Source organism: Bacillus sp. NMCN1 (assembly GCF_002998085.1).
Lineage (GTDB): Bacteria > Bacillota > Bacilli > Bacillales > Bacillaceae > Bacillus.
On sequence record NZ_PVQL01000001.1, the window covers coordinates 401519 to 1324264 of the forward strand.

953 protein-coding genes, 2 other RNA genes, 11 pseudogenes, 5 riboswitches and 2 other annotated features (1 of these 973 running past the window's edge) are annotated in these 922746 nt (G+C 41.1%); of the genes and pseudogenes, 472 read left to right on the plus strand and 494 right to left on the minus strand.

Going from position 1 to position 922746, the window contains the following annotated elements; all coding sequences use genetic code 11:
- Positions 1-152: 152 nt before the first annotated feature.
- The 12 genes from C6W21_RS02195 (at position 153) to C6W21_RS02250 (ending at position 15118) form a co-directional block, all read left to right on the plus strand.
- Entirely contained in the window at positions 153-2072 is a 1920-nt protein-coding gene (locus C6W21_RS02195; RefSeq protein WP_106049149.1) for a heavy metal translocating P-type ATPase, read from the plus strand.
- Between the two features lie 105 nt (positions 2073-2177).
- Positions 2178-3272: a M24 family metallopeptidase gene (locus C6W21_RS02200; RefSeq protein ID WP_106049150.1), complete on the plus strand. Its 1095-nt coding sequence runs from the start codon at positions 2178-2180 to the stop codon at positions 3270-3272.
- Positions 3273-3562: 290 nt separating this feature from the next.
- Positions 3563-4552 carry a LacI family DNA-binding transcriptional regulator gene (locus C6W21_RS02205; protein WP_106049151.1) on the plus strand — a complete coding sequence of 330 codons (990 nt, stop codon included), beginning with the start codon at positions 3563-3565 and terminating at the stop codon, positions 4550-4552.
- A gap of 55 nt (positions 4553-4607) precedes the next feature.
- Positions 4608-5462: a glucose PTS transporter transcription antiterminator GlcT gene (glcT, locus tag C6W21_RS02210; RefSeq protein WP_106049152.1), complete on the plus strand. Its 855-nt coding sequence runs from the start codon at positions 4608-4610 to the stop codon at positions 5460-5462.
- A gap of 202 nt (positions 5463-5664) precedes the next feature.
- The gene (ptsG, locus tag C6W21_RS02215; protein WP_106049153.1) at positions 5665-7764 is read left to right on the plus strand and encodes a glucose-specific PTS transporter subunit IIBC; all 2100 of its coding nucleotides are present in this window, start codon (positions 5665-5667) and stop codon (positions 7762-7764) included.
- A 93-nt stretch (positions 7765-7857) separates the two neighbouring features.
- Positions 7858-8124, plus strand: coding sequence for a phosphocarrier protein HPr (locus tag C6W21_RS02220; RefSeq protein WP_003211078.1), 267 nt, complete (start codon positions 7858-7860; stop codon positions 8122-8124).
- On the plus strand, positions 8124-9842 hold the full coding sequence (gene ptsP, locus C6W21_RS02225; RefSeq protein ID WP_106049154.1) for a phosphoenolpyruvate--protein phosphotransferase: 1719 nt from the start codon (positions 8124-8126) through the stop codon (positions 9840-9842). Before C6W21_RS02220 ends, ptsP begins: the two co-directional genes overlap by 1 nt.
- Before the next feature lie 97 nt (positions 9843-9939).
- A complete protein-coding gene (locus C6W21_RS02230) occupies positions 9940-10182 on the plus strand; it encodes a transcriptional regulator SplA domain-containing protein (RefSeq protein WP_044331928.1) in 243 nt (80 codons plus the stop codon).
- 82 nt (positions 10183-10264) lie between these two features.
- Positions 10265-11293, plus strand: coding sequence for a spore photoproduct lyase (splB, locus tag C6W21_RS02235; protein WP_106049155.1), 1029 nt, complete (start codon positions 10265-10267; stop codon positions 11291-11293).
- 116 nt (positions 11294-11409) lie between these two features.
- The gene (locus tag C6W21_RS02240; protein WP_106049156.1) at positions 11410-13371 is read left to right on the plus strand and encodes a methyl-accepting chemotaxis protein; all 1962 of its coding nucleotides are present in this window, start codon (positions 11410-11412) and stop codon (positions 13369-13371) included.
- 75 nt (positions 13372-13446) lie between these two features.
- Positions 13447-14232, plus strand: coding sequence for an SDR family oxidoreductase (locus C6W21_RS02245; protein WP_106049157.1), 786 nt, complete (start codon positions 13447-13449; stop codon positions 14230-14232).
- Between the two features lie 13 nt (positions 14233-14245).
- Positions 14246-15118 (plus strand): NAD(P)-dependent oxidoreductase, encoded by an 873-nt coding sequence (locus C6W21_RS02250; RefSeq protein ID WP_106049158.1) that lies wholly within the window; start codon positions 14246-14248, stop codon positions 15116-15118.
- Between the two features lie 40 nt (positions 15119-15158).
- Here C6W21_RS02250 and C6W21_RS02255 read toward each other — a convergent pair whose 3' ends face one another.
- Positions 15159-15959, minus strand: a complete 801-nt coding sequence (locus C6W21_RS02255) for a CAP domain-containing protein (RefSeq protein ID WP_106049159.1) — start codon at positions 15957-15959, stop codon at positions 15159-15161.
- A 336-nt stretch (positions 15960-16295) separates the two neighbouring features.
- Between C6W21_RS02255 and C6W21_RS02260 the strand changes: the two genes are divergently transcribed.
- Positions 16296-18422 (plus strand): peptidoglycan D,D-transpeptidase FtsI family protein, encoded by a 2127-nt coding sequence (locus tag C6W21_RS02260; protein WP_106049160.1) that lies wholly within the window; start codon positions 16296-16298, stop codon positions 18420-18422.
- Between the two features lie 155 nt (positions 18423-18577).
- Positions 18578-20407 (plus strand): PAS domain-containing sensor histidine kinase, encoded by a 1830-nt coding sequence (locus C6W21_RS02265; protein ID WP_106049161.1) that lies wholly within the window; start codon positions 18578-18580, stop codon positions 20405-20407.
- A 25-nt stretch (positions 20408-20432) separates the two neighbouring features.
- On the opposite strand, the gene C6W21_RS02270 is transcribed toward C6W21_RS02265, so the two are convergent.
- The gene (locus tag C6W21_RS02270; protein WP_106049162.1) at positions 20433-21602 is read right to left on the minus strand and encodes an aminotransferase A; all 1170 of its coding nucleotides are present in this window, start codon (positions 21600-21602) and stop codon (positions 20433-20435) included.
- 292 nt (positions 21603-21894) lie between these two features.
- Here C6W21_RS02270 and C6W21_RS02275 point away from each other — a divergent pair, with 292 nt between their 5' ends.
- Entirely contained in the window at positions 21895-22779 is an 885-nt protein-coding gene (locus C6W21_RS02275) for a cation diffusion facilitator family transporter (protein ID WP_106049163.1), read from the plus strand.
- Positions 22780-22841: 62 nt separating this feature from the next.
- Here C6W21_RS02275 and C6W21_RS18950 read toward each other — a convergent pair whose 3' ends face one another.
- On the minus strand, positions 22842-22994 hold the full coding sequence (locus C6W21_RS18950) for a hypothetical protein (protein ID WP_162839369.1): 153 nt from the start codon (positions 22992-22994) through the stop codon (positions 22842-22844).
- 301 nt (positions 22995-23295) lie between these two features.
- Here C6W21_RS18950 and C6W21_RS02280 point away from each other — a divergent pair, with 301 nt between their 5' ends.
- The 3 genes from C6W21_RS02280 to C6W21_RS02290 all read left to right on the plus strand — a co-directional run bounded on the left by C6W21_RS02280 (position 23296) and on the right by C6W21_RS02290 (position 26252).
- Positions 23296-23835 (plus strand): RDD family protein, encoded by a 540-nt coding sequence (locus tag C6W21_RS02280; RefSeq protein WP_106049164.1) that lies wholly within the window; start codon positions 23296-23298, stop codon positions 23833-23835.
- Positions 23836-23959: 124 nt separating this feature from the next.
- Positions 23960-25270 (plus strand): MFS transporter, encoded by a 1311-nt coding sequence (locus tag C6W21_RS02285; RefSeq protein WP_189318134.1) that lies wholly within the window; start codon positions 23960-23962, stop codon positions 25268-25270.
- Between the two features lie 73 nt (positions 25271-25343).
- Entirely contained in the window at positions 25344-26252 is a 909-nt protein-coding gene (locus tag C6W21_RS02290; protein ID WP_106049166.1) for a chemotaxis protein, read from the plus strand.
- 227 nt (positions 26253-26479) lie between these two features.
- Here the strand turns inward: C6W21_RS02290 and C6W21_RS02295 are convergent, their stop codons facing one another.
- From C6W21_RS02295 to C6W21_RS02315, 5 genes are all read right to left on the minus strand, one after another.
- Complete coding sequence (locus C6W21_RS02295) at positions 26480-26941, minus strand: YkyB family protein (RefSeq protein ID WP_012009774.1); 462 nt, start codon at positions 26939-26941, stop codon at positions 26480-26482.
- A 722-nt stretch (positions 26942-27663) separates the two neighbouring features.
- The gene (locus tag C6W21_RS02300; RefSeq protein ID WP_003211341.1) at positions 27664-27879 is read right to left on the minus strand and encodes a hypothetical protein; all 216 of its coding nucleotides are present in this window, start codon (positions 27877-27879) and stop codon (positions 27664-27666) included.
- Between the two features lie 331 nt (positions 27880-28210).
- Positions 28211-29488, minus strand: a complete 1278-nt coding sequence (locus C6W21_RS02305) for an MFS transporter (protein WP_106049167.1) — start codon at positions 29486-29488, stop codon at positions 28211-28213.
- 73 nt (positions 29489-29561) lie between these two features.
- Positions 29562-30059 (minus strand): L,D-transpeptidase family protein, encoded by a 498-nt coding sequence (locus tag C6W21_RS02310; protein ID WP_106049168.1) that lies wholly within the window; start codon positions 30057-30059, stop codon positions 29562-29564.
- Between the two features lie 156 nt (positions 30060-30215).
- Complete coding sequence (locus tag C6W21_RS02315; RefSeq protein WP_106055890.1) at positions 30216-31073, minus strand: metallophosphoesterase; 858 nt, start codon at positions 31071-31073, stop codon at positions 30216-30218.
- Between the two features lie 139 nt (positions 31074-31212).
- Here C6W21_RS02315 and fadH point away from each other — a divergent pair, with 139 nt between their 5' ends.
- From fadH to C6W21_RS02390, 15 genes are all read left to right on the plus strand, one after another.
- Positions 31213-31977, plus strand: coding sequence for a 2,4-dienoyl-CoA reductase (gene fadH / locus C6W21_RS02320; protein WP_106049170.1), 765 nt, complete (start codon positions 31213-31215; stop codon positions 31975-31977).
- 64 nt (positions 31978-32041) lie between these two features.
- Entirely contained in the window at positions 32042-33262 is a 1221-nt protein-coding gene (locus C6W21_RS02325) for an EAL domain-containing protein (protein ID WP_106050188.1), read from the plus strand.
- A 421-nt stretch (positions 33263-33683) separates the two neighbouring features.
- Positions 33684-34580 (plus strand): manganese catalase family protein, encoded by an 897-nt coding sequence (locus tag C6W21_RS02330; protein ID WP_003210823.1) that lies wholly within the window; start codon positions 33684-33686, stop codon positions 34578-34580.
- A gap of 183 nt (positions 34581-34763) precedes the next feature.
- Positions 34764-35006, plus strand: a complete 243-nt coding sequence (locus C6W21_RS02335) for a YkuJ family protein (RefSeq protein ID WP_003212254.1) — start codon at positions 34764-34766, stop codon at positions 35004-35006.
- Between the two features lie 142 nt (positions 35007-35148).
- A complete protein-coding gene (locus C6W21_RS02340; RefSeq protein ID WP_106049171.1) occupies positions 35149-35664 on the plus strand; it encodes a ribonuclease H-like YkuK family protein in 516 nt (171 codons plus the stop codon).
- Positions 35665-35813: 149 nt separating this feature from the next.
- Entirely contained in the window at positions 35814-36005 is a 192-nt protein-coding gene (gene abbA / locus C6W21_RS02345) for an antirepressor AbbA (protein WP_106049172.1), read from the plus strand.
- Positions 36006-36151: 146 nt separating this feature from the next.
- Positions 36152-36595: a cyclic-di-AMP-binding protein CbpB gene (gene cbpB, locus C6W21_RS02350; protein ID WP_106050189.1), complete on the plus strand. Its 444-nt coding sequence runs from the start codon at positions 36152-36154 to the stop codon at positions 36593-36595.
- A 97-nt stretch (positions 36596-36692) separates the two neighbouring features.
- A complete protein-coding gene (gene ccpC, locus C6W21_RS02355; RefSeq protein ID WP_106049173.1) occupies positions 36693-37574 on the plus strand; it encodes a transcriptional regulator CcpC in 882 nt (293 codons plus the stop codon).
- A 123-nt stretch (positions 37575-37697) separates the two neighbouring features.
- On the plus strand, positions 37698-38120 hold the full coding sequence (locus C6W21_RS02360; protein WP_106049174.1) for a DUF4275 family protein: 423 nt from the start codon (positions 37698-37700) through the stop codon (positions 38118-38120).
- A 185-nt stretch (positions 38121-38305) separates the two neighbouring features.
- Positions 38306-38782, plus strand: a complete 477-nt coding sequence (locus C6W21_RS02365; protein ID WP_106049175.1) for a flavodoxin — start codon at positions 38306-38308, stop codon at positions 38780-38782.
- On the plus strand, positions 38772-39665 hold the full coding sequence (locus C6W21_RS02370; protein ID WP_106049176.1) for a WD40/YVTN/BNR-like repeat-containing protein: 894 nt from the start codon (positions 38772-38774) through the stop codon (positions 39663-39665). Before C6W21_RS02365 ends, C6W21_RS02370 begins: the two co-directional genes overlap by 11 nt.
- A gap of 16 nt (positions 39666-39681) precedes the next feature.
- Complete coding sequence (locus C6W21_RS02375) at positions 39682-40140, plus strand: flavodoxin (RefSeq protein WP_034662756.1); 459 nt, start codon at positions 39682-39684, stop codon at positions 40138-40140.
- A gap of 109 nt (positions 40141-40249) precedes the next feature.
- Positions 40250-40960 (plus strand): 2,3,4,5-tetrahydropyridine-2,6-dicarboxylate N-acetyltransferase, encoded by a 711-nt coding sequence (dapD, locus tag C6W21_RS02380; protein ID WP_106049177.1) that lies wholly within the window; start codon positions 40250-40252, stop codon positions 40958-40960.
- 34 nt (positions 40961-40994) lie between these two features.
- On the plus strand, positions 40995-42173 hold the full coding sequence (locus C6W21_RS02385; RefSeq protein WP_106049178.1) for an N-acetyldiaminopimelate deacetylase: 1179 nt from the start codon (positions 40995-40997) through the stop codon (positions 42171-42173).
- Between the two features lie 50 nt (positions 42174-42223).
- Complete coding sequence (locus tag C6W21_RS02390) at positions 42224-42466, plus strand: YkuS family protein (RefSeq protein ID WP_003211408.1); 243 nt, start codon at positions 42224-42226, stop codon at positions 42464-42466.
- A 26-nt stretch (positions 42467-42492) separates the two neighbouring features.
- On the opposite strand, the gene C6W21_RS02395 is transcribed toward C6W21_RS02390, so the two are convergent.
- Complete coding sequence (locus tag C6W21_RS02395; RefSeq protein ID WP_106049179.1) at positions 42493-43302, minus strand: mechanosensitive ion channel family protein; 810 nt, start codon at positions 43300-43302, stop codon at positions 42493-42495.
- Between the two features lie 273 nt (positions 43303-43575).
- On the opposite strand from C6W21_RS02395, the gene ahpA reads away from it, so the two are divergent.
- From ahpA to rok, 3 genes are all read left to right on the plus strand, one after another.
- Complete coding sequence (gene ahpA, locus C6W21_RS02400) at positions 43576-44118, plus strand: biofilm-specific peroxidase AhpA (RefSeq protein WP_003211758.1); 543 nt, start codon at positions 43576-43578, stop codon at positions 44116-44118.
- Between the two features lie 82 nt (positions 44119-44200).
- Positions 44201-44659: a TlpA family protein disulfide reductase gene (locus tag C6W21_RS02405; protein WP_106049180.1), complete on the plus strand. Its 459-nt coding sequence runs from the start codon at positions 44201-44203 to the stop codon at positions 44657-44659.
- A gap of 481 nt (positions 44660-45140) precedes the next feature.
- Positions 45141-45722: a transcriptional regulator Rok gene (gene rok, locus C6W21_RS02410; RefSeq protein ID WP_106049181.1), complete on the plus strand. Its 582-nt coding sequence runs from the start codon at positions 45141-45143 to the stop codon at positions 45720-45722.
- A gap of 50 nt (positions 45723-45772) precedes the next feature.
- Here rok and C6W21_RS02415 read toward each other — a convergent pair whose 3' ends face one another.
- Positions 45773-46690, minus strand: coding sequence for a coiled-coil domain-containing protein (locus C6W21_RS02415; protein WP_106049182.1), 918 nt, complete (start codon positions 46688-46690; stop codon positions 45773-45775).
- Between the two features lie 84 nt (positions 46691-46774).
- On the opposite strand from C6W21_RS02415, the gene C6W21_RS02420 reads away from it, so the two are divergent.
- Genes C6W21_RS02420 through moaD form a run of 6 tightly spaced genes read left to right on the plus strand, consistent with a single transcriptional unit; the run spans position 46775 to position 50909 of the window.
- Positions 46775-47356: a molybdenum cofactor guanylyltransferase gene (locus C6W21_RS02420; protein WP_106049183.1), complete on the plus strand. Its 582-nt coding sequence runs from the start codon at positions 46775-46777 to the stop codon at positions 47354-47356.
- Between the two features lie 29 nt (positions 47357-47385).
- Positions 47386-48402 (plus strand): thiazole biosynthesis adenylyltransferase ThiF, encoded by a 1017-nt coding sequence (locus tag C6W21_RS02425; protein ID WP_106049184.1) that lies wholly within the window; start codon positions 47386-47388, stop codon positions 48400-48402.
- Between the two features lie 9 nt (positions 48403-48411).
- Positions 48412-49689 (plus strand): molybdopterin molybdotransferase MoeA, encoded by a 1278-nt coding sequence (locus C6W21_RS02430; RefSeq protein WP_189318135.1) that lies wholly within the window; start codon positions 48412-48414, stop codon positions 49687-49689.
- Entirely contained in the window at positions 49671-50195 is a 525-nt protein-coding gene (gene mobB, locus C6W21_RS02435) for a molybdopterin-guanine dinucleotide biosynthesis protein B (RefSeq protein ID WP_106050190.1), read from the plus strand. The genes C6W21_RS02430 and mobB overlap by 19 nt, the downstream gene beginning before the upstream one ends.
- Entirely contained in the window at positions 50192-50683 is a 492-nt protein-coding gene (locus C6W21_RS02440; RefSeq protein ID WP_106049186.1) for a molybdenum cofactor biosynthesis protein MoaE, read from the plus strand. The genes mobB and C6W21_RS02440 overlap by 4 nt, the downstream gene beginning before the upstream one ends.
- The gene (moaD, locus tag C6W21_RS02445; RefSeq protein ID WP_060596152.1) at positions 50676-50909 is read left to right on the plus strand and encodes a molybdopterin converting factor subunit 1; all 234 of its coding nucleotides are present in this window, start codon (positions 50676-50678) and stop codon (positions 50907-50909) included. The genes C6W21_RS02440 and moaD overlap by 8 nt, the downstream gene beginning before the upstream one ends.
- Before the next feature lie 46 nt (positions 50910-50955).
- On the opposite strand, the gene C6W21_RS02450 is transcribed toward moaD, so the two are convergent.
- Entirely contained in the window at positions 50956-51333 is a 378-nt protein-coding gene (locus tag C6W21_RS02450; RefSeq protein ID WP_106049187.1) for a Rok-like winged helix domain-containing protein, read from the minus strand.
- A 517-nt stretch (positions 51334-51850) separates the two neighbouring features.
- Between C6W21_RS02450 and yknW the strand changes: the two genes are divergently transcribed.
- The 8 genes from yknW to lepB all read left to right on the plus strand — a co-directional run bounded on the left by yknW (position 51851) and on the right by lepB (position 60148).
- Positions 51851-52477, plus strand: a complete 627-nt coding sequence (gene yknW, locus C6W21_RS02455; protein ID WP_106049188.1) for a YknW family membrane protein — start codon at positions 51851-51853, stop codon at positions 52475-52477.
- A 9-nt stretch (positions 52478-52486) separates the two neighbouring features.
- A complete protein-coding gene (locus C6W21_RS02460) occupies positions 52487-53593 on the plus strand; it encodes an efflux RND transporter periplasmic adaptor subunit (RefSeq protein ID WP_106049189.1) in 1107 nt (368 codons plus the stop codon).
- The gene (locus C6W21_RS02465) at positions 53590-54291 is read left to right on the plus strand and encodes an ABC transporter ATP-binding protein (protein ID WP_106049190.1); all 702 of its coding nucleotides are present in this window, start codon (positions 53590-53592) and stop codon (positions 54289-54291) included. The genes C6W21_RS02460 and C6W21_RS02465 overlap by 4 nt, the downstream gene beginning before the upstream one ends.
- Positions 54278-55471 carry an ABC transporter permease gene (locus tag C6W21_RS02470; protein WP_106049191.1) on the plus strand — a complete coding sequence of 398 codons (1194 nt, stop codon included), beginning with the start codon at positions 54278-54280 and terminating at the stop codon, positions 55469-55471. The genes C6W21_RS02465 and C6W21_RS02470 overlap by 14 nt, the downstream gene beginning before the upstream one ends.
- 323 nt (positions 55472-55794) lie before the next feature.
- Entirely contained in the window at positions 55795-56550 is a 756-nt protein-coding gene (locus C6W21_RS02475) for a DeoR/GlpR family DNA-binding transcription regulator (protein ID WP_106049192.1), read from the plus strand.
- Positions 56547-57458, plus strand: a complete 912-nt coding sequence (gene pfkB, locus C6W21_RS02480) for a 1-phosphofructokinase (protein ID WP_106049193.1) — start codon at positions 56547-56549, stop codon at positions 57456-57458. The genes C6W21_RS02475 and pfkB (C6W21_RS02480) overlap by 4 nt, the downstream gene beginning before the upstream one ends.
- A 13-nt stretch (positions 57459-57471) precedes the next feature.
- The gene (locus C6W21_RS02485; protein ID WP_106049194.1) at positions 57472-59364 is read left to right on the plus strand and encodes a PTS fructose transporter subunit IIABC; all 1893 of its coding nucleotides are present in this window, start codon (positions 57472-57474) and stop codon (positions 59362-59364) included.
- 211 nt (positions 59365-59575) lie between these two features.
- On the plus strand, positions 59576-60148 hold the full coding sequence (lepB, locus tag C6W21_RS02490) for a signal peptidase I (protein ID WP_223249547.1): 573 nt from the start codon (positions 59576-59578) through the stop codon (positions 60146-60148).
- Positions 60149-60211: 63 nt separating this feature from the next.
- Here lepB and C6W21_RS02495 read toward each other — a convergent pair whose 3' ends face one another.
- The gene (locus C6W21_RS02495) at positions 60212-60487 is read right to left on the minus strand and encodes a hypothetical protein (RefSeq protein ID WP_024424743.1); all 276 of its coding nucleotides are present in this window, start codon (positions 60485-60487) and stop codon (positions 60212-60214) included.
- Positions 60488-60630: 143 nt separating this feature from the next.
- On the opposite strand from C6W21_RS02495, the gene C6W21_RS02500 reads away from it, so the two are divergent.
- The gene (locus C6W21_RS02500) at positions 60631-62250 is read left to right on the plus strand and encodes an ABC-F family ATP-binding cassette domain-containing protein (RefSeq protein ID WP_106049196.1); all 1620 of its coding nucleotides are present in this window, start codon (positions 60631-60633) and stop codon (positions 62248-62250) included.
- Between the two features lie 38 nt (positions 62251-62288).
- Here the strand turns inward: C6W21_RS02500 and C6W21_RS02505 are convergent, their stop codons facing one another.
- From C6W21_RS02505 to mreBH, 3 genes are all read right to left on the minus strand, one after another.
- Positions 62289-63521, minus strand: coding sequence for an aminopeptidase (locus tag C6W21_RS02505; RefSeq protein ID WP_106049197.1), 1233 nt, complete (start codon positions 63519-63521; stop codon positions 62289-62291).
- A 107-nt stretch (positions 63522-63628) separates the two neighbouring features.
- Positions 63629-63760 (minus strand): protein YkpC, encoded by a 132-nt coding sequence (locus C6W21_RS18955; RefSeq protein ID WP_003210922.1) that lies wholly within the window; start codon positions 63758-63760, stop codon positions 63629-63631.
- 74 nt (positions 63761-63834) lie between these two features.
- Positions 63835-64842, minus strand: coding sequence for a rod-share determining protein MreBH (mreBH, locus tag C6W21_RS02510; protein WP_060596160.1), 1008 nt, complete (start codon positions 64840-64842; stop codon positions 63835-63837).
- Positions 64843-65118: 276 nt separating this feature from the next.
- On the opposite strand from mreBH, the gene abhA reads away from it, so the two are divergent.
- The 5 genes from abhA (at position 65119) to ade (ending at position 70393) form a co-directional block, all read left to right on the plus strand.
- Positions 65119-65397 carry a transcriptional regulator AbhA gene (abhA, locus tag C6W21_RS02515; RefSeq protein ID WP_034662686.1) on the plus strand — a complete coding sequence of 93 codons (279 nt, stop codon included), beginning with the start codon at positions 65119-65121 and terminating at the stop codon, positions 65395-65397.
- 144 nt (positions 65398-65541) lie between these two features.
- Positions 65542-66852 carry an ATP-binding protein gene (locus C6W21_RS02520; protein ID WP_106049198.1) on the plus strand — a complete coding sequence of 437 codons (1311 nt, stop codon included), beginning with the start codon at positions 65542-65544 and terminating at the stop codon, positions 66850-66852.
- A 4-nt stretch (positions 66853-66856) separates the two neighbouring features.
- Complete coding sequence (locus C6W21_RS02525) at positions 66857-67693, plus strand: gamma-glutamylcyclotransferase family protein (RefSeq protein ID WP_106049199.1); 837 nt, start codon at positions 66857-66859, stop codon at positions 67691-67693.
- A 37-nt stretch (positions 67694-67730) separates the two neighbouring features.
- Positions 67731-68399, plus strand: coding sequence for a potassium channel family protein (locus C6W21_RS02530; protein ID WP_008345123.1), 669 nt, complete (start codon positions 67731-67733; stop codon positions 68397-68399).
- Positions 68400-68662: 263 nt separating this feature from the next.
- Positions 68663-70393, plus strand: a complete 1731-nt coding sequence (gene ade, locus C6W21_RS02535; protein ID WP_106049200.1) for an adenine deaminase — start codon at positions 68663-68665, stop codon at positions 70391-70393.
- A gap of 100 nt (positions 70394-70493) precedes the next feature.
- Here ade and rnjA read toward each other — a convergent pair whose 3' ends face one another.
- Positions 70494-72161, minus strand: a complete 1668-nt coding sequence (gene rnjA / locus C6W21_RS02540) for a ribonuclease J1 (RefSeq protein WP_106049201.1) — start codon at positions 72159-72161, stop codon at positions 70494-70496.
- A gap of 5 nt (positions 72162-72166) precedes the next feature.
- Positions 72167-72376 carry a DNA-dependent RNA polymerase subunit epsilon gene (locus C6W21_RS02545; protein WP_003211882.1) on the minus strand — a complete coding sequence of 70 codons (210 nt, stop codon included), beginning with the start codon at positions 72374-72376 and terminating at the stop codon, positions 72167-72169.
- Positions 72377-72771: 395 nt separating this feature from the next.
- Between C6W21_RS02545 and C6W21_RS02550 the strand changes: the two genes are divergently transcribed.
- A complete protein-coding gene (locus tag C6W21_RS02550) occupies positions 72772-73551 on the plus strand; it encodes a Cof-type HAD-IIB family hydrolase (protein WP_106049202.1) in 780 nt (259 codons plus the stop codon).
- 35 nt (positions 73552-73586) lie between these two features.
- Here C6W21_RS02550 and def (C6W21_RS02555) read toward each other — a convergent pair whose 3' ends face one another.
- Positions 73587-74144: a peptide deformylase gene (gene def, locus C6W21_RS02555; RefSeq protein ID WP_106049203.1), complete on the minus strand. Its 558-nt coding sequence runs from the start codon at positions 74142-74144 to the stop codon at positions 73587-73589.
- A gap of 112 nt (positions 74145-74256) precedes the next feature.
- Positions 74257-74445 carry a YjcZ family sporulation protein gene (locus C6W21_RS02560; protein WP_041816227.1) on the minus strand — a complete coding sequence of 63 codons (189 nt, stop codon included), beginning with the start codon at positions 74443-74445 and terminating at the stop codon, positions 74257-74259.
- Between the two features lie 233 nt (positions 74446-74678).
- Here C6W21_RS02560 and C6W21_RS02565 point away from each other — a divergent pair, with 233 nt between their 5' ends.
- From C6W21_RS02565 to lpdA (C6W21_RS02585), 5 genes are all read left to right on the plus strand, one after another.
- Positions 74679-75347, plus strand: coding sequence for a YkyA family protein (locus C6W21_RS02565; RefSeq protein ID WP_106055891.1), 669 nt, complete (start codon positions 74679-74681; stop codon positions 75345-75347).
- Positions 75348-75757: 410 nt separating this feature from the next.
- Complete coding sequence (pdhA, locus tag C6W21_RS02570) at positions 75758-76873, plus strand: pyruvate dehydrogenase (acetyl-transferring) E1 component subunit alpha (protein WP_106055892.1); 1116 nt, start codon at positions 75758-75760, stop codon at positions 76871-76873.
- Between the two features lie 3 nt (positions 76874-76876).
- Entirely contained in the window at positions 76877-77854 is a 978-nt protein-coding gene (gene pdhB, locus C6W21_RS02575; protein WP_012009824.1) for a pyruvate dehydrogenase complex E1 component subunit beta, read from the plus strand.
- A gap of 107 nt (positions 77855-77961) precedes the next feature.
- Positions 77962-79302 (plus strand): dihydrolipoamide acetyltransferase family protein, encoded by a 1341-nt coding sequence (locus tag C6W21_RS02580; RefSeq protein WP_024426891.1) that lies wholly within the window; start codon positions 77962-77964, stop codon positions 79300-79302.
- 4 nt (positions 79303-79306) lie between these two features.
- Positions 79307-80719 carry a dihydrolipoyl dehydrogenase gene (gene lpdA, locus C6W21_RS02585; protein ID WP_106049206.1) on the plus strand — a complete coding sequence of 471 codons (1413 nt, stop codon included), beginning with the start codon at positions 79307-79309 and terminating at the stop codon, positions 80717-80719.
- A 117-nt stretch (positions 80720-80836) separates the two neighbouring features.
- Here lpdA (C6W21_RS02585) and C6W21_RS02590 read toward each other — a convergent pair whose 3' ends face one another.
- Positions 80837-81217 (minus strand): hypothetical protein, encoded by a 381-nt coding sequence (locus tag C6W21_RS02590; protein WP_223249548.1) that lies wholly within the window; start codon positions 81215-81217, stop codon positions 80837-80839.
- A 315-nt stretch (positions 81218-81532) separates the two neighbouring features.
- On the opposite strand from C6W21_RS02590, the gene C6W21_RS02600 reads away from it, so the two are divergent.
- Entirely contained in the window at positions 81533-81652 is a 120-nt protein-coding gene (locus C6W21_RS02600; RefSeq protein WP_003212464.1) for a GapA-binding peptide SR1P, read from the plus strand.
- Positions 81653-81695: 43 nt separating this feature from the next.
- On the opposite strand, the gene C6W21_RS02605 is transcribed toward C6W21_RS02600, so the two are convergent.
- Positions 81696-83168: an aminotransferase class I/II-fold pyridoxal phosphate-dependent enzyme gene (locus tag C6W21_RS02605; RefSeq protein ID WP_106056206.1), complete on the minus strand. Its 1473-nt coding sequence runs from the start codon at positions 83166-83168 to the stop codon at positions 81696-81698.
- 190 nt (positions 83169-83358) lie between these two features.
- Between C6W21_RS02605 and C6W21_RS02610 the strand changes: the two genes are divergently transcribed.
- Complete coding sequence (locus tag C6W21_RS02610; protein ID WP_106055894.1) at positions 83359-83628, plus strand: UPF0223 family protein; 270 nt, start codon at positions 83359-83361, stop codon at positions 83626-83628.
- Between the two features lie 30 nt (positions 83629-83658).
- On the opposite strand, the gene C6W21_RS02615 is transcribed toward C6W21_RS02610, so the two are convergent.
- On the minus strand, positions 83659-84294 hold the full coding sequence (locus tag C6W21_RS02615) for a DUF1054 domain-containing protein (RefSeq protein WP_095285103.1): 636 nt from the start codon (positions 84292-84294) through the stop codon (positions 83659-83661).
- A gap of 288 nt (positions 84295-84582) precedes the next feature.
- On the opposite strand from C6W21_RS02615, the gene C6W21_RS02620 reads away from it, so the two are divergent.
- Both C6W21_RS02620 and C6W21_RS02625 read left to right on the plus strand, forming a co-directional pair.
- Positions 84583-84771 (plus strand): hypothetical protein, encoded by a 189-nt coding sequence (locus tag C6W21_RS02620; protein ID WP_106049211.1) that lies wholly within the window; start codon positions 84583-84585, stop codon positions 84769-84771.
- Between the two features lie 133 nt (positions 84772-84904).
- Positions 84905-85711: an inositol monophosphatase family protein gene (locus tag C6W21_RS02625; RefSeq protein ID WP_106041781.1), complete on the plus strand. Its 807-nt coding sequence runs from the start codon at positions 84905-84907 to the stop codon at positions 85709-85711.
- A 159-nt stretch (positions 85712-85870) separates the two neighbouring features.
- On the opposite strand, the gene C6W21_RS02630 is transcribed toward C6W21_RS02625, so the two are convergent.
- Positions 85871-86506 carry a hypothetical protein gene (locus C6W21_RS02630; protein ID WP_106049212.1) on the minus strand — a complete coding sequence of 212 codons (636 nt, stop codon included), beginning with the start codon at positions 86504-86506 and terminating at the stop codon, positions 85871-85873.
- A 275-nt stretch (positions 86507-86781) separates the two neighbouring features.
- Complete coding sequence (locus tag C6W21_RS02635; protein ID WP_106049213.1) at positions 86782-86961, minus strand: DUF5325 family protein; 180 nt, start codon at positions 86959-86961, stop codon at positions 86782-86784.
- Between the two features lie 113 nt (positions 86962-87074).
- Between C6W21_RS02635 and typA the strand changes: the two genes are divergently transcribed.
- Both typA and C6W21_RS02645 read left to right on the plus strand, forming a co-directional pair.
- The gene (typA, locus tag C6W21_RS02640; RefSeq protein WP_012009833.1) at positions 87075-88913 is read left to right on the plus strand and encodes a translational GTPase TypA; all 1839 of its coding nucleotides are present in this window, start codon (positions 87075-87077) and stop codon (positions 88911-88913) included.
- A gap of 96 nt (positions 88914-89009) precedes the next feature.
- Positions 89010-89291 carry a YlaH-like family protein gene (locus tag C6W21_RS02645; RefSeq protein WP_044334035.1) on the plus strand — a complete coding sequence of 94 codons (282 nt, stop codon included), beginning with the start codon at positions 89010-89012 and terminating at the stop codon, positions 89289-89291.
- 31 nt (positions 89292-89322) lie between these two features.
- Here the strand turns inward: C6W21_RS02645 and C6W21_RS02650 are convergent, their stop codons facing one another.
- Positions 89323-89553 carry a YlaI family protein gene (locus tag C6W21_RS02650; RefSeq protein WP_012009835.1) on the minus strand — a complete coding sequence of 77 codons (231 nt, stop codon included), beginning with the start codon at positions 89551-89553 and terminating at the stop codon, positions 89323-89325.
- A 101-nt stretch (positions 89554-89654) separates the two neighbouring features.
- A complete protein-coding gene (locus C6W21_RS02655; protein ID WP_106049214.1) occupies positions 89655-90272 on the minus strand; it encodes a YhcN/YlaJ family sporulation lipoprotein in 618 nt (205 codons plus the stop codon).
- 140 nt (positions 90273-90412) lie between these two features.
- Between C6W21_RS02655 and C6W21_RS02660 the strand changes: the two genes are divergently transcribed.
- Positions 90413-91735 carry a PhoH family protein gene (locus tag C6W21_RS02660; protein ID WP_106049215.1) on the plus strand — a complete coding sequence of 441 codons (1323 nt, stop codon included), beginning with the start codon at positions 90413-90415 and terminating at the stop codon, positions 91733-91735.
- 15 nt (positions 91736-91750) lie between these two features.
- On the opposite strand, the gene C6W21_RS02665 is transcribed toward C6W21_RS02660, so the two are convergent.
- Positions 91751-92233 (minus strand): hypothetical protein, encoded by a 483-nt coding sequence (locus C6W21_RS02665; protein WP_106049216.1) that lies wholly within the window; start codon positions 92231-92233, stop codon positions 91751-91753.
- Between the two features lie 120 nt (positions 92234-92353).
- On the opposite strand from C6W21_RS02665, the gene glsA reads away from it, so the two are divergent.
- From glsA to C6W21_RS02690, 5 genes are all read left to right on the plus strand, one after another.
- On the plus strand, positions 92354-93283 hold the full coding sequence (gene glsA, locus C6W21_RS02670) for a glutaminase A (protein ID WP_106049217.1): 930 nt from the start codon (positions 92354-92356) through the stop codon (positions 93281-93283).
- A gap of 122 nt (positions 93284-93405) precedes the next feature.
- Positions 93406-93687, plus strand: a complete 282-nt coding sequence (locus C6W21_RS02675; RefSeq protein ID WP_003212509.1) for an Fpa/YlaN family protein — start codon at positions 93406-93408, stop codon at positions 93685-93687.
- A gap of 210 nt (positions 93688-93897) precedes the next feature.
- Complete coding sequence (gene ftsW, locus C6W21_RS02680) at positions 93898-95109, plus strand: putative lipid II flippase FtsW (RefSeq protein WP_106049218.1); 1212 nt, start codon at positions 93898-93900, stop codon at positions 95107-95109.
- 80 nt (positions 95110-95189) lie between these two features.
- Complete coding sequence (gene pyc, locus C6W21_RS02685) at positions 95190-98636, plus strand: pyruvate carboxylase (protein ID WP_106055895.1); 3447 nt, start codon at positions 95190-95192, stop codon at positions 98634-98636.
- A gap of 98 nt (positions 98637-98734) precedes the next feature.
- Positions 98735-100168 (plus strand): cryptochrome/photolyase family protein, encoded by a 1434-nt coding sequence (locus tag C6W21_RS02690; RefSeq protein WP_106049220.1) that lies wholly within the window; start codon positions 98735-98737, stop codon positions 100166-100168.
- A gap of 40 nt (positions 100169-100208) precedes the next feature.
- On the opposite strand, the gene C6W21_RS02695 is transcribed toward C6W21_RS02690, so the two are convergent.
- Positions 100209-101132, minus strand: a complete 924-nt coding sequence (locus C6W21_RS02695) for a COX15/CtaA family protein (RefSeq protein ID WP_106049221.1) — start codon at positions 101130-101132, stop codon at positions 100209-100211.
- Positions 101133-101526: 394 nt separating this feature from the next.
- Between C6W21_RS02695 and cyoE the strand changes: the two genes are divergently transcribed.
- From cyoE to ctaG, 6 genes are all read left to right on the plus strand, one after another.
- Complete coding sequence (gene cyoE, locus C6W21_RS02700) at positions 101527-102444, plus strand: heme o synthase (protein ID WP_106049222.1); 918 nt, start codon at positions 101527-101529, stop codon at positions 102442-102444.
- A gap of 279 nt (positions 102445-102723) precedes the next feature.
- Positions 102724-103791, plus strand: coding sequence for a cytochrome c oxidase subunit II (coxB, locus tag C6W21_RS02705; protein WP_106049223.1), 1068 nt, complete (start codon positions 102724-102726; stop codon positions 103789-103791).
- Between the two features lie 170 nt (positions 103792-103961).
- On the plus strand, positions 103962-105833 hold the full coding sequence (gene ctaD, locus C6W21_RS02710; RefSeq protein WP_106036764.1) for a cytochrome c oxidase subunit I: 1872 nt from the start codon (positions 103962-103964) through the stop codon (positions 105831-105833).
- On the plus strand, positions 105833-106453 hold the full coding sequence (gene ctaE, locus C6W21_RS02715; protein WP_034662610.1) for a cytochrome c oxidase subunit III: 621 nt from the start codon (positions 105833-105835) through the stop codon (positions 106451-106453). Before ctaD ends, ctaE begins: the two co-directional genes overlap by 1 nt.
- A 2-nt stretch (positions 106454-106455) precedes the next feature.
- Positions 106456-106785: a cytochrome c oxidase subunit IVB gene (gene ctaF, locus C6W21_RS02720; protein ID WP_003211520.1), complete on the plus strand. Its 330-nt coding sequence runs from the start codon at positions 106456-106458 to the stop codon at positions 106783-106785.
- 29 nt (positions 106786-106814) lie between these two features.
- Complete coding sequence (ctaG, locus tag C6W21_RS02725) at positions 106815-107693, plus strand: cytochrome c oxidase assembly factor CtaG (RefSeq protein ID WP_106049224.1); 879 nt, start codon at positions 106815-106817, stop codon at positions 107691-107693.
- A 185-nt stretch (positions 107694-107878) separates the two neighbouring features.
- On the opposite strand, the gene C6W21_RS02730 is transcribed toward ctaG, so the two are convergent.
- On the minus strand, positions 107879-108244 hold the full coding sequence (locus C6W21_RS02730; RefSeq protein ID WP_106049225.1) for a YugN family protein: 366 nt from the start codon (positions 108242-108244) through the stop codon (positions 107879-107881).
- Between the two features lie 161 nt (positions 108245-108405).
- On the opposite strand from C6W21_RS02730, the gene C6W21_RS02735 reads away from it, so the two are divergent.
- The 9 genes from C6W21_RS02735 to coaD all read left to right on the plus strand — a co-directional run bounded on the left by C6W21_RS02735 (position 108406) and on the right by coaD (position 113457).
- Positions 108406-108828: a CBS domain-containing protein gene (locus tag C6W21_RS02735; RefSeq protein WP_223249549.1), complete on the plus strand. Its 423-nt coding sequence runs from the start codon at positions 108406-108408 to the stop codon at positions 108826-108828.
- A gap of 122 nt (positions 108829-108950) precedes the next feature.
- A complete protein-coding gene (locus tag C6W21_RS02740; protein WP_106049227.1) occupies positions 108951-109994 on the plus strand; it encodes a CAP domain-containing protein in 1044 nt (347 codons plus the stop codon).
- A 108-nt stretch (positions 109995-110102) separates the two neighbouring features.
- Positions 110103-110516 carry a YlbD family protein gene (locus tag C6W21_RS02745; RefSeq protein ID WP_106049228.1) on the plus strand — a complete coding sequence of 138 codons (414 nt, stop codon included), beginning with the start codon at positions 110103-110105 and terminating at the stop codon, positions 110514-110516.
- 19 nt (positions 110517-110535) lie between these two features.
- Entirely contained in the window at positions 110536-110784 is a 249-nt protein-coding gene (locus C6W21_RS02750) for a YlbE-like family protein (protein ID WP_034318044.1), read from the plus strand.
- A gap of 72 nt (positions 110785-110856) precedes the next feature.
- The gene (locus C6W21_RS02755; RefSeq protein ID WP_106049229.1) at positions 110857-111264 is read left to right on the plus strand and encodes a hypothetical protein; all 408 of its coding nucleotides are present in this window, start codon (positions 110857-110859) and stop codon (positions 111262-111264) included.
- Positions 111265-111321: 57 nt separating this feature from the next.
- Positions 111322-111771 carry a regulatory iron-sulfur-containing complex subunit RicF gene (gene ricF, locus C6W21_RS02760; RefSeq protein WP_007499807.1) on the plus strand — a complete coding sequence of 150 codons (450 nt, stop codon included), beginning with the start codon at positions 111322-111324 and terminating at the stop codon, positions 111769-111771.
- A gap of 66 nt (positions 111772-111837) precedes the next feature.
- Positions 111838-112110: a YlbG family protein gene (locus C6W21_RS02765; RefSeq protein WP_003212137.1), complete on the plus strand. Its 273-nt coding sequence runs from the start codon at positions 111838-111840 to the stop codon at positions 112108-112110.
- Positions 112111-112413: 303 nt separating this feature from the next.
- Complete coding sequence (gene rsmD, locus C6W21_RS02770) at positions 112414-112971, plus strand: 16S rRNA (guanine(966)-N(2))-methyltransferase RsmD (protein WP_106055896.1); 558 nt, start codon at positions 112414-112416, stop codon at positions 112969-112971.
- Between the two features lie 3 nt (positions 112972-112974).
- On the plus strand, positions 112975-113457 hold the full coding sequence (gene coaD, locus C6W21_RS02775) for a pantetheine-phosphate adenylyltransferase (protein WP_106049231.1): 483 nt from the start codon (positions 112975-112977) through the stop codon (positions 113455-113457).
- 13 nt (positions 113458-113470) lie between these two features.
- On the opposite strand, the gene ylbJ is transcribed toward coaD, so the two are convergent.
- Positions 113471-114679: a sporulation integral membrane protein YlbJ gene (ylbJ, locus tag C6W21_RS02780; RefSeq protein WP_106055897.1), complete on the minus strand. Its 1209-nt coding sequence runs from the start codon at positions 114677-114679 to the stop codon at positions 113471-113473.
- Between the two features lie 160 nt (positions 114680-114839).
- On the opposite strand from ylbJ, the gene C6W21_RS02785 reads away from it, so the two are divergent.
- Together C6W21_RS02785 and C6W21_RS02790 are read left to right on the plus strand one after the other, a co-directional pair.
- Positions 114840-115619 carry a patatin-like phospholipase family protein gene (locus C6W21_RS02785; RefSeq protein WP_106049233.1) on the plus strand — a complete coding sequence of 260 codons (780 nt, stop codon included), beginning with the start codon at positions 114840-114842 and terminating at the stop codon, positions 115617-115619.
- Between the two features lie 4 nt (positions 115620-115623).
- Positions 115624-116652 carry a SepM family pheromone-processing serine protease gene (locus C6W21_RS02790; RefSeq protein ID WP_106049234.1) on the plus strand — a complete coding sequence of 343 codons (1029 nt, stop codon included), beginning with the start codon at positions 115624-115626 and terminating at the stop codon, positions 116650-116652.
- Between the two features lie 199 nt (positions 116653-116851).
- On the opposite strand, the gene C6W21_RS02800 is transcribed toward C6W21_RS02790, so the two are convergent.
- Positions 116852-118096: a nucleotidyltransferase gene (locus tag C6W21_RS02800; RefSeq protein WP_189318136.1), complete on the minus strand. Its 1245-nt coding sequence runs from the start codon at positions 118094-118096 to the stop codon at positions 116852-116854.
- 206 nt (positions 118097-118302) lie between these two features.
- Here C6W21_RS02800 and C6W21_RS02805 point away from each other — a divergent pair, with 206 nt between their 5' ends.
- The 3 genes from C6W21_RS02805 to gerR all read left to right on the plus strand — a co-directional run bounded on the left by C6W21_RS02805 (position 118303) and on the right by gerR (position 119694).
- Positions 118303-118821, plus strand: coding sequence for a YceD family protein (locus tag C6W21_RS02805; protein ID WP_019743276.1), 519 nt, complete (start codon positions 118303-118305; stop codon positions 118819-118821).
- Between the two features lie 21 nt (positions 118822-118842).
- On the plus strand, positions 118843-119016 hold the full coding sequence (gene rpmF, locus C6W21_RS02810; protein WP_008354700.1) for a 50S ribosomal protein L32: 174 nt from the start codon (positions 118843-118845) through the stop codon (positions 119014-119016).
- Positions 119017-119154: 138 nt separating this feature from the next.
- On the plus strand, positions 119155-119694 hold the full coding sequence (gerR, locus tag C6W21_RS02815; protein ID WP_106049236.1) for a sporulation-specific transcriptional regulator GerR: 540 nt from the start codon (positions 119155-119157) through the stop codon (positions 119692-119694).
- A gap of 46 nt (positions 119695-119740) precedes the next feature.
- Here gerR and C6W21_RS02820 read toward each other — a convergent pair whose 3' ends face one another.
- Positions 119741-120220 carry an N-acetyltransferase gene (locus C6W21_RS02820; protein ID WP_003211702.1) on the minus strand — a complete coding sequence of 160 codons (480 nt, stop codon included), beginning with the start codon at positions 120218-120220 and terminating at the stop codon, positions 119741-119743.
- Between the two features lie 209 nt (positions 120221-120429).
- Here C6W21_RS02820 and C6W21_RS02825 point away from each other — a divergent pair, with 209 nt between their 5' ends.
- From C6W21_RS02825 to C6W21_RS03120, 59 genes are all read left to right on the plus strand, one after another.
- The gene (locus C6W21_RS02825) at positions 120430-121329 is read left to right on the plus strand and encodes a 2-dehydropantoate 2-reductase (protein WP_106055898.1); all 900 of its coding nucleotides are present in this window, start codon (positions 120430-120432) and stop codon (positions 121327-121329) included.
- A gap of 65 nt (positions 121330-121394) precedes the next feature.
- Complete coding sequence (gene bshC, locus C6W21_RS02830) at positions 121395-123014, plus strand: bacillithiol biosynthesis cysteine-adding enzyme BshC (protein WP_106055899.1); 1620 nt, start codon at positions 121395-121397, stop codon at positions 123012-123014.
- A 128-nt stretch (positions 123015-123142) separates the two neighbouring features.
- Positions 123143-123574, plus strand: a complete 432-nt coding sequence (gene mraZ, locus C6W21_RS02835; protein ID WP_106049239.1) for a division/cell wall cluster transcriptional repressor MraZ — start codon at positions 123143-123145, stop codon at positions 123572-123574.
- Positions 123575-123640: 66 nt separating this feature from the next.
- A complete protein-coding gene (rsmH, locus tag C6W21_RS02840; RefSeq protein WP_106049240.1) occupies positions 123641-124573 on the plus strand; it encodes a 16S rRNA (cytosine(1402)-N(4))-methyltransferase RsmH in 933 nt (310 codons plus the stop codon).
- Between the two features lie 37 nt (positions 124574-124610).
- On the plus strand, positions 124611-124958 hold the full coding sequence (gene ftsL, locus C6W21_RS02845) for a cell division protein FtsL (protein WP_106049241.1): 348 nt from the start codon (positions 124611-124613) through the stop codon (positions 124956-124958).
- A gap of 7 nt (positions 124959-124965) precedes the next feature.
- On the plus strand, positions 124966-127116 hold the full coding sequence (locus C6W21_RS02850) for a penicillin-binding protein (protein ID WP_223249550.1): 2151 nt from the start codon (positions 124966-124968) through the stop codon (positions 127114-127116).
- 127 nt (positions 127117-127243) lie between these two features.
- The gene (locus C6W21_RS02860) at positions 127244-129163 is read left to right on the plus strand and encodes a stage V sporulation protein D (protein ID WP_106055900.1); all 1920 of its coding nucleotides are present in this window, start codon (positions 127244-127246) and stop codon (positions 129161-129163) included.
- A 212-nt stretch (positions 129164-129375) separates the two neighbouring features.
- A complete protein-coding gene (locus C6W21_RS02865) occupies positions 129376-130851 on the plus strand; it encodes a UDP-N-acetylmuramoyl-L-alanyl-D-glutamate--2,6-diaminopimelate ligase (RefSeq protein ID WP_106050193.1) in 1476 nt (491 codons plus the stop codon).
- A 135-nt stretch (positions 130852-130986) separates the two neighbouring features.
- Complete coding sequence (mraY, locus tag C6W21_RS02870; RefSeq protein WP_003211854.1) at positions 130987-131961, plus strand: phospho-N-acetylmuramoyl-pentapeptide-transferase; 975 nt, start codon at positions 130987-130989, stop codon at positions 131959-131961.
- A 9-nt stretch (positions 131962-131970) separates the two neighbouring features.
- Positions 131971-133317 carry a UDP-N-acetylmuramoyl-L-alanine--D-glutamate ligase gene (gene murD / locus C6W21_RS02875; protein WP_411266022.1) on the plus strand — a complete coding sequence of 449 codons (1347 nt, stop codon included), beginning with the start codon at positions 131971-131973 and terminating at the stop codon, positions 133315-133317.
- A gap of 59 nt (positions 133318-133376) precedes the next feature.
- Positions 133377-134477: a stage V sporulation protein E gene (gene spoVE, locus C6W21_RS02880; protein ID WP_003212197.1), complete on the plus strand. Its 1101-nt coding sequence runs from the start codon at positions 133377-133379 to the stop codon at positions 134475-134477.
- 197 nt (positions 134478-134674) lie between these two features.
- Positions 134675-135769 (plus strand): undecaprenyldiphospho-muramoylpentapeptide beta-N-acetylglucosaminyltransferase, encoded by a 1095-nt coding sequence (murG, locus tag C6W21_RS02885; protein ID WP_106049245.1) that lies wholly within the window; start codon positions 134675-134677, stop codon positions 135767-135769.
- Between the two features lie 31 nt (positions 135770-135800).
- Positions 135801-136712: a UDP-N-acetylmuramate dehydrogenase gene (gene murB / locus C6W21_RS02890; protein ID WP_106049246.1), complete on the plus strand. Its 912-nt coding sequence runs from the start codon at positions 135801-135803 to the stop codon at positions 136710-136712.
- Between the two features lie 127 nt (positions 136713-136839).
- Positions 136840-137619, plus strand: a complete 780-nt coding sequence (locus tag C6W21_RS02895; RefSeq protein ID WP_106049247.1) for a cell division protein FtsQ/DivIB — start codon at positions 136840-136842, stop codon at positions 137617-137619.
- A complete protein-coding gene (locus C6W21_RS02900; protein WP_106049248.1) occupies positions 137616-138305 on the plus strand; it encodes a DUF881 domain-containing protein in 690 nt (229 codons plus the stop codon). The genes C6W21_RS02895 and C6W21_RS02900 overlap by 4 nt, the downstream gene beginning before the upstream one ends.
- A gap of 21 nt (positions 138306-138326) precedes the next feature.
- Positions 138327-139052 carry a DUF881 domain-containing protein gene (locus C6W21_RS02905; protein ID WP_106050194.1) on the plus strand — a complete coding sequence of 242 codons (726 nt, stop codon included), beginning with the start codon at positions 138327-138329 and terminating at the stop codon, positions 139050-139052.
- A complete protein-coding gene (locus C6W21_RS02910; RefSeq protein ID WP_003210988.1) occupies positions 139052-139420 on the plus strand; it encodes a small basic family protein in 369 nt (122 codons plus the stop codon). The genes C6W21_RS02905 and C6W21_RS02910 overlap by 1 nt, the downstream gene beginning before the upstream one ends.
- Before the next feature lie 159 nt (positions 139421-139579).
- A complete protein-coding gene (gene ftsA / locus C6W21_RS02915) occupies positions 139580-140902 on the plus strand; it encodes a cell division protein FtsA (protein WP_106049249.1) in 1323 nt (440 codons plus the stop codon).
- A 33-nt stretch (positions 140903-140935) separates the two neighbouring features.
- On the plus strand, positions 140936-142081 hold the full coding sequence (gene ftsZ / locus C6W21_RS02920) for a cell division protein FtsZ (RefSeq protein WP_106049250.1): 1146 nt from the start codon (positions 140936-140938) through the stop codon (positions 142079-142081).
- 302 nt (positions 142082-142383) lie between these two features.
- Positions 142384-145926, plus strand: a complete 3543-nt coding sequence (locus tag C6W21_RS02925) for a S8 family peptidase (protein ID WP_106049251.1) — start codon at positions 142384-142386, stop codon at positions 145924-145926.
- Positions 145927-146175: 249 nt separating this feature from the next.
- Positions 146176-147105 (plus strand): sigma-E processing peptidase SpoIIGA, encoded by a 930-nt coding sequence (gene spoIIGA, locus C6W21_RS02930; protein WP_106049252.1) that lies wholly within the window; start codon positions 146176-146178, stop codon positions 147103-147105.
- A 59-nt stretch (positions 147106-147164) separates the two neighbouring features.
- Positions 147165-147884: an RNA polymerase sporulation sigma factor SigE gene (sigE, locus tag C6W21_RS02935; protein WP_007499746.1), complete on the plus strand. Its 720-nt coding sequence runs from the start codon at positions 147165-147167 to the stop codon at positions 147882-147884.
- 143 nt (positions 147885-148027) lie between these two features.
- Complete coding sequence (gene sigG, locus C6W21_RS02940; RefSeq protein ID WP_003211879.1) at positions 148028-148807, plus strand: RNA polymerase sporulation sigma factor SigG; 780 nt, start codon at positions 148028-148030, stop codon at positions 148805-148807.
- Positions 148808-148957: 150 nt separating this feature from the next.
- A complete protein-coding gene (locus tag C6W21_RS02945) occupies positions 148958-149896 on the plus strand; it encodes a sugar-binding transcriptional regulator (RefSeq protein WP_106049253.1) in 939 nt (312 codons plus the stop codon).
- A 243-nt stretch (positions 149897-150139) separates the two neighbouring features.
- On the plus strand, positions 150140-151384 hold the full coding sequence (locus C6W21_RS02950; protein WP_106049254.1) for an NAD(P)H-dependent oxidoreductase: 1245 nt from the start codon (positions 150140-150142) through the stop codon (positions 151382-151384).
- Positions 151385-151396: 12 nt separating this feature from the next.
- The gene (locus C6W21_RS02955; RefSeq protein ID WP_106049255.1) at positions 151397-151828 is read left to right on the plus strand and encodes a transcriptional regulator GutM; all 432 of its coding nucleotides are present in this window, start codon (positions 151397-151399) and stop codon (positions 151826-151828) included.
- Positions 151829-151846: 18 nt separating this feature from the next.
- Positions 151847-152377 (plus strand): PTS glucitol/sorbitol transporter subunit IIC, encoded by a 531-nt coding sequence (srlA, locus tag C6W21_RS02960; protein ID WP_003210918.1) that lies wholly within the window; start codon positions 151847-151849, stop codon positions 152375-152377.
- A gap of 13 nt (positions 152378-152390) precedes the next feature.
- Entirely contained in the window at positions 152391-153401 is a 1011-nt protein-coding gene (gene srlE, locus C6W21_RS02965; protein WP_106049256.1) for a PTS glucitol/sorbitol transporter subunit IIB, read from the plus strand.
- 26 nt (positions 153402-153427) lie between these two features.
- Positions 153428-153784 carry a PTS glucitol/sorbitol transporter subunit IIA gene (locus tag C6W21_RS02970; protein WP_007499733.1) on the plus strand — a complete coding sequence of 119 codons (357 nt, stop codon included), beginning with the start codon at positions 153428-153430 and terminating at the stop codon, positions 153782-153784.
- Positions 153785-153914: 130 nt separating this feature from the next.
- A complete protein-coding gene (locus C6W21_RS02975; RefSeq protein WP_189318137.1) occupies positions 153915-154691 on the plus strand; it encodes an ABC transporter ATP-binding protein in 777 nt (258 codons plus the stop codon).
- A gap of 79 nt (positions 154692-154770) precedes the next feature.
- Positions 154771-155007 (plus strand): YlmC/YmxH family sporulation protein, encoded by a 237-nt coding sequence (locus C6W21_RS02980; RefSeq protein ID WP_008344958.1) that lies wholly within the window; start codon positions 154771-154773, stop codon positions 155005-155007.
- Positions 155008-155244: 237 nt separating this feature from the next.
- Entirely contained in the window at positions 155245-156084 is an 840-nt protein-coding gene (gene pgeF, locus C6W21_RS02985) for a peptidoglycan editing factor PgeF (RefSeq protein ID WP_106050195.1), read from the plus strand.
- Positions 156085-156090: 6 nt separating this feature from the next.
- On the plus strand, positions 156091-156780 hold the full coding sequence (locus C6W21_RS02990; protein WP_106049258.1) for a YggS family pyridoxal phosphate-dependent enzyme: 690 nt from the start codon (positions 156091-156093) through the stop codon (positions 156778-156780).
- 1 nt (position 156781) lies between these two features.
- Positions 156782-157240: a cell division protein SepF gene (sepF, locus tag C6W21_RS02995; protein ID WP_003212271.1), complete on the plus strand. Its 459-nt coding sequence runs from the start codon at positions 156782-156784 to the stop codon at positions 157238-157240.
- Positions 157241-157246: 6 nt separating this feature from the next.
- Complete coding sequence (locus C6W21_RS03000) at positions 157247-157528, plus strand: YggT family protein (protein WP_060596198.1); 282 nt, start codon at positions 157247-157249, stop codon at positions 157526-157528.
- Positions 157529-157581: 53 nt separating this feature from the next.
- Complete coding sequence (locus tag C6W21_RS03005) at positions 157582-158358, plus strand: YlmH family RNA-binding protein (protein WP_106049259.1); 777 nt, start codon at positions 157582-157584, stop codon at positions 158356-158358.
- A 26-nt stretch (positions 158359-158384) separates the two neighbouring features.
- Positions 158385-158879: a DivIVA domain-containing protein gene (locus C6W21_RS03010; protein ID WP_003211323.1), complete on the plus strand. Its 495-nt coding sequence runs from the start codon at positions 158385-158387 to the stop codon at positions 158877-158879.
- Between the two features lie 59 nt (positions 158880-158938).
- Positions 158939-159177, plus strand: a binding site (T-box leader).
- Positions 159178-159236: 59 nt separating this feature from the next.
- Positions 159237-162002, plus strand: a complete 2766-nt coding sequence (ileS, locus tag C6W21_RS03015; RefSeq protein ID WP_106049260.1) for an isoleucine--tRNA ligase — start codon at positions 159237-159239, stop codon at positions 162000-162002.
- 160 nt (positions 162003-162162) lie between these two features.
- Positions 162163-162537, plus strand: a complete 375-nt coding sequence (locus tag C6W21_RS03020) for a TraR/DksA family transcriptional regulator (RefSeq protein WP_106049261.1) — start codon at positions 162163-162165, stop codon at positions 162535-162537.
- A 94-nt stretch (positions 162538-162631) separates the two neighbouring features.
- Positions 162632-163099: a signal peptidase II gene (gene lspA / locus C6W21_RS03025; protein ID WP_012009890.1), complete on the plus strand. Its 468-nt coding sequence runs from the start codon at positions 162632-162634 to the stop codon at positions 163097-163099.
- Positions 163096-164010: an RluA family pseudouridine synthase gene (locus tag C6W21_RS03030; protein WP_106049262.1), complete on the plus strand. Its 915-nt coding sequence runs from the start codon at positions 163096-163098 to the stop codon at positions 164008-164010. The genes lspA and C6W21_RS03030 overlap by 4 nt, the downstream gene beginning before the upstream one ends.
- Positions 164011-164180: 170 nt before the next feature.
- Positions 164181-164723, plus strand: coding sequence for a bifunctional pyr operon transcriptional regulator/uracil phosphoribosyltransferase PyrR (pyrR, locus tag C6W21_RS03035; protein WP_012009892.1), 543 nt, complete (start codon positions 164181-164183; stop codon positions 164721-164723).
- 154 nt (positions 164724-164877) lie between these two features.
- On the plus strand, positions 164878-166206 hold the full coding sequence (locus C6W21_RS03040) for a solute carrier family 23 protein (protein WP_106049263.1): 1329 nt from the start codon (positions 164878-164880) through the stop codon (positions 166204-166206).
- A gap of 130 nt (positions 166207-166336) precedes the next feature.
- Entirely contained in the window at positions 166337-167260 is a 924-nt protein-coding gene (locus C6W21_RS03045; RefSeq protein WP_106049264.1) for an aspartate carbamoyltransferase catalytic subunit, read from the plus strand.
- On the plus strand, positions 167244-168530 hold the full coding sequence (locus tag C6W21_RS03050) for a dihydroorotase (protein ID WP_106049265.1): 1287 nt from the start codon (positions 167244-167246) through the stop codon (positions 168528-168530). The genes C6W21_RS03045 and C6W21_RS03050 overlap by 17 nt, the downstream gene beginning before the upstream one ends.
- Positions 168527-169621, plus strand: coding sequence for a carbamoyl phosphate synthase small subunit (locus tag C6W21_RS03055; protein WP_106049266.1), 1095 nt, complete (start codon positions 168527-168529; stop codon positions 169619-169621). The genes C6W21_RS03050 and C6W21_RS03055 overlap by 4 nt, the downstream gene beginning before the upstream one ends.
- On the plus strand, positions 169606-172821 hold the full coding sequence (gene carB / locus C6W21_RS03060; RefSeq protein ID WP_106049267.1) for a carbamoyl-phosphate synthase (glutamine-hydrolyzing) large subunit: 3216 nt from the start codon (positions 169606-169608) through the stop codon (positions 172819-172821). The genes C6W21_RS03055 and carB overlap by 16 nt, the downstream gene beginning before the upstream one ends.
- Positions 172818-173594 (plus strand): dihydroorotate dehydrogenase electron transfer subunit, encoded by a 777-nt coding sequence (locus C6W21_RS03065; protein ID WP_106049268.1) that lies wholly within the window; start codon positions 172818-172820, stop codon positions 173592-173594. The genes carB and C6W21_RS03065 overlap by 4 nt, the downstream gene beginning before the upstream one ends.
- The gene (locus C6W21_RS03070) at positions 173588-174520 is read left to right on the plus strand and encodes a dihydroorotate dehydrogenase (RefSeq protein WP_106049269.1); all 933 of its coding nucleotides are present in this window, start codon (positions 173588-173590) and stop codon (positions 174518-174520) included. Before C6W21_RS03065 ends, C6W21_RS03070 begins: the two co-directional genes overlap by 7 nt.
- Positions 174492-175196 carry an orotidine-5'-phosphate decarboxylase gene (gene pyrF, locus C6W21_RS03075; protein WP_106049270.1) on the plus strand — a complete coding sequence of 235 codons (705 nt, stop codon included), beginning with the start codon at positions 174492-174494 and terminating at the stop codon, positions 175194-175196. The genes C6W21_RS03070 and pyrF overlap by 29 nt, the downstream gene beginning before the upstream one ends.
- Positions 175197-175203: 7 nt before the next feature.
- Positions 175204-175842 (plus strand): orotate phosphoribosyltransferase, encoded by a 639-nt coding sequence (gene pyrE / locus C6W21_RS03080; RefSeq protein WP_106049271.1) that lies wholly within the window; start codon positions 175204-175206, stop codon positions 175840-175842.
- Between the two features lie 139 nt (positions 175843-175981).
- A riboswitch (SAM riboswitch) is annotated at positions 175982-176084 on the plus strand.
- 154 nt (positions 176085-176238) lie between these two features.
- Positions 176239-176298 carry a DUF2292 domain-containing protein gene (locus C6W21_RS19335; RefSeq protein WP_262982818.1) on the plus strand — a complete coding sequence of 20 codons (60 nt, stop codon included), beginning with the start codon at positions 176239-176241 and terminating at the stop codon, positions 176296-176298.
- A 36-nt stretch (positions 176299-176334) separates the two neighbouring features.
- A complete protein-coding gene (locus tag C6W21_RS03090) occupies positions 176335-177036 on the plus strand; it encodes a phosphoadenylyl-sulfate reductase (RefSeq protein ID WP_106049272.1) in 702 nt (233 codons plus the stop codon).
- Positions 177037-177049: 13 nt separating this feature from the next.
- The gene (cysP, locus tag C6W21_RS03095; protein WP_106049273.1) at positions 177050-178114 is read left to right on the plus strand and encodes a sulfate permease; all 1065 of its coding nucleotides are present in this window, start codon (positions 177050-177052) and stop codon (positions 178112-178114) included.
- A 57-nt stretch (positions 178115-178171) separates the two neighbouring features.
- A complete protein-coding gene (sat, locus tag C6W21_RS03100) occupies positions 178172-179308 on the plus strand; it encodes a sulfate adenylyltransferase (protein WP_066030930.1) in 1137 nt (378 codons plus the stop codon).
- A gap of 14 nt (positions 179309-179322) precedes the next feature.
- Positions 179323-179916, plus strand: coding sequence for an adenylyl-sulfate kinase (gene cysC / locus C6W21_RS03105; RefSeq protein WP_034662471.1), 594 nt, complete (start codon positions 179323-179325; stop codon positions 179914-179916).
- 29 nt (positions 179917-179945) lie between these two features.
- Positions 179946-180701, plus strand: coding sequence for a uroporphyrinogen-III C-methyltransferase (cobA, locus tag C6W21_RS03110; protein WP_106049274.1), 756 nt, complete (start codon positions 179946-179948; stop codon positions 180699-180701).
- A 74-nt stretch (positions 180702-180775) separates the two neighbouring features.
- Positions 180776-181561 (plus strand): sirohydrochlorin chelatase, encoded by a 786-nt coding sequence (locus tag C6W21_RS03115; protein ID WP_106049275.1) that lies wholly within the window; start codon positions 180776-180778, stop codon positions 181559-181561.
- A complete protein-coding gene (locus tag C6W21_RS03120) occupies positions 181542-182045 on the plus strand; it encodes a precorrin-2 dehydrogenase/sirohydrochlorin ferrochelatase family protein (protein ID WP_106049276.1) in 504 nt (167 codons plus the stop codon). Before C6W21_RS03115 ends, C6W21_RS03120 begins: the two co-directional genes overlap by 20 nt.
- Before the next feature lie 30 nt (positions 182046-182075).
- Here C6W21_RS03120 and C6W21_RS03125 read toward each other — a convergent pair whose 3' ends face one another.
- A complete protein-coding gene (locus tag C6W21_RS03125) occupies positions 182076-183785 on the minus strand; it encodes an Rqc2 family fibronectin-binding protein (protein WP_106049277.1) in 1710 nt (569 codons plus the stop codon).
- Between the two features lie 164 nt (positions 183786-183949).
- Between C6W21_RS03125 and C6W21_RS03130 the strand changes: the two genes are divergently transcribed.
- The 17 genes from C6W21_RS03130 to spoVM all read left to right on the plus strand — a co-directional run bounded on the left by C6W21_RS03130 (position 183950) and on the right by spoVM (position 201517).
- Positions 183950-186625: a calcium-translocating P-type ATPase, SERCA-type gene (locus C6W21_RS03130; protein WP_106049278.1), complete on the plus strand. Its 2676-nt coding sequence runs from the start codon at positions 183950-183952 to the stop codon at positions 186623-186625.
- Between the two features lie 83 nt (positions 186626-186708).
- Positions 186709-187584, plus strand: coding sequence for a YicC/YloC family endoribonuclease (locus C6W21_RS03135; protein WP_106049279.1), 876 nt, complete (start codon positions 186709-186711; stop codon positions 187582-187584).
- Between the two features lie 76 nt (positions 187585-187660).
- Positions 187661-187930, plus strand: a complete 270-nt coding sequence (remA, locus tag C6W21_RS03140) for an extracellular matrix/biofilm regulator RemA (protein ID WP_008344898.1) — start codon at positions 187661-187663, stop codon at positions 187928-187930.
- A gap of 9 nt (positions 187931-187939) precedes the next feature.
- A complete protein-coding gene (gene gmk, locus C6W21_RS03145) occupies positions 187940-188554 on the plus strand; it encodes a guanylate kinase (protein WP_106049280.1) in 615 nt (204 codons plus the stop codon).
- Between the two features lie 3 nt (positions 188555-188557).
- Positions 188558-188761 (plus strand): DNA-directed RNA polymerase subunit omega, encoded by a 204-nt coding sequence (gene rpoZ, locus C6W21_RS03150; RefSeq protein ID WP_003211647.1) that lies wholly within the window; start codon positions 188558-188560, stop codon positions 188759-188761.
- A gap of 117 nt (positions 188762-188878) precedes the next feature.
- The gene (gene coaBC / locus C6W21_RS03155; RefSeq protein WP_106049281.1) at positions 188879-190096 is read left to right on the plus strand and encodes a bifunctional phosphopantothenoylcysteine decarboxylase/phosphopantothenate--cysteine ligase CoaBC; all 1218 of its coding nucleotides are present in this window, start codon (positions 188879-188881) and stop codon (positions 190094-190096) included.
- A complete protein-coding gene (gene priA / locus C6W21_RS03160; RefSeq protein ID WP_106049282.1) occupies positions 190093-192501 on the plus strand; it encodes a primosomal protein N' in 2409 nt (802 codons plus the stop codon). Before coaBC ends, priA begins: the two co-directional genes overlap by 4 nt.
- Before the next feature lie 15 nt (positions 192502-192516).
- Entirely contained in the window at positions 192517-192999 is a 483-nt protein-coding gene (gene def / locus C6W21_RS03165; protein WP_106049283.1) for a peptide deformylase, read from the plus strand.
- Between the two features lie 5 nt (positions 193000-193004).
- Positions 193005-193958: a methionyl-tRNA formyltransferase gene (fmt, locus tag C6W21_RS03170; RefSeq protein ID WP_106049284.1), complete on the plus strand. Its 954-nt coding sequence runs from the start codon at positions 193005-193007 to the stop codon at positions 193956-193958.
- Complete coding sequence (rsmB, locus tag C6W21_RS03175; RefSeq protein WP_106049285.1) at positions 193945-195288, plus strand: 16S rRNA (cytosine(967)-C(5))-methyltransferase RsmB; 1344 nt, start codon at positions 193945-193947, stop codon at positions 195286-195288. The genes fmt and rsmB overlap by 14 nt, the downstream gene beginning before the upstream one ends.
- A 3-nt stretch (positions 195289-195291) precedes the next feature.
- Positions 195292-196374, plus strand: a complete 1083-nt coding sequence (gene rlmN / locus C6W21_RS03180) for a dual-specificity RNA methyltransferase RlmN (RefSeq protein ID WP_034662441.1) — start codon at positions 195292-195294, stop codon at positions 196372-196374.
- Between the two features lie 3 nt (positions 196375-196377).
- Complete coding sequence (locus C6W21_RS03185; protein WP_106049286.1) at positions 196378-197148, plus strand: Stp1/IreP family PP2C-type Ser/Thr phosphatase; 771 nt, start codon at positions 196378-196380, stop codon at positions 197146-197148.
- Positions 197142-199097, plus strand: coding sequence for a Stk1 family PASTA domain-containing Ser/Thr kinase (gene pknB, locus C6W21_RS03190; protein ID WP_106049287.1), 1956 nt, complete (start codon positions 197142-197144; stop codon positions 199095-199097). The genes C6W21_RS03185 and pknB overlap by 7 nt, the downstream gene beginning before the upstream one ends.
- 12 nt (positions 199098-199109) lie before the next feature.
- On the plus strand, positions 199110-200006 hold the full coding sequence (rsgA, locus tag C6W21_RS03195; protein ID WP_106049288.1) for a ribosome small subunit-dependent GTPase A: 897 nt from the start codon (positions 199110-199112) through the stop codon (positions 200004-200006).
- A 3-nt stretch (positions 200007-200009) separates the two neighbouring features.
- Positions 200010-200660, plus strand: coding sequence for a ribulose-phosphate 3-epimerase (gene rpe, locus C6W21_RS03200; RefSeq protein WP_106049289.1), 651 nt, complete (start codon positions 200010-200012; stop codon positions 200658-200660).
- A gap of 60 nt (positions 200661-200720) precedes the next feature.
- A complete protein-coding gene (locus C6W21_RS03205) occupies positions 200721-201365 on the plus strand; it encodes a thiamine diphosphokinase (RefSeq protein WP_106049290.1) in 645 nt (214 codons plus the stop codon).
- A 71-nt stretch (positions 201366-201436) separates the two neighbouring features.
- A complete protein-coding gene (gene spoVM / locus C6W21_RS03210) occupies positions 201437-201517 on the plus strand; it encodes a stage V sporulation protein SpoVM (RefSeq protein WP_008354550.1) in 81 nt (26 codons plus the stop codon).
- Between the two features lie 69 nt (positions 201518-201586).
- On the opposite strand, the gene rpmB is transcribed toward spoVM, so the two are convergent.
- Positions 201587-201775 (minus strand): 50S ribosomal protein L28, encoded by a 189-nt coding sequence (gene rpmB / locus C6W21_RS03215; RefSeq protein ID WP_003212514.1) that lies wholly within the window; start codon positions 201773-201775, stop codon positions 201587-201589.
- Positions 201776-202046: 271 nt separating this feature from the next.
- Between rpmB and C6W21_RS03220 the strand changes: the two genes are divergently transcribed.
- The 130 genes from C6W21_RS03220 (at position 202047) to mutL (ending at position 343387) form a co-directional block, all read left to right on the plus strand.
- On the plus strand, positions 202047-202409 hold the full coding sequence (locus tag C6W21_RS03220; RefSeq protein WP_003211680.1) for an Asp23/Gls24 family envelope stress response protein: 363 nt from the start codon (positions 202047-202049) through the stop codon (positions 202407-202409).
- A 15-nt stretch (positions 202410-202424) separates the two neighbouring features.
- Positions 202425-204098, plus strand: coding sequence for a DAK2 domain-containing protein (locus C6W21_RS03225; protein ID WP_106049291.1), 1674 nt, complete (start codon positions 202425-202427; stop codon positions 204096-204098).
- A gap of 149 nt (positions 204099-204247) precedes the next feature.
- Positions 204248-204910: an L-serine ammonia-lyase, iron-sulfur-dependent subunit beta gene (sdaAB, locus tag C6W21_RS03230; RefSeq protein WP_106049292.1), complete on the plus strand. Its 663-nt coding sequence runs from the start codon at positions 204248-204250 to the stop codon at positions 204908-204910.
- A gap of 20 nt (positions 204911-204930) precedes the next feature.
- Positions 204931-205833, plus strand: coding sequence for an L-serine ammonia-lyase, iron-sulfur-dependent, subunit alpha (gene sdaAA / locus C6W21_RS03235; protein WP_034663849.1), 903 nt, complete (start codon positions 204931-204933; stop codon positions 205831-205833).
- Complete coding sequence (gene recG / locus C6W21_RS03240; RefSeq protein ID WP_106049293.1) at positions 205811-207859, plus strand: ATP-dependent DNA helicase RecG; 2049 nt, start codon at positions 205811-205813, stop codon at positions 207857-207859. The genes sdaAA and recG overlap by 23 nt, the downstream gene beginning before the upstream one ends.
- A 112-nt stretch (positions 207860-207971) precedes the next feature.
- Positions 207972-208538, plus strand: a complete 567-nt coding sequence (gene fapR / locus C6W21_RS03245) for a transcription factor FapR (protein ID WP_024424199.1) — start codon at positions 207972-207974, stop codon at positions 208536-208538.
- Between the two features lie 15 nt (positions 208539-208553).
- Positions 208554-209552 carry a phosphate acyltransferase PlsX gene (plsX, locus tag C6W21_RS03250; protein WP_058014010.1) on the plus strand — a complete coding sequence of 333 codons (999 nt, stop codon included), beginning with the start codon at positions 208554-208556 and terminating at the stop codon, positions 209550-209552.
- Positions 209553-209567: 15 nt separating this feature from the next.
- Positions 209568-210512: an ACP S-malonyltransferase gene (fabD, locus tag C6W21_RS03255; protein WP_106049294.1), complete on the plus strand. Its 945-nt coding sequence runs from the start codon at positions 209568-209570 to the stop codon at positions 210510-210512.
- Positions 210512-211255, plus strand: coding sequence for a 3-oxoacyl-[acyl-carrier-protein] reductase (fabG, locus tag C6W21_RS03260; protein ID WP_106049295.1), 744 nt, complete (start codon positions 210512-210514; stop codon positions 211253-211255). The genes fabD and fabG overlap by 1 nt, the downstream gene beginning before the upstream one ends.
- A gap of 81 nt (positions 211256-211336) precedes the next feature.
- Entirely contained in the window at positions 211337-211570 is a 234-nt protein-coding gene (gene acpP, locus C6W21_RS03265) for an acyl carrier protein (protein ID WP_003212028.1), read from the plus strand.
- 184 nt (positions 211571-211754) lie between these two features.
- Complete coding sequence (rnc, locus tag C6W21_RS03270; protein WP_106049296.1) at positions 211755-212498, plus strand: ribonuclease III; 744 nt, start codon at positions 211755-211757, stop codon at positions 212496-212498.
- 105 nt (positions 212499-212603) lie between these two features.
- Positions 212604-216164 (plus strand): chromosome segregation protein SMC, encoded by a 3561-nt coding sequence (smc, locus tag C6W21_RS03275; protein WP_106049297.1) that lies wholly within the window; start codon positions 212604-212606, stop codon positions 216162-216164.
- A gap of 22 nt (positions 216165-216186) precedes the next feature.
- Positions 216187-217173: a signal recognition particle-docking protein FtsY gene (gene ftsY, locus C6W21_RS03280; protein ID WP_060596238.1), complete on the plus strand. Its 987-nt coding sequence runs from the start codon at positions 216187-216189 to the stop codon at positions 217171-217173.
- A 142-nt stretch (positions 217174-217315) separates the two neighbouring features.
- On the plus strand, positions 217316-217648 hold the full coding sequence (locus C6W21_RS03285; RefSeq protein WP_060699099.1) for a putative DNA-binding protein: 333 nt from the start codon (positions 217316-217318) through the stop codon (positions 217646-217648).
- Positions 217649-217661: 13 nt separating this feature from the next.
- Entirely contained in the window at positions 217662-219002 is a 1341-nt protein-coding gene (gene ffh / locus C6W21_RS03290; protein WP_034662408.1) for a signal recognition particle protein, read from the plus strand.
- A 105-nt stretch (positions 219003-219107) separates the two neighbouring features.
- A complete protein-coding gene (gene rpsP / locus C6W21_RS03295) occupies positions 219108-219380 on the plus strand; it encodes a 30S ribosomal protein S16 (RefSeq protein WP_003212139.1) in 273 nt (90 codons plus the stop codon).
- Positions 219380-219625, plus strand: a complete 246-nt coding sequence (locus tag C6W21_RS03300; protein WP_106049298.1) for a KH domain-containing protein — start codon at positions 219380-219382, stop codon at positions 219623-219625. Before rpsP ends, C6W21_RS03300 begins: the two co-directional genes overlap by 1 nt.
- 103 nt (positions 219626-219728) lie before the next feature.
- Complete coding sequence (locus C6W21_RS03305) at positions 219729-220115, plus strand: YlqD family protein (RefSeq protein WP_106049299.1); 387 nt, start codon at positions 219729-219731, stop codon at positions 220113-220115.
- 8 nt (positions 220116-220123) lie between these two features.
- A complete protein-coding gene (rimM, locus tag C6W21_RS03310) occupies positions 220124-220648 on the plus strand; it encodes a ribosome maturation factor RimM (RefSeq protein ID WP_106049300.1) in 525 nt (174 codons plus the stop codon).
- On the plus strand, positions 220645-221379 hold the full coding sequence (gene trmD, locus C6W21_RS03315) for a tRNA (guanosine(37)-N1)-methyltransferase TrmD (RefSeq protein ID WP_034662403.1): 735 nt from the start codon (positions 220645-220647) through the stop codon (positions 221377-221379). Before rimM ends, trmD begins: the two co-directional genes overlap by 4 nt.
- Before the next feature lie 137 nt (positions 221380-221516).
- The gene (rplS, locus tag C6W21_RS03320) at positions 221517-221864 is read left to right on the plus strand and encodes a 50S ribosomal protein L19 (protein ID WP_003212364.1); all 348 of its coding nucleotides are present in this window, start codon (positions 221517-221519) and stop codon (positions 221862-221864) included.
- 88 nt (positions 221865-221952) lie between these two features.
- Positions 221953-222801 carry a ribosome biogenesis GTPase YlqF gene (ylqF, locus tag C6W21_RS03325; RefSeq protein WP_106049301.1) on the plus strand — a complete coding sequence of 283 codons (849 nt, stop codon included), beginning with the start codon at positions 221953-221955 and terminating at the stop codon, positions 222799-222801.
- Between the two features lie 76 nt (positions 222802-222877).
- Positions 222878-223642 (plus strand): ribonuclease HII, encoded by a 765-nt coding sequence (locus C6W21_RS03330; protein WP_106049302.1) that lies wholly within the window; start codon positions 222878-222880, stop codon positions 223640-223642.
- Positions 223643-223669: 27 nt separating this feature from the next.
- Positions 223670-225406: a glycosyltransferase gene (locus C6W21_RS03335; RefSeq protein WP_106049303.1), complete on the plus strand. Its 1737-nt coding sequence runs from the start codon at positions 223670-223672 to the stop codon at positions 225404-225406.
- A complete protein-coding gene (locus tag C6W21_RS03340; RefSeq protein WP_003211418.1) occupies positions 225403-225678 on the plus strand; it encodes a FlhB-like flagellar biosynthesis protein in 276 nt (91 codons plus the stop codon). Before C6W21_RS03335 ends, C6W21_RS03340 begins: the two co-directional genes overlap by 4 nt.
- 176 nt (positions 225679-225854) lie before the next feature.
- Complete coding sequence (sucC, locus tag C6W21_RS03345; RefSeq protein WP_012009945.1) at positions 225855-227015, plus strand: ADP-forming succinate--CoA ligase subunit beta; 1161 nt, start codon at positions 225855-225857, stop codon at positions 227013-227015.
- A gap of 22 nt (positions 227016-227037) precedes the next feature.
- Positions 227038-227940, plus strand: coding sequence for a succinate--CoA ligase subunit alpha (gene sucD, locus C6W21_RS03350; RefSeq protein ID WP_003212080.1), 903 nt, complete (start codon positions 227038-227040; stop codon positions 227938-227940).
- A gap of 63 nt (positions 227941-228003) precedes the next feature.
- Complete coding sequence (dprA, locus tag C6W21_RS03355) at positions 228004-228906, plus strand: DNA-processing protein DprA (protein WP_106049304.1); 903 nt, start codon at positions 228004-228006, stop codon at positions 228904-228906.
- Positions 228907-229099: 193 nt separating this feature from the next.
- The gene (gene topA / locus C6W21_RS03360; RefSeq protein ID WP_060596250.1) at positions 229100-231175 is read left to right on the plus strand and encodes a type I DNA topoisomerase; all 2076 of its coding nucleotides are present in this window, start codon (positions 229100-229102) and stop codon (positions 231173-231175) included.
- Between the two features lie 70 nt (positions 231176-231245).
- On the plus strand, positions 231246-232550 hold the full coding sequence (trmFO, locus tag C6W21_RS03365) for an FADH(2)-oxidizing methylenetetrahydrofolate--tRNA-(uracil(54)-C(5))-methyltransferase TrmFO (RefSeq protein ID WP_106049305.1): 1305 nt from the start codon (positions 231246-231248) through the stop codon (positions 232548-232550).
- Between the two features lie 62 nt (positions 232551-232612).
- Positions 232613-233530 (plus strand): tyrosine recombinase XerC, encoded by a 918-nt coding sequence (xerC, locus tag C6W21_RS03370; RefSeq protein WP_106049306.1) that lies wholly within the window; start codon positions 232613-232615, stop codon positions 233528-233530.
- Between the two features lie 14 nt (positions 233531-233544).
- On the plus strand, positions 233545-234090 hold the full coding sequence (hslV, locus tag C6W21_RS03375; protein ID WP_003211247.1) for an ATP-dependent protease subunit HslV: 546 nt from the start codon (positions 233545-233547) through the stop codon (positions 234088-234090).
- 16 nt (positions 234091-234106) lie between these two features.
- Positions 234107-235507 carry an ATP-dependent protease ATPase subunit HslU gene (hslU, locus tag C6W21_RS03380; RefSeq protein WP_095285167.1) on the plus strand — a complete coding sequence of 467 codons (1401 nt, stop codon included), beginning with the start codon at positions 234107-234109 and terminating at the stop codon, positions 235505-235507.
- A 34-nt stretch (positions 235508-235541) separates the two neighbouring features.
- Positions 235542-236321 carry a GTP-sensing pleiotropic transcriptional regulator CodY gene (gene codY / locus C6W21_RS03385; RefSeq protein WP_034662375.1) on the plus strand — a complete coding sequence of 260 codons (780 nt, stop codon included), beginning with the start codon at positions 235542-235544 and terminating at the stop codon, positions 236319-236321.
- 286 nt (positions 236322-236607) lie between these two features.
- Positions 236608-236997 carry a flagellar basal body rod protein FlgB gene (gene flgB / locus C6W21_RS03390; RefSeq protein WP_189318138.1) on the plus strand — a complete coding sequence of 130 codons (390 nt, stop codon included), beginning with the start codon at positions 236608-236610 and terminating at the stop codon, positions 236995-236997.
- Positions 236997-237449: a flagellar basal body rod protein FlgC gene (flgC, locus tag C6W21_RS03395; RefSeq protein WP_012009953.1), complete on the plus strand. Its 453-nt coding sequence runs from the start codon at positions 236997-236999 to the stop codon at positions 237447-237449. Before flgB ends, flgC begins: the two co-directional genes overlap by 1 nt.
- Before the next feature lie 11 nt (positions 237450-237460).
- The gene (fliE, locus tag C6W21_RS03400) at positions 237461-237778 is read left to right on the plus strand and encodes a flagellar hook-basal body complex protein FliE (protein ID WP_007499609.1); all 318 of its coding nucleotides are present in this window, start codon (positions 237461-237463) and stop codon (positions 237776-237778) included.
- Between the two features lie 49 nt (positions 237779-237827).
- Complete coding sequence (gene fliF / locus C6W21_RS03405; protein WP_106049308.1) at positions 237828-239420, plus strand: flagellar basal-body MS-ring/collar protein FliF; 1593 nt, start codon at positions 237828-237830, stop codon at positions 239418-239420.
- Positions 239421-239431: 11 nt separating this feature from the next.
- Positions 239432-240448: a flagellar motor switch protein FliG gene (fliG, locus tag C6W21_RS03410; protein ID WP_106049309.1), complete on the plus strand. Its 1017-nt coding sequence runs from the start codon at positions 239432-239434 to the stop codon at positions 240446-240448.
- Positions 240441-241205, plus strand: a complete 765-nt coding sequence (gene fliH, locus C6W21_RS03415; RefSeq protein ID WP_106049310.1) for a flagellar assembly protein FliH — start codon at positions 240441-240443, stop codon at positions 241203-241205. The genes fliG and fliH overlap by 8 nt, the downstream gene beginning before the upstream one ends.
- Complete coding sequence (gene fliI, locus C6W21_RS03420) at positions 241202-242518, plus strand: flagellar protein export ATPase FliI (RefSeq protein WP_106055901.1); 1317 nt, start codon at positions 241202-241204, stop codon at positions 242516-242518. The genes fliH and fliI overlap by 4 nt, the downstream gene beginning before the upstream one ends.
- An 8-nt stretch (positions 242519-242526) precedes the next feature.
- A complete protein-coding gene (gene fliJ / locus C6W21_RS03425) occupies positions 242527-242970 on the plus strand; it encodes a flagellar export protein FliJ (RefSeq protein WP_106050196.1) in 444 nt (147 codons plus the stop codon).
- Positions 242971-242982: 12 nt separating this feature from the next.
- Positions 242983-243684 (plus strand): MotE family protein, encoded by a 702-nt coding sequence (locus C6W21_RS03430; protein WP_106055902.1) that lies wholly within the window; start codon positions 242983-242985, stop codon positions 243682-243684.
- A complete protein-coding gene (locus C6W21_RS03435) occupies positions 243685-245007 on the plus strand; it encodes a flagellar hook-length control protein FliK (RefSeq protein WP_106055903.1) in 1323 nt (440 codons plus the stop codon).
- On the plus strand, positions 245007-245453 hold the full coding sequence (gene flgD / locus C6W21_RS03440; RefSeq protein WP_106049314.1) for a flagellar hook assembly protein FlgD: 447 nt from the start codon (positions 245007-245009) through the stop codon (positions 245451-245453). The genes C6W21_RS03435 and flgD overlap by 1 nt, the downstream gene beginning before the upstream one ends.
- Before the next feature lie 17 nt (positions 245454-245470).
- Positions 245471-246262: a flagellar basal body rod protein FlgG gene (gene flgG / locus C6W21_RS03445; RefSeq protein ID WP_106049315.1), complete on the plus strand. Its 792-nt coding sequence runs from the start codon at positions 245471-245473 to the stop codon at positions 246260-246262.
- Positions 246263-246299: 37 nt separating this feature from the next.
- Positions 246300-246515, plus strand: coding sequence for a swarming motility protein SwrD (gene swrD, locus C6W21_RS03450; RefSeq protein ID WP_008344794.1), 216 nt, complete (start codon positions 246300-246302; stop codon positions 246513-246515).
- Positions 246512-246940, plus strand: coding sequence for a flagellar basal body-associated protein FliL (gene fliL, locus C6W21_RS03455; RefSeq protein ID WP_012009964.1), 429 nt, complete (start codon positions 246512-246514; stop codon positions 246938-246940). The genes swrD and fliL overlap by 4 nt, the downstream gene beginning before the upstream one ends.
- Positions 246941-246972: 32 nt before the next feature.
- Positions 246973-247971, plus strand: coding sequence for a flagellar motor switch protein FliM (gene fliM / locus C6W21_RS03460; RefSeq protein WP_106055904.1), 999 nt, complete (start codon positions 246973-246975; stop codon positions 247969-247971).
- Entirely contained in the window at positions 247961-249085 is a 1125-nt protein-coding gene (gene fliY / locus C6W21_RS03465) for a flagellar motor switch phosphatase FliY (protein ID WP_106055905.1), read from the plus strand. The genes fliM and fliY overlap by 11 nt, the downstream gene beginning before the upstream one ends.
- Positions 249086-249112: 27 nt before the next feature.
- Positions 249113-249475, plus strand: a complete 363-nt coding sequence (cheY, locus tag C6W21_RS03470; RefSeq protein ID WP_007499584.1) for a chemotaxis protein CheY — start codon at positions 249113-249115, stop codon at positions 249473-249475.
- 18 nt (positions 249476-249493) lie between these two features.
- On the plus strand, positions 249494-250153 hold the full coding sequence (fliZ, locus tag C6W21_RS03475; RefSeq protein WP_106049318.1) for a flagella biosynthesis regulatory protein FliZ: 660 nt from the start codon (positions 249494-249496) through the stop codon (positions 250151-250153).
- On the plus strand, positions 250146-250811 hold the full coding sequence (gene fliP, locus C6W21_RS03480) for a flagellar type III secretion system pore protein FliP (RefSeq protein WP_007499580.1): 666 nt from the start codon (positions 250146-250148) through the stop codon (positions 250809-250811). The genes fliZ and fliP overlap by 8 nt, the downstream gene beginning before the upstream one ends.
- A gap of 16 nt (positions 250812-250827) precedes the next feature.
- On the plus strand, positions 250828-251097 hold the full coding sequence (gene fliQ, locus C6W21_RS03485) for a flagellar biosynthesis protein FliQ (RefSeq protein WP_003211206.1): 270 nt from the start codon (positions 250828-250830) through the stop codon (positions 251095-251097).
- A gap of 6 nt (positions 251098-251103) precedes the next feature.
- Positions 251104-251883 carry a flagellar biosynthetic protein FliR gene (gene fliR, locus C6W21_RS03490; RefSeq protein ID WP_012009967.1) on the plus strand — a complete coding sequence of 260 codons (780 nt, stop codon included), beginning with the start codon at positions 251104-251106 and terminating at the stop codon, positions 251881-251883.
- 2 nt (positions 251884-251885) lie between these two features.
- Complete coding sequence (gene flhB / locus C6W21_RS03495) at positions 251886-252968, plus strand: flagellar biosynthesis protein FlhB (RefSeq protein WP_106050197.1); 1083 nt, start codon at positions 251886-251888, stop codon at positions 252966-252968.
- Between the two features lie 29 nt (positions 252969-252997).
- Entirely contained in the window at positions 252998-255031 is a 2034-nt protein-coding gene (gene flhA, locus C6W21_RS03500) for a flagellar biosynthesis protein FlhA (RefSeq protein ID WP_106049319.1), read from the plus strand.
- Positions 255031-256146 carry a flagellar biosynthesis GTPase FlhF gene (flhF, locus tag C6W21_RS03505; RefSeq protein ID WP_106049320.1) on the plus strand — a complete coding sequence of 372 codons (1116 nt, stop codon included), beginning with the start codon at positions 255031-255033 and terminating at the stop codon, positions 256144-256146. Before flhA ends, flhF begins: the two co-directional genes overlap by 1 nt.
- The gene (locus tag C6W21_RS03510; protein WP_106049321.1) at positions 256143-257048 is read left to right on the plus strand and encodes a MinD/ParA family protein; all 906 of its coding nucleotides are present in this window, start codon (positions 256143-256145) and stop codon (positions 257046-257048) included. The genes flhF and C6W21_RS03510 overlap by 4 nt, the downstream gene beginning before the upstream one ends.
- Positions 257045-258118 carry a protein-glutamate methylesterase/protein-glutamine glutaminase gene (locus C6W21_RS03515; protein ID WP_106049322.1) on the plus strand — a complete coding sequence of 358 codons (1074 nt, stop codon included), beginning with the start codon at positions 257045-257047 and terminating at the stop codon, positions 258116-258118. The genes C6W21_RS03510 and C6W21_RS03515 overlap by 4 nt, the downstream gene beginning before the upstream one ends.
- Before the next feature lie 5 nt (positions 258119-258123).
- Positions 258124-260154: a chemotaxis protein CheA gene (locus C6W21_RS03520; RefSeq protein WP_106049323.1), complete on the plus strand. Its 2031-nt coding sequence runs from the start codon at positions 258124-258126 to the stop codon at positions 260152-260154.
- Positions 260155-260178: 24 nt separating this feature from the next.
- Positions 260179-260640 carry a chemotaxis protein CheW gene (locus C6W21_RS03525; protein WP_106055906.1) on the plus strand — a complete coding sequence of 154 codons (462 nt, stop codon included), beginning with the start codon at positions 260179-260181 and terminating at the stop codon, positions 260638-260640.
- A 12-nt stretch (positions 260641-260652) separates the two neighbouring features.
- Complete coding sequence (locus C6W21_RS03530; protein WP_034662328.1) at positions 260653-261279, plus strand: chemotaxis protein CheC; 627 nt, start codon at positions 260653-260655, stop codon at positions 261277-261279.
- The gene (locus tag C6W21_RS03535; RefSeq protein ID WP_106049325.1) at positions 261279-261779 is read left to right on the plus strand and encodes a chemotaxis protein CheD; all 501 of its coding nucleotides are present in this window, start codon (positions 261279-261281) and stop codon (positions 261777-261779) included. Before C6W21_RS03530 ends, C6W21_RS03535 begins: the two co-directional genes overlap by 1 nt.
- A 24-nt stretch (positions 261780-261803) precedes the next feature.
- On the plus strand, positions 261804-262571 hold the full coding sequence (locus C6W21_RS03540) for a FliA/WhiG family RNA polymerase sigma factor (RefSeq protein WP_106055907.1): 768 nt from the start codon (positions 261804-261806) through the stop codon (positions 262569-262571).
- A 21-nt stretch (positions 262572-262592) separates the two neighbouring features.
- On the plus strand, positions 262593-263132 hold the full coding sequence (locus tag C6W21_RS03545) for a hypothetical protein (RefSeq protein ID WP_034662322.1): 540 nt from the start codon (positions 262593-262595) through the stop codon (positions 263130-263132).
- Positions 263133-263287: 155 nt separating this feature from the next.
- Positions 263288-264022 (plus strand): 30S ribosomal protein S2, encoded by a 735-nt coding sequence (gene rpsB, locus C6W21_RS03550; RefSeq protein WP_003212093.1) that lies wholly within the window; start codon positions 263288-263290, stop codon positions 264020-264022.
- A gap of 91 nt (positions 264023-264113) precedes the next feature.
- Positions 264114-264995 (plus strand): translation elongation factor Ts, encoded by an 882-nt coding sequence (tsf, locus tag C6W21_RS03555; RefSeq protein ID WP_106055908.1) that lies wholly within the window; start codon positions 264114-264116, stop codon positions 264993-264995.
- 134 nt (positions 264996-265129) lie between these two features.
- The gene (gene pyrH / locus C6W21_RS03560; protein WP_003210919.1) at positions 265130-265852 is read left to right on the plus strand and encodes a UMP kinase; all 723 of its coding nucleotides are present in this window, start codon (positions 265130-265132) and stop codon (positions 265850-265852) included.
- Between the two features lies 1 nt (position 265853).
- A complete protein-coding gene (gene frr, locus C6W21_RS03565) occupies positions 265854-266411 on the plus strand; it encodes a ribosome recycling factor (protein ID WP_106049328.1) in 558 nt (185 codons plus the stop codon).
- A gap of 129 nt (positions 266412-266540) precedes the next feature.
- Positions 266541-267323 carry an undecaprenyl pyrophosphate synthase gene (uppS, locus tag C6W21_RS03570; RefSeq protein WP_106049329.1) on the plus strand — a complete coding sequence of 261 codons (783 nt, stop codon included), beginning with the start codon at positions 266541-266543 and terminating at the stop codon, positions 267321-267323.
- Positions 267324-267335: 12 nt separating this feature from the next.
- Positions 267336-268130, plus strand: a complete 795-nt coding sequence (locus tag C6W21_RS03575; RefSeq protein ID WP_106049330.1) for a phosphatidate cytidylyltransferase — start codon at positions 267336-267338, stop codon at positions 268128-268130.
- Positions 268131-268169: 39 nt separating this feature from the next.
- The gene (gene dxr / locus C6W21_RS03580; protein WP_106049331.1) at positions 268170-269321 is read left to right on the plus strand and encodes a 1-deoxy-D-xylulose-5-phosphate reductoisomerase; all 1152 of its coding nucleotides are present in this window, start codon (positions 268170-268172) and stop codon (positions 269319-269321) included.
- Between the two features lie 6 nt (positions 269322-269327).
- The gene (gene rseP, locus C6W21_RS03585; RefSeq protein ID WP_106055909.1) at positions 269328-270593 is read left to right on the plus strand and encodes an RIP metalloprotease RseP; all 1266 of its coding nucleotides are present in this window, start codon (positions 269328-269330) and stop codon (positions 270591-270593) included.
- Positions 270594-270673: 80 nt separating this feature from the next.
- Entirely contained in the window at positions 270674-272371 is a 1698-nt protein-coding gene (locus C6W21_RS03590; protein ID WP_106055910.1) for a proline--tRNA ligase, read from the plus strand.
- Positions 272372-272505: 134 nt separating this feature from the next.
- The gene (locus tag C6W21_RS03595) at positions 272506-276759 is read left to right on the plus strand and encodes a PolC-type DNA polymerase III (RefSeq protein WP_262982932.1); all 4254 of its coding nucleotides are present in this window, start codon (positions 272506-272508) and stop codon (positions 276757-276759) included.
- A 417-nt stretch (positions 276760-277176) separates the two neighbouring features.
- The gene (locus tag C6W21_RS03600) at positions 277177-279027 is read left to right on the plus strand and encodes a glycoside hydrolase family 9 protein (protein ID WP_106055912.1); all 1851 of its coding nucleotides are present in this window, start codon (positions 277177-277179) and stop codon (positions 279025-279027) included.
- Positions 279028-279057: 30 nt separating this feature from the next.
- On the plus strand, positions 279058-281163 hold the full coding sequence (locus tag C6W21_RS03605) for a glycoside hydrolase family 48 protein (RefSeq protein ID WP_106049336.1): 2106 nt from the start codon (positions 279058-279060) through the stop codon (positions 281161-281163).
- 85 nt (positions 281164-281248) lie between these two features.
- Entirely contained in the window at positions 281249-282478 is a 1230-nt protein-coding gene (locus C6W21_RS03610) for an endo-1,4-beta-xylanase (protein WP_106049337.1), read from the plus strand.
- Positions 282479-282496: 18 nt separating this feature from the next.
- Positions 282497-283627 (plus strand): glycoside hydrolase 5 family protein, encoded by a 1131-nt coding sequence (locus C6W21_RS03615; RefSeq protein ID WP_106049338.1) that lies wholly within the window; start codon positions 282497-282499, stop codon positions 283625-283627.
- A gap of 241 nt (positions 283628-283868) precedes the next feature.
- Positions 283869-284342 carry a ribosome maturation factor RimP gene (gene rimP / locus C6W21_RS03620; RefSeq protein ID WP_106049339.1) on the plus strand — a complete coding sequence of 158 codons (474 nt, stop codon included), beginning with the start codon at positions 283869-283871 and terminating at the stop codon, positions 284340-284342.
- Between the two features lie 32 nt (positions 284343-284374).
- Positions 284375-285490 (plus strand): transcription termination factor NusA, encoded by a 1116-nt coding sequence (gene nusA / locus C6W21_RS03625; RefSeq protein WP_106049340.1) that lies wholly within the window; start codon positions 284375-284377, stop codon positions 285488-285490.
- Positions 285491-285505: 15 nt separating this feature from the next.
- A complete protein-coding gene (rnpM, locus tag C6W21_RS03630; RefSeq protein ID WP_058013969.1) occupies positions 285506-285796 on the plus strand; it encodes an RNase P modulator RnpM in 291 nt (96 codons plus the stop codon).
- Positions 285783-286085, plus strand: coding sequence for a YlxQ family RNA-binding protein (locus C6W21_RS03635; protein WP_034662287.1), 303 nt, complete (start codon positions 285783-285785; stop codon positions 286083-286085). Before rnpM ends, C6W21_RS03635 begins: the two co-directional genes overlap by 14 nt.
- A 19-nt stretch (positions 286086-286104) precedes the next feature.
- Positions 286105-288225 carry a translation initiation factor IF-2 gene (gene infB, locus C6W21_RS03640; RefSeq protein WP_106049341.1) on the plus strand — a complete coding sequence of 707 codons (2121 nt, stop codon included), beginning with the start codon at positions 286105-286107 and terminating at the stop codon, positions 288223-288225.
- Positions 288222-288500, plus strand: a complete 279-nt coding sequence (locus C6W21_RS03645) for a DUF503 domain-containing protein (protein WP_012009994.1) — start codon at positions 288222-288224, stop codon at positions 288498-288500. The genes infB and C6W21_RS03645 overlap by 4 nt, the downstream gene beginning before the upstream one ends.
- A 17-nt stretch (positions 288501-288517) precedes the next feature.
- Positions 288518-288868, plus strand: coding sequence for a 30S ribosome-binding factor RbfA (gene rbfA, locus C6W21_RS03650; RefSeq protein WP_106049342.1), 351 nt, complete (start codon positions 288518-288520; stop codon positions 288866-288868).
- 68 nt (positions 288869-288936) lie between these two features.
- A complete protein-coding gene (gene truB, locus C6W21_RS03655; RefSeq protein ID WP_106049343.1) occupies positions 288937-289866 on the plus strand; it encodes a tRNA pseudouridine(55) synthase TruB in 930 nt (309 codons plus the stop codon).
- A gap of 18 nt (positions 289867-289884) precedes the next feature.
- Positions 289885-290850 carry a bifunctional riboflavin kinase/FAD synthetase gene (ribF, locus tag C6W21_RS03660; protein ID WP_106049344.1) on the plus strand — a complete coding sequence of 322 codons (966 nt, stop codon included), beginning with the start codon at positions 289885-289887 and terminating at the stop codon, positions 290848-290850.
- A gap of 140 nt (positions 290851-290990) precedes the next feature.
- The gene (rpsO, locus tag C6W21_RS03665) at positions 290991-291260 is read left to right on the plus strand and encodes a 30S ribosomal protein S15 (RefSeq protein WP_008354438.1); all 270 of its coding nucleotides are present in this window, start codon (positions 290991-290993) and stop codon (positions 291258-291260) included.
- Between the two features lie 181 nt (positions 291261-291441).
- Entirely contained in the window at positions 291442-293559 is a 2118-nt protein-coding gene (gene pnp / locus C6W21_RS03670) for a polyribonucleotide nucleotidyltransferase (RefSeq protein WP_106055913.1), read from the plus strand.
- A gap of 174 nt (positions 293560-293733) precedes the next feature.
- Positions 293734-294627, plus strand: coding sequence for a polysaccharide deacetylase family protein (locus C6W21_RS03675; protein WP_223260977.1), 894 nt, complete (start codon positions 293734-293736; stop codon positions 294625-294627).
- Positions 294628-294660: 33 nt separating this feature from the next.
- The gene (locus C6W21_RS03680; protein WP_106049347.1) at positions 294661-295890 is read left to right on the plus strand and encodes a M16 family metallopeptidase; all 1230 of its coding nucleotides are present in this window, start codon (positions 294661-294663) and stop codon (positions 295888-295890) included.
- 78 nt (positions 295891-295968) lie between these two features.
- Positions 295969-296892, plus strand: a complete 924-nt coding sequence (locus C6W21_RS03685; RefSeq protein WP_106049348.1) for an aminoglycoside phosphotransferase family protein — start codon at positions 295969-295971, stop codon at positions 296890-296892.
- A gap of 69 nt (positions 296893-296961) precedes the next feature.
- Positions 296962-297234: a YlmC/YmxH family sporulation protein gene (locus C6W21_RS03690; RefSeq protein WP_012010001.1), complete on the plus strand. Its 273-nt coding sequence runs from the start codon at positions 296962-296964 to the stop codon at positions 297232-297234.
- Positions 297235-297357: 123 nt separating this feature from the next.
- The gene (dpaA, locus tag C6W21_RS03695) at positions 297358-298260 is read left to right on the plus strand and encodes a dipicolinic acid synthetase subunit A (RefSeq protein WP_106049349.1); all 903 of its coding nucleotides are present in this window, start codon (positions 297358-297360) and stop codon (positions 298258-298260) included.
- Positions 298257-298850, plus strand: coding sequence for a dipicolinate synthase subunit B (gene dpaB, locus C6W21_RS03700; protein ID WP_044141876.1), 594 nt, complete (start codon positions 298257-298259; stop codon positions 298848-298850). Before dpaA ends, dpaB begins: the two co-directional genes overlap by 4 nt.
- A 139-nt stretch (positions 298851-298989) precedes the next feature.
- The gene (gene asd, locus C6W21_RS03705; RefSeq protein ID WP_106049350.1) at positions 298990-300009 is read left to right on the plus strand and encodes an aspartate-semialdehyde dehydrogenase; all 1020 of its coding nucleotides are present in this window, start codon (positions 298990-298992) and stop codon (positions 300007-300009) included.
- Positions 300010-300099: 90 nt separating this feature from the next.
- Positions 300100-301314, plus strand: coding sequence for an aspartate kinase (dapG, locus tag C6W21_RS03710; protein ID WP_106049351.1), 1215 nt, complete (start codon positions 300100-300102; stop codon positions 301312-301314).
- 30 nt (positions 301315-301344) lie between these two features.
- Positions 301345-302211 (plus strand): 4-hydroxy-tetrahydrodipicolinate synthase, encoded by an 867-nt coding sequence (dapA, locus tag C6W21_RS03715; protein WP_106049352.1) that lies wholly within the window; start codon positions 301345-301347, stop codon positions 302209-302211.
- A gap of 171 nt (positions 302212-302382) precedes the next feature.
- Positions 302383-304050, plus strand: a complete 1668-nt coding sequence (rnjB, locus tag C6W21_RS03720) for a ribonuclease J2 (RefSeq protein ID WP_106055915.1) — start codon at positions 302383-302385, stop codon at positions 304048-304050.
- A 119-nt stretch (positions 304051-304169) separates the two neighbouring features.
- A complete protein-coding gene (locus C6W21_RS03725) occupies positions 304170-304898 on the plus strand; it encodes a ClpP family protease (protein WP_064498475.1) in 729 nt (242 codons plus the stop codon).
- Positions 304895-305131, plus strand: a complete 237-nt coding sequence (locus C6W21_RS03730) for a YlzJ-like family protein (protein ID WP_060596305.1) — start codon at positions 304895-304897, stop codon at positions 305129-305131. The genes C6W21_RS03725 and C6W21_RS03730 overlap by 4 nt, the downstream gene beginning before the upstream one ends.
- Before the next feature lie 110 nt (positions 305132-305241).
- Positions 305242-307614, plus strand: a complete 2373-nt coding sequence (locus C6W21_RS03735; protein ID WP_106049354.1) for an FtsK/SpoIIIE family DNA translocase — start codon at positions 305242-305244, stop codon at positions 307612-307614.
- Positions 307615-307778: 164 nt separating this feature from the next.
- A complete protein-coding gene (locus C6W21_RS03740; RefSeq protein ID WP_060596309.1) occupies positions 307779-308504 on the plus strand; it encodes a GntR family transcriptional regulator in 726 nt (241 codons plus the stop codon).
- Positions 308505-308603: 99 nt separating this feature from the next.
- On the plus strand, positions 308604-309836 hold the full coding sequence (gene bcbE, locus C6W21_RS03745; protein ID WP_189318139.1) for a bacillibactin exporter BcbE: 1233 nt from the start codon (positions 308604-308606) through the stop codon (positions 309834-309836).
- Positions 309837-310153: 317 nt separating this feature from the next.
- Positions 310154-313270: an MMPL family transporter gene (locus C6W21_RS03750; protein ID WP_106055916.1), complete on the plus strand. Its 3117-nt coding sequence runs from the start codon at positions 310154-310156 to the stop codon at positions 313268-313270.
- Between the two features lie 145 nt (positions 313271-313415).
- Complete coding sequence (yfmF, locus tag C6W21_RS03755; protein WP_106055917.1) at positions 313416-314696, plus strand: EF-P 5-aminopentanol modification-associated protein YfmF; 1281 nt, start codon at positions 313416-313418, stop codon at positions 314694-314696.
- The gene (gene yfmH / locus C6W21_RS03760; RefSeq protein ID WP_106055918.1) at positions 314693-315985 is read left to right on the plus strand and encodes an EF-P 5-aminopentanol modification-associated protein YfmH; all 1293 of its coding nucleotides are present in this window, start codon (positions 314693-314695) and stop codon (positions 315983-315985) included. Before yfmF ends, yfmH begins: the two co-directional genes overlap by 4 nt.
- A 151-nt stretch (positions 315986-316136) precedes the next feature.
- The gene (locus C6W21_RS03765) at positions 316137-316613 is read left to right on the plus strand and encodes a MarR family winged helix-turn-helix transcriptional regulator (protein ID WP_003212512.1); all 477 of its coding nucleotides are present in this window, start codon (positions 316137-316139) and stop codon (positions 316611-316613) included.
- Positions 316591-319710 carry an MMPL family transporter gene (locus C6W21_RS03770; RefSeq protein ID WP_106055919.1) on the plus strand — a complete coding sequence of 1040 codons (3120 nt, stop codon included), beginning with the start codon at positions 316591-316593 and terminating at the stop codon, positions 319708-319710. Before C6W21_RS03765 ends, C6W21_RS03770 begins: the two co-directional genes overlap by 23 nt.
- Before the next feature lie 31 nt (positions 319711-319741).
- On the plus strand, positions 319742-320470 hold the full coding sequence (gene ymfI, locus C6W21_RS03775) for an elongation factor P 5-aminopentanone reductase (protein ID WP_106049360.1): 729 nt from the start codon (positions 319742-319744) through the stop codon (positions 320468-320470).
- A gap of 73 nt (positions 320471-320543) precedes the next feature.
- Entirely contained in the window at positions 320544-320801 is a 258-nt protein-coding gene (locus tag C6W21_RS03780) for a DUF3243 domain-containing protein (protein WP_003211590.1), read from the plus strand.
- Positions 320802-320932: 131 nt separating this feature from the next.
- Entirely contained in the window at positions 320933-321724 is a 792-nt protein-coding gene (locus C6W21_RS03785; RefSeq protein ID WP_106049361.1) for a DUF3388 domain-containing protein, read from the plus strand.
- Between the two features lie 23 nt (positions 321725-321747).
- Positions 321748-322659: a helix-turn-helix domain-containing protein gene (locus C6W21_RS03790; RefSeq protein WP_106049362.1), complete on the plus strand. Its 912-nt coding sequence runs from the start codon at positions 321748-321750 to the stop codon at positions 322657-322659.
- A gap of 75 nt (positions 322660-322734) precedes the next feature.
- A complete protein-coding gene (gene pgsA / locus C6W21_RS03795) occupies positions 322735-323316 on the plus strand; it encodes a CDP-diacylglycerol--glycerol-3-phosphate 3-phosphatidyltransferase (protein ID WP_106049363.1) in 582 nt (193 codons plus the stop codon).
- 16 nt (positions 323317-323332) lie between these two features.
- A complete protein-coding gene (locus C6W21_RS03800) occupies positions 323333-324583 on the plus strand; it encodes a competence/damage-inducible protein A (RefSeq protein ID WP_106055920.1) in 1251 nt (416 codons plus the stop codon).
- 176 nt (positions 324584-324759) lie between these two features.
- Positions 324760-325800 (plus strand): recombinase RecA, encoded by a 1041-nt coding sequence (gene recA / locus C6W21_RS03805; protein WP_106055921.1) that lies wholly within the window; start codon positions 324760-324762, stop codon positions 325798-325800.
- 306 nt (positions 325801-326106) lie between these two features.
- A complete protein-coding gene (gene rny, locus C6W21_RS03810; protein WP_007499477.1) occupies positions 326107-327669 on the plus strand; it encodes a ribonuclease Y in 1563 nt (520 codons plus the stop codon).
- A gap of 88 nt (positions 327670-327757) precedes the next feature.
- A complete protein-coding gene (locus C6W21_RS03815; protein ID WP_034662209.1) occupies positions 327758-328552 on the plus strand; it encodes a TIGR00282 family metallophosphoesterase in 795 nt (264 codons plus the stop codon).
- A gap of 201 nt (positions 328553-328753) precedes the next feature.
- On the plus strand, positions 328754-329014 hold the full coding sequence (gene spoVS, locus C6W21_RS03820) for a stage V sporulation protein SpoVS (RefSeq protein WP_003211281.1): 261 nt from the start codon (positions 328754-328756) through the stop codon (positions 329012-329014).
- A 202-nt stretch (positions 329015-329216) separates the two neighbouring features.
- Positions 329217-332261, plus strand: a complete 3045-nt coding sequence (locus C6W21_RS03825; protein WP_106055922.1) for an efflux RND transporter permease subunit — start codon at positions 329217-329219, stop codon at positions 332259-332261.
- Between the two features lie 175 nt (positions 332262-332436).
- Positions 332437-333501, plus strand: coding sequence for an L-threonine 3-dehydrogenase (gene tdh, locus C6W21_RS03830; protein ID WP_106055923.1), 1065 nt, complete (start codon positions 332437-332439; stop codon positions 333499-333501).
- Entirely contained in the window at positions 333498-334679 is a 1182-nt protein-coding gene (locus tag C6W21_RS03835; protein ID WP_106055924.1) for a glycine C-acetyltransferase, read from the plus strand. The genes tdh and C6W21_RS03835 overlap by 4 nt, the downstream gene beginning before the upstream one ends.
- 110 nt (positions 334680-334789) lie before the next feature.
- On the plus strand, positions 334790-335896 hold the full coding sequence (locus C6W21_RS03840; protein WP_106055925.1) for an MrcB family domain-containing protein: 1107 nt from the start codon (positions 334790-334792) through the stop codon (positions 335894-335896).
- Positions 335897-335986: 90 nt separating this feature from the next.
- Complete coding sequence (gene miaB / locus C6W21_RS03845; protein ID WP_106049369.1) at positions 335987-337513, plus strand: tRNA (N6-isopentenyl adenosine(37)-C2)-methylthiotransferase MiaB; 1527 nt, start codon at positions 335987-335989, stop codon at positions 337511-337513.
- Between the two features lies 1 nt (position 337514).
- Positions 337515-337949 (plus strand): regulatory iron-sulfur-containing complex subunit RicA, encoded by a 435-nt coding sequence (ricA, locus tag C6W21_RS03850; protein WP_003211238.1) that lies wholly within the window; start codon positions 337515-337517, stop codon positions 337947-337949.
- 269 nt (positions 337950-338218) lie between these two features.
- Positions 338219-338764 (plus strand): outer spore coat protein CotE, encoded by a 546-nt coding sequence (gene cotE, locus C6W21_RS03855; protein WP_106055926.1) that lies wholly within the window; start codon positions 338219-338221, stop codon positions 338762-338764.
- Between the two features lie 124 nt (positions 338765-338888).
- Entirely contained in the window at positions 338889-341465 is a 2577-nt protein-coding gene (gene mutS / locus C6W21_RS03860; RefSeq protein WP_106049371.1) for a DNA mismatch repair protein MutS, read from the plus strand.
- 20 nt (positions 341466-341485) lie between these two features.
- A complete protein-coding gene (gene mutL, locus C6W21_RS03865; RefSeq protein ID WP_106055927.1) occupies positions 341486-343387 on the plus strand; it encodes a DNA mismatch repair endonuclease MutL in 1902 nt (633 codons plus the stop codon).
- A 38-nt stretch (positions 343388-343425) separates the two neighbouring features.
- On the opposite strand, the gene bslA is transcribed toward mutL, so the two are convergent.
- Together bslA and C6W21_RS03875 are read right to left on the minus strand one after the other, a co-directional pair.
- Positions 343426-343962, minus strand: a complete 537-nt coding sequence (bslA, locus tag C6W21_RS03870; RefSeq protein WP_106049373.1) for a biofilm surface layer hydrophobin BslA — start codon at positions 343960-343962, stop codon at positions 343426-343428.
- A gap of 124 nt (positions 343963-344086) precedes the next feature.
- Entirely contained in the window at positions 344087-344485 is a 399-nt protein-coding gene (locus tag C6W21_RS03875) for a hypothetical protein (protein ID WP_106055928.1), read from the minus strand.
- Positions 344486-345053: 568 nt separating this feature from the next.
- Here C6W21_RS03875 and C6W21_RS03885 point away from each other — a divergent pair.
- The 3 genes from C6W21_RS03885 to C6W21_RS03895 all read left to right on the plus strand — a co-directional run bounded on the left by C6W21_RS03885 (position 345054) and on the right by C6W21_RS03895 (position 347904).
- On the plus strand, positions 345054-345527 hold the full coding sequence (locus tag C6W21_RS03885) for a CarD family transcriptional regulator (RefSeq protein WP_106049376.1): 474 nt from the start codon (positions 345054-345056) through the stop codon (positions 345525-345527).
- Positions 345528-345840: 313 nt separating this feature from the next.
- Complete coding sequence (locus C6W21_RS03890) at positions 345841-346590, plus strand: poly-gamma-glutamate hydrolase family protein (protein WP_106055930.1); 750 nt, start codon at positions 345841-345843, stop codon at positions 346588-346590.
- A 165-nt stretch (positions 346591-346755) separates the two neighbouring features.
- Positions 346756-347904: a Rap family tetratricopeptide repeat protein gene (locus C6W21_RS03895; RefSeq protein ID WP_106055931.1), complete on the plus strand. Its 1149-nt coding sequence runs from the start codon at positions 346756-346758 to the stop codon at positions 347902-347904.
- A gap of 92 nt (positions 347905-347996) precedes the next feature.
- On the opposite strand, the gene C6W21_RS03900 is transcribed toward C6W21_RS03895, so the two are convergent.
- Positions 347997-349322, minus strand: a complete 1326-nt coding sequence (locus C6W21_RS03900; RefSeq protein ID WP_106055932.1) for a S8 family peptidase — start codon at positions 349320-349322, stop codon at positions 347997-347999.
- Between the two features lie 584 nt (positions 349323-349906).
- On the opposite strand from C6W21_RS03900, the gene C6W21_RS03905 reads away from it, so the two are divergent.
- Together C6W21_RS03905 and C6W21_RS03910 are read left to right on the plus strand one after the other, a co-directional pair.
- A complete protein-coding gene (locus C6W21_RS03905; protein WP_106049380.1) occupies positions 349907-350641 on the plus strand; it encodes a poly-gamma-glutamate hydrolase family protein in 735 nt (244 codons plus the stop codon).
- 77 nt (positions 350642-350718) lie between these two features.
- Positions 350719-351168 (plus strand): OsmC family protein, encoded by a 450-nt coding sequence (locus tag C6W21_RS03910; protein ID WP_106055933.1) that lies wholly within the window; start codon positions 350719-350721, stop codon positions 351166-351168.
- Positions 351169-351214: 46 nt separating this feature from the next.
- Here C6W21_RS03910 and erbB read toward each other — a convergent pair whose 3' ends face one another.
- The 4 genes from erbB to C6W21_RS03930 all read right to left on the minus strand — a co-directional run bounded on the left by erbB (position 351215) and on the right by C6W21_RS03930 (position 352817).
- Positions 351215-351583 carry an SMR family multidrug efflux transporter EbrB gene (gene erbB / locus C6W21_RS03915; protein ID WP_106050198.1) on the minus strand — a complete coding sequence of 123 codons (369 nt, stop codon included), beginning with the start codon at positions 351581-351583 and terminating at the stop codon, positions 351215-351217.
- Positions 351584-351598: 15 nt separating this feature from the next.
- Positions 351599-351916 carry an SMR family multidrug efflux transporter EbrA gene (gene erbA, locus C6W21_RS03920; protein WP_106049382.1) on the minus strand — a complete coding sequence of 106 codons (318 nt, stop codon included), beginning with the start codon at positions 351914-351916 and terminating at the stop codon, positions 351599-351601.
- Positions 351917-351918: 2 nt separating this feature from the next.
- Positions 351919-352356 (minus strand): TetR/AcrR family transcriptional regulator, encoded by a 438-nt coding sequence (locus tag C6W21_RS03925; RefSeq protein WP_262982922.1) that lies wholly within the window; start codon positions 352354-352356, stop codon positions 351919-351921.
- 215 nt (positions 352357-352571) lie between these two features.
- Positions 352572-352817: a spore coat protein gene (locus tag C6W21_RS03930; RefSeq protein ID WP_106055934.1), complete on the minus strand. Its 246-nt coding sequence runs from the start codon at positions 352815-352817 to the stop codon at positions 352572-352574.
- Between the two features lie 104 nt (positions 352818-352921).
- On the opposite strand from C6W21_RS03930, the gene C6W21_RS03935 reads away from it, so the two are divergent.
- The 9 genes from C6W21_RS03935 to C6W21_RS03975 all read left to right on the plus strand — a co-directional run bounded on the left by C6W21_RS03935 (position 352922) and on the right by C6W21_RS03975 (position 359796).
- Positions 352922-353323 (plus strand): YmaF family protein, encoded by a 402-nt coding sequence (locus C6W21_RS03935; RefSeq protein WP_106049384.1) that lies wholly within the window; start codon positions 352922-352924, stop codon positions 353321-353323.
- A 69-nt stretch (positions 353324-353392) separates the two neighbouring features.
- Positions 353393-354349: a tRNA (adenosine(37)-N6)-dimethylallyltransferase MiaA gene (gene miaA, locus C6W21_RS03940; RefSeq protein ID WP_106049385.1), complete on the plus strand. Its 957-nt coding sequence runs from the start codon at positions 353393-353395 to the stop codon at positions 354347-354349.
- 25 nt (positions 354350-354374) lie between these two features.
- Positions 354375-354596: an RNA chaperone Hfq gene (gene hfq, locus C6W21_RS03945; protein WP_003211269.1), complete on the plus strand. Its 222-nt coding sequence runs from the start codon at positions 354375-354377 to the stop codon at positions 354594-354596.
- 161 nt (positions 354597-354757) lie between these two features.
- Complete coding sequence (locus tag C6W21_RS03950; RefSeq protein ID WP_106049386.1) at positions 354758-355084, plus strand: YmzC family protein; 327 nt, start codon at positions 354758-354760, stop codon at positions 355082-355084.
- 79 nt (positions 355085-355163) lie between these two features.
- Entirely contained in the window at positions 355164-355376 is a 213-nt protein-coding gene (locus tag C6W21_RS03955; RefSeq protein ID WP_003212415.1) for a hypothetical protein, read from the plus strand.
- A gap of 265 nt (positions 355377-355641) precedes the next feature.
- Complete coding sequence (gene nrdI / locus C6W21_RS03960; protein WP_008360380.1) at positions 355642-356034, plus strand: class Ib ribonucleoside-diphosphate reductase assembly flavoprotein NrdI; 393 nt, start codon at positions 355642-355644, stop codon at positions 356032-356034.
- A complete protein-coding gene (gene nrdE / locus C6W21_RS03965; RefSeq protein WP_034662140.1) occupies positions 355994-358096 on the plus strand; it encodes a class 1b ribonucleoside-diphosphate reductase subunit alpha in 2103 nt (700 codons plus the stop codon). The genes nrdI and nrdE overlap by 41 nt, the downstream gene beginning before the upstream one ends.
- A 17-nt stretch (positions 358097-358113) precedes the next feature.
- On the plus strand, positions 358114-359094 hold the full coding sequence (nrdF, locus tag C6W21_RS03970) for a class 1b ribonucleoside-diphosphate reductase subunit beta (protein ID WP_024424085.1): 981 nt from the start codon (positions 358114-358116) through the stop codon (positions 359092-359094).
- Positions 359095-359178: 84 nt separating this feature from the next.
- On the plus strand, positions 359179-359796 hold the full coding sequence (locus C6W21_RS03975; protein ID WP_106055935.1) for a hypothetical protein: 618 nt from the start codon (positions 359179-359181) through the stop codon (positions 359794-359796).
- A 67-nt stretch (positions 359797-359863) separates the two neighbouring features.
- Here C6W21_RS03975 and C6W21_RS03980 read toward each other — a convergent pair whose 3' ends face one another.
- On the minus strand, positions 359864-360622 hold the full coding sequence (locus C6W21_RS03980; RefSeq protein WP_106049388.1) for an N-acetylmuramoyl-L-alanine amidase: 759 nt from the start codon (positions 360620-360622) through the stop codon (positions 359864-359866).
- Between the two features lie 320 nt (positions 360623-360942).
- Here C6W21_RS03980 and spoVK point away from each other — a divergent pair, with 320 nt between their 5' ends.
- The 5 genes from spoVK to glnA all read left to right on the plus strand — a co-directional run bounded on the left by spoVK (position 360943) and on the right by glnA (position 366481).
- Positions 360943-361902: a stage V sporulation protein K gene (gene spoVK, locus C6W21_RS03985; RefSeq protein ID WP_003211912.1), complete on the plus strand. Its 960-nt coding sequence runs from the start codon at positions 360943-360945 to the stop codon at positions 361900-361902.
- 121 nt (positions 361903-362023) lie between these two features.
- Positions 362024-363286: a GTPase HflX gene (gene hflX / locus C6W21_RS03990; RefSeq protein WP_106055936.1), complete on the plus strand. Its 1263-nt coding sequence runs from the start codon at positions 362024-362026 to the stop codon at positions 363284-363286.
- 18 nt (positions 363287-363304) lie between these two features.
- Positions 363305-364585, plus strand: coding sequence for a methionine gamma-lyase family protein (locus C6W21_RS03995; RefSeq protein ID WP_106055937.1), 1281 nt, complete (start codon positions 363305-363307; stop codon positions 364583-364585).
- A gap of 91 nt (positions 364586-364676) precedes the next feature.
- Positions 364677-365087 carry a MerR family transcriptional regulator gene (locus C6W21_RS04000; protein WP_034662120.1) on the plus strand — a complete coding sequence of 137 codons (411 nt, stop codon included), beginning with the start codon at positions 364677-364679 and terminating at the stop codon, positions 365085-365087.
- A gap of 59 nt (positions 365088-365146) precedes the next feature.
- Positions 365147-366481 carry a type I glutamate--ammonia ligase gene (gene glnA / locus C6W21_RS04005; RefSeq protein ID WP_060596374.1) on the plus strand — a complete coding sequence of 445 codons (1335 nt, stop codon included), beginning with the start codon at positions 365147-365149 and terminating at the stop codon, positions 366479-366481.
- Positions 366482-366596: 115 nt separating this feature from the next.
- Here the strand turns inward: glnA and C6W21_RS04010 are convergent, their stop codons facing one another.
- Complete coding sequence (locus tag C6W21_RS04010; RefSeq protein WP_106055938.1) at positions 366597-367748, minus strand: site-specific integrase; 1152 nt, start codon at positions 367746-367748, stop codon at positions 366597-366599.
- Positions 367749-367973: 225 nt separating this feature from the next.
- Here C6W21_RS04010 and C6W21_RS04015 point away from each other — a divergent pair, with 225 nt between their 5' ends.
- The 6 genes from C6W21_RS04015 (at position 367974) to C6W21_RS04035 (ending at position 373181) form a co-directional block, all read left to right on the plus strand.
- A complete protein-coding gene (locus tag C6W21_RS04015) occupies positions 367974-369083 on the plus strand; it encodes a response regulator aspartate phosphatase (RefSeq protein WP_106055939.1) in 1110 nt (369 codons plus the stop codon).
- Entirely contained in the window at positions 369084-369218 is a 135-nt protein-coding gene (locus C6W21_RS19340; RefSeq protein ID WP_262982702.1) for a hypothetical protein, read from the plus strand.
- An 89-nt stretch (positions 369219-369307) separates the two neighbouring features.
- On the plus strand, positions 369308-371233 hold the full coding sequence (locus tag C6W21_RS04020; protein ID WP_106055940.1) for a T7SS effector LXG polymorphic toxin: 1926 nt from the start codon (positions 369308-369310) through the stop codon (positions 371231-371233).
- 5 nt (positions 371234-371238) lie between these two features.
- Entirely contained in the window at positions 371239-371727 is a 489-nt protein-coding gene (locus C6W21_RS04025) for an immunity protein YezG family protein (RefSeq protein ID WP_106049398.1), read from the plus strand.
- A gap of 34 nt (positions 371728-371761) precedes the next feature.
- A complete protein-coding gene (locus C6W21_RS04030) occupies positions 371762-372694 on the plus strand; it encodes a DNA/RNA non-specific endonuclease (RefSeq protein ID WP_223249512.1) in 933 nt (310 codons plus the stop codon).
- A gap of 4 nt (positions 372695-372698) precedes the next feature.
- Complete coding sequence (locus tag C6W21_RS04035) at positions 372699-373181, plus strand: antitoxin YezG family protein (protein ID WP_106055941.1); 483 nt, start codon at positions 372699-372701, stop codon at positions 373179-373181.
- A 65-nt stretch (positions 373182-373246) separates the two neighbouring features.
- On the opposite strand, the gene C6W21_RS04040 is transcribed toward C6W21_RS04035, so the two are convergent.
- Positions 373247-373540 (minus strand): macro domain-containing protein, encoded by a 294-nt coding sequence (locus C6W21_RS04040; protein WP_223260972.1) that lies wholly within the window; start codon positions 373538-373540, stop codon positions 373247-373249.
- Between the two features lie 360 nt (positions 373541-373900).
- Here C6W21_RS04040 and C6W21_RS04045 point away from each other — a divergent pair, with 360 nt between their 5' ends.
- Positions 373901-374443 (plus strand): GNAT family N-acetyltransferase, encoded by a 543-nt coding sequence (locus C6W21_RS04045; RefSeq protein ID WP_106049400.1) that lies wholly within the window; start codon positions 373901-373903, stop codon positions 374441-374443.
- Between the two features lie 141 nt (positions 374444-374584).
- The gene (locus C6W21_RS04050; protein ID WP_106049401.1) at positions 374585-375166 is read left to right on the plus strand and encodes an undecaprenyl-diphosphatase; all 582 of its coding nucleotides are present in this window, start codon (positions 374585-374587) and stop codon (positions 375164-375166) included.
- A gap of 52 nt (positions 375167-375218) precedes the next feature.
- Here C6W21_RS04050 and C6W21_RS04055 read toward each other — a convergent pair whose 3' ends face one another.
- Together C6W21_RS04055 and C6W21_RS04065 are read right to left on the minus strand one after the other, a co-directional pair.
- A complete protein-coding gene (locus C6W21_RS04055; RefSeq protein ID WP_106055942.1) occupies positions 375219-375590 on the minus strand; it encodes an iron chaperone in 372 nt (123 codons plus the stop codon).
- Positions 375591-376081: 491 nt separating this feature from the next.
- Positions 376082-376327, minus strand: a complete 246-nt coding sequence (locus C6W21_RS04065) for a hypothetical protein (protein WP_034660753.1) — start codon at positions 376325-376327, stop codon at positions 376082-376084.
- Positions 376328-377034: 707 nt separating this feature from the next.
- Between C6W21_RS04065 and C6W21_RS04070 the strand changes: the two genes are divergently transcribed.
- Together C6W21_RS04070 and C6W21_RS04075 are read left to right on the plus strand one after the other, a co-directional pair.
- Positions 377035-378147 carry a response regulator aspartate phosphatase gene (locus C6W21_RS04070; RefSeq protein WP_106055943.1) on the plus strand — a complete coding sequence of 371 codons (1113 nt, stop codon included), beginning with the start codon at positions 377035-377037 and terminating at the stop codon, positions 378145-378147.
- 461 nt (positions 378148-378608) lie between these two features.
- Complete coding sequence (locus tag C6W21_RS04075; RefSeq protein WP_106049404.1) at positions 378609-378845, plus strand: hypothetical protein; 237 nt, start codon at positions 378609-378611, stop codon at positions 378843-378845.
- Positions 378846-378881: 36 nt separating this feature from the next.
- On the opposite strand, the gene C6W21_RS04080 is transcribed toward C6W21_RS04075, so the two are convergent.
- Both C6W21_RS04080 and C6W21_RS04085 read right to left on the minus strand, forming a co-directional pair.
- A complete protein-coding gene (locus C6W21_RS04080; protein WP_106055944.1) occupies positions 378882-379577 on the minus strand; it encodes a YoaK family protein in 696 nt (231 codons plus the stop codon).
- Positions 379578-379611: 34 nt separating this feature from the next.
- Entirely contained in the window at positions 379612-381477 is a 1866-nt protein-coding gene (locus tag C6W21_RS04085; RefSeq protein ID WP_106055945.1) for a DNA ligase D, read from the minus strand.
- Positions 381478-381593: 116 nt separating this feature from the next.
- Between C6W21_RS04085 and ku the strand changes: the two genes are divergently transcribed.
- Positions 381594-382442: a non-homologous end joining protein Ku gene (gene ku / locus C6W21_RS04090; protein WP_106037743.1), complete on the plus strand. Its 849-nt coding sequence runs from the start codon at positions 381594-381596 to the stop codon at positions 382440-382442.
- 224 nt (positions 382443-382666) lie between these two features.
- Here the strand turns inward: ku and C6W21_RS04095 are convergent, their stop codons facing one another.
- Positions 382667-383110, minus strand: a complete 444-nt coding sequence (locus C6W21_RS04095; RefSeq protein WP_106055946.1) for a DUF2188 domain-containing protein — start codon at positions 383108-383110, stop codon at positions 382667-382669.
- A gap of 160 nt (positions 383111-383270) precedes the next feature.
- Here C6W21_RS04095 and C6W21_RS04100 point away from each other — a divergent pair, with 160 nt between their 5' ends.
- From C6W21_RS04100 to C6W21_RS04135, 8 genes are all read left to right on the plus strand, one after another.
- On the plus strand, positions 383271-383744 hold the full coding sequence (locus C6W21_RS04100) for a VOC family protein (protein WP_106055947.1): 474 nt from the start codon (positions 383271-383273) through the stop codon (positions 383742-383744).
- A gap of 48 nt (positions 383745-383792) precedes the next feature.
- Positions 383793-384206 carry an Rrf2 family transcriptional regulator gene (locus C6W21_RS04105; protein ID WP_106049409.1) on the plus strand — a complete coding sequence of 138 codons (414 nt, stop codon included), beginning with the start codon at positions 383793-383795 and terminating at the stop codon, positions 384204-384206.
- 130 nt (positions 384207-384336) lie between these two features.
- Positions 384337-385188, plus strand: coding sequence for an SDR family oxidoreductase (locus C6W21_RS04110; protein WP_106049410.1), 852 nt, complete (start codon positions 384337-384339; stop codon positions 385186-385188).
- Between the two features lie 267 nt (positions 385189-385455).
- The gene (locus tag C6W21_RS04115; RefSeq protein ID WP_106049411.1) at positions 385456-387051 is read left to right on the plus strand and encodes a M48 family metallopeptidase; all 1596 of its coding nucleotides are present in this window, start codon (positions 385456-385458) and stop codon (positions 387049-387051) included.
- Between the two features lie 242 nt (positions 387052-387293).
- Positions 387294-388010: a (Fe-S)-binding protein gene (locus tag C6W21_RS04120; protein WP_106050200.1), complete on the plus strand. Its 717-nt coding sequence runs from the start codon at positions 387294-387296 to the stop codon at positions 388008-388010.
- 21 nt (positions 388011-388031) lie between these two features.
- A complete protein-coding gene (locus tag C6W21_RS04125; RefSeq protein ID WP_106049412.1) occupies positions 388032-389453 on the plus strand; it encodes a LutB/LldF family L-lactate oxidation iron-sulfur protein in 1422 nt (473 codons plus the stop codon).
- Entirely contained in the window at positions 389453-390175 is a 723-nt protein-coding gene (locus tag C6W21_RS04130) for a LutC/YkgG family protein (RefSeq protein WP_106049413.1), read from the plus strand. Before C6W21_RS04125 ends, C6W21_RS04130 begins: the two co-directional genes overlap by 1 nt.
- Before the next feature lie 143 nt (positions 390176-390318).
- Entirely contained in the window at positions 390319-391227 is a 909-nt protein-coding gene (locus C6W21_RS04135; RefSeq protein ID WP_106049414.1) for a DMT family transporter, read from the plus strand.
- 11 nt (positions 391228-391238) lie between these two features.
- Here the strand turns inward: C6W21_RS04135 and C6W21_RS04140 are convergent, their stop codons facing one another.
- Positions 391239-391430, minus strand: coding sequence for a hypothetical protein (locus C6W21_RS04140; RefSeq protein ID WP_106049415.1), 192 nt, complete (start codon positions 391428-391430; stop codon positions 391239-391241).
- 110 nt (positions 391431-391540) lie between these two features.
- Between C6W21_RS04140 and C6W21_RS19155 the strand changes: the two genes are divergently transcribed.
- Together C6W21_RS19155 and C6W21_RS19160 are read left to right on the plus strand one after the other, a co-directional pair.
- Complete coding sequence (locus tag C6W21_RS19155; RefSeq protein WP_223249515.1) at positions 391541-392494, plus strand: AAA family ATPase; 954 nt, start codon at positions 391541-391543, stop codon at positions 392492-392494.
- Positions 392442-393746 (plus strand): T4 RnlA family RNA ligase, encoded by a 1305-nt coding sequence (locus C6W21_RS19160; RefSeq protein WP_223249516.1) that lies wholly within the window; start codon positions 392442-392444, stop codon positions 393744-393746. The genes C6W21_RS19155 and C6W21_RS19160 overlap by 53 nt, the downstream gene beginning before the upstream one ends.
- A gap of 166 nt (positions 393747-393912) precedes the next feature.
- On the opposite strand, the gene C6W21_RS04150 is transcribed toward C6W21_RS19160, so the two are convergent.
- Complete coding sequence (locus C6W21_RS04150) at positions 393913-394500, minus strand: DUF6944 family repetitive protein (protein ID WP_106049416.1); 588 nt, start codon at positions 394498-394500, stop codon at positions 393913-393915.
- 454 nt (positions 394501-394954) lie between these two features.
- On the opposite strand from C6W21_RS04150, the gene C6W21_RS04155 reads away from it, so the two are divergent.
- From C6W21_RS04155 to C6W21_RS04175, 5 genes are all read left to right on the plus strand, one after another.
- Positions 394955-395533 (plus strand): TetR/AcrR family transcriptional regulator, encoded by a 579-nt coding sequence (locus C6W21_RS04155; protein ID WP_106049417.1) that lies wholly within the window; start codon positions 394955-394957, stop codon positions 395531-395533.
- Between the two features lie 21 nt (positions 395534-395554).
- Positions 395555-398698, plus strand: coding sequence for a bifunctional cytochrome P450/NADPH--P450 reductase (locus C6W21_RS04160; RefSeq protein WP_106049418.1), 3144 nt, complete (start codon positions 395555-395557; stop codon positions 398696-398698).
- 190 nt (positions 398699-398888) lie between these two features.
- Positions 398889-399797, plus strand: a complete 909-nt coding sequence (locus tag C6W21_RS04165; protein WP_106049419.1) for a trypsin-like serine peptidase — start codon at positions 398889-398891, stop codon at positions 399795-399797.
- Positions 399798-400058: 261 nt separating this feature from the next.
- Positions 400059-400439, plus strand: a complete 381-nt coding sequence (locus C6W21_RS04170; protein ID WP_223249555.1) for a NucA/NucB deoxyribonuclease domain-containing protein — start codon at positions 400059-400061, stop codon at positions 400437-400439.
- A gap of 147 nt (positions 400440-400586) precedes the next feature.
- Positions 400587-401435: an STAS domain-containing protein gene (locus C6W21_RS04175; RefSeq protein WP_106049421.1), complete on the plus strand. Its 849-nt coding sequence runs from the start codon at positions 400587-400589 to the stop codon at positions 401433-401435.
- A 31-nt stretch (positions 401436-401466) separates the two neighbouring features.
- Here the strand turns inward: C6W21_RS04175 and C6W21_RS04180 are convergent, their stop codons facing one another.
- On the minus strand, positions 401467-402009 hold the full coding sequence (locus tag C6W21_RS04180) for an IseA DL-endopeptidase inhibitor family protein (protein ID WP_106049422.1): 543 nt from the start codon (positions 402007-402009) through the stop codon (positions 401467-401469).
- A gap of 295 nt (positions 402010-402304) precedes the next feature.
- Here C6W21_RS04180 and C6W21_RS04185 point away from each other — a divergent pair, with 295 nt between their 5' ends.
- On the plus strand, positions 402305-402742 hold the full coding sequence (locus C6W21_RS04185) for a hypothetical protein (RefSeq protein WP_106049423.1): 438 nt from the start codon (positions 402305-402307) through the stop codon (positions 402740-402742).
- Between the two features lie 47 nt (positions 402743-402789).
- Here C6W21_RS04185 and lexA read toward each other — a convergent pair whose 3' ends face one another.
- Entirely contained in the window at positions 402790-403410 is a 621-nt protein-coding gene (gene lexA, locus C6W21_RS04190; protein ID WP_003212311.1) for a transcriptional repressor LexA, read from the minus strand.
- Positions 403411-403569: 159 nt separating this feature from the next.
- Here lexA and yneA point away from each other — a divergent pair, with 159 nt between their 5' ends.
- The 6 genes from yneA to C6W21_RS04220 all read left to right on the plus strand — a co-directional run bounded on the left by yneA (position 403570) and on the right by C6W21_RS04220 (position 407987).
- Complete coding sequence (gene yneA / locus C6W21_RS04195) at positions 403570-403881, plus strand: cell division suppressor protein YneA (RefSeq protein WP_106049424.1); 312 nt, start codon at positions 403570-403572, stop codon at positions 403879-403881.
- 17 nt (positions 403882-403898) lie between these two features.
- Positions 403899-404549 carry a YneB family resolvase-like protein gene (locus C6W21_RS04200; RefSeq protein WP_106049425.1) on the plus strand — a complete coding sequence of 217 codons (651 nt, stop codon included), beginning with the start codon at positions 403899-403901 and terminating at the stop codon, positions 404547-404549.
- 69 nt (positions 404550-404618) lie between these two features.
- Positions 404619-404849 carry a DUF896 domain-containing protein gene (locus C6W21_RS04205; protein ID WP_106049426.1) on the plus strand — a complete coding sequence of 77 codons (231 nt, stop codon included), beginning with the start codon at positions 404619-404621 and terminating at the stop codon, positions 404847-404849.
- A gap of 187 nt (positions 404850-405036) precedes the next feature.
- The gene (gene tkt, locus C6W21_RS04210) at positions 405037-407040 is read left to right on the plus strand and encodes a transketolase (RefSeq protein WP_106049427.1); all 2004 of its coding nucleotides are present in this window, start codon (positions 405037-405039) and stop codon (positions 407038-407040) included.
- 197 nt (positions 407041-407237) lie between these two features.
- Complete coding sequence (gene sirA, locus C6W21_RS04215) at positions 407238-407684, plus strand: sporulation inhibitor of replication protein SirA (RefSeq protein WP_012010100.1); 447 nt, start codon at positions 407238-407240, stop codon at positions 407682-407684.
- A gap of 84 nt (positions 407685-407768) precedes the next feature.
- Positions 407769-407987: a YneF family protein gene (locus C6W21_RS04220; RefSeq protein ID WP_003212379.1), complete on the plus strand. Its 219-nt coding sequence runs from the start codon at positions 407769-407771 to the stop codon at positions 407985-407987.
- 264 nt (positions 407988-408251) lie between these two features.
- Here C6W21_RS04220 and C6W21_RS04225 read toward each other — a convergent pair whose 3' ends face one another.
- A complete protein-coding gene (locus C6W21_RS04225) occupies positions 408252-408425 on the minus strand; it encodes an aspartyl-phosphate phosphatase Spo0E family protein (RefSeq protein WP_371475009.1) in 174 nt (57 codons plus the stop codon).
- A gap of 208 nt (positions 408426-408633) precedes the next feature.
- Between C6W21_RS04225 and C6W21_RS04230 the strand changes: the two genes are divergently transcribed.
- Both C6W21_RS04230 and C6W21_RS04235 read left to right on the plus strand, forming a co-directional pair.
- Positions 408634-409341 carry a cytochrome c biogenesis CcdA family protein gene (locus tag C6W21_RS04230; protein ID WP_106049428.1) on the plus strand — a complete coding sequence of 236 codons (708 nt, stop codon included), beginning with the start codon at positions 408634-408636 and terminating at the stop codon, positions 409339-409341.
- 94 nt (positions 409342-409435) lie between these two features.
- Positions 409436-409918 (plus strand): CcdC family protein, encoded by a 483-nt coding sequence (locus C6W21_RS04235; RefSeq protein ID WP_050944898.1) that lies wholly within the window; start codon positions 409436-409438, stop codon positions 409916-409918.
- Positions 409919-409939: 21 nt separating this feature from the next.
- On the opposite strand, the gene C6W21_RS04240 is transcribed toward C6W21_RS04235, so the two are convergent.
- The 4 genes from C6W21_RS04240 to sspO form a co-directional block, all read right to left on the minus strand.
- The gene (locus C6W21_RS04240) at positions 409940-410368 is read right to left on the minus strand and encodes a DUF2621 domain-containing protein (RefSeq protein WP_034660775.1); all 429 of its coding nucleotides are present in this window, start codon (positions 410366-410368) and stop codon (positions 409940-409942) included.
- Positions 410369-410628: 260 nt separating this feature from the next.
- Positions 410629-411030 carry an Hsp20/alpha crystallin family protein gene (locus C6W21_RS04245; RefSeq protein WP_106049429.1) on the minus strand — a complete coding sequence of 134 codons (402 nt, stop codon included), beginning with the start codon at positions 411028-411030 and terminating at the stop codon, positions 410629-410631.
- A 101-nt stretch (positions 411031-411131) separates the two neighbouring features.
- The gene (locus C6W21_RS04250) at positions 411132-411278 is read right to left on the minus strand and encodes a small acid-soluble spore protein P (protein ID WP_106049430.1); all 147 of its coding nucleotides are present in this window, start codon (positions 411276-411278) and stop codon (positions 411132-411134) included.
- Positions 411279-411294: 16 nt separating this feature from the next.
- Positions 411295-411441 carry a small acid-soluble spore protein SspO gene (gene sspO / locus C6W21_RS04255; RefSeq protein WP_106049431.1) on the minus strand — a complete coding sequence of 49 codons (147 nt, stop codon included), beginning with the start codon at positions 411439-411441 and terminating at the stop codon, positions 411295-411297.
- Between the two features lie 220 nt (positions 411442-411661).
- On the opposite strand from sspO, the gene acnA reads away from it, so the two are divergent.
- The 7 genes from acnA to C6W21_RS04290 all read left to right on the plus strand — a co-directional run bounded on the left by acnA (position 411662) and on the right by C6W21_RS04290 (position 416456).
- Complete coding sequence (acnA, locus tag C6W21_RS04260) at positions 411662-414391, plus strand: aconitate hydratase AcnA (protein WP_106049432.1); 2730 nt, start codon at positions 411662-411664, stop codon at positions 414389-414391.
- Between the two features lie 72 nt (positions 414392-414463).
- The gene (locus C6W21_RS04265; RefSeq protein ID WP_106049433.1) at positions 414464-414967 is read left to right on the plus strand and encodes a TlpA family protein disulfide reductase; all 504 of its coding nucleotides are present in this window, start codon (positions 414464-414466) and stop codon (positions 414965-414967) included.
- Positions 414968-415038: 71 nt separating this feature from the next.
- On the plus strand, positions 415039-415164 hold the full coding sequence (locus C6W21_RS04270; protein WP_003211002.1) for an FbpB family small basic protein: 126 nt from the start codon (positions 415039-415041) through the stop codon (positions 415162-415164).
- A gap of 51 nt (positions 415165-415215) precedes the next feature.
- The gene (locus C6W21_RS04275) at positions 415216-415359 is read left to right on the plus strand and encodes an acid-soluble spore protein N (protein WP_008357830.1); all 144 of its coding nucleotides are present in this window, start codon (positions 415216-415218) and stop codon (positions 415357-415359) included.
- A 13-nt stretch (positions 415360-415372) separates the two neighbouring features.
- Positions 415373-415615 (plus strand): small acid-soluble spore protein Tlp, encoded by a 243-nt coding sequence (tlp, locus tag C6W21_RS04280; RefSeq protein WP_106049434.1) that lies wholly within the window; start codon positions 415373-415375, stop codon positions 415613-415615.
- Positions 415616-415718: 103 nt separating this feature from the next.
- A complete protein-coding gene (locus C6W21_RS04285) occupies positions 415719-416141 on the plus strand; it encodes an acyl-CoA thioesterase (RefSeq protein ID WP_106049435.1) in 423 nt (140 codons plus the stop codon).
- A 3-nt stretch (positions 416142-416144) separates the two neighbouring features.
- Positions 416145-416456, plus strand: a complete 312-nt coding sequence (locus tag C6W21_RS04290) for a hypothetical protein (RefSeq protein ID WP_106055948.1) — start codon at positions 416145-416147, stop codon at positions 416454-416456.
- 39 nt (positions 416457-416495) lie between these two features.
- On the opposite strand, the gene C6W21_RS04295 is transcribed toward C6W21_RS04290, so the two are convergent.
- Positions 416496-416783, minus strand: a complete 288-nt coding sequence (locus tag C6W21_RS04295; protein WP_106049436.1) for a HesB/YadR/YfhF family protein — start codon at positions 416781-416783, stop codon at positions 416496-416498.
- Positions 416784-416882: 99 nt separating this feature from the next.
- Positions 416883-417464, minus strand: coding sequence for a glycerol-3-phosphate 1-O-acyltransferase PlsY (plsY, locus tag C6W21_RS04300; protein WP_060596428.1), 582 nt, complete (start codon positions 417462-417464; stop codon positions 416883-416885).
- A 154-nt stretch (positions 417465-417618) separates the two neighbouring features.
- Between plsY and C6W21_RS04305 the strand changes: the two genes are divergently transcribed.
- From C6W21_RS04305 to parC, 3 genes are all read left to right on the plus strand, one after another.
- A complete protein-coding gene (locus C6W21_RS04305; protein ID WP_106049437.1) occupies positions 417619-418032 on the plus strand; it encodes a CoA-binding protein in 414 nt (137 codons plus the stop codon).
- A gap of 414 nt (positions 418033-418446) precedes the next feature.
- Positions 418447-420414, plus strand: a complete 1968-nt coding sequence (gene parE / locus C6W21_RS04310; protein WP_106049438.1) for a DNA topoisomerase IV subunit B — start codon at positions 418447-418449, stop codon at positions 420412-420414.
- A 2-nt stretch (positions 420415-420416) separates the two neighbouring features.
- Entirely contained in the window at positions 420417-422855 is a 2439-nt protein-coding gene (gene parC, locus C6W21_RS04315) for a DNA topoisomerase IV subunit A (RefSeq protein ID WP_106049439.1), read from the plus strand.
- 53 nt (positions 422856-422908) lie between these two features.
- Here parC and C6W21_RS19345 read toward each other — a convergent pair whose 3' ends face one another.
- From C6W21_RS19345 to C6W21_RS04340, 5 genes are all read right to left on the minus strand, one after another.
- The gene (locus C6W21_RS19345) at positions 422909-423034 is read right to left on the minus strand and encodes a hypothetical protein (RefSeq protein ID WP_262982812.1); all 126 of its coding nucleotides are present in this window, start codon (positions 423032-423034) and stop codon (positions 422909-422911) included.
- 43 nt (positions 423035-423077) lie between these two features.
- On the minus strand, positions 423078-423413 hold the full coding sequence (locus tag C6W21_RS04320; protein ID WP_034660789.1) for a hypothetical protein: 336 nt from the start codon (positions 423411-423413) through the stop codon (positions 423078-423080).
- A 194-nt stretch (positions 423414-423607) separates the two neighbouring features.
- Positions 423608-424780 (minus strand): MFS transporter, encoded by a 1173-nt coding sequence (locus C6W21_RS04325; RefSeq protein WP_106055949.1) that lies wholly within the window; start codon positions 424778-424780, stop codon positions 423608-423610.
- Positions 424781-425838: 1058 nt separating this feature from the next.
- A complete protein-coding gene (locus C6W21_RS04335) occupies positions 425839-426324 on the minus strand; it encodes a DUF2798 domain-containing protein (RefSeq protein ID WP_106050201.1) in 486 nt (161 codons plus the stop codon).
- A 326-nt stretch (positions 426325-426650) separates the two neighbouring features.
- Positions 426651-427133, minus strand: a complete 483-nt coding sequence (locus C6W21_RS04340; RefSeq protein ID WP_106049441.1) for a hypothetical protein — start codon at positions 427131-427133, stop codon at positions 426651-426653.
- A 1213-nt stretch (positions 427134-428346) separates the two neighbouring features.
- Here C6W21_RS04340 and C6W21_RS04355 point away from each other — a divergent pair.
- The gene (locus C6W21_RS04355) at positions 428347-429141 is read left to right on the plus strand and encodes a Rossmann-fold NAD(P)-binding domain-containing protein (protein WP_189318140.1); all 795 of its coding nucleotides are present in this window, start codon (positions 428347-428349) and stop codon (positions 429139-429141) included.
- Between the two features lie 29 nt (positions 429142-429170).
- Here C6W21_RS04355 and C6W21_RS04360 read toward each other — a convergent pair whose 3' ends face one another.
- The 3 genes from C6W21_RS04360 to C6W21_RS04365 all read right to left on the minus strand — a co-directional run bounded on the left by C6W21_RS04360 (position 429171) and on the right by C6W21_RS04365 (position 430382).
- Positions 429171-429665, minus strand: a complete 495-nt coding sequence (locus C6W21_RS04360; RefSeq protein WP_106049444.1) for an arsinothricin resistance N-acetyltransferase ArsN1 family A — start codon at positions 429663-429665, stop codon at positions 429171-429173.
- Between the two features lie 247 nt (positions 429666-429912).
- Positions 429913-430089: a hypothetical protein gene (locus tag C6W21_RS18960; RefSeq protein WP_189318141.1), complete on the minus strand. Its 177-nt coding sequence runs from the start codon at positions 430087-430089 to the stop codon at positions 429913-429915.
- Positions 430074-430382 carry a ParB N-terminal domain-containing protein gene (locus tag C6W21_RS04365; RefSeq protein WP_142392843.1) on the minus strand — a complete coding sequence of 103 codons (309 nt, stop codon included), beginning with the start codon at positions 430380-430382 and terminating at the stop codon, positions 430074-430076. The genes C6W21_RS18960 and C6W21_RS04365 overlap by 16 nt, the downstream gene beginning before the upstream one ends.
- Positions 430383-430698: 316 nt before the next feature.
- Here C6W21_RS04365 and C6W21_RS04370 point away from each other — a divergent pair, with 316 nt between their 5' ends.
- The 3 genes from C6W21_RS04370 to C6W21_RS04380 all read left to right on the plus strand — a co-directional run bounded on the left by C6W21_RS04370 (position 430699) and on the right by C6W21_RS04380 (position 432470).
- Positions 430699-430947: a ParB N-terminal domain-containing protein gene (locus C6W21_RS04370; RefSeq protein WP_106049446.1), complete on the plus strand. Its 249-nt coding sequence runs from the start codon at positions 430699-430701 to the stop codon at positions 430945-430947.
- A 423-nt stretch (positions 430948-431370) separates the two neighbouring features.
- On the plus strand, positions 431371-431751 hold the full coding sequence (locus C6W21_RS04375; RefSeq protein WP_106049447.1) for an LbetaH domain-containing protein: 381 nt from the start codon (positions 431371-431373) through the stop codon (positions 431749-431751).
- Positions 431751-432470 carry a DUF421 domain-containing protein gene (locus tag C6W21_RS04380; RefSeq protein ID WP_106055950.1) on the plus strand — a complete coding sequence of 240 codons (720 nt, stop codon included), beginning with the start codon at positions 431751-431753 and terminating at the stop codon, positions 432468-432470. The genes C6W21_RS04375 and C6W21_RS04380 overlap by 1 nt, the downstream gene beginning before the upstream one ends.
- 207 nt (positions 432471-432677) lie before the next feature.
- On the opposite strand, the gene crcB (C6W21_RS04385) is transcribed toward C6W21_RS04380, so the two are convergent.
- From crcB (C6W21_RS04385) to C6W21_RS04400, 4 genes are all read right to left on the minus strand, one after another.
- On the minus strand, positions 432678-433031 hold the full coding sequence (gene crcB / locus C6W21_RS04385; RefSeq protein WP_106055951.1) for a fluoride efflux transporter CrcB: 354 nt from the start codon (positions 433029-433031) through the stop codon (positions 432678-432680).
- A gap of 4 nt (positions 433032-433035) precedes the next feature.
- Entirely contained in the window at positions 433036-433434 is a 399-nt protein-coding gene (crcB, locus tag C6W21_RS04390) for a fluoride efflux transporter CrcB (protein ID WP_106049450.1), read from the minus strand.
- A 56-nt stretch (positions 433435-433490) separates the two neighbouring features.
- Positions 433491-433550: riboswitch (Fluoride riboswitch) on the minus strand.
- Between the two features lie 85 nt (positions 433551-433635).
- A complete protein-coding gene (locus C6W21_RS04395; RefSeq protein ID WP_106049451.1) occupies positions 433636-434055 on the minus strand; it encodes a universal stress protein in 420 nt (139 codons plus the stop codon).
- Positions 434056-434070: 15 nt separating this feature from the next.
- A complete protein-coding gene (locus tag C6W21_RS04400) occupies positions 434071-435597 on the minus strand; it encodes a SulP family inorganic anion transporter (protein WP_106050202.1) in 1527 nt (508 codons plus the stop codon).
- Between the two features lie 165 nt (positions 435598-435762).
- On the opposite strand from C6W21_RS04400, the gene C6W21_RS04405 reads away from it, so the two are divergent.
- Positions 435763-436311 (plus strand): recombinase family protein, encoded by a 549-nt coding sequence (locus C6W21_RS04405; protein ID WP_106049452.1) that lies wholly within the window; start codon positions 435763-435765, stop codon positions 436309-436311.
- 98 nt (positions 436312-436409) lie between these two features.
- Here the strand turns inward: C6W21_RS04405 and C6W21_RS04410 are convergent, their stop codons facing one another.
- Positions 436410-437078, minus strand: a complete 669-nt coding sequence (locus C6W21_RS04410; RefSeq protein ID WP_106049453.1) for a potassium channel family protein — start codon at positions 437076-437078, stop codon at positions 436410-436412.
- A gap of 139 nt (positions 437079-437217) precedes the next feature.
- Between C6W21_RS04410 and C6W21_RS04415 the strand changes: the two genes are divergently transcribed.
- The gene (locus C6W21_RS04415; protein ID WP_106049454.1) at positions 437218-438555 is read left to right on the plus strand and encodes a TrkH family potassium uptake protein; all 1338 of its coding nucleotides are present in this window, start codon (positions 437218-437220) and stop codon (positions 438553-438555) included.
- Between the two features lie 82 nt (positions 438556-438637).
- On the opposite strand, the gene C6W21_RS04420 is transcribed toward C6W21_RS04415, so the two are convergent.
- Genes C6W21_RS04420 through C6W21_RS04435 form a run of 4 tightly spaced genes read right to left on the minus strand, consistent with a single transcriptional unit; the run spans position 438638 to position 441968 of the window.
- Entirely contained in the window at positions 438638-439846 is a 1209-nt protein-coding gene (locus C6W21_RS04420; protein ID WP_106055952.1) for a chromate transporter, read from the minus strand.
- Positions 439847-439875: 29 nt separating this feature from the next.
- Entirely contained in the window at positions 439876-440295 is a 420-nt protein-coding gene (gene arsC, locus C6W21_RS04425) for an arsenate reductase (thioredoxin) (RefSeq protein ID WP_106049456.1), read from the minus strand.
- Positions 440296-440309: 14 nt separating this feature from the next.
- Positions 440310-441608 (minus strand): arsenic transporter, encoded by a 1299-nt coding sequence (locus tag C6W21_RS04430; protein ID WP_106049457.1) that lies wholly within the window; start codon positions 441606-441608, stop codon positions 440310-440312.
- Positions 441609-441620: 12 nt separating this feature from the next.
- A complete protein-coding gene (locus tag C6W21_RS04435) occupies positions 441621-441968 on the minus strand; it encodes an ArsR/SmtB family transcription factor (protein ID WP_106049458.1) in 348 nt (115 codons plus the stop codon).
- A 301-nt stretch (positions 441969-442269) separates the two neighbouring features.
- On the opposite strand from C6W21_RS04435, the pseudogene C6W21_RS19380 reads away from it, so the two are divergent.
- Positions 442270-442452 (plus strand): annotated as a pseudogene (locus C6W21_RS19380) (winged helix-turn-helix transcriptional regulator); the annotation flags it as partial.
- A 283-nt stretch (positions 442453-442735) separates the two neighbouring features.
- Here the strand turns inward: C6W21_RS19380 and C6W21_RS04445 are convergent.
- The 5 genes from C6W21_RS04445 to C6W21_RS04465 form a co-directional block, all read right to left on the minus strand.
- Positions 442736-443839, minus strand: coding sequence for a threonine synthase (locus C6W21_RS04445; protein WP_106049459.1), 1104 nt, complete (start codon positions 443837-443839; stop codon positions 442736-442738).
- Positions 443840-443911: 72 nt separating this feature from the next.
- Positions 443912-444286: a RidA family protein gene (locus C6W21_RS04450; RefSeq protein WP_106049460.1), complete on the minus strand. Its 375-nt coding sequence runs from the start codon at positions 444284-444286 to the stop codon at positions 443912-443914.
- Between the two features lie 11 nt (positions 444287-444297).
- Positions 444298-444948 (minus strand): helix-turn-helix transcriptional regulator, encoded by a 651-nt coding sequence (locus C6W21_RS04455; RefSeq protein ID WP_106049461.1) that lies wholly within the window; start codon positions 444946-444948, stop codon positions 444298-444300.
- 162 nt (positions 444949-445110) lie between these two features.
- Positions 445111-445791, minus strand: a complete 681-nt coding sequence (locus tag C6W21_RS04460) for a TetR/AcrR family transcriptional regulator (RefSeq protein ID WP_411266023.1) — start codon at positions 445789-445791, stop codon at positions 445111-445113.
- 41 nt (positions 445792-445832) lie between these two features.
- Positions 445833-447002, minus strand: a complete 1170-nt coding sequence (locus tag C6W21_RS04465; protein WP_106049462.1) for an FAD-dependent oxidoreductase — start codon at positions 447000-447002, stop codon at positions 445833-445835.
- Between the two features lie 254 nt (positions 447003-447256).
- On the opposite strand from C6W21_RS04465, the gene C6W21_RS04470 reads away from it, so the two are divergent.
- The gene (locus tag C6W21_RS04470; RefSeq protein WP_106049463.1) at positions 447257-447445 is read left to right on the plus strand and encodes a hypothetical protein; all 189 of its coding nucleotides are present in this window, start codon (positions 447257-447259) and stop codon (positions 447443-447445) included.
- Positions 447446-447514: 69 nt separating this feature from the next.
- On the opposite strand, the gene C6W21_RS04475 is transcribed toward C6W21_RS04470, so the two are convergent.
- The 3 genes from C6W21_RS04475 to C6W21_RS04485 all read right to left on the minus strand — a co-directional run bounded on the left by C6W21_RS04475 (position 447515) and on the right by C6W21_RS04485 (position 449021).
- Entirely contained in the window at positions 447515-447862 is a 348-nt protein-coding gene (locus C6W21_RS04475; RefSeq protein WP_106028876.1) for a DoxX family protein, read from the minus strand.
- A gap of 91 nt (positions 447863-447953) precedes the next feature.
- Positions 447954-448379, minus strand: a complete 426-nt coding sequence (locus C6W21_RS04480; protein WP_106049464.1) for a MarR family winged helix-turn-helix transcriptional regulator — start codon at positions 448377-448379, stop codon at positions 447954-447956.
- 72 nt (positions 448380-448451) lie between these two features.
- Positions 448452-449021, minus strand: a complete 570-nt coding sequence (locus C6W21_RS04485) for a TetR/AcrR family transcriptional regulator (RefSeq protein WP_106049465.1) — start codon at positions 449019-449021, stop codon at positions 448452-448454.
- A 268-nt stretch (positions 449022-449289) separates the two neighbouring features.
- On the opposite strand from C6W21_RS04485, the gene C6W21_RS04490 reads away from it, so the two are divergent.
- Together C6W21_RS04490 and C6W21_RS04495 are read left to right on the plus strand one after the other, a co-directional pair.
- On the plus strand, positions 449290-450216 hold the full coding sequence (locus C6W21_RS04490) for a DsbA family protein (protein ID WP_106049466.1): 927 nt from the start codon (positions 449290-449292) through the stop codon (positions 450214-450216).
- A gap of 11 nt (positions 450217-450227) precedes the next feature.
- Positions 450228-450545: a monooxygenase gene (locus C6W21_RS04495; RefSeq protein WP_106049467.1), complete on the plus strand. Its 318-nt coding sequence runs from the start codon at positions 450228-450230 to the stop codon at positions 450543-450545.
- A gap of 141 nt (positions 450546-450686) precedes the next feature.
- Here C6W21_RS04495 and C6W21_RS04500 read toward each other — a convergent pair whose 3' ends face one another.
- From C6W21_RS04500 to C6W21_RS04525, 6 genes are all read right to left on the minus strand, one after another.
- Positions 450687-451832: an alpha/beta hydrolase gene (locus C6W21_RS04500; RefSeq protein WP_106049468.1), complete on the minus strand. Its 1146-nt coding sequence runs from the start codon at positions 451830-451832 to the stop codon at positions 450687-450689.
- A gap of 274 nt (positions 451833-452106) precedes the next feature.
- Complete coding sequence (locus C6W21_RS04505) at positions 452107-452379, minus strand: DUF2651 family protein (RefSeq protein WP_106049469.1); 273 nt, start codon at positions 452377-452379, stop codon at positions 452107-452109.
- Between the two features lie 238 nt (positions 452380-452617).
- Positions 452618-453544 (minus strand): alpha/beta hydrolase fold domain-containing protein, encoded by a 927-nt coding sequence (locus tag C6W21_RS04510; RefSeq protein ID WP_106049470.1) that lies wholly within the window; start codon positions 453542-453544, stop codon positions 452618-452620.
- 27 nt (positions 453545-453571) lie between these two features.
- Complete coding sequence (locus C6W21_RS04515) at positions 453572-453973, minus strand: MerR family transcriptional regulator (RefSeq protein ID WP_106049471.1); 402 nt, start codon at positions 453971-453973, stop codon at positions 453572-453574.
- Positions 453974-454054: 81 nt separating this feature from the next.
- Entirely contained in the window at positions 454055-454255 is a 201-nt protein-coding gene (locus tag C6W21_RS18965; RefSeq protein ID WP_189318142.1) for a hypothetical protein, read from the minus strand.
- 26 nt (positions 454256-454281) lie between these two features.
- Positions 454282-454440, minus strand: a complete 159-nt coding sequence (locus C6W21_RS04525) for a PRD domain-containing protein (RefSeq protein WP_223249556.1) — start codon at positions 454438-454440, stop codon at positions 454282-454284.
- Between the two features lie 177 nt (positions 454441-454617).
- Here C6W21_RS04525 and C6W21_RS04530 point away from each other — a divergent pair, with 177 nt between their 5' ends.
- The gene (locus C6W21_RS04530) at positions 454618-454926 is read left to right on the plus strand and encodes a magnetosome magnetite crystal formation protein family (protein WP_106049473.1); all 309 of its coding nucleotides are present in this window, start codon (positions 454618-454620) and stop codon (positions 454924-454926) included.
- Between the two features lie 55 nt (positions 454927-454981).
- Here C6W21_RS04530 and C6W21_RS04535 read toward each other — a convergent pair whose 3' ends face one another.
- The 18 genes from C6W21_RS04535 to C6W21_RS04620 all read right to left on the minus strand — a co-directional run bounded on the left by C6W21_RS04535 (position 454982) and on the right by C6W21_RS04620 (position 476206).
- Positions 454982-456385 carry a sensor histidine kinase gene (locus tag C6W21_RS04535; RefSeq protein ID WP_106049474.1) on the minus strand — a complete coding sequence of 468 codons (1404 nt, stop codon included), beginning with the start codon at positions 456383-456385 and terminating at the stop codon, positions 454982-454984.
- A gap of 2 nt (positions 456386-456387) precedes the next feature.
- Entirely contained in the window at positions 456388-457095 is a 708-nt protein-coding gene (locus tag C6W21_RS04540; RefSeq protein ID WP_106049475.1) for a response regulator transcription factor, read from the minus strand.
- A gap of 131 nt (positions 457096-457226) precedes the next feature.
- Positions 457227-458495, minus strand: a complete 1269-nt coding sequence (gene xynC / locus C6W21_RS04545) for a glucuronoarabinoxylan endo-1,4-beta-xylanase XynC (RefSeq protein ID WP_106049476.1) — start codon at positions 458493-458495, stop codon at positions 457227-457229.
- Between the two features lie 53 nt (positions 458496-458548).
- Positions 458549-460084, minus strand: coding sequence for a glycoside hydrolase family 43 protein (locus C6W21_RS04550; protein WP_106049477.1), 1536 nt, complete (start codon positions 460082-460084; stop codon positions 458549-458551).
- 224 nt (positions 460085-460308) lie between these two features.
- Entirely contained in the window at positions 460309-461769 is a 1461-nt protein-coding gene (locus tag C6W21_RS04555; protein WP_106049478.1) for a CoA-acylating methylmalonate-semialdehyde dehydrogenase, read from the minus strand.
- Between the two features lie 370 nt (positions 461770-462139).
- A complete protein-coding gene (gene melA / locus C6W21_RS04560) occupies positions 462140-463471 on the minus strand; it encodes an alpha-glucosidase/alpha-galactosidase (RefSeq protein WP_106049479.1) in 1332 nt (443 codons plus the stop codon).
- Positions 463472-463502: 31 nt separating this feature from the next.
- The gene (locus C6W21_RS04565; RefSeq protein WP_106049480.1) at positions 463503-464333 is read right to left on the minus strand and encodes a carbohydrate ABC transporter permease; all 831 of its coding nucleotides are present in this window, start codon (positions 464331-464333) and stop codon (positions 463503-463505) included.
- On the minus strand, positions 464333-465265 hold the full coding sequence (locus tag C6W21_RS04570) for a carbohydrate ABC transporter permease (RefSeq protein ID WP_106049481.1): 933 nt from the start codon (positions 465263-465265) through the stop codon (positions 464333-464335). The genes C6W21_RS04565 and C6W21_RS04570 overlap by 1 nt, the downstream gene beginning before the upstream one ends.
- A 30-nt stretch (positions 465266-465295) precedes the next feature.
- Entirely contained in the window at positions 465296-466552 is a 1257-nt protein-coding gene (locus C6W21_RS04575; protein ID WP_106049482.1) for an ABC transporter substrate-binding protein, read from the minus strand.
- A 216-nt stretch (positions 466553-466768) separates the two neighbouring features.
- Positions 466769-467809: a LacI family DNA-binding transcriptional regulator gene (locus tag C6W21_RS04580; RefSeq protein ID WP_106049483.1), complete on the minus strand. Its 1041-nt coding sequence runs from the start codon at positions 467807-467809 to the stop codon at positions 466769-466771.
- A 181-nt stretch (positions 467810-467990) separates the two neighbouring features.
- Positions 467991-468683: a D-allulose 6-phosphate 3-epimerase gene (gene alsE / locus C6W21_RS04585; RefSeq protein ID WP_106049484.1), complete on the minus strand. Its 693-nt coding sequence runs from the start codon at positions 468681-468683 to the stop codon at positions 467991-467993.
- Positions 468684-468700: 17 nt separating this feature from the next.
- A complete protein-coding gene (gene ulaA / locus C6W21_RS04590; RefSeq protein WP_106049485.1) occupies positions 468701-469963 on the minus strand; it encodes a PTS ascorbate transporter subunit IIC in 1263 nt (420 codons plus the stop codon).
- Between the two features lie 25 nt (positions 469964-469988).
- Positions 469989-470255: a PTS sugar transporter subunit IIB gene (locus tag C6W21_RS04595; RefSeq protein WP_050944853.1), complete on the minus strand. Its 267-nt coding sequence runs from the start codon at positions 470253-470255 to the stop codon at positions 469989-469991.
- Positions 470256-470270: 15 nt separating this feature from the next.
- Positions 470271-472343: a BglG family transcription antiterminator gene (locus tag C6W21_RS04600; protein ID WP_223260978.1), complete on the minus strand. Its 2073-nt coding sequence runs from the start codon at positions 472341-472343 to the stop codon at positions 470271-470273.
- A 625-nt stretch (positions 472344-472968) separates the two neighbouring features.
- Positions 472969-473280 carry a hypothetical protein gene (locus tag C6W21_RS04605; protein WP_317615073.1) on the minus strand — a complete coding sequence of 104 codons (312 nt, stop codon included), beginning with the start codon at positions 473278-473280 and terminating at the stop codon, positions 472969-472971.
- Positions 473281-473411: 131 nt separating this feature from the next.
- Positions 473412-473774, minus strand: a complete 363-nt coding sequence (locus C6W21_RS04610; RefSeq protein ID WP_106050204.1) for a hypothetical protein — start codon at positions 473772-473774, stop codon at positions 473412-473414.
- Positions 473775-473804: 30 nt separating this feature from the next.
- Complete coding sequence (locus tag C6W21_RS04615) at positions 473805-475424, minus strand: ribonuclease YeeF family protein (RefSeq protein ID WP_486187550.1); 1620 nt, start codon at positions 475422-475424, stop codon at positions 473805-473807.
- A gap of 362 nt (positions 475425-475786) precedes the next feature.
- Entirely contained in the window at positions 475787-476206 is a 420-nt protein-coding gene (locus C6W21_RS04620; RefSeq protein ID WP_223249558.1) for a MarR family winged helix-turn-helix transcriptional regulator, read from the minus strand.
- 170 nt (positions 476207-476376) lie between these two features.
- Here C6W21_RS04620 and C6W21_RS04625 point away from each other — a divergent pair.
- Positions 476377-477949, plus strand: a pseudogene (locus C6W21_RS04625) (MDR family MFS transporter).
- Here the strand turns inward: C6W21_RS04625 and C6W21_RS04630 are convergent.
- The 5 genes from C6W21_RS04630 to C6W21_RS04650 all read right to left on the minus strand — a co-directional run bounded on the left by C6W21_RS04630 (position 477938) and on the right by C6W21_RS04650 (position 482534).
- Positions 477938-478807 carry a class II fructose-bisphosphate aldolase gene (locus tag C6W21_RS04630; RefSeq protein ID WP_106049490.1) on the minus strand — a complete coding sequence of 290 codons (870 nt, stop codon included), beginning with the start codon at positions 478805-478807 and terminating at the stop codon, positions 477938-477940. The pseudogene C6W21_RS04625 and the gene C6W21_RS04630 overlap by 12 nt on opposite strands.
- Positions 478808-478809: 2 nt before the next feature.
- Positions 478810-479268: a PTS sugar transporter subunit IIA gene (locus tag C6W21_RS04635; protein WP_106055956.1), complete on the minus strand. Its 459-nt coding sequence runs from the start codon at positions 479266-479268 to the stop codon at positions 478810-478812.
- A gap of 15 nt (positions 479269-479283) precedes the next feature.
- Positions 479284-480699 carry a PTS fructose transporter subunit IIC gene (locus C6W21_RS04640; RefSeq protein WP_106049492.1) on the minus strand — a complete coding sequence of 472 codons (1416 nt, stop codon included), beginning with the start codon at positions 480697-480699 and terminating at the stop codon, positions 479284-479286.
- A gap of 13 nt (positions 480700-480712) precedes the next feature.
- Positions 480713-481627 carry a 1-phosphofructokinase gene (gene pfkB, locus C6W21_RS04645; protein WP_106055957.1) on the minus strand — a complete coding sequence of 305 codons (915 nt, stop codon included), beginning with the start codon at positions 481625-481627 and terminating at the stop codon, positions 480713-480715.
- 130 nt (positions 481628-481757) lie between these two features.
- Entirely contained in the window at positions 481758-482534 is a 777-nt protein-coding gene (locus C6W21_RS04650; RefSeq protein ID WP_066030821.1) for a MurR/RpiR family transcriptional regulator, read from the minus strand.
- 160 nt (positions 482535-482694) lie between these two features.
- On the opposite strand from C6W21_RS04650, the gene C6W21_RS04655 reads away from it, so the two are divergent.
- Positions 482695-484101 (plus strand): phospholipase D-like domain-containing protein, encoded by a 1407-nt coding sequence (locus C6W21_RS04655; RefSeq protein ID WP_106055958.1) that lies wholly within the window; start codon positions 482695-482697, stop codon positions 484099-484101.
- A 10-nt stretch (positions 484102-484111) separates the two neighbouring features.
- On the opposite strand, the gene C6W21_RS04660 is transcribed toward C6W21_RS04655, so the two are convergent.
- From C6W21_RS04660 to C6W21_RS04670, 3 genes are read right to left on the minus strand one after another with little or no spacing between them, the layout of a single operon-like run.
- Positions 484112-484597 (minus strand): DMT family transporter, encoded by a 486-nt coding sequence (locus C6W21_RS04660; RefSeq protein WP_106055959.1) that lies wholly within the window; start codon positions 484595-484597, stop codon positions 484112-484114.
- A 21-nt stretch (positions 484598-484618) separates the two neighbouring features.
- Positions 484619-485299: a Crp/Fnr family transcriptional regulator gene (locus tag C6W21_RS04665; protein WP_106055960.1), complete on the minus strand. Its 681-nt coding sequence runs from the start codon at positions 485297-485299 to the stop codon at positions 484619-484621.
- A gap of 13 nt (positions 485300-485312) precedes the next feature.
- Complete coding sequence (locus tag C6W21_RS04670; RefSeq protein WP_034661956.1) at positions 485313-485738, minus strand: DMT family transporter; 426 nt, start codon at positions 485736-485738, stop codon at positions 485313-485315.
- A 211-nt stretch (positions 485739-485949) separates the two neighbouring features.
- Between C6W21_RS04670 and C6W21_RS04675 the strand changes: the two genes are divergently transcribed.
- On the plus strand, positions 485950-487377 hold the full coding sequence (locus tag C6W21_RS04675) for an aldehyde dehydrogenase family protein (RefSeq protein ID WP_106055961.1): 1428 nt from the start codon (positions 485950-485952) through the stop codon (positions 487375-487377).
- Positions 487378-487470: 93 nt separating this feature from the next.
- Here C6W21_RS04675 and C6W21_RS04680 read toward each other — a convergent pair whose 3' ends face one another.
- On the minus strand, positions 487471-487878 hold the full coding sequence (locus C6W21_RS04680) for a DUF3221 domain-containing protein (protein WP_223260979.1): 408 nt from the start codon (positions 487876-487878) through the stop codon (positions 487471-487473).
- A gap of 275 nt (positions 487879-488153) precedes the next feature.
- Between C6W21_RS04680 and C6W21_RS04685 the strand changes: the two genes are divergently transcribed.
- Together C6W21_RS04685 and cysI are read left to right on the plus strand one after the other, a co-directional pair.
- Positions 488154-489974: an assimilatory sulfite reductase (NADPH) flavoprotein subunit gene (locus tag C6W21_RS04685; protein WP_106055963.1), complete on the plus strand. Its 1821-nt coding sequence runs from the start codon at positions 488154-488156 to the stop codon at positions 489972-489974.
- Between the two features lie 37 nt (positions 489975-490011).
- Entirely contained in the window at positions 490012-491730 is a 1719-nt protein-coding gene (cysI, locus tag C6W21_RS04690; RefSeq protein ID WP_106049500.1) for an assimilatory sulfite reductase (NADPH) hemoprotein subunit, read from the plus strand.
- Positions 491731-491838: 108 nt separating this feature from the next.
- Here the strand turns inward: cysI and C6W21_RS04695 are convergent, their stop codons facing one another.
- From C6W21_RS04695 to C6W21_RS04740, 10 genes are all read right to left on the minus strand, one after another.
- The gene (locus C6W21_RS04695) at positions 491839-493776 is read right to left on the minus strand and encodes an AMP-binding protein (RefSeq protein WP_106049501.1); all 1938 of its coding nucleotides are present in this window, start codon (positions 493774-493776) and stop codon (positions 491839-491841) included.
- Positions 493777-493789: 13 nt separating this feature from the next.
- Positions 493790-495313 carry an acyl-CoA carboxylase subunit beta gene (locus C6W21_RS04700; protein ID WP_106049502.1) on the minus strand — a complete coding sequence of 508 codons (1524 nt, stop codon included), beginning with the start codon at positions 495311-495313 and terminating at the stop codon, positions 493790-493792.
- Positions 495314-495331: 18 nt separating this feature from the next.
- Entirely contained in the window at positions 495332-496114 is a 783-nt protein-coding gene (locus C6W21_RS04705; protein ID WP_106049503.1) for an enoyl-CoA hydratase, read from the minus strand.
- A 14-nt stretch (positions 496115-496128) separates the two neighbouring features.
- Positions 496129-497037, minus strand: a complete 909-nt coding sequence (locus C6W21_RS04710) for a hydroxymethylglutaryl-CoA lyase (protein WP_106049504.1) — start codon at positions 497035-497037, stop codon at positions 496129-496131.
- 11 nt (positions 497038-497048) lie between these two features.
- Positions 497049-497264 (minus strand): acetyl-CoA carboxylase biotin carboxyl carrier protein subunit, encoded by a 216-nt coding sequence (locus tag C6W21_RS04715; RefSeq protein ID WP_106049505.1) that lies wholly within the window; start codon positions 497262-497264, stop codon positions 497049-497051.
- Positions 497261-498610: an acetyl-CoA carboxylase biotin carboxylase subunit gene (locus C6W21_RS04720; RefSeq protein ID WP_106049506.1), complete on the minus strand. Its 1350-nt coding sequence runs from the start codon at positions 498608-498610 to the stop codon at positions 497261-497263. Before C6W21_RS04720 ends, C6W21_RS04715 begins: the two co-directional genes overlap by 4 nt.
- An 8-nt stretch (positions 498611-498618) precedes the next feature.
- Positions 498619-500256 (minus strand): AMP-binding protein, encoded by a 1638-nt coding sequence (locus C6W21_RS04725; protein ID WP_106049507.1) that lies wholly within the window; start codon positions 500254-500256, stop codon positions 498619-498621.
- Positions 500257-500298: 42 nt separating this feature from the next.
- Positions 500299-501441 (minus strand): acyl-CoA dehydrogenase family protein, encoded by a 1143-nt coding sequence (locus C6W21_RS04730; protein ID WP_106049508.1) that lies wholly within the window; start codon positions 501439-501441, stop codon positions 500299-500301.
- A 142-nt stretch (positions 501442-501583) separates the two neighbouring features.
- Positions 501584-503122 carry a glycoside hydrolase family 10-like protein gene (locus C6W21_RS04735; protein WP_106049509.1) on the minus strand — a complete coding sequence of 513 codons (1539 nt, stop codon included), beginning with the start codon at positions 503120-503122 and terminating at the stop codon, positions 501584-501586.
- A gap of 24 nt (positions 503123-503146) precedes the next feature.
- The gene (locus C6W21_RS04740) at positions 503147-503953 is read right to left on the minus strand and encodes a tyrosine-protein phosphatase (protein WP_106049510.1); all 807 of its coding nucleotides are present in this window, start codon (positions 503951-503953) and stop codon (positions 503147-503149) included.
- 122 nt (positions 503954-504075) lie between these two features.
- Between C6W21_RS04740 and C6W21_RS04745 the strand changes: the two genes are divergently transcribed.
- Positions 504076-504837, plus strand: a complete 762-nt coding sequence (locus tag C6W21_RS04745) for a DeoR/GlpR family DNA-binding transcription regulator (protein ID WP_106049511.1) — start codon at positions 504076-504078, stop codon at positions 504835-504837.
- 20 nt (positions 504838-504857) lie between these two features.
- On the opposite strand, the gene C6W21_RS04750 is transcribed toward C6W21_RS04745, so the two are convergent.
- The gene (locus C6W21_RS04750) at positions 504858-505436 is read right to left on the minus strand and encodes a branched-chain amino acid aminotransferase (protein ID WP_106049512.1); all 579 of its coding nucleotides are present in this window, start codon (positions 505434-505436) and stop codon (positions 504858-504860) included.
- 125 nt (positions 505437-505561) lie between these two features.
- Between C6W21_RS04750 and C6W21_RS04755 the strand changes: the two genes are divergently transcribed.
- The 6 genes from C6W21_RS04755 to C6W21_RS04780 all read left to right on the plus strand — a co-directional run bounded on the left by C6W21_RS04755 (position 505562) and on the right by C6W21_RS04780 (position 513293).
- The gene (locus tag C6W21_RS04755; RefSeq protein ID WP_106049513.1) at positions 505562-506695 is read left to right on the plus strand and encodes a CdaR family transcriptional regulator; all 1134 of its coding nucleotides are present in this window, start codon (positions 505562-505564) and stop codon (positions 506693-506695) included.
- 77 nt (positions 506696-506772) lie between these two features.
- Positions 506773-508182, plus strand: coding sequence for a glycolate oxidase subunit GlcD (gene glcD, locus C6W21_RS04760; protein ID WP_106049514.1), 1410 nt, complete (start codon positions 506773-506775; stop codon positions 508180-508182).
- Positions 508179-509522 carry a (Fe-S)-binding protein gene (locus tag C6W21_RS04765; protein ID WP_106049515.1) on the plus strand — a complete coding sequence of 448 codons (1344 nt, stop codon included), beginning with the start codon at positions 508179-508181 and terminating at the stop codon, positions 509520-509522. Before glcD ends, C6W21_RS04765 begins: the two co-directional genes overlap by 4 nt.
- 64 nt (positions 509523-509586) lie before the next feature.
- On the plus strand, positions 509587-511083 hold the full coding sequence (locus tag C6W21_RS04770) for a spore germination protein (protein WP_223249561.1): 1497 nt from the start codon (positions 509587-509589) through the stop codon (positions 511081-511083).
- A 12-nt stretch (positions 511084-511095) separates the two neighbouring features.
- A complete protein-coding gene (locus tag C6W21_RS04775; RefSeq protein WP_106049516.1) occupies positions 511096-512196 on the plus strand; it encodes a GerAB/ArcD/ProY family transporter in 1101 nt (366 codons plus the stop codon).
- Complete coding sequence (locus C6W21_RS04780; RefSeq protein ID WP_106055964.1) at positions 512193-513293, plus strand: Ger(x)C family spore germination protein; 1101 nt, start codon at positions 512193-512195, stop codon at positions 513291-513293. Before C6W21_RS04775 ends, C6W21_RS04780 begins: the two co-directional genes overlap by 4 nt.
- A gap of 109 nt (positions 513294-513402) precedes the next feature.
- On the opposite strand, the gene C6W21_RS04785 is transcribed toward C6W21_RS04780, so the two are convergent.
- Positions 513403-513822 carry a hypothetical protein gene (locus tag C6W21_RS04785; RefSeq protein WP_106055965.1) on the minus strand — a complete coding sequence of 140 codons (420 nt, stop codon included), beginning with the start codon at positions 513820-513822 and terminating at the stop codon, positions 513403-513405.
- Positions 513823-513919: 97 nt separating this feature from the next.
- The gene (locus C6W21_RS04790) at positions 513920-514150 is read right to left on the minus strand and encodes an excisionase family DNA-binding protein (protein ID WP_106049519.1); all 231 of its coding nucleotides are present in this window, start codon (positions 514148-514150) and stop codon (positions 513920-513922) included.
- Positions 514151-514509: 359 nt separating this feature from the next.
- On the opposite strand from C6W21_RS04790, the gene uptA reads away from it, so the two are divergent.
- Entirely contained in the window at positions 514510-515112 is a 603-nt protein-coding gene (gene uptA, locus C6W21_RS04800) for an undecaprenyl phosphate transporter UptA (RefSeq protein WP_095285257.1), read from the plus strand.
- Positions 515113-515151: 39 nt separating this feature from the next.
- Here uptA and C6W21_RS04805 read toward each other — a convergent pair whose 3' ends face one another.
- Positions 515152-515973: a uroporphyrinogen-III synthase gene (locus tag C6W21_RS04805; RefSeq protein WP_106049520.1), complete on the minus strand. Its 822-nt coding sequence runs from the start codon at positions 515971-515973 to the stop codon at positions 515152-515154.
- A 143-nt stretch (positions 515974-516116) separates the two neighbouring features.
- Between C6W21_RS04805 and C6W21_RS04810 the strand changes: the two genes are divergently transcribed.
- Positions 516117-516737 carry an acetate uptake transporter gene (locus tag C6W21_RS04810; protein ID WP_106055966.1) on the plus strand — a complete coding sequence of 207 codons (621 nt, stop codon included), beginning with the start codon at positions 516117-516119 and terminating at the stop codon, positions 516735-516737.
- 38 nt (positions 516738-516775) lie between these two features.
- Here the strand turns inward: C6W21_RS04810 and C6W21_RS04815 are convergent, their stop codons facing one another.
- Positions 516776-517795, minus strand: coding sequence for an LLM class flavin-dependent oxidoreductase (locus C6W21_RS04815; protein WP_106055967.1), 1020 nt, complete (start codon positions 517793-517795; stop codon positions 516776-516778).
- Between the two features lie 253 nt (positions 517796-518048).
- Between C6W21_RS04815 and C6W21_RS19170 the strand changes: the two genes are divergently transcribed.
- The gene (locus C6W21_RS19170; protein ID WP_223249562.1) at positions 518049-518168 is read left to right on the plus strand and encodes a hypothetical protein; all 120 of its coding nucleotides are present in this window, start codon (positions 518049-518051) and stop codon (positions 518166-518168) included.
- Between the two features lie 181 nt (positions 518169-518349).
- On the opposite strand, the pseudogene C6W21_RS04825 reads toward C6W21_RS19170, so the two are convergent.
- From C6W21_RS04825 to nirB (C6W21_RS04865), 9 genes and pseudogenes are all read right to left on the minus strand, one after another.
- Positions 518350-518899 (minus strand): annotated as a pseudogene (locus C6W21_RS04825) (CatB-related O-acetyltransferase).
- Between the two features lie 64 nt (positions 518900-518963).
- Positions 518964-520331: an MATE family efflux transporter gene (locus C6W21_RS04830; RefSeq protein WP_106055968.1), complete on the minus strand. Its 1368-nt coding sequence runs from the start codon at positions 520329-520331 to the stop codon at positions 518964-518966.
- 19 nt (positions 520332-520350) lie between these two features.
- Complete coding sequence (dacB, locus tag C6W21_RS04835) at positions 520351-521835, minus strand: D-alanyl-D-alanine carboxypeptidase/D-alanyl-D-alanine endopeptidase (protein WP_106055969.1); 1485 nt, start codon at positions 521833-521835, stop codon at positions 520351-520353.
- Positions 521836-521962: 127 nt separating this feature from the next.
- Positions 521963-522943 (minus strand): pectinesterase family protein, encoded by a 981-nt coding sequence (locus tag C6W21_RS04840; protein ID WP_106055970.1) that lies wholly within the window; start codon positions 522941-522943, stop codon positions 521963-521965.
- Between the two features lie 90 nt (positions 522944-523033).
- Positions 523034-523768, minus strand: a complete 735-nt coding sequence (locus C6W21_RS04845; protein WP_189318166.1) for a DUF421 domain-containing protein — start codon at positions 523766-523768, stop codon at positions 523034-523036.
- 27 nt (positions 523769-523795) lie between these two features.
- Entirely contained in the window at positions 523796-524119 is a 324-nt protein-coding gene (gene nirD / locus C6W21_RS04850) for a nitrite reductase small subunit NirD (RefSeq protein WP_106049525.1), read from the minus strand.
- A 23-nt stretch (positions 524120-524142) separates the two neighbouring features.
- Complete coding sequence (gene nirB, locus C6W21_RS04855; protein ID WP_106049526.1) at positions 524143-526554, minus strand: nitrite reductase large subunit NirB; 2412 nt, start codon at positions 526552-526554, stop codon at positions 524143-524145.
- A gap of 90 nt (positions 526555-526644) precedes the next feature.
- Positions 526645-528783, minus strand: a pseudogene (nasC, locus tag C6W21_RS04860) (assimilatory nitrate reductase catalytic subunit NasC).
- Positions 528780-531038, minus strand: a complete 2259-nt coding sequence (gene nirB, locus C6W21_RS04865) for a nitrite reductase large subunit NirB (protein WP_106055971.1) — start codon at positions 531036-531038, stop codon at positions 528780-528782. The pseudogene nasC and the gene nirB (C6W21_RS04865) overlap by 4 nt, the downstream one beginning before the upstream one ends.
- Positions 531039-531207: 169 nt before the next feature.
- On the opposite strand from nirB (C6W21_RS04865), the gene C6W21_RS04870 reads away from it, so the two are divergent.
- On the plus strand, positions 531208-532410 hold the full coding sequence (locus C6W21_RS04870; RefSeq protein WP_106055972.1) for a nitrate/nitrite transporter: 1203 nt from the start codon (positions 531208-531210) through the stop codon (positions 532408-532410).
- Positions 532411-532472: 62 nt separating this feature from the next.
- On the opposite strand, the gene gltD is transcribed toward C6W21_RS04870, so the two are convergent.
- Both gltD and gltB read right to left on the minus strand, forming a co-directional pair.
- Positions 532473-533957 (minus strand): glutamate synthase small subunit, encoded by a 1485-nt coding sequence (gltD, locus tag C6W21_RS04875; RefSeq protein WP_034660884.1) that lies wholly within the window; start codon positions 533955-533957, stop codon positions 532473-532475.
- A gap of 16 nt (positions 533958-533973) precedes the next feature.
- Positions 533974-538545, minus strand: a complete 4572-nt coding sequence (gene gltB / locus C6W21_RS04880; protein WP_106055973.1) for a glutamate synthase large subunit — start codon at positions 538543-538545, stop codon at positions 533974-533976.
- A gap of 153 nt (positions 538546-538698) precedes the next feature.
- On the opposite strand from gltB, the gene gltC reads away from it, so the two are divergent.
- From gltC to C6W21_RS04895, 3 genes are all read left to right on the plus strand, one after another.
- Positions 538699-539601: a glutamate biosynthesis transcriptional regulator GltC gene (gene gltC / locus C6W21_RS04885; protein WP_034660886.1), complete on the plus strand. Its 903-nt coding sequence runs from the start codon at positions 538699-538701 to the stop codon at positions 539599-539601.
- A gap of 94 nt (positions 539602-539695) precedes the next feature.
- Complete coding sequence (locus tag C6W21_RS04890) at positions 539696-541429, plus strand: ABC transporter ATP-binding protein (RefSeq protein ID WP_106055974.1); 1734 nt, start codon at positions 539696-539698, stop codon at positions 541427-541429.
- Complete coding sequence (locus C6W21_RS04895; protein ID WP_106055975.1) at positions 541426-543255, plus strand: ABC transporter ATP-binding protein; 1830 nt, start codon at positions 541426-541428, stop codon at positions 543253-543255. The genes C6W21_RS04890 and C6W21_RS04895 overlap by 4 nt, the downstream gene beginning before the upstream one ends.
- A 48-nt stretch (positions 543256-543303) precedes the next feature.
- Here C6W21_RS04895 and C6W21_RS04900 read toward each other — a convergent pair whose 3' ends face one another.
- Positions 543304-544125 (minus strand): MerR family transcriptional regulator, encoded by an 822-nt coding sequence (locus C6W21_RS04900; RefSeq protein WP_106049533.1) that lies wholly within the window; start codon positions 544123-544125, stop codon positions 543304-543306.
- An 89-nt stretch (positions 544126-544214) separates the two neighbouring features.
- Here C6W21_RS04900 and C6W21_RS04905 point away from each other — a divergent pair, with 89 nt between their 5' ends.
- Positions 544215-544784, plus strand: a complete 570-nt coding sequence (locus tag C6W21_RS04905; protein ID WP_106055976.1) for a GNAT family N-acetyltransferase — start codon at positions 544215-544217, stop codon at positions 544782-544784.
- Positions 544785-544847: 63 nt separating this feature from the next.
- Here the strand turns inward: C6W21_RS04905 and C6W21_RS04910 are convergent, their stop codons facing one another.
- Genes C6W21_RS04910 through proC (C6W21_RS04920) form a run of 3 tightly spaced genes read right to left on the minus strand, consistent with a single transcriptional unit; the run spans position 544848 to position 548078 of the window.
- On the minus strand, positions 544848-546116 hold the full coding sequence (locus C6W21_RS04910) for a glutamate-5-semialdehyde dehydrogenase (RefSeq protein ID WP_106055977.1): 1269 nt from the start codon (positions 546114-546116) through the stop codon (positions 544848-544850).
- 18 nt (positions 546117-546134) lie between these two features.
- On the minus strand, positions 546135-547253 hold the full coding sequence (gene proB, locus C6W21_RS04915; RefSeq protein WP_106055978.1) for a glutamate 5-kinase: 1119 nt from the start codon (positions 547251-547253) through the stop codon (positions 546135-546137).
- Positions 547254-547280: 27 nt separating this feature from the next.
- Positions 547281-548078 carry a pyrroline-5-carboxylate reductase gene (proC, locus tag C6W21_RS04920; protein WP_411266011.1) on the minus strand — a complete coding sequence of 266 codons (798 nt, stop codon included), beginning with the start codon at positions 548076-548078 and terminating at the stop codon, positions 547281-547283.
- A gap of 471 nt (positions 548079-548549) precedes the next feature.
- On the opposite strand from proC (C6W21_RS04920), the gene C6W21_RS04925 reads away from it, so the two are divergent.
- Both C6W21_RS04925 and C6W21_RS04930 read left to right on the plus strand, forming a co-directional pair.
- On the plus strand, positions 548550-549746 hold the full coding sequence (locus C6W21_RS04925; RefSeq protein ID WP_106055979.1) for a cytochrome P450: 1197 nt from the start codon (positions 548550-548552) through the stop codon (positions 549744-549746).
- Between the two features lie 126 nt (positions 549747-549872).
- The gene (locus C6W21_RS04930; protein WP_106049539.1) at positions 549873-551909 is read left to right on the plus strand and encodes a molybdopterin oxidoreductase family protein; all 2037 of its coding nucleotides are present in this window, start codon (positions 549873-549875) and stop codon (positions 551907-551909) included.
- 250 nt (positions 551910-552159) lie between these two features.
- On the opposite strand, the gene C6W21_RS04935 is transcribed toward C6W21_RS04930, so the two are convergent.
- The 3 genes from C6W21_RS04935 to xylA all read right to left on the minus strand — a co-directional run bounded on the left by C6W21_RS04935 (position 552160) and on the right by xylA (position 555806).
- Positions 552160-552843, minus strand: a complete 684-nt coding sequence (locus C6W21_RS04935) for a glycoside hydrolase family 11 protein (protein WP_106050208.1) — start codon at positions 552841-552843, stop codon at positions 552160-552162.
- Between the two features lie 90 nt (positions 552844-552933).
- Positions 552934-554433, minus strand: coding sequence for a xylulokinase (xylB, locus tag C6W21_RS04940; RefSeq protein ID WP_106055980.1), 1500 nt, complete (start codon positions 554431-554433; stop codon positions 552934-552936).
- 35 nt (positions 554434-554468) lie between these two features.
- Positions 554469-555806, minus strand: coding sequence for a xylose isomerase (gene xylA, locus C6W21_RS04945; RefSeq protein ID WP_106055981.1), 1338 nt, complete (start codon positions 555804-555806; stop codon positions 554469-554471).
- Between the two features lie 213 nt (positions 555807-556019).
- Between xylA and C6W21_RS04950 the strand changes: the two genes are divergently transcribed.
- Positions 556020-557180 (plus strand): ROK family transcriptional regulator, encoded by a 1161-nt coding sequence (locus tag C6W21_RS04950; RefSeq protein WP_106055982.1) that lies wholly within the window; start codon positions 556020-556022, stop codon positions 557178-557180.
- A 44-nt stretch (positions 557181-557224) separates the two neighbouring features.
- On the opposite strand, the gene C6W21_RS04955 is transcribed toward C6W21_RS04950, so the two are convergent.
- The 3 genes from C6W21_RS04955 to csaA all read right to left on the minus strand — a co-directional run bounded on the left by C6W21_RS04955 (position 557225) and on the right by csaA (position 561091).
- Positions 557225-558832 (minus strand): glycoside hydrolase family 43 protein, encoded by a 1608-nt coding sequence (locus tag C6W21_RS04955; RefSeq protein WP_106049543.1) that lies wholly within the window; start codon positions 558830-558832, stop codon positions 557225-557227.
- 23 nt (positions 558833-558855) lie between these two features.
- Positions 558856-560247, minus strand: coding sequence for an MFS transporter (locus C6W21_RS04960; protein ID WP_106049544.1), 1392 nt, complete (start codon positions 560245-560247; stop codon positions 558856-558858).
- 511 nt (positions 560248-560758) lie between these two features.
- On the minus strand, positions 560759-561091 hold the full coding sequence (gene csaA, locus C6W21_RS04965; RefSeq protein ID WP_003215734.1) for a chaperone CsaA: 333 nt from the start codon (positions 561089-561091) through the stop codon (positions 560759-560761).
- 229 nt (positions 561092-561320) lie between these two features.
- Between csaA and C6W21_RS04970 the strand changes: the two genes are divergently transcribed.
- Positions 561321-561800: a site-2 protease family protein gene (locus tag C6W21_RS04970; RefSeq protein WP_034660901.1), complete on the plus strand. Its 480-nt coding sequence runs from the start codon at positions 561321-561323 to the stop codon at positions 561798-561800.
- Here C6W21_RS04970 and C6W21_RS04975 read toward each other — a convergent pair.
- From C6W21_RS04975 to C6W21_RS04995, 5 genes are all read right to left on the minus strand, one after another.
- A complete protein-coding gene (locus C6W21_RS04975) occupies positions 561790-563421 on the minus strand; it encodes a YndJ family protein (protein ID WP_106049545.1) in 1632 nt (543 codons plus the stop codon). The genes C6W21_RS04970 and C6W21_RS04975 overlap by 11 nt on opposite strands.
- Positions 563414-564019: a DUF4166 domain-containing protein gene (locus tag C6W21_RS04980; RefSeq protein ID WP_106049546.1), complete on the minus strand. Its 606-nt coding sequence runs from the start codon at positions 564017-564019 to the stop codon at positions 563414-563416. The genes C6W21_RS04975 and C6W21_RS04980 overlap by 8 nt, the downstream gene beginning before the upstream one ends.
- Complete coding sequence (locus tag C6W21_RS04985) at positions 563982-564863, minus strand: hypothetical protein (RefSeq protein WP_106049547.1); 882 nt, start codon at positions 564861-564863, stop codon at positions 563982-563984. The genes C6W21_RS04980 and C6W21_RS04985 overlap by 38 nt, the downstream gene beginning before the upstream one ends.
- Positions 564864-565159: 296 nt before the next feature.
- The gene (locus C6W21_RS04990; RefSeq protein WP_106055983.1) at positions 565160-565633 is read right to left on the minus strand and encodes a GyrI-like domain-containing protein; all 474 of its coding nucleotides are present in this window, start codon (positions 565631-565633) and stop codon (positions 565160-565162) included.
- Positions 565634-565687: 54 nt separating this feature from the next.
- Positions 565688-566620, minus strand: a complete 933-nt coding sequence (locus C6W21_RS04995; protein ID WP_106055984.1) for a helix-turn-helix transcriptional regulator — start codon at positions 566618-566620, stop codon at positions 565688-565690.
- Between the two features lie 118 nt (positions 566621-566738).
- Between C6W21_RS04995 and C6W21_RS05000 the strand changes: the two genes are divergently transcribed.
- Positions 566739-567263 carry a CcdC protein domain-containing protein gene (locus tag C6W21_RS05000; RefSeq protein ID WP_106049550.1) on the plus strand — a complete coding sequence of 175 codons (525 nt, stop codon included), beginning with the start codon at positions 566739-566741 and terminating at the stop codon, positions 567261-567263.
- Between the two features lie 32 nt (positions 567264-567295).
- On the opposite strand, the gene czrA is transcribed toward C6W21_RS05000, so the two are convergent.
- On the minus strand, positions 567296-567625 hold the full coding sequence (gene czrA, locus C6W21_RS05005) for a Zn(II)-responsive metalloregulatory transcriptional repressor CzrA (protein WP_007500691.1): 330 nt from the start codon (positions 567623-567625) through the stop codon (positions 567296-567298).
- A gap of 187 nt (positions 567626-567812) precedes the next feature.
- Here czrA and C6W21_RS05010 point away from each other — a divergent pair, with 187 nt between their 5' ends.
- Both C6W21_RS05010 and C6W21_RS05015 read left to right on the plus strand, forming a co-directional pair.
- Positions 567813-569138 carry an APC family permease gene (locus tag C6W21_RS05010; RefSeq protein ID WP_106049551.1) on the plus strand — a complete coding sequence of 442 codons (1326 nt, stop codon included), beginning with the start codon at positions 567813-567815 and terminating at the stop codon, positions 569136-569138.
- A 97-nt stretch (positions 569139-569235) separates the two neighbouring features.
- Positions 569236-569898 (plus strand): lysozyme family protein, encoded by a 663-nt coding sequence (locus tag C6W21_RS05015; RefSeq protein ID WP_106049552.1) that lies wholly within the window; start codon positions 569236-569238, stop codon positions 569896-569898.
- Positions 569899-570161: 263 nt separating this feature from the next.
- Here C6W21_RS05015 and C6W21_RS19175 read toward each other — a convergent pair.
- The 5 genes and pseudogenes from C6W21_RS19175 to C6W21_RS05040 all read right to left on the minus strand — a co-directional run.
- Positions 570162-570317 (minus strand): annotated as a pseudogene (locus tag C6W21_RS19175) (transposase); the annotation flags it as partial.
- 58 nt (positions 570318-570375) lie between these two features.
- Entirely contained in the window at positions 570376-571290 is a 915-nt protein-coding gene (prpB, locus tag C6W21_RS05025; RefSeq protein ID WP_106055985.1) for a methylisocitrate lyase, read from the minus strand.
- Positions 571291-571302: 12 nt separating this feature from the next.
- Entirely contained in the window at positions 571303-572739 is a 1437-nt protein-coding gene (locus tag C6W21_RS05030) for a bifunctional 2-methylcitrate dehydratase/aconitate hydratase (RefSeq protein WP_106055986.1), read from the minus strand.
- 2 nt (positions 572740-572741) lie between these two features.
- Positions 572742-573884, minus strand: a complete 1143-nt coding sequence (mmgD, locus tag C6W21_RS05035; protein ID WP_106049555.1) for a citrate synthase — start codon at positions 573882-573884, stop codon at positions 572742-572744.
- Between the two features lie 167 nt (positions 573885-574051).
- A complete protein-coding gene (locus C6W21_RS05040; protein WP_003215636.1) occupies positions 574052-574591 on the minus strand; it encodes a DUF420 domain-containing protein in 540 nt (179 codons plus the stop codon).
- Positions 574592-574789: 198 nt separating this feature from the next.
- Between C6W21_RS05040 and C6W21_RS05045 the strand changes: the two genes are divergently transcribed.
- Positions 574790-575302 carry a GNAT family protein gene (locus C6W21_RS05045; RefSeq protein ID WP_223249520.1) on the plus strand — a complete coding sequence of 171 codons (513 nt, stop codon included), beginning with the start codon at positions 574790-574792 and terminating at the stop codon, positions 575300-575302.
- Positions 575303-575454: 152 nt separating this feature from the next.
- On the opposite strand, the gene C6W21_RS05050 is transcribed toward C6W21_RS05045, so the two are convergent.
- The 8 genes from C6W21_RS05050 to C6W21_RS05085 form a co-directional block, all read right to left on the minus strand.
- Positions 575455-576246, minus strand: coding sequence for a LysM peptidoglycan-binding and 3D domain-containing protein (locus C6W21_RS05050; protein ID WP_106055987.1), 792 nt, complete (start codon positions 576244-576246; stop codon positions 575455-575457).
- Between the two features lie 256 nt (positions 576247-576502).
- Positions 576503-578284, minus strand: coding sequence for a DNA helicase RecQ (recQ, locus tag C6W21_RS05055; RefSeq protein ID WP_106049558.1), 1782 nt, complete (start codon positions 578282-578284; stop codon positions 576503-576505).
- Between the two features lie 133 nt (positions 578285-578417).
- Positions 578418-578603, minus strand: a non-coding RNA gene (gene ssrS, locus C6W21_RS05060) — 6S RNA.
- Between the two features lie 132 nt (positions 578604-578735).
- Positions 578736-579236, minus strand: a complete 501-nt coding sequence (locus C6W21_RS05065) for a TraR/DksA family transcriptional regulator (protein WP_106049559.1) — start codon at positions 579234-579236, stop codon at positions 578736-578738.
- Positions 579237-579327: 91 nt separating this feature from the next.
- Entirely contained in the window at positions 579328-579975 is a 648-nt protein-coding gene (locus C6W21_RS05070; RefSeq protein WP_106049560.1) for an SDR family oxidoreductase, read from the minus strand.
- Positions 579976-580148: 173 nt separating this feature from the next.
- Entirely contained in the window at positions 580149-580487 is a 339-nt protein-coding gene (locus C6W21_RS05075) for a PH domain-containing protein (protein ID WP_024422682.1), read from the minus strand.
- 447 nt (positions 580488-580934) lie between these two features.
- Complete coding sequence (locus tag C6W21_RS05080) at positions 580935-581072, minus strand: DUF4025 domain-containing protein (RefSeq protein ID WP_223249521.1); 138 nt, start codon at positions 581070-581072, stop codon at positions 580935-580937.
- A gap of 49 nt (positions 581073-581121) precedes the next feature.
- A complete protein-coding gene (locus C6W21_RS05085; RefSeq protein ID WP_106049562.1) occupies positions 581122-581334 on the minus strand; it encodes a DUF6501 family protein in 213 nt (70 codons plus the stop codon).
- Positions 581335-581547: 213 nt separating this feature from the next.
- Here C6W21_RS05085 and C6W21_RS05090 point away from each other — a divergent pair, with 213 nt between their 5' ends.
- From C6W21_RS05090 to C6W21_RS05105, 4 genes are all read left to right on the plus strand, one after another.
- Positions 581548-583032, plus strand: a complete 1485-nt coding sequence (locus C6W21_RS05090; protein WP_106049563.1) for an aldehyde dehydrogenase family protein — start codon at positions 581548-581550, stop codon at positions 583030-583032.
- Positions 583033-583134: 102 nt separating this feature from the next.
- Positions 583135-585009 (plus strand): terpene cyclase/mutase family protein, encoded by a 1875-nt coding sequence (locus C6W21_RS05095; protein ID WP_106049564.1) that lies wholly within the window; start codon positions 583135-583137, stop codon positions 585007-585009.
- A complete protein-coding gene (locus tag C6W21_RS05100) occupies positions 585002-585823 on the plus strand; it encodes a superoxide dismutase (RefSeq protein ID WP_106049565.1) in 822 nt (273 codons plus the stop codon). The genes C6W21_RS05095 and C6W21_RS05100 overlap by 8 nt, the downstream gene beginning before the upstream one ends.
- Before the next feature lie 149 nt (positions 585824-585972).
- Positions 585973-586920: a bile acid:sodium symporter family protein gene (locus tag C6W21_RS05105; protein ID WP_106049566.1), complete on the plus strand. Its 948-nt coding sequence runs from the start codon at positions 585973-585975 to the stop codon at positions 586918-586920.
- A gap of 34 nt (positions 586921-586954) precedes the next feature.
- On the opposite strand, the gene odhB is transcribed toward C6W21_RS05105, so the two are convergent.
- The 7 genes from odhB to cdaS all read right to left on the minus strand — a co-directional run bounded on the left by odhB (position 586955) and on the right by cdaS (position 597175).
- Positions 586955-588211, minus strand: a complete 1257-nt coding sequence (gene odhB / locus C6W21_RS05110) for a 2-oxoglutarate dehydrogenase complex dihydrolipoyllysine-residue succinyltransferase (RefSeq protein WP_106049567.1) — start codon at positions 588209-588211, stop codon at positions 586955-586957.
- A gap of 14 nt (positions 588212-588225) precedes the next feature.
- Positions 588226-591060 carry a 2-oxoglutarate dehydrogenase E1 component gene (gene sucA, locus C6W21_RS05115; RefSeq protein ID WP_106049568.1) on the minus strand — a complete coding sequence of 945 codons (2835 nt, stop codon included), beginning with the start codon at positions 591058-591060 and terminating at the stop codon, positions 588226-588228.
- Between the two features lie 224 nt (positions 591061-591284).
- Positions 591285-593201 (minus strand): vWA domain-containing protein, encoded by a 1917-nt coding sequence (locus C6W21_RS05120; RefSeq protein ID WP_106055988.1) that lies wholly within the window; start codon positions 593199-593201, stop codon positions 591285-591287.
- An 11-nt stretch (positions 593202-593212) separates the two neighbouring features.
- On the minus strand, positions 593213-594091 hold the full coding sequence (locus C6W21_RS05125) for an ATP-binding protein (protein WP_106055989.1): 879 nt from the start codon (positions 594089-594091) through the stop codon (positions 593213-593215).
- An 89-nt stretch (positions 594092-594180) separates the two neighbouring features.
- Positions 594181-594759 (minus strand): superoxide dismutase family protein, encoded by a 579-nt coding sequence (locus C6W21_RS05130; RefSeq protein ID WP_106049571.1) that lies wholly within the window; start codon positions 594757-594759, stop codon positions 594181-594183.
- 76 nt (positions 594760-594835) lie between these two features.
- Positions 594836-596143 (minus strand): C40 family peptidase, encoded by a 1308-nt coding sequence (locus C6W21_RS05135; protein WP_142392844.1) that lies wholly within the window; start codon positions 596141-596143, stop codon positions 594836-594838.
- Positions 596144-596548: 405 nt separating this feature from the next.
- On the minus strand, positions 596549-597175 hold the full coding sequence (gene cdaS, locus C6W21_RS05140; protein WP_106049573.1) for a sporulation-specific diadenylate cyclase CdaS: 627 nt from the start codon (positions 597173-597175) through the stop codon (positions 596549-596551).
- Between the two features lie 77 nt (positions 597176-597252).
- Between cdaS and C6W21_RS19355 the strand changes: the two genes are divergently transcribed.
- Both C6W21_RS19355 and C6W21_RS05145 read left to right on the plus strand, forming a co-directional pair.
- The gene (locus C6W21_RS19355) at positions 597253-597378 is read left to right on the plus strand and encodes a hypothetical protein (RefSeq protein ID WP_003215647.1); all 126 of its coding nucleotides are present in this window, start codon (positions 597253-597255) and stop codon (positions 597376-597378) included.
- Positions 597379-597437: 59 nt separating this feature from the next.
- Positions 597438-598799, plus strand: a complete 1362-nt coding sequence (locus tag C6W21_RS05145) for an MATE family efflux transporter (RefSeq protein ID WP_106049574.1) — start codon at positions 597438-597440, stop codon at positions 598797-598799.
- Positions 598800-598843: 44 nt separating this feature from the next.
- Here the strand turns inward: C6W21_RS05145 and bshB2 are convergent, their stop codons facing one another.
- The 4 genes from bshB2 to rarD form a co-directional block, all read right to left on the minus strand.
- Positions 598844-599509 carry a bacillithiol biosynthesis deacetylase BshB2 gene (gene bshB2, locus C6W21_RS05150; protein ID WP_106049575.1) on the minus strand — a complete coding sequence of 222 codons (666 nt, stop codon included), beginning with the start codon at positions 599507-599509 and terminating at the stop codon, positions 598844-598846.
- Between the two features lie 18 nt (positions 599510-599527).
- Positions 599528-599878: a YojF family protein gene (locus tag C6W21_RS05155; protein WP_095408795.1), complete on the minus strand. Its 351-nt coding sequence runs from the start codon at positions 599876-599878 to the stop codon at positions 599528-599530.
- On the minus strand, positions 599875-600156 hold the full coding sequence (locus C6W21_RS05160; RefSeq protein ID WP_106049576.1) for a hypothetical protein: 282 nt from the start codon (positions 600154-600156) through the stop codon (positions 599875-599877). Before C6W21_RS05160 ends, C6W21_RS05155 begins: the two co-directional genes overlap by 4 nt.
- 78 nt (positions 600157-600234) lie before the next feature.
- A complete protein-coding gene (gene rarD / locus C6W21_RS05165; RefSeq protein ID WP_106049577.1) occupies positions 600235-601140 on the minus strand; it encodes an EamA family transporter RarD in 906 nt (301 codons plus the stop codon).
- Between the two features lie 95 nt (positions 601141-601235).
- Between rarD and C6W21_RS05170 the strand changes: the two genes are divergently transcribed.
- Positions 601236-601709, plus strand: a complete 474-nt coding sequence (locus C6W21_RS05170; protein WP_106049578.1) for an Hsp20/alpha crystallin family protein — start codon at positions 601236-601238, stop codon at positions 601707-601709.
- A 40-nt stretch (positions 601710-601749) separates the two neighbouring features.
- Here the strand turns inward: C6W21_RS05170 and C6W21_RS05175 are convergent, their stop codons facing one another.
- Entirely contained in the window at positions 601750-601968 is a 219-nt protein-coding gene (locus C6W21_RS05175) for a hypothetical protein (RefSeq protein ID WP_024422697.1), read from the minus strand.
- Between the two features lie 75 nt (positions 601969-602043).
- The gene (locus tag C6W21_RS05180; protein ID WP_106049579.1) at positions 602044-602376 is read right to left on the minus strand and encodes a winged helix-turn-helix transcriptional regulator; all 333 of its coding nucleotides are present in this window, start codon (positions 602374-602376) and stop codon (positions 602044-602046) included.
- A gap of 140 nt (positions 602377-602516) precedes the next feature.
- Here C6W21_RS05180 and C6W21_RS05185 point away from each other — a divergent pair, with 140 nt between their 5' ends.
- From C6W21_RS05185 to C6W21_RS05195, 3 genes are all read left to right on the plus strand, one after another.
- A complete protein-coding gene (locus C6W21_RS05185; protein ID WP_003215532.1) occupies positions 602517-603134 on the plus strand; it encodes a nitroreductase family protein in 618 nt (205 codons plus the stop codon).
- A gap of 236 nt (positions 603135-603370) precedes the next feature.
- Positions 603371-603574, plus strand: a complete 204-nt coding sequence (locus C6W21_RS05190; protein ID WP_034660942.1) for a DUF3311 domain-containing protein — start codon at positions 603371-603373, stop codon at positions 603572-603574.
- A complete protein-coding gene (locus C6W21_RS05195) occupies positions 603574-605067 on the plus strand; it encodes a sodium:solute symporter family protein (protein ID WP_106049580.1) in 1494 nt (497 codons plus the stop codon). The genes C6W21_RS05190 and C6W21_RS05195 overlap by 1 nt, the downstream gene beginning before the upstream one ends.
- Positions 605068-605107: 40 nt before the next feature.
- Here the strand turns inward: C6W21_RS05195 and C6W21_RS05200 are convergent, their stop codons facing one another.
- Entirely contained in the window at positions 605108-606493 is a 1386-nt protein-coding gene (locus tag C6W21_RS05200) for a S41 family peptidase (protein ID WP_106049581.1), read from the minus strand.
- Between the two features lie 151 nt (positions 606494-606644).
- Between C6W21_RS05200 and C6W21_RS05205 the strand changes: the two genes are divergently transcribed.
- Positions 606645-607343, plus strand: coding sequence for a class I SAM-dependent methyltransferase (locus tag C6W21_RS05205; protein WP_106049582.1), 699 nt, complete (start codon positions 606645-606647; stop codon positions 607341-607343).
- Positions 607344-607435: 92 nt separating this feature from the next.
- Entirely contained in the window at positions 607436-607687 is a 252-nt protein-coding gene (locus tag C6W21_RS05210; protein WP_003216113.1) for a hypothetical protein, read from the plus strand.
- A 50-nt stretch (positions 607688-607737) separates the two neighbouring features.
- Here the strand turns inward: C6W21_RS05210 and C6W21_RS05215 are convergent, their stop codons facing one another.
- The 11 genes from C6W21_RS05215 to C6W21_RS18970 all read right to left on the minus strand — a co-directional run bounded on the left by C6W21_RS05215 (position 607738) and on the right by C6W21_RS18970 (position 615466).
- Positions 607738-608568, minus strand: coding sequence for a M15 family metallopeptidase (locus C6W21_RS05215; RefSeq protein WP_106049583.1), 831 nt, complete (start codon positions 608566-608568; stop codon positions 607738-607740).
- A 68-nt stretch (positions 608569-608636) separates the two neighbouring features.
- The gene (deoD, locus tag C6W21_RS05220; protein ID WP_106049584.1) at positions 608637-609332 is read right to left on the minus strand and encodes a purine-nucleoside phosphorylase; all 696 of its coding nucleotides are present in this window, start codon (positions 609330-609332) and stop codon (positions 608637-608639) included.
- A 112-nt stretch (positions 609333-609444) separates the two neighbouring features.
- On the minus strand, positions 609445-609762 hold the full coding sequence (locus C6W21_RS05225) for a hypothetical protein (RefSeq protein WP_106049585.1): 318 nt from the start codon (positions 609760-609762) through the stop codon (positions 609445-609447).
- Positions 609763-609816: 54 nt separating this feature from the next.
- Positions 609817-610425 carry a phosphatase PAP2 family protein gene (locus tag C6W21_RS05230; RefSeq protein ID WP_106049586.1) on the minus strand — a complete coding sequence of 203 codons (609 nt, stop codon included), beginning with the start codon at positions 610423-610425 and terminating at the stop codon, positions 609817-609819.
- Positions 610426-610475: 50 nt separating this feature from the next.
- Positions 610476-610646, minus strand: a complete 171-nt coding sequence (locus tag C6W21_RS05235) for a YozD family protein (RefSeq protein ID WP_003216084.1) — start codon at positions 610644-610646, stop codon at positions 610476-610478.
- A gap of 250 nt (positions 610647-610896) precedes the next feature.
- Entirely contained in the window at positions 610897-611577 is a 681-nt protein-coding gene (locus C6W21_RS05240) for a hypothetical protein (RefSeq protein WP_106049587.1), read from the minus strand.
- A gap of 143 nt (positions 611578-611720) precedes the next feature.
- Positions 611721-611945, minus strand: a complete 225-nt coding sequence (locus C6W21_RS05245) for a YozE family protein (RefSeq protein WP_106049588.1) — start codon at positions 611943-611945, stop codon at positions 611721-611723.
- Positions 611946-612024: 79 nt separating this feature from the next.
- Positions 612025-612306, minus strand: coding sequence for a YokU family protein (locus C6W21_RS05250; protein WP_012010281.1), 282 nt, complete (start codon positions 612304-612306; stop codon positions 612025-612027).
- 2 nt (positions 612307-612308) lie between these two features.
- Positions 612309-613709, minus strand: a complete 1401-nt coding sequence (gene kamA, locus C6W21_RS05255) for a lysine 2,3-aminomutase (RefSeq protein WP_106049589.1) — start codon at positions 613707-613709, stop codon at positions 612309-612311.
- Between the two features lie 117 nt (positions 613710-613826).
- Positions 613827-615203 carry a sigma-54 interaction domain-containing protein gene (locus tag C6W21_RS05260; RefSeq protein WP_106049590.1) on the minus strand — a complete coding sequence of 459 codons (1377 nt, stop codon included), beginning with the start codon at positions 615201-615203 and terminating at the stop codon, positions 613827-613829.
- Entirely contained in the window at positions 615164-615466 is a 303-nt protein-coding gene (locus C6W21_RS18970) for a hypothetical protein (RefSeq protein ID WP_106049592.1), read from the minus strand. Before C6W21_RS18970 ends, C6W21_RS05260 begins: the two co-directional genes overlap by 40 nt.
- Before the next feature lie 189 nt (positions 615467-615655).
- Here C6W21_RS18970 and C6W21_RS05270 point away from each other — a divergent pair, with 189 nt between their 5' ends.
- Both C6W21_RS05270 and C6W21_RS05275 read left to right on the plus strand, forming a co-directional pair.
- Positions 615656-616075 carry a hypothetical protein gene (locus C6W21_RS05270; RefSeq protein ID WP_106055990.1) on the plus strand — a complete coding sequence of 140 codons (420 nt, stop codon included), beginning with the start codon at positions 615656-615658 and terminating at the stop codon, positions 616073-616075.
- A gap of 14 nt (positions 616076-616089) precedes the next feature.
- Entirely contained in the window at positions 616090-617052 is a 963-nt protein-coding gene (locus C6W21_RS05275; protein WP_106049597.1) for a CgeB family protein, read from the plus strand.
- Positions 617053-617213: 161 nt separating this feature from the next.
- Here C6W21_RS05275 and C6W21_RS05280 read toward each other — a convergent pair whose 3' ends face one another.
- Complete coding sequence (locus C6W21_RS05280; RefSeq protein ID WP_106049599.1) at positions 617214-617936, minus strand: acylneuraminate cytidylyltransferase family protein; 723 nt, start codon at positions 617934-617936, stop codon at positions 617214-617216.
- Between the two features lie 269 nt (positions 617937-618205).
- Between C6W21_RS05280 and C6W21_RS05285 the strand changes: the two genes are divergently transcribed.
- A complete protein-coding gene (locus C6W21_RS05285) occupies positions 618206-619234 on the plus strand; it encodes an SDR family NAD(P)-dependent oxidoreductase (RefSeq protein ID WP_106049601.1) in 1029 nt (342 codons plus the stop codon).
- A gap of 51 nt (positions 619235-619285) precedes the next feature.
- Here C6W21_RS05285 and msrB read toward each other — a convergent pair whose 3' ends face one another.
- Positions 619286-619717, minus strand: coding sequence for a peptide-methionine (R)-S-oxide reductase MsrB (gene msrB, locus C6W21_RS05290; RefSeq protein ID WP_106049602.1), 432 nt, complete (start codon positions 619715-619717; stop codon positions 619286-619288).
- Positions 619714-620250, minus strand: a complete 537-nt coding sequence (gene msrA, locus C6W21_RS05295; RefSeq protein WP_106049603.1) for a peptide-methionine (S)-S-oxide reductase MsrA — start codon at positions 620248-620250, stop codon at positions 619714-619716. Before msrA ends, msrB begins: the two co-directional genes overlap by 4 nt.
- Before the next feature lie 137 nt (positions 620251-620387).
- Between msrA and C6W21_RS05300 the strand changes: the two genes are divergently transcribed.
- From C6W21_RS05300 to C6W21_RS05310, 3 genes are all read left to right on the plus strand, one after another.
- Complete coding sequence (locus C6W21_RS05300; RefSeq protein ID WP_034660968.1) at positions 620388-620819, plus strand: MarR family transcriptional regulator; 432 nt, start codon at positions 620388-620390, stop codon at positions 620817-620819.
- Positions 620820-620873: 54 nt separating this feature from the next.
- Positions 620874-621134 (plus strand): hypothetical protein, encoded by a 261-nt coding sequence (locus C6W21_RS05305; protein ID WP_012010293.1) that lies wholly within the window; start codon positions 620874-620876, stop codon positions 621132-621134.
- A 69-nt stretch (positions 621135-621203) separates the two neighbouring features.
- Entirely contained in the window at positions 621204-621908 is a 705-nt protein-coding gene (locus tag C6W21_RS05310) for a DUF4397 domain-containing protein (protein WP_223249523.1), read from the plus strand.
- Between the two features lie 31 nt (positions 621909-621939).
- On the opposite strand, the gene ypmT is transcribed toward C6W21_RS05310, so the two are convergent.
- The 7 genes from ypmT to ilvA all read right to left on the minus strand — a co-directional run bounded on the left by ypmT (position 621940) and on the right by ilvA (position 626767).
- Positions 621940-622137: a protein YpmT gene (ypmT, locus tag C6W21_RS05315; protein WP_044141182.1), complete on the minus strand. Its 198-nt coding sequence runs from the start codon at positions 622135-622137 to the stop codon at positions 621940-621942.
- A 22-nt stretch (positions 622138-622159) separates the two neighbouring features.
- Entirely contained in the window at positions 622160-622726 is a 567-nt protein-coding gene (locus tag C6W21_RS05320) for a YpmS family protein (RefSeq protein ID WP_034660973.1), read from the minus strand.
- A gap of 9 nt (positions 622727-622735) precedes the next feature.
- A complete protein-coding gene (locus tag C6W21_RS05325) occupies positions 622736-623497 on the minus strand; it encodes an SGNH/GDSL hydrolase family protein (protein WP_223249524.1) in 762 nt (253 codons plus the stop codon).
- Positions 623498-623566: 69 nt separating this feature from the next.
- Positions 623567-624157 (minus strand): SCO family protein, encoded by a 591-nt coding sequence (locus tag C6W21_RS05330; protein ID WP_106049605.1) that lies wholly within the window; start codon positions 624155-624157, stop codon positions 623567-623569.
- A 23-nt stretch (positions 624158-624180) separates the two neighbouring features.
- The gene (locus tag C6W21_RS05335) at positions 624181-625023 is read right to left on the minus strand and encodes a DegV family protein (protein WP_106049606.1); all 843 of its coding nucleotides are present in this window, start codon (positions 625021-625023) and stop codon (positions 624181-624183) included.
- Positions 625024-625210: 187 nt separating this feature from the next.
- Positions 625211-625462 carry a YpmP family protein gene (locus tag C6W21_RS05340; protein ID WP_034660976.1) on the minus strand — a complete coding sequence of 84 codons (252 nt, stop codon included), beginning with the start codon at positions 625460-625462 and terminating at the stop codon, positions 625211-625213.
- Positions 625463-625498: 36 nt separating this feature from the next.
- Entirely contained in the window at positions 625499-626767 is a 1269-nt protein-coding gene (gene ilvA / locus C6W21_RS05345; RefSeq protein ID WP_106050210.1) for a threonine ammonia-lyase IlvA, read from the minus strand.
- A 181-nt stretch (positions 626768-626948) separates the two neighbouring features.
- Here ilvA and C6W21_RS05350 point away from each other — a divergent pair, with 181 nt between their 5' ends.
- Together C6W21_RS05350 and trhA are read left to right on the plus strand one after the other, a co-directional pair.
- A complete protein-coding gene (locus C6W21_RS05350; RefSeq protein ID WP_106055991.1) occupies positions 626949-627917 on the plus strand; it encodes a sigma 54-interacting transcriptional regulator in 969 nt (322 codons plus the stop codon).
- 14 nt (positions 627918-627931) lie between these two features.
- Positions 627932-628570 (plus strand): PAQR family membrane homeostasis protein TrhA, encoded by a 639-nt coding sequence (gene trhA / locus C6W21_RS05355; RefSeq protein WP_034660979.1) that lies wholly within the window; start codon positions 627932-627934, stop codon positions 628568-628570.
- Positions 628571-628605: 35 nt separating this feature from the next.
- Here trhA and C6W21_RS05360 read toward each other — a convergent pair whose 3' ends face one another.
- The 12 genes from C6W21_RS05360 to C6W21_RS05415 form a co-directional block, all read right to left on the minus strand.
- Complete coding sequence (locus C6W21_RS05360) at positions 628606-629229, minus strand: lysophospholipid acyltransferase family protein (protein WP_106055992.1); 624 nt, start codon at positions 629227-629229, stop codon at positions 628606-628608.
- A gap of 19 nt (positions 629230-629248) precedes the next feature.
- Positions 629249-629734 (minus strand): type 3 dihydrofolate reductase, encoded by a 486-nt coding sequence (gene folA, locus C6W21_RS05365; RefSeq protein WP_106055993.1) that lies wholly within the window; start codon positions 629732-629734, stop codon positions 629249-629251.
- Positions 629731-630525: a thymidylate synthase gene (locus C6W21_RS05370; protein WP_106055994.1), complete on the minus strand. Its 795-nt coding sequence runs from the start codon at positions 630523-630525 to the stop codon at positions 629731-629733. Before C6W21_RS05370 ends, folA begins: the two co-directional genes overlap by 4 nt.
- A gap of 103 nt (positions 630526-630628) precedes the next feature.
- The gene (locus C6W21_RS05375; RefSeq protein WP_044141171.1) at positions 630629-631156 is read right to left on the minus strand and encodes a phosphatidylglycerophosphatase A family protein; all 528 of its coding nucleotides are present in this window, start codon (positions 631154-631156) and stop codon (positions 630629-630631) included.
- 18 nt (positions 631157-631174) lie between these two features.
- Positions 631175-631792, minus strand: coding sequence for a YpjP family protein (locus C6W21_RS05380; RefSeq protein WP_060596585.1), 618 nt, complete (start codon positions 631790-631792; stop codon positions 631175-631177).
- A 432-nt stretch (positions 631793-632224) separates the two neighbouring features.
- Positions 632225-633013 (minus strand): class I SAM-dependent methyltransferase, encoded by a 789-nt coding sequence (locus tag C6W21_RS05385; RefSeq protein ID WP_106049611.1) that lies wholly within the window; start codon positions 633011-633013, stop codon positions 632225-632227.
- Positions 633014-633079: 66 nt separating this feature from the next.
- Complete coding sequence (locus C6W21_RS05390) at positions 633080-633514, minus strand: BrxA/BrxB family bacilliredoxin (protein WP_106049612.1); 435 nt, start codon at positions 633512-633514, stop codon at positions 633080-633082.
- A gap of 82 nt (positions 633515-633596) precedes the next feature.
- Positions 633597-635273, minus strand: a complete 1677-nt coding sequence (gene ilvD, locus C6W21_RS05395; protein ID WP_106049613.1) for a dihydroxy-acid dehydratase — start codon at positions 635271-635273, stop codon at positions 633597-633599.
- A 307-nt stretch (positions 635274-635580) separates the two neighbouring features.
- Positions 635581-636717 (minus strand): conserved virulence factor C family protein, encoded by a 1137-nt coding sequence (locus C6W21_RS05400; protein ID WP_106055995.1) that lies wholly within the window; start codon positions 636715-636717, stop codon positions 635581-635583.
- Between the two features lie 30 nt (positions 636718-636747).
- Complete coding sequence (locus tag C6W21_RS05405; RefSeq protein ID WP_411266012.1) at positions 636748-637359, minus strand: HD domain-containing protein; 612 nt, start codon at positions 637357-637359, stop codon at positions 636748-636750.
- A 13-nt stretch (positions 637360-637372) separates the two neighbouring features.
- Entirely contained in the window at positions 637373-637855 is a 483-nt protein-coding gene (locus C6W21_RS05410) for a glutathione peroxidase (protein WP_034319091.1), read from the minus strand.
- A 74-nt stretch (positions 637856-637929) separates the two neighbouring features.
- The gene (locus tag C6W21_RS05415) at positions 637930-639612 is read right to left on the minus strand and encodes a formate--tetrahydrofolate ligase (protein WP_106055997.1); all 1683 of its coding nucleotides are present in this window, start codon (positions 639610-639612) and stop codon (positions 637930-637932) included.
- 139 nt (positions 639613-639751) lie between these two features.
- Between C6W21_RS05415 and metA the strand changes: the two genes are divergently transcribed.
- Together metA and C6W21_RS05425 are read left to right on the plus strand one after the other, a co-directional pair.
- Positions 639752-640660: a homoserine O-acetyltransferase MetA gene (gene metA / locus C6W21_RS05420; protein ID WP_106049617.1), complete on the plus strand. Its 909-nt coding sequence runs from the start codon at positions 639752-639754 to the stop codon at positions 640658-640660.
- A 228-nt stretch (positions 640661-640888) separates the two neighbouring features.
- Positions 640889-642040 (plus strand): diglucosyl diacylglycerol synthase, encoded by a 1152-nt coding sequence (locus tag C6W21_RS05425; protein WP_106049618.1) that lies wholly within the window; start codon positions 640889-640891, stop codon positions 642038-642040.
- A gap of 33 nt (positions 642041-642073) precedes the next feature.
- Here the strand turns inward: C6W21_RS05425 and C6W21_RS05430 are convergent, their stop codons facing one another.
- Positions 642074-642775, minus strand: coding sequence for an AIM24 family protein (locus C6W21_RS05430; RefSeq protein WP_041085797.1), 702 nt, complete (start codon positions 642773-642775; stop codon positions 642074-642076).
- 259 nt (positions 642776-643034) lie between these two features.
- On the opposite strand from C6W21_RS05430, the gene cspD reads away from it, so the two are divergent.
- The gene (gene cspD, locus C6W21_RS05435; RefSeq protein WP_003215784.1) at positions 643035-643235 is read left to right on the plus strand and encodes a cold-shock protein CspD; all 201 of its coding nucleotides are present in this window, start codon (positions 643035-643037) and stop codon (positions 643233-643235) included.
- A gap of 51 nt (positions 643236-643286) precedes the next feature.
- Here cspD and C6W21_RS05440 read toward each other — a convergent pair whose 3' ends face one another.
- The 3 genes from C6W21_RS05440 to C6W21_RS05450 form a co-directional block, all read right to left on the minus strand.
- Complete coding sequence (locus C6W21_RS05440; protein WP_003215507.1) at positions 643287-643469, minus strand: hypothetical protein; 183 nt, start codon at positions 643467-643469, stop codon at positions 643287-643289.
- Positions 643470-643638: 169 nt separating this feature from the next.
- Positions 643639-643821, minus strand: a complete 183-nt coding sequence (locus C6W21_RS05445) for a zinc-finger domain-containing protein (RefSeq protein WP_003215998.1) — start codon at positions 643819-643821, stop codon at positions 643639-643641.
- Between the two features lies 1 nt (position 643822).
- The gene (locus C6W21_RS05450; protein ID WP_106049619.1) at positions 643823-644494 is read right to left on the minus strand and encodes a ribonuclease H family protein; all 672 of its coding nucleotides are present in this window, start codon (positions 644492-644494) and stop codon (positions 643823-643825) included.
- Between the two features lie 94 nt (positions 644495-644588).
- Between C6W21_RS05450 and C6W21_RS05455 the strand changes: the two genes are divergently transcribed.
- From C6W21_RS05455 to C6W21_RS05465, 3 genes are read left to right on the plus strand one after another with little or no spacing between them, the layout of a single operon-like run.
- Positions 644589-645278, plus strand: a complete 690-nt coding sequence (locus C6W21_RS05455; RefSeq protein ID WP_106055998.1) for a queuosine precursor transporter — start codon at positions 644589-644591, stop codon at positions 645276-645278.
- Complete coding sequence (locus C6W21_RS05460) at positions 645279-645674, plus strand: reverse transcriptase-like protein (RefSeq protein WP_106049621.1); 396 nt, start codon at positions 645279-645281, stop codon at positions 645672-645674.
- A 44-nt stretch (positions 645675-645718) separates the two neighbouring features.
- Positions 645719-645844, plus strand: a complete 126-nt coding sequence (locus C6W21_RS05465) for a hypothetical protein (protein WP_003215584.1) — start codon at positions 645719-645721, stop codon at positions 645842-645844.
- Positions 645845-645860: 16 nt separating this feature from the next.
- On the opposite strand, the gene C6W21_RS05470 is transcribed toward C6W21_RS05465, so the two are convergent.
- The 13 genes and pseudogenes from C6W21_RS05470 to C6W21_RS05530 form a co-directional block, all read right to left on the minus strand.
- Positions 645861-646748, minus strand: a complete 888-nt coding sequence (locus tag C6W21_RS05470) for a 5'-3' exonuclease (protein ID WP_106049622.1) — start codon at positions 646746-646748, stop codon at positions 645861-645863.
- A 275-nt stretch (positions 646749-647023) separates the two neighbouring features.
- The gene (locus C6W21_RS05475) at positions 647024-647287 is read right to left on the minus strand and encodes a YpbS family protein (protein WP_034661003.1); all 264 of its coding nucleotides are present in this window, start codon (positions 647285-647287) and stop codon (positions 647024-647026) included.
- Positions 647288-647328: 41 nt separating this feature from the next.
- Entirely contained in the window at positions 647329-650925 is a 3597-nt protein-coding gene (gene dynA, locus C6W21_RS05480) for a dynamin GTPase (protein ID WP_106055999.1), read from the minus strand.
- Between the two features lie 133 nt (positions 650926-651058).
- The gene (fbpC, locus tag C6W21_RS05485; RefSeq protein ID WP_306172627.1) at positions 651059-651166 is read right to left on the minus strand and encodes a Fur-regulated basic protein FbpC; all 108 of its coding nucleotides are present in this window, start codon (positions 651164-651166) and stop codon (positions 651059-651061) included.
- 64 nt (positions 651167-651230) lie between these two features.
- Positions 651231-651740, minus strand: coding sequence for an isoprenylcysteine carboxyl methyltransferase family protein (locus tag C6W21_RS05490; RefSeq protein ID WP_106056001.1), 510 nt, complete (start codon positions 651738-651740; stop codon positions 651231-651233).
- On the minus strand, positions 651737-652837 hold the full coding sequence (locus tag C6W21_RS05495) for a type III polyketide synthase (protein ID WP_106056004.1): 1101 nt from the start codon (positions 652835-652837) through the stop codon (positions 651737-651739). Before C6W21_RS05495 ends, C6W21_RS05490 begins: the two co-directional genes overlap by 4 nt.
- Before the next feature lie 234 nt (positions 652838-653071).
- Positions 653072-654013 (minus strand): annotated as a pseudogene (locus C6W21_RS05500) (nucleobase:cation symporter-2 family protein); the annotation flags it as partial.
- Positions 654014-654037: 24 nt separating this feature from the next.
- The gene (locus C6W21_RS05505; RefSeq protein ID WP_106056208.1) at positions 654038-655522 is read right to left on the minus strand and encodes a recombinase family protein; all 1485 of its coding nucleotides are present in this window, start codon (positions 655520-655522) and stop codon (positions 654038-654040) included.
- A 72-nt stretch (positions 655523-655594) separates the two neighbouring features.
- Positions 655595-655819 (minus strand): hypothetical protein, encoded by a 225-nt coding sequence (locus C6W21_RS05510; protein WP_065097706.1) that lies wholly within the window; start codon positions 655817-655819, stop codon positions 655595-655597.
- Positions 655820-655837: 18 nt separating this feature from the next.
- Entirely contained in the window at positions 655838-656377 is a 540-nt protein-coding gene (locus tag C6W21_RS05515) for a superinfection exclusion B family protein (protein ID WP_106056006.1), read from the minus strand.
- A 106-nt stretch (positions 656378-656483) separates the two neighbouring features.
- Positions 656484-657026, minus strand: coding sequence for a hypothetical protein (locus tag C6W21_RS05520; protein WP_106056008.1), 543 nt, complete (start codon positions 657024-657026; stop codon positions 656484-656486).
- 857 nt (positions 657027-657883) lie between these two features.
- Positions 657884-658063 (minus strand): hypothetical protein, encoded by a 180-nt coding sequence (locus C6W21_RS05525; protein WP_106056010.1) that lies wholly within the window; start codon positions 658061-658063, stop codon positions 657884-657886.
- A 2-nt stretch (positions 658064-658065) separates the two neighbouring features.
- Positions 658066-658422 (minus strand): hypothetical protein, encoded by a 357-nt coding sequence (locus C6W21_RS05530; RefSeq protein ID WP_106056012.1) that lies wholly within the window; start codon positions 658420-658422, stop codon positions 658066-658068.
- 136 nt (positions 658423-658558) lie between these two features.
- Here C6W21_RS05530 and C6W21_RS05535 point away from each other — a divergent pair, with 136 nt between their 5' ends.
- The 6 genes from C6W21_RS05535 (at position 658559) to C6W21_RS05550 (ending at position 660783) form a co-directional block, all read left to right on the plus strand.
- Complete coding sequence (locus C6W21_RS05535; RefSeq protein WP_223260981.1) at positions 658559-658795, plus strand: helix-turn-helix domain-containing protein; 237 nt, start codon at positions 658559-658561, stop codon at positions 658793-658795.
- Positions 658796-658878: 83 nt separating this feature from the next.
- On the plus strand, positions 658879-659019 hold the full coding sequence (locus C6W21_RS18975) for a hypothetical protein (RefSeq protein ID WP_155887867.1): 141 nt from the start codon (positions 658879-658881) through the stop codon (positions 659017-659019).
- Between the two features lie 151 nt (positions 659020-659170).
- On the plus strand, positions 659171-659332 hold the full coding sequence (locus C6W21_RS18980; protein ID WP_189318145.1) for a hypothetical protein: 162 nt from the start codon (positions 659171-659173) through the stop codon (positions 659330-659332).
- Positions 659333-659508: 176 nt separating this feature from the next.
- On the plus strand, positions 659509-660060 hold the full coding sequence (locus C6W21_RS05540) for a hypothetical protein (protein WP_106056016.1): 552 nt from the start codon (positions 659509-659511) through the stop codon (positions 660058-660060).
- 21 nt (positions 660061-660081) lie between these two features.
- Positions 660082-660405: a hypothetical protein gene (locus C6W21_RS05545; RefSeq protein WP_073979946.1), complete on the plus strand. Its 324-nt coding sequence runs from the start codon at positions 660082-660084 to the stop codon at positions 660403-660405.
- A gap of 105 nt (positions 660406-660510) precedes the next feature.
- Positions 660511-660783 (plus strand): hypothetical protein, encoded by a 273-nt coding sequence (locus C6W21_RS05550; protein WP_106038690.1) that lies wholly within the window; start codon positions 660511-660513, stop codon positions 660781-660783.
- Between the two features lie 171 nt (positions 660784-660954).
- Here the strand turns inward: C6W21_RS05550 and C6W21_RS05555 are convergent, their stop codons facing one another.
- From C6W21_RS05555 to C6W21_RS05590, 9 genes are all read right to left on the minus strand, one after another.
- On the minus strand, positions 660955-663573 hold the full coding sequence (locus C6W21_RS05555; RefSeq protein ID WP_106056018.1) for a DUF7359 domain-containing protein: 2619 nt from the start codon (positions 663571-663573) through the stop codon (positions 660955-660957).
- A gap of 56 nt (positions 663574-663629) precedes the next feature.
- Positions 663630-670334 carry a phage tail tape measure protein gene (locus C6W21_RS05560; protein WP_106056020.1) on the minus strand — a complete coding sequence of 2235 codons (6705 nt, stop codon included), beginning with the start codon at positions 670332-670334 and terminating at the stop codon, positions 663630-663632.
- A 78-nt stretch (positions 670335-670412) separates the two neighbouring features.
- Positions 670413-670733 (minus strand): phage head completion protein, encoded by a 321-nt coding sequence (locus C6W21_RS05565; RefSeq protein ID WP_106038693.1) that lies wholly within the window; start codon positions 670731-670733, stop codon positions 670413-670415.
- A gap of 11 nt (positions 670734-670744) precedes the next feature.
- Entirely contained in the window at positions 670745-671050 is a 306-nt protein-coding gene (locus C6W21_RS05570) for a head-tail connector protein (protein WP_106056021.1), read from the minus strand.
- Entirely contained in the window at positions 671037-671207 is a 171-nt protein-coding gene (locus tag C6W21_RS18985) for a hypothetical protein (protein WP_189318146.1), read from the minus strand. The genes C6W21_RS05570 and C6W21_RS18985 overlap by 14 nt, the downstream gene beginning before the upstream one ends.
- A 59-nt stretch (positions 671208-671266) precedes the next feature.
- The gene (locus tag C6W21_RS05575; protein ID WP_106056023.1) at positions 671267-672097 is read right to left on the minus strand and encodes a P22 coat protein - protein 5 domain protein; all 831 of its coding nucleotides are present in this window, start codon (positions 672095-672097) and stop codon (positions 671267-671269) included.
- A gap of 34 nt (positions 672098-672131) precedes the next feature.
- Positions 672132-672722, minus strand: a complete 591-nt coding sequence (locus C6W21_RS05580) for a DUF4355 domain-containing protein (protein WP_106056025.1) — start codon at positions 672720-672722, stop codon at positions 672132-672134.
- Between the two features lie 123 nt (positions 672723-672845).
- Positions 672846-674192 carry a phage portal protein gene (locus tag C6W21_RS05585; RefSeq protein WP_317615076.1) on the minus strand — a complete coding sequence of 449 codons (1347 nt, stop codon included), beginning with the start codon at positions 674190-674192 and terminating at the stop codon, positions 672846-672848.
- A complete protein-coding gene (locus C6W21_RS05590) occupies positions 674180-675838 on the minus strand; it encodes a hypothetical protein (protein WP_223260974.1) in 1659 nt (552 codons plus the stop codon). Before C6W21_RS05590 ends, C6W21_RS05585 begins: the two co-directional genes overlap by 13 nt.
- A gap of 433 nt (positions 675839-676271) precedes the next feature.
- On the opposite strand from C6W21_RS05590, the gene C6W21_RS05595 reads away from it, so the two are divergent.
- A complete protein-coding gene (locus C6W21_RS05595) occupies positions 676272-676847 on the plus strand; it encodes a recombinase family protein (protein WP_106056029.1) in 576 nt (191 codons plus the stop codon).
- A gap of 15 nt (positions 676848-676862) precedes the next feature.
- Here the strand turns inward: C6W21_RS05595 and C6W21_RS05600 are convergent, their stop codons facing one another.
- A complete protein-coding gene (locus C6W21_RS05600; protein ID WP_106056031.1) occupies positions 676863-677270 on the minus strand; it encodes a phBC6A51 family helix-turn-helix protein in 408 nt (135 codons plus the stop codon).
- A gap of 81 nt (positions 677271-677351) precedes the next feature.
- Between C6W21_RS05600 and C6W21_RS05605 the strand changes: the two genes are divergently transcribed.
- Positions 677352-677969 (plus strand): hypothetical protein, encoded by a 618-nt coding sequence (locus tag C6W21_RS05605; RefSeq protein ID WP_106056033.1) that lies wholly within the window; start codon positions 677352-677354, stop codon positions 677967-677969.
- A gap of 22 nt (positions 677970-677991) precedes the next feature.
- Here C6W21_RS05605 and C6W21_RS05610 read toward each other — a convergent pair whose 3' ends face one another.
- From C6W21_RS05610 to C6W21_RS05670, 14 genes are all read right to left on the minus strand, one after another.
- A complete protein-coding gene (locus C6W21_RS05610; protein WP_106056035.1) occupies positions 677992-678564 on the minus strand; it encodes a hypothetical protein in 573 nt (190 codons plus the stop codon).
- 48 nt (positions 678565-678612) lie between these two features.
- Positions 678613-679077 (minus strand): hypothetical protein, encoded by a 465-nt coding sequence (locus tag C6W21_RS05615; protein ID WP_106056036.1) that lies wholly within the window; start codon positions 679075-679077, stop codon positions 678613-678615.
- 66 nt (positions 679078-679143) lie between these two features.
- Positions 679144-679929, minus strand: a complete 786-nt coding sequence (locus C6W21_RS05620) for a hypothetical protein (RefSeq protein WP_106056038.1) — start codon at positions 679927-679929, stop codon at positions 679144-679146.
- 42 nt (positions 679930-679971) lie between these two features.
- Positions 679972-680685, minus strand: a complete 714-nt coding sequence (locus tag C6W21_RS05625) for a hypothetical protein (protein ID WP_106056040.1) — start codon at positions 680683-680685, stop codon at positions 679972-679974.
- A complete protein-coding gene (locus tag C6W21_RS05630; protein ID WP_106056042.1) occupies positions 680682-681149 on the minus strand; it encodes a hypothetical protein in 468 nt (155 codons plus the stop codon). The genes C6W21_RS05625 and C6W21_RS05630 overlap by 4 nt, the downstream gene beginning before the upstream one ends.
- 480 nt (positions 681150-681629) lie before the next feature.
- Positions 681630-681830, minus strand: coding sequence for a helix-turn-helix domain-containing protein (locus C6W21_RS05635; RefSeq protein ID WP_008343997.1), 201 nt, complete (start codon positions 681828-681830; stop codon positions 681630-681632).
- A gap of 183 nt (positions 681831-682013) precedes the next feature.
- Positions 682014-685070, minus strand: coding sequence for an RNA dependent RNA polymerase (locus tag C6W21_RS05640; protein ID WP_106056044.1), 3057 nt, complete (start codon positions 685068-685070; stop codon positions 682014-682016).
- 349 nt (positions 685071-685419) lie between these two features.
- Positions 685420-686469: a hypothetical protein gene (locus tag C6W21_RS05645; RefSeq protein WP_106056046.1), complete on the minus strand. Its 1050-nt coding sequence runs from the start codon at positions 686467-686469 to the stop codon at positions 685420-685422.
- The gene (locus C6W21_RS05650) at positions 686444-686758 is read right to left on the minus strand and encodes a hypothetical protein (RefSeq protein ID WP_106056048.1); all 315 of its coding nucleotides are present in this window, start codon (positions 686756-686758) and stop codon (positions 686444-686446) included. The genes C6W21_RS05645 and C6W21_RS05650 overlap by 26 nt, the downstream gene beginning before the upstream one ends.
- Positions 686748-687251: a hypothetical protein gene (locus tag C6W21_RS05655; protein ID WP_106056050.1), complete on the minus strand. Its 504-nt coding sequence runs from the start codon at positions 687249-687251 to the stop codon at positions 686748-686750. The genes C6W21_RS05650 and C6W21_RS05655 overlap by 11 nt, the downstream gene beginning before the upstream one ends.
- 286 nt (positions 687252-687537) lie before the next feature.
- A complete protein-coding gene (locus C6W21_RS18990) occupies positions 687538-687687 on the minus strand; it encodes a hypothetical protein (RefSeq protein WP_189318147.1) in 150 nt (49 codons plus the stop codon).
- 103 nt (positions 687688-687790) lie between these two features.
- Positions 687791-687913 carry a hypothetical protein gene (locus C6W21_RS19360; RefSeq protein ID WP_262982457.1) on the minus strand — a complete coding sequence of 41 codons (123 nt, stop codon included), beginning with the start codon at positions 687911-687913 and terminating at the stop codon, positions 687791-687793.
- Between the two features lie 35 nt (positions 687914-687948).
- Positions 687949-689109 carry an AimR family lysis-lysogeny pheromone receptor gene (locus C6W21_RS05665; protein WP_106056052.1) on the minus strand — a complete coding sequence of 387 codons (1161 nt, stop codon included), beginning with the start codon at positions 689107-689109 and terminating at the stop codon, positions 687949-687951.
- A gap of 22 nt (positions 689110-689131) precedes the next feature.
- Positions 689132-689359 (minus strand): hypothetical protein, encoded by a 228-nt coding sequence (locus C6W21_RS05670; protein WP_106056054.1) that lies wholly within the window; start codon positions 689357-689359, stop codon positions 689132-689134.
- A 208-nt stretch (positions 689360-689567) separates the two neighbouring features.
- Between C6W21_RS05670 and C6W21_RS05675 the strand changes: the two genes are divergently transcribed.
- Both C6W21_RS05675 and C6W21_RS05680 read left to right on the plus strand, forming a co-directional pair.
- Positions 689568-690281 carry a helix-turn-helix domain-containing protein gene (locus C6W21_RS05675; protein ID WP_106056056.1) on the plus strand — a complete coding sequence of 238 codons (714 nt, stop codon included), beginning with the start codon at positions 689568-689570 and terminating at the stop codon, positions 690279-690281.
- A 28-nt stretch (positions 690282-690309) separates the two neighbouring features.
- Complete coding sequence (locus tag C6W21_RS05680) at positions 690310-690552, plus strand: hypothetical protein (RefSeq protein WP_106056058.1); 243 nt, start codon at positions 690310-690312, stop codon at positions 690550-690552.
- 61 nt (positions 690553-690613) lie between these two features.
- Here the strand turns inward: C6W21_RS05680 and C6W21_RS05685 are convergent.
- The 15 genes and pseudogenes from C6W21_RS05685 to C6W21_RS05755 all read right to left on the minus strand — a co-directional run.
- Positions 690614-691009 (minus strand): annotated as a pseudogene (locus C6W21_RS05685) (solute carrier family 23 protein); the annotation flags it as partial.
- Positions 691006-691590 (minus strand): xanthine phosphoribosyltransferase, encoded by a 585-nt coding sequence (gene xpt, locus C6W21_RS05690; RefSeq protein ID WP_106050211.1) that lies wholly within the window; start codon positions 691588-691590, stop codon positions 691006-691008. The pseudogene C6W21_RS05685 and the gene xpt, both read right to left, overlap by 4 nt.
- 118 nt (positions 691591-691708) lie before the next feature.
- Positions 691709-691808: riboswitch (purine riboswitch) on the minus strand.
- 136 nt (positions 691809-691944) lie between these two features.
- Positions 691945-693450: a carboxypeptidase M32 gene (locus C6W21_RS05695; protein ID WP_106049627.1), complete on the minus strand. Its 1506-nt coding sequence runs from the start codon at positions 693448-693450 to the stop codon at positions 691945-691947.
- A gap of 127 nt (positions 693451-693577) precedes the next feature.
- Positions 693578-695515, minus strand: a complete 1938-nt coding sequence (locus C6W21_RS05700; RefSeq protein WP_106049628.1) for an ATP-dependent DNA helicase — start codon at positions 695513-695515, stop codon at positions 693578-693580.
- Between the two features lie 74 nt (positions 695516-695589).
- Positions 695590-695787, minus strand: a complete 198-nt coding sequence (locus C6W21_RS05705; RefSeq protein ID WP_106049629.1) for a hypothetical protein — start codon at positions 695785-695787, stop codon at positions 695590-695592.
- 107 nt (positions 695788-695894) lie between these two features.
- Positions 695895-697049 carry a THUMP domain-containing class I SAM-dependent RNA methyltransferase gene (locus C6W21_RS05710; RefSeq protein WP_106050212.1) on the minus strand — a complete coding sequence of 385 codons (1155 nt, stop codon included), beginning with the start codon at positions 697047-697049 and terminating at the stop codon, positions 695895-695897.
- A gap of 108 nt (positions 697050-697157) precedes the next feature.
- Positions 697158-697541: RNase P RNA component class B (gene rnpB, locus C6W21_RS05715), an RNA gene on the minus strand.
- A gap of 61 nt (positions 697542-697602) precedes the next feature.
- Positions 697603-697908, minus strand: coding sequence for a cell division regulator GpsB (gene gpsB, locus C6W21_RS05720; RefSeq protein ID WP_012010336.1), 306 nt, complete (start codon positions 697906-697908; stop codon positions 697603-697605).
- Between the two features lie 75 nt (positions 697909-697983).
- A complete protein-coding gene (locus C6W21_RS05725; protein WP_060596714.1) occupies positions 697984-698526 on the minus strand; it encodes an SLOG family protein in 543 nt (180 codons plus the stop codon).
- A 49-nt stretch (positions 698527-698575) separates the two neighbouring features.
- Entirely contained in the window at positions 698576-698818 is a 243-nt protein-coding gene (gene cotD / locus C6W21_RS05730; protein ID WP_106049631.1) for a spore coat protein CotD, read from the minus strand.
- Positions 698819-699133: 315 nt separating this feature from the next.
- On the minus strand, positions 699134-700381 hold the full coding sequence (locus C6W21_RS05735) for a ribonuclease H-like domain-containing protein (protein WP_106056060.1): 1248 nt from the start codon (positions 700379-700381) through the stop codon (positions 699134-699136).
- Between the two features lie 24 nt (positions 700382-700405).
- Positions 700406-700864: pseudogene (locus C6W21_RS05740) on the minus strand (Zn-binding domain-containing protein); the annotation flags it as partial.
- 48 nt (positions 700865-700912) lie between these two features.
- The gene (locus C6W21_RS05745) at positions 700913-701137 is read right to left on the minus strand and encodes a hypothetical protein (protein ID WP_106052437.1); all 225 of its coding nucleotides are present in this window, start codon (positions 701135-701137) and stop codon (positions 700913-700915) included.
- A gap of 97 nt (positions 701138-701234) precedes the next feature.
- Positions 701235-701438: a hypothetical protein gene (locus C6W21_RS05750; RefSeq protein ID WP_106052435.1), complete on the minus strand. Its 204-nt coding sequence runs from the start codon at positions 701436-701438 to the stop codon at positions 701235-701237.
- Between the two features lie 20 nt (positions 701439-701458).
- Entirely contained in the window at positions 701459-702538 is a 1080-nt protein-coding gene (locus C6W21_RS05755; RefSeq protein ID WP_106052433.1) for a response regulator aspartate phosphatase, read from the minus strand.
- Between the two features lie 252 nt (positions 702539-702790).
- Here C6W21_RS05755 and C6W21_RS05760 point away from each other — a divergent pair, with 252 nt between their 5' ends.
- The gene (locus C6W21_RS05760; RefSeq protein ID WP_106052431.1) at positions 702791-702982 is read left to right on the plus strand and encodes a hypothetical protein; all 192 of its coding nucleotides are present in this window, start codon (positions 702791-702793) and stop codon (positions 702980-702982) included.
- A 173-nt stretch (positions 702983-703155) separates the two neighbouring features.
- Here C6W21_RS05760 and C6W21_RS05765 read toward each other — a convergent pair whose 3' ends face one another.
- From C6W21_RS05765 to C6W21_RS05985, 44 genes are all read right to left on the minus strand, one after another.
- Positions 703156-703617 (minus strand): hypothetical protein, encoded by a 462-nt coding sequence (locus C6W21_RS05765; protein WP_106052429.1) that lies wholly within the window; start codon positions 703615-703617, stop codon positions 703156-703158.
- A gap of 162 nt (positions 703618-703779) precedes the next feature.
- Positions 703780-704583, minus strand: coding sequence for an N-acetylmuramoyl-L-alanine amidase (locus C6W21_RS05770; RefSeq protein WP_106052427.1), 804 nt, complete (start codon positions 704581-704583; stop codon positions 703780-703782).
- Positions 704584-704628: 45 nt separating this feature from the next.
- Positions 704629-705048: a phage holin family protein gene (locus C6W21_RS05775; RefSeq protein WP_106052425.1), complete on the minus strand. Its 420-nt coding sequence runs from the start codon at positions 705046-705048 to the stop codon at positions 704629-704631.
- 44 nt (positions 705049-705092) lie between these two features.
- Positions 705093-705272, minus strand: a complete 180-nt coding sequence (locus C6W21_RS05780; RefSeq protein ID WP_106052424.1) for an XkdX family protein — start codon at positions 705270-705272, stop codon at positions 705093-705095.
- Positions 705269-705568: a hypothetical protein gene (locus C6W21_RS05785; protein WP_106052422.1), complete on the minus strand. Its 300-nt coding sequence runs from the start codon at positions 705566-705568 to the stop codon at positions 705269-705271. Before C6W21_RS05785 ends, C6W21_RS05780 begins: the two co-directional genes overlap by 4 nt.
- 23 nt (positions 705569-705591) lie before the next feature.
- On the minus strand, positions 705592-706950 hold the full coding sequence (locus tag C6W21_RS05790; RefSeq protein WP_106052420.1) for a phage baseplate upper protein: 1359 nt from the start codon (positions 706948-706950) through the stop codon (positions 705592-705594).
- A 14-nt stretch (positions 706951-706964) separates the two neighbouring features.
- Positions 706965-708839 (minus strand): right-handed parallel beta-helix repeat-containing protein, encoded by a 1875-nt coding sequence (locus C6W21_RS05795; RefSeq protein WP_106052418.1) that lies wholly within the window; start codon positions 708837-708839, stop codon positions 706965-706967.
- 38 nt (positions 708840-708877) lie between these two features.
- A complete protein-coding gene (locus C6W21_RS05800) occupies positions 708878-710614 on the minus strand; it encodes a phage tail protein (RefSeq protein WP_106052416.1) in 1737 nt (578 codons plus the stop codon).
- Between the two features lie 12 nt (positions 710615-710626).
- The gene (locus C6W21_RS05805; RefSeq protein WP_106052414.1) at positions 710627-711460 is read right to left on the minus strand and encodes a phage tail domain-containing protein; all 834 of its coding nucleotides are present in this window, start codon (positions 711458-711460) and stop codon (positions 710627-710629) included.
- Complete coding sequence (locus C6W21_RS05810) at positions 711460-715476, minus strand: phage tail tape measure protein (RefSeq protein WP_106052412.1); 4017 nt, start codon at positions 715474-715476, stop codon at positions 711460-711462. The genes C6W21_RS05805 and C6W21_RS05810 overlap by 1 nt, the downstream gene beginning before the upstream one ends.
- A gap of 15 nt (positions 715477-715491) precedes the next feature.
- Entirely contained in the window at positions 715492-715686 is a 195-nt protein-coding gene (locus C6W21_RS05815) for a hypothetical protein (RefSeq protein WP_087977472.1), read from the minus strand.
- Between the two features lie 2 nt (positions 715687-715688).
- Positions 715689-716024, minus strand: coding sequence for a phage tail assembly chaperone G (gene gpG / locus C6W21_RS05820; protein WP_106052409.1), 336 nt, complete (start codon positions 716022-716024; stop codon positions 715689-715691).
- A 38-nt stretch (positions 716025-716062) separates the two neighbouring features.
- Entirely contained in the window at positions 716063-716281 is a 219-nt protein-coding gene (locus C6W21_RS05825; protein WP_106052405.1) for a hypothetical protein, read from the minus strand.
- Between the two features lie 13 nt (positions 716282-716294).
- Positions 716295-716912 carry a major tail protein gene (locus C6W21_RS05830; RefSeq protein WP_106052402.1) on the minus strand — a complete coding sequence of 206 codons (618 nt, stop codon included), beginning with the start codon at positions 716910-716912 and terminating at the stop codon, positions 716295-716297.
- Between the two features lie 11 nt (positions 716913-716923).
- Positions 716924-717292, minus strand: a complete 369-nt coding sequence (gene gp17 / locus C6W21_RS05835) for a tail completion protein gp17 (RefSeq protein ID WP_106052399.1) — start codon at positions 717290-717292, stop codon at positions 716924-716926.
- Positions 717289-717672, minus strand: coding sequence for an HK97-gp10 family putative phage morphogenesis protein (locus C6W21_RS05840; RefSeq protein ID WP_106052396.1), 384 nt, complete (start codon positions 717670-717672; stop codon positions 717289-717291). Before C6W21_RS05840 ends, gp17 begins: the two co-directional genes overlap by 4 nt.
- Positions 717665-718030: a phage head closure protein gene (locus C6W21_RS05845; protein WP_106052393.1), complete on the minus strand. Its 366-nt coding sequence runs from the start codon at positions 718028-718030 to the stop codon at positions 717665-717667. Before C6W21_RS05845 ends, C6W21_RS05840 begins: the two co-directional genes overlap by 8 nt.
- Positions 717966-718307: a head-tail connector protein gene (locus C6W21_RS05850; protein WP_106052390.1), complete on the minus strand. Its 342-nt coding sequence runs from the start codon at positions 718305-718307 to the stop codon at positions 717966-717968. Before C6W21_RS05850 ends, C6W21_RS05845 begins: the two co-directional genes overlap by 65 nt.
- A gap of 14 nt (positions 718308-718321) precedes the next feature.
- Positions 718322-718705: a collagen-like triple helix repeat-containing protein gene (locus tag C6W21_RS05855; RefSeq protein WP_106052387.1), complete on the minus strand. Its 384-nt coding sequence runs from the start codon at positions 718703-718705 to the stop codon at positions 718322-718324.
- 24 nt (positions 718706-718729) lie between these two features.
- On the minus strand, positions 718730-719026 hold the full coding sequence (locus C6W21_RS05860; protein WP_106052385.1) for a hypothetical protein: 297 nt from the start codon (positions 719024-719026) through the stop codon (positions 718730-718732).
- On the minus strand, positions 719023-720255 hold the full coding sequence (locus tag C6W21_RS05865; protein ID WP_106052382.1) for a phage major capsid protein: 1233 nt from the start codon (positions 720253-720255) through the stop codon (positions 719023-719025). Before C6W21_RS05865 ends, C6W21_RS05860 begins: the two co-directional genes overlap by 4 nt.
- Before the next feature lie 35 nt (positions 720256-720290).
- Positions 720291-720920: an HK97 family phage prohead protease gene (locus C6W21_RS05870; protein WP_106052378.1), complete on the minus strand. Its 630-nt coding sequence runs from the start codon at positions 720918-720920 to the stop codon at positions 720291-720293.
- Positions 720913-722154: a phage portal protein gene (locus tag C6W21_RS05875; RefSeq protein ID WP_106052375.1), complete on the minus strand. Its 1242-nt coding sequence runs from the start codon at positions 722152-722154 to the stop codon at positions 720913-720915. Before C6W21_RS05875 ends, C6W21_RS05870 begins: the two co-directional genes overlap by 8 nt.
- A 6-nt stretch (positions 722155-722160) precedes the next feature.
- On the minus strand, positions 722161-722343 hold the full coding sequence (locus C6W21_RS19180; protein ID WP_106052371.1) for a hypothetical protein: 183 nt from the start codon (positions 722341-722343) through the stop codon (positions 722161-722163).
- A gap of 11 nt (positions 722344-722354) precedes the next feature.
- A complete protein-coding gene (locus C6W21_RS05885; protein ID WP_106052367.1) occupies positions 722355-724067 on the minus strand; it encodes a terminase large subunit in 1713 nt (570 codons plus the stop codon).
- Entirely contained in the window at positions 724067-724570 is a 504-nt protein-coding gene (locus tag C6W21_RS05890) for a phage terminase small subunit P27 family (RefSeq protein WP_106052364.1), read from the minus strand. Before C6W21_RS05890 ends, C6W21_RS05885 begins: the two co-directional genes overlap by 1 nt.
- A gap of 400 nt (positions 724571-724970) precedes the next feature.
- Positions 724971-725327, minus strand: coding sequence for an HNH endonuclease (locus C6W21_RS05900; protein ID WP_106052359.1), 357 nt, complete (start codon positions 725325-725327; stop codon positions 724971-724973).
- Positions 725299-725571: a hypothetical protein gene (locus C6W21_RS05905; protein ID WP_106052358.1), complete on the minus strand. Its 273-nt coding sequence runs from the start codon at positions 725569-725571 to the stop codon at positions 725299-725301. Before C6W21_RS05905 ends, C6W21_RS05900 begins: the two co-directional genes overlap by 29 nt.
- A gap of 131 nt (positions 725572-725702) precedes the next feature.
- Entirely contained in the window at positions 725703-726218 is a 516-nt protein-coding gene (locus tag C6W21_RS05910) for a hypothetical protein (RefSeq protein WP_106052355.1), read from the minus strand.
- Positions 726215-727597: a DEAD/DEAH box helicase gene (locus C6W21_RS05915; RefSeq protein ID WP_106052353.1), complete on the minus strand. Its 1383-nt coding sequence runs from the start codon at positions 727595-727597 to the stop codon at positions 726215-726217. The genes C6W21_RS05910 and C6W21_RS05915 overlap by 4 nt, the downstream gene beginning before the upstream one ends.
- Entirely contained in the window at positions 727594-727890 is a 297-nt protein-coding gene (locus tag C6W21_RS05920) for a PDDEXK family nuclease (protein ID WP_106052349.1), read from the minus strand. The genes C6W21_RS05915 and C6W21_RS05920 overlap by 4 nt, the downstream gene beginning before the upstream one ends.
- A 293-nt stretch (positions 727891-728183) precedes the next feature.
- A complete protein-coding gene (locus C6W21_RS05925; protein ID WP_106052347.1) occupies positions 728184-730601 on the minus strand; it encodes a virulence-associated E family protein in 2418 nt (805 codons plus the stop codon).
- 42 nt (positions 730602-730643) lie between these two features.
- Complete coding sequence (locus C6W21_RS19185; RefSeq protein ID WP_223249635.1) at positions 730644-730970, minus strand: hypothetical protein; 327 nt, start codon at positions 730968-730970, stop codon at positions 730644-730646.
- A 2-nt stretch (positions 730971-730972) separates the two neighbouring features.
- Positions 730973-731155 (minus strand): hypothetical protein, encoded by a 183-nt coding sequence (locus C6W21_RS05935; protein WP_075621284.1) that lies wholly within the window; start codon positions 731153-731155, stop codon positions 730973-730975.
- Entirely contained in the window at positions 731152-731562 is a 411-nt protein-coding gene (locus C6W21_RS05940) for a hypothetical protein (protein ID WP_106052344.1), read from the minus strand. The genes C6W21_RS05935 and C6W21_RS05940 overlap by 4 nt, the downstream gene beginning before the upstream one ends.
- 13 nt (positions 731563-731575) lie before the next feature.
- Positions 731576-731965, minus strand: coding sequence for a hypothetical protein (locus C6W21_RS05945; RefSeq protein WP_106052342.1), 390 nt, complete (start codon positions 731963-731965; stop codon positions 731576-731578).
- A 157-nt stretch (positions 731966-732122) separates the two neighbouring features.
- Positions 732123-734105, minus strand: coding sequence for a DNA polymerase (locus C6W21_RS05950; protein ID WP_106052340.1), 1983 nt, complete (start codon positions 734103-734105; stop codon positions 732123-732125).
- Positions 734102-734875: a DUF2815 family protein gene (locus C6W21_RS05955; protein WP_106052338.1), complete on the minus strand. Its 774-nt coding sequence runs from the start codon at positions 734873-734875 to the stop codon at positions 734102-734104. Before C6W21_RS05955 ends, C6W21_RS05950 begins: the two co-directional genes overlap by 4 nt.
- A 46-nt stretch (positions 734876-734921) precedes the next feature.
- A complete protein-coding gene (locus tag C6W21_RS19190) occupies positions 734922-735116 on the minus strand; it encodes a hypothetical protein (RefSeq protein ID WP_106052335.1) in 195 nt (64 codons plus the stop codon).
- Positions 735117-735131: 15 nt separating this feature from the next.
- A complete protein-coding gene (locus tag C6W21_RS05965) occupies positions 735132-736304 on the minus strand; it encodes a DUF2800 domain-containing protein (protein ID WP_106052332.1) in 1173 nt (390 codons plus the stop codon).
- A complete protein-coding gene (locus C6W21_RS05970; RefSeq protein WP_106052327.1) occupies positions 736301-736714 on the minus strand; it encodes a hypothetical protein in 414 nt (137 codons plus the stop codon). Before C6W21_RS05970 ends, C6W21_RS05965 begins: the two co-directional genes overlap by 4 nt.
- A gap of 62 nt (positions 736715-736776) precedes the next feature.
- On the minus strand, positions 736777-737049 hold the full coding sequence (locus C6W21_RS05975; protein WP_223249636.1) for a YqaH family protein: 273 nt from the start codon (positions 737047-737049) through the stop codon (positions 736777-736779).
- 262 nt (positions 737050-737311) lie between these two features.
- The gene (locus tag C6W21_RS05980; protein WP_106052318.1) at positions 737312-737515 is read right to left on the minus strand and encodes a hypothetical protein; all 204 of its coding nucleotides are present in this window, start codon (positions 737513-737515) and stop codon (positions 737312-737314) included.
- A gap of 49 nt (positions 737516-737564) precedes the next feature.
- Positions 737565-737777, minus strand: coding sequence for a helix-turn-helix transcriptional regulator (locus C6W21_RS05985; RefSeq protein WP_189318148.1), 213 nt, complete (start codon positions 737775-737777; stop codon positions 737565-737567).
- Between the two features lie 161 nt (positions 737778-737938).
- Here C6W21_RS05985 and C6W21_RS05990 point away from each other — a divergent pair, with 161 nt between their 5' ends.
- Positions 737939-738340, plus strand: a complete 402-nt coding sequence (locus C6W21_RS05990) for a helix-turn-helix domain-containing protein (protein ID WP_189318149.1) — start codon at positions 737939-737941, stop codon at positions 738338-738340.
- A gap of 43 nt (positions 738341-738383) precedes the next feature.
- Positions 738384-740183 carry a recombinase family protein gene (locus C6W21_RS05995; RefSeq protein WP_106052307.1) on the plus strand — a complete coding sequence of 600 codons (1800 nt, stop codon included), beginning with the start codon at positions 738384-738386 and terminating at the stop codon, positions 740181-740183.
- A 29-nt stretch (positions 740184-740212) separates the two neighbouring features.
- Here C6W21_RS05995 and C6W21_RS06000 read toward each other — a convergent pair.
- A pseudogene (locus C6W21_RS06000) lies at positions 740213-742021 on the minus strand (DEAD/DEAH box helicase); the annotation flags it as partial.
- Between the two features lie 160 nt (positions 742022-742181).
- Between C6W21_RS06000 and C6W21_RS06005 the strand changes: the two are divergent.
- The gene (locus C6W21_RS06005; protein WP_223249565.1) at positions 742182-743300 is read left to right on the plus strand and encodes an NADH-dependent flavin oxidoreductase; all 1119 of its coding nucleotides are present in this window, start codon (positions 742182-742184) and stop codon (positions 743298-743300) included.
- Positions 743301-743354: 54 nt separating this feature from the next.
- On the opposite strand, the gene C6W21_RS06010 is transcribed toward C6W21_RS06005, so the two are convergent.
- Complete coding sequence (locus tag C6W21_RS06010) at positions 743355-743861, minus strand: PTS sugar transporter subunit IIA (RefSeq protein WP_106049634.1); 507 nt, start codon at positions 743859-743861, stop codon at positions 743355-743357.
- 167 nt (positions 743862-744028) lie between these two features.
- On the opposite strand from C6W21_RS06010, the gene C6W21_RS06015 reads away from it, so the two are divergent.
- Entirely contained in the window at positions 744029-744448 is a 420-nt protein-coding gene (locus tag C6W21_RS06015; RefSeq protein ID WP_106049635.1) for an Hsp20/alpha crystallin family protein, read from the plus strand.
- A 20-nt stretch (positions 744449-744468) separates the two neighbouring features.
- Here the strand turns inward: C6W21_RS06015 and C6W21_RS06020 are convergent, their stop codons facing one another.
- The 3 genes from C6W21_RS06020 to C6W21_RS06030 form a co-directional block, all read right to left on the minus strand.
- Positions 744469-744921: a YppG family protein gene (locus C6W21_RS06020; protein ID WP_106049636.1), complete on the minus strand. Its 453-nt coding sequence runs from the start codon at positions 744919-744921 to the stop codon at positions 744469-744471.
- A 107-nt stretch (positions 744922-745028) separates the two neighbouring features.
- Complete coding sequence (locus tag C6W21_RS06025) at positions 745029-745400, minus strand: YppE family protein (RefSeq protein ID WP_106049637.1); 372 nt, start codon at positions 745398-745400, stop codon at positions 745029-745031.
- Between the two features lie 57 nt (positions 745401-745457).
- The gene (locus C6W21_RS06030) at positions 745458-745691 is read right to left on the minus strand and encodes a DUF5446 family protein (RefSeq protein WP_223249526.1); all 234 of its coding nucleotides are present in this window, start codon (positions 745689-745691) and stop codon (positions 745458-745460) included.
- A 196-nt stretch (positions 745692-745887) separates the two neighbouring features.
- Here C6W21_RS06030 and sspM point away from each other — a divergent pair, with 196 nt between their 5' ends.
- Positions 745888-745992: an acid-soluble spore protein SspM gene (sspM, locus tag C6W21_RS06035; RefSeq protein WP_012010346.1), complete on the plus strand. Its 105-nt coding sequence runs from the start codon at positions 745888-745890 to the stop codon at positions 745990-745992.
- A 22-nt stretch (positions 745993-746014) separates the two neighbouring features.
- On the opposite strand, the gene C6W21_RS06040 is transcribed toward sspM, so the two are convergent.
- The gene (locus C6W21_RS06040; RefSeq protein WP_106049639.1) at positions 746015-746971 is read right to left on the minus strand and encodes a DUF2515 domain-containing protein; all 957 of its coding nucleotides are present in this window, start codon (positions 746969-746971) and stop codon (positions 746015-746017) included.
- A 46-nt stretch (positions 746972-747017) separates the two neighbouring features.
- On the opposite strand from C6W21_RS06040, the gene recU reads away from it, so the two are divergent.
- On the plus strand, positions 747018-747632 hold the full coding sequence (recU, locus tag C6W21_RS06045) for a Holliday junction resolvase RecU (RefSeq protein WP_106050213.1): 615 nt from the start codon (positions 747018-747020) through the stop codon (positions 747630-747632).
- A gap of 40 nt (positions 747633-747672) precedes the next feature.
- Positions 747673-750372, plus strand: a complete 2700-nt coding sequence (locus C6W21_RS06050; RefSeq protein WP_106049640.1) for a PBP1A family penicillin-binding protein — start codon at positions 747673-747675, stop codon at positions 750370-750372.
- A 35-nt stretch (positions 750373-750407) separates the two neighbouring features.
- Here the strand turns inward: C6W21_RS06050 and C6W21_RS06055 are convergent, their stop codons facing one another.
- The 17 genes from C6W21_RS06055 to C6W21_RS06135 all read right to left on the minus strand — a co-directional run bounded on the left by C6W21_RS06055 (position 750408) and on the right by C6W21_RS06135 (position 765360).
- Positions 750408-750917, minus strand: coding sequence for a YpoC family protein (locus tag C6W21_RS06055; RefSeq protein WP_106049641.1), 510 nt, complete (start codon positions 750915-750917; stop codon positions 750408-750410).
- On the minus strand, positions 750914-751576 hold the full coding sequence (gene nth / locus C6W21_RS06060; protein ID WP_034661035.1) for an endonuclease III: 663 nt from the start codon (positions 751574-751576) through the stop codon (positions 750914-750916). The genes C6W21_RS06055 and nth overlap by 4 nt, the downstream gene beginning before the upstream one ends.
- Before the next feature lie 17 nt (positions 751577-751593).
- A complete protein-coding gene (locus C6W21_RS06065; protein WP_106049642.1) occupies positions 751594-752298 on the minus strand; it encodes a DnaD domain-containing protein in 705 nt (234 codons plus the stop codon).
- 98 nt (positions 752299-752396) lie between these two features.
- On the minus strand, positions 752397-753689 hold the full coding sequence (gene asnS / locus C6W21_RS06070) for an asparagine--tRNA ligase (protein ID WP_106050214.1): 1293 nt from the start codon (positions 753687-753689) through the stop codon (positions 752397-752399).
- A 115-nt stretch (positions 753690-753804) separates the two neighbouring features.
- Positions 753805-754290 (minus strand): cell wall elongation/penicillin-binding protein regulator TseB, encoded by a 486-nt coding sequence (gene tseB, locus C6W21_RS06075; RefSeq protein ID WP_106049643.1) that lies wholly within the window; start codon positions 754288-754290, stop codon positions 753805-753807.
- A 12-nt stretch (positions 754291-754302) separates the two neighbouring features.
- Positions 754303-754473 (minus strand): YpmA family protein, encoded by a 171-nt coding sequence (locus C6W21_RS06080; protein ID WP_008344594.1) that lies wholly within the window; start codon positions 754471-754473, stop codon positions 754303-754305.
- 132 nt (positions 754474-754605) lie between these two features.
- Positions 754606-757398, minus strand: coding sequence for an ATP-dependent DNA helicase DinG (dinG, locus tag C6W21_RS06085; protein WP_106049644.1), 2793 nt, complete (start codon positions 757396-757398; stop codon positions 754606-754608).
- Between the two features lie 113 nt (positions 757399-757511).
- A complete protein-coding gene (panD, locus tag C6W21_RS06090; protein ID WP_034620444.1) occupies positions 757512-757895 on the minus strand; it encodes an aspartate 1-decarboxylase in 384 nt (127 codons plus the stop codon).
- On the minus strand, positions 757888-758754 hold the full coding sequence (panC, locus tag C6W21_RS06095) for a pantoate--beta-alanine ligase (protein WP_106049645.1): 867 nt from the start codon (positions 758752-758754) through the stop codon (positions 757888-757890). Before panC ends, panD begins: the two co-directional genes overlap by 8 nt.
- Positions 758751-759590, minus strand: a complete 840-nt coding sequence (panB, locus tag C6W21_RS06100) for a 3-methyl-2-oxobutanoate hydroxymethyltransferase (RefSeq protein ID WP_106049646.1) — start codon at positions 759588-759590, stop codon at positions 758751-758753. The genes panC and panB overlap by 4 nt, the downstream gene beginning before the upstream one ends.
- A 198-nt stretch (positions 759591-759788) precedes the next feature.
- The gene (locus tag C6W21_RS06105; protein ID WP_106049647.1) at positions 759789-760772 is read right to left on the minus strand and encodes a biotin--[acetyl-CoA-carboxylase] ligase; all 984 of its coding nucleotides are present in this window, start codon (positions 760770-760772) and stop codon (positions 759789-759791) included.
- Positions 760745-761947, minus strand: coding sequence for a CCA tRNA nucleotidyltransferase (locus C6W21_RS06110; RefSeq protein ID WP_106049648.1), 1203 nt, complete (start codon positions 761945-761947; stop codon positions 760745-760747). Before C6W21_RS06110 ends, C6W21_RS06105 begins: the two co-directional genes overlap by 28 nt.
- Entirely contained in the window at positions 761940-763085 is a 1146-nt protein-coding gene (gene bshA / locus C6W21_RS06115; protein ID WP_106049649.1) for an N-acetyl-alpha-D-glucosaminyl L-malate synthase BshA, read from the minus strand. Before bshA ends, C6W21_RS06110 begins: the two co-directional genes overlap by 8 nt.
- Positions 763086-763087: 2 nt before the next feature.
- Entirely contained in the window at positions 763088-763792 is a 705-nt protein-coding gene (bshB1, locus tag C6W21_RS06120; RefSeq protein ID WP_106049650.1) for a bacillithiol biosynthesis deacetylase BshB1, read from the minus strand.
- On the minus strand, positions 763779-764198 hold the full coding sequence (gene mgsA / locus C6W21_RS06125; protein ID WP_106049651.1) for a methylglyoxal synthase: 420 nt from the start codon (positions 764196-764198) through the stop codon (positions 763779-763781). Before mgsA ends, bshB1 begins: the two co-directional genes overlap by 14 nt.
- 17 nt (positions 764199-764215) lie before the next feature.
- Positions 764216-765019, minus strand: coding sequence for a 4-hydroxy-tetrahydrodipicolinate reductase (gene dapB / locus C6W21_RS06130; protein WP_106049652.1), 804 nt, complete (start codon positions 765017-765019; stop codon positions 764216-764218).
- Positions 765020-765024: 5 nt separating this feature from the next.
- A complete protein-coding gene (locus C6W21_RS06135; protein WP_003215805.1) occupies positions 765025-765360 on the minus strand; it encodes a nucleotide pyrophosphohydrolase in 336 nt (111 codons plus the stop codon).
- A 137-nt stretch (positions 765361-765497) separates the two neighbouring features.
- On the opposite strand from C6W21_RS06135, the gene C6W21_RS06140 reads away from it, so the two are divergent.
- Positions 765498-766370: a YitT family protein gene (locus tag C6W21_RS06140; protein ID WP_106049653.1), complete on the plus strand. Its 873-nt coding sequence runs from the start codon at positions 765498-765500 to the stop codon at positions 766368-766370.
- Positions 766371-766401: 31 nt separating this feature from the next.
- On the opposite strand, the gene ypjB is transcribed toward C6W21_RS06140, so the two are convergent.
- From ypjB to C6W21_RS06325, 36 genes are all read right to left on the minus strand, one after another.
- A complete protein-coding gene (gene ypjB / locus C6W21_RS06145; RefSeq protein ID WP_106049654.1) occupies positions 766402-767205 on the minus strand; it encodes a sporulation protein YpjB in 804 nt (267 codons plus the stop codon).
- Positions 767206-767270: 65 nt separating this feature from the next.
- Positions 767271-767864 (minus strand): lipoprotein heptaprenylglyceryl N-acetyltransferase LhaT, encoded by a 594-nt coding sequence (lhaT, locus tag C6W21_RS06150; protein WP_106049655.1) that lies wholly within the window; start codon positions 767862-767864, stop codon positions 767271-767273.
- Between the two features lie 100 nt (positions 767865-767964).
- Complete coding sequence (locus C6W21_RS06155; RefSeq protein WP_106049656.1) at positions 767965-768732, minus strand: menaquinol-cytochrome c reductase cytochrome b/c subunit; 768 nt, start codon at positions 768730-768732, stop codon at positions 767965-767967.
- A gap of 42 nt (positions 768733-768774) precedes the next feature.
- On the minus strand, positions 768775-769449 hold the full coding sequence (gene qcrB, locus C6W21_RS06160; protein ID WP_003215804.1) for a menaquinol-cytochrome c reductase cytochrome b subunit: 675 nt from the start codon (positions 769447-769449) through the stop codon (positions 768775-768777).
- 2 nt (positions 769450-769451) lie between these two features.
- Positions 769452-769958: a ubiquinol-cytochrome c reductase iron-sulfur subunit gene (locus C6W21_RS06165; protein WP_007500911.1), complete on the minus strand. Its 507-nt coding sequence runs from the start codon at positions 769956-769958 to the stop codon at positions 769452-769454.
- A gap of 144 nt (positions 769959-770102) precedes the next feature.
- The gene (locus tag C6W21_RS06170; protein ID WP_106049657.1) at positions 770103-770549 is read right to left on the minus strand and encodes a YpiF family protein; all 447 of its coding nucleotides are present in this window, start codon (positions 770547-770549) and stop codon (positions 770103-770105) included.
- A 61-nt stretch (positions 770550-770610) separates the two neighbouring features.
- Positions 770611-771150, minus strand: coding sequence for a ReoY family proteolytic degradation factor (locus C6W21_RS06175; protein WP_106049658.1), 540 nt, complete (start codon positions 771148-771150; stop codon positions 770611-770613).
- Between the two features lie 75 nt (positions 771151-771225).
- A complete protein-coding gene (locus tag C6W21_RS06180) occupies positions 771226-772497 on the minus strand; it encodes a tetratricopeptide repeat protein (protein WP_106049659.1) in 1272 nt (423 codons plus the stop codon).
- Positions 772498-772787: 290 nt separating this feature from the next.
- Positions 772788-774074, minus strand: coding sequence for a 3-phosphoshikimate 1-carboxyvinyltransferase (aroA, locus tag C6W21_RS06185; RefSeq protein ID WP_106049660.1), 1287 nt, complete (start codon positions 774072-774074; stop codon positions 772788-772790).
- Positions 774075-774084: 10 nt separating this feature from the next.
- Complete coding sequence (locus C6W21_RS06190) at positions 774085-775200, minus strand: prephenate dehydrogenase (RefSeq protein ID WP_106050215.1); 1116 nt, start codon at positions 775198-775200, stop codon at positions 774085-774087.
- A 115-nt stretch (positions 775201-775315) separates the two neighbouring features.
- The gene (hisC, locus tag C6W21_RS06195) at positions 775316-776413 is read right to left on the minus strand and encodes a histidinol-phosphate transaminase (RefSeq protein WP_106050216.1); all 1098 of its coding nucleotides are present in this window, start codon (positions 776411-776413) and stop codon (positions 775316-775318) included.
- Between the two features lie 10 nt (positions 776414-776423).
- Positions 776424-777227: a tryptophan synthase subunit alpha gene (gene trpA, locus C6W21_RS06200; protein WP_106049661.1), complete on the minus strand. Its 804-nt coding sequence runs from the start codon at positions 777225-777227 to the stop codon at positions 776424-776426.
- The gene (gene trpB, locus C6W21_RS06205; protein WP_106049662.1) at positions 777224-778423 is read right to left on the minus strand and encodes a tryptophan synthase subunit beta; all 1200 of its coding nucleotides are present in this window, start codon (positions 778421-778423) and stop codon (positions 777224-777226) included. The genes trpA and trpB overlap by 4 nt, the downstream gene beginning before the upstream one ends.
- A complete protein-coding gene (locus tag C6W21_RS06210; protein WP_106049663.1) occupies positions 778404-779063 on the minus strand; it encodes a phosphoribosylanthranilate isomerase in 660 nt (219 codons plus the stop codon). Before C6W21_RS06210 ends, trpB begins: the two co-directional genes overlap by 20 nt.
- 5 nt (positions 779064-779068) lie before the next feature.
- The gene (gene trpC, locus C6W21_RS06215) at positions 779069-779821 is read right to left on the minus strand and encodes an indole-3-glycerol phosphate synthase TrpC (protein ID WP_106049664.1); all 753 of its coding nucleotides are present in this window, start codon (positions 779819-779821) and stop codon (positions 779069-779071) included.
- The gene (gene trpD / locus C6W21_RS06220) at positions 779814-780836 is read right to left on the minus strand and encodes an anthranilate phosphoribosyltransferase (RefSeq protein ID WP_106049665.1); all 1023 of its coding nucleotides are present in this window, start codon (positions 780834-780836) and stop codon (positions 779814-779816) included. The genes trpC and trpD overlap by 8 nt, the downstream gene beginning before the upstream one ends.
- A complete protein-coding gene (trpE, locus tag C6W21_RS06225) occupies positions 780808-782355 on the minus strand; it encodes an anthranilate synthase component I (RefSeq protein ID WP_106049666.1) in 1548 nt (515 codons plus the stop codon). The genes trpD and trpE overlap by 29 nt, the downstream gene beginning before the upstream one ends.
- A 231-nt stretch (positions 782356-782586) precedes the next feature.
- Positions 782587-782970, minus strand: coding sequence for a chorismate mutase (gene aroH, locus C6W21_RS06230; protein ID WP_034661065.1), 384 nt, complete (start codon positions 782968-782970; stop codon positions 782587-782589).
- Positions 782967-784058: a 3-dehydroquinate synthase gene (gene aroB, locus C6W21_RS06235; protein ID WP_106049667.1), complete on the minus strand. Its 1092-nt coding sequence runs from the start codon at positions 784056-784058 to the stop codon at positions 782967-782969. Before aroB ends, aroH begins: the two co-directional genes overlap by 4 nt.
- Entirely contained in the window at positions 784058-785230 is a 1173-nt protein-coding gene (gene aroC, locus C6W21_RS06240; RefSeq protein WP_060596745.1) for a chorismate synthase, read from the minus strand. The genes aroB and aroC overlap by 1 nt, the downstream gene beginning before the upstream one ends.
- A 73-nt stretch (positions 785231-785303) precedes the next feature.
- Complete coding sequence (locus tag C6W21_RS06245; protein ID WP_106049668.1) at positions 785304-786083, minus strand: CheR family methyltransferase; 780 nt, start codon at positions 786081-786083, stop codon at positions 785304-785306.
- A gap of 145 nt (positions 786084-786228) precedes the next feature.
- Positions 786229-786675 (minus strand): nucleoside-diphosphate kinase, encoded by a 447-nt coding sequence (gene ndk / locus C6W21_RS06250; RefSeq protein ID WP_003216015.1) that lies wholly within the window; start codon positions 786673-786675, stop codon positions 786229-786231.
- Positions 786676-786805: 130 nt separating this feature from the next.
- Complete coding sequence (hepT, locus tag C6W21_RS06255; protein WP_106049669.1) at positions 786806-787768, minus strand: heptaprenyl diphosphate synthase component II; 963 nt, start codon at positions 787766-787768, stop codon at positions 786806-786808.
- A 24-nt stretch (positions 787769-787792) separates the two neighbouring features.
- Positions 787793-788497 (minus strand): demethylmenaquinone methyltransferase, encoded by a 705-nt coding sequence (locus C6W21_RS06260; RefSeq protein WP_106049670.1) that lies wholly within the window; start codon positions 788495-788497, stop codon positions 787793-787795.
- A 3-nt stretch (positions 788498-788500) separates the two neighbouring features.
- Complete coding sequence (locus tag C6W21_RS06265) at positions 788501-789268, minus strand: heptaprenyl diphosphate synthase component 1 (RefSeq protein WP_106049671.1); 768 nt, start codon at positions 789266-789268, stop codon at positions 788501-788503.
- A gap of 114 nt (positions 789269-789382) precedes the next feature.
- Positions 789383-789613 carry a trp RNA-binding attenuation protein MtrB gene (gene mtrB, locus C6W21_RS06270; RefSeq protein ID WP_106049672.1) on the minus strand — a complete coding sequence of 77 codons (231 nt, stop codon included), beginning with the start codon at positions 789611-789613 and terminating at the stop codon, positions 789383-789385.
- A gap of 24 nt (positions 789614-789637) precedes the next feature.
- The gene (gene folE / locus C6W21_RS06275; RefSeq protein ID WP_003215789.1) at positions 789638-790207 is read right to left on the minus strand and encodes a GTP cyclohydrolase I FolE; all 570 of its coding nucleotides are present in this window, start codon (positions 790205-790207) and stop codon (positions 789638-789640) included.
- Between the two features lie 190 nt (positions 790208-790397).
- Positions 790398-790676 carry a non-specific DNA-binding protein Hbs gene (hbs, locus tag C6W21_RS06280; protein ID WP_003215863.1) on the minus strand — a complete coding sequence of 93 codons (279 nt, stop codon included), beginning with the start codon at positions 790674-790676 and terminating at the stop codon, positions 790398-790400.
- Positions 790677-791050: 374 nt separating this feature from the next.
- A complete protein-coding gene (gene spoIVA / locus C6W21_RS06290) occupies positions 791051-792529 on the minus strand; it encodes a stage IV sporulation protein A (protein ID WP_106049673.1) in 1479 nt (492 codons plus the stop codon).
- 204 nt (positions 792530-792733) lie between these two features.
- The gene (locus C6W21_RS06295) at positions 792734-793459 is read right to left on the minus strand and encodes a hypothetical protein (protein WP_106049674.1); all 726 of its coding nucleotides are present in this window, start codon (positions 793457-793459) and stop codon (positions 792734-792736) included.
- 18 nt (positions 793460-793477) lie between these two features.
- A complete protein-coding gene (locus C6W21_RS06300) occupies positions 793478-793681 on the minus strand; it encodes a DUF2768 domain-containing protein (protein ID WP_034318888.1) in 204 nt (67 codons plus the stop codon).
- A gap of 266 nt (positions 793682-793947) precedes the next feature.
- The gene (locus C6W21_RS06305) at positions 793948-794985 is read right to left on the minus strand and encodes an NAD(P)H-dependent glycerol-3-phosphate dehydrogenase (protein ID WP_106049675.1); all 1038 of its coding nucleotides are present in this window, start codon (positions 794983-794985) and stop codon (positions 793948-793950) included.
- Between the two features lie 14 nt (positions 794986-794999).
- On the minus strand, positions 795000-796310 hold the full coding sequence (der, locus tag C6W21_RS06310; RefSeq protein WP_034661082.1) for a ribosome biogenesis GTPase Der: 1311 nt from the start codon (positions 796308-796310) through the stop codon (positions 795000-795002).
- A 159-nt stretch (positions 796311-796469) separates the two neighbouring features.
- Positions 796470-796664 carry a capping complex subunit for YIEGIA gene (locus tag C6W21_RS06315; RefSeq protein WP_008344527.1) on the minus strand — a complete coding sequence of 65 codons (195 nt, stop codon included), beginning with the start codon at positions 796662-796664 and terminating at the stop codon, positions 796470-796472.
- Between the two features lie 6 nt (positions 796665-796670).
- Entirely contained in the window at positions 796671-797555 is an 885-nt protein-coding gene (locus C6W21_RS06320) for a YIEGIA family protein (protein ID WP_106049676.1), read from the minus strand.
- Positions 797552-798154 carry a YphA family membrane protein gene (locus C6W21_RS06325; protein ID WP_223249527.1) on the minus strand — a complete coding sequence of 201 codons (603 nt, stop codon included), beginning with the start codon at positions 798152-798154 and terminating at the stop codon, positions 797552-797554. The genes C6W21_RS06320 and C6W21_RS06325 overlap by 4 nt, the downstream gene beginning before the upstream one ends.
- A gap of 120 nt (positions 798155-798274) precedes the next feature.
- On the opposite strand from C6W21_RS06325, the gene C6W21_RS06330 reads away from it, so the two are divergent.
- Positions 798275-798406: a YpzI family protein gene (locus tag C6W21_RS06330; RefSeq protein WP_064497540.1), complete on the plus strand. Its 132-nt coding sequence runs from the start codon at positions 798275-798277 to the stop codon at positions 798404-798406.
- Between the two features lie 53 nt (positions 798407-798459).
- On the opposite strand, the gene fni is transcribed toward C6W21_RS06330, so the two are convergent.
- The 17 genes from fni to C6W21_RS06415 all read right to left on the minus strand — a co-directional run bounded on the left by fni (position 798460) and on the right by C6W21_RS06415 (position 814494).
- Positions 798460-799527 (minus strand): type 2 isopentenyl-diphosphate Delta-isomerase, encoded by a 1068-nt coding sequence (gene fni, locus C6W21_RS06335; protein ID WP_106049678.1) that lies wholly within the window; start codon positions 799525-799527, stop codon positions 798460-798462.
- Positions 799528-799541: 14 nt separating this feature from the next.
- Complete coding sequence (gene rpsA / locus C6W21_RS06340; RefSeq protein ID WP_003215529.1) at positions 799542-800693, minus strand: 30S ribosomal protein S1; 1152 nt, start codon at positions 800691-800693, stop codon at positions 799542-799544.
- A gap of 223 nt (positions 800694-800916) precedes the next feature.
- A complete protein-coding gene (gene cmk / locus C6W21_RS06345) occupies positions 800917-801594 on the minus strand; it encodes a (d)CMP kinase (RefSeq protein WP_106049679.1) in 678 nt (225 codons plus the stop codon).
- Between the two features lie 71 nt (positions 801595-801665).
- Positions 801666-801848, minus strand: coding sequence for a DUF5359 family protein (locus tag C6W21_RS06350; RefSeq protein ID WP_106049680.1), 183 nt, complete (start codon positions 801846-801848; stop codon positions 801666-801668).
- A gap of 63 nt (positions 801849-801911) precedes the next feature.
- Positions 801912-802559 carry a flagellar brake protein gene (locus C6W21_RS06355; protein ID WP_106049681.1) on the minus strand — a complete coding sequence of 216 codons (648 nt, stop codon included), beginning with the start codon at positions 802557-802559 and terminating at the stop codon, positions 801912-801914.
- 102 nt (positions 802560-802661) lie between these two features.
- A complete protein-coding gene (gene ypeB / locus C6W21_RS06360) occupies positions 802662-804011 on the minus strand; it encodes a germination protein YpeB (RefSeq protein WP_106049682.1) in 1350 nt (449 codons plus the stop codon).
- Between the two features lie 16 nt (positions 804012-804027).
- Positions 804028-804879 carry a spore cortex-lytic enzyme gene (sleB, locus tag C6W21_RS06365; protein ID WP_411266024.1) on the minus strand — a complete coding sequence of 284 codons (852 nt, stop codon included), beginning with the start codon at positions 804877-804879 and terminating at the stop codon, positions 804028-804030.
- Positions 804880-805079: 200 nt separating this feature from the next.
- Entirely contained in the window at positions 805080-805736 is a 657-nt protein-coding gene (gene prsW, locus C6W21_RS06370) for a glutamic-type intramembrane protease PrsW (protein WP_106049684.1), read from the minus strand.
- Between the two features lie 155 nt (positions 805737-805891).
- Positions 805892-806863: a YpdA family putative bacillithiol disulfide reductase gene (locus tag C6W21_RS06375; protein WP_106049685.1), complete on the minus strand. Its 972-nt coding sequence runs from the start codon at positions 806861-806863 to the stop codon at positions 805892-805894.
- Positions 806864-806986: 123 nt separating this feature from the next.
- Positions 806987-808261 (minus strand): Glu/Leu/Phe/Val family dehydrogenase, encoded by a 1275-nt coding sequence (locus tag C6W21_RS06380; protein ID WP_106049686.1) that lies wholly within the window; start codon positions 808259-808261, stop codon positions 806987-806989.
- Between the two features lie 196 nt (positions 808262-808457).
- Positions 808458-809039: a genetic competence negative regulator gene (locus tag C6W21_RS06385; RefSeq protein WP_106049687.1), complete on the minus strand. Its 582-nt coding sequence runs from the start codon at positions 809037-809039 to the stop codon at positions 808458-808460.
- Between the two features lie 165 nt (positions 809040-809204).
- A complete protein-coding gene (locus tag C6W21_RS06390) occupies positions 809205-809993 on the minus strand; it encodes a metallophosphoesterase (RefSeq protein ID WP_106050217.1) in 789 nt (262 codons plus the stop codon).
- Between the two features lie 86 nt (positions 809994-810079).
- Positions 810080-810532, minus strand: coding sequence for a DUF2663 family protein (locus C6W21_RS06395; RefSeq protein ID WP_106049688.1), 453 nt, complete (start codon positions 810530-810532; stop codon positions 810080-810082).
- Positions 810533-810596: 64 nt separating this feature from the next.
- Positions 810597-811358, minus strand: coding sequence for a LysM peptidoglycan-binding domain-containing protein (locus C6W21_RS06400; protein ID WP_106049689.1), 762 nt, complete (start codon positions 811356-811358; stop codon positions 810597-810599).
- Positions 811303-811944, minus strand: coding sequence for a CPBP family intramembrane glutamic endopeptidase (locus C6W21_RS06405; protein ID WP_106049690.1), 642 nt, complete (start codon positions 811942-811944; stop codon positions 811303-811305). Before C6W21_RS06405 ends, C6W21_RS06400 begins: the two co-directional genes overlap by 56 nt.
- Positions 811941-813449, minus strand: coding sequence for a RecQ family ATP-dependent DNA helicase (locus tag C6W21_RS06410; RefSeq protein WP_106049691.1), 1509 nt, complete (start codon positions 813447-813449; stop codon positions 811941-811943). Before C6W21_RS06410 ends, C6W21_RS06405 begins: the two co-directional genes overlap by 4 nt.
- Positions 813442-814494 (minus strand): YpbB family protein, encoded by a 1053-nt coding sequence (locus tag C6W21_RS06415; protein ID WP_106049692.1) that lies wholly within the window; start codon positions 814492-814494, stop codon positions 813442-813444. Before C6W21_RS06415 ends, C6W21_RS06410 begins: the two co-directional genes overlap by 8 nt.
- Before the next feature lie 267 nt (positions 814495-814761).
- On the opposite strand from C6W21_RS06415, the gene C6W21_RS06420 reads away from it, so the two are divergent.
- The gene (locus tag C6W21_RS06420) at positions 814762-815010 is read left to right on the plus strand and encodes a ferredoxin (protein ID WP_003215700.1); all 249 of its coding nucleotides are present in this window, start codon (positions 814762-814764) and stop codon (positions 815008-815010) included.
- A 34-nt stretch (positions 815011-815044) separates the two neighbouring features.
- Here C6W21_RS06420 and fmnP read toward each other — a convergent pair whose 3' ends face one another.
- On the minus strand, positions 815045-815626 hold the full coding sequence (gene fmnP / locus C6W21_RS06425) for a riboflavin transporter FmnP (protein WP_034661112.1): 582 nt from the start codon (positions 815624-815626) through the stop codon (positions 815045-815047).
- Positions 815627-815770: 144 nt separating this feature from the next.
- Positions 815771-815901: riboswitch (FMN riboswitch) on the minus strand.
- A 287-nt stretch (positions 815902-816188) separates the two neighbouring features.
- On the opposite strand from fmnP, the gene serA reads away from it, so the two are divergent.
- Entirely contained in the window at positions 816189-817763 is a 1575-nt protein-coding gene (gene serA / locus C6W21_RS06430; RefSeq protein ID WP_106049693.1) for a phosphoglycerate dehydrogenase, read from the plus strand.
- Between the two features lie 34 nt (positions 817764-817797).
- Here the strand turns inward: serA and C6W21_RS06435 are convergent, their stop codons facing one another.
- The 15 genes from C6W21_RS06435 to C6W21_RS06505 form a co-directional block, all read right to left on the minus strand.
- Positions 817798-818445: a M23 family metallopeptidase gene (locus tag C6W21_RS06435; protein WP_106049694.1), complete on the minus strand. Its 648-nt coding sequence runs from the start codon at positions 818443-818445 to the stop codon at positions 817798-817800.
- A gap of 100 nt (positions 818446-818545) precedes the next feature.
- Entirely contained in the window at positions 818546-819655 is a 1110-nt protein-coding gene (locus tag C6W21_RS06440; protein WP_106049695.1) for a sigma X negative regulator, read from the minus strand.
- Complete coding sequence (sigX, locus tag C6W21_RS06445) at positions 819567-820175, minus strand: RNA polymerase sigma factor SigX (RefSeq protein ID WP_106049696.1); 609 nt, start codon at positions 820173-820175, stop codon at positions 819567-819569. Before sigX ends, C6W21_RS06440 begins: the two co-directional genes overlap by 89 nt.
- Positions 820176-820579: 404 nt before the next feature.
- Positions 820580-822361, minus strand: a complete 1782-nt coding sequence (locus C6W21_RS06450; RefSeq protein ID WP_106049697.1) for an ATP-binding protein — start codon at positions 822359-822361, stop codon at positions 820580-820582.
- Entirely contained in the window at positions 822358-823080 is a 723-nt protein-coding gene (locus C6W21_RS06455) for a response regulator transcription factor (protein ID WP_003215596.1), read from the minus strand. The genes C6W21_RS06450 and C6W21_RS06455 overlap by 4 nt, the downstream gene beginning before the upstream one ends.
- A gap of 87 nt (positions 823081-823167) precedes the next feature.
- Complete coding sequence (gene ccsB / locus C6W21_RS06460; RefSeq protein WP_106049698.1) at positions 823168-824346, minus strand: c-type cytochrome biogenesis protein CcsB; 1179 nt, start codon at positions 824344-824346, stop codon at positions 823168-823170.
- Positions 824330-826009, minus strand: a complete 1680-nt coding sequence (gene resB, locus C6W21_RS06465; RefSeq protein WP_106049699.1) for a cytochrome c biogenesis protein ResB — start codon at positions 826007-826009, stop codon at positions 824330-824332. Before resB ends, ccsB begins: the two co-directional genes overlap by 17 nt.
- A gap of 1 nt (position 826010) precedes the next feature.
- A complete protein-coding gene (resA, locus tag C6W21_RS06470; protein WP_106049700.1) occupies positions 826011-826541 on the minus strand; it encodes a thiol-disulfide oxidoreductase ResA in 531 nt (176 codons plus the stop codon).
- A 90-nt stretch (positions 826542-826631) separates the two neighbouring features.
- On the minus strand, positions 826632-827366 hold the full coding sequence (gene rluB / locus C6W21_RS06475) for a 23S rRNA pseudouridine(2605) synthase RluB (protein WP_034620508.1): 735 nt from the start codon (positions 827364-827366) through the stop codon (positions 826632-826634).
- 135 nt (positions 827367-827501) lie between these two features.
- Positions 827502-828038 carry a spore maturation protein gene (locus C6W21_RS06480; RefSeq protein WP_003216139.1) on the minus strand — a complete coding sequence of 179 codons (537 nt, stop codon included), beginning with the start codon at positions 828036-828038 and terminating at the stop codon, positions 827502-827504.
- A gap of 4 nt (positions 828039-828042) precedes the next feature.
- The gene (locus C6W21_RS06485) at positions 828043-828630 is read right to left on the minus strand and encodes a nucleoside recognition domain-containing protein (protein WP_012010425.1); all 588 of its coding nucleotides are present in this window, start codon (positions 828628-828630) and stop codon (positions 828043-828045) included.
- A complete protein-coding gene (locus C6W21_RS06490; RefSeq protein ID WP_106049701.1) occupies positions 828618-829769 on the minus strand; it encodes a D-alanyl-D-alanine carboxypeptidase family protein in 1152 nt (383 codons plus the stop codon). Before C6W21_RS06490 ends, C6W21_RS06485 begins: the two co-directional genes overlap by 13 nt.
- A 112-nt stretch (positions 829770-829881) precedes the next feature.
- Positions 829882-830361, minus strand: coding sequence for a YpuI family protein (locus tag C6W21_RS06495; protein ID WP_106049702.1), 480 nt, complete (start codon positions 830359-830361; stop codon positions 829882-829884).
- 113 nt (positions 830362-830474) lie between these two features.
- Positions 830475-831068 carry an SMC-Scp complex subunit ScpB gene (scpB, locus tag C6W21_RS06500; RefSeq protein WP_106049703.1) on the minus strand — a complete coding sequence of 198 codons (594 nt, stop codon included), beginning with the start codon at positions 831066-831068 and terminating at the stop codon, positions 830475-830477.
- Positions 831058-831816 carry a segregation/condensation protein A gene (locus tag C6W21_RS06505; RefSeq protein WP_106049704.1) on the minus strand — a complete coding sequence of 253 codons (759 nt, stop codon included), beginning with the start codon at positions 831814-831816 and terminating at the stop codon, positions 831058-831060. The genes scpB and C6W21_RS06505 overlap by 11 nt, the downstream gene beginning before the upstream one ends.
- Before the next feature lie 209 nt (positions 831817-832025).
- Here C6W21_RS06505 and C6W21_RS06510 point away from each other — a divergent pair, with 209 nt between their 5' ends.
- Positions 832026-832118 (plus strand): YjcZ family sporulation protein, encoded by a 93-nt coding sequence (locus C6W21_RS06510; RefSeq protein ID WP_012010430.1) that lies wholly within the window; start codon positions 832026-832028, stop codon positions 832116-832118.
- Positions 832119-832205: 87 nt separating this feature from the next.
- Positions 832206-832730: a DUF309 domain-containing protein gene (locus tag C6W21_RS06515; RefSeq protein WP_106049705.1), complete on the plus strand. Its 525-nt coding sequence runs from the start codon at positions 832206-832208 to the stop codon at positions 832728-832730.
- Between the two features lie 23 nt (positions 832731-832753).
- Here C6W21_RS06515 and C6W21_RS06520 read toward each other — a convergent pair whose 3' ends face one another.
- The 7 genes and pseudogenes from C6W21_RS06520 to C6W21_RS06555 form a co-directional block, all read right to left on the minus strand.
- Positions 832754-833107: a GNAT family N-acetyltransferase gene (locus C6W21_RS06520; protein ID WP_003215830.1), complete on the minus strand. Its 354-nt coding sequence runs from the start codon at positions 833105-833107 to the stop codon at positions 832754-832756.
- A gap of 113 nt (positions 833108-833220) precedes the next feature.
- The gene (ribH, locus tag C6W21_RS06525; protein ID WP_106049706.1) at positions 833221-833685 is read right to left on the minus strand and encodes a 6,7-dimethyl-8-ribityllumazine synthase; all 465 of its coding nucleotides are present in this window, start codon (positions 833683-833685) and stop codon (positions 833221-833223) included.
- A 35-nt stretch (positions 833686-833720) separates the two neighbouring features.
- A pseudogene (gene ribB, locus C6W21_RS06530) lies at positions 833721-834338 on the minus strand (3,4-dihydroxy-2-butanone-4-phosphate synthase); the annotation flags it as partial.
- An 11-nt stretch (positions 834339-834349) separates the two neighbouring features.
- On the minus strand, positions 834350-835000 hold the full coding sequence (gene ribE, locus C6W21_RS06535; protein ID WP_106049708.1) for a riboflavin synthase: 651 nt from the start codon (positions 834998-835000) through the stop codon (positions 834350-834352).
- A gap of 255 nt (positions 835001-835255) precedes the next feature.
- Positions 835256-835397, minus strand: a riboswitch (FMN riboswitch).
- 117 nt (positions 835398-835514) lie between these two features.
- Positions 835515-835859 (minus strand): hypothetical protein, encoded by a 345-nt coding sequence (locus C6W21_RS06540; RefSeq protein ID WP_106049709.1) that lies wholly within the window; start codon positions 835857-835859, stop codon positions 835515-835517.
- Positions 835860-836083: 224 nt separating this feature from the next.
- On the minus strand, positions 836084-836317 hold the full coding sequence (locus C6W21_RS06545; RefSeq protein ID WP_003215556.1) for a DUF2164 domain-containing protein: 234 nt from the start codon (positions 836315-836317) through the stop codon (positions 836084-836086).
- Positions 836318-836547: 230 nt separating this feature from the next.
- On the minus strand, positions 836548-837129 hold the full coding sequence (locus tag C6W21_RS06555; RefSeq protein WP_106049710.1) for a TetR/AcrR family transcriptional regulator: 582 nt from the start codon (positions 837127-837129) through the stop codon (positions 836548-836550).
- A gap of 269 nt (positions 837130-837398) precedes the next feature.
- Between C6W21_RS06555 and C6W21_RS06560 the strand changes: the two genes are divergently transcribed.
- Positions 837399-838661 (plus strand): MFS transporter, encoded by a 1263-nt coding sequence (locus C6W21_RS06560; RefSeq protein ID WP_106049711.1) that lies wholly within the window; start codon positions 837399-837401, stop codon positions 838659-838661.
- Positions 838662-838691: 30 nt separating this feature from the next.
- Here C6W21_RS06560 and C6W21_RS06565 read toward each other — a convergent pair whose 3' ends face one another.
- Positions 838692-839129, minus strand: coding sequence for a peptidylprolyl isomerase (locus tag C6W21_RS06565; RefSeq protein WP_106049712.1), 438 nt, complete (start codon positions 839127-839129; stop codon positions 838692-838694).
- 321 nt (positions 839130-839450) lie between these two features.
- On the opposite strand from C6W21_RS06565, the gene C6W21_RS06570 reads away from it, so the two are divergent.
- Positions 839451-840335, plus strand: coding sequence for a DUF1002 domain-containing protein (locus tag C6W21_RS06570; protein WP_106049713.1), 885 nt, complete (start codon positions 839451-839453; stop codon positions 840333-840335).
- A gap of 39 nt (positions 840336-840374) precedes the next feature.
- Here C6W21_RS06570 and lysA read toward each other — a convergent pair whose 3' ends face one another.
- From lysA to C6W21_RS06685, 23 genes are all read right to left on the minus strand, one after another.
- Positions 840375-841700, minus strand: coding sequence for a diaminopimelate decarboxylase (gene lysA, locus C6W21_RS06575; protein WP_106049714.1), 1326 nt, complete (start codon positions 841698-841700; stop codon positions 840375-840377).
- A 115-nt stretch (positions 841701-841815) separates the two neighbouring features.
- Positions 841816-843288 carry a spore germination protein gene (locus C6W21_RS06580; RefSeq protein WP_411266013.1) on the minus strand — a complete coding sequence of 491 codons (1473 nt, stop codon included), beginning with the start codon at positions 843286-843288 and terminating at the stop codon, positions 841816-841818.
- Entirely contained in the window at positions 843242-843850 is a 609-nt protein-coding gene (gene spoVAEA, locus C6W21_RS06585) for a stage V sporulation protein SpoVABEA (protein WP_106049716.1), read from the minus strand. Before spoVAEA ends, C6W21_RS06580 begins: the two co-directional genes overlap by 47 nt.
- A gap of 6 nt (positions 843851-843856) precedes the next feature.
- Entirely contained in the window at positions 843857-844207 is a 351-nt protein-coding gene (spoVAE, locus tag C6W21_RS06590) for a stage V sporulation protein AE (RefSeq protein ID WP_106049717.1), read from the minus strand.
- The gene (spoVAD, locus tag C6W21_RS06595) at positions 844207-845223 is read right to left on the minus strand and encodes a stage V sporulation protein AD (protein WP_106049718.1); all 1017 of its coding nucleotides are present in this window, start codon (positions 845221-845223) and stop codon (positions 844207-844209) included. The genes spoVAE and spoVAD overlap by 1 nt, the downstream gene beginning before the upstream one ends.
- A 12-nt stretch (positions 845224-845235) precedes the next feature.
- Entirely contained in the window at positions 845236-845688 is a 453-nt protein-coding gene (gene spoVAC / locus C6W21_RS06600) for a stage V sporulation protein AC (RefSeq protein ID WP_065098331.1), read from the minus strand.
- A gap of 20 nt (positions 845689-845708) precedes the next feature.
- Positions 845709-846125 (minus strand): stage V sporulation protein AB, encoded by a 417-nt coding sequence (locus C6W21_RS06605; RefSeq protein WP_034661142.1) that lies wholly within the window; start codon positions 846123-846125, stop codon positions 845709-845711.
- Positions 846115-846738: a stage V sporulation protein AA gene (locus tag C6W21_RS06610; protein WP_106049719.1), complete on the minus strand. Its 624-nt coding sequence runs from the start codon at positions 846736-846738 to the stop codon at positions 846115-846117. Before C6W21_RS06610 ends, C6W21_RS06605 begins: the two co-directional genes overlap by 11 nt.
- Positions 846739-846852: 114 nt before the next feature.
- The gene (gene sigF, locus C6W21_RS06615; protein WP_024422864.1) at positions 846853-847620 is read right to left on the minus strand and encodes an RNA polymerase sporulation sigma factor SigF; all 768 of its coding nucleotides are present in this window, start codon (positions 847618-847620) and stop codon (positions 846853-846855) included.
- A 13-nt stretch (positions 847621-847633) separates the two neighbouring features.
- Entirely contained in the window at positions 847634-848074 is a 441-nt protein-coding gene (gene spoIIAB, locus C6W21_RS06620) for an anti-sigma F factor (RefSeq protein WP_024422865.1), read from the minus strand.
- Entirely contained in the window at positions 848071-848424 is a 354-nt protein-coding gene (gene spoIIAA / locus C6W21_RS06625) for an anti-sigma F factor antagonist (protein WP_012010448.1), read from the minus strand. The genes spoIIAB and spoIIAA overlap by 4 nt, the downstream gene beginning before the upstream one ends.
- A 162-nt stretch (positions 848425-848586) precedes the next feature.
- Entirely contained in the window at positions 848587-849741 is a 1155-nt protein-coding gene (locus tag C6W21_RS06630) for a D-alanyl-D-alanine carboxypeptidase family protein (protein ID WP_411266025.1), read from the minus strand.
- 157 nt (positions 849742-849898) lie between these two features.
- Positions 849899-850711, minus strand: a complete 813-nt coding sequence (locus C6W21_RS06635; protein ID WP_106049721.1) for a purine-nucleoside phosphorylase — start codon at positions 850709-850711, stop codon at positions 849899-849901.
- A gap of 11 nt (positions 850712-850722) precedes the next feature.
- Positions 850723-851907, minus strand: a complete 1185-nt coding sequence (gene deoB, locus C6W21_RS06640; RefSeq protein WP_106049722.1) for a phosphopentomutase — start codon at positions 851905-851907, stop codon at positions 850723-850725.
- Between the two features lie 151 nt (positions 851908-852058).
- Entirely contained in the window at positions 852059-852949 is an 891-nt protein-coding gene (gene xerD / locus C6W21_RS06645; RefSeq protein ID WP_034661153.1) for a site-specific tyrosine recombinase XerD, read from the minus strand.
- Between the two features lie 6 nt (positions 852950-852955).
- On the minus strand, positions 852956-853183 hold the full coding sequence (locus tag C6W21_RS06650) for a YqzK family protein (RefSeq protein WP_003215798.1): 228 nt from the start codon (positions 853181-853183) through the stop codon (positions 852956-852958).
- Between the two features lie 118 nt (positions 853184-853301).
- Positions 853302-853754: a ferric iron uptake transcriptional regulator gene (fur, locus tag C6W21_RS06655; protein WP_003215577.1), complete on the minus strand. Its 453-nt coding sequence runs from the start codon at positions 853752-853754 to the stop codon at positions 853302-853304.
- 118 nt (positions 853755-853872) lie between these two features.
- A complete protein-coding gene (gene spoIIM, locus C6W21_RS06660) occupies positions 853873-854520 on the minus strand; it encodes a stage II sporulation protein M (protein ID WP_106049723.1) in 648 nt (215 codons plus the stop codon).
- Positions 854521-854636: 116 nt separating this feature from the next.
- A complete protein-coding gene (locus C6W21_RS06665) occupies positions 854637-855767 on the minus strand; it encodes a S8 family peptidase (RefSeq protein WP_106049724.1) in 1131 nt (376 codons plus the stop codon).
- A gap of 110 nt (positions 855768-855877) precedes the next feature.
- The gene (locus tag C6W21_RS06670; RefSeq protein ID WP_106049725.1) at positions 855878-856099 is read right to left on the minus strand and encodes a hypothetical protein; all 222 of its coding nucleotides are present in this window, start codon (positions 856097-856099) and stop codon (positions 855878-855880) included.
- A 68-nt stretch (positions 856100-856167) separates the two neighbouring features.
- Positions 856168-856620, minus strand: a complete 453-nt coding sequence (locus C6W21_RS06675; protein ID WP_106049726.1) for a GNAT family N-acetyltransferase — start codon at positions 856618-856620, stop codon at positions 856168-856170.
- Entirely contained in the window at positions 856607-857788 is a 1182-nt protein-coding gene (locus tag C6W21_RS06680; RefSeq protein WP_106049727.1) for a TIGR00375 family protein, read from the minus strand. Before C6W21_RS06680 ends, C6W21_RS06675 begins: the two co-directional genes overlap by 14 nt.
- Positions 857785-858342, minus strand: coding sequence for an NUDIX hydrolase (locus tag C6W21_RS06685; protein WP_060596775.1), 558 nt, complete (start codon positions 858340-858342; stop codon positions 857785-857787). The genes C6W21_RS06680 and C6W21_RS06685 overlap by 4 nt, the downstream gene beginning before the upstream one ends.
- A 167-nt stretch (positions 858343-858509) precedes the next feature.
- Between C6W21_RS06685 and C6W21_RS06690 the strand changes: the two genes are divergently transcribed.
- Complete coding sequence (locus tag C6W21_RS06690) at positions 858510-859433, plus strand: aldo/keto reductase (protein ID WP_106050218.1); 924 nt, start codon at positions 858510-858512, stop codon at positions 859431-859433.
- 349 nt (positions 859434-859782) lie between these two features.
- On the opposite strand, the gene C6W21_RS06695 is transcribed toward C6W21_RS06690, so the two are convergent.
- Together C6W21_RS06695 and C6W21_RS06700 are read right to left on the minus strand one after the other, a co-directional pair.
- Entirely contained in the window at positions 859783-860064 is a 282-nt protein-coding gene (locus C6W21_RS06695; RefSeq protein ID WP_106049728.1) for an antimicrobial peptide LCI, read from the minus strand.
- Between the two features lie 338 nt (positions 860065-860402).
- On the minus strand, positions 860403-860627 hold the full coding sequence (locus C6W21_RS06700) for a YqkE family protein (RefSeq protein ID WP_106031036.1): 225 nt from the start codon (positions 860625-860627) through the stop codon (positions 860403-860405).
- Between the two features lie 125 nt (positions 860628-860752).
- On the opposite strand from C6W21_RS06700, the gene C6W21_RS06705 reads away from it, so the two are divergent.
- Positions 860753-861679, plus strand: coding sequence for an alpha/beta hydrolase (locus C6W21_RS06705; protein WP_106049730.1), 927 nt, complete (start codon positions 860753-860755; stop codon positions 861677-861679).
- A 26-nt stretch (positions 861680-861705) separates the two neighbouring features.
- Here the strand turns inward: C6W21_RS06705 and C6W21_RS06710 are convergent, their stop codons facing one another.
- The 3 genes from C6W21_RS06710 to C6W21_RS06720 form a co-directional block, all read right to left on the minus strand.
- Complete coding sequence (locus C6W21_RS06710) at positions 861706-862968, minus strand: response regulator aspartate phosphatase (RefSeq protein WP_106049731.1); 1263 nt, start codon at positions 862966-862968, stop codon at positions 861706-861708.
- A gap of 305 nt (positions 862969-863273) precedes the next feature.
- Positions 863274-863513 (minus strand): YqkC family protein, encoded by a 240-nt coding sequence (locus C6W21_RS06715; RefSeq protein WP_003215790.1) that lies wholly within the window; start codon positions 863511-863513, stop codon positions 863274-863276.
- 12 nt (positions 863514-863525) lie between these two features.
- Positions 863526-863852, minus strand: a complete 327-nt coding sequence (locus C6W21_RS06720; RefSeq protein ID WP_034319861.1) for an iron-sulfur cluster biosynthesis family protein — start codon at positions 863850-863852, stop codon at positions 863526-863528.
- 257 nt (positions 863853-864109) lie between these two features.
- Between C6W21_RS06720 and exlX the strand changes: the two genes are divergently transcribed.
- Positions 864110-864772 carry an expansin ExlX gene (gene exlX / locus C6W21_RS06725; protein WP_223249567.1) on the plus strand — a complete coding sequence of 221 codons (663 nt, stop codon included), beginning with the start codon at positions 864110-864112 and terminating at the stop codon, positions 864770-864772.
- A gap of 17 nt (positions 864773-864789) precedes the next feature.
- On the opposite strand, the gene C6W21_RS06730 is transcribed toward exlX, so the two are convergent.
- Together C6W21_RS06730 and C6W21_RS06735 are read right to left on the minus strand one after the other, a co-directional pair.
- Positions 864790-865764, minus strand: coding sequence for a GNAT family N-acetyltransferase (locus C6W21_RS06730; protein WP_106049733.1), 975 nt, complete (start codon positions 865762-865764; stop codon positions 864790-864792).
- Positions 865761-866240 (minus strand): GNAT family N-acetyltransferase, encoded by a 480-nt coding sequence (locus tag C6W21_RS06735; RefSeq protein WP_106050219.1) that lies wholly within the window; start codon positions 866238-866240, stop codon positions 865761-865763. Before C6W21_RS06735 ends, C6W21_RS06730 begins: the two co-directional genes overlap by 4 nt.
- Positions 866241-866519: 279 nt before the next feature.
- Between C6W21_RS06735 and C6W21_RS06740 the strand changes: the two genes are divergently transcribed.
- The 4 genes from C6W21_RS06740 (at position 866520) to C6W21_RS06755 (ending at position 870136) form a co-directional block, all read left to right on the plus strand.
- Positions 866520-866969 carry a YfmQ family protein gene (locus tag C6W21_RS06740; RefSeq protein WP_106049734.1) on the plus strand — a complete coding sequence of 150 codons (450 nt, stop codon included), beginning with the start codon at positions 866520-866522 and terminating at the stop codon, positions 866967-866969.
- Positions 866970-867119: 150 nt separating this feature from the next.
- Positions 867120-868352: a DNA polymerase IV gene (locus tag C6W21_RS06745; protein ID WP_106049735.1), complete on the plus strand. Its 1233-nt coding sequence runs from the start codon at positions 867120-867122 to the stop codon at positions 868350-868352.
- Between the two features lie 15 nt (positions 868353-868367).
- Positions 868368-868712, plus strand: a complete 345-nt coding sequence (locus C6W21_RS06750) for a YolD-like family protein (RefSeq protein WP_106049736.1) — start codon at positions 868368-868370, stop codon at positions 868710-868712.
- Between the two features lie 188 nt (positions 868713-868900).
- Positions 868901-870136, plus strand: a complete 1236-nt coding sequence (locus C6W21_RS06755) for an MDR family MFS transporter (protein WP_106049737.1) — start codon at positions 868901-868903, stop codon at positions 870134-870136.
- 34 nt (positions 870137-870170) lie between these two features.
- Here the strand turns inward: C6W21_RS06755 and coaA are convergent, their stop codons facing one another.
- Positions 870171-871130, minus strand: coding sequence for a type I pantothenate kinase (coaA, locus tag C6W21_RS06760; RefSeq protein WP_034661193.1), 960 nt, complete (start codon positions 871128-871130; stop codon positions 870171-870173).
- Between the two features lie 187 nt (positions 871131-871317).
- Between coaA and C6W21_RS06765 the strand changes: the two genes are divergently transcribed.
- Positions 871318-872646 carry a CoA-disulfide reductase gene (locus C6W21_RS06765; protein WP_106049738.1) on the plus strand — a complete coding sequence of 443 codons (1329 nt, stop codon included), beginning with the start codon at positions 871318-871320 and terminating at the stop codon, positions 872644-872646.
- Between the two features lie 65 nt (positions 872647-872711).
- Here the strand turns inward: C6W21_RS06765 and C6W21_RS06770 are convergent, their stop codons facing one another.
- Positions 872712-873488 carry an SDR family NAD(P)-dependent oxidoreductase gene (locus C6W21_RS06770; protein WP_106049739.1) on the minus strand — a complete coding sequence of 259 codons (777 nt, stop codon included), beginning with the start codon at positions 873486-873488 and terminating at the stop codon, positions 872712-872714.
- 12 nt (positions 873489-873500) lie between these two features.
- Complete coding sequence (locus tag C6W21_RS06775) at positions 873501-874451, minus strand: MBL fold metallo-hydrolase (protein ID WP_106049740.1); 951 nt, start codon at positions 874449-874451, stop codon at positions 873501-873503.
- A 169-nt stretch (positions 874452-874620) separates the two neighbouring features.
- Positions 874621-874832: a binding site (T-box leader), on the plus strand.
- A gap of 41 nt (positions 874833-874873) precedes the next feature.
- Between C6W21_RS06775 and proC (C6W21_RS06780) the strand changes: the two genes are divergently transcribed.
- Complete coding sequence (gene proC, locus C6W21_RS06780; RefSeq protein WP_106049741.1) at positions 874874-875701, plus strand: pyrroline-5-carboxylate reductase; 828 nt, start codon at positions 874874-874876, stop codon at positions 875699-875701.
- 46 nt (positions 875702-875747) lie between these two features.
- Here the strand turns inward: proC (C6W21_RS06780) and C6W21_RS19195 are convergent, their stop codons facing one another.
- From C6W21_RS19195 to C6W21_RS06790, 3 genes are all read right to left on the minus strand, one after another.
- The gene (locus C6W21_RS19195; protein WP_223249529.1) at positions 875748-875924 is read right to left on the minus strand and encodes a DinB family protein; all 177 of its coding nucleotides are present in this window, start codon (positions 875922-875924) and stop codon (positions 875748-875750) included.
- The gene (locus C6W21_RS19200; RefSeq protein WP_223249530.1) at positions 875925-876230 is read right to left on the minus strand and encodes a DinB family protein; all 306 of its coding nucleotides are present in this window, start codon (positions 876228-876230) and stop codon (positions 875925-875927) included. It lies immediately after the preceding gene.
- 126 nt (positions 876231-876356) lie between these two features.
- A complete protein-coding gene (locus tag C6W21_RS06790) occupies positions 876357-877970 on the minus strand; it encodes a M20/M25/M40 family metallo-hydrolase (protein WP_106056062.1) in 1614 nt (537 codons plus the stop codon).
- A gap of 140 nt (positions 877971-878110) precedes the next feature.
- On the opposite strand from C6W21_RS06790, the gene namA reads away from it, so the two are divergent.
- Positions 878111-879127, plus strand: coding sequence for an NADPH dehydrogenase NamA (namA, locus tag C6W21_RS06795; protein WP_106056064.1), 1017 nt, complete (start codon positions 878111-878113; stop codon positions 879125-879127).
- 119 nt (positions 879128-879246) lie between these two features.
- Positions 879247-880011, plus strand: coding sequence for an alpha/beta fold hydrolase (locus tag C6W21_RS06800; RefSeq protein ID WP_106036845.1), 765 nt, complete (start codon positions 879247-879249; stop codon positions 880009-880011).
- Between the two features lie 39 nt (positions 880012-880050).
- Here C6W21_RS06800 and C6W21_RS06805 read toward each other — a convergent pair whose 3' ends face one another.
- Positions 880051-881358: an aspartate aminotransferase type Ic gene (locus C6W21_RS06805; protein WP_066030694.1), complete on the minus strand. Its 1308-nt coding sequence runs from the start codon at positions 881356-881358 to the stop codon at positions 880051-880053.
- Between the two features lie 139 nt (positions 881359-881497).
- Positions 881498-882427, minus strand: coding sequence for a ribonuclease Z (gene rnz, locus C6W21_RS06810; protein WP_034661203.1), 930 nt, complete (start codon positions 882425-882427; stop codon positions 881498-881500).
- Between the two features lie 221 nt (positions 882428-882648).
- Between rnz and zwf the strand changes: the two genes are divergently transcribed.
- Complete coding sequence (gene zwf / locus C6W21_RS06815; RefSeq protein WP_034661204.1) at positions 882649-884124, plus strand: glucose-6-phosphate dehydrogenase; 1476 nt, start codon at positions 882649-882651, stop codon at positions 884122-884124.
- A 47-nt stretch (positions 884125-884171) separates the two neighbouring features.
- On the opposite strand, the gene C6W21_RS06820 is transcribed toward zwf, so the two are convergent.
- The 9 genes from C6W21_RS06820 to C6W21_RS06860 all read right to left on the minus strand — a co-directional run bounded on the left by C6W21_RS06820 (position 884172) and on the right by C6W21_RS06860 (position 893135).
- A complete protein-coding gene (locus C6W21_RS06820; RefSeq protein WP_034661205.1) occupies positions 884172-884894 on the minus strand; it encodes a GntR family transcriptional regulator in 723 nt (240 codons plus the stop codon).
- 153 nt (positions 884895-885047) lie between these two features.
- Positions 885048-886454 (minus strand): glycoside hydrolase family 1 protein, encoded by a 1407-nt coding sequence (locus tag C6W21_RS06825; RefSeq protein ID WP_106056066.1) that lies wholly within the window; start codon positions 886452-886454, stop codon positions 885048-885050.
- Entirely contained in the window at positions 886438-887784 is a 1347-nt protein-coding gene (gene celB, locus C6W21_RS06830) for a PTS cellobiose transporter subunit IIC (RefSeq protein ID WP_034661207.1), read from the minus strand. Before celB ends, C6W21_RS06825 begins: the two co-directional genes overlap by 17 nt.
- A gap of 25 nt (positions 887785-887809) precedes the next feature.
- Entirely contained in the window at positions 887810-888142 is a 333-nt protein-coding gene (locus C6W21_RS06835; protein WP_034661208.1) for a PTS sugar transporter subunit IIA, read from the minus strand.
- Positions 888143-888145: 3 nt separating this feature from the next.
- Entirely contained in the window at positions 888146-888457 is a 312-nt protein-coding gene (locus C6W21_RS06840) for a PTS sugar transporter subunit IIB (RefSeq protein ID WP_003215713.1), read from the minus strand.
- 144 nt (positions 888458-888601) lie between these two features.
- Positions 888602-889387 (minus strand): glucose 1-dehydrogenase, encoded by a 786-nt coding sequence (locus tag C6W21_RS06845; protein ID WP_106056068.1) that lies wholly within the window; start codon positions 889385-889387, stop codon positions 888602-888604.
- A gap of 12 nt (positions 889388-889399) precedes the next feature.
- A complete protein-coding gene (locus tag C6W21_RS06850; RefSeq protein ID WP_034661991.1) occupies positions 889400-890248 on the minus strand; it encodes a GRP family sugar transporter in 849 nt (282 codons plus the stop codon).
- A gap of 122 nt (positions 890249-890370) precedes the next feature.
- Entirely contained in the window at positions 890371-891780 is a 1410-nt protein-coding gene (gene gndA, locus C6W21_RS06855; RefSeq protein WP_106049754.1) for an NADP-dependent phosphogluconate dehydrogenase, read from the minus strand.
- 98 nt (positions 891781-891878) lie between these two features.
- A complete protein-coding gene (locus C6W21_RS06860) occupies positions 891879-893135 on the minus strand; it encodes a DNA polymerase IV (protein WP_106049755.1) in 1257 nt (418 codons plus the stop codon).
- 97 nt (positions 893136-893232) lie between these two features.
- Between C6W21_RS06860 and C6W21_RS06865 the strand changes: the two genes are divergently transcribed.
- A complete protein-coding gene (locus C6W21_RS06865) occupies positions 893233-893514 on the plus strand; it encodes a hypothetical protein (protein ID WP_106049756.1) in 282 nt (93 codons plus the stop codon).
- Positions 893515-893542: 28 nt separating this feature from the next.
- A complete protein-coding gene (locus tag C6W21_RS06870) occupies positions 893543-894361 on the plus strand; it encodes a membrane protein insertase YidC (RefSeq protein ID WP_106049757.1) in 819 nt (272 codons plus the stop codon).
- 239 nt (positions 894362-894600) lie between these two features.
- Here C6W21_RS06870 and C6W21_RS06875 read toward each other — a convergent pair whose 3' ends face one another.
- From C6W21_RS06875 to mce, 4 genes are read right to left on the minus strand one after another with little or no spacing between them, the layout of a single operon-like run.
- Positions 894601-895065, minus strand: coding sequence for a chemotaxis protein CheW (locus C6W21_RS06875; protein WP_034661215.1), 465 nt, complete (start codon positions 895063-895065; stop codon positions 894601-894603).
- A 14-nt stretch (positions 895066-895079) separates the two neighbouring features.
- A complete protein-coding gene (locus tag C6W21_RS06880) occupies positions 895080-896201 on the minus strand; it encodes a M20/M25/M40 family metallo-hydrolase (RefSeq protein WP_106049758.1) in 1122 nt (373 codons plus the stop codon).
- Positions 896202-896217: 16 nt separating this feature from the next.
- Positions 896218-897687: an acyl-CoA carboxylase subunit beta gene (locus tag C6W21_RS06885; protein WP_189318151.1), complete on the minus strand. Its 1470-nt coding sequence runs from the start codon at positions 897685-897687 to the stop codon at positions 896218-896220.
- Positions 897674-898096: a methylmalonyl-CoA epimerase gene (gene mce / locus C6W21_RS06890; protein WP_106049759.1), complete on the minus strand. Its 423-nt coding sequence runs from the start codon at positions 898094-898096 to the stop codon at positions 897674-897676. Before mce ends, C6W21_RS06885 begins: the two co-directional genes overlap by 14 nt.
- 102 nt (positions 898097-898198) lie before the next feature.
- Between mce and prli42 the strand changes: the two genes are divergently transcribed.
- The gene (prli42, locus tag C6W21_RS18920) at positions 898199-898291 is read left to right on the plus strand and encodes a stressosome-associated protein Prli42 (protein WP_149865350.1); all 93 of its coding nucleotides are present in this window, start codon (positions 898199-898201) and stop codon (positions 898289-898291) included.
- A 38-nt stretch (positions 898292-898329) separates the two neighbouring features.
- On the opposite strand, the gene C6W21_RS06895 is transcribed toward prli42, so the two are convergent.
- The 6 genes from C6W21_RS06895 to C6W21_RS06920 form a co-directional block, all read right to left on the minus strand.
- Positions 898330-898839 carry a L,D-transpeptidase gene (locus C6W21_RS06895; protein ID WP_106049760.1) on the minus strand — a complete coding sequence of 170 codons (510 nt, stop codon included), beginning with the start codon at positions 898837-898839 and terminating at the stop codon, positions 898330-898332.
- Between the two features lie 53 nt (positions 898840-898892).
- On the minus strand, positions 898893-899846 hold the full coding sequence (locus C6W21_RS06900) for an aromatic acid exporter family protein (protein WP_106049761.1): 954 nt from the start codon (positions 899844-899846) through the stop codon (positions 898893-898895).
- Between the two features lie 120 nt (positions 899847-899966).
- On the minus strand, positions 899967-900689 hold the full coding sequence (gene artM, locus C6W21_RS06905; protein ID WP_106056071.1) for an arginine ABC transporter ATP-binding protein ArtM: 723 nt from the start codon (positions 900687-900689) through the stop codon (positions 899967-899969).
- On the minus strand, positions 900682-901338 hold the full coding sequence (artQ, locus tag C6W21_RS06910) for an arginine ABC transporter permease ArtQ (RefSeq protein WP_003215691.1): 657 nt from the start codon (positions 901336-901338) through the stop codon (positions 900682-900684). Before artQ ends, artM begins: the two co-directional genes overlap by 8 nt.
- Positions 901339-901464: 126 nt before the next feature.
- A complete protein-coding gene (locus tag C6W21_RS06915) occupies positions 901465-902232 on the minus strand; it encodes a transporter substrate-binding domain-containing protein (protein ID WP_106049763.1) in 768 nt (255 codons plus the stop codon).
- Positions 902233-902427: 195 nt separating this feature from the next.
- Positions 902428-902865 (minus strand): BrxA/BrxB family bacilliredoxin, encoded by a 438-nt coding sequence (locus C6W21_RS06920; protein ID WP_106049764.1) that lies wholly within the window; start codon positions 902863-902865, stop codon positions 902428-902430.
- A 169-nt stretch (positions 902866-903034) separates the two neighbouring features.
- Between C6W21_RS06920 and C6W21_RS06925 the strand changes: the two genes are divergently transcribed.
- Complete coding sequence (locus C6W21_RS06925; protein WP_106049765.1) at positions 903035-903928, plus strand: YegS/Rv2252/BmrU family lipid kinase; 894 nt, start codon at positions 903035-903037, stop codon at positions 903926-903928.
- A 15-nt stretch (positions 903929-903943) separates the two neighbouring features.
- On the opposite strand, the gene C6W21_RS06930 is transcribed toward C6W21_RS06925, so the two are convergent.
- The 9 genes and pseudogenes from C6W21_RS06930 to C6W21_RS06970 all read right to left on the minus strand — a co-directional run.
- Complete coding sequence (locus C6W21_RS06930; RefSeq protein ID WP_106049766.1) at positions 903944-904237, minus strand: YesK family protein; 294 nt, start codon at positions 904235-904237, stop codon at positions 903944-903946.
- Between the two features lie 65 nt (positions 904238-904302).
- Positions 904303-905559 carry a dihydrolipoamide acetyltransferase family protein gene (locus C6W21_RS06935; protein ID WP_106049767.1) on the minus strand — a complete coding sequence of 419 codons (1257 nt, stop codon included), beginning with the start codon at positions 905557-905559 and terminating at the stop codon, positions 904303-904305.
- Between the two features lie 18 nt (positions 905560-905577).
- Positions 905578-906561: an alpha-ketoacid dehydrogenase subunit beta gene (locus tag C6W21_RS06940; RefSeq protein ID WP_003215848.1), complete on the minus strand. Its 984-nt coding sequence runs from the start codon at positions 906559-906561 to the stop codon at positions 905578-905580.
- Between the two features lie 12 nt (positions 906562-906573).
- A complete protein-coding gene (locus C6W21_RS06945; RefSeq protein ID WP_106049768.1) occupies positions 906574-907566 on the minus strand; it encodes a thiamine pyrophosphate-dependent dehydrogenase E1 component subunit alpha in 993 nt (330 codons plus the stop codon).
- A gap of 17 nt (positions 907567-907583) precedes the next feature.
- On the minus strand, positions 907584-909008 hold the full coding sequence (lpdA, locus tag C6W21_RS06950) for a dihydrolipoyl dehydrogenase (protein ID WP_106049769.1): 1425 nt from the start codon (positions 909006-909008) through the stop codon (positions 907584-907586).
- Entirely contained in the window at positions 908998-910119 is a 1122-nt protein-coding gene (buk, locus tag C6W21_RS06955; protein ID WP_411266014.1) for a butyrate kinase, read from the minus strand. The genes lpdA (C6W21_RS06950) and buk overlap by 11 nt, the downstream gene beginning before the upstream one ends.
- Positions 910120-910152: 33 nt before the next feature.
- Complete coding sequence (gene bcd, locus C6W21_RS06960) at positions 910153-911247, minus strand: branched-chain amino acid dehydrogenase (protein ID WP_106049771.1); 1095 nt, start codon at positions 911245-911247, stop codon at positions 910153-910155.
- A 25-nt stretch (positions 911248-911272) separates the two neighbouring features.
- Positions 911273-912250 carry a phosphate butyryltransferase gene (yqiS, locus tag C6W21_RS06965; RefSeq protein WP_223249532.1) on the minus strand — a complete coding sequence of 326 codons (978 nt, stop codon included), beginning with the start codon at positions 912248-912250 and terminating at the stop codon, positions 911273-911275.
- Between the two features lie 42 nt (positions 912251-912292).
- Positions 912293-914065 (minus strand): annotated as a pseudogene (locus C6W21_RS06970) (sigma 54-interacting transcriptional regulator); the annotation flags it as partial.
- Positions 914066-914514: 449 nt separating this feature from the next.
- On the opposite strand from C6W21_RS06970, the gene C6W21_RS06975 reads away from it, so the two are divergent.
- Entirely contained in the window at positions 914515-914751 is a 237-nt protein-coding gene (locus C6W21_RS06975) for a DUF2627 domain-containing protein (protein WP_106049774.1), read from the plus strand.
- 36 nt (positions 914752-914787) lie between these two features.
- On the opposite strand, the gene C6W21_RS06980 is transcribed toward C6W21_RS06975, so the two are convergent.
- From C6W21_RS06980 to C6W21_RS07015, 8 genes are all read right to left on the minus strand, one after another.
- Positions 914788-915525 carry a glycerophosphodiester phosphodiesterase gene (locus C6W21_RS06980; RefSeq protein ID WP_106049775.1) on the minus strand — a complete coding sequence of 246 codons (738 nt, stop codon included), beginning with the start codon at positions 915523-915525 and terminating at the stop codon, positions 914788-914790.
- A gap of 226 nt (positions 915526-915751) precedes the next feature.
- Entirely contained in the window at positions 915752-916852 is a 1101-nt protein-coding gene (locus C6W21_RS06985; protein ID WP_106049776.1) for a Rap family tetratricopeptide repeat protein, read from the minus strand.
- Positions 916840-917037, minus strand: coding sequence for a hypothetical protein (locus tag C6W21_RS06990; RefSeq protein ID WP_106049777.1), 198 nt, complete (start codon positions 917035-917037; stop codon positions 916840-916842). Before C6W21_RS06990 ends, C6W21_RS06985 begins: the two co-directional genes overlap by 13 nt.
- A gap of 269 nt (positions 917038-917306) precedes the next feature.
- Positions 917307-918110 carry a sporulation transcription factor Spo0A gene (gene spo0A, locus C6W21_RS06995; protein ID WP_012010520.1) on the minus strand — a complete coding sequence of 268 codons (804 nt, stop codon included), beginning with the start codon at positions 918108-918110 and terminating at the stop codon, positions 917307-917309.
- Positions 918111-918395: 285 nt separating this feature from the next.
- Positions 918396-919673, minus strand: a complete 1278-nt coding sequence (spoIVB, locus tag C6W21_RS07000) for a SpoIVB peptidase (RefSeq protein WP_106049778.1) — start codon at positions 919671-919673, stop codon at positions 918396-918398.
- A 198-nt stretch (positions 919674-919871) separates the two neighbouring features.
- Entirely contained in the window at positions 919872-921605 is a 1734-nt protein-coding gene (gene recN / locus C6W21_RS07005; protein ID WP_106049779.1) for a DNA repair protein RecN, read from the minus strand.
- A 33-nt stretch (positions 921606-921638) separates the two neighbouring features.
- Positions 921639-922088, minus strand: a complete 450-nt coding sequence (ahrC, locus tag C6W21_RS07010) for a transcriptional regulator AhrC/ArgR (protein ID WP_024422938.1) — start codon at positions 922086-922088, stop codon at positions 921639-921641.
- 370 nt (positions 922089-922458) lie between these two features.
- On the minus strand, positions 922459-922746 hold the final stretch of the coding sequence (locus C6W21_RS07015) for a TlyA family RNA methyltransferase (RefSeq protein WP_034661248.1). Its footprint extends 567 nt past the window's final position; only the last 288 of its 855 coding nucleotides appear in the window; the start codon falls outside the window, past its right edge — the gene reads right to left on this strand; its stop codon occupies positions 922459-922461.

Consider the following 922746-nt stretch of genomic DNA (forward strand, 5'->3'; position numbering starts at 1 on the left):
AATAATTATTAATTGAAAATTAATCAGAACCTGTTATAATGAATTACAGACCTTTAAAAAGCTTGAAATAGCAGAAAATATAGATGAAAAAAGGAAACGGGCAACGATTGATGATGTGAAAACCATTATCAATTAGAGAGGAGAAAACAATCATGAATGAGAATACAGCACTTTATCAAACAACAAATCAAAAGGAATCGAAATGGTCCCTTCGTCAATGGGCACAGCACGGAGAATTAATAGCAGCAGGTATCTCGGGGATTCTCATTTTGATTGGATGGATTTTAAAGGATGAGAGCATGTGGAGTATTCCTTTATTTATCCTTGCGTTTATGATTGGAGGTTTTGCAAAGGCGAAGGAAGGAATTGAAGAAACCATTTCGTCTAAAAGCTTGAATGTTGAACTTTTAATGATTTTTGCAGCCATAGGCTCAGCTATCATTGGATATTGGGCAGAGGGCGCTATCTTAATTTTTATTTTCTCACTTAGTGGTGCGCTTGAAACGTATACGTCAAATAAAAGCAAGAAGGATTTAACTGCCTTAATGAGCATTGCACCAGATGAAGCGACTTTAATTGAAGAAGGTGGCACGACCATTCAAATCGCTGCTTCATCTTTAACACCAGGTGACCGTATCATGATCAAAGCTGGGGAACGTATTGCAGCAGATGGTGTGATTTTAAGCGGGAGAACAAGTGTGGATGAATCTGCGCTCACGGGTGAGTCTGTGCCACAGGAAAAAGGGCAGGGCGAAGACGTGTTTGCAGGAACAGTGAACTTAAATGGTTCTTTAACAGTAGAAGTCACCAAATATAATGAAGAAACGCTTTTCCATAAAATTATTAAACTTGTCGAATCGGCTCAAGAAAGTGTGTCACCAAGTCAGGCATTTATTGAAAAATTTGAAGGTGTGTATGTAAAAGGTGTGCTGATCACCGTCGCGATTTTAATGGTTCTGCCTCATTTTGTACTAGGCTGGAGCATGAGTGAAACTTTCTACCGGGCCATGGTGTTTATGGTTGTTGCATCACCTTGTGCGCTTGTTGCATCCATTATGCCAGCTGCTTTGTCACTAATATCAAACGGCGCAAGAAACGGAATGCTTGTCAAAGGGAGCGTCTTTTTAGAAAAGCTAGGCACAAGCAGCATGATTGCTTTTGATAAAACGGGGACGATTACAAGCGGAAAGCCAGCTGTAGAGCAAGTTGTGATAGCTAAAGGACAAGAGGAAGCTGCTTTTTATCAGGCGCTTTATCAAATTGAAAGTCAATCAAACCATCCGTTAGCGAAAGCGATCTCTGATATGGCAAAAGAGCATCACGTAGAAAGATCAGCTCATGTCACCATTGAAGAAACCTCTGGTTTTGGTGTAAAGGCACAATTGAATGGAGAAACGTGGCGGATTGGGAAGAAAGACTTTGCCGGCAAGGCTTCAATGGACAGCGAGATTGAAAAGACAGGAGAGCATCTTTCTGAAAAAGGAAATACAGTGGTGTATGTTCAAAAGAATCAAGAAGTCGTTGGCTGCCTTGGCCTTAAGGATCAAATTAGACCTGAAGCTAAAAAAATGATTCAAGAGCTGAATGATTTAGGCATCCAAACCGTCATGCTGACAGGAGATCAGCAAAAAACGGCTGAAGCCATTGCGCAGGAAGCCGGCATCCAAACGGTTGTCGCTGAGTGCCTTCCAGATGAAAAGGTACATGAGGTCAATCAACTAAAAAAACAAGGTAATTCCATCATCATGGTAGGAGATGGAATCAATGATGCACCGGCACTCGCCACAGCAGATGTGGGGGTTGCGATGGGTGGAGGCACAGACGTGGCATTAGAAACAGCAGATCTGATCTTAATGAAGAACAATTTAAATAACTTAACGAAGATGATCCGTCTTTCAAGAAAGATGAATCGAATCATTAAACAAAATATGATTTTCTCATTAACGGTGATTTGTTTGTTAATTTGTGCAAATTTCTTACAAGTCCTTGATTTGCCTTTTGGCGTCATCGGGCATGAAGGAAGTACGATTTTGGTCATTTTAAATGGACTGCGTCTGCTTCGTGCATCTTAAGCAAATTATTCATAGCGCACTTGGCTTCTGCCAGTGCGCTTTTGTGCGAAATACAGCAAAAACTGATACAATAGATCAGTAGTAAAACGTGTGAGGAGGATCACGATGAACCGAATGAAGAGCTTGTCTTCTTGGCTAAAGGAAAAAGACATTCAAGGTGCATTTATACATACAAAGGAAAATGTGTTTTATCTATCTGGATACTTCACAGAGCCGCATGAAAGAGTAATGGGGCTGTTTGTGTTTCAAGAGGCAGATCCATTTTTTATTTTACCTAAAATGGAAGTTGAGCAGGCGAAAAATGCTGGATGGTCAGGCGATATCATTGGTTATGAAGACCATGAGAATCCATTTGCTTTCATTCAATCAGCAGTAGAAAAACGCGGTGTAAGAGCAACTCGACTTGCCATTGAAAAAGAGTCGATTCCGCTTCAAAGAGCAGAGCAGCTCCAAGCTGCCACTGGGGCAGAAACTTTTGTCCGGGCAGAAGAAGAGCTCAATCAGCTAAGACTGATTAAAGATGAATCTGAAATTGCTACACTGAAAAAAGCCGCTCAATTGGCAGATGAAGGGGTAAAAATTGGGGTGGACGCCTTAAAAGAAGGAATCACCGAAACAGAAGTGCTCGCTGTCATTGAATATGAACTAAAGAAAAAAGGCATTCAAGGCATGTCCTTTTCGACGATGGTTCTCTTTGGCGAAAAATCAGGAGAGCCTCATGGGAATCCAGGACATGCTGCCTTAAAAAAAGGCGACTTTGTGTTATTTGACCTTGGTGTCATTGTTGATGGGTATTGCTCAGACATTACAAGAACATTCATCTACCAGGAAGCTTCTGACAAGCAAAAGGACATCTATCAAACCGTCCTGAACGCAGAAATGGCGGCACTTGAAATGAGTAAGCCGGGCGTGAGAATTGGGGACCTGGACTTAAAAGCACGCGGGCTGATCACAGAAGCTGGATATGGGGACTATTTCCCTCACCGCCTTGGGCATGGTCTAGGGGTGTCTGTTCATGAGTTTCCTTCTATGAGCCAGGCAAATGATGATCTTCTCCAAGAAGGCATGGTGTATACGATCGAACCGGGAATCTATGTTCCAGGAGTCGGCGGCGTCAGAATTGAAGATGATGTACTGATCACAGCAGACGGTCCAGTCACTTTAACCAATTATCCGAAAGCACTGACGATCATCAAGTAATAAAAAAATCACGATGAACGTCCATGCCTTGGAAGTGTCATCGTGATTTTTTGTCACTCTTTTCGATCCTTATCAACAAAAAAATCATCAATTGATTGAAACGGTTTGATTTTATGTTCTTTTCCTAAAGGATGTAGTGCAAAACGAGCAGAAAACAAAACAGTCATACATAATATAATCCATATGATGAACCCCATCTTGAATTCCCCTTTCCATCCAGTGATTTGTTCAGCTCACATACATCTTAAAGTATGAAACGCTTACCATATCAAGAGAAAGTAGGAGAAAAAATGTCAAACATAAGGGAGATTGCGAAAAGAGCGGGCGTATCTGTGACAACTGTATCACGTGTGTTGAATGATCATCCTTATGTCAAAGAAGAAAAACGAGAACGTGTTCTACATGCGATGAAAGAGCTTAAATATACGAGAAACATTCAGGCTGTACATTTAGCAAAGGGCTATTCAAATATGCTTGGCATCGTTCTTCCAACGATTGATCATTCTTATTTCAGCAGACTTGTCACAGGGATTGCCGAGAAAGCACAGGCGCGCAGTATGCATTTTGCTTTGTTTCAAACAGGGTATGATCCTTTAAAAGAAAAAGAAGCATTGATGAGTTTAAAAGAGCGCCGCGTGGATGGGTTAATCTTTTGCTCAAATGCGTTAAGTGATCGAGACATTTTAAGGTGGCAGGAATCCGGACCGATTATTTTTTGCCATCCGGCGCCAATTGAAGACTGCTCAACGGTGTCGATTGCACATGATCAAGCATTTAAAGAAGGGCTGCATCATTTAGCAGCATGCGGGCATCAGCGAATCGCGATTGTTCTAGCCAGAATAGAAGGAGCAAACAGCCAATCACGTCTTCAAGCTTATCAAGATATGATGAAATCGCTTGGGCAGGAGATAGATGAAGAATGGATCATCGAAGGGAAGCTAACACTTTTTGATGGAAAACAATTATTTACAGAGTGGCAGGAGATGAAGAATCGCCCCACAGCATTATTCATCACAAATGATGACGTATCAGCAGGCTTTTTATTAGAGGCGCAGCGTCATCATATAAAAGTAGGAGAATTTCCAGCCATACTCGGCTTTCAAAATGATCAATTGAGTGAGGCTTTGGGGATTTCCAGCATTGACATTCCGCTTAAACGAATGGGGCAGGAAGCGTTTGACTTGTTCGACCGGGCTATAAAGGGAGAGGCACCAGAAAAAAGAATGCTGCCATTTCGCCTGATCGAGCGATCAACCACCGTTTTCAAAAACAATCGTTGACGCACGTTTCATCTGTTTTGTACGATAAGAGGGATTGAATAAGAAGGAGGTGGGGATGTTCATGGAATCCTTCACCGTTGATAAAGCGTTAAATAATAATGTCATCATCGCAAGACACCCTTCTTGGAGCGAAGTGGTTCTGATTGGGAAAGGAATCGGCTTTGGGAAAAAATCGGGTGATGTTCTCGATCAAGACACATTTGAAAAAATGTTTGTACTTAAAAATATAAAAGAACAAACAGAATATAAACAGCTGCTTCACCACATTGACGAGAACATGATCGAGCTTGCCAATGACGTCATTTATCATATACGAGAAAAAATGGGACACCGTTTGAATGAGCATATTCATATTGCCCTGACTGACCATATTGCTTTTAGTTTTAAGCGGGTGCAGCAAGGATATGATATCACCAATCCCTTTATGCTTGAGACTAAATCGCTGTATCCGAAAGAATACGAGGTCGCAAAGGAAGTCGTTGAGCTAATTAACGAGCGCTCAGATGCCGAAACAAAGCTGCCAGAAGGAGAGATTGGTTTTATTGCGCTCCATATTCACTCGGCTTTGACGAATCGGCCATTATCTGAGGTGAACCGTCATTCGCAGCTCATCACGCAAATGGTCCAAGTCATAGAAGATTCTTTTCATATGAAAGTAGACAGAGAAAGTATTCATTATTTACGCTTATTGCGCCATATTACGTTTTCGATTGAGCGTATTAAACGGGAAGAATCTTTAGAGGAGCCAGAAAAATTGCTTCATCTATTGAAAAATGAATATCCTTTATGCTACAATACTGCTTGGAAAATGATCAAAATATTACAACATGCATTGAAAAAGCCTGTACAGGATGCGGAGGCTGTCTACCTGACACTTCATCTGTACAGATTGACAAATAAAATTTCATAGTTTCCTTGAAACGTGTAACTGATTCGATCAGGCATGAGTGACTTAAGGTAAATACAGGATAAGATCCTGTTATTTGCGCAACCTTATATCACCATGCCTTTTTTTGTGTTTGAAAGTGAAATGTAAACGGTTAATTATGAAATGTGCGTCAGGGAGCGTCCCGCATGTATGTTGTAAGCGAAAACAAAAGGAGGTTCAACCAGTGTTTAAATCACTTTTTGGTGTGTTGCAAAAAATTGGACGAGCACTTATGCTTCCAGTTGCGATCCTTCCTGCTGCTGGTATTTTACTAGCGCTTGGGAATGCGATGCAAAATCCGCAGCTGATTGATGTGGCTCAATTTTTAAGCAATGATACAATTCAGCTTGTTGCAAGCGTCATGGAAAATGCAGGGAACATTGTCTTCTCAAATCTTCCGCTCTTATTTGCTGTAGGGGTTGCCATCGGTCTTGCTAATGGGGACGGTGTGGCAGGGATTGCCGCAATTATCGGTTATCTTGTCATGAACGTGACAATGAGCGCCGTATTAATGGCCAATGGATCGATTCCATCCGATTCAATTAAATTGGCTAAGTTCTTTAAGGAAAGCCATCCAGCGTATATTAATATGCTCGGCATTCCGACCTTGTCTACCGGCGTCTTCGGCGGGATTATTGTCGGGGTATTAGCAGCTTATATGTATAATAAATTTTATAAAATTGAGCTCCCGCAATATCTCGGCTTCTTTGCTGGTAAACGTTTTGTTCCAATCGTTACATCTATTTCAGCACTTATTTTAGGGCTTTTGATGCTCGTCATTTGGCCGCCAATCCAAGGTGCACTGAACTCGTTTTCAACAGGACTGCTCGCAGCGAATGAGCCGCTTGCTGCCTTTGTATTCGGTGTGATTGAACGTTCATTAATTCCGTTTGGTCTGCACCACATTTTCTACTCGCCATTCTGGTATGAGTTCTTTAGTTATAAGAGCTTATCAGGTGAGCTTGTCCGTGGTGATCAGCGTATCTTCATGGCACAGATCAAAGATGGTGTTCAGCTGACAGCTGGTACATTCATGACAGGGAAATATCCGTTCATGATGTTTGGTTTGCCAGCAGCAGCACTTGCGATTTATCATGAAGCAAAACCAAAGAATAAAAAGCTTGTCGCTGGAATTATGGGATCGGCAGCCCTGACTTCTTTCCTAACAGGGATTACTGAACCGCTTGAATTCTCATTCTTGTTTGTTGCACCAGTGTTATTTGCCATCCACTGTGTATTTGCTGGATTATCCTTTATGATAATGGATATTCTAAACGTGAAAATCGGTATGACCTTCTCAGGAGGATTAATCGACTTCTTCTTATTCGGTATCTTGCCAAACAGAACCGCTTGGTGGCTTGTGATTCCAGTTGGTCTCGTACTTGCTGCTATTTATTACTTCGGATTTAGATTCGCCATTCGCAAATTTAATCTAAAAACGCCAGGCCGCGAGGATGAAGCAGCTGACGGTGCAGATAGTGCTAAGTCTGAAAAGGGTAATGACTTACCTTATGAAATTCTTGAAGCGATGGGTGACCAAGAAAACATTAAACACCTTGATGCTTGTATTACGCGTTTACGTGTCACTGTTAATGATCAGAAGAAAGTGGACAAGGACCGCTTGAAAAAGCTTGGTGCATCAGGAGTTCTCGAAGTAGGAAACAACATCCAGGCCATCTTCGGACCACGCTCTGATAATTTAAAAACACAAATGCAGGACATCATTGCAGGCCGCACGCCTCGCCCAGCTAAAGACCCTTCTGCAAAAGAAGAAGTCAGCCAGCAGGTCGAAGAAGTCATTGCAAAACCGCTTCAAAACGAGCAAGGTGAAGAAATCTTTGCTTCACCAATTACAGGGGAGCTTCATCCAATTACAGATGTACCAGATCAAGTATTCTCAGGGAAAATGATGGGTGACGGTTTCGCCATCTTGCCAACAGATGGAACGGTGGTTTCACCGGTGAAAGGGAAGATCTTAAATGTATTCCCAACGAAACACGCAATTGGCCTGCAATCTGATGGAGGACTTGAAATTTTAATCCACTTCGGTATTGATACGGTCAGCCTCAAAGGAGAAGGATTTGAAGCATTTGTACAAGAGGGAGATCAAGTAGAAATCGGTCAAAAACTCTTAGAGGTTGATATTGATAAAATTAATTCTGAAGTACCATCTTTGATGACACCAATTGTATTTACCAACTTAAGTGAAGGACAATTTATTGACCTTCAAGAATCCGGTGAAATCAAAGCTGGGCAAGAAAACATCATGAAAATTTCAAAATAATTTTCATAACTGCCGTTCTTGTTAGATGACAAGCTCGGCAGTATGATATAATATTGTGGATGTATTAATTGTATAAAAAGGAGATTGATAAAAATGGCTCAACAAACATTCAAAGTAACTGCAGATTCTGGAATTCACGCACGTCCTGCAACAGTTCTTGTACAAACTGCTAGTAAATATGATGCTGATATCAACTTAGAATATAATGGTAAAACAGTGAACCTGAAATCTATTATGGGTGTAATGTCTCTAGGAATTGCGAAAGGTGCTACAATCACAATCTCTGCTTCTGGTTCTGATGAAAATGATGCACTTGCTGCGCTTAAAGACACAATGAAAAGTGAAGGCCTAGGCGAGTAATGCAACAACTGAAAGGAATCGGTGCTTCAGCAGGCGTTGCGATTGCAAAAGCATATCGTCTGGAAGAACCAGATTTAACAGTTCACCAAAAAGACATCAACGATCCAGAGACAGAAGTGAAGCGTTTTGAAGAAGCAATTCATGTTTCTAAACAAGAACTTGAAGCAATTAAAGAACATGCGCTAAAAGAGCTTGGCCAAGACAAAGCAGATATCTTTTCTGCACACCTTCTTGTGTTAAGTGATCCGGAACTGCTAAACCCAGTAAAGGATAAAATCAACTCTGATAAAGTAAATGCTGAATTTGCTTTAAAAGAAACAGCGACAATGTTTGTCACCATGTTCGAAGCAATGGACAATGAATACATGAAGGAACGTGCAGCGGATATTCGCGACGTAACAAAACGTGTAACTGGACATTTGCTAGGCGTTGACATTCCAAATCCAAGCATGATTTCTGAAGAAGTCATCATCATCGCTGAAGATTTAACACCTTCTGATACTGCTCAGCTGAACAGACAATTCGTCAAAGGTTTTGCGACAGATATCGGCGGTCGTACTTCTCACTCAGCGATCATGGCAAGATCAATGGAGATTCCAGCAGTTGTTGGAACAAAAGAAGCAACAAAAACGGTGAAAAACAATGATCTGATCATTGTCGATGGTATTAGCGGAGACGTCATCATTCAGCCTTCTGAAGATGAAGTGAAAGCGTATCAAAAAAAGCATGAAGACTATTTAGCTAAAAAAGCGGAATGGGCGAAACTGGTTGACCAGCCAACGGTCACAAAAGACGGCGTTCACGTAGAGCTAGCTGCAAATATCGGAACACCTGAAGATGTAAAAGGTGTACTTGAAAATGGCGGCGAAGCAGTCGGATTGTACCGTACAGAATTTTTATACATGGGCAGAGATCAGCTTCCAACAGAAGAAGAACAGTTCAATGCTTATAAAACAGTGTTAGAGAAGATGGAAGGTAAAGCGGTTGTTGTCCGCACACTTGATATTGGTGGCGATAAAGAACTCCCTTACTTGCAGCTTCCAAAAGAAATGAACCCGTTCCTTGGCTTTAGAGCGATCCGCCTTTGCCTCGAAGAACAGGAGATTTTCAGAACACAACTACGCGCCTTACTTCGTGCAAGTACATATGGAAACTTGAAAATTATGTTCCCTATGATCGCGACGTTATCAGAATTTAGAGAAGCAAAAGCCATTTTACTTGAAGAAAAAGAAGCATTGGTTGCCGCTGGTACAGACGTATCCGATTCCATTGAAATCGGTATAATGGTAGAAATTCCATCAACAGCTGTCATCGCAGACCAATTTGCAAAAGAAGTGGATTTCTTCAGTATTGGAACGAATGACTTGATTCAATACACAATGGCTGCTGATCGAATGAACGAACGAGTGTCTTATCTTTACCAGCCTTACAATCCAGCGATTTTACGTCTGATTACGCTTGTTATTGAAGCAGCGCATAAAGAAGGTAAATGGGTTGGCATGTGCGGAGAGATGGCAGGAGATGAAATCGCAATCCCACTTCTACTTGGATTAGGATTAGATGAATTCTCAATGAGTGCAACATCTATTCTTCCAGCAAGAACACAGCTAAGCAAGCTTTCTAAGGAAGAAGCCGCATCATTTAAAGAGCATATTTTATCACTTAGCACAACAGAAGAAGTAGTTGATTTCGTGAAGAAAACGTTTCAACTTAACTAAGTGAATTCAAACCAGACAGTAACCCTGTCTGGTTTTTTTGTCGAATTTTATCATATTGGGTCATATCCGGCAGAGAGAGGGGCATCCTATAAGAAAAATGGAGGTGACCAGATTGCCTTTCTCAGACTATAAACCGGGTGATCAAGTATATGTGATTTATCGAAATCCACATGCAGCAAACGTAGCACAAATCAAAGAAGCAGAAATTGTTTCACATCCATACAACGAAGAGGAGCTTGCCCTATTTTTACTTGAAACGTATCATCCTTTAGCTCCAGATGATGCGGTCTTTCCGACATATGAAGAGGCAGAAGCTCTTTATCAAGATTTGTTTGAATAAGGGAGATTTTAGAAAGGATAAAAGCCATCCTGCGCGGTTAAAGTAACGGTATGAAAACCTATAAGGTAAGGATGTGCTAAATATGATCAAACCTTTTGTGCCCCAGCTTGTGTACATTGAACCAAGGGCGCTAGAGTACCCGTTAGGACGAGAGCTGAAGGAAAAGTTCGAGGGTATGGGTATTGAAATAAGAGAAACGACTTCACATAACCAAGTAAGAAATATTCCGGGTAAAAATGATTTGCAAAAGTATCGTAATGCGAAATCAACGCTTGTCATTGGTGTGAGGAAAACGTTGAAGTTTGATACGTCTAAACCATCTGCAGAGTATGCGATCCCATTTGCGACAGGCTGTATGGGTCATTGTCATTATTGCTATTTGCAAACAACAATGGGAAGTAAGCCGTACATTCGAACGTACGTCAATGTAGAAGAAATATTAGATCAGGCTGAGCAGTACATGAACGAGCGAGCGCCGGATATCACGAGATTTGAAGCATCATGTACTTCAGACATCGTAGGAATTGACCATTTGACACATACTCTCAAACGAGCGATTGAATACTTCGGGCAGACCGACCTAGGAAAACTTCGCTTCGTCACTAAATTTCATCATGTCGATCATCTGTTAGATGCAAAGCATAATGGCCGAACAAGATTCCGTTTTAGTATCAATGCGGACTATGTCATTAAATATTTCGAGCCTGGAACATCACCGCTTGATCAGCGGATTGAAGCGGCTGTAAAGGTCGCAAAGGCAGGCTATCCTCTTGGCTTTATTATTGCCCCAATCTACATCCATGAAGGCTGGCAGGAAGGGTATAAAGTTCTTTTTGCAAAGCTCGATGCAGCCCTTTCTCAAGATGTAAGAGACGATATCACCTTTGAGATGATTCAGCATCGTTTTACAAAACCAGCGAAGCGTGTGATCCAAAAAAACTATCCGAAATCAAAATTAGAATTAGATGAAGAAAAAAGAAGATACAAGTGGGGTAGATATGGAATTGGGAAATATATCTACCAAAAAGATGAGGAACAAGAATTAAGACAGACGTTAGAATCATATATTGATCAGTACTTTCCGTCTGCAAAAATTGAATATTTTACTTAAAGCAAGCCTTTATGGCTTGTTTTTTTCTATTTAAATTTTCTTACAACTATTGAATGCGGTACCAATTTTGCCGATATACAAAATAAGATACGAAAGTAGGATGTAGGGGTGATGAGATGTTTAAGAAACTTCAAGTGAGAATAGCTGTTTTCATCTCAGTTATTTTAATTTTAACCGTCGTGGCCGTTCAAGTGGGTTCCAACATAGTATTAACACCACTCATTGAACGGGATGCAAAAACCACCACAGCGGCAACGGCAGAAAGCATGAGAGATATTATTGCACAAAAGCTTGATAATTACGGGGATACAATTAACAAACTGGCAACAAGTACACTGACTGAAGATTTTGCACAAAAGCAAACAAAACAAACATTAGCCTTTGAAAACGATGAACTAAAAGTCTTGCAGGAGCAGGATGAACTCATCTCACTTGCCTATATAGGAACAAGTGACGGTAAAATGTTTGCCTTCCCAGAATCTGATTTTGGTGAAGGATATGATCCAACTAAGCGAGATTGGTTTATCAATTCGGCTGAAAAGCCTGATGAGGTCATTTGGACAGATCCATATATTGATAAAGCAACGAATGAAATGGTTGTCTCAGCCACCAAGGCAATTGTGCGAAATGGAAAGGTTGTTGGAGTCGCAGGACTTGATTTGAAGCTGTCTGCCATTCAATCGTATATAAAGGAACAAAAGATTCCTTATATGGGAACCGCTTTCTTAGTTGATGGCAAAGGAACGATTTTGGCACATCCAACTGAGCAAGGAAAAAACATATCAAAAGTCGCTTCTGTAAAAAAAGCGATCGACAATTCCGGTATTGATGATAACAAAGAACTGACGGTCATATCTAAAATCAAAGAGGCCGATTGGACAATAGGTGTCAGCTTTGAGAAAAAGAAACTGCTTTGGATCACAGAACAAATGAATCAGACAAGCATCATTATTTCAGTCATTGCCATTGTTCTTGCGATCATTCTCAGTTTCTTATTAGCAAGAAGCATCACAACGCCAATCAAGCGTCTGATCGAGCATGTGCGTAAGGTGTCTGAAGGTGATTTAACCAGCTCGCTTGAAACGAAATCTCAAGATGAGATTGGTTTCCTCACGAAGAGCTTTAATCAAATGACCGAGGGGATCAGAGAATTAATTGAAAAAGTAAAAGGGGCTTCAGACCAAGTAGTGACATCAACGGATGAAGTCACACAAATATCAAATGAAACCTTACTGTCGAGCGAACAGATTGCAACGGCCATTCAAGAGGTGGCAACAGGTGCGTCTAAGCAGGCATCAGAAGCAGAAACGATTAATGAGAAATCAGAGCATTTATATGAAAAAGTACGTCATATGGGTGAGCTTGCTACGCAAATGCAAGCCAACTCAAAATCATCTGAAGATGCCGGCTATAGAGGGCTCGATGCACTAGGTATGCTCGTTCAAAAATCAACACAAGCGAACGAGGAATCGAAGAAAGTGGAGCAAATGCTGCTTGACCTTGAGCATAAAACGAAAAATATTGAAAACGTTGTGACCGCCATCTCTGAAATCTCTGATCAAACGAATTTACTTGCACTGAATGCAAGCATTGAAGCAGCGAGAGCCGGAGAAAGCGGACGAGGATTTGCTGTTGTTGCAGAAGAGGTCAGAAAGCTTGCTGAACAATCTGCGCAATCAACAAAACACATTAGTGAAACCGTCAAGCTCATTCAAGATGAATCGAAGAAGGCGGCTGAAGCGATGACAGCAGCAAGTAAGATGAATGAGGAACAAGGTGACGCCATTAATGCAACAGGCGAGGCACTGAGCAGCATCACAATGGAAATGCAGGCACTTGTCGGCTCAATTGACAGCATTCATACCCAGATCAATGAAATGACAGACGAACAGCAGAAAATGAATGACTCCATTCAAAGCATTGCTGCAATCTCAGAAGAATCTGCGGCTTCAGCTGAGGAAGTGCATGCGTCTACAGATGAACAAGTCCAAGCTTTAGAAAGAACGAAAACCTCGACTGAAATGCTGAACGAATCAAGCCAGGCATTACGTCAGGCGGTTGATCGGTTTAAGCTGTAATCAAGCGGAAAGGAACCTTGCGACGTGAGCAAGGTTCTTTTTGTATGATAAAATAAGAGCAGAGGAGGTGTTGACATGGATGTCAATCTATCTGGAAAAAAAGCCTTGGTCGCTGCAAGCAGTCAAGGTATTGGAAAAGCCATTGCCTTTGCTCTAGCAAAAGAGGGAGCAGATGTGATGCTTTCAGGAAGGCATGAGCACACGCTGAAAGAAACGGTCATAGAATTATCTCCGCTTGTAAAAGGAAAGCTGACTTATCAAGTATGTGATGTGTCTGACGCGCAGCAAATCAAGGCACTCGTTCAAGCGGCAGCTGGTGATGAGAAGTGTCTAGACATTCTTGTGAACAATACAGGCGGGCCTAAAACAGGGACGCTTGAAACCTTAACTGATGAAGACTGGATGGAATCATTTCAGCTTCATTTACTCAGCTATATTCGATTATTAAAAGAGGCATTGCCTTATTTGAAAAAACACGGCGCACGGGTTTTAAACATTGCGTCTATGTCAGTGAAAGAACCGATCCCAGGCTTGATGCTGTCGAATACTTTTAGACCGGCTATAGCCGGCTGGACAAAAACAGCCGCTCAGGAGCTTGCAAAGGATGGCATTTTAATCAATACGTTAGCCCCAGGGAAAATTGAAACAGACCGCGTCAAACAGCTTGACAAGCACCGCGCACAGGCAGAGCACCTAACGGTTGAAGAAATCAAAGCACAGGCTGAACGTGCAATTCCGCTTGGACGTTATGGACAGCCAGAGGAATTTGCAGCATATGCAGCCTTTCTTTTATCTGAAGCTAATACATATATGACAGGTCAAACACTCATCATTGATGGTGGTTTGACAAAGTCTCTTTAAGGAGGAACAAGTGATGACGCAAATCAAAACAGTTGGTTTTATTGGAATAGGTGTAATGGGATGCAGTATGGCAGGGCATTTAATGGATGCCGGATATGAAGTTCTCGTTTATACAAGAACAAAAGAGAAAGCAGATGCACTCATTCAAAAAGGCGCATCATGGAAGCCGGCAGTCAAAGAGATTGCAGAACATGCAGATGCTGTCATCACAATGGTAGGATATCCATCAGATGTAGAAGAAATCTATTTAGGTGAAGAAGGGCTTGTGGCACATGCTGCACCTGGTACTTATCTGATTGATATGACTACATCGAAGCCTCAGCTGGCAAAAGAAATTGAAGTGAAAGCGAAAGAAAAAGGGTTGTTTGCATTAGATGCACCAGTTTCTGGCGGAGACGTAGGAGCAAAAAATGGAACGCTTGCGATTATGATTGGCGGAGAAAAATCAGCCTATGAAGCGTGCCTGCCCTTATTTGAGCAAATGGGCGAAAACATTCAATATCAAGGACCTGCTGGAAGCGGGCAGCATACCAAAATGTGTAACCAAATTGCGATTGCAGCAGGTATGGTAGGTGTTGCAGAGGCCATGGCCTATGCCGAAAAGTCAGGGCTTGATCCAGAGCATGTGCTCAAAAGCATTACAACAGGCGCGGCAGGAAGCTGGTCCTTGTCAAACCTTGCCCCAAGAATGCTGAAAGGTGATTTCGAGCCAGGGTTCTACGTGAAGCATTTTATCAAGGATATGGGCATTGCACTTGAGGAAGCAGAACTGATGGGAGAAGAAATGCCAGGACTCTCACTTGCAAAGTCACTTTATGAAAAGCTGAGCGAACAGGGCGAAGAAAACAGCGGCACACAGAGTATATATAAATTATGGGTGAAATAAAAAAGCCTGTCCCACTTAGGGACAGGCTTTTTTAGATATCTTATTTTCCGATGAATTGCTGCGTCCAGTAGTTGCCAGATTTCACATAACCTACACCGATATGTGTATAGTTTTTGTTTAAGATATTGGCTCTGTGGCCTTCACTGTTCATCCAAGCAGTCACAACTTCTTGAGGAGATTTTTGACCTTGGGCAATGTTTTCACCTGCTGTTTTGTAAGTGATACCGAATTTCTTCATTTGATCAAATGGAGATCCGTAAGTTGGGCTTGTATGAGAGAAATAGTTTTTATCTTTCATATCTTGAGATTTTGCGCGAGCAGATTTGCTTAGTTTTGAATCAACAGAAAGTGCTTTTAATCCTTGCTTTGCACGCTCTTTGTTTGTAAGCTCAACGACTTCTTTTTCAAATGCATTCAAGCTGCTGTCTGCTTTTGTTGCCGTTGTGTCTTTTTCGTCAGCTTTTGTGTTGTTATTGTTGTTTGTGTTTTGTTTTGCTGGCGTACTTGGTTTAGAAGCAGTAGGTTTTTTCACTGATTCTTGTTTTTGTTCATTTTTTGCTTTGTTTACTTCTTTCACCACTTTTGTGCCAGTAACAGGTTGACCGCTTTTGATCAGCTTGTTTAAAAGAGCTTCGATCTCTTTTTGATTCGACTTGCTTAGCTTGTTTACATCTGAAGAGATATGTAATTTTGCAGCTAATGTATGAAGATCAATGGTTTGATGCTGTACATGTATTACTTGTTTCAGGTTAAGCTCCTTCGCATCAGCTGAATGTCCCCCAGTGAACGTGATGAGTGCAGCAGCCGTTAGCGCTGAAAAAAAGAATGATTTCTTCTTCATATTGTAACTCCTCCTAAAATCTTTGTTTTGTTTTCTCACAGAAAATCATAACATGGACTTTTTGTTATAAACGTACCAGCATCCTCCATTGACAATGCCTGTTTGTCATTTTTGTTAAAGTCATAAAAAAAGCCGCCTCATATCAAAGGATAGGGAATTCTTCCATTTAAAGAAAACGACATAAACTTACCAATATTTTAAAGTGTTAGTATATTTTTTTGCATAATAGGGATTGACAGCTTTTTTTCACTTGTTTCGCTGTAACAACTATTACAAAAGTGTTACAATAATGAGTGGTAATTGTAAAAGATTGAAAGGATGAGAGGAGCTACATAAGTGGGAGAGAAACAGCATCAAGGTGGTGCCGAGCAGAAAAAAATCAAGCGCCGGAACGCCTGGAGGATTAATCTCTTTTTCTTCGCTGTCTTTAGTTTATTTGCTGGACTTGTGATCAAGCTTGGTGTGCTGCAGATCGTCAATGGTGAGGATTATAAAAAGCAAGCAAACCGAACAGAGGTCAAAACAGCATCATACCCGTCCCCAAGAGGAAAAATGTATGACGCGAGAGGAAGAGTCGTCGTTGATAACGTAAGTGTTCCTGCCATCGTTTATACATCAGAAAGCGGTGTGAAAGCGAAGGATAAGATTAAGGTAGCAAGAAAACTTGCGACTTATATAAAAATGGATACTGATTTTTTGAGAGAGCGTGACATTCGAGATTTTTGGCTGGCGAGCAACCCGGAAAAAGCGGATAAGCTCCTTTCAAAAGCAGAGAAAAAGGATCTTAAAGCAAAGGATGTCTATCCGCTTCAAGTAGAGCGTGTGCCTAAGAAAGAAGTCAAGGCGATCGAAAACGATGCAGAGGAAAAAGCAGTTGCAGCGATCTATCGTAGATTTACAGGCGGATATGCCTTTGAGCCTCAAATTGTGAAAGCAATGGACCCGAACGAAGAGAAAAAAGGGGACGAAAAAGTGGCTTTGCTTGATGAAACAAAAGAATCCAAGCAGACGTCATCCGTAAGCTTGACCTATGAAGAGATTTCACTTGTGTCAGAGCATCTTGATGAACTGCCTGGTGTGAATGTCATCAATGATTGGACAAGAAAATACCCGTATGAAAAGACGCTTTATAATGTACTTGGCGGTGTGACCACACCAGAGCAAGGCATTATAAAAGAGCGTGAAGATTACTATATGGCAAGAGGCTACTCACGAAATGACCGGGTAGGGAAGAGCTATTTAGAGTATCAATATGAGGATTTTCTGAACCCAGAGAAAGCGACCGTTCAATATACTCAGGTTGGCGGGAAGTTGCTCGATGAAATCAAGAGGACAGAGGGACGAAGAGGACTTGATCTTGCACTGACATTTGATATGGAGCTGCAAAAGGAAGTCGATAAGATCGTCGAATCAGAGCTTAGATCCGCTAGTGCGAGAAACTATATGATGGACCGTGCATTTGTCGTGATGATGGACCCTAACACTGGGGATGTTCTCGCGATGTCAGGCAAGAAAATGGACGGTAGAGACGTCACAGATTATGCCATCGGAACATTTACGACCCAGTACGAAATGGGCTCTGTTGTCAAAGGAGCCACAGTACTTGGCGGTTATCAGGACGGGATGTCACATAACCAATCCTATATGGATACACCGCTCTATTTTGCAGGAAGTGGTGGAAAGCCGAAACAGTCTTACAAAGTTCTTGGATGGGTCAATGACCTTCAGGCTCTCCAAAAAAGTTCCAACGTCTACATGTTCCAAGTAGCGATGAGAATGGCGGGCATCACCTATCAAAAGGATGGTCCGTTACCGGCAAGACCTGAGCACTTACAAAAAATGAGAAACTACTATGCGCAATTCGGTCTTGGCGTAAAAACAGGGATCGACCTGCCGCAGGAATCAAGCGGGATGCAGACACATCCTAAGACGGTCGGCGGACTTTTGCTCGATGAAGCAATTGGCCAGTATGACACGTATACACCGCTTCAAGTTGCCCAGTACATGTCGACGATCGCCAATGGAGGAAATCGCGTTCAGCCAAGAGTGGTGAAAAGCGTTCACCTTCCAACGAAGAAGGATGAAGTAGGCCCAGTCGTGAAAAAATATGAGCCGAAGGTGCTGAACACGATTAACAACTCGAAAGCAGATATTGACCGCGTCAAAATGGGGCTGAAAATGGTCACATCGACCGGCGGTACTGCCGCTGGCCGCTTTGGTCAGCATGATGTCGCAGGAAAAACAGGGACGGCCCAAACCTTTTACTATGGTGCCAACCGCAGCTGGTGGGGAAATCCCACATACAATTTAACCTTTGGGGGATATTATCCATCGTCCAATCCGAAGGTGGCTTTTAGTGTCGTGACACCTTATGTCTCAGATAAAGATTCCGTCATTAAAACCATCCCAAGTAAAATTATTGATAAGTACGTTGAATTACAAAAGAAATACGAAAAGCAGTAAACAGCAGAGAGCACATCAAGAGAATGTGCTCTTTTTTGCTGAAAATATGGACGTTTCCCTCGATGACGGAAGGAAAATACGGGTTTTCTAGCGAATCTTTTTTATACATCAATCTAAGGACAACCCTAAAAAATGAAAAGGAGGGTCGGACGACGATGGAACAAAAAATGAAAGATTCGAATCAGCTTTATTCGAATATCGATTTACATGCCGTTCTTTCTTCTAATGGCCGCTTTCTCTACATTTCTTCTAACTGTAAGCAGCTTTTGCTCTATGAACAAAAGGATTTACTAGGGTGTTTTTTGAAAGACTATGTTCATACCGAAGATCAATTTCTCGTCGAGAGTTATTTCTACAATCAGCACATGCTGGAGATTTGCCACTTTAGGCTGCTTAGAAGTGACCTAACAGCTGTATGGATTGAAGCTAGTATTGATTTTGTCGCTTGTGATGAGTTAGACAGTGAATTAAGTAGAGAAATGATCCTAAAAATGAGGGTGCTGGACGCTGAACCGCAAAAAGCAGCATTTCAAACAACATCAGAAGTGTCAGAACAGTCGTTAGGCAGTCTGCCGGCTTTCCAACATGTCAGTGAAGCTGAACAATTGATTGCCATGCTGCCAAATCCGTTATGTATTACGATTTTAGGGGAAATTGTTTATGCGAATGATGCGATGCTTCAATTAATGGGGGTATGTACAAGAGATGACATGATCGGCAAAACTGCATTTGACTTTATTGCTGAGGAGTACCATGACATTGTGAGAAGCCGAATTACAAGGCTGCAACAAGGTCTTCCAGTCGGAATGATTGAACAGATTTGGAAGCGGAAAGATGGAAGCAGCATTCATATCGAAGTGAAGTCATCACCTACGATCTATCAAAATCAGCAGGCAGAGCTTTTGCTGTTAGTAGACATCTCATCTCGTAAGAAATTCCAAACCGTTCTTCAAAAAAGCCGGGAGCGGTATCAGTTGCTCATCCAAAACTCCATTGATACGATTGCAGTCATTCATGATCACAAATGGGTGTTTATGAATGAATCAGGCATTAAATTATTTGAAGCCGAGCATTACGATAAATTAATAGGAAAAGATATTTTCCATCAAATCCATTCCTGTGACCAGCAAAAAGTCAAAAAGAGCTTATCACGTATTATTGAAAGAGCATCAGATTCCGAGATTGTCACGATGAGCTGTCATACGTTTAAACACAAGCTGATTTATACAGAAATGGTGTGTATCCCAACTACGTTTTTTGGAGAAACAGCCGTTCAAATTATTTTAAGAGATATATCCGAACGCAAGCAGACAGAAGAGCTCATGCTCCGGTCTGAAAAATTATCGATCGCAGGTCAATTGGCTGCTGGCATCGCACATGAAATCAGGAACCCATTGACCGCCATCAAAGGCTTTTTACAGCTCATTAAACCGAAAACAAAAGATCGGGATCAATATTTCGAGATTGTTTTTTCCGAGCTGAGCCGGATAGAAATTATTTTAAGCGAGCTGCTCATGCTGGCAAAACCGCAGCAAACGGCTTCGATGCAGATACTTGATTTGAAAAAAATCATCAGTGAAGTCACGGCTTTATTAGAAACACAAGCGAACTTAAATGGCATTTTAATGAACACAAGTGAAATAGAAGAGGATCTCCTGATGAACGGGGATCAAAATCAGCTCAAGCAGGTGTTTATCAATTTAATCAAAAATGCCGTCGAATCCATGCCGGACGGAGGAAAGGTAGACATCACGGCCAAAGCAGAAAGGGATGGGATTCTCGTCACCATTCGTGATGAAGGGGTTGGCATTCCTGAATCGGTCATGAAGCGAATAGGTGAGCCCTTTTTAACGACAAAGGAAAAAGGCACTGGACTTGGCCTCATGGTGACATTTAATATTTTAGAAAATCACAACGGGACGATCCGTGTGGATAGTCATCCCGAAAAGGGCACCGTATTTCACATCATGTTTCCTGCAAAATAAAAACAACGGCAAGAGAGCCGTTGTTTCAATCTAGCGAATGAATGGAACGTTTTTCAAGAACAAATTGTTCTAGGCGGTCAAGTCCTTCTTTCAGTGTTTCAAGTGAATAAGCATAGGACAGACGCACATACCCTTCGCCGAGTGGAGAGAAAGCAGAGCCTGGTACGACAGCAACTCTTGTACTTTCTAACAGCTCCATACAAAAATCAAAGGAACTCATCCCAAACGATTCAATGGATGGAAAAATATAAAAAGCGCCAGAAGGCTTAATGACCGGAAGCCCCATAGAAATGAGTCGATCATATACATAATCGAGTCTTTTCTTATATTGCTCTCTCATGATGAGTGCATCATCCACACCATTTGTCACAGCTTCAAGTGCCGCCTTTTGTGAGACAGCCGAGGCACAAGACACGTTATATTGATGTACTTTTAATACATGTTTAGCAATTGGAGCTGAAGCAAATAAAAAGCCAATTCTCCAACCGGTCATGCTATGAGATTTAGACAGTCCGTTAATCACAATGGTCTGTTCCTTTAAGAAAGAGGCAATTGAATGATGCGGCCGGTCAAATGTCAGCTCGCTATAGATTTCGTCTGATAAAATAAAGATGTCTTTTCCTTCAAGGAGCTGGGCAATCTCTTTCAATTCTTCTTCCGAAAGCGTGACACCAGTTGGATTCGAAGGATAAGGAAGTACAATACACTTTGTCTTTTCCGTTAATGCATCCTCAATCAGCTTGGCATTTAATTTAAAGCCAGCATTCGTTGTGTCGATATGTACGGGCTTCCCGCCGCACATTCGAATGATCGGTTCATAGCCAGGGTAGACAGGTCCAGGTAAAATGACCTCGTCACCCTCTGATAAAATGGTTCGAAACGCAGCATCAATCGCTTGACTTGCACCTGTCGTCACAATGATTTCAGACTCTGCATCATAATCAAGATGGACTTTCTTCTTGATGTAGTGCTGGATTGCTTGTCTTAGCTCTAGGAAACCAGCATTATGAGTGTACGAAGTAAAATTCTCGTCAATGGCTGCTTTGGCAGCTGTTTTGACATGATGCGGCGTATAAAAATCGGGCTGGCCTATCGTCAAAGAAACGACATCCTCATATGACGATACGAGATTTGAAAATGTTCGAATGCCTGAAATTTCAATATCCTTTACTCTTGGATTCAGCAAATGCTCCATTTCTCATCACCTTAAAAATTTATGTTTTTATCCTATTTTACCATTCACTGCATAAATGTCACCTGCGAAAGGCATTGGATATCATTATCTGTAGTCTATTCTCCTATTCATCACAGCATGAGTGATATATTGAAGAAAGAGCAACATTTATTATAGCGTAACCTCACGAGAAAATACAGGCTGCGGTGAACATGATTAGAAAACGTCACAACTGCGTAAACTGAAAGAACGTGAGAATGAAGTCATGGGAATTGCTTTCATAGACATACGATCTCCTAAAGGAGGACGATAAATGGAACAATCAGCGAAGACATCGAAAATAGCGTTTCTATCCGTGATAAGTAACACATTGGTTGTCATCTTAAAAATCATTGTGGGTCTGCTCACTGGATCTGTTGCCGTTTTATCAGAAGCCATTCATTCTTTTCTCGATTTAATGGCATCTTTTATTGCATTTATCTCTGTTCGTATTTCAAGAAAGCCAGCAGATTCTAAACATCCTTATGGACATGGAAAAGTCGAAAATATTTCTGGAACGATTGAGACCCTGCTGATTTTCGTTGCTGGCATTTGGATCATCTACGAATGTGTTCACAAATTAATGCACCCGGAGCCAGTCAAGCTGCCTGTGCTTGGCATTGTGGTGATGCTGATAGGCGCGCTCATCAATTTTATCGTATCGAAGGCTGTGAACAAAGAGGCGGAGCGAGTACATTCTGTCGCAATGAAATCGAATGCGCTGCACCTGTTAACAGATGTGTATACGTCATTAGGGGTGGCATTCAGTTTATTGCTTGTGGCATTAACCGATTGGTATTTCCTAGATCCGATCATTGGAATGATACTTGCTCTCTTTATTATGCGTGAAGCATTTAAACTCATGAAAGAAGCCTTCCCGCCGCTTGTAGACGCCCGGCTCACACCCGAGGAAGAACAATCGATAGAAGCAATCATTCAAGGATTCAGCCAAGAGTTCATCGAATATCATGATTTTCGAACAAGACGATCCGGTGCAGAGGAATATATTGATTTCCATTTGATTGTAGATGGTAAGACAACGATTGAAGATGTTCATCAATTATGTGATCGAATTGAAGAGAAGATTCAGCAAAAATTTCCGCATGCACAAATCTTTATTCATGTAGAACCTGAAAGTGAAAGTACTTCACAAACGTAAAAAAGGCGATCAACCAACTTAGGTTGTATCGCCTTTTTTTACGCTTCATCTATGAAATGAAATCAATATCCATAAGCAGTATCGTAATCTTCATACCAAGAGATATAAGCTGCGTCATCATTTGACAAATCATGCTTCATGTCCAAAAAATCAGCTTCGCAAATATCTTCAATCACAGTCATTTCGTTGTTCTTTAATAGTACGACAGTTCCCATCATGAACACCTTTCTTTAAAAAATCCTTGACTATTGTACCATGTGAAGAGCGGTTGTCAACAGCAGAATGGAAACAAGACGAAAATATCACAAAATGTTAAAAAATCAGGAGGTAAAAGAACTAGAATTGCCATGATTTTTACAAATTTTCAGTATTTATTCTCATAAAACATTGAGAACAAACTGATCTAAAATATATGTAAAAGTGTGAAGCTCCATTGATCTTACTATATTCATAAGATATAATAACGAATGATTATAAGAAATTTATAGAAAACATACATAATAAAGGAGAAATAGGATGGAAACAAACATGACAGAACCACACATTCAAGAAAAGAAGCATCCTGAGCTAGCAGGAGTGGGCTACCGCTTTCTTGCCCACCTTTTGGACGGCGTCATTATCAGTGTTCCTTATGCCTTCATCATGTTTATTTTGTTCACACTCTTTTTTGTCTCAAGCCCAGAGGCAGCATTGATGCTAGATGACGACAGCTATTACTATTCCACAACCGTCATGACGGATGAGGAATGGGCAGTCATTATGGGGCTTATCTTATTCTACGTAGCATCGATCTTAATCGGTATCGTGTTGACATGGCTTTATTACGCTATTATGGAAGCATCAAAACTGCAAGGAACTCTTGGTAAGATGGCTCTTGGGATCAAAGTGACAAAAGTAACGGGCGGAAAAGTCACATTCGGACGAGCAACTGGCCGCTTTTTTGCAAAAGGCTTTTTGTCTCCAATCTTATGTATTGGCTACATCATTGCCTTTTTCACAGAGAAAAAACAAGCACTTCACGATTTAATTGCAAGTACGATTGTTGTGAAGAAATAACGAAAAAAGCACCTCTGCTCAATAGTAAGGGGTGCTTTTTGTATAGATTGCTTGTATGGAAGAGGGAAGCATGACATAAAATAGAATGATAGTGAAAAATCAGGCAGGGAAGGGAGACAAACGATTGAGAACAGGAAAAAAGACCATGCAGAAAAAAGGGGCAGGCTTCGGGCTGTTTTTGACAGCACCCGTTTTGGCCTGGGCATTGTATGACTTTGCAAATACGATATTTTCATCCAATATGATCACCATTTTCTTCCCGTTCTACTTGCAGGAAACGATCGGAGACAGTGCGAGAATGGATCAGATCGCCAGTACGTTTATTTCTTATGCAAACGCACTAGCCAGCTTTTTTCTCGTCATCTTCACACCATTATACGGAGTCTTGATCGATCGTACAGGAAAAAAGAAGCGCTACATCACAGTGTTTACGCTAATTTGTATAGCTTGTACGTTTTTAATGGGGATCTTTGCTGGAATTGATTTCTCAAGCGAATGGTTTGGGCTGCCTGTCTCCTTATTAGTAGTGGTCACCTTGTTTGTGATCGCAAAATTTTTCTATCACTCGAGCTTAGTGTTTTATGATACCATTCTGCCCGATCTTGGGACAAAGGATGAAATACCACTTATTTCTGGATTTGGCATTGCCGTTGGTTATTTAGGGACGCTTGTCGGTCTTTCAGTTTATTTACTTGTTGGCAATGACCAATTTCATGAAGCATTTATTCCGACAGCACTTTTATTCTTTCTCTTTTTCCTGCCATTTCTCTTTTTTGTAAAAGACCCTCATCCGCTGCCGCAGCAAGAGAAAAAGGCGTCATTTTTCAGCGGGTATAAAGAAATTATTCGCACATTCAAAGAGATGAAGCAATACAAGCCGGCTTTTATCTTTATGATTGCTTTCTTTTTTATGAATGATGCCTTACAAACAGCGATCGCGATGATGGCTGTTTATGCCAAAATCATCATTGGCTTTACCGCTGGGCAATTTATTCTGCTTTATCTTGTGTCGACCATTTCAAGTATCATTGGCTCCTTTCTATTTGGATATATTACAAAGGCCATTGGGGCAAAGCGCTCGATTACAGTCGTGTATGTGATTTTGATCGTTGCCCTGATTCTGGCTGTGACAGCCACAACGGAATGGGTCTTCTGGGTGGCCGGCAGTTTATTCGGCATTTCACTCGGCGCAAGCTGGGGGGCATCACGAATATTGATTATTGAGCTGACACCGAAGGAAAAGAGAGGACAGTTTTTTGGTCTCTTTGCATTCTCAGGGAAGGTGTCTTCCATTATTGGACCCATCATTTATGGCTCAGTCACTCTGCTGTTTGCAGAGCACGGAAATCTCGCAAGCCGCCTTGCACTAGGGTCTTTACTCATTCTTGCAGCGATAGGACTTGTGATTCATCAATTCGTACGAGAGAAAGCGTAAAGAAACGTCAACTTTTTACCTATGCTGCCGATATAAAAAGTACAATCTTATATTGAAGAATAGAGGGATTTCCGTGGCTTTAAACAAACAAGAAATTTTACTTGACTCTGGTACCAATGAATTGGAAATTGTGAAGTTTGAAATTGGTTCAAATCAATTCGGCATTAACGTCATGAAAGTAAGAGAAATCATTCAGCCGGTTGAGTTGACGGTTGTACCGCACTCTCACCAAGATGTAGAAGGGATGATTAGTTTACGAGGCGAGATTTTACCAGTCATCAATCTATTTTCCTTTTTTAATGTCGAGTCAGATCAGTCAGAACAAGAGAAATATATTGTGACTGAATTCAACCAACGGAAATTTGTGTTCCATACAGGAACGGTATCACAAATTCACCGCGTCAGCTGGGAAGAGATTGAAAAGCCAACTGCACTCAATCAAGGGATGGATCGTCATTTAACAGGCATCATTAAGCTTGATGAAAAAATGATTTTCCTTCCAGATTACGAGAAAATCATTTATGATATTGAATCCGCTTCTGGAGTAGAAACGTATCATATGTTTGACGGTGAGAAAGACGAGAGAAGAACAGGGAAGAAGCTTTATGTCGTTGAAGACTCTCCGCTTCTCATGCGTTTATTAACAAATGAATTAACCGAAGCAGGCTATAAAAACATTGTGACCTTTGAAGATGGGAAACAGGCTTATGACCACGTCATGGACCTTGTCAGCAAAGGAATCACTGTGACAGAAGAAATTGATATGATTATTACAGATATTGAAATGCCAAAAATGGATGGTCACCGATTAACGAAACTGTTGAAGGAAAATCCTTTAACGAGTTCCATACCGATTCTCATCTTCTCTTCGTTAATCACTGAAGATTTGCGCCATAAAGGGGAAACAATCGGTGCAGATGATCAAATTAGTAAACCAGAAATTCATCAGCTGATTGAAAAAGTCGATCACTTTATTATCTAAAGAAAAAAACCACTCGGCATGAGTGGTTTCAGCGTGTAGACAAACCCTCGCATTCGGTGTCAGTCCTGCGTGCCGGTGCCCACGAATGTCAAATTCGCTCCGGTACTCGTCCTTCCTAGACTGCAAAGTTTTTCTATCACGCTGAAAAGAAGACAAAGGGCTAAAATCAAAATCATTTTAGCCCTTTGTCAACAATCTCAAACCACTCGGCATGAGTGGTTTTTTGTTTAAAAATAACTTTCCCCCAGTCGTTTGAAGACGGGTTTTGTGTAATGTGATTTTTGTTTTGTGGCGGTAGGTTTTTCTTTTAAACCGACATACGTTTGAAGTAGCTGCTTTGCTCGGTTTAATGACATATTCGCTTTCGGATTGCGATATGATTGATTTAAATTTCCTAAGTGTGGCAAAAATTCGAAGTCTTCTTTGGTTGGTGGCAGGTGAAAATAATAATCTCCAATTTCAATCAGCACGTCGGACTGTTGTTGACTATATTTTGGATTGTTAGAGAAATGTAGGCCCACTTTTCTTCCTTTACCTTCTTGCAATAGTTTTTGCAGCGCACGTTTTTTCAAAAGATAAAGAAACTTGGGATTTGGTGCGGTTTTAGCATGGCGGTTAACGGTATAAATGGCTTTTGCGATGTTTTCTGCTGTAGGTTCTATGTCTTTAGTATGAGCATAATCGTCCATTTTTTCTCTCCTTTGTCTTTCGTCTTCCTGTGCTTAGTATAAATTATACGTTTTTATTAGTAAATTGCAAATAGAGTTATTGTAAAAAGCGATAGGATTCCTATCCCTCTTATCTACAATTGCCATTCAGGAGGGTTCTAAAACGTGGTTGAATATAAAAATGGCAGAATGATCAGCAAAGACACCAGTATCTATCCATTATGATTTTTCTTCTATCTGTTTTAGGTGGAAAGAATGCGCCGCATTTAATTTTCTATATGCTAAAGGTGTTGTATATTCATTCTTTTAAACATATTCATAACTTGTGCTGTTGAAGCTCACTTGGTATGCAATTTTGTTATATTGAAGTCTGTTTCTTGAAGCAGGACGAGGCTTTGTTGAACTTTTACATAATGAGGAGGTCACTTCTTTTAACTTCTTTAAAACATCTTTGAAGGATTTGCATCATTCAGAGCTGTTTAGCTAGTTTGCATGGCATGAGCGATATCTTGAAGTAGCACCTTTTCATGATAATGATGGCGAATCCAATGCTGGCCATTGGCGTTAATGGGCAAAGGAGAAGAGACGTTCATTGCAAGAGGATAGAAGAGTTGACTGAATGAAATATATATGAAGTGAACTATTAGTTCATGATAACTACCTATTTTAAATAAATGGGTAGTTTCTCAAATTGTATTCATTTTGCTTTACCATATGCCAGACAACATGCCCGAACATATGGTTTATTTCTTATGACTTGAATAAGCGCAATAAAAGCAACCATTAAAATCAGTTTCATTCGTCATTTGTTTAGCTTCATCAATGGCGCTCTCGCCACTCATGTGCAGACCAATCAATTTACGGCTTGCAGCATCACCTAAAAATGCACAATCTTCTGTATGTACAACATATTGTCCTTGATCATCTTTTGTATGAATAAAATAATAACTTTTTAGCATATCCTCACCTCCAACCTGACTATCCTACTATAAAAATTCCAAAGGTGTAAAGAAATTTTATAAAAATTTTTGCGATTTTATACACGTTCCTTTTTGAAAAAAAGTAATAATGTGTGAATAATGAAATGGATTGATAGTATGGATGTAAGAGAGTGCACCACAATTAAATGTAAAAGTTAAAAGAGAAGAAAGGATCGATTGAAGGGCATGTTGACTCCTCTATTGGTTGATGTTGCTTCAAATGGCTTAATCAACAGAGTAGATAACGTCGTAGGGCGTTTCAGCTATGAAAAAAGGACTTCCTTTTAACGAAAGCCCTTTTCCTGTTCAATTATTGCGCTCCCTGGCCTTTTAGTTCACGCTGCACGTCTAAGTCGGCAGCTTCTCTGCTGAACTTTGGCAGTGTAAAGAAGTAAAAAAGGAAAACGAGTAAAATAATAACGCCCATTCCGTAATAAATATAAGAAACGTTTGAAATGAGTTTTGGAAATAGTACTGCAATCAAACCTAATGTCATGGATTGAGCAAACATTGTAAGCGGATCAACCCATCCTGACACACGTCCCATCAGACGAGGATGGACGATTCTTGGCAGCCAGCCGCCAATGACAATGTTGACTGGGCCAATGCATGTACCAATGACAAATGATGTGACATAAAACAACCATAGTGTATGGGTGGAACCAAGTACAAAAATCAGAATGCCTGCAACCAGAATTGGAAGCGACATGAGATATTGCATCTTTACTTTTTTAGCGAGGACAGAGCCCATTAAGCTGCCAACAAGCAGGCCTGCACCGATCGCGATTGTAAAGAAGGATGTATGCAGTTCAAAATGGTCCGGTGAAAGGCCATATTTCATTGTAAACATCGGAAGTACAGCAAATGCGCCATTGACTAGACCAAAAACAAAAAAGCCAAAAATTAAAGAAGCCAATAATTTATTTTTTATAATGTAAAGAATGCCTTCTTTAAAATCTTTTAGAGACGTTTTAATGGTCATGCCTCTCCAGCCTGCTTGTCCATTTGGCTGACGTGCTTCAATTGGAATGTTACATGAACGAATCAGGATGCCTGAAACAATAAAGCTGATCAAATCAATAGTAATGGCACCGTGAAGTCCAATTGTCTTATACATAATAGCACCGATTCCAACACCAAATACCATGAATAAACTAAACAGCATTTGATTTAAGCCAGCGGCTTTTGCATATTGATCTTTATTTAAAATCGCCTGAACGAGAGAGGCTTCAGCTGGATAGAAGAACTTCGTAATGGCACTTCGTATAAACAAGATCAAGAAAATAAGTGGAAGTGAATTGAAATAAATAACAATGAATAAAACAATCGTCAGCCCAGCTCGTATCCAATCGCAATTCTCTGCGACTTTTTTACGATCAAAACGATCTGCGACCACACCGACCATAAAAAAGACAAAGACGGTAGGAAGAGAATACATGAGCTCTGCTAATGTGGCATAGGCGGGCTGATGACTAAAATGATCGAGCAAATAAAAGGCAAACGCCATATTGCCTACTGTTGTCCCCATTTGCGAAGCAAGTGCTGCAAAAAAGAGACGAATAAAATTTCTGTTTTTAAAAATATCCATAAATACGCTCCTTAACCTGAAGATCCCACTTTATATCATATAAAATTTTAAGCATTCATACAATTGATTTCTCCTACTGGCTAATGGTCACAGGTGTTCCGTTTGGAACGAGTGAAGCAAGTTCGATGACATTCTGATTATACATACGAATGCATCCTCTAGACACAGCTTTACCAATTGAAGACGGGTTATTCGTACCGTGGATGCCGTAATGAATTTTCGAGAGGCTCAGCCAATAGGCGCCAAAGGGACCTCCTGGGTTTGGCTGTCTGTTCACAATATAATAAGAACCTGTCGGTGTCATATTTAAAATTTCCCCTGTTGCAATCGGATACGACCGAATAAGCTGTGATCCAGAAAACAATACGAGACGTTTGCTTGAAATCGAAACAGAGATGCGGTAAGGGATCGTATTAGGATCGGGCAGACCAGGAATGATGATGACCTCATTTTGTACAGGCTCTTGACCTTGAAGTGACGGATTTGCAGCCTTTAAGGCATCTGTTGTTGTTCGGAAATCAAGCGCTATAGAAGCAAGGTTTTCTCCATTTTTCACCGTATATCGCAGCACCAAAGTACACTCCTTTTGCTCAAATAAAAGAAGCCATGATGCCCATCAGTTGATCTATATATTGACGGAATCAGGCTAAGGAAGGTTTCTCCTAACATTTGTCATGAGAAAGATCTTTGATTATACATATGCAAAAAGGAGCGGTTTGGCTTCTGTCTAAATGCGAGAGGAGAGGGTGAAAAAGGTTAATTCAGGTTTGGCTAAAAATCGAAGCGGCAGTCTTGTTGTCCCAAGTCCGCGGTTGACATAGATTCGGTGCTGATAACTTCCGTATAAACCTTCCACATATGTATGGCCGTAAGGTGCTGTGAGAATGGGTCCGTAGAAAGGAAGCTGCACCTGTCCGCCGTGGGTATGTCCAGAAAGCTGCAAGTTAATGGGAGTTGTATTTAACTCCAATGCTGCATCAGGCTCATGTACGAGCAGTAACGTAAATAAATCAGAGGATACTTCGCGCTTAATCAGGTCATAGTCCGGCACACTCATCATCAGGTCATCCAGTGTAGCAATCTGAATATGCGCCCCTTTTTTTTCTAATTGAAACACATCATTTTTACATATTGTAAAACCGCAAGCTTTCATCGTTTTCTCATAAAGATCAATGCCAAATGGGCCGTAGTCATGATTTCCGCATATCGCGAGCTTACCAAACGGGGCATGGAGCTTGGTCAAATATGCCTTGGCTTTTTCATGCTCTTCAATCGATGCTTGAAAATCAACGAGGTCACCTGTGAACACAATGAGGTCTGGAGACTCAGCATTGATTTGCTGGACGACGGCTTCTAATTCCTTTGCTGGAAATGTATCACTTAAATGAACATCACTAAATTGAGCGATTTTAAACTGTTCAAATGAAGCTGGAAGCTGAGCATCCTGAATGGTCAGTGACACGGCATCGATTATGTGCGGCTCAATATATATGGCATAGCCATATCCACATGTTGTAGCCAAAAAGCCGAGAATACTCGCACCAGCTGCTCCTTTTAAAAACTGTCTGCGGGAAAGTTGCTTCATATAAGACTCCTTTAAAAATAAAATTAAGTATAGCATGATATTTGTTAAATCTCCCATATGGTGCATGGAGGGGAAATCATGATATGATAGGAAAATAATGAATGAATAGTCATTCAAGTTATACAAAGGGGGAGAACAAATGACGAAACAAACAGTGATTGTCACAGGAGGATCTAATGGAATGGGGAAGGAGATGGCTACCCATTTGGCATTCGAAGGCTGGAATGTTGTGATTACTGGAAGAACAGAAGAAACGTTGGAAAAGACCGCCACTGAAATCAAGCAGAAAGGTGGGTCGGTTGCTTACTTCCAAATGGATGTGCGAAACCCAGAGGATGCCGATCAAATGGTGAAGTTTGCGGTGGATACATTTGGCGATGTTGATGCTCTCATAAACAATGCGGCGGGGAACTTTTTGATCCCGGCAGAAAAACTGTCTCCAAACGGCTGGAAGGCTGTTATTGATATTGTGTTAAATGGAACATTTTTTTGCAGTCATGCAGTGGGCAATTACTGGATTCGTCACAAGAAAAGGGGAAGTATGATCAATATGGTGGCTACCTATGCATGGGGTGCTGGTGTAGGTGTGGCGCATTCAGCGGCAGCAAAGGCAGGTGTTTTATCTCTGACTCGAACGCTTGCAGTGGAATGGGGAAAGCAATATCGAATTCGTGTCAATGCCATCGCACCAGGACCAATCGAGAGAACAGGCGGTGCGGATAAACTGTGGGAATCGGAAGAGGCAGCGCAAAGAACATTAGATAGTGTTCCTCTTGGCAGACTGGGCACACCAGAGGAAATTGCAGAGCTTGCGAGCTTTTTATTATCTGAGCAAGCCTCATATATAAATGGAGATTGTATCACGATGGATGGGGGTCAATGGCTCAACCAATCACCATTTTGAATGACGATGTAAGACCTGCTTTTGATGTGTTATAATCACACAAAGAGAGAAGTAGGTGATGAAAATGGTCGATCCATTGGATATTTTAACGAATATTGAAGATGTTTTCCCGCACTATCAAGCGATATTCAGTGCGGAAGAGCAAAAAGTGATAGGCTATGAGATTTTAGGAAGAATGAAGCTTGCATCTGAAACAGTTAGCCTAGGCTCCTTCTTTACGGATTCATCTATTCCTGACGAATATAAAGTGGAAGTAGATCATAAAGTACTGACGCAAGCACTCGATCTCTTCACAACAGAAGATGATGATTTGCTTATTTTTATTAATCATGATGCCAATATCCTGATGCTTGATCATGGTGAAAGTTTCTTAGAACTTTTGAAGGAATATGAAGCGAGGGGCATTCAGCTTAATCGGTTTGTTATCGAATTTACAGAGCATACGTTTAGCGGCGATATTGAACAGCTTTACCATACGTTAACGTATTTTCGTACATATGGTATTAAAATCGCCATATCGAATATCGGAAAAGAAAGCAGCAATCTTGACCGGATTGCCCTGCTCTCACCCGATCTATTAAAAATAGATTTACAGGCATTAAGGGCATCGGCTCCTTCTCCTTCCTATGAATATGTCTTGTACAGCATTTCATTGCTTGCGAGAAAAATAGGGGCGGCTTTAATTTATGAGGACATTGAAGCAAATTTTCAGCTGCAGTATGCTTGGAGAAATGGCGGCAGATATTTTCAAGGGTTCTATCTTCACGAGCCTGCGGCGGAATTAATCGACCGCAATAAACGAAAAGATCAGCTTAGAGGAGAATTCCAGCAATTTATTGCCCATGAGAAAAAGAAACTTCAAACTGTCTACGAACATTCTGAATCATTTTATAAGCGAATTCACCAAGCTGTCACGACCTTAAAAAAATCATCCAGCACAAATGATGAACTCATCCAAAAGCTGGCATTAGAATTATCGGATTGCAGCTTTCGGATTTATATGTGTAATGAAGAAGGCTTTCAAATCACTGGAAATGTGTTTAAAAAAGAAAAAGAATGGCTGTTTCAGCCTGAATATATCGAGAAAAACTGGAGCTGGCGTCCTTATTTCCTAGCGAATATTCTCCAAATGAGAATGAGCGGGAAGGGATTTTTCAGTGATATTTACAGCGATTTAGAAACTGGTGAGAGGATACGTACGTTTTCTTACCCGTTAGAGGGAGACATGTATTTGTTTATAGATCTTCCGTATGCTTATTTATATGAGCAAGACGGATTAATTTAAAAGCACAGCGTGAAGACAAACCCTCGCATTCGCCCGCAGTCCTGTGTGCCAGTGCTCACGAATGTACAATTCGCTCCGCTCTGGTACTCGTTCTTCCTAGACTTCAAAGGTTTTCTATCACGCTGAAATGAAGATCATTTTAGCCTTTTGTTAACAATCTAAGTAGCCTTTTAGGCTGCTTTTTTTGATAGAAAAAAAAGAAATAAAAAATGGTTGACAATGAAACTGATAATCATTATCATTTAGTTATAGAGAGAAGCTACTCTCTGTTCCCCAACCCCTCTATCAGATCAAGATCCAAAAAACTTGGCGCTACCCCCGCCAAGTTTTTTTTGTGCTTTTCATCTGCCCTCATGCATAGGACATCCCAATCCCTCCATACATCTTAAGTGATGATAGTTAGACGGTAGGAGGGAACGTCATGATTAAACGCGACAAGCGGCTGCTGATTGATTTGCCAAGACCAGATCACCCAGATGCAAATGGTGCTGCTGCTGTGCAAGAATTACTCGGCGGAAAATTCGGTGAAATGTCCACATTAAATAATTACATGTTTCAATCCTTTAACTTCAGAGGAAAACGAAAACTCAAGCCGTTTTATGACCTCGTATCCAGTATTACGGCTGAAGAATTCGGTCATGTAGAGCTAGTGACCACAGCTGTGAATCTCATGATTACAGGGACCACCCATGGTGGAGATCCAGATACGACACCGATGAAAGCGGCTGTCGATAAACGAAATACACAGCATTTTATTCAAACGGCCCAAACAGGCTATCCGTTTGATTCCATGGCAAAACCTTGGACCGGAGAGAATGTGTTCTCAAGCGGTAACCTAATTCTTGACCTCCTTCATAATTTCTTCCTTGAATGCGGAGCTCGTACGCACAAAATGCGCGTATATGAAATGACAGATCATCCTACAGCAAGAGAGATGATCGGTTATTTACTTGTGAGGGGCGGTGTGCATGTTGTGGCATATGCAAAGGCGCTTGAGGTAGCCACAGGAGTAGATGTAGGGAAGATGCTGCCGATCCCAAACCTCGACAACAAATACTTTGATTCAGCGAGGAAATTTGAAGACCAAAATGTTCATACAAAGCTGTACACATTTAGTGATACGGATTACAAGGATATCAATAAGATTTGGAAAGGCAGCCATCCGATTGATGGAAAGCCGCTGACAGTGATTGAGGGCACCCCGCAAGGAGCACCTGTGCCAGATTATAGAGAATTACCGGAAGAGTTTGCCCCAGGCATTTCCAAAGAGGATTTTGACGAAATTGCCAAACGGCTGATGAGATCTGCGGGTTTATAAAAACATGGTGCATGAGATCAGAAAAAAGACTCAAACTAAAAAAACAGATTCTTTTTCTTTTTTTGAATTCAAGAGGAAAAATATCATCTGAGAACACTTTATGGTATGATGCTTTGTAGGACTTGTGTATAATCAATACGGGTTCATCTTGAGTTGTTTTTTTGAAAGGAGTCTTTTTTTAGAATGTCACAATTAATGGGTATCATTACAAGGCTGCAAAGTCTTCAAGAGACAGCAGAAGCTGCAAACGAACCGGCACAGCGTTATTTCGAAGTGAACGGTGAGAAAATCTGTAGTGTTAAGTATTTCGAAAAGAATCAAACGTTTGAATTGACTGTTTTTCAACAAGGGGATAAGCCAAATACTTTCCCATTTGACAACATTGATATGATTTCGATTGAGATCTTTGAGCTTCTACAATCCTAAGCTGAATCGTATGAAATGTTTTTTCTAAGGATTCCTTTGTTTATTTGCGGCAATATACACGTGTCATTTTTGGCAGTGTAATGGAAGATGATCAATCAGCGCACATTTCGGATAAGAGACCATTAAAAAGGAGTTCCTTTCTGTGAGTGATTCTTTTTACTACAATCTTTCTGAAGATCATTTAGCGTTTTCTGATGTCGTCATGAGAATGAAAGACTTTATTCGAAAAGACCCTAGATCCGCCTATGTGTTATCGATTGGTACGGACTCTCAGGTCAATCAAAATGTCACAAGATTTATGACTGCAATTCATCTCCACCGGATTGGCAAAGGGGCTTGGGGCTGCCTCACACAAGAAGTGATCAGCAGGCCTGTGCAAAGTCTTAGAGAAAAAATTTCATTAGAGACAGCGTTTAGCCAAAAGGTATGTGCAGACATCCTTGAGGGACCTTTAACAGAACTGATGGATTTGCTTCTTCCGTTTGCTGAGGAAGGGGCAGACCTCCGTTTTGAAGCCCATCTAGATATTGGCAAAAAAGGAAGTACGAAAGAGCTGATCCAGGAAATGACCGGAATGATCACAGCTATGGGAATTGAAGCTAAAATAAAACCCGACTCATATGCAGCATTTTGCTATGCCAATCGATACACAAAATAAATTCCGTCATTTTTCTCCAAACCTTGTCGAAACGTGCGGTTGACGATTCGATTCTAGTTCCTTATTCTAGCTGTATAGAGAGGAAGCAGACATTCAAAAGCCTGCTAATCAATATAAAAGCATATATGAAACAGGGGGCCTGATGTTGGATGAACGTCATCGAAAATCGTTTTAATGAAGAAGAGAAAAAGCTATTATTAAACGTATTGCTGAATCAGGAATATGCTGTCGAATTACTAAGCAGTGAGATCAATGATATAGAATGTGGAACAAAAAATGTCGACGACAATACGTATAAGCAATTGATCACATTGTATGACAGAGTAAGGTTTGAGAATTAATATTGGTTTAACATTCTATTAGATACTCGGGAGCTGAGTATCTTTTTTATGCAGAAAAAATCTTTCGACAAATTTCGTTTTAGTTTATGCTTAATGGTAAAGGGGAATGTATGATTGATGATCGAGAGAAAAGGGGTCGAAGAAACATGATAGAGATAGAACCAACTCAATTGCTGGAGTCAACAGTAGCCGAGCATATGATTGATGCAGATAAAGTGGCACATGTTCAAATTGGAAATAACCTTGAGCACGCCCTATTGGTCCTGACAAAAACAGGATATACAGCCATCCCGGTATTAGATGCTTCTTATCATCTGCACGGGTTAATTGGAACGAATGTGATCATGGATAAGATCTTTGGTTTAGAACGAATTGAATTTGAAAAACTGGATCAACTCAAGGTAGAAGAGGTCATGCTGACCGATATTCCAAGACTTAAAACGACGGACCCTGTGCTAAAAGGCGTTCACGCTGTGACGAATAATGGATTTGTTTGTGTAGTAAATGAGGAGCAAGTCTTTGAAGGAATATTTACACGACGTGTTGTATTAAAGCGCTTAAATGAAGTCATTCATTCCGCAAAAAAATGAGCTGCAGCCCAGCTTATTTTTTTTTGCCTTCATAAGCTAAAATTTATATAATGACCATATGGAATAAGAAAAACTTATAGAGAGAAAGGGGACGCCCATGCAGCTTCAGGAGTTACATATGCTTGTTGTGCTAAGTGAAGAATTGAATATGAGAAAGGCTTCGGAGCGGCTCTTTGTCTCTCAGCCTGCTTTATCACAAAGATTGCAGACGATCGAAAAAGAGTGGGGAACTAAAATCTTTTTTCGTTCTCAGAAAGGGCTCACCGTGACTTCGGCAGGTGAACAGATCATTCAATTCGCAAAAGAGGTGACGGTTGAGCAAGATCGAGTGAGAGAACGAATCGATGAACTTGAAGGGGACATTCACGGTACACTTAAGCTTGCAGTTGCGTCCATTATTGGACAGCACTGGCTGCCGAAGGTGTTAAAGCGGTATGTCGAAAAATACCCAAATGCGAAGGTGTCACTTGTGACCGGCTGGAGTAGTGAAATGCTCAAAAGCTTATACGAGGACCACGTGCACGTTGGGATTATTCGCGGAAACCCTGATTGGAAGGGAACAAAGGAATACTTGATGACAGATCACTTATATTTAGTCGATTCTGTCATCAAGGACGTGGACGAGTTAATCGAGACAGAACGCCCGTTTATCCAATTTAAAAGCGACAGCACGTATTATCAGGAAATTCAGCACTGGTGGCACCAAAAATTTAAAGTGTCTCCAAAGCAGACGATTCTAGTGGACCAGATTGAGACGTGTAAACAAATGGCCTACCACGGCATCGGCTACGCCATTTTGCCATCAGTCACCTTATACGACCACGAAAAAAGTGTTCATAAAACACCGCTTGTTGACGTGAATGGAGAGCAAATCGGACGTGACACATGGCTGCTAGGCTATGAAGCTTCTTTTCAATTAAAACAGGTGCAAGCATTTGTTGGTGTGGTCAAAGAAATGCTTGAAAGTGATGCGATGTAAGTACCTTCTTGGAAGAGGAAGGTGCTTTTTTTAGGTAAATGATATCTTTGATTAAATTTATTTATTGAACGCATATATAAGCAACAGATAGATGGAGCGAATCATAGAGGAGACTTCGATCTTATGAAAAACAATCAATTAATCAAAACGAACAAACCTGAATGGGGAGATCATTTGCGTGCGAGGTGGCGTGAACGTTTTGCTAGTCACCTTTCAATTAAAGAACAAAACGAGATATCAATAGATGATTTTCTATGGCATTTATGCAGCTCTGGAATGGTTACATGCCTTGAAAAGACTGAAGCGATAGACGCATTTCTTCAACAATCAAAGCACAAATGTACTGTTTTTTATCAATTTGTAAACGATGCGTATCTTTTCGAAAATGCCAGCTCACTTTTAATCAATGATTTACCATATCAATCTAATAATATGGATTATAACGATATGTATGTGATGGATTGGAATGAAAAATGGACATTTGTAATGACGCACGAAACAGATTATGGTCCATATTTTATTCAAATAGATGAAAAGAATGAATGAGGAACCGATGATCTCTTCGATATGAAAAACCCGCCTTCCAGTTGGAACGAGCGGGTTTTTCATTGGATTTTGGTCATCTTGATCAAAGCCTTTTCATAAAATCATTTGACAATGAAAATCATTATCATTTAAAGTGTACATATAATAATTGAAAATGATTATCATTTAGATGAGGTGACCGATAGATGAAAGCATTAATTGCATTTGCGAGTATGTCTGGTAATACAGAAGATATGGCAGCAATCATAAAGCAAACACTTGAAGGAAAAGGGATAGATACAGAGATGATGGAATTTGATGATACAAGCGCAGAGGACCTTTCTTCATACGATTATGTGTTCATCGGTTCTTATACATGGGGTGATGGTGATTTACCTTATGAAGCAGAGGATTTTTATGAAGAGATCTCTACGCTAGAACTAAGTGACATCAAAGCAGCTGTGTTCGGATCTGGAGATTACAGCTACCCGAAGTTTTGTGAGGCTGTCCATACATTTCATGACATGCTCAAATCAACCGGTGCATCCGTATTTCCTGAAACATTAAAAATGGAGCTTGCGCCAGATACAGATGAGGATGTGGCGTGTTGCCGGGAATTTGCCACGAGCTTTTTAACGTGGGCGGCGTTATCTGAGAAACGAGTTGAAAATCATGTTTCATAAAGGATCGACAGCTGTTGCTGCTTCTAAAAGTGGTGGATACTTTGTCGCTGTAAAACGTGAAGGTATTTTTCACTATAGTGTGGAGAGCGGGTGGCAGCAGCTGTTTAAGCTCAAGCATAAAATTCATGCCATCAGCTATATCGGACCTTATTTATTCGGTGTTGGTGAAAATGGCACAGTGATTAGATCAGGAGATGAAGGCAATACATGGGCGCTATCATCATTTCCAACAAATGCAGTCGTTTGGTCTATTACAGGACGCAAAGACGGGTTTGTGTGTGCGCATGGAAAACATAGTATTTATGTGTCAAATGATTTCGGGATTTCCTGGGAAATTAAGAAGCCATTTGCTCATGTGAACCACCCGCCTGTCATTCGTTCTTTATGTGCTGCGGGTGATCACCTTTATATTGGAACACAGATTCATGAGGTTCACGGAGGAATATGGGTGTATGACTTGGAGAGTGAACAGGTTTTTCTCCTAAACAGAGAGGATCACCGGATGACAGCCTCTATGCTGCTCTGTCAGGAACATCTTCTAGTTTGCGCATTGGGATCAAAAAAAGGCAAAAAGGGATCTGTTCAAATTTTAGATTTACATACCAATATGCTGCATGATATTCAATCACAAGCCTTTGCTAGGGAGGAATCATTTTTGGATGTGTCAGAGGATAATGGCATTGTGTATGTGACCACCTCACAAGACGAACTCGGGTTTTCTAAAGTGTATCAGCTTGATATTGAGCAAAAAGAGCTCAAATGGTTTGATACGATTAAAGGACACGGTTTTCGTGTAGCCAATCAAAATGAAAACTTTTTCTGTGCTGGTTTATATGAAAGCAAGTTTGTGAGGCCATATGAGGAGCCGGCATTGATTCATTGATAAGGAGGAAGAAAAAGTGACAGAAAAGGTTTTACTGGTGTATGCCACGATGTCTGGGAATACAGAAGCGATGGCAGATTTAATTGAAAAAGGAATAACAGAAGCAGGAGCTAGCGTGGACCGGCATGAAGCGATGGATATTGATGCAGAGCTTCTCAATGATTACACACACATTATGTTAGGTGCGTATACATGGGGAGATGGTGACCTTCCTGATGATTTTATTGATTTATATGAAGAAATGGAAGAGCTTGATTTAACGGGAAAAGCATTTGCTGTATTCGGTTCCGGGGATACGTCTTATGAGCATTTTTGCGGAGCTGTTGACCTAATCGAAGAAAAAGTGAAGGAACTTGGCGGTGACATTGTCCTGCCATCAGTCAAGATTGAGCTGAATCCAGAAGGAGAAGAAGAAGAGAAATTGATTTCTTTTGGCAAGCAATTTGTTCATCTTCACCAGCAGGAAGCAGGGTAATCGGTCCCGCTTGTTTTATTTTCCATTGAAGAGTCAACTCTTTCACTTGTCATTAAAACTCTCCTTTGGTACAGTAATGAAGTATAAATTAAGAGGAGGACATACATACATGAAACAAATGGACGCTAATGAAATTATTTCATTTATTCAAAATAGTACAAAATCAACACCTGTCAAAGTCTACATCAAAGGTGATTTAGAAGGTATTAAATTTGGTGAACATGCAAAAACGTTTATCACTGGAAACACTGGTGTTGTGTTTGGTGAGTGGAGCGAAATTCAAGAAGCGCTAGAAACGAACAAAGACAAAATTGAAGATGTTGTCGTGGAAAATGACCGCCGAAACTCTGCAATCCCGATGTTAGATTTAAGGAACATTAAAGCACGTATTGAGCCAGGTGCTATCATTCGTGACCAAGTTGAAATCGGTGATAATGCAGTCATCATGATGGGGGCTTCTATTAATATCGGTTCTGTGATCGGCGAAGGTACGATGATTGACATGAACGTGGTGCTTGGCGGCCGTGCGACAGTAGGTAAGAACTGTCATATCGGTGCTGGATCTGTTCTTGCAGGTGTCATTGAGCCGCCGTCTGCTAAACCAGTTGTCGTAGAAGATGATGTTGTCATCGGTGCGAACGCTGTTGTTCTAGAAGGTGTGACAATTGGTAAAGGTGCAGTCGTAGCTGCTGGTGCGATCGTTGTGAACGATGTGGAGCCTTACACAGTTGTAGCAGGTACACCTGCAAAGAAAATCAAAGACATTGATGAAAAAACAAAAGGTAAAACAGAAATCAAACAAGAACTGCGTCAGCTTTAATTCACATAATTCGCAGCTGAAGACATAGACGTGGATGATATATCCACGTCTTATTCGTATAGAGGAAAGGAAGCGAGTTCACTTGTTAAATCGTGAGCAATTAATATCTATTCGAAGAGATTTACATCAAATCCCTGAGCTTGGTTTTAAGGAATTCAAAACACAAGCGTATCTCATCAAGCATCTTGGTGCTTATTCAAAAGATCGAGTTGAGATGGAAACATGGCGCACTGGATTATTTGTTAAAGTAAAGGGAACAAATCCTGAGCGCGTATTTGCGTATCGTGCAGATATGGACGGCCTGTCTATTTCTGAGGAAACAGGGTATCCATTTCAGTCTATACATGAAGGGAACATGCATGCGTGTGGACATGACCTTCATATGACCATTGCACTTGGGATCATTGATCATTTTGTTCATGAGCCAATCAAAGAAGATCTATTATTTATTTTCCAGCCGGCAGAAGAAGGTCCAGGCGGAGCTGAACCGATGCTTACAAGTGATGTGCTGAAAAAATGGACGCCAGATTTTATTACAGCACTGCATATTGCACCTGAATATCCTGTCGGAACGATAGCCACAAAGCCAGGGCTGCTTTTTGCCAATACGAGTGAGCTTGTGATTGATCTTGAAGGAAAAGGCGGGCACGCTGCTTACCCTCATTTAGCGAATGATATGGTTGTGGCTGCGAGTGCACTTGTAGGTCAGCTGCAATCGGTTATTTCTCGTAATGTGGATCCTCTTGATAGTGCGGTCATTACGGTTGGCACGATTACCGGGGGAACGGCTCAAAATATCATTGCGCAGCATGCGAAGCTTGATGGCACCATTCGTACACTTTCACCAGAATCTATGGAAAAAGTGAGAAAGCGAATTGAAGCACTAGCAAAAGGGATTGAAATTGGCTACGAATGCAAGGCAACCGTGCGATACCCTTCATCTTATTACGAAGTGGATAATTCAAAGGAACTGACAGAGGAATTTATGTCATATGTTGCCGGAGAAGGGCTTGCGAATGTGGTTGAATGCAGAGAAGCTATGACAGGAGAAGACTTTGGCTACATGCTGAAAAAATACCCTGGATTCATGTTTTGGTTAGGGGTCGATTCAGAGTATGGCCTGCATCATGCAAAACTCATGCCTGATGAAAAAGCGATTGAAACAGCTGTAAACGTTATGACAGCTTATTTCAAAAAGCAAGCAGGGGAATGAATAATCAAGCTGCCTCCTGTACACCTTATGAACAGGAGGTGTTCTTGATTATGACAAGAATTGGTGTAGAACCATCTTTATCCGATGTAGAAGAACTACTGAAGCAAAAAGGATATGACGTCGTACGTATTCAAAATGAACAGCAAATGGATCAGTGTGACTGCTATGTGGTCACAGGACTAGATTCAAATGTTCTTGGCATCTCAGACACAACGACAAAGGCATCTGTGATTACCGCGTCAGGTATGACGGCTGATGAAATTTGTCAAGAAGTAGAACAGCGTGTTCAATAAAACAAACAAGAAAAAGAACCGGTAGATTATAATCCCGGTTCTTTTTGCTCTTTTTCTATATCGAGTACTTCTTTCATTTTTTTACGCAAGATTCGTTCTACCCGCCATTGCTCCATTGTTTCGGTTTTAGCTATGATGCGCAGTACGAGGGAAGAGGATCCGAACGCCTCCACGCCGACAACTTGAGGTCCTTCGATAATTTGAGGAATGTCTTCCCGTACCTCATCACACGCAGCTTGAAGGGCTGTGATCATTTGATCCACATTCTCTTCTGGAGATAGCTCGATATCAACGAGTGCCTGCATAGTCCCTCTTGAATGATTGCTCACGTTCAATATGCTTCGATTTGGGATAAAATGAAGGGTGCCGTCAAAGCTTCGAAGCTGCGTGGTTCTAAGTCCAATTTGTTCTACGATCCCATCAAAGCCAGCAACTGTTATATATTCTCCCACATCGAATTGTTTCTCTAATAATATAAAGAATCCTGTCACTATATCACTCACTAGTCCTTGAGCGCCAAAACCAATCGCAAGCCCCACAACGCCTGCGCCAGCTAGCAAAGCGGTCGGGTTATAATGAAATAAGTCGAGGATCATGACCACTAGAATAAAAATCAATATGTAGGCGAAAATATTTAACGTGAGACTTTGCAGCGTCTGAGCTCTTGATAAAGAGACGTCATGCTTTTCAGAGAATGTGGAATAGGCACGCTTAATCATCTTATTTCCGATGGCTCTGATGATAATATAAATCGCAAAAATAGCGATGAGTTTTAGCAAAATCATACTGCTATTGAGGATAATGGAAACCCAATCTACTTGTTCAAATACTTTCATGATTCTTCAAAACCTTTCTATGTATGCTCTAATAGAGAAGCTAATCATTTGTTCCCTTATGCAAGACATGTTAAACTTTTGTTAAGTGGAGCAAGAGATTGTGACAAATCGTTAATTAAATTTATTATTAATTAATATTGACTAAAAACCGCTTAAGTATTATAATTGTAATTGTGAAGTTATTAACTAAATGAGAATTTCAACTTTTGATTCTCATTTTATATACAGCTTAGAAGTCTGTATAAAGATATTATTTTTTGGAGGGATTTACATATGGCAGAGCGTTTTGTAGGAAAACAAGCTCCACGTTTTGAAATGGAAGCAGTACTTGCTAACAAGGAATTTGGTAAAGTGAGTTTAGAGGAAAACATGAAGAATGACAAATGGACAGTTCTTTTCTTCTATCCGATGGATTTCACATTTGTTTGCCCAACTGAAATTACAGCAATGAGCGATCGTTATGATGAGTTCGAAGATTTAGATGCAGAAATCATTGGTGTATCTACTGATACAATCCATACACATCTTGCTTGGATCAACACAGACCGTAAAGACAATGGTCTAGGCGAATTGAAATATCCGCTAGCTGCTGACACAAACCACACAGTATCTAGAGAATACGGCGTTTTAATTGAAGAAGAAGGTATTGCACTTCGCGGTCTATTCATTATCAACCCAGAAGGCGAACTTCAATATCAAACAGTTTTCCACAACAATATCGGTCGTGATGTAGATGAGACATTACGTGTTCTTCAAGCATTACAAACTGGTGGACTTTGCCCAGCGAACTGGAAGCCTGGTCAAAAAACACTTTAATTGATAGCTGAAGAAACAGGAGGGTCTAACTGATGTTAGACCTTTTTGTTTCGACACATACAATGGATGGAGGCGCTTCATAATGAAATTACGTCAACCAATGCCAGAACTAACTGGTGCAAAAGAATGGTTAAATGGAGAAGTAACAAAAGAAGATCTGATTGGTGACAAACCAACATTGATTCACTTCTGGTCAGTCAGCTGTCATCTTTGTAAAGAGGCAATGCCTCAAGTCAATCAATTCCGTGATGAATACAAGGATCAACTAAACGTTGTAGCAGTTCACATGCCACGTTCAGAGGATGACCTAGATCTAGATAAAATCAAAGAAGTTGCGAAAGAGCATGAAATCACGCAGCCGATTTTTGTAGACAGTGATCATAAATTAACAGAAGCCTTTGAAAATGAATATGTACCAGCATATTATGTATTTGATAAAACAGGTGCTCTACGCCACTTCCAAGCGGGCGGAAGCGGAATGAAAATGCTTGAGAAACGTGTCAATCGAGTGCTTTCTGAGTCTGAAAAGGCTGCAGAATAGGCTTTCCCCCATAAATGGGGGTTTTTTTATGGACAAAAATAGGCGACCTATTGCACGGAATGGACTTTTTATGTACGTGTCTTACCTAAGAAAAGAGAAATTGAGGGAGTTTATTAAAAAAAATTCCTGAAACAAAAAGGTATTACGACCTATTTACATTTTTGTTTTGAAATGAAAATGTAAAGATTTTAACTTTTTACTATTCAGAACGTTTTTGCACAAAAGAAATTTCAGTTTGGTAAATCACGATGTAAATCAAGTAGTATAAGTGTTTATTCAAATTTTTTACAATATTTTAAAGTTTGTCAAAAGCCTTTAGTGGCAATGAAATGGATGCCGATTGTTCCACTTTGGCAAAATTTTAGTTGAAAATACCTATCTGATAGCAAATTGTAAAATGATAAAAAAATAGTTGATAAAATTAGTTTTCTAATCTAATATTTACTATAGAATATTTTTTATATGATGAGGGGGAAATCCATTGTTTAATGAGAGGGAAGCGTTACGATTACGATTGGAACAATTAAACGAAGCAGAAGTAAAGGTCATCCGTGAATATCAAATTGAGCGAGATGCCATTTATGCAAAATTAAGAGAATTAGACCGTCAAGGAACAGGTCTAGTGTCAGATACAAAAAAAGAAGTGCGTACAGAGAGAAAGACGGATTCACTGCCTGTATTAGCTGAACTAGCTGCACAAGAAATGAGAAGCTATCAGCCGCCGGCACAATCACAATCAAATCCAGCATCATCTTTAGGAACAGGACAGCTAAACGGTGCACCTGTAGGTATTCCCGAAGGATCTACAAGACGCAGAAGAGGCACAGCCCGCCCTGGTTCAAAGGCAGCTAAGCTTCGTGAAGCTGCGATTAAAACGTTAAAGCGTCATAATGCGGCGATTAAAAGCTCTGAGCTTCAAAAAGAGATTGAAAAAGAGAGCGGTCTTGAAATTCCAAATATGACAACGTTTATGCAAAGCTTAATTAAAATGTATCCTGAAGTGAAAAAGCCATATCGCGGACAGTATATTTTAGAAGGCGACATTCAAACAGAAGACGAATAAATAAAAAGAAACTGCTGGGTTTTACGCCAGCAGTTTTTTTATTGCGAGAATTACTTTTTTTGATCAACTGTATAGACAATTTTTCGTTCCTTTGACAGGTGATCACGCTGTTTTTTGAAGCCATCGATCTTCACTGTCATGACCTCTCCATTTCGCTGCACCGCATCGACTTGTGCTTGGAGTATTTGAACTTGTTCGTTCAGTTTTTTCAAGATGGGTTCGATTTCTTCCGTTGTTTGCAGGAAGCTGTCTCGAGAGAATGGCTGTGAATTTGTTTGAGCTGACTGGTCAATATCAGCAAAATGAGATGCGATCCATTCCTCACTTTCTGCTAACTGCTTTTGATAGCTTGTGAGCGTTTCATAAAAAATCGCTTCCTTTGCTTTTTCGATTTGCAGTAATTTCTCTTGTGTTTCATAAAAACGCTCCTGCAGGTGTCTAACGCCTTCCTGTAATAGATTGAGCTCTGCGTTTTTATCACCTAATGTTTGCTGCAGTTTCTCAATCACAGCGGATAAAGTATTTCCTTTTTTCTCCTCTTTTGCAAGCTGTTTATCTTGATCCTGCATCCGTTCATTTAATTGGTGAGAGATTTCTTTATATTTGACTACTTTTAAATGCATCCGGTGTTTTTCTTCCGTTTCTTTCCTTCTATGAAAGGTTTCCCTTTGGAGCATTTCATGAAGAAAGACTATTTTATGTAATAATTCAGATTTGCTTGAGGAGAGATCCTGTATTTTTGAGGCTGCATCGTCTTGATCAATGGTCATTTCATCCAATTGTTGTTTTAATTGCGTGTAATCCTTTTTCATCTCGTGATATTCTTGAGTTAACTTCTTATTTTTAGCATACGTATATGAGGATTGTAAATCTGAGATCATTTGTTGATATTTGGCTGTTTCCGCTTTTAAGTATAAATTCTCTTGAGATAGGTCATGGAATAGGGGAGAAGCATGGCGCTTGTTCATCGATAGACCCTCCTTATTCATGTTACCAATAAAGTATGCGAGATGAGTGCGATTAGAACAACCATATCAAAGGAGGGTGAGCGGATGGACGTAGTAAATGTCATTTTAGCTGGAGGAGCTTCCAGACGTTTTGGAGAGCCAAAGGCAAGTTATACGTATCAAGGGAAACCACTATATGAGCATGTGAAAACGCAGCTTTTAAAAGGACAGACAGTGATCATCAGTCATCCATCACTTCTGTCCTTTTTTAAAGAAAGAGGTGAACGAAGTGTGTGGTTAGATGATGAACAGGTGCGCGGATGCGGGCCGCTTGCCGGCATGTATACGGCGATGCAAAAGAAAGAAGCAGCATGGTATTTGGTGACGGCATGTGACATGCCTTTCATACGGAGGGAGACCGCCGAAGCATTATCGTCCTATTGCAGTGAGCACGCAGATGCTATCATCCCGCTTGTTCAGGGCAGATTACAGCCTTTATTTGCGCTTTATCACCGCCGCTGTCTGCCGCCCATTGATGCGTGTTTAAAAGAGAATCAATTAGCCATCAAAGAGTTACTTCAAAGGCTTAAGGTGTGCATCGTCCCAGAGGAGGAACTGAACGTAACACCAAATGAATTTCGAAATATCAATAAAAGAAGCGATTTACCTGAAAACGGTATGATATGATACATAAAAATGGTGAGGAGAGAACAGCATTGAATGACCGATATTCAAGACAAATCTTGTTCCCTCCGGTTGGGGAAAAGGGTCAGCGTGCGCTTGCTGACAGTCATGTTCTGATCGTTGGAGCCGGTGCACTTGGAACTGCCTCTGCGGAAGGGCTTGTCCGGTCTGGGATCGGCACGTTGACGATTGTTGATCGTGATTATGTAGAGTTTTCAAATTTACAGCGGCAGCAGCTGTACACAGAACAAGATGCAAAGGCACATGTGCCAAAAGCAGCTGCGGCAAAAAAACGTCTTCAAGAGATCAATCATGAAGTGACCATACACGCCCTGATTGAAGATGCAGGGGTCGAGCTGTTAAGGCCGTTATTTCAGAGCGTACATATTGTCATTGATGCGACGGATAATTTTGAGACGAGAATGGTGATGAATGATTTATCGCAGGAAACGAAGACGCCGTGGATATATGGCGCTTGTGTGAGCAGTCAGGGGATGTATATGACCATTTTGCCGGATAAAACGCCGTGTTTATCGTGTGTCTTTACAGAACTGCCTGTTGGCGGCTTGACGTGTGATACAGCGGGGATTATTTCTCCAGCAGTTCAAATGGTTTCAGCTTATCAGCAAACAGAGGCGCTAAAATATTTAACAGGATATGAAGAACAAATCGAGCGGAAATTTGTCACATTTGATCTTTGGCAGGCCACATCGTTTAAAATGGATTTGTCTCGTACTAAGCAGAAGGACTGTCCATCTTGCGGGGAAGAAAGAACCTATCCTTATTTACACGAGCAGCGTAAAAAAACGACGATCCTTTGCGGGCGGGATACAGTACAAGTTGTATCTAAGGATTTAGCAAATCTATCATTTCAGCATGTGAAAGAGCGGCTGTCATCTATTTGTGAGGTGGAAGTAAATGACTTTTTAATCCATGTCCGCTATGAATCTTATCGTATTGTCTTTTTCAAAGGTGGACGTGCATTAATCCATGGGACGAATGATGAAAAAGCAGCCAATTCATTACTAGCAAGACTGCTAGGGATATAGGAGTGAAGTGTGATGGAAAGACGTCAGCCAATTTCAGTAGAAGAAGCCATTCAGAAAGTCCATCAATATGAAAAGCATGGAGAAGCAGAATGGGTGCCTTTAAAAAATAGCCTTGAAAGGTTCATTGCAGAAGATATTTTGGCAGATCACGATGTTCCTGCATTTGATCGTTCCCCGTATGATGGTTTTGCACTTCGGGCAGAAGATACAAAAGAAGCGTCAAGCGAGCATCGGGTTGAATTTGAGGTCATTGACCATATTGGTGCAGGAATGGTCTCAGCAAAAACCATCGGTCCCTTTCAAGCCATCCGTATCATGACAGGAGCAAAAATCCCGGATGGAGCAAATGTCGTCATCATGCTTGAGCTGACTAAGACCTTCGAAAAAGACGGCAAATCATACATGTCACTTAAAAGACCGCTGCAAAAAGGGGACAATATTTCTCGTCAAGGAGAAGAGGTACTTGAAGGGAATGTGATGGTCAAAAAAGGAACCAAAGTAACTCCGGGCGTTACGGCTCTATTGGCGACATTTGGATATGCAGTAGTGCCAGTTGTCAAAAAGCCAGTGATCGGCATCATCTCAACAGGTACAGAGCTTCTTCAAGTGAGTGATGCGATGGTGGACGGTAAGATTAGAAACAGTAATCTTAGTATGGTTTATGCCCAGGTACTTGAGACCGGGGGAGAGCCGCTTGATTTAGGCGGTGTGTCCGATGATTTTGACAAAAGCTATCATGCAGTCAAAGCAGCCTTAAGCAAGGTAGATTTCCTGATCACAACAGGCGGTGTGTCAGTAGGTGATTTTGACTTTCTCCCTGCGATTTATAAAAAGCTGGGAGCTGAAGTGCTGTTTAATAAAGTGGCGATGAGACCCGGAAGTGTGACGACGGTTGCTGCAATGCCAAATGGTCAACTGCTGTTTGGGCTGTCAGGAAATCCTGCTGCCTGTTTTGTTGGCTTTGAATTATTTGTGAAACCGATCATCTATCAATGGTCTTTGAAGAAACAGCCGTTCCCCGATTTTGCTGAGGCGAAGCTGACACACGATTTCCCCAAAGCCAATCCGTTCACTCGATTTGTCAGAGCGGCACTTCAATTCACGGGCAGTCAGCTCAGTGTCACCCCAACAGGTCTTGATAAATCAAGTGCAGTGACCTCTATTGCAGATGCTAACTGTTTTATCGTGCTGCCCGGAGGAACAAGAGGTTTTAAGGCCGGTGATCAGGTCCATGTTCTGCTGTTTCAGCAAGAAGGCGGAGGTTCTCCATGCTGGATGACACATTAAGCATATTACAGGTGGTCGGTTATCAAAACAGCGGCAAGACGAGGTTGATTGAAAAGCTCTGTCAGCTGGCTGTACTTGACGGGCTGAAGTTAGGCTGCTTCAAACACCATGGACATGGCGGGAAACCAGATCGTCTTTTGAAAGAAAAAGACACCGATCGATATGTCGGGGCAGGTGCATTTGCCGCTGGCGTGGAAGGGGAGGGTGAATTTCACTTTTCAATGCAGCACATCACGTTAGAGCAGCTGCTCAACATGTGTCAGCATCTTCCATTAGACGCTGTCCTGATAGAAGGGTATAAACAGGCACCTTATCGTAAAATCGTTTGTGTGAAGAATGAAGAGGAGCTCATTGATCTTTCAACTCTTTCCAATATTCAAGCAGCTATTTATTTGTCTCAAGAGTTTCAATTAACCGAAAATTACTCATTTCCTGTGTTTTCAGCCTTTGAAAAAGGTGCGAACACATTTTGTTATAACTTATTGAAGGGAGGCGGCTCTATTTGAGTGAACTTTTTAAAATAACAAAAACGCCGATTGATGTGAACGAATTGATTCAGCATGTGACAAGGCGAGAGGCAGGGGCCATTACGACGTTTATCGGGACGGTCAGAGAGTGGACAAACGGCAAGAAAACCCTGCGTTTAACTTATGAAGCATACATACCAATGGCCGAAAGCATGCTAAGTCAAATTGGACAAGAAATCAAGAAACGGTGGCCTAATACTGAAGCAGCCATTGTGCACAAGATCGGGACACTTGATATAACGGATATTGCTGTTGCGATAGCCGTTTCATCTCCTCATAGGAAGGCTGCATACGAAGCGAATGAATATGCCATTGAGCGAATTAAGGAAATCGTTCCGATTTGGAAAAAAGAATATTGGGAAGACGGGGAAGCCTGGATAGGTGATCAGCTTGAAAAGGTTTCATATCCAGAGGGGAAACCTAGCGATCTTCAACTTGCAAAGAAAGAAGGTGATCAGCTTGATTAGTGTATTATTGTTCGCCGGCCTTGCTGAGAAGGCCGGTAAACAACAAATCATCATTCAAAAAGATCAAACAACGGTTGATGAGATTAAATTAGAATTACAGGAGGTATATGGTGTTGATGCTGCACAAAACGTGATGGTTGCAGTCAACGAACTATATACGAGGGAAAACGCTGAAGTGCGTAGCGGGGACACTGTTGCATTCATTCCTCCTGTAAGCGGTGGATAATAGATATTAGAGGATTTGGTTATGGCCAGCGGCTGTAACCAATTTTTTATGTGTGAAAAGATTGTAGAGGTATTTGGGTGTGATCTTCGTAAATAAAACATCCCCTTCGTGCTTTAGAAATGTGAGGATCGAGCTGCTGGATCAGATCATACAATTCGCTAATTCGTCTCACATTGAAATCTGTCTGGGCTTGAAGCTGTTCTTTTAATTCTTTTGTGCTCACAATGCCTCCCTTTTTCTCTTTAATAATATCTACACATCTAGCAGCGTAGTATATTTTGTCATTAGAGGGTCTGCTTTCTTTCATATCAAGTAATTTGAGCTCATGATAAATCAGTTCTCTTTCCTTTCGAAAGTATTGCCATGCTTCTTGTTCCTTTTCATAAAGTAAAATCAATTGCGTTTTCAATTTTTCTCTTAACATTCACTTGACTCCATTTCCACTATCATTTAACCTACCTCTATTTTACATTATATGAAAAAATAACTTTTGATCAAGTAAAATCCTTATGTTTTTCATTTTTTAATATGAAAGTATTGATACTAAAGGCTTATTTGTTCTATAAAAGAAATCAATCATAGTCCTATAAAGCCGGGATTTGTCGAAATTACTAGGATTATTTTAACAAAAAATTGATGTGTCTCACTAAGACCATACGAATCCAAAGGAAAAGGATATTTATTCCGAAAGACATGTGGTTTTTTGATAAAATGTTTTTAGGTCAGTAAAACCTCTATTTTTTGATATGAATATGGTCTGGTCATGGTGTCATTTGGAGGATGTCATTCGTGATAATAGAATAATAGATAAATTTTTTCATCAATGAAAATAAGAAAATCAAATCATTCATCACTTATTGGCAATCTTTTGATAAAATAGAAAGAACAAGAGAGAACATGTGCGTTTGCATACTTGCATGACATAGAGAGGATGACATTTGATGAAAGAAAATATGCAAAAGCCTACGATCATTGGAGTGAGCACAAGACCTTCAGAGCACCTGAAACGAGTATGGGGAAACCCGGTTGTTTGGTGGCCTTTATCCTGTGTGCTTCTTTTGACAGTCATTGTGACTTATTTGTCAGAGCAGGTGAATGAAGGAATGTGGGCAGATTTAAGCTTGCCGGTATCGGTCGTTTATGTGGTGACGCTAATTGGTCTAATTCTCGGGCTTGTGATCAATGCTGCTATATATAAGTTCATCGTATTTTTAGCAAAGGGTGATGCATCGTTTCAGCAGCTGTTTTCAGCGGTCCTGTTTATTACACCAGTTACGATCATTGGTACGATTATTTCTCATCTGTCCGTCATCCTGTTCCATGTGCCAAAAAACATCACAATAACCTCATTAAATGCATTCATTCAAACTTCTGGTCCATGGCACGGTGTGCTTGCTAATATCGATCTATTTGTGATCTGGAATCTTATTTTAACAGGCTTTTTATTGATTAAAGTCGGTCATATATCTCCAAGATTATCTTGGATCATTATAGGAGTCTTTTATGTCATTTCTTTCATTCTTCAATATGTAGGAACCGCAATCAACATATCAGTAAGCAGGGGGTAGAATGTTTTTATGAGAAAGAAAATCATCATCGGATCCATTTTTATTATTGTCATCGGTCTATTTATTGGCTTTAACATTGCGAAAAATCAATCAAAGCCTGCTTCGACAGCAGCTATTAAAACAGTAAAACCCGCGCAAAAAGAAATCACCACTACGGTAATGACGCCAGGGACACTTTCATTCTCTGAAGAGCAGTTCATTTATGCAGAAGAGGAAAAAGGACACTTGAAGGGGATTTCTGTGAAAGAAGGAGAAAAGGTAAAGGCTGGAACGCCGCTTCTTACATATGAAAATAGGGAGCTGGAGCTTGAAGAGCAGCAGCAAGCTCTTGCGGCTGAATCAAGTACGCTAAAACGCGAACAATTACAAAATAGACTGAGCGAATTAGATGAAAAACAAGCAGGCGACACCGCCATCAATCCTAAAAACGAGCGAGACCAGCTTGAATTAGAGCTGAAAGCGGCTGAATTAGAACAAAAACAAGTAGAGATCAGCCAAGAAAAAGTAAAAGCACAAATAGAAGATTTAACCGTACATAGTAAAATTGACGGCACAGTGATTTCGATTGAGCAAGAAGAAGCGGCAGGAAAGCCGGAAGAGAGAAAGCCAATCATTCATATTGGCAATGAGAAAAAAATGATTGTGCGAGGTCTGATTTCAGAGTATGACGCCATAAAAGTGAAAAAGAAACAAAAAGTAAAGGTAACGTCCGATGTCATTCGCGGAAAGAGCTGGCAAGGGGTCGTGAAAAAAGTGGGAACTGTACCTGCTCAGGCAGCATCCGAAACAACTTCAGGCGATCAAACGGTGCAATATCCTGTTGAAATTGAAATAAAAGGGAAAAAGCCTGAGGCAAAACCTGGCTTTAAAATGATCATGGAAATTGAAACAGATAAGCGTCAAGCCCAAACGATTCCTGAATCAGCTGTAAAAAAAGAGAATGATGGACAATACGTTTATGTAGTCAAAAAGAATGTACTTAAAAAAGTAAAAGTGGTGCTAGGGGAAACGTCAGGTAATGACCTTGAAGTGACAAAAGGTGTCAAGGCAGAGGATCAAATCATTTCTCATCCATCAGATGACATGTATGACGGAATGGAAGTGAATGCTGAATGATTCAGCTTTCAAACGTGACAAAAAGCTATGAGGTTGCCCAAGAAACATTTGATGTATTAAGTGAGATCGATCTTGTCATTGAAAAAGGCGAGTATATGTCCATTATGGGTCCGTCTGGCTCTGGTAAATCGACGTTAATGAATATCATTGGCTGTTTAGACCGACCAACCACAGGACAATATCATTTTCAAGGAAGAGAGCTGTCAGCAGCAAAGGATCAAGAACTTGCAGTGATTCGAAATCAATTCATTGGATTTGTCTTTCAGCAATTTCACCTGCTGCCGAGGCTAAATGCGAGGCGTAATGTTGAGCTTCCAATGATTTATGCTGGTATCAGTCAAAAGGAAAGAAAAGAACGCGCAGAAATGGCACTTGAAAAGGTTGGTTTGGCAGACCGAATGAAACATATGCCAAGTGAGTTGTCGGGAGGGCAAAAGCAAAGAGTGGCAATTGCACGTGCAATTGTCAATAAGCCGCAGCTTATCTTAGCAGATGAACCGACAGGCGCTCTTGACTCAAAAACAAGCTTCTCAATCATGGAACAGTTTACAAAGCTGAATGAGGAAGGGACAACGATTGTGCTTGTCACCCATGAAGAAGAAATGGCTGCGTATACAAATCGGACGGTCGTTGTAAGAGATGGACGGCTCGTTGAAGATAGATTGACACAAGGGGACGCTATGAATGAAACTTTTTGAAAATATCAAAATAGCGATGAATTCTGTTTTAGCTCATAAATTACGTTCTATTTTAACGATGCTTGGGATTATTATTGGTGTTGGATCGGTCATTGCGGTCGTGGCTATCGGTCAAGGCGGTGAGCAAATGTTAAAAGGGTCGATTTCAGGTCCAAACAATGCCATTGATATGACATATACGCCTTCTGACGAAGAGTTAAATGCAAATCCATACGCTTTATTCGACGCCACATTTACTGAGGAAGACATAAAAAGCATTAAGACAATCAATGGGGTGAATCAGGTTGCCTCTTCGACTGCGCAAGGAATGCAGCTGAGATTTCAAGATACGACAGTGGATGCGACAGTTAACGGTATAAATGAAGGGTATACGACTGTACATTCATTACAAATAGCAGAAGGACAGAATTTAAGAGATATTGACTTTAGAAGCGGTAGAAGAGCTGCTCTCATCTCTGAAGGCTTACAAAAAAAATTATTTAATGGACAGAAGGCATTAGGTGAAATGATTTGGATGAACGGACAGCCTGTTGAAGTCATCGGTGTTTTAGCCAAACAGAAAGGGATGTTTTCATTTGATATGAACGAAATATATGTCCCGTTTGCTATGCTCACCTCCACATTTGGTATCAATGAATATGATAAGTTGTCAATTCAAGTCGCACAGGCTGATCAAATGAAGGAAGTAGGAAAGAATGCGGCTGCATTATTAAATGAAAATCATCATACAGAAGATGCTTATGAAATGATCAATATGGAAGAAATCGCAGAAGGCATTGGTCAAATAACGTCTGTTATGACAACAATCATTGGCTCAATAGCTGGAATTTCTTTACTTGTCGGCGGTATCGGAGTGATGAATATCATGCTTGTTTCTGTGACAGAGAGGACAAGGGAAATTGGTATCCGAAAAGCGATTGGAGCAACAAGGGCTCAAATTCTCGTTCAATTTTTAATTGAGTCTGTCGTCTTAACGCTGATCGGCGGGTTGATGGGGATCGCACTTGGCTTAGGTGGTGCCTCGCTAGTATCACTATTTGCCGGCTGGCCGTCCTTAGTATCTTGGCAAGTCATCTGTGGAGGTGTGCTGTTTAGTATGCTGATTGGGATTGTTTTTGGGTTAATTCCTGCGAATAAAGCAGCAAGACTAGATCCGATTGATTCTCTTAGATATGAATAATTTGGAGAGAAGAACAAAAGCATATAAACAGTGTGAATTCGCCTGTAATCCACCATCAAAAGCTTTTATGCACATCGCATAAAAGCTTTTTTTAGTTCCGTTGAATGAAATGAAAAATGATAGAAATGCTAAGATCATGACTTTCATCTTAATGTCACATATTTTTCAGTTTACAAATGGTACATATAAAGGTAAGATGACCATGGTGAAAGATTTTGATAGTTATTGAATGTATTTGGTTGTTTTGTATTGATAATGTTGAAAAAAGCGATTACAATAAAGGTGCGCGCGAAATGAATACGTTTTCAAAAGGGGGTGTTTTCATGTTGACACCGGAAAGACATCAACTCATTATCGACTGTTTAGAAGAAAATGATGTCATCAAAATACAGGACTTAACGATTATGACAGATGCGTCTGAATCTACAATTAGAAGAGATTTATCAGCCCTAGAAGAAAAAGGATTTCTTAAAAGAGTCCATGGGGGAGCAGCCAAGATATCAAATATCCGTCTTGAACCAGATGTATTTGAGAAATCTGCCAAAAACCTTCAAGAAAAGTCATTGGTTGCAGAGGCGGCTGCTTCACTTTTAAAACAAGGCGATTGTATTTATTTAGATGCTGGTACGACCACACAGCAAATGATTGAATATATCGATCCAGATCAAGATATTGTTGTGGTGACAAACGGTGTTATGCACATTGAAGCACTCATGAGAAAAGGCATTTCTTTTTACCTGATAGGCGGATCAGTGAAACATCGAACAGGAGCCATGGTGGGAGCCGCAGCTTTGACAGCGATGGAAAATTACCGTTTTGACAAAAGCTTTGTTGGGACGAACGGCATTCATCCCGAGGCGGGGTTTACAACACCTGATCCAGAGGAAGCGCTCATGAAAAAAAGAGCCATGAAGCAGGCGAAAAAAACCTATATCTTATCAGATGCCTCTAAGTTTGGCGAAATATCGTTTTCAACCTTTGCTAGTTTACAGGAAGCCACCATTATCACAAACGACGCAAAAGAGGATTCATTCGATAATTACCATGAAAAAACGGTTATAAAGGTAGTGAAAACATGATTTATACAGTTACTTTAAACCCATCAGTTGATTACATCGTACACGTGGAGGATTTCGCTGTCGGCGGTTTGAATCGTTCAACCTATGACAAAAAATATCCAGGTGGAAAAGGGATCAATGTCTCAAGGCTTTTAAAACGTCACGGTGTTGAATCAAAAGCACTTGGATTCATAGGCGGATTTACAGGCAAATATATTCAAGACTTTTTACAAAACGAACAATTACAAACAGCCTTTCACGAGGTGTCAGAAGATACACGAATTAATGTGAAACTAAAAACAGGTGAAGAAACCGAAATCAACGGACTGGGTCCATCTATTACCGAAGCGCAATTTGAGTCGTTTCTGTCTCAATTCACTTCATTGGCTGAAGGAGATGTCGTTGTGTTAGCTGGCAGCATTCCTTCTTCATTGCCTCATAACACGTATGAACGAATTGCTGAGGTGTGCGAAAAGCAAGGCGTTAGAGTTGTTCTTGATATTTCCGGGGAAGCACTAAAAAAAGCAGCAGGCTTGAAACCGTTCTTAATGAAGCCAAACCATCATGAGCTAGGTGAAATGTTTGAGACGAGCATCTCATCTGCGGAAGAAGCCATTCCTTATGGGAAGAAGCTGTTAGAACAAGGTGCTGAACATGTCATCGTATCAATGGCTGGAGATGGCGCTCTCTTATTCAGTAAGGAAGGGATCTATCAGTCCAATGTTCCAAAGGGTACGCTTGTTAATTCAGTTGGTGCAGGGGATTCAGTTGTTGCAGGATTTTTAGCCGGCATTTCGAAAGATCTTTCGATTGAAGAATCATTTAAGCTTGGTGTCACATCAGGCAGTGCTACAGCATTTTCTGAGGAGCTTGGAACAAAAGAGCTTGTCGACACACTATTACCACAAGTAAAAGTCACACGCATTTAAAGGAGGAGTCATCATGAAAATTACAGAACTACTCACGAAGCATACCATTAAGCTTCAATTAGACAGCCAGCAGAAAGAAGCAGTCATTGAAGAACTAGTCACTGTTTTAGATACAGCAGGCAAGCTAAATGATAAAGAGGGCTACAAAGAAGCAGTGATCAACCGTGAAAAACAGAGCTCTACTGGTATTGGCGAAGGAATTGCTATCCCTCACGCTAAAACAGCAAGTGTAAAAGAGCCTGCCATTGCATTCGGCCGCTCGACAGCTGGTGTAGATTATGAATCACTAGACGCGCAGCCGAGTCATCTTGTCTTTATGATTGCAGCAACTGAAGGTGCAAACAACACGCACTTAGAAGCACTTTCTCGTTTATCAACACTTCTGATGCGTGAAGAAATCCGAAAGCAGCTTCTTGAAGCGGCTACTGAAGATGAAATCATCGATATCATCAATACGCATGACAAGGACGATGAAGAAGAAGAGGAAGTTCAAGAGGAGCCGGCTGCATCAGGAAAACCAGCTAAGATTTTAGCGGTAACAGCTTGTCCAACAGGCATTGCGCATACATTTATGGCAGCAGATGCTTTGAAAGAAAAAGCAAAAGAAATGGGCGTTGACATTAAAGTCGAAACAAACGGCTCTGGCGGTATTAAACATGCCCTTACGGCAAAAGAAATCGAAGAAGCACCAGCCATCATTGTGGCAGCGGACAAGCAAGTTGAAATGGAACGCTTTAAAGGCAAACATGTCATTGAAGTACCTGTGACAGCTGGAATCCGTCGTCCTCAGGAATTGATTGAAAAAGCAGTCAATCAAGATGCGCCGATCTATAAAGGCTCAGGCGGCAGTTCTTCCAAAGACGAAAATGAGTCATCTGGTAAGGGAAGAAGTGGTTTTTACAAGCACTTAATGAGTGGTGTAAGCAACATGCTTCCATTTGTTGTCGGGGGCGGTATCCTTGTTGCGATCTCATTCTTCTGGGGAATTAACTCAGCAGATCCTAAGGACCCTTCATTTAATTCATTTGCAGCTGTATTAAAAGGAATTGGCGGAGATAATGCGCTTGCCTTAATCGTTGCTGTTTTAGCCGGATTTATTGCAATGAGTATTGCAGATCGTCCAGGTTTTGCGCCAGGTATGGTCGGTGGATTTATGGCGTCGGCAGCAGGTGCAGGATTCTTAGGCGGACTCATTGCCGGTTTCCTTGCTGGTTACATCGTTGTTCTATTGAAAAAGGTATTCACATTCGTACCGCAGTCACTCGACGGGATTAAACCGGTTCTGCTGTATCCATTGTTCGGTATTTTCTTCACAGGCATTATCATGCATTACATTGTTAACACACCGGTAAAAATGGTGATGGATGGATTAACTCACTGGCTTGAAACTTTAGGTACTGGAAACCTTGTCTTAATGGGCATTATTTTGGCAGGTATGATGGCGATTGATATGGGAGGCCCAATTAACAAAGCGGCTTACACATTCGGTCTTGCGATGATTGCTGCTGGAAACTATGCACCGCATGCTGCCATTATGGCAGGCGGAATGGTACCACCATTAGGTATTGCACTTGCTACAACAATCTTTAGAAATAAATTCTCAAAACGTGATCGAGAAGCAGGGATTACATGCTACTTCATGGGAGCTGCCTTCATCACTGAAGGGGCCATCCCATTTGCAGCGGCTGACCCTCTGCGCGTAATTCCTTCAGCTGTCATTGGAGCAGCCGTAGCTGGCGGATTAACTGAATTCTTTAGAGTCACGCTTCCTGCGCCGCACGGCGGACTATTCGTTTTCTGGGTAACAAATCATCCAGTTCTTTATATCATCAGCATCTTAATCGGTGCCGTTGTAACAGCGATTTTACTGGGTATTTTGAAAAAACCAGTCAAACTAGAAGCGTAATTCAGAAGAGAAGCATCGTGAAGAGCGGTGCTTCTTTTTGTTTAATCACGAACAAATTAGGAAAAAATATCTAATTGAATGGTTGTCTTGTGAATTTTTAAATGACATGTGATAAAGTAAAGTTATTCAATTCACGTTTCAAGTCTTTTAGCAGAAAGTCTTAGGAGGAAGCAGTATTTTGAACGAAGAAAACAAACAAAACGAAAATGATATTCAATCTGATGCAAAGCAAGCCAAAACAGAGAAGAAAAGTTCACTGTTTGAATGGATCAAAGCCATTTTAATTGCACTTGCGCTCGTCTTGCTCATCCGTACGTTTATATTTGAGCCGTATGTGGTGGAAGGAGAGTCAATGGAACCGACTCTTCATGATGGGGAAAAGCTGTTTGTTAACAAAACCATTAACTATCTAGGTGGTGTCAAACGAGGTGACATCGTGATTATTAATGGAAAGGGTGGCCAGAAAATTCATTATGTAAAACGATTGATCGGTTTTCCGGGAGACACGATTGAAATGAAGGATGATTCACTTTACATTAATGGTAAAAAAGTAGATGAGCCTTATTTAAAAGAGAACAAGGTACATGCGAAAGAGTATGAAGTGCATTTGACAGGGGATTTTGGTCCAGTAAAAGTACCGAAAAACGATTACTTTGTGATGGGGGACAACAGACTCAATTCCATGGACAGCAGAAATGGACTTGGACTCATTGAAAAGGATCGAGTTGTCGGGACATCAGAATTTGTTTTCTTCCCATTTGGCGACATTCGGCAAACAAAATAAAAGCACCCTTCTCAGGTGCGTGAGAAAAGTGCTTATGGACGACCCTTAAAAGAAGGGTCGTTTTTAATTTGGCGTGAGCACCGTAACAATGATCACAATCGCCAACACAGAAGCGAAAACAGACCCAGTAATGGCTAAAACGGATCGAAACAATCCGATCTTTTGATTTTCTTTCCCTCGCTTTTGTAAAAAGCGTTTCGAAAAGATGTGTACCAGTGTGTAAATAAGCACAAGCCCAATATAAAGGCCAAAATCTCTCGCGTTGAAGCCTGTTGCAGATAAATAAATACCCATAAAGAAAATCAATAAACAGTATTCCATAAGTGTCAGTAATCTCAAATCGCACGAACTCCTTCAACAAATCATTCCCGCTTATTATACCATAATGGACAAATTGCCTTCGTTCTTAGCGAGAGACGTTTCTATCAAACGTTATTCATGTTATACTTCATAATGATGAATGAGTGATGGAGGATTAATAAATGATTGCAGTAAATAATGTTAGTTTGCGTTTTGCTGATCGTAAACTATTTGAAGAAGTAAATATTAAATTCACTCCTGGCAACTGCTACGGTTTAATTGGTGCCAATGGAGCTGGTAAATCAACGTTTCTAAAGATTCTTTCAGGTGAAATTGAGGCTCAGACGGGCGATGTTCATATGAGCCCTGGTGAGCGTTTAGCGATTTTAAAACAGAACCACTTTGAATACGAAGAATTTGAAGTATTAAAAGTCGTCATGATGGGTCACAAACGTCTATATGATGTGATGCAGGAGAAAGATGCGATCTATATGAAACCTGATTTCTCAGATGAAGACGGGATTCGTGCAGCAGAGCTTGAAGGTGAGTTCGCTGAGTTAAACGGCTGGGAAGCAGAAAGTGAAGCAGCGATCTTATTAAAAGGTCTTGGCATTCCAGAGAGCCTTCAATCGAAGAAAATGTCTGAGCTTGGTGGTTCTGAAAAAGTAAAAGTACTACTAGCCCAAGCTTTATTTGGTAAGCCTGACGTTCTTCTTCTTGATGAGCCAACGAACCACTTGGACTTACAAGCAATCCAGTGGCTGGAAGAGTTCCTCATTAATTTTGAAAATACCGTGATCGTCGTTTCGCATGACCGTCACTTCTTAAACAAAGTATGTACACATATTGCGGACCTAGACTTCGGAAAAATTCAAGTATATGTCGGTAACTATGATTTCTGGTATGAGTCCAGCCAGCTAGCGCTGAAACTCAGCCAAGATGCAAATAAGAAAAAAGAAGAGCAAATTAAGCAGCTTCAAGAGTTCGTTGCCCGGTTCAGTGCGAACGCTTCTAAATCGAAGCAAGCGACCTCAAGAAAGAAATTGCTTGATAAAATTTCTTTAGATGATATTAAGCCATCTTCACGTAAATATCCGTATGTTCATTTTGCGCCAGAGCGCGAAATCGGAAATGATGTCCTTCAAGTAGAAGGTCTATCGAAAACAATTGACGGTGTGAAAGTACTTGATAACGTCAGCTTTATCATGAATCGCGAGGATAAAATTGCGTTCCTAAGCCGTAATGAGCTTGCTGTGTCTACTTTATTTAAAATCCTTGCTGGTGAGATGGAGCCAGACAGCGGGACGTATAAATGGGGCGTCACAACATCTCAAGCCTTTTTCCCGAAAGACAATAGTGAATACTTTGAAGGAAACGATGTCGATCTAGTGGATTGGCTCCGTCAATATTCTCCTAATGATCAAAGCGAAAGCTTCTTACGCGGGTTCTTAGGACGTATGCTTTTCTCTGGGGAAGAAGTAAAGAAAAAAGCAAGCGTCTTATCAGGTGGAGAAAAGGTTCGTTGTATGTTATCGAAAATGATGCTGTCAGGAGCGAATGTACTGCTGCTGGATGAGCCGACGAACCACTTAGACCTAGAATCCATTACAGCGCTGAATAACGGTTTAATGAGCTTTAAAGGAGCTATGCTCTTCTCATCTCATGACCATCAGTTTGTAGAAACAGTGGCAAACCGGATCATCGAAGTGACGCCAAATGGCATCGTTGATAAACAAACAACATATGATGAGTTCTTATCAGATCAAGACATTCAAAAGAGACTCGTTGAGCTTTATGCGTAAATAAGAAAAGACATCCAAAAGTGGATGTCTTTTTTTGATTAAATCGCCCAGTTTCCATTACGGAAGATCGGTTCGCGTTTTCCGTCTTTTGTAATGCCGTCAATATTCATTTCCTTTGAACCAATCATGAAATCGACGTGTGTGATACTGTTGTTCACACCAGCTGCATGCAATTCTTCACGATTCATCTCTTTTCCGCCTTCGATATTGAACGCATACCCGCTGCCGATGGCAAGGTGATTCGATGCATTTTCATCATAAAGGGTATTGTAATAGAGAATATTCGAGTTTGAGATTGGTGAATCATCTGGTACGAGAGCAACCTCACCTAGATAATGGGAGCCTTCATCTGTTTCAACGAGCGAAGTTAAAATGTCTTCGCCTTCTTTCGCTTTCACATTGACAATTCGGCCATTTTCAAACGTTAATGTAAATTCATCAATAATATTTCCTGCATAGCTGAGCGGTTTTGTGCTTGAGACAGTCCCATTTACACCGTCTTTTTTAGGTACGGTAAATACTTCTTCTGTCGGCATGTTGGCCATGAAAGAGACGCCGCGTTCACTCACGCTGCCGGCACCTACCCAAATGTGCTGCTCTGGGAGCTCAATCGTTAAATCTGTGCCAGGGGCATCATAATGCAGCTTGTGGTAGTGGCGCTCATTTAGTATTTTGACCTTTTCATTTAGTGACTCATCGTGCTTTTTCCAAGCTTCAACAGGATCTGCTTGATCAGCGCGTGCGACTTTAAAGATTTGATCCCATAATAAAGCGACAGCTTCTTCATCTGTCTGGTCAGGGAAAATCTTTTTCGCCCATTCTTTTGATGCAGCGCCTACGACCGTCCAAGCAACTTTGTCTGATTGAACGTATTGGCGATATGTATGAAGGGCTGATCCAGCGGCCTTTTGCTGTGCAGCGATTTTTTTCGAGTCAATGCCTCGCAGAAGGTCAGGGCTTTCTGATAAGATCGTGATAAAAGCGCCGCCGCGTTTTGCGATGGTTTCCATCATCTGTGCTTCCCATTCTGGGAATTGCTCAAACACATCCAGCGGTGCATGTTCATATTTTAAACGGGCAAGAATACCATCACTCCAGCGGATATGTACGTTTTTCGCCCCGCGCTCATACGCATGTTTTGCGACAAGACGAACAAGGTCTGCAGATTCAGTAGATGCTGATACGACGACTTCCTGTTCTTTTTGAACATTCACACCGACTTCAACGATCGTCTTCGCATATTGATCTAGTTGTTTTTCAAATGAACTCATAAAAAACCCTCCTTTAGTCATGTTCATCATATCAGATTTAAGACCGAAAAGGAAAATGGGGAGCACGTTTCAAGCCAAAATAAAAAAGCCGCTTTCGTGCGGCTTTTTTAGCGGTTCAGTTGTTTCACAGGCTGTGCATTAGAAGGGGGCATATGTGAAAATGACAGACTCATTCCTCCTAAAATAATACCCGTTAAAATAACTGTGACAACGACCCGTTTACCTAAATCAAGCAACATGTTCTTCCTCCTTCACGTTTATCCATTTCTCACGATATGATCGAAATGATAAAAAAAGAAGTAGAACAAGAAGATTATTTTAATGTTTTTTGCAATTTATGAATGACTTCTAGTGAACGACCTGTTCCGATCGCGACAGATTCAAGTGGATTTGCTGCAATATGGACTGGAACGACAATCTCCTGTGAGAGCCATTCTTGAATCCCATTTAACAAAGCACCGCCGCCAGTTAAGATCACGCCGCGGTCTACAATGTCACCACTAAGCTCTGGAGGGCTGTCCTCTAATGTGGCACGAATCGCCTCTAAAATATGAAGAAGTGATTCTCGCATGGCACCTTGAATTTCATGAGATTCAAGTGTGATCGTTTTTGGAAGACCTGTCACCAGATCACGTCCACGTACTTCTAATGACTCCGGCTCATGCTCAATGAGACCATAACCAATTTCCATTTTAACCTGCTCAGCTGTCCGCTCGCCGATTAATAGATTATATTTCTTTCTCACAAACGTAATGATATCTTCATCCAGCTGATCTCCACCAATTCGAATGGAATGACAAGAGACAACGCCACCAAACGAAATGATGGCAACTTCCGTTGTTCCTCCGCCAATATCGACTACGACGTTTGCAACAGGCTCATCTACTGGGAGATCAGCGCCGATTGCGGCAGCAACAGGTTCTTCAATTAAATGCACGTGCTTTGCACCGCAATTTTTCACAGCATCGCTGATGGCACGGCGCTCAACAGCTGTTGAACCAGATGGTGTACATACCACGACCGTTGGTTTTCTGAAGGTAAACCCGATATTTTTCCCTGCTTTTTTCATGATTTGTTTGAGTAAATCTGTTGTCATATCATAATCAGCGATGACACCGTCTTTCATCGGACGGATCGCCACAATTTTCCCAGGTGTTTTCCCAATCATTTCTTTTGCTTCTGCTCCGACTGCAAGTACAGTTTTTGTTTCTGTATCGACTGCCACGACGGACGGTTCATTTAAAATAATCCCCTTATTTTTACTATAAACCAATATGTTAGCTGTTCCTAAATCAATTCCAATTTCGGCATTTTGAAACATGTTTTCACCCAATCTCTATTTTTGCTGTTTTAAACAATTTTACATTTAAAAGTTCAGAGGGTTGGTGTCATTTGTGGGGGTTAGTAAGGACCTTGAAATGAACTTGTAAAATTCAAGTATCATTTTGACAATCACAATAAATTTTCCCTTTGTTTTTTCTTTTATGAAAAAAATTTTTATAGAGGAGAAACCTTTTGAGAATCTCTTACGTCTACGATATATCAATTGGTGAAAAACAGATTGATCTTGAGCTAATGAAAGAAAGAGGGAACGAAATTGAAATCTATCGGAGTCGTAAGAAAAGTAGACGAACTAGGGCGTATTGTGATGCCAATCGAATTAAGAAGAGCACTTGATATTGCTATTAAAGACAGTATGGAATTTTTTATAGATGGGGAGAAAATCGTCTTGAAAAAATACCAGCCTGAGGGCGTTTGCCTCATGACTGGTGAGATTACATCAGAGAACCATGATTATGGAAATGGTCAAATTACATTAAGCGCTGAAGGCGCAGAACTACTGTTAAAAGAGCTGCAAGAAGCTCTTCAGCAGTAATTAAAATAGCCTGCTCTCTTCCTTTGTGCTGAGAACAGGCTGTTTTTTTCTAAAAAAGTTCCTTAAAAATGCCCCATCTCCCTCAAAAAATAAGTGGAAAATGGTACAATTGACAAAGAATCTCAGGGCGGCAGGTGGAATCATTTGAACAAAACATATCAAGTGCGGATCGTGTTATCTGTTCTTGCATTTATTTTAATTTTAAGCTGGGATTTCTTTTATTATCTAGGCGGCTTTCAAATTAATTGGCCGCTCGATCTAGCCTTTACAGTCTTGGTTTTAACAGGGATCTGGGTTGTCTCAGGCTATGTAGACCGCTTAAACCTACTTGTGTCAGACTTAAATACGAGAGAGAAAGAAGCACACGAACTGACAGAGCGGCTGAATCGAATCACAGATAACTTGCAAGAAATCGTCTTTGAAACAAACGAAAAAGGTGAAATTATTTTCTTAAATCAAGCATGGACACAAATGACAGGCTATGACATAGATGAATGTCTAGGCACCATGTACAATCAGTACTTTGATCAAGAGGAGCGCGTGGTCCAGCATTTGTTATCTGTGATCAAGGAGCATAAGGATGCGGGGCGGGTAGAACTTCAGCTTCTCCATAAAGAGGGAAAGAAGGTATGGGGAGACGTTCATTACAAGCTCTATTTTGATGAGCATCACCAGTTTACTGGAGGGATTGGAACGGTTGCTGATATTACGAAACAAAAGCAGGCAAAGCTTGAGCTTGAAAGATCCAATCAGCAATTGCAAATGCAGGCGCAAAAGCTGGCTGTTGCAGGACAAATAGCCGCTGGAATCGCGCATGAAGTCAGAAATCCACTGACATCAGTAAATGGCTTTTTGCAGCTGATGAAGACACAATATCCTGAAAGAACCGATTATTTTGACATTATCTTTTCCGAAATTAAACGGATTGATTTTGTTTTAAGTGAGCTGCTTGTATTGGCTAAGCCTCAATCGGTCCATTTTCAAGAAGTCCAGCTTCATGAGCTCCTAGAACAGGTGATTACCTTATTAAAAACAAATGCCGTTCTTTCAAATATTGATCTCAAACAGCCATTTAAAAAGCAGGATGCCGGTGCTATCCTAGCAGACGCTAACCAAATGAAGCAGCTGTTCATTAATTTAATTAAAAATGCTATTGAGGCAATGCCAGAAGGTGGCAGCATATACATATCTACAGAAAAAATATTGAATGAATGGAAGATTACCATTCAAGATGAAGGAAAAGGAATGTCTGAAGAGGATATTCAAAAAATATATGATCCTTTCTTTTCAACGAAAAAAGAAGGGACAGGGCTTGGTCTGACCATCTGTGCGACGATTTTAAAAGATCATCACGGAAGAATGGACGTATCCAGTGAGCTTGGAAAAGGCACAACTTTTCATATTTATTTGCCTGTGTGTCAAAAAAGCAGACAGCAGCAAGTTGAGAGGACGTGAAGTCATGACGATGAAAGCTTTATTTGTATATGGGACGCTATTGCAGCATGAAGAGCACCACGAAGCGTACATGAAGGAAAGCAGGCTGTTAGCTAAATCAGCTTGGATGAGTGGAAGGATCTATGATACAGGTCAAGGATATCCAGCGTGCGTCCCCGCAGAAAAAGGCACTGTATACGGGGAATTGTACGAGGTGACCGCTGACACGTTGAATAAGATAGACGTACTAGAGGAAGGGTATGACAAGCAGGAAATCAATGTCATGACGGATAGAGGTCAGGTAGCAGCCATGACATACACTTTGCCAGAGCAGAAGGCATCAGCGCTGAAAGAAATAAAGAGAGGGAGCTGGAAAGCTTATAGACTGTGGCAGCAGAAGCCGTCATCCTTCTATTATTTTGCTTATGGCTCCTGTATGGATGATGCAAGATTTAAGCTGGCAGAAGTCGATCATCACTTCAAACAAATCATCGGCGGCGGTGCACTAAGCGGTTTTACCACGAGATTTACATTGGTGAGGCCAGATGGATCAAGAGCTGATATGGTAGAAGACGGCGGCGAAACAGAGGGTGTTTTATATGAAGTTCCTTTTGATGCCATTCGTTATTTGTATAAACGAGAAGGAGTATATGAAGGTACATATCGTCCAGCTTTTGTCGATGTCAAAATAGGTGATCAAATTTATGAGAACTGTTTAACCTTTCTTGTGCTTCAAAAGAGCGAAGAAATCGCTCCGCCAGCTCATTATCGCAGTGAAATTGAAAAAGGAGCAGACCTTTACTTAAGTGAAGCGTTCCGTAAAAAAATTCGTTCGCATATGGATTCATTAATCAAACCGTAGTAAAATGCATGGTAAGTGAGATAAAAGGAGTCTGAACATGAAAAAGGAATATGCAGTCATTGGTCTTGGACGCTTTGGCGGAAGTATTTGCAAGGCGCTGAGCGAAGAAGGACTTGAAGTCATGGCCATGGATATGAATGAAGATCGAGTAAACGAGTACGCAAAAATTGCCTCACATGCGGTCATTGGTGATTCGACGGATGAATCCGTTTTAAAAAATCTCGGTATTCGCAATTTTGATCATGTCATCGTTGCAATTGGCGAAAACATTCAGGCAAGTATTTTAACAACGATTATGCTGAAAGAGCTTGGCGTCAAAATGGTCACAGTGAAAGCGCAAAATGACTACCATGAAAAGGTGCTCAACAAAATTGGAGCGGATCGCATCGTTCATCCAGAGCGAGATATGGGCAGACGGATTGCACATAAAATCATTTCAAATAACGTGCTCGATTATCTCGAGCTGTCAGATGAGTACAGCTTGATTGAGATTGTTGCAAACAGCAGGCTTGCGGGGCATTCTCTTTTAGATCTTGATATTCGAGCAAGATACGGCATCAACATTGTCGCGATTAAGCGCGGAAAAGAAGTCATCGTTTCCCCGCTGGCAGATGAAATGATTCAAAAAGAAGATATCCTCATTGTCATTGGGGCAGTAGCTGATATAGGACGCTTTGAAAAACGAGAAATGCAGAACGATTATTAAACACTCCGAAGACGGGGTGTTTTTTATATGAATGTGTACATGACAGGTGGACATAAAAACGGAAATCGACACTGAAATGGATTACTTTGTTCATCTATAACCTCAAAAATGAGTCATCATATTTTTCGTGTAATTATCACTATTCAGAAATATAAAAATCAGTCTTTTGATATGGTTGATTTTCTCTAAATGTCATTGACTGGGCAAACAGATTCGTTTACGATAAGAAACATTATATTGTTTACTTGGAGGAGGCAGTGTCGTTGGATAAGGAGCTTTTCAGACATCAAATTGAGGTAGCAGCAAAGAGAAAAAAAGCAGCCCTCGTGATTAAACATGCAAAAGTCATGGATGTGTTTAACCAGGAATGGATAGACGCTGATGTCGCTGTTGAAAATGGACAAATAGTCGGGATAGGAGAGTACGAGGGAGAACAGGAGCTGGATGCAGCAGGACAAATGCTTGTGCCTGGTTTTATTGATGGCCACGTTCATATCGAGTCTTCTATGGTTACCCCTGCTGAATTCTCCAAAGCTGTCGTTCCGCGCGGTGTGACAACTGTCGTAACAGACCCGCATGAAATCGCCAATGTGTCAGGTATAACAGGCATCCGTTTTATGCTGGAAGAAGCGAGAAAAGCTGCCTTACATATTTATTTCATGCTGCCATCCTGTGTACCGGCAGTCAGTTTTGAACGATCAGGTGCTACATTAAAAGCGAAAGATTTAAAGCCCCTTTATCAAGAGAAGGAAGTGCTTGGTCTTGCTGAGGTGATGGACTATGTCGGTGTGGAGCAGGCAGAAGAAGATATGCTTCAAAAGCTGCTTGATGCTCAACACGAGAATAAATTGATTGATGGCCATCTAGCAGGCTTAACAGACCGATTAATAAACGTCTACCGGACGGTCAATGTCCAAACAGACCATGAGGTGACAACAGCACAGGAAGCCCTTGAACGTGTAAAACGGGGTATGTATGTCATGCTGAGAGAAGGATCTGTTGCCAAGAATGTGAAAAACGTTTTACCCGCTGTGAATGAGAAGAATGCGAGACGTTTTTTCTTTTGTACAGATGATAAACATTTAGATGATTTAATGGCGCAGGGAAGTATTGATGAGCAAGTACGGATGTCCATAAAAGAAGGCTTAGATCCATTTTTAGCCTATCAAATGGGGAGCTTAAATGCCGCAGAGTGTTTTGGCCTTAAAACAAAGGGAGCCATTGCACCAGGCTTTGATGCTGATTTTATGCTCGTCTCAGACCTTCATCATGTAGACATCTCAAGCGTATTTATTGCGGGAGAATTGGTTGCGCAGGACGGAGAGTACAAGCCGAGTGTCGAAAAGATCGCACCGAGCCCAGCATTATTACAATCTGTTCATGCAGTAGACGTTCAAGAGCAAGATATTGCGCTGCCTATCACGGACGATCAAAAAATGAATGTCATCCGTATTATTCCAAATCAGCTTGAAACAAAATTAGAAAAAGTCTCTCCTTCAGAAACGAACGGACAATTCACTAGTGATACTGACAGAGATGTATTAAAAATGGTGCTTGTCGAACGCCATCAAGGTTTATCTGAAATGGGGATAGGGATTGTCAGCGGCTTCGGCATCAAACAGGGCGCAATTGCAACCACAGTTGCACATGATTCACATAACTTAATTGCGGTTGGCACAAATGATGCCGATATCATCAAAGCGATTGAGGCGTTAAAAGAAGCAGGCGGCGGTTTGACCGTTGTCAAAGAAGGGCGGTCTCTTCATACGCTGCCATTACCGATCTCTGGTTTATTATCAGATCAGCCGGCAAATTTCGTCAATGAAAGCCTTCATGCACTTCATGAAGCGCTAAAAGAAACTGGTTTTTCCTTAGACTTTAATCCGTTTTTGACGTTGTCCTTCTTGGCACTTCCAGTCATTCCTGATGTGAAAATGACGACAAAGGGCTTGTTTGATGTTAGAAGCTTTCAGCACCTTCCTATTCAATCATAAAAGCATGAGATACCGCATGTATACCTTGTATATGTGCGGTTTTTTTCATGATCGACGAAAAAAAGAGACACAGCCAATCGGCTCGTGTCTCTTTTTGTTATTACACTTCCATAATAATCGGTAAGATCATTGGGCGGCGTCTTGTTTTTTCATAAAGGAAAGGTGCAAGAGTGTCAGTGATTTCGTTCTTGATTTCTGACCACTGAGTGGTCTTGCGTTCCATGACTTTTTCAAGATGCTTTGAAATCAAATCTTGTGCGTCGTTGATGAGGTCTCCAGATTCTCTCATGTAGACAAAGCCTCTTGAGATGAGATCAGGACCAGCAGAGATTTTGAATTCTTTCATGTCCATGCTGACGACCACAATGACAAGACCTTCTTCTGAAAGAATACGGCGGTCTCTTAAGACGATATTTCCGATGTCGCCAATTCCGCTTCCGTCGATATACACGTTACCTGATGGAATTTTGCCAGCGACACTTGCTTCGTCACCTTTTAGTGCAAGAACTTCACCGTTATCCATGATAAAGCAGTTTTCCTCAGGAATTCCGCAATCATTCGCAAGTTTAATATGCGTTTTTTGCATGCGGTATTCACCGTGAATCGGCATAAAGAATTTTGGTTTTATTAAACGGAGCATCAGCTTTTGTTCTTCTTGTCCGCCGTGACCAGATGTATGAATATTATTGAGTGAGCCATGAATGACCTCAGCGCCAGCACGATAAAGCTGGTTAATGGTGCGGCTTACGCTAATATTGTTACCCGGAATCGGTGAAGATGAGAAGACAACAGTGTCTCCAGGATTAATCGAAATCTGGCGGTGAGTGCCGTTTGCAATACGTGAAAGAGCAGCCATCGGTTCACCTTGGCTCCCAGTACAAAGAATGGTCACTTTGTTTGCTGGTAGACGGTTGATTTCATTATGTTCAATAAACGTGTTTTTCGGACATTTAATGTAGCCAAGATCTTGTCCAATATCAATGGCAGACTCCATACTGCGTCCAAATACAGCAACTTTTCGGCCATTTGCAACAGCAGACTCGATGACTTGCTGAAGTCTGTGAATGTTTGAAGCAAACGTAGCAAAGATGATACGTCCGTCGACTTTTCTAAAGATGTCATCAATGCTTTCGCCTACGCGTCTTTCAGACATCGTAAAATCTGGAATTTCACTGTTTGTACTATCGGATAAAAGACATAGAACGCCTTCTTTCCCGATTTCAGCCATTTTTGTTAAGTTGGCAGGCTCGCCAACAGGCGTAAAGTCAAACTTGAAATCACCTGTATGTACGATGTTACCAGGAGGTGTCTTCACGACAATTCCATAAGAATCTGGAATACTGTGTGTTGTTCTAAAGAAAGACACAGCTGTTTTTCTAAATTTAATGGTATCTTCTTCTTCAAAAATGTGAAGTTTTGTTTGTCTCAAGAGACCGTGCTCTTCCAATTTATTACGAAGTAGGCCGATTGCGAGTTTGCCGCCGTAAACTGGAATATTCACTTGCTTGAGAAGGTAAGGGATACCGCCGATGTGGTCTTCATGTCCGTGAGTGATGAAAAGACCTTTGATTTTATCTTCGTTTTTAACTAAGTACGTATAGTCAGGGATGACGTAGTCAATTCCAAGAAGCTCATCTTCAGGAAACTTAATACCAGCATCAATTAAAATGATTTCATCTTGAAATTGAACGCCATACGTGTTTTTACCGATCTCGCCTAAACCGCCGAGCGCAAAAACTGCCGCCTGATCGTTTTTAACAAATTTCATTCCTCTCATAGCTCCAATACTTTAAAATTTTCACTTTCTCGTTCATAGTCTAAAAAAGCACCGTCTACAGGCTGAATGAATTCAATGTTGTAGCTATGTTTTTTCAACTTATCGCGTACGTCTCTTTCAGAAACTGCTTCAACGTATAGTGAATCTGTGTGTTCTCTTACAGGTACCTCAGTAGTACTTGCCTGAAAAAATACCTTATATATCATCCAAATCTCTCCTTAAATACCGTATGTTACACTCGCTAATTCTATTATATTAAAAAAACGCGCATAAGAAAAGTCTCTGAGAAAAAAGGACCTTCGGCAAATGTGCGGAAGATCCTTTTAAGCGATCGATTTTTTACGAAGCATGTCCTTCCATTGTCTTCTAATTTTCTTGCGTAGACGACGAAGCATCACAGGTCGCCTCCTTTCGTTTTGAAGTCAGATTAGACCATGTATTCCGTTCTCTCTTTATACTTGTATTATATGACGTTTCCATTGAATGTTACATGGTTATATGTGGGAAATGGGCGTTTTAATAGGAAGTGGTTTCGAAAGCGGAAATCTTTCTGTATGATGAAAAGGAGTGGGTATACATAACAAGAGACAGGAGACGGGATATGAATAAAAAAGTCATCTTCTTTGATATCGACGGTACTTTATATGATCATGATAAAAAAATACCTGAATCAACGAAGCGAGCGGTTCGTTTATTAAAAGAAAAAGGCCATCACCTCTTTATTGCATCTGGGCGTTCGCCTTTTTTGATTCAACCTATTTTAGAGGAATTAGGGCTTGATTCCTTTATTGCTTATAACGGTCAGTATGTCATGTATGAGGGAGAGGTCATTTACGGCAATCCGCTGAAACTTGAGCTGATGGAGCAAATTTATGAAACGGCAGATCGTCATGATCATCCGCTTGTTTTCATGGGGGAAAAAACGATGAAGGCTTCTGTGCCAAATCATCCGTTTATCCATGAGGGGATTGGTACTTTAAAAACAGAGCATCCTGAGCATGATTTGTCTTTCTTTAAAGAAAACGAGATTTTTCAAATGCTGCTATTCTGTAAGGCAGAAGAGGAAGTCCAATACGAGGCGTTCCGCGAAGAAATTGATCTTGTCAGATGGCACGAGCTGTCAACAGATGTCCTGCCAAAAGGCGGATCGAAGGCTGAAGGCATCAAACGAGTCATCGAAAGGCTGCCTTACGATCAAAAGGATACCGTTGCCTTTGGAGACGGTCTGAACGATCGAGAGATGGTCTCGTTTGCTGGAACAGGCGTTGCCATGGGAAATGCTGTGAATGAATTAAAAGATTTGGCTGATTTTGTGACAAAGCCAGTAGATGAAGACGGCATATTCTATGCAGTGACTCATCTAGGCCTGATTGAAGAATAAAAAGAAGACCCTTAAGCTCATGGGTCTTCTTTTTTTTATGATCTGCCGATCGCAACAGAGTTGTCTGGCTCAGCGAATGGCTGATCCTTTTGAATATGATCATAAAACATAATACCGTTTAAATGGTCGATTTCATGCTGAAAAACAATGGCAGGGAACCCTTTTAGGCGAATATCAATGTCTTCTCCTTCAAGCGTTGTGGCCTTCACCCTGATCTTTTGATATCGAGGGACAAATCCAGGAATGGCTTCATCAACAGATAAGCAGCCTTCACCAGTAGCTAAATAAGCTCTTTTGACCGAATGACTGACAATGCGCGGGTTGAAAAGGGCATAGCTGTATTCCTCTCCATCGTCATCCTCACAGTGAACAGCGATCATACGCTTACTGACATTAATTTGCGGAGCTGCTAATCCAACGCCGGGTCTGAGTCCATACTTTTCAGCCATGTCAGCATCCTGACTATTTTTGACGAATTCAATCATGTCAGCTAATTGTTGTTTTTCCTCTTCTGTCGGCGGGAGCTCGACCGCTTCAGCTGTTTGTCTTAAGACGGGATGTCCGTCCCGTACGATATCTTCCATGGTAATCACAAATCTTCACTCCTATTTCCTTTGTATGTAAAGTATATAAAATGATACACAACATATGCAATGAAATAAAGAAGACCGGTCCTATGAGACCGGTCAGAGGCTTAAACAGCCATTAGCAGCAGCCGCCACCGCCGCCTAAGAATGCTGCGCCAACGATGATTAACAGGATGAAAAGGACAACGATTAAAGCGAATGTCCGTCCTCCGCCATATCCGTAGCCACCGCCATAACTTGGGTAACAACAGCCACCGCCATATCCACCACCGTATCCATACCCGTAACCGCCGTATCCACCATACATACTTCCATGACTATAATTAGACATACTTTTGACCTCCTTTGGAAATACACTCGGCCTCTCATAAGTGAAGGCGAAGCGTGTAATATAAACTATGTATGAATGCACTATTTGTATAGTCATGCGCCTATCACTTGAAAAAAATCTTCTTCGGCTCATCAGAATGACCTCTTTCCTTGTCACAAACGCCTATAAAAATTATAGTGGTATGTGGAGATGTAAAGGGGGAACTTGTGATGAGACAGATAAGAAGAAGCATGAAAGCAGGTGCTGCTTTAGCGGGAATATGTACCCTTTTGCTGGCGGGATGCGGAGGTCAACGTCCATTTCATGACATGCAAGATGCGATGACGAAAATGAGCGAAAAAGAGGCATTCTTTGAAAAAGAGCAAAGTACACTGCAAAGCTATGAGAAAAAAGAGCAGCAGCTCTATAAAAAAATGATTCAAAAGACAAAAGATCACACAAAAACAGTGTCAAGCCTTTCAGATCAGGCGTTAGCATCTGCAGCGAAACGAGAAGAACATTTGAAAACAGAAAAAGACAGCATGGATGAATCGGAAAAAGAATTAAAAACGGTCAAGGAATCTGCCGGACGTATACAAGATACAGATTTAAAAGAAAAAGCAGATGAAACGGTCAAATCGCTTGAGAAAAGATATGCGTCGTATGACCAGCTTTACAAGGAATATCAAAAGGCGCTGAAACAAGATCAGCATTTGTATCAATCTTTGAAGAAGAAGGACTTAGGATATAAAGAGCTGAAATCCAAGCTGAAGACGGTGAACCGTTCTTATAGCAAAGTCAGAAAAGAAGGTAAAAAGTTCAATCAATATACAAAGCAATTGAATGAGCATAAACAGGCTTTGTCTAAAGCGGCAGATCAACAGTCCCAAAAGAGCTGAAAAAACAGCTCTTTTTTTATTTTTCGACAAAAACAAACATTTTCTATTGTAGTACAGTAGTACAATCTATACTAGTACAGTTCAAGGTGTTTGTTAAACAGATTGATACAGCTCACCATAAAAAGTAAAGCGAATACATTTATTTAAATAAAGCCGTTAAATCAATTGACGGACTATTTTTCTTGTTGTAAACTAGTCCTTGTTAACAGAAGTTGTATTAGTTTTTTGTGAACTATCGTTAATACAGTTAGAAGAACTCAAAAACGAGCGATCATCTAATGTTTCGACAACGATCCTAGTGGCTATTAAATACAGGAGTCATATGTGTATTTTGGGTTATCCTATATCTGTATGTATAAATGGATTCACGACAAATTGACTGTTAAAAGAAAGGAAGAGGTGACTTTAGAATGGCTGCAAAAACAAAAAAAGCAATTGTTGATAGCAAAAAGCAATTTGATGCCATCAAAAAGCAGTTTGAAACGTTTCAAATTTTAAACGAAAAAGGCGAAGTCGTAAACGAAGCGGCAATGCCGGATCTCTCAGATGACCAATTAAAAGAATTAATGCGCCGTATGGTGTTTACACGTGTATTAGATCAACGTTCAATTTCATTGAACCGTCAAGGACGTCTTGGCTTCTATGCGCCAACAGCTGGACAAGAGGCTTCTCAGCTTGCAACTCACTTTGCACTTGAGAAAGAAGATTTCATTCTTCCAGGATATCGTGATGTACCACAATTAATCTGGCATGGCCTTCCATTAACAAAAGCGTTCTTATTCTCTCGTGGACACTTTGTTGGTAACCAAATGCCTGAAGATGTGAATGCACTTTCACCACAAATCATTATCGGTGCACAAATCATTCAAGCTGCTGGTGTAGCTCTTGGTTTGAAAAAGCGCGGTAAAAAAGCTGTTGCAATCACTTACACTGGTGATGGCGGAGCTTCACAAGGTGATTTCTACGAAGGTATTAACTTTGCAGGGGCTTACAAAGCGCCAGCGATTTTTGTTGTCCAAAACAACAGATATGCGATCTCTACTCCTGTTGAGAAGCAGTCTGCTGCGCAAACAATTGCACAAAAAGCAGCTGCAGCTGGTATCGTAGGCGTACAAGTTGACGGTATGGATGCATTAGCTGTATATGCAGCAACAGCTGAAGCACGTGAGCGTGCTGTAAATGGCGAAGGTCCAACATTAATCGAAACTCTTACATTCCGTTACGGCCCACACACAATGGCTGGTGACGATCCAACTAGATATCGTACAAAAGAAGATGAAAACGAGTGGGAGCAAAAAGATCCATTGGTACGCTACCGCAGATTCTTGGAAAACAAAGGCCTATGGTCTGAAGAAGAAGAGAATAAAGTCATCGAAGATGCAAAAGAACAAATCAAACAAGCGATCAAAGAAGCTGACGAACAGCCTAAGCAAAAAGTCACTGACTTGATTGAAAACATGTACGATGTGAAACCATTCAACTTAGTTGAACAGCTTGAAATTTACAAACAGAAGGAGTCGAAGTAAGCCATGGCGCAAATGACAATGATTCAAGCGATCACTGATGCGTTACGCACAGAACTGAAAAATGACGAAAACGTTCTCGTTTTCGGAGAAGACGTTGGTAAAAACGGCGGCGTATTCCGTGCGACTGAAGGATTGCAAAAAGAGTTTGGTGAGGATCGTGTATTCGATACTCCACTTGCTGAATCTGGTATTGGCGGTCTTGCTATTGGCCTTGGACTACAAGAATTCCGCCCAGTAATGGAAATTCAATTCTTCGGATTCGTTTACGAAGTATTAGATTCTGTTTCTGGACAAATGGCTCGTATGCGTTACCGTTCTGGCGGACGCTGGCATTCTCCAGTGACAATCCGTTCTCCATTCGGTGGAGGAGTTCACACACCTGAGCTTCACGCTGACAGCTTAGAAGGTCTTATCGCACAACAGCCTGGTATCAAGGTTGTCATTCCTTCAACACCTTACGATGCAAAAGGACTATTAATTTCTGCAATCCGCGACAACGATCCGGTTGTGTTCCTTGAGCATATGAAACTTTATCGCTCTTTCCGTCAGGAAGTTCCTGAAGAAGAGTACACAATTGAAATCGGTAAAGCTGACGTGAAACGTGAAGGTTCTGACCTTTCAATCATCACTTACGGTGCAATGGTTCACGAATCACTTAAAGCTGCTGAAGAACTTGAAAAAGAAGGCGTTTCTGCTGAAGTTATCGACCTTCGTACAGTAAGCCCGCTTGATATTGAAACAATCATCGCTTCTGTTGAAAAAACAGGTCGTGCGATCGTTGTTCAAGAAGCACAAAAACAAGCTGGTATTGCTGCAAACGTAGTAGCTGAAATCAATGACAGAGCAATCCTTAGCCTAGAAGCACCAGTACTTCGTGTAGCTGCACCTGATACTGTATTTGCTTTCTCTCAAGCTGAGAGCGTATGGCTTCCAAACCATAAAGACGTGCTTGAAACAGCTAAGAAAGTTCTTGAATTTTAATTAAATGACAGAGGGGAAAAGAATTTATTTCTCTTCCCCTTTATCAATTACATGACCGTGTAAATATACACAACAAGGATTCAACAAAATCTAGGAGGCGAAAAACAGTGGCATTTGAATTTAAACTTCCGGACATCGGAGAAGGTATCCACGAAGGTGAGATCGTTAAGTGGTTTGTAAAACCAAACGACGAAATCAATGAAGATGACGTTTTAGCAGAGGTACAAAACGATAAAGCAGTTGTAGAAATTCCTTCACCTGTTAAAGGAAAAGTATTAGAATTAAAAGTTGAAGAGGGAACAGTTGCAACAGTAGGACAAACAATCATTACGTTTGATGCACCTGGTTACGAAAATCTTCAATTTAAAGGCAGCGAAGAAGAAGGCGAAGCAAAAACTGAAGCTCAAGTACAAGGTACTGCTGAAGCTGGTAACGAGCCAGAGAAGAAAGAAGTAGCACAAGAAGAAGCGGCAGCAGCAACTGGTGCAGGCGCACAAGAGCAAGTAGATGCTGATCCAAACAAACGCGTCATCGCTATGCCATCTGTACGTAAATATGCTCGCGAAAAAGGCGTTGAAATTTACAAAGTTGCAGGTTCTGGTAAAAACGGACGTGTGTTAAAAGAAGATATCGACAGCTTCGTTAATGGTGGTTCTGCAGCTCAAGAAGCAGCACCTCAAGCAGCTGAAAGTGCAAAAGAAGAAGCAGCTCCAAAAGCGGCAGCAGCTCCAGTTCTTGAAGGAGAATTCCCAGAAACTCGCGAGAAAATGAGCGGAATCCGCAAAGCGATCGCGAAAGCAATGGTGAACTCTAAGCATACAGCTCCTCACGTAACATTAATGGACGAAGTTGATGTAACGAACCTTGTTGCACATCGTAAACAATTCAAACAAGTTGCAGCTGATCAAGGAATCAAGTTAACTTACTTGCCTTACGTTGTAAAAGCTCTAACTTCTGCTTTGAAAAAGTACCCAGTACTTAACACTTCTATCGATGATAAAACAGATGAAGTTGTTCAAAAGCATTACTACAACATCGGAATTGCAGCTGACACTGAAAAAGGCTTGCTCGTACCAGTTGTGAAAAATGCTGATCGCAAAGCAATTTTCGAAGTGTCTAACGAAATCAATGAGCTTGCAACAAAAGCACGTGATGGTAAATTGGCTCCAGCTGAAATGAAAGGTGCATCTTGCACAATCACAAACATCGGTTCTGCTGGTGGACAATGGTTTACTCCAGTCATCAACCACCCAGAAGTAGCGATCCTTGGTATTGGCCGTATCGCTGAAAAAGCGGTTGTTCGTGATGGCGAAATCGTTGCAGCTCCAGTCTTAGCTCTTTCCCTAAGCTTTGACCACCGTATGATCGACGGAGCTACTGCGCAAAATGCCCTTAACCACATCAAGCGTTTATTGAATGATCCACAATTAATTTTAATGGAGGCGTAATGTCATGGTAGTAGGAGATTTCCCAATCGAAACAGATACTCTTGTCATCGGTGCAGGTCCTGGTGGATATGTAGCTGCTATTCGTGCAGCACAGCTCGGACAAAAAGTAACAATCGTTGAAAAAGGAACACTTGGTGGTGTATGTCTAAACGTTGGCTGTATTCCTTCAAAAGCATTAATCAATGCTGGCCATCGTTTCGAAAATGCTAAGCATTCTGAAGACATGGGTATCAAAGCTGAAAACGTAACAGTTGATTTCACAAAAGTTCAAGAGTGGAAAGCTTCTGTTGTGGGCAAATTAACAGGTGGAGTTCAAGGTCTTCTTAAAGGAAATAAAGTAGACATCGTTAAAGGTGAAGCTTATTTTGTAGACAGCAACTCTGTACGTGTAATGGATGAAAATTCAGCACAGACTTACACTTTCAAAAATGCAATTCTTGCAACTGGATCTCGTCCAATTGAATTGCCTACTTTTAAATACACAGACCGCGTGATCAACTCAACTGGTGCTTTAGCGCTTAAAGAAGTACCTAAGAAGTTAGTTGTCATCGGTGGTGGATATATCGGTACTGAGCTTGGTACTGCTTATGCAAACTTTGGAACAGAAGTTGTCATCCTTGAAGGTGGGGACGAAATCCTTCCAGGTTTCGAAAAGCAAATGAGCTCATTGGTTAAACGTAACCTGAAGAAAAAAGGAAACGTTGAAATCCATACAAACGCTCTTGCAAAAGGCGTTGAAGAAAAATCTGATGGTGTCACTGTTACTTTCGAAGTAAAAGGTGAAGAAAAAACTGTTGATGCTGATTACGTACTTGTTACAGTTGGTCGTCGTCCAAACACGGATGAGCTTGGTCTTGAGCAAGTTGGTGTTGAATTGACTGACCGCGGAGTTGTCAAAACAGACAAACAATGCCGTACAAGCGTATCTAACATCTATGCAATTGGTGACATCGTTGATGGACCACCACTTGCACACAAAGCTTCTTATGAAGGTAAAATTGCAGCTGAAGCAATCGCTGGAGAGCCAGCTGAAATTGATTACCTTGGCATTCCTGCTGTTGTATTCTCTGAGCCAGAACTTGCAACTGTTGGATACACTGAAGCAGAAGCAAAAGAAGAAGGAATCGAAATCGTTGCAGCTAAATTCCCATTCGCAGCGAACGGACGTGCACTTTCTCTTGATGCAACTGATGGCTTCATGAAAATGATCACTCGTAAAGAGGATGGTCTTGTTATCGGTGCACAAATCGCAGGTGTTGGCGCTTCTGATATGATTTCAGAGCTTAGCCTTGCAATCGAAGCTGGAGTGACTGCTGAAGATATCGCAATGACAATTCACGCTCACCCAACTTTAGGTGAAATTACAATGGAAACGGCTGAAGTAGCAATTGGAAGCCCAATCCATATCGTAAAATAATGAACCGATCAAAACCCTCTCCATCAAGGAGAGGGTTTTTTTGAGCGCTGCATTAGAAAAACCCCTCATGAGATGAGGGGCTTTTTCATATGGATATATAAGTGCAAGGTTAGGCTATTAATTTGTATTCACGCGGTCTAAAGCGTGGTATAAGGGCGATAAAATATCCTCTTTGCTGCTGACATTTCCTTCAACCTTCACAATGACTTTTTCATTATTTACAAGTAAAATAGCCGGCAATTCGTCTACTTCATTTTTCCAGCCTTTACGATCTTCTTTCACAATCATCTTTGACATTTCCTTCGGGTATTCATTCTTTAAATCGAGGACTGCATCATAATAAGGGCTTTCTTTATCAAGATTTTCTGCATCTGTAAAAAAGAGAATTCTTGGTTTTTGAATATGACTGACTTGGTCGGTCTGATTCGGTATGATATACGCAAATGAGCATGAACTAAGTACAAAGAGCATGGGGAATATAATGAGAAGTGTCCTCATAAAATTCAATCTATTCACCTCAAAATCCTTTGGGGTTGTCCCAACATTTTTAGGAGCTGGTTCCCTGTTAGTCACTCTAGTGTATCATGTCCTTTTTGACAATTTTCGATTGTTACTCAATTGTTACAGAATTGATATGAAGCAAAATACAATTGAAACGTTGCCACAATATGATGAGAAAAAAGCACATATTCGTAAAAATAATTAAATGTGTCATACAATTAACCGTTGACAACTTAAATGTGACATCATATTATAGAGGTATGAAATAGATTAAACGCTTTCAAATTATGAATGAAGAAAAGGGGAATGTACGTGGGTACAATTATTTGTCAAGATTGCAATGAGACCATTGATCAATTTGAAAATGAAAAAGTGACAACACTATACGGAACGTGTGGTCACTGTCATTGCTGTGATGAAGCCTCTGAATAAATAAAAAAGCATGCAGCTCCATTTGGGGCTGCATGTTTCTTTTTTATAAAATTGGTTTTTGTTCTTTAATCACGCGGATCATTTCAAGCGTTGAATCTTCTGGTCCTTGGACAGGGAGACCAATTTCAATGTTTTTAAAGATATATGAGATATTTTCTTCTGTGATAATTTCTCCTGGTATAAAGATAGGAATGCCTGGCGGGTACACCATGACAAACTCTGCGATGATGCGGCCGGCTGCTTCTTTAAATGGAACCACTTCTGTTGTGGCGTAAAAGGCATCACGCGGCGTCATGGCTAGCGATGGAATCTCAGGCAGCAGGACTTCCGTTACCGCTTGTGTGCCGCACTCACTTGTAGAGGTTGCGGCAATTTCCTTCATAGCCGTTATAAGCGTATCAATCGTCTCATCAGAATCACCAGGGGTCACAATACATAAAATGTTGTAAAGGTCCGAGAGCTCCACTTCAATCCGGTAGCTTTCTCTCAGCCATTTTTCGACATCATGACCATTAAGCCCAAGGTCTTTAATTGAGATAATTAATTTCGTTGGGTCATAATCGTACGTAGAAGTTGAACCGAGTATTTCCTTGCCAATACACGTAATGCCATCAATTTGGTTCAAACGGTTTCTCGCTGATTCAGCCAAACGGATGGCTTCATCTGCAAGTGCCTTTCCTTCAGTGGCTAATCGTTTACGAGCGACATCAAGTGACGCTAAGAGCAAATAAGAAGTAGACGTTGTCGTCAGCATGCTCAAAATCGATTGCACGCGATCTTTTGAGACAAGCCCTTCCTTCATATTTAAAATAGAGCTCTGGGTAAGGGAACCGCCGAGCTTATGGACACTTGTTGCTGCCATATCGGCACCTGCCTGCATGGCAGATAGTGGAAGCTCATCGTGAAAATGAATATGCACGCCGTGTGCTTCATCGACTAGGACAGGCACATGAAATGAATGGGCAATGTCTACAATCGATTTTAAGTCTGCGGAAACGCCAAAATATGTCGGATTAATCACAAGCAAACCTTTTGCATCTGGGTGCTCCGTGAGCGCCTTTTTCGCTGATTCTGGTGTAATGCCGTGCGAGATGCCAAGCTTCTTGTCTATTTCTGGATGAATAAAAACAGGAACTGCGCCAGAAAATACAATAGCGGACATAATTGATTTATGGACGTTGCGCGGAATGATGATTTTATCTCCAGGCCCGCATACGGACATCACCATTGTCATGATGGCGCCGCTTGTTCCTTGAATGGAGAAAAATGTATGGTCAGCACCGAATGCTTCAGCAGCGAGCTCCTGTGCTTCTTTTATCATCCCTCGAGGTGAATGTAAATCATCGAGAGGTTCTATATTAATGAGATCAATGCTTAATGCATTGTCGCCAATGAATGCTCTAAATTCAGGGTCCATTCCGGCTCCTTTTTTATGGCCTGGAATGTGAAATTGGACTGGATTGGTTGCAGCATGCTTTTTTAGTCCAGTGTATAAGGGTGTATCATGTTGTGACAATTGCTTTCCCACCTTCATCGAAATACCTGCTATTATTGTGCCAATAACAGCAGATTTCATTGCATAAAACAAAAGAATTATATTATGAACTGATCGGAATGTAAAGCATAAAATCAATCGGTTTCTGATCGAACAGATGCTATAATAAAAGTTCAAATAAGAAATGAGTGTTAAAGTGAGGGACAAGTAAATGGAATATCAATATCCAATGGATGTCGACTGGACGACAGAGGAAAAAATTGCCGTTATTTCGTTTTTTCAAGCTGTTGAAAAAGCCTATGAAAAAGGAATTGCGAAGCAGGAGTTATTAGATACTTATAAACGATTTAAAGAGGTTGTGCCATCAAAAGCAGAGGAAAAGACGCATTGTGCAGCGTTTGAAAAGGAAAGCGGGTATTCTCCTTATCGTACAGTGAAAACGGCAAGAGAGGCAGAAGAGACAGCCATTATACGTATGTAAGAAAAAACGAGCCTGCATGGGCTCGTTTTTTTATACAGATTCTTTTTGTGTAAAGCGGTATAGATAAGTCAACGTGCGGAAGGCATCTTCAATTTTTGATAAGAATTCTTCATTATTCATTTGAACGACTTCTTCTCTAGGCAGCTGAATGCCGCAAAGGAGCTCGGCTTTTTTCACCGTTTGGACACGTTCAAACAGCGTTTTTAGCTGTTCTGCATCAAGCTCGCTGTGACGCATGACATCTGGTTTCATATGGTCTTTAGACCAAACAAAATCTTGCGGTATTTTCTTCTGAATGGTGTCTAGTTCTTTTTCGAATAGCTGACCATACTCGCCTTTCACAGGAGATTCATAAATAAGAGCAAACCATACAAAGACATGAGTTTTCCAAAGCCCAATTTGAAAATGAGGGAGTTTTTTATACCCGCGCTTGCTGTTTGCAAAAGCAACCCACGTATCATTTGGCGGATTGACTGATCTTCTAGCATGCTTTGCGACGTGTACAAACATTTCGTCTCCTGTAATAGAAGAAAGAAGTGGTGCAAAGTGTTCACCAAGTGCCTCAAGCTTTGGACGGACTCTTTCTTTTAATACGGTCATTCGTTCATCTAAACCGTCAACTGTAAATGTCTCAAAATCTTCATCTCTAAAACGCATTTCACTCATATTATGCCTCCTGTATTCTTTCGCTGATCATATTTTATCATAGCTTGGGTTAAGCTCAAAAAAAGATGCACCAACAGATCAAAGATTGTAGAGGAAATAGGGGAGCGTTTAAAAACAACGATTTTGTGGTACATAACAAATAGGTAAAGACACAATTTTCAGAATGTCGTTGCGGTTATGCGATCGCTTCATACGATATAAGCAAGAACCAATTCTCTTATCGATTGAATTTTTTATCAATGAAAACTGACAAGGATTGAATCATTCTCTGGAAGGGGCGTTGACCAAATGAAGCAAATCGTGAAGCAGGGGTATAGACATGAGAAGAAGAATCGCATCGCTGTGTGGAGATTAGAGGTGGATTATGAGCTTTCTACGCTTCATGAAGCCATCGAGCAAAAAGATGACATCCAAATCGAACGCAGCAAACGAAAGCTTGAGCGCCTAAGAAAAGAATGGGAGCAGCTTAAAGGGTAAAACAAGGTGAGGTAAAAACGAACCAATTCATCGGTTCGTTTTTGTATGAAGCTGCTTTTTTCTTGCTTTTACGTACATAATATCAGTATGCTAAAACAAATAGGTATTACATAGAAAAGAGGTTTACAGTCTGATGACAAACTGGGTGGAAATTGACCGTCTTGCAAAGCTTTGGGTAAAAGAAGCAGGAAGCCGTATTAAAGCGTCCATGCAGGAAGGTCTATCAATTGAAACAAAATCAAATCCAAATGATCTTGTCACAAATATCGATAAAGAAACAGAACGTTTTTTCATTGAAAAGATACAATCGACATTTTCAGATCATCACATTTTAGGAGAAGAGGGACAAGGGGAAGAGGTGACCTCACTGGATGGGATCGTGTGGATCATTGATCCAATCGATGGCACAATGAACTTTGTCCATCAAAAACGCAACTTTGCCATTTCAATCGGGATATTTGAAAATGGCATAGGGAAAATCGGTCTCATTTATGACGTCATTCATGACGAGCTTTACCATGCGGTCAAAGGGGAAGGGGCCTATATGAATGATACCCTGCTTCCGCCATTAAAAGATGTAGCGATTGAAAAAGCCATTGTCGGCATTAACCCGACCTGGGCGATCGAAAGCCCTTATTTTGATGCTAAACCGTTTGCCCGTCTCGTGCGTGATGTGAGAGGGACTAGAACGATTGGATCAGCTGCCCTTGAGCTCGCTTATATCGCCAGCGGCAGAAGTGACGCATACGTCACGTTAAGGCTTGCGCCGTGGGATTATGCAGCAGGGTGTGTGATTCTAGATGAAGTAGGGGCTGTCTACTCAAATATACACGGAGAACGCCTAACGTTTCTAGAGAAAAACAGTATCGTCGCCGGAAATCGATCCGTTTGTGAAAAGATTTTACACGATTACATAAAAGGCAGTGGAAATAAAAAATAAACCAAATCACTTCATGAGAATGAAGTGATTTTTTGTGTTTAATGAAACTTTTTGGTAACAAATGACTAGTTGTCGATATGAACTAGCCACATGATCATTCTTTATTGGCTGAAATAAAAAAACCCCCATCTGGGCGAACCAGGCGGGGGTTTTTCGAGCTTAGTTTAATTTTTCTTTTGCAAGTTGAACTGCATCATAGAAAGTTTTTAATTGCTCTTGAGGAATTTTCTTAAGCAATTGGTTGAAAACAAGTAATTCAGTTGAGCTGAATCCAAGTCCTTTTGCGATTTTTGAATCAATCACAACGTTTCCTTTTTTGTCTAGAACAAGTGCATCACCAGCAAGATCAGCAAGTCTGATCACTGATTTGAAAAGCTTTTCGAATTTAGCCGCTTCTTCTTTTGTAAGACCAAGTTCAACAGCTTTTGCTGCATCAAAAACCAATTTCCCTTTTTCGTTTTTAGTGATGCTTTCACTGAAAACGATTGTCAGAACAGCTGCGCGATCTAAGAATTTCTCAGCAGTCGCCGCTTCTTCTTCAGTTAGTCCGAGCTCAACAGCTTTTTTCACATCAAATGTGTAGCTGTTGTCTTCTTCAACAAATGAATTGATGAGAATGTTGATGACGCGCTCGTTTTTCTCCAATAATTCTTTAATGATTTGCTGCTGCTCGAAAGGAATCCCTTTGAAAGTTGCAGCGCTTGCTTGCCCAGGAGCTACTGTTGTGAAAGTAAGAATGATAGCTAAAGCGAAAAATACAACAGAGCTGAGCGATTTGCTCAAAAACTTCTTCATGCTTCTTTTCTCTCCCTTTTCTGTTAAATTTTGTTGCAAGAACAGCATACCATGAGAAATTTTGTGGAAGAATAGGAAAATTGTAACTTTCTGTTTGGTTTTGGAGAACTATAAACGTTATTGTCTAAAAATGAAGAGGTTCAGATTGCTTACTTTTACCAATTCTATATGATATGTTCTGTCTCAATACTCGAGCTTTCATAGGAGATTGGTCTTGTTTTTATTCAAAATAAAAAGCCTTCTACATGTAGAATGTAAAAGGCTTTTGAGAAATTTTATGATTGCACGTTTAATTTTCTTTTTAATGTAAATCCTGTACCCATGAAAATCATGGCGAATACAATACTAAGACAAATACCCAGTACGTTTTTTTCTGCAAGAGATACCCCAATAAACGCCATACTGACAACCGCAAGTAATGCACATAATAATAGAAGCCATTTGATTTGTTTCATTTGTCTCCATCCCTTTTTTTAGAGTTAATATAAGTTTACAGAAAAACGATCGGCATTTAAAGGGGATTGTGATATAATATGAAAGTTATCTAATTATTTTAGGAGATGAAAATGTGAAACTTCGAAAAGATCTTCGCAACATCGCAATTATTGCCCACGTTGACCATGGTAAAACGACGCTTGTTGACCAATTGCTCCATCAAGCTGGTACTTTCCGTGCGAATGAAAATATCGCTGAGAGAGCCATGGATTCAAATGATTTAGAGCGAGAGCGCGGTATTACGATTTTAGCTAAAAATACTGCGATCCATTATAAAGATACACGCATTAATATTTTAGATACACCAGGACACGCCGATTTCGGTGGTGAAGTTGAGCGTATCATGAAAATGGTAGATGGTGTTCTTCTCGTTGTGGATGCTTATGAAGGCTGTATGCCTCAAACACGCTTTGTGCTGAAAAAAGCACTTGAGCAAAACTTAACACCAATCGTTGTTGTCAACAAAATTGACCGCGACTTTGCTCGTCCGGCTGAAGTAGTCGATGAAGTAATTGACTTGTTCATTGAATTGGATGCAACAGAAGAACAGCTTGAATTCCCAGTTGTCTATGCATCAGCAATCAATGGTACAGCAAGTAACGATGCGAGCAAGCAAGATGAAAACATGGAATCTTTGTTTGAAGCCATTGTGAACCATATCCCTTGCCCAGTTGATAACCATGAAGAGCCGCTTCAATTCCAAGTGGCACTACTTGATTACAATGATTATGTTGGAAGAATCGGGATCGGCCGTGTATTCAGAGGAACAATGCAAGTAGGACAGCAAGTGGCCTTAATGAAAGTTGACGGCAGTGTGAAACAATTCCGTGTGACAAAGATTTTTGGTTTCCAAGGGTTAAAGCGAGTGGAAATCAACGAAGCAAAAGCAGGAGATCTTGTTGCTGTATCTGGGATGGAAGACATCAACGTAGGTGAAACGGTTTGTCCGGTTGAACACCAAGAGGCTTTGCCAATCCTTCGTATTGATGAGCCGACACTTCAAATGACGTTTGTTGTTAACAACAGCCCATTTGCAGGCCGTGAAGGAAAATACGTAACATCACGTAAAATTGAAGAGCGCTTAGAGCAGCAGCTTCAAACAGACGTCAGTCTTCGTGTTGATCCAACTGATTCACCGGATGCTTGGGTTGTATCTGGACGCGGAGAGCTTCACTTATCCATTCTGATTGAGAATATGAGACGTGAAGGATTTGAATTACAAGTATCGAAGCCAGAAGTTATTGTAAAAGAAGTTGATGGTGTTCGATGTGAGCCTGTTGAACGCGTTCAAATTGATGTACCAGAAGAGCACACTGGCTCTATCATGGAATCAATGGGCGCAAGAAAAGGTGAAATGATTGACATGATCAATAATGGTAATGGTCAAGTTCGCCTGATCTTTACAGTGCCATCACGTGGTTTAATCGGATATACAACTGAATTTCTTTCATTAACTCGTGGTTTTGGTATTTTAAACCATACGTTTGACAGCTACCAGCCAATGCAGTCTGGTCAAGTTGGCGGACGCCGTCAAGGTGTACTTGTTTCAATGGAAACAGGTAAAGCGACTGCTTACGGAATCCAAGGCGTTGAAGAGCGCGGTGTGATCTTCGTTGAGCCGGGTGTTGAAGTATACCAAGGAATGATTGTTGGTGAGCATAACCGTGAGAACGATCTTGTTGTCAACGTAAGCCGTATGAAACAACAAACAAACGTGCGTTCAGCGACGAAAGATCAAACGGTGAGCATGAAAAAACCACGTATCATGTCACTTGAGGAATCTCTTGAGTACTTGAATGAGGACGAATACTGTGAGGTTACACCCGAATCGATTCGTTTAAGAAAGAAAATTTTAGATAAAAACGAACGTGAGAAAGCAGCGAAGAAGAAAAAGCTAGCAGGATTATCGTAATTCCATGAAGAATTAAAAAGATAGAACCCTGAAAGATAAGGGGAGGGAATCTTTTTGAATGAACAGGAAGTAAGTGAAAATCTATCCTTTTTCGCGATGCTGTTTCGTGTCGATGAAAATCCGCAAACAGGGATGTGGCTCCTATATGGCACCATCCTTGTTTTAGCGATTATTGTTTTTAAGCTCGGCTTTGCTAGACGTTTACCGATTTTAAAAGCACTAGTGATTTACTTGTTTTTGATTTTTGGCTGCACGTTTCTCACATTTCTAGGAATCTTCCTGCCAGTAGCGGAAGGTCTAGTCGTGGCAGCTGCCATTTTAATTATTTATAAAATAAGGCTGCATCGTGCGAAAAAAGAAGGAACAGTGAATACGTAAAAAAAAGACCTGAACATGTGTCAGGTCTTTTTTATGTCTTTTGTTCTTTTTTTCCTTTTTTCTTCTTTTTCTCTTTCGTCGCAGGATCTTGATAAAGAGAGAATCTGCCAGTTTTGATGCGTGCTTCTGTCTTTACTTTAATGCGTTCCTGACAGTCATCGCACATATATGTATGAATCGGTCGATTTCTTAACCGCTTAGCAACGAGTGTATCATCATCAATGGTTTCAAGCTTCTCACATAATGAGCACTTCACTCTCATCATTTTCACCTCACTTATTGCATTTATTATAGCATGTTTTCCAGCTACTTAAAATCAGCGTAGAAAAAGGCTTATATCATAGGAGATATAAGCCGTTCTCTTTATTTCTTCTGATTCATATGATGGTTTGATTGATCATTTTGATGTTTGTCTAACTGCTTTTGATCGTTTTGTTTGAGCTGATCATTTGGCTCATTCGTCGGGTCTTTTTCTTGACGATCGATTTCATTTCTCGGCATCTCTGGCATCACGCGGCCGACAATCGCAGCTAGTTCATCCATAATACCACTTACAGGACGGCCAGCTTGTATTTCTTTGCCCATTTCTTTTAACCGGCTGACTGTATCCGGATCAGCGACTACAACAGCATTCGCACCTTCTGGGTCATTTTTCAGCGCTTTTGCAACTGAATACTTAATGGTTTCTACTTTGCTTCTATCTAAATCATCTTTTACATCAATACCAACAACAGCATAGCGGCCGATGACGATCGCCGTTGCATCATTGACATCTGCTACGTTCTCTGTCACTTTGACAAGATGCTGCGCAACATCTGTGGATGACCGGGCTTGATTGGTCTTTTTCTTAGTTGAGTCTGACACCCGTACTACGTGCTGGCGTCCATCTTGCTTGTCCAGTGCTTCTGGCTTTTCCTGCTGCTGGCAAGCGCCCAACAGAATGATGGCTTGCATCATGAATAATGTCATAAATAGTCGCATCTATATTCCCTCCTTCACAAACTGCATGATTTATTTTATTGTTGAATTAACCTTCTAACTTTATTCATGAAAACATATATTTTAACAATCGTTTTGGGAAAGACAAGGATGAATGAAACCCCGATCAGGAGGCGAAGGACCTGAGTAAAATTTATGTATTAGACACAAATGTGTTATTACAGGATCCGAATTCAATCTTTTCATTTGAAGACAACGAGGTCGTCATACCAGCCGTTGTGTTAGAAGAAGTAGACTCGAAAAAGAGATATATGGACGAGGTTGGGCAAAATGCCCGGCGCGTCTCACGCTTAATCGACGGTTTAAGATCGAAAGGGAAACTGCATGAAAAAATTATACTAGAATCAAAAGGGACGCTGCGCATTGAACTGAACCACCGCTCTTTTCATGAGCTTCAAGAAATTTTTATTGAAAAAACGAACGATAATCGGATTTTGGCAGTTGCGAAAAATTTGAGTTTAGAGGAAGAAACAAAGCCTCATGGCCGGCCTGTCATTTTGGTCAGCAAGGATGTGTTAGTGCGGGTAAAGGCGGATGCTATAGGGCTTCAAGCAGAAGATTTCTTAAGTGACCGTGTTCTGCAAAATGAAGACATCGATAATGGCTATCATGAGCTCTACATTCCGACTGAGCAATTGAATACATTTTATAAGCAAAATCACTTACCAATAAAAGAGGTCACAAGTGCACCATTTAACCCTCATCAATTTGTTATCATGAAGGGTAATGAAGGCGGTTCTGCTTTAGGAATGCTTGATCAAAAGGCAGAGCATGTGAAACGTCTCGTTTATGAACAAGAGCATATTTGGGGAATCCGTCCAAAAAATGTCCAGCAGACGATGGCACTCGAGCTGCTTTTGCGCCGTGATATTCCGCTCGTGACGCTGATCGGGAAAGCGGGGACTGGTAAAACATTGCTTGCACTTGCTGCCGGATTAATGCAGACAGAGGACCTCGGCATGTTTAAAAAATTGATTGTGGCGCGCTCAATCGTGCCAGTTGGGAAAGACTTAGGCTACTTGCCAGGAGAAAAGGAAGAAAAGCTTAGACCATGGATGCAGCCGATCTATGACAACCTAGAGTTTTTATTTAATACAAAAAAACCAGGTGAGCTTGATGCAATTTTGGCGGGGATTGGATCTATTCAAGTCGAAGCATTAACGTATATCCGGGGAAGAAGTATACCTGATCAATTTATCATCATTGATGAGGCGCAGAATTTAACAAAACACGAAGTGAAAACTTTATTAACGCGAGTAGGCGAGGGAAGTAAAATTGTGCTGATGGGGGATCCAGAGCAGATTGATCATCCTTATTTAGACAGCTTAAATAATGGGCTTACGTATTTGATCGAGCGATTCAAAGGGCAGCAAATATCTGGACATGTCAAGCTTGTCAAAGGAGAAAGGTCTGGACTTGCACAGCTTGCCGCTGATTTGCTATAGTCCAGACCCTCTGACTTATGTAATAATCAGCTCTTTGACACCTTTTATCGGCTGAGTGAGGTTGGACTGATCCGCGAAATAGACGTGGATGGGTCCTTCTTCTGTGATTGGCTTACCATTCTGGCTGAAATGAGCAATGCTCTCCATTGCCTGAGAAAGCGGCACAGCAACTGTATCTGTTTCTGTGACAAATTCGCATGTATCCGCATGTTCAAGCGGCTCAGCATTTTTTAGCATATCGCCAAGCTTCATTCCGAAGCTGCCTGTGACGAGTCTTTCCTTTTCGTACTTCTTCTCTGTTTTTAACGTGGGTGGAAGAGTTTGACCTTCTCTTATGACCCGCTCTTGGTCAAGCTCCTGATCTAGCGGATTCTCTTCATTTGCTGCACTTTTTTCAAAGAATGAATCCATTAAAAATTTGCGGTCATCAAAAATCCATACACTTGGATCAATGGTGATCTTGTACTGTACGTTCCCCTTGATTTGAATGATGCTCATGTTCAAGACAACCCCTTTCCAACATAAATTATAGAAGTTTTCTCCCGCTTTGTCACTTTCATAAACATGTGTCTCCTTGTACACACTAATCTTACATGAAAGATAGGGAGTGTATTGGATATGGCATGTCGCGACAATGAAGAGCTTCAGCGATTTGTGGAAGAAGCAAAAAAAGTGGCCAAAGATGGTAAAGTAGCATCCTATATTCCCGCTCTCGGCAAAGCGGATCAGACGAATTTATCTGTGGCTGTGTATCATGTGAGTAATACGTGCCACTCGGCTGGAGATGTAGATAAGCGCTTTACCCTTCAAAGCATTTCAAAAGTATTAGCACTGGCGCTCGTGCTCTCAGAAGAAGGGCCAAAAAAAGTCTTTCAATTTGTTGGACAAGAACCAACAGGTGACCCGTTTAATTCGATGATCAAACTGGAAACAGCGAGCCCGAATAAACCGCTGAATCCAATGATTAATGCCGGGGCGCTCGCAGTCACGAGTTTGATCAGAGGAGCGACTCCGCAAGATCAGCTAAGCCGTTTGCTTGGCTTCATTAGAGAGCTAGCAAATGACAGAAGCATTACATACTGCAAAGAAACAGCTGCATCCGAATTTGAAACATCGATGATTAACCGGGCAATGTGCTATTATATGAAGCAATATCATATTATTAGAGGGAACGTAGAAGAAGTCATGGACGTCTATACGAAACAATGTGCCATCATGATGAACAGCTTAGATTTGGCGAAAATTGCTTGTGTTTTTTCATTAGACGGCAGGCATCCGGAGACGGGGAAGCAGATTCTTTCGAAAGATGTCGCTAGAATTTGTAAAACCTTTATGGTGACGTGCGGCATGTATAATGCAAGCGGAGAATTTGCCATTAACATCGGAATTCCTGCAAAAAGCGGTGTTTCAGGCGGTATTATGGGGGCGGCACCATATGATTTTGGGATCGGCATCTTCGGTCCTGCTCTGGATGAAAAAGGGAATAGTATTGCTGGGATTAAGTTGCTTGAGCTGATGAGTGAAAAATACGAGATGAGTATCTTTTAATGAAGGAAGGCTTCTTTTTATTTTTACAAAGCGAACTGTACAAATCTGCTTGCAATTTTGGGCGTTTCGCTTTATGATAAATAGAAGAATTAGGTACTCGCCTGGGGAACGGAGGGATACTTTTGGCGTCAGAAATTTTAGTCGATCATCGGCAAAAAGCACTGGCTTTATTAAAATTGGATGCAGATAAAATTTTAAAATTGATCCAAGTGCAAATGGACAACTTAACGATGCCGCAATGTCCTCTTTATGAAGAGGTTTTAGATACTCAAATGTTCGGATTATCGAGAGAAATTGATTTTGCTGTCCGGCTTGGATTAGTTGATCAACATGAAGGTAAGAAACTACTCGATAAACTTGAGAGAGAGCTTTCCGCACTTCATGATGCGTTCACAAAAAAATAATGATTGAAAACTCAAACTTCCTCAACATAAGTTTGAGTTTTTTTGTCCTCTATTTTCTTTTCATTGATTGATGTCAAACGGACTTGATTCTTTCATGAATGACGAACAATATAAAAGAGGTAAAACGAGATCAAACGGAGAAAATGTAGTAGAATAAAAACAGCTAAGAGGATATCAAGCAGTAGAAACAGACGTTAGGAAGAGGATTATATGTTAAAGAGAATGCTAAAATCGTATGACTACTCATTATTGTTCGCCATTATCTTAATTAGCGCATTCGGATTGGTCATGGTGTATAGCTCAAGTATGATTACATCTGTGATTAGATACGATGCCGCGCCAGATAATTTTTTTAAGAAACAGCTTTTATTTATGATCGTTGGAGCGGTCATATTGCTTTTTACAGCACTAGTTCCATATCAGCTGTTTTCAAATAAGAAATTTCAGATCGGTATGCTGCTGCTATCAGTTTTTTCCCTCATCTATGTGTACTTTGGCGGTCATATTGCAGGGAACGCAAGAAGCTGGATCAAAGTAGGTCCATTCAGTCTTCAGCCAGCGGAATTTGTGAAAATTGTCGTCATTATCTATCTTGCTGCTGTGTATGCAAAAAAGCAGCATTATATTGATCATATTTTAAGAGGAGTCACACCTCCCATCGTGATTGTCTCGATCTTATGCGGATTTATCATTTTACAGCCAGACTATGGGACAGCCTTTATCATTGGCATGATTGCTCTTGCGATGATTTTATGCTCAGGTTTTAGCGGGAAAACACTTGCGAAGCTGCTGGCGCTATTTAGTGCTGTGATGGTCGTCGTGACCCCATTTATTATTCTTTTTTGGGATAAAATTTTCACGCAAAATCGTCTCGGGCGTTTTGAGGGTTTCCAAGATCCATTTAAAGATGCAGGAGCTACTGGACATCAATTGATTAATTCCTATTATGCCATTGGATCAGGCGGCTTTTTTGGACTGGGTCTAGGAGAAAGCGTTCAAAAGTACGGGTATCTTCCAGAGCCGCATACAGATTTTATCATGGCGATCATTTCAGAAGAGCTTGGCTTTTTCGGTGTATTTTTTGTTCTCGCTCTCCTTGGCTTCATCGTCGTGAAAGGTTTTTATATTGCAAGAAAGTGTGAAGATCCATTTGGAAGTTTGCTTGCAATAGGAATTTCCTCCATGATAGCGATCCAAACATGCATTAATTTAGGTGGTGTTTCAGGTCTGATTCCAATTACAGGGGTCACACTTCCGTTTATCAGCTACGGGGGATCGTCCATCATTTTACTTAGCGGCTGTATGGGAATAATGCTGAATATCAGCATGTTCACTGAATATAAAGAGCGTTACAAAAAGAAAAAATCAATGAGCAAGCCATCAGTTCAAAAAAATGGATTGCAGAAAACTTTGAATCTTTAGAAAACAAAAGTGTACAGTTTTCATTTCTTCCTTTATTATAGAGTACATATAAAATTTTAAGGGATATGGAGGAGTGAGAAATGTCACAGAGAACAATTCAAAAGGTTCTAGTTGCAAACAGAGGGGAAATCGCTATCAGAGTCTTCAGGGCCTGTACGGAGCTCAATTTACGTACAGTGGCCATTTATTCCAAAGAAGACACGGGCTCTTATCATCGCTATAAAGCAGATGAAGCATATCTAGTTGGAGAAGGGAAAAAACCGATTGATGCCTACCTTGATATCGAGGGGATCATCGAAATTGCAAAACGAAATGACGTGGATGCGATCCATCCAGGCTACGGATTTTTATCTGAAAATATTCATTTTGCAAGACGATGCGAAGAGGAAGGCATTCAATTTATCGGTCCAACTTCTCAGCATTTAGATATGTTTGGAGATAAAGTAAAGGCAAGAGATGAAGCGAAAAAAGCCGGAATTCCAGTCATTCCAGGAAGTGACGGACCAGTTGATTCGGTCAAGGAAGTCGAAAAATTCGGTGAAGAATACGGTTACCCGTTTATTATTAAAGCTTCACTAGGCGGCGGCGGCCGAGGTATGCGGATTGTCAGAACGAAAGAAGAGCTGAAGGAAGCCTATGACCGTGCGAAGTCAGAGGCAAAAGCTGCTTTTGGAAATGACGAAGTATACGTTGAAAAACTGATTGAAAATCCGAAACATATTGAAGTGCAGGTGATTGGTGACAATCACGGCAATATCATTCATTTATATGAGCGTGACTGTTCTGTTCAAAGGCGGCATCAAAAGGTCATTGAAGTGGCGCCAAGTGTGTCTCTTACAGACCAACTGCGTGAAGACATTTGCGAAGCGGCTGTTCAGCTGGCCCAGAATGTATCGTATATCAATGCAGGAACTGTAGAATTCCTTGTCGCAAATGGAGAGTTTTACTTTATTGAAGTCAATCCAAGGGTACAGGTAGAACACACGATCACTGAAATGATCACAGGTGTCGATATCGTCCAAACCCAAATTCTTGTCGCAAAGGGTCATGACCTTCACAGCAAGGAAGTCGGTATACCAAAGCAAGAAGATATTTTTACACATGGTTTTGCCATTCAATCAAGGGTCACAACAGAAGATCCTTTAAATGATTTTATGCCAGACACAGGGAAAATTATGGCCTACCGTTCAGGCGGGGGATTTGGTGTACGTCTTGATACAGGAAACAGCTTTCAAGGTGCAGTCATTACACCTTATTACGATTCACTATTGGTCAAGCTGTCCACATGGGCACTCACATTTGACCAAGCAGCTGCTAAAATGGTTCGAAATTTACAGGAATTCAGGATTCGCGGGATTAAAACAAACATTCCGTTTCTTGAAAACGTGGCAAAGCATGAGAAGTTTCTAAAAGGGGAATACGATACGTCGTTTATCGATTCAACGCCAGAGCTATTTAATTTCCCTAAGCAAAAAGACCGTGGAACGAAGATGCTTACTTATATTGGTAACGTGACCATTAATGGGTTCCCTGGTATTGCGGAGAAAAAGAAGCCTCATTTTGACAAGCCCGTTGTACCGAAGCTTCCTCTTCATCAAGAGCTTCCGTCTGGGACAAAACAATTGTTAGACACGCATGGACCTGAGGGCCTTGCCAATTGGGTGAAAGAACAAAATAGCGTCCTTTTAACAGATACAACCTTTAGGGATGCGCATCAGTCTCTGCTTGCGACACGCTTCAGAACACATGATTTAAAGAAAGTTGCCCAGCCAACAGCAGGTTTATGGCCAGAGCTGTTTAGTATGGAAATGTGGGGCGGCGCTACGTTTGATGTTGCGTACCGTTTCTTAAAAGAAGATCCTTGGGAACGATTAAAAGAGCTTCGCCAAGAAGTGCCAAACACGTTGTTCCAAATGCTTTTAAGATCATCAAACGCTGTTGGATATACAAACTATGCGGATAATGTGATTAAAGCATTTGTAAAGGAATCGGCCGAGGCAGGCATTGACGTGTTCCGTATTTTCGATAGCTTAAACTGGGTTAAAGGCATGACGCTTGCCATTGATTCTGTTCGTGAATCAGGCAAAGTGGCAGAGGCAGCCATTTGTTATACGGGGGACATTCTCGATCCATCTCGTCCGAAATATGATCTTGAGTATTATGTATCTCTTGCGAAAAAGCTTGAATCTGCCGGTGCGCATATTTTAGGTATTAAAGATATGGCGGGATTATTAAAGCCGCAGGCAGCTTATGAGTTAGTCTCTGCTTTAAAAGATGAGCTCACGATTCCTATCCATCTTCATACACATGATACGAGTGGAAATGGACTGTTCACCTATGCAAGGGCGATTGATGCAGGCGTTGATATTGTGGATGTGGCCGTCAGCTCTATGGCAGGACTCACATCGCAGCCAAGTGCAAGCTCACTGTACTATGCTTTAGATGGACATGAAAGAAAGCCAGACATGAACGTTCAATCTGTCGAACACCTTTCTCAATACTGGGATTCTGTCAGAAAATACTATCGTGAATTTGAAAGCGGCATGAACTCACCTCATACAGAAATTTATGAGCATGAAATGCCTGGCGGTCAGTATAGTAACTTGCAACAGCAGGCGAAAGGTGTCGGCCTTGGCGACCGCTGGAACGAAGTAAAAGAAATGTACAGACGTGTGAATGACATGTTTGGTGATATTGTGAAAGTGACACCTTCATCTAAAGTAGTTGGAGACATGGCACTTTATATGGTGCAAAATGATCTAACAGAGGAAGATGTCTATGAAAAAGGAGCAACATTAGACTTCCCGGATTCTGTTGTGGAATTATTTAAAGGTTATTTAGGCCAGCCGCATGGCGGATTCCCTGAAAAATTACAAAAGCTGATTTTAAAAGGAGAAGAACCGCTCACTGTCAGACCAGGTGAGAAGCTGAAGCCAGTGGACTTTGAAGCTATTAAGCAGCAGTTCAAAGAATCTCATGACCTGACGCTTACAGAGCAAGACGCGATTGCCTATGCCTTATATCCGAAAGTCTTTTCTGAATTTGTCCAAACAGCAGAAAGCTATGGAGACATCTCTGTTCTTGACACACCAACGTTCTTCTACGGGATGAGGCTTGGTGAAGAGATTGAGGTAGAAATCGAAAAAGGAAAAACGCTCATTGTCAAACTCGTATCAATTGGTGAACCGAATCCAAATGCCACAAGAGTTCTTTACTTTGAGTTAAATGGCCAGCCGCGTGAAGTGGTGATTAAGGATGAAAGCATCAAATCCTCCGTTCAAGAAAAAATGAAGGCGGATCGTTCAAATTTAAATCACATTGCCGCATCAATGCCAGGCACTGTCATCAAAGTGCTCGTGGAAAAAGGACAGAAAATCTCGCAAGGTGAGCATTTGATGATCAATGAAGCCATGAAAATGGAGACGACTGTACAAGCGCCATTCTCTGCGGTCGTAGACGAAATACATGTGACAAATGGAGAACCGATTCAAACCGGAGATCTGCTGATTGTCTTAAAGCCTGAATAATAAGTGAGACACATCCTTCGTGATGTGTCTTTTTTGAGCGCATTAGAATGTGCAGCAGCCTGCAAGAGTGATTACACTATAGAGTGAGGTGAAGAATGTTGGAAATTGTCGTGATTTGGTTTCGCCGAGATATGCGATTGGATGATCATATCGCCTTATCAAAAGCGATCACATATGCAAAAAAACACGAGTGCAAATTATTGGCTCTTTATCATCTAGATCCATTTTTTACTGAAATGGAACTGGATATAAACAACGAACATTTCTTTCAAAACTTGGCGCATTTCGTCAAGGAAGCGAGAGAATCTCAAATGTATGTTCACCTTCTCCATGATGATGTCCTGCGCGCCTTTCAGCAGGTCATGGATGCGTATGACATCAAAGCCGTCTTTTTTAATGAAGATGAAGTGGGTATCGGCCAAAGGCGTGATCAGCAAGTAACCGATTTTTTAGAAAAGAAGGGCATTCATGTGTCAACGTGGCAAGATACACATCTTCACGGGGCGCGAGATATTTTAAAAGCAGGTGGCTCACATTATCAAGTGTTTACCCCATACTATCAATCATGGCGGAAGCAAGAGAAGCAGCCTGTGATAAAAGTTGACAAATCATTTTTCAGCAGCGAGCATACGATTTGTGATGAGTCACTTTCGCAAAAAGGAAATGACAAACTGCGTGACATGATAAAGGGATGCTCAAGGAAGTTTGATCTAATCGGCTCAGACAAAGCGATGAACACGCTGCATCACTTTATCCAAAAAAGACTAACGCGTTACCATGAGAAACGAGATATTCCGTCTATTTTTGGAACGAGCAAGCTGTCGCGTTTTTTAAAAACAGGCACTATTTCGATCCGAACGATCTTTCATGCGATGTATGAAGAAGCACTATTTGAAGACGAGGGCAGAGAGACCTTTATCAAAGAGCTGGCGTGGCGCGATTTTTATCATATGATTTATGCGCATTATCCAGAGATGAAAGAAAAGGAAATCAATTCGGCGTTTCAAGGAATGAAATGGAATGAAGATGAGGCGCTGTTTGAAGCTTGGTGTAAAGGGGAAACAGGCTTTCCACTTGTTGATGCAGGGATGAGACAGTTAAATGAGGAAGGCTGGATGCATAACCGCTTGCGAATGGTCACAGCCTCATTTTTAACAAAGGATTATTTGATTGATTGGAGAAAGGGCGAAGCCTATTTTGCAAAAAAACTTGTAGATTATGATGAGGCGTCAAATATTGGGGGATTTCAGTGGGCTGCCTCTGTCGGGACAGATGCGGTGCCGTACTTCCGTATTTTCAACCCAATAACCCAGTCCAAGCGATTTGATCCGAGCGGTGAATATATTAGAAGATATGTATCAGAGCTAGAGCATGTCGATGAAAAATGGATACATGAACCAAGTAAAATGCCAATAGATGAACAACTGAAATCGGAATGTGTGCTAGGTGAAACATACCCGCTGCCGACGGTTGATCATCAGGAAAGACGCAAAAAAGCTATTTCGCTATTTGAAAAAGCAAAACAACAATAAAACAAATCCCCCATTCCGCATGAAAGGGGGATATAAATTCTTATTTGAATGGTTCTTTGCTTTCATATTTAAACCGGGCAATGAGTAAGCAGAAGTAACAGAGTACCCCAAACAAACCTGAAATAAAGAATGAATGAGCCAGCGCATAACCAAGTGCAAGCTGAGAATAAACAGACATCACACCTGAAATGGCTTGAAGTGTAATTAGAATAGCTGAAATAATCCATCCATAATACAGCTGCTTCTGTTCTTTATAATGTTTCATGGCATGGAACATCGCAACAAATATCCAGACGAATAAAAGAAGTGCTGCTGCTCGGTGAGACATTTGCACCCACTGATTAAAGTAAGCTGGAAGTGCTCCGTCTTTTGAACAAAACGGGAAAACAGAACAAGCAAGGCTTGACTTTGTATGCCTTACATAAGCACCCGTATACACCACGATATACGTATAGGTAATCAAACCATAAATATGGAACTGCATTTTTTTGCCGATATGAAGCGGCTTCACAAGCTTTGTTTCAGATCTGGTTGCCTCAAATACAAGAAGCGCAAGCAGTAACACTGAAGCAAAAGAAATGAGTGAAATACCGAAGTGCAGTGCCATCACAAGGGCGTTAGAACCAAACACGACGGCTAGAGCCCCTAAAAGCGCTTGAAGCAGTAAGAATATAATCGACATGATGACCAAAAATTTGGTTTCACGGAATACTGGACTAATCTTTTTCCAGCATAAGACCGCCAGTGCTAGTACAAGAATGGTGGAAACCCCTGTTGACATGCGGTGACTCCATTCGATGATGGAAGCAGGGTTCATTTCAGGGAAGAAACGACCGTGGCAAAGGGGCCACTGCCGGCCGCAGCCAAGACCCGAGCCGGTTTTCGTCACAAGCGCACCACCAATCAGAACGATCAGCATCACAAACGTTGTGATCACGCTCAATAACCTTAAAGCAAATTTCATCAAATTATTTCACCTTCTCTAAAAAACTTCTGATCTAAATGAAAAACCTCACATGCTCTCAAGTTTAAGCCAAATGCGTGTTCTGTTGCAATTCATAATGACCAAAGTTCACAAAAAAATGATATGTTAGTTCACAAAGTTTACAGATTTAGAGTGCTTGATCTTTCTTTGACAGTCTGATAGAAATAGAGGAGAGAATATTTCATTTTGCACCGCCTTCTGAAACACACATAAATCCTAATAAATTCACTAAAAGTTCACAAATAACTTCAAGATTGTCGTTTATTATTTAATAGGATGTTTTTTTACAGCTGTTTATCTTGTATGATAGAGTTGTAACGAATTTACGTTTCATTTGTTCGTTTGAAGGTTTGGGCAAGGGAGGTTATACACATTGGCAAATTCCAAAACAGCCGCGGAAGCAGCTATTCATGGACAAATAGAAGAAACAACAGCTTGGAAAGATTTTCTTGCTCTGATTAAAATGGGCATCGTCAATTCCAACTTCATTACAACATTTACTGGAATGTGGCTTGCTTTTTATTTTACAGGTATGAGTTTCCTTGGGAATCTTGATATTGTGCTGTTAACAATGATTGGTTCTTCTCTTATTATTGCCGGTTCATGCGCCATTAATAATGCGTTTGACCGTGATATTGATATATTAATGGAAAGAACAAAAACAAGACCGACGGTTACAGGTAAGATTCAGCCGGGGCAAGCGTATGCATTTGGTATTTTGCTTGTTGTACTTGGGCTCATCATGCTTCTGATGACAACCATAACATCAGCAGTGATTGGATTTATCGGAGTCTTTATTTATGCGGTTCTTTACACCATGTGGTCTAAACGTCATTACACCATCAATACAGTTATTGGAAGTGTATCTGGTGCGGTGCCGCCATTAATCGGCTGGACAGCCGTCACAGGTACAATCGACACAACGGCTTGGGTTTTGTTTATGATTATGTTCATTTGGCAAATCCCGCACTTCCTGTCACTTGCAATTAAAAAAACGGAAGATTACCGTAAGGCAGGTATTCCAATGCTGCCAGTCGTTTATGGCTTTGAAGTCACGAAACGCCAAATCATCATTTGGACAGCATGTCTTCTTCCACTTCCATTTTTCTTAGGTGGATTAGGATGGCCGATTGTCGCACTTGGTACATTGCTGAATATTGGATGGCTCGTTATTGGCCTTATGGGCTTTAAAATGAAAGACGTCATGAAGTGGTCAACGCTCATGTTCGTTTATTCATTAAACTACTTGACCATCTTTTTCGTCGCGATGATTATTATTACACTATTCTAGAGTAAAATACACTTTGATCACATCAAAACAATGGCTATATCTTATAACACAACATTTTCTAACAACTATGAAAGCCGCCTGATATTCAGTTCTATTTAGGCGGCTTTCTGTTTATACATAGATGGTATTTTGAGTAAAAACATCATTTTTTTATGAAAAGAGGAAATGTAAGTGCTTTTATAAGAGGCGGGGGTTATGGATGGGTGAAAAGTGATTTTATAAATAAGAGGTAAAAAGCGAAAGGCAAAGGAGATCAAGCAAAAGGGGTTGGGACAAATTATGATAAGAAAATGGCGTGTTTATTCACTGTTTCTCTTACTGACGCTCGTTTTGGCGGGCTGTGGTGAACCATACTTATCAACGCTCAAACCAGTTGGGGAAGTAGCAGATAAACAGTTTTTCCTAACGGTACTGAGTACACTCATTATGGTTCTTGTCGTCATTGTTGTATCGATCATTTTCTTTTACGTCATCATTAAATTCAAACGTTCTAAAGTGGGAGAAGATACGATTCCAAAGCAGGTGGAAGGGAACCGTAACCTAGAAATTACGTGGACAGCGATTCCGATTCTTCTCCTCATTATTCTCGTTGTGCCTGTTGTGGCATACACGCTTGAGCTTGGGGATACAAGCGCTATGGATAAGAAAAAACGAGATCCTGAAAAGACACTTGTCGTCAATGTCAGAGCCAGTTTATATTGGTGGGAATTCGAATACCCTGATTATGGGATTGTCACAAGTCAGGAATTGATTGTACCGACAGATCAAAAGGTGTACTTTAAGCTGAAAGCATCCGATGTGAAACACTCTTTCTGGGTTCCATCGGCTGGCGGTAAAATTGATACAAACACAGAAAATGAAAACAAGTTTTATTTAACCTTTGATTCAAAACGAACGAAAGATGCTGGAGAATATTTTTACGGGAAATGTGCTGAGCTTTGCGGTCCCTCGCATGCTTTAATGGACTTTAAAGTTAAAACGCTTTCTCAAGATGAGTTTTTAGGATGGACGAAAAAAATGGCTGATTACAAGAAGCCTACATCCACAAAAGATCTCGCCCTAGAAGGTGAAAAATTATTTAAAGAGAAAAACTGCTTGAGCTGTCACGCAGTAGAGCCTGGGGACGAACGGCCGGAAGCGGCAAGGACAGCACCAAACCTTGCGACCTTCGGAGAGCGAACGAAAGTAGCTGGAATCAAAGACATGAACAAAGAAAATGTGAAAGCATGGCTGAAAGATCCAGAGAGCTTTAAACCAGGGAATAAAATGACAGGGACGTACCCTAAATTAAATGACTCAGAAGCAGATGCACTTTATGAGTATTTAAAAGGACTTAAAATCGAGTAATTTCTAATGCAAATGTGCAATAAGGTAAGTGATCGATGTGAAGTTTTTGTTAAGAGCTCCCGAATATGTCTCTACAACCGAGAAGTAGCCATCTGTCAGACACAGTCTGTGTAAAGTTAAGATAGACATCTATATGAAAAGGGGCAAATGGGAGATAAGAGGGGGATTTCATGGTGAGTACAATAGCTAAAAAGCGGGGGTTTGGCGCTGTCTTATGGGATTACTTGACGACGGTTGACCACAAAAAAATTGCCGTACTATATTTAGTGGCAGGGGGATTTTTCTTTTTAATTGGCGGCCTGGAAGCGATGATTATCCGTATTCAGCTAGCCATCCCTGAAAATGATTTTGTCAGTGCAGGATTTTACAATGAAGTCATGACGATGCATGGAACAACGATGATTTTCCTTGCCGCAATGCCGCTTTTATTTGCATTAATGAATGCGGTTGTACCCATTCAAATTGGTGCACGTGACGTAGCGTTTCCGTTTGTGAATTCACTTGGTTTTTGGCTGTTCTTTTTCGGAGGAATTTTCTTAAACCTTGGATGGTTTATGGGAGGATCTCCTGATGCAGGCTGGACTGCATACGCTTCGCTCACGCTGAATTCAGAAGGGCATGGCATGGATTTCTATATTTTAGGTTTGCAGATAGCGGGTATTGGTACGCTGATTGCTGGGATCAACTTTCTTGCAACGATTATTAATATGAGAACGCCTGGTATGACGTATATGAGAATGCCGCTCTTTACTTGGACGACATTTGTCGCCTCAGCACTGATTTTATTCGCATTCCCGCCGCTTACAGCAGGGCTTGCGATGCTGATGCTTGATAGAATGTTTGATACGAGCTTTTTCAATCCAGAGCTCGGTGGAAATACAATCATCTGGGAGCATTTGTTCTGGATTTTCGGACACCCAGAAGTATATATTTTAATCCTGCCAGCATTCGGAATATTCTCTGAAATCATTCCAGTGTTTGCGAGGAAAAGGTTGTTTGGCTATTCGTCCATGGTGTTCGCTACTGTATTAATTGGTTTCCTTGGATTCATGGTGTGGGCGCATCACATGTTCACAACAGGACTTGGTCCGATTGCCAATGCGATCTTTGCTGTAGCCACGATGGCGATTGCGGTGCCTACAGGAATTAAAGTATTCAACTGGCTGCTCACCATATGGGGTGGTAATGTGAAGTTTACAACGCCGATGCTGTATTCCGTTGCCTTCATTCCGTCGTTTTTACTTGGCGGGGTAACCGGAGTCATGCTTGCAGCAGCTGCAGCAGATTATCAGTTCCATGATACGTACTTTGTCGTGGCGCATTTCCACTACGTCATTATCGGCGGGGTCGTATTCGGTATTTTAGCAGGTGTGCATTACTGGTGGCCGAAGATGTTTGGAAAAATACTAAATGAGAAGCTTGGGAAAATTGGCTTTGTGCTGTTTTTCATCGGTTTCCATTTAACCTTCTTCATCCAGCATTTTCTCGGTCTTTGGGGCATGCCGCGCCGAGTCTTTACATTCCTGCCAGGTCAGGGGCTAGACCTTGGGAACTTGATCAGTACGATTGGGGCACTGTTTATGTTTGTAGCTGTTGTCATCATGCTGATTAACATCATCTGGACTACAGCAAAAGGGGAGCGTGTATCGGGCGATCCTTGGGGAGACGGAAGAACGCTTGAATGGGCAGTGTCTTCACCTCCGCCAGAATATAACTTTAAACAGCTTCCGCTTGTCAGAGGACTAGATCCATTATGGATTGAAAAAATGGATGGTAAAACAGGAATGACAGCATCTGAACCGCTCGATGATATTCACATGCCGAATAATTCCATCTTACCTGTCATTATCTCATTCGGTCTATTTGTGTCAGCATTTGGCTTCATGTATCGTCAAGAGCACAGCTGGGGACTTCCAGTGATTTTCATTGGTCTTGGCATTACCTTTGCGACCATGCTGGTTCGCTCTCTTAAAGATGATCATGGGTACCATATTCACAAAGAAGATTTGACCGATGACGATGATAAAGGGGTGAAAGCATAATGGAACCACAAAAAATGACAGCAGAAACCTTTCCGGCTTCTCCTGAGAAAGCTACGTTAGAAGGAAAGAATAAGTTCGTCGGGTTCTGGTTGTTTCTTGGGGGAGAAACCGTTCTGTTTGCATCGCTCTTTGCCACGTATTTGGCGCTGAAAAACTCTAATGCAGGCGGAGCAAAAACAACTGATATGTTTGATCTCACACTTGTCTTTATTGCCACGATGCTTCTTTTGACGAGCAGTTTAACGAGTGTGTATGCAATGTATCATATGAAAAACTTTGCCTTTAAAAAGATGCAGCTTTGGCTTGGCGTGACTGTGCTATTAGGTGCTTCATTTCTAGGGGTTGAGATTTATGAGTTCTATCATTATGTGCATGCGTATGAATTTACAATTACCAGCTCAGCTCTTGGTTCTTCCTTCTATACACTTGTAGGAACTCACGGGGCTCACGTCGCCTTCGGACTTTGCTGGATTACCGCTCTTATGATTCGAAATATGAGACGCGGACTCGATTTATACAATGCGCCGAAATATTATGTGGCAAGTCTGTATTGGCACTTCATTGATGTTGTGTGGGTCTTCATCTTTACCGTTGTATATTTAATGGGAATGGTGGGATAAGAATGGGAAATAAAAACACAAATCAGTCTAAAGTCGATCTTGTATACCGTAAAAAGAAAAATGCCGAAGAAATGAAGCATCAGCTCATTTCTTTCGGCTTGATGATTGGATTAACCTTTGTTGCTTTTTTAACAATCGCTTCTGAAGACGTTGGGAACTGGTTCGCAGTACCATTTATTTTACTGCTTGCAGTCATTCAGGTCGCTTTTCAGCTTTATTATTTTATGCACATGAACCAAAAAGGGCATGAAACACCCGCATTGTTTCTTTACTCAGGTGTGTTTGTCGCGTTTATTACCGTATTAGCCTTTTTGACCATTATTTGGTGGTAAGCCCGCTTTTCCTTGAAGGAGGCGCAGCAATGGAGAACTTAGAAATATTCGGATTTCGGGCATTATGGAGCCCTTACTATTTGACTAGTGTTGTCATAGCAGCTGCTCTTTATCTGCTTCTTGTGACAAAGGGGAAGCATCGTGCGACGGTGAAAGAGAAAACGTTGTTTCTGACGGGGCTTGTTCTGTTATACGCCGTAAAAGGAAGCCCAATTGATTTAATGGGGCATATTATGTTTAGTGCACATATGGCGCAAATGGCGGTGCTCTATTTAGTCATTCCGCCTCTCCTTATTACAGGATTACCTGCGGCCATTTGGGAGCGGATCATACAAACGCCAGGCATTCAGCAGATTTTTCGTTTGTTTTCCAAGCCTTTAATTGCATTGCTTGGGTTTAACGGCTTGTTTTCGATGTATCACATTCCGCTTGTGTTTGATTTTGTGAAAACAGATCCGTTTTATCATGCGTTGATGACGGTGGTCATTTTTATCGCTGCCTTTTTCATGTGGTGGCCGCTCGTTCATAAAGTCCAAAGTCAGCCGCAGATTACAGGCATTTTAAAGCTTGGTTATATCATGGCAGATGGGATATTGATGACTCCTGCGTGTGCTCTCATCATGTTTAGTGAGGCACCGATCTATGCAACCTATTCTGATGCTGGCGCTTGGATACAGGCACTGCATCTATGCGTGCCAAGTGATATGCTGGCAGGTCTTGCGCTCACAGGTCCTGAAATGTTCCATACCTTGCCGCTGCTAGAGGACCAGCAGCTAGGCGCGATTTTGATGAAAATTATTCAAGAGATTGTGTACGGCTCGATCCTTGCTGTTGTGTTCTTTGACTGGGCAAGAAAAGAAAGAGCGAAAGATGCCGTACCAGATGCGCTGATTCCGAAATATGAATGAAAAAAGCACAGCCGTATGGCTGTGCTTTGTCTTCTTTTCAGCGTGATAGAAAACCTTTGCACTCTAGGAAGGACGAGCACCGAAGCGGAGCGAATTTAATATTCGTGAGCATCGGCGCACAGGACTGACACCGAATGCGAGGGTTTGTCTACACGCTGAGCACAGCCGTATGGCTGTGCTTTCGTTTATGCTTCAGCAGTCATTGCTTCTAGTTTTTCTTTCAGCTGTTCAAGCGTTTTCTTGCTTGATTGGATGAGAGACTTAGGGAAATCTTCGCCTTCACCGTATTCAACACCGTGCGGATAATAATGTTTTCCGAGTAAAGGTGTTAGAAGCTGTATGTGTGCTTTTTTGGAACCAACATCTCCTTCGGTGGCGTAGCCGGAAATCCGTAAATAAAAGGTTCCCTCGACCATGTTATACTTTCTGTCGTACGTCACACGCTCATAATCCCATTGATCGGCTCGTACAAATCCTTCACTTTCCATGATGAAATCTAATTTATTTAAATCAGCTGCTACCTTTTCAATCCCCATACCTTCAAATTTCACCCAAAACCCCTCCTTATAAAAATTCCCTTTACTGACAATCATAGTATGAAAGCGTTAAACTTTCAACTGTGAAAGGTATGTTCTTTTATAACCTGGTTACAGTAATAAAGAAAATTACGGATGGAGGAATCAATGTGAAAACGAAAAAAATCAAAGATATTATGACAAAAAAAGTAGTGACATGCCAGCAAGACGACAATACGTATGTAGCGGCAGTCAAAATGAGAGACGCGGACATTGGGGCCATTCCGGTGGTTAACGGAGATCAGCTCGTTGGCATAGTGACAGACCGTGACCTTGTACTCAGAGGCATAGCAGAAAAAAAGCCAAACTCACAGGAAGTGGGTTCGCTGATGACGAAAGAAGTACTGACAGCAGAAGAAGATGCAACGCTTGAAGAAATTGTCCGGCTGATGTCAGAGCACCAGCTCCGCCGCATTCCTGTTGTAAAAAATGGCGCATTAACAGGGATTGTCGCTCTTGGAGATTTATCCGTCGAAGATTTATCAAATGATCGCGCGGGTGATGCACTCACAGAAATCTCTCAACAGGATCAAGATCACGGGCAAGGATTTCTTCATTAAGTGGGGCATATTTTAAATTCGTGTTAAATAGGCTGTATTGTCGTTGATAAATAGAGCAAGTTTTGTTTAAATGACAGTAGAAGGTACTTTTTGTACCTTGCCAATTTAACGGAGGTGTTTATTTGAAAACTGTGCTTAAAACACTCCTCATCCTCCTGATTATATCTGGAACGTACGTTCTGTTTATTCAATATGGATCTTCACCAGAAAAAGAAAACAGCAATGAACCGAAGGTGTCTAATGAACAAACATCTAGCGATAAGCCGATCAACATCCCGAAAAAGGGGCTCATGTCCTTTATGGGGAAATCTTCAAACGAAGTGCTTAAACAGCTGGGTGAACCAGATCGCATTGATCCTTCCGCATATGATTATGACTGGTGGATATACAACCAATCGAAGAAGCACTATATTCAAGTAGGGGTAAAGGATAGTAAAGTGGTGACCCTGTTTGCAACAGGAGACGGGCTCAATGTCGAACCGTTTAAAATCGGTCAAGCCACAAGTGAGGTATTTAAAAAAACACAAATTGCACCTTACATTCATGTAGAGGATGAACAAAATTCATACCGCTTTGAATTCTCAGAAGATGATATGAATACAAGACCCACCGTGAAAGTGGGCGATGATGTGTATGTTCAGCTTTACATGGATAAGTTTGAAAGCACCCTTTCAAGTATCAGGGCGTTTAACGCAGATACATTTGTGAAGCAAAAGCCGTATGAAGTAGTCTATCGTGGTCAATTGATAGAACCAGAGGCAATATCGGGTGAAAAATGGAAAGACATCGAAGCTTCCAGTCAAAAACAAATTTTTGATATGACCAATATTATCCGTCATAAGTACAAACTGCCGACCTTAAAGTGGGATGATGAAACCTCTGAAGTGGCATTCATGCATAGTGAGGATATGAGAGAGAATCGTTATTTCTCCCATGATTCTAAAAAATACGGTACACTGAAAGACCGGTTAGAAAGAGGAGAGGTGGCATTTCAGCTCGCAGGTGAAAACATTGCCTATAACTATGTAGATGGACCTGCAGCGGTAGAGGGCTGGCTCAATAGTGAAGGTCACAGGAAGGCGTTATTAAATAAAGATTACACACATCTTGGCGTAGGTGTGAAAGAAAAATACTACACCCAAAACTTCATCAAGAAAACATCTTAACTGAAAGCAGCTGCACAATCGCAGCTGCTTTTTTAATTGAAAAAGAGGCTCACCAAAATCGCTATTGGTGTATATAGTATAGTAGGCATTTGTATGGGGGGTGAGGATATGACAAACAAACAAAAACAAACATCCATTGATGAATTTAAACAATTCGTCAGACGCCATCCGAAGTTAATTCAAGAAGTGCAAACGCAAGAAAAAAGCTGGCAAAGTGTATACGAAAATTGGGTCATGTTTGGTGAGGAAGATGAGATGTGGTCTCCTTACCGGAAAACGCAATCTGAAGACGGTAAAGAAGAAAAAGCCTCTAAGCCAAGTGAATCGGGAAAAGCAGATTTTATGTCTAAAATGGTTTCTGCTGTGAAAAAAATGGACGCTGATCAAATGAATGAACAAATCAACAAAATGAGCCAGTCTATTTCCTCTTTACAAAGCTTACTCGGACAATTTTCATCAAATGGCTCAAAAAAAGGTTCATCTGGAGGCAGTCAGCACCCATTCTCCTTCAGGAAAGATTAATTGAAAGGGGATGCTTTTGGTGCGGAAAGAAGTACAGGAGTTTGTCATGGCCGAAGAGGATCGAATCAAATTCATCAGACAGCGTCCTCTCTGGTACAGACAGCTGACTCGACATCCTGAAAAGCTATCGTCCTTTGAATTAGATAAAATGAATTTTTACGAAAAAACCATTCCTCATCGTGTGAGTCAGTTGAGCAACAGTGTCCAAATGGCTGAAATGATGATACAAATGTTCCAAGCAATGCGCAATCAAAATGGAGCCGGGTGAGGCTTTTTTGAGTTGATTAAGATGTCTATTTCCTGAGCATCCTATAAAAGTAGATGAAAGGAGAATCAGATGATGAAATGGATGCTGTCAATATGCGCATTGCTCTTTCTTGTCACCGGGTGCCAAAGTCAACATGAAGAGAAGCAAGTCATGAAGCAAGATCCAGCTGTACCAGTGATGCAGCAAGCCGAAAGCGAAATGAAGCAGCAAGGCTTTTTAAAATACAAAGTGCAGGGGTCTTCTGTTTATATAGAAAGTACACTTCAAGATTTTCATCTTGAGCCTTCGCGTCTAAAAAAGAATGAGAAGACGGGATATTTTACAGTGTATGTAGACGGGAAACGTGCAGGCAATGAGTATACTGCTGCATTTGTGGTCAAGCATCTTTCAAAAGGAAAGCATAAAATGACCGTTGTGCTCAATTCCCGTCATCCAGAATATAAGCAGAAAAGAGAAACATGGGATGTATTTGTCACGTAAAAGCATTTTCTGATCCATAGGTTTCGTGGTAAACTATGAATTGGAGGTGCAACATTTATGTATGCGACAATCGAATCTGTGGAGCTCCAAGAGGAAGCGAATCAATTGGCTGCCATGATTCTTCAGTCGGAGGAGGCTGAACATTACCGCAACTGCTTTAAGCGTCTCCAGCAAGACGAAGAAGCCCAACAAATTATTGCCCATTTTACAAAAGTAAAAGAGCAATATGAGGATGTGCAGCGGTTCGGCAAATACCATCCGGACTATAGAACGATCTCAAAGGAAATGCGTGAGGTCAAAAGAAAGTTAGATCTTCACGATACAGTGGTTGATTTCAAAAAAGCAGAAACAGCGATTCAATCCATCTTAGATGAGATTAGTATTGAAATCGGTCAAGCTGTATCAGCATATATCAAAGTTCCAACAGGGAACCCATATTTTGATGGTCTATCATCATGCGGCGGTGGCTGTGGATCTGGTGGCAGCTGTGGCTGTAAAGTATCTTGACGAGACTTGAATGTCTCGTCTTTTACATAATGACTGAAAAGAATTGAAAAAGCGGCAGGTGAAAAGATGGAAACCAAACGTCAAGGGATGGTCGTTTGGCTGCATTCGTTAAAGCAGTCAAAGGCGCTAAGAAAATTTGGAAATGTTCACTATATTTCAAGGAAAATGAAATATGCAGTGATCTATTGTGATATGAATGATCTCGAGCGCCATATGGCTAAGCTCAGCTCATTGCCATTTGTGAAGCGTGTTGAGCCTTCATATAAACCTTTTATTAAATTAGAGTACGAATCCAAATTGGACAAAGCAAAAGAGTATGATTATAAGGTGGGCTTTTAAAGACACAAAAAAACCCCCGCGGCATCACCCGCGGGGTCCTTCTATTCTTAATGATTCATTAAGGAGAAGGCAAAGGGAGAGGAGAAACCGGAGGAAGAACTTATGGGGAAACGTAAGTCTTCTCCGCGGTTGGCAACAGCACCACATCAGATGCTGTTATAAGTAGTATGACCCCGTTTTCCTTGATCTATACATAGAAAATGAATGAAAGTCCGCGCATTGTTCCCTGCGGAGTGTTGTGGTAAGATAATGTTGGATTTTTTGTCATAAACAATAGAAGCAAGCAGAAAAAGTGGTGGAAAAATGAGAGTCATCTCTGGAACGAGAAAAGGCCGCACACTTAAAGCGGTACCAGGTCAATCAACAAGACCGACAACAGATAAAGTAAAAGAATCGATATTTAATATGATCGGTCCGTATTTTGATGGCGGATGGGCCCTTGATTTATTTGCGGGAAGCGGTGGTTTAGGAATTGAAGCGCTTTCCAGAGGTTTCGGTCATTGCATATTCGTTGATCGAGATATGAAGGCGATTCAAACGATAAAAGGAAACCTCAATCAATTGGCGCTGATGGATCAAAGTGAAGTGTTTCGAAATGAGGCAAAGCGTGCACTCGCAGCCGTTGTAAAACGAGAGGAATCCTTTCAAGCAATCTTTCTTGATCCGCCTTATAAAGATCAACAGCTGAAAGCACTTCTTGAAATGATTGACGAGCATGCCTTATTAACAGATGACGGCGTGATCGTGTGTGAGCATGATAAGGACGTCACACTGCCAGAGGAAGCTGGACAGCTTTACATTTCAAGACAGGGACTGTACGGGTTGACTGGTATTACGATCTATAGAAAGCGGGGAAATTAAAGCATGGGAAACATAGCCGTTTGTCCGGGTAGCTTCGATCCAGTCACATTGGGCCATTTGGATATCATCAAAAGAGGTGCAAAAATCTTTGATGAAGTGTATGTATGTGTACTAAATAACTCATCCAAACAACCGTTATTTACCGTTGAAGAACGGTGTGAGCTCATTCGCCAGGCGACGAAGGATCTGCCAAATATCAAAGTTGAATCCTTTCACGGTCTGCTTATAGATTATGCGAAACAAAAAGAAGCCAAAGTTATTTTACGCGGATTAAGAGCTGTGACGGACTTTGAATATGAAATGCAAGGCACATCAATGAATAAAGTGTTAAACGATGAAATTGAAACGTTTTTCATGATGACCAATAATCAATATTCCTTCTTAAGCTCAAGTATTGTCAAAGAAGTAGCGAAATATCATGGATCAGTCAAAGGTCTTGTCCCAAAAGAGGTAGAAGCAGCGCTGAAGGAAAAATTTAAAGGATGAGTGCACCGTGCACTCATCCTTTTTTTAATTTCTGATAGTATAGCGCGATATACAAGATCAAGCTGCATAGCGTGATCAAAGGGCCAGCTGTCACAAGCTGATTCCAAAGCACGCTGCTGTACATGACAACCTGCTGGCTTGCTTCAAAGGCACCTGCTGGGAGAGCCATGTCAGATCGAGAGACATAAAGAGGCTTGAATAATAAAAAGGCAAAAACAGCTGCATAAACCCCGTGGAGCAAACGAGCGAAGAAAAACGGTTTAAAGCGTATATCTGTTGCCGCCAAAATGCCGGCGACCTGAGCTTGAACAGACAACCCGCTGAATCCTAAAATAAAGCTGACGACAATCGTTTTAGCGAGAAGGCTGACTTCCTGTGACCCTGTCAGCTGGCTGCCTAATGTGATTTCGAATAAACCGGCAATCATCGCAAGGTCTAATTCTGGCGGAAGATGCATCGTTTGCAGCATAGATCCGATCCCTATGGATAATAGATCTGTCACATGAACAACTGACAGCATTTTGCTAAACACAGAAAATAAGATAATAAAGCCGCCAATCATAAAAAGTGTTTGGACTGATGACATCACCGCATCACTTAAAATTTGGCCGAGCGGTCTTTTCTCTGCGAGTCTTGCTGTATGAAGTGCGTTGAATGCCTCTTTAAACGGTGGGAATAAAAATCGCTTGTGTCTTCTCAGATGTGCATCATGCCGCGCTTTATATCCCCGCATCGTCACACCAACAGCGAGATTCCCTAAATAATGTGCGCAGGCCAAAACAATCCCTAAAGCTGGATGATGAAAAAAACCAACAGCCACCGCACCGAAAATAAACAATGGATTCGATGAATTTGTAAAAGAAACGAGGCGCTCTGCTTCGATTCGCGTCAGCTGTCCTTCCTGCCTGAGTCTTGTGGTTAATTTCGCACCAGAAGGAAAGCCTGATGCCATTCCCATCGCTAGGACAAATCCGCCTACACCAGGCACTCGAAAGATGGGGCGCATAAACGGCTCTAATAATACCCCGACAAATCTGACAATCCCGAAACTAATTAATAGCTCGGACAAAATAAAAAAAGGTAGCAATGATGGAAATACAACCTCCCACCACATTGCAAGTCCATTTTTAGACGCTTGCAAAGAGGCTTGTGGATGTGAAATCACAGTGGCTGTTAAAAAGATAAAAAAAGCAGCGATGAACAGAGTGTTCCATTTTTTCATGGAGATTTCGCCCCTTGCCGTTATGATCTATTGGCGAGCTCGTGATCAAAAAAAAGAAAGACACTAGCCGAGCCTGTCTTCTATTACTATACGAGCAGAAGGGGCATGTTTAGACCAATAGATTCGTATATATGCATAGAAAAGAGGAGGGTGGATTTTCATGAGGCGACCAGTCATCGGGCTTGCGTTAGGCTCCGGGGGTGCGAGGGGAATGGCGCATATCGGAGTTTTATCTAGTCTTGAGAAACAAGGAATTCAGGTAGATATGATCGCTGGCAGCAGTATTGGCGCACTTGTTGGGAGCTTTTATGCGGCAGGACAAGACGTAGAAAAAATGAAAAAACTTGCACTTGTCTTCAGAAGAAAGTATTATGCTGACTATACACTGCCAAAAATCGGTCTTTTAAAAGGGAATCGAATTTTGCAGCTGATTCACACGTTTACATATGGGAAGAAATTCGAAGAATTAAGAATGCCCCTTGCGGTGGTTGCTTGTGATCTCGAGACAGGGGAGAAGGTCGTGTTTAAAAAAGGGTCTGTTTCACAAGCAGTCAGAGCAAGCATCAGCATTCCGGGTGTGTTTGTTCCTCATGAAATGGGCGGCAGACAGCTAGTGGATGGAGCGGTTGTTGACCGCATTCCAGTGTCTGTTTTAAAAGAAATGGGCGCAGACCTCATTATCGCCTCTGATGTATCAAGGGTGAAAAAAACAGAAAAGGCGACGAGGTTATCGGATGTGATTATGCAAAGTTTGGACATCCTTCAAAATGAACTGGTCCGTCATCAAACCATTCACGCTGATGTCATGATCCGGCCGAGGCTTGAAACATTTAGCTCGAGTGCATTTACACAGGTGCAGGAGATGATTGAAGCAGGTGAGCTCGCCGCAGATCAACTAACAGGTAAACTGAAAGATGTCATTGATAAATGGGAGTGTTAATCGAATGAAAAAATTAAATATTCGCTGGCTCAGCTTTTTTGTCGTTATCCTTGTACTATTTGGCTTAACCTTTGTCAAACTGCCATATTACGTGACAAAGCCGGGTGATGCAACCGAGATTGCTCCCCACATTCAAGTAGACGGCGGATATGGCGAGAAGGGCAGCTTCTCTCTTATGACGATAAAAGTAGGTCCAGCCAATCCGTATACGTATTTGCTTGCGAAAATGAATAAATATGACGAGATCGTCCCGGAAGAAAATATTAAAGCGGACGGGGAGTCGGATGAAGATTATATGAAAAGGCAGCTTCAGCTGATGAAAAGCTCTCAAGAAAATGCCATGATTGCAGCGTATACAAAAGCAGGAAAAAAAGTAAATTATACGTTTAACGGTGTATATGCAAGCTACGTGATGAAAGGAATGCCTGCTTACGGAAAAATTGAAGTGGGTGACCGAATCAAAAGCGTTGATGGCAAGACCTATGAGTCTGCTGATAAAATGGTTTCGTATATCAGCAGTCAAAAAGCAGGTACATCTGTCCGTTTTGGCCTTGAACGAAATGGCAAAGACATGACGGAGAAAGTGACGTTAAAACCATTTAAAGAAGAGCCGAATCGAGTTGGAATTGGCGTATCATTATTTACAGACCGAAATGTGAAAGTCTCGCCTTCCATTAAGGTGGATATTGAAAATATCGGCGGCCCATCAGCAGGTCTTATGATGTCACTTGAGATTTATAACCAGCTGACAAAAGAAGACGAAACACATGGTTATGCGATTGCGGGAACGGGAACGATTGACGCGGATGGAACGGTTGGTCCAATTGGCGGAATCGATCAAAAGGTCGTGGCGGCAGATAAAGCCGGAAAAGATATATTCTTTGCACCAAACGATAAAGGTGATCCAAATTCAGACTACCGAAATGCTGTCAAAACAGCGAAAGATATTAAAAGTGATATGAAAATTGTGCCTGTAGATACAATACAAGATGCCCTGAACTATTTAAACAAATTAAAAGAGAAAGCATCTTAATCAAAGAAGAGCAGCCTTCATCAAGGCTGCTCTCAGCATGTAGACAAACCCTCGCATTCGCCCGCAGTCCTGCGCGCTGGTGCTCACGAATGTCAAATTCGCTCTGCGCCAGTACTCGTCCTTCCTAGACTTCAAAGGTTTTCTATCACGCTGAAAAGAAGACAAAGAGCTAAAATGAAAACCATTTTAGCTCTTTTTGCTAAGACTGGAAGAGACCAGTCTCTTCATCATATCGGATCGGTGAGGTTTTAAACTCCGCTTCCGTTAAGTCCGTTTGCATTGGCTCACTAACGGGCAGGCTGAAGACGCGGGACGCGCGAATATCAAGGTCAAGTGCGGGATGTGAAAAGGCAGACAGCCTGCTGACGAGCGGCACGTTCAATTCTTTTTTCACGAGGGATAAGTATTGCTGCCCTTTCTTTGACATACCAAGTAAACGAATGTAAGGCGCTTTTTTCTCTTTCAGCAGCTCATGCATGGCACTCTTTTTCACCCTCATTAAGAGATGTGTATTCATCCGCTGCAGCCTCGTCCACGTATATCGTTTTGTTTTCACAAGAGATAGATATTCCTCGTAGGAGGACGCATGTGTAATCGCCTTTTGCATGCGGTGTTCGATGCCTTCTTCGATTTCATAGATGCCTTCTAATTCTGCCGTATCCATTGTGTGAAAGACTTGTTTTAAGAAGCTAAAGTAGGCTTCTTGTGTATGTAAAAGACCATAAGAAGAATGATAGTCATGTAATTGCTTGAGCGTAGCTTCTGGGAGATAAGGGGCGACTGTTTCAAATGTACCGTGATCTTTTAAGGCTTTTCGTATACTTGTTGCGCTTGCGATTTTCTGATTTTTAGGAAGGTCTTCATCATGATAACCAGATGAAATCCTTTGAGAGGTAAAGGGCTGCATATGAGGGGATCTCTCCAAGATGGCTTTGACATAATGGAAACCTAAAATGTTATTGGGCCTAGACAAATCCAGTAACTGTTTAGGATCAATCACCTCATGAAACGCAGCTGCAGCAGCTGCTGGATAACTAAGGCCTTCTTTCACCTTTTCTTTTGTGAAAAGGTCAATGTCTTCTTTTTTCTCATGCCAAGCATGAGCCGTTCGCTCAAATGCTTTGATGTCACCATCCTCGCTGCCGAAAAAAAGGGAGCGGCATTTTAAAGCATCTAGAATCGCCACAGCACCATTTGCAAAGGTTTCTGCCTTTTGCACTGCGTATATGTATGGAAGCTCACACACAATGTCTACACCGTTTTGCAGTGCCATTTTTGTCCGTGCCCATTTTGAGACGATGGCAGGCTCACCGCGCTGGAGGAAGGAACCGCTCATGACGGCAATGGCAACATCTGAGGAGGTATGTGTTTTCGCCTGACGAACATGATAGGCATGTCCATAATGAAATGGATTATACTCGACAACGACTCCTGTTGCTTTCAATAGATGTTCCGCCTTTCTTGCTATGGTTAAATGGTCTATGCTACAGTAGCATAAGGGAAAAATGAAGCCCATTTTTTTCAGTGTAGGCATTCCGAGAACTGATGTCAAACAACCCTCTGGCATCACAAAGGACTGTAAAGAAAAAATATTGACAAATAACATGATGAAAGCTATAATCATGTTTGTTGCTCTTAGAGGTGATACAATTGAAATGGACAGTTTATCAGTTACATCAAAAAGCTAAAAACAGCTTCGATTTTCATGAGACGGTTGACTTAAATGAACTTACTAGCCTTCATTCAGATATACGTCGTATTTCACCAGTAGAGGTGAAAGGGACTGGAGTGATCGAATCAAAGCAAGTCGCATTTGATTTAACCATCACAGGTGAAATGACATTGCCTTGTTCAAGAACGCTTGTTGATGTAAATTATCCATTTGCGATTTCAACGAAAGAACTATTTGTACTTCATAAGACAGACGATATAGAAGATGAAGACGTTTCTGTTGTAGAAGACGACATCATCGACTTAACGCCTATAGTCAAGGAAGAAATTCTTCTTGAAGTGCCGATGCAAATCTTTTGCGACCAAACGGACGTAAAAGGTGCTGCACCACAAGAAGGAAATGACTGGGCGGTCATTTCGGAAGATGCACATCAAAACCGAATTGATCCGCGTCTGGAAGGCTTGAAGAAGCTCTTAGAAGAAAATAATGAATCTTAACTCTTTAAGGAGGTGGGAATAATGGCTGTACCTTTTAGAAGAACTTCTAAAATGAAAAAAAGATTGCGTCGTACGCATTTCAAACTACAAGTACCTGGTATGGTAGCTTGCCCAGAATGCGGTGAAATGAAAATTTCTCATCGTGTCTGCAAATCTTGCGGAACATACAAAGGCAAAGACGTAAAAAGCAACTAATGCTTGATAAAAAAACGTGAGGGAATCTTCCCTTGCGTTTTTTTATTTGTCTATTTTTTAGGTTTCTCTCCTGCAAATAGTCTATCTACTCTAGTAGGCGCATATGATGTGGTATTCAGATTCAGGGGGGATGATCAATTGACGATTACAAGGCAGGACGCATGGACACAAGATGAAGATTTACTTTTAGCAGAAGTCGTCTTAAGGCACATTCGAGATGGAGGAACGCAGCTTTCCGCATTTGAGGAAGTCGGGAAAGCATTGTCAAGAACAGCTGCAGCATGTGGTTTCAGGTGGAACTCATATGTCAGAAAACAATATCAGGCAGGCATAGAGCTGGCGAAAAAACAGCGGAAAGAACTGCGTAAAAAAATCGGTATCCATTCCTCTGGTTTACCACAGCATGCGTTAACCATAGAAGAGAAGACATCTTCAAATCAGGCTGAATTGACCCTTCGAGAAGTGATTCAGTTTTTAGAGCAGCTTGAAAAAGAACCAGATGGACCTGCTTATTTACGTGAGGAACTGGCAGATGCGCAGCATCAATTGAAGTCACTTACAGAAGAAAATGAACACTTAAAGCGGCAATTAAAAATGACAGAAGAAGATTACCGGGCACTTATAGGTATTGTTGAAAGAGTCAAACAGAATATCAGCTTAAAAGAATATGCTAAATAAAGAGACGCCCCTCACAGAGAAAGGAGGGGCGTTTTGTTATCAGCCTTTAAGCGGATTCACCTGTATTTTTTTGAATATGTGCGGGCTCCCAGATGAGTGGATTTTCACCCTTGTCGCGCTCCATATCATATTTTACTGCTTCAAAGCCCATTTTATCCCAAAAACCGGCTGATTTGACGCGCGGATTGGTCCGAATTGGCAATCCAAACGATTTGGCGAATTCAACCAGTGCTTCGCCGTACCCTTTGCGCTGATACCCAGGAAGCACCTCCAGCTTCCACAGCTCTAAATAATCATGATTGTGGTTAAAATACGTTGTCGTTGAGCCGTCCACTTGATAAAGACTCATACGTGCCACTAGCTTATCTCCAAAATAAATCCCGTAAAATGGAGAGTTGCTGTCATTTTCAATCATATTGCTTTCAAGGTCTTCAAGCATGGATAGCTCTTGTATGCCGTATTCCTTAAATTGTTTAAATTCCTCTAAAGTTTTGTAATTAATTAGAAGTCGTTTTACTTGTGCCATATGATCTTCCCCCTTACACACATAATGTCGACAGTGATGTCATTGAAGGCGTTTTCATCCCATCCGCCTCAAAAAGTTTTTACACTTATTATTATAGTTTTTAAATTAAAAAAATTCAATCATAGCACGCCATCTGCTTTTTGCATCACGACATGAACCTGTTAAAATAGTTGATATGATGAAGTAAATGAAAAAGGGAAGTGCGGCAGTTGAACATTGGAATCATTGGTGGCGGTGCGATTGGTCTGCTTTGTGCTAGTTATTTATCACAGCATCATGACATCACGGTCTTTACAAGAAGAAAAGAGCAGGCAGAAGAGATTCGAGCATTAGGCATTCAGCGAACAGTAAAAGGAGAAACATATCAGGCGGCTGTTCATGCGCAGACAGGAATAACAGGAGTATTTGATTTACTTATCGTGACGGTGAAATATCATCATTTGCAAGATGTGCTCGATGAATTATCGTTATTACCTCGTCAGCGTATCTTATTTTTACAGAACGGAATGGCTCACTTATTAGATTTGGAGAATTGGAAAACGGCACATTCATTATATATAGGTGTGGTAGAGCACGGGGCTATGAAGATGTCAGATCATGCAGTGAACCATACAGGTATCGGTGTCATCAAGTGGGGAGCATTTCAGCATGAAGAAGTATCTGATGTAAAAAATGCATTGAATGAGACATCATCTCATTTTCAGATGATCTATACGGATGAATGGCAAAAGGTGCTGAAGGAAAAACTGCTTGTCAATGTCTGTATTAACCCACTGACGGCTTTGCTGCATGTGAGAAACGGGGAATTGATCGCAAACCCCTCATATGAATATATGATGAAATGTGCATTTGAAGAAGCGGTATCCATCTTGGGCTTGTCTGAAAAGGAGCGGCTCTGGCCTTATGTTATCTCTATTTGTGAGAAAACGGCTGCTAATCAGTCGTCTATGCTTCAAGATATTGTGAAAGGCCGTCAAACCGAAAGAAAAGCCATTGTTGGCTATCTTTTAAAAAAGGCTCAATCTCAAGAGATTCTGGCGCCACATCTCACTTTCTTTTATCGAAGCTTGGAAGTATTGGAAAAAAAGCAAACAAAATCTTTTGAGTGAGCTCATTTACATGCTATACTTTTTTCGGGAAACTAACTATTTATTGAAGAAAGGAAGTTCTAAACATGCAATTGACTGAACTTTCCATCCGAAGTCAGAATTTATTCATACGTGATTATATAGAAGAAAAAAAAGAGATGATGACTTTTTTTGATTATGATATACATTCTGAGCACACATGGAAAAAGAGATACGACGATCTCATGGAAATGAGCTTCCCGCGCGAGGCTTTAGCGGATTATATGAGCGCATACCATGCAAAGTTTGAATCGGCAGCGATGCGTCAGAACATTGAAAAGATCCGTGATGAACGGAGTGTCATGGTGGTTGGAGGACAGCAGGCTGGTTTATTAACAGGACCGCTTTATACCATACATAAAATCATATCCATCATTCAGTTTGCAAAAGAAAAAGAAACAGAGCTTGGGGTCCCAGTGATTCCGGTCTTTTGGGTAGCCGGTGAGGATCATGACGTAGATGAAATTAATTTTGTGTACACGTCTGGCGAAAAAGGTCCAGTGAAACAAAAGCTGCCATTACATAACGTCAAAAAAGCGGCTGCGAAAAGAATCCCGCTTGATCAAGAAAAAACCGAGAAATGGCTCCGCGATGTGTTTTCAACGTATGAAGAATCTGCGTATACCAATGACTTGCTTGATCAGCTTCTTCGATGTTTACGCAAATCACAAACGTTTACTGATTTCTTTGAATGGATTGTATGCGACCTCTTTGAAGAAGATGGGCTGCTTTTATTTAATTCAGGCGACTTAGGTGTCAAACCACTTGAGCGTGCGTTATTCAAGCACATTGTCGAGACAAATGATGCAGTCACTACTCGCTTAAAAGACACGCAGGCTGCCATGAAGCGAGCAGGATATCAGCCGATCATTGAAGCTGGTGACAATCAGGCAAACCTATTTTACGAATATGATGAGGAACGTTTCCTGATTGAAAAAGAGAACGGCCGGTTTTCTATATCAGAAGTGGGGCTTACATGGACAAAGGAAGAGCTTCTGCATGAAGTCGAGGAGCACCCAGAACGATTTAGCAATAATGTGGTGACGCGTCCCTTGATGCAGGAAACCCTTCTCCCAACACTTGCTTTTATGGCAGGACACGGTGAGGTTAACTATTGGGGAGAACTGAAAGGAATCTTTGAGCATTTTAAATTGAAGATGGCGCCTGTTCTTCCAAGACTGCATGTGACCATTCTTGAAAGGCACATTAACAAGAAACTGCCGGTTAGAGAACTGTCGGTAGAAGAAGTGCTGACAAGCGGAGTAAAAGAAAAGAAAGAAACGCACTTTCAGCAAAGTCTTCCAGACAGCTTTGTTCAAGCGGTTCATCAGGCAAAACGTGAATTAGCGAATGCTCATGGCGTGATGAGACAAGAAGCACTGGAGATTGAACCAAACTTCGATCAGTTGCTAGATAAAAATGCCAAATTTATCGAAGACCAGCTTCAATTTGTTTATCAAAAGGTGGCGCAGCGAGTGGAAGAGAAGGAAGGATATATCCTTCGGGACTTTGAACGAATTGAAAATAGTTTAAAACCATTGGACGCCCCGCAGGAAAGAATTTGGAATATCATGTATTTTTTAAACAAATATGGACCAGAATTCTTCAAAACGTTCAAAAATCTGCCATTTTCATTTCAAAACAAGCAACAAATTGTCAAACTTTGAAATAAAGTTTTAATGAACCCTGACTAGTTCAGGGTTTTTTTTTATGTAGAAACAGTGTAGAATAAGTTTTGTGGAGAGAAGTGGTGGATAGTGGAGAGTAAGGGTGAGAAAGTGGGGCTCTGATTATCATGTTCATGGGTGAATACCAGCATACGATTGATACAAAAGGGCGCATGATCATCCCTGCTAAATTTAGAGACGGTCTCGGAGAACAGTTTGTGCTGACGAGAGGGCTTGATCAATGTTTATTTGGCTACCCTATGAGTGAGTGGAAACTAATCGAAGAGAAACTCAAAGCACTACCGCTAACGAAAAAAGATGCACGTGCGTTTACCCGGTTCTTCTTCTCTGGCGCAGTCGAATGCGATCTGGACAAGCAGGGGCGTATTAACATCGCATCAAACCTACTCCAATATGCAAAACTCGAAAAAGAATGTGTGGTCATCGGCGTTTCAAATCGAATTGAGTTGTGGAGTAAGTCGATATGGGAAAAATATACAGAAGAGCAAGAAGATTCTTTTGCTGAAATTGCTGAAAACATGATTGGATTTGATATATAATAATCCCTTGTGCAGCAAGCTTTCTACACATTCATTTCTATTTGAAAAAGGTGGGACCATAACATCATGTTTCAACATGAGACAGTATTATTAAAAGAAACAGTTGACGGTTTAAACGTAAAAGAAGACGGTACATATGTGGACTGCACGCTAGGCGGAGCAGGTCATAGCTCATATTTACTATCTCAATTAACAGAAAAAGGAACATTGATTGGATTTGACCAAGACGATGCTGCACTGGATCATGCAAGGGAGAAGCTCGCGGATTCTAAAGCGAACATTCTTTTCATAAAAAGCAACTTCCGATATTTAAAAGAACGTCTGAATGAACAAGGTATTACAAGCGTAGACGGTGTGATTTTTGACCTCGGGGTTTCATCTCCTCAGCTCGACACACCAGAGAGAGGCTTTAGTTATCACCATGATGCACCTCTTGACATGCGAATGGATCAATCAGCCTCATTGTCGGCAAAACAAGTGGTGAATGAATGGCCATTTGAAGATCTAGTTCGGATTTTCTACAAATATGGGGAAGAAAAATTCAGCAAGCAAATCGCACGCAAAATTGAAGAAGCAAGAAAAAAAGCGCCAATTGAAACAACGGGTGAGCTTGTCGACATTATCAAAGAAGGAATTCCGGCACCTGCAAGACGAACTGGCGGACATCCAGCGAAAAGAGTATTTCAAGCGATCCGAATTGCCGTAAATGATGAATTGAAAGTATTTGAAGAAGCACTAGAACAAGCAATAGAGTTACTCAATCCGAAGGGGAGAATTTCTGTCATTACATTCCATTCACTTGAAGACCGGATTTGTAAAAGTACATTTAGAGAAATGTCTTCTCTTCCAGAACTTCCGCACGGACTACCAGTGATTCCAGAAGGACTTGAACCAAAGCTGAAGCTGATCACGAGAAAACCGATCGTTGCATCAGAACAAGAGCTGGAACATAACAACCGTGCCCGTTCAGCAAAGCTCCGAATTGCAGAAAAAAAGTAAAACGACACCATAGATGATGATAAAAAGGAGGTTTCTTATGAGTAATTTGGCTTATCAAAGAGAAGTGAAGCAACATCAAACAGAGCAGCAAGGCCAATCGGTTGTCATTAAAAGAAGAGGTTCTATCACACTTGGTGAAAAAATCTTACTTGTCATGTTTGTCATGGCTCTTATGTGCAGCTCCATTCTCATCATTTCTAAAGCCTTTGCTGTCTATCACGCCAATATCGAAGTGCAGAAGCTAGAACAGCAAGTATCTTTAGAATCGAAGAAGATCACTGAGCTTCAAAAGGAAAAAGACTTGCTGAGTGAACCAGAAAGAATCATTGATGCGGCGAAAAAAGCAGGCTTAAGTATATCGAAAGATGTTAAGAAGGTCGATTAACATGGCGATGCCTAAAAAGAATAAAATGATGAACAGAGGCGCGGCAATTGCAAGTATTTGCTTCGCCCTGTTTTTCTTTATCATCCTAGCACGTTTTATCTATATTCAGATTACAGGAACGGTTGATGGACAAGTATTAGCCGCCAAGGCAAATGAACAATATCAATCGAAGAAAACACTTGAAGCCAAAAGAGGGTCTATTTTAGACCGGAATGGAAATGTGATTGCTGAGGATACATCTGTGTATAAGCTCATTGCGGTCATGAGTAAGAAAATGACAGTGGACCCTAAGCATCCAATGCATGTCGTCGATAAAGAAAAGACGGCAAAAGAGCTCTCAAAAGTCATCGATATGAGTGAAAGCGAAATTTTAAAGCGTCTCAATACAAAAGATGCATTCCAAGTTGAGTTTGGTAAAGCGGGGAAGGATATTAGTTTTTCAACGAAGGAAAAAATTGAAAAGCTAAAGCTTCCAGGGATCGCATTTGAAAAAGACACGAAGCGTTATTATCCAAACGGCATGTTTGCTTCTAACCTGATCGGTTATGCCAGATTAGATGAGGCGACAAAGGACATGTCAGGTGCAATGGGACTTGAGAAGGCACTGAACAAATATTTAAAAGAAAAAGACGGCTATGTGACATATAACAGTGACAGAAGCGGATGGGCCTTGCCGAATAGTAAAGAAGACATTGTCGCCCCGAAAGATGGAAAAAATGTCACGCTGACCATCGATCAGAAAATTCAAGCGTTTCTTGAAGAAAGTATGACGCAGGTTGCCAAAAAGTATAAGCCGAAGAAAATCATTGCCACAGTCGTTGATCCGAAAACTGGAAAGGTTCTCGCGATGGGGCAGCGGCCAAGCTTTAATTTAAATGAACTAGACATTACGAATTATAACAATGATGTCATTTCATATGCGTTTGAACCAGGTTCAACGATGAAGATCTTTACCCTCGCTGCGGCGATCCAAGAAGGGGTCTACCAAGGCAATGATAAATATCAATCTGGCACTTATAAAGTAGGCGGCGGCCTTGTGAGAGACCATAACAACGGAAATGGCTGGGGGAAAATTGACTTTCATCAAGGTGTTCTCCGCTCATCAAACGTGGCCTTTGCAAAGCTGGCAAAAGAAAAACTAGGCTTCACGCGATATGAACAATATTTGCAGAAGTTCCATTTCTATGACAAAACGGGGATTGACTTGCCGAACGAAGCGTCTAGCAAAATCAATTATAGATACGAATATGACAAAGCATCTACAGCTTATGGTCAAGCGTCAGCCATCACACCGATTCAACAAATCGAAGCAGCTACAGCGATAGCAAACGGCGGAACAATGATGAAGCCATATGTCATTGACCATATTACAGACCCGAACACAGACAAAACGATTTTGCAGCACGAACCAACAGCAGCAGGAAAACCGATTTCATCTAATACAGCGAAGCAAGTTCGTGACATTTTAGGTGAGGTTGTTTCCTCAAAAATTGGAACAGGTCAGCCTTATCAAATCAAAGGATTCGACGTTGCTGGGAAAACAGGAACGGGCCAAATTGGCGGTGCCGGCGGTTACCTCCAAGGAAGAAACGATTACGTCTTTTCATTTATGGGAATGGCGCCAAAAGATGATCCGAAGCTGCTCGTTTATGTGGCTGTCCAGCAGCCGCAGCTGTCTGACACAGAAACAGGCTCTGCCCCAGTTTCTCAAATCTTTAACCCTGTGATGAAAAATAGTCTGCTATATTTAAATATTGCACCAACAAAAACAGACGATAAAAAATCAGTCGAACAAAAAGTGAAACAAGAAACGATGCCTTCATTCCTTGATTTAGAAGTGAAACAGGCAGAAACAGAAGCCAAAAACAAAAACTTAGCGCCTGTTGTCATCGGCGACGGTCTCTCCATTAAACGCCAGTGGCCGAGTGCGGGCTCTGAATTCTCTGAAAGCCAGAAAGTCTTCTTGAAAACATCAGGGAAAACCATTAAGATGCCTGATATGACAGGCTGGTCCAGAAGAGAAGTCCTTCAATATGCTTCGATTTCCGGTGTGCATATAGAAACAGATGGACAAGGGTATGCTGTGAAACAAAGTGTCAAAAGTGGAGCGGAAATTTCAGACAAAGTCGTCACTGTGACATTTAAAAGCCCAAATTAACTTGAGAAGCCTAGCAAACCACTTGCTAGGTTTTTTCTTTTGCTCCAGCGGAATATCACGTAGCGTTCTACAAAAGGACGGGCCTGCATATGATGAAAACAAGCCATATGTAAGGAGTGAACCGGGCGTGCGAGTGTCAAGTGTAACAGTGAGAAAACGATTGCTTTTCGTGCTGCTGTTTGGGGTGATCATTTTTTTCATCATAGATACTAGATTAGGATATGTACAGTTTATAATGGGCGAGAAGCTGACAAGCTTAGCAAAAGATTCATGGAGTCGAAACCTTCCATTCGAACCGGAACGGGGAGATATTTTGGACCGGAATGGGGTAGAGCTTGCGACGAACAAAAGTGCTCCATCTATTTTGGTCGTCCCTCGGCAAATTAAAAATCCCGCAGAAACAAGCAAGAAACTGGCAGCAGTGCTGAATATGTCTGAAGAGAAAGCGTACAAGCACGTCACGAAGAAAACATCAATTGAACGAATTTCTCCTGAGGGCAGAAAGGTATCTCATGAAAAAGCAAAAGAAGTAAGGGAGCTTGATTTAGAAGGCGTGTATGTAGCAGAAGACAGCATCAGACATTATCCATTTGGCAGCTTTCTTTCACATGTACTGGGATTTGCTGGAATCGATAATCAAGGTTTACTTGGACTAGAAGCCTACTATGACGATGACCTAAAAGGCGAAAAAGGCTCTGTGAAATTTTATTCCGATGCAAAAGGGCAGAAAATGCCAGATGAAGCAGATGATTATACACCGCCTAAGGATGGTCTTGATATGAAATTAACAGTCGATTCAAAAGTACAAACCATCATAGAGCGGGAATTAGACAACGCACAGGCAAAGTATAATCCAGATGGTATGATTGCGATTGCGATGAATCCGAAAAATGGTGAAGTGCTGGGGATGTCAAGCAGACCAGATTTTGATCCAGCTGACTATCAATCAGTTGACCCAAAAGTGTTCAACCGAAATCTACCGGTGTGGAGCACATATGAGCCGGGTTCGACGTTTAAAATTATTACACTTGCAGCAGCATTAGAAGAGAAGAAAGTGAATTTAAAACGCGATTCATTTTTTGACAGCGGATCTGTGACAGTTGATGGTGCAAGACTCAGGTGCTGGAAAAAAGGCGGGCACGGGTCACAGTCATTCTTGGAAGTGGTTCAAAATTCCTGTAACCCCGGCTTTGTAGAGCTAGGGGACCGTCTTGGAAAAGATAAATTATTTTCCTATATTAAAAATTTCGGATTTGGCCAAAAAACAGGAATCGACCTTCAAGGGGAAGGGCGAGGAATATTGTTCCCGCTTGATCGTGTAGGTCCTGTAGAACAGGCAACAACGGCCTTTGGTCAAGGTGTATCTGTTACGCCAATTCAGCAAGTAGCTGCAGTAGCAGCTGCGGTAAATGGCGGGACACTTTACACGCCTTATATTGCAAAAGAATGGATAGATCCAATCACAAAAGAGGTCGTGAAAAAGCAATCACCGATTGCCAAAAAGAAAGTGATTTCAGCAGAGACATCTAAAGAAATCAGGTATGCACTTGAAAGTGTAGTCGCCCAAGGAACTGGCCGAAATGCATTTGTTGAAGGGTATCGGGTCGGCGGAAAAACAGGAACAGCACAGAAGGTAAAGGACGGCAAGTATATGGAGAATAACCACATTGTGTCGTTTATCGGATTTGCGCCTGCAGATGACCCGAGTATTGTAGTCTATGTGGCTGTGGATAACCCAAAAGGCACCATTCAATTTGGTGGTACCGTTGCCGCACCAATTGTTGGACATATTATGCGGGACAGCCTGCCTGAGATGGGTGTGAAAAAAAGAAAAGGCCAAATTGAAAAGAAGTACCAGTGGCTGGACACAAAAACCATTGAAGTACCGAATCTTGTAGGAGGATCTGTTTCAGATCTTGAATCCCTCTTGATCAACCTAAAGATCGATGCCTCAGGAACTGGCAGTAAAGTAGTGAAGCAATCACCTGCTGCTGGGACAAAGGTCAAAGAAGGCTCCACGATCAGATTATACTTAAACGATGAATAATAAAGAATGAACAGAGGGTAGCCGCACTCATTCGGCTGCCTCTTTTTGTTGAAAGAGAAGGACAGTTTGAAAAAAAGAGTCTAAAGTGTGTTTTTTCCAACAGAAACTTAAGGAATACGCTGGATGTATCCTTTTTTTTACGATAAAATATAGACTGTGTGTTTTTTTCACGAGACATGCACGTGAACGAATTTGAGAGGTTTGATATGAAAATGAAATTACAAGAACTGCTTACATACTTTAAAAGTGAAAACAACGAATTGATAAACGAAAATCCTGATATCACTTCCATTGAAATGGATTCAAGAGAGGTGAAAAAGGGAAGCCTTTTTGTCTGTATAAAAGGCTATACAGTAGATGGACACGATTATGCTGAAAAAGCGGTGAAAAGCGGGGCTGCAGCAATTGTCGCAGAACACCCTCTTAAACTAACAGATGTACCAGTCATTATTGTGAAACACTCTCAAAGAGCACTTGCAAGAATAGCTGATGCGTTTTACAAACAGCCCACTCATAAGCTGAATCTCATCGGGATCACAGGCACAAACGGAAAAACTTCAACAACACACATGATCGAACAAATGATGAGAAAAGCCGAGAAGAAAACTGGCTTAATCGGTACGATGTATATGAAGGTGAATGATGACATTCTCGACGTGAAAAACACCACACCTGAAAGTGTCACACTTCAGAAAACGTTTAAACAGATGCTTGATCAAAATGTAGACACAGCCATCATGGAAGTATCATCACATGCGCTCCATCTTGGCAGGGTGCATGGATGTGATTATGATATTGCTGTTTTCACAAACCTTACGCAGGACCATCTTGACTACCACAACACAATGGAAGAATATAAACATGCGAAAAGCTTGCTGTTTTCTCAGCTCGGAAGCGCCTTTCATCACAATAAACCCAAGCATGCGATTTTAAATGCAGATGATGAGGCTTCGAGTTATTTTGAAAAAGTCACAGCTGCTGAAGTCATGACGTATGCCTTAGAGCAAAAAGCAGATGTCATGGCAAAAAATATTCAAATCATGCCGAAGGGAACTCAATTTGATTTGGTCACTCCAATCGGCACCAAGAAAGTGACGGTTGCCCTCGTCGGAAAGTTCAATGTATATAATATTCTGGCAGCTGTATCAGTTGGGATCGTATCTGGCTTAACATTTGAGACGATCGTTAGTGCGATTGAAGAGCTGGAAGGAGTCAAAGGCAGATTTGAACTTGTAAACTGCGATCAAGATTTCCCTGTCATCGTCGATTACGCGCATACACCAGACAGTTTAGAAAATGTCCTCACAACGTGTAGAGAATTAACAGAGGGCAAAATTTTCTGTGTGATTGGCTGCGGTGGCGACCGTGATAAAACAAAGCGTCCTCAAATGGCTCAAATCGCTGTGAAATATGCAGATGAACCTGTATTTACATCAGACAACCCAAGAAGCGAAGATCCTTCAGCCATTTTAAAAGATATGGAAAATGGGGTGCCAGACGCATATTATCATAGCTTTGTGAATCGGAAACAAGCCATCTTCTTTGCCATTGCCAATGCGAAAAAAGGCGATACAGTCTTAATAGCGGGTAAAGGCCATGAGACATATCAAATCATTGGCGATCAAGTCTATGACTTTGATGATGCAAAGGTTGCTATTGACGCTATTTTAGATCTAAACAAATCTTAAAATGATGAAAAGAGTGTAATGAAATGAAGCATTTTGTACAAAAACAACATACGAAGAACACAAATGAATACCATAATAATGAATGCAATTTTCTGATGGAAAACGGCTTTGGAAATTCGGAAGGAGTAAAGAACGATGCTTGAACAGGTGATATTGTTTACAATCATAATGGGATTTTTAATCAGTGTTCTTTTATCCCCGATTTTTATACCGTTTTTAAGAAGACTTAAATTTGGTCAAAGTATTAGAGAAGAAGGCCCGCAGTCTCACCAAAAGAAATCTGGGACTCCGACAATGGGCGGAATTATGATTATCTTTTCTATCACGATTACAACGATTGTGATGATCAACAAATTCTCTGAGATTAGTCCAGAAATGTTTTTACTGTTATTTGTCACACTTGGTTACGGCCTATTAGGATTTTTAGATGATTATATTAAAGTAGCGATGAAACGAAATCTTGGATTAACATCGAAACAGAAATTAATCGGTCAAATTGTGATCGCAGTGATTTTTTATGCAGTTTTCCATTATTATCAGTTTGCAACGACGATTCGCATTCCAGGAACAGACGTCAGCTTTGATTTAGGATGGGCTTACTTTATCCTTGTCGTTTTCATGCTTGTCGGAGGTTCTAATGCCGTGAACTTAACGGATGGACTGGATGGTCTCTTATCTGGAACCGCTGCTATTGCTTTCGGAGCTTTTGCCATACTGGCTTGGAATCAATCCCAGTATGATGTAGCGATCTTTTCAGTAGCTGTTGCAGGAGCCGTCCTTGGCTTCCTTGTATTTAACGCACACCCTGCAAAAGTATTTATGGGTGATACAGGTTCTCTAGCATTAGGCGGAGCCATTGTAGCAATTGCGATTTTAACGAAGCTTGAAATTTTACTTGTCATTATTGGTGGAGTATTTGTAGTTGAGACGCTATCCGTTATTCTTCAAGTGATCTCCTTTAAAACAACCGGCAAAAGAATCTTTAAGATGAGTCCGCTTCACCACCACTATGAGTTAGTTGGCTGGTCAGAGTGGAGAGTAGTTGTCACCTTCTGGACAGCTGGTTTATTACTTGCTGTTTTAGGAATTTACATCGAGGTGTGGTTATAATTGAATAAGATGCAAATGTTAAAAAACGAACATGTACTAGTATTAGGTCTTGCAAAAAGCGGATATGCGGCAGCTTCAATTCTTCATGAACACGGAGTAAATGTGACGGTAAATGATCAAAAACCATTTGAAGAAAATGAACCCGCTCAGCTACTTTCTGAAAAGGGGATTGATGTTGTTTGTGGCAGTCATCCTCTTCGTATATTCGAAGATAAAGACATTACGATTTTAATTAAAAATCCAGGAATTCCATATGAAAATGTGATGGTTCAAGAAGCGCTTCGCCGCCAAATTCCAGTTTGGACGGAAATAGAATTAGCGTATCATTTAACCTCATCTCCTTTTATCGGGATTACTGGATCGAATGGAAAAACCACTACCACGACATTGATTTATGAAATGCTGAAAAAAGACAGCCAAAAAACATTAGTGGCGGGTAATATTGGAACAGTTGCCAGTGAAGTCGCTGCAAATGCAGCTGGCGATGAGTGGATTGTAACGGAACTCTCTTCTTTTCAGTTAATGGGAACAGTTGAATTCAGACCTAAAATCAGCTTAATATTAAATATTTTTGATGCACATTTAGACTATCACCACACTCGTGATGAATATGAAAAAGCAAAGCAGAAAGTATTCGCACATCAACATGAAGATGACATCGCAGTAATTAACCTAGACGATCCATCGGTCGTAAAACTGGCAGAAGGGTCAAAAGCAAAAAAAGTGTTTTTCTCAGTGAAAGAGCCAGTAGAACATGGTGCGTTTATTCAACATGGTGCAATTTACTACATGAATGAACATATCATTGATGTAAAGGATGTTGTCCTTCCTGGTGAGCATAACCAAGAAAACATTTTGGCAGCTATTTGTGTTGTGAAAAATGCAGGCTGCTCAAATGAAGCAATCGTTCACGTTCTCACGACATTTAGTGGAGTGAAGCATCGTCTGCAATTTGTAGATACAATTCAGAGTCGGAAATTTTATAACGATAGTAAAGCAACCAATATTTTGGCAACAAGTAAAGCATTGTCAGCCTTCGAACAACCGACCATTTTATTAGCAGGTGGACTTGATCGCGGCAATGAATTTGATGAGTTGAAACCTTTTATGAAACATGTAAAAGGAATTATCACCTTTGGTGAGACTGCACCTAAGTTTTTGAAGCTTGGTGAAGAGCTTGGAATACATCACGTAAAACATGTCGATAATGTTGAACAAGCAGTACCTGCGGCGTTTAACATATCTGAAGAAGAAGACGTGATTTTATTATCTCCGGCCTGTGCAAGCTGGGATCAACATAAAACATTTGAAGAACGTGGAGACATGTTTGTAAACGCCGTGCATATGCTTAAATAAGGGCTTGTCTCTCATATGACTGACAGCCCAAATGAAATTATGCTTGGGGTGTCGGTCTCTTGACGAATAAGAAAACTTCTCCGGATTTTTTGCTTGTTGTCATTACGTTACTTTTATTGACGATTGGGTTAATTATGGTGTACAGCGCTAGTGCTGTGTGGGCATCGTATAAATTTGATGATTCGTTTTATTTTGCAAAAAGACAGCTTTTGTTTGCCGGAATCGGAGTTATCGCAATGTTTTTCATTATGCGAGTCGATTATTGGACGTGGCGGACTTGGTCAAAGATATTGATTGCTGTTTGTTTTCTCCTTTTGCTGCTTGTACTCATTCCTGGTATCGGTATGGAGAGAAATGGATCAAGAAGCTGGATCGGTGTCGGTGCGTTTAGTATTCAGCCCTCTGAATTTATGAAGCTTGCGATGATTGCGTTTCTTGCAAAATTCTTATCTGAAAAACAAAAAAATATCACATCCTTTCGCAAAGGTTTTGCCCCAGCTTTAGGCATTGTATTTTCTGCATTTGCCATCATTATGCTTCAGCCGGATCTGGGAACAGGAACGGTGATGGTGGGAACCTGTATTATTATGATATTTGTTTCAGGTGCGAGAATTGCTCACTTTATATTTCTCGGTCTTATAGGACTCAGCGGGTTTGCTGCACTTGTTTTATCAGCACCCTACCGAATAAAGCGAATTACATCGTACTTAAATCCTTGGGAAGATCCGTTAGGCAGTGGGTTTCAAATTATTCAATCCTTATACGCTGTTGGTCCAGGTGGTCTGTTCGGAATGGGTCTTGGTCAAAGTAGACAAAAATTCTTCTATTTACCTGAGCCTCAAACGGACTTCATCTTTGCGATATTGTCTGAAGAGCTTGGTTTTATAGGGGGATCACTCATTTTACTCCTCTTTAGTGTTCTATTATGGAGAGGCATACGAATAGCACTTGGAGCCCCAGATTTATATGGAAGTTTCCTGGCAGTTGGTATTATTTCAATGGTTGCCATTCAAGTAATGATTAACATCGCAGTTGTCACTGGACTTATTCCTGTGACAGGTATCACGCTCCCATTCCTTAGTTATGGCGGCTCATCATTGACATTAATGCTGATGGCGATTGGCGTACTTTTGAATGTAAGCAGGTATGCAAGATATTAGCGTGCTGAAGCTCATGAAACCATGTTGACGATTATTTTGCAAAAGTACAAAAAAATGATTTGAAGAGTGAAAGTGACAGTTTTTGTTTCGGAAATGAGTTTTTTGACTCTTCTTTACAGGTTTTAACGGAGCCCTGTTGTTTAAAACAGGGTTTATACTTTGTTCAGAGCAGAAAAAAATCGAGGGGAAATGGTATAATGCGTATAGTAATCAGTGGAGGCGGAACAGGCGGACATATTTATCCGGCCTTAGCCTTTATTAAAGAAGTGAAAAGACTGCATCCTGATGTGGAATTTTTATATATCGGTACTGAAAATGGACTTGAAAAGAAAATTGTAGAAAGAGAAAATATTCCTTTTAAGGCGATAGAAATTTCAGGTTTTAAACGAAAGCTTTCCTTTGATAACGTCAAAACGGTGATGAGATTTTTGAAAGGCGTTCAAAAAAGCAAATCTTACTTAAAAGAATTCAAGCCTGATGCGGTCATTGGAACAGGCGGTTATGTATGTGGACCTGTGGTTTATGCGGCTTCTAAGCTGAAGATCCCGACTATTATACACGAACAAAACAGCCTGCCTGGTATTACAAATAAGTTCCTAGCGAGATATGTTCATAAGGTAGCCATCTGCTTTGACGAGGCAAAGGCACATTTTCCTTCTGAAAAGGTTGTATTTACGGGAAACCCTAGAGCCTCTGAAGTCGTCTCTATAAAAGAGGGTAAATCTCTTAAAGAATTTGGGCTAGATGAACAGAAAAAAACGGTTCTTATTTTCGGCGGGAGCCGAGGTGCTGCTCCTATCAATAAAGCAGTGATCGAAATGCAAGATGATTTAAAGGCTAAAAACTACCAGCTTTTATATATCACAGGTGAGGTTCATTATGAAAAAGTGTTGAATGAGCTAAAGGAAAAAGGTGCAGCACCTAATATGATCACAAAACCTTTCTTGCATCAAATGCCGGAGTACCTGAAATCGATCGATGTGATTGTTGCAAGAGCGGGAGCTACAACAATTGCTGAAGTAACGGCTCTTGGAATCCCAACCATTTTTATTCCGAGCCCATACGTGACGGCAAATCATCAGGAAATCAATGCAAGATCACTTGAAAAACATGATGCTGCGATTGTTTTAAGAGAATCAGAGCTTTCAGGAGATCGTCTGCTGCATGCCATTGATGAAATTGCTGGTAATGAAGAAAAACTCAACCAAATGAGCCGTCTAACGAAAGAACTCGGAGTACCAGATGCGGCTGCACGTTTATATAATGTGTTAAAAGAAATTACGACTACATGATGGAATGATATTAGGTAAGGCGGAGGGTAATATGGAGAACTTGAAGAATGAATTATTAGAAGCGCAAGTTGGTAAAGTACTTGAAAATGAGCCGCTTGCTAATCATACAACAATGAAAATAGGCGGACCAGCAGATCTTTTAATCATCCCAAAAGATATCGATGCAGTTAAAACGATCATGGATCAGGTGAAAAAACACCATACGAATTGGACGGTCATTGGAAGAGGATCGAATTTACTTGTACTTGATAAAGGAATTCGTGGAGTTGTCCTAAAGCTAGGCGCTGGACTGGATCACCTAATTGTAAATGATGAAGAAATTACAGTCGGCGGCGGCTATTCTGTCGTAAGGCTCGCGACATCTCTTAGTAAGCAGGGTCTTTCAGGATTGGAATTCGCAGCTGGTATTCCAGGATCTATTGGCGGCGCTGTTTATATGAACGCAGGTGCACATGGATCTGATATCAGTAAGATTCTTGTGAAAGCTAGAATCTTATTTGAAGATGGAAGCATCGAGTGGCTCACAAACGAACAGATGAATTTTAGCTATCGAACGTCAATCCTTCAAAAGGAACGACCTGGCATTGTTCTGGAAGCTGTGTTTAAGCTCAAACAGGATGATCGCGAAAAAATCACAAAGAAAATGCAGCAAAATAAAGACTATCGTAAAGAAACCCAGCCTTATAACAGGCCATGTGCTGGCAGTATTTTTCGAAATCCGCTGCCTGAATATGCAGGACAGCTTGTAGAAAAAGCGAATTTAAAAGGATACCAAATCGGCGGGGCTAGAATTTCTGATATGCATGGCAACTTTATTGTCAACGCTGGTGGAGCTACTGCTCAAGACGTGCTGGACTTAATTCAGTACATCCAAAAGAAAATTAAAGAAGACTACAACGTAGATATGCATACAGAAGTAGAAATTATCGGTGAAGAAAATTAACAGCTAGTTTTTATGAATGATGGCATCACAGGAAAACAAACGGCATGAAAGAATGCCGTTTGTTTTCTCATCAAAATGATGACCCAAAGGTGTGGACAAGCAGCTTTGAATGAGGTGAAGAGTATATATGCGGCCTGATCATGAAAATGAAAAGATCGTCAATATAGAAGAGCGAATTCCTAAAATTAAAGAACAAAGGAAGCAAAAAGCGAATCGGAGACTGATCTCTTTTATACTACTGTTTTTTATCATGGTTTTAATTATTATTTATTTGCAGACACCAATCAGCAAAATTTCTTCTTTAACTATCACAGGTAACGAGCATGTCTCTACAAAACAGCTTGTGAAACTTTCGCAAATTAAAGAAGGCGAAACAGAGTTTTGGAATTTAAATAAAGATATAACAGCAGACCATATTAAACAAAATAAACTAATTAAAAGCGTTAATATCAAAAAGCATTTCCCAAATAAGGTGAGTATTGCTGTCAAAGAATATGCAAATATTGCGTATCTTCAAAAGGGAAATCTATATTATGAGCTTCTTGAAAATGGGACCGCTTTACCAGAAGAAGTTACACCGAGTCATGCAGGACCTATTTTTGTCGATTGGGATAATAAGGAGAAGCTGAAGCAAACCGTTAGATCTTTAAATCAGCTGCCAGCCTCTATTCAGGAACTCATCTCAGAAGTATATTATGTGCCGACAAATTCAAACCAGTGGCTAGTTAAATTTTATATGAATGATGGAAACACTGTGATTGCATCAATTAAAACATTCGGTGATAAAATGAAAACCTATCCAGCCATTGTAAAAGAACTTTCGTCATCTGAAAAAGGCACAATCCATATGGAAGTCGCTACGTATTTTGAAGCGTTTAAATCTAAGAAAAAGGAAGATGAGCGTTGAGAGGCAAAACAGTTATATTCTCAATTGTCATGCTTGTTCTTGGTTTTCTGATTTCTTTTTCATACCAATATACAAAGCAGCATCAGGCAGATGTCATTCGAACAGAGCAATGGAAAAAAGAATACTCTCTGAAAAGTCAGCTCACAAAGCAAGAAAAGGCGAACCAGAAACTCGAAAAAGAATTATATAGTCTTCAATCAAAGGTTCAAGCGACAGAGTCCAATTTGAAAAATGAAAAAGAGCAGTATTTTAATGTACTGGAAGATGTTGAGAAATACAGAATGTTTACAGGAGAGATAGGTGTAAAAGGAAAAGGGGTAAAAGTATCTCTTGAAGATGCATCTTATATCCCGAGTGGACAAAATGTCAATAATTACATTGTCCATGAGAGCCATATTTTTCATGTGATAAACGAACTATTTATATCAGGGGCTTCTGCTGTATCTATTAATGGGCAAAGAATCACACACCAATCATACATACATTGTAACGGTCCAGTGGTCACAGTTGATGGTGTTCAGCATCCAGCACCATTTGTCATATCTGCTATTGGGGATCCGGCTGTGTTAATACCTGCTTTAAATATTGCAGGGGGAGTGGTCGATCAGCTGACAAGTGATCACATTTCAATGACGATTGAGAAAACGGATATTCGTATGAACCCTCTTTTAAGAAACAAAGATTAAAAGGTGAAAAGGTGAGTGGTGTTGAAGAAAAAGAAGCCTTTACTTAGTTTAACAGTTTTAATGATCATATTTGGTATCATGGTCTCCATCCAATTTAATTCTTTACAAAAGCCCAAAGTCCGTGATACTCGTGATGTTTGGGAACTGAGAGAGGATTTATCCGCATCTAAAAGTAAGGAATTGGATTTGCTGAAAGAAATTGATAAATACGACGAGATGCTAAAAAAATATGGTCATCAAGGAGATCAATCAAAAGAAGCACAATTAACAAAAACGTTAAAAGATTTAAAAGAAAAGGCTGGTTTTACAGAAGTGGAAGGGGAGGGGATTGAAATTGAAATTTCTCAGCTTTTTTCCGAGGACCTTACCGGGGAAGAAGTGAAAAATATCCCACCTGATCTTCTGAAAAAGTTAATTAATGAAGCCAATATGTTTGGGGCAAAACATATTTCCATCAATGATCGCCGTGTCATTAATACAAGTGTGATTCGAGATATTAATGGTACGACAAAAATGGATGGCTACAGCTTAGATAGTGATGAAGTCACCATTAAAATGATTAGTGAGCAGGCTGACAAATTATACAGCCGTTTAAATATATCAGATATTGGTGATTTGTTTGCCCAGGAAAACTTCAGCTTGAGTATGAGCCAGCCGAAGAAAAAAATTCATTTAAAAGCATATGACGGTGCAATTCAAGTAAACGAATTGAAGCCTCTTGACGGTGTTAAGGAGGGAAAATCTTAATGTGGCTTCCTGTACTTGGCTTAATCATAGGAGTTGCGATCGGTTTCTTAACAAATTTTACGATACCGAATGAATATTCTAATTATCTCTCCCTCGCTGTACTTGCTGCACTTGATACATTGATTGGTGGAATCCGGGCACATCTGCAAGGGGCATACGATGAACTAGTGTTTGTATCAGGCTTCTTCTTTAATATTATACTCGCAATAAGTTTAGCTTTTCTGGGCGTCCATCTTGGTGTAGACTTATACTTAGTCGGAATGTTTGCATTCGGCGTTAGATTGTTTCAAAATATAGCAGTTATCCGAAGAATTCTACTAACAAAATGGACAATTTCAAGAGAAAAAAAGAAAAAAAGTGAGTCATAAAAAAGGATATACATATGATGTAACGAATATTTTCAGTAATCCTAATAAAAAATGTTGATTTTTTAAGTTTTGTTACACACTTGTAAAAACACATTCATTGTATTGTTGTTCAGCAAATAATAGAATAGAAAGTATTGATATGTGAGGAGGTGCCATAGAATGAACAACAATGAAATTTACGTCAGCCTTGACATCGGTACATCCAATATAAAAGTCATCGTCGGAGAAATGGCGGATGATTCGCTTAACATTATAGGTGTTGGAAATGTCCCTTCAGAGGGGTTAAAAAAAGGATCGATTGTTGATATAGATGAGACAGTTCATTCTATTAGACAAGCATTTGAACAGGCTGAGAGAATGGTAGGATTTCCTTTACAAAAGGCGATTGTTGGAATTAACGGAAACCACATTCATATTCAGAATACGAGCGGCGTGGTCGCAGTATCTAGTGAAAACAAAGAAATACATGCTGAAGATGTGAGACGTGTCTTAGATGCTGCACAAGTAGTATCTATTCCTCAAGAACATCTCGTCGTAGACGTGATTCCGAGACAATTTATCGTCGACGGAAGAGATGAGATCACAGATCCGAAAAAAATGCTTGGTGTTCGGCTAGAGGTGGAAGGATCGTTAATTACAGGTTCTAAAACGATTCTACATAACTGGCTCCGATGTGTAGAAAGAGCTGGAATTGAAATTATGGATATTTGCTTGCAGCCACTCGCATCGGGCTCAGCAGCATTATCGAAAGATGAAAAAAATCTCGGGGTAGCTCTTGTCGATATTGGCGGCGGATCTACAACGATTTCCGTATTTGAAAACGGGCATCTCTATTCTACTCACAGTATCCCTTTGGGCGGAGAGAACATTACAAAAGATTTGTCTATAGGACTTAGAACTTCCACTGAAGAAGCTGAACGAATCAAAAAACAATTTGGGCATGCGTTTTATGATGAAGCATCGACCGAGGAGACATTTGAAGTTTCTGTCATCGGTACCGATCAAAAACAAACGTATACACAAATTGATGCGACTAACATTATTGAAGCACGGCTGGAAGAAATCCTGCTCTTTGTGGCAGAGGAATTAAGAAATATGGGTGTCCATGATTTGCCTGGTGGATTCGTTCTAACAGGTGGACAGGCAGCCATACCAGGTATCCTTTCTCTTGCACAAACGGTCTTGCAAAACAATGTCAGGATTGCAAGTCCGAATTATATCGGGGTGAGAGAGCCTCAATATATGACAGGAGTGGGTCTGATCCACTTTGCTTATCGCAATGCAAAGATTCAGGGCAGACAGGTTGGATTCCAAATGCCAGATGAGGCGTTTCATGAAGTAGGCGCATCCATGGAGCCGGTTTCTTCTGCATCACAAGTGAAAGAAGCACAGCCAAGACCGAAAGTAAAACAAAAAGCACAACAAGAGACAAATAAAAAACCGGGCAAAATGAAAAAACTATTTAATATGTTCTGGGAATAGAATTAGATTTTCGACGGATTAGGAGGATTCAGCATGTTGGAGTTTGAAACAAATATAGACGGCCTAGCATCAATTAAAGTAATCGGAGTAGGTGGCGGCGGGAATAACGCTGTCAACCGAATGATCGAAAATGACGTACAAGGTGTCGATTTTATTGCAGTCAATACTGATGCACAGGCGTTAAATCTATCAAAAGCAGAAACTAAAATGCAAATCGGTGCTAAGCTGACAAGAGGGCTTGGAGCAGGTGCGAATCCTGAGGTCGGTAAAAAAGCTGCTGAGGAAAGCAAAGAGCAGATTGAAGAAGTATTAAAAGGCGCAGACATGGTCTTCGTTACAGCTGGTATGGGCGGTGGAACTGGTACGGGTGCTGCACCTGTCATTGCAAAAATCGCAAAAGATTCTGGTGCATTGACAGTTGGAGTTGTGACTCGTCCTTTCACATTTGAAGGAAGAAAGCGTCAGCTTCAAGCAGTTGAAGGAATTGCTTCTATGAAAGAAGCAGTTGACACATTAATCGTGATTCCAAACGATCGCTTGCTTGAAATTGTTGATAAAAACACGCCAATGCTGGAAGCATTCCGCGCGGCAGATAACGTGCTTAGACAAGGTGTTCAAGGGATTTCCGATTTAATTGCAACACCAGGTCTGATTAACCTTGACTTTGCTGACGTAAAAACAATCATGTCCAATAAAGGTTCGGCTCTTATGGGGATTGGTGTCGCAACAGGTGAAAACCGTGCTGCTGAAGCAGCGAAGAAAGCCATTTCTTCACCACTTCTAGAAACAGCGATTGATGGTGCTCAAGGCGTCATCATGAACATTACGGGTGGCACGAACTTAAGTCTTTATGAAGTGCAAGAAGCAGCGGATATTGTGGCTTCTGCATCTGACGAAGATGTAAACATGATTTTCGGGTCTGTCATCAATGATAACTTGAAGGATGAAATTGTGGTGACGGTAATTGCAACTGGATTTATTGAGCAAGAGCCAGAAGTGACAAAACCACAAAGAAACCCATTAGGACAAGGATTAAAGCAAAATCAATCCATTCCTCAAAAACGTGAAGTAAAACGTGAGGAACATCAACAGCCATCATCTCAGTCGAGACAAAATACACAATCGAGTGATGATACGCTGGACATTCCAACGTTCTTACGCAACCGCAATAAACGCTAATCGAGTATAGCTTAACCCCTTCCATTGGAAGGGGTTTTTTCATGTCTCAACTTATAAAGGGACCCACGCTTTTTCTAATCAAAAAGTCATGAACATGTGAGAGTTACTTCATCTTTCATATGTATTTTGACTTATGGCGCTTAAGGAAAAAGAATCATTTTTAACCCCTCTTGCAAAAAACGACAAAATGATGAACTTTATTTGACTACATTAAATAGAACACCATGAATCTTGTCATGAACAAAAGAAGGAAAGGAGTGAGACATATACTCTGTTTGGCCATTTGAGGAGGAGGGATTTGATTGAAATTGAAGTTTCGCAAAACCGCCGGCTATCGTTTGATGAGTCTTTTGGTGATTGGTACTTTAACGATGACAAGCTTTGGGATGGTTCAAGCAAAATCGACTTCTACCTCATATCAGGAGGAAGCTGTTTCCTCTAAGACAACAAAAGCTAAGATCTCATCTAGATTAATGAAACAGTTTCAACAGGATGACAAGGTGACCTTTTTAGTCAAAATGAAGGAACAAACAAATACGAAAAAAGTGGCGAAGGAAGCTGTGTCCAGAGCCAAAAAACAGAAATTAACAGCGGCTAAAACGCAGTACACAAAAAGATCAGCTGTCGTATCCGAATTAAGAGCAACGTCTAAGGAGACGCAGCAAGCGCTGCTTGCGTATTTACAAAAGGAACAAAAGAAAAAGCAAGTGAAGGAGATTCATTCGTACTATATTGTGAATGGTCTAGCGGTGATGGGAACGAAAGAAGTCATGGAAAAGGTGGCTTCCTTCCCAGAAGTAGATCAAGTGCTGCCAAATGAAACCCGTCAAATTCATCGGCCGGTTGATTTGAAGACGTCTAAGCAGAAAAAACAAATGAAAGCAGTAGATGGAGTCGAGTGGAATATTTCTCAGGTTCATGCTCCAGAAGCGTGGGCTTTAGGCTATGATGGTACGGGTACAGTTGTGGCAAGTATTGATACAGGAGTGGAATGGGATCATCCTGCTTTAAAGGAACAATACCGCGGATTTAATCCAGCACACCCGAATGAACCATCTCATGAATTCAATTGGTACGATGCTACGACAGGATCTGAAGCGCCGTACGATGATTTAGAGCATGGTACACATGTGACGGGAACGATGGTTGGCTCTGAACCAGATGGAAAGAATCAAATCGGAGTCGCACCAGGCGCAAAATGGATTGCGGTGAAAGCTTTCTCAGAAGATGGTGGTTCAGATGCTGATCTGCTTGACGCAGGTGAGTGGATTTTAGCACCAAAAGATGAGGACGGAAACCCTCATCCAGAAAAGGCACCAGATGTCGTCAATAATTCTTGGGGCGGTGGGCCTGGTCTTGATGATTGGTATAAAGATGTGGTCAATGCTTGGAGAGCGGCGGATATCTTTCCAGAGTTTTCAGCTGGCAATACCGATTTATTTAACCCTGGTGGTGAGGGATCAATTGCAAATCCTGCGAACTATCAGGAGGCCTTTGCAACGGGTGCAACGGATCAAGATAACAAATTGGCGTCTTTCTCGCTGCAAGGTCCGTCTCCATATGGCGTCATGAAACCAGATATTGCGGCCCCAGGGGTAAACATTCGTTCATCCATTCCAGGGAAAGGGTATGAGGATGGCTGGAATGGGACGTCGATGGCTGGTCCGCATGTTTCAGCTGTTGTAGCTCTTCTTCGCCAAGTACAGTCAGATCTTTCTGTTGAAGAGATTGAACAAATTCTGATTGATACAGCGAAGCCGTTGACTGATCAGCAATTCCCGGAATCCCCTAACAATGGCTATGGGGCAGGTTTAGTTGATGCAAAAGAGGCGATTACAGCATTAACAGATGGCATTGGCACGATTGAAGGACAGGTGACAAACGAAGATGTTAATTTAGATGATATGAAAATAACAGATCAAGCCCTGCCTCAAACAGAAAAGGCTGCACATCCACATAAGAAATCTATGGATTCGAAAAGTGCGAAGCCTGCAAAAGCAAAAGAAAAACATGTGCAATTGGAAAAGGAAAAAAATCTTGATGCTCCGTCTATCAAAGCTCTTCCTATGAAAGCGGAAATCAGTGTTCTTGAAAGCGGGAAATCAACGTACACAGATGAAGCGACAGGGAGATATCAGCTTACTCACAGTGCAGGAGAATTCACAGTGAAAGCGGAAGCTTACGGGTTTGAATCACGTACACAAACAGTCAATATTTCCTCAAATGAAACGAAAGAGGCGAATTTCGCCTTACAGCCACTTAAGAAACGAACGATATCCGGCACAATTGTCAACGAAACAACGGGTGAAAAAGTAAAGGATGCCACGGTTTACCTTGTAGAGGATGCGAAAATTAAGCCGGTGAAAACAGATGAATCCGGCGAATTTTCTCTAGAGGCATTGAGCGGTGTCTATACCGTCAAAGTATTTGCGAAAGGGTTTAAAGGATATTCTTTTACAGCAGATGTGACAGAAAAGCCGGTTGAAAAAGCCATTCAGCTGGAGCCATTCATTGGTTTTGCTGGTGAAATTGGCTACGATGACGGAACAGCTGAAAATGCACGCGCCTTCTATGATCCTGGCAATGGCTGGGCTGTGAAGTTTTCGTTAGAAAAGGGGAAGAAGCAAGCGCAACTCACAGGGGGGCTTTTCCGTTTCTGGTCATCAGAGTGGCCAGCTCCTGGCGGGAATGAATTTGCGGTTGAAGTGTATGATGCTTCTGGGAAGAATGGAGCTCCAGGGGAGAAAATTGCAGGACCTTTAAAAGCGAATGCGCTGCGTAATGGTGAATGGACAAAAGTAGATTTAGAAGATCAAGCCATTACGGTGGATGGAGATTTCTATCTTGTCTATATTCAAACGAAAAGGAATACGGAAGCTCCAGGACTTGCAACAGACGAAGATGGGCCAAATGCTGAAAGAAGCTGGCAGCTGACAAGCGGTGCTTTTTCTCCTTCTCCAAAAGAAGAGGGGAATTATATGATTCGTGCGCTTGTTGACTATGAAGCAGATGTGCCAGAGATTACATCTCCAAAGGCAGGAACCATTACGAACAAAGATGAATTGGAGATTAAAGGAAAATCCTCTCCTGGGCTTGATGTAGCGCTCTATCAAAATGATGAAGAGATTGCGAAAGTGAAAGCAGATCAGTCAGGCGCTTTCAAAGAAAAGGTCACTGTTTCAAGTGGAGAGCATGTATTCACAGCTGCGACTGTTACGGATAAAGGCGCAACGCAACGATCCAAACCAGTAAAGGTGATCATTGATCAAACAGCTCCAGCGCTCACCATAGATACACCGAAAAAAGGGGAAAAGTCCAATAAAGAATCGCTCGCTGTAGAAGGAAAAGTCACAGATGATCATCTTGATCAAGTCACTGTAAATGGAAAAAAGGCAACCATAAAAGATGGAACATATTCCGCAAGAATACTGCTTGAGAACGGGAAAAATACGATCAAAGTTACAGCGAAAGATGCAGCAGGAAACAAAACGACTAAAAAAATCAATATCGATGTTCAATACGAGGCACCTGAGATTTCTAAGCTGACTCCAGCAGAGAATGTTCATCTATCATCAGGAGAGTCTGTTAAAATTTCATTTAACAGCAGGGAAAAGCTAGACGCAACGTTTGTTATTCACATGCCGCTGACAAACGCGAGATCAAAGCTTCAAAATACAACAGAGCTGCCGCTTCGCGAAGTATCTAGCGGAACATATGAAGGCTACTGGACAGCTACTTCTACCGCCAAAGCAAAAGGTGCGGTCATTGAAGTAATTGTGCGAGATGATTATGGAAATGTCACAAGACAAAAGGCTTCAGGCACATTAAACATCAATGAAAAGTAACTTAAACAAAAGACACGATTTCCAGGAGCGTGTCTTTTTTCTTTGGAAAAATTGTTTGAAGGCTTGTCCCGACGAACACTCTCTTGCTTCGCGCTCTCATTACTCGACAAAAACAATAATAATCCACCAAAAGTTCTCTATCATCCCCAACAAGAATTGACAGACTTTCATCTCTTGACTGTTTTATACTGGTACAAACAAGTGCAAGTACTGCTTTTGATTCTTTGTTTTAGATGAAAGGAGCAGAGGGTGGTTATTTATTTAGATGTGATCTGGTTGTTAAACTTTTGTTTTGATCTATTGCTTCTCTTACTCACTGCATTTATTCTCAAACGACAAGTAAAAAAAAGGCGATATATGTTAGGAGCTCTCATTGGATCGAGCATTGTTCTCTTGCTCTTTACACCATTTGCAATGGTTGTGTCACACCCTTTTGGCAAACTACTTTTTTCTGTCTTCATCGTTCTTGCAACCTTTGGTTTTCAAAGATTTCGTTCCTTTTTTCAAAACCTGTTTGCTTTTTACTTTGTAACATTTTTGATGGGAGGAGGCATGATCGGGGTTCATTCGTTTTTGCAAACCAATACAGTGATTCAAAATGGCTTGCTGATTTCACAAAATGATGGCTTTGGTGATCCGATTAGCTGGCTTTTTGTTTTAACCGGCTTTCCTGCGATTTGGCTCTTTTCAAAGAAAAGATTAGGAGAGGTTGGTTCGAAAAAAAGACAGTATGATGAACAAGTGCTTGTGGAAATACACATTCACGGAGAGACCATCCGTTTAAAGGGACTCGTCGATTCTGGTAACCAGCTGTATGATCCTATGACAAAAACACCTGTCATGATCGTGCAGGCCGATCGGCTAACGGCCATTTGCGGAGAGCCATTTATAGAGCTCATGAAACAGTCTCATCCTGTTGAAGTGATGCAAAAGATCGATGATCAATTTCCCCTTCTTGATCGATTAAGACTTGTTCCATATCGAGCGGTCGGTCATGATCACGGCTTTCTACTATGCCTAAAACCAGATACAGTCTTCATTTATTCAAAGACGCATATGATTCAGCCAGCTAAGTGTTTTGTAGGGATGAGTCTGAGCGGTTTATCAGCAGATCAGGAATTTCAATCCATCATTCATCCAGATATGTTAGAAGGGAAAATCATCCAGGGGGTGTCGTAGTTTTTTGGTGATGTCTTTTATCTTACGAGGTCAACTTGACATTTAGAAGGGAGAAGAAGATGAAAAAATTAAAATTTAAACTCACTTACTACTGGTATAAACTCCTCATGAAACTAGGTCTAAAGAGCGATGAAATTTATTATATTGGTGGAAGTGAAGCGCTGCCGCCTCCATTATCAAAGGATGAAGAGCAGGAACTGCTTGTCAAATTACCAAAGGGTGATCAAACCGCAAGGGCGATTCTGATCGAAAGAAATTTGCGTTTAGTGGTTTATATCGCAAGGAAATTTGAAAACACAGGTATTAATATTGAGGATTTAATTAGTATCGGAACCATTGGCCTGATCAAAGCAGTCAATACATTTAACCCAGAAAAAAAGATCAAACTCGCAACATATGCTTCAAGATGTATTGAAAATGAGATTTTGATGTACTTGCGGCGAAATAATAAAATCCGTTCAGAAGTCTCGTTTGATGAACCGCTCAACATTGATTGGGACGGTAATGAACTGCTTTTATCAGACGTACTTGGAACAGATGATGATATCATCACGCGGGATATTGAAGCAAATGTAGATAAAAAATTACTCAAAAAAGCACTGGAACAATTAAATGACCGCGAAAAGCAGATCATGGAACTGAGATTTGGCTTGGTCGGTGGTGAGGAAAAAACCCAAAAAGATGTCGCTGACATGCTCGGGATTTCCCAGTCGTATATTTCGAGGCTTGAAAAAAGAATCATTAAACGATTACAAAAAGAATTTAATAAAATGGTCTAAAAAAATTTTTTAAAAAACTCTGTCCCTGCGCTGTCAAAGGAATGAACCACTTTTCTCATGATTCTCGTCATCGCTCGTGCATATTTTTCCATCCCAAGGAGATACTGAACTTTGTACAACAGCTCCTGTAGGGAGGGAAAAAAGTGTCCAGAAATAAAGTGGAAATCTGCGGAGTCGACACCTCCAAACTGCCTGTTCTGAAAAACGATGAGATGAGAAAATTGTTCAGACAGCTGCAAGATGAGGGTGACGATACAGCAAGAGAAAAGCTAGTCAATGGCAATTTACGATTGGTTTTAAGTGTGATTCAGCGTTTTAACAACAGAGGCGAATATGTCGATGACCTCTTCCAAGTAGGCTGTATCGGATTAATGAAATCAATTGATAATTTTGATTTAAGCCACAATGTTAGATTTTCAACTTATGCGGTTCCTATGATCATAGGAGAAATCCGTCGATACTTGCGTGATAACAACCCGATTCGGGTGTCTCGCTCACTAAGAGATATTGCCTATAAGGCACTTCAGGTCCGTGAGAGGCTGATTAGTGAGACAAGCAAGGAGCCAACAGCAGAAGACATTGCAAAAGTGCTGGAAGTGCCTCATGAGGAAATTGTCTTTGCCCTAGATGCGATTCAAGATCCTGTTTCTTTGTTTGAACCGATCTATAATGACGGAGGAGATCCGATTTATGTGATGGATCAAATTAGTGATGAACGGAACAAAGACACACAATGGGTAGAAGAATTGGCCTTAAAAGAGGGCATGCGCAGATTAAATGACCGAGAAAAGATGATTCTTCGCAAACGCTTCTTCCAGGGCAAAACGCAAATGGAAGTCGCTGAAGAGATTGGGATTTCTCAGGCACAAGTCTCAAGGCTTGAAAAAGCAGCCATCAAACAAATGAATAAAAACATCTTTTAAAGCCGCCGCTTCATGTGCGGCTTTTTTCATTCTGTGAGAGAACACGCCTCTAGTATTGACTCGGTTATTTTTTTCATTTAATCTGTTTTTAACAAATGTTATTTTAGATAGCATTTGTTAGGGAACACTTATGCGGAAAGAAGGGTTATTATGACATTCCATGATGAAAGAAGGCTGCTCATTAAGGTTGCGCATATGTATTATGAAGAAGGCGCCACCCAATCTAACATTGCAGAAGCGGTTGGGGTTAGCCGTTCGCTCATATCGAAATATTTGGCAAAAGCACGTGAAGCAGGGATCGTGGAAATCATTATTCATGATGAAGTCAATCAACAGTATGGATCGTTAGAAAGAAAAATAGAGCGCAAATATGGGCTACGAGAAGTCGTCTGTGTGGAAACGCTCAGCAAAGACACAACCAAAAGCCGAATCGGTGCGGCGGCGGCGGGTTTTTTATTAAAAGTGATGAAGGATGGACAAGTTATCGGCTTTTCCTCAGGGACAACGCTGCATGAAATGGCAAAAGCGCTTACGTCTGTTCAGCACTATCCATCCGTGACATTTGTTCCGCTTGTCGGAGGTGTTGGAAATGAAGACGTCGATATCCACGCCAACTATATTATTGCGAGATGCACAGAGGCACTCAAATCGAAATGTGAGTTTTTACATGTACCCGTCATGCTTGATACGAAAGAAGCGAAGGAAGTATTGATTAGACAGCCGTCGATCAAAAAAGTGATTGAACTAGGAGAATCATCAAATATCGCAGTTGTCGGAATTGGCGGTGTTCCGCAGCATTCAACGATGGTGAAATCTTATATGACAAGCGGCGAAGAGGACATCCTCCAAGCGAAGGATGTAGCAGGTGACATTTGTTATAACTTTATTGATCATCAAGGGGAAGTATATCCCCACCCATGGAACGATCGGGTGATGGGGATAAGCCCGCAAAAGCTGAAAGAAATTCCGCTTGTCATAGGTGTCGCTGGTGGCGAAGAGAAAATTGAAGCGATCCGAGCGGCATTAGAAGGTGGATTAATTCATGTATTAATTACCGATGAACGAACAGGAGATGCCTTATTAAAGTAACTACCTAATGATATTAGGTAGTTTTTTTGAGTCTTTAGACTCAAAAAGATTGAAAATTTTATCGATTTTAGCTTGACACAAAGTTGACACATCATATAAACTAAGTTCATAACAAATGATAAATAAAATAACAAATGTTACAAGAAGCAGGTTTTTGTTAATTTTTATAACATTTGTTAAAAGTTTCAGATTATATTTCTAGCAATCTATTGAGAAGCAAGAAAACCTGAAAGGATGATTTAGATGTCAATCTATCAACAGTTGTTAGCTCGAGAACGCAGTGGAGATCCGATCAAAGTAGGGATTATTGGAGCAGGCCAAATGGGCTTTGGACTCATTTCACAAATTTCTAAAATTCCAGGCATGATTGTTGCTGGTGTTTGTGATATTCACCTTAGTGCAGCAGAGAAGGCAGCAAATTTTTACAAGCAGCATGCAAAGCCGCATCAAATGGTTGTCACAAATGACTACAGAGAAGTGATTCAATCAGATTTCGTGGAAGTTGTCGTAGATGCAACAGGTGTCCCAGAGGTCGGAGCAAACATTTCTTTGGAAGCGCTTAATTCGAAAAAACATCTCGTTCTTTTAAATGTAGAAGTGGATATTACCATCGGTTTGGTGATGCATAAGTTATTCACAAATGCAGGACTTGTTTACTCAGGATCAGCAGGAGACGAACCAGCAGCAACACTGGAATTATATGAATTTGCGAAAACAATGGGTCTTGAAGTGCTCGTTGCTGGTAAAGGAAAGAATAACCCGTTCTTCCCAGAAGCAAATCCAGATACGTGTAAAGCAGAAGCTGATAGTAAACATATGAGTGCACATATGCTGGCTGCATTCCAGGACGGAACAAAAACAATGGCGGAAATGAACTTATTAAGCAATGCGACAGGGCTACTGCCAGATAAAGTGGGTATGCACGGAGTCGAAGCGAATTTAGAAAATGTAGCAGATAAATTGAATCAAAAACAGCAAGGCGGCGTGCTCGATAACTTCGGAGTCGTTGAATATGTCAATGGACTTGCACCAGGTGTATTTGTCATCGTGAAGAGTGAACTTGAGCCAGTTGATGAAGAGCTGCGCTACTTAAAAGTTGGAAAAGGCCCGCACTACACACTTTACCGTCCTTTCCACTTAGCGAGTCTTGAAACACCTGTTACGATCGCAAAAGCGGTCTTACAGCATGATTCATCCATTCACCCAATTGGTGTACCAGTATCAGAAACTGTAGCTGTTGCGAAAAGAGATATTAAAGCAGGGGAATCACTTGACGGAATTGGCGGATACTCCGTAAGAGGTGTACTTGAAACACACCAAGACATGAAAACGAACGGCCACATTCCAATTGGCTTAATCAGCGGAAAAGTCGTAGCGAAAAAAGACATCAAACTAGGACAATTCCTGACGCATGATGATGTTGAACTTGATTCAAACACAACGGTCTGGAAGCTGCGTTCATTACAAGATCATTTATTTCAATCATAAGGACGTGAAGCTGTGGAAAAATTAGCTATCGTACTTTGTATCGTTCTCATTGTGCAGTATGGGTTATCTTTTATTCAAATCAAGTACTACCGCAAGAGCATGGATTCACTTATTGATGATTACAGAGGGAAGCAGGGCTATCACTTGTTTTCGGGAATGGAGCGGCGCAAAGTGGGCCCTGGAGCCATTGCGCTCATCATTGTAGATGAATCGTATATCATTCAAAAATGCCATGTGCTTGGCGGCGTGTCGATCTTATCTAAATTTAAAGAAGTCCCTTCATATGAAGGAAAGCATGTAGGTGCTGTGCTAGACGAGCACCATATGATGAAGCAGACGTTGAAAAAACGCAAAAAGGGGCCAGCTGTCATGCACGCACTTTCCATGGCGGCTGAACAGGCACTTGTCTCGATTTCGAAAAAAAATATAACAAATGTGAACTAAAGAAAGGGGAGATGAAACATGGAATGGATTCAATGGTTTGGAGAGCACTTTATCGGAATGTTTGAAGCCGGCGGAAAGCAGTTCATGGGTCTTGTTACAGGCATCGTTCCAACGCTTGTTGTGTTACTTACTTTCACTTATGCTGTCATGAAGTTTATAGGAGAAGAGCGAGTGAATAGAGCGATTCAGTTTGCAGCGAAATATACCATTTTGCGCTATACGTTAATGCCGATCTTATCCGTTCTTATTTTGACAAACCCAATGGCTTATACGTTTGGCCGCTTCTTACCCGAAAAACAAAAACCAGCATTCTATGATTCAGCTGTTTCATTTGTTCATCCGGTGACATCACTGTTCCCGTATGCCAACGCAGGAGAACTGTTTGTCTACTTAGGGATTGCGAACGGGATTAAAGAAGCAGGATATTCAATGTCAGAGCTTGCTGTTCGTTACTTCTTAGTCGGGATCGTCGTCATTTTACTTCGAGGCATCATCACTGAATGGATTACAAAGTACTTAGCAGGAAAAATGAAAGCGAATTCACAATAGGGGAGGGTTAGACATGACAAACCACAAAGTATTTGTTGCAAAAGGCGCTGGCGGATGGGGAAAAGGCTTGGAGCTTGAACCAACTGGTAAAAGAAGAAAGGTTGTTTCCATTACAGGGGGAGGCATACACCCAGTTGCACGTAAAATTGCAGAAATGACAGGGACAGAAGCATGTGACGGCTTTAAAAACTCGATACCAGAAGATGAAATGATGTGTGTTGTCATTGACTGCGGAGGAACTGCGCGAATTGGACTTTATCCAATGAAGCGCATTCCAACTGTAGACGTTTTGGCATCCTCTCCTTCTGGACCGCTTGCAAAACATATTACAGAGGATATCTTCGTATCAGGCGTCACAGAAAAAGATATTTCCTTTGCGGAAGCATCTGATGGTGAGGCGAAAGTAGAAGGTCAGGAAAACAGTGAGCCGATTGACAAGGAGAATTTCAAAGAAACCTATTCAAAACTGAAACAGGAAAATATCGAGCGTCAGGAAAAAGGTAATTTCCTCATGAGATTCTCAAGAGGAATCGGAAAAGTCACCGGTACGTTCTACCAGGCCGGCCGTGATTCCGTTGATATGCTTTTGAAAAACATTATTCCATTCATGGCATTTGTCAGTATGTTAATTGGAATTATCAATTATACAAAAATCGGTGACTTGATTGCCCATTTTCTATCACCATTGGCAGGATCTATATGGGGACTGTTACTGCTCGTCGTGGTCTGTACATTGCCGTTCCTATCGCCTGTCTTAGGACCTGGAGCAGTCATTGCACAAGTCATCGGTGTTCTCATTGGTAGTCAAATTGCACTAGGGAATATCCCGCCTCAATTTGCACTCCCTGCACTATTTGCGATCAACGGTCAAGTAGGGTGTGATTTCATTCCAGTTGGGCTGTCACTTGGTGAAGCGAAGCCGGAAACGGTACAATATGGGGTACCAGCTGTTTTGTATAGCCGCCTTATTACAGGGGTTCTATCTGTTGTGATCGCATACGTTGCCAGCTTCGGTATGTATTAAACGTATTAAAGGAGGAATCGAGATACATGGTAACACAATCTGTCGTAAAAGAAATTGGGATCTTAGTCCCGCAATTTAAAGAAGATAAGCTGATTGTTTTATTTGGACCCGCAGCGCCGCAGGAATTAAGAGATATGTCCGTCATTCATGAGTTCGAACATTTAGAAGAAGAGCCGCTGAAGCTGGGTGGTACCATTCAAGTGGGCGATCAAACGTACACGATCACAGCCCTTGGCAATAAAGCAAATGACAACTTTAAAGAGCTCGGCCATATTTCGATCTACTTCCAAGAGCCGTTTGATGATGTATTACCGGGAGCTGTCTTTGCATCCCCGCACACGTTTCCTGATATAAAAGAAGGCGTGCGAATTGAAATTTCGTAGCTATGCAGAAAAGCTGTTCCGTAAAAGGAGCAGCTTTTTTTATGTCAGGTTTACCAGAAAGAACAATTGCGATATGCTTTAAACATTCATTATTTGTTTATTCAGAATTTTTACTCAGGGGGAAATGATGGTGTCACTTGAATTGAAGAATGTTTCTTTAAAACGAAATGGAAAATGGCTGCTTCAGTCTGTTGACTGGCAGGTGAACAAAGAGGAGCATTGGGTGCTTTACGGTTTAAATGGTGCGGGGAAAACCGCTTTATTAAATATGCTCTGCTCATATTATTTCCCTACATCGGGTGAGATGACCGTTCTCGGACATGTCTTTGGCAAGGAGGCTCTTGGCGAAAAGCTCAGGAAGAAAATTGGCCTCATTTCTGCGGGACTTGAAAAGAAACTGCACAGGGACGACAATGCATTTGAAATTGTTCTCAGCGGAGCATTTGCTTCGATTGGGCTTTATGAAACCCCGACAGATGAGATAAGAGAGAAAGCCATTGATCTATTAAAAGCATTTGGTTCATTCAAATATGTGAACCGGACATATGAAACTCTCTCACAAGGAGAAAAGCAAAAAGTCCTGATTGCGAGGGCTTTAATGAATGATCCCAAGCTCCTAATTTTAGATGAGCCTGTGACGGGTCTTGATTTTCTAGCAAGAGAACAGGTGCTGGAGACCATCTCATTCATTGCTTCAAAGCCTGATGCGCCCACTTTGCTTTACACGACCCATCATGCAGAAGAGATTTTGCCTGTTTTTCAGCACACCTTATTATTAAAAAATGGGATTGTTTTTGATCAAGGAGAGACAAAAGAGATGATGACAAGCGACTTGCTTTCTTCCTTCTTTGAATGTCCGGTAGATGTGATGTGGAGAAATGGCCGTCCTCACTTAAGTAAATTGTAGATAAAAGAAACTATTGGTCTGCGTCCCTGCTTTTCCATCATACATATTATAGTAGAAAACGAAAGGCGGGGAAGGACAGATGATCAGTATTTCTGAATTCCAAATCAAGGATGTCGTCGATGTGTCGAGCGGGAAAAAACTAGGCACCATTGGGGACATTGATATTAATGTCACGAGCGGTAAAATACAAGCGATCATTATCGGCGGCACAGGTAAAATGATGGGATTTTTCGGGAAAGAAGAGGAAATGATTGTGCCGTGGCGAAATATAGTAAAAATTGGCGAAGATGTGATACTTGTCCGATTGTCTTCTTAAAATTCGTATAACTCCTCAATGAATCATTCCATTATCCTTAACATAAGCTCTCCATTCTCAGCAAACAATGTCTTTTTCGGGTAAAAAGATTACGTTTTCATATCAATTTGAAAAAAAACCTGTAGAAAGGGCACATTTGAGTGTAATATTTAATGAATCCTACTAACTGTCTTTGCATGTCTTGTGGTAAAATAGGAGCGAAATAAAGAGAGATGAATGAAAGGTGGGAGGGCAGCTTTGACACACAAATATGACCCCTTTCAGCAGAAATCACCTTATGCAATGACCATTCATGATTGGACGAACATGACATGTTCTGGTAAAGAGGTATTGGCCGGATTTACGACAAAAAATAGCGGCTTCAGCCTTTCTCCATATCAATCATTGAACACTGGACTCCATGTAGGAGATGATGCTTCTAGTGTCCAAATGAATCGTCAAGTCATAGCAGATGCTACTGCTGTGCCGCTCTCTGATTGGGTGTTTGCAGACCAAACACACGAGGACCGCATCAAGAAAGTCACCAAGGAGCAAAGAGGAAGAGGAAGTCTTCATTATCATGAGGCACTGCCTGGAACAGACGGCTTATATACGTCTGAACCGAACATGATGCTCGCTCTTTGTTTCGCCGATTGTGTTCCGCTTTATTTTCTAGCTCCGCAACATGGACTCATCGGAACAGCCCATGCCGGATGGAAAGGAACCGTCAAGCAAATTGGTGCAAAGATGGTAGATCTATGGGTCAACCAAGAAGGTGCCAAGACCGATCAAATACAAGTCGTCATTGGACCATCCATTGGCAGCTGCTGCTACATAGTCGATGATGTGGTCTTGAATCAAGTGAAACAGCTTCCCTTTTCCACAGAGAATGTGAATTCCGAGATTTCACCAGGACAATATAAATTAGACTTAAAAACATTAAACAAAAATGTATTGCTTCATGCAGGAATAAAAGAAGAAAACATACATGTCAGTTCGATGTGCACAAGCTGCAATGATCAGCTATTCTTCTCACACCGGCGTGATCAAGGGAAAACAGGACGTATGATGTCTTTTGTCGGGTTTAAGGAGGCATAAGAGCAATTGGATGTACGAGAGAATCTCAGACAAATAAATGAACAAATAAACGAAGCATGTAAAAGAGCCGGCCGGAACCCAGCGGATGTATCAGTCGTCGCTGTCACAAAATATGTCTCGATTAAGCGAGCACAAGAAGCCAAGGAAGCAGGAATTTTGCACTTTGGAGAAAATCGTGACCAAGGGTTACTTGAAAAACAAGCGGCCATAACCGATGAAAGCATTAGCTGGCACTTCATCGGCAGTTTACAAACACGAAAAGTGAAATCTGTCATTCAGACAATTGACTACTTACATTCGCTCGACAGGATGTCTCTTGCGAATGAAATTGAAAAAAGAGCGGATCACACAGTTCGCTGTTTTGTACAGGTGAACACATCGCTGGAGGAGTCAAAACATGGCTTACAAAGTGAAGACGTGATTCCATTTGTGAAGCAGCTCGCTGATTTCAAACACATTGAAATTGCGGGACTGATGACGATGGCTCCATTTACAGATGATCACACTGTGATACGAAACTGCTTTAAAACATTAAAAAAACTTCAAGAAGAAGTAAAACATCTTAACCAAGTAAATGCACCTTGTCAGCATTTATCGATGGGCATGTCAAATGATTTTGAAATCGCAATTGAAGAAGGTGCGACATTCGTTCGGATTGGCTCTTCACTTGTTGGAAATGAAACAGGAGGTGCGTGACATGAGCATAAAAAATAAGTTTAAAAGCTTTTTCACTCTCGACGATGAAGAGTATGAGTACGAATATATTGATGAAGAAAGAGAACCAGTCCAAGAAGAAAAAGGAACGAAGGACAAAGCGGCATTTCAAGAGCGTCCGCAGACAGGAAAACAAAATGTCGTTAGCTTGCAAAGCGTGCAGAAATCCTCTAAAGTGGTGTTAAGTGAGCCGCGTGTATATGCAGAAGCGCAGGAGATTGCAGACCATATTAAAAACAGACGTGCAGTCGTCGTGAATTTGCAGCGCATTCAGCACGATCAAGCAAAGCGAATCATCGACTTCTTAAGCGGAACTGTTTATGCAATCGGTGGAGACATCCAGCGTATTGGCTCGAATATATTCCTCTGCACACCTGATAATGTGGATGTATCTGGCACAATATCAGAACTTTTGACAGAGGAAGAACCTCAGAGGTGGTAAATCATAGTGATTCTAAATTTCATTTTTAATATTTTAGGAACGGTATTAACGATTTACTCATTCGCGATTATTATTTACATCTTTATGTCATGGGTGCCATCTGCAAGAGAAACATCAATTGGTCGCTTTCTGACAAATATTTGCGAACCGTATTTAGAACCATTTCGTAAAATTATTCCGCCAATTGGCATGATTGACATCTCGCCAATTGTGGCATTGCTTGTGATTCGTTTTGCCTCATCATATGGACTAACTGGTCTTTACAATATGATTGTACGCTTCATGTAGACAGGCTGCCGGGCTTGGCGCTGCCAGGCTCTTTTACATAAGAGGGGAACAAAATGAGCGATATTTATCAACATTTTAGAAAAGACGAACAGCCATTTGTTGACCAAGTGTTAGGCTGGAAAAAAATCACACTCGACCAGTATCGAATGAAATTAACAGACTTTCTTGATCCGCGTGAGCAGTTTATTACCCAGTCCGTCATCCAGCATGCTGATGAACTTGGGATCATGTTTTTTGGCGGGTATGAAGGAGCGGAGCGTAAAAGAGCGCTCATTTATCCTGAATATTTAGAACCGGCTACTCAGGATGCTGAGCTGTCATATTTTCAGGTGAACTATGCGAAAAAGTTTATTTCGTTAGAACACCCGAAGCTCCTTGGTTCACTGATTGGGACAGGCTTGAAGCGTCAAAAGTTTGGAGATTTGTTATTTTCAGAGGAAGATGTGCAGTTTATTTGTACGAGTGATGTCGCCGATTTTGTTCGAGCGCAGCTGACGCATGTCGGCAGAGCCTCCGTTTCATTAGAGGAAATCACGCAAGCAGATTTAAAGCCGGTTATGAGCAAGACTGACATCAAAGAAGATACAATTTCTTCACTGCGGCTTGATGCGGTATGTGCTGCAATCAGCCGTCAGTCTCGGCAAAAGGCACAGCTTTTGGTCAAAAATGGGCTTGTCAAAGTTAACTGGAAAGTCACTGAGGACCCTTCCTTTACAATTGGCGAAGGCGATCAGCTCTCTGTCAGGGGATTTGGCCGCTTTAGCCTCAAAACGATTGATGGGAAGACCAAAAAAGATAAATTTAAAGTAACATTTGAGCTTCTGACATAACGAACTTGAATCTGGAGGTGGCGAGGTTGCCATTAACACCTAATGATATTCATAATAAAACGTTCACAAAAAGCTTTCGCGGATATGACGAAGATGAAGTAAACGAGTTTTTAAGCCAAGTACGTAAAGATTACGAAATCGTGCTTCGCAAAAAGAACGAACTTGAAGAAAAAGTAAACGAACTTGACGAAAGACTTGGTCATTTTGCGACAATTGAAGAGACATTAAACAAATCAATTCTTGTGGCGCAGGAAGCAGCAGAAGACGTCAAACGTCATTCTGATAAAGAAGCGAAATTGATTATTCGTGAAGCAGAGAAAAATGCAGATCGTATTATTAACGAAGCGCTATCAAAATCAAGAAAGATTGCGATGGAAATCGAAGAGCTGAAGAAACAGTCGAAGGTCTTTAGAACTCGCTTCCAAATGCTCATCGAAGCTCAGCTTGATCTTCTAAAAAATGACGATTGGGATCATTTACTGGAATATGAAGTTGACGCTGTCTTTGACGAAAAAGAATAAGCGCATCACCTTGACATGACGTACACATGTTGCATATAATACCATCATAAATTAACAAGAGATAAACGTTTGAAAGGGACACTCGCAGTTGTCATATGCGTAATAAAGCGAATCAGGGATGGTGGAAGCCTGACATTACGAGACGTTGCAATGAGATCACCCCTTTAGTTCCTTTTCTGAAATGAATGAGTAAGAAAAGGCGTCTGATCACGTTACGATTTTAGAGTGGATAAGCGGCTGGTTAAATAGCGCTTGTCTAAAAGGGTGGTACCGCGAGACAAGCCTTCTCGTCCCTTATGGGATGAGAGGGCTTTTTCTATTGTTTTTTAATCAGAATTTGCATATGGAGGAATGGGTATGAACTACAAAGACACCTTATTAATGCCGAAAACAGAATTCCCAATGAGAGGGAACTTGCCGAACAAAGAGCCTGAAATCCAAGAGGAGTGGGCAGAAAAAGACATTTATCGAATGGTTTTAGAGCGTACAAAAGGACGCCCGACCTTTATTTTGCATGATGGACCTCCATATGCGAATGGTGACATTCATATGGGGCACGCACTCAATAAAATCCTAAAAGATTTTATTGTCCGTTTTAAATCAATGAATGGGTTCCACGCACCGTACGTACCGGGCTGGGATACACACGGCTTACCAATTGAAACGGCTCTTACTAAAAATAAAAAAGTCAAACGTAAAGAAATGTCGACAGCTGAATTCCGCAAACTATGTGAAGAGTATGCTTGGAAGCAAATCGATGGTCAGCGCAATCAGTTTAAGCGATTAGGCGTAAGAGCAGACTGGGACAATCCGTATGTGACCTTAAAGCCTGAGTACGAAGCGCAGCAAATTCTTGTCTTTGGTGAAATGGCGAAGAGAGGCTATATTTACAAAGGACTAAAGCCTGTTAACTGGTCTCCTTCAAGTGAGTCAGCTCTTGCTGAAGCGGAAATTGAATATAAAGACAAACGTTCACCATCCATTTACGTTTCATTTAAAGTGAAAGATGGCAAAGGCGTACTTGAAAACGGCGAACAATTCATCATCTGGACAACAACACCTTGGACACTTCCTGCAAACCTTGGGATTTGTGTTCATCCAAACCTAGAGTACAGCGTTCTTCAAGTGGGTGCTCAGCGATATGTTGTCGCATCTGAGCTAGTTGAACAAGTGGCAAAAACGCTTGGCTTTGAAGAGTATGAAGTCGTGAAAACATTAAAAGGAAAAGAATTAGATACCATCGTTGCAGAGCATCCGATCTACGGTAGAGACTCTCTTGTCATGCTTGGTGACCACGTGACAACGGATGCAGGAACAGGCTGTGTTCACACAGCACCAGGTCACGGGGAAGATGACTTTAATGTCAGTATGAAATACGGTCTTGATGTGCTATGTCCAGTAGATGAAAAAGGTGTCATGACAGAAGAAGCGCCTGGTTTTGAAGGATTATTCTACGAGGATGCCAATAAAGCGATCACAGAACAGCTTGAAGCAAAAGGCGCACTGAAAAAGCTCGACTTTATCACGCACTCCTATCCGCATGACTGGAGAACGAAAAAACCAACCATTTATCGTGCGACAGCTCAGTGGTTTGCATCGATTAAAGACTTTAGAGAAGCGCTATTAGACAATATTAAAGAAACGAAATGGGTGCCAGCATGGGGCGAGACACGCCTGTTCAATATGGTGCGTGACAGAGGTGACTGGTGCATTTCAAGACAGCGTGTATGGGGCGTTCCAATTCCGGTCTTTTATGCCGAAAATGGTGAGCCGATCATCACAGATGAAACGATTCAGCATGTCTCTCAATTATTTAGAGAACATGGCTCGAATATTTGGTTTGAAAAAGAAGCGAAAGAGCTCTTGCCAGAAGGCTTTACACATCCAGACAGCCCGAACGGTGAATTCACAAAAGAGCAGGACATCATGGATGTATGGTTTGATTCTGGTTCTTCTCACCAAGCCGTTTTAGAAGAAAGAGAGGACCTTGTCCGTCCGGCAGACCTTTATCTTGAAGGCTCCGACCAATATCGTGGATGGTTCAACTCATCTTTATCTACTTCTGTAGCTATCACAGGAAAAGCACCTTACAAAGGAGTGGTTAGCCATGGAATGACTTTGGATAAAGAAGGACGTAAAATGAGTAAATCCTTAGGAAATACCATTGAACCTGCCAAAGTAGCTAAACAACTAGGTGCTGAAATTCTTAGACTTTGGGTATCTTCTGTCAACTATCAAGCCGATCACCCGGTGTCTGATGATATCTTAAAACAAGTAGCAGAGGTCTATCGTAAAATCCGTAACACGTTCCGATTCCTGCATGGAAACCTATTTGACTTTAACCCAGCTGTCAATGCGGTGCCGGTAGAAGAGCTTCGCGAAGTGGATCAATATATCTTGATCAAATTAAACAAATTGATTGATAAAGTGAAAAAGGCCTATGATGATTACGAATTTGCGGTTGTCTATCATGCGATTCACAATTTCTGTACGATTGAGCTCAGCTCTTTCTATCTCGATTTTGCAAAGGATGTCGTGTACATTGAGCATGCAGATCATCCAGACCGCCGCAGCATGCAAACGGTCTTCTACGAAACATTAATGGCATTAGTGAAGCTGACTGCACCAATTCTTCCTCATACAGCAGATGAATTATGGAGCCACTTAAGCTTTGTTGAAGAGCCAAGTGTTCAGTTAACAGATATGCCAGAAGGTATGGCTGTTCCTCAAGCAGAAGCGACAGAAGCGAAGTTTGACCGCTTTATGGAAGTGCGTGACGATGTGCTAAAAGCGCTCGAAATTGCGCGTAATGAAAAAGTCATCGGACGTTCACTTGAAGCAAATGTAACCCTTTATGCGACAGAAGAAGTGAAAAACCTTCTTGCATCCATTAAAGAAGATGTGAAGCAGCTCTTTATCATCTCTGAATTAACGGTAGAAGATGAGCAAAATGCTGATACACCAGCGTCTGAATACACGTCAGGACGGATTGTGGTTCAAAAAGCAGAAGGAGAACTGTGCGAACGTTCCCGCATTATTTCAAAAGATGTTGGGGCAAATCCAAAATATCCAACATTGTCACTGAAAAATGCTGAAATTGTGGAAAAATATTACCAGAATTAACAGTGTGAGATCACCAACTAGCGCCCCGCCATATGCGGGGTGTTTTCTTTTTTGCGAAAATGACAGCGTTTAGAACGAAAGGAAAAATCTTATGGCTTTAAAGTGAGCAGCCCGGGCAACAATATGATTATCACGACAGGGCAGGAGTTGAAACAGCGACATGAATGGCGATCTAGAAACGATTTACACGGAACTCCTTCAAATGAAAGAAGAGCTTCAAGCTAAACTGTTTGAATACGCATCATTTCGTTCATCCGCTGAGCATGTCTCAATGAACGAGGTCCAAACGGCCACGCTTCTTTATCACATCAAAGAAGAACTTCAAGATGTGTCTCTCGCTATTGCAAAAATGGAGCAAGGAACCTATGGTATATGTGAGGCAACAGGTGATATCATTCCGCTTGAACAAATGAGTATTCTTCCTACCGCCCGCACGGTTGACGACTTTTTATATCATAAGCAATACGAGAAAAAAGCATTCACTCCTTATCCTCATGAATCAGATGATTCTCATTTTGAAGCCTTCCATATGTAGGGAGGTTTTTGTCTGTCAACTAAAGTTTCTTTACTCCTCCCTGTTTTCTTGATAAAATGCTTAAAGATCAAAGTATGAAAGTGGAGGAACGTGTGTGTTCTATTACATAATCGCATTCGTAATGATTTGTTTAGATCAATTAACAAAATGGCTCATTGTCAAAAATATGATGCTCGGAGATTCTTATCCCGTGATTGATGGCTTCTTTTATATCACCTCACACCGAAATTCAGGCGCGGCATGGGGAATTCTTCAAGGACAAATGTGGTTTTTCTATGTGATCACACTCGTTGTTATTGCGGGAATTGTTTATTATTTGCAAAAGCATGGACAAAAGGACAAGCTGCTTGGAGTTGCGCTGGCCTTAATGCTTGGCGGAGCGATTGGGAACTTTATCGACCGCGTTTTCCGTCAGGAAGTGGTAGATTTTGCTCATTTCGTCTTTGGGAATTATCACTACCCAATCTTTAATATTGCAGATTCTTCTCTATGTGTAGGGGTTATTCTGCTCTTCATTCAAATGCTGTTAGATGGAAAGAAAACGAAGGAGTCAACTACATGAATCAAGTAAATATTGCCGTTTCAGAAGAACAAACAAGTGAACGGCTTGATAAATTTCTAAGCACGACAGAACCAGAATGGTCAAGAACCCAGGTCCAGCAGTGGGTAAAAGATGGGCTGATCGAAGTAAATGGGAAGCAAGTGAAAGCCAATTACAAAGTACAAGCTGGAGATCAGATTAAAGTCGAGATTCCAGAACCAGAAGCACTAGATGTAGAAGTGGAAGCAATGGATCTTGATATTTATTATGAAGATGCAGATGTGCTAGTCGTGAATAAACCACGAGGAATGGTCGTTCATCCAGCGCCAGGTCATGTGTCAGGAACACTAGTAAATGGTCTAATGGCCCATTGCACAGATTTATCAGGGATTAATGGAGTGATGCGTCCTGGTATTGTCCACCGAATTGATAAAGATACATCTGGGCTGTTAATGGTCGCAAAAAACGATATGGCGCATGAATCACTCGTCAATCAACTTGTGGCTAAGACTGTCACAAGAAAATATACAGCCGTTGTTCATGGCATTATCCAGCATGATACAGGTACAATTGATGCCCCAATTGGCAGAGACAAAAAAGACCGCCAAAGCATGACAGTAACAAAAGAAAGTTCAAAACAGGCCGTCACTCACTTTGATGTGATTGAACGCTTTGAGGATTTCACGGTGGTGGAGTGCCGACTTGAAACAGGAAGAACACACCAGATTCGTGTTCATATGAAATATATCGGCTATCCGCTTGCAGGAGATCCGAAATATGGACCGAGAAAGACAGTCGATTTCAATGGTCAGCTGCTGCATGCAGGTGTTTTAGGATTTGATCATCCAAGAACTGGCGAATATATCGAATTCACAGCACCAGTTCCTGCCGATATGCAAGCTTTTATCGATTCATTAAGAAATAACGATTGACAGGCCGTTCTTTTTTTGAAATAATGAACGAAGAAATGAAGATTCTTTAAAACAGTCCAGAGAGGCTGAGAAGGATAACGGATCAATTTGTGCACGAGTATGCATAAATGAACGCCCCTCTCTGCCCTTTGCAGAAGGGGCTTTTTATTTGTCAAAAAGAGGTGTAAAAGATGGAACAAAAAGCAGTCATTCTTGATGAACAAGCGATCAGACGAGCGCTGACCCGAATTGCACATGAAATGATTGAGCGCAACAAAGGGATGAAAGATGTCATCCTTGCGGGGATCAAGACAAGAGGCATTCATCTTGCAAAGCGCCTTGCAGAGCGCATCGAGCAAATTGAAGGAAATCCAGTCATAGTGGGTGAACTTGATATTACGCTATACCGTGATGACCTGACAAAAAAGACAGACAACCAAGACCCGCTTGTGAAGGGTGCAGACATACCAGCTGACATTAATGACAAAACACTAATCGTCGTTGATGATGTCCTATTTACAGGCAGAACCGTCAGAGCGGCCATGGATGCCCTAGTGGATGTAGGAAGACCATCTTCCATTCAGCTTGCTGTTCTCGTCGACCGGGGACACCGAGAGCTGCCGATTCGAGCGGATTATATCGGGAAAAACATTCCGACATCAAAAGCAGAGACAGTGATGGTTCAACTGAATGAAGTAGATCAAAACGACCTTGTCGCTATATATGAAAAATAACCTTTTTAAATGCATTCCAGAGAGTTTGCAAAGAGGGCAATAACAGAGACACTGAGCACGGTTAACATGACGTGTACGGTTTTTCTAGGCCTCTTTGCGCATACTCGCAAAGAGGCTTTTTTAATGAAGAAGGACACATCTAGGAGGAAAAATCATGAGTCAGCAAAAAGCCAATTTAGGCATTCGAGATATCCCAAAACCATTTACATGGCTGTCACTTAGCCTTCAGCATTTGTTTGCCATGTTTGGTGCGACCATTCTAGTACCAAAAATCATCGATATGAGTCCAGCCGTCGCGCTCATCTCAAGTGGTGTTGGAACCATTGTTTACTTAATCATCACAAGAGGCCAAATTCCGGCGTATCTTGGATCGTCTTTTGCCTTTATCGCCCCCATACTGAATGTCAAAGCAACAGGCGGCCCTGGAGCCGCAATGGTTGGTGCCTTCATGGCGGGTGTCGCGTATGCACTCATTGCACTATTTATTAAATGGCTCGGCACAGGCTGGCTGATGAAGCTTCTGCCGCCAGTCGTCGTAGGACCAGTCATTATGGTCATCGGGCTCGGACTCGCTGGAACAGCTGTTAACATGGCGATGTATGTTGATCCGAATGCAACCGAGCTTGTATACAGCCTTAAGCACTTAACGGTCGCGGGTTTCACACTGGCTGTCACGATTATCAGCATGATTTTCCTAAGAGGTTTCCTAAGCTTAATTCCAGTATTAATCGGCATTATCAGCGGCTATCTCTTTGCCTTAACACAAGGCATTGTGAACTTTCAGCCGGTCATTGATGCAAAATGGTTTGCTGTACCAGACTTCGTCGTACCATTTGCCAATTACACACCTGCTGTGACTTTAAGCATTCTCACAGTGATGGTGCCGGTTGCCTTTGTGACAATGTCTGAGCACATCGGCCACCAAGTGGTGTTAAGTAAAGTTGTAGGGCAAGATTTTATTAAAAAACCTGGTCTTCACCGCTCCATTTTAGGAGACAGTGCAGCGACGATTTTCGCTTCACTCATTGGCGGACCCCCAACAACAACTTATGGAGAGAACATTGGCGTCCTTGCTATCACAAGAGTGTTCAGTATCTTCGTCATCGGCGGAGCAGCAGTATTTGCGATCTGCTTCGGCTTTGTCGGAAAAATTTCAGCATTAATCAGTACAGTGCCGTCCGCAGTCATGGGAGGCGTTTCGTTCCTGCTCTTTGGGATCATTGCCTCAAGCGGTCTGAGAATCCTGATTGATCATAAAGTGAATTTTGAAGAAAAGCGTAATCTGATTATTGCATCAGTCATCTTAGTCATTGGAATTGGCGGGGCATTCATTGAGGTGAAACAAATCAATCTCACACTATCTGGAATGGCACTTGCTGCCATTACGGGCGTCCTGTTAAACCTGATCCTGCCGCAGCAAAAAGCGGAGGATGACGAGTCAAATGAATCGAATACAGAAAACCTTTTAAAAGAAGTCCAGTGAGGCTGACAAGGGTTCTAAAATGAGCAGAATGCACGAAAGTGCCGCTGCTTCTTTTGGAGAACCCTAAGCTGCCGAGGCTTAGGGTTTTTTTGAACCTGAAAGTGATGAAAAACTAGAGGGGGAAGAAAAAATGAATGATCTATCGACAATGAGCAGCTTGTCTAAAGAAGAGATTTTAAAGCTGATTGAAGAAGCAACAGCTCTCAAAAAGGGGAAGCAAGAACTTGGCTTAGCGGGAGAATTTGTAGCAAACCTCTTCTTTGAACCAAGCACAAGAACACGATTTAGCTTCGAAGTAGCCGAAAAAAAACTGGGGATGAATGTACTGAGCTTAGATGCAGCAAGCACCTCCGTTCAAAAGGGCGAAACACTTTACGATACGGTAAAAACGCTCGAATCCATCGGCGTGAAAGCATGTGTGATCAGAGACAGCACCGATGAATATTACAATGAGCTGATCGGGAAGGTTGGGATTCCCATCATCAATGCTGGAGATGGCTGCGGGCAGCACCCGACCCAATCACTGCTTGACCTAATGACCATCTATGAAGAGTTTGGCGGCTTTGAGGGCTTAACGATTTCGATTCATGGAGACATCAAACATAGCAGGGTGGCAAGGTCGAATGCTGAGGTTCTTTCAAGGCTGGGAGCAACCGTCCTTTTTTCAGGGCCGGCTTCCTTCCAAGATGAGCAAAACCCTCACGGAACGTATGTCCAAGTAGACGAAGCCATTAGACAATCTGATGTGGTGATGCTACTCAGAATTCAGCATGAACGACATGCTGAAAAAATGGGCAGTGAAGATTACTTATCGACTTATGGATTAACAGTAGACAGGGCAAACAACATGAAAGAACGAGCGATTATTATGCATCCAGCACCAGTGAACAGAGGTGTTGAAATAGATGATTCATTAGTAGAATCCAAGCAGTCAAGGATTTTTAAACAAATGGAAAATGGCGTTTATATCCGAATGGCCGTATTAAAAAGAGCTTTTCAAAATAGCAGACTACATCAAAAAGGGAGAGATTCTGTCTATGTCATATCTCATTAAAAACGGTTTTATCTTAACAAGCACAGGCGAAAAAGTGCAGCAGGATATTAGGGTAGAAGGAGAAGTGATTCAAGCGATTGGTCACTTAGAAAGAGCAGACGGAGAAGAGGTCATTGATGCTAAAGGGCTATTTGTGTCACCAGGCTTGATTGATCTGCATGTACATTTAAGAGAGCCAGGCGGAGAGAAAAAGGAAACGATTGAAACAGGCTCTAAAGCAGCCGCAAGAGGCGGATATACGACGATTGCAGCTATGCCGAATACACGCCCAGTTCCGGATACAAAAGAGCAAATGGAATGGCTCATGAATCGAATCGAAGAGACCTCTTCTGTCAGAGTGCTGCCATACGCCTCTATCACAACTAGACAAGTTGGGGAAGAGATGACGAACTTTGCAGCACTAAAAGAAGCAGGCGCCTTCGCCTTCACAGATGACGGAGTCGGCATCCAAACAGCAGGCATGATGTACGAAGCCATGAAAAAGGCAGCAAGTCTTGATCAAGCGATTGTGGCACACTGTGAAGATAACTCGCTCATTTACGGCGGATGCGTTCATGAAGGAGAATTTTCAAAAGCAAATGAATTAAACGGTATACCGTCCATTTGTGAATCGGTGCATATTGCAAGAGATGTCCTTTTAGCAGAAGCAGCGAACTGCCATTATCATGTATGCCATATCAGTACGAAAGAATCTGTGCGCGTCGTTCGTGATGCAAAAAAAGCAGGCATCCGTGTGACGGCTGAGGTGTCACCGCATCACCTGCTGTTATGTGATGCGGACATCCCTGGACTTGATACAAACTATAAAATGAACCCGCCGCTCAGAGGAAAAGAGGATCGCGAGGCGCTGATCGAAGGACTATTAGATGGAACGATTGATTTCATCGCAACAGACCATGCGCCGCATACAGAAGAAGAAAAAAGCGAAACGATGCAGCGCGCACCTTTTGGAATTGTCGGGCTTGAAACAGCGTTCCCGCTTCTGTATACACGATTTGTCAAAACAGGCGAATGGACATTAAAAGAACTCGTTGATTATATGACGATCAAGCCAGCAGAAGCCTTCTCCCTTCCATATGGAAAGCTGGAAGAAGGACAAACAGCTGATATCACACTCATTGATCTAAACAAAGAAATGGCAATCGATAAAAAAAGCTTCTTATCTAAAGGACAAAATACACCGTTTGACAAATTGACTGTATCAGGATGGCCGGTCATGACACTTGCATCTGGGAAAGTCGTGTATGAAGAGGGGAGACTAGTAAAATGAAGAGACGCTTAGTGCTAGAAAACGGAACAGTATTCGAAGGAACAGGCTTTGGCAGCTTAGAATCGTCAGTCGGAGAAGTCGTCTTTAATACAGGGATGACAGGCTATCAAGAAATTTTATCTGATCCATCATACTGCGGACAAATTGTCACACTCACTTATCCGCTCATCGGCAACTATGGCATTAACCGTGATGATTTTGAATCGATCACACCGTTTGTAAAAGGGCTGATTGTGAAGGAGCTTTGTGAAAAGCCCTCAAACTGGCGCTCTTCATACTCACTAGATGAATACTTAAAAATGAAAAATATTCCAGGCCTTAGCGGAATCGATACACGGAAGCTGACGAGAATGATTCGAAGTGCAGGGACTTTAAGAGGGGCGTTTGCAGGACCGGATGAACAAGTGGAAGACGTGGTGCGCCGCCTACAAACAATGCAGCTGCCGACTGATCAAGTGAGTCAAGTATCTGTGAAAAATGCGTATCCAAGCCCAGGAAGAGGAAAAAGAATTGTCCTTGTCGATTTCGGCATGAAGCACGGCATTTTGCGCGAGCTCAATAAACGTGACTGTGATGTCATCGTGGTGCCGTACAATATCACGGCAGATGAAGTACTGCAGTTAAAACCTGATGGGATCATGCTTTCAAACGGCCCTGGAGACCCTGTTGATGTACAGGAAGCAGTCGAGATGATTCAGCAATTGATTGGAAAGGTTCCGCTCTTTGGCATTTGCCTTGGACATCAATTATTCGCTCTTGCATGCGGCGCAAGTACTGAAAAAATGAAATTCGGTCACAGAGGCTCGAATCACCCAGTGAAAGAACTAGCAACCGGCAAGGTCACACTGACATCTCAAAACCACGGCTACACAGTCAGTGCGATTAACGAGGACGTGCTCGAAGTCACACATATCGCCCTAAACGACAATACGATTGAAGGCTTAAAACATAAAGAAGCACCAGCATTCACTGTCCAGTACCACCCAGAAGCATCACCAGGTCCAGAAGATGCGAACTACTTATTCGACCAGTTCATGGACATGATTCATACAACTGAGAAAGAAGGGGAAGAAGTATGCCAAAACGCTTAGACATCAAAAAGATTTTAGTCATCGGATCAGGTCCAATCATCATCGGTCAGGCAGCGGAATTTGACTATGCAGGCACACAGGCTTGCTTAGCACTGAAAGAAGAGGGCTATGAAGTTGTTCTTGTGAATTCAAATCCGGCGACCATCATGACAGATACAGAAATGGCCGATAAGGTATACATCGAACCACTGACACCAGAATTCTTAACACGAATCATTCGAAAAGAACGTCCTGATGCGATTTTGCCAACACTTGGCGGACAAACTGGACTTAACCTTGCTGTTGAATTATCAGACCTTGGCGTATTAGCTGAATGCGGTGTTGAAGTATTAGGAACAAAGCTGTCAGCTATTCAAAAAGCAGAAGACAGAGATCTATTCCGTAATCTGATGAATGAACTAAATGAGCCTGTACCAGAAAGTGAAATCATCCATAACCTTGAAGAAGCGATGGCGTTTACGAATCAAATCGGTTTCCCAGTCATTGTGAGACCAGCTTATACATTAGGCGGAACAGGCGGCGGAATTTGTACAAACGAGCAAGAGCTGAAGGAAATCGTCGAAAACGGTCTGAAGCTGAGCCCAGTTACACAATGCTTACTTGAAAAAAGCATTGCAGGCTTTAAAGAAATTGAATATGAAGTCATGCGTGATAGCGGTGACCATGCGATCGTTGTTTGTAACATGGAAAACTTTGATCCTGTCGGTATCCACACAGGTGACAGTATCGTTGTGGCGCCAAGCCAAACGTTAAGTGACCGTGAATATCAGCTGCTTCGTAATGTGTCGCTCAAACTGATCCGGGCACTTGGCATTGAAGGCGGCTGTAACGTACAGCTGGCGATTGACCCAGACAGCTTTCAATACTATATCATCGAAGTAAACCCGCGCGTGAGTCGTTCTTCTGCACTTGCGTCGAAAGCAACTGGTTATCCAATTGCCAAACTTGCAGCGAAAATTGCTGTCGGCTTAACGCTTGATGAAATGATGAATCCAGTCACAGGTAAAACCTATGCTGCCTTCGAGCCGGCACTTGACTATATTGTGTCTAAAATCCCGCGCTGGCCATTTGATAAATTCGAATCTGCCAACAGACGTCTTGGAACGCAAATGAAAGCAACGGGTGAAGTCATGGCGATCGGCCGTACATTAGAAGAGTCTCTTCTAAAGGCTGTCCGTTCACTTGAAGCTGATGTACACCACATTGAATTAAAAGATGAAGCAGATATCACAAACGAAGTGCTTGAAAAGCGGATTATCAAGGCGGGAGACGAACGATTATTCTATATCGCCGAGGCACTTAGAAGAGGCTATACGGTTGAACAAATACATGAATTCTCAAAAATTGATTACTTCTTCCTTCATAAGCTGGAAGGCATCATCGCATTTGAAAAGACTTTAAAAGAAAACAAAGGCAATACAGACGTATTAAAAGAAGCGAAAGATAAAGGCTTCTCAGACATCTATATTAGCCGCGAGTGGAATATGGATGAAGCGGATGTCTATAAGCTAAGACAAGAAGCAGGCATCGTACCTGTTTACAAAATGGTAGATACTTGTGCGGCTGAATTTGAATCAGAGACGCCATATTTCTACAGCACATATGAAGATGAAAATGAATCAGAACGTACAGACAAGAAAAGCGTCATCGTATTAGGCTCAGGTCCTATCAGAATCGGTCAAGGAGTAGAATTTGATTATGCGACCGTTCATTCTGTGTGGGCAATTAAACAAGCAGGCTATGAAGCAATCATTATTAACAACAACCCTGAAACAGTCTCAACAGACTTTAGTATTTCAGATAAGCTCTACTTTGAACCACTCACTGTAGAAGATGTGATGCACATCATCGATCTTGAGCAGCCTGAAGGAGTCGTTGTTCAGTTTGGCGGACAAACGGCGATCAACCTAGCAGATGAATTATCAAATAGAGGGGTGAAGATTCTCGGCACTTCTCTTGAAGACCTAGACCGAGCCGAAAACCGGGACAAGTTTGAACAAACATTAGAAGCACTCGGCGTGCCGCAGCCTAAAGGAAAAACAGCTACGTCTGTGCCTGAAGCTGTAGCGATTGCAAATCAGATCGGCTACCCAGTCCTTGTCCGTCCTTCCTATGTATTAGGCGGTCGTGCGATGGAAATTGTTTATCAAGAAGCCGAGCTTCTGCACTACATGGAGAATGCAGTGAAAGTAAATCCGCAGCACCCAGTGTTAATTGACAAATACTTGACAGGAAAAGAAATCGAAGTAGATGCCGTGTCTGATGGGGAAACTGTCGTGATCCCAGGCATTATGGAACATATTGAAAGAGCCGGGGTTCACTCTGGTGACTCGATTGCTGTTTACCCGCCGCAAACATTGTCTGAGGCGATCAAAGCGAAGATCGCAGAATACACGATCAAGCTCGCAAAAGGACTCAACATTATTGGGCTGCTAAACATTCAATTTGTTCTCTCAAAAGGTGAGGTTTACGTACTTGAAGTGAACCCGCGTTCAAGCCGGACAGTTCCTTTCTTAAGTAAAATCACGGGCATCCCGATGGCAAACCTGGCGACAAAAGTCATTTTAGGAGAAAAACTCAAAAACTATGGCTACGAAGAAGGACTTCACACAGAGCAAGAAGGGGTGTACGTCAAAGTTCCAGTCTTCTCTTTTGCAAAACTAAGAAGAGTCGATATTACACTCGGACCTGAAATGAAATCTACAGGTGAAGTCATGGGGAAAGATATCACAATTGAAAAAGCCCTCTACAAAGGATTAATTGCATCAGGCATTCAAATTCCTAAAGACGGGACAGTTCTTCTAACAGTTGCTGATAAGGATAAAGAAGAAGGGCTTGAGATTGCGAGAAGATTCCATTCAATCGGCTACCATATTTTAGCGACAGAAGGAACGGCGAATTACTTAAAACAAGCCTCCATCCCATCAAGTGTTGTCGGCAAAATAGGAGAAGAAGGCAAAAACCTTCTCGATGTCATTCGAAACGGGGAAGCCCAATTTGTCATCAACACTCTGACAAAAGGAAAACAACCGGCAAGAGACGGCTTTAGAATCAGACGTGAAGCTGTTGAAAATGGCGTAGCTTGCTTAACATCGCTAGATACAGCAGAAGCCATTTTAAGAGTACTAGAAAGCATGACATTTAGAGCGGACGAAATGCCAGAAGTGAAAACGAATGCTGAGGTGACAGTAACGATATGAAAAAAGCATACTTGACGGTCGTCTCAAACCGAGAGATCGCTGATCATATTTACGAAATGACATTAAAAGGTGACCTTGTGGACTCCTTTCAAACGGCTGGACAATTTCTTCATATCAAGGTCAGCGAGTCCATGATACCGCTGCTGAGAAGACCGATCAGTATTGCCAATATTCATGCCGAGAAACAAGAAGCAACCATCATCTACCGCGCAGAGGGAGAGGGCACAAAGCTCCTTTCCCAAAAGCGGGATGGGGAATCCATCGATGTATTAGGACCGCTTGGCAACGGGTACGATCCTTCAGTTGTTCAGCCAGGTCAGACAGCCTTACTAGTTGGCGGTGGGATTGGTGTACCGCCGCTATATGAGCTGTCCAAGCGTTTAACGAAAAAAGGCGTCATCGTCAAGCATGTCCTTGGCTTTCAATCGAAAAAGGATGTATTTTACGAGGAGAAATTCCAAGCACTCGGAGATACATTTATCGCAACAGTTGATGGAACATATGGCGCAAAGGGCTTCGTGACAGGTGTCATTGAAGAGAATGGTTTGAGCTTTGATGTCATGCTTTCCTGCGGACCGACACCTATGTTAAAAGCACTAAAAGACTCTTATCCCGATAAGCCTGTCTACATTTCAATGGAAGAACGAATGGGCTGCGGAATTGGTGCTTGCTTTGCATGTGTCTGTCATACCGACCAGCACGAAAAATCTTACGTCAAAGTCTGTCTGGACGGACCTGTATTTAAAGCAGAGGAGGTGGCATTGTCATGCTAAACGTTGAGTTACCCGGCTTATCTTTAAAGAATCCGATTATCCCTGCATCAGGCTGCTTTGGATTCGGGAGAGAATTTGCTTCATTATATGACTTATCAGTGCTTGGCGGTATCATGATCAAAGCCACAACCCTCGAACCAAGATTTGGAAATCCGACACCAAGGGTAGCGGAGACAGGTGCCGGTATGCTCAATGCAATCGGTCTACAAAATCCTGGCCTAAAAGGCGTGCTGGAAAATGAATTGCCTTGGCTTGAGCAGTTTGATACGCCTATCATTGCAAACGTCGCTGGCTCACAGGTCGCTGATTATGTCGAAGTAGCGAAGCAGATCAGCCAAGCAAAAAATGTCCATGCCCTTGAACTGAATATTTCGTGTCCGAATGTCAAAACAGGCGGAATTGCCTTTGGTACAGATCCTCAAATGGCAGCAGCATTAACAAAAGCGGTGAAGGACGTCTCTTCTGTTCCTGTCTATGTCAAGCTGTCACCAAACGTAGCCAATATTGTAGAGATTGCTCAATCAATTGAATCTGCTGGAGCGGATGGACTCACGATGATTAACACGTTAATCGGTATGCGTTTAAATTTAAAAACGGGGAAACCGATTCTTGCCAATAAAACAGGCGGATTATCAGGCCCGGCTGTCAAACCTGTCGCTGTGCGTATGGTACATGAGGTCAGTCAAGCAGTTTCTATCCCGATTATCGGAATGGGCGGGGTGCAAAATGCTGAAGATGTACTTGAATTTTTACTAGCAGGTGCGAGTGCAGTAGCTGTTGGCACAGCCAATTTTGTAAACCCATTTATTTGTCCAGAGATCATTGAAGAACTGCCAAATGTATTAGCAGCATATGGCTATTCATCTGTAGAGGAATGTATCGGAAGGAGCTGGAAACATGAAGCACTTGCCCATCATCGCGCTTGATTTTCCATCAGGGCAGGAGGCGCTCGCCTTTTTAGAACCCTTTGAAGGGACACCATTATTTGTGAAGGTCGGCATGGAACTGTTTTACCAAGAAGGACCTGCCATCCTTGACGCACTCAAAGAAAAAAACTGCCGCATTTTCCTTGATCTCAAATTACATGACATTCCAACAACGGTGCAAAAAGCAATGAACCGGCTTGCCGCACTTGGCGTTGATTTGGTCAATGTGCATGCTGCTGGCGGGAAACATATGATGCAAGCTGCGTTAGAAGGACTTGAAAGCGGAACGCCTGCTGGACAAAAACGTCCAGGCATTATTGCAGTGACTCAGCTGACGAGTACGTCAGAAAACATGATGAGGAGCGAATTACTCATAGACCGTCCGCTGCAAGAGACTGTCATCCGGTACGGTCAACTGGCATATGAAAGTGGACTAGACGGTGTTGTTTGCTCTGTGCATGAATCCAAAGCCCTTCATGAGCACATCTCACCTGACTTTCTCACTGTCACGCCGGGGATTCGCTTACTAAATGATCAAACCGATGATCAAAAGCGTGTGGCGACGCCTGCTTATGCAAAAGAGCAAGGAGTTTCACAAATTGTTGTCGGAAGGTCAATCACGAAAGCTGAAAAACCATTGGAAGCCTATCATCAAATTTTAAAAGAGTGGGAGTGACTGCCAGATGAAAACAAAAATCGCTAAACACCTATTACAAATCAAAGCGGTCTCATTGAAACCAGACGAACCGTTTACATGGGCAAGCGGTATCAAATCACCGATCTATTGTGACAACCGTCTCACCTTGTCCTATCCAGAAGTCAGACACGACATTGCTGAAGGACTTAAAGAGTTGATTCTCACTCATTTTGAAGGAGTGGAGGTTGTTGCTGGTACTGCAACAGCAGGCATCCCGCATGCGGCATTAGCGGCAGACCGTCTGAACGTCCCGATGTGTTATGTGAGAAGTAAGCCAAAAGCACATGGAAAAGGGAATCAAATTGAAGGCGCCGTATCAAAAGGTCAAAAGGTGGTCGTCGTAGAAGACCTGATTTCAACAGGAGGCAGTGTGCTTGAAGTGGTCGCTGCTCTTCAAGAAGCGGGCTGTGACGTACTAGGCGTTGCCGCGATCTTCACATACGGACTGCCAAAAGCTGCGGCAGCATTTCAAGAGAAAAACATTCCATATGTCACCCTAACAGACTATGACACACTGACAGACGTGGCACTTGAGCTGAAAGCGATCGAGCCTTCGGCGATGAATAAACTAAAACGCTGGAGACAAGATCCTTCCTCTGAATCTTGGATGGAAGAAACCGTCTAAAAAGCTGTGCGTACCCGCACAGCTTTTTTATTTGGTTAAAAATAGTAAAATAGACTCAAATTTAATTAAAAACTAATCCTATCAATAAAGTCGGGTTGACTTTTGTTTGAATTGTGTTAATATTTAAGACAAATTAAAACACTTATCCAGAGAGGTGGAGGGACCGGCCCGATGAAGCCCGGCAACCTGCGATTTGCAAGGTGCTACTTCCTGCAAAATGATTCTATTTTGAAAGATAAGGAAATGAGCTTCCTCATCTTTCTTTCAGACTGAAAGGAAGTTTTTTTATTTTAACGGTGAGGAGAAAGACGAGATGGAAGTGAAGAAAAATCAGGATGGCTTATTGAAGCATATGCAGAAACTGATTGGGGATATGAATTTGGTTCAGTTACGCTGATTGTTCAGGACGGTCAAGTGATTCAAGTGGAAGAAAACAGAAAAATTCGGTTGATGTAGTGCGTAGAGTAGTGATACTCCGGAAGGGGAGAAACAATGTTAACTTATGAAAATTGGCAAGAGCCGTCCATTACATTTCAGGAAGATGATTTGTATAAAGGGGCCTTATCTGTGCTGAAATGGGCATACGGTCATTATGGTGATCAGCTCGTTTATGCATGCAGTTTTGGTATTGAAGGCATCGTCCTCATTGATCTTATTGCGAAAGTAAAAAAGGATGCAACAATCGTCTTTTTAGATACAGGTCTGCATTTTAAGGAAACGTACGACACAATTGATGCGGTAAAGGAAAGGTACCCAGGTTTAGATATTGTGCTGAAAACCCCTGAGCTGACGGTTGAGGAGCAAAACGATCAGCATGGTGATCAGCTATGGAAAACGGACCCTCAAAGCTGCTGCCATATGCGTAAGGTCATTCCTTTGCAAGAAGCGCTATCTGGCTATCCGGCATGGCTTTCTGGCTTAAGAAGAGAGCAGTCACCCAAGCGAGCAGGGACGAACTTTTTAAATAAGGATGAAAAATTCAAATCAGTGAAAGTATGTCCGCTTATCCACTGGACGTGGAAGGACATATGGAGATATGCATCTAGAGAGGAACTTACTTATAATCCGCTGCATGATCAGGGATATCCAAGTATCGGTTGTGCCCCGTGTACACAGCCAGCATTTACTGCCGAGGATCTGCGATCTGGCAGATGGTCCGGCACAGCTAAGACTGAGTGCGGATTACATGAGTAAGGGAGCATAATGTATGGAAATCGCCGCAATTTTATTTAGTTTATTTTTCGCTTTAAATATTGGCGCGAGTGGTGCAGCTGCTTCGATGGGCATCGCGTACGGGTCAGGTGCTATTCAAAAGCCTATCTATGCACTTAGCGTATGTGCAGTTGGGATTTTAGCAGGTTCAGTCATTGGCGGCGGTGAGGTCGTCAAAACGATCAGCTCTGGCATTATGCCGGAATCTGTGATCACACTAGAAATCGTTTGTATCATCATAGGCTCTGCCGCATTATCACTCTTCATTGCAAACTTATTGGCCATTCCTTTATCAACAAGTGAGGTCACAGTAGGTGCTGTCGTTGGAGTTGCGGTAGCGTATAAAGTATTGTATGTGAAATCCATTTTAGTCATTGTGTCATTTTGGGTCATCATTCCTATTGTTGCTTTTCTTTTTACATTCGTTGTAGTCAAAATCATCAGAATGTTCCCGAAACGAACCTTGTCAAAAAAAGGCACCATGATTTTATCGATCGTTTTGATCATCAGTGGATTTCTAGAAGCGTTTTCTGCTGGGATGAACAATGTCGCAAATGCTGTAGGCCCCCTTGTTGCTTCAGGCATTTTATCCGTTGGGCAAGGAACGCTTTACGGCGGACTTTTCGTTGCACTGGGTGCCCTTTTATTAGGAAGAAGAGTGCTTGAAACAAACGGAAAGAAAATCACTCGCTATCAAACGGGTGAAGGGATTTTGCTTTCGAGTACCGGTGCTGGACTTGTCATCGTCAGCTCTATTTTTGGGCTCCCAGTTCCACTTACCCAAATCACCTCCTCGTCTATCATTGGGCTTGGCATGGCAAAAGGCGGACCTAATATTTTTCATAAACATGTGGTGAAAAAAATGCTGAAAGTGTGGGTAGTGTCACCCTTTTTATCACTCAGCCTATCGTATTTGCTGGTGAGCCTTTTCTTAAAAGGAGACTATTACTCTATCTTTATCATGATGAGTGTACTGCTTGCCTCACTTGGTGCGCTAAGTCTGATGAAGGCAGTCAAAAATGAAAGCAGCTCGATTCATGAACAGGGCGGCGGGATTTAATTTTAAATCCGACTATTAACATCTACTAAATATGAACATTGAGAGGAAGATGAACAAATGAGTTTAACACCACATGGTGGCGTATTAATTAATCGAGTAAATGAAGAGTATGATCTCAGCACGGCTGCAAAGGAAATTGAACTAGATGCCATCTCTTTTGCAGACCTTGAACTCATAGCAATTGGCGGGTATAGTCCAATTGAAGGGTTTTTAACAAAAGCTGATTATGAAGCCGTTGTGAGCAGTATGCGGCTAGCAAGTGGTGTTGTTTGGTCTCTTCCTATTACACTGCCAGTGACAAAGGAAAAGGCAGCGGAGATCCATCAAGGCGATATTGTGCGTCTGTCATATAATGGAACTGTATATGGCGTGATTGAAGTAGAGGATCAATACACACCTGATAAGGAAAAAGAAGCGGTGAATGTGTATAAAACAGATGACCGCAATCATCCAGGCGTGAAAAAATTATTTGAACGCGGTGACACCTACATTGGTGGTAAAATTACATTGACGAAACGCAGCGAAAAACCATTCCCTCAATTTACGTATGAGCCAGAAGAAACAAGACGGCATTTCAAAGAAAACGGCTGGAAAACCATTGTTGGTTTCCAAACGAGAAACCCTGTTCACCGTGCCCATGAATATATTCAAAAGACAGCACTTGAAACAGTCGATGGTTTGTTTTTAAATCCACTTGTCGGTGAAACAAAATCAGACGATATTCCGGCGGACGTGAGAATGAAAAGCTATCAAGTGTTATTGAACGGGTATTATCCAAAGGATCGCGTTTTTTTAGGTGTTTTTCCTGCGGCAATGCGTTATGCTGGACCAAAGGAAGCAATCTTTCACGCGCTCGTTCGTAAAAATTACGGCTGCACTCACTTTATTGTGGGAAGAGATCATGCAGGTGTCGGTGATTATTACGGCACATACGAGGCGCAGGAGTTATTTGAACAATTTACAAGCGAAGAAATTGGCATTACCCCGTTAAAATTTGAACATAGCTTCTACTGTAATACATGTGAAGCAATGGCAACACCAAAAACATGTCCTCACGATAAAAGCGAGCATGTCATTCTTTCAGGTACAAAGGTTCGAACGATGCTGAGAAACGGTGAATTACCGCCAAGCACGTTCAGCCGAAAAGAGGTCATTGAAACATTAATCGAAGGATTAAAAACGACGGTATCTTAATGGGAGGGTATGACATGAGCAATGAACATATTGTGTGGCATGATTCATCTATTACAAAAAAAGAATATCAACAGAAAAACAATCATACGAGCGGCATTATTTGGCTCACGGGTCTGAGTGGGTCAGGTAAATCAACGATCGCAAATGCAGCGGCTAGAGAGCTGTTTGAACAAGGCTATCAAGTCACCGTTCTTGATGGCGATAATGTAAGGCATGGCCTGAATAAAGATTTAGGGTTTTCAGATGATGACAGAAAAGAGAACATCCGCCGCATCGGAGAAGTGGCGAAATTATTTGTTGAGCAAGGAACGATTGTCATCACGGCTTTTATTTCTCCATTTCAAGAAGACCGCCGCATTGTCAGACAGTTAGTTGAAGCGGGAGAATTTCACGAAGTGTTTGTGAAATGTGATCTGAACGTATGTGAAGAGCGTGATCCAAAGGGCTTATATAAAAAAGCCAGAAATGGCGAAATTCCATTCTTCACCGGAATTGATTCACCGTATGAAGAGCCAGCTGCACCTGAGCTCGTTCTAGATACAGGTGAATTATCTCGTGAAGAGTCCAAACAGCGTCTTGTTGATTATGTAAAGGGAAGAGCGAAATAATCGCCTGATGGCAGGGGGAGAAAAGCACGATGGGGAAAGTATACATTGTGGGGGCTGGACCTGGGGATCCAGACTTAATTACGTTAAAAGCCCATAAGGCAATACAGCAGGCAGATGTCATTTTATATGATCGCCTTGTCAATCAAGAAATACTCGCCCACGCCAAACCCGAGGCGGAATTAATCTATTGCGGCAAGCTGCCGAATCATCATACGATGAGACAGGAAGCCATCAATGAAGCCCTTGTGGCCCATGCAAAGGAAGGGAACGTTGTCGTTCGGCTGAAAGGCGGCGATCCCTTTGTATTCGGCCGCGGCGGTGAAGAAATCGAATGCTTAGCTGAGCACGGAATTCCATATGAAGTCGTCCCTGGAATTACCTCTGGTATTGCAGCGGCCGCTTATGCAGGCATTCCCGTGACGCACCGTGAATTCAGCTCAAATGTCGCTTTTGTCACGGGGCATTATCAAAAGGATGAACATTTTGAAGAAAAGTGGGAGGCGCTGGCTACCGTGATTGATACCCTTGTGATTTACATGGGCGTCAAAAACGTGGAAAGAGTGCAGCAGCTTCTTTTAAAAAATGGACGCGATCCTGAAACGCCAGCAGCGTTTATACACTGGGGAACCACGACGAGGCAAAAGACGACTTGTTGCACTGTAGCGACACTGTCTGAAACAGTTGAAAAAGAAGGCATCGAGCATCCAAGTTTAATTGTTGTTGGAGATGTCGTTCATTTTCACCAAAAGCTGAACTGGTTTGAACCCGCCTTAATTGAGAAATGAGAATGATAGAGAAAAGGCACGTACATTGATCGTGTCTTTTCGTCTGATCAAAAAAAGTGAGAGGGAGGAGCCACATGACACAAGCTGTACTTTATGTTGGGCATGGTAGCAGAGTAAAAGAAGCACAAGATAAAGCCATTTCTTTTATGAAAAGCTGTATGCCGTTAGTAGAAGCAGATATACAAGAAATTTGTTTTTTAGAGCTGACAGCCCCTTCTATAGAAGAAGGATTTGAAGCCTGTGTGAAAAAAGGAGCTACACACATTGCGATCGTCCCGCTCCTCCTTTTAACTGCCATTCATGCCAAATCAGATATTCCAGTTGAGATTGAGAAAGTACAAAAGCGATATCCGCAAGTGAAGGTCACATACGGAAAACCAATTGGAGTCAATCAAGAAGTGACAAAAGCGGTTGTTGCAAGAATTGAAGAGGCAGGATATCAAGGCGGGAAAGCACGGATTCTTTTAATTGGCCGCGGAAGCTCTGATCCGGATGTGAAGCGAGATGTGTTTGGCATTGCAGGCGATGTCAGGCGCCTGCTCCCTCTCGCAGAGGTCTTGCCATGTTTTATTACGGCATGTGATCCAAATTACCGAGATGTTCTTGCGCATTTACCAGCAGATGATGATACGCCTGTTTATCTCGTTCCTTACTTGTTGTTTACGGGTATTTTAATGAAAGAGATAGAAAATGAAGCGGCTCAGGCGAGAGAGAGGCTGAAAGATGTCCGGGTATGCAGGTATATTGGCTTTCATCCACATGTAAAAGCGGCTTATATTGAACGCGTGCAAGAAACCATTTTAAACAAAGACGATGCGTTTCATTTCCAAGGAGAAAGCCATGCTTCCAGTCCATCTTGATTTAACCGATCAACAAGTGCTTATCGCCGGCGGTGGACGAATAGCCGCAAGAAGGGCAGAGGCGCTATGCATAGAGCCTTGCCATATAACCGTCGTGAGTCCTGACATTTCTAAAGAGATGGCACGTCTCATTGATACATACGAACTGAATTGGAAGGAAAAGAAAGTGGACGCGGAAGATGTAGAGGATGCATTTTTCATTGTAGCTGCTACAAACGATCCATCGGTAAATGAATGGATTGCGCAAACAGCACAGCCTCACCAGCTTGTGAATTGTGTGAGCCAATCAGAGCTTGGCAATGTGATCGTGCCAAAGGTGGTCAAAGCAGGGAAAGTGACGATTTCAGTCTCTACAAGCGGTGCAAGCCCAGCCCGGACAAAACAACTGGCTGCGGAAATTGAGAAGTTGCTTGAACAAGAGGATGTAGATGCACTTGACGCTCTCTATATCGAAAGAAAAAAACGACAAAGAAAAAGCCGATAAAACCTCTTTAAGGGATTTTATCGGCTTTTATTATTTTCGCAGCTTTAGAACCAAATCTTCGTCAGGCGTGACAAATAATGTTTGCTGCTGATCATACGTCACAAATCCGGGCTTTGCTCCATTTGGTTTTTTCACATGACGGATTTTCGTGTAATCGACAGGAACGGAGCTCGACTCTTTTGCCTTCGAGAAGTAGGCAGCGATTTGAGCCGCTTCAAGCAGCGTCTGTTCATCAGGTGCTTGATGACGGATGACGACATGTGATCCAGGAATATCCTTCGTATGCAGCCAAATATCATCACGGGCAGCCGCTTTTGTGGTCAAATACTCGTTTTGTTTGTTGTTTTTTCCGACTAAGATCGGAATACCTTGAGACGATTCATACGTTTCAAGCTGAATGGCCGCTGTTTTTTTCTTTTTGGCGTTGCGCTTTTGTTTGGCCCGTAAATATTTTCCTTCTATAAGTTCTTCTCTCATTTCCTCTAAATCCTTCGGTGAGGCAGAGGACAGCTGCTGAATCAACTCTTCAAAATAAGCAATCTCTTCATGCGTCCGCTCAATTTGTTCATTGACCGCTTCTACTGCATTTTTTGCCTTTTGATATTTTGTGAAATACCCTTGCGCATTTTCAGAAGGGGTTTTGTTTGTTTTGAGCGGTATCGTGATCTCTCCGCCTTCTTCATCGTAATAATTGAGGACAGTCGCTTCTTTATCCCCTTTTTTGATGGCATATAAATTGGCGGTTAACAATTCGCCATAGAGCTGGTATTTATGGGCATGTTGAGATTCTTCAAGGGTTCTTTTCAGTTTTTTGAGCTTGTTTTCATTTTTCTTTTTTTCATTTACGACAAACCGTTCAAGGTCAGACGCCTGCTGTTTCACTCTGTCTCTTTCAGCTTTTCCGAAATAAAAGCGGTCAAGCAGCTGGCTGAGAGAGTCGAATGTCTTCATTTCGCCATGGACATGCTGAAGTTCTAATAAATAGAAATATTCTTTCCCGTCTTTTCTAGTGAGCTGCGGGGTAAAGGAATGCATGCGAATAAGCTGGAACATGTCGAGCAGTGTATTTGGAATCGTTTCCTGATTGGCAAGACCGGCCCTGTGTACAGCTTCCTTTGCAAACAGTGGAGAAACCCCAGAGAATGTATCGACAATTTGATTTGCGATCATTCCTTCCTGAAAGCGTAAATGCTTTAAAATATCGTCCTTCGTCACTTCAAACGGATTCAATTTTTGCTGCGCAGGCGGCAGAAGGTATTCGTGACCAGGAAGTACCGTTCGATAGCTGTTCACAGATGGAGAAAGATGCTTCAGGCCATCGATGATCTGCTGCGTGTCATCTTCGACAAGAATCAAATTACTATGCCTTCCCATGATTTCAATGTAGAGCTTTCGAGTCTGTTCATCGCCAATTTCATTGCGGCTTCGTACATGAAGTGCGATCACCCGGTCAAATCCAATCTGTTCAAAACGCTCAATGAATCCCCCCTCAAGATGTTTTCTGAGGAGCATACAAAACATTGGAGGTTCGCTTGGATTGTCATATTGATGCTCTGTGAGCTGTACCCTAGCGTAGCTAGGATGAGCGGATAAAAGGAGCTTGTGATTTTTTCCGTTTGCCCGGATATGAAAAATCAGCTCGTGCTTATATGGCTGATGAATTTTTGAAATTCTTCCGCCAGTTAATGTCTCTTGCAATTCATTTGTCATACCATATGTAAAAATGCCGTCAAATGACATGTTGGATACACCCTCTTCTTTCACACAAATCTACTGAAAGAACCTTCCGTTTTTCGTTCTTTAGGCAGTCTTATTATTATAGCATGAATTAGGACGAGTCTGAATAAACTGGCTTATAGAACACTGCATATGAGAGAGAACAAAAGAGGAGTGGACGAGGTCAAATGAATTGGCATGAACTGAACCAAACCGATTTATTAAAAACAATGAATACATCGATAGGTGACGGACTGTCAGAAAAAGATGTACAAAAACGGCTTGAAAAACACGGGCCTAATGAATTGCAGGAAGGGAAAAAGGCGTCAGCTCTGATCATTTTTTTAGCGCAATTTAAAGACTTTATGGTGTTAATCTTGCTTGCGGCAACGATCATTTCTGCCTTTTTAGGCGAATACATTGATGCTGTAGCAATTGTAGCGATTGTTCTGATTAATGGAGTGCTCGGCTTTTATCAAGAACGCCGGGCGGAAAAATCCCTTCAAGCGCTAAAGGAATTATCAACCCCGCATGTGTATGCAAGGAGAAATAATGAATGGGTCAAGATCCCGTCTAAACATCTCGTACCAGGGGATATTGTGAAATTTTCAAGCGGAGACCGGATTGGGGCAGATATTAGATTACTAGAAACAAAGAGCTTAGAAATCGAGGAGTCTGCTCTCACTGGCGAGTCCATCCCTGCGGTCAAACACGCAAGTCCGCTTTCACGAGACCATGTCTCGCTTGGAGATTTGACGAACATGGCCTTTATGGGGACGCTTGTCACTAGAGGAAGCGGCGTGGGCGTTGTCATTGGTACAGGAATGAATACAGCGATGGGACAAATTGCCGGCATGCTGGATGCAGCAGGGAATATGGAAACACCGCTGCAAAGACGTCTCGAACAGCTGGGGAAAATCCTGATTGTTGCTGCTTTATTTTTAACGGTGCTCGTTGTTGTTCTTGGCGTTGTGCAAGGACATGATTTGTATCATATGTTCCTGGCGGGAGTATCTCTTGCGGTTGCTGCCATTCCTGAAGGACTGCCGGCGATTGTAACCGTCGCACTTTCCTTAGGGGTGCAGCGGATGATCAAACAAAAATCGATTGTCAGAAAGCTCCCGGCGGTGGAAACACTTGGCTGTGCGTCGATCATTTGCTCAGATAAAACAGGGACAATGACGCAAAATAAAATGACTGTGACACATGTATGGGCAGAGGGCAAAACGTGGAATATTTCTGGTACGGGTTATGAGCCATCTGGTGATTTCACCTTAAACGGAGAACTTGTCCATGTAGATAAACATCCAAGCCTGCAAAAGGTGTTATTATACGGGGCGCTTTGTAATACATCGACCATCGTTGAAAAAGATGGCGAAATGAGGCTCGATGGAGATCCGACAGAAGGGGCACTTCTCACCGCTGCACGTAAAGCAGGGTTTACAGAGCAATTCATCGAAGCCGGATTTCACGTTGTAGAGGAGTTTCCTTTTGATTCAGAAAGAAAGATGATGTCAGTCGTCGTCGAAACGAATCAAAAAGAGCGGTATGTCATTGCAAAAGGTGCGCCGGATGTCCTGATGAACCGTTCAAGCCATATCATGCACGGCGGCCGTACAGCCTCTTTTTCAACCACTCACAGGCAAGAAACAGAGGCTGCGATTCAAGGTTTAGCAAGACAAGCGCTGAGAACGATTGCCATTGCGTATAAAAAAGTTGGTCTGACAGAAACAATCACCTCTGTCCAGCAGGCTGAAACCGATTTAACATTTATCGGGTTACAGGGCATGATCGATCCACCTCGTCCTGAAGTTAGACGAGCGATTAAAGAGTGCAGGGATGCTGGTATAAAAACGGTCATGATTACAGGTGACCACGTGGAAACAGCCAAAGCGATTGCAAAAGACTTGAGCCTTTTACCAAAGCAAGGAAAGGTGCTCGACGGACAAGCGCTGGATCAGATGAGTGACAAAGAGCTTGAGCGAACGGCTGAAAATGTATACGTCTTTGCACGGGTATCACCGGAGCATAAGCTGAGAATTGTGAAGGCCTATCAAAAAAATGGACATATTGTAGCGATGACAGGTGACGGGGTCAATGATGCGCCTGCGATTAAGCAAGCAGATATCGGCATCTCCATGGGCATCACTGGAACAGACGTAGCCAAAGAAGCATCTTCTCTTATTTTACTTGATGACAACTTTGCGACCATTAAATCAGCCATTAAAGAAGGCCGGAATATTTATGAAAACATTCGTAAGTTTGTCCGCTATTTGCTGGCTTCAAATGTGGGAGAAATTTTGGTTATGCTGTTTGCGATGCTTCTAGCGCTTCCGCTTCCTCTCGTTCCTATTCAAATTTTATGGGTCAACCTTGTCACAGATGGTCTTCCCGCGATGGCACTTGGCATGGATAAGCCAGAAGGCGATGTCATGAAGCGAAAGCCGAGGAACATGAAAGAGGGCATTTTTGCTAGAGGACTCGGCTGGAAGGTTGTATCTAGAGGATTCCTCATCGGACTTGCAACCCTTTTAGCATTTATGTTTGTGTATCACCGCGATCCAAACAACCTGCAATATGCACAGACTGTTGCATTTAGTACGCTTGTTTTGGCGCAGCTCATTCATGTATTTGACTGCCGCAGTGAACGATCCATCTTTGAACGCAATCCATTCGGGAATCTTTACTTGATCGGTGCGGTTTTGTCATCACTTTTACTTATGTTTGTGGTCATTTATTATCCGCCGCTTCAGCCGATTTTCAAAACGGTGGCCATTGCACCAATTGATTGGCTGCTGATCATTGGTATGTCTGCACTGCCAACTTTTTTACTGGCAGGATCACTTTTGACAAGAAAAAAATAATTCGTTATGGTATAATTTTGAGGTAATAGTGTCTGCTATTACCTTTTTCATTTTATTAATATGAAAGAATTGGGTGTTTTGACATGATACGCAGTATGACGGGATTCGGCCAAGCGAGTAAAACGGATGGAGAACTGACAGTGTCAGTTGAGCTAAAATCGGTCAATCACCGTTTTAAAGAGGTTCATGCCCGTTTGCCGAGGCCGCTTTTATATTTCGAAGACACATTAAAAAAAATCATTCTTCGTCACGTGCAGCGCGGTAGAATTGAGCTGTTTGTCACGATTGAAGGCGGTAAACTAGCAAGCCGGTCCTTGCAGATCGACTGGCCGCTGCTTGATGAATACATGAAAGCCGCAAAAGACCTCGAGAAGCGCTATCGCATTTCAAGCATTCAGCATGCACATGACTTACTGGGGCTGGAGCATGCCGTTCAAGTAGAAGAGTCGGCCAGCCGAAATGAGCAATTAGAGCAATTGCTGATGGATGCTTGTGAAACGGCTGTCAAGGAGCTTTGCTTCATGAGAGAGCAGGAGGGAACATCACTTCAAAAAGACTGTGAGCTGAGGCTTTCTGAATTAGAGGCCTATACAGAAGAAATCAAAGTCTTTGCACCAGAGGTTGTGAGTCAGTATAAAGACAGGCTGAATCAGCGATTGCAAGAATGGATCGGAGAGGCGCTTGACGAAAGCAGATTGACAACAGAGGCTGCCATCTTTGCTGACCGCTGTGACATTACAGAAGAGATTACGAGATTGAAAAGTCACTTTCAGCAATTCCAGCAAATCTTGATGCAAGGCGGTGCTGCCGGCAGAAAACTTGATTTTCTTGTACAGGAGCTCAACCGTGAAGTGAACACCATTGGCTCAAAAGCGAACCATCATCATTTAACTAAGCTGGTGGTTGAAATGAAAAGTGCTATTGAAAAAATAAAAGAACAAGTGCAAAATATAGAATAGTCATTGTGTATGCTGTTTACAGTACGTCTCTTTCGGCGAGACTAGAGACGTTTATAATACAGGGGGACATTAGAAGATGACCATAAAGTTGATCAATATCGGATTTGGAAACATCATTTCAGCGAATCGGATGATTTCGATCGTCAGTCCGGAATCAGCACCGATTAAACGAATGATACAAGACGCAAGAGATCGAGGCATGCTCATAGATGCTACATACGGAAGAAGAACCCGTGCTGTTGTCATTATGGACAGTGACCATGTCATCTTATCTGCCGTTCAGCCTGAGACTGTCGCGCAAAGACTTTCTGTAAAAGAAGAAATCATAGATGAAGGGCAGGGGTAATACGCCATTATGAAAGAAAGAGGACTTTTAATCGTTCTCTCTGGACCTTCGGGAGTTGGAAAAGGAACGGTCAGACAAGCCATTTTCTCCCAGAAAGATACGAAATTTGAATACTCTATTTCTGTGACGACACGCAAACCGCGTGAAGGTGAAAGAAATGGTGACGATTATTTCTTTAAATCCAGGGAAGAATTTGAACATATGATTGAAAACAAAAAGCTGTTAGAATGGGCAGAGTATGTCGGGAATTACTACGGCACGCCTGTTGACTATGTCGAACAGACATTAAGCGAAGGAAAAGATGTTTTCCTTGAAATTGAAGTGCAAGGTGCACTTCAAGTAAGAGAAGTATTCCCAGAAGGTCTTTTTATTTTCCTTGCGCCGCCTAGTCTTTCAGAACTTCAGAACCGCATCATTACACGTGGTACAGAGTCTGAGGAACTCATTCGAAATCGAATGGATGCTGCAAAAGAAGAGATTGAAATGATGGATGCTTACGACTATGTCGTGGAAAACGATGATGTCGAGCTTGCTTGTGAAAGAATCAAAGCGATCGTCCTTGCAGAACACCTGCGCAGAGACAGAGTCGCACCAAGATATAAAAAAATGCTGGGGGTAGAATAAACCATGTTAGATCCTTCAATTGACTCATTGATGAACAAACTTGATTCAAAATACACACTTGTGACAGTGTCTGCACGCCGTGCACGTGAAATGCAGATCCACCAAGATCAGCAAATCGAAAATACGAAGTCTTACAAATTTGTAGGTAAAGCACTGGAAGAAATCGATGCCGGTCTTTTGACATTTGAAAAAGAGGATCAAGAATAACACATCGCTTCTGCTATGCAGATACGATACGTTCAAAAAAGTCAAAACTATGATTGGTTTTGACTTTTTTGAATTGTAGACGAATTTGTGAAAAAGGCCGTTAAGGGGGACAAACTAATGTTACAGTCAAAAAATATTTTACTCGGTGTCAGCGGAGGAATCGCCGTATATAAAGCAGCTGCTCTTACTAGTAAACTCGTACAGGCGGGCGCAAATGTAAGAGTGATTATGACAGAATCTGCCCGTGAGTTTGTGTCTCCGCTTACCTTCCAAGCACTGTCTCGACACGAGGTGTATGTGGATACATTTAAAGAAAACAATCCAAAAGTCATTGCGCATATTGACGTAGCTGACTGGGCCGATCTCATTCTTGTTGCCCCTGCAACAGCACATACGATTGGTAAAATGGCGGCAGGGCTTGCAGATGATATGCTCACGACGACCTTACTTGCTTCAACTGCTCCTGTATGGATCGCACCAGCTATGAATGTGCATATGTATGATCACCCGGCTGTAAAGCGGAACATTCGCACATTATATGAGGACGGCTACCGGTTTATTGAGCCGAGTGAAGGTTATTTAGCCTGCGGCTACATTGGAAAAGGGCGATTAGAGGAGCCTGAAAAAATAGTTGAGCACATCCGTGCATTTTTCGAAGAGCCAAAAAGCTTACCGCTTTCAGGTAAAAAAGTCGTGGTGACAGCAGGTCCTACACGAGAAGTCATCGATCCTGTGCGTTTCTTTACAAATCGATCGTCAGGAAAGATGGGCTATGCGATTGCAGAGGCTGCGCAGCAAATGGGGGCTGATGTCACGCTCATTTCAGGACCTGTTTCTTTAACTGCACCTGACCATGTACATGTGGTGCACGTTGAATCGGCAGAGGACATGTATCAAGCCACATTAGATGTGTACGAGGAGGCGGACCTTGTCATTAAATCAGCAGCGGTCGCCGACTATACCCCTGTGACCTCATATCCTCATAAAATGAAAAAACAGGACGGCGCCTTAGAGATTGAATTCACCCGGACAAAAGATATTCTAAAAGAACTGGGGAAAAGAAAAGAGCATCAAGTGCTTGTCGGTTTTGCAGCTGAAACGCAGGATGTAGCATATTATGCGAAAAAGAAAATCGAATCCAAGCATTTAGATATGATTGTGGCCAACAACGTCACAAAAGAAGGTGCAGGCTTTGGCACAGACACAAATGTAGCAGCAATTATCAAAGCAGATGGTACAACAAAAGAGCTGCCGATGATGAGCAAAAAAGACCTCGCTTTTGAAATCTTAAAGGAGGCAAAACAGCTGTTGCCAAAAGAGCGTGATCGAGCATGATTGCTGAAGTCATCGTGGATGTCACAACGAAAGCCATTGACCGGCCATTCGATTACCGTGTACCAGATCGATTCAAAGATCTCGTCAAAGCGGGAATGAGGGTGGTCGTCCCCTTTGGCCCGAGGAAGATTCAAGGGTTTGTGACAAAAGTCAAAGACGAAACAGACGTAAAGACAGGAAGCATCAAGGACATTGTCGATTTATTTGATTTATCACCTGTTCTGACAGATGAGCTATTGGAGCTTTCCCACTGGCTGACGGAAAAAACATTGTCCTATCACATTACGGCACTTCAATCGATGCTGCCTGCAGCCATGAAGGCAAAGTATGAAAAAGAAATTCAGATGCTGTCAGATGAAGAACTTCCGCAGTCATTGAAAGAGCTTTTCGGTCAGCGAGATAGCATTCTTTACGCTGACATCCCGGCCGAACAACTAAAACAGATTCAAAAGCATGTCCAAAAAGGTCATCTAGAGGTAAGGTATCACGTCTCGCAAAAATCTGGAAAGAAAAAGGTGCGCACGCTCCAACTAGCTGCATCGAAAGAAAAGCTTGAAGAAAAACAGCAGCAGCTTAAGAAAAATGCGGTGAAACAAAAGGCACTGCTCTCCTTTTTGCTTCAAGCGAGTGAGACGACCTTTTTAGCGAAAGACTTGCAGCAGCAAACAGGTGCGAGTTCTCAAACGCTTAATACCTTTATTCAAGAAGGGCTGCTAACAGAAAGCTATGAAGAAGTCTACCGGGATCCTTATCGTGACCGGGCGTTTACACCATCTGCTTCACTTGATCTCATGCCAGAACAAGCAGAAGCGGCAAAACATATTCATCAAGCAGTCAGTGATGACCGGCATGAAACCTTTCTGCTGCACGGGGTGACAGGAAGCGGTAAAACGGAAATATATTTGCAGACGATTGATCATGCCCTTCAAAAAGGAAAAGAAGCGATCGTCCTCGTTCCTGAAATCTCGTTAACCCCTCAAATGGTTCAGCGGTTTAAAGAACGATTTGGCTCAAATGTGGCTGTACTTCACAGCGGCTTATCGACAGGGGAAAAATATGATGAATGGCGGAAAATCCACCGCAAGGAAGTCAAGCTTGTCGTGGGCGCGAGATCTGCTGTTTTCGCTCCATTTGAAAATCTAGGCATGATTATCATAGATGAAGAGCATGAATCTTCTTATAAACAAGAAGAAATGCCTCGTTATCATGCCAAGGACGTCGCCATTGAACGAGCAAGAAGGCATCGATGTCCAGTCGTTTTAGGCAGCGCAACGCCTTCGCTTGAAACCTACGCGCGTGCCAAAAAAGGCGTGTTTACATTGCTGAAGCTTAAGCATCGCGTCAACCAGCAGCAGCTGCCGCACGTTTCGTTAATTGATATGAGAGAAGAATTGAGAAATGGTAACAGGTCCATGTTTTCAGAAGAATTAATGCTCAGATTAAAAGAAGTGCTTGAAAGAAAAGAACAAGCCGTCTTATTTCTGAATAAAAGGGGCTATTCATCCTTTGTGATGTGCCGTGATTGCGGATATGTGGAGCAATGTCCTCATTGCGAAATATCTCTCACCTATCACCGCTATCAAAAACGGCTGAAATGCCATTATTGTGGTCACGAAGCACCGGTGCCGACAGAATGTCCAGAATGCCACAGTGAGCACATTCGCTATTTTGGTACGGGTACGCAGCGTGTAGAAGAAGAGCTTACAAAAGTACTGCCTGAGGCAAGAGTGATCCGAATGGATGTGGATACAACGTCGCGAAAGGGTGCTCACGAAAAGCTTCTCACGTCTTTTGGCAATAAAGAAGCGGATATTTTGCTCGGGACGCAGATGATAGCAAAAGGGTTAGATTTCCCAGATGTCACACTTGTTGGTGTTCTCAGTGCGGATACGTCTCTTCATATCCCTGATTTTCGTTCAAGTGAAAAAACATTTCAGCTTCTCACGCAGGTCAGCGGCAGGGCAGGACGACATGAAAAAGCGGGCTCTGTGATCATTCAATCGTATACGCCTTCTCACTATAGTATTGAATTAACGAAGCAGCATGACTATGAAACCTTTTATGAACAGGAGATGCTGCATCGCCGCCACCAGTCCTATCCGCCGTATTACTATTTGGCGATGGTGACAGTATCACACGAGGAAGTGACGAAGGCAGCACATGTCACTGATCAAATTGTCCAGTTCCTAAAAATGAACTGTGCACCGAATACAAGAATCCTTGGTCCGGCTGCATCACCAATTGCTAAGATCAAAGATAGATATCGATATCAATGCGTGATAAAATACAAAAGGGAAAATGAACTGGCAAGTTTACTACGGAAAATACAAGATCATTATCAAAAGGAAATGGAACAAAAACAATTGATGATTTCAATAGATATGAATCCATATATGATGATGTAAAACGGAGGGCTTTAAGTGGCAGTCAAACCAATAGTCATACATCCGGCAGAAGTACTTGAACAAAAGGCAGACCCTGTCGATACGTTCGATAAAAAGCTCAAAAAACTGCTTGATGATATGTATGATACAATGCTTGAGCTGGATGGAGTCGGATTAGCAGCACCACAAATCGGCATTTCACAAAGAATTGCTGTTGTCGATATCGGAGAAGAATCTGGCAGAATTGATTTAGTGAATCCCGAGGTTCTTGCAGTGAAAGGAAGTCAAACAGATATGGAAGGCTGCCTGAGCTTTCCATCTTTATACGGCACAGTAGAAAGAGCGAGCTATGTGAAGGTAAAAGCCTTTGATAAGAAAGGCAAACCATTTACAATAGAAGCAGAAGGATTTTTAGCAAGAGCCTTATTGCACGAAATTGATCATTTAGACGGCATATTATTCACGTCGAAAATCATTCAAACCTATACAGAAAAAGAACTTGCGGAAATGGAAGGGTGAAGAAAATGGCACGTATTGTATTTATGGGAACCCCTGATTTCTCAGTACCTGTGCTGCAAACACTCATAACAGAAGGATACGAAGTTGTCGGGGTCGTCACGCAGCCAGATCGCCCGAAAGGCAGAAAACGAGTACTCACGCCGCCTCCTGTGAAAGTAGAAGCCTTAAAGCACGGCATTCCTGTGCTGCAGCCTGAAAAGGTGCGCCTTGATGAAGAAATTGATAAAGTGCTTGCATTAAAGCCCGATTTAATTGTAACGGCGGCATTTGGACAAATTCTACCAAAACGATTACTGGATGAACCTCAGTTTGGCTGTATCAATGTTCATGCCTCACTGCTGCCAGAATTAAGAGGCGGCGCGCCGATCCATTATGCGATCCTTCAAGGCAAAAAGAAAACAGGCGTCACGATCATGTACATGGTGGAACGTCTCGATGCAGGGGACATGATCAGTAAAGTAGAAGTAGAAATCGACGAATTAGATAATGTCGGTACATTGCATGACAAATTAAGTGTAGCAGGCGCTGCATTGCTGAAAGATACTGTGCCGAATGTTCTGAGCGGATCTATTTCTCCAATTCCGCAAAATGAAGAAGCGGCAACGTACGCACCTAATATAAAGCGAGAGCAGGAAAGGTTAGACTGGACAAAGACCGGAGAAGAGCTTTACAACCAAGTTCGCGGCTTAAATCCGTGGCCAGTTGCCTATACTGAATGGAACGGGGCTCATCTAAAAGTATGGGAAGCGAAAAAAGTTCCACTCGAAGCGCAAGAAGAACCTGGGAAAGTGATTGAGCTTCAAAAAGAAGGTCCGGTCATTGGAACTGGAAATAAGCAAGGCCTTTTATTAACAGGTGTACAGCCAGGTGGTAAGAAAAAGATGAGCGGCGAAGACTTCCTAAGAGGCGCAAATATCGAAATTGGACAGAAATTAGGGTTAATGAATGAAGAAAAGTAATGTGAGAGAAGTAGCGCTGGACGCTTTAATCAAACTCGAACAAAACCAAGCTTACAGTAATTTGCTTTTGCAGTCAGTCATGAAAGACAAAGACTTGGCAGATCAGGACAAACCATTGTTAACAGAGCTTGTGTACGGTACACTGCAAAATAAGCTGGCATTAGATTATATGCTGGCACCATTTGTGAAAAAACCGCAAAAAGTGGCTCCGTGGGTCATGCAGCTTTTGCGGATGTCTCTTTATCAAATGGTCTATCTTGAAAAGATTCCGGATCGTGCTGCCATCCATGAAGCAGTTGAGCTAACGAAAAAGAGAGGGCACAAGGGCATTTCTTCACTTGTGAACGGCGTTCTTCGTTCCGTGCAAAGAGAAGGCGTTCCAGCTTTTGATGACATCAAAGATCCGGTCAAGCGGCTTTCAATTGAGACAAGCCACCCATTATGGCTCGTGCAGGAATGGGTTCAGTCGTACGGATTTGAAGCGGCAGAAAGCATGTGCCGCATTCATTTAGTACCGCCAAAGCAAACCCTTCGTGTCAATCAAATGAAAACGGATCGCGCAGCACTGCAGCAAGAACTGCTGGATGCAGGAATCGAAACGGAGCTCGGCGACTTATCTGAAGATGCACTCAAGCTGATGAAAGGGTCCATCGTCTCAACCCCTTCTTTTCAAGAAGGCTATGTGACCATTCAAGATGAAAGCTCAATGCTTGTCGCAAGAGCACTAGACCCTCAGCCGGGAGAAACAGTGCTTGACGCCTGTGCGGCTCCAGGCGGAAAATCAACACATATCGCAGAGCGTATGAACGACGAAGGACAAATAGTTTCACTTGATTTACATGAACACAAAGTGAAACTCATCAAACAAGCAGCAAAACGCCTGAACCTGACTCAGATTGAGGCAAAAGCGCTTGATGCAAGGAAAGCGAAAGACTATTACAGCGAAGCTTCATTTGACCGTATTCTGATTGATGCGCCGTGTTCTGGTTTTGGCGTCATCAGACGAAAACCAGATATGAAATATACAAAGTCTCCAGAAGACTCAGCAAGGCTTGCTGCTATTCAGCAGGCAATCTTAAAAGAAGCAGCTCCGCTTTTAAAGCCTGGCGGAACCCTTGTATATAGTACATGTACAATGGACCCAACAGAAAATCAACAAGTGATTCATGCGTTTTTACAAGAACACCAAGACTTCGAACCCGATCTATCTCTTAATGAACGGCTGCCTGAGCAGGTTGCTCCGTTTGTTCAAAACGGAAGTGTACAAATTCTTCCTCATTATTTCGGAACAGATGGTTTCTTTATTTGCAGCATGAGAAAGAAGGGATAAAAAATGACAGAACAAAAAGTAAGAAAAGAATTGAAAACAGATATGCCGTCGATCTATTCATTTGAGCTTCACGAAATGAAAGAATGGTTAAAAGAACAAGACGAAAAACCTTTCCGCGCAGCTCAAATTTTTGAATGGCTTTATGAGAAACGTGTGACATCCTTTGATGAAATGTCTAACCTTTCCAAAGATTTAAGAGAAAAATTAAAAGATCAATTTACAATCACAACTTTAAAAACCGTGATCAAACAAACGTCTCAGGACGGAACGATCAAGTTTTTATTTGAATTACATGATGGCTATACAATTGAAACAGTGCTTATGCGACATGAATATGGAAACTCTGTCTGTGTCACGACTCAGGTTGGCTGTAGAATTGGCTGTACATTCTGTGCATCTACACTTGGCGGTTTAAAACGAAACCTTGAAGCAGGAGAAATCGTTGCACAAGTATTAAAAGTACAGCAGGCACTTGACGAAACAGATGAGAGAGTCAGCTCTGTTGTCATCATGGGAATTGGCGAACCGTTTGATAACTTTGAAGAAATGCTTGCATTCCTTAAAATCATCAACCATGACAATGGCTTAAACATTGGTGCACGTCATATTACGGTTTCGACAAGCGGAATCATTCCAAAGATCTACCAATTCGCTGATGAGCAAATGCAAATCAACTTTGCTGTATCCCTGCACGCACCGAACACAGAGATCAGAAGCCGCCTGATGCCGATCAATAAGGCATATAAGCTGCCAAAATTAATGGAAGCCATCGAATACTACATTCAAAAGACGGGTAGACGTGTCAGCTTTGAATACGGCCTGTTTGGCGGAGTAAATGATCAAGTTCACCATGCGGAAGAACTTGCAGATCTATTAAAAGGAATCAAGTGCCATGTAAACCTCATTCCGGTGAACTATGTACCAGAGAGAGATTATGTGAGAACACCTAGAGAACAAATCTTCCTATTTGAAAAAACGCTGAAAGAACGCGGCGTAAACGTAACGATTAGACGAGAGCAAGGCCATGACATTGATGCTGCTTGCGGTCAGCTAAGAGCGAAGGAGCGTCAGGAAGAGACGAGGTGACGAATGTTGATAAGGGCAGCCTTTCTTACCGATACAGGAAAAGTCCGTCAGCATAATGAAGATGATGCAGGTATTTTTGAAGCAAAAGAAGACTCACTTCTCGCTGTTGTAGCAGACGGCATGGGAGGTCATCTTGCTGGTGATGTCGCCAGCAAGATGGCAGTCTCTTCTTTAAAAGAATACTGGGAAGAAACATCTTCAATTCCAGAAAAGCCAGCCGATCAAGAAAGCTGGTTAATCTCAAAAATTAGTGATATTAATGACCAAGTATATGAACATGCAAAAAACAATGAAGAGTGCCAAGGAATGGGGACGACCATTGTGTGTGCGCTCGTTCATTTGCAAACGGTCACAATTGCACATATTGGAGACAGCCGCTGCTACCTGCTAAGAGAAGGAGCGCTGACCCAATTAACAGATGATCATTCACTCGTGAATGAGCTTGTGAAAACAGGTGAAATTTCAAAAGCGGATGCAGAATATCATCCAAGAAAAAATGTGCTCACGAAAGCATTAGGAACAGATAAACGTGTTCAAATTGATGCACGCACCTTTGAAGTGGACCCAGGAGATCAAATCCTGCTTTGCTCAGATGGTCTATCGAATAAAGTAGAAGAAGAGAATTTGATTCATATTTTAACGCAAACGACCGCACCAGAGGAAAAAGTAACAGAGTTAATTCAAACAGCGAATGACAACGGCGGTGAAGATAACATTACAGCAGTACTGTTAGAAATCTCCTCCCAGCCAGAGGAGGGTGACAGCAAGTGTTGATCGGAAAAAGGATCAGCGGCCGTTATCAGATTCTTCGCGTCATAGGCGGAGGCGGAATGGCAAACGTCTATTTGGCGGAGGATATGATTTTAGATCGCGAAGTAGCGATTAAAATTTTGCGGTTTGACTTTGCGAGCGATGATGATTTTATTAGACGTTTCCGGCGGGAAGCGCAGTCAGCTGCAAGCTTAGATCATTCGAATATTGTCAGCATCTACGATGTAGGAGAAGAAGATGACATCTATTATATTGTCATGGAATATGTCGAGGGGATGACGCTGAAAGAATACATACACGCCAATGGCCCGCTTCATCCGAAAGAAGCCGTTCGCATCATGGAGCAAGTCGTTTCGGCGATGGAAGAAGCCCATGCGAAACAGCTCGTCCACCGTGACATTAAGCCTCACAATATATTAATAGACAACATGGGGAATATCAAAGTCACTGATTTTGGGATTGCCATGGCACTTAGCTCAGCGACCATTACCCATACAAATTCTGTCCTAGGCTCCGTGCACTATTTGTCTCCAGAACAAGCACGCGGAGGTCTTGCAACGAAAAAGTCAGACATCTATTCGCTTGGGATTGTGCTCTATGAACTCATCTCAGGACGCATGCCATTTGAAGGGGAATCGGCTGTCAGTGTCGCATTAAAGCATTTGCAATCGGAGCCGCCATCTGTGAGGAGATGGAATCCTTCTGTTCCACAAAGCGTGGAAAACATCATTTTAAAGGCGATGGCCAAAGATCCATTTTATCGATATGAAGATGCATCTGAAATGCAAAAAGACTTAAAAACCGCTTTCGATCCAGCCAGATTAAAAGAAAAACGCTTCGTCATTGAAGAAGACCATGAAGCAACGAAAGCGATCCCAATCATTCAAGATCATCAAATCGATCAAGACAATGAAAAAACAGCGGTCCACCCAGTTCAAAAACCGAAGAAAAAAAAGAAACAAAAGCCGAAAAAGAAACGAAAAAAATGGCCGTGGATTGTGGCATCCATCTTATTTATTTTGACCGCTGCGACGATTTTAGCCATCACTGTGTTTCCAGGGCTGCTCTTTCCAAAAGATGTGGAAGTCACGGATGTATCTGGTATGACAGTTGAAAAAGCAGAAGATACCTTGAAGAAAGCTGGGTTCACCGTCGCTTCGGAACCAATTGAGATCGCTGATGAGAAAATTGAAAAAGGGCTCGTCGTCAAAACAGACCCTAAAATCGGCACAAAGGTAAAAGAAGGAACAGAGATTCAGCTTTACGAAAGTACTGGCAAGGAAAAGACCGAATTACCTGATGTAACAGGCGAAAAGGTCGATAAAGCAAAAGAATTATTAGAGAAAAAAGGATTTAAACAGGTCGTTGTGGAGGAAGTGAATGATAATGACACCGAATCTGGGATTGTCATGGAACAGAATCCTTCAGCGAATACAGAGCTTGTAGCAGCAGATGAAGAAGTCACGTTGACTGTGAGCATAGGTCCTGCCGATATTACATTACGTGATTTAACGACGTATAGTAAGCAGGCGGCATCGAATTATTTAGAGGATAACGGATTAAAGCTTGATGAAAAAGAAGCGTATTCTGACGATGTGCCAAAAGGCGAGGTCATGAAGCAGGAACCAGGAGCAGGGACTGCTGTTAAACCAGGTGATACGGTCAAGATTACATTCTCCCTTGGACCGAAGGAAAAACCAGCCAAAACGGTGACTGAAAAGATTGCGATCCCTTATGAACCAGAAACGGAAGGGCAGGAGATGAATGTCCAAATTTCCATTGATGATGCGGAGCATAGCATCTCTGATTCATACGAAAGCTTTACAATCACTGCGCCGACTGAGCGGACCATTAAATTTAAGATTGAACCAGGTCAAAAAGGATATTATCAAGTGACGGTTGATGATAAAGTCGTAAGCTCGAAAACGATCGAATATCCTGATGATGAATAAAGGAGGGACTTTATGCCTGAGGGCAAAATTATTAAAGCATTAAGCGGATTCTACTATGTGCTGGATGAGTCAAAAGAAAGTGGAAAAGTGGTTCAGTGCAGAGCGAGAGGTATCTTTCGAAAAAACAAAATTACACCTCTTGTTGGAGATTATGTCGTGTATCAAGCAGACAACGATAAAGAAGGCTACTTATTAGAAGTAAAAGAACGGACAAACGAACTTGTTCGTCCGCCTATTAGTAACGTCGATCAAGCGGTACTTGTTTTCTCAGCAGCAGAACCAACCTTTAGCACCTCACTCTTAGACAGATTTTTAGTGCTTGTTGAAGCCAATCATATTGAGCCGATTATCTGCATCACTAAAATGGACTTATTGAAAACAGATCAAGAGCGTGAAACCATCGAGGCATATGCAGACGACTATCGGCAAATGGACTATGATGTTCATTTAACCTCTACGATTGAGGGAGACGGAATTGAGAAGCTGACCCCGCATTTTCACAATAAAATCACTGTATTTGCCGGTCAGTCTGGTGTAGGCAAGTCCTCCCTTTTAAATGCGATGAGTCCTGAATTGGCGCTGAAAACAAATGATATCTCCTCCCATCTCGGACGAGGAAAGCATACGACAAGGCATGTCGAACTCATTCGAACAGCAGACGGGCTCATTGCAGATACTCCTGGCTTTAGCTCGCTAGAATTTACTGGCATCGAAGCAGAAGATCTAGGTCTATACTTTTTAGATATCAGAGAGCGGAGTGCAGATTGTAAATTTAGAGGCTGCCTGCACGTGAAAGAGCCTGGCTGTGCAATAAAAGATGCGGTCGAGCATAATCAAATCAGAGAGTACCGCTATCAGCATTATTTAGAGTTTTTAACTGAAATCAAAGACAGAAAGCCGAGGTACTAAATCGTGGTTTATATTGCCCCTTCCATTTTATCAGCAGATTTTGCCAATTTGGAGAAAGATATCCGTGATGTGGAACAAGGCGGTGCGGATTACATTCATATCGATGTCATGGATGGTCATTTTGTACCAAATATGACATTTGGGCCGAATGTCGTCGAAGCGATCAGACCGCATACGCGCCTTCCGCTTGATGTTCACTTAATGATTGAGCGGCCAGACCGGTATATTCCTGCATTCGCAAAAGCAGGCGCTAACATTATTTCTGTTCATGTGGAAGCCTGTCCGCACTTACACCGAACAATACAGCACATTAAAGAACAAGGTGTAAAAGCAGGGGTCGTCTTGAATCCTCACACACCTGTTTCTCACATTGAGCATGTATTAGAGGATGTGGACCTTGTGTTATTCATGACAGTGAACCCTGGTTTTGGGGGACAGGCATTTATTCCATCTGTCCTCACGAAGGTAAAAGAAGTAAAAGCACTGAGTGAACAAAAGGGCTTAACCGATTTACTGATAGAAATAGACGGCGGTGTCAATGTAGAGACTGCAAGGAGCTGCAAGGAAGCAGGCGCTAATTTACTTGTAGCGGGCTCTGCGGTATACGGTAAAAACAACCGCGCAGCAGCCATCCAGGCAATTCGAGAAGCGTAAAGGAAGGAACCAAAGTCATTGTGATCTTTGGTTCTTTTCATATAGAAAGGAGCATATATCATGCACATACATATCGTAGCCGGCGGTCCTTATGAATACATCCCGCCACTTGAACGTGAAGCATCACAGGAGGATCTTCTCTGGATTGGCGTAGACCGTGGAACCCTCTTCTTACTAGAGCACGGCATTACCCCTGCCAAAGCTTTTGGTGATTTTGACAGTGTGACAGAAGAAGAGCTTCGGGAGCTGAAAGAAAAATTGCCTGCCCTGAATGTATTTCAAGCTGAAAAGGATGAAACCGATTTAGAGCTTGCACTGAACTGGGCACTGAGTCAACACCCAGTACATATATATATCTACGGTATTACGGGAGGAAGGGCTGATCATTTTCTAGGAAATATCCATCTTCTTTACAAAGGGATTCAGCACAAGCAGAATATCACCCTTGTAGACAAACAAAATATCATTCAAATGTTTGAACCTGGTACATACGAAATAAAAGAAGATCAGGATAAAAAATATGTGTCGTTTCTACCCTTTGGAACACCGGTTGAAAAGCTGACATTAAAAGGTTTCAAATATCCTCTGAAAAATTGTCATATTGAGCCTGGTTCCACACTATGTATTAGTAACGAACTCATCCACTCAAATGGTACTTTTTCTTTTCATGAAGGCATATTAATAATGGTAAGAAGCAAAGATTGACCAACCTATCAATGTGGATGGCTGATTAAGCTCAATTGTGCTGCAAGCGGTACTTTTAGGAGGGGGACAAAATGAAATTTTATACAATCAAACTGCCTAGATTTCTTGGGGGCATTGTCCGTGCGATGCTTGGTTCATTTAAGAAAGATTAATGAGTAATCTCCTTTATTTCCACATAAAAACGCCTGCTACAATTAATTGTAGCAGGCGTTTACTCTTGCTTATACACGCTCAACTTTACCAGATTTCAAAGCTCGAGCTGATACATATACTCTTTTAGGCTTACCGTCCACTAGAATACGAACTTTTTGAAGGTTCGCGCCCCATGTACGTTTTGTAGAGTTCATTGCGTGAGAACGGTTGTTCCCAGCTTTTGTTTTTCTGCCTGTAATAACGCATTTACGTGCCATTTGTTTCCCTCCTAACTGCGAAAACATCATCATATTCTTCATATACGTACTTAGAGATGCCTCAAGATACTTTAATAATTTACCACAGCTTCAAGGGGTTTGCAAGGATTGTTTACGCCTCTTTCAAGAAAAATACCTTGACATCTTGATAAAAAATCAAGGCTATAGTATAAGTAGGATTGGGTCGGATTGAATGATTTCTTTTAAAAAGAAGGGTCTTATAGTAAAATAGTGATAACTCAGGGCAATTTCTCAAAAAGGGGGAACCAATGTGTCCATTGAACTTAGAACGAAATACGGACAAATTGATATATCAAATGAAGTCATTGCAATGGTGGCAGGAGGCGCTGCGATCGATTGCTATGGTATTGTTGGGATGGCGTCCAAAAATCAAATCAAGGACGGCTTGACGGATATTCTCCGCAAAGAGAACTTCAGCCGGGGTGTTCTTGTGCGTCAAAAAGAAGACCGCATTCATATTGATATGTACATCATCGTCAGCTACGGTACAAAAATATCAGAAGTCGCACATAATGTTCAAACGAAAGTCAAATATACGATTTCTCACACAGTTGGACTTTCTGTTGATTCGGTCAACATTTATGTACAAGGAGTAAGAGTTACGAACCCGTAGTAAGGAGGAAATATATTGTCTATTAGAAATCTTGATGGCCGCTCATTTGCAAAAATGATTCTTGCAGGTGCTCACCATCTTTCTCAAAACGCACAAATTGTTGATGCGTTAAATGTTTTTCCAGTGCCGGACGGAGACACGGGGACAAATATGAATTTGTCAATGACTTCAGGGGCAAAAGCAGTTGAAGAAACAAATACCGATCATATTGGGAAGGTCGGAGTGGCCTTGTCAAAAGGGCTATTGATGGGTGCAAGAGGAAACTCAGGCGTGATCCTTTCACAGCTTTTTAGAGGTTTCAGTAAACATATCGAACAAAAAGAAACGATTGATGCAAAAGAATTTGCCCTTGCCTTACAGGCGGGTGTCGATACAGCATATAAAGCCGTGATAAAGCCGATTGAAGGAACCATCTTAACGGTTGCAAAGGATGCAGCAAAGAAAGCGGTTGCTGTTTCAGTAGCAGAAAATGACATTGACCGCGTTCTTGAGTTAACGATTGAGGAAGCGAGAGCATCACTTGATCGAACGCCAGATCTGCTTCCTGTTTTAAAAGAAGTGGGCGTTGTCGATAGTGGGGGTAAAGGACTTCTATACGTATATGAAGGTTTCCTTGCTTCATTAAGAGGAGAGGAGCTTCCTTCGAAAGCGGCCTCTTTGCCAACGTTAAAAGAACTTGTCAGTGCAGAGCATCATAAAAGTGCACAAAGCCATATGAACACTGAAGATATCGAATTTGGCTATTGTACTGAATTTATGGTGAAATTTGAAGAAGACAAACAGTCCTTTGATGAGAATGCCTTCAGAGAAGACTTAAGCGAATTCGGAGATTCACTTCTTGTGGTGTCTGATGAAACGCTGGCGAAAGTTCATATTCATGCAGAGCAGCCTGGAGATGTCTTATCTTATGCACAGCGCTACGGCAGCCTGATCAATATGAAAATTGAAAACATGAGAGAGCAGCATAGCTCGATTGTGGACGAAGAAAAAGAACACACGCCCGCTGCACCAAAGGCACCTGCTGCTGAAAAACAGCGCTTTGGAGTAGTCAGTGTCGCAATGGGAGAAGGAATTGCTGACTTGTTTAAAAGTATCGGAGCTTCCGTCGTCATTGAAGGCGGACAGACGATGAACCCGAGCACAGAAGACATTGTCACAGCAATTGAAAGCGTACATGCCGAAACCGTCTTTATCTTACCTAATAATTCTAATATTGTCATGGCAGCGAAGCAGGCGGCAACTGTCTCGAGTCGTGAGGTCGTTGTCATTCCGACGAAGACTGTTCCACAAGGAATGTCGGCACTTCTTTCTCTAAATGAAGCAGCTTCAAATGAAGACAACGAAGCAGCGATGCTAGAAGCGATTGACCACGTGAAAAGCGGCCAAATTACCTTTGCAGTGAGAGATACCCAAATTGATGGTATTGACATTGCCAAAGGCGATTATATGGGTCTCTTTAACGGGAAGATCACCTTAACCGCGAAAAATCAATTAGATGCAGCAAAAAAACTTTTGACCAACATGGTGACAGAAGATGATGAGATTGTCACGATCATTAAAGGGGAAGATGCATCATCTGAAGAGATGGATGAGTTAGAAGCCTTTATTGAAGAAACATTTGAAGATATAGAAGTTGAAGTCCACGATGGAAAACAGCCGCTTTATTCATATATTTTGGCTGTCGAATAACGAAAGAAGGGCAAATAAAGCCCTTCTTCTTCTTTTGCAATTTTTTACTAGCGATTCAACGGTGAAATGAGTTGCGGGAAACGAATGAATCCATTAGTCTAAAGAAAGAACCAAACCAATATGTGAGTGGTTATGAGAGGGGAAGACCTATGAAATTTAGAAGTGTGTTTGATATTATTGGACCCGTCATGATTGGTCCATCAAGTTCGCACACAGCGGGTGCGGCTCGTATAGGGAGAGTGGCTCGCAGCTTATTTGGAAGAGAACCGAAACAAATTGTCGTTTCATTTTATGGCTCTTTTAAAGATACGTATAAAGGACACGGTACAGATGTCGCCATTATCGGCGGTGTTCTTGACTTTGATACATTTGATGAACGCATCAAAACAGCGATTGATATTGCAAAAAGCAAAGAGATCGACATTGAATTTAAAGAAGAAGATGCGGTGCCAGCGCATCCGAATACAGCAAAAGTAGAGATATCCGATGCAAATGGAAAGCTTGAATTAATCGGGATTTCCATCGGCGGTGGTAAAATTGAAATCACTGAACTGAATGGCTTTGAGCTCAGACTTTCAGGAAATCATCCTGCCATTCTTGTGGTTCATAACGATCGCTACGGCACGATTGCAGCAGTGGCCAATGTGTTAGCGAAATTCGCCATTAACATCGGTCATATGGAAGTGGCGCGTAAAGATGTCGGGCAAGAGGCTCTGATGACCATCGAAGTGGATCAAAATATTGACCCAGCCGTCCTAACAGAGCTTGAAACACTGCCAAACATTATTCAAGTCACACAAATTGCAGAGTAACAACAAGGAGGTTATGAATGATGTTTAAAAACGTCAAAGAACTCGTGCAGCTAACAGAAGAACGGAATACCTCCATTTCAGAAATAATGATCGCGCAAGAAATGGAAGTGACAGGGAAGTCACGTGAAGATATTTTCTCCCAGATGTACCGCAACCTAGAAGTGATGGAACAGGCCGTAGAAAACGGGCTGAAAGGTGTGAAATCATTATCAGGTTTAACAGGCGGAGATGCGGTCAAACTTCAAGCATATATCGCATCAGGCAAAACGCTGTCTGGTCATACGATATTAGATGCTGTCAGTAAGGCAGTGGCAACGAATGAAGTCAATGCCGCAATGGGGACGATTTGTGCAACGCCTACAGCAGGCTCAGCAGGTGTTGTACCGGGTACGTTATTTGCAGTAAAAGAAACATTAAAGCCAACAAAAGAACAAATGGTCAGATTCCTATTCACCTCTGGCGCATTTGGTTTTGTTGTGGCCAATAATGCGAGCATCTCTGGTGCAGCAGGCGGCTGTCAGGCAGAGGTAGGTTCAGCATCAGGGATGGCGGCAGCAGCCATTGTCGAAATGGCAGGCGGTACACCTCAGCAATCTGCTGAAGCGATGGCGATTACACTGAAAAATATGCTTGGACTTGTTTGTGACCCAGTTGCTGGACTTGTCGAGGTACCGTGCGTAAAACGAAACGCAATGGGTGCATCAAATGCGATGATCGCAGCAGATATGGCACTTGCCGGCATCACTAGCCGTATTCCATGTGATGAAGTCATTGATGCGATGTATAAAATCGGTCAAACCATGCCAACGGCACTTCGCGAAACAGCACAAGGCGGACTAGCTGCAACACCGACAGCAAGAGAGCTTGAAAAGAAGATTTTCGGAGGTGTGACCTCATCTCGTGATACAGAAACTGCAAGATAATGTCTCTGTCCTCAAGGGGATTGGAGAAGAAACCGAAAAAACTCTCAATGAACTTGGAATCCACACAGTAGCCGATTTGCTTGGCTACTTTCCTTATCGATATGATGACTATGAGCTTCGTAATTTAGAAGAAGTAAAGCATGATGAACGTGTCACAGTTGAAGGGAAAGTGCACAGTGAGCCCGTCCTCACCTATTATGGAAAAAAACGAAGCAGGCTGACATTCAGGCTGCTTGTCGGGCGTTTTCTCATCACAGCGATTTGCTTCAATCGCCCTTATTTAAAACGAAGCCTTGTGTTAGGTGATACGGTCTCCGTCACTGGGAAATGGGATAAAAACCGTCAATCCATCATGGTGCAGGAATTTAAAAAAGGGACGCACGAGCAAGATGGCAGTATAGAGCCTGTTTATTCAGTCAAAGAAAATGTAACCGTGAAGATGATGAGGCGTTTTGTAAAACAAGCCCTGTCACTTTATGTAGACAAAGCCAAAGATCCACTGCCGAAGCAGCTTGCCTTTGCCTATAAACTCATGTCCTATCAGGAAGCATTAAAAACCATTCACCTGCCAGAAACAAGAGACTCGCTCAAGCAAGCAAGACGCCGCTTTGTATACGAGGAATTCCTTATCTTTCAGCTCAAGATGCAGGCCATCAGAAAGAAAGAGCGAGAAAAAACATCAGGCATCCAGCATCCGTTTTCCAAAGAGGCTGTTTTTGAGTTTGTTCACAGCCTGCCATTTCCACTGACGAAGGCACAATCAAGAGTGCTAGATGAAATTATGTCTGATATGGCATCCCCGTACCGGATGAACCGTCTGCTTCAAGGGGATGTAGGCTCTGGGAAAACAGCTGTTGCTGCCATTTCGCTTTATGCCGCTCATTTATCCGGCTATCAAGGTGCATTGATGGTTCCAACAGAGATTTTGGCAGAACAGCATGCAGATTCCCTTTATCAGCTGTTTGAAAAATGGGGACTAAATATCGCTCTACTAACAAGCTCTGTAAAAGGAAAACGCCGCAGAGAATTGCTGGAACGTCTAAAAGAGGGCGAGATTGATATATTAGTCGGAACGCATGCACTTATCCAAGACGAAGTCGAATTTCAGCAGCTCGGTCTTGTTATCACAGATGAGCAGCACCGGTTTGGCGTAGAACAGCGGAAAAAACTAAGAAGTAAAGGGCAGGACCCAGATGTCTTGTTTATGACTGCCACACCTATTCCGCGAACACTTGCGATCACTGTTTTTGGAGAAATGGACGTATCCGTCATTGATGAATTACCAGCCGGCAGAAAACAGATCGAAACGTATTGGGTCAAGCATGACATGCTTGAGAGGATTCTTGCATTTGTGGATAAAGAGCTGAGAAAAGGAAGACAGGCGTATATTATTTGTCCGCTCATAGAAGAATCAGACAAGCTGGATGTGCAAAATGCGATCGATGTCCACAGCATGCTGACAGAGGCTTACCGCGGTAAGTGGTCGATCGGCTTAATGCACGGGAAACTGGCGAGTGATGAAAAAGATCAGGTGATGAGAGACTTTACAGCAAATGAAGTTCAAATTCTCGTTTCAACTACAGTCGTTGAAGTCGGGGTTAACGTGCCGAATGCGACCATCATGGTCATTTATGATGCAGACCGCTTCGGACTGTCTCAGCTTCATCAGCTCAGAGGACGGGTTGGACGCGGAGAGCATCAATCATTTTGTGTTTTAATGGCGGATCCAAAATCAGAAACGGGGAAAGAGCGGATGAGGATCATGTCCGAAACAACCGATGGCTTTGAGCTGTCTGAAAAGGACTTAGAACTAAGAGGACCCGGCGATTTCTTCGGTAAAAAACAAAGCGGAATGCCTGAATTTAAGGTAGCGGATATGGTTCATGATTACAGAGCGCTGGAAACCGCTAGAAAAGATGCGGCAGAACTTGTGCAATCAGACGCATTTTGGACAGATCCCGAATACAAAGAACTTCGGAAAACGCTGGTAGACAGCGGGGTGCTGGGCGGAGATAAATTAAGCTGATCAAGCGCTGGAGGAATTTTCTTGTCTTTTTGAAACAAGGATTGATTTATCATCTATGAGATTATATACTACTATTAGTACCTAGTCATAAATGTACGGATGGTGTCTGCATATGAAACTAAATAAAAAAGAACGTCAAAAGCTTCTCCAGCAAACGATCAGCTCGACTCCGTTCATTACTGATGAAGAATTGGCAAGTAAATTCGGTGTAAGCATTCAAACGGTTCGTCTTGATCGTTTGGAACTGTCGATTCCTGAATTACGCGAAAGAATTAAACATGTGGCCGAAAAGACATTAGAGGATGAAGTGAAGTCACTTCCGCTGGATGAAGTGATTGGAGAAATGATTGATGTAGAGCTTGATGACCAAGCCATTTCCATTTTAGAAGTGAGAAAAGAGCATGTATTTAGCCGAAACCAAATCGCCAGGGGACATCATCTCTTCGCCCAGGCAAATTCGCTTGCAGTAGCCGTCATCGACGATGAACTGGCTTTAACAGCAAAAGCGAATATCAGATTTACAAGGCAGGTTAAACAAGGCGAACGAGTCGTCTCAAAAGCCAAAGTAGCCTCACATGATAAAGAAAAAGGCAGAACTGTAGTTGAAGTAAACAGCTATGTCGGTGAGGAAGTTGTCTTCTCAGGTGACTTCGTCATGTATCGCTCAAAACAAAAGTAAAAGGTGGCACGTAATATGAGAATTGCAGTCGATGCAATGGGGGGAGACCATGCCCCTAAAGCCATTATTGACGGTGTGCAAAAAAGCTTAACAGCATTTTCAGATATCGAGATTACACTTGTCGGCGATGAAAACAAAATCAAACCATACATAACAAATAACGAGCGCATCACGATTTTAGATGCAAAAGAAGTCATTGAACCAACAGATGAACCAGTGCGTGCGGTTAGACGTAAAAAGGATTCATCTATGGTGAAAATGGCGCAGGAAGTATCCGAAGGACGAGCAGATGCCTGCATTTCAGCAGGAAATACTGGGGCTCTCATGACAGCAGGACTGTTTATCGTAGGCAGAATTGATGGCATAGACAGACCGGCACTTGCTCCAACACTGCCAACGCTTGATGGCAGCGGTTTTTTATTACTAGATGTCGGCGCAAACGTTGATGCCAAACCAGAACACCTTGTGCAATATGCCATGATGGGATCAATCTACGCAGAGCGTGTCTTTCCAAAAAGCAATCCGCGCGTTGGATTGTTAAATGTAGGAACAGAAGATAAAAAAGGCAACGATCTCACGAAAAAAACCTTTGAATTATTAAAAGCATCTGACTTGAATTTCGTAGGAAATGTCGAGTCTCGTGATTTATTAGAAGGCGTAGCTGATGTTGTTGTCACAGATGGTTTCACAGGAAATATCGCCCTGAAAACGATTGAAGGCACAGCTCTTTCTGTATTTAAAATGCTGAAAGAAACATTAACATCCAGCTTCACAGCAAAAATAGCAGCTGGCATGATGAAGCCGAAATTGATGCAGATGAAATCTAAAATGGATTACTCTGAATATGGCGGTGCCGCTTTATTTGGTTTAAAGGCCCCTGTCATTAAAGCGCACGGCTCCTCTGATGAAAACGCCATTTTTCATGCCATTCGCCAGGCGCGTGATATCGTAGAAAAAGACGTTTCAGCCATCATTCATCAAGAAGTCCAAAAAGAAACCACGAACGAGTCTTAATGGAGGTAAAGCAGCATGACTAAAATTGCATTTTTATTCCCTGGCCAGGGCTCTCAAAAAATTGGCATGGGAAAAGATTTATTTGACCAAGAAGCAGTATCTAAAGCTGTATTTGAAGAAGCAGACAAGACCCTCGGTGTTGACTTATCTTCGATGATTTTTGAAGGTGATGCAGAAGAACTGACGCTCACTTATAACGCGCAACCAGCTCTTTTAACGACAAGTATCGCCATCTTAAAGAAATTTGAAGAGAGCGGAATCAAAGCAGATTACGCAGCAGGACATAGTCTTGGTGAATATACGGCCCTCGTTGCAGCAGGCGCACTTTCGTTTCAAGATGCTGTCTATGCAGTAAGAAAGCGCGGCGAATTAATGAACGAAGCTGTTCCAGCAGGAGAAGGCGCCATGGCAGCGATTCTTGGCTTAGATCAAGCGGCACTTTTAGAAGTAACAAAAGAAGTGACAGAGAGTGGTCATCTTGTAGAACTCGCTAACTTAAACTGTCCTGGTCAAATCGTCATCTCTGGTACAGCAAAAGGTGTAGAACTCGCTTCAGAGAAAGCGAAAGAAAAAGGCGCAAAACGTGCGATTGCCCTTGAAGTGAGCGGACCTTTCCATTCTGCCTTAATGAAACCAGCCGCTGAAAAATTCACAGATGTTCTGTCAAAGCTAGACATTTCGGATGCCAAAACACCAGTGATCTCAAATGTCACAGCAGACATCGTCACATCTCGTGATGCTATTGAGACAAAGCTCATTGAACAATTGTATTCTCCTGTTCGATTTGAAGAAAGTGTGGAACGCCTCATTGATTTAGGCGTGACAACGTTTATTGAAATTGGTCCGGGCAAAGTACTTTCAGGCCTTGTGAAAAAGGTCAATCGCCGCCTGACAACCATTTCTGTTTCAGATCAGGAAACAATTGAAGCAGCTATTCAAACATTGAAGGAGGATTCTTGATGCTGACAAATAAAACAGCCGTTGTAACAGGTGCATCACGCGGGATTGGCCGTTCCATCGCGATCGATTTAGCGAAGAATGGTGCAAATGTTGTCGTCAACTATTCTGGAAACGAAGCAAAAGCAAATGAAGTCGTAGACGAAATCAAAGCACTTGGCCAGCAGGCATTTGCCGTTAAAGCTGATGTTTCAAATGCTGAAGAAGTACAAGCATTGATGAAACAAGCGATTGACACATTTGGTTCAATTGACATCCTTGTCAATAATGCAGGGATCACAAAGGACAACCTGCTCATGAGAATGAAAGAAAATGAATGGGATGACGTCATTAACATAAACTTAAAAGGGGTCTTTAACTGTACAAAAGCTGTGACACGTCAAATGATGAAACAGCGCAGCGGAAGAATCATCAACTTGGCTTCTGTGGTTGGCGTATGTGGAAACCCTGGACAAGCAAACTATGTTGCAGCAAAAGCTGGTGTCATCGGGTTAACGAAAACAACAGCAAAAGAGCTGGCAACCCGTCATATTACAGTCAATGCTGTAGCACCAGGCTTTATTTCAACAGATATGACAGACAAGCTTGATGAGAATGTACAGACTGAAATGCTTAAACAAATCCCGCTTGCACGCTTTGGTGCACCTGAAGATATTAGTAGCGTCGTTGTCTTTTTAGCTTCAGAAGGAGCAGGTTATATTACAGGCCAAACCATCCAAGTAGATGGCGGAATGGTCATGTCCTAAGAAATATCAAAATTTCATTAGGTTTTCTCTAGTTTTTTAAAAACGAATCAACTATAATACTTTGAGGGGAGGTGAAAGGCAATGGCAGACGTATTAGAGCGTGTATCAAAAATTATTGTAGACCGCCTTGGCGTTGATGAGGCTGACGTGAAAATGGAAGCTTCATTTAAAGAAGATTTAGGCGCTGATTCCCTTGATGTAGTTGAGCTAGTTATGGAACTTGAAGATGAGTTCGATATGGAAATTTCTGACGAAGATGCTGAAAAAATTGCAACAGTCGGTGACGCTGTGAACTACATAAATAGCCAGCAATAAGCGTAACAAAGTCCCGTCTATTTTCATGACGGGACTTTGAAAATTTATGTTAGTTTCAACACATTCAGCTGATCAATTGTCAGCCTTTTTCAGATGCTAAGGAGCAATGTTTCCTTGCATGTAGAAAGAGAGACTCCATATAATCAGTATCCTTAAAGGCGATTAAGCCTACCTGGAGGTTGCTATGCCAAAACACTATAAAGACAAACAGAAACAGAGCAAAAAACTAGAGCAATTTAAAGAATTCCAGCAGCGCATTTCTGTACAGTTTCAAAATGAAAAACTTCTATATCAAGCCTTTACGCATTCCTCTTATGTGAATGAACATCGGAAAAAGCCATACGAGGATAATGAAAGACTTGAATTTCTAGGAGATGCTGTTTTAGAATTGACCATCTCTCAATTCTTATTTGCGAAATATCCCGCAATGAGCGAGGGAGATTTAACGAAACTAAGAGCGGCGATCGTATGTGAACCGTCACTTGTGTCTCTGGCGCATGAGCTGTCCTTCGGAGACCTTGTTCTTTTAGGAAAAGGCGAAGAAATGACAGGCGGGAGAAAACGCCCAGCACTCTTAGCGGACGTATTCGAGGCGTTTATCGGCGCACTTTATTTAGATCAGGGGCTGGAGCCAGTGGAACGATTCCTAGAAGCCTATGTCTATCCGAAAATTAACGATGGAGCGTTCTCGCATGTCATGGACTTTAAAAGCCAGCTGCAAGAATTCGTTCAGCGCGATGGAAAAGGTGTACTGGAATACCACATCCTGCATGAAAAAGGACCAGCACATAACCGGGAATTTGAAGCAAATGTATCCCTTCGCGGAGAAGTGCTCGGAATTGGAAATGGCCGCTCTAAAAAAGAAGCAGAACAGCATGCTGCACAGGAAGCACTTGCTAAATTGCAGAAACATCATATGAACCAATAAAATCCCCCTCGTCATTCAGGGGGATTTCACTCTGTTTTCCATCATCTTTTTTCACTTCATATGGTAAGATGATAGTACTTTAAATACATAAGGAGGATCACTCTCATGTTCCTCAAACGTTTAGACGTGATAGGATTCAAATCTTTTGCACAGCGAGTGACCGTGGACTTTGTCAAAGGGGTCACCGCTGTTGTTGGACCAAACGGAAGCGGCAAAAGTAATATTACCGATGCCATCCGCTGGGTACTTGGAGAACAATCAGCGAAAAGCCTCCGCGGAGGAAAAATGGAAGACATCATTTTTGCAGGAAGCGACTCAAGAAAAAGAGTCAATCTCGCAGAGGTGACTTTAACATTAGATAACGAAGATCACTTTTTACCGATCGATTTTCACGAAGTCAGTGTGACAAGAAGAGTCTATCGTTCAGGAGAAAGTGAATTTCTCATAAACAATCAATCTGTCCGCTTGAAGGATATTATTGACCTTTTCATGGATTCAGGTCTTGGAAAGGAAGCTTTCTCTATCATCAGCCAAGGAAAGGTAGAGGAAATTCTATCAAGTAAGGCAGAAGAGAGAAGAAGCATCTTTGAAGAAGCGGCTGGTGTTTTGAAATATAAAACAAGAAAGAAAAAAGCCGAGAATAAACTGTTTGAAACGCAGGACAATTTAAACCGAGTAGAAGATATTCTGCATGAACTAGAAGATCAAGTAGAACCATTAAGAATGCAGGCATCTATTGCAAAGGACTATTTGCAAAAAAAAGAAGAGCTTGAAAATGTCGAAATTGCCTTAACTGTCCATGACATCGAAGCACTTCACGAAAAATGGACAACACTTGGTGAAGCTGTCGAGCGCTTCAAACAAAATGAAATGAAGCAGTCCACAGATATTCAAGCAAAAGAAGCCAAAATTGAAGAGTCAAGAGACCGCATTCAAGCGCTTGACGAATCAATTAATGACCTGCAAGAAGTTCTTCTTTTCACAAGTGAGGAATTAGAAAAGCTTGAAGGGAAAAAAGAAGTATTAAAAGAACGGAAAAAAAATGCAGCAGCAAACCAAGGACAGCTAGAGGAAACGCTCATTCGCTTAACTGAAAAGCAGGCGCAGTTAACCGAAAAGATTCAGCAGCAGAAAATCACGCGGGACAGCCTTCAAAAAGAAGTGCAGCAGCTAAAAGATGAAGTGAAAACAAAGCAGCATCAACTGTCGCTTCATAGTGAAGATGTGGAAGGTCAAATTGAACAGCTAAAAAGCGATTATTTTGATCTGCTCAATGAACAGGCTTCTATCCGCAATGAACGCAAATTATTAGAAGAACAGCAGCGCCAAGCGAACATGCAGCTGGAGCGGCTCACGCAAAATAACCAAAAACACATTGAAGAACGTGTGTCTGTCAAAGAGAAGAAAACAGAGGCTGAGCAGCAGCTTTCAGCACTAGAAGAAGACATTCTGGCTCAGGTCAAGCGTTTTAGGGAAGCGGAACAAAAGCTTGAGCAAATGAAACGTCAATACGAGAAAAAAGAAACGGCTCTTTACCAAGCCTATCAATATGTGCAGCAGGCAAAATCAAAAAAAGAGATGCTAGAATCCATGCAGGAAGACTTCTCAGGCTTTTTCCAAGGAGTGAAAGAGGTCTTAAAGGCAAAAGAGCGGTTAGGCGGTATTCACGGTGCCATTGCAGAGCTGATTCAAACAGATCAGCAGCATGAGACAGCGATAGAAATCGCGCTAGGCGCAGCAACGCAGCACGTAGTCACAGAAAATGAAGCCGCAGCGCGACAAGCAATTGGTTACTTAAAGCAGCATTCCTTTGGACGTGCGACCTTCCTGCCAATGAATGTGATCAAAGAAAGAACCATTCAGCATAGGGACGTCCAAACAGCTGAGCAGCATGCTGCATTTATCGGTGTAGCAAGTCACCTTGTTTCCTTTGATGAAAAGTATCAAAAGGTCATACAGAACTTGCTTGGAACGGTTCTTATCGTTAGAGACTTAAAAGGCGCCAATGAACTGGCAAAAATGCTTGGACATCGGTATCGCATCGTGACCCTTGATGGAGATGTCGTGAACCCCGGCGGTTCCATGACCGGTGGCGGTGTAAAGAAAAAGAACAACTCCCTTCTTTCAAGAAACCGGGAGATCGAAACATTAACAAAGCAGCTCGTTGAAATGGAAGAAAAAACAACGATCCTTGAAAAAGAAACAAAAGAAACGAAGCAATTGATTGCAACAAACGAAAGCCAATTAAACGAACTGCGTCAGCGGGGAGAAACGCTTCGAGAAAAGCAGCAAGAGCTCAAAGGAAAGCTATACGAACTGCAAGTAGCAGAAAAAAATATTAATGCTCATCTTGAACTCTATGATCAAGAAAAAGAAGAATTGCAGCAGCGTTCTACTGAACTTACGGATAAGGACAAAAAGCAGGCAGCTCTTGAAGTTTCTATAGGGGAGAAGCTGACCACCCTTGATCAAGAGATCAATACATTAACAAAGCGGAAGCAGACTCAAAGCTCAACGAAAGAAACCATTTCTGCCGAATTAACAGAGCTGAAAATTTCGCTTGCCAAAAAAGAGCAGTCCTTAGCGAATGAACAAGAAAAGCTTTCGAGCTTAATGGCCGAATTAGAAGAGGCTGAACAAACGCTGATGGAAACAAAAGAAGATCTGTCACTCTTAACAAGTGAAATGACCTCTAGCTCAAGCGGAGCAGAACAGCTGGAAGAAGCAGCGAAAGAGAAGCTTGAAAATAAAAACAAAACAACTACACTCATTTCAGAGCGGCGTAAACAGCGTCTAGCTCTTTCTGAAACGTTAGAATTTGCTGAACGTGAACTGAAAGAACAAAAGCGCCTTTACAAGCAGCTCACCACAAGCTTAAAAGATGAAGAGATTAAGCTTGGCCGTATGGAAGTTGAGCTCGACAACCTCATCGCTTATTTGAACGAAGAGTATGCTCTTTCGTTTGAAGGGGCAAAAGAAATGTATCATCTGACATTATCGCCAGATGAAGCAAGAAAACGAGTGAAGCTGATCAAATTAGCCATTGAAGAGCTAGGAACAGTGAACTTAGGCAGCATTGATGAGTATGAGCGAGTAAATGAACGCTATCTCTTCTTAACAGAACAGCGAAACGATCTGACAGAAGCGAAAAATACATTATTCCAAGTCATCGAAGAAATGGATCAAGAGATGACAAAGCGCTTCTCTGAAACATTCTCGCAAATCCGCGGGCATTTCGAATCGGTTTTCCAAGCATTATTTGGCGGCGGAAGAGCAGATCTTAAGCTGACAGATCCAAACGATTTACTAAACTCTGGCGTTGATATTGTCGCACAGCCGCCAGGGAAAAAACTGCAAAACTTAAGCCTGCTTTCAGGCGGAGAGAGAGCCTTAACAGCGATTGCTTTACTATTCTCTATTTTAAAAGTCAGACCTGTTCCATTCTGCGTATTAGATGAGGTAGAAGCGGCGCTTGATGAAGCAAATGTTTTCCGCTTTGCACAATATTTAAAGAAATACAGCGAGGAAACACAGTTCATTGTCATTACGCACCGTAAAGGAACAATGGAAGAAGCAGATGTGCTCTACGGCGTTACGATGCAGGAGTCAGGCGTTTCAAAGCTTGTATCCGTCAAACTAGAAGAAACGAAAGAGCTTGTCCAGTAATTAAAGGAGGTTTTTGAACCAAATGAGCTTTTTTAAGAAATTAAAAGAAAAATTTACGCAGCAAACCGATTCAGTATCAGAAAAGTTTAAAGATGGTCTTGAAAAAACGAGAAACTCCTTTCAAGGAAGAGTAAACGAACTAATTTCTCGCTACCGTAAAGTCGATGAAGACTTTTTTGAAGAATTAGAAGAGGTTCTGATCGGCGCGGATGTCGGTTTCACAACGGTGATGGAACTGATTGATGAGCTGAAAAAAGAAGTGAAACTAAGAAACATTCAAGACCCAAGTGAAGTACAATCTGTCATCTCCGAAAAACTGGTTGAAATCTACAATAGCGGAGAGGAACAAATCTCTGCGCTGAATATCGAAGAGGGACGATTAAATATCATTTTATTTGTAGGCGTCAATGGCGTTGGGAAAACAACGACTATCGGCAAGCTTGCAAATAAGCTGAAAAATGAGGGGAAATCCGTCATTTTAGCAGCAGGTGATACGTTCCGTGCCGGTGCAATTGAGCAGCTTGAAGTATGGGGAGAGCGTTCAGGTGTCCCTGTTGTCAAACAGACGGCTGGCTCTGACCCAGCAGCGGTGATCTATGATGCCGTTCAATCAGCAAAAGCGAAAAATGCAGATGTTCTCATCTGTGATACAGCAGGAAGACTGCAAAACAAAGTCAACTTGATGAAAGAGCTGGAGAAGGTCAAGAGAGTCATTGAACGTGAGGTTCCAGATGCACCGCATGAAGTGCTACTCGCTCTTGATGCAACAACGGGTCAAAATGCGATGGCTCAAGCGAAGGAATTTTCTAAAGCGACGAATGTGACAGGGATTGCTTTAACAAAGCTTGACGGTACTGCAAAAGGCGGGATTGTACTCGCGATTCGAAATGAGCTGAACATCCCCGTGAAGCTTGTCGGTTTAGGTGAAAAGGTAGACGATCTGCAAGAGTTCGATGCAGAATCGTATGTGTATGGATTATTCTCCGACGTCATTGATCAAGAGGACTAACAAAAATGCCGGCAAAAACTGCTGGCATTTTTATTTATACGCTGCTTCATGAAGTGACAAGATAAAAACTTGACACACAGTAGAGAACCGTGTAAACTTAGTTGATGTAAAGGGAATGAACTTAACAAAGGGGAGAGAGCCCATGACGCTTGAAAAAACAACGAGAATGAACTACTTGTTTGACTTCTATCAATCGTTGTTAACCGCAAAGCAAAAGAGCTACATGTCGCTTTACTACCTAGACGATTTTTCCCTCGGTGAAATTGCGGATGAATATGAAGTATCAAGACAGGCTGTTTATGATAATATTAAACGGACTGAAGCGATGCTTGAACAATATGAAGAAAAGCTGCTCTTGTTTAAGAAATTTAAAGAGCGTAAAGAACTTCTCACAAAAATGAGAGAGCTTGTAGCAGATTCCGCTCAGACGGAAGAAGCAGAAGCTTTAATTGAATCGCTTGAGAAATTAGATTAGGAGGCGGCACAGTATGGCATTTGAAGGATTAGCCGACCGACTGCAGCAGACGATCTCAAAAATCCGCGGCAAAGGAAAAGTGTCAGAACAAGATGTAAAAGAAATGATGCGCGAGGTACGCCTTGCCCTTCTTGAAGCTGACGTCAATTTTAAAGTAGTCAAAGACTTTGTGAAAAAAGTAAGCGAGCGGGCAGTTGGACAAGAGGTCATGAAAAGCCTTACCCCTGGACAACAGGTCATTAAAGTTGTAAAAGAAGAGCTCACTGAATTAATGGGCGGGGAAGAGAGTAAGATCGCTGTAGCGAAAAAATCTCCGACGGTCATTATGATGGTTGGTCTTCAAGGGGCAGGTAAAACAACCACAACTGGGAAGCTTGCCAATTTACTTCGCAAAAAACATAATCGCAAGCCGATGATGGTGGCTGCAGATATTTACAGACCAGCAGCGATCCAGCAGCTTCAAACGCTGGGAAAACAGCTTGATATGCCTGTGTTTTCATTAGGTGATCAAGTCAGTCCTGTCGACATTGCCAAACAGGCAATCGAAAAAGCAAAAGAAGAACACCATGATTATGTCATTTTAGATACAGCAGGACGCCTTCATATCGATGAAGAATTGATGGATGAACTTCAGAAAGTAAAAGAAGTAGCCAATCCAGAAGAAATTTTCCTTGTTGTTGACTCTATGACAGGTCAAGATGCTGTCAATGTAGCCAAAAGCTTTAATGAACAGCTTGGTTTGACAGGTGTCGTTCTAACGAAACTAGACGGGGATACACGAGGCGGAGCAGCACTTTCTATTCGAGCTGTCACCAATACGCCGATTAAATTCGCCGCACTAGGAGAAAAGCTTGATGCGATTGAACCATTCCACCCGGAGCGGATGGCATCAAGAATTCTTGGCATGGGAGATGTGCTTACACTTATTGAAAAAGCACAGGCAAACGTCGACCAAGATAAAGCGAAAGAGCTTGAACAAAAAATGCGGACCATGAGCTTTACGCTCGATGATTTCCTCGAGCAGCTTGGGCAAGTTCGTAATATGGGTCCACTTGATGAATTGATCCAAATGATGCCGGGAGCCGGTAAAATGAAAGGGCTCAAAAACGTCCAAGTAGACGAAAAGCAGCTCAATCACATCGAAGCGATCATTAAATCAATGACGACCGAAGAAAAAGAACAGCCAGAGGTCATTAATGCAAGCCGAAGAAAACGGATTGCAAAAGGAAGCGGAACATCTGTACAGGAAGTCAATCGCCTTTTAAAGCAATTTGACGAAATGAAAAAGATGATGAAGCAAATGACCAACATGTCCAAAGGGAAGAAAAAAGGCTTTAAATTACCATTTATGTAATTGGTTATACATGATAAAACCGTTGTTAAGAAAAAACACTTTACAAACCCTTTTATCATTGTTAATATACTATCTTGTTGAAATATTTTCGGAGGTGCTAGTAAAATGGCAGTAAAAATTCGTTTAAAACGTATGGGATCAAAAAGATCTCCTTTCTATCGTATTGTTGTAGCAGATTCTCGTTCACCACGTGACGGTCGTTTCATCGAAACAGTTGGAACATACAATCCAGTGTTATCACCAGCTGAGGTGAAAATCAACGAAGAATTAGCGCTTAAATGGCTTCAAAATGGTGCGAAACCATCTGATACAGTTCGCAATCTTTTCTCAAGCCAAGGAATTCTTGAAAAATTTCATAATGCGAAAAACAGCAAATAATGAATGAGCTGTCCTTGGAAGAATTGATTGTGTCCATCGTCGAGCCACTTGTTGATTTCCCTGAAGATATTCACGTATCTTCATTAAAAAAAGATGAGCAAGTGATTTACACATTGTCTGTCAATGCTGAAGATACCGGAAAAGTGATCGGAAAGCAGGGGCGTACAGCAAAAGCGATACGAACAGTCATGTTTGCAGCAAGTGCAGAGTCTTCTAAGAAAGTTCAACTTGAGATTGCTGACTAAAAAGGGAGAGGGCTTAGGACCTCCCCTTTTTTTACACGTTTAAATCTATTTTTCGTTATACTGTAGAGGACAAATGCCTTCGGATAGGGGGACAAAAAGGAAGATGCAGATCATTCAACATGTCACCGTCATGCAAGTATTAACTGAAAGCAGTAAGGACAAACTGTTAACGACTTTTTTGGAGAAAAAAGAAAGACTAGAACGTGAATGCAATCAACTATATTTTCAACTAAAAAAACATGAAAAAGAACCACATCAGCAAGAAGCCATCCCTCAATTTCAAAAAGCCATCGATAAACGGCAGGAGAAGATCAGGCAAATTGACTTTCAAGTAGAGCAGCTGCATATTTTGCCGCTTGGAAGTGAAATGAAAGAGACAGAAGTGGATGCGCTGGTTGAAGTGAAAATAGGTGATAAATGGGATGACAAGATGAAAGATAATGTCATCGTCGTGAAAGACGGCACCATTGTGGAAATACGTCAGGGGTGATTGAGAACATGGAACGAGAATGGTTGAATGTTGGAAAGATTGTCAATACACACGGAGTGCGCGGAGAAGTACGCGTCGTGTCAAAGACAGATTTCCCAGAAGAGCGTTATAAAAAAGGAAGCGTCCTTTATATTTTTAAGCAAGGTCAAGGGGAGCCGCTGAAAGTCACTGTCGCATCACATAGGCAGCATAAACAGTTTGATTTGCTCACATTTGAAGAAATTAGCTCCTTAAATGAAGCAGAGCAGTTGAAAGAATCTATTTTAAAAGTAGAAAAAGAACATCTCGGGTCTTTGGGCGAAGGAGAATTTTATTTCCACCAAATCATTGGCTGTGAAGTATACGATGAAGAGGATCAGCTTGTCGGCCAAATCAAAGAGATTTTAACACCAGGGGCAAATGATGTCTGGGTGGTTGGAAGAAAAGGCAAAAAAGATGCCCTGATTCCTTATATCCCATCTGTCGTCAAAAAGATCGATATCTCATCCAAAACCGTACACATTGAAGTGATGGAAGGACTCATTGACGAATGAAAATCGACTTCTTAACGCTTTTTCCTGAAATGTTCGAAGGTGTGCTTCACTCATCGATCTTAAAAAAGGCACAGGAGAAAGAAGCTGTCTCATTCAATGTTGTCAATTTTAGAGAGTATTCGGATCATAAGCATAAAACAGTGGATGACTATCCGTATGGCGGCGGTGCTGGTATGGTACTGAAAGCACAGCCCGTATTCGATGCGGTAGAAGATTTGACGAAGAAAGCAAGCAAGAAGCCCCGAGTCATTCTTGTCTGTCCTCAAGGGGAAAGATATACACAAAAGAAGGCAGAGGAACTTGCAAAAGAAGAACACCTTATGTTCATTTGCGGCCATTATGAAGGCTACGATGAGCGCATCAGGGAGCATCTTGTCACAGATGAAATCTCAATCGGAGATTTCGTTCTCACAGGCGGAGAGCTGCCAGCGATGATGATTGCAGACAGTGTGGTCAGGCTTTTGCCTCATGTGCTTGGAAAAGAAGCGTCTCACATTGAAGATTCATTTAGTACAGGTTTGCTAGAGCACCCGCACTACACAAGACCAGCCGATTATAAAGGACTAAAAGTGCCGGATGTGCTCCTCTCTGGAAATCATGCCAAAATTGAAGAGTGGCGGCGCAAAGAATCCTTGAAGCGAACCTATACAAGACGGCCAGATTTGATCGATTCATGCAAAACGTTAACAGATGAAGAAAAAAGATGGCTTTGGCAGCTTCATAATGACTAGATTGTATTGCACACTGCATAGAGGTATGGTATGATACTACTTGTGACTTGGACGGCTTGCCGATTCAAGTTTGAAAACGATGTTCCGCTGCAATGAAGAAAGAGGACATGAGCATCTGTTGGAAGGAGTTGAAAACGATGCAACATTTGATTGAAGAAATCACAAAAGAACAATTACGCACTGATCTTCCTGCGTTCCGTCCTGGTGACACTTTACGTGTACACGTTAAAGTTGTCGAGGGTACTCGTGAGCGTATCCAGATCTTTGAAGGTGTTGTAATTAAGCGTCGTGGTGGTGGAATCAGCGAAACTTTCACAGTTCGTAAGATCTCTTACGGTGTAGGCGTTGAGCGTACATTCCCTGTACACACACCAAAAATCGCTAACATCGAAGTTGTACGTCACGGTAAGGTACGTCGTGCGAAACTTTACTACCTACGTGAACTTCGCGGTAAAGCGGCTCGTATCAAAGAAATCAGACGATAATGATATCAAAGGAAAGAGCTTGTTACCTGTAACAGGCTCTTTTTTTGTATAATGTATAGAGATAATCGATAGAAGAGAAGGTGCACATATGACGATTCAATGGTTTCCAGGCCATATGGCAAAAGCAAGACGTGAAGTCACAGAAAAATTAAAGCTCATCGACATCGTATTTGAATTAACCGATGCAAGAATTCCGATGTCCTCTAGAAACCCAATGATCGAAGAAATCCTTCAGAACAAACCCAAAATCATGCTATTAAACAAAGCAGATAAAGCTGATCCTCGTATGACAAAGGAGTGGCAGGCGCACTTTGAGCAGCAAGGCGTTCGGTCACTTGCCATTAACTCTGTCGATGGACAAGGGTTAAATCAGATCATCACAACTTCAAAAGAAATCTTAAAAGAAAAATTCGACCGCATGAAAGCAAAAGGTGTCAAACCGCGTGCAATCCGGGCGCTGATTATCGGGATTCCCAACGTTGGGAAATCGACCTTAATCAATCGTTTAGCGAAAAAGAACATTGCCAAAACAGGAGACCGTCCTGGTATTACCACCTCACAGCAATGGGTGAAGGTAGGGAAAGAATTGGAACTGCTCGATACACCTGGAATCCTCTGGCCGAAGTTTGAAGATGAGCAAGTAGGACTCAGGCTGGCGGTGACTGGAGCGATCAAAGATTCTATCATCAACTTACAGGATGTCGCTGTGTATGGACTGCGCTTTCTAGAAGAGAACTATCCAGAGCGATTAAAAAAACGCTATGACCTAGCGGAGATCCCTGAAGATACGGCTGAGCTGTTTGATGCAATAGGTACAAAGCGCGGCTGTCTTATGAGCGGTGGATTCATTAATTATGACAAGACCACCGAAATCATTATTCGGGATATTCGAACAGAAAAATTTGGTCCCCTCACTTTTGAGAAGCCTGAAAGCTAAAAGACACGCAGCTCATGCGGGTCTTTATTTTTTGCGGAAAACTGCCGATATAAAGAAGGAGGCTGACGAAAAGCTGATGTACACAGTGAAACAAATAAAAGAACTGATAGAAAAGCATTCGCAAGACGAGTCATACATTCGTGAGCTTGTAAAAGATGATACGAGAAAAAGTGTCCAAAAACTGATAGAGAAGTGGCACAAAGAGAGAGAAAAGCAGCAGCAACTTCATGCAGCATGGAATGAAATGCTGCAATTTGAAAACAAAGCTAGGGCGCAGGGATACACATGTATTGCCGGAATAGATGAAGCAGGAAGAGGACCGCTGGCAGGCCCCGTTGTCGCAGCAGCTGTCATATTAAAGGAAGACACAGTCCTGCTCGGTTTAAACGACTCAAAGCAATTATCTGAGAAAAAAAGATTGGCGTTTTATGACCTGATCCAAAAAGAAGCACTTGATATCGGAATCGGCATTGTTGATGCGGCTACGATTGATGAAATCAATATTTACGAGGCATCAAGACTGGCGATGGTGAGAGCTGTGGAGCAGTTAACTCATACACCTGATTATCTACTCATAGATGCCATGACGCTCCCGCTTCCTACTCACCAGGAGAATATCATCAAAGGAGATGCAAAAAGTGCGTCTATCGCAGCAGGTGCATGTATTGCAAAGGTGACAAGGGATCAGATGATGGAGGAATACGGGCGTAAGTACCCTGAGTATCAATTTGAAAAACATAAAGGGTACGGAACAAAAGAGCACCTGGCTGCCATTCAAACACATGGAGCTGTCCCAATCCATCGATTATCGTTTGCACCAGTGAAATCCGTTATATCATAAATTTTTGACCTAAGGAGGCTGCCTGTGATGACAAGAGTAGAGGACATACATACAGCACTGAATAGCCGGTTAAGTGCGGCAGAATCTGTTCCATTAAACACCGAAGGAAAGGAAAATGTGCATCGGCTGATTCTCGGTAAAGTACTGAAAATGCTTGGAGATGATACAGCCCTTGTTCAAATAGGCTCAACAAAAATAAAAGCACAGCTAGCGGCTCAGCTCAAAGCAGACGCATTTTATTGGTTCCAATTTGAACAAGAGGGTGGAGACAGCCTCAATAAACTAAAGCCAGTACAGCAATTTGATCAAGATCCTAAGACATTAAAGGATGCAGCTGCCAAACTATTAGAAGGTCTCTCACTGAAAAATGGACTTGAAAACATCCTAACAGCCACAGCTTTTTTAAAAGAAAAATCCTTTATCAACGAAGCAGAGTTAAAAACGGCAGTGAAGTGGATCGATCAGCTTCAAGGAGCTGATGTGAAAAAAGGTCTCCAAGCACTCCTATTTGCTTTAAAGAAAGACTTGCCGATCCAGGAAGGAGTGCTGCAATCAATTTTAGCTGTGAAATCATCCTCTGCTCTTCATCAGGATATGACAGCGCTCCTAGAACGCTTAACACAGCTCCCGAAGCACTCAGACGCCACACAGGCGCTCACACAAGCCGTTCGATCAGTCATAGATGCTGAGACGACTGTCCATGCAGAAAAGCTCTTATCGGTCCTTCTAGCAGCGAGAGAAGGGGCGGCGAAGCAAGGAGGAAGTCTACCTGTAACGCCTCAGCCCAATCTGACTCAGCCAAAAGAAAATAGCCAAACTCCAATCGCTCAAGAGCGTCAGACGACACAAGTTCTTCAATCTAACATGCAGCAGTCAACAAGTCCAAAAGAGCTGCAAATCCCGCTTCAGCAAATTGAGCGGATAATGGCAAGTTTGACGAAGCAAGGTGCAGACGGGCAGCAAGAGCCTAGCTTAAAACAGCTCACGTCATTGCTGCAAGGGCTTCAGCAGGCAGGATCTCAGCCTGACGCAAAAGCATCCGTGCTTCAAAAGGAATTTCCGTTCCTGTCAAAAACAGAGGCGAAAGCATTGGCTCAGGTGGTACAGCAGACTGAACCCGCACTAAGCAATAAAACCGATGTACTCGATTTACTCATGACGATGAAAAAGGCAATAGGTGTACGTGATGAAATCGGTATGCTGAAACTACTCGAAAAAGGCAGCCAGGATGTAAAAAGTCAGGAGCTTCACCAATTAAAGCTCGTCTTAAATGATGTGAGGCAGGCTGATTTACCAGAGCCCGTAAAAAAAGAAGTCGATCAATTGTTTCATAGATTGAACGGCCAGTTATTTGTGCAGCAGGAGAACCAAACCATCAGCCAAATGATGGTCTCTTATCCGCTCTTTTCAAAACATAGTGTTCAAGATTTAACCTTTATTCTAAAAGGACATAAGAAAAAAGATGGCTCTATTGATATTTCTCAGTGCCGTCTCATGTTTTACTTAAACATGGAAAACCTCGAAGAGACATTAATCGACTGTACGATTCAGCAAAAGGTCATGTCAATTACAGTTGAAACCGGTCATGAACTTCAAGGAACCATTAATCCGATGATTCCAGCTGTTCGGGAGAATTTAAATGCCTTAGGATACAGTCTAACGGGAATTACAGCAAAGAAGAGACAAGAGCCAGTAGATCCGTCTCACTTTCTAGATGAACACTTTCATAAAATCAGCGAGAAAGGGCTGGACTTACGAGTATGAAGGATTCAAAACCGCTTAGAAGGGCGGTCGCTCTACATTATGATGAAGAAAAACAAAAGGCGCCAAAAGTCGTCGCAACAGGGAGCGGCTATGTGGCAGACCATATTATTGAAGAAGCAAAAAAGTCGGGAGTTCCTATCCAAGAAGACCGTAATTTAGTCGAACTCATGCGCCATTTAACACTTGATGAGGAGATCCCTGAAGCGTTATACGATACTGTAGCAGAAATATTTTCGTTTATCTATAGGTTAGATCAAAAAATGAAAAAATAAGGAAAAATAAGTGATTTGGCTGAAAAATTTATATTTTTAATAAAATAAAAGTTTGAATGTTTAGAAGGATTTTACGATTTTACATAGAACCCTAGACATTCTCTTTTTTATTCTTTAAAATGAAAGCGCAGTCTATTTTATAATTTTTGTTTCTACATATGTTGGGAGGATGGGAAATGAATATCCATGAGTACCAAGGAAAAGAAATCCTAAGAAAATATGGGGTTTCAGTTCCAAATGGTAAAGTAGCATTTACACCTGATGAAGCAGTGAAAGCATCAGAAGAGCTAGAAAGCTCTGTATATGTCGTAAAAGCACAGATTCATGCAGGCGGCCGTGGTAAAGCAGGCGGGGTAAAAATTGCAAAAACAAAAGATGAAGTGAAAGGGTTTGCAGAGGAATTGCTCGGTAAAACACTTGTCACACATCAAACTGGGCCTGAAGGGCGCGAAATAAAACGCTTACTTATTGAAGAAGGCTGCGATATTCAAAAGGAGTACTACGTTGGACTTGTTTTGGACAGAGCGACATCAAGAATTGTATTGATGGCTTCTGAAGAAGGCGGTACTGAAATTGAAGAAGTAGCAGAAAAAACGCCAGAGAAAATCGTCAAAGTGGTCATCGACCCAGCGATTGGCTTGCAAGGCTATCAGGCAAGAGAAGTAGCGTTTAAAATTAATATTCCAACAAAATTAGTTGGCCAAGCTGTTAAGTTTATGACAAGTCTTTACAATGCGTTTATTGAAAAAGATTGTTCAATTGCTGAGATTAATCCACTTGTTGTAACAGGCGATGGAAAAGTCATGGCACTTGATGCGAAATTAAACTTTGATAGCAATGCTTTATATAGACAAAAAGATATATTAGAATACCGTGACCTTGATGAAGAGGATCCAAAAGAAATTGAAGCATCTAAATATGATCTAAGCTACATTTCTCTAGATGGAAATATTGGCTGTATGGTCAATGGTGCAGGTCTTGCGATGTCTACAATGGATATCATCAAGCATTACGGCGGGGACCCTGCAAACTTCCTGGATGTTGGGGGCGGTGCAACAGCTGAAAAAGTAACGGAAGCATTTAAAATCATCTTATCTGATCAAAATGTAAAAGGGATTTTCGTGAACATTTTTGGCGGTATCATGAAATGTGATGTCATTGCAGAAGGTGTCGTTGAAGCGACGAAACAAGTCGGCTTAACATTACCACTCGTTGTACGTCTTGAAGGAACAAACGTTGAATTAGGGAAGAAAATCCTGAGTGATTCAGGCTTAAATATCACTTCTGCTGAGTCTATGGCTGACGGGGCAGAAAAGATTGTATCTTTAGTCAAGTAGAGCAGAAAGGCAGGGAACCTAAATGAGTGTATTTATTAATAAAAATACGAGAGTAATTGTTCAGGGGATTACCGGTTCAACCGCATTGTTCCATACAAAACAAATGATTGAGTACGGAACAAATATTGTTGGCGGTGTCACACCTGGAAAAGGTGGAACTGAAGTAGAAGGAGTTCCTGTATTTAATACTGTATCTGAAGCTGTTCAAACAACTGGAGCAAATGCTTCTGTTATCTATGTACCAGCACCATTTGCAGCAGATGCCATTTTAGAGGCTGTTGATGCAGAAGTCGATCTAGTCATTTGTATCACAGAACATATTCCAGTGCTTGACATGGTCAAAGTGAAACGGTATATGGAAGGGAAAAAGACAAGACTTGTTGGCCCTAACTGCCCAGGAGTCATTACACCTGAAGAATGTAAGATTGGGATCATGCCTGGCTACATTCATAAAAAAGGTCATGTGGGTGTTGTTTCTCGTTCTGGAACGCTTACATATGAAGCGGTACATCAGCTTTCAGAAGCTGGCGTTGGTCAATCGACAGCTGTAGGAATCGGCGGAGACCCTGTCAATGGGACGAACTTTATTGATGTGTTAAAAGCATTCAATGAAGACCCTGATACACATGCTGTGATTATGATCGGTGAAATTGGCGGTACGGCTGAAGAAGAAGCAGCTGAATGGGTAAAAGCAAATATGACAAAGCCAGTTGTTGGCTTTATTGGCGGTAAAACGGCGCCTCCAGGAAAACGCATGGGACATGCTGGTGCCATTATTTCTGGTGGTAAAGGAACAGCTGATGAAAAAGTAAAAACAATGCGTGAATGTGGAATTGAAGTGGCAGAGACACCATCTGTCATGGGAGAAACATTGATTAAAGTGTTAAAAGAGAAGAATCTCTTCGAAGCTTGTAAAACGCATTAATGACACAAGAAGACTTGTTCTTTGACAAGTCTTCTTCTTTCTATCTTAAACTGGAGGAATGGTATGTACAACGTGTCTGAAAGAATGATTTTTCACCGCTTAAAAGGCCTCATCTCACCCTCTTTGTTAACAAAATGGTGGAAAGTCGATCCTGAGCTATATATAAATGAAGAAACACATCATTTCAAACAGGATCGATCATTACAAACGATTGACTTTACCCGCTTAAAACAAGCCGAAGAAAAGGAATTCCCCATTTTTCAACACATCGTTCAAGCCTATTTAAAGCAAAACATTCACATGATTCCCATCACATCACCCTTATATCCCAGCACACTAAAACATATTTATGATCCTCCCCCTGTGTTATTCCTAAAAGGAAACATATCGTATTTAAATGAAGAAAAAAGTTTAGGTGTAGTAGGCACACGAGTTCCATCGTCTTATGGAGAAGCATGTGTGAAGAAAATTGTTGGTGAGCTTGTAAAGGAAGATTGGACGATTGTCAGTGGCTTAGCAAAAGGAATTGATGGACTTGCACATAAAGAGTGCATTAGGAATAAAGGGAAAACCATCGGTATCATAGCAGGCGGATTTCAGCACTTATACCCAAAGGAACATATGCAAATGGCTGAATACATGGGCGAGCATCATTTGCTTTTATCCGAGCATCCGCCTTATGTGAAACCAGAAAAGTGGCATTTCCCAATGAGGAATCGTTTAATTAGTGCGCTGACAAGTGGAACCATCGTGATTCAGTGCAAAGAAAAGAGCGGTTCGCTCATTACCGCGTATCAAGCACTTGAGCAAGGCAAAGAGGTATTTGCGGTTGCAGGATCTATCTTTGATCCTAATTCCACAGGTCCAGCCAGACTTATACAGCAGGGAGCAAAGCTTGTTCATTCAACGAAGGATATTTTAGAGGAATTCTCCTTCCGCAGCGTTCAATATACTGAACTCTCATAAAAATATCGTTTGACAAAAGACATAGGAATATTTAATAATAGTGAGGATTTAAGTTTACACTTTGTTTTTCGTGTTTATAATGATGTTCATCATAAAGAATTTTTAATGATTGCCTGTTAGATAGGTGCGATTAACATAAATATGAATTGTGAAATGTATAAAGAGAGAACACCTCTTAAGGGGGATTTTGAGTATGGCTGATTATTTAGTCATCGTTGAGTCGCCAGCCAAGGCGAAAACGATTGAGCGTTATTTAGGTAAAAAGTATAAAGTAAAGGCGTCAATGGGGCACATAAGAGATTTACCGAAAAGTCAGCTTGGTGTTGACACTGAGCATGACTTCGAGCCGAGATATATTACGATTCGCGGGAAAGGCCCCGTTTTAAAAGAATTAAAAACAGCCGCGAAAAAAGCAAAGAAAGTCTACCTCGCAGCTGACCCCGATAGAGAGGGAGAAGCGATTGCTTGGCATTTAGCGCATAGCCTTGACCTTGACCTCTCTTCTGACTGCCGCGTTGTCTTTAATGAGATTACAAAAGATGCCATTAAAGATTCCTTTAAGCATCCACGTATGATCAATATGGATTTAGTTGATGCACAGCAGGCAAGACGGATCTTAGATCGTCTCGTCGGGTATAAAATCAGTCCGATTTTATGGAAGAAAGTGAAAAAGGGCTTAAGCGCCGGTCGTGTTCAATCAGTTGCACTCCGCCTGATTATTGATCGCGAGAATGAAATTAATGAATTTAAACCAGAAGAATACTGGACAATTGACGGTACATTCCTAAAAGGAAAAGAAAGCTTCGAAGCGAGCTTCTTTGGCGTCAATGGCAAAAAGCATCCACTGAAAACAAAAGAAGATGTAAAAGAAATCCTTTCGAAACTTAAAGGGAGCAAATTCTCTGTAGAGAAAGTGACGAAAAAAGAGCGTAAACGCAACCCAGCTGTTCCGTTTACGACATCTACTTTACAGCAGGAGGCTGCAAGAAAATTAAACTTCCGTGCGAAAAAGACGATGATGATTGCACAGCAATTATATGAAGGAATTGATCTTGGTAAAGAAGGTACAGTCGGACTCATTACATATATGAGAACGGACTCAACACGTATTTCCAATACGGCGATTGAAGAAGTATCTGCTTTCATTGATCAGACGTACGGTAAGAATTTCTTAAATACAACAAAACGAACCGCTAAAAAGAATGAAAATGCCCAAGATGCTCACGAAGCCATCAGGCCGACTTCTACACTAAGAAAACCAGCAGATGTCAAACATGTCTTAAGCCGAGATCAGCTTCGTCTGTATAAATTGATTTGGGAACGATTCGTGGCAAGCCAAATGGCGCCGGCTGTTCTTGATACAATGAGTGTAGACCTTGACAATAACGGGCTTACATTCCGTGCTAACGGGAGCAAAGTGAAATTCCCTGGATTCATGAAGGTATATGTAGAAGGGAAGGACGACCAGCTAGAAGAAAAGGACAAAATGCTGCCTGATCTTAAAGAAGGTGATACGGTTCTTTCAAAAGATATCGAACCTGAACAGCACTTCACGCAGCCGCCTCCGCGCTACACTGAGGCAAGACTTGTCAAAACACTTGAAGAGCTGGGTATAGGCCGTCCGTCTACGTATGCACCAACATTAGATACGATTCAAAAGCGCGGCTATGTCGCACTTGATAATAAACGGTTTATCCCAACAGAGCTTGGGGAAATTGTTCTCAACTTAATCATTGAATTCTTCCCTGAAATCATTAACGTGGAATTCACAGCGAAAATGGAAAAAGAACTTGATAGCGTTGAAGAAGGTACGATCGAATGGGTTCGCATTATCGACAGCTTCTATCAAGACTTTGCAAAACGGGTAGAAAAAGCGGAAGCAGAAATGCAAGAAGTTGAGATTGAGCCTGAATACGCCGGAGTTGACTGTGAAGAGTGCGGACATCCGATGGTGTACAAAATGGGTCGATACGGTAAGTTCATGGCGTGCTCTAACTTTCCTGACTGCCGTAACACAAAACCAATTGTCAAAGATATTGGTGTGAAATGCCCAACATGTCATGAAGGAAACATTGTTGAACGAAAATCTAAGAAGCGCCGCATTTTTTATGGCTGTGATCGTTTTCCAGAGTGTGAATTCGTCTCTTGGGACAAACCGATTGAAAGAAAGTGTCCAAAATGCGAAAATATGCTTGTAGAGAAAAAACTGAAAAAAGGCATTCAAGTTCAATGTGTGAACTGTGATTATAAAGAGGAACAACAAAAATAGCGGTGAACAGCCTTGTTCACCTGCTTTTTTATGTCATCAAACAGAACTTACGAAATAGGAGAGTTGTACAATGAGTCAATTTGTAAATGTGATCGGAGCAGGTTTAGCCGGAAGTGAAGCGGCATGGCAAATTGCCAAACGCGGAATTAAAGTCAACCTGTATGAAATGAGACCTGTCAAACAAACGCCAGCTCACCACACAGATAAATTTGCAGAGCTTGTATGCAGCAATTCACTGCGTGCCAACGCTTTGACAAATGCGGTCGGAGTATTAAAGGAAGAAATGCGTCATTTAGATTCAGCGATTATCGCAGCCGCAGATGAAAGCTCAGTTCCTGCTGGCGGAGCGCTTGCAGTAGATCGTCATGAATTTGCAGCAAACGTTACCGATCGCGTAAAAAATCACCCGAATGTGACGGTTTTTCAAGAAGAAGTGCAAAGCATCCCAGAAGGTCCGACAATTATTGCAACGGGCCCGCTTACATCTGAAGCACTCTCAAAAGAATTAAAATCGTTAACTGGTGAAGAGTATCTGTACTTCTACGATGCAGCGGCACCTATTCTAGAGAAAGATAGCATTGATCTGGATAAGGTGTACTTGAAATCACGCTATGACAAAGGAGAAGCCGCTTATTTAAACTGTCCAATGACAGAAGAAGAATTCGATCGTTTTTATGAGGCGCTCATTTCTGCTGAAACTGTGCCATTAAAAGAGTTTGAAAAAGAAATCTTCTTTGAAGGCTGTATGCCAATTGAAGTCATGGCGAAAAGAGGAAAGAAAACGATGCTGTTTGGTCCGATGAAGCCAGTAGGACTTGAAGATCCGAAAACAGGAAAAAGACCTTACGCTGTTGTTCAATTAAGACAAGATGATGCAGCAGGTACTTTATATAACATCGTCGGCTTCCAGACACATCTGAAGTGGGGCGATCAAAAGGAAGTATTCCGCTTGATTCCAGGTCTTGAAGAAGCAGAGATTGTTCGATACGGCGTGATGCACCGTAATACATTTATTAACTCACCAAGTCTTTTAAAACCAACATACCAGTTTAAAAATAGAGAGGATCTATTCTTTGCCGGACAAATGACAGGCGTTGAAGGCTATGTCGAGTCCGCAGCTTCCGGACTAGTGGCTGGAATTAACGCCGCTCGTTTTGTCAAAGGAGAAGAGCTTGTGACACTTCCGGAGGAAACGGCGATCGGCAGCATGGCTTATTACATCACATCGACAAACAAGAAAAGCTTCCAGCCGATGAATGCGAACTTTGGCTTGCTGAAAGACCTTGGTGTTCGAATTAAAAACAAACAAGAGCGTTATGCAGAGTACGCTAAGCGCGCAATCGAAACTATTCAAACTATTTCGAAATCTCTGTAGTAAAACATTGCACGGAAAGCAAGATATGTGATACCATTTAAAAGCCTTAAAGAGGTGTAAAAATGACGAATAAACAGCGTCTTGTCCACTTATTCATTGAATATCTGCAAATTGAAAAAAACTATTCTGCTTTAACAATCTCAGGATATACAGAAGCGATTGAAGAGTTTGTCAGATTTATGAACATTCAAGGAATAGACGGTTTAGAAGAGGTATCCTATCAAGATACGAGAATTTATTTAACAGAAGCTTATGAAAAAGGCCTGACAAGAAGAACGATTAGTAAGAAAGTCTCTGCGCTTCGCAGCTTTTATAAATTTCTATTAAGAGAACAGCTTGTGAAAGAAAATCCTTTTTTACTCGTTAGCTTACCAAAGCAGGATAAGCGAATTCCTTCATTTTTGTATGAAGAGGAGCTTAAAGAGCTTTTTACAGTTTCTGATGTCAGCACACCGCTTGGGCAAAGAAACCAAGCGATTTTAGAACTTCTTTATGCAACAGGTATGAGGGTCAGTGAGTTATGTTCATTAAAAGAATCTGATCTTGATTTATCGATGGATACAGTGCTTGTTCATGGGAAAGGCAACAAGCAGCGGTATGTTCCTTTTGGTTCTTATGCTCATGAAGCGCTCATCACTTATTTAGAGGATGGAAGGAAGAAGCTGAAAGCGAAGGGGAATGATCGTGCTGATGCATATGTGTTTTTGAATCAGCGCGGGGCGCCTCTTACAGACAGAGGCGTTCGATTCATTCTCACTGAATTAATGAAAAAGGCGTCAGGCACATTACATATCCATCCTCACATGTTAAGGCACACCTTTGCCACACACCTCTTAAATGAGGGGGCAGATTTGAGAAGTGTTCAAGAACTTCTCGGTCATTCGAATTTATCATCAACTCAGGTGTACACGCATGTATCAAAAGATTCTTTAAGAAAAACGTACATGTCTCATCACCCAAGGGCTTTTAAACGATCCTAAAAGGAGGTTTTTTCATGTCATCATTTCATGCAACAACCATCTTTGCCGTTCAACATAAAGGAAAAAGTGCGATGGCTGGAGACGGTCAAGTCACTTTCGGGCAGGCTGTCGTGATGAAACACACGGCAAAAAAAGTGCGCCGTCTTTTCGGAGGCAAGGTGCTTGCAGGTTTTGCAGGTTCAGTAGCAGATGCATTTACACTCTTTGAAAAGTTTGAAACGAAGCTTGAAGAATATGGTGGTAACTTAAAGCGGGCAGCCGTAGAACTAGCAAAAGAATGGCGAAGTGACAAGATGCTCAGGCAGCTTGAGGCCATGCTGATCGTTATGAACAAAGACAGCATCCTGCTTGTCTCTGGGACAGGAGAGGTCATCGAACCAGATGACGGTATTTTGGCGATCGGCTCAGGCGGCAATTATGCGCTTAGCGCCGGGAGAGCACTCAAAACACATGCAGGTGATCACCTCACAGCGAGAGATATTGCAAAGGCTGCTCTTGAAACCGCCGGAGAAATCTGTGTCTACACGAACGATCAAATCACTTTAGAAGAGCTTGAATAGAAAGGACATGAGACGTATGGAGAAAAAGCCGTTCACCCCAAGAGAGATAGTTGAAAAGCTTGATCAATACATTATTGGTCAGCTTGATGCGAAAAAAGCAGTGGCGGTGGCTTTAAGAAACCGTTACAGAAGAAGCCTTTTACATGATAAGCTAAAGGATGAAGTCGTTCCGAAAAATATTTTAATGATCGGCCCAACAGGTGTGGGGAAAACAGAGATTGCCCGCAGAATTGCAAAAATTTCTGGTGCGCCTTTTATTAAAGTGGAAGCGACGAAGTTTACTGAAGTTGGTTACGTCGGCCGTGATGTAGAATCGATGGTCAGAGATCTAGTTGAGACAGCGATCAGAATTGTCAAAGAAGAAAAAATGAAAGACGTTCAAGAAGAAGCAGAAAAACAAGCAAATAAACGTCTTGTTCATTTACTTGTTCCTGGCAAGAAAAAAAGCCAGTCTGTGAAAAATCCTTTTGAGATGCTGTTTGGCGGTTCTGATGAAGATGACCGTGATCGAGATCAATCAAGTGAAGAAGTTGAACTTGAATCGACAAGAAAGCGAATCACTCATCAGCTGGCAATGGGCGAACTTGAAGATCATTACGTCACGATCGAAGTGGAAGAGCAGCAGCCATCCATGTTTGATATGCTTCAGGGCTCGGGTATGGAGCAAATGGGCATGAACATGCAGGATGCGCTCGGCAATCTCATGCCTAAAAAGAAAAAACGCAGAAAGCTGACCGTCAGAGAAGCAAGAAAGGCGTTAACTGCTGAGGAAGCTTCAAAACTGATTGACATGGATGAAGTCAGTCAAGAAGCCGTCTATAAAGCAGAACAACAAGGAATTATTTTTATCGACGAAATCGACAAAATCGCCAAAAGCGGTGGTGCATCATCTGCAGATGTTTCTCGTGAAGGGGTTCAACGTGATATTTTACCGATTGTAGAAGGTTCAACTGTGATGACGAAATATGGGGCAGTGAAAACAGACCATGTGCTTTTTGTAGCAGCAGGTGCATTTCATATGGCGAAACCATCAGATTTGATTCCAGAGCTTCAAGGGCGCTTCCCAATCCGTGTAGAATTAGATAAATTAAATATCGAAGACTTTGTGAAAATCTTAACGGAACCAGATAACGCATTATTAAAGCAATATAAAGCTTTACTTGAAACAGAAGGTATATCTCTTGAATTTTCTGACGATGCTATTCATAAGATTGCCGAAGTCGCTTATCATGTCAATCAGGAGACAGATAACATCGGTGCAAGAAGGCTTCATACCATACTTGAAAAGCTGCTTGAAGAGCTTTCATTTGAGGCGCCTGATATTACACTGGAGACAGTGACCATTACCCCTCAGTATGTAGAAGAGAAGCTAGGAAAGATTGCAAATAACAAAGACTTAAGTCAATTTATACTTTAACAAATGAATAAAGTAATCTAGGAGGATCATTAATATGGCGTTACTACAAAAAACAAGGATTATTAACTCAATGCTGCAAGATTCAGCGGGGAAACCAGTTAATTTTAAAGAAATGGCGGAAACACTGAGAGATGTCATTGATTCAAACATTTTTGTGTTGAGTAGAAGAGGTAAACTTTTAGGCTACTCGATCAACCAGCAGATTGAAAATCCGCGTATGAAGAAAATGCTTGAAGACCGTCAGTTCCCTGAAGAATATACAAAGAGTCTATTCAACATCCCTGAAACATCTTCAAACCTTGACATTAACAGTGAGTATACAGCTTTCCCGATTGAGAACCGTGATTTATTCGAATCAGGTTTGACAACAATCGTCCCAATTATCGGAGGAGGAGATCGTTTAGGAACGTTAATCCTGTCTCGTTTGCAAGATACATTCACTGATGATGATTTAATACTTGCGGAGTACGGAGCAACAGTTGTTGGAATGGAGATCCTTCGTGAAAAAGGAGAAGAAATCGAAGAAGAAGCAAGAAGTAAAGCGGTTGTTCAAATGGCGATTAGTTCTCTTTCATATAGTGAGCTTGAAGCCATTGAGCACATCTTTGAAGAACTTGATGGCAACGAAGGGCTTCTTGTGGCAAGTAAAATTGCTGACCGTGTAGGAATCACTCGTTCAGTGATCGTGAACGCCTTACGTAAGTTAGAAAGTGCAGGCGTCATCGAATCTCGTTCTCTTGGAATGAAGGGAACGTATATCAAAGTGTTAAACAACAAATTTTTAATTGAACTTGAAAATTTAAAATCTCATTAATCAAAACCCCTTTTCAGCCAAAATACAAGCTGAAAAGGGGTTTTTTTTATAAAAAAAGAGGATTTGTCCGAAAAATGACACTCTTTTTTCCAAGAAAACCCTTACAATTCTTAGTTCTTTGAATCTAGGTCTTTGTACCTATTCGTAAAATAGATATATATTACGAGTTTTTTTTACATATACATCATAGACTTTAATCCTATTATTTCTTACAATGAACATATGGTTTTACAAATCTCGACATGATTAAATGGAATGAAATACATATGATTGGAGGTATATGGTTTTGGATATATTTTCTGGAACGATAAGCAACCTTGAGAATGCCTTGGGCAGAGCGAATGTTAAGCAAAAAGTCATAAGCAATAATATCGCGAATATAGACACACCGAACTACAAGTCGAAAAACGTCACATTTCATGATATGCTAAACGATGCGTCGATCAAGCTAGATGCTAAAAAAACATACCAAGGACACATTGATTTTTCTGAAACAGGGTCTAATTATTCAGTTGTTTCGAGCAACCGCACTTCATATCAAGAAAACGGAAATAATGTCGATATTGATCAAGAGATGAGTGAACTCGCTAAAAACCAAATTCAGTATAATGCGTTGGTTGAAAGAATGAGTGGAAAATTCAATTCTCTTAAAACAGTTTTGACAGGAGGTAAGTGATGTCAATTTTTTCAGGCGTTAACGCTTCGGCCTCAGCATTAACAGCTCAGAGGCTCAGAATGGACGTTGTATCCTCTAACCTTGCAAATATGGATACAACAAGAGCGAAACAGGTTGATGGTAACTGGGAGCCTTATAGACGTAAGCTCGTCACATTACAGCCGTCAGGTGAATCGTTTTCATCAATATTGAACTCAAGCATGAATTCGAGCGGTAAATTAGGAAACGGCGTGAAAGCAACGAAGATTACAGAAGACGAAACTCCATTCAACCTTCAATATGATCCTACAAATCCCGATGCCAATGAAAATGGATATGTTCAAACACCTAATGTTGATCCATTAAAGGAAATGGTTGACCTCATCAGCAGTTCAAGGTCATATGAAGCAAACGTGACCGCACTAAATGCGAACAAAAGCATGTTGATGAAAGCTTTAGAAATAGGAAAGTAAGGTGAAAAGAATTGGTTAACGCAATATCTCCTTTCCAGCTTCAAACCGCTCAGCAAGCAAGTGAATTGACAAATGCATCGTCCGTTCAGGCGGCTGCACCTAAAAGTCAAACGAATTTCTCTGATGTGCTGAAGAATTCCATTGAGGCATTAAATCAATCACAGCTGAAATCAGACCAGTATACAAATGCTCTTGCACAAGGAAAAGATGTCAATCTCGATGAAGTCATGATTGCCTCGCAAAAAGCGAGTGTGACACTCACAGCTGCAACGGAGTTTCGAAATAAAGCAGTCGAAGCATACCAAGAGATTATGAGAATGCAGATGTAGGAGGTGCTGACGGACAAAAAAAGACTGAATGGAATGACCGGGGGTTAAGATGAATCGTACTTTAATGCAATTAAGAACAAAAACAGTTGAGTTTTGGCGAAATCGATCAAAATTACAAAAAATACTTATGATTGGCGGCGTTGCTGCCCTAGCAATCATTATTACGGTTGTTAGCATCTTTGCTTCTTCTGAAAAAATGGTTCCATTGTTTAAAGATTTGTCTGAGGCAGAAGCTGGGCAAATCAAACAGGAACTGGATGGCAAAAACGTTAAATCGGAACTTGCGAATAATGGAACAACGATTCTCGTTCCAGAAAAGCAGGCCGACACTTTAAAAGTAACACTCGCATCTGAAGGTCTCCCTAAGACAGGGAATATTGATTACTCCTTCTTTGCGAACAATTCCGGCTTCGGTTTAACAGATAATGAATTTGATGTTCTGAAAGTAGACGCAACTCAGACAGAACTATCCAATCTAATCAACACGATTGATGGGATTAAAGATTCAAAAGTTATGATTAACCTGCCAAAAGATTCCGTTTTTGTTGGAGAAGAGCAAAGTAATGCATCAGCATCCATTGTGCTGCAAGTTGAGCCTGGCTACACGCTCGCGCCGCAGCAAGTAAAAGGCCTTTATCATCTTATTTCAAAAAGTGTGCCGAATTTAAAGACAGAAAACATTGTCATTATGGACCAAGATTCCAACTACTACGACTTAAACAGCAGTTCCGATTCCTATGCAAGTGGAATGGATGCACAGCAGCAGAAAAAAGAAGAAATCGAAAAGAACCTTCAAAGAAAAATTCAACAGCTGCTCGGAACAATGATGGGACAAGAAAAAGTGGCTGTATCGGTTACAACAGACATTGATTTTACTGAAGAGAAAAGAAAAGAAGATCTTGTAGAACCAGTGGATAAAGAAAACATGCAAGGCATCGCTGTCAGTGCTGAAAAGATTGCTGAAACTTATTCAGGAAATGGTGCAGCAGCTGGTGGTACCGCTGGAACAGGCGACGATGATGTCACAAATTACCAAGGTGCCGATGGAGCGAACGGTAGCGGAGATTACGAAAAGAGCGAAGATCGTATCAACTATGAAGTCAACCGCATTCATAAAGATATCAAAGAGAGCCCTTATAAAATTAGAGATGTTGGCATTCAAGCATTGGTCGAACCACCAACTGCAAACGATGTGAACTCTTTAACACCTGAAAGGCAAGATGATATCAAAAAGATTCTTTCAACGATCATTAGCACTTCAATCGATAAAGAATACACAAATGGTCAAGCGCTCACTCAAGCGGACTTAGATAACAAAATTGTTTTATCTGTATCAAAATTAGACGGTAAACAGCAAACTGCAGCAGAAAACCCACCAAACAATATTCCAATCTGGGTTTATATTGTAGGCGGTGTGCTACTACTTGCAATTATCGCTCTTATTATTCTTCTTGTGCGTAAACGCAGAAAAGAAGAGGAAGAAGAGTTTGAGTTTGATGAACGTACACCAATCCATGTTCCTGATATCGATACTGAACCAGAAACAGAGGAAATGGTGAGGAAAAATCAGCTTGAAAAAATGGCAAAAGATAAACCAGAAGACTTTGCTAAATTGCTACGCAGCTGGCTGTCCGAGGATTAGGAGGAATACACATGTCGAGAAAAGATTCAAATCGACTAACAGGCAGACAAAAAGCAGCAATCCTAATGATTTCCTTAGGGCTAGACGTGTCAGCATCTGTATACAAACATCTGTCTGAAGACGAAATAGAAAAATTAACACTGGAAATTTCCAATGTACGAAGTGTAGATACTGCTAAAAAAGATGAAATCATCGAAGAGTTTCACAGCATCGCCATCGCGCAGGACTACATATCACAAGGCGGTCTTATGTACGCAAGACAAGTGCTTGAAAAAGCGCTTGGTGAGGACAAAGCGGACAGCATCTTAAACCGATTAACATCCTCGCTTCAAGTGAAGCCGTTTGATTTTGCTCGAAAGGCTGACCCAGAACAAATCTTAAACTTTATCCAGCATGAGCATCCACAAACCATTGCGCTCATCCTTTCTTACTTAGATCCAGTCCAAGCTGGGCAGATTTTATCTGAATTAGGTGAGGAAGTCCAAACAGAGGTTGCGAGACGTATTGCTTTAATGGACCGCACATCTCCAGAGATTATCAATGAAGTGGAACGCATTCTTGAACAAAAGCTTTCATCAACCTTTACGCAGGACTATACGCAAACGGGCGGGGTTGAAGCGGTTGTAGAAGTACTAAATGGTGTAGACCGTGCGACCGAGAAGACCATTTTAGACACACTTGAAATTCAAGATCCTGAGCTTGCTGATGAAATTAAGAAACGTATGTTTGTCTTTGAAGATATTGTCACTCTTGACAGTAGAGCGATTCAGCGCGTGATCAGAGATGTTGAAAATGATGACTTATTGCTCGCACTCAAAGTGGCAAGCGAAGAGGTCAAAGAAATTGTCTTCCGCAACATGTCACAGCGAATGGTCGAAACGTTCAAAGAAGAAATGGAGTTTATGGGACCTGTCCGGCTTAGAGATGTCGAGGAAGCACAAACTCGTATTGTCAGCATCGTAAGACGACTCGAGGAAGCTGGAGAAATCGTCATAGCTCGAGGCGGAGGAGACGATATCATTGTCTAGGATTATCAAACATGAAACATCTGTTATTCCTGAGCAAGGCCGGCAAACGATTCCTTTGCAGCAAGTGGAGTTCAAAAAAGAACATCACGAAGAAGAGCTTGTCAATAAAACAGAAGCATTGCAGCTTGTACTAAGTGATGCTGAAGATCAAGCAAGCCGTATAGTAGAACAAGCAAATAGTGAGCTTGAAAAAACAATGGCTGAAATCAATCAGCGCCGCGCTGATTTTGAAGAAGAAAGAATGCAGCTCATTGAAGAAGCGAAACAAGCAGGTTACCAAGATGGCTTCCAAAAGGGTGAAGCAGATGCGATGAGTCAGTACCAATCGATTCTTGATCAAGCAAATGACATTGTCAGTCTTGCCAAGCAGGATTACGAAGAAAAAATTGAAAGCTCCGCAGAAAAAATTGTGGAACTGGCTTTCGAACTCGCCAAACGCGTTTGGTACTCGGCTGAGGACACGAAAGATCAATTTGTGGCTCTCGTGAAGCAGGTCATTTCAGAAGTGAAAGAATATGACGATATTTCCATCTATGTTGACCCTGAACATTACGATCATGTGATGGAGTATAAAGACGAATTCATCAGAATCCTTCAAAAGGATACACACCTTGCCATTTACTCGGATGAAAAAGCGCCAAAAGGGACTTGTTATGTAGAAACAAGCTTTGGAAAAGTGGAAGCGAGTGTTGATACCCAGATGAATCAGTTGAAAGAAAAGTTACTAGAAGTCATTGATTCAGGTGATCACAAATGAACATCGATGTGTTAAAAGAAACGATTGAAACCACCGATCCTTATAAACGATTTGGCAAAGTCAATCGAGTTGTTGGACTGATGATTGAATCTAAGGGGCCGGAGAGTTCTATCGGAGACGTGTGTCTCATTCATAAAAAGGGGCGTAAGCACGATCCGATAAAAGCAGAGGTCGTAGGGTTTAGAGATGAAAATATTCTGCTCATGCCTTATGTAGAAGCATCCAATATTTCACCTGGAAGTCTAGTTGAAGCGACAGGCGAGTCGCTGAAGGTCAAAGTTGGGACTGGGTTAATCGGCGAAGTTGTTGATGCCTTCGGTGATCCGCTCGACGGCAGTATGCTTCCAAAGGGACTTGCACCTGTTTCGACAGATCAGTCACCCCCAAATCCGATGGACAGGCCGCCTATTCGACAAAAGATGGGCGTTGGTGTCAGAGTGATCGACAGTCTGCTCACAGTTGGCACTGGTCAGAGGATCGGGATTTTTGCCGGAAGTGGTGTTGGAAAAAGTACCTTAATGGGGATGATTGCAAAGCAGACAGAAGCAGACCTGAATGTCATTGCCCTTGTTGGAGAGCGTGGCCGTGAAGTTCGTGAGTTTATAGAAAAGGATTTAGGTGCCGAAGGACTAAAGCGATCGATTGTTGTCGTCGCAACTTCTGACCAGCCTGCACTGACGAGAATGAAGGCTGCTTATACAGCAACAGCTATTGCGGAATATTTTAGAGACAGAGGAAAAAATGTCATGTTCATGATGGACTCTGTTACACGGGTCGCCATGGCACAAAGGGAAATCGGTCTTGCAACTGGCGAACCGCCAACGACAAAAGGCTATACACCTTCAGTGTTCGCTATACTGCCAAAATTGCTTGAACGAACTGGAACGAATCAGCTTGGTTCCATCACAGCGTTTTACACAGTGCTTGTTGATGGTGACGATATGAATGAGCCAATCGCTGATACAGTCAGAGGGATCTTAGATGGCCACATTGTACTTGATCGTGCTTTAGCCAACAAAGGACAATTTCCCGCTGTCAATATTCTGAAAAGTATCAGCCGTGTCATGAGTAATATCGCAAGTCATAATCACAAGGAGGCGGCTAACCGGTTCCGCCAGCTTTTATCCACTTATCAAAACGCTGAAGACCTCATTAACATTGGAGCATATAAAAAAGGCTCCTCGAAAGACATTGATGAGGCCATGCAGGCTTATCCTCATCTGATTTCATTTTTGAAGCAGGATGTAGAAGAGGCTGTATCTATTGAAGACAGTGTGAATTTATTGCTCGGTTTGATGAATAGAGAGGATTGACAAAAACGGTGAGATATCAATACAAATTTCAAAAGCTCTTAGAATTGAAAGAAAATGAAAAAGACAAGTCACTCGCAGCGTACCAACAATCCGTTTCGGCATTTGAGCAAGTCGCTGAAAAGCTCTATGAAAATATGAGTAAAAAAGAATTAATGGAAAAAAGCAAAGAAGAAAAGCTGAGAGGTGGTATGAGTGTTCAAGAAATGCGTCATTATCAGCAATTTGTGACCAATTTAGATAACACCATTCAGCATTATCAGCAGCTTGTGATCATGAAACGCCATCAAATGAATGAAAAACAATCTGATTTAACTGAAAAAAACATCGAGTTTAAAAAGTTTGAAAAAATGAAAGAAAAGCAGTACGAAAAGTTTTCCCTTGAACATAAGGCCATTGAAATGAAAGAAATGGATGATATCTCTATCAGCCAATTCATGTTTCAAGGACATTAGGAGTCGAGATGAATGCCTAAGAAGGAAAAAACGAAAGAATCAAGCGGCGGTAAATTTCAATGGATCTTGTTTATTGTCATCATTCCATTGATTGTGCTTGTGTTAGTGACTGGCACAATCCTTTATATGGCAGGTTTTGATCTAAAGAAACCGCTCCAAAACATTCCGGGCGTCAGCAGTTTGGTTGGGTCAGATGACACCTCAAAAACGTCATCTTCACATAATGATCAAAGTGATGCAGAGCTGAAAGAATTGAAGAAGACCATTAAAGAGCAAAAAAATGAACTTGAAATTGCACAAAAAGACTTAAAAACAAGCGATGAAGAGATTAAAAGACTGAATCAAAAAATCAATTCGCTTGAAAAAACATCTGAAAATGATGCGAATAACACGTCAGCGAGTGACAGTTCATCAAATAGCAGCTCATCAAACAAAACATCAGACAATAACGCAGCAGGGACAACCTCTGATGGGGCAGCAGCCTCTAACCAGAAAACTAAAGGGAAGATTGCCAGCATTTATGAAAGCATGGACGCAGGGAAATCCGCCAAAATTTTATCAGAATTAAATGATAAAGAGGCATTGAAGATCCTTGAAGAGCTGAGCAAAAATAAACTAACAGACATATTAGCAAAACTAACACCTCAGAAGGCAGCTACGTTTACGAAAGAGCTTGCTAAAAAAGAAGAAAGTGAAAATGGGGGTGGACAATAAGTGAAGCTATTGGATATTGGAGCCTTACAGCAATCGTCTCAAGGTCTTTCGGGACTAAAAGGGAGCGGCGTGGCATCTGCACGCGGGTTGTTTAAACAATTGCTTAGCGGTGCAGGCGCACAAAGCGGTCTTGTTAATGCCGAGACAGCGGGTGCCTCTCTTTCCATCAATGATGCCATGCAAATCATTGAAAAATGGATGCAATCACCTGAAGAAGGGATCGACGGAGACCTTCTTGGAGCACTTCAAACACTTCAAGGTCAAACGCTTGATTCGACTGATCTCAAGTCACTAGAAGAGTTATTTCAAAAAATGGAATCATCCATTTACGGTGATCAAGCTGATAAGCCAGCTTCTGAACATAGTGAACAGCTCATACAAGTCCACTTTTTCTTATATCAACTGCTCAATCAACAGCCGCTCAGCTTTGATGCAAAGCTAGTGCAGGATATTGAAGCGAAAGGTCAAGACTTCATTCACTTTCTTTCGAAAAATGGGGTAGATGAGAAACTAATTCAGCAAGTAAAAGAGCAGTTTTTCTCGCAAGGCTCAGCGCCAAAGCTAAATTCGATGTCTCAAAGTGAGCTGAAACACTTTAATCAGTTAATCGACCATATGATGGCAAATGCAAAAGGGTCAGATAAAGAGTTGAAAATTGCTTTAGGAGAGTTGAAAGAATTGGTCTCTCCAAGACAAGAATCTACTCTTGCTTCTCCGGCAAGAGGGTCTGCTTCTCTTGAATGGCTCATCAAAAAGGAAGTCGTCAAAGGACAAAGCGCTGCTGCACCTGCTTCTGAAAAAACGATCACTCATACGCTTTTGCCAGGTCATAAGCAGTTTTTTCAACTACAATCAGCAGCTCCTGTTCAGCAGACACAAACAACTGATGAAAAGCCAGGAACGGTCGATCAGCAAATTCTAAATACGTGGAAGCAAATGAAATTCACGCCATTTGGCAACTCAAGCGGGCGCTTTACAGTTCGATTAAATCCAGAAAATCTCGGGTTTATCACGATTCAGCTGACGAAGCAAAATGGTATGTATGCGAGTAAAATTACAGCTTCAACACAGGCAGCGAAAGAGCTGTTAGAGCACCATCTGCCGCAGCTCAAGCAGGCGCTTCCGAATATGTCGGTTCAAGTGGACCGTTTCCATATACCGCTTCAATCAAATGAGCAGTCGTTATTTGGACAGTTTAATGAAGAAAACAAGCAGCAGCAGTCAAAAGGGCAGAATTTCCAGAAGCCTGATGAACAGGAAGCAGAATTCCAAGATGTACTGGATGCTCTTGTTGGGTCAGATGAAGAAGAGGAGGAGATTTAATGGCAACAGTTGATGCTACAAATAGAACAGCCGCACAAGCAGACACTTCTTCAAACGCAGCAAAGAAAACGGATACGCTTGGGAAAGATCAATTCTTGAAAATATTGCTTACACAGCTTCAAAACCAAGATCCTACAAACCCACTAGATGACCGTGAGTTTGTCACGCAGCTTGCGACATTTTCATCTTTAGAACAGCAAACCAATATGAACGATTCTATCACCAAGCTGAATCAGCTCATGTCTACATTTGTTGCACACCAAGATCCGTTTACGACGTATGTAGGCTGGATTGGTAAAGAAGTATCGGGCAAACTGGATGATAAAGAGATATCGGGCACTGTGAAGTCTGTTAAAAACATAGATAATGAATACTTCCTGTATTTGGAAGATGGAACGAAAATCAGCCCTTGGGATGTTACAGCAGTTGGAGAAAAAACGAAGTAATTCGAGGAGGAAAATAAATGTTACGCTCACTTTACTCAGGAATTAGTGGAATGAAAAACTTCCAAACAAAATTAGATGTTGTAGCCAATAACGTAGCCAACGTCAATACACACGGATACAAAAAAAGCCGTATCACTTTTAAAGATATGGTCAGTCAAACCATTGCAAGTTCTGGTGGACCGACGAACAACTCTGGTTCAATCAACTCAAAACAAATAGGTTTAGGATCATCTTTATCTTCTATTGATAAAATCATGTCATCGGGGGCTTCTCAAAATACAGATGAACCTTACGACTTTTATATCAATGGAGATGGGTTTTTCCGTATTGAAAGTCAAGGAGAAGTTCTTTATACCAGAACAGGTAACTTTAAACGGGACTCAGAAGGAAGTTTAGTCACTCCTGATGGAAACTACCTTCTAGGAATGAATGGACAAAAAATAACGATTCCAGAGGGCATTTCAAGTGTAAGTGTTGGTCCAGACGGAACTATTTCGGTTGTTGAAAACAACGTATCTAGAAATGTTGGACAGGTTTCACTTGTATCTTTCAGTAACGCAGCAGGATTAGACAAAGTTGGTGACAACCTTTATCGCCAAACGTTAAGCTCAGGTGCACCAAGTAATCCTATCGTACCTGGTGAACAAGGAACGGGCGTCATCCAAACAGGTCGACTTGAAATGTCAAACGTTGATTTAACAGACGAGTTTACCGAAATGATTATCGCACAGCGCGGATTCCAATCGAATGCAAAGACGATCACAACATCTGATGAAATCCTTCAAGAGCTTGTGAATCTGAAACGATAGGAGGTAGGGGGAGCGATTTATCGCTTCTCTGCTTAATATGATTGAAGTGACAAGATTGAATGGCAAAGGATTTATGCTGAACGCTCTCCATATCGAGCAAATCGAAAGCTTTCCAGACACGACCATTACATTAGCCAATGGAAAGAAATTCGTTGTGAAAGAAGATGAAGAACAGCTTCAAGAGAAAATCATTTCTTTCTACAGAAAAATCCAAGTCATTTCATTGAATCAAGGAATAGAGGAGTTTGAATGAAGAAGAAATTAGTCGTAGTAATGCTAATCATGATTATTGCCATCGGCGGAATAGGAGCAGGCATCATTTTTCTGCTGAATGGGTCAGACGAAGCAAAAGCTGAAAAAGAGCCAACAGCAGATGAAGTCGTAAAAGCTTCTGTTGAAATTCCTGAGATTATCACCAATTTAAAGTCTGAAGGAAATGCTGTCAAACTTGTATTGAATATTGAAACGGACTCTGAAAAAGCAAAAGAAGAGCTTGAGAAAAGAAGTTTTCAAGTGAAAGACGCCGTAATCGACATTTTATCAGACACGAATGCAGATGAACTTGATGGCAAAAAAGGCAGAGAACATTTTAAAACACTAGTCAAAAACAAAGTGAATAACTATTTGCAAGATGGCAAGGTGAAAGAAGTATATATAACCTCCTTTAATCTGCAATAGAGGCGATTAATTGACACGATGGAGGTGAAGAAATGTCAGGAGAAGTGCTTTCCCAGAATGAGATCGATGCATTATTATCCGCCATATCTACTGGTGAAATGGATGCAGAAGAGCTGAAAAAAGAAGAAACGACGAAAAAAGTGAAGGTGTATGATTTTAAGCGTGCACTGCGCTTTTCGAAAGACCAGATTCGAAGTTTAACAAGGATTCATGATAACTTCGCTAGACTGCTCACCACGCACTTTTCAGCTCAGCTAAGATCATATATTCAAATTACTGTCAGTTCGGTTGACCAAGTACCATACGAAGAATTTATTCGTTCGATTCCTAATATGACATTATTAAACTTATTTTATGTCAGCCCGCTTGAAGGAAGAATCATGCTTGAAGTGAACCCAACAATCGGCTATGCCATGATGGACAGGCTGATGGGCGGGATTGGCATTAGTCATAATAAGACAGAATCACTTACAGAAATCGAAACAAAGATTATCTCAAACATGTTTGAGGGAGCTTTGGAAAATTACAGAGAAGCGTGGCAGTCCATAACCGACATCGAGCCTGAAATGGCAGATTTCGAGGTAAATCCCCAATTTGTTCAAATGGTATCACCAAACGAAACAGTTGTCGTCATTTCTCTTAATACACAAATTGGTGAGGTGAGCGGGGTTATTAACCTATGTATTCCTCATGTTGTATTAGAGCCTATTATTCCGAAGCTGTCTGTACACTACTGGATGCAGTCTGAACGAAATGAACCAAAACAACAAGAAACAAAGGCCATTGAAAAACGAATTATGAAGGCAAAAATACCGGTAGTCGCAGAGCTAGGGGAATCGGAAATGACGGTGGAAGAGTTTTTGAATTTGGAAATTGGTGATTGTATTGCCTTGGACAAACCAGTAAATGCGCCTCTTACTGTTATGGTCGGAAATAAACCGAAATTCTTGGGACAGGCCGGCCGCGTGAATCGGAAACAGGCGATTCAAATTCTAGATCACGACATAAGAGGTGAAGAAGATGGAGAATAACGGAAGTAAATTATCACAAGATGAAATCGATGCGCTCCTTAAAGGAGGCAGCAATGACGATATAGAGCCTGATACAATCCTTTCTGCAATGGAACAAGATGCCATTGGAGAAATCGGAAACATTTCATTCGGTAGCTCTGCAACAGCACTTTCAACCCTATTAAATCAAAAAGTGGAGATTACAACTCCAACCGTCACAGTGATTCAAAAGAGCAAGCTGAATGAGGAATTCCCTCATCCATATGTCGCTATTGAAGTGAACTATACAGAAGGCTTCAGTGCAAGTAACCTGCTTGTCGTCCAGCAAACAGATGCAGCAGTCATTGCGGACTTAATGATGGGCGGAGACGGGACAAATGCTGACCCTTCTTTAAGCGAGATTCACTTAAGTGCAGTGCAGGAAGCGATGAACCAAATGATGGGTTCTGCTGCGACATCCATGTCGACGGTCTTTAATAAAAAGATTGATATTTCTCCGCCTCGCGTCGAATTACTTGATGTGAAAGAAGGAGAAGGAACAGACCGTATTCCAGCTGAAGAAATGCTTGTCAAAGTGTCCTTCAGATTAAAAATAGGTGAACTCATTGATTCAAATATTATGCAGCTTTATCCTATTACATTTGCGAAGGATTTAATCGCAGAATTAACAGACTCTACGCAAGAGGAAGAGCCGGTTCAAGACACGCAAGTGAGCACACCTGAATCTCAGCAGGCAGCTCCGCAAACGCAGTCTGCACCAGCGCAGCAAGCAGCTCCGCCGAAAAGACAGGCGAAGCCAAAGCCGGCAGCACCTGTAAATGTAGCGCCTGTTGAATTTGAAGCGTTCAGTGAGCCTCAGCATACAACAAACCACCTTGGAAATCTTGATATGCTGATGGATATTCCGCTTTCTATTACGGTGGAACTTGGAAGAACTCAGCGCAGTGTAAAAGAAGTCCTTGAGCTTTCAGCTGGAAGTATCATTGAACTGGACAAACTTGCTGGGGAGCCAGTCGACATTCTGGTGAACAAACGAATCGTCGCCAAAGGAGAAGTCGTTGTCATTGATGAGAACTTTGGTGTTCGTGTGACTGATATTTTAAGTCAGTCAGAAAGACTTTCTAATTTAAAATAAACAAACATATAGGGAGAGAATAAGTAAATGGCTACTAAGGTATTAATCGTAGATGATGCAGCATTCATGAGAATGATGATAAAGGATATTCTTGTAAAAAACGGATTTGATGTAGTAGGAGAAGCAGAAAACGGCGCTCAAGCAGTTGAAAAATACAAAGAAACTTCTCCAGATCTTGTCACAATGGATATCACAATGCCAGAAATGGACGGAATCACAGCGCTAAAAGAAATTAAACAAATCGACGCTTCTGCAAAAATCATCATGTGTTCAGCAATGGGACAGCAGTCAATGGTTATTGACGCGATCCAAGCAGGTGCAAAAGACTTTATCGTGAAGCCGTTCCAGGCAGACCGTGTACTTGAAGCAATTAATAAAACGTTAGGCTAAAAAAGGGTGTAAGACTTGTTGAAAAAACGTTTGATATGTATAGCAATGATCAGTTTTATGCTTTTCTTGACGATGCAGCCCGCCTCACTGTTTGCTGAAACGAAAGATCCTGAAAATGGCACAGTGAATGACTGGATCAAAGAAGAGAAAGGCAGCAAAAAGGATACAGAAAAGACAACCACTGACAATCAAACGAATCCGGCAGAAGAAGTTCCCTCTTCTTCTGTCTCCATTATGGATTTTGTCAAAATGATTGGTGCTTTACTTTTTGTCATCCTGCTCATATATGGATTGGTGAGATTTGTTGGTAAGCAAAACCGCTTACTCAAACCATTTCGCTATGTTGAAAATATTGGCGGAACGACGGTTGGCCAAAACCGTTCAGTCCAGCTTATCAAAGTGGGCAAACGAGTATTAGTAGTCGGTGTAGCGGACTCAATCCAGCTGCTAAAAGAAATTGATGATGAACAAGAATGTGAAGCGATCGTGAAACAATATGAAGAAGCGATGGAAAGCAAAACAGATTTACCAAAAATCGTTCAAAAATTCACATCGCAGGTAAAGAAACAGGATCAGCCCACCACTTCTTCTTTTTCAGCCAATTTGAAGGCGCAGCTAGCCGAATTGAAAAAGACCCAATCAGAAGTTAGAAAGAAAGGCCCGAAACAAAATGAATGAGTTTATCGATTTATTTAATTCCAGCGGTGCAGGGAATATTAGCACGTCTGTCCGTCTTCTTTTACTTTTAACCGTATTTTCGGTTGCACCAGGCATTCTCATTTTAATGACATGTTTTACACGAATTGTGATTGTTCTTTCATTCGTTAGAACGTCACTTGCAACCAACTCAATGCCGCCAAACCAAGTGCTTGTAGGGCTTGCTTTGTTTCTCACATTTTTTATCATGGCACCCACGTTCTCAGAGATTAATAAAGAGGCACTGACGCCGCTTTTAAATGATGACATTACGCTCAATCAGGCATATGAAAAAGCCGAAGTGCCGATTAAAGAGTTTATGAGTAAACATACGAGACAGAAGGATTTGGCTTTATTTCTTAGTTACGCAAAAATGGATACACCTGAATCGATAAAAGATATTCCGTTAACGGCGATGGTACCCGCTTTTGCCATTTCAGAATTAAAGACGGCATTTCAAATTGGTTTCATGATCTTTATTCCATTTTTAATTATTGACATGGTGGTCGCAAGTGTCCTGATGTCAATGGGAATGATGATGCTTCCTCCGGTTATGATATCGCTCCCTTTCAAAATATTGTTATTTGTTTTAGTCGATGGATGGTATTTGATTGTTAAATCTTTGCTGCAAAGCTTTTAGAGTAGGTGCTTAAAACATGAGTTCAGAATTTGTCATTACGATGGCTGAAAGATCAGTGTATGTAGTATTGCTTGTCAGTGGGCCGCTTCTAGCGCTCGCTCTTATTGTGGGACTGATTGTCAGTGTGTTTCAGGCGACAACCCAAATTCAAGAACAGACGCTTGCGTTCATTCCTAAAATTGTTGCAGTTCTTATCGGGCTTGTTGTGTTTGGTCCATGGATGCTGTCAACCATTGTGTCCTTTACGACAGAGCTGTTCTCGAATTTAGATCGATTTGCAGGTTAACCAGCGATGTCAATCATAGAATTATTCCCTGCTTTTCTGTTAGTTTTTATTCGGATCACCGCTTTTTTTGTGACAGTACCGCTTTTAGCGCATAGAACGATCCCAGCTGTACACAGAGTTGGATTCTCACTGTTTTTAGCCGTGATTAGTTTTAGCACGATTAAGGAACCGCCAGCACTCGACATAGACGGTCTTTATATGATGCTTGCGGTGAAAGAAGCAATGGTCGGACTTCTGCTTGGCCTGATTGCATATATCATGGTGTCCGCTGTTCAAATTGCCGGTTCATTTATTGATTTTCAAATGGGCTTTGCGATCGCCAATGTGATTGATCCACAAACAGGGGCGCAAACGCCGCTGATGGGGCAGTTTTTTTATACGGTCACATTGCTATTGATGCTGGCAACCAATGCACACCACCTGCTGCTTGATGGAATCTATTACAGCTTTCAATATATTGCAGTTGATCAGTACGCACTGAATTTCGGCAGTGAATCCTTTGCTTACTTTATTGCAAAGAGCTTCAACCAAATGTTCATCATTGCCTTTCAAATTTCAGCACCGGTTGTCGCCAGCTTGTTTTTGGTCGATTTGGCACTGGGCATTGTGGCACGAACAGTTCCGCAGATGAACGTTTTTGTTGTCGGACTTCCTATTAAAATGGGTGTGAGTTTTATTATGATCATCATTTGTATGGGTGTCATCTTCGGTGTAGTCCAAAATACATTTGATACGATTGTACTTACCATGAGGAATTTCTTAGCATTGGTCGGTGGTTCGTCATGATGATAAGGCTTAGACTAGACTTGCAATTTTTCGCAGGTGAAAAAACAGAAAAAGCAACCCCGAAAAAGAGACAGGATTCACGTAAAAAAGGTCAGGTTGCCAAAAGTACCGACGTCAATACAGCCATCTCATTTCTATTAATCTTTTTATCATTCTTTTTTATTGGGCCTTTTATGAAAGAGCGTATTATTGCGCTCATTGAACGTTTTTATTCAACAACCATGCTAATGAAGGTTAGCACATCTAATATTCATCAACTGTTCGTGGAATTGCTTCAGGAAACAGGGCTCCTTCTCATGCCAATCCTTGGTGTTGGTATGCTGGCAGGCGTCATCAGTAACTATTTACAAGTCGGCGTTCTCTTTTCAACAGAAGTCATCAAACCGAAATTAGAAAAGCTAGATCCTATTAAAGGGTTTAAACGGATATACAGTATTCGAGCCCTCGTAGAGCTATTAAAATCCATTTTGAAAATTGGCTTTGTTGGTTTTGCGACATTTATTGCACTTTGGATGCACTTTGACGAAATTCTGCGGCTTCCTTTATTAACAGCAGAGGAAACCCTTCATTTCGTCGCAAATATGACCTTAATTATGGGTCTATATGCAGCAGGTGCGCTCATGGTTTTAGCAGGGCTTGATTATATGTATCAGAAATTTGATTATGAAAAAAACTTACGGATGTCCAAACAAGACATCAAAGATGAGTATAAAAAATCAGAGGGTGACCCGCTCATAAAATCAAAGATTAAACAGCGTCAGCGGGAAATGGCCATGAGACGGATGATGCAGGAAGTCCCAAAAGCGGACGTCATCATTACAAACCCAACTCACTATGCAATTGCTTTGAAATATGACGAAGAAAAGATGGACGCGCCCTTTGTTGTGGCTAAGGGAATAGATATTTTGGCTTTGAAAATTAGAACGATTGCGAAAGAGCACGATATCATGACCGTAGAAAACCGGCCGCTCGCTCGTGCACTCTATGATCAGGTCGACATCGACCAAGCGGTGCCAGAGGAATACTTTAAGGCAATCGCCGAAATTTTAGCTTACGTATATAAAACGAAACAAAAGATTTTATGAATTTTTGGTTTTAAAAGGAGAGAACAGGCATGTCAGCAAGAGATTTATCTGTTTTATTCAGTGTTATTTTAATTGTGGCGATGCTGGTCATACCGTTTCCGCCCGTTCTATTAAGTATTTTAATCATTATTAATATTTCTCTTGCGCTTATCGTGCTTCTCACCACAATGAACATGCAAGAACCACTGCAATTTTCAATATTTCCATCATTGCTTTTGCTCTTAACGCTATTTCGCTTAGGGCTTAACATCTCTACAACACGATCTATCCTATCAACTGGAGACGCTGGAAAGGTTGTAGAAACGTTTGGTTCATTTGTTGTTGGAGGAAATGTACTCGTGGGTCTGGTGGTCTTCCTTATTCTGATCATCATTCAGTTTGTTGTTATCACCAAAGGGGCTGAGCGTGTATCTGAGGTTGCGGCAAGATTTACCCTCGATGCGATGCCAGGGAAACAAATGAGTATTGATGCAGATTTAAATGCAGGGATGCTGACAGAAAGTGAAGCAAGAAACCGCCGTGAAAAAGTAGCGAGAGAAGCAGACTTTTACGGTGCGATGGATGGTGCAAGTAAGTTCGTTAAAGGGGATGCCATCGCAGGGATTATCATCGTTATTATTAATATTATTTTTGGCATTATTATTGGGATGCTTCAGCAAGGAATGTCGATTCAAGAATCAGCTTCCCACTTTACACTATTAACGGTAGGAGACGGGATTGTTTCACAAATTCCTGCACTTCTCATTTCAACAGCGACAGGGATTGTCGTCACAAGGGCTGCTTCTAATGGGAACCTTGGTTCAGATATCACTGAACAGCTGTTTGCATTCCCAGCTATGCTTTACGTCACAGCAGGCACGATCTTCCTTCTTGGGTTGTTTACTCCAATCGGCGTACTTTTGACAGCGCCGATCGCAGGTTTACTTGCCCTCGGCGCATACTTGATGTCGAAAAACAAACAAGATCAAGAAGAAATCGAAGAGGTACTGGAGGAACAGGCAGAGGTAGAAGAGATGAAAAGTCCAGAAAGTGTCATTCACCTTCTGCAAATGGATGCCATTGAATTTGAATTTGGCTACGGCCTGATTCCGCTCGCCGATGCAAATCAAGGCGGTGACCTGTTAGACCGAATTGTGATGATCCGAAGGCAGCTTGCCCTCGAATTAGGTCTTGTCATTCCAGTTGTCCGAATTCGAGACAACATTGCACTTAACCCAAATGAGTATCGGCTCAAAATAAAAGGGAACGAAGTGGCAAAAGGTGAGCTGCTGCTTGATCACTACTTAGCGATGTCCCCAACACCTGATGATGATCCGATTGAAGGGATTGAAACAATCGAGCCATCCTTTGGACTTCCGGCTAAATGGATTTCAGAAGCAGAAAAAGATCAGGCTGAGATGCTTGGCTATACGGTTGTAGATCCTGCATCTGTTGTGTCTACTCACATCACAGAGAAGATTAGACAAAACACACACGAACTGCTCGGACGCCAAGAAACGAAGCAATTAATCGATCATCTGAAAGAAAGTTATCCTGTCTTAGTGGATGAGGTGACGCCAAATCCACTAGCAGTTGGTGATATTCAAAAAGTATTGGCAAAACTGCTGAAAGAAAAGGTTTCTATTCGAAATCTTGTCACCATTTTTGAAACGCTTGCAGACTACGGAAAATTAACGACAGATACAGATTTGTTAACAGAGTATGTCAGACAGGCGCTGGCAAGACAGATTACCGCACAATATGCAAGAGACAATGAATCATTGAAAGTCGTGACATGCTCAGGCCGAGTGGAAAAGGTGATTGCTGACAGCGTACAGCAGACAGAGCATGGCAACTACTTATCGTTAGATCCAGAATCCTCTGAAAGTGTGATTCAATCAGTGGCGAGAGAAATTGAACAGCTTTCGCTTCGTCAGGAAACGCCGGTTCTATTGTGCTCACCTCCTATAAGAATGTACGTCAAGCAGCTGTTAGAAAGATATTTCCCGGATTTACCGGTACTATCTTATAACGAACTAGAAGCAAATGTGGAAGTACAGAGCATCGGAGTGGTGGATATCTAATGAAAATGAAAAAAATCACAGCGAATTCTATGCAGGAGGCAACGATTCAAATTAGGCAGCAGCTTGGGAAAGATGCCGTCATTTTAAATTCCAAAACCGTTGTTAAACGAAAGCTATTCGGTTTAAAGAAACAGCAAATGGTTGAAGTAATAGCTGTGCTGGATCAAGATTTTGAAGAAAGAGCGGGTGAAGGTGTACATCCGGCGCCTCCTCTTCCAGTATTTCCGAAAAAGGAGTACATTCATCACCGGCCTGAAGAGCCATCCCTTGCTCCTGAGGCAGTGAAACCAGTACCTTCTCATGCTCAGCCTTTAGAATATGCGAGGAATGAGCGGCATGCTGGTATTCTGCCTGATCCGCTCATGGCAATCGATCAAAAGCTTAAGGATCAAGGTCTTGATGATGCCATTCGAGACGAATGCCTAAAAGGTCTTTTAACGAAGGGGGCTGTCAAGGAAGATCAAATTCAAAAAGAACTTGAACAACTGCTGACAGATATGCTGCCGGCTCACACCCCTGATGAGCCGATGATTCGTTCAAAATACATTGTGCTGTTTGGTTCAACTGGGGCTGGTAAAACAACAACGATTGCAAAGCTGGCTGCCAAAACTGCCATTCAGAAGCAAAAGAAAATCGCTTTTATTACAACAGATACGTACCGAATTGCAGCCATCGAACAACTGAAAACATATGCGGAACTGCTGAATGCACCGCTAGAGGTTTGTTATTCGAGAGAGGATTTTGTGAAAGCTCAAGAGACCTTTAAAGAGTATGATCATATTTTCGTAGACACAGCGGGGCGTAACTTTAAAGAAGAAGTGTATATCAAAGAGCTGACAGACATTATTCCATTTGATGAAAGCATTCAAAGTTTCCTAGTGATGAGTGCGACCTCGAAGTATCAGGACATGAAAGCCATGGTTAAACGATTTGAACACGTTCCAATCGACCAATTCATTTTTACAAAGGTAGATGAAACAGACACGATGGGAACGATCTTTCAAATCATTGCAGACTCTCAAATCGGACTTGGCTTTTTAACAAATGGTCAAAATGTACCTGAGGATATTCTTGAGGGCTCTCCTCTTGAATTAACAAGGATGGTCTTACAATGATGAAACCCGACCAAGCGGAAGGTTTAAGAAAGCTCGTTCAGCAGAATCAAACGATCACACCAGCTCCTCTTGGTATAAGCGGACAGGCAAAAACCATTGCTGTCATGAGCGGTAAAGGCGGGGTAGGAAAATCGAATTTGACGCTGAATATGGCACTGTCTATCGCAAATGCAGGCAAGCGAGTGTTAGTCATCGACCTTGATTTTGGTATGGGGAATATTGATATTTTACTAGGAAAAACATCGACTAGCTCAATATTAGATGTTCTTGTCAGGAAGAAATCCTTCCAAGCAGCTATGACACAAGGAACGAACAACCTTTATTACATTTCTGGCGGAAGCGGACTTGAAAAGCTGTTTTCTTTAGATAAAGATCAATGGTCGTTCTTTCTAGAGGAAATGGAAAGAATGATGCACGACTTTGATTGTATCTTCTTTGATATGGGTGCTGGCTTGTCAAAAGATCAACTGCCTTTTGTTTTATCAGCAGGAGAAGTTGTGGTTGTGACAACGCCAGAACCAACATCGATCATGGATGCTTACAGCGCAATTAAACACTTAGCTATTCATCAGTTTGAACAATCTGTGCAAATCATTGTCAACCGTTGTAAAACCCCGTCAGAAGGGTCTGAAACCTACCGGAAATTAGCAGGAGTGGTCACATCATTTCTACACAGAAAGCTAGTATTTGCTGGTGCTGTGCCGGATGATCCTGCGGTTCCTAAAGCAGTGGCTGAACAAATTCCATTTTATATCAAGCAGCCTCATTCAAGGCTAAGTAAAACCATCAAGATGCTGGCAGAAACACTTTATCAACAGCAGATCAGAGAGGCACAGAGAGAGCAGCATACGTTTATAGATAAGTTGTCCTCTTTTTTTAAAAGGAGGAAGGTGGACTCATGATTAGAGTGCTTGTAGTAGATGATTCGGCCTTTATGCGAAAGCTCATAAGTGATTTCCTAAGTGCTGAGCAAGAAATAGAAGTCGTCGGAACGGCGCGAAATGGGGAAGATGCCTTAAAACGGATCAAGGAACTGAATCCAGATGTTGTCACGCTAGATGTGGAAATGCCTGTTTTAAATGGAACAGAAGCATTAAAACAAATTCTGGCTGAACACGACCTTGCCGTGATTATGGTGTCAAGCCAGACAAAGCAAGGGAAAGATTTAACCATCCATTGCTTAGAACTTGGTGCTTTTGACTTTGTGACAAAGCCTTCAGGAAGTATTTCCCTCGATTTGCACAAAGTAAGAGGTCAAATTGTAGAGCGGGTGCTTGCGGCAGGGCTGTCAAGGAAACGAACTGAAGTGCAGGTTTCTCCTAAGCCGGTGATGAAGCCGCCAAGTCCAGTGGCTGCCCCTCGCCCGCAAGCAGTAAAAAGCGGCTCACTCCGAAAGATTATTTCAATCGGAACATCAACGGGTGGGCCAAGGGCACTTCAACGAGTCGTCACGAAGCTACCCAAGGACATAGAAGCACCCATTTTGATTGTGCAACATATGCCGGCAGGATTTACGGCGTCACTTGCTACTAGGTTAGACCATTTATCTCAAATTTCGATTAAAGAAGCACAAGATGGAGACATCGCTAAAAATGGAGTGGCTTACATAGCTCCTGGTGGAATGAATATGTCACTTCATGAACAAGGGGCGTCCTTAGTTATCAGGCTGTCTCCAGAGGACACGGAAAGCCGGCACAAACCTTCTGTTAACTATTTATTTGAATCCATCAGCAATATAAAGGGTTACGAGAAAATTGCTGTCATTATGACAGGCATGGGTAGTGACGGCACAGAAGGTGTCAAAAAAATGGTCGCAAGCGGTCATACGAAAGTCATTGCAGAAAAAGAAGAATCATGTGTTGTTTTCGGAATGCCTAAATCAGTCATTAAAGCAGGCCTTGCACATGAAACAAGGCATGTGGATGACATCGCACATGCAATTATAAGCTCCATGAAAAAAGAGAGGGCGTGAACACGTTGGATGTAAACCAATACTTAGATATCTTTTTAGATGAAAGCAGAGAACACTTACAAGCTTGTAATGAAAAACTTCTTGATTTAGAAAAGAACCCAACCGACTTGCAGCTAGTGAATGATATATTCAGAGCGGCTCACACATTGAAAGGCATGAGTGCAACGATGGGCTACGCTGATATGGCTCAGCTCACGCATCATTTAGAAAACATGTTTGATGCCATTCGAAATGAACAAATGATTGTCACACCTGAGTCAATGGACACAATGTTTGAAGCACTCGATCACCTTGAAGCAATGGTTCAATCAATTGCAGAAGGCGGAGATGGGAAACGCGATGTCACAGAGGTTAGTAAAAAGCTAGATGTGACAGGAAGCCATGCTGAGGCAGCTCCTAGTGTTGAGACAGCGGATGTATCAGCGGATGCTGCTAACGACTTAGACTATAACGAATTTGAACGAACAGTGCTTGATGAAGCGAGGGAACAAGGCTTTAAATGTTATGAACTCAATGTGACATTAAGTGACGCATGCTTATTAAAAGCCGTTCGAGTCTATATGATCTTTGAAAGACTGAACGAAGCAGGTGAGGTCGTCAAAACAGTTCCAAATGCAGAACTTTTAGAATCAGAAGATTTCGAATCTGAATTCAGCATTTCTTATTTATCTAAACAACCGATGGACGAAGTGAAAAAAATCGTAATGGCGATCTCAGAAGTTGAACATGTTGAGATCTCAGAAGTCTCTGCATTTGAAGAAGCGGCTCCAGCTGAAAAACAAGAGGCAAAACCTGAACAGGAAAAAGAAGAAGTCTCCGTGCCTGCTGCGAAAGCACCAGCAAGCGATGCGCCAAAAGCAAATGGTAATAACGGTGCAGCTGCCGGCGGAACAAAAACGATTCGAGTCAACATCGACCGTCTCGATTCTCTAATGAATCTATTTGAAGAACTGGTGATTGACAGAGGCCGTTTAGAACAGATTGCCAAAGAATTAGAAAATAATGAACTCACAGACACTGTTGAAAGAATGACACGTATTTCTGGAGACCTGCAATCGATCATCCTGAACATGAGAATGGTCCCTGTGGAAACAGTGTTTAACAGATTCCCGCGTATGATTCGTCAATTGACAAAAGAGCTTAATAAGAAAATTGAATTGATCATTGAAGGTGCTGAGACAGAGCTTGATCGTACAGTCATCGACGAGATTGGAGATCCGCTCTTACACTTACTTAGAAACAGTCTAGATCACGGAATTGAATCGCCAGAAGAACGTGTGAAAAAAGGCAAGCCAGAAAAAGGTACCGTTCTATTAAAGGCGTATCATAGCGGAAACCATGTCTTCATTGAAGTAGAAGATGATGGCGGCGGAATTAACCGTAAGAAAGTGCTTGAAAAAGCATTAGAGCGCGGGGTTATTACTGAAAGAGAAGCGGAAACGCTTGAAGATCATCAAGTTGATTCATTGATCTTTGCAGCAGGATTCTCTACAGCTGATACGATTTCTGACATCTCAGGCCGCGGTGTAGGCCTTGACGTTGTGAAAAACAAGCTGGAATCATTAGGCGGATCTGTGAGCATCAACTCAACAGAAGGACAGGGCTCACTATTCTCGATCCAGCTTCCGCTTACATTATCAATTATTTCCGTTCTTCTTGTGAAACTGGAAGAGGAAACATTTGCGATTCCGATTTCTTCTATTATTGAAACGGCTGTCATTAAGAAAAGCGACATCCTTCAAACGCATGATCATGAAGTGATTGATTTCCGCGGATTTATCGTACCGGTCGTGTACTTGAAGAAACAATTCCACGTACCAAATGCGAATGAATTAGAGGAAGAACTGCACATCATCGTTGTTCGTAAAGGAGATAAGCTGACAGCATTTGTGGTCGATTCATTTATTGGTCAGCAAGAGGTTGTATTGAAATCACTAGGAGATTACCTGCCAAACGTGTTTGCGATCTCAGGCGCAACAATCCTAGGCGACGGTCAAGTTGCACTCATCGTTGACTGTAATGCACTGATCAAGTAAAAAACAATAGAGGAGCGGTCTGAAATGAGTACAGATATCAAAACTGGCGAAAAGATGATTGTGTTTATCGTAAACAAAAAAGAATACGCCATTTCAGTATCAGAAGTAAAGTCCATTGAAAAATGGCAGCAGCCGACAAGAGTCCCTGGCGTTGCCCCTTATATATGCGGTGTTATTAATCTGCGCGGTGTCGTGACACCTGTCATCGACCTTAGAGTCAGACTTGGATCAACTGACAACGACATTACAGATGAAACGAGAATGATTATTGTACAAGTTGGTGACATTGAAGTCGGCTGGATTGTTGATGAAGCGAATGATGTCATTACAGTCCATCAGGAAGAAGTAGAATCTTCTCCTGATTTAGCTGAAAAAGAAGGGCAATCATGGGTGACAGGTATCATTAAGCATGATCAGCGTCTATTTAATATCATTCATCCTGGTGCTGTCCTCGACAAGAGCGTTCAAGATGCACCTGTTCATTAAGGAGGATGTGAAATGAGCATTTTCAATGAAATAAAAGATGAACAGCTGGATGTATTAAGAGAGGTTGGGAATATTGGAGCAGGCCACGCCGCGTCTGCTCTTGCCAGCCTATTGGATCGCAAAATAGATATGGCTGTTCCGTTTGTCAAGGTTCTCTCGTTTGAAGAATTAATGGATTTCTTTGGCGGTGCAGACCTCCCAGTTGCAAGCATTTTCCTGCGAATGGAAGGAGATTTATCTGGCTCTATCTTTTTCATTATGCCCTTTGAGCAAGCAGAGCAATTTGTAAGAGAGCTTGTACAGGATCCGGCATTTGATATTGATACCATTCACGAGCATGTGATGGGGACGTCAGCACTACACGAGCTGGGAAATATTTTAGCAGGCTCTTATTTATCAGCCCTTGCCGATTTAACAAAATTGCAGCTTCACCCAAGTGTACCAGATGTTACGCTCGATATGTTTGGGGCTGTCATTAGTGAAGGATTGATGCAATTCAGCCCTCTAGGGGATCAGGCAATTGTGATTGATACATCGATTTTTGATGATCAAAATAAGCAAGAGCTGAAAGGAAATATGTTTCTATTACCAGACTTTGAATCGTTTGAAAAACTATTCAAAGCATTAGGTAACCTGTAATGAACGTTCAGATTCCGGCAGTTGTAAAGGTTGGTATAGCGGATGTTCAGCTTGTGAAAACACCGGACCGTATTCGGACATCCGGACTTGGTTCTTGTGTAGGGCTTGTTCTGTTTGATCAAGAAAAAAAACTGGCAGGTCTTGTCCATGTCATGCTTCCAGACTCATCCCTTGCAAAAGGGGCAGTGGAGAACTTGGCTAAATATGCAGATACAGGTGTCAAGCATACAATTGATCTGCTTCTTAAAGAAGGAGCACGCAAACATGCGCTAAAGGCAAAACTTGCTGGCGGCGCAGAAATGTTTAAGTTTAAGTCAACCAATGATCTAATGAGAATTGGACCTAGAAACGTATCAGCTGTTAAAGAACATCTGTCTCTTTATCGCATCCCGATCATTAGTGAGGATACGGGCGGGAGCAATGGCCGTACGATTGAATTTGACCCGCTTACGACAGAGCTTGAGATCCGCACTGTGAAGCAAGGCATTATGAAGATATAACTAAGGAAGTATAGGGGGAGAAAGATGCAATCCTTAAATTACGAAGATCAGGCGCTATGGGCTAGATGGAAAGAGTGGAAGGACCCAGCTGCTGGAGATGATCTTATGCGCCGCTATATGCCGCTCGTCACATATCATGTTGGAAGAATTTCCATCGGACTCCCGAAGTCAGTGCATAAAGAAGACTTGATCAGTCTAGGGATGCTCGGTTTATATGATGCCCTTGAAAAATTTGACCCCGGAAGAGATCTGAAGTTTGATACATATGCATCCTTCAGAATCCGCGGGGCCATCATCGACGGTCTTCGTAAAGAGGACTGGCTGCCTCGTACATCAAGAGAAAAAACAAAAAAAGTAGAAGCGGCTATTGAAAAGCTTGAACAGCGCTATTTACGAAATGTGACGCCGACAGAAGTGGCAGAGGAACTTGGCTTGAGTGAACAGGATGTTGTCACAACAATGAATGAAGGTTTCTTTGCGAATCTGCTTTCAATCGACGAGAAGCTGCATGATCAAGAAGACGGTGAAAACGTCCAAGTCATGATTCGCGACGAGAAAACAGTGACACCTGAAGAGAAGATGCTGAAAGATGAATTAATAGAACAGCTTGCTGAAAAAATGACCGAGCTATCGGAAAAAGAAAAGCTCGTGATCAGTCTTTTCTATAAAGAGGAACTGACGTTAACGGAAATCGGTCACGTGCTCAATTTATCGACCTCGCGCATTTCGCAAATTCATTCAAAGGCATTGTTCAAGCTTAAGCATCTGCTTGATAAAGCCATTCAATCTTAAAGAGTTAGTGAGTGAAAAAATATGTTATGGCTGATTAGCTTCATGCTTCATGCTGCACTTATTTATTTTGTGATCATTTTATATACGAGAATGAATTCGCTGAAGGCAACTGAACAAAAGCAGCGAGAACTTCTAGAAGAAACGGAAAATACCCTGGCTGCATTTTTGATGGAAGTCAAAGAAGAGAATGACAAACTATCAAAAGTGGCAGCCGCTTCCCCTGATTTTTCTGCTGAAGAGCTGAAATCGGATTTTCAGACACCAAAGCAGCCACAACCACCAATTGAATCCCAGCAATCGGTAGAAAGTGAAGATCCAGTACCAGAGCACTTGTCAGCTCTCCTTAGTGAAGTTGAAGTGCAGGAAGAGAAGGTAAACGAACCCGTTCCACATCTTGAATCAGAAGCTTCTGTGCCTTCTGAAAGTGAAATAGAAGAAACATTCGAGGACCAAGTGAAGACCTTATATGACAAAGGGCATTCGCTAGAAGAAATAGCGAAAGAACTGAAAACTGGCAAGACAGAAATCGAGCTTTTATTAAAATTTAGCGGAAAGCTGTAAAGGATTCTTGATTGTCAGTCCATCATGTGTTATATTATTTCTTGGTGTTAAATACACACGCTTAATGATTCATATGAAGGTGCTGCCGTGGCGCAGTTTTATGTGAACATGACTTGAGCGGAGGAAAAAAAACCATTATATTAGGAGGCAACAAAATGTCAGTTATTTCTATGAAACAATTGCTAGAAGCTGGTGTTCACTTCGGTCACCAAACACGCCGTTGGAACCCAAAAATGAAGCGTTACATCTTTACAGAGCGTAACGGTATCTACATCATCGATCTTCAAAAAACGGTGAAAAAAGTAGAGGAAGCTTACAACTTCACGAAAAACCTTGCTGCTGACGGAGGAAAAATCCTTTTCGTTGGTACGAAAAAGCAAGCACAAGATTCAGTGAAAGAAGAAGCAATCCGTTCTGGTATGTTCTATGTGAACCAACGCTGGCTTGGTGGAACTTTAACAAACTTTGAAACAATCCAAAAACGTATCAAACGTTTAAAAGATATTGAAAAAATGCAAGAAAACGGTACATTCGATGTTCTTCCTAAGAAAGAAGTCGTTCAACTGAAAAAAGAATTAGAGCGTCTTGAAAAATTCCTAGGCGGAATCAAAGACATGAAAGGTCTTCCGGATGCACTTTTCATTATCGACCCTCGTAAAGAGCGTATTGCAGTTGCAGAAGCTCGTAAATTGAATATCCCAATCATCGGTATCGTTGACACAAACTGTGATCCAGACGAAATTGATGTTGTGATCCCTGCAAACGATGATGCAATCCGTGCTGTAAAACTTCTAACTGCTAAAATGGCAGATGCGATTCTTGAGTCTAAACAAGGCGAAGAAGAAGCTGTTGTAGAAGAAACGACAGAAACTGAAACAACAACTGCGTAACCTATTCAAAAGGTGATAAGAGGGAAATGCCTTTTATCACCTTTTTTTCACCTAGTAATCCGTGTTTTAACATAGAAGGAGGAAATGTAAAATGGCTATTACTGCTCAATTAGTTAAAGAACTGCGTCAAAAAACTGGTGCAGGTATGATGGACTGTAAAAAAGCGTTAACAGAAACTGATGGTGACATCGACAAAGCAATCGATCTTCTAAGAGAAAAAGGAATTGCAAAAGCTGCGAAAAAAGCAGACCGTATCGCTGCAGAAGGATTAACTCTTATCAAAACTGACGGCAACACAGGCGTGATCCTAGAAGTGAACTCTGAGACTGATTTCGTTGCGAAAAACGAAGGATTCCAATCACTTCTTAACGAACTTGCTGATCATTTGCTTGCTGCTAAACCTGCAACAATTGAAGAAGCTCATGCTTCTAAAATGGAAAACGGTTCAACAGTTGAAGAGCATATCACATCTGCAATTGCGAAAATCGGAGAGAAAATCACTCTACGTCGTTTCTCTGTTATCACGAAAGAAGATAACGCAGCATTCGGTTCTTACTTACACATGGGCGGACGCATCGGTGTTTTAGCTGTTCTTAACGGAACAACTGACGAAGAGCTTGCAAGAGACATTGCAATGCACGTTGCTGCTGTAAACCCTAAATACATTTCTCGTGACCAAGTGTCAGAAGAAGAAGCAAACCGTGAGCGCGAAGTATTAACACAGCAAGCGCTTCAAGAAGGAAAGCCTGAAAACATCGTAGCTAAAATGGTAGAAGGCCGTCTAAACAAATTCTTCGAAGAAATTTGCTTACTTGACCAAGCATTCGTTAAAAACCCAGATGAAAAAGTGAAACAAGTAGTAGCTGCGAAAAACGCAAGCGTTCAAACTTATGTTCGCTATGAAGTGGGCGAAGGCATCGAAAAGCGTCAAGACAACTTTGCTGAAGAAGTTATGAGCCAAGTGAAAAAATAATGTTTGAAAAGCTCTCTGGGGCTTTTTTAGGGAGCACAAGCACTGTGTTCCCTATTTTTTAGAGGATATTGATTTACAAAAGGCAGTTTCTTACGCATAATAAGAGACGGTATAGTTTACACTTGGAGGTTATCATGAGCAAACCGAAATATAATCGCATTGTACTGAAGCTAAGTGGCGAAGCACTAGCAGGTGATGCTGGAAATGGAATTAACCCAACTGTCATTCATTCAATTGCAAAGCAAGTAAAAGAAATTGCAGAGCTAGATGTTGAGGTTGCAGTTGTCGTAGGCGGAGGAAACCTTTGGCGCGGGAAGACAGGCAGTGACTTAGGAATGGACCGTGCAACAGCAGACTACATGGGCATGCTGGCAACAGTGATGAATTCACTCGCGCTACAGGACAGCCTAGAAACACTTGGCATTCAGTCTAGGGTACAAACCTCTATCGAAATGAGACAGGTTGCAGAACCATACATAAGAAGAAAAGCGATCCGTCATCTTGAGAAGAAACGTGTCGTGATTTTTGCTGCAGGTACTGGTAACCCTTATTTCTCTACAGATACAACGGCAGCACTTCGTGCAGCAGAAATTGAAGCAGATGTCATTTTAATGGCGAAAAATAATGTAGACGGTGTTTACAGTGCTGATCCTCGTACAGATGCGGATGCAGTAAAATATGATAAGCTTTCATATCTTGATGTGCTAAAAGAAGGGCTTGCTGTAATGGATTCTACTGCGTCCTCATTATGTATGGACAATGACATTCCATTAATCGTATTCTCCATTATGGAAGAAGGAAATATTAAACGTGCCGTAAATGGCGAATCAATTGGAACGATTGTGAGGGGGAAATAACGTGTCAAAAGAAGTATTGAACCAAACGAAAGAAAAAATGGAAAAAGCCGTTCAAGCATACGGACGTGAACTAGCAACTGTTCGTGCGGGCAGAGCAAATGCTTCATTGCTTGATAAAGTGACAGTTGATTATTACGGTGCACAAACACCACTCAACCAAATCGCGTCAATCACAGTGCCAGAAGCACGTATGCTGATTATCACACCTTATGATAAAACAGCTATCGGTGATATCGAAAAAGCGATCCAAAAGTCTGATCTTGGCATCACGCCGACAAGTGACGGAAATGTGATCCGCATTGCAATTCCTGCACTAACAGAAGAAAGACGTAAAGAGCTTGTGAAAGTGGTAAGAAAATATTCAGAAGAAGCAAAAGTAGCTGTTCGTAATGTTCGTCGTGATGCAAACGATGAGTTGAAAAAGCTTGAGAAAAATGGTGAGATCACTGAAGATGAATTAAGATCATCAACAGAGGATGTTCAAAAATTGACAGATGAATATGTCGCTAAAATAGATGACGTGACGAAAGATAAAGAAAAAGAAATCATGGAAGTTTAAGAAAAAACTATGTACAATAGATAATAGTGAAAAGACCCTCTTCATGTTTACAGGGGGTTTTTTTGTTAATACTGTTGGTGACTATATTATTAGCGGGAACGCAACCTTTTTGGGTGATGGAGGAATCTCATGCTCAATATACTCAAAAATTGGAAGAATCAGCAAACTGCAGCTTCCAACTTAGAAAGCCTGACAAAAGAAGACATATTAAATGGAGAAATTCCTGAACATATCGCCATTATCATGGATGGGAACGGAAGATGGGCGAAAAAACGTGCTCTTCCACGGGTAGCAGGACATCATGAAGGAATGAAAGTCGTCAAGCGCATGACGAAGCTTGCAAACGAGCTGAATGTCAAAGTGCTGACTTTGTATGCTTTCTCTACGGAAAATTGGAAACGTCCAAAACTAGAAGTAGACTTTTTAATGAAGCTTCCTGAAGAATTTTTGAACATCTACCTGCCCGAGCTCATCGAGGAAAATGTCCGTGTGCGCTTAACAGGTGATCCAGACGGCCTCCCGCAGCATACGAAAAGAGCGGTAGAGAACGCAGTAAAGAGTACGGCGAATAACGATGGACTCGTTTTGAATTTTGCGCTCAACTATGGAGGGCGCACAGAAATCGTCTTCGCATGCAGACAAATTTCTGAAAAAGTCAAAGAAGGTAAGCTTCAAGCAGAAGACATTACAGAAGAGATGTTTTCAGCTTATTTAATGACAGAATCTCTTCAAGATCCGGATTTGCTTATTCGCACAAGTGGAGAAATTAGATTAAGTAACTTTATGCTTTGGCAAATTGCATACAGCGAGTTTGTCTTTACGGATGTGCTTTGGCCTGACTTTTCTGATGAGCATCTTATAGGCGCTATCGGAGAATACCAGCGCCGCGGCCGGAGGTTCGGTGGAATTTAGAGGGTGGTGCAGATGAAACAAAGAATTTTGACGGGTGTTTTGGCAGCTGCAGTCTTTTTACTTGCGGTTATATATGGACAGATGCCATTTACCCTGCTGATTTACTTAATGGGAAGTGTCGCTCTCTTTGAGCTTCTAAGAATGAAAAAGATATCGATTGTCAGCTTTCCTGGTATTGTCAGCTTAATATTGCTTTGGCTTTTAATGGGCGGAGAGAACAGCTTCTTCCCGAACGTAGACGCATCAAAAATGCAGATTGCTTTATTTGCAGTCTTAATTCTTTTAACTTATACAGTGTTGAGCAAAAACTCTTTCACATTCGATGAGGTTGCTTTTGTGATATTAGCGACAATATATATTGGCGTCAGTTTCTATTATTTTATCCAAATTAGAGGCTTATATGGCATGAGTGCGATCTTCTTCGCAGCAGTGATTATTTGGTCCACTGACTCAGGTGCCTACTTTATTGGGAAATCTATGGGGAAACGAAAGCTCTGGCCAGAGATCAGCCCAAACAAAACAGTAGAAGGATTTATCGGCGGAATCGTCACAGCGGTCGTGTTGTCATTTGTGTTTCAGGCGGTTACAGGATTTTTGCCATCATATCTGCTTGTTATGTTTATTACTCTTTTGCTCAGTATCTTTGGACAGCTTGGCGACCTTGTGGAATCTGCTTTAAAGCGTCATTATCACGTGAAGGATTCAGGGACAATTCTCCCTGGACATGGCGGGATTTTGGACAGGTTTGACAGCTTTTTATTCGTTCTGCCGTTTTTATATTTACTGCTCGCAACGTTTGCCAGCTAACCTCATAGAAACTTATTGAACGAGAGAAGGAGTGGCAATTTGAAATATATTTCGCTATTAGGCGCAACAGGATCAATTGGAGAACAAACATTAGATGTGATGAGGCAGCACCCAGACAAATTTAAGCTGAAAACCATGACATTTGGCCGAAATGTAGACAAGGCCATTCCAATCATTGAACAGTTTCAGCCTGAATTTGTCGGATGCTTAAGTGAAGAGACCTATCACACGCTAAAAGGTCATTCATTTGAATACGATGTCAAGATAGCTGCTGGTGATGAAGCCAACATCGAGGCAGCGACCTATGATGCAGTGGACGTTGTGGTCAATGCCCTTGTAGGAAGTGTTGGGCTTGTTCCAACATTAAAGGCCATTGAACAAAAAAAGACGATTGCACTCGCAAATAAGGAAACACTTGTGACAGCTGGTCATATAGTAAAAGAGTACGCGAAAACATATGATGTACCTTTACTTCCTGTCGATAGTGAGCATTCCGCTATTTTTCAATGCCTGCAAGGTGAACAAGCTAAAAACATTGAACGCTTAATCGTGACAGCTTCAGGTGGTAGTTTCCGAGATAAAAAACGAACTGAACTTGAAGGTGTTACGGTTGAAGAAGCGCTGAACCACCCAAACTGGTCAATGGGGGCGAAAATTACCATTGATTCAGCGACGATGATGAATAAAGGGCTCGAGGTGATTGAGGCACATTGGTTGTTTGATATACCCTATGAACAAATTGATGTGCTGTTACATAAAGAGAGCATTATCCATTCGATGGTGGAATTTCACGACAAAAGCGTCATGGCTCAGTTAGGGACACCTGACATGAGAGTGCCCATTCAATATGCACTCACATACCCTGACAGGGCGCCATTACCAGAAGCGAAATCATTGAACCTTTGGGAGATTGGACAATTGAATTTCCAAAAAGCGGATTTTGACAGGTATCGCTGCTTACATTTTGCTTATGAATCAGGTAAAATAGGAGGGACAATGCCTGCTGTGCTCAATGCGGCAAATGAAATGGCAGTTGATGCATTTCTGAAAGGCAAAGTAACATTCCTGCAAATTGAAGAATTGATTGAAAAGGCACTAAATAGACATCATGTGATTTCAACGCCTAGTTTGCAAGATATCCATGAAGTGGACAAAGATACACGAGACTTTGTTCAATCAATCCTCACATAAGGTGGTATGTTCGTGAATACAGTGATTGCGTTTATTATTATTTTTGGAACGCTCGTTTTTTTCCACGAGCTTGGCCATTTAATTATGGCGCAGCGAGCGGGGATTTTATGCCGTGAGTTCGCAATTGGTTTTGGACCGAAGATTTTCTCCTTTAAACGAAAGGAAACCGTTTATACCATTAGACTTCTCCCTATTGGCGGATTTGTTAAAATGGCAGGAGAGGACCCTGAAGTCATTGAAATTAAACCAGGTCATACAGTGGGGCTCTTATTCAATGAGCAAAATGAAGTAGAAAAAATCATTTTAAATGATAAAGAAAAATATCCTGATGCACTTGTCATCGAAGTTGAGCAGATTGATTTAGATCATGCCATGAGAATTTCAGGATATGAAGCTGGAAATGAAGATATTCTGACTGGCTACAATGTCAGTCAAACAAGCTTCTATATTGCAGATGGTGAAGAAATTCAAATCGCACCATACAATCGTCAATTTGGATCAAAAACGGTATGGCAGCGTATTAAAGCGATCGCAGCTGGACCGATTATGAACTTTATTCTGGCGTATGTGATTTTGGTTGCTTTAGGCTTTATTCAAGGGGTAACCGTTGATGATCCTGTACTCGGCAAGCTGACGAAAGACGGCCGAGCGGCAGAAGCTGGACTCATGCAGGGAGACCATATCGTGTCCATTAACGGGGATAAAATGAATTCTTGGACAGACGTCGTTCAAACCGTTCAAAAGAACCCTGAGAAAAAAATGAATGTCGTCATTGACCGAGACGGCAAAGAAAGCACTGTACAGGTTGTACCAGAAGCTGTGAAAGCAGACGGAAAAAACATTGGCCGTTTCGGATCCTATCCGCCAACGGAAAATGGATTTCTGAAGGTTATTTCATCCTCAGGAACGACTGTGATTTCAACAGCAGGTTTGATTTTAACGAACTTGCAAAAAATTGTCACAGGACAATTTTCACTAGATATGTTAGCAGGTCCTGTTGGGATCTATGACATGACAGGAGAAGTAGCCAAGCAAGGTGTGTTAACATTAATGCAGTTTGCGGCGTTCCTTAGTATCAACTTAGGCATCGTGAATTTATTGCCGATTCCTGCACTAGACGGAGGACGTTTATTATTCTTGTTTGTTGAAGCCATTCGCGGTAAACCAATTAATCGTGAGAAAGAAGCACTTGTTGTCTTTATCGGTGTTGCATTCCTCATGCTGTTAATGCTAGTGGTTACGTGGAATGACATCCAGCGATTATTTTTATAAAAACCAATGTCTCTTGTTTCTCATTACGGGAAACAAGAGTTTTTGTGAGAAGTCCTATTTCATAAATGAGGTGTAACGACATGAGACAATCCCTGACTTTTATTCCAACTCTTCGAGAGGTGCCGGCAGATGCTGAGGCAAAAAGTCATCAACTCTTAGTAAGAGCTGGGTTCATTAGACAAAATACAAGCGGAATCTATCATTATCTGCCGCTTGCTCATAAAGTCATCCAGCATATTCAATCCATCGTTCGCAAAGAGATGGAAAAGGCGGGAGCAGCTGAGCTGTTAATGCCAGTGCTGCAGCAGGCAGAAATGTGGCAAGAGTCAGGAAGATGGTATACATACGGTCCAGAATTGATGCGTATGAAAGATCGTCATGGCCGCGAGTTCGCACTTGGCCCAACGCACGAAGAAGTGATCACATCACTCGTACGGAGCGAAGTAAAATCGTATAAGAAGCTTCCTTTAACTCTTTATCAAATTCAATCAAAATTCCGCGATGAACAGAGACCGCGTTTTGGGCTGCTGCGCGGACGTGAATTTATTATGAAGGATGCGTACTCATTCCATTCTTCACCAGAAAGCCTTGATGACACATACAACAAGATGTTTACAGCTTACTCCAATGTATTCTCAAAAGTAGGTCTTAATTTTAGACCAGTCATTGCAGATTCTGGTGCAATGGGAGGAAAAGATACACATGAGTTTATGGCACTGTCAGAAGTAGGAGAAGATACAATCGCATACTCTGACACATCTTCCTATGCTGCGAACATTGAAATGGCTGAAGCTGTATTTCACGGAGAAGAAGCAAAACCTGCGGACTTCAAAGAACTTGAAAAAGTCCGCACACCGCAAGTAAAAACGATTCAAGACATCGCTGGATTTTTAGAAGTTGATCCTTCTCTTTGTATCAAGTCTGTTTTGTTTAAAGCAGATGACGCGTATGTTCTAATCCTTACTAGAGGCGACCATGAAGTAAATGATGTGAAAGTGAAAAACTTGGTAGGAGCACAGCTTGTAGAGCTTGCTACTCGCGAAGAAGTACTAGAAGTCATTGGAACAGAGCCTGGATTTGTTGGCCCAGTGAAGCTGGAAGCAGAAGTTGATATTTATGCAGACCTTGCGGTTAAAGGCATGACAAATGCTGTCGCAGGTGCAAACGAAGCGGATTATCACTATGTCAATGTCAATCCTGCGCGTGATGTGTCAGTGAAAGAATTCACAGATCTTCGTTTGATTCAAGAAGGAGATGTTTCTCCAGATGGAGAAGGCACAATCCAGTTTGCCAAAGGGATTGAAGTAGGACAAGTCTTTAAACTAGGCACTCGTTATTCTGAGTCAATGGATGCAACGTACCTCGATGAGAATGGTCGAGCGCAGCCAATGATTATGGGTTGCTATGGTATCGGTATCTCTAGAACTCTTTCAGCGATTGTTGAACAGCATCACGATGAGAAAGGAATCATTTGGCCGGAAGCTGTTGCGCCATATGACCTTCATCTCCTTGCATTAAATATGAAAAATGATTCTCAAAAAGAGCTGGCTGAAACATTATACGAGCGCTTAGAAGATGAGGGCTTTGACGTACTTTTCGATGACCGCCAGGAGCGTGCCGGAGTGAAATTTGCAGACAGTGATTTAATTGGGCTGCCAATCCGCATTAGCTGCGGAAAACGTTCAGAAGAAGGCATTGTTGAAGTGAAGTTTAGAAAATCAGGTGAATCACATGAAGTATCTGTTGATGAGCTGATTTCATTTATACGCCAAATATAAAAACGAACAAAAAAATGAAGGTACCTCCTGTAGAAAAGAGGTACCTTTCTGATTGACAAAAGGAGGGTCCTGTCTTGGATGAACAATTACCGATCACACGGCGGCAATTTCATATATTACTCAATCAGATTCAAATGACAGATGATGACCTTAGTCGTTACTTTGAAGAAGGAGAAATCGTCAAATTGACGGTGCATAAGGCGACGAAAACGTGGCATTTCCTTTTTAAATTTAAGGAGCTCTTGCCTTACAAGGTATACACCATGTTTCTCAGCAGGCTGACAAATGCATTTTCTCATATTGCACAAATCACTTGTACGATTGAAGTCAATGATCCGAACATCTCTGAAGAGCTCGTTCAATCGTATTGGTCATATTGTGTGGAAGAGCTTCAAGGAATTTCTCCTCCAATCATCAGCTTGCTTCAGCAGCAAAAGCCATTGCTGTCTGGACATAAAATCATTATCAAAACGAAAAGCGAAACAGAGGCTTTGGCCATCAAGAAGAAGTACAGTCCAATGCTCCAGGCTGCTTTTAAACAAGTAGGCTTTCCAGAACTGCAATTTGATACAGAAATTTTTGTATCAGATCAAGAGATTCAGAAGTTCAGAGAACAAAAGCTTGCTGAAGATCAAGAAAGAGCGATGCAAGCCCTCACTGAGATGGAGAAGAAGGAAAGTGAGGAGCAGGAGGAAGGTCCGTCTGGTCCTCTGATGATTGGCTATCAAATTAAAGACAATGAAGAAATTCGTACGCTTGATAGTATTATGGACGAGGAAAGAAGAATCACCGTTCAAGGCTACGTATTCGATGCAGAAACGCGTGAGCTGAAAAGCGGAAGAACGCTTTGTATCTTTAAAATTACAGATTATACAAATAGTATTTTAATCAAAATGTTTGCAAGAGAAAAAGAAGATGCCCAGCTGATGAAATCATTGAAAAAAGGCATGTGGGTCAAAGCAAGAGGAAGCATTCAAAACGATACGTTTGTCAGAGATCTTGTCATGATTGCCAATGACGTCAATGAAATGAAACCTCAGCTGAAAGAAGATACGGCACCTGAGGGTGAAAAGCGTGTCGAACTTCATTTGCATTCACCAATGAGCCAAATGGATGCTGTTACTGGGATCGGCAGACTGGTGGAACAAGCAAAAAAATGGGGACATGAAGCGATTGCCCTGACGGATCATGCGGTTGTACAATCCTTCCCAGATGCGTATGCAGCAAGTAAAAAGCATGACATCAAAATGATGTATGGTGTGGAAATCAACTTGGTCGACGACGGAGTACCCATTGCCTATAATCCAGAGCACCGTTTGTTAGAGGATGCAACGTATGTCGTATTTGACGTAGAGACAACCGGACTTTCCGCCGTTTATGACACGATCATTGAACTGGCAGCAGTGAAAATCAAAGGCGGGGAAATCATTGACCGCTTTGAGGCATTTGCAAATCCTCATCACCCATTATCAGCGACAACGATCGAATTAACGGGTATCACGGATGATATGGTCAGAGATGCTCCAGATGTCGTCGATGTCGTGCGAGATTTCAAAGAATGGATTGGACAAGATATCCTTGTCGCGCACAATGCAAGCTTTGATATGGGCTTTTTAAATGCAGCGTACAAACGCCTCTTAAAAACAGATAAAGCGTCAAACCCTGTGATTGATACACTTGAACTTGGCCGATTCCTTTACCCTGAATTTAAAAATCACCGGCTGAACACACTTTGTAAAAAGTTCGATATTGAACTGACGCAGCATCACCGGGCCATTTACGATGCAGAGGCAACAGGCTACCTCATGCTGAAAATGCTAAAAGATGCGGCTGAAAAAGAGATTGCCTATCACGATCAATTGAATGAAAACATGGGTCAGTCTAATGCCTACCAGCGCTCACGTCCTTACCATGCCATTCTGATCGCACAAAATGAGACTGGTCTGAAGAATTTATTCAAGCTTGTTTCTCTTTCTCATATTCATTATTTCTACCGGGTGCCGCGCATCCCGCGCTCACAGCTTGAGAAATATCGAGAAGGTTTAATTATCGGGTCTGCCTGTGATAAGGGTGAGGTCTTTGAAGGAATGATGCAAAAATCACCTGATGAGGTGGAAGACATTGCAGCATTTTACGACTATTTAGAAGTTCATCCGCCTGAAGTGTATCAGCATCTGCTGCAGCTGGAGCTTGTTCGCGATGAACGTGCGTTAAAAGAAATCATCACAAACATTGTGAAGCTTGGCGAAAAGCTCAATAAACCAGTCGTCGCAACTGGAAATGTGCATTACCTGCATCCAGAAGACAAAACTTATCGTAAAATCTTAATTTCATCACAGGGTGGAGCGAATCCGCTTAACCGTCATGAGCTGCCAAAAGTTCATTTTAGAACGACAGATGAAATGCTTGAAGCATTCTCCTTCCTAGGAGACGAAAAAGCGAAAGAGATCGTCGTGACGAATACGAAAAAAGTCTCTGAGATGGTCGAAAGCATTAAACCAATCAAAGATGACCTATACACACCAAAAATTGAAGGTGCAGATGAAGAAATACGGGAAATGAGCTATCAAATGGCGCGCAGCATCTACGGAGATGATTTGCCGAAAATCGTAGAAGACCGTATTGAGAAAGAATTAAAAAGTATTATCGGCCATGGATTCGCCGTTATTTACTTAATTTCTCATAAGCTTGTAAAGAAATCACTTGATGATGGATATCTTGTTGGTTCAAGGGGATCTGTCGGCTCATCTCTTGTTGCAACATTAACAGAGATTACCGAAGTGAACCCGCTTGCCCCGCATTATGTATGTCCAAGCTGTAAGCATTCAGAGTTCTTTAATGACGGATCTGTTGGTTCAGGCTTTGACCTCCCTGACAAAGACTGCCCAGAATGTGGTACGCCGTACAAAAAAGACGGACATGATATTCCGTTTGAAACGTTCTTAGGTTTTAAAGGAGACAAAGTCCCTGATATCGATTTGAACTTCTCAGGTGAATATCAGCCGATTGCGCATAACTATACGAAAGAGCTGTTCGGTGAAGAGTATGTATACCGAGCAGGTACGATTGGTACAGTTGCAGAAAAAACAGCATATGGTTACGTGAAAGGCTACGCAGGAGATCATAATCTTCATATGAGGGGCGCAGAAATCGATCGGCTTGTACAAGGCTGTACAGGGGTAAAACGGACAACGGGCCAGCATCCAGGCGGTATTATCGTAGTGCCGGAGTATATGGACATTTACGATTTCTCACCTATTCAATATCCAGCAGATGCGACAGGTTCTGATTGGAAAACGACGCATTTTGATTTCCATTCCATCCATGACAACTTGCTCAAGCTGGATATACTGGGGCACGATGATCCAACGGTTATTCGGATGCTTCAGGATTTAAGCGGAATTGATCCAAAAACGATTCCAACAGACGATCCTGAAGTGATGAAAATTTTCCAAGGAACAGAGCCTCTTGGTGTAACAGAGGAGCAAATTGGCTGTAAAACAGGTACACTCGGTATTCCGGAGTTTGGGACAAGGTTTGTTCGGCAAATGCTTGAGGATACAAAACCAACGACCTTCTCAGAGCTCGTTCAGATCTCTGGACTATCACACGGGACGGATGTATGGCTCGGCAACGCGCAAGAGCTCATTCACAATAAAACGTGTGAACTCAGTGAAGTGATCGGGTGCCGTGACGATATTATGGTCTATCTCATCTATCAAGGCTTAGAGCCGTCACTTGCCTTTAAAATCATGGAATCTGTTCGTAAAGGAAAGGGACTTCCTCCTGAATGGGAGGAAGAAATGAAGAATAATAATGTACCGAACTGGTATATTGATTCTTGTAAAAAGATCAAATACATGTTCCCTAAGGCCCACGCAGCTGCTTACGTATTAATGGCTGTACGGATTGCCTACTTCAAGGTGCATCATGCACTTTTATACTATGCGGCTTACTTTACCGTTCGTGCAGATGACTTTGATATCGAAACAATGACAAAAGGATCGAATGCGATTCGGGCGGTCATGGACGATATTAACTCAAAAGGTCTAGATGCATCACCGAAAGAAAAGAACCTATTAACTGTACTAGAGCTTGCACTTGAAATGTGTGAAAGAGGCTACCATTTCAAAAAAGTGGACCTCTACCGATCAAGTGCAACAGAGTTTATCATTGATGAAGATGGATTAATTCCGCCATTCAACTCGATCCCTGGACTCGGAACAAACGTTGCGTTAAATATTGTTCGCGCACGACAAGACGGGGAATTCCTTTCAAAAGAAGATTTACAAAAACGCGGAAAAGTGTCGAAAACGATCCTAGAATATTTAGATCGTCAAGGCTGCCTAGAAGCACTTCCCGATCAAAACCAGCTTTCTTTGTTTTAATGCGATCAATGAAGAGCGTCCTTAAAGGGGCGTTCTTTTTTATATACAATAATATTATTATGTTAACTAATAAAGATTTTCCACCAAATGGAATCTTTTTCTTATTCATTCATATACCTTGATTTAACGTGATGTTTTAAGAGAAGAGATTGTATGTCATTCTTTCTACCCAAATAGAGCAAAAAAGAGAATTTCGCCGTCTGAAATGTTCTCATGCGACATATGATCATTCTGGGTACAGTCACAAAAAGAATCAAGAGAAAAAACCTTCGATGAGCGTAAAGCTGATTGCTGTTTACTATGCTTATTTTTGAAACATATTTGATTCTTTCAAAACTGTTCAAATCACGTTCTGAATCAAAGGAGGTGGCTTGTCTATTCATGTTTGACTAAGAAGAAGGGGTGAGTCATACGGAAATGGCATCTTATAACTATGTAGAAGTTCTTCAAAAGTCCTTGTTGTTTTATGAAGCGCAGCGGTCTGGAAAGCTTCCCAAAAGCAGTCGTCTCAACTGGCGGGGAGATTCTGGACTAGAGGACGGGAAGGATGTAGGGCATGACTTAACTGGCGGCTGGTATGACGCAGGTGATCATGTGAAATTTGGACTTCCGATGGCCTACTCAGCAGCTGTGCTTGCATGGACAGTATATGAATACCGAGAAGCCTATGAAGAGGCAGAACTGCTTGATGACATCCTCGATCAAATCAGGTGGGCAACGGATTATTTTTTGAAAGCACATACAGGTCCGAACGAGTTTTGGGCGCAGGTAGGTGATGGGAACGCTGATCATGCTTGGTGGGGACCGGCAGAAGTGATGCCGATGAGCCGGCCAGCTTTTAAAATTGATGAAAATTGTCCAGGAACAGAAGTGGCCGCACAAACTGCTGCAGCTTTAGCAGCGGGCTCTATCATTTTTAAAGAGACAGATGCCCCTTATGCAGCAGAGCTTCTGACCCACGCGAAACAGCTTTATGCATTTGCTGACCAATATCGCGGCGAGTATACAGAGTGTGTCACAAACGCTCAGCCGTTTTACAACTCCTGGAGCGGCTATATTGACGAACTCATTTGGGGCGGAATCTGGCTGTACTTGGCGACAAATGAAGAGACCTATTTAAATCAAGCACTAAAAGCAGTAGAAGAATGGCCAAAGGATTGGGATTATACGTTTACCATGTCATGGGACAATACTTTCTTTGCTTCACAAATCTTACTCGCAAGAATCACGAAGGAGAATAGATTTATTGAATCGACAGAGCGTAACCTCGATTACTGGACCACAGGTATTGTTCAAAATGGAAAAGTCGAAAGAATCACTTATACGCCTGGCGGTTTGGCATGGCTAGATCAATGGGGTTCGCTTCGTTATACAGCAAATGCAGCATTTTTAGCCTTTGTCTACGCTGATTGGGTGTCAGATGAAGAAAAAAAGAATCGATATCAAACGTTTGCGATCAAGCAAACTCACTATATGCTAGGTGATAATCCGCTAAATAGAAGCTATGTCGTTGGGTTTGGCCAGAATCCGCCGAAGCACCCACACCATCGAACTGCACATGGCTCATGGTCAAACCAGCTGACAAATCCTTCGTATCACCGGCACACTCTTTATGGAGCACTTGTTGGCGGGCCTAATGCACAGGATCAATATGACGATGACATCTCTGATTATGTATCAAACGAGGTGGCGACGGACTATAATGCCGCCTTTACTGGAAATATAGCCAAAATGGTGCAGCTGTTTGGAAAGGGGCAATCTAAGCTGCCAAATTTCCCGCCTAAAGAACAGGCTGAGGATGAGTTTTTTGTAGAGGCAGCTGTGATGAATAACGATACAACATCAACTCAGGTGAAGGCGGTTCTATACAATCGGTCCGGCTGGCCGGCAAGAAGCAGTCAAACGCTGTCCTTTAGATATTATGTCAATCTGAATGAGGTCTTTGCAAAGGGATTCACTGAAAAAGATATTCAAGTGACAGCTGCCTACAATGAAGGCGCTTCCTTATCTCCGCTGAAGGTATATGACGCATCAGCCCAAGTATATTATGCAGAAATCGATTTTACGGGCGTAGCTATTTTTCCTGGAGGAGAATCAGAGCATAAGAAGGAAATACAATTTCGATTATCCGCGCCAAATGGGTCGAATATATGGGATGCCTCAAATGATTATTCCTTTCAAGGCTTAACATCCAATATGCAAAAAACAGCGAGGATTCCTGTTTTTGATGATGGCGCTTTAGTATTTGGTACACTTCCAGACAAATAAAAATCAAGATGTATTGAAAGGGTGAAGGACTTGTCAAACAAAGAACGGTTTTTAACGCTTTATCATCAAATCAAAAGCGATGCGAATGGATATTTTTCACCAGAAGGAATTCCGTATCATTCAATTGAGACGCTCATTTGCGAAGCGCCTGATTATGGGCATATGACGACTTCAGAAGCGTATAGCTATTGGCTGTGGCTTGAGGTGTTGTACGGTCATTACACAGGGGATTGGAGCAAATTAGAGGCAGCTTGGGACAATATGGAGAAGTACATCATCCCAGTAAATGAAGATGGAAATGATGAGCAACCGCATATGAGCGCTTACAATCCTTCTAGCCCGGCCACATACGCAGCAGAAAAACCATACCCGGATCAATACCCTAGCCAGATAAGCGGTGCTCGTCCTGCTGGTCAAGATCCAATTGATGGTGAATTGAAATCAACCTATGGAACGAATGAAACGTATTTAATGCACTGGCTGCTTGATGTCGATAACTGGTATAAATATGGAAACTTGCTCAACCCATCACATACAGCTGCATATGTGAACACATTCCAGCGTGGTCCACAGGAATCCGTATGGGAGGCCATCCCTCATCCTTCACAAGATGATAAATCTTTTGGAAAGCCGAATGAAGGCTTTATGAGCTTGTTCACAAAAGAAAATCAAGCACCAGCTGCTCAGTGGCGCTATACCAATGCGACGGATGCTGATGCGCGTGCAATACAAGTGATGTATTGGGCGAAGGAACTCGGCTATAATCAGTCAGCCTATCTTGATAAAGCGAAAAAAATGGGGGATTTTCTTCGTTACGGTATGTACGATAAATATTTTCAAACGATTGGAAGCGGCAAACAGGGGAATCCGTACCCTGGAAACGGAAAGGGTGCCTGTCATTACTTAATGGCGTGGTATACCTCTTGGGGCGGAGGACTTGGCGACCATGCCAACTGGTCATGGCGTATTGGAGCTAGCCATTGTCACCAAGGGTATCAAAACCCTGTCGCCGCTTATGCTTTATCCTCAGACAAAGGAGGCTTAAAGCCATCTTCCGCTACTGGTGCAAGCGATTGGGAAAAAACATTAAAAAGACAGCTTGAATTTTATGTATGGCTTCAATCTAAAGAGGGAGCGATTGCAGGAGGTGCAACCAATAGCTGGAATGGAGACTATAGTGCTTATCCGGCGGGAAGAAGTACTTTTTACGATATGGCATATGAGGATGCACCTGTTTATCTTGACCCGCCTTCTAATAACTGGTTCGGGATGCAGGCATGGCCGATGGAGCGCGTAGCAGAGCTTTATTATATTTTTGTGAAAGACGGAGACAAAACATCTGAAAATGTCCAAATGGCTAAATCTTGCATCACAAAATGGGTCGACTATGCATTAGATTACATTTTTATCGGCAGCCGTCCTGTGTCGGATGAAGAGGGTTATTTCTTAGATGATCAAGGACAAAGAATTCTAGGAGGAACAAATGCTGCTGTTGCTACAGCGAGTGCACCTGGCGAGTTTTGGCTTCCTGGAAATATTGCATGGAGCGGACAGCCTGACACTTGGAATGGGTTCCAGTCTGCAACAGGAAATCCAAACTTAACAGCTGTAACAAAAGATCCAACTCAGGATACGGGCGTACTAGGGAGTCTCGTCAAGGCTTTAACATTCTTTGCTGCTGCCACTAAGCTAGAAACAGGGGATTATACAGCGCTTGGCGTAAGAGCGAAAGATGCAGCCGCACAGCTCCTTGAGGTTGCGTGGAATTACAATGATGGCGTGGGCATTGTGACAGAGGAAGAAAGAGAGGACTATGACCGCTTCTTTAAAAAAGAAGTGTATTTCCCAAATGGTTGGAACGGGACATTTGGTCAAGGGAATCAGATTCCTGGAGCCAGCACTATTCCTTCTGATCCGCAGCGAGGAGGTAATGGGGTCTATACGAGTTTTGCTGATCTTCGTCCGAACATTAAACAAGATCCAGCATGGTCTTCACTCGAGAGTAAATATCAGTCTTCATTTAATGAAGCAACAGGCAAATGGGAGAATGGGGCACCGGTTTTCACCTATCACCGCTTCTGGTCTCAAGTGGATATGGCCACTGCTTACGCTGAATATCATCGTCTCATCAACTAGCAGGTCAAATTGAAGCTGCCGGTTTCTTTGAGCCGGCAGTTTGAATAGGAAATATAAAATCCAGTGAAGATAAGGGTGTTTTTACATGGTCAAAGAAAGAAGCTTTCTTCATCAATCATTAAACAAGGGCGAAAATGGGCAGATAAATCTCATGTGGAAAAAAGAGGCGAATGATCGAATTTCAGAGCATAGACAAAGAGATCTTGAAATAAACGTCACAAATCACGAAAAAAAGCCAATAGCAGGTATAGAGGTTGAGATTAAGCAAATCAGGCATGAATTCGCATTTGGTTCAGCGATGAATGACCAAGTGTTATTTAATCAACAATATGCCGATTTTTTCGTGAAGTATTTTAATTGGGCTGTTTTTGAAAATGAGGCAAAATGGTATGCGAATGAGCCGGAAAGAGGGAAAATCACCTACGAAAAAGCAGATGCGATGCTGAATTTTGCAGATAAACATCAACTTCCAGTGAGAGGGCACGCTTTATTTTGGGAGGTAGAGGATGCGAATCCAAGCTGGCTGAGGTCACTACCGAATCACGAAGTGTATGAATCGATGAAAAACCGGCTTGAGCATGCGGGTAATCATTTTAAAGGGAGATTCCGTCATTGGGATGTAAACAATGAAATGATGCATGGTTCATTTTTTAAAGACCGCTTCGGGAAAAATATTTGGAAGTGGATGTATGAAGAAACGAAAAAAATTGACCCTCAAGCACTATTGTTTGTGAATGATTATAACGTGATCTCATATGGTGAGCACCACGCTTATAAAGCGCATATCAATGAACTGCGTCAGTTAGGCGCACCTATTGAGGCGATTGGTGTTCAAGGACATTTTGAAGAACGGGTCGATCCAGTCGTTGTAAAAGAGAGGCTCGATGTGCTTGCTGAGCTTGGTCTTCCTATATGGGTCACAGAGTACGATTCTGTTCACCCTGACGCTAATAGAAGAGCGGATAACCTAGAAGCTTTATATCGCGTCGCATTTAGTCATCCAGCCGTAAAAGGAGTGCTAATGTGGGGATTTTGGGCAGGTGCCCATTGGAGAGGTGAGCATGCGGCCATCGTGAATTATGATTGGTCTTTAAATGAAGCAGGCCGACGTTACGAAAAGCTTCTAAATGAGTGGACGACACAAAGAGTTGTAAAAACAGATGCTAATGGCAATGTGACATGTCGAGCATTTCACGGGACATATGAGATTCGAATCGGTAAAGAAAGTAAACTGTTAAAACAACAAACAATTGAACTTGATTCAAATGAACAAACACCGCTTCGGCTAGATGTGATCGTACCTGAAGAAGGCTAGATTGTGAGGGGAATTTAAATGAAGAAATGGACTCAAAGAGTGTCTTGCTTCATACTTGTGGCCGCTATATGGGCCGGCTGGTTTTCACTTACGATTAAGGCCGCCTCTTATGTACAGACGTCTGGTACACAATTTACGCTAAACAATCAACCATTTTACTTCGCTGGCACAAATAATTACTATTTCCATTACAAATCTAAAAAGATGGTAGATGCTGTGTTCGATGATATGAAAGCAATGAATTTAAAGGTCATACGTATTTGGGGATTTCACGATGGGGCCCCTCAAGAAAACTCAGTCTTACAATCTAGTCCAGGGGTCTATGAAGAATCGGGTTTTCAAAAACTAGATTATGCGATTTATAAAGCGGGACAGGAAGGAATAAAACTTGTCATCCCACTAGTGAACAATTGGGATGATTTTGGCGGGATGAATCAATACGTAAAGTGGTTCGAGGCAGGATCGCATGATGCCTTTTATACAGATCCTCGTATACAAAAAGCTTACAAAAATTATGTGCGCTATGTATTAGAAAGAACCAATACGTACACAGGTGTTCAATATAAGGACGATCCAGCTATTATGACTTGGGAATTAGCTAATGAGCCGCGTGTGCAGTCAGATCCAACGGGAAATATACTAGTCAAATGGGCAGATGAAATGAGTACGTGGATCAAATCGCTGGATCGTCACCATCTTGTTGCAGTAGGAGATGAAGGGTTCTTTCGCATACCAGGACATGAAGACTGGTTTTATGGAGGCGGAGAAGGCGTCGATTGGGACCGTTTGACGGCTCTCTCTAATATCGATTATGGAACCTATCATCTGTACCCAGATCACTGGAACAAGTCAGCTGCTTGGGGAGTGAAATGGATCGAAGACCATATCACCCGCGGGAAGTCAATCGGAAAACCAGTTGTGTTAGAAGAGTTTGGCGTTCAAAATCAATCAGCGCGTCCTGACGTATATCAAAGCTGGCTGTCAGCGGTTGAGCGGCTCGGAGGGGCTGGCAGTCAATTTTGGATTTTAACAAGCATTCAGGACGATGATTCGCTCTATCCGGATTATGACGGTTTCCGCATCATAAAGGGGAGCAGGGAGGCAGCACTTATCAGTGAACATGCGAAAAGAATGAACGAAAAGAACTGATGGCGAATGCCTGCTGAATAAGGAACTTCATTTGCATAAAAAAATTGGATATGGTATAGTTTTTATGGAAATGCTAACGATTACCGAGACAAGAGTGGGGAAACCCGCTCTTTTGTATTGAACAGGCAATTTTTGTCTCGACATTATTCATCCGTTTTCTGCTCCCCCTGCTCACATAAAGCAGGGTTTTTATGCAGAATGATTGATAAGAGCGTTTATCGAAAGCACAAGGAGGAAGAGAATGAGCAAAAAAGTAGTGGATGTCGTAAGCGAAATGGTGCAGCCAATTTTAGATGGCTTACAGCTTGAACTCGTTGATATTGAATTTGTCAAAGAGGGTCAAAACTGGTTCCTTCGCGTGTTTATTGACTCTGATAAAGGCGTCGATATCGAAGAATGTGCCAAAGTGAGCGAAGCCTTGAGCGAAAAGCTTGATGAGGCAGATCCGATTAGCCAAAACTACTTTCTTGAAGTGTCCTCTCCTGGAGCGGAGCGCCCATTAAAGAAAAAAGCTGATTTTGAAAAAGCACTTGGAAAAAATGTTTTCATGAAAACATATGAACCAATTGATGGTGAAAAAGCATTTGAAGGTGAGCTTACAAGCTTTGATGGTGAGATTGCAACAGTGACAGTGAAGATCAAGACAAGAAAGAAAGAGATCAATATTCCATACGAAAAAATAGCTAACGCAAGATTAGCAGTTTCGTTCAATTAACCTTTTCATTGATATAAGGGGGAACCATAAAAATGAGTAGTGAGTTGTTAGATGCCCTGACTGTTCTTGAGAAAGAGAAGGGTATTAGTAAAGAAATTATTATTGAAGCGATAGAAGCTGCACTCATTTCTGCATATAAGCGTAACTTTAATCAAGCGCAAAATGTTCGTGTTGATTTAAACCGCGAAACGGGAACGATTCGCGTATTTGCAAGAAAAGATGTTGTAGATGAAGTGTATGATTCTCGCCTTGAAATCTCTGTAGATGATGCAGCCAATATTAACCCGAATTACATGGTAGGTGATGTTGTTGAAATTGAAGTCACGCCAAAAGACTTCGGACGCATTGCAGCTCAGACAGCGAAACAAGTGGTGACGCAGCGAGTGAGAGAAGCAGAGCGAGGCGTGATCTACACTGAGTTTATCGATCGCGAGGAAGACATTATGACGGGAATCGTTCAGCGAATTGACAGTAAATTTATTTACGTGTCACTTGGCAAAATCGAAGCCCTTCTTCCGGTCAACGAACAAATGCCAAATGAGGACTACAAACCGCATGACCGCATTAAGGTGTTTATTACAAAAGTTGAAAAAACAACAAAAGGACCACAAATTTATGTGTCTAGAACACATCCAGGTCTTTTAAAGCGTTTATTTGAAATTGAAGTGCCAGAAATTTATGATGGTACTGTAGAGCTTAAATCGGTTGCTAGAGAAGCTGGGGACCGTTCTAAAATCTCTGTTCGTACAGATGATCCTGATGTTGACCCAGTTGGTTCTTGTGTTGGACCAAAAGGTCAGCGTGTACAAGCAATTGTCAACGAGCTAAAAGGCGAAAAAATTGACATTGTCCATTGGTCTAATGACCCGGTTGAATTTGTTGCCAATGCATTAAGTCCATCAAAAGTACTTGATGTCATTGTAAATGAAGAAGATAAGGCGACAACAGTGATTGTCCCTGATTATCAGCTGTCGTTAGCCATTGGTAAAAGAGGTCAAAATGCTCGTCTTGCAGCAAAGCTGACTAGCTGGAAAATTGACATTAAAAGCGAAACAGATGCAAGGGAACTCGGTATTTTCCCAAGAACTGAAGACTCTGAATCTCTTTTCTTAGAGGCTGACCCAGTAGCTGAGGAATCTGACGAATAAGAGGTGATGTAAAAGGTGAATAGCCGAAAAAAAATCCCGCTTAGAAAATGTGTCGTGACGGGAGAAATGAAACCAAAGAAAGAACTGATCCGTGTTGTTCGTTCTAAAGAAGGTGAAGTGTCTGTTGACGCAACCGGAAAAAAGAACGGACGCGGAGCTTACCTTTCTCTCGATAAAGAAACTATTCTTGCGGCAAAGAACAAACGCAGTTTACAGCAGCAATTTCAGACACAGATTGACGAACACATATTTGAAGAATTACTAGAACTAGCTGAAAAGGTGAAAAAACCAAATGACTCAATCTGAATGGTATCCTTTGCTTGGTCTAGCAAATCGAGCTCGTAAAGTCGTGTCAGGAGAAGATCTTGTGATCAAAGAAATTAGACATGCGCGTGCTAAGCTGGTTCTTCTTGCAGCAGATGCCTCATCGAACACAGAGAAAAAGGTATCTGACAAATGCAAATTTTATAATGTTCCGGTTAGAAAAGTTGAAGACCGTTCCGTTCTCGGACGTTCTATTGGGAAAGAAGCTCGCGTAGTTGTCGCTGTCACTGACCAAGGCTTCGCTAAGAAGCTGATAAGCTTGCTCGATTAATTTATTTGGGGGTGAACGAATGGCTAAAGTGAGAGTATATGAATACGCAAAAGCCATAGATGTTTCAAGTAAAGATATTATAGCAGCGCTTAAGGATATGAACGTGGAAGTGAACAACCACATGGCGACGCTTGAAGACGACACTGTGAAAAAGCTAGACGCTAAATATAAAAAAGTCAAAGCAAAAGAGACAGCTAACGAGAAACCCGCAGAACAAAAAAAACAATCATCTAACAAAAACAATGATAGAAAGAAGAATGACGTGCAGAATAATCAATTTAATAAAAACAAAAAAAACAACAACCAAAACAAAAACAAAAATAAACGCGGTGGGAATAACAAACCGCAGCATCAGCAAGCTAGACCTGTGAAGCCTAAGAAAGAGCTTCCTGAAAAAATTGAATTTACAAATTCAATGACAGTCGGCCAGCTGGCTGAAGAGCTTGGAAAAGAAACAGCTGAAATTATCAAAAAGCTGATGATGCTTGGTGTAATGGCAACCATTAACCAAGAACTGGATAAAGATACAGTTGAATTAATCGCTTCTGAATATGGCGTTCCAGTAGAGGAAGTCATTATTTTAGAAGAAACTGAACTTGAAAAGTATGAAATTGAAGATAAAGAAGAAGATATGCAAGTACGCCCTCCAGTTGTGACGATCATGGGACACGTTGACCACGGGAAAACAACGCTTCTTGACAGCATTCGTAAGACGAAAGTCGTCGAAGGCGAAGCTGGTGGAATCACGCAGCATATCGGTGCATACCAAATCGAAGAAAACGGCAAGAAAATCACGTTCCTTGATACACCTGGACACGCAGCATTTACAACGATGCGTGCACGTGGTGCCGAGGTAACGGATACGACAATTCTGGTCGTTGCAGCAGATGATGGCGTGATGCCGCAAACGGTTGAAGCCATTAACCATGCGAAAGCGGCAGAAGTGCCAATCATTGTTGCTGTTAACAAAATTGACAAACCAACAGCGAACCCTGACCGTGTGATGCAGGAATTAACTGAGCATGGTCTAGTACCAGAAGCTTGGGGCGGCGAAACGATCTTCGTTCCTCTATCTGCAAAAACAGGTGAAGGCATTGACGAATTGATTGAAATGATCCTTCTTGTCAGCGAAGTAGGAGAACTGAAAGCCAACCCAAATCGTGCGGCTAAAGGGACTGTCATTGAGGCTGAGCTTGATAAAGGAAGAGGGTCAGTTGCAACCCTTCTTGTTCAAACTGGTACGCTTCAAGTAGGTGACCCAATCGTTGTTGGAAATACATTTGGCCGCGTTCGTGCAATGGTCAATGACATCGGACGCCGCGTGAAAACAGCAGGACCATCTACACCTGTTGAAATCACTGGTTTAAATGATGTACCAAATGCAGGGGATCAGTTCCTCGTATTCAAAGACGAAAAAACAGCTCGTCAAGTGGGTGAAGCGCGTGCTTCGAAACAGCTTGATGAACAGCGTTCAGACAAAGCAAAATTGTCTCTAGATGACCTATTTGAGCAAATCAAACAAGGTGAAGTGAAAGATATCAACTTGATCGTGAAAGCAGACGTACAAGGTTCTGCTGAAGCACTGACGGCCGCTCTTCAAAAAATTGAAGTAGAAGGCGTAAAAGTGAAAATTATCCATACAGGTGTTGGAGCGATTACAGAATCTGATATTATTTTAGCAAGTGCTTCTAATGCGATCGTGATCGGATTTAACGTACGTCCTGATGGAAATGCGAAGAGCACAGCTGAAACAGAAAACGTAGATATCCGCTTACACCGCATTATTTATAAAGTCATCGATGAAATTGAAGCTGCGATGAAAGGGATGCTTGACCCTGAATATGAAGAAAAAGTCATCGGTCAAGTTGAAGTTCGTCAAACGTTCAAAGTATCTAAAATCGGTACAATTGCTGGTGGCTATGTCACTGAAGGAACCATCACAAGAGATAGTGGTATCCGCTTAATCCGTGACGGCGTCGTTATTTTTGAAGGCGAAGTCGACGTATTAAAACGATTCAAAGATGACGTGAAAGAAGTTTCACAAGGCTATGAATGTGGTATTACCATTAAGAAGTACAATGATATCCGTGAAGGTGATGTCATGGAATCATTCGTTATGCAAGAAATCGAAAGAAAATGATCGGTTATACCGAATGTGAGTGCATCATCTATGATGCCTCCTCACTGAAGGAAAAACGTGCGGTTCTTCAACGTATATTGACAAGAACGCGCCATAAATTCAATGTAACCATGGCTGAAATGGATTACCAAGACACATGGCAGCGTACATCAATTGGAATCGCCGTGATTTCCTCATCTCGGGTTCAAGTGGAAAAGGAGCTACAGCGTGTTTTAAGCTTTATTGATTCCTTTCCTGAAATCGAACGAACGATCACGAAAACTGAGTGGTTTTAATTAGAGGTGATAAGATCATGAGTATGAGAGCAACCCGCGTGGGTGAGCAGATGAAAAAAGAATTAGGCGACATCCTAGGCAGAAAGCTAAAAGATCCAAGAGTTGGCTTTTTGACTGTAACCGATGTCGAAGTATCCGGTGATTTGCAAATTGCGAAAGTCTACATTTCTGTTCTCGGTGACGAGAAGAAAAGAGAGGAAACCTTAAAAGGCCTTGCAAAGGCTAAAGGGTATATCCGCTCTGAAATTGGCAATCGAATTAGACTTCGCAAAACACCAGAACTGCACTTTGAATTCGATGAATCCGTGGATTACGGAAACCGAATTGAAAGCCTGATTGCTGAACTAAACACAAAAGATCACGAATAAGACGTTGAAATAAGGATAGGCGATGATCGTCTGTCCTTTTTCATCGTTTATGAAAGGAGAGAACGCAGATGATAAATGGTGTTCTTTTATTACATAAAGAAAGAGGAATGACCTCTCACGACTGTGTGTTCAAAGTGAGAAAGATCTTGCATACAAAAAAAGTCGGACATACAGGCACTCTCGACCCGGAGGTATCAGGTGTTCTGCCCATTTGTATCGGAAGAGCAACGAAGATTGTCGAATACTTAACAGATAAATCAAAAACATATGATGCAGAAATCACGATTGGCTTTTCTACAACAACAGAAGATCAAACAGGTGAGATCGTAGAAGAAAAAAAGGTGCAAAAACCGATTTTAGAAGAAGAAATTGATGCGGTACTGAAGCAGTTTGAAGGAACCATTGAACAAATTCCTCCCATGTTTTCTGCTGTGAAAATTGGCGGAAAAAAACTCTACGAATATGCAAGAGAAGGCATTGAAATTGAGCGGCCGAGCCGCGAGATTACAATTCACCGTATCGAGCGGACGACACCTGTTTTATTTGAGAATGGAAAGGTATCATTTAGATTCACCGTTCTATGCTCAAAAGGAACGTATGTCAGAACCTTAGCGGTTGATATTGGAAAGAAACTGGGATTTCCAGCCCACATGTCACATCTCATTCGCACAGGGTCAGGTGATTTTACACTAGATGAATGTATCACCCTCGATGAGCTCCGAAATATAAGCGAAGAAGGCACAGTGGATGAACACCTTGTCCCGATCGAGCGTGCGCTCAATCATTTGCCGAAATGGGAGATAAATGATACATTAGCAAGTAAAGTGGAAAACGGTGCAGTCCTGCCAATGCCTGATGAATTCGCTCATTTCGCAGAGGAAGATCGTGTCGCTGTCTTTGCTCCTTCAGGTCGCTGTATGGCGATATATATGAAGCACCCGACCAAACAGAATCTGATGAAGCCGGCAAAGATCTTATCTCAGGACAAGCAATCTTAAAGAAAAGGTGACCATCTCGTGAAGACTATACATATTTCACACCCACATACATTGAATCAAAAGGATCAAGACCCGTCTGTTATGGCTTTAGGGTATTTTGACGGTGTTCACCTCGGACATCAAAAAGTGATTGACGCAGCAAAAAGCATTGCAAAAAAAGAAGGATTGGCTTTAACGGTCATGACCTTTCACCCGCATCCATCACATGTTTTGCAAAAAGCACGTGAACCAAAGGACTTAATTACACCGCTTGAGGATAAAATTGATTTCATCGAACAGCTGGGCGCTGACTATTTATACATTGTGCAATTCAGCGAAAGCTTTGCAGCGCTATCTCCTCAAGAGTTTGTGGACCAATATTTGGACGAGCTGAATGTGAAGCACGCAGTAGCCGGCTTTGATTTTACGTTTGGCCGTTTTGGTGCAGGCACAATGGAAACATTCGATGAGTATGGAAAAGGGCGTATCACGGCCACCATCGTTCCTAAGTTGTCCAATCAAGACCGAAAAGTCAGCTCAACACTCATACGCTCTGCATTGAAAAATGGGGATGTTGAATATGTGAGTGAGCTTTTAGGAAAACCTTATCAGCTGCGCGGTATTGTCATTCATGGAGATAAGCGAGGACGGACGATCGGCTTTCCGACTGCGAATGTCGGTTTATCTGCTGAATATATTATTCCGCCAACAGGGGTTTATGCAGTAAGAGCAGAAGTCAAAGGCAAAGTGTATGACGGCGTTTGTAACGTTGGCTATAAACCAACCTTTTATGAAAAGCGCCCTGATCAGCCTGCCATTGAAGTAAACCTCTTTGATTTTAACGAAGAAATATATGGTGAACCGATTAAATTACAGTGGTTCAAGCGCATTCGCAGTGAACAAAAATTTAACGGAATTCAGGAGTTAACGGCTCAAATCAGTCAAGATAAAGAAGAAGCGATTCAGTTTTTTCAAGATCAGCTAAGGCAGACAAAAAATTCATAGAAAAACAGCTCTACCATTTGCAAATTCAGCATATTTTTAGTATGATTATTCCTGTAGCTTTAAAACCACTTACTTGGCAGGCCGACTTCACCGACGGTTGCGAGGTAGATGGGGCTAACATGATTTGGAGGTGAAACAGGATGGCTATTACTCAAGAGCGTAAAACTCAATTAATTAATGAGTTCAAAACACACGAATCTGATACTGGATCTCCAGAAGTTCAGATCGCTGTCCTAACAGAATCAATTAACAACTTGAACGAGCATTTACGTACTCATAAGAAAGATCACCACTCACGTCGCGGTCTTTTGAAAATGGTAGGTAGACGTCGTAATCTTCTTACGTATCTACGTAATAAAGACGTAACTCGTTACCGTGAGTTAATTAACAAACTAGGCTTACGTCGATAATCGTAAAAAGCGGGAGGATTCCCGCTTTTTTATCGTATAATCACTAATATTTTATGGTTAAAATGTTGAAAGAATGGCAAAAACCCTTCTACATACACCTTTCACATTGATATGTGAAAATCATTTTGTTCATAATAAGAATTAACTAAAATTTCAAGATAAGAGAGGAGTTTTTCTCAGAATGGGACAAGAGAAACATGTCTTCACCATAGACTGGGCTGGACGTCAACTGACAGTTGAAACTGGCCAGCTTGCAAAGCAAGCAAACGGAGCGGTCCTCGTACGCTACGGAGATACAGCTGTGCTTAGCTCAGCAACAGCTTCTAAAGAACCAAAACCACTTGATTTCTTCCCGCTCACTGTGAACTACGAAGAAAGATTATACGCAGTAGGTAAAATTCCTGGTGGCTTCATTAAAAGAGAAGGCCGTCCAAGTGAAAAAGCGATCCTGGCGAGCCGCTTAATTGACAGACCAATCCGTCCATTATTTGCAGATGGATTTAGAAACGAAGTACAAGTCATTAGTATCGTCATGAGTGTGGATCAAGATTGTTCATCTGAAATGGCTGCAATGTTTGGCTCATCTTTAGCATTATGTGTGTCTGACATTCCATTTGAGGGACCAATCGCCGGCGTAACAGTAGGACGAGTTGATGGAAAGCTGATCATCAATCCAAATGTAGAGCAGCTTGAACAAAGTGACATCAACCTTGTAGTCGCTGGAACAAAAGATGCGATTAACATGGTCGAAGCTGGTGCTGATGAAGTACCAGAAGAAACAATGCTTGAAGCCATCATGTATGGTCACCAAGAGATCAAACGCTTAATCGAATTCCAAGAGGAAATTGTCAAGGCAGTCGGTAAAGCAAAAATCGATATACCTTTATATGAAGTAGATCAAACGTTAGCAGACGAAGTAAAAGCACTTGCTGAAACAGACCTGCTGAAAGCGATTCAAGTACATGAGAAGCATGCACGTGAGGATGCAATCAGTGCTGTGAAAAAAGCTGTGGTTGAGAAATTTGAAGAAGAAGATCGCGACGAAGCGACGATTAAACAAGCGAAAGATGTATTAAACAAGCTTGTCAAAAATGAAGTTCGCCGTCTGATCACTGAAGAGAAAATACGTCCAGATGGACGCGGTGTAGATCAAATCCGTCCACTTTCTTCAGAAGTAGGACTTCTGCCAAGAACGCACGGTTCAGGTCTATTTACAAGAGGACAAACACAGGCGCTCAGTATTTGTACATTAGGTGCACTTGGCGATGTGCAAATTCTTGACGGTCTAGGCGTTGAAGAATCGAAACGCTTCATGCACCATTACAACTTCCCGCAATTCAGTGTTGGTGAGACAGGTCCAATGCGTGGCCCAGGCCGCCGTGAAATCGGACATGGTGCGCTAGGTGAACGTGCATTAGAACCAGTGATCCCATCTGAAAAAGATTTCCCTTATACGGTTCGCCTTGTGTCTGAGGTGTTGGAATCGAACGGATCTACTTCACAAGCAAGTATTTGCGCAAGCACACTTGCGATGATGGATGCGGGTGTTCCAATTAAAGCGCCAGTTGCAGGGATTGCAATGGGGCTTGTGAAATCTGGTGAATACTACACAGTGCTGACAGACATTCAAGGAATGGAAGATGCACTTGGCGATATGGACTTTAAAGTTGCAGGTACATCAAAAGGTGTAACAGCGCTTCAAATGGATATCAAAATCGATGGTCTATCAAAAGACATCTTGGAGGAAGCTCTCCAACAAGCGAAAAAAGGAAGAATGGAAATCTTAGATAGCATGCTGTCAACGATTCCTGCTTCTAGAGGAGAATTATCTCGTTATGCACCAAAAATCTTAACGATGAAGATCAATCCTGATAAAATTCGCGATGTTATTGGACCAAGCGGTAAACAAATCAATAAAATCATTGAAGATACCGGTGTGAAAATCGATATTGAACAAGATGGTACAATCTTTATCTCTTCTACAGAAGAAGACATGAACCAAAAAGCGAAGAAAATCATTGAAGATCTTGTGAGAGAAGTTGAAGTGGGACAACTTTACTTAGGTAAAGTAAAACGTATTGAAAAATTCGGTGCTTTCCTTGAAATCTTCAGCGGCAAAGATGGACTTGTTCATATTTCTGAGCTCGCGCTTGACCGTGTAGGCAAAGTAGAAGATGTCGTGAAGATTGGCGATGAATTACTTGTCAAAGTCACTGAAATCGATAAACAAGGCCGTGTGAACCTTTCTCGCAAAGCTGTTTTACGTGAAGAAAAGGAAAAAGAAGAAAAACAGTCTTAATGAAATGTGTTAGAAGCCAGGTATCCGTGCCAGGCTTCTTTCTTTTCTTGCGCTAACAATAGTTCTAGCTTGTTTCTCCCCATCATAATTTGTGGTAAAGGGGAGGGACAACCATTGAAAAAAACGTTACCATTCATTGTGTTTGTATTTTTACTGCTCGTGTCATATCAAACGATGAAGCAGCCGGCTGCTGTTACATATATTGAATCAATGAAAGAGCATGCTGAGGTTGCATCTGTTTCAAAAGATATTTTATATCAAGAGATTGAATCGAAGTCTTCTGACTATGAAGTGAAGGCGCAAAATGCTAAGATTGATAAAGTGTGGAAAAAGATGCCTGGTCTAAATGGACAGACAGTCAATATCGATGCCTCTTATGAAAAAATGAAGAAACATGGGTCATTTGATGAAAAGCTGCTTGTTTTCAATGAAACAAAACCTTCTATTCATTTACATGAACTTGGTGCTGAGCCCATTTACAAGGGACATCCAAATAAAAAAATGAATGCATTCCTCATCAACGTGGCTTGGGGTGACGAGCATTTAATCATGATGTTAAAGACACTGGAAAAGCATCAGGTCAAGGCGACCTTTTTCTTAGAGGGCAAATGGGTGAAAAAAAGCACGGATCTTGCTAAAAAAATCGTGGCAGATGGTCATGAAATTGGAAACCATTCATACAATCACCCGGATATGCGCACACTGACAAGAGAACGAGCATTAGAGCAGATTACCAAAACAAATCGTCAAATTGAAGAATCCCTTGGAAAAAAACCGAAGTGGTTCGCCCCTCCAAGCGGCAGCTTTAAAGAAGAAACAGTGAAGCTCGCAGCAGAAGAAGGAATGGAAACCATTATGTGGACGGTAGATACCATTGACTGGCAAAAACCGTCACCAAACATATTACAAAAAAGGGTGCTTGGGAAAATTCACAATGGGGCGATGATATTAATGCATCCAACAGATTCGACGGCGAAAAGTCTTGACGCACTTATCACTCAAATCAAGGAAAGAGGATATGAATTAGGAACGGTTTCTGACCTCCTAAGTGAAAAAAGACATCCGTGATCCGATCTGTTTGTTGAATAGGAGGAGCAAAACTTGGTCAAAACGTATACATGCCAAAATGGAGTAAGAATTGTACTTGAAAACAATCCCACTGTAAGATCTGTCGCAATTGGCGTCTGGATTGGAACAGGTTCTAGACATGAGACACCAGAAATTAATGGGATCTCACACTTTCTAGAGCATATGTTCTTTAAAGGGACAAAGACGAGATCTGCACGTGACATCGCAGAATCCTTTGACCGCATTGGTGGTCAAGTGAATGCCTTTACGTCAAAAGAATACACTTGCTACTATGCAAAGGTGCTTGATTCACATGCTGGCTACGCCCTCGATGTATTAAGCGACATGTTCTTCCACTCCGCTTTTGATGAAGAAGAGCTAAAAAAAGAAAAAAATGTAGTATATGAAGAAATCAAAATGTATGAGGATACACCTGATGATATCGTTCATGATCTGTTGAGCAAAGCGATTTATGGTGATCATTCTTTAGGGTTCCCGATTTTAGGAACAGAAGAAACACTTTCTACCTTTAACGGTGACTCTCTTAGAGCTTATATGGATGAATTCTACACGCCGGACCGCGTCGTCATCTCTGTTGCAGGGAATGTGGATGACACCTTCATTCACGAGGTTGAAAAGTGGTTCGGTTCGTATGAAACGAAAGGAAAAAAACAGCCTGTAGAAGCGCCGCAATTTCACTATGACAAGCTCACACGCAAAAAGGAAACAGAGCAAGCACATCTATGCATGGGCTTTAATGGCCTCCCAGCTGGAGATAAAGGCATCTATGACTTAATCGTCTTAAATAATGTTCTTGGCGGAAGCATGAGCAGCCGCTTGTTCCAGGATGTAAGAGAGGACAAAGGACTCGCCTATTCCGTCTTCAGCTATCACAGTTCATTTGCAGATAACGGCATGCTGACGATTTATGGCGGGACTGGAGCGAAGCAGTTAAACCTGCTCTCTGAAACCATCTTACAAACACTAGACGTCTTAAAACGTGAGGGAATCACGCAAAAAGAGCTTGAAAACTCTAAGGAGCAAATGAAAGGGAACCTTATGCTCAGCCTTGAAAGCACAAACAGCAAGATGAGCCGAAACGGTAAAAATGAACTGCTCCTTGGCAAACATCGTACACTTGATGAAATTATTGACGAAATCAACAAAGTCTCATTAGACGGTGTGAATAACTTATCCAACCGAATCTTTACAGAGGATTATGCGCTCTCGCTTATTAGTCCGACGGGTGATCAGCCATCATAATGTAAACAACACGGCAGGCTTTTAAGAGGTCTGCCGTTTTATTGTATATAAAATAAAGAAGAAAGGAGCACTGCTTTCATGGAATATGAAAAACTGAAACGCCTCTCTCCTCTTCTGACACAAGCCATCTCCTTCCAGTCGATGACATCTGGCTTTTCTGGAAACCGTACTTATCTCGTCACAACATCCTCAAGTGAAAAGCTGGTGCTCAAGCTATCAAACCTCAAAACGTATTCCAGTTTTAAAAGAAAAGCGTCAGTGCAGCGAAAGTTAAAAGATCGAGGGCTTCTATGTTCTGAAGTAATTGAGATTGGAATGAGTGCTGAACTCAACTGTACCTATCGTATTTTCTCCTTTATCGAAGGAGAGAATGCTAGAGCATCCATCCATCAGCTCACAAATGAAGAGCAGTATGAAATTGGGAGGCGGGCAGGCAGAGAGCTGAGTTTAATGCATACATGTCAAGCACCTTCTCGTGTCACGCCATGGGATGAGAGAGTCATGGCGAAACATGAACGGTATGTACATGCCTATCAATCAAGTGGAGTGAGTTTTGCTCAAGATCAACTCGTATTAGATTTTATCAAATCACATGTTGATGCAGTAAAGGCGAGGCCTAATCAATTCCAGCATGATGATTTTCATTTGGGGAATATCATCATACAAGAAGGTGAGTATTCAGGAGTCATTGATTTTGATCAATCTGACTGGGGTGACCCAGTTCATGATTTTTATAAATTGTCCTTATTTAGCCGAGAAAATAGTATTCCGTTTTCAGCAGGGCAACTGGATTACTATGTAAGTACGCAGGCCACAGACGATTTTTGGCTTCTTTTTTCTATCTATACAGCAATGAGCTGCTTTTCTTCTATTGTCTGGACGCTTTCTTATGACACTGAACATGTAAAAGATATGGTAAACCGAGTGGAGAGAATGCTGGCAGACCATGATCGCTTTCATCAACTGAAACCGGCTTGGTATTCAAATTGGCATCATTCATAACTTGAAAAAGCGGGAGGTCTATTTCTTCTTGTGGCTGCATATATGATACGGAAGGGAAGTGATGCGATTTTGAGGCTAAGTGAGCTGTCAGGAAAAGAGATCGTCGATATCAAAAGAGCGGAGCGGCTTGGCGTGCTTGGACAAACCGACCTTGAAATCAATGAACAGGACGGTCAAATAACAGCACTCATCATACCTTCGGTGAAGTGGTTTGGCTTTCGAAAGCAAGGAAATGACATCCGCGTCCCGTGGAATCACATTCAAAAAATAGGATCAGATATGATCATTCTCGATGTGCCTGAAGCACTTCAGCCGCCCGGGGAAAAAGAGCATCCATCATAAATGGGTGCTCTTTTTCTTTTCTCTCTCCGATTTGTTCACAGGCTGAATCCTCTCCTCATATGCTGAAAGGGAGATTCAGAAAATATTACAGACTTTTTTAAATAAAGAAGGTGAACGGTCAGTATGTTGAGCGGTTTAACGGTTGCGGTGATCGGGGGAGATGCAAGGCAGCTTGAAATTATTCGCAAGCTGTCACAGCAGCATGCCAAAGTGTTTTTGGTTGGATTTGATCAGCTGGATCACGGATTTATTGGGGCTGAAAAGCTGAAAATGTCAGAACTTCCATTCGAACAGGTAGACAGTATGATCCTGCCAGTATCAGGGGCAACGGATGAAGGTGTTGTTGCGACAGTTTTCTCAAATGAGCAGGTTTTTCTGGAAGCAGCATATTTAGAAAGAACCCCTGCCCATTGTACCTTGTACTCAGGTATTTCTAATACGTACTTAGACAATCTGGCAAAGCAGGTGAACCGAAAACTTGTGAAGCTGTTTGAGCGGGATGATATTGCCATATATAACTCTATTCCAACAGTTGAAGGGATTATCATGATGGCCATTCAGCAAACGGATTATACGATTCATGGATCACGTGTTGTTGTTCTCGGGCTCGGAAGAACAGGACTCACCATTGCCCGCACATTTCGGGCACTCGGTGCGGACGTAAAAGTAGGGGCAGCAGATACAGCTCATTTAGCGCGGGCCTTTGAAATGGGACTTGATCCATTTTCAATGGACCGCTTAAAAGAAGAAGTAACGGATGTAGATATCATCATCAATACCATTCCAAGCCTTGTATTAGATTCATCTGTCATCGTCAGCATGACACCAAAGACACTCATTTTGGATATCGCCTCCCGCCCAGGGGGAACAGACTTTGACTTTGCACAAAAACACGGAGTGAAGGCGCTTCTTGCACCAGGACTCCCGGGAATTGTCGCACCAAAGACAGCAGGGCAAATCATTGCAAAAGTGCTTTCTGGGCTCTTATGTGAACTTGCAGAGGAAAAAAGGGGGATGGAATCATGACAACATTAAAAGGGAAAAGAATCGGCTTTGGCTTAACTGGTTCCCACTGTACGTACGAAGCTGTTTATCCGCAAATCGAAGCACTTGTAAAAGAAGGAGCAGAAGTGCGTCCAGTGGTGTCATATACGGTCCAGAACACGAATACAAGATTCGGAGATGGGGCTGACTGGATTGAGCGGATTGAGAAGCTGACTGGCTTTAAGGCGATTGACTCAATCGTTAAAGCAGAGCCGCTTGGACCTAAGCTGCCACTTGATTGTATGGTCATTGCTCCATTAACAGGGAACTCGATGGCGAAATTCGCAAATGCCATGACAGACAGCCCTGTTTTAATGGCTGCAAAAGCAACCATTCGAAATCATCGTCCTGTCGTTTTAGGAATTTCGACAAATGATGCGCTAGGCTTAAATGGTACAAATCTGATGAGGCTGATGTCGACAAAGAATATTTTCTTTATTCCATTTGGTCAAGATGATCCATTTAAAAAACCGACCTCCATGGTCGCGAACATGGATTTGCTTTCTCAAACAGTAGAAGAGGCACTCCAGCATAGACAAATTCAGCCGATTTTAATTGGACCAAACGAATAATAGATTCACTAGAAAATCATGAAAGATTCAAAAAAGATGCTTCAAGCCTTGCTTTTCTATGGTAAAATAAAATGTAAAAAGTCATAGGATGGCCATCCGAAAGAAAAGAAACATGGATGGGTCGGAAGGAGTTTTACTGATGGGAAGAGGATTGCATGTAGCTGTAGTTGGAGCGACTGGAGCTGTCGGTCAACAAATGTTAAAAACACTAGCTGACAGAGATTTTGAAATGGATACACTGACTCTACTATCCTCAAAACGTTCTGCTGGAACAAAAGTGACATTCAGAGGTCAAGAGTATACCGTTCAGGAAGCAACACCTGAAAGCTTTGAAGGAGTGAACATTGCATTATTCAGTGCTGGAGGAAATGTTTCCAAGACGCTAGCTCCTGAAGCAGTCAAACGAGGTGCGATTGTTGTAGACAACACAAGTGCTTTTCGTATGGACGAAAACATCCCTCTTGTCGTACCAGAGGTAAACGAAAAAGACTTGCATGACCATCAAGGAATCATTGCAAACCCTAACTGTTCAACGATTCAAATGGTAGCGGCATTAGAACCTCTTCGTCAGGCGTATGGCATGAAAAAAGTCATTGTGTCCACATACCAAGCCGTATCAGGTGCAGGACATGAAGCCATTGACGAACTATACAGCCAATCACAAGCCATTTTAAATAAAGAAGATGTAAAGCCGGAAGTCATGCCTTATCAAATTGCATTTAATGCGATTCCGCAAATTGATAAATTCCAAGACAATGGCTACACATTTGAAGAAATGAAAATGATCAACGAAACGAAAAAAATCATGCATATGCCAGAGCTAGAAGTAGCGGCAACATGTGTGAGACTTCCAATTGAAACAGGACATTCAGAATCTGTCTACGTCGAACTAGCATCAAATGACGCAACAGTTGACGACATTAAGTCCATTCTAAAAGATGCACCAGGCATTACACTGCAAGATGATCCGTCTCAGCAAATTTATCCAATGCCTGCAGATGCTGTTGGGAAAAACGACGTATTTGTCGGCCGCATTCGGAAAGATTTGGACCGTCCAAACGGGTTCCATATGTGGATTGTATCTGATAACCTGCTAAAAGGCGCTGCATGGAACTCCGTTCAAATTGCAGAAAGCTTAAAAGCATTAAAATTAGTTTAACATTCAATGGATGATGAGGACGAACAGAAGAGAGTTAGGCATCTTTCGCCTGCTCTCTTCTGTTACGTAAATGAACTTGGAGTGAAAACAGTGAAAATAATTGTCCAAAAATTTGGCGGTACATCTGTCAAAGATGATCAAGGTAGAAAAAGGGCACTTGCACATATCTTATCGGCAAAAGAGAAAGGCTATAAGTCGGTTGTCGTCGTTTCCGCAATGGGACGAAAAGGCGATCCTTATGCGACAGATACGTTGCTTGGTCTGCTTTACGGCAGCGCGCAGCATATGACAAATAGAGAAAAAGACTTGCTTGTTTCCTGCGGAGAGAATATTTCAGCTGTTGTGTTTTCAAGTATGCTGAATGAAAACGGGCTAAAAGCTGTAGCGATGACAGGCGCACAGGCGGGCTTTGTGACAGATAAGGAGCATACGAGTGCGAAAATTATTGATATGAAGTGTGAGCGTCTCGAGGCGGCACTGTCTGGACATGATGTTGTCGTTGTCGCTGGGTTCCAAGGAGCCGCGAAAAATGGGGACGTGACAACAATTGGACGAGGCGGCAGTGATACGTCCGCAGCTGCTTTAGGTGCTGCATTGCAGGCAGACTTTATTGATATTTTTACAGATGTAGAAGGCGTCATGACAGCAGATCCCCGCATTGTTGAAAATGCAAAGCCGCTCAGAGTCGTGACATATACGGAAATTTGCAACCTTGCATATCAAGGGGCGAAAGTCATTCACCCGAGAGCTGTCGAAATTGCGATGCAAGCAAAAGTACCAATGAGGGTCCGTTCAACATACTCTGATGATGAGGGCACACTCGTGACGTCACACTACTCAGATAAAATGAGCCATGATGTGTACGACCGGCTCATTACGGGTATCGCACATGTCAATGATGTGACGCAAATCAAAGTCCCGGCAAAAGAAGGGCAGTACAGCGTCCAAACAGAGGTCTTTAAAGCAATGGCAAACGCACAAATCAGTGTCGACTTCTTCAACATTACACCGAGTGAGATTGTGTATACAGTGACAGGTGCGATGACTGAAAAGGCAACGTCGATCCTAAAAGATCTTGGCTATACGCCAATTGTGACAACAAATTGTGCGAAAGTATCAGCTGTTGGCGCAGGCATCATGGGAGTACCAGGTGTCACATCTAAAATTGTATCGGCCCTATCCGAGCAAAACATTTCTATTTTACAATCGGCTGACAGTCATACGACCATTTGGGTGCTAGTGAACGAAGAAAACATGAGAGCAGCTGTCAATGCCCTGCACGAAGTGTTTGAACTTTCAAGATAAATGTGATTGAATCATGATGAGGTGAAAAAAATGAATTTCGGAAATATCGCAACAGCTATGATTACACCTTTTGATAAAAAGGGCAACATTGATTTCCAAAAGCTATCAATTCTCATTGATTACTTGTTAAAAAACGGCAGTGACTCTTTAGTCGTTGCAGGGACAACAGGCGAATCGCCAACTTTATCGACTGAAGAAAAAGTCGCTCTTTTTCAGCAATCGGTGAAATTAGCAAATGGTCGTTGTAAAATCATTGCAGGAACAGGCAGTAATAACACAAATGCGTCTATCAAACTAACGAAAAAAGCAGAAGAAGCGGGCGTTGATGCAGTGATGCTTGTCGTACCTTACTACAACAAGCCATCACAGGAAGGCATGTATGCACACTTTAAAGCCATTGCCGAGTCTACATCTCTTCCTGTCATGCTTTACAATGTACCAGGGAGAACGGTTGCGTCATTAGCACCAGAAACAACCATTAAGCTTGCGCAAATACCTAACATTGTCGCGATCAAAGAAGCAAGCGGTGATCTTGATGCCATGACAAAAATCATTTCAGAGACACCAGAAGATTTCGATGTATATTCAGGTGACGACAGCTTAACACTTCCAGCTGTATCTGTTGGTGCAAAAGGAGTGGTCTCTGTGGCGTCTCATATCGTAGGGCTTGATATGCAGCAAATGCTGAAAAGCTATGCTTCAGGTCAAACGGCCAATGCCGCATTGATCCATCAAAAGCTGCTCCCAATCATGAAACAGCTTTTCACAGCGCCAAATCCAACGCCTGTCAAAACAGCTCTTCAGTTGAAAGGACTAGATGTCGGATCTGTTCGTCTTCCGCTTTTACCTTTGTCAGAAGAAGAGAGACTGGATTTAAGCAGCGTCTTAAACAGCTGATCAAAACAAAAGATTTCGTAAGCGGTCATTCTCAGATGTCCCTGAGTATGACCGTTTTTTATACATAAACACTTTCTTAAAATGTGACTTCATCTTGTTTTCTAAAATTAGATTCAGTTATAATAGCATTAAGCGATGATGGACGGGCTTGAGACTAGGAGGATAAGAATTTTGAAAAAGAAAAATACAGAGAACGTAAGAATTATTGCACTGGGAGGCGTTGGAGAAATCGGGAAAAACTTATATGTCATTGAAATTGATTCGGACATATATGTGGTAGATGCAGGCTTGATGCATCCAGAAAACGAAATGCTAGGCATTGACGTTGTCATTCCTGATATCTCTTATTTAACAGAACGTGCTGATCGGGTGAAAGCAATTTTTCTTACCCACGGACATGATGAAGCAATCGGAGGCGTATTCCATTGCTTAAGCAAATTGTCTGTACCAGTTTACGGAACGAAGCTGACCCTTGCGTTACTTCGAGAAAAATTAAAGCAGTATGGCTTCAATCAAAAAGCTGATTTACGTGAGGTACATGCGAAATCAGTCATTACGTTTGAAACAACAAAGGTATCGTTTTTTAGAACGAATCACAGCATCCCTGATTCAGTTGGGATTAGCTTCAAAACCTCTCTTGGTTCAATTGTATGCACAGGTGATTTTAAATTTGATCAAACCCCAGCGCTTAACCAAGCCTGTGACATCGGAGAGATTGCGAAAATTGGAAACAATGGCGTATTAGCACTACTTTCAGACAGTGCCAATGCTGAAAAACCAGGTTATACACCTTCTGAGGCGCTCGTCCAAGACGAAATCTCAAATGCGATGTACAATGCTGAAAATCGTGTCATTGTCGCTGTATCTTCATCGAACATTAACCGCGTGCAGCAAATCATTAATGCAACGAATCAAAATGGTCGTAAGCTTGCCGTAGCAGGGAAGAATATGATGACGACTCTTCAGCTGGCAATCAAACTTGGTTATGTCACAGCAGCCGAAGAATTATTTGTCCCAGTTCAAGAAGTGAAGAAAATGGCGAAAAACGATGTGGTCGTCCTCACAGCTGGAAGCCACGGTGAGCCTCTTGCTGCTTTAACAAAAATGGCGAAACAAAATCACAAACAGCTTCATATTGAAAAAGAAGACACTGTTGTGATTGCATCTACACCTCTTCCTGGACAGGAACTCACATATTCAAAAACAGTGGATTTCCTTACAAGAAGCGGCGCACAAGTCATTTTTGCTCAAAAACGTGTACATGTCTCTGGACACGGCTGCCAAGAAGAGTTAAAGCTGATGCTGAACTTACTAAAGCCGAAGTATTTGATTCCCGTGAATGGCGAATATCGTATGCAAAAAGCACATTCTCGTATTGCTGAAGAAGTGGGAATGAAACGAAGTGACATTTTCTTGATTGATAAAGGGGATGTTGTGGAGTTTAGAGGACAGAACGTCAAGATTGGTGAAAAAGTTCACCAAGGCAATATTTTGATCGATGGTCTTGGCGTTGGTGATATCGGGAACATTGTGCTGCGCGATAGACGCCTATTGTCTCAAGATGGTATCTTAATTGTCGTCATTACGCTCGATAAACAAAAGAAACAATTAATTTCTGGACCTGAAATCATCACAAGAGGATTTGTGTATGTAAGAGAATCCGAAGAGCTGATTGTGAAAGCGACAGAAATGGTCAAAGGAATTGTCAAAGAGCAAACGGAAAACTCAATTGTTGAATGGTCAACTTTGAAACAATCCATGCGTGATGTACTCAATCAATTCCTATATGAAAAAACAAAACGTAAGCCGATGATCATTCCAATTATTATGGAAGTGTGATGTGAAAGCCCAAGGAGCATAAGCTCTTTGGGCTTTTTTGATGTGGCGTGAGGAATGCGGATTGAATACGGCCTTCTTGTTCATAATAGGAGAAGAGTTTGAGGAAAGGATGGAGACAAATGGACGAAAAGAATGAACAGCAGCCTGAGCGAAAGCCAGAAGAAAAAGACAGCATTATGAGCAAAATACAGCAGCTTGGTGAAACAGCAGTGCCACAGCTGCCGCAAGATACAAATATACATTGCCTTACCATTATTGGACAAATTGAAGGCCACATGCAGCTTCCGCCACAAAATAAAACAACCAAATACGAACATGTCATTCCGCAAATCGTAGCAGTAGAGCAAAACCCGAAAATTGAAGGGCTTTTAATCATCTTAAATACAGTAGGCGGCGATGTTGAAGCGGGACTAGCGATTGCAGAAATGCTTGCGTCTTTATCAAAACCGACTGTATCGATTGTACTTGGCGGCGGCCACTCTATTGGTGTCCCGATTGCTGTATCGTGTGACTATTCCTATATTGCGGAAACAGCCACGATGACCATTCATCCTGTACGTTTAACCGGTCTTGTGATTGGTGTCCCGCAAACCTTTGAATACTTAGATAAAATGCAGGAAAGAGTCATTAACTTTGTAACAAGCCACTCCAATATTACAGAAGAGAAGTTTAAAGAGCTTATGTTCTCAAAAGGCAATTTGACAAGAGACATTGGAACAAATGTCGTTGGTCATGAGGCAGCAGAATACGGACTCATGAATGAAGTAGGCGGTGTAGGACAAGCGATCAAAAAGTTGAACGAGCTGATTGGAGAAAGGGCATCTCAAAACGAGGGGCTGATCCAATGATTTTATATACACCTATGCCATATGAAGCCATTTACGCGGAGGAACAAGGAGACCGCAAACTTCAACAGGTAAACATCCAAGGCGTGCCAGTCATGGTTGAAATGAAAGAGGATGAAGCAGAAATTGTTCAAGTCATGAGTACCAATCCAATGGACTTTCTGAATCAAGAGCTTGCACCAGGCAAGCGATTGAAGTTGCAATTAGGCACCAATCAAACCGACTCATATGAATGATTCTATGCTATAATAAAGGGAAAACTTACAACAAGATGCAGCCAAAACCAGGCTGCTTTCTTTCTGATCTTTCGGTAGGTTATATTTTCTTTCGTAGTAAGGTGATGAGTATGGCTAAAAAGAGAAAACGGAAAACGAGAAAAAAACAAAATAAACAGCTAAAACTGAAATATGAATTAAATGGGTTAGTCTGTATTGCCATAGCGATCATTGCCATTTTACAGCTAGGCGTCGTTGGACAAACCTTCGTACATTTATTCCGTTTCTTTGCAGGTGAATGGTTCATTCTCTGCCTTATCGGATTATTTCTTTTTGGCGTGACCATCTTCTGGAAAAAACAAATCCCAGATATTTTGACAAGGAGAAAAGCAGGTCTATACTGCATCATTGCGAGTATCTTGCTTTTGTCTCATGTGAAGCTCTTTCAGCATCTTTCATCTGCGGGCGCAATAGGCTCTCAAAGTGTGATAAGAAATACATTTGAGCTTTTCTTAATGGACATGAAAGGTGAGACTGGGTCACCTGATTTAGGAGGCGGCATGATTGGTGCCGTATTATTTGCTGCTTCATATTTCTTATTTGCGCAAGCAGGATCTCAAATTATAGCAATCGTTCTGATGCTGATTGGAATTGTGCTGATTACAAATCGATCTCTTCAAGAAATGGTGAAAAAAGTGTCGCTGCCTGTCTCACAATTTATGGTGAAGCAGTGGAAAGCGTTTGTTGAAGATATGAAAGGAATCAGGCAGGCGAAAAAGAGCGCGCCCTCTCAGAAAACAGGTGAAAAGAAAAAACGGTCTCGTATTCAGGAAGAGGACGAAGATGATCAGATCTTGATCGAAGAGGAAACGCCGGTTTCTGACAATAGCCAGCCAATCATCTCAAGCTTTGCTGACAGAGATGACATTCTCACCCCGCTCGTTCAAAAAGAGCAGTTGGCAAAAGAGACAGAGCCTCTTCAAGAGTCTGTGCAAAGTGCACCAGTTCCATCAGATACAGCCTATGAACCAAAAGAGGCGCCGCCGATGACATTTACTGAACTTGAAAACAAAGATTACGAATTGCCGTCACTTGATATTTTGGCAGAGCCCCAGCATTCAGGGCAGCAAACAGACAAGAAAAATATATACGAAAATGCAAGAAAGCTTGAAAAAACGTTCCAAAGCTTTGGTGTAAAAGCAAAAGTCACACAGGTTCACTTAGGACCGGCTGTTACCAAATATGAAGTCTATCCAGATGTCGGCGTGAAGGTAAGTAAGATCGTCAATCTAAGTGATGACTTAGCCCTTGCTCTCGCAGCAAAAGACATTCGGATTGAGGCGCCGATACCTGGTAAATCAGCCATCGGTATTGAGGTTCCTAATGCAGAAATCGCGATGGTTTCTTTAAAAGAGGTATTAGAATCGAAGCAAAATGACCGTCCAAATGCCAAGCTGCTGATTGGACTGGGCCGAAATATTTCTGGTGAAGCGGTGCTGGCTGAAATGAACAAAATGCCGCATTTACTTGTAGCAGGCTCGACTGGAAGCGGAAAAAGTGTGTGCATCAATGGCATTATCACAAGTATTCTCATGAGAGCGAAACCTCATGAAGTGAAAATGATGATGATTGATCCGAAAATGGTTGAACTAAATGTGTATAATGGCATTCCGCATCTGCTCGCTCCTGTCGTAACGGACCCTAAGAAAGCCTCACAGGCACTTAAAAAAGTAGTCAGCGAAATGGAACGCCGCTATGAATTGTTTTCTCATACGGGGACAAGAAATATTGAAGGATACAATGATTACATTAAACGAATGAATCAATCAGAAGAGGCCAAACAGCCAGAACTTCCTTATATTGTCGTCATTGTAGACGAGCTTGCAGATTTAATGATGGTCGCTTCCTCTGATGTGGAAGATTCCATTACAAGACTTTCGCAAATGGCTCGTGCTGCCGGGATTCATTTAATTATCGCCACACAAAGACCTTCTGTCGATGTCATTACAGGTGTCATTAAAGCCAACATCCCATCCCGCATCGCCTTTAGTGTGTCCTCGCAAACCGATTCAAGGACGATCCTTGATATGGGTGGCGCAGAAAAACTGCTCGGCAGAGGGGATATGCTGTTTCTACCAGTTGGTGCAAACAAACCGGTTCGTGTGCAGGGCGCCTTTTTATCAGATGAAGAAGTGGAGCATGTCGTTGATCATGTGATCACCCAACAAAAAGCGCAATATCAAGAAGAAATGATTCCAACTGAAGAAACGCAGGATCAGCTTACGGCTGTGGATGACGATTTATATGATGAAGCAGTGGAACTCATCATCGGCATGCAGACGGCTTCTGTCTCTATGCTTCAAAGAAGATTCCGCATCGGCTATACCCGGGCCGCCCGTCTGATTGACGCAATGGAAGAGCGAGGCGTTGTCGGTCCTTATGAAGGAAGTAAACCGAGAGAAGTCCTGCTTTCAAAAGAACAATATGACGAGCTCTCTTCATAAATCGAAGAGAGCTTTCTAAAAAAGAAGTGAACGATAGTATGATTATGTTAACTGGAAGTCAGACTATTTATTTATTTGCAAAAACATGATATAGTTATGTTCAACTTATCTCGGAATAGAGATTTCTCATCTTATCATTTGCATTGATTAGACGGAGGGAAAACATGTCGACCAAAACAGACAATCGCCATTTATATTTGAAAGTGATTGACCGTATTAAAGAAGATATACAAACAGGCGTATATGCAGAAAAAGAAAAGCTGCCTTCTGAGTTTGAGCTCTCAAAGCTTTTAGGGGTGAGCAGAGCGACACTGCGTGAAGCCCTTCGTGTATTAGAAGAAGAGAAGTATTTAATTAGAAGGCATGGTGTGGGAACTTTCGTCAACTCAAGACCACTCTTTTCAACAGGTATAGAACAGCTGGCAAGTGTCACGAAAATGATAGAGCAGGTCAATATGACGCCTGGTACCATCTTTTTATCCTCGCAAGAAGGGGAGCCGACAGAGAATGATGTGATTCGTTTTCAATGTGATGAATCTGATGAGATTTTTTCAATGGAACGCGTTCGAACGGCAGATGGACAGCCAGTGGTATATTGTTTAGATAAAATTCCGGTCAAGCATCTTCCCGCTTCTTTTACACATGAAGAAGAGTCCCTTTTTGAGCTGTTTGGAAGAGAACCACACAGCGGGATTAAATATGCAGTTGCTGACATCGAACCAATCGGCTACCACGATCAGGTTTCACCGATACTAGAATGTGACCCTGAAACAGCTTTATTATTACTGAAACAAATGCACTATGATCAGGATGATCAGCCGGTCTTATACTCGCTTAATTATTTTCGAGCGGATAAATTCAGCTTTCATGTGATACGCAAACGATTTTAATAAGCAGTCGCTTCCATAAGCGGTTGCTTTTTGTTTGTCTATACATAAAACCCGCAAAACTTGCCACACTAATACGTAACAGTATATAGAATTGGGTGAATGATGTTGGGCGAGCAAACAGTCAGTAAAAAGAATATTATAGCATTATCATCAGTGCCTCTAATCATGACACTTGGGAACTCGATGTTAATACCCGTATTGCCAGAGATAGAAAAGAAACTCTCGATCACTTCCTTTCAAGTCTCCCTCATTATTACGGTATACTCTGTTGTAGCGATCTTATGTATTCCAATCGCCGGCTATTTATCGGACCGAATCGGGCGTAAAAAGGTACTCCTGCCGTGTCTGTTAATAGCAGGTCTTGGTGGGGCTGTAGCAGCAGTTGCCTCAACGATCATGAAAGAACCCTACATGTGGATTCTATTTGGCAGGGTCCTTCAAGGTGTTGGTTCAGCTGGGGCAGCACCTGTCGTTATGCCGTTTATAGGAGATTTGTTTCATGATGATGAAGAAGTCAGTGCGGGACTTGGCGCCATTGAAACCTCTAACACAGCTGGAAAGGTACTGAGCCCGATTATTGGGGCGCTTTTAGCTTCATGGTTTTGGTTTGTGCCGTTTTGGTTTATTCCGTTCTTTTCCATCATCAGCTTTCTCATGGTACTGTTCATGGTAGAGTCCGCGAAAAAAGAGGAGGACCCGCCTTCATTCAAAGAATTTTTAAAATCAACAAAGACCATTTTTAAGCATGAGGGACGCTGGCTTTATGCCATTTTTGCAATTGGCGGTTTTATTATGTTTCTTCTTTTTGGTGTGCTTTTTTACTTATCTGATAACCTAGAGGCAGCTTATCAAATTAAAGGTGTCAAAAAAGGGCTCCTGCTTAGTATTCCGCTCCTTTTTCTATCCATCAGCTCATACGTTGCTGGGAAAACGATTGGAAAAGAAAAAGGGAAAATGAGAATCTTTTTAATCGTAGGCATGGCCTTGTTATCACTTTCCTATATGTTTTTATGGTGGAATCACAGCTTTTACGTATTGTTTATCTGCTTAAGTATTGGCGGTGTTGGTATTGGTGTTGTGCTGCCTGCACTTGATGCCCTGATCACAGAAGGAATCGAAAAAGAGCAGTGCGGAACCATTACGTCATTTTACAGCAGTATGCGTTTTATCGGTGTCGCTTTAGGACCTCCGATTTACGCTTATCTCATGGATAAAGGGGACTCCATCGTTTTTATTCTATCGACCATTTGCAGTCTTATTTCACTATTTTTGGTCCTCTTCTTCATACAGCCAGATGAAGAGGATGAAAGTGAACAATTAAAAACGGTTTAATCTAGAAAAAAGACGGTATTTTGCCATCTTTTTTCTTTTTTATAAATTGACATGTAAAATTTTGATAGTTAAACTAATGTATAGTAATATCTTTTAAATTATCCCAAATAGGAGGTGTTCAAAAATATTCATTTTCTGTCTTTCTTTAGGCAGAAATTGAGCTCGCGTGCTGATGATGAATATGTGTTTCTTCAACACGAAAAGACAATTGAATAGGTCATCCTGCCATTAGCACGTTGAAGGAGACGCAGTCAGCACTTCAGACACGCTCAAATACAGCAAATTGATTGATGAACTAGAAGGAGCTTGAAGCAGCTATGTTGCAAATAATTAAAGCAAGATGGATTGTATTAGTGGTGTGGATGATAACAGCTGTGATTCTGTTTATTACTGCGCCCAATTTAGAGGAATTAACAAGAGAAAAAGGGCAATTAAAGGTTCCGGAGGGGACACCAACAGCTGAGGCACTTCACTTATTGGATAAGCTATCAGATCATAACGGGAAAAAAGATACGGGTGTCATTGTATTCTCCGAACAACATCTGTTCCCTGAGAAAGAGCAGGAATTAAAAAAGGCTTTATCTGCACTCATGACACATGCCCCAGACCTCCACATTGACGGAATTACTTCGTATTTTCATGTAGATCCGGACATTCAAAAACAACTTTTATCAAAGGATAAAAGTACACTTCTTGTTCCATTCAAATTCGACCACTACGAAACAAAAGCTGTGAAGATTAAAGAACAAATTGAGGAAGTTTTAAAGCCCTATCATGTCTCATATGAAATGACGGGTCAAAAATTTGTGGATTCAGATGTCATTAAAAGCTCTCAACAAGGTCTGAAGAAAACTGAACTTATCACGATGATTTTTATTTTCTTTATTTTAATCATTGTTTTCAGATCAATTTTGGCACCTGTTGTTCCGCTCATTACGATCGGCATTTCTTATGCCGTCAGCCGTTGTATTGTGGCTTTTCTCGTAGAATATATGCAATTTCCTCTATCTAATTTTACTCAGATTTTTATGGTAGCTATTATGTTCGGTATAGGAACAGATTATTGTATTTTGCTGTTAAGCCGTTTTAAAGAAGAGATCGGTCAAGGTCGTGATGTCAAAGAGTCGATTATCATCACATATAAATGTGCAGGGAAAACGGTCTTTTTTAGTGGCTTAGCCGTGTTAGTCGGCTTCTCAAGCATTGGGTTTGCTAAATTTCAATTGTATCAATCAGCCGTTAGTGTTGCTGTTGGAGTTGGCATCCTGCTGATAGCCCTAGTCACCATCGTTCCCTTTTTTATGTCTGTTTTCGGAAAATCTCTTTTCTGGCCATCTAAAAGAGAAAACATTCGCCACCCGCAAAGTAAGATGTGGGAATGGGCTGGGCGTTTTTCATTTAAAAGGCCGCTGATCAGCTTAGGTTTAGTTGCACTGATTACTGTGCCTCCTATTTTGATGTACGACGGAACTCTTTCCTATAACAGCTTAAATGAGATTGGGACAAAGTATGAATCAGTGTCTGCATTTAATACGATATCAGAGCAATTTGGCTTTGGGGAAGCGCTGCCCCTGAATGTGCTTGTTGAAAGTGACAATAAGTTAGATAACCAAGAGAAGATTGTCATGATTGAAAAACTGACACGTAAATTAAATGACATTGACGAAGTAAAAACAGTTCGCAGTGTCACTCGTCCTGTTGGAGATGGGCTAAGTCAGCTTTATGTCACCTCTCAAGCAAAAGAGCTGGGAGGAGAACTTGGCAAAGGCCATGAAGGAATCGGGAAAATTTCAGATGGTCTGACCGAAACAAATCTTGCCCTTCATAAACAAAAACCAAAAATTCAAGAATCCGCTAAAGGCATTGACCAGCTGATTGATGGAACAAAAGCGATCAAAAGCGGCATTGGAGAAGTAAGGGAGTCCCTGATCTCTTTAGAAGATGGGGTGAGGCGCAGTAAAGATGGCGTCGGAACCATCCGAAGTAAAATCAAAGAAGCAAAAAAGGAATTAGAGCAAGAATATCGCAGCAGTGAAGCGATGATTCAAGAGCTTAAGCGAATGGTGAGTACGCTGGAACGTCATGCGAAATCGAATCAGCAGCTGATGACCACCATTAAAAAAGTAAAAAGATCCTATGAAAATTTATCGTTTGAAGCACTTGAAAAACGGCTTCCAGAAGTAAAAGATATGGATGAATATAAAGAAATCAAGAAAGTATTCAAAGACACAAAAGGAATGCTTGATCAAGCAGGGGACCAAATGAGTCTGTATGAAGAGGAAGCCTCTCTGTTTAAAGAAAAGATCAAGAAAGCAGATTCAGTGATTCAAAGCCTATCAACCAAACAAAAAGAAGTAAAACGTCAAGTGCAAGCGCTCATGGAAGGGCTCGATCAAATTTATAACGGTCTTGAACAAACAAATGAGGGCCAAAAACAATTGATCAAAGAAATGCCTAAAATTGAAGATGGCGCAGATCAGCTGACAGACGGCCAAAAAGCCATCAAAAGAGGATTTAACCAGCTTTCATCAAAACTCACATTATTAACAGATGGTTTAGGTGAAAGTATTGAAGGGCTTGAGCAGGTCAAAAGCGGCTTCACAGAGGCGGACGGCTACTTGAAGCAGCTTCAGCAAGCGCCAGATGAAGAAATAACGGGCTGGTTTATTCCAGAAGAGGTGCTGAAACGCCATGAATTCAAGCAAATCTTTCAGACGTATATGTCTCCAGATCGTAAATTAACAACCTTTGAAGTCATTTTAAATGTGAATCCATACAGCAATGAAGCGATGAAAGGCGTTGCGAAAATTGAAGACACTCTTAATCAATATTTACCTGTCAGCGGGTTAAAGAATGTAAATTACGGTGTGTCTGGTATCTCAAGTTTAAATGTAGATTTAAAAGAAACATCTGACGGTGACTTTATTCGAACGGTCATTTTCATGTTAATTGGCATCTTTATCATTTTAATTATATTATTACGGTCAATCGTCATGCCGATATACTTAACACTTTCACTCATTTTAACGTATTTTACATCCATCGGTTTAACAGAATGGATCTTTAAAACATTTTTTGGCTACGACGGTGTCAGCTGGCCTGTCCCATTTTTCAGCTTTGTCATTCTTGTGACGCTCGGGATCGATTATTCAATCTTCCTCATGGATCGTTTTAACGAATGGAAGGGAGAGCATGTGCAAGCATCGATGATATCAGCGATGAGAAATATGGGTTCCGTCATTATTTCAGCAGTCGCCATATTAGCGGGGACCTTCGCCGCCATGCTGCCGTCCGGTGTATTATCACTTGTTGAAATTGCAACGGTCGTACTCATTGGACTTTTATTATATGCTTTTGTTGTATTGCCGCTCTTTATTCCGGTCATGGTTCGTATTTTCGGTAAATGGAATTGGTGGCCGTTTAGAATGAAATAACGACTGACGTCTCTGCTATTAGCAGAGGCGTTTTTATTTCCTATCCTTTCCTCTGATTGATATAATGTCTATTAAATGGCTGTTTCACGTATATATCAGCTATGTTCTAATACATAATAAATAGGATGAACAAAGGAGGTTTCTCATGACGTACTTACAAGAGAAGACACTAGACACACCTGGTCTTCATACTCATATTGTCAAAACAGAAAAATTTAAAACGGTCACAATCCTTTTTAAAATGCTTGCGCCTCTATCGAAAGATGACGTCACCATGCGTTCACTTTTCCCGCATGTGCTGTTAAGAGGAACAGAGAACATGCCGAAAACAGGAGAACTGCGTGCTTATTTTGATGAGCTTTATGGTGCAACTGTTTCGGCAGACATGGCGAAAAAAGGAGAGAATCACATCATTACCTTCCGCCTGGAAATGGCGAATGAAAAATATCTAAAGGATCAAACCCCTTTACTAGAAAAAGGGATTGCCTTACTATCTGACCTACTATTTCATCCGTATGTTGAAGATGGGGTGTTTAGTCAATTATATGTAGATCAAGAAAAACGCACATTAAAACAGCGAATTCAAGCAGTGTATGATGACAAAATGCGTTACTCGAACTTAAGACTTGTGCAGGAAATGTGCAAAGGTGAACCGTATGCACTGCACGTCAATGGAGAAATGGCAGACATCGAAACGATCACAGCTCACTCACTTTTTCAAGCTTATGAGCATGCGCTTCAATCAAATCAGCTTGATCTTTATGTTGTGGGAGATGTAGATGAACAAGACATCAGCCGAATGGTCTCTCAATACTTCAAAACAAGTGATAGAGAATCAGTCAAACAACATGCTGAATCAACAAGTGCGCAAAAAGAAGCAAAAGAAGTCATTGATGAAGAGGACGTGAAGCAAGGCAAGCTGAATATCGGCTTTCGCACGCATACGACGATTGCAGATGAAGATTATCCGGCGCTGCATTTGTTTAATGGCATATTCGGCGGCTTCTCGCATTCGAAGCTATTCATCAATGTTCGGGAAAAAGCAAGTCTTGCGTACTACGCTGTGTCTAGACTTGAGAGCTTTAAAGGCTTGATGATGGTCATGTCAGGAATTGAAGTCGGCAACTACCGGCAGGCAGTACACATCATTAAAGAACAATTTGAAGCGATGCAAAAGGGTGATTTTTCAGATGAAGCGATTGACCAAACAAAAGCTGTCGTCAAAAATCAGCTGCTTGAAACCATTGATACATCTTATGGGACAGCAGAATATTTATATCAGCATGCCGTTGTGCCAACAGGGGAAACCCTTGATTCCTTTTTAGAAGCATTAGACCGAGTGACAAAAGAGGACATCATCAAAGTGGGTCAGAAAATCGAATGGGATACGACCTATTTTCTTAAAGGAACGGAGGGTGCTTCATGACAGTGAAAACAATTCAATTCGACCAGCTGCAAGAAACGGTCTATCACGAAAAAATGGAGAGCGGACTTGACGTCTATGTGCTGCCAAAGCAAGGATTTAACAAAACCTATGCGACCTTTACAACCAAATACGGCTCTGTCGATAACGAATTTGTGCCGCTTGGCAAAGAAGACATGATTCGAGTGCCTGACGGAATTGCCCATTTCTTAGAGCATAAGCTGTTTGAAAAAGAAGATGGAGACGTATTTCATACATTTAGTAAACAAGGAGCATCCGCAAACGCTTTTACAACGTTTACGAGAACAGCTTACTTATTCTCAAGCACCTCAAATGTCGAACAAAATCTTGAGACGCTCATTGATTTTGTTCAAGAGCCTTATTTTACTGAAAAAACGGTCGAAAAAGAAAAAGGCATCATTGGTCAAGAGATTAACATGTATGATGACAATCCGGACTGGCGTTTATTCTTCGGTCTGATTGAAAATCTTTATAAAGAGCATCCCGTGAGAATTGATATTGCTGGAACAGTAGAAAGTATTGCTCCGATTACAAAAGATCATTTGTATGAATGCTATGAAACGTTCTATCACCCGAGCAATATGCTTCTATTCGTTGTCGGTCCCGTTGATCCGAAGCAAATATTAGATCAAGTAAGAGCGAATCAGGCGAAGAAGCCATTTACAGACCAGCCAGAGATCAAAAGAAAAGAAATGAATGAGCCAGAAGGTGTGTACCGAAAAGAATACGAACTTCCAATGAACGTACAAGGCTCGAAATGTATGTTCGGGTTGAAAACAAAGAATCCTCATAAAAAAGGGAATCAGCTGCTAAAACATGAGCTTGGGATGAATCTCATTTTAGAGACGCTGTTTGGTAAAAGCTCCTTACAATATGAACAAATGTATGAAAAAGGCTTAATTGATGAAACCTTCAGCTACGATTATACGGAAGAAGGCGGCTTTGGCTTCACGTCCGTTGGCGGAGATACAAATGATCCTGATCAACTGGCAAAAGTATTAAAAGAAACCCTTCTTCAAGCAAAGAACTTGATGTCAGAAGAGAAAATTGAGCTCGCTCGCAAGAAGAAAATCGGCAGCTTTTTAAAAGCCATGAATTCTCCTGAATACATTGCGAACCAATTCACCCGATATGCATTTTTAGACATGAGCTTATTTGATGTCGTGACCATGCTGGAACAGATTCAATTAACCGACATTCAGCAAATTTTAGAGGAAGAAATTGATGAAGAACGGATGTCTGTTTTCAAAGTCGTCCCGAAAACAAAATAAATAAAAAAAGACAAACTCAGATCAAATGAGTTTGTCTTTTTTATGTCTAATTGAAAAAAGCATGTGATTTGTTAGGATTTTCATTGACAATCATTTTGTTCGTTAGTTAAACTCTTTAATAGTTAAACACTTAAACTAAAAGGAGCAGCGTATGGAACAAAATAAAATTGCACAGCTCATTCAGAGGTATGCAGATGTCTATCTCATGATGGAAAAAAAAGTATCGAGTATGATCACTGAAAAGCTTGATAAAGAGCTGACGCTTGATCAGTATTACTCGCTTCGATACATCAATTTACATCCTGGATGTACATCAACTGACCTTGCGAATGTATGTAATGTCAACAAAAGTGCGGTAACATCCATGACCAATCGTCTTTTTACGAAAAACTATATTGTCCGTGAGCACGATAAAGCCGACCGAAGAAATGTTCACCTGTACGTCACGCCAGAGGGCAAAGATGTGGTCAGCCGAATGGAAAAGCAGCTTCAGGATCTCGTTCGATCTTATTTTGAAAAGCTGGAAGAAAAAGAAATGGAATCATTTATTCAAACATATGAAAAGATCTATCAAGTGATCATCGAAGAGGAGGCACAAAGTACTAATGAGAGCAATCATAAAGGGTAGATGGCTGATTACGATTCTATGGATCGTATTAGCGGCAGTGTTACTCATCACGGCTCCTAATATGGCGCAATTAACAAAGGAAAAAGGGCAAATTTCTGTACCAGACGGCTATCCGTCCTCATATGCGAATCAGTTATTAAAGAAAATGTCTGAAAACGGTGATACAGAAAAATCAATCGTCATTGTCTTTCAAGAAAAGAACATCGTAAAAGAAAGAGAAACATCTTTAAAAAAGGCAATGGACATTTTAGAAAAGGATCAAGATCTCCACATAGAGGACATCACTTCTTACTTTGAAGCCAATAAAGATATTAAAAAACAAATGCTCTCTAAAGATCGAACGACGCTCCTTGTTCCAGTTACATATGACTCAAACAAAATCAAAGCTTCCGATTTTAAAGAAAAAGTGAATGAAAAGCTGAAGAGCTTAAACCTAACATTTGAAATGACAGGGCAGCCATTAATTGACGATGATGTGATCACAAGCTCGCAAGAAGGTCTGAAGAAAACAGAGTTCATTACGATTGGGTTTATTCTCATCGTCCTTGTCCTTGTCTTTAGATCAGCTGTGGCACCTTTCGTTCCGTTAGTCGCAGTGGCTCTGTCTTACTTGGTGAGCCAATCCATCGTGGCTTATTTAGTTAAATATCTCGATTTCCCGCTCTCGACCTTTACCCAAATCTTCATGGTCGCGATTATGTTTGGAATAGGAACGGACTACTGTATTCTACTTCTCAGCCGCTTTAAAGAAGAGATCGCACACGGTAAAGATAAAATTGAGGCGATTCTGATTACGTATAAAACAGCAGGAAAGACCGTCTTATTCAGCGGAATTGCGGTGCTGATCGGTTTTACCTGTATTGGTCTGGCGCAATTCCAGCTCTATAAATCAGCTGTTGCAGTAGCAGTTGGTGTCGCTGTGCTGATTGTGGCGCTTCTCACGATTGTTCCGTTCTTTATGGCGGTTTTAGGAAAAGTGTTATTTTGGCCGATTAAAGGTGATATTGCGCATCCGCAGTCAAAAATGTGGGAAACAGCAGGACGCTTTTCATTTAAAAAACCACTTTTCAGTTTATTAATCGTAGGAATTATTACGCTTCCGCCTATTCTCATGTATAAAGGAACGCTTTCTTATAATAGCTTAGATGAAATCGGTAATAAATATGAATCAGTCAATGCATTCAATACGATTTCTGATAAATTTGGGCCAGGAGAAGCTCTACCGGCAACGATTGTCGTGAAATCAGCTGATCTGTTAGACAACAATAAAGGGCTGATTGCTGTTGAAAAACTCAGCCGTGCAATTGAACAAACAGATGGCGTAAGTAAAGTGAGAAGTGCGACACGTCCTGTCGGTAAAGGGCTGAGTGATCTATACGTGAAATCACAAGCCAAAGAGCTGAATACCGGACTTGATAAAAGCAATGAAGGCTTGAAAAAAATCCAAGATGCACTGACGACAATGAGTAAATCTATTGAAGATCAAACGCCGCAGATCAAATCATCTGGAAAAGGCATTAACCAGCTGATTTCTGGCACTGAATCAGTACAAACAGGCATTCAAAACGTCGAAAAATCGTTAAGAGATTTACAAAGCGGAATCGATCAAAACAAAAACGGTGTTGCACAGATTAAAGAGAAAATTAAAGGTGCTAAAAAGGAATTATCGGCTCAAGTCGCACAAGTGAATCAGCAAGTGTCGCTATATAAAAGTATTTCCAAAGAATTAAAGGCAGCATTAGCGCAAGTGGATACGTCATCCTCTGCCGCAGCGGATGTAAAAGCATTAATCACACAAGCAAATAAACAATTTAGTACACTCGAAAAACAAATTCCGCAGGTGAAAGAAAATCAATCGTATCAAGCCATCAAAGCTTCATATAATGAACTTTCTACGACCTTGCAAGAAGGGGCGAAACAGGCAGACAGCTATGCCAAACAAGCAAAAGAAGCCAAAAAACAGCTTGAAGCAGCGGATGCCTTTATCGCAAAAGCTTCAGAGCAGCAGAAAGTCTTGACGAGTCAAATCGATGAGCTCATTGCTGGCTTAGACGCAATTGAAACTGGACTGGATCAAACATCTAAAGGTCAAGGACAGTTAGCTGATAATATGCCAAAGCTTGTAAATGGAGCTGGGCAAGTGATTGATGGTCAAAAACAAATGAAAGAAAAGATTGGCGGCTTTGGTGATAACCTGACCAAGCTGACAGATGGACTGAACAAAAGCGCAAGTGGCTTGGAGAAAATTTCAAGCGGGTTAATGGGTGCAGGTGACTACTTAGACGAACTGAAAAATGCACCAGATCAAGACATGGCCGGCTGGTTTATCCCAAAAGACGTGCTGAAAAATAAAGCATTCAAGCAAGTATTTGATTCATACATGTCGGATGACCGCAAGATGACAAAAATTGATGTCATTTTAGAAAAAAATCCATATGGCAATGAAGCCTTGTCGACGATCAAACAAGTAGAAGCTTCTGTCGAGCGGGCACTTCCTGAAACAAACCTAAAAGATGCATCATTCGGCGTTTCGGGTGTATCAAGTATGAACGCTGATTTAAAACAGCTGTCAGACCAAGATTTCAATAAGACGGTTCTTTACATGATGATCGGTATATTCCTTATCCTGGTGATCCTGTTCCGTTCGCTTGTTATGCCGCTATACTTGGTAGGCTCACTTATTTTGACTTACTTTACAGCCATCGGGATGACAGAATTTATTTTCACCCATTTCTTCGGATATCCGGGCATTAACTGGGCTGTTCCATTCTTTGGATTTGTCATATTAATGGCGCTAGGAGTCGATTATTCGATTTTCTTAATGGAGCGGTTCAATGAATACAAAACAAAAGACATTCAGTTTGCTATGACCGAATCAATGAAGAATATGGGCTCTGTCATTATGTCTGCTGCTGTTATTTTGGCAGGAACATTTGCAGCAATGCTTCCTTCAGGAGTGCTGTCTCTCTTACAGATTGCAACACTTGTTCTCACAGGACTTTTGCTGTACGCACTCGTTGTGCTACCATTGTTCGTACCTGTGATGGTGAAATTGTTCGGATCAGCTAACTGGTTCCCATTTAAACGAAAAGAATAGATATTTCAAATAGAAAGTAGGAATCCATGTGATGAGTCGTTGGGCGCTGATAACAGGTGCCAGTGGCGGGATTGGGCAGGCTGCAGCCAAAAAGCTTGCCCAAGAAGGCTGCCACGTGATGCTCCATTATCACAAAAATGAACAGGCAGCCGTGCAGCTTGCCGCTCAGCTAGAAGGAACATGTCATATTCAGACGCACGTCGTTCAAGCAGATTTAGCTAAAATGGGCGGAGCAGATGAGCTCGTCAGCCGTCTGCCAGTATGTCCAGATATTCTTGTATTAAATAGCGGTAAAAGTCATGTCGGATTAGTGACAGATACAGAAAAAGACGTATTAGCCAGTATGGTGCAGCTTCATGTCACAAGTCCATATGAGCTCACCCAGCACCTATTGCCAGCCATGATCCAAAAAAAAGCAGGTCATATCGTTGCGGTAAGCTCGATATGGGGTGAAACAGGTGCATCGTGTGAAGTGCTGTACAGCATGGTCAAGGGGGCGCAAAATACGTTTATTAAAGGTCTGGCAAAAGAGCTTGCCCCAAGTGGAATTAGAGCAAATGCTGTTTCGCCAGGTGCTGTCCGTACAGACATGATGAAAAGCTTCACACAAGAAGATATTGCCATGCTGGAAGAAGAAATCCCGCTTGGCCGGCTTGCATCACCTGAGGAGATTGCTGATGTCATTTGGTTTCTCGCCTCAAAGCAGTCAAGTTATATGACAGGTCAAATTTTATCCGTTAATGGCGGCTGGTACTGTTAAAAAACGTGTATAATTCGTCTCTCCATGACAAAAGCTATGGCTGTAATTCATCTTTTCGAATGGAGGAATCGACATGTCAGTACTTGAGAACTGGGACCATTGGAAAAACTTTTTAGGAGATCGCTTAAATCATGCGCAGGATAAAGGTTTAAAAGATGATACCATCAATAACCTTGCGTATGAAATTGGCGGATATTTAGCTAATGAAGTTGAAGCAAAGAACGAGCAAGAAAGAGTACTTGCTGACCTTTGGAGCGTTGCATCAGAAGATGAGCAACGCGCTATTGCCAATATGATGGTCAAACTGGTTGAAAATAATAGCTCGCACTAAACAAAAAGAGGGGTCGTTTGTGCCTCTCTTTTTATTTTAACCGTTTAGCAACATTGTGCTTTCTAAAAATGTAAAAATGCTTTATGATAAAGGAAGGTAAAAATTTGCCACAATGAAGGGGGTAATATCATTTGGCAAAGCTCGAATGGTATTTTGAATATGAGATACAGGTAAACCGTCCCGGACTATTAGGAGACATTTCATCTCTAATGGGGATGCTTTCAATTAATATTGTGACAATTAATGGTGTTGATGTATCAAGACGCGGAATGCTTTTGCGCTGTGACCACACAGATCAAATTAAGCGCCTTGAATCAATTTTAAATACAATGGAAACGATAAAAGTAACGAAATTAAGACAGCCAAAACTTCGTGACCGCTTAGCGGTTCGTCACGGCAGATACATACAGCGTGATGCGGATGACAAAAAGACATTCCGTTTTGAAAGGGACGAGCTTGGTCTTCTTGTTGATTTTATGGCTGAACTATTTAAAAAAGAAGGACATAAATTGATTGGGATTCGCGGGATGCCGCGTGTCGGAAAAACAGAATCAATTGTGGCTTCAAGTGTATGTGCCAGCAAGAGATGGCTTTTTGTATCGTCCACTCTTTTGAAACAGACGATCCGAAGTCAGCTGATTGCGGATGAATACAGCCCAGATAACGTCTTTATTATTGATGGGATTGTGTCGACGCGAAGAGGTTCTGAGAAGCACTTGCAGCTTTTAAGAGAAATTATGAGACTGCCGGCAACGAAGGTGGTTGAGCATCCAGACATCTTTATTCAAAATTCAGAATATACAATGGATGATTTCGACTATATCATTGAATTGCGTAATAGTGCAGACGAAGTGATTACATATGAGCACGCTGAAGAACCACAAGTGTTTGATCATTCTGGTTTTTCTGGCTTCGATTTTTAATATGGTAATGGTAGGTGTTTGTTTTGACTGAATTGGGAAAACGGCTCATTGAGGCCAGAGAGGAAAAAGGGATGTCGCTGGAGGATCTTCAGACGGTGACCAAAATCCAAAAGCGCTACTTGCTAGCAATCGAACAAGGAAACTATGATATTATTCCAGGTAAATTTTACGTCAGAGCGTTTATTAAACAATATGCCGAAGCCGTTGGACTAAATCCTGAACAATTGTTCGAAGAATTTCGTAAAGATGTACCAAGCACGTATAACGATGAAGTATCTGATAAATTATCAAATATTAAGCCGCAAAGAGAGCTGCCAAAGCCTGCCTCGAAGGTGCTTGAGCTGCTGCCGACCATCTTGATTATTGGAGGCGTCCTTGTGGTCATCGCGATCATTTATGTCATCGTGCAGGCGGTCAATCATGATAGCGGGCAGAAGAACAACCAGACGGCTCCTCAGCAGTCAGAATCTAAATATGAAGTATCTGAGGATTCATCTCTTGCAAAGGATCAAAAGAAAAAAGAAAAAGCTTCGTCAGATAATCAAGAAAAATCATCTAAAAAAGATGACTCATCAAAGGATTCATCCAAAGATGATGAAACGGTCTCTTTGAAGGCGGCGAATACAGAAGGCTCAACGACAACATATGAAGTGTCAGGTGCAGATGAGATGGAGTTAACCATTTCTGCAACAAAAGCTTCATGGCTGCGCGTCAGAGACGAATCTGGAAAAGTGTTGAAAATGGGTGAACTAAAAGATGGCGAATCGTTTAAAACAGACCTGTCTGAGCTCTCGCAGGTTGATATCCGTCTAGGCAATGCGACTGGAATTGATATCAAGGTGAATGACGAGACGCTTAAGTACGAATTAGACCCTAAGAACACCATGACACAAAACATTGTGATTGTGAATAAAGGAAAGGAAAAGTCATCTTAAGCAAGTAGATGACTTTTCTTTTGTTCCTACTATTATATATACATAAAAAAATGGCTTATTGGAGGATTGAATTTCATGTTTAACTTACCGAATAAAATAACTCTTTCTAGGATCGCTTTGATCCCTGTTTTTATGATCATTATGCTTGCACCTTTAGATTGGGGTGTTGCGCGTTTTGGCAGCGTCAGCATCGAAGTGACGCATCTTGTTGGAGCGATCCTGTTTATTGTCGCTTCGACAACTGACTGGATTGATGGATACTATGCGCGTAAACTGAACTTAGTGACGAATTTTGGTAAATTTTTAGATCCGCTTGCAGATAAATTGCTTGTTTCAGCTGCTTTAATTATACTTGTTCAGTACAATCTCACTCCGGCTTGGATGGCGATTGTGATCATTAGCCGTGAATTTGCTGTAACTGGTCTAAGGCTTGTACTAGCCGGAGGCGGTGAAGTGGTAGCAGCTAATATGCTTGGAAAAGTGAAAACATGGGCGCAAATCATTGCGATTTCAGCACTTCTATTGCATAATCTGCCGTTTGAACTTGTGTCATTCCCGTTTGGTGACCTTGCGATGTGGGTAGCAGTGTTCTTCACTGTTGTCTCAGGCTGGGATTACTTTGTGAAAAACTGGGAAGCTTTAAAGAATTCTAACTAAAAAGGACGTGTACGCTTTGAAGTCAGAGAGAAAAGCAGAAATTATTGCAGTCGGTTCCGAACTTTTGCTAGGGCAAATTGCGAATACGAATGCACAATTCATCAGCAAACAGCTAGCTGAAATTGGTGTGAATGTTTATTACCACACAGCAGTTGGTGACAATCCAGAGCGTTTAAAAAGGGCCATTCAAGTGGCGCAGGAAAGATCGAATTTTATTATCTTCTCAGGTGGTCTTGGACCAACCAAAGATGATTTAACAAAAGAAACCATTGCGAGTACGCTCGGAAAAGAGCTCGTGCTAAATGAAGAAGCATTTGAATCCATTCAAGACTACTTTCGAAAGACCGGACGAGACATGTCGCCGAATAACCGTAAGCAGGCACTCGTTCTAGAAGGATCTGATGTGCTCGTGAACAGGTTCGGGATGGCTCCAGGTATGTTTATTCAAGAAGACGATACATTTTATATGCTGCTTCCTGGACCGCCAAGTGAACTGCATCCGATGTTTGAGAACGAGGCGAAGCCGCTGATTTCTGAGAAACTCGGTTTAAAGGAAAAAATCGTATCTGTTGTTCTCCGCTTCTTCGGAATTGGTGAATCACAGCTTGAAACAGACCTAGAAGATTTAATTGATGCTCAAACCAACCCAACGATTGCACCTCTCGCATCTGACGGTGAAGTGACACTTAGGCTCACGGCTAAGCATGAGGATGAAAAAGAAACGGAGCGTCTGATAAAAGAAACAGAAGCGAAAATTTTAGCGCGGGTAGGCGAGTACTTCTACGGGTATGGTGATACATCACTTGTCCGTGAAGCTTCCAAGGCCTTGCACGAACACGGGAAAACAGTGGCAGCGGCTGAGAGCCTGACAGGCGGAATGTTTTCTGAATGGCTGACAGATCTTGAAGGCGCATCGACGATTTTAAGCGGCAGTATTGTTTGTTATACAAACCAAATCAAACAGCAGGTGCTTGGCTGCCGGGAGGAAACGTTGTCTTCTCATGGTGCTGTCAGCAAAGAGTGTGCTTTAGAGCTTGCTGAAGGTGCTAGAAAGCTTGCGGGAAGTGATATTGGCATTAGCTTTACGGGTGTAGCAGGCCCTGATACCCACGAGGGACAGCCTGTCGGAAAAGTGTTCATTGGGCTATCTACGAAAGACCATACAGACGTGTTTGAATGGATGTTTACAGGAAGCCGGTCGGGCATTCGAAAGCGCGCTGTGAAATACGGTCTGCATCACTTGCTCAATTTATTAAAAGAGAGTTAATTTTGTTTTTTGTTAGGTTTACTCCTTTATAAAAGAGTGTTTTTTCTAATAGAAATCACTCTTTTCTTAAAAATCTGCCAAGAAAAAATCGAATATGTGTTCGTTTTTTTCTTGGCAAATGACGTAAAACAAGGTATAGTATAGATAGTGGAATTGATAAAGGAGGAAACAATAGAATGAGTGATCGCCAAGCAGCCTTAGATATGGCTCTTAAACAAATAGAAAAACAGTTTGGTAAAGGCTCTATTATGAAACTAGGAGAGCAAACAGATACACGTATTTCAACAGTACCGAGTGGTTCGTTAGCACTTGACACTGCGCTTGGAATAGGTGGATATCCTCGCGGCCGTATTATTGAAGTATATGGTCCAGAAAGTTCTGGTAAAACGACAGTAGCACTTCATGCCATTGCTGAGGTTCAGCAGCAGGGAGGACAAGCTGCATTTATCGATGCAGAGCATGCGCTCGATCCAGTTTACGCTCAAAAACTAGGCGTCAATATTGATGAGCTGTTACTTTCTCAGCCTGATACAGGAGAACAAGCACTTGAAATTGCAGAAGCTCTTGTCCGCAGTGGTGCAGTTGATATTGTTGTCATTGACTCAGTAGCTGCTCTTGTACCAAAAGCAGAGATTGAAGGAGACATGGGTGATTCACACGTTGGTCTACAAGCACGTTTGATGTCCCAAGCACTTCGTAAACTATCTGGTGCCATTAATAAATCAAAAACAATTGCCATCTTTATTAACCAAATTCGTGAAAAAGTTGGGGTCATGTTCGGTAACCCTGAAACAACACCAGGTGGACGTGCGCTGAAGTTCTATTCGTCTGTTCGTTTAGAAGTGCGCCGTGCTGAACAGCTGAAGCAGGGCAATGACATTATGGGGAATAAAACGAGAATTAAAGTGGTGAAAAACAAAGTAGCACCGCCATTCCGTATTGCAGAAGTAGATATTATGTACGGTGAAGGAATCTCAAAAGAGGGAGAAATCATCGACCTTGGAAGCGAACTAGATATCGTACAAAAGAGCGGTGCTTGGTATTCTTATCAAGAGGAACGTCTTGGGCAAGGCCGCGAAAATGCGAAACAGTTCCTTAAAGAAAACAAAGATATTCTTCTCATGATTCAAGAACAAATTAGAGAACACTACGGTTTGGACACAAACGGAGTGAAAGCAGCTGAAGAAGAAGAAGGACAAGAGGAATTGGAAGTTTAAAGACTAAAAGACGCTGAAAAGCGTCTTTTTTTTACATTTACATGACAGCTAGCAGGTCAAAAGTTCTGTCTTTGCTTGAAATAACGACTTACGCCTCAGTCTGACTAGCTTGACAAGTATTTCCGACACAATTACAATGGAAATGTATCACTTGTTTTTCTTAACATGATTGATAACTAATTTAAACTTGACAAGGGCAGTGAGGATCTCATTCCCTGTGAAGGCCCTGTATGTTGAGACACAAAACAATGTACATGCCGACACTTTATTTGTAAAACCAAGTTCATAGCAAGAGGAGGTGAAAATATGTCGCCTACGATGTTTACGATCATCTCCATTTTGCTGAGCCTAATCTGTTTAGTTGTTGGCTACTTTGTTCGTAAAACCATTGCAGAAGCAAAAATATCCGGCGCAAGAAACATGGCCGAACAAATTGTTGAGGATGCAAAGCGTGATGCGGAAGCATTGAAGAAAGAAGCGCTCTTGGAAGCGAAAGATGAAATTCATTCTTTTCGTGTAGAGGCGGAGCAAGAAGTTCGTGAAAGACGTAATGAGCTTCAAAGACAAGAAAACCGTTTACTTCAAAAAGAGGAAAATCTTGATCGCAAAGACGAAACTTTAGATAAACGGGAGTCCCTGTTGGAGAAGAGAGATCATTCTCTGAATGAACGACAACAACATATTGAAGAGATGGAAAGCAAAGTGGATGATATGATTCGTTTGCAGAAAGCCGAGTTGGAACGTATTTCAAGTTTAACTCGAGATGAAGCGAAACAAATCATTCTGGATCAAGTTGAAAATGAGCTTTCCCACGACATTGCAGTCATGACGAAAGAATCTGAAAACCGAGCGAAAGAAGAGGCTGATAAAAAGGCGAAAAACATTCTTTCACTTGCGTTACAGCGTTGTGCAGCTGATCATGTAGCTGAAACGACGGTATCTGTAGTCAATCTTCCAAATGATGAGATGAAAGGTCGTATTATCGGACGTGAAGGACGAAATATCCGTACGTTAGAAACGTTAACAGGTATTGACTTGATCATAGATGATACACCTGAAGCTGTTATCCTATCGGGCTTTGATCCGATTAGACGTGAAACAGCGAGGATAGCTCTGGACAAGCTAGTCCAGGATGGCCGCATTCATCCTGCACGAATTGAAGAAATGGTGGAAAAATCACGCCGTGAAGTCGATGATTATATCCGCGAGATGGGTGAGCAAACGACATTCGAAGTCGGAGTTCACGGTCTACATCCGGATCTCATCAAAATTCTCGGTCGCTTAAAATTCCGTACAAGTTATGGACAAAATGTCCTGAAGCATTCAATTGAGGTTGCACATCTTGCAGGTCTCATGGCTTCAGAGCTTGGAGAAGATGCAAAGCTTGCAAAACGAGCAGGTCTTCTGCATGACATTGGAAAAGCCATTGATCATGAAGTAGAAGGAAGCCACGTAGAAATTGGCGTTGAGCTTGCGACGAAATATAAAGAGCATCCTGTTGTCATCAACAGTATTGCCTCTCACCACGGTGACCAAGAACCGACATCTATTATCGCTGTTCTTGTTGCGGCAGCAGATGCATTATCTGCAGCACGCCCTGGTGCAAGAAGTGAGACGCTTGAAAATTACATTCGGAGACTTGAGAAATTAGAAGATATCTCTGAATCTTATGAAGGTGTTGAAAAATCGTTTGCGATACAGGCTGGACGCGAAGTACGTATTATGGTGAAGCCGGATTCAATTAATGATCTTGAAGCTCACCGTCTAGCAAGGGATATTCGTAAGCGGATTGAGGACGAGCTCGATTACCCTGGTCACATTAAAGTGACGGTCATTCGAGAAACTCGCGCAGTAGAGTATGCAAAATAGAGCGGTGCGCTTAGCGCCGCTTTATTTTTTTGTGTAAATATGCAACACTGATAAGAAGTCAATTTATAAGAGAAAGGGTTCAAAGCGCATGAAAATATTATTTGTTGGAGATATTGTCGGTTCACCTGGACGAGACACACTGAAAGAATACTTGCCAAAGCTAAAGAAGAAATATCAGCCCCACTTTACCATTGTTAACGGAGAAAATGCTGCTCATGGGAAAGGTATAACTGAAAAAATCTATCATGAGCTGCTGCAAGCAGGAGCTGACGTGCTCACAATGGGCAACCATACATGGGATAAAAGAGACATTTTTGATTTCATCGATGACGCAGCCAACATGGTTCGTCCGGCGAACTTCCCAGAAGGCACACCTGGTAAAGGTCTTACGTTTATAAAAAAACAAGGAAAAGAACTGGCCGTCATCAACCTACAAGGACGCACTTTTTTACCGCCAATTGACTGTCCATTTCAAAAAGTAGATGAGTTAATTGCGGAAGCATCCAAACGTACACCGTTTATTTTTATTGATTTTCATGGTGAAGCCACAAGTGAAAAGCAAGCAATGGGCTGGTATACAGACGGCCGTGCATCATGTGTCGTTGGAACGCATACACATGTTCAAACAGCAGATAACCGCGTTTTGCCAAAAGGAACTGCGTATATTTCAGATGTGGGAATGACAGGACCTTATGATGGCATTTTAGGTGTTGATCGGGAGACGATTATTAAACGATTCAAAACGAGTCTTCCAGTCCGTTTTGAAATTGCAGAAGGACGCACGACATTAAGTGCAGTGATCGTAGAAATTGACGAACAGTCGAAAAAAGCTGTCAAAATTGATCGAATTTTGATAAATGATGACCATATTTTCTTTGAATAAATGTTCACATATTTATTTCAGAAAAATATTAATCAGAAAGAAGGAATATGCGCCCTCTATCGTGAATATAGTAAAAATGGTAGGTAGCCTGCTATTTTTGAAAAACATTTTGGGGATGGATTTTCAAAAAATAGCATCATCTAACAAAGATTGTTCTAATGAACACTCACTTATCCATTGTAAATTTAAGGGGGAGCAGAAATGGAAATTTTAAAAGTTTCAGCAAAGTCAAATCCGAATTCAGTAGCAGGAGCATTAGCAGGCGTTTTACGTGAACGCGGTGCAGCGGAAATACAAGCAATCGGCGCTGGAGCGCTGAATCAGGCGGTCAAGGCTGTAGCCATAGCAAGGGGATTTGTTGCACCAAGCGGAGTGGATTTGATATGCATTCCAGCCTTTACTGACATTCTTATCGATGGAGAAGAAAGAACAGCAATCAAATTGATTGTTGAGCCACGATAATTCTAATTTTATTATTTTCAACCTGCTTACATCATGTAAGCAGGTTGTTTTTGTTTACCACTATACATTTCTTATATAACATATTCAGTTCATGAAATAGATAAAAATTACATATTAGAGCTTGCATTTTTTCACCATGATGATAAATTAAGATTAAGTTGAAAATACTTCATCAAAAATAAATATTTAAGTAGGTGAAATAATGATTGAAGCTTTTTTGAAAAGAGGAAAACTTGTTTTTATTTTATTTTTTATTGTTCTCATTGCTGGCGGCTATTTATTCACGCAGCTTCCTAAACGAGAACTGCCAGAATTCCAAGCGAATATCGTCACGATTTCCACCGTGTTTCCTGGTGCGGATGCCAAACAGGTGGAAAGTGATGTAACCAATAAGCTCGAATCAGCCATATCTGATATCAATGGTGTAGAGAAAACAAGCTCTGTTTCTGCCATTGGTTTTTCAAATATTGTGCTTGAAATTGAAGATCAAGCCGACTTTCAAAAGGTGGCAAGTCAAATTAAGAATGAAACAACAAGTGCTGCGTCGTCCTTTCCTGACGGAGTGATGGAGCCGGATGTAAAGGATGAGTTTGGCAACGTGCCGGTTGGTTCTTATATGGTTGTGGCAAGTCAATCAACAGACTTAGCAAAAAGTCAGGAATCGCTGCGTGCGTTGAAGGAAAAGGTTGAGGACATCAAAGGGATAGACAGTGTCGTCATCAAAGGATTCAATGATAAACAAGCGGTATTAAACTTAGATTCAAGTAAACTGGAGAATGAAGGGTTAAATGTAACGGATGTCACAAATGCCATCAATCAGGAATTTGACACATCTCCACTAGGCGACATTCGGACAGGCGGCGAGAAGGTTAAGCTGTCCATAGATGCCTACGACCGTTTGAATCAAGTGAAAAAGCTTGAGCTTTTCTCCAAAACGAACCGTGAGCCGGTCACAATCAGTCAGCTTGGCAGCTTAAAAGAAGTAGAAAAAGAGAAAAGTGACATTGTGTCGTATAACGGAAAGCCCGCCTATTCATTTACAGTCAATATCAAACCAGGGCTTGATATTCCTAGAATGTATGACAAAGTCAGTGATGTGATTGAGAAAGAGAAGCAGCTTCCAAATGGTGTGGAGTGGGTAGACTACTATTCACAAAAAAGTGAAGTGGATGCCATTTTTAATGATTTGATAAAAGAAGCCATTGTTGCGGTCATTGCTGTCATTATCATCACCACACTTGGTCTTACCATTGGCGGTGCGTTCATCGTTTCACTTGCCATCCCATTATCGATCACAATCGGAACGATTCCGCTGCCATTTTTACAAGTGGACCTCAATCAGATTTCAATTATCGGCTTTATCATTGCCCTAGGGATACTTGTCGATGATGCCATTGTCGTCAACGATAATATTTTAAGGCAGATGAAAAAATATGAAAGTCCACTGAAAGGAACGATTGCAGGGGTAAAAGAAGTGGCAGGGTCTATTTTGACATCAACACTTGCGGTTGTGTTTGCCTTCTTGCCGCTTGTTTTTCTATCAGGTGCAAATGGTTCATTTATACGAGCATTACCGTCTGTCCTCGTAACGACTGTACTTGCGTCTATGGTAATTTCTCTGACACTAGTGCCAGTCTATCAATATACCGTGAACCGAAAAAGAAAGAACAAGAAGATTCAAAAAGAGCCAGGATTCCTAGGCAAACCGTTTAAAAAATTAGCTGATTTTTATGCAGACCGTGTGCTGGCGAACATTGTGAAGCGTCCGCTGCTTATTGGCCTAAGTGGTTTGCTCGTTGCAACGCTTGCCTTTTTACTGATTTTCGTCACACCATTTGAATTTTTCCCTGCGGCGAATAAGAAAGAAGTGGTTGTCACTGTCACACTTCCAAGTGAAACAACATTAGACAAAACAAATGAAACATTAAAGAAAATAGAACAAGAGATCAAGCAGCAAAAAGGCATTGAAGAAACGGCGATCTTTGCAGGCGGCGGTGTACCGAACCTGTTTAATGAAAGTATCTCAAATGCGAGTGATCATACTGGTCAGGTTGTCGTGAGAGTAGACAATGATCAGATGACGAGTAAACAATTGATAGATCGTATGACAGAGCCATTGCGTAAGAAATTCAAAGATGCTGATATTTTTATGAAAACCATTGTTCAAGGACCGCCAACCGGTGCGCCTGTGACAGTAACCGTTGCGGGTGATTCTTTTGCAAAGCTGATTGATGTCAAAGAAACGCTCACAAGTGAAATGAAAGAAAAAGGAGCGAGCTTGATCACTGACGATGTCAATCAGCCGATAAAAACGATCTCCTTTGAATTAAACCGTGACCGAATGGCGGAGGATGGACTCAGCGCTCAGTTTGTCAGCAGACAGCTCGGTCTTGTGACAGAAGGCATGCCATTAGGCAGCTTTAAACAAGGAACAAATGATATCGACTTAGTGGTCAAACAGGATATGGGTACACATCAAAATGGATTAAAGCTAAAAGAAATAAAAGTGCCTGTGAATACAAATGAAGGTGGTATGCCTTCACTCAAGCCGCTTAGCCGATATGTAAAAGAAAAAGAAACAGAGCAGTACGAAAGCATTCCACATGAAAATGGAATTCCGACCATTACGCTGAAGGCGTACCCTGGCACGTCAGAGTCGTTTAAAGACGACATGAAAGAAGTCGTCGATCAAGTAGAAAAAACGGATGCAGCGAAGGATCTAGCCATTTCTCAAGGTGGAGAAAATGAAGATCAAACCCAGTTCTTTATTGAAATTAGTCTCTTATTTGGGGTTGTCTTGCTTCTCATTTATGTGACCATCGCTTTCCAGTTCAATTCATTGATGCTTCCATTGTTAGTTCTAGGAACGGTTTACTTAGCGATATCTGGAGCTGTTATTGGACTGTTTGTCACCCAAACGCCGTTCAGCTTTATGGCAACAATGGGAATTGTCTCATTAGCTGGTATCGTGGTCCGAAATGCGGTTGTCTTGTTCGAATTTATTGAGCAGCGGCGTAAGCAAGGATTCGATCAACAGACAGCTGTCATTGAAGCGGGAAGAGCAAGGATTAGGCCAATTTTACTAACAGCATTTACAGCACTGGTTGCCCTTATGCCTGTAGCATTAAGTAACGATCCACTCTTTAAACCGCTGGCAATCTGCATAGTATCGGGCGTCTTTTTCTCAACGATTCTCACACTCTTCATTGTGCCAGCCTTATATATTGCCGTTTCAAAAAGACGGTGACGCAAAAAGCAAATCTCCTTTTCTATGGGGATTTGCTTTTTTATTTAGAAAAATATCCAAAAAAATATGTGGAGTGTTCATTTGTCTTTATACAGTGTACAGTGGTATTTACGACTAAAATAAGACGTGTTAAAATCTCATTGGGAGAAGTTTTTTAACAAAGGGGTTGTACGTCATGTGTGGAACGATGAAAGCAATTGTTAAAAAAGAAAGCGCTTACGGAGCGGTGCTGATGGAGATGCCGATTCCAGAAATCGATGATCATGAAGTATTGATTCAGGTGAAAGCCACTTCGATATGCGGAACAGACGTGCATATTTATAACTGGGATGACTGGGCAAAGGGAAGAGTTAAAGCGCCCTACACTTTTGGACATGAATTTACAGGGGAAGTTGTCAAAGTGGGGAAGCAAGTCTCACGTGCAAAAGTAGGGGATTTTGTATCGGCAGAGACGCATGTTGTATGTAATCAGTGCTCTATGTGTTTAACTGGGCAGCAGCATTTATGCAGTGAAACGAAAATTTTAGGGGTAGACATTGACGGCTGCTTTGCTGAATATGTCAAAGTACCTGAACAAAATGTGTGGCACAATCCAGCTCAAATGCCAGTAGAGCTTGCGTCTATCCAAGAGCCGCTTGGAAATGCTGTTCATACAGTGCTGCACACACCTGTTTCAGGTAAGTCAGTGGCGATTTTTGGCTGCGGACCAATCGGTTTGATGGCGATCGCCGTCGCGAAAGCTTCCGGTGCTGTCCAAGTGTTTGCTGTCGATCAAAACGAATACAGGCTGGATCTTGCCCGGAAAATGGGGGCAGACCATATCGTGGATATTGGAAAAGATGATCCTGTTGAGGTGATTAAGCAGTTCACGCGGATGGAAGGGGCAGATGTGATATGCGAGATGTCAGGACATCCAGTTGCCATTAATCAAGCACTCGAAGCTTGTACAAATGGAGGGAAAGTCAATATACTAAGCTTGCCAGAACGGCCAGTGACCATTGACATTACGAATCAAATTGTTTTTAGGGGATTAACCGTGCAAGGGATTACGGGGAGAAAAATGTTTGAGACGTGGCGTCAAGTATCTGAGCTATTAAGAACGAATACCATCGATGTCCAGCCAGTTATCACCCATACGCTGCCATTTGAACAGTTCGAAAAGGGATTTGAACTCATGAGAAATGGTACGTGCGGAAAGGTCGTACTGATGATGCCATCAAATCAAAGGGGGAAGAAATGATGAAAGAATTCACGTATTTACAAGATGAATTGGAAACAATGAAGCAGCAAGGCACCCACCAAACATTGAAAGAGATCGACTCAAAACAATCATCCACTGTGACATTAAATGAACAATCTGTCATACAGCTCTCCTCAAATAACTACTTAGGCCTCACCTCACATCCAAGGCTGATGAAAGCGGCAAAAGAGGCAATTGATGAATTCGGTGCTGGTACAGGATCTGTACGAACCATCGCCGGCACAATGACGATGCACGAACGTCTTGAAAAAAAGCTCGCAGCATTTAAAAAGACCGAGGCAGCCCTTGTGTTCCAATCAGGCTTTACGACCAATCAAGGGGTCTTATCAAGTATCCTGACAAAAGATGATATTGTTATTTCAGATGAACTGAATCATGCCTCAATCATTGACGGCATCCGGTTAACAAAAGCAGATAAAAAGGTATACGGTCATTCCAATATGGAAGAGCTTGAGAAAATTTTAAGGAAATCTATGAATTACCGCGTGCGTCTCATTGTCACAGACGGTGTGTTCTCAATGGATGGAGATATTGCGCCACTTCCTGAGATTGTCAGGCTCGCAGAAGCATATGATGCATTTGTGATGGTAGACGATGCGCATGCCTCGGGCGTGCTTGGTGAAAATGGACGCGGGACAGTCAACCATTTTAAACTCGACGGCAGAGTGCACATTCAGGTTGGGACACTTAGTAAGGCTGTCGGAGTCCTTGGCGGCTATGTAGCGGGATCAGCCGTTTTAATTGATTATTTAAAACATAAAGCAAGACCGTTTTTATTCAGTACCTCACATCCGCCAGCTGTGACTAGAGCGTGTGAAGAAGCGATTGAAGTGCTGTTAGATGAACCGGAGCGAATCGATACACTTTGGGAAAACGCCACCTATTTTAAAGAAAAGATCGTCAGCCTTGGGTTTCAAGTTGCACCGACAGAGACACCGATTATCCCAATCATGATTGGAGACGAAGCCCTTACTTTTCGCTTTTCAAAGGCTTTAATAGACCGAGGCGTGTTTGCTCAAGGCATCGCCTTCCCGACTGTGGCAAAAGGAAAAGCGAGAATTAGAGCTATCATCACAGCAGAGCACACAAAAGAAGAACTAGACCGTGCATTGACGATAATCGAAGAAGAAGCAAAAAAACTGAACATACTTGATTAAGAGAGCGCAGGCTCTCTTTTTTTGCGATATTCTTTCCATATTTCATCAAATCTACCGTTTGTTATGTATAATGTATGTAAAAAGATATATTGAGGTAAGTGGTGAGACAAATGTTATTTAATAAAGATGAGTTTTATGAGCAATTTTTAGATTATAAGAACAAAGGAAGAACAGATAAGAATCACCCTTTTCACAAAATATTTAATAAAGAAATCCCAAACAAAATACAATATGAATTAGAAAAACGTCATATGAGAAATTTGGATAGAATTGATATTAAAGCATCAACAGGAAATGGAAAAGTTGCAGAATCTATTTGGATAGCATTTCTAGATCAGCTATTAACAAAGAATCAAAAAACAAATAAAACAACTACACAAAAAGGATTATATATAGTCATTTTATTCGCTAATAACGGCAAAGACTTTTATTTATCGATTGGATTAGGTACTGAAAATTTATCTCTCAAAAAGATTAAATATGAAGCAGAAGTTTGGCGAGAACGACTAAAACCACAATTGAAGAGTCGTCCTAATTTAAATGGATTTGAAATAGGTGATTTTTACCTAGGAGAATCTGATAGGCCTAAAAAGTATGCAGCAGGTTCATTGGTATTTAAAAGGTATAACATCAATACATTTAATCAACTAAAATTTTTAAAAGATATATATAACTTGAATGAATTCTTTTACGATTTTATTTTCGAAATTTATTCGAGTCCTGATCTTCATATAGACACAAAAAATAAAAAAAGTATAAAACGAAAAAGAATCATTCATAGAGATGTTTATAAACAATTAAGAGAAGAAAGAGCAAAGCAAAACGAAAAGACAGGTAGAATAGCAGAGAAATTTGTTTATGATATGGAAGTAGGACAATTAAACGAAGCGGGTCAGGAACAATTAGCGGAAGCTGTCAATTGGGTGGCTGAAACGGAAGATGGTCATGGATTTGACATCAAATCTTATTACCCCGATGGAAAAGAGAAACTCATAGAAGTAAAAGGATCTAAACTGACTCATCAAGACTTTCCATTTTTCTTATCTGAACAAGAAAGAATGGTAGCAGAAGAGGAAAAAGAAGCATATGTGATTACTTTAGTTGAGAGTGTCGGTACACAGCAGATGAAGATTGTCAAAGAAATACAAAACCCTTTAGGCAAAGACGATCTACATCTGAAACCTACTCAATATTCATGCAGAATTCGTGTGGATTGAAAAGTGATGGCACATATGAATTTATTTTCAATTCATCACAAAATAGTCTATACTGTAGGGTGGAGCTTGGTTTGAAAGGAGTACAAATTCATGAATGAAGAGCAGAGAAAAGCGAGCGGACAAGTAAGTTCATCGGACAAAAAATCCGAGAAGGACTACAGCCAGTATTTTGAAGCTGTGTATATTCCGCCTTCCTTAAAAGATGCAAAAAAACGGGGTAAAGAAGAAGTCGAATACAATCAATTTCAAATTGACGAGCGGTTTCAAGGGTTAGGGAACGGCCGCAAGTTTTATATTCGCACATACGGCTGTCAAATGAATGAGCATGACACAGAAGTGATGGCTGGTATCTTTATGGCGCTTGGTTATGAACCGACAAACTCAACGGAAGATGCAAATGTCATCTTATTAAACACGTGTGCGATTCGTGAGAATGCGGAAAACAAAGTGTTCGGAGAGCTTGGTCATTTAAAAGCATTAAAGCGTGAAAAGCCGGATTTAATCTTAGGTGTCTGCGGATGTATGTCTCAAGAGGAATCTGTCGTCAACCGTATTTTGAAGAAACATCCATTTGTTGATTTGATTTTCGGTACACACAACATTCACCGCCTGCCAGAGCTATTATCTGAATGCTACCTTTCAAAAGAAATGGTCATCGAGGTTTGGTCAAAAGAAGGCGATGTAATTGAAAACCTTCCGAGAGCCCGCCAAGGGAAAATTAAGGGCTGGGTGAATATTATGTACGGCTGTGATAAATTCTGTACATACTGTATCGTCCCTTACACGCGCGGTAAGGAAAGAAGCCGCCGCCCGGATGAAATTATTCAAGAGGTCAGACGTTTAGCGGCAGAAGGATATAAGGAAATTACCCTTCTTGGTCAAAATGTAAATGCGTATGGAAAAGATTTTGAAGACATGGAATATGGTCTCGGACACCTGATGGATGAGCTGCGTAAAATCGATATTCCGCGTATCCGTTTTACAACAAGCCATCCGCGTGACTTTGACGATCACTTAATTGAAGTGCTTGCTAAGGGTGGGAATCTTCTCGATCATATTCATTTGCCAGTTCAATCAGGAAGTTCTTCTGTATTGAAACTCATGGCGAGAAAATATGACCGTGAGCGTTACCTAGATCTTGTGCGCAAAATCAAAGAAGCCATGCCAAATGCTTCATTAACAACGGACATTATTGTCGGGTTTCCAAATGAGACAGATGAGCAGTTTGAGGAAACACTTTCCCTCTATCGCGAGGTTGAGTTTGATGCTGCATATACGTTCATATACTCTCCAAGAGAAGGAACACCAGCAGCGAAAATGCAAGACAATGTACCAATGCGTGTGAAAAAAGAACGTCTGCAGCGCCTGAATGCCCTCGTGAATGAAATTTCCGCGAAAAAAATGAAGGAATATGAAGGGCAGACTGTCGAAGTATTAGTAGAGGGTGAAAGTAAAAACAACCCTGAAATCCTAGCCGGATATACAAGTAAAAGCAAGCTTGTGAATTTTAAAGCACCAAAAGAAGCGATTGGCAACATCGTCAAAGTGAAAATCACACAAGCCAAAACTTGGTCTCTTGACGGAGAAATGGTTGGAGAAGCTATCGAGGTGAATTAAAATGACGCTTTATTCAAAAAAAGAGATTGTCGAGCGTGCAAGAGAGCTCGCTAAAATGATTTCTGAAACAGAAGAAGTTGATTTCTTCAAAAAAGCAGAAGCGCAAATCAATGAAAATACAAAAATTTCAACGATCATTAATCAAATTAAGGCGCTTCAAAAACAAGCTGTGAATTTAAAGCATTACGGCAAACATGAAGCCTTAAAGCAAGTGGAAGAAAAAATCGATGCCCTGCAAGAAGAACTGGATGAAATTCCGGTGATTCAAGAATTCAAAGAATCACAAGTGGAAGTCAATTCCCTGCTTCAGCTCGTAGCGCATACGATTTCTAATCAAGTAACAGATGAAATCATTCTTTCAACCGGTGGTGACCTCTTATTAGGAGAAACCGGTTCAAAAGTCAAAAACTCATCACCAAGTTGCTCCATTAAATGAGAAAACCCCGCAGATGCGGGGTTTTTTTGCTTTGCTACCATCATTTTTTGAAAGAACAGAAGAAAATCACACTTTCCGTTCTACTTCATGCTTCGTCACCCCAAAATCTCTCACTCTCCAACTTTTCCAATTTTCAAGGCAAGTTTATGGGCGACCATGCATACACTGAAACAGAAATGAATTTAATTGAACATGAGTTCAAAATCGTGACACACTAGACGAATGCCCAGCATAAGATAAAACGATCAAGAACAAGGAGGCATGCCGGAATGTCTGAATACAGAGAGATTATTACAAAAGCGGTGGTTGCAAAAGGGAGGAAATTCACCCAAAGCACACACACCATTTCTCCATCGCAAAAACCAACCAGCATCCTAGGTGGTTGGATCATTAATCATAAGTATGATGCTGAAAAGGTCGGTAAAACTGTTGAGATTGAAGGAACCTTTGATATTAACGTATGGTATTCTTACGCTGATAACACAAAAACAGAAGTCGTCACAGAACGGGTGAAATATGTAGACATCATCAAACTGAGATATAAAGATAAAAATTTCCTTGATGATGAGCACGAAGTGATTGCAAAAGTGCTGCAGCAGCCCAATTGCCTAGAAGTGACAATTTCACCAAACGGCAATAAAATTATCGTTCAGGCAGAGCGTGAATTCATTGCTGAAGTGGTAGGAGAAACAAAAATTGTTGTAGAGGTCAATTCAAGCTGGAAAGAAAAAGATGATCAAGAGTGGGAAGAAGAGGTGGATGAGGAGTTAGAGGATATTCATCCAGAATTCCTAGCGGGTGATCCAGAAGAGTAATTGATGACTAGGGCGCATACCCCCCTAGTTTTTTTGTGTCCTGTATAGGAGAAAAAAGGTGATTTTTTATGCTATAATGAAAGATGGTATGAATTCGAATGTAATATAGTGAGGGATTAGAAATATGGCAAGTTATACGCCCATGATACAGCAATATTTAAAAATCAAGGCAGAGTATCAAGATGCCTTTTTATTTTTTCGCTTAGGCGATTTTTATGAAATGTTTTTTGATGACGCAAAAGAAGCGGCACAAGAACTAGAAATTACACTAACAAGCAGAGATGGCGGGACAATTCCAATGTGCGGCGTGCCTTATCATTCTGCTTCTGCATACATAGAACAATTGATTTCAAAAGGCTACAAAGTCGCGATTTGTGAGCAGGTGGAAGATCCAAAAACGGCAAAAGGTGTGGTCAAAAGAGAAGTCGTTCAACTCATTACACCGGGTACGGTTATGGATGGTAAAGGCTTAAGTGAAAACGAGAACAACTTCATTGCCTCTGTTACAAAGTTTGAAAATGGATATGGACTTGCACTTTCCGATTTATCTACAGGTGAAAACATAGCGGCTTTCATCGATCGATTAGATGAGGTCGTGTCTGAAATTTATTCTGTCGGCGCAAAAGAAATTGTGGTATCAAAGCAGCTGGAGGAGGAAACGGTCAAGACCTTAAAGGAACGCTGCCAAGCGACCATTTCATACGAAGATAGTGATGAATTAATCGATGAAGCTGAGCGACTCGTGTCCCACCTGAACGAGCATCTAAAATCGGCCTTTTTCACACTATATGCCTATTTAAGAAGAACGCAAAAAAGAAGTCTCGATCATCTTCAGCAAGTTCAAGTGTTTGAGCTTGAACAAACGATGAAAATCGATCTTTACTCGAAGAGAAATCTTGAATTAACAGAAACGATTCGTTCAAAAAGCAAAAAAGGCTCATTATTATGGCTGTTAGATGAAACAAAAACAGCGATGGGCGGCAGACTGCTCAAGCAGTGGATCGACCGGCCGCTCATTCGTCTTTCGCAAATTAAGGAACGTCAGGAAATGGTGCAAATTCTCATGGATCATTTCTTTGAACGAGAGGATCTGCGTGAGCGGTTAAAGCAAGTATATGATCTTGAGCGTCTAGCAGGCCGCGTGGCATTTGGCAACGTGAATGCCCGTGATCTCATCCAGCTCAAGGAATCCTTAAAACAAGTACCGGATATTAAACAACTCGTTCATTCATTACCAGAGGAAAAGGCGAAATCAAGAGCGAATGATATTGACCCTTGTGGTGACTTGCTCGATTTATTAGAAGATGCACTTTATGAAAATCCGCCGATGACAATAAAAGAAGGCAATTTGATTAAAGATGGCTACAATGCAAAATTAGATGAATACCGTGATGCCAGCCGAAACGGAAAGGACTGGATTGCACGTCTTGAACAGCAGGAAAGAGAATATACCGGCATTCGCTCCTTAAAAGTCGGGTTTAATAAAGTGTTTGGTTATTATATCGAAGTGACACGCGCAAATACACATCTGCTGGAGGAAGGGCGTTATGAAAGAAAACAAACGCTTGCCAATGCAGAGCGGTATATCACACCTGAATTAAAAGAAAAAGAAGCACTGATACTTGAAGCAGAATCAAATATTAACGAATTGGAATATGAACTATTTACAGCTCTCAGGGAGCAAGTGAAAGGTTATATTCCTAGATTACAGCTGCTTGCAAAACAAATGAGTGAGCTGGATGCGCTTCAATGCTTTGCGACTGTCAGTGAAAAGCGCCGTTATATCCGTCCGGAATTCTCAGAGGATGACGTGGATGTCAAAGATGGCCGTCACCCAGTCGTTGAAAAAGTGCTGGATCACCAGGAATATGTACCGAATGACTGCCATATGGGAAAAGGCAGACAAACCTTACTCATCACTGGACCGAATATGTCGGGGAAAAGTACGTATATGAGACAAATGGCGCTCATCTCAATTCTTGCGCAAATTGGCTGCTTCGTGCCTGCGTCAAAGGCGACGCTTCCAATCTTCGATCAAATCTTTACACGTATTGGTGCAGCAGATGATTTGATTTCTGGTCAAAGTACTTTTATGGTAGAGATGCTCGAAGCAAAAAATGCGATGGTGCATGCAACGAAAAACAGTTTGATTTTATTTGATGAAATTGGACGCGGGACAAGCACCTATGATGGAATGGCTCTTGCGCAGGCGATCATTGAATTTGTTCATGATCATATTGGTGCCAAAACCCTATTCTCTACACATTACCATGAGCTCACGGTCCTTGAGTCTCAATTAAGCGAGCTGAAAAATGTCCATGTACGTGCTGAAGAGCATGAAGGCACGGTCGTTTTCTTACATCAAATTAAAGAAGGTGCAGCTGATAAAAGCTATGGTATTCATGTAGCACAGCTTGCTGAATTGCCTGATGCCATCATCGATAGAGCCCAGACCATCTTAACGGAGCTTGAGAGCGGATCACATGACGTGACCCCGCACGTATCTGCAGCACCAAAAGCAGAAAAGATTGAAGAAAAACAGCAGCTATCTTTCTTTGAAGTAGAAGAAAAACCGCAAACAAAAGCAGTTCTAAAACATAAAGATCAAGCGATAATCGACGAATTAAAGTCATTCAACCTAATGGATATGACGCCGCTTGATGCCATGACAAAGCTGTATGAATTGCAAAAGAAATTATAATGTAAGGTGAGGTGAGCAAAATGGCAAAGATTATTCAGTTATCCGATGACCTATCCAATAAAATTGCTGCAGGTGAAGTAGTCGAGCGTCCGGCTTCTGTCGTAAAGGAGCTAATGGAAAATGCAATCGATGCAAATAGTACAGTGATTGAAATCGATGTAGAAGAAGCAGGTCTTTCCTCTATTAGAATGATTGATAATGGTGTTGGAATCGATGCTGAAGATTGTAAGCTCGCCTTTCAGCGCCATGCAACGAGTAAAATTAAAGATGAAAATGATCTGTTCCGTGTCAGAACGCTCGGATTCAGGGGAGAGGCGCTGCCAAGTATCGCATCTGTCTCTCATCTAGAAATGAAAACAAGTACTGGTGAAGGAGCTGGAACGCACCTAGTACTACAAGGCGGAAAGATCATTTCAGAGAAAAAAACCTCTGGCCGCCGCGGTACCGAGATTGTCGTTACCAACTTATTTTACAATACGCCCGCCCGCCTTAAATACATGAAAACCGTTCATACGGAGCTTGGCAATATATCGGATGTCGTCAATCGAATTGCGCTGGCTCACCCAGAAGTATCGATTCGCTTGCGTCATCAAGGAAAAGTCCTGCTTCAGACGAACGGAAACGGAGATGTGCGGCATGTGCTGGCGGCCATTTACGGGACAGCTGTTGCGAAAAAAATGGTGCCGCTTCACGTGCAATCACTTGATTTTGAAGTGAAAGGATATATCTCCTTGCCAGAAGTGACAAGGGCATCACGGAATTATATGTCTTCTGTTGTAAACGGCAGATATGTTAAGCATTTTCCGCTCGTGAAAGCGGTCCATGAAGGGTATCACACCCTGCTGCCGATTGGCCGCCATCCGATTACATTTATTGAGATGAAGATGGACCCCATTTTAGTGGATGTGAACGTTCACCCTTCGAAGCTTGAAGTGAGACTTAGTAAAGAGCAGGAACTTCATGAGCTGATCAAACAAGGAATTAAGGAAGTGTTTCAAAAGCAGCAGCTCATTCCAAGTGCTTCGGTACCAAAGAAAGCACCAATGCCAGCTTTAAAAAATGAGCAGCAATCCTTAACCTTCGATGCAAAACAAGGAAACCCAAGCCCAGCGGAAACACCGCTATCCTATCAGCCGGAGCCGCTCGAATCGGTCTTATATGAGACAAGTCATACCGGAGCATACGGAATGTCTAAACAAGAGAAGACGGAACCATCATCACCAGTATTTTATGAAGAAGCCGCATCTGAGCGTGTTCATTTAGAGGAATCCGCCGCTTCACTTGAAGATAAAGAGACGGTACTGCGCGAAGAAGTGACAGAAACGATTCCTGAAAACGAACGCGTCCCTGTGATGTATCCAATTGGGCAAATGCACGGCACATATATTTTGGCTCAAAATGAACGAGGGCTTTATATCATCGACCAGCATGCGGCTCAAGAGCGAATCAAGTATGAGTATTATCGTGAGAAGGTAGGAGAGATCAAGCAGGAAGTGCAAGAAATGCTTGTCCCATTAACATTTCACTACTCTAAAAACGATATGCTGATTATTGAAGAGCATAAAGAGATACTAACGAAAGTGGGCGTCTTCTTAGAGCCTTTCGGTTCAGGAAGCTACATTGTACGGTCGCATCCGCAGTGGTTTCCAAAAGGAGAAGAGGCTGGACTGATCGAAGAGATTATAGAGCAAGTGCTGGATGAGAAGCGTGTTGATATCAAAAAATTGAGAGAAGAAGCGGCGATCATGATGAGCTGCAAAGGTTCTATCAAAGCAAATCGTCATTTGCGAAATGATGAAATCAAAGCCCTATTAGATGAACTCCGGCAGACAAAGGACCCCTTCACTTGTCCGCACGGCCGGCCGATCATCATTCATCACTCGACATATGAAATGGAGAAAATGTTTAAACGGGTCATGTGATCAAATAAAAAAGCGCTCTTATTAGAGCGCTTTTTTATTTAGCATCCACAAGGATTTGGCGGTGTGACCACAACTGGTCGTGTTTGAATATCAAGGGTGTCCTCTGCATAAAATTTAGAACCAATGCTAAGCGCACGATTTTCTGCGCGGAACGTGTATGTACCTGCAGCAGGAAGTACTTTATGTGAAAGTTGTAATTTATATTGTGAGATTCCTAATAAATCGATTCTAGCTGGAATGCGGACAGTTTTTCCACTGTTCAAAATGTAGCTGTCTTTTAATGCTTTTCCATTGAAGATGTCTTTTGTTGTAGCTTGAAAGCCTGCAGGCAATGTGAACTCAATGGCACCGATACTTAAAATAGAATTTGGGCGGTATGTCAGCTCAATGTCAGAAAAAGACCATTCCTGCTTACTTGTACCTGTAATTTTTGCATAAAGTTCAGCTGGTCTTGCATTCGTTGATGCTTTGCCTTCCTCCGTTTTGACTCCTTCTGCGGATGCGGCAATCGGTACCGATAGTGCCATGACCAGTGTAAGCATTCCCATCATGATCATTGTCCATGTTTTTTTCATTTCTTCCTTCCCCCTTGTTGAATATAGGTAAATAATAGATGATTACACCCATTATTTACCTATAAGGTTACCATATTCCTATATGGTATTAAATGGTATATTATACCCTTATTTTGTTGCTTTTTTAGTAATAACGGGGGAAAAGCGCATTTGGTTGGTTCATTCCATAACCATGGCCTGTCATTTGCTGATTTGGCATCATCATATGCATATCTTGATATCCGTATGGATGATATGGCATCATTCCGTATCCACCATAGTGACCAAGATGATGGTGATCCTTCATTGGAACATGTGAAAAGGCATCATGCTGATTTGGAAACGGCGAATAGGTTGAATGATGATGCGGATAGTGTCCGCTGTACATATCTTTTTTACCGGTATGATCATGATTTGGTATATTCATAGGATCATGCATGTTTGGCGCGACCACATGCTCATGATTGGCTGTATACACATTCTCAAACGTATGATAGGGATTTTCTTGGTGATGGTGATTCATTGGGCTATTCATATTGTTCATTTTATATCTCATCCTTTATGTCAGGTTGCCTTATCCTATGAGCATGATCCGTTTCATGAGCCTATCCATATGAAAAAAACCGGCTTTTCAGCCGGGAAAACGAAAAGCAGGTGAAAGCGTCAATTGCTAATATGAGAAGCCATGTCTTCTTCTACGACGCTTCTTACAGCTGCTGCAGACACTTTTAGGACAGTAATAGGGATCGTAGCTTCTGGAAGTATCCCAGAAATCGCTCTCAAACCAATCATCTTTTTTATGATAAGATTTCTTTTCTTTACATGGATCAACATGGCGATGATCGTCATGCTTTTTATAACAGTTTGAGTGGGAATGTTTGCACTTGCATTTGCACATTGTCATCCCTCCTAAATGTGACTCAATGCTAGTATATGCAAGAATAAGACAAGGGGACTGGATGATGGCGTTTTTTTTGTAAAAAAAGGCTTTTTCTGAAAAACTCAAACAAAAAGAATTGACTAGTGCTAAAATAACATGATAGAATATAAATTTTTATCCACAGATGAAATGTGTTATAATCATATTGTGAATACTTTCGGAGGTGGCGGATTTGTTTCAAATAGGTGATAAAATTGTTTATCCTATGCATGGTGCCGGTGTGATTGAAGGAATGGAAGAAAAAGAAATTTTAGGTAAGACGGAGGAATATTTTCTGATTCAAATGCCGAATATGCAGATGATGATCCCAAGAGGCAGAATCAATCAACTAGGTATACGTCCGGTCGCTGATCAAGCAACGCTGAAAGTTGTGATGAACAATTTTGCAGAAGAAACAAACGACGAAACGCTTACTTGGAAGCAAAGATATGATGAAAATCTGAAAAAGCTAAAAACAGGTGAGATCAAAGATGGTGCAGATGTTGTGAAGGATCTGATGAGACGAAATCAGAAGAAAGCATTAAATTCAAGTGAAAAGAAGATGCTTGAAGATGCACGAGGCATGTTAGTGAGTGAGATTTCTCTTGCACAAGGACTGTCGCAAGATGAAGTCCTTTCAGCCTTAGAAAATGAACTAAGAGTTTAATGATGGATATACAGTAATTGGCTGTAAACAGAAGGGCATACCTTTTGTTTACGGCTTTTTTTGTTTGAAATCAGAAAAACATGTCCATTTTTGTAGGTGATTTTAACTAAAGCTAAAATAAGGTCATACGATGCAGTTTTTATTCAAACAACGAATGATTCAAAGAAGTCAGAAATACCTAGGGCAGCATAAAAAAACAGGTAAGTTCTCCTGATTCGTTCAAATGAGCCGGACAACCTTTGAATTTTGTTAGCTATTGATAGTAAAATAATGCGATAAGATGACACCTAAGAGAATGAAAAGGAGCGGTGAAATGAAAAGGCTACTGATATGTGGATTCATCTTTCTAATCCTGTGTGCTCTTTTAATGGTGAAATGCAGCCATTCTGTTCAAGAAAAAAAAGAGCAAAAGCAACATCAAGAAGAGGTAGAAAAGTATCAAAAAGAGCGAAAAAAAGGGGATCAATATGAAAGCTTTAAACAGCTTATCAGGCATGAAAAAGAAGGCTATGAAATAGAATTTCACGAAAAGGGTGGAAGTGATTTACTCGTCTTTTCTCCTCATGGAGGGGAAATTGAACCAGGAACAAGTGAAATTGTAGAAGCATTTCAAGAAAGGTACTCTACGTATTTGTTTGAAGGAACGAAACAAGACAATAATCGTGATTTGCATATTACAAGCACTAAGTTTGATGAACCGATTTTGGTTCAAATGATTAAAACGTACCCCTTCTCCATTTCCATCCACGGCTATAAAAGTGATAAAAGACACACGCTAGTTGGCGGGACAAACGAAAAAATGCAAAGAGCAGTTGTACGAGAATTAAAGGGCCGAGGATTTTCTGCAGAAATGGTGCAAGAAGGAGAACGGCTTTCAGGAACAGATCCCAAAAATATTAATAATCGAAATGCGAGTGGTGAAAGTGTTCAGCTAGAAATTAGTACGGCGCAGAGAGAAGCCTTTTTCGACCATTTTGATACGAGAAAAGGAAAGAAAAAAGCATTCAGACATTATATCAGTGCTTTAAAAGAAGTATTAAGAGAATTTGCCCCATCTTCGTAGAAAAACCGTTTTGATGGGCAAAAGTACTCTATTTTAACTTGGTAAAAAAGATAGAAATATGCGAAATGAACATAAATTATGTAATAACTTACAATTTGCCTTAAAAACATAAATTATGTAAAATAATAGTTATCAGTTTGATATGATAGAATGGGGCTGAAGTGGATGGCACACAAAATACCATCTTCCGAAGTAGGTGTAAAGATCAATCAATGGTACACGCATATTTGCAAATTTGAAGTCGAACAAGCAAACGACATGAAGCGGCTTGTTGAAGAAGAAATTCATGAGATGGAAGAGGATCAAGATTTACTTCTATATTATTCTCTAATGGATTTTCGCCATCAAATGATGCTTCAGCATTTAACGCCAGTCCATGCAGGGAGTGAAGCACTTCAAGCCGTGTCTTTTCCGAAAGAAATGGAAGATGGAGAAGACGAGATGACAGGCTTACTCGGCTATTACTTTCATTTTTTCCATGGAATGTATGCGTTTATCCAGCGCCGGTATATCGATGCCATTTCCTATTACAAGCATGCGGAACATCAACTGATCTTAGTGACAGATGAGATTGAAAAAGCGGAATTTTACTATAAAATCGCTGAAGTATACTATCATATGAAACAAACTTATTTCTCCATGCATTATGCTAAAAAGGCGAGAGACATTTATAAAAAACATCAGCTTTATGGAAAAAGAAGCATTCAATGTGATTTTGTCATGGCAGGTAATTGGATTGATGCAAGTCAGTATCAAAAAGCGCTTCCTTATTTAGAAAAAGCGTTAAAGGTCTGTGAAGCGATGGAAAAAAAAGAATGCACATCTTACTTTAAAGCGATGGCTCTTAATAACTTAGGCACTTGTCATTATAGTATGGGAACGTACCATACAGCGACTGTCTTTTTTGAACAAGCCATTTCCCTTTATCAAAAAGATCAAGCATCCACGATGATCAAATCATTGTTTTCACTTGCTCTTACCTGTTTTAAACTCGGAGATATCCAGCAGGCGGGCGATGCCATATCTAAAGGAATGGACGAGGCTTGTGTATTGGAAGATGAAATTTATCAGTTGAAATTCCAATTTTTGCAGGCGCTCTATATAGAGAAAGACGGCTGTGAGCAATTGAGGTCGGCACTTTTTGGTCTGCGAAGCAAAAAAATGTTTGCTGATTTAGAGGAATTAGCACTTGATGCGGCTAATTATTATAAGGAACGCGACATGTACAAGGAATCTTCCACTTTTTTTGAGATTGTGATCGAAGCGCGTACGCACATTCAAAAAGGAGATGAGATGTATGAGAACGAAGCATAACATGTCAGCTGCTCAAGTAGATGAAAGACTTCACACATAATAACTAGAAAAACAACACCCTTTACGAGTTAACGTAAAGGGCTTTTTTTTATTTATTCTTTGATGGCTTTTTCTGCGTCAATGGCACCTGCTCCGTAAATCATCGGGTCATCCCCAGACCACTTGCTTGTATTTTCTTTTAACAGGGTTTTGACATCATCGGGCGTTAAATCTGGTGAATGCTCTAATAGAAGAGCGCAAATTCCAGCACAAATCGGTGTTGCCATAGATGTCCCAGATAATGTCGTGTAATCGTCATCGACTCTACTTGATTTATCAAATTTATCTAGAAAGGACCTTGGTGATCTGAGAGAGACGATGTTTACTCCTGGTGCAAGGATATCAGGCTTTGTTTCACCATAAACAGTAGGACCTCTGCTCGAAAATGGTGCCATAATATCATCGTTTGATTCTGGTGTATTCCTGTCATCAAATGCGCCAACCGTAATAACTTTTTGACTGACGGCAGGGCTCGCAATCGTTTGGCTGTTAGGACCAGAGTTTCCGGCAGCGACGCATACAACAATGCCTTGATCCCAAGCAGCATTGACAGCGCGCACCATCGGATCGTCTTGTTCGTCATCATAGCGCTGGGCATCTCCGCCTAGTGACATACTCATAATATGAATCGGATCATCAGGGTGCTCTTCATTGAACTGGATGCACCATTCAACACCTTCTATAATAGTAGAAAGTGATCCAGCCCCTTGTTTATTTAACACTTTCACGCCAATTAAATTAGCTTTTGGAGCAGGTCCTTTGTACAAGCCATCTGAGGCTGCTCCGTCTCCAGCTACATCTCCAGCGCAGTGAGTGCCATGCCCGTTATCATCATAAGGCTTTGTTTTTTGCTTGACTAAATCCACAAAATCGCGAATTCTTCCTTCTAGATCTACATGCGGATAAATCCCTGTGTCAATGACAGCGACCGTAATACCTTCCCCTGTTAAGGTTGTACCGTTTCGGATGACTTCATCAGCATGACTTGCTTGTGTGGCCACATCCAGAAGTGCATGAACTTTCCGGTCTAAATAAATTTTACGAATATGCTCACTATTTGCTAACAGCTCCTCTAAAGCAGTCGGTGTTAGGTCAGCAGCGCAGCAGTCGATATGTGAAAAGTGCCGTTTGATATTTGTTTTTCTACTTTTTTTCATGAACTGTTTTGTGTTTTGAATACCTGCTTCGACCGCACCTTCCTTAAATTCAATGATCACACGAAGCTTCTTTCTCTTCTTTAATCTTCCTTCAAAGAAACGATGAAGAAAGCAAGGCGTCCATTTAAAAGGTTTATAAAGGTGAAGGACGGTCTCTCTTAAAGGCTGATCCAGTTTACTAGCATGTGTTCTGACCATTTGCACCATAGAAAATCCAAACATGTGATGCCCTCCATTCTAGCTATCCATTCTTGTACACTCTTACGTTATGAGAATGAGAGCTGCTTGGTTCGGATTCTTGTCCCTCCTTTCCTTCATATTGGCGGCTTACTCAATTCTGATGAAAAAGAAAAGCGCTTACATTTTGTAAAATAATAGAAAAAGGTGGAAAACATGTAGAATCAGCCGATGATAGGTGGGAGAGTTCTTCTTAGAGAACCGGTGAAACAATCGATTTTGCAGAAAAAAGGGGGGATTAGACAGGGTCAATGCTCATACAAATGTGATTTGTCACAGAGGAAAAAAATCAAATCCATATAAAAACAAGCCGAATTAAAGAAAACAGACTGGATAGAACTAGGTCATTTTAAACATAACTTCATTTGTTTGTCATACTATTCTAACTCTGTTTTCAAAGAGGTGAGGCGTTTCTGTGTATATAAATGCAATTATCTTATTTTTGAGGAATCTCATGATCTAGAGTGTTATGATCAATTTTGAAGAGAAAAAGTGGAAAAAATGAAAAGAAATGATGATTCAATATAAATCATAGAAACGGCTTAGAAATCTGTTAAAGGAGAACGGGAATGAAGAAGTTTTTTGCTTTGCTTCTCCTGCTTGCGATCGGATGGGGCGTTTATTATACGATGCAAGCACAGGAACATGATGAGCCAGTGTCATCAGGTGGGGAAGACGAAAGCGGTTCAAATGATATTTATCGCAATTTTAAAGAACTGGAAGATAACGAATCAACAAGCAGCTATCAGATTACAGCCAACCCAGTGCCTGGAAGCCGTCTTCTTGTGATGTCACCCCATGGCGGGAGGATTGAAGGCGGCGTGAGCGAGATCGTTCATTTTTTCGATAATGATTTCTCTACGTATTTGTTTGAAGGTTTAAGAGAGAATGCGTCAGAACTTCATATTACAAGTACAAACTTTGATGAGCCAGTCGGCGTCGCGCAGGCAAAAGCACACGATTATATCTTAGCAGTGCATGGATACAAAGGTGAGGAAGGAATTGACCATACTCTCGTTGGCGGTACAGATTACGACCGTGCAGAAAAAATTGTGAATTCATTAGAGCGGAACGGGTTTTCAGCTGAACTGGCTGTCGCACACGCAACCCTGAGCGGAACAAGCAATCATAATATTAATAATCTTACTAAAACAGGGCAAAGTGTACAGCTGGAAATTAGTAGAAGTCAGCGTGAAGCTTTATTTGACAGTTTTGACTTTCGGCGGCGGTCGAGTACAAAAAACGAGACGTTCTACCGGTACGTCAGGGCGATTCGGACAGTGCTGGATGAGGAATATACATAAAGATGGTGCACATGTTAAGACAAGTAGCGTGAATTCTTGTTACACTATAAAAAGTGATAACAAAAGGAGAGACGAATATGGCGCGTCATCATTTTCATCTTCAGGCGAGCTGGCCTGGTCTGCGTAACGATGTGGGTACAATCTCATGTGAACAGTTAAAAACGAAGATTTCAATTCCAAAAGAAATGGACGGTCCCGGCATTGGCACAAATCCAGATGAGATGCTCTTGGGTGCAGCGGCTACGTGTTATATTATTACACTTGCCGCTATGATGGAGCGGAGCCAATTAGAGAAAGAGGATCTAACGATGAGTTCTGAGGCTGTCGTAGATGTGACCAATGGTGTGATTACATATGAAAAAATCATCCACCGGCCTGTCATCATCCTCAAAGCATCCGCTTCCGCACAAGATATTGAGCTGGCCCGCAAGCTCGCGAATAAAGCTGAAAGCTCATGTATGATCTCAAGAGCTGTTCAAGGAAATGTAGCCATTTCCTTAGAAGAAACCATTCAAGTTGGCGGGTAAAACAAAAAAGTCATTTTCTCTTATTAAATGGAGAAAATGACTTTTTTTATGACGTCCATTCGGTTTGCTCGATTTGTTCTTTGTTTTCTTCCTTTTGTTTTTTGGACAGGTTCAAGACAATCACACCGCATATCACAAGTGCAAGACCGATAAAGCCTTTTATGTGAATGGTTTCATTAAACAGCACGAGTCCGATAAGAGCAGTGAGTGCTGTTCCAACGCCAGACCATGTCGCATAAGCAGACGAAAGGTCAATCGTTTTAAGTGCCAGACTGAGGAAGGTAAAGGCACAGCCAAATCCGATCAGGACCCCAATACTCGGCAGCAGTTGCGAAAAACCTTGTGAAAGCTTCAGCATCATACTGCCAAAAACCTCTGTCAAAATGGCCCCTGTTAAATAGAGCATTCCTTTCACAATCTCCCACATCCTTTATGGCATATTTAAAAGTACGACCCCTGAGACAAGCATCGCCATCCCAATGACTGCTCTTTGGTTCAAGGTTTCTTTGAAAAAAAGCACGCCAAAAATAGCCGTGAGGACTGTACCAACCCCAGACCATGTTGCGTAAGACATGCTAAGCGGAATGATGTTCAGTGTCAATGACAGCATATAAAATGCAAGTGTATAGCCAGCAACAACGACAGCGCTAGGCTTAAAGCGCGTAAAGCCATTTGAGAGTTTTAACATCACGGCGCCAATGGCTTCTGAAAAAATGGCCACAGCTAGAAAAAGATATCCGAGGATCATGATCATCCCTCCTCTAATAGGTGTAAAATCCGATGAAGTAAAAGGTTTTTTTCCTCTCGGTTCAGCGGTTCAAGCTGAAACATTTCTGAAAACCATATCCCATCACATGCAAGACGGATCAGCTGACTCAATGCAGGGTCATTTATTTCTTCAGCTGCTTTCGCTTTGAACTCTGCATAAAAATCACGCCAAGGGTTCAATAACGCTTCATCAAATGACATAGTAGCCAGCATACTTGTACATAGCTGGATCGTATTTTGATGATCAAGATCATGTAATGTGGCCGATATATATGCACGTACATAAGGCGCTTTTTCGTGTTTGTAAGTTGCTTGATACGTTTCGAGCTGCTGACGAAAGCAAAGAATCGCGTGCTCATTCATTTTTTGGATGAGCTCTTCCTTGCTTGCAAAATGATAAAGCAGGCCGGCTTTGGTCATATGTGCATGCTCTGCCACTTTGAAGGGTAAGCTGGCTTAATCCTTCTTTTAAAATCGTGCGGGCAACTGCATCAAAGATTTGCTCTTTTTTGGTTTTAGACATAAAAAAAACACCTACTTTACTGAACGGTCGGTAAAGTAAATGTTAACCCAGCAAAAACGAGTGTGTCAATCGGTTCATTTGATGAACAGATATTTTCACTAAAACGTCATATTTAATAATAAGGATATGGTCCATATGGCGGGTATGGCGGTGGATAAGGGTACCCATAGCCATATCCTGGCGCAAGCAGAGATCCAGCAAGCAGACCTCCAGCAAAACCACCTAAAAATGGAGGTCCGAAGAATCCGGGTCTACCATAACCGAATCCAGGTCTCCCAAACCCAAAGCCCGGGCGTCCAAAACCAAAAGGTCTTCTCATGTCTTCTTGCATAAATGGCGGTGTGTCAAAATAATTCATAAAAAAAGGCTCCTCTCACATAAAATCACTGTAACTGACATCAGTGTATTCGAATGGCCTATATGTGTTTGGGTGAACGCCTAATATAAGGAGGAATGTCAAAAATGGGCCTGTATCCATCTGATTGGGCAAAATGCCCGCCGCATGCTCATGCATATAAAGCACGAACGGATGTAACAGAAGAGCATTATCATTTAATAGAAGGCATTTCTCAGCCTGTCAATGGAAGCAATACCGATCAGCATACACACTTTTATCGCGGAGTCACCTCTTTTGAGAGGGGGCATTTCCACAGATACTACGGCATCACAGGGCCTGCGATACCAAGATTGGATGGTACGCACTATCACGAGATTGAGGAAGTCACGTTTTCTGCCTATAACGATTCTGTCCCCATTCCGTATGGAGGAGTCGTCTATAGTCCGGACGAGGAGCGGCCGACGCATACGCACCGTTTAAAAGGAAAGACATACGAAGTGGTCGGAAATGAACCACTCGGCTGGTGATAGGCTGTATATAGGAGAGTAAGAGAAGTTATGCTATACTGTAGGCAGTTTGTAAAAGAGAGTGATGTTATGAAAAAAGCGAAACAACCAGTGATTGTATTAGTAGGACCGACGGCTGTCGGCAAAACAAAACTGAGCATTCATATAGCCAAAGCATTTAATGGAGAAATTATCAGCGGTGATTCTATGCAGATTTATAAAGGAATGGACATTGGAACAGCTAAAATCACCCCTGAAGAAATGGATGGTGTCCCGCACCACTTAATTGATATTAAAGAGCCGGACGAATCCTTTTCTACAGCTGAATTTCAGCAGCTGGTCCGTATGAAAATCAAAGAGATTGCCGCTAGAGGGAAAACACCCATGATTGTAGGCGGAACAGGTTTGTATATCCAATCTGTTTTATATGATTACACATTTACCGACGAGAAAAGTGATCCTGCTTTTAGAGAAGAAATGGCGCTGTTTGAACAGCAGCATGGCCCCCTTCAGCTGCACGAAAAGCTAAAGGCAGTAGATCCTGATGCTGCAAAAGCCATTCATCCGAATAATGTCCGCCGCGTGATCCGGGCGCTGGAAGTGATCCATACAACAGGTCAGAAAATGTCGGAGATGCAAAACGGTCATCAAGAAGTTCCTCTTTATGAGACAGCCTTCATTGGGCTGAAAATGGATCGAGATCTTTTGTACGAGCGTATTCATCAAAGAATTGATATGATGATAGATGAAGGCTTAATTGAAGAAGTGAGCGCATTTTATCAATCTGGCTTGAAGGATTGTCAATCGGTTCAAGCGATTGGTTATAAAGAGCTGTATGCGTATTTTCAAGGTGACTGCTCACTTGATGAAGCCACCCGGCAATTAAAGCAAAATTCCCGTAGATATGCGAAGCGTCAGTTCACGTGGTTTCGTAATAAAATGGATGTCACTTGGTTTGACATGACACCGCCTTGCCACTTTTCAGACAAAAAAGAGGAAATTTTCGCATATATAGCAGGAAAGCTTGGACTTAAAGCGAAACTGTAGTTATCAGAATCAAGGAGGACGAAACATGAAACCGATTAATATTCAGGACCAATTTTTGAATCAAATCCGTAAAGACAATACCTTTGTCACAGTATTCTTACTGAATGGCTTTCAGCTTCGCGGTCAAGTGAAAGGGTTTGACAATTTCACGGTGCTGCTTGAAACAGAAGGGAAGCAGCAGCTTATTTATAAACACGCCATTTCTACATTTGCACCTCAAAAGAATGTAAATCTAGAATTAGAATAGGATATGTTCGACCTAATAGCCCCATGCATCTGCGAATAAACCGGCCGGAACCCGCTACGTTTTTTGTCAGTGCAGAGGGGCTATTTTGCATGCCGTGAAACTTTTCAGTCTATTTTGCGTATAATCCCTTATTGGATATGAAGAAAGGTGAGGGAAGCGATATGGAAAATGCAGAGCTTGAATTAAGAAGGATTAGAGTGATCCTTCTATTGATTGGGATTGTTGTCTTATTTGGATCGTGCGCCATTTCAAACATTGAATCGAGACAGGAAAGCTCGCATAACTATGCGAATCAAGATGATAATGGACATATAGAAGGCTTTTTACAATCAGCTGTTGCACTAAAAAATAATCACTTTGCTGTTGTGAAAGATGATGAGGTACATGTGTACCGGTTTGATGAAAAAGAAGGAGAACTGACCCTCATTAAAACGAAGTACATAGATGAATGGGACGAAGAATATGATGATGATTCTGTTGAAGAGTAAGCACGTAAATTTACAAATGAATGTGAAGTCGCTACACTATAATCATGCATCAGACATCTAGACAGAAAAGGATGAGTTCATGACACACAAAATTAAAATTAATCATTGGGAACAAACTTGTGAAGACGACTCCTGTTTCGAATATGGAACAAGCGTTTCTGTAAATGGGAAAGAGTTAGTCAGAGAAGCTTCAATCGTCTCTGCGCTTGAAGCGGTGCTAAAAGAATTAGGTGTTGAAGTTGAAATTACAGAAGTGTCAGAAGATTTACAGTGCGATGCCTACAAAAAATAAAACAAAAAGTCTAGTCTACTAAGCGATTTTTTTTCGTGTTATGATAGATTTCGGTTTCAGTTGAATAGGGAGTAGAGCAGTCTATTTTTAGATCCTGTTCTGCTCTATTTATTTGAACGTACGAGTTCGGCTATGAATGTTCGGCCGGGTTGGTTGATTTTTTTCGTTTCGAACATCTATATATTGTGTTTTGAAAAAACATAGTATACTATATATAGTGAATAATGAAATGATCAACAATACTAAAAACTAGGTCGTGATGGAATTGATTCAAATCGTATTTGATTCAAAAACAGGAAATGTTCAACGCTTTTTGGACAAGACCCCTTTTACAGACAAACGAAAATTGACTGGAGAAGAGTTTTTGGATACGCCGTTTATTCTCGTCACCTTTACGACAGGATTTGGACAAGTCCCTAGTACCACTCAGTCCTTTTTAGAGAAAAATGCTCACCTTTTACTAGGTGTAGCGGTGAGTGGAAACAAAGTATGGGGAGATAATTTTGCCAAAAGCGCCGATACGATTTCTAAACAATATCAAGTTCCTATTTTGCACACCTTTGAACTAAGCGGAACAAAAAGGGATGTTGAATTGTTTACACAGGAGGTAGAAAGAATTGTCACAAAATCAGGTTCCAAAGTGGATACAATTAAATAACGAGATTATGATTCAAAAAGAAGGAAAGTTTCAGTTCGATAAGGACAAAGAAGCTGTACATAGTTATTTCGTAGATTATATTAATCAAAACACAGTCTTCTTTCACAACTTAGAAGAGAAGATTGATTACTTAATAGAAAACGACTACTATGAGGAAGAATTTTTAAGACAATACAGCATGGCAGATATTAAAGAAGTATTCGAAGCTGCATATGCGAAGAAATTTAGATTCCCATCATTCATGAGTGCGTTTAAGTTTTACAACGATTATGCACTGAAAACAAATGATAAAAAGAAAATCCTTGAACGCTATGAAGACCGCATTTCAGTTGTAGCGCTTTTCTTTGCGGGAGGAGATAAAGAAAAAGCACTTGAGTTTGTAGAACTGATGATCAATCAGGAGTACCAGCCAAGTACACCAACCTTCTTAAACGCTGGACGTAAAAGACGCGGTGAGCTTGTGAGCTGCTTCTTGCTTGAAGTGAATGACTCATTAAACGATATTTCAAGAGCGATTGATATTTCAATGCAGCTTTCAAAACTAGGCGGCGGCGTCAGTTTGAACCTGTCAAAACTTCGTGCAAAAGGCGAAGCAATTAAAGATGTTGAAAACGCGACAAAAGGTGTCGTCGGCGTGATGAAGCTTCTTGATAATGCATTCAGATATGCAGATCAAATGGGACAAAGACAAGGATCAGGCAGTGCCTACCTCAATATTTTCCACAGAGATATCAATGATTTCTTAGATACAAAAAAAATCTCTGCTGATGAAGATGTTCGTGTGAAAACTCTTTCCATCGGTGTTGTCATCCCGGACAAATTTATCGAGCTTGCAAGAGAAGATAAAACAGCTTACACCTTCTATCCGCACACAGTCTATAAAGAATATGGACAGCATCTTGATGAGATGGACATGGAAGAAATGTATGATGAGCTTGTAGAAAACCCGAAAGTCAAAAAAGAAAAAGTCAATCCGAGAAAGCTTCTTGAAAAATTGGCTGTTCTTCGCTCAGAATCAGGCTATCCATATATCATGTTCCAAGATAATGTGAATAGAGAGCATGCATTAAACCATATTTCACGAGTGAAATTCTCAAACCTTTGCTCAGAAGTGCTTCAGGCTTCAGAGGTCTCTTCTTACACGGACTACGATCAAGAAGATGAAATTGGTCTTGATATTTCTTGTAACCTTGGTTCATTAAATATCATGAATGTCATGAAAAACAAATCGATCGAAAAAACGGTCAAACTTGCAACAGACTCACTAACACTTGTATCTGAAACAACAGACATTCGCAATGCACCGGCTGTTCGAAAAGCGAACAAAGCGATGAAGTCAATCGGACTTGGTGCGATGAACCTTCACGGGTATTTGGCTCAAAATCAAATTGCCTATGAAAGTGAAGAAGCAAGAGATTTCGCGAATACGTTCTTTATGATGGTGAACTACTATTCAATTAAACGCTCAAGTGAGCTTGCCAAAGAAAAAGGAGAAACATTCCATCGTTATGAAGGCTCTGGCTATGCAACGGGCGAGTACTTCAATAAATACGTGGAGAATGATTTCACACCAAAAACAGAAAAAGCAGCAGCGCTATTTGAAGGCATGCACATTCCAACAAAAGAAGACTGGGCAGCACTCAAAGACTTTGTAGCGGAAAATGGCATGTACCATAGCTACCGCTTATGTATTGCACCAACAGGTTCCATTTCTTATGTGCAATCGGCAACAGCCTCTGTTATGCCAATTATGGAACGTATCGAAGAAAGAACATACGGCAACAGCAAAACCTATTACCCAATGCCAGGTCTTTCAGCGCAAAACTGGTTCTTCTATAAAGAAGCGTACGATATGGACATGTTTAAAGTGGTCGATATGATCGCAACGATTCAGCAGCACGTCGATCAAGGAATCAGCTTTACACTATTCCTGAAAGATACGATGACAACACGTGACTTAAACCGCATCGATCTGTATGCACACCATAAAGGCATTAAGACACTTTATTATGCAAGAACGAAGGATACAGGGCAGGAAGGCTGTCTTTCTTGTGTTGTTTGATTAAAGGAGAGTTTAACGTGACAAAAATTTATGATGCAGCCAACTGGTCAAAACACGAAGACGATTTTACACAAATGTTCTACAACCAAAATGTGAAGCAGTTCTGGCTTCCTGAAGAGATTTCCTTAAACGGGGATCTCTTGACATGGAAATATTTAGGTGAAAAAGAGCGAGATACGTATATGAAGGTACTTGCTGGACTGACTTTACTTGATACAGAACAAGGAAATACAGGGATGCCGATTGTGGCTGAACATGTAGACGGCCATCAGCGTAAAGCGGTATTAAACTTTATGGCGATGATGGAAAATGCAGTACATGCGAAATCATACTCAAATATCTTCATGACACTCGCACCAACTGAAACGATCAGTGAAGTGTTTGAATGGGTCAAGAAGAATAAATTCTTGCAAAAGAAAGCAGATATGATTGTCAGTTTATACCGTTCGATTCAAAAGGACGATCCGATTTCCCTCTTTAAAGCAATGGTTGCTTCTGTTTATTTAGAAAGCTTCCTATTTTACAGTGGTTTTTACTACCCGCTTTATTTCTATGGACAAGGAAAGCTCATGCAAAGTGGTGAAATCATCAACTTGATTTTGCGTGATGAAGCGATTCACGGTGTGTACGTTGGATTATTAGCACAAGAAATTTACAACAAACAAACACCTGACGTGCAAAAAGAGCTATATGATTTCTCGATTGACCTCTTGAACGAGCTTTATGAAAATGAACTTCATTACACGGAAGATATATATGACCAAGTCAATTTATCACATGATGTGAAAAAGTTCATTCGTTACAATGCCAATAAAGCGTTAATGAATCTTGGATTTGCCCCTTACTTTGAAGAAGAAGAGATCAACCCAATTGTATTGAACGGACTCAATACAAAAACAAAGTCACATGACTTCTTCTCAATGAAAGGGAACGGCTACAAAAAAGCAACTGTTGAGCCGTTAAAAGATGATGACTTCTTCTTTGGAGATGAATCATAAGTAAGGCGTAAAAGTCAAAACGCATCACTCGTTTTGGCTTTTTGCCATTTCATACAACGCATTACATACTGGAGGTTACCGAACATGGGAAAAATGGATGAAATCATACTAGTTGCACCTCGCACACGCGTGTTCCAAAACGAAACGCTTGCGTTTAATGGTGTGAATAGTGAAGAGAAAACAATCAACACAATAATGAAAGAAATCGAAGAGCACTTCGAGCAGATGCGCAGAGGCGATGCGGAAGAAAACCCTGACTTCAAGCAGCCGATTCCTTATGTCGTCATTAAGCGTGAGGGCGAAGTGTATGTATATGAAAGGCTTCAAGGCGGGGGAGAGACTCGACTGCATCATAAGCTGTCTCTTGGCTTTGGTGGTCACATGAATTTCATCGAAGGGAAAAACTTTGCTGAAATTCTAAAAGAAAATACGGATCGTGAGCTGGACGAGGAACTTTCTATTCAAGAAGAAGACAAACTTGAGATGAAAACCCTTGGTTTAATTAATGATGATGATAACAGTGTCGGCCGTGTGCACATTGGACTGTTATCAGCGCTTGAATTATCTCCAGGTGCTCATGTAGAAGTGAAAGAAACAGATCAAATCTCAGGAAAATGGATGAAAGCATCCGATTTGAAAAAGCCCGAATACTTCGATCGACTTGAAACGTGGTCTCAATTTGTCGTGAACATTTTAGCATAAATGAATCAATAATAAACCGGCTCAGCAGCAGACTTGAGCCGGTTTATTTCTTTATAACAGCTTCAGCTTATTGGAAAACGAATGCGTCGTGACCGGCCTGCTTTAATCTTGCGACGAGGTCATCCGCATTTTGCTTTGTACGAAAAGCCCCAGCTTGCACTCGGAACATGCCGCCCTCTAATACAACGAAGGCGTCAAAGCCTTTGGATTTAAGTGTGGCTGCTAATTCATCTGCATTGGCTTTCACCTTGAAAGCCCCAGCCTGTACTTTATAAAGATTACCTGCTTTTTTTTTCAGCTGAAAGGCTTTCTCTATTCCAGTGGCATGAGCGCGAGCGATGCCTTGAAGGAAGGTCGCGTTGCGGAGCTTATTGGCATCAGCTGTCGTATCAATGAAACCATTCTCTGTTAAAATAGCGGGCATAGAAGTTTCTCGAAGAACGTGGAAGTTCGCTGTTTTCTTGCCGCGGTTGGCAAAATCCACCGAGCGAACAATTTCATCATGAAGGGCATTGCGATACGTGGTGGTCGGTGCTGAAACGCCAGGATACACAAAGCTTTCAAAACCTGTGCCCCCGCCTGCATTAATATGAATAGACACGAAATAGTCAGCTCCCCAGATGTTTGCCGCATTCGTACGTTGGGACAAAGTGACGGATTGGTCAGTTGAACGACTTAAGCGGACGGAAACCCCATCATATTCACTAATCATGATATCTCTCAGTAAAAGCGCGATTTGAAGTGTGATGTTTTTCTCCAAAAGCCCATTAGCACTAGCTCCAGAATCTGTTCCACCGTGGCCAGGATCAATAAAAATCTTCACCATCTATTCATCACCTCGTCTTTATTTTATGAGAAAATAGAAGAATTGCCTGTACAAAATGCGGAAATCATTGAGACTCTTTTCTGTACAATTTGTGATGAGAAAGCTACATTTTTCTAAGAAAAAACAAATTGTTGGTTTGTCCGCCCAAAATGGATGAATACAATGGAAATAGCACATCATTTCCTGGGAAACCGCAGAAATCCCTACAATATCCGGTATCTCGGGTCATTTTGACAGCAAACTTGGGCTTAAGCGGGCGATTGTCACGATTACAGCTCCACCCGAATAGAATAAAGAGAGAAGAGCGAGAGGTGAATACGTTGGAGCGAGCTGTCACATATAAAAACAACGGCCAAATTAATATTATACTTAACGGACAAAAGCAAGTATTGGTTGATGCAGATTCAGAGGCAGAATATCTAGAAGCCTTGCAGAAAAATGAGGCAAAACACAGCATCTTACGGGAAATAGAGCGTGAAATGAACAGTCTTGTCGGTATGGATGAAATGAAACGAAACATAAAAGAGATTTATGCTTGGATTTTTGTCAATCAAAAAAGGCAGGAACAAGGGTTGAAAGTAGGGAAACAAGCGCTTCATATGATGTTCAAAGGGAATCCAGGCACAGGGAAAACAACGGTTGCAAGGCTTGTCGGGAAGCTTTTCTTTGAAATGAATGTCCTCTCAAAGGGTCACTTAATTGAAGCGGAACGCGGAGATCTTGTCGGAGAGTACATTGGTCATACAGCGCAAAAAACAAGGGATTTAATTAAAAAATCACTAGGTGGCATTTTGTTCATCGACGAAGCCTATTCTCTTGCCCGCGGAGGAGAAAAGGATTTTGGGAAAGAAGCGATTGATACCCTAGTAAAACATATGGAGGACAAACAGCACGAATTCATTCTCATTCTTGCTGGCTACTCCAAGGAAATGGATCATTTTCTATCATTAAACCCTGGCCTGCAATCAAGATTTCCAATCAATATCAGCTTTCCTGATTATACAGTCGATCAGCTTATGGACATTGCCAAACGAATGATGGCTGACAGAGAATATATATTTACCCAAGAAGCTGAATGGAAGCTGCGAGATTATTTAATGCACATTAAAAGCACCACAAGCCCTGCAAAATTCAGTAACGGCCGGTTTGTGCGAAACACGATTGAAAAGGCCATTCGAACCCAGGCGATGAGACTCTTGCTTGTGGATCATTATGATAAAAAAGATTTGCTCACCATTAAAAGTCACGATCTGCAAATGAAAGAGGATACGCCTACTTAAAATGGCGTATCCTTTTTATAAAGAGATACTAAAATAAACCATCCGAATAGTGGTATACGTGTGATGTGTTTGGTATGATGGTACTACTGAAAACTTAAGTACAGAAAGGAAACAACTGACGTTGAATGAACATGAAATGACAGAAAAAGCGATCCTTGTCGGCTGTCAATTGCCGCATGTCACGGATGAACGCTTTCAATACTCAATGGAAGAATTAGCTTCCTTAACCAAAACAGCTGGCGGTGAAGCTGTCAGCGTGATGACGCAAAAGAGAAATAGACAAGACAGCGCAACATATATCGGTAAAGGCAAAGTAGAAGAGCTTGAAGTGCTTTGCGAGGAATTCGAATGTGATGTCATTATTTTTAATGACGAACTGTCTCCAAGTCAGCTAAAAGCTTTGGCAACTGCCTTAGATGTGAAAATTATTGATCGTACACAATTGATTTTAGACATCTTTGCAAAAAGAGCCCGTACAAGAGAGGGGAAGCTGCAAATAGAGCTTGCCCAGCTTCAGTATGCCTTGCCAAGACTAAGTGGACAAGGGATCAGCCTCTCAAGACAAGGAGGCGGAATTGGCGCAAGAGGTCCAGGTGAAACAAAACTTGAAACAGATAGACGCCATATTCGAAACCGCATTCACGAAATTAACGGGCAATTATCTACAGTCAAAGAACACCGTACAAGATACCGGGAACGCCGGAAGAAAAATGGGGTGTTCCAAATTGCCATTGTCGGATATACGAATGCTGGAAAATCTACTTTGTTTAATCAATTAACAGATGCAGATAGTCATGAAGAGGATCTGCTGTTTGCGACGCTTGATCCAATGACACGTAAGATGACATTAGCATCTGGCTACAGTGTGCTGATTTCAGATACTGTTGGCTTTATCCAAGACCTTCCAACAACACTGATTGCGGCATTTCGTTCCACTCTTGAAGAAGTGAAGGAAGCTGATTATTTGCTTCACGTCATCGATTCTTCTAATGAGGATTACGAAGGTCACGAACGAACGGTTCATGAGCTATTAGAAGAACTAGAAGCAGACCGTATTCCGATGCTGACGGTTTATAACAAAGAAGATCAAATCAGACCAGATTTCATCCCATCTTCAAAGCATCGTCATCTGTTAATCAGTGCGAGACGCGAAGAAGATGTGAAACGGTTAAAAGCGGATATCATGGCTGAACTGAAAAAAACCTTTTTAAAGCCATATCATGTGAAGATTCCAGCTTATGAAGGAAAGCTCATCTCCACATTAAAATCAGAAACGCTCGTGGAATCAATAGACTTTCAAAAAGAAGCAGAACTTTATGATATTACCGGATTTAGTGGTGAGGAGCAGACCATTTTAGGTCAAATCAAGAAGTATATGTTGTAAGAAAGGAATTAAATCAAGATGTTTCATACATTAAAACACGGCAGTATTTTAGAAAAAGTAGCAGCAGAAACAGAACAAGACATTTTACACATGCATCAGCAAATTGATCAAAAGAGCGAACAAAATGAGTGGCGGGTGCTTGAAAGCTACCGAAAGCATAAAGTCAGTGACTCTCACTTTAACCCGACAACTGGATATGGTTACGATGATATGGGAAGAGACACGTTAGAAAAGATCTACGCGGATGTCTTCGGAGGAGAAAGCGGCCTTGTGCGTCCGCAGATCATTTCCGGCACACATGCGATTTCCATTGCGTTATTTGGTGTGCTGAGACCTGGTGATGAATTGATCTATATGACGGGAAAACCATACGATACGCTAGAAGAAATTGTAGGGATTCGCGGCAAAGAAGGGACAGGCTCATTAAAAGACTTCCAGATTGATTACAAGGCCATTGATTTGCGCCAAGATGGCTCCATTGATTATGACAAAGTAAAAGAGTCGATCTCCTCTAAAACAAAAGTCATCGGCATTCAGCGTTCGAAAGGCTATGCTTCAAGACCCTCCTTTACAATAGAAGAAATCGAGCAAATGATTTCATTTGTAAAAGAGATCAATGAAGAAATCATTGTGTTTGTGGACAACTGTTATGGTGAATTTACTGAATTACAAGAACCATGTCATGTGGGAGCGGATCTTATGGCTGGTTCCCTTATTAAAAACCCAGGCGGCGGGCTTGCCAAAACAGGCGGCTACATCGTTGGAAAAGAAAAATGGGTAGAAGCTTGCTCTTATCGAATGACATCTCCGGGCATCGGCAGTGAAGCGGGTGCATCGCTGTATGCGCTTCAGGAAATGTATCAAGGATTTTTCTTAGCACCGCATGTTGTGGCGCAAAGCTTAAAGGGCGCAGTGTTCACGGCTCGCTTTCTTGAGAAGCTCGGGTTCCAAACGAACCCAGCGTGGAATGCGAAAAGAACGGATTTGATTCAATCCGTCGAATTTGGCGATCCTAACAAAATGATTGCGTTCTGCCAGGCGATTCAATATGCATCTCCGATCAACAGTCACGTCACACCGCATGCGAGCTATATGCCGGGCTACGAGGATGATGTCATAATGGCAGCGGGCACCTTTGTCCAAGGAGCTAGCATCGAATTGTCAGCCGATGGACCGATCAGACCGCCTTATACCGCCTACGTTCAAGGCGGACTCACGTATGCCCATGTGAAAAATGCGATTTGCAGTGCTGTAGATGCCTTATTGGAACAAGGTTTTATCAAAGTACCTGCTCAATAAAAAAATCCATGTTAATATTCCTAACATTTCGTTGACACATAATATAACATGACATATAATAAATTTAAGCAAAGAGGAGGAGACAGTTGAGATGAGTGATAACATTCGCCGCTCAATGCCTTTATTCCCAATTGGGATTGTCATGCAGCTAACAGAATTATCTGCAAGACAAATTCGCTATTATGAGGAAAATGGTTTAGTATTTCCAGCAAGAAGTGATGGGAATCGCCGATTATTTTCTTTCCATGATGTTGATAAGTTACTGGAAATTAAAAACCTCATCGAACAAGGTGTAAACATGGCAGGAATCAAAAAACTTTTTGCCAAAGCTGAGGCAGAAAATCCAGCGTCTGACACAAAGACCGAGGAGAAAACCACAGCGAAGCACAACTTGACAGATGATGAACTCAGGAAGCTACTGAAGAAGGAACTCATTCAGGCTGGACGTTTCCAACAAGGAACGACCTTTAGGCAGGGGGATATGTCAAGGTTCTTCCGTTAACGAATTAGCAAAAGCATTGCTATACAATTTTACCTTTTGTAGGGGAGGAGTTTTACGAAATGGCAAAATACACAAGAGAAGATATCGTAAAATTAGTAAATGAGGAAAACGTAAAGTACATTCGTCTGCAATTTACAGACATTCTCGGAACGATTAAAAATGTTGAAATTCCTGTGAGCCAGTTAGAAAAAGCTCTCGATAACAAATGTATGTTTGACGGTTCATCTATTGAAGGTTTCGTACGTATTGAAGAATCAGATATGTATCTATACCCAGATCTCAACACATTTGTTATTTTCCCTTGGACAGCAGAAAAAGGTAAAGTTGCACGCTTTATTTGTGACATTTACAAGCCGGACGGGACACCATTTGATGGAGACCCACGTAATAACTTAAAGCGTGTCTTAAAGGAAATGGAAGAACTAGGATTTAGTGATTTCAACCTTGGACCTGAGCCAGAATTCTTCTTATTTAAATTAGATGAAAAAGGCGAGCCAACGCTTGAACTAAACGATAAAGGTGGATACTTTGACCTTGCACCAACAGATCTAGGCGAAAACTGCCGCCGTGATATCGTGCTTGAGCTTGAAGAAATGGGCTTTGAAATTGAAGCATCTCACCACGAAGTAGCACCTGGACAGCATGAAATTGATTTCAAATATGCTGGCGCTATCCGTTCTTGTGATGACATTCAAACGTTCAAACTCGTTGTCAAAACGATTGCGAGAAAGCACGGTCTTCATGCGACATTCATGCCAAAACCATTGTTCGGTGTAAACGGTTCTGGTATGCACTGTAACCTATCATTATTCAAAAATGGCAAAAACGCATTCTTTGATGAAAAAGCAGATTTACAATTAAGCGAGACTGCTAGACACTTTATCGCAGGTATCGTCAAGCACGCAACAAGCTTTACAGCGGTCACAAACCCAACGGTTAACTCTTACAAGCGTCTTGTACCTGGTTATGAAGCACCTTGCTACGTTGCATGGAGTGCACAAAACCGCAGTCCATTGATCCGTATCCCTGCATCACGCGGCATCAGCACACGTGTAGAAGTGCGCAGCGTTGACCCATCTGCAAACCCATACCTTGCACTAAGCGTATTACTTGCAGCAGGTCTTGACGGAATCAAAAACAAACTAGACGCACCAGCACCAATCGACAGAAACATCTATGTCATGGACAAAGAAGAGCGCCTTGAAAACGGCATCTCTGACCTACCTGCAACACTTGCAGAAGCACTTGAGCTGCTGAAATCAAACGAAGTCATGATCAACGCACTAGGCGATCACCTATTCGAACACTTCATCGAATCAAAAGAAATCGAATGGGATATGTTCCGCACCCAAGTACACCCATGGGAACGCGATCAGTATATGTCTCAGTATTAATAGAGAAATATTGATTTGACAGGGTTTTTGAAAAGGATTTGGTGGTCAATTTTATAGTGACCACAACCGAAATAAGGGTTGACCACTTTTTGACCACCAAATTCAACAAAAAAATTTAACTCAAAATTGAGTTGATGTAATTCTCGAAACTGTCCACAGATTTATTTTCGAGTTTTTCACTTATATGAGCATATACGTCAGAAGTTATGCTTATGTTTTTATGTCCTAGTCTTTCTTGGATGAACTTCATACTTTGACCAGCTTCTAATAATAGAACTGCATGAGTATGTCTTAATCCATGGATTGGGATATTTTCTATTTCAGCTTTTTTCAATATTCTTTTTAATGCATTGAACAAGGAGGACTTTGGTAAAGGATCTCCTTTTTCTCTGCAGAAAACAAGGTCTAGATCATGATCATATATTTCATTAAAGACCATTTTGTTATCGTTGATCCACTTCATATGAGCGTGAAGTTCCTTTGCAAAAGACTCTGTAATCTTGATAGTCCGTTCTGAGTGATATGTTTTAGTGTTACCAAATAGCTCTTCACCAGGTTCTCTTTGAAAATCAAGTGATTTATTAATTGTTATGGTTCGATTCTTCAAGTCAATATCTTTTCTTTGAAGGGCAGCAGCTTCACCTTTTCTCATACCAGTTTCAATCAAAGTCTTGAAGAAAATGTAGTAGATATAGTTATCCTGACGAGCAATCTTTAAAAACTTCCCAACATCCTCTGAGTTAATATACTCCAGACTTTGTTTAGATTTACTACGTTTTTTAGGTAACACAACCCCATCACATGGGTTTGATGCAATTTTCTTAAGTGGTCTAACAGCCATAGACAATGCATGATACATAGTGCCGTGTATGATCTCAATAGTCCTTGTGCTATACTTACCTGATTCCTCAAGAGTGTTTATGAATTTCTGATATCTCATTGGTGTTATGTCTTTTAGTTTAATCTCTTTGAAGTATGGGAGAATTTTATTCTCAACATTTCTTTGATGAATATTGTAAGTGTTTTTTGCAACTTTTCCTTTTTTGTACACTTCCAACCATTCAATAAGGAAATGCTTTAAAGTTATTTCCCCACCACCAACTTCAACATCACTTCTAAGCAATTCTTCATGTTTTGAAGCAGCAATCTGAGCTTCTTTTTTGGTGTTGAAACCACCTTTAGAAAGCTCTGTTACTTCTTGAGTAACTGGATCTCTGTGTTTTATTCTATACTGCCATGTTGTCCCTCTTTTTCGGAAACTCGCCAATAATATCCCACCTTTCTAATATGCATATCCCATTTTAACACTTGTGTTTTAGGTGGACAATCATATTTTGTTAATGAATGTAGGGATGCATTCTACATAAAACATATCTTTTATAGGTAAACATTTTGCGGTATACCGAAAACTTTTAAAATGAACACCTTGACTTTACATATGTTGTAAATATCATGTTAAAATTATACAAAGGAATTACAAGGGGGTAACGGGATGACAAGGTTAATTGCCTCTCAGGAGGTTGGAAACATGTTAAATACTTGGAATCTTGCCATACAAAAAGGGGATTTATCAGCAGCTATTGAGATGCAAGATGACATAGACAAAGCAATTGAATCAATGGAAGAAAATCAGAATATTCTTTTGTACTATCAACTATTGAGCTTTAGACTTAAACTAAAACTTCAGAATATTAGCAGAAATTTAGACAAGCCATTCTTTGAGAGAAACGCCCCAGATGAAAAAGAAGAAAAAACAAATAAACTCATGTCATATTACTTCTATTTTTATAATGGGATCTATCATGACTACTTGCAAGATTATGATAAGGCACTAAGTTATTTCAGAATAGCTGAAAAGAAATTAGCTTATGTTGATGATGAAATAGAAAAAGCAGAATTTCATTATAAATTAGCTGTTCTATTCTATGATTTGAAAATGACTTTCTTATCTAAACATCATGCTCAAATTGCTTCAGATACTTTTAATGCACATGAAACGTATATCAAAAGACAAATCAACTGTAGAATACTACATGCGCTAAACTTAATAGACCAATTTGAATATGACAAAGCAAGTGATCTCTTTAATGAAGCAGAGGAAATGATTAAGGATATTGCTGATAATCACTTAATCATACACCTTTACTACAGTATGGGATTTTTGGAAAGTAAAAAAGGCAATTACACAGATGCTTCTAAACTATATAGACGTACCTTGAGCTACGAAGAAATAGAAAACCATAATCTATTGAAATTGAGATGTTTGTACGAATTATCTAGAGTAGGAATTTCAACTCAAAGTAAAGAAGCAATAGAATTAATTGATCAAGGGCAAAGTTTATCTGAACAAGTTGACCATGAGATTTTTCAGATTAAATTTAAACTGTTAAAAGAAATTTTTTATGATGTTACCGAATCTCAAATAAATAATATTAATACTCTTTGCTCAGAACTTGAAGAAAAAGGAGTATGGGTTGATTTAGAGGAAATCTTAGTTGATGTGGCGAAATATTTAGAGAGAAGAGGCTTGCTGCAACAATCATTGAATTACTATAAAAGAGCCTTACGTGCAAGCCAGTATGTAGGAAAAGGAGTGAATTAAATGAAAAAGTCTATTTTTATAACATTATCAATAGCTGTAGTTGCACTAGGTACACTTTTCTTTACAAATGGTTTGATTCAGCCTCTACATGAAGATGTCCAAACAGTCGCATCAAGAGGCAGCTCTGGAGGATAATTGGTTAAAAAACGATAAAGTGGATTAAAGTGTAAGACTCCTTGTGGTATTCTAATAAAAGAATATTCCATAAAAGGAGTCTTTTTTATATGAAAATATTAGATGCTCCATCTTTATTATCAGCTGTAGAGGAAAGATCGAAGGTATATCAGAAGCTGCGGGAAGAAATGGTAGATTTAAAGAAAGCGTTAGAAGGTGTTTCAGGCTTAGGTGATGAATTTACTGGGAAAGGTGCAGATAATATCAAAGCCTTTTATAATGATCTTGCACTTTACACCGACACTTATCTTGATTTTATTGATATGCAAAAGGCTTTTTTAGATGGAGTGAAAGGAAAGCTTGATGATGAATCGTTAGGCGGGAGTACATTTATTGATGAGCACTTCTTAGACGCTCAATTGAAGCAAGGCATTCAGAACAATAAAGATATGGTTAAGGAACAAAAAGAAGCCCTTACGGCTATTTTTGACGATGTCAGTGATCTAATTGAATTGCAGACGTTTTCCAGCAAAGAGGTAGATGAGCATTTAGATGATGCGAACGAAGAAAGAAAAGATGCGATTGAGGCATTACATAAAATAGACCATGATCTAAAAACAGAATACGCAAAGTCAGAAGCGATTGAGAATCACCTCAAAAATTTTTATGCAAAGATGATGGCTGCTACAGGAAAAGGAAAGAACGCTCAGCCCATGTATTATGATGCAAAAGCGTTTCATGAAACAGATGTGTACAAGAACCATAATAAAATCGATGCTCAAGTGAAGGCATATTTAAAAGTGAAAAAAGAAGAAAAAGAGAAACGAAGAATCAAAGAATTGAAGGCAAAGCTCAATGATCCTTCGTGTATATCAGAAGAAAAATACTTTGAGATTGTAGACGAAATTGGATATGAAAACCTTTCTTACGATCAAAAAATGTATTACAGCCAACTGCTCCAAATCAAAGCGCAGGAAGAAGCATCAGAGGTATTCGTTGATAGTGTAAAAGGTGCTGCAGTTGGTCTATATGATGTGGCCAAAGATACTGTAGTTGGCATCTACGATCTTGTAACAGACCCTGGGGGTGCCGTTGAATCAGTCGTAACAGCTGTTTCTCATCCAATTGAAACATCGAAAGCGATTGGAAAATCGATTTCAGACTCATTCCAAAAAGAAGTCATCGATGGTGATGCGTATTCTCGATCACACTGGTTCGCCTATGCGACTGGTTCACTAGCAGAAATCGTCTTTGGTTCTAAAGGGGCAGGAGCCATTACAAAAACGGGTACATCTGCAGCTAAAACAACCGTTAAAAAAGGACTTGAACAAGGCGCAAAATCAATAGATAGAGTCTCTATTCCGAATCTATTGCCATACTCACCAAAGTTTCAAATAGCAGGAGGAGGGAAACTACCCTATAACGTTTTTGACGGAGAAAATATCAAAAATAAGCTCCTCTCCATGGCGAAACGTCTAGACAACAATTCAGGATACGGCATCTCTAAGACAGGCAGACGCTTACCAGCACCTAAATCACTACCGACTGTTGTCAGTTACGGAGATCACTATGTGAGATGGAAACGTAAAAAAGTATTAAAACCGAATGTCGTTTATTCAACAAAGCAAGGCTACACCTACACAACCGATCACTACGGACGTATTGTCAAAGTCGAAGCAAGTGATTTAAAATACGGAGAGGTCAAAAGAAACCAGTACGCTCAATCTAATTCAGGTAAGCCAGATCGATTACTAGATGATGATGGTGGTCATTTAATTGCGTCTATTTTTAAAGGGTCTGGGGATATTGATAATCTCATACCTATGAATTCACAGATCAATCGAAGTGGTGGGAAATGGTATGAGATGGAACAGAAATGGAGAAAAGCATTAGCATCTGATCCCCCAAAGCGTGTAGAAGTTATAATTGAGCCGAAGTATTTAAACGATTCAATCAGACCCTCTGAGTTTGGTGTGTTTTATAGCATAGAAGGAAAAGAAAAGTATCTAATTGTCGAAAATAAAATCGGAGGGTGAATAATATGGAAAACACAACAATTGATTCCATCTATCAAAAAATAGTTGAACTTATTCATGATAACATTCCAGTTGAATGGGAAAAAATACGACTGTATACGGAAGTGGTCAAACACGAAGCAGAAATAACTTTTTACTTTAAAAAAAAGGGTGATAAGGAGTTTATTTATGGGCACAACATACCTAAATTATTTAATATCAGTAGATCAGTATATATGGATTTTTTAGTTGAATTATCACGATTATTTAGACAGTTAAAAACATTTTATGAAAAAAATAATTATGGTTCATGGACTAATCTCACACTTGAGATGGAGCATTCAGGTAAATTCTCGATTGAATATGGATATGAAGATATTTTCTCATTAGGTATTGATGGTGATCAAAGAATAGCAGTTTGGGAATATGAAACTTTCGGATTTTTACCCGACGATGAGGAAGATAAAGAAGCAGTACTGAATTTTATAAAAAATAAAGAAGAAAACAATTACTAATACAATTGCCCTCCAATTAAAGGAGGGTTTTTATATGCCAATATTTACAATTGAAACATCGAAAGCGATTGGAAAATCGATTTCAGACTCATTCCAAAAAGAAGTCATCGATGGTGATGCGTATTCTCGATCACACTGGTTCGCCTATGCGACTGGTTCACTAGCAGAAATCGTCTTTGGTTCTAAAGGGGCAGGAGCCATTACAAAAACGGGTACATCTGCAGCTAAAACAACCGTTAAAAAAGGACTTGAACAAGGCGCAAAATCAATAGATAGAGTCTCTATTCCGAATCTATTGCCATACTCACCAAAGTTTCAAATGGCTGGTGGACCGAAGCTTCCGTACAATGTATTTGACGGCGAAAATCTCAAAAATAAACTCCTCTCCATGGCAAAGCGACTCGACAACAATTCAGGCTACGGAATCTCTCAGACAGGCAGACGATTACCAGCACCTAAATCACCACCGACTGTTGTCAGTTACGGAGATCACTATGTAAGATGGAAACGTAAAAAAGTATTAAAACCAAATGTCGTTTATACAACAAAACAAGGGTACACCTACACAACCGATCACTACGGACGTATTGTCAAAGTCGAAGCTAATGATTTAAAATACGGAGAGGTCAAAAGAAATCAGTACGCTCAATCTAATTCAGGTAAGCCAGATCGATTACTGGATGATGATGGTGGGCATTTAATTGCGTCTATTTTCAAAGGATCTGGCGATATAGACAATCTTGTGCCGATGAATTCACAGATTAATCGAAGCGGTGGGAAATGGTATCAGTTGGAGCAGGAATGGTTGGCAGCCTTGAGGAAAGATCCACCTGAGACAGTGTCAGTTTCTGTAGAAAGCATTAGATATGAAGGAGATTCTATGCGACCAACTTTATTTAAAATTAAGTATAAAATTGGAGCTCGGAGAGTTAAAAAGGTATCGATTGAAAATAAGTCAGGAGGTTAATTCAATGGATATGGAACCATCGAATGAAGTTTATCAAGAAATTTTGAATACAATAAATGAAATAATACCTGTTGATTGGGAGAATGTTTTGCTATATGCGGAAATTCTGGATGACTCTCGTGAAGTTTATTTTTTCTTTAATACAAACAAACAACAAGAATATATTTATTCTCATGATATTCCTGATATATTTGAGGTCAGTGAAAATATATATGATGACTTATTAATTAATTTACAGGATTCTTTTAAGAAACTCAGAGATGAATTTAAAATTAACGAGCAAAAAGCTTGGACAAATTTAACGCTGAAAATCAAGAATAGGAATCAATTTGCCATTGATTTTAATTATGATGATGTATTGAACTCTCATTACAATACCTATCAACGAATGGCTATTTGGGAATATGAAAATTTGGGATATCTCCCTGAAGATGAGGAAGATAAAGAAGCCGTATTAAATTATTTAAAAAATAAAGACGACAACTAACGCACAAAACCCTCCAAATTAAGGAGGGTTTTTGTCATATATGTTTCATAAAAACCTCATTTCCATTATTTAAACCGATAAACCGTCACTTCACAATCACTAAGCACCTCTTCAATCATGTCTTCCACAATTGTCCAATCGCCGCCCGCCAGTCCGCAGCCGATCCCGTAAGGAATGGCGATGGAAGTTTGGTATTTCTCTTCATGTGAATGGGTTACCGTGTCTTTTAGGCTTTGTAAGCAGCTGCGTAAGGCGTCGTAGTCCGTTTGCATTTTTTTTCTTCCGTATCCAGTTTGAGCAAATAAGTTGGCAATTGTTTTTCCGTCATTAGTTGTGATGAGTTGAACGGAGCTTAACAAGTCATCTCCTTGTTCTGTACATAATTGTTTATAATCTTTGTATACATTGGGGTATTTGTTTTGATTTGTTTGGCTAATCCACTTTACAGTTCACCTGGTGACAGATGATGTCTTCACTTGCCTCTAAAATGTTGCCATCCACTGTTTTGATCATATCGTGTAACCCCTTTTTAATAAAATAAATAGAAACTTATGTTCTATTTTATTAGTTTTGATCAAATTAATTAATAGCAAAAATGCTTTTTATGAGTTTCGTTTATTTGAAGACACTTCACAACAACTTGATTGTCAAAGCTGGTGCATGTCATCTAAAATATGGAGAGACTAGAAAACACGAAATGATGCAAAGAGGAGTTATTTATGAATCAATTAGAAACGAATCGTTTAATTCTTAGACCGTTTTGCGATGAAGATGCGGCAGGGATGCTGGAGTACTTGTCTAATCCAAGAGTAAATTGTTTTCTTAGTGATCGAATTTCTTCATTAGAAGAAGCTGTGGCTAAAGTGCAAAAGAGAAAAGAAGATCATTCATATGTAGCGGTTTGTTTAAAAGAAAGTCAACAGATTATCGGTGAGTTGTTTCATTTAAAAGAGGAGCCTGATACGTATTCAATCGGCTGGAATTTCAATGCAGCATATGAAGGAAAGGGGTATGCACGTGAGAGTGCTGAAGCATTCTTGACCTATTTATTTGTAGAAAAGGGAGCAAGGCGACTTTATGCCTATGTAGAAGATGATAATGTCCGTTCACAGGCATTATGTGAGCGATTAGGTATGCGGAAAGAAGGCTTTTTTCTTGAGTTTATTTCATTTACTACATATGAGGACGGCACCCCTAAATATGAAAACACGTATCAATATGCTTTGCTAAAAAAGGAATGGGAGCAGCATCACTCTCTATAGAGCGGTTAGTGAATGATGTGCAGGTGACAGCAGAGTGACAAACATGTCATATGATTTCATGGTTTGTTCGTTCAATCGATGGAGCGGTCATCTCATTTCAATTATCCTTGTCATAAATCGAGGAAAAAGGGATGAAATGAGATGCAGGGATATAATGAAGATTTATTTAGGTGGGTGAATCAGCTCAGTATCGATCATGGTTACTTGAATCCGTTATTCATTGGACTAGCTGAATATACAGTGCTGTTAGCAGCGCTCATGTGTCTGTTCATATGGTTTCAAAATCGGAGCAAAACCAATAGGCGAGTGGTCGTATCTGCCGGATTTACTTTCATATTGGCAGAGTTAATTGGCAAAATTGCAGGAATTTTTTATTCCAACCAGCAGCCCTTTGCCGAAATGAGTCATGTCAATCTTTTGATTCAAAAGGAAGTAAATAACTCTTTTCCGAGTGATCATACCATCTTTATTTTTTCTGTTTGTCTGATCTTTTGGCTTTTTCACAAGCGCCATGTTTATTGGCTGATCATTGCGTGCGCCGTTGGTTTTTCAAGGATTTGGGTAGGTGTCCATTATCCATTTGATGTCTTAGCAGGTGCTGTCATAGCGTGTTTAACAGCGGTCGCTGTTGTATATTTGCCGATATGCCAAAGGAGCGTGAATGCCATTTTGTCATGTTATGAGTGGCTTGAGCAGAAAGTTGTAAGGAAGAGAACAAAATAACATGTTGCAGCAAAATACCCCGATCTGTTAATGGCTCAGATCGGGGTGCTTTTTATTTTCGCCAAAACGTTGAACAATCCGCTTTGTCTTCGATATTAAATTCGATGATTTTTTTTAGGAGAGGATAATCAACTGGCAAGCTTTCCTTCATGCGAAACATCTTTTTTCCATGATCGTAACCCGCTTGTACAATGTCAGCTGAAAAGTGATCAATTCCTTTACTTTCTGGTGCGACAGAAATGTGATGTTTTGCTACGCTAAACCCAATAATAAATGTGCCATGGTCTGTGAACATGGGCTGATTCCAAGCAATTTTTGGCTCTAATTGAGGGAATGTGTCTAAAATCCATTGTAAAATGTCTTGCGTGCGCTGCTTCAGCTCTGGATTACCGATCTTGCTTACATATTCTTCAAACACATGCATGATGTTTTATCCTCCAATTCCATCGATCTCATAAGCCTCAGACGAGATTCGAACCCGCACTCCTTTCGAAGATAGGCTAGGGGCAACACGCTTCCCTACGGAATTTCACCTGTCTCAGCTAGTGTGCTTTTCGGATCTTACGGCTCGCCAGCTACAATTCGTTTTACAGTGCTCTATCCTTCTAGAGCTGCTGAGGCGCGGAAGTTATTGATCTTATTATATATAGTAAAATGTTAATAGGGTTATTGTAAAGAAAAACCTATGTATAAAGAGATTAGGGAGATTAAACCAAAATATGCTCCAAAATTAACTATTACAAGGTATATAATGAAATCGGTATGAGTGAAAGATTGTATACACGTTTAAAAGCAAAGACTTTCCTAGACCTGGATTATGCTCTCAATGAGGTTTAATTTAAAGCACCCGTTTAGAGGAGTTTGACTTTGAAGTAAAAAACGACCCCAAAATTGGAAGTCGTTTTGTAAATATTTTTATTTTGAAACAAAGCATTTTCCGTTAGATAATACTTCGCATTTTACAAGGAAATAACTGTTACTACTTGTCCAAACTTGAGTGTAACTTACCCCATTTTGTTTAATTAATACGTAATCCCACTGATCAGGATAAGCATCTCTGACCCACTCTAACGGAGCAGCACTTGCAGTATTCATAGAAAATAACATTGTTGCAGAAAAGGCGATAGATAATACAGCTTTTTTTAATGTTGATTTTTTCAAACAAAACAACTCCTTAATTTGAATTAACCTATTATTTGTAAATAGGTTAATTCAATAGTATCAAAGAGAAAAAGCATTTTGTGTCGAATTTTGTAAAAACACCTTAAATTTACCTATTTATATAAGGTGATAATTTTCACAATGTATGAATAAACCTTTTAACACTTTTAAAGCTTTATTGATTTGTTTTTTTATTTGCGTATAACTGGCGTCGTTTTTGGCGGAGCATGACGTAATATCGTATTATGCGATAGATTAATTGAACAGCTTTTAAAAGTGACTTTTCGTTCGGTAAATTTTGCGATTAGTTCCATGGGTTCTCTCTCTGCCGCTGATCTTTACGCGAATCGCACAAAATAGTCAAGGGCACATATGATAAAAGACCATATGGATTTGTATACAGCATTGAATTGGGCTGATAGAAGGTGACAAACCTGTTGATGAGTAAACTGAAAGAGGTAAATAATCAAACAAAAAATGAAGGATTTACTCACAAACGTTCAAGGACAAAAAGCCGAAAAAAGGCAGAATTTTCACGCAAACATCATTGACTAGAAGAAAGAAAAGCATTTTCAAAGGAAACGGTTATTGAAGATTTAAGTGATTCATATTAAAATGATCTCGGATGGACTAATTAGCAATTGCTAATAGAAGTTCCATATTTAGTGAAATCATGTGATGCAGCTGAAGGTGATTGGGGGTGTAGAATGAGCAAGATTCCTGTTGCGGAATTGGCATCATTATTAAATGACTGGAACATGGAAATTAAAAAAGATCATGCAGATGAGGCTGAACGGTTATTTGCTAAAGCAAAACAAGCGGTAGAGGAAATTGACGATGCGGACATCCTTATGTACTATTCTCTTCTTGAGAAGAGGCATCACATTCTCATGTACAATTTAAGAGGGCAAAAGGGCAGTGTTTCAACGAGAAGTATAGAAGGTCATCACGGGAAAAAAGAGGATGACTTGTCAAACCGACTTGCCTACTATTTTGATTTTTATGAGGGTGTGTATGAGCAGCATCAAGGAAATTACGAGGTTGCATTGCAAATGTATCAAAGTGCTGAAAAGCTCTTAGATAAAATTCCAAGTGAGATCGAACGTGCTGATTTCGATTTTAAGGTGGCCTGGCTTTACTACCGGCTTAGTCATATCATGCTCTCATTAAGCTATATCAGGAGAGCCCTTCACGTCTATAAACGGCACAAGCATTATGAAAGAAGAACGGCACTTTCATACTCTCTCATTGCGGCGAATCAAACAGAGATCGGCCGGTATGAAGAGGCGCTTGAAAATTATCGTCTGGCGGAAGAGGTATTGACAAGCGAGCAGGATGACTTTATGCTGGCTCAGCTCCATCATAATGTGGCCATTTTATATTCATTTTGGAACAAACCGAAAGAATCAATACGTCATCTTGAAAAAGCACTGTCCCATCAAGAATATTACGAATCGGATTTCTTTTTCCATTCTACGTATCTGATTAGCCGGGAACTCTGTGTGATTGGTGAAAAGCAGCGTGCAAGCCAATATATAGAGGCTGCGTATGCCAGAATAAAGGATGCTTCTCATGAAGTGTTTCAGCTGAAAATAGGCATCGTCCATGACCTTTACTTAACGAATGCACCACAAAGATTTCAGCAAATTGATGAGAAATTGAGAAAGTTAGAAGAGAAGAATGAATATCATGAAGTAAAAGAGCTTTCACATTTTGCGGCTAAATATTGTGAAAAGCAAGCACTTTATGAGCAGTCTGTTTATTACTTGAACAAAAGTTTAGAAGCGGATTTACATATGAAAAGAATGGGGTTGATTTAAGATGAAAACAGGTTTAAAAGTATTATTCGTTGTAGGTTTAGCGATCGCTGCGTCAGTTCTGACTCAAAACGTTGCGGGTTCTTTCGAAGTAGCAGAAAAAATCATTGGTGGTTAATCCACCATTTATCTCTTGCCCTTGTTGATCATCGTCAGCAAGGGTTTTTTGTATGTTGTTAATAGGCTCTTCTTATTAAACGCTACAAGAACGTTTAATAAGAAGAATTCGCAACAAAGGGGGTGTGCAAATTTATTACCTGCCCCATTATTCTAAATAAACATGTGGCAGAGCAACAAGTTAAAAAGGTCACCTTTCTTTGCTTAATTTAATTTTTTGCAGGACTTTTCATTCAAATTTTATCAAATTGGTCTATTGTACATAGAAGTAAAAGAAAAAGCGGGAACACCGCTCCATTTGTCATGCATATGATGTGATGAGGCGTTAGCCGAAGGCAGGTGATTGTATGTATCCACGGGTATATGGAGGTTTTCATGGAGGCGGTTTTAGCGGTGGGGGAGCACATATTGGACCGGTTGGTTCTCATATCGGCTTTGGCGGGTATTATGTGAGCCCTGGTGTGTTTTCTGGTTTAGGCGGTTTCCCTGGATACGGTGGATTCGGGACATTTTCTGGATACCCGTATGGCTCCACGTTCATTATGGGGCGTCCTCCTGGCTTTTATGTGAGAAGTTATGAGTGAACGTTCACAGGATTGAAATAGCCTATCTCTAGATGGCTATTTCAATTGGTGAAAGTGCTTCAATGCAGCAGTGATCACAATGACCCCGAGGATAGTAATAGGCAGCCAAATGATGATAAACGGATCGTATGCATCTGTGTATGCCGCTAAAGCGGCACCTAGGCAGTAAAAGACAATAGAGCCTATTCGCATGAAACTGACATGCTGAATAGGAGCTTTTCTTTTTTCCCGGTGTGATATGCGCTGAGCCAAATCTTCAAATAGGTTAGCGAGTGTACTCGTTAGAACCGTTGTGGAAATGCCAGCCACATTTAATTTGCGGGCAGCCGCTGTCTGCAGGCCCATGGCCATACTTAAAAGGATAATCAGCATAAAATAAGCACCTTGTGTATAAGGGAATACGGTCATGAGAGCAAATAGAAACAAAATCATGACTTCTATGATAAAGATACGTGTAACAGCTTTTGGCCAAAACGTTCTCTCATGCTTTCCGCCTATCACAACAGCAAGTAAAACCCCTAGAACGAATCCACTCAGTGCAGTGATGGAATGAAGGGCTGTTAGCTGCAAGGAGCTTCCTGCTGCAATGCCAAGCAGCACAATATTACCTGTCATATTGGCTGTAAACACATGTCCTAGGCTCAAATAGCCAATCACATCCACAATTCCTGCGGAAAGGCACAAGAAGATTAGTGCTATATTTCGAAATGAATGTGCGGTCAAAATGGTCATCCCTTTCTTACTCTCTAATGAATAAGTGTAACGCTTAATGACCGCGTATGTCCATCTTATGTGCCGGTATGATGTCTTCAAGCCGATGTAAGACTTGTCTGAAAGTATCATCATTTACAAGATGCCTCATGCGGCGGAATGGATCGCCTTTTTCCTTTAGACGCTCTATAACAGTTGGCATGGTAAACAAAGAAGGATGAAGTCCATCTTGATGGAGTTCGTCCCATTCAAGCGGTGTCGCTACAAGTCCAAGCTCATTTCCTCTTGGTGAATAGGGCGCGATGATTGTTTTTCCAGCATCGTGCTGAATATAGTCTAAATACAAGCGATTGCCGCGTTTTTTCTTAAGACGTTCTAGAGTAAATAGCTCAGGGGCTTGTTCACATAAAAATTGACATATAAACGCGGTGAATGATCTCGTTTCTTCGTATGTGAAGGCATTTTTCTTTAATGGAATATACACTTGCAGTCCTTTACCGCCGCTTGTTTTAATAAAGGCTGTGAGAAAGAGACCGTCTAAAAGTGCTTTGATTCGCTTGGCAGCTTCTATGGCTAGATGAAACTCGTTAACAGATGGCGGGTCTAAATCAAAGACGATTTCGGTCGGCCGGTCCGTATCCCTTGTTTCAAAAGGAATATGAAATTCCATCGCCAGCTGGTTACCGAGCCAAAGAAGCGTCTGAGGGTCATTACAGACCGTGTAAGCAATATCATCAACTTGATCGGTCAACACAAAATCGGGTGCATAATCAGGTGTCGACTTTTGATAAAAGAATTCATCCCCAGCGCCATGAGGGAACCGAATTAAAGTAAGTCGTCTTTCACGTAAAAAAGGCAAGAGATAGGGAGCCGCTTGTCTCAAATAAAGTAAGTAATCTGTCTTGTTCAGATGAAGAGCCGGCACAATCGGTTTCTCAGGATGAGTGACGTCAATCACGGCAGGAAGCGGATACAGCTGTTTGAGCATTTGCTGAAACGTACACGCTGCTGGGTCAGTATCTAGTAAAAAGGAAGAAAAACGCGGCTCTCTTAAGGCCGATCCATCAAAGGATATACAAGAAATGCTGGCGACGATAGAAGGAGGGATTTCATATCCTGATGCTCCTTTTAGCTGTCCTTTTGTTTGAAAGAGTGTACGCAGCGTTTGTTCTTCTTCTTTAGAAAATCCATGCTTGAATTGGACAACCTCGGTGAGATGATGATCTTGATAAATACAGCCCTGGAAATAGCCATTTTCTTTATCAAAACGAGTTACAATGACAGAGACATATCGCCAGTATTTGACTTTCAGCCATTCTTTTGACCGGGTATTGTCGTGCCATTTACTCGTCCTTTTTTTCGCAACGAGTCCTTCCGCTAAATACGCCGTCATCAGCTTTTTCATATATTCAGGATTTGTGTCTGTATGAATGAGTTGAAGAAGGGAAGGGTGCTCCAGCTGAACAGTTGGCGGAAGTTTTGCTTCTTGGAAAACTTGCTGTAACTGTTTTTTTCTATCCATCAACGGTAAATCAACAAGGGATTTCCCTGTGCATCTTAATAGATCAAATGCAATCAAATGACATGGAAACCGCTCAGCCTGCAGCTTTATAGCATCTTTGTTTTTCAGCCTGCCTCTTTGCTGAACCCTCGCAAAGTCGCTTTGCTGTTCATCCAGTAAAAAGACCAATTCCCCGTCAAACGTCAGTGGTAAAAAAGGAGCAAACTGATCCCTTAATTGTTTGCACTGTTCAATAACCTCAGGAAACTGTTCGTTTAATCGTTTTCCGGCTCTGCTTTCTAAATGAATCTCGTTTTTATCCCACGTAAGAATGACTCGAAAGCCGTCATATTTTAATTCATACACCCAGTCTGCACCGGCAGGAATATTATGTGCAGCCGTTAATCGCATAGGTTTCATTTGTGCATGTCACTTCCTCATATGATGTGTTATTAGAGTGGGACGAAATTTTCATTCACATACATAAGTCTAACGAAAACATTGCATAGTAAGGAGAAAAGAACGGAGGCGACGCGATGCATACAGTATGGAAAGGCGGCATTAGCTTCGGATTGGTCAATATTCCAGTTAAGCTGTTTACCGCTACAGAGAACAAAGATATTAAGTTAAGACAGCTGCATAAAGAGTGTCACACGCCCATTAACTACAAGAAAGTATGTGCCAATTGCGGTGAAGAGGTAGCGCCAGAACAAATTGTGAAGGCGTATGAATATGCGAAAAATAAATTTATTGAATTGGACGATGAAGAGCTTGAAAAACTGCGAAAAGAAAATGAAGAAAAAGCCGTTGAAATCATTGATTTTGTAAAGATAGAAGAGATTGATCCAATCTATTATGAAAGAAGTTACTTTTTATCACCAGATACGGGCGGTGCGAAGGCTTATTCATTATTAAGAAAAGCTTTAGAGGAATCGGGGAAAATTGGTGTGGCGAAAATTATGATTCGCTCAAAGGAGCAATTAGCGATTGTTAGGTGCTATGAACATATTTTACTGATGGAAACCATTCATTTCCCTGATGAAATTAGACAAGTATCAGACGTACCAAATATCCCGCAAGAGGAAAACATTGTGAAAAAGGAGTTAGATACAGCGCTTCTTTTAATCGAACAATTAACCACAACTTTCGATCCAGCTGCATATCAGGATGAATACAGAGAACAGCTGATGAACTTAATTGGCGATAAAATATCTGGAGAACATACAGTTCAGCCAGAAACGACAGGCAAAAAAGATCCTGCATCCAATGTGACTGATTTAATGGCGGCTCTACAGGCTTCAATCGATCGATCAAAACCAGCCAAAGCGAAAAAGGCAGCACCTAAAAAAAGAAAAGCACCAGCGAAAAAAGAAAAGAATGCATAAAATAAGACCGCTTACGGGCGGTCTTATCAGATTGTTGACAAAGGGCTAAAATGATCTTTATTTTAGCCCTTTGTCTTCTTTTCAGCGTGATAGAAAACCTTTGCAGTCTAGGAAGGACGAGCACCGGAACGGAGCGAATTTGACATTCGTGAGTACCGGCGCGCAGGACTGACACCGAATGCGAGGGTTTGTCTACATGCTGATAAAACCGCTTACGGGCGGTCTTATTGCGGTTTTAACACGTCCTGAATGTTCCCATCTTTTCTGTGGATAACAACAGAAGTCTCTTTATTAGATGCAATCTCCTTTGCCCGGTCAATTGCTTCTTGTTTCGTTTCTTTAACCTCACTTGCTCGTTTTGCTTTCTCTGTCTGAACCGCCCAGCCCTCTTCATGCTTGACGACATGCTGCGCATGATCCATGAGCCCTGGTCTTGCGGAGCTGCTGTCTTTAGATGGCGTGACAGAACCATGAGCTGAGAAATTCTCTAGCTCTTTCTCCGTTGCGTTCTTTTTCCACTCTTTCGCTTGACTGATTGCAATTGGGATAGCTCTATTTTCCTCATAGCCTTTCTGTATCATTTTATTGGCAATCTCAAGCGCTTTTTTTCGAATGACGTTATCTAACGATTGAAATGAAGCCGGATAATTATTCATCGTCCAAGGCATATGAAACGCTCCTTTCTTTTATTTGAACACCTTCCCCCATCTGCAATGGATCAAACATCTCATTCTTCTCAAACCAATGAAGGGGATAAAATACATCGTTTTGTTGAGGCAGAATCTCATCAAATCCCGCAGAATAGAAGGTAGAAAAGGAGTGATTTTGATGATGATGAAAGGTTTGTATGAAGCCCATTTACCTGTGAGTGACTTAAAGGCATCTATTGCGTTTTATAAAAAATTGGAATTGACACTTGCTCACGAAAATGAACGAGTTGCTTTTTTATGGATTGAGAAAGGTAAGAGCTGGCTTGGCTTGTGGAAAGTAGATATAAATGCCTTTCCATACCATCCATCGACTCGGCACGTTGCCTTTCAAATTACAACGTCCAGTATCGAACAAATCAAGACTTGGCTGATTGAAAAAGATATCAGCATTCACCCAATGTTTGGTTTTTCAGAAGAGGAACAGCCTTTAGTTCTCGATAATCCGCCGCAATTTCATGCAGCGATCTATTTCCTTGATCCAGATGAGAATTTGCTTGAATGCATTGCTCCGCTTGAACTTGATACAGCAGAAGACTACGATAGCATGACATATGAGGACTGGGATCGAAAGAAAAATCCGTTTATTGATTGACAAAATCACTCATTGTAACTATATTGATTACAACGGTGGTGAAAGATTGTGAAACAAATTAGCAGCAGGTATCCGATTGCTGTTCATATTTTGTCATTTATTGCAGGTGTTCCAAAAGAGTGTACAGGTGATTTTATTGCAGAGAGTGTGAATTCAAATCCAGCCATTGTTCGAAAAATGATGGCAATGCTCAAACGGGCGGGTCTCATTGAAATTCGCCGCGGAGTAGGCGGTGCTTATTTAAAAAGACCGGCAGAGGACATCACGCTGTTAGATGTGTACCGTGCTGTCGATGTGAGCGAGGATGAAGACTTATTTAATTTCCATCAGCCAGTTATCGCTTGTCCAATTGGTCAAGCGATGGATACAAGACTGAGGAGTGAACTAAAAGAAGCTCAGGCAGCACTTGAAAATCACCTCAAACAAGTGACCATCCAGCAATTGTTGACAGAGTCAGAATAAAAGAAGCTCAGGTTGATCTTGAGCTTTTTTACACCAGTTGTTGTAATCAAAATAGTTATAACGAATAAACGGATACGTTAAGCTGTACCAAAACATCACCGTTGAATCACAAAATGAGGAGGTCAAACAAATGAAGTTATTAGTAACAGGCGCAACAGGACAGCTTGGATCGCTCGTCGTCCAGCATTTACTGACAAAGGTACCGGCTGAACAAATTGCGGTGAGTGTTCGGGACCCGCAAAAGGCAGCACATTTGAAGGAAGCTGGGGTGGATGTACGCCGCGGAGACTTTACTCAGCCAGACACCCTTAAGGCAGCCTTTCAAGGCATTGACCGTCTTTTGATCATTTCAACTGCGGATGGTGACCGCGTGCAGCAGCATACGGCTGCCATCCAAGCGGCGAAAGCAGCTGGTGTATCCTTTGTTGCTTATACAAGCGTTGTAAATGCAAAAGAGAGTCAGCTTGTCCTTGCTCATGACCATGCAAAAACAGAAGAAGCGATTGAGGCCTCTGGCATTCCTCATGTTTTTTTAAGAAACAATTGGTATGTAGAAAACGAAAAAGATACGATACTAGCAGCTGTTAGCGGCGCGCCATTTTTAAGTCCAATTGGTGATGGCAAGGTTGGCTGGGCAACAAGAAATGACTACGCAGAAGCGGCCGCAAATGCGTTAACACTTCCTGTACATGACCAGGAAATATATGAACTGTCAGGACCGCTTCGGACACACACTGAACTTGCTCACATTGTCAGTGAGGTGAGCGGAAAAGAGATCAAAGTGGAGAAAATTGATGTCGACACATTTGGAGAATTTTTAGCTTCAAATGGTGTACCAAAAGAAGCTGTGCCATTTGTCAAAGCCATTCAAAGCGGCATTCGCGATGGTGCCTTAGCCGTTGAAAGCCATGATTTCGAAACCTTATTAGGCCGGCCCTTAACACCTATCAAAGAAAAAATTCGTGAATTGATTTCAAAATAAATTTTCTCAAACGTCCTATCAAAAGGGCGTTTTTTTCATTCATCCACACGAGCACTTCATTGAAATTTCAGGAAGTTGGGACTAAAATGGAATTTAGGCTTATTATCTGTTTATTCTTCCTGTTTAATTGAGAAGGTGTACCCTAGCATAGGGAAGCTAAGGTTAGATTTTCAATTAGTTCTTCTGAATAATGGACGTATATAATGGTTATTACTCTTTCTTAACATATGCAACCTTTTTAAACCTACATAAGCAGGATGTGACGAAATGTTACGAAAAGCCTCACTTTCTTATCTTATTGCAAGCATTATTACAATAATAGTCATTTTGATTGAAGTTGGTATCCGTTCAGCAGTTGTTTCTCCATTTGTTCTACTTGATTCGAACAAAGATAACAATCCAAAAGTATTAATCTCCCATTCTCTTTATCAGGGTGATTTTTTATTAACCTATCAAGATGGTCACTCCAAAGATCGTTCAGAAGCAGCCTTTCAATTGGGGGGAAAGCAAATACATTTCACGGAGATTCCATCTAGGGATGGAATTAGCACAATTGGAACTGACAAATTAATGAAAGATAAGGCAACGGTTTTTCTAAGAAGAGGTTTTGTACCTATTCATGATGATAAAATCAAGATGGAACAGGTATCGCAAAATCCTTTTTTCTCTAAATACAATCTAACGAATTTAACAGAAACGACTAAGGTCAAAACAGGTTTTAAGCATAATACCACATATATTATATTAATTACCTTAATGGGAATTCTTTTTCCAGCTATGTTATTTTTATTTTTTAATCTTCATGAATCTATGAAAAACCTATTCACATTATTTATTCCCTTTGTTCTAGCCATTTTTCTTCCCTTGGGATTAAATTATTATTTCTTAATGGGATATGTGCTATCAATAACAGGCTCTTATGTCTTAAGTATTATTCTCTCTATACTTGTACCTAGTTTCCTGTCAGTTTTATTGACAGCTTATTCATTTGAGTATACTACAAAAGATACGCCTGAAGATTTAGAAGAAAATGAAGGCGCGTCAGGAAATTCGTTCTTAATGAATGTTAGGGAGCAAGTCGTTTTGTTTGGTGCTGCCACATTATCCTTGTTATATTTCGGATCATATTTATTACTTCCTTTGTCGTTTCAAGCGAAGATCATGGATAACCTTTTTCTATTTTGTGGCTGGTACTTCGCCCTAATCATATTATTTATTTTTGGTTACTCAATCATTCAGAAAATAATAAACAAATATGAAGTTTTAAATACGGAAGCATTCATGAATATTCGCAAGGATATTGAGAATAAGACAAACCAAAAGGTAAATATTTGGGTGAAAAAAGACTCTCAACAGGATGTGAATGCCTGGATATATTCTTTTAAACTTCCATTTAAAAGAAGAGTCGATGTGTATGTGACAGAAGGGTTGTTAGATAAGTTTGATAAAGATGAAATTCGTGCTATCTTATATCATGAAATGGGGCATGCGAAGTTAAAACACGCACATTATACCATGTACCTAACTTTGATCGTAACATTACTTATGGGCATCAGTATGTATTATGCCAGACAGGTTATGCTTGCCAACGGATGGTGGCAATATGTTCTTATTTTCCCAATAGGAGTAATTCTCATGATCTTCATTACGGAATGGCTGCCAAAGAAAATCAGCCGGTTATTTGAGATTCAGGCTGATAACTTTGCTGTTTTCCATCTTGAGAATAAAACACTGTATCTCAATACTTTGATTAAATTAAGCAGCCTTATTGAAGAAGAAGATGGAGATTATGGAAGAAAGTCTGAATGGCGTGAAAGTCATCCCTCTTTCGAAAAACGAATTGAGAACATAAAGAAAAATTAGGCCACCTCACACCTAACGACGAAAAAATTCGTGAATTGATTTCAAAAAAATAAATTTTCTCAAACGTCCTATCAAAAGGGCGTTTTTTTCATTCAGCTACTCGAGCCATATGTCCAAATTTAGACAAATCCCTTCGTTGAAATTTCAGAAATTTGGGATTAAAATGAAAATAGGGCCTGTTATTTGGTCATCAGATGAACAAAATGATGATTCAAATTGCAGCAAAGAAGGGAAGTTCGCCGATGAAAGTCCATTTATTCGTTACCTGTTTAATTGACACCATGCAGCCAAATGTAGGAAAGGCGACAGTGGAAGTACTAGAAAGGCTCGGTGTAGAAGTGGAATTTCCAGAGGCACAAGTGTGTTGCGGACAGCCAGCCTTTAACAGCGGCTATACAAAAGAGACAATCAAAGCAGCAAAAAACATGATCAAAGCCTTTGAATCAGCTGAATATGTCGTGACGCCGTCAGGTTCTTGTAAGGCGATGTTTTTAGAATATCCTCATCTTTTAAAAGAAGACCCAGTGTGGTCAGCAAAAGCTGAGGCGCTTGCTGAGAAAACATATGAATTAACAGAGTTTATTGTTGATATATTACACGTCACAGATGTAGGGGCGAGCCTGAAAGGAAACGCAACCTATCATACATCCTGTCATATGACGAGACTGCTGCGAATTAAGGAAGCACCTTTCACACTGTTGTCAAATGTCAAAGATTTGACGATGACACCATTGCCTCGTGCAGAAAATTGCTGCGGATTTGGAGGAACCTTTTCAGTAAAAATGACACCTATTTCTGAGCAAATGGTCGATGAGAAAGTCCAAAGCATAGAGGAGACAGGTGCTGAATACATCATTGGTGCTGACTGCGGATGTCTGCTCAATATTGGCGGGAGGCTGAATCGGCTTGATAAGCCCATTCAAGTGATGCATATCGCAGAAGTATTAAATAGCCGCTGACTTTAAGAGGGGGAACGGCACATGAGTATGAAAATTGGAGAGAAGGGCTTTAAAGAACGAATCGGGGAAGGGTTAGAAGATACTGTCATGAGAGGTGCTGTTTCCTCGGCGCAGGAACGCCTGTATGAAAGGCGGCTAGCTGCGAGCGAAGAGCTTGGCAACTGGGAAAAGTGGCGAGAACTTGGCGAGGAAATCCGGCAGCATACGCTGACACATCTTGATGACTACTTATACCAATTAAGTGAAAGCGTGAGTGCGCGTGGAGGTCATGTCTTTTTTGCAAAAACAAAGGAAGAGGCATCGGCGTATATACAAAATGTGGCACAGAAAAAAGCGGCCAAAAAGATCGTTAAATCAAAATCAATGGTCACAGAAGAAATTGAATTGAATCAAGCGCTTGAAGAGATAGGCTGTGACGTGGTTGAAAGCGATCTTGGCGAGTATATTCTGCAAGTAGATGATCATGAACCTCCTTCACATATTGTGGCACCTGCTCTTCATATGACGAAAGAACAAATACGAGAAGTCTTTCACGAAAAGCTCGGATATGAGATGTCAGAGACACCTGAAGACATGACGAGTTTTGTGAGAGCCATCTTACGTGAAAAATTCCTCGAAGCTGATATTGGTGTCACCGGCTGTAATTTTGCTGTGGCCAACACAGGTTCCATCTGCCTTGTGACAAATGAAGGGAATGCGGATCTTGTCACGGCTATCCCGAAGACACATATCGCCGTTATGGGCATGGAACGGATTGTTCCAACGATGGAGGAACTGGATGTCCTTGTTGGTCTTTTGTGCAGAAGTGCAGTCGGTCAGAAATTAACGAGTTATATTTCTGTCGTTGGGCCAAAAGGAGAAGGAGAAGTGGATGGACCAGAAGAATTTCACTTGGTCATTGTGGACAATGGGCGGACCAATATATTAGGTACGGCCTTTCAGCCTGTTCTCCAATGTATCAGATGCGCAGCCTGTATTAATGTGTGCCCAGTTTACCGGCATGTGGGCGGACATTCATACGGATCGATTTATCCCGGGCCAATTGGCGCTGTTCTTTCGCCGCTTCTTGGCGGCTATGATGACTACCAAGAGCTCCCCTTTGCATCAAGCCTTTGCGCAGCCTGCACAGATGCTTGTCCAGTAAAGATCCCGCTCCACGAGTTATTAATAAAACATCGACAAGTCATTGTTGAAAAAGAGGGGAGAGCGTCTAAAGCTGAAATGATGGCGATGAAAATGTTCGGAATGGGCGCATCGACTCCCGGAATGTATCAATTCGGAACAAAAGCAGCCCCTGTATTGATGAATCGTATGGCTTCAAACGGACAAATTTCAAAAGGAATAGGTCCTTTAAAGAATTGGACTGATGTTCGTGACCTGCCAGCTCCAAGTAAAGAAAGATTCAGAGATTGGTTTAAAAAGAGACAGAAGGAGGAGCAGTGATGAAGGGAACTATTTCTCACCGAGATTCGTTTTTAGCTCATATCCGTAAGCAATTAGGTAAAGATTCCTCCTCGTCTGCATCTATTCAGCGTCCAGCTTGGAAGCATCAAGTTCAGTGGGAAACAAACGGGCTTTTGTCTAAAGACGAACTAGTCGAGCAACTGAAGAAGCAATGTCAACGAATTCACACAAAAGTGGTCGAAACAACACCAGAGGAAGCGACCTCTGTATTACGATTATTGATGACAGAGTATGGAAAGGGTTCTGTGATGACGCCTGTCGATCATCGTTTTGAACAATATGGATTTTATCCGATGTTTGACAGCTTGCAGCACGAAGGATTCGCAGTCACCAGCTGGAATGCTGAGGCATCAAGGGAAGAAAATATCAGGCTGGCAGAACAAGCGACATATTCGGTTGTATTCAGTGATTACACCCTAGCAGAATCAGGTACAGTTGTCCTTTCATCCCATCAAGGCCAAGGCAGAGCGCTGCATTTCTTACCGAAGATGTATATCGTGTGTATCGAAAAAAGCACGGTGGTTCCGCGGATGATTCAGGTAGTTTCGGCTCTTAATCGCTCGGTAGAAGAGGGGGAGCAGGCAAAAGGTGCTATTCATTTCATATCAGGTCCGAGTAACTCTGCGGATATTGAGATGAATTTAGTGGTAGGTGTTCATGGTCCAGTTCGGGCCGTTTATCTATTGATAGATGATGAGTAGGGCTTTCGAGATGAAAGCCTTTTTTTATGCAAAAAAGCTTACACAAGTTTTAAAATCATCTTGCCTCTAGCGGATTGGACATAGTAAGATGACGACATACAAGATGAACTTCTCATCTACTGCTGATGTAAAGGAAGCTGTTTATGGACATGAAGTCAACTGCTCAAAAGAAATCAATTGCACTACCGCTTGCGATTTCAATTATTGCTATTTCGTTTTCTGCTATCATTGTGAAATGGTCAAATGCACCTGCTGCTATTTTAAGCATGTATCGAATGATCTTTGCCGCGGCTTTTATGCTGCCATTTATCCTGCCGCGAAAAAAAGAATTTCTCTCGATTAAGCGTAGAGATTGGTTTTTCTTATGTATGTCAGGCTTCTTTTTAGGACTCCATTTTGTGTTATGGTTTGGCTCACTGAAGCTGACGACTGTGGCAAGCTCTACTATTATTATCGCCCTTCAGCCGATGGTCTCCTTATTAGGCGGCTTTCTCATTTTCCGTGAACGAACCACGCTGCCCGCACTCTTGACGATGTGTGCCGCGATTGCTGGTGCACTTATGATTGGATGGGGAGATATAGGTCATAGCCAGGAAGCCATCCTAGGAGACATTTTATCTTTTTTAAGTGTGATCGCGGTTGTTTGTTATTTATTAATAGGTCAACAGGCTGTAAGAAAAATATCTCATTGGATTTATAGTTTTTGTGTATTTGGTTTTGCCGGTCTTTTTTTAATTCTATTCAACCTAATGCAGCAAACTCCTTTTACAGGCTATCCGAGTAAAGAGTGGGGGATCTTTTTATTACTTGCCATCATTCCCACCATGTCTCATGTCATTAATAATTGGCTTTTAACCTATGTCAATGCAACAACCATTTCGATGAGTATACTTGGCGAACCTGTTGGGGCCACGATTCTTGCAGTATGGCTGCTTGGAGAAAAAGTCACACTGCTTCAAATGTGTGGTGGTCTGCTTGTTCTTTTAGGCGTCTTTTTCTTTTTGTTGCAGCAGCGTCAAGGAATTGTGATGAAACAAAAAAAATCCGGTTAAATCCCGGATTTTTACTCTTTTAAATCGTTTTTTTCAATCACTTTGTTTAATCTTTCCTCAACCTTCTTCAATTCCATTCGTTTTCTTCTGATCATTCGAAACGCAATAACGATGATGGTCACAATAAAGGCAATGAATAGAAGAGAGAACAATTGAAAAAGAAGATCTCCAATGTTAAATGCCATATTTTCTCCATTAGACATACGTAAAACCTCCCTTTATATCTATATATTACCATAATCAATAATAGATTGAGATTTATCCATATTTTATCTATAATAGGTAAAATATCACTCATTAAAAGAGAACCAATATGAGAACTTTAGTCCTTTTACGAGGTCTACCAGGCGTAGGTAAATCAACTTGGATCAAAGCTCAAGGCTTAGAGCCCTACACTTTATCAGCGGATCAGATCCGCCTTTTGACCCAGCCGCCGCAGTTATCTGTCAATGGGAAACCAGAAATTTCAAGCAAACATGACCACAAAATTTGGTCTTTATTATTTGAATTGCTTACAGCACGTATGGAACGCGGAGACTTTACTGTGATTGATGCGACACATATTTCAAGCAAATCGATATCTCAATATAAATCGTTAGCCACATCGTATCGTTACAGGGTGTATGTCGTCGATTTCACGCAGGTGCCGCTTGAAATAGCTCTCCTGCAAAATCGCTCACGGGAACCTCACAAAGTTGTGCGGGAGTCTGTTTTGTATCGAATGAACGAGCGGTTAAAAACAGAAAAGGTCCCATCATGGGTGACTGTTTTGCAGCCTGAGGAATATCCGCAAATGATGACCTATCAGCCTCGCTCCTTTGATCAATATGAGGCCATTCATGTCTTCGGAGATATTCACGGCTGTCATACCGCTCTGACCACCTATTTGCAAGGAGACATTAAAGAAAACGAACTTTATATCTTTGCAGGTGACTTGCTTGATAGAGGAATAGAAAACAAAGAAGTATTAGAATGGATGCTCGCACATAGAGAATGCCGGAATGTCATCGTGATTGAGGGAAATCATGATCAGCATTTATACCGATTTGCACATGGTGAAAAAGTAAGAAGCAATATGTTTAACCGGCATACTGCACCTGAAATCGAAGCAGCAGACTTTGATTTAAAAGAAGTCCGAAAGTTTGTCAGGACATTTCATCAGCTTACTTATTTTACGTACCATGGCAAGACATTTCTTGTTACCCACGGGGGGCTTGCAAGAGCTTCTGCATGTCTCAACACAGCAGCTCATTCACGGTGTAGGTGAATATTCCGATGACATTGACCACTTGTTTGTTCAAAACACCGCTGGATTAGATGTCATTCAAATTCACGGGCATCGTAATTTATACAGGCTGCCAATTCAAGCAGCGGAAAGGTCGTATAATCTAGAAGGCCAGGTTGAATTCGGGGGGCAGCTGAGGGTATTGAAAATCACAGCTGACGGGATTGAGACGCATGAAATTGACAACCCAGTCTATAGAGCTTCTGAGAAAAAACCACCGGCTGCTATTCAACTAGATATCTCACTGGATGACTTTTTAGCTCACTTAGATCAGCATGAATATGTACAGGAATTAAAGCTTCCGCACCATATTTCATCTTTTAATTTTACGAAAAAAGCTTTTAGTGAACGACAGTGGGATGATGTGAATATGAAGGCAAGAGGTTTGTTTGTCAATATGGTGTCAAAGCAGATTGTTTCAAGAAGCTACAATAAATTTTTTAACATTGACGAGCGTCCGGAGACAAAAATGCATCATCTAGTGAACCATCTTCAATTCCCTGTTACCGTCTATGATAAAGCAAATGGATATTTAGGGACTGTTGGGTATAACGAAATGGAAGATGAATTGGTGTTTACGTCCAAGTCGTATACATCTCATGTGAAACAAAATCAGCATGCTTCCCGGGTCGAGGAACTATTCTATCAGACCTTTGGAGACTTGCAGGTCGACTACATCAAATCATACGTACGTGACCACAATGCATCTCTTGTGTTTGAAGTCATTTTGCCAGAGAAAGACCCGCATATTATCACATATAATCATGATCAACTCATTTTGCTTGATATTGTGAAGCGTCAGCTGAGCTATGAAAAAGCACCATTCACTGAAGTGAAAAGAGTAAGCGAACAGCTTGGAATGTCCTGCAAGCAGGAAGTAGCTGTGTTCCATGATTGGACGTCTTTTTATAAATGGTATCAGGCCGTTTCTCATGACGACTCGATCAAAGAAGAGGGGTATGTCATTGAGGATCAACGCGGCTTTATGACCAAGCTCAAGCTTCCTTATTATCAATTCTGGAAGCAGATGCGCGCGATCAAACAGCGCGTCGCAGAGAAGCGTTCCTCGCAAAAATATATGCAGGCTTTGCAAACAGCGGAGCAAGCTAGATTTTATACGTGGCTTCTTGAGCAAGACGCCAATGATGTCAGGAATAGCTCAATTATTGAGCTGCGCTCACAATTTGAGCAAAGCGATGCTGCCCAATTGAATAATGATGGAATAAATGCATAGCTTAAAAAGAGTCTTTCTAAACAAAAGCTGAAATAGTTGCTAAAAGGGCTAAAATGATCTTTGTTTTAGTCCTTTCTCTTATGATGTCAGAAAAAAGATCATTAAAAGTGATGCTGAATTTTTAAACATCAAGTTTGCATATATGTTTTCGATTTGCCCATTTTTTCTAGCCTCTCCAAACCTCTTTATATGGACACATGTTGCTGGTGATGAGCTCATCAGTTAAGAGAATGGCAACAAAGTTTGAACCAATGGCCTGTGAAATAGCCCCTAGAGTGGATAGAATCTGTGCTTTTTCTTCCTTATCTTTCAATTCATAAACGCCACCAATTGCTTCTAAGCCAGCACCTAATGCTTGAATCGAATTACCAACAGCAAATAGTTGCTCTCCAATTATATAATCTCCAGTAGCAATGATAGAGGAACCAATCGATTGAAAGGAATCACCAAGTATCTCTAGACGAAGATTATCTGAATTTTGACCCTCAACATCTTGTAAATAAGCAGCATATGAGCTTGTTGATGCACCAGCACCATCAATTAAGTTTCCGGTAAAAGCATAAGAATACTCTTCAGAGGCTATTGCTATAACAAATGAGCCGACTGCTTGCAGGGCTTCTCCGATTGCTACAAGTTTATTATTGATTTCATTCATTCCTGCCAAAGATCTGATTTCTGCAATTGCAGAAATGATTTTACCAAACGCATCAATCCAAGCTCCTGTTAAAATTTTGTGCTTGTCATCATTACACATGTTCCACCTCTAATTGTTGTAGATTAACTGGCAACAATCATCCTTTTCTGAATTCCCTTTATTCATAATATAGTCTAAACAAAGGAAAGGAGTGATTTTCTTTCATCTTCTCCATGAAAATGAACTACGTAGCAAAGGGTACATGAGGATACGCTGCCCAAACGAGTTAAGGGTTATATTGATACCTATGACGGCAACATTCATTCTCCAAAAAATCTGGAATAAATGTGCAGGTCTCAAGACACCCATAGATCACATATGGCACACATTTATAAGTCCTTTGGATGCTGTATAACTAGGTATCATGTCTCAATTATTATTATTTTCAGAAAATGTGATGACGGATAAAAATAAGTATGTTTAAGTATAGATAGAAGAAATTAAAATATTAATATAATATACCGTATGCGGAATGAACGTTCATTCCTAATAATAAAATAAATGGGAGGAGGGAATGCCAGCAGTGACTGATAAACAAGAACAGATCATGAAGGCTTCACTAGACTTATTTATTGAACGGGGCTTTGATGGGACCACGATGCCAATGATTTCAAAAAGAGCAAACGTCGGAGCGGGAACCATTTACCGTTATTTCGACAGTAAAGAGGCACTCGTCAATATTTTGTACCAGCGCAGCCTTTCTGCATTTATCGAAAAAATGAACACAAACAGTCCAGATCCAAAGGCAAGTATTCGGGCGTACTTTAAGCATGTATTTTATTGCTTGGTTTTATTTACAAAGGAAAATCCAAGCGGGCTGTATTTCTTAGAAATTGATAAGCGATCCCATTACTTAGACGAGACGAGCAAAGAGAAAATGCAGCATTTGTTACATGAGCTATTCCTTATCTTTGAAGAAGGGAAAAAGGATGGGATTCATCCAAATCTTTCAGGTAGATCCATTTTATCGATTGTATTTGGTGCCTTTGTACAGCTGCATAAACAAATTCTTGCAGAAGAAATAGAGCCAACGATTGAATTTCTAGAGGACATTGAGCAATGTTTATGGCGCGCCATTAGCGTTGCTTCTTAATGATATAAAGGGAGTGGGCACATGCAACAAACATCAATCATTCCAAAACCAAAAACATACGGACCTTTTAAAAATATTCCCCATATCAAAAAGGGGGAGCTTTCTCAAACTTTTTGGCGGCTGGCAGATGAATTAGGACCGATCTTTCAGTTTGAATTTTCAAAAGCAACAAGTATTTTTGTTTCCAATCATGAACTTTTCCAAGAAATATGTGATGAGAGCCGTTTTGATAAATACATTGGGACTAGTCTCAATAAAGTAAGAGCATTTGCAGGGGATGGGTTATTTACGAGCTGGACAGAAGAACCGAACTGGAGAAAGGCTCACCACATCTTGATGCCGGCGTTTAGCCAGCAGGCCATGAAGGGCTATCATGAGATGATGCTCGATATTGCCACACAGCTTGTACAAAAATGGCAAAGAACAGGCCGTGATGAAGAAATTGAAGTAGCAGAGGATATGACAAAGCTTACTTTAGATACGATCGGACTTTGCGGTTTTGATTTCAGGTTTAACAGCTTTTATAAAGAAAATCAGCATCCATTCATCGAAAGTATGCTGAATGGTTTAAACGAAGCGATGGATCAGGCGAGCCGATTGCCGGTTGCAGATAAGCTAATGATCAAAAGAAGAAAAAAATTTGAAGAAAATGTCGATTTTATGAAGCAATTAGTAGATGACATTATTCAAGAACGAAAAAAACAAGATAAAACGGGCGATGATTTACTGTCCCTCATGCTGCATGCAAAGGACCCTGAAACAGGAGAGCGACTGTCAGATGAAAATATTCGCTATCAAATCATTACCTTCTTAATAGCTGGGCACGAAACAACAAGCGGGCTGCTATCCTTTGCGATTTATTTCTTATTAAAGAATCCAGAAAAATTAAAGAAAGCCGTCCAAGAAGCAGATGATGTGCTGCAAGGCGGACTACCAACATTTAAGCAGGTACAAAAACTAAATTACATTCGTATGGTTTTAAATGAATCTCTTCGCCTCTGGCCAACAGCGCCTACGTTCTCTTTTTATGCGAAAGAGGACACCGTCATCGGAGGGAAATATTCGATTAAAAAGAACCAAAGTGTCTCCGTGCTGCTCCCTAAGTTACATCGTGATCAAGCGGTGTGGGGAGAGGATGCAGAAGAATTTAAACCAGAGCGGTTTCTACACCCTGAAAAGATCCCGCAGCATGCCTACAAGCCTTTTGGGAATGGACAGCGTGCATGTATCGGCATGCAATTCGCCCTTCATGAAGCCACAATGGTGCTAGCGATGGTCCTGCACAACCTGGAATTGATTGATCACACATCATATGAACTTGATTTAAAAGAATCTCTGACGATTAAGCCAAACGATTTTAAAATCAAAGTGCGGCCAAGGAAGCAGCAACTCTTTATGGCACCACCGAAAGAAGAGGCGAAAAAAAGCACAAAATCTAATGAGTCAAAAGTGGAGAGTCACGGTACACCACTGCTTGTTCTATATGGATCAAATCTTGGCACAGCGCAGCAAATCGCAAACGAATTTGCTGAAGACGGAAAAGCAAAAGGGTTTGATGTGACCACTGCTCCGCTTGATGACTATACACGCCAATTACCAGATAAGGGTGCAGTCTTAATCGTGACCGCTTCATATAATGGACATCCGCCTGACCATGCGAAAAAATTTGTGGATTGGGTCACGGAGGATGAAGAGCAGGATTTATCAAACGTGACATTTGCTATTTTTGGATGCGGAGATCGAAATTGGGCGAGTACGTACCAGCGTATTCCTCGTCTCATTGACGAAGCACTTGAAAGAAAAGGTGCGAAGCGTGTAGCTGATTTAGGAGAAGGTGATGCAGGCGGAGATATGGATGAGGATAAAGAAACATTCCAGAAAACGGTCTTCAAGCAGCTCGCAAAAGAATTTAAGCTCACCTTCCAAGAGAAAGGTAAGGAAAACCCAAAACTGTCAGTTGCTTATACCAATGAGCTAGTAGAACGTCCTGTGGCGAAAACATATGGTGCGTTTTCAGCTGTTGTACTGAAAAATGAGGAATTACAATCTGAGAAAAGTGAGCGGCAAACAAGACATATTGAACTGCAATTGCCTGAAGGGAAAAAATACAAAGAAGGGGATCATATCGGAATTGTTCCGAAAAATAGTGATGCACTCGTGCAGCGGGTAATCAATCGATTCAATCTAGATCCTAAGCAGCACATCAAGCTATCTTCTGAGAAAGAAGCAAGTCATTTACCTTTAGATCAGCCGATTCAAATGAGAGAATTACTTGCGTCACATGTTGAGCTTCAAGAGCCTGCAACACGTACGCAGCTAAGAGAGCTCGCAGCATATACAATTTGTCCGCCTCACCGCGTAGAGCTTGAGCAAATGGCTGGTGAAGCATATCAAGAAGCCATTTTAATGAAACGAGTAACCATGCTGGACTTATTAGATCAATATGAAGCGTGTGAGCTGCCGTTTGTGCACTTTTTAGCACTTTTACCAGGTTTGAAGCCTCGCTATTACTCAATTTCTAGCTCACCAAAGGTCGAAGAAAAAAGAGTCAGTATCACAGTGGCAGTTGTGAAAGGGAAAGCGTGGAGCGGCCGCGGAGAATATACCGGAGTCGCATCAAACTATTTATGCGGTCTGCAGGAAGGAGAAGAAGTTGCCTGCTTCCTCCACGAAGCGCAGGCAGGATTCCAGCTGCCGCCTTCATCTGAAGTACCGATGATCATGATCGGACCGGGTACAGGAATCGCTCCATTTAGAGGGTTTGTTCAAGCAAGAGAAGTGTGGAAGAAAGAAGGCAAATCACTTGGTGAAGCTCACCTGTATTTTGGCTGCCGTCACCCTCATGAAGACGATCTGTATTTTGAGGAAATGCAGCTCGCAGCGCAAAAAGGAGTTGTTCACATCCACCGGGCTTATTCTCGTCACAAAGAGCAAAAAGTATATGTCCAGCATTTGTTGAAAGAAGACGGCGACATGCTGATCAAGTTACTTGACCAAGGTGCGTATCTTTACGTGTGCGGGGACGGAAAAGTCATGGCACCAGACGTAGAGGCTACACTGTTAGGCCTCTATCAACACGAGAAACAATGCTCGAAGGAAGTAGCTGAAAATTGGCTGACAAGCCTTGCAAATGACAATAAATATGTAAAAGATGTGTGGAGCTGACAAAAGAATGACCGCCAATTAGGCGGTTTTTTCTGTTTCATCAAGAGAGATCGATAGAATGAAAGTTGGAAAGATACAAAACACCTAATTTAAAAATGAAATATTTTGTAAAAAATAAGAATATTCTCTCATTTACTCCAATATGAAACAATCGTATGATTTTTGATATAGGACATAAAGGAGGAATATGATGAAAAAGGTGAAAATGTTACTCCCTTCTCTACTCGTTTTTGGTGCTTTCAGTGTGCCTAGTTTTGCCCATGCCGCATCGGATTCAGTACTAACGTCTGATTATGACATGGTGACTTCTGATGGAAAGGTGATCTCTTCTAGTGATTTCCACAATGATACAAAATCCCCCTCATCCTTTGACAAAGTGGATGATCTTTCTTCTACTGTTGGCGAAAAAGTAAAACCACTATCAAAATATGTAAAAGACTTTCAAACAAAAGTCGTCATTGGAGACGATGGTAGAACAAAAGTCGCAAACACAAGAGTGGCACCATATAATTCAATTGCTTATATTACATTTGGCGGCTCAAGCTGCACGGGGACACTCATTGCCCCTAACAAAATTTTGACAAACGGACACTGCGTGTACAATACAGCATCGAGAAGTTATAGTGCAAAAGGATCAGTGTATCCAGGCATGAACGATAGCACTGCGGTGAATGGGTCAGCAAACATGACAGAGTTCTATGTACCAAGCGGATATATCAATACAGGCGCGAGCCAATATGATTTTGCCGTGATCAAAACAGATACGAACATTGGCAATACGGTCGGTTACCGTTCCATCCGTCAAGTGACAAACTTAACTGGGACAACGATTAAAATTTCTGGATATCCAGGTGATAAAATGAGATCGACTGGCAAGGTATCGCAGTGGGAGATGTCAGGTCCTGTGACAAGAGAAGATACGAATCTCGCATACTATACGATTGATACGTTTAGCGGAAATTCAGGCTCAGCGATGCTAGATCAAAATCAGCAAATCGTTGGGGTTCATAACGCAGGGTATTCAAACGGAACGATTAATGGTGGTCCAAAAGCGACAGCTGCCTTTGTTGAATTTATCAACTATGCAAAAGCACAATAAAAGCTAGAATATAAAGCTTGTTTCCTTCATAGGGGACAAGCTTTTTTATATGGATACAAGTTTTTATCTGTCTACGCTTGAAAGATTCATTGAATTTTCAGCCTCTTCATTTTTTTCACATGTCAATCGTGAACCGCTCATACATTAAAATGACACATTTCCTTTAAGTCAAGGTTCTGCTTGAGAAAATGAGGAGGTTACGCACTTTTGAAGATGAGAAGAGGCTGGATTACTGCTGTCGCCTTATGCTTTGTGATATGGATGGGCACGCTGTTAGGTGGATTTGGAGAGGAACAAGCGGCAAAAGGTGCGGATCGATATGATCATGTCATTCAATTTCCAAAGGAACGGTACCCTGAAACAGGCAGCCATATTCAAGAAGCCATTCGAAAAGGGCATTCAGATGTGTGTACGATAGACCGAAATGGAGCAGATGCCCGCAGGCAAGAATCATTAAAAGGCATTCCGACTAAACCCGGTTTTGATCGGGATGAGTGGCCGATGGCGGTTTGTCTTGAGGGAGGAAAAGGTGCGAGTGTTCAATATGTCAGCCCGTCTGATAATAGGGGAGCAGGCTCATGGGTTGGACACCAGATTAGTGGCTATCCTGATGGGAAAAGAATTTTATTTATTGTGAAATAAAACTGGAAGAGAGGCGCCTGTGAGTAGGTGCCTTTTTTGTTGATGATCAGAGCGTATTGGAGCTAGCTGGGACAAAAGATTCAGTGATACAATGGATCTATAAGGTACAAAGACTGACAAGAAGAAAATGTGAAGGGACATATGCTTATGGATAAGAGCCGTGCATTATACGATTATTTCATGCAACATGCAGAGATACTGACTGAAAGTTGGTATGATTCAATTGAAGATGATGATCCAGAATCAATATATCGTTCAACAGATTCCAGCATCATATCAGAGCTAAAACGGCAAAATCAAGATTATTACCAGCATTTTATACGTGCTCTTATTGAAGACAAGACATATTTACATACTGAGTTTAAAAAGTGGTCTGAAGACTTAGCCAGTGACCCGAAGCATTTAAACACACCATTAGATTATGTTGTGAGAGAATACATGTCCAATCAAAGAGTGGTCCTTCATTACTTAAAAGAATTTATTAAACAGCGTCAAGATGAAATTGATATTGACCGCATCTTTTATTGGTATGATTTAATTTCAGAGGCGTTTAATATTTCAATTCATGTGTTCATCCAGCAATATGTGAAAAATACAACGAGGAAGCTCGTGGCACAAAGAGACATGATTGACGAGCTGAGCTCACCTGTCATTGTTTTAAAAAGTCATATTGCGTTATTGCCGTTAGTAGGTGACATTGATACAGTGAGAGCAAAGATGATTTTAGAAAATACGCTGAAACAGTGCTCACAAAAAGGTGTACAGCATTTATGTATTGATTTATCTGGCGTTGTCATTATTGATACAATGGTGGCTCATCAAATCTTTGACCTTGTCACATCTCTTCGGTTAATTGGAGTAGAGACGACCATTTCAGGAATCAGACCAGAAATTGCCCAAACCGCTGTGCAGCTCGGGCTTCCTTTTAATGAATTTCGCACCGCATCATCGCTTGCTCACGCGCTTGATCGCATGACTGAATTTTCCCCAATATAAAAACCAGGCCGATTGAATGGCCTGGTTTTATTTAGATGACAGCGTCAATTTTTGTGACTTTCCAATCTTTTTGTACTTTTTCGTACGTAACAGTTCTTTTTACTTTGCGTCCATCAAGTGTTGGGACGGTAAATTCATATGTGCGGACCGTTTGTTTTTTAGAGACAAGCTTAGGTGTGGCTTTATCCCAATTAAGCATGTTGTCTCCGTCACCGACTGGAACAGCCATTTTGCCTTTATGAACAATGAACTGGTAGTCTTTCAAGCCTTGATTGATGGCATCTTTTGTGAAAACTTGAGATAGGTAGCTGTTTAGTTTTTTCTTTGTATCAAATGTTTTAGAAAGATAGTTGTAGGTCATGTCTTTATAGCTAAATGATTTTAATTTGTAATCAGAATGTTTATTAATTTTGTAGCCTGACATCGCACTCCAAAAGTGTTCTCGTGCATCAAGGGCAATATGTAACGCTTCTTTGTTTGTCAAAGTGGCTGGTTTTTTAGAAGCGGCCAATGTTGTTGATTGTAATGAGATCATAAGCATAATAGCAGTTAATAAAACGAATAATTTTTTCAAGGCGATTGCCTCCTTTTCTCAATGAAAACTTCTTATGTTACAAATGTTACAATAATTACAGCGATATTACAAGTATTAAATCTAAATGTTTTTTTATTTCTTTTCTTTCTATATATATAACGTTTGAGGGTGACAAAAAGTTTTCATTTTTTTATTTTTTCTTTATATCTAGTATTTAACCGTTCTAAAGAAGAACAAAACGTTTTTTGGAAAAATTTCTGTTTGGACGTTTAACACGCTTTCTTATTTATGACATATACTATCGTGATGAATGTCTAAGAAAGTGGTGTTGAATATGTATCATCCGTATGAAGGTATGTGGAATGGGTACTCATATGATAGGCAGATGCAAGGATGGCCATCGCTCCCTATTCCTCAAGTTGGAGGATTTCCAGGGCTTCCAATCGGAGGAGGAGGCACTGGGCCCGGATCAAGCGGATCAGCCCCGCCAGCTCCACCGCAGCATATCATTTCGCAGTATCAGCAAGCATTATCACAGCCTCAAAGCATGCAGTCACTTATTTCAGGGCAAACAGGTGGAGGCCAGCAATCGGTTCAATTTGCAGCGGGATGTAATAGAAGATGGACGATTGTTTTTATGAGAAACGGTCAAGTATTTTTAATGTATGTCCTATCTTCACAGCCTTTCGGGAGAACAACTGGCTTTATTTGGCCGAACTTTACATTTGGTTCCTTCCCAAGCTCGCGTATTCTTGCCTATTCTTGTTCATAAAAGAAAAAGCCGGTTCTCATCAGCAGCTGATGAAATACCGGCTTTTTTTAGTGAATATTTCTAAATACGCCAATCACTTTACCTAGTATACTTACATTCTGTAAAATAATCGGTTCCATAGATGGGTTCTCTGGCTGTAATCTAAAGTGTGTATCTTCTTTATAGAAACGTTTCACTGTCGCTTCATCTTCCTCTGTCATGGCGACGACAATATCTCCATTGTTAGCGGTGCTTTGCTGACGCACAATGACATAGTCCTTGTCCAAAATTCCTGCATCAATCATACTTTCTCCCATAATTTCAAGCATAAATACTTGTTCATCTGGTGCTGCAAAAGTCTCTGGAAGAGGGAAGTATTCTTCTACGTTCTCAACAGCCGTAATAGGCAGACCTGCTGTTACTTTTCCGATGACTGGTACGTTCATTACAGCACTCTTTGGAATATTCATTTCCTCTTCATCTAATACTTCGATCGCTCTAGGTTTTGTCGGGTCTCTTCTAATTAAGCCCTTTGTTTCTAGTCTAGCTAAATGTCCATGAACCGTAGAACTGGATGCTAGACCGACAGCTTCTCCAATTTCACGAACGGATGGGGGATAGCCTTTACTTTTTACTTCTTCTTTGATGAATGTCAGGATATCGAGTTGTCTTTTTGATAGCTTCGTCATCTTTTGCACCTCAAAACGTCAATTTTAAAGAAATTATAGCATGTTTTTCCTAACAGTACAAACATAGGTTCGAAAAAAACGTTTGACAGAAACGTTTGTTCGTATTTATAATGAGTGACAGAAAGAGCGAACACATATTCTATTAGGAGAGATGACATTATGAGGTTAAAAGAATCTATTATTTTTATTGGGGTATTCTCATTCATCGTTGGCATATTTCTCTCACTTATTGCAGTCACAAGCCATAATGATCCAAATCAGTATGTTAAAATAGAGGTTCAATCAGGTGATACTCTTTGGGGGTTAGCTGATCAAGTAAACGACAGCAAATCAATCGACAAAAATGCGTTTATTGACTGGGTCACCGAACACAATGATCTTGCTTCAACGGAAATCCAGCCTGGTGACATTCTTGTCTTACCAGTCAAAAAAGAGCATCCCGTCGTATATCAACTTGCAACAGTACAATAGAAAGGTCGATTGAGGTCATGAATGCAATCATCTATGCGAGAGTAAGCACTGTCAAAGAAGAGCAGGAAACCTCGCTGAAGAGACAAGAAGAAGAACTGCTGGCTTTAGCTGCTATGCACAAAATGAATGTGGTGAAAGTCATCAAAGAAAAAGCAAGCGGATATGATCTAGATCGTGATGGTGTGTTTGATATGCTTGCTACACTAAAAGAAGAGTCAATCGATGCCGTACTTATCCAGGATGAAACGCGACTCGGAAGAGGACAAGCAAAAATTGCGCTTCTTCATTGTCTTTTTAAAGAGAATGTGAAGGTGTACAGTACGTTTCATAGAGGCGAGCTTGAGCTTTCAGAAGCAGATGAAATGGTTATTGAGATCGTAGGAGTAGTTGAAGAGTATCAACGAAAAATTCATAACCTGAAAATCAAGCGGGGAATGAGAAGGGCTGTTGAGCGCGGGTATCAGCCCGAACTGAATTTAAAACAGCAGAATCATGCGCCTGGCCGTGAGCGTATTGAAGTCCCGATTTCAGAAATTGTTCGATTAAGAAAAAACAACAGCATGACATTCGCAGAAATTGCAGCAACTCTACAGGCACTAGGTTTTGATATTTCAAAAGCAACGGTCCATAGAAGGTATCAAGAATATGAAAAAGGTCTGACCACCTAAAGCTTGATTTGTTGTCAAAATGATTGATATTTAGTAGTATGTAGAGAAAATGTTTTAAAGGAGTTTGTCATGATTTCTAAAAAGCAGCTTGCAAGAATCAATGAGCTTTCAAAAAAGTCGAAAGAGATCGGTTTATCAGACGCTGAAAAAACAGAACAAAAGCAATTAAGAGAAGAGTATTTAAAAGCTTTTCGTTCTTCTATGAAAAATACACTTAAAACCGTGAAAATCGTTGATCCTGAAGGAAACGATGTCACACCAGAAAAATTAAAAAGAGAAAGAGATCAAAACCTTCACTAAGTCTGTGATTTCTTGAATTTTGAAAAGATGGGAAGTATATTCTCATCTTTTTTCATATTTGCATAACTTTTTAGGTGATCGATAAACTAAATGTGACAAAATCCTTCTTTTTCAGCGTGAAATAGTTGTGAAAAAAGGACAGTAGATTTATGATAATGGTGTACACAAGATACGGAAGGGGATTTATATGGAAACGATTGAATTGAAATCTATTGCAACAATACGTACTCTCTCCATAGACGCAATTGAAAAAGCGAATTCCGGTCACCCTGGAATGCCAATGGGTGCTGCACCAATGGCATACGCTTTATGGACGAATCACTTAAACGTAAGTCCGCAAAACCCTAATTGGTTTAACAGAGACCGTTTTGTTTTATCTGCGGGGCATGGTTCTATGCTTCTATATAGCATGCTTCATTTAAGCGGATACAACCTGAGCATCGATGATCTAAAACAATTCCGCCAATGGGGTAGCAAAACACCTGGACATCCTGAATTTGGACATACAGAGGGCGTAGATGCCACAACAGGTCCTTTAGGGCAGGGGATTGCCATGGCAGTTGGTATGGCACTTGCAGAAAGACATCTTGCGGAAACGTATAACAAAGACAACTTTAATGTTGTAGATCACTATACATACAGCATTTGCGGAGATGGAGACTTAATGGAGGGAATTTCCTCTGAAGCTGCTTCACTTGCTGGTCATTTAGGCTTAGGCCGTTTAATTGTTCTTTATGATTCAAATGATATTTCTTTAGATGGCGACCTAGATCGTTCATTTTCTGAAAATGTGAAGAATCGTTTTGAAGCGATGAACTGGGAAGTTCTTTATGTGAAAGACGGCAACAACATTGAAGAAGTGACGGCTGCTATCGAAAAGGCGAAACAAAGTACAGACAGACCTACACTGATTGAAGTGAAAACAACGATTGGTTTCGGATCGCCTAACCGTGCAGGAACGTCTGGTGTGCATGGCGCACCGCTTGGCAGCGATGAAGCTAAGCTGACGAAGGAAGCTTACTCTTGGACATTTGAAGAAGATTTCCATGTACCTTCTGAAGTGTACGACCATTTCAAAGAAGCTGTAAAAGACGCTGGTCAGAAAAAAGAAGCAGCTTGGAATGAACTATTTGCGCAATATGAAAAAGAATACCCTGAGCTTGCAACTCAACTGAAGCTTGCGATTGAAGGAAAGCTTCCTGAGAATTGGGATCAAGAGGTTCCTGTTTATGAAGCAGGTTCAAGTCTTGCCTCCCGCGCATCTTCAGGCGAAGTATTAAATGGCATTGCGAAGCAAGTACCTTTCTTCATTGGCGGGTCTGCTGACCTTGCAGGTTCAAACAAAACAACGATTAAAAACACAGACGATTTTGGTAAAGATAATTATGCCGGTAAGAACATTTGGTTCGGCGTCAGAGAATTTGCAATGGGTGCCGCGTTAAACGGTATGGCGCTTCACGGCGGCCTTCGTGTATTCGGCGGAACGTTCTTTGTTTTCTCAGATTACTTAAGACCAGCGATTCGTCTTGCTGCCTTAATGGGGCTTCCAGTCACTTATGTCTTTACTCATGACAGTATTGCTGTTGGTGAAGATGGTCCGACGCATGAGCCGGTTGAGCAGCTTGCTTCATTACGTGCGATGCCGAACCTTTCTGTCATTCGCCCAGCGGATGGAAACGAAACAGCTGCAGCGTGGAAACTTGCTGTATCTTCAACGGATAAACCGACAGCACTAGTTCTGACTCGTCAAAACCTTCCAACGATTGACCAAGCACCAGAGAAGGCTTATGAGGGAGTAGAAAAAGGTGGATACGTCGTCGTTGAAGCCGCTGACGCACAGCCTGAAGCACTTCTACTCGCTTCTGGATCTGAAGTAGGTTTAGCGATTGAAGCGCAAAAAGCACTTGAAAAAGAAGGGATCCGCGCATCTGTTGTCAGTCTTCCTGCATGGGATCGTTTCGATCAGCAGTCAGATGAATACAAAGAATCAGTCCTTCCTACAGCAGTGCGGGCTCGTATTGCAATTGAAATGGGAGCTTCACTTGGCTGGGAGCGTTACACTGGTCTTGATGGTGACGTGATTGCCATTGATAAATTTGGCGCTTCTGCACCAGGTGAAACCATTATTGAGAAATACGGATTTACGGTCAGCAATGTCGTCAGCCGTGTGAAAGCAAAGCTGAACAAATAACCAGTCTCCCAGCATCATACTTTTTTTCATCTGTTTGCAGAGCATTTTCATCCGCTCTGCAAACTTTTTTCTTTTTTCTTGTTTTTTTGACAAAACTAGTTTCTTCTTGCTTCATATATAGACAATTCTTTCTTTCACATTTTTGTATAATACAAGCAATATACGAGATTGACGAAATGTGAAAGGAAGGGATAGACATGGAACGCCATTATTATATTTATTGGATTGAGGATGAATTTGCGCATCATTATTTTGGCAGAGAATCGATTTTGTTTCATTTGTTTGAGTCATTACACTGGACGAACCGCACGGAAGATGAATTGGTGATGCTTGTGAAACAAGTGGATTACGTGACGAAACGAATCCCTGCTTTTCATATGCACCAGCGATTAATGAACAACTTAACGAACATTCACTATACGCAAATTGGCTCGATATACAGCGCTTCCTTACCTGATGGAAAAGGAACGGCTGCATTTATTATAAAAGATCGTTATATCCAAATGTCTGCCACCGGCAGTTATGAGGCAGAAGCGGTGTTTTTTGAAGTGCTGAGAAAAATTAGTCCCTGCTTCCTTGCGATGGACTTTGGTTCAAAGAAGCACGGGTGGCTCAATCCGGTAAAAGTGAGGAATTTTGTTTAAAAAAATAAAATTGAACGTGAAATGTTGTATAATAGCCTTTTGTTTAGTACACTTTATACGAGACAACATGAAGGAGGAAGAATTATGGATTTATGGGTTGTCATCCTTGTAGGCGTTGTTGCACTGCTTGCAGGAGTTGCACTCGGATTCTTTATTGCTCGTAAGTATATGATGAGCTACTTGAAAAAGAATCCACCGATTAATGAACAAATGCTTCGAATGATGATGATGCAAATGGGCATGAAACCGTCCCAGAAAAAAATCAATCAAATGATGAAAGCCATGAACAACCAAGCGAAATAATACGTACGATATTATGATCATAGATGGAACATGGTTATAAAGAATGGACAAGCGTTGTCCTTTCTTTATTGAATTCACCTTCATCAGACGCTTTAAAACCACTGTACTTGCATGAATGAAGCAGGGAAGGTGGTTTTTATTTTGGCGTCAGCGTCCTGTTAAAAAACAAAAAACCCCTGTTATCAGAGGTTTTTGTTTCGTTTATGGTCACACATATCAACTGTTCTAAAAATTGTGTAGCATGATAGATATCATGAGATATGATTAGTTGGCTGAGTTTGAGTGCAAGTGTCGTTGATATTGTAAGAGGAGATGATCTAGCTGCTGGCTATGTTCGATGGTCACTGTTGATGTCATTCCATTGTGCATGACAACTTTCATCAGCTCTTCTCTTTTTTCTTCGATTTGAGTTAATAATGATGTTTTTACCAAAGTCATGTTCCTTTCATGCAAATCTTGATAAAAAGAATCGATTCTATTATATCCATTTTCAGGTTTATTTTCAAATTTAAAGGATTCGTTATCTCGATGTCAAATTAAATTATATAAGGTTTTAAGAGAATAGACCATCTTTATTGAGAGGATGTAAAAAAAATGAAATGATTTTGTCATCTCTTATTGTATATTGTAAGAAGGGGGTGTTTTTTTGACAGATTTGAATTACTTTTTAGCTTTCGGAGCAGGTTTCCTTTCTTTTATCTCACCGTGCTGTCTGCCGCTTTATCCAGCGTTTTTATCTTATATTACGGGCGTTAGTATGGATGAAGTGAACTCTGAGAAGGTGATGCTGAGAAGAAGAAGTCTGCTTCATACCTTATTCTTTTTAATTGGTTTCTCTATTATATTTATTGCGATAGGCTTTGGGACATCGTTTGTTGGGAAGTTTTTTGATGATTACCATCAAGCGATTCGCCAGGTTGGAGCCATCCTCATTATTTTCTTTGGTTTTATGACTCTTGGCGTATTTCAGCCTTCTTTCCTCATGGGCGAAAAGAGAATGCAGTTCAAAAATCGTCCTGCTGGTTTTTTTGGATCGATTCTCATCGGAATGGGCTTTGCCGCTGGTTGGACACCTTGTACAGGACCTATTTTATCTGCTGTTATCGCACTGGCGAGTAACAATCCTGAGTCGGCTGTGCCTTATATGATTGCGTATGTATTTGGATTTGGCGTTCCGTTTTTTGTTCTCTCCTTTTTCATTACGAAAATGGCGTGGATCAGAAAGCGTCAGCAGCTCATCATGAAAATTGGCGGGATCATTATGATTGTAGTAGGGATATTGCTGTTCTTTGATCTTCTCACATGGATTATCATCATGTTCTCATCCTTGTTTGGCGGATTTACAGGCTTTTGAAATCGTTTTCTACAGTCGCGGCGAATGGTTTTTTTTCGTCAATTGGAGTATATTATACATAGGCTGACCTTAAAGAATAAAGGAATGATTTGATATGATGGTCTTAATCTCTTCTATAATTGCAATATGTATGGCAGTAGCCGTCATGTTTATTCGCATTAAGTCATCTGCGAAACCGGCAACCGCGAAAAAAATTATATTACCTCCTATTTTCATGAGCACTGGCGCACTGATGTTTTTTGTTCCTATGTTTCGAGTAACTGGGGCTGAATTTCTAGAGGCGATCACAGTGGGGATGTTTTTCTCCATATTTTTAATCAAAACATCGAAGTTTGAAATTAGAGGGAATGAGATTTACTTAAAGCGATCAAAAGCATTTGTGTTTATTCTCATTGGACTTCTTGTTCTTCGTATCGGGATGAAGACCATCCTGAGTTCTTCTATTGATTATGGCTCTCTAAGCGGGATGTTTTGGATTCTTGCCTTTGGCATGATTGTACCTTGGCGCGTTGCTATGTATTTGTCGTTTAGAAAGCTGTCTAAGCAATTGGATCCGCAGCAGGTTCAAATGAATTAAACCTCCTTTTGATAAAGGAGGTTATTTTAATAACGATTCATATGGCGTGTGATCGATGTCTTTTTCTTGAAGGCGCTTCAGTAAAAACTTATGATCACGCTTTGGTGTAGCGATAATATAGCCGCGAATGATTAAGTCTAAATTAATGCTGGCAGCTTGTTCTTTTAAAGCCAGCTCGCCAATCTTACCAGCGATTTTTTCTTTGGCGACATCTCTAAACAGCTCTGGAACAGGTAATACGAGTTCATTTAAAAGCTTTTTGTCTTCTTCTCGCCATAGGTGGAGGCTCTTTTGAATATATTCATCCTGCCAATCAAGCTCTGATTTCCCATCTTCCTTCGGCAATCGTTTTAAAAATTTGCGAAACATAAAAAAGCCACCGATTGCGAGTAATCCGATCATCACCGTACCCCAAAATAAAATGAACCACAAAAACCAGCCGCTTAACATGTTCTCACTCCTTATACCCCTGATCTCTCTATCTTATTTTACATGAAGAGATGATAGAAGAAAATAACAAAAATGTATGTCTCTCATCTCTGTGAACGCCTTTTTTCATTAATAACTGCCCATTTACTAGAAAGACCCAAACCATCTAGTAGAAAAAGAATACATTATCATATAGCGACTCTACTATTTGGCCATGGTGGTTCGCAAAAGGTATTGACTTGACACGAACGGAAGAGAGCCCACCAAATGAAGGTGGGCTCTTAATGTTTGAAGTGCGGGATTTGAAAGGAAAATGCTCCGCTTGGATGCTCAGAACTTTTTTTAATTTTTATCGAAATGATTCGGTTTTCGTATTCTGTTTCAATATCTTTGTCGTTCAAATAAAAAGGGAGCATGACACTTTTTTCAATTGGCTGTTCGCCTTCAACATTTGGCTTTTGTACCGTGTAACAGAGAGTCAGCTCATGTCCAGAGAAGGTCAGCTTTACATCAGTGATCGATAGGGTGGATACATCAATCTCAATAATATAATCACGGCTTGTTTCATAAAGGTCGATTGGGAGGTGTTCATCATACCAGGCAAATGGATCATCCATTAAAACATTGAGCCAATCATCTATTTCTAGAAAATCAGAGGAATTCGATTGCTTTTCATTCTCCATAAACACTCCTCCATCACATCTCATAATAAATGATATGTTGAGAACTGAAATGTGTGAAAGACCTAAAACATCCCGCCTTGCCACGGGATGAGAGGAGAATGTTACATATCGTGATGGGAATTGTGCTTTTGTCTTGTATGGTTGTGGTTTTTCACTTTTTTACTGCCTGATAATGGCTCAGGCTGTCCGCCTTGATGCTCCTTAGGCGAGTTTTGACGGATGTCTTTCCCTGTGTTTTTATTCGTCATGATGTTTGCTCCTTTCTTATTGGTTTTTTTTACGTTTTTTATTGTTTTGTCTTTGTTCTTCTGTTAAAACGAGTTGGTCATCTTCAATATAGCCTACACCATTTCCTTGGCTTTTGGCTGCGTTCATGCCGTCAATCACATGATTAGCTTTACGTTTTGTCATGTTCTATCACCTCAATTGTAGTATGAACCTGCCCTGCTTGGATTATGAAGAGTAATCATTTCCTGGTGATAAGATAAACTTATTGAATTTAATAAAAGCATTGTTATTTACTTATGTATGAATTTGTTTTAAGATGAAATTGTGAGAAAATTGTGGTGAAATACGACGATTTTTCTGAGAATTGAAATTGATCTTGATCATCAAAAGGGGGATTTTGGATATGTCGAAACAGCAGCAAGTCGCTAAACAAGACGCTTTTCAATCTAGAAAAACGTTTTCGACAAATGGGAAAACGTATCACTATTATTCGTTAGAAGCACTAGAGAAACAAGGAATCGGAAATGTTTCTAAGCTGCCTTATTCCATTAAGGTACTTTTAGAATCAGTGCTTCGCCAAGTAGACGGTAGAGTGATCAAGAAGGAACACGTTGAAAACTTGGCAAAATGGGGAACTGCCGAGGTCAAAGAAATTGATGTTCCATTTAAACCTTCTCGTGTTATTTTACAAGACTTCACGGGTGTACCAGCCGTCGTTGACCTTGCTTCTTTAAGAAAAGCAATGGCAGATGTAGGCGGGGATCCGGATAAAATCAACCCTGAAATTCCAGTTGACCTTGTCATTGACCACTCAGTACAAGTTGATAAAGCTGGAACTGAAGATGCATTAAACATTAACATGGATTTAGAATTCGAGCGTAACGCAGAGCGTTATAACTTCCTTAGCTGGGCAAAGAAAGCGTTTAATAACTATCAAGCTGTTCCGCCTGCAACAGGGATTGTTCACCAAGTAAACTTAGAGTACCTTGCAAGTGTTGTTCATGCGATTGAAGAAGATGGCGAGATCATCACTTACCCAGATACTTTGGTTGGTACTGACTCTCATACAACCATGATCAACGGTATCGGCGTGCTTGGATGGGGCGTTGGCGGTATTGAAGCGGAAGCTGGTATGCTCGGTCAGCCTTCATACTTCCCAGTACCAGAAGTCATTGGTGCTAAATTAGTTGGAGAGCTTCCAAACGGAACGACTGCAACTGACCTTGCACTAAAAGTGACACAAGTTCTGCGTGAAAAAGGCGTAGTTAACAAGTTCGTTGAATTCTTCGGACCTGGAGTTGCACAGCTGCCGTTAGCGGATCGTGCAACGATTGCGAACATGGCGCCTGAATACGGTGCTACTTGCGGATTCTTCCCAGTAGATGAGGAAGCTCTTGCTTACCTTCGCCTTACCGGACGTGATGAAGAGCAAATTAATATCGTTGAAGAATATTCTCGCGCAAATGGCTTATTCTATACGCCAGATGTAGAGGACCCAATTTTTACGGATATTGTTGAAATTGATCTTTCTAAAATTGAATCAAACTTATCTGGTCCAAAGCGTCCACAAGATTTGATTCCACTTTCTGAAATGAAAGAGACGTTCCATCAACATATTGAAAGCCCAGCTGGTAACCAAGGATTTGGCTTAGAAAAATCAGAGCTGGATAAACAAATTGAATTTGATCTAGCAAATGGTGAAAAAGCTGTGATGAAGACAGGTGCGATTGCGATTGCAGCGATTACGAGCTGTACGAATACATCGAACCCATATGTCTTAATTGGAGCAGGTCTTGTTGCGAAGAAAGCAAGTGAGCTTGGTATGAAAGTGCCAAACTACGTAAAAACGTCACTAGCGCCAGGTTCTAAGGTTGTTACAGGATACCTCGTGAACTCAGGACTTCTTCCATACTTAAGAGACCTCGGATTTAACATCGTTGGGTATGGCTGTACAACATGTATCGGTAACTCAGGACCGCTTGCGCAAGAAATTGAGGATGCTGTCTCTGAAAATGATCTGCTGATCACTTCTGTTTTATCAGGTAACCGTAACTTTGAAGGACGTATCCATCCGCTTGTCAAAGGAAACTACCTTGCATCACCACCACTAGTTGTGGCATATGCACTTGCTGGTACGGTGAATATTGATTTAACAAAAGACCCTATCGGTGTGGATAAAAATGGTGAGAACGTCTATTTCAATGACATTTGGCCAACGATGGACGAAATCAACAGTGTTGTTAAGAGCACAGTAACACCTGAATTATTCCGTTCAGAGTATGAAACTGTCTTTGATAACAACGATCGCTGGAATGAAATTAAAACAACTGATGATGCACTATACAAATGGGATGAGAATTCAACTTATATTGACAACCCACCATTTTTCGAAAACCTTTCAGTTGAACCTGGCAAAGTTGAGCCACTTAAAGGACTTCGCGTTGTTGCAAAATTCGGTGATTCTGTGACAACTGACCATATTTCTCCAGCTGGAGCAATTGGGAAGGACACACCTGCGGGTAAATACTTGCAAGAAAGAGGCGTATCGCCTAGAGACTTTAACTCATATGGATCTCGCCGTGGTAACCACCATGTCATGATGAGAGGTACTTTTGCAAACATCCGTATCAAGAACCAAATTGCACCAGGAACAGAAGGCGGATATACAACTTATTGGCCAACTGGTGAAGTAACATCCATTTATGATGCATGCATGCGTTATAAAGAAGATGGCACAGGTCTTGCGATCTTAGCAGGTAAAGACTACGGAATGGGTTCTTCCCGTGACTGGGCTGCAAAAGGAACAAACCTTCTTGGAATTAAATTCGTTCTAGCTGAAAGCTTTGAGCGTATCCACAGAAGTAACCTTGTCTTCATGGGTGTACTTCCGTTACAGTTTAAAGACGGAGAAAGTGCAGAAACTTATGGACTAACAGGAACAGAAACATTTGAAGTTGAAGTTGATGAAACAGTTCGTCCACGTGATCTTGTCACTGTGAAAGCAATTGATGCAGATGGCAATGAGAAAACATTTGAAGTGGTTGTTCGCTTTGACAGTGAAGTCGAAATTGACTACTATCGTCATGGTGGTATCCTTCAAATGGTACTTCGTGAAAAATTGGCAAGCAACTAATACTAATACAGCAAAGAAGAGAAGGCGCCTAGACAGCTTTCTCTTCTTTTTTAAAATAGTGGAGGATCAATCATGTGGAAAAAAGGAATGGCAAGCGCTGTTTTACTTGTGTTGATTGGTTTACTTGCGTGGAATTTACTTGAACCAAAAGAGCCCGCAATCGGTCTTGAAAAAGGGGATCAAGCCCCTGATTTTGAACTTAAAACCCTAGACGGTAAAACGGCCTCATTATCTGATTACCAAGGGAAAAAGGTGCTCGTCAATTTTTGGGCGACATGGTGTAAGCCATGTAGGACAGAAATGCCGGATCTAGACGCGGTTAGAAGCGAATATGATCAGGTCGAAGTACTTGCGGTGAATTTGACGACCACAGAAAAAAGTGTAGATCATGTTGCAGCATTTGCAGATGAATTAAAGCTGAGCTTTCCTATTTTATTGGATCAAAAAGGCATTCAAGCAAGATATCAGGTGCTTTCATACCCAACAACATACATATTAGATGAAAAAGGACGCATCATGTCTGTGAAGCATCAAATGCTGACAAAAAAAGAAATTGAACAAGAGCTGGATCTATAATGATTCAGCTTTTTTGCTTATTTTCTAAATGTTTTGGCGAAAATGAAATACAAACACTGGAGGTGAGTGCAATGAGAAGAAGAAAACGCCGTACATTTGAAGAGCTTGTACTTGAAAATAAAAAAGAATTATTAAGCAATGAGGAATTTTTAAACCAGCTTGAAGAAAAGTTGGAAGAGCGATTTAGACAGAAATAAGTTATGAATTATCCTTTTTCGTTCATCCTAAAGAAGAGGGAGGGATGAATGATGGGTAGAGAGCATGATAAACAAGCGCAGTTTACACCAGACCATTTAGGGACAAAACCTGTAGCATACAAACGCAATAAAGGTAAAAAGATGCATAATAAATCAAATGAACAGCCTGATGTGATACAGACGAAGGGCGAATAAGGAGGGAATCATGATGAATGGAAAGTCATTTCAATCCAATCCAGATGATCGTTCTGATAATGTTGAAAAGCTGCAAGATATGATCGAAAACACCCTTGACAATATCGATGAATCTGAAGCAGCGATGGCCCTTTCGACAGATCAAGAAAAACAGATGATCAAGCAAAAAAATGAAAACCGAAAAATGAGTATTGATGCCATGCGTTCTGAAATCAAGGACGAAGAAGCAGCAAGAAAAAATGGCTATACTGAATAAACCAGGGATTCCTGGTTTATTTTATTGCCTCCTTTTAGAAGAACCATTTCGATTGTGGTAAAATGGCAGAGACCTTAGGTTTTGATAGGAGAGCGATGAAAACGTGTATGTATCCAAAAAAGAAATAGAAGTCCGTTATGCAGAAACAGACCAAATGGGCATCGTGTATCATGCCAATTATTTAATCTGGATGGAAGTCGGCAGAACAGCACTGATTAAAGAATTAGGATTTTCCTATGCGCAGCTAGAAGCAGACGGCGCTCTTGCACCCGTTATAGATTTGCAGGTTCGATATAAAAAACCAGTGCTGTACGGTGAAACAGTGACAGTTCATACATGGATTGAAGAATACAATGGGCTCAAAACGGTGTATGGCTATGAAATTCAAAAGCCTGACGGGCAAACAGCGATTACAGGGACAACCTCACATATTTGTGTGGACAAAGACACCTTTAGACCTATTCAATTTAGAAAAGCTTTTCCTGCCTGGCACAAAGTATACGAACAGTCAAAGAAGCAGGTTTAATTCATGGCGTTTGGTATTAAAAGAAGCGATTTAAATGCGTGGAAATTAGCTGTCCAGCAAGGGGAACTGGCCTTTTTAACCCATTATTGGCTTGATGACCGATTTCCGCATGCCAATACCGTCACTAAAGCAGCCTGTCAGGATATGAAGCAGTTAATTGAGTGGGGAGAAAAACATGGACTCAAAAAAGAATGGATTCATGACCGCGCAGGGTTTCCTCACTTTGACTTGATTGGTGAACCGCAAAAAAAAATCCTGCAAAAGGAGCGGTCTTTAGGAAACATTCATGAGTATGGGCTATATATTGAAAGATAAAACAAAAAAGATACCCGAGGGATGAGGTATCTTTTTTGTTTATTCATAATGAAATTCTGGTTCTTTTACAGACTCGTTATAATCAATATGCAGATCATGGTTGTCAAAATACCAAATATCACTTTCTTCCACAAAGAAAGTAATGCCTTCTATTTCAGCGGTTGCGCCGGCATTTTGAGGTTCATCTTTTGCGACGCCGAGAGAAAAGCCTTTTTGTACATTACTGCACCCGCCATATCTCACAAAAAAGCGAACATGATCACCTTTTTCTAAATCTAGTTCATCCTTGTACCAATTGAGTGCATCTTCTTTTATCGTTAATTTCAATGTGATCGCCCCTTTTTGAAGTCATGCTGTTTTTTAAAATGCAGGATGCAAAAAACAGCTTTTCTTTACTTTTACCACTTAATGAAGCTTATGAAACGGCTAGAGCCATTTGATTTTCGGTTCAGTTTTGTTGAGGATTCGTTTGAGGTTGGCGATGTGTCTGTAGATCACAAAACCAGCTAGAACGGCAACAACAATGATTAAGAATACGTCTTTTGTGAATATGCTGTAAATGAATGTATAGATGCCGGTCAGCATAGATGATAGTGAAACATATTTACTAATGTATAAAAATAAGAAAAAAGCAGCGATCATCGTGATAAATAAGAATGGGGCATAAAATAATAACACGCCGCCAGATGTAGCGACTGCTTTTCCCCCTTTAAATTTTGCAAAGACAGGAAAGCTGTGACCGATAACAGCAGCAACTCCTGCTAATAAGGGATGAATGTCCAGTTGCATGAAAAACGGTAAAGCAGAAGCAAGAGTTCCCTTTAAAATATCAGCTGAAATAACGATAGACCCTGCTTTTACGCCAAGTGTACGAAATGCATTCGTTGCACCTAGGTTGCCGCTGCCATGTTCACGGATATCGATACCCTTTGCAGCTTTCCCGACAATGAGACCGGATGGAATACTGCCGAGAAGATAAGCCAAAATAAACATCAAAGCAATTAACATCTGCATAACTCCTTTATATTCTCCCTCTTGTCTTACATTTTAACATGATCTTATGAAAAACATGGGGATCTTTTTTTGAAAAAATCAAAAGCGGATGGATTCAGCTTTGTTTTTAAGGAGAAATTCGCTAGAATAGAGGAAAAGGGGTGTTTGGATGAATCATCCTACGAAACAAGAAATTGGCCGTATATTAAAGAGCAGTAAACGAATTGCTGTTGTTGGATTATCAGATCAGCCGCACAGAACGTCTTATATGGTGTCTAAAGCGATGCAGGATGCCGGTTATGAGATTATTCCTGTGAATCCAACGATCGATGAAGCTCTCGGTGTGAAAGCAGTCGCTTCTTTAAAAGACATCAAAGAACCTGTTGATATTGTCAATGTTTTTAGACGTTCAGAGTTTTTGCCCGAGGTGGCAGAAGAGTTTCTTGAAATGGACGCACCTGTTTTTTGGGCGCAGCAAGGCATCTATCACGAAGATGCGAAAAGGCTGATCGAGGAAAATGGCAAGGTCGCCATCATGGATTTATGTATCAAGGTGGCTCATGCAATGACAAAAACTCATTAAATCGTCAAAAATCCTTGAAAACCAAGGATTTTTGCTTTTTTGTTGCAGAAATATATTTGCGATTCTAGAAGAAAGCGATAAAATAGGCGACAGGGACATATCCGTGATCTTGCATATCAAGAAAAAGAGCGATAAGATAAAGGTAGAACATTTGTTCTGTTTTGTAAAAACCATCATATGATTGCATTTGGCTTATCAAACAGTCTTGTTTATAATGGACTTCTAGTTCTGATTGCAGAATGTAGAACAGCCGCATAGCCGTGCAAAAGAGCATGTATTGTTGAATCACACATGCATGGTGATGATGCAGCTTATTAAAGTGGACAGTAATGAGCAGCATGATCATCATTAAAATCTAGAGAGATCATTTGATGGTTAGTCGGTTATGTTTGTTAGTGAAAGGGGATTAAGCATTTGGTTAAAAAGCAGCAAGTAGATTATAACGATGATTCTATTCAGGTGCTAGAGGGACTTGAAGCGGTCCGTAAACGTCCAGGGATGTATATTGGGTCTACGGATTCACGGGGTCTTCATCACCTTGTCTATGAGATTGTAGACAACTCTGTCGATGAAGTGCTCGCTGGCCATGGAGATCATATCATTGTCAAAATACATAAAGATAACAGCATTTCCGTCCAAGATAAAGGACGCGGGATGCCTACTGGTATGCATAAGCTTGGAAAACCGACACCTGAGATCATTTTAACGGTCCTTCACGCAGGCGGAAAATTTGGTCAAGGCGGATATAAAACAAGTGGTGGGCTTCACGGAGTTGGGGCATCTGTAGTAAACGCGCTGTCAGAGTGGCTCACTGTCACAATTGAACGTGATGGCTTTATTTATCATCAGCGCTTTGAAAACGGCGGAAAGCCTGCCACATCACTTGAAAAAGTCGGAAAAACGAAAAAAACGGGAACACTGATTCATTTTAAACCAGATCGAACCATGTTCAGTGCCACAACCTATAATTTCGATACTTTATCAGAACGTTTGAGAGAATCTGCCTTTTTATTAAAAGGGTTAAAAATAGAGCTGATTGATGAACGACATGATGTACAAGAAACCTTTTATTATGAGACGGGCATTGAAGCCTTCGTTGCTTATTTAAATGAAGAAAAAGATGTTCTAAGTGAAGTGGTCTCATTTGAAGGAGAGCATCAATCCATCGAAGTAGATTTTGCTTTTCAATTCAATGACGGCTACTCGGAGAATATTCTTTCTTTCGTCAATAACGTCAGAACAAAAGATGGCGGTACGCATGAGTCTGGTGCCAAAACGGCGATGACGAGAGCCTTTAATGAATATGCGCGCAAAGTTGCCCTTTTAAAAGAAAAAGACAAAAATTTAGAAGGCACTGATATTCGCGAAGGACTGTCTGCTATTATTTCTGTCAGAATTCCTGAAGAACTGCTTCAATTTGAAGGCCAGACAAAAGGAAAGCTTGGGACAAGTGAGGCTCGCTCAGCTGTTGATGCTGTTATTTCTGAAAAGCTGGCTTATTTCCTAGAAGAAAACCGGGAAACAGCCACTCTTCTTGTGAAAAAAGCGATTAAAGCGCAGCAGGCAAGAGAAGCTGCTAGAAGAGCACGTGAAGAAGCAAGGAGCGGCAAGAAGCGGAAAAAGTCCGAAGCAACGCTAAGCGGAAAATTAACACCTGCTCAATCTAGAAACCCGGCAAGAAACGAATTGTACCTAGTAGAGGGCGACTCAGCGGGCGGATCAGCAAAGCAAGGGCGTGACCGTAAATTCCAAGCAGTGCTGCCGCTTCGCGGAAAGGTCATCAACACAGAAAAAGCGAAGCTTGCTGATATTTTCAAAAATGAAGAAATCAACACCATTATTCATGCCATCGGTGGAGGCGTCGGTGTCGATTTTAATGTAGAAGACATCAATTATGACAAAATCGTGATCATGACAGATGCTGATACGGATGGAGCGCATATTCAAGTGCTTCTGCTCACGTTCTTCTACCGCTATATGAAGCCGCTGATTGAGCATGGCAAAGTGTTTATTGCACTACCGCCTTTATATAAAGTCAGCAAGGGCTCAGGAAAAAAAGAAATCATTGAGTATGCATGGTCTGATGAAGAAATGGATGACGTACTGAAGAAAGTTGGAAAAGGATACACGATTCAGCGCTATAAAGGTTTAGGTGAAATGAACGCCGACCAGCTATGGGAAACGACAATGAATCCAGAATCGAGAACACTTGTCAGGGTCAAAATCGATGATGCTGCACGTGTGGAACGCCGCGTCACGACATTAATGGGTGACAAAGTAGAGCCACGACGTAAATGGATTGAAAAGAATGTCGCCTTTGGACTTGATGAGGAAAGCAACATTCTTGAAAATGAAAACTTGTCGCTAGCTGAGGAGGTTTAAACATGGCACAACAAGAACGATTTCATGATTTACCATTAGAAGAAGTAATCGGGGACCGGTTTGGTCGCTATAGTAAATATATTATCCAAGACCGTGCGCTTCCAGATGCGCGAGATGGACTAAAGCCTGTACAACGACGAATCTTATATGCGATGTACGCAGAAGGAAACACGCAAGATAAAAACTTCCGTAAAGCCGCGAAAACAGTCGGTAACGTGATTGGTAACTATCATCCGCACGGTGACTCATCTGTTTATGAAGCGATGGTGAGAATGAGTCAGGATTGGAAAGTGCGGAATGTGCTCATTGAGATGCATGGGAATAACGGAAGTATCGATGGTGATCCGCCTGCTGCCATGCGTTATACGGAAGCAAGGCTTTCTGCTATTGCATCAGAGCTATTAAAGGACTTAGACAAGGAAACGGTCGAATTTGTCGCAAACTTTGATGATACAAGCAAGGAGCCAGTTGTTTTACCAGCAATGTTTCCAAACCTTCTCGTGAATGGATCAACAGGGATTTCAGCAGGTTATGCCACCGATATCCCGCCGCATCATCTGGGAGAAGTGATTGATGGTGTCATTAAACGAATCGAACAGCCGTATTGTACGGTTGAAGATTTAATGACGGTCATCAAAGGTCCAGATTTCCCGACAGGCGGTATTATTCAAGGGGTAGACGGCATTAAGAAGGCTTATGAAACAGGAAAAGGAAAGATTATGATTCGCGGAAAAGCGGAAATTGAAACCATCCGCGGCGGGCGCCAGCAAATCGTCATCACAGAAATTCCTTATGAAGTGAATAAAGCCAACCTTGTCAAAAAGATGGACGAGTTCCGAATTGAAAGAAAAGTGGAAGGAATTTCAGAGGTTCGAGATGAGACTGACCGAACTGGCCTTCGAATCGTAGTAGAGCTGAAAAAAGAAGCAGATGCAAATGGTGTCTTGAATTTCTTATATAAAAACTCAGATCTGCAAATCCCATATAACTTTAATATGGTGGCGATACATAATCGTAGACCAACCTTAATGACGCTGACAACTATACTTGATGCATATATTGCCCATCAAAAAGAAGTGGTGACGAACCGCTCAGCATATGAGCTTCGAAAAGCGAAGGAACGCCATCATATTGTAGACGGATTAATTAAGGCGCTTTCCATCTTAGATGAAGTCATTGCCACCATCCGCTCCTCTAATGATAAGCGAGATGCGAAAAACAACTTGATGGAGGAATATGACTTTACAGAAGCACAATCAGAAGCAATTGTTTCCCTCCAGTTATACCGTTTAACGAATACGGATATTACGCAATTAAGAGACGAAGCAAGTGAGCTTGATGTGCGTATAGCAGAACTTGAAGAGATTTTAGGTAACGAGAAAAAGCTGCTAAAGGTCATTACAAACAGTTTGAAAAAGCTCAAAAAGACATATGCTGATGAGAGACGATCTGTCATTGAGGAAAAAATCGAAGAAATTAAGATTAACCTTGAAGTGATGATCGCCTCAGAGGATGTTTACGTCACGGTGACGAAGGATGGGTACATCAAACGGACAAGCCAGCGCTCCTATGCTGCATCAAACGGTAAGGACTTTGGCATGAAGGATACAGACCGCCTGATTCATCAGTTTGAAATGAATACAACGGATGTCCTCCTATTGTTCACGAATAAAGGGAGCTACATTTATTGTCCTGTGCATCAGCTGCCAGACATACGCTGGAAAGACATGGGGCAGCATATCACGAATATCATATCAATTGATCGTGATGAATCGATCCAAAAAGCCATTCCAATTAAAGAATTTGATGAAACGTCGTATCTTCTGTTCTTTACAAAAGGCGGAATGGTGAAGAAAACAGAGCTTCTTCAATATAAAGCGCAGCGCTATTCGAAACCGCTTGTCGCCTTGAACCTAAAAGGGGACGATGAACTCGTGGATGTCCATGTGACAACAGGACAGCAGGAATTGTTTATTGCGACGAAAAATGGCTATGGATTGTGGTTTGATGAAGAAGAAGTAAGTGTTGTTGGTCCGAGAGCGGCTGGTGTTAAAGGAATCAACTTGAAGGATGGGGACGAAGTAGTCTCTGGACAAATCATTGATCCGAAAAACGATGTCCTTGTGCTGACGACACAAAGAGGGGCCGTGAAGCGAATGAACCTCTCTGAATTTGATAAAACATCAAGAGCAAAACGCGGAGTTCTGATGCTAAGAGAATTAAAGAAAAACCCGCACCGTATTGTGGCTGTAATTGCTGCATCACTGCACGATACACTTGAAATTGATACGGAGAAGGGTGCAACAATTCCACTTGATATCTCTACTTTAAGAGCGAATGACCGCTATAGCAATGGATCATTTATTGTAGATGAAGAAGAGCAGGGAGAAGTAACCCATGTTCTTTTAACACCTGAATCTGCACCAGATGACAATAAATAAGCAAACGAAAACCCCCTGCGATAAACAGGGGGTTTCCTTTATATACGGGTCCTTTAGCTCTCATGGTTGCCAAACATGTTAGTAATGGCGTGCACTACTTCAATTCCTTGGTAGACGAAAAGAGAAAGTGAAGTGACAGAGAATAGACCTAGAATGAATACTCTTAAGAAAAATAACATCGTGTAAAACCTCCCAATTTTTGTTTTGATTTAGATGGTTGGGTTAAACACGAGATAGTCGGAAATAAGAAGATTGATAGAACACTGCAAGTAAATGCTTCTTTTTCCGGTCAAATTGATCAGTATGAGTGATGCGTGCAAATCCAGCTGTCATACTGCCAATCATCAGCAGTACTGTAAATGCGGCAAATACTGCGCTCACATGTTTTTGTTTCTTTTCATCGCCCATTGTCTGAGCGATTTTCATTTCATGTGATTCTTGATCGGCAACCACCTTTGCATGGTGGTATACCTGAACGGAATGAGGCATTGAGAACAAATGAAAACTTGCTAGTGCTATGAATAAGACAGCTAATTTTAGCAGCATATTTTTTTTCATTTATCTCACCCCTTCCTGTTTATTTTCATGATCTTACCACGTTTTCTGTTATTTGAAAAGTCTTATTTTTTTACTTTCCCTCTTTAAAAAAGCGATAAACATCAGGACATTTATAGGACTGTTTCACTTCATGAAAGGTTTCAATTTTATTTTTTTAATTTAAAAAAAGTGCCATGATTGAGGATCAGACACTTTTAGTGAACTTGTAATGTACGCGGTTTTGCGACAGCTTTTGTAAAGATTCCTGCAATACATATGGCGAATAAAACAAAAATAAAGGCATGAAGCAGTCCTACTTGATTGGCAAGCAGCCCTAATATAGGCGGCCCAGAAAGAGAGGCTGTGTAACCTGATAAGGTCACAATGCTGACGCGTTTCACGGCGTACCGGCTATCATCACCAGCTGCAGAAATGGTTAGCGGGAAGCCTAAAGAAGCGCCAAGTCCCCATAAAAAGATCGATATCATACATACAACAAGTGAAATCTTTAAAATGACCAGAAATAGTCCGGCGGCTGCTGATAAAATCGCAATTCTTAGCAATAACACTCTGCCGAAGCGATCGATCAAGTGTCCGCTGATTAGTCTGCCGCTAATCATCCCGCATAAAAATAAAGCATAGATGACTGTACTCATGGAATGTGAAACCTGGTAGCCATCCACCATCGCAAGTGGAATCCAATCATTGGCAGACCCTTCGACAAACGCAAGACATAAGGCGATCATCGCAAGAGAGACCGTTCGTTTATTTAGCCATGGCGTTTGAGTATCGTCTATTGTATCTGGCTGATTCTCATGCTGATCCTTTCCTGTCCCGTGCGGAATAAACCGAGTACAAATCAAGATGCTGAGAAAGAAAAGAAGGGCAATGACAAGTAGGTGATTCAACACAGAGACCCCTAGATGGATAAACAGAATGCCAGCTCCTGCTCCTATTAAAGTGCCAATGCTAAAGGAAGCGTGCAATATAGGCAAAATGGTTTTCTTAATACTGTATTCAATTTCTGTCCCTTCTAGGTTCATCGCCACATTGCACATACCTGAGCCTGCTCCAAAAAGAAATAGACCGGCAGTGACGACAAAGATAGAAGAGAGGGTTGAACCAATGGCAAGAGTGGTGAATCCAAGGAACATCAAAAAAGCACTGATCACAATCGCCACTCGTCCGCCTTTTTTTCGAACAAATACATTTGATAGGACAAGCCCAACAATTGAACCAACGGATAAGCCAAGTAAAATAAGTCCCATCGTTCCTGTATTGGCTTGTAATAAATCTCTAACTTCCGGTGTCCGTGAAAACCATGTAGAGATGGATATACCAGACATCGTGAAAATGACTATAATCGCTTTATACCACTTTAATTCCATCTAATCCCTCACATTTAAAGATGTATCTGTTACTGAACAAATCTACTCGATTATAAATGAGACGGACTGATTCGTAAATAACCTGAGGCAGGAACATGACCAATTCTCGTCAAAAGAAATCATGCCTTCACAATTCTTCTGAAAAGAAGGTAAGATAAACATAAAGAGGGAGGAAGCATGAAGTCATATCGTATCGGTGTGTTGAAAGGGATTGGGACAGAAATGTACAAGAAAAAATGCGCATCTTAGAAGATAAAAAAGTGCCAAAAGAACATCCATTTTAAAGGAATTATTAGGCGCTTGCGGAAATGATGTCGTTTTTGAAGGAAGACCGCAGTGTAATTACGGATACAATATCGAGGTTGGCGAGCATTTTTTGCAAATTTTGATGCAGTGTTATTAGACGTTTGCAAAATCACCATTCACCATTGGAAACCACACATTTTGTGCCATTGTGACAAAAAGTGTTCCAGCAAATGTAGTGGTTGGCGGAAATCCTGCGAAAATCTTTAAATATCTTGATAAATCAAAATCTGGCGAATAAACGTTGATTTTTTCTATTTTGTCTCAATAAGATAAGTATACTTAGATTTGAGACAAGAGAAATTCATTTGTCGTGTAACTTCCTAGAATATATATTATGTAAACTAATATTTTTCTTGGAAATATCCTAAATGAGCACTTGGGTCACTGTACAAGAAGGTAAATGTAGATCCATTCGGAAGGTAAATGTGGATCCATTGTTGTGCACTCCCTCTTTTCCAGCTCCAATTACCCTTTTGTATGTAATATCAAAAATCAAAAACCTCTATGTCCAATATATTAAATCAGTTGTTGTTGAGAGCCTTATCTCTGCTTTTCTCATCTTCTTTAGAGTTATATTCATGATGTAATGCAATCATTGTTAATCATATAGGGGGCGTCAGGAAAATGCGGATTTACAACGTTAAGGCTAATTTCTCAAAATTTACGCTGAGAAATTAGCCTTTTTTCGTTACTCCATTCAAGCGCCCTATTATTGAAGAACAAGAGAGCTTTTATTAGCTGGTTTAGTAATTTTAATTTCTATTTTCAATTCTATTGGATTTAATATACTTAGTAAATATATGACGTACTAGTGGTCCCATAATAATAATCTGTAGAGGTAATGCCATAATCAAATTCTTACCGAAAACTGCAAAATAATCTGCAATCACTGATTTAGGAGTAAAACCACTATGAATATAAGTTGTAGCTAATCCATAAATAGACATAAAAAACGCCATTCCTAAAACCATACATATTGATATGGCTAGAACTGTATAGAGTTTCTTAGTTGTATTTGCAGTTAATTTAAATGCTATCTTTTTAGCATTAGGCCCTACTATAAACATGTCAAGTATAAAAGCAATTACAAACCCAATAAAAAAATCAAATATTCCTTCTATGAAAGTCATTTTCCCGATTGTTCCATTAAGGTTTAAATTATATATAGTCATAACTAATACCATCCCAAAACACATTATTAAACCAAATTGTAAACTTTCCTTCTTAGTAGTTGGCAATGTCATCATCCCTTCTTACTTTTCCTACCTCTGTATTATAGGGATAGGAAGAACCTCCTCGTAAGTGAACATTTTGTGAACAAAGGTTTTGGATGATTCACTCGTTTTAGCCATAACTTTTCTCAACAAATGTACAAGAAGGTAAATGTGGATCCATTGTTGTGCACTCCCTCTTTTCCATCTCCAACTACCTTTTTGTATGTAATATCAAAAATCAAAAACCTCTAACATGAGAAGGAGATCAGCCACGTCATTGTATAGCGTTACGACTACATAACAATAGGAGAATCATGTCGGCTTTATTTTAACAATAAGAAGATATGTTTTTACCGGTCATCGTCTTCATGCAATATATCATCGTATAAGCTATCAAGATCGTTAGCTATATAACTTGCAGACTTATAAATCTCCTCAATATAGCTATGTCTAAAATCATATCCAAACACCACTGCCTTCATAGCTTTTTTTATAGCTGGTTTGAAAATGCTACTATCCTCGTCTTCATTAGATATGAATGCAATGAGGGTTGGTTTTATTTTTGAAGTGACAAACGCCACAAAGGTTCTTCTTTCAAAATTAAAAAGGTCTTCATCGTAATAAAAGCGGACATTATATGACCCAGTGAATACAAAGAAATCTTTTTTATATTCGCAAACAAATACGCTACCTAGTCTCTCTGCGTCTTTAGGGTAATCTATAGCTATATACTCTGGGTCTTTATGATTTGCGTAGCTCCATGCACAGTCATCTTTTTTTTCGTATATCTTGCCTAATACTTTCAAGTCATTCTCTCTAAAATTTTTGCTCATTATTTTGTCTCCCCTTATCCAGCCTTCTTAATTTCGCTAAGGCGAAATATATATCATACTCCACATCTTTTATCTTAGTAGTTTGCAATCCTTGAGTTCCTTTGGATCGAATCTTATTACTATTGATAAAGTTTATTATTTTTTTTATATCTCCTTGATATGGAGACAAGATCGTAGGAATGATGAATCATCCAATAAATTCAATAAATCGTATATTTCTTTTAACTTTGAGTAACAACCATTCATCATTCGATCATGTTCCTTTATTTCATTTTGAAATAAATTGTGAAGATCATTTAATGACTTGATTAAGTCAGACAGCGCATCAGTGTTTAAGTATTGTAGACTTGTTTTCTCCATAACAAAGTCAGGGTGAGAGTATTGCTTTAGTAGAAGAAAAACTAGAATTAGGGAAACTATTGTATATGATGAACTCAACAGTAAAATGAAATTTGAAAAATATTCGTTTCCCAACCCATTCTAATTCTACTCCAATTATAGAGACTCCAATAGGGATTAAGGTACACGTTATAAATAAACTCTTCGGTTTCTTCCTCGTTTTTTTCAGAAAATTCTCAATTGATTTTTTCATTTGTCACTTCCCCATAAAAGCTTCACTTGTAATGTATGATTAGACAGTGTTTATTTCTAAAATAAAATTTATATGTGTCAGAACTGAATTAATTATCTTTAGTTTTAATCGCTTAGCACTTTTTCTATGTAGTATAGATCTAGCCCAACACTAATTTTATCAAAAACATTGTTCTGATGAATTCTTCTAAAGGCAGCTAATAGTGATAATTCAATCCTATTAGGTGTGTATTTCATCAATCGTTTAATAATAGATTTAACTATAAAGCTTGAATTGTAATCACTCTTAAAGGATTCGTATGCTAAATGATCTTTATAAGCAACTATAACCTCTGCTGAAATTGTTGAAGTTCCAGTTAGTTTTGCCCACAATGTACGGTGTGTTCCATCTCCGTAAACTGCATAAAAATCAAGATCTTTAAAGTAAATTAACCGTACAAGGGATTTTTTATAAAAGGATTGAAACTGTCCTAGTGATTGTTCAATAAGATGCTTCAGAGCTATACGGCAGCGTCTTGGATCTATATTAGATCCTTTACCAATCGCATGATCATACCAAGATAGACCGCTAGAACCTACTGGTACGTGGAAAAATCCTAACCCAATAAATGCTGAAGGAATTATGACAGAAAATGAAAAAAGAGTCGCTGATCGGATTTATTACGGCATTCCTGATATTATAAATCGCGATCTGATTCGGTATCAGAATAAAACAGTTGCTGTGGTTGGCAGTGGGCATTCTGCTGTTAACACTCTGCTTGAACTGGCAGAGCTAAAAGAGACGTCAAAAAACACAGAAATTATATGGATTTTAAGAAAGCATGATATTAGTGAGGTATTTGGAGGAGAAAGCAATGATCAATTGCCTGCAAGAGGTCAATTAGGCATTAGATTGAGACAAATTTTAGATAAAGGATTAGTAAGAGTCTTCCCTTCAATGTTGATTCAAAATATTGAACAAACTTTTAATAGCAAGTTAAAAATCATTGGCATCCAGAAAGAAGAAGAAATAACAATTGATAATATAGACGAAGTGATTGCGAATACTGGAGCAAGACCTGACTTTAAATTCCTAAGAGAAATTCGCCATACATTTGATTCAGCATTAGAGTGCGTGCCGGATCTAGCTGACCTTATTGATCCTAACATACACAGTTGTGGCACTGTACGACCACATGGTGAAAAAGAACTGAGACAACCAGAAACAAACTTTTATATCATTGGTTCCAAAAGTTATGGAAGAGCACCTACATTTTTATTAGCTACCGGTTATGAGCAGGCTCGATCTGTTGTTGCTTATATGACTGGTGATAAAGAATCTGCTGAACGTGTAGAACTTAAGTTACCTGAAACGGGAGTTTGTAAAGTGACGTTAAAACCTAAAATTGAGAAAACGTCTTGTTGTATTGATGAATAAATAAAAAGCAGACCTCTTTTGGGGTCTGCTTAATTAGATAGTATTTTTTCCATAGCCATTACATCAACATAAACATTATCGATTTTCCCTTGTTCTTTGAATATGCCGACTTCCCTATACCCCATTGATTTATATAAACCTTGTCCTAATTCATTAAATGGAAAGGTGAATAAGACAATTTTATGTATTTGAGACTTAACTGCTTCTTTTTCTATATTAGATAAGAGTGATTTACCAATACCTTTCCCTCTTTGATTACGACGGATATATATAGATAAATCAGCAACACCTTGATAAGCACATCGATGAGAGTATGGGTTAAGTGCCACCCACCCTACTACCTGTGAATATAATTCAGCAACAAGAATTTTATATTTTTCAGACCGTTCAGTAAACCATTTTGTCATGTAAATGATATCTTTTTTTTCAACTTCTAAAGTGGCTATTTTATCAATAATCCCTTGGTTATAAATATCTAATATTTCCATCAGATCTGAATTGTTGGCCTCTCTAATTTTAAGCATACTTCCCATCTCCATCTTTGTAGTGTGAATTTAAAAATCTCGTATTCTTTTAATGATTGAAGTCTCGATATTAAATAAAGTAACCAATTAAATAGATTAAAGTCAATTTATTTTTACAAAGTTTTACTTAGAATGCATGAAAAGACCAAAAGATTTTATTCTTTTGGTCTTTTTCAACGGGCCTTATAAAATAAAAACTAGAGTGAATCATATGAGCTGCAGTACAGTTTGTTAAATTGCGAATCTCTTATTTCTCATCCAACAGACTAAGTAGTTCTTTAGCTAAAGTCTTTGAACCTGATACGCCTTTTAAATATTTCATTTCCCCTTGAACAGACCAATCAATTTTTTCAAGCTTGTATAAGAATGAATTTAAAATTTTTAAGTCTACTTGCATGGATTCATTATTTAAACTTTTAGGCAAGATTCTGAACCTATTATCGACAAAGCATTTATCCCAACGATATGAGTTAGTTTTGATTCTTTATAGTTACCCCAATCATTAGGAAACAGTTTTTTTATCTCTGCAAAATATATTAAAGATACTCTTAGTAACTTTTCTTTTGACAACTCAGATAGTTTGTTCTGTTTTGTTAAATAGACGAGAGTATTATAAATGTTTTGTAAAGTAACTCGTTTAGAAGTTGTTCTCAGACCTACAATTGTTCCTAAATCATGAAATGGACTGTCTGGTTGGATAATAAGTTGTGCTGCCACCCAACTCAAATCTTCTGAGTCCCTTTTTAGGTATCATGTTTCTCTTAAGTTTTGGACTGTATGCTTCCCAATAGTTATTGATTGCAATAGGTTTGTACATAGGCAAGACAAGAAAAAGGGTCCTTTCCATCTAGTTGAACTCTTAGTTTGCCTGTAAAAATATTATCGAATAAAAAGGAATTTACTTATCTACAGGGGAAAATGCTCTCTTCACACCTATCTTAATTAATGCAGGAGGGAATTGGCAGTTTACTGCATACGAGATAGTCTAAGACCTTCATTTGGACGTTTGATATGTAAAAAGAGAGGGTCTCTTATGGATGGACAGCATCGATTAGGTGGAATTAAGTTATATTTAGAAGAAACAAATGCATACATTAATGTGCCTTTTTTAGCTTTTCATTATTTAGAAGATGAAGAGAAAATCAGTTTATTCGATACTATCAACACTAAAGCTAAAGGTATAGGGAGTCATATCCATGACTCTTTTATCAATCGCTACCTGTATAACAAATTTCATTTACATTTTTTATGCATCATTTCTTCTAACATTGATTTTGCGTGATTCGTCATTTCCATTTTATTATCTCCTTTTGTATTGATATTAGACCAAATGTTGGCTGACTTCATTAATGCACACTTTTTCTGAAGTTGCTTTTCGTTTTAACACCTTATCTGTTGTTGCTGTAGGATAGAGACTTTGATTTATCCCTCACCATTCTGGGGTGATTTCAGCTCGATTTAGATCTGTTTGGAGTCTTCTGCTTCGAATACAGGAGTTACTCATGGGTCGGATAAGTATTCTACTTGACACATGACCTCTCCATATCTCCATAATATTCAGGTCTGGTTTCGTCCGTGTGCCTTCTAATATCAAAGTGTATTTACTTGAAAAACTGTATCAATTTACCGTGATAAAAAAACAATCTAACCATAAAATAAGAACTCTTCCCCTATCATCCAAAAATAAAGAAAGGTGGTTGAGTAAATGAAGGCGAAAAACATATTGATAATTCCGATTATCACCTCTTCTATAGCAAGAGCAATGGAAATATTAAAAACAAAAGACGATGTAAATCTTCATATTGAACCGATCTTTGATTTTAAGGAATCGTTTGCAGGACCTTTTGCGTCCATTAGAGATGATGAGGGTTTTAAAAATCATATCGGTAATGACTCCAACATTCAGGATGATGTTGTTACTCATAGAATGAAGAATGTTGAATATGGAAGTATTATTGCTATGAAACAAGAGGGTGCAGATCGACTGCTGACTATTACAGAAGGATACCGTTATTTTCATATGAACGAAAAGATTGTAAATACCACTAGAGAACTTGCGCTTGGATACCATGGAGATAATAAATAATGGAAACGTTTATAGAAATTTTAAAGGTATATGGAAGGATCATCACTATCATTCCTTGTCTTTTAATTATGACATTGTTCATGGGGAAACGGGCAATAGGAGAAGTGCCTGTATTTGATTTCTTGATCATTATTGTACTAGGTGCCGTGGCAGGGGCAGATATCGCTGATCCGGATATTCCTCATATATATACATTTTTATCAATAATAGCTATTGGATTATTACAAATCATTGTGTCGAAATTTAAATTAAAAAATCGTTTTTTTGGACGACTGATTACATTTGAACCAACTATTGTCATCCGAAACGGTGATTTTATTGTAGGAAATTTACAAAAAATCCGATATTCCTTAGATAATGTCTTACAAATGTTAAGAGAAAAAGATATTTTTGATGTAAATGATGTAGAATTAGCCTTAATCGAACCAAATGGGAAACTAACTGCTTTTAAAAAACCTCATAAATCTACTGTTACGGCAGAGGATTTAGGAATTAAAAAAGTATCTGGAAACATTGCTTATCCTGTTATTATTGAAGGTAACATAGAAAATCAGGTTCTCACTCAGTTACATTTAACTGAACAGTGGCTTGTTCAGGAGTTACAGAAAAAAGATCTGAAAATGGTTGATATTTTTTTTGCATCAGTTAATGCGAACCATGAATTGCATGTATCATTAAATGGTAACTACCAAAGTTTTAAGCAGGAGATAAATCATTAGTTTGTGACTTTTTCGTATAATAAAGCCGAGAAAAGACAATAGAAAATCAAAAAAGACTGCGCCTAGATCAACGCAACAGATATTGTAGGCAGGCTGGTGCAACAACCAAAAAAGGGTTCATCCCCATACGAAGCATAAAAGTCTATGGTACCGGAGTACGAACATGCACTAAGTGTATCATTTACCTCTTTCGCCAGCCTGTGAATGCTAATGACTTCCTATCAATACACCAATTAAAGCTAAAATAATTCCACCAACATAACTTGAAACCAAATAATAAAAAAGGACGGAATAGTTTCTTTTTTCCCTTAGTTGAATATTTTCTAATTTAAATGTAGAGAAGGTTGTAAACGCCCCCATGAATCCAATCCCCAAAAAGGCATATAATTCTGAATGTAGCCCCTTACCAACCATCCAGCCTAATAAAAAAGAACCCGTTAAATTCACAAACAATGTACCAAGTGGAAAATTCGAACTGAATTTTTTGTGTATCCATGTACTTAATGTGAAACGGGAGATAGCTCCTATAAATCCTCCAATAGCAATCAATAATCCACTCATGAGTTCATTCCCCTTTCTCCTGTAAACGTTTAAAAGAACGATCCCCAATGTCGTAGCCTAACCACGACATCATAAGACCCCCAAATAAGCTAAGTAATACATAAAGTAAGGCTAATTCAGCTGAATGATGTTGAATTAAAGTCACCGTTTCTACACTAAACGTTGAAAATGTGGTGAATGACCCCACTAATCCAGTACCGAGACCAGCTAACACATGTGGATGAAATTGTTTAAGCTTGACAATTTTATTCGTAAACCAGCCCAATACAAAGCAGCCAATCAAATTAATAAGTAAGGTTCCTAAAGGGAAATCATATCCCCACCAAGAATGGGTAAACACTCCCAAGTAATATCTAAGCAGACTGCCAATAATTCCGCCTGTTCCCACTAAGAAATAAATCATTTTATATCACCTCTTTCAATTATTTAGGCAAAAAAATAGACTCCTACCCATTTATAAAGTGGGTAGGAGTCATTAGCACGATGGCAATTACGGCGAACTCCATCGCCTATATATTTAAGCTTTTAATATGTTTTATTTTAAGCGATAAACCTGCTTATTTCAAGTATTTTAGAAAATGCAACTCTACTTTCTGCCTCTTCCTTATTTCACAATTAAAACTGGACAGTCCACTCTTTTCGCTACTTTATGACTGACACTTCCTAGAACCATCTCTTGAAATGAGTTTAATCCCCTGCTGCCGACAATGACTAGATCAAAATGATTGTCATTGGCATAAGAAACAATTGTAGGCCCGGGATCACCATGTTTCATCGTTAGTTTATAGGAAAATCCTTCAGTTTGAAATTTTCCTTCTATTTTTTTCAGTTTCTGTCTTCTAGCTTGCTCTAGTGCCTCTGCACTTCCGCTATGCAACACTTCGCTTTTAGATTTAGAAAAATCCAAAACATAGATGATCTCTACTTCTGCATCAGTAGTTAATTTTCCTAATTGAATCGCATGGTCCGTTGATCTTTCAGAATGAACTGAACCATCCACAGCTAAGAGTATCTTTTTATACATTTCTCATCCTCCTCTTTAATGACCTGATGGTTTTGCATTTGGCTGATCATAAGTAGCCAATTTCTTCATTAACTTTTTGCTGGCGTCGTTTAAGCCTGTTAAATGGACGTCTTTATTATTTTCTTTCAATTTCAATACAACTTTATCGATCGCTGCGACAGCTGAATCATCCCATATATGGGCTTCAGCAAAGTGTAATGTGACTTTTTCTTTTTGTTGATCACTGAAAGAAAATGCTTTAACAAAATCCTGTACTGATGCAAAGAATAGTTGACCTTTAATATCATATACTGTTTCTCGATTTGAAGAGTTTGAAGTAATTTTTACATGAACCTTTGATATTTTGGCTACAAAAAAGATAGCACTTAAAATAATTCCTGCGAAAACACCTTTAGACAAGTCATGAGTTGCGACAACTGTGACAACCGTGACAACCATTACAATAGAGTCAGTTAAAGGAACTTTAGTCATTGTTCGTAATGATGACCAATCAAATGTACCAATAGAAACCATAATCATCACACCAACTAGAGCAGCCATAGGAATTTTCACGACCCAATCACCAAGAACGATAATGAGAAACATCAAGAAAACACCTGCAACAAATGTGGATAAGCGTCCCCTACCTCCTGATTTTACATTAATTACTGATTGACCAATCATGGCGCATCCTGCCATGCCTCCGAAGAATCCGGCAACAATGTTTGCAATTCCTTGACCACGGCTTTCTTTGTTTTTATCACTATCTGTATCTGTCATATCATCTACAATAGATGCAGTTAATAAAGACTCTAGAAGCCCTACAATAGACAGTGCTAATGCAGTTGGAAAAATGATCATCAATGTGTCAAGGTTTAAAGGAATATCAGGAATCATAAAGCTTGGCAAAGAGCTTGTGATATTTCCTAAATCCCCTACAGTGCGTAATTCGAGATGACCAAATATCGCTAGAACAGTCATTGCAACAATGGCGACAAGCGGAGCAGGCACTACTTTAGTAAACCGGGGAAGAATATAAATAATGAGTAGCGTCACTGCAACCACGATATAAGTGAGGTTGGATATTCCAACAAAATGGGGCACTTGTGCCATAAAAATTAGTATAGCAAGCGCATTTACGAAACCTACCATAACCGATCTAGGTATAAATTTCATAAAGCGAGCAATTTTCAGTGCACCAAATATGAATTGGATTATTCCGGTTAAAATGGTCGTAGCAAATAAGTACTCAATACCATGATCTTTCACCAATGTCACCATTAAAAGCGCCATAGCACCCGTAGCAGCTGATATCATTGCAGGACGACCGCCTATAAAAGAAATGACAACTGCAATACAAAAAGATGCATAAAGTCCAACCATTGGATCTACACCTGCTATTATCGAGAAAGCAATGGCCTCTGGTATTAGTGCAAGAGCAACAACTATCCCTGCTAAAATGTCTCCTTTTACATTTGGAAACCATTCGTTATGAAGTTTTTGTGCGAACAAATGAAAAACACTCCTTCTTTTTAATTTAATGAATTGACTTCTAACTCTCATAGAAGTCAGGTCCGTTGATAACATCTTCAAATTTAACAGACCAAGATTTAAAAGTCCATCTTTTTTTGTCCCAAAAACGAACTTTTTTGGGGCTGTAAATCATCGAAGAAACCAGAATTAAATATTTGTTATAATATCAGTAAGTAATTCTTTGGAGATGATAAAGTGATTTTCGGTTATGCGCGTCCATTTAGCCAGGATATAGATATGGCTCTACAAACGAAAGCTCTTGAAGATAAAGGCTGTGATAAGATTTATTATGAACAAACAATATCTCCTAAAGATAGACCAGAATTCAATCATTTACTGGATTCTTTAAATGCAGGAGATCAAGTAATCGCCTATAAATTTTATAGTATTGCTGATTCTACACGACACCTAATCGATTTAGTTCAATTACTTCAGCAGAAGCATGTTCATTTCATATCTATCATTGATCAAGTAGATACATCAACAAATGAAGGTAAAGTGTTTTTTAAGCTTATGAAAAGTGTTGGGAATTTTCAATATGATGTTTTAAGCGAGAGTACTAAAGTAGGTATTTATGAAGCTAAACGAAAAGGAAAAAATACAGGTCGCCCTAGAAAGCCTGATGCTAATGTCAGACGAGCATTAGATATGTATCAAAGCAAAAAATATAGCATTTCTCAAATTACACTTGAGACAGGTATCAGTAAAACAACACTATACAGATATTTAGAGGATGAAGGGTGAACTTTCTCATATTTTAAAAATTGTCCAATCTTGTGTTTTTCTCAGATGAAAAACGAGGGTTCTTTGTCTTGAACCCTCTCTCCTCTCTATATTTAAAGTTATTGACTTTGCAATTCATTTCTTTCAAAACGTGCTATATCTTTCATTGAACCAATGACAATTAGTATATCGTTTTTCTGAATTTGTTCATGAGCAAGCGGTGAAATAATCACATCTTTCTCTCGTTTGATGGCGACAATATTGATTTGATATCTTGCTCTAATATCAAGATCAAGTAATGACTGATTTTCTAGATATCCGTTCGCTTCGACTTCAATTAGACCATATTCATCAGATAGCTCCAAGTAATCGATGACATTATTTGTAATGATTTTATGTGCGATTCTTTTCCCCATATCTCTTTCTGGATGGACAACTCGATCGGCCCCGATTTTATTAAGTAATTTTTCATGGTAATCATTTTGTGCTTTTACCGTAACCAGTTTAACTCCAAGTTCTTTTAATATAATGGTTGTTAAAATACTAGCTTGAATGTTTTCACCTATAGCGACGATGACATGATCAAAGTTTCGCATTCCTAAGTTTTTCAATACTGCTTCATCTGTAGAATCGCCAATGACCGCATGAGAAGCGATTTGTGCATACTCGTTTACACGATCTTCATTTAGGTCCATAGCTAGCACTTCAAGTCCCTCTTCGCTCAATGCTTTACATATACTCCCGCCGAAGCGACCTAACCCGATAACAGCAAATTCTTTTTTTGGCATTTTCATGACTCCTTTTGTTGTCTATCAAATCTTGAACAATCTTTTTTCTATTTAACCAAATTGATCATGGATAGACATTCCTACCCCTATTCGTTATATAATAACATTAAAATTTTTAGTGGTGAAAGTAGGCTGGGAAATGTTTAAATATGATCATTTTTTAAAAAAACCAGTAAAATTAACGCCGCCCCAAATTTTATTATTTGGATTTTTGACGGTCATTGTGGTAGGGGCATTTTTTTTATCTCTTCCAATCTCTACTGTTGAACCCATCTCAATCATTGATGCTTTCTTTACAGCTGTTTCAGCAACAACTGTTACAGGTTTAGCTGTGGTTGATACAGGAACAACCTTTACTTTATTCGGACAAATTGTCATTATGCTGATGATACAAATTGGTGGGCTTGGTTTTTTAACTTTAGCCGTCATGGTTATCCTGTTATTTGGTAAAAAGGTAGGTTTACGAGAGCGGTTATTGGTTCAAGAGGCTTTTAATCTGACAAATATAGGCGGGATTGTACGCCTTATCAAGGTTTTGTTTATCTTTTCGATGACATTCGAGTTAATGGCTACGTGTATATTATCATTTCGGTGGATACCGGAATATGGATTTTTTAAAGGGGTATACATCAGCTTATTTCATGCCATTTCAGCTTTTAATAACGCAGGTTTTTCTCTTTTTTCAAATAGTTTGATGGACTATGTAAATGATCCACTGATTAACCTGACCATCACCTTCCTGTTTATGATCGGTGGTCTTGGATTTACAGTGATTTTTGACATTTGGAATAAACGGCGATTTAAATTATTGTCAATCCATTCAAAACTTATGATCATAGGAACCCTCATAACAAATGTTGTTGCGCTGTTACTTATATTTTTAATGGAATTTGGTAATCCCCATACTTTAGGTCCAATGAACCTTCTTGATAAATTCTGGGCCTCTTATTTTCAAGCTGTGACACCAAGAACCGCGGGTTTTAATTCACTTGATATCGCACATATGCATGAAAGTTCTTTAACTCTGATGATGCTTCTTATGTTTATTGGTGCTGGAAGTGCGTCAACAGGAAGCGGGATTAAGTTAACAACGATGATGATCATTTTGATCTCTGTCCTCCATTTTCTGAAAGGAAATAAAGAACCCGTAATCTATAGACGTACAATTAGACATGATGTGGTCATTAAAGCCTTATCTATTAGCTTTATCAGTTTATGTTTTGTGTTCATCACCATTTTTTTATTGACTATGACTGAAAAGACTCCTTTCATTGATATTGTTTTTGAAACTTTTTCAGCGTTTGGTACGGTAGGACTTTCAATGGGATTAACACCGGATTTAACGTTTTTAGGTAAGGTTATTCTTTCGATTCTGATGTTTATTGGTAGAGTAGGTTCTCTAACGATCGTATTTATCTTTATGAAACGAACGAAAAGCCCAATACGTTATCCAGAGGGAGAAGTGTTTGTAGGTTAAAATAAACATTCATGGATTCACCATGTTATAGGTGAATCCATTTTTTGTTCCGAAATATTTTTTTTCATTATCAACGTCTTACTTAGAGAAAAGCTAACAATGAACCTCCAACTGCACCAACTACTACAATAAACCAAGGCGGTAACTTCCAAAAAGCCAACATGCTGAATAAAATAGACACAAATGCAAAGTCAATCGGCTTTAAAATAGCGCTTGTCCAAATAGGCTGATAAAATGCAGAAATCAAGAGGCCCACTACTGCTGCATTTACGCCCATCATAGCCCCTTTTACTTTTGGATGACGGCGTAAATGGTTCCAAAATGGTAATGTACCTAAAATTAAAAGAAATGCAGGCAAGAAGATAAAAATGGTTGCTAATATACCTCCTACCCAACCATACATAACGGTTCCTAGATAAGCAGCAAACGTAAACAATGGGCCTGGAACTGCTTGTGTGGCGCCATATCCAGCAAGGAAGGCTTCTTGACTCACCCATCCACTTTGAACAAATTCACGTTCAAGCAAGGGCAAAACAACATGTCCGCCACCAAAAACAAGTGAACCTGAACGGTAAAAATGATCGAACACCGCAATCCACTGAATCGATGTCACTTCTCTTAAAATCGGTAAAAAAATGAGTAAGACAAAAAATAAAGATAGACACATTATGGAAAACCTACGTGAAATGGGAAAGTGGGTGCTGGATTGATGATGATCACTATGCTTTTGATAAATAAGGTAGCCCATAAAAGCAGATACTAGTATGATACCTATTTGTGTATAGGTGGTTTGCCATAATAACGTAACGACTAATGCCATTAAAGCGATAGCTTTTCGTTTTAAGTCAGGGGTTAAATTTTGGGACATCCCTACAATAGCGTGAGCAACAATGGCTACAGCAACTAGTTTAAGCCCGTGTATCCACCCAGCTGTTTCAATATTCATCCCTCTCATCACCAATGCGAGCGTAATAAGTGCGATAACAGACGGAAGAGTAAATCCGAGAAAGGATACAATCCCTCCTAATACCCCGCTACGTATGACTCCTATGCCAATTCCCACCTGACTGCTCGCTGGACCAGGGAGGAATTGACATAAGGCCACTAAATCTGCGTAACTTTTTTCATCCAACCATTTTCTTCTTCGTACATATTCTTCGTGGAAATATCCTAAGTGAGCAATTGGGCCACCAAATGAGGTGAGCCCAAGTTTTGTTGAAACCATGAATATGTCGAATAAAGTTCGGATTGAGGTTCTCTCTTTATGTGTGCTGAACGATGGTTCTTTCATATTATTTCTCCCTTCACATATGAAAGATGTTATTTTCCAGTCTCAGCAAACTGCTTCAAGCGATCTCCAATTTCATCTCGTACTCTTTGGAAAAACGCCCACTTCTCTTCTTCTGTTCCTTCTGCCTTTGCTGGATCATCAAAGCCCCAATGGACACGTTCGACATGAGGAGGAGTCATCGGGCATTTATCAGCCGCGTCACCGCATAGTGTGACGACTAAGTCAGCGTGATGCAATATTTTCTGATCAATCAGATCAGACGTTTGATTAGATATGTCAATTCCTATTTCTTTCATTGCTTTTACAGCATTCGGGTTTAATCCATGAGCTTCAATACCAGCACTATAGACCTTCCACTCTTCTCCAAGATGTTTTTTAGCCCACCCTTCAGCCATTTGACTGCGGCAAGAATTACCTGTACATAAAAAGTAAATTGTTTTCTTTGACATGTTGATCGTCTCCTTTAATGTATAATCATTAGCCAGAAATACAAAGCTAAAAGTGTGATGCATAGTGTTGGTACAGTTAATATGACCCCTATTTTGAAATATGTCCCCCAGGAAATCTTCACACCTTTTTGAGAAAGGACGTGGAGCCACAGTAGTGTTGCTAAGGAGCCAATGGGCGTGATTTTTGGTCCTAAATCAGAACCGATGACATTTGCGTAAATTAACGCTTCTCTCATTATTCCTTGTGTATTGGTACCGGATATGGCTAATGCATCGATCATGACCGTCGGCATATTATTCATGACAGATGAAAGAATGGCAGCGATAAATCCCATACCGAGAGTCCCTGTCAATAAACCTTGATCTGCTACAGCTTGAATCACGCTTGAAAGAGCATCAGTGAGCCCTGCATTCCGCATGCCATAAACAACAACGTACATACCTATCGAAAAGAAAACGATCGCCCATGGTGCTTCTTTTAGAACGCTTTTTGTTTGAACAGCAGGGCTTTTTTGTGCAATGACCAAGAATAAAATGGCAATCACACCAGCTATGACCGATACAGGTATAGATAAAAATTCGCTTGCAAAATAACCAATCAATAAAAAAGCTAATATATACCAAGATAATCTAAACATTTTTGGATCTTTTATTGCTTCACTAGGGTGCTTTAACTCAGTTATATCATAGCGTTTAGGTATACTCTTTCTAAAGTAAAGGTAAAGTACAGTGATACTCGCTAGCAATGAAAAAAGGTTTGGAACAACCATTCTGGATGCATATTCAATAAACGTAATGTTGAAATAGTCTGCTGTTACAATGTTCACCAAATTACTTACGACAAGAGGAAGCGAAGTTGTATCTGCAATAAACCCACTCGCGATAATAAAAGGGAATACAATTTTTTCATTGAAGTGTAATGCTCTGACCATGGCTAAAACAATGGGTGTCAATATAAGTGCTGCACCATCGTTTGCAAATAAAGCAGCGACAATTGCACCAAGGATGGTCACATACACAAACATACGCAGCCCACTGCCTTTTGCAGCTTTTGCCATATGCAATGCTGCCCATTCAAAAAAGCCGATTCGATCAAGTATGAGTGAAATGACGATAATGGCGACAAAAGCTAAAGTCGCATTCCAAACGATGCCTGTCACGGTGATCACATCGTCAACATTCACAACACCTACGATTAATGCTAAAATGGCCCCTCCACAAGCGGACCACCCTATGGATAAATTTTTTGGCTGCCAAATAACCAATACCAAAGTTAACAAAAATATGAGTAATGATAAAACGGCAAAACTCAAACCCATCCCTCCTTACGAACAAGAAATGTTTGTTGCGTTATGTTGTATGCTTTTTAAAAGGTCATCATCTTTATCAATTTGATTTAAGATGATACGAATCGTCTCAAATTCTGGACACAGTGTATTGATTGAATAATAACGCCACTGCCCTTTTCTGTTCTCATGGACAAATCCAGCTTTTTTTAATTTTCGTAAATGCTGACTAATCGCTGGTTGACTCATTTCGAACATATCTACCAGTTCACAAACACAATATTCCTTCTCCAAAAACAATTTCATCATAATGAGTCTTGTTTGATCACTGAGTATTTTTAAACAATTCGACATATGTAACAAACCAATTGAAACATGTGAAGTCACAATGATTCCCCCCCTCTTTTCAAATATTGGTGACGGTCCCTGTTATCAACTCCTCCAATATTATATAACTGAATACTTATATAATCAATCGATTATATGGATTTAAACAAAAATTTATTCGCGTTAAAATTGTTGATTAATGTTTTTTTCTTTTATTTTTTATTCATCAAAAAAATTGATTATTGTAGAATCCTTATTTGACTATTGTTTATAAAGCATAAAATGGATCTACATTTCCCTTCTTGTACCTTTTTCTTTTGTTACAGCATTTTTTGCAACAGTAAATTAAATATTTTGGGATATTTCTTTTAAAACATTAACGAATACTCTAAAAGAACTTGAAGCGGATCTATTAATTAATCGTAAAGAATACCCTCAAGTGCCTCCAAAAGTAGAATATAGTTTATCTGAAAAGGGATGATCACTGATGCTTGTATTAGATGAGATATGTTACTGGGGGGAAGAACAAATGAAAAATAATTAGTTAGACTGGAAAGAAAGCTACTACTGTTTAAAAATGCTTTCTCAGTAGCTTTCTTCTCAAACATCCTTTTTAATAAAGTCATATTATAGTTATTCATTTCTTTCAATGGTCTGTCATATGACAATTCCTATTCTTATATAAATCCCAATGGCTCCAGCACTCGCAAACATCACTCCTGATAGATGATATAGTAGGTCAACGGGGGCACGCAACTTTTTGTATTTTTCAATAGACTCAATCCAACGGATTTCCATATTTTCAAGGAGAGACAATTCTAATAGGGTTATTTTGATTTAATCCCTGCACCACAAAGAGGTATGACAATGGTTTCTTCTGATTCCTTTTTATATTTCATGTAGCCAGCAAAATTGACTGCAGATGTAACTTCGACATAAAATCCTTTCTCACTCAGTTTAGATCGTGCATTCAGTATTTCATCTTCTTCAATATCAATAAACGTACCATTGGTATCTTGTATAGCTTCTAAAATTTGTTTGGAGCGAGCTGGGGCAGCAATTGCGATCCCTTCTGCTAAGGTCCCTTTATTCGTCACAGGCGATGCTAATCCTTTCGCATTTTGATAAGCTTTTACAAGTGGTGCACAGTTTTTCGCTTGTACGGCAACGATTTTCGGTATTTTATGAATGAAACCATTTTCAAATAACTCTTTAAAGCCATAATATGCACCTAGGAGGAGAGTACCGTTTCCAACCGGAATGATTAAAGCATCAGGTGCTCCTTTTAGTTGCTCATAGATTTCATAGGCATATGTTTTTGTTCCTTCAAAAAAATAAGGGTTATAGACATGGCTTGCATAAAAAACGTTTTCATTGTCTACTGCCTTTTGTGCCGCAGCTGCAATGTCCTCTCGCGTCCCGTGAATTTCCTTAATCGTTGCTCCATGTGCTTTTATTTGAGCGACCTTTTTAGGCGAGGTTTCATCGCTTAGATAGATGTCACAGGCAATACCACAACGTGCTGCATAAGCTGCAATCGCCGTTCCTGCATTCCCACTACTATCAGCAATCACTTTTGATACCCCGAGTTCCTTAGCTTTTGTCATCAAAACAGCGGCTCCTCGGTCTTTAAAGGATAAGGTCGGCATCATATAATCAACTTTCACATAAGTGTTTGGCTCATTAGGATCTAGAACGATTAAAGGGGTTTGACCCTCCCCCATTGTTACAGTTTCCCAAGTCTTAGAACCTTTTGAAAATGGCATGGTTTCAACATAACGCCATAATGAGTTTGGATAGTGATCCCAAGCTGCGATATCTATTTTCGGGGTATCTTTCACCAGGTTTAATACTCCATCACAATCACATTTCCATAGGGTTGGTGTCATCTCATACTTTTTCCCGCAATGGTTACAAATCAATTGATTCATCAATCATCAACTCCTTCGAATATTTTTTTATATGGAATATATTTTTTTATATATCATAGGCAAAAAAATATCTTAAATATATGAAATAGCATCAATTTCAATTTTAAAACCAAAATGTAATTCATTCGTTGGTACAACAGTGCGTGCTGGTTTATGTTCACCGAAAAATTCAGTATAAACAGCATCTACTTTGTCCCATAAATGAATATCCGAAATGTATAATGTCATGCGTAAAATCTTTTCTTTTTTACTTCCAGCAGCCTCTACAATCATCTCTACATTCTTAAGCGCTTGCAATGTTTCTTCTTCAATGGTGCCGAATTCTTTTTCTCTCGTTTCGGGATTGATGGCAAATTGTCCTGAAACATAGACCGTGTGTTGATGAATGGTTGCGAATGCATAGTGTCCGTTTGATTTTAGATTTCCTACCTCAAGTATGCTTTCCATTTTGACGCTCCTTACCTCGATTTATTTTTGATTTCATCCAAATAGCTATAGACGGTTACTTTGGAAATGCCTAACATAGATGCAACCTTCTCAACAGATCCTTTCATTAAAAAAATTCCCTTTTCATCCATAAATCTAATTAATTCAATTTTTTCATGGCGTTTCATGACTGGGTGAACACTGTTTTGAATGATCTGTTGAATCAATTGATCCACTATTCCTTCCACATTTTCAAGATCATCATTTGATTTTGTTTCATTCTCTTGAACTTCAACTTTTGTAGAAAGAAAAGTATCCATAAATTGCTGCATTTGATTCAGTGCTTCAACATCAAAATTGATACAGAAAGCACCAATCACTTTTTGCATCGAATCACGTATTAATGAAGTCGAAGAACGAATCGTACGCTTATCTTCTGTTACAAATGTATAACCAGCAAGATAATCTTCTTTAAAATCTTCTGATTGTAATACAGTCTTTACTAGATGATCAAATGATTGACCGATTTCTCTTCCTGTCACATGGTTATTTACTGTAAACATGACAGATGCTTGAGGGTTCGTTAAATCATGAATAATCACTTCACAATTTGGTCCAAACATTTTAGCAGTAGATTTTGCTAAAGGAATATAACTCTCTAATAAATTTTTAATATGTTCCATGCTTAAGCACCTCATTTTTTTATTCCACTATATTATATAATTTTTTATATATAAAAACAATATATAGATTTATTTATATGACATGATGCTCACAAGATCACAAATGTGAAAATAACCATATAAAAAAAGCAGCCATTGACTGCTTTTTACTTGTGCTCCTTTCTAATTGATTTCTTTCTGGATTCCATACAAAATGACGTCAATTCCCCATCGGAACCGTTCCATTGATACGGTATCACCTGCAAACATTTCTTCTTTTACACTATGAATGAAAGGAAATCGCGTTTTGTCTGCATCATGAAATGTTTTTTTGATGTCTGAAATCTGCGAAGAACCATGTTTCTTCCAAGAGACCTTTTCGTATGCTACGGAAGATACGTATAACAGTAACAGGTCTACTCCCCATGCAGCAGATGTAGATTTGATCCCGCCTTCATGCAATGCAGCGAGAATATGTTCGGTCAACTGAAGAAAGTTCGTTCCTTGTGGAATAGTGGAAAGAGAAATTTCAGCAAGACCAGGTTTTTCGAATAACAGTAGGAAATAAGCATGCAATATGCCGAATAACTGTTCTTTCCATGTGCCATCCTCTGAATCTGGATAAACCATTTGGCCGAGACCATAATCCAATACGTAAGCGCTGAGTTCTTGAAAATTGTTCACGTAGACATACAAGGATGCAGGTCCCGTATCCAAAGCTTTAGCCACCTTACGCATACTCATGCCCTCTATCCCTTGCTCCTTAAGAAGCTCATAGGCAGTTTTCACAATGAGCTCACGGCTTAAGGGCTCTTTAGCCGGCCGAGACCGGCGACTTATCATACGACGATTTGAATTGTTCATAATCTCTTTATAACATGTCAATGTAAAATAGTAAATTGAGCTCAATCACCGTTTCCTTGAAAAGAATTCATCATGTCTGCAAGCTTGACCGCAGCGTCTTTTGAAAAACACAGTTTTAAACTATTCTCCGATTCATGAGCCTTTTCCGATGAATATTCGTACATCATGTCTTCGTATTCTTCAATAGCCTTTTCAATATCATTAGGATGTCGGACAATAGCAAGTGCAAGCTCCCTTGCATCAAACATCGCCATGTTTACACCCTCACCTGCGAATGGCGACATGACATGAGCAGCATCACCGATAAGCGTTACTCCTTTATGACGGTTCCATTTAAAACCGACAGGAAGCGTATATATTCGTCTTGGAATGATGGCATCTTCTGCATAACGAATAAAATTTTTCAGCTGATCATCCCAATCACTAAATAACTCTAATAATTGTTCTTTTGCTTCTTTCGCTTGATGAAACGGAATCCCACAAGTCTCGATCCAGTTGCGTTCTACCATAAGGCTTGCATACACTTTGATTCGTCCATCTCCGTTTAACTGACCAATCAGTCCTTTGTGGTCTGCTAAAGCAAACATTTTACCACGTTTATTAAATTCAGCTAAATCAGGGTGATTCACCTCTACGCTTAGGACATTCAATTCCAACATCGTGAGCCCAGAGTATTCAATCTCAATATCTGTTAACAGAGGACGTACTCGAGAAAATGCACCGTCAGCCCCAATCAAAAGGTCAACTGTCTCGACAACCCCATTTTCAAAATGAAGCTCCGTCATGCCGCTTTCTAATGAAACACATCTTTCTAGTTTATATCCATATTTGATGTTTTCAGTATCAATTTGATCTAACAGCAGTTCGCACAAAACACCACGATCAATTTCTGGGCGAGTGCCTTTTTGATCTGATTCCGTTTCTTCATCTAAATAAATTCTTCCTGATTTATCAAGTAATCTGAAATCTTCTCCTTCATAGCGGGCGTTCCTTTGAAATTTCTCATAAACTCCCGCTTCTTTTAAGGCTTTTTGGCCTGTTTCTTCGTGAATATCCAGTGAGCCCCCTCGTTCAAGACTCTTGTCATGCATCTCCCGTTCATAGATGGTTGTTTGTATACCGTAATTTTGCAGAATTAAGGCGAGTGTTAGCCCCCCAGGTCCTCCTCCAATGATAGCGATTTGCTTTTGGTCCTTAGGTAATGCCGTCATCGTATGCATCTCCTCTTCTTTATGGAAATCGTTTAAAACTACATCTTATTTATATTATAACGAACACCGTTCGTAAAGAACAGTGTTCGTTTAAAATCGTTTGTTTCACGATTGTGTTTTAATGAAAAGAAACTAATTGCCCGCCATCATATGATACACTCCATCTAGGAATGTTAAAGGTTGTCGAATCATCACAATGATTCTTGGATCAGTAGGTTTCCATTGTTCTAATTCTGAGTGAAAGAGGTGTTTCTATGAATAAATTATTGGCAATATTGATATTAGGATTGAGCTTTAGTGGTGCCGCTCTCATTCTTACTGTCCCTTTTTTATTTAAATCCAAAGTAGAACACTTTGAGCTGGCGTTTTTTGTGGGATCAGCAGTAGCTTTCGCAGTTTTTGCTGTCTCATGCCTAGTTCTTCGAAAACGATTCAATCGCTAAAAAACCTAAGCAATCCACCATTAGAACAATGGAGATTTGTTTAGGTTATTGCGACTTCTTGATATGAATTTAAAGAATGTGGTATAAGCTGACCCCAATACTGAGAGCGAATAAAACAAGTGCAGGGATTGCTTTTTTAAAGGGATCTTTGGCCAATACGATCAGAGTAAATGCTGCTGCCAGCATCGTGCCTCCTAACAATAAACCTGATAATAATGCTAATGTTGGCATCCATATGCCGGCTAGCATTCCAGCAGCGCCTATTAGCTCAAGAGCCCCCGTTAAAACATTGAAAAATGCGGGTAAACCAAATCGTTTGAACTCTTCTGCCATTTTCCCTGATATGATTTTCGTTCCTGTGAGGAAAAAGAAAACGGCCAATACAATTTGTAGAATAAGAATAAAAATAGTGATCACATCTTTCTAAGTTATTTGACCAAATGGTGTCATTTATATGTCATAGCATATATCGTACAAAAATAGAGGTTGTTCCTACTTTACAGATTTATCAAGATGAATAGTGTGAATGAAATAATTTGTTTAAAAGTAATTTTAATTGTTGAATCTCTTCTTCGCTTAATTGATTTGTCACAGTTCGATGTGCATCCATGACGACAGGAAGAATCGCCTTTTTGATCTCGTCCCCTTTTTCTGTTAAAAACAGGTGATGTGAGCGCCGGTCTTGTTCATTATAGATTTTTTTGACAAGCCCTTTTCGTTCCATTGACTGGATCATTCTTACGACAGTGGTTTGATTTTTATCAATGCCTTCTGCCAATTCCTTTTGAGTCGAGCCTTTTTCACGGCTAAGAATACTAATAATGCTCCACTGTTCTGGTGTAACTCCGTACGGTTTTAACCTATTTGTAAAATAATTCGTCATTTTCACATCAGTGCGATGAACGAGAAAACCTATTAAATCATGTAACTTCATGTAAACACCCTCTAACAACTTTATATGCTATAGCATTTATATTAGTGGAGCGGTTAAACATTGTCAAATTGTCTACCTGTTATGCTTAAAATCAATTCCTGACATGATATACGGCAATGCTGATTTGATAAATTTTTCTGAAGAAATGTGCGAACTATTCTTTCTCCACTCAACAGAAGCTCCGTGAATTCCCCAACTTAAAAAAACAGCTGTGACCTTCAACACTTGTTTTTCGACATTTGTATATTGATTCACTAACAATTGATAAAAAATAATTTCAAGCTGTTCTCGAACAATCGGAGCAAGTTCAGTTTCATATTCTACTTGGCAGCGGTTATGCAGAGATTGTTGAAAACTGGCTAGCGCTTTAAAGATATTCATCATTGTATCTTCATCTAGTTTACTATTATTAAAATTGATACTTTCTAAATTAATCGACAATACTTCTGAGAGTGTTTTATCTAATAAATCGTATTTATCCTCAAAATGATAATAAAACGTCGCTCGGTTAATCATGGCTTCTGCTGTCACATCTTTCACCGTAATATCCTTAAATTCCTTTTTCGATGAAAGCTTGATGAAAGACTCCATGATTAATTTGCGCGTTCTTAATACGCGCGGATCTGTCATTGGCTGCGTCATCTTCTTCCTCCTTCTTTTTAAACAAATGCTTGAATCTGTTGGATAAACAACAAATTGAAGAAATTATTGGTGTTGATCTCACTCATTCTGTCTTAAGATTCAATTGTAAAGCAAATGATTGATTCAAACAACTTATAGAAAATGAAGTTTTCTTCAAAATCGAGGAGGAAAAATCATGATGAAAATGAGGTTGTATCTTGGTCTACTGCCTCAAAAACCATTAGAAATTAATGAACATAGATAATGAAACAGAAAAGAGGAAATCAACTTGAAAAACAATGACATGTTTTGTGATTTAGAAACTGGTGTATGCGGTGTAGGTGAAGAAGAAGATATTCAGGTCATTGACTTTCACCAACCTAAAAAATCCATTACGCTCTACTATGTAACAGATCCGATTTGTTCTCATTGCTGGGCAATTGAACCTGTCCTGCGTCGTTTTAAGGAGCAATATGGACATTATTTTCATTTCCAGACTGTGCTTGGTGGACTGCTAGAGAAATGGCATGACGGTCCAATTGATCCCGCAAACGGAATTTATAAGCCTGCTGATGTCGCGGGTCACTGGAGAGAAGTCGGAGAACATTCTCGCATGCCAATTGATGGGTCCTTAATGATTGACAATCCTGTTCAATCCTCCTACCCGTCCTCTCGCGTGTTCAAAGTGATTCAAAAACATCACGGTGATGAACGAGCCTATACGTTTTTACGCCGTGCAAGAGAAGCACTATTTGCATTCAATCAAAATATATCTGATATTACGGTTTTGATTGATATCGTCAACAACCTTGGACTGAACGGAGATGTTATTTTACATGAAGCGGAGCTCCCTAGCGGACAAGACTTATTAAATCAAGATTTTGCTCTTGTTCGAGACCTCGGTGCAAGAGGGTTTCCGACCATCATCTTCGTCAACGAAGAAAATAAAGGAGTTAAAATCACGGGTGGTCGACCGTTAGACGTCTATGTTGATGGATTAAAGCAAGCTTTAAACACTGTAGAGATTCAACCGAAGAAGCTTCCAGCTGTTTCTGCCTTGCTCGAAAAAGAAAAACTACTATTCTCTAAAGAGATTGAAGTAATGTACGATATTGACCAATCGGATGTGCGGTCATTTATGGAGAAAGAACTTTCACAAAAACCGTTTCAAATGAAAGAAGTTCTAGGGGAACATTATTTCACAACTTCAACATAAGGAGAATGGCGATGGCACACGTATTACAAGTGGATTTTAAGATGAATGTCCCTTTCGGAGATGAAATGGCAAAAGAGTTTTCTGATTTAGCGAGAAGTATTAATGAAGAGGACGGGTTCATATGGAAGATATGGACGGAGAATCCTGAGAAAAATGAGGCTGGTGGCATCTACTTATTCGAAACAAAAGAAGCAGCTGAAACCTATCTCAATATGCATTCTAAAAGAATCACTAGCTTTGGCATAACAGACATCAACGCTAAAATCTTTGACATTAACTCTGAGCTTACTAAGATCACAAAAGGTCCATTAAAAACGCATAAAGATTGACACACGAAAAAAGAGCGGTTGTTGGCTGCTCTTTTGTTGTTGTTACTGATTCATCAAGATGATGGATTGATCCTCTTACATTTTCTCTTCATTTACAAGCTGACTCTTTAAAAGGCTATTATCAACAGCTTCTCCGTTATCTCACTTGTTACTCGTTTTCTTGATTAAGTCTACGCCATCATATAAAAGGCTTTCCACACGTGCAGCCTTTTGCAGGATGTAATGATCAAAAAAGGTTTTCGTAAAGTCCGTCACAAGATTTCGCATCTCTAATGCATCCCTTGTGCCTCTGAGTTCTTTATCTACACCGGTAAACACGATGTCACAGTAATCTAAATGTGCAGCACGATCAACAGAGAAATAATAGGTTTCCATGCTATTGTTAGCGCCAATGATCGCATTCATATGATAATTCGGTTCAGAAAACAGCAGCAAAAAGGGTTTATTGAGGTCGCTGTCGAGAAGGCCGAACGCACCACTATCCAAGCCAACCCCGCAGGCAAACCGGTCGTCATCTCGGCAAACAATTGCCGCCGTTGGCCCGCCATAAGAATGCCCGACGATGCCCATGCCGATATCGAGCAGCAGTCTATCATGAAAAATGGACTTCAATTCTCCAGAGTCTAGTTTGTGAAGATAATCGGCTACGTACCTTACATCTTCTGCCTGTCGTTTACTATATTTTGTTAACTGGTTAATTATTGGCAGGGTAAGGACGTTACGGCACATCTCAATAGCCGTTTCATCGTCAGGCCGTATCTTCATCTTGCCAGCCAGCGCCATCATCTCCGGATCTTCAGAAAACGCCATAATGATATCCGAAAAATCCTTTGATACATTCAACAGCTTCCCATCTTTCCGTTTATACATTGTGCTATTCTGATGGCCGATACTGACGACAACATAGCCCAGGCTTGCCAGGTCAGTACAGATTGCTGTCCCCCATTCCGGTGAACCACCCCCGCCGCAAACATAAAATAACACTGGATAGCGCTTTTCCTTCCCAGAAAGAGCAAGGTCGTCGTAACAATGAGTCTTGATATCGATAGAGAAAAAATTCTTCTCTTTCAAATATTCAGTGACAAGTGGCTGCTCATGAAGCATCTCGTAGACTTCAGGAAACATGTACGTTGATGCAGTCTTCCCTTCGCTGCTATCGGACGGATAGTACACAAACGCGGTCAATTCTCTTTTTGAGTCATCTGATGCTGTGTACTCAAAATCCATCTGGGTGCGGCCGGCAGTATAGCTGCCGATTGGTTCTGGGAATGTGTCATACCTTTTCATTTTTTTATGCCCCCTTATTAATGAAAATAGATATCCGCTCTTTTCTCGGAGATATATAGCTTTGTGATATAATCATGAGTCAAAGACAAGCACTAAGTGAAATTACAATGAACTTGCTGAAAGGGATTCTTGATTGTAAAAGATAAGGATCACACTTGACGTTTTCTGCATCTATGCTCGTATCTATTATACCAAACATTAGGTAATGAACTGTTGTTGAAGATGAAATGAAAGGAAACAAAAATAAAGCTTATGTTTGCAGGCATAAGCTTCTTTATGCTTTTTTATAGCGATAAATCATATATCGAATGATTTTTGTGAGGAGAGAGGTACACATGCATAGAAAAGTCATAGCGACGACCCAATACATATTCGACATATCGAAGCCTGTATAGGCAAAGATAAAAACGATTGAAGCTGCAAATGTGATCATTAGAACGACGTAGACCCGCTTAAAGATGAAATAGCCGACAATCCCCCATATCAAAGATAACAAAGGCAATGTAAACAAGATCAGAGCCATAGGTTGAAGAAAAGAAACATTCATCATTCACTCTCCTTTACTAACCGCCATTTATTTAAATCCAATGAAGAAGCGAACAATCATTATATTAATAGGAAATGCGCACACTGTAAACAAAAATTGGAATTTAAGGAACTTTTAATCTGTAAGTAGTGAGTTGACATTCTGGATGTATTTCATGTTGAATTGAAAAAGGCTGCTTTCATGTAAGCAGCCCATTCACTAAACTTTCGACTATTTCAATCAAATCATTCTGTATTTCTTAACGATTGATCACCTGAATGATTTTCTCCTGAGCATCTTGTGCCTCAGGGATTGGCATCACAACAAATACATGAAGCATTTGAGGATAAACAAAGGTTTTTATGTCAATTCCTTGTTCTGTTAGTTTTTCATCAAGCTTTATGGCATCTGGATATAACATATCATGTGTTCCAATAAAATGAGTGATCTTCCCAAGGCCATTAAAGTCACCGTAAATGGGACTGATCAATGGGTCAGTTACATTTTTATCAGCTGTCCAAATCTTTGTGATGACTTCCATTCCTTCAGAACCTAGAATCGGATCCTTTTTTGCATATTCAAACATTAGAGGATTGCTTAAGCTCATGTCAACACATGCAGATAATAAAACAATATCCTTCGGCTGCGGAAGACCTTCCTTCTTTAAAAGGTGCGCCAGACCAAGTGAGATATTTCCGCCAGCTGAATCTCCCATGATCGTCAATTGATTGGCAGTTTCAACAGTTTTCAAAAGGTCTTTATAAAGGTTTAGGATTTTCGGATATGTATCCTGGTAGCTATAATGAGGCACTTTTGGGTAAATAGGAGCCACCACTTTCGCATGAAGTGATTGCGCCATCTTATCCATGAACCACCAATGGAAATTCAAAGGCTGATTTGTCCACGCGCCGCCATGTATATATAGAATGACTTTTTGTTTTTGTGATGCTTGCTCATTCAATGTGAAAACTTGCATGCCCTCAAATGTCTGCTCTTTTATCTCACTAATTAACTTCACATCATTCCCAATGGTATAAGGCTGCGTATTTTCTATTCCTTTTTGATCAAGAAATTTTTTTGTGTGTTCGATACTAGAAAAACTCTCTTTATTACTTTGGGAAGCGAATAATTTTTCAAATTGAATACTTTCTTCAGAACGTTCTCCATTAACAATTTCCACACTCATTTTTTTCTCTCCTTTAAGTCAATATGTTTATTGTTCGTCCTGATTCGTCACGCGAAATGATTCGAGGTAGACTTGTACTTCTTTCTCAGGGGTCTTTAATAAGTTAGATAAAAGGTCTTGAATGAGACGAAGGCTGTTGATTTTCCTTTCAATTTCTTCGTGTTTATGCTGGACAATCCTTCTTAAAGTATCAAGCTCTATGTCTTGACTCAGCATTTCCATAATTTCAGCTATTTCCTTTAATGAATAACCCAATGTTTTCGCATCTTTGATCAATTGAATTTTCACAACATCATCTTCTGTATATAATCTATAACCGTTCGAATGACGTCTTGGAGCAGGTAAGATGTTGTGCTCTTCATAGTAACGAATTGCGGCAGGACTTACTCCTGTTTTTTTGGCAAGTTCTCCTCTAGTCATCAACTCCATCGTTACTCCTTTTTCATTATTTTGTCTTCCTATATTGACATTATAAAGGTTGAACTATACTTCAAGGTCAAGGTGAAACATTTATTGGCCAGCTTTTGCTCCAATAACGACTTGAATTTGAGATATATTTTGGGTTCCACCGATTAAATTCACAATTTCTTGCCAATTCTCTGTTTTCCATGTCTTCTCCCCTTCATTTTCACAAGAAAACCTAAACAATATCCACCATGAGAAAAGACGATTCTTCTTCATGGAGATTTGTTTAGGTTCATGCTTTTTCATAACACGCCTAAAAGAAATCATTTATTTTAGGCGTGTTCCTTTGTGATTCTTTCAATATGAATGACTAAAAAAACAAGTTCGTCTTCTGTCACATTCCAATTGAATTCCCGTTTTAACATTTTTTTAATAATCAATCCGCATGCATAACTCTTCATATAACGATCTTGAATTAATTCTTTTAAGATAGATGAAAATACCTAGATTATATTTTATCTTTTATGTATCGTTTAACATTTTTAAGGTTGCTGTAAGGTTCGGATTAATACAGGTTAAGGTTGAGGTAGTACAATGGGTTTGTAAGGAAGTGAGGGCTGAGTCGAATGATTCTCCCCCTTCTAAATTAATCATAGAGGTGAAAAGGTTTGAGAGAAAATAAAATTTTGTCTTCATTATGTTACTTCAGTATCTTTTTTGCGCCGTTTCTGTTTCCGATTATCGTCTATTTCTTAGGGAAGGACGAAGTGAAATATCATGCGAAAAAATCGCTTTGGACGCATTTAATCCCTTATTTGATTTTCGGCATTGGCATCCTTGGTTCAGGTTTACTTGGCATGAACGATATCAGACATGCTGGTCCGTTCTTAATTGCAACGTATGCTGTGACATTCCTCGTGGCGATCTACTTCTTCATTTGGAACATTGTCAAAGGCATTAAAGTGTTTTCAGAATAATAGATGAAAAAAACGGTTCTGTGATTGATCAGAACCGTTTTTTTTGTATGTCCCTTCATGCAGGTAATTGGATATCAATCGTTGTTCCTTCTCCTATCATACTGCGTATCATAATATCCCCGCCGTGCTTTTGGATGATATCCTTAGCAATGGCCATCCCAAGACCAGAGCCTGCATGTGTCCCTCCTGTATTCGTCCCTCTATAGTAGCGGTCAAACACTTTTTCTAGCTCTGCCTCTTCGATTCCTTTGCCGTTATCTTTAATCGTGATGTGGGTATTTTCTTTTTGTTCAAGCTGTACAATGATTTTCACATCAGAATCATTGTGAACAAGGGCATTTAAAATGAGATTGGTGACCGCTCTTCGTATGAGGATCGTATCAATATTCAGCATGAGATTGTCTACATTCGTTTGCAGCTCAATCGTCTGATCCGCATATCTCGAATGGTTTAGAATATCAATTAACGTTTCCCTCAGCAACGACACAATGTTCACTAGCTCTTTATGCAGCATGACGTCGTTATTTTTCAGTCTTGTTGTTAAATTTAGATCTTCCATGACGTCTTTGATGTACAGTGATTTATTCTCTATGATGCGGGCATAATGTCTGATGTCTTGATCTGAAAGAGGATAATTTGGATCTTTCATGATTTCTGCATAGCCTTGAATAGAGGATAATGGTGTTTTAATATCATGAGAAATATGACTGATCCAATCTTCACGCATTTGCTCTAATTTGTCTTTTTCTTTTTGGCTTGAAGCGAGCTGTTCTGATAAGTGATTGACATTATAGAAAACATCTTTATATATTCCCTTAGTTGGTAGCTTTGTCGTATAATCTCCGTTTGTAAGCCGCTGGATTCCATGAATGGCACGGTCGAGCGGTTTAATGAGCTGCCGGCTGAATAAGTACCCCATGAGTAAGGCAATGATGGCATCTATTGATAATAAAATCATCGTCCCGATATTGAATCTCGCCACTAAGTCCTTCGTGTCGAACGAAAATAAATATTTTCCGATGGAAGGGTCCTTAAATCCGATAAAGTAGCTGTATTCTTTGCCCTTTACTTTTTTTCCGCCAGCATAAATGGTCGATAATAATTGCTTATCCTTATATTTATGTAAGTTCACGATTTCTATCGGTGTATATTTGTTCTTTAATCCTTTAGGTGCCCGCGCATGATACACGTCTTGTCCATTTTCGTCTAAAATTTGAATCCATGCATTCTGTTGTTTTAAAGCTTTCTGCCCTTCTTTGTTTACGGTGATTCCTTGATCAGAAAAAGAGACGTATTGTTCAAATGATCTTGTGAAGGTTTCGGGCGTATTTTCCTCGTTATGCTGGCTGCTTGCCTGGAGTACAAGCCAAATCATAAATCCGAATAAGTTGATAAAGACCGTGATAATGGTCACGATAATGACAGAGACCATATATCTGCCTGTTAATCGCCATTTCATCCTTACGCATCCTTTACAACAAATTTATAGCCAAGCCCTTTGACCGTCACGAGAAATTCTGGTGTAGATGGGGAATTCTCTATTTTCTCCCGAAGTCTTCGTATATGAACCATCACCGTATTGTCAGAACCGAAGAAATCTTCCCCCCAAACGGTTTGATAAAGCGTTTCTTTACTGATTACACGGTTCGGGTGCTGCAAGAAATAGGTCATCAGCATAAGTTCTTTCGGTGTGAGCTCAATCGCCGCTCCGTTTTTCGTCAGTTCGGCTTGCTGCTCGTTTAACTCAAATGGCCCTTTTTTGATCACAGGATCATCTTGAGAAGGCTGTAAGTATGATGACCGTCTCAGCTGGGCTTTTACCCGATAGGCGACTTCCTTTGGGCTGAAAGGTTTTGTAATGTAATCATCGCCGCCAATGGCAAGTCCTACAATTTTGTCTGATTCCTCTCCCTTTGCTGATAAAAAGATAATCGGAACATGGGAGGTCTCTCTAATTTGTCTGCAAATATCATAGCCTTCACCGTCTGGGAGCATAATATCCAGTATGACGAGGTCGGGATGTTCTTGATGGAATTGCGTGAGCCCATCACGGGCAGTTGAAGCTGTTATCACCCGGTCAATGCCTTCTCTTGTTAATACTGTATGGATTAATTCCAAAATTTCTTTTTCGTCATCTATAATCAATACTTTGCTTTGAAGCTTTGGCATTTATGATCACTCTCCTGAAGTCATTGTTATTATTATACCCAAAGTGTAGACATCGTGAAAAATTAACTTTCTATTTGCATAGAAAAAAACCAATTTTCTTTTTTTATGAGAAAATTGGCTTTTGGTGTTTTTTAGCGTTTGACCACAAATGTTGTCACACTTTGAGCAGGGAGATGAGCCCAAAATTGATTTCCTGATATATTTAAATCAGTTCCAGGCTGAAGGTTGCTGTTACTGCTCGTAATCCATCTTGACGCTTGTGAAGCGGTTCCATTTTGCATGACAAAGTGCTGATTGACGCCTGTATTGTTTTTATTAATCGCTACAATGACGACCTTATTGTCCCCTTTGTAGGCTGAGACGAAAACATTCGGTTCAGGACTTTTCGTTGCATCAATTCTGACGTACCCTGGACGCACAAACTTAGAGAAATGCGCCATGTTGTAGCCGCGTTTGCTAATCATTCCATCTTCCTTCATAGGACCGTATGATCTGCGGATGTACCACCACACATACGCCTGAAAGTCCCCTTCCACCATCGAATGGTGTATATGCTCTGACACCCCTAGTGCCTCAGGCCAGCGGTCCGCTGAATTGTTATCACTATTCGGGTAGTAGACCTCTGTCATCCACAGCTCTTTCCCCCCTCCTTTTTGTTTAAAAAGAGAATACGGAAGCTGGCTGATTTGGGTTCCGTACAGATGGGCACCGAGAATGTCCATATTTCTAAGCGCCTGCGGATCGTTTAAAATGGGGTCTGATATATTTTTAAGGTATTGAAAAGATTCTGGTGCAATCACACGTGCATTAATGGAGCCGGCATTTTCTCTCATGAATCGCAGGATTTCCTGAGGCGTCCACCATGTCCATTCGTGTGCATAATCGGGCTCGTTTTGTACAGAAATGGCATAGAGGTTGACGCCATTATTTTTCATATATGTCACAAAATCATTCAGATGCTGAGCATATGCGGCGTATTGATTGTATCTCAACCGCTTTGCAGACGCACCATTACGGTTGAAGGTCTCCACCATATGGCTTGGAGGATTCCAAGGTGAAGCGATCACCAAAGCGCCATGCTCTATTGCTCTTTTGGCGGTGGCGACTTCTCTGTGCCAATTATTTCTGTTCTCGTCTACATAAATTCGTAGAATGGAGAATCCTAATTGATTCTGCCCATTGCCAAAGGCGGTTTCCCTTTGAGGGGCTGTCAAATCACCAATCCAAGCCGGGTGGTTCATTCCGCCAAAGCCGCGAATCACTTGTCTTTCCGCATTGACATTAATATTCGCATCACTTGCTGCTGAAACCTCAGTTACCCCGGGTCCTATGAACATAACAGACAGCATAGTGAAGCAGACCAATAAAGTACAAATTGGTTTTTTGATCATGGACATCAAATTTTCCCACTCTCCCATCAACCAGTGATAGATGCCGCAGCATCCGATTTTGTTTACCTTTGAGTAAACTGCCAGGAATCAAATTGGAATAGGTTGGCACCATTTCCTTTGAAGACAAAAAATACGTTGTGCACGCCTGCTGCCCCGTTTACTGCCGTTTCTATTTCTCGCCAGTTTCCGCCTGTGGAAGGGACATTGAGTGTTCCAACGATTCTGCCATCTGGACTGCCAAGACGTACTTCTATTTGTCCGCCTGAAGCGGATGCTACATTGGCTTTAAACGTTCTGGCACCGCTCGATCCGAAATCGACGTTACTGACAGCCACCCAATCTTCGTTTTGAATGTTTGTGACATGCTGGTTATTGACTGGTCCGCCTGGAGCTGAGGAGGCCTCTGTCAAAATGCGTCCATTCCAAGCGAATGTTTCAGCTTCTACCCGCTGATAAGGATTCAGGTTGGATAGCTGTTTGACTCCTTCAAAATTGGCTGCGACCTCTCGAAGTGAGCCGTCAGCATTATGCACAAGCTTATTAATGTGGGGAGATCTGTAGCCTTTCCCTGCTCCATATAAGGCAGAGCTCACCGTTTGCGTGTGATACACGACATACCACTCGTTTTTTAAATTGAACACAGCATGATGGTTGTTACCACCGCCACCGAAAAATGCACCCGGATTTTTCAAGAAGTGTCCTTTATACGTAAAGGGGCCCATAGGACTTGAGCTCGTCATATAACCGATTTCACCTGGTGGTTTATCTGCTGGGTGGGAGCCGCCAAAATTGATGCAATAGGAATAGTAATAGGTACCGTTATACTTATGCATCCCCGAATCTTCAAACATAAAAGGAGCATCAATGGTCGAGGCACTGCCGATAACACTTGTCATATCAGGCCCTAGTTTCAGAACCCTTGCTGTTTTAGGATTGGCCCATTGTCCCTGCGTTGGGTTAGAACCGCCTGGAACGCCTCCGCCGGCATAGAGATAACCGGTTCCGTCATCATCTACAAAGACGGCTGGATCAAAAAGCCATACAACACCGGACATCCCTGGCGTATTTGGCGTGACGAGCGCTTTTCCGATAGGATCTGTCCATGGACCAATCGGGCTGTCTGCTGTCAGGACGCCAATCCCTCCGCCGCTGTTCGCGAAATAAAGGAAAAATTTATCCTTCCCATTGATCTTTTTCACTGCAGCGGATGGAGCCCAGGAAGCACCTGCCCATTTGGCAATCCCTTTGCCGCCATTGGCCCCATTTGCGCCAGCTACTGGAATCGCTCCGTGATCTGTCCAGTTCACCATATCCGCCGAAGAGATGACAAAGACCCTATTCAAATTCGCAAAAGAATTATCTTTAATCGTTCCATTGCTGTGATATTCATAGTCATCACTCGACATATAAATGTACACTCTGCCGTTATAGGTGAGCGCAAACGGATCCGCCCCCAAGTGATGGTCTATGAGTGGATTTGCATTTCCTACTCGTTTTGCAATGGGGGTACTTGCTGCACTCGCATCATATACCGGTATACAGCTCAGTACCAAAGCAAGAATCAAAAAACCTACACCGCACTTCATCCTCTTCCTCATCGTGTCATTTTCCTCCTGTTTTCATCTTCCTAATCTTGGGGTTTACGCCCAATTTCAAATTATGTTGATATGCGCTGATGAAGAATGAATACAAAGGATGATTTCTAGGGGAAAGCACTGCTAAAATCATCATGAAAACCCTTACTTTTTGACTAGGAGACAACAAAAAAATGCAGTTATCCATTTTGGAACTGCATTTTTTTCAACTTATAAAATAATGTAGATTACATATATCGAGCGGTCACCATTTTCTTTCTTGTGTAAAACTCTACTCCGTCTGTTCCGTTGGCATGTAAGTCCCCGTAGAAAGAACCCTTCCAGCCGGAAAACGGGAAAAATGCCATTGGTGCGGGCACACCGATATTAACGCCGAGCATACCTGCTTCGATGTTTTCGCGAAATTCTCTAATGCTTGATGCACTGTCTGTGTACAGGCAGGCACCGTTCGCAAATTTTGATTGATTGGACAGGTCGATCGCTTCCGTTAATGAAGAGACACGGACAATGGATAAGACTGGTGCGAAAATCTCGTCCTGCCAAATTTTCATTTGATTTGTGACATGGTCAAAAATCGTCGGTCCAACGAAATACCCTTTTCCATTTGTTTCAAGGTCTTTCCTGCCATCACGAATGAGGCTTGCTCCTTCTTCAATCCCTGACTGGATGTATTGAAGCGTTCGTTCTTTATGTTCCTTTCGAATGACTGGACCAAGAAAGACCTCTTCATTTATTCCGTTTCCGATGACGAGCTCGTTCGATTCATCAACTAATTTTTGAATGAGCTCATCTGCGACTTCTTCTTCCACCGCTACAACGGCCGCGGCCATGCAGCGCTCTCCTGCTGATCCAAAGGCAGCACCAATGATTTGTTTCGTTGCCGCATCTAAATCTGCATCTTTGAGAACAATGGAGTGATTTTTTGCACCTGCAAGTGCTTGGACACGTTTGCCATGCTCTGTGCCTTTTTTATAGACGTATTCTGCAACTGGCTGAGAGCCGACAAATGAAATGGCTTTGACCATTTGATGTTCAAGCAGACCGTTGACGACATCGTGAGCCCCATTGACAATGTTGAGAACACCTTTTGGAAGACCCGCTTCTTCAAATAGTTCGGCTAATCGCGCGGCAAGAAGAGGCGTTCGTTCTGAAGGTTTTAAAACAAACGTATTTCCACAGGCAATAGCAAGCGGGAACATCCAGCACGGGACCATCATCGGAAAGTTAAATGGGGTAATACCGGCGATGACACCAATTGGATAGCGGTACATGCCAGATTCGAGTCCAGATGCGATATCTGGTAATTGTTTTCCCATCATTAAGGTCGGTGCACCAGCGGCAAATTCCACACACTCAATCCCGCGCTGCACTTCTCCTTTTGCTTCTGTTATGCTTTTTCCGTTTTCAATCGTGACGAGTTCAGCCAGCTCATCCCATTTTTCAACGAGTAACTGCTGGTATTTAAATAAAATGCGTGCACGGCGGGGAACCGCTGTTTTAGACCAAGTGGTAAATGCTTCTTGTGCTGCCTGTACCGCACGTTCGACATCCGTTTTTGTTGAAAGCGGCACTTCTGCGATGATCTCGCCAGTAGCTGGGTTATATACTGCCTCTGTTTGATTTGTTTCTGCCTCAATCCATTGTCCGCCAATATAATTTTTCAACATTTGTACATCTGTTTTGGTCATGTTCCCTCTCTCCTTTTTATGAAAAAATGTCATGCTTATAGGATGTGTATGGTTGTCATTGTCTCATCTAATGGGCGTTCATCTGTATTCACTCTTTGTCAAATGAAACTGACGTTTTGGTTTACGTTGTGATAAACAGCTTGCTCTAAGCTGAAAGGTGAATGGCTGTCTGCACTTGTTTGCCACATTTGTTTGTGAGATATGACACCTGGATGGTATCCATTCATGGTTTATTATTGGTTAACTTTTGGTTAACTTTTGGTTAACTTTAGAAAAATCATAATATTAAAAACGCTTTCAGTCAATCTCTTTTTGCTGCATAAGAAAAACCTGATGCGCGTTGCATCAGGTAGAGGCTGGTTCTTTTCTGTTATTTGGTTGATGCAGCATATTGATTCGGTTCTGTATAATGCGGGAGCATCTTTCCATGTGCTTCAATGAGTTCATCGCATAATTTGATGGTGTCATCAATCGATAGCTCAGCGCTTGTGTGTGGATCAAGTAAAGCCGCTTGATAAATGTGCTCTTTTTTGCCGCTGATTGCTGCTTCGATCGTCATGAGCTGTGAGCTGATATTGGTCCGGTTGAGTCCAGCTAATTGTTCAGGGATCTCTCCGACAAAGCAAGGCATGATGCCGCTGCGATCTGCAACACATGGTACTTCGACACATGCTTTTTCAGGCAGGTTGTGAATGAGGCCTCCTGTGTTCAGCACATTACCGCCAAATTTAAAGGGAACGTTCGTTTCGATCGCTTCAATGATACGAGAACCATATTCTTTTGAGCGAGTATGTGTGATCTGTGTATTGCCTACAAGGTCATGCTTCATTGTATTCCAGTTGTTGATTTGTTCCTCGCAGCGTCTCGGGTATTCATCGAGCGGAATGTTAAATTGACCGATCAGTTCGGGATAGCGTGATTTGATAAAATAAGGATGGTATTCGGCATTGTGCTCTGAGGACTCAGTGACATAGTACCCGAATTTATCCATCAGCTCAAAACGTACCATATCATGGTGACGCGATTGCTGCTTTTCTTTCGCTCTTCTCTTGATTTCTGGGTACAAATCTTTTCCGTCTCGTTTCACCTCTAATAACCATGCCATATGGTTGATGCCGGCAATTTTTTCTTCAATGCCTTCATGATCCATTTCAAGTGATTCAAATAGATCCTTTGTGCACACCTGCACACTATGACAAAGACCCACTGTTTGAATTGGTGTATAGCGCAGCATCGCACCTGTCAGTGTGGCCATTGGATTTGTGTAATTTAATAATAAGGCATTTGGGCAAACCTCTTCCATATCCTTTGCAAAGTCAAGCATCACAGGAATCGTTCGAAGGAAGCGGAAGATACCGCCGATGCCAACCGTATCCGCAATCGTTTGTCTTAACCCGTATTTTTTCGGAATCTCAAAATCGATCACAGTGCTTGGCCGATAGCCTCCAACCTGGATGGCATTGATGACATATTTCGCATCCTTTAAGGCGTCTTTCCGGTTGTGATAGGGCTTAATGGTCACATTTGCACCGTGGTTCTCTTTTAAATGGCGGAGCATCGTTTCTGATTCTTTCAGCCGGTTGTGGTCGATATCATATAAAGCGAATTCAAAGCCGCTAAGTGCAGGGACGAACAAACAATCTCCTAATATATTTTTAGCAAACACGGTACTTCCTGCACCGATAAATGTAATTTTAGACATAGACGACTCTCCTTTTTACATCCATAATGAACTATCCTTTGACAGAACCTTGTGAAAGCCCTGCGATAAAATATTTTTGCAAAAGTACAAACATCGTAACCATTGGCAGCATCGCAATGAGCGCAGCGGCACCAACGAGCTGGAGCTGATGCTGATTTTGACCAAAAAAATGAGATAAGGCGACTGTGAGTGTATGCATCTCTTTATCTTGCAAAAAGAAGATGGCAAATTGATAGTCGTTCCAAATATACACACAGGCAATGATTAAAACAGAAGCTGTAATTGGCTTCAGAAGCGGAAAAACGACAGTGAAAAAAACTCTGAGTGTCCCCGCTCCATCAATACGGGCTGCTTCTTCGAGCTCCTTTGGAATGGTCGACCGGATAAAGCCTGCGTATAAGAAAATCGTCAGTGGCAAAAAAGCAGCCACATTATTTAAAATAGCGATTTGATAGGTGTTCATCATCCCGATTTGAACGACCATTTTATAGAGCGGGACAAGGGCTGTGAGCGGTGGAATGACCATAATGGCTATGAATAAAACATAAACTGCTTTATTCAGCTTTGTGCTTCTTCTTGCGAGCGGATAGGCTGCAAGAGATCCAAAAATAATGAGCAATACAGCAGAGCTGAACGTAATGATCACTGTATTCAAAAAAGACTGACCAAGCTGAGCCTCTGTCCATGCCGTGCGAAAGTTTTCAACATGAAGCGCTTTTGGAAACAGCCATTTTGAACTGAAATCTCCTATCCCCTTTAATGATGTCGTCACCAAGATATAGAATGGAATGAGGTGAAGTAATGTCATCAAAAGGGCGAGGAAGGTATACCATCTCTTCTTGCGTTTAAAGGCGTTATCCATCACACCTCGGTCTCCTTTCGTTTGAAATAAATCAGCGCTGCGACACTAATGACAAGGATGATGACCGCCATGAAAACCCCTTGCGTTGCTGCATAGCCTGCATCCTGACGTTTGAAATACAGATCATACATAAAGGTCGACATCGATTGCGAGGAATCTCCAGGTCCGCCGCCTGTTAGTGCCACAATGACATCAAAGAGCTTGAGCCCGCCAATGACATTCAGCACAACATTAATGGTGATGGATGGCATAAGGAGCGGCAATGTGATTCGCTTAAATTGCTGGAGGCTTGATGCGCCGTCTAATTGTGCCGCTTCATAATAATCCTTAGGAATACTTTGAAGGCCTGCTAAATAAATGATCATCGCAATCCCGACGAATTGATAGGTATTGACAAGCACAATGATCCATGTGTTTAATTGCGGATTGCCAAGCGCATTCATTTGGTCAAATCCAAAAAACGCCACCACATCGTTTAAGGCACCGCCTTGGTAAGCAAACACAAAATACCAAATATAGCCGATGGCAATCGGACTGATCATGACAGGTAAATAGATCACTGTTCTTGTAATGGCTCTCATCTTTAAGCTTTGATTTAATAAGAGAGCATATCCAAGTCCAATGATATTTTGTAAAATTGTGCTCCCGATTCCGTATAGAAGCGTATTTTTGACAACAAGCCATGTCGTTGGGTCTTGAAGCAGACGCTTATATTGTTCAAGGCCAATCCAATCATAAGTTTGTGAGAACCCGTTCCAATTCGTAAAAGAAAGCTGAATTCCGTTCAAAAAAGGATAAATGATAAAGGTACTGACGACGAGAACAGCTGGCATGTACATCCACCAAAGGGATGAATTCTGTCTTTTTTTCAGCTTCTGTTTTGGTAAAGAGGTGAATGCGGCTGGCTGCTGTGCTTTTGTGATGTCATTCATTGGCTTCACTCCTGTTTCAGCATCCTTCCGCTATTGTTTTTTCAGACGTTTATATTCCTCTTCCATCTTCTTCGATAATTGTTCTGGTGTGATGGAGCCTGCTAATAATTCTTGACCCGTCGTTGCCATGACAGCCCACATTCCGCTTGGTAAGTACTTTCGATCGAAGTAAGGTTCAATGTTCACCTGTTCGTATTGATCGTAAAACGTAGAGTAATAGTTTTTCGCTTTTACATGCGTTAAGGCTGCTTCAGAGGATGTGCCTTCTGCGATCTTTTTCGCATTTTCAGGCTTTGCGAGAAAATTGATGAATTGTTTTGCTTCTTTTAGATGCTTGGAATCCTTCCAGGCAGCGACAGTAAATCGTTCTCCCCCAATCCAGCTTTGCTCATCTCCTTCATGAATGGCAGGAACAGGCATCGTGCCTACTTTGATCGATTGATTGAGTTCAGACGCTTCAGGTCCTAAAGAGCCTCCGACAAAGGTGAAGGCTATTTTGTTTTGTGCCATCAGTTCAGGTGCTTGAGATAGTTTCGCTGTCAGCACATCTTTGTTTAACAGGTCTTGATCCTTCAGCTCCTTCATGAACTGTGCAAGCGGTGTATAGTGAGACCAATCAAATGATCCGTTTTCAAGTTCTTTTCCGTATTGATGTTTTTGATCGGTGATTAATAAAGGTGTGGCTAGTTCATCAAAAACTTGGGCGATATTTGAGTTATCTCCTCCTGGTATCCAGAGCGGCACAACCTCTCCTTTGCTCTTTCCTTTCACTGTCAGCAAAGCGGATTTTAGTTCATCAAGTGTTCTTGGGACTTCAATGTCATAGTCCTTTAATAGATCGGCATTAAAGCTAAGCCCGTCTTTTGCTTGATTCAGCGGATAAGCGTATACTTTGCCATCTTGGTCCTTTAAAATCTGATCGAGTGAAGGATCAAGCTGTTTGACCCAATCCATCTCTTTTAAATCAGCCACATACTCGCTGTAGCGCAGTTTGGCCCAGCCATGTGTGTCAAACAGATCTGGCATATCGTTTGCCCCCATTTTGACGCGGATCGTATCTTCATAGCTGTTGCCTGGGAAGTTGGCATCGATTCGAAGATGTGGATGCTCTTTTTCAAACTCACGAATCACTTCTTCAAACGCTTTTCTTTCCCCGCTGTTGCTCATCGTCGAAAAGAGAGTCAGGGTGACCTTTCCGTTTGCTTCTGAAGTACCGTTATTGCCGCAAGCAGACAAAAGAATGGTCAAGACAAAGGCCGCAGTCAGCAGTATGATTTTCTTATTCATGGTTTCCTCCTTTTGATTACTGAAAATTCAGACGATAATCGGTAGAATTCATGAAGTTGCGGAAACAAAAGAAGTCCATTATACTGGAATTCTATTCTTTTCAAAGAGATAAGAGAGCATACAAGCAGGCTGCCTTGTTCTTAGCATGATCTGGCCATCATGCTAGCAGCTTGCTTGCTGCTTTTTTGTCTCTTTTTTGTTTGCTGAAATGGTGGTTCACCCCCTTTCATGGATGAGGCATGTGCTGCCCCGTTCGATGAGTTTTGTTGGCACGACGACTTTTAGAGGGAGCTTTCTGCCGTTTATTCGCTCAAGCAAAAGCTTCAAGCCGACTTCCCCCATTTCTTCTGTATATACTTTCACACTTGTAAGCGTCGGACTTGAAAATGAAGCGGCTTCAATGTCATTAAACCCAACAATGGATACATCGAAAGGAACACGCAGACCGGCTTCGTTGAGCGCGCGCATTGCACCGATCGCCATTGAATCACTTCCGATAAAAAAGGCTTGTGGAAGATTTCCTTTTTTAATGGCTTGCTGCATGAGCGTATAGCCTTCTTGCATGGAGTATTCCCCAATATGGATGTCATCCAGATGAAGACCTCCTGCCTCTTGCATTCTTTTCATAAACGTCGTTTGTCTTTCGTCCTCAATCACAGCATTTCCTTCGAAATAATGCTCCCGCTCCTTTCCGCCAATATAGCCAAGATGTGTATAGCCAAGCGATTGCAGATGACGAATTGCGCGATCTGCCGCTCTTACAAAATCGACATGTACACAATCATACAAATCTTCATCCGCATAATGATTGATAAAAACAATGTGTTCCATTCGGTTTGTCATTTTTTCAACTGTATCAGGGCTGATTCGTCCAATGACGATCAAACCGTCAATATCCTTTAGCATCGCCCCTTTGTCCATGCTTCTCAGGCGAAAGGTATGGAGGGTGGACAGCCCTTGTTTGGCATATTCTTTTTCAATTCCTTTTCGAATCGATGAAAAAAAGGGATCATTTAATTCTTCGTCAATGGATTGAGCGACAACGATACCGATGACTGGGGATTCAGATGGGCTTTTTTCCTCTGCTTGATCGGCTTTTCTTGCTCTCACTGGGGTATAGTTTAACTTCTTCGCAATGTCGAGGATGTTTTGTCTTGTTGCGTGAGAAACGGCAAGTGTTTGATCGCCATTTAACACACGGGATACAGTAGAAACGGACACTTTTGCATCATGAGCAATATCTTTGAGTGTGGTCACAGGCAAACTCCTCTTGGTTTTTGACTAAATATTTACTAAAGATATTTGAAGAATAACACGTTAGTAAAGCGCTTTCAAGTATGGGTTTGCGATTTTTTATTTTGTATTTGAGTATATTTTGGTGAGTTTGTGTTGTTTTAGTAAAATTGCGTAAAAAAGAGGATGGATTTCATCCTCTTTACTAACGTGATTCAATTGAGGCCGTTTCTTTTGTAAATAATTGCTTCATTGTCTCCCAAGCCGTATCGAGTTGTTTGTGAAGTCCAAATAAACCTGAGGTACCGATAATATAGATCTCATTTCCAGCCTCAGCAAGCAGCCGGAACGTGCTCTCATTACAAGAGCCGTCTACTTCAATTGAAAATGAGTAGCCTCCCTTCTCTTTTACATCTTTCACCTGTTTCAATTTCTGAAGCATTTCTTTAATAAAAGGCTGTCCAGCAAAGCCTGGATCAATCGTCATGATCGTCACTCGGTCTATTAAATGTATAAAGGAATCTAACGCTGCAATTGGTGTGGCGGGGTTTAAGACAAAGCCGACCTTGCAGTTTCTTTGATGGATATGCCGAATGATTCTAAAAACGTCTCTTTGCACGACTTCTGGGTGTAAGCAGATCATGCTTGCGCCTGCATCAATGCAGGCATCGATTAAAAATTCTTGAGGGTATTCTGCCATAAGATGCACATCAATTGGTCTATCTGTCAGTTTTCGAAGCTGTTCAATGAAAAAGGGCGATAAGGTGATATTTTTCACGTAATGACCATCCATGACGTCGACATGATATCGATCTGCTCTCGTGTTGAGAATATGAATTTGTTCGCGGAAGTGCGTTAAATCCATGCACATCAGTGAAGGTGAAAAAATGGCTGTCATTCTCAGGCTCCTCCTTTTTACAGTTGAAATAAAAGCTTGATCATTCCAATCAAGATTCCGATGATACCAAAGTCTGTATCTCCAAAAGTTGTCCCTTCAAAGCCAAGGGTTCCTAACACAGGTAATAAACAAGCAGGTAAAAAGGAAAGAAGCAATCCATTCACAAAGGCCCCAGCGACAGCTCCTCTCACGCCTCCTGTTGCATTACCATACACTCCTGCTGTAGCGCCGCAAAAAAAGTGCGGGACAAGACCAGGGACAATGACAGTTAAACCAAACAAAGGTAAAAGAAAAATGGATACGATGCCTCCTGCAAAGCTGCATAAAAAGCCGATAATGACTGCATTTGGAGCAAATGGAAAAACGGTTGGTGCGTCTAGTGCCGGTTTTGCCCCTTTCACAAAACGATCGGCAATCCCTTTGAAAGCAGGCACGATTTCACCGATTGCCATCCGCACCCCGGCTAAAATAATGTACACACCAGCAGCAAAGGTAATAGCCTGAATGAGAATGAAGACAGCGAAGTTCGTGCCTCCGCTAATTTGTTCTATAAAGGGAATCCCGGCAAACGGTGCAATCGCAAAGAACAGCAAAGCCATCGTGATCGAAATGGCCACAGATGTATCTCTTAGAAAGCCGAGTGATTTAGGCACTTGAATGGTTTCTGTTGATCTCTCTGGACGACCGATCCATTTCCCGATCATTCCCGCAGTAAAATAACCGAAGGTGCTGAAGTGTCCAAGTGCGAGATCATCGCTTCCGGTGACTTTCCTTGTGAATGGCTGAAGAATAGCGGGTGCAATGACCATAGCTGTCCCTAATATAATCGAACCGGTGGTGACAAGAAATCCTCCTTGCATTCCAGCTGTCGAGAGAACGACTGCGAGCATTGCAGCCATATATAAGGTATGGTGTCCTGTTAAAAAGACGTATTTAAAGGGTGTGAATTTTGCCAACAATAAATTGACCAGCATGCCAAAAATCATAATGAGAGCCGTCTGTGTCCCGAATTCCTTTTGAGCAATAGCCGCCATGGCATCTGTATTTGGGACAACTCCTTGAATGTGAAATGCTGCTTCAAACATTTTTCGAAAAACTCCAAGTGAATCAGACACGACTGTGGCGCCCGCTCCTAATATTAAAAACCCCATCGTTGTTTTCAAGGTGCCTGACACGGTATCTGCAGCTGACTTTTTCTGTAAAAGTAAACCGGCCAGTGCAAACAAACCGATGAGAATGGCTGGTGTGCCCAATATATCGTTCATGATCAGTTCTATCATGATGTGAATCCCCCTTTTTCGTGGCTTAAATGTGTTTACGAAGGACGTCTTTAATGGCTTCCTGGTCTAACAAGTTATTTAATCCAGCGACCTTTCTTGTGCCGTCATCCAGCTGATCGATAATATCTGTTGCTCCGATATATAGATCGGCCAGTTCATTTTTACTTGTGCTGAGATCGGTATGATCCACTTCAGCTACAAGCCCTAACTCTTCTAATGCTTTTTTGACATTCATTTCTACGATAAAGCTGCTTCCTAATCCGTTTCCGCACACAACAAGAATTTTTTTCATTCTCTTTTTCCTCCTTTATAGTTGTGAAAATTGATTAATTAGTTCTTGCACTGATGCTAATTCCTTTGCTTCAACCAGTTGTTTCATCCGTTTTTCATCACTTAACAGCATGGTCAGCTGTTTGAGTGCTTTCAGATGGGTCATACTGTCAATGGCTGCTAGCACGATGATGAGACGAACCTGTTTTTTTTCCTCCTTAGAGAAAAAAACGGGCCGTTCGAATGACATGAGTGACATGCTTAATTTGTTCACACCGTCCTCTGGTCTGGCATGCGGAATAGCTACTTGTGGTGCAATCACAATATAAGGTCCATTTTGATGAACGGACTGAATCATGGCCTCCACATAACCTTTCTGAATGGCATTTTGATCGAGTAGAGGCTGCGCTGCTTTTGTGATGGCCTCTTGCCATGTTTCTGCTGTTTGCTGGAGATGAATGGTTTTTTCTGTTAATAAATCGTTTAACACTGGTTTCCACCCTTTCTGATGGGATACATATGCGGGATGCAGTAGCTCTTTAAGATCACGAAGCAGTGCTTTTTCATTTTGTACGATGGTATGCTGTTGAATGATATTGAATAAAGCGTTCACATTTTTCTCATCAAACCTGATTTCTGCACCTTCCCCATATTGAAGTAAGGTTTTTTTCTCATAGGCAGTGAGAATGGGATGAACGAGGTGAACGGGTTTTCCTTTAAACGAAATAGGTGTTGTTGATACAACAAAGTCGACATCAATGGATGACATTTCTTCATATGAACGCTTTGATAATAGTCCACGCACTTCAATGTAACCGATTAATTCGATAAGCTGTGTTTTCAGCATGTGACTTGTACCAATTCCTTCGCCGCAAACAATGTATACAGAACGCCGCACAATAGGCGAAATCCCTTCTCTTCTCATCCAACCACCAAAATGCATCGCCACATAAGCAATTTCATGATCACTTATCTTTGAGCAGGTCGCCTTTTCTAAATGGCATACGACCTTTTGAGTGATGTCAAACACCTCTGGCTGTGTTTTTTTAATAGATTCTGTTAATTCATTGTTGATATCAATGTGATAAATGAGTCTGTAATAGGCTGGGATGAGATGCATTGTTAAGTTTTGCTCTAAGGCTTCGTACTCTTGAAAGGAGATACAAGCATACCGCTGAAAATCAAAAATCATTTGTCTGGCAATAGTGCGAATGAGATGCTCTTCTGGCTTTTTACTTGATGGAAGCTTTTGTTTCTTGGCGCTGAGCCATAGAGTGCTAAGAAAATAGATTTCATCATCATGAACTTGAAGACCGGTTTCTCTTTGAATTCGTGCCATGAAACGAATAGCCGCCAAGCATTCATCTGTTTCCTGTAATGTACGCTTTTCTTTGTTTGAAAGGTGTACAGCACGTCCTAGCTTCACCCGCTTAAAGTAGAAAAAGAGATCCAAAGACAGCTGATCCAGCATGTCATCTGCAAACTCGAGCTTAAGCTCTTGTTCTGACTGCTCGAGGAGATGCTTTAACCGCTTATATGAAATTGGCCCCTTTAACCAAAAAGATGGAAACGCTTTTTCGTTTTTTATCATTGTGCGAATGGAATGAATATAAGGTTTCAGCGCCAATCGAATCGCTCTTTCTTCTCCTGAAATCAAATAGCCGCAGGCTGCCTGATAGTGGAGGGTAAGCTGCTGCTTTGAAAGTGCTTCTTTTAGCTGTTTCATATCTTCAAGCAATGTATTCCGGCTCACTTTGATCAACTTCATAAAGTCATCAATTTTTAGACATTTCTCACTGCATGCAATGGATAAGAGCAGGATGGCCCTTCTTTCCTTTACACATGGTTCATAATCATGGCCAACGAGAATGGTGTTAGCTTTTTTCATAATGATTTCTTTTTCATGAGGATCTAAGTAGTAGCCAAGTTGATCTTTTCGCTGAACGCCACTAAGCTCATGAGTTTCCAGCCAGCTATTCATTCGTTTGATTTCAGAGTAAACGGTTCGAGTAGAGACATTCAGTCGATTCTGTAAATCTTCAATTGATAAATAAGATGTCGTGTGAATCAGCATTGATAGTAAAGTCGTGCCCCTTTTGGTTAAATACAGTTGGAATTCCTCCCTTCTTCCCTTTGGTTATAAGTCTAATCAACTGACATGCATCAAAGAAGCCCAAATGTCTTCAGCAAATGCTGTGCAGCTTTTTGGGTGTTCTTTTGTTATATGAATAAGCACACTCAAGCGAGTGTGCTTTAGACTTTTAATAAAGGGGGCAAACGATGTTTATTTAAGCCCTTTGTCTTTTTTTCGTGATAGAAACAAACCCTTTTGTAATGAGGTCATGAATGTCCTTAAAATCGTTTCACATGCTTTTTTTGATCATTCACAATGCTTTTGGCATTCTTGATTCAAACTTATGTACTGGCATCATTTCCACCAAAAAAAGCGGACATCAATCAAGGCACTTAAAGTGCTCAATGATCAGCGTCCGCAGGTTCTTCCTCTGGATAAAATATTCACGTTCGTTTTGCTTGTCTCTATCATACGATGACCCACATAGGAAAAAAGGTCCCCATCCCTCTTTTTTTCGGTTTTTTGCATAATCTCATTAAAAACAAACTAATTTGAATGATTTTAAGCATTTTTGAAAGAAAGTCTTGAAGAACTACTTTTACTGGTGAATTCGCAGTAGTAGCCACTACATGATTTACACGTTCTAAAATTTGAGGATGCTTCATATCAATTTCTTGCCTTCTTCAATTGGAAAACTTCTCAATGTATCAATACAAATCTCAAATAATTCTTTATCATTAGTATTCAACAAATCTATTAAAATATTTAACTCATATTCATTGCACTCATTATCCAGACAGTAAGCAATTTTACGCTGCCACTCTATTGGTTTATTAAGCACCTGATTTGATAGTTCTTCCCAGTCGTTTAGGCTAAAATCAGAGAGTATCTCACTAGCAATCAAACACCCGTCATCATACCATGAGTCTATCGTTGTATTAGCAGATAAAAGATTATCTAATTCTATAAACATATTGAGTCCCCTAATTATGAATTTACTCTGAGAACACATTCGAGTACCTATAGCCCCAAAAATTGATCATAAACGAGTAAATCTGAAGAAAATAACGATGTTAATTTGTTAGTAATTAAGTATCTACTATTTTAGTTCCACCAGTTAGATGTAATTTCTTTCAAATGAAATTCTATAAAATCAATCACTTTGGTATAGTCATCCGAGCTGAATTCCTGAATAGGATTGTCCCAATCTGTATTTTTAACTATTAGAACAAGATAGTTACCATCTGAAGATAAATCGGGATACCATCCTAAATCCAATGTTATTGATGATTTCTCATGATAAAGTTGTAACAAACTTTCAGTGAACATAAACCATCTATCATCTTCTGTTTCTAACTTTTTAGGGTCAATTTCCCTAAAATTATTATAACGTACAATCCAACCTTCAGTTATTCTTAAAGGATGAATGTTTACTTCGGGAATATCAAGTTTCACATATTTTCTCATCATCATCTGACCTCTTTGCTAATATTCTAGTTATTTTATTCCTAATTTATTTAAATACTTATTTAGTCTGTCTCCAGCAATCGGGTGGCCGTGATACACATTTCCACTCGTCAGTTCTCCCCTAATCCAACTAGTAGATTTACCATTATCATAACCAACAATTTTACCTGTATCATAAATGAAATAAAAATTATTGTTGCTATTATCAATGATATGCCCTTTTTGAAGAGCCTCTTTTTCTAAAACTTTATTATTTATTTCAGGCAGGTATTGAGCATTTCTTTTTCCTGTCTCACTAAAACGTTTGGCTTCTTCAGCAGTCCTAGCCTTTAAATGTTTATTATCATGATGAGAATATACTGCATTATTTATCTTAGCTCTAAAATCTTTTCTACCATAATAACTTTTATGAGCAATTTCATCGTGCCTTTTTGAAATATTAGGTATGCCTGTACTCTTTACCCCCATCTTCCCATGAAACCCTTTCGCCCCAAACGGCAAAAGCATTCCCAGCGCCGCGTTCATACTCGCTTCCTGCTGTTCTTTCGAGATCTTATTCCCAAACATATCACGCCCCGTAATCGCTTCGCTGAAGCCGTTGGTGGCGGTGAGGCCATATAAGCCTTTTTGGGATGTTTTTAAGGCGTCAAAGGATTTTTGCGAGGTCTTGTAGATGTCGACTGCTCGTACTGCGGCTGATGTGGCTTGAGTCGTTTTATAAACGGCTTTCCCGCCTTTGAAAATGCGGCCTGCCCAGCCGACGATTGGGATATAACCTGCCGCTGCCATGCCGCCTGCGGCGACGCGTTGACCTGCGGTGAGTTCTTCGCCTGTGATCGGGTCGACGCCCGTTGCGGCGCGTTTTGCATCGTTCACACCAGTCAGTTCATTCACGATATTTCCACCATAATCAAGTGCTTTTTCATACCAAGGACGGTTGGCGAGTGCTTCTTGTTCCTTTGCGATCTCGCGGGCTTCCTCTTGTTCTTTTTTAATTTTGAGATATTCAGAAGTTTGCTTCTCAATATCGCTTTTTGCCTTGTAGATTTCGCTATTTTGATACGCTTTCTTGTCAAAATTCATCGGCGAAATGGCTTTTCCGTCATTTGTCGCATTCATCATTTCTGCGTACAATGCCATTGTAGCCTTCTCCTCAGTCTCTGACAAAGCATATTCATCTTTTAAATTTTGATCAAGTTCTATTAAATCTTTAACGGTCTTTTTTCGCTCGTCTTCCGCATCTGCAATCTTTTCATCAAAGCTTTGACTATCAAATACTTCTAGAGAGATGAGGTCGTCGATGTCTTGAAAAATCGTTTTAAGCGCCTTTTTTTGATCCTTCACAATGCTTTTGGCATTTTTGATGCCCATATGTACAGCGTTGTCTAAAAAGTGTTCTTCTACAAAGGTATCGCCGCCAAAATTCGTATCATCAAGTGTCCCAGAAACGCCTTCATGAAAGGCTTTCTGCTTATCAATGAAGCTGATAAACATGTCTACATTTCCAGCCAGTTCTTTGTAGAAGCTTTTAATGTTATCGGCGCCTTTTCCCGTGAATTCATCACCGAGGTTTGCCACGCCTTGAAGTGTCTTTTTTAAATCTACCATTTGTTCACGGAGTTCCCGGTAGTGTTTTGCCCTTGCGTCCATGGCACTTGTTAGTGCTTTTGCATCAAGTATCTTCCCCAGAAGAATTCACTCCTTCCTATTCATTGACAAGGTCAATTTTACCAACACAAAGTTTGTCATTAAATAGGAATAAAGATACAAAAACAGTACTTATTATGTAAATGAACAGTGTTTCAATAGAGTGCCTTGTTAGCTCCACTTTTCTCAGTAATTATTAAAATGCGGTTTTTACAACGATCTTTTAAATAAATTTTTTTGAGCTACTCCATTATAAAAAAGCGTAAACAGCACTTCCATGGTAAGGAAGAGGTCACTAGTCAAGGAAATCCCTACATTAATTTAGACTGGTCTTAGAAAAAGCACACCCCCATCAGTGTGCCTTCTTACGATTTAGACTTTAGCAATTGCAGCTCTTGCTCCATCATTTCAGCTGTTTCTGAAATGAATTGGATGATTAAATCTAATTCTTCTGGTTTGTATTCGTTTGTGAGCTGTTTGGTTGATGCTGATAAGGAACGGAAGAGTTCTTTCACCTGTGATTTCCCTGCCGTTAATGGAACGATGATGACTCTTCGCTTGTCCTTTGGGTCTTTTTCTCTTTTGACGTAGCCCGCTTTTTCAAGGCGATCAATAAGAGCTGTGACTGCACCTGAGCTAAGTCCCGTTTTTTCACTTAATTCTCCTGCTGTGAGGGGGCCGAGTTCGTTTAATAAATCAGCTGATTTGAGATCTGTTGGGAAAAGGCCGAGCGATTGTGCGGCCGCTTGGTGGAATAAAACCGTTCGTGTGGCGAGGCGCCTCATAGTTTGTATGATCTGGGTTGCTCTATCTTCTGCGTCGTTCTTTATTGACAACATGTTCTCCTCCCTTTAAAATCAATTTATCTTGATCATCAAGATAAATGTTCTCTTCCTTTATATTTAAGTTGATCATAGCAAAAATAAGAAGAGAACGTAAGCAGGAGGTAAATGAAATGAATCATGTGGATAAAGGCAAGGCATCCACTCGCTTTGTTGTCATCGGTTTGCTGTTAGGGATTTTTATGGCAGCGATGGACAATACCATTGTTGCAACAGCGATGGGAAGCATCGTAGCAGATTTGGGCAGTTTTGATAAATTTGCTTGGGTGACGGCTTCTTATATGGTGGCAGTGATGGCCGGAATGCCGATTTACGGAAAGCTTTCTGATATGTATGGTCGAAAGCGTTTTTTTCTGTTTGGACTTATTTTCTTTTTAATTGGATCTGCGCTATGCGGTATCGCACAAACGATGGATCAGCTCATTATTTACCGAGCCATTCAAGGGCTTGGAGGCGGTGCCCTTCTTCCGATCGCGTTTACGATCATCTTTGATATCTTCCCGCCTGAAAAGCGCGGAAAAATGTCTGGTATGTTTGGTGCAGTGTTTGGTTTATCGAGTGTATTAGGACCACTGTTAGGAGCTATTATCACAGATTCGATCGGCTGGCATTGGGTTTTCTATATTAACGTGCCAATCGGTATTGTTAGTGTGTTCTTGATCGCTAGATACTATCATGAATCGCTGGAACATCGGAAGCAGAAAATTGATTGGTCAGGTGCTATAACACTTGTCGTGGCGGTTGTGAGCTTGATGTTCGCACTTGAGCTTGGCGGTAAATCTTATGCGTGGGATTCGGTGCAAATCCTCACACTTTTTGCCGTGTTTCTTGTGTTTGGTACGATCTTCTTTATTGTTGAGCGTAAAGCGGAGGAACCGATTATTTCATTTTGGATGTTTAAAAATCGTTTATTTGCGACGTCTCAAATTTTGGCATTTTTATATGGCGGGACATTTATTATTCTTGCTGTCTTTATTCCTATTTTCGTGCAGGCGGTGTACGGTGAATCGGCGACAAGTGCAGGATTCATTTTAACACCGATGATGATAGGGTCTGTCATTGGCAGTATGATTGGCGGAACGATGCAGACGAAAGTGCCTTTCAGACGTCTTATGGCGATCTCTGTTATCTCATTTTTCGCGGGGATGCTGCTGCTTGCCAATATGTCACCAGATACAGCTAGACTGTGGCTCACACTCTTTATGATGATATCAGGTTTTGGCGTTGGCTTCAGTTTCTCCCTTCTGCCGTCAGCTTCAATGAATGATCTTGCCCCTCGCTACCGAGGCAGTGCAAACTCGACCAATTCATTTATGAGATCACTTGGGATGACACTTGGTGTCACGATTTTTGGGACGATTCAAACCAATGTCCTATCGAATCGCTTAGCAGATGCCTTTAGCGGAATGAAAGGAGCCCCTTCTCAAATAGGCGATCCACAGGCCATTTTCCAAGAGGGTGCCCGTTCACAAATTCCGCCTGATATTTTAAATAAAGTCATCGATGCGATGTCACAAAGTATTACGTACGTATTTTTGATTGCCTTATTCCCTATAGCTCTTGCGGCGATGACAGTATTATTCATGGGAAATGCACGGGTACGCACATCAAATGAAATGAAAGAAAGCGAATAATGTGAAAAAGCAGAGCTTAAGCGGCTCTGCTTTTTTTGTTTCACTGATATAGAGGATGGGCTTTGCCCTCACTGCCAACGATACGTATTTTCGATGTGACCATGTCTTTTGCTGCTTGTTTTGCTTTTTGTAAATACATACGTGGATCTAAGCTTTCAGGTTCGTTTGAGAAATGATCACGGATGGCTTCAGAGTACGCATTTTTCAATTCAGTTGAGACATTGACCTTTGCCATACCAAGTGCCACACATCGTCTGACGTCCTCATCCGGTACAGCGGAACCACCGTGCAGCACAAGGGGAACATCGACCAGCGCTGCAATTTGTTCAATGCGGTCAAAGTCAATATCCGGTACCCCTTTATAAATGCCGTGAGCGGTACCAATCGCAGGTGCTAAAGTGGGTACACCAGTTTCCTTTACAAATTGACGGCATTCTGATGGAATAGCTTTTTCAGCATCTTTTTCATCGACAACGATATCATCTTCGACGCCGCCTACCTTGCCTAATTCTGCTTCAACGTTCACCCCTACTTTTAATGCGAGGTCCACAACTTCTTTTGTGCGGCGTACATTTTCTTCATATGAATGCATGGATGCATCGATCATGACGGATGTATATCCGGCCCTGATACAGGTGAGAATCACATCAAAGTCCGTGCAGTGATCAAGGTGCAGACCGATTGGGATTTGATATTGATCAGCCGCCGCCTTGACTGTATCTGCAATCGCTTTTGCTCCAAGTGATTGAACCGTTCCAACCGTTGTTTGCAAAATAACAGGTGATTTTAATTCTGCGGCGGTTTCGAGTACCCAATAAATACTGTCAAAGGAGTGTACATTGAATGCAACAATTCCGTATTTTTCTTTTTTCGCTGTCTCAAGCATCGGTGTTGTTGAAAGTAAAGGCATGATCAAACATCCTCTCTCGTTAAAATATTTGTTTCTAAAACAGTAAGCATGTCTTCATTTGTTCTTGTTTCTAGCAGCTTTTGTCGTTTCGCTTCATCCATTAATCCTCGTGAAAGAGCAGAAAGAGCCTTTAAATGGGTGGTGCCCGCTTCATTTTTGGGGATCAGTAAGGATAAGAAGAAAAAGCAAGGCTTCCCATCAAAAGCGTCCCATTCAATGCCTGTTTCAGTGCGGACGATCACGAGTGCTGGTTTTGTGATGGCTTCTGTTTGTGTATGCGGAATGGCAAATCCATCTTGAAATCCAGTTGTGCTCAGTGTTTCCCTTTCAGCTAAGCCTTTTTTGACATCCTCTGGTGATGTACAAATACCTGCTTTATAGGCAATGTCAGCAATGGCTGCGAAAACGCCAGCCTGTGAAGACGCGGTTTCATGAAGATTCATATAAATATGTTCCATCATTTCTCTTCCTCCCTATTAAACTGCGGGTTTGTCTATTTTTTTACGATAAAGTCCGTATAGAATGGCACCTACAAGTGATCCGATCAGTATGGATAGTACCCACTGGAATGCGCCTGTGACGACTGGAAGGACAAGGAACCCGCCATGAGGAGCCGGAACCTGTACGCCAAAGAGATACGTCAATATAGCAGAGATGGCTGAGCCAAACATGATAATTGGCAGGACAACGATCGGGTTTTTTGCCGCAAATGGGATGGCCCCTTCTGTAATGTGTGTCGCCCCTAGAATATAGTTGATTGCCCCTGCATTTCGTTCCTGCGGTGTGAAATGTTTTCTGAAAATCGTTGTGGCAATCGCAATGATAAGTGGTGGCGTGATACATGCTGCGGACACGCCTGCCATGAAGTAAAGGTTGCCTTGTGCAAGTAAAGCTGTTCCTGTGACATAGGCTGCTTTGTTAAAAGGACCTCCCATATCAAATCCACACATCGCTCCAACAATTAATCCTAAAAGCAGCGGGTTCGTGGATTGAACAGCTGAGAGAAAATCCATTAATGAATTATTTAGCCCTGTGATCGGAACTAATAGTGGTGTCATCACAGCTCCAATCAAGAAAATACCGATAACAGGATAGATGAAGATTGATTTTAAACCGTCAAGTGATGCAGGTAATTTTTGAAGCAGGAATTGAAGGAATACAATGATATACCCTGCTGCAAAACCTGCGATAATACCACCTAAGAATCCAGCGCCTCCGTCGTTTGCAAGCAGGCCGCCGATAAACCCTACAACCATCCCTGGGCGTCTCGCGATTGAATCAGCGATAAATGCTGCTAAAATAGGCACCATTAAGCTAAAGCCGAGTCCGCCAATGCTTTTCAAATAGGCAGCAAACGGATGATACGTTTCATGCTGAGGATCAGCAGAGTAAATACCGAATAGAAATGAAATGGCAATTAAGACCCCGCCTCCAACAACAAATGGCAGCATGTGTGATACACCGTTCATTAAATGTTTGTAGATGGTGTGTATCCACTTATTCGCCGATTTTTGCTGAGAGGATGAAGGAGCAGAAGTTTTCTCCGTTCCAGAAGCCTTTCCTTTCACTTGATGAACGGGAGCATTTCCATTGATAATGCTTTGGATCAGTTCATCTGGCGTGCGGATGCCTTTCGCTACAGGTACTTCAATCAGTGGTTTGCCGTGAAAACGATCTGTATTCACATCTTTGTCAGCTGCGACAATGACCCCATCGGCCTCAAGAATGTCTTGATCGGTTAAAGCGTTTTCAATTCCTACTTGACCGTGCGTTTCGACTTTGATGTCGACCCCTAACTGCTCAGCAGCTATTTTTAATGCCTCAGCTGCCATAAATGTGTGTGCAATGCCTGTTGGACAGCCAGTTGCAGCGACAATTTTTTTACGGCTCATGTCTGATTCCCCCTTATATCTTATGAATGTGTACTTGCTCAATTAATGAATGAATGTCATGTAAATCACTTAAGCCTTTAGAAAATGCAGTAGATGCGCCTGTTGCAATGCCGTAACGTAAGCATTCTTCAGGTGAATGACCTTCAAGTTGTTTACTAAGAAAGGCTGCGAGCATTGCATCACCAGAACAAGCTGTGTTTACCACAGTGCCTGTCGGTGCGTTTCCTTTGAAGATGGCGTCTTTCGTGATGAATAAAGCCCCTTCTCCTCCGCGAGAAATAAGTACTTGCTTTGCACCCATCTCAATGAGTTTTTCTCCTGATTGTATGAGTTCTTTTTCTGACATAGGATGTGTTTTGCCGAAAAAAGCAGCGATCTCTTCTTCATTCGGTTTTAATAAATACGGCTTGTATTGAAGCGTCTCAAGAACCGCTGCGGAGCTTGTGTCTAAAATAAACTTGACGTTGTGCTGATGACAAATAGCTGCTACTTCTGAAAAAATGCTGGCTGGTACGCCCTTTGGCAGGCTGCCTGACATGATAAGGGTGTCCCCCCGCGGGATGTTCGCTATTTTTTCACGAAAGGCGTGAAGTGCTTTTGCTTCAATCACAGGTCCTTGGTTCACGAGCTTATATTCTTCTGTCGTATTAATAAAAACATTAATGCGTGTAATTCCTTCAACCGAAATGAAATCGGTTTGAATGGAAAGGTCTTTTAAGGATTGTTCAATATAAGAGCCTGAAAACCCAGCAATAAATCCTAATGCAGTGCTGGTGAATCCATATTTCTTTAGCATAATGGAGACATTAACTCCCTTGCCATTCGGCTGATAATCTTCATCTTCCGTGCGGTTGACTGCATTTGCCCTCATTTCTTTTAATGCAATATATAGGTCAATAGCAGGATTTAAGGTGCAGGTATAAATCAATTGGTTTCACCTTCTTTCTTTTCTCTAAAGAAAGTATCTCATACGTTTGAGTGAAAATGTTTTCAGATTGTGTAAAGGTTTTCATAATAAAAAGCCTTCTAGATCAAAGTCTCGAAGGCTTCTTTAGCGGTTATTTCATTCGGATCACATAGGCATCTAGTAAAATGCGGGCAATAACATGAAGAGACAGGCGCGATCTGACCTCATAATCTGGGAAGAAAGATTGTTCGCCTTTATATCCGACTAGAGTCATATCTGATATTTTGCTTAATGTAGAATCTATTCTTGTCGTGACAGTAATGGTCGTGACTTGCTTCATGCTGAGATTTTGACACGCTTCAACGAGCTCTGCTGTTTCGCCATTTAAGGAAACAAAGATCGCAAGTTCGTTTTTACCGATGTCTCGCGATTTCAGCCGAATGATATTCGGGTCGTCGTGTACTTCACATGTTTTTCCGATGAGCTGTAATTTGATGGTCATTTCCTTGGCAATCATCTCTGAGAAACCTCTACCGAAAATATAAATTTTGTCCGCATTATGTATTTTTTGAACGGCATCTTCAATTTGCCCAATACTTTGCAGCTGGATCGTCTTTAAAACCTCTTCTTCATTTTTCCGAATCGCTAATTTGATGTCTTCATCAATGTTTTTGAGCTGATCACTTGCATCGGTCATTTTCTTTTCTTGTTTCAATCGATATTTAAAGGATGTATAGCCGTTATAACCAATTTTTTTCATCAGTCTGACAATTGTGGCTGTCGACACATTGGCTCTTTCACTTAATGTGACGATGGATAAGGTGGAGATATCCTCTAAATGCTGGTGAATATAATGGAGTAAATATCGTTCTGTTTCACTTAACGTTTGATACACATCACTTGGAATATTAAATAGTGGTTCGTTCAATTCGATTCCCCCTTACTCATTTCATACTATAATTAAATGCCCAATAAAAACAAGGTGATTCTTTTGTCATATATTTTGATGGAAAGCCAAAAATGAGTGAAATTTAATTTTTGACATACACTAAGGAAAAGTTGTGTCTGTGTGAAAGGAGCTGATCATGATGCTTCATCTTTTGTTTTTTCTCATCCTTCTCTATGTCGTCTATGTATTTTTGACCGCATTTGTTTTGTTTTATTTACCGATACGAAAAACATGCAAAGAACATTGTATTTATAAAGCCTCTTCTATCTCAGGAGACGATCAAGGGACAAATCAAGTGATGCTTCTTGACGACGGGTTTGAATCTGGTCAGGTTAGAATCCAAATGATTCGTGAGGCAAAGAGGGTGATCCGCCTCAGTTACTATTCCATTCAAAAGGGAAAAACAGCCGAATGGGTACTAGGTGCTTTAATTGAAGCAGCTGATCGAGGTGTGAAAGTGCAGCTGTTGTTAGATGGCATCTGCCACAGTTTGCGCGGGCCGCTGAAGCATTTTCGCTATGCGGTGGCAAATCATCCGAACATGTCCATTCGTTTTTATGAGCCCTTTCGTTTGTTCAAGCCATGGACGTGGCATAACCGCCTCCACGATAAGCTGCTACTAGCGGATGGCCGAGTGGCTGTGATGGGTGGAAGAAATATCGGTGATAAATACTTTGCAGATCAGCCGCCGAAAGACTTTGCTTTTGACCGCGATGTGCTGCTCTATAACGCCAAAAAGGGAAAAGTATTAGATGAAATGGAGCAATATTTCGTTTATCTATGGAATCATGATTTTACGAAAAGAACAAAAGATGTGTTCTCCAAGCAAAAAGCGAAAAAAGGGTTAAAGCTAAGAAAACAGCTGCTTAGATCCTATCAAGAAGCCGTGCGCACGAAAGAACCTTTTGTGATGTCCTCCTTTGAGTGGGTAGCAGATACCACTTCAGTGAAACAGATTGCCTTTTTCACAAATCCTGTGGAACGCTTTAATAAGCGGCCACTTGTGCTGAAAAAACTGAACGATCTTGCTCACCGGGCAAAGCGTTCTGTGCTCATACAGACGCCTTATGTCATTCCAACACGCCCAATGAAAGCCGGACTCACCCCCTTAGGTAGTGAGATTCAAACGACAGTGGTCACGAATTCTCTTACAGCGACGCCAAATCCGTTAGCCTTTGCAGGGTATTTAAGCACGAAAAAGGAGCTGATGAAAACAGGCGTTCATTTGTATGAATATGAAGGTCCGTATTCCATTCATGGGAAATCGATGGTCATCGATGATTATTTAAGTATTATCGGGACATATAACTTAGATGCGAGGTCTAGTTTTTTAAACACAGAGTCGATTTTAGTCATTGATAGTGCCCCATTTGCGTTATCACTTACACAGGCAATTGAACGAAAAATCGCCTACAGTTATCTCGTTGCTAAAGACCGAACAGCCCTTCATGCGAGCGCTTATGGACAGAAAAAAAAGCCTTTGATGAAAAGGCTCCTTTTAAATGGATTATCCGCGATAACGGTTTTATGGCGGCGATTGATATAAAAAAGGGCAGCTACTCTTGTGGCAGCCCTTTTTCTTGAGAATACCCCTCTTCTGCGGACTCCAATTTGGTCAATTTAAACACCAAAATCCCAGCAACAATCACAATGACACCTAATAGTTTTGTAAAAGAGAATTCTACTTTTTCTAACCCAAGCCAGCCAAGCGAGTCAAACAAAAGCGCGCAGCCCAGCTGTGACGTGAGGACAATCGAGATGCCATAAGTCGGTCCAAGACGTTTGATACTCTGAACAAGACAAATGACCACTCCTACCCCAATGGCCCCGCTGATCCAGTACCAAGCTTCCATATGTCTTAATTGAAACATGCCAGTTCCCTCTAGTAAGAGACCCATCAGGAGTGAAGCAATAAAGCCCATTCCAAGAACGAGGGTTGTCGTTGACCAAGAGCCTGTATGCTCATTGACCTTACTGTTAAAAATAGTTTGTAAGCTGACGAGTGCGCCAGCAGTGATGGCTAATACTATTCCTATAATCATATATAAATCCCTTCATTTCTTCTATTCATAAATGTTGTGCTCTGCTATTTCTAGGAGCCCTTTCCGGTCACAAATCGTAATCTTTCCTCTACGCCTCTCTATCAGCCCTTTTTCACAGAATTGCTGAATGACCCGGTTAATATGACGGTAGCTTGTACCGATTAAGCTTGCCGCATCAGTGAGACGAAGGGCGCTCGCGCTGTCATCATCTGTGACAACAGACAATAAGTAGCTTGCAAGCCTGACCTCCACAGGATATAACAGGTGGAAGCTCAAATCGTTTGATTTCGTATAAAATTTGTTTGTGATGCCTTTTAGCAGAAAGGCTAACAAGCGTGGGTCATCCTTCGCATGGCGCATGAGCGCTTGATGAGAAATCCTTAGCATATGTACTTCTGTGACAGCTTCGACTGTATTGACCATATCCGTCTGCTGAACGTATTCAATATCTCCAATCGCTTCAAGGGGATGTTTAAAGCTAAGAATAAAGGTTTTCCCTTCCTTTGTGGTCGTGAAAATTTTTAATTTTCCTTTCACTAACAAGTACAGGTACTCCCTCTTATCCCCTTTTGAACAAACGAGCTCCCCTTGCTCATAGCGCCACAAGCTCACGTGTGATATGAGCTTTTGATGAAAGACGTTTTCTAATTGATGTGCCTTAAGATAAGAGGATAAAAGAGATTCATCATGAAGCTCCTCCATCTGACGCCCTCCTTTATAGCTTTAAAATGATCACGCCTGCGACCATCAGTAAAATTCCTGCATAATGAGGCCATTTCATTTTCTTCTTCTGTACACCAAACCATCCTTTTGCATCAATTGCAAAGGTAAAAGCAAGCTGTGCAATGAGTAAAGCTGCGATGGTGAGTGTGACACCGATCATTTGAATCGCGGTGACTTCATTAAAAATAATAATGGCTGCAAATGCGCCGCCTATTAAATAAAGGGGCTGCACCTTTCGATATTCCCTGAAGTGTCCGTCTCGTACGATGAGTAAAATGACGAGCGAGATGATAAAGCCGGTTAGCTGCGTGATCGTTGCCGCCTGCCATGTGCCGATATCCTGGCTGATTCTTGCGTTGGCTACGCCTTGTAGTGTAATACAAGCGCCTCCTAATAAAGCGAAAATAACACCTTTCATTCGTTCAAAAGCTCCTTCTTTTTTCAGTCTAGTTCCATTAAATGATACATGCCCGCCGGTTGAAAAGGACATATGTCCCACTTTGCGTATTATATCAGAAACTTTTTCTTTTGCAGTTTGTTCGTTTTAGATTTTTCACAGTGGGTACAGTTTTATATCAGCTGAAAACAGAATATTGATTGAATCACATATAAAAAGGAGACATGTCAGAATGAGAAATCAAGAGAAACATTTTATTAACGGTGAATGGGTTGCATCAACAGGAAACGAAACGACGGAGGTCATCAACCCTGCGACCGAGGAAGTCATTGGCACCATTAGCTTAGGAACAAAAGAAGATTTAGATAAGGCAGTGAAAGCAGCTCGTGCCGCCTTTCCTTCTTTCTCCAAAACATCTCGAAATGACCGAGTAAAGATGCTGGAAAACATTGTACGCGGCTACGAAAAACGTAAGGATGAACTTGTAGAAGTGATGACACAAGAGCTTGGTGCACCGCTGAAAGTATCAGAAGAAGTTCATTACAAAATGGGCTATGAACATTTTTCTAAAGCAGCGGAAGCACTTAAATCTTATACATTTACCGAGGACCGCGGCGGACATACCATTATAAAAGAAGCGATTGGTGTCAGTGGATTGATTACACCGTGGAACTTCCCAACAAACCAAACATCACTAAAAATCGCGGGTGCCATTGCGGCAGGCTCACCAGTTGTCTTAAAGCCAGCGGAAATTACCCCTTTTGCTGCGATGATTCTTGCAGAAATTATTGATGAAGCAGGCGTACCGAAAGGAGTCTTCAACCTAGTAAACGGAACGGGTGACGTTATTGGCGACGGCATAAGCTCACATCCTGATATTGACTTTGTTTCATTTACGGGATCAGGTGCCGTCGGCTCTAAAATTATGGAAAACGCGGCGGACAATGTGAAGAAAGTGGCTCTTGAGCTTGGTGGGAAATCCCCTCTTATCGTCTTAGATGATGCAGAAGTGGATGAGGCCGCCGAAACCGCTGTTCATCATATTGCGATGAATACAGGTCAAGTGTGTTCCGCAGCTACACGTGTGCTTATTCCAGAAACGATGAAAGACAAGTTTGAAAAAGCGCTGCTGAACGCCCTGCCGAAATTTACAGTCGGTGATCCGAGAGAAGATCACGCTACAGGCCCGCTTGTTTCTAAAAAGCAGTGGGATACCGTGCAATCTTATATTGAAAAAGGAATTGAAGAAGGTACTACCCTGCTTGCTGGGGGAACTGGAAAGCCGGACGGAATCAATAAAGGATATTTCGCCAAGCATACCATTTTCACCAATGTAAAAAATGATATGACCATTGCGCAAGAAGAAATCTTTGGACCAGTCATGAGTGTGATTACGTATCAGGACCTCGATCATGCCCTTGAGATCGCCAATGATACAGTGTATGGCCTTGCCGGGTATGTTGTTGGAAAAGATGAAAAAACATTAAAATATGTCGCTGAACATATTCGTGCTGGCCAAATCACCATTAACAATGCCGAAACAGACTACTTTGCACCATTTGGCGGCTTTAAGCAATCTGGTATCGGAAGAGAATGGGGAGACTTCGGCATCGAGGAATATTTAGAAGTGAAAGCTGTGATGGGACTTCCAACGGCATAAATTGAGAAGGGAGAAAAACTCTAGGGTTTTTCTCCCCTTTTTATTTAATTAATAAGAATCCATTTCAAATTTTAAGAACTGCTTACTACTCCCTTATTTATTCTTATCCATCATGATTTTGTATTTTTCGACGGTTGCTTTTGGAGGAAACGATTCTTGTAACTCATCAAACCAAATCTCAATCATTTGCCCCTGTGACAGCTCTTTAGTATCAACTTTCGTTAAATCCATTATGATTAGATTGTGTTTATACTTATCGACAAGAAGAGGAGTATCTAATGAATAATCGCGTTTTATAGGAGATTTATTGTTAATAAGAAGTAAACCAGTCTCCCCTTTATATAGCACTATGCCTTTTTTTGAAAAAGGCGTTGCTATTTTATTTTGATTGTGTGGATTCTTTATATTGTCCTTTGTTGTAGAGTGGCACTCTCCTAATAAAATGAGAAAAATCACGATGACAAGCCGCACACATATTATTTTTTTTAATTTAAATTGCATCAACTTTATACGCCCCTTTTCAATGCTTCTTCATGTCTAGCATTCTCAGATCAAAATGGCTTATATACGGCGCATTTTCTTAAGATACTTTATACATTTAAGATGATTTACCCTCAAGTTCATTCACCTTGTAAAGGTATTAGAAATCTTAATCATGACAATCAATATTATATATTTTACTTAATGGCAAACTTTCGGTAAAGTTCAAATTGAACCTATATATATAATTCCTATCGAATTAATCTATGTTTATATTCCTTGTGAGGTGGATATCGTTGCAACTTCATGTATTGAACAGTCCGTTTAGTCAGCAGCAGGCAGAGCTACTCAATCAGCTGCTTCCGACTTTAACAGATCAACAAAAAATTTGGCTTACCGGTTATTTATCAGCACAGGCAGCTCTAGCCGGATCAGAAACGGCGACTACGGCCCCTTTTCCTTCTGCCGCAGCCCCTGCGCAGCCTGTCAGTAAAGATGTGACCGTACTTTATGGCTCACAAACAGGCAATTCCGAAGGATTAGCGAAAAAGACAGCGCAGCATCTTGAGGAGAAAGGTTTTCAAGTGACGCTCTCTTCTATGTCAGATTTTAAACCAAATCATCTGAAAAAAATAAACAATTTACTGATGATCGTCAGTACACATGGCGAGGGAGATCCGCCTGATAATGCCCTTTCTTTCCATGAATATGTCCACGGCAGACGTGCGCCAAAGCTCGATCATTTAAGTTTTTCTGTTCTTTCACTTGGTGACAGCTCCTACGAATTCTTCTGTCAGACTGGAAAAGAATTTGATGAGCGCTTCAAAGAGCTTGGCGGAACACGTCTTACAGGCCGAGTGGATTGTGATCTTGATTATGATGAACCGTTTTCTGAATGGCTTCAAGGGGTGACATCGTCACTTAGCGAAGGTGAATCCGCAGCATTCCCGCAAGAATCAGCGGGAGCAAACAACCAAACAGAAGCTTCTGAATATTCAAGAACGAATCCTTTTTATGCGGAAGTACTTGAAAATATCAACCTAAATGGCCGCGGCTCTAACAAAGAAACCCGCCATTTGGAGCTTTCTCTTGAAGGATCAGGACTTGTATATGAGCCGGGTGACAGTCTTGGAATTTATCCAACAAATGATCCTGCGCTTGTTGATGAACTGCTCACAACATGCGGATGGAATGCAGAGGAAGCTGTAACTGTTCATAAAAACGGCGACACTCTTCCTGTAAAAGAAGCACTTACCTCACACTTTGAGATTACAGTATTAACAAAACCCCTTCTTCAAAAGATGGCGGACTTAACGAAAAATGAAGCCCTCCATGCCCTTTTAGAAGAAGGAAATGAAAAAAAGTTAAAAGCGTATATAGCAGGAAGAGATTTAGTCGATGCTGCGCGCGACTTTGGTCCTTTTGAAGGAACAGCCGCAGACTTCACTGCTATTTTAAGAAAAATTCCTGCTCGCCTTTATTCAATTGCAAGCAGCCTGAAAGCAAATGAAGAAGAGGTTCATTTGACGATAGGTGCTGTGAGATATGATGCGCACGGAAGAGAACGTCAAGGTGTCTGCTCCATCCTATGTGCGGAGCGCTTAGAGCCAGGTGATACACTGCCTGTTTATATTCAGCACAATCAAAACTTTAAGCTTCCTGAAAACCCTGATGCACCGATCATTATGGTGGGACCAGGCACAGGCATCGCCCCTTTCCGTTCGTTTATGCAGGAACGAGAAGAAATCGGTGCAAGCGGAAAGTCGTGGTTATTCTTCGGAGATCAGCACTTTGTAACGGACTTCTTATATCAAACCGAATGGCAAAAGTGGTTAAAAGATGGCGTCTTAACGAAAATGGATGTGGCTTTTTCAAGAGATTCAGAGGAAAAAGTATATGTTCAGCATCAAATGAAGAAGCAAAGTAAAGAATTATTCGAATGGCTGGAGCAAGGTGCGTATGTATATGTTTGCGGAGATGAAAAGCATATGGCGCATGATGTTCATCATACCCTTCTATCGATTATCCAAGAAGAAGGTGCGATGAGCAAAGAGAAAGCAGAAAGCTATCTAGCCAATTTGCAGCAGCAAAAACGCTATCAGCGTGACGTATATTGATGGATTTGATGCTTGAAAGAAAGGAGCTTTTACTTACATGGTGAAGACAGCATTAACAGCGCCGGATGGACCTCCGAGCGACGTAGAGGAAATCAAAGAAAAAAGTGATTATTTACGGGGTACGTTAAAAGAAGTGATGCTCGATCCGATTTCAGCGGGAATTCCTGATGATGACAACCGCCTGATGAAGCATCACGGCAGCTATTTACAGGATGATCGTGACCTTAGAAATGAACGGCAGAAACAAAAGCTTGAGCCAGCCTATCAATTTATGCTGCGTGTGCGTCTGCCTGGCGGAATCGCCACATCCAAGCAGTGGCTTGTAATGGATGAGCTTGCTCACAAATACGGTAATGGCACGTTAAAGCTGACAACTCGTGAAACCTTTCAGCTTCACGGTATTTTAAAATGGAACATGAAAAAAACCATTCAAGACATTCATTCCACTATGCTTGATACAATCGCTGCTTGCGGGGACGTGAACCGGAATGTCATGTGTACATCAAACCCCTATCAATCAGAAGTGCACCATGATGTGTACGAGCTGGCAAAGAAATTAAGTGATGACCTGCTTCCACAAACAAGAGCGTATCATGAAATTTGGCTTGATGAGGAAAAGGTTGCGGCAACGCCTGATACGGAAGTTGAACCAATGTATGGTCCGCTTTATTTGCCAAGAAAATTCAAAATTGGTGTGGCGGTTCCTCCTGCTAATGATATTGATGTCTTTTCGCAGGATTTAGGCTTCATTGCGATCATCGAAAATGAGCAATTGGTTGGCTTTAATGTCGCAATTGGCGGTGGAATGGGCATGACTCATGGCGATACAGCGACTTATCCTCAGCTTGCAAAAGTGATTGGCTTTTGTACACCGGAACAAGTTGTAGAGATTGCGAAACAAGTGATTACCATTCAGCGTGACTATGGAAACCGTTCGGTGCGAAAAAATGCCCGCTTTAAATATACAGTGGACCGCCTTGGTCTTGAGAATGTAAAAGAAGAGCTGGAACGCCGCCTCGGGTTTGCCCTTTTAGACGCAAGAGATTATCACTTTGATCATAACGGTGACCGCTATGGCTGGGTAAAAGGCATCAATGGCAGATGGCATTATACGATGTTTGTAGAAGGCGGACGCATCACAGATTATGATGATTATCCGCTGATGACAGGTATTCGTGAAATCGCAAAGATTCATACGGGTGACTTCCGCTTAACAGCGAATCAAAATTTGATCATTGGAAATGTCACTTCTCATAAAAAGAAACAAATCGAGCAGCTCATTCAGGAATTCGGTTTGTCAGATGGCCAGCAGCACTCTGCACTCCGCCGCAGTTCAATGGCCTGCGTCTCTCTTCCAACATGCGGCTTAGCGATGGCAGAAGCAGAACGCTACCTTCCACGCTTGATTGACCGAATTGAAGAGATAGTTGAGGAAAATGGCTTAAGTGATAAAGAAATCACGATTCGTATGACTGGTTGTCCAAATGGATGTGCCCGTCATGCGCTAGGTGAAATTGGCTTTATCGGCAAATCACCTGGCAAATACAACATGTATCTTGGCGCTGCGTTTGATGGCAGCAGATTAAGTAAGCTGTACCGTGAAAATGTTGGTGAGGAAGACATTTTAAACGAGCTTGGCTCTCTGCTCCCACGCTATGCAAAAGAGCGAAAAGACCAAGAACATTTCGGTGATTTTGTCATTCGGGCAGGCATTGTCAAAGAAACAACAGATGGTACGAATTTTCATGCGCAATAAAAAAGACAGGACACTCTCCTGTCTTTTTTTCAGCGTGATAGAAAACCTTTGCAGTCTAGGAAGGGCGAGTACCGGAGCGCAGACCTGACACCGAATGCGAGGGTTTGTTTACACGCTGTTCTGTTTCCGTTTCAAGTACTCGCAAATGCTTTTGTACACATGAGGATTGTCTAAGGAAGAAAGATCTGGTGAAGGCTGCTGTTCGTAGGCTCCTTTTAATAAACGCCGGACAATTTTGCCATTTCTTGTTTTCGGTAAAGCTTGAATGAGATGAATTTCCTTTGGTTTGAGCGCTTTTCCCGCATGTGAACCAACATGTGATTTGAGCTCTTGAATTAGTTTTGTTTCGTCACAAGACTGTGAGCTGGTCACGATGAAGCATACGAGTGCCTCCCCCTTCACCTCATCCTTTACACCAATGACAGCTGCCTCGTGTACAGCTGGATGACTGACAAGAATGGATTCAATTTCTGCTGGACCGACACGTTTTCCTGCAGTATTAATGACATCATCAGATCTGCCTGTGATATGAAACGTGCTATCATCTGATTGTACCACCCAGTCACCATGTGTCCACACCCCATCAAATCGTTTGAAATACGTGTCTTCATATCGCCCCGTATCTTTCCAAAATCCACATGTCATGCCGACCCATGGTTTTTTTACGACAAGCTCTCCTACTTCATCTATGACGCTCTGACCTGCTTCATTATACACATCTGCCGCCATTCCTAAGATCGCTGCATTAAAAAGGACTGGTTTGATTGGGCGAAGCAGCGTACTTCCTACAATTCCGCCAGAGACTTCTGTTCCTCCTGAATAGTTTAGGATCGGAATGTGCTTTTGACCGATTTTGTCAAAAAGCCATTGCCATGGTGCTTCATTCCACGGCTCACCTGTAGAAATGATGGCTTTGACATGCGGCAGCTGAATACCTGCAAGGTTTTGCTGCATCGCAGACCGAACAAACGTAGGTGAAAGCCCAAAGTGGGTGACCTTTTGCTCGTGGATGAATGACCAGAGATGCTGTTCATCTGGATAATCGGGTGCACCGTCATATAAAACGATTGCAGCACCATTGATCAAGCCGCCAAAGACGAGAAATGGCCCCATCATCCAGCCCATATCTGTGAGCCAAAACAAACGGTCTCCTGTTCCAACGTCCATACAAAGACCAGCGTCAAAAGCCGCTTTTACAGGGAAACCTGCGTGTGTATGAACAGCTCCTTTTGGCGTACCGGTTGTTCCAGAAGTGTATAAGATCATGAGAGGATCTTCATTTGTAAGATAGGTCGTTTCACTCATCGGATCTTCTTTTAACAAATCATTTAGCCTGATATCCCCTTCATATTCAGTATGAGAGGAAGTGTGTACAATGACGGTTTTGATAGTGTCTGTTTTATGAATCGCATCTTCCGCACATTCTCTCATATTGATCGTTTTCCCGCGGCGCGTCATGTCGGAGCCTGTGACGACAATGGTTGCACCTGACGCACGAATACGAACGGCAAGAGGCTCGCTTCCATAACCGGAGAAGACGGGGCTAAAGATGACACCAATTTTTGCAAAGGCTAGCATGACGGCCACCGTTTCAGGAAGCATCGGCATATAAATGACGGCCACATCCCCTTTTTGAAGCCCATTCTTCAAAAAACCAGCGGCGAGGCGATTGACCTTTTCCTGAAGGTCGAGATACGTCCATCTTCTCTCTTCCCCTATCTCATTTCTCCAAATCACGGCCGGCTGATGCTGTTTCTCTTCGTTCTCTGCCCATTTGTCCACAGCGGTTTTCGTTATGTTTAGTTGGCCGCCTTTATACCACTTCGGCCACATGAATGAATCTTGCCCTAATGCGGCTTCATATGGCACCTTCCACTTGATGCCGACCGCCTTTTCAGCTTCTCTCCAAAACCAATCGGTCCGCTCAATACTCGCTTCGTAGAATGCTTCATAAGTAGAGAAACCAAGTGAGTGCATCCATTTGTAAAGACGTGTCTGTTTGATCATCTGCTCTTCCGGTACCCATGCTGGTTTCAGGTTCATCATAAGGATGCCCCCTTTAGACCGGATAGACCGGATGTTTTCGTCTTGTAAATGTCATCTCTTTTGAGGAATAGGCTTGTAATCGATGACATAGCTCAGCTCGCAGGTGGTCGAACGGGATGACGCCATCGACAATCATTTCAGAGGCAAGCTCATATATATTCATATCTTCCTGATATTCCTTGCGTTTCTCTTGGATAAATGCAGCTCTTTCTCCGGCAGGCAGCTCGGCAATTTTATTCGCATAGACAGCATTCACAGCCGCTTCTGGCCCCATGACAGCAATTTGCGCCGATGGAAGAGCAAGACAGCAGTCTGGTTCAAATGCTGGTCCTGCCATTGCATATAAACCTGCACCGTATGCTTTACGCACAATGACCGATATTTTCGGAACAGTGGCCTCTGACATAGCGGAGATCATTTTCGCCCCGTGTCTGATAATGCCGGCTTGTTCCACTTTTGTTCCGATCATAAACCCCGGTATATCCGCAAGAAAAAGGAGCGGGATATGAAAGGCGTCACATAGCTGAATAAACTTGGCGGCTTTGTCAGCTGAGTCATGGAATAACACTCCGCCTTTCACCCTCGGCTGGTTGGCAATAAGACCGACAGGCTGACCATTCATGCGGCCAAAGCCTGTGATTAGCTCTGCGGCAAACAGTTTTTTGATTTCAAAAAATGACCCTTCATCAATGAGTAAATCAATGAGCTGATACATATCAAAAGGGGTATTCTGTCCCTTAGGGATGAGGTCTTGAATGGTGACCTCAGATGGTTTAGGTGCTTTTGCGGCTGCCCGTTTTGGTTTTTCTGTATAGTTGGCAGGCATGTAGGTTAAATAGTCGCGAGCGATTTGAATGGCTTCTTCCTCGGTTTTAGCTAAAATATCACCGCATCCGGAAATGCTGCAATGCATGTTTGCCCCGCCCATTTCTTCTAGTGATACTTTTTCTCCAATCACCATTTCGGCCATTCGCGGCGAGCCTAAATACATCGAGGCATTCCCTTCGACCATAACGACGATGTCGCAAAAAGCAGGAATGTAAGCACCTCCTGCCGCAGAAGGACCAAATAGTAAACAAACTTGCGGGATACGTCCAGACAGCTTCACCTGGTTATAAAAAATGCGTCCCGCGCCCCTTCTGCCGGGAAACATGGCGATTTGATCGGTAATTCTTGCACCCGCAGAGTCGACTAAATACAGCATCGGGCAGTTGAGCTTTTCGGCTGTTTCCTGGATTCTAATGATTTTTTCTACCGTTTTAACGCCCCATGATCCCGCTTTGACAGTAGAATCATTTGCCATGACGCAAACCGTTTGCCCATTCATCCGCCCCGTCCCTGTGACAACACCATCTGCTGGTAAATGTTCATCTTTACACTCAGCAAACATGGCATCTTCAATGAAAGAATCATCATCTAATAACAACTGGAGCCGATCACGGACGAACAATTTTCCTTTTTCTTTGTTTTTTTGATGGTATCGTTCGGCACCTCCTTTTACAATCCGCTGTTTTTTCACTTCATATTCTTCGATCATGCCCATTCCCCTTTCTTGCTATTTGCCTCTGTAATGAGGCGTTCGTTTTTCTTGGAAAGCTTGAAGACCCTCCATTCGATCTTCTGTATCAATGAGCCGTTCATAGGCTTCGTATTCCTTCATCAGACCTGTACGCAAATCGTGATCAAGGCTCATTTGAATCGCTTGTTTCGCTTCTTTTAAAGCAATTGGCCCGTTTTTGGCGATTTGTTTTGCGAGAGAAATAGCGTCATCCATAAGAGAATCTGCTAAAGAGAGGTGCTCAATCAACCCGATTTGAATGGCTTCTTCAGCTTGTAATGAAGCACCTGTGAAAATCAGTTCTTTTGCTTTACCGAGTCCAATCAGGCGCGGAAGCCGCTGGGTCCCCCCGGCTCCTGGTATGATGGCTAGTCCAGTTTCTGGCAGGCCGAGTCTTGCTCCGGCTCGTGCGATGCGGAGATCACAAGCCAGTGCGAGCTCAAGGCCTCCGCCAAGTGCGTGTCCATTCATCACGGCAATGACAGGTACAGGAAGGGAGTCAATTTCTGTAAAGGTTTGCTGAATTAAAAGAACAGCCGCTTTTGCTTCTTCTTCTGTCATCAATCGTCGCTCTTTTAAATCAGCTCCTGCGCAAAAGACGTTAGAACCAGCCCCTGTAATGAGCAAGCAGCTGATGCTTTTATCGTGTTTGATCTCTTGAATGATTTGATTGATCTCCTCCAGCATCGCAGCCGATAAGGAATTCGCTTGTTCCGGCCTGTTTAAGGTCATGATTCCAATCTGTTCATCTTGTATCGTAAAATTGACCAATGATGTCATGTCACATTCATCCTTTATGAAGTAGTATGAGAGTGAAAAGCACGTAAACAATGACTAGGCAGGGTTCGATCTACTTTTGTTTCGATCCAATCTGCCGCTTTTATCAATGCAGGAAAATCGATATTGGTTTCAATTCCGAGTTTTTGAAGCATATGCACGACATCTTCTGTCGCGACATTGCCGCTAGAGCCAGGCGCATATGGGCAGCCGCCAAGACCGCCGCTAGAGGAGTCAAACATTGTGATTCCAGCTTTTAATGCCACATAAATATTGGCAAGACCCATCCCCTTCGTATCATGAAAATGTAGAGCGATTTTATCAGCAGGAAAACGTTCAAGTAAAATGTCTAATCGCCTTTCTACTTGAAGCGGATGAGCTTCTCCAATGGTGTCGCCGAGTGATATTTCATCAATGCCATAAGAGAGCAGAATATCTGTTAACCGCAGAACTTGATCCATTGGCACTTGATGTTCATAAGGACAGCCAAACACGGTAGAAATATATGCGCGCGTGCTCTTTCCTGCAGCTTTTAAATCAGCTGTCATTTGTTTGATAACAGGAAGTGTTTCGTGGATGGATTGATTCATATTTTTCTTGTTATGTGTTTCACTCGAAGAGATAAACATAGCGCCTGTATCAAGATTGGCTTCAAAAAAGTGAGATAGGCCTTTTTCATTGGGAATGAGTGCTGCATAGGTGATGTCGTCATTTTTGTGTAAGGATTGAGCTAACTCTTTGGCGTCTTTTAATGCTGGGACCCATTTAGGATGAACAAATGAGGTGACTTCAATATAAGGGAGCCGGGCTGCTGTGAGCAGTTCAATCCACCTTTGCTTCTCGCTTGTGTCCAGCCAAGTGGATTCATTTTGCAGTCCGTCCCGCGGGCCAACCTCCCTGATAAGTACTCGCTTTGGTAATGCCATCTCGCTCCCTCCTATTCTGTCAGCTCTAGAAGAACCTCCCCTTCATCGACAAATTCCCCCTCTGCCTTATACACTTTGCTGATGACACCAGCCTCTTCTGCAACAATTGGAATCTCCATTTTCATTGATTCCAAGATAGCGACCTCCTGCCCTTTTTGCACTTCATCGCCTTCTTTCACAAGAAGCTTCCATAAGTTTCCCGCCATTTGTATCGTGACCATTTTCATGAACGGTTTCCCTCCCTTTTTTTCATGAGAAAATCGGTTGTGATGCTGCCATGTAAGAAAGCAGATGATCCGGCCATTTCCCTTAAAAGCGGTAAGTTGGTTTTGATCCCTTCTATTTCATATGCTTGTAACGCCGCTTTTAATCGTTCTATTGCAAGTTTTCGTGTATGACCGTAAACAATCATCTTCGCAATCATTGGATCGTAATATGGGGTCATGATACTCCCGTTTGTCACACTTGACTCATGGCGTATATAGGGAGCTTCTGGCATAGATAGCCGAGTGATTGTTCCTGGTGACGGATAAAAGGTGACGGGGTCCTCCGCATAGATTCTGACCTCAATGGCATGCCCGATTTGATGAATATCCTCCTGATTGAAGGAAAGTGGCTCTGATGCAGCGATTTTTAGCTGCTCCTCAACAAGATCAATACCTGTAATTTCTTCTGTGACAGGGTGCTCTACTTGTAATCTCGTGTTCATCTCTAGAAAATAAAATTGTTCGTTTTGATCGACTAAACATTCAATCGTCCCTGCATTTTCATAGCCAATGGCTTTGGCTGCTTTAACCGCCATCTGTCCCATCTCTTGTCTCACTGATTCATCGAGACAGGCGGCTGGTGCTTCTTCGATGATTTTCTGGTGCCTTCTTTGGAGTGAACAGTCGCGCTCAAACAAGTGAACCCCGTGGCCGAAGGAATCAAAGAGGACCTGGATTTCAATGTGCCGTGCGTCTTCAATGACCTTTTCCATATAAAGCGTCCCGTCGTTGAAAAAACTTTGCGCTCTTTTTTGATTTCCTTCAAAAGCTCTGTAAAGCTCCTCGTCATTTCGCACAAGCTGCATGCCGATTCCCCCGCCTCCGCTTGATGCCTTAAGCATGATCGGATAACCGAGTGACTGCGCTTTACTGACTCCTTCTTCTGCGTCATGGAGCGGAGCAGAAACGCCTGGTACAATGGGAATTCCCGCTCGGTCCATCGTTTTTCTCGCTTCAATTTTATTCCCCATGCGCTGAATGACCTGTGCAGATGGACCAATAAAAGCGATTCCTTCGCTGCGGCAGCGTTCAGCAAAGGCCGCATTTTCTGATAAAAGTCCGTACCCAGGGTGGATGGCGTCTGTATTTGTCTGCTTGGCTACCTCGATGATCACTTCCATGTTTAAATAGCTTTCAGATACTTTTGCGCCTCCAATCAGATAGGCGCTGTCTGCTTCTTGCACATGAAGTGCATGCTGATCTGCCTCTGAATAAACAGCCACGGTGTTGATCCCGAGCCTTTTACAAGTCCGAATAATTCTACGAGCAATTTCGCCTCGATTTGCGATCAGTACTTTTTTAAACATCGCTGCCCTCACTCCTTTATTAGATCAAGCGCCTGTTTTTTCAGACGAAATTTTTGAATCTTCCCTGATGCGGTCATCGGATACTCGTCTGTGATGAAAAAATATTTCGGAATTTTATAGCGAGCCATTTGCGACTGACAATAGCTGGTTAATGTCTCAATCGTCACCGCGCGACCTTGTTTGAGCCGAATGAATGCGGCTGCTTCCTCTCCATAGGTCTCGTCAGGAATTCCAACAACCTGTGCATCAAGAATGGCTGGATGCGTGTAAAGAACGTCTTCAATCTCTTTTGGATAAACATTTTCCCCGCCTCTAATGATCATATCTTTCAGCCGTCCTGTGATTTTCACATAGCCATCCTCATCCATCTCCGCTAAATCTCCTGTATGAAGCCACCCGCCTTCATCAATGACTTCATTTGTGGCTTCTTCATTTTTATAGTAGCCTTTCATCACGTGATAGCCTCTTGTACACAGCTCGCCTTGTTCTCCTCTTGGCATTTCATCCTGAGTACCTGGGGCGGTGATTTTCACTTCGATGTGAGGAAGCGCCCGACCTACTGTTTGAACCCGCCTTTCAAATGAATCATCCGTTCTTGTTTGGGTAATGACAGGTGAGCTTTCGGTCTGACCATAGGCAATCGTGAGCTCCTTCAAACCCATTTGTTCAATGACTGCTTTCATCACATGGGATGGGCAGAGAGATCCTGCCATAATGCCGGTTCGTAATGTGGACAGATCGTATTGATGGAAATTCGGATGATCGAGCTCTGCAATGAACATTGTCGGGACTCCGTGAAGCACAGTGCACTTCTCTTTTTCCACTGTTTGAAGGACTCGCTCTGGGTGGAAGGATTCAATTGGAATGATCGTGCCTCCTTTTGTGAGACAAGCAAGTACGCCAAGAACAGACCCAAAGCAATGAAAGAACGGAACGGGGATACACATGCGGTCTTCGTAGGTGAGCTTCATGCAATCTGCGATTTGACTGGCATTGCAGACGATGTTTGTATGGCTGAGCATGACACCTTTTGGATAGCCGGTTGTGCCTGAGGTATATTGCATATTAATAACGTCATCTGGCGCCAGCTCATCCATTCGTTTCTCCCATTCATCATCCTCTGTTCTTTTGGCAGCAGCTTGAATACTGTCCCAGCTGCGCATGCCCTTTGGCGTGTGCTCACCAATATATACGACACTTTTTAAATATGGAAATGATGAGGAAGTGATCTCGTCTTGATGAGCTGTTTGAAGCTCTGGGATGAGGTCTTCAAGCATCCTGACATAGGATGTCTCTTTAAACCCGTCAACGATAAACAGCATGCTGCTATCAGAGTGCTTTAGTAAGTAAGCGAGTTCTTGTGATTGAAAGTTTGTATTCACGGTGACAAGAACGGCTCCAATGGAGGCGCAGGCGAATTGCAGCATGAGCCATTCAGGTACATTGGGTGCCATGATGGCGATATGATCTCCTTTTTGAACGCCTAATGCCATAAGACCTTTTCCCGTTTCCTTGACCTCTCTAAAAAACGCTTCGTATGAATAACGTAATGAACGTTCTGGATACACAATGGCTTCATGTGCTGGGTGCTGCTCCTTTTTCTCTTTTAATAGGGAGCCAATCGTTTGTGGATGAATCGACATGATGATTTTCCTCCTCTATCGATAGTAAGCGTTTTCATAACAGGATTAAGCTAACAGTTGTCTTGCGATGACTAGACGCTGAATTTCAGAGGTCCCTTCTCCGATTTCCATGAGCTTGGCATCTCTCACAAGCCGTTCTACCCCGCACTCTTTCATGTAGCCTGTTCCTCCATGAATTTGGACAGCATCAAGACTTGCTTTTGTCGCCATTTCTGAAGCGAAAAGCTTGGCATAGGCAGCTTCTTTTGTAAATGGCTTGCCATGATCTTTCAGCCAAGCGGCTTTCCACACCATTTGTCTAGCGAGTTCTATTTGCATCGCCATATCTGCCAGCTTAAACTGAATGGCTTGAAAGGAAGAAAGGGTCTGCCCAAATTGCTTTCTTTCCTTTGCATAGGAGAGAGAAGCATCTAGTGCAGCTTGCGCGATACCAACAGATAAGGCAGCAATCGAAATTCGTCCCCCGTCTAATGTATATAAAAATTGCTTGAAGCCTTTGGCTGGGTCTCCTAATATATGATGTGCTGGTACACGTACGCTGTCTAAAATGATTTCAGCCGTATCTGAACCGCGCACCCCCATTTTGTCGTATGGATTTGTAATGGTCAGCCCTTTTTGCCCTTTTTCTACAATGAAGGCGGAGATGATCGGACGGCCGTGCTCATCATGATTCGTGACAGCTGTGACGATAATGGTTCTGGCAAAATTGGCGTTTGTGATCCAGCACTTCTCCCCGCTAATCACATATTCTTGTCCGTCTTTGACCGCTTTTGTTTTCGTCCCTTTTGCATCTGATCCTGCATTTGGCTCTGTTAATCCGAAGGAACCGAGTGCTGTTCCAGATGCCAGCGGGACAAGGTGATCCATCTTTTGCTCCTCCGTACCGAAGTAATAAAGCGGGCTTGCGCCTAAGGAAACGGCTGCGGCATAGCTAAGACCTGTACTGGCACACTGTTTTCCGATTTCTTCTACAGCGAGCGCATATGAGATTGTATCTCCTCCTGAGCCTCCGTATTTCTCTGGAAAAGGAATGCCCATCAAGCCGAGCTCCCCCATTTTTTGAAAAGTTTGGGCTGGGAATACAGCCTGTTCATCAATGGTTTGAGCGAGTGGTGCAATTTCTTCCTTGGCGAATTCTTTGACCATTTGCCGGATCATTTGTTGTTCTTTCGTTAATTCAAAATCCATCGTGTTTCCCCCTTTGGCTCTTTTCTATCATATTTATTAATCAAGTGGCTGCTTCATGCCAAGCTTGGCTGAATTCAGAAAATTAAAACAAAAATAATAGAAAAAAGCATGAACGAAGAAAATCCTCATTCATGCTTTTTCGTTATCTCACTCTTTTTGTAGAAGGCTTGCTTTCGTGATGTAGTCGATTGAGAGCCGTTACTTTGTAAGTATCACTCTTATTCTGATGAACTGAAAGATCTTTGACAGATGTCAGCGTGCCGGTTTCTTTTCTAACGGTTTGCAGCAATTCATATGTTCCTTTCGTAGTCAAGCGATAGACCGCATAATAGGATGCGGTAGATTGCGGATCATTTTTGATCTGTAAAGCCGCACCCTCTGCTGTCTTTTTAATAGATTGAATGATTGGTTTTTTTGGCGCTTTCTGATGAAGCCAAGGCATTTCTGGAATGAGAGCTGGTTTACGGTAGGCATCTTCTATCAATCGATTTTTGACATTCAAAGGATTGCGGTTGATATCCTTTAGGCTAAAGTGCATGCTTCCCTGCACGAGAGGTGACTGTCTGTTCAGCTCGATCTGCCGAAAGTATTCTTCTGGATCAGACCAAGCAGGATCACTGTTTTGATTAATTTTATACGTCGCCTGACCAATGTACAGGTGAACAGGCTCTCCCTTCACTTCATTTGACCACCATTTCGTGAGCACGTCATAGGCGGCTGCCTGAAAACCGATACTCCAGTAAATTTGCGGGGTGACATAATCGATATCGTGCTGCTGAATCCACTCTCTTGTATCAGCATACAAATCATCGTAGTTAGTCATACCTGCGGTCGTGTTTGAACCAGTTGGGTCATCCTTTATGTTGCGCCATACTCCAAATGGGCTAATACCAAATTTCACATACGGCTTTACTTTCTTCACGGTGTCATTGATTTGCTTGACCAATTGGTTCACATTATCTCTTCGCCAATCCTCTATGTGCGTGAATGCTTTTTTCCCATATGTTTCATACGTTTCTTGATCTGGAAACGGCACACCGGCTATTTTATTCGGGTAAAAATAATCATCCATATGCACTGCATCAATATCGTAGTTTTTTACGACTTCTTCTATGCCGCCGACAATGAACTCCTGAGCTTTAGGAATTCCTGGGTTGTAATAAAGCTGATTCCCGTACGCAATGGTCCAATCAGGATGTTTTTTTGCCGGGTGATCAGCTGATAAACGGCTGAGATCGGTATGATTCATTGTGATTCGATACGGGTTAAACCACGCGTGAAATTCGAGCCCGCGTTTATGAGCTTCTTCGATCATGAATTCAAGCGGGTCATACCCGGGATCTTTCCCTTGCGTGCCGGTCAAATATTCGGACCACGGGCCGTATGCCGAAGGATAAAAGGCATCTGCTGTCGGTTTAATTTGCATGATCACGGCATTCATATTCATCGCTTTAATCCCATCTAACAAATGAATAAACTCTTCTTTCTGCTCTTTGACAGGCAGTCCTTTCTTTGAAGGCCAATCTAAGTTATAAACCGATGCGATCCAAACCGCGCGCATCTCTCTTGTGCTTTCAAGCTTCCCTTTTGGCATTGGACGAGCTAGACTGCTAGAAGGAATCAATAAGAATACAAACATCAAAATTAGTGTTAGACACGTCATACTGATCTTTTTCAGCATTTTTTGTATCACCTCATATTCAGTTTATTCCGCTTTTTGAGATCGAATGCCAGCAGATGGTGTCAGCAGGATGTTTTTCATTTCCTTGAGTTGAGCTTCCGGTATTTCACAAGCTTCAATTAAATACCGCTCTGCACTCCCGTATGTCTCCATCATCTCGTTTAGCACATCTTCCAGATAATCTTGTTGCACACCGAGAAGCGGCTGAATTTGCTCTTTTGACACCCGGTATAAACTCATCAAGCGGACAAATCGCTGCTGCCTTCTGATGAGCATTTGCACCCCTTCGTTAGAGCGCATGTACTCACTTAAAACCGCAGGCACCGGTACGCCTGCTGCTAATTGAATGAGGGCAGATAAAAAGCCTGTCCGGTCTTTACCGCTTGTGCAGTGAAGTATCAGTGGGTAATTGCTTTTATCTGAAAGCAGTGTGAACAGCTGCTGAATCTCTTCTTTTCGCTCTGTGAGCATGGTTTGATATAAATCTTTCATGATCGGTGCAAATGAAAGAGATTTCCCTTCAGTTGTTAGCATACGAAACATGGTCCATTTACTAGGCATCTTACTGTCAGGCTGCATGGGGATATGGACGATTTTGTCGTGTTCCTTGATCTTTGGCGGATGTGATTTGCGTTCTGAGGCTGTACGGAGATCACAAACGGTTTGAATCCCGAGCTTTGAGAATATCTCGATATCTTGTTTCGTCAGACGGGACAAATCTGCGGATCGATAAATCAGTCCCTGCCTGATGACCATTTCATCTGTTGTTTGAAGTCCCCCTACTTCTCTAAAATTCGCAAGCTTTGAAAATGGGTTGTTTAATTGATTCATAGAAGTGAAAATCCTTTCCGTTACGTTCTTTTCTCTATCATACGCTTTTATCGAGATGGGGAAAAGAGAAGCCATTTGATATAATGGAAAAAGGAGATTCGGATGGATTGGAGATATGAAGCATGATAAAAACAAAACGGATTCAGCAAATCAAAGAGTATGTGTTTGACCGGGAATCTGCCTCACTTGATGAGCTAGTGGCGCATTTTGGCGTCTCAAAAAACACGATACGCCGAGATGTACAAGCATTGGTCGAGTCCGGCGTGTTCAAAAAAGTATATGGCGGAGTGGCTGTGAACCATTCAACATTAGTAGTCTATCAGGAGCGAAAGACCCGGCAGCTGAGTAAAAAGCAATTGATTGGTCAAACGGCAGCTGCTTTTGTGGAAAATGGGGATATGATTTTTGTTGATTCTGGTACGACAACACTTGAGATGCTCCCCTATTTGACTGAGAAACAGGTGACTGTTGTGACCAATAATGTAGATTTTATTACACAGGCGATGCCTTATGAGAATCTCACCATCTTTTCCACCGGCGGGATGCTTGAGAGAAAAACGAATTCTTTCGTTGGCTATCAAAGTGTAGAGCGTTTGAAAGCTTACAATGTCAATAAAGCCTTTATCGCATCAACTGGTTTATCCATTGATCACGGAGTCACGAATTCATCCCCGCTTGAAACGGATATTAAAAAGACAGTTGTTGAAAAAAGTGCCAAAACGTTTTTATTAGTTGATGATAGTAAGTTCGATCACTACGCTTTGACCACGTTTTGTGATTTACATGATCTTGATGTCGTCGTGACGAATAAACAGCCAAATGAAGATTATCTTCAATATGGAAAAGAGCATGATGTACAGTTTGTGACGCCTTCATCAAAATAGATGGATCACAAAAAAACGGCTCAGGAATTTGAGCCGTTTTTTGATTCATTCATTTCAAGCTGCATGATCATGCGGAATAAAAAACGGTACACGGCTGAGACGACTTCAATGAAAGGCATATCTTCGTGGATATCCTCAAGCTCAAGAAGCTGTAAATTCACATCGAATAAGCCGTCTTGCCCATTAAATTGAAGCTGCGCACCATTTAATGAAGCCAACATGTCCTTTAGAATGCCAGTGTCTTTTTTAGGACGTTTGAAACCGAATAACACAGTATACGTTTGAAACACTTCGTCCCATTCAATGGCTACTCCATCGACTCTCACCACATCAAACCACGTTGATTCGATATAAATGAATTCTTTTTGATGTTTTTTAACATATGTAAGCGGTGTGTTTAGAAATGAGGCACCTTCTGTTTGAATCATGTCCTCGGATTCTTTGTCTACACGCTCTATATATACATCGCTAAAGCGTGCCTCTTCCTTAATTCTTGTACCTTCTAAAGGCCAATTGTGGCGCGACGCTTCGTCATATTCAAAGTCTGTCAGCGCTTGTCCTTCTTTCAATAGATCTTGTAAGCGATTTTGTAGCGACATGGCTATGTCTCCTTTCTTCTCCTTCATGTGCGTGTATTATTTTAGCATAACTCATGAAAAGAAAGATATGACTCAGCATATGATGGTATGATAGTGTCAAAAGAAACATCTCGGAGGGGTACGTTTTGCTCACAATGACACTGGCAGAAAAAATCGTAGACGAGGTCAAAAAGGTGCTAACTGAGGAAATCATCATTGCACAAACAAACGGCACCATCATTGCGGCAACAGATCCAGCGCGCATTGGTCAATTTCATGAAGGGGCGTATTTGACATCCTTTGAAGGACAAAAACGAATCCTCACAAAGGATGATGAGCAGCGAATGAAAGGGGTCAAAGCTGGCATCAATCTGCCTATTTATTTTAAGCATGAGGTCATTGGTGTGATTGGGATGACAGGAAATCCCGTCCATGTCTCTCCATTTGGCGAAATATTACGAAAAATGACCGAATTGCTCATTCAAGAATATGAATTTTTTCTAGAAACGGAAACCGATGAACGGCAGCTTGAAGCGTTTGTGTTCGACTGGCTTCATCTGCCAGAGACAGCAATCGATCTCACTGAAAAAGCAGCGCGGCTTCAGCTTGATGTCAATAAGCAGCGTGTGGTCGTCCTCATTGATTGTCACGATGAATCGTTTATGAAGCAGGATCAATACAAAAAAGTAAAGGAAATGCTGCATCTCACAAATCAGGAAATGATCGTCCGCTGGGGACATGCCCGCTTTTTGCTCATGCTGCAAACCTCGGCAAATGATCGTGATACCTTGCAACAGCGTCTTTTTCACATCCATGCTTCCCTCACCGCACGTTCCACGTCAAAGGTTTTGATAGGTGCGGGAAAACCTGCAGCTGGACACATGATGAAGCAATCGTTTCATCAAGCCTTTCGTGCCTTAAAAATGGCGAATGCAGATACACCGATTGTGTTTGATGAGGATTTAACACTCGAACTTTTTATAGAAGAAGTGAGTCAGGAAACAAAAGAAGTGTTCCTTGATCGAACGATCGCCCCACTTCTCCCCCACCCTGAACTAGTGAAAACATTGCGTGTACTCATGACGTCGGATTGCTCATTGAAATACACTGCGGAAGCGATGCACGTACATATCAATACACTGCATTACAGGCTAAAACGTATCCAAGACTTAACGACACTTGATCCAAAACGCATGCAAGATGCGATGCTCTTTTATTTAGCCTTGATGCTATTAGATCATCATCCAAATAAACGAGGCGAGCAGCCCAATATTTTGTAGAATCGTCCATAGGCATCGGGCGATTCTTTTTTTATACTGAAAGAAACGGTACGTCAAATGAGTGGGAGTGAATACACATGTTGAATTCTGAATTTTTAAGTCAATTAAAAAAGATTGTCGGGGCGCCTTATGTACAAGACAGTAAGGCAGATCGGCTTGCTTATTCTTATGATGCAACGCCTAATTTTCAGCATATGCCAGATGTCATCGTGAGACCGCATGCGGCTGAAGAAATCCAGCAAATTGTCCGGCTCTGCGCCTCATATAAGGTGCCGATCGTGCCAAGAGGATCCGGAACGAATCTTTGTGCAGGAACCTGTCCTACACAAGGCGGACTTGTGATGTTGTTTACAAGAATGAACCAATTAATCGAAATAGACGAAGAAAACCTCACCGCAACGGTCCAGCCTGGTTTGATCACACAGGAATTCATTCGCCAAGTAGAGGCAAAAGGCCTTTTCTATCCACCAGATCCAAGCTCGATGAAAATTTCCACGTTAGGCGGCAATATTAATGAAAATTCAGGTGGTCTCCGGGGATTAAAATATGGCGTGACGAGAGATTATGTACTTGGACTTGAAGTGATTCTACCAAACGGTGACATCATCAAAACAGGCGGTAAGCTCGCAAAGGATGTGGCCGGGTATGATATGACCCGCTTATTCGTTGGATCAGAAGGAACACTCGGCATTGTCACAGAAGCCACGCTGAAGCTTTTGCCACTTCCAGAAACCAAACAAACGATGCTTTGCTTATACGAAAACCTAGAGGAAGCAGCCGCATCAGTTTCGGCGATTATTGCAGAGCGTATCATCCCCGCCACATTAGAATTTATGGATCAGCCGACACTGGAAGTCGTTGAAGACTTTGCCAAAATCGGCCTGCCGACTGACGTTCAAGCGGTGCTATTAATCGAACAGGACGGCAACCCTGAGGCTGTTTCCCGTGATATGCAAAGCATCGCAAAGGTCTGTCAGCAGCACGGTGCAAAAGAAGTGAATGTCGCACATTCTGAAGAAGAGGCCAGTGCCCTTTTAACAGCAAGACGAGCCGCTTTATCTGCCCTCGCCCGTTTAAGCCCCACGACGATTTTAGAAGATGCTACAGTCCCCCGGTCTGAAATTGCCAGCATGGTGCGGGCGATCGAAGACATTGCGAGAGAATACGAAGTGAAAATCTGTACATTTGGTCATGCAGGTGACGGGAATTTACACCCTACTTGTGCAACTGATGCAAGAAATGAAGAAGAAATGAAGCGGGTCGAAGAAGCCTTTCAGGCCATTTTTGAGAAAGCAGTCTCCCTTGGCGGCACTATTACGGGTGAACATGGTGTGGGTCTGATGAAAGCCCCTTATTTGGAGCTAAAGGTCAAAAAAGAAGGAATCGCAGCAATGAAAGCGATCAAACAAGCGCTAGATCCAGCAAATATCATGAATCCTGATAAGGTGTTTGGAAAAGCAGCAAGAAAGCGGGTGGTGGTCTCATGAATTCCTCTAAACAAACAGAGATTCAGCAAACATTTCAGCAGCAAATGGATGAAAAGGAGCTGCTCAATTGCATGCGCTGCGGCTTCTGCCTCCCTTCCTGCCCTACTTATATTGAATCCGGTCAACAAGAAACGCACTCTCCCCGCGGCCGAATTGCTTTAATGAAGGCGGTAAGAGACGGCGTGATTGAGCCAGATGAAGATGTCGAACATTCACTGAACCTTTGTCTTGGCTGCCGTGCATGTGAACCGGTCTGCCCTTCCGGCGTCAAATATGGACGTTTACTTGAGGATGCAAGAGACATCATTCAGCAGCACAAAAAACAATCTCTTCCTGTCAAATTTGTGAGACGTGTTGTGTTTAAAAGACTCTTTCCTTCACAAAGCCGAATGCGTCAAGCGGCTGGACTTCTGCGATTTTATCAAACCTCTGGTCTGCAAACGGCCGCCCGCAAGTCTGGCATGCTAAAGGTGCTTCCGCCGCATTTACAGCTGATGGAAGAGGCTCTTCCAAAGGTGCCGCGTCAACAAAAAAGCCGTGCGTTAGAATACAAAGCCATTGGCACGGCAAGAAAGCGTGTCGCCTTTTTTACTGGCTGTTTAATGGACACCGTTTTTTCCAGCACAAACGAAGCGACCATCCAGCTTTTGCAGCTGTCCGGCTGTGACGTTGTCGTCCCTCCTGTTCAAACGTGCTGTGGTGCACTTCATGGCCATAGCGGAGAAAAAGAGCAAGCGAAACAGTTAGCAAGGCGGAATATTGAAGCATTTGAAGAGATAGAGGCAGATGCCATTGTCATGAATGCAGGGGGATGCGGCGCTTTTTTAAGTGATTACGATCATTTGCTAAAGGATGATCCGGCTTTTCAAAAACGAGGTGAAGCCTTCTCAAAGAAAATCACGGATATATCGGACATTCTCGTGGAGCTTAAGTTTCACCGGCTTACATCGCTTGCCTTGCCAGAGCAGATCATCACCTATCAAGACTCTTGTCACTTACGAAATGGAATGGGTGTTGAGCAAGCGCCAAGGGTGCTGATGAAGGCGATTCATGGCGTATCATTTAAAGAAATGAAGGATGCCGACCGCTGCTGCGGATCTGCTGGAATTTATAATATCTTGCAGCCAAAGATGTCGATGCAAATTTTAGATCATAAAATGACAGAAGCTAGTCAAACAGCGGCAGCTGCTATTGTCACGTCCAATCCAGGCTGCCAGCTGCAAATGGCAGCAGGGATCAAACGTTCAGGACAATCGCCTAGCATGCGTGCTGTCCATCTCGCAGATTTTTTATTAGAAGCCGTTCAATATGGAAAAAAAGCGTCCAGCTCGTCAAGCTGAACGCTTTTTTTCATGCATATCTTCAGGCAATTGGTTGGATAATAGAGGCAAATCGAGGAAGGAGATGATTCAAGTGCTGAAGAAAAACAAACAACATCAAAATGACCCAAATTCAGTATTTGAGTCATTATCACGTTCCTCTGATTTTACAAACGAGTTGTCACGAAGTGAAGATTTCCTTTATCGAATTTCTTTTTTTCGTCCTTTAATTAATGGTCATCTACTCCATGAACAAATTTTGCCCTGCATGAAAGAATTGCACCTCACCCCCACTCTTGAGGAGCTGAAAGAACGAATCCCCATTGAACAGTCTGTCATCACGACCGATCTTCAGGAAGTGGAAAAAGCCCTTCATCGAGGGAATATGGCCATTCGGCTCGAAACGGACTGGGGCAAAGCGCTTCTAATACCAATTGAAGAAAAGAAAGGCAGACAAGTAGGTCCGCCTGAGATTGAATTTGGCATTATCAGTGCACAGGAAGCATTTGTGGAGGTTTTGGATACCAATTTAAATTTGGTCAGGCAGCGGCTGCCGACACCGAACCTGAAAGTGACGGAAAAGACGGTTGGTACGCTCTCTCAAACAAAAGTAGCGGTGTTATATATTGAAGAAATCGCCAATCCGCAAAACATCGAAACGGTTCTGCAGCGAATTGAGGACGTTGATTATGATCAAATTTTAGATGCGAATTACCTTGCACAAATGCTTTATGATGTGTCCAATACGATCTTTCCGTTGTTTTTGAATACAGAAAGACCCGACCGCGTGTCTTCAGGTTTATCGGAAGGGAAAATTGCCATCTTAGTGGATGGATCTCCTCATGTCTTGCTTGCCCCGACAATTTTACTTGAGTATTTTTCCACTATGGAAGACTACAATATGTCGTGGATTGCGGCTTCTTGCTTTCGGCTGTTACGCATATTTGCTGTGATATTTTCCATTTTTGCGACACCTTTATATGTAGCCATTTTAACCTTTCATTATGAGCTGATCCCAAAGGATTTATTAGAAACCATTGTGTCCTCACGCTATCTTGTTCCATTTCCTCCGATCATTGAGGCCCTATTTTTAGAGATTTCGATTGAATTACTAAGAGAAGCAGGTTCGAGGCTTCCAGCTAAAGTCGGTCAGACGCTCGGGATTGTTGGAGGGATTGTCATTGGACAGGCTGCTGTGGCAGCAGGATTAACAAGTAATATTTTACTCATTATTGTCGCTCTTTCTGCCCTTGCCTCATTCGTCACCCCTATTTACAAAATGGGCAGTGCCATTCGGCTGCTGAGATTTCCATTTCTACTTGCAGCACAGGTTTGGGGCGCATTAGGTATTGCCGTGATGGGATCTTTCCTTCTCACCCATTTAATGAAATTAACGTCTATTGGACGTCCGTATCTAGAGCCTATTTTTCCGCTGCGTCTGACGGATTTAAAGGGCAGTTTGATTCGTCCTCAGCTCCGTTTTTTGAATAAAAGACCGGAAAATTTACGTCCGCAAAATGAAACGATTCACCGGCAAAAACCGAAGCAAGGCCGTAAGGGGAAAAATGATTTTTATGAATAAGGAAGTGAAAGCATGAGTTCTTCTTCTGTGAAAGAGAAATTTCAAGTTTCCCCTTTTTTTGTGTTTTTTCTCATCAATGCTAATCAAGTTGGTGTCGGTATTTTAAACTTTCAAACGAACCTTGTTCGTTCTATGAATAATGATGGATGGATCGCCATTCTTATTTCTGGTATCAGCGTCAATGTGATGATCTTTCTCATGTACTTGATGTTTAAAAAGGCTCCTTCGGATGAATTTGGTGATATCACACAATACGTATTTGGCAAATGGGTTGGGCAATTATTCAACATTCTCTATATCTTATATTTTGCTTCTTTGTCCTTGACCGTTCTCATCCATTATATGGACGTGATCCATGTATGGCTGTTTAAAGAAATTCCTGGTCTTTTGTTTGCGGCTGTACTCCTGCTGCTTGTGTATTACATTCATACCGGCGGCTTTAGAACCATTGCTGGATGGGCATTCTTTAGCATTGTACTGACGTATTGGATGACGTTTATTTGCTTTTATGCCATGAAATATAGTCATATTCGCTTCATGTTCCCGATGTTTGATCATACATTTTCGCAGCTGTTGATGGGAGTGAAAGATGCCTCTTTATCCATGTTTGGTTTTGGCACGCTGCTTGTCTATTATCCCTTTATTAAACAAGCACAGACGTCTCAAAAATTTGCTCACATGGGGGCATTATTTACGACATGCTTAAATTTACTCGTCTTTCTCGTCTCCATTGCGTATTACTCAAGTGCTCAGCTCAAATTAACAAAATGGCCGACGTTAACGTTAACAAGCATTGTGAAGCTTCCCTTTATCCAGCGCTTTGAATTTATTGAAGTGTCCCTTTGGCTGTTTTTGATCATTCCAAATATCGCGATTCCATTATGGGCAGCGAGCCGAATGGCAAAACAAGTGCTTCATACGAGCCAGCGCGCCACGTTCATCAGTCTCAGCATCCTCATTCTGGTCATGTTTTCGTTTTTTGCGGGGGCCACTTCTTTTGAAACCTTTAATCAATGGGTGGATTATAGCGGATACTTTCTTATGTATGGATTGATTGTCTGTATGGTCATCGGATTGATGCTGAAAAAAAGGTGGGTGAAAAAACGAGCATGAAACGTTATGTACTCACGGGTCTCATGTTGTTTAGTCTTTTCTTAACTAGCTGTGCACAGCCTCGTCTTTTAGATGAATTAAATATCTCTCAGGCGGCGGGATTTGATTTAGTGGAAGATGGAGAAATGAAGGGCTTCTTTGTCTTTCCTGTCTTTAAAAGTGAGGATCAAGGAAGTTATCAAATATTAAGCGCAAGGTCAAACACTATTAGTAATATTCAGTTTCTCGTTTCAGAAAAATCACCTTTTCCAGTAGTCATGGGCCAGGTACTCGTTATTTTAGTCAGTGAAAAGTTAGCAAAAGAAGTCGGCATGATCGATTTAATGAATTACATTTATCGTGATCCTATCATTGGTTCACGCCAAGTGTTTGCGATTGTAGGCGGAGAGGTTGAAGAGTTATTATACACAAAAATGAATCAAACGAACTTGAATATTGGCGTGTATCTCTCTGATCTGTTAGCCCAAAATATGCGAAATGGCAATGAACCTGTGACCAATCAGCATATTTTTATGAATCAAATGCTGGCAAAAGGGGTAGATGCTTACCTCCCTTACATCAAAAAAACAAGCAATGGCATCAAGGTCACGGGAGTCGCTCTGTTTGATCATGAAAAAATGATCGGTCATATCCCCGGAGAAGATACGTTCACATTTAAATCGATGATTGAAAATCATAAAAATGGCATCTACGAGTTTCAATTGGCTGATCAAGCAAAGACCCATGTCGTCATTGAAAATATTAAATCACATGTGTCTTACCAGATCAAACCAACGAAAAACCTAACAAAAAAGCCTCATATCACGATTGATATCAAGCTGAAAGGTGAATTAAAAGAATTCATGAAGTCCAAAAAAATTGATAAACCGAATATATTGGACCATGTCGAAAAAGAAGTTGAAAAACGTGTCGCCCAGCAAGGACAAGACCTTGTTCAGTCCTTTAAAAAGCAAAACATAGATCCGCTTGGGCTGGGCTTGAGGTATAGATCAAAAGACAAAACCATGACACCAGAAAAGTGGCAGGAAATCTATCCTGATACGGATGTGCAAATTAAATGCCACATGAAAATTGTTCAAACCGGTGTCAGTCAATAAATGAGTGAAAAATTATTCGAAAATATCTTCTTTGTTATTTATTATTTTAGACACGTTCATTTTGACTCGTGGAACGCAATCTTTTCACCGATCGATTTCAATTTCTCTATCACATGTTGTAAACCCTCATTTCCTGGTAAGCTGCTGGCTGCGCCCATGAAAGTGGATAGAGAAATTCTTCGTCAGCCTGATCCAAAAGTTCCCTTACCCACTCAGCGGCAGATGTACTTAAAACATCAGCCGCGATTTCTAACATTCGTGATTTCACTTGGGCATGCTGAGTTTCATCAAACCGAATTTGAACAGAGTCTAAGATCTTTTGCTGATCATGCTGTTTCAATGCATCGATGACATCTTCCTCTGATTGGAAAGCCTGAGCCTGTCCGTCCTCTCCATAAAAGTCATCGTGCAGTAAAAATTGTTTAGGAGAATGGAGTACGACTAAGTTATACCATTCAATAGGTCGTAATGAATAGTTGAGATCTCTTGTGACACGGATGACATAATTGATAAGGCTGTTTCGGATCATCTGAATTCTCTACGACATTCATTGCGTTTTTTTGACAGGCTTCACATAAGGCGCCTTTTTCCACTCCATTCACTTCCTTTGAAAAGATGACAATGCTCTAATCTTCGTCCTTTACATCTGGGTCTTCAGGGATTGGTTCATTTAAGATCTCTTGGACGAGCTCTTTGTATTGTTCAAGCTGCTTCATATGCGTTTGAAACTGACCTTGATAAATCAGGTAGGATTCGCCGTCAAATACATAGCGGATCTTTTTTTGCTGGATTAATTTCTCAATATACGCTTCAGATACTTCTAAGTACTCAGCTGTTTCTTCGATTGTTAAATACATGTTTGTGCACCACCCGTTCGTTTCATCTAACAAATTATATCACGAGCTGCTAGAAAAACGGATGCAGCCTGTTCATGTTTTCTTTACTGATTAGATCACTGACATCATGATAGTTCTTCACATAACAAGTGTTCAGCAAGTAGATCGTCTAGGTGTGAGCAAATATGGTATGATAAAGTTTGCTAGACGGGAGTTTTTCATCACAGACTTGGTGGAAAAGCCAGGCATTCACGAGGCGTCTTTCGGTTTAGCCGTCATGAGAGGTAAGCGGAAAGCATACTCATGAGAAAAGTAAAACAAGCATAGGCTTTTATAAGGATGCTTGAAGAAAATAAGTATTTAAAGGCAGAGTGAAATGAATGGGAACCTTGTTTAATGAAATTTTAACCTGGCTGACAAGCCTTGGTTACGTAGGAGTTGCGCTTGGTTTGATGATTGAAATCATTCCAAGCGAAATTGTTCTTGCCTATGGCGGATATATGGTGTCAACTGGAACAATCGGATTTGTTGGAGCTGTTATTGCTGGCGTCATCGGAGGTACGCTCGCACAATGTTTTATATACTGGATCGGTCTTTACGGCGGAAGACCTTTTTTAACAAAATACGGAAAATACTTATTCATCCATGAACACCATATCGCAACTGCAGAGCGATGGTTTGACCGATATGGAACCGGTGTGGTATTTACAGCGCGATTTATTCCTGTTGTCCGCCATGCTATCTCGATCCCAGCCGGTATTGCCAAAATGCCTTTTTTGAAATTTGTCCTCTTGACAGGATTGGCTGCCATCCCTTGGTCGATCTTATTTATCTATCTCGGTATGCAGCTTGGGACAAAGTGGGATCACATTCAAAGTGTTGCTCACGCTTATACAACCCCTATTATGGCCATTGCGATCGTCCTGATCGTTCTCTATTTCGTCTTAAAAAAAATTCGTACGAACCGAAAACGGACAATCTAATGAAAAACGCCTTTCACTGATCTGGTGAAAGGCGTTTTTTTATGAATGTGATGATTGTTTTTTCATATATTGGGATAATTCCATAATCATTGCACCCATTCTCTCAAGTGACGGAGCAAGAATCCGGTCAATTCCCTCTTCTTTTAAAGCTTCAGCTGTGACTTTTCCAACAGCTACTGCCAGTACTTGCTGCTCGAATAGCTCTTGGAGTTCTTCTTTTCTGCCCCATTTTGCCGCTAATGTGAAAAAGGCGTGCACCTGAACAGCGGTTGTAAAACAGACGGCTTGGACTTTTCCATCTTTCATTTCTTGAAGCAATGTTTCTGCGGCCTCTGGTTCAGGTGGTGTATGCTGATAAGGTAAAAGCGGCAATACATCTGCCCCTTTGTCATGTAAAAACTGAATGAGGGCCGGAGCGTTTTCCCCGTGAAGCTGCACCATGACGCGTTTGCCTTGAAAATCTTTGTCTTCAAGCTTTGAGATCAGATCACGAACTGTTCCATCTTCATCAGATACGTCTGGCTGAATTCCGCGTTTTTTAAGCGCAGCAAAGGTTTTGTACCCTCTTGAAGCAATGTGTGCATTTGATAGGATTTCCATAAATGCTTTCCCTAGATGAAGCTCTTCTGCACTCTCAATTAATGTATCTGTCCCGATACCTGTTGTGAAAATCACCCAATCTGCGCCTTGGTTCACAAAGGTTTCAATGCCTGGCTTTAACTCCTCTTTGGCTAAAAATACGGTTCCTTGAAGAGAACGAATAACGGCTTGTCCCCCTTGTTTTTCGACAAGTGTACGCATTTCTTCTGTTTTTCTCGTTCCACAAATGGCAATCGTTTTTCCAGTTAAGCCTTTACTCAATTTTATCCCTCATTTTCTATCACATTTGATATGTATTAAATATAGATTTATTTGGAAGACGTTGCAAGTGTCTACTAAAAAAGAGCTTGACGTTTCGGTCTAATTCGAGTATCTTTTGTAAGTGCAAATTGTAGGAGGTCATTATGGAAAAACAGAATGTTCAAGCTATTCGATTATCAATTGCAGACCCAACACCACTTGGTTTGTTTGGTTTAGCAATGGTGACGCTCGTTGCGTCCTCACAAAAACTAGGAATTACAGATGGCACTTCCCTTATTTTACCTTGGGCTATCTTCCTTGGAGGCATCGCGCAGTTGATTGCGTCCATACAAGATTCAAAGCATCACAATATTTTTGGAGCCACTGCCTTTGGCGCCTTCGGTCTTTTTTGGATGGGTGTTGGAACGACTTGGCTCATTCAAGCCGGCGTTTTTGGGAAAACGCTTGCGGAAGCAGCAGATCCTAAACAACTAGGTTTTGCATTTATCGGTTATTTGATTTTCAGCTTGTTTATGACGATTGGTGCTATGGAAACACATAAAGTACTATTTTTGATTTTCGTCTTTATTGATTTCTTATTCCTTGGTCTTTCCCTTAGCTCATTTGGTGTGATGTACGATGTGACTCATACCATTGCCGGTATTGCAGAATTGATCATTTCCCTGCTTTCGTTTTATGGTTCAGCAGCAGTTGTGCTCAATACTCATTTTGGCCGTACTGTGCTGCCAATTGGACAACCATTTCGTATTTTTACAAAAGCATAAATAAAAAAGAACTGCTTTGTGCAGTTCTTTTTTCATGTTTATTTTTCTTGTGCCTCTTGGAAGATCTCTCCGATGATTTCATATGAGCGCATTCTTTCTTGATGGTCAAACATATCCGAATTAATCATCACTTCGTCTGCTTGAGTGGCTTCAATAAAGGCTTCCAATTCTTTTTTCACCTTTTCTTTATCTCCGATCATTGTCGAACTTAATTGTTCATCCACCATCGCTTTTTCATACGGACTCCAAAGGCCGTCCATACTGTCGACAGGCGCTTTGAGTTTTCCTGGAGTATTTCGAATGAGACTCAAAAACCGCTGATAATGAGAGGTCGCCAAATATTCAGCTCGCTCTGTTTGATCTGCAGCAAAAACTGTCACACCCACCATGGCATAAGGCTCTTTTAACACATCAGAAGGTCTAAATGACTGTCTATACAACTCTAAAGCAGGAATTGTATTTTTAGGTGAAAAATGTGCCGCAAAGGCAAATGGCAATCCAAGCTTTCCTGCAAGTCTTGCGCTAAAACCGCTTGAACCAAGCAGCCAAATCGGAATGTTTAGACCCTCTCCCGGAACAGCTCTTACATGTTTTTTGACCTGTCCGGTTGGTTTAAAATATTGCCGAAGTTCTTCTAGCTGCTCAGGGAAATCTTCTCCATTATGGAGATTACGTCTAAGCGCCCTTGCCGTTAACTGATCTGTCCCTGGTGCTCTGCCAAGGCCTAAATCAATTCTCCCCGGATATAATGTCTCAAGTGTCCCAAATTGTTCAGCAATGACAAGTGAAGAGTGGTTTGGTAGCATAATCCCGCCAGATCCTACTCGAATTTTTTCGGTTCCTCCTGCAATATATCCAATTAAAACGGACGTTGCAGAGCTCGCAACACCTTCCATATTATGGTGTTCTGCCAGCCAGTATCTATGATAACCCCACTTCTCCGCCTTTTTTGCTAAATCCATACTATGTTCAAAAGACTCCTTGATGGTGCCTCCTTCTGTCACAGAGGATAAATTTAAAACGGAATAAGCTGTACGCTGTAAAACTGATTGACTCATAAATGATGTCCCCATTTCTGTCAAAAATCATACTAGTTTCATACTTTCAACACCATAACATAAAATCATCAAACATTTAAATGATTTGATTCGATGATTTTCGAAATGATGATTTTCTAGGTTTTACTTCCAATTTAAAAATTTGCACATAGGACTTCTTGCTGAACGAGGGTGATTAACAACGGTTCTGCCATTCCCGGATCTATTTTAACGCTCGCCCGCTTTAACTGCGTCTAGCTACAACGTATCTCTCATCACAACACTTGCAGCATGTAACCAACTTTCTCTCCAAATATTCGGATTGATCGCAGCAGTTGTATTACTTGGCGGAGGATCGGTAGGAGCGGCATTAACCATCATACGATTGGAATAAATACAAAAAGCCCATCTAGGGCTTTTTCAGACCGTATACAAACCCTCGCATTCGCTGTCAGTCCGGCGCTTCGATGCTCGTCCTTCTTAGATTTCAAGGGTTTTCTATTACGCTGAAAAGAAGACAAAGGGCTAAAATAAAGATCATTTTAGCCCTTTGTCAACAATCTGGAAAGGCTTTTTCAGCCTTTCTTTTTTATGTCTTCTATGACATTTATACATTGTTCAATATCATCAGATTGTAAGAGGTGAAAAATAGATTGGATGACGGTAATCTCTAAATTCCACCATTCTAATAACTGAAATTTTTCAATTATTTCAGATGAAAACCGGTATTTCATGAGCTACTGTGGATTCCCTGCGGCAATTGCATATGGCGGCACATCTTTTGTGATCACACTATTTGCTCCGATCACTGCTCCGTTCCCTATACATACTCGTCGCGCCATACCCAATCCATACGTCGTGCCCTATGTGTACATCTCCTTTCGATTTGGGATGTCCTTTAATGTGGAAAGCTTCTTTGAAAATTTGATTAAACGGATACGTTGTGACCCAATCTGTACGGTGTTCACCACCAAGAAAAATTTTCACTTCGTTTGCGATGGAACAAAACTTCCCAATGTTTAGTGTCGTACCTTCCCCCCATGTCAGCACTTGGAAATCTGGTCCTGCATAAGAAAAATCACCGATATTGTGCGAGCTCAGTTCACTTCTTTGATTCAAAAACATAGAAGATCAGACCTCCTAAAAAGTGATAGATCTTCGTATGTATATGCTGCTTCACACTTTTACATTATGATTGCACTAGCGCTACAATCTGTTTTTTCTTCCATACGAGCTGATAGTAGCCGTATTGAAGGAGTAAGTTCACAAAGAAAGCCGTAGGATAGCCAATCCAGATGCCCTTGATGCCAAGGGTTGTGTAGTGCGATAGCACATAAGCGACTGGCACTTCTACAAGCCAGATGGAACAAATACTAAAGATCGTTGGCCATAAAACTGTTCCACTCGCTCTCATCGTGGCTGCAACAATTTGGGCCGTTCCAAAAATAAGATAGCTCCATAATGTAATGACGACCAAGCTATAGGCAATGTCAATCGTTTTAGAATCTGTTAAAAAGATAGATAAAATCTGCGGTGCGAAGAGATAAACAACAATAATAATGAATCCGCCTATGGCAAAATTGAGTCCCAACCCAATTTTTATCACATCTTTCAGCCGATTGATATTCCCTGCACCGATGAATTGTGCTGCAAAGATAGAGACCGCGATGCCAAGACTCACTGCCGGCATCTGCACATAGCTCACGACTTGATTGACAACACCATAGGCAGCAGTCGCCTGTGATCCATAATCGTTGACAAAAGAAATAACAGCAATTTCTGATAAAGAAATAAGGATCATATTAATGCTCGATGGAATGCTGAGCTTTAATAACGTTTTTAGTAGATCCCCTTTCATCAATAAATGCTTTCTAACCGATGCATCAATGCGAAGCGGGTGCTTTGTTTTATATAAGTAGATATGTAGAATGATAAATGTCACAATGGTTGAAATCACAGAAGCATACGCAGCGCCGTATAAACCAAATGCCGGCAGTCCCAGCCAGCCAAATAATAAAATGGGCAGCATTAAAATATTCGTTGCCGTACTAATCATTAAGAAATAAAAAGGCGTTTTTGAATCCCCAGTCCCTCGCAGGAAAGTCGTGTAAACAAAATAAAGAAATAAGATCGGCATTGAGATGAATAGAATTCTGGCATATGCCGCACTTTCCTCCACGATATTTGCAGGTGTTCCCATGAGATTTAAGATATCTGTTGCAAAAAAACCTCCAATGATCGCTAAAGATAGTCCAATTAAAAAAGTGAATGAAAGCGTTGTGCCAATAATTTCTTTTAATCTTTGTTCATTTTTCGCTCCATACGCTTGTCCAATAAGGATTGAACTTCCCGATCCAATTCCAATGGAAAAAGAAACGAGTAAAAAGAAAAGCGGAAAGAATGCAGAAATCGCAGCTACTGCATCCTCTCCTATCCATCTGCCAACAAGGACAATGGAGACAAGCTGTCCGATTGATTGCAAAATATTGCTAAGCAAAAGCGGGACGAGAAAAATGGACATGGTTTTTACTAAAGATTGATTGTTATCTAACGTCATGATGGTTCTCCTTCTCTATCTAAAGATTCTCAGCTAAAATGCTGACAATATGGTCTTCTATCTCTTTCCCTTTTTCGTCATCAACAAGATGATTTAATAAAATGGAAAAAGCGACTGTCTTTCCGCTCTTCGTGTCAATATATCCAGAAAGTGTACTGACCGTAGTTAATGAACCTGTTTTTGCACGTACTTTTTCTAGTGTAGCTGGTTCTTTCAATCTGTTTCTTAACGTCCCTCCCACCATTCGTTCACTTGCCCCTGCTAACGGAAGCGCATGTTCAAAGGTCTTAAACCATTTTTCCTTTTGAATGTTTGTTAAAAATAACGTGAACTGGTTGGCAGACACAAGGTTAATAGGTGATATGCCCGACCCATCTCGCAGCACTGCAAGAGATGGATCGATGCCAAAAGCAGGAAGCCTTTCATTCATAACATCCAGTCCATCCTCAAAGCTCCCTTTGCTTTTCACTTGTTTTCCAAGTTCCTTTAGCAACATTTCTGCATGGGTATTGTTGCTGAGTTTCATCATGGGAACAAGCAGCTCTGATAAAGGCATCGATGAATGGGTGGCAATTTTCTTGGCTTTTTTAGGAACTTGTTTTGTTTTAAGCGGTCCTTTTACTTGAATCCCTTCCGCCTTTAATGCTCGTTTCATTAAATCTAACGCATAAGTGGTTGGCTCCCATAACGCTACCCATTGTCTAGATGAACTCACTTTCACCGGAATGGTTCCAGTCAAAGTAATCTTGTTTGTGCCGTGAGAGCGCTTAAAAGAAATCTTCTTTTTCCCGCCTTCTGGCACGGTTTTCACTTGATTCATGATTTGAGGGACTGAAGTCTTCGGGATCATGTCATAGGTCGCTTTTTGCCCTGCTTTTTTGCCTGGTTTTACTTCGAGAATCACGGTTCCTGCATCATAATCTTGATTCGGTGAAGCCGTGAGAGCAGAGATTTGTGCACCGTAATATTGATCTTCATCACTCCAAGGCAAATCAATAGAATATCGCGTATCATCATACCAAGTGTCATCTGCCGCAAGCTGTCCGCGAATCGTATGTATTCCGGCCTTTTTCACTTGTTTGGCAAGTGCTGCAAAATCCTCCTCTAATAAAGTCGGATCCCCGGTACCGCGTAGATACAGGTTGCCATGTAACGTTTTCTTTTGAATAGAACCATCCATCCAGATATCTGTCAAGAATGTGTGTGTTTCTCCTAGTATATCAAGGGCGATGGCTGATGTGAGCAGTTTCATATTAGAAGCAGGAGTAAGACGAATATCGGCTTGATGTTCATAAAGAAGAGAGGAGTCAGAAGTATTGCGGACGCTGATACCGGAGATCGCGCCCTCTAAATCAGGTGCTGTTCGTATGAATTCATCTAAAGCTGTCATCCACGGCAGTGAGTCGTCACGAGCTGTAAGTTGGTCATCTTTTGCTGAAAAAGGGAGAAATAAAATCGACAGGATACATATTTGTAAAAACAAGAGCTGTGAAAAACGCTTCACGCAATCCCTCCTTTTTTGTCGCAGCCAATTTTAGAAGAATATGTTCATTATACACAAAAGAACGTTTGTTCTCAAAGGTTTTTTAAACAGAAAAGTCAGCTTTCTTTGACGAAAACTGACAAGCCCTTTATCTCTTTTCTGGATTCCAGCCATCGGTTCCGCCCAGAACAGCTTGCACCGTGATTTGACTTGCTTCGTTTTTCGTTAAAATACTGGACCATTTTACGCGGTATGCTGCATTGCTTCCTGCCCCTGTCGATCCATATTCTTTATATCTTGCTGTTCTTTCGTTATCACGGTTATCCCAGTTATGCCATCCCTCTTCCTTAATATGATCATCCATTTTTGTATAGAGGAATGTCACAGCGGAATGAGGCCTCCACGGACGTCCTAAATAAACCGATTGAGCAGCTGCCGTCCCCTTTTTCAACGTAGAATCGATGAATACATAACCATACCTTTGTGCTTCTGTTGTGGATGCTGCAGTAATATACCCATTTCCAAGACTTTTTATTTCAGCTCTTTTAAACACAGCTGTGGCTGATCCAAAAATAAAATCGACCGTGCCCTCGATATAGCAGTTTTCATAATATTGCCGGCCTGTGCCTGTTGCATAAAGCGTATCTTGATAGCCAAGGACGCGTACTTGCTTGAACGCGGCCCGGTCTCCAGACACATAAAGGGCAACAGCCTGACCTGCATGTCTGCCAGCTGTATTTTGAAAGGTGATATTTTCTGCATAAAAGTCGTTTGAACGAATCATAGTGCTGGAGCTATTTGTTGTGCTGCCAGTACTTGCATTTGTATCATCATACGTCAGAATCGTCTTGTGCTGGTTTTCGCCGATAAAGGAAACGTGCGGTTTATTTTGCGGAAGCAGGATCTTTTCTTTATACACACCATTTTTAATATAGATCGTTACGCTCTGTTGATTGTTCGCTGGAATCGCATTAATGGCAGATTGAACGGTTCGAAACGAGCCATTTCCCTTTTGATCGACCACAATAACGCGGTTTGTTTGATTCTGATGTCCGGCTGCTTGAAGTGATGCTGAGTCAAATAGTAATAAAAACAAGACGACTACAAGCCATACCTTTCCATACTTCATCGCACATCTCCTCCTTTGTGAACGTTTTCAATCAAACATTCTTTCTGATCCTATTCATGACACGCACAAAAAAACACCCACTTATTGATGTTATGGATGTTTTTTAGACTTTTCATATTTCTTCGCATAAATCCCTTCATTTTCAATCCATTCACAAAATAGAACATCTCGATGAGAAGAAATGTGCTGCTTTTTTAATTGCTCACTCAGCCATGTTTCGTCAAAGCCAGCTTCTTGTAGGTCATCTTTTAAAATTTCGCCATCGATAATAAATGTTCTAGGCAATTTGACTTCTTTTCCCTTCACGTTCACATCTTCTGCGGTGGCAGTTGCGTATTTCATTTTCGGAAGAACACTGACAGAGCCGTCTGTTTCCAAAATGGCATATTCTATTTCATGCAAGGCAAAATGACCCTTCGCGCGAATCAGTGTCTGCAGCTGATTGAGATCAAGCATATTTTTCTTCAAGCGATTGTAGTGAATCTTCCCTTTATCAATGACAAGTGTAGGTCTTCCTTCTAAAAAGGCTCGAATACCTTTAAAGCGTTGTGAAAACCATTCAACTGTATAAATGAGAACGCCCCATACCGCAACAGCAAACAAAATGTGCTGAATCTTGACTTCTGGGTCAAAAATGGCGTTTCCGACCATTTCGCCTAAAATCAGTGCAGAAATAAAATCAAACGGCGTGATTTGTGCAAACTGTGTTTTCCCTAATAATTTTGTAATAAAAAATAAGGCGAAAAACCCGATAAAGAGTTCAATCAAAATACTAAGAAACGGCACAAAAATTCCTTCCTTTCTTGCTGCATTTACATACAGCATATACATGAAAGGAAGGATCTAAACTATTTATGAGGGCAATAAAATAAAGACATCGTCCCCCTCGACCGCTGTTTCATACGTTTTAACGCACCCGTGATCTGGTGCTTGAACGTTCCCTGTCGAAAGATCAATCTTCCAATCATGCATTGGACAGAAGACATGGTCTCCACTTACCATTCCTTCAGCCAGAACACCGCCTTTATGAGGGCAGCGGTTTTCAATAGCTTTGAATTGCTTATTAGAGGTTTGAAAAACAGCTAATTCAAGAGTACCGACTGCGACTGTTTTTCCTAGCTGCAGCGGAAAATCTGATAGGGTGCCAATGTGAACTTTTACAACTGAAACTGTCATATGATTTCATCCCTTCAATTGATTTATACAGAAGCCGTCGCTTTTTGAAATAATTGTTTCGTGTCTTTTTGACTCTCGCGCATCTCCTGCCAAGGCTCCTCATACGTTGACAGTGCGATGTCCATTCTTTGAATTAAGGCTTCTCGTTTCTCATCATCTAGGAGTACTGATTGAATATGATCTAATCCAAGTCGTTCAACCCAAGCAGAGGTTCTTTCTAGATAATTTGCCGTTTCTCTATAATATTGAAGGTATGCAGCTGCCACTTGCTCTACTTCTTCTGCTGTACTGACCTTCATCAATAAATCTCCAGCCCGCAAGTGTGTGCCGCCATTTCCGCCGGCGTACAATTCAAATCCTCCATCAATTCCCACAATGCCAAGGTCTTTAATGCCAGATTCTGCACAGTTTCTAGGGCAAGCAGAGACAGCCATTTTGACTTTATGCGGTGTCGCAAGACCTTCGAATTTCTTTTCAAGTGCAATGCCAAGAGCCATCGAGTCCTGTGTGCCGAACCGGCAAAATTGTTCTCCAACACAAGTTTTGACCGTTCTTAAAGATTTTCCGTATGCATAACCAGATGGCATATCCAGGTCTGCCCATACTTTAGGTAAATCTTCTTTTTTGACACCTAGAAGGTCGATACGCTGGCCGCCAGTCATTTTCACAAGCGGTATTTCATATTTGTCGACGACATCTGCTATTTTTCTCAGGTCATTTGCATTTGTCACGCCGCCGTACATCCGCGGAACAACCGAATAGGTGCCATCTTTTTGAATATTGGCATGCATGCGTTCATTCACAAATTGTGAGCTCTTTTCATCTTTGTACTCAAGAGGTTGAAGCATGCCTAAATAATAATTCAATGCAGGTCGGCATTTTGAACAGCCTTCCTCTTTCTCCCAGTCAAGTACGTTCATCACTTCTTTGACATGCTGCAGGCCTTTCTCTTTGATTTCATGAATGACTTCATCTCGTGAAAGAGTGGTGCAGGCGCAGATGGTTTCTTTTTGGGCTGTTCGGTTCGCATCATCGCCCAACGTGTGCCAAAGAATCTCTTCGACAACGGGCTTGCAGCCTCCGCATGATCGTGAGGCACTTGTACATTGCTTGACTTCCTGAATCGTTGTTAAGCTTTCTTTCTGAATGGCTTCCACAATCTGACCCTTTGAAACACCGTTACAGCCGCAAACGATATGGTCGTTTGCCATGCTTTCAATCGTGCTTTCTTGCGCCGGATCATTCGAGGTTAAGACAGAAACCTTCTCCATATCCGACATATCTACCCCTTCTCTAATGTACGAGAATAGGCGAGGTCCATCGCTTGTTTCTCCAAACATGACGGCACCTACTAATCGGTTTTGCTGGAAGACTAGTTTTTGATAGATGCCTTTTTGTTCGTCAAAAATTTTGATCGCTTTTTTCTCATCGTTTTCTATAAAGTCACCAGCTGAAAACACGTCAACTCCCGATACTTTCAGCTGAGTTGACAGAACAGAGCCTTCATATGGCACAGGATTCATGTCACATACATGCCCAGCAAGCACATTCGCTTGATCGTATAAAGGAGCGACAAGCCCGTACGTTTGTCCTCTGTGTTCTACACATTCTCCGACGGCATAAATGCCTGAGACACTCGTTTCCATGAAATCATTGACGATAATACCTCGGTTCACTTCAAGGCCGCTTATTTCTGCAAGCATTTTACTTGGTTTAATTCCTACAGCCATGACGACTAGGTCTGTCTCAAGTGTAGAGCCATCTGAAAATGATAACCCTTCAACTCTTGTATCTCCTAAAATCTCATTTGTCTGTTTTCCTAACAGGAAGTTCATTCCCTGCTCTTCTAATGCTTTTTGTAGAAGCTGACCTGCAATTGGGTCCAGCTGGCGTTCCATTAAATGAGAGCTGAGGTGAATGACATTCACTTCCATGCCTAAGTTGAGTAGGCCGCGTGCTGCTTCCAGTCCAAGAAGGCCGCCCCCAATGACTGCTGCTTTTTTGTACCTGTTAGAGGCATTTACCATTTCCTCTGTGTCTTGCAATGTACGGAAGGCCGTCACGCCTTTTTTATCACTCCCTGGAATCGGCAGGATAAACGGAAGTGACCCTGTTGCTAAAATCAATCGATCATAATGCACGGTCCGTCCTTGATCACTGGTGACTGTTTGGTTATCTGTATCGATCTTCACAATGGTCTCATTTGTAAACAACTGAATATCATGCTCCTGATACCAATTCCAATCGTTTAGTGTAATATCTTCAACCTTTGTATCTCCTTGAAGCACCTTCGATAAAAGAATCCGGTTATAGTTAGGATGCGGTTCACTTCCAAATACCGTCATGTCGAATCGTTCGCTGTCTGTTTTTAAAATGTTTTCGAGGCTTCGAATGCCAGCCATACCGTTCCCCACTAATATGAGTTTTTCTTTCACGATAAAACACCCCTCATGTGATCATTTTTTAGAAAGTACCATAATCTAAACATAGATGGAAAATACATGTTATGATTTCTCACATAGTTTTTAATTCACATAGGATGACAGCTGTACAGGACAATATTTAAAGCCTGGCATTTTACTGTGCGGATCTAGTTGTTCACTAATTAATTGATTAATGGATTGATGTTTACTCCAGTGAAATGGAACAAACACGGTATCTTTTCGAATGGTGTCTGATAGGCGGCATCTCATGATGACACTCCCTCTTTTTGACTGGATGGTCACAAGCTCCCCATGCTGAAGTCCATACGTTTTTGCTGTGTCGGGATGGAGCTCTGCATAAGATTCAAACTGCCGGGCAACAAGAGAGGTACTTTTTCTTGTTTGAACGCCCGTTTGGTAGTGAGCCATCACTCTGCCTGTCGTTAAATAAAGAGGATATTCTTGACTGACTGGTTCCTTTGCCACATTTTTTCCGTGTGGGACGACGGCAAACTTTGCTAAACTGTCAGAATGTGAGAATGCATGTTCAAATAATCTTTCGGTTCCTGGGTCTTCTAGATGCGTACAAGGCCATAATATGCCTTGCTCCTTCCTCAGTCTTTCATAGGTCATGCCTGAATAATCCGCTTTTGCGTCTTTTGTTGCGGCTCTTAATTCTTCAAAAATCTCTTCTGCGGATGAAAAGGAGAAATAGCCGCCTTTGCCTAATACAGCTGCTATATCACAAATGATTTGCCAATCGTGCTTTCTTTGATGCTTAAGTGGATATGTTGCTTCTCTAAGCGTAACGCGCCCCTCTACATTTGTCACCGTACCTTCATTCTCTAATTATGACGAAGTAGGTAAAATTACATCTGCCAGCGCAGCTGTCTCAGACATAAATAAATCAACAGCTACAAAAAAGGACAATTTCTTGATTGCTTGTTGAATAAAGCGCGCGTGCGGGCCTGACTGAACGGGGTTAGAGCACATTAAAAAGAGCGCTTTTATCTCTCCTTCCTGCATTTTTTCAAACATCTCAAAAGCAGACACGCCTTTTCCAGGGAGTTCTTTTTCATCAATGTCCCATATGTCAGCTATTTCTTTTCTGTGAGCAGAATTTGTGATATCTCGATACCCTGGAAGCTGATCTGCTTTTTGTCCATGCTCTCTTGCCCCCTGGCCATTTCCCTGGCCGGTTATTGCGCCATAGCCGCACCCAAAGCGGCCGATCTTCCCAGTAACAAGCAGAATATTCAGGAAATTTCGCACGGATGCTGTCCCGTCTATTTGCTGCTCAATGCCTCTTGCTGTGAAAATCATGCCTGTCTTTTCTTGTGCGAATTTCCTTGCTATTTTCTGCAGAACTTCAATCGTCACACCGGTTTGCTCAGCAATGTTTGAGAGGGACATGCGCGAGACGTTCTCCTTTAATTTTTGGAACCCTGACGTTCGATGACGAATAAATGATTCATCTATTAAATGTTCATGAAGCATAATGTGCAAGATGCCGTTTGCCAGTGCAGCATCTGATCCTGGTTTCAGGCTGACATGTACATCGGCTAATTGGGCTGTCAGTGTTTTGCGCGGATCGATGACGATGAGAAATGCACCGTTTTTTTTCGCCTCTTCGACGTACGGCATGAAGGTTGGCTGACATTCTGCTATATTCGTTCCAACCAATATCAATACCCGTGTATGCTTGATGTCACTGAGAGGAAACGTAAGACCCCGGTCAAGTCCGAATGTTTGATTCGCCGCAGTTGCTGCTGACGACATACAAAGTCTCCCGTTGTAATCGATGTATTTCGTTTTCAGCGCCACTCTCGCAAACTTTCCGAGTAAGTACGCCTCCTCATTTGTAATAGATGCGCTTCCGTACACACTGATGGCATCATGCCCGTGTGCCATCTGAAGGGATTCCATGTTTGTTTTGATTTCATTAAGTGCCTCCTGCCATGACGCTTTTACAAATTGCCCGTTTCTTTTGATGAGCGGGTGATTCAAACGTTCTTTGTGCAGTGCGTGCTGGTGTGCATGCTGCCCTTTCATACAAAGTCTCCCGTGCGTAGTTGGATTGTGTACGCCAATCGTTTGATATCTGGTTCGTCCTTCCACATGCTGCTCTACTAGCTGCATTTTGCACTGCATACTGCAAAATGGACATTGGGATTGATACACTCGCTTTCGTTCTTCCTGCTCTGATATTTGCTGGGCATATCGTAAAAAAGACTGACTCATACCTTCACATCCTTTTGTCTGCTTTGGTCAAATTGTTCACAGAGCTCTTTTCTTCTTTCCTCATCAAGCAATTTTTCTCGAATAGAAATAAGTCCATATCGGAGAAGCCAATCGCCGATGGATTCTTGAAAGTATGCACTTTTTCTATAATCTTCAAGCAGCGCTTTTAAAAAAGGGATCAGCTCACTTGATTGAGGCAAAGTGTAAAAAAGCTGGCCGGCCTTCGGCTGACATACGTCACCTCCTATATAAATGTTCCATTCCCCCAGCTGTCTCTTCATGCAAATGTCATATATTGGAGATAGTTTACACGTGCAGGAAGAGCTGGCGACATGAATAGAGGTGACGGCTGGTAAAAGTGTGTCTTCTACTTGTCTTTCAAACTCCATTACTAGTGCTGTGACAGCTGGATCGTGACTACAATCACATGTAAGGACATAAGATAGTCTTCTTTTCTCTTTCGCCATGATGGGCCAATGTTTTTTGACGATCTGTGCCGCCTGTTTTGACACGCCGATGAGCCGTATTCGTTTATGCTCTGTCAGCTCTGCCTGATCAATTAGTTTTTGTTCTAACAAAGACGTCATGATTTTCAGGAAATCCAGTTCAAGACGCCCTCCGTATAGCTGAGGCAGCATGTCTTCTTGATCAGCATCGCTGATTTTTTCAATCGGTGATTGGAATTGCTCGAGATAGTATGGAATGGCAGACCTGCAGTTGCTGCAGCCGTTCTCTGTTTTCCAATGAAAATGTCTTCTGATTTCCTCCACATTCAGCAGCAGTTGCTTTTTGATAAACGAAAAAATGGTCTGCTCATCAGCTTCTGTACATGAACAAAAAGAGGCCGGCGCATCTATTTGTTCATGTGATGATAACTGACAGCAGGCACGGACGAGCTCTTGACAGCCGCCGCAGCCCGTTGCTGCCCCTGTTTGTTTTTGAACCTCTTCTAAGCTTGTCAGCTGATGGGCGGATATGGTGTTCAAAATCGTCCCTTTTGTAACGCTTTGACATTGGCAGACGAGATCGTCCATTTTTAATGAATCTAGAGGAGATGGCTGCTCCTCATGAAGAGCTTTCATGACGACACTTTTATCACGCCCCACTTTCACATCTTGCAAAAGCTGATCGGCTTTCTCCAGTTCTCCAACTAATAAAAAACCTGTTAGTGCCTCGCGTTCAAAGACGAATTTTTTATACACTTCTTGCTCTTCATCTAAATATGTCACCACTGACGTATACGGAGAATGGTGTTCAATACATCCCGCAGAATAGATAGGCATGTCAGGTACTTTTAATTTTGTTGAGTAAATGGGATGAGGTACAGATGTAATTTGCTCGCCTAATAGATGATTGGCAAGTGCATTTGCTTGTTCATAAATGGGCTGAACAAGGCCATGCACCATTCCTTTATGCTCTGCACATTCCCCAATGGCATAAATATCTTGGACATTTGTTTGCATCATATCATTGACGACAATGGCTTTTCGCGTATGAATGCCGTGATTCTTTGCAAGCTGTATGTTTGGACGGATACCTGTTGTGAAAACAACAAGATCAGCATCCACGATGTCTCCATTTTTCAGTAGAACGCCTTCTACCCTCTCATCTCCTAAGCATGCAATGGTATGGGCATTTGTTTTCACCTGAATGCCCTTGCGCGTTAATTGCTGCTGTAATAGACTAGCAGCCGTTTCATCTAATTGGCGCTGCATGAGCCACTCGGCATGATGAATGATGGTTGTCTCAAGTCCCGCAATCTGCAGGCCAGCCGCCACCTCTACACCAAGCACACCGCCTCCGACCACTGCTGCTCGTTGATAACGCATCGCATCCGCACAAATGGCCTCATAATCATCAATTGTACGAAACGCATAAATCCCTTTTTTGGATACGCCCTGAATAGGAAGAAAATACGGCAATGATCCTGTTGCGATGACGAGCTTGTCGTAGGAAATTTCCCGGCGCGCATCTGTCATGATACACTTCTTGTTTGTATCGATATGGACGACTGTTTCCCCTTTGTACATGATGATGTCATGCGCGGTGTACCATTCTTTTTCCTTGAGTTCAATTTGAGATAATGAGTCGCTTTTTTGTAAAATCGATGAAAGTTTTATTCGATTGTAGGCAGGGCGCTTCTCTTTTCCAATAACTGTTATGGCATAGTGTTCTGGCTGTTTTTGAATCATCTGCTCGATACATTTCATACTCGCCATGCCGTTTCCGATAAACACGAGTTTGCGTTTTGCCATATGAAATCAACCTTTCTAAGCTTCTTGCCCAACACATTGTATGGATAGATTATGGCACATGCCTGTAAAAAAGTGTGTATTCATGTCATTTTTTCTAACATGATACTTTTATTACTTGGGATAACTCGCTATCTTTAAGTCAGAAAATTCAAAATAGAGGAGGCATTTTATGAAACTCTCAGAGTTAAAATCAAGTGGTCACCCTAAGACATTGCTAAGTTCCTTTTTATATTTCGATGTGAGCTTTATGATCTGGGTCTTATTAGGGGCACTGGGTGCTTTTATTGCGCAAGACTTTGCTTTATCGACCGCAGAGAAAGGGATGATTGTTGCCATTCCGATTTTATCTGGTTCTTTTTTTCGGATTGTAATTGGCTTATTCACCGATCGTATAGGACCTAAGAAGACAGCGGTAATTGGCATGCTATTCACCACCATCCCGCTCATCTGGGGGTTCATCGCTGGTACAACCCTTTCCGAGCTCGTGCTGATTGGTATTTTGTTAGGAGTAGCAGGAGCAAGCTTTGCTGTTGCTTTGCCAATGGCAAGCCGCTGGTATCCTCCTCATTTACAAGGCGTGGCCATGGGGATTGCAGGTGCCGGTAACAGCGGAACACTGATCTCCACACTATTTGGTCCACGTCTTGCCGAGATTTATGGATGGCATGCAGTCATGGGGCTTGCCCTGATTCCGTTAAGTCTTGTCTTTTTGTTTTTTATTTTCACAGCAAAAGATGCACCAAATCAGCCCGCTCCAAAGCCGCTACGGTCGTATTTTTCAGTATTTCAGGTGAAATCGACATGGTTTTTCTGCCTGCTTTATGCGATTACATTCGGAGGATTTGTCGGGCTTTCCAGTTTTCTCAGTATTTTCTTTGTGGATCAATATGGTATCTCGAAAATTCATGCAGGTGATTTTGTGACTCTTTGTGTGGCGGCGGGCAGCTTCTTTCGCCCCATCGGTGGTCTCATTGCGGATAAAATAGGCGGAATGAAAGTACTGCTTGGATTATTCGCAGTCATCTGCATCTGCTTAGGAGGGGTGAGCAGTCTTCCAGCTTTACCTTTGGTCATTACCCTTTTATTTACCGGGATGATGTGTCTTGGGATGGGGAATGGCGCAGTTTTTCAGCTGGTGCCTCAAGTATTTCATAAAGAAATTGGGATCGTGACCGGAATTGTTGGTGCTGCTGGGGGCATTGGCGGCTTCTTTTTACCTAATATTCTGGGCAGTTTAAAAGAAGTGACAGGCTCATATATGTTTGGCTTTTTGACCATTTCTCTTTTTGTTCTAGTTGTCTTTATTTGTTTAGTCATATCGCAGCTTAAACGCAAAAAAGTCATCATCAACCACACCATTTCTGAATCATAAAAAGCCATGACCACTCTTGGGCCATGGCTTTTCTTTATATGTGTAAACACCCTTTGTATGACCTATTTTGGCAGAACCGAACTCCCCATTAAATAACGGTCTACCTCGTGCGCCACTTGTCTGCCTTCATTAATTGCCCAGACAATCAAGCTTTGCCCGCGTCTTGCATCTCCCGCTGCAAATACGCCTTCTACATTTGTTGTATACTCCCCATACTTTGCGTCAATGCGATTGTTTTTGCTGTCCACGCCAAAGTGTTTCACGAGTGGCTGTTCAGTTCCCTCAAAACCAATTGCAATAAAGACTAGCTGAGCAGGCCATACCTTTTCTGTCCCTGGAATCTCATGAAATTCAAACTTCCCCTGTTCGTTTTTCACCTTTTCCATTTGAATGGTATGAAGCTCTTTTAATTTCCCATTTTTGTCTGCCACAATTTTTGTGGTTTGAATGGAATATTGACGCGGATCTTCTCCGAATTTTGCTTGTGCTTCTTCATAAGCATAATCCAGTGAGAAGACGTAAGGCTGTTCAGGCCACATGTTATCCCCTACACGTGTATCCGGAAGTTTTGGGTGCTTCCCGAACTGAACAACACTTTTTGCTTTTTGGCGAAGTGCAGTTGCGACGCAATCCGCACCTGTATCTCCCCCGCCAATGACAATGACGTCTTTTCCTTTTGCATCAATGAAGTTTTTGTCTTTAAATCCTGAATCAAGCATGCTTTTTGTTGCGAGGGTTAAATAATCCATCGCAAGGTGAATCCCTTTAGCTTCCCGGCCTTCAATCAACAGGTCACGCTGCTTCTGTGCACCTGTACAAAGGATGACCGCATCAAACTGTTCTTTCAGTTCGTCGGCAGTGACATCCACGCCGATTTCTGTGTTCGTTACAAAATCAATGCCTTCTTGTCTCAACAGTTTGACTCTTCGCTCCACCACTTCTTTGTCCAGCTTCATGTTTGGAATGCCGTATGTCAGCAGCCCGCCAAGGCGGTCAGACCGTTCGAACACTGTTACGGCGTGGCCTGCTTGGTTTAATTGATCCGCACTTGCAAGTCCTGCTGGCCCTGAGCCGACAATGGCAATCTTCTTGCCTGTACGGCTTGAAGGAATTCTTGGTGTGATCCATCCATTTTCAAAGCCTTTATCAATGATCGTCCGTTCGATATTTTTAATCGAAACGGCTGGATCATTGATGGCAACTGTACATGACCCTTCGCAAGGTGCTGGACATACTCTCCCAGTAAATTCTGGGAAATTATTTGTTTTTTGCAGTCTTTCGAGAGCTTCTTTCCATCTCCCGCGGTACACAAGGTCATTCCATTCTGGAATTAAATTGTAGATCGGGCAGCCTGAGACGCCGCCCCTGATCTCCATCCCAATTTGACAAAACGGTGTGCCGCAATCCATACATCTAGCGCCCTGCTTCTTCAATACGTCATCTGTATAAGGAGCGGAATATTCTTTCCAGTCATTTTGACGAGTGAGAGGGTCACGTTCATTTGGCTTTTCTCTTTTATAATCCATAAAACCTGTTGCTTTGCCCATTGTCCTCTCCCCTTTCTTAATGAGCGAGGGCTGCTTTTTGCCCGTTTGCCGTTTCTTGATTTTTCGGTTTAGTGTTTGCTTCAAAGGCGAACATGACAGCTTCTTCATGACTGAGGCCCGCTTGTTTTTGTTCTTCAATGCTTTGAAGCATCATTTTGTAATTTCTCGGAATAACCTTGATGAATTGATCCTTTTCTTGCGCCCAGTTTTCGAGAAGTGCTGACGCTTTTGAGCTGTTTGTATAATGAAGGTGCTCTTTAATCAGCTGTTTCACTTCTTGTTCTTCTTCATGATCTGTGAGCTTTTCAAACATGATCATTTCCATGTTGCACATTCTTTTGAACTGTTTCGCATCGGATGTATGGACGTAAGCTACGCCGCCAGACATGCCTGCGCCGAAGTTTTTTCCGACGTCTCCTAAAATGACGACACGTCCGCCAGTCATGTATTCACAGCCGTGATCACCGATTCCTTCAACGACCACATGCACACCTGAATTACGAACGGCAAAGCGCTCACCTGCACGACCGTTAATAAAGGCTTTTCCGCTTGTCGCTCCGTAGAATGCGACGTTTCCGACAATGACGTTTTCATGTCCATTTTGTACAAAGTGATCAGAGGTTTTGACCGCAATTTTGCCTCCAGAGAGTCCTTTGCCGATATAGTCATTTGAATCACCTGTTAAATAGAGAGACATGCCCTTTGGCACAAATGCACCGAAGCTTTGTCCTGCGGAACCAGTGAACCTTAGTGTGATCGTATCCTCTGGCAAGCCTTCTTCCCCGTAGCGCTTAGACACTTCACTTCCAGTAATGGTTCCGGCCACACGATTGATATTGCGAATATTCAATGATAGATCAACCGGTGTTTGATGATTCAGCGCTTCCTGTACATAAGGGAGGATTTCATTCATATCCAGTGATTCATCAATTTTATGATTTTGCGGTGTTCTGAATGTACGAGCTCCTTCTGGCTGATAAAGCAGTGTTTCAAGGTCTAGCTGCCCTGCTTTCCAGTGTGCTTTTGCTCGTTCACTGACTCCTAGAACATCCGTGCGTCCAATTAATTCATCCATTGATGTAAAGCCAAGTTCCGCTAAGATTTCTCTTACTTCCTCTGCAATAAACATCATGAAATTCACAATGTGATCAGGGTTCCCCATGAATTTTTTGCGAAGCTCTGGATTCTGTGTAGCGACGCCGACTGGGCAAGTATCTAAATGACATGCTCTCATCATCACACAGCCCAATACGACAAGTGGAGCTGTCGCAAAGCCGTATTCTTCTGCTCCTAAAATCGCAGCCATGACAACATCGCGTCCAGTCATTAACTTGCCGTCCGTTTCAAGAACGACTCTCTCGCGAAGACCATTTAACACAAGGGTTTGATGTGCTTCTGCCAAACCGAGCTCCCAAGGAAGTCCTGTGTGTTTAATACTCGTTTTCGGCGAAGCTCCTGTGCCGCCATCGTATCCACTGATTACAATGACATCCGCCGTCCCTTTTGCTACACCTGCTGCAATCGTCCCAACGCCGGCTTTAGACACAAGCTTGACGCTGATGCGGGCATCACGGTTCGCGTTTTTCAAATCATGGATCAGCTGCGCCAAATCCTCGATGGAATAAATATCATGATGCGGCGGTGGTGAAATCAATCCGACGCCTGGTGTAGAGCCACGTACATCGGCAACCCAAGGGTATACTTTATTTCCTGGCAGCTGTCCGCCTTCTCCAGGTTTTGCTCCCTGCGCCATTTTAATTTGGAGTTCATTTGCATTGACCAAATAATGACTCTTTACGCCAAAGCGGCCGGAAGCAATTTGTTTAATCGCACTTCTGCGATCATCGCCGCGTTCATCAACTGTAAAGCGTGCAGGATCTTCTCCGCCTTCTCCGCTGTTACTTTTACCGCCAATTCGGTTCATGGCAATCGCAAGCGCTTCATGCGCTTCTTTACTTAAAGATCCAAATGACATGGCACCTGTCTTGAATCGGCGCACGATGGATTCAGCAGATTCAACTTCTTCCAGACGAACTGGTTTTTGTTTTGGCTGGAAAGAAAATAAATTTCTAAGGAAGCCGATTCTTTCTTCGTCCGCTGCCTTTGTATATTGCTTAAATAGATCGTAATCTTCATTGCGGCATGCCCACTGAAGCGTATGGATCGTTTTTGGATTAAAGGCATGGTGCTCTCCATTTTTTCTCCACTGGAAATCACTGCCTGATTCGAGTGTTTGGTCAGTCGCTGCCTGATACCCTGTTTCATGACGGAGTTTTGCCTCATGTGCAATGGTCTCAAGATCGATCCCGCCAAGCTGAGAAGCTGTTCCCGTGAAATACGCCTGAATGACGTCTTCACTAATGCCGACGGCTTCAAAGATTTGCGCTCCTCTATAGCTTTGCACAGTGGAAATTCCCACTTTAGACATGACTTTGACGACACCTTCGGTCACGCTTTTACCAAACTTTGTGACCGCTTCATCAAAGCTGAAAGAGATCGCTTCTTCTGCAATCAACTGTTTGTACGTTTCATACACAAGATAAGGATGGATCGCATCTGCTCCGTAGCCAATCAGTGCAGCAAAATGATGGACTTCTCTGACTTCTCCAGATTCAACGATCAGACTAACCTTTGTCCGTAAGCCTTGGCGTACAAGATGCTGATGCAGTGCACTGAGCGCTAGAAGCGGTGGAATCGGCACTTTTTGTTCTGTCATTTCACGATCTGAAAGGATTAATAAAGATACGCCTTCGCGGATCGCTTTTTCCGCCTCTTCAAACATCGCATCCAATCCGCGCTTTAAATCATCGGTGAATAGAGTATGAATCGTTTTGCTTTTAAAGGCATTATGAACAATCGTTTTCAAGCCGTTAAATTGTCCACTCGTTAAGACCGGTGTATAAAGTTTAATTCTTCGGCATGAATATTCATTCGGATGTAAAATATCCCCTTCAGCACCTAACCAAGTCATGGTAGATGTCACAAGCTGCTCACGAATAGCATCAATCGGCGGGTTCGTCACCTGTGCAAACAACTGCTTGAAATAATGAAACAGAGACTGCGCACGATCTGATAACACAGCAAGCGGTGTGTCGCTTCCCATTGAACCGATTGGGTCCTTACCTTCTTCTAGTAAAGGAATTAAATATTTTTGAATGTCTTCGTACGTATAATGGAACGCACGCTGACGAGTCAATAAATCATCCATTATACTAGAATTTTCTGAATTTTCTTCCGAGCGATTGACATGAACCATTTCTTCATCAAGCCATTTTTGATAAGGAAGTTCATTCGCAATCGTGGATTTCACTTCTTCGTCAGAAATAATTCGTCCTTCTTCTAAATCGATTAACAGCATTTTGCCCGGCTCAAGACGGTCTTTGTATTTGACATCCTCTTCATTTGTGTCGATCACGCCGACCTCAGAAGAGAAAATGATATGATCATCATTTGTGACGTAATATCTTGCCGGTCTTAATCCGTTTCGGTCTAAGATGGCACCGATTTGTTTACCATCTGTAAAGGAAATGGCTGTTGGTCCATCCCACGGCTCCATGAGAGAACTATGGTATTCATAAAATGCCCGTTTCTCTTTTGACATGTGCGTGTTTTCAGTCCAAGGCTCTGGAATCAGCATCATCGCTGTATGTGCAGGTGTACGGCCTGCAAGCACAAAGAATTCAAAGGCATTGTCTAGAATGGATGAATCACTTCCGTCTGCATTCAGCACTGGCAAAATCTTGTCTAAATCGTCTCCGAAAGCTTCAGATACGAATTGTTGTTCTCTTGCTCTCATCCAATTAATGTTTCCTCTTAATGTGTTGATTTCACCGTTGTGAATCAAGTAACGGTTTGGATGGGCTCTTTCCCATGTAGGGAATGTATTTGTACTAAATCTTGAATGAACAAGTGAAAATGCAGAAACAAATGTTTCATCCTGAAGATCAAGATAAAAAGCATCGACTTGATCTGATGTTAAAAGCCCCTTGTATACAATGGTTTGACTCGACAAGCTGACAAAGTAAAATTGCTTTTCCTCTGCTGTTCCCCAGTTCTCAGCCTGCTTACGAATGACATATAATTTTCTTTCAAATGACAAACGATCTGTGATGTTGTCGTTTGCCCCGATAAAGACTTGCCTCACAACGGGACAGCTCTTCGCTGCGACAGTACCAATTTTCCCGGCATCGACAGGGACTGTTCTCCAGCCAATTAATGTTTGACCTTCTTGTTTAATGAATCCGTTGATTTTTTGCTCGATGGCTTGACGCGTTTTCTCGTCATCCTCTTTTGAAAAGAAGACCATTCCTACCCCGTAACGGCCCTTTTCAGGAAGTGCAAAGTCTTTGCAGCTTTTTCTAAAGAAAGCGTCTGGCAGCTGTACCATTAAGCCGGCACCATCACCTGTATACGGATCACTGCCTTGCCCGCCGCGGTGATCAAGCTGGCAAAGCATTTGTAATCCCTTTTTGACGATGCTGTGTGTCGCTTCCCCTTTTAAATGAGCGTACAGTCCGATTCCACATGCATCATGTTCAAATTCAGGACGGTAGAGACCTTGTGGTTGTGGTAGTTGATTATAAGTCATCGTTTCTCTCCCCCGTTTAAAAGATCCGTTTTTTCACAGTCATAAAATCTCACAAACTCTGTAACTTATTTTAAGTTTTCAAATTAATATAAACAATATATAATTTAGATCAAAATAATCTCTTTTTGAGATAGATGGGTGTGAAGTGTAAAAATGGAGCTTCGTCAGTTACGTTATTTTGTAGAAGTCGCAGACCGTGAGCACGTCTCAGAAGCGGCTGAAAACTTACATGTCGCCCAATCTGCTATCAGCCGGCAGATTGCGAATTTAGAAGAAGAACTTGGAGTGGCCTTATTCGAACGAGAAGGCCGAAATATCAAATTAACGAAAATCGGCAGACAATTTTTAGATCATGTCAGAACGGCACTAAAAGCCATTGATTATGCGAAAGAGCAAATTGATGAATACTTAGATCCGCACAAAGGAACGGTGAATATCGGCTTTCCTACAAGTCTAGCAAGCCAAGTGCTTCCTTCTGTCATTTCCGCCTTTAAGCAGGAATATCCAGAGGTCGATTTTTTACTTCGTCAAGGATCCTATAAATTTCTCATTGAAGCTGTAAAAAATCGGGATATTGATCTCGCCTTTTTAGGACCCGTACCGACAAACGATCCTCAAATAGAAGGAAATATTTTATTTTCAGAAAGCATTTATGCCCTTTTGCCGGTTAGCCACCCCTTTAGCGGACAAAAGAGTATTCATTTAAGTGATTTAAGAAAGGATCATTTCGTGTTATTTCCTGAAGGGTATGTGCTGAGACAAATTGCAGTTGATGCTTGCAAGCAGGCAGGCTATAAGCCAACCATTTCATCTGAAGGAGAGGATTTAGACGCCATTAAAGGTCTTGTATCAGCGGGTATGGGCGTTACCTTATTACCCGAAAGCGCCTTTTATGAAACCACACCGCGATTTACAGCGAAAATTCCGATCGATTTTCCGCAAGTGAGAAGAACTGTTGGAATTATTGCGTCTAAGTCACGAGAAATGTCTCCTTCTGCCCATGATTTTTATGTGTTTGTGAAGGATTTCTTTTCTAAAATTGAACAATATAAATAATTTATTAAAACAGGACATTTCATTTGTGGAAATAATCCCTCTTTGTATATGATGGGTTACAGAACAACACACTATATGGAAGAAAGGTATTCGTATGAAATCAATTTTATCGTTTTTAAAGCCGTATCGGCTGTCCGTTGTATCCATTGTGATCCTCACCTTTTTAAGCAGCATGCTCCAGCTGTATTTACCGACGCTTACGGCAGATATCGTCGATGTTGGAATCGTCCAAGGAGATATTGCTTACATATGGAAGGTTGGCGGCTGGATGGTGGCCTGTTCTTTACTTGCCATCTTGCTCACGATCTGGAAGTCTTACTTGTCATCAAAGACTGCACTTGGCTTCGGGCGTGATATGAGAAGACAGCTGTTTGTGCATGTTGAACAATTTTCACTAGAAGAATTTCAAAGGATCGGGACGTCTTCCTTTATTACAAGATCAACAAATGATGTGAAACAAGTCCAAGATGTCACGATCATGATTTTACAAATGATGACGAGAGCACCGCTCATGCTTGTGGGCGGAATTATTTTGGCTGTATCCCGAGATGCTGTCCTGTCTCTCATCTTTTTAGCAGCTCTTCCCCTTCTTGGCGGATTTATCTATTTGGTATCGAGAAAAGCTATTCCATTATTCGGCCAGCTTCAGAAGAAAACAGACCGGCTGAATTTAATTATGCGAGAATCTCTTTCAGGCATCCGGGTCATTCGTGCTTTTAACCGTGTAGATGATGAAAAGGAGCGTTTTCAAGAAGCCAACACATCCTACAAGGATACTGGCCTTAGAGTCAACCGATTAATGGCTTACTTGTTTCCATTTATGCTGATCATCATGAACTTCACGAATATCGGCATTGTCTGGCTAGGTGCAAACCGAATTGATGCCGGAGAGATGGAAGTTGGGAATCTCATTGCTTTCATTCAATATGCGATGATGATTTTAATGGCACTTATTATGCTGTCGATGAGCTTTATTATGGTTCCAAGAGCACAAGCATCAGCTAAACGCATGAACGAAGTGTTAAACATGGAACCGAAGATTAAAGACAATGAAGGAACTGTTATTGACCTGCGCGCGCCAGCCCAATCCATTCGTTTTGAAGATGTGTCATTTTATTACTCAAATGCTGAGAAGCCGGCAGTTCAAGACATTACGTTTGAAGCCAAAACTGGCGAAACGACAGCTATTATCGGAAGTACAGGTTCTGGGAAAACCACTCTTCTCCAGCTGATGACACGCTTTTATGAAGCAACAGATGGCCGGATTACACTAGATGGTGTAGACATTAGAGAGCTGCCTCAGGAGAAACTAAGAAGCCAGATGGGCTATGTCTCTCAAAAAGCGGTTTTATTTAGCGGCACCATTGCCGATAATGTGCGTTTTGGCAGGCAGGATGCAAGCGATGAGGACGTCTGGCAAGCGCTGCGAACGGCGCAGGCAGAAGAATTTGTTTTGCAAAAAGATGGCGGAATCAATGCGGAAATTGACCAGGGTGGATCGAATCTATCTGGCGGTCAAAAGCAGCGTCTTTCTATTGCAAGAGCGCTAGTGAGAAAGCCGTCATTCTATCTGTTTGACGATAGTTTCTCAGCACTTGATTACAAAACAGATGCGAAGCTTCGGGCATCATTAGAAGCCGAAAAAGCACATGCAGCCCTCATCATTGTGGCGCAAAGAATCAGCACAGTGAAGCATAGTGATAAAATCATCGTACTAGATGATGGGAAAATCGCAGGTATCGGAACACATGAACACTTACTGAAGGACAATCTTGTCTATCAAGAGATTGTTGCATCCCAGGAAGGTCAGGAGGTGGAGCGAGGATGAGTAAGAAAATGTCTTCCGGCATGGGCCATAAAGGCGGCCACCCTAGAGGACCTGTCGCAAAACCGAAGGAATTTAAGAAAACACTGCTTCGTTTGATTGGTTATTTAAAACCGAGGAAAATTCAATTGATCATTGTCTTCATTGCAGCGGTCGGTTCAACCGTCTTTAACGTCATTAGTCCAAAGCTGCTAGGGGATGCCACCTCTTCCCTGTTTGACAGCTTTACTCAAGGAACAGCTGTTCAATTTGATGTCATTTCACGTATTTTATTACTGCTTGTCGCGCTATATGTCATTGCCTCTCTCTTTTCATTCGTTCAGCAATATGTGATGGCGGGTGTCTCCCAACAGACCATTGCTGAATTACGGCAAGAAGCAAATGACAAGCTCACACGTCTCCCCCTTCGGTATTTTGATAAAACAACCCATGGGGACACGCTGAGCCGTGTGATGAATGATATCGATAATATTAATACATCGCTTCAGCAGGCACTCACCCAAGTGATTACATCTGTCATTACGGTCATTGGGATTGTCGTCATGATGCTATTGATTAGTCCGCTGCTTACCTTGCTTGTTTGTTTAACGCTGCCGCTCAGCCTGTTTGCGATTCGCGGCATCACGTCATTTTCTCAAAAGCATTTTAAAGCGCAGCAAAAAGAGCTCGGGATGATCAACGGACATATTAATGAAATGTTCTCAGGGCATCAAACGGTTCGAGCGTATGGCTACGAAAAGAAAGCGATTGATACATTTGATCAATTAAACGAACAGCTGTATGAATCATCGAGGAAAGCGCAGTTCATTTCTGGTTTAATGATGCCACTGATGACGTTTATCGGGAACCTTGGCTATGTGGCAGTCAGTGTAGCCGGCGGTATTCTTGTCATTAATGGGAATATTCGTGTCGGAGATGTGCAGGCGTTTATCCAATACACGCAGCAAATGTCTCAACCGCTCGTGCAAGCATCAAGCGTCGCCAACTTGGTTCAATCAGCGATTGCTTCTGCTGAAAGAGTATTTGAAATCCTGGATGAGGAAGAAGAAAGCACTGAAGTAGATGCAGCAGTTGATCTTGAATCACTTTCAGGCGATGTGAGCTTTGAACAAGTTCAATTTGGATATGAAAAAGACCATCCGATTATTAAAGATTTGACTTTAGATGTGCAAGAAGGTCAAACGGTTGCCATTGTCGGACCAACAGGCGCTGGAAAAACAACCATCATCAATCTTTTAATGCGTTTCTATGAATTAGATCAAGGCTCTATCCGCATCGGCGGCGTCAAAACAACTGATCTTAGCCGTCAGCAAGTACGCGACTTATTTGCGATGGTTCTTCAGGATACGTGGCTTTTTGAAGGAACGATTCACGACAATATTGCCTATGGCAGGCAGAACGTCTCAAAAGAGGATGTCATCAAAGCCGCCAAACATGCTTATGCTGATGACTTCATCCGCACACTACCAGACGGATATGACACACTCTTAACAGAAGATGCCGGCAATCTGTCCCAAGGTCAGCGCCAGCTGTTAACCATCGCCCGTGCGATTTTATCTGATCCAAAGATCTTGATATTAGATGAAGCGACGAGCAGTGTGGATACACGGACAGAGATGCACATTCAAAAAGCGATGAATGAATTGATGAAAGGCAGAACGAGCTTCGTCATTGCACACAGACTTTCGACGATCAAGGATGCCGACCTTATTCTAGTCATGAAAGATGGCACCATCATTGAAAAAGGAACGCACAGTGAACTCTTAAAACAAAATGGCTTCTATGCAGACTTATATATGAGCCAATTTACGGAGAATCAAGTGGGTTAAATATGAAAAGAGGATAGACACGCATCCATGCGGTCTATCCTTTTTTGGTTAATCTACTCGCTTTTTCACTTTTACACTGAGTTTCGTTATATACTCTGCTTCATCTTTAGACATGAGTGAATGAAGCAAATACTCCTCAAATACATCTCCATCCAGCATCATTTCCTCTTTCTCGATTACATCTAACAAGTGCGAATAAGCAGATTCAATTTCCTCGTATGATCCTTGATCATACATCACCGCATAGAGGCCCGCAGGTTTTTTAACTGCTCCCGGCGCTTCCATTCGGCAAAACAGCCGATCTGACTGATGATAGTGACGCTGAAGAAACTGCTCCTTTTTTAAGACAGCACCATTTGCCGCAGCCCCTTTTATGCCAATTTCCTTTAGAAATTTTCCAACAATACGTGATATTTCTTCTACGGATGTATTCATGTCAATCGGGTTCGATGCACTTAATACAACCGGTTCTTCTGGCAGCTCTTGAAACAGGACCTCCCCTATTTTGACAGATGATAGTTCTTGCGTCGTCTCCATCACCCGCATAAGAAAAGACTGGATATCTTGAAGTTTTTCAATCTCTTGTTTGACCTTTTCTATTTGCTCGGCTGCTAGGCTTTGAAGTCTTTCGCGGGAAGGCTCTGTAAAATATTGTTTTAACTCTTTTATCGGAAATTGAACAGCTCGAAGGGATTGAATCGCTATAAAATGATCAAATTGCTCAAGTGTATAGTATCGGTACCCATTTTCATGGACACCAGCTGGCTTAAATAAATCAATTTTATCGTAATAAAACAGGGTATCTTTTTTTACATCAAATAGCTTGGCAAATTCTCCAGTGAAAAACGTTTTTTGCACATCATTGATCATGATTAAGGCTCCTCTCTTGACTATGGAGTTACTCCACCCTTTATCATGATAACATGCAGAACCACCACTACGCTGGGAAAGGATAAAACATGTACAACATAACTCAACATGAAGTGACATTAGAACTTGCAAATAAAGAGGATTTCTCTTTTATGAAAAAAGAGCTGCAGAAAGCTTTTACAGCTGGCGTGATCGACGCATTTGGCGATGCGCATGATGGACCGATTCCTCCAGATGAAGTGATTGATGAATCTTTTCATTCGAATGAACACATTGTTTATCATATTAAGCTAAATGGTGAAAAGGCAGGCGGCGTTGTCATTAAAATCAACAAAGAGACCCATCACAACTCAGTTGACCTATTATACATCTCTTCATCCTCACACGGAAAAGGCATTGGTCAGGCAGCATGGAAAGCCATTGAGGCGCAATATCCAGAAACGATTGTTTGGGAGGTTGTAACCCCGTATTTTGAAAAACGCAACATTCATTTTTATGTCAATAAGTGCGGCTTTCAAATTGTTGAATTTTATCACATGAAACATCCAGATCCGAACGCACCACATGCAGCTGATCAAGAAACTAAGCCTTCAGCACCTGAGGAATTTGAATTCTTTAAATTTGAGAAAGTTATGAAGAAAACTTGCTCTAACAAATGAAAATCTTCATCACACACTAAAAAACACTACCCCATAAAAAAGGTAGTGTTTTTAGCATCTCTTCTAGCCTCTAATCTGACCGTCACCAGACAGAAGCAGCTTCGTTGTCGTGAGAGCTGGAAGTCCCATTGGACCTCTTGCATGCAGTTTTTGAGTGGAGATGCCAATTTCAGCCCCGTATCCAAGTGCACCGCCGTCTGTAAAGCGGGTAGATGCGTTATGATAAACCGCCGCCGCATCGACTTCGTTTAAAAACGTGAGTGCCTGTTTCTCATCTTCTGTCACAATGGCTTCTGAATGTTTTGTACCGTACTCTTCAATATGGCTGATGGCTTCCTCAATTGAATCAACGACTTTTACGGCAAGATCAAGACTTAAATACTCATCTGTCCAGTCCACTTCCTCAGCAGGAATGGCGTTTGAAAAATGAGACAGTGTTGCCTCGTCGCCATGTACGGTGACATGATGCTCCATCAGGGCTTCATTCAACGATGCCGCATTCTCTTTCAGCCAATCGCGATGGATGATCAGCGTCTCAAGTGCATTACATACAGCCGGACGATTTGTTTTTGCATTGATGACAATCTCAATGGCTTTTTTTACATTGGCTGTTTGATCAATAAAGACATGGCAGTTTCCTGTCCCTGTTTCAAGGACGGGAATGGTGGATTGTTCAACAACGGTTTTGATTAAAGAAGCTCCGCCTCGCGGAATTAAGACATCAATCCATTCTTTCAGATGGAACAACGCTTGAACCGATGAACGGTCTGTTTGTTCAATCAATTGCACCGCATCACGCGGGATCTTTGTTTGATCTAATGCTTCATGAATGACACGGACAATGGCTTTGTTGGAAGAAATAGCGGAGGAACCGCCTTTTAAAATCACTGCGTTGCCTGCCTTGAGGGCAAGCCCTGCTGCATCTACAGTGACGTTCGGTCTCGCTTCATAGATCATCCCGATCACGCCGAGCGGTACTCTTCGGCTTTTCACGTGTAAGCCGTTTTCAAGAGTCCATTCATCCAATATTTCTCCAACAGGATCTGTTAATCTCGTCACAAGCCGCAAGCTTTCCGCAAACTCATGAATTCTTTCTTCATTTAACATTAAACGATCCAAGAGTGCCTCTGAGAACCCTTTTTCTTTCCCGGCATCTATATCCTTTTGATTCTCCTGTAAAATGAACGTGCTATTTAATTCTAACGCTTCTGCTAGTTTCAGCAGTGCCTCATTTTTATCCTCTGTATGAAGTAAACCTAGTTGTTTTGAAACGTATTTTGCTTTTTTCGCTTTTTCTTTGACCGATGTGACAACTTCAGCTGTCAGTGTCATGGAATTCCTCCCTTTTGGTTAGCAAACTGGTATCGATAAATCTAAATGACAAACAAAGGCTTCAAGATCGACGACATGCACTACTTCATCCTGCAAGAAGTCACGCTTTTGGATGAGTTCATCTGTCGAATAATTCACAATGCCCAGTCCGATTTCTCTTTCATCTTGATCTAAAATACGGACGACATCCCCTTTTTTAAACGAACCCTTTACATTGACAATGCCATCGGAATCAAGGCTTTTCTCACGGTGCATGAGGTGCTCCTGTGATTTCTTTTGAACAACGATCTCACCTTTTGGTCCAGAATGAAAGGCAATCCACTGCTTCTTGTAATTCAGCGGAGCTAAATTTTCATCAGCGGTAAAATAAGTGCCATCCTCTGTTCCATTGATTGCTTTGTCTAAAATGTGAGGCGTATCCGCTTTTCCTAAAAAGCCGTTAATGCCAGCGGCCATTGCAATTTTAAAGGCATCAAGCTTTGATTTCATTCCGCCTGTGCCAACACTGCTGCCTGCATCTCCAGCCGCTGCTTCGATGTCTTCTGTGATGTCTGTGACTTCAAGAATTCTCTTCGCATTTGGGTTTGTATGCGGGTTATCTTCATACAAGCCATCAATATCAGATAAAATGGCAAGGAAATCCGCATCAATCAGTCCAGCTACTTTTGCAGACAATGTATCGTTATCTCCGAACTTCAGCCGATTGATCGTCACTGTGTCATTTTCATTAATAATTGGGATGATGCCTCGATCTAATAACACATTCATCGTGTTGCGCACATTTTGATAACGTGTTTCATCTGAAAAATCACTTCTTGTGATTAAAAGCTGTGAGGCAATATAACCGTGTGATAAAAATAAAGTAGAATATGATTCCATTAAAAGGCCTTGCCCAATTGAGGCAGATGCCTGCTTTTCCGGCAGTGTTTTGGGTCTATCGATAAATCCTAGTTTTCGGTAGCCAGCTGCAACCGCACCAGATGAAACCAAAATGACTTCGTGTCCTTCATCTTTGAGTTTCACAATTTGATTGACGAGGTTTTCTAGTTTTTTTAAACTAATCTCCCCTTGAAAGCTAGTAAGAGAGCTGCTTCCGATTTTCACAACAATTCGTTTTCTCTCTTTATCTGCGTACACCTTATCACTCCTGTACCTGAGCTCTATTTATATAGATACTTTTTGTTTTTGCTGATTGCTGATCTCTTTTGATCGATTGGCAGCATGTTTGACGGCCTGCTTGATCGCTTCTCCACCGCCAAAATCATCTAATGCATTCAGTCCTGCAGCCGTTGTTCCATTTGGTGACGTAATTTTCTCTCTTAGAGTAGAAGGGTCTTCCTCTGTTTCTTGCAGCATTTTCGCAGCACCGAGGAGTGTCTGCGCGCCAATTTGGCGAGACAATTCCTTAGATAAACCTGCTTCTTCTCCTGCTTCTTCAATTCTTTCCATTAAGAAATAAAAATAGGCTGGGCCGCTTCCAGCAATTCCAGTGAAAATATCCATTTGTTCTTCCTGAATGGTATACACTTCGCCCATTTCAGATAAAAGAGCCTGACTCATGCTGATATGGTCGTCTTTCACATAACGTCCAGCACTTAAAGCGGTCGCTGAAGCCCCAATCGTACTTGACGTATTTGGCATCACCCTCATAACAGGTTGCCCTTCATGCAGCATATCTTCAATATATGATTGCTTAACGCCTGCAAGGACAGACATGATCAGCTGATCTTTCTGAATATGCGGTTTTAATGATTCTAGTGCTGTTTCAGCATCCTTTGGCTTCATGGCCAGGATCAACATATCCATTTCTTCAAAAGGAAATGAATCCATTGTGGCTGTTTGTATTCCATATCGTTTCGTTAGTTCATTCAATCGAAGTTGATTTTGTCTGTTTGTTGCGTAAATTTGGCCTAGCGGCATCTGTCCTGATCTCACAATCCCTGCAATCATTCCTTCCGCCATAGAACCTGCTCCAATGAAAGCAACTTTCTTTTGATCAATGATATTGATCCTCTCCCTCGTTCGCTTTTTGTTCGTGTTTTTCGCACGTTAGTTATCGTAACATGATGAGAAATCGTGTCAAGAAAGAGCCAGCGCTTTTCAAAAGTCCCGAATGCGCGTTGAACCGCTTGCTGTATGTATGCTGACTGCGCTTTTACAAAACTATAATTTAGATCCAAAGAACTACATGAATTTGCATCATAGTACCCTTTCATTCGACTGGATTCATCATTTTATTTTTGGTTTCGGTGACTTCAATTCTATTTTTTAGAAAGCGTTCTCATTTTTAATAACTTTCTATTTTCCTATACGACGAATGTGCTTGAATCTTCCGATTAGACTATTGACATATTATAGAAAACATGTCCGTTGAAATGACATTTTACTGGTGATACGGTGAAAGAGAAACCAAGTGAAAAAGGAGCGTTCATAATGAAAGTGAAAGAAAACTATGTCAATGTCATCCCAATGAAAGAAATCCGTTCGACCGATGACCTTCTTTTCCCATTCCCTATTTACAATGAGCTTCGTGCGCAGAGTGATATTAGATATGATGAGACAAGAAAATGCTGGGATATCTTCCGATATGCGGATATCCAGTCTGTTCTCAAGCAGCCGAAAGTGTTCTCATCACAGCGAGGAAGAAGCACGTCGAAAACGAGTATTTTAACAATGGACCCTCCAAAGCATACAAAGATGAGAGCACTCGTGAATAAAGCATTCACGCCAAAAGCGATCAAGCAATTAGAAGATAAAATTAAAGACCTGACACATGACCTGCTGCAACAAGTCAAGGATCAACGTACGTTTGATATCGTGCAAGATCTAGCAGCTCCCCTGCCTGTGATGATTATTGCTGAGCTTCTCGGTGCAGAGGTAAAGGATAGAGCGTTCATTAAGAAACATTCTGATGCCCTAGTAGCAGGTGCAAAGGATGAATCAAAAGAAGCCATTCAAGCAGTAGTGGATATGCAGAAACGCGCAGAAGAAGAGCTGTCCGCTTATTTTGCTCACTTAATCCAAAAACGAAAAGACTCCCCTGCTGATGACCTGATCTCACTTCTTATTCAAGCAGAAATCGATGGTGAGCGTTTAACTGAGAATGAACTACTTGGTTTTTGTATTCTATTACTTGTTGCTGGTAATGAGACAACGACCAATTTGATTACAAATGCAGTAAGACTGCTAACAGAGCAGCCGCATATCGCCGAAGCAGTTCGGGAAGACCCCTCTCTTATTCCTCAATTGACCGAGGAAACGTTACGCTATTACCCGCCTGTTCAAGCCATTGGGCGAATCGCGGCCGAGGATGTTGAGATTGCAGGCTCAACAATTGAAAAAGGAGACTATCTCATTAGCTGGGTTGCTTCAGCAAATCGCGATGAACAGAAATTTGACGATCCAGATACGTTCCGCCTTGACCGGAAATCAAATCCGCATATGAGCTTTGGCTTTGGCATTCATTTTTGTCTCGGTGCACCGCTTGCCCGCCTTGAGAGCAACATTGCCCTAGAGATTTTACTCCAGACGTTTCAAGACATCACCTGTGCGGCAGATCAGCTAAAACCCATTCAAAGCACATTTGTTTTTGGGGTAAAAGAATTTCCTGTACAGGTCATCCGTTTTTAAAAGTCCCTTTTGAGGGACTTTTTCATTTTCTTCAATTCATCATCTCTTTCTTACCTTCCATCTCCGAACATGCTAAAATAAAGTCCATACAAAGTGACAACGGATTGCAGAAAGGGAGCTAAAATCATGACCGATTATACAGCAATGAAAGACGGAATATTCAAATCAGTTTGTTCGTTAGATTGCCCGGATCAGTGCGGTCTTTTAATACATAAAGAAAATGGAAAGATCGTAAAAGTACAGGGTGATCCAGACCACCCCGTCACCCAAGGCAACATATGCAACAAGGTGCGGAATGTCACAGCCCGTTTATATGATGAAAAACGACTGACCACTCCTTTGAAACGTGTTGGCCACAAAGGCGATGGTCAATTTGCCCCGATTACGTGGGAAGAAGCCATTGAAACCATTCGGCAAAAATGGACAAAGCTGATTGAAGAAAAAGGTCCAGAAAGTATTCTACCTTACAGCTTTTATGGGAACATGGGCAATCTGAATGCAGAAGGCATGGACCGCCGCTTTTTCTATCGTCTTGGTTCAAGTCAGTTAGACCGGACCATCTGTCAGTCAGCAGGAACGACTGGCTATAAATATACAATGGGTGCAAGCATCGGGACAGATCCAGAAGAGACCATTCATACGAAACTATTCATCTTTTGGGGCATCAATGCCGTGTCGACCAATATGCACCAAATCACCCTCGCACAAAAAGCGCGAAAGCAAGGAGCAAAGATTGTCGTGATTGATGTTCACAAGAACCAAACCGGCCGGATGGCAGATTGGTTTATTCCGCTTCGACCTGGTACTGACAGTGCCCTTGCCCTTGGCATCATGCATGTCCTTTTTAAAGAAGGACTGACAGATGAAGCCTTTTTAGAAACTTATACAGTCGGCCATAAGGAGCTGCGTGAGCATGTGAAGCAGTATGATCCAGAAACTGTTGAGGGCATCACGGGGGTTTCTAAAGAGGACATCCTTACACTTGCGAGAATGTACGCAGAGACATCGCCATCTCTCATTCGCATTGGCAATGGTTTGCAGCACCATGATAATGGCGGGATGAGTATTCGAACCATTTCCTGCCTCCCTGCCCTGACTGGTCAATGGCTCTACAAGGGCGGTGGTGCGATGAAATCAAACTCTTCTTTTCTCAGCTATAATGAAACAGCTCTTCAGCGGCCGGATCTATTAAAGGAACGCACGCCAAGATCATTTAATATGAATCAGCTAGGCAGTGTGCTGACGAATGCCTCTCCTTCTATTGATTCACTCTTTGTCTACTCGTGCAACCCAGCTGTTGTGACGCCTGAAGCAAATAAAGTAAGAGAAGGTTTGCTGAGGGAGGACTTATTTACAGTGGTTCACGACCTTTTTCTAACGGAGACAGCTGCGTATGCGGACATTGTCCTGCCGGCGACATCCGCCTTTGAAAATGAGGATTTCTATACATCATACTGGCATCATTATATTCAAATTCAAGAGCCGGTGATTGAACGCTATGGAGAAAGCAAATCTAATACGGAAGTGTTCCGCCTGTTAGCCCATGCGATGGGCTTTGAAGATGCAGCCTTCCGCGAGACAGATGCAGAACTCATGGAACAAGCTCTTGATCATCCGGAAAATCCGCATTATGAGGACATTTCATACGAGGCTTTAAAAGAAAAGAAATGGATCAAAGCAAAACGAGGATCTTTTCAAGACTTAAAGCTCTCTACGCCGAGCGGAAAAATTGAGCTTTATTCTGAACAAATGAAAAAAGACGGATATCCAGCACTGCCAACCTATGTGCCCCTTTATCAGGAAAGCGATTATCCGCTTACCTTTATACCGGGACCGAATCATAATTTTCTTAACTCGACCTTCTCACTTCATGAAAAGCATCAAAAGCTTGAGAAGTTCCCGAAGCTTCATATGAATGAACAAGATGCAAAGGCAAGAGAGATTGAAGATGGTGACATGGTACGTGTGTTGAATGACCGAGGAGAATGCGAGCTTGTCGTGTCAGTCGGTCAAAATGTATTATCTGGTGTTGTGGTCAGCCAAGGATTATGGGCAGATCAAAAAGGCAAAAAGCATCTAGTCAATGGATTAACACCTGATCGCTTGGCAGATATGGGCGGCGGCGCGACGTTCTTTTCTGGCAGAGTGGAAGTTGAAAAATGATCATAGACAGAAGAAAAGCCAGCAAAAACTGCTGGCTTTAGATTGTTGACAAAGTGCTAAAATGATTTTTATTTTAGCACTTTGTCTTCTTTTCAGCGTGATAGAAAACCTTTGAAGTCTAGGAAGGGCGAGCAATGGCGCGGAGCGAATTTAACATTCGTGAGCACCAGCGCGCAGACCTGACAACGAATGCGAGGGTTTGTCTACACGCTGAAGCCAGCAAAAACTGCTGGCTTTTTTTCATTTGGTTTTATCGAATAATCAGCTGGTTGGTCATCACATTTGCACTTCCGTTGCTTCGGTAGCCTTCTACAGTTAATGCTGTTTCATACATTTTCCCCATTGGCATACCTAGGCTTTCCCATTTTCTGAAATGCTCACTGACGGATACAGTTCCGCTCGTACGTTTTGTTTGACGTACACTCCAATATTGCTTAAAGGTAGCGTCCCCAATAATAGAAGGCTGGTTGACACGTAGCGTTTCATAAATGTCATATGTGCCTCCATCGGCATAAAATGATCCTTTATACGTTCCTGTTGGGCGATATGTGCCCCATGACTCAACAATGTAGTATTCAGCTAATGGAGATTGTGTCCAGCCATAGACACATAAGTAGGAATTCCCGCCTGGGTTAAAGGCTGCGTTGTAATTGATGGAGATGTTGCCAAGCTGATGGTGGGTTTTAGTGGAATCAAACTTCTTCCCTTTTCGAAACAAAGCATTTCCGATATTGTTCCATTGTGCGCTAAATGCGCCGCCATTATTGAGTGTCATTGAGGTATTTCCGTAATCCTTCCATAATTCAAAATCGTACCCGCTGTGATTGCCTATTCTATTATCATAAATCGTTTCCGCATGAGCTGGTACAGCCGTCAGTGTCAGCACAAATCCAATACACATCACAAACAACAGCCTCAATCTTTTCAAATTCATTTTCCATCCCTCTCCTTTTTTCATTAAAATTGTTCTGCCTTCTCTAAGATGAAGCGAGCTCATCACCTCCCTTCATGTCACCCTCTTTTGCTAGACGGAACGGTATTGTTCTAACCCGGCATGGATGTCTCTTGTTTGTGTATAGATCTTTTGATACAGATGAAATAGATCAGCATATATACTTGCATGTTGCTGCTCTGGCTCATAGACAGCAGCTTGATGAATAAACTGATCTGCACATGCCTCAAGCGACGGATACCATCCGCAGCCAACGGCGGCTAGCATAGCTGCACCTAAAGCAGGCCCTTGTTCATTGTCTAACTGGATGACCTCTGCCTGAAAAATGTCTGCTTGCATTTGAAGCCATGTCCGGCTCCTCGCACCGCCTCCAATGGAGACAATTGAATCTATGTGTTTCCCGGCTTGCCTGAATAAAGCGATGGATTCATTTAACGAAAAAGTAATCCCTTCTAGCACAGCCCTGACGACATGTGCCCTTTCATGCCGGCTGTCTAATCCAATCAAGCTTCCACGAATGGTAGAATCCGCATGAGGTGTTCTTTCCCCGACTAAATATGGCGTAAAGAGCAATCCATTCGCTCCTGGCGCGACATCAACCGCACCCTCTAAAAGCGATTGGAACGATTCCTCTGGAGCCAGTAAGTGTTTTACCCAGTTAAGGCTATATCCTGCTGAAAGGGTGACACCCATTGTGTAAAAAGCGTCTTTTTTTGCATGATGAAACAAATGCAAGTTTCCTTGAAGCGCTCTTTCATGATCCTCTTCGTAAGAGAGAATGACGCCAGATGTGCCAATGCTGCATAACGTGCGGCCAGAGGATAAAATGCCAGCTCCAATTGCTCCGCAAGCATTGTCTGCCCCGCCAGCAAAGACTTTTGCACCCTCTTCGATCCCCGCCTCACGTGCAATGTGCGGCAATAGTGTACCGACCTCTTCCTCTGATGAGACAAGCGGCGGACAAATATGAGGAGGAATATCAAATGCCTGACAAATCTCTTCACTCCACTTTTGCTCTCCAATATCTAACAGCAATGTGCCAGCCGCATCAGAATAATCGATATGAACAGACCCTGTTAAACGAAATCTGACATAATCTTTCGGGAGTAAAAACATGTCGATTTGTTGATCAATTTCTGGTTCATGTTCCTTTACCCATAATAATTTTGGCAGTGTAAATCCTTCTAGCGCCTGATTTTTCGTGATCTTTTGCAGCCGTTCCCCCAGCTTTTTTGTGATGCGTGTACATTGCGCTGTCGTTCGTGTATCATTCCATAAAATCGCAGGGCGGAGTACCTTGCGGGATTCATTTACAAGAACCAGACCATGCATCTGTCCAGAAAAGCTGATGCCTTCTACTTTCTTTGAATGAACAGGCTGTCTTGCCATCAGTTCTTTCATCGCAGCCACTGTTTGCTCAACCCAATCCTCTGGGTTCTGCTCACAATATCCAGGTTTATCTTGAATGAGGCGGTAAGGCTTAGAGGCCTCGCAGCACACCTTTCCATTCTCATTTACTAATATTGCTTTGACTCCGCTCGTTCCAAGATCAATTCCCATCACATACTTCATGTCTTCACTCCTTCAAAACAGGTCCGCTCCTTCAATCAATCTTCTAACAAATATTGATTTAACCGGGCTTTCAACTGTTCCTCTCTTCCCGATTCGTTTCTGATCAAAGGGTGCTTGAGCGCATATTCTTCTAATGTATGAAAGTTTGCCTTTCCTTCTGAAATGTCACGGCCAATTCCCTCAGAAAAGCTGCGATACCGGTGCTTTATGACATCTTCAAACACACGATCTTCTATGAGTCTATGAGCGACCCGCAGTCCTTTTGCGAATGCATCCATACCCGCAATATGGGCATACAAAATATCTTCAAGCTCAAAAGAAGCTCTTCTCACTTTTGCATCAAAATTGAGACCGCCAGTTCCAAGTCCGCCATTTTGCAGAATTTCATACATGGCAAGAGTTGCGGCATATAAATCGGTTGGAAATTCATCCGTGTCCCAGCCAAGCAGCGTATTCCCCTGGTTCGCATCCACAGAACCGAGCAATCCATGTATTCTTGCGACACGTAATTCATGCTCAAACGTATGACCGGCAAGCGTCGCGTGATTGGCCTCGATATTCAATTTAAAATGTGATTCTAATCCATATTGTTTTAAAAAGGCGATAGATGTCGCTGCATCTGCATCGTATTGATGAGTGGTTGGCTCCTTTGGCTTAGGCTCAATTAAAAATTGGCCAGTGTACCCAATTTCCTTTGCATAATCTACAGCCATATGCAAGAATGACGCCATGTGATCAAGCTCTCTTTTCATATCAGTATTCAGCAAAGTGTCGTACCCTTCTCGTCCTCCCCAGAAAACGTAATTTTCTGCGCCGAGTTCTTTTGCTGTTTCGATGCCTTTTTTCACCTGTGCTGCCGCATAGGCAAAGACATCTGCATGACAAGATGTCGCTGCGCCGTGTACAAATCTAGGATGCTTGAACATATTGGCCGTATTCCACAGCAGCTTTACTCCGCTATCCCGCATGTATTCTTTCATTCTTTCTAAAATGATGTCTAATTGTTGATTGGTCTCTTGAAGCGTATCTCCCTCCGGTGCAATGTCACGGTCATGGAAGGAAAAATACGGAACATCCAATAGATCAAACAGTTGAAAGGCCACTTCCAATCTAGCTTTCGCTAAATCCATCCCGCTATAGGAGTCCCAGGCTCTCTGCATCGTGCCAGTTCCAAACATGTCTGTTCCATCTGCAGTCAATGTATGCCAATAAGCGACTGAGAAGCGCAGGTGATCTTTCATTGTTTTTCCGCCAATCATTTCGCTTGGATCATAGTGTTTAAAAGCGAGTGGATTTTTTGATTGTTTTCCTTCATATTGTATTTTTCCGATTCCTTCTAAACTGTGTAACGTTTTCATATTTGAGTTGGCCATCTTTTATTCCTCCTATGAATATACTTTGTAAGTTGATTCAACAAACTAATGTTCAAACTATGATCAATTCACTTTGAATTTTCCACATTTTTTAGTTTTTTAGAAATATTTTCGTTATAATAAAGTTAAAATCATCCTTCTTACAGAATACACGCGAACAAAAGTAACTTTTTTTCAACTTAATCTAAAGACGAAACAAATGGAGTGGATAACATGGATATCGCTGATCAGAACTTTGTGAAAAAAATAAATCAAAAGCTATTATTAAAAGAAATTCTCCAGCATGCGCCAATTTCCAGAGCAAAATTATCAGAACGCACTGGGTTAAATAAATCGACTGTTTCCTCTCAAGTTAGTACATTAATGAAAGAGCATCTCGTCTATGAGATCGGTCAAGGTGAATCTAGCGGCGGGCGAAGACCGGTTTTACTGATGTTTAATAAACGTGCTGGTTGCTCCATCGGGATTGATGTCGGCGTTGATTATGTCAACGGCATTTTAACCGACCTTGAAGGGTCCATTCTTCATGAAGAGCAGATCAAGCTCCCATCAAGCGCTCCTGATGTGACCATCCGCATATTAACTGAATTAATACAGCAATTAATGGCACAAATCCCCTCTTCCCCATACGGGCTCATAGGTATCGGCCTATGTATACATGGGTTAGTGGATGCCGATGAACAAATCGTGTTTACACCTCATTCCAAATGGAAAAATGTTGATCTGAAAACAACGCTCCAAGACGCATTCCAAGTACCCGTCTTCATTGAAAATGAAGCTAATGCCGGTGCATATGGTGAAAAAATCTTTGGCGCTGCTAAACACTATGATCATTTGATCTATGCCAGCATCGGCACTGGCATTGGGATCGGAATCATTATCAATCATCATTTATACAGAGGCGCATACGGCTTTTCTGGTGAAATGGGACATATGACCATCGACTTTAATGGACCAACATGCAGCTGCGGAAACCGTGGATGCTGGGAGCTGTATGCATCAGAGAAAGCCTTGTTTCAGTCCCTTCAAACAAATGATCAGCCCATCTCTCATCAAGACTTGGAACAGCTGGCGACGTTAAATGACATGAAAACCCTCAATGCCCTGCGCAACTTTGGTTTTTACCTTGGGGTCGGTCTCACAAACGTCCTGCATACCTTTAACCCGCAAGCGATTATTTTACGAAACAAGGTGATTGAAGCACAGCCAACGGTTCTACGTGTGATTCAAGAGGAAGTATCCTCAAGGATGGATACTCAATTCAGTTCACATGTAGAGCTGCTTTCTTCGTCATTAGGACACAACGCACCGGTATTAGGGATGACATCTCTAGTCATTGAAGCTTTCCTGCAAGATGCCACACTCTCACCATGACAGGTTCATAGATAAAAAAGACAGCTCTTAGCGTGTTGTCTTTTTTATTTATCTGTTTCCTCATAACGGAAATAGTTGAAATCAGCAGGAAGACGCTCGCCGCTTGTATCCTGGCACTGCATGCCGACAAATGCCCCTGTAAAAAATCCGCCTCCTCGAATGAAGTCATCGGATAAATGGCTTGATTCAAATGACACATCAATTTTCTTCCATTCTCTTTGATCAAAAGAATAAGAATAGGTATATATCTCTTTCTGAACGGTCACTTTTAAATACACATACGTGACCTCCTCTGGAATGACGATTTTTTGTGTCAACGGCTGAGAAAAGGAAAGGTTTTGACAGACAGATAGTTCAAGAATGCGACCAAGTTCCTCGTCATATGTCACCTGAAGCGCTGTCCAATTTTCCGTATTATAATAATTCACAAGTCCAGCAGCTTGCTGAAAATTCTCGGGAAAGAACGAAACAGCTGTCTCTGCTTCAAAATAAAAGCTTTGCCAGCGCCTTGCAACGAAGGCTTGGGTAAACTTAGATGTTAGAGATTCCTGACCGTATAACCTTAAATGCTGAGGTTTTTCCGTTAATGAACCGATCTGATCAGTAAAAGGGATTCTTAATGTTTGGAAGTGTCTATTTAACGTTGATTCTTTAAATTCATCGACTGTATGGTGTGTTGGAGCAAAAATCTTTTCGTTTATCGCTGGCGCTTCAACCTCCAGCGCCCCCTCTTTTCCGCCCACAACATACGGCCAGCCATCTTTCCATTCAAGCTTTTGAATCGCTGTTTCTCTTCCTAAAGGGCACCACCCTCTCTGTTGAAAAATAGATTCCTTGCTTGATTGAATGGGGCGTCCAGTGAGATGAGCGAGGTACCATTCATTTGTATGCGTTTGAACAATTGAAGCATGCCCGCATTTTTGAAGCGGATGTTCAGGTGCGTGAAAAGCACTTAAAATTGGGTTATCAGGATGGACCTCATAAGGCCCTTCAATCTGCGAGGAACGGGCAATTGTTGCCGCATGCTCGTACCGGGTACCTCCTTCTGCCGTTAATAAATAGTAGTAATCACCAATGTGATAAAGATGCGGCGCTTCTGTCAATTTAATCGGCGTGCCTTTAAAAATGACCTTCCGCTGACCAATGAGTTTCTTTTCCGTCACACTATATTCCTGCAGGGCAATACCCGCAAAGGAATGGTGCTTTTCCCTATGATCCCACAGCATATTCAAGACGTATTTCTTGCCGCTTTGATCATGAAATAAAGAGGGGTCAAAGCCAGAGCTATTGAGACGGACCGGCTCACTCCAATCACCGTCAACTTCACTTGCCGTGACCAAATAATTATGACCATCTTTAAATGGACCATCCACTACTTTGATATCTGAATAAATGAGCCAAAACTGACCATCTGCATAGCTTAGGCACGGTGCCCATACTCCGCCAGAATCAGGATTGCCCTTCATGTCCAGCTGCGACGTTTTTTGCAAAGGACGCGCAGCAAGCCGCCAATGGACTAAATCCCTCGAATGATAAATTTGCACTCCTGGAAACCATTCAAATGTAGAGACCGCCATGTAATAATCTTCTCCTACACGGCAAATACTTGGGTCCGGGTTAAACCCTTTGAGCACTGGATTGGTAATTTTCATGCAACTTCCTCCTCTTTCACGACCTACATTTTAAAATCATCCATATGATCGATATACACCTGATCCCTATTCTCAAGCTCCCTCACGACTTTTTGGTGTTCTTCTTCATCTAGGTTATAAAAATTAATATCAATCATCGCTAAAATCAATAAGCATACAGGAATCACCGTTACCGTGATTAAAATGCCAAGTAATGCTTCTGGTGTCTGCACTTGGTTCGCGACATAGCCAAATCGATCGAGTACAAGCCCTGGAACAATCCCGCCTAATGCCATCCCAAATTTAAAGAAAAATCCAATGACTGCGTAGATGAGTCCGCCCATCCTTTTACCAGTTTTATATTCGCCATATTCAACGGTCTCAGGAATGAGTGCCCACATGTAAGCACCGGCTGTAATACTCCCCGCAGCAGCGACGAGCCTGAAAATAAGTATTAAAGTGATTTGACTCGGCGGTATCACAAGTAGAGCAAGAAGACCTACGATATTCAGCAATAAAGAATAATTCAGCAGCTTTTTCTTTCCTAACAGCTTGTGCAGCTTTGGAATAAACGGCAGCACCATTAAAGCTGGCAGACTGCCAATGAGTCCGTACCATTTCACTAAATCTTCTCTACCAAGGTTATACGTCACATAATAGATCCCAACAGAGTTGCTGATTGAGTTCACACCAAAAATAATAATAAAGAAAATGCTTAATACAACAAGCGGGCGATTCACTCGTAACTGGACAAAGATATCACTGAATTTAATCTTTTCCTCTGGCTTTTGAAGCGTGACACGTTCGTTTGTGCTTTTAAAACAGAAAATCAGTAATGCGCCGCCAAGAACGCCGAGAAAAGCCATTGTCATCTGCCAGCCGAGTGCTGTATTTCCTGTCGTATCACTTAAAAAGGTCGCAAGAAAAGGAACAAAAAAAGCAACAACTAGACCACCTAGATTGGCAAAAACCATACGAACAGACGTAATACTGACAACCTCTTGGTTATTTCTTGTCATTGCGGATGTTAAAGCGCCATAAGGAACGTTGATGAATGTGTATGTAAGCGATAAACCAACATACGTGATGTAGGCATAAATGAGTTTACCCATTTCGGAAAAATCAGGTGTTGTAAAGCAAAGGATGGCAAGTACGACAAAAGGAAACGCACCGAATAACAAGTAAGGTCTGAACCTGCCAAAACGGCTGTTCGTCCGGTCCACCAATGCACCAATAAATGGATCTGCCAGCGCATCGATGGCGCGAACAACCAAAAACATCGTCCCTGCTGCTGCCGCTGATAAACCGTACACATCTGTATAGAAAAATAATAGATACGTAGAGACAGTTGCATAAATCAAATTACATGCGAAATCCCCTGAAGCATATCCCACTTTTTCAGACATACGAATTTTCTTTAAATTCTCACTAACCATGAGCTTTCTCCCTTCTTCACTTAGCCTCTTCTAACGAACAGATGATGGAGGGCAGCGGCAATCAATGCAGGAATATAAAGCGCTTTCAATTTGTTGTAAAATGTAGCTGAACATCTCATCCTTTCAGCTTAGCCCACATACGCAGCAAATCAGTTGAATGACGGAATCATCTCCTTCAATATAGGAATCAAAGCTTGAAATCCATCTTAGTTTATTGACCAAACAAACTAAGATGAATCCATTTTATAAAATCTGATCTGACTTTTCAATATTTTTTGAAAAAATAATCCAAATAATCGATTTCATGTCATTTATCTTGTAAAATGACATGAAAATCTGAAAGAATTCATTTAATGGTTGCATTCAAGCTCACCCCATGCTATATTTATCAAGCGATGAGCTGAATTGTGTAAGTCGGTTAACATGTCTCTTTGAGACACACACGAATGTGGCGTGTGGTTATTCCGCCTCAATACGCAAAAGACATCTTCTGAGGAAGATGTCTTTTTTCTTACCCTATTTTTGTTCCATTCTCAACCGGTTCATCTGTGGCCAGCAACACCACGTCTTCTTTTGACGGCATGCCTCCTAGGACAAGCACTTCTGATTTGAACCCTGCAATTCTTCTTGGCGGGAAATTAACGACTGCTACGATTTGTTTGCCGGTAAGATTCTCCGCTGTATAACGCTTTGTCAGCTGAGCACTAGATTGCTTTACACCAATTTCTTCACCAAAATCAATCTTGAGTTTCAACGCAGGCACTCTTGCCTCTGCAAAAAATTCTGCTTCTATGATTGTCCCAACACGAATATCTAACGCCAAAAACTGTTCAATATCTGCCATATGACTCTCTCCCCTTCACGAAAGGTAACGTAATCTATTGATTATCCATTGTAGCACATTCATTTCGTCGAAAAGGAGGTTCAAAAAGCCTATTAGCACTAAAATACCCTTTTAGTTTACATAATAATTTTATTGTCGTGTATTGAATGTTTGCATCCTGAAAATGAATTCAGTAAAATGGCAAATAATCCTACTGCTTCCTCCCGAATATATTGGGGAGGGTTCACACTTGTTTACATTATCGGATATGTGGACGTTTTGCTGGTCGTTTTTCGTCATTCTTCCTATCGTTGCGATCCTGCATCAGCTTGGCCATATTGTGGTGGCGTGGATGTTTGGGGCAAAGGTTTCCTTTGCTCTTGGCAGAGGTAAAAAAGTGTTGAAAGTAGGCGTCGTTGAAATTAGACGAATCTATTTTCTAGATGCATTTTGCCACTATGAAGAAATGAGGAAAAATAACCGATTTTCGCACATTCTTGTCTACTTAGGCGGTTCATTATGCAACCTGCTCAGTGTTCTCATACTGAATACAATGATCGCCAATGATTTCCTGCCAGAGCATCAATTTTTCTATCAATTTGCTTACTTCTCAGTCTACTATGTATTTTTTGCACTGCTGCCAGTCCAGTATGCAGATCATCATCCGAGTGATGGGCAAGCAATTGTGAACATCATTCGGCACGGTGAACCATGTGACATCATTGACTAACATGATGACTTTCGCTGTCAATATGATAATGAATCGTTAAAAAAGGAATACCGAACAGCTTCATTTGGTGTACCGCTGTGAGACTTTCATCTGTCTCCGGCTTCATATGAAAGCTTTCTTCCATTGGCAGTTTCATGGTGATAAAAGGCGTATGCAAATACAATCCTTCGTCACCGGTACTGCCTTTTGGACGTGTGCTTTTTAATAGAAAGTCTTCCTTTTCATTAAAAGGTTTTAAAATGGCGGTCAGCTGAGAATACGGAAGCGGCAGAGCAATATTCATATAACCCGCATCTGCATTGTGATGATGAGCATACAGCGCAAAAAAGACTTGCTCACCCTTCTCGTTGTGACGAATCCACGCACGCACATTCTCTCTTTTTTCCTTAGGGTGTTGAAATCTACAAAGACTTCCTGGCATTTCATAAGGAATACGAGATGACCCCAAATAAAGCTGACCTATTTTCTTAAAAACTGGCTGAAGTAAAAAAACAAAAGGCCTCACCCACCAATGAAAGCTGACGGCTGCTTTTAACGTAAAAGCCATGGGGTTTTCATAAAACCTTCGAATCACAGGTGACACCCGATTAGCTGAAAACGTCGTTCCATTTAATTCATCAAGTGAATCGACTAAACCAAGCTTCTCAGGGTCATGCACGTTTTCCTCTTGAAAAGAAATCAAATGAAAGCGGCCATGCACTTTGGAAATCGGAAAGTCATTCTGCTTCAAATGATCCTTCGGCCCTTCAATCAGCCATCCAATCAAACCTGGCAAAATCACAAAAAAGGCATTGATACTGCCATGAAACCAAATCATCTGATCAATGCTGATGTAGGTCACACGCATAAGCATACCAGCGGAATAAAGAAGAGATAACACGATCGTCCCCATTAAAACAAAGCTAGAAAACACTACCAGACCTTTTGCCAAAGTTGACCGAAATCTTGTTTTTACACAAAGGATGCCATATATGTAGAGAGCCATCACATAAAGAATGACGCTGAACGTATCAAATAGACGGGAAAAGCTAATCCCAACAGCAATCATCACAGGTGACAGCAAAATGACCCAGCCCGCCGCTTTATATAAAGCTGTCTCTTTTGTTCGCTGCCTTCCTAAAAATCCATAAAAAAGCGGGATAAAAAAAGCAGAGTAATGAAAATGAATAGCGGTCAAAAGAACAATGAGCGGCGAAAATGTCATCACCTGTATATCTGCTGTGTACAGCCAAAACCAAAGCCCGCCTAAAGCGATATACATCCATGCGCCATCAATCATCAGCTCATGATGCGGAAAGATGCCTCTTTTCAGCAATCGAGCAAAGCCAAATAACGCCAATAGGAATGTATATAAAAGCCATCCCGATGCAAACCAGGTGGAATGATAGATAAAAGCAGCGGTTGCACAAAGAGCCGCTAGTGGAAAGGCTTTCATTAAAAAGTCGATCAGCACCCCCGGCTTTTGATTCTTCCCTTCTTTCTCAAAAAAGTGTAAGGCAGCAGGAAGAAAAAATAGAATCGCCATGAGAACAAAAAATTCTGCTATCGGACCTGTCATCAAACGGGTGGCGATAAAAAAAGACATGAAGAACAGACTGGTTGTCAAATGCCACTTATTCATCATGAGACACCCTTTCTGTAAAACGGCCTTTATATGTAAAAAGAGTACCAAACAGGCGATTTTTCACGTGGACATCAATGGTATATTCACCTGCATGCTCATCGTAGCCTTCCGTTACATCTGACACACCATAAAGCCATGAAGGCAGCGGCCATTCCCTGCCTAACATCAAAAACTTCTGCTGGCCAGATTGAATGTGCAGGAAACCATGCTTTGTTACTGTAAAATGAAGCTCTGACACAAGTAGTCTAGGCTTTCCAAAGTAGTCTAGTACTGTATGACTCTTCTGATCAATGATCATATCTGCATCAAAGTGCCTCTCCTTCTTTGGGAAATAAAACGTTCGATACCAGTGCATCCCTTCCTCTCCCTTATGTGTCACAAAGGGCTCATTGACAATTTGGAAAGGAATGTCTTTTCCTCTCTCAGGGAAAAAGCACCGAAACAAAGGACCAATTCTGAAAATAAATCGAATGAGTCTTGACCCGCCGCCTATTTCCTCCATGGTGCCTTCAGCAAAAAACGCGCGATTGTATCTCTCTTTTAGTTTTGGATGCAGCTTATCGTAATCCTTTACTTGATGACGATGAACGACCATTTCTACCTCCCCTTTTTCGTTTGATGGAAAATACATCTATACAATCTTTTAAATTGATCATACCTGCAATCGACAAGATGAAAAATGCACTCATCACAAGCGGCTCATGAAGCGTCGTTTGCGGGGATAGGATCCCTATACAAAGCATGATCAGAGGAAAAATGCTTTGTAGAATGAAAAGATATTTTTTTGATAGCTTAGGAATCAGCCATGATAAGCCTAAAAGCGCATAAAACAATCGAAAACTCGTACTATGATCAAAAGCCGAATGTGAAAAAGGGATGACCGCTTGGCATAGCCAGACGATGGCAAATAGCAAACAAATTCCGTAATGAGCAAGTGTTCTCTCTAGTAATAACCGAGGATGCGTACCCTTTTCAAGCCACGTCTTTAATGCGCCAAAACTAAAGGCTGTCATAACCCCTATCATCGGGCGAAAAAGAATCCGGTCTGCCCATGCCCATCCTTTTCCTTCTTTCGTTTCGTAATCAAATTGAGTTTGAAATACAATGTGATCGCTTGTTTTCATATACTTCCAATAGCCGCTGCCTTCTTTGATAAAAGACAAGGGGTGCGACGATTTGAAATTGAGTGAGGATGCCCGCTCATTCCGTTCATCCATTATTCTTGTTCGATACGCTCCTGTCCCTGTGACACTTAAACCAAACCCAAGATGCTTTTCATACAAAAAGGATTGGGGCTGTTCATTTTGGGGTTCATTTAATGAAATGGTTGAAAAACGCAAATCCCACTGTTCATGAAGCTTTGGATTTTGCGTATATTCCCAGACTTTCTCTATAGGTGCATGAATGGTTGTTTCCACATAAACAGGCTTTCTTTTCATCTGCCTCTACTCCTCTATGTGAATTATTTCACATAACAAGCATACCATGTTTCACAAAACTGTCAAATCTTTAATCGTTTTCTGTCAAAAAATGGTTCAAGACGGCCGCCTCATTAAGATATAGATTCACTGCAAAAAAAAGACCTGTCAATGAGACAGATCTCCTTTAATTGAACATACTGCATGGCAAAGGGTAAAACAGCTTCTTCTTTATCCCTCCGTGTATGCCTTCTTCACAAACGGCAGCTTGAAGCTTTTCTTGAGGCTTTATGATAAGGTCGCCAGGAGTCAATAACTTAACTAACGCTATTAGTTTTAGCAATTATTTTTTGATCAACCGCAATATAAATATCAATTTGCGCTTCTTTTGGATCTATAGATCTTTCATCATACCATTCAAAGTCGCCTGTATATGTGCGGTAATGGCGCTCATCCCACGTCCAAATCTGCTGCCATGTTTCAAACACGACCTCTTCAATCGGGCCTTTTCTCGTTTGGAATTTTGCGTAGGTGGACGCAGGAATCTCTATGACATGTTCTAACTGCTGATCCACGAATTGCCCAGCAGTAAATAAATAAGAACCATGCTCATCTTTTTCATAATCTGAATACAGCCCTATGACGGGCGCTTGCCCTCCGTGAAGCTGTTGCGCAAAAAATTGTTGCCAGATCGGAGCAATCTTCCGCTCTTTTGTTTGCTCCATTTCGTTTGTTGTTCGAACAGACAACCCTTTCATCCATTGTTTCTCTAATGTCACGATTTCGTACATACATTCTCATCTCCTTTTTTTCTATCATATAAAAAGAAACCTGACAACACTGTGTCAAGTTTCTATTCGTTTGAGAAATTGTTTCAACTGGAGATCAAACGCTTCTTTGACATGCTTCGGGGAAAGAATGTCGACATCTGGACCTAAATGGAATAGGAAACTATTTAACCAATCATCTTGAGGTACGGTGATGGTGGCAAGATAGCTTCCGTCTGAACATACGTTCAATTCGTTCTCATCCACCCATTCCTTCACTTTGCCCACTGATGCTTCCGTTAACCTGAGCGTGACAGAGCTGACCGATGGTTGTTCTTGCCAAGAGTCATTCCAAGGCTTCTCTTCGTTTTTGATTCTTTTCGGTTGGAAATATCCTGAAATGGGGACAAGACCCGTCATTCTGGTCAGCTTGAACAAACGAAAAGCTTTTTTCACACAACAAAACGCATACACATACCAATGCCTTCCTTTTAAAACAAGCGTATAAGGCTCCACTTTGCGTGGAAGTGTTTCGCCTTTCGCATTGCGATAGGTGAATTGAATGTATTGGTGCGCTGACGCAGCTGTATGGATGAGCTGGAGCTTCTGCTCTGCCTGGCTGTCTTTTCCCCATGAGCTTAAATCAATGAAGACATGATGCTGCTTTTCACTTTCACCCGTGTGCGCGGGAATGAGCGATTTGATTTTTTTCAGTACATGCTCACTTTCTTTAAAGGAGTACGCACTCGTCATGCTTTCGAGGGCTGTTAAAATGACCTCGATGTCATCATCAGTAAATAATTTTTTCTCTAAACGATAGTCCTCAACAAGTGAAATGCCCCCTCCTGCTCCTTGGGTTGTCACAACAGGGATTCCTGCTTGATTGATGGTATCAATATCACGATAAATGGTCCTCACGCTCACTTCGTGGAGTTCAGCAAGCTCTTTCGCCTGTACTTGCTTCTTGCTAATGAGCAGCATCACAATAGATAAAATGCGGTCGATTTTCATGACTTTTCCTCTTTTTCATAAATGTAGGTTTTGTTTTGATAAAAAAAGAAAGAATGGTAAAGATAAGTAACAGCCAGCATTCGTTTACATCCCTGCACGTGCAGGAGGAGGTTGCATCATGACACATAACGTGTGGCAGTTGTTCATAATAGGGAGCATTATGTTGATCTGCATCATGATTCGAATGAATCGAATGAGACGCTATCAGCTTGTACGCCCCATCAGTCTTTTGATGAGAATGTATATCTTTGGCCTCTCTGCCCTTATTCTCCTATCAGAAGGATGGCAAAATCACAGTATCTTCATCTATGCCGCTATAGGCATGCTTTTTGGAAGCAGCCTGGCTGTTCATGCCTATCAGACGATTCGAATGAAAGAAGAAAATGGCCGGCTGTATATGAAAACGAGTAAATGGATTGAAAGCTTCATTTTATGTTTGTTTTTATCCAGGCTTAGTTTTAAGCTGGTTGAGCTGACAAATCATTCGATGACCAAGATCAGTGTCGTTGAACTGTATCAGCATATCGTGAGCGATGATGCGATGACCATGCTCAGCTTTTTTCTTTTAGCTGCTTACTATGTTGTTTTTTCTTTTCACATGATGAAAGCAAGTAAACGATCGACACATGTGCATCATGCATAAAAACCTTCCTATAGGCGTAGGAAGGTTTTTTATCAATCGTGCTGTGCATGGTGAATCATCTGTTCAAGCACTTCCATCACATGCTGATCTTCAGGGCTGTAAAAAATCGAGGTCCCTGCTCGTCTAGATTTCACGAGACGAAGGTTTTTTAAAAAGCGCAGCTGATGAGAAACGGTTGATTGCATGAGATTCAGTGTTTCTGCTATATCATTTACCGAGTGTTCACCTTGAGACAGCAGGTGCAGAATTCGAATACGTGTCGGATCAGATAAAGCTTTAAAGGTTTGGGAGACAAGAAATAGACTTTCTTCATCCAGCTCCATCCGCTCCTGTTCTTGATTTGTATTCAGTTCTTCCTTCATTTTGCTTCACCTTTCTTGTCCGTCAAATCACGACTTATTCTATGTATCATCATATACCAAAACGTCTGGCGTGCAAAGCTTACACACCTTTAGAAAAAAGATTTATTCAAATAGCATTGACACTTGGTAGCATTCTTTTTAAAATGAGCATTATTTATTCATTTTTTTAGAGGAGATGATAGGCAAATTGACTGAAGAGCCAAGACTAAAACGCAGCCTGACTGTCTTTCCACTTGTTGTGATCGGGCTTGCTTATATGGATCCACTTGTCGTATTTGATTCATACGGCATTGTTGCTCAGCTGACGAAAGGACACGTCGCTGCAGCTTATATATTTACGTTACTTGCATTACTATTGACAGCGCTTAGCTATGGGAATATGGTGAAGGCTTTTCCAAAAGCAGGATCTGCTTATACATATGCGCAAAAAAGTATTCATCCTCATGTTGGCTTTCTTGTAGGCTGGACACTTTTACTGGATTATTTATTTTTGCCTATGGTGAATTTTGCGATTGGAAGTGCTTATTTAACCGCAGCCTTTCCTGATGTACCTCATTACATGTGGATCATCATACTTGCTATCGCCATAACGACTGTCAATGTAATCGGTATTCAGCTTACAGCCAACATTACGGCACTATTTGTGACCTTCCAGGTCATTGTCGCCGTCACTTTTGTTGGGTTTATTATTTATGGGCTCACGCAAAACGCAGGCAGCGGAGAATTATTGTCCGCCCGGCCTTTTTATTCAGCGAGCTTAGATCCAGCGCTTATTTTTTCAGGAGCAACCATTTTATGTTTTTCGTTTCTAGGATTTGATGCGATTTCGACCCTGTCTGAGGAAACCATTAAGCCAAAAAAGACGATCCCACTTGCCATCTTCTTAACCGTCGCCATTGGAGGCGTACTGTTTACTTTGACGTCTTATTTTTTGCAGCAGGCATTTCCAAATTTCCAACAGTTCAAGCATCCCGATGCTGCCTCACTTGAAATTGCGGAATTTGTGGGCGGCGCATTTCTCCACTCGTTCTTTTTAGCTGGCACAATGGTCGCTGTCATCTCTTCCTCCTTATCGTCACATGCGAGTGCAGCAAGGCTGTTATATGCAATGGGTAGAGATGAGTCGTTACCGAAGCGTTTCTTCGGATATATTCATCCGAGATTAAAAACCCCTGTTTTTAATATTTTATTAATTGGTGCTTTCTCCTTAACCGCAGTCGCTGGCGAACTTGAAGTCATTTATTCCTTTATCAGCTTCGGCGCGTTGATTGGATTCACTTTTGTGAACTTATCTGTTTTTGCGTACTATTTTGTCAGACAAAAACAAAGAGGTGTACTCAACACATTGAGATACGCAGTGATCCCACTGTGCGGGACGGCCTTTTGTATTTGGCTGTTAACGAGCATCAGTACAAATGCATTAATCATTGGTATGCTTTGGCTGATTATCGGTTTTGTTTATTTCTGCTACAGACTGAAAACAAGACCCGAATTTACATTTGGGTATGATTGATTATAAGGTTTTCACTTGGTATCTTGTGCAGGATATGGCATAATAAAAAGGCTGTACTTCCCTTTTAAAAGCGGGGCAAAACAGGGGTGAACTGACCTTGAAAAAGAAAAAAACAGGATGTTTTGCCATTTCAGGCTGCTTCACGATTTTTCTGTTTGTTTTCGTATTAGCAGCCATTGTCATGTCCTTTAATCAAAAGGAGTTAAAAAAGCTGCCGATTGATACGGAATCAATTGTTTTGTCGAGATTGGATGATTACAAACCGCTTGTAGAAACAGAATTAAGAGATCAAGATTTAGATCAATATACCGCATTAATCCTCGGTATGATGTATCAGGAATCAAAAGGCAGAGGCGGAGATCCAATGCAGTCCTCTGAATCTCTTGGTTTGAAACGAAATGAAATCAATGACCCTCAGAAAAGCATTAGACAAGGAGTCCATCATTTTTCTACTATGTACAAGCATGGGAAGAAAAAAGGCGTTGATTTGGAAACCATTATTCAAAGCTATAATATGGGAATCGGCTATATTGATTTTGTTGCAAAAAACGGGGGAAAACATTCCGAGAAATTGGCAAAGCAATACTCCAAAAAGCAAGTGAAACGAAACCCCGAAGTCTATACGTGCGGAGGCAACAAAGATAACTTCCGCTACCCATATTGCTACGGTGATTTCACTTATGCTGAAAAAGTAAAAGAAAAAACGAAAACAGTTGAAGAAAAGATGAAATTGGCTTCATCATCCACACCATCATCGTAAAAAAGCACTTCCTATACGGAAGTGCTTTAGACCGTAGACAAACCCCACTTTTACTCAAAGTAAAAGTGGGGTTTTCACTTATTTCGATAAAATCTATCTGTTGTCTTACGCTGGACATGGCCCTTTCCATGTCCAGTTTGCTAGCTTTTTAAGATTCATCGCAGTGAAAGGATCTCTTCATGAAGCTGATTTTGATCACTTCTCGTCTCTACGCGAACGATTTTCTTTTCAAATTTTTCTTGTTGGCGTTCGCTTTGATATGAAATGGTTTGACGCATGGAACGAAAGCCAAATAGATTTTGAATTAAGACCATTTTAATGAGAACAACAGGGTCAACACTTAGTCTACCATTGTCAGAACTATAATGATCTTTGACAAGATCATAAACGAAGTCAAAATCGATTGCTTGATCAATTTTTCAAAAAAAGCTTGTAGGCTTTGTCTACAAGCTGAAGCACTTTCTATACGGTAGTGCTTTATTGTTCTTTCCCGATTTCCGGCAGGATCGTTTTTGCTAAATGCTGATCCATTTCCTCATAGTCATCATAATGAATCGTTTCATACAGCTCTTTTCTCGTTTGCATGTCATTCAGAATTCCTTGCTGCGTCCCCTTCTCCATGATTTCTGTAAATAAACGCTCATACGCTTTCGCAGCGACTCTGAGTGATGACACAGGGTATATGACCATCTGAAATCCAAACATCGAAAATTCGTCTGCATGATAATAAGGTGTCTTACCAAACTCCGTCATATTTGCAAGGAGCGGACCTTTAATGCTACTTGACGCATACGTGAAGTCTTCAGCTGTAATGAGCGCCTCAGGAAAAATAGCATCAGCTCCTGCTTCGACATAAAGATTGGCTCTGCGGATGACATCCTCCATCCCGTTTACAGACTTTGCATCGGTTCTTGCAATCACCAAAAGCGTTGGTGCCGCTTGTTTGATGGCTTTGATCTTCGCGATCATCTCTTCTACTGGAACGAGCGATTTTCCGTTTAAATGTCCGCATTTTTTCGGCATTTGCTGATCTTCAATTTGAACAGCTGCCACCTTGCTCTCTACCATTTCTTTTGCCGCCCTTGCAGCATTCAATACGCCGCCATAGCCAGTATCCATATCGACCAAAAGCGGCAGCTGAGAAGCTCGAATGATTTCCTTCGCTTTTTCAGCCATTTCCGTTGAATGGATCATGCCGAGATCAGGCAGTCCTTTGCTGGCACAAAAAGCGGCGCCGGATAAATAGAGCCCTTGAAAGCCCATTTTTTTCGCATAGAGCGCAGACATTCCATCGTGAACGCCTGGGATTTGAAATAAAGCTGATTTGTGCATTTGTTCTTTAAAGGCTGCGGCTAAATCAGCTTGACTTGATTCATCATTCACGATCCACACACTAGTTCCCCCTTATATGACGAATAGGTCCATAAATGCTGGTACGGTTGTTGTTTTTAATTGATTTGGATTTTGACAGAGTGTCACAATTTGATCCACTTGTTTTTGTGGAAATCTCGTCTTCAAATGATAGAGCCATTTCTTTTCAAGCAGCGGAATGCCTTCCTGCCTTCTTCTGCGATGACCAAGTGGATATTCAATTTCGATTCGGTCTGTCATCGTCCCGTCTTTAAAGAAGATTTGCACACAGTTTGCAATGGATCTCTTTTTCGGATCTAAATAATCCTCTGTATAACGTTTATCTTCTTTGACGACCATTTGATCCCGGAGACGATCAATTGCCGGATTTTGAGCCGTTTCTTCTTCATAATGGTCAGCTGTCAGCTCACCATAGATCAATCCAATCGCTGTAATATACTGCAAGCAATGATCGCGGTCTGCTGGGTTATACAGCGGCCCCTTCTTATCGATAATCCGAATCGCTGATTCATGTGTTGTAATCTCTACCCGGTCAATCTCATCTAATCGATCTTTTACAGCGTCATGCAGCAGCATAGCGGCCTCTGCAGCCGTCTGGGCATGAAACTCAGCTGGATAAGCAATTTTGAAAAGCACATTTTCTATGACGTATGATCCTAGCGGCTGAGCGAGTGTGAGAGATTTTCCTTTCATCAGAACATCTTCAAAGCCCCACTTCTCTGCACTAAGCGGCGTTTGATAGCCCATTTCCCCTTTTAGTGTCATCATTGCCAGTCTCACCCCGCGGCTTGTTGCATCACCCGCTGCCCACGATTTCCTTGATCCTGTGTTTGGGGCATGACGGTATGTTCTAAGCGGTGAATTATCAACAAACGCTTGCGATAAAACATGCTGCACGTCTTCCTTTGTTCCGCCAAGCAATGCACACACAACAGCACTTGTTGCTACTTTGACAAATAACACATGATCCAAGCCATTTCGATTCAGACAATTTTCTAAAGCCAGCACACCTTGAATTTCATGTGCCTTGACTATTGCATGCAGTACGTCATTCATCGAAAGCGGCTCTTCACCGTTTGCAAGCTGCATTCTGCTGATATAATCACTCACAGCTAATATTCCGCCTAAGTTATCTGACGGATGTCCCCACTCCTCTGCAAGCCACGTATCATTATAATCTAACCAGCGAATCATACAGCCTATATCAAAAGCCGCTTGAACAGGATCTAGCACAAACGAAGTGCCTGGAACTCTTGCTCCGTTAGGCACAACGGTTCCAGGTACGATGGGGCCCAGATGCTTCGTACATTCCGGAAAATTGAGCGCCAGCATTCCGCAGCCGAGTGTGTCTATCAGCACATAGCGTGCCGTTTCAATGGCTTCTTTGCTCGTAATTTCTCCGTCAACTGCATAGGCTGCGATTTCTTCTAATAGCTGATCCGTTTGATTGGCGACTGCTGTTTTATTCATGTTCATTCCCCCGTTTTTCCATCATCATGTGAGACTTTTAATCCTCTTGGCCCTAAATACCGAACTCTCGGTCTAAAAATACGATTATGCAAATGCTGTTCAATGACATGGGCAGCTAATCCGCTGGCTCTTGCAGCAAAGAAAATCGGTGTATAAAGTGAAATCGGAATCCCGAGCACGTAGTAAATAGGTGCGGCGTAATAATCAAGGTTCGGATAGAGGTTTTTCTTCTCTTTCATGTATGCCTCGCCTGCTGCACACATGTCATAAAGCGTTGTATCTCCCTTTGATTTCGTAAGCGTTTTCAATGATCGTTTTAAAAGAGCGGCTCTTGGGTCCATTTTTCTCATGTATACCCTATGGCCAAAGCCCATCATTTTTTCTTTTGCGGCTAATTTTCGCTCAATCAGCGCAAGGAAGCCTTCCGTTGTTTTTCCTTCGAGAAGCATGTGCATGACAGCTTCATTCGCTCCCCCGTGCAAGTCACCTTTTAATGAAGAAATCGCTCCAGTAAAAGCACCATACATGTCAGAATGTGTGGATGCGATGACTCTAGCGGCAAACGTTGAATTAGGCAGTTCATGCTCGCTATATAATGTGAGTGTTTGGTCAAAAGCGGTGATTTCGTCTTGATTTGGAGTGCGTCCTGTTAGCATGGTTAAAAAGGTTTCAGTGTAGGATTTGGTCTGATCTGGAGAAATAGCGGCGTCTTTTGTGAGAATATGATAGCTTCCAGCAACAATGGCCGGCAGCTGGCCGAGTAATCGAACAGCACGCCTTTGCTGGCACGCTTCTGATCGATCATGTAATGCATCATCGTACCCACTAAGAGCAGATAGGCACGTTCTCATGGCATCCATAGGATGAGTGGTTTTTGGTAGCTTTGATAAAATGGTTTGAATGGTTGGATGTAAGTTGGTTTGTGAGGAAATGTCTTGCTGAAATTGGTGATATTCCATGGTATCTGGTAATCTTCCATAAATAAGCAGATAGGCTGTTTCTAAATAGGTCTTTTTTTGTGCCAACTCGATGAGGTCATACCCGCGAATTACAATTTCTTCTTGCTGCACGTCTAAGTATGAGATAGACGTTTCGCTTGCCACAATGTCTTCAAGCCCCGGTTTATACTGCAGTTGTTCAGTCATCATATAACCCCCGTTTCGTTCAATTGTTGTTCTCCAAACGAGCAAACGGCCAGAAATGATGTGAGTCTATAGATGGGAAGATACCGTGCAAGTCGGATACCCAATTCCCATTTTATCCAAAGCACTGCATCTTGTAAATAAAAGAACGTATGTCCAGTGGACATACGTTAGCTGTAGTATGGAGAAATCATCATATACACAATGACGCCAGTAAGACTGACATAAAGCCATAGCGGCATTGTCCAGCGGGCAATTTTACGGTGACGCTCGACTTGCATCTGTGCGCCTCTAAACAGAGTAATCAAGGCAAGTGGTACAATTACAGCTGATAAGACGATATGTGTGATTAAAATAAAGAAGTAAATTGGACGGATGATCCCTTCTCCTCCGAAATGGGTATCAGCTGCCATTGAATGATATGTCACATACGAAATTAAAAAGACAAGTGTCGTTGAAAATGCAGCAAAGATAAATCGTCTGTGCGCTTTAATGTTCTTTTGTTTAATCATGATGAGTGCTGAAAGTAAAAAGATAAACGTAAAGCTGTTCATCACGGCATTGAGTAACGGCAGAAATGTAATATCCAGATGGCTAAATTTATCTGATTTTGGCATTAAAAATAATAAAGCGATTAGTCCGTTTATGGCAATTGTTAAAATGATCACAATACCAGTGAAATTTTTCGGTTTTTGATTCTGTTCGTTCATGTTTGAAAACCTCTCTTTATTAGTTCCGACTAAGAGTATGTTATTTAACTTTCTCTATAAAGTCAATGAATTCGCTGTCTTCGTCGAATTTTAGACAAACTTAAGGGTTGCAGGCGTTCTAACGGCTTGAAAGTTCCATCCACTTCCTTTAAAATTGGAATTTATGTGATTTTTATCATTTCTGATAGGAAAGGAGTAATGGACTTGTCAATCTTACAGGAAACAGCCAAAGATGTGAAGACGTTAGAGCAAGAATTACAGCATTTGCAGTTCCAAATGTATCGAATGCAAGAAAATATGAAAGATATTTCGAAAAAAGCAAAAATCATTGGCATCGATCAAGCGAAAGAAGATGAGTGGATGATCGTCTCTGCCATTGAAAGTGCAGATACATGTAAAATTATGTTGAGCGATTGTGAAAAAGCTTTTCGCGGACAATCTGATTTTTCCTTAATTGCGGAATATCCTGAAGAAGGAAAGATTCATATTGCCGATATTAAAGGTCCGCCAGATAATGGGTACGGCTCCATTTGCATGAAGCATTTAAAAGAAATCGCAAGAGAACAGAACATACCAGTGATTACTGGTGACCTTGTCAAAAGGGACTGGAATCACGTGGACCGCTTGATTCATTTTTATGAAAAGCATCAATTTGATGTCCAAATCAATTGGAAAGAACAAAGCGGAGAAATTTATTGGGTGGACAGCTAACGACAAAAACCAGCGTGTATCAAAAGATATGCGCTGCTTTTTGTCGAAAATGCAAACTTTTCAGAAAAATATGTGTATTTTTGACCAAAAAAAGGGTACAATAAAAGCATCAGGCCGTCACCTGATGCTTTCTTCCAAAAAACAATTGTTTACTAGTTAAGTACTTTTACTTGAACTGATTTTACGCCCCAATTTTTTGCTTGGGATTTGCTTGGTACATGTACATCAATTTTGTTACCTTTAATTGCGCCGCCAGTATCTGCTGCGATGGCTTCACCGTAGCCTTCAACATAAACCTTACTTCCTAATGGAATGACATTAGGATCTACTGCAATAACTTTTGCATTTGGGTTTTTGTTTAAGTTTACCCCTGTTGCAGTGATACCTGAGATGCCACCATCATTTGCTGTATAAGCCGTAGCCGTAACAGTCATTTCTTTTTGTACACTCTGACTAGCAGAAGATGATTCTGCTTTAGCTGTTTCCTTTTTAGGAGCAGCTTTTTTCGTTGGTTGCTCTTTTTGGACAGGTTCCTGTTTTTGAACAGGTTCTGAGCTTACCGGAGCCGAGCTTTGACCAGCAACACTTAGTGTTGAACCAACCATAATTATATCTGAGTTTAAGTTATTCCAAGACTTAATATCGCTAATTGACACATTGAATTTTTGAGCGATTTTCCAGAGGCTGTCCCCCTTCTGGACTTTATACTGCTCCTGAGTTTTCTCTTTTGAAGAGATTGTCAATTTATCACCTACATAGATCATATCAGTAGATAAATTGTTCCAACCCTTTAGGTCCTTTAGAGACACATCATTTTTTTGAGAGATTCCCCAAAGTGTATCACCTTTCTTCACAGTGATTTCCTTTGCAGAAGCTTGCTGCGCTCCAAATGCTGTTGTTGAGATTGCTGCAACAGCAACCAAGGACATAATAGTCTTCTTCATAAAGTAAATCCTCCCTTGTTAGCTTTTTATGGCGGCTAACGAGTGCTATCGTAACATATGTAAATGTCATTTCAATAACAAAACGATATGTTTTAGATTACAGTTCCTTTACATGAAACATCTCTCTCCATTGGTAAATCAGACCACAAAACGGCTTGATTCCCCGCCATATCAAGGTTTTAAAAGGATCGAAAACGGCCTGATGAAAACGTGTCCAAGTGCAGTGGAAAAAATTTATTTTTCTTCTTCAAACACTTTATTTTTTCTCTTTTTCTATAAATAAACGAATTTCTTCTAAAAAAACATCCCCGTATTTCTCTCTTTTTTGAGCGCCAATCCCCTTAATTTGGAGTAATTCTTCATCTGTTTGAGGCTCTACAGCTGACATTTCCTTCAATGTTTGATCAGAAAATACAACAAACGGCGGAACACCTTGCTCTCTGGCTAGCTTCATTCTCAGCGATCTCAATCGCTCAAATAATGCATCGTTTTCTTGAATGGCCTCTGCTTTGATCGCCTGCTTTTTATACACAGCCTCTTGTCCAACTAACACTTTCTTCCCTTTATGTGTCACCTTAAGTGTTGGGTAAGCTCCTTCAGACATGTGCAAATACTCTTCTGTGATTAAAAATTCAATGAAGTCACTGATTTGCTGAGCCGAATGTTGTTTCATTAAAGCATATGTAGGGAGACGGTCGAAACCTAGCTCCAGCACTTTTTTGTTTTTAGAACCTGCCAGTACTTGGGCGATCATCATTTTACCGAATCGCTCATTCATCCTCACTGTACAAGATAATACCATCTGTGCTTCTCTTGTGACCTCTTCACGCTCTCTCTCATCAAGGCAGTTGCTGCATTTACCACAAGGCGAACTAGCTGTTTGATCAAAATAGTCCATCACAAATTGCTGCAAACATTGCTCGGTATGACAGTAATCCACCATTTGCCTTAATTTAAGCAGTTCATGCTGATAACGCACCTCATCTTCTGTTGACTGCTCAATGAGAAAGCGCTGCACTCTTACGCCTTGTGGTGAAAACAGTAAAATGCATTCACTTTCAAGCCCGTCTCTGCCGGCACGCCCAGCTTCTTGATAGTAGCTTTCAATATCCCTTGGAATTTGATGATGGATCACAAAACGCACATTCGACTTATTGATTCCCATGCCAAATGCAGATGTAGCGACCATAACCTGGATGTCATCATTTAAAAAGAGGTTTTGCTGCTCTTCTCTCGTATGGTCATTCAATCCGCCATGATAAACGCCAGCTTTGATCTTTTGTTTTTTCAGGCGATTATAAATGTTATCCGCTTCTTTACGAGTTGCTGTATAAATAATGCCAGACTCAAGACTGTTTTTCTTCATATATTGTGTAATAAAACGTTCACTATTTTCCCCTTTGATCACTTGAAAAGACAAATTTTCTCTAGCAAACCCAGTAAAGATGGTTTCTTCTCCGTTCATGCCAAGCTGTTCACATATATCTTGGTGGACCTTTTTCGTCGCTGTAGCTGTTAATGCGACAATCACCGGCCTTTTTGACAGCTTGTTCAAGCATTCTTGAATAAAGCGATAACTTGGCCTAAAATCATGCCCCCACTCAGATATACAGTGCGCTTCATCAATCGCAATTAAAGGAATCGTTAACCGATCAAGCAGCTGAAAAAAACGTTCATTTTGTAAGCGTTCAGGTGTGATATAAAGCAGCTCATATTCCCCATTTTCGCATTTTTTCAGCCTTTCATTCATTTCAGCTGCGGATAGTGTGCTGTTTAAAAAGGAAGAACGTATTCCCATCTCATTTAACGCATCGACCTGATCCTTCATTAAAGAAATAAGCGGAGATACAACGATCGTTGTACCTTCCATCATGAGGGCAGGGATCTGATAGCAAACTGACTTCCCTCCGCCTGTCGGCATAATGCAGACGGTATCCTTTTGTTTATTTACAATCGCTTCAATGGCTTGTTTCTGTCCTTTTCTAAAGGCATCAAAGCCATAGTATTGTTTCAGGAGTGCTTCTGCTTGTTCTAACATCCAATTCCCTCTCCGTCATTTGTTTTGTCCATTTTAACATATATTCTTGCCTCTACAGGCGATCTGTCCAATTTCGCATTTCCACAAAATAAAAAGCCATTTTCCGAAATGGAAAATGGCTTGAATCATCCTAGGAAAAGCTGCGGATGCCGTAATCTAAGTAAGAAAGTTTTAAACCACCACTCCTCAAAGTGGGTGTTTGCAGAAACGTTCCTGTCTTCCTCTCTAAGGAGGCATGACATTCCGGCTTCAATATAAAACTCCCTATTACAGCTTAAAGGTTAAAACTTAATTAACATTACGCGCATCGCAGCCTTTAAACTATATTACACGAAAGTTTATTAAATTTCAAGAGATCTTTTTTCTAAGAAATACTCATGTATACAAGATATTTGTCATTTCATACATAAGAAAAAATTATTCTGAAAAAATGTAACTTCAACTTATTATCCTATTTTTCTTCGTCTATGTCAACATCCTGCTCTTCCTCTAATCGTTCATACGTATCTGAATGCATCTGATCCATTGTTTCTCTATTTGTTAAATCACGCATTTGATCAGAGAAATTACGGTCAAACTCGTTTGGGTCTTGAGTCGTTTCTTCATTTTTCTTCGCATCGATTGAATAACGTGTATATGGGACTGCTTTTAAACGTTCATATGGAATGTCTTTCCCTGTTTTCTCACATATCCCATATGATCCGTCTTCCATTCGTTTCAGTGCTGCATCAATTTCGTCTTCAAGCTGGCCATCAACATGATCCAGCGTTTGTTCAGTCATGCGGTCTAAATAGATGCTCCCATGATCAGCGATATGGTTCCCAACACCATTTGAAATCTCGCTGGATTCACTTAGCATAGATTCTTCTTTCTTTTTTGATCCTTTCACATCTTCCTTTAATTGATTCAATCTTTCGTATAAATCAGCTTTTTGTTCTTTCGTTAAGCCCACGGTCAATCACTCCTTTCTCATTACCTTCCCGCTGCAAGGGAATTGAAAACATCAAAAAAGCCGCCACCTTTTTGGCAGCAGCTTTCTTCTCTTACAGGGTGCGAAGTGCTTCTTCTACTGGTTTATCCCCTTTAATTAAGTCAAAGGATTTATTTTTTACATTGGATTCTGTTAAGCTTTCCACAAGTACAGTGGCTACGTCCTCTCTTGAAATCTTAATGTTCTGATCATCTGGAATATGCTCCGCAGCTTCAATCTTTCCTGTCTTTTCCTCATGCAGCAAGGCACCTGGACGGACAATGGTATAGGAAAGCCCAGACTGTTTTAAGTGTTCATCTGCTTTTCTTTTCGCTTCATAATAGATTTCCATACTTCCTTGCCCTTTTCCCTGGTTCGGATCATCGGCATTATAGGAACTCAGCATAACAAAATGCTGAATATTTTCTTTTTTCGCTGTATCGACAAGGCGTTTTGCACCTTCTTGATCCACTGCAATCGTCTTATCTGCACCTGTTTTTGAGCCTGAACCAGCTGCAAAAATGACAGCATCCGCTTGTTTCACAGCATCTGTCACATCCTTTTCAAGATCACCGATGACAGGCGCTGCACCAAGTTCTTTTAGCGCATCCGCTTGTTTTTCATCTCGAATGAGAGCAAGTGGCTTATGTCCTTTTTCTTTTAAATAACGAATGACGAGCCTGCCTGTATGTCCATTTGCTCCAGCAACTAATACTTTCATTGTTCATTCTCCTTTCTGTATCTGTTTCATCTTTATCCTTTTTTGCTATCATTCAAACACCTAAACAAAAAAAGCCCTTCCCAGCAAATATGGGTAAAGGCTCAGCAATGTGCGATCTATTAAAATAAGTAGAATGAGAAAAGTGCATGTGATCTATGTAATCGCAAGGCTGATCAGCAAAGATGTTTTGTCAAAATGGCTTGCACATCACTCAAATCCGTCTCTTTAGAAAAATCGAGTTCAAATACTTTTGAGCTTGTGACAAGTAGCATACCTGTGTCCTGATCAAACACGCCAGCTTCTTGAATGGCAAAACTTTCAATCGATCGATACGGCAAGGAGACCCTGACTTTCTTCTTAGAAAATACGCGGTTATCGCCAAAGATCAGTCGTTTATTGGTGAAACAAATTTGGTCGTGACGCAGTCTGTAAACAGCCTCAATTCTTTCCCCTTCAATCAGTAAGGATTCGAATTTCTTATCATTTTGTTTACTGACAGAAAAAATACCCACGTAAACCCCCTCTTCCTCCATCAAATTCCTTTATGAAAAAACGGCCACACGCTCTGTGGGTACGTTTTATTCTCACTTATAGAATACGCTATAAATGGTCGTTATTCCATTACGAATAGATTAAATTTCATTTAACTTTTTCTTTTTGATTCGATGCTCTTTCCTCTACTTATTTAGACAGTTAAAGCAGGAAAAAAGTTTCAGTTCTTTTTGAGAAAAATTGCTGAATGTTACCAATAAAAAACAGTGATTTTTTCAAATCACTGTCAGTGTGTAGACAAACCCTCGCATTCTTTGTCAGTCCTGCGCGCCGGTGCTCACGAATGTCAAATTCGCTCCGCTCAGGTACTCGTCCTTCCTAGGGCCGCAAAGGTTTTCATGTCACGCTGAAAAAGAAGACAAAGTGCTAAAATAAAGATCATTTTAGCACTTTGTCAACAATCTGGACTATTCGTCTTTTGGTGTATCAATGGTTCCCTCGGCATATACATCAGAAATCTGCTCAAGCGTGATCGCCATATCAGCATCTTCATTATCATGCCAAGCATTTTGATTATTCTGCTCGTCTGTTTGCTTCTTTTTCATCATCATCACCCTTTACTATTTTTCTTAGTATGAGTGATGATCACCAAAATCATTCAGCAGAAATGTCTTCGAAATACTCTTTATAATACCCGCCTACTTTACCTGTATTATCAACGACAAACAGGAATTCTTCTGTTTCATTTATCACTTCATATGTGCTTCCAACCGTTAGTGCCCGGTCGACCATATATTTTTTCGCATTCGTATGTATACATTTTACTTGCTTTAACGTTTGAGCCGTTTGCCAGTTTTGATGGATCATGATTTAAAAACTCCTTTTTTCATCTATACATTTATTGTAGCCAATTTTTCATGAAATGCAATGAGAGTTATGGATTGCTTTCAAACATGTCGTGTAATATGATGAGTGTATACGTTTACATACATGTGCGTATACTGGTTCATTTGCTTCAGGTCCGCTTTTCCACCTAGAACTCGCAGAACAACCCATATCTTTAAGGAGGTTTGTTTATTTATGAGCTCTACAACACTTCAAATTAGTTCAAAACTCGAATCTTTTCTCCAAGGGACGAAAAAACTCTACATTAACGGTCAGTTTGTCACAAGTCACGATAACAAAACCTTTTCGACTCCTAACCCAGCCACAGGTGAAACCCTTATTGATGTATATGAAGCAGGTGCAAAAGACATTGATGAAGCAGTAAAGGCTGCCAAAAAAGCCTTTCAAGGCCCATGGCGCTCAATGTCTGCCGCTGAACGCGCCCGCCTCATGTTCAAGCTTGCTGATTTAATGGAAGAAAACCAAGAAGAGCTGGCGCAGCTTGAAACTTTAGATAACGGAAAGCCAATTAATGAAACAACAAATGCAGATATCCCTCTCGCCATTGAGCATATGCGCTATTATGCGGGCTGGACGACCAAAATAAGCGGACAAACCATTCCTGTCAGTCAAGGGTACTTTAATTATACCCGTCATGAGCCTGTTGGCGTTGTAGGACAAATCATTCCTTGGAACTTCCCGCTGCTCATGGCCATGTGGAAAATGGGTGCTGCACTTGCAACTGGCTGCACCATCGTTTTAAAGCCAGCTGAACAAACACCCCTCTCTGCTCTTTATTTAGCTGAATTAGTGGATAAAGCCGGCTTCCCAGAAGGTGTGATTAACATCGTTCCTGGATTTGGTGAAACAGCTGGGAACGCATTAACCGATCACCCTGATGTAAATAAGCTTGCCTTCACGGGGTCAACAAGTGTTGGGAAACTCATCATGGAGAAAGCAGCCAAATCCATTAAGAGGGTCACATTAGAACTTGGCGGAAAATCACCAAATATTATATTGCCAGATGCCGATTTAAAGAAAGCCATTCCAGGTGCTTTAAATGGTGTCATGTTTAACCAAGGCCAGGTGTGCTGTGCAGGTTCTAGAGTCTTTGTTCATCGGAGCCAATACGATGAGGTTGTCGATCAAATGGCTAAATATGCGACATCACTCAAGCAAGGCGCCGGTCTTCATCAAGATACGCAAATCGGACCTCTTGTAAGTAAAGAACAGCATGAGCGCGTGTTAGGCTATATTGAAAAAGGTAAATCTGAAGGTGCAACAGCCGTTGTCGGTGGCGATTGCCCTTATGAGGCTGGCTATTTTGTCTCCCCTACTGTTTTTAAAGATGTAGAAGATGACATGACCATCGCAAAAGAAGAAATCTTCGGCCCTGTCTTATCTGCCATTCCATACGATTCCATTGATGAAGTGGTCGAAAGAGCCAACCAGTCTGACTATGGATTAGCCGCAGGACTTTGGACAGAAAACTTAAAACATGCCCATGACATTGCTGCACGTCTTGAAGCAGGCACGATTTGGGTCAACTGCTATAATGTCTTTGATGCTGCATCCCCGTTTGGAGGATACAAGCAATCAGGTCTTGGCAGAGAAATGGGATCATACGCCCTTAACAACTATACAGAGGTCAAAAGTGTGTGGATTAATCTCCAAGACTAATGACGCCTATAAAGCCGGTGACCATGTCATCGGCTTTTTTGTGATTGCATGTGACAGGCAGGCTCCTGAATATAGTAATAAAGGAAAGGAGCATGGCCGAATATGCAAGATTTCAAAACGAAAGTAAACGAATTTATTGATGAATTGCACATGCAAATGAAGCGCAGACAACGAGAAGATGGCGCTTTTGTCTTCTGCTTTGAAGGCCCCATGATGACAAATGCTTTTTTGATTATGCTGTTAAAGGCTGTTGGCGATTCGGACCAGGCACTCGTTCATCAATTGGCAGAAGCAATTCGCGAAAAGCAAAATGAGGATGGTTCTTTCTCTTTGTATCATGATCAATCGGGACATGTAACAGCGACTGTGCAAGGCTATTGTGGAATGCTCGTTTCAGGCAGGTTTCAACAAGATGAGCCGCATATGGAAAAAGCAGCACACTTTATTCGATCAAAAGGTGGATTAAAGGACGTTCATTTTATGACAAAGTGGATGCTTGCCGTCAATGGCATGCACCCTTGGCCATACTTCTATGCACCACTTTCATTTTTACTCATCCCTACATACTTTCCGCTGCACTTCTATCATCTTAGTGCATATGCAAGAATTCATTTTGTCCCAATGATGATTGCACTCAACAAACGATATACCTCTCATGAACAGTTTCCAAGCTTAGCACATCTTGATGCGAACATGTCTAAAAATCCTTTTGACTGGTTTATGGCAAGAGAAGAACGTTCCACTCATCACTTTCTAGCGTACATGCGGGCGTATACAGCACTCGACAGTCGGCTCGACTTTTTCGGGTATGAGGCAGCGAAGCGGTATATGTTTGACCGTCTTGAAAAAGATGGCACGCTGTACAGCTATTTAAGTGCCAGTATTTTTATGGTCTATGCACTCATGAGTCTTGGATACTCTCCGGGACATCATCTCATTTTAAAAGCAGTTAAAGGGATGAAAAAGCTAGTCACTGACTGTCGGGGCAGGAAATATGCTGAGAATTCTACATCCACTGTTTGGGATACAGCGCTTGTCAGTTTTGCTTCTCAGCGAGCAGGCAGAACACAAGAAGACCCAGTTATCGAAAAGTCTTTTACGTACTTACTGAACCGGCAGCAAATGAAGAAAGCAGATTGGGCGATTCATAACCGGCATGCGGCTCCGGGAGGCTTTGGTTTTTCAGATTTGAACACAAATAACCCTGATTGTGATGATACGCAAATTGTGTTGAAAGCCATTCCTCAAACATACGCACCCGTTCAGTGGAAACGAGGGTTTGATTGGCTTCTTTCCATGCAAAACCGTGATGGCGGCTTTTCTGCTTTTGAAAAAAATCAAGATCACTTCTTGCTTCGTCATCTTCCGCTCGAATCTGCTGAGGATGCGGCCATTGACCCTTCTACTCCTGATATTACAGGTCGTGTGCTTCATCTCATCGGTCTTGAAGAGAAAAACATGTCACCACTCATGCAAAGGCGAAAAGATCATTGCGTAAAATGGCTTCTTGATCATCAAGAGAAAAACGGATCATGGTTTGGCAGATGGGGCGTTTGCTATATTTATGGAACCTGGGCTGCATTAACAGGACTAAAAGCTGCTGGCATCCCCTCATCGCATCCTGCTGTTCAAAAAGCGTGTCGATTTTTAAAAACAATTCAATTAGAAGATGGCAGCTTCGGAGAGTCGTGTAAAAGTGCAGAGGTAAAAAGGTACGTCCCGCTCCCATTTGGAACAGTGGTTCAAACAGCTTGGGCTGCTGAGGCACTTTTACAATATGAGAAGCCAGAAGACAAAGCAATTTTAAAAGCCATCTCATTTTTGATTCATCATCAGCACTCGAGTGAAGCCTTGCACTATCCGGTAGGCATTGGTCTTCCAAAGCAATTTTACATCACCTATCATAGCTATCCATTTGTCTTTCCAATGATGGCTTGTTCCACATTTTTAGAAGAAATGAGGCGTAAAAATGAATAAGGAAGAATATCGCATGCAGCTTAAAGATTGGCTTAGCTCCATTCAAGGTGCAGTTCAAGATGATAACATTCGTGAGAAAGCAGAACATTTATCGTTCATCATGAATGATGAATATTCCAGTGAACAAGAGTGGTACGAATTGGCTGAAAGTATTGCAGAGGATATGAAACCACTAGAAGCAATGCGAGATGTGGCAGCTGGCGACCATAAATTACCTCCGCTCCCTTACCGGTATGATGCACTAGAACCGTTTATTTCAAAAGAGATTATGTATTTGCATCACCAGAAGCACCATCAATCATATGTCGATGGTCTGAATCAAGCTGAGCTTGCCTTAAAAAGAGCGAGAAGAACCAATGATTTTAAAATGATCAAGCATTGGGAACGGGAGCTTGCCTTCAATGGTGCGGGACACTATTTACATTGCATTTTTTGGTTTTCTATGAGTCCTTCAGGAAAACGAAAGCCCACTGGTCAAATGCTTCGTCTTATTGAACAATCGTTTGAAAGCTATGATGCATTCAAATCCCAATTTTCAGCTGCAGCCAAACAAGTAGAAGGTGTTGGCTGGGCCATTCTTGTATGGGCACCCAGATCTCAACGATTAGAGATTTTACAAGCAGAACGGCATCAATTTCTATCACAATGGGATGTCATCCCTCTTCTAGCTCTTGACGTATGGGAGCACGCCTACTATCTTCAATATCTGAATGAAAAAGCACAATATGTAGATCGCTGGTGGAATGTCGTTGACTGGCGTGAGCCAGAAGCACGCCTTAAGCAAGCGCAACAAGTGAAATGGACACCTTTTTAAGATGCTACTCCATGTAGGCAAATGCTTATATGGAGTATTTTTAGTTTACATAATATTATTATCAACGCCAAGATAAAGAGTGGGTTGTTTTTTCAGAAAATTCGTTTAAAATAAAAAAGATATGTACAGAAAGAGAGTTGAAGCAATATATGAAGATTCTTTTAACTATTAGTCACTTTGCAGGAAGGACCTTTGCGATTTGGGTCATTGTCTTTGCACTTCTTGGATTTGCCTTTCCTGCCGAATTCTCTAAAATTGGACCTTATATTCCTTTTTTACTCGGTATCATTATGTTTGGAATGGGGCTGACATTATCTGCTGAAGATTTTAAAGAACTGTTTCGAAAACCACTTTATGTTCTGATCGGAGTGCTGACGCAGTACACACTGATGCCACTTCTTGCCTTTTTGTTAGCTTACGGACTACGGCTTCCTTCTGAAATTGCAGTAGGCGTTATTCTTGTGGGCTGCTGCCCAGGCGGTACAGCATCCAATGTCATGACCTTTTTGGCGAAAGGAAATACGGCATTATCTGTAGCCGTAACCACCATATCAACATTGCTTGCGCCGTTTTTAACCCCTGTTTTCATTTTAATTTTTGCAAGATCATGGTTACCTGTATCGCCAGAAGCGCTATTTTTGTCGATTGTACAAGTTGTGTTAATCCCTATTATCTTAGGCGTCATCGTTAAATTATTTTTCAAAAAACAAGTGACCTATGCGGTTCAAGCACTGCCGCTTGTATCTGTTGCCGGAATTGTAGTGATCATTGCAGCAGTTGTCAGTGCAAATAAAGAGCAGATTCTTCAATCTGGGCTGCTGATATTGGCCGTTGTTATATTACATAATGGACTTGGTCTTTTATTTGGTTACCTTATTGCAAAATGGTGCAAAATGGATATCCCTTCTCGAAGAGCCATCTCGATTGAAGTAGGCATGCAAAACTCTGGACTCGGTGCAGCTCTAGCGACAGCGCACTTCTCGCCACTTGCAGCCGTACCAAGTGCCATCTTTAGTGTGTGGCATAATTTATCTGGTTCCTGGCTTGCAACATATTGGTCAAAAAGAGGAAATGCTGAAAATGAAAAAAAAAGCTAGCACCTTAATGGGTGCTAGCTTTTCAAATTGAAGATTATCCTTCAAGCAATAGCTGCTCCGGATCTTCAAGCAAGTTTTTAATCGTGACAAGGAATCCAACTGCTTCTTTACCATCAACAATCCGGTGGTCGTAAGAAAGAGCTAAATACATCATCGGACGGTTCTCAAAACGTTCTTCATCAATTGCCACAGGACGAAGCTGAATTTTATGCATCCCTAAAATTCCAACTTGAGGACTGTTTAAAATTGGTGTTGAAAGCAGTGAACCGAATGTTCCACCGTTTGTGATCGTGAATGATCCACCTTGTAACTCATTCAGAGATAATTTGTTATCTCGTGCTTTTTTCGCAAGATGACCAATTTCCTTTTCAATCCCTGCAAACGACAATCTGTCTGCATCACGGACAACCGGTACGACAAGTCCTTCGTTTGCAGCAACAGCAATGCCGATGTCATAGAATTTCTTCAAGACAAGCTCATCACCTTGAATTTCTGCGTTAAGCAGCGGATATTTCTTCAGTGCTGCTACAACTGCTTTTGTGAAGAAGGACATGAAGCCAAGCTTTACATCATTTTGTTCAAGGAACGCATCTTTACGGCGCTTTCTTAAGTCCATCACAGCCGTCATATCTACTTCATTAAATGTCGTCAGCATCGCAGCCGTTTGCTGAACCTCAACTAAACGTTTTGCAATCGTTTGTCTGCGGCGTGACATTCTCTCACGTTCAACTGGCTTTCCTGGTTGCTCATTTTGCACCGCAGCATTTGCTTTTGGCGCGGCTTTCGGTGCACTTGCAGGTGCTTCATTCTTTTGATAAGAAGCGACATCCTGCTTTCGTACCCTGCCCAGCGGATCTACGGTTGGAATCTCAGATAAGTCTAGTCCCTTCTCTCTCGCTAGTTTTCTAGCTGCAGGAGAAGCGATGGTTCTGCCATTACCAGATTTCGGCTCTTCTTTCACTGCTTCTTGTTTTTGAGCAGCTGCCGGTTCTTCTTTAGAAGCTGGTGCAGACTCTTGCTCAGGTGCTGGAGCTGCGGACTCGCTTCCGCCAGCTTCACCTGCTGCAATTGTTCCGATGACTTCTCCAACTTGTACAGTGTCACCAGAATCCTTCAGCACTTCTTTCAGTACACCAGATTCTTCGGCTGTCAGTTCGACATTGACTTTATCTGTTTCAAGTTCTAACAGGTATTCTCCCTGCTCCACATAATCGCCCGGCTGCTTTAGCCATTGAGCAATCGTTCCTTCCGAGATCGATTCCGCTAATTCAGGTACTTTAATTTCCGCCATTTTTCATTTCCCCCTTAGTTTTTGCGAGTCAAGCTATCAGATACAATTCGTTCTTGTTCTTTTTTATGCACAGTTGGATCACCCTCAGCCGTACTTGAACGTCTTCTTCGGCCGATGTAACGTACTTTTACTTTTTCAGGCGCAATTTCACGTAAATATGGCTCAATGTATCCCCAAGCCCCCATATTTTGTGGCTCTTCTTGCACCCATACGATTTCTTCTAAGTTTGTTAGTTTCGATAAAATCGCTTTAATATCTTTGGCTGGGAATGGATATAGTTGTTCCACTCTCGCAATGTGAAGCCAATCTTTCGGCTCTTCCATTTGAGTAAAACGATCACTAATATCAATTGACACCTTCCCGCTAGATAGAACGAGGCGCGATACTTTTTCGTGATCATGCACAAGACCTTGCTGTTCAAGAACTGGACGGAACTGTCCATCCGTTAGTTCCTGGACTTCAGACAACGTGTTCGGGTTACGAAGCAGACTCTTAGGTGTCATGATGACAAGTGGACGAATCTCTTCACGAAGCAGCATTTTCGCCTGTCTTCTAAGGATGTGGAAGTATTGTGCTGCACTAGTAAGGTTCGCTACTGTCCAGTTATTCTCAGCAGCTGATTGCAGGAAACGCTCTGTTCTTCCACTTGAATGTTCAGGCCCTTGTCCCTCGTATCCATGCGGTAAGAGCATCACTAGACCTGATTTTTGCCCCCATTTTGCTCGACCAGCTGAAATAAATTGATCGAAATACACTTGAGCCGCATTTGCGAAGTCTCCAAATTGAGCCTCCCAAATGACTAACGTTTCAGGAGAATAGACATTATAACCATATTCAAATCCGATAACTGATCCCTCTGACAGTGGACTATTATGAACAGTAAATGATGCGTTTGCATCACTCAGCTCATGAAGAGCAATAAATTCATCTCCAGTTTGACTGTCGTGAAGAACAAGGTTTCTTTGAGCAAAAGTACCGCGCTCTGAATCCTGTCCGGTCATTCGAATTGGCGTACCGTCTTTTAATATAGATGCAAATGCAAGTGCTTCCCCAAGTGACCATTCTACTTTACGGTCATCTGTAAACACTTTTGCACGTTTTTCAAGGATCCGCTTGAGCTTACCAAATACTTGGAAATCTTCCGGCCAGCTGATCAATTCTTCATTCAGCTTTCGTAATACATCAAATTCAACAGAAGTATCCACTGCTGGGAAGCCATTTGATACTGGTTCTGGCAGTTCAATTTCTTGAATCGTATGCTCTTTCTTTGAAGGCACCTTTTGATAGGCTTCTTCTATTTTCGCCGCCACAGCCTGCTCGATTTCTTCACGCTGCTCTTTCGTTAGAAGACCTTCTGTGACAAGTTTATCTGCAAAGATATTCTTGACCGTTTTGTGCTTTCTGACTGCATCATATAGCATTGGCTGAGTCGTAGAAGGCTCATCCATTTCGTTATGACCGAATCTGCGGTAACCGATCAAGTCAATTAAGAAATCCTTCTTAAAGCGTTTGCGGTATTCTACAGCTAATTGAACAGCCGCTAAACATGCTTCTGGATCATCTGCATTGACGTGAACAATTGGAATCTCAAACCCTTTTGCAAGGTCACTTGCATATTTCGTTGAGCGAGATTCATTGCTTTCCGTAGTAAATCCGATCATATTGTTTGCAATGATATGGATTGTTCCGCCCACTTGATACCCTACAAGTTGACTTAAATTTAATGTTTCTGCCACAATTCCTTCTCCAGGAAATGCCGCATCACCATGAATTAAGATGGCTAATGCCTTTTCAACGTCTAGGGCTGGATAACCTTTTTGAGTACGTGTTTCCTGAGCGGCACGTGTGCTTCCTTCAATGATTGGATCAATGAATTCCAAGTGACTTGGGTTATTAGCAAGCGTGACTCTCGCACTCTTTGTATCTTCGTCTTTAATTTGGCGATCTGCTCCAAGATGGTACTTTACATCACCTGTCCACCCGTAGCTGATACCAATAGAGCCTTCTGATGGAACAAGCTCTTTATTTGGCGCATGCTGGAATTCTGAGAAAATAATCTCATATGGTTTTCCTAACACATGTGCTAATACATTTAAACGGCCTCTGTGTGCCATTCCAATGTTAATATTTGAAGTCCCTTGTGTAACAGACTCTGAAATAATTTCATCAAGTACTGGGACAAGTGCGTCTAATCCTTCTATTGAGAAACGCTTTTGCCCAACAAATGTTTTATGAAGAAACTGTTCGAACTGCTCAACTTCTGTTAATCTCTTGAATACAGAAACTAGTTTATCGGCTGGTTTTTTCTTAAATAGTTCACCAGACTCGATTGATTTTGAGAGCCAGTTGCGTTCTTCGAAGTCATGCACGTGATCAAACTCAAATGAAATGGTACGCTTATACGTATTTCTCAAATGGTTAATGGCTTCTATGCCGTTTGAAATGTGTTTTGGTGCGTCAGGACTAATAATAGATATTGGAATATTCTTGACGTCTTCTTCTGTTAAACCGTACTCCTTTAAAGGAAACAGCTCTTGTAATTCCTTTTCTTTGCGAAGAGGATTGACGGAAGCATTTAAATGGCCATACGTTCTGATGTCTTCTGCCAGTTTAACGACTGATGCTATCTTTTGGATTTGTTCAGAAGTAACTACGCTATTTTCTTTTTTCCCAATTTCCTCCTTCATTTCACTCGGTGGTGCACCAAGTTCATCAAATATGTCTCTTAGATCTTCATCAACACTAGTAGGATCCTGGACATACTGATCGTAGAGCTCGAGCACATAGCCGAGGTTCGGACCATGAAATTCTTCCCAACTCAACGGTTGTTTCACATCATTTTGAAACATTTTGAACACTACCCCCAACTTTGATCATCAAGTGATTGAACACTATCTCGATATAACTTCCAGAACACAATGACCAAATTTATGTAATAAAACGCTTCCAATAATATTCTACCACTGTTTCGGATTACTTTCTACATTCTTTGTTCAATTAAAGATAAAAAATTCACAGAAAAACAAAAAATTTAAATCATTCCGAAAAATATTTTGAAGAAAGGGGCAAAACCTTATGCCCCAATGCTTTTATGCAGTAATTTCTTCAGTAACGGATATAAAACATCTGGCAATGTATCGACATCTGGTACAAAAATGCTGAACTTGCCATACATATCTTGAATGGTTTTCATCTGTGCTTCTTCTATCGGCGAATTGGATAAAAACACATTGATCACCTCAATACCCTTTTTCCTCGCCTCAAGTACCGCTTCATGTGTATCGACGATGCCATTTTGTTCGTAGCTGAATGCAGCTGGCTCTCCGTCGGAAAAAACAATGAGAAACTTTTGCTCTTCTCGTCGTTTTAATATCATTTTTGTCATTTGGCGAATCGCATAGCCATCCCGGTTATCCTCTTCTGGCTCAAGAGACATAATGGAAGGACCTGCATCAAATAAAGAATCTTTGAACGACACGACTGTGTTGAAATAGTTCGGCTGACTCGTTTCGGTTGCGTCGTTTGTATCTTCCCAAAACCCCACAATTTGATGTGGGACTTGAACGGACTTTAATGCTTCGTGAAATAAAACAATTCCTTTTTTCGTCTCGTCCATCTTGTCAAACATGCTGGCAGAACAGTCTACTAATAAGGTGAACACAGCATCAATTTGAGATGAAGGTGCCTGTTTTTTATAGAAAAGACGCGGGTTAGACTCTGTAAAATAGCGAATCAGCTTTTTACTCAGGCGTCCAGCATGCAGATCCGTTTTCGGCCATGATTTTTTGTGCTCAAGCGTTTTTTGAATCATCTGTTTTAAGCGTTTCTGATAAGGCTCAATCTCCTTCGCGTGCTGCTTGTATACATCGATTTGTTCTAGCGCGAGAGGATCAGGTGAAATCATGACTGGAAACGCATATTTGTTCTCTTTTCCATTCTCATGAGCATCCGCCCCGCTTTCTTCGCCTTCAGCCTCTTCTAGCGCCTCAAGCTTTGAATAATCTTTTCGCTGTGTTTGCTTGGCAGAGCCTTGGACAGTGCCGAGTGCTTGATCTCCGTCATCGCCATCTCTTGCTGCATCCTTCCCGAGATCACTTTTACCGCCGTGCTCCAAATCAAATTGAAGGAAGCTTTTTGACGGCGCTTCTGTTTCTCGATGCCACACTTCCATATACTCTTGTTGGATGTCTTCATCGCCCTCTTTTTCCCGGTCGACTTTGATATCTTCACTTAATTTAGGTTTCCTTTTTAAGTCATGAAACAGTGGTTCTTTTGCCGCTTTTTCATAGTCCAATTCAGGGAAGAAAAAGTACGTATTCAGCATATCCTTATCAAGAAGCTCATCAAAGCCTTCCATTAATTCTTTGACAATGACTGCGATATCTCCGGTTGAACCCGCTTCATATACACGCTCAAGACTTGATTCAATAAACGGAATCATCGGGTTGATCCGCTCGTGAAGAGGCGGAATTTCTTCCAGCGGCGAATCAGCTGTCAGTTTCACATACACTGCACAATAGAGGGCATCCGTTAAAATGCTTCGCTCTTGGTTCATCGTTAATTGCGTTTTAAAGTGACGCCGGTACAGCTCTCTTCTTCGTTTAAATACCTTTTTTGTTCCTGGCCGTTCGCGTTTAATCCGCTCTTCAATCCGGATATCTTCAAAAAGCATAAACAATTGTTTACATAGGTCAGGAATGGACATTGTATGAGCATAGCGAATGATTTCCTGAAAGACAGTCAGATCACTATAAACGGTTCCTACTGCACGGAGGAACACATCACTTTTTAGCCCGGCTGTCATGTCTTCTTGTTTACGGTCATCCCAAAAATGGCTGATGAAAATTTTCTTTTCAAAAGGCTCATAGTAGGACTGCACTCCGTATTCAAGCTCGACATCATCACTTTTCGCTAACGTTTTGGCTAAATCCGTTAATTCCATAAATAAAAATGAATCGATTCTGCTGTCATTAAATTTGATGAATTTCAAAACTCAGAACCTCACTCGAATAATGTTTGGGCAATATTTCTTACCGCTGCTTTTTCCCGGTCATCTTCTAGCTTTTCAACAATCCCTCGTTCAACTGCACGAAGCGGCGGGATGTATTGCGCAAGATCACATGTGTCTAGGAGTGCGCGAATGGATGCTGCTTCTTCACTTACCTGCCCGTTGTGTGCCTGTGTAATGAGGTCTGATGAGAGCTGCACGAATTGATCGATTAACCGTTCATCCTTTAATACAGATTGAGATTGAAGTACATCCTTTAGGATGCCGCCGCCAATATATGGAACGTCAATCACAACAAATCGGTTTTTTAACGCTTCATTTAGAGGCACTGTGCCGACATATCCTTCATTGATTGCCGCAATTACACCAAAGCCTTCATCTGCTCGAACGACCTCGCCTGTAAATGGATTTGTCATCATTTTTCTGTAGTCGAGTACACCGTTTAAAATAGGCAGTGTTTCCGGCTTCGCCATGTTGATTTCGTCAATATATAAAAGATGGCCTTTTTTCATTGCTTTCGTTACGGGTCCTTCAATAAATTCAATAGAAGCAACTTGACCATCATTGTGAATGGTTTTATAGCCAATCAAGCTTTCTGCATCAAGATCAACCGAGCAGTTCACACTGTGCATCGGCTGCTGAAAGAAAGCAGATAAAGTTTCTGCTAGTTTTGTTTTACCTGAGCCGGTCGGCCCTTTTAAAAGAACATTTTTGCCGAGTGCTAGTGCAATCATCGCATCTTGTATGATAGACGTATCCTGTGATGCATAGCCGCCTGTTCCAATAAGCGGACGGAATTCTTCTTCTAGTCCTTTTGCTTTTGCTTCAATCATTGCTTGAATTTCTTCTGGGAGTGATTGTTCGTTAAACATATATGATTAATTCCTCTCTTCGATCATTTTCCTCACCAAGTATACTAAAAAAACCTTTATGCACTCAATACATAAAGGCTAGGCATCTGTTATTTTACCATTTCTTTTGTAATCGCTCCGCAAGCGATGCGTTTCCCTGAGTTTCCAGAAGGGTTGCTTAAGTAATCATCTGCTTCTGCATGAATGATAAAGCTCCGCCCATTATGATCGATTAATTGGTTTGGACCTCCCTTTAACGTCACATCTGGTACATTCACGACAACATCAATTTGTCCATCTGCCCCAACTTCTAAATTAGGCATATCTCCAGCGTGGTGGCCTTTTGGGTTATCAAATCCATGCTCCCGGTGTGTTGGATTAAAGTGAGCCCCTGCCGTTTCAAAATCTGGCGCTTCACATACTCCTGTTTCGTGAATATGGAAGCCATGAGGACCTGGCGGCAGATCTTTCGCTTTCACATGTAAATCCAGCCCATTTTCTGAGGAATCTCTTACTTCGATGCTGCCTATTTTTTGTCCGTTTTCATTGATGAGTGTCGTGGTAACTGGTACTTGTTTAGGTGCTGCAACCTCGCTGGTTTCTTCTGTCGTTTCTTTTTTCGGCGGTGCATGACATGCTGTTGCGACAAAGACCAGACACATCATGATCATCCACACTGACTTTTTCATATGACTGCCCCCTTTTGATATCAGTATGGACAATCTGATCAATAGGCAAACAAAAAAAGCCGAAAATCGGCTTTTTTTAGAAGAAACGTTTTGCACCTAAATAGGCTTTTTTCCAATATGGGTTGCTTAAGTTCGAGATCCCAACTCCGCTGTCACTTGCATGAAGGAAATCTCCTCCGCCAAGGTATAGTCCCATATGAGATGGACCCGCTTTGTATGTTGTGAAATAAACAAAATCGCCAACCTGAGGTGCGCTCACAGGTTTCATCATACTCCAGTAGCCTGCTGTGCTTAATCTGGATACAGACGAAACTTTATTAATGAGGTAATAAACAAAGCCGCTGCAGTCAAAACCAGATGGTGTATTGCCGCCCCATCTGTAAGGAATGCCTGTCAGCTTTTTCCCTTCTTGGATCATCGTCGTGATTTTTGCATTCATCGGCACATCATTTTTGTTATTATTGACCGGAGTTGTCGAACCGTTAGACGTAGAACCATTCGACCCAGTTGAGCCTGAAGCTGCACCATTAATTTTTAGAACTTGTCCAATTCTAAGCACATCGCTTTTTAAGCTGTTTGCTGTGCGGATGGATTGAACCTGCACTTTAAATTGATTCGCAATTTTCCATAAAGAATCGCCTGATTTTACAGTATAAGATGTCGTTTTCCCGCTTGAAGGCGGGTTGCTTGGTTTAGCAGGTGCTTTCGGCTGACTTGGTTTTGATGCAGCCGTCCCTTTTACTTTCAATACTTGATTCGGATAAATCATATCAGATTTTATCCCATTCAATGTTTTGATTTCACCAATCGACATATTGAGCGAATTCGCAATTTTCCAGAGAGAATCCCCTAATTTGACCTTGTATGTACTTGATGATGATGAACTATTTGAGTTCGTTGTCTTATTGTTTGAGCCGGAATTTGAAGAGGAGTTTGATGACTGTCCCCCGCTTGTCTTCGTGCTTCCAGATACCTTTAGCTTTTGTCCAGGACGAATTAAGTCACTGTTTAAGCTGTTTAGACTTTTCAAGCTTGCGACTGACATTTTATGATTTTTTGCAATGAGCCATAAAGAGTCTCCAAGCTTTACAGTGTAGCTTGATGTCGTTGAAGCATTTGATTTCGTTGCTTTTGATCCAGTTGACGAGCTGGATTTTTTGCTTTTTGCACCAGGAATTTTCAAGCTTTGTCCTGCAAAAATCATCGTCGTTTTTAATTGATTAAGAGATTGAAGCTCCGAAATACTTGTATTGTACTGTTCGGCAATCTTCCAAAGTGAGTCACCGCTTTTCACCTTAATCGTCTGTGCTTCTGCCGGTGCAGCAAACACAGCTGAGCCAGCAATCGCTGAAACTGTGAGGCCGGTTACTACTTTTTTCTTCATAGATGAATCTCCGCCTTTCATGATTTCATTCAACAAGACTTATGTACTAGTTTTTAGTTTAGCATTTAATGATTCTGATTCTCTTGCACTATTTTATCTTTATTTCTATTATATTACTCGACATGTAGACGTTGGGCAATAACAAATAGGCTAAAGCAGTCAACTCAAAATGCTAAAACAAAGCCATATCGTTTCTATCGGCTGTTTGCTTTATTTATAAACATTTTTTAAGGAATTTTTAAGTTGACGTTTAGAAATTTGTCAAAACAAGCACGTTGCTAGTTTCATAGTTCTATTCTACATGACAAATTTTTCTGTATCAAATGACTTTTTACTCAATTGCCTGTTTTTTCTCCTTAAATGAAAAAAAGCATCCTTCCGAATGAAGAATGCAGCGATTCATTTTTATTTCCTTATTTCAGGTTCTTTTACAGTGAGCGGATAAAGGACTCCTTCTTTCGCAAATGACATTTTTCCCGTTTCTTCTGATACGACGAGAACAAGTGCGTCGGTCATACCAGAGAGTCCGATCGCAGCCCTGTGTCTTGTCCCGAGAGAAGGACTGACTTTTTTTGAAGTAAGCGGCAGCACATTTGCCGCAGATACAAGTGTATTTTCTTTGACTAAAAGAGCACCATCATGAAGTGGATTTCCTGGGTAGAAAATGCTTTCTATTAATGAAGCACTAATTTTCGCATGAAGATTTGTCCCTTTTTGAATAAAATCCTCGACCTCATCCCGCCTTTGAATCACAATAAGTGCTCCGTGCTTTTGTTTTGATAAGCTCTCAATGGCTAACGAAAATTGAGCAAATCCAGGTGTGAATTCTTCCATATACGATTGTAAATAAAACGAGGAAGCCTCTGCATGCATTTCATTAAACTCATCATGTAATGACTCGAGATCACAAAGTAGACATTGTTCGATCTCATCAAGGGAATCGATAATGGCACTTGCATCCTTCATGATTTTCATCAAGTGTGTTCTCATGCCCACTTTAAATAGCGCTTCTTCATTCGTACGATTGATCATTTGACCTTTTCCCTCCTCCTTTTGTTGTCATAAAATAACAAATTGTGTGCATTCTATTGATACGGAGGTGACTTAATATGACCATTCAAAAAGTGATTCAATATGCTTGCAGCATTTTAGGTGTTGTCAGTCTTTCCTTTATTTATGCCCAAATGTTTAAAAAAACGAAGCCATCTAAGAAAAATAATCCGACGGAGAATTGATTTTTTTACATAGCATGATATAATTCCTCTCGTTATTTCTGTTCAGAGAGGAACTGATGATGAGAGAAACAAATAGCATTCGAGCTAAGGTGACACTATTTTTAACCATTTTGATTCCGATTTTAATCACTCAAGCGGGTCTTTCGCTTATTACGTTTTTAGACACCGTGATGTCTGGAAAAGTGAGTGCAGAAGACCTTGCGGGGGTTGCGATCGGTTCTAGTATTTGGACACCCGTTTATACAGGGCTTGCTGGTATATTGATGGCCGTTACGCCGATTGTCGCTCAGCTGATGGGCGCTGGGCATAAAAAAGATGTTCCCAAGGCTGTCTTTCAGGCGATTTATTTATCCTTTCTTTTAAGTATCTGTGTGATTGCGATTGGTACGATCAGCATCCCTTACGTTTTAGGTGGACTTGGACTTGAGCAATCCGTAGAGGATATTGCGCGGCATTTTCTCAGCTTTCTTGCTTTTGGTATCATCCCGCTGTTTGGTTATTCGGTACTTAGGTCATTTATTGATGCATTAGGGAAAACACGTGTGACGATGTTTATCACGTTAACAGCACTTCCTATTAACTTTGCTTTAAACTATGTATTTATTTTTGGGAATTTTGGCTTTCCAAAGCTTGGCGGTGCAGGAGCTGGCCTTGCATCTGCGATGACGTATTGGGCGATTTTCATCATGAGTATTTGTATTGTCATGAAAGCAGAACCCTTTGCCTCATTTCATTTGTTTCAAAAACTACCTCGAATCAATATCTCCCGTATGAGACAAATACTGAAAATCGGTCTTCCTATCGGGTTTGCGATCTTTTTTGAAACGAGTATCTTTGCAGCAGTCACGCTATTAATGGGTCACTTTGATACAGTGACGATTGCAAGCCACCAGGCTGCGATGAACTTTGCTTCTATCTTATATATTTTACCGCTCAGTATCTCAATGGCTTTAACAATTGTCGTTGGGTTTGAAGCCGGTGCCAAGCGGTATAAGGACGCGCAAAGCTACAGCTATATCGGAATTGGAACGGCGGTATTATTCTCCTTGTGTACGGCAGCACTCATTTTGTTATTTAGACAAGAGATTGCTGGTTTATACACAGCTGAATCAGCTGTTTTACAGATGACACAGCACTTTTTGATTTATGCGATCTTTTTCCAGCTGTCAGATGCAATTGCTGCACCCATTCAAGGGGCTCTGCGCGGCTATAAAGATGTGAACTATACTCTCATTGCCGCATTTGTTTCTTACTGGGTGATCGGTCTTCCTTCCGGCTATCTGATTGGCACCTATACCTCATTTGGGGCATTTGGCTATTGGATTGGTCTCATTGCAGGACTTGCCGCTGGTGCCATCGTCCTCTTTATCCGCCTCAGGTTGATTGAAAAACGATTGCTTCAGCATGCACTCAATCACTAAATACGACATAAAAAAACAGCTGATCGATGTCAGCTGCTTTTTTCTTAGTCATTCCATTGGTACGTCCAGAAAATTTCTTCATCGAACCATTTTTGGACGACAGGTTCTTTGTTTTTCAGCTTCTGTTCAAGCTCTCTCAGCATGCCTTCTGTTTGCGTTCTATGCGCTCTCAGTGCATTTAATTTGATATCTGCTACATCTGTAATGTCGATCATAATATCTGCATTTCCCAGCACTTCTTCTCTATTTTTCGTAATGGCCATGCAGTATGTGACAGGACGGTCTTCTTTTTTCTTACGGTAAAGAGCGCGAATAACAGCTTCACCTGTCGCATCATGATCAGGGTGTACACCGTGTCCTGGATAAAACGTGACAATCAGTGTAGGTTTGACTTCATCAATGATGGTTTCCATCACATCAGCTAAATACTCGTCGTCTTCAAATTCCAATGTTTTATCACGAAGTCCAAGCATACGTAAGTCTGTGATATCCATTTCTTTGCAGGCATTGATTAATTCCTGTTTTCTTAATTCTGGAAGTGTTTCACGGTTAGCATATGTTGGGCTGCCCATATTTCTGCCCATTTCCCCAAGTGTCCCGCATGCATACGTAACTGGGATTCCGCGTTTTCTGCTTTGTGCAATGAGACCTGCAACCCCAAAGGATTCATCATCTGGGTGAGGCAGCATCACTAGTACATGTTCATTCATGACTCGTCACCCTTTCTTCTACACCTGAAATGGTGTTTCACTAATTTGTAATGAGATCGCTAGTTTCCCGTCTGGCAAGTGCCCTGCTAACAGCAGTCGACCTTTGTCATCAAACACATAATCCGTTAATCCTTCTGCGTAAATCCAGCCATCTTCTGTTTTCATTCCAACACGGTACGGACCTTGTCCTTTTATTTTCGCCTGTGAATAGACGACTTTCGCATTGCGGATATAGGCCACGACCGTCATATTTTGTTCATTTACATGAGCTGAATAAGAACCAGTTGTCGTTTCAAGATGAACGAAGACTGGACGATTTAAAAACGATTCAAGATGTGCTGTGACATCTTCCGTTTGAATTGGTTTCATGAGTGGTTCCTTCCTTCATTTTGAATTAATTCTCGCAGCTTTTTTGTATGTAAGCTGATCAGCTGCAGCTGATGATCATGCTTAAGCTCACTTTCTAATATTCTCTCTACAGCGAGCACATATTTTTGATGTAATGATTTTCTCGCCCGCGGATGGGTGCGCGCATCGCTTAAATCATCACATATCGCCTCGAGTAAAGAAGACATATCATCGACATCAAGCTGACGATTTTTCCATAAAGATTGATAAGCGGCTGTAAGCTCATTGGCTGATGACATGTAATCACCTCTACAGTTTTGGTAACAACTTATTATGACATGATCCGCCTTCAAAAAAAAGCAAACTGCTCGTTGGGCTTAATGAGAATTCGCTGTTTTTTTCATGCGTAATTGAGAGGTCGTAAACAATAAAATCGCCACCCAGATACAAAGAAACGTTACGATTTTTGCTGAAGATAAATGCTCGTGATACACAAATAACCCCAAAAACAGTGTAATCGTCGGTGCAATGTATTGTAAAATGCCCACTTGATAAAGAGGAATTCTTTTTGCGCCTTCAGAGAATAAAAGAAGCGGCACCGCTGTAAAGACCCCTGCAAAGAATAAGAGACCAAGCGATCCAAAGCTGTTTGGATTCATTGTCACTACAGGTTCTTTTAAGAAGAACAATAAGTACACAAGTGCCGCCGGGGCTAGAAGCAGCGTTTCAATTGTCAAACCAATTGCACTCGTGAAGCTCATTCTTTTTTTAATCAATCCATAAAAACCGAAGCTAAAGGCAAGTAATATCGCAACAACAGGAAATGAACCGTACTGAACCGTGGAAAGAATCACCCCAGCGGCGGCAATCAGAATCGCAATGGTTTGTAATTTATTGAGTCGCTCTTTCAAGAAAATGATACCTAGTAAAACAGAAACGAGCGGATTAATATAATACCCTAAACTAGCTTCTAGCATGAGATGATGGTTGACTGCCCAAATGTACACATACCAGTTAACCGAAATTAAAATAGCAGATAAAAGTAGTGAAAAAAGTGCTTTACCATCCAGCATGAGACCCTTCACTGTCTGCATCGCCGGCCGGACTTGTTTTAAATATAGAAGAATACCGCACATAAAAACAAATGACCATAAAATTCTGTGCGCTAAAATTTCGCCTGACGAAATATGCTCCATCAGTTTCCAATATAACGGGAATAATCCCCATAATGTAAAAGATGCTGCCGTATAGAGAACACCTTTTGATTGCTGCTGTTCGTTCAATCTAACCATTCCTTTCTAAACCTATCGTATATTATAGCACGCACTCAAGTGAATGGGCATATACTAATTCAGGGCATTTAGAAAGGATGATTTGCATGTTTGACTGGAACCGATTATTCCCTTTTCAAAAGCAATTTTCAAAAGAAGCCTTAAAGAATTCAGACCCTAAAGATGTTGAGCAGTACGTCAATCAAGTGATGGAAAGTGTATTCGGCTCCAATTATCCTGCTCAGTTCCCTTTTCAGGACCCACTCTCTCAAAACCAAAAAACGAGAGAAACAGACGTCAAAAAAGAAAAAGAACCCGAAGTTGAAGTGTTTGAAACCACTGATCACGTGTTCGTTAAAATTGAGCTTGCTCGGCCGAACACAGAAAAAGTAAAAATTAAACATACAGCCAACCTGCTGTTTATTGATCATTTTCCTGAGGAAGGCACGCAGAAGAAAGTCGTCCTCCCTGCTGCTGTAAAAAGAAAAGGAACGAAGGCATCGTATCAGGACGGTATTTTGGAGATTATGTTTTTAAAACATGATGATCCGGGGATCTCAGAAATCGATATTCCATTATAAAAAGCCTGCTTTCATATAGAAGCAGGCTTACTCTTTTTTCTTAATAGTATGGTGGATATCCGCCGCCATAAGGTGGTGGAGCAGGCGGTGGTGGTGGCGGGTAATAGGGACGGGGATAATTAAAAATCGCACTTCCTAAAAATCCGCCAAGTAGTCCGCCGACTAAAGGAGCGCCAAAACCAAAAAACAAAGGGACTCTGGATTCATATGGCGGAATGCCAGGGGCGCCGCCTCGGAAATACGGAGTATGAGGGTACATGCATTTCTCCTCCTTTGTCATGTGCCTAAGATCAGCATATTCATTAGGAGTCAAAACGTTTGGGCAAACCTGAAACTAGGCTTGCTCCTTTTTTTCATGAGATTCCGTATACTCCCCTGCCCACCTAGATACCTCATGAAACACTTCATTTAACGCATTTCCTTTTTCAGTTAAACAATAAATGACTTTAACAGGCGTCTCAGGCAGTACAGTTCGCTCTATAATCCCTTCTTGCTCAAGTTCCTTTAAACGCTCTGCGAGCATTTTTTGACTGATAGATGGGATAATGTCCGTCATGTCTTTAAAACGCTTTGGACCATCAAGCAATACATGAATAATGAGACCATTCCACCTTTTGCCTAGCAGTAAAAAAGCTTGCTGAATGTGTGGACATAATTGAAATTCCATAAATTTCAGCCTTTCTTTTCATGATTGTTTGACAAACTAATGGTATACAATTTAAAATATATTTCTAGTTACAATAAGTAAGTTTCTCACTTTTTAGTTATTGTACCATACTATTTGCAAAAACGGGAGGAAATATCCATATGGCGACTGATCAAAAAACGATTGACATTTTAAAACAAAGAGCTTCAGTAAAAGAGTATGATACAACTCATGAAATGACAAAAGAAGAGTTAACAGAGCTTCTTGATATCACAACAAAAGCACCATCTGCGTGGAACCTTCAGCATTGGCATTTCACTGTTTTCCATAGTGCTGAATCTAAAGCGAAGTTACTTCCTATCGCTTACAACCAAAAGCAAATCTCACAAGCATCAGCTGTTATTGCTGTACTAGGTGATCTTGAAGCCAATCAAAATGGTGAAAAAATCTACAGTGAGCTGGCAGAACAAGGCTTCATTACTGAAGACATCAAAGAAACATTGATGACTCAAATCAATGGCGCATACCAAAGCGAGCAGTATGCACGTGAAGCTGCATATTCAAATGCTTCATTAGCTGCTATGCAATTAATGATTGCTGCAAAAGCAATGGGCTATGATACATGCGCAATGGGTGGTTTCAGTAAAGACGCCTACATCAAAGAATTCAATGTAAGCGGCCGATATGAGCCAGTCATGTTGATTTCAGTTGGTAAAGCAGCGAAAGAAGCTCATAAAAGCAATCGTTTCGACATCGAAGAAGTATCTGATTTCCTTTAAAATTGGCAAGGCCTCAGCTTTCATGCTGAGGCTTTTTTTATTTGGTTTAAATATTATTCCTACAAACTTTCTTTACACTTTACCCCTTTTCATCTTCACCCTTTCTCCTTTTTAAGAATGAAAGCGTTATAGTAGTATGGTATTCAGCGAAATGATTGTTTTTTCTGAAAATGGTCTTGTGATCTAATCTGACAACTGCTATTATTATGAAATTACAAAAAATTCAGGAGGAAATCATGAATAAAAAATTGATACTGGCACTACTTATAGCGATTCCATTCATCGGACAGCTCGCACTGCTGCCCTTTGCGAATCGTATTCATCCATTTGTGATAGGGCTGCCCTTTTTCCACTTCTGGCTCTTACTATGGATTGTTCTCACACCAATTTGCACATTTATCATTTACCGGATGCAACATTCAAATGGAGGAACTGACTAATGCAAGGAAATTTAACAGCTTTATTGATTACAGCAAGTATCATTTTCATCGTCGTGGTCATCGGATTTGCCGCTGGCCGGGATAAATCATCCAGACAGTCAGTAGAGGAATGGTCTGTCGGCGGGAGAAAATTTGGCGGGCTGCTCGTCTGGTTCCTCGTTGGCGCAGATTTATACACAGCTTATACTTTTTTAGGGCTCACTAGTACAGCCTATACAGCTGGAAGTGTCGCTTTTTTCGCTATCCCCTATTCAGTTCTAGCGTATTTTATTGCTTATTTCTTCTTACCAAAGCTATGGACGGTTGCGAAAAATCACAACCTCACAACGCTCGCTGATTATGCACGTGAGCGGTTTGACAGCAAGCTGTTATCCAGTCTGATTGCGATTATTGGAGTACTTATGCTCATTCCTTACATTTGTCTTCAGCTAAGCGGGATTCAAGATACGTTAACTGTCGCTGGTACTAGTTATATTAATGTGAATGCAGTTGTTATCATTTCATTTATTTTAGTCGCACTTTATACATTTTTCAGTGGTATTAAAGGTCCTACATATACAGCCATTATTAAGGATATTCTCGTTTGGGTCATCATGCTGTTTATGGTTGTTTCACTGCCAATCATTCATTTTAACGGCTGGACCCCGATGATGAATACGTTAGCTAAGGAAGCACCGCAGCTTCTAACAATTCCTGACGGCGGTCCTAAAGGCATTTTATGGTTCATTACCGCTTCAGGCGTTTCTGCCCTTGCTTTGTTTATGTGGGCACATGCGGCAACTGGGGTTTTTACAGCCAAAAGTGCAGATGCCATCCGTAAAAACAGCATGTTTTTGCCTCTTTATAATATTGTATTGATTTTGGTCATCTTCCTTGGATTTATTGCCTTTTTAGTTTTACCTGAAGATACAAATCCAAGATTTGCTCTTCTTCATTTAATTCAAACGTCATATGGCGGCGTGATGCAGGGACTCGCTTATTCAACAATTGCACTGGCTTCCCTCATTCCATGCTCGATCATGGCCATTGGCGCATCGAATTTATTTGCCAATAATTTATACCGTGACTTAATTCATCCGAATGTATCACCTAAAAGGTTGACCATCATCACTCGTTCAATGGTGTTTATCGTCATTGGACTGGCCCTTTTATTCGGGATGCTCTTCCCAACAGCACTTGTGACGCTTCAGCTCATTGGCGTTTCAGGAATGGTTCAAATCTTCCCAGCCATTGCGATCAGCTTGTTTTGGAAAAAACAATCGAGAGAAGCAACGATTGCCGGGTTAGTGGTTGGCATCATTGTTACCTTTACAGCCAATATCACACAAGTAACGTTCGGTCTTTATGAAGGTTTTCTCGGTTTACTAGCAAACGTTGTGGTCATCTTGATATTGAATCCATTCTTCCAAAAGAATGTCACAGCCAATTCTGTAACAAATGATCTTTTTGAAAAAGATAAAGAAAAAACAGAAGCAATCGCAAACAACGCGTAAACATAAAAAGAGCAGTCCCCCTGCGAGGACTGCTCTTTCTTTATTTCATTTCTTTTTTCAAGACTTCAATGGCTTTTTTCATTTGAGTATCATTGTTCTTTAGCTTATCTTGGAGCTTTGTCATCAGTACTGTCGTTGTATCTCCTGTGAGAATACCGTCTGTTTTCAGATCGTTGTCTGTTTGGAAGCTTTTGACGATAGTCTGGAAGGCTTGATCGTACTCACCATTTGCTTTTGCTTTGTAGCCAAGCGCTTGGAACATTTTTTGAGCCGCTTTGACTTCATCTCCATTGTCATTCAGCTGATACGTTTTTTTCGGACTTAAGTATGGCAGCTTTGCATAACTTGGGAGTGATGCTTTGACCTGTGGTTCAATTCCTTTTTTGTGAATCCATGAACCATTCGGTGTCAGCCACTTGGCAATGGTTAATTTGACACTAGAACCATCATTATAGCTTTGCGCATTTTGAACAGTTCCTTTGCCAAATGTCTTTTCACCAATAATTTTGATACCTGAAGATTGGTGAAGAGCCGCCGCCATGATTTCAGCAGCGCTGGCTGAGCCGCCATTTACAAGGACTACTGCCGGCTGATGGACTTTCCGTTCTTTTTCAGCCTTGTACTCTTCTTTCTTCCCTTTTTCTTCAACCTGCATGATGACTTTCCCTTTATCGATAAAGTCATTACTCATTTCAATCGCTTCTGTCATAATGCCGCCTGGATTATCTCTCAGGTCAATAACAAACCCTTTTGCCCCTTTTTTCTCGAGGTCATCAATGGCTTTATCTAACTCTTTCGATGTTGTTTCAGCAAAGGACGTAATTTGGATTTCTCCTATTTTATCTTTTGTGAGTTTTGCATACACCGTTTCAAGCGGAATGGTGTCTCTTGTGATGGTTACATCAACATTGCCCACTCCTTGGCGGTTAAGGTGCAGCTTGACATCCGTTCCTTTTTTCCCTCTGATAAGAGAAACTGCTTGACTCACCGACATGCCTTTTGTGCTTTTTCCATCCACCTTTAAAATACGATCATGAGGTTTCAACCCGGCTTTTTCAGCAGGAGAGCCTTTAATCGGTGCGACAATTAAAATTTGTCCATCCTTCTCTTCTACTTGTGCACCAATTCCTTCAAATGATGAAGAAATGGTGTTGTTAAATCCTTCGGCTTCCTCCTGATCCATATATGTAGAGTATGGATCATCAAGTGATGCAATCATTCCTTGAATCGCACCATCTACTAGTTTTTGATCATCCGTTTTTTCGTAATACTCATCTTTTACCTTCGTATACGCAGCCATGAGTTTACTAAACTTCTCATCTCCTGAGACACTGACAGCCCCTTGTTTTGTGATCACAAATGTAACCGCTGAGGACAGTGCCGCTGTCACCAGAATGGCGATCACGAACTTAAATTGTTTTTTCAAAAAAACACCACCTTTATCTCCTTTCATTATTATCAAGGACGATGCTTCATCCGTCAACCAAAGGATCGAAGTTCTCTTTGAAAAGATAAGCCATTTGACCCTGCATTGCATAATCTTTAGAGAGGAACTTGATAAGGAAAGAAGGGATTTTATGAGTGATTATGTAGAAATGCTTGCCTATTTTGGCGTATCCAGTGCCCATCCTGGCGGAATTGAGTTAACAAAAACGATGCTTGAGCATATAAAATTGACGCCGGATGCACGTATACTGGATGCGGGATGCGGGACAGGACAAACGGCGGCATATTTAGGAAATATCGGTTATCAGGTGGAGGCAATTGATACACACCCTTTGATGATTGAAAAGGCCAACCTGCGATTCGAGCGAGAAGAACTGCCGATCCGCGCATTGCAAGCATCGATTGAACAGCTGCCATTTCCAGATGAAACGTTCACTCTCCTCATCAGTGAATCTGTTTTAAGCTTCACCAACCTTCCTGCTGCTCTTGCTGAGATCAAACGAGTGCTTGCCCCTGGAAGTCAAATGATCGCAAATGAAGCTGTGTTAAAAGCACCTCTTACACCGGAGGAGCTCGCCACTGTTCGAGATTTTTACGGGTTTCACTCACTCTTTTCACTTGAAGAATGGAAGGAGCAGCTAAAAGCAGCAGGATTCCATGACTTTCGCATCCTCTCATTTGATGAACACATGGTACAGGAGGAGCCGACAGAAATGGAATTATCTGAACACATCCCGCCTTCTCTTTACGAAACGCTGCAAACACACTACGATCTTATTCAAGCGCACCGGAAGCAGCTAAGCCACATTCTATTTGAATGCACCGTATAAAATGAGCGAATCTCCTATATGTTTTGTCCAAACTCTATGAGGTCTCTCGCATAGGATAAGAGTGAACAGAGTTTGTCATAAGGAGGAAAAATATGGAGCGCTATCAAAAGCTTTGTCAGCAGCACATGGGAAAAGTCGCTAGAATCACAGATCGTAATGGCAGAGTACATGTCGGACGCATTGAGCGGGTGACAAACCGTAAAGTGTATATTCGTCCAGTCGGCGGTTCTCGCGGCGGCTTTGGCTTTGGTTATTACGGAGGGTATTACGGCTGGGGTGCCGCTTATGGCATCGGTCTTGGTTTCATTACAGGTTTCGCATTAGCAGGATTGTTCTTTTTTTAAAAGAAGAATAAAGAAGGCCCCCCGAATAGCTGGGAGGCCTTTTTATTTGATTAAATTTTCTTCACTTTGTTCATGTACTCTTCAAATGTTAAATCGTGATCATGCATCGCTTTTGCTGCTTCTTTTCCAACATAGCGCAGATGCCACGGCTCATATTCATATTTCGTAATGTCTTCTTTTCCTTTTGGATAACGAATGATAAAACCATATTTATAGGCGTTTTTAGCCACCCATTTGCCATCAGGTGTTTCACCAAACTTTTCAGAGATGTCAAAGCCGGCACTTTTTGAGGAAATGTCCATGGCAAGACCTGTTTGGTGTTCACTTTCGCCTGGTAAAGCTACTGCTTCTTGTGCTTTGTCTTTGCCTTTTAATTTGACTTCACTATCAAAAATGACTTTTTGACGGTCATAGGAGCGATAGCCAGATACTGCAGCCAGCTCGAAGTTTTTCTTTTTCGCATCTTTGAATAATGTCTCAAGTGCTTCCGCTGCTTCTTTTCGAATATATCGTTTTTCAATATCCTCTGAAAAAGAGAATTCTACTTTTGGTACAACGAGATCAGAAGGTTTATAGGTTCCTGGTAATGCGTATTCTTTGTTGACAAGTGCTAGCACGTTTGCAGGATTTTGAATGGTTTTCAGCCCGCTTACCACCTTGATGTCATTGAAATATTCACTCTTTAACGTCAGCTCTTGATCCGATGAATCTGCTGTATTGTTTGAGTTTTGCTGGGTAGATGAACTTGCTGCGCTCTTTTGTTCATTTGTTTTGTTCGATTCAGATGTACCGCTTTTTTGATCCAGCAACTGGCAGCCCGATAGTGCGGCTGTCAAACCAAGAATCGATGCGATTGAGAGTATTTTATAGCTTTTCTTCATGACATACCTTCCTTTTGCTCTTCTAAAAAAATAAAGATGCGCTACATCGTAGCACACCCTTTATACTATTATAAAACGGAGTCTAGTGCAATTAAGATCATTTCGTCAAATGTCGTTTGACGCTCTTCAGCCGTTGTTTCTTCTCCTGTGAGAACATGATCACTCACTGTCAGAATCGATAACGCTTTTCGATCAAATTTTGCTGCAAGCGAATAAAGAGCTGTTGTCTCCATTTCAATTGCTAGAATTCCGTATTGAGCCATGAGCTCAAGTGGTTTTTCATTGTAAAATTGGTCTGCTGTAAATACATTACCGACACGTACAGCGACATTTTTTGCTTCTGCTGTATCGTAGGCTTTCTTAAGCAGTCCAAAATCAGCGCAAGGTGCGTAATCAATCGGTCCAAACGCCACACGATTCATTTGTGAATCTGTTGAAGATGTTTGAGCTAAAATGACATCACGTACGTTGACATCCCTTTTGATAGCCCCGCAAGAGCCGACGCGGATTAAGTTTTGAACATCATAGCTTTGAATGAGTTCATTCACATAAATCAAAATAGAGGGTACGCCCATCCCGGTGCCTTGTACAGAAACGCGCTTTCCTTTGTAGGTTCCAGTATAACCATACATTCCGCGCACTTCGTTATAGCATTCGACATCTTCTAAATATGTATCTGCAATATATTTCGCACGAAGCGGATCGCCTGGCAGCAATACCGTTTCTGCAATTTGTCCTTTTTCTGCTCCAATATGTACACTCATTTTTTAGCCTCCACTTACGTTTACTATGTGATTTATCCTATTTAGTATAAACGATTGAGCCCAAAAAAGAAAATACCAGCTGAAGCTCAAGCTGGCATCGGCAATCATCTATTTAACTCATCGTCATCAGTCGCTTACTGCGTTTCCATCCTGCCGGAAAAAGCTGATAATAGCATTTTCCCTTTTTCTTATCATCAATCACAACAATATCACCTGTTGTGATAAACCGTGCATTGTAATCACTAGGGACTGTATCATGTACATTAAATGTCGAGAATGCTTTTTCCAGAACATCCAGGTGTGTTCTGCCGCCAATTTTTGTCCGGTACACAGGCTGATGCCCGCTTGCAGCGCCATATTCAGGTGTCTGATAAATGGTTAAGTGAAATGCTGAAGGTTTCTTTTGAAAAAATCTCAACGTCAATTGCATTCAAATCCCTCCCCTTTTATATAAAGTTGGCTGGGATCTGTCAATTTCCTTCTTCTATTTTTGTCGAATGACAGACAATTTTTCGTCAATCTTTTTACAAATGAGAAATAAAGCAAGTCCTATCGCAAAACCGCCTGCAACATCTGTCAAAAAATGAACGCCGATATACATTCGGCTGATCCCAATCAAAAGGACACAGAACCCCGTGATCAAGTAGACGATTTTTTGTCTTTCTTTCAGCCATGGAATCATTTCAACTAATAGATAAGCTATAAAAGGATAGATTGTGGCTGCATTCATCGAATGTCCGCTCGGAAAGCTGTAATACGTTTCATTGACAAGGTGATCAAAGGCCGGACGCTCTCTAGCAAACAGCCCCTTTAGTTCATGATTGATGGTCTTTTCTGTGAGATATAATAGAAAAAGCATCATGATAGAGTAATAGCGCTTATACATGAATAGTACAACACTAAAAATGAGCATGATTGGGACGAGCAGCGCACTAATGCCAAAGTCCGTCAAAGTCAGCATAACATCATTTAAAAAAGGGAGTCTGATGCTCTCAAACCATAAGATGATCTGGTTGTCCAATTCTTGACCCGCACCAGATACCATGAGCGCAGCAATGGCGCCAAATAAAATCAAAAGAAATAGGATATACACGCGAAAGATTCTCCTCCCTCTCTCTTCAGAATCTCTTCAAAGTATAGTGCCTACCACGCCTCTTCTTCAACTATCATTGTTTTTTTCAGCATATATTCAAACGTAATGTCAGCCAGCTCAAACGTTTCCAGCTCAGCAGGTATGTACCCTCTTTTGACCAGCTCCATGTAGAAGAATTCCGCAATTTCCTCTGTATCAATCACCAAATCTGCTTCTTTCATTACATTCCGCCTCCTTTTTTATGATGTATGAACGATGCCTGTTTTTTATTACAGTTTGTCATAATGGCTCATTCCATACATATAAATGCTGTAAACAAAAAGAAAAGGGGTTTGAGGCAATGAAATGGTTAAGCATATTAGATGGAGAAACGTTTGATCAGGTGATGGGCTGTATCTTGAGGGGATGGTTTTATGTGATTGTTTTTTTCTGTGTGCCATATTTTTTATTCGTGTTAGGACAAGTCTTTCTTTAACCAAAATGCTCGTGTAAACTTTCCAATATAAAATCCATCATATCCTTGTATTCTGGATCTTCGAAAAATTCGTAGAGAATTTTATAGTCATTATAAATATCAAGAAGCTCATCCACTATAGATACAGCGAGGAATTCTAGTGATGCTTCGCTTTCTTGTTTCTCTTCTAATTGTAATAGAGCCGTTTGAACCATATCTTCTTCTATTTCTTTTGAGGTTTCACCGACGTAATGCACAAAAAGAAGCTGATGAACGAACTGGTCCATCTCATATTTCCTCAGGACAAGCGTTAAGTCTTCCTCTTCTGTTTCCAGCCACTCTCCGTCCTTTAGCCTCGTGAGTTCGTAAATGACATCTTCCCAGCCGTCATCAAGGTATCGCCATATTTCAGTCCGATGGCCAATAATTTTAAATAGCTCTTTTCCGTAATCTTTTACATATACAACATCGCCAATGAGGAACTCATATTCAATGTCCAGCTTTTCTGTATCCACAATCACCCCGTCGTACTCATCGTAAAGCTGAAGTGATGTTTCAAAATAAAGCACCTCATTATGATTGACCTCGTACAGATAGTGCTGGTCAATTTGATGGACTTTTGTAATCGTTCCGACTGTGCCGTACATGACAACGACGACAATATCCCCTATTTGATATTTTGGTGCTTTCGCCTTCATTCTGTCTCCCCCTTGCCCGACTTTTGGTCTTAACGTATCGTATGCCGGCGCAAGGAATTCTGCATGGGCAACCACACCATGCAAAACGCCATTTTATTTCTCATAAAAAAACCGCTCTCCCTTCTGGAACAAGCGGTTGTGTGTTATTTTTTTTTGACTTCTACTTCATATTGCTCGAACGCTTCGTCAAATGTTGTCATTGAGCTTAAATAATCGCCATTTAATTCTAAATAGGCACACAGCTCATGATAATCAGTGGACGCTTTTGGAAAGCTGTGATCCTCATAAGCAGCATTTGCAAAATGGCTGATTTCATCATTCGGTTTTGGATGTCTGTACTTCATTAAATAATGGTAAAACGACTTCACCTGTTTTTCCCTCCGCGACACTCTATTTTGTTGTTATATTATACAGCAATTTGATGACTTGTATAGGCGGAGGTACAACTTATGATGAAAAGTCAAAGTAATTTCGCTTTAATAACCGCTCCATGCTCATTAATTCTTCGTATGAAATTTTTTCTGGAAGTTTTGTCTGATCCACTAAAATTAATTGATCTTCTATCTCTTTGACCGTCTCATCCTTTTGATATGTCATACCGCAGTGCGTGCAGGAAATAGACGGTGTTTCGATGATTTCAATGGATTGTGTGCCAGTGATCAGCTCCCAATAGACTGTTGTCTGCTCTGCGTTTGCTTTGTTTTCCTCACACCAATCACATGTCAGCAAGGTTATTTCTCCTCCTTTACAGTTTGATCTTTTTTGAGCTGTGCTTGATATTTTTTCTCTTTTAATTCATCTCGTTTTTCACGTTTGTTTTTAAGTGTGTCATGCTCAGGATTTGTCTCATATGCTTCTCTTCGTTTCATTCGGCTTAAATTCTCAGGCGTAAATGATTTCGCTTCGTCCTGAAATAATGCGGTAATACCAATTGCCGGTTCTTGTTTCTCTTCATAAATTTCATTAAAATACGCATCTGCCTGGCCTGCGACGTAATGCTCTGGTTCAGGGTAAGAGGTGATCACACCTTCAAAGTTACGAAGGACGACTTTGTCAGGGCTTTGCGATAATAAATAATTTGGCTGTAAGGCAATCTTTCCTCCGCCTCCTGGTGCATCTACAACAAAGCTTGGCACGGCATAGCCGCTCGTATGTCCTCTTAAGCCTTCAATGATTTCAAGACCCTTTGATACTGGTGTTCTAAAGTGGCCAATCCCCTCAGATAAATCACATTGATAAATATAATAAGGTCTGACCCGTATCTTCACGAGATCGTGCATCAGCTTCTTCATAATCGGCACACTGTCGTTAATACCTGCAAGGATGACGGCCTGATTACCTACAGGGACGCCGGCATTCACAAGACGTTCGCACGCTTCTTTGGCTTCTTTCGTAATTTCAATGCTTGTATTGAAATGGGTATTTAGCCAAACCGGATGATATTTTTTCAAAATCTCGCACAGCTCATCTGTAATGCGCTGCGGAAAGACGACCGGCGCGCGGGTTCCTATCCGAATGATCTCAACGTGCGGAATGTCTCGTAAGTTTTTCAAAATGTATTCAAGCACTTGATCATTGATTAAGAGCCCATCTCCGCCGGAAATTAACACATCCCGCACCTCAGGTGTTTCTCTAATATATCCAATGGCAGCATCTAACTGCTTTTTTGGCACACCCATACCAATCTGGCCGGAAAAACGTCTTCTCGTACAATAGCGGCAATACATGGAACACTGATTTGTCACAAGAAAAAGCACACGATCTGGGTACCGATGCGTTAACCCTGGGACAGGTGAGTCCTCATCTTCATGCAGCGGGTCTTCCAGGTCATATTTTGTTTTATGAAGCTCCTCAGCGATTGGCACAGATTGCATACGTACTGGACATCTTGGATCGTCTGGATTCATCAGTGAGGCATAGTAGGGTGTAATGTTGAGTGGAATGGTTTTGGTGGAAATCTTCACCCCTTCTCTTTCCTCTTCAGTTAAATTCACGATTTTCTCTAAATCTTCAAGCGTTTTCACGGTATGCGTCAGCTGCCAAATCCAGTCGTTCCACTTTTCCTCAGGTACATCCTTCCAAAGCTCAATGTCCTTCCAATGACGTGCCGGTTGATATAGTTTCTGATTCATATCCATTCCCCCTATCAGCATTCACTTTATACTATGCAAGTTATGTGCCAACATGGGAAAATGCCCCTATTCTTTATAAAAGGAGCTTTACCCGTGATATTCAATGGATTGTGATGCCTATATTTCGGCACCTGCATATTTCTTCAGTTTATATTGCAGCGTTTGTCGAGGGATTTTTAAAGCTGCGGCGGTTTTTTTAATATTACCATGATGCTGGTTTAAAGCTTCTTGAATCAATGTTTTTTCGAATGAAGAAACCTGACTTTTTAAGGAGGCTTCGGGTGTTTCTTCCTCGATCTTCTGCGTACGTAAATGAGCAGGAAGGTATGAAGGTGTGATGTCTTCCGCTTCCTTTGGCATCATCAATACGGCATGCTCAATGGTATGTTTTAATTCTCTAACGTTTCCCGGCCAGTGGTGCGCCATAAACAATTGTTCCGTTTCTGTAGAAAGGCGTGTGACGTTTTTTGAAAACTGCTGATGATAGGTATGAATGAAATGGCGGGAAAGCAGCGGGATGTCTTGCTTTCTCTCACGAAGCGGCGGGATATGAAAGGATGACACATGCAGTCTATAAAATAAATCTTCTCTTAAAATTTGCTTTTTCACTGCTTCAAATGGGTTCATATTGAGTGCAGTAATGAGTCTTACATCCACTTGAATCGCTTTTGCATCCCCAATACGGCGCACAACACCATCCTCTAACACACGTAATAATTTCGTCTGCAGTGTGAGCGGCATCGCTTGCAGTTCATCAAGAAAAAGTGTGCCTCCATCAGCCAATTCAAAGAGTCCCTTGCGATCAATTGCGCCCGTATAGCTCCCTTTGACAGATCCGAATAATAGGCTCTCAAGTAACGATTCTGGGAGAGCTGCACAGTTTTGCGGAATGAACACTTGGTTTTTCCGATCAGATTCATGAACGATGGCTTGAACGAGCACTTCTTTCCCTGTCCCTGTTTCCCCGTAGACAACAACTGATGATGGATAAGCAGCTGCTTTTTTGGCCTTTTCAAGCATTTCTTTTAAGAGCGGATCATTTGTTAAAAACGAAGCAAAATCATGCATTTGTTCTGCCTCAGCCACATCGTATATCCGTTTTTTTTGATCTAAACGATTTGAAAGGGCTGACAGCTTCGATACATCTTTTGCGACTTCGACCGCACCTATTAACTTGCTGTCTTCAATAATGGGCAATGTCGTGTTGACGGTTTCAATTCTTTCTCCGTTTTTATTCAAATAGGTTTGCAGCGAATGATAAATGGGCCTCCCTGTTCTCAAAACATGCATGAGCGTACTTGTTTTTTCTGTTAAAGAGGGATACACATCAAGGATGTACTTGCCAATCACCTCTTCTTTTTGTAAACAGTCAAACTTAGCGGCATTGTGATTGTAAAAGATCGTCATGCCTTGATCATCTACAACATGGATGGCTTCATCAATGGCTTCTAAAATTAATTCAAACCAATCCGCTCTTTCGACAACCTTCCCCATTCTTTCCCCCTCACTTTCAGTGCCAAAAAACTGGCATCTATTGCCGAGTTTTCAGCGGCTTGATCAAATTCAAATTGTTCCCCTATCCTTTTCACGTTTCGCTTTTTCCTTTCGATCTCCTGCTTTTTTTCATCTATTCTAAAAAAACAGTACTGCGTCAAACACTTGCACGACCATCTCTCTTTGGAATACATTCCACTAATTAAGTGGATACGTGACAGTGCATCCCAAATTCCGTCCATTTCATAATGGTACAATCCCATTCTAAATTACTCTCTTTACTAGAATGTGAAATTGATTTGATTGAGCATAAGCGTTTGAAAGCTTTAAAAAAACGCAAAATGATTAAATGAAAAAAGACGAATAAATGAGCATTCTGCTTATACCAAAAAGAGAGAATGGCATATACATAGTGGTGAGTTTAAATTAATTACAGAAAGGATGGGGAGCAAATGAGTGACAGTCGTACCGAGTTAAGAAGAGAACTATTGAACCTATTCTTCAGGCCGCTTAGTGACGCGTTAACAGTCAATATTGACGAAGGAGGAACCGAAATGGCAAATCAATTAAACAATCTATTAAGTGAAGTAGCTCTTGGATCATTATCAGCTTCAGCTTCAGTTTCAACCTCTACTGGAACAACACCCAATTCACTTCAAGGTGCAAGATGGATTTTCTCAACACTTACTCCAGGAACGGTCATTACTATTGTAACTGACTCTGGAGACTTAATTGGGCCCGTTCAATTTGTAACATTTAATCCTGTAACTGGAATCGTTTTTGTGACACAGGAAACCTCTGTTACACCTAACGGATCTGGAATCACTCTAATAGATGTAGATAAAATTGAGAGTGTTACCATCCCATCATAATGTGAGAGGTTATCATGAAGCTACTTTATATCAGCTCTGGCTACGGAGGAATCTATCAAACTTTCGATCAATGGATAGTAGAAAGCTTCATCGATTCACCCTTTTCATGTTTAAAGATGGAAAGAGAATCTCTACTGACGCACATGCACAAAATCCGGACATTTTCTCCGGATTTTGTTTTCATGATGATCGGTGACCGTGTTCCAAAAGAAGTGCTTCAGCAATTCAAACAAGAACAAATACCAGTAGTTCTATGGATGACAGAAGACCCTTTTTATACTGATGTATCAGCCAGCTGTTCACATGATGCACACATGATTTTGACAATTGATGAAGGCACACTGCCTTTTTATAAACAATTAGGTGTTCATCACGTACACTACTTTCCCATTCCGACAAATACAGATGTATTTCAGAAAAAAATGACGCCAGCAGATTCTTTCATCTATGATATTGCTTTGATCGGTTACCCTTATCCAAATCGCATCAAATCGATTCGTGCACTATTGCAACAGCACAAATGGCGCATTCTCGTTGCAGGAAAAGAATGGCACCGTCACTTAAGTAAATCTCGCAGACTATATCCTGATCTGACACTCGTGACCAATTGGCTGACCCATCGGCAAATGGCCAAAATGTATGAGCAGTCAGCCATTATCCTTAATCCACACAGGCCCGCTCAATTTGCTTATAACCGAAACAAAGCAATGATTGAAAATATAAGTTTGAACAACAGAGCATTTGACATCGCAGCAAGTGGAAGCTTTCAATTGACGAATATAACCCCCCCAGGTGCTTTTTCAAGCTTTGCCTTTTACACTCATGAAGACGACTTGATTGAGAAAGTCGAATATTATGTATCAAATGATGAGAAAAGAAAAGCGATATCTCTTAAAAATTACGAACAAGTCGTTTCTTGGAATACATTTGACACGCTGCCATATAGGCTGTGTGAAATGGTAAAGAGCTCCCTATAACTTGTTGACAAAGGGCTAAAATGATCTTTATTTTAGCCCTTTGTCTTCTTTTTTTCAGTGTGACCTGAAAACCTTTACAGGAGCGAGTTTAAGGTTTGTGAGCACCGGCAAGCTAGAGCGCCCTATAACTGGGCGCTCGCTTTTTCTTTTTTATATCAGTTTTATACTGTCCCTTCCGTATCTCGTCGTGCCAATAATACTTTCTCTATCTCTAGCCTATCTGCATCAGTTTTGAAAACAAGCGAATGTGTGCGATCCATCATATATGCCCCAACAGCCCCTTCTAAAAAAGAGTGTATGCATTCTTTGGCATAATGAGCATGAAAAGCATATACAGCGCCATTTAGACGACCATACTTATAAGAATGTTCATGCCTTGGAATAAAAAAATAATGATTGTCCTTATACAACGTCGCTTCATTGTTGTCATGCAGTGTCCATGTTTCGTTTGGGTTTTCTAGCGCCTCTGTAAAAGACGCAGTACAATCATAACTCCCTTCTACAAGAAGCTCCAGGCATTTCTCAATATCAAGCGGTTCTCTCAGTGGAGATGCTGGATGCAGATACAGGACAATATCAAACGTCTTCCCTTCCCGCTCTAAATAAGCAAGCGCATGCTTCACAGCTAGTAATGAAGGTGTTTGTTCAGACACATGTGTGCTTGGAAGTTCAATAACATTTGCTCCGTAGTGGGACGAAATAATTTGAGTATTCACATCATGTGAAGAAACGACAATTTCATCTAACTCAACCATTTGAAGGAGCGGCTGAATGGTCCAATAAATAAGTGGTCGCTCCGCCAACAGACGAATATATTCATCATGATGATCTTGCTGCCTATGAAAAGCTGGTATCAAAGCTAAAATACGTTTTCCCCTATACATGTATGTTCTTCTCCCCTCACACACACCTCAATATCAAGCGAAAAAACTTCCTATACTTTTTCACTCACCATGAAGCTGTTGGCAGTATTGAAGTGTTTTTCTCTCGTTCTTTCTACTTTTTCTTTGATTCTCCATATTCTATTAAAAAGCTGAATGAAAAGTTATAATTTGTTCACCTAATTTATGCATGAAGTGGTTCTTTTCCTCAAACGTCTGCCGCTCTTTCACATATGATGCAAAGTAGAGAAATAAGAGTTGGGGGATTGGATATGTCCAAACAGATAGAAACAAGTATGAAGACCTTTTTTCGTGACAAAACGATTTTAGTCACAGGCGGTACGGGTTCGATCGGCCGGCAAATCGTGAAAAAGTTAACAGCATGCTCTCCAAAGAAGGTCATTGTATTTAGCAAAGATGACAGCAAACAATACATGATGAAAAATGAGTATGCAGAATATCCAGAGGTCGTATTTGCACTTGGAGATGTGCGGGATGCAAACCGCGTGAGACAGCTCGTCAAAGGGGTTGATATCATCTTTCATGCAGCAGCCTTAAAACAAGTACCCACTTGTGAAGACAATCCATTTGAAGCCGTTCAAACCAATATCATCGGCGGGCAGCATGTCATTGAAGCAGCGATCGAACATGAAGTCAGCCATGTGGTCAACATTTCAACAGACAAAGCCGTCGCTCCGACAAATGCCATGGGTGCAACAAAATTGATTTCAGAAAAACTATTTTTCCAAGCAAACGAAAGTATTCCGAATCAAAAAACGATGTTTTGCTCTGTACGCTTTGGCAATGTGCTTGGATCAAGGGGTTCCGTCATTCCGATCATGCTCCAGCAGCTGTTAAATGAGAAGCCTTTAACCGTGACAGACCCTAATATGACACGTTTTTTTATGTCCATTGAAGAGGCTGTATCCCTCACACTTGAAGCAGCGATCATGATGAAAGGCGGCGAAACGTTCATTCTCAAGATGGAATCATTACAGCTTGCTGATCTATTAAAGGCGTTTCATGAATATGCCAGTCAAATCAACGTCGCATCTCCAGATATTCTCGTTATCGGTAAAAGACCCGGAGAAAAGCTTCACGAGGAGCTCACATTCCCGCACGAGGCAGATTTACTGTTTGAGCATGAACAATTTTATGCCATTTTACCAAGACCACAACTGCACGCTGACTTTCAAAAAGTCGACTTAACCAATTACACATCAAATGAAGCGCCTCTCATTACAAAAGAAAAGCTATTCCACATCATTGAACAATTACATCACACGCATCATAAAAAATAAAAAATCGTCACACGGAAGCAGATGCCTTCCATGTGACGATTTTTCAATAGATCAATCAAATAGATGTTTCAAATCCCCATAGCCTTCTTTTTCAAGATCATCTTTTGGGATAAACTTCAAAGCAGCTGAGTTAATACAATACCGAAGACCATTTGGTCCTGGTCCATCAGGAAAGACATGCCCTAGATGAGAATCAGCTGTCTTGCTGCGCACCTCTGTCCGCACCATCCCATGGCTCTTATCCACCTTTTCTGCCACTTCCTCATCTTCAAGCGGCTTTGTGAAACTCGGCCAACCGCAATGGGCATCAAACTTATCTAAAGAAGAAAAAAGCGGCTTACCTGAAATGATATCTACATAAATGCCTTCTTCTTTGTGATCCCAGAATTCATTTTGAAATGGCGGCTCAGTGCCATTATTTTGCGTGACTTCGTACTGTATTCGGTTTAATTCTTTCAGACGCTTTTCTTTTTCGTTTGTCATGATTTATCACTCCAATGGGACTCAATAAAACCCGCTCTGCCAGAACCGACATGATATCGTTCGTAGTGCATTTTGTTCTTTTTATAATAATGCTGATGATATTCCTCTGCGGGATAAAAAGGACCAGCATCTAAAATTTCTGTCACAATTGGCTTTTGGAAGATGCCGCTTTGGTTCAGCTTCTCTTTCGATGCCTCTGCAAGCTTTCTCTGCTCGTCATGATGAACATAAATACCAGTGCGGTAGGACTCTCCTCGATCACCAAATTGCCCGCCATCATCTGTTGGGTCTATTTGCTGCCAATACAGTTCTAATAGCTTTTCATACGGGAAAACGTCTGGATCAAACGTGATTTGTACTGCTTCTCTATGTCCCGTTGTATTTGTACATACTTCCTCATAGGTCGGATTCACTGTATGTCCGCCAGTATACCCTGATTCAACTTTGATAATGCCCGGCTGTTCATCAAAAGGTTTAACCATACACCAGAAGCAGCCTCCTGCAAATGTGGCTAATTCTTGTTTTTCAGACATATTAGTGCCCCCTTCATTTAAAAAATGGTATCATCATATTATAACATGATGAAAAATAATGAAAATGATACGACTTGTATACCTAAAATAAAAGAAAACATTCTGTCGTATCTTAAAATATAATGGGGGTTTAATGATTGGAACAAAGAAAACAAATGATGTATGAAATGGATTCTTTACTGAGAACCGTATTTAAGCAGATCCGTTATGAGATTAACAGCCTGCTCGAAAACGAATTATCTCGGAATGAATTTCTCATTTTAAATCTGCTCCGAGAGCAAGGTGCAAAAAAAGTAACGGAATTTGCGTCCATTCTAGGGGTGTCGGCTAGCCATATTACAGCTGTGACCGACACACTCGTAGAAAAGGGATGGATCACCCGTATCCGTTCTAAAGAGGATCGCCGCATCATCAAAATCCACTTAACCGATAAGGGTAAGGAAATTACTGAGCATTTTGAGAAAAAGAAAACAGAATACTTTATGGAGCGATTTGAGTCATTCGACGACGAAGAACTGAAAACAATGATCAAATTATTTAAAAAGCTAGATAAAAGTCAAAAGGATTAAGCATAGATTTTAGCGCTCTGGACATGCTACGGATAAAAAGAGGTGGAATGAACCATGACAAGCCCTTATCTTTGTCCAAACTGTAAAACAAACAGAACGCGCTTTAATCTGATTGAGCAGCTTTCAGAACCTGTGAAGCTTGACCCTGCGACCGGAGCAGTTGTCGAAAGATACGAAGGAGAGCAGCTTTCACCTTTTCACATGAGCTATCAGGGTCCTCAAATAAAAGTACAGTGCGGCGTTTGTGGTTTAATTGAGGATGAAAAAACGTTCATTAAGCTAGCTGAATATCATCAATATTCTTCTCCTTCTTAACATGCGGGCCTGACGGAAAACGTCAGGCTTTTTTCTATGCTTCTTTTGCCTATACAGATCGCCTTTTTCATGCATACGCTACAAAAAAAGAAAGTAGGGATTGATGACATGCAGCAGCTCTTTTATCATGACTTTCCATACCGTCCATTCGCTGCGGGCTTAGAGCACCCTCAAAGTAGCCCTTCATCCAAAGCCTTTATTCGGCTCTTTCACGCTGCACCAGATCTCAGTGAGCTCGCTGTATATGTGAATCGGAATCAGGTCTTGAAAAAAATGCCTTACAGTCATTTGACAGCTTATATGGAGTGGGATGAGGGAATTTATGAGATAGAAGTGTTCAAGCTGGCTACAAAAGAAAGAGTTCTTCATTCTCGCATGATGATTAAACGTAACGAGATTTACACCCTATGTATCACAGGTGCTCATGCAGGATTTGCGCTGCTGACAGAGCGGCAAGACCCTCTGATTCAACACGAGGACCTGTCTGCCCTTACATTTGTCCATCTGTCTCCAGACCTTCCTTCAATTGATATATATGAACGTGATCAAGGGGTGTTATCCAAGGAGCTTCATTATGTAAACAGCACTCACATTCATCATTTCTCCCCGAATAAATATCATTTTGAATTGAAAGCAGCCGGCATTCAAAGTGTACTGCTTGATATACCAAAAGTTCATCTGCAAGCAAATCGCGCATATCTCATTCTGCTTCATGGATTTGCTAACGGAGAGCCAGAGCTTATGGCGAAGGTGGTCTTGTCTCAGCAAATATAAAAAAGAGCCTTTTCCATAGAGGAAAGGCTCTTTACGAGACATCTTCAGCTTTTTCTTGCTTTTGAAAATCAAAAGCAAGAATCATGATACCTAGAAATAATGCACAATAGGCAATATTTAAGTAAAACTGATCGATATTTTCTGCTCTTAAATCAGTGGCAGCTGTCATGCCAAAGTACGCAGCAAATAAAAACGACAGTAAACTAAAATATTGATAGACTCGCTTCATGGTTTCACTCCTGACTCACTTTCTATTGCTTTGGATGATAATATGAGAACTCAATTTCATCGTTCTCTAGATCAATTTTGTTCGCTTTCACATACATATCATTCGTCAGTGGCATTTCTGAAAGGCGCACTTCAACCGTTTTTTGATCCGGTTTCACATGAACGAATTCTGGCAGTTCATAGAACTGGCCCATGTAGCTTAAAACAAAACTAATCGGAATGCTTAATTGTCCAATTGAAAGGCCATCCACTTTCAAAAGCACATCACCGTTATCTTCGACAGTTGGCGTAAATGAGACGTTTGCATCAATAGTCGAAGAGAAAGCTTTAATGGCGCCTGTTACTTTCACATCTTGATCGATCGCCACATGAAAGTCTGGCATATCACTTGACCCTTGATTTTTCAAGTAATCATTGATAAAGCTGGTGAGTGATTCCTTTGAGCTAGATATATTAAAAGAATACTCGCTTTTCAATTCTTTAGTTGAAGCGGATTGACCGCCTGGCAGCATCATCAAAATACCGCAGGCAAGAACAATCAATAGATTGATTGCAAGTAAAATAAAAAATAAGCTTTTCCACTTTTTCATACGTTCACCCTATTCCTTCGGCAGTCCTTCTTTTTTCACTTTGGAGAATAAACGATTTGCCATAAGAGAGTACCCCTTTTGGTTTGGGTGGAAATCATCTTCTGCCAGTAATTTTTCATCAGAATCTTCCTCAAATAAATCTGCTACATTAATCATATCAGCGTTGCCGTCTTTTTTCAGTTCTTTTTTGGCGGCGGCATTCCAGTCTTTGACGACTTCATCAATGTCTTTCAGCTCAGTGAGACTGAACTTAAAGGGATTATACATGCTTACATACATGATCTTCGCGTGGTCATTATGTTCTCTCAGTTGAGCAAGAATGGTTTTAAAGCGCTCCTCAAATGGACCCTGCTCTTTTTGAAAAGGAGCAAAAGTCAAATTGAGCACATTTTGACGGACGACATGCATTAAGTCATTTCCGCCAATCGTAAAGAAAATATAGTCAGCGTCTTTTAGTCCGTCTTGCACCTTTTTCTCTTTTAATCTTTTTAATAAATCTACCGTTCTGCTGCCTTTAATGGCATAGTTTTTTAATGTGACAGATTGCACGCCGTCCACCGCTTCTAACTTGTCACGGGTCATGCCTGCGTATCCTTTTTTATGTTGATCTCCGACTCCTTCTGTTAAGGAATCTCCAACCGCTGCGATGGTAATATGTTCTTTTACGTCTTGTGTGTCTTCTAGTTTATCCTTTATGCCAGCCTCTTGCGCGGTACATGCAGAAAGAACAAAAGCTAGAGACATCACAATCAAAATCAAACGAGCCTTCAAACGATGATGTCCCTCCTTTTTCTGATTAAAAAAGTGTATCATGTTTTTGCTCATTTGAACATCTTTATGCTAGCTTCGGATCAGCGTTTTGATGTCCTTGATGATGTCATCATAAGGTGTATTTTGTACGCCATCATAATTTTTCATTACTTTCCCTTCTTGATCAACTAGGAAAAACAGTGACTGATGAATCACTTGGTCTTCATCTTCAGGTTTCTTCACAATGGTTTTAAAGCTTTTCATTGCGAATTTTTCGATCGCAGGCTGTGAATAGCCAGTGAGGAAATCCCAATTTTTAAAGGACAATGGATATGCTTTTGCAAATTCTTTTAGCTTTTTCGGTGAGTCTACCTCCGGGTCCACGCTAAAGGAAATGATATGCGCATCCAATTTTTCTTCTTTTAACCGTTTTTGCAGCTCTGTCATATGAGCAGTCATCGGCGGACAGATCGTTTCACAGCTTGTGAAAATAAAATCTGCAACCCATACTTTCCCCTTCAAATCATCCAATGACACCTTTTGACCATCCTGATTTTCATACTCAAACGGCTGTATTTGATAATTTAACGCATCTTTGATTTGTCCATTTGAACATGAGACTAAAAGAAGCACGCTTATGATAATAAGCGCACCAAGTGAGGCTCCCCTTTTTTTAAGCATGGTACGTCCATCCCCTTTTTCAATCAATCGGTATAAAAAGTAAAGCCTATTGCGCCTTTTCCAGTGTGACACGAAATAATCGGTGTTGTGTAGGCAATATCAACAAGTGCTTCAGGTGTGTGATCAAGCAGCGCTGCTTTGAGCTTTTCAGCGAGTTCTAATGCATCTGCATGCGCTATCCCAACGGCTTGAACTGTTTTTCCTTTCACCGCCTGTACATACTGTTTGGTCAAATAGCGGACAAGAGCAGTATAACTTCTCACATTCGCTTCCGGCGTATATACCCCGTCCGTTAAGCTGGCAATTGGTTTGATGTGAAGAAGTGAGCCTATCAGCGCCTTTCCTCTTCCAATTCTTCCGCCTTTCACGAGATTTTCTAATGTATCGATTGTGACAAATAGCTTTGTTTTAAGGCGGATTTTTTCCATTTCTTTAATGATGTCTTCACGGCTCGCACCATTTTTTGCAAGTTCTGCTGCTTTGGTGACTTGAAACCCTAATCCATAGGAAATAAAATTTGAATCAATCACCGTGATGTTTCCGTCTACCATTCTCGAAGCGCTTTCAGCAGTTTGAACAGTACCACTCATCCCACCCGTTAAATGGATACTAATGACTTCGCTTCCATCTGCCGTCAGCTTTTCATATAATTCGACGAATTGACCGATCGCAGGTTGAGACGTTTTCGGCAAATCCTCAGCGGCCTCCATTTTTTCAATAAATTCATCTGGCTGTATATTCACTCGGTCAATATAATCAACCCCAGAAATGGAGATATTGAGCGGAATCACGTGAATGGAAAGATCATTGATTTTTTCTTCTGGAATGTCCACAGTTGAATCTGTGACAATTTTAATTTGTTTCACTATCGTCTCATCCTTGCTGTCTTAGTCTTTACTTATGATATTACCTTATTTCGTGCATACTTGAAAACAACTGTCATGACGTTTTTAAAATTGTCACATTTTCTTCTTTTTATGAAAAAAATCTTTGCCAAGCTGAGCAGCTGTCATTTCAAAACGACCGCTCACTCCACTTGACAAAGATTTCTATTTACGCATTGTGTTTCAGTGTAGGCTCCTGATAGATCTGCTCATATGTGCTCCACTTGACGTTACGTTTCACATCCTCTCTGAAAGAGTATACAGCTCTCTTTCCTTTAGATACATAGACTTTTTTCAAGAAAGCTTCAAGTCTAAAAGTGAGCATGAAACCATACGTCTCATCTCCCTTTAGTACAGGGACTTCTGTTACCTTGATCTGAGCTCCATCCATCCGTCTAAAACATATTGTTTTGAGCAGCACAAACGATCAATCCTCTTTTCCAATGTTCTGTTACGCCTAAATAAATAGGTGGAATAAATCTTGATCTTTATTCACTTCAACATAATGGAATCCTTTTTTATTCATCCGTTCAATCAGCGCCGCATAGTCATCTCTTTCTTGCAATTCGATGCCAACAAGCGCGGGGCCTTTGCTTCGGTTATTCTTTTTCGTATATTCAAAGCGTGAGATATCATCATTTGGCCCTAATACTTCATCTAAAAATTCCCGAAGCGCTCCTGCTCTTTGCGGAAAATTGACAATGAAATAATGCTGAAGCCCTTCATAGATCATCGACCGTTCTTTGATTTCCTGCATTCTGCCAATATCATTATTTCCTCCACTGACAATACAGACAACATTTTTCCCTTTAATCTCCTCGCGATGGGCATCCAGCGCTGCGATCGGCAGTGCGCCTGCCGGCTCTGCTACAATCGCGCATTGATTATACAGCTCTAAAATGGTTGTACATACTTTTCCTTCAGGTACAAGACTGATTTTATCGACAACGGACTGAAGCGACGTAAACGTCTTTTCGCCAATCCGCTGAACCGCTGCTCCGTCTACAAACTTATCAATTGAATCAAGTGTCACAACCTTGCCCTTTTCATGGGAAGCATGGAGTGAAGCTGCGCCAAGCGGTTCGACTGCAATGATTTCGGTTTCTGGGGCGATATTTTTGATATATGTACCAACTCCAGATAACAGACCTCCACCTCCAACACTTGCAAATAAAAAGTGAGGCTCCACTTCGATATCATTTAATATTTCTACAGCAGTCGTTCCTTGTCCTGCCATCACATCCAAATCATCAAACGGATGGATAAACTCGCGCTTCTCTTCATCTCCGCATTTTACTGCTTCATGATATGAATCATCAAACGTATCTCCGGTTAAGATAATTTCAACATATTCTTTTCCGAAAAGCTCGACTTGAGATACTTTTTGCCTTGGTGTCGTGGCAGGCATAAAGATTTTCCCGTGGATCCCTAAATATTTACAAGAATAGGCAACACCCTGCGCGTGGTTTCCTGCACTTGCACAGACTATGCCGTTTTCTAATTTATCTTTTGGAAGCTGGCTCATTTTATTAAAAGCGCCTCTTAATTTAAAGGAACGAACTACTTGAAGATCCTCTCTTTTTAAGTAGACATTACATTCATATCGTTCAGAAAGTCGCTCATTTTTTTGAAGAGGTGTATGAATCACTACATCCTTCAAATTTTGATGGGCCTTTAAAATGTCTTTCACTTGAATTAGCGTGTTTTCTTTGAGCAACGGTTTCATGTACAAGATCCTTTCTCTTTAACCTTATTTAATTTGTCATTATAACATGAATATTCAAAAAATAAACCAATAGATCATGGATCAAGCATAAATTTCATAAACTTTTTCGTTTTTCTGTACATTTGGTTTTATTGGGTGTTACAATTGAACCAATTAGAACCACAAAGAAAGGAATCACCCAATGACCACACATTCGTTTACGTCTATATATGGAGAGCATCAAGAAATTAAGCGTGCCATTCATCTGGCAAAGCAATTCACAAAACACGAGCAGCCGGTCTTGATAACAGGAGAAATTGGCACAGGCAAAACACTATTTGCCCAGGAAATTGCAAATACAGCTGCTCCAAACGCTTCACTGACACATCTATATTGCCCCATCTTAGATGAAGAGATCTTGCAGAAAGCCTTCACAGAAAAGACCCGTCAAATTCTTTATTTAGACGAAATCGCCGCATTAAATATTCCTATGCAGCATCAGGTCATTCGTTTTCTAGAAACATCTCCTGCAACAAAAGTTATTGCCACTTCGTCTTTATCAATAGAGGCATTGAGGGTTTCATCTACCTTTTTACCTGAGCTGTTTTATCGTTTAAATGTTTTTCATTTGCCCCTGCCGTCATTAGCAGATCGAAAAACAGACATTCCTGTGTTAACAACTTCTTTCTTTCAGGAGCTGAACATGGCGCCTGATATTGATCAAAGTGTTTGGGAAACCTTGCAGGAGTATCCGTTTGAAGGAAACGTACAGGAACTCAAAAATATCGTTCATTATGCTGCAATCATTCTCGAGGGGCAAACGGTATTTTTACACCACCTGCCGCCTTTTGTGTTAACACCTCTTACGCCGGACGTAAAAGGAAAAAAGGAAGAACACCAGCTCACACTAATGGAAAAACAAGAGTTTGTTTTCCTGCTGGAAGCCATTAAATCTCTCAATGAGAAAGGTGAAGCAGCCAGCAGACGCATCTTGTCTGAATTAAGCAAACAAGGCGACATTCCGCTGACTCCTCAGCAGGTGAGAAGCCGATTAGATGATCTTGAGAAAAAAGCATACGTGACGAAAGGAAAAGGCAGGGCCGGCACGAAGATTACACTTGAAGGTCTTTCATTCCTGAAGTCACTTGATGGTTATATACCGGTTCAATAAAAGGAGGACATCCATTGTTTACTGTAAAAGAAGAAATTGCAAACGCCATTACACATGGCATTGGCGTTATTTTATCCATACCAGCCATTGTTTTTCTCGTGTTATTCGCTGTTCAATACGGCACTGTCACAGAGATCATCAGCTTTTCGATATTTGGCGCATCCATGCTGCTGCTCTATTTAAGCTCGACCTTGCTTCATAGCATTCGGCACAAAAAAACAAAAGATGTATTTGAAATCCTCGACCACTCGGCTATTTATGTATTGATTGCTGGTACTTATACGCCCTTTTTACTAGGACCATTAAAAGGCGCACTAGGCTATACGCTTCTTGCGATTGTATGGGCTCTTGCTGCTGGCGGGATTGTCTTTAAAATCTTTTTCGTCAAACGGTTTATCATTGTGTCCACGCTCGTTTATTTATTAATGGGCTGGATGATTATCATTGCCATCAAACCACTTTACATTGGGTTAACGGGCGCAGGATTTGGCCTCTTACTGTTAGGCGGTCTATTGTATTCAGTCGGAACCATCTTTTATATTTGGCGGAAAATCCCCTATCATCATGCCATTTGGCACAGCTTTGTACTCGGCGGCAGTGCATCGATGTTCTTCTGCATTCTCTTCTATTGTGTGAACATTCCTGCTGCATGAAAAAAACCAGCATCCAATTTCGGATGCTGGTTTTTCTATGCGCGCTTTTCGGCGTAATCACTCATCATGACAGGTGCTTTAATATGAATATCAACATTAACAGGGCGCAGCCTTTTGACGATTTTCCCAGTTAATAGACGATCCGTTCCACTTGTTTCAATCGGTACAAGCGGACAATCACAACCTTCAGCAAGTGCCTCTGCCATGTGACGCTGTGCTTCTAAAAGCAATACGCTCTGCCCCGATAAGATTCTTTCCTTTGCTTCTTCTAATAAGGCAGCTTCAGATTGATTCTGATGAATAACCGCCATCTTCTTCAGCCATTGTTTTAAAATGGGATATCGTAAAAGATTCGGCTTTGCCATGAAAGCAAATGGCTTCTCAAGGTGACCAATCAATAATGTCGTCGTGACTGGATTCAGTGCTTGTGTGATATAAATAACGGGTCCATCTGGCAGCTTCTTTTGCTGGTGAATGGTCATGACTGATCCTGACTGATCAATACATCCCCGGGCAAACCTTTTTGCATGCTCATGAATGAGATGCATTCGTTTCGTATAGGAAATGCGTGGATCAGTTAATTCGTGAGCATGCAAATACCTCATACTTTTAAAAAAGGATACAACAACATAAATCGTTAAAAACCAATAACGAAACAACCGTACTCCTCCTACTCATTTATCCTTTTTTGTCATATACGACAAATTCATAATTGTAGGGGTTCTTTTCGTCACGATGGCCTTTTTCGTGTGATACAACCGTCCATTCGTTTTCATTGTAATCAGGAAAGTAGCGGTCTCCTTCAAACGCATGGTGAATATGCGTGATATATAGACGATCCGCATATGGCATCATTTCTTCATACAGCTTAGACCCGCCGATGATAAATAACTCTGTCTCGCTTTCCCCAATTGCCAAAATATCGTCAATGGAATGGACAACCTCGCATCCTTCTGCTTCAAAAGAAGAACTTGTTGTCAAAACGATATTTCGGCGGTTAGGCAGCGCTCGTCCAATTGATTCAAACGTTTTTCTGCCCATGACAATCGTATGGCCGCCAGTGATCTTCTTAAAATACGCTAAATCAGCTGGTAAATGCCAAGGCATTTGATTATCTTGACCAATGACTCTGTCTTTTCCTGTCGCCACAATCATCGAAATCATACACTGACTTCTCCTTTGATATGCGGGTGCGGGTCATAGTTCTCAAGTACAAAATCATCGAACGTGAAATCAAAAATGCTCTTCACATCTCTTGTGATGCGAAGCTGCGGAAGCATGCGTTCCTCGCGCTCTAGCTGCAATTTCACCTGCGGAAGATGATTCTGATAAATATGAGCATCTCCTAGCGTATGAATAAACTCCCCTGGCTCAAGATTTGTAACTTTGGCAACCATCATCGTGAGAAGGGCATATGAAGCAATATTAAATGGCACGCCTAAAAAGATATCTGCCGATCTTTGATAAAGCTGGCAGGAAAGCTTTCCGTTTGATACGTAAAATTGAAACAAACAGTGACATGGAGGCAGCGCCATTTGATCAATTTCACCCGGGTTCCAAGCGCTGACGATCAGTCTTCTTGAATTCGGATTATGCTCAATATCGTGGATCAGCTTTGTGATCTGATCCACAGTCTCACCGTCTCCGCTAGCCCAAGATCGCCACTGCGCCCCGTACACACGGCCCAGTTCGCCATTTTCATCTGCCCATTCGTTCCAAATACGGACACCATTTTCCTGAAGATATTTGACATTTGTATCACCTTTTAAAAACCACAGTAACTCATGAATAATTGATTTCAGGTGCAATTTCTTTGTTGTTAAAAGAGGAAATCCTTCCTGCAAATCAAATCTCATCTGGTAACCGAACGTGCTGATTGTGCCTGTTCCCGTTCTGTCACCTTTTTCATCCCCGTGCTGTAATACATGACGGCATAACTCTTTGTATTGTTTCATTTTTTTCATCCTTTATTTATGTTCTTGTTGTAGTTTACCTTATTTCTGCTTTTGTTTAAACCAAAAAAACATGCCTGCATGATGAGCAGACATGTTTTTCTTTTTATACTTGATTCACTCGATCCTGCTCTTCGTCCTTAATATCTTGGTGTGAATGAGCAATACGGCTAGCTGCTGCTGCGGCAAGCGCGGCGACAAGGTCATCAAGGAAGGTATGCACTTCACCTGGACGACCTTCATCTAATTCCCTGATAATACCAAATTTCTCTTTATCTAAATAACCGAAGTTGGTCAAACCGATTGATCCATATACATTGACAATGGAAAGCGGAATAATCTCATCAATTCCATATAGCGGCTCATCTGTTTCAACTAAGTGCTGCAAAGGTTCTGGCAATAGCTTTTTTTCTGCCAACTGATCGAGGGCAAGTCCTGTTAAAACAGCATGGACAATTTCCCTTTTATTCAACACTTTTTCAACATTTTCAATACAGACACTAAGTGGAAGGTTTGGATGATATTTTTCTTGAAGCTTTAGCACAATGTGTGCAATATCTTCAATTTTCACTCCGCGTTCGTTTAACATTCGTTTTGTAATCTGCACCATTTCGTTCATTGTATACTTTTTCAATTGGCATGACATCTCCTTCTAGTGGCTCATCCAGCTCGGCGGGGTGTTTTTGTCCCAGTAAATATTACCGAGTTCATGATGCGTCTGGAATCCATCTTCTGCTGTATGGTAGTGAAAGTTAAACCAATATCCGCTGTGTGGAGGCTGATCTCTTCTCACATGAAAACGGAGCAAATCTTCTCCAGTCTTCCGGTTGTAGATGTGGAAGATTTTTTCGCCATTTCCGCTTGAAGGCTGATCAGTTAACACAACATCTTGAAATTTTTCGTCATCTTTGAAATTTGTTAAAACATCGGTTAACACTTGTTCTATTTTCGGTTGAATCTCTTCTCTGTACTCGTCTTCAATGACAGGTGTGATTTTACGGCCGAATTTGAGAAAGGATTGATTTTCTGCACTTGATAGAACCTCTTCCTTATATTGCTCAAAGGGGTCTACCTGCTCTTTGTTGTCCTCTTGCGATAGTTCCCAGCTGCGCAATTCATCTGATGTATCATAAACCGCTGTATAAGGCGTTTTATCAGATGAAGAAAGTTCAGATGGCTTGTCTGTCATCAAAGCCGATGGAGGAGAGATCAAACCAAAAGTTGCAATGGTAAAGAGCGCAACAAGCGTTTTTCTCATCCACATCTTCATGATATCTAATTCCTTCCATAAGTTATCATACTGCTATTCTAGCATATAATGAATTTTCAGTCATTCAATTTGGTCACTGATTTGAGACTTTCTTTTTCATAATAAAACGTTTACAATGACAGTAATGACGACTAAAATTTGGGAGGAATGGGTATGCTTGAAGGGTTTTTCATCACAGCTTCCTTGCTGACATTGTTTTATTTTGTCTATATGGAGATTACAGATTAAAAGCCCTTAGTGAGGGCTTTCAGATTGTTGACAAAGGGCTAAAATGATCTAGGTTTTAGCCCTTTGTCTTCTATTCAGCGTGATAAAGTATCTTTGAAGTCTAGGAAGGACGAGTACTGGCGCGGAGCGAATTAGACATTCGTGAGCACCAGCGCGCAGGACTGACACCGAATGCAAGGGTTTGTCTACACGCTGTAAAAGCCCTTAGTGAGGGCTTTTTTCTTTCTCTATATACCCATAATGAAATTGGGCTGTTTTTCGTTTGATGACGTGAAATTGATAGGATTCCGCTGTAAATCGTGTACTTTTCCAATGATCTTTTAAAACCACTCTTTTTCTCGCCACCCTTAACGCCTCTTGCACGGCTATTTCGTGATCAAAGTGGTGCTCTGCCGCATGACGCAGCGGCGCTATACTTGTAGATTCTTGAATCGCTTCCTCAAACATCGGATCAAAATAGACGATATCAAATGAATGGTCAGGACACTTCTTTAGCTGCTCGATACTGTCTCCACTGATGACAGAGATCCGTTTCATCGCTTCATCTGCTTCTTCTATCCCTGTCTCCCATGTGTTCAGTCCTTCTCGCACTAGTAACGCCGTAATGGGATTCTTTTCAATACCGATGACCCTTCCATTCCTGCCTATCGCACAGCTTGCAGTAATAGCATCTGACCCTAAGCCAAGTGTGCAATCTAAAAAGGAATCTCCCGGCTTTAGCTGTGCTGCTTCGATTAAAGGATCCTTTTCTCCGCGCAAGAGCCGTTTCACCCTGAACATCGCTGAGCTTGGATGAAAGAAGAACTTTTCACCATTTGGCTGATACCATTCGAATCTTTCTTTCCCGACAACAAGGACATCTCCTCGTTTCATCGCAAGCTGCTTGACGGATTGTTTTCGTCTTTCTACATACTCACCATGTAAATCCTTTGCAAGAGCCTTCGCTGTTTCAATCGTTTGTTCATTTGCTCTAAAGCTTGTTGTAATGAGCATATCGTTCCTCCATCATGATCAAGAAAAAATGCCCTGATCTGATCACAGGGCATTTCAACACTTGTATTAGCAATGTTTTTCGAATGCAGTTAAGACATTTTTCATGATATCTTCCATTTCATGACCTTCAATTTCGTCACGCGGGATAAAATGAACGAGTTCATTTCCTTTTAAAAGGGCCATAGAAGGAGATGATGGCTCTTCACCTGTGAAATATTCTCTCATTTTTGCTGTTGCTTCCCGATCCTGCCCAGCAAATACTGTGACGATTCTGTCTGGAGCTTTTTCTGCCTTCATCACAGCTTGAGTGGCTGCTGGGCGTGCTAATCCGGCAGCACATCCGCATACTGAATTAATGACAACAAAAGTTGTTCCTTCGGCTTCTTGCATCGTTTGTTCTACTTCTTCTTCCGTTGTTAGTTCTTGAAATCCTGCACTTGTCAGCTCTTGGCGCATTGGCACAACGAGCTGGCGCATATATTCTTCATATGCCATTGACATAAAAAAGCCCCCTCTAAAAATCCTTATGTTGTGAATAAAGGATACTATAGAGAGAGCCAATTTTCAAATGATCCATATCAGATTAAATTTTCATGATTCCACCTGTATTGGCTGATGTCACAAGTTTTGAATATCTAGCAAGATAGCCAGTTTTCACTTTTGGCTCAAAGCCTTTCCAGTTTGCTTTTCTTTTTTCCCATTCTTCCTCTGGAACATCGACGCTTAAAATGCGCTGCTCAATATCGACCACGACATGATCACCATTTTCAACAAAGGCAATTGGGCCGCCCTCAGCTGCCTCTGGAGAGACGTGTCCAATGGACAAACCACGAGAAGCGCCGGAAAAACGTCCGTCAGTAATTAAAGCAACCTTTGGCCCAAGTCCCATGCCGACAATTTGTGAAGTAGGTGCAAGCATTTCTGGCATACCAGGTCCGCCTTTAGGTCCTTCATAGCGAATAATGACAACATGTCCTGCTTCTACTTTTCTATTAATGATGCCTTCAAGAGCTTCTTCTTGGGATTCAAATACGATCGCAGGTCCCTCGTGACGTGTGATCCCATCTTGTACCCCGCCCGTTTTAATGATGGCTCCATCTGGCGCAAGGTTTCCAAATAAAACGGCTAAGCCGCCCTTTTCAGTAAATGGCTTATCGATTGGATAAATGACGTTATAGTCTTTCACCTCATGTCCTGCAATGTTCTCACCAAGCGTTTTCGCTGTGACGGTCATTGTATCTAAATGAAGTGCGCCTTCTTTCTTGGACAATTCATTTAGCGCAGCTGTGACGCCGCCTGCTTCATGTAAATCCTCAATATAAACATCCGAAGCTGGAGCAAGTTTTGATAAATGAGGCACACGCTCTGCTACTTCATTGATACGTTCAAGTGAATATTCAACACCTGCTTCGTTTGCGATCGCCAGTGTGTGAAGAACGGTATTGGTTGAACCACCAAGTGCCATATCTAATGCAAATGCGTTATCAATTGCTTTTTTAGTCACAATATCACGTGGTTTAATATCCTTTTTAATGAGCTCCATCAGTTGTTTTGCTGACTTTTTCGCAAATTCTCTTCGCTCTGGTGAAGTCGCTAAAATCGTTCCATTTCCAGGAAGAGCAATTCCAAGCGCCTCTGCTAAACAGTTCATTGAGTTTGCTGTAAACATACCTGAACAAGATCCGCAGGTTGGACATCCAAACTGTTCTAATTCATTTAATTCCTCTTCGTTAATTTTACCTGACTGATATGCACCGACGCCTTCAAATACAGAAGAAAGAGAAATCTTTCTGCCATCACTTGTTCTACCCGCTTCCATCGGTCCACCGCTGACAAAGACAGTCGGAATATTGACACGCATCGCTGCCATCATCATCCCTGGTGTGATTTTATCGCAGTTAGGAATACAAACCATTCCATCAAACCAGTGAGCAGATACAACGGTTTCTATAGAGTCAGCAATGATTTCACGGCTTGGTAATGAATATCTCATCCCGATATGACCCATCGCAATTCCATCATCGACCCCAATCGTATTGAATTCAAATGGGACCCCGCCAGCTTCACGAATGGCTTCTTTCACAATCTTCCCAAATTCCTGAAGATGGACATGTCCTGGGACAATATCAATATAGGAATTACATACAGCAATAAATGGCTTGCCGAAGTCCTCATCCTTTACCCCCGCCGCTCTTAGTAAGCTTCGGTGAGGTGCTCTGTCAATTCCTTGTTTAATCATATTACTGCGTAGTTCTGCCATCTGTTTAAAAAGCCTCCTATACTACAAGTCTTGTTGACTGTATGATTTTGAGTTGATTTTATTTTACAAATTTTCTGTTTATTTAGCCACCAATGAATGACTGATGACCAACATGTCTGCTGAAGCTAGTGCTCAGCAAGGTTCGTGTCATAAAATCTGACCTCCAATATTCTATATTGGTACTACTATATAGAGTTTTTTCATATATTTCAACAATATTCAAAATAATTTTTCTAAAAAAATTTTTCTGACTATCACTTTAAGAAAAACAAGCTGCCTTTCATTGGCAGCTTGCTCATATGCCTCTTCACTCTGATGCATTTTTTCTGCTTTCTGTCATTTGCTTCCACACAGAGCCTTTCGCTTCTTCTCCGAGCTCAATGCGTTCAATCGCCATTTTCACTTGAAGGCTGACTTCAAATTCAGGGTCTTGCTCAGCTTCTTTTAATGCGTCAAGTGCCGTTTCGTCACCTTCTTCATAAAGGAACATAGCTGCACGCCAGCGGACAAGTTTACTCGGATCCTTTAATGCTTCGATCATTGCTTCTATAGCGCTCGGGTCACCAAGGTCTGAAATACAGTCTCCAGCGGTTCTGCGGACCGTCACTGTTTTGTCTTTAAGCCCCTTATATAAAATAGGCAGGATGGCAGGATCTTCAATCATTCCAGCATTCACAACGGCTTGTCTGCGAATGGATGTTTTTGGGTCCTCTATCGCTTTCATTAAAACAGGTATATCCTTTTGCTTTGGCTGCATTTGCTCTAAATGGGCAAAACGCTTTTTCCAATCTTCCTCGCGTAGCATATCTTCTGTAACATCATATGCCTTTCGGTTCACCTGTCTATCTACAGCTTCTTGCCCTTCTTTGACTGCCTCTGTTAAGCTGGCTAAACGCTCATCATCATAGGCCGCTTGCAGCTCTTCTGTGACTTCCTGACCGATATCAGCAAAGTCACCAAAACGAACGCCATGTTCCTTCCACACACGTTCAAATACAACATTGTCTGAACTGCTTCTGAGCTTTAAAATGGCTGCTTGAAAGCGTTCAGGCATTCCGAACCGCTCTTCTCTTTCACCGTCTGTTAATTTGACTTGCATCGGAATCCCATTAAACATTTGGACAAACACTTTGACTTCGCCAAATGTATCACCGCCTGACTGTGATCCTTCCTGAAGGCCTTCTGTTTCTTGACCAAAGGCTTCTCTCACCTTCTGTAAAATGCCCTGCCAGTCAAACTTTGCATTACGCTCGACCGCTAAGAAATCTGCGACATGATAAACACCTTTTACACCTTCAATGTTTAAAATGCGCTTGATCATTTCTGGCGCTTCGTCTTTTTGATCCTTTTTGTAGTTGTTGCTTTTACCGCCGGCAAGTGCTTCGGTCAAAATGACCTTCATGGTATTCGGACTTGGCGTCGGCTCTATCGCTGTTATTTTCATCTATACATCCTCCTTACACACATAAAGACCCTACTCATCTGTAAGGCCGCATTCTTCTTTCCACGTCTTGATAAATAAACTCATCAATTCATGCCGCTCCTCAGCAAGCTGCTTTCCTGCAGAGGTGTTCATCAAGTCTTTTAATTTGAGCAATTTTTCTTCCATATGCTTTAGCACAGAGCCCTGCTGCGTGTCCTTTGTATAGTGGGGCTCCCCTTTTGCGCCTGCATAAGTAAACACCCTTGCAATACCGCTTGCTCCTATCGCATCTAGCCTATCTGCGTCTTGAACAACGGCCCCTTCTAACGTTATTGGCCTATTCTGCTTATGTCGATGACGAAAAGACATCGTTGTAATGATGTCCATGATATAACGAATATCCCGCGTATTAACTTCCCAAGAAAGGAGCTCAATCTCAAGCTGCTTTGGTGAAAGCTTCCATTCACTCGACAGCTTTTCATCAATGACATCATGAACAATCGCTGCCATTTCGATCATAAAAAGAGAGCCGCCTTCCTGATTAGCAATATGGCGGGCAAGCTGCCGCACACGAGCAATATGAGCCGCATCGTGTCCAGTCGGTTCATCTTTCAGCTGATCTGAAACAAAGGAGGCGGCTGCCTCCAATTGTTTTTTCTGCATGACTGTGAGCATCTTATTTGTCCAAAAGAGCGATGATGGAGCTTTCTAATTCTTTTGGTGGTGTTTTCGGAGAGAATCGTTCAGTGACTTCTCCGTTTTGATCCACAATAAACTTTGTGAAATTCCATTTCACTGTTTTCGTCCCAAGTACACCTTTTGCATGACTTGTTAAATGTTTGAAAAGCGGATGCGCATTGTCACCATTAACATCTACTTTCGCAAACATCGGGAAAGTCACTCCATAATTCAAAGAACAGAATTCCTGAATCGCTTCTTCCCCTTCTGGCTCTTGGTTCATAAATTGGTTGCACGGAAATCCTAAAATTTCAAGGCCCTTTTCATGATATTGATCATATAGCTCTTGCAGTTGTTTGAATTGAGGAGTCAGTCCACATTTGCTTGCTGTGTTGACAATAATGAGTACTTTTCCTTTGTAATCTGCCATTGATTTTTCCTGACCGTTAATGGTCTTGACCTGAATATCATAAATTGACATCTCATAGCCTCCTAGGATTCACTTTTTCCTATCGTAACATGCTTCTTTTAGAAAATCGCTTTTTATGCTTCCTGTTAAAAGAGTCCTGTCACACTGCCGTCTTCTAATAAATCCATCTCGAGCGCCGCAGGCTTTTTAGGTAATCCAGGCATTGTCAGAATGCTGCCAGTTAAAGCCACAATAAAGCCCGCTCCTACAGATGGTTTTAACTCGCGAATCGTAATGGTAAAGCCTCTAGGTCTCCCAATTAAAGCTGGATCATCCGAAAGTGAATATTGCGTTTTTGCCATACAAACCGGTAAATGACCCCAGCCGTTTTCCTCGATGGCTGCCAGCTGCTTTCTTGCTTTTGAAGTGAGTGTGACCCCGTCTGCTCCGTAAACCACTTGGGCAACTTTAGATAATTTTTCTTCGATGGAATCATGTTCTTCATACAAATAGGAAAAGCTGTTCTTCTTCTCTTCAATAATTATCGCGAGTTCCTCGGCAAGTGCTGTCCCGCCTTCGCCTCCTTCTTCCCATACATTCACAGCTTTGACTGGATGGCCATGTGCGTGGCACCAATCTTCTATCGCTTGAATCTCTTCTTTTGTATCAGTGATAAACCTGTTTACTGCAACGATGTATGGAAGACCGAAGGCTTGCACGGTTTCAATATGCTTTTCTAAATTATGTATACCTTTTAATACGGCTTGTGCACTCTCTTCTTTGAGTTCAGTTTTCTTCATTCCGCCATGCATCTTTAATGCTCTGACAGTCGCCACAATGACAACTGCACCAGGCTTGAAATCACCAGCTCTTGTTTTAATGTGCAGGAACTTTTCTGCACCAAGATCTGCTCCAAATCCAGCTTCTGTTACCACATAATCGGCTAATTTCGCCGCCATTTTGGTTGCAATTAAACTATTACATCCATGCGCAATATTGGCAAAAGGACCGCCATGAACGAGGGCCGGAGTTCCTTCAATCGTTTGTACAAGATTCGGTTTGAGCGCGTCTTTTAAAAGTAACGTAAGAACACCCTCATATCCAAGTGCTCCAACTGTGACAGGCTCACCATCTTGATTATAGGCAACAACAATAGAAGAAAGACGTTTTTTTAAGTCGGTTAAGTCTTCTGCTAAACAAAGGATGGCCATCATTTCGGAGGCAACTGTGATGTCAAATCCGTCTTCTCTAGGATACCCATTTACCTGTCCGCCAAGTCCGACAACGACCTGCCTTAATGCACGATCGTTTAAATCAAGCACTCGCTTCCACACAATGCGGCGCGAGTCGATGCCAAGATCATTTCCGTGATGGATATGGTTATCAATGAACGCAGATAAGGCATTATGTGCAGAAGTAATGGCATGAAAATCTCCTGTAAAATGAAGATTGATTTCTTCCATTGGCAGCACCTGTGAATATCCTCCACCTGCTGCACCGCCTTTTATACCCATTGTAGGACCTAATGAAGGCTCTCGCATCGCAATGATTGCTTTTTTTCCTATTTTTTCGAAGGCTTGACCGAGACCGACTGTTACGGTGGACTTCCCTTCACCTGCTGGCGTTGGATTGATTGAAGTGACAAGGATCACATGTCCTTCTTTTTGTTCTTTTAAACGGTCAAAAATAGTCAAAGATATTTTCGCTTTTGTGAAACCATAGCATTCTAATTCTTCGTCATGTATTTGCAGCTTTGCTGCGATGTCTTGAATAGGTCTCAGCTTTGCCTTTTGGGCGATGTCAATATCTGATAAATGCTTTGTAATCATAAATAAACAGCCTCCTTTTTTTCCAGAAACAGCTTTGTTTTTTGCTCTGTTTTTCATTGTAACATAATTGAAACATTGAAATATCGCCAGAAAGTTCCTATAATGAAGTGAAATTAGCTTTGGTTCAGGGGGTGGCGAGTTGCCTATTAACATACCAGTTCATCTGCCGGCAAAAAAAATACTAGAGAGCGAAAACATTTTCGTCATGGATGAGACAAGGGCATTCAAGCAAGATATCCGTCCTTTGAATATCGTGATCTTAAATTTAATGCCAAAAAAAATACAAACTGAAACGCAGCTGCTTAGAATGCTCGGAAATTCTCCTTTGCAAGTGTACTTTACGTTTTTGATTCCAAGTACGCATACACCGAAGAATACGTCGAGAGAGCATCTAGATGAATTTTATACGACCTTTGAATCGATTCGCCATAAGAAATTTGATGGAATGATCATCACCGGCGCACCAATTGAGCATTTAGCTTTTGAAGAAGTGTCCTATTGGAAAGAGCTGCAGGACATCTTGGACTGGAGTAAAACCAATGTGACGTCTACCCTTCATATTTGCTGGGGTGCACAGGCAGGCCTATATCACCATTATGGCATTGAAAAAATCAAGCTTCCCGAGAAAAAATTTGGCGTATTTGAGCATCTTGTGAAAGAGAAAAAAGAAAGATTAGTCAGAGGTTTCGATGAAGTATACTATGTCCCACATTCGAGGCATACAGATATTAATACAGAACAATTAAAAAACACACCGAATTTGAAAGTATTGAGTATCTCTGAAGAAGCGGGTGTTTGTTTAATTGTTTCAGATGATGATAAACAAGTATTTTTAACTGGACATCCTGAATATGATACAGACACATTGAAGCAGGAATATGAAAGAGATTTGTTGAAGCATGATACAGTCCAAAAACCTGTCCACTATTTTATAGAAGATGGTGACACATTAGTCCCAGTGAATCGCTGGAAAGCTCATGCCACTTTACTGTTTATGAATTGGCTCAATTATTATGTTTATCAAGAAACACCATACGTTTGGGAATAAAATAGACTGTGGTCTGATGATAAATGGTCAAAATGTGTTAAAATACAAATGGCTCTGTCTTCCATTATCAATTTAGTCTCGTTGTTTTTTAAAATTAGTTTAATTCTTTCGTAACGAATGATATGCTCTGGCTGTTTATATGTTATCTTTATGTATATGTAGACCTATGAGATTAATAGTTTTCGTACGAAGTTTTGTTGTTGTTGATTACATTTGAGGTGAATATTCTTGAATACCAATAAAAAAATATTAATCTTGACCGCAAATTATGGAAATGGGCATATGCAGGTGGCTAAAACACTGTATGATGAATGCAAATCCCAAGGGTTTGAGCATGTTGTAGTTTCTAATTTGTATCAAGAATCAAATCCCATTGTGTCGGAAGTGACTCAATATTTATACTTGAAGAGCTTTTCCATTGGGAAACAATTTTATCGCTTGTTTTATTACGGTGTAGATAAAATTTACAATAAACGCAAATTTAACATTTATTTAAAAATGGGAAATAAGCGTCTTGATGAACTCATTCAATTACACAATCCAGATATGATTATTATTACATTCCCGATGATTGTTGTTCCAGAATACCGGAACAAAACAGGCAAAGTCATCCCGACATTTAATGTCATGACAGATTTCTGTCTGCATAAGATTTGGGTACATGAAAACATCGACCGGTACTATGTTGCAACCGATTATGTGAAACAAAAATTAGTGGAAATCGGCACACATCCAAGCGATGTCAAAGTGACAGGCATTCCTATTAGACCACAATTTGAAGCAGACGTGCCAAAATCGAAGATTTATAAAAAATATGGATTATCATCAAACAAAAAAGTCCTTCTGATTATGGCCGGTGCTCATGGTGTACTGAAAAATGTTAAGGAATTATGTGAAGCATTGCTTCTAGACAGTGAAGTACAAATTGTTGTTGTATGCGGAAAGAACGAAGCGCTGAAACAATCACTTAGCGATCTTGAACAAGCACATCCAGATCAATTGAAGGCGCTTGGATATGTGGAACAAATTGATGAATTGTTCAGAGTAACAGATTGTATGATCACAAAACCAGGCGGCATTACTTTAACAGAAGCAACAGCAATCGGTGTCCCGGTCATTCTTTACAAGCCTGTCCCTGGACAAGAAAAGGAAAATGCTCATTTCTTTGAAGATTATGGTGCGGCCATCGTCATCAACAGACATGAAGACATTTTAGAATCTGTGACCAACTTGCTGCAAGATGATGAAAAGTTAGAAACCATGAAACAAAACATTAAAAAATTGCACTTAAAGCATTCTTCTCAAACCATTTTGGAAGATATCGTTGAGCAATCAGATCTCATCACGAATAACAAAACGTATGCTCGTGCATTATCATAAAAAGGTGTCCGTCATTGACGGACACCTTTTTCTTTATCCTTGATTTCCATTTGTTGTGTACACTTCTTCAAACGGCTGCACGACAACAAAGCCGCTTCCGCTAAACTTCATTTGAATAGACTCTCCGCTTCCTCTGCCAATAAAGGTTTTGAATGAAACATCTGTCACAAATTCAGTTTTTAAATCCCCTGACCATGCAACTGTCGCATTCGGATCTGTATAGACAGAGTCACCCGGCTGAACAATCAATGTGAGCGGCTCATAATGACTCGTAATTGCAACAAGGCCTGGTCCTTCTAATTTGACATTAAATAATCCGCCTGCAAGCATACCCGACACTTTTTTCATCAATTTGATATCCCAGCGGACTGACGGTTCAAATGCGAGCAGATCATTCCCATTCACAAAAATGGATTCCCCTTGAGCCAAACGAAGAATTGAGATTTTTTTGCCTTGATCTGCCACATATAATTTTCCATCACCTGTTGCCTTCATGAGTGAAGTGCCTTCTCCTGACAGCATTTTTTTGAACATCTTTGAGACGCCATGTTCAAACACGCCCTCACGTTCAAACTTGATTTTGCCTCGGTACGAAACCATGGAACCTGTTTTTGCCCAAATGGTATCAGTCAAATTAATTTCTAAAAGTCTTGATGTTTCAAGTTCGAAGACCCCTTCTCCTTTATCTTCCTGCTGCGTATTCTGAACAAATTCTTCAAGTGTATAACGATTCATGATAGCACCTCTTTCTGTATTTTTTTTTTATACGGACAAGATGTGCATAAAGATTCAGAAAATGGGGACGTTTTATCTTTGATTGTTATTCGTCAAAAAAAATCAAACATTCTGCTCAAAATTTGGCTCACTCGCTTGACGCTTTACTTTTGATGGTGTATAGTGGAACCATCATTTAACAACTGCAAAGTCGTTAGGTGATGAAAATTTTTTTTAGTATGCCAAAAGGTATGCTACAGTACTAGGAGGAAAAAGCAATATGCAAAACGGTAAAGTAAAATGGTTCAATAATGAAAAAGGTTTCGGCTTCATTGAAGTTGAAGGCGGAGACGATGTATTCGTTCACTTCACAGCTATCGAAGGTGACGGCTACAAGTCTTTAGAAGAAGGACAAGAAGTTTCTTTTGAAATCGTTGAAGGTAATCGTGGACCTCAAGCTGCAAACGTAACAAAAATCTAATCAACTAAATCAATGATGTAAAGACAAAATAAAGAGAGGCTTATGCCTCTCTTATTTGATTTTCAGCTGAATTTCAATTGCTAAAATATTTTGCTTCAGTCGTTGTTCAATTTCAGAGATATCTTTTTCGAGAAAAGGTCTTCCCTTCTTTGCTACATCTACAAGTTGCTCTAGATCGCTGTACACCTCTTGAAATGTTCGATGTAATACCGTTTCGAACTCCTTATTATTCATACCGGCCTTCCCCTTTTCCTCTAATATCCGTCACTTAGTCAAAAAGTAACTCAACCAAAACTTTCTATAGTTATATCGGCTCATTTTTCAGAATATGTTCTTTTTTTACACATTCTATCTGTTTTTTTTCATGAGCGGATGTTTGAACAGGGTAAACCGGTGCGTCCGCTTACTTTTTGAGCAGCGTCTGACCATATTCTTTTATTTTCTCTCCAACAGTGCATTGCTGTATACAAAAAGAATGGGCATATTTTTTGCCAAATTCTTTTCGAAAATGCTTCTTAATCAAACAATCTGAACAATACGTGTCTTGAAGATCGGTCAATTCTTGTACTGCTGTTTTTTTATCCACATTATTCAGCTCCGTCTGCTTCTAATTTCAATGTACTTTCGATTGGGACGTCTGCAAGAATCTGTCTTGCAAGCTGATCCGCTTCTGCATTTTGTTTACGATCGATGACTTCATAGGTTGGCGTCAGCTTCAGCTCTTTTAAAGCCGCTTCAATTCGGTCAAGCCATTTGTTATGTACATCATCATAACAAGGCCATTCTCCTTTTAACTGATTCATGACAACAAGTGAATCTCCTCTAATTGTGACAGAATTTCTGCTTGCCCCTAGATTCTTCAACGCTTTTATTGCTTCAAATAAAGCCGCATACTCTGCTTCATTATTGGTGCTCCCTTGGAAAGGCTGATTTTTTCTCAATCGATAAGCGTCTTTTCCTAGCTTATAGTAGACGACAACTCCAAGACCAGAGTCGCCTGTTTCTTTGTGAAAACTTGCATCAAAATAGACTTGAAGCTGATCAGGTTCAAGCTTTAGTTCTTCATTTAGCTTTTCAAGCTCTTTTATGGACCACATGGCCCCTTTTTCATCTTCAAATGACAGGAGTGACTGCGGTTCTTTTTTGCCGATATGTTTTACTAAAATCAAGGCCTCTTTTAGCTCCATCCAATCTTCTTGGAAAAAAACAATGGACCCAATTGATTTTACTTTCATTGTGTAGTGTGCTCTTAATTTCATTGATCACATCGCCTTCCCGTGCTTTTAAGGTAAACATACGTTATGCTATAATCAAAAAGTTACATTTTACAATGAGAAAGGAAGTTCATGTCACTTGTTTAATGAAGGTATTTGGATCTTATTTGCGATCATTAATTTTATCATTGTTCTTCTATTTTATAAAGGATTTGGCAAGATGGGCCTTTTTGTCTGGATTGGCTTTGCGACGGTTGCCGCAAATTTACAAGTTGTCAAAACCGTTGAATTATTTGGCTTAACGGCAACACTTGGAAATATTTTGTACGGGAGTGTGTTTTTTGCAACGGACGTATTAAATGAAAAATATGAACAAAATGAAGCGAGAAAAGCTGTCTGGATTGGCTTTGCCACCCTTTTAACACTAACTGTTGTCATGCAAGAGGCTTTGCTTTTCCATCCCGCTCCATCTGATATCTCACAAACATCGCTGGAAACCATATTTGGCTTTATGCCAAGGGTCGCACTTGGCAGTCTTGCTGCTTATATCATCAGTCAAATGCTAGATGTTTATGTATATTCGTTTATTCGCCGGATATTTCCTTCCGATGGTGCGCTCTGGGTGCGCAACGCCGGAAGTACGATGATTAGCCAGCTTCTTGATACACTGATTTTCACGACCATTGCCTTTCTTGGCACGTATCCATTTCATGTATGGATGGAAATCTTCATCACGACATATGTCATTAAATTTATCGTAGCTGCGATTGCAACACCTTACGCGTATGTAGCGAAAAAAATGGTTCCGCTTGATGAAAGGGTGAAATAATTGCCAGCAGAAATATACATTGATGGTGCCAGTGCAGGGAATCCAGGTCCCTCTGGCATCGGCATTTTCATTAAATATGATGGAAAGGCTGAATCCTTCTCCATTCCTCTTGGATCCATGAGCAATCACGAAGCAGAATTTTCCGCTCTGATCGAGGGGATGAAAATATGCGCAAAAAAAGGATTGCGTACCGTTTCATTTCGAACAGATTCACAAGTAGTTGACCGCGCAGCCAACGCAGGATTTGCTAAAAATCCAGCCTTTCAGCATTTTATCAAAGAGATGATTGAGCTTCAAAACCAGTTTGATTTATTTTTCATTAAATGGATTCCGAGCAAGGAAAACCAAATAGCGGATCAGCTCGCTAGAAAAGCGATTCACCTTTCTAAAGGATGAATCGCTTTTTTTCGGTTATGCTAATGTGTGTGAGGTGATACTGATTGGATAAAGAAAATAAAGGTCGTGTCACAAATGGGACAACCCCACAAGGTGATGCGCAAACAAAAGATAAACAGCCACTATCTCAGCTTGAAAATAGAGCGAAGAAAAGCAATACAAAAAGATGAACCTTAGAGATCGGCTTTAGCTGATCTCTATTGTACTTAAACGATTCATCATCGGTTCGATTCCTTTGATTTGATGGAACCTCAGCATAGCAGTAGCACGTTCTTGATTGATGTTCATTTTCGTCTCATCAATTGGACAGCAGAGCGGGACATCACATTTGATCTCTGCCAATAGACGAGAAAGCTTCAAATCTTCTAATCCTGCTTGCATTTTCTTTTGCTGTGCAGCCGTTAGTTCATGGACATTTTCTAACAAACCGTCAATCGTTTCATATGTTTGGATAAATTTTAATGCGGTTTTTTCTCCAATTCCTTTGACACCTGGATAATTATCACTTGCATCACCCATGAGTGCTTTCATATCGACCAGCGCCTTTGGAGAGATTCCCATTTCCTCTTCGAATAAGGCTTTTGTATAATGCTTATAATTGCCAATTCCTTTTTGCATCAAGGCAACAGTGACTTGTTCATTCAAAATTTGCAGCAAATCTTTGTCCCCAGTTAGGACGGTCACGCGTGCTTCTTTTTGGTAGAGCGCAGCAAGTGTACCGATACAATCATCTGCTTCAAAGCCCTTTAAACCAATGTTCACAATTCCTAGTTCTTCTGTAGCTTCTTTTGCTAAATCGAATTGCGGAATGAGCTCGACAGGCGCCGCTCCTCGATTTGCTTTATAATCTTGAAACAATTCGTTTCGGTATGTTTGGCTTCCCATATCCCAGCAGCAAACAATATGAGTTGGCTCAAATGTCTGTACAGCCGTTAATAAGTGCTTCAAATAGCCATTGACTCCATTTGTCGGCACACCGTGATCATTTATCATAAAATTGCGATGGACAGCCGTCGCATAAAACGATCTGAACAAAAGCGCCATTCCATCTACAAGCAGTACGTGTTTATTCATTCTTATAAACTCCCTTTTTCAAAACAATACTCCTATTCTATCACAGAACATAAAACTCGACATAAAAAAGGCGCCTTCTTCTTTTAGAAAAGAAGAGGCAACCTGTTTACTTTTGACCGTATTGCATTTTTTTCGACTCTGCTTCTGCATAGGACGGCATGTCTTTTTGTTTAGGGTCACGCTCATCCTGCTGCTTTGACTGTTGCTTTTTTTTCATGATGATTCCCCTTTCTCGGTACATTCTTTAAGATGACCAAAAAAGAGAAAGTTACTCTTCACTTCTGTTTCCGCTTGACATACTCCCTGACCATATCATTCGTCACATGCTTACGCAGCGGAACAATACCGCCTCGTGCAAGCTCATTCATCTTCGACGTAATGGCATTGATGTCGTCTGTTGTAAATGGCTCGTTTTGCTCACATTTGAATACAGCAGTCTCTATTGCTTGTTCTCTTTTCTGTTCAAGCTCAAGAAAGGACTGAATATGAGCATGCTGCTTTTGTGAGTGTGCGGAAATCTCTTCGTGTACGCTTGTCATTTTCTATCAACTGCTTTCTTTTTTATTTAGTCTACCATGAATCAAATGGTTTTCAACTGGTTCTTCCATTCGTTTGTTTGTTCATATACTTGTTCAATAACCGCCTGCTCTTTGGCATCTGTCGTTAGGCTCGTAATAAATGTTTGTTTTTGTTCACTTAGCTGCTCGAGCGCTTCTGTTTCATATCTTTCAGTAAAGGTCTTGACCATCGTGTCGTACCTGCTCAGTAATTCTTCTTTTTCTTTATCTGCCCATTTCGTGGTTAACTGATGAAGAATATCTCGACTCGCTTCAATGAACGCAGCCTTTCCGCTTTGTTCAAAGAAAGCTTTCGCTGATTTTTGTTTCTTTAAGAGCGGTTCGAATGGCGTCAGTTCAGCTTCGACTTCAATTTGTTTCAGCTCAGCATTTTTCTCTTCTGGCGGCGACAGTGTAAGAGAAAAGTAAGGGTCTTCTGCACTTGCCGCCTGCAATCCTTTCTCCCACTCCTCCTGGAAGTATTGATGAATAAACGATTCCATTCGGATATCAAGCGCCTTTAACTCCTGTACAAATTCAAATTCATAATCCTTCAGTGCCTGTTCAAGCGCTTTTTTCAACTGCTGCCTGAAGTCTCCTTGAGATATTCCAGGATAAAAGGCTGTCTTAAAGAGATCATTCGCAAATAGTGATAGGCGTTGCACAATATGATAGAGCTGTTCATGTAAGTCCTTTTTCACACTTTCTGTCACTAGATTAGATTGCTTTATTTGACTCATTTGATCAAGAATCGCTTCATAGGATGTGTCTATCTTTTCCTTTTCCGCTTGCTTCTCATCTTCTGACTGATGCAGTGTCGCATGCAGCTTGTCGACTGTGCTACATAACCTGCCGGCTTCAAAATACAAAAGCTCGATCGCATCTTTCGTTAATTCTTCCTCAATAAAATAGTCGAGCTGTTTTCTAAGCTTTGCATATTGATTATAAGCTGTCTGCCCCTTTCCTTCGATTTCTTCCTTACTGGACACATGATGAAGGTTTGGGTTTCGGATGCCTTCTTTTGTGAGCTCATTTTTCACATAGCCAAAGACGGTGTCAAGCTCTGCTTGATCCTTTGCGAGGTCAGCTGCATTGATAATAAAAAACATTTTATCCATGCTAAATGAATCTTTTACAAGCCCGAGCTTACGTAAAAATGACCGATCTGCCTTCGAAAAAGAGTGCTGGTAGTAAGTTAAATAAAGAAGAGCATCTGCGTCCTTCATATATTGAAAGGCAATCTCTGTATGACGCTTATTCATACTGCTGGCGCCTGGCGTATCAACAATCGTCAGCCCTTTATCTGTTAGAGGTGTACTCAAGTACACCGTCACTTCCTTCACCACACAAGAAACAGCTTCTTCCGCCACATATGGCCTCAGTTCTTGAAGGGTGACATGAAGCGGCGTTTGCTTAGTAATGTGATCAAGGAAACGGGCATGAGCTTTCAAGAAATGTTCAACAATGATGCGGTGATCTTGTTCAAGCTGTCTTTTTTTCAGCGTTCGTTCGAGCTTGGTTTTAAACGTCTCTCCCTTTTCTTCTGAGATCGAAAATCCAAGAATCTGATTGAGCTCCTCTAATATATCCTGTTCTGTTTTGAACACCACTTTTACACTTTCATGCGGGTGATCTTTCGTCGGCCGTGTCAGCTTATTAATTGTTGCCGTTGTTGGCGTAGGAGAGGATGGCAGTACCTTTCTCCCAACAAGGGCATTTGCAAAGGAAGATTTTCCCGAACTAAAAGCCCCAAATAAAGCGAGTGTGAATTCTTTCGCTTGCAGCCGTTTTGTTCGTTTTTCAAAGGACTTCCTTTGAGATTTGAGAGCGTCTAGTGGCAATAAAATCTGAGAAAGTTGTTCAAACTGGTCAATCGACTGTGCCGTTGAGACATGCTGCGACTGACGCATTTGATGTTGCTCTATCTGCTTGTTCGGTTTTAGCTCGCTCTCTTCAGGATAAATGGACGCGTGATCCTGCTTTAGCTGGTCATGATGCATTCGCCTCTTTTTCGCATAAAACCAATCTTCTTCGATCTGTTCTTCTGTTCCATTTTGCCATATATCCCATACGTGCTGAATATCCCGCTTAATTTGTTCATTTTTTTCGATGCACTGCTCGAGCGTTTGGAGCTCTTTTGCAGACTGAGCCCATTTTTCTTGCTGCTTCGCTTTATCTTTCATAAGCTGGGCTTTCAGCGACTCCGCCATTTGTTCAATCAGTGTCATCGCTTGCTGTTTAGCCTGTCTTCTCAAGGCTTCGCCAGCATCTTTTGCATATTGCAGTACGTATTCATTGGAGAACGTCGCACCATGATGAATCACACTTTCAAGGAGTGATTCTTGCACAGGTGTTTCAAACGCCATCACTTGATTTAATAACTCTTCACCAAGCTGATGCTTCTTGACTTCTTTTTTAAGCAGCTCAGCAATATGCCAGTCCACTTCTGCCTTCATCCTCGCTTTGACATCTATTAAGAAGTCGGTTGCCCGTTTTTCTTTTTCCTGCTCAGTTTTATTTTTAGCAAAAAGCAACCCCACTTTGAAGCCAGGTGCTTTTGATTCAATATAGGCGCTTGCGAGTTCTCTCATTTTAAATGGAGTTAGGTTGGCATTTTTTAAAATGCTCTCGACTTCAGAAGATACTTCATCTTCTAACTGTTTGGCTCCATTTTCAATGAAGTGGTTTTTCGCTTCAAATTCCTTTACTTCTTTTCTTTTTTCCTGGAGCTGTGCCTCAAGCTCTTCACCCTGCAGCTCTTCTTTTAACGAATCAATGTGTTCTTTTAAGACATGCTCAATTTTCTGCTCCGTATAAGCCCGAAGTGATGCTTTTGGCAACGTCTGTAATTCTTGCAGTTTTTTAATTAAACGAATCATTTCATTTCTTGGGTGCGTCTCATCGGTTACAGATGTAAAGTATAGATGATCTTCTTCAATGCCCTCTTTAAGGAGCATGTCAACCACTTGATTTTTGTAGTCTTCAAACGCTGTCTCATGCTCATCATGCCGGTCCACTTGATTCACGATGAAATAAAGATTCGGCACTTTTTCTTTAATGGAGCGAATGAAACGAATGTTTTCTTCAGAATGAACATGGTTGTAGTGAACGACATAAAAAAGAGCATCTGCTTGATGAAGAATAGAGGCAGCAGACAAAAAGTGGGTATGATCCGTTGAATCAATACCTGGCGTATCAATCAGTGCCACCTTTTCTTCAAGGCCTCTATAGTCACCGCTCATTTCCACCATCTCAATCTGTTCTCCATCCTTACAGAAACGCTGTACTGCTTCTTTATCATAAGAGCCGCTCATTTTTGCAAAACGGCCATCAGAGGTGTGAAGCTGCACTTCACTTTCCCCTTTCCTCACGACGACCAAGTTTGCACTTGTTGGGATTGGGCTCGTTGGCAAAATGTGATCATGAAGCAGATGATTCACAAGTGATGACTTTCCAGCAGAATAGTGGCCGGTAAATGCGATATACACTTCTTCTTCTGCTTCCTTTTTGATAATCGATGCAAGTTTGGCTGCGCGCTCATGATCATTCCTTTTGAGTAAGCTTTGATATAAAGCTCCTGTAGTTTGTACAAGCGAATCTCGAATAGACAAGTCTTTCATGACGATAAACCCCTTTGTTTTTAGAAAAGTCAGTTATGTATGTGATACCATTTTACACAAAATAAAGAGATTTTTCTTCTCATCTGAGGAAATAAAAAAAATCTGCTGCCCGATCAGTCGCAATTGACTGAAATCAGGAAGCAGATTTTTTGGAGACACCTTTTAATACGAAGCCAATTAATAGGCTGTATACACACACCGTACCGAGTAAGAAAATCATTGTCATGTGATCACCGTCCATCCTTCATGATTGAGAATGCTTATCATTAATGCAAGTGTAGCACAATTGATAATGATTTTCAATATTAATTTAGCAAATACTGATTTAACGCTTTCTCCTCTGTTTGAACTCTTACAGCCATCATCCATGCATTTAAACACGTAAACAAAATGGCAGTGACATACGCCTCAAACAATAGCGGGATCAGCAAAAGCTCAATCGCCACGACTACGTAGTTAGGATGTTTCAACCAGCGATACGGTCCTTTTTTTACAATCATTGCGTTTGGCACGACTAAAATTTTTGTATTCCAGTACGTCCCAAGGGAGCATAATGCCCAGTATCGAATGACCTGTGTAGCCATCAAGAAAAGGAGCAGCACAAGAAAATACCGGGACGGCCCCTTCTGTAAAAGCCTTATCTCAACTATGAGTGAGAGAAAAAAGGCCGTATGCATAGCGACCATATAGGGATAATGACTAGCACCAAATTCAATGGCACCTATCGCTTTTACTTTTCTTTCATTTCTTTTCGCCACAAGCATTTCAATAAGCCGCTGACAAACGAAGAAACCGATGATCAGCCAAATGATCATGACAAGACCTCCTCCCATTTCATAAGCAGCAGCTCTGAGGAAAAGCCCGGACCAAGCGCCCCGCACAGGCCCATATTCCCCGCTTCAGCTGATTGTTGTTCAAGGAAATGCTTGATGACATACAAAACTGTCGCAGAGGACATATTTCCGTGCTGTTTGAGTACTTCTTTTGAAGAAAATAGCTGATCCTCTCGTAAAGATAGACTTTCAACATAGGCATCAATCACTTTTTTTCCTCCAGGATGGGCAAGAAAAACGGATAAATCTTTAGTTGAACATCCGAGCTCCTCTAAAAATTGATCCACCTGCTCTTTTAACCAGCCGGAAATCATAGACGGAATGTCACGGGAGAAAATAACCCGAAAGCCGTCACTTGAAAATTCCCAGCCCATCACATCCTCAGAATCCTTCATCGTGACGGATTGTGTGCTTAGTACTTTAGGAACTGTTTTTAAACGGGCATATTCAAGCGCAGCTTTTTCTCCAGTTAACAGAACCGCAGCCGTCCCGTCTCCAAATAAGGAGGTGCCTATTAAATTGCTTTTTGATTGATCTTGCGGCTGAAAGGTTAAACTGCACAGCTCACAGGCGACAACGAGCACCTTTGCTTCTGGAAATGCCCTTATGTATTCATAAGCCCGAGACAGCCCTGCCGCACCGCCCCCGCACCCTAGCCCCCAGATCGGTACTCGTTTCGTATAAGGAGAAAAAGGAAGTACGTTCATCAGCTTTGCATCAAGACTTGGGGTCGATAATCCGGTACTTGAAATAAAAAATAGGGCATCGATCTCTTCAACCGGGACTGGCTTTTTCAGAAACGCCTGCTCTTGAAGACAATGTATGATCGCTTCTTTTGCATGAGCCAGTGCCTTTTCCAAATAGATATTGTTTTTCTCTTCTAAAGAGTGGTGCGTCTGATACCATTCAATGGGCTGCACAAACTGCCTGCTCTCAATTTCTCCATTTTGAAAAGCTCTCAGCAGCCGATCAATATCTTTAAACGATCGTTTAAATTGAGACCTAGCAAATTCAGCAGCTGTTTTCTGATCCACGTGATGCTTTGGGAGACTCGTTCCAACTGAAAGAATGTACGCCATCGGCTTCACCTCTTTTTTCGGTTAATATCCCCTATCGAAAAAAGGATATACATGCCAAATCTTCACAATTCATTCAAAACATTTTCCTTCGTCTAACTTTTTGTCTTGACGACAATTGATAAATATTGGATAATATAGTAGAAAACATGATGTAGTTTTCCTCCTTCACAGGTTCGTTCCAAGCCAAGCGAACCTGCTTTTTTTATGCAAAAAACACCTCTCAATGAGAGGTGTTTACATTACAGATTGCTTAGGTTCTTCCATCAGGTCCTGCCCTGTTTCTTTTTTAAATGGAATCATGTGATAAATTATATGAAGCAAAATAGCGGTAAAGCTGCCGGCCACGATTCCGTTACTTGTTAATAATTTCATCGATTCTGGCAGATGCTCAAACATTTGCGGCACGACGGTAACACCTAAGCCAATCCCAACTGAGCAAGCAACAATCAGTAGGTTTTCCTGTTTGGCAAAATCCACACGCGAGAGCATTTTAATACCGTAGGCAATGACCATCCCAAACATGGCAACCATTGCGCCGCCAAGAACTGACTTTGGAATAATCGTCGTAAATGCAGCAATTTTAGGAAAAAGTCCAAATAACATGAGCAATGCTCCTGTCACAACGATGACTTGATTTTTCTTGACTCCTGTCAACTGGATCAATCCAACGTTTTGCGAGTAGGCTGTGTAAGGAAAAGCATTGAAGATACCACCTAATAACACAGCAATCCCCTCTGCGCGATAGCCTTTCGCTAAATCCTTCTCTTTTAATGACCGGTTTGTTAAATCACCTAGTGCGAAATAAACGCCTGTTGATTCGACTAATGACACAATGGCAACTAACGTCATGGTCATGATGGGTGCAAATTCAAAGGTGGGCATGCCGAAATAAAATGGTTCAATCATACGGAAAACTTGAGCGTTCGCCACCTCTGCTGTTTCCACTTTCCCCATAAATGCAGCGACTGCTGTACCAAGGAGAATACCGATTAAAATGGCAATCGCCTTCATAAAGCCTTTTGTGAATCGATAGAGCAGCACAATGATAAATAGCACAAGGAAAGCAAGTCCTAGATTTTCAAAAGAACCATAATCTGCACTTCCTTCTCCTCCTGCCATATTGTTCATCGCTACTGGAATAAGGGTAATGCCAATAATGGTGACGACAGTTATCGTTTAAGTACAACACAAAAAACACTTTTAATTATAATACACTTTTATATCTAATTCTGGTTGTCCGTTATTGTCTTTTATTTTATAAGACACATGACTAATGAGTTTTTTTAATATCAAATTTATTTCAGCTTCAGACATACCTTCATCTGATTCCAACAAAGACTGAACATTGTCTTCTTGCCATTGTTTAGTTCTTTTTTTGTTTGCTTTTGTTTTCTGATATTCGACAGATGAATAGAGTTCAGCAAGTTCCTCTTCAGATTTCATTAGATTTTCTTGCGCTTTATCTAACTTCTCTTTATATTCGTTTTTATCTAAATCACCATCTAAGTAAAGCTCTTTCAACCGTTCTATCCTGCCCCTGAATTTATTACATGCTTTCTCTTTTAAATCTATTAATTGAATTGTATATGAGGTTGTATCATCATTATTTTGATTTTCATTTCTTTTAAAAACTTGGAAGCTGTAGTTTTTTATTTCCTGCAGGATTGCTCTATATAAAATATCTTCATTAATTCCTTTGGTGGTATCGCACATATTTTCTCTTGTGGTGGATTTCCTAACGCATTTTCTAACATGCTTCTGTCTACCTTTTGGTTGATCTATTCCTTGTACCTTTAAACAATAAGGACATCTGATCAACCCAGACAGCCTGTTAGTATTCATATTTAAACGTCTACCTGAATCGGGATATGTCCTTAATTTAGAGATGCGTTCAACAATTTGTAAATGTTCCTCTTCGGTTTTGGTTGGCTGGTGAAGCCCTTTACTTTCCTCATCTTTTCCATACCAAACATATCCTCTATAAAAGTTATTTGTGAGCAGATAAGTAACAACTTCTCCATACCACATTTTCCCTCTGCTTGAAGGTGGAGGAACTTGAAGTTCATTTAATCTATCAGCTATAGCAGCTGAAGACATTTCTTCATTAAGAAACCAGTCAATCATCATTCGATAAATCTTAATTTTTTCTTCAACTATTTTTGCCGATTTATCATTTTTGTCCCACTTATAGCCATATGGAACAGATCCAGAATGTGGCCGTCCAGCTTTAACTGCACCTTTACGACCATTTAATAGCCTTCTTTTGATAGCTCTGTATTCATTTCTAGCAATAACCGACTCAAACTCTGAAAGCATTTCATCACTTTCATTAGACATGTTGTATATTTTTTGGGGCGTTATTATTAAAGTGTTACTTTCCTTACAAGCTTCCATAATACGTCCCGAGTCAATTTGGGATCCTCTAGATAGCCTGTCATAAGCTATGACACATAAAGCATCAAACTCACCTGACTTTATTCTAGGAAGCAACTTTGAAAATATCGGTCTGTTATCAATAGATTCAGATGAAACAACTTCTTCGTACCATTCAGCGTTTTTAAAATTGTACCTCGCTAATAAGCTTTTCAATTGTTCTCTATGTTTTAGTAGGGTATCTTCAGTGTCAGGATCTTCTCTTGATTTCCGAGAATAAACTGCCACTTTTAAATTTCCGCTAATGTTCATATTTATCACCTTCAAATACTCTTGTTCTTTTATTATAACAAAAAGGCAGAGCATATAGCTCCACCTTCAAATTTAAGCTTTATCACCATTAATATATTTCACTAACATGGCTGCTGCGTACATAAAGAAAGCAGCGATTAATCCATTCACCATACTCCCAAAAACGACAATCAAAATCTGTCCTGCGTAATCTGTCCATGTCTTATCTGGAAATACAGCAATGTTCCATATACTCACCAGCATATAGAATCCAGTCACAACGATAAACGTCCAAACAACTAACTTTGATTTGTGCATTTACTGACAATCCCCTTTCTAGAAAGCACGTTCTATTGGATCAGATAGAAGGTTTTGATTCTTTGTTAAATAATCCCTTGCTACAGGATTTAAGTTATAAGGAAAAATCATTCCACCACTGCTAATATTTGCACTTCTAAAAAGAATTCTCAAAAGTTCAAGCTCAGCAACAGTACCATCATTAATTTCTAGTTGAATCGATCTTTCATTATATAATACAAAGGTTCTCAATATTCGTTTTTCATAGTCATTTAAATTATTAAGTCTATTAATCATTTCTTTGTTGCGTACTTTGTTTTCTATTTTAAATTTCAAAATGGAGTATAACCAATAAATAAAATGAGATATTAAGAAGCAACTCGACGCTAAAAAAACAATACCTAAATAAACTTTATATTCATCGATTGATTCTTTCAAACCGAGACTTATACCTAGTTGACTATTACCTAAAAGCAAACTCACTCCAGAAAATAGCATAAATGCAATAAGATATTTTGGACTCATCTTAATTATGTCGTTAACCCATGACGCACTTTTCGATTCTTTTTCGGTGCTCATATAATCATCCTTTGCTTACAAAAGTTAATATAATCACTTAATACTAATCATTACTATTTTATCATTTTGCTCTTTGTAGCTGGGTAATAATTAGTAACAATTATCACTAAATACTAACCCCATTGGAAGAGTCTATGATATCGATCATTGAATCTGCTCGTGATTGTATCTCTTCATCATTTTTAAAAGACTTTATCCATATTTCAACTCCATCAATTATCTCTAAGCAGAACATATCAATTTGCAATTGTAGTGTTTTATCCAGTTGATGCATATGAACAATATGACCATTAACCTTATCAGGCGCCAAAAAAACAAATTTGTTTAAAACTTCTTGTATCCGTTGACTTGAAATCTCTATAGTTCCTGAATGCAAAAATGAACACCTTAGAGCATACATATCATTTCCATTTAAAAACTCATGTTCCCTCTGTAAAGCACCTATTTTATGAACATATTTAGGCTTAAGAAAATCATTAAAAAAACCAATATACCTTTTTGTTGATCCTAAGCTAGGATTTTGAAGCTTACCGCATATATCAGGTAAGGTTAAAGCTATCGCAAGTGCAGCGTACCAATTTTCATCTTGAATAGCTTTCTTAACAGCACATGTGAAATTGTTTATTTTTTGCTCTAACACCGTATTCATTTACAAATCCCCTTTTCTCATAGTAATTCCATAATATCACAATATTTACCTTTCGAATAAGTAGAGATACTAGGCTTTTTCTTTCACTATTGGTCTTGACTTGTCGTTTGCTTTTTGGCTTGATAGGTTGAAAGCAATGGACAACGGCTGGACAAGTTGTCTGCCTGAATTTGCTTGTAAAAAATAAACAAACTCAGACAGGCGACTGATCATCTTGATAGTGTATCAAGCTTATGGTATCCGTATGTGTCACCCTATTTGCCGTTGGTTATTCCCCAAACAAGCCTACTGTGTCAAGTGTCCCTAACAGTTTCAGATAGCCCATATATGGACTCTCCTACTTGTGGCTTGTCCTGCATCGTCAGAAACGATACACCCATCCTTCGTTCAGCACTTAATGGCAGCTTTCGCCTTTCAGATACATGTGCAAATAGGGAAGCACAGTGGTATCCTATCCTCATTTATCGCATCGGCTGAGTCACTACCCTTTCAAGTTTAACGTGTGTTAGCGCATTCCACGACAGTCTTACACTTAAATTTGGCATCACTAAAGACAACACCTTGATCCAGGAGTATAGACTGATTCTATTTAGTTAGATGAGGTAAACTCTACTTACCTCAAGAAATGCACGACCTATGTTTAAATGAGGTCGTAATGCGATATTTGAATATAGATTAAAAATAAGTTAGAATGGGCTGGTATCATGGGATTTGTACCAACCCATCAGATTAGATAGTGCGCCAACACTTTTCTAATCAGCTAGAAATGACGATCATGAGCAGTAGGAATAGCCCTAATGTGCTCATGATTGTTACAAATAGTAACTCATCTATGAACCTTCTAAACAGCTTCCCCATTAATTTAACCCCACTACAGCTAACTCATCACGATCATAAATATCAAGCATGTTGTACTCATCATCAGCGACTCCATATTGATTATTGCTATGTACTTCTTCAATTGTTCCTAGTCCGTATAACGTTTGTACTCTTTGACCTACAGATAACTTCATGTTTGGATTCACATTGTTTAACATGTTCATTTCCCCTTTGTAATTGGTTTAGTTGGATCAAGGATAATGCAATCAAATTCAGTTTCTTGATTCTTCGGTTCTAATATCTTCAAATCGGTTAAGACTTCCCACAGTGTTATCTGTTTCAATAAATGTGTAACGACCTCAGCAAGCGTTTCTAAGTCTGCATATGGAACGTTTCTTCCTATATACCAGATCGTTCCCTCATCGTAGTTACCGTCAGTTCGTTGAGTGATTTCAGCTAAAACAATCTGGCCATCACACTCCCCTACTGCATAACCTTCTTTAACGATGATTGCTGAGTAAAGATTGTTGATTTCTTGTGTGTTGAACTCCGTTTGAACGATTGTGATATAGTTCATTTAATCACCTCTCCAACTTCGTTTTGATGTTGACTTAATCATAAATCAACTTCAAAAAGAAGTCAACTTTATTTTGAAGTCATTTTTAAGAAAAAGCCAGTTTTTGATTTTATTTTTTGTTATAATCAAAGAGGAGGTGAAACTGTTGACTAAAATTGTTAAAACAAGATTGAAAGAAATATTAGATGAACGTGGGTTATCAATTAGAGGTTTCGCCTTCGGAAATGACCTTAGCTTCGAAACTGTCAGAAGGCTTTACAATAACACTGCTAAACAATACCAACGTGAGACATTGGGCAAGATTTGCGAAGCCTTGGATATAAAAATTGAGGATTTACTTTACATTACAGAAGATGATTCTAATGACTCTTAAGCAAAAATATTGCTTTTTATTTTTTGAAATTCGTTAAACAAAACAATTGCAATGGTGTCACAAATAAATTAGAGGTAAGCAAAATGGACGAAAAATTATTCAAGTTGATTGAACAATTAGCTGCGGACGTATCAATCATTAAACAAGATGTGAAAGAAATTAAATCCACAGTCACCAAGCTGGAAGAAAATGAGCAGTATTATAATTGGTCAGAGGTGAATTGAAATGACCGAACAAATTCTTAATGTACTTAATGAGATGCGTAATCAGTTGCATGAAGGCTTTGAAAATGTCTATACACACTTAGACAAGATTGAAAATTCTTTGACACGAATTGAAGATAAAAACCATTTTAAGGTTTAGAGGTGAAGCTATATGGCTGAAGCCGAACGAATTCTAAAAGCTATACAAGAACTTTCAACACAAATAAAAGAAATTGAATGCAATATTGTTGAATTCAGTGATGAAGTAAAAGATGAATTCAATCAGATAAATGAAAAATTAGATAGACAAATGACCACTTACATTCATGTGTAGGTGGTTTTTTTGTGTGCAAATATACCCCTTTTATGCTGTAAGAAATTAGTAACAAATCAAATAAAACAAAGACAAATTATGTGTGATTTAAATACTATTTCTTCTAATTTATGTAAAATTAATTTCATTTTGTGATATCCTCACTATTGAAAAATGATTAGAAAGGAAGTATTCCAATGAAAAAGTTTTTTGTTAAGATGTTGCTAGTTCTCATATCAGCAGCAGTATTTATTCCAACTACAGCTACACATGCAACAGAAAAGATCGAACAGAAAGAAGATTTGGTAGTAACTATCAATCCTACTGAGCTACAAAAACAACTTGCTTTAAGAGATGTACCATTAGAAAAACAAGAAGCCTTGCTTCAAGCATTTAAAGCTATTGAGAATGCTAACGCTAACAATGATCCACTTGCTACTACAAATGGCCCTAAGGGTGCGGCTATTAAGGCAGCAATCAAAGTAATTAAAGGATTAGTAAATAACGACTGGGCAAAATGGGTATTACAGCAACGTTTTGGGAAGGAAGCTGTAAATGGTACTGTCAAAAATGCAAACAAGATCATTAAAGAATTAGAAAAAATTATTGATACTCCAAAAAATGCAGCTGGCAGGGCTCGAAAGGTTGTTTCTGCAGAGCTTAAAAAACATATAGACTCAGGTGTAGCTGATACAATCGGACTTGTTGTTGAATACATTGTTCTCACTGCTGATCTACTCATACTTTAGATAAAAGGATGGTGACTGTATATGTCACAAAATCAATTCATTCAGTTCCAAAAAGCCAATGGTTTAGACGATGAAGACGTTCAATTCCTCATCACTCTCTCAGGAGCATTTTGCAGTTGTGAAGAGGAAGACAAAAAGGCATATGATATAACAAGGTTAGCGTTCATTAGACACTTTGGTGAGGATTTAAACCTTTCAGAAATTGAAGGAAACACTAGAGAAGAATATGAAAAGATCATCAATCAATTTCTAAGCAAGAAGGATAAAAAAATCAATGTAGATGAACTTTTACAATCTTTTTATGCTGCAGATATGATGGATGGATTAAAAAAGAAATTCAATTAATGGCCTTCATTTGAAGGTCTTTTTTAATACCATCATTTACATATAGACCCTCTCCTCTATTCTTCTTATTATTAATTTTATAAAATTAATTAGAGGAGTTTTATCGTGGTCAAAACTAATAGAGGAAATTGGAAGGAAATCTTTGAACATGCAAAGAAGAATACGACAGAGACATTAACTTTTCCAGGTAAGCCCTACTCAATAGCAATCTTTCCTCAAGTATACGGTGACCTTGTTACAGAAGATCAATTCTATCAAGAATTAGCAAACATAATCATAAAAGAAGCCCGTATGGAAAATGAGTTTACAGAGGGTGATGAATATGAACGAACACAAAAACAAGTCAAAAAAGAAAAGGGAATCAATCGAAAACTATAAGGTTGTTACAGATTTAACTGAAGAGGAAATTGAAAAACACGTAGAAGAAATAATGGAATCTGAAGAGTTCTATAAAGTATTTGAGAGGTTTATGCACAAATATAATCTAGTCTAATAAACAAATCAGTCCTCTCGATTTTTCAAGAGGACTATCTTTTTACTTGAGTCACCCTATCCCCATGCTTCCCATAAATACTTCACGTTTAATTTATTGCCTCGTAAAAGATTATCAGCTCCCGTTTTAAACAGGTTTATACCTATGCTTCCATATGCATCAGTCCCGCCTATCAGAATCAAGTTTCCATTTATTAATTGGTTTATATACCCGAATGAATTCAAAGTTATATGTAAGCTGCTATCCTCTATTGAAGTGGAATAGATTTTAACGGTGTTAGGAGTGAAGCTTAAATTGATCTGCCTCCCTATTGTTCCATCTCCTATGTATTCTCCACTCATATAATCAGCTTTGTTTAGGACATCGCTTTTCAACACATATTCAGTCGCTTCTAAGCCACCGAGCTTCATTGCACTTCCTGATATAGATGCCGAAATCACGCCATTTTCATCTCTAACAGGGATGGTATTAGGTGCTTCATGTGCAGCAGTGGTTATTCCATTTAAGGAGTCTGCACTTCCTGCAGATTGGACAATCCATTGTTCTCCATCGTATAGTTCAGACTTATTGTTCGCTGGATCAATCCAAATGGTACCAACGTCAGGGTTGGCAGGTTTTTCATTCGTAGAAATCTGATACAATCCATTTACTTTTCCTTTAACCTCAACCGTACTAGACGGCCTGTAAGGGTTCTCACTTGGAGCCTTCGGTTGAACAATATCTGATAACAAAACACCATTTGAACTAATAGAAGTTTCAACATTTCTATATGCTTGTACTCCAAAGGTGAAATATTTTGTCGGAACTTGTGATGTGAAGGTAGCTATGCGTTTATCATATCTAACAGAGATACGCTGTTCTTTAGCTAGTGAAGCACCGAATAAATAGGTGTCTGAAGATGTGTCAGGATAACAATGTACGATAAAGCCGTCAATGTTGCATTTATCTTCATCAGAGGTTGGATAATTCCACGACACCGAAATATCAACAGAACCATTTTCGTTCACTTTGTGAGTGACAGAGTTCATTCCGATAGTAGGAGGAGAGGGAGGGGTGGAAATACGATCATTGCGTGCGTTGTAGTTTGTAGCAAGCCGATCGTAGTCAATTTTACGAGTGTTGAATTCAGTAGATGCTTTATCAGCCTTATAAAACAATTGAATGAAGTCATCCTCTTCTTTAGCCTTTTTTCCATTTGTGATAGTAACTGATATAGATGAATCATCAAAATTTAAGCTCATCCCAGCTAAGGTAGCTCTGTATTCAGTGCCGAATTCTTTATTTTGAATTCTAATTATGTCACCTAATGAAATTCTATCCCAATAATCTTTTTCACTTACTGCATTATAGAGATTGACTATGTTCGTCTTAATGTCGATGGGAGGTGATTTCCGTTTCTCTAACTCTTCATAACTTTTTTCATATAGCTCCGTTTCATCAAAAATGTTGTCGTTAGTCCACTCATCTTCAAGTATAAATTTGGACAGCTCATTGGACATATCTTCGCCAAGAAAGTTGCTTATATCTAGGCGTTTTCTAAGCTGCTCAATTTGACTGTTTAACTTGGAAATTTCAGAAATGGTTTTATCGATTTCATTCTTTTTTGAATCAACTTCTTTTCGCTTTGCATCTCGTTGCTTTATTAAATCTTTAGTGTCTCCGTCAGTCTCTTTAACCACTTCAATTCGATCCAAAATCTGTTGAAGCTCAATGTTTTTAAGAACGAATAGCTCATTCTCTTGAGCAGTCTTTTTGGCTTCGATTTTCTTTTTGTCATCCAACATTGTTTTGAACTTTTTTGATTCTTTATCTACCATTTCATTGTAGTCTAATAAAGCATGACAAAGCTCATTGCTCATATAAGCACTTTTCTTCAATACATTTCTTTTATCGTCACGTTGAAAAGGAGATAAAAAGAAACTGAAATCATCAAGATACCCTTGCCCTGTTGGATTTATAGAATTGATAACAATGCCGTCTTTCCCAATTACATGAAGCCTTGTCACAACTTCATCCATGCTGCGTGTGTCTGTCATATCGATCATAAAGTTATGAGATGAAATCTTAACACCTTTGTATTTAGATACACTGTCCTTTTCGAAGAAGGATACTTTATTATTGATAGTGTCATATACAGGTACAGCGTCAAATGTTTCGCAAATATTCCTTAGAAAATCAAATCTTGATGTAATTGATCCAATGGAGAAAGACCTTCTTTTTTCATTAAGAGTACTTTCAATTTCTCCAATAGTCCAACCAGTTCCTTTAAGGCAAACTTCACCGATTTCTTTCAAGTTCTTTGATATACCTTCATATTGTCTAATTTTAGGTTTGTTTAGCATATAAGGAGTGAGCTGGCAATTAATCTGAATCTCAGATTTTTCTTGAGTTGTCGAATCAGTAATACTATCTATTACATAATATTCAGTTCGATTTAAGAAAGTGGCCTTAATCAAGTACCATTCCCTGATAAGTTGAGCAACATGGTTTGGTTTAATTTCATCACCATATCTAGCTTTTAGAGGGATATTAAATGTTAGATCATTAATGGTAGCATGATTTAGGTTGGCTGAAGCATTCGAGAAATCAACAATATTTGCGATCTTCTTTTTATTTGTTCTACATAGCTCTAATTTAAGCTTACCTGGCTTGAAAGTGAATTCTCCTAGATTCATCTTTTATCTATTACAACTCCTTTAGAAGGTAAAAAAAGAGCCTGATTAACAGACTCTTATACCTTACCTTTCATTTGCTTTAATCCCTTGCGAATTGTTTGCAGTGCATCATTAGCCCCTTTTTCATCACCGACCATTTTATCGATATGCATATTCACTGAATAATTGTTCGTAACATTTTTGGACTCTAACACTTCAAATCCTGGAACTGAAAGTTTAGGGATAGCTACTGAAGAAGCAACGTTGTTAAACATACTTCGTATTGACTCGTAGCTCTTCGCTATTGCACCCATACTTCGATCTTCTACCTTTGTTTCTCTAAGCAGTTCGACAGCTTTAAGCATGTTAACTGAGTCTTGTTTATTGAGGACAATTTCTCCATCATCTACTACAGCTAAAGCTCCTTGGGCTGGTACTTTACCAACTGATCCACCAGTCTTAAAACGAGCGATCTTTTGTCCAGTTGTATTTCCCTTAACGACAACACCAAGAGCATTTGAAGCCTCTTTTAGCTTATCGATCAAATTGTTAGAGATAGACTTACCGATTGACTCCATATTTGAATTGATGAATTTAGTAAACTCAGAAAGCTGTTTATTGATATCACTAATCTTACCATTCATCAATTTTCCTTCTAGATCCTTGAACCCACGCTCATCATTTACAAGATCATCATATTTTGTGTTGATTGATTTCTCATCTTTTTCAAGCTGATCTTGCAGAGCTTCTTTACGTTTGGAGTTTTCACGATCTTTGAGGAATTGATCTAAATCAAGTTGTTCTTTTTGCATCTGTTCAGTGAGTTCTTTGACTTTGGATTTACCGAACTCAGAGTCATCGAGCGCATATTGATTTATCTGATCTAAAAGCTTTTGAATGCTTTCCTGGCGATCTTTTAAATCCTTTTGGAACTTAGCTTCATCGTCTTCCTTATCGATGCCATCAATGATGTCTTGAGTAGCTTTACGATGGGCTTCTAATTCAATATCACGCATCTTTTCGTACATCTCTTTATAAATGGAGACGACTTCATCAGCAAGCGATTTGTAAATATCTTTAATGCTTTTCTTGGTTTGGTGTAACTCTAAGTTGAAATCCTTTTGTTTGTCTTTCCAAGATGAGATTTCATCCGATATTTGCTTTTGGATTTCAGGGAAACCCTTAGCTGCTTTCTTTTGTTTCTCTAAATCTTTTATGTACTTTGCAGCTTCTTTTTGTTGTTGCTGTATCAGCTTGATTTGCTGACTATAGTACTTAACTTTATCTTTGTCTTCTTCAGTTGTTTGGATCTTAATGTCGACATTCTTAAGCTTTGATTCAGTCTTTTTGACTGACTTATCAATGTTATTAAGAATTTGATCGGTTTTAGATTGAACAATAGTAGCCTGTAACTCATAAACCTGATCTTTGATGCTGATGAGGTCAAGTTTAGCCTGCTTTAATTCTTCACGTAATTGATCACGTTGAGCAGCATTCAATTGCTTATTTTGCTTTAGCTCTGTGTTGATCCAATTAACCTTTTGAGCTTGTATCTTCTGTTGTGCTGACACTGCTTTACGTTGCTCATTTGTATATTTTCTAAACTGAGCACTATCATTTAGGTAACGACTAGCTTTAGATTGATTTTGAGCAACTTTCAACTCTAAATCAGACTTGCGTTTTTCAAATTCATCAAGTTTTGACTGAACGATTTCATATTGTAGGTCTTGAATTTGGTCTTTGACAGAAGATAGGTCACCTTCAAGTCCCAATAAATCTGATTTAGCTTGTGAAATAGCTTGTTGACGTTCAGCTTCAGAGCTAGACAAATCAGAGCCAATTTGTTGCATATATGCTTCTGGATCAATTGCTTTACCATTTTTCTCAATCTGCATATGAAGGTGAGTACCAGTAGAGTGACCAGTGCTTCCCATTTTACCGAGAGTTTGGCCAGCCTGAACCTTTTGCCCAGCTTTGACATTGAGTCCTTTTTGCATATGCATATACTTCGCTACGGTGCCGTCATCTTGTTGAACAACTACCCAATAACCAGCAGATTTAGAGTATGCAGCAGTGAGGACTTTACCTGATTTAAGAGACTTGATAGGAGTTCCAGATTTAGCAGCTAAGTCTAAACCTTTATGAGGAGCAGAGCGTAATCCTTTTTCTTGCTGACCAAAGTGAGATGTTCTTCTCATCGAGTCATAGTAACCAGCAGCCGATCCACCGCTTGAGGATAGAGAGCCACCCATTTGTTTAAAGTAGTTATTTACTTTCTTAACGTAATTTTGCGTTTCCTTAAATGGAGGGATACCGCCATACTTGGATACATTACCAGGCCCCGCATTGTATGCAGCTAACGCTTTTTCAATTGAGCCGAATTTATCAAGCATTTGCTTAAGATACTTAGTACCGCCCATTACGTTTTGATAAGGATCCCTAGAATTCTTAACTCCTAGACCTCTTGCTGTAGCTGGCATAAGTTGCATTAAACCAGTTGCTCCTGCATGTGAACGAGCATTAGGGTTAAAGTTAGATTCTTGCTTAATTACTGCAGCAATAAGAGCAGCTGGAACATTGTATTTAGAAGCAGCTTGATTGATAACATTTGAGTATTTACCTGAGTAGGAACCACCAGAAGCAGAATACGAAGAGCTAGAAGGGGAGTAGGATGAAGAAGAATCAACAATACCCGTTTGAGCAATGTAGCCAGATTTAATTTGCTCTTTAAGTAGCTTAATCTGACTCTTGAGAAGTTTTTCTTTTCGTTCTAACGCCTTGATTTCCTTCTTAATAGAGTCACGATATTTCTGTGACCACTTAGGATAATCGTTTGTTTTTTTGTTTTGTTCCTCAATTTGCTTATTGACTCGCTCTAATGCTTCTTTATATTTGTCTGCAACATAGATTGAATCTTTCGTTGATTTTGAAGCCTTGTCAGCTGAATCCGACATTGTTTCATAAGATGTGCCAACTTCAGTTAATGAGGAGTTTACCAGCTCAGACATCTTATCCAAGTCTTCGAGCTGACTTGTGATATCTGACATTTCACCATATTCCTTATCCATCTCTAACAACTCTGTAGGGTTTCTAGCACCGCCATCATCAATCTTTTTCTTTAATGAGGCTAAGTTAGCTTGTGCATCCGCCACAGTTTGAATTGTTTTTACTTCTAAACCATAGTTTTTAATCTTTTTAGCAGTTGCATTAACTTGATTAAGCAGGTCTTGTTTAACCGATTGTTGCATGTCGTTGTATGCTTTAAGCTTAACGTTTCTTAATTTTACAACTGCATCACGATTTATTTTTACTAAACCATTTTCAACGGAGATAGCTTCTGATAAACCTTTTTCTTTCTGGATAAGCTTCATTGCTTCTGATGCTGAAATAGATTTACCTTCAGCCATTTTCTCTAACAGATCGTTGAGAGGTGACATCTGGTCAGCTAAGTCATCATATACATCACCCTGTAAAGCTTCTATAGCGGCAGTGGCTTGACCAGATTTAACTAATTGATTCAGCACATCAGCCGTAGCTTCAATATCGCCTTTAACTTCTTTAAGACGACTACTTAAATCAGCTACTTTGTTACCTGTTTCGTCCATTGCATCGCCAAATTCGTCATAGGTAACAGAGGTGTCATTAACTACACCCTTTAACTTGTCCATGCTGATACTCATGATATCAATGCTTGAATCTGATACCTGGTATTTAGACAGGTATGCATCTAATTCTTCTTTAGCTTTTTCAAACCCACCTGAATCACTATCATCTAACGCTCTTTGTAATGCATCTTGAATCCTACCTAAATTCTTTTCAAATTGCTCAACATCTTTAGGATCAGTCAATTCATCAATATTAAGCGCATCAACAACCTGCTTAATTTGGTCTTTTAAACTCGTACTAATTGTTAATTTGCTAAACGCTTCAGCAGTTTCAATGATCTTATCTTTCATTTCATAAGAAGCGCTTACTACTTGCTGACGAATGGACTCCATTTCGGTTTTGATTTTAGCTTTATCAACATCTGTTTTAGATATAGGTGCTTTTGCATTAATGAAGGCATTATCAGATACAAATGGATTGTCTAAGTCTTTTTGTTTCTTCTCTAATTCTTTATTTAAATCTTTGATTTTGTTAATCGAATCTTGAGCAGTGTCGGAAGCTTTAACTTTAGTTTCTTCTTTTTTTGCTTTGATTAAATTTCTAACGGCTTCAGTCTCTTTATCAATTCGTTCAGCAGAAACTAAGTGTGCTCTTCCTGTTGAATCTACACCGTCCACAAGAGCAGGAAACATGTCAGCTAACTCTTGTGTTATTTTTAGATACTCTTGCTCATTTGTTGTTGTAAGGCCACCATCACGTCTAGATTTATCTAATTCCTTATATCTCTTGATTAGTTCTTCTGTTTGATCTTTATTGACTGTAAGAGCTTCAATATTTGTATTTTGAGTTTGTTCAAATTCTTCTCTAGCTTTTTTAGCGTCTGAGTAAGCTCCCACAATCTTTTCTAAAACTGCTCCAATCAAAACCAAACCTGCTCCAACTACTGTTGCAGACATTAATCCTCTCCATGCTACAGTCATAGCCTTTGTAGCTAGTGCCGCTCTAGACATCCCTGCTTCAACGCCTAATAAAGCTTTTTGACTTGCGCTCAATGCACCTACACCAAACACTAAGGCCGTCTGCATAGCTCTAGCTGTCTTACTAAACGCAAATACCGCTGCATTAGCTGTTAGGAAAGCCGTAGGGAGAAATCCAATGGAATTGACTACCCCTGATATTACAGCTAACAAGTCACCTAATACATCTGTAGCAGCAATTAAACCATCGCTAATAAAAGCCCTGCTTGCAGCTTCAGAAAGCTCAACAAACTTATTAGAAAGATTGTTTAATCTAGCTTCTAATGATTGAGAATATTTTTCTTGCTCTCTCATCGAGCTACCTTGACTGTTTATGGCCATTGAAGTTGCTTTAGTAGCTGTTTCCCAGTTCTCCATTAATGCTAAGAATCTTGTATTTTGGAATTGAGAAGCGATTGTAATACCTAGCTGTTGCTTTTGAGCTTGAGACAGCGTTTTCCATCTTCCTGCTAATTTCTCTAAGATATCCGCAACAGGTATAGCTTCTCCACCTGCATCTTTAAGGGCTATTCCTATTCCTTCTAAAGCTGATACTGCTTGTTTGTTCGTTTGAATCCTAGCAAAAATTGTTTTTAGGGCGTTCCCTGTAACGTTACCCGACTCTTTTGTACTTGATTGAATACTTGCTGTATATCCAAGTAACTGCTCCATGCTTACACCATAAACTTTTGCTGCCGCTGCGGATTTACGCATTGACTGAGCTAAATCTAATGAAGATGTTTGGAAGTTGTTATCGACTTCGTTTAAAGCATCAGAAATTTTGAGGGAATCTTTTGAAGCTATACCGAAGTTGACCATTGCTGATGTGAGAGCCTTAACGGTATCTTCAGGTTGAAGTTGTGAAATGTTTTGAAGGACTTGAGAGGTTTTAGTTAGGTAGAGGAGTTCGTCACCTTTATAACCTTGTCTGGCAAATTCAGATGTCATTGTAAGGACATCAGCAACTTTGTTAGACAGTTCATTACTTAGATCAATTGAACGTTGTAATAACTCATTAAACTTATAATCAGGAGCGTCCATTACTCTTCGGATTTCAGTCATTTTCGAGTCAAGCATGATAGCATTATCGACCATAGCTTTTAGACCGCTAACTGCACCAAAGAATATCGATCCAGTAATTAAGTAGGCTGGCATCCTTGCAAATGCTTCGCCTAACCTACCGCCAAATGTATTAATGTTCTGAGCCGAATTAGTTACATTTGCTGAAAGCTCTCTGAACTGGACATTTAAGCTCTGCATCTGGTTTTGAAGCTTTGGTGTTCGACTTGTTAACGCATTTACTGAAGAAAGATATTGCTGAATTGCTTGTGAGTTTGTATCACTTATAGACGAACCATATTGGGATGTTAATTTACTGGCTCTAACTGCAGCAAGCCGTTGATATAACTGAATTTGACGCTGTATTTCTTGAGTCTTGGCTACTGCTGCTGACTTATCATCTAAAAGCTTTATTTTCCCACGAAGTGCTTCAATTTCGTGTGCGCTTTGAGCAAGATTCAACTTCTTACCTAAAGATGTCAAAGTAACATCTGATACTATTCCTTTTTGGCGCAATTTCTCCAAAGAATCATGTAACGCATCTACAGCTTTTCGCTGCTGGTCGTAATTAGTTACAGTTTTTACAGACTTTAAGCCATTTTTATCCGAAGCGTATGTTACATCATCAAAGCCGTTTTTGTACTTTTCGACTTTTCCTGTTCTTCTGCCAGAGCCATCAGTTTTGTTTACTTCTTTTTGTTTTTGTCCAAGTCGCTCCGTAAGTTGAGTAAGCTTCGCTACTTCTTTAGCTTCTTCTCTTAGACTCTTTGTTGTATTATCAATGACTTTTCGGGTTTTTTCGTGAATTTCTCCATTTTGCTTTATTTTCTGATTGACTGTTTTAATTGATCCATCTGCATTTTTGAAAACAGTCTCATACTCTTTAATTGTTGTGTTGTAATCTTTTAAGCTACGTCGATTCTCTGATAAACGCTTTGAAATATTTTCAAGACTCTTTAAGACATCTTTACCAAGATTGATGTCTAATTTAAGACCATTTACTTTACCTTGTAACTGTTTAATTTGACTGTTTATTTGATCGACTGATTTTTTCGAGGTGTCAGCCATTGGTGTGACAATAATTTTTAATTGCTCACTCACTTTTACATCTCCTTTTGTAATAAAACAAAAATAAAAAAAAGAAACACCTCGAAAATGTAGTCGAAGCGTTTCTTTTCATTATTTTTTCGGTTTCACAAATACCTCAATATGCTTTCCCCAATCCCTGGGACGGTAAAGAACTTCATATTTAACGTCTTTGTACACTATCTCTGCGCCTGTTTGCAGAAACTTCAAAGGCCGACAAATTAGCAAGTCTGTGATATCTGGAAATCTTCCCAATGCAGACTGATACATCTTCTCGTCTAAAGGCTGGAATTCGCATTTGTATGGAGTATATTTCTCTACCTTTTCCGTGATTGGTTTCCCAGTGATCTCGTTAATCTTTCCACTTGGGACAGTTTCAATATCTATTTTGTAGAAGATTTTTTTAAAATTCATGATATGGCCTTTTACAGCAACTTAACTGTTTGATTGTTATTATTGTAGTCATCCAACTCTTTAATAATATAGGCAGGAATCGTTTCATGAAACGTTTCGTTGACAGCTCCCATAGATTCTCTTTTGACTCCTTCGTATCCTCTCAGTCTAAATTTGAAAACTGCGATATTTAGAAGTGCTGAATATAATCGATTAGGAATCTCATCTAAATTACAATGATTTAGGATGAAGTTTTCTGCATCATTAATATAGAGCTGTAAAACGGCATCATCAACTTCTTCATCAATTAAAGTCTTAAAGTCTTTAAGCTGATTCATTGTCTTTACCTACCGTTTCATTGTCTTCGACTTTAGTTTTGGCTTTCTTGGTCTTCTTTTCAGTGTATTTTTCATAATCAGATTGTTTAATCAAATATTTGTAATGATCTTCAGTTACATTCCAAACTAAACCTGTAACTTTATTTTTAATCCACAAATAATTCACGCTCCTTTTATTTATTATTAAAAAAGAGGGGGATTCCCCTCTTGTGTTTTTTATACTTCGCTCATGAATAAAGCTGTTAGAACAGCAATACCCTTAGGTTTAACAAGTTTAGCTCCATAAACTTGCAGACCTTTAATTGCATCTGCAAAAAATCTTTCAGGGCGATAAGCTTCAAGAGAGTCAATTTGAGAAGCAAATGAAATTGCTGAACTATGGCCAGCGATAATTTTATATTTCCCATCTACCATAGGGCAGTTGTTTGAAGTGAAAACTTTCAATGAACCTACGTTACCAATATAACCGTCGTATAAAACTTCAGGGAATTTACTAAAGCGAGGATCTTTTTGTAATAGACCATGACCTGCTTCAGGAAGAACAACCCATCTCCCTTGCTTAGGAACGTCAGCTTCAGAAAGTTTCACATTAAGACTAACCAGTCTATTGTATAGATTTTGAGAATCAATTCTCATAGGATCTTCATCTGTCCCCATAGTGTTTTTAGGATCCACATCAGTGTATAAATTTGCGATAAATTGGTCAGTTACATCAGCGAGTTGGTAAGCAGCCTCTTTTAATTGTCCACTTAGAAGGTTGACATTAGCTTGAGCTGCATCAATATCTTCAACTTTAAAATTAAAGTATTTTGCTTGGTCAATTTTGAGTTCTGTTTGGCTTCCATCAATTTGTTCTGGATCGCCTACCCCATTTTTACCGTAGTCACCAATAGTTACTTCGCCAAAACTATTAATTTTAACTGTGTTTCCGTATTTAACATCACCTTGATAATTTGTATTGACCAGGTTTCCGAAAACAAGAGATTTTCTATAAGCTTCGTTTAATTTAGTAGACCATACAACAGGAATAAACTTTTCATATGCCATTATTTAATTCACCTTAACCTTTTATAGTTTTTTCTTACAATGAAAGAAACTGATCAACAGCTTCTTGATTTGCTTTATACTCTTCTGGAGACATGTTTCTAATTTGCTCCATAGTAAATGTTTTTGGTGGTTGCGGACTGCCTTTAGGGTCAATCCCACCTTCTTTAAGCCTTTCTTTTGTCTTACTCTGTAAATGTTGATCGAAAACATCTTTGAAAGTGTTGAGATTAGCTTCTGTTTTCTCAGAATCATCAGATAGGAAAAAGTCAATTAATTGAGTCGGTAGACCATCTTGGTGAGCCTTCACTAAAGCTTTTTCTTTGATCTCCTTCATCTTGAGAGTTTTTTCTAATTTTTCAACTTTGATTTCAAGTGGATTTTTAGTTGGATTGAGCTCTTTAACCTTTTGATCAACTAGCTTATCCAAATTATTAGCTTTCCACGTTTCTAAACCTTTTGTGAAATGTTGATCTAAACGTGGTTGAAGAACCTTTTTTCCACCATCAGTGTCTAAAAACTGTCTGACTTTATCCTCTGATAAAGCAGAAAGCTCATTTAAATAAGATTTCACTTCTGGCGTTTCTTTTTGTTGTTCTAGAAACTGCTTTACTTCTTCTAAATTCATATATATCACTCCATCTAATTTGCCTTTATGTACTCGCCATAAAGTCCGTTTTGTTGTATGTCTAACCCACATTCATACTTCCCTGCCCTAACCACTCACAGGCTTCCCAAATTTAAAGCATAATTAAAACCCTGTCGGATCAACAGGGTCTTCATGTGCTGGAATTACTATTAAGTCTGAGTTACCAGATGTTACGTCTTTGCTATTTTCTAGTTGTTTAAGTAGCCTTTCATACGCTGCGGAAGGATTTGAGATAAAAGATAGTTTTCCGAGGAGATCTTCATGTGGAACTATACCATTCAATGCAGCTACCATTTGAGCGTTGGCAACATCATCAACTGGTACATTTCGTGTGAAGGAGATAGCAATATCTTTATAATCAAACTCTTTGTTTTCGGACACCTTTAAATATTCACAGAAAAGCTTAAGCCTCGATTTCAACAACTGATCAAAATCTGATTCACTGATAGCTGATTGATTTTCAAGTTCTTGGAGCTTTAAACGAATTGTTACTCCTGAAGTATTACTTTGGAAATTCTCGTTTAAATTAACTTGATGACTTTGAGCATAAATTTCATCCTGAAGCATTTGAAGCTCGTCTTTAACAAAATTAGCATTAATGTCCTTTGTCAGCCAGTATGCCTTAGCCTGAGGATTAGGTAACATGAGGATACCGTTATCTCTCATCTTTTTAGCTTCTTCCAATTCAATTTTACAGTTTTGAAGTACAAGATAAGCATTGCGGTGATCCATAATCTCTTGAGCATTTGCGGAATGAATAGAATTGTAAATGTCTACAATCCTCATAATGTCCTCAAATGTTGATTTCTTAGAATCATTGTTCCTAAGTTCTCTAACTGGACATCGAGAAAACCTATGCTTTTTCTCATCTAAAAGTTCATAAGTTCCACCATTAATTTTATAATTTCGAAAATGGGTGTCATCCCAGACATCAATGTACTCACTGTCATCAAATTTAACTTTATATTTACGAACAGCTAAGGTAATTCTATTTTCAACAGAATTATCGTGAAGCACAATCATTTCAGACGGATGATATACAGCACACTGAAAATCCCCTTCGCTATTAATAAAGCTAACCTCATATGCATGGCCATTGATTGAAGATATAATTTTCAATTTAATGTTATGGTTGTGTTCCCATGTATTAAAATTATAATCAATCAAACTTAAAAATTCTTTGTTGTCTGTTTTAGAATTGTAACTTACTGGTTTACCCAGCAAATATCCCACACTGTTTTGAACCATTTTCCTGCAATAGTTAAAGTAAACCCTCATATCATTTTTCATTGGGTCATTTACAATACGCTTATGAAGAATGTCATGATCCCCACTATAGTATCGCCACTTTTTATCATAATTGGGTTTAGTCATTTTCAATTCATCGAGCAGCTTTTTTATAATTTCTTCTTTTTCAAAAATACTTATACACCTCTTTAGAAGAACCAGTTTTTAGGTATTGATTTAACATACCCTATGTCTTCTACTTCATTTATTCTTTTAGACCATTCTGCAACTGCATCAGGGAAGTCATCATAAGCAGAGAAATCCGCTCCAGCGAAATCTTTGAGTTGTTGGATAGCCTCTTCATCCTCTTCATTAAAAATGATTCTTCCCATATTCACATCACCAACAATTGTGTTGATTCTATCATCCTTGTTTTTAGTGACAGCATTATTCAACCATTCGATATTTCTTCCAGATAATTCAGGATCATTTTTAACTAATTCTTGAAGCTGAATTACATCCGCTCCGTTGTATACGTTTTTCTCAATGTTGACAAAAGTAATGTCAGGATATTGTTTAAGCAGCTTCAGCGTGCAAGCCATATAATCCTCATACTCACCTTTAAAGACAGTACCTTTACGAACGTATTTGATATTCATATCCGAGATACTACCTACAACAAAAGCGTAATAGTCTTTTTTCTTCTTTTGTTTGTTTCGTGTCCCTGCTGGATCAATAGAAAGCATGGTTTTAATAAAGTCATGACTTTCAATATTCTCAGCAGACTCAGTAATAATAGTTTTGAATTTCTTTTGCCCAGTAGAGGTGATAACACCTTGAACTTCCTGGTTATATGCAACTGGATTCTCATAATAGGCAAGGGCCATCTCTAATGGTTTCCAGTAACTTTCCCACAGAATCGGAAATTTCATTTCCTTTTCATTTTGATAATAAAACTCTTTAGCATGTTGCAACCTGTTCTCATTTTTAGAATCTGACAGAATGTCTCTAAATACAGCCCATAGACCAGAATTAAACAATTCATCAATGTCATCTACAAGAATCCCTTTTTCTTTGCGAACCTTCCACGTTGCTAACTTTTGAAGCCTACTGTAGAAACACTCTGGATGCTGAATTGTTCCACATCCAATCATAATGCCGCCTTGTCTAACCATTTTCCCATTTTCATCAAATTGTGGTTTCTGGAACGCAAAGTTAACATCTGAAGAAAAGCGACTCCATTTTTTCTCTCTGTTTGCATCCGTAGCACAATCGTCATTGTTTTGGTAATCGTCTAAAATGGCTAACTCTATTCGAGTGTTTCCGTACTTCCTACCCCTCATATCTGTTTTACTACTGATACTTTCAACCATCGTCCCATTTGTAAACTCAAGTTGAGAAGAATTACAGATATATTTTTTGTTCGTGGGATCTAAAAGCTTGCCATAGCACGACTCAATATAAACGTTGCCTACAAAAACTTCTTTGATTTGCTTAATAAACTTTTCAGCAAGGTCACCAGTCGATGAGCATACTAATGTGAAAATTCTAAGCTTATTTGCAACAGAAAAAGAAACAGCTGGTAAGTTTGCGAAGGCGCTTTTACCTGTACCCCTCGGAAGAATATACGATTGCTTATCATGTGTATTACGCAAAAGCATTCCTTCAATGTCATTCCATATCTCCTTATGAATAGGAGCTATTTCAGACGTATCAGGCGCTCTAAATGTATCTTGCAGGAAAAATAAACAGAAGAACTCAAGATTTTTCTGACCTAATTCCCAAGCCAATCCATGATATGTGAATAAATCTTCTGAGCGTTTCACCATCAAATGAGATGCGAAGTCTTCTGCTTCTGATTCAGTCATATTCTCTCTAATTGCCTGTTTGACTAAATATTCATATAAAAACATCCTATTTTCAGATGTGTTTATGTTTATTGATTTGCTTATTTTTATCACCTCGAAACTTTGAAAAATACTGCAAAAAATTTGTACCCTGCTATCGTTTAAGAGTGCATTTTCTAAAACAGAAAGGTGGGGGTTAAAGCCTTTCAGCTTCCTTTCTAAGCCACGTTATCCACTTCAAGATATATTTGTATCAACTGTTCTATCGCTTCTGTATCGAGCTTTAAACACTCTTATAATTTGCCTACAATTATGTGATTTCAAAATGAATTCAAGTAATATCGGTGTCATAACTTTTAAGTATTGACACCACTTAAGACACCCAGTATAATTAAGGTATCAAAAGGTGTCATAACTTAGTGTTATAAATACATACTTAAAAGGGGTGCTCAATATGAAATATGGTTATGCTCGTGTAAGTACACAGGGTCAAGACTTAACAGGTCAAATCGAACAATTGAAAGAGGAAAGTTGCGAAAAGATTTATCAGGAGAAATTCACAGGGACACGCCAAAAGGAAGTTGAACGTCCCCAATTTAATGCCTTACTATCACAATTACACAAAGGAGACACCTTAGTAGTAACTAAACTTGATCGGTTTGCAAGATCAGCTAAAGATGCAATTGATGTAATTGAAGATTTGTTTGATAAAGGAATTAAAGTTCACGTTTTGAATATGGGACTCGTTGAGGATACGCCTACAGGCCGCTTGATATTTAACATCTTGAGCTCTTTTGCTCAGTTTGAAAGGGATATGATTGTAGAACGTACACAAGAAGGAAAAGCACGTGCGAAGCAAAGCGAGGACTTTAGAGAAGGAAGACCAAATAAGTTCTCAAAGAAGCAAATACAGCACGCTCTTGAGTTATTAAATGATCATTCGTATAAACAAGTTGAACAGCTGACAGGCATAAGCAAGAGCACACTAATTAGAGCTAAAAAGAAACAACAAACCCTCTCTATGATATAATATAGATGAGGGTTTTTATTGTTCTTCCTTAGATTTCTTCCACTTCTTAATTTCATCTTCGATTGTTTCTTTATCTACTTCATTAGACTTTGTTTCAGTGATTTCAACCTTAGATGTTGGAGTACCTTCTGAATATGCCAGCAACGTTTTGAGAGCGTCTAGCTGATCCTTAGTCTTTTGACTATCATCCATGCCTATATTCTCCAATTTTTTAAACCAATTTTTAGCTCTTGCGCTTCTTTCTTGCTGTGCTAAAAGTTTGAAGTTTTGTATCTCATTGTCCAGCTCCAGTGAGTATTCTTTATCTTTTCTCCACAAGTATAATGCATTGCGACTGACTCCAATTTCATCAGCAATACCTTGCATTGTCATCCTCCCTTCAGCTATTAATGAGATCGATCTAATCTTTCTTTCATCTAACATATTTTGCTTTACACTCCTTTATATTTACATAATTTTGTTTATTTATTATAATTCACCTATTAAGTTAAAGTAGGTGTTAATTTGTCCAGATCATCTCAGGCGAAGCTATTCAATGCAATCGAAGAATTATCTCATATAAAAGATTTTTACATAGAATCAGAAAGAAGAAACGAAGATGCTTTATTAGAACTAGAAAGAAAATTTCAAAAAGCAACAGAAGGAAAAAGCGAAGAATATAAACAAGAATATTTTGATTACAAGGGTTTAGAATTTTATTATTATGAGCAAATATATCCCCAATTAATAAGGAAGACAGTCTTTTTACAAATCTATTTTACTCTAGAAAACTATATTAAAACTCTTTGTGATGTAGCTCAAGAAAGAAGAAACCTCACTGTATCATATAAGGATTTACATGGTCAGGGTATTAGAAAAGCAGAGAAGTATTTTACTAAGGTCTGCAACATTACAGAGCCATTTAATTCTAGCAATTGGGAATCCATTAAGGCGTATAATGAATTGAGAAATGTCATTGCTCACAATTCATCAATTCTAAACGAGAAGTTAAAAGTCACCCTACATGATTTAATAATTAGTAATAATGATAAAGGTGAAATGATATTCCAGTTAGAAAAAGAATTTATTCCAAGTTGTATAAACATTGTAGAAGAGTTCCTTTTACAATTTAGAGATATCTAAACAACACAAAAGCTATTAATCCTCATGGTGATAATAGCTTTCTAATTTCATTTGCATCTTTAAACGATAATCTACCTAGACATTCAACGGTATCTTTACTCACCGACAAAACTTCTTTAATCTCATCTTTATATTCCTCAACAATGTGATCAACTGTTTCTTTTACTTCTTCACTTGGTTCATAAAAAGGGTCTAATCTATGATTGGCCAGTTGATCATTCTCAAACTCTAGCTTCGCAATATGATTTAACATTTCTTTGGTAACTCTTTTGAATCCGTCAATATCAAACATTTGTGTGTTGTTTACTTCAATAAAATTTCCCGGTGGTACGTCAATAATAAGTTCCTTATTTACACCCTCAATAAATTCATCCATTGAAATACTATCTGCATTTCCCTTCTCCCAAGTATTGGCAGCTACTAAAATATGATGAAATTCACCCAACGATTTTAAAGTAGACATTTCTTTTTCCACTTCATCAAGCAATTTTTTTCTTTCTTTGTCTAAAAGCCGAATATCACCTGCTGTACTTCTAATCTTTCCAATGATACCGTCTGCAATCTGCTGAACACCAAAGTTATACTTCTTTTCCATTCTTAAATCAATCCTCTCTGATTTTAATTCCATTCTGTTTTACGTGCCTTACAGCTCGTCTAACGCTTTAATAACTTGCTCCGTCTTATTATCTAAATCGCTGTCAACAAGCTGCTCTACAGCATCCTCAACACTCTTGATATGATCTAACACCTTCTGAATACTTTCTTCGGGAAATGACATCATAATCTGTCCCATCAACCCACTATCGACTAAGTTGATATACGCACTCATTTTAGATTTCAGGTTGTTTGGGATTTTAAGGTTTGTAAATTTTTTGATAATCAAGAAATACAACCAATCTGTCATAGCAATTTCATCAATCTTTAAATCATTTTTACCTCCGTTGAAGTAATCAGTATTTAACTCTTTTAACACTTCCGCAATTTTACTGGGCGCAAACTCTGGATAAATATAAAGGTGGAACTCATCATTCAGTTGAACCTTCTTTTTCTCATCATATTTCTTGGTGAGTTCACCTAATGTCGTTAAATTCACTGCTTTTGTTGTCATTTTTTATTCTCCTTTTTGTGTGAATATATTAAGGGTGTGCAATGATTAATCACACACCCAAATTAATTAATCTCCTAAGTCTCCACTATCGTTAGGCGTTGAAGGCGCTGCTCCTTTTGAGCCATCTTCATTACGCTTAACTCTTGCAAAACGTCCGATTTTTCCGTTGTCATCCGCAAGCGCTCTATAACCTAACTCTGGTGTAAATGCCTGTCCAGCCTCAAGAGACATATCAAACTCGCCTGAGAAGTTAACTTTAGGCAACTGAATGTATAAGTCACTGAAAACTTTAGATGTAATTGGATCATATTCAAGTGTATGGAGTTCTAAGTAATAGTTCTCTGAGAACTTATCACCATTGATTTCAACAGTCTCAGCATCTACTTCAATCAAGTAATGAACTGTAACTTGTTCGCCCTTTTTAGCAAAAGTATTGGATAATGTATAACTCGTTCCAGAAACGGCAGTCTGATAGACTTCACCATTGGCTTTATTTGTGAATGTAACTTCTGAATCTTCCACAGGTGTTTTCGTCAAGGTAACACCGTTTGAATCATTAACTGTTAGAACTTCATCTTCGTAAACGGAAATAGTTTCGTTCTCAATGGAAACACCCTGCTGCATGGCCATGAAATCAAGATCAAAGAAAGCGTTTCTAATGTTACCCGAAACCTCTTTGCTTGAGTTAATTACGTATAAGTCTCTATTGCCCCAACCACCTTTTAAAAAGTCCTGCTGAACTTGTTGTGCGAGGGATGTTAATTGTGTTACTGCCGAACCAATTACTTTTCCTGTACTAATTTGTTTCATTGTAATTTTAGCAACTTCGTGTATAACTGACTGCTTTGCCATTTCTAATAAACAACTCCTTAAATAATAAAAAGACTGATTTTATCAGCCTAGTAATTTTTCAATTGATTCTGAATCTTTTTGTGACAAGTGATGTTTCTCCTCAGCGTATAGATTAATATGATCGTCCCATCCATTAACCTTCACTTCTGAACTGACAGTAGCAAAAATAACAGACGCATCATGATTTTCTTTTTTAAGTATGCGGTGATATGTAAGATAAAGCTGGTAAAGTGACCACTCATTAATAGCGGAATAGTCTATGCCTGTCATTACTACAACCACACTAATCATGTCTGATAGATCAGCACCATTATCACTTGATTTTAATTCCTTAGAAATCTGATTAAGCTCTTCTATCTCTGAATTTGGTGATTTCTTGTCCTCATTGATTAAATGCATTTTTAAAACAAGACTTCTCAACTCCATGAAGTTTTCATTCGATATCTTTGACATGATCTCTTTATCATTGAAAACCTTGATAAATATAGATTGATAAGCTTCTAAATACAGAGGATGCATCAAAATTAGTTGAAATAAATTACGACCACTAACCAGCTCTTCAGTATCCTGGGGATCGAGTTCACCTTTCAAGGTCTGTCTCATAGATTCAGATATTTTATCTTTGTTGTCTGCCATCAATTGAAGATCACTTGAGAAATCAACATACTCTTTAATCTTGATGAAGTGACAATTCCCTATAGGTGTTTTTACAGGCTGACCAGTGCCGAAAAGCTGCATAAAATCATTTGATTTCATTTACTTGTACCAAAAGTAAAAATAAGCTTATAACCGATATATCCATTTGGGGAATTAGGAATTAGCATTCGCTTATAATTCACAATTTTTCCGAAGCCAGTTGCTCTGCTATCAAAAAGTAGCTGCGCAAGATTGTCTTGAATCTTTAAGTTTCTTAATTCAATTTGTTCCACTTCATCAATACTGGTATAGATGTCAATCATGATATCTTGGGATTGAATTTGTAGGTTATTTGTGGGAGTACCGTTCGCTAAATACATACACATTCTAGCAATTGGTTTTTCATCTTCCAGATCATCTGTTTTAGGGGATCTGTAGATTAATAAGGGGATTTGATCATCATTTGTTACATCGGGATGATCTGAAGATAATGGGAATTCTTTATAAAATAAGAACCTATTATTCTTTTCATTAGATGAAATCAGTCTGTAAATATCCAAAAAATTTTGCTCGATATTACTCATTTAAACGTGTCACCTCCTTTATCCAACGAGGGACTAAACTTGTCATAGAAATCTCTTTCTTTATATTTTGTTCAACTCGTTCCAGTAAGGCAGGATCAATTTCGCTATAGATTTTTCGAAAATTTGTATTGGGGTTTGAGCTTCCCCATTTTGGTTTAAACATGGCTTACACCATCCATTTATATGAGATATTATCGTTTGAATTTTTTTAGTTGTACGAATACAGGAGCGCATATAGCGCCCCAACACTCATACAAAAAGGAGAAATAAAAATGTTTGTAACTTTCGGGGGCAGTGGGCTGTATCTTACAAACCGCACCTAATCATTCGTTTTTCTGGAGGCGAAATGAAATGATTACAAAACTACAAAACGTGAACGCAAATTCATTTGTTTTTGGTAAGGTCGCTGAAATTGCTAGGTACAACCCTTATTCGCTGTTTCCGCAACAAACGGTATTGTAGTGACGACCAAAAAATTTGCTACTTTTTCTTCCATACGAGCTCAGGGCGAGAATAAACAAATTCGACAAGTCGATTTAATTTTTCTTTTGAAATCTCGCACTCGAAAGTGAAGTATTTACTTAAATGAGACTGGGTACAACCACAATGCTTGGCTGCTTCCACTTGGGTTATTCTTCTTTTTTGCATAGCTTGTCTTAGTTCAAATCGTTCGATATTCATTTATTCTAGTCCCGACTCCTTTCGCAAGATTTATTTAATCATTGCGTTATCATTCATTTTTATGTTATGTTTTAAATGGGGAATTATTTATTCCCTAGTATACGGTTATAGAAATTCATATGAACATAAAAAACCCTTGTTGTATCAAGGGTTCTTCGTGCATCCATTAATCTGTTATCAAATTCAAGCGGACATTTTTCTGTTTTTTCTCGCAATCGCTTTTCTATCCGCATCCAACTGTTTCCGATGATCTTTATAACAATCCTCACATAAGTAATGTCTTCTGGCATTCAGATCACTCAACTTGTTTTCACAATGATGGTTTTTACATTCAGCAATCACATTTAAATTTGTCTTCAGATTCCACAGGAGATCATTTCCAAAGCATCCCCATAATGTATCCTTGAATTTCGTCTTCTTAATGAAGAATAGATATTCAACTAAGATATCGACCACTTCAGTTTTTGTCACATCTAGATTCAATAGTTCGTTAGTGAATACCTTATACACAAACCATTTTTTATCAGATCTCTTTTCTTCCTTTTTCTCTTGATTGCCTAATCTGTATTTATTCGTATCCATCATTTTGTACACTTTGATCACTTCAACCATCTTTAATAAATCTGAATCCCCATGATTTATCTTCAATTCACGCATTACACATTCGTTTAATCTTCTAATCCTTTCTAGCAATCTAGGGCTACGATCAGGTGCGCTTAAACTTTCATAATATTTCGCTTTGTATAATTCTTTATACTCTTTAAGGAGTTGGTCTAATTTATCAATATTTTCTTTTGTTAATGGTTTTTTCTTATGTAATTTCGGACTCAAGAACAGTCTGTAATTAAACTCTAATGGATCCAACGCCTTATCAAAACTTCTTTTCGTTTCTCTTGCAGTCGGCATAATTATATCTATCTTATCAACAGTCATAGCACCATTAGGAATTTCAACGTTTTTCGCGTCCTTGTCTTTCGCATATTTGAAGAAGTATGGCAGCTTTCGCCTTCTTGTTTTATCACCTTCTTCAACTTTCAAGAACTTTTCAATCTCATTACTAGCATGTGTAGCCCTCGTTGGCTGGTATAGCGTTTTTGCGTAGTCTATTCCAAAGTTGTTCTCCATCGTTAACCATTTGATTACATCAAGGTTTACATCTTTGCTATTCCAAACTTTTGATATGTTATTAGAAAACTCTCCGATGTTGACCTTGAAAGAACTTCTCAGATTGTCATATATTTTTCCGTTTTCTATGATATCTTTCTGAGCAGATTCCATTTCATAATAAAGAGGAAGAATTTCATCATCTTGGCCAACCTTCATATTTCTTTTAGCAATACTGACAAATTCCTTATCGCTTACAACAAGAGCTTTATCACCATCAAAATCAAACTGCAGTAACCTAAATAGAGAGTCTTTGTTTGATGTATAGATTCCTTTTGTGATGAACCATTTCTTCGTTTTTTCGTTTATCACATTGGATCTGATGCCATGCTCTCTATAAAGGTGAGGAGAACGAAGCACATCAATTTCTAAGCTGTCTTCATATAAATTACAGCTAACCTCTCCATCTTCAATTAATCCGTTTGGATTTTTCTCGCCATTGAACCAAAATTCACAAGCTGCGTACAGGTCGGGTATTAAGAAAGTATGATGTGATCCTTTTAACTTTATTTTTCCTGCTTTAGCTTCCTTGATCATCCTCGCTTTAATTTCCTTGATCGTTTCTTTCACATGATTATCTTTTAATAAGCTAGGATATACAAACAGAGCTTCCTGGAGATTGCTTCTTTTCTCATTTTCTTCAACGGCTCCCATAACATCTAACATGGCATCAGTGCTCTGATAAAGTGTTTTGATCTCATTAATCGTAAGTTTTGTTAATCTTGTCATTTCGCTGTCTGTGATGTCCGTTAATGTTTGAAGCATTTGATAGTTAAGCTTACTTGTCTTTAAGTTCTCCTCTTCCTCATTTAGTTTGGATGCTTCACAATTATATTCCTTGAAACAGCGTTTGTAGTGATCCCACTTACTTTCACTTTCGTTGCCATAATAGCTCCACATTTTAAATTGAGACTTAGTAAGGATCATGTGAATATCGTCTACCAGCACATCCCATTCACGACCATCAATGTCTTTTATAATTGATTTACCATGCTCTTTTGCAAACTGTTTGAAATCGAAAGGTACTAGCATCCCCTTCATAAATGGTGCTCTGAATTGAAATGGTTTATCTGCAACAGTTGGCAATATCATTCCGCAGCCATCAGTCTGATCGACTGGAATAGTCATCTTCTTCCGAATTATTTCATATGTATTACGATCAATATAGTCAAAGCTTCCTTCAATTTCATTCTCGAAATCTGGAACAACTATAGCTTTATCAATATCGAAGCCTTCCCATACAGAACTTGCACTATTCGATAAAGCAAGATAAGCATTCCACTTATTGATATTCATACCGCCTTTAGAGTTGATCAATTTTTCATTAAGTCCACACATTAAGTTTGTTTTGTGCTTATTGAGCGATGACTTCTTGATGAAAACACCTTTCTTATCACGAATCTGTCCAGCAGATGAAGCATAATAGTCGTACTGCTTTTTATTGAACTTAAATCCTTTTTTGATCAGACTGCCGAAAACTTCTTCATAAAAACTTTCAACAATAATAATTTCATCTGAAGGTTGTTCGTTTTCTGTTTCAATCCCTAATGTTCTAGTTAAGGTTGATTCAAAAACACCAATAACCTTGTTAATATTGATATCTCCAGTGTTCTTGTATCTGATTGAGTCGAGATTGAGTTCCCTTGTCTTTTTAAAGTCCGACATCAATTCTTTCATTTTCTTCTTATTTTGGTTTTTAATAAGATTAGCAATCCCACACAGCTTTACAATTTTTCTTCTGGTAAGCCCTTCATCCTCCAAAACCTCGATATTCTTCAGCTGCTTTTCTTCTGAACCTTCCAGCTCCTTTTTGGCAACTATCTTCAAGGAATCTACATAATCAGTAATTATTTTTTTGGCAGGATGATGTTTTTTCATTTCTCCTTCTTGCTTTTCCGTTAGTTCAATTTTATCCGTTGCATTTAGACTTGCATTGCTACTTTTGATTTCTTTCAAAATTTCTACGAAGTACGTCAAGCTAAGATTTTCATTATTGATGGCCTGTTCTTCTGGTGTAAAAAATGCTGATGTGTCTAATGAGTAAATGTATACTTGCTTTGATAAGTTTGATTTCAATGAATCTCCTCCAAATTGTTATTTCTATCACGAAGAATGATTAACTTGTTAATCATGATGAGAAGGTGTACAAAGCTTGCTTTGTGCAACTGCTCTTTTGCATGTGAGTGTTTATGTACTACATGGGGGATGCTTTAGATAGACAATTTTCCACTACGTTCCAAATTATCTATCGTGCAGCCAACCATCCCCCATACCCCCTTCAGACTGTGATTGGGATTTTGTTTTTCCTTTTAAAGAAATGGGTGAAAAGTTGATTTATTATGTACAGACCAACTCTTAAAAAACGACCACGAAAGGTAAATATCTTTTGTTTTTTGGATAAAGCCGTTTCTTTGGTCGTTTTTCTTCAGCTGAAAATATTGGCAATCTCTTTGTTAGTTTTCTCGTCTAATGTACTAAGCGATTTTAAATCATCTGATATAGAATCGGCATTATGTCTTATTAAAATATCTATCAGCGCACTAATGTCTTCTGTATAGTTCGATTGCTTCCTATATAAATTCTCAGAAGAGTTTATATGGCGTTTCTTAGCATTATGTAATAATTTTGCACATGCTTTGACATTTATTTCTTGAGTGTATTTACCTTGCTCCGCTTTTTTCAATTGCAACCCCAACATGCTAATACATTCTTCCTCCATATACTTTCTATTAAGAATAATCTCGTACACTTGGAAATAAGAATTGATGTTATTATATAAATATAGCTCTTTGTTAACTTGTGTCTCAAAGTCTCTCCACACCTTTTTCCCTCTTGTTACAATTTGAGAGAGCTTAGTGAAACCTAGTTTTTTCATTATTTTCTTTTGACAGGCTAGAATCGCTTCTCTTTCTTCAGTCGTTGCCAATCTTGATTCTTGTCCGTTTTCTTTCACTTTAAAAACGGAAGTGCAACTTATCATGCTACGATCTGTTAGACCTTTCAATGCTGTTTCGATGGCCTTTTTAAAACTACTTTGACTTGTATTGTAAAAATCCTGAACGGAGTCGCTGTCAACACCAACTAATAAAGCAATTTTCTTTTTGTCGTGCATATGTTTGAAGTAATTTTGATTAACAAACCCAAGAGAGCTAATCAATTTACTTTTTGTTATGTAGATACGACCGTTATTATGTTCTTGAGATAATATATCCAACACTAGCCATTCGATTAATTCATTGTATACAGAGTTGTTAGCAAGCTTCGCTTTCGGTACAGGGGTTACAAAACATTTTTTAATTATTATGGAATGGCCTTGTTTTTCAAATATGCAATATCTGGCTAACTCTTTTAATTGAGCTTTTCTACTGTTCGTTGAATTTTTAAATGCTAAACCCATTCTCTCGCAAAAATCTTTGTGGTTTTTAAAAATCACTCCAGGTTTTAATATTTCAATTTTTATAATTATCGCTCCCATGCTTTTCAGTAATAATATCTATGTAATATCTCGCTGTCTCTCTGCAGCTGCTATCGCTATGTTCATCTGTTGCGATCTCGTACATGTACTTTATGTATTCCTCATCTAACCCTAGCTCCGCTATAAAATCCGTAAGCATTGCTATTTGATTCTCAAAGTGTTTTAACGCTTTGTTAGTGTTGTCCAAACCAATTTCCAGCGCATATTGATTATTCTGAAAGAACTGTATCTCTGCGTCCTTCTCATCCTCAAATACTTGATCAGTGTAATAGTGGTTATTATTTTGCATGTAGGACAACAACTCTCCTTTCTTCGTCACAATCTAATTTGCATAAAAGAGTTGTTTTACCTACTTCTAATTCCCTTATGTATTTCAACTTACTTCTTTCAATTAAATCAATATGTATTGCCGCTTCAGGACAGTATTCACTTGAAACGATTAAAGAGTCGCATTCATCATTCCATTTAATTATGTTCATTCTGTGATATCCATCAGAAGTGAATGAGTTCATGCTTCTGATCATTACACCTATGTCTTTTCTTAGATTAGTCGTTGATTCTCTATAGAGAATTTTTTTACACACGCCTTTATTCATCCTGTAAGGCATTTTGATTATCGCTGACTCGAAATAGTTTAATTTCACTAAATCAGCTACAAATCCATTAGTGATCAGCAGCGCATTCAATTCAGGGTTATAATATGTGCCGTTGTTTTTTAATTCAGTTGTAAACCCAAGATCCTCTGCCATGCTTGAGATAGCCATGCTTCTGAATTTACCCAATCGCTTCCTCCTTCCTTTATTAAGATTTCTTGATAGTTAAAGATGAATTGCATCGGTTACAAGTTAAGACCAAACTTTCATCATTCACACAAAGGTCACTAACTACGAAATACTCTCCACCTATTTCATCAGTACCGTAAATCTCAGAATCGAATGACAGATGTATCTCATGGTGGCCAAAATCATTATCAGAAATTTCACTATTTAAAATTGTTCCTTATTAAACTCCGCTTCGTTTCCACATTTACAAGTTAGACTTAAAATCATTTCAATTCCTCCTTCTGTTTTATTTAAAATCTTTTGATGATGCACCTTCACCTTGCTCAGATAACATACGAAGGCTTTTATCATATTGTCTGTTTATGTATTTTGAAGCTTTCTTGATACGTTCCTCTTTGTGTGACTCAACTAATTTCTCATTGTCGTTTAGTTTCATTTAATTCTCCTTTTGTTTTATATTCAAATCGTTTTACGTGGAACGATATATCAAAAAGGCAGGGATCCAATCTCCCCACCTTTCTAATATGTAAAGCTTTTGATTAAGCGCCACGACCAAATCCTGCTGTGCTGTAGTCAGAAGCAGTATCAATTTGTGTACCTGTAGCAACACCTCCGAAGAAAATTGCAGCTACTACAATAGTAAGTGCGAATACTTTTTTCATTTTTTCACCTCCCTTCAAGTGATAAATTTTGGTAGTTAAATTGCCAACGCTTCTAGAATAAGTTTATCTGCACCTAACTTTTCAAGTTCAAGCAATGGCAAGTTAACAGAGAATTTATCACCACTTAATTTGAAGTGTCTAATAGACTTGTAGAAATAGCTCTCTGAGCCATGTAAAAGCCCTTTTAGATACATATGCATACCTAACTGGTTATCATCATGTTCCTCATCTTCTAGTCTATCTAAAATCGATTTAGCGAGCTCCATTTCTCCTTTGCGGATATAAGCGTGAGCAACTTCTTGTCTATCAGTAATTTCATTCGAATCGTGATTCAACCATTTATTTTCTTTACCCCATAAGTTTTCAAGGAAGCACAAGCTTCTTAATGCTTGAATTGATCTCTCTCTATTTTCAGTTGAGTGTTCTAAAGCTGAGAGAAAGCAACGCTTGCTTGTTGAGTAATCAGAAAGCATTAGAGAGTTACCCTGAGCTAAATATGAATAAGCTGTGATTCTTCTTACGTTCGAATTGAGGATGCCATAGCTTGTGTAGTAATGAACCCTATCAAGCTGATTTTGGTTAAAAGCACAGTTGGCTAGAAGTAACATCAATCGACTGTGAAATGATTGTTTTACATATGAGTCTTCCAGGTTATCAATGAAAACATTCTCTGATAATGATTCAAGTCTATTGAAATAGTTGTTCCATAACGCTGGATACATCGGGATGATCATACTGTAGACCTTCATTTCCTCTGTCTTTAAGTTTAAGTTCCCAAGCAATCTGATTAAATTTTCAAAATTCACTAGACCTTTTTCTGCATCTCTTTGTAACTTATACGTTTTAGCCCACTCTATGGTTTTAGCATTCCCAGTGTTACTTAAAACAAATTCGATATAAGCATCAAGCTTTTCACTTTGAGCGTTAACAGACAGGTATTCCAAAGCCTGTCTTGCACATTGTTTACCTGGATCAAGCGTGAATATGTAGTCACACATCAAATCAATCTCTCTGTCTGGATCAATTTCTTTTATCATATCAATGATCATCTGCAAGTCACTCGTTTCTTTTCCACTGATATTAAGGAATTTGTACAATCCTGATGTTTGAGAGTAACCTGCAATAGATGCCAATTTTGCTGCAAGCGAAGAATCGTCTTCACACTTGCTTTTGATGAATGCTTTTAATTTGCTCAATCCAATATCCCCCTAGTTTCTTCTATATGAATTGCAATGCTCTATCTATCTCAACATCAGCTGCAGGATCAAATAGCTTGATCATCTTGTTGATTTCACTCTTTGGGAGCAAGTCAAATTCTCCGATATGCCTGTTGTGCTGAAGCCATAATGGAAATCGATCTAATAGATCATCATTTTTCGCTATGAACTCATGCATCATTATGTTTTGTGCTAGTTGCCAAGATGAGAAGTTTTGCATGTCTCTCATTATAATCCACCTCACTTCCAATTAGATGTAAATTTTTCGTTGTGGGTTATTAAGTTGTCAAGGATCGTAGGTTATTCTTAACGATTATCATAAATCAATTATAACCCAACGATTCATATGAATCAATATAATTTACATTTTTTATTTAATATGATGCATTTGATTATATTTGATTCATGATGTATAATTCGATATCGAGGTGAGAAATTTGAAAAGTAGTAATCATTTTTCCGAATTCCGAGGTAATTTAGGTCAGTTCTTAAAAGTTAAAAGAGCATATCTCAATATAAGCTCTTCTGAATTATCTAGAACTTTAGGAAAAAACAGATCTTATGTAAGTCAGATAGAAAACGGATACAACAAAAAGCCAGATTATATAACTATGCGAAAAATGTTTCGCATTCTAGGTCTACCCGAAGAAGAAATTAAACCAGCGCTAAAACATTTCAATATCAGCCCTTCTTTAGAAGAAGAAATTGAAATGCATTGGGAAGAAGAACAAGAAAGAAAAATCGAAGAGGAAAGTCAAGAGGCTCAAAACAATCCTGACTATGTGCCTCAGAAAGTTTTAGACTATATAGAAGAACAAAAAAGCCATGAAGAAATTGTCGTTGATAAAATAGATCGTATATCCGACAACTTAAAATCGGCTTTGGATTTGGGCTACTACGGATTTAATATCGCTGAGGGTTTATACAATTGTACCGAGGCTATGAAAAGCAAAAAAGAGTTCTTTTTATTCTTTGCTCATTTCTTTGAAGACATCAGTCCATACAATTTAGATGAGAAAGCATTATTGAGAGTCCTCAACACTTTAATTGAAGAGGAAAATCGAATTAATGAAGAAATGATTGCTTTTGGCAAACCACGATTAAGAGAAAAAATTCGTTCTTTAAATACATCAGATGATCTTTGGACTTAAATTGAATTTTTTGAAAGGAGGTCAATAGATGACAGAATCATTACATATTAAATCATTTGCAAGTGAGTATATTAAAAAAAGTTATATTAGAATTCGCAATTTTATAGATGATGCACTCGATTCCTCAGATAAGGAATCTGCAGAAAACATATCAAAAATGAAAATCGAAAAGTACAACATAACAGTCTACTCAAACCAACGACCATCGGATGATGCAATACATAAAACGAATTTAGAAGTTAATAAGATTATGAACAATATCTTCATTTGATAACAGAGCCTTTAACAAGGCTTTTTTTGTTGAATTGATCTAGTTGTACTCAAACAACATTACTTACGACAGACCCTGTCACAACAGGCGGGAAAAATTTCACAAGCTTCCCAAAGAAAAAGGAAAGAAGAATGATGATACACCCTGAAGCGATAATACTTCCATAAATAGACGAAATTCCGTATTTAGAGCCAATCGCAATCATAGGAGAAACCGCAGTAAATGTACAGCCTAATACAACAGGCAGACCGATTCCAAAGAAACGGTTTTTCCATACTTGAAGGAGTGTGGCAGCCCCGCACATGAAAATATCTGCCGAGATTAAGTAAGTCAGCTGTGCAGGGGTGAGGCCGAGCGCATCTCCCACAATGAGTGGCACAAGAACGGCACCTGCATACATCGCCAGCACATGCTGAATCCCCAGCGAGAGCGTTTTGGCTCCTTTAGCGGCACTCATGATTGTACCTCTCTTACAAACGTGACTTTCCCTTCCTCAAGTGATTCAATACGTGCAAGGGACTCGACGCGGTAGCCCATTTGAATAAGCGCATTCCTTCCGGGCTGGAATGACTTTTCAATGACAATGCCAAATCCGGCTACTTTCGCCTTCGCCTGCTTTGCAATTGCGGCAAGCCCTTTAGCGGCTTCCCCGTTCGCTAAAAAGTCATCAATGATTAATACACAATCTTTTTCACTGAGATGCGTATTTGAAACAGCGATCGTGCTTTCTACTTTTTTCGTAAAAGAGTACACACTCGCTGTTAATAGGTTATCTGTTAGTGTCAGTGATTGACGTTTTCGAGCAAAGACAACTGGTACTTGAAGAGCTAGTCCAGCCATCACAGCAGGTGCAATGCCAGAAGATTCGATTGTGACAATTTTTGTAATGCCATCATGCTTGAATAATCTAGCAAACTCTTGCCCGATCTCATGCATTAACACAGGATCAATTTGATGATTTAAAAAGGCATCTACCTTTAACACTTGATTTGACAGAACGATTCCTTCGTTCTCAATTTTTTGATGTAACAATTCCATCATTCTTCCTCCCAGCATATTGGCAAACATTTTAATTTTTTGCATAAAAAAAGCATTGCTGTCCATGAGGAGCAAGCAATGCGAAAACGATCCACGGATCTTCAGCTCAAACAAGAGCTGTTTCATTTTGCTCACTCATAGTCGGACCGTATCGGTGTCCGGTAGAAACTTACGTGCCATCATCACGCGATTATATGAGTGTTATAGTGTTCAAATTATAACAAGATTTCAGACGCTTGGAAAGCACTTTTCTAGAAAAATACCGAACTTAAATAATAGATCAGATCAAAATGTTCGTTTTTAGAATATTCAAGCATCAAAAAAGCACCCTTCTGAGCAAAGGGTGCCTTTTATTTAAGATAAATACAATTTCGTATATTTATTTGTTAAATAATCGATTAAATATTGCACATTTAATTCCTCACCAGTCGCATCTTGAATGATTTCAGATGGTTTTTTGCGCTTTCCATGCTGGTGAACATGTTCTGTGAGCCATTCTTTTATAGGTGCAAAAGACCCATTTTGAATCAGCTCATCAAAATTCGGTAAATCTTTGATCATTTGTTGCTTTAGTTGCGCCGCATACATATAACCAAGGGCATATGAAGGGAAATATCCAAAGCTTCCATCAGACCAGTGAACATCCTGCAAGATGCCGAGGGCATCATTAGGAGGCGTAATGCCAAGATATGCTTTATATTTTTCATTCCACAGTGCAGGCAGATCTTCGACCGCCACTTCTTCATTAAAAATCGCTTTTTCAATTTCATAGCGGATAATAATGTGAAGCGGATATGTGAGCTCATCTGCTTCAATTCGAATGTAAGTCGGCTTCGATTCATTCACTGCATGCACAAAGTCTTGTAAAGATACATCTTTAAATTGCTCAGGAGACGCTTCTTGCAGCTTTTGATAGTACGTTTTCCAGAAATCTTCATGTCTGCCGATAAAATTCTCAAAGAAAAGAGACTGTGATTCATGGATCCCCATTGATGTGCCATCACATAATAGCGTTCCGCTCAGTGCCTCATCAATGTTTTGCTCGTAGATGGCATGGCCACACTCATGAATCGTGCCAAAAATCGCCATCCGAAAATCATGCTCATCATAACGGGTCGTCACACGAACGTCCCCTCTGCTCAATGTCACAGCAAACGGATGAACCGTTGTATCTAGACGTCCTGCATCAAAGTCATACCCCAATTCTTTTAAGAAGAAGAGACTCAGTTCCTTTTGTTTGTCGATCGGAAAGCTTTTCGATAAAAATGAAGTATCCGGCTTATGAGGAGAGGCTTCGATTTTTTTCACGAGAGGAACAATGGCATCACGAAGTGCACCAAACTTTTGATCGAGCTGTTCAACCGTCATATCTGGCTCATAGTTATTGAGTAGCACATCGTATGGCGTTTGCTTCACGCCCCAATATTGAATAAAACGCTTGTTAAAATCAATGAGCTGTTTTAAGTATGGTGCAAAGAGTGAAAAGTCTGATTTCTCCCTTGCTTCTACCCAGACATGCTCTGCTTTTGATTGCAAAATCGAGTATTCTTTAAATTCTTCTTTCGGAATTTTGCTGTTTTCATCATACTCTTTTTGTGATAATTCGAGCGCCTTTTGTGTATCTTTTGACAGCTCATCTCGGTGTTTGTTTAATGCGAGAAGAAGATCTCTCATGTCATCAGAAGTCTTCATATTAAAAATATCACTTGATAATTGACCGATGGTTTCAGCTCTAAAATCGGCGCTTTTTTTAGGCGCCTGTGTTCTAGAGTCCCAATAAAGTAAATGGAGCGCCTCCGTATAGTGGGCGATTTTTCCTAGTAATTGATAAAACGCTTTCTCTTTTACTTCAAGACTCATACGTTTGTTCCCCCAATCAATAAAATATGTATGTACGTTTCAAGGCTACTTCAAGGAATGTTCTTTTGTCAATGAAAAAGGAGGATACGCAGATGGTATCCTCCTCTTTTCCTCGTTCGTGCGTTATTTAAGATGTGATGATTGGCATTACTGGCAGAACGGATTCAATTTTACTTTGAAGCTCTGTATCTTCCCTACGATCAAAGTAAATATGAATGGTTCCGGCATCTTGGCTTGTCCGAATCAGCCTTCCAATACCTTGTCGTAAGCGAAGCAACATATATGGAAGGTCAACTTCAGCACGAGCATCCTTTGCTTCATTCCGTTTTGCCTCAAATACCGGATCATGAGGCGGGTAAGGAAGTCCCCAGATGATCACATTTGTTAATGATTGACCTGGAATATCTAACCCTTCCCAAAGATGAACAGAGCATAACACGGATGTCTCATCTGCTTGGAACTTTTGAACAATCGTGCTGATTTCCTCGTCACCCTCAAAATAAACGTGGAAAGGCAGTGATTCATCCGATGACTCAAGCTCCTTTCTAAAGAGATGAAGTTCATCAAATGAAGGGAACAAAATGAGAGATCGTCCTCCGTTTTCTTTCAGCTGAGTGATCACTTGCTGTCCTTTTGCCTCTTGCTCTTGAAGCTGATGAATCCCGTGGAAATAAATCTTCATTTGCTCATCGTAATCATACGGAGAAGCGACACTCATTGATAAGTAATCTTTGATCCCAAGACTTTCAGCTAAATAATCAAAGGATTGATTTTCAGACAATGTAGCAGAAGAGAAAATGTATGGTCTTTTTTGCGAGAATACTTTTTCACCAAGCACCTCTGCGACTGTCTTTGGCATCACAACAAATGTCGTATCTAATTCCTGCTTTTCCAGCCAGCTAATCGCATTTTTTTGATAAAGCGACAGAGAATACGCCATTTGTTCAATGTACTCTTCCACAACAGACAATTCGTATTGATCGATTGTATACATCTCTGATTCAAACACGAGTGCTTCTCCGATTTTTTCAAGCAAATCACACAATTCACTTGCAGACCGCTTCACTTCATCCACACGTCCAATTTCAAGTCGGTGCGAGCCCTTGATTTCTTTGGCATGTGTTTTTAAGAGATAAAAGAACTCATCGTTTGAGGCAAGTGCATCTTCAACGAGCTCGGCAAACTCTTCACGTATATCGTTTTGCAACAGGCGCTCTAAAAATGTTTCGAGCATTGATTGCTTCACTCGGTACGTCAGTGCTTTTTGTGCAGCAAATTCAAGAAGATGCCCTTCATCAAATACGACGGAGCTATGTTCTGGAAGCAGTGGCAGCTGGCCCTCGCGTTTGCGGGATTCCTTCGTCCACACATGCTCCATGTAAAAATCATGAGAACAGATGATAAGATCAGTTGCTTTTCGGTAATGATCTCTTGATAAATTCAGACCGCAGCGGTGACGCATATCACACGTCAAGCAGTCTTGAAACGAGTCATAGCCAATGCGTGACCATTCATCATTTGATAGTTCTGGATACTCTTTTCGATCACCATACGGATAAAAGTTTTGCATGCCATGTGATTCATGAACAAATGAAGGAAGCGATTCATAAATATCGAGCCACTTCTCATCATCTTCACGCTGCATGGTTTTCTCTAATTTCTTTAAGCATAAATATTGGTCATGCGATTTACTTAATCTCGCATCTATTTGAATATCAAGGTGATTGGCAATTTTATAGATATCACCCTCTTGTTTCACCAGCTGTTCAATTAACGTTTCGTCTGCACATGCAATAATCGCAGGTTTCCCTGTATACCTTGCATATGTGACGGCAAATAATAGATAGACGATGGTTTTGCCTGTGCCTACCCCAGCTTCGGCAAACATCACACTTTTTTCTTTAAAGGCTCTTTCTAGTTGAAAAGCCATAAATATTTGTTCATCTCGAAGATCAAAGCCCTTTTCTGGCAAAATGTCATAGAACACATCACCAATCCAGTTGCCCAGTTCTTCGTAAAAATTATGTTCTTTTGATAATGAAAAAGGCAAACGAGATGCTGTCACCTGCTTCAACCCCCAACTTTTGAATCATTCAGACATTCAATAGTAACATTTATGCTGGGGAATGACAATCTTTTTTACGACCGCAAACGATGTTGATAGGTTTCTTTCATTAAAAATGCATGTTCTGAACGCTCTATGTAAGCCTGAGCAAGCGCTAAATCTTCGATGGCTGCTGTCAGCTGAGCAGATTGTCCACCTTCTCGCCCTTCAATTTTTTGCGCAGTCGAAGCGAGTGCTTTTTGGATTAACTGAAATTGATCATATTGTATCATGGAGACACCTCTTTTTTTAAAATCAAGTTCAGTTTATTCCGTCCCGTGAAGGTTTATACCTTTCTGCGATAAAAAAAGCCACACCTTCTGTAGGTGTGACCATTTTTTTATGATTCAGTTGTCTGTTTTCTAGGCGGGCGTTTTCCCCAATATTGGTAATAGTCTGTTTTAATAAAACCATTAAACAGTTTTCTCTTTTTCGTGGCTTTTCTACCGAAGCACTCTTCGAACTTTTCGTGTGACGTTAAGATGTAAATGGACCAAGTGTCTAGGCTTTTAAATGCTTCGCCCATTCCTTGATACATTTTTTCAACAGCTGGTTTATCACTGAGTCGTTCTCCGTAAGGCGGATTTCCGACAATCACACCATAGTCTTCTTTCGTTTGAAAGTCTTTCACTTGCATTTGTTTAAATTGAATCAATTCACTTAGACCAGCTTCTTCCGCATTCATTTGTGCAATGTCTACCATCCGGTGGTCGATATCACTTGCAATAATGTGAAGCGGCTGATCATAGTTTGCTTTTTCTTCCACTTCGTGACGCGCTTTGTTCCAAACGTCTTCACCAATCCATTCCCATGACTCGGACGCAAATTCCCGGTTAAATCCTGGGGCAATGTTTTGTCCTATCATGGCCGCTTCAATAGCGATTGTTCCTGATCCGCAGAAAGGATCAACAAACGGACGGTCAGGTGTCCAGTTCGTTAATAGCACGAGTGCAGCCGCAAGGGTTTCTTTAATAGGTGCTCCGCCTTGATCCATGCGGTACCCCCGTTTATGAAGACCCACACCAGATGTATCAAGAGTGAGCACAGCTTTATCTTTTAAAAGGGCAACCTCAATTTTATACTCAGGTCCTGTTTCTTCAAGCCATTCAGACTGTATGTTGTAAGAGGATATGAGCTTTTGCGCGATCGCCTTTTTGACGATACGCTGACAATCCGGCACACTGGCAAGCTGTGATTTCACAGATTTACCGATGACAGGGAAAGTGCTGTTTTTCGGTAAAAAAGCGGCCCAGTCAATCGCCTTTGTCCGTTCAAACAGCTCATCGAATGTTTTTGCCGAAAATTCAGCGACTTGTACCTTGATCCGGTCTGCTGTACGCAGCCAAAGGTTCGCACGGCAAATCGCAAGAGCATCCCCTTCGAAAATCACTTTTCCGTTGTCTACTGTGCAGTCATAGCCAAGATCTCTTACTTCTTTTGCAACAATCGCTTCAATCCCCATTGGAGCTGTTGCGATAAGTGTATAGGTTTTCATTGATTTATCACCTGTTTTCTCGTCCTTTATGTATTCAAGATAAAAGCTCTCCATATGTTGAAATAGGAGAGCTTTGTTTTCATCATGTTTATCATAACGGATATAACGTTCTGTAAGCCATGTTTTGTTCCATCGTACTGCAAACGGCAAATGCCTCGTACTCAGGTGGTAATCATCTATCTACAGAATTCTCTGTCCTTCTCTCCGTTTGGTTCCTTTGAGAAAGTTCCCCTACCAAATTTGGGTTTCTCGCTCGAGGGGTTTACCGCGTTCCACTCTCACCATTTCTAGTGAGACTTCGTCACTGTGGCACTTTCAAGGATACTTTGCCATATCCTAAAAGGACGTAGGCATTTTTCCTGCCGTCAGCCTTTCCCAGGCTGCCCTGGCTTATTTTTTCGCCAGGCACGAACACTACGGGCATCTCAGCACCGTGCGAGCATGGACTTTCCTCTGCAATGTCTAAAAGCATTACAGCGATTACCCGAACGTTAATCAATAAGCGTTATTATAAACGAAAATGACATCAGGCACAAGCTTTTTTCAGCAAGACTCAATCATAAAGCTTGCTGCCGAAAACGTGTTTCTCAAGGTTAGATAGTCTTTTTAAAATATCAAAGTTTGTTGTATTAGACTGTGCAGGCTGTCTTTTCCCTTGTTCAACAGCTTCTTCAAGCTGTTTAGACAAATGGAGGTTTTCTTGTTGAAGCTTTTCGATTTCTTGGTTGAATGTCTCATAGTCTTTAATGACCATATCTAAAAATTTATCGACTTCTTCTTGCTTGTATCCTCGGACACCTGTTTTAAATTCTTTTTCTAAAATTTCTTTCGCAGAAAGCTTTACTTTATCAGCAAGCATCTTTTTCACCTCATATCGTGAATTCATAGTATATTTTTTCAGAAATACGTGACGTTGTCAAATTTTCTCTTGCTTTTAGTCAAAAAACGGATCTTCTGCCTCAACTTGCGCTCTCAAATCATCCATTGTGATGTACATAATGGGGTAATCGGTATAGGTTTCCGCTTCTTTGATCATGTACTTTGGCGAGCCATCATGCTCAGGATCATAAAGGGCGAGAAGGCCATCTGTTTTTTCAATAAAAAAACGGTTCTTTTGTTTAAATTGTGCCGGACTTTCATATGGTCTATGCGTGACACTTTCTACAAAATCGGCCTGTGCAAGAATCCCCTCATACAACTCTTTGTTTTGTTCATTCCAGCGCTCTTCCTGTTCATAAAATGGCGTAATGACAGCAAGTTTTAACGCTGGATACTCCTCTTGAAGCTCAAATACTACTTCGGCTGTCCAGATTTCTGCCCCAAGCTGGCCCGATATGAGAACCCATTCCAGGCCTTCTTCAATCAGGGCTGTCAGCCTTTTTTGAAGCTCCGCTTTTATGTATTGAAGTGCAGGCTCGTCTTGTTTGAATATCCCAAGCTCAAATGGCTTGTACCCTGTGACAGCAATAATTTTCATTTTTTCACCTGCTTTTAAAAAATGGGACTTATAAAAGTCCCATTTCACTTTATCTGTTACAGCAAGGTCCACCGCAGTTAAAGTGTTGATGTGTTGCCGGGTCCACCTGAGAAAACGTATGCGGGAAGTAGTGAACATGTTTGAAATTTTGATGGTGAACATTTGTCACATGTTGCGGATGGATATGCGGCACAATTGTTGTTGAATCGCTGTGTGTACAGCAATGATTCGTCGGATGAACAATTGGCTGTGTAACATTCGGCTGGCAATGATGATGATGATGGTGGTACATGTAGCATTCCCCTCTCCTTAATTTTCTTACATTAACAATGTATGAATTAAGAGGTGTACATGTACTAATGCATTAACCTATTTTAAAAGTTTGCAAGAAAAACATCCTTATAGTTTGAAAACACAAAAGCGACCAAAATGACAACAAGAAAAAACAAGTAGAAAAGACCCTTATACATGCTCTACGCTCCTCATTCAATATCTAACGTTATTTTACAGGATTCGTGACTTTTCTACAATAAAAGTGCTAAACAATTTTTATTTTCGGCCGAGAGCCGAACGTTGTCATGTTTTGCGCTTTCCCGGGCAATAATGTTCATTGCCCAGCTTTTCTCAAGAGCCGTTTTTTTCGCTTCTCAAGTCCTTCCGTGTCTCGCTGACTTAACGATGAGAATGATAATAAAGATTCAGTGATGGATAGAGCTGACCTTGCATCTTTTTGACGATGCTCTTTATACTTCGCAAGCTCTATACCCGCTTTTAATGCTAAATGGACATCATTTGATTCAAATAATTTCTCCCATATTTGAACCGCTTCATCCCACTCTTTTTGTCGTTTATATTGTAAGGAAAGATCATAAGACGCCTGATTCGCATGCTCAAAATCAGCATCCGTTAATTCTTGCAAATGCTTCGTTGCTTCCAGTACATCACGATGGGCAAGATGCCACCTGGCGAGCGCATACTTCTCATTGTGTTCCTTTACCGCATCCTCAGATAGAATTTTTTTGGATAGATGAATGTAGAGGCTGATTAACGATAAGACGTCTAGTTCATTATGAGTCAAGATCCCTTCAATCAGCTTCGGATTTTGTTCTTTTAAAAAATGAAAATAAATCATCGGTGCCAAAAACCCCGGCGTGTCGTTTTCACGATGCACGTGCAGCTCTTCTTTTTCCACAACGGATAGCGCCATTCGTTCATATTTATGCTTCCACAATCGTCTAGATCCGTGCAGAAGATCAAAATGACCGAATTCAGGAAGTGCAGGGATTTGATCTCGTAAGAGCGTATGTCTCGTTTTCACTTGCGGCCAGTCGAAAGATTTTCCATTATATGTAACTAGCGATTCTACGTTTACTTCATCGAGAAAGCTTTTGTATAGGGCCGCTTCATTTCCTGGATTGGTGAGCAGGTGCTGTTTCACCACCACTTTGTCGGAAAAGACACGTGCGTGTCCAAGCAAGAAAATCATATTTCCCGTACCGCCAGATAATCCTGTTGTTTCTGTATCAAAGAAAAACAGCTCGTGCGGCTCGTAACCTTTAGCCGATAGCGAATGCTGGATGCCGCTTTCGTTCCATGCCTCGATGATCTTCGGCAGTTCCGCAAACGAATAGCGCCCATGCTGATCTTCTAATGAATAGGTGACCTCCCGAATCAGACAAAAGGAATCCTCAAAGTGATAAGGAGATACACCTAATGTTTCCCATTCTTTTAAAAATGGGATATTTTCTGAAGTCACAGGCTGAGGTTGTCCTTCTGATGTTCTCTGCCGGTTTTCATGTGTCTGATTGTGCGATAGGTGCTTTTTCATTCTGTTTAATTTCCCTTTTAAAGACATGAGCAGGTGTCCCCCTCCTTTCCCTTAAAATACGGACATCAATTCAACGATGCTGCTTTTTCCGTTGACCTCCTTCATTTCCATACCAATGCATGATGGACAGCCATTTTCACAGCGGCACCGCTCAATTAGCTGAATGGCTGCGCCTGCTATTTCATCGAAACGAGCTTGTACTTCCTTACTTAAGCCGATTCCGCCAGGGTAATGGTCATATAAAAAGACCGTCGGTTTTCCGGTATGTGCCGCTTTAATTTGTGAAACAACATGAATATCTGAGCGGTCACACATCACAAAAGCAGGTACAATGTGCTGAAGAACATTTGCGATGCCAAGCAGCAGCTGTTCAAGTATTTTCTCTTCAAATCTCCGCTCTGCTTCGTGTAATTCAAACCAAGCAGCACTCGTATGAATTTCTTCTTCCGGTAAGTGAATCGGTCCAGAGCCAATATTTTCACCGGTACTTAGCCGGATTTTAATAAACATACATACAAAAGAAAGAGAATCTAAGCACAACAAAAGAAAAGAACCTCCTCATTCGGCAGGTTCTTTTTTGGTTAGCTCTAAGTACAATTCAGCTTTTTTGTACTCTTCCGGATGCTCTTTTTTGTAAAGCCCTAGAAGGTGTTCTATTAATTCCCTATGTCCTTTGAAGTGAGACGTTACCACGATTGCATCAGCAATATTTTTTGTTTTCACTTGTAGCCTGGTATGATAGGGTATCATCTTATCAAACTCTTTCGGTCTACCTTTCCCCAAAATAAATCACCTCTAGTATTAGATTATATTACTCTTTTGTGTTTAAGTAAATACAATAATAAGTTAAAAAAAATCGCCCTTTTAAGAAGGGCTGATTTCATGAACCTGTCATGCCTCTTGAAGCAACGTCGATTTTTAAATCTTCTAGCTTTACGCTGCTTCCCGTCATACCTCTTGAAGCTAAATCTTGTTTTACTTCTTCTGATTTTACGTTGCTTCCCGTCATACCTCTACTTTGAGTAGAGAAACCAACGGAAAATAAGACTGCTCCTGCTAAAACAAAACACGCCAATTTTTTCAAACAAAACACGTCCTCTTCTTTTATTTTAGAATGTGTTTTTTGGCATTAATCAGAACATCATAGAAATAAATACTTGTTTTAAAATCCTTCTGCTGCTTATAAAATTCAGCTATGTCTAAGGCAATTGCCTCAACATCTACATACGCCTGATTCTGTTCAAGCCTTTTCACACATTCTCTTACTTTTCCATTATCACCTAAAACATACAAAGAATGCAACGTGTTAAATTTTAATAGAAAGATTCCGTTTTCCCTTTCCGAAGCCAAAGTGAACCCCAGTTGCAGCCATTTTAAAGCTGCTTTTGAATCACCCAATTTAAAGTAACTCCTAACAGCTTCATAGACACCGTGAAGATATGCAAACGGTGCATTTTCTCTCAGCTCTTTGCTTTGTAGGGACTTCTCAATAAACTTAACAGCTTCTTTTAATTCATCTTTTTTGATGTGCAGGTACCCTAGATTAAAAACAGAAATACTAAATAGAATATCATCACCAAGAGATCGAGACATCTCCGAACAATTTAGAAGCGTTTCTTGAGCCAGGTCATACCTAAATTGATCTATGTAATTGAGCCCTAAAGCAATATTACAAGTAATTTGTCGTCGGCTATAGTCATCGTATTTGTTATATATCTCAACGGCTTTCTCTAGGTGATTCTCTGATAAAAATGTTGATTGCATATGATAATAAGTTGTACCCATTCTATAGTGAAATTCCGCAATCTCTATCTCATCTTGAATGAAGCCTAGTTTCTTTTCAGCAATCTTAAAAAGTTCAATTGCTCTAAAATTATTTGATTTAAAGGCTTCATGAACACCGTTAAATAAATAATAGTAGAAAGACAGCATTCCATTTACTTCCGAATCACCTGCAGCACGCATAAAACTGTCACTGTTATTTTCTGTAGACTCAAGAAGAATTCTATACCTTGATTCTATTAACTGACAGTACAAAATAACCTGCTCATCAGGATCTGCACAGGGCATCAGTTGGTCGACTTCGCTTTTTAAGCCTATTGCTTTTTTTATCTCCCCCCTCATTATGGATTGATACCAGTTATTCAAATGGAACACTAATTCTCCAGTTTCAATTTTTGACAAGTAAAATCTCCCCTTCTTTGGAATACAACTGTATAAGACAAATTGTATTATTTTAAACAATCTTAAGACATAGGCATAAAGTCCTTTTTTCGCAAAATTCGTCAAATTCCACTACATGCGGTTAAGTACTTCCTGTTTATTGTAAAACATTTTTGTATATAAGTAAATACATAATTAAGGGAATGCACTTGAAATCTTTATTCAGGATGTGTTTATAATCGAACATATATTCTTATTGTAGGAGGGTACACCATGACGGATCTTGAAAGGAAACTTTACCGAATCATCTACAACATGAGCAGATTCAGAAAAAATCCCTCGAAGGATGACCTTAAAAGGAAAACGGGTAAGGATGAGCCTACGATCCTTAAGGCTGTCAAAAATCTTATATCCCGAAAAGAGCTTAGATGGGATAAAGAGAAGAAGGAATGGAGGTTTAACTAAACAACAAAAGCCGCCCGGATGGACGGCCGACAAGTATCATTTGTTAATGTTTTTCTTTATTTCTTCTATCTCGTTTCTAAGGGATTTGTTTTCTCGTTTGACCTTAGAAACCTCTACGACTGTAAGTAACAAAGTTGCGATTATGAGTAAAATCAAAATATATTCAAACATAATCAAATGTCCATGTAGTAGTCATCAAAGCCAAACGTTCCTGGAATACCGATAACTGGTACTAATGCGGCTCTGAATTTCCATCTATGTTTTTTGTAATATTTCTTACTAAGCTGTTTACGTTTGTACAGTTGCTTTGCTATATAGCGTCCCGCACCATATCCAGTACCAACAACTGCAGCAAGGCTGGTGATTGCCCCTAGCGCTACAAGAAAAGGATTATGTACTGTAGCTTTATCTTCCCTGTCCAAAAGGCTGTCTAATGTAAAAATATCATTGTCAGAAAGTCCAAGGTCTAAAGCGTCTTGATATAATTCAGGATCGTTCTTGGTGAAAGAATCTGTTTCATTCTGTGCGTATTGTGGCTGAATAGCTTTTGCATCTGCAAACTCTCCAAGCGTACAAGAGATACCCAACGCAGCTACAATGGACAACGTTATTCTTTTAATCCACTTTTTGTTCAAGTCAAACCCTCCCCCTTTTGTAATCACAGGTTAAGGATAACTTAAAATATACAGTAATTTCCATAGTTACAAATAACCGAATACCAAAGGGCTGATTAGTAATAAAGTATGGAAATTACGACAAATAAAAAAAGCCCCTCCAATGAGGAAGGGCTTTTGATTTTACTTTTGTTTTACCAGAACATATTTAGATGCAGCAGTGATATAAAGACCTGATTTCAGCTTGTACATTTTCGATCCGTTTACGTTGACGGTCTTATCAATCGTAAATGCTTCACCAGGTTTCACCTTTTTGTGCTTTGCTGACCAATTCGGCTTATCATAGACCCATAGCCACCCGTCAGCATTCGGCTTCACTACGGCCATTTTAACGCCCTTTGGTGTCGTTTCTTTTTTTGGTTTAGATGATGAAGATACCTTTTTTAAACCGACGGCTGCCGCGATTCCTTCCGCATGCCCCTCGGCCAACAAATTGAGGAATGAATCTTGTTTGAGCAACGCAGCATCTTCTTTACGATCAATAAAAAGGTTCTCGGTTAGAATCGCTGGCATATTTGTTTCTCGCAATACTGCAAGATCTTTAGACTTTTTCCCGCGGTCTACTGCTTTACCTTTAATTTTTCTATAGATCGCATCATGTACGATTTTTTGCTGCTTGCCAGTGCCGGATGATGCAGATAATTCGACGTAACGAAACGACTCAAAGCCTGTACCACCAGCTGCATTGATATGGATTGATGCAAAATAATCAGCGCCCCAATTATTTGCTAGTCTTGCTCTTTGTGATAAATCAATATAAACATCAGTTGATCGTGTGAGCTTGACTGTTGCCCCATAAACCTTTTCAAGAATCGCTTTTGTTTTCTTTGCAATCTTTAATACAAGATCCTTCTCTTTTAAATTGTTTGCTACTGCGCCGGGATCGTGTCCGCCGTGTCCCGGATCAAGCATAATTTTCTTTGTCATATTCAATCTCTCCATTCATTTTTTTATATAGAAAAAAGCTGCCGATTACTCAGCAGCTTTCTTTTCTGATTCTTCTTTTTGGCTGTCGTTTTCAATGACGTGAAGACGGTCTGTGATGGAAGCTGGAATTTTAACACCGATCTGTGCAAGGTTTTCTGTGATAGAAAGCCCTTCGTTTGCGATGTAAAACAATACTGTCCCGAAGGTCAGCACTCCATTTAATCCCATGATCTGATCAATGATGTTAGCAACAATCACGACAACAAAACTAAGCATTTTCCTTACGTAGCCAAACCATGCCGTGCGGCTTCGTAGCTTACCGATCTTCCAAGCTTTAATGATTCCTGTTAAAACGTCGATGACGCTTAGCAGCAAGAGCAAGTCCAAAAATTTCACTCCGCCAAATAGGTATGTTCGTGCAAGGTCTAAAGTTTCAAAGTTTATAAACACTATCGTTTCCTCCATTTCGTTAATCACCTCCTTCAAGAAGGCAAAATAAAAAGCACCTGTTAAGATGCTGTTGTTCCTAAATCCGCAGAAGTAGCTGGCTTGTCGAATGCGACGCCTGTGATCTGCTTAAACTCTTCTTTTGTTATTACTTCTAATGCGACATACTCCCGCATGATCTCAAGAGAGTAGACGCCCCAATCCCAAAATACTTTTATGTCGTCCGCCGTTGGATAAATCATGATGCCCCGCCTCTCTGCAGTTGCGAAAGCTGCAATGTTAGGAGAGCGACTTGTTTTTTTAGCAGCGCTACATCATCTGGTGGCGGTGGATCAGGCTGCAAACTATCAATATATTCTTGTGTTGCTGATTCAAACCACTCTTCTTTTTTGGGATCGTACTTTGCAATAAACAGCCCATCTGGTGGCTGTTTATCTGTATAGCCTTTGGGGATTTCCTCTCCGTTTTCTACATCTACTAAGATGTCTTTGTCTGCTTGCCAAAAGTAATTTTCATCATATTTATACACCCAGATCATATTCGCACCTCCCACGTTTACTTTTACTTTGCTTTAAAACGGACCCCAAACGTAATAAATTCATTTGGGTTTACCGTATTAGAACAAGATTGAACACAAACTCGACCGTCAGTACCTATATAGGTTCGGTGATATTGCGGGACACCCGGTGTCCCCAAACTGGATGCTACACCAATAAAGTGAAATGACTGCAAAGGAAAAAATCCTTCAAGTAATGTAAACGCCTCGACATCATTACCAATCACACCGCCAGTAATAGACCCGATGATCTCCACCACTCCCGAAGCATCTTTTGAATAGCGTAACGTGTGCGGAAATCCATCTGATGATACATATTGCTTCCATCCTTTGGACAATGAAGGTGTTTTCCAAGTGACTGCAGCATCTCCGTCTGTTATGAGACGTTTCCAACCTCTAAAGCCTTGTGCATGGAACGTGCCAATCCAAGTCATATTATCAAATGACCTTGTGACAATGATTCTTTTGTAATTTATACCACTTTGAGAATATGCTGTTTCTAAAACTTCAATGTAATAGAAACTGGAATCATTATCTACAGGCAGATTTAACAGATTTGCTCCCATATAAAAACCCGTTGGCAGTAAAAAAATATCAGTACCGTTTGGCAACCTTGCAACTTTACCGTCGTTAGGTGTAAGCCTGTGCAGCTGGCCGTTATTCCAGTTACTTTTTTCTGATTCTGTTACGTGAATCTTTTTGTTTTCAAGGTGCGGATCGACGTACTCTTTTGCCGCTTCCAGTGCCGCCGCTACTTTATCTTTTGCACCTGCAGGTGTTTCCGCGTGATCATCCGTGTATTTTTTAGCTGCCGCAAGTGCTGCATCTGCTTTAGACTGCGCGCCCTGTTTTGTTTCGATCTTTTCCAAGTCCTCAAACTTGTCTCTCATATCATCAATCGTTTGTATAGACTCTTCGTAAAGCTCATTTATCTTTGCTCTTAAAGCCTCGAACTCGTCCACATAATACTCAGTGATTGGCACAATATCTTGATCAATGAGGGACTTTGAAATGTTAAAAGAGAACTGATGCACGGACATAGATTGATCATTTGTATAGTACAAATTCAGCTCAGCTTGTACTATGCCGTAGTGCTTGACCTCTTTGTCTGATAAGATATATTCCGCTTGACCTTCGACACGATCAATAATTGTTACGTCTCTAATGAATCGGCTGCCATCTGACATAACTAATACAAGTTTTCCCGTGACAGCTGCAAGAGGTAATGGGACGCCATCTTTCGTTAGTTTGAAAATGAGCCTTGCCGTCTGACGATCCTGCGTCCAAAAATTTATGCTGGTTGATACACTTGAACTGGTATATGCGTTTACATCAAAATCAAGTGGACCGTTCTTCCGAATCATGTTATCACCCCCTCTCATGTTACATTCTCAATTGTTTTAATAGGATCAATGCTGTTGTCTTTCAAAGAACCTTCTGCGCCAGCTCCTTTAAGCCGATTGCCGAGATGCTGAATCCTTGAACACTTGCTAGTAAAATACATAGCATATCTGCATTTTTTCCCACGCACTTTGTTGAATCTTGCTGCTGAATCTGTAACTCCATCCATGAAGATAATTCCGTAATACGGGTTTGATGAAGAAGTCCTTTTACCAGCATTCTGAATATCGCTGAAATCAACGTTTATGTCCTCTGAATCACCTGAAACAGAAATCCCCGAATAGCCAACTTCACGTAAAGTGGTGTTTGTGACATCAATGTTCTTACACCCTAATTCTACGCGTACACCGTTCCCCTCAATATCTCGTCCAATGCTTGATTCGACTTTGCCATTACTGCAGCGAGTTAAGAGCACCCCATGATGCTTGATGTCTCTAAATTGATTGCGAGACACCAAAAAGCCATCCACATCTGATAAATGGATAGCGTGCTTGACCTTTACGCCATTGATTTTATTGTCGGAAACATCCACGTCGTCAATTTTTTGAATCCCTTTACGGCCATATACCTGAATGGCATGGCGTACTTTAATGTTTGTAAAAGTGTTATCTTTGACTGAAAGACGCTTTACCTTGTTAACCCTGTTCGTAGGATTGCCGTTTGCGTCTTGCGTGTAGACAGATTCTACTCTAGGAATCATTAGCCTTACACCGGATGCACAATCCTTAAATCTGTTTCCTTCTATCAGAACATCTTCCCACTTGTTGCCGGACACCGCGTACTCGGACGTATCTTCAAAATCATTGTTAATGATGCGGATGTCACTATACCAAAAACCATCAGTGCTGGTGTGAGAATCTATCCCTCGCGCATATCCTCTTAAGCTTTCGGATCTGCTAAAATAACAATCTCTAACGGTAACATGCTTGCTCACAGTTTGATCATAAGCTCCAAATGCGCCGAAGTTGCCCGCCGATCTCATTAAGTCCAGCTGAATCGCAGCAGAAAACCATCTGTCGCCTTTATAATCAGCGAAACCTTTAAACCATACATTCTCTATTAATACGTGTTTATTACCTGCACAGTCAAAGGCATGACCGCCGCACACATCTTTGATCGTGATGTCACGGATGATGATACGCTCAGCATGTGCAAATCCTATGACTGAACATTGTTCTTTGATTTCACCACCTGCGCTATCAAACATGCCCTGTCCATCAATCAGTATGTTCCCGTGGCCGTTATAGCCCCTTGTTTGATCGTCTTTGTCACCATTTACAAGCATTGATCCTACAAATCCACGTTTAATAACGGCACCAGCTTGCAAGGTTAAGTGAGTGTTTTTATAGATGCGTGCAGTCTCCATTAGTTTGTAATGTCCTTGAGGAACAACAATGTGAACAGGATATAATTTCGCAAGACTTAGCGCAGCCTTAAAGCCCGCTGTGAAGCTCCCGTATTTCTTGATGAATTTTTTGAGATTGAGAGAAACTGCAGAATCTTCAATTTCTTGCTCAAGTATTTGGAAATCATAATCAAGACGATCTTTTGCGGTGGGATGAATGGATGCATCCCTAGCAACTCGAATGTCTACAACTTCCTTGACATCATTCCCGTCATGATTCAACACTAAATTAATCAGCCTTGACCACAAGTTATCAATTCTATTGGCGACGGAAAATAACCCGTGCATAATCTGATTAGACGAGTGCGCTTTTTTACTGTCTTTATGCGATTGTAATTCACTGGCATTCTTATTAAGCTCATTCTCAACCGTTTGCATGTCACCGCGTAACTGTGATTCATATACTGAATTTCTTGTCGTATCATAATCCTTTTTAAGCCGGACCAATATATTCACTCCTTTCTTTTCCAAAAGAAAAAACGCTTCTAATTGAGCGTTCTCATCAATTGATCAATGTATCTTTTTTGCTGCTTAATCTGCCGCGCCTGGCTTACTTGATAATCCTGAATGTCTTTTCGGAAGTTTGCGAAAGTCATTTTAGGGCTGTCATACGGGTTGAGGGGATTATAAGTGACAGACACTAACCTTACATCGTCCTCAAACGTGATCCCGTTTGCTGTATCAGCAATGACATGGATCGTGTCACCTTTCCAAAAATCTTCTTCTATACCTTGTAGTGCTGGCTCATAGATATACTGGTAATCTGCCTCAACGACCACGTCAGGAAATGGGTTTACATGCTTTTTCAAAGCAGATACCATGTTGCTTGCTTTTTTTACTGTGTCGTCTCTTATCGGCTCACCCCAGCGCGGCTTACCCTCGATCAAAAATTTATCTTCATCAGGATGGATGTAAAGGATAGGCTCGAATTCGTATTCAGGCTCTTTCTCCTTTTCATCTTCGTTCGACTTTGCATCAGTTGATTTAGTGTCACTTTTCTTATCTTTCTTTTCTGCTCCGTAACCCCAAGCTCTTGTGGATGTGTTTTGGTCATTGATTTTCAACTTAAAGCCTGGCATGTTATATCGACTGTCGAAAGTGTAATCTACTACTTTTCCCATCTTTTTATATACGTAGATGACGTAGTTGTTTACATCAAGCTCTATTTCATAGTCATGTACAATCTGATCCATTAATTCAATCCTATTCTTTTCGCCGAAGCCATCTTGATCAACGGTATCAAATGCAGATTCTTTTTCTTTCAGGACATATTGAAAAGGTGTGTCAGCAAGTGCAATGTCTAGGGCTTCTTTGATGTTCAGTATCTTTGACGTTTTTTCCTCGACTCTGCTATTTACAAGAAGGACAGTATAGACATGATTGGCCGTTACCTTCTTCTGCAGCACGTTTTTCCTGCTTTGATCAAGCTCAATGTCTGTAATGTAATACTTTTGATGATTGTATACTTTCTCGTCTAAATACAGTATGTTCCCTGGAACAAGTAAATCAAATTCAGTTCCGTTATCCTCAGTCCGCAATAGGGTAAAGGTGAAACTCTTCTTACCTGTTGTATCGTCTTGAAGCTCCAACACAGCGCCGACGATTTCGACTAGATCTTTACCGTCTTTGGTTGAGACGTGCAGCTGCCTAAAATCAATGTCAGTTGGCAGCCCGTCATTTAATTCTACATCCTTGCCCTGGTATTCTTTGCTTGGATATGTCGGTTTAGTTGGTGTTTCAGGTTCACTCGGTTCATCCGGCGCATCATCAAAGGTGTCGTATTGAGTAAGTTTGTAAGTAAAAATGATGCTGTTTAATTTTGTTGCATAGTTGATATCCGTGGCGTACCCAGCTTTTGAAACTGCTGCAGTGGCCTTTTTATAATCTTTTTCACCTACCACATCTTTATATCGACTCAAACGGGTGTACAGGCTTCCAAGATCTGCTAAGCTCTCTGCGTATGATGGATACTTTCTAAACTTAGCTTGTATCCTGGTGACGTTTCCCTTTTTGTCTTGTTCGCTTGTCCACATGAGAACATATTTACCGTTATATGTCCCTTTAATTCCAAACAAATTATTTGCTTGTTTAGAAAGTCCGCTGGATCCGAAACCACTTTCTAAGCACCCTTGGGCAATGACTAGGCTTGCAAGGACATTATATTTTTTATAGACTTTCTGCGCCCCTGGTGCTAGTTTTTTTATAAAATCCGCAGCAGCCATGACAACCTCCTTTTACGGAAAATAAAATCTTGTATCGAATACAATTTCAAAATCACTTGTATTCTGTATCTCAAACTCATTCATGCCTTTATCTAAGGACGGTATCCTTCCCGATGTTTTCAATCTTTTATTGCCGACAACGGTATACTGTTTCAAGTTCCTGACTTGCTGGGACTTTTTCAGATCGGCCTCTATTTTCAACCTTTCGTTATTCGTGTGATTGATGATAGTCACGTTTTTTCCCTTTGCGTTTAGCAGCACATTATAATCATGCTGCAACGGGTTAATAGGCACACCTGGATTGAATACACTGAATCTTTTTTTGTTTTTAAATCGGTACTGCAGATCGTCACGTCTTTGAATGTTCATTCCTGAAAACCATCTTTCATTAGAAAAGTTCTGCGCGCTTAAAGACGTGCCCTTTGACTCTGCCAGCCCTGTGATATTGTTAAAATCCACTTGGAAGGATACCTGGTTTTTTTGCTTGTCTTTAGGGATCGTAAACCCTCCGTCACACGTAACCGCAAAACGCCTCCCAGGAAGCAGATCACATGAGATGTAATACCAGAAGGGCTGAACAACGAGATCATAAAACTCATGCCTGTACTGATAAAAGTTTGCCGCGATTTTAGCATCAAGCAATATCTCAACTTTGATAGGCCTTTCTTTGTACACTATGTCGCGCGGGTGCTGCGTCGGTACAAGTCCGTTAAACCTGGTTAACTGTACAAGCTCCCTTTCAGTGCTTGGCGCGTCAGGTGCAAAGCTAAGCAACTTAAAATAGGGCAGTAACCCCGACAAAGGCTGCTCCCCCATTCCGTCTCTGAAATCAAAATACAGATCCATTATCTTTTCAGCCCTCCTTTATACGCACTCTGCTCATATTTTTGAGCGCTCTTTTTATCCAGTATGGATGTGTCACCTTGTTCAAAAACGATGTCTGCTAAATGCTCACCGCCAATAATGACAGGCGCAGGATAGACTTTGATTGTTTGCCCTGCAGCACTTACGTTTTCATTGTTGGTCTGTAGATTATTTGACAGAAGACTAATAAGGGCATCTAGCTTCTGATTTAGAATAGGCGTGTCAATTTCATTTTTCACAGTCAGTTCGGCGCGCATTGTGTTTATTTCATCTGCGGCTCCCTGGATGTTAAACGCCATTCTATTAATTTCAGATTTAAAGGACGTCATAGCACCTTGCGCCATAGCTGCTGTGCTCTTTTTCACGTCCTGCGCTTTTTCTCCAAGCCCAATGATAAACCCATCGCCAAAGTTCACTCCTTCTGCAATGGTCTTCTTTGCAGGTGATTTTGATTGTATGGAATCTTTCAGCGAACGTATTGCAACTTTCCCGATGGCCCAGGCAGCTTTCCATATCGTACCGCCGGTTCCACCCATACTACGAATACCGTTAGCAAAACCTTTAGAAAAATCAGCACCTGTGCCAGTTGTTTTCACGCTTGATAAGCCTTGTTTTCCTGATTGTGCTACGGTGCTACCCGAATTACTAGCGTTTCCGGCTTGGCTACGAATCCCCGATGCAAATTGAGTCCCTGCTTTTTGTCCGCCTCCACCATCGGTTGTTTTGGCAAGCTGGGCTGTTACTGTCGCACTAACGGATGATGCTGCAGACGTATTGGCGCCCTTTGTGCTTGTTATTCCTGAACTGTGACTTTGTCCTTTTGTTACACCCGCTTGCGTGGCTTGCGTGGTATTTTTGTTTAGGTTTGATAACGCTGTTTGGTTTACACTGCTTGCTGCAGTGCTTGTGCTGCCTTTTGTTGAGCTTATACCTGCGCTAAACGATTGGCCTTTTTGTGAGCCGAATGTTTTAGCACCTGCATTGCCTTCGCTCAGCTTTTGTTTTAGTGCTTGCTGCAGCACTGTCCCACTGTTTGATACGCTGACTTTTGACGCATTGATACCGTCACTAAACGATTGACCTTTTTCTTTCCCTGCAATTCTAGGTATTCCAGTCTCTTCACGTAATTTCAGATCCAATGACTGTTTTAAAATGGAACCACTCGCTAAAGTATTTGGAGTGGCATCTATTAGACCATCAGCAAATTCATCGCCCATTTTCTTTCCTGAATTACGGGCAGATGTTTCGCGGTTCATCTTCTTCTCTACTTTGGCAATTGCTTTGTCTGCTTGGGTGGCAGCTTCGTCACTTGCAAGCCCTAATCCTTCATTAAACTCAATGAGGGATTTTCTTGTTTGCTTTAGCGCTTCTTCTTTGCTGTCCCCAAGTTTTTGTAAGAAAGCAACTTGTTTTTCGGCCCATCGTGCTTGGTATTTTGCCTCGCTCTCTTCCACTTCAATAAAAATCCCCATTGAATTACTGGAGTATTCTTTTTGTTTTTCAAGGGCTTTTCCCGTTTCCAGGTCAAGCAGTTTCCCATCTTTAGACATTTGATCAAAAAGGGCTTCTGAGCTTTTCTTATATGTGTTTAGGTTTTGAGCAAGAGATTCTTGATAGTCTGCATTAATTTTGGCTTTTAGAGCCTTATGTTGTTCAGCGTTTATCGCTTCTTTAGCAAGAGCCTCATCCATCACTTGAGACATATAATCTCTATCTTTTTTTGCTGCCTTCTGACCTTCCTTATACAGCTCAGTGATCTGATCGTTATAGCCTTTAGCATTTTTAAAAGATAACTTATTTTGACTCTCGGAAACTCTCTGTTGGATAGCTAAAGCATCCTTTTGATTGGCCGCAAATTTACTAGTAGCCTGTTGGAAGAATGTGATGATCTCGTTAAATGTTCTGCGTTGTACTTCGTTCATATTAGAAGTGATTAAGCCTGTCTCTTCCTTTAACTTCTCAAACTGTTTCATTTTCTTACGAACTGTTTGTACATCCTCATCAATTTTCCCGACAAGCTGATCAGACCATTCCTCGCCTTTTTCTTTCATTTTCCCTTCTTGATCTTCAAAAAGACCATTAAGGACAGCCAATGCGTCTGTCTTAAATCCTTCTAATTCTTTAACTAAAGAAGATGACATATTTTGATAAGTTTTAAGTAACCTATTTGCCATTTTATCTGCTTCTTTTCCTGAAACCTGCGTCAGTTGGAAAAGTTGTGATGTAGCTTTTTCACGTAGATTCACGTATGATCCGGCCGCTTTTTGAGTTGCCTTTGAAACACCCTCGCCATATAGAAGCGCTGATTCTTTTGCTTCTTCCTGGCGTTTCTTTTGGTTTTTCAACTGCTCATTGTAAGCGTATGTTGCAACGGCAATGCCGCCTAGTAAAGCCGTTCCGCCAACTATGGCAAGCCCCACTGGACCCGTAAATGCTAAAAGCGCTCCGATTCCCATCGTAAGCGTTGCGACTGCTGTTGTGGCTCCCAAGACTCCTGTAGCAAACAATGCTGTTTTAGCAACCGTTTGGGCTGTGGCAGAATCCATTTTGTTAAACATGGAAACGATGTCTGCACCTTTTTCAGCTAGGTTACCAAGCGCAGGAAGTAAACTTTTAGTTAGTTTGATTTTTGCTCCTTCTACAGCAGAATTAAAGGCAACTATGCTGCCTCGTGCATTATCTAGCATCGTATCTGACATATCTTGAGCAGCACCGTCTGATTCCTTCAAAGCTTTTGTGTTCTCTTTTAAAGCCTTGCTGCCTTTTTGTAAGAGTATAGCCCAATGTTTATAAGACTCAGCGCCTACAATGGTTTTAAGGGTTGCGGCTTGCTGCTCTTTCGTCATGCCTTTCATGCCCTTTTCCATTTCTGCAACGACTTCCGGCATGCTTTTCATATCTCCGGCTGCATCAAAGAATGCAAATCCTAATCTATCAATTTCCTTTTGCGCCTTTTTAGCTGGAGTTGCTAACCTGATCAAAGACGTACCAAAGGCTTGTCCTGCGATAGAACCTTGTAAACCTGCATCACCAAACGCCATGACCGCAGCCGCTGACTCTTCTAATCCCCAACCTAGTGAATTAGCGTTAGGGCCAAGGAATTTCATGGCCTCGCCCATCTGTTCGACGTTGGTGTTTGCATTTGCTGCGCCGTATGCAATAACGTCTGAGGCGTGCCCTGCTTCCTCAGCCTTCATCGCAAAGGCTTGCATCATGTTGGAAGATATGTCGGCCGCTGCTGCTAAATCTAGTTGACCTGCGGCGGCTAAGTTCAACATACCTGGCATCGCTGCGTAAATGTCGTTTGCTTTAAAACCAGCCATCGCAAGAAAGCTTTGTGCGTCAGCTGCTTGACTCGCAGTAAAGACAGTTGTCGCCCCAAGCTCCATTGCTTGTTTTTCTAGCTTTTTTATTTCTTGAGCTGTGCCACCTGAAATAGCTTGGACTTTACTCATTTGCTTTTCAAAGTCCATACCCACTTGTACTGCATCTTTTAGTGGGAGGGCCAAGCCAGCAAAAGCAACACCTGAAGTCATCGCTACCGAAGCACCTGTACTTCTCATTTTGTTGCCAACTGTATTCATTCTTTGGCCCATCTTATAAAGCGATGAGGATGTTCTTTTTATCTCAGCTTCCATCCTCTGAATTTTGTTGGTCGTTTGTGTTAACGCGTTTTGCGTTTTATTCATTTCAGCTGTTGCATAGTTCAACCGACGGGCTAGGGTTTGCGTTGATTCCGCATCCTTTCCCTTCTTGATGGCTGAATCTGCATAAGCTCTTTCAAGTGCTTTGACCTTCATTTTATGCTGGTCTAATTGCTGTGAAAGGGTTCTGACTTTCGTCTGCGACGTTTTCAGTTCATTGCCCCACACACCAACGGCAGTCCTATTTTTCTCAAACTCGGACTTTATGTTTTTCATTTGAACGGCAATTGCTTTCATTTCCCCGTTAAATTGGGACGAATTAGAATACAGCTTTACTTTAATGTCTTTGCTCAATCCCTCACCACCTTTTTACAGTCCAGGTATCTGATCAATGTATAAGGGCTTATCCGATGCTGTAGCTTTCTTACTTGGCTTTTCCTTGCTCGCTTCTTTGCGTCGCGCGAGACGTTTCAAGTGATACACAATATCCATTTCATCTATTTGGTTCTGTGAAAAGCCAATGTCCTCTAATGCGTTATACATATCTAGGACAGCATCGGACAAACTTACTCCCCCGGCTCTGCTTCCTCTGCGGTTTCAGGATTCAGGATCTTGCTCGCTTCAACGATATTTCCGATGACATAGTTTGCGGTTGCGTAGATTGTTCTATATAAAAATCGAGAATCAATGCCTTGTTCAAATTCTTCTGCAGTGAATTTGTTTCCGAACACTTCACAAATAAACTCTGATTGTCTACTTGTATAAATTCTTTCAGGATCATTCGATTCAAGGTCTTCTGTTATTTCAGCCGCGGTCCTAAATAACGCACCCGTGATAAAGTTAGGTGTGGAAAATTTCTTTTTCTTTCCGTTTAAATGCAAGGTGATTGTCAATGCCTCCATGATATTGCCTCCCGTTTACAAAATAAAAAAGAGCGTTATTAAACGCCCTTTTGACTCCGTTCATCTATAAATACTGCTAAATCTTTTAAAAATTTATCAAACTTCTCAGCGCTTGAATCTCCATTAATAAATAAGAATTCGACATTTAAAGTGCTTTTTAGATATTCGGTTGGGTTTTCACTGATTCTTTTCTGTTTAATTTCATAGCCGGCTATCCCAACACGTGGAGAAATAGATTCTGTTTTCTTGGCGCTCATACGGCTACCCCCTTCACTTTCCAATGTCTACTGAACTTGTAGAATCCTCTGTATCTTTTATGGCGAATGATGCGCCGTCATATACAACTTGTTTAAACCATTCATCCGGGTCAAAGCCTTCGTCGAATTCAGCTTGAGCCTTCCAACGGTTTTTCCCCTTCCTATTTTGAAGAGTCATGAAGCCCGCTTTAAACTTTGGTGTTTCAGGATCAGCTTTCCCTTCGGTAGTTTTGTGTTCATTTCCCAGCAATTCAGGAAGCCCCTTCAAGAACCAGTAATATCTGTGCCCACCTGTGGATGTTTTCGCTCTAAAGCCGAAAGCCAAGAAAACTGCCTTATCATCAGAGCTGGCAAAAGAAATTCCGTTTTCTACCTTGTGACCGAAAATTTTGTTTTGCACCTCAATAGGCAAATCCGCTAGTTCAGCCTCAAGGTCAATGTCACCCATGTTGTTAAATGAATCAAACACGCCGTTATCAGCCCAAAATTTAGACTGCTCTGATTTAGGATCGACTTTGACGTTTACAGCTCCTGGCAGTCTTTCAGGCTTTGCATATTCAAGTCCTTTATCGTCGTCTTGAATCAGCTCAGCATAATGAAACATGTCTAATCCGTAGATTGTTTTCCCCATCTGTTTTCCTCCTAGAAAAATGTTTTGATGTACCTCATGCCTCTGTGAAAGATTTTTGTATCTGTTTCGTAAAGATCCACTGAATCATATCTTCCGTAACCTAAATCTTTCATAAGACGATCTATTAATTTCGCTATTTCTGTTTCGTTTTTCCGTGTGTCTGCTTTTGAAAATATGCTTAACTGGAATCGAACCTCACTTGCTGCGGAATGGTTGTCTCTGTACTCCTGATCCCTATTTGTAATCTCTGAAAATACAACCCTGGGGAATGCGGCCACATCATCGGCCACAAGATTATGAAAACCACCTGTGACAAGCTGCTTTAATTCATTGTTTTTTATTAACGCTGCACTCAATTCTTTCTTTGCATCAAGACTCATTTAATAGGAGCCGTGATAATTCTTTCCATGATCTTCACAGCTTGTCCCTCCCCTTCGATTGCACTTTTTTCAATAAATGGATGCGGCGGCATTTTAGATGTGCCCCACTCTAAAAATCGCCCTCTGTAAGCGACTTTTCTATTTGGCCCGACCGTTACAAACAGCTCACCGTCTTTGGATTCTCTTGCAGCTGAAACAGTGATGTTATCGACCATGTGAGGCTGTTTTTTTGAACTCTTATTCACGTTACGTTTTTGATGCTCGGCTATTACCTCGCCCCCAGCTTTAAGGGCAATCTTTTCAGCTTTTTCGACGTCGTCACCTATCTTGTTGAAAAATCTCGTTAGATCATCAAATCCATCAATATCCATATCAGCCATTTATGCCAACCTCATTGCATGTGACTTCAAGCCGCTTCTTTTTATTTTCAACGTCGTTAAAATCCATTACGTCGAAAGTGCGGTATATTGGCTCTCCTGCGTCATCGGTTCCCGTTTGATGAAGGATTCGCATGTCTTGCTTAACGTCTTCCCGATATCTTATTGTAATTTTCTTCGGTGACTTGACCCCTAAAGCTCCGGCCACAAGCGTGTCTGATTTTGAGCCGGAAAATCCTTCAATTGAACCCCATGTCTCAAAGGCATTTTCGTAGGACTCATTCCAATTCAGCTCGTCATCCTGCACCCTTTTCTTTACTTGAAAGGTTAATCGACGATTCAACCCGCTTATCTTCTTCATCCTCTTCTACCCCCACATAGCGAAGTTGAGTCAGCAAAGCATGAACAGTAAAAGGGATGTTTGAGCCAGAAACACCTGACTCATACATCCCTCTGTTTTCGTACCAATGCTCGACTAACATCCCTATTACAAGTTCAAATTGAGCGTTATCTTCTACATACCGCCCTATTCCATTTTTGATATATTCCTTTGCTGCAGTAATTAAGGTTTTAAGCAAGGTGTCATCTTGGTCAGTATCAATTTTTAAATATTCATCTTTCAGCATTTTTAAATCCATAGAAGACCACCTACTTATTCAGTATTTTCTTTACCCTCAAGCTCATTGACTCGCGTCTCTAAATCGGTGATCATTTCTTTTACTGCAGAATTGAGGTTCTCCCACATAACACTGCCAGCGCCTATAGTACGAGAGTTAACAGATTTATCTGCTAAATGGTCGTTTTTAATAGACCCCGTTTCAATTACTGCAGGATCTCCTTTGTCACCTTTTGGGCCTTGCTCTCCTGGATCGCCTTTTTCTCCTTTCGGACCTTGTTCACCTTGCATCCCTTGTATGAAAAGAGGATTTTCTTTGCTATTTCCTTTTACGTATACAGCAGTGATGGGTTTTCCATCAGCGTCCGCCTCTGCAGATGTTAATACTCCATTACTTTCATTCAAAAAATCTTTTGCCATGTTAGATCAATTCCCTTCAATTATTTATTCTTTGCTCGTTTTGCTTTGCAGCTCTTTTATTTCGTCTTCCATTCCTTTGAGTCTCGTTTCAATCGACGAATTAAGATGCTCCGGCATGATGCTTCCCGTCCCGATGTTTACCGAACGAACCGCTTTTTCGGCCAGCATTTCATGTGTCACGCTTCCTGGTGCAGCTGATCCGCCGCCACCTAGACTCACTTCCTCGCCGTCTTTGACGATTTTTCCGCCTGCAAACTCTAATACACCACCGATGACAGTTCGATCCCCGCCATCAGTGGTGTAATTTTTCGTCACTCTCATGACTTTTTCACCTCTTCTTCTTTTACTTCTTTTACTTCTTTTACTTCTTTTATTGATAATTGGCCGTATACTACGGCTTCTTCGTCCCATTTCCGGACGTCTTCTCGTTCAATTGCACGCACTTTTGTTGTGTTCGTTTCAAATGATCCTGCTGCAAGATTCGTATAGTCGATAGACTGTTGCTGTCGATCAAATAAAACAACTGCCTCTTTTAAATCCCCAACGATTACAGGTGCTTTCCCTGCTTTTGTTTTCAAGACCTTGTTTGAGATCACCACCACGCGGCGACCAAACAGCATTTTGTTTGTCGGTTCGGAAGGAATATCCTTGAGTAGGTATTTACCGTCCGCATCTTTCAATTGATCAAGATAGTTAAACCCGTCTTGGTTTGTCATGATGATTGCACCAGCTGAAATCGCGGTATCTAGCGTAACGTTTAAAGTCTTTTTAATGTCATCCAGGCCTTTAAATTCAACCTTTTTCAAATCATCAAGGATTTTCAGAATAAGTGCATTTCTTGTTGCGACTGATTTTTTAACGAACCATTTCGCGACATATGTCATGATCGCTTGATCTGTATCCTGCAGCAATGTATTTGAAAGTGGTAAAAGCCCCGCATAGTCAGTGATGGTATATGATAGTTTTGTAAACTTAGGCTGGTCTGTTTCTGGAATGTTCCCCATTTCCTCTATGTCTTGGAATGGTGTCATGTCTCCGTTTTTTTCAAGCATACGGCTACCTGATCTTGTTGCAACCGGCTCGACCGTGACATATTGCTCAAGTTGATGTAATTGCTCACGCTTTAACTCTTTAATAGTTCGTGAAATATCTTCGGGGATCAGGATTCCGCCATCTTCTTCATTTTTTCCTGACATCGCTCTGAATTCAGGATTTTCTAGGAATTCACGTTCTTCATGTGTTAAGGATTTACCTCGAAGAGACTTCATGAACAACTTGGTGAATTTCTTTTGACGTTCTTCCTTATCCCCTTCTGCTCCTTTTCGTCCCTCCGGATTACGTTCTAGCTCCGGCACAAAATTTTCACCGCCAGGTAAATCCGGCACGTTCAGTGATCTTCCTTCTACCATCAATTCAATTTGATTCTTAAGCTCTTTCACTTCATCTAGAAGCTGACGTGCTTCTTCTGATTTTCCTTCCGCTAGTGCTTTATTAGCGTCTTCTTTCTTTTGCGTAAACTGCTGACGCAGTTCAATTTCTTTTTTTGTCATCTTTATTTTTCCTCCTCATAGAACGCAAAAAAGCCTTATTCGGGAAGATCAAGGCTTAATAGTTCCAATTCAATTTTTAAAGTTTCATCTGTTGGGCTTCGTTGTTCTTTCATTTCTTCTACTTTCTCTAAGCTGCGGGCACCTACTACAGCTTCGGTATCGCTATACGCTGGTGTCGTTACAAGAGATATGTCATAAATGCGGTGAATGTTGTTTATTCTTCGTTCGTATATGTCTTCATCTTCATTTATGCGCCACTCGTCAGGCTCTTCTCCGTTATAATCCAACGAAAAGGCAAATGAACATTGATTAATAACGCCGCTGCGTATATTCTCCATGAGATCGCGCGCATATGACGTGTCTGACGGTTTAAATCTGAATTTAAGACCTATGCCATCTATTTCTAGTTCAAGCCGTCCTGTCTCCCCTGAAACGGTATTTCTCGCTAGGGGAAAGTCCTCTCGGTGGTTAAAAAGTGCAATGACGTTTGATAGGTCGGTAGATTCTAAGGCGCTTCTACTGATAATTTCTTTGAACCACCCTAAACGTTCGGACCATTTTTCAAATTTCAAAGCATAGCCTTCCACATATTCGGATTGTCCTTCTCCATCAGAACGTATCTCAATTGGCGTCGTGAGCAGCCGCACTTCTTTTTCTTTACTCATTCTTGCTGTCACCTCCCTTCATGGCTGAACCAGCTTTAAGCCGCTGGTATTCTTCCATAAAGTCAAGGAACACATAGTTCAAGCTAGATAGATATTTTTCACCATGTTCAATAGGGTTTCTTTCAATCAAGTCGCGAATCTCATTTTTATTTAAAAGACCCGCTTCACTCATCGTCTTAAAATACTCTGCTTGAGTTTTACTGTCGCCGCGCAGCTCACTATCAACATTGAATTTTACATAATGGCCCGCTTTTTGATCATTGTCAGTAAACAATTTAATATTTAACTCCTGTTCAAAATTCACGATCCACGGTTGCAATGTGTTTTTTACGTATTCCAGGGATTGATGCTCAATGTTTGAAAATGTGGCTTTATCAAGCTCATTGAGTTTATGCAACGGAACTTTATAAATCATTGCAATTTGTGCTTTATTGAATTTCATAGATTCTACAAACTGCGCTTCTTGCAAAGGCATAGCAATTGATTGATATTCAAGACCATTATCAATAATCGCTATGTTTTCACCCTGGTTGACCCGCAGCCATTCTTTTCTTACGTTCTCTTTTGGTTTTTCATCCAAGAAAGAAGGTACTTTTAGAATGCCTCGCGGCGTGGCTTCGTTTTTATATAGTTTTGCGTTATATTTTGTTGCAGCTGCTTGAGCGCCTATATGCTCTCTCACTACCCCAATAGGCGACTTACCGTGAATGCCATCCGTTGATAAACCTTTAAAATGCAACACTTGGTGTTCATATAGTTCCATCGTTCTTCCGTTAACGGTGGTTTGGTACCATAGCCTCCCTGAGTCGGGATGGATGTATGCGTTTGTTGCATCCGGCCGCAACGGGTAAAGATTTTCAGGGAAACCGTGAGCCCCAAACTCAATCATTGAATAGGCATTTCCCCATGTGAGTACATGCGTCATCATCAGCTTTTTCCACACATAAGCAGTCATGTATGGATTCGGCCTTGCGTAGATTGCATAGGCAGATGGATGATTAGGGTTTCTGTTGACTCCTTGACTCTCTTTTTTAAAAGTGTGTATCGGTAGCTTTGCGATGTCATCAGACAGTACGTTGACACATGCGAAAATGTCAGGCTGCTCAAATGAATTACTTTCACTGACTCTTTCACCACTTGCCGTTTCTCTACCTCCAAACAGATTGATCAACTGGCTGAAACCGTCTAACGTTTTTGAGCCGGATCGTTTTTCAAAAAACTTGTCTATAAACATTTATTTTCACCTCTCTTTCTGCCGCACGTGACTAGACAGCAGGTAGGCATAAAACATAAAAAATACACCCGTCAGAAATAGACCGATGTTTGTATTTACCCGATACGCTGCCAGCAGAATAAAGGTGCACCCTCCAATAAACAGCAAGTCGTTTAATATTAATTTCAGAAATACAATGAATTTTTTCACTCTCTCACATCCTAAAAACTGAAATTTCCTGAAAAGTGTTCGTTTAAGTCAACGTTTGCACCCATATCGTGATACATGGCCCTAGCAAAAGCATTCATAACGGCTGCAGCTGGATCTATTCTTTGTGGTGACTTCGCTTTGTCTAGCATGATGTTTTCTTGCGGATCTTGTTTAAGGATTGCATTATTATACGCAAAAGTGAGCAATGGATCGTCAGTATGTATGACCTTTCTCTCGTATACCTTTTGTCTGTAATCCTTCGTAGGCAAGGAAAGATACTGAATCCTCTGCGGTAACTCCACCATGTTAAATCCCTTACTCTCAAGCCGTTGTGCAAGATGTAGCGCATTCCATTTGTCGTAAGCAGCTTCAATGACCCTTAATTTGTTGACGTGTGCAAATTCAATGATCCACCTTTCGACAAATTGATAGTCAACTGCCTCCCCTGGTGTAAATGTCATCCAACCTTGATCACGCCATAAATCATAAGGCACTTTATCAGTAGCCATTTTCTCTTTTGCCTTTTCCTCTGGAATGAAGGAATGCTGACCAACATAATAAAAGCCATCAAGAACGCCAACCCACCCGACAGAAGTCAAATCCGTTGTCATAGATAAATCTATACCAAGATAGATCGCCATTTCTTTTAGGTCAGGTATTTCACCATGACAGGCCCGCCATTTAGACATTTTCATGTAGCCGTTGTCTTTTTGATCGGTCCAGCGATCCATATTTTTTGTAAGAAAACTACGCATTTTTTCAGGGACTTCGAGAGCCGTTTCTAAATCTGATCTTAGAGACGTCATGCCTTCTTCATAAGTTGCAACGATTGGGTTTGCTTTAATCCAGTTAGATTCATCTTTAACATCATCGCTAGGATCAAGCTCACAAATCAATACAAAATAATCTTCTTTTTTTGTATCTACATCCGGGTCAAGTATTTTACTTGTATATTGATATTCTTTAAAACAGGGACCGTTTAAGTTATAACCAGCAGTTGTAATAATTACCATAAGAGGGCTACGTCTCGCTACCATTCCGCTATTGAGCACGTCATAAATCTCACTTGTTTCATGTGCGTGATATTCGTCTACAATTCCTAAAGATGGGTTTTTCCCGTCTCCAACCTTTCGGGCTTCCCTTGAAAGAGGTTGAATTATGGAATTTGTATTGTGTTTCTTAATCTTTCCGTTGGCATCCGTATATTTCCCCTCTAAAATCGGCGCGTGATGTAGTTGCTCAAGGATTGCTTGATATACTTCATCTGATTGATCTCTCGACCAACCTGCAATAAACACACGATGTTTTTCTTGAGTTGGGAAGATCTCATACGAAGCCATTATAGCCAGTAGTTGCGATTTTGCATTTTTCCTAGCTAACTGAATATATACTTTTCTGAATCGTCTAGCGCCATTCTCTTTTTTGTAAAAGCCGTAGATATTAGCAGCGATGAATAATTGAAAGTCTGTAAGTTCAATTGGCTTTCCTGCTAATATCCCTTCGACATGATTAAATTGCTTGGCCCATTCATAGAAATCAAGGACTGCTTCTGCGTCAAAATAATACAGGCAATCTTCATCTGCTAGCCTCTCTACGTCTTTAATGAACCTCTGAACAGCCCATTTGTGCTTCTTTCCTGCTTTTATTTCCCCCGCTTCGATCTTTTCGCAATATGACCATACACGCTCAATCAAAAGCTCTGCGGTCATTTCCTGCGTTTGCATTACATGCGTCCTCCAAAGCGTTCTTCTTCTTTTGTCTTAGGTTTGTCTTCTTTCTTTGGGACAACCAGTTTACAGCGTGAGGAAATGGTTAAGCCTAAATCACTTGATGCTTGTCTGCATTGTTTAAACAGTTTGTCCTGATTAATTAATAGATCACTGTATGCAGGATTCGCTATTTCAAATTTTTCACCCTCTGAATTTTCAGCCAGGGATGTGATCGGTGTCTCTAATATGATTTCTGTTATTTCTAAATATTGTTTTCTTGCAAACAAAAAACGGGCAAGCGCATCCACATCTAAATTTGTCATAATTCCGATGTTTTTGAGCTCGTCCGCTATCTTTTTGAATTCTCTTTTTAAATCTTTTGGTAAATAAGCTGGTGCTTTTACTTTATCATTTGGCGCCTTTACTTCTTGTTTCCTTCTTTGCTCAATCTCTTTCTTGGTAAGGTTTTTCTTACCCTTTACCAACAATAAATCTACAGGTTGTCTAGGCCTCGCCATCCTCTCACCTCCTTTCAAAATTTCATTTAGGGAATTTCTCGCGATGTTGAGGGAGACGCGGTCTACGGCAAATCGTTTCTAGGGATTTAACCTAGGGGGGCCTTCAACTTCAATGCGAAGCTGATTCATATCAATTTGTAAGTTTTCTTGAAGTGTTGCTATTTTCATCTTGTGCATTTCGATAGCCTTTTCAGCCTTCGTGTTCCGAAGGACAACGAATAGCTTTCTAATTTTGCTTTGCTGTTGTCTGATATACGCATTCGTATAATAGGATGTGTACTCAGTCTTGCACCTCGGACAAACTAGAAGATGTTGTTTGATCCCTTCGCCAATCTTTCTAATCCTAGAACAGCTAGCAATGTTAAATGTCGTGCCGCATTGATCGCATACGCACTTTTGATTATCCATTTCCAAACCCTCCGTCTTCTTTAGCGGTCTTCCTGCTGTGACAGGACGCGCACAGCGGCTGCCAGTTAGAAGAATCCCAAAATAGTTTCTTATCTCCCTTATGCGGTTTGATGTGGTCTACTACTGTGGCCGCAATACGTTTGCCTTGTAACATGCAAGATTGACACAAAGGATGCTTTGCTAAATAACCTTCACGCGCTTTACGCCATCGGCTATTATATCCGCGGCGTGCCGATGATTCACGGTGCAGATCATATGATGGCTTCGATGTCTTATGCTGCTGGCAATACCCTTCGCGCGTTAGTTGAGGACATCCAGGTTCATTGCATGGTTTCAATGGCTTTTTCATTCGTCGCTTCTCCCTGTTTGTACTCGATCCTTTTTTCACTTAGTCCCTTTCTTTTTCCTTTTTCTCCGGCTGTCCGTAAATTGATATAAGTAGAACCTTCTTTGTCGAGTCCTCTCGTTTTCCAATTGAAATCTATTTCAATTCGTCCTTGCAAGGGCTCTCCGTTATGAATTACCTCTGGAACCGAATCTAAATCCTTAAGTGTGATTTGTAGTAAAGGATGTTCTTTGTTTGGCTTTTCCAAATTTGATCCCCTCCTGAATATAAAAAAAGCACCTGTCTATAAAGACGGTGCTTCTTCCTCGCTTATATAATTTTTTCACAATATCATCTTAACACATAAACCGTCTACGTTTGGTCTATGATTTTTCTACGCTATTGGATTTCAAGCGCTTCAATCCCGAAGAATAAAACACGCATTTCATCTAAGGCTGCGTTTAAATATTTATAATATGTGGCCCTTTCGATGTTCTCGCTCTCGTAGATTTGTGCGCTAGTCATTTTAGTTGGAGATAGGTATTTCTTTTCAAGAATCCTATATTTCACTTGATCATTTTCGCCGCACAATTCTTTGTATGCTTTGACCTTAGACTGGATAAAGAGAACCATTGCCACAGTTTTACTGCGACTTCTTTTGATCGACTCGATACTTTCTAAGCTGATCTCTTCAATGTCTAAATCCTGGATAGACTTGTTATCTATCTCTATTAATTCGTCTTTGATCTTTTCACAATGGGCCACTAGTCCGCGGTAATTTTTTAGAAGAAGTTGCGTGTTTTGAAATCTTTTGTCTTTCTTTTTATCTTTTTTTCTTTGTCTTTCCATCTGCTCGACTGCAGCAGTTGCCGCAGTTTGGGAGATAAGGGTTATCATTTCTTCTGTCAATTTCATTGGGCTGCGCCTCCTTGTGCACGTTCGATTCTTGCTTTTAAGGCTGTCATAAGTTGATCCTGCGTGCTTGTCTTGTTTTCCAATGCTGCGGCAACATCTTCATCCATCCCGCCACTAATTGTGAGATGATGTATGATGACTTTTTCTGTTTGTCCTTGTCTGTGCAGTCTTTTATTTGCCTGTTGATACAACTCTAATGACCAGTTCAGGCCAAACCATACGACGTGATTCCCTCCGTGCTGCAAGTTCAGACCGTATGCAGCAGAAGCCGGATGCGCCAGTAATATGTCAATCTTGCCGTTGTTCCAGTCGTCCTCATCCTGTGGTGTTTTCAACTCCCTGACTTTCAACTTTGTTTTAGACAGAACATCCTTGATCCTCGTCTTGTCATGCTGAAAGGCATAAAACACTAATGCTGATTTTCCGTTCAGACCCTCTATCAATTCCTTAAAGGCTTCAATCTTACAATCGTGGATATTTACCACGTTTCTATCTTCGTCGTATGCAGCGCCATTACACAACTGTAATAGTTTGTTTGTAAGGACGGCTGCGGATCCTGCGTCAATGGTTGACTCATCTACTTCTAAAAGCATTTCTGTTTCAAGTCTTTCATATGCCGCTTGCGCTTTATCCGTCAGATTTACTGATACAGTGTTGTACATGATGTCCGGTAGTTCAAGATAGTCTGACGCTTTCATGCTGACGCAAATATCACCTATCAGCTGCTGTATAGCCTCTTCTCCCCCCGCCTTTGGCGCATAGGTGAAAACCCTATCGCGGTTTCGTTGATCAGGTTCAAAATATCTTTCACGGAATCCCGTGATGTGTTTCCCCAATCGTTGACCGCCGTCTAGTAAATACACCTGCGCCCAAAGATCTAACATTCCATTCGGTGCAGGTGTTCCAGTTAGCCCTACAATCCGTTTAATGTGCGGCCTTACCCAGCTAAGCGATTTAAAACGTTTGGCCTGATGATTTTTAAAAGACGAAAATTCATCAATGACAACCATGTCAAAAGGCCATGAATTTTTATAATACTCAACTAACCACGGGATATTTTCTCGATTGATCACGTATATGTCTGCAGGTGTGTTTAATGCTCTGATTCTTTTTTTCTCTGTTCCTAAAGCCGTCTTTATTCTCAGCAGCTTTAAGTGATCCCACTTCTCAGCCTCTTTCGCCCAAGTACTTTCCGCGACTTTTTTAGGCGCGATCACTAGAACCTTGTGCACAGCAAAACGGTTATACTTTAAGTCATTTATAGCGGTTAATGTGATGACTGTCTTTCCTAAACCCATATCTAGGAATAACCCTAGTGCTGGCGTATTCAATACCCGATCAATACAATACCTCTGATAATTATGCGGAATGAATTTCATATTCGTCCCTCGCACTTCGCTATAAACACATCTACTCCTACGAAACTGTCAATCACATAAACTTCGTTTCCTAGATCCTTAATTCTCTTCTGCTGCCTGATCTGTGTCGGTCTTGGTTTTCTCCCAGGCGCCTTTAATTCTACAAAATAGACCTTGCCCCCAGGAAGAAGAACCAATCTATCCGGTACACCTATGTTCCCTGGCGATTCAAATTTATATGCCACACCCTTAATCTTTTTCACTTGCTCTCGAAGATATTTTTCTATGTCTTTCTCACGTGTAACTTTTGCCAAGTTGATTCACCTCTACGTATCCTACTTTAAAATGCTTACGTGTGTATGTTTATAAATTAGGGGAATTAGGCATTTATATAATCACTCTTAAACCTCTAATTTATCTATTTATATCTTTTTATATATCTAAGGTAGTCAAGGTAGTAACATAATAATAAATATAGATCTGTAAAGGGTTTTAACCGACTACCTTCGTTGACTACCTTCTCAGGTTTGAAAGTAGTCAAGGTAGCACCTTCCATTTTCTACAAGGTAGTCAAAATAGAGATCCTTCATGGAGAAGGTAGTCATGGCTAAACTCTAAAAAATCCACCTTTTACGTTTCCGTAAGGTCCGAATCTTCGCGGGGAAGGTTTCTTTTCCCACCCTTCAATACTGCCTAGAATGTCATTGATTCTCATAGTCTCAGATCTTTTAAGACGATTGATTTTCTCATGAAAACATTCAACCCATATTTCAGCTGCACATATTCTGTCGCGCTCGACTACCTCTGTATGTTCGCTCCCAAACTCACCGGACCAGTAAATCTTTCTTGTTGTTATATCCTTCTTGTTCCAGTCAGTAGGGACTTTTCTTTGTACAAATTCACGAATGATACTTTCCCACGGATCCTGTTCTGCGTGCCCTTCTTGCTGCCTCTTAGCCTCTTCTGCAAGTTCCCCCGTGAGTATGAGAGACTCGCCTAGTCGCCAATACGTCACTGCCTCAGCCCAAATCTGATCAACTTCTACAGACAGATCATCGAATACGCTTTTAGAAGGCGTAACGGATCCGCAATCAACGGGCCAAAATCTACGGCCTCCTGTTGCATCCTTTAAATAGTCACTTCTATTACTTGTGCCGAAGAAGACGCATCTTCTAGGATGCTTTTCTGTTTTTCGTGCATAAGCAGCGCGGTATTGATCTTCTGTTCTGCTAAGGAAACCTTTAATTGTATTCAAATCAGACTTGTTATAAGCGCTCATTTCTCCGATCTCCATAATCCATTGACCCTGGAGTAATTCTGCAGCTTCTTTACCTTCGAATGTTTCTAAGCTATTTGAAAACCAAGACTTACCTAACTTCTGTACAAATGTTGTTTTACCTAAACCCTGTGCCCCAGTGAGAACGGGCATCGTGTCATACTTACATCCTGGCTCCATCGCCCTTGCCACTGCTGCAGTAAATGATTTACGACTGACAGCACGGTGATAAGGTGTATCAGCGGCACCCAAATAGTCGATAAACAGCGTATCAACTCTTTTAATGCCGTCCCAGGACAAACTATTCAGATAGTCTGTAACAGGATTAAATGCATGCATAGCGGCACATTGATTTATAGCATGATTCAATTTATCTTTCGATTGAAATCCAAGTATTTTTTCAAGATAGATAATCAACCCCGAATCATCTTTCTCAGACCAAATGAAATCGCCAATTTCCGCGTGCCTTGGCGCCCACGGTAACGGCGCAACACCTATCAACGAATCTGAGAACTGATCTAGTTTAATCCTTCCTTTTAAGTTCGCTTCGCCTTCTAAAGCAGTCAAAATATTCTCGATAGTTTTTAGCGGCTGCCCTGTCGAAGCGCTTATTTTCAACTGTTGAATCCAGTTTAAATCTTCTTCTGCTGCAGGAAGATCGTGACCAGGAGATCCAAAATCACTCACTGCTTGTTCATACCGTTCTTTGTTTAAAATGGCTGCTACTCCCACATCATTAAGAGCAAAAGAACTCATCGCCGTGAATGAAGGCAGTCGATTGATCGGTGTATCAGGTTTTGCCTCGTCATCCTGCTCCCCAAACTTGTGAAGCCGCACTAAATCAAAAGCATTTACTAAACGGCCGCTGCAGGGATCCGTAGCATGATGAGAGTATAAAAATAGCCCATCATCATATATAACTGCTCCCCCTACTGTGGAGCCGTCTATAAATGTGTAACGGCCGCTGCCATCATCAACGGATGTGTATACACCAGGTAAAAAAGTTTCTATGGCAGAATGGATATCGTATTGCCTACAAAAAGCACCTACCACACCAGGCTTTTCAGTGGGATTCCCCTGCTTGGCTGCAAGACGTGCATGACTTTGAGTTGCGCCAGGTACTTCCGGCCATTCTGTTATGTCTCGCCAATTCTGATAGGTTGACAGCAGCCCGTCAAGATCAAGAAAAGGCTTATCCCCGAATTGATAGACATAAACACCGTTAGCACAGATAGAAGGCCAATACATAAGCCTAGAAGCTTCAAACGTAGTGGGATCCGCAAAAGACATTCCGATGATCGAAGCAAGCTTTCTAGCTGCTGGTTCATATTCGTCAGCTGACGCAGTTCGATTGATAGGAACAAGCACCCGTAAACGCGGGCGCCCTTCTTCGTGCTTCCTGGTCGAATAAACGGCGTATGCACACCCCAAACCATCTAAACGGCGTAAAATATCAGCTGATCCACCTGCAGGTATGTTGTCGAGATCAAGCGTCAAGATGTCCCTTCCTGTGACATTTGAGGCTTTCCGTCTATTATTGCGAAGAGTCCCAGCTACGAAGCCCCCAACGTCTTTCAATTCATCTTGACGCGTTTTAGGAAGCTTTAGGTATTCTTCTAAAGTTTCCGTGCCTCTGACAGCTGTACGCAGCTTATCGACCATTTCCGACCAATACAAGACTTGCGGTTGCCATTCTGTGGCTTTCCGGCTTCCTGCTACAGATATGGTTATTTGACGATCATGTTGCATATTGCCACCTACTCAAAATTTAATCTCATAAGCTTACAGGGATCACAATTCGATTCCGTAATTTTCGCCATAAAACCCGATATATTCTTTCAGGAAATTTTCTAGCTCGTCATAAAAAGTTGCGTCAACCTCAACGCCTGAAATGAAATTATCAATATCTTCGCTGGATAAATTTAAGTGAGCTAATTTTTCACCGTTTTCTAATTGAAACCTGATAAAAATTCTAAACGCTTCTTTTGGACTCATACTCATATCAGTTAAACCTCCCGTAAATTGACTTGGAATTTCTCCCTCATCGCAAAATAACTCGTCATAAATAGTCACACCAACATCTGCACTAGATAAACCTAAAGCTTCTTTTCGACTCATTTTCACTCAACCTCACCATCGTTAAAAGGAGTTAAATCAACATTCTTTTCCCATCCCTCACGAAATATGATGGTGTCGTCTTTTCTACGCAATAAGTGATCGGCCAAATCCTCAGCAGTGGTAATAGACTCTTCTTCTATAATGGACAAAACGAATTCTCTAGCCATTAAATTTGAGACTTTCATTTCCGCACCTCAAAAGCTGGTGTATAGATATGGCCTTTTACGCCTGTCCAGTTTTTGTTTCTGTAGATCGTCATTTTGATACGGTGCGTGCCCGCAGTGTGATTGACAATATAAAATTCTTTTGCTGGTGTGGCGGTCTTGAACGATCCAACAAGACTAAACCGTTGATCTTTCCATTTGCCTCCCACTCGTTTTTGCAAAGTGAACCGATAATATACCGTTTCACTTCCTGTTTTGCGTGCCGTGACATCAATGCTTTTAGCACGTGAGGTGTACGAATTTGCATCCGTGGATAGGTTAATTGTGTGTCCGGCTACTGTTTTGTATCCACTTGTTACGGCTGCAGCAGACGGCGCACAAAGCACCGCAGCAATTAAAATAAATAAAACGATTAGTAGTTTTTTCAAAATAAACACTCCTTTAACAATTATCTTTTAATAGATCCATAGCTTGCTTGAAATAGTCCGCCTCGTTTTTATACGAACTTTCCAAATAAGAAGAAATAACGTTTTCTAAAGCTTCCAATATTTCCACGCCCGTTTTCAGACGGCTTATACGCTCTCTAATCGCGGTTAAGTAGACGCTCTGATCATAATTCTCTTGCATAGCGTGATCGCAAAATTCTGTTGAAGAACACGTTTCAGCCGTAAGAGGGCTTGAATATTTTTGTGCCGCCTTCTCCAGCTGTTCAGCTTTTACAAGCCCCCTGTAAGCATCCACCTCACCATAGAAAGGGTTGTTCAGTTGATTTTGAAGCGCTATCCGTTCTTCTTCACAGGATGAACAAGTACATTTTCCGTTAACGATCATTTTCTTTTTCTCCTGTGAGCCCCGTGAGTATCAAAGCCGCATCTTTTACAAAAACCAGCCTGTTCCTTGGCACCCCAGTGAATTAATGTGATTTCATAGACGGACCAGTTATGGCCCTTGTACTTGCAAATCAACCTTTTAATAAAGTTCAAAAGAATCAATCCTTTTTGTAGTATTCTGTTACAAATCCATCTGCAGCAAGTGGTAAACCAGGAGCCCATGAAATAGGTTCGCTCATAAGCTTTACTACAGATTCAAGATCCGCTTTTTCAGCGGGTACATCTAAAACAACCTCGTCATGTACATGAATCACCGTTTCTAATCCAGCATTTTCAAGCCTAAAGAGTGTTTCAGCTAAACAATCCCTGGCAATAGCTTGTACAACGTTCTCCGTTATTTTTCCGCCGTAGGTGTTGACCTTCCCCCATTTTTTCGAGGTTTGATCCATGCCGTAATAAAAGATAGATTCTTTGCCGAAATCATTTACCCCTAAAAAGGGTTTTGCATAATAAAGTTTTCTACCACTCGGCAAGGTTATTGACAGGAAATCTAAGCCGTTTTTTATATCGCTTTCTCTAGCAAAGACTAATCCCCTAACACCTACAGCTTGACCGTTTCGCATAACTGATAGCGCAGCATTTTCTAACGAGTACCATAAATCGACTATGCGCTTATTTGATGATCGCCAGCGTCTAACAATGTCCGGCAGCTCATCTTCTGTCAGGCCCATTTTTAACGCACCCATACTAATAAGAGCACCGGACCCGCCTTGATACCCTAAAGCCAGCTCTGCAACCTTGCCTTTTTGTCTCAGCTCATATTCAGGATTACCTTTTGAGATCAGGGAAATATCAACACCAAACATTTGAGATGCCGAAGCTTCATAGATTCTGCCGTGAGTATTAAAAACATCTAACCTCCAAGCTTCTCCTGCAAGCCAGGCAATTACACGGGCCTCAATCGCGCTAAAATCTGAAACGGCTAGTAAATGCCCTGGGCTTGGTATAAAAGCCGTTCTAATAAGCTGAGAAAGCGTATCAGGTACATTTCCGTAAAGAAGTTTTAAAGCGTCTATGTTTTGAGCTTTAACATATTTTCTAGCCAGGCCCAATGTTTCAATATAATTTCTCGGAAGATTCTGAACTTGTACAAGCCTTCCAGCCCATCTGCCTGTCCGATTCGCTCCGTAAAATTGCAAAAGGCCTCTTACTCGTCCATCTTCACAACGCGCGGCTGCCATCGCTTGATACTTCTTAACCGACGTTTTAGAAAGCTCCTGTCTAATCTCAAGCACCCTCTTAGGCTTACCTTCTAGAGACTCGATGAGCTCTGAAACTGTAGCTTTTTGCAAGTTTTCAACCTCGATGCCTTGATCACTCAACCATTTCATGAGCTGTTGAGAGCTGTTAGGGTTATTGAGACCTGTCAATTGACTTGCTTCGTTCATCAACTCATCAGTCGATCTATCACTTATAGAAAGGGCTCCGTCTACAAGATCGAAGTCAACGGCAATACCTTTCACATTTATAAGTTGATCCAGCTCCCATAAATTTTGCTCATATGCTGGCGGCTGAAAATGTTGTAATTTACTTTGTACAGCCATCTCAACTACAACATCCTGGATACAATAACTTTTAAAAGACTCCCATTTTTCAGGTTCGTGGTGCGGATATGTTCTAGTTCTCCCGCCGTTTTTCTTTGAAGGTTTTGTAGGTGTACAAAACAATTTAATAAGCGCATTTCCAATAGACATTTTACGTTTATCATTCGGCAAACCAAGTGCTTTCGCTGTTGCCGCTAGACCTGCAGTGTATCCACAATACAAACCGTGGAACATGGTGCAGCGCCACTGATTGACCCACTGTTTAGGATCTATGCCGAAATATTTGCTTAAACAGTACCACTCAAAGGCAGCGTTATAGGCATGCTTTATAACTGCAAGATCAGAAATAGCAGATTGAACATAATCAGGAATTGTTTCACCCTGGGCTAAATCTACAATTTTTGTTTCCCCGCCGTTTATCGAATATGCAAATAAGAGAATTTGAAAGTCAGGAGACTGCACATATTTGTACAGTCCTGCCTTTTTGATGTCTACACTGCTAAAAGTTTCTATATCAATGTTTAAAGAATGGATCATTGACCATACACGCCGCCAATTGGCTGACCTGTAATAGGATCAAATTGCTGCTGCACTTGTCCTGGTTGCTGCATTTGCCCTGGTTGTTGTTGTTGTTGCGGTGCAGCATACCCAGGTTGAGGCGTTTGATATTGCCCTGGCTGCGGCTGTTGAAATTGCGCGCCCTGTTGCGGCTGTCCATAGTTTTGCTGTTGGCCATACGAAGGAGAAGGCTGCGGCGCGCCCCCAAAATCATCTGTAGCAGCAGGTGCAGCGGCGCCAAGAGGCTCCCCGTCTCGCGTCTTTTGAACGTTTGTACTTAAATAGCAACCGATCCCCTTTTTACCCTGTGCAGCATAAGGGGCAAAGTTTACAGCTACACGTCCATACATTCCGCTATAGACTTCTGTTGGATCGACAATCGGATTGAGATTGATGTCTACAATCTTAGGAGGCTGATCAACTTTTGATGAAGCACTGAGAACCCAATGCCCTTTGCATTCTGCTCCGAACGGTAAACCATCGGAAGGCTTAACGCCGTCACCATCATATATAGGAATGGCGACCATAGGAGGCACAACACCGTTCCATTTCTTTTCTTTACCTTGCAGCTTTGCTGCCTCGATCGCTGCATCAAGTCTTTGTTTTGTGTTTACGTCTGTCTTCGGAATAAGCAAGGTGACGCTGTATTTTTCTTCTCCTCCGTCATGTCTAGCTCTAGGGCTTAATAAATTAACATAGCTTAGTCTTGCTTCACCTGTTACAACACGAGTAGGGTTATTGTTTGTCATAATTTCATTTCTCCTTTTTTTCCGTATGATTTTATATATTTTTCGATTAGTCATCGAAAGACAGCAGATCATCTAAAGACGAATCAAACTTTATAGTTCGATCAATATAAATAGCTTCTATGTCTAGATGTCCGTTTTCCAGTGAAACCTTAACGTATCCGTCGTTACAAAAAACAATAGCGTTTTCTTTACTGAGATCTACTTTTTGTTCCTTTAAAAGATTAGATACTGTATTAAACATTGGGCCCTTCCTTTCTTAACTAAAATCTTCCGTAGCAGCAGGCGCATTTGAAACGGGTTGACGCTTATCACTTTCAGGAACGAGAGTAGGCTTGCCCGTTGACTTCACTACCAACCCCTCGGCCTCTAGTAAGTTTCTAAACTCTTCTTTTCCTAAAGCTTTCTCTAGTTTAGAAACAGACAATGGAACACGATCAAAGAGCATAGATTCATCAATCCCGTTATTTTTCAAGTGATCAAAAGCTTTATCTATATCAGAAAAACTTCTTGACCCTCTCCCCTCTACAGCTTTCCAGCCAGCTATACTTTTACCTTTTAGCGACTCGGCCAATGCATACTCTTTGAGAGCTTTTACCCAAGACTCTACGTGCTGGCCCTTTTCAAGCATCTGACCGACTTCTTCGTCTGTAAGCAGCGGCGGTTTCAAGGATGTAAAATCAGCCAAAGCGCTAAATTCTTCGGCGCGTGCTCGACACTGCGCCTTCGCTCTGCAGAATTTACAATGTTCACCTGGGATAAATTCTCCTTCTCCGTCGAAAGCTTTTTGAGCAATGGGTTTGATCTCTTCACCCCAGGCAAGAAGATCTGCTACCGAAAGATCAAATTCAGAAACATTGTTTAACCGTGGTTGAATAATTGCTAATTTAATAGACTCGATGGGAAACAAAAAACCGTATTCGACATAGGCACCCAGCGCGTACAATTTCATTTGTGAATTGTTTTCAGCACTTACAGGAACACCTTTACCGTATTTAAAGTCTGTGATGTACAGCGTGTTCCCGCCTATGATTAGGCAATCCACTGTACCGAACCCTTCGGGAGCATAGGCGCTATAATCTAATCGTTTTTCTACTGCTACATATGGCGGCGCTGTCATGCTTATAGTTAGCCCTTTCAAATAATCAAGATATGAATCAGTGTGTTTAAGCATTTCATCTTGAAAGAGTTCATGCTTCTTCATCTTGTTAAGTCTTCGAGTAAACGTGCTTTTTGGCATCGGCTCTAAAAAATGTTTTCTAAGCTTTAGTTCAGCTATTTCATGTGCAAGCGTTCCCTCTTCGGCATATGTTGAAGTAGAGTCGGGAAACTGTTCTTCAAGTCTTGCGCTAGGTGTGCACGCTAGCCATCTAGTCGAACCACTGGCCGACAATAACGCATGGCTTCTTTCAGCATGAGCGATTTTGCTCATATTTGTGCACCCAACTCACGTAATTTAGTTGCAAAGGATCCGTAATGTTCTTGCGGCAATTGAGTCAAAGCTTGTACACCGAACGAAGCTAAAAGACTAACAAGTTCATTCGATCTTCCTGAATCAAGTAAAGAAGATGCTGCAACGGCAAGCTGATCCTGGGTATAAGAAACTGTAGCCGTTGGTACAGTTGAAGTATTTGGCGCCTGTGGCCCTGGCTGCGGTGCCTGTTGGTTTTGTAAAGGTACACCTGTTGGCACACTGTTTTGTTGCTGCGGTTGTTGTTGTTGTTGTTGTTGTTGTTGCGGTTGTCCTTGAAGAGGCGTAACTTTCATACCTCCCAAAGCTGCAGCCAATTTTTCTAGCGCTTCTACGAGACCAGGAGCTTCAATTTTTACGTTGATATTCATTTGTAAAACCTCCGAATTGTTTAATGTGATATAATTTCAATGAGTTTTTTGTTAATTGTCCATCAGTTGCCGCTGATGGGCTTTTTTACGCTTTCGACGTTGAGACCTTTCTCGATTAAGCGAGATAAGACAGATTCAAAATCAATCAGTTTATCAGAAGGGATCTCCATACGCTTCAAGTCCTCGCAATTTAACACGATCAAAGAAGCTACTTCTATACATGATGCAAAATCATTTTCTTCAATTGCTGCAGCGAGATCGTTAATTGAGCGTTTAACAGATTCGATAAGACGGATCGCTTTTTGTTGATCGCTTTTGTAAAAATCCAATTTCACGTTCAAGAGCCATTCACCCCCCTTTCAGGCTTACCGCTTAATTTCAGGAAAAGTGCATGCGCTAAGACAAAATCATCCGCGTCACCACTGATAAAATAAGGTTTTGATAAATTGCAGATTCTTGAAACCTCGGAACCTTTACACATTTTGCTTGCGAAGATAACCCTATTTACTTTCATGAAAACACTTCGCTCTCAATAGATTTTAAAAATTAACATATTAAGGATTAATTTTGTATTTACTTAAATACAATAATGTGGTATTATTTCTTTGTTAGTTGGTCTTGATTTTGTAAGATTTTCTCAATCGTAATTTCCCATAACACTGTGATTGGCTTTGTTCCTTCTCCCCAATGGTTAAGGATCTCAATCGCGGAAGTAGGATCTACTTTTGAAAGCTCACTTAATTTGACCGGTAGGTAGGCATTTTTATTAACTATGTCGAAATCAATAGGCAGACCACACAAAATAATCACCTCCTTTAAGACAAAAAGTCTTAAAAAACACTAAAAAAAATTAAGAAACTGTGTCATAATAAGATGCATAAAACAAATACTCGACTGACACACCGTAAAGTTTAGCCAGTTTTAACCTGTTTTCCTTAGATGGTTGGCGATAACCATTCTCCCAAGTGCTTACGGTTGTTTGATGCACCCCTAGCAGCTCAGCAATTTTAGATTGACTGAAACCTGCTTTAGATCTTAAAAGTACGAGATTTTCATTCTTCACATGAACCACCCCCTTTAAGACAATTTGTCTTATTTATTTGGTGATTCCTATTATATAAGACAAATAGTCTTAAAATCAACTGGTTTTTTACATAAACCCATAAATATTTTTCTTTTATGTACTTAAACCCTTGTCTGACAAGGGTTAAGGAGGTCTATAAATTGGAGCTTAAGGACAAATTAAAACACCTAAGAAAAGAACATAAGATGAATCAGGCTGACCTTGCAGAAGCGCTCGGCGTTCACCAAACTTATGTTTCTGCTATAGAGAGAGGAAAACAAAAACCCGGAAGAGATACACTTATTAAACTGTCTAAAATTTTTGATGTCACTATTGACTATCTGACTGGAACGGATACCAACGATAAACCTAAGTACAGTGAATCAGAAAAACAATTTGTGTCTGAATACACAAAGCTGTTTCCGTCTGAACTTTCTATGAAAGTAAGTGAAGTCGTTGAAAATTACAAAGCAGATACGGATGAGGCCGTTCTAACTAAAGAAGAAGCTGAGGAAGCAATTAAATATATAAAATATCTGCTATCACAGAGAGAACAAAAATAGCTCCTTGCTTTTCAAAGGGCTATTTTTTTAAGGAGGATTTACATTGAAAGCTGCTCTTTATTACAGGGTATCTACCCCAGGACAAGCCACAGAAGATAAGTACAGCTTAAGATCCCAAAAAGAAGAACTGACCAAATATGCAGCGTCACAAGGATGGACTGTGGTCGGTGAGTTCCAGGACGTCGGCAGCGGCGGCAAGTTAGAGAAAAAAGGACTTAACCAATTGCTAGACTTTGTTGAGGAAGGTAACTGCGAAGTCGTCTTATGTATAGATCAAGATCGGCTCAGTAGATTAGATTCACTTGGTTGGGAATTTTTGAAATCAACTCTTCGCGAGAATCGCGTTAAAATAGCAGAGCCTGGATTCATTACAGATTTAGACAATGAAGATGATGAATTTATTAGCGACTTAAAAAACTTAATTGCTCGAAGGGAAAAAAAGAAAATTGTCTTAAAAATGATGCGAGGCAAAAGGCAAAGAACGAGAGAAGGCAAGGGTTGGGGCAAAACTTTTTGGGAATACAATTACGATATAACCACAGGCACATATACAATAAACGAGGATTGGGCTTGGGTTATTTCCTTTATAGATAAGTTGTACATCGAGAAGAATTACAGCTATAAAGATATTGCAAAAGAGTTAAATAAAATAAGCCTTACTCCGACGGGAAAGGAATGGAACATTAGTCTCGTTGGCGAAAGACTTAAAAGCAAAGCCTTTCACGGCGTACTTGAAAAAAATTTCAAAAACGAAGGACCAATAAGAGCTGATAAGCTTGTCTATCCTCCCCTTCGAACTTTAGAAACCTATGAGAAGATTTGCAAGATAAGAAAAGAAAAATTCAAGCGAAAAAAAGTAGAATACCATCATTTCTTGAGAAAGGTAAGTTTTAAGTGCGCCGAATGTCAAAAAAAACTAAGCATAGTACATTCTAAAAACAGCTATGAAACAGAAGGATATTTTTACCTTGCACATAACAGACACTATGATTGTAAGGTATCAATCAACAGTATAAGGTTTGATAAAAATATAACTAAAGCGATAAAAGAAATTCTAAAGAGCGAAAGCATGGCGAAAAAATACGTCAAAATCGACCATACTCAGAAAGATCTTGCAGATATGGAAAAGCAAGTAAAAGCAGAGAGGAAAAATCTAACGAAGGTTTCAGAGAAAAAGGACCTGCTGCTGCCTCTCTACCTGGACGGAAAGTTTCCAAAGGAGCAGTTAGACAAACAATACTCGATGCTTGAATCGCAAGAGGAGCACCATAAAAAACAAGTCCGATCACTCGAAGAGAAGTTACATCTTATAAAATCTAAAATGTTTAACTATAATCTAATCACTTCATATCTTTCAGTTGCTGAAAGATTTGAAAGTTTATTAACTGTAGAAGAACAAACAGAAATGATTTCTACCCTTTTTCCGAAAGGTGTAGTTTATGATAATGAAATACTTTTAGAGGGCTATCTATCAGAAAGGGTTCCAATTGAGATCGCCATACCTATTGACCCTGATCCGTTCAATGTTAAAAACAAATGGGATCGCGACCCTCTAGGCAGGTATAATAAAATTCAAGAATATATGAACGAACACCCTCACTTGACACAAAAACAAATAGCAGAAGCATTAGATATGGCCCCAAGTACAATCGTCAGACTTAGAAATAAATTTGGAGAGTATAAAAACTATACAAAAGTGATTAACCATGACCCTAAAGGCAAAGCAGAAATTTTAAAAGAATATTACTTAAAAAACCCCAAAGCTTCACTAAGAAAAACAGCGCGAGACACGGGTATTTCAACCACTACAATACGCAGGATTAAAAAAGACTATGGGATTTAGGTGTTCCATAGTTTTCTTTTGTTTGAATACATATTTATTTTTTTAAAAATCGTCGGCATTGCGTTGACGGTCACATCACCGTAGTGAACAGATACGGCTTCCTTCTCTGTCGTCTGATCAATTTCAAGCACCTTGAGTTGAACAGCTAAATTCGCATCTGTATAGTATTCAACATCTACTTGCTTCACATAAGCCTTCAGATGCTCGTAATCTAGCTTTTCCACTTGATACTGAACCCCTTCGTGTAAATAAATGGCTTCATCATGAAGCAGCGTCATCGCACTGAATCGATCCATCTCTCCAATAATCCGAACATTCGCCACATCTGATTGATCCACAATCACCACATTTTCCTGGCTTGCAGACCGGAGGCTGATGCCATGCGCTGGGAACGATTGATCTGACCAATAATACCGGTTCCCGCTAAAATGAAGAACGCCTTCCTCATGTAAGTATTGCAAAATCTCTTCTACCTCCATGCCGCCAAACTGTTCATCCTCCCGAAACGGAAGCTCGTAGGATGCACATTTTAAATGATCCACTAAGATAATGAGGTTTTCAGGGTTGATTCTGGCAGCTTCAGGCGGTCTGTTAAAGAAATATTCAGGGTGTCTAACAATATATTGGTCAAGGGGTGAGGAACTTGCCACCATCATAATGAGCGCTTCCTCATGACGCCTTCCAGCACGGCCTGCCTGTTGCCATGTACTCGCTACACTGCCAGGATACCCGGTCATGATACAGACCTTTAGCTGACCTATATCCACCCCTAATTCTAGTGCGTTCGTACTGACAACACCTAGAATGTCTCCTTCTCTCAATCCTTTTTCAATCACGCGCCGCTCTTTTGGTAAATAGCCTCCGCGATATCCACGAATCGATTTTGGGCCGATTTCTTTTTTCACTAGCTCTTGAATATGACTTAAAATCACTTCAACTCTTACTCTGCTTCTAGCAAAAACAATTGTTTGGATTTTTTCTTTCAAAAAAGTTTTAGCCAATTGATTGACAACAGTGGCGGCACTTTGTCTAATATTTAATGGCTTGTTCACAACTGGCGGGTTGTAAAACACAAAATTCTTTTTACCGCTAGGTGCCCCGTTTCGTTCAATCAGATGCATCTTGCTCCCCGTTAGCTGCTGCGCTAGCTCTTTTGGATTCGCAATCGTTGCGGAAGTACAAATGAAAACCGGGTCACTTCCGTAAAATGCACAAATTCGCTTTAACCTGCGAATCACATTGGCCACATGACTGCCAAACACGCCTCGATATGTATGAAGCTCATCAATGACAATATACTTCAAATTCTCAAACAAGCTAACCCATTTTGTATGATGAGGCAAAATGGCTGAATGCAGCATATCCGGGTTTGTGATGACAATATGTCCTGCTTGTCTGACTCGCTGCCGAATGGCGGGAGAGGTATCCCCGTCATATGTTTCACTATGAATCGGAACATCCATCTCGCGGATGATCTCGTTAAGTTCACTCTTTTGGTCTTGTGCGAGCGCTTTTGTTGGGAATAAATAAAGGGAGCGGCTTGTCTGATCTTCTGCGATCGACTGAAGGACAGGCAAATTGTAGCAAAGCGTTTTACCTGAAGCTGTTGGTGTGACAGTTACCACATGCTCACCATCCATCACACGTTCAAAGGCTTCCTTTTGATGAATGTAGAGTTCGCTCACGCCTCGTTTCTCAAGCGCCTTTTTCAGCCTGTCGTTCACTCTTTCAGGAACCGGAGAGGTCTGTGCAGGCTTCGCTTCAATTTCATGCCAATGTTCTACCTGTTCGTCTTTTTTTAATTCTTCTATGAGTTCGTTCATTGTTTTCTTTTTCATATTGCATCACCTCTCTTACATAGTGTACCGAATATTTGTTTGCATGACTAGGCGGCAATTTTTTGATGCGCAGCTTATGAGCATATACTTTGAAGTGTTGTAACAGTATCTATTACACTTCTATAGTGAAATGATTTTATCAAGGAAGAAGATGATGAGAGTGAAAAGCGAATTTAAGCCTTTATTTGAACCATTTACGTTTCCAGGAGGTGTGTCTATTAATGGCCGGTTAGTCGTTGCGCCTATGACACACTTCGGTTCTCACGAGGATGGCACCATTTCTAAAGAGGAAATTGATTTCATTACAGCTAGATCTAGTGACATGGGCATGGTTATCACAGCATGTGCGAACGTGACTCCAGATGGTAAGGCATTTGAAGGACAGCCTTCTATTGCAAGAGATGAAGATATACCTGGCCTGAAAAAACTAGCTTCTGCGATTCAGGCAAAGGGAACAAAAGCCATCATTCAAATTCATCACGGCGGCTCTCAGGCTCTCCCTCACTTAGTTCCAAACGGTGATGTGGTTGCGCCAAGTGATGTGTTTAAAGATGGAAAGCAGGTTGCACGTGCTTTAAAAGAAGAGGAAATTGTCCATATCATTGACTCTTTTAAAGAAGCGGCAAGACGAGCGGTCGAAGCAGGGTTTGACGGCGTGGAAATCCACGGTGCAAACGGTTATCTATTACAGCAATTTTACTCTCCGCATAGCAATCAGCGGACAGATCAGTGGGGAGGAAATGAAGAAAAACGTCTAGCTTTCCCTATCGCTGTTGTGGATGCAGTGAAAGAGGCAATTGAAAAGCATGCGACAACACCGTTTATCTTTGGATATCGATTATCCCCTGAAGAGCCAGAAACACCTGGTTTAACCATGACAGAGACGTTTACCTTAGTGGATGTTCTTAAAACTAAAAACCTTGATTATTTGCATGTCTCTTTAATGGAGATTGACTCTAAAGCAAGACGAGGTGCAGATACTGATAAGACACGTATGGAGCTGCTAAAAGATCGCTGCGGCGATACCCTTCCGCTCATCGGTGTGGGCAGCGTCATTACAGCCGAAGATGCACTAAGTGCTTATAATCAAGGAATTCCACTTATCGCTGTCGCACGAGAGCTGATCGTCGACCCAGATTGGGCAAAGAAGATTAAAGAAGGCAGAGAAAGCGAGATTGAAACTGTCATTAAACGCAGCCAAAAAGGTAAGTATTTGATTCCAGAAGGATTGTGGTCTGTCATGGAAGCGAGTCAAGGCTGGGTTCCGATGGAAGATTAATGTTATCAAAAAAACTACCCTTATGCGATTGGGTAGTTTTTTTGTGTGTCCTGATTATTTTAGTTTAACGGTAAAAAGCTTAGAAGTCTGTTTTTCCACAGATCCCTTTGGTTCTTTATCAAGATGCTCGATCAAGTCACCATTCATAATAACAATCGGTGTCACTGTACTTGCCGCTTTCTCTTCAATCAGTTCTAAATCACACGTAATGAGAGGGTCACCGATCTTCACTTTATCCCCTTCTTTTATGTGCGCTTCAAATCCTTCACCATTTAATCCCACTGTTTCAAGTCCGATATGAATCAGAAGCTCAAGCCCTGAGAGTGTTCGTATGCCAATTGCATGTTTTGTATGGAAGAGCTGGATGATTTCACCATCTACTGGTGACACAATCGTGCCACTTTTTGGTTTTACTGCTACGCCGTCTCCCATCATCTTTTGAGAAAAAACAGGGTCTGGTACATCCGTCATATCCATTAACTCTCCATCAGCTGGAGAATAAATGATTTCTTCCTTTACATCATCTTGGTTTTTCCCGAAACCGAATAATTTTTTCAGCAATGTCAATTGCTCCCTTCAAGCTTTGCTTCTAGATCTATTCCGCGTATGAAACGCTGCGCTCATACACCTTGCTTCATTCAACACTATTTAATCATAATTTTTTCCTCTCATCAATTGATAACCGCCTGAGTCCTTTCTGCATAGACTATAGATGAGAGGTGATTCAAATGAAACATGAAGGCGAAAAGAACCATGAATTGCTGGCAAATGAGGATATTCTCAATGAAGCGATTGAACAATTTTTCGCATCCTCCCCGTTTCACGAGATATTAAATAGTGCGGAGGCGCTCATGACCACATCGCATTCACTTGCATCGATTACGACCGATGTGACAGAGGATGAACAGTTTGTGTATATCGAGATCCAATTTCCCGACCATTTTGTCGAAGGCGATATCGCATTAGAAGTAAAAGCCCAATATTTACACTTATCCGTGCAGGAAACAATCAAAACGGATACCACTTCCTCGTATTCGAGCTTTACCAAAACCATTTTAATGCCGGCAAAAATAGATGAAACGAGCATGAAGAGCGTGTGGAAAGATCAAACGCTTCGTGTGACGGCACCAAAGCAAAGAGCCCAATAGATCCATCTATTGGGTTTTAACTATGCTTTAAAAATGCTCGTAAATCCTTTTGCTAATGAGCCTACTTGATTCATCGTACTCATCATTTGCCCAGCTGTATCAAACATTTTGTTAAAGTCGTATTGTCCATTCGTTTTTTTGAATTGCGACAGTACACTTTTAAATTGTGATGATTGCTGTTTTTGCGGTCTTGGCAAAGGATAAGGGTTCATTGGCTGCTGCATGGGCATCATGCCTGGTGGCTGTAACTGAGGTTGATTGATCGCTTCGGGCGGCTGAAAAGGCGGCACATTTTCTTGGTATCCATAAGGCGGCTGATAGACAGCAGATGGTGCCTGGCTCATTCCACCTTGATGTGGCGGCATGAAATATTCTGGAGGCTGTGGAGGCTGCTGCTGCATATCTGGATACGGAAAAGGTCCTTGATTGAATGGATTGATTTCATAAGGCTGCTGGTTTGAATAAGGGATCATATATCTCGCTCCTCTCGCTCTCAACACATAGTCTTGTCACTCATATATTATGATCAAGAACAGAAGATGTGCCTAAAGCAGCCATTAGAAAAACGCAGCATATGTCTTCAGCTGCGCTTGTTGATTTCTTCTATTAAAAGGTTCAGTGTGTAAATCACTGACTCAACTAAATTTTTCACACGGGGTGCATGCTGCTTGCCAAAATACGATTGCAGGACAACCTCTTTCCCATTTTCTTTGACGGCTTCAAGCTGTTCTTCGTGTAAATATCTAGGTTTCGCCAGATGAATAAACGAGATCGCAGCAGTGAGCCACTCTTCTATTTTCTGATCAAATGTCTCAACGGCCGGCTGAATTTCCGTGTGGAAATCATATACGGGGTATTCCTCTTCAGCCTTTCCCTTTTGGTACTGCTCATATGCCTCTTCGATCCATATTCTCAGCTCTTGTGTATGTTCAAGTAATGTTTGATTATCCAAAGTGTTCACCTCTATGAACCATCCTACCAAACGTTTACTTATTGCTCAAATAGAAAGCTACCCTGCGTGGTATGCTGGTCTTGCCGCCAGTTTATACTCAGCTGCGTGAATCTTCACTTCACAGTCCTTTACTTCTGATTCAAGCCGGTCTATCATTTGTTCTTGCTTCTCTATGGCTGCACGTGTTGTTTCGTTCACAGCAAGAGACAGCTCTTCTTCCACCGCATCAATTTTCCGCTCGATTTCCTCTAATAACTGCATAATGGATTCTTTTGATACAAATTCGCTCATCATCAGATTCCTCCTTTATCGTCTCTCGTTACATTCTCTTTTCTTTCACACCCTCCTTCACACATGACAAAACTAGAAGGAAATCGCCAATCTAAGTGTAGATGAGCGCTATTTCTTCCTTTTCGACATATGCTTGTCCTTCTTTGTATGATTGCGTCCGATTGTGTAAATTCTAAGGACAAAGGAGGTAGATTTCATGAAAAAACAGCCAGCACCAAAAGAGCAAAAGCCAAAAGGGAAAGAAAACAGCACAGATCAGCTTGATAAAAAGCTCGGCGGTCCTAATCGACCATCCACGTAAAAAAGCAGGTACCCCCTGCTTTTTATTTATGCAAAAAATAGTGCTCTAATGAGAAAAGAAAACGAAGCTGTCTTTTTTTATGAAAATACCATTCGGTCAGCTCAATTTGTTTTGGTAACGTCTCTGCATCAAATAAGGATGGGCTCAATTTCTTTTGAAACCAATCCTCCCTTTGATCGTCTAATGAATGTGTCATCACCGGATAAACTGTTCGAAGAAAAGGTGTTGACCTCCTAGCGATCCCTAAAAACGGCTCAAAATCAAACCGTGATCCGGTATGCGGGACAGTATGTAAAAAATGATAAAAATCCGAAAATAAATCGGCTCGAAATAATAGTTTCGCTAGTTTTTTTCCTAATGTAATACGCTCCTTTACGTGGGAAAACTTCCGTATGGTTAACCCGTACAAATGCCCGTCCACCGTTGGAAAAACAACGGTTTGGAAATGTCCCCACTCGCTGAACAGATATTGAATCGAGTGAAAAACATTCTTTTTCAGAAGAGGATTTTGTATAATAGGAGATTGTATAGTATATTGTTCATTTATGATGAGTGCATAAAGCAGTCGCTCTGTGTCACGCTTTAGCCAAAAACGTTCCCACTCAGTGCTCATAAAACGAGATACAGAAAAATATGGAAGCAGATGGAACAACGGTTTTCTGCACCGCTTAGACCATTCATACAAAAGAAGCTGAGGGTAAGCATCCGAAAAGATCAGCCAATTCGCTCTTTCATATGCTGTGAAAAAAAGGTGCCCCTGCTGATCTGTTAAACCTGGATGGAAGAGCTCGCCCTTTAGATCCGTCATAGACCATCCAGCATTTCTCGAGACAAAGGAAGCAAGCAGCGACCATTTCATCTCTGGATGACGGTCATAAAAGCGCTTGTAAGCATTTGTCCTCGTCAGGTTGTCTTTATTTTTCACTTTCGTTTCACGCAATATATGCTGAGTGATGATGTGCTCTTCTTGTGACAACATAGTAATCTCTCCAATACAAAATGCATTAAAAGGAGGCTGAAACATGATGATTCGGTATCCTAACGGAAAATCGTATCAGCCCATTCAACAAATTGGGACAAAAAAAAGAATCAGCGGCGAATCCTCTTATAGTAACCGCGGGATGACGCTTGAGGCTGACTTAAATGAAACCAACCAGTACTATTTGGTCAACGGGATCGCAGTCATTCATAAAAAGCCTACCCCCGTTCAGATTGTGAATGTGGATTATCCAAAAAGAAGCGCTGCTGTTATCAAAGAAGCCTATTTTAAACAATCATCCACAACAGACTATAATGGAGTGTACAAAGGGCGCTATATCGATTTTGAAGCAAAGGAAACCAAAAGTACCACCTCGTTTCCGCTCAAAAATTTTCACGATCATCAAATTGAGCATATGAAACAGGTTGAAAAGCAAGGCGGTATTTGTTTCGTTATTATATCCGCATTTGGCTCCGTTTATTATTTGCCCGCTTCAGATCTCTTTTTCTTCTGGGAGCGGCAGCAGCTAAACGGCCGGAAATCCATTAGTAAAGACGAATTAATGGAGGCCGGCCACTTAATGACACTTGGATATTCGCCAAGAATTGATTATATTAAAGTAGTGGAGACACTTCATTTTTCGGATGAAAGTGAGCAGTAATGACGTTCGAAAAAGGTTTAACACGAAAGGTTGAGATGTGATGTCTGATCAATTTACAAGTCGTGAACAGCGACGTAAAGCAAGTCAAGAAAACAATAAGAAGCAAAAGAACAAAAAAGGCAAAAAGAAAGCAGGTCTATTTAAAAAAATATTTTTATCTTTACTCGTGATCGGTCTTCTTTGTGTAGTTGCCGGAATCACAACTTTTGCCGTTTTTGCATCAAGCGCTCCTTCAATTGATGATAGTAAGCTCAAAACACCGTATTCTTCAAAGCTTTATGACAAAGACAAGAAATTGTTTGCAGAAGTAGGTGCGGAAAAAAGAACGTATGTCTCGATTAAAGATATACCCGATGTGGTAAAAGAAGCATTTATTGCGACTGAAGATGCACGTTTTTATAAACACCACGGGATTGATCCAATCCGTATTGGCGGTGCCCTTGTCGCAAACGTCGAGGACGGCTTTGGAGCTGAAGGTGGAAGTACGATTACACAGCAGGTTGTGAAAAATTCTCTACTTAACAATCAAAAAACGTTAAAACGTAAAGTACAGGAAGTATGGCTCTCGATTCAGCTTGAGCAAAAATACTCTAAAGATGAAATTTTAGAAATGTATTTAAACCGCATTTTCTTCTCACCTTATGCTTACGGTGTTGGGAAAGCGGCAGAACAATTTTTCGGCGTTACAGATTTAAATAAACTAACCGTTGCACAGGCTGCCACACTTGCAGGTATGCCGCAGAGTCCTTCTGCCTATAACCCAGTGAAACATCCTGAAGCAGCGGAAAAACGCCGTAATATCGTTTTAAGCCTCATGAAAAAACAAGGCTACATTTCAGAAAAAGACTATGACGTTGCAAAAGCAACCCCTGTCAGCAAGACCGTTGTTTCAGCTGATAAATATAAGAGTCAAAACTCAAGTAAGTACTCTGCTTATATTGAAGAAGTCATGGAAGAAGTACAGAAAAAAGCCAAAGTGGATGTATCAACAGATGGATTAAAAATCTATACATCACTTGATCGAAAAGCACAGGATCACCTTGATGATATCATCAATGGAGATGCTGCTGGATTTACAAAAGGCATGCAGGCTGGTGTCACCCTGCTTGATACGAAAAATGGTGAAATTCGCGCTATTGGCGGTGGACGTGATGTACCAGCCGGCGGCTTTAACTATGCGACTGATGCAAAACGCCAGCCAGGTTCAACAATCAAACCGATTTTAGATTACGGTCCAGTCATTGAAAACAAAAAATGGTCAACGTATCAGCAAATTGATGATGCGCCGTATACGTACTCAAACGGTACACCGATTAATAACTTTGACAGAAGACATTTAGGGAAAATGTCGATGAGAAGTGCTTTGGCACAATCACGAAACATCCCTGCCCTAAAAGCTTTCCAAGAAGCTGGCACAGACAATGCCGTTAAATTCGCTAATAACTTAGGTATGGACTTACCGTCTGACATTCCAGAGTCTTACTCAATCGGTGGATTTGACGATGGTGTCTCCTCCCTGAAGATGGCTGGAGCATTTAGTGCATTCGGTAATAACGGATACTATAACGAACCACATGCTGTCACGTCTGTTGAATTTAATGACGGTACAAAGCTTGACCTTACGCCAGATTCCAAAGCGGCTATGAGTGACTACACAGCATTTATGATCACAGATATGCTGAAAACTGCTGTCCAATCTGGAACTGGTACACTTGCACAAGTACCGAACGTTCAAGTAGCTGGTAAAACAGGTACAACGAACTTTACACAAGATGATATCAATAAATTTAATATTCCTTCTGGCGGTGCGAAAGATTCGTGGTTTGTTGGTTATACGCCGCAATATACAGCAGCCGTTTGGACCGGAATCGGTAATTCAAAAGATGCGGACGGCAAAATGTGGCTCACAAATTACGAGCAGCGTGTTGCCAAAATCGTCTTCCAGCGATTAATTTCTCAAATTGATGATGGAAGCGGCTCATTTGAAAAACCAGACAGTGTCGTAGAAGCTACGGTTGAAAAAGGATCGGATCCAGCGAAATTAGCCGGACCAAATACACCAAGCGAGAAGAAGACAACAGAATACTTTGTCAAAGGAACGGTTCCGACAAAAGTGTCTGAAACATATGAGAAAAAAGAAGCCGATAAGCCTTCTGACTTAAAAGCGGTGTATGATGAAGAGAAAAAATCCATCACACTGACTTGGGGCTATGATGACGACGCAGATGCTACATTTAATGTGAAGCAAGCAGTTGATAGTGGCGGCTATAAAGAGATTCAAAACAGTTCTGCTAAAGAAGCGGTCATCTCTGATGTGAAGCCTGGATCTACTTATAAATTCCAAGTGACAGCCACTGTAGAGGATGTCACAAGTAAAGCAGCTTCTACCTTCCTCACCATCAAGGATGATGAAGACGAGGAAGAAAAAGCAGATGATGAGAATAAAGAAGAAGAAGAACCGCAGCAGCCTGACGACGAGCAGACAGACCAGACTGACGATAACAAAAATCAACCCCCAGGCACTGACGAGCAAAAGCCAGATGATAAAAAAGATCAAGATCAGGATCAGGATCAAGGCGGAAATACGGAAAATGGAAATAATGGTTCTTCCGATGATGGCTCAGACAGTACAAATGGGAACAGCAACTCACAAACGGACAATAAAGATAAAAAGAAAGATGATGCGAAAACAAACTCAAATTCGCAATCAAATTCTCCTAGTCGAAAAGAAAATGAATAATGAAAACGCACTTGCCCATATGGCAAGTGCTTTTTTTAACGGTTTTGTCTGATCTTTTTAAGTGCTTCATGTTTTCCATACTGCTTTTTTAGTTCCGTGTATAGCTCGTCCAGTTGAATAAAGCAATGATATTGAGTTGGTTTTAGCAAAATGAACTCTATCCGTTCTTTCCAATTAATTGGAGCAACAGGAAATGTCTCTTGCTTAATATGTTCCCATTCAAGCGTTTGAAGTCTCTCCCCTTTGATCCAGTAAAACATCGCAATCATACTGACAATACCTTGCAGCATATCGTCTTCTTCACACCGGGACTTTCTTGTTTGAAAACGAGGAAGCATTTTTTCTTTTAATTCATTCCACAGTTCGAACATCACAGGAACAAACTCTTCTGTTTTCTGCCATGGAAGCTCATCTGTTAATAGATTTGATGATAGATCATATGCAAGTGGATGATCTCTAAGTATGTCCACTCGATCGCCTTTCATTTCTACCTTTTTCCCTTTTAGCTTTTCGACATATGAGGTAAAAACAGCTGCCCCGCTCATGCCAGCTTCACCAATCCTTTTTTCAGCCTCTTCTGCCCTTCTCTACACATATCAAGAAGCGGACAAGACTCGCACTGCGGCCGCTGCGCCTTACAGTGATATCTGCCAAAAAAGATTAGGCGGTGATGCGTCACAGACCAATCTTCTTCTGGCACCTTTTTCATTAAAGTTTGCTCTACTTCGAGAACAGAATCCTTCCAGCGGCAGATTCCCAGTCGCTTGCTGACACGTTCTACATGTGTATCTACTGCAATTGCCGGCACCCCAAAAGCGACCGAAACGACGACATTTGCTGTTTTCCGGCCCACGCCAGGAAGCTTCACAAGCTCGTCCCGATCCTTTGGTACTTCGCCGCCATATTCTTCAATCAGCATTTTGCTCAACTTTTGAATGTTTTTGGCTTTATTTCGATAAAGGCCAATCGAACGTATATCTTGCTGCAATTCTTCAAGCGGTACACTTAAATAGTCTTCTGGTGTTTGATATTTTTGAAATAACGTTTTAGTGACTTTGTTGACAAGCACGTCTGTACACTGCGCAGAGAGTGCTACAGCGATTACAAGTTCAAATGGATTGGAATGAACAAGCTCACACTCAGCCTCTGGAAACATATCTCCTATAATATCTAAACATTCATTAATTTGTTTTTTTGATAACATGACTTCTCCTTTATTGGTTATTGTTCCAGCCAATTATAAAAAGGAACTTGTCGCTTATATGTTGACGTCTCTTCTTTTGAAGGTGGCGCTTTTTGCTGAGAACGGAAATGCTGGCTATGCTCTTTTGCTTCTTCCGCTGTTTTCAGCCCTTTCTTTTTCCACTCAAACAGAATTCGGTCGATATAACGGAAATTTAATTTTCCTGATAAAACCGCTTCTCTTAACGCTAGGCGAATCATTTCAGCATCATGATGGTCTTGATCCATCCAGATTGAGAGTGTTTCTCCTTCAAGAGGAGACAGCGGTCTGCCGAATTCATCTTCAAATAAAGCATATAAAGACTTTTCAGCCTGCACATGAAGCTTTTGACCTTCCTTCGCTTGTTTTGCTTCTAAAAAGTCATACAGTACGCCCCATAAGGGCTCAACTGAGTAACGGTCATGCTGAATACCAGACCCGTCCTCAAACGGCTGAATCGAAATAAATCCTTTTTGAATTAAATGCTGAACCATATACGCACACTCTTCAGCTGAAATGGTCATGCCATGGGACAGCTCTTCAAATGTTTGAAAGAACACACCTTGTTCTTCATTCATTTTAATCTTAAGCATCACCATTAATTGTGATTCATTCAGTCCTAACTGCTCATAATGAGCAATCAGCAAATTAGGCAAACTGGTCGAACCCATTTGCTGCATATTAATAAATTGCTGCCTATTCATCGGATACACCTCTTCACTTTAAGTATATCACGTTTTATTTCACGTGCCCCTCCAAAAAACGTTTGAAAAAGCCTCCATATGTTGGAGGCTTTCACGTCTTAAGGATATAAACGGTTTAATAATCTTGGGAAAGGAATGGTTTCACGCACATGCGGCGCTCCACTAATCCAAGCAACTGTACGTTCAAGTCCAAGACCAAAACCTGAATGCGGTACAGAGCCGTATTGTCTTAATTCTGTGTACCATTTGTAAGTTTCTTGATCTAGCCCATGTTCTTTCAATCTTGCTTCAAGCAGCTCTAGATCATGCACACGCTCAGAACCGCCAATGATCTCTCCGTAGCCTTCTGGTGCAATCAAGTCTGCACAAAGGACAACATCATCACGATCCGGTGCAGGTTGCATATAAAATGGTTTTAATGATGTTGGGTAATGAGTGATAAATACTGGTTTATCGTAGCTTTCGGCGATCGCTGTTTCGTGAGGCGCACCGAAGTCATCTCCCCATTCAATATCGTCAAAGCCTTTTTCCTGCAAGAATTTAATCGCTTCATCGTAAGTGATGCGCGGGAATGGTGCTTTGATGTTTTCTAATTTTTCTGTATCACGGCCAAGTGTATGAAGTTCAACTTTACAGTTTTCAAGTACACTTTGAACAACATGAGTCACATAATTTTCTTGATACTCAAGGTTTTCATTAAATTCGACAAAAGCCATCTCAGGCTCGATCATCCAAAACTCAATTAAATGACGTTTTGTTTTAGATTTTTCAGCTCTAAATGTTGGGCCAAATGAGAATACTTTTCCGAGTGCCATTGCCGCAGCTTCCATATAAAGCTGTCCACTTTGAGAAAGGTACGCATCTTCATCAAAATATTTCGTCGCAAACAGCTCCGTTGTGCCCTCAGGTGCACTTCCAGTTAAAATTGGCGGATCTACTTTCACGAAGCCTTCTTGATGGAAGAATTCATATGTAGCACGAATAATTTCATTACGAATTTTCATAATGGCATGCTGCTTTTTAGAACGAAGCCATAAATGACGGTGATCCATTAAGAATTCTGTTCCATGCTCTTTTGGTGTAATTGGGTAGTCAGTTGCTTCGTGAATCACTTCAATGGATTTCACTTGCAATTCAAAACCAAGAGGAGAACGCTCGTCTTTTGTCACTTGTCCTGTCACATAGACAGATGTTTCTTGAGTGACTGATTTCGCAAGCTTAAAGACTTCCTCTTCCACTTCTGCTTTTACTACGACTCCTTGAATAAAGCCTGTCCCGTCACGCAGCTGCAAGAATGCAATTTTACCGCTTGAACGTTTATTGGCAATCCATGCGCCGATGGTTACATCTTCATCGACATGTTTGAACACTTGATTAATCGTTGTTTTCAACATAATTCCCTCCAAAGCCAGAAAGAAGCTCACCTTTTCGACAGGTGTGAATCTTTTTTCATACATTTTATTATAACCGTTCTAAATCAGCATGGTCAACGCAAGACAGGAGAAACTATGGCGTTACATTTTTTTCCACGTGTCCTGTCGAGAAGTCGACATAGCTGAAGCTGTATTGATTGTTTTCATTTAAGTACGTCACTTCCCAAAGGAGTACGTCACCTTCTCTTGCTAATTGAACGTCCTTTAGCTTAGATACAGTGTTCTCCTTTTGAACGGCTTGTACTGCTTGATTTGAGGTAATGCCTTCTTTTGCTTTTTTTGCGATTACTTTTGCTTTTTTGCTGGCAGGTACCCAAACATAGGTTGTTTCATTTTGTTTGTTTTTCCCTTCAACAATAAATTGTTTTTCTTTCCCGACAAAGGTTTCCACTTGCTCCACTTGTACGATGTTTGCTTGTTTTTTTGCTCGTTCAATCGCCGCCTCATGACCTTGTTCTTTTTGTCCCATGGCAATCTGATAAATCCACGTAAAGCTGATGATGCCAATGAGCAAAGCAAGAGCCACAACGGATGAAATGATCCAGACTATTTTTTTCATGTCAAGCTTCCCCTATGTGCGATATATTGTAAATATCGCTTGATTTTGATCTTCTTGATCTAATGCCAATCCAAACATGAGATCTTCTCTTTTAAGCGTTCTGTTCAATAAGTCAACAATTTTATACAGGTCCTCTGAATGCTTTATTTGAACCGTTGAAAGTACCTCTATTTTACTTTCCACTTCTAATTCCTCCTCGGTACGTAAATATTGTTAGTCATACTTTTCGGCGCGAAAACCGATACTATTTTTACAACGGAACACAAAAAGCCGTTACGATAAATTAACTCCAAACCCACACCAGCTAAAGGCCGCTTATGACAGCGGCTTTTCGTTGTTGAGCTTCTCTATATACGCCTCAAGTGATTCTTTTGACATCTCGTGGACTGGCGCATGAGGGAGTGATTCTAAAAATAGCTTTCCATATGAAGCGGTTTTCACTCGGCGGTCTAGAATCAGCAATGTACCTATGTCTTTTTCAGAGCGCAGCAAGCGTCCTGCACCTTGTTTAAAGGTTAACACAGCTTCTGGGAGAGCAACGGCTTTAAATGGATTCTTCCCCTGTTTTTTAGCAGCATCACATTTTGCTTCAATGAGCGGTGAATCAGGCGGCCGGAACGGGAGACGTGCCATAATGACTGTTGTCAGCTCTGATCCAGGAAAATCGACACCTTCCCAAAAACTACCCGTACCAAGTAAAATTGCATGTTTTGCTAATTTGAACATTTTCGTTAATTTAACAGGGCTCCCGCCCGTCAGACCTTGAGCAAAAAGGGCGGCTTGCATCCCTTCTGTTTTCAGCTCTTCATACACTGCTTTTAACATCTCATGTGAATTAAACAACACCAATATCTTCGCCTCATGCTGCTTTTCCATCATCTTAATGTACCGTGCTGCTTGCTTTACATAGTCGCGCTCATCACGGTTCGTAATCGGCGGCATATCAGCCGGTACAATCACCTTGAGCTGTTTTTCAAGTTCAAACGGTGACTCAATCTGTACAAGATGCGGATAAAAATCCTGCAGACCAAATCGTTCTAAGCAATAATCAAAGCGCCCATTGATTGTGAGTGTCCCTGATGTGAGAACAACACTTTTTTTGTTCATAAAAAATCGGTCCGCTAAAAGCTCTCCAGTATCTAGCGGCTGTGCATGCATAAAGACAGCATTTTTGGCACCCTTTGCATCAATCTCAATCCAAACCGTTTCATCGTTTTTCGGTTCAAAAATAAACCGGTACAGCGTACTGCAAAATGTATGCATAAACGACATCACTTGATCGTATTCCTCTGCTTCAAACGCAAAGTGTTCTGTCAGCTGATCACTTTTTTGAAGAAGCTCGCTTTTTTGCTGCTCATACAGCTTTTCACAAGCAATTAACAAGGAACAAAGCTTACTTGCCGTCTCTTTAATCCGTTTCCACTGCGCATGCTTCGAATGATGACGTACTCTATGAATGAGACGATTGATGTCTGCTTTTGGTTTTGTCCTTTTGACAAAAGAATGAACGGTACTAAAGAAGGCGTCACTTTCCATTTGAAGCTGATTGAGATGCTCATCCATTTCGATAAAGGTGTCCGTCTTTAAGCCGGCACCGTGAAATCTCTTTTTTAGCTTGTTTAAAAGACCGCCCTGTAAGGAGCCAAGCTGCGTTAATTTTGCATGAAGCTGGATATACGAGGCACTATCTCCTAGTGTTTCATTGGCTGTTTTCTCAAATTGGTGAGCCTCGTCAATCACATATACGTCTGCATGCTGAAAGATAGACGTTGCTTCCGTTTGTGATAAGAGCAGGCGATGATTCGTTAAAATTAAATTGGCTGTTTTGGCCCTTCTTTTGGCACGCTCATAAAAGCAATATTCTTTAAAGCGGCGCTTTTTCGATGTAAACGGCATGTGCACACACGAAATACGGTCTTTTATATTGGCAGCTCCCGACGGTAAATTTAGTTCAGATAAATCACCCGTTTCTGTGACAAGGAGCCACATTAATATTTGCGCCTTCGTTAAGACCACATCATAGTTATCATCTTCCTCATGCAGCACATGCTCAAACTTATCTAAGCAAATATAATGCGCCCGTCCTTTGAATACACAGGCAGCTGGCTCAAACGGAAGCAATTGCTTTAAAATCGGCACATCGCGCTGAAGCATTTGCTGCTGCAAAAGAATGGAATATGTACTAATAATGACAGGTTTTCCTGATTTCTTTGCCTCTAGAGCAGCTGGTATGAGGTAAGCCAGCGTTTTCCCAATACCTGGTGCCGCTTCAATTAATGCATAGGCCCTTTCATGAAACACGTCTCTCACTTTATTCATCATCGTGAGCTGGCCTTCTCTTACTTCATAGCCTTCCACTGTTTGTGGAAGCTTCTTTTTGATCTCCTCAAACAGCTGTTCATCGTCTTCCCCTACTGAATCTGTCGTATCCGTTTCAGGATTGGTGACATCTTTTACAGCAAAAGAGCCGACTTCTACCAAAGAATCTTCACGGCTAGCACGACTCGTTTCAAGCTGCTGTATCAAAAGTCCTATATCGCTTAAGAGATAAGAGGATAATCTGCGCAGCTGCTTTAGCACATTTGGCGGTGTATGTGTTAATTGATGTAATAAGGTTAAAAATAACATGGCAGTAACTTCCGCATCACTATCCGCCCGGTGCGGGTGGTCATGTGGAAGCATGAGCTCTTCACTTAATTCAGTGAGCTTATAGCCTTCAAGCTCAGGATAAAGAATTCTAGAAATTTCAACTGTATCAATCGCTAGCACATCCAGCTCATTTTTCCCGCATGCTTTTAGTTCATCATTTAAAAAATTCAAGTCAAAATGAACATTATGCGCAACAAAATAAGCGCCTTGAATAAGATCATACACCTCTTGGGCAATGTCCTCAAAAAATACTGCATTGTCTACCATGTGCTGCTGAATGCCTGTCAGCTGTTCAATAAATCCAGGGATCGCTTTTCCCGGGTTCACATATTTTGAATACCGTTCGACAATTTGTCCATTTTCAATGACCACCGCAGCAATTTGAATGATTTTATCACCCTTTTTGGGTGAATTTCCGGTGGTTTCAATATCAACGACAACAAACCTTTGATCGGCCATAAAATGGACACCTCAATTCCTCGTTTCACTCGAAGTGAAACACGCTCTGGGCAAAATAGCTGAAATAGAACAGCTTCTTTTCTTGAAACTGTTCTGTTTCCTTGCAGCGTGCGTTATAAAATCGTTCTCGCAGGCTCTTGCCCAATCATTTGTTCAATTTGATTTTCTTTATTTAACACGACCACTTTTGGTGTATGTGTCTTTGCTTCTTCTTCTGAGAGCATCCCATAAGCGATAATAATCACTTCATCCCCCGGCTGAACCAATCTTGCTGCCGCGCCATTTAGACAAATGACACCGCTCTTTCTTTCACCAGGAATAATATATGTTTCAAGTCTAGCGCCATTATGATTATTGACAATTTGTACTTTCTCATTTGCCATCATGCCTGCCGCATCAAGTAAATCTTCGTCAATGGTGATACTTCCTACATAATGTAAGTTTGCTTCTGTTACCGTCGCTTTATGAAGTTTAGAGGTCATAAAGGTTCTATACATGCTTTTCACCGCTTTCAGGAACATGGAATATCACATTATCAATCAGTCTTGCCCGTGAGAATTTCACCGCAATCGCAATGATCACTTGACCTGCTAACTGCTGGAGCGGCTCAAGCTCTGGATAGGAGTAGATCTCAATATAATCGATTTCTCCGCTCGTTTGAAGAATTTCCTCTTCTACCAACTGATCAATACGACTGACGTCACGTTCACCTTTTTCAACCGCTGACTGTCCTTTTTTCAATGCGTGGTACAAAGCAGGTGCTTCTTGTCTTTCTTTTTCAGACAAGTACACATTTCTTGAACTTTTCGCTAAACCGTCTTCTTCTCGAACTGTTGGCACAGAGACAAGGTGAAGATCAAAGAAGAAATCCTTGATCATCGCATCGATCACAGCGACTTGCTGTGCATCCTTTAGACCAAAGTATACATTTGTTGGGGCTACAAGATGAAATAGCTTTGTAAGCACAGTCACAACGCCGTCGAAATGTCCCGGACGTTTTTTCCCGCATAAGACATCAGTCCGCTTTTGAACCGTCATCGTAATAGATGGTTCATTTGGATACATTTCTTTCACATCAGGTGTAAATAAAATATCCACTCCTGCTTCTTCTGCAAGGCGCTGATCTCTATCCATATCCCTTGGATAGGAGTCAAAGTCTTCGTTCGGTCCAAATTGCAAAGGATTGACAAAAATGCTCATTACCACAATGTCATTTTGATCCCTTGCTTCTTTCGCGAGCGTCAGATGTCCTTCATGAAGAAAGCCCATCGTTGGGACGAAGCCGATGGAATGCTGTTTTTCTTGATGCTGCTTGATCCATTCCTTCAACTCGTGAATATGGGTGACAACGTTCATTTTTTCATACCCCCATATAAACCATCAAGGACTTCTTCTTTGATATGAAATGTATGCTTGTCTTCTGGAAATGTGCGTGCTTTTACTTCTTTCGTATATTGAATAAGCGCTTCTTCTAGTACAGTATCAATTTGCGCGTATTGTTTTACAAACTTAGGTGTTCTAGACACCCCGTATCCTGCCACATCATGGTAAACGAGAACTTGTCCGTCTGCCTCAGCTCCTGCACCAATCCCGATGACAGGAATCTTCAGCATGTCGGTAATTCGTTTTGTCAGTTCACCAGGTACGCATTCAAGCACAAGTGCAATCGCACCAGCTTCCTCACATTTCAAGCTGTCTTCAATCAATTTCTGCGCACTTTCGTGGTCTTTTCCTTGCACTTTATACCCGCCAAGTACACCAACTGACTGAGGTGTGAGGCCTAAATGACTGACGACAGGAATCCCGCCTCTTGTGAGCGCTTGAATGGATTCAAATACGCCATCTCCGCCTTCTAGCTTTAAGGCATCCGCACCGCTTTCTTGCATGATGCGTGCTGCGTTTTTCATTGTTTCTGCTAATGAATAATGGTAAGACATAAATGGCATATCCGTCACAATAAATGTGTCTTTTGCGCCTCTTTTCACTGCTTTTGTGTGATGAATCATATCATCCATCGTGACTTGTACTGTCGAATCGAGTCCAAGTACAACCATCCCAAGTGAATCACCAACTAAGATCATGTCGACTTCCGCTTTTTCCGCTTGCTTTGCAGATGGATAGTCGTATGCTGTCAGCATCACAATCGGTTCGTTTTGTTCTTTCATTTTGAAAAAATCTAGCTTTGTCTTCATTTGTTCCTCCTCATTCTGGAGAGGAGATGGCTTGCCTCACATCACATGTTTTGATCTCTCATGCGCGGCGAATCATCCCTCTGTCCAAGTCCCTTAGGATCAAGGCAGAAATTTATCAAATTTTTGTTTCTAACAGGTACAGCTCTTTTTCAGATACTGCCCACACGAAGTATATCAAAAATGCGCCGGGTGTTCCACCTAAGTTGACTTTATCTCGATGTCTGCGGAGTAGATTTTTTGGATACCCTCCTCCGTTTCAAGCAATAAAACACCTTCTTCATTGATTCCGAGCGCTTTTCCAGTGTATTGCCCATTGACGGTGCGGGCAACAATATGCTGACCGATCGTCATCGCAAACGATTCCCATAATTGTTTAATCGGTGTAAATCCATGCTTCATATAATCGTCATACCTTTTTTCAAAGGTGGACATGATCTGTTGTATGAGCGCAGCACGGTCCACTTTTTCATTCAGTTCCACTCGCAGGCTCGTGGCGACATCCTTTAGTTCCTCCGGAAAGTCATCAGCCGTTTGGTTCACATTAATGCCCGGACCAATAATCACCGCATGAACCTGGTCCGCCTCTGCTTTTAATTCAGTTAAAATGCCAACGACCTTTTTCCCGTTTAACAAAATATCATTTGGCCATTTAATGGATGGACTAAGTCCTGTTTGCTCTGCAATGGCTTCTGCGATGGCTACAGATGCTAAAAGCGTCATCTGCGGCGCTTTGTGCAGCGGAATTTCAGGCCGTAGAATGAGACTCATCCAGATGCCTGTCCCATTTGGTGAATGCCACATTCTTTGAAGGCGGCCTTTCCCGTTTGTCTGATGATCACTGACAACGAGCGTGCCGTGGGGCGCACCTTCATTTACAAGATCATGGGCAATCAGCTGGGTGGAGGCGACTTCTTTCTGAAAATAAATGTGCCTGCCAAAGCTCTCTGTTTCTAGACCAAACAGAATTTCGTCCTCACTAATTTTGTCCGGTTTACGTAGCAGGCGATATCCCTTTCTTCTGACGGCTTCTACCTCATAGCCCTCTTTTCTGAGGTCCTCTATATGCTTCCAGACAGCCGTTCGAGAACAGCCAAGCTCATCACATATTTGCTGACTCGAAACAAAATCCTGGCTAGATGCTGTAAATAGTTCAATTAATCGTTTTCTAATTGCTGATCGCATGCTGTAAGCCACTCCTCTATGGCTTCTTTTCGGTTTTCTAAATGATTTTGCAGAACGGCTTTTTTCACCAAATCAAGCTCTTCTGCGATCCATTTTCCTGATGTCTTTTGCCGAAAGGCCATTAAATCTTTTCCTGAAACAGCGAGGTCTTGAAGCGTTTTAATCGGCAGTGCATCATAAGAACGCTTCGCTGCCTCCAGCTCGTCAAAGAAAATGCGGCGCTCATGTTTTAGCTGTGAGATCTTCAAGCTAGATAAGAGCACGTGTTCACCAGCCTCAAACATCTTCTCCGCATCCCAGTTACAATCGACGAATTGGCTAATGGCCACCGCGTCTTTCAAAAGCTTTGTTGACAGCTTCCATTCTTTTAAGAAGAGCACAGCCTCCGCTTTATCTAAGCCAAGCAAATGGATAACAGCCCCCCATACTTCTTCCAGTCCATCCAGTAAATAATACGGAAATGCTTGAAAGGATGCTTGCAGACGATCCTTTTTGAGACCTGGCAATTCTTCATGCAATTTGGTTGAAATGAGCACATTAATCGCCTGCTTACAATAGCGGCCCTTTAAAAGCTTCTCCATTTCAATCTTTTTGCGTTCAACCGATATGTTGGCAAGCAGGTGCTTATCTTTTTTCATCGCTTCAGCCGTCTCAGGAGCGAGCTCAAAGCCAAGCTCGCTTAAAAAACGGACCGCTCTCATCATACGAAGCGCATCTTCCTGAAAGCGGCACGCAGGATCTCCTACGGTTTGAATTCGTTTCCGCTCAATATCCTTTTTTCCCCCCACATGGTCAATGATCTCCCCATTTATATCCATGGCCATCGCATTGATTGTTAAATCTCTTCTTAAAAGATCTTCCTTCAAGGATGTGATAAACGCCACTTCTTTCGGTCTGCGAAAATCTTCATATTCTGATTCAGTTCGAAACGTCGTCACCTCATAGCTGACCCCATCATGTAACACAATGACAGTGCCATGCTCTTTGCCAACATCAACTGTTTTTTCAAATAAAGACTCGATCGTATCAGGCGTTGCATCAGTTGCTATATCAATATCGCCGATTTCCCTGCCTAAAAGGACATCTCTCACTGCTCCGCCGACAAAGTAAGCCTGATGCCCATGTTCGTGCAGTGTATGTAAAATAGGGACCGCATGTGTGAATGGTTCATTCATCTTCATCATCACCTTCGATCAATTCTAGGTAAAGCTCTTCATATTCATTCACAATTTTTTCAGAAGAGAAATGGGCCTGAACACTAGACTGGGCCGCCGCAGACACTTGTTCATGGAGCGCTTTGTCTTTGAGTATAGAGACTGCGTATTTAGCTGACGCGTCTATATCGCCGAGCGGGACAAGAAAACCTGTTTCTCCATGTGTAATGACCTCTGGAATCCCGCCAACATCAGTTCCAATACATGGGACACCGCATGCCATTGCCTCAAGAAGCACAAGTCCGAAGCTCTCTTTCTCAGAAAGAAGCAGCTTCAAATCACTGATGGAATACAGCTCTTCTACTTTCTCTTGCTTTCCTAAAAACAACACGCGGTCTGTCAGACCCAGTTTTTTCACGAGTTCGCATACGACCGATTTTTCAGGACCGTCACCAATGAGCAGTAGCTTTGCCTGCACCTGTTCTGAGATCTTTTTAAACACATGAACGACATCATGCACCCGTTTAACCTTTCGAAAATTCGATACATGGATGACGACCTTATCGTCCGGTAAAAGACCATAATGTGTCTTTAGCATTTCGTGATCTTCACGCAAATACACCCGTTCATCGACAAAATTATGGATCGTTTCGATCTTTTTATTTGGTTTGATGAGATCGTACGTCTGCGCAGCTAATGAATGCGACACCGCCGTTACCCGGTCTGAAGATTCAATCGCAAATCGAATGACTTCCTTTAGTGATGGATCATACCCTAATACCGTAATATCCGTCCCGTGTAACGTCGTGACGACTTTCACAGAGTGTCCCGTCATCTGCTTCGCTAAGAATGCACAAACGGCGTGCGGAACCGCATAATGCGCGTGAATAATATCGAGCTTCTCTCGTTTTGCGACTTCTGCCAATTTACTTGCTAATGCAAGGTCATAAGGCGGATATTGAAAAACAGCGTATTGATTGACATCCACCTCGTGAAAATAAATATTCGGATACACTTTATTGAGCCTAAACGGAATACTTGAGGTAATGAAATGAACATCGTGCCCTTTTTCAGCTAAACGTTTTCCAAGTTCCGTAGCAATAATGCCCGAGCCGCCGACACTTGGATAACAAGTGATTCCGACCTTCAGTTTTTTCATAATTACCTCCCAAGTAAGTCGTCATCTATCAAAAGTGGTTTCTTTGTGATAAACCCTTCTGCATAAGCTTTATTGACTTCCCTTCCATACATAGACTCTCTCATTTTGACAAAATCAATATAACCATTCACAAGAGGTGTCTCAACTGAATTCGCCGATTTCACAAATTGGCTTTTATACGCATGCAAGCTATCAATCTTTTGGTGCATTTCCTCAGAAATATCAATCACAAAATCTGGACGATGATGGCCGTTAATCATGTAATAATACATCTGACTTATTTTATGCGCTGGCTGCTTGTATGAATCTTCAAATTTATGTATACCTGCCGAAAAAGCAGCCTCTTCTACAAGTGAGCCCGCATGACCATGATCTGGATGCCGATCTTGGTGATGCGGAGCAAAAATCAGTTTCGGTTTATATGTACGAATCACGCCTGCAATGTTCTTCATCGCTTCGTCATTTAGATAAAGTCCTCTGTCTGGCAGTGTGAGCTGGATTCGCGTTGACACACCTAAAATGGCGGCAGCAGCTTTTGCTTCCTCTTTACGGCTCTCTACCGTTCCATTCGAAGATAATTCAGCTTGGGTCAAGTCGCAAATCCCGACACACGCCCCTTTTTTTACGTATTTTGCAATCGTTCCGCCCATACCGATCTCAACATCATCGCTGTGGGCACCGAATGCAAGGATATCAAGTCGTTTCATTTGTTCCTCCGTTTTTTGCTACATCTCGAAATTCAAACGTGCCTTTATTTAAATTCCTGACTAAAATTTCAGCGGTCCCCATATTGGTGGCTAGCGGGATCGTATATACATCACAAAGCCGAATGAGTGCAGATACATCCGGTTCATGCGGCTGCGCGGTAAGCGGGTCTCTAAAAAAGAGCACAAGATCCATTGCATTATCAGCAATTAAAGCACCAATCTGCTGATCTCCTCCAAGTGGTCCTGACTGAAAACGATGAATGGGAAGCCCCGTCGCTTCTTTCACTCTCAAACCTGTTGTCCCTGTTGCGTAAAGTGTATGATCTGCCAAAATATCACGGTACGCAATGGCAAATTGGATCATGTCACTTTTTTTCTTATCGTGAGCGATTAAAGCAATGTTCATCAGGAATCCACTCCTTATTAGTCAATGATATTTTCTAAACCATAGACGAGCTGATCAATGTGCATGACCTGTTCAACTGAAAGCTTCACACCTGACATAAATGATGCACGGTTATAAGAATCATGACGAATGGTGAGCGTCTGTCCGTCCATTCCAAACAGTACTTCTTGATGTGCAATCATACCCGGAAGTCTTACGCTGTGCAGACGGATACCGTCATAATCTGCGCCTCGTGCACCTTCAATTAATTCTTTCTCTTCTGGATGTCCTTGCTTTTTGCTTTCTCTGACTTCTGCAATCATTTCAGCTGTTTTTAACCCTGTACCGCTCGGAGCATCTAGTTTTTTATCGTGGTGAAGCTCAATGATTTCAACGTCAGGAAAATAATTCGCTGCCATTTTGGCAAACTTCATCATTAAGACCGCACCGATAGCAAAGTTTGGCGCAATAATACAGCCTATGCCCTTTTCTTCTGTTAATTGCTGAAGCTCTTTGAGGTCAGCTTCAGAAAATCCGGTGGTTCCTACGACTGGACGGACGCCATGTTCAAGTGCCTTTTTTGTATGTACTTTCCCGATTTCTGGTGTCGTCAAATCAATTAATACATCAGGTGCTGTCTCTGAAAGGCACACATCAATATCTGTATAAATTGGCGCCTCAGATGTCGTATGAATCACATCAGATAATTTTTTTCCTTCGTGCGCGTGATCAAGGGCAGCCACCAGCTCAAAATGGCTCGTTTCTTCTGCCAGCTTCACAGCCTCTATCCCCATTCTTCCTCTTGCTCCAGCGATTACTACTTTGATGTTTTGGTTCGTCATCGTCTCTACTTCCCTTCTTTTTTCGTCCAGCGGTCTTTGTCTCTTGTATTGAATTTATGCATCACACGATCATGTGCTTCCTCTAGTGAAATATCTAGTGAATTAGCGAGGCATGTTAAGACAAACAAAACATCGCCAATTTCTTCTTCCATGCTTTTTTCTGTTTCCGTTGTTTTTTTCGGCTTTTCTCCATAGTAATGGTTAACCTCTCTTGCTAGCTCGCCTAATTCTTCTGTCAGACGGGCCATCATGGCAAGCGGGCTGAAATAGCCTTCTTTAAATTGTCCTATGTAATCATCTACTTCTTGCTGCACGTGACGCAGCGTTTTTTCATTCGTCATGAAGCTCATCCTCCTATCTATCTCTTACATGTTAGCGAAATCATAAATATTTGACAAATGTTTAAAACTCAGTTTGCTTGTTTCTCTCCCATACCATATAATATTATCGCTGTCTAAGCAAAAAAAGGAGTGGTCTCTTGCTAAAAGAAATTCGTCTTAAAAATATCGTATTTATTTTAATAGGATCTGCGATTTTTTCTTTCGGTCTTGTTCATTTTAATATGCAGAACAATTTGGCGGAAGGCGGATTTACAGGTATTACACTGCTTTTATATTTTCTATTCCACATTGATCCATCCATTTCAAACCTTGTCTTAAACATTCCGATCTTTTTTATCGGCTGGAAAATGCTCGGCAGAACCATGTTTACTTATACAATTGTAGGAACAGTCAGTCTTTCTGTCTTTCTTGCCATCTTCCAGCGCTTTCAAATACATATGCCTCTCCAGCACGATTTGGCCTTAGCCGCGCTCTTTGCTGGTGTGTTTATCGGAACAGGCCTCGGAATCATCTTTAAGTTCGGCGGTACAACCGGCGGCGTGGACATCATCGCAAGACTCATCAACAAGCATTATCAGGTGGCCATGGGACGAACAATGTTCATCTTCGACGCATGCGTCATTACGATTTCTCTTACCTATTTAAATTACAAAGAAGCCATGTATACACTCGTCGCAGTGTTTGTTGCTGCGAAGGTCATTGACTTCATGCAAGAAGGCGCTTACGCAGCCAAAGGCGCCATGATTATCTCTGAAAAAGATGACATCATTCAAAAGAAAATCACAGAGGAAATGGAACGCGGTGTGACCATTTTAAAAGGGGTCGGTTCCTATACAAAACAGGAGCGCAACGTCCTTTATTGCGTCGTCCCGAAAAACGAGCTTGTCCATCTCAAAAGCGTCGTGACCTCAGTCGATCCCCATGCGTTTGTCTCCGTCAGTGACGTGCATGATGTGCTTGGAGAAGGCTTCACATTAGATGAACACAAAAAGCCGCTTAATCGGCATTAAAAAAAGAAGCCCAAAAATGGTGCTTCTTTTTTTATGATTTCGGATAATCAGCTTGTCGCTTTTGCTTCTTCTCTTTTTCAGCACGGTATTTCCGAAACCCAACATACGTTAACGTTAATAAAATGATACTCCCTGTTGTTAAAATGACCCATAAAAGCGATGGGTCAGCCTCATCTTGATCGACGTGGGCAAACACACTCGATAAATCCTCTTCGAGCTTTGTGAGACGCTCAAGCTTTGTCCCACTTGAAGCTTTTAAAAATTCACCTTGCTCAATCACTTCCATATGCTGCTTAATCGTTTGCAGCTTTTCAGGGGAAACATCAATGGTTAAACTCGGATAGATCATATCGTATAAAGAAACCAGCTCATTCCAAGTTTCATAAAACGTCGTCGACTCTGGATCCTTCACTTCTTTTTTCAGAGTAGGAAAAGACCCCATAATGGGCTTCTCCAGCGAACCCCAAAGAGGCTCAGTGTCTGACTGGATCGCATCGAGCAGCATTCTAAACTGAGAGGCATAACGAAGCTTTTCGCGCTCATTCAATTCTTCCTGCGGCAGCCCTTTTATGATATCTTGATAGCCAAGTGTAATTTGCCGAATCTGCGTATTTGTCAGAGTTCCACGCCAATTCTCAGCTTTAAATGTCTTTTCAACATACAATGCGACCTGTAACGCCTCATCATATTTAGCTTGTCTCGTTAATTGAAAGATTGAATCTGATAGTTCCGTTAATTCTTGCAGCACGCTAGCGGCTGTTTCCTCGCCTTTGGCAACAGATGGCTGTAATACGAGAAAAAATAATAGAATCATCGCGATTGGCTTTCGTTTCATGCAAGTCCCTCCTAGCCCTTCTCCATACAGCGTATGAAGAAAAGGACAAGGTTAGACCAATATTGTTAAGGGAGTTCAAGCTTGACCGATTTTTTCGATAGGACGAGATAATACGAAACAAAAAGAACGGCAATACTTAACCAAAACGTGACATAGCCGATCTCGTTTGAATAGGCAGACAGCATAGAATAACGCGGCATCATACCAAATACATAATCAATCACATCGTTATGTAAAATCCATATGCCAGCTACCACCAAATGACGCATTTTAAAACGATAATATGGTGCAAACAATACGGCTTGAACCGCCATCGCAAAGTGAGACCCAATCAGCATGTATCCTTCCCATGGAAAGTCATCAACAGATAAAAGCACAAAGATATTCATTCCTACAGCCCATAACCCGTACTTAATCAAGGTCACAAGGGCAAGTGCTTCAAAATAAGGAGCGTTTCGTTTCATCAAAAACGCAAGTAGTACAAATAAAAAGAAAAAGCTTGCCGTTGGGCTGTCTGGAACAAAAGCTAAAAAGATTGCCGGCGTCTCTACAAGCTGCGGAATATACCAATAGTAGCCGTACACAGTGCCAAGGAAATTGATCATCAGGACTAGCACAAGCATGTAGCGCGTGGCTAGAAGATATTGAATCCATCTCATACGTCTCTTCACTCACGATCTGTTAAAATCAGAAAAAAGCTGACAGCGCCAGCTTTTTCTCTTTTGAGTATATCCTTGTACTTGCATTTAAACAACTGAATTATTTAGATTTGACCTCAGATAAATATTTAGAAAGCTTTTCAAGTTCTTCATCGCTGCCTTTAAAGATACCCTTAGGCATGTTGCCTTTTCCTTCAACAGCGATTTTAGCTATCTCTTCAGGTGCAAGACCGTTGTCAACAAGTGATGGCCCGGCTGCTCCGCCCTGCATGTTATCCCCGTGACAGGAGATACATGTCTGCTCCTGATAAATTTTATACTCTTCCGCTGAGGTATCAATCTCTGCTTCTTTCTTAATTTCACCTTGCTTCGCCGCTGCTTCCCAATCATGAGTAGCAACAGACTCCCACGTTAAATATGTTGCTGCGCCGACTGCAAGGATCATCATCCCCACTGCAACCGGTCTTCTATACGGTCTGCGTTCAGGACCAGAATCAAGAAATGGTGCGAGCAAAAGTGCACCAAACGCAATTCCAGGCATAATCATCGCGCCAACTACCGTATAGCCTCCTGCAGCAAATTCATATTTTAATAACTGGTACAAGAATAGGAAATACCAGTCTGGCAGCGGAATATAGCCTGTATCTGTTGGATCAGCCATCCGCTCAAGCGGAGGTGCATGAACCACAGTTAGGACAAGAAATCCAATTAAAAAAACGGCACCTACAAGCCATTCCTTTAAAAGAAAGTTCGGCCAAAAGGCTTCTGTCTTTCCCGGATATTCGGAATAGTCTTTAGGTATGTTAGGTTTTCTTTCTGCCGGAACTCTGGAGTCTCCGACAAACTTCATCCCTTTTCCCCTATGCAAAGTCATCCCCTCCTCATTGAACATTCATCAAACGCAACTTTTTTATAGCGGTCCAGAAATTCCTTGCTTACGAATCATAATAAAGTGGGCAGCCATCAGCCCAAATAATGCCGCTGGCAAGAAAAAGACATGGATAGCGAAAAATCTCGTCAGCGTTTGTGCCCCTACAATGTCAGGATGACCTGCAAGTAGCGTTTTGATCTCTTTTCCAATGAATGGTGTGGCTTCTGCAATTTGAAGACCAACCTTCGTCGCAAATAGCGCCTTCATATCCCATGGCAAGAGATATCCTGTAAAACCAAGTCCAAGCATCACAAAGAAAATGAGCACACCAACAATCCAGTTCAGCTCTCTAGGCTTTTTATACGCCCCTTGGAAAAAGACCCTTAGCGTATGTAAAAACATCATGACAATGACTAGACTCGCACCCCAGTGGTGCATCCCTCTGACAATCTGACCAAATGCCACTTCATTTTGCAAATAATAGACAGATTCCCAGGCATTTTTAATATCCGGCACATAATACATCGTTAAAAACATGCCCGAAAGGACTTGAATGACTGTCACAAAAAACGTTAAACCGCCAAAACAGTACACAAAAGCGGAGAAATGATGTGCTGGGTTGACATGCTCTGGCACCTCATGATCCGCAATATCTCTCCATATTGGTGTAATGTCTAGCCGCTCATCTACCCAATCATAAATCTTGTTAAGCATCGTTACCCTTCCCCTTTCGGCACAGCTTTTCCAAGATAGAGGTATCCGTCCTTCACTTGCTGCTTATAATGGTCAAGCGGTGCAAGCGGTGGAGTTCCGGGTACGTTTGTACCATCCTTGTCGTACAGCCCATAGTGGCATGGGCAGAAAAATTTGTTTGGATTTTTCGGATCACTGTTCCAGTTCACTGTACATCCTAAATGTTTACAGATTGGCGATAAAGCGACAATTTCATCCCCTTCTTTGTACACCCATGCTGACCTAGATTCCTTTGACTCATACCATGCATCTACTTGATCAATTTTAAAGTCAAAGCGCTTCGGTTCCTTCGTCAGTTCATCTACACTGACAACTTGAACCATATCCTGATCCTCTGTTCCTTTTAGCACAGGGTCAAGCGCAAAGCGAACCATAGGCATGAGCATTCCAGCGGCCATAAATCCCCCCACGCCGGTCAACGTGTAATTCAAAAATTGACGCCTGGACACTCCATGTCTCTTCTCGCTCATTTTTTTCTCCCCCCCTCAGGTCGTCAGCTACTTTATAACTGAATTAGAAAAAATTTCATAAAACTAGGACACCCTCATAATATATCAATCTATTCACAAGGTCAACAGCCTAAAAAGCTCTGTACAATGCAAATGTAAGGGTTTTTATGAAGGGTTCCACTTTTGTAACAAAAAGTTCAAAATTTGTTCTACACTGTCTTGAATGATTTTTTGCTTTAATTCTACCTTTAAATGCTCCAGCGGAACCGGCTTTAACAAAAATAGCGATTCACTAACCGCCGCATGCTCTTTCCAATGGTGATCAGATGAGATCAACACGACATGGTGAAAATGATCTTCTAGCGACTGCTTCATCGTGAAGATGTCATCTAGGTTTCGATCATTGATTTCTACATATGTATGTGGTGGAAAAAGAAAGACCCGCCCTTTCAGCTGCCTTTCAAGTTCCTCTGCTACAAGAATGGTAAACTCCCCTAAAGATACGGTTTGTTTGATTTGATTCGCATCTATTCCAACTACTGGAATGATAGCGGTATCAATGTAATCTTTAGATTGCAAAAAGCGATCCGCATCCTCTGCTTGAAACTTCATCAATTTCCCCTCTTTCATGACATAAGCCCTGCCTGGATAGGGCAAGGCTTATTCGTTCAGTTTATGACAATAGGCTTAATTCTTTTGCTAACTTATTAAATGTTTCTTGATCATGACGGTCAAGTGCCTCATCTATCTCTTTCATAAGCCGTTCTTTTTGGAAAGTTGCGATCGAGTGTTCAAGCACTTTCTTCGCAAGATCCTTATCTTTTTCGTTCTCATAAAGATCCTTTGGAATATGAGGATTTGTTTCAAGCACAGCTGCATATTCCGGCGAACGATAAGCAGAACGGAAATTCAATTGAATAAACAAATCTTGCTGTTTATTCAAACGAATATCATGAAATGACTTTTCAGCATCTGTCGTCATGATGTTTTCTTTATAAAATCTAAAGGGAACTTCATCCACACAGTGTGTTGACATAATGATTCCCCTTGGGCAAAATTCTGCTTGCTCTACAAAATGAACCTTTTCCATCAAAGAGTCGTGACTCATTAAATAATTTAATATCCAAACACACTCTCTTCGTTTTAACTGATAATGGTTTAAAAACCACCGGATGAATTCCTTCTTTTCATTGACAGAAACAGGGGTCTGCATGTTATTCCCTCCTCTATCGTAAATTAAATTGCTATACATGAATTATTCAACAAACCAGTTCTTCATTCCTGCAAACTATAAGGAAATTTCGTCTTCAATTCTTAAAATCGTTTCTTCGATTTCTTCATTCGTGCCATCTTTCTGAAGAACTTTGCGTAATAGCGGCAATGCTTCTTTTTGTCTGCCTTCTTCTAAAAGGAACGAAGCGTATTCATATAAAAAGTCACGTTCCTCATCAAAATCAGGCAGAGCCAGCTTGAAGTACTCGGCTGCTTCCTTGTATTCCTCTCGTCCAACAGAAGCAGATGCAGCATACCAATTCCATTTTGGATCATCTTCCCCAAAGCTTTTAACCTCTTTAATGACATCCAGTATTTCATCAAAAAGCTCTTCATTTAAATAGATCGCGAGCAATGTTTGAACCGCTTCAATATATCCCGGATCAAGAGCAAGTGCTTCTTGAAGCAGCTTTTTCGCATCTTCTGAATCCCCATTTTTCAAGTCAATCTTTGCACCATATAAATATAATTCTTTGTTATACTCATCAACTTTAATACCCTCTTTTACTACCTCTAAAGCCTCGTGATATAGTCCTTCTTCCTCATAACTTTTCGCTAAAGGCATATAAAGAGACGAATAAGACGGATCAATATCTTTTAGTTCTGAAAGCTGCTGAATGGCTGTTTTCGTTCGGCCAGCCCTCATCGCTGTAAATCCGTAGCCAAAAAGTGTATTCGGGTCTGTTTGATCTTTTACTGCCTTTTCGTACCATTCAAGCGCATCTTCAAATTCTCCAGCTGTGCTGAGTGATTCAGCGAGTCTCTGGTAAACATTGACGCCGCCAACCTCATGTTGTTGATCTGCGACTTTGTAGAAATAGTCAGCGGCTTTCTTTGAAAGACCTTGTGAAAAATACAATTCACCTAACGCAAAATCAATGATGGCTTCATTTGGAAGCAGTTCTTTCGCTTTTAAGAGCTTTTGTTCACTGACTTCAAATAGTCCTTGCATTTGATACAAATCTGCCATTAACAATAAACTCTCTGGATACGCATCATCATCTTCAGGAATCGTCTCTAATACCGAAATCGCCTTTTCTTCTTCATCAGAGTCAATCAGTAGCTCTGCATAAAAGCATGTTAACCCTGTTTCCTCTGGATATAAATCATGTAAATCACTGATGAGATTCCGTGCTTTATCGATATCTCCCCAATCATAATATAACTGAGCTGCCTGCGCCTTTTCTTCATCATGCAAATGCTTTTCTGCCTGAGCAAGTGTTTGGAGTCCTTTTTCAGTCTCACCCGCCTCAACTAATTTTATGGCTTCTTGTAATGAACTATTCAAATCAAACCGTTCCTTTCTGTTTCCAAAAACCTAAACTATTGTTACTTCATATCATAATCGACAGGTACTCATCCAGCAAATATGTTGCACTTTTAAAATGAACCCATTTTTGTGTTTTAAAGACTGTTTTTCATTTCATCCTTTACGAAACGGAAGTTTTGTAAACTGAAAGTACCTGAAATTCATTTTTTTATCGGATAAAATGATTTTTTCCCAGGTTTCATCTTGAGACAAGCTATGCTATATTCCTTACAAATATGCATAAGGATAGAAAAAGCCTGAGGACATCCTCAGACTGTTTTGGTTAAGTATTCAATGTGTTCAAAGAAATTCGGGTATGATACACGAACAGCATCTGTATCTTCAATCTCAATAGCTTGCTTTGTGATGCAAGCAGCAATCCCCAGCATCATACCGATTCGGTGATCTCCGTAGCTTGACACGACAGCGCCGCCTTGAAGTGTGGTTTTACCATGAATCTTCATACCATCATCTGTTGCTTCAATATCAGCACCGAGTTTTTTAAGTTCTGACACGACTGTATCAATTCGATTGGTCTCTTTTACTTTTAACTCAGCAGCATCTTTAATAATCGTAGTTCCTTCTGCTTGTGTCGCTAGAAGCGCTATAACCGGAATTTCGTCGATGAGTCTTGAAATCATATCACCAGAAATTTCAATCCCTTTTAATGAAGAGGTAGAAATCGTTAAATCACCATACGGTTCTCCATCTTTTGCATCTACTTCTTTGATCTCAAGATTCGCACCCATTTGTTTCAGTACATCAATAATACCCGTTCTTGTTTTGTTTAGCCCGACATTTTTTAACACAATCCGGCTGTTAGGAACAATAGATCCAGCCACAAGGAAAAATGCAGCTGAAGAAATGTCTCCAGGAACAAATATATCTGTTGCTTTTAATGTTTGACCGCCTTCAATGGAAACACTTTGTTCATCTTCGTCTAGTTTTACACCAAACATAGAGAGCATTCTTTCTGTATGATCTCTTGATTTATGCGGTTCAGTTAATGTTGTTGTTCCCTCTGCTTGAAGCCCTGCTAAAAGGACAGCGGACTTAATTTGGGCGCTTGCCACCGGAGACTCATATGAGATACCTTTTAAATGACCGCCACGAATAGACAGTGGCGTATACTCACCATTTGCTCTGCCATCTATTTTAGCTCCCAGTTGTTTAAGTGGACCTGTTACTCGTTGCATTGGTCTTTTAGCAATACTCTCATCACCGATCAGTGTACTGTGAAACTCACAGCCAGCTAATATTCCCATCATTAATCGAATGGTTGTACCAGAATTCCCAACATCAAGGACGTCAGACGGCTCCTTGAGCTCTTTCAGTCCCTTCCCATGGATCACAACATCTGTCCCTTTTTGTTCAATTTCAACGCCCATCTTTCTAAAGCAATCAATCGTACTTAAACAATCGGCTCCAGGAAGAAAGTTTTTCACCACTGTAGTCCCATCAGCAATTGCACCAAACATCACTGATCTATGAGAAATGGATTTATCACCTGGAATATGAATAACTCCATTCATAGGAGCATTTTTATGAATTTTCATGTTTGTCACCTCAGTCAGCATAAAATGTATCGTAATTCGCTCTATTTTTTATACAGATCTCTGCACGCTTCCGGTCGTCGTCTGTTTGAAAACTAATGCGCAAAATCCCATTAATGTCTTCCCGCGTTTCAATAATACGGATATTCGTAATACTGATGTTCTCATTTGCTAAATGCCCTGTAATCTCCGAAATGACCCCAGGGTGATCTGGAACATCCACATAAAGGTCATAAAAAGCAGGAATGGCACCTTTTTTCCTCAGAGGAAGTCCATCGCGATATTCCTTTGCCTCTTGAAAATAAGAGAACAAGCCTTCAGCGTCTTCTTGCTGTACAAAGGCCTCAATGCGGTCGATCTCTTTTTTCCATTCATGAAACCGGTCTAAAATCTTGTTTTTGTTGTGCAGAAGGATATCTCGCCACATTGCAGGATTGCTTGAAGCAATACGTGTAATGTCACGAAAGCCTCCAGCAGCAAACCGTTTGACAAGTGGGAATTGTTCTTCAAAATGATGTGCTTGATGCACAAGGCTGGCTGCAACAATATGAGGGAAATGACTAATCACACTTGTTACACCATCATGTTCTTCTGGGGTCATCTCAATGAAATGAGCATTTGTCCCCTTTAACAAGTCCTTCAAACGATCAACAGCCTGGCGATTTGTTTCCTTTGCCGGCGTTAAAATGTAGAATGCATTTTCAAATAAAAAGTCTTTCGCTGCAATGACACCTGACTTATGAGAGCCTGCCATCGGATGTCCACCAATAAATTGGTAGTGCTTAGGAAGCGTTTTTTCAGCAAAATGGACGACCTTTTGCTTTGTGCTGCCAACATCGGTAATTGTGAGCTCTCTCTCAATTCCAGAGTTTGCAATATCACGAAGCATCTTAACTGTTTGCTGAACTGGTGTTGCCAAAATAATAGTCGCAGATTCATCCAAACCTGCCGCAAATGAATCAGCTGCTAAATCAATGATACCCAGCTTTGTTGCCGCAACCATTTGTTCTTTGGACACATCGAATCCTATAATTTTTTTATGGGGATACTCTTTTTTAATCGACAGTGCGATGGAACCTCCAATTAAACCAAGTCCAGCGATTAATATTGTTTCGTTTGCATCATTCATGTTCATCACCTGTTTTTTCGCAAAAATTAAAAAAGCCATTTCAACAGCTTATATGTATATGAGGTTGGTACAATGAAAGCCATATCCTGCCTTAGGATATGACTTTCAGGTTATGCTACGCACGAATGCCTTGCATTAAATCGGCAAGTGTACTTAGAATTTCTGCATTTTGCTCCATTGTTCCGACCGTAATACGTAAAGAAGTCGGAAAACCAAGTGCTTTACCAGAACGAACAATGTAGCCTTTTTTCAATAATGCATTGAATAATTCATCTGCTTCTCTTTTAAAATCAATCAGCACGAAGTTTGTTTGAGACGGATAAATAAATAGTCCAAAACGGTCAGCAAATTCTTGATATTGCTTGAGACCTGCTTCATTTTTCTGTCTGCATGATTGAATGAAGTCCTGATCTTTTATCGCTGCACGCGCAGCTGCCTGAGCGATACGACTTGTATTGAACGGCTCTCTTGCTGGTTCAATCGCAGTAATCAACTCTTCCGACGCAATGCCATAGCCTACTCGAAGCGCAGCCAGTCCATACGCTTTTGAAAACGTTCGGAGTACGATGACATTTTGATAGGAGTGTAATAAAGTTAAGCTGTTCGGAAAGTCTTCCGCACGAACGTATTCGACATATGCTTCATCTAGTACAACAAGCACATGAGCTGGTACTTGGTCTAAAAACGCCACAAGCTCAGATTCTGACAAATGATTTCCCGTCGGGTTATTCGGGTTGCATACCCAGACGACCTTCGTGTTCTCATCAATCGCATCCAGCATACCCTTCAGATCGTGAGCTCCTCCGTCTAAAAGCGGCACCTCTCGAATCTCTGCCTGCTCAATGACGGCATTGTGACGGTATTGCGGAAAAGATGGAGCCGGGATGACGGTATTTGTATGTTGGTCAAGGAATGCCCTAGCAATAATTTGCACAAGTTCATCTGAGCCATTCCCGAATATTAATTGTTTTTCATTTACTTGAAGAAACTCAGCAAGCTCCGTTCTTAAACTTGCGCTGTATCCATCTGGATAGATCGCTAAATGTTCGAGCTCAGCTTGTATCGCCTCTCTTGCATGCGCGGAACATCCAAAAGGGTTTTCATTTGAAGCCAATTTCACAATTTTGTCTAATTGATATTCTTTTTTGACCTCTTCAATTGGTTTCCCAGGTTGATACGGTTTTAGTTGTTTTAATTGATCTTTGATTTGCAAAAGTTTCACCTCATTTGAATGAATAGAGGGGACTAAATGTTTTTGCATAGGTTTCAAATTCTCTTAAAGCGTCTTGACGTGTATCACTTGCTAACAATTGATCTTGAAGTTCTTCAATTTTTTTCACAAGTGCACTGCCTACAACGACACCGTCACTCAGTTTATTCATTGAGTCTACCTGCTCTCTTGTCGAGATGCCAAAACCGACCGCAACCGGTATGTGACTCAGCTGTTTCACTTGTTGAATAAAATCAGTAATCGATTCGTCAAAGGTTTGTCTGACTCCTGTTACACCAAGAGATGAAACACAATACACAAAACCTTCTGCCTGCTCTACAATGTTTACTAATCGTTCCTTGCTTGTTGGTGCAACGAGCGAAATATATGAAATGTCATAAGTTTGACAGTTCTTTTGCAGCTCACTGCTCTCTTCAAACGGCAAGTCGGGTGTTAAGAGTCCCGAAATATGATTTTTGCGCAGTAAAGCGAAAAAGTATTCTGTGTCTAATTGTAACACAGGATTATAATACGTAAATAGAATTACAGGAATTTTTACACCGTTTTTTTTCATCTTCCCTACTAATTCTATCGCTTTTACGATATTCATGCCATGATTTAGAGCTCTTTTGGAGGCTCTTTGAATGACAGGACCGTCCGCTAGCGGGTCGGAATAAGGAACACCTAGTTCAATCGCATGTGCACCGGCTGCTTGAAGGGCGATAGCTAAATCGATCGTGATGTCTTCTGACGGATCTCCTGCCGTGATAAATGGGATGAATAACTTCTCGCCTTGCTTTAATTGAAATGTGATCATTTGGTTTTGCCCTCACTTTCAAGCACATTCATTAATGTATGCACATCCTTATCTCCTCTTCCTGACAGGCAGACAAGGACGATTTCATCTTCACTCATCGTCCTGCTCACTTCAAACGCCTTGGCTAAAGCGTGTGCTGATTCAATCGCTGGCAGGATTCCTTCCTTTTCTGTCAGCAGCTTTAGTGCATCCAGTGCTTCTTGATCTGTTGCACTCACATATTGAACGCGGCCGCTCGCATGTAAATATGCGTGCTCTGGGCCGATCCCCGGATAATCTAAACCAGCTGATATGGAATAGGGCTCAATAATCTGGCCAAATTCGTCTTGGATTAAATATGTCAAAGATCCATGAATGACTCCTTTTGTCCCTTTCGTAATGGTCGCTGCATGTAGCGGCGTATCGATTCCTTTTCCAGCCGCTTCTACACCAATAATATCAACCTCTTCATCTAAAAACGCTCGGTACATTCCAATGGCATTACTTCCGCCGCCGACACAAGCAATGACTTTATGTGGGAGTCTGCCTTCTTTTTTAAGCATCTGCTCTTTTGCTTCATCACCAATCATCCGCTGAAACTCACTGACGATTTGGGGATACGGATGAGGACCTACAACTGAGCCGATCATATAGAAATGATCACTGCAGTGCTGGACCCAATAACGAATCGCTTCGTTGGTTGCATCTTTTAATGTGCCGTTCCCGCTTGTGACAGGTATGACCTCAGCGCCAAGGAGCTTCATTCGGAATACATTGAGTGATTGTCTTTCCACATCTTCTTTTCCCATAAATACCGTGCAGGATAATCCAAACTTTGCGGCCACCGTTGCAGCTGCTACTCCGTGCTGTCCTGCGCCTGTTTCCGCAATAATGTTTGATTTCCCCATTTTTTTTGCAAGCAGGGCCTGCCCAAGTGCATTGTTAATTTTATGAGCACCTGTATGGTTTAAATCTTCTCTTTTTAAATAGATTTTTGCGCCGCCGAGGTATGCTGACAATTGATCAGCATATGTCAGCGCAGTCGGTCTGCCTGAATAGTTTTGCAAAAGGGAAAGATACTCTTGCTCAAAAGCAGGGTCTTCTTTTAATTCGTTAAATGCTTGTTCGATTTCTTTGAGTGGCTGCATGAGCGTCTCAGGAACAAATTTCCCTCCGAATTCTCCATATCTGCCAAGCTCATTTGGATATGCGTACATCGTTTAACATCCTTTCTTCGAGCGCTTTGATCTTAGTTCTGCTTTTCTTCCCGTTTTCTTCTATGCCGCTTGAAAGATCGATCGCTTTTGGGCCATAGGCAAGTAGCTCCGGCAGCGTTTCTGGTGTAATTCCACCTGCAATGATGCATGTTTTCTCCAGTCGATTTGCCTGCTGAATGTATACAGGTACCGCTTCCCATGTAAAAGCTGTGCCAGAACCGCCTCTCATCCCTTTTACTTTCGCATCAATGAGGAAGCCATCGACAAACGGCGCAAATGCCATCATTTTATCGAGTGTTTCTTTTACATCGGGCTCGTGGTGAAAGACTTTCCACACAACCGCTCCTGTTTGTTGTTTTATTTCTTTTGCATCCTCTCGTGTTTCATCTCCATGCAGCTGCACGATATCTAAAGGAATATGCTTTGTGATGTCACACACTTTTCGGATATTTTCATTTACAAATACACCCGTAATCTCTTTCTCGCACTGCGACTCAGTGAGCCATTGTTTTACTTGATCTGGATCGACTTGTCTTTTACTTGGAGCAAAAATAAATCCGATCGCATCTGCTTGAGATTGCGCAATGCATTCTACATCTTCTTGTGATACCGCACCGCAATATTTTAAAAAAGGCTTCATTGTGCTCATTCTCCAAATAACGTCTGAACGGCTTTTTCTTGTGATTGTTCTCTCATTAATGATTCACCTACAAGGACAGCACTCGCTCCATGTTTTTTGACAAAGGTCAGATCATCAAATCTCTGAATACCGCTTTCACTCACTAGTAATACATCCTTTGGAACAAGTGGTGCAATCTCTTTTGTTTGTTCAATTGTTGTTGTAAATGTCTTTAAATTTCGGTTATTCACTCCAATGATTTCAGGGGTGAATATGTTTAAGATATGTTCCAGTGTATCTGCTGCATGAACTTCGACAAGAATATCTAGTCCTTTTTCCTTCGCTTCATCATAGAGCTCATGCAATTTTTGCGGTTCAAGTACTTCTCCAATTAATAAAATTGCATCTGCTCCGATACGTCTTGACTCTTCTATCTGTATGGAGTCGATGATAAAGTCTTTTCTTAAAATTGGACGTGCGACGTGCTCTTTAATTAAGGAAAGATACTCGTTCTTTCCTTGAAAAAATGGTTCATCTGTTAAGACAGATAAGCAATCAGCATTTGATTTTTCGTATGCTTTTGCGGTTTGCAGAGGATCAAAATTCGGCTGAATGATTCCTTTGGAAGGAGATGCCTTTTTCACCTCAGCAATTAGACCAATCGAGCGGTGAGGGTTCATGAGTGCTTCTTTAAATGATCGTCTTTCAAAGTGTCCATCCACAGGTAACTGCAACGTTTGAATATGTTCTTTTTTGCGTGCAATGATTTGATTAAGCATAGATCTCATCCTCTTTCTTTTTTTGTTTTAAACGAGTCAATTGTTCTTTGGCTGCACCGTTTTTAATCGTTTCTAACGCTTTTAATGTTCCTGCCATGAGGCTTTCTGACTTGCCTGCGACATATAAAGCTGCCCCGGCATTCAGAGCTGTAACATGAAGAGGCGCCCCTTCTGTTTGATGATTCAATATATTCTGAATTAATTTCGCGCTCTCTTCCGGTGATTGGACCTGAATATCTGATAAGTATCCTTTTTCCAGTCCAAAGTCTTCCGGGTTTAGCGTATATTCTGTCATGGCACCTTTTTTGAGTTCAATCACATATGAATTTGCTGTAATCGTTAATTCATCCAGCCCGTCTTCCCCGCACACAAACAGGACATGCTCTGGCTCTAATGGAGCAAGGGCTTTTGCCATTAATTTCGCCTTTTCCTTCGAGTACACACCGATGATTTGCTTTTTCGCTTGCATCGGGTGGCAAAGCGGTCCTAATAGATTAAATACCGTCCGGAAGCCGAGCTGCTTGCGGACTGCTGCTACTTGTTTCATAGACGAATGGTACAGTGGTGCAAACAAAAAGCCCATGTTTTTGTCTTGTATTTGTCTTCTTGTTTCTTCTGGAGTGGATTGAATGTGAATGCCAAGACACTCTAGCACGTCGGCACTTCCGCTTTTAGAAGAGACAGAACGATTTCCGTGTTTTGCGATTTTAGCACCAGCGGCGGAAGCCACAATGGCAGCTGCAGTTGATATATTAAATGTAGAGAGTCCATCGCCTCCTGTGCCGCATGTGTCAACGACATCAAGCGATCTTTCCGCTGGTGCTGCTTTTTGCCGCATGGCCTTCACGAAGCCTGTCATTTCTTCAGCGGTTTCTCCTCTGTGAGCTAAAATCGATAGACTTGCAGCGACTTCAGCATCTGTTAAAGAGCCGCTCATCATATCATGCATTAGCCTATGTGCTTCATTTTCTGATAGGAAGCCTCCGTTAACAAGAGCTGATAGTCGCTGATTCATCCTGCACACTCTCCTTTTCTGAGAAAATATGTTCAGCAAGCTGAATGGCCCTAAGAAGCGCTCCTGCCTTGTTACAAGTCTCTTCCCATTCATTTTCTGGAACAGAATCTGCGACAATGCCAGCGCCTGCTTGTATGGAAGCGGTCCGATCTTTGACGCTCATGGTGCGAATGGTAATACAAGAGTCGATATTACCGTCGAATCCAATATAGGCAATACAGCCGCCATACGTTTCCCTTGGCTCAGGCTCCATTTCATTTAATAATTGCATCGCTCTTATTTTCGGTGCTCCTGTTAATGTGCCTGCTGGAAAAGCAGACATGAGCGCATCGACTGGATGTGTATCCTGCTTTAGCTTCCCTGTCACAATGGAGATGATGTGCATGACATGTGAAAAGTTCACAACTTTTGTAAAGGTCGGTACGGACACACTGCCGAATTCTGCTACGCGGCCGACATCATTTCTGGCTAGATCTACTAACATGTAATGTTCTGCTTTTTCTTTCTCATCCTCCAGTAGCTCTCTTGCCAGCGCAGCGTCCTCTTCTTTTGTTTTTCCTCGTTTTCTTGTGCCTGCAATGGGGTGAATTTCTAAGTGCCCATTTTTGGCATGGATTAATCGTTCTGGCGAGCTTCCGACTAAATCGCGGTCTTTTAATTTCATAAAATACATGTATGGAGATGGATTCACAATGCGAAGCACGCGGTATAATTCAAATGAACTTACTGACACTGGAATGTCAAAGCGCTGTGAGAGTACGCCTTGAAAAATATCACCTGCTCGAATGTATTCTTTGATTTTTTCGACGTCCTTTAAAAATTTTGTTTTTTCATAGGTTGACGTCACCTGTTCAAAGGACGGTGATTCGTTCATATTCCCTGATAAAATCAGTTCTTTCATATCGACCTTTGTATGGAGCTTGTGAATCATCTGTTCAAGCCGCTTTTGATTTTCTTTGTAAGCTCGTATTTTTTCGTCTTCTGTTTCATTTCCGGTCAGCTGGGTGTACTGGATAAAATGAACATGGTTTGTTTCATGGTCAAAGGCAATCATTGTTTGGCAGACAAATAGAGTACAATTGTCTGTCGTTGATGCGCTTAGATGAGGCCTGACAGAAGGTTCAATGCTTGGAATAAGATCGTAACTTAAGTACCCAACTGCCCCGCCTGTAAACGGGATGTCAACATCTGGTGTCTTGATTTGATATTGCTCTTTCATCCAGTCTAATAAGTCTTTCAGCTCTTGCTTTTTCATGACCTCCTGCCCTGCAGCGTCACGTGCAATATATTGGTTTTGGTCATCGTGTAAGGTTAAAAAAGGATGTAATCCGATAAAGGAATATCTCGACCAGCTAGAAGACTCGTCTTTGCTTTCTAGCAGATACACAATATCTTGCTTGAGTTTTTCAACAATTTGAATCGGTGAGAGCGTATCAACTGTAATGGTTTCAACAATCGGGATCGTTTTGTGGGACTCGCTGTCCCTTAAAAATTGGGTCAAATTTGATTGGAAATTCATAAGCACACTCCTTAAATTTGATTAAGGAGAATGAGGGGACATATAGAGGGTTTGTATGAGTATACGAAATAAGCCTAAAAGAGGGGTGCTCTTTTAGGCAGTATGATGAAATAGACGTATCGTATCTCTGCTCAACTCTACTCATCTCAACTACCCTAGTCTCATTCTCATCTTCTCTAAACTTGCAATGCCGTTTACACCTGTGTGTAAACTTCGGCTGTTCATATCGTATTATAATTCCTTGTTTTTTGTCAACTGTAAATCAGGGCGAAGCGTCACAGCTTCTTCCAAGTACACATGCTGCACATCTTCCTGCTTTGTGTCTGTTTGGACCGTCATTAAAACGCGAATACAATGCTTTAGACCGCCTTGAATGTCCAGCTCCTGCATACAAGTAACAGGCACATACGTCCAGCCTTCAAACTGACGAAGGGCTTTTGCCGGAAAAACGGAGTGAATATCTTGTGTAGCTGAAATTAAGATCTGCACGACACGTTCTGGATCTACTTGGTTTCTTGAAATAATCGCTTCTAGCAGCTGTTTCGTTTTGTTTAATACTTCTGTTTCTGTATCTTCTGTCACAGTTGTAGCCCCACGTATCCCGCGAAACATCATAGACATCCCTCCTCCCGTTTCCATTGTTCGAGCCAGTGATGCAGCTCATCTTTTGTGAAAGACTGCAAGGTGACGTCTCCAACCTGTTTTAATAAAACAAATTGAACGGCTCCGCCTCTTGCCTTTTTATCACCAATCATCCGATCAACAAATGTTTTCGTGGAAATATCTTGAGTGACTTGTACCGGAAATCCGAGTTCTTTCATCCACTCTTTTAGTTCCGTGCGATTGAGGCTGAGTCCCAGCTTCTTTTCGCTCACATATAGCGCAAACTGCATGCCGATTGCAATAGCATCTCCGTGCGTGATAACGCCGTATCCATACTCAGCTTCAATGGCATGACCAAGTGTATGACCTAAATTCAAAAATGCACGTACGCCTTGTTCTTTTTCGTCTTCTTGAACAATTGACGCTTTGACCTCAATCCCTTGATACAGCATATGTGCCAGCTCGCTCTTTGAACATTCCGCCAAAGAACGAATGGACATCAGTTGTGATAAAAAGTCTTCACTTGAAATGAGCGCATGTTTGATGACCTCAGCAAAGCCTGACCTCAATTCAATTTGAGATAGTGTCTCAAGCATACTCGTATCATAGATCACAGCTTTCGGCTGATGAAACGCACCGATTAAATTTTTACCGAGCGGGTGGTTAATCCCTGTTTTCCCGCCAACTGCACTGTCATGTGCCAGCAGCGTCGTCGGAACTTGAATAAAGTCAATGCCTCTCATATAACTAGCAGCAACAAAGCCAGCCAAATCCCCAATGACGCCTCCTCCCAGTGCAATGATGCACGAGGAGCGATCCAGTTGGAACTGAATGGCCTTTGTATGAATATGCTCAAACTCAGCAAAAGATTTCGACTGCTCTCCGCTTGGCACAACCACTTTATGCACAGACCACTTCTGTTCAAGTAATTGAACCATTTCATCACCGTAAATGGCATCAACAGCTGTATCTGTCACGATGAAGAGCTTCGTATAGGAATGCCCCGTGGAAGTCATCAAGTCGACGATATTGCGTTTAATCCCATCACCGATGTATACAGGATAAGTGGCTGAAGACGTCTTAACTTCCAGTGTTTTCATTAAAATTCCCTCTGAAGCTGGCGCATTTTTTCAACATTTTCTTTAATGCGGTCGATTTGATCAAGACCAAACTGCTCAACAACAGCATTGGCGATTTCCCAAGCCACGACTGCTTCTGCGACAACACTTGCGGCAGGAACAGCACAGCTGTCAGAACGTTCAATACTTGCGGAGAAAGGTTCTTTTGTTTCAATGTCAACGCTTTGAAGCGGCTTGTAAAGCGTTGGGATTGGTTTCATGACCCCTCTTACGACAATTGGCATACCAGTTGACATTCCGCCTTCGAGACCGCCTAAGCGATTTGTTTTTCTCGTATAGCCCTTTTCTTCATCCCAGATGATTTCATCATGGACCTCACTGCCATTTTTAGAAGCCGCCTCGAAGCCGATACCGAATTCAACCCCTTTAAAAGCGTTGATACTCAGAACAGCACCTGCAAGCTTGCTGTCTAATTTGCGGTCATAGTGAACATAGCTTCCGACTCCAACTGGCATTCCTTCAACGATGACTTCCACAATTCCGCCAATTGAATCACCGTTTTTCTTCGCTTCATCAATAGCATCCATCATTTTTTGACCTGCTTCACTGTCGTAGCAGCGAACAGGTGACTCTTCCGTTACCTTTTGCAAATCTTCAATCGATTTATATGTCGTATGAGCTGCTTTCACTCCGCCAATTTCAAGAACGTGGCCAGCTACCTTGATTCCTAAATGAGCCAAGATTTGTTTGGCGACTGCGCCTGCTGCTACGCGAACGGTTGTCTCACGGGCTGATGAACGCTCTAATACGTTTCGCATATCACGATGTCCATATTTAATCGCACCATTTAAATCTGCATGCCCTGGTCTAGGGCGTGAAATTTGACGCTTCATTTCACTCTCTTCTTCTTCTGTGATCGGCTCTGCCCCCATCACCTTTGTCCAATGCTTCCAGTCATTGTTTTCAACGACAAGTGCAATAGGAGAACCTAATGTTTTCCCGTGGCGAACACCACTTAACACTTTCGCTTGGTCTTTTTCAATCTGCATTCTTCTACCGCGGCCGTGACCTTTTTGTCTTCTAGCCAATTCATAATTGATGTCATCCTGCTCTATGTAAAGACCCGCTGGAACGCCTTCAATAATGGTGGTCAATTGTGGACCATGTGATTCACCTGCTGTTAAGTATCTCATGACTCGATCTCCCTTCATCGCATTAACGCTTTTAAGTAAAACTATGATAACACACTTACTACTAAAAAGTCAGCTACAACCCCTTCTTTTGATAAAAGAAAGTATCAGCAGATGTCAGTCCAAACTTTTCCGGGTGAAAAATTTGTTCAGTTGAACCAACAAATAATACGCCATTTGGTTTTAAACTGCTGCTCATTTTCATGTAAATTTCTTCTTTTGCCTCTTCTGTAAAGTAAATGAGGACATTTCGGCACACGATAAGATCAAGCTGTTTTTCATAAGGATCTGCTAAAAGGTTGTGCTTTTTAAATTGAATGTGCTTTCGCACCTCATCCTTCACAGTGTAAAATGAAGAATCTGCTTTTGTGAAATATTTTTGCTTGATTTGATCTGGTACCTCTTGCAGTGATCGTTCATGATATTTTCCTTTTTGAGCTGATTGCAGAACTTTATCATCAATATCAGTTGCAATAATTTGGAAGTCCTTCACAAGCGGATGGCTTGATAGAAGCATTGAGAGTGTATACGGCTCCTCTCCTGTCGAACATGCTGCACTCCATATTTTTAGGGTCCCGCTGTTTTTCGAAAGCAGTGGAAGAATTTTTTGATCAAGCACTTCCCAGCGCTGATAGTTTCGGTAAAATTCTGACACATTGATCGTCATTCGATCCATCGTCTCATCTAATAGTGCTCTATCCTTTTCAAGGGCAGCCGCGAATGCTTCAAAATCTCTATATCCTTTTTTATCATAAAGTGACGTTAATCTTCGTTTCATTTGTGCTTCTTTATATAAATTCAGATCCACCCCGGTTAGTTTTTTCCATTTTCCGACAAATACTTGATATTGATCCATCAAAGTCCTCTCCTGTCTCATCTATCTTTGTCCTAGTATAGCTGTTTTTATCGAAAATTTGTATCTTCTCATGCGAATTTTCGTGTAGAAATATTCATATAAAAAAAGCCAAAGTGCTCATTTGATGAACACCTTGGCTTGAACCTTAATAAATCCAGCTTGAGATGGTTTGATCCCAGTTTGTGAGTTCTTCTTGTTTGAAGAATAAGTTGATTTCTCTTTCAGCACTTTCTGGTGAGTCTGAGCCATGGATAATGTTTTTGCCAACCGTCAATCCATAGTCCCCTCTTATTGTGCCCGGAAGCGCTTCCTTCGGGTTTGTTTTGCCGATAATCTGTCTTGTTACATCTACTACCTGCTCACCTTGCCATACCATTGCAAATACTGGTCCTGACGTAATAAAGTCAACCAATTCCCCGAAAAATGGTTTTTCTTTATGCTCACCATAATGTGTTTCTGCTACTTCTTTTGGAATACTCATTAGTTTTGCACCAACAAGCTGAAGCCCCTTTTTTTCGAATCTTGACACAATTTCACCGATTAATTGTCTTTCCACACCATCAGGTTTGACCATAAGAAATGTTTTGTCCATATACGTTCTCCACCCCGTCGTTTATGTATGTATAGGCTTACATTGTTACAAAGTGATCGTATCATTTTTTTTTATAATAATCAATTTTTGACAAAAAATTTCACAAAAAAACCAATCAACAACATGTTGATTAGAATTTTCGTTTTCCAATATATTTGGCAATGGAGGCGAGTGACGTTTTCGCTCGTCCTCGAGGAAGTTTGTCCAGCTGTTCAAATGCTTTTTTCAAATACATTTCACTCACTCGAATCGAGCGGTCGATCGCATCTGTTTGTTTGAGATGTTCAATCACAGGCTTCAGCTGCATTTCCGTTGTTTCACTATTAATCAGCTTTAATTGGCCTTCGAGTGCCTGGTTCTTCAGTGCATATAAAACCGGGAGTGTGACATTTCCTTGTAAAAGGTCTCCTCCAACAGGCTTACCAAGCTCTTCTTCAGTTGATGTGAAATCAAGCACATCATCAATGATCTGATAGGACATACCGACATAGTAGCCAAACCAATATAGGGCTTTATGTGTTTTCTCATCTGTACCTGCTGCTATCGCACCTAACTGGCAGCTACCTGCAATGAGCAAGGCTGTTTTTCGTTTGATTCTTCTTAAATATGTACGCAGGTTTTGATCCATATTGTATTTGTCTTTCACTTGCTCGATTTCACCAAGACAGAGCTCGACGACCATCTTTGACAAAATTTCATGCGCCATTGGGTGATTGATCTTTGTCATATACTCAAGCGATCTTGCAAACAAGTAATCCCCTGTGTACATGGCAATTCGATTGTCCCATTTTGCCTTAATCGTTGGCTTGCCTCTTCTCAGCTCTGCATCATCAATCACATCATCGTGAACGAGTGATGCCATATGAATCAGCTCAAGAGCAACGGCAACATATTTAATTTTATTAATATCATAGTCGCCAAACATGCCTGAAAGGAGAACAAAAACGGGGCGGATTCGTTTTCCGCCCGCTTGCAGCAAATGAAGACCTGCTTCACTTAATAATGCATAATCAGAGCGAACTGTTTGTTCAAGCTCTTTTTCAATAATATCGATATCATGATTTAAAAAAGAGATCATTGCTTTTAGTTTCATAATTTTCACCCAAATATCGTTTATTCAAAGCTTCTTTCCGATATGTGTTGCTGCTACACCGCCTGTAAATGGATGATACGAGACATCAGACAGACCCGCCTCTTCGAAAAGAGCCGCCAGTTCTTTCATGCCAGGGAACGCTTTGGCTGATTCTTGAAGCCATGAATACTCCTGATAGCTTTTGGCAAACAGTTTACCAAAGAGCGGCATGATGTATTTGAAATAGACATAGTAGCCTTGTTTAAACCCAATCATTTCAGGCTGTGAAGTCTCAAGGCAGACAACCATTCCACCAGGGTTCACAACTCTTGTCATTTCCTTTAGCACCGTTAAGTAATCAGGGACGTTCCGTAGGCCAAAACCGATCGTGACATAATCAAATGTGTTGTCCTCAAAAGGAAGCTCCATCGCATTGCCGTGAAGCAGTTCAATTTGATTATAGCCCCCAGTCTTCACCTTCGTTTCTCCAACACTCAGCATATTTTTACTAAAATCAAGGCCTTTGACTTCGCCTTTTTCGCCTACAGCATCAGCAAGCGCAATGGTCCAATCGGCTGTTCCGCAGCATACATCTAATGCTTTGGCTCCTTTTTGAACATTCATGAGCTTCATTGTTTTATCGCGCCACTTTTTATGCTGTTTAAAGCTGATGACAGAATTCATTTGATCATAGTTTTTATAAATTTTTTCAAATACACCGTGTACTCGCTGTTCTTTTGATTGCTGCATGACTTACCCTTCTTCCACTTTCTGATGGTACGCAGGCTCATTTTTCATATGATCCAAGCGATTTAATAGCTCTTTTTGAACGACCGGAGATGAAACAAGATGCTCCTTGATCGGTCGTTTGGCCTTTTCATAGCCTTCCTTCTCAAAGTTGTCAAAACATGCATAGGCGTCCGTATAGCTATCGTTCAAAAAAAGTTTTAAATGTTTGTCATCTTCTGCTTGTTTCATGAAACGCTTATAAACAAGGAAACGACTTGCAATCTCATTCCAATGCGTTAATTGAAAATGCTCAGAAATCCTTTGGAATAACGCAGACTCAACCGTTGCTACACTTTTGTAAAAGTGCGCTGCATCTTGAATGGATCGATCATACAGTCTAATTTTATGTTCATTGATTTCTTTGATTGCCGTTGCGAGCGTGCGGATCATGTAGATGTCTTTCATGTCAGAGAGAAGAGAATAATAGAGACCGCTGAAATAGTCTCCTGCTAGGATGGTCAGCTGACGATTTTTGAATTCGTCTTGTTTGATGGCTGCAGCAGTTGTGACTTCGTCATGGGTATCAAGGGCAATTTGCACAAGCATCGCCGTTAAAATATAATTTTCTTTTTTCTCTGCATCAATTTGAGCTTCATCAAACATTGCATGAAAAAGAAGGAGCTTATCTTCATCGATGAGTGGCGCACGTAAATGCTTCGCCAAATAAGGATGAGAAAGCTTTTTATTTAATTTTATATTTAGATTAGATAAAATTCCGTAGATGTCTTGCAAAGATATCACCCTTGTCCCAAAAATTACAGTTTCATATGTAGCCCTGCACATTGTATAGAGATTTATTATACCATATCAGCTCTCACTTTTATGCTATCAAGTGCATTCAAGTGGTTATTTCTTTGCTTCGCTTTGAATTTCCCCGAAGCTCGTTTGAATGACAGCATCGCCTCTTACTTTGATCGCTGACGTATGCTCAGTAAATTGTGCAATGATGACTTCACCTTTATCGAGCTTTTCGGAATGGTGAAATCTTGTATCAGAGCCTCTAGTTAAGCCGATGACATTTACACCATTATCATTGGCTTTAATCACTACAAAATCAGATGCTTTATTTTCACTCAATCTGTTCACCTTCCATCTATTGAATTAGTCGTTTTTAATAAAGGAAAGCACTTCTGCTCTTGCCGCTGCATCATTTGCAAATGTACCGCGTACTGCTGATGTCACGGTTTTCGCACCTGGCTTTTTCACTCCGCGCATCGTCATACACATATGCTCTGCTTCAACGACAATCATCACGCCATGCGGATTGAGTGTTTCCACCATACTATCTGCTATGGTTGAAGTAATGCGTTCCTGAAGCTGCGGGCGTTTGGCAACAGCCTCTACAGCTCTTGCAAGTTTGCTAAGTCCTGTCACTTTTCCGCCGCGCGGAATATAAGCGACATGCGCTTTTCCGTAAAAAGGTACAAGGTGGTGTTCACACATTGAATGGAAAGCAATATCTTTTACAAGAACGAGTTCTTCGTGGTCTTCACCAAAAATGGTTTTAAAATGTTCTTTTGGATCTTCATTTAATCCCGAGAACACTTCTTCATACATTTTTGCTACTCGTTTAGGGGTATCAAGAAGTCCTTCACGATCTGGATCTTCTCCGATGGCTTTTAATATATCGCGTACTGCGTGTTCAATTAGTTCTTTATTTATTTCACTCATGTATTATATCCTCCAAAGGCGATTACATTTCAATCAGATTCTAGCACACTTCAGATCCTAAAAGCAAAGGAGAGCGTTCTAAACGAACCTTTTGATTCAAAAGGAAAAGCCCCTTATGAAAGGGGCTTTTCTAGACCAGTGTGAAACTGTATATGTATAACTCCTGCAATAGGATCATTACACATAACGATTATTTACCTGCCACCGCGTCTTTAAGTGCTTTACCTGGTTTGAAAGCAGGTACTTTGCTTGCAGGGATTTCGATCTCTGCACCAGTTTGTGGGTTACGTCCTTTACGAGCTGAACGCTCACGTACTTCAAAGTTACCAAAACCGATAAGTTGGATTTTGTCACCATTTTTAAGTGCATCTAAAATTGTATCAAAAACAGAATCAACTGCTTTTGTCGCGTCTTTTTTAGATAACTCGCTTGCTTCAGCAACCGCGTTAATAAGTTCTGTCTTGTTCATGCCTTTCACCTCCTCCCAAAAATATGCATTCAGTAGATTGTTATCATTTCTTCACAATTCATCTTCTTTCTATACACTTTTTTCGAAAAAAAGAGCGTCTAGAAAGCGTTATACATGGCTATTCATTAGAAAACAACTCTTTGAAGGAATGTTTGTCCAACAAAGTGAAGATTTTCTGTAAGTAGATTAACACATATGAAATACCATATCAAGCATTTTAAAGGGAAGAATCCTTATTCGTCAAGGATTAAGGGCACTTTTACGAACGAATATTCCTAATTTCAGCCTGAATCTGACTAATCTTTATACAATTGTCTTTTTATGACTCATTCAACACGCAAAAAAAGACCCCTGTCAATGAGAGGTCTCACATGCTATAGAATAATCGCGATCAAACCGCCTGATCCTTCGTTGATGATTCTTTCAAGCGTTTCCTTCAGCTTATATCTTGCATTTTCTGGCATCAGAGACAGCTTTGCTTGAATACCTTCTCTGACAAGGGAGCTGAGTGAGCGCCCAAATATATCTGAATTCCAAATCGAAAGCGGATCATCTTCAAAGTCTTGCATTAAGTAGCGGACGAGCTCTTCACTTTGTTTCTCTGTTCCGATAATCGGTGCAAATTCACTCTCTACATCTACCTTAATCATATGAATAGATGGAGCAACCGCCTTTAATCTCACGCCGAATCTCGAGCCTTGCCTAATGATTTCTGGCTCATCTAAACTCATATCTGACAAAGCTGGCGCCGCAATCCCGTATCCCGTCTGCTTCACCATTTTTAATGCGTCTGATACTTGATCATATTCTGTCTTCGCATGCGCAAAATCTTGCATGAGCTCGAGAAGATGGTCTTTCCCCCTAATTTCCACACCAACCACTTCTTTTAGAATATGATCATATAGATCATCTGGGGCGTACAGGTCAATCTCCGCAATCCCCTGACCCATTTCAATTCCTGCTAAACCCGCTCTTTCAATAAAGTCAAATTCGCTAAATTGACCAACGACACGGTCAACATCTCTTAATCTTTTAATATCCTTTACGGTTTCCTTCACTGAATCCTGATAACTTTCTCTCAGCCAATGATCTTCTTTCAGCACCATGACCCAGCTTGGCAAGTTCACATTCACCTCTAGGACTGGGAATTCATATAATGCTTCACGAAGCACACTGAGGACGTCTTGCTCTCTCATACTTTCTACACTCATGGCGAGTACTGGAATATCATATTTTTGGCTGAGTTCCTGCCGCAGCGCTTCTGTTTCAGGGTGATATGGTCTCACAGAGTTGATCACCATAATAAACGGCTTTCCAACCTCTTTGAGCTCTTCAATCACACGTTCTTCAGATTCAATATAATCATGTCTTGGGATTTCTCCAATGGAACCATCTGTTGTAATCACAACACCGATGGTTGAATGCTCTTGAATGACCTTGCGTGTACCAATTTCCGCTGCTTCATGGAACGGGATTGGCTCTTCATACCACGGCGTGTTGATCATTCTTGGACCATTTTCATCTTCATACCCGCGCGCACCAGGGACTGTGTATCCTACACAATCGACAAGTCTGATGTTGACATCAAGACCGTCACTCACATGTATCGATGCCGCTTGATTTGGTACAAATTTTGGCTCTGTGGTCATAATGGTTTTTCCTGCTGCGCTTTGCGGCAATTCATCCTGTGCTCTTGCACGATCTGCCTCATTATTGATATTCGGGAGCACCACGAGCTCCATAAACTTTTTAATAAACGTAGATTTCCCTGTACGAACAGCGCCAACGACTCCTAAATATATATCGCCTCCTGTTCGTTCAGCGATATCCTTGAAAATATCGACTTTTTCCAAGTGATCCCCTCCCGGACTTGCTATCCTCGTTTTCAAATAAAATACTCTATTCTTCAATCAAACTTGCTTGAAAGGTGTCTGGACAATATATGTGTATGACGTTGTCCTATTTGAATATGACACCTTTTTTGTTTTGAGAGTATGTTTAGCCATAAAAAAACCTTTCTCCTCATTTATATGCAGAGGAAAAAGGTTCATTCTTGTTTATGACGTCTTTTTTTCTAAAAAGTCAGGCTCACCTTTTTTGTTGATGGTATATGGGACAGAAAACGCAGGTACAAACGGGGTTTCCTCCCAATAGACATCTTGAATGTTTTCACCTGGTTTCAGCTTTTGTTTCGTATTCTTCAAAATATGAGCAAAATCACTGCGGTAGTCCACATAGATTTCGCCATTTGATGAAATCAGTAACGGGAGGGAATTCCCTGTCACCGGACTCATGACCGTAGGCGGCGATTTTAAGCCTAGCTTTTTTTCATTTAACGTATATAAATTGCTTGATACTACTTTGCCGTATGGCGGATATGTATGTTCATCTTGATATATTTTAATTCTAAGCCGTAATTCACTGATGGTTTGCGTCATTTTCACATCGAGCAGTTTCACCGTTGGTTTTTTTTCGACGTCTGTGAGGACATAAATATATTCACCCCCGCCTTCAAAGGATGTAGACGGTACATCGTGTAAATATCTTGGTGACAAGCGCTTAAAGTCGATGACGTACTTCTGATAAACCGGCGTGTCTGCTTCTTTCGTTTCAATCGGCAAAAGACCATTTGTTGCTTTTTGAAATTCCTCAATCGCTGTCTGAACGCTTTGCAGCTGCTCTTCGTATGGCACACGGTTTTCAGTTTTGCGATTTTCTGGATACAGACATCCTGTTAGTAAAATAAGTGCTAACAACGTGACACTGACTTTTGCTTTGATCATCATATTCTTCCTTTTTCTTTATTCATTGACCGGCCCGCTAAATACAACTAAAAACACAATGATGCCTGATATAAGCATCAAGCTGTATGCGACGGTCGAGGCTGTTATTTTAAGAAACCGGCTTTTCAGCTTAAATCGACTGAAATAAATGGTTACTACGGCTAAAAACATGAGCCCCATCGAACCAAGCGCAAACCACATCTTGATTAAAGCAAAACTCATCGTGCCTGTCCCCCTTCAAAACGAACAAATTGTAAGCGTTTATATTTCATTCTAAACCAAAAATAAGGTAAATATCAATCATTTTTCCAATCATTCAGAAAAAAGCACATAAAAAAGCTGAAGCAAAGAGGGGGACTCTGCTTCAGTCATTAGGTCGACTATTTTTCCTCATTCTGTAGAGGCAAAGCTCTATTCAAACTTCATTGCTATGTTATGCAAGTCTTCCCCTTCTTGCATCCTCTACATGCCTAAGTTCAGTCTTCCATTTATTTTGTTTGGTTTTCAAACATGTTTACAAGGTCTTCCATTTCATGTGTTTTCACACGTGCCATCAATGACTCGACAGCATCGTCGACCTTTTTTCCTTCAAACAGGACGTGGTAAAGCGCCTCTGTAATCGGCATGCTGACCTTATATTCTTTGGAGAGCTGATAAGCGCCTTTTGTTGTACGGACGCCTTCGACAACCATCCCCATTTTTTCAAGCACTTCTTCAAGCTTATACCCTTTACCAAGCAGATTTCCGCAGCGCCAGTTACGCGAATGAACACTTGTACATGTCACGATCAAATCTCCAACGCCTGTTAATCCGGCAAATGTCAGAGGATTTCCTCCCATTTTTGTACCGAGACGTGCGATTTCAGCGAGTCCTCTAGTGATGAGCGCCGCTTTCGCATTGTCACCATATCCAAGTCCGTCTGTGATCCCTGCCGCAAGAGCAATGATATTTTTTAGTGCTCCCCCAATTTCTACGCCAATCACATCAGGGTTTGTGTACACTCTAAAGTTGTTGTTCATGAACAAATCTTGAACATATTGAGCCGCTTCAATATTTTCTGATGAGACAGTGACAGTTGTCGGATGACGCAAGCCTACTTCCTCGGCATGGCTCGGCCCTGATAAGACAACAACAGCTTCTCTTTTCTCATCCGGGACTTCTTGTTCAATCATTTGAGATATTCTAAGAAGTGTATCTGGTTCAATCCCTTTACTTACATGGACAAACGGCACTTTCGAAGTGATCAGCTCATTTGCCTGCTTTAATACTTCACGAATGGCCTTTGTTGGCACAGCGACAATAATAGCATCTGTCCCCTCTAACGCCTGCTTCATGTCTGTCGTCGCCTGAATAGACGCTGGCAGTGCGACATTTGGCAAGTAATCATGATTTTCATGTTTCTCATTGATTTGGTCAATGAGCTCTTGTCTATGTCCCCACATGTGTACATCATGATGATTATCAGCTAATACAAGTGCAAGTGCTGTTCCCCAGCTTCCTGCTCCAAGTACTGTAATTTTCTTCATTCTGCTCACCCTTTTTATTTTCTCGCTCTCGCAAATATTTTAATCGGCGTTCCTTCAAAACCAAATGCATCTCGAATGCGGTTTTCTAGGAAACGTTCATAAGAAAAGTGCATAAGCTCTGGATCGTTTACAAACACCACAAAGGACGGAGGCTTAATAGCCACCTGTGTCGCATAGTAAATTTTCAGGCGCTGTCCATTATGAGTTGGTGTTGGATTCATTGCCACTGCATCCATGATGATATCGTTTAAAATATTCGTTTGAACGCGCATCGCATGATTTTCACTAGCTGTAATAATGGATGGCATTAACGTATGAATTCTCTTTTTCGTGAGAGCAGACATAAACAAGACAGGTGCATAATCTAGGAATTGAAAATGCTCACGAATGTTTTGCTCAAATTCCTTCATCGTACGCTCATCTTTTTCAACAGCGTCCCATTTGTTCACAACGATCACAACAGCTTTACCAGCTTCGTGTGCATAGCCTGCAATACGTTTATCCTGCTCAATAATGCCTTCTTCACCGTCTAAAACAACAGCGACAACATCAGAACGATCAATGGCTTTTAATGCACGAAGCACACTGTATTTCTCTGTTGTTTCGTATACTTTTCCTTTTTTTCTCATACCTGCTGTATCGACAATGACAAAGTCACGCTGATTGTACGTAAACATCGTATCTACAGCATCTCTTGTCGTACCAGCGATGTTGCTCACAATGACCCGGTCTTCTCCAAGCATTGCATTCACTAACGAAGATTTCCCTACATTCGGGCGGCCAATTAAGCAGAACTGAACAACTTCTTCCGCATACTGTGTATCCGGTAAGTTTTTGAAGTGTTCTGCGACGGCATCAAGCAGATCACCTAGACCTAATCCGTGCGTTCCAGAAATCGGATACGGTTCGCCAAACCCCAGTGCATAAAAGTCATACACGTCACTTCTCATTTCAGGGTTGTCCAGTTTATTGACAGCAAGTACAACTGGCTTTTTCGTGCGATATAAAATTTTTGCGACTTCTTCATCCGCAGATGTCACGCCATCTCTGCCATTCACCATAAAGATAATGACATCCGCTTCATCCATTGCGATTTCTGCCTGATGGCGAATTTGTGCTAAAAATGGCTCATCTCCAATATCAATTCCACCAGTATCTATTAAATTAAAGTCATAATTTAACCATTCAGCAGAGCTATAGATTCGATCTCTTGTTACACCAGGTGTGTCTTCTACAATCGATATTCTTTCGCCTGCGATTCGATTAAAAATTGTAGATTTTCCAACGTTGGGCCTTCCAACAATGGCTACGACAGGTTTACCCATAGTACCCTTCCTTTCAATCCAGCCGCGATTCAATATGTTCATCATCATGTTTCAACCGGGATTTAAAATTTTCATTCAGTTTTATGAAATAAACCCTTCAAACATGAAGGGTTCAACTTATATATTATATCAATTTTTAATCAGACCACAATGAATAACTTAAAAATGTTTGACAATCAAGTAAAGATCTTCTCCAATTCCGTGTGCAATTCCATCTAAAATGGCCTCTAAATTCATGGCGTACATGTCGAGTTCTTCTTTATTTTCACAGAAAAAAACGGCTGTTCCGCCAATGACCCGCTCTTTATTTGTTGTAGCCACAGCCAGTATGAATTGTTCAATGGTGTTCGCCATGCCCTATTACCTCACTTTCTTTTTTATGAACTCTGTCGGCATTCTGATGGCATTTTCTAAAATGGGTACCTCTTCTAATACACGGACAGCCAAATCTTCACGATACCATTGCGGTAAAATGAACACACCAAGTGCGCCGTTATTTAGATCACGCTTTGCGAGCGGACAGAGCGATGGTTCACCAGAGTCGCGATACACACCAAGTACGTTGGATAAATCAAATAAAATGGCTTGCCGCTGCCCAAGATTAGCAATCGTTGTAGCTGAGTTGAAATTTTTCGGCGTCAAAATAAAGCCCATCCCATGCTCTAAAATGAGCTTTTGCTTTTCGGGCAGTCCGATATTCATGATGTAAATATCATTCACATAAAGCCCTGCCCCATCAAAGCGAAGCTCTCCTTTTTGTATGTTGACGATATCCTTTAATTGGCTGCCAGACATTAATAGCTTTGCCAAGAAAAAACAAAGAATACCGACCACTGTCCCAATAACGAGCGAGAAGAAAATACAGGCTGTGGTCGTAATCAGTGCCGTGAGAATCGCAATATAATTTCGGCTTTCAAAGGCAATGGCAATGCCTTCTATATATGTACTGCCTCTTGAGACTAGCTCATATGAATCCATTTGAGTTAACGTATTTCTTTCCATATTGCGGACATCTCGGAATTGTGTGGCCGCCAGCGTGAGAAAGGTAATCGCCGTAAATTCCTCCTGAATGAGTGCAGGCATAATGATCGCACCAAGCCCTGAAGCAATAAAACCAAGCGCAATGTGAATCACTTGTCCATGAATATACGTAGGGTATTGCCGGTAATCTGTTCTTAACATATAAAGTCTGGCCGCCATCCCAAAGATGACACCAATAATTACAGGAAACGTATAATCCGTCATGTTGATTTTGCAGCCCCTTTTACTGTTTTTCTTGATGAACGGGCGTTCAAGAGCTTTTCAAGCTGATCGACACCTAATAGGAAGATGGACCCTTGAACAACAAGGGACAGAAAAGAGAGATCTCCTATGACAATCGATGATGTAAAGCGGTGAATCGTCAGCGCATAAAGGGCTTCGCCAAGACATACTGACATCATCCATAGGGTGACTCGTTCTGTGAAATGATGTCCATATGTCAAAGACATCAAGATCAGCAAGGCAAATACGACCCAATCCACTTTTATTAGCGTGAACCAAACCGGGTCATATAATGCAAAAATCATAAAAAAGGCATATGCGCTCACCATAGAGCCTAATTGCATGACTCTCATCATTTGATGGCCAGACCGGAATATAACGAAACCCGCACATGCATATAAAAAGGTCATCAAGTACCCCGCATTAAGGCTCATATCAACCACGTATATCATGAAATGACTACATATAATATGGACGAGGACACAGACGCCTAGCACATTGCGCCATGAGCTTTTTTCCATAATAAATGTCACCATAATCCAAACGAACCATATGGACCAATAATAGTACAAAGCCTCCAACGTCTCATCACCTCAATTACATTATGGGAAAATCCCCAATTTTTAAACGTAAGGGATCGCTTTGGGCATTGTATGAAATAAACAAGAGGTGACACCCTAATGGTTGAGGAGGGATGCATGATGGGAAAAGATAGACAGGAAAAACGCTTAAAGGCATCAAAAAGAGTGGAATCTGACCGTGATCAATCCATTCATCATAAAGGGGCAACAGCATTAGAAGGTCCAGAAAGCGCACGAAAAAGAAATCAATAAAAAAAGGCATGTGATGACCACATGCCTTAGATGTTTAAGGGCTAAACTTGATTTTAGTCCTTTTTCTTCTTTGATCTTAAACTATAGTACGTTGTGTCGATGCCTCTTTCTTTAAGCCAATGACTTGTTTCACCTGAAATAACAACTTGGGTTTGTCTTAGTTCTTCAATCGTCTTCACGCCAAGCACTGTCATCATCATCTTCACATCTTCTTGAAGATCTATGATATCAGCGATGAGGCCGCTCTCCCCTCCGCCAGTCAGTGATTTTAAGAAAAAGCCTGCTAGCCCAGCAGCAGATGCTCCAAGAGCAATTGATTTTGTTACATCAAGGGCGTCTTGTATACCTCCGGAGGCTAAAACCGTTTGATCTGGAAAACTTGTATGTACTTCAGCAAGACTCGCTGCAGTTGGAATCCCCCATTGATCAAAATAATGAAGTGCTTTTTGGCGGCGAAGATTTTCGATCTTAGAAAAGTTCGTACCACCAAATCCTCCTACATCAACGGCCGCAACTCCAGCATGAAATAACTTTTTTGCCGTTTCCTTGCTCATGCCAAATCCGACTTCTTTTACGACAACAGGCACACCAACTGATTCAGCGATGGCTGCGATGCGCTCAAGTGCCCCCCTGAAATCACGGTCTCCTTCAGGCATGACAATTTCTTGAATCACATTTAAATGAATCTGGAGCATATTGGCCTCCAGCATCTCGACTGCTTCCTTCGCTTGCTTAATCGATGCTTCACTGCCTAAGTTCGCAAACACAAGTCCATCAGGATTGACTTTTCGAACAACTTCATACGTACGTCTTTCTTCTTTATCTTTCAGTGCAGCCATTTGTGATCCAACTGCCACCGGAATATTGGTTTCCTTCGCTGCGATCGATAAAGAGCGGTTGATCTCATAGGTCGACTTTCCGCCCCCGCCAGTCATTGCATTGATAAAAATTGGCGAACCGAAAGTCAGTCCGCCAATAGTTGTATGTGTATCAATTTGTGATGTCGCAAGATCTGGTAAACTGGCGTGAACGAAGGAAACATCTTCTAAACCTGTTGCTGCCTGCTGTCCAGTGGACAAGGCATGTTCAATATGCTGCTTCTTTCTTTCTGCTCGCGTCAATTTTGATCACCAAATTATTTTAATTTATTGAGCTTATCGCCGATCAGATCACCAAGCTGGAATCCGCTTGTGTTTTCTTCTTTCGCCTGATATTGACGATAATTCTCTTCGATTTGTTTTTCAGGATTTTCTTCTAGATCACGGATGCTTAGTGAAATGCGTTCTTCATCTTCATTCACATCAAGCACTTTCACTTTCACAGTCTGCCCTTCTTCAAGGACTTCATGCGGCGTACCGATATGTTTATGAGAGATTTGGGAAATATGCACAAGTCCTTCGACGCCTGGCAGAATTTCAACAAATGCACCGAAGCTCACAAGACGTTGAACAGTTCCTTCAAGCACATCCCCTTGTTTTACCTTTTCGCCAATCTGGCTCCAAGGTCCTGGTAATGTTTCTTTAATAGATAGTGAGATACGTTCGTTATCACGATCAACAGCAAGTACTTTGACTTGGACTTCCTGTCCTTCTTCCACTACGTCAGATGGCTTTTCAACATGCGCATGGGATAGTTGAGAAATGTGAACCAATCCATCAATGCCGCCAATGTCTACAAATGCACCAAAATCAGTCAGGCGCTGCACTTTACCATCAATCACACTGCCTACTTCAAGCTTTTGCAGGAAGTCTTGCTTTTTGTCTAATTGCTCTTGCTCCACTACTGCACGGTGCGAAAGAATCACGCGATTTTTTTCTCGGTCAAGTTCGACCACGACTAGTGAGAGTGTTTTACCTTTGTAGTCTGAGAAGTCCTCTACATAGTGCGCTTCTACAAGAGATGCAGGAATAAATCCACGCACACCAATATCTACGACAAGACCACCTTTGACAACGTCTTTTACTTCAGCTTCAAATACTTCTTTTGTCTCAAACTTTTTCTCTAGGTCTTCCCAAGCGCGGTCTGCATCAACAGCACGTTTCGATAAAATCAAAGCATCGTCTTCGACTTTTGTTACTTTAAGCTCTAACTCGTCGCCATCTTTCACGACATCTGATGCTTTTTCAACGTGAAGACTTGATAATTCACTGATTGGGATGATCCCAGGCTGTTTCACATTGACGATATCTACATTGACATGCTTGTCCTCAACTTTAGAAACAATCCCTTTCACTACATCTCCAACCTCTGGTACCTGAACATCGATTTGATTCATTTCCTCTGTCATTTCGATAACCTCCTTGGTCCAAACCTACACAGCTTAGTTAAAACGACTGGGCGAATATGTGTCTTAAGCATGATGATTACCAGCCGAATATGTATTATAGAAACATTCAAATCAACAGAATTGCTTGAATGATCAATAAAAATAGTATTAGTATAAACTTCTAATAAAAGACCTTGTTTGTCAAGAGATAAACCTCTAACTTATTAAAGTTTTCTAAAATTTCTTACTGTTTCTCCACGCGGTCTGCTGCATCTAAAATTTTACCTGCTACCTCTTGAATGGAAAGAGAAGTTGTGTCAATTTCAATGGCGTCATCCGCTTTCTTAAGTGGGGAAACTTCGCGCTCAGAATCAAGTTTGTCACGTCTTGCAATCTCTTCGATCAGCTGATCGTAATTGACATCGTAGCCTTTTTTCTGATTCTCTTCAAAACGGCGTTTTGCTCTTTCTTCTACTGATGCAAGCAAGAAAATTTTCACTTCGGCATCTGGAAGAACGTGCGTACCTATATCTCTTCCGTCCATCACGACACCGCCTTTTTTACCAAGCTCTTGCTGCCTGCGGACCATTTCTTCCCGAACAGCTCTGTGCTTTGCGACAACTGATACTTGGTTGCTCACACGGTCTGTGCGAATATCCTCTGTGACATCGGTATTGTCTAGATGAACTTTTTGACCGTCGTCTGTTGAGACAAGTTCAATCACAGTTTTTTTCAGTAATGCATCAAGTGCCTGCTCGTCTTCAAGGTCTACACCATGATTAAGTGCCGCAAGTGTAATCGCACGGTACATGGCACCTGTATCGATATAAATATATGATTTTTTTGCTGCGACAATTTTTGCCACAGTGCTTTTTCCTGCTGCTGCAGGACCGTCAATTGCGATAGATAATTTCTTTTTCATAATACCTCTCCTTGATTGAATCTCCCTTATGAATTGTAACACGATCACCGGTCAAACGGGGGAATTTTCTATCAATCCTTCTGCTTAAACGTCTCAATCCAATCTTCAATGCTCATGTTATTTACACCCTCGTATTGCACGACTTTTGACAAAAAAAGTTCTCCTTTCGTCAAATGAAGTGTGATCTGAATGGCTAATAATAAGACAAGCTGAATGAGCACCGCTTTCAATAACCATCTTTCCATTGTCTTCATACAAAAAGCCTCCACGCTAGATTCTTTCACCTCTAGTATGGAAGCTTTTAACATCCTTTATTCTTATGCTTTTTTTACACGTGTTAAAAGCTGCTGCTGGAAGCAGTACTTCATAATGTGCTGCTGGTGGTCATTTGTGATCTCAGAAAATTCCATGATCGCTCTTGTTTTGCCAGTCTGCTCATCTTGATATACTCGATTCGTTTCTGCAACCGCTTTAATTTTCACAGGCTCTTTCAGCGGAAGTTCAAACTCTGTGACCACTTCTCCGTATTCTTTCAATGAGACACCTTCAGGAACAGCAATAGCTAAGCCGCCAGCACTCATATTGACAATAAACGTGTCAAAGGCTTCTTCATCCGTTTGCATGATCGTCGCTTTGACCATTGTATCGACTCGAAGGTACTCTCTGCGCTGAAGCCGGATCATTTCTTCTTTTGGCGGAATGGAAATAACAATCATCGGAATATCTACTTTCCTCTTCCCGATGACTTCGCTTGTACATTTGTATGGAATTTGATTTTCATCGAAAAAGAAAACGGTGATTTCTGTTTGCTGATTTAAATAGATGGTGCGCCCCGTTTCTTTATCAGCTGGATAATTAATGCAAATATCATCGTTATTATTTTCCAAAACTTTCGATTTTGCAGTTTTCACTTCTTTGTTCTCATTGACATATTCAATTGTGATTGCATCCCCTATTTGTAACATTCCTCATCACTCTTTTCATCTGTGAAATCATATCCTCTCCTATATTAAACCATGTATAAAACAAAAGGAAAAGGCTTATTCGCCTTTTCCTCACTTCCTTTTCTATAGGTCTTTATATATAGGTTCTGCGTTTTTTAGTTTATCTACTCGCTCTTCATTTCCAGTATCCGCATTAATGAACATTCGGTACGTATCATTTTTTATGGTTCCAAGGAACTCATAGCATAAAACTTCCTCTGACATGTCGTTTTGAACAATCGCTACATGAGCATCTTCAATTTTTACATGCTGATTCAATGTTTTCTCCGCTTCTTTTTGTGAGATTTTAGGTGCTTTTATGTCTCTTGTTTTATGATTCGTTAAATAGTCTTTTGCTGAAAATCCAACCACTTCACCATCGTCTAATGCAACCTTCATGCGTATACTATCTGGATAAAGCAGTACATTTTTTTGAAGAGGTACATAGGTAAATACACCGATATTATCAAATTGCGCGCTTTCATCTAAATGAAACGACTCTTCATCAAATCCTTGCTTCTTTAAGAAGCTGAGAGCTTTTTCTGATGCATCATTTAAACTGATTTTCTGTTTTTTTACGTCACGATTTTGAAGAAGGTAAACTGGGTGTCCTCCTTTTTCGGTCAAGTCTAAATAGAAATTCGCTTTACTATCAGGATCTGACATCGATAAGCTGTACACATCTCGATTGGTTTTGCTTCCGCTTTTTCTCACCTTAAAATGTTGATTATGATCAGGTGCAAATTGCTGGGCAATGCGTATCGCTTCTTTCTTTGAGATCTTTTTACCTTTTAAATGATTGTAGCCGCGTGTTTCTGATTCTGTCGACACATTTGTCGGACCGAGATCAACATCTGCAAATGCATCTGCATTTCTCTCGACTGTTTTCAACCCGTCAATGATGGTGTTATCATTCTTTCGGTCACCATCAGCAAGCGCCATTTCAACATCCATCCATTTTAAATTTTTATTGAGGACGAGATGCTGTACTTGTCTCAGTTCGTTTTGGATATCAGCCGCTTGATGATATAAAGACGTAATGGTTTTGTGCGTATTTTTGTTTAATGGTTCATCTGATAAGGATTTGACTGATGATTTGTAGCTAAAGTCTCCGACATTCGCCAAAAATTCTTCCGTTTTGTTAAAAGGCATTAATGTGAGCGGAAGCTGACTCACATTGTTATGAGCTTCTGATGACATTCTCCATACATCTGCAAGTGCTGGTGAAATCGACGTTTGGCTGTTCATCGCAAGCGTTGCCCCAAGTTTGTCGTGCAGCTGATCCACTTGGTACGTTAAATCGTGGAAAGCCCTTTGATAGTTGTTCTCTGCGTGCAGCAGCACTGCGTCTTTTTCTTGATGCTCTTTATAGCCCCAATAACCTGTTGAGATGACAGCAATTCCTAAAATGGCAATCAATATTCCTCTGATCATTTATTTACACCTCTTTTTATTCGCAGAAAATATGTTTCCCGATTCGTTTAATTTGTGGTCTTCCCCAAATCCATGGACTGGTTGCTGTATCAGGATTAAAGTAATAGACGGCGCTCTCAGATGGGTCCCAGCCGTTAATGGCATCAAACACAGCCTTTTTTGCAGTGTCATTTGGCGACATATAAAATTGACCATCCGCCACAGCTGTAAACGCAAGCGGTTCAAAAATAACACCTGCGATCGTATTTGGAAAAGTCGGGTTGTTCAACCGGTTTAAGATAACGGCAGCGATCGCCACCTGTCCTTCATACGGCTCGCCTCTAGCTTCACTATAAACTGCTTGCGATAAGAGCTGAATGTCATTACTAGAAAATCCCCCTGGCATGTTCGCTGCAGTTTGTTTCGGTGTTTGACTTGCTTGCTGATTGCCTGACTGATTCCCAGACTTTCCAGATGCCCCGCTTCCTCCGCTTTGACTTTTTTGATTCTCTTTTGCACCTTGAGCTGTCTTTTTCTGTGAGCTTCTTTGCGCAGGAGCTTTTGTTTGCTGATCAAGAGGCTTCCCGCCATAATGGGTAAACTGATTCCCTTTTTGCAGCTGCTGCTGAACAAAGTCTTTATAGTATTTTGTCTTTTGAACTAATAGGCTTTTTGTTTGTTTACCTACAAGTCCGTCGACCTTCTTTACACCAAATTGGCTTTGAAAGTTGCGAACGGCCCAGTACGTCCCCCAGCCATATACACCATCAATCTTGCCATTGTAAAAGCCATTGTATTGGAGCCGTGCTTGCAGCTCGACTACATCTTCTCCTGTTGCACCTCGCTGGATGACTTGACTGGTGAAGGCTTCACTTTTTTCAGCTGACATCAGTGAAGTTGCGAGTAGAACGATTGAGAAGATAAGGACGATTTGTTTCATGAAACGAGCTTTGTCCATATTTGATCCTCCTGTACTTTTGATGTTTGAATATATATTTCTTCCGATCCCTATTTTTATACATTCATCACAGGAGAGAATTGGATGAAAACAAAAAAAACGCCCTATCAACTGATAGGACGTTTTCCACATTAAATTTGCACCATTTTCACTGAACGAGCCTTTTTTGCTTTTCGCAGGCCAAACCACCATAAAAAAATCATGAATGGCAACATGATATATCCCCAATTTTTCATCCCTAACAAAATGAAGTCATACAGGCCATGAAAAAGCACAGGAAGCGTTAAAGAAAGGATCAGCCATTTGCGCTGCTCCTTTTTATCAGAGAAGCGGGCTTTCCCGATATAAAACCCCATCACAACACCGAATAAAGCATGACTTGAGACGGGTAATAAAGCACGGGTGAACGCATATTCAACCCCATGACCGACCAAATAAAGAATATTTTCAAGTGTTGCGAAACCAAGTGAGACACTTGTTCCATATACAATCCCATCATAGTGTTCGTCAAACTGGGCATGCGCATAGACGCTGACCATTAAAATAAACCATTTTAAAGATTCCTCTAAAAAGCCCGACGTCACAAATGAAATCAAGATAGGGTTCGTTGCGATATGTTCCTCTTGAAGGACATATTGAATAAACATGGTTGGAAACACAAGTATGACACCTAGCATAAAAGATCTGATGACCATGTGAACTGGCTCATTGTCGTACTGATCCTTCAAATAAAAATAACTTAAAAGTGCGATGCCGGGAGCTAAACCTGCTGAGATGATTGCGATCATAACCAGACCTCTTTCCCTACATTATCCTTCATTATCGTACCATGATTTACCCTTTTTTTATATGACTCGAGCCCATTTTTATGAAAATATTCTTCTATATAATCCCATTTTATATAAAAAAAGAACCGAATCCCTTGTAAGGATCCAGTTCTTTTTTATCCGTTCATTCTTTTGTTGATTTCTTCTGCAATAAGCCCCCCATGAAATCTCCCATTTTCAATGAAAATTTCATTGGCATTATTTCCAGCTGCAATGACTCCTGCAATGAAAATACCTTCTACGTTTGTCTCCATCGTCTGTTCATCAAATGCTGGACGGCCTGATTCTTGATCAATTGTCACACCCATTTTTTCTAAGAAAGAATGATCTGGATGATAGCCTGTCATGGCAAAAACATAATCACTTTTCACTCGCTCCGTTTGCTCTTGCTGGTTTGTAAAAATCACCTCTTCTTTTGTGATTTCCTTCACCTGCGCTCCAAACTCCATTCGAATGGTTCCATTTCTCACAAGCGCTTCAAACTCTGGTAAAATCCAAGGTTTGATGCTAGACGAATATTCAGTTCCTCGATACAGCACAGTGACTCTGCTTCCGCATTTCACAAGTTCTAGCGCTGCATCGACACTTGAGTTTTTCCCGCCGATCACGGTCGCATCTTTATCAAAGTATGGGTGTCCTTCTTTAAAATAATGATACACATGAGGAAGGTCTTCTCCTTTGACATTCATATAGTTTGGATGATCATAGTAGCCAGTAGCAATCACGACATAATCACATGAATAGTCGTCTTTTGATGTGCTCACGGTAAAATGACCCTCTTTTTTCGTCACAGCGTTTACTTTTTCAAAGGCATGTACACGCAGGCTTTTTCGTCTCACTACTTCTCGGTAATAAGAAAGCGCCTGTATACGAACGGGCTTGCGATTTTCAGTAATAAAAGCGACATCACCAATCTCAAGCTTTTCACTTGTACTGAAAAAGGTTTGATGTGTTGGGTAATGATAAATACTGTTAACGACATTCCCCTTTTCAATGACAAGTGCATCAATTCCGATTTGCTGGAATGCGATGGCAGCTGATAATCCGCAAGGGCCGCCTCCTATTATGATCGCTTTTTCTTGTTTCATTTGTTCCACTCCTGTCGTTTCAATACAATAACAATTGCTAGCTGTTTGATGATTTGTTCCATTCCATAAAAAAATCTCCTATTTAAGGATAGGAGATTTTGGGGCGCGATGCAAATAAGCCGCTTAAATCCAGCCTCTGAATCGAGAAGCTTCAGCCATTTTACGTACGCCGACCATATACGCAGCAAGACGCATATCGATGCGGCGGTTTTGCGCCATTTCATAAATATTATTAAATGATTTCACCATCATATCTTCTAAACGAGTTTCGACTTCCTCTTCAGTCCAGTAGAACCCTTGGTTATTCTGCACCCATTCAAAGTAAGAAACCGTTACACCACCCGCACTCGCAAGTACGTCTGGGACAAGCAGTACTCCTCGATCTGAAAGAATTTTTGTTCCTTCAAGTGTCGTTGGACCATTTGCTGCTTCTACGACAATTTTGGCTTTAATGTTTGCCGCGTTATCTTCAGTGATTTGGTTCTCAATGGCTGCAGGTACTAAGATATCACAATCGAGCTCAAGCAGCTCTTGGTTTGTAATGGTATCGTTAAATAATTTAGTAACGGTTCCAAAGCTGTCACGTCGGTCAAGCAAGTAGTCAATATCAAGACCATCTTCATCGTATAACCCGCCGTAAGCATCTGAAATCCCTACGATTTTCGCTCCGGCATCATACATGAATTTAGCCAAGTAGCTTCCTGCATTTCCGAATCCCTGTACGACAACACGTGCTCCGCTAATGTCAATTCCTTTTTTCTTCGCCGCTTCTTTGATGCAGATCGTCACACCTTTTGCTGTTGCAGTATCACGTCCGTGTGACCCTCCAAGAACAATTGGTTTTCCTGTAATAAATCCTGGCGAGTTAAATTCATCAATTCTAGAATATTCGTCCATCATCCATGCCATAATTTGAGAGTTTGTAAACACATCTGGTGCTGGTACATCTTTTGTTGGACCAACGATTTGACTGATTGCGCGAACATAGCCGCGGCTTAGTTTTTCAAGCTCTCTAAATGACATTTCTCTTGGATCACAGATAATACCGCCTTTTCCTCCGCCATAAGGAAGATCCACAATACCACATTTTAAACTCATCCAAATTGAAAGCGCTTTTACTTCTTTTTCAGTAACGTTCGGGTGGAAACGAATACCGCCTTTTGTCGGTCCGACAGCATCATTGTGCTGTGCGCGGTAACCAGTGAAAATTTTCACTGATCCGTCATCCATCCGTACTGGAATTTTGACCGTTAATAGACGAATTGGCTCCTTCAGCAATTCATACACTTCTTGCGGATACCCTAATTTGTCTAGCGCTTTATGTATGACGGTTTGAGTTGACTTTAAAACATCTAGCTTATCTTCTGCGTTATGAGCGGCGTTTTGATCGGCTGCCATTAAAATAAACCCCCTAGAAATCTTTCATGATCTACTGCTCCCTTTCAAGCAATAGTATACACCTTCGTACTGGTAAAGCAAAGGTAAAAAACGTTTTTTATCAAAATAAAATATCAGTGTTTATAAATATAAAAAAGGATATAAAAAAATACTGTTGTTTCATCACAACAGTATTAAATATAATAGAAAAAAGTGATTAAAAATACATTTGAATCGTTTTCACTGCATCATCTTGCATGATCACTTTTCCGTATTCTTTTAGCCGATGAATCGTTAATGTCGTAGGAGAACCAAACTCCGCTAAAATGGAAATGACGGTATCAGCAGACAGTTCTTCAAAATCATCTAGGCTGAGAAAATATTGACCTTCATAATGGTAAACTGTACCCCCTAAAAGTCCAATGCGACTTAAACTATGGGACAGTTGAATCACATCTTCAAACGAGGCAAATTGATAGAGCACATGATTACTCTCGTCGAGCTTGACTTGCATCTCAATGTAATCTTCATCAAACTCATCATCATCAGCATCTTCCTGCTGACTCTTTGTGACAATGACGACCATCCCCTGCGCCTGAAGAGAAAATACTTCAACAGCAATCGGTCCATTCGCTTCAAAACCGAGCTCCTGATTCGCTTCGTTCATCATGTCTTTAAACAGCTGATGGACTTTGAAGGTATCTTTCCAAAGGTCTTCTTTCGTAAGACCCCGGTCTGTCAGGTCATCTAGTGTGAGAAAAATTTTGATTTTATTATAATTCAGACGCTCCAGTCGCATAACGTTCCCTCCTGCCTCTTCTAAACACACATCATACTGTAGTATATGAGATGATGAGTCATAGGTTCTTAATTTTGTATTCAGTTTACACTGTGTCAAGACGGAAGACAAGCATGAAGCTATGCTTACGGTGACTTTTATGGAAAATATTGAGGGTGCAGCAAGTCATCGCGTTTTTACAGGCATTAAATAGATTAGATGCGTTTCTGGTTCTGCCCCGAGACGCATTGGAATCTTTGTTGTTCCATAGCCATTACTAATGAGAAAAAATGCGCCTTTGACCTGACCTGTTCTTCCTTTTTCATACGGACCAAATTTCCCAATTCGGATCTGACCTCCATGCGTATGACCGCTCAGAACAAGGTCGATACCCTCTTCTTCACTCATCAAATGATGTACATCTGGGTTGTGTGATAAGAGAATATTCACGTCATCTTTCACAAACTTAGATCGTATCGCTTCATAATCCGCCTTTTCAAGCCGAATGTCATCGATGCCTCCAATTTTGATTGGCTGGCCTTCGAAATCCCACACAGCCGTTTCATTTTGCAGAGTCGTGACATCGCAAGCATGAAGAATCTCTTTAAACTTCTGCTGGTGCAGCTCATGATCATTATTTCCCCAAACAAAATAAACGGGCGCAATTTTTGATAAACGTTTCACATTTTCTTCAATCCTAGCGTAGGGTACACCTTTTTCTGCTAAGTCGCCGCCTATCATAATGACATCCGGTTTTTCTTGTATGACTTCCGCTAATAATGAGTCACTAATAAGTCGCCGGTGTGTATCAGAAATAAAGAAAATCACTGCTGGTCGATCTGATTGAAGTGCTTCTATTGTAAAGTAATGCTTTTTGATGTTGTTTTGTTTTGCCGTTTTCACCATTTTTGCCGTCACACACACACCTGTTGTAACAGCCGCAATGGCGGCAGTAAATCCGATGGCATATTTCATCATAAATGGCTCCCTTGCATATGTGTCGTTCATAAGACGTTTGAATGAAAAAAGACGTTTCAACTATTAAAACGTCTTTTTTCACATTATTTACTTTCATAATAGAGATTAATGTCATATTGCTGCTGCATATAGTGAAATACCGCTTCACGCTCTTTCCACTGGTCTGATTGCGGCCATAAGTCTGTGCTTTTTTGTATAATCTCACATCTAAGCCGATGATATTCATCCTCAGCCTTTTCTTCTTTTTTCTTATAGTAATAAGATGCGTAAAAAGCAAACACCTCGGCCATCACCCAAAATAGAAAGACCTCATGACCAAGCAGTGTTGCAATCATCGCTTCCGGCTGAAGCGAGCCTCCCTTATTTGCCGTTACCACAAAATAAAACAAAAGAATCGCCAGCGACAAAAGGGCTGTCCATTGCCATCTTTTGCACTGCTTAGCAAAGCCCTCATATTTGTGCTTTCTTTTGATCAACGTTTCCATCATTTTCTGTGTCGGCTGATCCATATAGCGGCTGATTGCGTGCAATGTCATCACATACACCCTGTCCCTTTTTTCTACATATGTATGTGCTTTTTCATTCGTTCATGTCAGGTAATTAGTTTTCCAATGGAATGTTGAGTACTTGACCGCTGTATACACTGTTCCCATTTAAATGATTATAGGCTTTAATTTTCTCTTCACCCGATCGGTTTTTGTAATATTTCATCGAGATTCGATACAGGTTTTCCTCTGGGCCAACAGTGTGCTGTACGACACGAACTGGCTTTTCTTCCTGCTTCTTTTTCTCTTCGGCTTCTTTTCGTTTTTTCTCTTCTTGCTGTTTTTGCAGGGCGAGCTGCTGCTGCTCACGTTTTTTCGCTGCTGCGGCTTTTTCACGCTCTTCTTTCTCTTTAGCAGTCTTTTCTTTTTTCTTTTGCTCTGCTTTTTCTTTTGATCGCTGCTTTTCTTTTTCTTCATCTTTCTTTTTCTTCTCTTCATCAGACGCATCCGCTTTATCAGCGCCTCCGTCATTTTTTGTTTCGACAAGTGCTGACGGAACTGGGTCTGTGTCAGCACTTGAGGTTTTATCAATGTATACACCTTGATTGTTATTATCGTTGATTTCCTTTGATGTGTAGTAGATCAATAGAAAGAAAACAGTGATGACGATGATAGGAAAGATAATAGCCAATGTCGTAAACAAAGGATTGCGCACTTTTTTCGTACGCTTCTTCTTATATTCATGAAAGTCTTCTCGTGTAGGAAAGTGAGAGTCATCAGAAGGATGTACTTTTTCTTCAAGAATTTCCTCTACATCATCGTCATGGTTGTTTGTCAGCTGCTCCTTCTTTCTCTGCATTCTCGACATTTCTTCCATGTTCATCCCTCCCCTTATATTTCAAACGAATTTGACAAGCAAAGACTAAGTCAATGACAAAATGAGTCATGACAGGAACAAATAAATTCCCCGTCCACTCGTATAAAAGTCCTAAAAAAATACTAATGGAAACGACGAGGATAAACAAGAGTATTTTTGATAAATAGCGAAAGTGAAGAAGCGCAAACACGATGCTGGCAATCTCCAGCCCAAATTGCTGTTGAACGATTCCGCGAAATAGTATTTCCTCTGAAAAGGCGATGAGAAGTGCTAACCAAACAATATGCGGGATGCTTCGGTTTTTGAACATCTTTTCATTTAAACCGCCATCATCATACATATGAGCGGGAAACACCTTCATGACAATCGCATCCACAATAATGACGAGCAAAGCACCGCCAATTCCATAAGTCACAATGCGCATATCATGAATCTGCCAAAGAGCTGTAAAATCCGTCCATTGATCGAACATAAATATGCCTAGTAAAAAAGAAACGATAAGCATGAGCAGCTGCGTGAAATACAGCTGTTCTACGACTTGTCGATCGGTTAATTTTTCAATGATTCGGCGATGTTGTTCAATCAATGCTGCGCCTCTTTTTTCAGATGAAACATACGATCCAGTACGGTCTTCCAGTGTTTCATTTCATTCAGCTCCAATGATTGTTCTTTTTTTTCATAATCAGACAGGTTCAGTCCGCAAGAAGAGCAGCAATTATCAGAGGACGCGCGCTCTGTTTGATCAAGCTGTTCGTGAAAGTATGATAACAGCGATTGTCTAAAGCAGTCATGATCCATGATCCGCTCTTTAAATTGCCACACTTTTCTCAGCTTTTCTGTTTGTCTGTCCTGCAATTTTTCTTTTAGATTCATGAGGATTGCCGGGCGCTGTTCGGACTCATGCATCATGTAATAATGCGTCAGCATTCTTGCACGCGTCTCCTGAAGCCCTGTTTCCATCAATTGTTCACGTAATTTTTTTTCATCATTTGTCTGCACTTGTGTCAGTTGGGCTAAGTAGAAATCAATTTCTGGATCGTCAAAGCCTTCTGCTTGGATCAAGTGTTGCTGAATATCTGCATCCTCTTCTGTATATAAAAGAATGCTCACACTGTTTTCCCCGTCCCTTCCCGCTCTTCCAATCTCTTGCATAAACGCTTCAATCGATTGCGGCGGGCTCATATGAATCACAAATCGGATATCCGCTTTATCAATTCCCATTCCAAAAGCACTCGTGCAGCAAATGAGATCAAGCTGACCGCTGATAAATTGCTGCTGAATGAGCATACGGTCTCCTGCATCCATTCCGCCATGATAAAACTCAACACGCTGATTGGTTTTTTGTTTCATACAGAGTGCTAGTTCTTCTGTCATTTGCCGGGTCGGGCAATAAATAAGGCCTGGTCCTTGCAGGAAATCCGCAAGCTCAATGGCTCGTTTCTCTTTTGCTTCTTTCGTTTCGTGCGCTTCTTTGACTAAGGCAATGTTCGGACGGTTGACGGAATGAATATGAAAGTCTGGATGCTGTAATCTTAACGTTTGCACTGTATCTTTTAGCGTTTGTTTCGTTGCTGTTGCTGTAAGAGCTAAAGCCACAGGATGACCTAATGCTTCTCTCCATTCTCCGAGCTTTGAATATTCAGGACGGAAATCATGCCCCCATTCTGATATACAATGCGCTTCATCGACGACAAACAGACCAATACGTATCGACTTGAGCTGTTCTAGCAGCACTTCTGACATTAATGCCTCAGGTGCGACAAATAGAAATTTATATGATGGCAAACGCCGAATGATATGTCGCCTCTCCTGAAAAGACAATGTGCTGTTAAGCGCCGCCACTCGTTTTTCTCCGCGCATTTTCATTCGTTCGACTTGGTCCTCCATAAGCGATAAAAGCGGCGAAATAACCAGAACTAACCCTTCTGTCATATAGCCAGGAATTTGATAGCAAAGTGACTTCCCTCCACCAGTAGGCAGCATGGCAACCGTATCTTTTTGATGCAGTACACTTTGAATAATGTCCTCTTGACCTGCTCTAAATGTGTCGTGTCCAAAGTAGCGCATGAGCGTCTGATGAAGCTTATCCATTTGCTTTCACCATCCTTGTCAGTGCCAATCGTATTTGAAAATAAGTAAATGGATGCTCGAGTTTTTCTTTAATCAGCTTCATTTTATTTGTTTGAAGCTCTCTGGCTACAGCAAGAATCACCCGCTGCTCTTCTATACTCACATATGGATCTATTGAAAAGCTTGGCTCATGTATCGACAGCTCCACGATATGATCTTCGATCGTTGCCTTTTTTAATGAACGAATGTGAGCCATTTGTTCAATATCAAATCCTTTTTGGACAAGCTCAAGTGTTTTATGGGTAGAAGTTGTTAACACGCGTTTGAATTCAAGGTCACCTACGAGCTGCTGCAAAATCGGTGCCTCACCTTTTTGGGCAGATTGAATAAAATAATGGAGTACATTCCAAAAAAGCAGGTACACATACCACACATCTTCTTTCATCCACTCAGCCATTTGCTGATATGTACGTCCGATTCGTTCATTTGAGGTCAATGAGTAAACAAAAATCAGTGCCTCTTGATCACTTAGGCAAACAAGGAGCTTTTCTAGTTCATGATGCAGACCTTCTGAAAGCTTGCTTTTCTGCTGATGCTGTTTCAAGAAAGATTTCGTCCAGCTTTGAACCGAGACATCTCTTTGTATTGGAACATATTGATGCGATCCAGCCATATGGTGAGAAAGCACTTGTACAAGTAAAGAGAGCCTCATCCATAGCATCTTTGCTTTATCATGATATTTGGCACCATGAAAATAAGTGGGCATCGGTTTTTCAGAAAAATGCTGGTTTAGCATTCGCTGCCCTGCTTCAGTGATGCTGAATGTCTCATCATTTTTTCTAATGTAGTGCTTCTCTTCAAGCTTTAAAGCAGAACGATTCAGCTGATTCCTCGTAAACCCTGGGTAACAACCGAAGTACCTGGAAAGCTCAAACAAGCTGGCATCCTGTATGGTTTGTGATGATTTTTTTCCTTTAAAAAGATGGTAGACAGCACTAATGGAGCGTTCGCCGTTCAATTTATATACGCTGTCCATTAACATGACATCCAAATAATGAAGAGTCATTCATCCAAGCACCTGTCTTCCTGACAAAATTCGAATATTTTCTCCCTTTATTTTAACAGATTTCATACAAGAAGAAATGTTTAAACTCAATTTATGAGGGAAAGTTATGAACAAACCCTTATGTGATAAGCATTCTCAATCACTTAACAGTTGAAATGTGAATTTAAAATCATTACAATAAGGTTTGAGGAAATTGTTTTTTATCGGTGAAACTAAAAAGGGTAAACCATGTGTTCCATCGAACTATCTGGGAGGTATTTTTTTAACATGGCAAAATATACAATTGTAGACAAAGACACATGTATTGCTTGCGGCGCATGCGGTGCAGCTGCTCCAGACATTTATGATTATGATGATGAAGGCATTGCATTTGTTACGCTTGACGACAACCAAGGGACTGTAGAAGTTCCAGAAGTACTTGAAGAAGATATGCTTGATGCATTTGAAGGATGTCCAACTGACTCAATCAAAGTTGCGGACGAATCTTTCGAGGGTGACCCACTTAAGCATGAATAGTATAAAAGCCCCTTATGCAGGGGCTTTTTTTATATTAACTATTTTGAAGTCGGCGTTTATTTTCAAACCATGGACGCATTTTCACAAAAATGAAGCTAAACACGATGGTAATGATCATTCCTTTAATAAAGTTAAAAGGTAAGATCCCTGCTGTAATGGTCGTCTTGAGCGCATGATCAGATAGTTCAGGTGCGTTTAAAAACCATGTGTAAGCTGGCAGGAATAAGAAGTAATTTAAAATGCTCATCATCACAGTCATCAGTAATGTACCGATGATCATTGACCATGCCATCCCTTTTGCTGATTTAATTTTTTTGAACATAAAGGCGACTGGTAAGATGAATAATGTGCCTGCAATGAAGTTCGCGACTTGCCCAACTGGAACACCAGACATACTGCCTTGAATGAGATAATGCAGAACATTTTTTAATGCCTCAACGGCAATTCCTGCACCCGGCCCATAAATTAAAATCGCAATAATGGCTGGTATATCACTGAAATCAATTTTCAAATACGCTGGAAGCCCTGGGAAAGGGAAATCCAATAAAATTAACACGAACGAAATACTGCTGAGCATACTGGTGACGACTAAACGTTTTACTTTACTTTGATTCAATATTCTCTCTCCTTTTCGATCAAATCTTTCGAAAAGAGGATTGTTCAATTTCAGCCACAAAAAAACCGCTCATGAAAACAGGAGCGGGGAATTTGGGCTAGACAAATAAACGTGTGAAAAACCATGTTTTCAACGTTTACGAACCTCCATCTTCTCCCATCCAGACTATACTGTCGGCTTCGGAATCACACCGAATCCTGCCAAAAAGGCTCGCGGGCTTAGAGACTATGCTCATCACCGCCGGTAGGGAATTGCACCCTGCCCCGAAGATTGATCATTATTCAATTCGACATCATTATATATGATATATGAGCATTTGTACAGATAAAAATCCTGAGCAATTTCATCAGTTTTAAGAAATCGGAAAAAACTTAAAAATTATAATGACAAATGCGCAAAAATTGGTTATCTTTTGTTTAAAGGTGTCCATTCTCTATAAATACACAAAGAAATGTTCGTGTTTTCTTTTTCGCTTTACTGCTTTAATTTGATTGACACGGTGAAAAGGAATATGGTAAATTATCAGATATTTATGACGTTTATTTTAGGAGGAAATCTTACGATGTTTCGAGTATTAGTCTCAGATAAGATGAGCAATGATGGTCTTTTACCACTTTTAGAATCAGATTTTGTTGAAATTGTCCAAAAAAATGTAACAGAAGCAGAAGATGAATTACACACATTTGATGCCTTACTTGTTAGAAGTGCTACAAAAGTAACCAAAGAGCTTTATGAAAAAATGACTTCATTAAAAATTGTCGGCCGTGCCGGTGTGGGAGTAGACAATATTGATATTGATGAAGCGACCAAGCATGGCGTCATTGTCATCAATGCACCAAACGGTAATACGATCTCCACAGCTGAGCATACATTTGCCATGATCTCTTCGCTTATGCGTCATATTCCACAAGCCAATATTTCTGTGAAATCAAAAGAATGGAACAGAGGCGCATATGTTGGTGCTGAGCTTTATGGAAAATCTCTTGGGATTGTTGGACTTGGCAGAATCGGAAGCGAAATCGCCCAGCGTGCAAGAGCATTTGGCATGACAGTCAACGTATTTGACCCATTTCTCACAAAGGAACGTGCAGAAAAAATTGGTGTCAATGCCAAGTCACTTGATGAAGTACTCGAAGTATCAGATATTATCACTGTACATACCCCATTAACAAAAGAAACTAGAGGGCTTCTCAATAAAGAAACAATTGCAAAAACAAAAAAAGGCGTTCGCCTAGTGAACTGTGCGCGCGGCGGAATTCTTGACGAGGCTGACCTTCTTGAAGCGCTTGAAAGCGGCCATGTTGCAGGAGCTGCACTCGATGTATTTGAGGTAGAGCCTCCTACTGATAATCCGCTTGTAGACCATCCGCTCGTCATTGCGACTCCGCATCTTGGTGCATCGACAAAGGAAGCACAATTAAATGTAGCGGCGCAAGTATCTGAAGAAGTACTTCAATTTGCAAAAGGACTCCCTGTCATGTCATCTATTAATCTACCAGCGATGACAAAAGACGAGTTCAAAAAAATTCAGCCTTATCATCAGTTTGCAGGAAAGCTCGGACGTCTTGTCTCTCAATCAATGAGAGAACCTGTAAAAGAAGTAAGCATCTCTTACGAAGGCTCTATTTCAAAACTCGAAACATCCTTTATTACAAAAAGTCTCCTGTCAGGCTTTTTAAAAGAACGCGTCGATTCGACTGTAAATGAAGTAAATGCTGGAATGGTGGCAAAAGAACGCGGCATTAGCTTTAGTGAAAAAATTTCTTCCAGCGAATCTGGTTACGAAAACAGCATTTCTATTGAAGTCAAAGGCGATCTTTCAACCTTTACTCTAAAAGCAACCTATATCCCGCATTTAGGTGAACGCGTTGTTTCCATTAATGGATTTAATATTGATTTTTATCCAGATGGACACCTTGTCTACATCCAGCATACTGATGCACCTGGTGTGATTGGAAAGGTTGGACAGATATTAGGCGACCATGATGTCAACATTGCGACAATGCAGGTAGGACGTAAAGAAAAAGGCGGCGAAGCCATCATGATGCTTTCTTTCGACAAGCATCTTGAGGACGAAATTGTCAAAGAATTAACCGAAGTGCAAGATATTCTTTCTGTCCGCTTGATCGACCTATAAAAATAAGGGTAAACCTCATGCAAATGCATGAGGTTTATTTTGTTGAAATCATTAAACGGTCCCCCGTTCGGATGAGATGAGTAGTAAGCTCATTGATTTTTTTCAATTGTTCCACAGTCATCTCATGCGCCTTTGCAATCGACCAAAGGGTATCTCCTTGCTTAATGAGATATGTATTTTTTTCATGTCCGTTTACATGAAGAGCCGGTTCTTGGAAACGATCCATCGCGATGATCGTGAGCGGATCTACCGCATCTTCTTTGCTGACCGACCAATTACCCCTGTGCACCTCAAAATGCAAATGAGTGCCTCTAGAAGCCCCTGTGTTACCGATAATGCCGATCGGCTGTCCTGCTTCTACATGGTCATCCTTTTTAACAAAACGCTCGTGTAAATGAGCATAGACGGTTTCATATCCATTTGGATGCTGGATAAACACAACTTCTCCATATGTAACAGATACATACGAACGCGAGACCACACCTTCACTTGCAGCAAATATGGATTCTCCTTCTGGCGCAGCTATATCTAATCCCTTGTGCGAGCCACCTCTTGTCCCAAACAAATCCGTGACTTCTCCTTTTACTGGCTCCACCCATTCGCTTGTTTCCTGTGCATGAGCAAAAGGCGAAAAGATCAACAGCAAAATACAGCTGGCACATATGAAGCAATACCTTTTCATCAGTGACTCCCCTTCTTTGAGGTTCTTTTTATGACAGCTTAGTATACAGCAAGGAAGCTATTTTCTATACATCAAAAAAGAACGCAATTTCTTGCGTCCTTTAACGGTCTTTTATGACAACTGGATTCGGCAGAGCCGGCACCTCTATGGGTTCTTTTAATTCATATGACCCTACTTGATCTATTCCTGCCTGTTGAATGGTGACATCAGTAAAACCAAAATCTTTCGCTGAGAGCAGCAGACCTTCAATGAGTAGAATATGATCAATTGAGTCCGATAATTGTGCTGATGCTCCAAACGTGATGGTCACATGTTTTCCTTTTGAGGTTACTTCTTTAATCGGTTCTTCTTTAATTAATGGATCAAGTCCGGCATCGCTTGTACGCTTCATGGCTTCTACCGCATCTTCAAATGATGAATAATGCGCTTTTGAAGGAACTAAAAAAGTCCCGCTCTTATTCTCTAAAACATAATAAGCGTGCTTTGTTTGTTTTTCAACCGATATCGTTCCAACGCTTCCATTTTCCCCTAATTGAAGGTGAGAACCTTTGGCTGTCTTGACTTGCACCTGCTCATACCTGCTCCATTTTAGCGTTTCTTTTACCATATCTTTAAACCGGTTGGCTTCTTTTAACGTATCAAGGGACAAATCATTTTTTAATTGAAAAATCAGTGTATCCCCTTTTTCGCGAAGGTCCACCATATCAATATAAGATTGAAGAGGTTTTGTCATTTCAGGCAGTTGCACCTGTTCATATGTGTTTACCATATCCTGCAAATGATCATGCTCACCCTCTTTTTCAATACTAATTGGAACCACTTGAGAGGTCGATTCATCTATGTATGCAATGGTCATATACTTTTTCTGTTCTTCACGAGAAACAACGTGTGAGGGCCCATCAGTCTGTTTGACCGCCTCTAATGTGGCATTCACCTGACTTTTGTCAGCTCTTGATTCCATTTTCATTTGCTGATGATGATCTTGAGCAGCCGGCTGAAATAAATGAGGAGAAATTAAAAACGCCATAAATAAAACTACAACGGTTGCGACTGCTGGACCGATCCATTTGGCACTTTTCTTTTTCTGCCCGCTTGCCATCAGCATCTGCTGATATATCTGCTTAGAGGAACGGTTGTCCTCCACCTTTGGAAGCTGACTTAGTAACACCTTGATTCGTTCTTCGCTCCAATCGGACCTGTTCGTTTTCATTCACTAGCTCCTCCTTCAAAAGCTCCATATGTTTTCGGAGCACTTTCAGGCCTCGGTGCTGCGTTGTTTTGACTTTGCTTTCCGAGAACTTTAGCGCCTTTGCCGTCTCCATGATTGAGTAGCCATGGATAAATCTTAAAATGATGACAGCTCGTTGATCAATCGTACAATGATCAAGTGCGGCATAAATTTCTTTTACATTTTCGTCCTGTACGGCCAGTTCGTCTGGGAGCAAGTCTGGGTCCTTTACATCCTGCTTATCCCAATCAAACGTGCCGAGTACCCGTTGTCTAATGGTTTGCTGTTTGCGAAACCAATCAATCGCCACATGCCTTGCAATTGAAAACAGCCATGTTTTCTCGCTGCTTCTTCCTTCAAAAGTTTTATATGAGTGAAGTACCCGAATGTAAACCTCCTGAACGAGATCCTCTGCCTGATTTTTATCTTTAACCATATAAAATAAAAACTGGTACAAATCTTGGTGGTACGAATCATATATTTTTTGAAAGGTTTCATGCATAGGAAACCCCTCCGTTCACTTATTTTTGTCGAGTGACTCTTACAAAACGTTACATTACAACTTTATGACAAATATATTACAAATTCGACAATTTGGGAAGGGCTTTTTGTTTAACTTCTCCTTAAAAATATGAAAATAAAAAAACACTTCTTTTTTTAGAAAAGAAGTGTCAGATTATTGTTGACAAAGGACTAAAATGATCCTTACTTTAGCCCTTTGTCTTCTTTTCAGCGTGATAGAAAACCTTTGCAGTCTAGGAAGGACGAGTACCGGAGCGGAGCGAATTTGACATTCGTGAGCACCGGAGTGCAGACCTGACAAAGAATGCGAGGGTTTGTCTACACGCTGACACTTCTTTTTTTCGAAAAGAAGTGTTTCTCATGTAACAAGATTCTTCGTCAGGATTAGACGAGTTCCTGCTTTTTTCTCGGAATATAAAAGGTAAAGTGTGTACCTGTACCCGCTTTGCTATGTGCATGAATGGAGCCTTGATGCGCCTCTACGATGTTCTTCACAATCGCAAGACCAAGTCCAGTACCAGAACGCCCTCTTGTTCTTGCCTTATCCGCTTTATAGAAGCGCTCGAAAATAAATGGCAGATCCTCTTCCGGGATTCCGCTTCCTGAGTCTTTTACATCCATTTTCAGCCCGTTCTCCACTGATTGGACGGAAAAGTGAACCTCCCCGCCCTCTGGTGTATGACGAATGGCGTTATCAATGAGATTCGTAAACACCTGCTCAATCTTATCCGGATCGAGTACAAAGTGCGGTTCATCCACTTGAATGTCATATGTGAGATCAACTTGCTTTTCTTTCGCAATACCGAGAAACTTGCGGTAAATCTTCTCGGTCAGCTCTTCTGTATCTGTCGATTCAAGATTAAGTGTAATATGGCCAGCTTCCATTCTCGCTAGGTCTAGAAGGTCATTCACAAGACGTCCCATTCGAAGTGATTCGTCGTAGATAATTTGCGCAATCTCTTTCTTTTCCTCTTCTGAGCCTGCAATATCATCTACAATCGCCTCACTATACCCTTGCAGCATGGCAATTGGAGTACGAAGTTCATGACTGACATTGGCAATGAAGTCTTTTCTCAGCTTATCAAGTCTTCGTTCCTCTGTCATATCACGAAGGACCGCAACTGCTCCCCTGACATCCTGCTGATTATAAAGCGGAGACATGAGAAGAACCCAGGTACGCCCTTGCAGCGTGACTTCGATCATTTGCTCTTTTTCTGTGCTGACGGCTGTATGAAACAGTTCTCGCGCTTCTGGCGGCAGTTCATCTCCATCTTTGATCTTCATATTTTGCTCGTAGTACCATGCCTGCAAGAATCGTTCTGCAGGAGGATTCGTCATGAGAATCGTTCCATCAATATTGATGGTGATGACACCATCGGCCATACTGCTTAAAATGTTGGACAAATGTTCTTTTTCTTGATTTAAGGCTGTGATATGGAATTTAAGCTGCTTGCCCATTTGATTAAAGGCGATGGCCAGTTCTCCAATTTCGTCTTGCGTTAATATAGGAATCTTTGTATCAAATTTTCCTTTCGCCAGATCCTGCGCTCCCTCTCTCATCTTTCTGAGAGGATAGGTGACACGTGTTGATAAGAAGAAAGCGAATATAGTGGTCAGAACAATGGCAATTCCCGCTGCTAAGAAGATATAACGCGTCGTATGCTTCGTTGTTTGTTCTACAGCGAGTAATGATTGAGAAAGAAAGACCATGCCTTTTTTTCCGTTTGCCTCAAATGGAACACCGACGACAATTCGTTCATCTTTATGATTACCTGCATTTGGTTCTGCACGTTTACTGATTTTTTTACGATATTTTAGTGCTTGATTCAAATCACTGTCCGCTTCAATTTGTTTCTTTGTAATCGCAGGAAGCTTCCCGTCTTTTTCAGACGAGTACCATTCTAGCCCGTCCTCTTGGATAATCGCAATACTCGTTAATTTGTCAGCAAGCTCTGATGTAATTGACCTTGCGAGTGATTGATCCTCGTGGCTTTCTAAAATGACCGCCACTTTATTTGCCATTTGCGTTAAATCTGACTTTGCTTCTTCTACATGGTAATTCTCAATGAACTCTAAAAGAAGCACGGTTAAAATAGATAAAACGATCAGGACGAGGAAGAGAATGGTTAACCATAGCTTTCCAACGACACTTTTCCACAGTTTCATTCAGCGCCGACCTCAAATTTGTACCCGACACCCCATACCGTCACGATTTTTTTCGCAGCTTCTGGTGACACTTTATTCAGCTTTTCGCGAAGTCGTTTGACGTGGGTATCGACTGTTCTCAAGTCTCCAAAGAATTCATACTGCCATACTTCTTTTAACAGCTTTTCTCTGTCATAAACCTTATCCGGTGTTTTCGCAAGGAAATATAAAAGCTCATATTCCTTCGGCGTGAGACTGACTTCTTTGCCATCAGCTGTCACTCTATGCGCATCGTGGTCAATTGAAAGATGAGAAAACACAAGTACATCCTTTGTTGTTGTCCCAGTATTGAGATAAGACGTTTGAGAAGATCTTCTAAGCAATGCCTTCACACGTAAAACAACTTCACGCGGGCTAAAAGGTTTGACGATATAGTCATCCGTTCCTGCCTCAAACCCTTGCACGCGGTTGGCTTCTTCTCCTTTTGCCGTCAGCATAATGATTGGAGTCGCTTTTTTGTCTCGAATTTGATTACACACTTCGATCCCATCTGTACCAGGCATCATTAAATCGAGCAAAATGAGGTCATAATCTGTTTGGAGTCCTTTTTGAATCGCCTCATCTCCATTTTCAGCTTCATCGATTTCATAATTTTCACGTTCTAAATACATTTTTAAAAGGCGGCGAATTCTTGCCTCATCATCTACGACTAATATTTTCGTTTGAGTTGTGTGTTCCATTAGACAATCCTCCTGCTTTTTCCGTTGTTACATTCATTTTAACAAAAAGCCAAATCGATTCATAAAAAGTTGGCCTTTTTCATTTGATTACGCGTAAGAATGAAGCCCTGCAATCACAAGATTGACAAAGATGAGATTAAACATAATGATGGCGAATCCGATAACAGCTAACCAAGCGGACTTTTCGCCATGCCACCCCCTGGATAAGCGAAGATGAAGGTATGCTGCATAAAAGAGAAACGTAATCAATGCCCATACTTCCTTCGGGTCCCAGCCCCAGAACCGAGTCCAGGCGATTTGTGCCCAGATCATTGCAAAAATCAGCCCGCCTAACGCAAATACAGGGAAACCAATGGAAACAGCTCTATATCCAATTTCATCGACTAAATCTAGGTTCACCTGCTTTACAAGCGGTTGAAGCAGAGCGCTCAGTCGCTTGCGAATGATCAACCGAATCAGCCCATACATGATCAGTCCCGTGCCAAATGACCATAACACCGTATTGACCTTTCTACCTGAAAAAACAGGCGGCAAATCAACAAACGGTTCCAAACGATCTTGCGTCACAAGCTCTCCTTTATGAGGTCCAACTAGAGCTGGCAGCTCATAGACCATCACACTTTCCTCTTTATTTTTATCGATCCAATTAAATTTTGCTTCGTATCCTGTCATTCTAAAGATGGACGTGACAGCGATAAATGCAAGTGTGACAACAATCATAAACATGACGAGCTCTAAACCAAATGTCTTCTTCCCTGGCTTTGTTTGATCGACATGCTTTAATAAGAAGATGACACCTGCCACAAAACTGATCGCTAAAATGGCTTGCCCAAGTGCTGCTGTTGTCACGTGAATATAAAGCCAATTACTTTGTAGTGATGGAATCAGCGGTGAAATATCAGACGGGAACATACTTGCATAGGCAATAATCAATAAAGCGATTGGAAGTGTAAATAAACCAAGTACAGACACTTGATACACAAAATATAAAATGATGAATGCGAGCACAAGCATCATGCCAAAAGCTGTTGTGAATTCAAACAAATTACTGACTGGTGCATGACCAGACGCCATCCACCTTGAAATAAAATAGCCAAATTGACTTAAAAAACCGATGATAGTGAGCGTAATACCGATAAGTGCCGCCTTATTCCTGCGCGGTCCATCAACTTTCTTTTTTCCTTTAATGGCACCACCAAAAAAAGGAACTGCCGCTAAATACAATAGAAAAGCTGCAAATAACAGGTTTTCACTGACTGCCGCCATCTAATCCTTCCCCCTTGCTTTTGCTGATACTTGTTGTATCAGGCAGTTCTTTTTGATCAACTGGCTGTTTGATGCCACTGTCACTTAGGATCACGCCAAGATCAGCCTTTAAGCCAAACCAGTTTTTGTTTGTGTGTCCTGCCACAAATACTTTTCCATCCTTTGCAGACAGCCAAATTCTTCTATGCTGCCAATACATCCCCTGCACGACACCAATCATGAAGATAATCCCGCCTACGATGAGCACCAAAAGAGTTAAATCTTTTCTAACCGTCAATCCCGTGACGTTTTTCGTTTCCACTCGATCAAACTTCATTTTATATAGGTTGTTATCAGAGCCCTCTACTGTCTCTTGAATCGCCACAAAGCTTTTTTCACCTTTAGGCTTTTCAGGAGAAACCATTTCAAACACGAAAGCAGGATTATTCGGATTCCTTGTTTTCGTACTCGGCGTTCCATCATCGTCAAAATAAAAATCAGGGAGATAGCTCATCACTTTGACCTTGTAACCGCTACCAAGATCATATTCTGACTTAGGCTCCAGCAGATTAATCTTCACTGTTCCGAAAGATTTTTCTGTATCTTTACGAATCAGCTGAAAGACCATTTGATCGAGTTCATTTTGTTTAAAATCCACTTGATATAATGAGAAGTGATCAAACTTGAGCGGTTCGTTCACTTTGATATCGTGTTCTGTTACCTGCTTCAGCTTGGGCTTTTCACCAAACACAACTTCCCCTTCACGTTTGTATAAAGTGGCATCGGTTTTATAACTTTTCACCACTTGACCGTCGCCAGCTCTTTCAATCGCATTCTCAAACACTTCTTTTTCATTTCCAGTTTCATAACGGTCAATTGAAAACGCATTATTTTTCAAGAAATATTGACCATCTGTGCCTGGAATTGGGGCCGTTTCACCTTCTCGGACCCACAGCGTTTCATCTACATACATGCCTGGGACAAACCGGAGCATCGATCCAATGAGAAAGATGATTAATCCAATGTGATTGACGTAAGGGCCCCAGCGTGAAAAGCGGCCTTTTTCAGCTAAAATATGTCCGTTTTCTTCTCGCATGCGGTAACGCTTTTGTTTCATTGCTCTCATGATGCCTTCATATGTATGCTGATCTAACGTTTTGTCTGTCTCACTGAACAGACGCTGTCTTCTCATAAAGCCTTCTTTTTTGATAACGCCTTGGTTTTTGAGTGCTCGATAAAGAGGAATGACCCGGTCGAGACTACAAATGACAAGGGAGATTCCGATTGATGCGACTAAAGCTAAAAACCACCAAGAACTATAAAGATCATGGAATCCAAGTATGTAATACAGCTTACCAAACGACCCATATTGCTCTTCATAATAGGTGGAAGCAGATGCACCTGGCGGAATAAATCGCTCCTGTGGAAAAATCGTTCCAAGCGAAGAAGCGAACAGTGTAATGACAATCAGCCACACACCCACTTTAACGGAAGAAAAAAAGTTCCATACTTTATCAACAATCGTTTTGTTGTATGTTTGCGAGCGTCTCGCACTGCCGTCATATCTCATATCAAGCAGCTTTGAAGAGTTTTTCTCTTTAGCCGCAATAGGATTCCCGCATGATTCACATAAAACAGTACCGATTGGATTAATATGTCCACACTCGCACTTTACCTCTTTCATTCTATGACCCCTTTGGTTTAATCAAATTCATATATTCATAGACATTACGTTCTGTCATGGTTCCCTTTATGACTTTGATTACCTTGCCTTCAGGATTAATTAAAAATGTGGTTGGCAGCGGCGTAATATCATATGCCTCTGTCACTTGACGATCTTTGTCCATGGCAACAGGAAAATTCACGCCATAGGATTCCATAAAATTCTTCACGGCAATATTGGATTCCCCAACATTGACTGCAACAATTTCCACACCGCGATCCTTGAACACTTCATATTGATTTGCCATGTAAGGGAATTCTTGTTTACACGGACCACACCAAGTCCCCCAAAAATTTAGAAAGATGCCTTTGCCTTTTAAGTCCTTTAATTCAATCCGTTCCCCATCCACAGATTGAAGGACAAAGTTTGGCGCAATAGATCCTTCTTTGACCCGATCCTGTTTGGCAAATACTGAGTTATACATGGTATAACATAGTGCAGCAAGCATCACGAGGAGAATGCCCGTCCGTATGAAAAACCGTCTTTTTTTCATCTGAAGTACCCCTTCCCCATAGACATTCAGGTAAATTATAGCATTCTCCTTCTTTTGATGCTTCTTCATTTTTTGAAGTTTATGTGAAAATTAAAAAGCGCTTTTCCCGTGATCTGCAATTGCTCTCAGGCGCTTTACTTCATGCGGTGTTAATTCTCTGCGGTCTCCTGGTCTCATGCCTTCAATATGAAGGAACGCATATTGCTCTCTTTTTAGCTTTAACACATCATGACCGATCGCTTCAAACATGCGGCGCACCTGTCTGTTTCTGCCTTCATGAATGGTTAATTGAACAATAGATGTCTGCTTACGTTTATCGATAGAAAGCATCTTGGCACGAGCACGTGCAGTCTTTTTATGATCTAACATAATCCCTTTTTCTAGCTTTCTAAGCAATTCCTTTGATGGGATGCCTTTTAGCTTCGCTGCATATGTTTTATCAATTTCGTATTTCGGATGCATGAGCTTATGGGCAAATTCCCCGTCATTTGTAATTAAAATCAAACCGCTCGTATCATAATCTAAGCGGCCGATTGGATACAGGCGCTGCGGGACATCATCAAAGAAATCTGTAACGACCTTACGTCCTTTATCATCCTCAGCAGCTGAAATGACGCCGCGCGGTTTATAAAGCATAAAGTAAACCGGTTCTTCTCTTTCAAGCTTTAATCCGTTGACTTCAATTTTATCTGAAGAGCCCACTTTTACTCCGAGCTCTGTCACTGTCTGGCCATTAACGGTAACTCGTCCTTCTTTAATTAATTCTTCTGCCTTTCGTCTAGAAGCGACGCCGGCATGTGCAATTACTTTCTGTAAACGTTCCATTTGTCTTTCACCTCATGTACTATCTTACTTGCTTGACTTAAAACAAACAAGCATTCGTGGAAAAATAAGCGATTCGTCTGTCTAATTTCAGCTAAAAAGCGATTTTCCATCCATGAAATACAAAAAAGCGCCTCATTAGGCGCCGCTGAATAACAAACTGACGATGATGACAGATGCAATGATTCCAATGAGGTCTGCTAACAGACCTACTTTCAGCGCATCTCCCATCTTTTTAATACCGACTGCTCCAAAATAGACCGTTAAAATGTATAAGGTGGTATCAGTTGACCCTTGCATGACAGCTGCGAGCTGTCCGATAAAAGAATCTGGTCCATATGTCGCAATGAGGTCTGATGTCATCCCGAGTGCGGCCGTGCCAGATATCGGACGAATAAACGCAAGCGGCACCACTTCTGCCGGGAAGCCGATCGCTGTAAACACGGGTTTTAACAGTCCCATGACAAAGTCAAGCGCACCAGACGCACGGAATATCGTAATGGCCACAAGCATACCGACTAAATAAGGAATGATTGAAAAGGCAATTTGAATGCCCTCTTTTCCGCCCTCGACAAATGTTTCATAGGTCGGTACCTTTTTAATGGTTCCCGCAATCAAAATTCCTGCGATGATCAGTGGGATCAAAGCAAGTGACAGCCAGTTAATAAATGACACGAGATCACCCCCGCCTGCTTCTGCGATAGTGGAAATAGCGATCAATGAGAATTGCACCGATTCCTGAAATGAGTGTCGCCAAAATGGTTGGTCCTACAATGTCTGTTGGCTGATCTGCACCATAGGTCATTCTAATCGCAATGACGGTTGTTGGCACAAGTGTGATAGAGGATGTGTTGACCGCTAAAAATGTAATCATGGACCGGCTTGCTTCATTTTTTCCGCCGTTTAATGCTTTCATCTGCTCCATTGCCTTAATCCCAAGCGGTGTAGCGGCATTCCCGAGACCAAAGAAATTCGCCATAAGGTTGGACAAAATATATCCCATTGCGGGATGGTTAGGCGGAATATCCGGAAATAGCTTTGAAATAAAGGGACGGCACAATTTACTAAAGAAATTTAACAGACCAGCCTCTTCTGCAATCTTCATCAGCCCGAGCCAAAAAACGAGGACACTAATCAAACCAATTGAAATGGTAACTGCTTCTTTTGATCCCTTAAATACAGCTTCGTTTACTTCCTCCATCGTTCCGTTAAACATCGCATAGACAAGACCGATGACAGTGAGGAATACCCAAATTAGATTGACCATGAAGATCCGCCTATAGATGTCTGAAAGACAGACTTAAACATTTCTTGAAAGCTTTTTTGAGGCATTCGATTTCGTTTATTTTCATAAAAAATCGGAACTTGCTCGATCACCTGTCCATCTAATAAAAACGTCATTTTCCCTACAACATCCGGGATGGCTTCAGCGTTTTTTTCCCACTTCTTTTGAGGGGTAAGCATTTCCGTTTCAATTTCCACTAGCTTTTTTTCATCTTCATTTAAGAAATAGTCCACATCACGCTTGATAAATGCTTTTTTATCGTAAAAGGTTCCTTTTAACGAAGCGAGTCTTCCTTTTTCAGCAAGTACGTACGTTTTATAGTGATCAAATGCATATTCAAACATAGAGATATGATCCTTCCAGTCATCTGGGGCATTAATGGTCACAGCGATCAGCGCGGCATCCCCTTTTGCAGCTGTAGAGACAAGTGTGCGTTTTGCAAGCTTCGTATATCCCGTTTTCCCCCCAGTTGAATATTGATATAAACCAGTGAGAAGCTTGTTTTTATTTTTCCAATAGCCTTCCATCGTTTTCGCTTTATAGAAAGTCGTGCCCGCAATTTTTTGATATTGTTTATGCTCCATGGCGTATTTTGTTAAGATAGCCATGTCATAGGCTGATGAATAATGATGTTTATGATCATCGAGTCCATGAGGATTTTGAAAATTCGTATTCTCCATTCCTAGTTCAGACGCTTTTTGATTCATCATAAAAATAAAGCCTTCTAAGCTGCCGCCCACATGCTCTGCAATGGCAACAGCTGCATCATTTCCAGAACGCAGCATAAGCCCGTACGTCAAGTCTTCTAGGCTCACCTTCTGTCCTTCCTTTAAATAAATTGATGAGCCCTCTGCTTGAATCGCGCGTTTTGATACCTTGACGGTGTCTTTCATTTTTCCTGATTCAATGGCTAATACAGCCGTCATAATTTTCGTGATACTGGCGATTCTTCTTTTTTCATGCTCGTCCTTTCCAAATAGGACTCTGCCTGACTGTCCATCTATTAAAATGGCGCTTCTTGCACTCACCGATAATGATATGTCTGCTTTGGCATGTGGGGAAAAAGGCAGTAAGAGTGTAAATAGAAGAAGGACTGCTGTTCCAATTTTTAAATAGGGCATGTTCATTCACGTCCTTGTCCGTTTTGTACAAGTGTATGCGCGGCTGAAAAAGTTATGATGCCTCGTCTATAAAAAAAAGCGTCTCTAAATATAGAGACGCTCCTTCCTCTTGCTATACCATTTTCATTTGCTGATGAGATGTCGTATATTCTAGCTCTTCTCTCATCGCTAAAAAATCTTTTTCTAATGAAGAAAATAATCGTTTGATATCAGCGGATACTTCATGGTGGAAAACAATGCTGCCCTTTCCTGTATACGCGGAACGGCTGTCTTCATACCATGTATCCTTTTTCGGCGTGAAAAACTCTTCAATACATTGATGATAAATACGGTAAAGCGTCTGCTGCGCAGCTTGCTGCGGGAATGTCTGCTGCTGGCTGATTTTCCTGCAAACTGCCGCTGCATCCTCGCTGTACACTGCAAGCTTCCGTAATGTACTCAATATGTCACAATAATAGGCTTCCGCTTCAGGGTTTAATCGTTTCATGCTTGATAAGGTAGCTTCGTTCAGAAAACCATTCATTTCAGTTGCAACCTTTGATAAAAAGACGCCTGCTTGATCAACTTGAGCCTTTACATTCATATGTGCCATTTGTTTCGTGTTTACCTTCCCCTCATGGCTTTATGACCATTTTATCTGACATCAATAGATGTTAGACCTAAAATCTTTTTTATATTTTATCATACATTTTTCATTCTTTAGAACTATTTTATCTCTTCAAATGTTTGATTGAAGTTTTCAAAAAATAGATCAGCCTCTTCTTGTACACCATCTGCTTCCACATTCTCTGGAAGCGGCGGTAATTCATCCAAGGCCTTTAAGCCAAACTGCTCTAAAAAGGTAGGCGTTGTCCCATAAAGAATCGCTCGCCCCGGGCCATCGGCACGTCCAACTTCACAGAGCAGCGCTTTGGCTACTAAACTATGAAGCACCCGCTCTGATTTGACTCCTCTGATCTCCTCTACATCACTGCGTGTAATCGGCTGTTTATAAGAAACGATTGCGAGTACCTCAAGTGCTGCCTGTGACAAACCTTTAGATGGGGTCTCGACTAATTTTTTCAAATAAATGCTGTATTCTTTTTTCGTCAGCAGCATATATGAATCTGCATATTCGATGAGCTCAATCCCTCGTTCTTGTTTTTGATATTCTTCCTTTACGGCAGACATAATGTCGAGTAATGCTGCCTCTTCTACTTCAAGAACAGACATGAGCTGTTTTTTTGTTAAGCCTTCGTCACCTGCTGCATACAGCAGCGCTTCTATGATGGCTTTCCAATTCACGATATCAAGCGTCATGAATCGTTTCACTCCCTATTATATAAATGTCTTCAAAGTTTCCTTCCTGCTCTAACATGATTTGATGACTTTTCATCAATTCAAGAACAGCAAGAAACGTCACGACAAGATGCTCCTTTTGATCATGTTGAAATAGAGTCATGAAATTGGTCCGCTTTTTCGTTTTTCTTAAATGGTTCATAATCTCATTCATTTTGTCTTCAATCGGGATTTCTTGTCTTGTAATCTTAGATGGTGCTGGTTTCGTTATTTTTTTTCGGTTCAATACCTTTTGGAACGCACCTAACATATCATACACCGTCACATGTAAGTTTGTGTCCTTCGCTTCCGATTCTTTTGCAAATTCGCTTAAATCACTCGGAGGTTTTGTAAAAGCATTTTGCCTTTCTTCCTCGCGTTCCTTTAGTTCTTGTGCTGCATCTTTATACTTTCGGTATTCAATCAATTTGCCAATCAGCTCTTCTCGAGGGTCCTCTTCCTCTTCGAGCAGGTCTTCATCAAATAGCTCTTCCTCTTGTTTCGGAAGGAGCATTCTGCTTTTAATACTCAGAAGGGTTGCAGCCATCACCAAATATTCACTTGCTACATCAAGTTCAAGCTCCCTCATTGTGTGGACATATAATAAATACTGCTCCGTAATTTTAGCAACGGGAATATCATAAATATCAATTTCCAACCGGTTGATTAAATGTAAAAGTAAGTCCAAAGGACCTTCAAACGAATCTATTTTCACCTGATATTCCAGCATTTTTTTCTCACCATTTCTACTGTCTTCTAAGTACCGTTTCACCGGCTAACTTTTAGTATAAGACAGGATAAAGCTCTCGTCCAATATAATTTCGACCATGATGTCCTAGGCAAAACAAGAAAAACAGTGGTTTCGCCCATACCACTCAGGGCATTTATACATAGAATACCATTGTAAACAGAACTGATGAAAAAGGAGGCCGTATCATTATGGGAGATGGCTATAACTTTGGCGGAGGATTCGCGCTTATTGTCGTGCTTTTCATCTTGCTGATCATCGTTGGCGCGGCTTGGGTTTATTAAAGAAACAGAGCGTTCTTTCACGAAGGGCGCTCTTTCTTCTTTTCTTTTCAATATGTTAGACTGAGAGTGGAAAAGGAGATGACCACTGTGTATCCTGAAGCGTACGTGGCTTTTTTGCATGAATTTCATACGACAAGAGATTATTTTGAGTGTCATGAAATTCTTGAGGAATATTGGAAGGAAGACCCGCCTGAGCAGCGCAAAGAATATTGGGTTGGTTTCATTCAGCTTGCCGTTGCATTGTATCATCAAAGACGGGGAAATGGAAAAGGAGCAAAACGGCTCATTTCAAACAGCCTGCACTTGCTGGAAGCAAACCGGTCCGTATTATCGAACCTCGGCCTGGATGATGAGGCGTTTCTCATGCTTCTGAGAACGTTAAAGAAGAAAATGAATGAAGACATGCCCTACGAAAGTGTAATGCTCCCGATCAAAGATAAAGCGCTTCTTTCTTTATGCCAAGAAATGGCCCAAAAAGAAGGACTGACCTTTGGACAGGAGAGCAACTTATCCCACACATTTTTGATCGAAAAACATAGACTGCGTGACCGGACAGATGTATTGCTTGAACGAAAAAAGCAGATCGAACGTAAAAAAAGCAGAGGACTGTAGCCTCTGCTTTTACATGTGTGATATTAATTTGTTTCGCTGTGACACTTATGAAAGAAGCCTTGCGTTAATTCATTTGGAATGAGTGTTTTGGTTTTGAATACCTCTTCCACGGCTAAAACCATTTCCTTGCCGATTCCTTGATCACGATGGGATGGATTCACACTAATATGCTCGATTTGTACTTGGTCGTCTGTTTTCAACACACCAATGGCACCTACGATATCCTCGCCATCTTTCCAAAGGAACAGCTGCCGATTTTCATCCATTTCATACGACTTCATCGTCTGCTGAAGCTGTTTGACGTCTTTCTCACCCGGCATGAAGGAGAGTAGCCCCATGGCAATTTTTTCAAAAGACCTCTTATAACGAATTAACATATATACCCCTCAATATTCAAATTATCCTAATGTCCAGCAAATGTCTCACGATTCATTTGCTCATCACACATTATAAACATTTTTATACCGTTTTTAAACTCTTTTTCACTAAATTAACGAAAGGTTCGATTGAGATTCGCCATTTCAATGGCAGCTACAGCCGATTCGCTGCCTTTATTTCCAGCTTTCGTACCGGCTCTTTCGATGGCTTGTTCAATGGATTCTGTTGTTAGTACACCAAAGATAATCGGTACCCCTGTTGACATGGCACTTTGAGCAATTCCTTTAGCGGCTTCATTACAAACATAATCATAGTGAGTTGTTGCGCCCCGGATCACGGTTCCAAGTGTAATGACAGCATCGTATTTTTCTGTTTCAGCTAGTTTTTTTGCCATGTACGGAATTTCAAAAGCACCCGGTACCCACACGACATCAATATCGTCACCGTTTGCTCCGTGTCTGAGCAATGTATCTTCTGCTCCGTCAAGCAGTTTACTTGTAATAAAGTCATTAAATCTCGCGACGACGATTGCAAATTTTAGTCCTTCTGCTACTACATGCCCTTGTATTGTATTCATATGTTGATCATCCTTTTTTGTGATTTTTATTTTGTTTCGATAGTTGCTGTTCGGTTAATGTTTAAATAAGTCTGCAATGCTTCTATTGTCAGCATCTTTAAACCGTGCTGTTTTTGGATCTCTTTTAGTTCAGGAACGCGCGCCATTGAGCCATCTACATTCATAATTTCACATATGACACCCGCTGGCTCTGAACCTGCCAGTTTCGCAAGATCTACCGCCGCCTCTGTATGACCTGGTCTTTCTAGTACGCCGCCCTCTTTTGCAATGAGCGGAAACACATGACCTGGGCGGGCAAATTCTTCTGGTGCTGCGTCTTTATTTAACATGGCAAGCATGGTCATAGAGCGCTCAAAAGCACTAATACCAGTCGTCGTTGTCACATGATCGATGCTCACTGTGAATGCTGTATGGTGTGCATCTGTATTTTGTTCTACCATTGGATGCAGGTTCAGGTGTTTGGCGATCGACGCATGGACCGGTGTACAAATGAGGCCTCTTCCATGTAAAGCCATAAAGTTAATGACTTCAGGCGTGGCATGCTCAGCAAGTGCCACAAAATCACCTTCATTTTCTCTGTCTTCATCATCCACTACGATAATGATTTCTCCTTGCTTAAGAGCATTTACTGCTTCTTCTACTGAATGATACATACAATCGCCTCCTAGAATCCGTGCTCTTTTAAAAATGATGGGGTCAATCGGGATGGCTGCTTTTCGCCTTGTTCTTTTGTTAAAAAGCGATAAATATATTTACCGATCATGTCACACTCTATATTCACAATCTCTCCCATGGATTTAGTCTGGAAAATAGTTCCTTCAAGCGTATGAGGAATAATAGAGACTGTGACGTGTGAATCTTGCAAATCGAAAATGGTTAAGCTGACACCATCTATTGCGATCGAACCCTTTTGCGTGAGCATATCTGTGAGGGCCTTGTCCATCTCTAAATCATAGTAAATGGCATTACTTTTCTTTTCTATTCGGGTAATGACTGCCGTCCCGTCAACATGGCCTGAGACAAAATGACCGCCGAATCGTCCATTCGAGGACATGGCCCGCTCTAAATTCACTGGGCTGCCTGATGTCAGCTGATCCAGCGATGTCGCTTTGACCGTCTCTGGCATCACATCTGCTGCGAACTGTGCATTTGTAAAGCTTGTGACTGTAAGACATACCCCGTTTATCGCAATGCTGTCTCCGAGGTGAACATCTTCTAGCACACGGCTGCACTTAATGACAATTTCCATGGCATCTGCTGATTTTTTACTTAATGACTGAACGGTGCCTACTTCTTCAATTATCCCCGTAAACATGTGATCCTCCCTTTCTTTTCATTTGTATTTCTCACTTTATAAAAAAGCGATGTTAGGGACATGTGATCGATTGAGCACCTTCGTCGCTTTTTATGGTCCATACAAGGTAGATGAGGGATCACCTAATAAAACACTGCATGCCGTCTATTACATTACATGTACATACAGAAAGCCCCGGAAAAAATTCCGGGGCTTTGGCTTTTTTGCATCAGAAATAAAACTATGATCAACAAATATTTTTCGTTCATAGCTTTCTTTATCCTTCTCCCATCCAGACTTTCACTGTCGGCTTCAGCTTTTCACTGAATCAACCGTTAATAAATTAACGGGTCACGGGCTGTAAAGCATTTGCTTTATTACCGTCGGTCGGGATTTTCACCCTGCCCCGAAGGATACAATCGATATTTAGCTGTCCTTAGGGGCTATTATAGCGATCCTTGTTATCAAATGCAACAATCAAGATTTCTTGATTCATTTCACAAAAAAAAAGCCTCCTTATAGGAAAGGAGACTTGTTAATTAACGACTTTTACTACTTTTATAAGACCATCTATTCTTTTTTCATTACTAAAGTAGGCTTTAATACGATCGCCTTTCTTCAAGTCGGACACATCATCTTCGAATTTCTTTCCATTAAAAATGATTTTTGTGCCGTTTTTTGCTTGACCGTAATATTCATCTCCATCAATTTTCGTAATGGTATATTCATAGATGGTATAATCTTTATCATTATTTGTTAAGCTTTCACCAATGGCTGTTGGCACATCTTCAATTTTCATGCCATTCATGTATAAATAACCTGCGCCTAAACAAAGCAGTAAAACAAATAAGATAGCAATTTTCAATTTAATTTTCCCCATATTTAGAACCTCCATCATCTGCACTTCGCCTATTTGTATGTTTTATTCCTTCTTTTGATGAAATAAAACCAAAAGAGCTGATTTTCATTAATGGTTACTTATATAACGATTGAGATGGACCTTTGGTTCCACCTTTTCATCATTACATATAATACGAATATGCGTTCTTTATTAAGGGGGTCTCTTTCCTCTTTATCAGTTAGTAGGGCGCACACCATTGATGATCATCTTTTCTCGAGTGCGAATAGGTCTTCCTCTAACAATTGCGATCTCTGAACAGCGATGTTTCGGCTGTCACGAACCCCTTGATTATAATAGTAGCTTCCAAGATTTTTTGTGATAAATTCTAGTATATTGATCGCTGCTAATTCACCAATCTCTTCTTCTCGTTCTTCGGCAAAGTAACGCTGAATGGCAATCATCATTTGATTTTTTTCTTCTTTTGTTAATGGTTTCAAATTATCTCCTGCTTTCTTTCAGCATGACGACACGCTTTTTTGATTTACACTGTCATCTGTTTTTCAGTTGAATGTGGCGATACCCACAAATACGAATGTTTGTTCTCTTATCATATCACAAAATCGAGTTCTGTCCATCACTGTCCTAAAAGAAAAAGCGTATTTTGATATTTAGATCAAAATACGCTATCACTCTAAGTAAAGGAGGATGCCATAGCATGTTGTCCATTTTATTTGAATATGGAAAGTATCGTCACTATAGAATGATCTAAAAATGAACGCTCTGGACGAGATTTCATGAGGACGGTAAGTCCAATGAAAGAAACGACCAGTGTCTGTGCTAAAGCTTTAGCATTCAGGCTGCTTTCGAGCTCACCCGAGCGAATACCTTGAACAATCCTTTCTTCAAAAATGACCGAAAGATACATCTGATGCTCTCTTGTAAGAATTTCAAATTTCTCTTCGTGTGGCGCAAGTTCCACTATTGTATTGATGCAAAAACACCCTTTATTCGGACCATCTCTATATTCCTCTTCTGCTAAATCTGCAAATAATGCATGAAATGCATCCTTTGCAGAAAGATTGTTTTGAAGTTTTGTTCGAATATGGGCAGCATGCTGCTTTGTATATTTGCGTAATGCGGCCTCAAATAATTCCTCTTTATCTCCAAACGCTGAGTATAAACTTGGCCGTTGTATTCCCATTTTTGCAGTCAAATCGCTTAATGTAGTGGCCCTATACCCCTTTTCCCAAAAAAGCACCATTGCCTCATTCAACGCTTTTTCCTTGTCAAATTCCCGTTGTCGAACCATCAGCAATTCCTCATTTCAACATTAAAATTTCTTCACAAAGTCAGGCATCTATTTCTTGATATTATACTCTATTCGGTTACCAATCGGTACATTATAATTCTATTTTATTGACGTACTAATGTCAAATTGCCTTCCTCTCTCAAGATCAGCATAGATCAACTGGATTAAAGTCTTGACTTTAAAACGTTTTGTTGGTTATCCTTAACAGGAATCATAATATATCAATCAGTATATTATACTTTTTAGTACAAAAGGAGACGATGAAATGCATGGTGAAAGAAAAAATCACTTCCATTGAACATCCTGATATGGAAACGACTCATTTACAAATCAAACCGAGATCAACGATGACTCACTATATGGCACTGCTGTTTGCGACAGCCTGCGGGATGGCAGTTGCAAACATATACTTTGCACAACCGTTATTAGACTCCCTCGCATCCGAGTTTGGTATCACCTATTCATCCATTGGCATGGTCATTACGATTACTCAGCTTTGTTATGCGCTGGGACTGCTACTGATAGTACCACTTGGTGATCTGTACAATCAAAGGCGGCTCATCATAGCTCAGATGCTAGTATCCGTGTTATCTCTGATTCTAGTCGGTATCGCCCCTACCGCCACCGTCCTGTTCACAGGGCTAGCTGCGGTTGGACTGCTTGCTGTGGTCACTCAGATACTCGTAGCGTTCGCAGCGACTTGGGCTGCTCCAGAAGAGCGAGGTCGTATTGTTGGCTTGGTTCAAAGTGGAATTGTGATTGGTATTCTTCTCGCACGAACCTTTGCTGGTGTACTAACCGATCTCGCCGGCTGGAGGTCAGTCTATCTCGTTTCTGCCGTTATAATGCTCCTCATAACAGGCGTATTATACCGGTATCTCCCGCACGCTGACAGCGAGAAAGCGTCAATATCCTATATGAAGCTGCTCGCTTCAATGTTTACATTGTTCAGACAAGAACAAATTCTGCGCATCCGAGGCATACTGGGTTTTCTGATCTTTATCGTGTTTGGTACGTTGTGGACTTCACTCGTACTGCCTCTCAGTACCACGCCATACAATCTTTCACATACGGCGATTGGTGCATTTGGTCTTGCTGGAGTTGCCGGAGCATTAGGCGCTGCTCGGGCTGGAAGCCTTGCTGATCGAGGCTTAGGACAGTTCACAACTTGCGTAGCCCTTGTCCTATTACTCGTTTCATGGTTTTTTATCTTTTTCACTGAATATTCACTTATTTTATTGATCATCGGTATTATCATTCTTGACCTATCTGTGCAGGCCGTACATGTGACCAATCAGAGTATGATTTTCACTGTGCGGCCTGAGGCGAGAAGCCGGCTTACTGCTGCTTATATGATTTTTTACTCCATCGGCAGTGCGACTGGTTCTATTGTTTCAACCAGCATATACGCAAACGATGGCTGGATCGGGGTATGTTTATTTGGTGCCTCTGTCAGCGCCATTGCCCTTTTGTATTGGATCATCACCTACCGTCTTACGGAACAATTAACAGTAAAATCAGATTTAAAATAAAAAAACACCGCAATTAAGCGGTGTTTCGGATTAAGCATCGACAACTTCGACTTTTTCCATACCTTGGCCTTGTTCCATATCTAGAACAGCCTCGATACCAGATGTTACTTTGCCAAAAACAGTGTGAACACCGTTTAAATGTGGCTGAGGGTCATGTACGATAAAGAATTGGCTCCCACCTGTGTCTTTACCAGCATGCGCCATTGAGAATGAACCTCTTTCGTGTTGATGTGGATTTCCTTCTGTTTCACATTTAATTGTGTAACCAGGACCACCCGTTCCATTCCCGTTTGGATCGCCGCCTTGGCTGACGAAGCCTGGGATGACGCGGTGGAATTTTAATCCATCGTAGAAGCCTTCATTCGCTAATTTTTCAAAGTTTGCTACTGTACCTGGAGCAGCCTCAGGGTATAGTTCAAACTCAATTTTCTTTCCATTCGTTAGTTGTATGTATCCTTTTTTCGCCATTTTTCACATTCTCCTTTCAGGTTAAACAACGCTCATTATAGCACATTTTCGGTGATGTTAAACATCCCCTGCTCTTTGATTGTGATTTACCTCTTTTCTTAGGATTGATACAATGGAAGAGCTTGATCCTTTTTTACTATTAAATTGATAACAGACTGAGCAACATGTCTTCATTTATTGGAACAGGAAAACATCTTAAAAAGAAAATTGAAACGTCGAATCGATTTGTTACGTCTATATGATGGAGTGCATTTCTTTACGTGTACTCAAAAGATGAGTTTCTCTTGAAAGGGGAACCCTTTCGACTTGAAGGAGGTCAACATGTTTAAAAAATCAATGCTTGGTATGATGGCAGCGCTCCTTTTCCTAATTGGTGCGCCAAAAGTCAGCTTAGCGGATGCAGCTGTCGGCGATGTCATCGTCACACTTGGGCAAGACTTAACTCCGGCTGATCGCCAGAAGGTGCTTGACGAGTTGAATCCACCTGAAAATGCAACAAAAATTGAAGTAACCAATAAAGAAGAGCATGAATATTTAGGAAAGTATATCCCTCGTTCTTCTATCGGGACGAGAGCATTATCATCTTCATCTATCACCATTGAAAAATCAGGTACTGGTCTGACTGTGGATACACATAACATCAAGACCATTACAGATGAGATGTATTTAAATGCTTTAATGACAGCAGGTGTCAAGGATGCCAAGGTTGTCGTGACTGCGCCGTTTGAAGTTTCTGGTACAGCCGCACTCACAGGTCTATTAAAAGCCTATGAAGTGTCAAGCGACAAAGCCATTCCAGAAGATGTGAAGCAGGTAGCAAACGAAGAGCTTGTGACAACTTCTAAATTGGGTGACTCCATCGGGAAAGACAATGCTTCTGCCCTTATTGCAAAAATCAAAGATGACATTGCGAAAAATGGTGTCCCTAAAACAACAAAAGAAGTAGAAGAAAAAGTGGATCAGGCTGCTTCTGATTTAAACTTAAATCTAACACAAGATCAAAAGGATCAGCTCATTTCACTATTCGATAAAATGAAGAACATCAATATCGATTGGAACCAAGTCGGGTCTCAAATTGATAAAGCAAAAGACAAGATTACGAAATTCATAGAATCAGATGAAGGGAAAAACCTTCTTCAAAAGATTTGGGATTTCTTTGTCTCCATTTGGAACGCGATCGTCTCTGTATTTACTGGAGCAAAATAAGTCATAATAAAAAAGCTGTCTGGATATCAGGCAGCTTTTTTACGTAGATGATTTCACTTTTGATTGATACGGTAAATCAAGTTTGACAATATCCGCATATGTTTCGCGTTCAACCACAAGCTGCGCTTCCCCGTCTTCTACAAATACAACAGCCGGGCGCGGGATGCGGTTATAGTTGTTTGACATACTGTAGCCGTAAGCTCCGGTACAAAAGACAGCTAATAAATCTCCTTGTGATAACTCTGGCAGATCGATATCCCAAATGAGCATATCTCCGCTTTCACAGCATTTCCCTGCAATGGACACCGTTTTATCATGCGTTTGGCTCATTTTGTTGGCACTGGCCGCTTCATATTTCGCTTGGTATAAAGCTGGGCGAATGTTGTCACTCATTCCCCCATCTACCGCAACATAATCGCGAATGCCAGGTACATGTTTTGATGAACCGATCGTATAAAGCGTTGTCCCTGCATCTCCAACAAGAGAGCGACCTGGCTCAATCCAAATCTCCGGCATATCAAACTCATAGCGGGCCACGTTCTCTTTTACAGCTTGGATAATTTTCTCGACGTATTCTGTCGCAGGAAGTGGTTCATCTTCTTGTGTATAACGGATGCCAAAGCCGCCGCCTAAGTTTAACACGGTCGAAATAAAACCAAATGATTCTCTCCATTCATCCAGCTTCAAAAAGATTTTATCAGCTGCAAGGACAAAACCAGCCGTATCAAAAATTTGTGAACCGATATGGCAATGAACGCCTAACAGCTCGATCACTTCTGATCCAAGCACTTGTTTCACCGCTTCATCTGCTTGTCCATTGTGAAGGTCAAAACCAAATTTGGAATCCTCTTGGCCTGTTGTAATGTAATCATGCGTATGCGCTTCGACACCTGGTGTGATACGGAGCAGCACTTTTACCTGTTTTGACAGCTCTTGACCAAGCTCTTCAATGAGCTTCATTTCGTAGAAATTATCTACGACAATACAGCCGATCTCGTGCTCTAACGCCATTTTCAATTCTTCTCTGCTTTTATTGTTGCCATGGAAATGAATTTTTTCTACCGGAAAGCCGGCGCAAATGGCTGTGTGAAGCTCCCCACCTGATACGACATCAAGAGATAATCCTTCTTCCTTGGCAAGCTGAAACATCGCGATGGAGGAAAATGCTTTACTCGCATATGCTACCTGCGCTTTTAACTCTTCTTCTATAAATGCTTTTTGAAAGCTTTTTGCACGCTCCCGTATTAAAGCCACATCATATACATAAAGTGGTGTCCCATACGTTTCAGCTAAAGAAACGGCATCAACACCACCAATTTCTAAATGACCGAGTTCATTTTGTCTGCAAGTGCCGTGTAAATACAATGTCATTCCCTCTTTCTCCGCCTCGGCTGAAAAAAGACAGCTGCGTGAGCTGCCTTTTGCCGTTTCTCAAAGTTAAAAATACAATATCACAATCTTCAGCCACTTTCAATGAGCGTTAAGAATTTGGCGGAATTTTTGATCTGTTTTGAGGGTGAACGATGCTTGGCCTTACTTTTGAGCCAGGAACTGACGTCCGAATTAACACTTGCCATAAAGCTTTCCCATTAAAAGGAAGGAACGGCCACATATAAGGCGTCTGCAATGAACGAATGGATGTTAAATAGATGATTAACAACGTAAAACCAATGATGAGTCCATTCAGCTTAAAGATCGCTACTAGGGCTAGTATGATGAGTCGTACAATCTTATTGGCGACACTCAGCTCATAGCTTGGGGTTGTAAATGTACCGATTGCCGCTAGTGAGACGTATAAGATGACCTCTGGCGTAAATAAACCGACATCAATGGCGATTTGTCCAATTAAAACAGCCGCAATCAGCCCCATGGCGGTCGACAAAGCGGTTGGCGTATGTATCGCTGCCATCCTTAAAAATTCCACCCCAAAATCAGCAAGGAATACTTGAACAATCACAGGAATATGAGAGGGTTTGTTAAAGCCAATATAGCTTAAATTGTCCGGCAGAAGACTTGGTTCAAGGATAAACAGAAACCAAATCGGTAAAAGAAATGTTGAACATAAAATGCCTAAAAAGCGTACCCATCTTAGGAACGTACCAACTGCAGGTGCCTGGCGGTATTCTTCTGCGTGCTGAACGTGGTGAAAAATGGTGGTTGGCGTAATGATGACACTAGGAGATGTGTCCGTAATGATGATGACATGCCCTTCTAGTATATGGTTAGCGGCGACATCTGGACGCTCGGTGTAACGTACAAGTGGAAAGGGATTGTATCCTTGTTTAATAATGAATTCTTCAATCGTTTTATCAGACATCGTCAGCCCATCGACTTTGATTCCTGACACTTCTTTTTCGATAATATCCACAAGATCTGGGTCCGCAATATCTTCAATGTAGCAAACACATACATCCGCTTTCGAACGTTCGCCTACTTTGAGCATTTTGTATCTCAGTTTTTCATCTCGCACCCTTCTTCGAATGAGTGCTGTATTGACAATAATATTTTCAACAAAGCCGTCTCTTGCGCCCCGGACAACCTTTTCTGTATCCGGCTCCTCTGGCATTCTGCCAGGGTAGCTTCTGACATCAATGATAAATGCGTAGTTTTCACCTTCTACTACAACTGCCACAAGCCCCGACAGCACTTGGTCTACCGCTTCATCGAGCGTTTCAACCTTCGAGACCTGCTGATTGACTAGACGGTTCTCGACCACACGTGCCAGGTCATCTGATTCAGGTTCGTTGTCATTGATTTCAATTAGCTCTTTTAATAAGTAGATGACATACTGTGTATCACACAGTCCGTTTACATAGTAAAGTTGGATTTCCTGATCGTGTATATAAATTTTCCGCACGCCAAGGTCAAAGCTAAGACCCATTCCGACATTTTCCTTGAAGTAATCTTCATTTTTCTTCGGGTCTCGGTACACGTTTACCTTGTCTTTCTTCATAGAAACCACTCCTTTCTAAAATTAATTCAACTGCTTTCATTGTGATCGGAGACCCCTTGCTCAGATCATCTTTACGTCCCATTTTGCCAATATCTCCAATCCCAACAACAAACGGAAGATCGAGCGAGTCAAGACAATACACTGTATCTCCGCTCATTTTATGAGGTTCCATTTCGGGAAGACCGTGCTTGTCGACACCGTATTCTGTCAGTTCACCCTCCCGGTCAATGGAAACATGAACCTTTGTCCATTCAGCTTGATGCGTTTTGGATGCAACGGCGATTGCTCCAATGACTTCAATTGCGGGGTGACGCGCAACATGTTTCATCGCCGTCTCCCCTATTCCTTCACCTGTCAGGCCAGAGTCATCAAACATGACAAACACTGGATCATACGGCGTTTTTAAAATCATCTGCACAAGTTCAGGCCCTGTCCGTTTGCTTGGATTTCCTTTTGAGCTGGAAATACATCGTCCACCGACTTTTTTAGCAGCAAGCTCAATGGTTTTGGCAGCATATATATCTCCGTCTGTCACTAAAATGACTTTCCGTCTTTGCCCCATATTAGGTTATCCTTTCGGTTTAAAGATAAGAGCGATAATAAATGAGAATAAAATCGCAGCTGATATTCCAGCAGAAGTTAATTCAAAAATACCGATCCCGATTCCGATGAACCCGTGTACATCTGCCTGATGCATCGCCCCATGAAGCAAGCTATGACCAAAGCTGACGATTGGTACGGTTGCGCCCGCACCTGCAAATTCAATAAATTTATCATAAATACCGAATCCGTCTAAGATGGTACCCGCCACAACAAAGGTGGTCATGACATGTGCAGGCGTGAGTTTGAGTACGTCTAGTAAAAGCTGGCCAATGATGCAAATAAGTCCGCCTGCAACAAAAGCGATAAGATAATCCATTAGCTCTCTCCTCCTGCACGCTCAAATACGACCCCGTGTGCAATGGTTGGAATGGTCTCTTTTTGCTGGACCATCGTTGGGCTTAGAAGCGCCCCGGTTGCCACAACGAGTACTCTTTGCAGATTTCCTGCTTTCATTTCTTGAAAAATATGACTGAACGTCACAACAGCTGAACAAGCACAGCCGCTCCCACCAGCGAATACATTTTGATCGGGTGTATAGATGATTAAACCGCAATCATCATGCTTTCTCCCAAGCTGAATGCCTTCTTCCTTCAGAAGATCCTTTAAGATCGGTGAACCAATGCCAGATAAATCCCCTGTTAAGATCAAATCGTAATCATCCACTGTTCTCCCTAAGTCTTCTAAATGCTGCTTGATGGTGTCTGCCGCTGCCGGCGCCATTGCCGATCCCATGTCAAATGCATCTGTAATCCCAAGATCCATCACCCTGCCTACGGTAGCGCTTGTAATTTGAATTTGAGAGGGCTCTTGGCTGATAATAACAGCCCCGCTCCCAGTGACTGTACTTGTGGCTGTATCTGGCTTTTGTCCGCCGTATTCTGTCGGATTACGAAATTGGCGTTCTGCCGTCGCATTATGACTGCTTGTTGCTGCAATAGCTCTATTGGCAAAGCCGCCATCAACGAGTGCTGACGCAATGGCGACCGATTCCATTGAGGTTGAGCATGCCCCAAACAAGCACAGAAACGGGATTTTCAGTTCTCTTGCCACATAGTTTGCTGTGACGTTTTGATTGAGTAAATCTCCTGCCAGCAATAGATCAATATCGCTTTTTTGCAAATTTGCTTTTGATAAAGCGTTGGATATCGCATCATCCATGAGTTTTCTTTCAGCCATTTCCCAGTTCTTTTGATCACAATGCATTTCATCGTATGTTTTATCAATTAAATGACCAATCGGTCCTTCTTTTTCTTTCGGCCCTGCAGCAGTTCCTTCTGCATTGACGTAAAGCTTATGCTCAAATACCCAAGATTGTTTACCTGTTAGTTTCACGTTTCATTCCTCCTACGAAAACATCTTTTCCAAGACGTATCGAATGATTCCTACGACATATGCCGAGACGACACCAAACACAATGACGTTCCCAGCGAGCTTAAACATATTTGTGGCAACCCCTAAAACAAGCCCTTCACTTCTATGCTCAAGGGCAGCACTTGTCATACTGTTTGCAAATCCTGTCACCGGAACAGCCGACCCCGCTCCAGCAAACTGGCCGATCCTATCGTAAATACCGATACCAGTTAATATAGAAGAAATTAAAATGAGGGTCGCCACGGTTGGGTTCCCTGCTGTCTTTTCATTAAAATCAAAAAAGTGGATATAGAAGTTTTGCAGCCCCTCGCCTATAGCGCAGATCAACCCACCAACAAGAAAAGCCTTGATGCAGTTGAGGACATAAGGAGGTTTAGGCTGATACGTTTTCACCTTAGATGGATAGTTCTCTTTTAAACTCGACACGTGTTGTTCCCTCCAAATTCTTAAATATAAATCAGCCAATGAAATAGTGAACCAAATACCTTTCCTAAGACAATGGCCATGAGAAGCAAAACAATTTTCCCGTCCATTCCAATTCTTTTCGTTAATATAGGAAGTACATTTAATACTTCAGTCAGCGCAGCTGCAAGCATGCCGACAAAGATACCTGCTAAAAGACCAATCGGAAGCGCCAGCCATTTGGATAAATGCAAATGTATTGGACTTAAGGTTGCCCAGCCGCCAACGACCGCCCCGCTGATGACAGCCGCCTCGTACCCTTGTATGAAGCGCTGCGTTTTGGTTAATTGCATTAAACGAGGGATGATGCCCAGCACTGTGAGAAATGCCACAAATCCTGCTCCTACCGTTAAACCGCCGCCAAGTCCAACAAGCACGACAAAAAGCCACTTACCGATCATGGATGTCTTTCATAGTTTCTTTATTTTCTTTGAGGGCGACATAATGATCGAGATCGAGCTGATATTTAAACATTTCCACTTCGAGCGGACTTGGTTCTTCATTTAAACGCTTTTTAAATACATGATTGAAAAATAAAATCATGCCGAAGCCTAGTCCTAAGCTATATGGAATTTGCAATAAATAAGGATGCTCAACCGTTTTTCCTGTGATCATTTCATATAAGCGGATATGAACGAGCCGCATACTGACATCCTCGTGGAAATTCATAATGGCAAGCGCCGCTCCGACAAATAACAGGAGCCATACAAACACAAATAGAACGGGAGAAAGCTGGCGTTTGCCTGTATCAATTTCGACAATGGCCTCAGCGCCTCCAACGGTTTGAATGTCGATGTCTGGCCATGTTTTTTTGATCGTTTTGACCACATGCATGATATCAAGAACGGCGATGTGACGATCCTTTTTACTGACATGATATATCGGCATTTTGCTAAGCTTTTGCACAGCAAACTCATCACCAGTGATTTGGGCGATATCTTCTAAATAAATGAGCTGATCATTACCGGTCTTGATTCGATGGCGCAGCCGAAGAAAGATTTGTTGTCCGTCCATCCAAGTCACTTCCTAAACGATGGGTTAAAAATAGTATGTGGTGAAAAATGGTTCTCATACCGATAGAACTTGATTTACCGGTAATTACCACACAAAAAAAGCCAGCCGAATTGGCTAGCTGTCTTTTTGATCCATTTGCATTTGGATTTGTTTTAAAATTTTCTTTTCAAGCCGCGAGACTTGTACTTGTGAAATACCGAGCCTCTCCGCTACCTCAGATTGTGTTTGGTCTTTATAGTATCTTAAGTACACAATGAGTTTTTCTCGTTCTTCCAATTCCTTGATCGCTTCTTTCAGGGCGATTTTATCAAACCATCTTTCTTCTGAATGATCGGCAATTTGATCAAGCAATGTAATCGGGTCCCCGTCATTTTCATACACGGTTTCATGAATCGATGACGGTGAGCGGACCGCTTCTTGGGCAAGGACGACATCCTCTGGTGTGATATCAAGATATTCGGCTATTTCCTGGACAGTCGGCATTCTTCCGTGAGACTTAGACAATTCATCTCTTGCCCGCCGAATTTTATTTCCGAGTTCCTTAAGTGACCGGCTGACTTTAACCGTCCCATCATCCCGGATGAATCGCTGGATTTCACCAATGATCATTGGAACGGCGTAGGTCGAAAACTTCACATCATATGACAAATCAAATTTATCAACAGATTTTAGCAGTCCAATACAGCCAATCTGAAACAAATCATCTGGTTCATATCCTCTATTTAAAAAACGCTGAACAACGGACCAAACAAGACGCATGTTTTTTTCTACGAGGAGGTCTCTTGCTTGCTGATCACCGTCTTGGCTTTTTTTGATGAGCTCTTTGACTTCATCATTTGACAGCTGGGCTTTTTTTGCTTGCTTTTTTACCTCCACATCCATATGAGCAGCTCCTTTAATTACAAAGCGCTTTGCTTTTTGATAGATGCTTTGTTAAACGGATGGTCGTGCCCATTTCTGGAGATGAGTCCACCATCACATCATCCATAAAATTCTCCATGATGGTAAAGCCCATTCCAGAGCGTTCTAAGTCTGGTTTTGTGGTAAAAAGCGGCTGTCTTGCTTCCTCAAGATCTGTAATTCCCATGCCTTCGTCACGGATGGTGAGGTACACAACATGGTCATCAAGTGTGACATGGATATGCACCTTGCCATCTGGATTCCCATCATAGCCATGGATAATGGAGTTTGTCACCGCCTCTGACACAACGGTTTTGATTTCTGTTAATTCATCTAATGTCGGATCAAGCTGGGCGATAAACGCCGCGACTGTCACCCTCGCAAAGGATTCATTTTGACTTAAAGCAGAGAACGTCAGGTTCATTTCATTTCTCATGATGCCACCCCCAATGTTTGCAAAGCTGTTTGCTCTGAAGGCTCCATACGAATAATTTTAAACAAGCCAGACATATCAAATAACCGGTTCACCGCAGGCGAGATAGCACAGACGACCATTTCTCCGCCAAGCTGCTTAATTTCTTTATATCTTCCTAAAATCACTCCGAGTCCTGAGCTGTCCATAAACGTTAAATCAGCCAAATTCAGCACGATGTGGCGAATGTCCTCTGTTTCCAAATAATTCGTCACCTTTTGTCTCAATGTTTCTGCGGAGTGATGATCAAGCTCTCCTGTTAACCGAATGCAAAGTACGCTCTCTTTTACTTGAAAGTCAATATCAAGGCTCATCTTTTTATTCCTCCTTGCTCTAATTTCGGATAAAGATTGTTTCTCTTTTTTATCAAGTAAATCCTTCACCATGACAAAACTAGTGACCATTCGTCACATTTAGATGTTCTTTTCTTCTTCCTCATAGCAAAAAGACTGCCAATTACAGCAGTCTTTCATTTTTTATTTCCATTTCACAAATTCAGCCATCGCTCGTTTGAAGAAAGTCCAAACGCCCGCTTTTTCCATTCCTTCTTTGGCTTCTACAGGGCTTTCATGCAGCACTTTCCCGTCTTTTTTCAAGACAATTGTACCAAGCTCCGTTCCTTTTGAGAATGGGGCCGTGACATCCTGAGACAATTTGATTTCTTTTTTAATCTGATCCACATTCTCGCCTTTTTTCGTTAAAAGGGAGATTGGCTCAGAGGTAACAAGCTGAATGTTTTTCTTTTTCCCTTTGCTTACCTTGATCTCGGCTACGTCTTGTCCTCGTTTGTAAAGCGGGTGAGTGGTGTATTGATTAAATGCATAGTCTAACATTTTGACCACTTGAGCATTTCTGTCTTTCGGTGTACTTGCACCGAAGACAACTGCAATGACGCGCATGTTTCCTTTTTTAGCGGATGCAGTCAAACAGTATTTGGCTTCCCCTGTAAAACCTGTTTTCAACCCATCGACACCTGGATAAAATTTAATCAATCGGTTCGTATTCACAAGCCAGAATTTTTTATCCGTGTTTTGACGGAGATAGTCTTCGTAGACACCTGTGAATTTGGTGATTTGTTCATATTTCAACAGCTCTTTTGCCATTTTTGCCATATCATGAGCTGTACTGTAATGGTCTTTTTCAGGAAGTCCTGTTGGGTTTTGAAAGACCGTAGAGGTGAGGCCGAGTTCTTTTGCCTTTTTGTTCATTTGCTCCACAAACTGTTCTTCAGACCCTGCAATATGCTCTGCCATGGCAACTGAAGCATCATTTCCTGACGCAATCGCAATGCCTTTCAGCATTTCTTTCACGGTCATTTCTTCTCCAGGCTCAAGGAAGATTTGTGACCCTCCCATTGATGCTGCATAGTCACTTGTTCTAACCTTGTCAGTCATTTTCAGTTTTCCTTGATCAATGGCTTCCATGATGAGAAGCATCGTCATGATTTTGGTCATACTTGCGGGTGCAAGCTTTTCATCGCTGTTTTTGTTGTAAAGCACTTTTCCCGTGTCACGTTCTATTAAGATGGCTGATTTGGCTTCGTGCACCAATTCTGATGTTTGTTTCTCTCCTGGTTTTTCAATCTTTTCTTTTGCTATCGCTGATGGTGAAACCATTGAGATAAGGATCATTAAAATAAACAATGCACATATATGACGTTTCAAGTGGCAGACCTCCATTATCGTAATCCTTTCTATTTTTTCCTCATCCAGGCTGTTTTATTCAGAGATCGTATGATTGCCATAAAAAAAGCCTTCTGTCGATAAACAGAAGGCTTCTTGAAACATGCTATGAGAGTTGTTTGACAATATCTTTTACTAAATCAAGGAAACTTGCTTTCACTTTTTCCGTTACTTCAATGACTTCATCATGAGACAGCGGCTGATCTAAAATACCTGATGCCGCATTGGAAATGCATGAAATACCAAGCACTTTGATTCCTGCATGACGGGCAACAATCACCTCTGGAACAGTTGACATGCCTACAGCATCTGCTCCAAGTGTTCTGAGGAAACGAACTTCAGCTGGTGTTTCATAGGAAGGACCTGTCATCCCTGCATAAACACCCTGCTGTACAGATATACCTAATCGCTGAGCTGTTTCTTCTGCAAGTGCCAGCAAATCTTTATCGTATGGGGCAGACATATCAGGGAAACGAACACCTTGACTGTCATTTGGTCCGATTAATGGATTGGTCCCCATCATATTGATATGATCTGTGATCAGCATGAGATCGCCTGGACGGAAAGACGTATTCACGCCGCCGGCTGCATTTGTCACAATGCATGTCTTAATGCCAATTTCTTTCATCACACGGACAGGAAACGTCACTTGCTTCATATCATATCCTTCATAGAAATGAAAACGACCTTGCATCGCACATACGACAGTGCCTTTCAGCGTCCCGATGACGAGCTGTCCTGCATGACCCTCTACTGTTGAAACAGGGAATCCAGGAATATCTTCATATTTCAATTTGATTGGATTTTCAATCTCATCTGCTAAAATGCCAAGCCCTGAACCTAAGATCAATCCAACTGTTGGTACGTTTGTCGATGCTTGTTTAATGTATGCTGCCGCTTCTGAAAACTGTGCTCCCACGAGATTTCCCCCTATTTGAGTTTAGATAAAAAGCTTGTTCCGTATTTTGGCATCGTTGACTTGAAATTGTCTGCAACCGTTGCCCCAAGATCAGCAAAGGTTTTTGCTGTTGGCAGTTCATTTGCTCCTTGATGCTTTTTGCTGTAAGCAATGAGCGGAACATATTCTCTTGTATGATCTGTTCCGTGATGAACCGGATCATTTCCATGATCTGCTGTGATCACAAGGAGATCATCCTCTTTCAACAGGTCAAACACTTCAGGAAGTCGTGCGTCAAATTCCTCTAGTGCTTTTCCGTAGCCCTCTGGATCTCTTCTATGTCCGTAAAGAGCGTCAAAATCAACAAGGTTTAAAAAGCTGAGTCCTGTAAAGTCTGTTTTAAGTGTATCGACCAGCTTGTCCATTCCATCCATGTTCGATTTTGTTCTGAGAGAAGATGTGATTCCTTCGCCATCATAAATATCAGAGATTTTTCCTATTGCAATCACATCGAGCCCATCATCTTTCAGCTCATTCATGACTGTACGGTCAAATGGTTTTAAAGCATAGTCGTGACGGTTTGGCGTTCTGACAAATGCGCCAGGCTCCCCGACAAACGGACGAGCGATAATACGTCCAACCATATACTTTTCATCTAATGTGAGTTCACGTGCAATTTCACAAATACGGTAAAGTTCATCTAATGGCACCACTTCTTCGTGCGCAGCAATTTGCAGCACAGAATCCGCAGATGTATAAACGATTAAATCGCCTGTTTTCATGTGCTCTTCGCCAAGCTCGTCTAAAATTTCAGTACCAGACGCAGGTTTATTTCCAATAATGCCTCTGCCTGTTTTTTCTTTTAGTTCATTTAATAGTTCATCTGGGAATCCGTCTGGAAAGACTTTGAACGGTGTGTCTATGTAAAGACCCATGATTTCCCAGTGTCCAGTCATTGTGTCTTTACCATTTGATGCTTCTTGCATTTTTCCATAATACGCAAGCGGTTTTTCATCCGCTGGAATTCCTTTGATTTCTTTAATATGACTCAGACCAAGCTTAGCCATATTCGGCATATGAAGCCCGTTCATTTTTTCAGCAATATGTCCTAGTGTATCTGCACCTACATCATTAAATTCAGCAGCATCAGGGGCTTCCCCAATTCCTACTGAATCCATTACGACGAGGAAAATGCGTTTATACTGATAATCAGGCATTAAAAAGCGCCTCCTTCAATATTCTTGTCTATTGACCTTTCAAAAAGAGAGGTCTGACATCTCAAGTATAAACCGTTTACAAGCCGGTTGACAACCATAAACGGTGCAAACATGAAAAAGCATGACACGCGTTCACCGTGTCATGCTTTACTTATGCCCTTGGATGGAATTTGTGATACACATCTTTCAGTCTTGTTTTCGTCACATGTGTATAAATTTGTGTCGTCGAGATATCGGCATGTCCAAGCATCTCCTGCACAGCTCTTAGGTCTGCACCGTTTTCAAGCAGATGTGTTGCAAATGAATGCCTGAGTGTATGGGGTGTGAGTTCTTTTTGAATCCCTGCTTCGATGGCTCGTTTTTTTAAATTCTTCCAGAAGCCTTGCCGCGACATCTTTTTCCCGTGATGATTGAGAAATAAGGCATCTGCCGGCTGTTTTTTTAACAGCTTGCTTCTTCCCTTTTCGATATATTCTTCAATCGCACTTGCAGCAGCTTCACCAATTGGCACAATCCGCTCTTTTCTTCCTTTTCCAAAACAACGGATAAAGCCCATTGTGAGGTGAACATCAGCAAGGGTCAGATCCAGCATTTCACTGACGCGAATGCCTGTTGCATATAAGAGCTCGAGCATCGCTTTGTCACGGTAGTCAAAGGGAGTGTGCTGATTTGGTGTATCAAGCAGCTTTTCGACTTCCCCTAGTGATAGAACTTTCGGTAATTTCCGCTCTGTTTTTTGCGTTTCAATGTTCCATGACGGATCATCTGTTGTCACTTTTTCCCGAAGCAGAAATTGATGGAAGGAACGGATTGAGGATAGATGCCGCACTGACGTTTTACTCGATTTCCCTTCCTCTTTTAGCTGCTTTAAATAATGAATGATGTGCAGGCGCGTGACATCTTTGATATCTGTCAGCTGCTCATGTGTCATTAAAAAAGACAAGTAGTTCTGTAAATCTCGTTTATATGAAACAATGGTATTTTCAGAGAGTCCTCTCTCTACTGTCATAAAATGAATAAAGTCGGATAATTGATCGTTCAATGATTTCTACTCCCCGTTTTGATAAAAATAAATCAATCGGTCTTGCCAGTTGTCTTGATTCGGCTGATCCATTTCCATCACTTTAATTGCTGCACCCTCTGGTTTATCATAACGATGATAGCTTTCATATTCTGAATTTATCCATATCATAGCATAATAGAACAGGACGGTAAAACCAGTGAACAAGATGAATACTTTCATCACTTCACCTGTTGTTTTGAGCCATTTTCGCATGATTTTCATGTCCTTTCTCAAGCTTTTCATTACTTCAGCATATGCCAGGTGGGACAAGGAATATACAGCGAAAATGCAAAAAACCTCTTCATCTTAAATGAAAAGGTTCCAATTCGGATTATTTGCCGGATTCATCATCATGACACCGGTGGCAAATACCATGGAATGTCAATCTATGATCCTTAATTTTAAATTTCCAGTCACGTTCAATAATCTCTTCAACGTCTTCTAATAAATCATCTTCTATCTCATCGACTGTCCCGCATTCCATGCAGACAAGATGATGATGGAAGTGAGCGGCTCCTTCTTTGCGAAGATCATATCGCGAAACGCCGTCTCCAAAGTTAATTTTATCAACAACTTTCAGTTCAGTTAGCAATTCTAACGTTCGATAAACAGTAGCAAGACCAATTTCAGGAGACTTCTCTTTTACGAGGAGGTATACATCTTCTGCACTTAAATGGTCTTCTTCATTCTCAAGCAGTACTCTTACTGTTGCTTCACGCTGTGGCGTGAGCTTATAGCTGGAAGAATGAAGCTGTTTCTTAATTCGATCAATCCGATTTTCCATTGACTTTCCCTCCTACGCCACATTACTTGATCATTATATCAAATGATGTGCTGAGAGCCAACTATAATCATTTTAAATTGATAAATAAATTGATTATTATTTAATAACGATTATAAAATTATGAAAAAAGAACACCTGCCAGCTTTTTCATGAGCATGAAAGATACGTACGATTCAAAAAAGGACGAAAGTGCAGCAAGTGCTAAAATCATCAGCAGAACAGATGCATACCGGGCGAACCACTGAACGGGTGCTTGACTGATGGTTTTTTTCATGAACAGCTGCCCAATGAGACGGATGGAAAACGCAATCGCACATGTACCAATCACTAAATAGGCTGGAATAAGCAATATGTTTTGCGGAAGAACCGATACGAACGAAAGGAAAAAACCACTCAGTCCCATTTGATTTACTAGAAAACCAACTGTAAACCCAACGACAATTCCTTTTAAAAAGATCATGAGAAAGATGAGCGGCAGGCCAACGATAGATATTCCTAGTATCCACATAAGACCTAAATATTTCATATGATGCAAAAAGCTTTGCAAAAACATTTCTTTTGATTCTGCTGCTTTCTCATTCGTCAGCTGACCAAAAAATTGATTTAAATAATAGAATAAATCCTCTTTCTGACTAATTGTCATACTATTGACGATGATGGCCCCAAAGATCACGCCCATTAAAAAGAGTACAGAGACAAACAAATAAATCGATAGATGGTCTTTTACGTGCTGAAGAAGATGTTCCTTCCAAGACTTTTTCCGCATGCGTCTTCCTCCCAAATAGTAAAGGTTACTAGATTGTATGAGAGAGATTACGAAACATGACAGTTTTATTGAAAGAAAAAAGAGAAAGCAGCCTAAACACTGCTCTCTCTTCTCATTTATCGTGCGGCTTTTTGTACGTTCACAAGCCCGGCACCATAATAAAAGGGATCTCCAAGCTGTGTAGCCGTTTTTGAAAGTCTCTCGCGCACTTCATCGTTTGTCAGATTCGGATGTTTTGATAGAATGACAGCCGCAGCTCCTGCTACATGCGGTGATGCCATGGATGTTCCGCTCTTGTATCCATATTCATTATGAGGTATGGTGCTGAGCGTTGAAACGCCCGGTGCTGAGACTTCCACCTCTTCGCCAACAGATGAGTCAAAGGCTCTTTGCTTTCTTTGGTCAACAGAGGCAACCGCCATCACTGAGCTGTACTTAGCTGGATAGTCAACCGTATTGAGAGAGCCATAGCTTCCTGCATTCCCAGCAGAAGCCACAATGAGAATTCCTTTGTCGTATGCTCGATCTACCGCTTCTTTCAGCGCTTCAGATTCACTTGCTCCGCCCATACTAATATTGATGACATCCATGTCATTCTCAATGGCCCATTCAATTCCTTTAATGATCCAGCTATAGTAGCCGTCACCATTTTCATCTGCCACCTTGACCGCATAGATAGAAGCTTCTGGCGCAACACCAACGACACCTACCTTATTATCTAACGCTACAATTGTGCCTGCCACATGCGTTCCGTGTTCATGCGGGTCAACAAGCGGATCTGACTCTGTTGGAACAAAGCTGACTCCGCCGGTGACATGCAAATCTTCATGTTTGCCATCAATGCCGCTGTCAAGAACGGCTACTTTGACATTTTGTCCTGCGTATCCCCGTGTATGTACCTTTTGTGCTTTGATGCTTTTGATGCCATATGGGATCGTTTGTCCGCTTGTTTTTGCTTTTTGATCCTTTTCAATGAAGGTCACTTCTTTTGCTTGATTCAGTTTCTCTTTCGATGCCTCATTCATGGAAACTTTCATCATATCTATTTGCTCTATGGATTCTTTCACATGCCCACCAGCTTCTTCGACAAGCTGTTTTTGTGTATGATCTTGAATGGAAGAAGAAAAGCCGATCATGTACTCTTTTTTTGCTTGCTCCTTTGCAAAAATATGTGACGCGCCGAACGTGACCGATGCCAGCATCATACTTGCCATACAAAGCCCTGCTCCAATTGACTTGACGTTCATGATACTCACTCTCCCTTTCATCTTTTTTGTCATTTAACTACATTTTTAGACAAAAAGAAACGACCGTTTGTCCTATTTTTTAAAATTTTTCCATTTATTTGAACTAGTTGTCACAAAAAAGCAAAATAAAAATGCTTATGATCCTCTTGATAGTGGTCATAAGCATTCCTTCTTTTATGTTTTTTCATCATGTGCTGCAAGGCTTCTTGTTTTGTTTTTGTCTTTCTTTCATGTGTGCTAAAATGCGGCAAGTTTCCTCTCGATAGTTCCGAGTTTCGGCTGTGCTGCCTTTGAATATGTTCTCGTTTTTTCTTTGCATTGCTTTTTCCCATTTGGCAAAACCCCTTTCGTTGACGTTATGATACACGATGTGACATAAAAAAGATAGACGTATACACGCCTATCTTTCTGCTTTCACCATATCAAGATGCGGAATTCCATCTTCATCATAACAATCTGAAACGGCCTTAAAACCAAATGATTCGTAAAACGACTTCAGGTAGGCCTGGGCCTGAATTTTGACACTTGTTTCACCTAAATCACTCAGCTTTTCCATAGCCTTGCTGAGCAGCATTTTTCCATAGCCTTTTTTTCGGCCTGCCTGCGTCACAAGAACGCGGCCAATGGACGCCTCTTCGTACATGATTCCGCTTTGAAAAATTCGGCAATAAGCCACAATCGTGCCGTTCTCTTTTGCAGTCAGATGAAGCGCTTCTTGGTCCCGGTGATCAATTTCAGGGTAAGGGCATGTTTGTTCAACAACAAACACATTGACTCTTTCCATTAAAATCAGGTAAAGATCCTCTTTTGTCAATTGTTCAAACGTTTGACATGTCCAGTTAACTTGATTCATGATTGATATCCACCTTACCGTACACACCGCCACCGCCAGCGATCAGTTCGACTTCACCTTTTCTTGCTTTGATGATGTAATTGGCAGTTTTTTCTGGCAGGACAGCTTTTAGTTCTTGTTCTGTTGCTTGATGAAGGATATTCATCTCTGTGTGAAACACGGCTTTTAGCTTCTCCAGCGTTTTGGCTCCGACACCCGGAATAAATTGAAGCGGGAGCTGATGAACATAAGGAGGTCTTGTTCCTTTATCACTTTCTTGGTCAGCAAGCTCCTTTAAACGCTCACTCACCCCTTTTGTCATCCGGGTATGTCCGCATGCGTGGCACTTTTCTTGATCTAGCGTGCGAGGTCTTGCTCCGCATTTCTCGCAGGTTGTATGATAGTATTTCCCAAGCCGCGGGGCGAGTCCATAATTTCCTGTGATGGCTCTGCCCTCTTTCTCTTCAAGGGCTAGCTTGAATTCGGCAAAAGAGGCGTGATCCATTTGGATTTTTGTATATTCTCGCGCGATTTTCCCTAAAGAATGAGCATCTGAATTCGTTAAAAAGGGATACCGGTTCAGCTCACTTAACTGGGACGCCATTGACGTATCGCAGCTAAGTCCCAGTTCAACAGCATCAATGAGGTCTGGATCGAATACTTCCGTTAAAGAAGTGTTGACTCCTTTGCCAAATAAGCTTTTATGCGGCGTGAAAATATGAGCAGGAATAAACAAGCCTCCTAGCTCCTTTACCTTACGCTGAAGTGTTTTCCCATCAACATAAAGGCGCTGGGAACTCAAATGCACATTTTTCATATGAAGCGCGAGCCACGCGGAGAACTCAGACATTTTGTGAAGTGTAGGCATAAATGCCAGTACGTGAATCGGACCCTTTGAATGGTCATCATTGATTTCTAATTCACTGCCTAAAAGGAGTACGGTCTGTCCAAATGATAGACCGCCATCATTTAGTTCAGTGTACTTGCCTTCCTCTACACCCTCTATTAATTCTTCTAGGACTTCTGGAGATTGTGCATCAATCACACCAATCATCCCCATCCCTTTACTTTGCGTTGCTTCAATGAGAATTTGGTCAATTGTCAGTGACCTTGCACCTGTAATTTTAACAGCTCTGCCTGTTCTTGTTCTGCCAATATGAATATGGATATCTGCAAAAAACTCCCTCATTTTGTTGACTTAAGTACCTCTTGCAGTTGTAAGTACTGAATGGCATAGGCCGTTTTTGCATCATAAATATGCTGCTTTTCAATGAGGTGCAAGGCTTCTTCTAATGAAACTTCCATCACTTCAACAAATTCATCTTCATCCAGCTCTCTTTTTTCTTCAAGCGGAACCAGCTGATCTGCAAGATAAATGTGAACGATTTCATCTGCAAAACCTGGTGATGTATAAAAGGCTGTCAGCTTTTGAAGCTGCTGAGTGGTGTACCCTGTTTCTTCTTCTAATTCTCGCAGTGCTGTATGTGCCGGCTCTTCTCCTGGCTCTAATTTTCCAGCCGGAATTTCAACGATGGCTCTCTCTAATGCTTTACGGTATTGCTTGACCAAGATGATCTTATTTTCGTCTGTCCGAGCAATGACAGCTACTGCACCTGGATGTTTGATGATTTCGCGTTTGCCTTGTTTTCCGTTTGGCAATTCTACATCTTCAAGAACCAAATCAATGATTTTTCCGTTGTATAATTCTTTAGTCGATAATGTTTTTTCTTCAAAGTCCTTCAATTTTGTCAGCTCCTCGTTCTACTTTCACTTTTTACTTCATTCATTTTAACATAGATGATTTAGGACAAGCGAAATACGAACACTTGCTTCAATGCGCCACTTGAAATCACCTAGCTTGAATTCCAGATTTTTTTCACTTAATGTGAAGGGAGAGGAGTGTGATGGAATTGAAAAAAAGACGAATTGGTACATCGGATCTTTTGGTGAGCGAGGCGGCACTAGGATGTATGTCCCTTGGAACGGAAAAAGGAAAAGCGCTCTCTTTATTAGATGAGGCTATAGACCTTGGAATTAATTATTTGGATACAGCCGATTTATATGATTTTGGGAAAAATGAAGAAATTGTCGGGGAAGCCATTAAAAACAGGCGGCAAGATTTGATTTTGGCCACAAAAGGCGGCAACCGCTTTGAAAAAGGCAAATCTGGCTGGGACTGGGACCCTTCAAAGGCGTACATAAAAGAGGCCGTGAAACAAAGCCTCAAGCGGCTGCAAACAGATTATATTGATTTATACCAATTGCACGGAGGCACGATAGATGATCCTATCGATGAGACGATTGAGGCTTTTGAAGAATTAGTGGAAGAAGGCGTTATTCGCTATTATGGCATCTCTTCTATCCGTCCAAACGTCATTAAAGAATACGCCAAAAAATCGAACATCGTCAGTGTGATGATGCAATATAGTTTACTCGACCGACGTCCAGAGGAATGGTTCTCTCTGCTTGAAGAACAAGGCATTAGTGTCGTCGCAAGAGGACCTTTAGCAAAAGGACTTTTAACTGAAAAACCACTTTCGCAAGCAAGTGCATCGATTCAAAAAAACGGCTATCTTCAATATTCATTTGACAAGCTCCAGGAGGTCATTCCTTCTTTAAAGAAAGTCGCTTATGACCTATCACTCACAGAGCTGTCCATTCAATATTTGCTTAAGCATTTTGCGGTTAGTTCCGTTGTTTTTGGCGCAAGCTCGGTGGAACAGTTAAAAGAAAATGTAACAGCGGCAAATGCACGTTCTTTAAGTGACCAAGAAGTAAAAGCATTGACTTACTATACAAAACCATCTGTGTATGAGATGCACCGGTTTAAATAAGATAAAAAGAGATCACATGATGTGATCTCTCCAGCGTGTAGACAAACCCTCGCATTCGGTGTCAGTCCTGCGTGCTGGTGCTCACGAATGTCAAATTCGCTCCGCGCCAGTACTCGTCCTTCCTAGACTGCAAAGGTTTTCTATCACGCTGAAAAGAAGACAAAGGACTAAAATAAAGATCATTTTAGCCCTTTGTCAACAATCTGAAGAGATCACATGATGTGATCTCTCGTGATTGTAGAGAAACTCATGTTTTTCTACAATTTTTTTATTTTATCGTATGTATGATGAATGAATTCTTTTCATATTCAACAGGCAAAAGCAAGGAGGGGCTAAAAGCCCCGTTGTCTTATCTTGCACTTTCGTAATATGCATAATTTCCAGATTTGCCTTTAAGATAAAATGTCGTACCAAAACGACTGAAACTATTTGCAAAAGAACCATTATCCGAATACATACACAATCGATTACTTGCGCCTTTAAAAGGAGTTACAGAACAATCTACAATTGAAGTAGTCTTTGTACGCACATCCGCATTCGTTAAATCATTTGTAGCAAGAGCTTGTCCAGAAACAGGTAAAAGCAATCCTAAAGATAAAGCAACTCCAGTCATTGTTCTTCTCAATTTCATGTGAATCATCTCCATTTCCAAATTTTTCAATGCATCTTTATTATAAGAAGAATGATCCTCTTTTAAAAGGGTCTTAAATACTATATTTGTAATAAAAAGGAATTTAAATAATTCAATACTCCCGTTTCTTCTATTTTCATCATGTATAAAATAGGTGATGGGATTTAGTTTTTAAATCGAAGCTGAAATGAAATGAAATGAAATGAAATGAAATGAAATGAAATTCGAAGGAGTCAAAAGAGTCTGCTCTCAAAGCACTATGTTTTGAACAAGTTCATTTCTGTTGCTCAATCTCAATGATGATATGAAAAAAAGGAAGCATCAGAGCTCCCTTTTTTTTAGCTTTTATATTTTCTCCAGTCCAAATGACTTTCATCTAGCAACTCGGAGAAGCTTTTATTTTTTTCTTTTTCTTTCTGCTGCCGAAGGAGGTCTTGTCGTTTTTGTTCTTCTCTTTTTTCTGTCTCGGCGGCAAGGTTCTGCTTCATTTGAAGAAGCTGCTGTTTTAGATCCTCGTTTATGCCGTCCTTTAATTTCGCTTGATCTTGATTGGTCTTTTTCATTGTGCCTCTCTCCTTTTGCCCCTAAGTGTATCATCCGTTTTATTTGCTGAGCAAGAGTCACGCTAATCTCCCAACATGTGGTATGATCTTCATAGGGAAAACCTCGGAAAGGAAGAATCAGCTAGATGAAGAAATGGATCGCTATACTTGCCTTGATATTATGTCCGCTCGCTGCAATCGGCATTTTTTTCACCAATAAAATGATGTATATCCGAAAATTAACAGATGAAGAGCTCATCAAACGAGAATCAGATGAAGGGCATTATCATCACGAAGAATTTCAACAGCTTAAAAAAGAGAAAGTGTGTATTCCTTCAGCATTTGGTTATGATCTTCATGGCTATTTTGTGCCGCATCCACATACAACACGCACCATTGTACTTTGTCATGGCGTCACAGTCAGTTTGATTAATTCCGTTAAGTATATGAAATTATTCCAAAAGCTCGGATGGAATGTGATGCTTTATGATCATAGAAGACATGGAATGAGCGGTGGAAAAACCACGAGTTATGGATACTACGAAAAAGAAGATTTAGCGCAGGTCGTGAAGTGGCTCAGACAAAGACTCGGGGAAAATGCCATTATCGGCATACATGGAGAATCAATGGGTGCAGTCACGACTTTGTTATATGCTGCAAAGCCGGAAGCAAGCGCCAATTTTTACATAGCTGACTGTCCTTTTGCTTCTTTTGAGGATCAGCTTCTCTATCGATTAAAAACAGATTTTCGTCTTTCAGGGCAATGGATTCTTCCACTAAGTGATCGAGTGTTAAAATGGCGGGATGGATACAGCATTCGGCAAGTTTCACCGCTGGATGTGATCTCTCAGGTGAAAGAACCTGTGCTTTTTATCCATAGTCTTCATGACGACTATATCCCATGCGAGCAGAGTCAGCTGCTATATGCTCAAAAAAAGGGTGATAAACAGCTATTTATAGCGCCACACGGGGCACATGCGATGTCTTTTAGTAAAAATAAGGAAGCTTATGAACAAGAAATTCAAGCATTTCTTCAACAATTTAAATCGAATGAAGATAAAAGAGGAGAATGAACAGCGGTTCGTCTCCTCTTTTTGAGCTAACTTATGCGATAGTCACCACTGTTGTATGGTGTCTGCCCGCCAGCTCCATATGGCTCTCTTCCGATTGCTGCTGACTCATGACCGATAATCCTGCAGTTGCTGCCAATAAAAGAACTATCAAACTCGTTTTCATATAAATGACCCCCATTTTGAATTTTTGATATGGCTTGAATCTTCCTTTCGTAAAACCGTGTCGATGCCTCATACAGTCCAAGCTCATTGTAATAATGAGCCGCATCAAGTGCCAATTCCTCAATATCTGGGTATAAGCGCTTGTCCTCGAGCAGGTCTAATGTATCGTCTATGATCGTTATTTCTGCATCAACGTATAATGCTTTTAAGAACTGAAATTTGCAGATGTAAATTTCATCTTCTAATTCACAGGCTTTCATAATACCTTGTTGATAGAGGGTTAACGACTCTTCTATTTGTTTTTGTTTAAACAGGATTTGGGTCAGCATAAATAGTGGGTCTAGAGAGCGATTAAGATGGGTTAAATTCTCCTTTTCAAACACTTCAAGAGAGTCTTTCAGATAACGGCTTGCTTCCGCAAGATCGTTCATTTGGTAATAACAGTTACCTAAGTTGAAAAGGGCCGAACCTATGACTCGAGGGTTTCCAATTGAGCGTGCTCGATTTAGAGCATTTTTAAAGTAGGGCAATGCATGTTCATAGCATTTCAAATCATCATAGTTTGCACCGATGACAAATTCACAGTGGATGATTCTCAGCGTGTACGTTCTGTAGGCAGAGTACGTATCTAACGCTTGCAAGGCATAGTGCATCGAAAAGTGGGTTTGTTTCATGTGGTAGTATATTTCTGCTAATTTAAAATAAAATTCTGCTCTTTCTATATCATCTGATATGAGATTGAGCTTTTTTTCTGCTGAACGGTAATAAGCAATGGCACTTAAATAGTTTTGCTGTTCAAATTCAAACATTCCTGTGAAAAAATGAACATAGTATTCAAGCATATCCGTTAATTTCGTTTGCGAATGTTCGATCGTTTCTAGCAGGTTCTTAATTTCTTCATCATTCGAGGCTTTCTTTGCCGGTTCAAAATATTCAAGCATCACCTTATGGCGAAAATCCATCAGCTGGTAAAACAGCAGCAAGTTTTGATCCTGCTCCATCTCCAGAATTTCCTGCTCGATCTCGGCCTTCAGCTTCTCTGCTTTCATGACATGAAAACCGCAAATCTGCCTATACCATTCGTTTATTTTGATTCCAACCTGAGGCGATGACAGCTTGAGCTTCAATTCACTTTAGCACCTCCCTTCTCATATACGATACATGTTGTATTCTATCATATTTCCTCGAATGGAAGAAATATGAAATGTCATTTTTCGCAAAGTTTTCGGTATCCCGCAATAAACGCTTCCATTGCCTATTTTTCGGCATTTATATCCACGATTTTTTCATTTCTATTTTTCTCATTTTGTCGAATTGGTTGTTATAAAACGGTTTTTTTGCGTTTCAAAAGATCATTTTTCAGATTAGACATCCCAGCTGTTTGATGAGATGATGAAGGCACGAAAAAAACCCTTTTGTCAAAAAAGGGCTTTTATAATACATCTGTTACCTGTTCCATATTCTCTTTGATCCAATTGACAGCTAATTCGAGCGTTGGAAATTCTTCCGTTTCAAATGTGACTTCATCTTGAAGAAGCCAAACGTCCTTTTTCACCGAATCCATTCCACCTATTGACCAGTGCAAAAGGGTATAGGGATGATTGTTATTTAAAAACGACACCCATGTTTTATTTTGTGCCGTGTTTTGTATCACTCTAAGCTTCTGATCCACTACGTTTCCACCTTACTTTACAAGTATGCCCATTCTTGGACTGAGTATTTGCTGAGGACTTTTCAGCATCAATGTATTGGCTTTTTCATTAAAATCAATGGTCATTTCCTCATCAAAGAATACCTTCTGTGCAATGTGTATATATAGTTTTAAATGCTGGCTATTATTCAGTTGTTCCCATTCACCTGTTCTTTCACTTGTTAACCAAAGCATTGGTACGCCACTCACTGCACAGCCACAACCTTCTGAATCGTAGCGAAGCAGTAATTCCTTAGTTTCGTTTCCTGTTTGCTGTTTTTCTATATATGTTTTAGCCAGTTCTGTGATGTGAATATACATGGCGAACATCCTTTTTAAATTGATGCTTACATTGTAACACATAAAACACCATAAAACATGACACACGACTAAATCCGAAAGTCATATTCTTTGAAATACACGCTCTTCTCACTAGGATTATATCTATCTATTGGCTCTTTTCGCTTCTTGTTTTTTAGAATTATACTTATGACGCTACCAATTTTAAAAGAATAAACAGGAGGTTTTAGATCGTGAAAAAAAGATTATCTCTCTGCTTCATCGGGGCACTGATATTTATGTTGAGTTTCGCTGTTCCAAACATGAAAGCGGCATCTGTCCTTGATGAAGTACGAGAAAGCTATGCGACTTATACGGGATCTGGTTACTCAGGGGGCGCTGCATTATTAGATCCTATTCCATCTGACATGAAAATTACGGCTTTAAATCCTCATGACTATAACTATAAAGGGGTAAATGCGGCACTTGCAGGTGCTTACCTTGAAGTAAAGGGTCCAAAAGGAAAAACCGTTGTGTATGTAACCGATAAATATCCAGAAGGAGCAAAAGGAGCTCTTGATCTTTCTCCTAATGCCTTTGCCAAAATCGGTAATATGGCAGATGGAAAAATCCCAATTAGTTGGAAAATTGTAAAAGCACCGATTAGCGGAAATGTAGCTTACAGAATAAAAGAAGGCAGCAGTGAGTGGTGGGCTGCGATTCAAGTGCGCAATCATAAATATCCGATTATGAAAATGGAATATTACAAAGATGGACAATGGGTGAACATGGAAAAGACAGACTACAACCATTTCCTTGGATTTAATATGGGGTCTAAATCTCTTCCTGTTCGAATCACAGATATCCGCGGGGTCATCGTAAAGGATAAATTACCCGCTCTTCCATCTACTGCTGCTTCACAGGCCTATACTGTAAAAGGCAATGTTCAGCTTCCTAATTAACGAGGAAAAGAGGTAGCTTATTTAAGAGCTTCCTCTCTTCCTTCTCTATCCCAACGATATGCCTCATTTTCTATTTCTTTTATGATTTCATTCTTTCCTGCCATATAGCTTTGTATATCTTCCCGATACTGATTTGCTAATTGTTCCTTGACAGACGCATACGCTACAGCTCGTTCTGGATGGGCCCTTAAGTAATCTCGAAACAATAAATGCCTTTTCACATCAGGATGATTTCTCTCATAAACATGGACATGATGCGTACGATTCAAGCCACCCTTTTGAAAAAAACGTCTCCCTTTTATGCCATTTTCACCGAGCGCTTGATATCCAAGATGTTCAAAGCTCTCTCTTTTTCTATCGATCTCTTTTATATGACTTACTTCTATTAAGATATCAATAATTGGTTTGGCAACAAGTCCTTCAACTGACGTACTACCAATATGATGTCCTTCTATCCAGCTCTTTTGAATGATTTGCTTGAGTCGCTGCTTTTCTTGATGGAATTCTTCATGCCATTCTTTTTTGAATTCGACAACCTCAACCTTTCGCCTCGGTGTCCATTTCATTTTTGATAAGGTGAGCTCTTTCGCAACATGAATCACATCTGTTTCAAGAAATCCTAACTTTTCGTATAGCCTTTTTGCAGGGGTGTTTTTTTGCCCTGTGGTCAGTTCTATAGGGACATTTTTCTCCATAATTGTGGACATAAGTCTTGTTCCAATACCCTGCTTTAGCGCTTTTGGATGTACAGCCAATCGACTAATGATCAAATAATCTTTCTGCTCTTCATAAGAGGCAACACCTAGTAAGATTCCCTTTTGCTCAAAACCAATAAATTGCTCTTTTGCTTTCATTACATCTTGAATGGTCTCTTTTAATGGTGGGAGATCGGCATAGCCAATTTGTTCAGCTTCTTGTTGGTATGCAGCTAGTTGAATATGTAAGATCTGCTTTGCTACATCTCCTATTGTTTGATTCAAATTGACAATCATGACATCGCCTCTAATTTTTTCACAAATAAAACACGGTCTTCATTTATTCCATCATATTCTGAAAACACGGAGATTCCTTCTACAGTTTTGTCCCCTTTTTCAATTTGAAAGCCCAATTTTGCATGATAGGCAATTGATACTTTATTTACAGGTGCTGTGACAGCTTTAATCGTTGTTCTTCCTTCCTTTTCAGCCGCTTCATAAAACGCTTGATAGAGAATTTTGCCGATCTTTAATTTCCGGTGATCTGGATGTACCCCAACAAAGTGAATATACGCTTCATCTGAATGGGATTGCGATAAAAAACCGACTAAAAAGCCAATCAATTCACCTTTTTCAACGACGACAAAACTTGTTTGCTGAAAATGTTCAAAAAATAGCTTTGGCAATTTTGCGCCTAAATCTCTGCCTCCCCACCAGCTTTGGATGACGGATGTGACGGCGTAAAAATCTGACGGCTTCACTTGACGTATCATGATGACCTCGCCCCTTTTCATTTTTGGCTTACCGCTCTCTTTTTTTGCAAAAAACTGTTGTTTCAATAGTCTAACTGTCCGGTCAATTGTTTGTAAAGATCGCGTGTCCGCCTTTTTTCGTTTCAGCTTTGTTGGTTCTTCGTTCTTTGACCGTCATCTCCTTTTAAATCTTCACACTTATTTCAAAAAGTTCACTTTTTGTGCGAAAGTTTCATTCTTTTGGTATGTTAAGATGGTTCATATAGGAAATGTAACAAATGTTTATTGGAGATGATGATATTGGTTTGGATTGTTACTTCACTTGTTGTGTTTAGTCTTTTAAAGCTTCTTGTCACTTCGCTGCCTTCTGGTGTTGTGGAACGCCTTTTTAGCCGTTATGCGGTGCATGCAAAAGTAACAAGTGATCAAACAACCATAATGTTTGAAGATCGTCCGCTCGATGATCAGCAAACATCTGAAATTATTCAACATTTTAATGATGCGATCTTTATTGAACGCTATTATATTTATCCTGGTGATGAAGAGCGTTTTCTTCATCCTCAGGAAGGGTCGGCGCCGCTTACTATGCAAACAAAGCTTGGCAAGCATGATGTGACCCTTTATCTGTATCATTACGATGACCACGTGGATGTCGTGAGGCAGTTTACACATAAGCCGAAGAAAAAACTGACGGCCTATCGTTTGCGTTCTGAGCCGCTCCAAACATCCCACAACTTGGCACATGCTTAAAATATGTTGCATCAAATGAGACGAAGTGGAAGACACTTCGTCTTTTTTTGTATGGATTTATACTCTTTTCTTTGAATGATTTACCAGTATCAATTTCGCCTCCTGACGGTTAAAATAGAAACAGAACATACGTTCTAAGAGGTGAAAATAATGAATGAACGAGCGATTCTGCTTGTGGATATGCAGTCATTTTATGCGTCAGTCGAAAAAGTGGAGGCTCCTCATTTGGAGAATGTGCCGCTCATTGTCTCAGGAGATCCAGAGCGGCGAAGCGGGGTCGTACTTGCAGCCTGCCCGCTCGCTAAAAAACGGGGCGTACAAAATGCATCAAGATTATGGGAAGCGCAGAAGAAATGCCCCGAAGCTGTCGTCGTACGCCCCCGTATGCAGCGTTATCTTGATGTTTCTGTCATGATAACAGAGCTGCTTGAACAATACACAGATCTTGTCGAACCGTATTCAATTGATGAACAATTTCTCGATATTACAGGCAGTCTGACACTACTCGGTTCTCCCCTCAAGATCGCTCAAAATATACAAACAACCATTATGAACCAGACGGGCATTTACGCACGTGTTGGCATCGGTCCTAATAAAGTGCTTGCTAAAATGGCCTGTGACCATTTTGCTAAAAAAAACACATCTGGCATCTATGAACTTCGTACAGACAGTGTTGCCGCTGATTTATGGCCGCTTCCGATTGGACAATTATTTGGCGTCGGCAAACGAATGGAGCACCATTTAAAACGAATGGGCATCAGTACCATTGGGACGCTTGCTACTTATCCGTTAGACCGGCTTAAAAAACGCTGGGGAATCAACGGGGAGCTTTTGCAGCGAACAGCTTTAGGGCACGATCCCTCTCCGGTCACCATTCACACACATGATCAGCAAAAAGCGGTTGGACATCATATGACTCTTCCCCATGATTATGCGTCTTTTGAGGATATCAAAGTCGCTCTTCTTGAATTGAGTGAAGAAGTGGCAAGACGTGCACGCTTTAAGCATTATCTTGGGCAAACAGTGTCTGTTGGCGTGAGAGGCGCTGATTTTTCTCATCCGACTGGATTTCATAGACAAATCAAGCTTCATTCACCTACACAGTACGGGACAGATATTGCAGACGCAGCCATTCAGCTATGCAAGCAGCACTGGGATGGCCAGCCCATTCGCAGTGTGGGTATTACTCTCTCACAGCTGCAGTCTGACAGCCAATATCAGCTGACTTTATTTGATCACCATGTTCAAAAAGACAAACTCAGCAAAGTATTTGATGCGATCCACATGAAGTATGGACCTGCTGCCCTGCTGCACGCTTCGTCACTGACAAGCGCAGGGCAGGCGTATCACCGCGCCGAAAAAATTGGCGGACATTACAAATAACGGAGGCGAACAGCCATGAATCCCAATAAATTAACACCTGGATACAACCTCATGTGGGAATCAAGCCGAATGATGCTTCCAGAGCACCGGGAGCAGCTGCTTGCTCAAAAACGGAAGAAAAAAGAATACACCCCTCCCCCGCTGAGCACCGATCAGCTAGAGGAAATGAATTTTTTGATCACTCAGTCGATTACCGAGGATCAAGCGATTTGCGTGACATATGCCGCAGCAGGTAGGAAAGAGCAGTTTTGGGGCTGGGTAAAAGCCATTCATTATGAAACGCAGCGCATAAAAATCGTCAATGACGAAGATGTTCTCAACCTGTCCTTGCAGCAAATCGTCGCGATCGACCTTGATTAAATTGTCGTCACATGACCACGCGAATCAGTGACATAGAAGCACTGGGAGCAAAAAGCAAACCTCAAAATGGTGAGCCAATCATGCTTCTCTGCCATATGGCGGATGTCTCCTCCAGCAAATTGTGTATTTAATTTGCACAATTTTTCATGTATGATTGGAACATCTTACAAACTCAGGGGAGAAACAGCATGAAAAATAACTTGCGTACGTTACATCCGCTTAGTTGGACGATCATCATCGGCACCATATTTGGCCGAATGGCGACGTCCATGAGCATTCCTTTTTTGGCCGTTTATTTGACACAAGTCAAAGGCGCCTCAGCGTCTTCTGCTGGATTAATCATTGCCGTTAGCTCTCTGATTGGGATCGTTGCGAGTTTTTACGGCGGCTATATTTCTGATCGAATCGGCAGAAAAAAGGTAATGCTTCTATCGATCTTCGGTTGGTCACTTGTCTTTGTCGGCTTTGCATTTGCAGATGCCATTTGGGTCTTCTTTATCATGAACGCTTTAAACGGGCTGTGCCGGGCACTGTTTGAACCAACATCTAAGGCTCTCTTATCTGATGTCACCCCGTCAAGTATTCGGTTGTTTGTGTTTAATTTACGGTATACAGCCATTAACATAGGGGTAATCTTCGGTCCGCTGCTTGGCTTATATCTCGGGTCATCGAAAACGACCTTTCCATTTCTCGTCGCTGCCTTCATTTACTTGTTATACGGATTAACGCTGGCCTGGCAATTTCAGAAACATCCAGTTGCTGCTCCAGAAAACACGAAACAAATTGGTGTCAAAAAAGCCCTTTCCATTATCCAAAAAGATACGGTCTTTAGCATTATTCTCATCGGCGTTACCTTATGTTCATTCGGGTATTCGCATTTGAGCTCAACGCTGCCTCAATATTTATCCGCTTCACCTATGATTGAGGATGGTCCGAAACTGTTTGGATACCTTTTATCTTTAAATGCAGTTGTTGTCATTGTCGTACAATATCCGCTCATCATGATCGCCAAGCGCTACTCCACCATATTGTCGCTCACCACTGGGAATATTCTTCTTGCCGGCAGTTTGTTTGCCATTGCTTTTTCACAGAGTCTCGGCATGCTTGCTTTCATCATTGTCGTGTTTACAATTGGAGAGGTTCTGCTGTTTGCGATGATGGATCTTTTTGTAGACAATGTGGCAAAGCCAGAAGTAAAGGGATCGTACTTTGGTGCAATGGGATTTTCTCAACTCGGCAGCGTCATCGGACCATTTGTTGGCGGACTGTGCATTGACTATTTTGGCGCAGCCCATCCCTTCTCCATTTTTTCAGTCTTATCGATCATCACCATCGCAGGTGTCCCGTTCTTACTCATTGGATACTACCGCCTGAAAAAGCGATCCGCAGCTGCCATCGCTGTGAAAGTCAGTGGAGATCATTAAAAAACCGCTCTCGTTTTTTTTGAGCGGTTTTTCTTTATACTCGGCGGATAGCAATCTCTTCCACCTTATGCTGATCACCTTTTTTCAAAATGAGATCAGCTCGATATTTTGTCGGTAAAATATTTTGATATAAATTAGGGCGATTGACGGTATTCCAAATCGTGCTTGCCATGTGATCTGCCTCTTCATCCGTCAAATCTTTGTATTGATGAAAGAAGGATTCAGGGTCTTGGAAAGCTGTTTCCCTTAGCAAACGGAACCGTTCTTTATACCATGATTGAATTTGCGTTTCAGCAGCATCTACATAAATCGAAAAATCAAAGAAATCTGATACAAACACACGCGGTTCATCCTTCAGATCATCCAGCGCTGGGGATTGCAGCACATTGATTCCTTCAATGATGACAATATCGGCATCCTCCACTGTTTCATACACCCCTTCAAGCCGGTCATAGGTCAGATGCGAATATACCGGGGCATGCACAGTTTGTTTGCCCGATTTTAATTCGTTTAAAAAAGACAACAAGGCTTTGACATCATAGCTTTCCGGGAATCCTTTCTTTTCCATGAGTCCTCGATCCTTTAATTCTTTTTGAGGATACAAAAAGCCATCCGTTGTCACAAGACTCACTTTCAGCCCATCTCCAAGCCTCGATAAAAGCGTTTCAATGATACGAGCCGTTGTGCTTTTCCCGACAGCCACACTCCCAGCAATCCCAATTAAAAAAGGGATTTTCGCATGATGCGGGTAGTTTAAAAAGGCATTCACATGCTGATTTTTTTGTTTTTCTGCAAAGACATGCAATGTCAGAAAACGAATAAGTGGTATGTAAATATCTTGAACTTCTTCAAGCGATAAATAATCATTTAATCCTTGAAGTGCTCTCGCTTCCTCTTCTGAAACAGATACCGGCATATATTCTCCAAGAGCAGACCAAGCCTCTCTTGTATGACGTGTATATAAAGTATTAAAATCTAGTCGCGTGTCACTCAAAGTCTTTCCCACCAATCTTCACTAAACTCGTAACCAAAAAGACGATAATCCGATTGTAGCTTAAAATGAAGGCGCTGTCTTTATTTTTCAACTAAAGTTTGCTTCTTTTGCGAAAAAAAGCATTAAAAAAAGGAAAATGAGGGTAAATAAGAGTATTCAGTTCGATAGATAGAAGGGAGCACATCAAATGAAATATGTGATGATTGGTGGAGATGCAGCAGGAATGAGCTGTGCTATGCAAATATATAGAGAGGATCCAGAGGCACACATTGTCGCTTTTGAAAAAGGAGAGATTTTCTCATATGGACAGTGCGGCCTCCCCTACTTGATCGGCGGTCTCATTGATCATCACAGCAAGCTGATTGCACGCAGCGCTGAAACGTTTCGCGACAAATATGGAATTGATGCTAGATGCTTACACGAAGTGACCTCCATTGACCCAAAGCAAAAAACGGTGTCAGGTCATCATACGAAAACAAAAGAACCATTTACCGAAAGCTATGACCGCCTCTTAATTGCGACAGGAGCAAGCCCCGTCACACTGAATTTAAACAATCAGCCGCTAGAAGGCGTACACGTATTAAAAACCATTCCACAAGCGCTGTCCATTTTAGACCATTTAAAACAAAACATCACACATGTCACCATCATTGGCGGTGGATATATTGGCTTAGAAATGGCTGAGAATTTAAAAGCGCTGGGGAAAAAAGTACATATCATTCAGCGGGGTTCAACACTTGGTCCGGGCTTTGACCCCGATATGGCAAAGCACCTGAAAGAGGAGGCGGATGCCCAAGGCATTCACGTGACGCTCGGGGAAACCGTGCAGACATTAGAGGGCGAGTCACATGTCACAGCTGTTCAAACAGACAAACAAACCATAAAAACGGATATGGTCATCATGGCCATCGGCGTCACTCCGCAAACATCCTTTTTAGACAAAACAGGAATCAAGCGTCTTCCAAATGGCGCCATTGTTGTAAACGGATACATGCAAACCAATGTAAAAGACATCTATGCTGCCGGGGATTGCGCAGCAACTTATCACCGCATCAAACAATCACTCGATTATATTCCGCTCGGCACAACGGCGAATAAACAAGGAAGAATCGCTGGTTTTCATATGACGGGAACAAACCGGGCGTTTCAAGGCGTGACTGGAACAGCAGTCATGAAATTTATGAGCATGACAGCGGGACGAACGGGCTTATCAGAAAAGGAAGCACAAGCAGCTGACATTCCTTTTTCCACCATCACCATTGACAGTTCGGATCACGCTGGATATTATCCAGATGCGCAGAAAATGAAAGTCAAACTGATTTACAGAAGTGATGACTACACCTTGCTCGGTGCCCAAATCATCGGAAGAAACGGTGTAGATAAACGGATCGATGTGATGGCAACTGCCCTTTACCAACAGCTGACCATAACAGATCTTGAAGATTTAGATATTAGCTATGCACCACCATTTAACAGTGTGTGGGACCCGCTTCAGCAAGCGGCAAGAAGGAGATAAAAAGACGGTCACAATGGCGTCTCACCTCAAAAAAAGAAACCAGTTCACGACCGGTTTCTTTTTTGTTATTTTTTCATCATCGCTTTGCGTGCTGCTTTTTCAAATAAAAACGGGAATAATTGATACAATTTACTGCCAGCATTCATCCATCCGGGCAGATTAATCTCTCTTTTTTTCGTCATCATGGCGGATACGACCTTCCCAGCTACCTTGTCCGCACTAAGCATCATGAATTCAACATTCTTCACATATTCACCGCTGCGATCGGCGATGGTAAAGAAGTCAGTGGCAATCGGTCCTGGATTCACCGTGGTGACGTGAATGCCGAGGTCTGCCAGCTCCATTCTGAGGCTGTTCGAAAATCCAAGGACGGCATGCTTTGATGCCGAATAAATGGCTGATTTCGGGGTGGCAATCTTTCCTGCCTGGGAGGCAATATTGATAATATGTCCATGTCCTCTTTGTTTCATCTCTGGAATGACCCTTTTCGTGCAGGCGATTAAACCAAACACGTTCACTTCAAACATCGACACCATTTCCTCAATGGACGCATCTTCAACGAGATCAAACGCACCAAAACCGGCATTGTTAACCAAAATATCAACAGCCCCCACTTCTTGATATGCGCGATCAATGTCCTCAAGGTGGCTGACATCTAGCTCCACGATGTGGCACACCCCGCCAGCATTCATAATTTTTTCTTTTACACCCGTCAGCTTTTCAATTCGTCTTGCTGAAATAATGATCTCTGCGCCTTCTTTTGCTGCACAGTACGCCATTTTTTCACCAATACCCCCAGATGCACCTGTAATCCATATTCTCTTTCCTGTTAATCGCCCCATGCGTTTCACTCCTTAGTTTGCCCTGTAATAGAGAATTTCGTCTTTTTGCACTTCTTCAATTTGCCCAGCTTTTAAGAGGACATCCAGTTGCCCAACTGTCTCCGACATCGTTAAAAATAAGGCCTCTTCATACAGCACTGGAAATAGCTTGCGGCACAGATGAAAGGCAGTCATTTCTTTTCGTTTGAGCAGCTGATACATCGTATTTGCCCGTTTTTCTTGTTTCTTAAATCTTTCTTCGATCAATTCATGATGAGACATGATGAGCTCACCGTGTCCTGGATAAATCGTCTTAATTGGCAGACGCAATAATCGATTGAGTGATGCTTTATATTGAAGCAGCGATTTTTGGCGTTCCTCCCCTTCAAATGGCGCTTCCATTAACGGGTTTGAGGAAATCGTCGTCAAAAGCAGGTCTCCACCAATGAAACGGCCCGTTGTTTCATCTAGAAAGGAAAGATGAGATTGTGCATGTCCCGGTGTTTCCATCACAAAGAAGTGTTCATGCCCGTTCAACCGATCGCCTTCTTTGATGACGTCATCTACATGTGCAGTACAAGAATATGTATAAGATTGCTTCACGATTCTTTCACACTCACCTTGACGAAGCGGCACACCTAACTGCTGAAAAAAGCGTTCCATAAAAGCAATTTGACGCTCTTTAAACACAGGGTCCTGGCTAATATACGGCTCATTTAACTCATGTCCGATCACACGGACATGAGGTTTCATCAGATTTAAAAGACCGACATGATCTGCATGATGATGGGTCAACACCACTTGATCAATATCGTCTATCGATAAACGATGCTCCTGTAATTGCGCGACAAAGGCGTGCTCCGCCTCTTCTGTCATCGGCCCGCAGTCCACTAAGGTCACGGCTTCTCCTTTTAATATATATGCATGTACATCCCCGACAGCAAACGGTGTAGGGATGGATAATTGAATGATGTCTTCTTTCACTTTTATATGTCATCTCCTGCTTTTTGACTCATGGTTCATTGTAACTCAGTCTTCTTTATTCATTGTATCTTGCAAAGGGCAGACTGTCATGCGGTTTAGGTGGTCAATTTTTTTATCTGTCCCTATTGACACAAACTTGTCCATCGTTGCATAATGAACAACAAATATAAGATGCGCGATGACAAGGATTAGTAAGCAAAATAATGATGCAAGAGAGTGAGGTCCGCCGGCTGTAAGACCTCACCATCCTCTTATTTGCTGAACCTGCCCTTTGAGCTGTTAGGCAAACCTAAACGTTTCCCGCGTTAAGGGACTAGAGCTGAGTATGCATATCTGCATGCTAATTGAGGGTGGTACCGCGAAAAACCTTTCGTCCTTTTCAGGCGAGAGGTTTTTTTATTTTCTACAAGGAGGAGCAGCTTATGAGTAAAATTGGATTTATTGGTGCAGGCTCGATGGCAGAGTCGATGATTAAAGGTTTATTAAAAAGCGGCATCATGTCAAATGAAGATATTATTGTCACAAACAAAACGAATGAAAAACGATTAGAAGAATTAAAGGTGCGTTATGGGGTCAAAACGGATTTCTCACGTACTTTTATTTATGAAGAAGCAGATATTCTCGTATTTGCTTTAAAACCGAAAGATGCGGAAAGCGGGATATCTGAGGTGCGGCCTCATTTACATGGGCAGCTGATCATTTCGATTTTAGCAGGTATCTCCATTGAAACGATTCAACACTATGCTGGCGAGAAAACTGCGGTGGTTCGTGCAATGCCAAATACATCAGCGGCGATTCAGCAATCAGCAACAGGCATTGCCGCAAGTCATGAAGTGACAGAGGATCAAAAGAAAAAAGCAATCGAGCTGTTTGAAACGATTGGTCATGTGACGGTATTGGATGAATCACAGCTGAATGCTGTTACAGCTATTGCAGGAAGCGGCCCTGCCTTTATTTATCATTTCATTGAAGGAATGGAGCGAGGCGCCTCGGAACTTGGGATGGACCAAGCAACAGCGAAGCTGCTCATCTGCCAAATGATTGCAGGCGCCGCCAACATGCTGCAAGGCAGCGGTAAAGAACCTGCCGAATTGCGCAAAGAAATCACAAGTGAAGGCGGAACGACAGAAGCCGGCCTGAACACACTTGCTGCCTATCAATTTGAAGAAGCCGTTGTCGATTGTGTCAAAACTGCAACAAAACGCGCAGCAGAATTAAACGAAATGTTTTCAGCAAGCACATATAAATGATAGAGAAAAGCACCTGTTTTGATGACAGGTACTTTTTTACATACTGCTAACGTTCACTCTTTGACATAATAGCTTTGATTTGATCCAGATGATGTTGTTCATGTAACGCGATCGTTTCAGCTAATATTTGCACTGTCATCACCCCTTCTTCAGGATGCAGCCCTGATTGCTCCCATGTATCCTTTTCTAATAGATGAAGTGTCTTGCTTCTTCTCTCTTTCAATCATTTAATCAGTGCTTTGATCTCCTGTACGTTAAATCTTTCGTAAGCTCTTTCCTTCACATACATTTCAGGATCATACGATTGAAAAGGCGTATGGTCATTTGATATCGCCTGCTCTATCCGCTCTGACCAGACTTCTTCTGTATCATACAAATGCCCTGCAATTTGCTTGATAGACCACTTGTCCTCTCCCAAAGATTGATCTAGTATGTGCTCATCACATGTCTCCACTAGCTTTTCTAGTTCACGGATACTTTCCTGAAGCGATGTAGTAATTTCTGCTTTTGTTAATTTTCCAGTTTCCATTTCATCCTCACAATCTCCCTTCAAATAAATGTAAGTCTTATTCTTTATCATACTCTATCTAAGTCGATGGATCGTCTATTTAAAAATAAAAGCCCTATCATCACGATAGGGCTCTTCATCATATACTTACTTTTTCTCTAACAAAGCATGAATCGCTGATTCTAGTAATTCTGGCAAAATGCCGAATGAGAACGGGATGTGCAGCCGCTCTGTCCATTTGTGCGGGTCCTTTCCTAATGGCCCCACGTTGATAACTGGAACGTAAAGTGCTCCCTTTTCTCCTTCCGGTAAAGAATAGCCTTTTTGATAAAGCGGCATATTGGTCGTGTAATGACCTACTTCCTGTTTTTCGAGCTGTAAGTAACTTAAATCAGACAATCCAGGGAAATATTTCACTTCTTCTATTTCAAGTCCATAACTCTTTTTTGCCTCTATTTGAATCCTCTTTAAGGTTGCTTGGATATGCGGATCTTCCGTTGAAGAAACCGCAGGATAAAATGGCGGACTATAAAATAGAACAATCAGCGGCCCTTCTTCCTTACAAAGCGTCGTCAGCTCAGAGATGATTTTGGTTGAAAAATCACGATCTCCAAGCTCACCTCGATTGGCGAACGCATAGTTAACAATGCGTTCAACCTCCTGTTTACCTGAGCGTTCTGCAGCTTTTTGATACAGCTCATGATACGTGAGAACCGTGATCCTCGTATCAATCGGTGTAAAAGGTTTAAAGCGCTGAAATTCAGCTGTTTTTTGTTTTAAATCGGCTTCGATTTGGTCTGCTGCTTGTTTCGCAGTGTCATAAAGAAGCCCGTGCAGTTCTTCACTTGAACGATTCATCATCAGCACATTAAATAATGAAACAGCTGTGTGAGGTGTTTGAACGGAATAGGCTTCTTTTAAGTCCTTTTGCATCAAGTTGGTGGGCGGCGGCGTTATTTCACCGTCTACTTCCTCACAATAATCACTATTCAGCTCTAACAGCCGGTTTAATTCAGATACCATAAAACTCGCATTTAAGCCTGAGAATGGCTCTCCTACATGTGTTTCAATTCCTTTGCAGAAAAATCCGGCCAGCACCTTCCCTATACTGCCTGTATACATATATTTGTGTTCATCACCTGGATATTTTTCAAACATGGGCTCACTGTTTAAGCACGCGGTATAGTCAAGGTCATGCTTTTCCTTAAGCTCCTTTAGTTTCGGAACAGCTTCAAGCATTCCTTGAGAATTCACTTCTTCATCAGGGACTGTGACGAGCAGGACATTTCCATGAAAGGTTTCTGTCATCGCTCTTTCCAGCATAGAAAGCTGTACAGTAAGACCTGCTTTCATATCCATGGCACCTCTTCCAAACAACCAGTCACCTGAAGCTAGATCTTCTCTTGCTCTTTTTGGGAGAAGCGCACTTTTTTGAGAAAATGACGCCATTAACTCTTCTGGCTTGCATGCCATGTTTTGAAATTCACCGTAATCTTCTGTATCGACGACATCGAAATGACTAAGCAGCAAAACGGTACGTGGCAGCGTGCTGCGCTTTACAAGCGCCGTTAAATAATACCGGCCATCTTTCATCGGATGCAAAGCCAAATGATCAGGGTTCTGCTTGAAATAAGGCCGCTCCCTCAACAAATAATATAAATATTCAGCTAACGCAACTTCTCCAGTTGTACCCGATATGCTTTCATACTGCAAAAGAGCGGTGAGCAGTCCCTTTAGTTCACTCTCTGTTTGCCATTTCATCCCTTTTCCCCCTTTGTTATCTCTATCTCTCCATTATACAAAAACGCGTATAAAAGCTATATTCTTTGAGCACCTTTTATGACGAAAGTTTGAATGGCTGTTATAATCGGCTATACAATTCCATGAGGAGGCGAAGGTATTTGGAAACAAAACTCTTTTCACCTTGGACATTAAAAGGTGTTACACTGAAAAACCGCATCGTGATGTCCCCGATGTGTATGTATTCATCCTATGACCATGATGGGAAATTACAGCCTTTCCACTTTACACATTATATTTCCCGTGCCCAAGGTCAGGCTGGCCTGATCATGGTGGAGGCAAGTGCTGTTTCTCCCGAGGGAAGAATTAGTGATCAAGACCTCGGTATTTGGAGTGATGAGCACATTGAAGGATTTGCTTCATTAAACGAACAAATCAAAGCATACGGAACCAAGACAGCTATCCAGCTAGCTCATGCAGGGCGTAAGGCTGAACTAGGTGGTGACATCCTGGCACCATCAAGCATTCCATTTGATGAACAGTCTAAAACCCCTGCCCAGATGTCTATCGATCAAATCAAAGATACCGTTCAGGCGTTTCAGGATGCAGCTGTCCGAGCAAAAAAGGCCGGCTTTGACATCATTGAAATTCATGGGGCGCATGGCTATTTGATCAATGAATTTCTTTCACCGCTGGCAAATCATCGAACAGATGACTATGGCGGTTCACCAGAGAACCGTTATCGTTTCTTAAGAGAAGTCATCGATGCAGTCAATGAAGTATGGGACGGACCATTATTTGTCCGTGTGTCTGCTTCTGATTACACGACAAAAGGACTTGATATTGCAGATTACATTGGCATTGCTACATGGCTGAAGGAACAAGGTGTCGACTTAATCGATGTCAGCTCAGGCGCTGTCGTACAGGCGAAAATCAACACATTCCCTGGCTACCAAGTGACCTTCGCAGAAAAAATAAAAGAAGGTGCCGGTATTCAAACAGGGGCAGTCGGTCTGATCACATCTGGTGTACAGGCAGAGGAAATTTTACGAAATCAGCGTGCAGACTTAATCTTTATAGGCAGAGAATTTTTACGGGATCCATACTTTCCAAAAACAGCTGCTCAAGAACTTCGTACATCTATCGAAGGCCCGCGTCAATATGACCGCGCTTGGTAAAAGCTCATAGAAAAAAGGTGTCTATTTTTTGAAATAGGCATCTTTTTTGTTTTTAAGAGAAACATATCAGCCTTTTGTGCCGTCTTTTAGCTAAAGAACCACTTAGAGGAGATGGAGGAATGAACTCGGCAATGATTGAAAGAATGTATCATATAGATGGACATCATTTTTATACAAAACATCGTCAAGGCAAAAGGCAAGCCACCATTATCTTTGAAGCAGGCTACGGCATTTCGGGTGATACGTGGTCGAATATGGTCCGCGATATTGATCCTGAGCTTGGGGTTTTCTTATACGATCGATTAGGAAATGGAAAGAGCAGTGACAGCAGTGAAGGAAGAACATTGCATGATCTTGCAGATGATTTAGATGCGCTGCTAGAAGAAGCCAATATTCAGCCGCCCTTTCTCATTGTGGCTCACTCATTTGGCTCTCTTGTCAGCCGGTTATGGGCAAGTCGCAGAGGAGATGACGTCATTGGCATGGTGATGTTAGACCCAGCAAGTGAGGAGCAAGAACAGGTCATCCTGCCGCTTTTATCAAAGGAAGAACGCACCTCATATATGGCGCAATTCACAGCAGAATGTACGCATGAGGACTTTCAGCAAATGCTAAGTACAATGAAAGAGGAGCAAACCCATTATGGGATGATGCCGCTCCTTGTCATTTCATCAGGTAAGAGCCGATTGTTTCATCCAGCGCATGAAGCTTGGCTCAGACTTCATAAACGGATGCTGTCTTTGTCATCCCAAAGCGGATGGATTCAGGCGCAGAACAGCTCGCACTATATTCATCATGATGAACCGCATATTGTGCAGCTTGCGATCTATGATGTATGGTGCGCAGCCAAACAACCTGTTTCCTATTATCAAACAGCCAATTAAAAACAAAAACTCCTTATCAGTCAAGGAGTTTTCTTTTCTTTATGCCGTTGGAGCAGACTGACTTTTTTTAGAAAGCAGCTTTTCAATGCTGACAAGCTGAACACATAATGTAAAGATGTCAATCGCTTGCTCTAGCTCTTCAAGTGTTGGGAACGTTGGCGCAATGCGAATGTTACGATCAAGCGGGTCTTTTCCATAAGGATATGTCGCGCCTGCACCTGTCATTGTAACACCTGCTTCTTTTGCCTTTTGCACAACAGCTTTTGCACAATGATCGAGCGTATTTAAACTAATGAAATATCCGCCATTTGGCTTGTGCCATTCAGCAATGTCTTTCCCGCCAAGTGTTTCATCAAGAATGGAAAGAACGAGGTCAAACTTTGGCTTAATGATCGCTGCATGTTTTTTCATATGTTCCTTCAAGCCTTCTGGATTCTTGAAGAAACGAAGATGTCTTAATTGATTGATTTTGTCTGGTCCGATCGTTTGAACCGATAATTGCTTTTGAGTGAAGCTTACATTGTCCGGGCTAGACGCCATCAGTGCAATACCTGATCCTGGGAATGTAATTTTAGAAGTAGACGCAAACATAAACACACGATTTGGGTGCCCTGCTTCCTCTACTGCTTGAAAAATATCTTTTAACGTATCAGGCGTATCAGTTAGATGATGGACTGCGTATGCATCATCCCAAAAAATGCGGAAGTCGTCTGCTTTTGTTTTCATAGAAGCGAGGCGGTCAACAACCTCATCTGAATACGTAATGCCATCTGGGTTGCTATATTTTGGTACACACCAAATGCCTTTAATCGCTTCATCTTCTGCGACCAATTTTTCTACCTGATCCATATCAGGTCCATCAGCCTTCATATCGACTGTGATCATCTCTATGTTAAATAGCTCACAAATGGCAAAGTGACGGTCATATCCTGGGCTTGGTGCAAGGAATTTTACTTTTGGCAGCTTTCCCCAAGGTGTTTTGCTGTCATATACGCCGTGAGTCATGGCACGGGCAATGGTATCGTGCATCATATTAAGGCTGGAATTACCGCCGATGATGATTTGTTCTGGCTTCAGATTGAGTACATCTGCAAAAAATGTCTTCGTTTCAGGAAGCCCTGTCAAGCCGCCATAGTTTCGCACATCTGTGCCATCTTCAGCAGTCATCGCATCCTTTGATGTCACAACATCGAGCATGCCCATAGACAAATCGAGCTGTTTTGGTGAAGGTTTTCCTCTAGACATGTCTAAGTGTAAGTTTTTACTTTTATAAGTTTCGTACTCATTTTGTAGTGCTGCATATAGGTCATTTAATTCTGCTTCACTTAACGCTGTAAAACCGCTCATCTTTGATTGTGCCTCCCGTATTCTTCATAGTTTCATTCGTCATTTGTTTTTTCTTCACCATTTTACCACTACCTGAAAAAGAGAGTCATTATAAATATCAAAAAAATCACACAACTTTTTTTGACGATTCATCCAATTTTTACAGCGTGCGGTCAATGGAAAAAGAAAAGAAATCATGTGCAGCTTCTGTCAGCGGGAATATATCGCGGGCTTCTTTCAATAGTTGTTTCAGTGCCTCTTCTCCTTGGTAACGTGCACTAATATGGGTCAAAATTAATCTTTTTGCGCCTGCTTCCTGCGCCGTTTTCGCTGCTTGTTCTGTCGTGCTGTGATAATAATTGTAGGCTAGATCAGCATCTTCTTTACCGAATGTTGCTTCATGGACTAACACATCCGCATCTTTGGCAAGCCTTGTTATATTCTCGCATAAACGGGTATCTCCTGAAAATGCAACGATTCTCCCTTTTTTAGGGGGTTCCAAATAATCGGTTCCATCAATGATTCTTCCATCTTCGAGTGTCACGGTTTCCCCATTTTTTAACTTTTGATACAAAGGTCCAGGTTTTACACCGATTTCTTTTAGGTCTTCGGCTTTTAATGCACCTGGTACATCTTTTTCCACTACCCGATAGCCGTAAGCTGGAATACCGTGAGATACTCGTCTTGCTTCTACTTGAAAGGTATCATCTTCAAATATGATCCCTTCATCTATCTCTATGATATGCAGCGGATACGTCAAATGCGTTTGTGTAGCTGAAAGTGCTGCGTTCACAAACGCTTTGATGCCCTTAGGCCCATAGATCGTTAGTTCATCCTCTCCGCCTTGAAAGGATCTGCTGCCAAGCAGTCCTGGGAGACCGTATACATGATCACCATGCATATGAGTGATAAATATTTTCTCGATCTTTCTCGGTTTAATCGTTGTATGTAATATTTGATGCTGCGTCGCTTCTCCGCAATCAAAAAGCCACACTGCTTTTCTTTCTTCTAAAAGCTTTAGCGCTGTGCAAGTGACGTTTCTAGTTTTTGCAGGAATGCCTGCACCTGTTCCTAAAAAGAGCAGTTCCATTACTTTTCCTCCTAAAGCCGGTATACAATATCTTCATTCATATAGAATACATGAAGACAAGGTAAATGTGAATTCAGCGGAATTTTCGAAAAAAGTCAAACGAGAGCAGAAAAAGTCGAATCAAATGTTTGCTTTACGAACAATGAACCTTTAAAATAAAGAAAATGTACATACAATCTTGGTTTTTACAACAATGCTACGAATAAAGTGAGGTACTTTTCGTGAATACAGAAACTAACAATCCAAAAGCAGTCATTGTCATTTTTGGCGCAACAGGAGATCTTGCCAAACGCAAGCTCTACCCTTCTATACATAGACTTTTTCATAGCGGAAAGCTTGGTGATCAATTCGCCGTCGTCGGTGTTGGACGCCGTCCGTGGTCTCATGAGGATCTCAGAGCTGTGGTGAAAGAATCTGTTTCTTCTGATGATGCAGAAGCGAAAATAGAGGAATTCAGTTCGCATTTTTATTATCACGACTTTGACGTATCAAGCCCTGCTTCCTATCAATCGCTTAACACACTTTTAGCAGGCCTTGAAGATACGTACAGTATCCCAAATAACCGGATGTTCTATTTAGCGATGGCACCGGAATTCTTCGGAACGATTGCAAAGTTCCTAAAAAGTGAAGGCGTATCAAAAACAACCGGCTGGTCAAGACTTGTCATTGAAAAACCATTTGGCCATGACCTGCCAAGTGCCAAAACATTAAATGAAGAAATTCGAGATGCATTCTCTGAAGATCAAATTTATCGTATTGACCACTATCTCGGTAAACAAATGGTTCAAAACATTGAGGTCATCCGTTTTGCGAATGCCATCTTTGAACCCCTTTGGACAAACCGATATATCTCAAACATTCAAATTACATCTAGTGAATCATTAGGGGTTGAAGACCGGGCTCGCTATTACGAAAGTTCAGGTGCACTAAGAGATATGGTCCAAAACCATATGCTTCAAATGGTGGCACTTTTAGCAATGGAGCCGCCAATTAAGCTGAATACAGAGGAGATCCGCAGCGAAAAACGGAAAGCATTACGCGCTCTTCGTCCTTTCTCTAAAGATGAGGTCGATCAATTCTTTGTCCGCGGACAGTATGATGCTGGTACGGTTGATGGCAGCATGGTTCCTTCCTATCTTGAAGAGCAAAATGTAGACCCGAACTCAAACACAGAAACATTCGTTGCAGGGAAGCTGCTCATTGATAACTTTAGATGGGCCGGGGTGCCATTTTACATTCGTACAGGAAAACGATTAGAAAAGAAATCTACTCAAATCGTTGTTCAATTTAAAGACATTCCAATGAACCTGTACTATGGAAACGGAAATTCCATGCATCCAAACTTACTCGTCATTCACATTCAGCCAGATGAAGGCATTACCCTTCACCTGAACGCTCGCAAGCTTGATGGCGGTACGTATGCGAAACCGATTAAGCTCGACTACCAAACAAACTATAACGACATCATGAATACACCAGAAGCATATGAAAAGCTGATTCATGACTGCTTGCTAGGCGATGCAACGAACTTTGCTCACTGGGATGAAGTGGCGCTTTCTTGGAACTTTGTTGATCCGATTTCTGAAAAATGGGCAGAAAACAAAACATTAAAACCAAATTATCCTGCTGGTTCAATGGGACCAAAAGAAGCCGATCAGCTTCTAGAAAAAGACGGATATCATTGGTGGAATATATAAAATGAAATAAAAAAAGAGCAGTCTCCCTCGGGGGTTCTGCTCTTTTTTTAACGTCCTGTTTTCGTAATTTCAACCGTTGAAAAGTCGAACTTATCATAGCGGTGATGACTAAAGGAGTACTCAAACGGCCGGCCTGTGTTTAAATAAGCAACCTGCTCGACTTCGAGCACAGGATCCGTTGGGTCACAGCCTAAATATTGCTGGTCCAGCTCATCTGATTTAGCCGCTCTAATTTTCTTGTGCGCTCCTGCCACTTTTAAATGGAGTTCATTTGATATGTAGCCATAGATCGATCCCAATAAAACCTCTTCATCTATGCCCTTAATGACATTGACCGGCATAAACGTTTTTTCTAATACATATGGCTCCTCATCCACGAGGCGGAGCCGGATGATGTCATAAACGGGTGTGGTTAAGTCAATGGATAGGTGGGCTGCCACTTCTTCGCTTGGAAAATGGACATCAAAACGAATGATTTGGCTCGTGACGTTTTTGTCCGCCATGACTTTCGTGAATCCTTTATTTTCATGACCAGATACATTAATAGCCCCTTGGTTTAGCGCTGCCTTCACAATAAATGTGCCGTGGCCTCTTTTTCTAAAGAGCAGACCTTCTGCTACGAGAAGATCGAGCGCACGCTTCATCGTCATTCGGCTGCATTGAAATTCAGCGGCAAGCGAGTTTTCATCTGGAATGGGTTGATCTTCTGGATAATATGCTGTTCCTATTCGTTTTCTGATTTCTTCTGAAATGAGTTCGTACTTTTTCATCTCACACCACCAACTGACTTGTTTTTTCATAGCTTCCTCTCATTCTACACTAAGCCTAGTGAGCTTAAAAGGTACCAGCCATTTTTGTTTCATCCACTTACCGTCACATAAGAAAAATACTTGCCCTTTTCAAGGAAAGAGCAAGTATCTTGATTAAAAACCGTTATTCTCTGATACCGATTGAAACCAGTATCCGCTTTTCTTGATGGTTCGTTTCCCGTCTTCTTGAAGATCAACTGAGACAAATCCATAACGATTCTTATAGGCATTCGACCATGACCAGTTATCCATAAACGTCCACAGATGATAGCCTTTTACATTACTTCCTTCTTGAATGGCTTGATGCACCCATTTGAGATGCTCAGAAATAAAGTCAATGCGGTAATCGTCATGAATCATTCCTTCTTCATCCTTAAACCGCTCTTCTCCTTCGACACCCATTCCATTTTCAGAAATAAAGCATTCAATATTATCATAGTCTGTTTGAACTTTTTTCAATATATCATAAATACCTTTTTCATAGATTTCCCAGCCTCGATACACATTCATTTTTCTTCCCGGCATGTCAAACGCATCAAAATAATGATTTGGCATAAATGGTGCTTTCGGATGCGGCATATGCTCTTTCGCTTTCACTCTTCTTGGCTGATAATAGTTGATCCCAAGGAGGTCGACGGTATTCTCTTGAATGAGCTCAAGGTCTCCTTCTTCAATACTTGGCATAAAGCCTTCTTTCTTTAAGACCTCTACTAGTTTTTCTGGGAAATGTCCCTTCACCGCAGGATCTAGGAAGGAACGGTTAAAGAAAGCATCAGCCATCTCAGCTGCTTCTACATCGCACGGATTCTGGCTTCTCGGATAAGATGGGGTTAGATTTAGGATGATGCCAATCTTCCCGCCTTGCTGCAGCTTTTTATAAGCCGCAATCGCCTTAGCATTTGATAAAAGTTCATGAAAACCGACCTGTACAGCCTTTTGGAAATCGACTTCGTTTGGATAATGAAAGCTATACATATACCCGCCCTCTACAGGAACTATCGGTTCATTATGGGTAAACCATTTTTTCACCCGGTCGCCAAATAATTGAAAGCACAATTCCGCATAGCTGACATAATCATCTACTACCTGTCTGTTCACCCATCCGCCTTTTTCCTGCAGCGCCATTGGCATATCGAAATGGTACAGGTTCACAAACGGCTCAATATCATGTGCAATCAGTTCATTGATCACATCATTGTAAAAAGATACTGCTTCTTCATTGACCACACCTTTCCCTTCAGGTAAAAGACGTGACCATGAAATGGACAGCCGAAATGAATTGTGCCCAATTTCTTTCATCAGACGGATATCCTCTTTATATTTTCGATAAAATTGGGATGTCACGTTTGGGCCTACACCATCAAAAAAACGAGTCGGCTCTTGTTCAAACCAATGATCCCAAATATTCGGTCCCTTACCATCTCCAGGGACACTGCCTTCTGTTTGCGTGGCAGAGGCAGAAGATCCCCACCAGAAACCTTCTGGAAATGTATATGATTGCTTGTTATTTTCCATCGACATGTATTGAGTCTCCTTCGCCTTTGATGTTTGTTGTCTTCGTTTTTTCCGTTGGGGTTATTTTTTCATTCTTCACATTCATACGGTCAATAAACTTCAGGAACGGGAACCAAATGACAAACACAATCATCAGATTAAACAGCTGAAGCAGACCGCCCGCTAGTGAATTTGTTGCCATTATTCCGCTAATAAAGATCGGCACCGTCCATGGAATATTCACGCCTGTCGGCGGCGGTACAATGCCTGTTGCCATCGCAAAATAAGAAATACATGTAATGACCATTGGCGCCAAAATCCATGGAATGAGAATAAGTGGATTCATGACAATCGGTAAACCGAAAATAATCGGTTCATTGACGTTAAATAATCCTGGTCCTAAGCCGAGCTTTGCTACTTGTTTTAATTGCTTACTTTTCAGGAAAATTAAAATCGTAAACACAACAGCCAGCGTCATACCGGTTCCGCCCATGCCAACCGTATAGATTTCGATAAACTGCTTGCTGATGATATTCGGAACCTCACCAGTTTTTGTGTAGCTCTCTAGGTTTTGAATGGACAATGTATTCCAAATCGGGTCCATGACAGAGTTGATAATAATTTGGCCGTGGAGCCCAAAGAACCAAAGAATTTGTATAAAGAAAACAGCGATCAAGGTCGGGATGATACCGCTTCCAAGTCCAACAAGCGGCGCCTGAATGGCATGATAAATCAGGTCATGCATGTTTGTTTTGAAGCCTTGTGTAATGATGATATTGATCAGTAAAAAGGTTGTGAGTGTCAAAGTAGCCGGGATCAGTGCAGCAAAAGACTTTGAAACAGCTGGCGGAACCCCTTGCGGCATATTGATGACAAATTTCTTTTGGACAAAATAACGATAAATTTCAGCAGACAAAAAGCCTGTGATCATTCCTAGGAACATCCCCTTTGCTCCTAAACGATCGACTGGGATCACACCTGCAATAGATGCACCGCCTTCTTGTTCTAGTAAAAATGGCGTCAGAAGCAAGAAAGAGGCTAAAGCAATCACGCCGCCAAATACAGCTTCCACATCATAGCTTTTCGATAAATAGTAGCCAATCCCAAATACAACAAACACGCTCATAATGCTGATGGTCGCACTTGGCGCGATATTCAGTGCAGACTGGACTCCTTCCAGTGCGGTTTGACTCATGATTTTATCTAAAAATGGCAAATTCATTAGCACAACCATAATGGAACCAAAAATGGTGAGCGGGAACGCAAGCATAAAAGCATCCCGTAATACGCCTAAATAGCGGTTGTTGTTCAATCTCCCAGCAATCGGAACCAAAATGGCACTTATTTTATCAAACATTGGTTTCCCCCCTTGTTTACACCCTTTATTGTTTAAGCGATTGGAAAATCGGCAGGAGCTCTCCCACAAGCTCCTTGATCGTAATGGTGGACATTAAGTGATCTTCGGCGTGCATGAGCAATAAGGAGAAAGGCGTTTTCTCCCCGCCTGCCTCTTGCTGCACGAGTTGAAAATGGATACCATGTGCATGACGTAAATCTTCTTCCGCTTCTTTCATGAGACTAAATGCCTCACCTTCTTGACCTTCTCGAAATTGTTTAAGAGATTGAAGCAATTTGCTGCGTGCATTTCCACTGTGTAAGATCAATTGAAAACTGACTTGTTCCTCCGTGAGCCCTTCGAGTGTTTTCTTTTCCATTCTTTACGATTCCTCCATCAATGTAACGGCTTGTTCATACGCTTTTTGTCCATCGGCAAGCCCGTACGCCTGCATATCTATGACCTCTACTGCAATCCCGTATTTTGTTGCTTCTTTTTGAAGATCCCCTTTTAAAAAGCTCATTTGCGGTCCAATTAACACAACATCCGCATTCGCCATTTCTTTTCTCGCTTGATCTTGCCCAACTGCCCAAATTTCTGCCTCGTCCCCTATTGAGTCGGCATGAGCCTTCATCTTTGTAACTAGTAAACTCGTAGACATTCCTGAACTGCATGCTAATAAAATACGTTTCATTTCTCTCACCCCATTGTTGTAATAAAAGCGCTTCCATTTAATATTATATATTTTTATTTTTAAATGTCTAGACATTTCATTTTATTTGTCTGTATTTTATATAAAAAAAAGAGCGTCATGTGTGTACGCTCTTTGACTTTCTCCCTATCCTTTTCCTGCCTGGAAGCCAGGATACTTTGTCATGCCGCCGTCCACATAGAGCGTCAAGCCTGTGACATAGCTTGCCTCTTTTGACGCCAGCCAGACAGCACATGCTGCCACTTCTTCCGGCTTTCCAATATAGCCGATGGGGATCAGTTCAATCACGCCTTTTTTCAATGCTGGATCATCGAATTTCTCAGCATTGATCGGGGTATCGATGGCGCCTGGTGCAATGCTGTTTACACGGATTTTATTAGGGGCGTATTCTAGTGCCAGCGTTTCTGTCAGCAGCTTGGCGCCCCCTTTACTTGCTGCATAATGAACGAAATGAGGCCAAGGGATTTGCTGGTGAACCGACGACATATTGATGATCGATCCTTCTATCCCGTGATCTGTCATATACTTCAGTGCATCACGGCAGCCGAGAAACATACCTGTTAAATTGGTCGACATGACTTTGTTCCAATTATCCAGCGTCATTTCTGTGGAAGGCACTTCGTTTTCAATACCTGCGTTATTGATCATGACATCAAGGCTGCCGTACGAATGAATGGCTTTATCAATCATTGCCCGCATATCCTCTTCCTTTGATACATCTCCCTTGATTTTCACAGCCTGGCCGCCATTTTTTTGAATATCCGCAATGGTATCATCCGGATTTTCTTGATCTGAGAAATAATTGATCACCACATTGGCTTTTTCTTGTCCAAACCGGCGTGCCATCGCTTGCCCTATTCCTGTACCAGCTCCTGTAATCAGGACTGTTTTTCCTTCTAAATCTGGATACATTCGTTTACCCTCCTATTTTGTAAAGCCTAGCAGCACGCCGCCTGCAATGATCATCAAGCAGCCTGCAATGACAAAGCTTGTTCTGGATGCTTTCTCTTTTAATAAGTAAATGCCGCCTAATGTTGAGATGACAATCCCTGTCTGTGACATCGAAAAGCTTACGGCTACGCCAATGAGCGGAATGGCCAAAAGAAGCCCAAGATTTCCTGTCGACCAAACCAAACCGGCAATGATATTTTTAAACGTATATTTACTAAACGGGTTCTGCTTTAGACTAATCGCCAAGGATGAAAGCAGCATACCGACCGATTGCGGAACGAGGGCAGACCAGCCATCAATATGAAACCATCTTAAAATGACGACATATCCGACATAACCAACCGTTGAGATGAGCAGAATAATGATCCCTTTTTTGAAATTGCCTCCACCGTTCCCGCCGCCATTCTTCTTTTGACCGAGCGAAGTCATCACAACACCTGCAATAATCAGTAAAATGGCGCAAGAACCAATGAGTATGACCGTCATCGTTTGCCATTCTTTAAAAACCATGACACCAAATAAAGTAGTGCTCACAAGCTGCATGCCTGTTGACAAAGGAACCGCCTTCGAGACTCCGAGAAACGCAACACTTGAAAGCTGATTCATTTGTCCAATGCTCCAAAAGATGCCTGAAATCACAGAAACCGCAAAAATAAGCGGTGTCAGCTCTGGCATTTTGATGAAAAAGGCAGCAATTGAAAATAAAAATGCGCCAAGCGTAATGCCGAGCGTTTGCTGGTATGCATTCCCGCCAAGTTTGACACTGATCAGAACAATACTTCCCCAAAATATCGCTGGGAGAAGTGCATATAAGATGCCCACTTCGATCCCTACTTTCTTTTCTTTTTTACATAGCATCCCTCTTTTCCGCATTTTTAGCCGAAAATATGCAAACACAAAAAACCTTACCAATCCAATGGTAAGGTTCTTCTGACGTTCTATTTTTATTTCATCCATTCCGTATGGAAGACGCCATCTTTATCTATGCGCTCATACGTATGTGCACCGAAATAGTCACGCTGTGCTTGAATTAAGTTCGCTGGCAGGACAGCTGTGCGATAGCTATCAAAGTAAGCAAGTGCACTTGAGAATGAAGGAACAGGAACTCCTTGCTCCACTGCAAGTGAAATGACTTTACGAAGGGATGATTGATAGCTTTGAGCAATATCCTTAAAGTAAGGATCAAGCAATAGGTTTTTCAGTTCAGGGTTACGGTCATATGCTTCTTTAATTTGTTGTAAGAAGGCTGCACGAATGATACATCCACCGCGGAAGATCATCGCAATTTCACCGTATTTCAGATCCCAGTTATACTCATCAGATGCTGCTTTCATTTGCGCAAAACCTTGTGCATACGAGCAGATTTTACTCATGAATAGGGCTTTTCTAACCGCTTCGATCAGCTCTTGTTTATTCTCTGCTGATTGCGCTGGCTCAGGACCTTCGATTAATTGGCTTGCTTCTACACGCTCATCTTTCATTGCTGAAATGTAGCGCGCAAAAACAGACTCAGTAATGATTGGAAGCGGGACACCTAGATCAAGAGAACTTTGGCTCGTCCATTTTCCAGTTCCTTTTTGACCAGCTTTATCTAAGATGACATCAACAAGCGGCTGGTTTGTTTCTTCATCCACTTTTGTGAAAATATCAGCTGTAATTTCGATTAAATAGCTGTCAAGCTCGCCTTTATTCCATTCAGAGAATACTTCATGAAGCTCCTCTGCTGACAAGCCAGCCACATGCTTCAAGATAAAGTATGATTCAGAGATCAATTGCATGTCTCCGTACTCGATGCCGTTATGGACCATTTTGACATAATGTCCTGCTCCATCTGGGCCGATATACGTTGTACATGGCTCGCCATCTACTTTCGCAGAGATCGCTTCTAAAATTGGTTTCACTAGCTCATGCGCTTCTTTTTGACCGCCTGGCATGATCGATGGACCTTTTAGTGCACCTTCTTCACCGCCAGAGACACCTGTACCAATGAAGTGAATACCACTTTCCGCAAGCTGTTGATTACGTCTTTGCGTATCCTTGTAATATGTATTTCCACCATCAATTAAGATGTCACCTTTCTCTAGGTGAGGAAGCAATGATTGAATGGTTGCATCCGTTGCTGCACCAGCTTTTACCATTAAAAGAATTTTACGCGGTGTTTCAAGCGACTGAACAAATTCTTCAATGCTGTATGTGCCTACAACGTTTTTTCCTTTTGATTCTTCGAGAAACTCTTCCGTTTTGCTGCTAGATCTGTTATAAACGGACACGGAGAAACCGCGGCTTTCAATATTAAGGGCAAGGTTTTTCCCCATAACGGCTAGTCCAACCACACCGATTTGTTGTTTTGACATAATTCTGACGTCCCTTCTAACACACTATATTGATTACTGCTGAAATGATGTACCCTTTGAAATTACCACAACACCACCTCTTTTATCAAGTTTTCAGGCTAGTCATTTCCTCTTTCGTCCTGAAAAAAGTCTTTATTAAAACTTGTTCCGCTTGTTTTGCTCTCTTTTTCCTTGATGGTCATTCCTTTTTGAACGAGTGATTTTCCATATTTTTCTTTCAGCCCTTCTAAAACGGTTTGGAGAGGCTCTTCTTTTGCATCTTCTGTATAGGAAAATAAATCAAGCTGTTTAACAGCTGCTTTTCGTTCTACAAGGTCTGTCCCCGTCACACCTAAGAGCCTCACCGGCTGGTCATTCCAATGTTTAAGGAATAACTGCTTTGCTGCCTCAAATAAGTCTTCCTTTCGATCCGTTGGATTCGTCAGCATGACACTTCGCGTGATATTTTTCCAGCTTGCGTACCGAATCATGATGAGAAGTCGATTTGCCATCACTTCTTTTCTCCTTAATCTTGCACTCACAGATTGTGACAGCTTATCAATTAAAGTGACAAGTTCATCTGGATCGTCAGAATCATGAGGAAGGGTTGACGAATTACCGACGGATTTAAATTCGTATATCCTTTCTGGGTCCACGATGCCGTCATGTTCACCATTCGCCTTTTGCTTTAATCTCGGTCCATTGATGCCCAGTAAATCCTTTAGTGTATACTCATTTGCTTTCGCTAAGTCTTCAATGGTATGAATGCCAATCGTTTTCAATTTATCTGCCGTTTTCTGTCCAACTCCGTGCATGTCACCGGCCGGCAGTGGCCAGAGCATTTTTGGAACGTCTCGTTTACGTAAAATGGTGATGCCCATAGGTTTTTTCCAATTAGACGCCATTTTCGCTAAAAATTTATTCGGTGCAATGCCAATACTCGAAGGAAGCATGAGCTCCTCTACAAGCCTCGTTTGAATATCATGAGCCGTTTTCACCGCATGCTCAGCATATGGCGTATGCGTTAAATCAATATAGCCCTCGTCAATGGATACGGGTTCGACTAAATCGCTGTATTCTCTTAGTATCGTAAACATCTCTTGTGAGGAGCTGCGGTACCGGTCAAAGTTAGGTGTACGGACAATCAGTCCAGGACAAAGCCGCTTCGCTTCCCATAACGGCATCGGGGGCTTTACACCTAGTGCTCTTGCCTCGTAGCTGCACGTCACAACAATCCCTTTACGCTCTTTCGCATTTCCGCTAATGGCTAAAGGTTTCCCTCTCAAAGAAGGATCATACGCCATCTCGACCGATGCATAAAAACTATTCATATCAATATGAAAAATAATTCGACCCTTCCTTTGAGAATCAGCCATTTGCCTGCCTCCTAAATCTATCGACTTCATGTTTGTTCCAATAGACATTTCATATGGTGTATAGTACACTGTGAGTAATGAAATGGATGTGATAATCATGATTATTGATACATTCAATGAAGTCTTTTTCCTTGTTGAATTCTTTACGATTATTCTTCCAGCGCTGACGGCCATCGGCATTGCGTTTTTATTAAAAGACTGCCGTATGAACGAACACCTCGGTGGACATCGTTTGGAAGAGTTGAACGCATCTTTATTGAACCGAACAGACTTTCTGTTTATCATATATGATCGCATTACAACTTGGATTAGTAAAGTCATTCGAATGAAAAGATCATCAAATGATGATGAAGACCATTCGCTTCCTCTCTCTAATTAAATTTTTTTATGAATGAGGAGGAAACGAATTGAAACGTTTATTGACTATTTGTACGACTTTATGTTTAATGATGATCGCCTCACCTGCGTTTGCAGCAAGTGGGCAAACGAATACGAGCTCTGATGGGTTTTTCCATCATTATTTTGTCCAGCCTTTTTCTGAGCTGATCATTTGGCTTGCGAACTTCTTCCATGATGATTATGGTTTATCGATTATGTTCGTGACTTTAATTGTCCGCCTGCTGATTTTCCCTCTTTTTGCGAATCAATTTAAGAAGCAGAGAGTCATGCAGGAAAAAATGGCACTGGTGAAACCTCAGATTGACCAAATCCAAAGTAAATTGAAGAAAACGAAAGAACCTGAAAAACAAAAAGAACTGCAAATGGAAATGATGAAAGTATACAAAGAGAACAATGTGAACCCGCTGGCAATGGGCTGTCTGCCTATGCTGATTCAAATTCCAATTGTTCTTGGCTTTTACTCAGCGATCCGCTCAACACCTGAGATCGCAACACATTCGTTCCTATGGTTTAACTTAGGACAAACCGATCTATTGGTCGCGATCTTTGCAGGCGCTATGTATTTCTTGCAATTTTATGTCACGCAAAGATTTGCGAAGCAATCAGGCACCCAGACAGAGGCTGCGCTGAAGCAAGCCAAAGTGATGGGCATGATTTTCCCAATCATGATGCTTTTTATTTCAATCAATGCACCCGCTGCCCTTCCTTTATACTGGATGACAAGCGGATTCTTACTCACAATCCAAACGATTATTTTAAATGTCATGTACCAAAAATCAAAATCGAAAGCTGAGGCAAACGACCAAGCTAGCCCAGCTGCTGAATAAAAATAATCCCCTTATCATCAGATAAGGGGATGCAGCATGTAGACAAACCCTCGCATTCGGTGTCAGTCCTGCGCGCCGGTACTCACGAATGTCAAATTCGCTCCGTTCCGGTGCTCGTCCTTCCTAGACTGCAAAGGTTTTCTATCACGCTGAAAAGAAGACAAAGGGCTAAAACCTAGATCATTTTAGCTCTTTGTCAACAATCTTAATCCCCTTATCATCAGATAAGGGGATGTTCTTTATGCCAATTCTTCTTTTAACCGTTCTGGCAGTTGATCGAGGTCATCAATTCTCCCAAGGAACTTATTAGGGTCCACTTGTAAAATCATCTTGTTCTCTCTCTCCACAACGCCGAAGAAATATTCAGAGGCTTTCGTGTTCATATGAAATGGCTTGATCTCGCTTAGTTCGATATCGATAATATCTTTTGCATCTGAGACAAGACAGCCAATCATTTGATCGTTTAATTCAAATAGCAACACCTTGGACTGTTCGTTCACATCTAGAGGCTTTCCATGAAGCATCACGCCCGTGTCACTGACAGGAATGACCTCTCCTCTTAAAGACATCAGTCCTTTTATTTCTTTTGGAAGGTTCGATACTTCTTGTAAATAAGGGACCTTCTCAATCGAACGAATATGCTCTACACTGATGCCAAAATCCTCTTGCCCCACTTGGAAAATAATGATCTTTTGCGTGCTCACATAGTCTCCTGCCTTTACGATGGATTTGTCGTTTCTTCGATAATGGCGAGAACCATTTCAGCTGTTTTGACTAATTCTTCAATCGGCATTTTCTCATTTTTCGTATGAATATCTTCATATCCAACAGCTAAGTTGACAGTTGGGACGCCGTTTCCTGCAATGACGTTTGCATCACTGCCTCCGCCGCTCGTCTGTAGTTCTGAAGGACGGCCAATTTTCGCAGCCGCTTTTTTCGCCACTTCTACGACTTGATCGCCGTGAGAGAATTTGAAGCCTGGATACATGATGTCAATTTGTACATCGGCACTTCCGCCCATTTCTTTAGCGGTTTTTTCAAAGGCTTCTTTCATCTTCGCTACTTGTGCTTCCATTTTTGCAGGTTCTAAAGAGCGTGCTTCAGCAAGAATATCGACTTGATCGCACACAATATTCGTTTGTGTTCCGCCTTCAAAACGACCGATATTTGCCGTTGTTTCTTCATCAATTCGGCCAAGCGGCATGCTGGCAATCGCTTTTGATGCAATGGTAATCGCAGACACGCCTTTTTCAGGTGCCACACCTGCGTGAGCTGTTTTTCCGTAAATCGTTGCGCGTACTTTCGCCTGTGTTGGCGCAGCTACGATAATTGTCCCGACCTTGCCATCTGAATCAAGGGCATAGCCGTAGGCTGCTGTCATCAATTTCGGATCTAACGCTTTTGCTCCAACAAGTCCTGATTCCTCACCTGCTGTGATGACAAATTCAATCGTTCCATGCGGTAAATTCTTCTCTTTCAGCACGCGGATGGCTTCAAACATAGCCGCAAGCCCTGTTTTATCGTCAGCACCAAGAATGGTTGTTCCATCTGTCTTCACATAGCCGTCTTCAATGACTGGTTTTACGCCATTGCCCGGAACAACTGTGTCCATATGAGAAGTGAAATAGATGGTATCTGCCTCTTGACTTCCTTCCAGTGTGCAGATGAGGTTGCCTGCACCGTGGCCTGTCGCCAATTTTGAGTCGTCTTCTACCACTTTTAGACCAAGCTGCGAGAATTTTTCTTTTAAGACTTCCACGATTTTCTCTTCGTGTTTTGTTTCCGAATCAATCTGAACTAGTTCTAAAAATTCGTCTAGTAAACGTTTTTCATTGATCATGTTGATGCTCCTCCTCTTATAGCGGCATGTTGCCATGCTTTTTTAACGGTCTATCTTCTTCCTTACTGCGAAGCAAATCAAATGAGCGAATCAATCGCTCTCTCGTTTCAGCCGGCATGAAAATATCGTCTATTAGCCCTGCCTGAGCCGCTTTTAACACACTTGGCTCCGTCTCAACCTCGCGCGAAGCAGGATGAACGATTTCGTCTGCGAACGTTTTCCCCATGACATCAATTTCTGCCGCTGGCCATGCATAAACAAAGTCAGCGCCTAAGCCCTTGCTATTCATGGCGACATATGCACCGCCAAACGCCTTTCTTAAAATCACCGTGATTTTTGGAACGGTCGCTTCAGCGTACGCATATAAAAGCTTTGCGCCGTGACGGATAATTCCCGCATGCTCAGCTTTCTCCCCTGGTAAAAAACCAGGGACGTCGACAAGCGTTAAGATCGGAATATGAAACGCATCGCAAAATCGAATAAACCTGGCTGCTTTATCGGCAGCGTCAAGATCAAGGCTTCCTGCCAGCACTTTTGGCTGATTGGCAACAACACCAATTGGAGCCTCTTGTAATCTGGCAAACCCTGTGACGATATTTTTTGAGAAACAAGGCTGCGTCTCAAAAAATGAGCCTGGATCGATGATCGCTGTCACCACTTGTTTGACATCATAGGTGCGTGATGGATCCTTTGGCAAGATGCTCTCTGGATCAACGGCGTCATGCTTTTGAACTCCAGTATACATGACAGGCTGTTGTTTCGTTGGTATGTACGTTAAAAGTGTTCGAACCGCTTTTAACACGTCCTTCTCATCTTTCCCAGTATAGTGCACATTCCCGCTTGTCTGATGCTGAACACTTGCACCGCCAAGACGGTCAGGACAGACCGTTTCTCCTGTTGCCTTTTCTATTACTTTCGGACCTGTTAAAAACATATGAGCTGTTTGTTCTGTCATGAAGACAAAATCAGTCAAAGCAGGAGAATAGACTGCACCTCCAGCACATGAGCCTAAAATAACCGATATTTGCGGAATTTGACCAGAGTACAGCACATTCCGTTTAAAAATCTGTCCGTATCCTTCTAATGATACCACACCCTCTTGAATTCTCGCACCACCTGAGTCTTTTAGACCGATGACCGGCATCTGATTTTTAGCGGCGAGATCCATTAAAGAGGCAATTTTTTTGGCATGTATTTCGCCTAAAGAGCCCCCATGCACTGTTGCATCTTGTGCATAAACACATACTGGTTTTCCATGAATGAGTCCTGTTCCAATGACGACGCCGTCACCGATATGCTCTGACATACGGCCTGTTGCAAATCCTTGAATTTCCATGAAACTGCCCCCGTCAAGAAGTTCATGCAGACGCTCTCGAACTGTCAGCTTTCCTTTGTTCCTGTGAGCCGCTGCTCGTTTTTCACCGCCGCCCATTAATGCTTTTTCCCGCCATTTAGACAAGTCATTGAACGATTCATTCATTGCCATGTTCCTCTCCTTTCAAGGGCTCGCACAATTCGAATAACACACCAGACGTTTCTTTCGGAGAAATAAATGCAATCTGCTTGCCGCTGGCGCCCTTCTGTGCTGATTTTTGGAGAAGCTGCACGCCAAGGTGATCAAGACGGTTAAGGTCAGCCTGTATGTCACCTGATTTTAACGCAATATGATGGAGTCCTTGTCCTCTTTTTGTTAAAAAGGTATGTAGTTTGCTGCTGGATGACATCGGTTCAATTAATTCAATGTGCACATCATCAAGTGAAGCGAAGGACGCTTTAATCTCCTGCTCAGGAATCTCTTGTATGTCTGAAAAATGCCAGTTAAACAGCTGATAAAGAAGTTGAGATGTTTCTTTAATAGAAAAGACCGCAATGGCAATATGATCGATTTGATTCATCCGTTCACTTCCTTTGTTGATCACTTGTCGCATTTGAAAAAACCAGCTAGAATAAAGAAAGGTGCGTTCGTCGCAAAAAATCTTTGGTTATAGGGGTGCGATATGTCTCAGAAATTTATGAAATTCATGGTATTGCTCATGATTAGCCTGCTGTTAATTTCTTCACTTTTAGCAGGAGCCGCAACCTTTTTATAAGGTTTCAATAAAAGCAGACAAGCAGGTGATTCGTTCAATTAACGAATGGCCTGTTTGTCTTTGGCAAGCTTTTCAAATGAATCGCTTGATGTTGTAATCCATACTTTTGTCCCAATCGGAAGCTGGTCAAATAGAAGCTCTACATCTTGATTATGAAGCCGCACACAGCCTGCCGTGATAAATTTCCCTATCGATGTTTCGTCACTCGTTCCATGAATCCCGTACGTTCTGCCATCTGTTCCTCGTGCATCAAATCCAATCCACCTTCGGCCAAGAGGGTTATTCTTCGCACCGCCTTCAATATTCTTTTTTCTGTAATAAGGATCTTTCGCTTTGATTATAATGGTAAATTCCCCTTCTGGCGTTAAATCCGCTGTTTTCCCTGTAGAAGCAGGATATATTTTTTGGATTTGTCCTTGATCAATATAGGCAAGTTCATTTGTTTGTTTATTAATAATGACAAACGGGTCACCAGGAAGCGGGTTTTGTCCGAGCGGCCAGATAGGCGAAAGGGACATGGACAATACGGTATAAAATAAAAGACGCATAGGCTCCTCCTTTTTTCATTAGATTGACCAATGAAGGAGGAACTCATGCGTCTCTATTCTTTCATCCCTTTAAAATAACTTTTCAGTACCAAATATTGTTCCATTTCCCCGAGGAAATGAAAAAGTGCAGCTCTTGCCTCAAACTCTTCTCGTGTTTGCGGCAGCGGAAGCTTATCGAACTCTTCTTTCATATCAATGAGACGTCTTAAAAATTTATGCGCCGTGTTCCCTGGGTGAATATGTTCGCGTAAGTCTCTAATGTATTCTGCAATGATTTGTCCATGCTCTGTTGTGATGGAAATGGACGTGATTTTCGGAAGCACACGCTCCATGATTTCGAATTGCTTTTGCCTCATATTGAAATAATGATAATACAGGTTTTCATGTCTTAGGACATGGTTTTCAACATCACGATATGCGAGAGCTTTCGCTTCTTTGATCAATTGATGTGTCTCTGGTATTTCTTTTCCTGTCCAGTCTTGTTTCCCTGTCATTAAGTATTGCTCGATTTCCTCAAAGATTTTTGCAAAGTTGGCTTCAATCTGTTCGCTGTAGCGTTTGAGCTTTTTATCGACACTTGGCATATACAGGTTCATGATAAGTGCCACGCCAACACCAATCGTAATCAGCAGCAGCTCATTCCAAATGAGGTGAAGGGTAATCCCGCCGGACATGTATAAATGGAGAATGATGACTGAACTTGTGACAATCCCTTCTTTAATGCGAAGCAAAACGGTTGTCGGAATAAAGACTAGCAGCATCAGACCAATCACAAAAGGATGATACCCAATCAGATCGAAAAATAGATAAGAAAATAAAATGGCAAGACTGCATGCTGCAAAGCGGGCTCCTGATGCGAGGAGCGACCGTTTCTTCGTCACCTGAATACACAGGATCGTAATAATCCCGGCAGCTGAATAATTTTGAAGGCCAAGCAGTTGCGCAATATAAATAGCGATCGCTGTTCCTAATGCTGTTTTCAGCGTTCGGTAGCCGATTTTAAACATGATGTGATTCACTCTTTTCTGTCTTGTTTCCATTCACTTTTGTGAAATGATGAACTTTTTTTACTTTCCCCATTATAATCAAAAAAAGAAGGAGATGTTAAGTCGCCTTCTCTTTTTTCTTTATAATATTTTTTGCAAAAAGTCTTGCGCACGCTGTGACGACGGTGATTCAAAGAATTGCACAGGGTTTGCATCCTCTACAATTTTCCCATCATCCATAAAGATCACGCGGTCAGCCACTTCTTTTGCAAAGCCCATTTCATGTGTGGCGATCACAAGCGTCATTCCAGATTGAGCCAGCTCTTTCATGACCTCTAGGACTTCCTTGACCATTTCTGGATCGAGTGCAGAAGTTGGTTCGTCAAACAGCATGATGTCTGGAGTCATCGCAAGCGCACGTGCAATCGCCACACGCTGCTTTTGACCGCCGGACAAACGATTCGGAAAATCATCTTTTTTCTCTAAAAGCCCTACCTTTTTCAGCAGATCTTCAGCTTGTTTGATGCTGTCTTCCTTCGATTGATTCTTCACATTCATTGGCGCATACGTGATATTTTCAAGCACGGTTTTATGCGGGAACAGGTGAAAATGCTGAAACACCATTCCGATGTTCTCACGCACTTTTAGTGCATTGGTTTTTGGGTTTGTGATTTCGGTATCCTTAATTGTAATGACACCAGAAGTCGGCTTTTCAAGCAAGTTGATGCAGCGAAGAAACGTCGATTTTCCTGATCCAGATGGTCCAATGACTGCGACAACTTCCCCTTCTTTAACGATGGTGTCAATCCCCTTTAATACTTCATTTTTGCCAAAAGATTTTGTGAGTTTCTCTATGTTAATCATTTGATTTTAACTTCCTTTCCACCGATTTGCCGACAAAGGTGAGAACAAGCACGATGACATAATAGATCAGACCCGCAAAAATAAGCGGTTCAAGGTAATTATACGTGACGGCACCTGCTTGGTAAGCTCGTCTCATGACATCGCCCAGTCCAATAACTGTCACAATGGCTGATTCTTTTGTCAGTGTAATCGTTTCATTCACAAGTGCAGGTGAAATATTTTTAAACGCCTGCGGAAGCAATAAGTCCTTCATCATTTTAGCATAAGGTATCCCTAAAGCAACGGCCGCTTCTTTTTGACCTTTATCAATGGCATTAATACCAGCACGAATGATTTCAGATACGTATGCCGCGGAGTTAAGTGAAAATGCCGCTACAGCAGCCCAGTATTGATCGATTTGAAACCCGAGAAGCTGAGGCAGACCAAAATAAATAATGAGCAATTGAAGCACAAGCGGTGTGCCTCGGAAGATTGATGTATAAAAATCTGCAAGCCAAATGAGCGGCTTAAACACACTAATTTTGCAAAGCGTTAATAAAATCCCTAAGATAAATCCAAGAAAAAGTGATACCACTACAATAGAAAGTGTGACCTTAAGTCCTTCTAAAATAAAGGGCATCTGAGGTATTACATCTTTAAAATCCAACATGACATTCTCCTTTTTTCTGCCTTCATACGAAATCAAAAAATAAAACAGGAAAAAAGTTCAACACGAGTTGAACTTTTCAGCGCTTTCTACTTGATTTTCATGAATGACGCTGATCCTTTTCCTGACTTACTTTTCATCAGCAAACCATTTTTTAATTAATTTATCAAGTTCACCATTATCTTGCATTTCTTTTAATGATTGATTAAATTTCGCTGTTAAGTCGCTATTTTTCTTGAATGCAATGGCTGAACCATTATTTGTTGATGCACCAAGGTTAAATGCCTGAAAGTCTTTCTCTTTCTTTAAATAGCCCGCTGCTACTTTATCTTCAATAATGGCTGCATCAAAACGGCCTGCTTTGATCTCTTGAATGATATCAGAGATTTTATTACGATCTTCTACCTTTAAATTATATTTCTTTTGCATTCCATTTGCTTCATCTTGTTGAATAGAACCTAGTTGAACTCCCACAGTTTTATCTTTTAAATCTTTCTCCGTTCTAATACCACTATTTTTCTTCGTCACAACCATGTTTTTAGCATTGTAATAAATGTCAGAGAAGTCTACTTGTTTTTTACGCTTTTCATCTGGTGTCATTCCTGCTAGGACAATATCAGCTTTGTTTGTTTTAAGGGCGGATACAAGGCTTGCAAAATCCATATCTTGAATTTCTAGCTTGTAGCCGTTCTTTTTCGCTAGTGCTGTTGCAAGATCGACATCAAAACCGACAATTTTATCTCCATCTTTTGATTCAAATGGCGGATAATCTGCTGATGTCGCCATAACGAGTGTTTTGTCATCTCCTGATGCGTTTGAATTATTAGAAGAAGTTCCGCAAGCTGCGAGTGCAGCTGCAAGACCAGCTGTCATAAGTAATAATAACCACTTTTTCATAAGATAATGCCTCCCAGTATTTAAAATCATGTATTGATTTGAATATTTATTCACTATAATGTATTTTAAACACTTTCTTTTTAAGATGCAATAGTATTTTGCTAAAATTATTTTGATTCAATGGTCTTATAAAACAAAAAGCAGACCGATCTAAAGACCGGACTGCTTTATATTTAATCATTCAAACGTCACATGTTAGATTTCTTCGCAATGCTCATCGAAAGCGGCTTGAAGCTTTGACACCACTTCCATTGGTTCGTGCCCTTCAATTTCATGACGCTCGACCATTTTGATGATCTTTCCATCTTTTAATAAAGCAAAGGATGGTGAAGATGGCGGGAAGCCTTCAAAGTATTCACGGGCTCTTGCCGTTGCCTCTTTGTCTTGTCCAGCAAACACTGTCAGCAATTGATCTGGACGCTTATCGTAATGAACAGAATAGCCTGCAGCTGGTCTTGCTATACCGCCTGCACATCCGCATACTGAATTCACCATCACAAGTGCCGTGCCTTTTTTAGCCAGTGCTTCGTCTACTTCTTCAGCTGATGTAAGCTCAGTATAGCCAGCCTGTTTGATCTCTTCTCTCGCTTGTTTCACAATATCATTCATAAATAAATTAAAATCAATATTCATGTTCGTCCACTCCTTTTGCATGCCAAAACCATTTTAACAACATCATATCAAGGAAAACGCCTGCGGGCAAATGTGTTGTCTTTTCATCCCCCACCTTTTCCGAACATCGTTTATGAGCTGTCAAATTGGGGAAAAGTGATGATAAAGAGATGAAAGGGAGAACTGCGTGATGGCACAATTCAAAAAAGCGATGCTCATTTATAATGGAAATGCTGGACAAAAAAACATGGAAAAAATTCTCGGTCAAACAGCCCCTCTTCTTTCTCTACATATTGATGAACTCATTCTTAAACCAACAAAGCAGCCAAATGATGCTTATCAATTCTGCCGTGCAATTGATGAGACGATAGAATTGCTTATCATATTAGGCGGAGATGGAACCGTGCATGAATGCATGAATGGCATCGGCGGTTTAGAAAAAAGGCCGGCTGTAGCGATATTACCAGGCGGGACATGCAATGACTTTTCTAGAACGCTTGGTATTCCGCAACAAATGCAGAAAGCCGCTCAAATGATTGTAGACGGCATAGAAAAGAAGGTCGACTTAATCAAAGCAGAAGATCGATACTTGTTAAACTTTTGGGGGATCGGGCTGATTGCAGACACGTCCAACAATATTAACGACAAGGAAAAAGCTGTACTCGGCAAAATCAGCTACTTCACAAGTGCCGTGCGCACCTTGCAGCAAACAGATCCTTTTCACGTACGAATTGAGACAGAGGAGGAAAGCTGGGAAGAGGAAGCCGTCATCGTTCTAGTGATGAACGGACATTTCATCGGTACAAATAAAATTGATTTGCCCAATGCAGCGATAGATGATGGAAAAGCGGAAATCTTAATTTGCAGAAATACGAGCTTCTCTGCTCTAAAAGAAATCTTTTCTATGAACCGGGAAGAGCTGGAGGATTTCACCGGCGATCTATCTCTCATTCAAGCGTCCAGTATTCAGATCCACACAAAAGAGGAAATGGATGCTGATACGGATGGCGAAGTGTATATGACAGCTCCTGCTTATTTAGAAGTGTTAAAACAGCATTTGACCTTTATTGTTCCAGCAGAATAAAGAAAACGCCCGAAATTATTCTTTTTCGGGCGTTTTTTTGATATAGCGTCTGTATAAATATTCAAGTGCATATCCAAGCAGAGTCCCGGCAAGAAGAGAAATTCCTAAAAGGCTATTCGCTGTTCCTTTAAATCCACCGACAATCAGCAGGCAGTACACGATTTGAATCATTGAAACGATTGATATGATAAGTAGTAATCTTTCAGGATGATTGCGTGATTTAGAAATGTACCGTAGAAAAGCGAACGCAATCGCTGTGATAAACATGAGACCAATCGTTAGAAAAGCAAAAAAGTCTAGTCCAGACATATCATCGCTCCTTCCTCCTAGATGTGGAAATCCCCCTCTCATGCCGGGAGGGGGACATTCATGTTTTAATAAACAGATGTCTGCTCGTCAATGCCTTCAAGGATTTGTTTAATTCGTTGAAGGAATCTGCCGCATACAAGACCGTCAAGTACTCTGTGATCTAATGAGAGACAAAGATTGACCATGTCTCTTGCTGCAATCATGCCATTTACAATCATTGGACGCTTCACGATCGATTCTACTTGTAAAATCGCCGCTTGCGGATAATTTATGATTCCCATGGATTGTACAGAACCAAATGATCCCGTGTTGTTTACAGTAAAGGTGCCGCCTTCCATGTCACTTTGCTTCAGCGTTCCTTGTCTCACCTTGGAAGCAAGCTCATGAATTTCTTTGGCGATGCCCTTAATCGTTTTTTCATCTGCATCCTTAATGACTGGAACAAAAAGAGCGTCATCAGTCGCAACAGCAATAGAGACATTGATCGCTTTCTTTTGAACAATTTTATCTCCAGCCCACATGCTGTTCATTTCTGGGAATTCCTTTAAGCCCTGAGCCACTGCTTTGACAAAGAACGCAAAGAACGTCAAATTAAAGCCTTCTTTTGCTTTAAATTGGTCCTTGAGCTGATTTCTTCTTGTCACAAGGTTTGTCACGTCGACTTCCATCATCGTCCATGCGTGCGGAATTTCATGTTTGCTTCTCAGCATATTTGCCGCAATCGCCTGCCTGATTGGCGTGACTGGCAGTTCAACATCACCAGGCATTGTAGAGACGGAAGGCGCCGCTTTTGGTTTTGATGACTGCGCAGGCTCCGGCTTTACCGACTGTTCATTGACAGGTGCTGCCTTCTCTTGTACGCCGCCGTTTTCAATGAGCTGAAGTAAATCTTTTCTTGTGATTCGTCCACCTGCTCCCGTTCCTTGAACAGCCGCTAAATCAATGCTGTGCTCATCAGCTAAACGAAGGACTGCTGGAGAGTAGCGTTTCTTTTGACTTTGATTCTCTTTTGTTTGATCTGCTTCAGGTGCTTCACTTTGCTCAGGTGCCGCTTCTTCTTTCGCACTCTGCTGTGAGCTGCCTTCTACTTCAATTTCACAGAACACTTCTCCAACTTGCAGTGTATCGCCTTCCTCAGCTGATAGCTTTGTAATCGTTCCTGTAAAAGATGACGGGACTTCTGCGTTCACTTTATCCGTCATGACTTCCGCAATCGGATCGTATTTATTCACATGATCGCCAGGTGAAACGAGCCATTTGCTAATGGTTCCTTCTGTTACACTTTCACCTAACTGAGGCATTTTCATTTGTTCAATTGCCACTTGAAACCCTCCTCTTTCTTAAAACGCCGCAAGCTCTCTCATTTCAGCTTCTACCTTATCTGGATTGACCATGAAGAATTTTTCCATTGTCGGCGCATAAGGCATTGCCGGAATTTCTGGTCCGGCTAGACGTTTGATTGGTGCGTCTAAATCAAATAAGCAATGCTCTGAAATGATCGCCGCTACCTCACTCATGATGCTGCCCTCTTTTGTATCTTCCGTTAGAAGAAGCACTTTGCCTGTTTTTGATGCCGCTTCAATAATGGCTTCCTGATCAAGCGGGTACACTGTTCTCAAATCGAGAATATGCGCGGAAATGCCGTCTTTTGCAAGGCGGTCTGCTGCTTGCAGCGCAAAATGGACACAGAGCCCATATGTAATGACCGTGATATCATCGCCTTCACGTTTCACATCTGCTTTTCCAATAGGGAGTGTGTAATCCTCTTCAGGTACTTCTCCTTTGATGAGACGATAGGCACGTTTGTGTTCAAAGAACAATACAGGATCTGGATCACGCACCGCAGCCTTTAAAAGCCCTTTTACATCATAAGGTGTAGAAGGCATGACAATCTTCAAACCAGGCTGATTGGCAAAAATCGCTTCAACCGATTGTGAATGATAGAGCGCTCCGTGTACACCGCCCCCGTAAGGTGCGCGGATGACCATTGGACAGCTCCAATCGTTATTTGAGCGGTATCTAATTTTTGCAGCCTCTGATATGATTTGGTTGATTGCAGGCATGATGAAATCCGCAAATTGCATCTCCGCAATTGGGCGCATTCCATACATCGCTGCCCCAATCCCTACACCAGCAATGGCTGATTCTGCAAGAGGTGTATCCATGACGCGGGCTTCTCCGAATTGCTCATAAAGACCCGCTGTCGCTTTAAATACGCCGCCCTTTTTCCCGACATCCTCTCCGAGCACAAACACTTTCGGATCTCGCTCCATTTCTTCTTTCATCGCCAGTGTAATGGCGTCTATATATGACATAACAGGCATTTTTCTTCCCCCTTACTCCGCATACACGTAACGAAGTGCGCTTTCTGCATCAGCATAAGCAGCGTTTTCCGCTTCATCAGTGGCTTCGTTTACGATTTGCATGATTTCTTTTGTCATCTCTTCTTTCATTTCTGAAGTCATGACGTTTCCTTCGATTAAATACGTTTCATATTGGATGAGCGGATCTTTCTTTCTCGCTTCGAGCACTTCTTCTTTTTCTCGATAGCTTGAATCATCGTCATCGCTTGAATGCGCAGTTAAACGGTAAGAGATCGCTTCAATCAACGTTGGTCCTTCGCCTCTTGCCGCACGGTCTCTCGCTTCTTTGACAGCGGCATATACTTCAAGCGGATCATTGCCATCAACGGTTACACCAGGCATTCCGTACCCAACTGCACGATCTGAAATGCGTTCACATGCCACTTGTTTGTCATACGGCACGGAAATCGCGTACTTATTGTTTTCACACATGAAAATAACAGGCAGTTTATGCACAGCAGCGAAGTTAGCGCCTTCGTGGAAATCACCTTGGTTTGAAGAGCCCTCACCAAACGTGACAAAGCTGACAAAGTTTTTCTGATCTAAACGTCCAGCAAGTGCAATCCCCACTGCATGAGGAACCTGCGTTGTCACAGGTGATGATCCCGTCACAATTCGATTTGATTTCTGTCCAAAATGTCCCGGCATCTGTCTTCCACCTGAGTTTGGATCGTCTTGTTTTGCGAAACCAGACATCATTAAATCTTTGGCTGTCATCCCAAATGCGAGGACAATCCCCATATCACGGTAGTAAGGTAAGACGTAATCCTCTTCTCTATTGAGAGCAAAAGCAGCACCGACTTGCTGCGCTTCCTGCCCTTGACAAGAAATAACGAATGGAATTTTCCCGGAACGGTTTAAAAGCCACATCCGTTCATCGATTTTTCTTGCTAGAAGCATTGTTCTGTATATATCAATTGCTTGTTCATCTGATAATCCTAATTCATGATGACGCATGTTACTCATCTTATTTCCCTCCTTGATTAAAAATGGATCGCCTTCCCGTCAACAGCAAGGGCAGCCTCGCCAATCGCCTCTGATAAGGTCGGGTGCGGGTGAATCGTTTGCCCCACTTCCCACGGGGTTGCATCAAGTACTTTGGCTAATCCAGCTTCAGATATCATATCTGTTACATGAGGACCAATCATATGAATTCCTAAAATATCATCTGTCTTTTGATCGGCAATGATTTTGACGAATCCATCAGACTCCCCGTACACAAGCGCTTTTCCGATCGCCATAAATGGAAACTTCCCTATTTTGACTTCAAAGCCCTGCTCTTTTGCCGCCTTTTCAGTGAGTCCAACACTAGCGGTTTCTGGTTGAGAGTAAACACATTTAGATACGAGCGTTTCATCGAGCGGCTTTGGATCTTTCCCAGCCATATGTTCCACAGCAATCATGCCTTCGTGTGAAGCCACATGTGCCAGCTGAAGCCCGCCAATGACATCTCCTATTGCGTAAATATGCGATTCTTTCGTTTGATAATGTTCATTCACAACAATGCCTTGTTTTTCTGTTTGGATGTCCGTGTTTTCAAGACCAATGCCTTCAATATTTGGTACTCTGCCGACTGAAAGAAGAAGTTTTTCCGCTTCAAACGTCTGAATGTCTCCATCCTTTTCTGCTTGAATCGTCACGAGATTCTCCTGCTTTTTTACGGTATCTGGCAGTACTTTCGCATTTGTCACAAAGGTGATGCCTTTTTTAGTTAAAAGCTTTTCCATTTCTTTAGAAATGTCATGATCCTCTGTTGGCAATATGCGATCTGAAAATTCAATCACAGTCACTTTCACACCGAAATCATTGAGCATAGAAGCCCACTCGATTCCGATCACCCCGCCACCGACAATGAGCATCGACTGCGGAAGCTCTGGCAGTTCAAGTGCATCATCTGATGTAAGAATGTGCGTCCCATCTGCTTCAAGCCCAGGCAGCACACGCGGTCTTGAACCTGTCGCAATGATGACCTGCTTTGGAATGAGCATTTCATTTTCATCTCCATTTGCCATTTCTACGGAGATGGTCCCTGGCATTGGCGAAAAGATAGATGGTCCAAGAATCCGGCCAATCCCTTCATAGACATCAATTTTCCCTTGTTTCATTAAGTGTTTGACGCCGCCTGCTAGCTTCTCTACAATCTCTGCTTTTCTTTTCTGCACATTGGCAAACTGCAAGGCAATGCCGTTTGCCTCAACGCCAAATTCAGCAGCACGTTTGACGGTTTGATAGACTTCGGCACTTCTTAGCAGCGCTTTAGACGGAATGCATCCTTTATGCAGACATGTTCCGCCAAGCTTTTCTTTTTCCACAACTGCTGTTTTCAATCCAAGCTGTGAGGCACGGATGGCCGCTACATAGCCGCCTGTGCCTCCACCGAGAATGACGAGGTCATATTCAGTTGCCATGACTTGTCACTCCTTTCTTCATTCGTTGATCATTTGGGTATTCTTTGGGAGATTCTTCTTCTTTTAAAATACGAAGTGCACCTTCTGCTAAGGATTGCAGTTCATTTTCACCTGGGTACACGACAACATCTGAAATCCAGTCAATGTATCCTCTAATACTTGATGTAATTTGTTTGCTGTACGCAAGTCCGCCTGTTAGCACAATAACGTCAACTGCTCCTTTTAGGACAGCACTTGCCGCACCAATTTCCTTGGCAATTTGATAGCACATCGCTTCATAAATCAGCGCCGCCCGTTCATCGCCTGCTTCAATCATGCGCTCTACTTTCACAGCATCTGTCGTGCCAAGGTAGCCCGCTAGTCCGCCTTCACCAATAATGCGTTTCAGCATTTCCTCTTGGCTATACTCACCAGAAAAGCAGAGATTGACGAGGTCACCTGTTGGCAGGGTCCCTGCTCGCTCCGGGCTGAAAGGTCCTTCGCCATGCAGTCCGTTATTGACATCAATGACTTTTCCTTTTTCATGTACACCAATAGTGATGCCGCCGCCCATATGCGTAATAATCATGTTCAAATCTTCGTAGCGCTTCCCAAAGGAAGCAGCTGTTTTTCTTGCGACTGCTTTTTGATTTAATGCATGGAAGATGCTTTTTCTTTCAATCGTTGGCAGCCCTGAAATACGAGCAATTGGTTTTAGCTCATCCACCACAACTGGATCGACAATAAAAGCTGGGATGTTCAAGCCAAGTGCAATTTCTCGTGCAATGATACCGCCCAGATTTGATGCATGCTGGCCGGCATATCCTTTTTTCAGGTCTTGCACCATTTGCTCATTGACTTCATATGTGCCTCCTTCGATAGGCCGGAGAAGGCCGCCGCGTGCGCACACTGCATCAAACTTTGAGATGTTCATCCCCTGCTCGTGCAGTGTTTTCAGAATTGTTTCTTGACGAAATGAAAACTGATCAATGATATGAGGAAACTGCTTTAATTCCTCATCTGTATGTCTGAGTGTCGTTTCAAAAATAGATCGTTCATTATGAAACACACCGATTTTTGTTGAAGTAGAGCCAGGATTAATCGTGAGAATACGCCATTCTTTTGTCAGCAAAAACAAAACCTCCGTTTCAACTCATTCTTCAAATTAGCGACGACTTAAAATATGTTGGCCATTTTGCAGGAATTGACTTCTTGATTTGCGCATTCTTTCAATTCGCTCTTCCGCCAATCGGTCTGCCGCTTTATAGGTTGGAATGGCATCACGGTTTGAAATTTCAATCACACGTTCAATATTTTGGTAAATACCTTCCACTTTTTTCATCGCACGATCTGCATTATAGCCATAAAGCTCATCAGCAACGTTAATCACGCCGCCTGCATTGATCACATAATCAGGTGCATACACAATGCCCATTTCATGGATAAGATCGCCGTGATGCGTTTCTCTCAGCTGGTTATTCGCTGCACCTGCGATGACCTTTGCTTTCAACTTAGGAATCGTTACATCGTTAATGGTTGCACCAAGTGCACACGGTGCATAAATATCACATGCTTGATCATAAATATCGTCAGGGTCTACTGCTTTTGCGCCAAAGTCTTCTACAGCTCGTTTTACAGAGTCTTTGTTGATATCTGTAACAATCAGATGTGCGCCTTCTTCGTGCAGGTGTTTACACAGATTGTAGGCCACATTCCCAACACCTTGGACAGCAATTGTTTTTCCTTCTAATGAATCGGTCCCAAATGCAGCTTTGGCAGCGGCTTTCATCCCTTTATATACACCGTAAGCCGTAACAGGAGACGGATTTCCGGATGAACCAAATGCAGGAGAAATACCTGTCACAAAGTCTGTTTCTTCATGAATCAGATCCATGTCTTCTACCGTTGTACCGACATCCTCCGCTGTGATATAGCGGCCATTCAATCCTTGTATGTAGCGTCCAAACGCACGGAACATTTCTTCATTTTTATCTTTTCTCGGGTCACCGATGATGACTGTTTTCCCGCCGCCAAGATTCAGGCCTGCTGCTGCGTTTTTATAAGTCATCCCTCTTGCTAGACGCAACGCATCCTCGATTGCTGCTTCTTCGTTTTCATACGTCCACATTCTTGTTCCGCCTAGTGCTGGCCCAAGTGTTGTATCATGAATGGCAATAATCGCTTTTAAGCCAGATTGTTCATCCTGACAAAATACAAGCTGCTCATAATCGTATCGTTCCATATATTTAAAAAGTTCCATTGTTTATTCCTCCTATGACTTTCGCTTAATTTGATGTACAGATGGCAAGTGCAATTGAATAAAGCTTACTTTCAGCTGAATCAGACCGGCTTGTTAAAGCAATCGGCGCCTTCGCTCCTGCCACCACAGCTCCCACCTTTGCATGTGCAAAGTAGATGAGAGATTTATAAAGAATGTTCCCTGCTTCAATCGTTGGCACAAGCAAAATATCTGCATGACCGGCGACATCACTCGTAATATTTTTATGAGAAGCTGCTGTTTGAGAAATGGCATTGTCTAAAGCTAGAGGTCCATCAATGAGGCAGCCAGAAATTTGACCCCGCCTATTCATTTGCGCCAGACTTGCCGCTGTCAAAGTGGAATCCATTGCCGGGTTCACGACCTCTACCGCAGATAACACTGCCACCTTGGGCATGTCGTTTCCGACAGCTTGTGCTACTTGAACAGCATTGATCGTGATCTCTTTGAGCATATTTAAATCGGGCGCGATGTTCATCGCAGAATCCGTGACATAAATAAAACGATCAAAGCCCGGCACTTCGAATGCCGCGACATGTGATAGGACACTCGCTGTCCGCAGCCCGTACTCTTTATTCAGTACCGCTTTTAAAAGAACGGCTGTCGTGACATGCCCCTTCATCAATATATCTGCATGCTTCTCACTCACTGCCTGCACGGCAATTTTGGCTGATTCTTCAGGAGAATCCGAATGAATAATATCTATCCAGCCCTCATTGATCTCATGCTGTTTCACCAGCTCCTTCAGGTTGCGTTTGTTCCCAACCAGCAGGAAGCGAGCGACCTTTCGTTCAATTGCCATCTTGATGGCATGAAGCACTTCTTCGTCTTCTGCATGAGCCACAGCAGCAGTTTTATTCTGCAGCTGGGCGGCTTTCATAATCAGATCGTCAAGCTTCATATATGCCCACCTTTCCTTATGCTCGGGTTCATGGTTTTCATATGCAAGTTCTGTGCCAGCTTGAAACGCAGCGAAACAAGGCATTCCGCATGAAACACGTGCAACTTTTTGCAGGTAACATGCATTTTATTGCATGCTATCTTTTGCAAGTTGATATTTATCCATTTTATAGTAAAGGTTTCGAATGCTGATCCCTAACGTTTTTGCTGTTTTCGTGCGGTTGAATTGATGCTTTTCAAGGGTTTGTTTAATGAGTTTCGCTTCAAATGCCTCAACAGCATCCGAAAGTGTCTCTCCCTCAAATTGACTGACAGCCAGTTCCTGCTGCTCTTTTTCTTCCTGCTCTTCTGACTCCATGAAGGAAATATGATCCTCATCAATCCATTCTTCTTGCGGATTCAAAAAGATCATGGCTCGTCCAAGGACATTTTCCAGTTCCCTTACGTTACCAGGCCAGCTGTAGGATCGAAGTCTATCGAGCGCCCCTTCCGTTAAGCCGCTCACATTTCGTCCATAGTCTAAATTGATTTTCTGAATAAGGCGTTTACTTAAGGAGTCAATATCTTCTAGGCGCTGCCTTAGCGGCGGAATAGAGATTGGATATCTGTTCATCCGATAATATAAGTCCTCTCTGAACTTACCTTCCGCCATCGCTTTTTCAATATTGACATTTGTTGCGGTGATCACACGTACATCAACAGGTATGGCTTTTGTTCCGCCGACTCTAACAATTTCTTTTTCCTGCATGACGCGTAATAATTTCGCTTGTGTACTTGGCGTCATTTCACCAATTTCATCCAAAAAGATACTGCCGTGATTCGCCTCTTCAAACAGCCCTTTTTTGCCGCCGCGCCTTGCACCAGAAAACGCTCCTTCCTCGTAGCCAAAAAGCTCTGACTCTAAAAGGGTTTCCGATAAGGCCGCACAGTTGACTCTTACAAAGCGATTATATTTCCGGTCACTTTCATTGTGTATAGCGTGCGCAAACAGCTCTTTTCCAGTACCCGATTCTCCCCTGAGTAAAATGGTGGCTGGTGTTTTTGCTCCTAGCTTTGCCTGCTCAAGCGCCACAAGCATTTGTTCACTTTCTCCAATAATGTCTTCAAATGTGTACTTTGCTTCAAGTGTCCGGATGAGCTGTCTTGCTTTATTTAATTCATTCGTGAGTGATTGAATTTCTGATACGTCATGAATGACGCCGACACTGCCTTTTAGAATGCCATCAACGATCACTGGTGCTACGTTGACGATCACATCCTTCTTATTTGGTCCGACTTTCATTCTAACGCCTCGAACCGGTCTTCTCGTTTCAAGCACCTTCAAATGCATGCTTTCCCCTTCAGAAATATCCGCACCTGCTGGTTTGCCCACAACCTCTCTGTCTGTTAACCCCGTCATTTTCGTGTAAGCTCGGTTGATTAAAATCCCTTTCCCCTGCTCATCTACGACGGAAATCGCTTCATCTGATGATTGAATGATGGCCTCAAGCATTGTGCGCACTTCTTTGAGGTTTGTGACTTCTTCCGCAAGCTCCACTGCATCTGTAATATCTTTGAAAATAGATAAAGCGCCCAGCATTCTTCCTGCGTCATCAATAATTGGCAAACGCGTTGTGACAATTTGTATTTGCTGATTCAGAAATTGTTTTTGATTAAATTCTGGCTCCCTCGATCTTAAAATATCGGGAAGCTTTGTATTTGGGATCACTTCACGTATGTGCCGGCCAATCGCATCTTTTTGCGAACATCCAACCATTTTGGCAGCCGACCGATTAAATAGGACGACTTCTTCATCCATATTAATAAAAATCATGCCATCGTTCGTTGCATTAAAAATGCGGTCATGTTTATAGGTTTGTTCCTTTAATATTTGAATGAGCTGATGCTTTTCTGACATTAATTCTGATATGGCGTATGCCATTGAACTTGGAACAATGACAGCATGCTCTGGTTTTTTTTCCATCAGTTCTTTCAGCACTGCTGAACTGCCTGTTGTTTCAATGATGATATCAATGTCATCTTTTATGTATTCTTTCCAATCCGTTGTCGTATCAATTCCATTCTTTTTCGCTTCTACCATCCCCGGTGCCTCAAGATCAAGGTCGGCGATTGCAACGATTTGAATCATATTTGTTTTCAGCAATGTTTCAAGCAATGCTGATCCACCCTGTCCTGCACCGACAATCAAGACTCTCTGCATCCCGTTACCCCTTTGTATGAAAAAATTTGCACACCATATTTTTCCGTTGCAAAAAATTGCACAACTCTTATATTACCACGTTTTCCTTTCTTGACAAAATATTTTTTGAATTAGACAATGGAAGTAAATGACGTTTAAGGGGACATTTGATGGGGAGAATACTTGCATTAGTGATTATTTTAATACCTGGCGCGCTTGCTGCAATTGGGATTAAGCTGCTGCGTGACACGGTTTTCGGCATCATCATTGCACCATTTCCATTTTTATGGCTGCAAGGAATTGCAGGGTTGTTATTTTTAGGGGTGGGTCTTTATGTAGTGGCTGGCTTTATTTTATATAGAGACCGTAAACGAAATAAAGTGACTGCTCGCTTTAAGCAGAGATAAAACGTGAAATAAAGACCCGCTGATGATAGCAGGTCTTTATTTCATTTCTTCTCTTATTTTCACGGCTCGATCAGGAAAATCTGTGAAAATTCCATCGACACCTAAGGAAAACATGTTTTTCATTTGCTTTTCATTATTTACTGTAAACGGCCTGATCACTTGCTGAGCGGCATGGAGAGCCAATACAACTTCTTTTGTTACCCCTGCTCCCTTTATATTCGGATGATAACCTCTTGCAGGTACTGTTTTTACGTACATCTCCGGCTGATGAATCACATCCATTGTGAGAACAGCAAGCTCAACATGCGGCATCAGCTTGTGAAAAAGAGCTAAACTCCCATGATGAAACGATGAGACAAGTACACGATCTTCTATTTGAAAGTGTTCAATTTGCTCCTTCACTTTCTCTTCAATACCAGGATATCGATAAATGGAGTTTTTCAGTTCAATATTGATGATGAGTGATGATTGCTGCGTCACTAGCTCCAATACTTCCTCTAAAAGAGGAATGGATACAGCACCGGTTTCTTCATAGAAAGAATGACTCGCATCTCCTGCTTTTAGCTCTTCATATGTATGGTCTTTCACTAAGCCTTTCATATTCGTTGTTCTGTTCAGCTTCTCATCGTGAATGACAGCAAGCCTGCCATCTTTCGTCAGCTGAACATCCAGCTCAATACCGTCAGCTCCAGAATGGAGTGCATGCTCAAAGGCTATCATGGTATTTTCAGGGTAGATTCCTTTAAAACCTCTGTGTGCAAAAATTTTCGTCATAGGTCACCTCTAAGTATGATGCTTCCTTTCATTATGACGTGTCTCTTTTCGTTTTTCCAGTTTGAGCACATAAAAAAACCTCTTCTGATTAGTACGAAGAGGTTGACAGATAAATTCGATCACGTAATCGCTCTGATGGCTTGCTCTGTCGTCTCTGCGTCAAGAGCAAAAAGGGAAGAAACAACTGCGACTGCTGTAACGACGGTTACACCTAACAACAACTTTTTCATAAGATAACCTCCACTTTCTTTTGAAGTATTTGTGCATCGAATTTCTTTTCAAGAAAACGAATGGCGTTTTGATAGTCATTTCGTTCCTTGAAGTATTTCGATATTTGTTCAGACAAATCCTCAAGCTCCACATATAATCTATTTTTTTCTATGTAGTCTAATTTTTCTGAGAATACGTCTGCTACTCCACTATTTTCGCACATCAAATCTAAAATTTCAAATTTTACTATATATTCATTATTTTGGATATCGCAGCTATACTGAATGCCCTCTTTAATATATTCCTTCGCTTCTTGATCTCCTAGATGAACTAAGGCATTTGCCAGAACATATAAAGATTGAATGTAATAATGGCTATTGTCGCGGTGAATTTGAATGCCAATTCCTTTTTTTGCATAATGTGCGCTTTTTTCATAATCATGCTTTGCATAATAAAGAACGGCTAAATTGTGATAGCATTTCCCAATCAGCACTTCATTGTTAATGCGTTTACTTTTCTCAAGTGCCTCTTGGTATTTTTCCTCTGCTTCTTCAAATTGAAACAAATCAATACAATTACTTGCATGTAAAATCAAGCTGTCAATCGCCTGCGCTGTATACTCTTCATGCGCTTTGAATGTATCGATGGCTTTTTTGATATGATTAATGGATATGAAATTTTGTTTCAGTTCGTAATAGATTGAAGCAACTTTATGGTGAAAAGTTCCTACTTCAAGGTCTTCATTCACACGTTTTAGGCGCTGTTCTGCAATTTTGTAAAAGCTGATGGCTTCATCATACTTTTTCACATATGCAGCATATTGGCCTTTGTAAAAGTAAAAATAAAAATTAATAATGTCATCTGCTTTCTCATCAAGCGTTCCGACACTTTTCATAATGTGATTGGCTTTTTCAATATTTCCAAGTAACATTTCATGTCTGCCATTAACAAGCTGATAATACAGGAGAACTTCGCGGTCTTCATCTGTATTTTTTAGCAAATTCTGAATTTTCTCTTTATAGATAGCAGATTTTTCTAGGTCATTCTGAGAAATGACCCTCGTCCACTTGCTAATTTCGTTCGCTACCTCAGCAGAGTGGATTTTCAGCTTTCCCATAACCTCACCCTCTTCTTTTCATTATTATAGCATAGTAAAAGAATGTGAAAATTATTAATTTCGACAATGGGAATATTCAGTTCAAATGGCACAATCTCTAAGAAGCCAGTGACTTTAAAACGCCAACCAATCAGGTCAATAGAAATAGAACTTTCGATCTCATTTACTTTATTTACTAAATCCATCAGACCTTTTCCTCTCATCCTTTTTCTTACGAATGAGCGTTTTCTTCTTCTATTTTAAAAGACCAATTGATTGGCGTAGCTGATTACCACTAATTTATGTCATACCCATTTCTTTCATGCTTTATTTTTCATTTTATTCTGAAAATAAAGCAAGCCGAGTTGTCTAAATAAAACAATAAGATGATTGTATCAATACGACCAATTTTTGACAATATTTTTTCAAAATAAAAAAACGCCTCTTTGAAGAAACGTTTTTTTATGAAAATGAACTAGCTAGCTCTATGCTCTAAGCGCAGACGATCAGCTACCATCGCGATAAATTCAGAATTGGTTGGTTTCGCTTTAGACATGCTGACAGTATAACCAAAGAGTGAGGAAATGGAATCGATGTTTCCCCTGCTCCAAGCAACTTCAATCGCATGGCGAATCGCTCGTTCTACCCTGCTGGCAGTCGTGTTAAATTTCTTCGCGATGTCTGGATACAACACTTTTGTGATGCTTCCGAGAAGCTCAATGTCATTGTACACCATCGAAATGGCTTCTCTTAAGTATAAATAGCCTTTTATATGAGCGGGTACGCCAATCTCATGAATAATCGTCGTAATGCTCGCATCTAAGTTTTTACGTTTCGGTTCAGGTTTGTTTCGAAGAACACTGTTTTGGATAGATGAAGATCGATGGGTGACTTGTGTGCCGTTTCCACTGACTTGACGAATATGACCGACTAGGTTTTCCATATCAAATGGCTTTAAGATAAAATAGGATGCGCCCAAATCAACTGCTTTTTTCGTGACATCTTCTTGTCCGAACGCCGTTAGCATAATCACACTTGGCTGTTTGGTCATGTCATTGTTTTCACGGAGGCGTTCCAGTACAGCAAGACCGTCTAAATGAGGCATGATAATATCTAAGAGGAGAACGTCGGGCTCTTTATCTTTAAATAATGTCAGACATTCCTGACCATTATACGCCACACCAAGCACTTCCATATCTTCCTGTCCCTCAATATACTCTGTCAAAAGGCCAACAAGCTCTCGATTGTCATCAGCTACACACACTTTAATTTTCTCCACGTTCTTTCCTCCCCAATGTCGATTCCTTTAGTCTTTTGCATTTCTCTTCTGAGTGTTCAATTCGACAAAACCATGCTATCCCCTTTAAAAAACTTTAATTTTCCGAATAATAGAGCATTATCTAGCTTTTTCTACGTTTTTCTTAACGAATCGACGATTATTGCAATTTGACAACAATCTATTTTCCATTTTGTCGAAAAATCTCTTTTTCCTTATTTTATAACATGATGGCAGAGAAAGAAAGGGGAGAAAAAAACTGCCGGAAGATTCGCGGCAGTTTCATGATCAGCTTGCTTTTTTGTTTTTTTGATAAAGATCGATTCCTGCTTCTGACAGCATCCATTCAATGTGTACCCCGTAGCCGCTTGTCGGATCATTGACAAATACGTGTGTGACCGCCCCAATGACCTTTCCGTTTTGGATGATGGGGCTTCCGCTCATGCCTTGGACGATACCGCCCGTTTTACTTAAAAGACGCTCATCTGTTATCTTCAATACCATCCCTTTTGTTGCCGGGAATTTCTGCGGTGTCGTACTGACGATTTTAATATCAAACTTCTCCACTTTATCATGATCCACAACGGTTAAAATTTCTGCTGGACCTTCTTTTACTTCATTTGATAAAGCGACTGGAAGCGGTTTGTCTGATACATGATTTTCAAGCTTTTCGGTTAATGTACCAAAGATACCAAATGGGCTGTTGCGGGAGATATCCCCTATCGTTTTTCGTTCGGAAGAGAATCTCGCCAGTTTTTCTCCAGGATTGCCTCCTGTGCCTTTTTCAATCGATGTCACGGTTGATCTGACAATTTCACCATTGTCGACAACGATTGGTTTTTTTGTATCCATGTCAGAAATCACATGCCCAAGGGCACCATATTTTTTAGAAGATGGTTCAAAGAAGGTCATCGTGCCGATTCCTGCTGCGGAATCTCGAATGTAAAGACCAATTCGATAGGTGCCTTCACTTGCATCTTTTGCGGGTGTTAATGTTGTTTGAAAGGTTTTATGGTCTCTTTTTATGAGTAAACGAAGCGTTTCACCTGTTTTTCCTGCTTTCTGGATAAATGGGGTGAGGTCATTCATTTTCTCCATCTTTTGACCATTGATTTCAATGATCATATCCCCTGATTGAATGCCTGCGGCTTCGCCTGGTGATTTTTTGCCGTCTGCTGTTGTGATTTGATGAAAACCTACAACGAGAACTCCTACAGAGTGGAGCTTGACGCCAATGGATTGTCCTCCAGGAACGACTTTTAATTCAGGGAGAACGTCGACCTTTGTTTTTTTAATAGGAAATCCTTTAAAATCATAAACAATTTCGGCTTTTCCCGCCTTTTGTCCTGTCACTTCAAGCTGATTCTTTTTCTCTGAAAGACTAAAGGCTTGTGAAGAAGCATTGGCTGACGCTTCTATTGATGTGTCAATTGAGTGCTTCTGTTTTTCAAATACAGCAACATTTGTTGGAATGCTGATGTATTCCTTCACTATGCTCATAAACCCTGTACTTATTAAAGAAACAAGGAGAATCACACCAATGGCTTTTCTCATCTTTTCGGGCATTCATTTTTCACTCTCCTCGCTCCTTACCCACACCAGAACACTCATGTTTTGGCTACATCTTTACTTTTGCCTTCTTCGCTAGGATTTATAACCGGCACCTATAGAAAATGATTGGATAAATTGATAAAAGAAAAAGACGATTTCGCGGGTATATACAGCGATTTTGACGCAATATAAAAAAGGCAGCTGGTTTTTCAGCTACCCTGTTGTTTTGACATCATTTGCTTGATGCAGCAATTCTTTTGCGTGCTGTTTTGTCAGCTCAGTGACTTCCACACCCGCAATCATCCGGCCAATTTCACTCACTTTTTCTTCATGACTTAATGGTTTGACGCTCGTCAGTGTTCTGCCGGCTTTAGAGCGTTTAGAAATGAAGAGGTGCGTATCAGCCATTGCTGCTACTTGCGGGAGGTGCGTAATGCAGAGCACTTGTGAGCCAGCCGCTACTTTGTAAATTTTTTCGGCAATCGCCTGTGCAACTCTGCCGCTTACGCCTGTATCCACTTCATCGAAAATAATGGAAGTGACTTCTTGTTTGGCAGAGAAGATACTTTTCACGGCGAGCATAACACGTGAAATTTCTCCACCAGAGGCTACTTTTGATAAAGATTTCATCGGTTCGCCTGTATTAGTAGAGATAACAAATTGCGCTTGGTCGATTCCGTTTTTTCCGAGCTGGACGGGCTTTCCATCTAGTAGCGGATAGTCCGTGCTGCTAAAAGGCGCATACCGAATGGAAAAGGCTGTGTCAAATGATGACTTCTCCATATACAAATCCTTTAGTTCCGTTTGAATTTGCTTCGCTAGCTTTTTAGCCCATTTTTTACGAAGCTCCGAAACGTTGAGAGCTTCCAGCAAGGCATCACGGCTCATTGCATCCAGTTTGTTTTTAAGCGTCTGCAGGTGACTGTCTCGATTTTGAATTTGATCTATTTCTTCTTCAATCTTCGCCGCATACTCCAAAATTTCCTCAACCGTTGTCCCGTATTTTCGTTTTAGCTGCTTCATTTCATTCAGCCTAGACTCAATAAAATCAAGACGTGCTGGGTCGAACTCTAATTGATCCAGCATGCTTCGCATTTGGAACGTCGAATCCTCTAATAAGTAGTAGGAGTTCGACACTTGTTCGGATAGCTTTTTCAGATCGTCGTTGATCTCAGAAACCTGATCGAGCTCGCTTGATGACATGCCAACCCAATCAAGTCCTCCCTGCTCATTCCGCAAGGCATTATATGCGTTTTGGAGTGAGGAATAGATTTTTTCGTAGTTGCTGATCTGATGACGCTCTTCCTGAAGCTTCTCATCTTCTCCCGGCTCTAATTGTGCCGCTTCAATCTCCTCTAACTGAAATTGCAGTAAATCTAACCGGTGCACCATTTCTTGCTCATTCTCAGAGAGCTGTTTTAGCTTTTGGGCTGTCTTTGTATATTGCTCATATGCTTCTTGATATTGTGACAAAGCAGGTGCAATTTCTTCTGCTCCAAATTGATCGAGCAAATGCAGATGATTTTCATCCTCCATCAATAACTGGTTATCGTGCTGTCCATGTATATCGAGCAAAAGGCGTCCTACTTCTCGTAAAAGCGAGATCGTGACAAGCTTGCCATTGATGCGGCAGATGCTTTTCCCGTTATTGTTAATATCACGGCGAAGAATCATCATTTCATCCGATGCGTCAATTCCTTGCTCTTCGCATAAATCAAATACAGGGTGATGAGCTGGTACAAGAAAAAGCCCTTCCAGCTCTGCCTTTTTTTCACCATAACGAACAAATTCAGACGACCCTCTCCCTCCCACAAGAAGTGAGACTGCGTCAATCATGATGGATTTTCCAGCACCTGTTTCCCCTGTTAGAACTGTGAGTCCTTTTTCAAATGAAACCGTTAACTCTTCAATGATTGCAAAGTTTTTAATGGTTAGTTCTGCTAACACTCATTTGACACCTCTTTTTGTAAACCTGATTCTTTATAGAAGCTCTAAAATTTTGCTCGAAACTGTCTCCGTATCATCTGGTGTACGGCAAATGATCAAAATGGTATCATCTCCGCAAATGGTTCCCATGATTTCTTCCCAATCTAAATTATCCATTAAAGCCCCAATGGCCTGAGCATTACCGGGCATGGTTTTGAGGACGATTAAATGACTGGCAGCATCCATTTTGATAAATGCATCCATTAAGGATCGCTTCAGTTTAGACAGCGGGTTAAACCGCTGATCCGCAGGAAGACTGTATTTATATGTTCCATTGTTCGTCGGCACTTTTACTAAATGTAATTCTTTGATATCTCTAGAAACGGTCGCTTGAGTGATGTTATATCCGTCAGCCTTCAAAATATCGACCAATTCATCTTGTGTTTCGATTTCTTGGCTCGCAATGATTTCTCTAATTTTAATATGCCTTTGACCTTTATTCATGTTTGACCCCCCTAGGCGTTTGATTCTCAGTTTGTCTTTACGTTCTATGTTATATGAACCACAGTTCAAAAAACAAGCATTACGTAAGAAACGATGAATTCTCGTCTTTTGACCATGTAAAAAGGAATAATAGAGAGCTATTATTCCTTTCAGCGTGTAGACAAACCCTCGCATTCGGTGTCAGGTCTGCGCTCCGGTGCTCACGAATATCAAATTCGCTCCGCTCCGGTGCTCGTCCTTCCTAGACTGCAAAGGTTTTCTATCACGCTGGAAAGAAGACAAAGGGCTAAAACCTAGATCATTTTAGCCCTTTGTCAACAATCTGAAAAAGGAATAATAGCGAGCTATTATTCCTTTTGTTTCAATGATCTCATGTGTCAGCCGGCTCAGGACTGTTTTTCTTTTCTTTCAATACAGAATGGGCTTCCTTGACGACCTTTTCAAGCTCTGAAGCCGGAAGTGCCGCATTCTCTTCTTGATCGGGATGAAGCACTAAATGGAGAAGGAACTCAATATTACCGTCTCCACCTGTAATAGGCGAAAATGATACATCTTTGACATCATAGCCTTCTTTTGCAGCAAATTGATTCATCTCTTCCAATACACCAAGATGGACAGACGGATCTCGTACGATGCCTTTTTTCCCAACAAGCTCTCT

Coding starts and splice junctions, on each gene's coding strand:
- C6W21_RS02195 (WP_106049149.1), top strand. CDS start 153: ATGAATGAGAATACAGCACTTTATCAAACAACAAATCAAAAGGAATCG.
- C6W21_RS02200 (WP_106049150.1), top strand. CDS start 2,178: ATGAACCGAATGAAGAGCTTGTCTTCTTGGCTAAAGGAAAAAGACATT.
- C6W21_RS02205 (WP_106049151.1), top strand. CDS start 3,563: ATGTCAAACATAAGGGAGATTGCGAAAAGAGCGGGCGTATCTGTGACA.
- glcT (WP_106049152.1), top strand. CDS start 4,608: ATGTTCATGGAATCCTTCACCGTTGATAAAGCGTTAAATAATAATGTC.
- C6W21_RS02220 (WP_003211078.1), top strand. CDS start 7,858: ATGGCTCAACAAACATTCAAAGTAACTGCAGATTCTGGAATTCACGCA.
- ptsP (WP_106049154.1), top strand. CDS start 8,124: ATGCAACAACTGAAAGGAATCGGTGCTTCAGCAGGCGTTGCGATTGCA.
- C6W21_RS02230 (WP_044331928.1), top strand. CDS start 9,940: ATGGAGGTGACCAGATTGCCTTTCTCAGACTATAAACCGGGTGATCAA.
- splB (WP_106049155.1), top strand. CDS start 10,265: ATGATCAAACCTTTTGTGCCCCAGCTTGTGTACATTGAACCAAGGGCG.
- C6W21_RS02240 (WP_106049156.1), top strand. CDS start 11,410: ATGTTTAAGAAACTTCAAGTGAGAATAGCTGTTTTCATCTCAGTTATT.
- C6W21_RS02245 (WP_106049157.1), top strand. CDS start 13,447: ATGGATGTCAATCTATCTGGAAAAAAAGCCTTGGTCGCTGCAAGCAGT.
- C6W21_RS02250 (WP_106049158.1), top strand. CDS start 14,246: ATGACGCAAATCAAAACAGTTGGTTTTATTGGAATAGGTGTAATGGGA.
- C6W21_RS02255 (WP_106049159.1), bottom strand. CDS start 15,959: ATGAAGAAGAAATCATTCTTTTTTTCAGCGCTAACGGCTGCTGCACTC.
- C6W21_RS02265 (WP_106049161.1), top strand. CDS start 18,578: ATGGAACAAAAAATGAAAGATTCGAATCAGCTTTATTCGAATATCGAT.
- C6W21_RS02270 (WP_106049162.1), bottom strand. CDS start 21,602: ATGGAGCATTTGCTGAATCCAAGAGTAAAGGATATTGAAATTTCAGGC.
- C6W21_RS02275 (WP_106049163.1), top strand. CDS start 21,895: ATGGAACAATCAGCGAAGACATCGAAAATAGCGTTTCTATCCGTGATA.
- C6W21_RS18950 (WP_162839369.1), bottom strand. CDS start 22,994: ATGGGAACTGTCGTACTATTAAAGAACAACGAAATGACTGTGATTGAA.
- C6W21_RS02280 (WP_106049164.1), top strand. CDS start 23,296: ATGGAAACAAACATGACAGAACCACACATTCAAGAAAAGAAGCATCCT.
- C6W21_RS02295 (WP_012009774.1), bottom strand. CDS start 26,941: ATGGACGATTATGCTCATACTAAAGACATAGAACCTACAGCAGAAAAC.
- C6W21_RS02300 (WP_003211341.1), bottom strand. CDS start 27,879: ATGCTAAAAAGTTATTATTTTATTCATACAAAAGATGATCAAGGACAA.
- C6W21_RS02305 (WP_106049167.1), bottom strand. CDS start 29,488: ATGGATATTTTTAAAAACAGAAATTTTATTCGTCTCTTTTTTGCAGCA.
- C6W21_RS02315 (WP_106055890.1), bottom strand. CDS start 31,073: ATGAAGCAACTTTCCCGCAGACAGTTTTTAAAAGGAGCAGCTGGTGCG.
- fadH (WP_106049170.1), top strand. CDS start 31,213: ATGACGAAACAAACAGTGATTGTCACAGGAGGATCTAATGGAATGGGG.
- C6W21_RS02325 (WP_106050188.1), top strand. CDS start 32,042: ATGGTCGATCCATTGGATATTTTAACGAATATTGAAGATGTTTTCCCG.
- C6W21_RS02330 (WP_003210823.1), top strand. CDS start 33,684: ATGATTAAACGCGACAAGCGGCTGCTGATTGATTTGCCAAGACCAGAT.
- C6W21_RS02335 (WP_003212254.1), top strand. CDS start 34,764: ATGTCACAATTAATGGGTATCATTACAAGGCTGCAAAGTCTTCAAGAG.
- abbA (WP_106049172.1), top strand. CDS start 35,814: ATGAACGTCATCGAAAATCGTTTTAATGAAGAAGAGAAAAAGCTATTA.
- cbpB (WP_106050189.1), top strand. CDS start 36,152: ATGATAGAGATAGAACCAACTCAATTGCTGGAGTCAACAGTAGCCGAG.
- ccpC (WP_106049173.1), top strand. CDS start 36,693: ATGCAGCTTCAGGAGTTACATATGCTTGTTGTGCTAAGTGAAGAATTG.
- C6W21_RS02360 (WP_106049174.1), top strand. CDS start 37,698: ATGAAAAACAATCAATTAATCAAAACGAACAAACCTGAATGGGGAGAT.
- C6W21_RS02365 (WP_106049175.1), top strand. CDS start 38,306: ATGAAAGCATTAATTGCATTTGCGAGTATGTCTGGTAATACAGAAGAT.
- C6W21_RS02370 (WP_106049176.1), top strand. CDS start 38,772: ATGTTTCATAAAGGATCGACAGCTGTTGCTGCTTCTAAAAGTGGTGGA.
- dapD (WP_106049177.1), top strand. CDS start 40,250: ATGAAACAAATGGACGCTAATGAAATTATTTCATTTATTCAAAATAGT.
- C6W21_RS02385 (WP_106049178.1), top strand. CDS start 40,995: ATGATATATCCACGTCTTATTCGTATAGAGGAAAGGAAGCGAGTTCAC.
- C6W21_RS02390 (WP_003211408.1), top strand. CDS start 42,224: ATGACAAGAATTGGTGTAGAACCATCTTTATCCGATGTAGAAGAACTA.
- C6W21_RS02395 (WP_106049179.1), bottom strand. CDS start 43,302: ATGAAAGTATTTGAACAAGTAGATTGGGTTTCCATTATCCTCAATAGC.
- ahpA (WP_003211758.1), top strand. CDS start 43,576: ATGGCAGAGCGTTTTGTAGGAAAACAAGCTCCACGTTTTGAAATGGAA.
- C6W21_RS02405 (WP_106049180.1), top strand. CDS start 44,201: ATGAAATTACGTCAACCAATGCCAGAACTAACTGGTGCAAAAGAATGG.
- C6W21_RS02415 (WP_106049182.1), bottom strand. CDS start 46,690: ATGAACAAGCGCCATGCTTCTCCCCTATTCCATGACCTATCTCAAGAG.
- C6W21_RS02420 (WP_106049183.1), top strand. CDS start 46,775: ATGGACGTAGTAAATGTCATTTTAGCTGGAGGAGCTTCCAGACGTTTT.
- mobB (WP_106050190.1), top strand. CDS start 49,671: ATGCTGGATGACACATTAAGCATATTACAGGTGGTCGGTTATCAAAAC.
- C6W21_RS02450 (WP_106049187.1), bottom strand. CDS start 51,333: ATGTTAAGAGAAAAATTGAAAACGCAATTGATTTTACTTTATGAAAAG.
- yknW (WP_106049188.1), top strand. CDS start 51,851: ATGAAAGAAAATATGCAAAAGCCTACGATCATTGGAGTGAGCACAAGA.
- C6W21_RS02460 (WP_106049189.1), top strand. CDS start 52,487: ATGAGAAAGAAAATCATCATCGGATCCATTTTTATTATTGTCATCGGT.
- C6W21_RS02465 (WP_106049190.1), top strand. CDS start 53,590: ATGATTCAGCTTTCAAACGTGACAAAAAGCTATGAGGTTGCCCAAGAA.
- C6W21_RS02470 (WP_106049191.1), top strand. CDS start 54,278: ATGAAACTTTTTGAAAATATCAAAATAGCGATGAATTCTGTTTTAGCT.
- C6W21_RS02475 (WP_106049192.1), top strand. CDS start 55,795: ATGTTGACACCGGAAAGACATCAACTCATTATCGACTGTTTAGAAGAA.
- pfkB (WP_106049193.1), top strand. CDS start 56,547: ATGATTTATACAGTTACTTTAAACCCATCAGTTGATTACATCGTACAC.
- C6W21_RS02485 (WP_106049194.1), top strand. CDS start 57,472: ATGAAAATTACAGAACTACTCACGAAGCATACCATTAAGCTTCAATTA.
- C6W21_RS02500 (WP_106049196.1), top strand. CDS start 60,631: ATGATTGCAGTAAATAATGTTAGTTTGCGTTTTGCTGATCGTAAACTA.
- C6W21_RS02505 (WP_106049197.1), bottom strand. CDS start 63,521: ATGAGTTCATTTGAAAAACAACTAGATCAATATGCGAAGACGATCGTT.
- C6W21_RS18955 (WP_003210922.1), bottom strand. CDS start 63,760: ATGTTGCTTGATTTAGGTAAACGGGTCGTTGTCACAGTTATTTTAACG.
- mreBH (WP_060596160.1), bottom strand. CDS start 64,842: ATGTTTCAAAATGCCGAAATTGGAATTGATTTAGGAACAGCTAACATA.
- C6W21_RS02525 (WP_106049199.1), top strand. CDS start 66,857: ATGACGATGAAAGCTTTATTTGTATATGGGACGCTATTGCAGCATGAA.
- C6W21_RS02530 (WP_008345123.1), top strand. CDS start 67,731: ATGAAAAAGGAATATGCAGTCATTGGTCTTGGACGCTTTGGCGGAAGT.
- rnjA (WP_106049201.1), bottom strand. CDS start 72,161: ATGAAATTTGTTAAAAACGATCAGGCGGCAGTTTTTGCGCTCGGCGGT.
- C6W21_RS02545 (WP_003211882.1), bottom strand. CDS start 72,376: ATGATATATAAGGTATTTTTTCAGGCAAGTACTACTGAGGTACCTGTA.
- C6W21_RS02550 (WP_106049202.1), top strand. CDS start 72,772: ATGAATAAAAAAGTCATCTTCTTTGATATCGACGGTACTTTATATGAT.
- C6W21_RS02560 (WP_041816227.1), bottom strand. CDS start 74,445: ATGTATGGTGGATACGGCGGTTACGGGTATGGATACGGTGGTGGATAT.
- C6W21_RS02565 (WP_106055891.1), top strand. CDS start 74,679: ATGAGACAGATAAGAAGAAGCATGAAAGCAGGTGCTGCTTTAGCGGGA.
- pdhA (WP_106055892.1), top strand. CDS start 75,758: ATGGCTGCAAAAACAAAAAAAGCAATTGTTGATAGCAAAAAGCAATTT.
- pdhB (WP_012009824.1), top strand. CDS start 76,877: ATGGCGCAAATGACAATGATTCAAGCGATCACTGATGCGTTACGCACA.
- lpdA (WP_106049206.1), top strand. CDS start 79,307: ATGGTAGTAGGAGATTTCCCAATCGAAACAGATACTCTTGTCATCGGT.
- C6W21_RS02590 (WP_223249548.1), bottom strand. CDS start 81,217: ATGAGGACACTTCTCATTATATTCCCCATGCTCTTTGTACTTAGTTCA.
- C6W21_RS02610 (WP_106055894.1), top strand. CDS start 83,359: ATGGAATATCAATATCCAATGGATGTCGACTGGACGACAGAGGAAAAA.
- C6W21_RS02615 (WP_095285103.1), bottom strand. CDS start 84,294: ATGAGTGAAATGCGTTTTAGAGATGAAGATTTTGAGACATTTACAGTT.
- C6W21_RS02620 (WP_106049211.1), top strand. CDS start 84,583: ATGAAGCAAATCGTGAAGCAGGGGTATAGACATGAGAAGAAGAATCGC.
- C6W21_RS02625 (WP_106041781.1), top strand. CDS start 84,905: ATGACAAACTGGGTGGAAATTGACCGTCTTGCAAAGCTTTGGGTAAAA.
- C6W21_RS02630 (WP_106049212.1), bottom strand. CDS start 86,506: ATGAAGAAGTTTTTGAGCAAATCGCTCAGCTCTGTTGTATTTTTCGCT.
- C6W21_RS02635 (WP_106049213.1), bottom strand. CDS start 86,961: ATGAAACAAATCAAATGGCTTCTATTATTATGTGCATTACTTGCGGTT.
- C6W21_RS02645 (WP_044334035.1), top strand. CDS start 89,010: ATGCTGTTTCGTGTCGATGAAAATCCGCAAACAGGGATGTGGCTCCTA.
- C6W21_RS02650 (WP_012009835.1), bottom strand. CDS start 89,553: ATGAGAGTGAAGTGCTCATTATGTGAGAAGCTTGAAACCATTGATGAT.
- C6W21_RS02655 (WP_106049214.1), bottom strand. CDS start 90,272: ATGCGACTATTTATGACATTATTCATGATGCAAGCCATCATTCTGTTG.
- C6W21_RS02665 (WP_106049216.1), bottom strand. CDS start 92,233: ATGAGCATCATTCAAATCAAGGGGAACGTACAGTACAAGATCACCATT.
- glsA (WP_106049217.1), top strand. CDS start 92,354: ATGGCATGTCGCGACAATGAAGAGCTTCAGCGATTTGTGGAAGAAGCA.
- ftsW (WP_106049218.1), top strand. CDS start 93,898: ATGTTAAAGAGAATGCTAAAATCGTATGACTACTCATTATTGTTCGCC.
- pyc (WP_106055895.1), top strand. CDS start 95,190: ATGTCACAGAGAACAATTCAAAAGGTTCTAGTTGCAAACAGAGGGGAA.
- C6W21_RS02695 (WP_106049221.1), bottom strand. CDS start 101,132: ATGAAATTTGCTTTAAGGTTATTGAGCGTGATCACAACGTTTGTGATG.
- coxB (WP_106049223.1), top strand. CDS start 102,724: ATGATAAGAAAATGGCGTGTTTATTCACTGTTTCTCTTACTGACGCTC.
- ctaD (WP_106036764.1), top strand. CDS start 103,962: ATGGTGAGTACAATAGCTAAAAAGCGGGGGTTTGGCGCTGTCTTATGG.
- ctaE (WP_034662610.1), top strand. CDS start 105,833: ATGGAACCACAAAAAATGACAGCAGAAACCTTTCCGGCTTCTCCTGAG.
- ctaF (WP_003211520.1), top strand. CDS start 106,456: ATGGGAAATAAAAACACAAATCAGTCTAAAGTCGATCTTGTATACCGT.
- ctaG (WP_106049224.1), top strand. CDS start 106,815: ATGGAGAACTTAGAAATATTCGGATTTCGGGCATTATGGAGCCCTTAC.
- C6W21_RS02735 (WP_223249549.1), top strand. CDS start 108,406: ATGACAAAAAAAGTAGTGACATGCCAGCAAGACGACAATACGTATGTA.
- C6W21_RS02745 (WP_106049228.1), top strand. CDS start 110,103: ATGACAAACAAACAAAAACAAACATCCATTGATGAATTTAAACAATTC.
- C6W21_RS02755 (WP_106049229.1), top strand. CDS start 110,857: ATGAAATGGATGCTGTCAATATGCGCATTGCTCTTTCTTGTCACCGGG.
- ricF (WP_007499807.1), top strand. CDS start 111,322: ATGTATGCGACAATCGAATCTGTGGAGCTCCAAGAGGAAGCGAATCAA.
- C6W21_RS02765 (WP_003212137.1), top strand. CDS start 111,838: ATGGAAACCAAACGTCAAGGGATGGTCGTTTGGCTGCATTCGTTAAAG.
- rsmD (WP_106055896.1), top strand. CDS start 112,414: ATGAGAGTCATCTCTGGAACGAGAAAAGGCCGCACACTTAAAGCGGTA.
- coaD (WP_106049231.1), top strand. CDS start 112,975: ATGGGAAACATAGCCGTTTGTCCGGGTAGCTTCGATCCAGTCACATTG.
- ylbJ (WP_106055897.1), bottom strand. CDS start 114,679: ATGAAAAAATGGAACACTCTGTTCATCGCTGCTTTTTTTATCTTTTTA.
- C6W21_RS02785 (WP_106049233.1), top strand. CDS start 114,840: ATGAGGCGACCAGTCATCGGGCTTGCGTTAGGCTCCGGGGGTGCGAGG.
- C6W21_RS02790 (WP_106049234.1), top strand. CDS start 115,624: ATGAAAAAATTAAATATTCGCTGGCTCAGCTTTTTTGTCGTTATCCTT.
- rpmF (WP_008354700.1), top strand. CDS start 118,843: ATGGCTGTACCTTTTAGAAGAACTTCTAAAATGAAAAAAAGATTGCGT.
- C6W21_RS02820 (WP_003211702.1), bottom strand. CDS start 120,220: ATGGCACAAGTAAAACGACTTCTAATTAATTACAAAACTTTAGAGGAA.
- bshC (WP_106055899.1), top strand. CDS start 121,395: ATGCAATTGACTGAACTTTCCATCCGAAGTCAGAATTTATTCATACGT.
- mraZ (WP_106049239.1), top strand. CDS start 123,143: ATGTTCATGGGTGAATACCAGCATACGATTGATACAAAAGGGCGCATG.
- rsmH (WP_106049240.1), top strand. CDS start 123,641: ATGTTTCAACATGAGACAGTATTATTAAAAGAAACAGTTGACGGTTTA.
- ftsL (WP_106049241.1), top strand. CDS start 124,611: ATGAGTAATTTGGCTTATCAAAGAGAAGTGAAGCAACATCAAACAGAG.
- C6W21_RS02850 (WP_223249550.1), top strand. CDS start 124,966: ATGCCTAAAAAGAATAAAATGATGAACAGAGGCGCGGCAATTGCAAGT.
- C6W21_RS02865 (WP_106050193.1), top strand. CDS start 129,376: ATGAAATTACAAGAACTGCTTACATACTTTAAAAGTGAAAACAACGAA.
- mraY (WP_003211854.1), top strand. CDS start 130,987: ATGCTTGAACAGGTGATATTGTTTACAATCATAATGGGATTTTTAATC.
- murD (WP_411266022.1), top strand. CDS start 131,971: ATGCAAATGTTAAAAAACGAACATGTACTAGTATTAGGTCTTGCAAAA.
- murG (WP_106049245.1), top strand. CDS start 134,675: ATGCGTATAGTAATCAGTGGAGGCGGAACAGGCGGACATATTTATCCG.
- murB (WP_106049246.1), top strand. CDS start 135,801: ATGGAGAACTTGAAGAATGAATTATTAGAAGCGCAAGTTGGTAAAGTA.
- C6W21_RS02895 (WP_106049247.1), top strand. CDS start 136,840: ATGCGGCCTGATCATGAAAATGAAAAGATCGTCAATATAGAAGAGCGA.
- C6W21_RS02910 (WP_003210988.1), top strand. CDS start 139,052: ATGTGGCTTCCTGTACTTGGCTTAATCATAGGAGTTGCGATCGGTTTC.
- ftsA (WP_106049249.1), top strand. CDS start 139,580: ATGAACAACAATGAAATTTACGTCAGCCTTGACATCGGTACATCCAAT.
- ftsZ (WP_106049250.1), top strand. CDS start 140,936: ATGTTGGAGTTTGAAACAAATATAGACGGCCTAGCATCAATTAAAGTA.
- sigE (WP_007499746.1), top strand. CDS start 147,165: ATGAAAAAATTAAAATTTAAACTCACTTACTACTGGTATAAACTCCTC.
- C6W21_RS02945 (WP_106049253.1), top strand. CDS start 148,958: ATGACATTCCATGATGAAAGAAGGCTGCTCATTAAGGTTGCGCATATG.
- C6W21_RS02950 (WP_106049254.1), top strand. CDS start 150,140: ATGTCAATCTATCAACAGTTGTTAGCTCGAGAACGCAGTGGAGATCCG.
- srlA (WP_003210918.1), top strand. CDS start 151,847: ATGGAATGGATTCAATGGTTTGGAGAGCACTTTATCGGAATGTTTGAA.
- srlE (WP_106049256.1), top strand. CDS start 152,391: ATGACAAACCACAAAGTATTTGTTGCAAAAGGCGCTGGCGGATGGGGA.
- C6W21_RS02970 (WP_007499733.1), top strand. CDS start 153,428: ATGGTAACACAATCTGTCGTAAAAGAAATTGGGATCTTAGTCCCGCAA.
- C6W21_RS02980 (WP_008344958.1), top strand. CDS start 154,771: ATGATCAGTATTTCTGAATTCCAAATCAAGGATGTCGTCGATGTGTCG.
- sepF (WP_003212271.1), top strand. CDS start 156,782: ATGAGCATAAAAAATAAGTTTAAAAGCTTTTTCACTCTCGACGATGAA.
- C6W21_RS03005 (WP_106049259.1), top strand. CDS start 157,582: ATGAGCGATATTTATCAACATTTTAGAAAAGACGAACAGCCATTTGTT.
- ileS (WP_106049260.1), top strand. CDS start 159,237: ATGAACTACAAAGACACCTTATTAATGCCGAAAACAGAATTCCCAATG.
- C6W21_RS03020 (WP_106049261.1), top strand. CDS start 162,163: ATGAATGGCGATCTAGAAACGATTTACACGGAACTCCTTCAAATGAAA.
- C6W21_RS03030 (WP_106049262.1), top strand. CDS start 163,096: ATGAATCAAGTAAATATTGCCGTTTCAGAAGAACAAACAAGTGAACGG.
- pyrR (WP_012009892.1), top strand. CDS start 164,181: ATGGAACAAAAAGCAGTCATTCTTGATGAACAAGCGATCAGACGAGCG.
- C6W21_RS03040 (WP_106049263.1), top strand. CDS start 164,878: ATGAGTCAGCAAAAAGCCAATTTAGGCATTCGAGATATCCCAAAACCA.
- C6W21_RS03045 (WP_106049264.1), top strand. CDS start 166,337: ATGAATGATCTATCGACAATGAGCAGCTTGTCTAAAGAAGAGATTTTA.
- C6W21_RS03050 (WP_106049265.1), top strand. CDS start 167,244: ATGTCATATCTCATTAAAAACGGTTTTATCTTAACAAGCACAGGCGAA.
- C6W21_RS03055 (WP_106049266.1), top strand. CDS start 168,527: ATGAAGAGACGCTTAGTGCTAGAAAACGGAACAGTATTCGAAGGAACA.
- carB (WP_106049267.1), top strand. CDS start 169,606: ATGCCAAAACGCTTAGACATCAAAAAGATTTTAGTCATCGGATCAGGT.
- C6W21_RS03065 (WP_106049268.1), top strand. CDS start 172,818: ATGAAAAAAGCATACTTGACGGTCGTCTCAAACCGAGAGATCGCTGAT.
- C6W21_RS03070 (WP_106049269.1), top strand. CDS start 173,588: ATGCTAAACGTTGAGTTACCCGGCTTATCTTTAAAGAATCCGATTATC.
- pyrF (WP_106049270.1), top strand. CDS start 174,492: ATGAAGCACTTGCCCATCATCGCGCTTGATTTTCCATCAGGGCAGGAG.
- pyrE (WP_106049271.1), top strand. CDS start 175,204: ATGAAAACAAAAATCGCTAAACACCTATTACAAATCAAAGCGGTCTCA.
- C6W21_RS03090 (WP_106049272.1), top strand. CDS start 176,335: ATGTTAACTTATGAAAATTGGCAAGAGCCGTCCATTACATTTCAGGAA.
- cysP (WP_106049273.1), top strand. CDS start 177,050: ATGGAAATCGCCGCAATTTTATTTAGTTTATTTTTCGCTTTAAATATT.
- sat (WP_066030930.1), top strand. CDS start 178,172: ATGAGTTTAACACCACATGGTGGCGTATTAATTAATCGAGTAAATGAA.
- cysC (WP_034662471.1), top strand. CDS start 179,323: ATGAGCAATGAACATATTGTGTGGCATGATTCATCTATTACAAAAAAA.
- cobA (WP_106049274.1), top strand. CDS start 179,946: ATGGGGAAAGTATACATTGTGGGGGCTGGACCTGGGGATCCAGACTTA.
- C6W21_RS03115 (WP_106049275.1), top strand. CDS start 180,776: ATGACACAAGCTGTACTTTATGTTGGGCATGGTAGCAGAGTAAAAGAA.
- C6W21_RS03120 (WP_106049276.1), top strand. CDS start 181,542: ATGCTTCCAGTCCATCTTGATTTAACCGATCAACAAGTGCTTATCGCC.
- C6W21_RS03125 (WP_106049277.1), bottom strand. CDS start 183,785: ATGTCATTTGACGGCATTTTTACATATGGTATGACAAATGAATTGCAA.
- C6W21_RS03130 (WP_106049278.1), top strand. CDS start 183,950: ATGAATTGGCATGAACTGAACCAAACCGATTTATTAAAAACAATGAAT.
- C6W21_RS03135 (WP_106049279.1), top strand. CDS start 186,709: ATGATACGCAGTATGACGGGATTCGGCCAAGCGAGTAAAACGGATGGA.
- remA (WP_008344898.1), top strand. CDS start 187,661: ATGACCATAAAGTTGATCAATATCGGATTTGGAAACATCATTTCAGCG.
- gmk (WP_106049280.1), top strand. CDS start 187,940: ATGAAAGAAAGAGGACTTTTAATCGTTCTCTCTGGACCTTCGGGAGTT.
- rpoZ (WP_003211647.1), top strand. CDS start 188,558: ATGTTAGATCCTTCAATTGACTCATTGATGAACAAACTTGATTCAAAA.
- coaBC (WP_106049281.1), top strand. CDS start 188,879: ATGTTACAGTCAAAAAATATTTTACTCGGTGTCAGCGGAGGAATCGCC.
- priA (WP_106049282.1), top strand. CDS start 190,093: ATGATTGCTGAAGTCATCGTGGATGTCACAACGAAAGCCATTGACCGG.
- fmt (WP_106049284.1), top strand. CDS start 193,005: ATGGCACGTATTGTATTTATGGGAACCCCTGATTTCTCAGTACCTGTG.
- rsmB (WP_106049285.1), top strand. CDS start 193,945: ATGAAGAAAAGTAATGTGAGAGAAGTAGCGCTGGACGCTTTAATCAAA.
- rlmN (WP_034662441.1), top strand. CDS start 195,292: ATGACAGAACAAAAAGTAAGAAAAGAATTGAAAACAGATATGCCGTCG.
- C6W21_RS03185 (WP_106049286.1), top strand. CDS start 196,378: ATGTTGATAAGGGCAGCCTTTCTTACCGATACAGGAAAAGTCCGTCAG.
- rsgA (WP_106049288.1), top strand. CDS start 199,110: ATGCCTGAGGGCAAAATTATTAAAGCATTAAGCGGATTCTACTATGTG.
- C6W21_RS03205 (WP_106049290.1), top strand. CDS start 200,721: ATGCACATACATATCGTAGCCGGCGGTCCTTATGAATACATCCCGCCA.
- spoVM (WP_008354550.1), top strand. CDS start 201,437: ATGAAATTTTATACAATCAAACTGCCTAGATTTCTTGGGGGCATTGTC.
- rpmB (WP_003212514.1), bottom strand. CDS start 201,775: ATGGCACGTAAATGCGTTATTACAGGCAGAAAAACAAAAGCTGGGAAC.
- sdaAB (WP_106049292.1), top strand. CDS start 204,248: ATGAAATTTAGAAGTGTGTTTGATATTATTGGACCCGTCATGATTGGT.
- sdaAA (WP_034663849.1), top strand. CDS start 204,931: ATGTTTAAAAACGTCAAAGAACTCGTGCAGCTAACAGAAGAACGGAAT.
- fapR (WP_024424199.1), top strand. CDS start 207,972: ATGAAACTAAATAAAAAAGAACGTCAAAAGCTTCTCCAGCAAACGATC.
- plsX (WP_058014010.1), top strand. CDS start 208,554: ATGAGAATTGCAGTCGATGCAATGGGGGGAGACCATGCCCCTAAAGCC.
- fabD (WP_106049294.1), top strand. CDS start 209,568: ATGACTAAAATTGCATTTTTATTCCCTGGCCAGGGCTCTCAAAAAATT.
- fabG (WP_106049295.1), top strand. CDS start 210,512: ATGCTGACAAATAAAACAGCCGTTGTAACAGGTGCATCACGCGGGATT.
- acpP (WP_003212028.1), top strand. CDS start 211,337: ATGGCAGACGTATTAGAGCGTGTATCAAAAATTATTGTAGACCGCCTT.
- rnc (WP_106049296.1), top strand. CDS start 211,755: ATGCCAAAACACTATAAAGACAAACAGAAACAGAGCAAAAAACTAGAG.
- smc (WP_106049297.1), top strand. CDS start 212,604: ATGTTCCTCAAACGTTTAGACGTGATAGGATTCAAATCTTTTGCACAG.
- ftsY (WP_060596238.1), top strand. CDS start 216,187: ATGAGCTTTTTTAAGAAATTAAAAGAAAAATTTACGCAGCAAACCGAT.
- C6W21_RS03285 (WP_060699099.1), top strand. CDS start 217,316: ATGACGCTTGAAAAAACAACGAGAATGAACTACTTGTTTGACTTCTAT.
- ffh (WP_034662408.1), top strand. CDS start 217,662: ATGGCATTTGAAGGATTAGCCGACCGACTGCAGCAGACGATCTCAAAA.
- rpsP (WP_003212139.1), top strand. CDS start 219,108: ATGGCAGTAAAAATTCGTTTAAAACGTATGGGATCAAAAAGATCTCCT.
- C6W21_RS03300 (WP_106049298.1), top strand. CDS start 219,380: ATGAATGAGCTGTCCTTGGAAGAATTGATTGTGTCCATCGTCGAGCCA.
- C6W21_RS03305 (WP_106049299.1), top strand. CDS start 219,729: ATGCAGATCATTCAACATGTCACCGTCATGCAAGTATTAACTGAAAGC.
- rimM (WP_106049300.1), top strand. CDS start 220,124: ATGGAACGAGAATGGTTGAATGTTGGAAAGATTGTCAATACACACGGA.
- trmD (WP_034662403.1), top strand. CDS start 220,645: ATGAAAATCGACTTCTTAACGCTTTTTCCTGAAATGTTCGAAGGTGTG.
- rplS (WP_003212364.1), top strand. CDS start 221,517: ATGCAACATTTGATTGAAGAAATCACAAAAGAACAATTACGCACTGAT.
- ylqF (WP_106049301.1), top strand. CDS start 221,953: ATGACGATTCAATGGTTTCCAGGCCATATGGCAAAAGCAAGACGTGAA.
- C6W21_RS03330 (WP_106049302.1), top strand. CDS start 222,878: ATGTACACAGTGAAACAAATAAAAGAACTGATAGAAAAGCATTCGCAA.
- C6W21_RS03335 (WP_106049303.1), top strand. CDS start 223,670: ATGACAAGAGTAGAGGACATACATACAGCACTGAATAGCCGGTTAAGT.
- C6W21_RS03340 (WP_003211418.1), top strand. CDS start 225,403: ATGAAGGATTCAAAACCGCTTAGAAGGGCGGTCGCTCTACATTATGAT.
- sucC (WP_012009945.1), top strand. CDS start 225,855: ATGAATATCCATGAGTACCAAGGAAAAGAAATCCTAAGAAAATATGGG.
- sucD (WP_003212080.1), top strand. CDS start 227,038: ATGAGTGTATTTATTAATAAAAATACGAGAGTAATTGTTCAGGGGATT.
- dprA (WP_106049304.1), top strand. CDS start 228,004: ATGTACAACGTGTCTGAAAGAATGATTTTTCACCGCTTAAAAGGCCTC.
- topA (WP_060596250.1), top strand. CDS start 229,100: ATGGCTGATTATTTAGTCATCGTTGAGTCGCCAGCCAAGGCGAAAACG.
- trmFO (WP_106049305.1), top strand. CDS start 231,246: ATGAGTCAATTTGTAAATGTGATCGGAGCAGGTTTAGCCGGAAGTGAA.
- xerC (WP_106049306.1), top strand. CDS start 232,613: ATGACGAATAAACAGCGTCTTGTCCACTTATTCATTGAATATCTGCAA.
- hslV (WP_003211247.1), top strand. CDS start 233,545: ATGTCATCATTTCATGCAACAACCATCTTTGCCGTTCAACATAAAGGA.
- hslU (WP_095285167.1), top strand. CDS start 234,107: ATGGAGAAAAAGCCGTTCACCCCAAGAGAGATAGTTGAAAAGCTTGAT.
- codY (WP_034662375.1), top strand. CDS start 235,542: ATGGCGTTACTACAAAAAACAAGGATTATTAACTCAATGCTGCAAGAT.
- flgC (WP_012009953.1), top strand. CDS start 236,997: ATGTCAATTTTTTCAGGCGTTAACGCTTCGGCCTCAGCATTAACAGCT.
- fliF (WP_106049308.1), top strand. CDS start 237,828: ATGAATCGTACTTTAATGCAATTAAGAACAAAAACAGTTGAGTTTTGG.
- fliG (WP_106049309.1), top strand. CDS start 239,432: ATGTCGAGAAAAGATTCAAATCGACTAACAGGCAGACAAAAAGCAGCA.
- fliI (WP_106055901.1), top strand. CDS start 241,202: ATGAACATCGATGTGTTAAAAGAAACGATTGAAACCACCGATCCTTAT.
- C6W21_RS03430 (WP_106055902.1), top strand. CDS start 242,983: ATGCCTAAGAAGGAAAAAACGAAAGAATCAAGCGGCGGTAAATTTCAA.
- flgD (WP_106049314.1), top strand. CDS start 245,007: ATGGCAACAGTTGATGCTACAAATAGAACAGCCGCACAAGCAGACACT.
- flgG (WP_106049315.1), top strand. CDS start 245,471: ATGTTACGCTCACTTTACTCAGGAATTAGTGGAATGAAAAACTTCCAA.
- swrD (WP_008344794.1), top strand. CDS start 246,300: ATGATTGAAGTGACAAGATTGAATGGCAAAGGATTTATGCTGAACGCT.
- fliL (WP_012009964.1), top strand. CDS start 246,512: ATGAAGAAGAAATTAGTCGTAGTAATGCTAATCATGATTATTGCCATC.
- fliM (WP_106055904.1), top strand. CDS start 246,973: ATGTCAGGAGAAGTGCTTTCCCAGAATGAGATCGATGCATTATTATCC.
- fliY (WP_106055905.1), top strand. CDS start 247,961: ATGGAGAATAACGGAAGTAAATTATCACAAGATGAAATCGATGCGCTC.
- cheY (WP_007499584.1), top strand. CDS start 249,113: ATGGCTACTAAGGTATTAATCGTAGATGATGCAGCATTCATGAGAATG.
- fliP (WP_007499580.1), top strand. CDS start 250,146: ATGAATGAGTTTATCGATTTATTTAATTCCAGCGGTGCAGGGAATATT.
- fliQ (WP_003211206.1), top strand. CDS start 250,828: ATGAGTTCAGAATTTGTCATTACGATGGCTGAAAGATCAGTGTATGTA.
- fliR (WP_012009967.1), top strand. CDS start 251,104: ATGTCAATCATAGAATTATTCCCTGCTTTTCTGTTAGTTTTTATTCGG.
- flhA (WP_106049319.1), top strand. CDS start 252,998: ATGTCAGCAAGAGATTTATCTGTTTTATTCAGTGTTATTTTAATTGTG.
- flhF (WP_106049320.1), top strand. CDS start 255,031: ATGAAAATGAAAAAAATCACAGCGAATTCTATGCAGGAGGCAACGATT.
- C6W21_RS03510 (WP_106049321.1), top strand. CDS start 256,143: ATGATGAAACCCGACCAAGCGGAAGGTTTAAGAAAGCTCGTTCAGCAG.
- C6W21_RS03515 (WP_106049322.1), top strand. CDS start 257,045: ATGATTAGAGTGCTTGTAGTAGATGATTCGGCCTTTATGCGAAAGCTC.
- C6W21_RS03525 (WP_106055906.1), top strand. CDS start 260,179: ATGAGTACAGATATCAAAACTGGCGAAAAGATGATTGTGTTTATCGTA.
- C6W21_RS03530 (WP_034662328.1), top strand. CDS start 260,653: ATGAGCATTTTCAATGAAATAAAAGATGAACAGCTGGATGTATTAAGA.
- C6W21_RS03535 (WP_106049325.1), top strand. CDS start 261,279: ATGAACGTTCAGATTCCGGCAGTTGTAAAGGTTGGTATAGCGGATGTT.
- C6W21_RS03540 (WP_106055907.1), top strand. CDS start 261,804: ATGCAATCCTTAAATTACGAAGATCAGGCGCTATGGGCTAGATGGAAA.
- C6W21_RS03545 (WP_034662322.1), top strand. CDS start 262,593: ATGTTATGGCTGATTAGCTTCATGCTTCATGCTGCACTTATTTATTTT.
- rpsB (WP_003212093.1), top strand. CDS start 263,288: ATGTCAGTTATTTCTATGAAACAATTGCTAGAAGCTGGTGTTCACTTC.
- tsf (WP_106055908.1), top strand. CDS start 264,114: ATGGCTATTACTGCTCAATTAGTTAAAGAACTGCGTCAAAAAACTGGT.
- pyrH (WP_003210919.1), top strand. CDS start 265,130: ATGAGCAAACCGAAATATAATCGCATTGTACTGAAGCTAAGTGGCGAA.
- uppS (WP_106049329.1), top strand. CDS start 266,541: ATGCTCAATATACTCAAAAATTGGAAGAATCAGCAAACTGCAGCTTCC.
- C6W21_RS03575 (WP_106049330.1), top strand. CDS start 267,336: ATGAAACAAAGAATTTTGACGGGTGTTTTGGCAGCTGCAGTCTTTTTA.
- rseP (WP_106055909.1), top strand. CDS start 269,328: ATGTTCGTGAATACAGTGATTGCGTTTATTATTATTTTTGGAACGCTC.
- C6W21_RS03590 (WP_106055910.1), top strand. CDS start 270,674: ATGAGACAATCCCTGACTTTTATTCCAACTCTTCGAGAGGTGCCGGCA.
- C6W21_RS03595 (WP_262982932.1), top strand. CDS start 272,506: ATGACAGATGATGACCTTAGTCGTTACTTTGAAGAAGGAGAAATCGTC.
- C6W21_RS03600 (WP_106055912.1), top strand. CDS start 277,177: ATGGCATCTTATAACTATGTAGAAGTTCTTCAAAAGTCCTTGTTGTTT.
- C6W21_RS03610 (WP_106049337.1), top strand. CDS start 281,249: ATGGTCAAAGAAAGAAGCTTTCTTCATCAATCATTAAACAAGGGCGAA.
- C6W21_RS03615 (WP_106049338.1), top strand. CDS start 282,497: ATGAAGAAATGGACTCAAAGAGTGTCTTGCTTCATACTTGTGGCCGCT.
- rimP (WP_106049339.1), top strand. CDS start 283,869: ATGAGCAAAAAAGTAGTGGATGTCGTAAGCGAAATGGTGCAGCCAATT.
- nusA (WP_106049340.1), top strand. CDS start 284,375: ATGAGTAGTGAGTTGTTAGATGCCCTGACTGTTCTTGAGAAAGAGAAG.
- C6W21_RS03635 (WP_034662287.1), top strand. CDS start 285,783: ATGACTCAATCTGAATGGTATCCTTTGCTTGGTCTAGCAAATCGAGCT.
- infB (WP_106049341.1), top strand. CDS start 286,105: ATGGCTAAAGTGAGAGTATATGAATACGCAAAAGCCATAGATGTTTCA.
- C6W21_RS03645 (WP_012009994.1), top strand. CDS start 288,222: ATGATCGGTTATACCGAATGTGAGTGCATCATCTATGATGCCTCCTCA.
- rbfA (WP_106049342.1), top strand. CDS start 288,518: ATGAGTATGAGAGCAACCCGCGTGGGTGAGCAGATGAAAAAAGAATTA.
- truB (WP_106049343.1), top strand. CDS start 288,937: ATGATAAATGGTGTTCTTTTATTACATAAAGAAAGAGGAATGACCTCT.
- rpsO (WP_008354438.1), top strand. CDS start 290,991: ATGGCTATTACTCAAGAGCGTAAAACTCAATTAATTAATGAGTTCAAA.
- pnp (WP_106055913.1), top strand. CDS start 291,442: ATGGGACAAGAGAAACATGTCTTCACCATAGACTGGGCTGGACGTCAA.
- C6W21_RS03675 (WP_223260977.1), top strand. CDS start 293,734: ATGAAGCAGCCGGCTGCTGTTACATATATTGAATCAATGAAAGAGCAT.
- C6W21_RS03685 (WP_106049348.1), top strand. CDS start 295,969: ATGGAATATGAAAAACTGAAACGCCTCTCTCCTCTTCTGACACAAGCC.
- dpaA (WP_106049349.1), top strand. CDS start 297,358: ATGTTGAGCGGTTTAACGGTTGCGGTGATCGGGGGAGATGCAAGGCAG.
- dpaB (WP_044141876.1), top strand. CDS start 298,257: ATGACAACATTAAAAGGGAAAAGAATCGGCTTTGGCTTAACTGGTTCC.
- asd (WP_106049350.1), top strand. CDS start 298,990: ATGGGAAGAGGATTGCATGTAGCTGTAGTTGGAGCGACTGGAGCTGTC.
- dapA (WP_106049352.1), top strand. CDS start 301,345: ATGAATTTCGGAAATATCGCAACAGCTATGATTACACCTTTTGATAAA.
- C6W21_RS03725 (WP_064498475.1), top strand. CDS start 304,170: ATGGACGAAAAGAATGAACAGCAGCCTGAGCGAAAGCCAGAAGAAAAA.
- C6W21_RS03730 (WP_060596305.1), top strand. CDS start 304,895: ATGATTTTATATACACCTATGCCATATGAAGCCATTTACGCGGAGGAA.
- C6W21_RS03735 (WP_106049354.1), top strand. CDS start 305,242: ATGGCTAAAAAGAGAAAACGGAAAACGAGAAAAAAACAAAATAAACAG.
- C6W21_RS03740 (WP_060596309.1), top strand. CDS start 307,779: ATGTCGACCAAAACAGACAATCGCCATTTATATTTGAAAGTGATTGAC.
- bcbE (WP_189318139.1), top strand. CDS start 308,604: ATGATGTTGGGCGAGCAAACAGTCAGTAAAAAGAATATTATAGCATTA.
- C6W21_RS03750 (WP_106055916.1), top strand. CDS start 310,154: ATGTTGCAAATAATTAAAGCAAGATGGATTGTATTAGTGGTGTGGATG.
- yfmF (WP_106055917.1), top strand. CDS start 313,416: ATGACGTACTTACAAGAGAAGACACTAGACACACCTGGTCTTCATACT.
- yfmH (WP_106055918.1), top strand. CDS start 314,693: ATGACAGTGAAAACAATTCAATTCGACCAGCTGCAAGAAACGGTCTAT.
- C6W21_RS03765 (WP_003212512.1), top strand. CDS start 316,137: ATGGAACAAAATAAAATTGCACAGCTCATTCAGAGGTATGCAGATGTC.
- C6W21_RS03770 (WP_106055919.1), top strand. CDS start 316,591: ATGAGAGCAATCATAAAGGGTAGATGGCTGATTACGATTCTATGGATC.
- ymfI (WP_106049360.1), top strand. CDS start 319,742: ATGAGTCGTTGGGCGCTGATAACAGGTGCCAGTGGCGGGATTGGGCAG.
- C6W21_RS03780 (WP_003211590.1), top strand. CDS start 320,544: ATGTCAGTACTTGAGAACTGGGACCATTGGAAAAACTTTTTAGGAGAT.
- pgsA (WP_106049363.1), top strand. CDS start 322,735: ATGTTTAACTTACCGAATAAAATAACTCTTTCTAGGATCGCTTTGATC.
- recA (WP_106055921.1), top strand. CDS start 324,760: ATGAGTGATCGCCAAGCAGCCTTAGATATGGCTCTTAAACAAATAGAA.
- rny (WP_007499477.1), top strand. CDS start 326,107: ATGTCGCCTACGATGTTTACGATCATCTCCATTTTGCTGAGCCTAATC.
- C6W21_RS03815 (WP_034662209.1), top strand. CDS start 327,758: ATGAAAATATTATTTGTTGGAGATATTGTCGGTTCACCTGGACGAGAC.
- spoVS (WP_003211281.1), top strand. CDS start 328,754: ATGGAAATTTTAAAAGTTTCAGCAAAGTCAAATCCGAATTCAGTAGCA.
- C6W21_RS03825 (WP_106055922.1), top strand. CDS start 329,217: ATGATTGAAGCTTTTTTGAAAAGAGGAAAACTTGTTTTTATTTTATTT.
- tdh (WP_106055923.1), top strand. CDS start 332,437: ATGTGTGGAACGATGAAAGCAATTGTTAAAAAAGAAAGCGCTTACGGA.
- C6W21_RS03835 (WP_106055924.1), top strand. CDS start 333,498: ATGATGAAAGAATTCACGTATTTACAAGATGAATTGGAAACAATGAAG.
- C6W21_RS03840 (WP_106055925.1), top strand. CDS start 334,790: ATGTTATTTAATAAAGATGAGTTTTATGAGCAATTTTTAGATTATAAG.
- miaB (WP_106049369.1), top strand. CDS start 335,987: ATGAATGAAGAGCAGAGAAAAGCGAGCGGACAAGTAAGTTCATCGGAC.
- ricA (WP_003211238.1), top strand. CDS start 337,515: ATGACGCTTTATTCAAAAAAAGAGATTGTCGAGCGTGCAAGAGAGCTC.
- cotE (WP_106055926.1), top strand. CDS start 338,219: ATGTCTGAATACAGAGAGATTATTACAAAAGCGGTGGTTGCAAAAGGG.
- mutS (WP_106049371.1), top strand. CDS start 338,889: ATGGCAAGTTATACGCCCATGATACAGCAATATTTAAAAATCAAGGCA.
- mutL (WP_106055927.1), top strand. CDS start 341,486: ATGGCAAAGATTATTCAGTTATCCGATGACCTATCCAATAAAATTGCT.
- bslA (WP_106049373.1), bottom strand. CDS start 343,962: ATGAAAAAAACATGGACAATGATCATGATGGGAATGCTTACACTGGTC.
- C6W21_RS03875 (WP_106055928.1), bottom strand. CDS start 344,485: ATGAACAATATGAATAGCCCAATGAATCACCATCACCAAGAAAATCCC.
- C6W21_RS03890 (WP_106055930.1), top strand. CDS start 345,841: ATGAAAAGGCTACTGATATGTGGATTCATCTTTCTAATCCTGTGTGCT.
- C6W21_RS03895 (WP_106055931.1), top strand. CDS start 346,756: ATGGCACACAAAATACCATCTTCCGAAGTAGGTGTAAAGATCAATCAA.
- C6W21_RS03900 (WP_106055932.1), bottom strand. CDS start 349,322: ATGTTTGGATTTTCTATGGTGCAAATGGTCAGAACACATGCTAGTAAA.
- C6W21_RS03905 (WP_106049380.1), top strand. CDS start 349,907: ATGAAGAAGTTTTTTGCTTTGCTTCTCCTGCTTGCGATCGGATGGGGC.
- C6W21_RS03910 (WP_106055933.1), top strand. CDS start 350,719: ATGGCGCGTCATCATTTTCATCTTCAGGCGAGCTGGCCTGGTCTGCGT.
- erbA (WP_106049382.1), bottom strand. CDS start 351,916: ATGATCCTCGGATATCTTTTTCTAGCTGTGGCCATTTTTTCAGAAGCC.
- C6W21_RS03925 (WP_262982922.1), bottom strand. CDS start 352,356: ATGACCAAAGCCGGCCTGCTTTATCATTTTGCAAGCAAGGAAGAGCTC.
- C6W21_RS03930 (WP_106055934.1), bottom strand. CDS start 352,817: ATGAATTATTTTGACACACCGCCATTTATGCAAGAAGACATGAGAAGA.
- C6W21_RS03935 (WP_106049384.1), top strand. CDS start 352,922: ATGGGCCTGTATCCATCTGATTGGGCAAAATGCCCGCCGCATGCTCAT.
- miaA (WP_106049385.1), top strand. CDS start 353,393: ATGAAAAAAGCGAAACAACCAGTGATTGTATTAGTAGGACCGACGGCT.
- hfq (WP_003211269.1), top strand. CDS start 354,375: ATGAAACCGATTAATATTCAGGACCAATTTTTGAATCAAATCCGTAAA.
- C6W21_RS03950 (WP_106049386.1), top strand. CDS start 354,758: ATGGAAAATGCAGAGCTTGAATTAAGAAGGATTAGAGTGATCCTTCTA.
- C6W21_RS03955 (WP_003212415.1), top strand. CDS start 355,164: ATGACACACAAAATTAAAATTAATCATTGGGAACAAACTTGTGAAGAC.
- C6W21_RS03975 (WP_106055935.1), top strand. CDS start 359,179: ATGGGAAAAATGGATGAAATCATACTAGTTGCACCTCGCACACGCGTG.
- C6W21_RS03980 (WP_106049388.1), bottom strand. CDS start 360,622: ATGGTGAAGATTTTTATTGATCCTGGCCACGGTGGAACAGATTCTGGA.
- C6W21_RS03995 (WP_106055937.1), top strand. CDS start 363,305: ATGTTTCATACATTAAAACACGGCAGTATTTTAGAAAAAGTAGCAGCA.
- C6W21_RS04000 (WP_034662120.1), top strand. CDS start 364,677: ATGAGTGATAACATTCGCCGCTCAATGCCTTTATTCCCAATTGGGATT.
- glnA (WP_060596374.1), top strand. CDS start 365,147: ATGGCAAAATACACAAGAGAAGATATCGTAAAATTAGTAAATGAGGAA.
- C6W21_RS04015 (WP_106055939.1), top strand. CDS start 367,974: ATGACAAGGTTAATTGCCTCTCAGGAGGTTGGAAACATGTTAAATACT.
- C6W21_RS19340 (WP_262982702.1), top strand. CDS start 369,084: ATGAAAAAGTCTATTTTTATAACATTATCAATAGCTGTAGTTGCACTA.
- C6W21_RS04020 (WP_106055940.1), top strand. CDS start 369,308: ATGAAAATATTAGATGCTCCATCTTTATTATCAGCTGTAGAGGAAAGA.
- C6W21_RS04025 (WP_106049398.1), top strand. CDS start 371,239: ATGGAAAACACAACAATTGATTCCATCTATCAAAAAATAGTTGAACTT.
- C6W21_RS04030 (WP_223249512.1), top strand. CDS start 371,762: ATGCCAATATTTACAATTGAAACATCGAAAGCGATTGGAAAATCGATT.
- C6W21_RS04035 (WP_106055941.1), top strand. CDS start 372,699: ATGGATATGGAACCATCGAATGAAGTTTATCAAGAAATTTTGAATACA.
- C6W21_RS04045 (WP_106049400.1), top strand. CDS start 373,901: ATGAATCAATTAGAAACGAATCGTTTAATTCTTAGACCGTTTTGCGAT.
- C6W21_RS04050 (WP_106049401.1), top strand. CDS start 374,585: ATGCAGGGATATAATGAAGATTTATTTAGGTGGGTGAATCAGCTCAGT.
- C6W21_RS04055 (WP_106055942.1), bottom strand. CDS start 375,590: ATGCATGTGTTTGAAGAATATGTAAGCAAGATCGGTAATCCAGAGCTG.
- C6W21_RS04070 (WP_106055943.1), top strand. CDS start 377,035: ATGAGCAAGATTCCTGTTGCGGAATTGGCATCATTATTAAATGACTGG.
- C6W21_RS04075 (WP_106049404.1), top strand. CDS start 378,609: ATGTATCCACGGGTATATGGAGGTTTTCATGGAGGCGGTTTTAGCGGT.
- C6W21_RS04080 (WP_106055944.1), bottom strand. CDS start 379,577: ATGACCATTTTGACCGCACATTCATTTCGAAATATAGCACTAATCTTC.
- C6W21_RS04085 (WP_106055945.1), bottom strand. CDS start 381,477: ATGAAACCTATGCGATTAACGGCTGCACATAATATTCCTGCCGGTGCA.
- ku (WP_106037743.1), top strand. CDS start 381,594: ATGCATACAGTATGGAAAGGCGGCATTAGCTTCGGATTGGTCAATATT.
- C6W21_RS04095 (WP_106055946.1), bottom strand. CDS start 383,110: ATGCCTTGGACGATGAATAATTATCCGGCTTCATTTCAATCGTTAGAT.
- C6W21_RS04100 (WP_106055947.1), top strand. CDS start 383,271: ATGATGATGAAAGGTTTGTATGAAGCCCATTTACCTGTGAGTGACTTA.
- C6W21_RS04110 (WP_106049410.1), top strand. CDS start 384,337: ATGAAGTTATTAGTAACAGGCGCAACAGGACAGCTTGGATCGCTCGTC.
- C6W21_RS04115 (WP_106049411.1), top strand. CDS start 385,456: ATGTTACGAAAAGCCTCACTTTCTTATCTTATTGCAAGCATTATTACA.
- C6W21_RS04120 (WP_106050200.1), top strand. CDS start 387,294: ATGAAAGTCCATTTATTCGTTACCTGTTTAATTGACACCATGCAGCCA.
- C6W21_RS04125 (WP_106049412.1), top strand. CDS start 388,032: ATGAGTATGAAAATTGGAGAGAAGGGCTTTAAAGAACGAATCGGGGAA.
- C6W21_RS04130 (WP_106049413.1), top strand. CDS start 389,453: ATGAAGGGAACTATTTCTCACCGAGATTCGTTTTTAGCTCATATCCGT.
- C6W21_RS04135 (WP_106049414.1), top strand. CDS start 390,319: ATGGACATGAAGTCAACTGCTCAAAAGAAATCAATTGCACTACCGCTT.
- C6W21_RS04140 (WP_106049415.1), bottom strand. CDS start 391,430: ATGTCTAATGGAGAAAATATGGCATTTAACATTGGAGATCTTCTTTTT.
- C6W21_RS19155 (WP_223249515.1), top strand. CDS start 391,541: ATGAGAACTTTAGTCCTTTTACGAGGTCTACCAGGCGTAGGTAAATCA.
- C6W21_RS04150 (WP_106049416.1), bottom strand. CDS start 394,500: ATGTGTAATGATGACAAGCACAAAATTTTAACAGGAGCTTGGATTGAT.
- C6W21_RS04155 (WP_106049417.1), top strand. CDS start 394,955: ATGCCAGCAGTGACTGATAAACAAGAACAGATCATGAAGGCTTCACTA.
- C6W21_RS04160 (WP_106049418.1), top strand. CDS start 395,555: ATGCAACAAACATCAATCATTCCAAAACCAAAAACATACGGACCTTTT.
- C6W21_RS04165 (WP_106049419.1), top strand. CDS start 398,889: ATGAAAAAGGTGAAAATGTTACTCCCTTCTCTACTCGTTTTTGGTGCT.
- C6W21_RS04170 (WP_223249555.1), top strand. CDS start 400,059: ATGGGCACGCTGTTAGGTGGATTTGGAGAGGAACAAGCGGCAAAAGGT.
- C6W21_RS04175 (WP_106049421.1), top strand. CDS start 400,587: ATGGATAAGAGCCGTGCATTATACGATTATTTCATGCAACATGCAGAG.
- C6W21_RS04185 (WP_106049423.1), top strand. CDS start 402,305: ATGTATCATCCGTATGAAGGTATGTGGAATGGGTACTCATATGATAGG.
- lexA (WP_003212311.1), bottom strand. CDS start 403,410: ATGACGAAGCTATCAAAAAGACAACTCGATATCCTGACATTCATCAAA.
- yneA (WP_106049424.1), top strand. CDS start 403,570: ATGAGGTTAAAAGAATCTATTATTTTTATTGGGGTATTCTCATTCATC.
- C6W21_RS04200 (WP_106049425.1), top strand. CDS start 403,899: ATGAATGCAATCATCTATGCGAGAGTAAGCACTGTCAAAGAAGAGCAG.
- C6W21_RS04205 (WP_106049426.1), top strand. CDS start 404,619: ATGATTTCTAAAAAGCAGCTTGCAAGAATCAATGAGCTTTCAAAAAAG.
- tkt (WP_106049427.1), top strand. CDS start 405,037: ATGGAAACGATTGAATTGAAATCTATTGCAACAATACGTACTCTCTCC.
- sirA (WP_012010100.1), top strand. CDS start 407,238: ATGGAACGCCATTATTATATTTATTGGATTGAGGATGAATTTGCGCAT.
- C6W21_RS04220 (WP_003212379.1), top strand. CDS start 407,769: ATGGATTTATGGGTTGTCATCCTTGTAGGCGTTGTTGCACTGCTTGCA.
- C6W21_RS04225 (WP_371475009.1), bottom strand. CDS start 408,425: ATGACTTTGGTAAAAACATCATTATTAACTCAAATCGAAGAAAAAAGA.
- C6W21_RS04235 (WP_050944898.1), top strand. CDS start 409,436: ATGATGGTCTTAATCTCTTCTATAATTGCAATATGTATGGCAGTAGCC.
- C6W21_RS04240 (WP_034660775.1), bottom strand. CDS start 410,368: ATGTTAAGCGGCTGGTTTTTGTGGTTCATTTTATTTTGGGGTACGGTG.
- C6W21_RS04245 (WP_106049429.1), bottom strand. CDS start 411,030: ATGGAGAATGAAAAGCAATCGAATTCCTCTGATTTTCTAGAAATAGAT.
- C6W21_RS04250 (WP_106049430.1), bottom strand. CDS start 411,278: ATGACGAATAAAAACACAGGGAAAGACATCCGTCAAAACTCGCCTAAG.
- sspO (WP_106049431.1), bottom strand. CDS start 411,441: ATGACAAAACGTAAAGCTAATCATGTGATTGACGGCATGAACGCAGCC.
- acnA (WP_106049432.1), top strand. CDS start 411,662: ATGTCGAAACAGCAGCAAGTCGCTAAACAAGACGCTTTTCAATCTAGA.
- C6W21_RS04265 (WP_106049433.1), top strand. CDS start 414,464: ATGTGGAAAAAAGGAATGGCAAGCGCTGTTTTACTTGTGTTGATTGGT.
- C6W21_RS04270 (WP_003211002.1), top strand. CDS start 415,039: ATGAGAAGAAGAAAACGCCGTACATTTGAAGAGCTTGTACTTGAAAAT.
- C6W21_RS04275 (WP_008357830.1), top strand. CDS start 415,216: ATGGGTAGAGAGCATGATAAACAAGCGCAGTTTACACCAGACCATTTA.
- tlp (WP_106049434.1), top strand. CDS start 415,373: ATGAATGGAAAGTCATTTCAATCCAATCCAGATGATCGTTCTGATAAT.
- C6W21_RS04290 (WP_106055948.1), top strand. CDS start 416,145: ATGGCGTTTGGTATTAAAAGAAGCGATTTAAATGCGTGGAAATTAGCT.
- plsY (WP_060596428.1), bottom strand. CDS start 417,464: ATGTTAATTGCTTTGATGTTTATTTTGGCTTATCTTCTCGGCAGTATT.
- C6W21_RS04305 (WP_106049437.1), top strand. CDS start 417,619: ATGAATCATCCTACGAAACAAGAAATTGGCCGTATATTAAAGAGCAGT.
- parC (WP_106049439.1), top strand. CDS start 420,417: ATGGCACAACAAGAACGATTTCATGATTTACCATTAGAAGAAGTAATC.
- C6W21_RS19345 (WP_262982812.1), bottom strand. CDS start 423,034: ATGTTATTTTTCTTAAGAGTATTCATTCTAGGTCTATTCTCTGTCACT.
- C6W21_RS04320 (WP_034660789.1), bottom strand. CDS start 423,413: ATGAAAAAAAATATGCTGCTAAAATTAGCTGTCTTATTCATAGCACTA.
- C6W21_RS04325 (WP_106055949.1), bottom strand. CDS start 424,780: ATGGAATTAAAGTGGTATAAAGCGATTATAGTCATTTTCACGATGTCT.
- C6W21_RS04340 (WP_106049441.1), bottom strand. CDS start 427,133: ATGAGCAAAAATTTTAGAGAGAATGACTTGAAAGTATTAGGCAAGATA.
- C6W21_RS04355 (WP_189318140.1), top strand. CDS start 428,347: ATGACAGAAAATGAAAAAAGAGTCGCTGATCGGATTTATTACGGCATT.
- C6W21_RS04360 (WP_106049444.1), bottom strand. CDS start 429,665: ATGCTTAAAATTAGAGAGGCCAACAATTCAGATCTGATGGAAATATTA.
- C6W21_RS04370 (WP_106049446.1), top strand. CDS start 430,699: ATGGATGGACAGCATCGATTAGGTGGAATTAAGTTATATTTAGAAGAA.
- C6W21_RS04375 (WP_106049447.1), top strand. CDS start 431,371: ATGAAGGCGAAAAACATATTGATAATTCCGATTATCACCTCTTCTATA.
- C6W21_RS04380 (WP_106055950.1), top strand. CDS start 431,751: ATGGAAACGTTTATAGAAATTTTAAAGGTATATGGAAGGATCATCACT.
- crcB (WP_106055951.1), bottom strand. CDS start 433,031: ATGAGTGGATTATTGATTGCTATTGGAGGATTTATAGGAGCTATCTCC.
- crcB (WP_106049450.1), bottom strand. CDS start 433,434: ATGATTTATTTCTTAGTGGGAACAGGCGGAATTATTGGCAGTCTGCTT.
- C6W21_RS04395 (WP_106049451.1), bottom strand. CDS start 434,055: ATGTATAAAAAGATACTCTTAGCTGTGGATGGTTCAGTTCATTCTGAA.
- C6W21_RS04400 (WP_106050202.1), bottom strand. CDS start 435,597: ATGAGAGTTAGAAGTCAATTCATTAAATTAAAAAGAAGGAGTGTTTTT.
- C6W21_RS04410 (WP_106049453.1), bottom strand. CDS start 437,078: ATGCCAAAAAAAGAATTTGCTGTTATCGGGTTAGGTCGCTTCGGCGGG.
- C6W21_RS04415 (WP_106049454.1), top strand. CDS start 437,218: ATGTTTAAATATGATCATTTTTTAAAAAAACCAGTAAAATTAACGCCG.
- C6W21_RS04420 (WP_106055952.1), bottom strand. CDS start 439,846: ATGAAAGAACCATCGTTCAGCACACATAAAGAGAGAACCTCAATCCGA.
- arsC (WP_106049456.1), bottom strand. CDS start 440,295: ATGTCAAAGAAAACAATTTACTTTTTATGTACAGGTAATTCTTGCCGC.
- C6W21_RS04445 (WP_106049459.1), bottom strand. CDS start 443,839: ATGAATCAATTGATTTGTAACCATTGCGGGAAAAAGTATGAGATGACA.
- C6W21_RS04450 (WP_106049460.1), bottom strand. CDS start 444,286: ATGGAAAGCATACTTGAGGTAGGAAATCTAAAATCAAACGGACACTAT.
- C6W21_RS04455 (WP_106049461.1), bottom strand. CDS start 444,948: ATGGAACATATTAAAAATTTATTAGAGAGTTATATTCCTTTAGCAAAA.
- C6W21_RS04460 (WP_411266023.1), bottom strand. CDS start 445,791: ATGAACAATTCAAATCGTCGTATGATAAGTCGCCGGTCTCGGCCGGCT.
- C6W21_RS04465 (WP_106049462.1), bottom strand. CDS start 447,002: ATGACGGCATTACCTAAGGACCAAAAGCAAATCGCTATCATTGGAGGA.
- C6W21_RS04470 (WP_106049463.1), top strand. CDS start 447,257: ATGAATAAATTATTGGCAATATTGATATTAGGATTGAGCTTTAGTGGT.
- C6W21_RS04480 (WP_106049464.1), bottom strand. CDS start 448,379: ATGAAGTTACATGATTTAATAGGTTTTCTCGTTCATCGCACTGATGTG.
- C6W21_RS04485 (WP_106049465.1), bottom strand. CDS start 449,021: ATGACGCAGCCAATGACAGATCCGCGCGTATTAAGAACGCGCAAATTA.
- C6W21_RS04495 (WP_106049467.1), top strand. CDS start 450,228: ATGGCACACGTATTACAAGTGGATTTTAAGATGAATGTCCCTTTCGGA.
- C6W21_RS04500 (WP_106049468.1), bottom strand. CDS start 451,832: ATGAAAAGGTATGACACATTCCCAGAACCAATCGGCAGCTATACTGCC.
- C6W21_RS04505 (WP_106049469.1), bottom strand. CDS start 452,379: ATGAATGTTTCTTTTCTTCAACCTATGGCTCTGATCTTGTTTACATTG.
- C6W21_RS04510 (WP_106049470.1), bottom strand. CDS start 453,544: ATGAGTGTGGAAATTGTTAATGGAGAACGTTCTGAAGAAAGTATTCAA.
- C6W21_RS04515 (WP_106049471.1), bottom strand. CDS start 453,973: ATGGAGTTGATGACTAGAGGAGAACTTGCCAAAAAAACAGGAGTAAGT.
- C6W21_RS18965 (WP_189318142.1), bottom strand. CDS start 454,255: ATGAAAAAGCATGAACCTAAACAAATCTCCATGAAGAAGAATCGTCTT.
- C6W21_RS04535 (WP_106049474.1), bottom strand. CDS start 456,385: ATGAAATGGCGATTAACAGGCAGATATATGGTCTCTGTCATTATCGTG.
- C6W21_RS04540 (WP_106049475.1), bottom strand. CDS start 457,095: ATGCCAAAGCTTCAAAGCAAAGTATTGATTATAGATGACGAAAAAGAA.
- C6W21_RS04550 (WP_106049477.1), bottom strand. CDS start 460,084: ATGAGGAAGAGGATGAAGTGCGGTGTAGGTTTTTTGATTCTTGCTTTG.
- C6W21_RS04555 (WP_106049478.1), bottom strand. CDS start 461,769: ATGACCAAAACAGATGTACAAATGTTGAAAAATTATATTGGCGGACAA.
- melA (WP_106049479.1), bottom strand. CDS start 463,471: ATGTCTAAAATTACATTTATCGGTGCAGGAAGTACCGTGTTTGCTAAA.
- C6W21_RS04565 (WP_106049480.1), bottom strand. CDS start 464,333: ATGGATAACGCCTTTAAACGCAAGAAGAGATGGTATACCTTCCTCGCC.
- C6W21_RS04570 (WP_106049481.1), bottom strand. CDS start 465,265: ATGAATGACATCACAAAAGCACAGCAGCCAGCCGCATTCACCTCTTTA.
- C6W21_RS04575 (WP_106049482.1), bottom strand. CDS start 466,552: ATGAATAAGAAAATCATACTGCTGACTGCGGCCTTTGTCTTGACCATT.
- alsE (WP_106049484.1), bottom strand. CDS start 468,683: ATGACAGCCATTTTTTCACCTTCACTGATGTGCATGGATTTAACGCAC.
- ulaA (WP_106049485.1), bottom strand. CDS start 469,963: ATGATAGAACTGATCATGAACGATATATTGGGCACACCAGCCATTCTC.
- C6W21_RS04595 (WP_050944853.1), bottom strand. CDS start 470,255: ATGAAAAAAATTCTTGTTGTGTGCGGAAACGGATTAGGAAGCAGCTTT.
- C6W21_RS04605 (WP_317615073.1), bottom strand. CDS start 473,280: ATGTTTATAGAATTAGATAATCTTTTATCTGCTAATACAACGATAGAC.
- C6W21_RS04610 (WP_106050204.1), bottom strand. CDS start 473,774: ATGAGAAAATATGTGAAACTTGATATTCCCGAAGTAAACATTCATCCT.
- C6W21_RS04615 (WP_486187550.1), bottom strand. CDS start 475,424: ATGGACGCAAGGGCAAAACACTACCGGGAACTCCGTGAACAAATGGTA.
- C6W21_RS04620 (WP_223249558.1), bottom strand. CDS start 476,206: ATGAGGCGCCTCGCCACACGAACGGTTTTATTCCACCAAGCGGCCGCA.
- C6W21_RS04630 (WP_106049490.1), bottom strand. CDS start 478,807: ATGCCTTTACTTTCAACAACACCGATGCTTGAGACAGCGAAAAAAGAA.
- C6W21_RS04635 (WP_106055956.1), bottom strand. CDS start 479,268: ATGATGGAACATATTTATATGAATCTTCATGAAACCGCGTCTTCACAG.
- C6W21_RS04640 (WP_106049492.1), bottom strand. CDS start 480,699: ATGAGCCGTAAAAAAATTGTCGCTGCAACTGGCTGTCCAACAGGCATT.
- C6W21_RS04655 (WP_106055958.1), top strand. CDS start 482,695: ATGCTTCATCTTTTGTTTTTTCTCATCCTTCTCTATGTCGTCTATGTA.
- C6W21_RS04660 (WP_106055959.1), bottom strand. CDS start 484,597: ATGATTATAGGAATAGTATTAGCCATCACTGCTGGCGCACTCGTCAGC.
- C6W21_RS04665 (WP_106055960.1), bottom strand. CDS start 485,299: ATGGAGGAGCTTCATGATGAATCTCTTTTATCCTCTTATCTTAAGGCA.
- C6W21_RS04670 (WP_034661956.1), bottom strand. CDS start 485,738: ATGAAAGGTGTTATTTTCGCTTTATTAGGAGGCGCTTGTATTACACTA.
- C6W21_RS04675 (WP_106055961.1), top strand. CDS start 485,950: ATGAGAAATCAAGAGAAACATTTTATTAACGGTGAATGGGTTGCATCA.
- C6W21_RS04680 (WP_223260979.1), bottom strand. CDS start 487,878: ATGCAATTTAAATTAAAAAAAATAATATGTGTGCGGCTTGTCATCGTG.
- cysI (WP_106049500.1), top strand. CDS start 490,012: ATGGTGAAGACAGCATTAACAGCGCCGGATGGACCTCCGAGCGACGTA.
- C6W21_RS04695 (WP_106049501.1), bottom strand. CDS start 493,776: ATGATGAACCTGAAACCAGCATGGGTACCGGAAGAGCAGATGATCAAA.
- C6W21_RS04700 (WP_106049502.1), bottom strand. CDS start 495,313: ATGATCGAAGAATATGAAGTGAAAAAACAGCGGATTGTAAAAGGAGGT.
- C6W21_RS04705 (WP_106049503.1), bottom strand. CDS start 496,114: ATGACATCATTGGTCAATTTTACGATACAAGATGAACAGATTGGAATC.
- C6W21_RS04710 (WP_106049504.1), bottom strand. CDS start 497,037: ATGGCATTACCAAAGCGAGTACTTATCAGGGAGGTTGGCCCGCGGGAC.
- C6W21_RS04715 (WP_106049505.1), bottom strand. CDS start 497,264: ATGAAAATGGTCACGATACAAATGGCGGGAAACTTATGGAAGCTTCTT.
- C6W21_RS04720 (WP_106049506.1), bottom strand. CDS start 498,610: ATGTTTAAAAAAGTACTGATCGCAAATCGAGGCGAAATTGCTCGTAGA.
- C6W21_RS04730 (WP_106049508.1), bottom strand. CDS start 501,441: ATGGATTTTGAATTAACGAAAGAACAACAAATGATCCGGCAAATGGTC.
- C6W21_RS04735 (WP_106049509.1), bottom strand. CDS start 503,122: ATGCTGAAAAAGATCAGTATGACGTGTCTAACACTAATTTTGATGTTT.
- C6W21_RS04740 (WP_106049510.1), bottom strand. CDS start 503,953: ATGAATCAATTAAACAACCCATTTTCAAAGCTTGCGAATTTTAGAGAA.
- C6W21_RS04745 (WP_106049511.1), top strand. CDS start 504,076: ATGATAAAAACAAAACGGATTCAGCAAATCAAAGAGTATGTGTTTGAC.
- C6W21_RS04750 (WP_106049512.1), bottom strand. CDS start 505,436: ATGTCGCTACAAAATCGCTTACAAGATCTATTGAAAGAAGGACAAGCG.
- glcD (WP_106049514.1), top strand. CDS start 506,773: ATGTTGAATTCTGAATTTTTAAGTCAATTAAAAAAGATTGTCGGGGCG.
- C6W21_RS04765 (WP_106049515.1), top strand. CDS start 508,179: ATGAATTCCTCTAAACAAACAGAGATTCAGCAAACATTTCAGCAGCAA.
- C6W21_RS04770 (WP_223249561.1), top strand. CDS start 509,587: ATGATTCAAGTGCTGAAGAAAAACAAACAACATCAAAATGACCCAAAT.
- C6W21_RS04775 (WP_106049516.1), top strand. CDS start 511,096: ATGAGTTCTTCTTCTGTGAAAGAGAAATTTCAAGTTTCCCCTTTTTTT.
- C6W21_RS04780 (WP_106055964.1), top strand. CDS start 512,193: ATGAAACGTTATGTACTCACGGGTCTCATGTTGTTTAGTCTTTTCTTA.
- C6W21_RS04785 (WP_106055965.1), bottom strand. CDS start 513,822: ATGATCCGAAACAGCCTTATCAATTATGTCATCCGTGTCACAAGAGAT.
- C6W21_RS04790 (WP_106049519.1), bottom strand. CDS start 514,150: ATGTATTTAACAATCGAAGAAACAGCTGAGTACTTAGAAGTATCTGAA.
- uptA (WP_095285257.1), top strand. CDS start 514,510: ATGGGAACCTTGTTTAATGAAATTTTAACCTGGCTGACAAGCCTTGGT.
- C6W21_RS04810 (WP_106055966.1), top strand. CDS start 516,117: ATGGAAAAACAGAATGTTCAAGCTATTCGATTATCAATTGCAGACCCA.
- C6W21_RS04815 (WP_106055967.1), bottom strand. CDS start 517,795: ATGAGTCAATCAGTTTTACAGCGTACAGCTTATTCCGTTTTAAATTTA.
- C6W21_RS04830 (WP_106055968.1), bottom strand. CDS start 520,331: ATGACGTTAGATAACAATCAATCTTTAGTAAAAACCATGTCCATTTTT.
- C6W21_RS04840 (WP_106055970.1), bottom strand. CDS start 522,943: ATGAAGTATGGAAAGGTATGGCTTGTAGTCGTCTTGTTTTTATTACTA.
- C6W21_RS04845 (WP_189318166.1), bottom strand. CDS start 523,768: ATGCTGTATGTAAATGCAGCAAGAAAGGAAGGAATTTTTGTGCCGTTT.
- nirD (WP_106049525.1), bottom strand. CDS start 524,119: ATGACAGTTTCAGTTGTAAAAGTTCACATTGGCACCCTATCAGATTTT.
- nirB (WP_106055971.1), bottom strand. CDS start 531,038: ATGGCAAAACGCAAACTCGTGTTTATCGGAAACGGCATGGCGAGTATG.
- C6W21_RS04870 (WP_106055972.1), top strand. CDS start 531,208: ATGAAACTCTCAGAGTTAAAATCAAGTGGTCACCCTAAGACATTGCTA.
- gltD (WP_034660884.1), bottom strand. CDS start 533,957: ATGGGCAAAGCAACAGGTTTTATGGATTATAAAAGAGAAAAGCCAAAT.
- gltB (WP_106055973.1), bottom strand. CDS start 538,545: ATGACTTATAATCAACTACCACAACCACAAGGTCTCTACCGTCCTGAA.
- gltC (WP_034660886.1), top strand. CDS start 538,699: ATGGAGCTTCGTCAGTTACGTTATTTTGTAGAAGTCGCAGACCGTGAG.
- C6W21_RS04890 (WP_106055974.1), top strand. CDS start 539,696: ATGAAATCAATTTTATCGTTTTTAAAGCCGTATCGGCTGTCCGTTGTA.
- C6W21_RS04895 (WP_106055975.1), top strand. CDS start 541,426: ATGAGTAAGAAAATGTCTTCCGGCATGGGCCATAAAGGCGGCCACCCT.
- C6W21_RS04900 (WP_106049533.1), bottom strand. CDS start 544,125: ATGATCAATGATGTGCAAAAAACGTTTTTCACTGGAGAATTTGCCAAG.
- C6W21_RS04905 (WP_106055976.1), top strand. CDS start 544,215: ATGTACAACATAACTCAACATGAAGTGACATTAGAACTTGCAAATAAA.
- C6W21_RS04910 (WP_106055977.1), bottom strand. CDS start 546,116: ATGACACTGACAGCTGAAGTTGTCACATCGGTCAAAGAAAAAGCGAAA.
- proC (WP_411266011.1), bottom strand. CDS start 548,078: ATGGCGGAAGGAATGATTGCAGGGATTGTGAGATCAGGACAGATGCCG.
- C6W21_RS04925 (WP_106055979.1), top strand. CDS start 548,550: ATGAAAGTGAAAGAAAACTATGTCAATGTCATCCCAATGAAAGAAATC.
- C6W21_RS04930 (WP_106049539.1), top strand. CDS start 549,873: ATGACCGATTATACAGCAATGAAAGACGGAATATTCAAATCAGTTTGT.
- C6W21_RS04935 (WP_106050208.1), bottom strand. CDS start 552,843: ATGAATTTGAAAAGATTGAGGCTGTTGTTTGTGATGTGTATTGGATTT.
- xylB (WP_106055980.1), bottom strand. CDS start 554,433: ATGAAGTATGTGATGGGAATTGATCTTGGAACGAGCGGAGTCAAAGCA.
- xylA (WP_106055981.1), bottom strand. CDS start 555,806: ATGGCCAACTCAAATATGAAAACGTTACACAGTTTAGAAGGAATCGGA.
- C6W21_RS04950 (WP_106055982.1), top strand. CDS start 556,020: ATGGATATCGCTGATCAGAACTTTGTGAAAAAAATAAATCAAAAGCTA.
- C6W21_RS04955 (WP_106049543.1), bottom strand. CDS start 558,832: ATGAAAATTACCAATCCAGTGCTCAAAGGGTTTAACCCGGACCCAAGT.
- C6W21_RS04960 (WP_106049544.1), bottom strand. CDS start 560,247: ATGGTTAGTGAGAATTTAAAGAAAATTCGTATGTCTGAAAAAGTGGGA.
- csaA (WP_003215734.1), bottom strand. CDS start 561,091: ATGGCAGATATTGAACAGTTTTTGGCGTTAGATATTCGTGTTGGGACA.
- C6W21_RS04975 (WP_106049545.1), bottom strand. CDS start 563,421: ATGAATAAGTGGCATTTGACAACCAGTCTGTTCTTCATGTCTTTTTTT.
- C6W21_RS04980 (WP_106049546.1), bottom strand. CDS start 564,019: ATGGTCGTTCATCGTCATCAAGTAAAGGATTACGATAAGCTGCATCCA.
- C6W21_RS04985 (WP_106049547.1), bottom strand. CDS start 564,863: ATGAAAAGAAAGCCTGTTTATGTGGAAACAACCATTCATGCACCTATA.
- C6W21_RS04990 (WP_106055983.1), bottom strand. CDS start 565,633: ATGTACGAAATCGTGACATTAGAGAAACAATGGATGAAAGGGTTGTCT.
- C6W21_RS04995 (WP_106055984.1), bottom strand. CDS start 566,620: ATGAAAATCGACCGCATTTTATCTATTGTGATGCTGCTCATTAGCAAG.
- C6W21_RS05000 (WP_106049550.1), top strand. CDS start 566,739: ATGACACATAACGTGTGGCAGTTGTTCATAATAGGGAGCATTATGTTG.
- czrA (WP_007500691.1), bottom strand. CDS start 567,625: ATGAAGGAAGAACTGAATACAAATCAAGAACAGGAGCGGATGGAGCTG.
- C6W21_RS05030 (WP_106055986.1), bottom strand. CDS start 572,739: ATGAATAAAACAGCAGTCGCCAATCAAACGGATCAGCTATTAGAAGAA.
- mmgD (WP_106049555.1), bottom strand. CDS start 573,884: ATGACTGAACAACTGCAGTATAAACCGGGGCTTGAAGACATTGTGGCA.
- C6W21_RS05040 (WP_003215636.1), bottom strand. CDS start 574,591: ATGAACGAACAGAATCAAAAACCGAAAAATTTCACTGGTATTGTGATC.
- C6W21_RS05045 (WP_223249520.1), top strand. CDS start 574,790: ATGGACTTGTCAATCTTACAGGAAACAGCCAAAGATGTGAAGACGTTA.
- C6W21_RS05050 (WP_106055987.1), bottom strand. CDS start 576,246: ATGAAGAAGACTATTATGTCCTTGGTTGCTGTTGCAGCAATCTCAACA.
- recQ (WP_106049558.1), bottom strand. CDS start 578,284: ATGTTAGAACAAGCAGAAGCACTCCTGAAACAATACTATGGCTTTGAT.
- C6W21_RS05070 (WP_106049560.1), bottom strand. CDS start 579,975: ATGAAAGTATTAGTTGCTGGAGCAAATGGACATACAGGCAGGCTCGTC.
- C6W21_RS05080 (WP_223249521.1), bottom strand. CDS start 581,072: ATGAAAAAGAAGCAAACAGACGAGCAGAATAATCAAAATGCTTGGCAT.
- C6W21_RS05085 (WP_106049562.1), bottom strand. CDS start 581,334: ATGATCCATCAAAACTGGCAAACGGCTCAAACGTTAAAGCAAGTAAAA.
- C6W21_RS05090 (WP_106049563.1), top strand. CDS start 581,548: ATGAGCTCTACAACACTTCAAATTAGTTCAAAACTCGAATCTTTTCTC.
- C6W21_RS05095 (WP_106049564.1), top strand. CDS start 583,135: ATGCAAGATTTCAAAACGAAAGTAAACGAATTTATTGATGAATTGCAC.
- C6W21_RS05100 (WP_106049565.1), top strand. CDS start 585,002: ATGAATAAGGAAGAATATCGCATGCAGCTTAAAGATTGGCTTAGCTCC.
- C6W21_RS05105 (WP_106049566.1), top strand. CDS start 585,973: ATGAAGATTCTTTTAACTATTAGTCACTTTGCAGGAAGGACCTTTGCG.
- odhB (WP_106049567.1), bottom strand. CDS start 588,211: ATGGCGGAAATTAAAGTACCTGAATTAGCGGAATCGATCTCGGAAGGA.
- sucA (WP_106049568.1), bottom strand. CDS start 591,060: ATGTTTCAAAATGATGTGAAACAACCGTTGAGTTGGGAAGAATTTCAT.
- C6W21_RS05125 (WP_106055989.1), bottom strand. CDS start 594,091: ATGTTTAACGAACAATCACTCCCAGAAGAAATTCAAGCAATGATTGAA.
- C6W21_RS05130 (WP_106049571.1), bottom strand. CDS start 594,759: ATGAAAAAGTCAGTGTGGATGATCATGATGTGTCTGGTCTTTGTCGCA.
- C6W21_RS05135 (WP_142392844.1), bottom strand. CDS start 596,143: ATGAAGAAAAAAGTAGTAACCGGCCTCACAGTTTCAGCGATTGCTGGC.
- cdaS (WP_106049573.1), bottom strand. CDS start 597,175: ATGATCAATCGTACGAATGAAGAAGCGCTATTTAAAGTGGGCATGAGA.
- C6W21_RS19355 (WP_003215647.1), top strand. CDS start 597,253: ATGACCATTCAAAAAGTGATTCAATATGCTTGCAGCATTTTAGGTGTT.
- C6W21_RS05145 (WP_106049574.1), top strand. CDS start 597,438: ATGAGAGAAACAAATAGCATTCGAGCTAAGGTGACACTATTTTTAACC.
- bshB2 (WP_106049575.1), bottom strand. CDS start 599,509: ATGAATGAACATGTACTAGTGATGCTGCCTCACCCAGATGATGAATCC.
- C6W21_RS05155 (WP_095408795.1), bottom strand. CDS start 599,878: ATGAAACCAATTCAAACGGAAGATGTCACAGCACATCTTGAATCGTTT.
- C6W21_RS05160 (WP_106049576.1), bottom strand. CDS start 600,156: ATGTCATCAGCCAATGAGCTTACAGCCGCTTATCAATCTTTATGGAAA.
- C6W21_RS05170 (WP_106049578.1), top strand. CDS start 601,236: ATGTTTGACTGGAACCGATTATTCCCTTTTCAAAAGCAATTTTCAAAA.
- C6W21_RS05175 (WP_024422697.1), bottom strand. CDS start 601,968: ATGTACCCTCATACTCCGTATTTCCGAGGCGGCGCCCCTGGCATTCCG.
- C6W21_RS05180 (WP_106049579.1), bottom strand. CDS start 602,376: ATGGAATTTCAATTATGTCCACACATTCAGCAAGCTTTTTTACTGCTA.
- C6W21_RS05185 (WP_003215532.1), top strand. CDS start 602,517: ATGGCGACTGATCAAAAAACGATTGACATTTTAAAACAAAGAGCTTCA.
- C6W21_RS05190 (WP_034660942.1), top strand. CDS start 603,371: ATGAATAAAAAATTGATACTGGCACTACTTATAGCGATTCCATTCATC.
- C6W21_RS05195 (WP_106049580.1), top strand. CDS start 603,574: ATGCAAGGAAATTTAACAGCTTTATTGATTACAGCAAGTATCATTTTC.
- C6W21_RS05205 (WP_106049582.1), top strand. CDS start 606,645: ATGAGTGATTATGTAGAAATGCTTGCCTATTTTGGCGTATCCAGTGCC.
- C6W21_RS05210 (WP_003216113.1), top strand. CDS start 607,436: ATGGAGCGCTATCAAAAGCTTTGTCAGCAGCACATGGGAAAAGTCGCT.
- C6W21_RS05215 (WP_106049583.1), bottom strand. CDS start 608,568: ATGAAGAAAAGCTATAAAATACTCTCAATCGCATCGATTCTTGGTTTG.
- deoD (WP_106049584.1), bottom strand. CDS start 609,332: ATGAGTGTACATATTGGAGCAGAAAAAGGACAAATTGCAGAAACGGTA.
- C6W21_RS05225 (WP_106049585.1), bottom strand. CDS start 609,762: ATGCAATTGACGTTGAGATTTTTTCAAAAGAAACCTTCAGCATTTCAC.
- C6W21_RS05235 (WP_003216084.1), bottom strand. CDS start 610,646: ATGAAAGAAGCAGATTTGGTGATTGATACAGAGGAAATTGCGGAATTC.
- C6W21_RS05240 (WP_106049587.1), bottom strand. CDS start 611,577: ATGAAGGCGAAAGCACCAAAATATCAAATAGGGGATATTGTCGTCGTT.
- kamA (WP_106049589.1), bottom strand. CDS start 613,709: ATGAATCAGAAACTATATCAACCGGCACGTCATTGGAAGGACATTGAG.
- C6W21_RS05260 (WP_106049590.1), bottom strand. CDS start 615,203: ATGGGGAAGGTTGTCGAAAGAGCGGATTGGTTTGAATTAATTTTAGAA.
- C6W21_RS18970 (WP_106049592.1), bottom strand. CDS start 615,466: ATGGGATTGTACCATTATGAAATGGACGGAATTTGGGATGCACTGTCA.
- C6W21_RS05270 (WP_106055990.1), top strand. CDS start 615,656: ATGAGTGACAGTCGTACCGAGTTAAGAAGAGAACTATTGAACCTATTC.
- C6W21_RS05275 (WP_106049597.1), top strand. CDS start 616,090: ATGAAGCTACTTTATATCAGCTCTGGCTACGGAGGAATCTATCAAACT.
- C6W21_RS05280 (WP_106049599.1), bottom strand. CDS start 617,936: ATGTATAGGGGAAAACGTATTTTAGCTTTGATACCAGCTTTTCATAGG.
- C6W21_RS05285 (WP_106049601.1), top strand. CDS start 618,206: ATGTCCAAACAGATAGAAACAAGTATGAAGACCTTTTTTCGTGACAAA.
- msrB (WP_106049602.1), bottom strand. CDS start 619,717: ATGACAAACGAAAAAGAAAAGCGTCTGAAAGAATTAAACCGAATACAG.
- msrA (WP_106049603.1), bottom strand. CDS start 620,250: ATGTCTGAAAAACAAGAATTAGCCACATTTGCAGGAGGCTGCTTCTGG.
- C6W21_RS05305 (WP_012010293.1), top strand. CDS start 620,874: ATGACAAGCCCTTATCTTTGTCCAAACTGTAAAACAAACAGAACGCGC.
- C6W21_RS05310 (WP_223249523.1), top strand. CDS start 621,204: ATGCATACGCTACAAAAAAAGAAAGTAGGGATTGATGACATGCAGCAG.
- ypmT (WP_044141182.1), bottom strand. CDS start 622,137: ATGAAGCGAGTCTATCAATATTTTAGTTTACTGTCGTTTTTATTTGCT.
- C6W21_RS05320 (WP_034660973.1), bottom strand. CDS start 622,726: ATGAAAAAGTGGAAAAGCTTATTTTTTATTTTACTTGCAATCAATCTA.
- C6W21_RS05330 (WP_106049605.1), bottom strand. CDS start 624,157: ATGCTTAAAAAAAGGGGAGCCTCACTTGGTGCGCTTATTATCATAAGC.
- ilvA (WP_106050210.1), bottom strand. CDS start 626,767: ATGAAACCGTTGCTCAAAGAAAACACGCTAATTCAAGTGAAAGACATT.
- C6W21_RS05350 (WP_106055991.1), top strand. CDS start 626,949: ATGACCACACATTCGTTTACGTCTATATATGGAGAGCATCAAGAAATT.
- folA (WP_106055993.1), bottom strand. CDS start 629,734: ATGATTTCGATGATTGTGGCGACAGGAAAAGACAGAGTCATTGGTCAA.
- C6W21_RS05370 (WP_106055994.1), bottom strand. CDS start 630,525: ATGAAACAATACAAAGAGTTATGCCGTCATGTATTACAGCACGGGGAT.
- C6W21_RS05380 (WP_060596585.1), bottom strand. CDS start 631,792: ATGAAGATGTGGATGAGAAAAACGCTTGTTGCGCTCTTTACCATTGCA.
- C6W21_RS05385 (WP_106049611.1), bottom strand. CDS start 633,013: ATGCTCATTACAACAAGCTTTAGAGCAAATGAACAAACGATTGAAACA.
- C6W21_RS05390 (WP_106049612.1), bottom strand. CDS start 633,514: ATGTCAATGGCATATGAAGAATATATGCGCCAGCTCGTTGTGCCAATG.
- ilvD (WP_106049613.1), bottom strand. CDS start 635,273: ATGGCAGAACTACGCAGTAATATGATTAAACAAGGAATTGACAGAGCA.
- C6W21_RS05400 (WP_106055995.1), bottom strand. CDS start 636,717: ATGAAAATAACAGCGATAGAGCCGACGCCAAGTCCGAATACCATGAAG.
- C6W21_RS05405 (WP_411266012.1), bottom strand. CDS start 637,359: ATGCAGAAAAAACAATTGGAGGCAGCCGCCTCCTTTGTTTCAGATCAG.
- C6W21_RS05410 (WP_034319091.1), bottom strand. CDS start 637,855: ATGTCAATTTATGATATTCAGGTCAAGACCATTAACGGTCAGGAAAAA.
- C6W21_RS05415 (WP_106055997.1), bottom strand. CDS start 639,612: ATGATTACAAAGCATTTATCAGATATTGACATCGCCCAAAAGGCAAAG.
- C6W21_RS05430 (WP_041085797.1), bottom strand. CDS start 642,775: ATGAATCGTTATACACTTGAAGAATTTGTTCAGAATACGCAGCAGGAA.
- cspD (WP_003215784.1), top strand. CDS start 643,035: ATGCAAAACGGTAAAGTAAAATGGTTCAATAATGAAAAAGGTTTCGGC.
- C6W21_RS05440 (WP_003215507.1), bottom strand. CDS start 643,469: ATGAATAATAAGGAGTTCGAAACGGTATTACATCGAACATTTCAAGAG.
- C6W21_RS05450 (WP_106049619.1), bottom strand. CDS start 644,494: ATGAAATTAAGAGCACACTACACAATGAAAGTAAAATCAATTGGGTCC.
- C6W21_RS05470 (WP_106049622.1), bottom strand. CDS start 646,748: ATGAATAAACACGTACTGCTTGTAGATGGAATGGCGCTTTTGTTCAGA.
- C6W21_RS05475 (WP_034661003.1), bottom strand. CDS start 647,287: ATGACAAGCGTACACGAAGAGATTTCCGCACACTCACAAAAGCAGCAT.
- dynA (WP_106055999.1), bottom strand. CDS start 650,925: ATGAAAGACTTGTCTATTCGAGATTCGCTTGTACAAACTACAGGAGCT.
- fbpC (WP_306172627.1), bottom strand. CDS start 651,166: ATGGACGGTGATCACATGACAATGATTTTCTTACTCGGTACGGTGTGT.
- C6W21_RS05490 (WP_106056001.1), bottom strand. CDS start 651,740: ATGATCATTTGGCTGATCATCGGTTTCTTCGTTTGTCAGCGGCTTATT.
- C6W21_RS05495 (WP_106056004.1), bottom strand. CDS start 652,837: ATGGCGTACATTCTTTCAGTTGGAACGAGTCTCCCAAAGCATCACGTG.
- C6W21_RS05505 (WP_106056208.1), bottom strand. CDS start 655,522: ATGAACATTAGCGGAAATTTAAAAGTGGCAGTTTATTCTCGGAAATCA.
- C6W21_RS05510 (WP_065097706.1), bottom strand. CDS start 655,819: ATGCACAAATCAAAGTTAGTTGTTTGGACGTTTATCGTTGTGACTGGA.
- C6W21_RS05515 (WP_106056006.1), bottom strand. CDS start 656,377: ATGAGCACCGAAAAAGAATCGAAAAGTGCGTCATGGGTTAACGACATA.
- C6W21_RS05520 (WP_106056008.1), bottom strand. CDS start 657,026: ATGAATACGGTGTTAGAGCAAAAAATAAACAATTTCACATGTGCTGTT.
- C6W21_RS05525 (WP_106056010.1), bottom strand. CDS start 658,063: ATGTTAAACAATGTGAATCCAAACATGAAGTTATCTGTAGGTCAAAGA.
- C6W21_RS05530 (WP_106056012.1), bottom strand. CDS start 658,422: ATGAACTATATCACAATCGTTCAAACGGAGTTCAACACACAAGAAATC.
- C6W21_RS18975 (WP_155887867.1), top strand. CDS start 658,879: ATGGACGAAAAATTATTCAAGTTGATTGAACAATTAGCTGCGGACGTA.
- C6W21_RS18980 (WP_189318145.1), top strand. CDS start 659,171: ATGGCTGAAGCCGAACGAATTCTAAAAGCTATACAAGAACTTTCAACA.
- C6W21_RS05540 (WP_106056016.1), top strand. CDS start 659,509: ATGAAAAAGTTTTTTGTTAAGATGTTGCTAGTTCTCATATCAGCAGCA.
- C6W21_RS05545 (WP_073979946.1), top strand. CDS start 660,082: ATGTCACAAAATCAATTCATTCAGTTCCAAAAAGCCAATGGTTTAGAC.
- C6W21_RS05555 (WP_106056018.1), bottom strand. CDS start 663,573: ATGAATCTAGGAGAATTCACTTTCAAGCCAGGTAAGCTTAAATTAGAG.
- C6W21_RS05565 (WP_106038693.1), bottom strand. CDS start 670,733: ATGAATTTTAAAAAAATCTTCTACAAAATAGATATTGAAACTGTCCCA.
- C6W21_RS05570 (WP_106056021.1), bottom strand. CDS start 671,050: ATGAATCAGCTTAAAGACTTTAAGACTTTAATTGATGAAGAAGTTGAT.
- C6W21_RS05575 (WP_106056023.1), bottom strand. CDS start 672,097: ATGGCATATGAAAAGTTTATTCCTGTTGTATGGTCTACTAAATTAAAC.
- C6W21_RS05580 (WP_106056025.1), bottom strand. CDS start 672,722: ATGAATTTAGAAGAAGTAAAGCAGTTTCTAGAACAACAAAAAGAAACG.
- C6W21_RS05590 (WP_223260974.1), bottom strand. CDS start 675,838: ATGACTGAATCAGAAGCAGAAGACTTCGCATCTCATTTGATGGTGAAA.
- C6W21_RS05595 (WP_106056029.1), top strand. CDS start 676,272: ATGAAATATGGTTATGCTCGTGTAAGTACACAGGGTCAAGACTTAACA.
- C6W21_RS05600 (WP_106056031.1), bottom strand. CDS start 677,270: ATGTTAGATGAAAGAAAGATTAGATCGATCTCATTAATAGCTGAAGGG.
- C6W21_RS05610 (WP_106056035.1), bottom strand. CDS start 678,564: ATGGAAAAGAAGTATAACTTTGGTGTTCAGCAGATTGCAGACGGTATC.
- C6W21_RS05615 (WP_106056036.1), bottom strand. CDS start 679,077: ATGACAACAAAAGCAGTGAATTTAACGACATTAGGTGAACTCACCAAG.
- C6W21_RS05620 (WP_106056038.1), bottom strand. CDS start 679,929: ATGGCAAAGCAGTCAGTTATACACGAAGTTGCTAAAATTACAATGAAA.
- C6W21_RS05625 (WP_106056040.1), bottom strand. CDS start 680,685: ATGAAATCAAATGATTTTATGCAGCTTTTCGGCACTGGTCAGCCTGTA.
- C6W21_RS05630 (WP_106056042.1), bottom strand. CDS start 681,149: ATGAGTAATATCGAGCAAAATTTTTTGGATATTTACAGACTGATTTCA.
- C6W21_RS05635 (WP_008343997.1), bottom strand. CDS start 681,830: ATGAATATCGAACGATTTGAACTAAGACAAGCTATGCAAAAAAGAAGA.
- C6W21_RS05645 (WP_106056046.1), bottom strand. CDS start 686,469: ATGGGAGCGATAATTATAAAAATTGAAATATTAAAACCTGGAGTGATT.
- C6W21_RS05650 (WP_106056048.1), bottom strand. CDS start 686,758: ATGCAAAATAATAACCACTATTACACTGATCAAGTATTTGAGGATGAG.
- C6W21_RS18990 (WP_189318147.1), bottom strand. CDS start 687,687: ATGAAACTAAACGACAATGAGAAATTAGTTGAGTCACACAAAGAGGAA.
- C6W21_RS19360 (WP_262982457.1), bottom strand. CDS start 687,913: ATGAAAAAAGTATTCGCACTTACTATTGTAGTAGCTGCAATTTTCTTC.
- C6W21_RS05670 (WP_106056054.1), bottom strand. CDS start 689,359: ATGAGAGACATGCAAAACTTCTCATCTTGGCAACTAGCACAAAACATA.
- C6W21_RS05680 (WP_106056058.1), top strand. CDS start 690,310: ATGACAGAATCATTACATATTAAATCATTTGCAAGTGAGTATATTAAA.
- xpt (WP_106050211.1), bottom strand. CDS start 691,590: ATGGAATTGTTACATCAAAAAATTGAGAACGAAGGAATCGTTCTGTCA.
- C6W21_RS05695 (WP_106049627.1), bottom strand. CDS start 693,450: ATGAGTCTTGAAGTAAAAGAGAAAGCGTTTTATCAATTACTAGGAAAA.
- C6W21_RS05705 (WP_106049629.1), bottom strand. CDS start 695,787: ATGATACAATATGATCAATTTCAGTTAATCCAAAAAGCACTCGCTTCG.
- C6W21_RS05710 (WP_106050212.1), bottom strand. CDS start 697,049: ATGAAAACCTATACACTTATCGCAACAGCTCCAATGGGGATTGAAGCG.
- gpsB (WP_012010336.1), bottom strand. CDS start 697,908: ATGCTTGCTGATAAAGTAAAGCTTTCTGCGAAAGAAATTTTAGAAAAA.
- C6W21_RS05725 (WP_060596714.1), bottom strand. CDS start 698,526: ATGAAAATTATTGCTGTCACAGGGTACAAGCCATTTGAGCTTGGGATA.
- cotD (WP_106049631.1), bottom strand. CDS start 698,818: ATGTACCACCATCATCATCATCATTGCCAGCCGAATGTTACACAGCCA.
- C6W21_RS05735 (WP_106056060.1), bottom strand. CDS start 700,381: ATGTCTTTAAAAGGGAAATTAAACAGAATGAAAAAGCACCTATCGCAC.
- C6W21_RS05760 (WP_106052431.1), top strand. CDS start 702,791: ATGACGGATCTTGAAAGGAAACTTTACCGAATCATCTACAACATGAGC.
- C6W21_RS05770 (WP_106052427.1), bottom strand. CDS start 704,583: ATGACAAAGAAAATTATGCTTGATCCGGGACACGGCGGACACGATCCC.
- C6W21_RS05775 (WP_106052425.1), bottom strand. CDS start 705,048: ATGGAGGAAACGATAGTGTTTATAAACTTTGAAACTTTAGACCTTGCA.
- C6W21_RS05780 (WP_106052424.1), bottom strand. CDS start 705,272: ATGATTTATCCAACGGCGGACGACATAAAAGTATTTTGGGATTGGGGC.
- C6W21_RS05785 (WP_106052422.1), bottom strand. CDS start 705,568: ATGATCTGGGTGTATAAATATGATGAAAATTACTTTTGGCAAGCAGAC.
- C6W21_RS05790 (WP_106052420.1), bottom strand. CDS start 706,950: ATGATTCGGAAGAACGGTCCACTTGATTTTGATGTAAACGCATATACC.
- C6W21_RS05800 (WP_106052416.1), bottom strand. CDS start 710,614: ATGGCTGCTGCGGATTTTATAAAAAAACTAGCACCAGGGGCGCAGAAA.
- C6W21_RS05805 (WP_106052414.1), bottom strand. CDS start 711,460: ATGGATCTGTATTTTGATTTCAGAGACGGAATGGGGGAGCAGCCTTTG.
- gpG (WP_106052409.1), bottom strand. CDS start 716,024: ATGGAGGCATTGACAATCACCTTGCATTTAAACGGAAAGAAAAAGAAA.
- C6W21_RS05825 (WP_106052405.1), bottom strand. CDS start 716,281: ATGAGCGCCAAGAAAACAGAATCTATTTCTCCACGTGTTGGGATAGCC.
- C6W21_RS05830 (WP_106052402.1), bottom strand. CDS start 716,912: ATGGGGAAAACAATCTACGGATTAGACATGTTTCATTATGCTGAGCTG.
- gp17 (WP_106052399.1), bottom strand. CDS start 717,292: ATGAGTCTTGATGCAAAGAAAGAATTGAGTGCAGCGTTAATAAAAAAC.
- C6W21_RS05840 (WP_106052396.1), bottom strand. CDS start 717,672: ATGGCTGATATGGATATTGATGGATTTGATGATCTAACGAGATTTTTC.
- C6W21_RS05845 (WP_106052393.1), bottom strand. CDS start 718,030: ATGAAGAAGATAAGCGGGTTGAATCGTCGATTAACCTTTCAAGTAAAG.
- C6W21_RS05850 (WP_106052390.1), bottom strand. CDS start 718,307: ATGGATTTAAAAATGCTGAAAGATGAATATTTAAAAATTGATACTGAC.
- C6W21_RS05855 (WP_106052387.1), bottom strand. CDS start 718,705: ATGGCAAAAGATTTTTTGAATGAAAGTAATGGAGTATTAACATCTGCA.
- C6W21_RS05860 (WP_106052385.1), bottom strand. CDS start 719,026: ATGAGAGTGACGAAAAATTACACCACTGATGGCGGGGATCGAACTGTC.
- C6W21_RS05865 (WP_106052382.1), bottom strand. CDS start 720,255: ATGACAAAAAAAGAAATTGAACTGCGTCAGCAGTTTACGCAAAAGAAA.
- C6W21_RS05870 (WP_106052378.1), bottom strand. CDS start 720,920: ATGAGTAAAGAAAAAGAAGTGCGGCTGCTCACGACGCCAATTGAGATA.
- C6W21_RS05875 (WP_106052375.1), bottom strand. CDS start 722,154: ATGTTTATAGACAAGTTTTTTGAAAAACGATCCGGCTCAAAAACGTTA.
- C6W21_RS05885 (WP_106052367.1), bottom strand. CDS start 724,067: ATGCAAACGCAGGAAATGACCGCAGAGCTTTTGATTGAGCGTGTATGG.
- C6W21_RS05890 (WP_106052364.1), bottom strand. CDS start 724,570: ATGGCGAGGCCTAGACAACCTGTAGATTTATTGTTGGTAAAGGGTAAG.
- C6W21_RS05900 (WP_106052359.1), bottom strand. CDS start 725,327: ATGAAAAAGCCATTGAAACCATGCAATGAACCTGGATGTCCTCAACTA.
- C6W21_RS05910 (WP_106052355.1), bottom strand. CDS start 726,218: ATGAAATTGACAGAAGAAATGATAACCCTTATCTCCCAAACTGCGGCA.
- C6W21_RS05915 (WP_106052353.1), bottom strand. CDS start 727,597: ATGAAATTCATTCCGCATAATTATCAGAGGTATTGTATTGATCGGGTA.
- C6W21_RS05925 (WP_106052347.1), bottom strand. CDS start 730,601: ATGCAACATGATCGTCAAATAACCATATCTGTAGCAGGAAGCCGGAAA.
- C6W21_RS19185 (WP_223249635.1), bottom strand. CDS start 730,970: ATGAGTCGAAAAGAAGCTTTAGGTTTATCTAGTGCAGATGTTGGTGTG.
- C6W21_RS05935 (WP_075621284.1), bottom strand. CDS start 731,155: ATGAAAGTCTCAAATTTAATGGCTAGAGAATTCGTTTTGTCCATTATA.
- C6W21_RS05945 (WP_106052342.1), bottom strand. CDS start 731,965: ATGATCGTTAACGGAAAATGTACTTGTTCATCCTGTGAAGAAGAACGG.
- C6W21_RS05950 (WP_106052340.1), bottom strand. CDS start 734,105: ATGATCCATTCTTTAAACATTGATATAGAAACTTTTAGCAGTGTAGAC.
- C6W21_RS05955 (WP_106052338.1), bottom strand. CDS start 734,875: ATGACAAACAATAACCCTACTCGTGTTGTAACAGGTGAAGCAAGACTA.
- C6W21_RS19190 (WP_106052335.1), bottom strand. CDS start 735,116: ATGTTTAATACAGTATCTAATCTTTTAAAGGAACAAAAAGTAGATCTC.
- C6W21_RS05965 (WP_106052332.1), bottom strand. CDS start 736,304: ATGAGCAAAATCGCTCATGCTGAAAGAAGCCATGCGTTATTGTCGGCC.
- C6W21_RS05970 (WP_106052327.1), bottom strand. CDS start 736,714: ATGAATATCAACGTAAAAATTGAAGCTCCTGGTCTCGTAGAAGCGCTA.
- C6W21_RS06015 (WP_106049635.1), top strand. CDS start 744,029: ATGAAACATGAAGGCGAAAAGAACCATGAATTGCTGGCAAATGAGGAT.
- C6W21_RS06020 (WP_106049636.1), bottom strand. CDS start 744,921: ATGATCCCTTATTCAAACCAGCAGCCTTATGAAATCAATCCATTCAAT.
- C6W21_RS06030 (WP_223249526.1), bottom strand. CDS start 745,691: ATGAGCGAATTTGTATCAAAAGAATCCATTATGCAGTTATTAGAGGAA.
- sspM (WP_012010346.1), top strand. CDS start 745,888: ATGAAAAAACAGCCAGCACCAAAAGAGCAAAAGCCAAAAGGGAAAGAA.
- C6W21_RS06040 (WP_106049639.1), bottom strand. CDS start 746,971: ATGTTGTCACAAGAAGAGCACATCATCACTCAGCATATATTGCGTGAA.
- recU (WP_106050213.1), top strand. CDS start 747,018: ATGATTCGGTATCCTAACGGAAAATCGTATCAGCCCATTCAACAAATT.
- C6W21_RS06050 (WP_106049640.1), top strand. CDS start 747,673: ATGTCTGATCAATTTACAAGTCGTGAACAGCGACGTAAAGCAAGTCAA.
- C6W21_RS06055 (WP_106049641.1), bottom strand. CDS start 750,917: ATGAGCGGGGCAGCTGTTTTTACCTCATATGTCGAAAAGCTAAAAGGG.
- nth (WP_034661035.1), bottom strand. CDS start 751,576: ATGTTATCAAAAAAACAAATTAATGAATGTTTAGATATTATAGGAGAT.
- C6W21_RS06065 (WP_106049642.1), bottom strand. CDS start 752,298: ATGAATAGGCAGCAATTTATTAATATGCAGCAAATGGGTTCGACCAGT.
- tseB (WP_106049643.1), bottom strand. CDS start 754,290: ATGAAAAAAATAGTCTGGATCATTTCATCCGTTGTGGCTCTTGCTTTG.
- dinG (WP_106049644.1), bottom strand. CDS start 757,398: ATGGCCGATCAAAGGTTTGTTGTCGTTGATATTGAAACCACCGGAAAT.
- panD (WP_034620444.1), bottom strand. CDS start 757,895: ATGTATAGAACCTTTATGACCTCTAAACTTCATAAAGCGACGGTAACA.
- panC (WP_106049645.1), bottom strand. CDS start 758,754: ATGAACGTTGTCACCCATATTCACGAGTTGAAGGAATGGATCAAGCAG.
- panB (WP_106049646.1), bottom strand. CDS start 759,590: ATGAAGACAAAGCTAGATTTTTTCAAAATGAAAGAACAAAACGAACCG.
- C6W21_RS06105 (WP_106049647.1), bottom strand. CDS start 760,772: ATGCGATCAGCAATTAGAAAACGATTAATTGAACTATTTACAGCATCT.
- C6W21_RS06110 (WP_106049648.1), bottom strand. CDS start 761,947: ATGAATGAACCATTCACACATGCGGTCCCTATTTTACATACACTGCAC.
- bshA (WP_106049649.1), bottom strand. CDS start 763,085: ATGAAAAAACTGAAGGTCGGAATCACTTGTTATCCAAGTGTCGGCGGC.
- bshB1 (WP_106049650.1), bottom strand. CDS start 763,792: ATGAAACGACTTGATATCCTTGCATTCGGTGCCCACAGCGATGATGTT.
- mgsA (WP_106049651.1), bottom strand. CDS start 764,198: ATGAACATTGCTTTAATCGCTCACGATAAGAAAAAAAGTGACATGATC.
- dapB (WP_106049652.1), bottom strand. CDS start 765,019: ATGACGAACCAAAACATCAAAGTAGTAATCGCTGGAGCAAGAGGAAGA.
- C6W21_RS06135 (WP_003215805.1), bottom strand. CDS start 765,360: ATGACGAATGAAAAAACGCTGCGTCACGTGCAGCAAGAAGTAGATGAT.
- ypjB (WP_106049654.1), bottom strand. CDS start 767,205: ATGAAACGAAAGCCAATCGCGATGATTCTATTATTTTTTCTCGTATTA.
- lhaT (WP_106049655.1), bottom strand. CDS start 767,864: ATGAGATGGATTCAATATCTTCTAGCCACGCGCTACATGCTTGTGCTA.
- qcrB (WP_003215804.1), bottom strand. CDS start 769,449: ATGCTTAACAAGATTTATGATTGGGTAGATGAGCGGCTAGACATTACA.
- C6W21_RS06165 (WP_007500911.1), bottom strand. CDS start 769,958: ATGAGCGAGAAGAGACATGGAGTGTCCAGGCGTCAATTTTTGAATTAC.
- C6W21_RS06170 (WP_106049657.1), bottom strand. CDS start 770,549: ATGAAGTTTCAAGCAGAGGATGCGGATCGCTTTTTGCAATCTAAAGAT.
- C6W21_RS06175 (WP_106049658.1), bottom strand. CDS start 771,150: ATGCAGACCCCTGTTTCTGTCAATGAAAAGAAGGAATTCATCCGGTGG.
- aroA (WP_106049660.1), bottom strand. CDS start 774,074: ATGAAAATTCATAAAAATGCTCCTATGAATGGAGTTATTCATATTCCA.
- C6W21_RS06190 (WP_106050215.1), bottom strand. CDS start 775,200: ATGAATGATGCAAACGAAACAATATTAATCGCTGGACTTGGTTTAATT.
- trpA (WP_106049661.1), bottom strand. CDS start 777,227: ATGATCACATTTCAATTAAAGCAAGGCGAGAAGTTATTCATCCCATTT.
- trpB (WP_106049662.1), bottom strand. CDS start 778,423: ATGTACGCATATCCAAATGAGCTTGGCAGATATGGAGAATTCGGAGGG.
- C6W21_RS06210 (WP_106049663.1), bottom strand. CDS start 779,063: ATGAAGCCTTTTTTAAAATATTGCGGTGCGGTATCACAAGAAGATGTA.
- trpC (WP_106049664.1), bottom strand. CDS start 779,821: ATGCTTAATCAAATCATTGCACGCAAAAAAGAACATATTCAAACGTTG.
- trpD (WP_106049665.1), bottom strand. CDS start 780,836: ATGAATCAGCGACTATCAGCTCTTGTTAACGGAGGCTTCCTATCAGAA.
- trpE (WP_106049666.1), bottom strand. CDS start 782,355: ATGAATTTCCAATCAAATTTGACCCAATTTTTAAGGGACAGCGAGTCC.
- aroH (WP_034661065.1), bottom strand. CDS start 782,970: ATGATGTTTCGCGGGATACGTGGGGCTACAACTGTGACAGAAGATACA.
- aroB (WP_106049667.1), bottom strand. CDS start 784,058: ATGAAAACACTGGAAGTTAAGACGTCTTCAGCCACTTATCCTGTATAC.
- aroC (WP_060596745.1), bottom strand. CDS start 785,230: ATGAGATACTTAACAGCAGGTGAATCACATGGTCCACAATTGACCACC.
- C6W21_RS06245 (WP_106049668.1), bottom strand. CDS start 786,083: ATGGATCAATATCAAGTATTTGTCGGAAAATGGAAAAAACTAACCGGG.
- ndk (WP_003216015.1), bottom strand. CDS start 786,675: ATGGACAAAACATTTCTTATGGTCAAACCTGATGGTGTGGAAAGACAA.
- hepT (WP_106049669.1), bottom strand. CDS start 787,768: ATGAAACTAAAAGCAATGATCTCTTTTTTAAATCATGATATCGATATT.
- C6W21_RS06260 (WP_106049670.1), bottom strand. CDS start 788,497: ATGCAGCAATCAAAAGAACAGCGAGTACACGGTGTATTTGAAAAAATT.
- folE (WP_003215789.1), bottom strand. CDS start 790,207: ATGAGTGAAATAAATAAAGAACTAATTGAACACGCAGTACGCGATATA.
- hbs (WP_003215863.1), bottom strand. CDS start 790,676: ATGAACAAGACAGAACTTATTAACGCGGTTGCTGAAGCAAGCGAGTTA.
- C6W21_RS06295 (WP_106049674.1), bottom strand. CDS start 793,459: ATGATCAAAGCAAAAGTCAGTGTCACGTTGTTAGCACTTATTTTACTA.
- C6W21_RS06300 (WP_034318888.1), bottom strand. CDS start 793,681: ATGAGTTTTGCTTTAATCAAGATGTGGTTTGCGCTTGGTTCGATGGGG.
- C6W21_RS06305 (WP_106049675.1), bottom strand. CDS start 794,985: ATGAAGAAAATTACAGTACTTGGAGCAGGAAGCTGGGGAACAGCACTT.
- der (WP_034661082.1), bottom strand. CDS start 796,310: ATGGGTAAACCTGTCGTAGCCATTGTTGGAAGGCCCAACGTTGGAAAA.
- C6W21_RS06315 (WP_008344527.1), bottom strand. CDS start 796,664: ATGGCGAACACCATTGAACAATTCATACTGGCTGTGGCTACAACAAAT.
- C6W21_RS06320 (WP_106049676.1), bottom strand. CDS start 797,555: ATGACGGATTATACGTTTCCTGTAATTATTGGTGTCATCTTTGGGATG.
- C6W21_RS06330 (WP_064497540.1), top strand. CDS start 798,275: ATGGGAAAAGATAGACAGGAAAAACGCTTAAAGGCATCAAAAAGAGTG.
- rpsA (WP_003215529.1), bottom strand. CDS start 800,693: ATGACAGAGGAAATGAATCAAATCGATGTTCAGGTACCAGAGGTTGGA.
- cmk (WP_106049679.1), bottom strand. CDS start 801,594: ATGAAAAAGAAATTATCTATCGCAATTGACGGTCCTGCAGCAGCAGGA.
- C6W21_RS06350 (WP_106049680.1), bottom strand. CDS start 801,848: ATGAAGACAATGGAAAGATGGTTATTGAAAGCGGTGCTCATTCAGCTT.
- C6W21_RS06355 (WP_106049681.1), bottom strand. CDS start 802,559: ATGTTACAAATAGGGGATGCAATCACAATTGAATATGTCAATGAGAAC.
- ypeB (WP_106049682.1), bottom strand. CDS start 804,011: ATGATCAGAGGAATATTGATTGCCATTTTAGGAATTGCTGTCATCTCA.
- sleB (WP_411266024.1), bottom strand. CDS start 804,879: ATGTCAGCTGAAAAAAGTGAAGCCTTCACCAGTCAAGTCATCCAGCGA.
- prsW (WP_106049684.1), bottom strand. CDS start 805,736: ATGATCGCAATCATCTCAGCAGGTTTAGCTCCCGGCATCGCACTTTTA.
- C6W21_RS06375 (WP_106049685.1), bottom strand. CDS start 806,863: ATGAAACAAGAAAAAGCGATCATAATAGGAGGCGGCCCTTGCGGATTA.
- C6W21_RS06380 (WP_106049686.1), bottom strand. CDS start 808,261: ATGGCAGCCGATCAAAACGCCGCTCATAACGCAGAAGATAAGCTAGAT.
- C6W21_RS06385 (WP_106049687.1), bottom strand. CDS start 809,039: ATGCGACTGGAGCGTCTGAATTATAATAAAATCAAAATTTTTCTCACA.
- C6W21_RS06390 (WP_106050217.1), bottom strand. CDS start 809,993: ATGAAATATGCCATCGGATTTACTGCCGCCATTGCGGCTGTTACAACA.
- C6W21_RS06395 (WP_106049688.1), bottom strand. CDS start 810,532: ATGACATTGCACGCAATCAGCCGCTATATGGATCAGCCGACACAGAAA.
- C6W21_RS06400 (WP_106049689.1), bottom strand. CDS start 811,358: ATGGAAGAAATGTCGAGAATGCAGAGAAAGAAGGAGCAGCTGACAAAC.
- C6W21_RS06410 (WP_106049691.1), bottom strand. CDS start 813,449: ATGGATAAGCTTCATCAGACGCTCATGCGCTACTTTGGACACGACACA.
- C6W21_RS06415 (WP_106049692.1), bottom strand. CDS start 814,494: ATGACTCTTCATTATTTGGATGTCATGTTAATGGACAGCGTATATAAA.
- C6W21_RS06420 (WP_003215700.1), top strand. CDS start 814,762: ATGGCAAAATATACAATTGTAGACAAAGACACATGTATTGCTTGCGGC.
- serA (WP_106049693.1), top strand. CDS start 816,189: ATGTTTCGAGTATTAGTCTCAGATAAGATGAGCAATGATGGTCTTTTA.
- C6W21_RS06435 (WP_106049694.1), bottom strand. CDS start 818,445: ATGAAAAGGTATTGCTTCATATGTGCCAGCTGTATTTTGCTGTTGATC.
- C6W21_RS06440 (WP_106049695.1), bottom strand. CDS start 819,655: ATGAAAACGAACAGGTCCGATTGGAGCGAAGAACGAATCAAGGTGTTA.
- sigX (WP_106049696.1), bottom strand. CDS start 820,175: ATGCATGAAACCTTTCAAAAAATATATGATTCGTACCACCAAGATTTG.
- C6W21_RS06450 (WP_106049697.1), bottom strand. CDS start 822,361: ATGAAACTGTGGAAAAGTGTCGTTGGAAAGCTATGGTTAACCATTCTC.
- C6W21_RS06455 (WP_003215596.1), bottom strand. CDS start 823,080: ATGGAACACACAACTCAAACGAAAATATTAGTCGTAGATGATGAGGCA.
- ccsB (WP_106049698.1), bottom strand. CDS start 824,346: ATGGCGGCAGTCAGTGAAAACCTGTTATTTGCAGCTTTTCTATTGTAT.
- resB (WP_106049699.1), bottom strand. CDS start 826,009: ATGAAAGAGGTAAAGTGCGAGTGTGGACATATTAATCCAATCGGTACT.
- resA (WP_106049700.1), bottom strand. CDS start 826,541: ATGAAAAAAAGACGGTTTTTCATACGGACGGGCATTCTCCTCGTGATG.
- rluB (WP_034620508.1), bottom strand. CDS start 827,366: ATGGAACGTTTACAGAAAGTAATTGCACATGCCGGCGTCGCTTCTAGA.
- C6W21_RS06485 (WP_012010425.1), bottom strand. CDS start 828,630: ATGGTCAATCTAATTTGGGTATTCCTCACTGTCATCGGTCTTGTCTAT.
- C6W21_RS06490 (WP_106049701.1), bottom strand. CDS start 829,769: ATGCCCTATTTAAAAATTGGAACAGCAGTCCTTCTTCTATTTACACTC.
- C6W21_RS06495 (WP_106049702.1), bottom strand. CDS start 830,361: ATGGCACATATGAATGTAAAGGCTCAAGTTGATCAAGCAGGCGTCTTT.
- scpB (WP_106049703.1), bottom strand. CDS start 831,068: ATGACGCTTGATATCGTGAATTGGAAAGCCATCATAGAAGCGCTGCTG.
- C6W21_RS06505 (WP_106049704.1), bottom strand. CDS start 831,816: ATGCTGGAATATCAGGTGAAAATAGATTCGTTTGAAGGTCCTTTGGAC.
- C6W21_RS06510 (WP_012010430.1), top strand. CDS start 832,026: ATGGGAGATGGCTATAACTTTGGCGGAGGATTCGCGCTTATTGTCGTG.
- C6W21_RS06520 (WP_003215830.1), bottom strand. CDS start 833,107: ATGTTAATTCGTTATAAGAGGTCTTTTGAAAAAATTGCCATGGGGCTA.
- ribH (WP_106049706.1), bottom strand. CDS start 833,685: ATGAATACAATACAAGGGCATGTAGTAGCAGAAGGACTAAAATTTGCA.
- ribE (WP_106049708.1), bottom strand. CDS start 835,000: ATGTTTACGGGGATAATTGAAGAAGTAGGCACCGTTCAGTCATTAAGT.
- C6W21_RS06540 (WP_106049709.1), bottom strand. CDS start 835,859: ATGGGGAAAATTAAATTGAAAATTGCTATCTTATTTGTTTTACTGCTT.
- C6W21_RS06555 (WP_106049710.1), bottom strand. CDS start 837,129: ATGGTTCGACAACGGGAATTTGACAAGGAAAAAGCGTTGAATGAGGCA.
- C6W21_RS06560 (WP_106049711.1), top strand. CDS start 837,399: ATGGTGAAAGAAAAAATCACTTCCATTGAACATCCTGATATGGAAACG.
- C6W21_RS06565 (WP_106049712.1), bottom strand. CDS start 839,129: ATGGCGAAAAAAGGATACATACAACTAACGAATGGAAAGAAAATTGAG.
- C6W21_RS06570 (WP_106049713.1), top strand. CDS start 839,451: ATGTTTAAAAAATCAATGCTTGGTATGATGGCAGCGCTCCTTTTCCTA.
- C6W21_RS06580 (WP_411266013.1), bottom strand. CDS start 843,288: ATGAAGAAAGACAAGGTAAACGTGTACCGAGACCCGAAGAAAAATGAA.
- spoVAEA (WP_106049716.1), bottom strand. CDS start 843,850: ATGGGGCAAAGACGGAAAGTCATTTTAGTGACAGACGGAGATATATAT.
- spoVAE (WP_106049717.1), bottom strand. CDS start 844,207: ATGGATTATCTTATCGCTTTTGTTGCAGGCGGACTTATTTGCATCATT.
- C6W21_RS06605 (WP_034661142.1), bottom strand. CDS start 846,125: ATGATCGGTAAGTGGCTTTTTGTCGTGCTTGTTGGACTTGGCGGCGGT.
- C6W21_RS06610 (WP_106049719.1), bottom strand. CDS start 846,738: ATGGACGGACAACAAATCTTTCTTCGGCTGCGCCATCGAATCAAGACC.
- sigF (WP_024422864.1), bottom strand. CDS start 847,620: ATGGATGTGGAGGTAAAAAAGCAAGCAAAAAAAGCCCAGCTGTCAAAT.
- spoIIAB (WP_024422865.1), bottom strand. CDS start 848,074: ATGAGAAATGAAATGAACCTGACGTTCTCTGCTTTAAGTCAAAATGAA.
- spoIIAA (WP_012010448.1), bottom strand. CDS start 848,424: ATGAGCCTTGATATTGACTTTCAAGTAAAAGAGAGCGTACTTTGCATT.
- C6W21_RS06630 (WP_411266025.1), bottom strand. CDS start 849,741: ATGATCCTTATCTCAATGGTTTCACCATCAGCGATAGCAAAAGAAAAG.
- deoB (WP_106049722.1), bottom strand. CDS start 851,907: ATGCCTGATTATCAGTATAAACGCATTTTCCTCGTCGTAATGGATTCA.
- C6W21_RS06650 (WP_003215798.1), bottom strand. CDS start 853,183: ATGCGAAAATGGCTCAAAACAACAGGTGAAGTGATGAAAGTATTCATC.
- fur (WP_003215577.1), bottom strand. CDS start 853,754: ATGGAAAATCGGATTGATCGAATTAAGAAACAGCTTCATTCTTCCAGC.
- spoIIM (WP_106049723.1), bottom strand. CDS start 854,520: ATGCGGAAAAAGTCTTGGAAGGAACATCTTCTTCAGCACGTAAAAGAC.
- C6W21_RS06665 (WP_106049724.1), bottom strand. CDS start 855,767: ATGAACGTCAAGTCAATTGGAGCAGGGCTTTGTATGGCAAGTATGATG.
- C6W21_RS06670 (WP_106049725.1), bottom strand. CDS start 856,099: ATGGGAAAAAGCAATGCAAAGAAAAAACGAGAACATATTCAAAGGCAG.
- C6W21_RS06675 (WP_106049726.1), bottom strand. CDS start 856,620: ATGAATCAAGTTAACTGGACATGTCAAACGTTTGAACAATTGACAAAA.
- C6W21_RS06680 (WP_106049727.1), bottom strand. CDS start 857,788: ATGAGGGAGTTTTTTGCAGATATCCATATTCATATTGGCAGAACAAGA.
- C6W21_RS06695 (WP_106049728.1), bottom strand. CDS start 860,064: ATGAAATTGAGAAGAACAATGACTGGAGTTGCTTTATCTTTAGGATTG.
- C6W21_RS06700 (WP_106031036.1), bottom strand. CDS start 860,627: ATGAAAAAGACCAATCAAGATCAAGCGAAATTAAAGGACGGCATAAAC.
- C6W21_RS06705 (WP_106049730.1), top strand. CDS start 860,753: ATGAAGAAATGGATCGCTATACTTGCCTTGATATTATGTCCGCTCGCT.
- C6W21_RS06720 (WP_034319861.1), bottom strand. CDS start 863,852: ATGTATATTCACATCACAGAACTGGCTAAAACATATATAGAAAAACAG.
- exlX (WP_223249567.1), top strand. CDS start 864,110: ATGTTGAGTTTCGCTGTTCCAAACATGAAAGCGGCATCTGTCCTTGAT.
- C6W21_RS06730 (WP_106049733.1), bottom strand. CDS start 865,764: ATGATTGTCAATTTGAATCAAACAATAGGAGATGTAGCAAAGCAGATC.
- C6W21_RS06735 (WP_106050219.1), bottom strand. CDS start 866,240: ATGATACGTCAAGTGAAGCCGTCAGATTTTTACGCCGTCACATCCGTC.
- C6W21_RS06745 (WP_106049735.1), top strand. CDS start 867,120: ATGAATGAACGAGCGATTCTGCTTGTGGATATGCAGTCATTTTATGCG.
- C6W21_RS06750 (WP_106049736.1), top strand. CDS start 868,368: ATGAATCCCAATAAATTAACACCTGGATACAACCTCATGTGGGAATCA.
- C6W21_RS06755 (WP_106049737.1), top strand. CDS start 868,901: ATGAAAAATAACTTGCGTACGTTACATCCGCTTAGTTGGACGATCATC.
- C6W21_RS06765 (WP_106049738.1), top strand. CDS start 871,318: ATGAAATATGTGATGATTGGTGGAGATGCAGCAGGAATGAGCTGTGCT.
- C6W21_RS06770 (WP_106049739.1), bottom strand. CDS start 873,488: ATGGGGCGATTAACAGGAAAGAGAATATGGATTACAGGTGCATCTGGG.
- proC (WP_106049741.1), top strand. CDS start 874,874: ATGAGTAAAATTGGATTTATTGGTGCAGGCTCGATGGCAGAGTCGATG.
- C6W21_RS19200 (WP_223249530.1), bottom strand. CDS start 876,230: ATGGAAACTGGAAAATTAACAAAAGCAGAAATTACTACATCGCTTCAG.
- C6W21_RS06790 (WP_106056062.1), bottom strand. CDS start 877,970: ATGAAATGGCAAACAGAGAGTGAACTAAAGGGACTGCTCACCGCTCTT.
- C6W21_RS06800 (WP_106036845.1), top strand. CDS start 879,247: ATGAACTCGGCAATGATTGAAAGAATGTATCATATAGATGGACATCAT.
- C6W21_RS06805 (WP_066030694.1), bottom strand. CDS start 881,358: ATGAGCGGTTTTACAGCGTTAAGTGAAGCAGAATTAAATGACCTATAT.
- rnz (WP_034661203.1), bottom strand. CDS start 882,427: ATGGAACTGCTCTTTTTAGGAACAGGTGCAGGCATTCCTGCAAAAACT.
- C6W21_RS06820 (WP_034661205.1), bottom strand. CDS start 884,894: ATGAAAAAGTACGAACTCATTTCAGAAGAAATCAGAAAACGAATAGGA.
- C6W21_RS06825 (WP_106056066.1), bottom strand. CDS start 886,454: ATGTCGATGGAAAATAACAAGCAATCATATACATTTCCAGAAGGTTTC.
- celB (WP_034661207.1), bottom strand. CDS start 887,784: ATGTTTGATAAAATAAGTGCCATTTTGGTTCCGATTGCTGGGAGATTG.
- C6W21_RS06835 (WP_034661208.1), bottom strand. CDS start 888,142: ATGGAAAAGAAAACACTCGAAGGGCTCACGGAGGAACAAGTCAGTTTT.
- C6W21_RS06840 (WP_003215713.1), bottom strand. CDS start 888,457: ATGAAACGTATTTTATTAGCATGCAGTTCAGGAATGTCTACGAGTTTA.
- C6W21_RS06845 (WP_106056068.1), bottom strand. CDS start 889,387: ATGTATCCAGATTTAGAAGGAAAAACAGTCCTGATTACAGGAGCTGGT.
- gndA (WP_106049754.1), bottom strand. CDS start 891,780: ATGTCAAAACAACAAATCGGTGTGGTTGGACTAGCCGTTATGGGGAAA.
- C6W21_RS06860 (WP_106049755.1), bottom strand. CDS start 893,135: ATGGCTGATTCTCAAAGGAAGGGTCGAATTATTTTTCATATTGATATG.
- C6W21_RS06865 (WP_106049756.1), top strand. CDS start 893,233: ATGATTATTGATACATTCAATGAAGTCTTTTTCCTTGTTGAATTCTTT.
- C6W21_RS06880 (WP_106049758.1), bottom strand. CDS start 896,201: ATGATCAATGAAAAACGTTTACTAGACGAATTTTTAGAACTAGTTCAG.
- C6W21_RS06885 (WP_189318151.1), bottom strand. CDS start 897,687: ATGGCAATGAATGAATCGTTCAATGACTTGTCTAAATGGCGGGAAAAA.
- mce (WP_106049759.1), bottom strand. CDS start 898,096: ATGAATCAAATCGATCATATTGCCATTGCGGTCTTTTCTATTAAAGAA.
- prli42 (WP_149865350.1), top strand. CDS start 898,199: ATGTCTCAGAAATTTATGAAATTCATGGTATTGCTCATGATTAGCCTG.
- C6W21_RS06895 (WP_106049760.1), bottom strand. CDS start 898,839: ATGCGTCTTTTATTTTATACCGTATTGTCCATGTCCCTTTCGCCTATC.
- C6W21_RS06900 (WP_106049761.1), bottom strand. CDS start 899,846: ATGTTTAAAATCGGCTACCGAACGCTGAAAACAGCATTAGGAACAGCG.
- artM (WP_106056071.1), bottom strand. CDS start 900,689: ATGATTAACATAGAGAAACTCACAAAATCTTTTGGCAAAAATGAAGTA.
- artQ (WP_003215691.1), bottom strand. CDS start 901,338: ATGTTGGATTTTAAAGATGTAATACCTCAGATGCCCTTTATTTTAGAA.
- C6W21_RS06915 (WP_106049763.1), bottom strand. CDS start 902,232: ATGAAAAAGTGGTTATTATTACTTATGACAGCTGGTCTTGCAGCTGCA.
- C6W21_RS06920 (WP_106049764.1), bottom strand. CDS start 902,865: ATGAATATTGATTTTAATTTATTTATGAATGATATTGTGAAACAAGCG.
- C6W21_RS06925 (WP_106049765.1), top strand. CDS start 903,035: ATGGCACAATTCAAAAAAGCGATGCTCATTTATAATGGAAATGCTGGA.
- C6W21_RS06930 (WP_106049766.1), bottom strand. CDS start 904,237: ATGTCTGGACTAGACTTTTTTGCTTTTCTAACGATTGGTCTCATGTTT.
- C6W21_RS06940 (WP_003215848.1), bottom strand. CDS start 906,561: ATGCCTGTTATGTCATATATAGACGCCATTACACTGGCGATGAAAGAA.
- C6W21_RS06945 (WP_106049768.1), bottom strand. CDS start 907,566: ATGAGTAACATGCGTCATCATGAATTAGGATTATCAGATGAACAAGCA.
- lpdA (WP_106049769.1), bottom strand. CDS start 909,008: ATGGCAACTGAATATGACCTCGTCATTCTCGGTGGAGGCACAGGCGGC.
- bcd (WP_106049771.1), bottom strand. CDS start 911,247: ATGGAACTTTTTAAATATATGGAACGATACGATTATGAGCAGCTTGTA.
- yqiS (WP_223249532.1), bottom strand. CDS start 912,250: ATGCCTTGTTTCGCTGCGTTTCAAGCTGGCACAGAACTTGCATATGAA.
- C6W21_RS06975 (WP_106049774.1), top strand. CDS start 914,515: ATGGGGAGAATACTTGCATTAGTGATTATTTTAATACCTGGCGCGCTT.
- C6W21_RS06980 (WP_106049775.1), bottom strand. CDS start 915,525: ATGACGAAAATTTTTGCACACAGAGGTTTTAAAGGAATCTACCCTGAA.
- C6W21_RS06985 (WP_106049776.1), bottom strand. CDS start 916,852: ATGGGAAAGCTGAAAATCCACTCTGCTGAGGTAGCGAACGAAATTAGC.
- C6W21_RS06990 (WP_106049777.1), bottom strand. CDS start 917,037: ATGGATTTAGTAAATAAAGTAAATGAGATCGAAAGTTCTATTTCTATT.
- spoIVB (WP_106049778.1), bottom strand. CDS start 919,673: ATGCCCGAAAAGATGAGAAAAGCCATTGGTGTGATTCTCCTTGTTTCT.
- ahrC (WP_024422938.1), bottom strand. CDS start 922,088: ATGAATAAAGGTCAAAGGCATATTAAAATTAGAGAAATCATTGCGAGC.